Annotated in this window: 780 protein-coding genes, 6 tRNA genes, 4 pseudogenes, 4 riboswitches and 1 other annotated feature (2 of these 795 running past the window's edge); of the genes and pseudogenes, 589 read left to right on the forward strand and 201 right to left on the reverse strand. The window is 44.9% G+C overall.

Features of this window, described 5'->3' with window-relative positions; translation table 11 throughout:
- The 9 genes from MHB56_RS19750 to MHB56_RS19790 form a co-directional block, all read left to right on the forward strand.
- Positions 1–879, forward strand: partial view of a sugar phosphate isomerase/epimerase family protein gene (locus tag MHB56_RS19750; RefSeq protein WP_036680409.1) — the 3' portion only. It extends 90 nt beyond the left edge of the window; the window shows 879 of its 969 coding nt (coding positions 91–969); the start codon falls outside the window, past its left edge; the stop codon is at positions 877–879.
- Between the two features lie 775 nt (positions 880–1,654).
- On the forward strand, positions 1,655–1,801 hold the full coding sequence (locus MHB56_RS19755) for a hypothetical protein (RefSeq protein ID WP_341143897.1): 147 nt from the start codon (positions 1,655–1,657) through the stop codon (positions 1,799–1,801).
- 519 nt (positions 1,802–2,320) lie between these two features.
- Positions 2,321–3,232, forward strand: coding sequence for a L,D-transpeptidase family protein (locus MHB56_RS19760; protein WP_076129557.1), 912 nt, complete (start codon positions 2,321–2,323; stop codon positions 3,230–3,232).
- A gap of 378 nt (positions 3,233–3,610) precedes the next feature.
- Positions 3,611–5,461 (forward strand): ribosomal protection-like ABC-F family protein, encoded by a 1,851-nt coding sequence (gene abc-f, locus MHB56_RS19765; RefSeq protein WP_248547891.1) that lies wholly within the window; start codon positions 3,611–3,613, stop codon positions 5,459–5,461.
- Positions 5,462–5,609: 148 nt separating this feature from the next.
- The gene (locus MHB56_RS19770) at positions 5,610–5,909 is read left to right on the forward strand and encodes a hypothetical protein (RefSeq protein ID WP_143763941.1); all 300 of its coding nucleotides are present in this window, start codon (positions 5,610–5,612) and stop codon (positions 5,907–5,909) included.
- Between the two features lie 4 nt (positions 5,910–5,913).
- Positions 5,914–6,441 (forward strand): hypothetical protein, encoded by a 528-nt coding sequence (locus tag MHB56_RS19775; protein ID WP_076186750.1) that lies wholly within the window; start codon positions 5,914–5,916, stop codon positions 6,439–6,441.
- Between the two features lie 35 nt (positions 6,442–6,476).
- Positions 6,477–7,016 carry an RDD family protein gene (locus MHB56_RS19780; RefSeq protein ID WP_076145486.1) on the forward strand — a complete coding sequence of 180 codons (540 nt, stop codon included), beginning with the start codon at positions 6,477–6,479 and terminating at the stop codon, positions 7,014–7,016.
- A 116-nt stretch (positions 7,017–7,132) separates the two neighbouring features.
- On the forward strand, positions 7,133–7,567 hold the full coding sequence (locus MHB56_RS19785) for a MarR family winged helix-turn-helix transcriptional regulator (RefSeq protein ID WP_036680418.1): 435 nt from the start codon (positions 7,133–7,135) through the stop codon (positions 7,565–7,567).
- 46 nt (positions 7,568–7,613) lie between these two features.
- Positions 7,614–8,423 (forward strand): SDR family NAD(P)-dependent oxidoreductase, encoded by an 810-nt coding sequence (locus MHB56_RS19790; RefSeq protein ID WP_076129551.1) that lies wholly within the window; start codon positions 7,614–7,616, stop codon positions 8,421–8,423.
- Between the two features lie 77 nt (positions 8,424–8,500).
- Here the strand turns inward: MHB56_RS19790 and MHB56_RS19795 are convergent, their stop codons facing one another.
- The 3 genes from MHB56_RS19795 to MHB56_RS19805 are packed head-to-tail and all read right to left on the reverse strand — an operon-like array spanning position 8,501 to position 11,644.
- On the reverse strand, positions 8,501–10,792 hold the full coding sequence (locus MHB56_RS19795) for a carboxypeptidase-like regulatory domain-containing protein (protein ID WP_341143898.1): 2,292 nt from the start codon (positions 10,790–10,792) through the stop codon (positions 8,501–8,503).
- Positions 10,782–11,120, reverse strand: coding sequence for a hypothetical protein (locus MHB56_RS19800; RefSeq protein WP_076307400.1), 339 nt, complete (start codon positions 11,118–11,120; stop codon positions 10,782–10,784). The genes MHB56_RS19795 and MHB56_RS19800 overlap by 11 nt, the downstream gene beginning before the upstream one ends.
- The gene (locus tag MHB56_RS19805; RefSeq protein WP_341143899.1) at positions 11,117–11,644 is read right to left on the reverse strand and encodes an RNA polymerase sigma factor; all 528 of its coding nucleotides are present in this window, start codon (positions 11,642–11,644) and stop codon (positions 11,117–11,119) included. Before MHB56_RS19805 ends, MHB56_RS19800 begins: the two co-directional genes overlap by 4 nt.
- Before the next feature lie 555 nt (positions 11,645–12,199).
- Here MHB56_RS19805 and MHB56_RS19810 point away from each other — a divergent pair.
- From MHB56_RS19810 to MHB56_RS19825, 4 genes are all read left to right on the forward strand, one after another.
- Positions 12,200–12,904 (forward strand): YjgB family protein, encoded by a 705-nt coding sequence (locus MHB56_RS19810; protein WP_341143900.1) that lies wholly within the window; start codon positions 12,200–12,202, stop codon positions 12,902–12,904.
- A 148-nt stretch (positions 12,905–13,052) separates the two neighbouring features.
- Positions 13,053–14,204, forward strand: a complete 1,152-nt coding sequence (locus tag MHB56_RS19815; protein ID WP_341143901.1) for a winged helix-turn-helix domain-containing protein — start codon at positions 13,053–13,055, stop codon at positions 14,202–14,204.
- Positions 14,205–14,289: 85 nt separating this feature from the next.
- Positions 14,290–15,591, forward strand: a complete 1,302-nt coding sequence (locus tag MHB56_RS19820; RefSeq protein ID WP_341143902.1) for an MFS transporter — start codon at positions 14,290–14,292, stop codon at positions 15,589–15,591.
- Between the two features lie 590 nt (positions 15,592–16,181).
- On the forward strand, positions 16,182–16,748 hold the full coding sequence (locus tag MHB56_RS19825; RefSeq protein ID WP_341143903.1) for a histidine phosphatase family protein: 567 nt from the start codon (positions 16,182–16,184) through the stop codon (positions 16,746–16,748).
- Positions 16,749–17,595: 847 nt separating this feature from the next.
- On the opposite strand, the gene MHB56_RS19830 is transcribed toward MHB56_RS19825, so the two are convergent.
- From MHB56_RS19830 to MHB56_RS19850, 5 genes are all read right to left on the reverse strand, one after another.
- The gene (locus MHB56_RS19830; RefSeq protein WP_076129544.1) at positions 17,596–18,378 is read right to left on the reverse strand and encodes a TatD family hydrolase; all 783 of its coding nucleotides are present in this window, start codon (positions 18,376–18,378) and stop codon (positions 17,596–17,598) included.
- Positions 18,375–19,508: a copper amine oxidase N-terminal domain-containing protein gene (locus MHB56_RS19835; RefSeq protein ID WP_076129543.1), complete on the reverse strand. Its 1,134-nt coding sequence runs from the start codon at positions 19,506–19,508 to the stop codon at positions 18,375–18,377. Before MHB56_RS19835 ends, MHB56_RS19830 begins: the two co-directional genes overlap by 4 nt.
- 103 nt (positions 19,509–19,611) lie before the next feature.
- Positions 19,612–19,923: a hypothetical protein gene (locus tag MHB56_RS19840; RefSeq protein WP_076129542.1), complete on the reverse strand. Its 312-nt coding sequence runs from the start codon at positions 19,921–19,923 to the stop codon at positions 19,612–19,614.
- 12 nt (positions 19,924–19,935) lie between these two features.
- Positions 19,936–20,583, reverse strand: coding sequence for a hypothetical protein (locus tag MHB56_RS19845; RefSeq protein ID WP_076129541.1), 648 nt, complete (start codon positions 20,581–20,583; stop codon positions 19,936–19,938).
- Between the two features lie 171 nt (positions 20,584–20,754).
- A complete protein-coding gene (locus tag MHB56_RS19850) occupies positions 20,755–21,174 on the reverse strand; it encodes a MarR family winged helix-turn-helix transcriptional regulator (RefSeq protein ID WP_341143904.1) in 420 nt (139 codons plus the stop codon).
- 218 nt (positions 21,175–21,392) lie between these two features.
- Between MHB56_RS19850 and MHB56_RS19855 the strand changes: the two genes are divergently transcribed.
- From MHB56_RS19855 to MHB56_RS19920, 14 genes are all read left to right on the forward strand, one after another.
- Positions 21,393–21,959 (forward strand): sigma-70 family RNA polymerase sigma factor, encoded by a 567-nt coding sequence (locus MHB56_RS19855; RefSeq protein ID WP_076129539.1) that lies wholly within the window; start codon positions 21,393–21,395, stop codon positions 21,957–21,959.
- Positions 21,956–22,918, forward strand: coding sequence for a DUF4367 domain-containing protein (locus MHB56_RS19860; protein ID WP_341143905.1), 963 nt, complete (start codon positions 21,956–21,958; stop codon positions 22,916–22,918). The genes MHB56_RS19855 and MHB56_RS19860 overlap by 4 nt, the downstream gene beginning before the upstream one ends.
- A gap of 570 nt (positions 22,919–23,488) precedes the next feature.
- On the forward strand, positions 23,489–24,076 hold the full coding sequence (locus tag MHB56_RS19865; RefSeq protein WP_076305352.1) for a sigma-70 family RNA polymerase sigma factor: 588 nt from the start codon (positions 23,489–23,491) through the stop codon (positions 24,074–24,076).
- Positions 24,063–24,821, forward strand: coding sequence for a DUF3600 domain-containing protein (locus MHB56_RS19870; RefSeq protein ID WP_341143906.1), 759 nt, complete (start codon positions 24,063–24,065; stop codon positions 24,819–24,821). Before MHB56_RS19865 ends, MHB56_RS19870 begins: the two co-directional genes overlap by 14 nt.
- A 255-nt stretch (positions 24,822–25,076) precedes the next feature.
- Positions 25,077–26,462, forward strand: a complete 1,386-nt coding sequence (locus MHB56_RS19875) for a helix-turn-helix domain-containing protein (RefSeq protein ID WP_339281762.1) — start codon at positions 25,077–25,079, stop codon at positions 26,460–26,462.
- A 148-nt stretch (positions 26,463–26,610) separates the two neighbouring features.
- The gene (locus MHB56_RS19880) at positions 26,611–26,784 is read left to right on the forward strand and encodes an aspartyl-phosphate phosphatase Spo0E family protein (protein WP_076129534.1); all 174 of its coding nucleotides are present in this window, start codon (positions 26,611–26,613) and stop codon (positions 26,782–26,784) included.
- 206 nt (positions 26,785–26,990) lie between these two features.
- Positions 26,991–28,076, forward strand: a complete 1,086-nt coding sequence (locus MHB56_RS19885; RefSeq protein ID WP_076129533.1) for a LolA family protein — start codon at positions 26,991–26,993, stop codon at positions 28,074–28,076.
- 188 nt (positions 28,077–28,264) lie between these two features.
- Complete coding sequence (gene alr, locus MHB56_RS19890; protein WP_341143907.1) at positions 28,265–29,446, forward strand: alanine racemase; 1,182 nt, start codon at positions 28,265–28,267, stop codon at positions 29,444–29,446.
- A 215-nt stretch (positions 29,447–29,661) separates the two neighbouring features.
- Positions 29,662–29,943: a CopG family ribbon-helix-helix protein gene (locus tag MHB56_RS19895; RefSeq protein WP_025698676.1), complete on the forward strand. Its 282-nt coding sequence runs from the start codon at positions 29,662–29,664 to the stop codon at positions 29,941–29,943.
- Positions 29,944–29,946: 3 nt separating this feature from the next.
- Complete coding sequence (locus MHB56_RS19900) at positions 29,947–30,297, forward strand: type II toxin-antitoxin system PemK/MazF family toxin (RefSeq protein ID WP_036686777.1); 351 nt, start codon at positions 29,947–29,949, stop codon at positions 30,295–30,297.
- 156 nt (positions 30,298–30,453) lie between these two features.
- Positions 30,454–31,062, forward strand: a complete 609-nt coding sequence (locus tag MHB56_RS19905) for a TetR/AcrR family transcriptional regulator (RefSeq protein ID WP_081383506.1) — start codon at positions 30,454–30,456, stop codon at positions 31,060–31,062.
- A 172-nt stretch (positions 31,063–31,234) separates the two neighbouring features.
- A complete protein-coding gene (locus MHB56_RS19910) occupies positions 31,235–32,434 on the forward strand; it encodes an MFS transporter (protein WP_341143908.1) in 1,200 nt (399 codons plus the stop codon).
- Positions 32,435–32,606: 172 nt separating this feature from the next.
- The gene (locus MHB56_RS19915; protein WP_076129532.1) at positions 32,607–34,835 is read left to right on the forward strand and encodes a Tex family protein; all 2,229 of its coding nucleotides are present in this window, start codon (positions 32,607–32,609) and stop codon (positions 34,833–34,835) included.
- Between the two features lie 184 nt (positions 34,836–35,019).
- Positions 35,020–35,361, forward strand: a complete 342-nt coding sequence (locus MHB56_RS19920; protein WP_340012013.1) for a hypothetical protein — start codon at positions 35,020–35,022, stop codon at positions 35,359–35,361.
- A gap of 42 nt (positions 35,362–35,403) precedes the next feature.
- On the opposite strand, the gene MHB56_RS19925 is transcribed toward MHB56_RS19920, so the two are convergent.
- Complete coding sequence (locus MHB56_RS19925) at positions 35,404–36,459, reverse strand: GIY-YIG nuclease family protein (RefSeq protein ID WP_341143909.1); 1,056 nt, start codon at positions 36,457–36,459, stop codon at positions 35,404–35,406.
- A 169-nt stretch (positions 36,460–36,628) separates the two neighbouring features.
- Here MHB56_RS19925 and MHB56_RS19930 point away from each other — a divergent pair, with 169 nt between their 5' ends.
- Positions 36,629–37,399, forward strand: a complete 771-nt coding sequence (locus tag MHB56_RS19930; protein ID WP_341143910.1) for a hypothetical protein — start codon at positions 36,629–36,631, stop codon at positions 37,397–37,399.
- A 1,795-nt stretch (positions 37,400–39,194) separates the two neighbouring features.
- Here MHB56_RS19930 and MHB56_RS19935 read toward each other — a convergent pair.
- Positions 39,195–40,166, reverse strand: coding sequence for an S-layer homology domain-containing protein (locus tag MHB56_RS19935; RefSeq protein WP_341143911.1), 972 nt, complete (start codon positions 40,164–40,166; stop codon positions 39,195–39,197).
- An 85-nt stretch (positions 40,167–40,251) separates the two neighbouring features.
- Entirely contained in the window at positions 40,252–41,043 is a 792-nt protein-coding gene (locus tag MHB56_RS19940) for an SDR family oxidoreductase (protein ID WP_076220605.1), read from the reverse strand.
- A gap of 188 nt (positions 41,044–41,231) precedes the next feature.
- Between MHB56_RS19940 and MHB56_RS19945 the strand changes: the two genes are divergently transcribed.
- The 3 genes from MHB56_RS19945 (at position 41,232) to MHB56_RS19955 (ending at position 44,350) form a co-directional block, all read left to right on the forward strand.
- Positions 41,232–43,211, forward strand: a complete 1,980-nt coding sequence (locus MHB56_RS19945; RefSeq protein ID WP_076129526.1) for a GTP-binding protein — start codon at positions 41,232–41,234, stop codon at positions 43,209–43,211.
- 61 nt (positions 43,212–43,272) lie between these two features.
- A complete protein-coding gene (locus MHB56_RS19950; protein WP_036686793.1) occupies positions 43,273–43,761 on the forward strand; it encodes a DUF6933 domain-containing protein in 489 nt (162 codons plus the stop codon).
- A 61-nt stretch (positions 43,762–43,822) separates the two neighbouring features.
- Positions 43,823–44,350, forward strand: coding sequence for a GNAT family N-acetyltransferase (locus tag MHB56_RS19955; RefSeq protein WP_341143912.1), 528 nt, complete (start codon positions 43,823–43,825; stop codon positions 44,348–44,350).
- 310 nt (positions 44,351–44,660) lie between these two features.
- On the opposite strand, the gene MHB56_RS19960 is transcribed toward MHB56_RS19955, so the two are convergent.
- On the reverse strand, positions 44,661–45,224 hold the full coding sequence (locus MHB56_RS19960) for a CGNR zinc finger domain-containing protein (protein ID WP_341143913.1): 564 nt from the start codon (positions 45,222–45,224) through the stop codon (positions 44,661–44,663).
- A gap of 220 nt (positions 45,225–45,444) precedes the next feature.
- Here MHB56_RS19960 and MHB56_RS19965 point away from each other — a divergent pair, with 220 nt between their 5' ends.
- From MHB56_RS19965 to MHB56_RS19995, 7 genes are all read left to right on the forward strand, one after another.
- Positions 45,445–45,939 carry a DinB family protein gene (locus tag MHB56_RS19965; RefSeq protein WP_036686798.1) on the forward strand — a complete coding sequence of 165 codons (495 nt, stop codon included), beginning with the start codon at positions 45,445–45,447 and terminating at the stop codon, positions 45,937–45,939.
- 301 nt (positions 45,940–46,240) lie between these two features.
- Positions 46,241–48,001 (forward strand): cache domain-containing sensor histidine kinase, encoded by a 1,761-nt coding sequence (locus MHB56_RS19970; RefSeq protein ID WP_038569068.1) that lies wholly within the window; start codon positions 46,241–46,243, stop codon positions 47,999–48,001.
- The gene (locus MHB56_RS19975; RefSeq protein ID WP_339246747.1) at positions 47,998–48,786 is read left to right on the forward strand and encodes a response regulator transcription factor; all 789 of its coding nucleotides are present in this window, start codon (positions 47,998–48,000) and stop codon (positions 48,784–48,786) included. Before MHB56_RS19970 ends, MHB56_RS19975 begins: the two co-directional genes overlap by 4 nt.
- Positions 48,787–48,897: 111 nt before the next feature.
- Complete coding sequence (locus MHB56_RS19980) at positions 48,898–50,220, forward strand: extracellular solute-binding protein (RefSeq protein ID WP_076100035.1); 1,323 nt, start codon at positions 48,898–48,900, stop codon at positions 50,218–50,220.
- A 101-nt stretch (positions 50,221–50,321) separates the two neighbouring features.
- A complete protein-coding gene (locus MHB56_RS19985) occupies positions 50,322–51,203 on the forward strand; it encodes a carbohydrate ABC transporter permease (protein ID WP_341143914.1) in 882 nt (293 codons plus the stop codon).
- Between the two features lie 13 nt (positions 51,204–51,216).
- On the forward strand, positions 51,217–52,107 hold the full coding sequence (locus MHB56_RS19990) for a carbohydrate ABC transporter permease (RefSeq protein WP_076187513.1): 891 nt from the start codon (positions 51,217–51,219) through the stop codon (positions 52,105–52,107).
- 121 nt (positions 52,108–52,228) lie between these two features.
- A complete protein-coding gene (locus MHB56_RS19995; protein WP_036686806.1) occupies positions 52,229–52,423 on the forward strand; it encodes a hypothetical protein in 195 nt (64 codons plus the stop codon).
- A 26-nt stretch (positions 52,424–52,449) separates the two neighbouring features.
- Here the strand turns inward: MHB56_RS19995 and MHB56_RS20000 are convergent, their stop codons facing one another.
- The 3 genes from MHB56_RS20000 to MHB56_RS20010 form a co-directional block, all read right to left on the reverse strand.
- Positions 52,450–52,935 carry a hypothetical protein gene (locus tag MHB56_RS20000; protein WP_248547872.1) on the reverse strand — a complete coding sequence of 162 codons (486 nt, stop codon included), beginning with the start codon at positions 52,933–52,935 and terminating at the stop codon, positions 52,450–52,452.
- 96 nt (positions 52,936–53,031) lie between these two features.
- Positions 53,032–53,163 (reverse strand): cortex morphogenetic protein CmpA, encoded by a 132-nt coding sequence (gene cmpA / locus MHB56_RS20005; protein WP_094903512.1) that lies wholly within the window; start codon positions 53,161–53,163, stop codon positions 53,032–53,034.
- A gap of 64 nt (positions 53,164–53,227) precedes the next feature.
- On the reverse strand, positions 53,228–53,590 hold the full coding sequence (locus tag MHB56_RS20010; protein ID WP_036686808.1) for a hypothetical protein: 363 nt from the start codon (positions 53,588–53,590) through the stop codon (positions 53,228–53,230).
- 120 nt (positions 53,591–53,710) lie between these two features.
- Here MHB56_RS20010 and MHB56_RS20015 point away from each other — a divergent pair, with 120 nt between their 5' ends.
- Positions 53,711–54,172, forward strand: coding sequence for a SprT family protein (locus MHB56_RS20015; RefSeq protein ID WP_081383508.1), 462 nt, complete (start codon positions 53,711–53,713; stop codon positions 54,170–54,172).
- Here MHB56_RS20015 and MHB56_RS20020 read toward each other — a convergent pair.
- Positions 54,162–54,800 carry a pentapeptide repeat-containing protein gene (locus MHB56_RS20020; protein WP_280752564.1) on the reverse strand — a complete coding sequence of 213 codons (639 nt, stop codon included), beginning with the start codon at positions 54,798–54,800 and terminating at the stop codon, positions 54,162–54,164. The two genes, MHB56_RS20015 and MHB56_RS20020, sit on opposite strands and share 11 nt — an antisense overlap.
- A 203-nt stretch (positions 54,801–55,003) precedes the next feature.
- On the opposite strand from MHB56_RS20020, the gene MHB56_RS20025 reads away from it, so the two are divergent.
- Positions 55,004–61,867 carry an S-layer homology domain-containing protein gene (locus MHB56_RS20025; RefSeq protein WP_341143915.1) on the forward strand — a complete coding sequence of 2,288 codons (6,864 nt, stop codon included), beginning with the start codon at positions 55,004–55,006 and terminating at the stop codon, positions 61,865–61,867.
- Between the two features lie 421 nt (positions 61,868–62,288).
- Here the strand turns inward: MHB56_RS20025 and MHB56_RS20030 are convergent, their stop codons facing one another.
- Complete coding sequence (locus tag MHB56_RS20030) at positions 62,289–62,717, reverse strand: Lrp/AsnC family transcriptional regulator (RefSeq protein ID WP_341143916.1); 429 nt, start codon at positions 62,715–62,717, stop codon at positions 62,289–62,291.
- A 129-nt stretch (positions 62,718–62,846) separates the two neighbouring features.
- Here MHB56_RS20030 and MHB56_RS20035 point away from each other — a divergent pair, with 129 nt between their 5' ends.
- The 14 genes from MHB56_RS20035 (at position 62,847) to MHB56_RS20100 (ending at position 71,905) form a co-directional block, all read left to right on the forward strand.
- Entirely contained in the window at positions 62,847–63,599 is a 753-nt protein-coding gene (locus MHB56_RS20035; protein WP_248547870.1) for an MBL fold metallo-hydrolase, read from the forward strand.
- Between the two features lie 143 nt (positions 63,600–63,742).
- Positions 63,743–63,818 (forward strand) — tRNA-Asn (locus MHB56_RS20040).
- Between the two features lie 7 nt (positions 63,819–63,825).
- Positions 63,826–63,914: transfer RNA gene (locus MHB56_RS20045), tRNA-Ser, on the forward strand.
- Positions 63,915–64,089: 175 nt separating this feature from the next.
- Positions 64,090–64,536: an oxidoreductase gene (locus tag MHB56_RS20050; protein ID WP_341143917.1), complete on the forward strand. Its 447-nt coding sequence runs from the start codon at positions 64,090–64,092 to the stop codon at positions 64,534–64,536.
- A gap of 102 nt (positions 64,537–64,638) precedes the next feature.
- Entirely contained in the window at positions 64,639–65,244 is a 606-nt protein-coding gene (locus tag MHB56_RS20055) for a class I SAM-dependent methyltransferase (RefSeq protein WP_280752570.1), read from the forward strand.
- A gap of 243 nt (positions 65,245–65,487) precedes the next feature.
- Entirely contained in the window at positions 65,488–66,033 is a 546-nt protein-coding gene (locus MHB56_RS20060; protein ID WP_212592233.1) for an O-acetyl-ADP-ribose deacetylase, read from the forward strand.
- A 34-nt stretch (positions 66,034–66,067) separates the two neighbouring features.
- Positions 66,068–66,529: a DinB family protein gene (locus MHB56_RS20065; RefSeq protein ID WP_038569085.1), complete on the forward strand. Its 462-nt coding sequence runs from the start codon at positions 66,068–66,070 to the stop codon at positions 66,527–66,529.
- Between the two features lie 549 nt (positions 66,530–67,078).
- On the forward strand, positions 67,079–67,906 hold the full coding sequence (locus tag MHB56_RS20070; protein ID WP_438269099.1) for a branched-chain amino acid ABC transporter permease: 828 nt from the start codon (positions 67,079–67,081) through the stop codon (positions 67,904–67,906).
- Positions 67,907–67,916: 10 nt separating this feature from the next.
- Complete coding sequence (locus tag MHB56_RS20075) at positions 67,917–68,885, forward strand: branched-chain amino acid ABC transporter permease (protein ID WP_341143918.1); 969 nt, start codon at positions 67,917–67,919, stop codon at positions 68,883–68,885.
- Positions 68,854–69,636 carry an ABC transporter ATP-binding protein gene (locus MHB56_RS20080; RefSeq protein ID WP_340034078.1) on the forward strand — a complete coding sequence of 261 codons (783 nt, stop codon included), beginning with the start codon at positions 68,854–68,856 and terminating at the stop codon, positions 69,634–69,636. The genes MHB56_RS20075 and MHB56_RS20080 overlap by 32 nt, the downstream gene beginning before the upstream one ends.
- Before the next feature lie 6 nt (positions 69,637–69,642).
- A complete protein-coding gene (locus tag MHB56_RS20085) occupies positions 69,643–70,344 on the forward strand; it encodes an ABC transporter ATP-binding protein (protein WP_076106949.1) in 702 nt (233 codons plus the stop codon).
- Between the two features lie 71 nt (positions 70,345–70,415).
- A complete protein-coding gene (locus MHB56_RS20090; RefSeq protein ID WP_076099058.1) occupies positions 70,416–71,606 on the forward strand; it encodes an ABC transporter substrate-binding protein in 1,191 nt (396 codons plus the stop codon).
- Positions 71,607–71,744: 138 nt separating this feature from the next.
- A tRNA-Glu gene (locus MHB56_RS20095) sits at positions 71,745–71,816 on the forward strand.
- Positions 71,817–71,822: 6 nt separating this feature from the next.
- A tRNA-Leu gene (locus MHB56_RS20100) sits at positions 71,823–71,905 on the forward strand.
- Between the two features lie 87 nt (positions 71,906–71,992).
- Here MHB56_RS20100 and MHB56_RS20105 read toward each other — a convergent pair.
- Complete coding sequence (locus tag MHB56_RS20105; protein ID WP_076185837.1) at positions 71,993–72,616, reverse strand: hypothetical protein; 624 nt, start codon at positions 72,614–72,616, stop codon at positions 71,993–71,995.
- A 226-nt stretch (positions 72,617–72,842) separates the two neighbouring features.
- Between MHB56_RS20105 and MHB56_RS20110 the strand changes: the two genes are divergently transcribed.
- Both MHB56_RS20110 and MHB56_RS20115 read left to right on the forward strand, forming a co-directional pair.
- Complete coding sequence (locus MHB56_RS20110) at positions 72,843–73,208, forward strand: helix-turn-helix domain-containing protein (RefSeq protein ID WP_036681672.1); 366 nt, start codon at positions 72,843–72,845, stop codon at positions 73,206–73,208.
- A gap of 88 nt (positions 73,209–73,296) precedes the next feature.
- Positions 73,297–73,379: transfer RNA gene (locus MHB56_RS20115), tRNA-Leu, on the forward strand.
- 67 nt (positions 73,380–73,446) lie between these two features.
- On the opposite strand, the gene MHB56_RS20120 is transcribed toward MHB56_RS20115, so the two are convergent.
- Positions 73,447–73,956, reverse strand: coding sequence for a GyrI-like domain-containing protein (locus tag MHB56_RS20120; RefSeq protein ID WP_339281768.1), 510 nt, complete (start codon positions 73,954–73,956; stop codon positions 73,447–73,449).
- A 169-nt stretch (positions 73,957–74,125) separates the two neighbouring features.
- Positions 74,126–74,605 carry a glutathione peroxidase gene (locus MHB56_RS20125; RefSeq protein ID WP_341143919.1) on the reverse strand — a complete coding sequence of 160 codons (480 nt, stop codon included), beginning with the start codon at positions 74,603–74,605 and terminating at the stop codon, positions 74,126–74,128.
- 180 nt (positions 74,606–74,785) lie between these two features.
- Here MHB56_RS20125 and MHB56_RS20130 point away from each other — a divergent pair, with 180 nt between their 5' ends.
- The 15 genes from MHB56_RS20130 (at position 74,786) to MHB56_RS20200 (ending at position 88,194) form a co-directional block, all read left to right on the forward strand.
- Positions 74,786–75,208: an organic hydroperoxide resistance protein gene (locus MHB56_RS20130; protein ID WP_341143920.1), complete on the forward strand. Its 423-nt coding sequence runs from the start codon at positions 74,786–74,788 to the stop codon at positions 75,206–75,208.
- 190 nt (positions 75,209–75,398) lie between these two features.
- Positions 75,399–75,677, forward strand: a complete 279-nt coding sequence (locus tag MHB56_RS20135) for a hypothetical protein (protein ID WP_036681678.1) — start codon at positions 75,399–75,401, stop codon at positions 75,675–75,677.
- Positions 75,678–75,771: 94 nt separating this feature from the next.
- Positions 75,772–76,191 carry a thiol-disulfide oxidoreductase DCC family protein gene (locus MHB56_RS20140; RefSeq protein WP_076099055.1) on the forward strand — a complete coding sequence of 140 codons (420 nt, stop codon included), beginning with the start codon at positions 75,772–75,774 and terminating at the stop codon, positions 76,189–76,191.
- Positions 76,192–76,270: 79 nt separating this feature from the next.
- Entirely contained in the window at positions 76,271–77,176 is a 906-nt protein-coding gene (locus MHB56_RS20145) for a copper amine oxidase N-terminal domain-containing protein (protein WP_076099054.1), read from the forward strand.
- Positions 77,177–77,211: 35 nt separating this feature from the next.
- Positions 77,212–77,646 (forward strand): DUF6526 family protein, encoded by a 435-nt coding sequence (locus tag MHB56_RS20150; RefSeq protein ID WP_076099053.1) that lies wholly within the window; start codon positions 77,212–77,214, stop codon positions 77,644–77,646.
- Positions 77,647–77,831: 185 nt separating this feature from the next.
- On the forward strand, positions 77,832–78,995 hold the full coding sequence (locus MHB56_RS20155; protein WP_076185824.1) for a hypothetical protein: 1,164 nt from the start codon (positions 77,832–77,834) through the stop codon (positions 78,993–78,995).
- A complete protein-coding gene (locus MHB56_RS20160) occupies positions 78,988–80,220 on the forward strand; it encodes a CpaF family protein (protein ID WP_076099051.1) in 1,233 nt (410 codons plus the stop codon). Before MHB56_RS20155 ends, MHB56_RS20160 begins: the two co-directional genes overlap by 8 nt.
- A 30-nt stretch (positions 80,221–80,250) precedes the next feature.
- Positions 80,251–81,054: a type II secretion system F family protein gene (locus MHB56_RS20165; RefSeq protein WP_076277686.1), complete on the forward strand. Its 804-nt coding sequence runs from the start codon at positions 80,251–80,253 to the stop codon at positions 81,052–81,054.
- A gap of 10 nt (positions 81,055–81,064) precedes the next feature.
- A complete protein-coding gene (locus MHB56_RS20170) occupies positions 81,065–81,940 on the forward strand; it encodes a type II secretion system F family protein (RefSeq protein WP_076099049.1) in 876 nt (291 codons plus the stop codon).
- Positions 81,941–81,953: 13 nt separating this feature from the next.
- Positions 81,954–82,142: a Flp1 family type IVb pilin gene (locus MHB56_RS20175; protein ID WP_036681690.1), complete on the forward strand. Its 189-nt coding sequence runs from the start codon at positions 81,954–81,956 to the stop codon at positions 82,140–82,142.
- The gene (locus MHB56_RS20180; RefSeq protein WP_341143921.1) at positions 82,139–82,810 is read left to right on the forward strand and encodes a TadE family protein; all 672 of its coding nucleotides are present in this window, start codon (positions 82,139–82,141) and stop codon (positions 82,808–82,810) included. The genes MHB56_RS20175 and MHB56_RS20180 overlap by 4 nt, the downstream gene beginning before the upstream one ends.
- Before the next feature lie 27 nt (positions 82,811–82,837).
- Positions 82,838–85,066, forward strand: coding sequence for a hypothetical protein (locus MHB56_RS20185; RefSeq protein ID WP_341143922.1), 2,229 nt, complete (start codon positions 82,838–82,840; stop codon positions 85,064–85,066).
- Between the two features lie 18 nt (positions 85,067–85,084).
- Complete coding sequence (locus MHB56_RS20190) at positions 85,085–86,065, forward strand: TadE/TadG family type IV pilus assembly protein (protein WP_341143923.1); 981 nt, start codon at positions 85,085–85,087, stop codon at positions 86,063–86,065.
- A 25-nt stretch (positions 86,066–86,090) separates the two neighbouring features.
- Complete coding sequence (locus MHB56_RS20195; protein WP_076128203.1) at positions 86,091–86,600, forward strand: A24 family peptidase; 510 nt, start codon at positions 86,091–86,093, stop codon at positions 86,598–86,600.
- Between the two features lie 16 nt (positions 86,601–86,616).
- A complete protein-coding gene (locus MHB56_RS20200; protein WP_341143924.1) occupies positions 86,617–88,194 on the forward strand; it encodes a DUF6382 domain-containing protein in 1,578 nt (525 codons plus the stop codon).
- A gap of 27 nt (positions 88,195–88,221) precedes the next feature.
- On the opposite strand, the gene MHB56_RS20205 is transcribed toward MHB56_RS20200, so the two are convergent.
- A complete protein-coding gene (locus MHB56_RS20205) occupies positions 88,222–89,133 on the reverse strand; it encodes a TIGR01777 family oxidoreductase (protein ID WP_341143925.1) in 912 nt (303 codons plus the stop codon).
- Between the two features lie 39 nt (positions 89,134–89,172).
- Positions 89,173–89,634: a DUF2621 domain-containing protein gene (locus tag MHB56_RS20210; RefSeq protein ID WP_036681700.1), complete on the reverse strand. Its 462-nt coding sequence runs from the start codon at positions 89,632–89,634 to the stop codon at positions 89,173–89,175.
- Between the two features lie 172 nt (positions 89,635–89,806).
- Between MHB56_RS20210 and MHB56_RS20215 the strand changes: the two genes are divergently transcribed.
- The 14 genes from MHB56_RS20215 (at position 89,807) to MHB56_RS20280 (ending at position 105,345) form a co-directional block, all read left to right on the forward strand.
- Entirely contained in the window at positions 89,807–90,916 is a 1,110-nt protein-coding gene (locus MHB56_RS20215) for a deoxyribonuclease IV (protein WP_036681702.1), read from the forward strand.
- A gap of 65 nt (positions 90,917–90,981) precedes the next feature.
- Positions 90,982–91,881 carry a formyltetrahydrofolate deformylase gene (gene purU, locus MHB56_RS20220; RefSeq protein ID WP_076219715.1) on the forward strand — a complete coding sequence of 300 codons (900 nt, stop codon included), beginning with the start codon at positions 90,982–90,984 and terminating at the stop codon, positions 91,879–91,881.
- Positions 91,882–92,056: 175 nt separating this feature from the next.
- The gene (locus tag MHB56_RS20225; RefSeq protein ID WP_076128193.1) at positions 92,057–92,806 is read left to right on the forward strand and encodes an SAF domain-containing protein; all 750 of its coding nucleotides are present in this window, start codon (positions 92,057–92,059) and stop codon (positions 92,804–92,806) included.
- Between the two features lie 12 nt (positions 92,807–92,818).
- The gene (locus tag MHB56_RS20230; RefSeq protein WP_076128191.1) at positions 92,819–93,883 is read left to right on the forward strand and encodes a hypothetical protein; all 1,065 of its coding nucleotides are present in this window, start codon (positions 92,819–92,821) and stop codon (positions 93,881–93,883) included.
- Positions 93,880–95,325 carry an ATPase, T2SS/T4P/T4SS family gene (locus MHB56_RS20235; RefSeq protein WP_076128190.1) on the forward strand — a complete coding sequence of 482 codons (1,446 nt, stop codon included), beginning with the start codon at positions 93,880–93,882 and terminating at the stop codon, positions 95,323–95,325. The genes MHB56_RS20230 and MHB56_RS20235 overlap by 4 nt, the downstream gene beginning before the upstream one ends.
- A gap of 12 nt (positions 95,326–95,337) precedes the next feature.
- The gene (locus tag MHB56_RS20240) at positions 95,338–96,387 is read left to right on the forward strand and encodes a hypothetical protein (RefSeq protein WP_076282023.1); all 1,050 of its coding nucleotides are present in this window, start codon (positions 95,338–95,340) and stop codon (positions 96,385–96,387) included.
- An 11-nt stretch (positions 96,388–96,398) separates the two neighbouring features.
- On the forward strand, positions 96,399–97,268 hold the full coding sequence (locus MHB56_RS20245) for a hypothetical protein (RefSeq protein ID WP_341143926.1): 870 nt from the start codon (positions 96,399–96,401) through the stop codon (positions 97,266–97,268).
- A gap of 57 nt (positions 97,269–97,325) precedes the next feature.
- A complete protein-coding gene (locus tag MHB56_RS20250; RefSeq protein ID WP_076128184.1) occupies positions 97,326–97,535 on the forward strand; it encodes a hypothetical protein in 210 nt (69 codons plus the stop codon).
- A 5-nt stretch (positions 97,536–97,540) separates the two neighbouring features.
- The gene (locus MHB56_RS20255; RefSeq protein ID WP_162636675.1) at positions 97,541–97,684 is read left to right on the forward strand and encodes a hypothetical protein; all 144 of its coding nucleotides are present in this window, start codon (positions 97,541–97,543) and stop codon (positions 97,682–97,684) included.
- A 15-nt stretch (positions 97,685–97,699) separates the two neighbouring features.
- A complete protein-coding gene (locus MHB56_RS20260) occupies positions 97,700–98,080 on the forward strand; it encodes a hypothetical protein (protein WP_076142343.1) in 381 nt (126 codons plus the stop codon).
- A gap of 20 nt (positions 98,081–98,100) precedes the next feature.
- Positions 98,101–98,598, forward strand: coding sequence for a hypothetical protein (locus MHB56_RS20265; RefSeq protein ID WP_341143927.1), 498 nt, complete (start codon positions 98,101–98,103; stop codon positions 98,596–98,598).
- A 36-nt stretch (positions 98,599–98,634) separates the two neighbouring features.
- Complete coding sequence (locus tag MHB56_RS20270) at positions 98,635–99,273, forward strand: hypothetical protein (protein WP_341143928.1); 639 nt, start codon at positions 98,635–98,637, stop codon at positions 99,271–99,273.
- A gap of 6 nt (positions 99,274–99,279) precedes the next feature.
- Positions 99,280–101,538, forward strand: coding sequence for a PKD domain-containing protein (locus MHB56_RS20275; RefSeq protein WP_341143929.1), 2,259 nt, complete (start codon positions 99,280–99,282; stop codon positions 101,536–101,538).
- A gap of 12 nt (positions 101,539–101,550) precedes the next feature.
- Complete coding sequence (locus MHB56_RS20280) at positions 101,551–105,345, forward strand: glycoside hydrolase family 78 protein (protein ID WP_341143930.1); 3,795 nt, start codon at positions 101,551–101,553, stop codon at positions 105,343–105,345.
- An 87-nt stretch (positions 105,346–105,432) separates the two neighbouring features.
- Here the strand turns inward: MHB56_RS20280 and MHB56_RS20285 are convergent, their stop codons facing one another.
- On the reverse strand, positions 105,433–106,065 hold the full coding sequence (locus MHB56_RS20285; protein ID WP_036681725.1) for a hypothetical protein: 633 nt from the start codon (positions 106,063–106,065) through the stop codon (positions 105,433–105,435).
- A gap of 303 nt (positions 106,066–106,368) precedes the next feature.
- Between MHB56_RS20285 and tkt the strand changes: the two genes are divergently transcribed.
- The 3 genes from tkt to MHB56_RS20300 are packed head-to-tail and all read left to right on the forward strand — an operon-like array spanning position 106,369 to position 109,013.
- Positions 106,369–108,411, forward strand: coding sequence for a transketolase (gene tkt / locus MHB56_RS20290; protein WP_076128175.1), 2,043 nt, complete (start codon positions 106,369–106,371; stop codon positions 108,409–108,411).
- Positions 108,412–108,444: 33 nt separating this feature from the next.
- Positions 108,445–108,762, forward strand: coding sequence for a pyrimidine/purine nucleoside phosphorylase (gene ppnP, locus MHB56_RS20295; RefSeq protein WP_036681729.1), 318 nt, complete (start codon positions 108,445–108,447; stop codon positions 108,760–108,762).
- Between the two features lie 44 nt (positions 108,763–108,806).
- Positions 108,807–109,013: a hypothetical protein gene (locus MHB56_RS20300; RefSeq protein ID WP_340012034.1), complete on the forward strand. Its 207-nt coding sequence runs from the start codon at positions 108,807–108,809 to the stop codon at positions 109,011–109,013.
- Between the two features lie 2,002 nt (positions 109,014–111,015).
- Here MHB56_RS20300 and MHB56_RS20305 read toward each other — a convergent pair.
- On the reverse strand, positions 111,016–111,918 hold the full coding sequence (locus MHB56_RS20305) for an NAD(P)-dependent oxidoreductase (protein ID WP_076302212.1): 903 nt from the start codon (positions 111,916–111,918) through the stop codon (positions 111,016–111,018).
- Between the two features lie 235 nt (positions 111,919–112,153).
- Here MHB56_RS20305 and MHB56_RS20310 point away from each other — a divergent pair, with 235 nt between their 5' ends.
- From MHB56_RS20310 to MHB56_RS20320, 3 genes are all read left to right on the forward strand, one after another.
- The gene (locus MHB56_RS20310; protein ID WP_036681734.1) at positions 112,154–113,509 is read left to right on the forward strand and encodes a glucose-6-phosphate isomerase; all 1,356 of its coding nucleotides are present in this window, start codon (positions 112,154–112,156) and stop codon (positions 113,507–113,509) included.
- A 146-nt stretch (positions 113,510–113,655) separates the two neighbouring features.
- Entirely contained in the window at positions 113,656–114,288 is a 633-nt protein-coding gene (locus MHB56_RS20315) for a YigZ family protein (protein ID WP_038569136.1), read from the forward strand.
- Between the two features lie 3 nt (positions 114,289–114,291).
- Positions 114,292–114,873, forward strand: coding sequence for a TetR/AcrR family transcriptional regulator (locus MHB56_RS20320; protein ID WP_036681739.1), 582 nt, complete (start codon positions 114,292–114,294; stop codon positions 114,871–114,873).
- A gap of 146 nt (positions 114,874–115,019) precedes the next feature.
- Here MHB56_RS20320 and MHB56_RS20325 read toward each other — a convergent pair whose 3' ends face one another.
- Positions 115,020–115,421 carry a secondary thiamine-phosphate synthase enzyme YjbQ gene (locus MHB56_RS20325; protein ID WP_036681742.1) on the reverse strand — a complete coding sequence of 134 codons (402 nt, stop codon included), beginning with the start codon at positions 115,419–115,421 and terminating at the stop codon, positions 115,020–115,022.
- Between the two features lie 208 nt (positions 115,422–115,629).
- Here MHB56_RS20325 and cysT point away from each other — a divergent pair, with 208 nt between their 5' ends.
- The 7 genes from cysT to MHB56_RS20360 all read left to right on the forward strand — a co-directional run bounded on the left by cysT (position 115,630) and on the right by MHB56_RS20360 (position 122,759).
- A complete protein-coding gene (cysT, locus tag MHB56_RS20330) occupies positions 115,630–116,445 on the forward strand; it encodes a sulfate ABC transporter permease subunit CysT (protein WP_076142155.1) in 816 nt (271 codons plus the stop codon).
- On the forward strand, positions 116,442–117,239 hold the full coding sequence (locus MHB56_RS20335; protein ID WP_036681745.1) for a sulfate ABC transporter permease subunit: 798 nt from the start codon (positions 116,442–116,444) through the stop codon (positions 117,237–117,239). Before cysT ends, MHB56_RS20335 begins: the two co-directional genes overlap by 4 nt.
- Before the next feature lies 1 nt (position 117,240).
- Positions 117,241–118,305 carry a sulfate/molybdate ABC transporter ATP-binding protein gene (locus MHB56_RS20340; RefSeq protein ID WP_076104838.1) on the forward strand — a complete coding sequence of 355 codons (1,065 nt, stop codon included), beginning with the start codon at positions 117,241–117,243 and terminating at the stop codon, positions 118,303–118,305.
- 30 nt (positions 118,306–118,335) lie between these two features.
- Positions 118,336–119,403 (forward strand): sulfate ABC transporter substrate-binding protein, encoded by a 1,068-nt coding sequence (locus MHB56_RS20345; RefSeq protein WP_076194739.1) that lies wholly within the window; start codon positions 118,336–118,338, stop codon positions 119,401–119,403.
- 139 nt (positions 119,404–119,542) lie between these two features.
- Positions 119,543–120,328 (forward strand): MBL fold metallo-hydrolase, encoded by a 786-nt coding sequence (locus MHB56_RS20350; RefSeq protein WP_076194741.1) that lies wholly within the window; start codon positions 119,543–119,545, stop codon positions 120,326–120,328.
- 386 nt (positions 120,329–120,714) lie between these two features.
- Complete coding sequence (locus MHB56_RS20355; protein WP_341143931.1) at positions 120,715–120,957, forward strand: GNAT family N-acetyltransferase; 243 nt, start codon at positions 120,715–120,717, stop codon at positions 120,955–120,957.
- Positions 120,958–120,974: 17 nt separating this feature from the next.
- Positions 120,975–122,759: an ABC transporter ATP-binding protein gene (locus MHB56_RS20360; RefSeq protein ID WP_076302208.1), complete on the forward strand. Its 1,785-nt coding sequence runs from the start codon at positions 120,975–120,977 to the stop codon at positions 122,757–122,759.
- 71 nt (positions 122,760–122,830) lie between these two features.
- Here MHB56_RS20360 and MHB56_RS20365 read toward each other — a convergent pair whose 3' ends face one another.
- Together MHB56_RS20365 and MHB56_RS20370 are read right to left on the reverse strand one after the other, a co-directional pair.
- Positions 122,831–123,634: a Cof-type HAD-IIB family hydrolase gene (locus tag MHB56_RS20365; protein ID WP_038569149.1), complete on the reverse strand. Its 804-nt coding sequence runs from the start codon at positions 123,632–123,634 to the stop codon at positions 122,831–122,833.
- Between the two features lie 12 nt (positions 123,635–123,646).
- Complete coding sequence (locus MHB56_RS20370) at positions 123,647–124,594, reverse strand: DMT family transporter (RefSeq protein ID WP_052096830.1); 948 nt, start codon at positions 124,592–124,594, stop codon at positions 123,647–123,649.
- Positions 124,595–124,822: 228 nt separating this feature from the next.
- On the opposite strand from MHB56_RS20370, the gene MHB56_RS20375 reads away from it, so the two are divergent.
- From MHB56_RS20375 to MHB56_RS20400, 6 genes are all read left to right on the forward strand, one after another.
- Entirely contained in the window at positions 124,823–125,536 is a 714-nt protein-coding gene (locus MHB56_RS20375; protein ID WP_076128159.1) for a metal-dependent hydrolase, read from the forward strand.
- A 59-nt stretch (positions 125,537–125,595) separates the two neighbouring features.
- Complete coding sequence (locus MHB56_RS20380) at positions 125,596–127,407, forward strand: cache domain-containing sensor histidine kinase (RefSeq protein ID WP_076128157.1); 1,812 nt, start codon at positions 125,596–125,598, stop codon at positions 127,405–127,407.
- On the forward strand, positions 127,400–128,599 hold the full coding sequence (locus MHB56_RS20385) for a response regulator transcription factor (protein WP_341143932.1): 1,200 nt from the start codon (positions 127,400–127,402) through the stop codon (positions 128,597–128,599). The genes MHB56_RS20380 and MHB56_RS20385 overlap by 8 nt, the downstream gene beginning before the upstream one ends.
- 189 nt (positions 128,600–128,788) lie before the next feature.
- Positions 128,789–130,120, forward strand: a complete 1,332-nt coding sequence (locus MHB56_RS20390) for an ABC transporter substrate-binding protein (protein WP_076302206.1) — start codon at positions 128,789–128,791, stop codon at positions 130,118–130,120.
- A gap of 107 nt (positions 130,121–130,227) precedes the next feature.
- Entirely contained in the window at positions 130,228–131,103 is an 876-nt protein-coding gene (locus MHB56_RS20395) for a carbohydrate ABC transporter permease (RefSeq protein ID WP_038569153.1), read from the forward strand.
- 30 nt (positions 131,104–131,133) lie between these two features.
- Positions 131,134–131,961: a carbohydrate ABC transporter permease gene (locus MHB56_RS20400; protein WP_036681776.1), complete on the forward strand. Its 828-nt coding sequence runs from the start codon at positions 131,134–131,136 to the stop codon at positions 131,959–131,961.
- Between the two features lie 90 nt (positions 131,962–132,051).
- On the opposite strand, the gene MHB56_RS20405 is transcribed toward MHB56_RS20400, so the two are convergent.
- Entirely contained in the window at positions 132,052–133,053 is a 1,002-nt protein-coding gene (locus MHB56_RS20405) for a lipoate--protein ligase (protein WP_076128152.1), read from the reverse strand.
- A 227-nt stretch (positions 133,054–133,280) separates the two neighbouring features.
- Between MHB56_RS20405 and MHB56_RS20410 the strand changes: the two genes are divergently transcribed.
- The 4 genes from MHB56_RS20410 to MHB56_RS20425 all read left to right on the forward strand — a co-directional run bounded on the left by MHB56_RS20410 (position 133,281) and on the right by MHB56_RS20425 (position 136,934).
- Positions 133,281–134,369: a pyridoxal phosphate-dependent aminotransferase gene (locus MHB56_RS20410; protein WP_341143933.1), complete on the forward strand. Its 1,089-nt coding sequence runs from the start codon at positions 133,281–133,283 to the stop codon at positions 134,367–134,369.
- A gap of 129 nt (positions 134,370–134,498) precedes the next feature.
- Positions 134,499–135,236 (forward strand): adenosylcobinamide amidohydrolase, encoded by a 738-nt coding sequence (locus MHB56_RS20415; RefSeq protein ID WP_076218820.1) that lies wholly within the window; start codon positions 134,499–134,501, stop codon positions 135,234–135,236.
- A gap of 49 nt (positions 135,237–135,285) precedes the next feature.
- A complete protein-coding gene (gene cbiB / locus MHB56_RS20420; RefSeq protein WP_076194752.1) occupies positions 135,286–136,245 on the forward strand; it encodes an adenosylcobinamide-phosphate synthase CbiB in 960 nt (319 codons plus the stop codon).
- Between the two features lie 8 nt (positions 136,246–136,253).
- Positions 136,254–136,934, forward strand: a complete 681-nt coding sequence (locus MHB56_RS20425; RefSeq protein ID WP_076194754.1) for a histidine phosphatase family protein — start codon at positions 136,254–136,256, stop codon at positions 136,932–136,934.
- 105 nt (positions 136,935–137,039) lie between these two features.
- Here MHB56_RS20425 and catA read toward each other — a convergent pair whose 3' ends face one another.
- Positions 137,040–137,699 carry a type A chloramphenicol O-acetyltransferase gene (gene catA, locus MHB56_RS20430; RefSeq protein ID WP_076185747.1) on the reverse strand — a complete coding sequence of 220 codons (660 nt, stop codon included), beginning with the start codon at positions 137,697–137,699 and terminating at the stop codon, positions 137,040–137,042.
- A 142-nt stretch (positions 137,700–137,841) separates the two neighbouring features.
- On the opposite strand from catA, the gene MHB56_RS20435 reads away from it, so the two are divergent.
- The 8 genes from MHB56_RS20435 to MHB56_RS20470 all read left to right on the forward strand — a co-directional run bounded on the left by MHB56_RS20435 (position 137,842) and on the right by MHB56_RS20470 (position 145,280).
- On the forward strand, positions 137,842–138,390 hold the full coding sequence (locus tag MHB56_RS20435; RefSeq protein ID WP_076128141.1) for an AAA family ATPase: 549 nt from the start codon (positions 137,842–137,844) through the stop codon (positions 138,388–138,390).
- Positions 138,391–138,502: 112 nt separating this feature from the next.
- Positions 138,503–139,954, forward strand: coding sequence for a MocR-like pyridoxine biosynthesis transcription factor PdxR (gene pdxR, locus MHB56_RS20440; protein WP_341143934.1), 1,452 nt, complete (start codon positions 138,503–138,505; stop codon positions 139,952–139,954).
- Positions 139,955–139,967: 13 nt separating this feature from the next.
- Entirely contained in the window at positions 139,968–140,900 is a 933-nt protein-coding gene (locus MHB56_RS20445) for a D-alanine--D-alanine ligase (RefSeq protein WP_076185745.1), read from the forward strand.
- A complete protein-coding gene (locus MHB56_RS20450; RefSeq protein WP_076128136.1) occupies positions 140,893–142,056 on the forward strand; it encodes an aminotransferase class I/II-fold pyridoxal phosphate-dependent enzyme in 1,164 nt (387 codons plus the stop codon). The genes MHB56_RS20445 and MHB56_RS20450 overlap by 8 nt, the downstream gene beginning before the upstream one ends.
- A gap of 95 nt (positions 142,057–142,151) precedes the next feature.
- A complete protein-coding gene (gene cobT / locus MHB56_RS20455; RefSeq protein WP_076104822.1) occupies positions 142,152–143,213 on the forward strand; it encodes a nicotinate-nucleotide--dimethylbenzimidazole phosphoribosyltransferase in 1,062 nt (353 codons plus the stop codon).
- The gene (gene cobU / locus MHB56_RS20460; RefSeq protein WP_076137512.1) at positions 143,210–143,758 is read left to right on the forward strand and encodes a bifunctional adenosylcobinamide kinase/adenosylcobinamide-phosphate guanylyltransferase; all 549 of its coding nucleotides are present in this window, start codon (positions 143,210–143,212) and stop codon (positions 143,756–143,758) included. The genes cobT and cobU overlap by 4 nt, the downstream gene beginning before the upstream one ends.
- On the forward strand, positions 143,755–144,570 hold the full coding sequence (gene cobS, locus MHB56_RS20465; protein ID WP_341143935.1) for an adenosylcobinamide-GDP ribazoletransferase: 816 nt from the start codon (positions 143,755–143,757) through the stop codon (positions 144,568–144,570). The genes cobU and cobS overlap by 4 nt, the downstream gene beginning before the upstream one ends.
- A gap of 383 nt (positions 144,571–144,953) precedes the next feature.
- Positions 144,954–145,280, forward strand: a complete 327-nt coding sequence (locus tag MHB56_RS20470) for a YnfA family protein (RefSeq protein WP_076128128.1) — start codon at positions 144,954–144,956, stop codon at positions 145,278–145,280.
- A gap of 1,568 nt (positions 145,281–146,848) precedes the next feature.
- Here MHB56_RS20470 and MHB56_RS20475 read toward each other — a convergent pair.
- Positions 146,849–148,537, reverse strand: coding sequence for a methyl-accepting chemotaxis protein (locus MHB56_RS20475; RefSeq protein ID WP_076193028.1), 1,689 nt, complete (start codon positions 148,535–148,537; stop codon positions 146,849–146,851).
- Positions 148,538–148,903: 366 nt separating this feature from the next.
- A riboswitch (PreQ1 riboswitch) is annotated at positions 148,904–148,949 on the forward strand.
- Between the two features lie 10 nt (positions 148,950–148,959).
- On the opposite strand from MHB56_RS20475, the gene MHB56_RS20480 reads away from it, so the two are divergent.
- The 10 genes from MHB56_RS20480 (at position 148,960) to MHB56_RS20525 (ending at position 157,523) form a co-directional block, all read left to right on the forward strand.
- Positions 148,960–149,673 carry a queuosine precursor transporter gene (locus MHB56_RS20480; protein WP_076128125.1) on the forward strand — a complete coding sequence of 238 codons (714 nt, stop codon included), beginning with the start codon at positions 148,960–148,962 and terminating at the stop codon, positions 149,671–149,673.
- 271 nt (positions 149,674–149,944) lie between these two features.
- The gene (locus MHB56_RS20485) at positions 149,945–151,426 is read left to right on the forward strand and encodes an AMP-binding protein (protein ID WP_341143936.1); all 1,482 of its coding nucleotides are present in this window, start codon (positions 149,945–149,947) and stop codon (positions 151,424–151,426) included.
- Entirely contained in the window at positions 151,423–152,574 is a 1,152-nt protein-coding gene (locus tag MHB56_RS20490; RefSeq protein WP_341143937.1) for a thiolase family protein, read from the forward strand. The genes MHB56_RS20485 and MHB56_RS20490 overlap by 4 nt, the downstream gene beginning before the upstream one ends.
- Positions 152,571–152,972 carry an FAS1-like dehydratase domain-containing protein gene (locus MHB56_RS20495; protein ID WP_341143938.1) on the forward strand — a complete coding sequence of 134 codons (402 nt, stop codon included), beginning with the start codon at positions 152,571–152,573 and terminating at the stop codon, positions 152,970–152,972. The genes MHB56_RS20490 and MHB56_RS20495 overlap by 4 nt, the downstream gene beginning before the upstream one ends.
- Positions 152,947–153,288: a MaoC family dehydratase gene (locus MHB56_RS20500; protein WP_341143939.1), complete on the forward strand. Its 342-nt coding sequence runs from the start codon at positions 152,947–152,949 to the stop codon at positions 153,286–153,288. Before MHB56_RS20495 ends, MHB56_RS20500 begins: the two co-directional genes overlap by 26 nt.
- Before the next feature lie 2 nt (positions 153,289–153,290).
- Positions 153,291–154,112 (forward strand): SDR family NAD(P)-dependent oxidoreductase, encoded by an 822-nt coding sequence (locus tag MHB56_RS20505; RefSeq protein ID WP_076302193.1) that lies wholly within the window; start codon positions 153,291–153,293, stop codon positions 154,110–154,112.
- The gene (locus MHB56_RS20510) at positions 154,113–154,913 is read left to right on the forward strand and encodes an energy-coupling factor transporter ATPase (protein ID WP_341143940.1); all 801 of its coding nucleotides are present in this window, start codon (positions 154,113–154,115) and stop codon (positions 154,911–154,913) included.
- On the forward strand, positions 154,898–155,755 hold the full coding sequence (locus tag MHB56_RS20515) for an ATP-binding cassette domain-containing protein (protein WP_076302191.1): 858 nt from the start codon (positions 154,898–154,900) through the stop codon (positions 155,753–155,755). The genes MHB56_RS20510 and MHB56_RS20515 overlap by 16 nt, the downstream gene beginning before the upstream one ends.
- Positions 155,748–156,551, forward strand: coding sequence for an energy-coupling factor transporter transmembrane component T family protein (locus MHB56_RS20520; protein WP_076302190.1), 804 nt, complete (start codon positions 155,748–155,750; stop codon positions 156,549–156,551). The genes MHB56_RS20515 and MHB56_RS20520 overlap by 8 nt, the downstream gene beginning before the upstream one ends.
- A 6-nt stretch (positions 156,552–156,557) precedes the next feature.
- A complete protein-coding gene (locus MHB56_RS20525; protein WP_076302281.1) occupies positions 156,558–157,523 on the forward strand; it encodes an NAD(P)H-dependent flavin oxidoreductase in 966 nt (321 codons plus the stop codon).
- 84 nt (positions 157,524–157,607) lie between these two features.
- Here MHB56_RS20525 and MHB56_RS20530 read toward each other — a convergent pair whose 3' ends face one another.
- Positions 157,608–158,702 carry a M24 family metallopeptidase gene (locus tag MHB56_RS20530; RefSeq protein WP_076128106.1) on the reverse strand — a complete coding sequence of 365 codons (1,095 nt, stop codon included), beginning with the start codon at positions 158,700–158,702 and terminating at the stop codon, positions 157,608–157,610.
- Between the two features lie 225 nt (positions 158,703–158,927).
- Between MHB56_RS20530 and MHB56_RS20535 the strand changes: the two genes are divergently transcribed.
- Complete coding sequence (locus MHB56_RS20535; protein ID WP_076185723.1) at positions 158,928–159,770, forward strand: SDR family oxidoreductase; 843 nt, start codon at positions 158,928–158,930, stop codon at positions 159,768–159,770.
- Between the two features lie 25 nt (positions 159,771–159,795).
- Positions 159,796–160,299, forward strand: coding sequence for a GNAT family N-acetyltransferase (locus MHB56_RS20540; protein ID WP_076185721.1), 504 nt, complete (start codon positions 159,796–159,798; stop codon positions 160,297–160,299).
- A gap of 17 nt (positions 160,300–160,316) precedes the next feature.
- Here the strand turns inward: MHB56_RS20540 and MHB56_RS20545 are convergent, their stop codons facing one another.
- Positions 160,317–160,661 carry a winged helix-turn-helix transcriptional regulator gene (locus MHB56_RS20545; protein ID WP_076128100.1) on the reverse strand — a complete coding sequence of 115 codons (345 nt, stop codon included), beginning with the start codon at positions 160,659–160,661 and terminating at the stop codon, positions 160,317–160,319.
- A 91-nt stretch (positions 160,662–160,752) separates the two neighbouring features.
- Between MHB56_RS20545 and MHB56_RS20550 the strand changes: the two genes are divergently transcribed.
- From MHB56_RS20550 to MHB56_RS20595, 10 genes are all read left to right on the forward strand, one after another.
- Complete coding sequence (locus MHB56_RS20550) at positions 160,753–161,013, forward strand: YqkE family protein (protein WP_076142170.1); 261 nt, start codon at positions 160,753–160,755, stop codon at positions 161,011–161,013.
- Positions 161,014–161,241: 228 nt separating this feature from the next.
- The gene (locus tag MHB56_RS20555) at positions 161,242–162,189 is read left to right on the forward strand and encodes an ABC transporter permease (RefSeq protein WP_036681839.1); all 948 of its coding nucleotides are present in this window, start codon (positions 161,242–161,244) and stop codon (positions 162,187–162,189) included.
- Between the two features lie 2 nt (positions 162,190–162,191).
- Positions 162,192–163,136 carry an iron chelate uptake ABC transporter family permease subunit gene (locus tag MHB56_RS20560; RefSeq protein ID WP_036681842.1) on the forward strand — a complete coding sequence of 315 codons (945 nt, stop codon included), beginning with the start codon at positions 162,192–162,194 and terminating at the stop codon, positions 163,134–163,136.
- Positions 163,130–163,885, forward strand: a complete 756-nt coding sequence (locus MHB56_RS20565; RefSeq protein WP_076302189.1) for an iron ABC transporter ATP-binding protein — start codon at positions 163,130–163,132, stop codon at positions 163,883–163,885. Before MHB56_RS20560 ends, MHB56_RS20565 begins: the two co-directional genes overlap by 7 nt.
- Before the next feature lie 121 nt (positions 163,886–164,006).
- A complete protein-coding gene (locus tag MHB56_RS20570) occupies positions 164,007–165,011 on the forward strand; it encodes a siderophore ABC transporter substrate-binding protein (RefSeq protein ID WP_282579687.1) in 1,005 nt (334 codons plus the stop codon).
- Between the two features lie 166 nt (positions 165,012–165,177).
- Complete coding sequence (locus MHB56_RS20575; RefSeq protein WP_036681849.1) at positions 165,178–165,681, forward strand: sigma-70 family RNA polymerase sigma factor; 504 nt, start codon at positions 165,178–165,180, stop codon at positions 165,679–165,681.
- The gene (locus tag MHB56_RS20580; protein WP_341143941.1) at positions 165,674–166,867 is read left to right on the forward strand and encodes an anti-sigma factor; all 1,194 of its coding nucleotides are present in this window, start codon (positions 165,674–165,676) and stop codon (positions 166,865–166,867) included. Before MHB56_RS20575 ends, MHB56_RS20580 begins: the two co-directional genes overlap by 8 nt.
- Before the next feature lie 202 nt (positions 166,868–167,069).
- Complete coding sequence (locus MHB56_RS20585; protein WP_339172048.1) at positions 167,070–167,576, forward strand: metallophosphoesterase family protein; 507 nt, start codon at positions 167,070–167,072, stop codon at positions 167,574–167,576.
- 102 nt (positions 167,577–167,678) lie between these two features.
- Entirely contained in the window at positions 167,679–168,140 is a 462-nt protein-coding gene (locus MHB56_RS20590; RefSeq protein ID WP_076185717.1) for a GNAT family N-acetyltransferase, read from the forward strand.
- A 33-nt stretch (positions 168,141–168,173) separates the two neighbouring features.
- Positions 168,174–168,896, forward strand: a complete 723-nt coding sequence (locus tag MHB56_RS20595) for an HAD family hydrolase (protein ID WP_076142176.1) — start codon at positions 168,174–168,176, stop codon at positions 168,894–168,896.
- A 259-nt stretch (positions 168,897–169,155) separates the two neighbouring features.
- Here MHB56_RS20595 and MHB56_RS20600 read toward each other — a convergent pair whose 3' ends face one another.
- Both MHB56_RS20600 and MHB56_RS20605 read right to left on the reverse strand, forming a co-directional pair.
- On the reverse strand, positions 169,156–170,262 hold the full coding sequence (locus MHB56_RS20600; RefSeq protein WP_076128094.1) for an FAD:protein FMN transferase: 1,107 nt from the start codon (positions 170,260–170,262) through the stop codon (positions 169,156–169,158).
- A gap of 173 nt (positions 170,263–170,435) precedes the next feature.
- Positions 170,436–171,368 carry a glycosyltransferase family 2 protein gene (locus tag MHB56_RS20605; protein ID WP_341143942.1) on the reverse strand — a complete coding sequence of 311 codons (933 nt, stop codon included), beginning with the start codon at positions 171,366–171,368 and terminating at the stop codon, positions 170,436–170,438.
- Positions 171,369–171,604: 236 nt separating this feature from the next.
- Between MHB56_RS20605 and MHB56_RS20610 the strand changes: the two genes are divergently transcribed.
- Positions 171,605–172,327 carry a DsbA family oxidoreductase gene (locus MHB56_RS20610; protein WP_076142179.1) on the forward strand — a complete coding sequence of 241 codons (723 nt, stop codon included), beginning with the start codon at positions 171,605–171,607 and terminating at the stop codon, positions 172,325–172,327.
- A gap of 139 nt (positions 172,328–172,466) precedes the next feature.
- Here the strand turns inward: MHB56_RS20610 and MHB56_RS20615 are convergent, their stop codons facing one another.
- The 9 genes from MHB56_RS20615 to MHB56_RS20655 all read right to left on the reverse strand — a co-directional run bounded on the left by MHB56_RS20615 (position 172,467) and on the right by MHB56_RS20655 (position 181,133).
- A complete protein-coding gene (locus MHB56_RS20615; RefSeq protein WP_076128088.1) occupies positions 172,467–174,047 on the reverse strand; it encodes an oleate hydratase in 1,581 nt (526 codons plus the stop codon).
- Positions 174,048–174,204: 157 nt separating this feature from the next.
- Positions 174,205–174,774 (reverse strand): TetR/AcrR family transcriptional regulator, encoded by a 570-nt coding sequence (locus tag MHB56_RS20620; protein WP_036681438.1) that lies wholly within the window; start codon positions 174,772–174,774, stop codon positions 174,205–174,207.
- 20 nt (positions 174,775–174,794) lie between these two features.
- Entirely contained in the window at positions 174,795–175,190 is a 396-nt protein-coding gene (locus MHB56_RS20625; RefSeq protein ID WP_076185711.1) for a hypothetical protein, read from the reverse strand.
- 47 nt (positions 175,191–175,237) lie between these two features.
- Positions 175,238–175,759 carry a hypothetical protein gene (locus MHB56_RS20630; RefSeq protein ID WP_076193016.1) on the reverse strand — a complete coding sequence of 174 codons (522 nt, stop codon included), beginning with the start codon at positions 175,757–175,759 and terminating at the stop codon, positions 175,238–175,240.
- A gap of 153 nt (positions 175,760–175,912) precedes the next feature.
- On the reverse strand, positions 175,913–176,893 hold the full coding sequence (locus tag MHB56_RS20635) for an RluA family pseudouridine synthase (protein WP_341143943.1): 981 nt from the start codon (positions 176,891–176,893) through the stop codon (positions 175,913–175,915).
- A 101-nt stretch (positions 176,894–176,994) separates the two neighbouring features.
- Positions 176,995–177,183: a CLC_0170 family protein gene (locus MHB56_RS20640; RefSeq protein ID WP_076219379.1), complete on the reverse strand. Its 189-nt coding sequence runs from the start codon at positions 177,181–177,183 to the stop codon at positions 176,995–176,997.
- A gap of 24 nt (positions 177,184–177,207) precedes the next feature.
- Positions 177,208–178,431 (reverse strand): Ger(x)C family spore germination protein, encoded by a 1,224-nt coding sequence (locus MHB56_RS20645; RefSeq protein ID WP_076193012.1) that lies wholly within the window; start codon positions 178,429–178,431, stop codon positions 177,208–177,210.
- Positions 178,424–179,527: a GerAB/ArcD/ProY family transporter gene (locus MHB56_RS20650; RefSeq protein ID WP_076185704.1), complete on the reverse strand. Its 1,104-nt coding sequence runs from the start codon at positions 179,525–179,527 to the stop codon at positions 178,424–178,426. Before MHB56_RS20650 ends, MHB56_RS20645 begins: the two co-directional genes overlap by 8 nt.
- Positions 179,520–181,133, reverse strand: coding sequence for a spore germination protein (locus MHB56_RS20655; RefSeq protein WP_139330130.1), 1,614 nt, complete (start codon positions 181,131–181,133; stop codon positions 179,520–179,522). The genes MHB56_RS20650 and MHB56_RS20655 overlap by 8 nt, the downstream gene beginning before the upstream one ends.
- Before the next feature lie 170 nt (positions 181,134–181,303).
- Between MHB56_RS20655 and recQ the strand changes: the two genes are divergently transcribed.
- Genes recQ through MHB56_RS20670 form a run of 3 tightly spaced genes read left to right on the forward strand, consistent with a single transcriptional unit; the run spans position 181,304 to position 185,221 of the window.
- A complete protein-coding gene (gene recQ / locus MHB56_RS20660; RefSeq protein ID WP_076193010.1) occupies positions 181,304–183,139 on the forward strand; it encodes a DNA helicase RecQ in 1,836 nt (611 codons plus the stop codon).
- Positions 183,140–183,154: 15 nt separating this feature from the next.
- Positions 183,155–185,062, forward strand: a complete 1,908-nt coding sequence (locus MHB56_RS20665) for a B12-binding domain-containing radical SAM protein (RefSeq protein WP_076279505.1) — start codon at positions 183,155–183,157, stop codon at positions 185,060–185,062.
- 30 nt (positions 185,063–185,092) lie between these two features.
- Positions 185,093–185,221 carry a hypothetical protein gene (locus MHB56_RS20670; RefSeq protein WP_341143944.1) on the forward strand — a complete coding sequence of 43 codons (129 nt, stop codon included), beginning with the start codon at positions 185,093–185,095 and terminating at the stop codon, positions 185,219–185,221.
- A gap of 1,590 nt (positions 185,222–186,811) precedes the next feature.
- Here MHB56_RS20670 and MHB56_RS20675 read toward each other — a convergent pair.
- Genes MHB56_RS20675 through MHB56_RS20690 form a run of 4 tightly spaced genes read right to left on the reverse strand, consistent with a single transcriptional unit; the run spans position 186,812 to position 190,365 of the window.
- Positions 186,812–187,762, reverse strand: a complete 951-nt coding sequence (locus tag MHB56_RS20675; protein WP_076219070.1) for an alpha/beta fold hydrolase — start codon at positions 187,760–187,762, stop codon at positions 186,812–186,814.
- Between the two features lie 27 nt (positions 187,763–187,789).
- Entirely contained in the window at positions 187,790–188,758 is a 969-nt protein-coding gene (locus tag MHB56_RS20680) for a type I phosphomannose isomerase catalytic subunit (RefSeq protein WP_076128070.1), read from the reverse strand.
- A 48-nt stretch (positions 188,759–188,806) separates the two neighbouring features.
- On the reverse strand, positions 188,807–189,409 hold the full coding sequence (locus MHB56_RS20685; RefSeq protein ID WP_341143945.1) for a class I SAM-dependent methyltransferase: 603 nt from the start codon (positions 189,407–189,409) through the stop codon (positions 188,807–188,809).
- On the reverse strand, positions 189,409–190,365 hold the full coding sequence (locus MHB56_RS20690) for a TIGR01212 family radical SAM protein (RefSeq protein WP_341143946.1): 957 nt from the start codon (positions 190,363–190,365) through the stop codon (positions 189,409–189,411). The genes MHB56_RS20685 and MHB56_RS20690 overlap by 1 nt, the downstream gene beginning before the upstream one ends.
- A gap of 324 nt (positions 190,366–190,689) precedes the next feature.
- Between MHB56_RS20690 and MHB56_RS20695 the strand changes: the two genes are divergently transcribed.
- Both MHB56_RS20695 and trmB read left to right on the forward strand, forming a co-directional pair.
- On the forward strand, positions 190,690–190,869 hold the full coding sequence (locus MHB56_RS20695) for a hypothetical protein (protein WP_036679526.1): 180 nt from the start codon (positions 190,690–190,692) through the stop codon (positions 190,867–190,869).
- Positions 190,870–191,065: 196 nt separating this feature from the next.
- Positions 191,066–191,782, forward strand: coding sequence for a tRNA (guanosine(46)-N7)-methyltransferase TrmB (gene trmB / locus MHB56_RS20700; RefSeq protein ID WP_036679523.1), 717 nt, complete (start codon positions 191,066–191,068; stop codon positions 191,780–191,782).
- Positions 191,783–191,873: 91 nt separating this feature from the next.
- Here trmB and MHB56_RS20705 read toward each other — a convergent pair whose 3' ends face one another.
- Together MHB56_RS20705 and MHB56_RS20710 are read right to left on the reverse strand one after the other, a co-directional pair.
- Positions 191,874–192,989, reverse strand: coding sequence for an MGDG synthase family glycosyltransferase (locus MHB56_RS20705; protein WP_076128064.1), 1,116 nt, complete (start codon positions 192,987–192,989; stop codon positions 191,874–191,876).
- A gap of 51 nt (positions 192,990–193,040) precedes the next feature.
- Positions 193,041–193,568, reverse strand: coding sequence for a phosphatase PAP2 family protein (locus tag MHB56_RS20710; protein WP_076128062.1), 528 nt, complete (start codon positions 193,566–193,568; stop codon positions 193,041–193,043).
- 404 nt (positions 193,569–193,972) lie between these two features.
- On the opposite strand from MHB56_RS20710, the gene MHB56_RS20715 reads away from it, so the two are divergent.
- The 4 genes from MHB56_RS20715 to rplT all read left to right on the forward strand — a co-directional run bounded on the left by MHB56_RS20715 (position 193,973) and on the right by rplT (position 196,641).
- The gene (locus MHB56_RS20715; protein WP_036679513.1) at positions 193,973–195,211 is read left to right on the forward strand and encodes a glycosyltransferase family 2 protein; all 1,239 of its coding nucleotides are present in this window, start codon (positions 193,973–193,975) and stop codon (positions 195,209–195,211) included.
- Between the two features lie 280 nt (positions 195,212–195,491).
- Entirely contained in the window at positions 195,492–195,989 is a 498-nt protein-coding gene (infC, locus tag MHB56_RS20720; protein WP_036679510.1) for a translation initiation factor IF-3, read from the forward strand.
- A gap of 60 nt (positions 195,990–196,049) precedes the next feature.
- Positions 196,050–196,250, forward strand: coding sequence for a 50S ribosomal protein L35 (rpmI, locus tag MHB56_RS20725; protein WP_036679507.1), 201 nt, complete (start codon positions 196,050–196,052; stop codon positions 196,248–196,250).
- A 31-nt stretch (positions 196,251–196,281) separates the two neighbouring features.
- Positions 196,282–196,641 carry a 50S ribosomal protein L20 gene (gene rplT, locus MHB56_RS20730; RefSeq protein WP_036679505.1) on the forward strand — a complete coding sequence of 120 codons (360 nt, stop codon included), beginning with the start codon at positions 196,282–196,284 and terminating at the stop codon, positions 196,639–196,641.
- 129 nt (positions 196,642–196,770) lie between these two features.
- Here the strand turns inward: rplT and MHB56_RS20735 are convergent, their stop codons facing one another.
- Positions 196,771–197,313, reverse strand: coding sequence for an acyl-CoA thioesterase (locus MHB56_RS20735; protein ID WP_051491073.1), 543 nt, complete (start codon positions 197,311–197,313; stop codon positions 196,771–196,773).
- Positions 197,314–197,622: 309 nt separating this feature from the next.
- Here MHB56_RS20735 and MHB56_RS20740 point away from each other — a divergent pair, with 309 nt between their 5' ends.
- The 5 genes from MHB56_RS20740 to MHB56_RS20760 all read left to right on the forward strand — a co-directional run bounded on the left by MHB56_RS20740 (position 197,623) and on the right by MHB56_RS20760 (position 202,927).
- A complete protein-coding gene (locus tag MHB56_RS20740; protein WP_076107271.1) occupies positions 197,623–198,672 on the forward strand; it encodes a BMP family lipoprotein in 1,050 nt (349 codons plus the stop codon).
- A gap of 179 nt (positions 198,673–198,851) precedes the next feature.
- Positions 198,852–200,390: an ABC transporter ATP-binding protein gene (locus MHB56_RS20745; RefSeq protein WP_076192998.1), complete on the forward strand. Its 1,539-nt coding sequence runs from the start codon at positions 198,852–198,854 to the stop codon at positions 200,388–200,390.
- Positions 200,383–201,456 (forward strand): ABC transporter permease, encoded by a 1,074-nt coding sequence (locus MHB56_RS20750; RefSeq protein WP_076107269.1) that lies wholly within the window; start codon positions 200,383–200,385, stop codon positions 201,454–201,456. The genes MHB56_RS20745 and MHB56_RS20750 overlap by 8 nt, the downstream gene beginning before the upstream one ends.
- Positions 201,457–202,413 (forward strand): ABC transporter permease, encoded by a 957-nt coding sequence (locus tag MHB56_RS20755; protein ID WP_036679496.1) that lies wholly within the window; start codon positions 201,457–201,459, stop codon positions 202,411–202,413. It abuts the gene before it with no gap.
- A gap of 184 nt (positions 202,414–202,597) precedes the next feature.
- On the forward strand, positions 202,598–202,927 hold the full coding sequence (locus MHB56_RS20760) for a hypothetical protein (RefSeq protein WP_076128060.1): 330 nt from the start codon (positions 202,598–202,600) through the stop codon (positions 202,925–202,927).
- A 22-nt stretch (positions 202,928–202,949) separates the two neighbouring features.
- Here the strand turns inward: MHB56_RS20760 and MHB56_RS20765 are convergent, their stop codons facing one another.
- Complete coding sequence (locus tag MHB56_RS20765; RefSeq protein ID WP_036679492.1) at positions 202,950–203,396, reverse strand: GNAT family N-acetyltransferase; 447 nt, start codon at positions 203,394–203,396, stop codon at positions 202,950–202,952.
- Between the two features lie 591 nt (positions 203,397–203,987).
- Between MHB56_RS20765 and ilvB the strand changes: the two genes are divergently transcribed.
- From ilvB to MHB56_RS20790, 5 genes are all read left to right on the forward strand, one after another.
- Complete coding sequence (gene ilvB / locus MHB56_RS20770) at positions 203,988–205,730, forward strand: biosynthetic-type acetolactate synthase large subunit (protein WP_076304533.1); 1,743 nt, start codon at positions 203,988–203,990, stop codon at positions 205,728–205,730.
- Positions 205,727–206,215: an acetolactate synthase small subunit gene (gene ilvN / locus MHB56_RS20775; RefSeq protein ID WP_170914191.1), complete on the forward strand. Its 489-nt coding sequence runs from the start codon at positions 205,727–205,729 to the stop codon at positions 206,213–206,215. The genes ilvB and ilvN overlap by 4 nt, the downstream gene beginning before the upstream one ends.
- A 177-nt stretch (positions 206,216–206,392) precedes the next feature.
- Complete coding sequence (gene ilvC / locus MHB56_RS20780; protein WP_036679485.1) at positions 206,393–207,385, forward strand: ketol-acid reductoisomerase; 993 nt, start codon at positions 206,393–206,395, stop codon at positions 207,383–207,385.
- A gap of 102 nt (positions 207,386–207,487) precedes the next feature.
- Positions 207,488–209,029, forward strand: a complete 1,542-nt coding sequence (locus MHB56_RS20785; protein ID WP_038569217.1) for a 2-isopropylmalate synthase — start codon at positions 207,488–207,490, stop codon at positions 209,027–209,029.
- A 287-nt stretch (positions 209,030–209,316) separates the two neighbouring features.
- Entirely contained in the window at positions 209,317–213,321 is a 4,005-nt protein-coding gene (locus MHB56_RS20790; RefSeq protein WP_341143947.1) for a collagen binding domain-containing protein, read from the forward strand.
- Between the two features lie 67 nt (positions 213,322–213,388).
- Here the strand turns inward: MHB56_RS20790 and MHB56_RS20795 are convergent, their stop codons facing one another.
- A complete protein-coding gene (locus tag MHB56_RS20795) occupies positions 213,389–214,534 on the reverse strand; it encodes a response regulator (RefSeq protein WP_280752609.1) in 1,146 nt (381 codons plus the stop codon).
- 83 nt (positions 214,535–214,617) lie between these two features.
- Positions 214,618–217,716: an ATP-binding protein gene (locus tag MHB56_RS20800; protein WP_341143948.1), complete on the reverse strand. Its 3,099-nt coding sequence runs from the start codon at positions 217,714–217,716 to the stop codon at positions 214,618–214,620.
- A 103-nt stretch (positions 217,717–217,819) separates the two neighbouring features.
- Between MHB56_RS20800 and MHB56_RS20805 the strand changes: the two genes are divergently transcribed.
- From MHB56_RS20805 to MHB56_RS20820, 4 genes are all read left to right on the forward strand, one after another.
- Positions 217,820–218,401: an RNA polymerase sigma factor gene (locus MHB56_RS20805; protein ID WP_076125482.1), complete on the forward strand. Its 582-nt coding sequence runs from the start codon at positions 217,820–217,822 to the stop codon at positions 218,399–218,401.
- Positions 218,398–218,850 (forward strand): anti-sigma factor family protein, encoded by a 453-nt coding sequence (locus tag MHB56_RS20810; protein ID WP_038569222.1) that lies wholly within the window; start codon positions 218,398–218,400, stop codon positions 218,848–218,850. Before MHB56_RS20805 ends, MHB56_RS20810 begins: the two co-directional genes overlap by 4 nt.
- 75 nt (positions 218,851–218,925) lie before the next feature.
- Complete coding sequence (locus MHB56_RS20815; RefSeq protein WP_076125480.1) at positions 218,926–219,423, forward strand: hypothetical protein; 498 nt, start codon at positions 218,926–218,928, stop codon at positions 219,421–219,423.
- Positions 219,424–219,440: 17 nt separating this feature from the next.
- Positions 219,441–220,532 (forward strand): DUF4097 family beta strand repeat-containing protein, encoded by a 1,092-nt coding sequence (locus MHB56_RS20820; RefSeq protein WP_341143949.1) that lies wholly within the window; start codon positions 219,441–219,443, stop codon positions 220,530–220,532.
- 76 nt (positions 220,533–220,608) lie between these two features.
- On the opposite strand, the gene MHB56_RS20825 is transcribed toward MHB56_RS20820, so the two are convergent.
- Positions 220,609–221,589 (reverse strand): aldo/keto reductase, encoded by a 981-nt coding sequence (locus tag MHB56_RS20825; protein WP_076273450.1) that lies wholly within the window; start codon positions 221,587–221,589, stop codon positions 220,609–220,611.
- Between the two features lie 226 nt (positions 221,590–221,815).
- On the opposite strand from MHB56_RS20825, the gene leuB reads away from it, so the two are divergent.
- The 5 genes from leuB to MHB56_RS20850 all read left to right on the forward strand — a co-directional run bounded on the left by leuB (position 221,816) and on the right by MHB56_RS20850 (position 227,360).
- Entirely contained in the window at positions 221,816–222,898 is a 1,083-nt protein-coding gene (gene leuB / locus MHB56_RS20830; RefSeq protein ID WP_036680106.1) for a 3-isopropylmalate dehydrogenase, read from the forward strand.
- 181 nt (positions 222,899–223,079) lie between these two features.
- A complete protein-coding gene (locus MHB56_RS20835) occupies positions 223,080–223,619 on the forward strand; it encodes a peroxiredoxin (protein ID WP_036680102.1) in 540 nt (179 codons plus the stop codon).
- A gap of 225 nt (positions 223,620–223,844) precedes the next feature.
- Complete coding sequence (locus MHB56_RS20840; RefSeq protein WP_036680100.1) at positions 223,845–224,252, forward strand: hypothetical protein; 408 nt, start codon at positions 223,845–223,847, stop codon at positions 224,250–224,252.
- Between the two features lie 391 nt (positions 224,253–224,643).
- Positions 224,644–225,747, forward strand: coding sequence for an ATP-binding protein (locus MHB56_RS20845; protein WP_036680098.1), 1,104 nt, complete (start codon positions 224,644–224,646; stop codon positions 225,745–225,747).
- Between the two features lie 107 nt (positions 225,748–225,854).
- Positions 225,855–227,360, forward strand: a complete 1,506-nt coding sequence (locus tag MHB56_RS20850; RefSeq protein WP_341143950.1) for a leucyl aminopeptidase — start codon at positions 225,855–225,857, stop codon at positions 227,358–227,360.
- A gap of 98 nt (positions 227,361–227,458) precedes the next feature.
- Here MHB56_RS20850 and MHB56_RS20855 read toward each other — a convergent pair whose 3' ends face one another.
- The 4 genes from MHB56_RS20855 to MHB56_RS20870 form a co-directional block, all read right to left on the reverse strand.
- The gene (locus MHB56_RS20855; protein ID WP_172628785.1) at positions 227,459–227,605 is read right to left on the reverse strand and encodes a hypothetical protein; all 147 of its coding nucleotides are present in this window, start codon (positions 227,603–227,605) and stop codon (positions 227,459–227,461) included.
- A gap of 103 nt (positions 227,606–227,708) precedes the next feature.
- Positions 227,709–227,888, reverse strand: a complete 180-nt coding sequence (locus tag MHB56_RS20860) for a FeoB-associated Cys-rich membrane protein (RefSeq protein ID WP_038569228.1) — start codon at positions 227,886–227,888, stop codon at positions 227,709–227,711.
- Between the two features lie 44 nt (positions 227,889–227,932).
- Positions 227,933–229,945 carry a ferrous iron transport protein B gene (gene feoB, locus MHB56_RS20865; protein WP_076185412.1) on the reverse strand — a complete coding sequence of 671 codons (2,013 nt, stop codon included), beginning with the start codon at positions 229,943–229,945 and terminating at the stop codon, positions 227,933–227,935.
- Positions 229,942–230,184, reverse strand: a complete 243-nt coding sequence (locus tag MHB56_RS20870) for a FeoA family protein (protein ID WP_036680093.1) — start codon at positions 230,182–230,184, stop codon at positions 229,942–229,944. Before MHB56_RS20870 ends, feoB begins: the two co-directional genes overlap by 4 nt.
- A gap of 238 nt (positions 230,185–230,422) precedes the next feature.
- Here MHB56_RS20870 and MHB56_RS20875 point away from each other — a divergent pair, with 238 nt between their 5' ends.
- The 4 genes and pseudogenes from MHB56_RS20875 to MHB56_RS20890 all read left to right on the forward strand — a co-directional run.
- Positions 230,423–231,382 carry an aldolase catalytic domain-containing protein gene (locus tag MHB56_RS20875; protein ID WP_170914180.1) on the forward strand — a complete coding sequence of 320 codons (960 nt, stop codon included), beginning with the start codon at positions 230,423–230,425 and terminating at the stop codon, positions 231,380–231,382.
- Between the two features lie 244 nt (positions 231,383–231,626).
- Positions 231,627–233,753 carry a putative bifunctional diguanylate cyclase/phosphodiesterase gene (locus MHB56_RS20880; protein ID WP_076192986.1) on the forward strand — a complete coding sequence of 709 codons (2,127 nt, stop codon included), beginning with the start codon at positions 231,627–231,629 and terminating at the stop codon, positions 233,751–233,753.
- A 64-nt stretch (positions 233,754–233,817) separates the two neighbouring features.
- Positions 233,818–233,891 (forward strand) — tRNA-Gly (locus MHB56_RS20885).
- A 147-nt stretch (positions 233,892–234,038) separates the two neighbouring features.
- Positions 234,039–234,302, forward strand: a pseudogene (locus MHB56_RS20890) (cation diffusion facilitator family transporter); the annotation flags it as partial.
- 316 nt (positions 234,303–234,618) lie between these two features.
- Here MHB56_RS20890 and MHB56_RS20895 read toward each other — a convergent pair.
- Entirely contained in the window at positions 234,619–235,974 is a 1,356-nt protein-coding gene (locus MHB56_RS20895) for a dipeptidase (RefSeq protein ID WP_036680069.1), read from the reverse strand.
- Positions 235,975–236,132: 158 nt separating this feature from the next.
- Entirely contained in the window at positions 236,133–236,816 is a 684-nt protein-coding gene (locus MHB56_RS20900) for an SDR family NAD(P)-dependent oxidoreductase (RefSeq protein ID WP_341143951.1), read from the reverse strand.
- A gap of 115 nt (positions 236,817–236,931) precedes the next feature.
- Between MHB56_RS20900 and MHB56_RS20905 the strand changes: the two genes are divergently transcribed.
- The 4 genes from MHB56_RS20905 to MHB56_RS20920 all read left to right on the forward strand — a co-directional run bounded on the left by MHB56_RS20905 (position 236,932) and on the right by MHB56_RS20920 (position 239,329).
- Positions 236,932–237,327 (forward strand): winged helix-turn-helix transcriptional regulator, encoded by a 396-nt coding sequence (locus MHB56_RS20905; protein ID WP_256721018.1) that lies wholly within the window; start codon positions 236,932–236,934, stop codon positions 237,325–237,327.
- A 42-nt stretch (positions 237,328–237,369) separates the two neighbouring features.
- Positions 237,370–238,323, forward strand: a complete 954-nt coding sequence (locus tag MHB56_RS20910; protein WP_339281791.1) for a TRM11 family SAM-dependent methyltransferase — start codon at positions 237,370–237,372, stop codon at positions 238,321–238,323.
- 33 nt (positions 238,324–238,356) lie between these two features.
- Positions 238,357–238,974 (forward strand): NUDIX hydrolase, encoded by a 618-nt coding sequence (locus tag MHB56_RS20915; RefSeq protein WP_076125462.1) that lies wholly within the window; start codon positions 238,357–238,359, stop codon positions 238,972–238,974.
- A gap of 202 nt (positions 238,975–239,176) precedes the next feature.
- On the forward strand, positions 239,177–239,329 hold the full coding sequence (locus MHB56_RS20920) for a hypothetical protein (protein ID WP_341143952.1): 153 nt from the start codon (positions 239,177–239,179) through the stop codon (positions 239,327–239,329).
- A 101-nt stretch (positions 239,330–239,430) separates the two neighbouring features.
- Here the strand turns inward: MHB56_RS20920 and MHB56_RS20925 are convergent, their stop codons facing one another.
- The 3 genes from MHB56_RS20925 to MHB56_RS20935 all read right to left on the reverse strand — a co-directional run bounded on the left by MHB56_RS20925 (position 239,431) and on the right by MHB56_RS20935 (position 242,172).
- Positions 239,431–239,898 (reverse strand): ASCH domain-containing protein, encoded by a 468-nt coding sequence (locus tag MHB56_RS20925; protein ID WP_076302175.1) that lies wholly within the window; start codon positions 239,896–239,898, stop codon positions 239,431–239,433.
- Positions 239,899–239,922: 24 nt separating this feature from the next.
- Positions 239,923–241,884, reverse strand: a complete 1,962-nt coding sequence (locus tag MHB56_RS20930; protein WP_280752612.1) for an ABC-F family ATP-binding cassette domain-containing protein — start codon at positions 241,882–241,884, stop codon at positions 239,923–239,925.
- Between the two features lie 120 nt (positions 241,885–242,004).
- Positions 242,005–242,172 carry a hypothetical protein gene (locus MHB56_RS20935; protein WP_162636617.1) on the reverse strand — a complete coding sequence of 56 codons (168 nt, stop codon included), beginning with the start codon at positions 242,170–242,172 and terminating at the stop codon, positions 242,005–242,007.
- Between the two features lie 178 nt (positions 242,173–242,350).
- Here MHB56_RS20935 and MHB56_RS20940 point away from each other — a divergent pair, with 178 nt between their 5' ends.
- From MHB56_RS20940 to MHB56_RS21045, 22 genes are all read left to right on the forward strand, one after another.
- Complete coding sequence (locus MHB56_RS20940) at positions 242,351–242,728, forward strand: PH domain-containing protein (RefSeq protein ID WP_036680049.1); 378 nt, start codon at positions 242,351–242,353, stop codon at positions 242,726–242,728.
- A gap of 594 nt (positions 242,729–243,322) precedes the next feature.
- Positions 243,323–244,900, forward strand: a complete 1,578-nt coding sequence (gene ggt / locus MHB56_RS20945) for a gamma-glutamyltransferase (RefSeq protein ID WP_341143953.1) — start codon at positions 243,323–243,325, stop codon at positions 244,898–244,900.
- Positions 244,901–245,018: 118 nt separating this feature from the next.
- Complete coding sequence (locus MHB56_RS20950; RefSeq protein ID WP_445667748.1) at positions 245,019–246,455, forward strand: amidase family protein; 1,437 nt, start codon at positions 245,019–245,021, stop codon at positions 246,453–246,455.
- 897 nt (positions 246,456–247,352) lie between these two features.
- Positions 247,353–247,667: a hypothetical protein gene (locus MHB56_RS20955; RefSeq protein ID WP_341143954.1), complete on the forward strand. Its 315-nt coding sequence runs from the start codon at positions 247,353–247,355 to the stop codon at positions 247,665–247,667.
- A 465-nt stretch (positions 247,668–248,132) separates the two neighbouring features.
- Positions 248,133–249,707, forward strand: coding sequence for a PucR family transcriptional regulator (locus MHB56_RS20960; RefSeq protein ID WP_076279511.1), 1,575 nt, complete (start codon positions 248,133–248,135; stop codon positions 249,705–249,707).
- A 116-nt stretch (positions 249,708–249,823) separates the two neighbouring features.
- Positions 249,824–250,948 carry an XdhC family protein gene (locus MHB56_RS20965; protein ID WP_341143955.1) on the forward strand — a complete coding sequence of 375 codons (1,125 nt, stop codon included), beginning with the start codon at positions 249,824–249,826 and terminating at the stop codon, positions 250,946–250,948.
- Positions 250,890–251,462 (forward strand): NTP transferase domain-containing protein, encoded by a 573-nt coding sequence (locus MHB56_RS20970; RefSeq protein ID WP_175617362.1) that lies wholly within the window; start codon positions 250,890–250,892, stop codon positions 251,460–251,462. Before MHB56_RS20965 ends, MHB56_RS20970 begins: the two co-directional genes overlap by 59 nt.
- Before the next feature lie 242 nt (positions 251,463–251,704).
- Positions 251,705–252,865, forward strand: coding sequence for a BMP family ABC transporter substrate-binding protein (locus MHB56_RS20975; RefSeq protein ID WP_036680038.1), 1,161 nt, complete (start codon positions 251,705–251,707; stop codon positions 252,863–252,865).
- Positions 252,866–252,974: 109 nt separating this feature from the next.
- Positions 252,975–254,507 (forward strand): ABC transporter ATP-binding protein, encoded by a 1,533-nt coding sequence (locus MHB56_RS20980; RefSeq protein ID WP_341143956.1) that lies wholly within the window; start codon positions 252,975–252,977, stop codon positions 254,505–254,507.
- Positions 254,504–255,646 (forward strand): ABC transporter permease, encoded by a 1,143-nt coding sequence (locus MHB56_RS20985; protein WP_076185400.1) that lies wholly within the window; start codon positions 254,504–254,506, stop codon positions 255,644–255,646. The genes MHB56_RS20980 and MHB56_RS20985 overlap by 4 nt, the downstream gene beginning before the upstream one ends.
- A gap of 3 nt (positions 255,647–255,649) precedes the next feature.
- Positions 255,650–256,579, forward strand: coding sequence for an ABC transporter permease (locus tag MHB56_RS20990; RefSeq protein WP_042185778.1), 930 nt, complete (start codon positions 255,650–255,652; stop codon positions 256,577–256,579).
- Positions 256,580–256,637: 58 nt separating this feature from the next.
- Positions 256,638–257,537, forward strand: a complete 900-nt coding sequence (locus MHB56_RS20995; RefSeq protein WP_341143957.1) for an FAD binding domain-containing protein — start codon at positions 256,638–256,640, stop codon at positions 257,535–257,537.
- 34 nt (positions 257,538–257,571) lie between these two features.
- The gene (gene pucD, locus MHB56_RS21000) at positions 257,572–259,866 is read left to right on the forward strand and encodes a xanthine dehydrogenase subunit D (protein ID WP_076308047.1); all 2,295 of its coding nucleotides are present in this window, start codon (positions 257,572–257,574) and stop codon (positions 259,864–259,866) included.
- Positions 259,853–260,389 carry a (2Fe-2S)-binding protein gene (locus MHB56_RS21005; RefSeq protein WP_339189995.1) on the forward strand — a complete coding sequence of 179 codons (537 nt, stop codon included), beginning with the start codon at positions 259,853–259,855 and terminating at the stop codon, positions 260,387–260,389. The genes pucD and MHB56_RS21005 overlap by 14 nt, the downstream gene beginning before the upstream one ends.
- Positions 260,390–260,393: 4 nt before the next feature.
- A complete protein-coding gene (gene uraD, locus MHB56_RS21010) occupies positions 260,394–260,906 on the forward strand; it encodes a 2-oxo-4-hydroxy-4-carboxy-5-ureidoimidazoline decarboxylase (RefSeq protein WP_076185397.1) in 513 nt (170 codons plus the stop codon).
- Positions 260,907–260,949: 43 nt separating this feature from the next.
- The gene (gene pucL / locus MHB56_RS21015) at positions 260,950–261,900 is read left to right on the forward strand and encodes a factor-independent urate hydroxylase (RefSeq protein WP_341143958.1); all 951 of its coding nucleotides are present in this window, start codon (positions 260,950–260,952) and stop codon (positions 261,898–261,900) included.
- Complete coding sequence (uraH, locus tag MHB56_RS21020) at positions 261,900–262,274, forward strand: hydroxyisourate hydrolase (RefSeq protein ID WP_076125436.1); 375 nt, start codon at positions 261,900–261,902, stop codon at positions 262,272–262,274. Before pucL ends, uraH begins: the two co-directional genes overlap by 1 nt.
- A gap of 33 nt (positions 262,275–262,307) precedes the next feature.
- Positions 262,308–263,702, forward strand: a complete 1,395-nt coding sequence (locus MHB56_RS21025) for an allantoinase (RefSeq protein ID WP_341143959.1) — start codon at positions 262,308–262,310, stop codon at positions 263,700–263,702.
- Positions 263,699–264,955 carry a M20 family metallo-hydrolase gene (locus MHB56_RS21030; protein ID WP_341143960.1) on the forward strand — a complete coding sequence of 419 codons (1,257 nt, stop codon included), beginning with the start codon at positions 263,699–263,701 and terminating at the stop codon, positions 264,953–264,955. Before MHB56_RS21025 ends, MHB56_RS21030 begins: the two co-directional genes overlap by 4 nt.
- Positions 264,956–264,989: 34 nt before the next feature.
- Positions 264,990–266,222 (forward strand): pyridoxal-phosphate-dependent aminotransferase family protein, encoded by a 1,233-nt coding sequence (locus MHB56_RS21035; RefSeq protein ID WP_339247138.1) that lies wholly within the window; start codon positions 264,990–264,992, stop codon positions 266,220–266,222.
- A 233-nt stretch (positions 266,223–266,455) separates the two neighbouring features.
- Positions 266,456–268,273 carry an adenine deaminase gene (locus tag MHB56_RS21040; RefSeq protein ID WP_076302278.1) on the forward strand — a complete coding sequence of 606 codons (1,818 nt, stop codon included), beginning with the start codon at positions 266,456–266,458 and terminating at the stop codon, positions 268,271–268,273.
- Positions 268,274–268,630: 357 nt separating this feature from the next.
- Positions 268,631–269,083, forward strand: coding sequence for an IDEAL domain-containing protein (locus MHB56_RS21045; RefSeq protein WP_076125508.1), 453 nt, complete (start codon positions 268,631–268,633; stop codon positions 269,081–269,083).
- Positions 269,084–269,175: 92 nt separating this feature from the next.
- Here MHB56_RS21045 and hemH read toward each other — a convergent pair whose 3' ends face one another.
- The gene (gene hemH / locus MHB56_RS21050) at positions 269,176–270,189 is read right to left on the reverse strand and encodes a ferrochelatase (RefSeq protein ID WP_341143961.1); all 1,014 of its coding nucleotides are present in this window, start codon (positions 270,187–270,189) and stop codon (positions 269,176–269,178) included.
- A 450-nt stretch (positions 270,190–270,639) separates the two neighbouring features.
- Between hemH and MHB56_RS21055 the strand changes: the two genes are divergently transcribed.
- A complete protein-coding gene (locus MHB56_RS21055; RefSeq protein WP_341143962.1) occupies positions 270,640–272,937 on the forward strand; it encodes an FMN-binding protein in 2,298 nt (765 codons plus the stop codon).
- A gap of 197 nt (positions 272,938–273,134) precedes the next feature.
- A complete protein-coding gene (locus MHB56_RS21060; protein ID WP_248547807.1) occupies positions 273,135–274,091 on the forward strand; it encodes a 3'-5' exoribonuclease YhaM family protein in 957 nt (318 codons plus the stop codon).
- A 70-nt stretch (positions 274,092–274,161) separates the two neighbouring features.
- Here the strand turns inward: MHB56_RS21060 and MHB56_RS21065 are convergent, their stop codons facing one another.
- A complete protein-coding gene (locus MHB56_RS21065) occupies positions 274,162–274,818 on the reverse strand; it encodes a 3'-5' exonuclease (RefSeq protein ID WP_076125424.1) in 657 nt (218 codons plus the stop codon).
- A 111-nt stretch (positions 274,819–274,929) separates the two neighbouring features.
- Here MHB56_RS21065 and MHB56_RS21070 point away from each other — a divergent pair.
- The 4 genes and pseudogenes from MHB56_RS21070 to MHB56_RS21085 form a co-directional block, all read left to right on the forward strand.
- A pseudogene (locus MHB56_RS21070) lies at positions 274,930–275,445 on the forward strand (TerD family protein); the annotation flags it as partial.
- A 111-nt stretch (positions 275,446–275,556) separates the two neighbouring features.
- Positions 275,557–276,228: a vWA domain-containing protein gene (locus MHB56_RS21075; protein WP_248547966.1), complete on the forward strand. Its 672-nt coding sequence runs from the start codon at positions 275,557–275,559 to the stop codon at positions 276,226–276,228.
- A gap of 183 nt (positions 276,229–276,411) precedes the next feature.
- Positions 276,412–277,029 (forward strand): DNA-3-methyladenine glycosylase family protein, encoded by a 618-nt coding sequence (locus MHB56_RS21080; protein WP_076276655.1) that lies wholly within the window; start codon positions 276,412–276,414, stop codon positions 277,027–277,029.
- A 22-nt stretch (positions 277,030–277,051) separates the two neighbouring features.
- On the forward strand, positions 277,052–277,762 hold the full coding sequence (locus tag MHB56_RS21085; RefSeq protein WP_076276654.1) for a DNA alkylation repair protein: 711 nt from the start codon (positions 277,052–277,054) through the stop codon (positions 277,760–277,762).
- Between the two features lie 28 nt (positions 277,763–277,790).
- Here the strand turns inward: MHB56_RS21085 and MHB56_RS21090 are convergent, their stop codons facing one another.
- Complete coding sequence (locus MHB56_RS21090) at positions 277,791–278,483, reverse strand: PspA/IM30 family protein (RefSeq protein ID WP_248547806.1); 693 nt, start codon at positions 278,481–278,483, stop codon at positions 277,791–277,793.
- A 59-nt stretch (positions 278,484–278,542) separates the two neighbouring features.
- Complete coding sequence (locus MHB56_RS21095) at positions 278,543–278,761, reverse strand: PspC domain-containing protein (RefSeq protein ID WP_038569266.1); 219 nt, start codon at positions 278,759–278,761, stop codon at positions 278,543–278,545.
- Between the two features lie 286 nt (positions 278,762–279,047).
- Between MHB56_RS21095 and MHB56_RS21100 the strand changes: the two genes are divergently transcribed.
- Positions 279,048–279,461, forward strand: coding sequence for a zinc ribbon domain-containing protein (locus tag MHB56_RS21100; protein ID WP_036679993.1), 414 nt, complete (start codon positions 279,048–279,050; stop codon positions 279,459–279,461).
- Between the two features lie 292 nt (positions 279,462–279,753).
- On the opposite strand, the gene MHB56_RS21105 is transcribed toward MHB56_RS21100, so the two are convergent.
- Entirely contained in the window at positions 279,754–280,857 is a 1,104-nt protein-coding gene (locus MHB56_RS21105; protein WP_036675894.1) for a GerAB/ArcD/ProY family transporter, read from the reverse strand.
- Positions 280,858–281,002: 145 nt separating this feature from the next.
- On the opposite strand from MHB56_RS21105, the gene MHB56_RS21110 reads away from it, so the two are divergent.
- The 16 genes from MHB56_RS21110 to MHB56_RS21185 all read left to right on the forward strand — a co-directional run bounded on the left by MHB56_RS21110 (position 281,003) and on the right by MHB56_RS21185 (position 300,352).
- The gene (locus MHB56_RS21110; RefSeq protein ID WP_076282262.1) at positions 281,003–282,517 is read left to right on the forward strand and encodes a spore germination protein; all 1,515 of its coding nucleotides are present in this window, start codon (positions 281,003–281,005) and stop codon (positions 282,515–282,517) included.
- Positions 282,514–283,737, forward strand: a complete 1,224-nt coding sequence (locus MHB56_RS21115) for a Ger(x)C family spore germination protein (protein ID WP_076125410.1) — start codon at positions 282,514–282,516, stop codon at positions 283,735–283,737. Before MHB56_RS21110 ends, MHB56_RS21115 begins: the two co-directional genes overlap by 4 nt.
- A 6-nt stretch (positions 283,738–283,743) precedes the next feature.
- Complete coding sequence (locus MHB56_RS21120) at positions 283,744–283,974, forward strand: hypothetical protein (protein WP_036675888.1); 231 nt, start codon at positions 283,744–283,746, stop codon at positions 283,972–283,974.
- 239 nt (positions 283,975–284,213) lie between these two features.
- Positions 284,214–285,773, forward strand: coding sequence for a response regulator transcription factor (locus MHB56_RS21125; RefSeq protein ID WP_339172178.1), 1,560 nt, complete (start codon positions 284,214–284,216; stop codon positions 285,771–285,773).
- The gene (locus MHB56_RS21130) at positions 285,770–287,560 is read left to right on the forward strand and encodes a sensor histidine kinase (RefSeq protein ID WP_076125406.1); all 1,791 of its coding nucleotides are present in this window, start codon (positions 285,770–285,772) and stop codon (positions 287,558–287,560) included. Before MHB56_RS21125 ends, MHB56_RS21130 begins: the two co-directional genes overlap by 4 nt.
- 184 nt (positions 287,561–287,744) lie before the next feature.
- Complete coding sequence (locus tag MHB56_RS21135) at positions 287,745–289,046, forward strand: ABC transporter substrate-binding protein (RefSeq protein ID WP_076125404.1); 1,302 nt, start codon at positions 287,745–287,747, stop codon at positions 289,044–289,046.
- A gap of 228 nt (positions 289,047–289,274) precedes the next feature.
- The gene (locus MHB56_RS21140; RefSeq protein ID WP_232061505.1) at positions 289,275–290,087 is read left to right on the forward strand and encodes a carbohydrate ABC transporter permease; all 813 of its coding nucleotides are present in this window, start codon (positions 289,275–289,277) and stop codon (positions 290,085–290,087) included.
- Entirely contained in the window at positions 290,087–290,908 is an 822-nt protein-coding gene (locus tag MHB56_RS21145) for a carbohydrate ABC transporter permease (protein ID WP_076185385.1), read from the forward strand. The genes MHB56_RS21140 and MHB56_RS21145 overlap by 1 nt, the downstream gene beginning before the upstream one ends.
- 37 nt (positions 290,909–290,945) lie before the next feature.
- Entirely contained in the window at positions 290,946–294,017 is a 3,072-nt protein-coding gene (locus tag MHB56_RS21150) for a glycoside hydrolase family 2 TIM barrel-domain containing protein (protein ID WP_341143963.1), read from the forward strand.
- 157 nt (positions 294,018–294,174) lie between these two features.
- Positions 294,175–294,885 (forward strand): lantibiotic protection ABC transporter ATP-binding protein, encoded by a 711-nt coding sequence (locus tag MHB56_RS21155; RefSeq protein WP_076185383.1) that lies wholly within the window; start codon positions 294,175–294,177, stop codon positions 294,883–294,885.
- A complete protein-coding gene (locus MHB56_RS21160) occupies positions 294,882–295,628 on the forward strand; it encodes a lantibiotic immunity ABC transporter MutE/EpiE family permease subunit (protein ID WP_076185382.1) in 747 nt (248 codons plus the stop codon). The genes MHB56_RS21155 and MHB56_RS21160 overlap by 4 nt, the downstream gene beginning before the upstream one ends.
- Positions 295,629–295,630: 2 nt before the next feature.
- Positions 295,631–296,392 (forward strand): lantibiotic immunity ABC transporter MutG family permease subunit, encoded by a 762-nt coding sequence (locus tag MHB56_RS21165; RefSeq protein WP_076282265.1) that lies wholly within the window; start codon positions 295,631–295,633, stop codon positions 296,390–296,392.
- A 15-nt stretch (positions 296,393–296,407) separates the two neighbouring features.
- Positions 296,408–297,067, forward strand: coding sequence for a response regulator transcription factor (locus MHB56_RS21170; protein ID WP_076125504.1), 660 nt, complete (start codon positions 296,408–296,410; stop codon positions 297,065–297,067).
- A 101-nt stretch (positions 297,068–297,168) separates the two neighbouring features.
- The gene (locus MHB56_RS21175) at positions 297,169–298,431 is read left to right on the forward strand and encodes a HAMP domain-containing sensor histidine kinase (RefSeq protein ID WP_175623603.1); all 1,263 of its coding nucleotides are present in this window, start codon (positions 297,169–297,171) and stop codon (positions 298,429–298,431) included.
- 289 nt (positions 298,432–298,720) lie between these two features.
- A complete protein-coding gene (locus MHB56_RS21180) occupies positions 298,721–299,494 on the forward strand; it encodes an SDR family NAD(P)-dependent oxidoreductase (RefSeq protein WP_036675873.1) in 774 nt (257 codons plus the stop codon).
- 498 nt (positions 299,495–299,992) lie between these two features.
- Positions 299,993–300,352 (forward strand): hypothetical protein, encoded by a 360-nt coding sequence (locus MHB56_RS21185; RefSeq protein WP_036675871.1) that lies wholly within the window; start codon positions 299,993–299,995, stop codon positions 300,350–300,352.
- Positions 300,353–300,416: 64 nt separating this feature from the next.
- Here the strand turns inward: MHB56_RS21185 and nrdF are convergent, their stop codons facing one another.
- From nrdF to MHB56_RS21210, 5 genes are all read right to left on the reverse strand, one after another.
- A complete protein-coding gene (gene nrdF, locus MHB56_RS21190) occupies positions 300,417–301,376 on the reverse strand; it encodes a class 1b ribonucleoside-diphosphate reductase subunit beta (protein ID WP_076099522.1) in 960 nt (319 codons plus the stop codon).
- A gap of 39 nt (positions 301,377–301,415) precedes the next feature.
- Positions 301,416–303,500: a class 1b ribonucleoside-diphosphate reductase subunit alpha gene (gene nrdE, locus MHB56_RS21195; protein WP_339172188.1), complete on the reverse strand. Its 2,085-nt coding sequence runs from the start codon at positions 303,498–303,500 to the stop codon at positions 301,416–301,418.
- Complete coding sequence (gene nrdI / locus MHB56_RS21200; RefSeq protein WP_036675861.1) at positions 303,487–303,846, reverse strand: class Ib ribonucleoside-diphosphate reductase assembly flavoprotein NrdI; 360 nt, start codon at positions 303,844–303,846, stop codon at positions 303,487–303,489. Before nrdI ends, nrdE begins: the two co-directional genes overlap by 14 nt.
- A 403-nt stretch (positions 303,847–304,249) precedes the next feature.
- Positions 304,250–305,899 (reverse strand): helix-turn-helix domain-containing protein, encoded by a 1,650-nt coding sequence (locus tag MHB56_RS21205; protein WP_341143964.1) that lies wholly within the window; start codon positions 305,897–305,899, stop codon positions 304,250–304,252.
- Between the two features lie 30 nt (positions 305,900–305,929).
- Positions 305,930–307,753, reverse strand: a complete 1,824-nt coding sequence (locus MHB56_RS21210; protein WP_081387872.1) for a sensor histidine kinase — start codon at positions 307,751–307,753, stop codon at positions 305,930–305,932.
- 227 nt (positions 307,754–307,980) lie between these two features.
- On the opposite strand from MHB56_RS21210, the gene MHB56_RS21215 reads away from it, so the two are divergent.
- The 4 genes from MHB56_RS21215 to MHB56_RS21230 all read left to right on the forward strand — a co-directional run bounded on the left by MHB56_RS21215 (position 307,981) and on the right by MHB56_RS21230 (position 318,065).
- Positions 307,981–309,324 carry an ABC transporter substrate-binding protein gene (locus MHB56_RS21215; RefSeq protein ID WP_036675860.1) on the forward strand — a complete coding sequence of 448 codons (1,344 nt, stop codon included), beginning with the start codon at positions 307,981–307,983 and terminating at the stop codon, positions 309,322–309,324.
- Between the two features lie 99 nt (positions 309,325–309,423).
- Positions 309,424–310,362, forward strand: coding sequence for a carbohydrate ABC transporter permease (locus tag MHB56_RS21220; RefSeq protein WP_036675858.1), 939 nt, complete (start codon positions 309,424–309,426; stop codon positions 310,360–310,362).
- A 15-nt stretch (positions 310,363–310,377) separates the two neighbouring features.
- On the forward strand, positions 310,378–311,217 hold the full coding sequence (locus MHB56_RS21225; protein WP_081383301.1) for a carbohydrate ABC transporter permease: 840 nt from the start codon (positions 310,378–310,380) through the stop codon (positions 311,215–311,217).
- Positions 311,218–311,366: 149 nt separating this feature from the next.
- Positions 311,367–318,065 carry an S-layer homology domain-containing protein gene (locus MHB56_RS21230; RefSeq protein ID WP_341143965.1) on the forward strand — a complete coding sequence of 2,233 codons (6,699 nt, stop codon included), beginning with the start codon at positions 311,367–311,369 and terminating at the stop codon, positions 318,063–318,065.
- A gap of 167 nt (positions 318,066–318,232) precedes the next feature.
- On the opposite strand, the gene MHB56_RS21235 is transcribed toward MHB56_RS21230, so the two are convergent.
- On the reverse strand, positions 318,233–319,069 hold the full coding sequence (locus tag MHB56_RS21235; protein ID WP_051490882.1) for a helix-turn-helix domain-containing protein: 837 nt from the start codon (positions 319,067–319,069) through the stop codon (positions 318,233–318,235).
- A 180-nt stretch (positions 319,070–319,249) separates the two neighbouring features.
- Between MHB56_RS21235 and MHB56_RS21240 the strand changes: the two genes are divergently transcribed.
- The 8 genes from MHB56_RS21240 to sigK (MHB56_RS21275) all read left to right on the forward strand — a co-directional run bounded on the left by MHB56_RS21240 (position 319,250) and on the right by sigK (MHB56_RS21275) (position 330,875).
- On the forward strand, positions 319,250–320,392 hold the full coding sequence (locus MHB56_RS21240) for a DUF2264 domain-containing protein (protein ID WP_076282267.1): 1,143 nt from the start codon (positions 319,250–319,252) through the stop codon (positions 320,390–320,392).
- 73 nt (positions 320,393–320,465) lie between these two features.
- Positions 320,466–322,274 (forward strand): heparinase II/III family protein, encoded by a 1,809-nt coding sequence (locus MHB56_RS21245; protein ID WP_254847730.1) that lies wholly within the window; start codon positions 320,466–320,468, stop codon positions 322,272–322,274.
- A 72-nt stretch (positions 322,275–322,346) separates the two neighbouring features.
- Positions 322,347–323,483 carry a glycoside hydrolase family 88 protein gene (locus MHB56_RS21250; protein ID WP_341143966.1) on the forward strand — a complete coding sequence of 379 codons (1,137 nt, stop codon included), beginning with the start codon at positions 322,347–322,349 and terminating at the stop codon, positions 323,481–323,483.
- Positions 323,484–323,493: 10 nt separating this feature from the next.
- Complete coding sequence (locus tag MHB56_RS21255) at positions 323,494–325,353, forward strand: DUF2264 domain-containing protein (RefSeq protein ID WP_438269378.1); 1,860 nt, start codon at positions 323,494–323,496, stop codon at positions 325,351–325,353.
- Between the two features lie 207 nt (positions 325,354–325,560).
- A complete protein-coding gene (gene sigK / locus MHB56_RS21260; protein ID WP_036675850.1) occupies positions 325,561–326,262 on the forward strand; it encodes an RNA polymerase sporulation sigma factor SigK in 702 nt (233 codons plus the stop codon).
- A 348-nt stretch (positions 326,263–326,610) separates the two neighbouring features.
- A complete protein-coding gene (locus MHB56_RS21265; protein WP_341143967.1) occupies positions 326,611–328,608 on the forward strand; it encodes a beta strand repeat-containing protein in 1,998 nt (665 codons plus the stop codon).
- A gap of 68 nt (positions 328,609–328,676) precedes the next feature.
- A complete protein-coding gene (locus tag MHB56_RS21270; protein ID WP_341143968.1) occupies positions 328,677–330,245 on the forward strand; it encodes a hypothetical protein in 1,569 nt (522 codons plus the stop codon).
- Between the two features lie 72 nt (positions 330,246–330,317).
- The gene (gene sigK, locus MHB56_RS21275) at positions 330,318–330,875 is read left to right on the forward strand and encodes an RNA polymerase sporulation sigma factor SigK (protein WP_339174427.1); all 558 of its coding nucleotides are present in this window, start codon (positions 330,318–330,320) and stop codon (positions 330,873–330,875) included.
- 219 nt (positions 330,876–331,094) lie between these two features.
- On the opposite strand, the gene MHB56_RS21280 is transcribed toward sigK (MHB56_RS21275), so the two are convergent.
- Positions 331,095–334,253, reverse strand: coding sequence for an amidase family protein (locus MHB56_RS21280; protein ID WP_341143969.1), 3,159 nt, complete (start codon positions 334,251–334,253; stop codon positions 331,095–331,097).
- 896 nt (positions 334,254–335,149) lie between these two features.
- Here MHB56_RS21280 and sigK (MHB56_RS21285) point away from each other — a divergent pair.
- A pseudogene (gene sigK, locus MHB56_RS21285) lies at positions 335,150–335,623 on the forward strand (RNA polymerase sporulation sigma factor SigK); the annotation flags it as partial.
- 399 nt (positions 335,624–336,022) lie between these two features.
- On the opposite strand, the gene MHB56_RS21290 reads toward sigK (MHB56_RS21285), so the two are convergent.
- The gene (locus MHB56_RS21290) at positions 336,023–336,988 is read right to left on the reverse strand and encodes an NAD(P)H-dependent flavin oxidoreductase (protein WP_036675848.1); all 966 of its coding nucleotides are present in this window, start codon (positions 336,986–336,988) and stop codon (positions 336,023–336,025) included.
- 304 nt (positions 336,989–337,292) lie between these two features.
- Between MHB56_RS21290 and MHB56_RS21295 the strand changes: the two are divergent.
- The 12 genes and pseudogenes from MHB56_RS21295 to MHB56_RS21350 all read left to right on the forward strand — a co-directional run.
- Positions 337,293–337,552 (forward strand): annotated as a pseudogene (locus tag MHB56_RS21295) (sigma factor); the annotation flags it as partial.
- Positions 337,553–338,056: 504 nt separating this feature from the next.
- Entirely contained in the window at positions 338,057–338,215 is a 159-nt protein-coding gene (locus tag MHB56_RS21300) for a hypothetical protein (protein ID WP_254848792.1), read from the forward strand.
- Entirely contained in the window at positions 338,139–339,086 is a 948-nt protein-coding gene (locus MHB56_RS29880; protein ID WP_256715765.1) for a Gfo/Idh/MocA family protein, read from the forward strand. The genes MHB56_RS21300 and MHB56_RS29880 overlap by 77 nt, the downstream gene beginning before the upstream one ends.
- Positions 339,087–339,587: 501 nt before the next feature.
- Positions 339,588–340,220, forward strand: a complete 633-nt coding sequence (locus MHB56_RS21310) for a carbohydrate-binding family 9-like protein (protein WP_341143970.1) — start codon at positions 339,588–339,590, stop codon at positions 340,218–340,220.
- A gap of 224 nt (positions 340,221–340,444) precedes the next feature.
- Entirely contained in the window at positions 340,445–341,323 is an 879-nt protein-coding gene (locus MHB56_RS21315) for an ABC transporter ATP-binding protein (protein ID WP_341143971.1), read from the forward strand.
- Positions 341,320–343,779 (forward strand): hypothetical protein, encoded by a 2,460-nt coding sequence (locus MHB56_RS21320; protein ID WP_341143972.1) that lies wholly within the window; start codon positions 341,320–341,322, stop codon positions 343,777–343,779. The genes MHB56_RS21315 and MHB56_RS21320 overlap by 4 nt, the downstream gene beginning before the upstream one ends.
- Positions 343,776–344,468: a hypothetical protein gene (locus tag MHB56_RS21325; RefSeq protein WP_076302149.1), complete on the forward strand. Its 693-nt coding sequence runs from the start codon at positions 343,776–343,778 to the stop codon at positions 344,466–344,468. The genes MHB56_RS21320 and MHB56_RS21325 overlap by 4 nt, the downstream gene beginning before the upstream one ends.
- Before the next feature lie 26 nt (positions 344,469–344,494).
- A complete protein-coding gene (locus MHB56_RS21330) occupies positions 344,495–345,088 on the forward strand; it encodes an RNA polymerase sigma factor (RefSeq protein ID WP_076125358.1) in 594 nt (197 codons plus the stop codon).
- Positions 345,063–346,040 (forward strand): hypothetical protein, encoded by a 978-nt coding sequence (locus MHB56_RS21335; RefSeq protein WP_076137953.1) that lies wholly within the window; start codon positions 345,063–345,065, stop codon positions 346,038–346,040. Before MHB56_RS21330 ends, MHB56_RS21335 begins: the two co-directional genes overlap by 26 nt.
- 12 nt (positions 346,041–346,052) lie before the next feature.
- Positions 346,053–346,703 carry an ATP-binding cassette domain-containing protein gene (locus MHB56_RS21340; RefSeq protein WP_248547754.1) on the forward strand — a complete coding sequence of 217 codons (651 nt, stop codon included), beginning with the start codon at positions 346,053–346,055 and terminating at the stop codon, positions 346,701–346,703.
- A gap of 439 nt (positions 346,704–347,142) precedes the next feature.
- A complete protein-coding gene (locus MHB56_RS21345; RefSeq protein ID WP_076141168.1) occupies positions 347,143–347,619 on the forward strand; it encodes a hypothetical protein in 477 nt (158 codons plus the stop codon).
- A 279-nt stretch (positions 347,620–347,898) separates the two neighbouring features.
- Entirely contained in the window at positions 347,899–348,558 is a 660-nt protein-coding gene (locus tag MHB56_RS21350) for a YczE/YyaS/YitT family protein (RefSeq protein ID WP_248547753.1), read from the forward strand.
- A gap of 55 nt (positions 348,559–348,613) precedes the next feature.
- Here the strand turns inward: MHB56_RS21350 and MHB56_RS21355 are convergent, their stop codons facing one another.
- Entirely contained in the window at positions 348,614–349,030 is a 417-nt protein-coding gene (locus MHB56_RS21355) for a MerR family transcriptional regulator (protein WP_076185357.1), read from the reverse strand.
- Positions 349,031–349,150: 120 nt separating this feature from the next.
- Here MHB56_RS21355 and MHB56_RS21360 point away from each other — a divergent pair, with 120 nt between their 5' ends.
- The 4 genes from MHB56_RS21360 (at position 349,151) to MHB56_RS21375 (ending at position 354,039) form a co-directional block, all read left to right on the forward strand.
- The gene (locus tag MHB56_RS21360; protein ID WP_076185356.1) at positions 349,151–350,200 is read left to right on the forward strand and encodes an NAD(P)-dependent alcohol dehydrogenase; all 1,050 of its coding nucleotides are present in this window, start codon (positions 349,151–349,153) and stop codon (positions 350,198–350,200) included.
- A 569-nt stretch (positions 350,201–350,769) separates the two neighbouring features.
- Complete coding sequence (locus MHB56_RS21365; RefSeq protein ID WP_076185355.1) at positions 350,770–352,170, forward strand: ABC transporter substrate-binding protein; 1,401 nt, start codon at positions 350,770–350,772, stop codon at positions 352,168–352,170.
- A 79-nt stretch (positions 352,171–352,249) separates the two neighbouring features.
- Positions 352,250–353,173: a carbohydrate ABC transporter permease gene (locus MHB56_RS21370; RefSeq protein WP_076125342.1), complete on the forward strand. Its 924-nt coding sequence runs from the start codon at positions 352,250–352,252 to the stop codon at positions 353,171–353,173.
- A complete protein-coding gene (locus tag MHB56_RS21375) occupies positions 353,170–354,039 on the forward strand; it encodes a carbohydrate ABC transporter permease (RefSeq protein ID WP_076125340.1) in 870 nt (289 codons plus the stop codon). The genes MHB56_RS21370 and MHB56_RS21375 overlap by 4 nt, the downstream gene beginning before the upstream one ends.
- A 214-nt stretch (positions 354,040–354,253) precedes the next feature.
- On the opposite strand, the gene MHB56_RS21380 is transcribed toward MHB56_RS21375, so the two are convergent.
- Positions 354,254–355,783 (reverse strand): PucR family transcriptional regulator, encoded by a 1,530-nt coding sequence (locus MHB56_RS21380; RefSeq protein ID WP_339247198.1) that lies wholly within the window; start codon positions 355,781–355,783, stop codon positions 354,254–354,256.
- Between the two features lie 195 nt (positions 355,784–355,978).
- Between MHB56_RS21380 and MHB56_RS21385 the strand changes: the two genes are divergently transcribed.
- Genes MHB56_RS21385 through MHB56_RS21450 form a run of 14 tightly spaced genes read left to right on the forward strand, consistent with a single transcriptional unit; the run spans position 355,979 to position 372,302 of the window.
- Positions 355,979–356,230, forward strand: coding sequence for an acyl carrier protein (locus MHB56_RS21385; protein WP_076125336.1), 252 nt, complete (start codon positions 355,979–355,981; stop codon positions 356,228–356,230).
- An 11-nt stretch (positions 356,231–356,241) separates the two neighbouring features.
- Complete coding sequence (locus MHB56_RS21390; RefSeq protein WP_076193524.1) at positions 356,242–357,990, forward strand: CocE/NonD family hydrolase; 1,749 nt, start codon at positions 356,242–356,244, stop codon at positions 357,988–357,990.
- A 17-nt stretch (positions 357,991–358,007) separates the two neighbouring features.
- The gene (locus MHB56_RS21395) at positions 358,008–358,391 is read left to right on the forward strand and encodes a holo-ACP synthase (protein WP_076125332.1); all 384 of its coding nucleotides are present in this window, start codon (positions 358,008–358,010) and stop codon (positions 358,389–358,391) included.
- Positions 358,392–359,396 (forward strand): phosphate acyltransferase, encoded by a 1,005-nt coding sequence (locus MHB56_RS21400; protein WP_076125330.1) that lies wholly within the window; start codon positions 358,392–358,394, stop codon positions 359,394–359,396.
- Positions 359,397–359,400: 4 nt separating this feature from the next.
- Complete coding sequence (buk, locus tag MHB56_RS21405) at positions 359,401–360,534, forward strand: butyrate kinase (protein ID WP_341143973.1); 1,134 nt, start codon at positions 359,401–359,403, stop codon at positions 360,532–360,534.
- Positions 360,527–361,450, forward strand: a complete 924-nt coding sequence (locus tag MHB56_RS21410) for an alpha/beta hydrolase (protein WP_076125327.1) — start codon at positions 360,527–360,529, stop codon at positions 361,448–361,450. Before buk ends, MHB56_RS21410 begins: the two co-directional genes overlap by 8 nt.
- On the forward strand, positions 361,414–362,928 hold the full coding sequence (locus tag MHB56_RS21415; protein WP_339247206.1) for an FAD-dependent oxidoreductase: 1,515 nt from the start codon (positions 361,414–361,416) through the stop codon (positions 362,926–362,928). Before MHB56_RS21410 ends, MHB56_RS21415 begins: the two co-directional genes overlap by 37 nt.
- Positions 362,929–362,931: 3 nt before the next feature.
- Entirely contained in the window at positions 362,932–365,070 is a 2,139-nt protein-coding gene (locus tag MHB56_RS21420) for an FAD-dependent oxidoreductase (RefSeq protein ID WP_081393540.1), read from the forward strand.
- A gap of 2 nt (positions 365,071–365,072) precedes the next feature.
- On the forward strand, positions 365,073–366,434 hold the full coding sequence (locus MHB56_RS21425; RefSeq protein ID WP_076125325.1) for an NADH-ubiquinone oxidoreductase-F iron-sulfur binding region domain-containing protein: 1,362 nt from the start codon (positions 365,073–365,075) through the stop codon (positions 366,432–366,434).
- Between the two features lie 50 nt (positions 366,435–366,484).
- Positions 366,485–366,928 carry a hypothetical protein gene (locus MHB56_RS21430; RefSeq protein ID WP_076125323.1) on the forward strand — a complete coding sequence of 148 codons (444 nt, stop codon included), beginning with the start codon at positions 366,485–366,487 and terminating at the stop codon, positions 366,926–366,928.
- A gap of 40 nt (positions 366,929–366,968) precedes the next feature.
- The gene (locus MHB56_RS21435; RefSeq protein WP_076125321.1) at positions 366,969–367,937 is read left to right on the forward strand and encodes a 2-keto-3-deoxygluconate permease; all 969 of its coding nucleotides are present in this window, start codon (positions 366,969–366,971) and stop codon (positions 367,935–367,937) included.
- 10 nt (positions 367,938–367,947) lie between these two features.
- Positions 367,948–368,913: a flavodoxin family protein gene (locus MHB56_RS21440; RefSeq protein WP_076125319.1), complete on the forward strand. Its 966-nt coding sequence runs from the start codon at positions 367,948–367,950 to the stop codon at positions 368,911–368,913.
- Positions 368,914–368,958: 45 nt separating this feature from the next.
- Positions 368,959–369,969: a 2-oxoacid:acceptor oxidoreductase family protein gene (locus MHB56_RS21445; protein WP_076125317.1), complete on the forward strand. Its 1,011-nt coding sequence runs from the start codon at positions 368,959–368,961 to the stop codon at positions 369,967–369,969.
- 26 nt (positions 369,970–369,995) lie between these two features.
- Positions 369,996–372,302 carry a thiamine pyrophosphate-dependent enzyme gene (locus MHB56_RS21450; RefSeq protein ID WP_341143974.1) on the forward strand — a complete coding sequence of 769 codons (2,307 nt, stop codon included), beginning with the start codon at positions 369,996–369,998 and terminating at the stop codon, positions 372,300–372,302.
- A gap of 325 nt (positions 372,303–372,627) precedes the next feature.
- Here MHB56_RS21450 and MHB56_RS21455 read toward each other — a convergent pair whose 3' ends face one another.
- Positions 372,628–373,059 carry a hypothetical protein gene (locus MHB56_RS21455; protein ID WP_076125314.1) on the reverse strand — a complete coding sequence of 144 codons (432 nt, stop codon included), beginning with the start codon at positions 373,057–373,059 and terminating at the stop codon, positions 372,628–372,630.
- A gap of 341 nt (positions 373,060–373,400) precedes the next feature.
- Here MHB56_RS21455 and MHB56_RS21460 point away from each other — a divergent pair, with 341 nt between their 5' ends.
- From MHB56_RS21460 to MHB56_RS21475, 4 genes are all read left to right on the forward strand, one after another.
- The gene (locus MHB56_RS21460) at positions 373,401–374,138 is read left to right on the forward strand and encodes a CPBP family intramembrane glutamic endopeptidase (RefSeq protein WP_076276587.1); all 738 of its coding nucleotides are present in this window, start codon (positions 373,401–373,403) and stop codon (positions 374,136–374,138) included.
- A 114-nt stretch (positions 374,139–374,252) separates the two neighbouring features.
- A complete protein-coding gene (locus MHB56_RS21465; RefSeq protein ID WP_341143975.1) occupies positions 374,253–375,404 on the forward strand; it encodes a PdaC/SigV domain-containing protein in 1,152 nt (383 codons plus the stop codon).
- 398 nt (positions 375,405–375,802) lie between these two features.
- On the forward strand, positions 375,803–377,200 hold the full coding sequence (locus tag MHB56_RS21470; RefSeq protein ID WP_341143976.1) for an MATE family efflux transporter: 1,398 nt from the start codon (positions 375,803–375,805) through the stop codon (positions 377,198–377,200).
- Between the two features lie 323 nt (positions 377,201–377,523).
- Entirely contained in the window at positions 377,524–378,330 is an 807-nt protein-coding gene (locus MHB56_RS21475; protein ID WP_179086319.1) for an AAA family ATPase, read from the forward strand.
- A 102-nt stretch (positions 378,331–378,432) separates the two neighbouring features.
- On the opposite strand, the gene MHB56_RS21480 is transcribed toward MHB56_RS21475, so the two are convergent.
- Positions 378,433–379,470: a LacI family DNA-binding transcriptional regulator gene (locus MHB56_RS21480; RefSeq protein ID WP_076185350.1), complete on the reverse strand. Its 1,038-nt coding sequence runs from the start codon at positions 379,468–379,470 to the stop codon at positions 378,433–378,435.
- 465 nt (positions 379,471–379,935) lie between these two features.
- On the opposite strand from MHB56_RS21480, the gene MHB56_RS21485 reads away from it, so the two are divergent.
- The 18 genes from MHB56_RS21485 (at position 379,936) to MHB56_RS21570 (ending at position 403,267) form a co-directional block, all read left to right on the forward strand.
- Complete coding sequence (locus MHB56_RS21485) at positions 379,936–380,856, forward strand: ABC transporter permease (protein WP_051490892.1); 921 nt, start codon at positions 379,936–379,938, stop codon at positions 380,854–380,856.
- A 17-nt stretch (positions 380,857–380,873) separates the two neighbouring features.
- Entirely contained in the window at positions 380,874–381,755 is an 882-nt protein-coding gene (locus tag MHB56_RS21490; protein ID WP_036675818.1) for a carbohydrate ABC transporter permease, read from the forward strand.
- A 61-nt stretch (positions 381,756–381,816) separates the two neighbouring features.
- Positions 381,817–383,430 (forward strand): ABC transporter substrate-binding protein, encoded by a 1,614-nt coding sequence (locus MHB56_RS21495; RefSeq protein WP_076193509.1) that lies wholly within the window; start codon positions 381,817–381,819, stop codon positions 383,428–383,430.
- A gap of 57 nt (positions 383,431–383,487) precedes the next feature.
- Positions 383,488–384,969 (forward strand): glycoside hydrolase family 32 protein, encoded by a 1,482-nt coding sequence (locus tag MHB56_RS21500; protein ID WP_076193506.1) that lies wholly within the window; start codon positions 383,488–383,490, stop codon positions 384,967–384,969.
- A 21-nt stretch (positions 384,970–384,990) separates the two neighbouring features.
- Positions 384,991–385,866, forward strand: coding sequence for an ROK family protein (locus MHB56_RS21505; protein ID WP_341143977.1), 876 nt, complete (start codon positions 384,991–384,993; stop codon positions 385,864–385,866).
- A gap of 112 nt (positions 385,867–385,978) precedes the next feature.
- Positions 385,979–389,782, forward strand: a complete 3,804-nt coding sequence (locus MHB56_RS21510; RefSeq protein ID WP_341143978.1) for a GH32 C-terminal domain-containing protein — start codon at positions 385,979–385,981, stop codon at positions 389,780–389,782.
- Positions 389,783–390,091: 309 nt separating this feature from the next.
- The gene (locus MHB56_RS21515) at positions 390,092–391,081 is read left to right on the forward strand and encodes a LacI family DNA-binding transcriptional regulator (RefSeq protein WP_248547745.1); all 990 of its coding nucleotides are present in this window, start codon (positions 390,092–390,094) and stop codon (positions 391,079–391,081) included.
- Between the two features lie 21 nt (positions 391,082–391,102).
- A complete protein-coding gene (locus MHB56_RS21520) occupies positions 391,103–392,083 on the forward strand; it encodes an N-acetylglucosamine kinase (RefSeq protein WP_076185345.1) in 981 nt (326 codons plus the stop codon).
- Positions 392,084–392,126: 43 nt separating this feature from the next.
- Positions 392,127–393,425 carry a 6-phospho-beta-glucosidase gene (locus MHB56_RS21525; RefSeq protein WP_341143979.1) on the forward strand — a complete coding sequence of 433 codons (1,299 nt, stop codon included), beginning with the start codon at positions 392,127–392,129 and terminating at the stop codon, positions 393,423–393,425.
- Between the two features lie 24 nt (positions 393,426–393,449).
- The gene (locus MHB56_RS21530) at positions 393,450–394,376 is read left to right on the forward strand and encodes an ABC transporter permease (RefSeq protein WP_076185343.1); all 927 of its coding nucleotides are present in this window, start codon (positions 393,450–393,452) and stop codon (positions 394,374–394,376) included.
- A 59-nt stretch (positions 394,377–394,435) separates the two neighbouring features.
- Positions 394,436–395,326 (forward strand): carbohydrate ABC transporter permease, encoded by an 891-nt coding sequence (locus tag MHB56_RS21535; RefSeq protein ID WP_076193492.1) that lies wholly within the window; start codon positions 394,436–394,438, stop codon positions 395,324–395,326.
- Positions 395,327–395,359: 33 nt separating this feature from the next.
- Entirely contained in the window at positions 395,360–397,006 is a 1,647-nt protein-coding gene (locus tag MHB56_RS21540; protein WP_076193489.1) for an extracellular solute-binding protein, read from the forward strand.
- Positions 397,007–397,044: 38 nt separating this feature from the next.
- Positions 397,045–398,778 carry a family 10 glycosylhydrolase gene (locus MHB56_RS21545; protein ID WP_341143980.1) on the forward strand — a complete coding sequence of 578 codons (1,734 nt, stop codon included), beginning with the start codon at positions 397,045–397,047 and terminating at the stop codon, positions 398,776–398,778.
- A 266-nt stretch (positions 398,779–399,044) separates the two neighbouring features.
- Positions 399,045–400,328: a DUF1963 domain-containing protein gene (locus MHB56_RS21550; RefSeq protein ID WP_341143981.1), complete on the forward strand. Its 1,284-nt coding sequence runs from the start codon at positions 399,045–399,047 to the stop codon at positions 400,326–400,328.
- 122 nt (positions 400,329–400,450) lie between these two features.
- On the forward strand, positions 400,451–400,780 hold the full coding sequence (locus MHB56_RS21555) for a PadR family transcriptional regulator (protein WP_036675798.1): 330 nt from the start codon (positions 400,451–400,453) through the stop codon (positions 400,778–400,780).
- 14 nt (positions 400,781–400,794) lie between these two features.
- On the forward strand, positions 400,795–401,661 hold the full coding sequence (locus tag MHB56_RS21560; RefSeq protein ID WP_076125280.1) for a pentapeptide repeat-containing protein: 867 nt from the start codon (positions 400,795–400,797) through the stop codon (positions 401,659–401,661).
- Between the two features lie 76 nt (positions 401,662–401,737).
- Entirely contained in the window at positions 401,738–402,496 is a 759-nt protein-coding gene (locus MHB56_RS21565; RefSeq protein ID WP_076308015.1) for an ABC transporter ATP-binding protein, read from the forward strand.
- Complete coding sequence (locus MHB56_RS21570; protein WP_341143982.1) at positions 402,497–403,267, forward strand: ABC transporter permease; 771 nt, start codon at positions 402,497–402,499, stop codon at positions 403,265–403,267.
- A gap of 65 nt (positions 403,268–403,332) precedes the next feature.
- On the opposite strand, the gene MHB56_RS21575 is transcribed toward MHB56_RS21570, so the two are convergent.
- Positions 403,333–405,264 carry an ATP-dependent DNA helicase gene (locus MHB56_RS21575; RefSeq protein ID WP_256717227.1) on the reverse strand — a complete coding sequence of 644 codons (1,932 nt, stop codon included), beginning with the start codon at positions 405,262–405,264 and terminating at the stop codon, positions 403,333–403,335.
- Between the two features lie 291 nt (positions 405,265–405,555).
- Here MHB56_RS21575 and MHB56_RS21580 point away from each other — a divergent pair, with 291 nt between their 5' ends.
- From MHB56_RS21580 to MHB56_RS21615, 8 genes are all read left to right on the forward strand, one after another.
- Positions 405,556–406,737, forward strand: coding sequence for a sensor histidine kinase (locus MHB56_RS21580; protein ID WP_076125275.1), 1,182 nt, complete (start codon positions 405,556–405,558; stop codon positions 406,735–406,737).
- 182 nt (positions 406,738–406,919) lie between these two features.
- Positions 406,920–407,366 (forward strand): V4R domain-containing protein, encoded by a 447-nt coding sequence (locus MHB56_RS21585; protein WP_076185335.1) that lies wholly within the window; start codon positions 406,920–406,922, stop codon positions 407,364–407,366.
- Between the two features lie 148 nt (positions 407,367–407,514).
- Positions 407,515–408,774 (forward strand): MFS transporter, encoded by a 1,260-nt coding sequence (locus MHB56_RS21590; protein WP_076098890.1) that lies wholly within the window; start codon positions 407,515–407,517, stop codon positions 408,772–408,774.
- Positions 408,771–410,075: an alkaline phosphatase family protein gene (locus MHB56_RS21595; RefSeq protein WP_341143983.1), complete on the forward strand. Its 1,305-nt coding sequence runs from the start codon at positions 408,771–408,773 to the stop codon at positions 410,073–410,075. Before MHB56_RS21590 ends, MHB56_RS21595 begins: the two co-directional genes overlap by 4 nt.
- A 28-nt stretch (positions 410,076–410,103) precedes the next feature.
- Positions 410,104–410,976 (forward strand): YitT family protein, encoded by an 873-nt coding sequence (locus MHB56_RS21600; RefSeq protein ID WP_248547737.1) that lies wholly within the window; start codon positions 410,104–410,106, stop codon positions 410,974–410,976.
- Positions 410,977–411,143: 167 nt separating this feature from the next.
- Positions 411,144–412,232, forward strand: coding sequence for a nucleotidyltransferase domain-containing protein (locus MHB56_RS21605; protein WP_341143984.1), 1,089 nt, complete (start codon positions 411,144–411,146; stop codon positions 412,230–412,232).
- Positions 412,233–412,362: 130 nt separating this feature from the next.
- Positions 412,363–412,689: a DUF6442 family protein gene (locus tag MHB56_RS21610; RefSeq protein WP_076185332.1), complete on the forward strand. Its 327-nt coding sequence runs from the start codon at positions 412,363–412,365 to the stop codon at positions 412,687–412,689.
- A gap of 1 nt (position 412,690) precedes the next feature.
- The gene (locus tag MHB56_RS21615; protein WP_076125269.1) at positions 412,691–412,900 is read left to right on the forward strand and encodes a helix-turn-helix transcriptional regulator; all 210 of its coding nucleotides are present in this window, start codon (positions 412,691–412,693) and stop codon (positions 412,898–412,900) included.
- 104 nt (positions 412,901–413,004) lie between these two features.
- Here MHB56_RS21615 and MHB56_RS21620 read toward each other — a convergent pair whose 3' ends face one another.
- The gene (locus MHB56_RS21620) at positions 413,005–415,677 is read right to left on the reverse strand and encodes a cation-translocating P-type ATPase (RefSeq protein ID WP_341143985.1); all 2,673 of its coding nucleotides are present in this window, start codon (positions 415,675–415,677) and stop codon (positions 413,005–413,007) included.
- 344 nt (positions 415,678–416,021) lie between these two features.
- Positions 416,022–417,428, reverse strand: a complete 1,407-nt coding sequence (locus MHB56_RS21625; RefSeq protein WP_341143986.1) for an MFS transporter — start codon at positions 417,426–417,428, stop codon at positions 416,022–416,024.
- Between the two features lie 111 nt (positions 417,429–417,539).
- Between MHB56_RS21625 and MHB56_RS21630 the strand changes: the two genes are divergently transcribed.
- From MHB56_RS21630 to MHB56_RS21655, 6 genes are all read left to right on the forward strand, one after another.
- Positions 417,540–418,427, forward strand: a complete 888-nt coding sequence (locus tag MHB56_RS21630) for a LysR family transcriptional regulator (RefSeq protein ID WP_076125263.1) — start codon at positions 417,540–417,542, stop codon at positions 418,425–418,427.
- A 406-nt stretch (positions 418,428–418,833) separates the two neighbouring features.
- Positions 418,834–423,405, forward strand: a complete 4,572-nt coding sequence (locus MHB56_RS21635; RefSeq protein ID WP_341143987.1) for an endo-1,4-beta-xylanase — start codon at positions 418,834–418,836, stop codon at positions 423,403–423,405.
- A 247-nt stretch (positions 423,406–423,652) separates the two neighbouring features.
- Positions 423,653–424,210, forward strand: coding sequence for an RNA polymerase sigma factor (locus MHB56_RS21640; RefSeq protein ID WP_036675772.1), 558 nt, complete (start codon positions 423,653–423,655; stop codon positions 424,208–424,210).
- Positions 424,192–425,325 carry a DUF4367 domain-containing protein gene (locus MHB56_RS21645; protein ID WP_076308007.1) on the forward strand — a complete coding sequence of 378 codons (1,134 nt, stop codon included), beginning with the start codon at positions 424,192–424,194 and terminating at the stop codon, positions 425,323–425,325. The genes MHB56_RS21640 and MHB56_RS21645 overlap by 19 nt, the downstream gene beginning before the upstream one ends.
- A gap of 81 nt (positions 425,326–425,406) precedes the next feature.
- Positions 425,407–426,279 (forward strand): hypothetical protein, encoded by an 873-nt coding sequence (locus MHB56_RS21650; protein ID WP_038569409.1) that lies wholly within the window; start codon positions 425,407–425,409, stop codon positions 426,277–426,279.
- A gap of 260 nt (positions 426,280–426,539) precedes the next feature.
- The gene (locus MHB56_RS21655; RefSeq protein ID WP_076125261.1) at positions 426,540–427,553 is read left to right on the forward strand and encodes a stalk domain-containing protein; all 1,014 of its coding nucleotides are present in this window, start codon (positions 426,540–426,542) and stop codon (positions 427,551–427,553) included.
- Positions 427,554–427,644: 91 nt separating this feature from the next.
- On the opposite strand, the gene MHB56_RS21660 is transcribed toward MHB56_RS21655, so the two are convergent.
- Entirely contained in the window at positions 427,645–429,087 is a 1,443-nt protein-coding gene (locus MHB56_RS21660; protein ID WP_254857093.1) for a DHA2 family efflux MFS transporter permease subunit, read from the reverse strand.
- Positions 429,088–429,380: 293 nt separating this feature from the next.
- On the opposite strand from MHB56_RS21660, the gene MHB56_RS21665 reads away from it, so the two are divergent.
- Complete coding sequence (locus MHB56_RS21665) at positions 429,381–429,962, forward strand: TetR/AcrR family transcriptional regulator (RefSeq protein WP_076125257.1); 582 nt, start codon at positions 429,381–429,383, stop codon at positions 429,960–429,962.
- 98 nt (positions 429,963–430,060) lie between these two features.
- Here the strand turns inward: MHB56_RS21665 and MHB56_RS21670 are convergent, their stop codons facing one another.
- Genes MHB56_RS21670 through MHB56_RS21680 form a run of 3 tightly spaced genes read right to left on the reverse strand, consistent with a single transcriptional unit; the run spans position 430,061 to position 433,085 of the window.
- Entirely contained in the window at positions 430,061–431,332 is a 1,272-nt protein-coding gene (locus MHB56_RS21670; protein WP_445667749.1) for an ABC transporter substrate-binding protein, read from the reverse strand.
- A 32-nt stretch (positions 431,333–431,364) separates the two neighbouring features.
- Positions 431,365–432,204, reverse strand: a complete 840-nt coding sequence (locus MHB56_RS21675; protein WP_036675762.1) for a carbohydrate ABC transporter permease — start codon at positions 432,202–432,204, stop codon at positions 431,365–431,367.
- On the reverse strand, positions 432,204–433,085 hold the full coding sequence (locus tag MHB56_RS21680; RefSeq protein ID WP_076125253.1) for a carbohydrate ABC transporter permease: 882 nt from the start codon (positions 433,083–433,085) through the stop codon (positions 432,204–432,206). Before MHB56_RS21680 ends, MHB56_RS21675 begins: the two co-directional genes overlap by 1 nt.
- 314 nt (positions 433,086–433,399) lie before the next feature.
- Here MHB56_RS21680 and MHB56_RS21685 point away from each other — a divergent pair, with 314 nt between their 5' ends.
- Both MHB56_RS21685 and MHB56_RS21690 read left to right on the forward strand, forming a co-directional pair.
- Positions 433,400–433,876, forward strand: coding sequence for a VOC family protein (locus tag MHB56_RS21685; protein ID WP_340395200.1), 477 nt, complete (start codon positions 433,400–433,402; stop codon positions 433,874–433,876).
- Positions 433,876–434,574 (forward strand): SDR family oxidoreductase, encoded by a 699-nt coding sequence (locus MHB56_RS21690; RefSeq protein ID WP_341143989.1) that lies wholly within the window; start codon positions 433,876–433,878, stop codon positions 434,572–434,574. The genes MHB56_RS21685 and MHB56_RS21690 overlap by 1 nt, the downstream gene beginning before the upstream one ends.
- An 84-nt stretch (positions 434,575–434,658) precedes the next feature.
- On the opposite strand, the gene MHB56_RS21695 is transcribed toward MHB56_RS21690, so the two are convergent.
- The 4 genes from MHB56_RS21695 to MHB56_RS21710 form a co-directional block, all read right to left on the reverse strand.
- Complete coding sequence (locus tag MHB56_RS21695; protein ID WP_339281831.1) at positions 434,659–435,666, reverse strand: FecCD family ABC transporter permease; 1,008 nt, start codon at positions 435,664–435,666, stop codon at positions 434,659–434,661.
- Positions 435,663–436,670 (reverse strand): FecCD family ABC transporter permease, encoded by a 1,008-nt coding sequence (locus tag MHB56_RS21700; protein WP_341143990.1) that lies wholly within the window; start codon positions 436,668–436,670, stop codon positions 435,663–435,665. Before MHB56_RS21700 ends, MHB56_RS21695 begins: the two co-directional genes overlap by 4 nt.
- A 5-nt stretch (positions 436,671–436,675) precedes the next feature.
- Complete coding sequence (locus MHB56_RS21705) at positions 436,676–437,623, reverse strand: iron-hydroxamate ABC transporter substrate-binding protein (RefSeq protein WP_341143991.1); 948 nt, start codon at positions 437,621–437,623, stop codon at positions 436,676–436,678.
- Between the two features lie 170 nt (positions 437,624–437,793).
- Positions 437,794–439,446 carry an AraC family transcriptional regulator gene (locus MHB56_RS21710; protein WP_341143992.1) on the reverse strand — a complete coding sequence of 551 codons (1,653 nt, stop codon included), beginning with the start codon at positions 439,444–439,446 and terminating at the stop codon, positions 437,794–437,796.
- 223 nt (positions 439,447–439,669) lie between these two features.
- Between MHB56_RS21710 and MHB56_RS21715 the strand changes: the two genes are divergently transcribed.
- A complete protein-coding gene (locus tag MHB56_RS21715) occupies positions 439,670–440,503 on the forward strand; it encodes a metallophosphoesterase family protein (RefSeq protein ID WP_341143993.1) in 834 nt (277 codons plus the stop codon).
- A gap of 180 nt (positions 440,504–440,683) precedes the next feature.
- Positions 440,684–441,751, forward strand: a complete 1,068-nt coding sequence (locus MHB56_RS21720) for a serine hydrolase domain-containing protein (protein ID WP_341143994.1) — start codon at positions 440,684–440,686, stop codon at positions 441,749–441,751.
- Positions 441,752–441,803: 52 nt separating this feature from the next.
- Here the strand turns inward: MHB56_RS21720 and MHB56_RS21725 are convergent, their stop codons facing one another.
- Positions 441,804–443,081 carry a helix-turn-helix domain-containing protein gene (locus MHB56_RS21725; protein ID WP_341143995.1) on the reverse strand — a complete coding sequence of 426 codons (1,278 nt, stop codon included), beginning with the start codon at positions 443,079–443,081 and terminating at the stop codon, positions 441,804–441,806.
- 110 nt (positions 443,082–443,191) lie between these two features.
- On the opposite strand from MHB56_RS21725, the gene MHB56_RS21730 reads away from it, so the two are divergent.
- Complete coding sequence (locus MHB56_RS21730) at positions 443,192–445,456, forward strand: glycoside hydrolase family 3 C-terminal domain-containing protein (RefSeq protein WP_341143996.1); 2,265 nt, start codon at positions 443,192–443,194, stop codon at positions 445,454–445,456.
- A 106-nt stretch (positions 445,457–445,562) separates the two neighbouring features.
- Here MHB56_RS21730 and MHB56_RS21735 read toward each other — a convergent pair whose 3' ends face one another.
- Both MHB56_RS21735 and MHB56_RS21740 read right to left on the reverse strand, forming a co-directional pair.
- Positions 445,563–446,771, reverse strand: a complete 1,209-nt coding sequence (locus MHB56_RS21735) for an MFS transporter (RefSeq protein WP_076185319.1) — start codon at positions 446,769–446,771, stop codon at positions 445,563–445,565.
- Positions 446,772–446,890: 119 nt separating this feature from the next.
- On the reverse strand, positions 446,891–448,066 hold the full coding sequence (locus MHB56_RS21740; protein ID WP_341143997.1) for a serine hydrolase domain-containing protein: 1,176 nt from the start codon (positions 448,064–448,066) through the stop codon (positions 446,891–446,893).
- 172 nt (positions 448,067–448,238) lie between these two features.
- Here MHB56_RS21740 and MHB56_RS21745 point away from each other — a divergent pair, with 172 nt between their 5' ends.
- Positions 448,239–448,697: an Lrp/AsnC family transcriptional regulator gene (locus MHB56_RS21745; RefSeq protein ID WP_076185318.1), complete on the forward strand. Its 459-nt coding sequence runs from the start codon at positions 448,239–448,241 to the stop codon at positions 448,695–448,697.
- Positions 448,698–448,821: 124 nt separating this feature from the next.
- On the opposite strand, the gene MHB56_RS29885 is transcribed toward MHB56_RS21745, so the two are convergent.
- From MHB56_RS29885 to MHB56_RS21775, 7 genes are all read right to left on the reverse strand, one after another.
- The gene (locus MHB56_RS29885) at positions 448,822–449,016 is read right to left on the reverse strand and encodes a helix-turn-helix domain-containing protein (protein WP_076282297.1); all 195 of its coding nucleotides are present in this window, start codon (positions 449,014–449,016) and stop codon (positions 448,822–448,824) included.
- A 227-nt stretch (positions 449,017–449,243) separates the two neighbouring features.
- The gene (locus MHB56_RS21750) at positions 449,244–450,170 is read right to left on the reverse strand and encodes a sensor histidine kinase (RefSeq protein ID WP_339172342.1); all 927 of its coding nucleotides are present in this window, start codon (positions 450,168–450,170) and stop codon (positions 449,244–449,246) included.
- Positions 450,171–450,190: 20 nt separating this feature from the next.
- Complete coding sequence (locus MHB56_RS21755; protein ID WP_076141190.1) at positions 450,191–450,952, reverse strand: ABC transporter permease; 762 nt, start codon at positions 450,950–450,952, stop codon at positions 450,191–450,193.
- On the reverse strand, positions 450,945–451,868 hold the full coding sequence (locus tag MHB56_RS21760; RefSeq protein ID WP_076301939.1) for an ABC transporter ATP-binding protein: 924 nt from the start codon (positions 451,866–451,868) through the stop codon (positions 450,945–450,947). Before MHB56_RS21760 ends, MHB56_RS21755 begins: the two co-directional genes overlap by 8 nt.
- An 82-nt stretch (positions 451,869–451,950) precedes the next feature.
- Positions 451,951–452,643, reverse strand: coding sequence for a response regulator transcription factor (locus MHB56_RS21765; RefSeq protein WP_076307998.1), 693 nt, complete (start codon positions 452,641–452,643; stop codon positions 451,951–451,953).
- Between the two features lie 207 nt (positions 452,644–452,850).
- Positions 452,851–455,409: an FAD-dependent oxidoreductase gene (locus tag MHB56_RS21770; protein ID WP_341143998.1), complete on the reverse strand. Its 2,559-nt coding sequence runs from the start codon at positions 455,407–455,409 to the stop codon at positions 452,851–452,853.
- Between the two features lie 6 nt (positions 455,410–455,415).
- Positions 455,416–455,700 carry an ArsR/SmtB family transcription factor gene (locus tag MHB56_RS21775; protein ID WP_036675735.1) on the reverse strand — a complete coding sequence of 95 codons (285 nt, stop codon included), beginning with the start codon at positions 455,698–455,700 and terminating at the stop codon, positions 455,416–455,418.
- 101 nt (positions 455,701–455,801) lie between these two features.
- Between MHB56_RS21775 and MHB56_RS21780 the strand changes: the two genes are divergently transcribed.
- The 4 genes from MHB56_RS21780 to MHB56_RS21795 all read left to right on the forward strand — a co-directional run bounded on the left by MHB56_RS21780 (position 455,802) and on the right by MHB56_RS21795 (position 458,301).
- Complete coding sequence (locus MHB56_RS21780) at positions 455,802–456,122, forward strand: rhodanese-like domain-containing protein (protein WP_076185313.1); 321 nt, start codon at positions 455,802–455,804, stop codon at positions 456,120–456,122.
- A 4-nt stretch (positions 456,123–456,126) separates the two neighbouring features.
- Entirely contained in the window at positions 456,127–456,546 is a 420-nt protein-coding gene (locus MHB56_RS21785; RefSeq protein WP_076185312.1) for a rhodanese-like domain-containing protein, read from the forward strand.
- A gap of 6 nt (positions 456,547–456,552) precedes the next feature.
- Complete coding sequence (locus MHB56_RS21790) at positions 456,553–456,690, forward strand: hypothetical protein (RefSeq protein WP_179088225.1); 138 nt, start codon at positions 456,553–456,555, stop codon at positions 456,688–456,690.
- 933 nt (positions 456,691–457,623) lie between these two features.
- Positions 457,624–458,301 carry a winged helix-turn-helix domain-containing protein gene (locus tag MHB56_RS21795; RefSeq protein WP_341143999.1) on the forward strand — a complete coding sequence of 226 codons (678 nt, stop codon included), beginning with the start codon at positions 457,624–457,626 and terminating at the stop codon, positions 458,299–458,301.
- On the opposite strand, the gene MHB56_RS21800 is transcribed toward MHB56_RS21795, so the two are convergent.
- Positions 458,275–458,970 carry a hypothetical protein gene (locus MHB56_RS21800; protein WP_341144000.1) on the reverse strand — a complete coding sequence of 232 codons (696 nt, stop codon included), beginning with the start codon at positions 458,968–458,970 and terminating at the stop codon, positions 458,275–458,277. The two genes, MHB56_RS21795 and MHB56_RS21800, sit on opposite strands and share 27 nt — an antisense overlap.
- Before the next feature lie 189 nt (positions 458,971–459,159).
- Here MHB56_RS21800 and MHB56_RS21805 point away from each other — a divergent pair, with 189 nt between their 5' ends.
- Positions 459,160–461,991: a glycoside hydrolase family 3 C-terminal domain-containing protein gene (locus MHB56_RS21805; RefSeq protein WP_341144001.1), complete on the forward strand. Its 2,832-nt coding sequence runs from the start codon at positions 459,160–459,162 to the stop codon at positions 461,989–461,991.
- A 49-nt stretch (positions 461,992–462,040) separates the two neighbouring features.
- The gene (locus MHB56_RS21810) at positions 462,041–462,457 is read left to right on the forward strand and encodes an HIT family protein (protein WP_340034160.1); all 417 of its coding nucleotides are present in this window, start codon (positions 462,041–462,043) and stop codon (positions 462,455–462,457) included.
- A 51-nt stretch (positions 462,458–462,508) separates the two neighbouring features.
- Here MHB56_RS21810 and MHB56_RS21815 read toward each other — a convergent pair whose 3' ends face one another.
- On the reverse strand, positions 462,509–462,847 hold the full coding sequence (locus MHB56_RS21815; protein ID WP_076305040.1) for a hypothetical protein: 339 nt from the start codon (positions 462,845–462,847) through the stop codon (positions 462,509–462,511).
- A gap of 28 nt (positions 462,848–462,875) precedes the next feature.
- Positions 462,876–463,814: an MBL fold metallo-hydrolase gene (locus tag MHB56_RS21820; RefSeq protein ID WP_076220328.1), complete on the reverse strand. Its 939-nt coding sequence runs from the start codon at positions 463,812–463,814 to the stop codon at positions 462,876–462,878.
- A 148-nt stretch (positions 463,815–463,962) separates the two neighbouring features.
- A riboswitch (guanidine-I (ykkC/yxkD leader) is annotated at positions 463,963–464,070 on the forward strand.
- A gap of 84 nt (positions 464,071–464,154) precedes the next feature.
- Between MHB56_RS21820 and MHB56_RS21825 the strand changes: the two genes are divergently transcribed.
- The 3 genes from MHB56_RS21825 (at position 464,155) to MHB56_RS21835 (ending at position 465,867) form a co-directional block, all read left to right on the forward strand.
- On the forward strand, positions 464,155–464,517 hold the full coding sequence (locus MHB56_RS21825; protein ID WP_036675723.1) for a DMT family transporter: 363 nt from the start codon (positions 464,155–464,157) through the stop codon (positions 464,515–464,517).
- Complete coding sequence (locus MHB56_RS21830) at positions 464,518–464,832, forward strand: DMT family transporter (RefSeq protein ID WP_076125196.1); 315 nt, start codon at positions 464,518–464,520, stop codon at positions 464,830–464,832.
- A gap of 195 nt (positions 464,833–465,027) precedes the next feature.
- On the forward strand, positions 465,028–465,867 hold the full coding sequence (locus MHB56_RS21835; RefSeq protein WP_445667760.1) for an aldo/keto reductase: 840 nt from the start codon (positions 465,028–465,030) through the stop codon (positions 465,865–465,867).
- A 680-nt stretch (positions 465,868–466,547) separates the two neighbouring features.
- Here MHB56_RS21835 and MHB56_RS21840 read toward each other — a convergent pair.
- A complete protein-coding gene (locus MHB56_RS21840) occupies positions 466,548–467,621 on the reverse strand; it encodes a M42 family metallopeptidase (protein WP_076125194.1) in 1,074 nt (357 codons plus the stop codon).
- Between the two features lie 563 nt (positions 467,622–468,184).
- On the opposite strand from MHB56_RS21840, the gene spoVAC reads away from it, so the two are divergent.
- The 15 genes from spoVAC (at position 468,185) to MHB56_RS21915 (ending at position 480,938) form a co-directional block, all read left to right on the forward strand.
- Entirely contained in the window at positions 468,185–468,688 is a 504-nt protein-coding gene (gene spoVAC, locus MHB56_RS21845) for a stage V sporulation protein AC (RefSeq protein WP_341144003.1), read from the forward strand.
- A complete protein-coding gene (gene spoVAD / locus MHB56_RS21850) occupies positions 468,685–469,716 on the forward strand; it encodes a stage V sporulation protein AD (RefSeq protein WP_076185304.1) in 1,032 nt (343 codons plus the stop codon). Before spoVAC ends, spoVAD begins: the two co-directional genes overlap by 4 nt.
- 2 nt (positions 469,717–469,718) lie before the next feature.
- The gene (spoVAE, locus tag MHB56_RS21855; protein ID WP_036675923.1) at positions 469,719–470,069 is read left to right on the forward strand and encodes a stage V sporulation protein AE; all 351 of its coding nucleotides are present in this window, start codon (positions 469,719–469,721) and stop codon (positions 470,067–470,069) included.
- 155 nt (positions 470,070–470,224) lie between these two features.
- The gene (locus tag MHB56_RS21860) at positions 470,225–471,181 is read left to right on the forward strand and encodes an AAA family ATPase (RefSeq protein WP_076125188.1); all 957 of its coding nucleotides are present in this window, start codon (positions 470,225–470,227) and stop codon (positions 471,179–471,181) included.
- 1 nt (position 471,182) lies between these two features.
- Positions 471,183–472,427: a DUF58 domain-containing protein gene (locus tag MHB56_RS21865; RefSeq protein WP_076185303.1), complete on the forward strand. Its 1,245-nt coding sequence runs from the start codon at positions 471,183–471,185 to the stop codon at positions 472,425–472,427.
- 1 nt (position 472,428) lies between these two features.
- Positions 472,429–474,669 carry a transglutaminase domain-containing protein gene (locus MHB56_RS21870; RefSeq protein ID WP_076125184.1) on the forward strand — a complete coding sequence of 747 codons (2,241 nt, stop codon included), beginning with the start codon at positions 472,429–472,431 and terminating at the stop codon, positions 474,667–474,669.
- An 87-nt stretch (positions 474,670–474,756) separates the two neighbouring features.
- Positions 474,757–475,278: a YqeG family HAD IIIA-type phosphatase gene (locus tag MHB56_RS21875; RefSeq protein WP_036675921.1), complete on the forward strand. Its 522-nt coding sequence runs from the start codon at positions 474,757–474,759 to the stop codon at positions 475,276–475,278.
- Positions 475,279–475,280: 2 nt separating this feature from the next.
- On the forward strand, positions 475,281–476,408 hold the full coding sequence (gene yqeH / locus MHB56_RS21880) for a ribosome biogenesis GTPase YqeH (protein WP_076125182.1): 1,128 nt from the start codon (positions 475,281–475,283) through the stop codon (positions 476,406–476,408).
- A gap of 17 nt (positions 476,409–476,425) precedes the next feature.
- Positions 476,426–477,298 carry a shikimate dehydrogenase gene (aroE, locus tag MHB56_RS21885; protein ID WP_341144004.1) on the forward strand — a complete coding sequence of 291 codons (873 nt, stop codon included), beginning with the start codon at positions 476,426–476,428 and terminating at the stop codon, positions 477,296–477,298.
- A gap of 67 nt (positions 477,299–477,365) precedes the next feature.
- Positions 477,366–477,659, forward strand: coding sequence for a ribosome assembly RNA-binding protein YhbY (gene yhbY, locus MHB56_RS21890; RefSeq protein ID WP_036675703.1), 294 nt, complete (start codon positions 477,366–477,368; stop codon positions 477,657–477,659).
- A gap of 36 nt (positions 477,660–477,695) precedes the next feature.
- On the forward strand, positions 477,696–478,298 hold the full coding sequence (locus MHB56_RS21895) for a nicotinate-nucleotide adenylyltransferase (protein WP_076138319.1): 603 nt from the start codon (positions 477,696–477,698) through the stop codon (positions 478,296–478,298).
- On the forward strand, positions 478,270–478,848 hold the full coding sequence (gene yqeK / locus MHB56_RS21900) for a bis(5'-nucleosyl)-tetraphosphatase (symmetrical) YqeK (protein ID WP_339247305.1): 579 nt from the start codon (positions 478,270–478,272) through the stop codon (positions 478,846–478,848). Before MHB56_RS21895 ends, yqeK begins: the two co-directional genes overlap by 29 nt.
- Entirely contained in the window at positions 478,845–479,192 is a 348-nt protein-coding gene (gene rsfS / locus MHB56_RS21905) for a ribosome silencing factor (protein ID WP_036675699.1), read from the forward strand. The genes yqeK and rsfS overlap by 4 nt, the downstream gene beginning before the upstream one ends.
- A complete protein-coding gene (locus MHB56_RS21910; protein WP_036675697.1) occupies positions 479,189–480,112 on the forward strand; it encodes a CvfB family protein in 924 nt (307 codons plus the stop codon). Before rsfS ends, MHB56_RS21910 begins: the two co-directional genes overlap by 4 nt.
- 55 nt (positions 480,113–480,167) lie before the next feature.
- On the forward strand, positions 480,168–480,938 hold the full coding sequence (locus MHB56_RS21915) for a class I SAM-dependent DNA methyltransferase (protein WP_038569469.1): 771 nt from the start codon (positions 480,168–480,170) through the stop codon (positions 480,936–480,938).
- A gap of 507 nt (positions 480,939–481,445) precedes the next feature.
- On the opposite strand, the gene MHB56_RS21920 is transcribed toward MHB56_RS21915, so the two are convergent.
- The 5 genes from MHB56_RS21920 to MHB56_RS21940 all read right to left on the reverse strand — a co-directional run bounded on the left by MHB56_RS21920 (position 481,446) and on the right by MHB56_RS21940 (position 484,250).
- Positions 481,446–482,372 (reverse strand): IS3 family transposase, encoded by a 927-nt coding sequence (locus tag MHB56_RS21920; protein ID WP_340394351.1) that lies wholly within the window; start codon positions 482,370–482,372, stop codon positions 481,446–481,448.
- Positions 482,321–482,638 carry a transposase gene (locus tag MHB56_RS21925; protein ID WP_076305695.1) on the reverse strand — a complete coding sequence of 106 codons (318 nt, stop codon included), beginning with the start codon at positions 482,636–482,638 and terminating at the stop codon, positions 482,321–482,323. The genes MHB56_RS21920 and MHB56_RS21925 overlap by 52 nt, the downstream gene beginning before the upstream one ends.
- A 95-nt stretch (positions 482,639–482,733) precedes the next feature.
- Entirely contained in the window at positions 482,734–483,000 is a 267-nt protein-coding gene (locus MHB56_RS21930; protein ID WP_341144005.1) for a hypothetical protein, read from the reverse strand.
- A 3-nt stretch (positions 483,001–483,003) separates the two neighbouring features.
- Entirely contained in the window at positions 483,004–483,162 is a 159-nt protein-coding gene (locus MHB56_RS21935; RefSeq protein ID WP_036675694.1) for a hypothetical protein, read from the reverse strand.
- A 131-nt stretch (positions 483,163–483,293) separates the two neighbouring features.
- Complete coding sequence (locus MHB56_RS21940) at positions 483,294–484,250, reverse strand: ArsR/SmtB family transcription factor (protein WP_036675692.1); 957 nt, start codon at positions 484,248–484,250, stop codon at positions 483,294–483,296.
- Between the two features lie 376 nt (positions 484,251–484,626).
- On the opposite strand from MHB56_RS21940, the gene MHB56_RS21945 reads away from it, so the two are divergent.
- The 5 genes from MHB56_RS21945 to MHB56_RS21965 are packed head-to-tail and all read left to right on the forward strand — an operon-like array spanning position 484,627 to position 490,033.
- Complete coding sequence (locus MHB56_RS21945; RefSeq protein ID WP_341144006.1) at positions 484,627–485,997, forward strand: arabinan endo-1,5-alpha-L-arabinosidase; 1,371 nt, start codon at positions 484,627–484,629, stop codon at positions 485,995–485,997.
- A complete protein-coding gene (locus MHB56_RS21950; RefSeq protein WP_076125169.1) occupies positions 485,994–487,469 on the forward strand; it encodes an alpha-N-arabinofuranosidase in 1,476 nt (491 codons plus the stop codon). Before MHB56_RS21945 ends, MHB56_RS21950 begins: the two co-directional genes overlap by 4 nt.
- Before the next feature lie 4 nt (positions 487,470–487,473).
- Positions 487,474–487,746, forward strand: coding sequence for a DUF6171 family protein (locus tag MHB56_RS21955; RefSeq protein WP_076125168.1), 273 nt, complete (start codon positions 487,474–487,476; stop codon positions 487,744–487,746).
- Between the two features lie 31 nt (positions 487,747–487,777).
- Positions 487,778–489,055, forward strand: a complete 1,278-nt coding sequence (locus tag MHB56_RS21960; RefSeq protein WP_339248756.1) for a glycoside hydrolase family 27 protein — start codon at positions 487,778–487,780, stop codon at positions 489,053–489,055.
- Positions 489,056–489,067: 12 nt separating this feature from the next.
- On the forward strand, positions 489,068–490,033 hold the full coding sequence (locus MHB56_RS21965) for a glycoside hydrolase family 43 protein (protein ID WP_076125166.1): 966 nt from the start codon (positions 489,068–489,070) through the stop codon (positions 490,031–490,033).
- Positions 490,034–490,114: 81 nt separating this feature from the next.
- Here the strand turns inward: MHB56_RS21965 and MHB56_RS21970 are convergent, their stop codons facing one another.
- Positions 490,115–490,642 carry a hypothetical protein gene (locus MHB56_RS21970; protein ID WP_076220854.1) on the reverse strand — a complete coding sequence of 176 codons (528 nt, stop codon included), beginning with the start codon at positions 490,640–490,642 and terminating at the stop codon, positions 490,115–490,117.
- 235 nt (positions 490,643–490,877) lie between these two features.
- Between MHB56_RS21970 and MHB56_RS21975 the strand changes: the two genes are divergently transcribed.
- Positions 490,878–493,553 (forward strand): YhgE/Pip domain-containing protein, encoded by a 2,676-nt coding sequence (locus tag MHB56_RS21975; RefSeq protein ID WP_341144007.1) that lies wholly within the window; start codon positions 490,878–490,880, stop codon positions 493,551–493,553.
- 82 nt (positions 493,554–493,635) lie between these two features.
- On the opposite strand, the gene MHB56_RS21980 is transcribed toward MHB56_RS21975, so the two are convergent.
- Positions 493,636–494,610, reverse strand: a complete 975-nt coding sequence (locus tag MHB56_RS21980) for an aldo/keto reductase family protein (RefSeq protein ID WP_076280513.1) — start codon at positions 494,608–494,610, stop codon at positions 493,636–493,638.
- Positions 494,611–494,676: 66 nt separating this feature from the next.
- Between MHB56_RS21980 and MHB56_RS21985 the strand changes: the two genes are divergently transcribed.
- Positions 494,677–495,384: an SGNH/GDSL hydrolase family protein gene (locus tag MHB56_RS21985; RefSeq protein ID WP_341144008.1), complete on the forward strand. Its 708-nt coding sequence runs from the start codon at positions 494,677–494,679 to the stop codon at positions 495,382–495,384.
- A 41-nt stretch (positions 495,385–495,425) separates the two neighbouring features.
- On the opposite strand, the gene MHB56_RS21990 is transcribed toward MHB56_RS21985, so the two are convergent.
- Positions 495,426–496,196 (reverse strand): DeoR/GlpR family DNA-binding transcription regulator, encoded by a 771-nt coding sequence (locus MHB56_RS21990; protein WP_076130709.1) that lies wholly within the window; start codon positions 496,194–496,196, stop codon positions 495,426–495,428.
- Positions 496,197–496,437: 241 nt separating this feature from the next.
- On the opposite strand from MHB56_RS21990, the gene MHB56_RS21995 reads away from it, so the two are divergent.
- The 4 genes from MHB56_RS21995 to fucU are packed head-to-tail and all read left to right on the forward strand — an operon-like array spanning position 496,438 to position 500,790.
- The gene (locus MHB56_RS21995) at positions 496,438–498,204 is read left to right on the forward strand and encodes an L-fucose isomerase (protein ID WP_341144009.1); all 1,767 of its coding nucleotides are present in this window, start codon (positions 496,438–496,440) and stop codon (positions 498,202–498,204) included.
- A 29-nt stretch (positions 498,205–498,233) separates the two neighbouring features.
- Positions 498,234–499,679, forward strand: a complete 1,446-nt coding sequence (locus tag MHB56_RS22000; protein ID WP_341144010.1) for a rhamnulokinase — start codon at positions 498,234–498,236, stop codon at positions 499,677–499,679.
- Positions 499,680–499,699: 20 nt separating this feature from the next.
- The gene (locus tag MHB56_RS22005) at positions 499,700–500,350 is read left to right on the forward strand and encodes a class II aldolase/adducin family protein (RefSeq protein WP_038569477.1); all 651 of its coding nucleotides are present in this window, start codon (positions 499,700–499,702) and stop codon (positions 500,348–500,350) included.
- Positions 500,351–500,361: 11 nt separating this feature from the next.
- Positions 500,362–500,790, forward strand: a complete 429-nt coding sequence (fucU, locus tag MHB56_RS22010) for an L-fucose mutarotase (protein WP_076185289.1) — start codon at positions 500,362–500,364, stop codon at positions 500,788–500,790.
- 75 nt (positions 500,791–500,865) lie between these two features.
- On the opposite strand, the gene MHB56_RS22015 is transcribed toward fucU, so the two are convergent.
- Positions 500,866–502,857: a beta-galactosidase gene (locus MHB56_RS22015; RefSeq protein ID WP_341144011.1), complete on the reverse strand. Its 1,992-nt coding sequence runs from the start codon at positions 502,855–502,857 to the stop codon at positions 500,866–500,868.
- A gap of 264 nt (positions 502,858–503,121) precedes the next feature.
- On the opposite strand from MHB56_RS22015, the gene MHB56_RS22020 reads away from it, so the two are divergent.
- Genes MHB56_RS22020 through MHB56_RS22060 form a run of 9 tightly spaced genes read left to right on the forward strand, consistent with a single transcriptional unit; the run spans position 503,122 to position 516,848 of the window.
- Positions 503,122–504,093, forward strand: coding sequence for an ABC transporter permease (locus tag MHB56_RS22020; RefSeq protein ID WP_076142502.1), 972 nt, complete (start codon positions 503,122–503,124; stop codon positions 504,091–504,093).
- 17 nt (positions 504,094–504,110) lie between these two features.
- Entirely contained in the window at positions 504,111–504,995 is an 885-nt protein-coding gene (locus MHB56_RS22025) for a carbohydrate ABC transporter permease (protein ID WP_076130713.1), read from the forward strand.
- A 34-nt stretch (positions 504,996–505,029) separates the two neighbouring features.
- The gene (locus MHB56_RS22030; protein WP_076130714.1) at positions 505,030–506,616 is read left to right on the forward strand and encodes an extracellular solute-binding protein; all 1,587 of its coding nucleotides are present in this window, start codon (positions 505,030–505,032) and stop codon (positions 506,614–506,616) included.
- A gap of 51 nt (positions 506,617–506,667) precedes the next feature.
- Positions 506,668–509,082 carry a helix-turn-helix domain-containing protein gene (locus MHB56_RS22035; RefSeq protein ID WP_081390197.1) on the forward strand — a complete coding sequence of 805 codons (2,415 nt, stop codon included), beginning with the start codon at positions 506,668–506,670 and terminating at the stop codon, positions 509,080–509,082.
- A gap of 29 nt (positions 509,083–509,111) precedes the next feature.
- A complete protein-coding gene (locus MHB56_RS22040; protein ID WP_445667750.1) occupies positions 509,112–511,748 on the forward strand; it encodes an exo-rhamnogalacturonan lyase family protein in 2,637 nt (878 codons plus the stop codon).
- A 27-nt stretch (positions 511,749–511,775) separates the two neighbouring features.
- Positions 511,776–512,483 carry a DUF1961 family protein gene (locus MHB56_RS22045; RefSeq protein WP_341144012.1) on the forward strand — a complete coding sequence of 236 codons (708 nt, stop codon included), beginning with the start codon at positions 511,776–511,778 and terminating at the stop codon, positions 512,481–512,483.
- Between the two features lie 21 nt (positions 512,484–512,504).
- Positions 512,505–513,314 carry a polysaccharide deacetylase family protein gene (locus MHB56_RS22050; protein WP_341144013.1) on the forward strand — a complete coding sequence of 270 codons (810 nt, stop codon included), beginning with the start codon at positions 512,505–512,507 and terminating at the stop codon, positions 513,312–513,314.
- Between the two features lie 27 nt (positions 513,315–513,341).
- Positions 513,342–514,613: a rhamnogalacturonan lyase family protein gene (locus tag MHB56_RS22055; RefSeq protein ID WP_339172414.1), complete on the forward strand. Its 1,272-nt coding sequence runs from the start codon at positions 513,342–513,344 to the stop codon at positions 514,611–514,613.
- Between the two features lie 15 nt (positions 514,614–514,628).
- Entirely contained in the window at positions 514,629–516,848 is a 2,220-nt protein-coding gene (locus MHB56_RS22060) for a glycoside hydrolase family 88/105 protein (protein ID WP_341144014.1), read from the forward strand.
- Positions 516,849–517,492: 644 nt separating this feature from the next.
- On the opposite strand, the gene MHB56_RS22065 is transcribed toward MHB56_RS22060, so the two are convergent.
- On the reverse strand, positions 517,493–518,320 hold the full coding sequence (locus MHB56_RS22065; RefSeq protein WP_076141354.1) for a helix-turn-helix domain-containing protein: 828 nt from the start codon (positions 518,318–518,320) through the stop codon (positions 517,493–517,495).
- 147 nt (positions 518,321–518,467) lie between these two features.
- Here MHB56_RS22065 and MHB56_RS22070 point away from each other — a divergent pair, with 147 nt between their 5' ends.
- Positions 518,468–519,754, forward strand: coding sequence for a Gfo/Idh/MocA family oxidoreductase (locus MHB56_RS22070; protein WP_076141355.1), 1,287 nt, complete (start codon positions 518,468–518,470; stop codon positions 519,752–519,754).
- A 196-nt stretch (positions 519,755–519,950) separates the two neighbouring features.
- Here the strand turns inward: MHB56_RS22070 and MHB56_RS22075 are convergent, their stop codons facing one another.
- Positions 519,951–521,213, reverse strand: coding sequence for a TraB/GumN family protein (locus MHB56_RS22075; RefSeq protein ID WP_036675660.1), 1,263 nt, complete (start codon positions 521,211–521,213; stop codon positions 519,951–519,953).
- A gap of 259 nt (positions 521,214–521,472) precedes the next feature.
- Between MHB56_RS22075 and MHB56_RS22080 the strand changes: the two genes are divergently transcribed.
- The 13 genes from MHB56_RS22080 to MHB56_RS22140 all read left to right on the forward strand — a co-directional run bounded on the left by MHB56_RS22080 (position 521,473) and on the right by MHB56_RS22140 (position 545,630).
- A complete protein-coding gene (locus tag MHB56_RS22080) occupies positions 521,473–522,594 on the forward strand; it encodes a glycoside hydrolase family 88 protein (protein WP_341144015.1) in 1,122 nt (373 codons plus the stop codon).
- Complete coding sequence (locus MHB56_RS22085; RefSeq protein ID WP_341144016.1) at positions 522,584–524,743, forward strand: alginate lyase family protein; 2,160 nt, start codon at positions 522,584–522,586, stop codon at positions 524,741–524,743. Before MHB56_RS22080 ends, MHB56_RS22085 begins: the two co-directional genes overlap by 11 nt.
- A 66-nt stretch (positions 524,744–524,809) precedes the next feature.
- Positions 524,810–526,531 carry a sensor histidine kinase gene (locus MHB56_RS22090; RefSeq protein ID WP_340395225.1) on the forward strand — a complete coding sequence of 574 codons (1,722 nt, stop codon included), beginning with the start codon at positions 524,810–524,812 and terminating at the stop codon, positions 526,529–526,531.
- Positions 526,531–528,114, forward strand: a complete 1,584-nt coding sequence (locus MHB56_RS22095) for a response regulator transcription factor (protein WP_076100553.1) — start codon at positions 526,531–526,533, stop codon at positions 528,112–528,114. The genes MHB56_RS22090 and MHB56_RS22095 overlap by 1 nt, the downstream gene beginning before the upstream one ends.
- Before the next feature lie 169 nt (positions 528,115–528,283).
- Positions 528,284–529,213 (forward strand): carbohydrate ABC transporter permease, encoded by a 930-nt coding sequence (locus MHB56_RS22100; protein WP_051490863.1) that lies wholly within the window; start codon positions 528,284–528,286, stop codon positions 529,211–529,213.
- Positions 529,214–529,228: 15 nt separating this feature from the next.
- Positions 529,229–530,065, forward strand: a complete 837-nt coding sequence (locus MHB56_RS22105) for a carbohydrate ABC transporter permease (RefSeq protein WP_036675652.1) — start codon at positions 529,229–529,231, stop codon at positions 530,063–530,065.
- Between the two features lie 141 nt (positions 530,066–530,206).
- On the forward strand, positions 530,207–531,604 hold the full coding sequence (locus MHB56_RS22110; protein WP_076192894.1) for an ABC transporter substrate-binding protein: 1,398 nt from the start codon (positions 530,207–530,209) through the stop codon (positions 531,602–531,604).
- A gap of 115 nt (positions 531,605–531,719) precedes the next feature.
- Complete coding sequence (locus MHB56_RS22115) at positions 531,720–532,994, forward strand: alpha-L-fucosidase (RefSeq protein ID WP_339172434.1); 1,275 nt, start codon at positions 531,720–531,722, stop codon at positions 532,992–532,994.
- 25 nt (positions 532,995–533,019) lie between these two features.
- On the forward strand, positions 533,020–534,852 hold the full coding sequence (locus MHB56_RS22120) for a glycoside hydrolase family 35 protein (RefSeq protein ID WP_341144017.1): 1,833 nt from the start codon (positions 533,020–533,022) through the stop codon (positions 534,850–534,852).
- Between the two features lie 41 nt (positions 534,853–534,893).
- Positions 534,894–542,861, forward strand: coding sequence for a polysaccharide lyase family 8 super-sandwich domain-containing protein (locus MHB56_RS22125; protein WP_341144018.1), 7,968 nt, complete (start codon positions 534,894–534,896; stop codon positions 542,859–542,861).
- A 162-nt stretch (positions 542,862–543,023) separates the two neighbouring features.
- On the forward strand, positions 543,024–543,731 hold the full coding sequence (locus MHB56_RS22130) for a DUF421 domain-containing protein (protein ID WP_076126261.1): 708 nt from the start codon (positions 543,024–543,026) through the stop codon (positions 543,729–543,731).
- A gap of 108 nt (positions 543,732–543,839) precedes the next feature.
- Positions 543,840–545,336, forward strand: a complete 1,497-nt coding sequence (locus MHB56_RS22135) for an alpha-N-arabinofuranosidase (protein ID WP_076126263.1) — start codon at positions 543,840–543,842, stop codon at positions 545,334–545,336.
- 12 nt (positions 545,337–545,348) lie between these two features.
- On the forward strand, positions 545,349–545,630 hold the full coding sequence (locus MHB56_RS22140; RefSeq protein WP_076100542.1) for a DUF6171 family protein: 282 nt from the start codon (positions 545,349–545,351) through the stop codon (positions 545,628–545,630).
- 49 nt (positions 545,631–545,679) lie between these two features.
- On the opposite strand, the gene MHB56_RS22145 is transcribed toward MHB56_RS22140, so the two are convergent.
- From MHB56_RS22145 to MHB56_RS22155, 3 genes are all read right to left on the reverse strand, one after another.
- Positions 545,680–546,594 carry an ArsR/SmtB family transcription factor gene (locus MHB56_RS22145; protein ID WP_076100540.1) on the reverse strand — a complete coding sequence of 305 codons (915 nt, stop codon included), beginning with the start codon at positions 546,592–546,594 and terminating at the stop codon, positions 545,680–545,682.
- Positions 546,595–546,786: 192 nt separating this feature from the next.
- Positions 546,787–551,622 carry a LamG-like jellyroll fold domain-containing protein gene (locus MHB56_RS22150; protein ID WP_341144019.1) on the reverse strand — a complete coding sequence of 1,612 codons (4,836 nt, stop codon included), beginning with the start codon at positions 551,620–551,622 and terminating at the stop codon, positions 546,787–546,789.
- 481 nt (positions 551,623–552,103) lie between these two features.
- Positions 552,104–553,009 carry an ArsR/SmtB family transcription factor gene (locus MHB56_RS22155; RefSeq protein ID WP_076126270.1) on the reverse strand — a complete coding sequence of 302 codons (906 nt, stop codon included), beginning with the start codon at positions 553,007–553,009 and terminating at the stop codon, positions 552,104–552,106.
- Positions 553,010–553,285: 276 nt separating this feature from the next.
- Between MHB56_RS22155 and MHB56_RS22160 the strand changes: the two genes are divergently transcribed.
- From MHB56_RS22160 to MHB56_RS22175, 4 genes are all read left to right on the forward strand, one after another.
- Positions 553,286–554,530 carry an extracellular solute-binding protein gene (locus MHB56_RS22160; protein ID WP_076101554.1) on the forward strand — a complete coding sequence of 415 codons (1,245 nt, stop codon included), beginning with the start codon at positions 553,286–553,288 and terminating at the stop codon, positions 554,528–554,530.
- Between the two features lie 79 nt (positions 554,531–554,609).
- Positions 554,610–555,488: a carbohydrate ABC transporter permease gene (locus MHB56_RS22165; RefSeq protein WP_076138280.1), complete on the forward strand. Its 879-nt coding sequence runs from the start codon at positions 554,610–554,612 to the stop codon at positions 555,486–555,488.
- Between the two features lie 53 nt (positions 555,489–555,541).
- Positions 555,542–556,438, forward strand: coding sequence for a carbohydrate ABC transporter permease (locus MHB56_RS22170; RefSeq protein ID WP_036675639.1), 897 nt, complete (start codon positions 555,542–555,544; stop codon positions 556,436–556,438).
- A 104-nt stretch (positions 556,439–556,542) separates the two neighbouring features.
- The gene (locus MHB56_RS22175; protein ID WP_076184723.1) at positions 556,543–557,502 is read left to right on the forward strand and encodes a glycoside hydrolase family 43 protein; all 960 of its coding nucleotides are present in this window, start codon (positions 556,543–556,545) and stop codon (positions 557,500–557,502) included.
- A gap of 334 nt (positions 557,503–557,836) precedes the next feature.
- On the opposite strand, the gene MHB56_RS22180 is transcribed toward MHB56_RS22175, so the two are convergent.
- Complete coding sequence (locus MHB56_RS22180) at positions 557,837–558,649, reverse strand: ABC transporter permease subunit (protein WP_076281115.1); 813 nt, start codon at positions 558,647–558,649, stop codon at positions 557,837–557,839.
- Positions 558,646–559,533 carry an ABC transporter ATP-binding protein gene (locus tag MHB56_RS22185; protein WP_076184722.1) on the reverse strand — a complete coding sequence of 296 codons (888 nt, stop codon included), beginning with the start codon at positions 559,531–559,533 and terminating at the stop codon, positions 558,646–558,648. The genes MHB56_RS22180 and MHB56_RS22185 overlap by 4 nt, the downstream gene beginning before the upstream one ends.
- A 165-nt stretch (positions 559,534–559,698) precedes the next feature.
- On the opposite strand from MHB56_RS22185, the gene MHB56_RS22190 reads away from it, so the two are divergent.
- A complete protein-coding gene (locus MHB56_RS22190; protein ID WP_076126280.1) occupies positions 559,699–560,292 on the forward strand; it encodes a TetR/AcrR family transcriptional regulator in 594 nt (197 codons plus the stop codon).
- 37 nt (positions 560,293–560,329) lie between these two features.
- Here MHB56_RS22190 and MHB56_RS22195 read toward each other — a convergent pair whose 3' ends face one another.
- Positions 560,330–561,826, reverse strand: a complete 1,497-nt coding sequence (locus MHB56_RS22195; protein WP_076281114.1) for an amidase — start codon at positions 561,824–561,826, stop codon at positions 560,330–560,332.
- A 148-nt stretch (positions 561,827–561,974) separates the two neighbouring features.
- Here MHB56_RS22195 and MHB56_RS22200 point away from each other — a divergent pair, with 148 nt between their 5' ends.
- On the forward strand, positions 561,975–562,442 hold the full coding sequence (locus tag MHB56_RS22200) for a MarR family winged helix-turn-helix transcriptional regulator (protein WP_076126284.1): 468 nt from the start codon (positions 561,975–561,977) through the stop codon (positions 562,440–562,442).
- Between the two features lie 74 nt (positions 562,443–562,516).
- On the opposite strand, the gene MHB56_RS22205 is transcribed toward MHB56_RS22200, so the two are convergent.
- The gene (locus MHB56_RS22205) at positions 562,517–564,148 is read right to left on the reverse strand and encodes an MDR family MFS transporter (protein ID WP_076192880.1); all 1,632 of its coding nucleotides are present in this window, start codon (positions 564,146–564,148) and stop codon (positions 562,517–562,519) included.
- Positions 564,149–564,365: 217 nt separating this feature from the next.
- Here MHB56_RS22205 and MHB56_RS22210 point away from each other — a divergent pair, with 217 nt between their 5' ends.
- From MHB56_RS22210 to MHB56_RS22230, 5 genes are all read left to right on the forward strand, one after another.
- Complete coding sequence (locus tag MHB56_RS22210) at positions 564,366–564,887, forward strand: MarR family winged helix-turn-helix transcriptional regulator (protein ID WP_076134039.1); 522 nt, start codon at positions 564,366–564,368, stop codon at positions 564,885–564,887.
- A gap of 69 nt (positions 564,888–564,956) precedes the next feature.
- On the forward strand, positions 564,957–565,703 hold the full coding sequence (locus tag MHB56_RS22215; protein ID WP_341144020.1) for a metallophosphoesterase family protein: 747 nt from the start codon (positions 564,957–564,959) through the stop codon (positions 565,701–565,703).
- Between the two features lie 80 nt (positions 565,704–565,783).
- Positions 565,784–566,821 carry a helix-turn-helix domain-containing protein gene (locus MHB56_RS22220; protein WP_248547700.1) on the forward strand — a complete coding sequence of 346 codons (1,038 nt, stop codon included), beginning with the start codon at positions 565,784–565,786 and terminating at the stop codon, positions 566,819–566,821.
- Positions 566,822–566,824: 3 nt separating this feature from the next.
- Positions 566,825–568,087: an FAD-dependent oxidoreductase gene (locus tag MHB56_RS22225; RefSeq protein WP_076184718.1), complete on the forward strand. Its 1,263-nt coding sequence runs from the start codon at positions 566,825–566,827 to the stop codon at positions 568,085–568,087.
- Between the two features lie 294 nt (positions 568,088–568,381).
- Positions 568,382–569,299, forward strand: a complete 918-nt coding sequence (locus MHB56_RS22230; RefSeq protein WP_076281112.1) for a DUF5692 family protein — start codon at positions 568,382–568,384, stop codon at positions 569,297–569,299.
- Positions 569,300–569,382: 83 nt separating this feature from the next.
- Here the strand turns inward: MHB56_RS22230 and MHB56_RS22235 are convergent, their stop codons facing one another.
- Complete coding sequence (locus tag MHB56_RS22235; RefSeq protein WP_280752654.1) at positions 569,383–570,243, reverse strand: CPBP family intramembrane glutamic endopeptidase; 861 nt, start codon at positions 570,241–570,243, stop codon at positions 569,383–569,385.
- 520 nt (positions 570,244–570,763) lie between these two features.
- Here MHB56_RS22235 and alaS point away from each other — a divergent pair.
- The 13 genes from alaS to MHB56_RS22300 all read left to right on the forward strand — a co-directional run bounded on the left by alaS (position 570,764) and on the right by MHB56_RS22300 (position 586,299).
- A complete protein-coding gene (gene alaS / locus MHB56_RS22240) occupies positions 570,764–573,397 on the forward strand; it encodes an alanine--tRNA ligase (RefSeq protein ID WP_248547698.1) in 2,634 nt (877 codons plus the stop codon).
- A 314-nt stretch (positions 573,398–573,711) separates the two neighbouring features.
- Positions 573,712–573,987 (forward strand): IreB family regulatory phosphoprotein, encoded by a 276-nt coding sequence (locus tag MHB56_RS22245; RefSeq protein ID WP_036675601.1) that lies wholly within the window; start codon positions 573,712–573,714, stop codon positions 573,985–573,987.
- Complete coding sequence (gene ruvX / locus MHB56_RS22250; protein ID WP_036675598.1) at positions 573,984–574,403, forward strand: Holliday junction resolvase RuvX; 420 nt, start codon at positions 573,984–573,986, stop codon at positions 574,401–574,403. Before MHB56_RS22245 ends, ruvX begins: the two co-directional genes overlap by 4 nt.
- Positions 574,404–574,416: 13 nt before the next feature.
- On the forward strand, positions 574,417–574,725 hold the full coding sequence (locus MHB56_RS22255; protein ID WP_038569507.1) for a DUF1292 domain-containing protein: 309 nt from the start codon (positions 574,417–574,419) through the stop codon (positions 574,723–574,725).
- Positions 574,718–575,026, forward strand: coding sequence for a DUF1292 domain-containing protein (locus MHB56_RS22260; protein ID WP_076104918.1), 309 nt, complete (start codon positions 574,718–574,720; stop codon positions 575,024–575,026). The genes MHB56_RS22255 and MHB56_RS22260 overlap by 8 nt, the downstream gene beginning before the upstream one ends.
- A gap of 172 nt (positions 575,027–575,198) precedes the next feature.
- Positions 575,199–576,248 (forward strand): endolytic transglycosylase MltG, encoded by a 1,050-nt coding sequence (gene mltG / locus MHB56_RS22265; protein WP_256720991.1) that lies wholly within the window; start codon positions 575,199–575,201, stop codon positions 576,246–576,248.
- Positions 576,249–576,304: 56 nt separating this feature from the next.
- A complete protein-coding gene (locus tag MHB56_RS22270) occupies positions 576,305–577,237 on the forward strand; it encodes a peptidase U32 family protein (protein ID WP_076126299.1) in 933 nt (310 codons plus the stop codon).
- 99 nt (positions 577,238–577,336) lie between these two features.
- Complete coding sequence (locus tag MHB56_RS22275) at positions 577,337–578,668, forward strand: peptidase U32 family protein (RefSeq protein WP_036675585.1); 1,332 nt, start codon at positions 577,337–577,339, stop codon at positions 578,666–578,668.
- A gap of 319 nt (positions 578,669–578,987) precedes the next feature.
- Entirely contained in the window at positions 578,988–581,174 is a 2,187-nt protein-coding gene (locus tag MHB56_RS22280; RefSeq protein ID WP_248547696.1) for a methyl-accepting chemotaxis protein, read from the forward strand.
- Between the two features lie 169 nt (positions 581,175–581,343).
- Positions 581,344–583,224, forward strand: a complete 1,881-nt coding sequence (locus MHB56_RS22285; RefSeq protein ID WP_341144021.1) for a cache domain-containing sensor histidine kinase — start codon at positions 581,344–581,346, stop codon at positions 583,222–583,224.
- A 22-nt stretch (positions 583,225–583,246) separates the two neighbouring features.
- The gene (locus MHB56_RS22290) at positions 583,247–584,557 is read left to right on the forward strand and encodes an ABC transporter substrate-binding protein (RefSeq protein ID WP_341144022.1); all 1,311 of its coding nucleotides are present in this window, start codon (positions 583,247–583,249) and stop codon (positions 584,555–584,557) included.
- 45 nt (positions 584,558–584,602) lie between these two features.
- A complete protein-coding gene (locus MHB56_RS22295; protein WP_076126305.1) occupies positions 584,603–585,667 on the forward strand; it encodes a LacI family DNA-binding transcriptional regulator in 1,065 nt (354 codons plus the stop codon).
- A 71-nt stretch (positions 585,668–585,738) separates the two neighbouring features.
- Positions 585,739–586,299, forward strand: coding sequence for a GNAT family N-acetyltransferase (locus tag MHB56_RS22300; RefSeq protein ID WP_076281107.1), 561 nt, complete (start codon positions 585,739–585,741; stop codon positions 586,297–586,299).
- Between the two features lie 62 nt (positions 586,300–586,361).
- On the opposite strand, the gene MHB56_RS22305 is transcribed toward MHB56_RS22300, so the two are convergent.
- From MHB56_RS22305 to MHB56_RS22320, 4 genes are all read right to left on the reverse strand, one after another.
- Positions 586,362–587,264 (reverse strand): manganese catalase family protein, encoded by a 903-nt coding sequence (locus tag MHB56_RS22305; RefSeq protein ID WP_076126309.1) that lies wholly within the window; start codon positions 587,262–587,264, stop codon positions 586,362–586,364.
- Positions 587,265–587,793: 529 nt separating this feature from the next.
- On the reverse strand, positions 587,794–588,966 hold the full coding sequence (locus tag MHB56_RS22310) for a glycoside hydrolase family 130 protein (RefSeq protein ID WP_248547694.1): 1,173 nt from the start codon (positions 588,964–588,966) through the stop codon (positions 587,794–587,796).
- Positions 588,966–590,180, reverse strand: a complete 1,215-nt coding sequence (locus MHB56_RS22315; RefSeq protein WP_248547693.1) for an AGE family epimerase/isomerase — start codon at positions 590,178–590,180, stop codon at positions 588,966–588,968. Before MHB56_RS22315 ends, MHB56_RS22310 begins: the two co-directional genes overlap by 1 nt.
- A 21-nt stretch (positions 590,181–590,201) precedes the next feature.
- Positions 590,202–591,152, reverse strand: a complete 951-nt coding sequence (locus MHB56_RS22320; protein WP_076281104.1) for a glycoside hydrolase family 113 — start codon at positions 591,150–591,152, stop codon at positions 590,202–590,204.
- Between the two features lie 296 nt (positions 591,153–591,448).
- On the opposite strand from MHB56_RS22320, the gene MHB56_RS22325 reads away from it, so the two are divergent.
- The 8 genes from MHB56_RS22325 (at position 591,449) to MHB56_RS22360 (ending at position 603,387) form a co-directional block, all read left to right on the forward strand.
- Positions 591,449–592,228: a response regulator gene (locus MHB56_RS22325; protein WP_076126317.1), complete on the forward strand. Its 780-nt coding sequence runs from the start codon at positions 591,449–591,451 to the stop codon at positions 592,226–592,228.
- Between the two features lie 319 nt (positions 592,229–592,547).
- A complete protein-coding gene (locus MHB56_RS22330; RefSeq protein WP_076134055.1) occupies positions 592,548–593,915 on the forward strand; it encodes an ABC transporter substrate-binding protein in 1,368 nt (455 codons plus the stop codon).
- Between the two features lie 128 nt (positions 593,916–594,043).
- Positions 594,044–594,925 (forward strand): carbohydrate ABC transporter permease, encoded by an 882-nt coding sequence (locus tag MHB56_RS22335; protein ID WP_036675555.1) that lies wholly within the window; start codon positions 594,044–594,046, stop codon positions 594,923–594,925.
- A gap of 3 nt (positions 594,926–594,928) precedes the next feature.
- Entirely contained in the window at positions 594,929–595,762 is an 834-nt protein-coding gene (locus tag MHB56_RS22340; RefSeq protein ID WP_076126321.1) for a carbohydrate ABC transporter permease, read from the forward strand.
- A 76-nt stretch (positions 595,763–595,838) separates the two neighbouring features.
- Positions 595,839–596,870: a glycoside hydrolase family 130 protein gene (locus MHB56_RS22345; RefSeq protein WP_036675546.1), complete on the forward strand. Its 1,032-nt coding sequence runs from the start codon at positions 595,839–595,841 to the stop codon at positions 596,868–596,870.
- Positions 596,871–598,321: 1,451 nt separating this feature from the next.
- Positions 598,322–599,284 (forward strand): acetylxylan esterase, encoded by a 963-nt coding sequence (locus MHB56_RS22350; protein WP_143761917.1) that lies wholly within the window; start codon positions 598,322–598,324, stop codon positions 599,282–599,284.
- A 47-nt stretch (positions 599,285–599,331) separates the two neighbouring features.
- Positions 599,332–601,404 (forward strand): methyl-accepting chemotaxis protein, encoded by a 2,073-nt coding sequence (locus MHB56_RS22355; protein WP_341144023.1) that lies wholly within the window; start codon positions 599,332–599,334, stop codon positions 601,402–601,404.
- Positions 601,405–601,575: 171 nt separating this feature from the next.
- Positions 601,576–603,387 carry a peptidoglycan D,D-transpeptidase FtsI family protein gene (locus tag MHB56_RS22360; RefSeq protein ID WP_405132588.1) on the forward strand — a complete coding sequence of 604 codons (1,812 nt, stop codon included), beginning with the start codon at positions 601,576–601,578 and terminating at the stop codon, positions 603,385–603,387.
- Here the strand turns inward: MHB56_RS22360 and MHB56_RS22365 are convergent.
- Complete coding sequence (locus MHB56_RS22365; protein ID WP_076184708.1) at positions 603,345–604,538, reverse strand: AI-2E family transporter; 1,194 nt, start codon at positions 604,536–604,538, stop codon at positions 603,345–603,347. The two genes, MHB56_RS22360 and MHB56_RS22365, sit on opposite strands and share 43 nt — an antisense overlap.
- A 208-nt stretch (positions 604,539–604,746) precedes the next feature.
- Here MHB56_RS22365 and MHB56_RS22370 point away from each other — a divergent pair, with 208 nt between their 5' ends.
- On the forward strand, positions 604,747–606,147 hold the full coding sequence (locus MHB56_RS22370; RefSeq protein ID WP_076192865.1) for a polysaccharide deacetylase family protein: 1,401 nt from the start codon (positions 604,747–604,749) through the stop codon (positions 606,145–606,147).
- 177 nt (positions 606,148–606,324) lie between these two features.
- On the opposite strand, the gene ilvD is transcribed toward MHB56_RS22370, so the two are convergent.
- Positions 606,325–608,010, reverse strand: coding sequence for a dihydroxy-acid dehydratase (gene ilvD / locus MHB56_RS22375; RefSeq protein ID WP_076134060.1), 1,686 nt, complete (start codon positions 608,008–608,010; stop codon positions 606,325–606,327).
- A gap of 494 nt (positions 608,011–608,504) precedes the next feature.
- Here ilvD and MHB56_RS22380 point away from each other — a divergent pair, with 494 nt between their 5' ends.
- The 8 genes from MHB56_RS22380 to MHB56_RS22415 all read left to right on the forward strand — a co-directional run bounded on the left by MHB56_RS22380 (position 608,505) and on the right by MHB56_RS22415 (position 619,689).
- Entirely contained in the window at positions 608,505–609,458 is a 954-nt protein-coding gene (locus tag MHB56_RS22380; RefSeq protein WP_076192862.1) for a glycoside hydrolase family 43 protein, read from the forward strand.
- Positions 609,459–609,863: 405 nt separating this feature from the next.
- Entirely contained in the window at positions 609,864–611,609 is a 1,746-nt protein-coding gene (locus MHB56_RS22385) for an extracellular solute-binding protein (RefSeq protein ID WP_076126335.1), read from the forward strand.
- 11 nt (positions 611,610–611,620) lie between these two features.
- Entirely contained in the window at positions 611,621–612,592 is a 972-nt protein-coding gene (locus tag MHB56_RS22390; protein WP_248547691.1) for an ABC transporter permease, read from the forward strand.
- A gap of 15 nt (positions 612,593–612,607) precedes the next feature.
- Positions 612,608–613,543 (forward strand): carbohydrate ABC transporter permease, encoded by a 936-nt coding sequence (locus tag MHB56_RS22395; RefSeq protein WP_076126337.1) that lies wholly within the window; start codon positions 612,608–612,610, stop codon positions 613,541–613,543.
- 58 nt (positions 613,544–613,601) lie between these two features.
- Entirely contained in the window at positions 613,602–615,383 is a 1,782-nt protein-coding gene (locus MHB56_RS22400) for a glycoside hydrolase family 2 protein (RefSeq protein ID WP_341144024.1), read from the forward strand.
- A gap of 27 nt (positions 615,384–615,410) precedes the next feature.
- On the forward strand, positions 615,411–617,159 hold the full coding sequence (locus tag MHB56_RS22405; RefSeq protein WP_341144025.1) for a glycoside hydrolase family 2 protein: 1,749 nt from the start codon (positions 615,411–615,413) through the stop codon (positions 617,157–617,159).
- 42 nt (positions 617,160–617,201) lie between these two features.
- Complete coding sequence (locus MHB56_RS22410; protein WP_076279753.1) at positions 617,202–618,596, forward strand: family 43 glycosylhydrolase; 1,395 nt, start codon at positions 617,202–617,204, stop codon at positions 618,594–618,596.
- 145 nt (positions 618,597–618,741) lie between these two features.
- Positions 618,742–619,689, forward strand: a complete 948-nt coding sequence (locus MHB56_RS22415; RefSeq protein ID WP_076126345.1) for an ArsR/SmtB family transcription factor — start codon at positions 618,742–618,744, stop codon at positions 619,687–619,689.
- Positions 619,690–619,778: 89 nt separating this feature from the next.
- Here the strand turns inward: MHB56_RS22415 and MHB56_RS22420 are convergent, their stop codons facing one another.
- Positions 619,779–620,819 (reverse strand): acyltransferase family protein, encoded by a 1,041-nt coding sequence (locus tag MHB56_RS22420; RefSeq protein WP_076303830.1) that lies wholly within the window; start codon positions 620,817–620,819, stop codon positions 619,779–619,781.
- Between the two features lie 193 nt (positions 620,820–621,012).
- Here MHB56_RS22420 and MHB56_RS22425 point away from each other — a divergent pair, with 193 nt between their 5' ends.
- From MHB56_RS22425 to mgrA, 4 genes are all read left to right on the forward strand, one after another.
- Positions 621,013–621,756: an alpha/beta hydrolase gene (locus MHB56_RS22425; RefSeq protein WP_076126350.1), complete on the forward strand. Its 744-nt coding sequence runs from the start codon at positions 621,013–621,015 to the stop codon at positions 621,754–621,756.
- Between the two features lie 34 nt (positions 621,757–621,790).
- The gene (locus MHB56_RS22430) at positions 621,791–622,555 is read left to right on the forward strand and encodes an HAD family hydrolase (RefSeq protein ID WP_076126352.1); all 765 of its coding nucleotides are present in this window, start codon (positions 621,791–621,793) and stop codon (positions 622,553–622,555) included.
- Between the two features lie 34 nt (positions 622,556–622,589).
- Positions 622,590–623,330 (forward strand): NAD-dependent protein deacylase, encoded by a 741-nt coding sequence (locus MHB56_RS22435; RefSeq protein WP_076192851.1) that lies wholly within the window; start codon positions 622,590–622,592, stop codon positions 623,328–623,330.
- 107 nt (positions 623,331–623,437) lie between these two features.
- Entirely contained in the window at positions 623,438–624,436 is a 999-nt protein-coding gene (gene mgrA, locus MHB56_RS22440; RefSeq protein WP_341144026.1) for an L-glyceraldehyde 3-phosphate reductase, read from the forward strand.
- A 91-nt stretch (positions 624,437–624,527) separates the two neighbouring features.
- Here mgrA and MHB56_RS22445 read toward each other — a convergent pair whose 3' ends face one another.
- Positions 624,528–625,394: an AraC family transcriptional regulator gene (locus MHB56_RS22445; protein ID WP_076126358.1), complete on the reverse strand. Its 867-nt coding sequence runs from the start codon at positions 625,392–625,394 to the stop codon at positions 624,528–624,530.
- A gap of 218 nt (positions 625,395–625,612) precedes the next feature.
- On the opposite strand from MHB56_RS22445, the gene MHB56_RS22450 reads away from it, so the two are divergent.
- The 12 genes from MHB56_RS22450 to pulA all read left to right on the forward strand — a co-directional run bounded on the left by MHB56_RS22450 (position 625,613) and on the right by pulA (position 642,673).
- Positions 625,613–626,788 (forward strand): galactokinase, encoded by a 1,176-nt coding sequence (locus MHB56_RS22450; protein ID WP_076126360.1) that lies wholly within the window; start codon positions 625,613–625,615, stop codon positions 626,786–626,788.
- Positions 626,789–626,792: 4 nt separating this feature from the next.
- Positions 626,793–627,779 (forward strand): UDP-glucose 4-epimerase GalE, encoded by a 987-nt coding sequence (galE, locus tag MHB56_RS22455; RefSeq protein ID WP_036680993.1) that lies wholly within the window; start codon positions 626,793–626,795, stop codon positions 627,777–627,779.
- 54 nt (positions 627,780–627,833) lie between these two features.
- Positions 627,834–629,414, forward strand: coding sequence for a UDP-glucose--hexose-1-phosphate uridylyltransferase (locus tag MHB56_RS22460; RefSeq protein WP_076192848.1), 1,581 nt, complete (start codon positions 627,834–627,836; stop codon positions 629,412–629,414).
- A gap of 163 nt (positions 629,415–629,577) precedes the next feature.
- The gene (locus MHB56_RS22465; RefSeq protein WP_076184697.1) at positions 629,578–630,741 is read left to right on the forward strand and encodes an iron-containing alcohol dehydrogenase; all 1,164 of its coding nucleotides are present in this window, start codon (positions 629,578–629,580) and stop codon (positions 630,739–630,741) included.
- A 55-nt stretch (positions 630,742–630,796) separates the two neighbouring features.
- Positions 630,797–631,015, forward strand: a complete 219-nt coding sequence (locus tag MHB56_RS22470; protein WP_341144027.1) for a hypothetical protein — start codon at positions 630,797–630,799, stop codon at positions 631,013–631,015.
- 1,057 nt (positions 631,016–632,072) lie between these two features.
- Positions 632,073–632,609, forward strand: a complete 537-nt coding sequence (locus MHB56_RS22475) for a protease (RefSeq protein WP_076184696.1) — start codon at positions 632,073–632,075, stop codon at positions 632,607–632,609.
- Entirely contained in the window at positions 632,609–634,201 is a 1,593-nt protein-coding gene (locus MHB56_RS22480) for a flotillin family protein (protein WP_081392480.1), read from the forward strand. Before MHB56_RS22475 ends, MHB56_RS22480 begins: the two co-directional genes overlap by 1 nt.
- Positions 634,202–634,612: 411 nt before the next feature.
- Positions 634,613–635,491 carry a glucose PTS transporter transcription antiterminator GlcT gene (gene glcT, locus MHB56_RS22485; protein WP_076126370.1) on the forward strand — a complete coding sequence of 293 codons (879 nt, stop codon included), beginning with the start codon at positions 634,613–634,615 and terminating at the stop codon, positions 635,489–635,491.
- Between the two features lie 265 nt (positions 635,492–635,756).
- On the forward strand, positions 635,757–637,826 hold the full coding sequence (gene ptsG / locus MHB56_RS22490; RefSeq protein WP_339811381.1) for a glucose-specific PTS transporter subunit IIBC: 2,070 nt from the start codon (positions 635,757–635,759) through the stop codon (positions 637,824–637,826).
- A gap of 98 nt (positions 637,827–637,924) precedes the next feature.
- A complete protein-coding gene (locus MHB56_RS22495; protein WP_076126374.1) occupies positions 637,925–638,200 on the forward strand; it encodes an HPr family phosphocarrier protein in 276 nt (91 codons plus the stop codon).
- Positions 638,193–639,905, forward strand: coding sequence for a phosphoenolpyruvate--protein phosphotransferase (gene ptsP / locus MHB56_RS22500; RefSeq protein WP_076126376.1), 1,713 nt, complete (start codon positions 638,193–638,195; stop codon positions 639,903–639,905). Before MHB56_RS22495 ends, ptsP begins: the two co-directional genes overlap by 8 nt.
- A 380-nt stretch (positions 639,906–640,285) precedes the next feature.
- Positions 640,286–642,673: a type I pullulanase gene (gene pulA / locus MHB56_RS22505; RefSeq protein ID WP_341144028.1), complete on the forward strand. Its 2,388-nt coding sequence runs from the start codon at positions 640,286–640,288 to the stop codon at positions 642,671–642,673.
- Between the two features lie 61 nt (positions 642,674–642,734).
- Here pulA and MHB56_RS22510 read toward each other — a convergent pair whose 3' ends face one another.
- The 5 genes from MHB56_RS22510 to MHB56_RS22530 form a co-directional block, all read right to left on the reverse strand.
- Positions 642,735–644,348: a sensor domain-containing diguanylate cyclase gene (locus MHB56_RS22510; protein WP_341144029.1), complete on the reverse strand. Its 1,614-nt coding sequence runs from the start codon at positions 644,346–644,348 to the stop codon at positions 642,735–642,737.
- A gap of 415 nt (positions 644,349–644,763) precedes the next feature.
- On the reverse strand, positions 644,764–645,936 hold the full coding sequence (locus MHB56_RS22515; protein WP_139329884.1) for an ABC transporter permease: 1,173 nt from the start codon (positions 645,934–645,936) through the stop codon (positions 644,764–644,766).
- Complete coding sequence (locus MHB56_RS22520) at positions 645,933–646,631, reverse strand: ABC transporter ATP-binding protein (protein ID WP_076126381.1); 699 nt, start codon at positions 646,629–646,631, stop codon at positions 645,933–645,935. The genes MHB56_RS22515 and MHB56_RS22520 overlap by 4 nt, the downstream gene beginning before the upstream one ends.
- Positions 646,628–647,980: an efflux RND transporter periplasmic adaptor subunit gene (locus MHB56_RS22525; protein ID WP_341144030.1), complete on the reverse strand. Its 1,353-nt coding sequence runs from the start codon at positions 647,978–647,980 to the stop codon at positions 646,628–646,630. Before MHB56_RS22525 ends, MHB56_RS22520 begins: the two co-directional genes overlap by 4 nt.
- Before the next feature lie 24 nt (positions 647,981–648,004).
- Positions 648,005–650,566 carry a hypothetical protein gene (locus MHB56_RS22530; protein ID WP_341144031.1) on the reverse strand — a complete coding sequence of 854 codons (2,562 nt, stop codon included), beginning with the start codon at positions 650,564–650,566 and terminating at the stop codon, positions 648,005–648,007.
- Between the two features lie 265 nt (positions 650,567–650,831).
- Positions 650,832–651,117, forward strand: a binding site (T-box leader).
- A gap of 60 nt (positions 651,118–651,177) precedes the next feature.
- Between MHB56_RS22530 and pheS the strand changes: the two genes are divergently transcribed.
- The 3 genes from pheS to MHB56_RS22545 all read left to right on the forward strand — a co-directional run bounded on the left by pheS (position 651,178) and on the right by MHB56_RS22545 (position 657,098).
- On the forward strand, positions 651,178–652,212 hold the full coding sequence (gene pheS, locus MHB56_RS22535; protein ID WP_076126387.1) for a phenylalanine--tRNA ligase subunit alpha: 1,035 nt from the start codon (positions 651,178–651,180) through the stop codon (positions 652,210–652,212).
- Between the two features lie 118 nt (positions 652,213–652,330).
- Positions 652,331–654,775: a phenylalanine--tRNA ligase subunit beta gene (gene pheT, locus MHB56_RS22540; protein WP_341144032.1), complete on the forward strand. Its 2,445-nt coding sequence runs from the start codon at positions 652,331–652,333 to the stop codon at positions 654,773–654,775.
- A gap of 199 nt (positions 654,776–654,974) precedes the next feature.
- Positions 654,975–657,098, forward strand: coding sequence for a hypothetical protein (locus MHB56_RS22545; protein ID WP_341144033.1), 2,124 nt, complete (start codon positions 654,975–654,977; stop codon positions 657,096–657,098).
- Between the two features lie 138 nt (positions 657,099–657,236).
- On the opposite strand, the gene MHB56_RS22550 is transcribed toward MHB56_RS22545, so the two are convergent.
- Positions 657,237–657,590, reverse strand: coding sequence for a cupredoxin domain-containing protein (locus tag MHB56_RS22550; RefSeq protein ID WP_254857055.1), 354 nt, complete (start codon positions 657,588–657,590; stop codon positions 657,237–657,239).
- Positions 657,591–657,905: 315 nt separating this feature from the next.
- On the opposite strand from MHB56_RS22550, the gene MHB56_RS22555 reads away from it, so the two are divergent.
- Positions 657,906–658,973, forward strand: coding sequence for a GGDEF domain-containing protein (locus MHB56_RS22555; protein ID WP_076126393.1), 1,068 nt, complete (start codon positions 657,906–657,908; stop codon positions 658,971–658,973).
- A gap of 70 nt (positions 658,974–659,043) precedes the next feature.
- Here the strand turns inward: MHB56_RS22555 and MHB56_RS22560 are convergent, their stop codons facing one another.
- Positions 659,044–659,391, reverse strand: a complete 348-nt coding sequence (locus tag MHB56_RS22560; RefSeq protein WP_036683548.1) for a phage holin family protein — start codon at positions 659,389–659,391, stop codon at positions 659,044–659,046.
- A 152-nt stretch (positions 659,392–659,543) separates the two neighbouring features.
- Between MHB56_RS22560 and MHB56_RS22565 the strand changes: the two genes are divergently transcribed.
- The 3 genes from MHB56_RS22565 to MHB56_RS22575 all read left to right on the forward strand — a co-directional run bounded on the left by MHB56_RS22565 (position 659,544) and on the right by MHB56_RS22575 (position 663,116).
- On the forward strand, positions 659,544–661,910 hold the full coding sequence (locus MHB56_RS22565) for an endonuclease MutS2 (protein ID WP_076126396.1): 2,367 nt from the start codon (positions 659,544–659,546) through the stop codon (positions 661,908–661,910).
- 31 nt (positions 661,911–661,941) lie between these two features.
- Positions 661,942–662,361 (forward strand): DUF350 domain-containing protein, encoded by a 420-nt coding sequence (locus MHB56_RS22570; protein WP_036683543.1) that lies wholly within the window; start codon positions 661,942–661,944, stop codon positions 662,359–662,361.
- A 212-nt stretch (positions 662,362–662,573) separates the two neighbouring features.
- Entirely contained in the window at positions 662,574–663,116 is a 543-nt protein-coding gene (locus MHB56_RS22575) for a hypothetical protein (protein WP_341144034.1), read from the forward strand.
- Positions 663,117–663,556: 440 nt separating this feature from the next.
- Here MHB56_RS22575 and MHB56_RS22580 read toward each other — a convergent pair whose 3' ends face one another.
- Positions 663,557–664,807, reverse strand: a complete 1,251-nt coding sequence (locus MHB56_RS22580; protein WP_341144035.1) for an NAD(P)/FAD-dependent oxidoreductase — start codon at positions 664,805–664,807, stop codon at positions 663,557–663,559.
- A 176-nt stretch (positions 664,808–664,983) separates the two neighbouring features.
- On the opposite strand from MHB56_RS22580, the gene MHB56_RS22585 reads away from it, so the two are divergent.
- From MHB56_RS22585 to MHB56_RS22730, 30 genes are all read left to right on the forward strand, one after another.
- Complete coding sequence (locus MHB56_RS22585) at positions 664,984–665,217, forward strand: spore coat protein (protein WP_036683535.1); 234 nt, start codon at positions 664,984–664,986, stop codon at positions 665,215–665,217.
- A gap of 30 nt (positions 665,218–665,247) precedes the next feature.
- Positions 665,248–665,631 carry a spore coat protein gene (locus MHB56_RS22590; RefSeq protein ID WP_076126401.1) on the forward strand — a complete coding sequence of 128 codons (384 nt, stop codon included), beginning with the start codon at positions 665,248–665,250 and terminating at the stop codon, positions 665,629–665,631.
- Positions 665,632–665,890: 259 nt separating this feature from the next.
- Positions 665,891–666,391: an Lrp/AsnC family transcriptional regulator gene (locus MHB56_RS22595; RefSeq protein WP_036683529.1), complete on the forward strand. Its 501-nt coding sequence runs from the start codon at positions 665,891–665,893 to the stop codon at positions 666,389–666,391.
- Between the two features lie 13 nt (positions 666,392–666,404).
- A complete protein-coding gene (locus tag MHB56_RS22600) occupies positions 666,405–667,625 on the forward strand; it encodes an aminotransferase class I/II-fold pyridoxal phosphate-dependent enzyme (RefSeq protein WP_036683526.1) in 1,221 nt (406 codons plus the stop codon).
- 251 nt (positions 667,626–667,876) lie between these two features.
- Entirely contained in the window at positions 667,877–668,065 is a 189-nt protein-coding gene (locus MHB56_RS22605) for an aspartyl-phosphate phosphatase Spo0E family protein (RefSeq protein ID WP_232061510.1), read from the forward strand.
- Between the two features lie 171 nt (positions 668,066–668,236).
- On the forward strand, positions 668,237–668,803 hold the full coding sequence (locus tag MHB56_RS22610; protein ID WP_076126402.1) for a cob(I)yrinic acid a,c-diamide adenosyltransferase: 567 nt from the start codon (positions 668,237–668,239) through the stop codon (positions 668,801–668,803).
- Between the two features lies 1 nt (position 668,804).
- Positions 668,805–669,791: an RluA family pseudouridine synthase gene (locus tag MHB56_RS22615; RefSeq protein ID WP_076206337.1), complete on the forward strand. Its 987-nt coding sequence runs from the start codon at positions 668,805–668,807 to the stop codon at positions 669,789–669,791.
- Positions 669,792–669,984: 193 nt separating this feature from the next.
- The gene (locus MHB56_RS22620; RefSeq protein WP_076126405.1) at positions 669,985–670,350 is read left to right on the forward strand and encodes an arsenate reductase family protein; all 366 of its coding nucleotides are present in this window, start codon (positions 669,985–669,987) and stop codon (positions 670,348–670,350) included.
- A 60-nt stretch (positions 670,351–670,410) separates the two neighbouring features.
- Positions 670,411–671,310 (forward strand): 5'-3' exonuclease, encoded by a 900-nt coding sequence (locus tag MHB56_RS22625; protein ID WP_076126491.1) that lies wholly within the window; start codon positions 670,411–670,413, stop codon positions 671,308–671,310.
- A gap of 294 nt (positions 671,311–671,604) precedes the next feature.
- Entirely contained in the window at positions 671,605–672,894 is a 1,290-nt protein-coding gene (locus tag MHB56_RS22630; protein ID WP_175623547.1) for an AAA family ATPase, read from the forward strand.
- On the forward strand, positions 672,894–673,775 hold the full coding sequence (locus MHB56_RS22635; RefSeq protein ID WP_076301355.1) for a hypothetical protein: 882 nt from the start codon (positions 672,894–672,896) through the stop codon (positions 673,773–673,775). Before MHB56_RS22630 ends, MHB56_RS22635 begins: the two co-directional genes overlap by 1 nt.
- On the forward strand, positions 673,754–674,581 hold the full coding sequence (locus MHB56_RS22640) for a hypothetical protein (protein WP_076281083.1): 828 nt from the start codon (positions 673,754–673,756) through the stop codon (positions 674,579–674,581). Before MHB56_RS22635 ends, MHB56_RS22640 begins: the two co-directional genes overlap by 22 nt.
- A 13-nt stretch (positions 674,582–674,594) precedes the next feature.
- Positions 674,595–676,067, forward strand: coding sequence for an ATPase, T2SS/T4P/T4SS family (locus tag MHB56_RS22645; RefSeq protein WP_076281082.1), 1,473 nt, complete (start codon positions 674,595–674,597; stop codon positions 676,065–676,067).
- Positions 676,045–677,028 carry a hypothetical protein gene (locus MHB56_RS22650; protein ID WP_076281081.1) on the forward strand — a complete coding sequence of 328 codons (984 nt, stop codon included), beginning with the start codon at positions 676,045–676,047 and terminating at the stop codon, positions 677,026–677,028. The genes MHB56_RS22645 and MHB56_RS22650 overlap by 23 nt, the downstream gene beginning before the upstream one ends.
- A complete protein-coding gene (locus MHB56_RS22655) occupies positions 677,025–677,906 on the forward strand; it encodes a hypothetical protein (RefSeq protein ID WP_076281080.1) in 882 nt (293 codons plus the stop codon). The genes MHB56_RS22650 and MHB56_RS22655 overlap by 4 nt, the downstream gene beginning before the upstream one ends.
- A gap of 29 nt (positions 677,907–677,935) precedes the next feature.
- Entirely contained in the window at positions 677,936–678,130 is a 195-nt protein-coding gene (locus MHB56_RS22660) for a hypothetical protein (protein WP_076281079.1), read from the forward strand.
- 17 nt (positions 678,131–678,147) lie between these two features.
- On the forward strand, positions 678,148–678,630 hold the full coding sequence (locus MHB56_RS22665; protein WP_036684493.1) for a hypothetical protein: 483 nt from the start codon (positions 678,148–678,150) through the stop codon (positions 678,628–678,630).
- A 14-nt stretch (positions 678,631–678,644) separates the two neighbouring features.
- Positions 678,645–679,142, forward strand: coding sequence for a hypothetical protein (locus tag MHB56_RS22670; protein WP_341144036.1), 498 nt, complete (start codon positions 678,645–678,647; stop codon positions 679,140–679,142).
- 17 nt (positions 679,143–679,159) lie between these two features.
- Positions 679,160–679,390, forward strand: coding sequence for an EsaB/YukD family protein (locus tag MHB56_RS22675; RefSeq protein ID WP_175623546.1), 231 nt, complete (start codon positions 679,160–679,162; stop codon positions 679,388–679,390).
- Between the two features lie 14 nt (positions 679,391–679,404).
- A complete protein-coding gene (locus MHB56_RS22680; protein WP_280752665.1) occupies positions 679,405–680,232 on the forward strand; it encodes a DUF5050 domain-containing protein in 828 nt (275 codons plus the stop codon).
- Between the two features lie 5 nt (positions 680,233–680,237).
- Positions 680,238–684,122, forward strand: coding sequence for a type VII secretion protein EssC (gene essC / locus MHB56_RS22685; protein ID WP_341144037.1), 3,885 nt, complete (start codon positions 680,238–680,240; stop codon positions 684,120–684,122).
- Between the two features lie 16 nt (positions 684,123–684,138).
- Positions 684,139–684,486 carry a WXG100 family type VII secretion target gene (locus MHB56_RS22690; protein WP_076281074.1) on the forward strand — a complete coding sequence of 116 codons (348 nt, stop codon included), beginning with the start codon at positions 684,139–684,141 and terminating at the stop codon, positions 684,484–684,486.
- Between the two features lie 46 nt (positions 684,487–684,532).
- Positions 684,533–684,832 carry a WXG100 family type VII secretion target gene (locus MHB56_RS22695; protein WP_036684485.1) on the forward strand — a complete coding sequence of 100 codons (300 nt, stop codon included), beginning with the start codon at positions 684,533–684,535 and terminating at the stop codon, positions 684,830–684,832.
- An 85-nt stretch (positions 684,833–684,917) separates the two neighbouring features.
- Complete coding sequence (locus MHB56_RS22700) at positions 684,918–686,057, forward strand: Mbeg1-like protein (RefSeq protein WP_339190243.1); 1,140 nt, start codon at positions 684,918–684,920, stop codon at positions 686,055–686,057.
- A gap of 40 nt (positions 686,058–686,097) precedes the next feature.
- A complete protein-coding gene (locus MHB56_RS22705; protein ID WP_341144038.1) occupies positions 686,098–686,928 on the forward strand; it encodes a hypothetical protein in 831 nt (276 codons plus the stop codon).
- Positions 686,928–688,844 (forward strand): Mbeg1-like protein, encoded by a 1,917-nt coding sequence (locus tag MHB56_RS22710; RefSeq protein ID WP_341144039.1) that lies wholly within the window; start codon positions 686,928–686,930, stop codon positions 688,842–688,844. Before MHB56_RS22705 ends, MHB56_RS22710 begins: the two co-directional genes overlap by 1 nt.
- Positions 688,845–688,887: 43 nt before the next feature.
- Positions 688,888–689,751 carry a copper amine oxidase N-terminal domain-containing protein gene (locus MHB56_RS22715; RefSeq protein ID WP_339172584.1) on the forward strand — a complete coding sequence of 288 codons (864 nt, stop codon included), beginning with the start codon at positions 688,888–688,890 and terminating at the stop codon, positions 689,749–689,751.
- Positions 689,752–689,764: 13 nt separating this feature from the next.
- The gene (locus tag MHB56_RS22720) at positions 689,765–692,491 is read left to right on the forward strand and encodes a hypothetical protein (RefSeq protein WP_341144040.1); all 2,727 of its coding nucleotides are present in this window, start codon (positions 689,765–689,767) and stop codon (positions 692,489–692,491) included.
- A gap of 167 nt (positions 692,492–692,658) precedes the next feature.
- Positions 692,659–693,540, forward strand: coding sequence for an ROK family protein (locus MHB56_RS22725; RefSeq protein WP_051491338.1), 882 nt, complete (start codon positions 692,659–692,661; stop codon positions 693,538–693,540).
- Positions 693,541–693,750: 210 nt separating this feature from the next.
- Positions 693,751–694,767, forward strand: coding sequence for an HRDC domain-containing protein (locus tag MHB56_RS22730; RefSeq protein WP_341144041.1), 1,017 nt, complete (start codon positions 693,751–693,753; stop codon positions 694,765–694,767).
- An 86-nt stretch (positions 694,768–694,853) separates the two neighbouring features.
- Here the strand turns inward: MHB56_RS22730 and corA are convergent, their stop codons facing one another.
- Positions 694,854–695,789 carry a magnesium/cobalt transporter CorA gene (gene corA, locus MHB56_RS22735; RefSeq protein ID WP_036684479.1) on the reverse strand — a complete coding sequence of 312 codons (936 nt, stop codon included), beginning with the start codon at positions 695,787–695,789 and terminating at the stop codon, positions 694,854–694,856.
- 396 nt (positions 695,790–696,185) lie between these two features.
- Positions 696,186–696,315, forward strand: a riboswitch (SAM riboswitch).
- 115 nt (positions 696,316–696,430) lie between these two features.
- Between corA and metA the strand changes: the two genes are divergently transcribed.
- The 17 genes from metA to glnA all read left to right on the forward strand — a co-directional run bounded on the left by metA (position 696,431) and on the right by glnA (position 716,858).
- Positions 696,431–697,351, forward strand: a complete 921-nt coding sequence (gene metA / locus MHB56_RS22740) for a homoserine O-acetyltransferase MetA (RefSeq protein ID WP_076281068.1) — start codon at positions 696,431–696,433, stop codon at positions 697,349–697,351.
- Between the two features lie 36 nt (positions 697,352–697,387).
- Positions 697,388–698,560 (forward strand): PLP-dependent transferase, encoded by a 1,173-nt coding sequence (locus MHB56_RS22745; RefSeq protein WP_076184683.1) that lies wholly within the window; start codon positions 697,388–697,390, stop codon positions 698,558–698,560.
- Positions 698,561–699,186: 626 nt separating this feature from the next.
- Complete coding sequence (gene mqnC / locus MHB56_RS22750) at positions 699,187–700,323, forward strand: cyclic dehypoxanthinyl futalosine synthase (protein ID WP_076184682.1); 1,137 nt, start codon at positions 699,187–699,189, stop codon at positions 700,321–700,323.
- Between the two features lie 531 nt (positions 700,324–700,854).
- Positions 700,855–701,697 (forward strand): SPFH domain-containing protein, encoded by an 843-nt coding sequence (locus MHB56_RS22755; RefSeq protein WP_036684473.1) that lies wholly within the window; start codon positions 700,855–700,857, stop codon positions 701,695–701,697.
- Positions 701,698–701,708: 11 nt separating this feature from the next.
- On the forward strand, positions 701,709–701,879 hold the full coding sequence (locus tag MHB56_RS22760) for a toxin-antitoxin system HicB family antitoxin (RefSeq protein ID WP_036684471.1): 171 nt from the start codon (positions 701,709–701,711) through the stop codon (positions 701,877–701,879).
- 506 nt (positions 701,880–702,385) lie between these two features.
- Positions 702,386–704,326 (forward strand): threonine--tRNA ligase, encoded by a 1,941-nt coding sequence (thrS, locus tag MHB56_RS22765; protein WP_076135889.1) that lies wholly within the window; start codon positions 702,386–702,388, stop codon positions 704,324–704,326.
- 385 nt (positions 704,327–704,711) lie between these two features.
- A complete protein-coding gene (locus MHB56_RS22770; RefSeq protein WP_175617330.1) occupies positions 704,712–705,311 on the forward strand; it encodes a 3D domain-containing protein in 600 nt (199 codons plus the stop codon).
- Between the two features lie 146 nt (positions 705,312–705,457).
- Positions 705,458–705,601: a hypothetical protein gene (locus MHB56_RS22775; RefSeq protein WP_156113077.1), complete on the forward strand. Its 144-nt coding sequence runs from the start codon at positions 705,458–705,460 to the stop codon at positions 705,599–705,601.
- A gap of 236 nt (positions 705,602–705,837) precedes the next feature.
- Positions 705,838–706,917: a cell wall-active antibiotics response protein LiaF gene (gene liaF / locus MHB56_RS22780; RefSeq protein ID WP_305954112.1), complete on the forward strand. Its 1,080-nt coding sequence runs from the start codon at positions 705,838–705,840 to the stop codon at positions 706,915–706,917.
- Positions 706,918–707,994 carry a HAMP domain-containing sensor histidine kinase gene (locus MHB56_RS22785; protein ID WP_076126420.1) on the forward strand — a complete coding sequence of 359 codons (1,077 nt, stop codon included), beginning with the start codon at positions 706,918–706,920 and terminating at the stop codon, positions 707,992–707,994.
- A gap of 3 nt (positions 707,995–707,997) precedes the next feature.
- The gene (locus MHB56_RS22790) at positions 707,998–708,651 is read left to right on the forward strand and encodes a response regulator (protein ID WP_036684464.1); all 654 of its coding nucleotides are present in this window, start codon (positions 707,998–708,000) and stop codon (positions 708,649–708,651) included.
- A 236-nt stretch (positions 708,652–708,887) separates the two neighbouring features.
- A complete protein-coding gene (locus tag MHB56_RS22795; RefSeq protein WP_248547671.1) occupies positions 708,888–710,561 on the forward strand; it encodes a S1C family serine protease in 1,674 nt (557 codons plus the stop codon).
- A 105-nt stretch (positions 710,562–710,666) separates the two neighbouring features.
- Positions 710,667–711,356, forward strand: a complete 690-nt coding sequence (locus MHB56_RS22800; RefSeq protein ID WP_076126423.1) for a response regulator transcription factor — start codon at positions 710,667–710,669, stop codon at positions 711,354–711,356.
- 1 nt (position 711,357) lies between these two features.
- Positions 711,358–712,824 carry a sensor histidine kinase gene (locus tag MHB56_RS22805; RefSeq protein WP_076126425.1) on the forward strand — a complete coding sequence of 489 codons (1,467 nt, stop codon included), beginning with the start codon at positions 711,358–711,360 and terminating at the stop codon, positions 712,822–712,824.
- A 59-nt stretch (positions 712,825–712,883) separates the two neighbouring features.
- A complete protein-coding gene (locus tag MHB56_RS22810; RefSeq protein ID WP_076126427.1) occupies positions 712,884–713,840 on the forward strand; it encodes a 4-hydroxy-3-methylbut-2-enyl diphosphate reductase in 957 nt (318 codons plus the stop codon).
- A gap of 263 nt (positions 713,841–714,103) precedes the next feature.
- A complete protein-coding gene (gene aroF, locus MHB56_RS22815) occupies positions 714,104–715,150 on the forward strand; it encodes a 3-deoxy-7-phosphoheptulonate synthase (RefSeq protein WP_076192813.1) in 1,047 nt (348 codons plus the stop codon).
- 283 nt (positions 715,151–715,433) lie between these two features.
- Positions 715,434–716,858 carry a type I glutamate--ammonia ligase gene (glnA, locus tag MHB56_RS22820; protein ID WP_036684454.1) on the forward strand — a complete coding sequence of 475 codons (1,425 nt, stop codon included), beginning with the start codon at positions 715,434–715,436 and terminating at the stop codon, positions 716,856–716,858.
- A 136-nt stretch (positions 716,859–716,994) separates the two neighbouring features.
- On the opposite strand, the gene MHB56_RS22825 is transcribed toward glnA, so the two are convergent.
- Positions 716,995–718,029 carry a LacI family DNA-binding transcriptional regulator gene (locus MHB56_RS22825; RefSeq protein WP_076126431.1) on the reverse strand — a complete coding sequence of 345 codons (1,035 nt, stop codon included), beginning with the start codon at positions 718,027–718,029 and terminating at the stop codon, positions 716,995–716,997.
- Between the two features lie 377 nt (positions 718,030–718,406).
- Between MHB56_RS22825 and MHB56_RS22830 the strand changes: the two genes are divergently transcribed.
- From MHB56_RS22830 to MHB56_RS22865, 8 genes are all read left to right on the forward strand, one after another.
- Positions 718,407–719,777 (forward strand): ABC transporter substrate-binding protein, encoded by a 1,371-nt coding sequence (locus MHB56_RS22830; protein WP_076126433.1) that lies wholly within the window; start codon positions 718,407–718,409, stop codon positions 719,775–719,777.
- A gap of 127 nt (positions 719,778–719,904) precedes the next feature.
- Positions 719,905–720,798 (forward strand): carbohydrate ABC transporter permease, encoded by an 894-nt coding sequence (locus MHB56_RS22835; protein ID WP_076126435.1) that lies wholly within the window; start codon positions 719,905–719,907, stop codon positions 720,796–720,798.
- Positions 720,798–721,634, forward strand: coding sequence for a carbohydrate ABC transporter permease (locus tag MHB56_RS22840; protein ID WP_036684447.1), 837 nt, complete (start codon positions 720,798–720,800; stop codon positions 721,632–721,634). The genes MHB56_RS22835 and MHB56_RS22840 overlap by 1 nt, the downstream gene beginning before the upstream one ends.
- A gap of 29 nt (positions 721,635–721,663) precedes the next feature.
- Positions 721,664–724,402: a GH36-type glycosyl hydrolase domain-containing protein gene (locus MHB56_RS22845; protein ID WP_341144042.1), complete on the forward strand. Its 2,739-nt coding sequence runs from the start codon at positions 721,664–721,666 to the stop codon at positions 724,400–724,402.
- Between the two features lie 111 nt (positions 724,403–724,513).
- Positions 724,514–725,401, forward strand: coding sequence for a hypothetical protein (locus MHB56_RS22850; RefSeq protein ID WP_076303845.1), 888 nt, complete (start codon positions 724,514–724,516; stop codon positions 725,399–725,401).
- Between the two features lie 106 nt (positions 725,402–725,507).
- On the forward strand, positions 725,508–726,596 hold the full coding sequence (gene serC / locus MHB56_RS22855; protein WP_076141387.1) for a 3-phosphoserine/phosphohydroxythreonine transaminase: 1,089 nt from the start codon (positions 725,508–725,510) through the stop codon (positions 726,594–726,596).
- A gap of 124 nt (positions 726,597–726,720) precedes the next feature.
- Positions 726,721–727,185: a tRNA (uridine(34)/cytosine(34)/5-carboxymethylaminomethyluridine(34)-2'-O)-methyltransferase TrmL gene (gene trmL, locus MHB56_RS22860; protein ID WP_076218323.1), complete on the forward strand. Its 465-nt coding sequence runs from the start codon at positions 726,721–726,723 to the stop codon at positions 727,183–727,185.
- A 126-nt stretch (positions 727,186–727,311) separates the two neighbouring features.
- Complete coding sequence (locus tag MHB56_RS22865; RefSeq protein ID WP_036684437.1) at positions 727,312–727,566, forward strand: AbrB/MazE/SpoVT family DNA-binding domain-containing protein; 255 nt, start codon at positions 727,312–727,314, stop codon at positions 727,564–727,566.
- Between the two features lie 346 nt (positions 727,567–727,912).
- Here MHB56_RS22865 and MHB56_RS22870 read toward each other — a convergent pair whose 3' ends face one another.
- Positions 727,913–728,977, reverse strand: a complete 1,065-nt coding sequence (locus MHB56_RS22870) for a phosphodiester glycosidase family protein (protein WP_143761961.1) — start codon at positions 728,975–728,977, stop codon at positions 727,913–727,915.
- Positions 728,974–729,381 carry a hypothetical protein gene (locus tag MHB56_RS22875; RefSeq protein ID WP_036684435.1) on the reverse strand — a complete coding sequence of 136 codons (408 nt, stop codon included), beginning with the start codon at positions 729,379–729,381 and terminating at the stop codon, positions 728,974–728,976. Before MHB56_RS22875 ends, MHB56_RS22870 begins: the two co-directional genes overlap by 4 nt.
- 284 nt (positions 729,382–729,665) lie before the next feature.
- On the opposite strand from MHB56_RS22875, the gene MHB56_RS22880 reads away from it, so the two are divergent.
- Entirely contained in the window at positions 729,666–730,322 is a 657-nt protein-coding gene (locus MHB56_RS22880; RefSeq protein WP_036684433.1) for a response regulator transcription factor, read from the forward strand.
- 144 nt (positions 730,323–730,466) lie between these two features.
- Entirely contained in the window at positions 730,467–731,684 is a 1,218-nt protein-coding gene (locus tag MHB56_RS22885) for an aminotransferase-like domain-containing protein (protein WP_076184673.1), read from the forward strand.
- 980 nt (positions 731,685–732,664) lie between these two features.
- On the opposite strand, the gene MHB56_RS22890 is transcribed toward MHB56_RS22885, so the two are convergent.
- The gene (locus tag MHB56_RS22890; RefSeq protein ID WP_339281871.1) at positions 732,665–733,639 is read right to left on the reverse strand and encodes a DUF2161 family putative PD-(D/E)XK-type phosphodiesterase; all 975 of its coding nucleotides are present in this window, start codon (positions 733,637–733,639) and stop codon (positions 732,665–732,667) included.
- 194 nt (positions 733,640–733,833) lie between these two features.
- On the opposite strand from MHB56_RS22890, the gene MHB56_RS22895 reads away from it, so the two are divergent.
- The 3 genes from MHB56_RS22895 (at position 733,834) to MHB56_RS22905 (ending at position 737,999) form a co-directional block, all read left to right on the forward strand.
- Entirely contained in the window at positions 733,834–735,729 is a 1,896-nt protein-coding gene (locus MHB56_RS22895) for a PrkA family serine protein kinase (protein WP_036684429.1), read from the forward strand.
- Between the two features lie 556 nt (positions 735,730–736,285).
- Positions 736,286–737,212, forward strand: coding sequence for an AraC family transcriptional regulator (locus MHB56_RS22900; RefSeq protein WP_248547664.1), 927 nt, complete (start codon positions 736,286–736,288; stop codon positions 737,210–737,212).
- Between the two features lie 346 nt (positions 737,213–737,558).
- Positions 737,559–737,999: a GNAT family N-acetyltransferase gene (locus tag MHB56_RS22905; RefSeq protein WP_076184672.1), complete on the forward strand. Its 441-nt coding sequence runs from the start codon at positions 737,559–737,561 to the stop codon at positions 737,997–737,999.
- A 62-nt stretch (positions 738,000–738,061) separates the two neighbouring features.
- Here MHB56_RS22905 and MHB56_RS22910 read toward each other — a convergent pair whose 3' ends face one another.
- From MHB56_RS22910 to MHB56_RS22920, 3 genes are all read right to left on the reverse strand, one after another.
- Positions 738,062–739,453 (reverse strand): SpoVR family protein, encoded by a 1,392-nt coding sequence (locus MHB56_RS22910; protein ID WP_340917358.1) that lies wholly within the window; start codon positions 739,451–739,453, stop codon positions 738,062–738,064.
- Between the two features lie 627 nt (positions 739,454–740,080).
- Positions 740,081–741,094: a bifunctional glycosyltransferase family 2/GtrA family protein gene (locus tag MHB56_RS22915; protein WP_339281873.1), complete on the reverse strand. Its 1,014-nt coding sequence runs from the start codon at positions 741,092–741,094 to the stop codon at positions 740,081–740,083.
- Positions 741,091–742,062, reverse strand: a complete 972-nt coding sequence (locus MHB56_RS22920; RefSeq protein ID WP_339281874.1) for a phosphodiester glycosidase family protein — start codon at positions 742,060–742,062, stop codon at positions 741,091–741,093. The genes MHB56_RS22915 and MHB56_RS22920 overlap by 4 nt, the downstream gene beginning before the upstream one ends.
- A 158-nt stretch (positions 742,063–742,220) precedes the next feature.
- Here MHB56_RS22920 and MHB56_RS22925 point away from each other — a divergent pair, with 158 nt between their 5' ends.
- From MHB56_RS22925 to MHB56_RS22945, 5 genes are all read left to right on the forward strand, one after another.
- Positions 742,221–742,937: a response regulator transcription factor gene (locus MHB56_RS22925; RefSeq protein WP_036684414.1), complete on the forward strand. Its 717-nt coding sequence runs from the start codon at positions 742,221–742,223 to the stop codon at positions 742,935–742,937.
- Entirely contained in the window at positions 742,937–743,872 is a 936-nt protein-coding gene (locus MHB56_RS22930; protein ID WP_076206312.1) for a sensor histidine kinase, read from the forward strand. The genes MHB56_RS22925 and MHB56_RS22930 overlap by 1 nt, the downstream gene beginning before the upstream one ends.
- Positions 743,873–743,989: 117 nt before the next feature.
- Positions 743,990–744,910 carry an ABC transporter ATP-binding protein gene (locus MHB56_RS22935; RefSeq protein WP_341144043.1) on the forward strand — a complete coding sequence of 307 codons (921 nt, stop codon included), beginning with the start codon at positions 743,990–743,992 and terminating at the stop codon, positions 744,908–744,910.
- Positions 744,894–745,595: an ABC transporter permease gene (locus MHB56_RS22940; protein WP_256717259.1), complete on the forward strand. Its 702-nt coding sequence runs from the start codon at positions 744,894–744,896 to the stop codon at positions 745,593–745,595. Before MHB56_RS22935 ends, MHB56_RS22940 begins: the two co-directional genes overlap by 17 nt.
- Before the next feature lie 208 nt (positions 745,596–745,803).
- Positions 745,804–747,441, forward strand: coding sequence for a PAS domain-containing protein (locus MHB56_RS22945; RefSeq protein WP_076195082.1), 1,638 nt, complete (start codon positions 745,804–745,806; stop codon positions 747,439–747,441).
- Between the two features lie 64 nt (positions 747,442–747,505).
- On the opposite strand, the gene MHB56_RS22950 is transcribed toward MHB56_RS22945, so the two are convergent.
- The 6 genes from MHB56_RS22950 to MHB56_RS22975 all read right to left on the reverse strand — a co-directional run bounded on the left by MHB56_RS22950 (position 747,506) and on the right by MHB56_RS22975 (position 755,851).
- Positions 747,506–748,357: a DegV family protein gene (locus MHB56_RS22950; protein ID WP_076126458.1), complete on the reverse strand. Its 852-nt coding sequence runs from the start codon at positions 748,355–748,357 to the stop codon at positions 747,506–747,508.
- A gap of 151 nt (positions 748,358–748,508) precedes the next feature.
- Entirely contained in the window at positions 748,509–749,372 is an 864-nt protein-coding gene (locus tag MHB56_RS22955; protein ID WP_341144044.1) for an AraC family transcriptional regulator, read from the reverse strand.
- 145 nt (positions 749,373–749,517) lie between these two features.
- Positions 749,518–751,200 carry a glycoside hydrolase family 13 protein gene (locus tag MHB56_RS22960; RefSeq protein ID WP_341144045.1) on the reverse strand — a complete coding sequence of 561 codons (1,683 nt, stop codon included), beginning with the start codon at positions 751,198–751,200 and terminating at the stop codon, positions 749,518–749,520.
- An 88-nt stretch (positions 751,201–751,288) separates the two neighbouring features.
- Positions 751,289–753,607: a glycoside hydrolase family 65 protein gene (locus MHB56_RS22965; RefSeq protein WP_076195086.1), complete on the reverse strand. Its 2,319-nt coding sequence runs from the start codon at positions 753,605–753,607 to the stop codon at positions 751,289–751,291.
- 318 nt (positions 753,608–753,925) lie between these two features.
- A complete protein-coding gene (pgmB, locus tag MHB56_RS22970; RefSeq protein WP_341144046.1) occupies positions 753,926–754,582 on the reverse strand; it encodes a beta-phosphoglucomutase in 657 nt (218 codons plus the stop codon).
- Between the two features lie 222 nt (positions 754,583–754,804).
- Positions 754,805–755,851 carry a LacI family DNA-binding transcriptional regulator gene (locus MHB56_RS22975; protein WP_076195090.1) on the reverse strand — a complete coding sequence of 349 codons (1,047 nt, stop codon included), beginning with the start codon at positions 755,849–755,851 and terminating at the stop codon, positions 754,805–754,807.
- Positions 755,852–756,539: 688 nt separating this feature from the next.
- On the opposite strand from MHB56_RS22975, the gene MHB56_RS22980 reads away from it, so the two are divergent.
- On the forward strand, positions 756,540–764,318 hold the full coding sequence (locus MHB56_RS22980) for a pullulanase (protein WP_341144047.1): 7,779 nt from the start codon (positions 756,540–756,542) through the stop codon (positions 764,316–764,318).
- A 163-nt stretch (positions 764,319–764,481) separates the two neighbouring features.
- Here MHB56_RS22980 and MHB56_RS22985 read toward each other — a convergent pair whose 3' ends face one another.
- Positions 764,482–766,227: an alpha-glycosidase gene (locus tag MHB56_RS22985; protein ID WP_340012170.1), complete on the reverse strand. Its 1,746-nt coding sequence runs from the start codon at positions 766,225–766,227 to the stop codon at positions 764,482–764,484.
- Between the two features lie 879 nt (positions 766,228–767,106).
- On the opposite strand from MHB56_RS22985, the gene MHB56_RS22990 reads away from it, so the two are divergent.
- The 6 genes from MHB56_RS22990 (at position 767,107) to MHB56_RS23015 (ending at position 775,559) form a co-directional block, all read left to right on the forward strand.
- Complete coding sequence (locus MHB56_RS22990) at positions 767,107–768,438, forward strand: sugar ABC transporter substrate-binding protein (protein WP_340395265.1); 1,332 nt, start codon at positions 767,107–767,109, stop codon at positions 768,436–768,438.
- A 107-nt stretch (positions 768,439–768,545) separates the two neighbouring features.
- Positions 768,546–769,859 carry a sugar ABC transporter permease gene (locus MHB56_RS22995; RefSeq protein WP_036684375.1) on the forward strand — a complete coding sequence of 438 codons (1,314 nt, stop codon included), beginning with the start codon at positions 768,546–768,548 and terminating at the stop codon, positions 769,857–769,859.
- On the forward strand, positions 769,856–770,698 hold the full coding sequence (locus MHB56_RS23000; RefSeq protein WP_036684372.1) for a sugar ABC transporter permease: 843 nt from the start codon (positions 769,856–769,858) through the stop codon (positions 770,696–770,698). Before MHB56_RS22995 ends, MHB56_RS23000 begins: the two co-directional genes overlap by 4 nt.
- A 97-nt stretch (positions 770,699–770,795) precedes the next feature.
- A complete protein-coding gene (locus MHB56_RS23005; RefSeq protein ID WP_341144048.1) occupies positions 770,796–772,850 on the forward strand; it encodes a methyl-accepting chemotaxis protein in 2,055 nt (684 codons plus the stop codon).
- A gap of 167 nt (positions 772,851–773,017) precedes the next feature.
- Positions 773,018–773,935 (forward strand): AraC family transcriptional regulator, encoded by a 918-nt coding sequence (locus tag MHB56_RS23010; RefSeq protein ID WP_341144385.1) that lies wholly within the window; start codon positions 773,018–773,020, stop codon positions 773,933–773,935.
- Positions 773,936–774,053: 118 nt separating this feature from the next.
- Positions 774,054–775,559 carry an alpha-glucosidase/alpha-galactosidase gene (locus MHB56_RS23015; protein ID WP_341144049.1) on the forward strand — a complete coding sequence of 502 codons (1,506 nt, stop codon included), beginning with the start codon at positions 774,054–774,056 and terminating at the stop codon, positions 775,557–775,559.
- Between the two features lie 1,255 nt (positions 775,560–776,814).
- Here the strand turns inward: MHB56_RS23015 and yhbH are convergent.
- The 4 genes from yhbH to MHB56_RS23035 form a co-directional block, all read right to left on the reverse strand.
- Positions 776,815–777,978, reverse strand: coding sequence for a sporulation protein YhbH (gene yhbH / locus MHB56_RS23020; RefSeq protein ID WP_036684553.1), 1,164 nt, complete (start codon positions 777,976–777,978; stop codon positions 776,815–776,817).
- A 174-nt stretch (positions 777,979–778,152) separates the two neighbouring features.
- Positions 778,153–779,838, reverse strand: a complete 1,686-nt coding sequence (locus tag MHB56_RS23025; protein WP_339281878.1) for a hypothetical protein — start codon at positions 779,836–779,838, stop codon at positions 778,153–778,155.
- The gene (locus MHB56_RS23030) at positions 779,835–786,572 is read right to left on the reverse strand and encodes a DUF7507 domain-containing protein (RefSeq protein WP_339281879.1); all 6,738 of its coding nucleotides are present in this window, start codon (positions 786,570–786,572) and stop codon (positions 779,835–779,837) included. The genes MHB56_RS23025 and MHB56_RS23030 overlap by 4 nt, the downstream gene beginning before the upstream one ends.
- A 118-nt stretch (positions 786,573–786,690) precedes the next feature.
- Positions 786,691–787,335, reverse strand: a complete 645-nt coding sequence (locus MHB56_RS23035) for a methyltransferase domain-containing protein (protein ID WP_076195236.1) — start codon at positions 787,333–787,335, stop codon at positions 786,691–786,693.
- Positions 787,336–787,535: 200 nt separating this feature from the next.
- On the opposite strand from MHB56_RS23035, the gene MHB56_RS23040 reads away from it, so the two are divergent.
- The 4 genes from MHB56_RS23040 to MHB56_RS23055 all read left to right on the forward strand — a co-directional run bounded on the left by MHB56_RS23040 (position 787,536) and on the right by MHB56_RS23055 (position 790,150).
- On the forward strand, positions 787,536–788,024 hold the full coding sequence (locus MHB56_RS23040; RefSeq protein ID WP_036684361.1) for a hypothetical protein: 489 nt from the start codon (positions 787,536–787,538) through the stop codon (positions 788,022–788,024).
- Between the two features lie 933 nt (positions 788,025–788,957).
- Positions 788,958–789,275, forward strand: coding sequence for a transposase (locus MHB56_RS23045; RefSeq protein WP_076301905.1), 318 nt, complete (start codon positions 788,958–788,960; stop codon positions 789,273–789,275).
- Positions 789,276–789,328: 53 nt separating this feature from the next.
- Complete coding sequence (locus MHB56_RS23050) at positions 789,329–789,682, forward strand: IS3 family transposase (RefSeq protein ID WP_341144050.1); 354 nt, start codon at positions 789,329–789,331, stop codon at positions 789,680–789,682.
- The gene (locus MHB56_RS23055; protein WP_341144386.1) at positions 789,683–790,150 is read left to right on the forward strand and encodes an IS3 family transposase; all 468 of its coding nucleotides are present in this window, start codon (positions 789,683–789,685) and stop codon (positions 790,148–790,150) included. It abuts the gene before it with no gap.
- 215 nt (positions 790,151–790,365) lie between these two features.
- Here the strand turns inward: MHB56_RS23055 and MHB56_RS23060 are convergent, their stop codons facing one another.
- A complete protein-coding gene (locus MHB56_RS23060; protein ID WP_076301339.1) occupies positions 790,366–790,827 on the reverse strand; it encodes a hypothetical protein in 462 nt (153 codons plus the stop codon).
- A gap of 170 nt (positions 790,828–790,997) precedes the next feature.
- Here MHB56_RS23060 and MHB56_RS23065 point away from each other — a divergent pair, with 170 nt between their 5' ends.
- Positions 790,998–791,381: a DUF423 domain-containing protein gene (locus MHB56_RS23065; RefSeq protein ID WP_036684358.1), complete on the forward strand. Its 384-nt coding sequence runs from the start codon at positions 790,998–791,000 to the stop codon at positions 791,379–791,381.
- A 76-nt stretch (positions 791,382–791,457) separates the two neighbouring features.
- Here MHB56_RS23065 and MHB56_RS23070 read toward each other — a convergent pair whose 3' ends face one another.
- Entirely contained in the window at positions 791,458–791,985 is a 528-nt protein-coding gene (locus MHB56_RS23070; protein ID WP_036684355.1) for a hypothetical protein, read from the reverse strand.
- Positions 791,986–792,199: 214 nt separating this feature from the next.
- On the opposite strand from MHB56_RS23070, the gene MHB56_RS23075 reads away from it, so the two are divergent.
- The 7 genes from MHB56_RS23075 to sufB all read left to right on the forward strand — a co-directional run bounded on the left by MHB56_RS23075 (position 792,200) and on the right by sufB (position 798,656).
- On the forward strand, positions 792,200–792,502 hold the full coding sequence (locus MHB56_RS23075) for a YunC family protein (protein WP_036684352.1): 303 nt from the start codon (positions 792,200–792,202) through the stop codon (positions 792,500–792,502).
- A gap of 239 nt (positions 792,503–792,741) precedes the next feature.
- Complete coding sequence (locus MHB56_RS23080) at positions 792,742–793,203, forward strand: Dps family protein (RefSeq protein WP_076135846.1); 462 nt, start codon at positions 792,742–792,744, stop codon at positions 793,201–793,203.
- A 279-nt stretch (positions 793,204–793,482) separates the two neighbouring features.
- Positions 793,483–794,265: a Fe-S cluster assembly ATPase SufC gene (gene sufC, locus MHB56_RS23085; protein ID WP_036684347.1), complete on the forward strand. Its 783-nt coding sequence runs from the start codon at positions 793,483–793,485 to the stop codon at positions 794,263–794,265.
- A 26-nt stretch (positions 794,266–794,291) separates the two neighbouring features.
- Positions 794,292–795,593, forward strand: coding sequence for a Fe-S cluster assembly protein SufD (sufD, locus tag MHB56_RS23090; protein WP_036684344.1), 1,302 nt, complete (start codon positions 794,292–794,294; stop codon positions 795,591–795,593).
- Complete coding sequence (locus MHB56_RS23095) at positions 795,590–796,816, forward strand: cysteine desulfurase (protein WP_076219340.1); 1,227 nt, start codon at positions 795,590–795,592, stop codon at positions 796,814–796,816. The genes sufD and MHB56_RS23095 overlap by 4 nt, the downstream gene beginning before the upstream one ends.
- On the forward strand, positions 796,803–797,234 hold the full coding sequence (gene sufU / locus MHB56_RS23100) for a Fe-S cluster assembly sulfur transfer protein SufU (RefSeq protein ID WP_036684339.1): 432 nt from the start codon (positions 796,803–796,805) through the stop codon (positions 797,232–797,234). The genes MHB56_RS23095 and sufU overlap by 14 nt, the downstream gene beginning before the upstream one ends.
- Positions 797,235–797,258: 24 nt before the next feature.
- Positions 797,259–798,656 carry a Fe-S cluster assembly protein SufB gene (gene sufB, locus MHB56_RS23105; RefSeq protein WP_036684335.1) on the forward strand — a complete coding sequence of 466 codons (1,398 nt, stop codon included), beginning with the start codon at positions 797,259–797,261 and terminating at the stop codon, positions 798,654–798,656.
- A 145-nt stretch (positions 798,657–798,801) separates the two neighbouring features.
- Here sufB and MHB56_RS23110 read toward each other — a convergent pair whose 3' ends face one another.
- Positions 798,802–799,242 (reverse strand): hypothetical protein, encoded by a 441-nt coding sequence (locus MHB56_RS23110; RefSeq protein WP_076124776.1) that lies wholly within the window; start codon positions 799,240–799,242, stop codon positions 798,802–798,804.
- A 99-nt stretch (positions 799,243–799,341) separates the two neighbouring features.
- Positions 799,342–799,887 (reverse strand): hypothetical protein, encoded by a 546-nt coding sequence (locus tag MHB56_RS23115; protein WP_076277536.1) that lies wholly within the window; start codon positions 799,885–799,887, stop codon positions 799,342–799,344.
- Positions 799,888–800,339: 452 nt separating this feature from the next.
- Between MHB56_RS23115 and MHB56_RS23120 the strand changes: the two genes are divergently transcribed.
- The 3 genes from MHB56_RS23120 (at position 800,340) to MHB56_RS23130 (ending at position 804,368) form a co-directional block, all read left to right on the forward strand.
- Positions 800,340–802,100: an ABC transporter ATP-binding protein gene (locus tag MHB56_RS23120; protein WP_036684103.1), complete on the forward strand. Its 1,761-nt coding sequence runs from the start codon at positions 800,340–800,342 to the stop codon at positions 802,098–802,100.
- 26 nt (positions 802,101–802,126) lie between these two features.
- Complete coding sequence (locus tag MHB56_RS23125) at positions 802,127–803,965, forward strand: ABC transporter ATP-binding protein (RefSeq protein ID WP_248547955.1); 1,839 nt, start codon at positions 802,127–802,129, stop codon at positions 803,963–803,965.
- Positions 803,966–804,068: 103 nt separating this feature from the next.
- Positions 804,069–804,368 carry a hypothetical protein gene (locus tag MHB56_RS23130; protein ID WP_341144051.1) on the forward strand — a complete coding sequence of 100 codons (300 nt, stop codon included), beginning with the start codon at positions 804,069–804,071 and terminating at the stop codon, positions 804,366–804,368.
- Positions 804,369–804,381: 13 nt separating this feature from the next.
- Here MHB56_RS23130 and MHB56_RS23135 read toward each other — a convergent pair whose 3' ends face one another.
- From MHB56_RS23135 to MHB56_RS23145, 3 genes are all read right to left on the reverse strand, one after another.
- Positions 804,382–804,630, reverse strand: coding sequence for a DUF7667 family protein (locus MHB56_RS23135; protein WP_076124783.1), 249 nt, complete (start codon positions 804,628–804,630; stop codon positions 804,382–804,384).
- 589 nt (positions 804,631–805,219) lie between these two features.
- Positions 805,220–806,260, reverse strand: coding sequence for an HD-GYP domain-containing protein (locus MHB56_RS23140; RefSeq protein ID WP_076219643.1), 1,041 nt, complete (start codon positions 806,258–806,260; stop codon positions 805,220–805,222).
- A 77-nt stretch (positions 806,261–806,337) separates the two neighbouring features.
- Positions 806,338–807,051, reverse strand: coding sequence for a molybdenum cofactor biosynthesis protein (locus MHB56_RS23145; protein WP_076281049.1), 714 nt, complete (start codon positions 807,049–807,051; stop codon positions 806,338–806,340).
- Positions 807,052–807,188: 137 nt separating this feature from the next.
- On the opposite strand from MHB56_RS23145, the gene MHB56_RS23150 reads away from it, so the two are divergent.
- The 14 genes from MHB56_RS23150 to MHB56_RS23215 all read left to right on the forward strand — a co-directional run bounded on the left by MHB56_RS23150 (position 807,189) and on the right by MHB56_RS23215 (position 819,907).
- Complete coding sequence (locus MHB56_RS23150; protein WP_339172671.1) at positions 807,189–808,628, forward strand: bifunctional metallophosphatase/5'-nucleotidase; 1,440 nt, start codon at positions 807,189–807,191, stop codon at positions 808,626–808,628.
- Between the two features lie 73 nt (positions 808,629–808,701).
- The gene (locus MHB56_RS23155) at positions 808,702–809,529 is read left to right on the forward strand and encodes an undecaprenyl-diphosphate phosphatase (RefSeq protein WP_076124791.1); all 828 of its coding nucleotides are present in this window, start codon (positions 808,702–808,704) and stop codon (positions 809,527–809,529) included.
- A 144-nt stretch (positions 809,530–809,673) separates the two neighbouring features.
- Positions 809,674–810,786, forward strand: coding sequence for an HD-GYP domain-containing protein (locus tag MHB56_RS23160; protein ID WP_076187093.1), 1,113 nt, complete (start codon positions 809,674–809,676; stop codon positions 810,784–810,786).
- A gap of 221 nt (positions 810,787–811,007) precedes the next feature.
- A complete protein-coding gene (gene yfkAB / locus MHB56_RS23165) occupies positions 811,008–812,144 on the forward strand; it encodes a radical SAM/CxCxxxxC motif protein YfkAB (RefSeq protein WP_036684078.1) in 1,137 nt (378 codons plus the stop codon).
- Positions 812,145–812,164: 20 nt separating this feature from the next.
- A complete protein-coding gene (locus tag MHB56_RS23170) occupies positions 812,165–813,523 on the forward strand; it encodes a hemolysin family protein (RefSeq protein ID WP_076187132.1) in 1,359 nt (452 codons plus the stop codon).
- Positions 813,524–813,687: 164 nt separating this feature from the next.
- On the forward strand, positions 813,688–814,368 hold the full coding sequence (locus MHB56_RS23175; RefSeq protein WP_076191082.1) for a response regulator transcription factor: 681 nt from the start codon (positions 813,688–813,690) through the stop codon (positions 814,366–814,368).
- On the forward strand, positions 814,365–816,119 hold the full coding sequence (locus MHB56_RS23180) for a sensor histidine kinase (protein ID WP_341144052.1): 1,755 nt from the start codon (positions 814,365–814,367) through the stop codon (positions 816,117–816,119). Before MHB56_RS23175 ends, MHB56_RS23180 begins: the two co-directional genes overlap by 4 nt.
- A gap of 42 nt (positions 816,120–816,161) precedes the next feature.
- Positions 816,162–816,686 carry a CDP-diacylglycerol--serine O-phosphatidyltransferase gene (gene pssA, locus MHB56_RS23185; RefSeq protein ID WP_076301334.1) on the forward strand — a complete coding sequence of 175 codons (525 nt, stop codon included), beginning with the start codon at positions 816,162–816,164 and terminating at the stop codon, positions 816,684–816,686.
- 7 nt (positions 816,687–816,693) lie between these two features.
- Entirely contained in the window at positions 816,694–817,188 is a 495-nt protein-coding gene (locus tag MHB56_RS23190; RefSeq protein ID WP_076100017.1) for a DedA family protein, read from the forward strand.
- Positions 817,189–817,235: 47 nt separating this feature from the next.
- Complete coding sequence (locus tag MHB56_RS23195) at positions 817,236–818,261, forward strand: AI-2E family transporter (protein ID WP_076187099.1); 1,026 nt, start codon at positions 817,236–817,238, stop codon at positions 818,259–818,261.
- Positions 818,262–818,469: 208 nt separating this feature from the next.
- On the forward strand, positions 818,470–818,688 hold the full coding sequence (locus MHB56_RS23200) for a spore coat associated protein CotJA (protein ID WP_036684070.1): 219 nt from the start codon (positions 818,470–818,472) through the stop codon (positions 818,686–818,688).
- 3 nt (positions 818,689–818,691) lie between these two features.
- Positions 818,692–818,958: a spore coat protein CotJB gene (locus MHB56_RS23205; RefSeq protein WP_036684069.1), complete on the forward strand. Its 267-nt coding sequence runs from the start codon at positions 818,692–818,694 to the stop codon at positions 818,956–818,958.
- 50 nt (positions 818,959–819,008) lie between these two features.
- Positions 819,009–819,578: a manganese catalase family protein gene (locus MHB56_RS23210; RefSeq protein WP_036684067.1), complete on the forward strand. Its 570-nt coding sequence runs from the start codon at positions 819,009–819,011 to the stop codon at positions 819,576–819,578.
- A gap of 92 nt (positions 819,579–819,670) precedes the next feature.
- Entirely contained in the window at positions 819,671–819,907 is a 237-nt protein-coding gene (locus MHB56_RS23215; RefSeq protein WP_341144053.1) for a hypothetical protein, read from the forward strand.
- Here the strand turns inward: MHB56_RS23215 and MHB56_RS23220 are convergent.
- On the reverse strand, positions 819,904–820,239 hold the full coding sequence (locus tag MHB56_RS23220; protein ID WP_076124810.1) for a potassium channel family protein: 336 nt from the start codon (positions 820,237–820,239) through the stop codon (positions 819,904–819,906). The genes MHB56_RS23215 and MHB56_RS23220 overlap by 4 nt on opposite strands.
- 218 nt (positions 820,240–820,457) lie before the next feature.
- On the opposite strand from MHB56_RS23220, the gene MHB56_RS23225 reads away from it, so the two are divergent.
- On the forward strand, positions 820,458–820,796 hold the full coding sequence (locus tag MHB56_RS23225) for a hypothetical protein (RefSeq protein ID WP_280752687.1): 339 nt from the start codon (positions 820,458–820,460) through the stop codon (positions 820,794–820,796).
- Between the two features lie 16 nt (positions 820,797–820,812).
- Here MHB56_RS23225 and MHB56_RS23230 read toward each other — a convergent pair whose 3' ends face one another.
- Entirely contained in the window at positions 820,813–821,502 is a 690-nt protein-coding gene (locus MHB56_RS23230; protein WP_280752688.1) for a Crp/Fnr family transcriptional regulator, read from the reverse strand.
- An 80-nt stretch (positions 821,503–821,582) separates the two neighbouring features.
- Here MHB56_RS23230 and MHB56_RS23235 point away from each other — a divergent pair, with 80 nt between their 5' ends.
- Entirely contained in the window at positions 821,583–822,335 is a 753-nt protein-coding gene (locus MHB56_RS23235; RefSeq protein ID WP_280752689.1) for an HAD-IIB family hydrolase, read from the forward strand.
- A 311-nt stretch (positions 822,336–822,646) separates the two neighbouring features.
- Here the strand turns inward: MHB56_RS23235 and MHB56_RS23240 are convergent, their stop codons facing one another.
- From MHB56_RS23240 to MHB56_RS23250, 3 genes are all read right to left on the reverse strand, one after another.
- Positions 822,647–823,846, reverse strand: coding sequence for an MFS transporter (locus MHB56_RS23240; protein WP_076104606.1), 1,200 nt, complete (start codon positions 823,844–823,846; stop codon positions 822,647–822,649).
- A 66-nt stretch (positions 823,847–823,912) separates the two neighbouring features.
- Positions 823,913–824,530, reverse strand: coding sequence for a sugar O-acetyltransferase (locus MHB56_RS23245; RefSeq protein ID WP_341144054.1), 618 nt, complete (start codon positions 824,528–824,530; stop codon positions 823,913–823,915).
- 37 nt (positions 824,531–824,567) lie between these two features.
- Positions 824,568–825,524, reverse strand: a complete 957-nt coding sequence (locus tag MHB56_RS23250) for an ROK family protein (protein ID WP_341144055.1) — start codon at positions 825,522–825,524, stop codon at positions 824,568–824,570.
- 555 nt (positions 825,525–826,079) lie between these two features.
- Between MHB56_RS23250 and MHB56_RS23255 the strand changes: the two genes are divergently transcribed.
- The 7 genes from MHB56_RS23255 to MHB56_RS23285 all read left to right on the forward strand — a co-directional run bounded on the left by MHB56_RS23255 (position 826,080) and on the right by MHB56_RS23285 (position 832,473).
- Complete coding sequence (locus tag MHB56_RS23255) at positions 826,080–826,610, forward strand: RNA polymerase sigma factor (RefSeq protein ID WP_076219050.1); 531 nt, start codon at positions 826,080–826,082, stop codon at positions 826,608–826,610.
- Positions 826,607–827,431, forward strand: coding sequence for a hypothetical protein (locus MHB56_RS23260; RefSeq protein ID WP_076278560.1), 825 nt, complete (start codon positions 826,607–826,609; stop codon positions 827,429–827,431). The genes MHB56_RS23255 and MHB56_RS23260 overlap by 4 nt, the downstream gene beginning before the upstream one ends.
- A complete protein-coding gene (locus MHB56_RS23265; protein WP_076187118.1) occupies positions 827,421–828,284 on the forward strand; it encodes an ABC transporter ATP-binding protein in 864 nt (287 codons plus the stop codon). Before MHB56_RS23260 ends, MHB56_RS23265 begins: the two co-directional genes overlap by 11 nt.
- 5 nt (positions 828,285–828,289) lie before the next feature.
- Positions 828,290–829,426, forward strand: a complete 1,137-nt coding sequence (locus MHB56_RS23270) for an ABC transporter permease subunit (protein ID WP_076305664.1) — start codon at positions 828,290–828,292, stop codon at positions 829,424–829,426.
- 190 nt (positions 829,427–829,616) lie between these two features.
- On the forward strand, positions 829,617–830,840 hold the full coding sequence (locus MHB56_RS23275) for an S-layer homology domain-containing protein (RefSeq protein ID WP_341144056.1): 1,224 nt from the start codon (positions 829,617–829,619) through the stop codon (positions 830,838–830,840).
- A gap of 143 nt (positions 830,841–830,983) precedes the next feature.
- The gene (locus MHB56_RS23280; RefSeq protein ID WP_036684055.1) at positions 830,984–831,475 is read left to right on the forward strand and encodes an RNA polymerase sigma factor; all 492 of its coding nucleotides are present in this window, start codon (positions 830,984–830,986) and stop codon (positions 831,473–831,475) included.
- Positions 831,472–832,473: an anti sigma factor C-terminal domain-containing protein gene (locus tag MHB56_RS23285; RefSeq protein ID WP_341144057.1), complete on the forward strand. Its 1,002-nt coding sequence runs from the start codon at positions 831,472–831,474 to the stop codon at positions 832,471–832,473. The genes MHB56_RS23280 and MHB56_RS23285 overlap by 4 nt, the downstream gene beginning before the upstream one ends.
- Positions 832,474–833,133: 660 nt before the next feature.
- On the opposite strand, the gene MHB56_RS23290 is transcribed toward MHB56_RS23285, so the two are convergent.
- On the reverse strand, positions 833,134–833,478 hold the full coding sequence (locus MHB56_RS23290) for a winged helix-turn-helix transcriptional regulator (protein WP_036684053.1): 345 nt from the start codon (positions 833,476–833,478) through the stop codon (positions 833,134–833,136).
- A 174-nt stretch (positions 833,479–833,652) separates the two neighbouring features.
- Between MHB56_RS23290 and MHB56_RS23295 the strand changes: the two genes are divergently transcribed.
- The 6 genes from MHB56_RS23295 to MHB56_RS23320 all read left to right on the forward strand — a co-directional run bounded on the left by MHB56_RS23295 (position 833,653) and on the right by MHB56_RS23320 (position 839,121).
- On the forward strand, positions 833,653–834,585 hold the full coding sequence (locus MHB56_RS23295) for an aldo/keto reductase family protein (protein ID WP_038569620.1): 933 nt from the start codon (positions 833,653–833,655) through the stop codon (positions 834,583–834,585).
- Positions 834,586–834,616: 31 nt separating this feature from the next.
- Positions 834,617–835,465 carry an NAD-dependent epimerase/dehydratase family protein gene (locus MHB56_RS23300; RefSeq protein ID WP_339172697.1) on the forward strand — a complete coding sequence of 283 codons (849 nt, stop codon included), beginning with the start codon at positions 834,617–834,619 and terminating at the stop codon, positions 835,463–835,465.
- A gap of 34 nt (positions 835,466–835,499) precedes the next feature.
- Complete coding sequence (locus tag MHB56_RS23305; RefSeq protein ID WP_076191108.1) at positions 835,500–836,522, forward strand: SDR family oxidoreductase; 1,023 nt, start codon at positions 835,500–835,502, stop codon at positions 836,520–836,522.
- Between the two features lie 152 nt (positions 836,523–836,674).
- Positions 836,675–837,334 carry a class I SAM-dependent methyltransferase gene (locus MHB56_RS23310; protein WP_076187130.1) on the forward strand — a complete coding sequence of 220 codons (660 nt, stop codon included), beginning with the start codon at positions 836,675–836,677 and terminating at the stop codon, positions 837,332–837,334.
- A gap of 132 nt (positions 837,335–837,466) precedes the next feature.
- Positions 837,467–838,471 carry a CapA family protein gene (locus MHB56_RS23315; protein WP_445667761.1) on the forward strand — a complete coding sequence of 335 codons (1,005 nt, stop codon included), beginning with the start codon at positions 837,467–837,469 and terminating at the stop codon, positions 838,469–838,471.
- Between the two features lie 395 nt (positions 838,472–838,866).
- Positions 838,867–839,121: a hypothetical protein gene (locus MHB56_RS23320; RefSeq protein WP_341144059.1), complete on the forward strand. Its 255-nt coding sequence runs from the start codon at positions 838,867–838,869 to the stop codon at positions 839,119–839,121.
- Here MHB56_RS23320 and MHB56_RS23325 read toward each other — a convergent pair whose 3' ends face one another.
- Both MHB56_RS23325 and MHB56_RS23330 read right to left on the reverse strand, forming a co-directional pair.
- Positions 839,122–839,955, reverse strand: coding sequence for a carbohydrate ABC transporter permease (locus MHB56_RS23325; protein ID WP_341144060.1), 834 nt, complete (start codon positions 839,953–839,955; stop codon positions 839,122–839,124). It lies immediately after the preceding gene.
- Positions 839,955–840,845 (reverse strand): carbohydrate ABC transporter permease, encoded by an 891-nt coding sequence (locus tag MHB56_RS23330; RefSeq protein ID WP_036684044.1) that lies wholly within the window; start codon positions 840,843–840,845, stop codon positions 839,955–839,957. The genes MHB56_RS23325 and MHB56_RS23330 overlap by 1 nt, the downstream gene beginning before the upstream one ends.
- A gap of 196 nt (positions 840,846–841,041) precedes the next feature.
- On the opposite strand from MHB56_RS23330, the gene MHB56_RS23335 reads away from it, so the two are divergent.
- From MHB56_RS23335 to MHB56_RS23350, 4 genes are all read left to right on the forward strand, one after another.
- The gene (locus MHB56_RS23335; protein WP_340398174.1) at positions 841,042–842,904 is read left to right on the forward strand and encodes a sensor histidine kinase; all 1,863 of its coding nucleotides are present in this window, start codon (positions 841,042–841,044) and stop codon (positions 842,902–842,904) included.
- Positions 842,897–844,543: a response regulator gene (locus MHB56_RS23340; RefSeq protein WP_341144061.1), complete on the forward strand. Its 1,647-nt coding sequence runs from the start codon at positions 842,897–842,899 to the stop codon at positions 844,541–844,543. Before MHB56_RS23335 ends, MHB56_RS23340 begins: the two co-directional genes overlap by 8 nt.
- Before the next feature lie 122 nt (positions 844,544–844,665).
- Positions 844,666–845,976, forward strand: a complete 1,311-nt coding sequence (locus MHB56_RS23345; RefSeq protein WP_076124844.1) for an ABC transporter substrate-binding protein — start codon at positions 844,666–844,668, stop codon at positions 845,974–845,976.
- A 130-nt stretch (positions 845,977–846,106) separates the two neighbouring features.
- Positions 846,107–848,188 carry a glycoside hydrolase family 36 protein gene (locus MHB56_RS23350; RefSeq protein ID WP_312150883.1) on the forward strand — a complete coding sequence of 694 codons (2,082 nt, stop codon included), beginning with the start codon at positions 846,107–846,109 and terminating at the stop codon, positions 848,186–848,188.
- A gap of 77 nt (positions 848,189–848,265) precedes the next feature.
- On the opposite strand, the gene MHB56_RS23355 is transcribed toward MHB56_RS23350, so the two are convergent.
- Both MHB56_RS23355 and MHB56_RS23360 read right to left on the reverse strand, forming a co-directional pair.
- The gene (locus MHB56_RS23355) at positions 848,266–849,060 is read right to left on the reverse strand and encodes a sensor histidine kinase (protein ID WP_081387794.1); all 795 of its coding nucleotides are present in this window, start codon (positions 849,058–849,060) and stop codon (positions 848,266–848,268) included.
- Positions 849,057–849,806, reverse strand: a complete 750-nt coding sequence (locus MHB56_RS23360; protein WP_076184252.1) for a LytR/AlgR family response regulator transcription factor — start codon at positions 849,804–849,806, stop codon at positions 849,057–849,059. The genes MHB56_RS23355 and MHB56_RS23360 overlap by 4 nt, the downstream gene beginning before the upstream one ends.
- 182 nt (positions 849,807–849,988) lie before the next feature.
- On the opposite strand from MHB56_RS23360, the gene MHB56_RS23365 reads away from it, so the two are divergent.
- The 8 genes from MHB56_RS23365 (at position 849,989) to MHB56_RS23400 (ending at position 858,006) form a co-directional block, all read left to right on the forward strand.
- Positions 849,989–851,716: an ABC transporter ATP-binding protein gene (locus MHB56_RS23365; protein WP_341144062.1), complete on the forward strand. Its 1,728-nt coding sequence runs from the start codon at positions 849,989–849,991 to the stop codon at positions 851,714–851,716.
- Between the two features lie 77 nt (positions 851,717–851,793).
- Entirely contained in the window at positions 851,794–851,973 is a 180-nt protein-coding gene (locus tag MHB56_RS23370; RefSeq protein ID WP_036684027.1) for a CLI_3235 family bacteriocin precursor, read from the forward strand.
- 40 nt (positions 851,974–852,013) lie between these two features.
- Positions 852,014–853,471, forward strand: coding sequence for a Cys-rich peptide radical SAM maturase CcpM (gene ccpM, locus MHB56_RS23375; protein WP_341144063.1), 1,458 nt, complete (start codon positions 852,014–852,016; stop codon positions 853,469–853,471).
- An 11-nt stretch (positions 853,472–853,482) separates the two neighbouring features.
- A complete protein-coding gene (locus MHB56_RS23380; protein WP_179086273.1) occupies positions 853,483–854,592 on the forward strand; it encodes a TIGR04066 family peptide maturation system protein in 1,110 nt (369 codons plus the stop codon).
- 16 nt (positions 854,593–854,608) lie between these two features.
- Complete coding sequence (locus MHB56_RS23385) at positions 854,609–854,893, forward strand: hypothetical protein (RefSeq protein ID WP_036684022.1); 285 nt, start codon at positions 854,609–854,611, stop codon at positions 854,891–854,893.
- A 1-nt stretch (position 854,894) separates the two neighbouring features.
- Positions 854,895–855,530 carry a DUF6033 family protein gene (locus MHB56_RS23390; protein ID WP_076184254.1) on the forward strand — a complete coding sequence of 212 codons (636 nt, stop codon included), beginning with the start codon at positions 854,895–854,897 and terminating at the stop codon, positions 855,528–855,530.
- Between the two features lie 96 nt (positions 855,531–855,626).
- Positions 855,627–857,144, forward strand: coding sequence for a S8 family serine peptidase (locus tag MHB56_RS23395; RefSeq protein WP_076184255.1), 1,518 nt, complete (start codon positions 855,627–855,629; stop codon positions 857,142–857,144).
- 604 nt (positions 857,145–857,748) lie between these two features.
- A complete protein-coding gene (locus MHB56_RS23400) occupies positions 857,749–858,006 on the forward strand; it encodes an AbrB/MazE/SpoVT family DNA-binding domain-containing protein (protein ID WP_036684015.1) in 258 nt (85 codons plus the stop codon).
- A 104-nt stretch (positions 858,007–858,110) separates the two neighbouring features.
- Here MHB56_RS23400 and MHB56_RS23405 read toward each other — a convergent pair whose 3' ends face one another.
- Both MHB56_RS23405 and MHB56_RS23410 read right to left on the reverse strand, forming a co-directional pair.
- On the reverse strand, positions 858,111–858,620 hold the full coding sequence (locus tag MHB56_RS23405; RefSeq protein ID WP_036684013.1) for a PadR family transcriptional regulator: 510 nt from the start codon (positions 858,618–858,620) through the stop codon (positions 858,111–858,113).
- A gap of 96 nt (positions 858,621–858,716) precedes the next feature.
- Positions 858,717–859,880: a YhgE/Pip domain-containing protein gene (locus MHB56_RS23410; protein ID WP_076301317.1), complete on the reverse strand. Its 1,164-nt coding sequence runs from the start codon at positions 859,878–859,880 to the stop codon at positions 858,717–858,719.
- Between the two features lie 193 nt (positions 859,881–860,073).
- Here MHB56_RS23410 and MHB56_RS23415 point away from each other — a divergent pair, with 193 nt between their 5' ends.
- On the forward strand, positions 860,074–860,799 hold the full coding sequence (locus tag MHB56_RS23415; protein ID WP_341144064.1) for an HAD family hydrolase: 726 nt from the start codon (positions 860,074–860,076) through the stop codon (positions 860,797–860,799).
- 715 nt (positions 860,800–861,514) lie between these two features.
- Here MHB56_RS23415 and MHB56_RS23420 read toward each other — a convergent pair.
- From MHB56_RS23420 to MHB56_RS23440, 5 genes are all read right to left on the reverse strand, one after another.
- Positions 861,515–862,066, reverse strand: coding sequence for a glutathione peroxidase (locus MHB56_RS23420; protein WP_340975450.1), 552 nt, complete (start codon positions 862,064–862,066; stop codon positions 861,515–861,517).
- Between the two features lie 390 nt (positions 862,067–862,456).
- Positions 862,457–863,989 carry a DUF3502 domain-containing protein gene (locus MHB56_RS23425; protein WP_076184258.1) on the reverse strand — a complete coding sequence of 511 codons (1,533 nt, stop codon included), beginning with the start codon at positions 863,987–863,989 and terminating at the stop codon, positions 862,457–862,459.
- Positions 863,990–864,130: 141 nt separating this feature from the next.
- Positions 864,131–865,015, reverse strand: coding sequence for a carbohydrate ABC transporter permease (locus tag MHB56_RS23430; protein ID WP_076191122.1), 885 nt, complete (start codon positions 865,013–865,015; stop codon positions 864,131–864,133).
- Between the two features lie 12 nt (positions 865,016–865,027).
- Positions 865,028–866,008 (reverse strand): ABC transporter permease, encoded by a 981-nt coding sequence (locus MHB56_RS23435; protein WP_051491306.1) that lies wholly within the window; start codon positions 866,006–866,008, stop codon positions 865,028–865,030.
- A 320-nt stretch (positions 866,009–866,328) separates the two neighbouring features.
- The gene (locus MHB56_RS23440) at positions 866,329–868,572 is read right to left on the reverse strand and encodes an AraC family transcriptional regulator (RefSeq protein ID WP_341144065.1); all 2,244 of its coding nucleotides are present in this window, start codon (positions 868,570–868,572) and stop codon (positions 866,329–866,331) included.
- A gap of 202 nt (positions 868,573–868,774) precedes the next feature.
- On the opposite strand from MHB56_RS23440, the gene MHB56_RS23445 reads away from it, so the two are divergent.
- Both MHB56_RS23445 and MHB56_RS23450 read left to right on the forward strand, forming a co-directional pair.
- On the forward strand, positions 868,775–870,343 hold the full coding sequence (locus tag MHB56_RS23445) for a glycoside hydrolase family 43 protein (RefSeq protein ID WP_341144066.1): 1,569 nt from the start codon (positions 868,775–868,777) through the stop codon (positions 870,341–870,343).
- 16 nt (positions 870,344–870,359) lie between these two features.
- On the forward strand, positions 870,360–871,814 hold the full coding sequence (locus MHB56_RS23450) for a glycoside hydrolase family 28 protein (protein ID WP_340012197.1): 1,455 nt from the start codon (positions 870,360–870,362) through the stop codon (positions 871,812–871,814).
- A 6-nt stretch (positions 871,815–871,820) separates the two neighbouring features.
- Here the strand turns inward: MHB56_RS23450 and MHB56_RS23455 are convergent, their stop codons facing one another.
- A complete protein-coding gene (locus tag MHB56_RS23455) occupies positions 871,821–872,702 on the reverse strand; it encodes a helix-turn-helix transcriptional regulator (RefSeq protein WP_076179655.1) in 882 nt (293 codons plus the stop codon).
- Between the two features lie 73 nt (positions 872,703–872,775).
- On the opposite strand from MHB56_RS23455, the gene MHB56_RS23460 reads away from it, so the two are divergent.
- Genes MHB56_RS23460 through MHB56_RS23470 form a run of 3 tightly spaced genes read left to right on the forward strand, consistent with a single transcriptional unit; the run spans position 872,776 to position 875,880 of the window.
- A complete protein-coding gene (locus MHB56_RS23460; protein WP_076191130.1) occupies positions 872,776–873,666 on the forward strand; it encodes a pectinesterase family protein in 891 nt (296 codons plus the stop codon).
- On the forward strand, positions 873,641–874,705 hold the full coding sequence (locus MHB56_RS23465) for an alpha/beta hydrolase family protein (RefSeq protein ID WP_340952861.1): 1,065 nt from the start codon (positions 873,641–873,643) through the stop codon (positions 874,703–874,705). The genes MHB56_RS23460 and MHB56_RS23465 overlap by 26 nt, the downstream gene beginning before the upstream one ends.
- Positions 874,706–874,752: 47 nt before the next feature.
- Positions 874,753–875,880, forward strand: coding sequence for a glycoside hydrolase family 88/105 protein (locus tag MHB56_RS23470; protein ID WP_076278570.1), 1,128 nt, complete (start codon positions 874,753–874,755; stop codon positions 875,878–875,880).
- Positions 875,881–875,947: 67 nt separating this feature from the next.
- Here the strand turns inward: MHB56_RS23470 and MHB56_RS23475 are convergent, their stop codons facing one another.
- Together MHB56_RS23475 and MHB56_RS23480 are read right to left on the reverse strand one after the other, a co-directional pair.
- The gene (locus tag MHB56_RS23475) at positions 875,948–876,268 is read right to left on the reverse strand and encodes a cupin domain-containing protein (protein WP_076219911.1); all 321 of its coding nucleotides are present in this window, start codon (positions 876,266–876,268) and stop codon (positions 875,948–875,950) included.
- 26 nt (positions 876,269–876,294) lie between these two features.
- On the reverse strand, positions 876,295–878,835 hold the full coding sequence (locus MHB56_RS23480; RefSeq protein ID WP_341144067.1) for a heparinase II/III domain-containing protein: 2,541 nt from the start codon (positions 878,833–878,835) through the stop codon (positions 876,295–876,297).
- 236 nt (positions 878,836–879,071) lie between these two features.
- Here MHB56_RS23480 and MHB56_RS23485 point away from each other — a divergent pair, with 236 nt between their 5' ends.
- The 5 genes from MHB56_RS23485 to MHB56_RS23505 all read left to right on the forward strand — a co-directional run bounded on the left by MHB56_RS23485 (position 879,072) and on the right by MHB56_RS23505 (position 885,795).
- A complete protein-coding gene (locus tag MHB56_RS23485) occupies positions 879,072–879,968 on the forward strand; it encodes a carbohydrate ABC transporter permease (RefSeq protein ID WP_036683990.1) in 897 nt (298 codons plus the stop codon).
- A 90-nt stretch (positions 879,969–880,058) separates the two neighbouring features.
- On the forward strand, positions 880,059–880,877 hold the full coding sequence (locus MHB56_RS23490) for a carbohydrate ABC transporter permease (protein WP_445667762.1): 819 nt from the start codon (positions 880,059–880,061) through the stop codon (positions 880,875–880,877).
- A 45-nt stretch (positions 880,878–880,922) separates the two neighbouring features.
- Positions 880,923–882,692, forward strand: coding sequence for a cache domain-containing sensor histidine kinase (locus tag MHB56_RS23495; protein ID WP_248547628.1), 1,770 nt, complete (start codon positions 880,923–880,925; stop codon positions 882,690–882,692).
- Positions 882,693–882,699: 7 nt separating this feature from the next.
- Positions 882,700–884,316 (forward strand): response regulator, encoded by a 1,617-nt coding sequence (locus tag MHB56_RS23500; protein ID WP_256720944.1) that lies wholly within the window; start codon positions 882,700–882,702, stop codon positions 884,314–884,316.
- A 93-nt stretch (positions 884,317–884,409) separates the two neighbouring features.
- The gene (locus tag MHB56_RS23505) at positions 884,410–885,795 is read left to right on the forward strand and encodes an ABC transporter substrate-binding protein (protein ID WP_038569657.1); all 1,386 of its coding nucleotides are present in this window, start codon (positions 884,410–884,412) and stop codon (positions 885,793–885,795) included.
- A gap of 77 nt (positions 885,796–885,872) precedes the next feature.
- On the opposite strand, the gene MHB56_RS23510 is transcribed toward MHB56_RS23505, so the two are convergent.
- Genes MHB56_RS23510 through MHB56_RS23535 form a run of 6 tightly spaced genes read right to left on the reverse strand, consistent with a single transcriptional unit; the run spans position 885,873 to position 892,557 of the window.
- Positions 885,873–887,003 (reverse strand): YheC/YheD family endospore coat-associated protein, encoded by a 1,131-nt coding sequence (locus MHB56_RS23510; protein WP_076184268.1) that lies wholly within the window; start codon positions 887,001–887,003, stop codon positions 885,873–885,875.
- Complete coding sequence (locus MHB56_RS23515) at positions 886,985–887,503, reverse strand: GNAT family N-acetyltransferase (RefSeq protein WP_076124882.1); 519 nt, start codon at positions 887,501–887,503, stop codon at positions 886,985–886,987. Before MHB56_RS23515 ends, MHB56_RS23510 begins: the two co-directional genes overlap by 19 nt.
- A 26-nt stretch (positions 887,504–887,529) precedes the next feature.
- Entirely contained in the window at positions 887,530–888,642 is a 1,113-nt protein-coding gene (locus tag MHB56_RS23520) for a YheC/YheD family endospore coat-associated protein (protein ID WP_036683979.1), read from the reverse strand.
- Positions 888,639–890,012 (reverse strand): YheC/YheD family endospore coat-associated protein, encoded by a 1,374-nt coding sequence (locus tag MHB56_RS23525; protein ID WP_036683976.1) that lies wholly within the window; start codon positions 890,010–890,012, stop codon positions 888,639–888,641. The genes MHB56_RS23520 and MHB56_RS23525 overlap by 4 nt, the downstream gene beginning before the upstream one ends.
- Complete coding sequence (locus MHB56_RS23530; RefSeq protein ID WP_341144068.1) at positions 890,013–891,179, reverse strand: YheC/YheD family endospore coat-associated protein; 1,167 nt, start codon at positions 891,177–891,179, stop codon at positions 890,013–890,015.
- A 10-nt stretch (positions 891,180–891,189) separates the two neighbouring features.
- On the reverse strand, positions 891,190–892,557 hold the full coding sequence (locus tag MHB56_RS23535) for a YheC/YheD family endospore coat-associated protein (protein ID WP_076124889.1): 1,368 nt from the start codon (positions 892,555–892,557) through the stop codon (positions 891,190–891,192).
- Between the two features lie 372 nt (positions 892,558–892,929).
- On the opposite strand from MHB56_RS23535, the gene MHB56_RS23540 reads away from it, so the two are divergent.
- Positions 892,930–893,268: a YlbF family regulator gene (locus MHB56_RS23540; protein WP_036683973.1), complete on the forward strand. Its 339-nt coding sequence runs from the start codon at positions 892,930–892,932 to the stop codon at positions 893,266–893,268.
- A gap of 124 nt (positions 893,269–893,392) precedes the next feature.
- Here the strand turns inward: MHB56_RS23540 and MHB56_RS23545 are convergent, their stop codons facing one another.
- The gene (locus MHB56_RS23545; protein WP_076184272.1) at positions 893,393–893,968 is read right to left on the reverse strand and encodes a hypothetical protein; all 576 of its coding nucleotides are present in this window, start codon (positions 893,966–893,968) and stop codon (positions 893,393–893,395) included.
- 195 nt (positions 893,969–894,163) lie between these two features.
- Here MHB56_RS23545 and MHB56_RS23550 point away from each other — a divergent pair, with 195 nt between their 5' ends.
- The gene (locus tag MHB56_RS23550) at positions 894,164–894,445 is read left to right on the forward strand and encodes a hypothetical protein (RefSeq protein ID WP_036683968.1); all 282 of its coding nucleotides are present in this window, start codon (positions 894,164–894,166) and stop codon (positions 894,443–894,445) included.
- 83 nt (positions 894,446–894,528) lie between these two features.
- Positions 894,529–894,819, forward strand: coding sequence for a hypothetical protein (locus MHB56_RS23555; RefSeq protein WP_341144069.1), 291 nt, complete (start codon positions 894,529–894,531; stop codon positions 894,817–894,819).
- A gap of 479 nt (positions 894,820–895,298) precedes the next feature.
- Here the strand turns inward: MHB56_RS23555 and MHB56_RS23560 are convergent, their stop codons facing one another.
- Together MHB56_RS23560 and MHB56_RS23565 are read right to left on the reverse strand one after the other, a co-directional pair.
- Positions 895,299–895,439, reverse strand: coding sequence for a hypothetical protein (locus MHB56_RS23560; RefSeq protein WP_175617313.1), 141 nt, complete (start codon positions 895,437–895,439; stop codon positions 895,299–895,301).
- A 158-nt stretch (positions 895,440–895,597) separates the two neighbouring features.
- Positions 895,598–896,428 carry a hypothetical protein gene (locus tag MHB56_RS23565; RefSeq protein ID WP_341144070.1) on the reverse strand — a complete coding sequence of 277 codons (831 nt, stop codon included), beginning with the start codon at positions 896,426–896,428 and terminating at the stop codon, positions 895,598–895,600.
- Between the two features lie 298 nt (positions 896,429–896,726).
- On the opposite strand from MHB56_RS23565, the gene MHB56_RS23570 reads away from it, so the two are divergent.
- On the forward strand, positions 896,727–898,061 hold the full coding sequence (locus MHB56_RS23570; RefSeq protein WP_076124897.1) for a DRTGG domain-containing protein: 1,335 nt from the start codon (positions 896,727–896,729) through the stop codon (positions 898,059–898,061).
- A gap of 134 nt (positions 898,062–898,195) precedes the next feature.
- Here MHB56_RS23570 and MHB56_RS23575 read toward each other — a convergent pair whose 3' ends face one another.
- The 3 genes from MHB56_RS23575 to MHB56_RS23585 form a co-directional block, all read right to left on the reverse strand.
- Complete coding sequence (locus MHB56_RS23575; RefSeq protein ID WP_341144071.1) at positions 898,196–898,510, reverse strand: YtpI family protein; 315 nt, start codon at positions 898,508–898,510, stop codon at positions 898,196–898,198.
- Between the two features lie 83 nt (positions 898,511–898,593).
- The gene (locus tag MHB56_RS23580) at positions 898,594–899,094 is read right to left on the reverse strand and encodes a DUF4044 domain-containing protein (RefSeq protein WP_038569663.1); all 501 of its coding nucleotides are present in this window, start codon (positions 899,092–899,094) and stop codon (positions 898,594–898,596) included.
- Between the two features lie 5 nt (positions 899,095–899,099).
- Positions 899,100–899,423 carry a YtrH family sporulation protein gene (locus tag MHB56_RS23585; RefSeq protein ID WP_036678886.1) on the reverse strand — a complete coding sequence of 108 codons (324 nt, stop codon included), beginning with the start codon at positions 899,421–899,423 and terminating at the stop codon, positions 899,100–899,102.
- 141 nt (positions 899,424–899,564) lie between these two features.
- On the opposite strand from MHB56_RS23585, the gene MHB56_RS23590 reads away from it, so the two are divergent.
- From MHB56_RS23590 to pyk, 6 genes are all read left to right on the forward strand, one after another.
- On the forward strand, positions 899,565–903,206 hold the full coding sequence (locus tag MHB56_RS23590; RefSeq protein WP_341144072.1) for a DNA polymerase III subunit alpha: 3,642 nt from the start codon (positions 899,565–899,567) through the stop codon (positions 903,204–903,206).
- Positions 903,207–903,280: 74 nt separating this feature from the next.
- Entirely contained in the window at positions 903,281–903,781 is a 501-nt protein-coding gene (locus MHB56_RS23595) for a phosphatidylglycerophosphatase A family protein (RefSeq protein ID WP_036678892.1), read from the forward strand.
- A gap of 146 nt (positions 903,782–903,927) precedes the next feature.
- On the forward strand, positions 903,928–904,116 hold the full coding sequence (locus tag MHB56_RS23600) for a hypothetical protein (protein ID WP_036678895.1): 189 nt from the start codon (positions 903,928–903,930) through the stop codon (positions 904,114–904,116).
- Between the two features lie 72 nt (positions 904,117–904,188).
- Positions 904,189–905,082, forward strand: coding sequence for an acetyl-CoA carboxylase, carboxyltransferase subunit beta (accD, locus tag MHB56_RS23605; RefSeq protein ID WP_076124903.1), 894 nt, complete (start codon positions 904,189–904,191; stop codon positions 905,080–905,082).
- A gap of 1 nt (position 905,083) precedes the next feature.
- Entirely contained in the window at positions 905,084–906,085 is a 1,002-nt protein-coding gene (locus MHB56_RS23610) for an acetyl-CoA carboxylase carboxyltransferase subunit alpha (protein ID WP_341086066.1), read from the forward strand.
- Between the two features lie 330 nt (positions 906,086–906,415).
- On the forward strand, positions 906,416–907,834 hold the full coding sequence (gene pyk, locus MHB56_RS23615) for a pyruvate kinase (RefSeq protein WP_038569666.1): 1,419 nt from the start codon (positions 906,416–906,418) through the stop codon (positions 907,832–907,834).
- A 186-nt stretch (positions 907,835–908,020) separates the two neighbouring features.
- Here the strand turns inward: pyk and MHB56_RS23620 are convergent, their stop codons facing one another.
- Entirely contained in the window at positions 908,021–908,722 is a 702-nt protein-coding gene (locus MHB56_RS23620; RefSeq protein ID WP_076184278.1) for a G1 family glutamic endopeptidase, read from the reverse strand.
- Between the two features lie 127 nt (positions 908,723–908,849).
- On the opposite strand from MHB56_RS23620, the gene MHB56_RS23625 reads away from it, so the two are divergent.
- Genes MHB56_RS23625 through MHB56_RS23635 form a run of 3 tightly spaced genes read left to right on the forward strand, consistent with a single transcriptional unit; the run spans position 908,850 to position 910,996 of the window.
- Positions 908,850–910,034 (forward strand): MFS transporter, encoded by a 1,185-nt coding sequence (locus MHB56_RS23625; protein ID WP_036678905.1) that lies wholly within the window; start codon positions 908,850–908,852, stop codon positions 910,032–910,034.
- Positions 910,035–910,073: 39 nt separating this feature from the next.
- The gene (locus MHB56_RS23630; RefSeq protein ID WP_038569667.1) at positions 910,074–910,601 is read left to right on the forward strand and encodes an acyl-CoA thioesterase; all 528 of its coding nucleotides are present in this window, start codon (positions 910,074–910,076) and stop codon (positions 910,599–910,601) included.
- Positions 910,598–910,996 (forward strand): FxsA family protein, encoded by a 399-nt coding sequence (locus MHB56_RS23635; protein WP_076124906.1) that lies wholly within the window; start codon positions 910,598–910,600, stop codon positions 910,994–910,996. The genes MHB56_RS23630 and MHB56_RS23635 overlap by 4 nt, the downstream gene beginning before the upstream one ends.
- A gap of 89 nt (positions 910,997–911,085) precedes the next feature.
- Here the strand turns inward: MHB56_RS23635 and ytvI are convergent, their stop codons facing one another.
- Entirely contained in the window at positions 911,086–912,201 is a 1,116-nt protein-coding gene (gene ytvI, locus MHB56_RS23640; protein WP_076124908.1) for a sporulation integral membrane protein YtvI, read from the reverse strand.
- Positions 912,202–912,598: 397 nt separating this feature from the next.
- Between ytvI and citZ the strand changes: the two genes are divergently transcribed.
- From citZ to MHB56_RS23660, 4 genes are all read left to right on the forward strand, one after another.
- Entirely contained in the window at positions 912,599–913,711 is a 1,113-nt protein-coding gene (gene citZ / locus MHB56_RS23645; protein ID WP_036678915.1) for a citrate synthase, read from the forward strand.
- A 147-nt stretch (positions 913,712–913,858) separates the two neighbouring features.
- Entirely contained in the window at positions 913,859–915,154 is a 1,296-nt protein-coding gene (icd, locus tag MHB56_RS23650) for an NADP-dependent isocitrate dehydrogenase (protein WP_036678918.1), read from the forward strand.
- Positions 915,155–915,234: 80 nt separating this feature from the next.
- Complete coding sequence (mdh, locus tag MHB56_RS23655; RefSeq protein ID WP_076100099.1) at positions 915,235–916,176, forward strand: malate dehydrogenase; 942 nt, start codon at positions 915,235–915,237, stop codon at positions 916,174–916,176.
- A 127-nt stretch (positions 916,177–916,303) separates the two neighbouring features.
- The gene (locus MHB56_RS23660) at positions 916,304–916,732 is read left to right on the forward strand and encodes a hypothetical protein (RefSeq protein ID WP_076278578.1); all 429 of its coding nucleotides are present in this window, start codon (positions 916,304–916,306) and stop codon (positions 916,730–916,732) included.
- A 76-nt stretch (positions 916,733–916,808) separates the two neighbouring features.
- Here MHB56_RS23660 and MHB56_RS23665 read toward each other — a convergent pair whose 3' ends face one another.
- Positions 916,809–917,747 (reverse strand): AraC family transcriptional regulator, encoded by a 939-nt coding sequence (locus MHB56_RS23665; RefSeq protein ID WP_341144073.1) that lies wholly within the window; start codon positions 917,745–917,747, stop codon positions 916,809–916,811.
- Between the two features lie 194 nt (positions 917,748–917,941).
- On the opposite strand from MHB56_RS23665, the gene MHB56_RS23670 reads away from it, so the two are divergent.
- The 5 genes from MHB56_RS23670 to MHB56_RS23690 form a co-directional block, all read left to right on the forward strand.
- The gene (locus tag MHB56_RS23670) at positions 917,942–920,053 is read left to right on the forward strand and encodes a GDSL-type esterase/lipase family protein (protein WP_254847633.1); all 2,112 of its coding nucleotides are present in this window, start codon (positions 917,942–917,944) and stop codon (positions 920,051–920,053) included.
- Positions 920,054–920,290: 237 nt separating this feature from the next.
- Positions 920,291–921,163: an SDR family oxidoreductase gene (locus MHB56_RS23675; protein ID WP_038569678.1), complete on the forward strand. Its 873-nt coding sequence runs from the start codon at positions 920,291–920,293 to the stop codon at positions 921,161–921,163.
- Positions 921,164–921,250: 87 nt separating this feature from the next.
- Positions 921,251–921,352, forward strand: a riboswitch (TPP riboswitch).
- A 113-nt stretch (positions 921,353–921,465) separates the two neighbouring features.
- Complete coding sequence (locus MHB56_RS23680) at positions 921,466–922,071, forward strand: thiamine phosphate synthase (protein WP_081392472.1); 606 nt, start codon at positions 921,466–921,468, stop codon at positions 922,069–922,071.
- Between the two features lie 38 nt (positions 922,072–922,109).
- Positions 922,110–922,313 (forward strand): sulfur carrier protein ThiS, encoded by a 204-nt coding sequence (thiS, locus tag MHB56_RS23685; RefSeq protein WP_038569682.1) that lies wholly within the window; start codon positions 922,110–922,112, stop codon positions 922,311–922,313.
- Between the two features lie 55 nt (positions 922,314–922,368).
- Positions 922,369–922,746, forward strand: the start of a protein-coding gene (locus MHB56_RS23690) for a thiazole synthase (RefSeq protein ID WP_038569684.1). Its footprint extends 390 nt past the window's final position; 378 of the gene's 768 nt are visible here — the first part of the coding sequence; the start codon lies at positions 922,369–922,371; its stop codon lies off the right edge, out of view.

The raw sequence follows: 922,746 nt of genomic DNA on the forward strand, positions 1-922,746 counted from the left end.
GAGATCGGCTCGGGCGGTAATCCCGGTAATGCTCACTGTCCGACAGATGAGCTGCTTGCGAGCGAGTCAGCACGTCAAGAATATTTGGAAAAGTTCACGAAGCGTGGCATTATGATCAGTGCCTTCAGTTGCCATAATAACCCGATTTCACCAGATAAAGAAGAAGCCCGCGCCGGGGATGAAATTCTCCGTAAATCGATCAAGCTGGCTTCACTCATGGGTGTTAAGGTCGTGAACACTTTTTCGGGAACGGCTGGGGACAGCGATGAGGCAAAAGCACCGAACTGGCCAGTCACACCTTGGCCTACCGTGTACAGCGACATCAAAACCTGGCAGTGGGAACATAAGCTGATCCCTTACTGGAAGGAAATCGGCAAGCTGGCCGAGGAGCATGGCGTTAAGATCGGCATCGAGCTGCATGGCGGCTTCCTGTGCCATACTCCTTATACGATTTTGAAGCTTAGAGAAGCAACCTGCGATGCTATCGGAGCTAATCTGGATCCGAGCCATCTGTGGTGGCAAGGTATTGATCCTGTAGGTGCTATCAAGATTCTCGGTAAAGCTGGCGCGATTCACCATTTCCATGCCAAGGATACTTACTTGGATCAAGACAACATCAATATGTATGGTCTGACCGATATGCAACCTTATGGCGATGTGCAGACCCGCGCATGGACCTTCCGCTCCGTTGGTTGCGGTCACAGCATATCTGAGTGGTCAGATATCATGAGCGCGCTGCGCACTTACGGTTATGATTACGTGGTGAGTATCGAGCACGAAGACCCTCTTATGACGGTTGACGAAGGCTTCCAACGTGCAGTAACCAACTTGCAATCCATTCTTATTCATGACCAGCCTCAGGGTATGTGGTGGGTGTAAGGTCGAATTAGAAAGCCTTGATTCTCTATTTAGAGAATCAAGGCTTTTTTTGCGTGTAATGGGGATGGAGGGAGAGCGGGAGGGGAGAACGGAAGAACGGAAGAACGGAAGAGCGGAAGAGCGGAAGGGAGTAGAAACGAGCTGACAAAGAGATAGGGAGGAGGTAGGGACGAGTAGTAGCTAATAAGAAACGAACTAGAAACTAACCAACTACCAATCAAAAATGAACTAGTTTGCTAACGGACTCAGATGCAGCTATTCGCGTGTTTTAGGCCTTTTTGAGCAAATTTTGGACCCGAGAGACCTTATTGGTCCTAAAAGCAAGGAATTCGAGGTGTTTTGAGCAAATAACTGCGCTGGAGTCCGATAGCATCTCAAAACAGCAAATTTGTTGCAAATAGGGTCTCTGGAGTCCGCAACTAATACGCTAGCTGATCTTCGATGGTAAAAACGTAGTTAGTTTGGTGTTAGAGCGTTAGGAGCGTGGTGGGGTGTGGGAGTAGATAACTGTGCTAACGGACTCAGATGCAGCTATTCGCGTGTTTTAGGCCTTTTTGAGCAAGTTTCGGACCCGAGAGACCTTATTGGTCCTGAAAAGCAAGAAATTCGAGGGTATTTGAGCAAATAACTGCGCTGGAGTCCGATAGCATCCCAAAACAGCGCAATAGTTGCAAATAGGGTCTCTGGAGTCCGCAACTTATGCGCTTATGCGCTAGCTGATCTTCGATGGTAAAACCGTAGTTAGTTTGGGGCTGGTGCGTTGAGCTTCGGGAGAATGAGATACGGGCAAATGTGCAGCGCAGTTAGTTTGGGGCTGGAGCGTCAGGAGCGTGGTGGAGTTGTAGTGGAGATGTGGTGGAGATGTGGTGGAGATGTGGTGGAGATGTGGTGGAGATGTGGTGGAGATGTGGTGGAGATGTAGTGGAGATGTGGTGGAGATGTGGTAGGTAACTGTGCTAACGGTAACAGGCAAATGAGCGGACGCAGTAATGAACGCAGTAATGAACGTAGTAATGTATGAGACGTAGGGCAGAAATGTTAGAGACATAGGAAAGAGCAAGGTAGAACTGTGCTAACGGACTCAGATGCAGCTATTCGCGTGTTTTAGGCCTTTTGGAGCGAGTTTCGGACCTGAGAGACACTATTGGTCGTGAAGAGCAAGGAATTCGAGGGTATTTGAGCAAATAACTGCGCTGGAGTCCGATAGCATCTCAAAACAGCGGATTTGTTGCAAATAGGGTCTCTGGAGTCCGCAACTTATGTGTTTATGCGCGTGCTGAGCTTTACGTATCTAAAGGTCGGCTTTTTGTCGTGCTTTCATTGGTTACAGTATTGCAATCTCTGCGTCAAGCGGGAGTGGACGAGTTGAAAAGAATAGGTACAGGCTGGTACGCAACATATTTGAAATGATTTCGTCTTTATATAACGGAGGTGGAGCAAGATGAATTTATGCTTTTCGGGAGGCCGGTTTCAAACTTTTTTACAGCGGAACATTAAACTGATGCTTGTATTTGGACTTTTGTTCGCTGCTTGCTTTACAGGAGTTGGAAGGGTGGAAGCTGCTGGCTCAGATCTGATTATCGTGAACAAAAAAACAAACAAACTCGCGTATTTCAGTGACGGCAAGCTGGTGAAGACTTTTCCGGTTGCCACAGGAAAGTCGAAGGAACTGACGCCAGAAGGTAGCTTCAAAATGGTGGTTAAAGTAAAAAACAGACCCTACTACAAAGAGAAAATTCCCGGTGGGGATCCGGCCAATCCGCTTGGCGACCGCTGGCTGGGGCTGGAAGTGAACGGGACCTATGGCACGACGTATGCGATTCACGGCAATAATAATGAGTCATCGATAGGGAAGTACGTTAGCGCCGGTTGTATTCGAATGCATAATGATGATATTCATTGGCTGTATCCAAAAGTAGCCAAGAATACTCGAGTTATCATTACAACGAGCACACTGGCTATGGAGAATATTGCAACTAAAAACGGGTACTCTGTGGGAAGTAATAAGTTTGCGGGAACTTTTGAGATCAATGGGACGACAACAAAGCTGAAGGATCCTTTTATATTGGAAAATTCCCGTGTGTTTGTTCCGCTGAGAGAATCCGTGGCCTTACTGGGTGGTACTTTGCAGAGTGAAGCGGGGACAGGAGCACTGATAATTACGATCGGCAATCGTACGGTGACACATAAGCCATTATCCAATAAGGCTATTGTGAATGGGAAATCCATTACGATTTTACCATCACGCAACGAAAATAACCGATTACTAATTCCGCTGAGTATCTTACCTGATTTATTCGCTGTTCAGGTGCAGTGGAATGCGCAGACTCAGGTGGTAAAGATTAAGTTATAATTGTTCTTGGCCTTTTATTTCTGATTTAAATTGTTATATACTGTACTTATTCTAAAATACGGACAATTACGGAGGGCCACCGACTGATGAATAACTAACACGTTTCCTGAAACAGACCATAAAGTTTGTGAAGTGCATATGCACAAGTCACGGAGCACCCGCGCAGGGTGATAACGGTCAGGGATACGTGTGTCGGTCGGGGGTCTTACGATGCTTTTATATGGATAGTTCTATCTATTGTGTTGGTTTACTCTGCATCCAGCAGGTGAACACGGCCGTAGTCTATCCATGTCTGGGCACATTCCCCCTTCATACGCTATTCGACCGCAGACCGTTGGCTGCGGTTTTTTATTTGCAATGAAATCGGAGGAATGAAAGATGACTATAATTAAAGTGAAGAATTTACGTAAGGAATGGAATGGGATCCCTTTATTTAAGGAGGTATCCTTTGAGATAGCAGAGGGAGAGCGCGTGCTTTTATTCGGACGAAACGGGATTGGCAAAACCACACTGCTTAAGGGGCTGATCGGTCGGCTTACTTTTGAAGAGGGAAGTATCTATCATGGTTTGCCATCTGAAGAATGGGGTGTGCTCGATCAACAGCTTGAGGTACCGGGGGAAGTAACCGCATTGGACTACGTTCTTTCAGGGTCAGCACAGCTGCCTGAATTAAAACGCCAGCTGGAAGCCCTCAGTCAGAGACTGCAGGAGCAGAAAGCTGATAACGAAGCTGAATTGGCTGAATATGCAGAGGTGTACGATCGTTACTTGCAGCTTGATGGATATGGCTGGGAGGTCAAAGCGGAAAAAAGTCTAAAGCAGCTCAAGCTTGAACATGCAGTCTGGGATTTGCCATACGCCTCACTTAGTGGAGGGCAAAAGACACGGGTGCAATTAGCAGCATTATTAGCCCGGCAGCCCAAGCTATTGATTCTGGATGAACCGACCAATCACATAGATGGAGAAACGATGGAGTGGTTGGAGCATTGGGTGTGCACCTACCCTGGAACCGTGTTTTATGTATCACATGATCGTACATTTATTGATCGAACTGCGACGTCTGTGCTGGAGCTTAGTCCGGAGGGATGCCGGCGTTATTCGGGTGGATATACACAATACCGGGAGCAGAAGACTATAGAGCTGAGAACATTGGAGGGACAATATAAAAAGCAAGAGCAAGAAAAGGAGAAGCTGCTTGAGAGCATTAGGCGGTATGCAGAATGGTTCCAGCAAGCGCATCGTGCTGCCGGACAAAATGATTTTCTGCGTTCGAAATCCAAGAAGAATGTGTCTCGTTTCCATGCCAAGGAAGCTGCACTGGAACGGTTAAATAAGAACCGTGTAGAATTGCCCCGCGAGACTGGCAAGCTGAAGATGAAGCTGGAAAGCGAAGAGTTTCTGGCAGATTCTTTACTGACACTCCGTGAGATAGAGTTTGCCTATGAGGGCAGTGCGCCTTTTCTTAGGGATTTCAGTTTGTCGCTAAACCGGGGAGACCGACTGTCTATTCTGGGTCCTAATGGTGTTGGAAAGTCTACGCTGCTGAAATTGATTGCAGGGATCAATAAGCCTACAAAAGGTGAAGTGCGGCTGCATCCACGGACGACAATCGGTTATTTTGCACAAGAGCTAGATAACTTAGAAATGAACTCTACGATTCTGGATAGCTTGCTTGAACTGCCGGGAATGACCCAAACGGAGGCGCGGACGATTCTGGGTTGCTTTTTATTTACGCGGGACGATGTATTTAAACGGATTGGGGATTTGAGTCTGGGAGAGAAATGCCGTGTGGCTTTTCTCAAGTTGTATTTTGGAAAAGCGAATTTATTGGTTTTAGATGAACCCACTAATTATCTGGATATTGACACTAGGGAACGAGTAGAAGAGGCACTTATGGTGTATCCCGGCGGGTTAGTAATGGTCTCGCATGACCGTTATCTTCACTCTAAAGTGGCTAATCGCTTGGTGATATTAGAGCCGTCTCAGGCACCAAAGTTTTTTCAAGGAACGTATGCTGAATACTTCGCAAAAGACAGAACCCGTCTGCTTACTGGTATAGAACAGGCTCGGGAGGATAACCTTGCCCTCCTGCAGCTACGTCTGAATCAGCTGATTCAGAGTAGCGGTGTGGATTCTGAGGCGGAGAATGCAGCGCTAGTGGCGGAAATCGTTAATTTGCAGCGACAAATACAGGAACTAAGGGGCGAGGGGAAACCCGCATCCTCCTAAGCTGATAAAAAACACAACCTTGCTCAGGATAAATTTATCTTGGGCAGGTTGTGTTTTTAGGTAGGAGTCGTAAGGTGTAAGGTGTATAATTTGGAGGAATGTGGATTTTTTTTGGCGATAAAGAAACCTTGAGAGGATGGTTGCAGAATTGCTGAAATTGGGCTCTTTTATATTGGAATTACTTCGATTATGTATATTGCTTGTGCTGACTTTATTAGTTTTGGGTTGGGCAGAAAGATTGATCTATCAATTGATATTTGGTCAGCCCGTGTATAACTGGAGTATGGGACTCGGGAATTTATTGTTATTTTTTATGCTGTACCGGAATCATTTTCAGTTTAAAGGCTGGTATAAATCAGAGAAGAATCAAAAGCTAACGCTCCTCACCACAAGAATAATCACCGTAATTTCTATAGGACTAATAATCCTGCCGATAGGGCTAGGCTGAGCTTATGAAGATTAGAATCATTGGAGCTTGCGGCAGCGGCAAATCCTATATCGCCCGGGAGTTATCTAAAAAATACGGTGTAGAGTATTACGAGACTGACAACTTGGTATGGGACAGAAGTGCCGAGAATTTGCGCTTTTCAGTTGAAGCAAGAGATGCCCAATTGGAGGAAATCCTTGATAAACCCTCATGGATTCTGGAAGGCGCACATTACAAATGGGGACAAGAGAGTTTTAAAGCTGCTGACTTAATCGTTATTTTGAATCCTAATAAAGTGATCAGGGATTTGAGAGTGTTTACAAGGTTTATAAAAACAAGACTGGGTTTAGAGCAAGCGAATTACAAGCAGTCATTTAAGAATCTGTATGTGATGATTTTTGAATGGAACCGTGGATATGATCAGGAGGCCGCACATAGGATTATAGAGTTAACGGATACTCTGTCTGATAAACGGGTAATTGTGAAAAATAACAAAGAGCTGGAGTCCATTATCCAAGAGCATCTGAGGAAGGGATTGTTAAATAGGGATTGAGCGACAAAGCAAATGATAGAGAGAGGAGTGCTTGCATGGATAACATTCTACCCGAGCATTTGGATCAGGAGAATTTTATAGGGTTTTGGAAAAGAGTGCTGGCTTCCATTCTTGATTTCTTGGTCATTGGAATACCTGGGGTTATCGTATACTTGATACTCAATTCATTAGCTGTTTCATTACACTCGGAGATACCTATTATCCTGGAGTACATTTTGTTTATCGCATTTGATATCTTTATGATCGTTAGATTTGGCGGAACTCCAGGGAAGCTGATTTTAAAAATAAAAATTGTCAATGAGCAAGGGAATTACCCTACAGTGAAGGAAGCTCTGATTCGAAATGTTTTTCGAATGATTAGTATGATTCTTTCAATGGTAATTGCGGTCAGCAGCTATGACTTTACCGTTATTTCCGCCAAATTATCCTTATGGTCGGATTTGGCTTTTGACCTCACTCAAATCCTGGGTCCAATCATGCTGGTGGATTACTTGTTGGTTGGATTACATCGCCGTAAACGTGCGATTCACGATTTGCTGGCTGGCACTTATGTTGTTGAGAAATCCGCAATTTGAAGAATGCTTTTCACCAAGCATTCTTTTTTTTATATTAGGTATTTTACTATTAAATATTTTAGTGTTAAAATACTTTTATAAGCAGCCGATCATCATGAATGCCAAAGGAGAACCTCTTGGAAAATCCAGATATTTTTAAGCTAATACATGCAGTTGAATTATTTACGAATGAAGTTATTGTCCGATGGATGAACGCATTTGATCACAATATTGGGATATCTCCAGTTCTAGTCTTGGGCGAATTGAATAAAAAAGGCCCCTTGAAGCAGACTATTTTGGCTAAGAGACTAGGATATACGCCGGGAGCAATGACTAACATTGCTAATCGCCTGATTAAGCAGGGGATGGCCGAGCGAAAATATAACGAAGATGATCGACGGAATGTACTTCTATCTATCACGGACAAAGGAAAAGACGTTCTGAAAGAAGCACAGCTTAAGGGACAGGAGCTAAGAGCTGAAATGTTCCAAAAGCTCAATGAGGAGGAACTGCAGCAATTCTTGAAAATCTATGAGAAGTTGTTAACGAGCTTTGATAGCTCTGAAACATAAACCAAGTCATCTTAGAAGCACAATAACATTATAAAGGGGTATGAACATGGGAAGAGTTCAAGGTAAAGTTGCATTAGTAACTGGAGGCGCTTCAGGTATTGGCTTATCAGCTGCCACTCTATTAGCTAGAGAAGGAGCAAAGGTTGTTATTGCCGATTTTAATGTGGAAGCAGCCAAAGAAGCAGCATCTAAGATTAAAAATGAAGGCGGAGAAGCTGAAGGTCTTTTCTTAGATGCCTCCCAAGCGGATTCGATCAAGGAAGCTGTTGACTTCACAGTTGCTCAGTATGGCACCATCACAATATTGTTTAATAATGTAGGTCTAACTAATCTGCAAAAAGACCTTGATGTGGTCAATATAGATTTGGAAGAGTGGGATCGCCTGATGAACGTAAATACCAAAAGTGTTCTGTTAGGCAGCCGGTTTGCTATTCCTCATATGATTAAAGCGGGCGGAGGCTCGATCATTAACACAGCTTCGATGTCAGCATTTGCTGGGGATTCATTGCGTACTGCTTATGGCTCCTCTAAGGCAGCTGTTGTGAACCTTACTCGTTACATCGCTACACAATATGGTAAAGACAAAATCCGTTGTAACGGGGTGGCACCAGGGCTGATCCTAACACCTGCCGCTGCAAGAAATATGCCGCCAGCGGTATTGGATATTTTCCAAAAATTCAACGCGCTTCCTTATCACGGTGAAGCTGATGATATCGGCAATACGGTTTTGTTCCTGGCATCGGATGAATCCAAATTCATCACAGGCCAAACGATTGAAGTAGAGGGTGGCCACTATATGTCTAACCCAAGTATCACGGATTTCCAGAATTACATGATGGAAGCTAAATCTAAATAAAAGATTATGTGTAATTAAAAATCCGGTCCATGCTCGAATTTGTCGAGCGGGACCGGATTTTTGTTTATTTTAATGAATTAGCTTACCTCTAAAACTGCCTGCATAAAGGTCTTCAAAGCGGAGGGTTTGACATTTGCGATCCATTGCTTTAACTCATCAGTTTGACCATTCACATACCATCCAAGCTTCTCTTTTAACTCTTGCTCAAAGACTTTAGGTTGATTTTTTCGTTCCGCTAACAGTTGTTTAATCATTTGTGGCCAGCGATACCCACTATGACCAAAGCTGAGTTCAGGATAACGCTCAGCAAGTGTCATTACCGAAGAGAGTGATTCACCAGCGTATAATTCTGCCGCCAAAAAGCTGCCAATAAAACGATGGCTATCATCATACTTTAGGGCGATGGCGAATTGTTTACGAGCTTCTTCCAGCTTCCCTTGTTGCATGAGTGCTGTGGCGTTAATAGAAAGTACATAACCGTTAGTATTGGGTCGGTTTAGTTCGTTGTAGTAGGAATAATATTCGTTATACGACTTCCAGTCCGCATGGTCAAAATAGTACTGCGATAATGTGAAGGCGTAATTAGTAGAAGGCTGTAGTTGTATTAGCTTTTCGAGTAAAGGAATCGCCTTATCTTCTAATGTTGTATCCTTTGTGAGGGATGATTTTGCCAGCATCAACTTTACTAGCATGTGCAGGGCATGAACATCCTGTGGGTCATCGGCAATATTTTGTTGGTACATTTCTAGTGCCTGATCCGTTTGCTTATCCAGTAAGAGTTGGTCAGCCGTAGTAAGCTCTCTTTCCTTGAGATAAAAGAACGGCAGATTGCCGACGGTGTCTTCGTTCAATCTGTAGCCATTACTGCGGGTAATCAAGTGTCCATCTGCATCTAAGGCTTCAATATTCCAAGAAAAGCGCACTTCGGGATTCATAAATCCGAGAAGGGAGAGGGGGTCAATAGATTCCCAGCCATCTCCCCTGCTGCCATAGGAAAAACCGCTGCCATCGTAAAGTTCTTCTACAGGAATGGAGATATGATTATCTACAATACGATCCCGAATTTGTACGCCCAACACGGCCCCCTCCCCGCCACCGCTTAAACGATAGTAAGCTGCACCTTCAACAGCTTTCCAGCGGAAATCTATGGTCTTGCCCGTTAGGGTTTCCTGATTAATGGGAGACTGCAGCTCAAGCAGAGGTTGTAGAACTATGCTCTCATTCAACCTGTCATCCGGTTTAACTTCAATCCAATCGTCATATTGTACAGGCCAAGTCCAGCCGTCGATCTGATCATAGCTAAGTCCAAGCTGTAATTGATAAAAGCCAGGAATCACACCGTGAAATTCGAAACGTCCTTCAGCATCTGTGACGATTCGGTACGGTTCAGCAGAAGTGATGCTATGGTTAACTTCGCTTTCAGCGCGGAGAAAAATACCAGCCCGCGGAACTGGGGTGCCATCGCTTCGTGTAAGGGTACCGGAGACGACAGCAGTTGAGGTATTTCCCATATCTATAGCAGACTGAATTGCGGTTCGAAGCGATTCCAGCTGTCTTTCAGTATCTGAAGTTCCAGCTTCTGGTGCTGCTGCTGATCCTGTATTGTCTGTGGAGCCTTCGTTCGAACTGCTGGTGGCAGCGTTCATTTGTTTATGAATATCCTGCCAGAATTTTTTGTAGCTCTCCAAGCCATCGTTTACTACGGCAAGTGCTTCCTGTGCTTTGCCTTTTGTAAAGAGTAAACGCCCGGTAAGCCATGCTTTTTGTGCGTTTAGCTCTTCCTGAGACTCGGATGGAAAGGGGGTTTGTTCAAGAATTGTTTCAGCGGTTATTATATCGCCACTATTTAGGGCCCGCTCCGCTCGAAGGAGCTCCAGCTGTTTAGCTACAGAGGAGCTGCTGTTTAACTGTTTCGTTGCGGTGATTAGCGCTTGATCTCCATCTTCCTTTCGGCCAAGAGCATCATATTCATAAGCTAACTGCTTAGCCGCAAATATACGTGTATTATCCGAAGGCCCCTCAAGGATATATTCCTCAAGTAAAGGTACTATGTCCTCCGGTAACAAACCGGAACGCTGGGTTTCATCATTACTCCACTGGCTCATCGAAGGACTGACATTAACGTCATATCTGTAGGGATCATAGCTGTGATCCTTATCAAGGATGTTTGTACGAATTAGCTCGATACGTTTACTCCCGGTTGTGGAAGCCAGCTTTTGCAGAAGATCAGTCCTAGCAATGTTAGATTGAATAGCTGTGCTCTGATCTACCTGCGCCTGTGAAGGTAAGAAGTTAAACAGAAGAATAAGCAGGGAGGCAGGGAGCAACACGAATAACACCAGATGTTTGATTTTTATCTTAATTCTCATGTTTTTTCACCGCCTGCTCGTAGATATCCTTCCAATACGTATTGCCTCCAGCTTCGATTAGTTCTCGGTTTACACGCTGCGGGGTATTTTGTTGTGGCTGCTGTTTAATCTCTGGCTGATGCAGGGTCAGCGAAACGATTAGAATTATGGCACCGATCGCACCTATAGGTTTGACAGGGATCTCAATTTCTTTATTCCACAGCGCCAATAAACGGGCTCCAAAGGTTGGAGGGTGAGTCTGCTTAATGACCCGGTCGTGTCCAGTGAACTGGAGGTTCTTTAATTCTTCATCCAGCTGCTTTTTGACCGTATCGCGTTCTGTATTCATAAGAAATGTCCCTCCTTCACCAAAATCTTTTTTAAGAGCGTCCGGCCTCTGGCGAGTCTGGATTTGATCGTATTTTCAGATGTATTTAATTGCTCGGAAATTTCCCGGATACTCATCTCATGAAAGTAATATAACGTCAGACATTCCCGGTATAGATAATCAAGATTTCTCATGGACTCGGCGAGCCTGACATTATGCCATTCCACCATAAAAAGCTCTTCTGCTCCGGCTGTGAAGTCAGCATCTTCGTTAATTTGCAGCTCTGACCCTCCCGCCGGGAAAATATTACGCCAGCTCCAAGTCCGTTGCCTCATGCGGCAGCGATTGACCACTATCCGTATCAGCCATGCCTTCAGCCGGTCCGGCTCCTGTAACTGACTCATTTTGGTATAAGCTTGAATAAAAGTATCTTGTACCGCTTCTTCGGCACTTTGTCTATCTTTAAGCAATAAAGAAGCGGTTCGTAGCAGCATATCTCCATATTCGTCCATTAACAGGCGGAGAGCTGACTCATCTTTTGCCACAATTCTCTCTATAATATTCAGATGCAGCTCCCCTCCCTTTACTAATAAGATGCGGCTTGGAGGATTAAGGTTGCGTTTGGATGGAAAATTCTTCAACAAATGTCGCGATTACAGTTCGTGTACTCAGAAGGACGCCGGAACGCCGGATATGGGTTTACTGTTGGAATCTATTGCACAGAATGCAATGGATTGCTTTTTTAAGCAGGATTAGCTCCTTTCTATTGTACGTTCTGCAATGAAACCCTTCGGGGCTGGGAATGACGTCTAAGGTCATATGGTTCATGAGTTTATGAGCTTATGAGTTCACGAGTTTATAGTTAAATGGAGTTATGTGGAGATTTTAAAAGAGAAACTTACTTGAGTTAGGTGTCGGAAAAAAGGGTTTTATGTAGAAAAATAGAGTGTTTATGAATTTATATTTGTAGATATGGGTAAAAGAGGGTTAGCCAGAAGTATTGCCGCTATCCTGCAACTATTTGATTTTCACCTCGTCTGTATGTTCAGTTTCATTTTTTGCAAGTCGACTTTAAGGTAATCCACTAAGGAGATGACATCATGTCAGTACAGATAAAATTAATAGCAGGCTCTATCCTACTCGCAGGAATGATTGGGCTTGCTGGATGCAGTTCGAACAATGAGGCGGGGAATTCAGAATCCCAGGCAACGGCCCCAACAGAAACGGCTGTAACAGCATCCTCTGAGCCGGAAGTTAGTCCATCAAGCACCCCAGCAGAAACTGCACCAGCAACTGCACCAGAAACTGCACCAGCAGCGACTTCCTCCCCTACGGAGACTGATAAAGATTCAACCAGCTCAAATTCACAAAATAGCGACAAACAGCTTAAAGAGTTATTCGAGCTTGCCAAAAAAGGGAAGGTGCCTGGTGTAAAATATGCCGCTCATACCGGACTTATTGATGAGGTCGAAGCGGATTGGGGCAAACCTGATCAACAGGAGTCAGCGGGAAAAGGTATTTATGCTACCTACACTGACAGACATGTCGTGTTTGGATTTAATAAAGGAAGTTTAATCTTCGATGTTCGTTCAAGTGATTCCGCGCTGCAAAAGCTGACGCTGAAGCAAATTGAGGCAACACTCGGCAAGTCAGACGATACCAAAGTGAACGGAGAGGATAAGATTTACACCTATCAAGCCAATGACCAATACCAGCTGAAATTTATTATTCCAAGCTCGACCGGTACAGTAGATCATATATCCGTATTTAGTGAACAGGATTCTTTTAACAATATGGCTGGGTAAGTGGTATGGGTTAGAAGAGGAGAGAGCAATCATGCAGAGGAATCTGGGGGTTGCTCTTTTTGTATATTCTTTTTTGAGGTGGAGTAGGCCTTGGACGGACTGTTATAATGTAACCAATGAGCGGGTTCGGGGAAAGTGAGGTTCTATCATGCAGCTGGAATTAAATGAAAGTGAATATAAAGTGACCGCAGAAGGGATAACGATAGAATTATTCCCAAAAGAATTTACGCTTTTTCAGTTCTTGTACAAAAATAGAGGGCGTACATTCAGTCGAGAACAACTATTGGATAAAGTATGGCCGCTTGAATATCCGGTAGAGCGAACGGTAGATGATCATATTTATCGGCTTCGTAAAAAGCTAGGCAAGCTTCAAGACTTAGATATTAAGACTGTTCGGGGATTTGGTTATAGTCTGACTATGCAGGAGCCCTCAGCTGCTATGGCCAATCCGACTACATATGACTTAGAGATGCAAAAGACGATGCGGGAAGTATTCAAGAAATATCACCTATATGGCCAAGGTCGCTCGATGTTAATCCTCGCACGCCAACAGGATGTTTTGGGGTATGCGATGGATCCGTTTTATTCGATCTATATTCATTTTGTACAGGGAGATTTGGATTGGCTGCTGAACACAACCGAGGTGGGGATAGAGGAACGGTTTTATTCCTTATTAATCTGTTATGTTCTATTGGGTGATCCTAAGAAAAAACTAGAGTTCTGCGAGTTAGTCCTTGAGAAAAAGATTCTTTTGCCGCCTCAGCATCGAGAAGTGGAGATCCTTAATATTCTGGATTTGTACATACTGGCTGGGCAACCGGAAAAAGCATTGGAACGACTAAAGCTAACATATGAAGTGATTAAAGAGCCGGGGTATGAGAGTTTCATTCCTATTACGGCGACCTCAGAAATGCTTGCACACTTGTGGATGGGAACAGAAGATCACGTAATAGAACGGATGGCAACAGACATTGAAGCGCTTTTGCTGGAGAAACCTTATTTGCGTGAGATCGGTAGTTATAAAGTTACAAGGGGCTTGTGGTTTCTACGGCGCAAGTCTTGGCGTGAAGCCGAGCAACTGTTGGATGAGGCACTTCAGGTGCTTGAGATGTCAGGGTTCGTGCCGATGCGGATATATGCATTGTATCGAATTGTTCACTATTGTAACCAATTTCCACCCAAGCCCGCTTTGTATCACAAATATGTGAATTTATTTGAACGAGAGAAGGAAGAGCGGGGGTTCCATCGGTTAGAACAATCCTTGGATACCGTGCTTACGAACCTTGTGACCGCCCCCTGACTGCCCCCTGATAATTCTCTGACAATTCTCCATTACATTAAGGTCATGCTAATAAGTTCTTAATTGTAATTTGGAGGAATGTTTAATGAATGCTTCAACACAAGCAGGCACGAGCCTGCTTAAGAACAAGGTGTATATGCGTGTGTACAGCGCATTTGCGACAGCGACCTTTGGGGATTGGTTTGACGCCTTGGCGATTCAGGTACTCGTAGGGTACCGCTGGCAGGCCAGCCCGCTAATGCTGGCTTTGATTCCGGTCTCCATAGCTTTGCCGGGAATTTTGCTGGGTTCGTTCGCAGGGGTAGTGGCTGACCGACTGAACAAGCTGAAGCTGATGCGGATGTGTGATCTGCTTACGGCACTGTTAACCGTATTCGTATTATTTGCACCCAGTATGGTGTGGTTGCTCCCATTACTGATGTTGCGTGCTGCCATTTCTACGTTAAACGTGCCTGCTCAGCAGTCGATGACCCGTAGTATGGTTAGAGAAGATCAGCTGCTCCAAGCCACCTCGCTTAATGGGCTTGTGAATCAAGGCTCGAAAATCGCGGGACCTTTACTGGGCGGCTTCGCATTGTCTGTTCTTACGCCACAGTGGTGTATATTAATCAATGCTTGCCTTAGAGGCTGTTCCTATTTGCTTCTACTTACAGTTAAGAAAAGTGATGTAGAACAAGTTCGCACAGAAGGTAAGGGGGATCAAGAGGAGCGTGTTGCTCTACGCACGATGTGGAAGGAAGGCTGGAGCTTTATGCTGCGCAGCAGACTGCTTCTAAACAGCATGCTGTTTGGTTTAGTTGGTGCGTTGGCCATTCAGATGATCGATTTCCAGTTCACTAGTCTATTCAGAATTATTGCACCTTCTGAGGAATCTATGCTGGGCTGGCTTGTTGCGGCAACAGGCGTGGGGGCTGTATTCATGATCATGGTCCTGAACAAATTGAACAGTGGAACAGGCTACGGCTGGAAGCTGGGTACGGGTTACGCGCTTATTGGGATATCGGTCGGAGGGCTGGGCCTGCTTCAGCCGGGAGTCTCCATCCTTACTGTATTGCTGCTAGGATTTTTATTGGGTCTCGGGAATGGAATGTTTATGATCACCTTCAATTATTGTCTGCAAAAAGAAACACCCCCGCACATGACAGGGCGTGTGTTCGGTATTCAGAGTACCATTCTTAGCGGTGTTATGATCGGCGCGCCACTCCTTGGCGGAGTGATGGTGCAGGTTGCTGGGCCTAGCCGTATCTTTTTGAATTTTGGCATCGTAATCGCTCTGATTGGTGTGCTGGGCATCGCATTCGGGCGCGTGCTGTGGCCCGCGCAGAAAGAGAAGAGCGATAGCTCTGCGGAGCAATCTAGGACGGTTGAGGTGATGGAGGGGGGCTAGGAGGTAGCACGCTAGTCTAGCTAGCTGGACTAGAAAGCTTGAGTGGGAGAGAGAATCTAGCCGATCTTTAGCGAGACTAGGAAGTTTGAGTGGCAGAGTCAATCTAGCGTGACTCCCTAGCATTTAGTTGCAGAATGTGCAGTTAAATTCCCTTTCAGCGATCGAACTGGGATTTAGTTGTACTTTGTGCAGTTATTATTTGATTTTCTCCCTTTTAGTCTAGGAATGATGATTTTTAGTTGCACAGAATACACTTATTTGCTCAGGAGTTCTCTTTTTACGCTTAATAGTTGTATATAGTGCAATTAAGAGTCTCCTTAGTCATAGTTGCCTTAATATGTGACTTCTCAGTGAGCGATTTCTCAATAAGTGACTTCTCAATAAGTATCTCCTTAATAAGTGACCTCTCAATAAGTTATTACTTTGTGATCTAAAGCAACTGCTGCACGAAACGTTATAAGTTACAATATTACCTAGCCCGATAGGACAGTTTCTCGTCCGTAAGGGTTTTTTTAGTGTGTAGAGGAGATTGGCTAGAACATTAGAATTTGTAGAGGTAAAGGAGGGAAAGGAGGTAAAGGAGGGAAAGGATGGCTACTTTTATTTATATGGTGAGGCACGGTGAGTCGCCCAAACTGCCCGGAGGAACTGAAAGGACTCGCGGACTAACCGCGAAAGGGGAGGCAGATGCCTGCAAGATAACGGAAAAATTACGTCTGGAAGGAATTCAAGTCTTCTATTCAAGTCCATACCTTCGGGCTATACATACGATTTCCGGATTGGCGCAGGAGTTAGGAGCAGAGATTCAAAGTGTTGAAGATCTGAGGGAAATCCATTTCTCGGACGGAAATAAGATTATGTCTGATCAGGAACTGTATCCATTACTGGCAAAAATGTTTGAAGAGCCGGATTTTGTCCCAGTTGGTGGGGAATCCATTCATGCGTGTCAGAAGCGTTCAGTTAGTGTACTGGCAGAAATTCTGAGTAATCACAGCGGTCAAAAGGTTGCTATTGGAACTCACGGGGCAGTCATGACGCTTATGATGAACTATTTTGATGCCAAATATGATCTGAATTTTTTACTTCAAACCACAAAGCCGGATATTTATAAAATGGAGTTCACAGGCGGAACGTTAGTGGGTGTGGAGCGGTTATGATTATTGGGGGCTGCCTACAGGCACCTCGAGCATCATCAACCTGAGACTTACGGACCCAGATGACATTATTCGCAGATTATTAGCCTTTGGAGCAAGGTTTCGGACTCCAGCGTCGTTATACCTTAAAAATAACACCTTATTGGGTATTTTTTATACCAATAGCGACTCTGGGGTCCGTTCTCATCCCAAAAGTGGGGAATTGCTGCATATAAGGTCAGCTGTGTCCGATAGCAGCTTCACACGCGTAAATACGTACGTGAAATACATACATGTAAATGGGTACGTGTAACTACGTATAGGTAAATAAGCGCGTAAACTACGTACACGTAAATACGTACAGATAAATAAGTACGCGTAAACTACGTACACGTAACTATGTATAGGTATAAGTACGTGTAAATACGTGCAGGTATAAGTACGTGTAAATACGTTCGTGAAAATATGTGCATGTATAAGTACGTGTAAATACGTTTGTGTAAATGCGTACAGGTATAAGTACGTGTAAATACGCTTGTGTAAATACGTGCATGTATAAGTACACGTAAACTACGTACACGTAAATACATACGCAAAAATATGTACGCGAAAATATTACCGAATCAAACGAAAATTGGTAAGGGGATCTGGATTAAGTAAGTTGGCTTGTGAACAGTACTTCCACTATGAAAAATACGGATTCACAAGCTAAGTTGTGTTTATTCATAATGTTGGTCTGGCGTTAGGCTAGGCTAGCTAAGGCCCTGACTTTCCTCTACTCCTAGAATAGATCTAAGTATAAGCTATATATCTATCTACAAGCTATAGAACTATCTATAAGCTATAGACCTATCTACAAGCTATAGAGCATCTACAAGCTATAAAATCGCTTAGTATTCGCAGTCAATAACTCTTCCGCTTCACCGGGAGTGTAACCATGGAGCGCTCCCCAAGCAGCGGCGACTTCCCGAATCATAGACGGATGGGTGATTTTCCCTGCAAAAGGTCCTTCGAACGGCCAAGGACCATCGGTTTCAGCCATGACTAGCTCTGGGGGATAACGGCGGGCAAGCGCCTGTATCTCCGGCTCATACAGGATATCCGGGGTGAAGGAGATATAGTAGCCGTTCTTCATCATGCGGGCAATGGCTTCTTCCGGACCTTTGAACCAGTGGAAGTGGGCATGCTGTATGTTATGTTTCTCCAGGAGATCACAAGCAATAAGCGCATCTTCATAGACAGCATGCAGCACCACAGGTTTATTGAGACGGGAAGCTAACCCAAGCAACTGATCCAGCAGCTCAATATAGGGCTCCATATCAAAGGTTTCGCCACGTTCTAAGGCTTCAGCACGCGAATAGTAAGGTAGCCCGATTTCCCCCACAGCAATATAATCCTCACTAGATTGACTTTCGATCCATTTCAGTAGAGCAGCCAGCTCAGCATCCTGCGGCAAGGGTTGCTCTGGATGAAAGCCATAAGCTGGACGGACCACGCCGGGATTTATGGCTGCAAGTCTTTGGGTGCGTATACAAGAGTTCAAGTTCATAGAGACAGCGATAAGGGCTTTAATTCCCATGTCAGGCAGTTCACTCAGTATTTGTTCGGCAACTTCAGGTTCATATTGCTCTAAATGTATATGGGCATCAATCATAACTGTTCGCCCTCCACGTAAGAAGCTAATTCCTCATGAACCTCAAAGCGAATAGAGTCGGGTTCCATTCCATCTTTTCCCGGTTTGTAGGCAAAAGTTAGTGTGCCAATACTCTCGAGAAATCCAATATAAACATTTGTTTCCGCCTTCAGCTTGCCCTCTTCCACTATGTAGTGAGTAACAGCACCAATGCCGGCTTGTTCGCCTAGATTGCCATCCTCAGCACGATCTGGATATCGCAAAGTCACCATGGATGGAGTTGAACCTTTAACTTGAATTTGAATCAGGGCGTCCCCTTTTTCATTAGAAATTTTTGACGTAACCAATGCGGAGGCAGCTTTATCTGCAGAAGGGACAGTGACTTCTTCCCACTGGTTAGGCTTAATCACGTGAAGCTCTTGCATGGACATGCCCGTACCTGTTCCGAGCCACAGAATGACAATGACTTCTTCCTGCCCATCCTGATCGACGTCGGCATAATGAATCTCAGGAGGGTAACTTAGGAGTCTGGGTGCTTCCCAATCAAATGTATGCTTGTTACCGTTCACCTCTACAACAAATCCCTCATAGGTACCGCCATCTTTAAGGGCAGCATACAGCTTCACTTGGTCATTTTCTGTAGCAATAGCAAGAGGTTCGCTGGGTGTTCTGACGGTAGTACTAACATCCCCTGATGTTATTAATACTTCAGTTCCAGCTGCATTCAGCTGCGCAGTGGCACCAGACAGAGAGTTTAAGGAATCGGCTGGAATATATAAAATACCGTTTCGTAAAATAGCTGGTCCTTCAAGTGAGGTTTGATAACCGTCAGCTTGCATATACTCATTGTCCGGCGTCAGAACATAACTGCTGCTTCCGTCAGAGATGGTTAAGGTCTTTAAGTTATTATCCCATTTTTGTTCTGAGGTGTAGTATTCCATTAATACTTTTGCAGGTACATAGACCTTATCATCTAGGAAAAAAGGGGAGAGGGTAGGAAGAACGGCTTCACCGTCGACGATTAGTTTCAGTGGTGCTGAAGTAGCTTGTGTTTGGTTAATAGCCATTGTTGTATCCATATCTATGGTTGCCGATGCTCCGCATCCGGCCAAAAAGAGCGTGATAGCTCCGATAGCGATGATTTTATTCATAATTACCTCCAGGATAAAGTCCAGTCCCCTTAAGTATAGAATAAAACAGCGCGTTGTAGGTCACTTTCTATTAACAAAGAGAATACAAGCTTGTTACAGTTCGCTAGTTTTTAATAAAATGCAGGCATCCACGCAATAAACGACGAGTGTAATAGAAAGAAATGAACAAAAGTAAGGAGAGGCAGAGACCGATTGGAAGGCTGAGAATGTTCGGTAAATCATAATCTGGAAAGGCATTTAGTCCTATTCCTTGGATGCCAACAATACCTAGTACACCACCGATAGGTGCAATGATTGCACAGACAACACTCCCCACGGCCCAGACACTAAGGATTGGTACACAGAATAAGATGATGGCTCCTTTGGCGATGTTTTTGAGCACAGTGGCTCCTGACAAATGAGTGCTTTTTTCCATGTAAACTCTCCTTTATGGGTTTAAAAATACAGTTCGGTCAACTTGCGACTTAAGATCCACCGTCAGACTTTTGCTATAGCGGATTTCCCCAATGGTACAACCCGGTCCGACGATGATTTCTTCACCGCACACAAGGTCAGCTGTCGTCCGGTATAACGTTATGTTAGTTCCTTCAATTGTTGTGCAGGTAAGTTTTCGAAAAGGGTGCATCAGCGCATTAATCAACTTGGAAGAGGGTTTAACGATAATGTTACCGTCAGCTCTCATAACCTCGACAGTGCTTCTATTGCCTAAACGGATCTCAATCGATGAATCTGCAGTTAGTCTGTTTATCTTCACAGCACCTTCAGCATAAAAAGTCCCCGCTGCAGCATTTTCTGCTACGGACATGTATCCAGAAGAGCGGAGATTATCTGCTTGGATATTTTGAACGCGCAGACTCCCTAGATTGTTTACCTGATTGGCCTTACAATTGCCCCCAATTGTACAGTCACCAGATACTTTGAGTTTAGAAGTCGAGACGCTCCCTTTGGTACTTAAGTGGCCAAACACATCAACCGTGACCGCATTAATATTCTCTCGAACAAACTGCGAACCTCTTACCTTCAATGGTGGATCGATCATGTCAGTACGTTCATAAGTATTGTTATTATTGGACATTTACAGTACCGTCCTTCGAAATATATTTTAATGATTAAAATATATATTCATTATAATATATAGTCAATATAATAATTTGGGAGTTAAAGCTAAAAAAACACTGCCGTCAGTTTCCTGACAGACAGTGTTTATAGAAAAGAGTATAGCTGATAAGGAGCAAAATGAAGGCTGTTAGTGCATCATTTGTTCCATCAATTTATTTATTTGTTCTAAAGTTCCGGAGATTTTATTCAGATCAGGGGTAGGAAATGCTTCAAATATTGTATGGATACGCTGATCACCTTGTTCTGTAAGGACAATATTGACAACTCTGCGGTCTTCTTTAGTCCGCACCCGTTCAATAAGTCCAGCTTCCTCAAGCTTATCGCACATGGAAGAAGCAGCTCCGGGTGTAACCACGAAGCGTTCAGAGATGTCAGTAATGTTCAAGCTTCCGGTAAGCCGGAGTTGAATCAGCAGCATGATCTGATTGTGAGTCAGGGTTTCCTTTTTAGTGATCATATCAATGAAAAACTGGGATTTCTGCTGCACATTTGCCATAGATTCCATGACCTTATGGATAGCATTTTGTTTCTCTTCCTTTGTGCTCATAACATTGCCTCGCTCCAATTTACTTTAGTTACTAAAATATATAGAAGCTATAATAAGCTTGTCAAGTTGACGGGTTACTGTAGCTTGGTTAGAAAGACTGAAATTAGCGCTGGAACTCTTCTTTTTTTATATCTTGTAATGAAATTGGAAATATATCGTATTAACTGATGAATTTACTTAGCTAAGTGAAAATGTGGTGGGAAAGGAGAGTTCGATTGATGCATGAGCGCGCATTGCTTCATCCTTTTGTAAAAGAGAATATACAGGAAAATGCTGACATAGATGTTTTGTTCACAACGATTTTTGAAACCTACTATAAAAGAATATTTAACTACATCGCTTACCGGGTTAGTTCTCTCCATACGGCTGAGGATCTGACAAGCCTCGTTTTTGAGAAAACGTTGGCGAAACTATCGACCTATTCTCAGGAAAAAGCTCCTTTAGAGGTATGGTTATTCGCCATTGCCAGAAACGTGGTCAATGATCATTACCGGAGTTTTAAAAGGAAAATTTTCTTTTCGCTGGATGCCGTCAAGGAACTGGTTTCTAGCAGGAAAGATCCGGAAAACTTGATCCTCCAGGGAGAACGTAGTGGAAGGCTTAACGAAGCCTTGAATACATTGAGCTCAAAGGAGCGGAATATTGTGGCTCTAAAATTTGGTGCTAATCTGAGAAATAGAGAGATTGCCCAGGTTACGGGAATTTCGGAGAGCAATATCGGTGTGATACTCTACCGGACTATGAAAAAGCTGAAGACTGAAATAGGGAGCGTGGAGCAGCTATGAACAGTAAAGACATACAGCAGAAGTTCTCAGCAGATTTAGATGAAAGTATATATGGAGCGGCAAATGATCTAAAGGGTGCTGGGGAGTACAAGGAGCTGCTGGAGCTAGGCAGGGTTCTGGCCCATCAAGATTTCAGCGAGGGCTCTGACAAAACAGCCATTCTGAATAAGGCACGAAGAAAGTATGCCGGCCAAAAGGAGGAGAAAGGATTGCATACAAAACATAGATTCAGACGTCCTGCTGTTATGCTGGCAACTTTGCTAGTGGTTAGCGTATTAAGTGTAACTTTTGTGCAGCCGTCATTTGCGCAGGAGCTGTTAATGAAAGTATTGCAAACGATAAACTTAGGCCATATTGTAGCCCATGAAGTAGAATTTTCTGCGGATTCCAACGTGATTCCGGATGACTTTAAGGGGAAGATTTTTGATAGCAAAGGAAATGCGCTTGTAACCCTCGACGCTGCTCAAAAGGCAGGTGATATCTACAATGCTGACGGGGAAAAAATCGTCGGAGTTGAAGACAGCAGACTGGTTACGCAATCTGAGAGGGATCAAGAGAAAGAGGAATTGCTGATCGAGAGGGATTCTAGCAAGCTAAACGAATATACGATTTTTGATGTGGGCTTACCGGCGTATTTACCAGAGGGTTATACCTTTGATCGTGCAGAGTTTTATAAGGATAGCAATGGTGATGTGATCCATAGCAAATATATTAATTTATATTTTGTTAATGAAGCTACCGATGAGATCATCTCGATGCAGCAGCGGCACGCGGATTCCGAAACGGCTTATGAGATGTCGACGGATGGCACCATCGAAAAAATGAAGATTAACGGAGTTGATGCTGTATTGGTTAATGGAAAAGGATTGGATTGGGAAGCCAATGGAGTGTTATACGGTGTAACATCTGCTAGCTTGGACAAGAATGATTTGATCAAAGTTGCTGAGTCTATCCGCTGACTGATTTTTTAGAAAGATAGGTGGTTACTATTCGAGTATAACGGGTAAGGGGATGATCCATATGGATCTCCCCTTTTTCGCTTTATTGAGGGCACATGCAAACAACGATTGGGAGAATATAGCTTTACTTCGTACAACTATATTTCTGCGAAACAACGCTTCGATGGATATAATTGTATTTCGTACACTTATTTTCACGATTTACACCACTATAGGAGATTTCTCTGCTTTTTAGTTGTATAGAATACACTTAAAATCAGAGTAAACCCTTTTGCATACGGAATAAGTGTACAGAATGCAGTTATCTCATAGATTTCGGCAGGGTCCGGCCAAAGCTGGTGTGAAAAGCTGAAGATCAGCTTCCACCGCCCATAATCTGCTCAAGCAAAGCTGAAGACCAGCTTCCGCCGACTTCATCTACTCCAATAAGCCGCTGCAGAGTAAGAACACCAGGCAGCGATTCTCCAATAACCGGAAAATCGCTGCCTGGTTGTTTTTTTAAAATAAATCGAACGATTTATTCTCTATTTACCAATACATAGTGTAAGACCGAAGGAGGGATTGAGAGGGATGAAACATCCAAATGAATATTCTCAGCTCATTGCGCTTACGCTAGCCGGCAGCCGTGAAGCGTACAGTGAACTATATGAAGCAACGATTCGGGATGTGTATCAGACCGTTCATTTTCTCGTTCGCGAAACCTCCGATGTGGATGATGTTGTTCAGGAGATTTATATTCAGGTGCACCGGTCGCTTGAGCAATTTGACGTCAATCGTCCTTTTAGGCCTTGGCTTATGGGGCTGGTTATGCGGCAAATTCATGCCTATCGAAGAAAGAGATGGACGCATCTCCGAATGGTCAAAAAAGTAGAGCAGACTGATCTAAGGATGGAACCTGATTTCACTAGTGATGTTGTGGACAGGTTAGCTAACCACCGTCTACTAGCAAGTGTTGATCGTCTTCCATTTAAGCTGAAGCAGGTGATTATTCTGCACTATTTAAATGAATATTCACAGGAAGAAAGTGCCGCGATACTGGGTATCCCTCTGGGTACGGTGAAATCCCGTATTCATGCTGCACTGCATAAGCTTCGTCAGAAGCCAGAAAATCATACTCTTTTTAAGGGAAAGGTGGAGGACCTGCATGAATTTCAATGAAGAGTTACGGACAGTTCTGCAGGAAGAGGCGAGAAATCTAAGTGCCCCACCGGAACTGAAGGAGCAAATACTAAATCAGACCGAGACTAGGTTAGGGGGAAGACGAATGAAAAAATGGCTTGTAGCAAGCATTTTGGCGGCTGCATTATTAATTCCTACTGGAGCATATGCCGGATATAATTATTTGGCGGATACCCTGTATGGCTCACAAGCAACTGCTGCTACGATTGGAGTAACCCAGCAACAATATGACAGGCTTGAAGCCAAACTGCAGAGCGCGAAGCAAAGTTTTAACGAAGAGGAATTCACAAAATTGATGTCATTACTAGAGGAATTGGGAGCTTACAATCTGCAAATGGCCGATGCTGAAGGAGTCTTTCACCTGCAACAGTTAAGTGCGAAGGATCAAAAGGCATATAACGATTTACAGGTTGAGCTTAAACCTTATTTTGAGAAAATGAATGAAACGGAAATCCCTAAGGCAAAGGCGGCTGTCGTTGATCGTGATACTTTCTGGGATGGCTTGCTGGAAAAAGCAGAACAGAGGCTTACTAAAGAAGAGTTTGCGGAGATCGAACAATTAATAAATGAGTTGCAAAGCTATGATGCCAAGGTATTTGATGCAGATGGAAGTGTTCATATGGATCGGCTTTCGAAAGAGGAGATACAAAACCAAGAGAAGTTAATTGAAGCGCTCGGCCCTTATATAAATAAGCTGGACATGATGATTAAACCTAGTTCTTAGTTGAATTTAAATGCATGTATTGAATAACTATGGATAGAAGTAACATTAGAAAAGCCACCAGAAAAGGTCTAATACACCTTGTGTTCTGGTGGTTTTTTACATTCGGCTAATTTGTATTTTATACATCACTAATTGAATAAATGTATAATCAATTGAGTCAAAAAAAGTATTTGACCACTGGAATAATTAGACATATTATTATTTAAATACTATTGATCTATATATGAATCATGATGGCGAAAGGTGGCTTTGATCATGAAGCAGATGACCATTCGTGCAGAACTGGCGGACTACCTCAAGAAGAATGGAATAACAATTAATCAATTCGCAGAGGTATCTAAAGTAAATTCAGGCACGATTAGCAACATTATGAATGGGAATCGTCCTATAGCCATGCAGCAATTAGATCGGATTACAAAAGGTATGGGATTAGAGGAAGGCTGCTTTTACGATATGTATGTGGAGGAGTGTTTTATACATTCCAATCCCAATTGGAGACGTCTTCGACCTTTTCTATATCGCTGTGCTGAACTAGATAAGCTGGAATGTATAAGCCGGGTGATTGGAATCATGATGGACAGCCTATCTTATACACACCCGTTGTTTGATACAGCAGAAGATTTCTTTGCACAAGGGAAATATGAAGCTGCAGCGTTGTTATACCGGAGTGTGGCGGAGAGTGAGAAGTATCAGCATTCAGAGCGGCTGGCTTTTTGCCAATACAGATTGTTTACGATTGCTCTAGGGGGCGATCAGGATGTGAATTTGCGGGCAGCGGTGCAGTTTGAGGGCTTTGTAAATCGGCTTGATGAAGTTGATCAGCTTGACGCACTGAAGGTTCTGGCGAATACATATAGCGCTTTGAGGCATTGGGATAAGGTAATGGTAATGACTAAGGAATTGGGCAAAAAAGCATCCATTCAATATAATTATAATAATGAGCGAGCCAGAAAAAACGGGGTACAAAAGGAACCTGCAATGCCCTTATTTTCATATATTTTATATTCTTATGTGTTACGTTCAGTAGTTTACAGAGAGCTTGGAGATTATGATAGAGCATTGCATTATATCAACCTTTACATGGACATGAGCTGGATTCGTGAGGATACGGAGGAAGCTTTGCAACTCATGAATCAATGTATGGGTTGGGCGCAGGCTAATATTTTTTTGCTGAAAATTTTAAAAGGTGATGCAGCAATGCTTCCGGAATATGTGACCTATATTGAAGATAGAAAAGAAGAATTTCTTCCAGGCCTGTTCAAAATCCTTCAGGCAGCCAACCACTATGATTTTAATGTGGATGATATTCTTCAGCGGTTTGAGCAAGAAATATCAGATTTTAGAGATCAGCAGAGAAATCTTAAATGTTATAATCGACAAATTATCGAAGATAGATACACTTTTTTTATGGCTGAAATAGCATTGTATTATATAAGAAGAGGAAAATATGAGCTTAGTATAAAATATATAATGGATAGTTTGGAGAATTCTGTGAGGATTAATAACGAATCATGTATAATTAAGTGTGTCGGAATGTTTGAGCAGCTTCGGCATACTGCATCTTTAGAAACGCAGAAGGAGTACCAGAATCTGCTTAGAATCAATGAAAAGAAAAATTGTTTTGTTATTGACAGTGCTTAGTAGTGATAGTTTCATAGAAGATATCAATAAAGAGAGTTCTCTGATTAAATCTGGAATCGCTTTTTTTTCAATTCTAGTAATGCACTTCAATGTAAAATTAAGAATTTGACATATACCTCTAAAATATTACATTAGGGAGGTAGTGTTAATGAATGATCAGGAAATTATCCAAAAGAGAATAGAGGGTGCTAGAAACAAACTTTATTTGATGGAGAGGCAACATGGAGGGCTTTCGCATCCAAATGTGATCAGACAGTCCATGAGATTAGATGAATTAATTAATCAGTACAATAAAGCAGTACATAGTGATAACGAGAATTGAAGAGAATGGTTAAAACACCCTACATAATGATATTGCAACTTCTGATGAAGTATAGAGCCAGCGCTGTGCGCGGGCTTTTTGGCTTGTTGGAGCTCATAAAATAAATCAATGCTGCACGCTTGTCATGCCCGTCTGCATATTGCGGCCAAGTCCCTCATAGACATGTACTAATCAATGCATTCAAAACAGGTTAAGGGGATGATGTCATGCGCCGGATAACATGGGTACTCGCGATCATTATGAGCGTGGCCCTGGTGATGACGGGGTGCGGGAAGAAGGATGCCGCTTCCGTAGTCAAGGATTTGAACAATGTGGCTGACAAGTTGGAAAGTAAGCAGGGAACGTACCAAGGTTCTGGCACAATGACCCTGTATACCGGGGAACAGCCGCAGGAGTATAAGGTAGAGGTATGGTACAAGAATCCTTCCTACTACCGGATCAGCTTGGCAAATGTTCAGAAGGATATTACGCAGATCGTACTTCGTAATGATGAGGGAGTGTTCGTACTCACACCAAGTATGAATAAGAGCTTCCGTTTCCAAAGCGATTGGCCGGATGATCAAGGTCAGGTCTATCTGTATCAGACGTTGGTTCGTGGCATAGTTTCGGATAATAATCGCCAATTTGTGGAAGATGGGGATAACTATGTGTTCGAGGTAGCCGCGAATTATCAAAGCAATGCCCTTGTACGGCAAAAGATTTGGCTTGATAAAAAGACTTATGAACCTAAACAGGTTCAAGTCTCGGATTCTGAAGCGAAGGTAGTTGTAAACGTGAAGTTTGACACCTTCAAATTCGATACGGATTTCACCAAGGATTCTTTTGATATGGAAAAGAACATGGCCTCGGGTAAGTCCGCAGAGAGCACAGTAGCTGAGGTTGATGAGAATGGTAATCCAATTACAGCTCCTGAAGGCCAAGAACCGGCTGAGCAACCAGTGGCTGCAGAGCTTGGAGACTTTGGGATCATTGAACCTGATTATATTCCAGCTGGTGTAGAGTTTAAGGACTCGCATAAATTGGAGGGGAACAAAGACCATGCTGTTCTCATCCGATATGATGGGATTTATCAGTACACTATTATGGAATCCCGTCCACTGGACCGTGCGGTAGCACTGGCGCCTGGAACCCTGAAAGACCTTGGTTTTACATGGGGAGTTCTGAGTGGGGATGAGCAGCAGACATTGACTTGGATGTCTGAGGGAGTAGAGTACCGAATTACAAGTGCCAATCTTCCTGCTAATGAAATGATGCAAATTGCCGCTTCTATGGAGGCACAATCGGGTAAATAATAAAAAGTAGGCGGATACTGCGTTTTGTGGGATTCTTTCCTCTACAACGTAGTATCCGCTTTTCTTTATTTGCCGGGGCTCCAGCACACATTGACAGCCACCTTCTGTAGCATTACCATTGGTACTAAGACAATGATTAATGCAATGCAGCAATGACGTTTTACTACAACGTAAGAAGGTGACTTGAAGTGCAAGCAAGCTATCGACCGACAGTAGCCGAAATTAATCTGGATGATTTGCGTGCCAATTACGAAGCCTTTCGCCGCTACTTGCCGGCAGAGACAAAGTTTATGGGATGCGTCAAAGGAAATGCGTACGGCCATGGAGCAGTGGAAGTGACACGGGAGCTGGAAAGACTCGGAGCAGATTATGTTAGTGTGGCTTTTTTGGATGAAGCATTGGAGCTGCGTCAGGCGGGAATACTGATTCCTATACTGGTGCTTGGCTACACTTCCCCAGAAGGAATAGCCGTTGCCTGGGAGAACCATGTAACTGTAACACTGTTCACACCGGAGGTACTGGAGGCTATAAGACAGCTTCCTATAGATCCGGAACATCGGCTGAAGGTGCATATCAAGATTGATAGCGGGATGGGACGACTGGGTCTTTTACCAGCTGACGCACCTGCATTTATCTCTGAAGTGCAGTCTGTTGCGCAGGCGGAGCTGGAGGGTATGTTTACCCATTTTGCCAAGGCAGACGAACAAGACAAAAGCTATACACTGGAACAGCATCGACGGTTCATGAGCGTGGCGGAAACGCTGCGGGAGCAGAACATTCAGATCCCGATCATACATACGGGCAATAGCGCTACGGCCATTGATTCACCTTATTTATCCAGCAACATGGTGCGTGTAGGCATCAGCTTGTACGGATTTTATCCCTCCACAGAGGTGAACCGTCAACTGGTAGAACTACGTCCGGTATTGACGCTGAAGACGCAGGTTGTATATGTCAAAAGCCTGCCTGCCGATTGGGGCGTCAGTTACGGCACTAGGTACATCACAGAGAGCGAGGAGATTATTGCAACGCTACCTGTGGGGTACGCAGATGGATATTCCCGCATGCTAACTGGCAAAGCGGAGGTGCTAATACGTGGACGCCGCGTTCCTGTCGTCGGAACAATCTGCATGGATCAGTGTATGGTATCACTCAAATCTTTCGCTGCAGAAGCGGAAAAAATTAAAGCAGGCGAAGAAGTTGTTCTCATCGGCCGTCAAGCTGACGTGATGATCACGGCAGACGAGTTGGCTCTCCAGCTTGGAACAATTCACTACGAGGTTATCTGCATGTTGGCTCATCGGGTGCCCCGCGTTTATATAAGTGAAGGCACACTTCCTAAATTAGTAAATGCTCTGCTCACAAACTGAAAGTTCTTGACAGTGATGTTATACAAGGGAGAAAATAGAAGGAATTGTATCGTATTAGGAGATGTGACTAAAAGCCTATACGAACCACCATTTCTAGTTTATAATGGGATGCAGCATACTTGATATACTGGCGGCATATATTCCTTGTATAAAATTCCTTGTATATTGTAACACTGGAACACAAGGGCAGAAGGTTTGTGGGGGTGGAAGAGAAGGTGGCTAATTTGCAGAACACCAAAAGAATCATGATCAGCTTGCCCGATCATCTCTTGCAGGAAGTGGACGGAATTGTTCAATTGGAGAATTCCAACCGGAGTGAATTGATTAGGCAGGCCATGAAGCTGTACTTGAGCGAACGGAGGAAACGTTCCATCCGGGAGTCCATGCAGCGCGGCTACATGGAAATGGCTAAGATCAACTTGACCATGGCATGCGAGGCTTTCCTCGCGGAGGAAGATGCAGACAGCACTCTTGGCCGCTTAGTAAGCGGGGTGTAGACATTGATCGTTAAACGTGGCGATGTTTTTTTTGCTGATCTTTCGCCGGTTGTAGGTTCTGAACAAGGCGGAGTAAGGCCAGTTCTGGTCATCCAGAACGATATTGGCAATCGCTTTAGCCCGACGGTAATTGTGGCTGCAATCACAGCCCAAATCCAGAAGGCTAAGTTACCTACACATGTGGAAATTGACGCAGCTGCTCATGGCTTTGACAGAGATTCTGTTATTTTGCTGGAACAGGTTAGGACGATTGACAAACAACGCTTAACTGACAAGATCACCCACCTTGATGATGAAACGATGAAAAAGGTGGATGAATCGCTGCAAATCAGCCTTGGTCTGATTGATTTTTAATCACCCTAGGTTATAGATAACTCATGAGATTGGCGCTCGGGTACGAATCCGGGCGTCTTTTAATATGCGTTTTTGCGTATAGTAAATAAAGAATCGTTAGGTCTTCACTTTTTGAAAATGATCTGATATTATTAGACCGTACGGTCGGTTTAGGAGGTGCTTAGAATCAAAGGACGCTCAGACGGAGAAGAAACTAAAAAAAGAATTGTGCGCAAGGCCACGCAGCTGTTTGTACAAAAGGGTTATGCTGCCGTAACTATGAATGAAGTTTGTGTAGCCTCGAATGTCAGTAAAGGCAGTCTGTATCACCATTTTCCGAGCAAGGATGAGCTTTTTCTATTTGTAGTGGAAGTGGATACGTTAGAGTGGCTGCAAGCGTGGGATGATAAGAAACAGGAAATTGTAGGGATCGAAGAACGATTTTATGCGTTAGCCGAACACTACGCAAATGATTTTCAGAATCCATTGATTCATGCGCTCGAGGAATTCTCCAGAAGCAGATGCCACCCGGAAGAGATTAGCAAGCGGCTTTCACTTCTTTATGAAGCAGCCTCACATGCTTGTCGTGATCTTTTGAAGGAAGGTATTGAAACGGGATATTTGGTAAAAGGCGACTTAGAGAACTATGTAATCATCGTGAGTGGCATGCTTGAAGGGATTGGAAGAGTTTCTGAATTCTCGATTCATGAGAAGACCCAGGAGGATATAAAAAAATATTACCGGGAAGCAGTAAATTTATTATTACAAGGGATCCGTACGGGGTAAGATAACGAGGGGCATGAAAAGAAGCTTTACATTCAGGAACATGAAGGCTGAAGCTTCTCAAAGGCACCGGAATAGGAAGGGTTATTTTTTTACTATTATTTAGACCGGATGGTCGGTCTTAACATGCATAATATTCGAAGTTTTGGCTTTAAACACACGGAGGGTTAATACAATGTCATTGTTACTTAGAAACAGAGGCGCTATGCTGCTTGTTATGCTTAATATTTTTCTGGCTTTTACTGGAATTGGGCTAGTAGTCCCAATAATGCCAACCTACATGAATGAGCTTGGGATCAGCGGAAGTACTGTCGGTCTCTTGGTCGCCTCCTTCTCGCTTGCCCAATTATTAATATCGCCATTTGCCGGCAGATTATCCGACAGAATCGGTAGAAAAAAGGTGATTGTAGCAGGTTTGATCGTGTTTGCGATATCGGAGCTGATTTTTGGTCTGGCCAATGTACCCTGGCTCTTGTTCGTTTCGAGATTGCTTGGTGGTGCAGGAGCTGCTTTAATTATGCCGGCAGTTATGGCTTATGTAGCGGACACGACTTCTTTTGAAGAGAGAGCTAAAGGAATGGGGCTAATTAATGCAGCCATTACCACCGGCTTTATTATTGGTCCTGGGATTGGCGGTTATCTTGCTGAGCTTGGAATGCGGGTACCCTTTTTCTGTGCAGCTGGGGCAGCTGGAGTTGCAGCTCTAATTACAGTTTTAATTTTGCCTGAGTCTCTATCTGAAGAGAAACGTAAGGAAGCGACGTTATCAAAAAATAATCAGGAAAGCTTCTTGACGCAGCTGATGCGTTCTTATCGCGAACCGTATTTTTTCGGCTTAATTATTGTATTTGTTATGGCTTTTGGGCTGGCTAATTATGAAACGGTGTTCGGATTGTTCGTGGACCATAAATTTGGCCTTACACCTAAGGATATCGCTTTTGTAATTACCTTTGGTTCTATTGCAGGTGCGGTGGTGCAGGTGTCCGCGTTTGGCTGGATCTTGAATAAATTCGGGGAGAACAAGGTGATCTCCACTTGTCTTATAGTCTCATCATTGTTTATTCTGCTGACCTTGTTTGTAAGCGGCTTTTGGGCGATTATTACGGTTACCTTTATTGTGTTCTTTGCAATGGATATTCTGCGTCCAGCAGTAGGCACACAGCTTTCCAAGATGGCCGGAGAATCGCAGCAAGGTTTCGTAGCGGGAATGAACTCAGCTTATACAAGTCTCGGAAATATTGCTGGGCCTATCGTCGCAGGGTATTTGTTTGATCTTAGTATTAACTTCCCATATGGGGCAGCCGCGCTCGTTCTGGCTTTGTGTTTTGTATTGTCACTGAGTTCCGGAAAACGGGGAATGGGACAGCGGGCGTAATCGCCGAATCCGGGCTCTGACCACTCTACCATGCCTCGCTTTATCGCACAGCGGTTCAGTACAAAGCGCGCTATTCGGGCTGGTCTTTGGTGCAGAGCCGAATCTGTGATACTATTTTAATTATGAGATCAAGATATGTATAAGCAGATTGTGTACGGGAAGAGGGATACTAATGGCGGTAGATAACAGCAATACGGAAGTCATTACGGATGAGGCAAACGCACAGCGGGAGCAGGAATTGATAACCGTAGCGATTGCCAAGGAATTGAACATTAGTCTGAAACAGGTACGCACTACGGTAGGACTGCTGGATGAGGGAAATACAATTCCGTTCATCGCCAGATATCGGAAGGAAATGACGGGTGAGCTGGACGAGAATGCGCTTCGTGATATTGAAGAACGGCTGGGTTATCTTCGCAATCTAGGCGAACGTAAAAAAGACGTTATACGCAATATTGAGGAGCAGGGCAAGCTGACCAAGGAGCTTCATGAGCAAATTATCAATGCGGTCAAGCTTCAGGAAGTAGAGGACTTGTATCGTCCCTTCAAGCAAAAGCGTAAGACGCGGGCTAGTGTTGCGAAGGAAAAAGGACTTGAGCCGCTTGCTAACTGGATCTTGGAGCAGCAAAGACAAGGGGATCCACAGACTGAAGCATCGAAATATATTGATGTGGAAAAGGGAGTAGAGAGCGCAGACCAAGCGCTGCAAGGCGCACTGGATATCATTGCCGAGAACATAGCAGATGATCCTGCGATCCGCTCTTGGGTTCGCCAGTATACAGCAAGTCAAGGTATTCTTGTGTCTGAAGCAAAGGATGCAGAACAAGAATCTGTATACGAAAATTACTATAGTTACCGTGAACCTGTACACAAAATGCCACCTCACCGCATCCTAGCAATTAACCGTGGTGAGCGTGAAAATATATTAAAGGTAGGCATTGAGGTCGTCACTGATAAAATTCATGCCTATATCGCACGGAAGATCATTAAAGGGCCATCCCCGGTGAAGGAACTGCTGGAAGCAGTGACTGAGGATGCCTACAAACGTTTGATTGCTCCTTCTGTAGAGCGTGAAGTTCGTGGAGAGATGACCGAACGTGGGGAGAACCAGGCGATTTCGATCTTCTCTGGCAATCTACGTAGCCTGCTGCTGCAACCGCCAGTAAAGGGACGTTGTGTGCTGGGTGTTGACCCTGCATACCGTACTGGCTGTAAGCTGGCTGTTGTAGACGATACAGGTAAGCTGCTAGAGGTAGCTGTGACCTATCCGACGCCGCCGAACAACAAGAAGCTCGAAGCTGCTGCTAAGTTCAAAGAGTTGATTGCTAAGTACGGCATTCAGCTCATCGTAATCGGCAATGGTACAGGCTCGCGTGAAACGGAGCAGTTTACAGCAGAAGTGATTGCCGAGATTGGCAATCCAGAGTTGGCGTACCTGATCGTTAATGAAGCGGGAGCGAGTGTCTATTCGGCTTCCAAGCTGGCGCAGGAGGAATTCCCGGATCTGGATGTAGCGGAGCGCAGCGCGGCTTCTATCGCCCGTCGTGTGCAAGACCCGCTGGCGGAGCTGGTGAAAATCGATCCGAAAGCTATTGGTGTGGGACAGTACCAGCATGACGTCTCCCAAAAGCATCTGGAGGAGAGTCTTAAAGCCGTCGTGGAATCAGCGGTAAACCATGTTGGCGTGGATGTGAACACGGCATCTCCTGCCTTGCTCTCTTATGTAGCAGGGGTTAATGGAACAATTGCTAAGAATATCGTTAAATTCCGGGAAGAGAACGGCAAGTTCACGACTCGGAAGCAGCTGCAAAAGGTACCTCGTCTAGGTGCCAAGTCCTATGAGCAATGTATCGGCTTCCTGCGGATTCCGGGTGGAGACAACACCTTGGACCGCACGCCTATTCACCCCGAGTCCTATCCGGTGGTGGATCGTTTGTTCCGTGAGCTAAGCCTCGATGTGAATAAGCTTGGCAGCAAAGAAGTGGCCTCACAGCTTGAGGTGCAAAATGCCGAGGAGCTGGCTGTGAAGCTGGATGTCGGCGTACCTACGCTGCGCGACATCCTGGAGAGCTTGCAGCGTCCGGGCCGCGATCCGCGCGAGGAGCTGCCGTTGCCGATCTTCCGCACTGATGTGCTGAAGATCGAGGACCTGGTTCCTGGCATGGAAATGCAGGGAACCGTCCGCAATGTTATCGATTTCGGCGCATTCGTCGATATCGGCATCAAAAACGATGGGCTGGTGCATATTTCCCAGCTCAGCGGCAGCTTTGTAAAGCACCCGATGGACGTTGTCTCCGTAGGAGACAATGTTACCGTCTGGGTGATGGGGGTTGACCTGAAGAAGGGCCGGGTCAGCTTGACGATGCGTCCGCCGCGTGTTGAGGCGGGAAGCGTAAAGTAGACAGATCGCAGTGATCCTCAAAGAACGACAACAAGAAGCCAGTCTCCATTATTGGGGACTGGCTTCTTGTTGATTATTTTCAGCTGGAACCCTTTTTGTCATTATAGAAGTGAAGGACGTGCACTCTTTGGGTAAGTTTAGAGTAACAGTTGAACTAATGGCTTATTACTAGGAGGAGATAGATGTGGGAAATCCATTGAAAGAATTAAAAAATAGTGTGAATGGCCTGAAGCAATCCCTTGACGGAGTTAAGCAATCAGTAGAGGGGTTGAAAGAACCTATAGATGAGATGAAGGGAAACATTCAGATCACGTTGGAGCAGGCGAAGGACAGATCTGAGGGATTCAAATCGGAGATCAATCGTATGAAGGAATGTGTGGAGGAAACTAAGCTGGTTGTTAATGAGGCGAAGGAAACGGTAATGGAGGCGGGTGAGGTGCTTTACACTCAGAAACGCTATAAAAGATTGTTGAAGAAGCAAAACCGAAAAACGCAGCCTGCAAAGGCAGGCCGCCGTTTACTATAATCAGCCGGAAGTCCAAACATTTACCGCAGTTACGTAATCTTTTTAATTATAGGAATGAGAAGGAACCGCATTTAAAAAAATCTGCAACAGCTCATTTACCGAAGCCTCCATATTGGAACGTTGCTCAGCTGCAAGCCAATCCTCTTGAATGATGATATAGCTGCAGGAGCTGCTTTTTAAATAGCTGTATATTATTTGTGCTTCGTCAATTTCATGGCGGCCGATCGCTGCCGGGGTCTGATTGGGTTCACTGTGAAAAGTGGTCATAATCGCTGACTTTATTGCCGCTTGCAGGTGGGTGATATCCGGTTGATCATATTGTAGCTTGGTATGGGACAGGATACGGTTGCCCTTGAGCAGAATGAGTTTAAGCGTCTGTTCATTCATGGCCTCAAGAACAGCAATATTCTGATTCTCTTGAGCGAATTCGATGACCTTCTCTTTGTGAATCAGGAAGCTGACAGCTCCAATATAATCTCTGTATTTGGCGGCGGTTTCGAAGTCATAGTGCTCCGCGGCCACTGCCATCCGTTGCTCCATTTCCTCGAGGATACTGGAATCTGAGCCGTTTAGTAAGCCAATGACCCGATCAATAATTTTATTATATTGAACAGCGGCATCTCCGCCTGCACACATCCCTATGCATAGGCCAAGCGAGTGGTTTAGGCATAGGGAATTTTTAAAGCTAGGGTTACTGCAAAGGATTTTTGAGCTTTCTTTAATGCCTTGCACTGCCCGTTCCACCGTGCTTCTGCTTGTATAGGGACCCAAAATCTGAGTGCCTTCTTTGACCGCAGGATCATAGGTAATCTCTAACGAACGTATTTTTTCATCCGCTCCTATTACGATATAGGTATAAGCCTGCGGGTTTTTCATTTTTTTATTGTACATGGGTTTGATCTCTTTAATTAATTTGCATTCCAGCATAAAGGCTTCAAATTCGGTATCCGTAAGGATGATTTCCAGATCTTTAATATTTCTTACAAGCTGCTTAACCTTTGGGGAATGAGACTTTGAGTTTTGAAAATAGGATTGGACTCTCCGTTTTAACTGTTTTGCCTTGCCAACATATATAATATGACCGAGATTATCCTTCATGAGATAAACGCCGGGAGTTAGGGGAAGGCTTTTAAGTTTTTCTGTTAAATGAATGGTAACCCCGCCCTCTCATAAGAGTTGTATGATTGATAGTTTTAGTATAAGCTTGCAACCTTCATTTGTTCAAATCAGTCTAAAGAGTGAAGGATCAAAGCTGAGGGGGGATCTCATGTATTTCGCAAAAAACATCGGTGGGCTGGCGCTCATAGCAGCTATGTTATGGCTTACAGCATGTAGCGGAACGCCAGAAGCGGGAAGGGAGCCGAAGCAGACGCCAGTGCAGACACAAGAGCAGACGGAAAAGCAGAAGCCAGAGCAGTCACAAATGCAGACGCCAGAGCAGACATCAACTGCACAGTCAGCGGCTACTACGGAATCACCACAGGAGGCGGGGACATCAAGTACGGAGCAGCCGCAGGATCTAGAGGGATTGCCGCCATTAGTTGAGGAAGCGGCGTCTACGGTAATGAACTCCATTAAGAATAAGGACATGAAGCAATTAGCGGCATGGGTACATCGGGAGAAAGGGCTACGTTTCTCTCCATATGCATACGTGGATACAAAAAATGATCTTGTATTCACCCAGGAGGAAGTAGAAGGATTAATGAATGATTCCACCAAAAGAGTCTGGCGAACCTTTGCTGGCTCCGGTGATTTAATCGAGCCGACATTCGCAGATTACTACAAGAGGTTTGTCTACGATGCGGACTTCATTCAGAAGGCCGAAATTGCTGTGAACAAGGGGCTTGGGCAAGGGGCGACGATCAACAACTTAAACGAAGTGTATCCTAAGGAGCAATATGATTTCGTTGAATATCATATTGCTGGTATCGATCCTTCTGTCGAGGGTATGGATTGGCGCAGCCTGCGTCTAGTTTTTGAGAAGATCGGAGAAGACCATGCATTAGTCGGCATTATTCATGATCAATGGACGCCTTAGCTTACGGACCCAGATGACGCTATTATGGACGCTGTTTGCCTGCTTCAACGGATTATTCACATCCATTGATATACGCTGAGCCTTACGGACCCAGATGACGCTATTCGCGTGTTTTTAGCGATAAGAGCACAGTTTCGGACTCCAGTGCAGCTATTCATTACAAAAAGGCACATTTATGGTGCTTTTTGTGCCGATAGCGACGATGGAGTCCTTTAGTAGTCCAAATGTGCGATTATACTGCGAATAAGGTCATCTGGGTCCGATAGCTACTGCATACCCATCCGCTGCAAACCCATCTGTTGCACACCTAGTTGCTGCACCTAACTGCTGCACACCCATCTGCTACGTTCGCATACCGCAAACATTGGAGCATCGCTGACCTGTATTTTGTTTTTGACTACCTGCTTCAACGGATTATTCACATCCATTGATATACGCTGAGCCTTACGGACCTAGATGACGCTATTCGCGTGTTTTTAGCGATAAGAGCACAGTTTCGGACTCCAGTGCAGCTATTCATTACAAAAAGGCACATTTATGGTGCTTTTTGTGCCGATAGCGACGATGGAGTCCTTTAGTAGTCCAAATGTGCGATTATACTGCGAATAAGGTCATCTGGGTCCGATAGCTACTGCAACCCCATCCGCTGCAAATCCTTCTGATGCACACCTAGTTGTTGCAACCTAGTTGTTGCACACCTAACTGCTGCACACCTAACTGCTACACACCTAACTGTTGCACACCTAACTGTTGCACCTAGCGGTTGCACACCATCTGCTACGTTCGCATACCGCAAACATTGGAGCATCGCTGACTTGTATTTTGTTTTTGGCTACCTGCTTCAGCGGATTTTCATATCCATTGATATACGCTGAGTATTACGGACCCAGATGACGCTATTCGCGTGTTTTTAGCGATTAGGGCATAGTTTCGGACTCCAGTGCAGCTATTCATTAGAAAAAGGCATATCTATGGTGCTTTTTGTGCCAATAGCGACGGTGGAGTCCGATAGTATCGTGAAATTGGCATTTTTCTGCGAATAAGGTCATCTGGGTCCGATAGCAGCTGCGTCCGTGCAAAAATGATCTAATCCCTGGAAGTTTGATGTTCATCCCCGTCAAGTAGCTTCATGCACACAAAAATGACCTAATCGCTCGAAGTTTGATGTTCATCCCCATCAAGTAGCTTCATGCACACAAATATGATCTAATCGCTCGAAGTCTGATGTTCATCCCCGTCAAGTAGCTTCATGCACACGAATATGACTTAATCGCTCGAAGTCTGATAATCACTGCCAAGTAATCAGCATTTCTGAGCCTGAGTTAGCTTGCGAACCCAGCGACGTTATTTGCAAATTTATTGCGATTGGAGCACAGTTCGGGCCCAGTGCAGCTAGTCGTTAGAAATAGGCCCATATTGGATGTTTTTTAAGACAATAGCAATTATGTAGTTCGATAGCGGCTGCATCCGTTACCTTATCATTCGGAGTTTGGAGTTGGGATAAAGGGGGAAGGAACAACAAGGGATGCTTCAGTAGCCATATGATGGCTTTTGAGGCATCCCTTATTTGTTTATAAAAATGAACTTAGATACCTGAGGAAAGGGAAGAGAGGCGAAGGGGAACTTTGGGACTGTAGGAGCGATAGCAACCGCTGCTAAGATTTCCATGGGAAAGCCATCTTCGTAAGCATAAGCTTCTCCGTATCTCAGCCGTCATAAACGGTAGCTGGAAATCCAAATATTCACCGCAGCTGCGACTGACTCTTAACTCTAAAACCCTCAAGTTCAATTTATATTATTGTGCCGCGCTAGACGAATAAGAGGCGGAGCCAGTTACAGGTTGAGCGATAGCTTTGTATCCATCTGGCAGATAAGTGGCAACAGATGCTTTTGTGATCACCTGCGCGTACATTTTCCCTGGTTCAGGAGCAGTCACGTTAAAGTAAATTACAGCCGTATTGTCTTTACCAAATTCGATTCGCTCAATCACCAGCCCATACCCGGGGTTAGGTAGATTATTAACGGTAAGGGTGGCTTTATTTACGCCTTCACCCGCTTTGGTCAACGTAACCTCTGTTTCGTAGGTTGGAGTAGTGGGACTGCCATTAGATACAATTACACGTTTAGCAAAAGCGGCTGCATCATAGATCAGAGCGGCTGCTTCAGAGCGGGTAATAGCATCATTCGGCCGGAAACTACCGTTCTTATCGAGTGTGGCAATATGTGTATTCAGCAGGATCTGGAGACTATTTATAACCTCTGTAGAGAGTTTATCGCCATCCTTAATGTCTACATACATCAGCGTAACAGGGAAGTTACCTTTACTTTGCAACGCTTGCGTCAATAAGTGCGCGAACTGAGCACGGGTGATAGTTCCATTAGGATCCACTGTACGGTCGAGTGAAAGACCATTTTCCTTGGCAGTCAGGAAAGCCGAAGCATACCAGGCCTTGTCGTTCACTTTATCAAAATAATCACTGGCTTTGGAAGAACTACTACCTGCCGCTGGTTGCGGAGTCAGATTCAGACCCCCAACGATGAATTGTATCCCTTGCGCAAAGCTTACTTTAGATTTAGGAGCAAACTTATCTTTGTCAACTCCGTTTATAATCCCCTCTTTATGCAAAGAGTTGATTTTTGCTTCCGCAGGATCACCTTTCAAATCTGAAAAAGCAAAAGCGGATGCCCCAAAAGACACACTCGCTGCCAAAATGCCGCAGGCTATAGTCATTTTTTTAGCGTTATTTATGAATAATGGTTTTTTCATTTGCGTCACCTCCATACTCTTAGATGGTAGATTAGACCAAAATGTTGCATAGAATTTAAAATATTATAACGGTTCAAGTAAAATATTATCCACGCAGTAGCGATTCGGCACCATCTACATAAATTTCAGTTCCCGTCACATGAAAAGATTCATCCGATGCGAGAAATAATACCAGATTGGCAACCTGCTCAGGCTTACCCGGTGCATTTTCCAGCGGATGATTACCTTCCGGAAACTCCACAGGAATCTTCACTTCTTGAAGATCATCGCTTTTATACGTATTATCTCCAATTTGTGTATCGATTGATCCAGGACAGATGGCATTTACACGGATGCCGTATTGCGCCAGCTCTAGTGCAGCCATTTTCATAAAAGCAACTTGTCCTGCCTTGGAAGATGAGTAAGCGGAAGCGCCAATGTTCGAGAATACTCGGTTGCCGTTAATGGAGCTGGTGATAATGATGCTGCCACCATTTTCTTTCATGTGGGGGATGGCGTATTTTACTGTGGCAAAGGTGCTGCGTAGGTTGGTATTCAGTGTCTGGTCCCAATCTTCGATTTCTAGTGTTTCGATGGGAGACCATGTACCATTAATGCCAGCATTGGCAAAAATAATATCAATCTTCTGGGCCGCCTCCCCAACCTTACGAATACTTTCTTCGACCAGACCTGGATTGGAGACATCGCATTCAATTACTGTTGCTGTACCGCCAATAGATTCAATCTCACGTTTAGTTTCATAGGAATCCTCGGGAGTGCGGTCAAGCATATATACCTTAGCTCCCTGTTGGGCAAACCGTATCGCTGTAGCTTTTCCAATACCGGAACCAGCACCTGTAACCACTGCAACTTTATCCTGTAAACGTTTATCTGTCATGATGAATTTCCTCCTCGGCATTAAATTTCTTAATATTAGTAATTACATACCCGGCATAGCTGAATCTAACCATTTGAACTGGAGGGTGGAACAACGTGGATGGATATATTACTATGGAACATAAGGATGTAAATAATATAAATTCAGATAAATTTAGATAAATCTAGCTCATGATAGGGGAACTATAGATGATTCAGCAGCAGGGAGCAGAACGGATTAATGTGGGGATATTTGCCCATGTGGACGCCGGGAAGACAACAACAACGGAGCATATTTTGTATGAAAGCGGTCGCATTCGAGCGCTTGGCAGCGTAGATACGGGGACGGCATTGACGGATTCTATGGATGTGGAGCGGCAGCGGGGGATATCCGTACGGGCGGCATTGGCTTCTTTTGCTTGGAAAGGTGTGCAGATTAATCTGGTCGATACCCCGGGGCACGTCGATTTTCTGTCCGAAGTTGAGCGGTCTTTGCGGGTGATGGATTGTGCGGTGCTTGTTCTTTCAGCCGTGGAGGGTGTGCAGGCCCAAAGCGAGATGATCTGGAACGCGCTGCGCAAGCTGGGAATCCCCACACTTATTTTTGTGAACAAAATGGATCGTGTAGGTGCTGACCCTGAAGCTGTGCTGGCAGAGGCGCGGAATTATTTGTCTAGTGATATTATTCCAGTTCAGCAACCCATCGGCAAAGAGAAGGAGTACATAGGAGCAAGAGATTTATGGGAGAATGAAGCTGATGCTAACAAGCGAACAGAATTATTAGAGGCTTTAGCTGAACGGGACGAAGAGCTGTTGGAGAAGTATATGTCAGGTAGTCCGATTGATTTGGCTGAATGGAAAAAATATATGAAAACAGCCTCCTCATCAGGTCGCTTTTTTCCGATGGTTTATGGCGTCGCCGCCAAGGGGCTTGGGATTACTGCCTTGCTGGATGCGATGGTTGAGTATTTTCCGCGCGCTGGTGGGAATGTGGAGGGTCCGGTGTCAGGCATCGTATACAATATTCAACGTGATAAAAGTATGGGACGGATGGCGTTTGTCCGCCTTTATGAAGGGACGATCCGTAACCGCGATACGCTGTTGAATTATACGCAGGATATTCAGGGGAAAGTGACCCAGATCCGCAAGGTCGAAGGTGGTCGGACCGAGGATGTTGGAGCGCTTGAAGCGGGAGATATTGCTGTTATCTATGGTCTTTCCGGGGTGCGCATCGGAGATGTGCTCGGCCATCCGGGGGCCATTCCGGAGGAGGCGAAGCTGGCTGTGCCGCTGCTAACGGTGCGTGTATTCTGGGAGCCAGATATGGATGACCATAAGGTTATCGGGGCGCTGCAGGAGCTGGCGGATGAAGATCCGCTTTTGGATGCACAGTGGCTGCAGGATGAGCGGGAGCTGCATATCAAAGTAATGGGACCGATTCAGCTGGAGATTCTGAACAGTGTTCTGGAGGAGCGATATGCGCTGAAGGTTACTTTCGGTCAGCCTTCTGTCATATATAAAGAAACGCCAGCCCGTGCCGGCGAAGGTTTTATCGCTTACACGATGCCGAAACCGTGCTGGGCGATTTTGCGGTTTCAGATTGAGCCTGGACCTCCGGGCAGTGGTTTAGTCTATGATTCGATAGTGCGGAGTTCCGATCTGCTGCCGCAATACCAGAGCGAAACCGCACGTCGTGTACCGGAAGCCTTGCAGCAGGGTTTGTATGGCTGGGAGGTTACCGACCTTAAAGTGACCTTGACCGAGGGACAGCATCATGTATGGCATACCCATCCGCTGGATTTTGCTGTGGCGACTCCGATGGGAATTATGGACGGACTCGCTCGGGTAGGCACTAAGCTTCTGGAGCCGATTCTGCAGGTTCGCATCGTGGTTCCTGAGGAGAATGGCGGCCGGGTGATGAACGACCTCGTGCAGATGCGCGGCACGTTCGAGCCTCCCGTGCTGCAAGGCGAACGGATGATTATCGAAGGACGTCTGCCGCTGGCAACGTCACTCGATTATCCTGTCAGCTTAAGCTCCTACACGAAGGGGCGCAGCACGTTTACTTCTTTTTTTGCCGGCTATGAAGAATGTCCACCAGACGTATCTGCTGAGCGCACCCGCCGGGGCGTGAACCCACTTGATCAGGCGAAATATATATTAAGCGTGCGAAAGGCACTGCAAGGGTAAATTGAGGTAGAAGGACTATTGAGACTAATAGGCAGGGTGAAGACAAAGGAGCGTGTCAGCGATGTTAGTACTAAGATATACTCAGAAATTATTAAAAGATATGAAAGTAGCTCCAGTAGAAGTAGAAGACATCTCCTCCTTTTTTAGTTGGCATGTGAATATTATGCAGCTCAGAAAAAAACATATTTTATTTGTACATGATGCAAGCCGGTTATGTATATTATTGGATGGAATAAGAAGTGGTCAAGCTGATAAATTGGTTGAAAAGTTCAGAATAGAACTTAAGGAGTATTTATTGCAGGAGGGTTTTAAGAAGCAGCTCATAAATCAGTATTTATTAGAGGCCGGAGAAATCACTATATCCCGTACAAATAATAAAAGTGTACTTGGAACAATGAATGAAATAACACTATACAATTCGGTAGCTCAAAGTGATTTCAGCAGCTTGCTTGAGAGGAATAAGTGGTTGAACACTATTATATATAAACCTATTGATTATAAAGAGCCCATTAATGTCTTTAGAGAATCCTTAAATAGTTACTATTCATAAGCAAGTACTGTCAATCTTGGACTAGCTGAAGCTTTTATCGGAAATCTGAGGGGGAAATAAATTGAAGATTAGAGAAGCAACAGCTAGTGATATAGACGGGATCGCTGTTGTCCACGCTGCGAGTTGGAAAACCACGTACAGAGGGCTAATTTCGGACGAGTTTCTCGATAAAATCACCGTGGAAGCAAGAAGAAAGCTCTGGATTCGGAATTTTGAAAACCCCAATAAAGACGAGGTTATGTATGTGGCTGAAGATGGGGCTGGGATGATTATTGGTTTTGCAAATGGAGGAGCGCGAAGAGGGTCAGATCTCTCAGATCTCTATGATGCGGAGCTATATGCACTCTATTTGCTTAAGGAACAGCAAGGAAGGGGTCTTGGAAGGCAACTCATAAGAAGCGTAGCACAGAATTTATTGGAGAAAAATTATAGCTCATTCATGACTTGGGTGGTAACAGGAAATCCCGCGATTCATTTCTACCACAAAGTGCGTGGGCAATCTGTTGCGACAAAAGAAGTGAAGCTTGGGAATGAGATTGTTGAAGAGATCATGATCGGGTGGAGGGATATTGGGGTTGTTGGGGATTAAGAGCCAAGGAGAGCGATGTGCAGAAGCTTTTAACTGTATTTTGTACAACTATAATCCTGCAAATAACCCGCCAAAGGATATAACTGTATTTCGTACATCTATTTTTGTGATTTATTACTCTATGGGCACATTTTATAGTTTTTAAGTGTACAGAATACAATTAAAGTCCTGATGATCCCCTTTGGATGCGGAATAAGTGTATGAAATGCAGTTATTTTACGAGTTCATAAAGCTCTGCCAGCCTTTTTCCACTTGCCCATAATCTGCCGTAGCAAGCCACCGCAAACCGGAGTATCGTTGCTACAACCGCCTATTCCCTCTCAGACTCAGCCTTCTTCCGCGCCCGGAAGCGCCGCACCTTCATAAGGTTGCCACAAGCTTTGTCATCGCAGTATCGCTTGGAACGGTTGCGTGTATCATCGTAATAGACCCAGAGGCAATCGGGATTCTCGCAGATGCGGAATCTGGTGGGTTCTTTTTCAAGCAATGCCTCGGCAAAAGACGCCGCAATCTCCGCCATCACCTGTTCCCAACCGCTATGGAGTGGCAACAGCTTTATTTCCGCTTGCTCCTCGCTTTTCCATACAATTCGCCGTGTAACAGGACCCTTGTCCAAATAGATATTGAGCTGTTCAAGCATTTCTCCATACACCGAGTTTCCTTGCACAATAGCCTGTACCCAGTTCCATAGTAGTGAGCGAAGCTTTTTAAGCTGCGCCATTTCTATCGTGTTCGGCATCTGTGTTTCTAAAAGAGAATACTCCTTCAGCCATTTAAAAACCCATTCTTCTTCATCGAGCCTGTCCCGATCTTTATTCTTATCTCCTGTTCGCCAATCCCGCCAGTAGCTGTTAATGAAATCCTCCCACAACACGGTCTGTTCATCCTTTCCGATTCAACGCTCATTACAAATCATTGTAACAGTTAAAAATAAGTTTAGCTAGTTACTTGAATACAATCTGGAAATATGCTACATTTCTTTTGTAACCACTATATTATGGTTTAAGTAGTTACATATTAGTTCGCTTTGAAGTAGTTCTTTTTGAAGCTACACCATGAAGTTTATGCTTACACAAATTTTTAGGAGGTTGAACATGCAAAATAAAATCAGTGAGGTCTTGCTCCAAAATTGGGATTATTGCATGGATATCGAGGATTGGGCTCCGCCGCTTAGCGATGCGCTGGAAGGTGTGGATAGCAAACAGGCTCTCTGGAAGCCAGAGGGTGGGGCGGCCAATTCTATCTGGGAAACGGTTAACCATCTAACTTATTATAAGGTGCGTTTGCTGCGAAAGCTAAAGGGGTTGCCCAAACAACCCGATGCTGAAAGCAACGATGATACCTTTACTGTAACAGCTGAAGGAGAAGAAGCATGGGCGAAAGCCGTTGCAGACCTGAAGGACGTGCATGCTGCTCTTAGAGAAATCATTGAAGCGTTGGAAGAAGGCGCGTATGATTGGGGCGGTTCGGGTCATGCGCCAGGGGAAGAAGTAATGAGCCTTATCCTACACGATTCTTACCATACTGGACAAATTATTATGCTGCGTAAATTGCAGGGTTCTTGGGTGTCCAACCGTAGTTTTAATTAGAACCTCCACATTTAAAAATACAAGCCGTACACTGCTATTCCGGTATACCCGGGTCAGCGGAGGTACGGTTTTTTTTTGTGCAACTCTGGTAGGCACGAGTATATATTCTATATTGTTTTTTTTGGTTGATTTGGATAAATTAAAACGCGATATGGATATGGGCTCAGAAACTAATCACTGATATCATATAATCCAAAGGCTGAATTAACAAATAACTAGAGCTGCAGATGATTCCTGAAGATTTAAGGGTCATCTTTTTTGATGAGGAATCAAGTTTATCAGGCGGAAGGGAGTGTAAAGATTGACGAGGTTTGGACAGTTAAACACATTGCGTAATCAAATTTTCCTGGGTTTTATGTTTGTCATGGTGATCGTACTAGCCACGGTTGGTTTTTTTATGTACGGGCAAGTTTCGGTTCTATTACGCAATAGTGCGGAGAAGCACATTGAACAGACTGCAGTTCAGGCAACGGGCAAATTGGATGTACTGATCCGGCAGATTAATACGTTGACGGCGCAAGTGGCAACCAACGCCTCCATTCAGCGATTGCTCGCTCAAGAGGCTGAAGGAAAGCCGATCAGCTTCGCCGAACGTCAAACCATCCAGCAGGAAGTACGTAAATATGAGGCGTATGCGACAGGGATTCGTTCCATTGAGCTGTATGCAGGTGATTATCAGAAATTACTTTCGGTTGATGACGCCAGCCTGAACAATCGAGTATCCGAAGAATGGATCAGCCGGGTGGACGAGGGCAAAGGACGTCTCGTATGGTTTGGACTTGACCCGCGGAATTCGGATATCGTCATTGCGATTCGTAATATTAGGCTGATTGATCATTCATTCACGAAAGCTGGCTATATTATGGTTCAAATTGAGAAAAGTTACTTCCAGCTTACGGATGAGGTGGACAGCTCACAGGCGGAAACGCGTGAATTAATGAGATTATTTGATGAAGCGGGACGGCAAATTTCTTCCGATTTTTCCGTAAATGTCAATGCAAATAAGATACTGGATCATGGAGGAGAAAAGGTTGAGGTTGGCGGAGAAGACTACATTGTAATTCAGAAGCAGTCCAAGGCAACAGGTTGGAGGCTAGTAATCCTTACTCCAGTTGACTATACGACAGAGGGGATATCTGTCCTTCGTACAGCGATCATCGTATCTGGTGTTGTTGGCAGTTTATTGTTTCTCATCTTTACTTTTATTTTATCCACGATGATTACACGGCCCATACTGAATTTGATAAAAGTGATGCGCGGTTCACGATTTGGAACCTTGAAACCGATTTCAGTCACTTCTACCACTATGGAGATCAATGAGCTCAATAATACTTACAACCAGATGGTTCACTCTCTGAATGAACTAATTGAAGTCGTCTATCAGAAGGAGATCGTCCAGAGTCGCACAGAATTAAAGGCACTTCAGGCTCAAATCAATCCGCACTTTCTATTTAACACATTAGAAGCATTCTACTGGGCCCTCGATGAAAAAGGTGAGGAGGAATTAGCTCAAATTGTGGTTGATATGTCGGGGCTTTTTCGTTATGTCATCAATCGAACTGATGATGATGAATGGGTGACTATCGGCGATGAGCTCGACCATGCCGAAAGATATTTGAAGATTATGGAGATGCGTATGCTCGACAGGTTATCCTGGCGGATTGAGTCAGATGAAGCTTGCCGAAGTGTCCCGCTACCGAAGCTGTTAATCCAGCCTCTGGTCGAAAATGCGATTCTTCATGGCGTAGAGCAAAGGGTTGGACCGGGGACAGTCATGCTAATTGTCAGACCTTCAAGTCGTCCGGGATATACATTGGTTACGGTAACTGACGATGGTCCAGGGATGGATGCAGCAAAGATATCGTCTATCTATCACACCATGGAGAAGGGGAGCATGAGGTCTTCCAAAGGGACTGGGATTGGTATTGCTAATATAGAGCGGAGACTGAAACTCAGTTACGTAGACAATACGGACGGGCTTGAAATACGAAGTGAAGAAGGTTATGGAACTAGCATCTCTTTTGAAATACCGAATGAACCTGGAGAGGGGAAAAACACGTGAAAACTATACTCATCGTAGATGATGAACCGAGAACAAGAGAAGGGGTTCGTAAAACATTAGAAGCCTGGTCATCCGGTCAATATCGCATCGAAACCGCAGCAAGCGGTGTTGAGGCACTGGCATGGCTGCAAAATAACGAAGTTAATCTGCTTATTACCGATGTGCGCATGCCTGAGATTGGAGGGCTAGAATTAGTTGAAAAGCTGAACGAAATGCCTCATTCTCCAGTGGTTATTGTGATCTCCGGGCATCCTGAATTTGACTATGCACAGAAAGCCTTGCAGTTTGGTGTAGTTGAATATTTACTGAAGCCACTCGACAAAACGAAGCTGGTCCGAGCAGTGGAATTAGCATTGAAACGCAAGGATGATATTTATCGAATCGAACAAATGGAGAAGCTGATCGATCCCAAGCTTATGGAAACGGTACAGCAGGAGAAAGTGTATAGCACTCAAGTGCGTGAGGCACTCCAATACTTAGACGAACATCTTCACGAATCGATATCCATGCGTGATATAGCGGATCAATTACACATGAATGCCAGCTATTTCAGCGTCCTTTTCAAAGAGCAGACGGGACTGACTTACAGTGAATATGTAACGAGAAGGAGAGTACAACGAGCCAAAGAACTACTGGTGAGCACCCGGCTGTCCATTGCTGAAATCGCGGAACAAGTAGGCTATCAAACGGCTAAATATTTTGTGAAGGTATTTCGTGCACTCGAAAATGTTAGTCCAGGGCAATACCGGCAGAACGTCATGACCACGGAGGAAAGAATCCAATAATAGTGGTATTAGTCCCAATCCTTATGACCTTACGACATCATGGGATCCAAGCTACAATTTAGTTAAGCGGTTACAAGGCCGCTAGACAACAATAGAAAAGGGGTTGTAAGCGTGCGCAATAAAAAATGGACAATATTGTTCTTAACGATGTGCCTCGTTCTTGTCACAGCTGGTTGTGGTCAAAAAGATAACAATGCAGGTGAATCTAAAGGTAGTGCAAATGGGGGAAGCGACAAAGTCACCGTTAACTTCATGCATTTATGGCCAGAAGGTGTTTCTGCCGGACAAAATAAAATTGTTAATCAAATCATTAAAGAATATCAAACAGAGCATCCCAATGTTGTGATCAAGCAAGAGGTTCTGGACAACGAGCAATACAAAAATAAGTTGAAGGTATTATCTGCTTCTAACGAATTGCCAGACGTTGGGGTAACTTGGGCCGCTGGCTTTTTGCAGCCATACGTTGAAGGAAATCTGTTCGCTCCTGTAGATGACTTGTTGAATGGTGAATTAAAAGACAAGTTCGTCGCAGGAACTACAGAAGCTTATGCTATTAACGATAAAACGTATGCGCTTCCACTTGAGTTTAACATCGCACCTATCTACTACAATAAAGCTATTTTTGAAAAATATAATCTTGAAGTTCCACAAACCTACGATCAGTTTAAGCAAGTTGTAAAAACACTATCTGAAGGGGGCATTGCACCGATTGCTCTCGGCAATAAGGATCGCTGGACAGGATCGCTTTGGTATATGTATCTGGCTGATCGGATCGCAGGCCAACAGGCACTTGCAGGTGCGATCAGTGGATCAGGCTCATTTATGGATGAAGGATTAGTAAAGGCGGCATCAGAGGTCCAATCACTTGTAGACAGCAATGCATTTGTTAAGGGATTCAACGGTTTATCAAATGAAGAGGCAAAATCAGAGTTCGTAAATGGCAAGGCGGCAATGTACATGATGGGATCATGGGATCTGCCAAACTTCACAACGAATGAAGAAATTCCACTGGAATTCCGTAATAGTGTTGGTTTCTTCAAATTCCCGACAGTGGAAGGCGGGAAGGGAGACATTAACAGCTGGGTAGGTGGACCAGGTGTAGGATTATTTGTTGCTGAGAATTCTGAGGTAAAAGAAGAAGCAAAATTATTCGTCGAGTATTTCGTGTCCAAATGGGGAGAGCAATCCGTAACTGGAGCAGGCGTTATTCCAGCTACGAAGGTGGACACCGCCACACTGGACCTACCACAGCTATACATCGATTTGTTTAACGAAATGAACAAAGCTAGCAGCATCACTTTATTCGCAGATGTTCAAATGCGTGCCAATGCAGCAGAAACGCATCTGAATATGATCCAGGCTCTTTTTGGCAAAGCGGTGACGCCAGAGAAGTATTCCGAGGAGCATGACGCAGCCATCTCCAAAGGCAACTAAAGCTTCGACAACTAGGTGAAGGGGACAATTAGCTTATCCGGCAGCGTGATGCCGGATAAGCCTTTCCTCAAACGGTTTATGAAGGAAAGGAGTCGGACACTTTGGATAAAGTGATGTCTAACAAAAAAATAATCGCGTTATACGTATTTCCTGCCTTGCTTCTCATTCTGGCTATTGTATATATTCCGATTGTTCTAACGGGTTATTACGGACTGAATAAATGGAATGGTATAGGCGCTCTGACTTTTATCGGATTTGATAACTATAAAGCTTTGCTAACAGACCAAACCTTCTGGAATAGTGCTTGGCATTCTATGCAGTTAGCGTTGTTTTCTACCCTAAGTCTCATTATTTATTTGGCAATTGCTATGGTATTAGCCGCCCGGATCAAGGGAGCTAACTTGTTTCGCAAAATATATCTGATTCCGATGCTGCTATCGTCAGTTGCGATTGCGCAGCTTTGGCTAAGAATTTATCATCCGACGAACGGAATTGTGAACAGCTTATTAGTATCCATTGGTTTTGCTAATCCTCCTGCATGGCTTGCAGAGCCTACATTAGTTTTGTTTGCTTTATTTATTCCCATTCTGTGGCAATATGCTGGTTTCTATATTCTGATCTATTACGCAGCACTCAAGAATATCCCGACCTCTCTGGAAGAGGCGGCAAAGATTGATGGAGCCTCGGCCCTACAAATCGCTTGGAAAATTAAGCTTCCACTCGCAATGGAAGTCATTAAAGTTACGATTGTTCTAGCCGTTGTAGGTTCTCTGAAGTATTTTGACTTAATCTTTGTTATGACGGATGGAGGTCCTAATGGCTCTAGTGAAGTGATGGCGTCTTATATGTATCATCAGGCTTTTCGGGCTTATGATTTTGGCTACGGGAGCGCAATTGGATTCTTCCTGCTCGTCATCTGTCTCGTCATTACTTGGGTCATTCGCAAATTAACTGCTACGAAAGATTCGATCCAATACTCATAAGGAGGGGCGCTTCATGATGTCTGGAACTGCAGGAAGGCTAGAAATCGGGCCAAAGCCAGGCGGCGCAGGTGCGGAGATCACACGTAAATTAGGCTACTCATTGCTATATATCGTGTTGATTGCCGTTGCTGCTCTGCAATTGTTTCCGCTTGTATGGCTGCTGTTTTTCTCATTAAAAAATAATCAGGAAGTGTTCAACCTTCCTGCTCTATCGTTGCCGATGAATCCTCATTGGGAGAATTACGCGAAGGTCTGGAATGTAGGGAACATCAACGTGTATTTCTTCAATAGCGTATGGATTACCATCGTGGCTACGGTGTTAACGGTTATCTTCGGGAGCTTGGTTACGTATGCAGTTACCAGAATGAAATGGAAGGGAAGCTCGTTCGTACTGGGATTGTTTATGGTAGCGATGATGATTCCTGTTCACTCCACGCTTATTCCGTTATTTAGTATATTCAATAAGATTGGCTTAACGGATCACCCTTTGTCACTTATTTTGTCTTATGTCGCTTTTAACATGCCGATAACGATTATGATTTTGCTGGGCTTCTATTACGCACTGCCACGCGAAGTGGAAGAGGCTGCAGTAATTGATGGTTGTTCCGTGAACAGAATGTTTTTTAGAATTATACTTCCTATGACAAGCTCGGTGATCGCGACTACAGCCATTATTAATATGATCTATAACTGGAACGAATTTATTTTTGTAAACACATTTATTAGTTCTGATTCTTACAAGACGCTGACCGTGGGGGTGCAAAACTTCATTGGTCAATATACGACGGATTGGGGTGCGATCGGGGCAACGCTTATGATCAGTATTTTGCCTATTCTGATTACATTCCTGTTCCTCAGTAACCGTATCGTTGAGGGAATTGCGGCGGGTTCGGTTAAAGGGTAAGTAGAAAGAAGACCTGAATTTCTCAGCTCGAAAAGCTGAAGAGAATTCCGGTCTTTTTTTTAATCCAATCTAGAATTTTGATTCAATCTTGAAAGCCTCGGGTTAATGGAGGCTATCAAAGATGAACATTCGAAAGGAGAGATTGCTGATGGAACCGGGCTATAAGGATAGAAGTGTTGAAGTGGAGCATAGGGAGGTACAACGGAAATCGGATTCCAGCGTTGTCGCATCTACCTTTATTAAATATGCTGCTTACATTATTATATTTTTTGGTTTTCTGTTCTTTTTGGTTAAATATGTATTTCCTAAGTTTTAATAAGGATTGATTCTTAAGGCGGAGTCTTATTGTTTCTCTGCGATGATCTTTTTTATTACTGCTATAGTTTCTGGTGCAGCATTCTCCAGCATAAACTCAATTGCAGCGAACTGCCGCATAACGTATCTGTGCTCAAGCTTTTCTAAAGGGTTGAAAAAGCCTTCTGGATAATCGATAATCTTCAGATCCCGCTCCGTGACCTGTCCTATGTATTCAAAGGCGTATTCGAATGTACCTTCCGAAATATATAAATCGACGATTTCTTCAATTCGCTTGCGATCAATATGATCCACGACAGTTAGATAATTAGGTGCACTCCAGTAGGCCCCATTTAGACAAGCACCACTTTGGATGTAGTCTTGTCGGATCGCTTCGATGTTCTTGAAGGTGTAGAAATCCGATGCCCAGCGGGAGCGGTCAGGGAATGTGACTATGACATAGAGATTATAATTATCCTCTTCCTCAGTCTCACTTTCCGGAGACAGCTGTATATGTCTTGTTCTACTGATCATGATTATAAGTCCCCTTTCTTAACAAAAGCGGATACCGTCTTTTTAAAAGACGATATCCGCTACTTTAAATATGACCTAGATCTTAATCATCCGAGGCTATAACTTCATCTCATTACTCGATTCCGCAGAATTACGATAAAAGAACCAGCACTCATTCAGCAGCTTGATCTGACGGCGGTCTTTTTTGTAATAAGCTTTCATTAGCTGATGGCAGAGCCACTGTGGCAAGCGAATCCCTCCTCTAACAACTTACGTAAGTTAGAATATGGAGAAATAAGCCTAAAGGTGCGGATTACAGTAGGCTTTCTGCTTCCTCTTCGTACCACTGCTCCAATTGAGCCTGTAGTGCTCGTATCTCAGTAAGCAGGGAGATCAGTGGGTAGTTCTTCTGCTCTTGAACAGAGGCGAAGGCTTGTTCCAATCTATTGATATAATCCAGACCGGACTCCAGGGAGTAATCCTCACGTAACAGATCCAGCGAATCGCACTCGGCGATGGCTAAGGGCAGATCCGGAACATTATCGGCTGTCAGCTTGTCGATTTCTTTGTTCAGGCGTAAATTGAGCGCACTTAGTTGGTACGCATATTCCTCAGGCATTTCCACGAATTGTAATTCTTGATTTTGCTGCAAAATTACATACCGCATTTTCGGCATTGTTCATTCTCCCTCCGTACTTGTCTTCCTTCTTGACAGTTTAGCCTATGCACAAGTTACAATTCAAGTAGAGATCTTATTTCCCGTGGAAAGGACTTGTGATAGAACGCTATGGAAACTATGAGCAACGAAGAGCTACAGCTGTGGATTGAGCAGGTATCACGGGACAGCTTTGGCGTGCCGTTTAGGCATAAGGCGAGCTTTAACAGCCGGTTGTCCTCAACGGGTGGCCGATATTTTACCAAAAGCCATAATATAGAGATTAATCCCCATCAGCTTGCCATGTTTGGCAGAGAAGAGACGGAGCGGATTATAAAGCATGAGCTCTGCCATTATCATTTGCATTTAGCTAAGCGAGGGTATATGCATCGTGACGCTGATTTCAAAAGCCTGCTGGCGCAAGTCGGCGGAAGCCGCTACTGTCAGACACTGCCGGGTGCAAAAGCTCGGAAGCCGCTGCCCTATCGATATAAGCTTGTATGCAGTGCCTGTGCCATGGAGTATCCGCGTAAGCGAAAAGTAGACCCTAAGCGTTATCGCTGTGGTAAATGTTCGGGCAAGTTGAAGTTATTTATTTTATAACCAAACCTAATAATCCGACAAAAGAAACAGCTTGCTGAGGCGAAATGACGCATCCTTCTAAATCTTTGATATCCACGATCAAGCCACTGAACTCGCAGTCACTAAGGTCGATCCCATTAAGCTTTGATCCTGACAATGTGGCTTGATCCATATTACACTCGCTGAAGCTGATTTTTTGGAAATTTGACTGATAGTAGTCGGAACTCATTAATGAACTGCTCTCAAAAGCAACCTGCTTCAGATTAGCGAATCGAAACGTAGCAAAATCCCCGATACAATCTACTACACGAACATTCTGGAATCTGCCTCTTGTAAAGTCTGTGCCAATGAGCTTGCAGTTTCTAAATTCAGTTCGATGAATAATGCCATTCGTAAAATCCACATTAGATAGATCACAGCGATCAAATATCACGTCCATAAGCTCGATCCCAGTTAGGGAGCACTCCGTAATCGTTACATTTTTAAAAATCACGCGATCAAAGCTGACCTTATTAGCCTCTTGATTATCAATAACCGTATCGCTGATGCTGCAACAGCTGAATTCGTCCTTGGTTTGCAGCGAATATATTTGCTCAGGAAGAAGAGAGTCTGGATCTGCTATTTTTGGCGAATCAATTTTGAAATTCATATGTACCTCCGTTTGTTTACTCCTTGCGGGTAGCTAAAACTAACTATCATCGCGTTAAACCGATTTGTCAATCTTCATGAAGGTTGTAGGGATTGGATATCCGTACAAATACACCTTTTTCTGGATAAAATCGCACATCGTTTTGTAAGCGTTCCCAAACTAATATGAAAAGGAAGTCCATATTAATTAGAGGGGGCACATGTATGAAACGAATCAGGTCCGCAATGGCGGGTCTGCTCGCGCTGCTGCTGATTTTTTCAAGCTTGCCTGTAATGGGAACCGGTAGTGGTTCCGTGGGAGCAGAAGGGGTTGGAGGAACAGGCGCTGAGCAAATTCCATCAGGTACGGTACTCATCAAGAATAAGTGGAAAAACAACTTTTTATATGAGACATCCGCAGGAATCGTGCGTTATGGCATGACCAATCCAGCCGATGCTTCAGCGCATTGGACGGTTGAGACGGTGAACGGGCTGTCACGAATCAAGAATGTGAAGACAGGCCATTACATTACAATGGCTGGTAACAACGGCAAAGAGGATTCACTTAAGGCGGCAGAACGCCAAGGTTCAGGAAGTGTTGCGGATCAGTGGCTAATCGATACTTCCAATCGCAATGGATACATGATCATCCGAAGTGCGACTGTGCCAGAGGGGAAATTGGTTATCCACGAGGAGAATCAGCTTGGTTATGCGCAAGTAAGCTCGGATATCAATGTTACGTTTGAGAGTCCGCAGTGGGCTTTTATAGATCCAAATGCAGCACCTGTACGGCTAGAGAGTCGTCTCCGCCCCGGTCAGGTGATGTATGAAAGTGAAGGGAATGTTCTTTACGGTAAACAGCCTGTCAGCAATGAAGCGGCCCAGTGGTATCTTGAATCAGGGACGGATGACGGAACAGTAATGATTCGCAACCGTGCGACAGGTCATTATATTAAGCAAAATGAAGTGACCTGGGCTGGGGTTTTTTCGCAGGAAGTCGATATGGATCATGTGAAGCTAAGTGAATGGGTCCAAGAGCATGCACCAGGCCCTGATGGGACGGGCTTCATTACCCTTCGTAACAGTGGTTTAACTGAAGAGGGGAGTCCATTATGGCTAAATCCACAATTCAGCGATGACAATAATGTGCGATCTAACAGCTGGCCGGGTTCAGCCTCTAATCCAAGCGCGCAGTGGAGAATCGTGCCTATTTCCGAATTACAGCCTGTACGTCTGGCAACTTATACGGATGCACAAGTGGCTACAGATTTCTTATATGAATCCGCAAACGGCGAGCTTAAGCATGGAATTATTACACCAGATGCCGCTAACACCTCTGACTATCTATGGTATATAGAAGATTATGACGGCAATAAGCGTATTCGTAATGCGGCAACCGATCATTATGTTTCTTATAGTGAAGGTACTGCAAAGGCCTTGCAGATTAGCGGAAGTCAGCCGTCGGATCAATGGATTTTTAATGATTCCGATGATTATGATGATTACCAGACGCTTCAGAATCTCGAAAGCACAGGCATTTATTTGTCTACATTGGGTGGAGAACATGCGGGTGCGATTGGGGATGCGACTTCTTTGAGCGCTCAGTGGCAGCTTTTAGATCCTAACACACCGACTGACGGCACAGTGCCCTATTACCGGATTCAGAATGGCTGGAAGTCATTTTATTGGTATGAGAGTGTTGATGGTCTTTTAAAATATGGAAATATGCAGAAGGACGGCTCCGATCAGTGGCTCGTGGAGAAATATAACGGCCGCAAGCTGTTCAAAAACAAGAAAACAGGCCATTACATGAACACGATGAATATGCCAAATGGCCACCTTCAGGTCACAGAGCTTCCAGACAGAAATCATGTGGAACGAGAATACATCTGGACAGGCAAAAATGTTGGGAACAACACCTACGTAATCAGTAGCGTTCTCGACAAGGAACCTAATAAAATCCCAGAGAAGTATATTTCACTTCAAAACCTCACTAAATATGCTGAGTACGGAGTGATCAATCCAGGTTGGGGCAGTCCGCAGTGGAGATTTGTTCCGGTCACCGAGAAAAAACAAGATTTGTTCCGTTTTCAGCTAGATGCTGTAAATGGAGAGGATCAATATCTTAAGGACGGTCCTTTGCTGACTTCTCCAGCTGCAATAGAGGAATTGCCAGAATCCAAGACGGTTACTGAAGCTGTCTATGCTGACCAGGACTCTGCACACTCTAACCAAAATCTTGCACCTCTAGCAGCTGCCAACGAGGATGTAACAGTAGGCCAGGCTACTTATGGTCCACTTGATTTGAATGACGATTCCTTTGTCTGGCAGCTGCAAGAAATAGCGGGCAGCAATGGATCGGTGAAGATAAAAAATAAAGGCACTGGACGTTATCTCTCCCTTGAGCATATAGGTGGGGCTGTAGATGAGATTGATCCTAAAGTTAGCGTTCAAACTTTGCAAACAGTGTACGATGTATGGGCCAGCATTAAGTGGAAGGTTGATATGCAGGCGTCCGGTGTGACTACCATTATGAGCTCATGGGCTGGTCACTATATCTATGGTGCGCCGGATGATAACGGCAACCCAATTCTCCGAATCAGTAAAGCTGCAGATACAGCGGAAAAAAGCAGTGCACATTTTACTGCTGAAGCGGTTGAAGCGATTGCTCCGCCATTGCCTGATTACCCTGTAAGATTCAAGAATGCAAGCAGTGGAGAGTATTTATACGAAAATGAGCATGGGGTTGTTCTGTATGGGCAGCCTTCAGCAGACAATGGATTTTCGCACTGGAATGTAACTATGCAGGAGGGTAAACAGACGATCACCAACCGGGCAACAGGTCATTTTTTAACGCTGAATGGTGATTATTCATATTTGGAGAGCAGTAGTACAGAACCTGCTGTAGACGGAGCCTCTGCCTGGGAAGTAAGCTTGGCTTCCGATTATACACATTACACCATTCGTAGTCTCTTTGGAGAATACGACGATGAATTAATAAACATTGCCAATAAGACAGGATATGCTGAACGTGCGCTTTTGCTAGAAAGTGAGGGTACGGCACTATGGACACTTGAGGCAGCTCCACAGGAGTTTACTACTCCATCTGGAGAACTGCGTAATAACAATACAACAACTCCAGTTCAAGATGATACCAACATCATAACCATTGTACCGAAAGGCATGGCTGGTAAAGTATTGGCCGAAAAAGAGGGGGCTGTCCTATATGCAGATGCTTCCGATATGGCGGCTCAATCCCAGTGGCTGGTCCAGGAGATAAACGGACGCAAACGGATTATGAATGTTCAGACACAACATTATCTTTCGCTCAATGAATCGGGCCAAGTGGTCTTGTTAGCTGCTGGAGATACAGAAAGATCCCAATGGAAGCTGGAAGAGAAGTTAGGTTATGCTCTTCTGCTAAGTGCGAACGGAACAGGTCTTCTTTCTCACAGCACATCGGCTGTTCAGCTTGGTTCTGCTGCAAATGGAACTGATAGTGAGCTCTGGAGCTTCTTACCTATCCCTGCTGATGCAATTTATGCAGGAGGAGAAGCATTCAAAGGGGAACGTGTTATACGGTTTGCAGTCAACGCCCAGCAGGCTGGGGAATACGATGCTGTTATTCGATACAAAAATACCGCTGCTGCCGCAACGGATCTGGCACTAGAGGTGAATGGATTAAACGAAGGGGGCAAGGTTAGTCTTGGCAAGTCTGCCTCTTGGAAGACTGTAGCGGTAAAACTGCAGCTTCGTGCAGGCATCAACACGGTTTCTCTAAGCAGTGACAACGTGGATTGGAGTAAAGTAACCCTTGATAGCCTGACCGTAAAAAACAGCGTAAACAAAACATACCGTGGAGCAACGGTTCCATATATCAGCTATGAAGCTGAGGATGCGGCAACAAACGGAACGTTGATTGGTTCGTCGCGGAAATATCTCAGCATGGCTTCCGAGGCTTCTGGACGACAAGCGGTGGCCTTAAAGAATACGGGAGATTATCTAGAGTTCAAGCTTGCAGAATCAGCTAACTCCATCGTTCTTCGATATTCTATTCCTGATAGTCCAGATGGGGCTGGTGCGGAAGAAACCTTGACTCTATATGTGGATGGAATTAAGAAGCAGCTTAAGCTGACATCCAAATATGCTTGGGAATATGGCAGCTACCCATGGTCAAATGACCCTCGCCAAGGCAGTGGACACCGCTTCTTTGACGAAATCCATGCTCTGATCGGCGATGCTCCTGCCGGAGCAACTATTCGCTTAGAGAAGGGAACAGGAGACAACGCAGCTTCTTACGTCATTGACCTGGTGGATATGGAGCAGGTTGCCCCTGAGTTGGCTCGCCCGGACGGATTTATTTCCGTAACGGATTTTGGAGCGGCAGCGAATGATGAGGGAGATGATACCGCAGCCTTCAAGGCAGCCCTTGCCGAAGCGAATGCGACAGGTAAAGGTGTGTGGTTCCCGGCGGGTACCTTTAATGTCGGTGAGGGTCTGCTGGATCTGGATACCGCTGAAATACGTGGTGCCGGCATGTGGTATACGGTTCTGAATGGAGCTAAGTTTTATGGTCACGGCGGTAAGGTTGGTGTTTACGATCTGATGATTGAAGGCGGCATTAACGAACGGGATGATGAAGCGATCACCAACGCTTTTCATGGTGCTTTTGGCCAAGGTTCGATTATACAGAACGTTTGGATAGAACATACCAAAGCAGGCTTGTGGTTAACTCAGCCGATGGGTGAAAAGGCGCGTACGAATGGTCTGTACATGGCAGGTCTGCGGATCCGCAATCTTATGGCAGACGGAATTAACTTTGCCGTAGGGACTGGCAACAGCATGATGGAACAAAGTGACATCCGCTATCCAGGGGATGATGGAATCGCAATGTGGTCGTTTACTGACGGCAAGTTGACGGATGTGAATGGTACGGAACGTACACCGAGCTATAACAACACGGCACGTTTTAATACGGTATCCTTGCCTTGGTTAGCGGATAACATTGTAGTCTTTGGGGGGAAAGATAACAAAGTCCAGGACAACGTGGTAAAAGACACTGTGACTAATGGAGCCGGGATTGCAGTGTCCACCCGTTTCACCGCCGAGCCATTCCAAGGAACAACGATTGTGGAGCGAAATACCTTGCTTAGAACTGGCAGCTACGATTCCGGTTACGGCGTGAATCTGGGTGCGTTATGGCTTTATGCTGGTGAGAGTGATCTGAAAGGAAAAGTACTCATTCGCAACAATACGGCACTGGACAGCACTTATTCGGGGCTGATTGCTCAAGGTGATCTAGAGGGAGATACTCTCACTTCCATTGATGGAGTTGTGCTGACGAATAATGTATTGGATGGCGCAGGTACAAGCGGTATAGAAGTTACGAAAAATCTGAAAGGGAGTCTGCTGGTCGACAACATGATTATTCGTGGCGAACGGATGAACCTACTGACCAATGCCTCTCCTGACTTAAGCATTAAAGAACAAAATCAAGGAATAGCCTCAGCTATTAAACCGTTCTCTATCAAACTAGCAGATGGACAGAGCGGGCCTGTGGTATTAGAGCAGGGTAAGTCAGCTACGCTTAAGGTACTAGATAAAGAAGGCAGAGATATTACCGCACAAGCTACTCTAAATATTATGAGCAATGAGATTGCTACATTTACCAACGACAGTCTTAATGGAATTAAAGCGGGTATCACAGACTTCACGGTAACTGTGGGCAGCGATAAGAGGGGATATACAATTGAGGTGCTATCACCTGGCGGGACAGATCCTGTAGACCCGATCGATCCTGTGGATCCAACAAGTACTCCCGGTCCGACGAGTACTCCTAGTCCAACGAATACTCCAGAACCAACAAGTACTCCTGGTCCAACAGACCCTACAGGGTCAGTGAACCCTATTCAAACCGGCACACCGACCGCTACACCAGCACCTACGCCAGCAGCTAATCATGATGCGCTGCTAAAAGCTAAGGCGACTGCTGGGCAAGCTGTTATCGAGATATCAGCTAACGGTGATGGCACAGCCCGGTTTAGTGCAGATGCTTTACGTAAGGCGGCGGCACTTAGCCCGAAAGCTGTGCTTGTTATTGAAAGTGGAGGGATGAGCTACGTCTTCCCGTTAGAGCTTGTGGAGAGTGTGCTCAAAGCCGCACAAATGTCGACAGGCACACTGGAGTTCAATGTAAATTCGCTAAGCGGAAAAGGATTGGAACAACTGTTTGCCAAAGCTAAGCAGCAAGGCTTTACTGTGCAAGGAATACCAGCTAATTTCACTCTAAAGGTAACGGATGGAAAAACCTCTGTAGCAGCAAGCGGGTTCGGCACCACTTATGTAGATCGTACATTTATGCTTAAGGAGGCGCTGGATGCGAAGACAGGTGTAGTCCTTATTTACGATGAACAGGCGGGTTCCTTCCGTTATGTACCTGCATTGTTTGAGCCCGTTAATGGGATGACCAAGGTTACTGTTAAGAGCAGTATTGCGAGCGGTGTATTTGTTGCTGCGCTGCACCCTGTGACTTTTGGGGATATTGCTACACATTGGGCGAGAAACGAGATTGAGGGACTTGCCAGCCGACTGATCTTGACCGGACAATCCACAGATTCCTTTGCACCTCAGAAATCTGTCAGTCGTGCCGAGTTCGCAGCTATGCTGATTCGATCGTTAGGTCTTGTAGCTGCGAACACGACGAAGACCTTCAGTGATGTGTCCGATTTATCTTGGTATGCAGCGGACGCCAGAGCTGCTGCAGCCTTAGGACTGGTTCAAGGCTATGAGGATGGAACCTTCCGTCCGAACGCCCCTATTACACGGGAGCAAATGGCTGTTATGGCAGCCAGAGCAATGAAGCTGCTGAATCTAAAAGCTGAAGGATCTAGAGCAATCGTTGCTACAGATGTTTTCAGAGACGCTTCAACTATTTCCTCATGGGCTAAAGAAGCAGTGTCTGACCTGGTTGCAAAAGGCATTATGAAAGGTCAACCATCAGGCAGCTTTGCACCTAGCAGTGATACTAGCCGTGCAGAAGCCGCCGTAATTCTTGTACGGTTGCTTAGATCAGCTGAATTATTGAATTAGCTACCGTAGTAGAAGCTACAATATGGCATAAGTAAAAGGACAGCAGAGCAGCGATCCTCCGGTTATTGGAGGATGGCTGCTCTGCGTTTTTGACGATGGCTGGCCTGCTATAAAAGCTTATGAGCAAGCGAAAGCTCATTGACTTTGAGTAACCCATTCACTTGCATAAACACCTGCACCAACATCGCAGAGCTATCATTGGCTGAGGCTTACGGACCCCAATGACGCTATTGGCAAGTTTTTAGCCTTTTGGGCAGGGTTTCGGACTCAAGTGACGCTATTCGTTCGAAAGAGGCTCATATTTGGTGTTTTTCGTGCCAATAGAGGCAATGGGGTCCGATAGTATGCCAAATATGCGATTATGCTGAGTATAAGGTCAACTGGGTCCGATAGTAGCTTCATATCCGATTCCGATACAGACTTATTTCAGTTTTCCCATCGATAGATTGACTCTGTAATTTCCGAACTTCAGCAGTTCGTCGAGAAAGCTATTCAACTCCTTTTGGCTTCCGGTACGAACACGTATCCAGTAGCAGCCTTCTCCGCTGACCCTATGTATTTCTTTTACACTATCATGCTGCTTTGCGAATGTCTGAAAGGCTGGGTGAACCGTATTCGAACCCAAAAAAACAGTAATAAAGGCATGAATAGTCTCCCCAACCTTATCCGGATTCCAGCGGACCGTGTAGCCTTCAATCACTCCGGTGTCCTGCATTTTGCGAATACGTGCGCCCACAGCCTGACCGGTCATATGCACTTGCTGCCCAATATCTTTGTGACTGATCGTGGAATCTTCAATTAGAAGATGCAGGATGCGAAAATCCACATCATCTATAAAATAAGAATTCATTATTATCTAAAATCCTTTCTGCGTGAAAGTAGAACAGGCCAATCTTTTTCCAATCTCAATGTATTCTGTTTTAAGGTCCAACTATAATTAATTGTAGCAGAAGATAACTGAAAGAAAGAAGGGCTTCCGATGAAAATACAGCATATCCGCAACGCGACCCTATGGCTAGAGTATGGTGGCAGTACATTTTTAATTGATCCTATGTTGAGTGAACAGGGTGCTAATCCGCCTATTTTTAATACTGAAAATGATCGCCGCAATCCGCTCGTTCCTTTGCCGGGAGCCGTAGAACAATGGCTGAGTCCTAATGCAATTCTTGTCACACATCTTCATCAGGATCATTGGGATGCTGCTGCCATTTCTTTGTTGCCGCATGATCTACCACTATTATGTCAGGAAGGAGATGGAGATAAATTAGCGAAGCAGGGGTTTGAGCATACCACGGAAATTAGCGGTTCACTGACGTTTAATGGAATAACTATAACACGTACTGATGGACGGCATGGCACTGGAGTGACTGGTAAACTTATGGGTAAGGTATCCGGGTTTGTGTTTCAGGCGGAAGGCGAACCTGTTCTATATGTGGCTGGGGATACGATTTGGTGTGATAAGGTGAGAATGGCATTGGAGGTTTTTAAACCTGAGGTGACCGTTGTGAATGCTGGTGGTGCGCAGTTTTTAAGCGGATGCCATATTACAATGAATGAGCAGGATGTCGTAGACCTATGTGAATATGCTCCTTCTACTAAAGTGATTGCTGTGCACATGGACGCCATTAACCATTGTTTGGTTACCCGAGATAAGCTAAAAGCTCATTTAGAGAAGGAATCGTTGGGGGATCGGGTACAGCTTCCGCAGGATGGAGAATGGTGTAATCTATAGACGGAGAGGGATGGAAATCTCTTTAAAAAATCTAGCAAGCGGCCGAATAATAGCATAAATTTGAAAACGATCACAAAAATTATTTTGCCCGCTTGACTAGACCTTGAAATCATGATAAATTAGTTCATGTTCACTTGTAATGTTCCCTGATAGCTCAGTTGGTAGAGCACTCGACTGTTAATCGAGTTGTCACAGGTTCGAGTCCTGTTCGGGGAGCCATTTTCATGGAGAGATACCCAAGTGGCTATAAGGGGACCCTCTGCTAAGGGGTTAGACTGCGTAAGCGGTGCGTGGGTTCGAATCCCACTCTCTCCGTTCTGAATTACATAAGAAGAGCTTCCATTCTGGGAGCTCTTTTTTGTTGTGTGAATTTATTTTTCGGTTGCTATATGCGATTCGGAGAAACGGTGAATTCAATATTTTGGAAGGGGAATGGTGCGGAGGGATCGAATGTTTAATTGATAAGTGTGAAGAGTTTAAAGGAGGGAGCATGAAAACAATAAATCAAATACAAACAAAACCGTCAAGCCGATATGACAGTTTTGATCCGGATCAAGAGGGAAATAAAAATACTATTTTTGCCGACATAATAATTGATGATAGGTCTCTTTACCAAATGTTAAAAAAATATGATAGGGTTCCTTCGCTCGGGTGGGGTAGTGAAGAGCATCAAAGGAAAATGATTAATTATTTTTTGTTAAACGAAATGCATGAATATTTGTACTACAGGTACCCAATATTAGTCTGTCCCTGGTGTGGCGATGAAGATTGTGGCTTTATATCCGTATTTATTGAGAAAGAAGAGGATCTTATCATATGGAGAGATTTCAAATTAGAATCCGGTAATAAGACTATTGATATAGGCCCTTTTTGCTTTAAATGGGATGAATACGAAAAAGTTATTAAAGAGACATTTGGAACTGCGGGGATTCAATAAAGTAAACCTGAAAACCCATGGAAGAGATGTGCTCAAATAATTTATATGGGAAAGATCTATGAGTGAATCCAATAACTGCATGATCAAAGGAGTGGAATCAACATGGAACTGTTTAAGCAGATCCCCTTGTACAGATTTTTGGCATTATGCAATGAAAGTGGTATGGAAAAAAACATATTAGACTGCGGAGCGGGAGGGGATTCACCTCCACTAAGTTTGTTTGCAAACTATGGATACAGTACATACGGTATTGAGATGAATGACGAACAAATTAAAAGAGCTAGTCAGTTCGCAACTGCAAGAGGACAGAATCTAAATATACAACAAGGCGACATGAGACAGTTGGCACTAAGTGATGAGTCGATGAGTTTTGTGTATTCATATAACTCTATTTTTCATATGAGAAAACAAGATGTGAAAAAAGCGATAAATGAAATGAAACGAGTTCTAAAACCTAATGGATTATTATTTGTAAATTTTTTAACCCTAAAGGATTTTAGAGTCGGCGATGGAGTTGATTTGGGGGATAATCAGTTTGAACAAATGGAAGACGATGAATTCGTAATACACTCTTATTATGATTATCATGAGGCGGATTCTATGTTTGATGATTTGCAGTTAATATACAAAGAAGATCGAGTACTGGAAAGAAAGTTTGAAGACGAATGGATACGACAAGGATTTATCGATTACATATATAAAAAATAGCTGGATGCTGAAGAACATATTAGTAGCTCCGAAAAAACTAGATATCTGCGAACAATACGTTCACGCTGTGGACCACGAGGTGTTGGTTCGATAGAAGGTAAAGGTTTGAAGAAGAGTTAGCCAGGTGGACAACCCCACGAGTCTAGTGCAAACGACTGTTTCCTAGGGTGATTTAAGCCGCTTGAATGTCAATCAGCACTTGATGCTTGTTCGCAACCATTATACTTCGGGGGGGGATTTCAGATGGATGTAATTATAAATAACTCAATGATTCAGTTGATTCAAGGAGATATAACTAAATTAGATGTTGATGCTATCGTCAATGCAGCAAACACAAGCTTGATGGGTGGAGGCGGAGTAGATGGAGCTATCCATAGAGCTGGTGGAAAAGCGATATTAGAGGATTGCATGAAAATTCGTAACCAAAGGGGAGGTTGTGAGGTTGGAGAAGCGGTAATAACAACAGGAGGAAATCTGAAATGTGAATTTGTTATTCATACCGTTGGTCCTGTTTGGAATAGTGGAAAGAATAACGAAGAAGAGAAGTTAAGGAATTGCTATAAAAATTTATTAATATTAGCTGAATCTAATGAAGTAACAAGTATTGCGATACCTAATATAAGTACAGGAATATATAATTTTCCGAAAGATCTTGCTTGTAGCATAGCTATAGATGAAGTTTCAAAATATATTATAAATAATAAGTCGGAAATAAATAAGGTTATTTTTATATGTTTCGATGAAGCGAACTATGAACTATATAGGAATGAATTAAAGAGATTTTGTTAGAATTTTGATGTTTACCAGAAAAGGAGATGTGCCAATGAATAACAGATCAGATTTGCTAAATCAGTTTAAGGAATGGAATGGATTTGTTCTAGAAATTATTGATTTAGATTGGAAAACACCCATCGCTGAAGGAAAATGGACCATTCATGATGTTGTTAGTCATATTTTGTTATGGGATAAATACTTCTATGAATCGACGATCGAACCGATAGCATGCGATAAAGCGATAACACTTCAACTTATTGATTTCGATCAATTCAATAATGATGCTGTTATATATGGTAAGACAAAAACCAAAGACGAATTAATAGAATTGACTGTGAAGTATCGTAACTTAATATTAGATTGTATAAGTAGTCTTGAGGAGGGAAAATACTCAGGCAAATATGTGGACGGAAGGTTTTCCTTTGAGTCCTATTTAAAGGATTTTATATCGCATGACCTACATCATATGATGCAGATTAAAGAATTAAAAAAGAAAATGATGAGTAATTGACTCGTGACGGAAGTGCAAAGAATGGAACTGACCACCCTAATTAGCTTTCTCTCACTCGATTATTGTGTGGGACAGAGCTTTTTTTTGCGCAAAAATAGAGATACAACTTGACCAGTAACTCATAATAAACTCGAAAAACACATATCCAAAGAGACAAATGTTATATTATTTATCATTAAATGCAATCTGTAGGTAAAATCAAAGACTCCCCCTCTGAAAATCAAACTTTAAAAATCTCCATAATTCTCCTGTTTTCTTCTCTTTACCCACTTTCTATCTATATACGTCCCAAAGGATTAACTCAAAATGTTATGTAATATAACATAAAATATTGAATATTATAGTAAAAACCACAAATTTTACTGACGCATGTATAGTACTGTGTTAATATAAGTGACATAAAACGATGAAAATGAATGTAAGCTAAAGAAAGGTGTTTTTAAAAATAAATATGGGGATTGGGGGACGGCGATGGAGTATTTCATTCAACAGTTAATTAACGGGATTTCTGTAGGGAGCATCTATGCTCTGATCGCACTTGGGTACACCATGGTTTACGGGATTATTAAATTGATCAATTTCGCCCATGGGGATGTGTTTATGGTTGGGTCGTTTATTGGATTGTTCAGTGCCAGGTACTTGGCTTCAGCAGGGCTTCCTCCGATACTGGTCTTACTTATCTCATTGGTGATCTCTATGACAATCAGTGCGTTGCTGGGGATGTCAATCGAACGGCTAGCATACAAACCTCTACGAAAAGCTTCGCGAATCGCTGTGTTGATTACTGCAATTGGCGTTTCTTTTTTGCTGGAATACAGCGGTGTGTTTGTGCTTGGTCCTCAGGCTAAAGGATTTCCGGAGATTCTTAATAAGCAGCAATACAACTTGTTTGATTCCTCGATTCAGGTGGACTCCAATCAAATCATGATCTTGGGGACGACGGTTATTTTGATGATCATCCTTCAGTATATTGTGCACCGAACAAAGATTGGTAAAGCGATGCGGGCCGTTTCTTTTGATATGGAAGCAGCACGGTTGATGGGGATTAATGTAGATCGGACCATTTCAGCCACCTTCGCGATAGGTTCTGCACTTGCGGCAGCAGCAGGCGTTATTTTCGGAATGACTTACAATTCAGTGGATCCGATGATGGGGGTGCTTCCGGGGCTTAAAGCTTTTGTGGCTGCGGTTCTAGGTGGCATTGGCAGTATTCCTGGTGCTCTAGTAGGGGGACTTCTGCTGGGCACAGTCGAGACAGAGGTTTCTTCTCTGGGATACTCTTCGTGGCGTGATGGTGTGGCATTTGCTGTACTCATCCTAATCCTTATCTTTAAACCATCCGGGCTATTTGGTAAAAATGTCCGCGAGAAAGTGTAGGGAGATGCCTATGAAGAAGATAAACAAGTCATTTTGGATAGGCATTGTATTTTCTGTCATGCTATATATCGTCATTCAAGTTCTTCTAACAACGGGAATATTTGATGATGTCATGGAGTCTACGCTAATTCTAATTTGTATAAATGTCATGCTGGCGGTGTCTTTGAATCTGATTAATGGGATAACGGGGCAATTCTCAATCGGGCATGCTGGATTTATGTCCATTGGTGCTTATGTTTCTTCCATTTTAACTTTGAACTTTGATATGCCATTCGTGCTGGCGCTAGTGATCTCTGGACTGATTGCTGCATTTTTCGGTGTGCTTATCGGGATTCCGACCTTGCGGTTGAATGGAGACTATCTGGCGATTGCTACGCTGGGATTTGGTGAGATTATCCGGATTGTCCTGCTCAATACAGAATATGTGGGCGGAGCTTCAGGTCTTAGCGGCATCCCCAATCAAACGACTTGGACGATTATGTTTCTGTTCACACTGGTCACGATTGTTGTGATCAATAACTTTATACGTTCCACTCACGGCCGGGCTTGTATAGCGATTCGGGAGAATGAAATTGCTGCTGAAGCGATGGGGATTAATACAACTTTGTACAAAGTCATTGCTTTTTCACTTGGAGCATTATTTGCGGGAATAGCTGGTGGTCTCTCTGCTCATAAGTTCTACGTCATCAATCCTGGCAGCTTTAATTTTCTGAAATCATTCGAAATTCTAGTCATGGTAGTGTTAGGTGGGCTAGGAAGTACAAGCGGGGCCATCGTGGGTGCGATTGTACTGACGGTGCTCTTCACGGTGCTTCAGGAATATCCGGAGCTGCGGATGATTATTTACTCGGCGATTCTAATTCTGATGATGATTTTTCGGCCTAAAGGGCTGCTTGGCAGCACGGGTTTTTCTTTCTTGAAATGGTCTAAAAAGGAGGTCAAGCCAAGTGACAGCATCAACAGTGGAAGTGCTTCTTGATGTTCAACAAGCAAGTCGTGCATTTGGCGGGCTTAAGGCGCTTAACGAGGTATCTCTCCATATTAATAAAGGCGAGTTGATTGGGCTCATCGGACCTAATGGCGCGGGAAAAACAACCCTTTTTAACTTGCTGACAGGTGTATACCCGCCTTCCAGTGGCGATATTATCCTCAGCAATCAGGCAGTAGGCGGGATGAAGCCTTATCGGATTAACCGAAAAGGGGCAGCGCGGACATTTCAGAATATCCGTCTATTTACTTCTATGACGGTGCTGGATAACGTTAAGATCGCATTTCACCAGCATGCCAGACATTCGATGTTCACTTCCATGCTTCGTCTGCCTAAGCATTTTGTAGAAGAAAACGAAATTACGCAAAAGGCTATGGATATTCTCAAAATATTTAATCTTGCCGATCAATGTGATGAATGTGCCGGGAATCTTAGCTATGGAAATCAAAGGCGTTTGGAAATTGCGCGCGCGCTTGCAGCAGGACCTAAGCTTTTGCTATTGGATGAACCAGCCGCAGGGATGAACCCGAATGAAACTCGGGAACTAATGAATCTTATTGCCTGGATCCGTGAAGAGTTTGAGCTGACGATCCTGCTTATCGAGCACGATATGTCCCTGGTTATGGGGGTGTGTGACCGGATTTATGTGCTGGATCGCGGAATGTTGATTGCTGAAGGTACGCCCGTTGAAATACGGAATCATCCCAAAGTCATAGAAGCCTATTTGGGACAGGAGGCGTAGTGGACCATGCTTAGCGTACAGGGGATCAATGTATATTATGGGGCTATTCATGCCTTGAAGGATTTAAGTATGAATGTAAAAGAAGGCGAGATTGTAACTCTAATCGGCGCAAATGGAGCAGGCAAGTCCACGTTGCTTAAGACGCTTTCGGGACTGCTGAAACCCAAAACAGGCAGTATAGATTTCATGGATAAATCTATTACGAATCAGAGTGTTCAGTCCATCGTAAAACAGGGGCTTATTCATTGTCCGGAAGGCAGGCGTGTATTTGCTAATATGTCTGTGGAAGAAAATCTGGAGCTAGGAGCTTTTTTACAAGATTCGGGCAGCTTAGCTGCTGATTTTGCCAAGGTTTACTCCACCTTCCCGCGTCTTTTAGAAAGAAAAAAACAGCTTGCCGGCACATTATCCGGCGGGGAGCAGCAGATGCTTGCTATGGGGCGCGCGATGATGGGGCATCCCAAGCTTTTATTATTAGATGAACCCTCGATGGGGCTTGCTCCATTGCTCGTTCAGGATATTTTTCGGATCATCCAGGAAGTAAATGCCTCTGGAACAACAGTACTTCTTGTAGAACAAAATGCCCATCAGGCGCTAAAAATTGCTCATCGGGCTTACGTTCTTGAGACGGGCAGAGTGGTGCTTGAGGGAGATGCCAAGGAATTGGCAGATTCGGAAGAGATCAGAATGGCTTATCTGGGACATTAATTCATCGGCTAGTTCACAACAGCATCACAGAAAGAACCTATAAAATATTTATTTTGGGAGGCTGGAAGAGGATGAAGAAAATCGGGGCCATATTGCTGACTGCATTGCTGGCTGGTGGATTGCTGGCAGGCTGTGGGAACAAGACAGACAACACTACCGCTGAAGGTGGGAATGCTGGTGGAGGGACCATCAAGATTGGAGCAGACCTTGAGCTTACAGGCGGCCAGGCTTCCTTCGGTGATTCTGCACTCAAAGGGGCAAAGCTGGCGGTAAAAGAAATTAATGACGCAGGTGGAATACTCGGCAAAAAACTTGAACTGATTGAAGCGGATAATGCCTCCAAGTCGGAAGAGGCGACACGCGCAGCGCAAAAGCTGATTACTACCAATAAAGTTGTAGCTATTATAGGTGCAACTACATCTACGAATACACTCGGGATTGTTCCCGTTGCTCAAGAAAAAGGCATCCCGCTGGTTAGCTCCTCAGCCACCAATCCCAAAGTAACAGTTGATGAACGTACTGGAGATTTGAACGAATGGGTATTCCGGGCCTCATTTATTGATCCTTTCCAAGGCGAAGTAATGGCTAACTTTGCTAAGGATACACTTAAAGCGAAGACGGCTGTTATTTATACGGATGCTTCAAGCGATTATTCCAAAGGGCTGCAGACCTTCTTTAAAGCAACGTTTACTAAGAACGGTGGCTCAATCTTAAGCGAAGAATCCTATCAACAAAAAGATTCTGATTTTAAAGCCGTATTAACACGTATTAAAGAAGCTAATCCCGATGTTATTTATCTTCCAGGCTATTATGAGGAGGTCGGCAAAATCGTAAAGCAAGCTCGCGAAATGGGGATCACCGTTCCGTTTATGGGCGGGGATGGCTGGGATTCACCTCAGCTGGCTGAGATTGCCGGAGCGGATGCCCTAAACAATACGTTTATGTCCAATCACTATTCACCTGAAGATAGCTCGCCAGAAGTAAAATCGTTCGTAGATGCCTTCAAGGCTGCTAACGGTGATCTTGTTCCAGATGGGATGGCTGCGCTTGGATATGATGCTGTGAAACTAGTGGCAGACGCGATTACACGTGCGGATTCCACAGAACCTGAGAAGCTGAAGGATGCACTGGCGGGGACAAAGGATTTACAACTGGCCACGGGTAAAATCACAATGAATGAAACGCATGACCCGGTAAAAGCAGCTGTGGTGCTAAAGTTTGTAGATGGGGTACAAACCTTTGAGGCAAAAGTAAATCCATAAGTGTTGTGATTAGACGCGCGTACCTTTATTGGTGCGCGTTTCTTTTAGTTTAAACTTTTTTTAAAAAAAGGCTTGTCAAAATTCTTATGGTTTGATATACTCATTTTTGTTGTGACAAGAAAATAACTTGTAAAGCATGGCCCGTTGGTCAAGGGGTTAAGACACCTCCCTTTCACGGAGGTAACATGGGTTCGAATCCCATACGGGTCATATTATGCGGTAGTGGTGGAATGGCAGACACGCTATCTTGAGGGGGTAGTGGGTGTATACCCGTGGAGGTTCGAGTCCTCTCTACCGCATACAAATAAAAAGTAAGAAACCCTTTGTTCGCAGAGGATTTCTTACTTTTTTTTATAAGATTAGAAGTGAAATTCAGTGACGTCAGGTCATCTCTTAAAAGCCCCAGCATACTGGGGATAGAGCTGTCTTATGCAGTCTGGGCAGATATCATGAGTGAATTGCAAAGAAAGCTGATGCTTTAAGAAATGTTCAATGGTGATCCATTCATCCTTGGGATTACGAATACATTTACAGGAAGCACAGATTGGGATTAGCTCAAAAGATGATGGTAAGGTTGAACGGAGGTTTATGATCTCCGGATGAAGAGGTTCTTCTTTATAGGGGCCCACATCATATAGTGAAATTATAAAAGTGGCTTCTGGGTGCGGATCTGAGAGAAATGGGTAGATCTCCAAACGGAAGATTCGTTTCCCTTTATTAGCGGTTTGTATGGAGAATTCGGAAGTATAAACCTGATGCTCTCTGCGGAGTATATATTTCACTGATTCATAAAGCTTGGCCCATTGATCGGGATCGACAATCACATCTTGCATGAGCTCTGAGTAATACGCGCCAATCCATTTCTTATTAGTAGAAAGACCATATTCATGACTAAAGGTCTTCCACCTACTGTTGGTGAACTGGATAATCCCATGACTGTTGATTACCACCGCATTGTGCGGTAAAGCTTCAAGTGAATGGATAATGGAAGATGATAAGCATTTTGACAAAAGTCACCGCTCCCTCCTAGAGATCATTCAGGATGATAAGTTAACAAAGGGGGCCAGACGGTATTCTACAGATACTTGTCACCTGAGTCGCCTCTTATCGTCACTCCAGCCATATGATATAATCGGATAATACATAACAATACTAATTATATACTTTTTTACGTTATTTTGCAATAGGTAATTACGTAAATAAGTAATTTATTTTTAGATGGAGGGCGATTCACCGATGCAGACCATATACGAACGTATAGAATACCTGATTAAGCAGAAAGGTTTGACCAAAAAATCATTCTGTGAGCAGTTAAATATCAGCACAGGTAATATGGGAGATTGGAAGCGGGGGAAGACTACTCCAGGAACACATAAGCTGATTGAGATCGGTGATTTTTTTCATGTTAGTCTGGACTGGCTCATTCTCGGCAAAGATACACCGGATACTGTACGAGAGAGCGGCGTAGACTATGATTTGAGTGATGTTCAGCTATCGGAAAGCCGAGTAGATGAATTACTTCCAGCAGAAAAGAATTTTATCAAGGAATATATAGCTTTTGCTGAATATCGTAAACAGAAAATGGTCGACGAAGAATCTTAAAATCTGCATCTTTACTTTTGAGAAAAGTACATTTATAATAATGAATGTTGACCTCAAACAAATTTATGTTCTATGTTTAACACACCGCGCGGTAGTGGTGGAATGGCAGACACGCTATCTTGAGGGGGTAGTGGGTGTATACCCGTGGAGGTTCGAGTCCTCTCTACCGCATACAGAATGAAGAAAGAGGCCTTGCGATGCAAGGCCTCTTTTTTTGTTCAATCCTCAATCACACAACCTACTTCTTTACAAGCGGCACGCATAGATTGGCTTCGAATCCTTCATCATCCGGACCGGACTTTTCCGTGTATTGGATGTAAAAGACTCCATCAGGGTTGAACTTATAACCGGAATCCGGCAGCCATTCATTATATATATAATTCCAGGTATGTTGAAAAGCCAACTGAGGGAATCCGTTAGCAGTAAATATAGCATAGGTAGACGCAGGAAGTTTCTTATGAACAAGGCCTTCAGGGATACAATCTAACTGCTCGACTTCAACACAAAGGAAAAAATCAATATCCCATGCGGTATGCTCCCACAGTTTAGGCACGGATGTACGGTTCTGAAATAGACCGAGATAACAACCGCTGCTTTGAACTTTTGTGTGTATAGTATCAAATTTTGTATCAATATCCAGCTCGCCAAAAACATATTCCCAAAGATTCGCGTATGGCTCCCCGGATGAGTTTACATTTGCCCAGCCAATAACATTTAGTTCGGGTATATCAAGCAGTTGAACAGTCACCGATTGTCCCTCCCAGCAAAAATATTTCAACAATATTATAAAATATTCCAAGAGATTAAAGGGTGCTGATATATAGCGATATTATGACGTTCTTTCTAGTTAAAAAGGATACTTTACCGCATAACAACAGGGGGCTGTGTGATGTGGTGAGCATCCTTTTTCTAATGAATTATTTTAAAAGCTTGGAGATATCGGATTCGATCTGCTGTGGAGTGGTTTTAGGAGCAAACCGTTTTAGAACACGGCCATCTTGGTCAACCAGAAACTTCGTAAAGTTCCATTTCACGCTTTTTGAGCCTAAGACACCAGGGGCTTCTTTGGATAAGTATTTGAATAATGGATGTGCTTCATCGCCTTTTACGTCAATCTTCTCGAACATAGGGAAGGTTACCCCATAATTAATCTCGCAGTATTCCGCAATTTCATCACTTTCGCCAGGCTCTTGTCCAGCAAATTGATTGCTTGGAAATCCTAAAACTTCGAACCCGCGGTCCTTGAATTTCTCGTACACTTCCTGAAGACCTTTATACTGGGGAGTAAATCCACATTTGCTGGCAGTATTCACAACCAGGAGTACTTTACCCTTGTACTTTGACAATGATTTCTCTTCACCCTTAAGAGTGTTGACCTCAAAATCATAAATACTCATGGATGACACCTCCATAGCTAATTTAAGTTTTTAACAATTTAATTGTACACTATTTATGGTCTGGAGCCAAATAAGAAAGTATTATGAATCATTCCTCATCATCGTTTCAAATCATACCTGTTGTTTAAAGTATAAAGTATGAGCATGACCAATACAGCTTGATGAAGGAGAAGATGACTCATGAAAGCATTATACACAGCAACTACAACAGTCCATGGCGGTCGTGAAGGCTCCATTGAATCCTCGGATGGCGTGTTAAAGCATAATCTAAGCATGCCTAAAGAGCTTGGAGGGCCGGGAGGTTCCGGTACCAATCCAGAGCAACTATTCTCGGCTGGTTATGGAGCGTGTTACGAGAGTGCACTAGCGAATATCGCCCGTAAAGAGGGCGTGAAACTCCATGACGTGGAGGTAACTTGTAATGTGTCCATTGGGAAGGATGACAGAGATGGAGGCTTTAGACTTGCTGTGAGAATGGATGTGAAGCTGCCAGGGATTGAACACGACAAAGCAGAGGAACTGGCGAAGAAGGCTCACGAATTCTGTCCTTACTCCAAAGCAACCAGAGGTAATATCGAGGTTGAATTAAAGATTGTCGATTAAATGTATCTGTATATATTTTATGGAAATAATGGCTAAATAGAGACGTAAATCATAAAAGAGTAATAAATAGCTGCCGTGTTAGGCGTCTTTGGTTGACATCACCCTTAAAATTCTTTAATATGTCTAAGTATCTGAGAATGTGCCTGCGTGTGCAATTTACAACCAAAAATTTAAATAATGGGTGATGAAGATGTCTTACAGACCGAATATTACGAATGTGACCAAAGCCAGCAGCAACGATAAGGAAGGATTGTACGAGTTCATTATCAAGCTTGCTGATGGAACGGAGTGCCGCGCGTTTTATCATCGGTTTCCGGAATGGAAAATGACGAACATCAGCCGCCTGCTTAAAACTCCATGTCCAATTTGCCGCAAAGATTTCATCTGCAAATGCATGGAGGCATTCACTGCTGATTTCGAAGGGCAAATGATCGGGGATCAATGGATTGAGAAAGCAATCGCAGAATAATTAAAGAACGGCACTTGATGGCGCGGGAGGTTATCCCGCGTTTTTGTTTACCCAAAAAAGCAGAAATTTACGCCTTTAAGACGGAGGGGGAGCCGTGAACGAGGAACTGAACCTTATGAAAGATAAGTCTATCGTGTTGATAGACGGAGTGTGTCATCTTTGCCAGGGGGTAGTTCGTTTCATTATCCCGCGTGACCCCGACGCTAAATTTCTATTCGCACCATTACAGAATGAGATTGCGGCAAAGCTAATGAAAGAGTCCGGACTTCAGCCTGGACAATTAAACACAGTGATTTTACTGGAGAACGGAGTGTATTATACAGAGTCGGCCGCTGTGCTAAGAATTGCCCGTAAATTGAGATTTCCTTGGCCTGCCGCATACGTGTTCATCTTAGTACCACGCCCATTGCGCAATGCCCTTTATCGGTATGTAGCCAAGAACCGCTATCGTTGGTTCGGACGTGATGAGCAGTGTATGCTCCCTACCCCAGAGATCAAACGGAGATTTTTGTAATCCATAATTTGGGAGAATGTTATAATGAAACTATAAATGGGTATAGTTTTTTCATATTATGACTAGGGGTGAACGAATAGTGAAACGGAAAGGGCTTCTGTTTTTTATAGTCATGTTATTATCTTTAAGTATGATCGGTACGGCCTCAGCTGCCCCCAAGCTTCGCATTATGGTGAACAATTCAAGTGTGGATGTTGGTGTGCAAATCGTGTCGGGGAAGACGTTGGTTCCGCTGAAGGCTTTTGAAAGATTCAAGAATACTTCTATTCAATGGGATGCCAATACCAAGCAAGCTACGATTGCTAGAGATTCTATGAAGATTAAGCTTACGGTTGGCTCACGGACGGCTTGGAAGAACTCGGATGCTGTACAACTGGATGTATCGGCCAAAATAGTGGATGGAAGAGTAGCGGTACCCCTGCGGTTTATTGCGGAGGCTCTTGGAGCGAGAGTAACAGTAGATGCTGCTACGAATACAGTCTGGGTTCAGGAACGGGCCAATGCTAAACTTGTGCAGAATTATAATAGTAATGACTTAGTTGTTTCCCGCATAGCTGCTCTGCAATTCCCGGTTGAAGAAAGAGAACCCTCCAAATTGACGGGTGATAATGAAGCATTGTCAATGACGTATTATTTTCCTGAAGGCAGATCTGATGGTTATTTTATATTGTATGGACATTTCGTAAAGTATTATGAGATCAAGGATAATATTGTAAAAGTAGTTTGGGAAGCTGATCTGGATATGTCCAAAGAGGCTACAAATAAAGATTTTACCGCGATATTCGGTTACCCAGTTGCGAAGGAATATGGTAAAGCACCTGTTCTAGCTCCATCCTATGCCTCTTTTTATACGAGTGTTTGGGGAAGTCAGATTATTTATGGAATGGTTAATGCGGATGGAACTACTAAAGTTTCAGGACAGTCTCTGTACTGGGGGAATAATGAACCTTTTGTCGTAGCTATTCCCGGAGAGACTAAGCTTTAAGCAATATACAAGTCATATAAATATGGAGATGAATGATGAACAAGGGGAAGCCTAAAGGTTTTATGCGTTTTGATTGGCCTTATCATTTTGTAACTATGCCGCTAGCGCTGATTATATTTGTGTGGTCGGGAATTTATGTCGTTCAGGTGTTACGTGATGATGGTGCTTTAACAGTGCCCTTGCTATTATTTGGTTTATCTCTATGCCTGTTATTTGCGATTACTCGAATTCGAATTTATGCCACAAAAAATCAGGATCGAGTAGTGAGGGTGGAGGAGCAGTTCCGGTATTTCCGATTGACAGGCGAAGCATTAAATCCAAAGCTTGAATTAGCTCAGATTATTGCACTTCGGTATGCAGGAGATGAAGAGTTTCCGGCACTATGTCAGCGGGCGGTGAAGGAAAAGCTTAGTCCTGCCGATATCCGGTCTGCCATCAAGAATTGGCGTGAAGATACGATGAGAGTCTAAAAACCACTTGATGTGCGAAAAAACTTATTGCTGCCTTCTTATATATATGCTACTATAGCTGTAAATTAAAGGGATAGTAACGGAAGCACCGTTCAATGTACCGTATCCACGGTTATTGTCGGTGCTTTTTTGCTGTCTTTTTTTTGACAATATTTATAAATTTCTTGCGAAAGGAGAGAGGTTTTATGGCGGCAAGGATTGTACTCGCAGTGCGTGAAAGCCAATATATCGAACCATTGCTACACTATCTTCATCATAGTGAGTATGGAGAAATGCTGCGAATCACGGCTTTTAGTCGGCTGGATGCTTTTATCGATTTTATGAGGGGAGAGGATATGCCGGATGCTGTTGTAGGTGACGTTACTTTTATCGAGGCTTGGCTTGTGGAGGGAAGAACTAAGGTGCCTTGGGCAGTTTTGAGTGAGGAGGGAGCTTATCTTAGCAGGAGTTCTAAAAGTCTGGCTGGAGGCATCATGATTGCGAAATATCAGGCACTGCCTTCTCTGCTGGGAGCATTTATTCAACTATGTGAAGTGAAACGAGCTAGAGGTTCCTCTGTATTAGATGAAACGCTGCTGCTCGGTATCGTCTCCTCAAGCGGGAACACGGGCAAAACCACAGTAGCTATGAATATGGCTAAGCAGCTAGGTGAATTGGGGCTTTCGGTCTTTTATTTGAATCTTGAAAGTGTGGACAGCAGTGGATTATTTTTACGGCCCCCTGCAGGAAATACGCCTGGACTAGAGCGGCTCCTTTATGAAATCAAAGCCAGCCGGGATAAGGGCGGAGCCGATACGATTGATTTGGGGCAATACGTGATTAGGTATGATCACCTTCGAAGTGCTGCTTTTAGGCCAATTATTAATGTAAAAGAAATGCTGCAGATGACTACGCAGGATACGCTAGATTTGTTGGCGCTGTTGGTTGCGGAAAGAAATTTTGACGTAGTTATAATAGATACCGGCAGTATTGAAGAAGAACGTGCCAAAGCTGTGTTACATAAATGCGGAATTCTATTGTGGGTAGTTAGAAATGACGAGGTAAGCATTCATAAGACCATGAGATGGCTATCCCATTGCAATGCTCCTAATTCTGGTATGCCCAGCCAAGTGATGGACAAAAGTAGATTTGCCGTGAATTTTGCCGCAGAGGGTTTAGAGGTGTGGGCACCTCCGGAAGGAATTACCGTTGAAGGTGTACTTCCGTATATCCCATCTTGGACGCTGCAGCACCGTGAGGAGCTTTTTCTGAACTCACCACAATTCCAAAAGGAGATCTTACAGCTGTGCAAGCAGATTATAGAACCGTCGCTTCCGCAAGTATTCACTGGTAAGGGTTTACATGAATGAGGAAATGTTTAAGGCACTTCGCAGTGACATCCGGGCAGGATTAGATGTTACTTCTGCAGTTGGAAATCGTGAACTCACCCAATATATTGAAAGGACAATTTTGGACAGCGAAAATCTGCGTTATTTAACAGCACAGGAGAAACATGAGCTCGTGAAGAGATTGTTCGATTCTTTTCGAGGATTGGATGTACTCCAGCCCTTAGTGGATAATCCGGCGATCACTGAGATTATGATTAACAGCCATACTGAGATTTTTGTAGAAGAGGAGGGGCAGATTCGTCGTCTCCATTTGGAATTTGAGTCCAGCAGCAGGTTGGAGGATATTATCCAAACGGTTGTATCCGGTGTGAACCGGGTTGTAAATGATTCTTCTCCTATCGTTGACGCTCGGCTAAAAGACGGATCGCGTGTAAATATCGTGCTTCCGCCGGTAGCTCTGAAAGGCCCGGCGATGACCATTCGGAAATTTCCTGAAACACCGATGACGATGCAGGATTTAGTCCGTCGTGAAGCCTTAAGCTTGGAAGCTGCAGAGCTGCTGCAAATTTTAGTGGCTGCTAAATACAATATTTTTATTAGTGGGGGGACAGGCTCTGGAAAGACTACTTTTCTTAATGCATTATCTCAGTATATCCCCCCACAGGAGAGGGTCATTACGATAGAGGATTCCGCTGAACTGCAGATTGTAACCGTGCCGAACCTTGTTTCACTGGAGACCAGGAATGCTAACACGGAAGGTAGAGGGGAGATTTCCATCCGAGATTTGATTCGTTCTTCTCTGCGAATGCGCCCTAACCGGATTGTTGTGGGGGAGGTACGGGGAGCGGAATGTCTCGATATGCTACAGGCTATGAACACCGGGCACGATGGAAGCTTGTCTTCCGGCCATAGTAACAGCGCACACGATATGGTCAGCCGACTGGAGACGATGGTGCTAAGTGCTGCGGAGCTTCCGGTAGCTGTTGTTCGCCAGCAAATTTCATCGGCAATTGATATCTTCGTACACTTATCACGTCTCCGTGATCGTTCCAGGCGGGTGATGGAGATCAGTGAGGTTGCGGGGTTGAAAGACGGGGAAGTGATCTTGAATCCCTTATATGAATTTCAAGAAGCTGGTGAACGAGAGGGAAGGGTGCAAGGGGGGCTGCTTCCCTGTGGTAACCCATTGTTGCATACAACGAAGCTTAGGATGGCTGGTGTAAACTCCTATCCATTGGCTCAATAGAGATTCAAAATTCCAGAAGGGGGGGAGGTCATGCTTAAGTTTAAATTTGTTGCTGCAAAGCCTGTAGAAGCGGATCCTGACGGTCCTTCGTTATTACCAGATTATAAGGTATACGAATTGACCTTGCTGCAGAGGATTCTGACCCTTACTGCAGGTGGACTGCTGATGTATGGAATTGGATATCTTTTTTATCATCATTGGCTGCTGTCGTTGCTGCTTATGCCTGGCGGAGCTTATGCCCCGCATATGCTGCGTAACTATCTACTGAAAAGACGTCGAAATGCACTGAATTTACAATTTAAGCAGACGTTATTTTCGCTGTCTTCCTCCCTTTCAGCTGGGCGTTCGGTGGAGAATGCATTCCGAGAGGCGGTTCAGGATTTACGTATGCTCGACCCGGAGGGAAGCAGTGATATGATCTCTGAGTTAAACATTATCTGTGCACGCATGGAATATGGACAGCCTGTGGAAGAAGCACTGCGGAACTTTAGTGAAAGAGCGGGAATGGAGGACATCGAGCGATTCGCGGATGTGTTCTCGGTCTGTAAACGTACTGGTGGTGATCTTGTAGAAGTGGTGCGCCGTACATCAACGATTATCGGTGAGAAGCTGGATATTCAGCAGGATATTGCTGTAAGTATTGCTCAGAAGAAATTTGAGGCTAAGGCACTGCTGATATCTCCGCTGATCATGGTGATGTTTATGAGTTTGACGGCTGGAGAATATATGCAACCTATGTATACAGGAGCGGGTATAGCCATATCGACATTAGCGCTTGTTGCTTTATTCCTATGTTATCTCTGGACTACTAAAATAATGGACATTCCACTGTGAAGGGGGTGAAATCATGCGCTGGCTATGTGCGGTGGTTACTGTTATTTTGCTGATAGTCTGGGTTCTACTGCGAATTCAATGCGGCAACAGATATGTCGCGTTACGCAGTCTTCCTATGGAAGGATTACGGCTTCGGAAGTTAGGCGAACCGTTATTACTGCTTATTGAGAAGAGTGGTATCGCCAGTCGGTTTCCCTCACTGTTGTTCAGAATTCAGCGTTCTCTACAGCGCAGTTATGGGATGCGTTATAGCGCAGAGCGGACCCTGCTGTTCATGGGTGAGATGCTAAGTTACAGCTGGCTGTTGCTTGTAGGTGGAAGCTTGATTACAGCATTTAGTGGCGAACAGGCAGGTATGATATTGGGTGTGTTTTTGGCAATTGCTCTACCAACCGCTATGGTCAGTGATCTTCACAAAAAGGTGAGAGTTAGGGAGCAGAATATTATGCTCGAATTGCCAGAGCTGCTGAACAGTATTGTGTTGTTGGTTGGCGCAGGAGAGACCGTGCAACGAGCTATTATTCGCTGTGTGGAAAGCCACCGGGGGGATACGAATCATCCTCTGTATAAGGAGCTAATGACTATGACTAGTGAATGGGAGGGCGGATATTCTTTCCAGCAGGCGTTTGAAAATTTCAGCAAGAGATGCGCTGTGCAGGAGGTATCGGTATTCACAACGACAGTTTTGCTGAATTATCGCAGAGGTGGAGCGGATTTTGTGCTATCGCTACGTGATCTGTCGCGGATGTTGTGGGATAAACGAAAGGCTCTTAGCCGGACGCGCGGAGAGCAAGCATCCTCTAAATTAGTTTTTCCGATGGTAGTTATCTTTTTAATAGTAATTGTACTGGTGGGAACGCCAGCATTTTTGATGTTAAAAATGTAGGAGGCTGAAGCTGATGGTATCAACAATGTTGGACAGTATGAAGAACTTTTGGGAAGACGAGGAAGGTTTAGGAACTTTGGAGATGATTTTGATTATTGCTGTCTTGATTGCAGTTGTTCTTTTGTTTAAGGACAAAATTCAAGAGGTAGTAGAAGCCTTAATTAAAACGGCGGGTGAAAAGAGTCAGGAAGTATTCGATTGAACAAGTTTAAGGGTGATCAAGGCAGTTTTACTATTGAAGCGTCACTTCTGTTGCCGATCGTCATGTTTATTACGATGCTTCTTTTGTTTTTTTGCTTGTATAGCTATCAGAAGTCCATGCTGTTGCAAGTGGCCTCAGGAGCTACTGAGCGGGCGGCTTACAACTGGGACAACAGTCACAAGGAGGTCTCTGGTTCTTACATGGCTGGTGAGTATGACTCCCTTTATTGGAGAATTGGGGATGATGCCTTGTTAGCCTCATTATTTGGTGGAGAAGCTGGCAGTGCTGGCGTGACAATAGAGTTGCCCGGTGAAGTATCAGGGAAGAGTGATTTGCCAGTGCTTAAACTGGGCCATTCGTCTACTATGATTCCGGACAATATGCCAGGAACTATGCGTTATGCTCACAGCCTTACAGGACGGAGAGTAAAGGCCGAGTTAAATCGTCTACTGAGCTTGCATGTGCTTGATAGCGTTCTATCGGATGAGGCTAACCCAACTGTTGAAGCCCAGTCTATCATTGTCGAGCCTGTTGAGTTTATTCGTACGGTCGACCTGATGCGTTATTTTGGAGCTAAATTTAAAGGGGGCTCTGAGGGTAGTGGATCTGCAGTTTACATGGATAAGAAGGATGCTTCTGCTATGCTGACCAAGCTTCAGGATAAGTAAAATCTCTGTTCAAGGGAGGGGGTTTTAATGAAAAGTATAATTACGGGTTGTCCTGCTAAGGGCAAAACAGAAGGCTCAGTTACAATTTTTCTAATCATGGTGCTGGCTTTCGTCTTTCTATTTACTGCTGTGCTGATTGATTATGCGCGAATCGCTGCGTTCAACGTTCAGGAGGAACGATTAGCGAGAGCCAGTATCCGCTCTGTTATGTCTTCATATCATGTTGAATTGCGTGAGAGATACGGTTTATTTGCATTCGGTGATAGTGATGGTGATATGCTGCTGTCCAAAGTGCTCAATGAAAATTTGCATAAAAGTGGGCGGGGGGATACGTTCAATCTCTTACCCTTTGCACTGGAATCCTCCTCTTTGGAATGGAGCCGGCCGCTGGGAAGTTATGATGTTTTTCGTCATCAAATACTGGAAGAGATGAAATATAAGGCTCCGGTTGATTTCGCCTTGGAGCTGGCAGGTAAATTCAAGCCGCTGTCGGGCGTAATGGCAGAGGCCTCAAGAGCTACTGAATTACTTAGTAAGCTGCAACCTTTATATGATGAACGTGAAGAGAATTTGGATCTAATGTTAGAGCGGAGAAGCCAAGCGGCGGAGAGTGGAAGAAGAGTACTGCTATGGATTATGAATCCGCCCGGAGATTCTATCTCGGCCCATTCGCTCGGAAGCATGCAAGCAGCCGCGGATATACCAGCACAGTATAGTGACTATCTTGGGAAATATTACGAAGATCTATATCGTGATAGTAAAAAGCCTGCAAAGTACACTTATCAGTTGGCACTTTATCAGAGCCGAACTTCAGAGATGTTGTCGCGGCTCCCATCCTTATTAACAACCTTTCATGAAGAACATGGACAATCAATGGAGGAAGCGAAGGATGCGTTAAACAAAGCGCAGCAATTGAATGACGAGATGAGAGATGTTTTGGCAGCTTCCCGAATAAGTGGCGTAAATCTGGCAGACGATCCTGCTAAGGACTGGGATATTCCGGGAAACTCGGGGGAAATAAGCGCTGAGCCACTTAAAAAGCTGCATGAACAGGAAGATGCCTTGATCCTCTCTTCGGCTGACATTAGTAGTATGGAGAATGGTTTATTTATGCAGCAAAGTGCGTACGAGTCCATTGAACCGACGGTAACAGGATTATCAGGAGTGTTGCATGAAGCTTTGGGAGTCAACGGCGATTCCTACCAAATGATTTCCTCTGTTCTAGGGGCTTCGCATGTAGTGGACAACTATTATAAAAAATACGGTAAGAAGGGAAGTGTTATCGCTAGTGATTTGGCTTTTCTTGAAGAGCATCGCAGCTCGGATAAAGCACGTAAGCAAGTAGAGTGGGAAGCCAAATCCAAGCTGAGCGAGGTTAGAGCACTGCTGGACAAAATTAGAATGCTAGGTAGCGGAGCGGCAGCTTCGATGGAACGTTATCAAATCCTTCATCAATTTTATGAGGACAATGTTTCATTTAATAACGGATTGGAGTCTCAATCCTCTGATAAATCTGAAGTATCCTCAGATCCCTATGCTGCTGGAAGCTCGGCGATGAAGGATATTGACGGGATTTATGCAGCAATGAGTGGCATTATGGGGGGCGCTAGAGACAGGCTTTTTCAAACGGAGTATTCCGCGCTTTATTTTCAGCATTTTGATGTTTCAAAGTTAGCTAGTCTGGCACTGAATTCTCTGGAAGACACTAGTGAGCTCACAGATCAGCTTGATCCTCGCGCTCAGGAGCTGGAATACATTTTATACGGATTTCATAATCCCGCAGGGAATGTGGCCGCAGCCTATGCCGAAATATTCGCGATGAGGTTGTCCATTCGCACAATGGAAGGATTTATAGAGAAGGCAACCTTGGGAAATCCACTGGCTGTTCTAGCGGCGGCACTGTTGTATGGAATCCAGCATGCCATTCAGGATATGTTGCAGCTTTGTGAGAAGGATGCGATTCCTTTATCCAAATATATGCCGGCGCAGCTGACTTACCGTGATCATATGCGACTGTTCATGATAATGCATGGAGGCGGGGAAGTGCAGCTATCGCGGATGCTGGCTCTAATTCAACTGAACACAGGAATAAATCCAGCGGAAAGAAACACCTATGTATCATCGGGCATTAAGCTCCAAATGCAGTTATGGTTTCTGCCAGGTGTAGTTAAAATGTTGAATTACACTGCTGGTTTTCCGGGAGAGGTACAAGGGAATAAGTATCTGAGGGCAGTAAAAGCTGATTATTCTTATTAGCGGGAGGTTGGTAAGGAGATGGGGGATGGGTATGGAATCAGAGGGGAGGACAAGGAAGAAGGTAGCATGGTAGTAGAAGCGGCGATGGTTCTTCCGTTCTTCCTGCTATTCGTCCTGTTCCTGATTTCTATCGTACAGATGACCTTGTATTCGACAGCTTTGCAAAGTACAGCATCAGACACTGTAAAGTCTATTTCAACTCATATGTATCCTACGGCTTTGGCGGTGCAGAAATGGGGAATATCCAGCGAAGTAAGTGATGATTCAGGAGGGGATGACAGTGATCATTCTGCTGGCCTGAATTGGACTATTCCTCGCTTGTCACTTACTGATTGGGGCGATAGTTATGCTGAGTCTTTACCCAAGCCGTTAAATGAGTGGGTTATGTCGGCTTTAGAAAGTGGTGAGGGACCGTTGCAGAAGCTTCAGGCAGAGACTAGTGAAAGTGTACTTGATCTTGCGATCAAACCTTTATTGAAACCATACCTGACATCAGATTTACTGGATTATGAGCGAATTCATGTATCTAATGTTATGGTGCCGGAGCTAAAAGAGGGTACTCGTCCCTACCTTGGGCTAGTGGTTAGTTATAAGCTGCCGATGAAGGTCCCCTTTCTAAACCAAAGTATTGTTTTAGAAGCAAGTGCTGTTGAACGCCTCTGGATCGGGGATACGGGAGAAGGCACAGCCAAGGAGGGGAACGGTACTGGCCAACCAGATGAATTCATTGAAATCTTAGAAAAGCCGAACCCGGCTGTAGCGAATAAGCAAGGCAAGGTTCGTGCCAGAATACCGCCGAATGCTTCTGCCAGCTTGTCAGTCTTTTATAAGAGCGGGGGCAGTACTGCCAAATATTTAGGCTGGAAACAAGCGGATGAAGATGGATATATCGAGTGGGAATGGAAAATTGGTGTAAATACCACATCGGGCTCGTGGCCGTTTGTTATACAACTGGATGATGGTAGATCTGTTGAGGTTATGTTCACAGTAGTGAAGTGAAAGGGTGGAAAAAGGAGTGTAATAAATGGCAGAGTGGACATTTTGGGGATGTCTACCGTTTTTAGCAGCGGCACTGATTACAGATTTGAAGTCGATGAGAATACCAAACTGGATCACCTTGTCAGGCTTGCTCACCGGTCTGCTTGCACAAGGGGTGATCAATAGCTGGCATGGACTGCTGAGGGCTTTCGGGGGAGCTGCTGTAGGATTTACAGTCCTTCTGATCATGCATTTATTAGGGGCGGTTGGCGCGGGGGATGTTAAGCTTTTTGCTGGAATCGGAGCGTGGACAGGGATGTTGTTTACGCTGCAAGTCGTCATGTACTCCGTACTATTTGGTGCCTTAATAGGCTGGTTAATTGTTTTAAAGAGACGGGAGGCGGTCAGTCGTTCGCGTAAGATCATCAGCAGAATTTCTGGATTTATTTTATGGAAGAGCCCGTTTCTATTAAAAAATAACGATAGTGAACTGTTGAAATTCCCTTTCATGCTGGCTGTTATCCCTGGTTCCATATGCGCTTATCTATACTTTTAGTTCGGGAGGTGATGTTTTGTTGTTCGGATTAACCCGTGATTTTATACAACAGGATGGTATATATATGATCCTTGGTGAACCCGAAGGAATACCTGAGGAGAAGCTTAATTTGATTCAGGCGCGCATGCTGATGAACACCGACATTCCTCATCATTTGAGGCTGTTACTTAGAGAAATAGATATGAAGGTTACTATGGAATACGCTGTTTTACGCAAAAAAATGCTTAGTCATCTACTCAAAGGAGAGAAGCTAAGTATGAGCTCATTTTTCGGGTTATTGCTGCAAATTGCCCAAGGCATGGAAGATGGCAGGTTATATATGCTGCGGGCGGAACAGTATGCTTTGCATGCAGATTACATTTTTATTGAAGGGTCGTTACAGAGCGGTAAAGTATACCTGACCTACATACCCATTCAGGAGAATAAGTCTGGTTCAAAGCTTGGAGAGTCACTCAAGTCACTAATCATGGTGTTAATGGCATCTATCACAGAGCTTACTGGCAGTGGTGTGCAAAGACTATTGCAATATTGCAGTGAAGAGGGATTTACTCCAGCTGGCTTAAAGATTCTTTTATCAGAGTTGCTGACAGAAAGAGAGCCCGTTACACCTGAAAGACAGCTTCATGAAGGCGTAAAAGAATATCTAGTGAAAGAGGCAGCAGCTCCACCATTAAGAAAAATATATGAGCATCGCGAAGATAAGGGATTGGAGCAGCCGACTGCTACTCCTTGGATCAGCAGCTATCCTAATCTTAAGATAAAAGAGGAGGAGAGCCTGTCTCTAAGCTTGGAGGATGAGCAGGTAACGAATCCGCAAGCCTCAAGCTCAAGAACCTATATAGTGCTAGGGTGTCTATTAGGAGATGCACTACTGTGGAAGTTTCTATATTTGGATAGTCCAAAGCCGTTATGGTTTGCCGTCTGTGTAGTTGTGACGATTGTATTGGCTGTTTTAAGCTGGATGGTTTGGAGCGGAAGGCTAAAGGTTGGTAAAGAAGATGAGGATTGTCTGAGTGAGGATTCTGAAGATACTAACTGTAATCCGAGTCGGAAAGAATTGGAGTGGAATTTTGGCAGGAACCCTGTGGCTTCTACACGTCCTCCAGCAACAATCCCAAAGGTAACTCCGCAATTCTCAGATTCAGCAGCTAACGTTCCGGTAACCCGTCATGAATCACTAGCAGAGGAACATTGTTCTGTTAAAGCACAAGAAGCCATAGCACCAACAACTTTATTATCACAGGAGAAACCGCCTAAGCAAGGACGACAAATCGAAAAGCTGGATCGGAGTATTCCTTATCTCCAAAGAAACGGTGAGGAGGGTGAAGAGGCGGAAATGATCGAGTTAAATCGAACTAGCTTCATTATCGGCCGATCGGCAGAGGTGGCTCAATATGTGGAAAGATCAGAAGGAGCCTCTAGAGTACACGCTGAGATATCTAGAAGCACCAGCGGATATATTCTCAAGGATCTTGACTCCAGAAATGGAACGCTTTTTCAAGGTGAAGCCATGGTCCCGTATAAAGAGTATCCACTAACAGAGGGGACCACATTTAAAATTATAAAAGGAAGCTACACATTCCATATAGTATGAAGGTGAGTTCTAACGATGAATGTGGCTCTACAATTTTTGTTTTTTCAAATCTTCTAAAGCGACTTGAAGTGTAGGGAAGGTAAAGTCAAAGCCATGATTTAATGCCGCTGCGGGCAGGACGCGCTGACCTTTGAGTAAGATTTCGGATAATTCTCCGACTGCTGTTTTTAACAGGAAGGCTGGCAAAGGGAACCAGTGCGGCCGTTTGTAGACTTTGCCAATCGTCCTGCCGAACTCTTCGTTCGTTACCGGATGTGGAGTAGTCGCATTAACAGGTCCGTTAATCGTGGGATTTTGCGTACAAAAATCAATTAGACGGACGATATCCGTCAGATGAATCCAAGAGACCCACTGCTTTCCGGAGCCAATGTTACCGCCAAAACCTAATAAATAAGGCAGCTTCATTTTGGGGAATGCTCCGCTCTCATTGCCGAGCACAACTCCGGTACGCAGCTTGACCACGTGGATACCATGGTAGGTTTCATCTGAAGCCTCTTCCCATGTCTTAACTACTTCTGAAGGGAAATCCATGACCTGGGCTGGTGAGGACTCACTAAAAGTATCCTCTAAAGAGGTACCGTAAATCGCCACGGCGGAAGCCTGAATGATTACGGAAGGCTTTTGCTTCATTTGATCTACTAATTTAGCTGCTGCGGAAACGGTTGCAAGTCGGGACTGCATAATCGCTTTTTTGCCACTTGGACTCCAGCGCTGGCTAAGGGAAGCTCCGGCGAGATTAATTAGGGCAGCTGCATTTTCCACTGGAGCGGGATTAGAACTTAGACTGTCCCAGGTGTGGTAACTCAGCTTAGGATGAATTGTTGTTGCGTCTTTTGGTAAATTCCGACCTACAATAGCAACTTCATTACCTGCTTGCAGCCAGTATTTTGCTAGTTCGCTACCTATAAAACCGGTGCCGCCACATATCACATATTTCAAAGGAGGGCCTCCGTTCTAAATCGCACAATTCATTAAAAATTACTTAAACAAATGCTGGTAAGCAGAGTAATCGATTTTATTCTTTTCGAGAAAATTGACAAGAAAACGGTTATCGCGCCGCGGTGTGGCAACTATGTAACCTTTAATGCAGTGATCGCGAGTAACTTCTTTTGCATTGCTCTCGACAGCGATTTTTCCGATCTCGGCAGCAATAGAATGCTTCGCAATATCACGAAATGGACCAGGTACAGGCTGAACAAGCTGGTCCAAAAAGGCTTTTGTTTCGTCACTCCAGAGCGGGCGGCTACGTTCCACCCAGTAATTTTGCCAGTCTAGCTTTGACTTTCCATCAGCTTTGGGCAGGACCTTTAGGAATTTGCGGAACATAAAAAAACCGCCGATACACATGGAACCAAGCAGCATAAATGTCCAGAAAGCGATAGAGTTCATAAACCAATTGCTCGGTGTGGATAATAAACCAAGTCCTGATTGGATAAACATGCATACACCACCTTTTGGCAATGAGGATTCTCACACGAATTATTCTCATATTAAAGTATAGCTTATTTCCAAAGTTTTGCGAAGCAGAACCCGGCATATTGGCCTCGTCTAGATTTATTTTTCCGATCACGGTAGAATAGGGGTTAATTCGTGAAGGAAAGAGGGAAGAAGTATGCTGAAAATAGGTTCACATGTGTCTTGCTCGGACAAGGGTCTTTTGACCGCAGCAAATGAAGCAAATGAGTATGGTTCCAGCTCGTTTATGATATATACAGGAGCGCCGCAGAATACGCGCCGCAAGCCGATTGATGCCATGTATCCCAACGAAGGGAAGCAAGTTATGAAAGAGAATGGTGTAGAGGAGATTGTTGTCCATGCACCTTACATTATTAATCTCGCTTCCTATAAAGAGAATACGTACCAACTGGCTGTTGATTTTCTGCAAGAGGAAATACGCCGTACCCATGCACTTGAGGTCAAGCATATTGTATTACATCCAGGTGCGTTCACTGATAAAGATGCTGAATATGGTATTCAGCGGATTGCAGATGGCCTGAATGAGGTGCTTGGAGGCACGAATGAAACGGAAGTGCATATCGCTTTAGAAACTATGGCTGGCAAAGGAACAGAGATCGGCCGCAGTTTTGAAGAAATCGCTTCTATTATTGCTAAGGTCGAACATAACGAACGTCTATCGGTCTGTCTTGATACTTGCCACATTCATGATGCTGGTTATGATATCGTTAATGATTTGGACGGTGTTCTCAACAAATTTGATGAGACTATCGGGTTGAATCGTCTTGGTGTAATCCACATTAATGACAGTAAAAATCCATGTGGCGCTCGCAAAGACCGTCACACGCCAATTGGCTCGGGTTGGATTGGGTTTGATACGATTAACAAAATCGTACACCATGAAAAGCTGGAAGGTCTGCCTTTCATTCTGGAGACCCCATGGATTGGTAAAGATGCTAAGACACAACGTCCGATGTATGAGGTGGAGATCGCTTTGCTGCGTGGTAACGTAGCTGAACGCTTTGGACCGGAATTCGTGCAGGATGTTGAAACATTACGTGAATTTTTTGCCAAGCAGGAGATTGATTCCCGTCAATATGTACTTAATGTCTGGGAGCTGCTGAAGAACGATGCCAAAGCTAAAAAAGCTGATCCACGTGAACCACTGGAGCGTCTGTACGATGAAGTTGTCGCTGCCCAGCTGTTCCCGCAACTAAGCGAGGAAGCTATTAATCATCGTTTAATTGCTTGGTTAGCAGGCAATTAAGTGCTCGTGAACGCTTAAGCTATACTTCAGATTGCGTATGTAGATGAGAGGATGGGAAGAGGGTCATGGAATTACACGTAAAAAGAAACAATTCGTCAGGTGTCGAGCATTATTCCAACCGGGCACGTATGCTCATTTCCTGTCCTGACGGACCGGGAATTGTGGCGGCTGTATCACACTTTCTGTATCAGCATGGCGCAAATATTGTGCAGTCGGATCAGTATACGATGGATCCAGATGGTGGAATGTTCTTTATGAGAGTCGAGTTTGACCTACCTGAATTAGGCGATCGTCTGGAAGAGATTCGCTCTCAATTTGGCGGAGTGGCGGAGCGTTTTAAGATGGACTGGAAGATTTTTAATGTTCGTCATAAGAAGAAACTTGCCATATTCGTCTCTAAAGAAGACCATTGTCTTGTTGAACTGCTCTGGCAGTGGCAAGCGGGCGATCTCGATGCCGATATTGCCCTCGTCGTTAGTAACCATTTGGATATGAAATCTTATGTCGAGTCGTTTGGCATTCCATTTCATCATATTCCAGTCACAGCGGATACTAAGGATGAAGCAGAAAAACGCCAGTTAGCGGTCATCGGAGACGATATCGATGTTATTATATTGGCACGGTATATGCAGATTATCTCGCCGTCCTTTATTGAGCATTATCGCCATCAGATTATTAATATTCACCACTCTTTCCTGCCAGCCTTTATTGGCGGCAATCCATACGCTCAAGCGTACCAACGTGGGGTGAAAATTATCGGGGCAACCGCTCACTATGTTACTGAAGAACTAGATGGTGGACCGATTATTGAACAGGATGTGCAGCGGGTAAGCCACAGTGATGATGTTATTGAGCTGAAACGGATTGGGCGTACCATTGAACGTGTTGTTCTGGCTCGTGCGGTGAAATGGCATATCGAGGACCGGATTCTCGTCCATCAGAACAAAACTGTAGTATTTAAATAAAGGTATTCTCCGGTGAAAGCAACGGTTATGCCCGAGGGCTTTCACCGGAACCCTTTAATTTAATAGTTCACTAAATCTCTATCAGGTAAAAAAGCATTTTACCAGCAGCTTGGCTATTTATGCCAAGGTGCTTTTTGTCGTTCTCAAAAATCATGTAGTTATGGAGGTGGAAGGTTTGGCGTTACAGCGAGGACGTTTGTTAAAACGTAATTATTTTTTCGCAAGTCTCATTTTGATTACTGGATTCGGGGGATTGCTAGGTTATGATCTCTATTTCAAGCCCTACGTGCTTTCCCAAACCGTGGTCAAAGTTAAGGTGGGAGCTGGGGAATCTCTACCTAAAAATTATGAGCTGAAAGCAAGTGATTTGTATCTGGATTCTGTTCAGACCAAGGATATACCCTCTGGTGTAATTACGGAAATCGCACAAGTGGAGTACAAAATTACGAATGTGAATCTGACTAACGGTAGTATTTTGACAGCATCACTGGTGGATGTTAGTGATTTAGAGCCTTTGCAGGATGAAGGTATATTTCCTATTCCGAAGGAGGCTATTTATGCCATCAATGGTTCGTTGCGAAGCCGGGATAAGGTAGACATTTATCTTGTAGAAGGTGAGCGAGAGAAGCAGCGAGAGGCGCTTGGTTCAAATACAGTTAAAAAAGAAAACGAGGAACAGGTGAAAAAACAAAGCTTGCTTAGCGATCCTGCTAAAGAGATCTTTTTATCTGGAGTTACCGTGAACTATGTGCGAACAGAAGACAATAATGATGTGCAGGATTCTGAGAAAGGCAACAACAATAACCGATTCACTTCTACTGGCAAGGTGGCGACACCAGAATTGAAGCTGAAGAAAAGTGAGGGTCAACGGCTAGGGCAATTTTTGGAGCAGGGCAAAAAACTGTGGATCGTACGGGTAGAGTAGGGGGAGATTGCCTTGAAAATATTTAGTCTGGGCATAGATCAGTTAACGATTAATGATATCAAAAACGCGGGATTTAATGTAGTTACACAAAACGTGTATCCCGATCCGGCGCATACCGAAGGTCATATGTTAATGGTTACTAGTGACCAGGTATCTGTTCAAGCGCTTAGCGAGCTGCGATACAAATATCCAAGCTCTATGATCCTGTATTTATATCTGCAAAAGGGAATTCGCGGCTATCAAGCTGTGCATATGTTATGTGAAAGTTTAGGTCTATATTTTATTCCTCCTCGTTCTACCTCGTCAGCAGTGATAGAGAAGATTCGTTTTATCCTGGAAGAGGATGGCGAGGAACGGAGCAATTTGGTTGGCTTTTTTGGCTCAGGTCCAGGCATTGGCTGCACGAGTGTGGCGAAGCTGTTCGCAAGACGAATTGCTGCGGCAGGTCTACGTGTTCTTGTACTTGGTTTGGATTTATATGACCCCGGGTATGACCGCAAAGCGACGATAAGTCTAGACAAACTGCGCCCCAAGCTTACAGGGAAGATGATTCATGATGAAGATTTCGAGCAATTGATTAGGCAGGATGGCTATTTGTATCTACCGGGGAATTACGACTACTTGAGTGTCCAGGATTATCTGGAGGAAGAGATCGAATATTTCTTGGCTAGAGCTGGAGCAAATGCGGATGTGGTTATTGCTGATTTCGGTTCAATTCCCGAGAGTGCTGCGTGGTATGTCGGTATGCAAAAGTCGTCGTTACGCATGATTGTCACTCATCCTAAACATGAACACAGATTAGAACCTCTATTCGAGCTTGCGGGGCATATAGATCTGCGTCCGCATGATTTCCAGCTGATCATTAACCGCAGTAATGTGGAGGAAATATCTTCGTCCAAAAATATGGCCCTTAGATTTGGCACTGAAATCTTGCTGGAGTTACCGTATTACCAGCCCTTGCAGGAAAGCTTGCCTCTAGGCAAAAAAGAGCTACAGCATGTGGATGATAAGGTACATTCTCTATTGGTGTCGATGGGATTAGCGCCAGAGGCCAAAAAGAAAGGGATATTTCTATGATTGAAACTCTCGCGAGTCGTCCACTCTTTTCTCTAAAACAAAGCGTGTTACGTACTAGCAAACCGGGCAAGGAAGATTTTTATGCTTTTTTACAAAAAATGAAAACCGAGATGAACGAAGGGCTAGAACGTGAGGATGATGCTTACTTCGAGCTAAATGCAAAGGCATTAATTGGCGATCCGCAGGCAGTTAGCTTTTTTATGAATGAGATTGAGAAGTACTTACGAAAAACACCTTTTACTGGAAAGGTTCCAGAAGCGTACCGAACGGCGGCAGAGGCCCTGTATCACGAGTGGAAGGGTTTTGGACCAGCATATCGTTGGTTTACTGATCGTGCATACAGCGAGTCAACCGGATTACAAATGATTGGGAAGCAAATTTTTTATAACCATAAAGGTGAGTTTATAGCTTATCCGTATGAGATGCCTTCACTGGATCGGGTGGAGCAGCTGAAGCGTTCCTTGCTAAAAAGTGATCCCAATAAAAAGCTGAACAAGGATAATCCTTCGGTGGAGTTCAAAATGGATGATCCGCTTTGGCCAGGTAGATTTATTCGGCTTGCGATTTGGGTATCACCTAGGGTCTGGGAGGGTTTTACTACGATATCACTGCGGCGACAGGTTGTGGAATTTCTGGATTTGGAGGATCAAGCGGGTACGGAATGTATTCCTGCCGAGGCGGTTGAGTTCATTCGGGCGTTATCGTCCACATTTCGCAATACCATTATTGCGGGTGCTGTAGGGTCAGGAAAAACAACATTTGCCAATACGATCGTTGGTGAGCAACTGCTTGGCTCTTCATCCTGCATGGGAGTAGTGATGATAGAGAAACATCCGGAATCCATTTTACCGTATCAAATTAAAGGCCATCGAATTATTCCAATTCAAGCTGCGAATGAGGAACTGATGGAGGTGGGAGTAGAGTCGCTGCGGCATGACCCAAATATTTTGTATATGACAGAGATGCGTTATAACGAGTGGGAATTTTATTTGTGGAGTGGGGAAAAAGGATACGACGGGATTACCGGAACCTTCCACACCGTGGATTCGGAGGACATTCCTTATCAAGGTGCGTTTGCTGTATCCACAAGAATTGGCGGGAGTCTAAAGGGGCATTTGATCTCTGCGCTGAAATCATGCGAGCTGGTGTTTATTTTGGAGAGTGTCCCGAACGGGAAGAAGCGGCTGGCGCGAATATCAGAAATCTTTTACGAAGAGGATAGAAATTCAGTGTTTGCTAATGATCTTATGCGCTGGGAGCCGGAGGAAATGTGTTGGTCTTATAATGACAAGCTGACGAAAAATCTGATGCTGAAAATGACTAAGAAAAATGCGGAGGCTACACAGATTGTCCAGAAAGAGCTGGGACGACTTGCATCAACAAAGCCGATGGATCAGCCGCTTAAAGAAAGCTTGAAATCTAAGATAGTACTTAATGAGTGAGGAGGTGCAGATATGGATTTACTATTTTATATTTTTCGTTTTGTTCTTCATTTATGGATTGTGTGGGGACTGTGGTTACTCACCAAACTGCTCATCGAAAGGCATTTACGGCAGGTAGTCCAGAAATTCGATTTTCGAATTAAACATAAGATGAGCATTTTTGGCAAAAGAGTTAGCTCGGTTAAAAAAAGGCTGTGGCTCTACCGCCATCTGGACAAGCTTCTGTATTTCGTACACCGGAAGTATGAACCGGGTATTAGCGTTATGCGTTTTGTTATGCGTACAGCCATTTTGTTTATTGCGGTTTTCTTATCAGGACTACTGACACTTAGTGAGCTCCCTGGAAGGTTGAGTTTTAACAATCCTTTTTTGGAGGGGATTACTTTTAATGAAGGACAGCCGATTCAGGGGGCGTGGAGATTTCCGCTTTTTATAGCTGTAATATCTGCGACGATTCCTTATTTTCGTATGAGATACATCTATGCACAGCGGAAGGTACATGGAAGCTACGATCTCCTCGATGTAGTCAAAATCTCCACCAAATTCACACATTTGTCGGTAGATTCGATTCTTGATCGTACAGCGGATTTTCTAACAGATAAAAATGTACTAAAGAGTCCTCTGAAGCTGCTTGGTGCCGCATTTTCTAATTACAGTAATGAGAAGGAGCTTGTTGAGGAGGCAGGGAGATTCTCCAGTGCGATTGGCACCACCTTCGCTTTAGAGTTTATATCAGATCTGCTCTATGCCGAGAAGGAGGGAACCCGTTATTTAAAAAGCTCGCTAATGCTGTTGAATCGTTCTATGGAGCAGCAGAGAGAGACGATTTTAACTGTAAAAGCAGGAAGCAGAGATGCGATCAGCCTTGGCTTATATGGGAATCTTCTGGTGCTGGTATCTACGGTTGGTACCTTTATGTATATGCTGAAGCCCGATATCTATTTTCAACTGCAGTTCGAAACTACGGTAGGTCTTTCCTTTTTGATGGTGATCGTCTCCGGCCTTTTTATCTCTTTTGTGATCAGTACTATTCTTGCCAGGCCCAAACTGGACTACCACTAAGGTGATGAACTATGGATAGATTATTACTACTAATTACAGTGATCGGGATCGTGTATGTCGCATTACTTGTGTTTGTGAGCAGCAGCAGTAAGCAGGAACGATATCTTGTCCGACTGGGCATACGGTGGAATTCGCTGGGTGAACACGTGCAGAGTGATAGATTTCAGCAATTGTTGAATGAATGCAATTTATCAATTTCGGCTCGAAAAGTTACGCTATTTCGTTATTCAGCGGCAATCATCTATTTATTTAGCCAAGTCGTCAGCGATTTCATCCGATCTGTTCCTTTTTCATTCTATGACCCTCTAATTGCTCTACTTATTCTCGTAATCAGCAGTCCGATGCGTTATCTTCCGCTTGGTTGGGTGTTGGCGTGGCTTCACCAAAAGACGAATATTCAAAAAGATGGCGAGTTGATCTCCTTCATTCGTCTCTATGAGAATAATCGCCTACGTCAGCGCGGATATGTGCAGTTTGGTGCCTTTTGTGGGAGTACAGCGGGACATTTTCAATATATACGTCAGGATTTGTATGAGCTGTCAGAACGGGCAGTAGATGAGGGTGTGGAGGGGGCGATTGAATGGTTTTGTGCCAAATTTCCGGATAACCATCACTTTATTAATGACATCCGGTCCATTTTACTGGCTACAGAAGGTATGGATGATGACATGGAAGCTGCAAACTATTTGCGTGAACAAGGCAAGATTATCTCCAAAATCTCCAGCGATCAGTATTTAAAAAAATGGTCTTTCATCGGTGATCTATCGACGATTATTAATGTTATTCCATCGATAGCTACTTTTTTGATGATCGTTGCCATGGCGATGCAGTACATTTTGCTAATCAAAGGAAATTTTAATGGAGTCGGCATGTTCCAGTGAAAAATTGTATATTCAACCTTATTTTTAAAACCTAAAATAAAAAGGGAGAAATTAACAATGAAAAAAGACGCTATTTCTACAGGTTTGTTTATCGCTATCGGTTTTTTGTGTGTGGCCATCGTAATTGCTATTTTGATTCCTCTGGTGCGTGACGTGATTAATGCTGCCGATGATAATAGACCGACGATCCCGGGGGTATCTCTAACTCAACCGCTGGATTCCAGCCAGACTGCACTAACTATGTCCATGACTCACGTTTTGGTATAAGTCAGATGAAAAAAGACTCTATTTCCGTCGCTATGTTTTTGGCCATTGGCTTTGTAATTGCGGGGATGTTTGTCACGGTAGCTACGCATATGATCGGCAGCAGTCAGGACGATATCATCTCACATACTAAGCAAGTGGAACAGTATTAGAAGGAGGCATGTCTAATGAAGGAGACCGTCCTCCGGGCATTGTTCATGTGGCTAGTCCTGTTTATTATCCTGCAGCCTATCTTCTCCTACATAGATTATCTGCTAGATTTACAGGTCAAAGCTAATACGTCCTATATCACACAAAAAGCAGCAACAGAGGGGATGGTTACAGCTTCTATGCGGAATGAAGTAATTTCAAATCTGAAGGCGATTGGATTTTTTGAAGCTTCGATAGAAATTACTAGCAGTACAGACACCGTTCAAGAGCGAAAGCAACGAATTGATGTGTATGTAACCGCGCCGCGGATAAATCTGTTTCCTTATAATTTTTCTACGGTTTCGCAGCCGACTCGATATTATGGGCATGGATCAATTATGAGTGAGTATCTCGATTGACTAAGGGATGAGCGTAATTTATGGATTACATTATTAAGCTGGCATTTGTCCTACTGATCTTTATCTACTCCTGGTTCTTTCAGATCCAGAATCAGGAGTGGGACCAGCTGTGCAGCATGTTAAAAGACGCAAATAATATCGCTGTTCACGATGCCGCACAGGAATTAGATGAGACCGAATTGACTCGTGGTCGTCTGATTATAGATCCTACAGAAGCGTACGATACTTTTCAGCAAACCCTGCAGAACAATCTAGGCCTTGATAGCGGCCTTTTCCCCCAAGGGAGCAGTCGTTTTAAGACACAAGTAAAGATTGTGAAATTCGATATTATTGATGATTCCGATGGTGTGACGTTTCCACTTTTATACGAGGATAGCGAATATGGCATAACCAAATACATCGCAGGTCCTTCGGTTATTGCCGTCATAGAGACGGAACACCCGGTTCTGATCTTCAGATCCAAAACACAACAGCCCATCAGGGTGCCAGCAGTTCAGGAGTATAAGTTCAATAAGTAATAAAATGCCAATTGAAGAAAAGGGAGAGATTCAGTGATGAAGAAGACCATTGTAAGGGCAGTTTTGACTACGACAATGTTATTTAGCATGGTATTGGGGCAGAACGTGATTACTAACGCAGCTGCGGTTACACCATCAGCTATAGCTACAGCAAAACCTGCTGCTACACCAGCACCCATTATGAGGGATAACTTAAGTAAATATGGTTTGAAAAAGGATTTAGAGTTGCCAGTTACGGTTACGGCGGGTGGGCTTAGTTATACGCTGGAGAAGTTTATGATTTATGATTTCAAGTCAAAAGATGCACAAAATCTAGTGAAAAAATATGATTATGATTCATTTGGAGTAATGGTTAGCAAACCTAAACATTTCATCTGGACTAAGATTACGATTAAGAATAACAGCAATAAAATTGTTAAAAGATCCTTAAATGATCAAAAAGAAAAATGGATTTTAAGTTTACAAGGTAAGGGACAATTAGACCAAATTTGGCCAAAAATAAATGTGGGAAAATTAAATAATAAAGAAGCATTTTATTATTACACTCTTAAGCCAAGTGAGCAATTAACTACTTATCAAGCATATTTATATGATCAGGATTTCAACTATTTTGCCATCCGCTTGTTCCATGATGGCGGATTCGACGAAAAATTTATAGTTAATTCTCCGGAGTAAGTATAAATGAAAAAAATAATCATCTCATGTCTATGTTTTTTATTGCTCATTCAGTTTATGACACCTATTTCAGTAAAAGCAGCCGAGACGAAATTGACCTCGGTTGCTGTCCCAATTACTACAGGTTTACAAGGATCAAACAATGCTGCTAAAGACTTCTATTTGGAACTTCCTAGTGGAGTATCTAGTTCTTCAGTTAAGACAGGTACTTTAAAATATAGTGGATCTAACGAAAAAACTAGCCTCTCTCTTGAGAACGGGAAAATTAAAGTGACATTACAAGGGGTTGCAAATCAAAAATATATAAAAGAGGTTCAGGGATATAGAGCATCCTTTGAGTTGCTATATAGGACCGATATTTATAATTCAATATGGTTATACTCTGACGGAAGAAGATGGCAAATAAATCAGTATGATGAAAAAAGAGATAGTTTGGTGACAGATGATAAAGTTGCAACTGATAGTTATCCTTCTAAGAATCCACCAATAACGGTAGTAACTGCAGGACCTTATCAAGATAAAGATTACCTAAAATGGTATAACGGATCTAAAACTGAGGTTATCGATTCTCAAAATATCATTGAGTCTACTATAAAACCTCAAGTAGTTAAGAAATCTTCTTATGCTCAAGATCCAAAGTTTAAAAATGGAAGAATTATTTTGAACTATACGATTCCTGCAGGAGTACCTTGGGATCCTGAAGATAATACGGGTTTAACTGGAAAAGCGGAAGGACGAAAGTATAAAGCATTCGCATCCTATTATTACACTGCAGACGCTAAAGTCACCACCTACAGCTACGGGGGAACAGTCAGCTTTGAATATGGTCTCCCAGATGAAGCTACACTCACAGGTTCTGCAATTCTAGAACAACCTAATCCAAACCCAATTAAGTTTGATAATAAGAATGTGCCAGTTAAAATCGCTTTGAAGGGTGAACTGCTATCCTATAAAGATATTTCGAATATTTCAGAATGGATTTTTTATGCCAAAGAGAAAGGTAATGAAGGCTCACTCCAGACAAAAAAGGTGTATACCAAAACTCTAACGGCAAACGAAACTTTCAAGTTTGAAATTCCGAAGGAGAAAGTGGCAGGTAAAAGTAACTACAGTCAAGAGTACGAACTAAGTATAGTAGTGAGATTTAAGAATGAAGTCGTGACCAAAAGAAGTAAGTTCGATTCGTTAAAAGAATCTTTTACAGTCAAAGCAGGAGTGTATACAACCTCAGCTCCTCCGGGAGGAGGGTTTCCAGGTCCCACATCACCGCCAGAACTACCGAGAGAGTTAAAACCCCCAGTAGCTCTTATAAATGCACCGAAGACTGTAAAAGCAGGACAAGAGTTTGTAGCCAGTGCAGCAGGGTCGTATGACCCCGATGGTTATATTACGGATTACTTTTGGGATACGCCTAATGCTAAGGGAGAATTGAGCACTTTGCCAAGGGGAACGCTTTGGTATGATAAAGACCATTTGGGGGAACAAACACTTGCTTTGACTGTAATGGACGACGACAAAATGACTGGAAGTACTAGTACTGAGGTTAATGTCATTGAGCCAAAACCAGATGCATCTATCAGGGTAGATGGTACATTAAAGCAAAATCGAAAGGTTATTATACAAAGTTACGTTAGTAGCCCGACCCACTACCCATTAGTAGATGCTAAGACTAAATTCACTATCACAGCCGTATCAGGTGGAACGAATTCTGATATTAAATATAGCGGATCACTGAACGGAGTATATAGCAAAGATGTGCTATTCAAGAAGCCAGGGAAATATAAAGCAACCATTTATGTGGAGAATTCATTAGGGCTAACTGCGAGAAACGAAACAACTTTTGATATAGCACCAGACCAGAAACCTTTTGCATACTTTACGATGGCTGGAACAGCGTATCGCAATCCTTCAGATGGTAATCAAGCGACCCTATCAATAGATGATATGTCGTACTCACCAGACCAAGATATGGTGGCTCGAAGGCTTTGGGAATACCGCTACGATTCTGATAACAACGGAAATTTTTCAGTGGAACCATGGGTTATTTTTAATAATGAGAATTTAGATCGTTTGAATCTTAAGGTAAGGGAAGTCGGAAAATACGAAGTAAGACTAACTGTATTTGAAGAGTTTGGCCAGCCGACCATCGAGGAGTTTGTGACGCAGGCTGATCGGCAATCCATAGATTCAGAAGCTACACAAAATGTGATCGAACGGATCTTCACGGTTAAAAATCAGGCACCAGATGTCGATTGGTCATGGTAGAGAGGATTAAAGATGCGGAAATTAAAAAAAACAATTTCAACGTTTATGGCCCTTGTATTACTACTTCTTTCATTCCCTGAATTTTATTCGGGGAGTGTCAAGGTAGAGGCAGCAGGTGACCCAAATATCGTCAATTTTATGGATGTTCGTCTTGAAGGGTTTAACAAAACATCTTCTTGGGACCCAACTATGGGGAATATAGGATCTTTGAATTTGAATATGCCTGCTATGACCCTAACCAATATTACTTTTGATCTAACAACAAGAATACTGCGCTACGATTATGTACCTGATGCGCCTGTAGTTTTAACATCAGGGGATATTAATTGGTACTATGATACGCAGCGTACTAGATTTCTTAATATTTACAGTTATATGTACAGGACAGATGGAAGTGGTAATACTGATTATGCTACTGATGCCTCATGGAGAATTGAAGAAATGCCACCTGTGAAAAGTTCGGATAGTCTTCAGTTTAACCTTGACAGAAATACAACCGCTTTTTATGAAAGTTATGCTTATCCAGCGAAGTATGGCATTCCAAAAGCCCTTAAAGTCGCACTAAGAGCAAGTGATGCGCAACACCAACCTAACGAATGGATGAATGGTTGGCATAACAACGTATATTATGATTGGGAGAACATACCTCTAGTAATAAATTCAGCACCTACGCTCACAGTGACTACACCAAGCGAGCAGCAGCTACTGAATGAGCCAGGATTCAGTGGAATGAACATCGAGGGATACGTTCGAGATGTAGACAATAATGATCTAATCGTGAGTGCTGAAATCCCTAATGTGTTCTATAAACAAGTCAATGTCCAACAGGCACTAAATAATAAATGGTTTTCCATCCCAATAGATGTTTTGGCAGACGGAATTCCGCCTGGACGACACAATATCATTATCAAGGTTGTGGATCCCTATAATTATAAGGATGAGAAATCGTTGGTCGTTAATGTATCCTATAGGCTTAGGAATAAATCCTTTATATTGATTAACACTCCTATAGACTTATCAACCACATACAAGGACTATGAAGGAGATTCTAAATATCAAGAACGCTATAGATACGATCATAACCCGTATTTCTTCGATAATTCGATGGGTATCATTTCGGATAGTGGGTTATGGCGTTCAGAAAGGTATACCTCCTTTCCATATAGCGGACTCTATAACGCAACCTTTCAAGCACGAGATAATCCTAAAAACGATGACAGATTCGATGTTTATCGTTTATGGAGCCGAGATAATTTATCTTCAATGACCTATCATGTTCATCGGAAGCCAATTGCATTGTTTGCTGCCAAACTGGCGTGGGGATCTCTTCTGCTAACAGATTGTTCCTACGATTTGGACCACATCACGGCTGTTAATAAGGGACTTATAGCTTGGCAATGGCAGTATAAAAAAACTGATTCTGAAATATGGACAGATGGTCAACCGCCAGCTCAAATGCCGAGTTCTGGACAATATGACATACGCCTTAGAGTACGTGATGTCGATGGCGAAAATGGGTTGGGGGTCTGGAGCGACTGGTGTGTAAGGACGGTGGGGACTGCAGGTAATCTACCTCCCGTAGCGTTATTTAGTGTTGATCCTAATATTGTTTCCTATCGTAAAGCTACTACCATAACAGACAAATCGTTTGATCCGGATAATGATCCATTAGATGTGTATTACTGGACGGTTATCAAAAACGGTTGGAACAAAGTTTGGGAGCATTGGGGTGGAGCTACAACGCCACCTAATATCGCAGCTTTTGGAATTGGTAATTATCAAATTAGTTTACAAGTACATGACAACCGAGGATTATGGTCAGATTGGTATCGTCAAAATGTTCAGGTGATTAATCACCCACCCGCAGCAGCATTTAACATGCCAGCTGAAGTATATCGAGACACTGTAATTACAATGGATAATCTAACACCAGATCCTGATGAAGATGGAGATTCGCTTGCTTATTTATGGTACGCCAAACTCAACAATAGTCCTTATTATTATGCTGGCAGTAACCGCAACCAATCTTTGACGATACGAGATCTTATTGCTGGAAACGGAATTTCACCGCAGCAGGCTATATCAGAAGGATGGGAAATGCGCCTTAAGGCAACAGATGTACCTAATCCCTCAAGTATTGGAGCTTTAAGTTCCAATGCAACACGCGTATTTACTGTTAAAAATCATGTTCCAACAGCTGCTATTAATGGTCCATCGGCAGTATTCCAATATGATACCCGACAATATACATCTTTTGATGAGGATGGAGATCCCTCCGACGTCGCTAGTCTGCAATACTTCTGGAAAGTAACAGATAGTGATGGCCATACGCAATGGTTTCGAACTCCTAGTATTGATGTTAATTTTCCTGAGTCCGGTATCTATACATTGGAACACTGGGTTATCGATCAGATCGGTGATAAGTCTAATATAGCTACGTTGAAGGTGAGTGTTACTAAAAATCTAGCGCCCTCAATGACGTTGATAACCCCGGCGGGAACCGTAACCAATCCATCCGTTATAGATGCCGAAATACAAGGAGATCCATTAATTAAATGGAATTATACAGACCCAGAGAGTGATCCGCAGGAGAAGTACCGTTTAGAATTTTTTTCAAAAGACGGACTCTTAGTTAAGACAGTTGAAAACCTTGACACCACAGGTCAGCTGCGGCAGTATCAACTCCCTAACCATACATTTAATCGATTTGAATACTTCACCGTATATGGGCGGGCTTATTCCAAATTAAGCTGGTCAGAAATATCTAACGAAAAAACGTTTATCATCGACAATCCGCCGCAGCCCGGATTCACACTTATCACGGATACAGGCAGAGATGCTGCCAAAGAGCCGATTTATCGCACGGATCTTCTAAATATCAAGAGCAAAGCGACGGATCCAGACCTTCCAAAAGGAGATACGATCAGCCATAAGTATGATTTGAAATCATCTAACGGGACGGAAGGATTGGCTAGTACTCAAGCTGAATTTACGAAGAAATTCACCTCAAATGGCGTCTTTACCTTGAAACAAACCGTTACGGATTCTCTAGGACTGTATCGAGAGCTATCTCTGAGTATCACTGTAGCCAACCGTAAACCGACCGTAACGATAACGTACCCAACAAGTACTGACTCAAGTAAGCCTATGATCGCAAGTACGCTTACACCAATCATCAAGTGGGATTATCAAGATGAGGATGGAGATGAACAACAGCGGTATAAGGTACAAATTATCAACTTGGCGACAGGGATGGTTAAGGTTCAATCTGGCGAACAAAATTCAAGTGCCAAACAGTGGCAAGTGCCCGCGGGAATATTGGTTGAGAACGAAAAATATGCCGTGGAAGTGGAAGCTTTTGATGGTTATAACTGGAGTAATATCTCAGCGCGTAAATATTTCATGGTTAATCTACTGAGTATTAAAGGTGGGGTCCAGCACACAGAGGAATGGAATAACAACCGTAAAGGCTACAATTTGAACAAGAGCGGTAATGAGGAGAGTCCAAGAGGCTATAATGTGTTTTGGGCAGGTGAGCGATTTATTTTGCAAGGGATAGCAACCGGTCTACCTGATACTGTTGAGGTAACGATGACGGGAGGTTATTCTACGCAACTAAATCCAACGAACAGTGACAAAACCTTGTGGACAGGCGAATTATATGATCCAGCATTTGTGAAACTTCCCGATGGTCCAGTGAAATTTACCTTCACAGCTAAGAATGAGTACAATACCAAAATAGATACAGTTACTGTTGTGATCGCTGGCGATTGGTCCGAATATTTTCGGAACCATCGTGTGAAGTAATGATACATCTACGACTTTATCCTTTTTCCATCTAAAAAGGGCTATGCGGAAATACGATCCGCATAGCCCTTTTTTACGAGCAATAACTTATATAACTCCTTCAGTCCGTTCTTCATTCATTCTCATCATTCTTGTAGCAACGGAAGGGGTATGTAAAGGTATATTCGTCGAACGTGCAGAGGCTCTTTGAGCTCTACGCACATAATAGGATAACTTGCCGCTGAATATTTTATGGGAACAGAGTGAAAGAGCGAAATCCTCCGGGGTAACAAAGCAGGAAGGCTTATTCACAGGCTGAACTGCGGTATTTTCAAATAAGGAAGCAACAAAATGAGAGCAGAAATAAGCGTTCTCTCGATCTATTTTAACATTTAGAAGTACGCCGATCAGGCCTAAAAGATGGTATTTATAACGTTCCTGATTTTTCATCATCCCTTGGACATGATTGTACATGGCATCGTATTCCGTGGCACTGACACGTAACTGATAAATAGAGCAATTTGCGCTGCTATAGAAAGGGTGAATGAAATTTTCTTGAATCAGACCCGCGACGAATGGATTGTGCATTTTTTTTCTTCCGAAGCTGTACACCTCACGTAGTTCACTATCAAAGGCGATCGAAGCATGGTTCAGATCAGCTTTTGTAAACCACTTAATGAAACCACTGAAGGCTGTACCTGTACCGGTAAGCACAATATAAACATCCTTTTTCGAAGTCATGTTCAGAATTCCTTTCCACTTGGAGATATTGGATAATGAATGAAAATTTTACTTGAGTAACTCCATCTTACTTTATATTCGAGCATTGTAAAACAAACTTTAGTCGCAATAGAAAACTAGACCATAGGCTAAGTAAAAACCCGTCTCATGACATAGTTACTTTTGCGTATATAAATGCGTAGATATTGCAAAACATAAGCTGTCAAACAAAGAGTTTTTAAAAACAATTGGAATTGCTTCCACACTAGTGATACAATAAGAGTCAAAATGACATTCTTGAGATTTCAGAGGAGGAACTATTAAATGAGTGAACAAGAACAAGCGATCCAGAAGGAAGAAAACTCAACAGTAGATAACCTGTCAATCACAACAATTCGTACGTTGGCTATTGATGCTATCGAAAAAGCGAATTCCGGCCATCCAGGTATGCCAATGGGTTCTGCACCAATGGGCTACCAACTGTTTGCAAAAACAATGAATCATAACCCTGATCATCCAACATGGGTAAACCGCGATCGTTTTGTATTGTCCGCTGGACATGGTTCCATGCTTCTGTACAGCTTGCTGCACCTTAGCGGCTATGATCTTCCTATGGAAGAATTGAAACAATTCCGTCAATGGGGTAGCTTGACTCCTGGTCACCCGGAAGTTGGTCACACAGCTGGTGTTGATGCAACTACAGGTCCGCTTGGACAAGGTATTGGTATGGCCGTTGGTATGGCTATGGCCGAAGCTCAATTGGGCGCAACCTACAACAAAGAAGGACATAACATAGTTGACCACTATACTTATGCTATTTGTGGTGATGGTGACCTTATGGAAGGGATCTCTTCTGAGTCCGCTTCTCTTGCTGGTCATTTGAAACTCGGAAAATTGGTTGTATTGTATGATTCAAATGATATTTCCCTTGATGGTAAATTGAATCTTTCTTTCTCCGAAAATGTAGCTCAACGTTTTGATGCTTATGGTTGGCAAGTTCTGCGCGTAGAAGACGGAAATGACCTTCCGGCTATTGAAAAAGCTATTGCTGAGGCGCAAGCTGAGACTAGCAAACCGACTTTGATCGAAGTGAAGACAGTTATTGGTTATGGTAGCCCTAACAAACAAGGTAAAGGCGGCCATGGCGGTACTCACGGTTCCCCACTTGGAGCAGAAGAAGCTAAGCTGACCAAAGATTTCTACAAATGGGTATACGAAGAAGATTTCTATGTGCCTGATGAAGTTCGTGCACATTTTGCAGAAGTGAAGAAAAACGGAATCGCAGCTAACAAAGCTTGGGACGACAAATTTGCGGCTTACAAAAAAGCATATCCAGAGCTAGCTGCACAATTCGAAACAGTAATCAATGGCGATCTTCCAGAAGGCTGGGATGCTAACCTTCCAACTTACACTACTGAAGATAAAGCAGTATCGACTCGTGTCGCTTCCGGTAGTGCGCTTAACGGTCTGACTGCTGGCGTTCCTCAGCTAGTGGGTGGTTCCGCTGACTTGGAAAGCTCCACTATGACGCATTTGAATGGTTTGACATCTTTCACACCAGAATCTTATGATGGCCGCAACATTTATTTCGGCGTACGTGAGTTTGGTATGGCTGCTGCAATGAACGGTATTGCTCTGCACACTGGTCTTAAAGTATTCGGAGGAACATTCTTCGTATTCACAGACTACCTGCGTCCAGCAATTCGTTTGGCTTCGATCATGAAATTGCCAGTAACCTATGTACTGACACATGACAGTATTGCAGTTGGTGAAGATGGTCCTACGCATGAACCAATCGAACAATTGGCTTCCTTGCGTATCATCCCAGGTCTGACTGTTATTCGTCCGGCTGATGCTAACGAAACCTCTGCAGCATGGGCTTATGCTATGGAAAACAAAGAGAATCCGGTTGCTTTGGTTCTGACTCGTCAAAACTTGCCAATTCTTGCTGGAACCGTAGATGGCGTTCGTGAAAACATCAAACGTGGTGGTTATGTTGTCTCTGATTCCAAAAATGGCACTCCACAAGCACAACTTATCGCAACTGGTTCTGAAGTACAGTTGGCAGTTAAAGCGCAAGCTGCTTTGGCAGAAGAAGGCATCGATGTTCGTGTAATCAGCTTGCCAAGCTGGGATCTGTTCGAAAAACAAGACAAAGAATATCGCGATTCCGTAATTCTTCCAGGAGTCAAAGCCCGTCTTGCTATCGAAATGGCACAAACCTTCGGCTGGGAACGTTACACTGGTGACCAAGGCGATATCCTAGGCATCACTACTTTCGGAGCTTCCGCCCCTGGCGATAGAGTTATGAAAGAATACGGCTTTACTGTAGAGAACGTAGTTAGCCGTGTGAAAGCACTTCTGTAATTAACTGAATAATCATTAGGGGGAGAACAAGTAATGAGTCAGTTTAACAACGCAACGATCGAAAAAGCAGCCAATGTATATTATGGCGGACAAGTAACCAGCCGTACGGTAATTTTGCAAGATGGATCTAAGGTGACACTGGGCATCATGTTGCCGGGTGTGTATGAATTTGGTACAGATGGTCCTGAAATTATGGAGATTCTGTCCGGCGATCTTAAAGTGCTGCTTCCCGGCACTGAGGTATGGCAGGAGATTAAGGGAGCGTCAACGTTCAATGTTCCTGGCAACTCTAAATTTGCGTTGGAAGTATTTGAAGTAACTGATTATTGCTGTTCTTACCCGGTTCTATAAAAAACAGACTTTTCTAAGGGCTGTCCTATAAGTAGCTTTTTTCTATGAGTGAGACGACCCGGATTCAATTTAAAAATCGTAAAAGTCAGCAAGGCAGCGGTTCTCCCGTTATTGGAGGATGGCTGCTTTTTGTTGTGGCTGGTGATTGCTTGATGTTCAATTATGTATTCATTATGCTCCTTTTGCAGCTTAAGGAAGTAGATGACATTAGGGCTGGGTCGGATCATCAGCAAATTAGCACTGAGTCATAACCATCCCCACCGCGTACGGACCCAGATTACGTTAGCGCTGGAGCAACACCAACTTAGCGCCGGTTCGACAACATTCCTACCACTTAAGGACCCAGATGACGCTAACACTGGATTCAACACCAATTTAGTACCGGATCAACACCAATCCTACCTCTGTAACACCCGGTCAACACCAGTCTTACCGCTAAGGACCTAGATGACGCTATTAGCTAATTTATAGCCTTTTGAGCAAGTTTTCGGACACCAGTGCAACTATTCCATAGAAATAGGCTCATTATTGACGCTTTTTATGCCAATAGCGACTATGGAGTCCGATATCATGCCAAATGTGGGATTATGCTGCAAATAAGGTCAGCTGAGTCCGATAGCGCTGTGTCATCACCAACTTTAGGCACCCGGTTAGCGCCAACCCACCGCGTACGGACCCAGATGGCGTTAACACTAGATCAACACCAATGTAGTACCGGGTCAACACCAATCCTGCCGCTAAGGACACAGATGACGCTCTTAGCAAATTTATAGCCTTTTGAGCAAGTTTTCGGACACCAGTGCAACTATTCCATAGAAATAGGCTCATTATTGACGCTTTTTATGCCAATAGCGACTATAGAGTCCGATAGCATGCCAAATATGAGATTATGTTGCAAATAAGGTCAGCTGAGTCCGATGGCGCTGTGTCATCACCAACTTGGGCACCCGGTTAGCGCCAACCCACTGCGTACGGACCCAGATGGTGTTAACACTAGATCAACACCAATGTAGTACCGGGTCAACACCAATCCTACCGCTTACGGACCCGGTCAACACCAATCCTACCGCTAAGGACCTAGATGACGCTATTAGCTAATTTATAGCCTTTTGAGCAAGTTTTCGGACTCCAGTGCAGCTATTTCATAGAAACAGGCTCATAATTGGCGCTTTTTATGCCAATAGCGACTATGGAGTCCGATAGCATGCCAAATGTGGGATTATGCTGCAAATAAGGTCAGCAGAGTCCGATGGCGCTGTGTCATCACCAACTTAGCACCGGATCCGCACCACCCCACTGCGTACGGACCCAGATGAAGTTAACGCTGGAGCAACACCAATGTAGCCTCGAATCAACCCCATTCCTACCGCTAAGGACCCAACTGACGCTATTAGTAAATTTAAAGCCTTTTGAGCATGTTTTCGGACACCAGTGCAGCTATTCCATAGAAACAGGCTCATAATTGGCGCTTTTTATGCCAATAGCGACTATGGAGTCCGATAGCATGCCAAATGTGGGATTATGCTGCGAATAAGGTCAGCTGAGTCCGATAAAGATAGCTGTGTACCGCAGAGGTTAGAGGTTACCTAGTTAAAGGAGCTCGAGGTTTGGAGCGAGGGAGAGGTTCCAGAAAATACGGGATATACCGTAGTCATCAAGCAATCATCTTGGTAACCAATTTGCAACTAACCAGCAGCTAATCCAGTGACTATCCAACAACTTCTCCAGTATCTATCCAACAATTCAGCGCTCCTTCAGTAACTCTTCTGAAATATCTAACAACTCATCGAGTAACTTCTCCAGTATCTACCCAACATTTCGGCACTCCCTCAGTAACTTTTTTGTGACTATTTAGCAACTCATCAGTAACTCATCAGTAACTCATCAGTAACTCTTCAGTAACTCATCAGTAACTCATCAGTAACTCATCAGTAACTCATCAGTAACTCATCAGTAACTCCACCAGCAACTATCCACCATTTCATCATTAATACAGTAACTTTTGCGACAAACCAGTACTTCGCGACCTTCTTAGTAACTATCCCACCAACACCGCCACAACGTTCTGAGTAACTCCACAGCAACCAATATTTTCTTGCACTACAACTGTTAATTTAGTATTATAAATATACAAACAAGCGTTCGTATATTTGGTTTGACAATGGGATTGTCCATAAAGAAAAGACCGCATCGCAATATCATGTGCGAGGCGATCGTAAATGTTCTTATGAAGTAGGTTTTGAGCTCTTGGATTTATTTATTGGATACATTTGCACCCATCTTTTGGCCGATCCACTCTTCGTAACATTTCACTACGGCAGAGAGATCTTCTTCACCATAACCTTGGGTGAATCCAGCTTGGAACATGCTTTTAGCCAAGCCCAGCATAGGAGAAGGAACGCCTGTTGAATCGCTATGGGCAGAGGCAAGCTTCAAATCCTTAAGCATTAGAGCGAGGGAGAATTGATTGCTGAAATCATCTTCTATGATTTTACGGCCTTTAAGCTCAGCTTGTTTGCTGCCCGCAGAACCAAGTTGTACCAGTTCCAGGAACTTGTCTGCTGGTACGCCTGATTTAACGGCAATGGCGAACCCTTCGGCTAGGGCAACATTATGAATACCAACCATAGCATTGTGAGCCAGCTTGGCCACAGCGCCGCTGCCGTTATCACCCATATGTAGCAGCTTCTTACCCAAAGTATCAAAGATATCACGATGTTGTTCTATGACCTCAGCACTACCGCCGACCATGAACACTAAGGTTCCTTCAATCGCTGCTGGTTTGCTTCCAGTTACTGGCGCGTCTAGGAAATGTCCACCGCGAGCTTCTACAGCAGCGGCAATTTCACGAACTAGTCCTGGTGAAATTGTGCTGGAATCAATAATTAGTCCACCAGGCTTTACAGCATCAAGAATACCATCTTGACCATAAAACACTTCACGAACCGAATCATCATTGCTGATCATGGTAATAATAACATCCTTACCCTCAGCCGCTTCGCGGGGCGTGAGAGCAGTCTGGGCACCTTCTGCTTCAAGAGGTTTACACTTGGCTGCCGTACGGTTGTATACCGTAACCTGAAAGCCGCCACGTAGTAAATTGGAGGCCATAGGCGCACCCATTGTTCCGAGTCCGATAAAACCGATTTGTTTCATTTATATAGCCACCTTCCGTTTTCTTTATTCTATCACGGCACTTTGTCCAGCACCACAGCACACCTATGTCTTTTGATACAGGAAACGCTTCCAAGGAACTTTGAAAAACTTGGTTCTAATGCCCTCTATGTGCCCTAAGACCTTGCCAGTCAAGGCAAATTAAAGTATCCTAATTATAAAGTTGTAACAAACGGTTTTAAATTTAAAGAGATAAAACAGGAGGTTACCATTACCGATGTCTAAGAAGATTAATTTTGACTACACAAAAGCTCTTTCGTTTTTTAACCAACAAGAAATCGACAACCTTGCCGCCCCAGTTAAGCTAGCACACGAACAGTTGCATAACAAAACTGGTGTAGGTTCTGACTACCTTGGATGGATCGATCTGCCGACAGCATATGATAAGGAAGAATTTGCTCGCATTCAACAAGCTGCTAAGAAGATCCAAAGCGATTCCGAGGTACTGATTGTAATTGGTATCGGAGGTTCTTATCTGGGAGCACGCGCAGCTATTGAGGCGTTATCGCATTCTTTCTACAATAACCTTTCTAAAGATAAACGCAAAACTCCAGAAGTTTATTTCGCTGGTAATAACATTAGCTCTACATACATCACGCATCTGCTTGATCTAGTAGAAGGTAAAGACTTCTCCGTGAACGTAATCTCCAAATCTGGAACTACTACTGAGCCAGCGATTGCTTTCCGCATTTTCCGCGCTGCTCTGGAGAAGAAATACGGCAAGGAAGAAGCTCGTAAACGCATTTACGCTACTACAGACAAGGAAAAAGGTGCCCTTAAGAAATTGGCAACTGAAGAAGGTTATGAATCCTTCATCATTCCAGACGATGTAGGCGGACGTTACTCCGTATTGACACCTGTAGGCTTACTGCCGATTGCTGTAGCTGGCATTAACATTGAAGAAATGATGCAAGGTGCTGCTGCCGCTGCGGATGAGTTCAACAATCCAGATGTAGCTACTAACCAAGCTTATCAATATGCTGCAGTTCGTAACGCTTTATACCGTAAAGGTAAAACAACTGAAATCCTCGTCAACTATGAGCCTTCCTTACACTTTGTATCTGAGTGGTGGAAACAATTGTTTGGCGAAAGTGAAGGTAAGGACTTCAAAGGAATTTATCCTTCTTCCGTTGATTTCTCCACAGATCTACACTCCATGGGTCAATTTATCCAAGAAGGTAACCGCAACATTTTTGAAACGGTTATCCAAGTAGATCAAGTAGCTCATCATGTTACGATTGAGAATGATCCGGATGATCTGGACGGCTTGAACTTCTTAACAGGTAAGACTATGGATTTCGTGAATAAGAAAGCTTTCCAAGGTACAATGCTTGCACATACAGATGGTCAAGTACCTAACCTTATCGTTACTATTCCTGATCAAACACCATACACCTTTGGATATTTGGTGTACTTCTTTGAAAAAGCCTGCGGTATCAGCGGATACTTGCTCGGTGTTAACCCATTTGACCAACCAGGCGTAGAAGCATACAAGAAAAACATGTTCGCATTGCTTGGCAAACCAGGTTACGAAAAAGAAAAAGCAGAGCTGGAAGCAAGACTTACTGAATAGTATTGCAGTAGGTTTTACAATGGCTATTAATCACAGAACATTCATACTAATGTAAGTCACCAGGAGCAGTCCATAGGTAATCCAATACCGGGACTGCTCCTGACATTATATGAAGACATCATATGTAAATAAGGACTGGAATAATTATGTTAGAACAATATCAAACGGTCCGCTCTTCCGGCTCAAAGGAAGTTGTGATCCGTAAATCCCGCTTCATTGGTCATGTTATGCCAGTGGAGAATGAAGAAGAAGCTTTGTTGTTTATCGAGGACATCAAGAAGAAACATTGGAACGCAACGCATAACTGTTCTGCTTATGTGATTGGGGAGAGAGACGAAATCCAGAGGCAATCGGACGACGGGGAGCCGAGTGGTACAGCCGGCAAACCGATTTTGGAAGTAATCCGCAATCAGGGAGTTAAAAATGTCGCAATCGTAGTTACCCGTTATTTCGGAGGCATTATGCTGGGTGCTGGTGGGCTGATTAGAGCTTATACGGATGGAGCAGTGCTTGCGCTTGAAGCAGGAGAAGTAATCACCCGTGTACTAAGACGAGAGGTATTCGTAGAGATCGAGTACACTTGGCTGGGCAAGGTTGAGAACGAACTTCGAGGAAGAGGGATTCAGACTGGCGAGACTTTGTTCACCGACAAGGTAACGTTGTTATGTTTGCCGCGAAATGATGAGGGTGACACTTTTATGGCATGGATGACAGATCTAACCCAAGGGCAAGCCCTGATAACAGAAGGGCGGCGGATTTACTACAGCGAAGGGGATTAGTATATGGCAAGGAGAGCAGTGGAGCAGGAGTTGTCGAGGGAAAGGATTCTAGAGGCCGCTAGGCATCTGTTTATAACCAAAGGGTATCGGGCGATTTCAATGCGAAGTATTGGTCAGCATTTGGGATATAGCCACGGCTCTCTCTATTATCATTTCAAGGAAAAGGCGGAGTTGTTCTACGCTATTGTTGTAGAGGATTTTAATCATGTGGCTGCTTTACTCAGCCAAGTAATGAATAAACCGCCTGAAGAAGGAATGACAAGGGTAGAACAGCTGATTATGGAATTTATTAGATTTGGAATAGATCATCCCTATCAATATGAAATTATGTTCATGATTCGCGATGAGGAATTGCTAGCTTATTGTAGAGCAGAACAGGGACGATGTTTTGATTTATTCTCAAGTATTGTGCGCCGTCATATGAAGGAAGAAGGATATGTGTCTGAGGACTGGCAGAATGTGCCGTTAACAATGTTCTTGTCTGCACACGGATTTATTTCTTATTATATCCAGGATAAAGTATCATTTGACGATGTGAAAGAGGCAGCGTTAGCTCATATAAAGGTTTTATGTCGCAGCCTTTAACATGCTGTTTTTTTTATAGATCTTCACTTTAAAGCTGTGCATTGGTATAACACTGCTTCTCTGCTTGATGAAAGTATTACTAGACTCTAGTTATAGTCTAAATGGCCGCTCCGCAGCGATAACGGAAGCGGCCATTTGTATGTTTATTATCCCTCTACTATTTTTAAGAAACATTGCCGGCGTCTAGGGCCATCGAACTCACAGAAATAAATACCTTGCCAACGACCGAGAATTAATTCACCTTCGTGGATGATCAGGGTCTGGGAAGGCCCGGTAGTAATAGATTTAAGATGAGAGGCAGTATTGCCTTCCGCATGCCGATACTTCGGATGCTCCCAAGGGTAGACCTCATCCAAACGCATCAGAACATCATGCTTCACATCAGGATCTGCATTTTCATTAATAGCAATACCAGCAGTGGTATGAGGACAATAAACTACAATCAATCCATCTTGAATTCCACTTTTTTTTACATAAGAAATGACTTCCCGAGTAATATCACGTAATTCATCCCGCTTTGTAGTAGTGATCTCCAGAGTATGCAACATAATCATTCCCCTTCCTGTAAGGTGCCATTTTTTAGTGTACCTTTGATACATATATTTTAACCCAAATTCACTTGAAAGTAATTGACGGCGGTGAGAAGGATTTGGTAAAGTAGTAATAATATAAAACCAAGTATATAAATAGGAATAATTAATGAGGATTTTGGTTAGTATACCGACCGGTTATCCGGAGGTGGGAGGGCAAAAATCATTGAATTCGCTGCTTAGACACAAAGGCTGGACTTGGGGTTTCCGAACTACAATTTTGCTCTATTTTGTAGTATTAATCGTGTTGCCCATACTCGGGGTCTATTACAACTCTTTTTCTCTTGGTTTTGGCAATTTTGTGGAAAGCGTCAGCGACCCAATTGCTTGGAAGTCGGTGCTGCTAACCTTAAAGCTGGCGATTATCGCTACTTTAATTAATGTCTTCTTAGGAACTATGATTGCTTGGGTCCTTATTCGTTATCAATTTGCTGGTAAAGCGCTGCTAAACAGTCTGGTCGATTTACCTTTTGCACTTCCAACAGCGGTCGGAGGTTTGATGATTCTACTGCTGCTTGGACCAGGTAGCCTTATCGGCAAAGCAGCTGAGGCACTAGGATTTGAAATTGTTTTTCATCAACCGGCTATCGTAATTGCTATGGTGTTCGTGACGTTTCCATTCGTGATTCGAGCGGTTCAGCCCTTGCTGGAGGAGTTGGATCCATCCGAAGAGGAAGCAGCATATACAATGGGTGCCAAGGGGGCAAGGGTATTCTGGCAAGTTATTCTTCCATCAATGGCGCCTGGGATGATCAGTGGTGGGATGCTCGCATTTTCAAGAGCGCTTGCGGAATTTGGTGCAGTGGTCCTCGTCGCAGGTAATATTCCGGGCCGTACGCTTGTATCTTCTGTTTTTATTTTTGGTGAAGTTGAAAGTGATAATCCGGTCTCCGCCGCTGCGGTTTCTGTTATTCTCTTGACCTTATCCTTTCTCATTCTTTGGCTGATTAATATGCTGCAGATGCGGGGGAGACGCTCATGAGGAAATTATGGATTGCTCTTACTTATTTAGTGTTTTTTCTGCTCATTGCTGCTCCATTAGGAAAAATGGCTATGGGTGCTTTTAGTGAAGGATTTGGTGGTTTCTGGAACGCTCTGACTAGGCCCGAAGCGCTGCATGCGCTTATGATGACTGGGCTTGTTGTGATAGTAGTTACGTTATTAAATACATTGTTCGGTATTATGATGGCTCTGTATCTTGTTCGGGCGAACTGGATCGGCAAGCGTCTAAAAGGATTATTGAACAGTATTGTAGATTTGCCTTACGCGGTATCCCCTGTAATCGGAGGATTGATGATTGTCCTGTTGCTGGGTCCCGATAGTACCTTGGGAGCGATTTTTGAGGGGATTGGACTAAAGATCGTTTATGCGATTCCTGGAATGATCATCGCCACTTTATTTGTTACCTTTCCTTTAATGGTGCGCGAGGTGATGCCGGTGCTTCAGGAGATTGGTTCACAGCAGGAGGAAGCGGCTTCGACATTGGGCGCTCGTAGCTGGACTATTTTTTGGAAGGTAACTTGGCCTTCAATTCGTTGGGCGGTTGTGTATGGTGTCATTCTTACGGTGGCACGTTCACTTGGAGAGTTCGGCGCGGTGCTCGTAGTTTCGGGGAACATTATGAACAAAACTCAGACGGCGACAACTTTAGTCTATCAGGATGTTGAGAATTTTAATGTGACGGCTGCTGGAGGAATAGCGCTAGTTCTGGCTGCATTTTCCGCAGGTCTGCTGCTGTTGATGGAATGGACCAAGAGAAGAAAGGAAGTGCAGTAATATGCATGTAGAAGTGCGGGGGTTAAACAAGCATTTTGGAGATTTTCATGCGGTCAAGGACGTCAATTTCACCATTACAAAAGGTCACCTGATTGGATTGCTCGGCCCAAGTGGAGGCGGGAAAACCTCAATTCTACGTATGCTGGCGGGACTGGAGTCACCGGATACCGGAGAGATTATTTTTCATGGTCAGACGGTGAACAATCTTCCTCCTCAAGAACGTGGGATCGGCTTCGTCTTCCAGAACTATGCACTCTTCAAACATATGACTGTATTTGATAATATCGCTTTTGGCTTAAAGGTTAAAAAGGCTAACAAAACAGCTATCCGCGATCGCGTTATGGAACTTGTGGAGCTTACAGGGTTAAAAGGGTTCGAGAAACGTTATCCGCATCAGCTATCAGGGGGACAACGTCAGCGTGTGGCTTTTGCACGTGCGCTTGCGCCTGAACCACAGCTGCTGCTTTTAGATGAACCTTTTGCCGCTATTGATGCGAAGATCCGCCAGGAGCTGCGCGCTTGGCTGCGTGAACTGATCGAGCGTGTAGGTATCACCTCTATTTTCGTAACCCATGACCAAGATGAAGCGATTGAAGTAGCGGATGAAATTATGATCATTAATCAAGGACGTTTGGAACAAAAGGGTACCCCGTGGGATATTTACAAGGAACCCAAAACACCGTTCGTGGCAACATTTATCGGCGAATCTACGCTGATTGAGAACGCTTCTGAGGTTAAAGGCTTTACAGGTGCGGGGGACGGCAAGCCTACCAAAGCGCTGATTCGTCCTGAATACATTGAAGTGGGTAATCTGCATGAGTTCAAGATGGCTTCTGCCACGGAAAAAGGTGTTGTGAAACATCTGCATTTCCGCGGCAGCGAATGGCTCGTTGAGGTTGAAGTAAATGGCCACAAGCTGGTCACCTACCGTTCGTTGGAGAAAGAAACCTTGCAGCCGGGTCAGGAAATCTCAGTACTGGTACATCGGGCTTATCTGTTTAATGATGAGCGCAGCTGGATCCAGGAGAACAACCTGAAAGAAGATCCAATGCCGATTTTTATTTAAAAATCATTACCTCGAAGGATGTGGGCCGCAATGAATGTCAAAAGGAGCAGACAACTGCACGGATGTTTTGCTGCCCTAATGCTGGCCATACTCACGCTGACAGCAGTCGGTTGCGGGAATGAGAAGGCAGCTACGACGATGGCAGAGCCTTCGAAGCAAGGGGATGTTACGCTGGTAATTGGCGCATACAGTGTGGCTAAGGATGCGATGCAGGATATTTTACCGTTATTTGCTGCCAAGTGGAAGGCGGATACGGGTCAGGATATTAATTTTCAGGAGTCTTATGAGGCTTCAGGGACACAGGCGCGAGCGATTGTAGGTGGATTTGAAGCGGATGTGACGCTGCTAGCCATGGAAGGTGATGTCGAGAAGCTAGTTAAGGCTGGACTCGTAGCGCCGACATGGAAAGAGCAGGGTGAACAAGGCATGGTGACACGTTCAGTAGTAGCACTTGGTACCCGCGAAGGAAATCCCAAAGGCATTCGCGATTTTGCGGACTTAGCCAAGCCGGGGATTAAAGTATTATATCCAAACCCGAAGACCTCTGGTGGTGCGCAATGGGATATCAACGCGATCTATGGGGCTGGTCTGAAGCTGTCAGAGGAGCAGGAGGGGGCAAAGGATCCAGCAGCAGCCAAAGCTTTTTTGGAAAGCATCCATGCCAATGTAGAGTCTCTGGATAAGAGTGGCCGCGCTTCTATGGCAGCCTTCGAGTATGGAGTGGGGGATGTAATTGTCACCTATGAGAATGAACTGCTGGCCCGGATTGCTCAGGGAGTCAAATACGAAGTCATTATTCCTAAAAATACAATTCTGATTGAGAATCCGGCGGCTGTTATAGAGAAATATGCGGATGAGCATGGGACACGCATAGCATCAGAAGCACTGGTTGATTTTTTGATAACCCCACAGGCACAAGAGATCTTTGCAAAATATGGCTTTCGTCCCGTGGATAAACAAGTCTATACTGAGCACAAAAGCGATTACCCTGATCCGGCGGGCCTCTTTGATATTAACTATTTAGGAGGCTGGGATGAGGTGCGAAGTTCACTTTATTCCAAGCGTGGAATTTGGTATCAGGTACTTGCCGGAATATAAGGTAGAGGTATAACAAAAGAGTCATCCCAGCAGTTCTTCTGTGGTGGGGATGGCTTTTTTTGGTGGGTCTCTTTAAGATAGAGAGAGGGTAATTTTGATTTATTACTTCGTTGAAGAGAACCTGAAGGAGAGATAACAGATGGATACGTTGGTGTTTTTGGGTACAGGGGATGCCATGGGGGTTCCTCGGGTATATTGCAGCTGTGAGACCTGTACAGAGGCAAGGGAACAGGGTGAAAATATTCGCCTGCGCTCTTCTGTACTTATAGATAATGGCAGTGACTTTTTAGTGATCGATTGTGGGCCTGACTGGCGGCGTCAGATGGAGGCGCAGGGAGTACGGAATATGCGCAGACTGCTGGTGACACACGCTCATTTTGATCATATTGGTGGGCTGCCGGAATGGGCGGATTCTTGCCGTTGGATGGGATATAAGGGCCAGCTCTATGCACCAGCGGAAGTGATTCCGATTATTGAGCGGCAATACCCGTGGCTGCGCAATCAGATCGAGATGATTCCTTGTGATGAAGGTATAGAGCTAGACGGCTGGACAATAGATACCTGGAAAGTGAACCATGGCAAGAATGGATACTCGTATGCTTTTCGTCTGGAGAAGGAGGGCTATGTATGGGTGTATTGTCCAGATTCCATTTCTCTTGGAGCTGAAGAGACACGCCTGATGCATGGAGCTGACTTGCTGGTATTAGGTACAAGCTTCTATTACGAAGCAGCGGAGTTATCGACTCGTTCTGTATACGATATGACGGAAGCAGCGGAGCTGCTGCAAACTGTGAAGCCTCAAAAGGCAATCTATACCCATATGTCGCATGATGTGGATATGAGAAAATCATATATTTTACCGGAAAATGTTACGCTGGCCGAAACGGGGATGAGAATACCCTTAGGATCTTCGGAAATTAGATGAAATTTAGATAAAAAGAAAACTCCCTTCATTTGCTGGAAGGGAGTTTTCGTGATCCTATTTAAACCTGTTATATTCCGCCTTGTTGAATCCGTTTAATTAACTCTTCAAGCCAATAAATGGAGTGGTCCGCTTTAGTTGAGATATTCACTAAATCAAAAAGGGACATCATTCGGGTAACTTCAGCCTGTTGATGTTCCTTTTGTGATTTCTATTGCATTCAGTATTCAGATCCCGATTTATACTATATAATCAAAAAGCATATCGTATTATTTTTACATATTTAGAATAATTATCATCGCCAGGGGAGGAGTACGAAGTGGCTGACTCCAAGGATCCAATCCTGCTTGATTTTCCCGAGAGTTTTGAAACAGAGAGGCTGCTCATTCGTGCCTCTGGCTTTTGCTCAAGTAATACCCACATTAGAAGAATCAGAGAAAGTTTTTGCCATACGGGAATTAGGGGCGAATCGTCTCGAAATCTTTTGTAGTGCACGAAACACCAAAAGTGCCGCGGTAGCCGAACGTGCGGCTTTTACACTGGAAGGGATCCTGCGCAGTGCGAGTCTTGGGTATGACGGGGAACGGCATGATAATAAGGTGTTCGCTAAGGTTAGAGGTATAGAATTTTAAGTGAGAGGGCTGGTTCTTTGAAGCAGAAAGGCGTATTTTCAAGATTAAGTACATATATGTTAAGGCACAAGCTTTTGTATACGATTTTATTATTTACGACTTTATTTGGGATTGTTCTGGATTTAACGATTGCTTGGCTGCTCTCAGTAATTACGGATGCTGCGGTTAGACTCGATGTGAAAGCTTTTAAAGGGCTGGTTATTTTTGGATTAATCTACTTATTAGTGAGTGCAATTAACGGTTTCATCGATCGATATTTCAAAAATAAAATCTCTGTCAAGATCAGAAATGAGCTGCGGTTGGATATGATGCGGCATGCCTTAGCTCTTCCTCAGTCTTATTTTGACCGTAATCATTCCGGGGATTTATTGTCCCGCTTTACTAATGATAATCAATCTGTTGGTAATGCTACAGGCGAGGTAATGATTGATCTAATCCGTAACCCTTTACTAGCCCTCGCGGCTTTTGGTTATTTGCTCTATATTAACTGGCTACTGGCATTGATCTGTTTTGCAATGGGGCCTTTGATGTTCCTTACGGGAAAAATCTTTGGTTCAGCGATGCGTGAGAACAGTGTGAAGATTCAGACTAATATGAGCAAGATTACTTCCTTTTTACATGACATTCTAGGCAGTAGTATGGTGTTTAAATCCTTTAGCATTGAACGCAGACTAATGAAGCAGTATCAGGAGCATAGTGAGAATATTACTTCTGAAGAATTGAAGCGGGGAAGAATTGAGGGAGCTACTGGCTCATTCTCCTCTTTTTTGGGAAACTTTACGTTTCTTCTGGCGCTGGTCGTGGCTGGTTATTTTGTGGCAAAAGGATCACTTGAGGTCGGTGCGATGATTGCTTTCATCCAGCTCATGAATTATTTAGTGATGCCGTTCTCTTCACTGCCCGGACTGATCAATTCGATGCAGCAATCACTTGGGGCGGCGGGACGGATCTTTGAGGTGTTGGATAGCCCGGTGGAGGTTGAGACCCTTCCAGAAGTGAAGACTAAGCAACCAGAATTTGAGAGTATGGTTATGTCGTCGATCTCATTCTCGTATCCGGGAGCAGAGAGACAAAGTATAAACAAGATCAGCTTAGAGCTTCAAAAAGGAACACAGATGGCGGTTGTGGGACCGAGTGGTGGAGGTAAATCTACGCTTTTCAAACTATTGCTGGGATTGTATGAACCCGATGAGGGCGAAGTAATAATCAATGGGCAGCGGATCAACGAGATGAGTCTGGCTAAGCTTAGAAGTTATTTTTCCTATGTGCCGCAAGAGGCAGGTCTTTATACAGGAAGCATTCGTGATAATATCCGGAATGGAAATCCAGAGGCGGATGAGCAAGAAATTCTGGAAGCTTTGCGAAAAGCGAATGCCTATGATTTTGTAATGGAATTGCCTGAGGGACTGGATACTGATATTGGTGAGGAAGGCTCACGACTGTCCGGGGGACAACGTCAGCGGCTTTCCATTGCAAGAGCAATTCTGAGAAACGCTCCTATTCTACTGTTGGATGAAGCTACTGCTGCACTTGACAATGAATCAGAAAAACTGGTGCAGCAGGCCATTCGTAAACTAATGGGAGACAAAACTACACTTGTTATCGCGCACCGTTTATCTACGATTCAGAACGCTGATATCATTCTCGTGATGGAGAATGGTGAAATTGTGGAGAGTGGAACGCATGATGTACTGCTTGCTGCTGAAGGAAGATATAATGATTTGTACTATTCTCAGCTAGAGCAGGAAGAAGAGAGTGGAATGGGACCCGAGAAAGTGGAATTAGCTTCTACAGGAGTTTGAGTTTTGGAATAAAAAAGGGTGCAGCAACGTCATGAAATATGGCGTTGCTGCACCCTTTTGCTTAAGGAAGTTTAGTTCACTTTATTAAGAATGAATTTATCAATCGCATATTTCACGCCATCGTCATTGTTGCTTAAGGTCACGAAATCAGCAATTTCTTTCAGAGCAGGAATAGCATTCTCCATAGCGACGCCAAGTCCGGCAGCTTCCAGCATCTCATGGTCGTTCCAAGAATCACCTACAGCGATGGTCTCGGAAAGCTCACAGCCGTAATGTTTGGCTAGGAATTCAAGTGCAATGCCCTTGGTTCCTTCATGATGCATGATTTCCAGGAAGTGTGGTTTGGATTTGGTAATATGCACGGAATCGCCAAGCAATTCATGCAGGATTGGAGCCAGCTCATCCAAGAAATCAGGATCATCGATAATTAGCATTTTTGGTGTTTTTTGCGGAACAAGCTTTTCCCAGTCAGGCTCAATAAAATATTGAGTTTTATTCAAGTCCGTATAGTCTTTGATCTTTTGGTTGTCTTCACGGGCATATAGCTTGTCGTCAATGTAAGTTTGCAGATGCAGATTATGCTCCACGCAGTAAGTGAACAGCTTGCGGACTGCATCTTGCGGGACGTAACGCTCATACAGTACTTTTTCATCGAGCAAGTTCTTAACGAGTGCACCCTGGTAAGTAATGATAGGTACGTTTAGTCCAGTTTGACGGGCAATGGCTTGAGCGGAAGCGTAAGCACGGCCTGTAGCAAGGGTTACAACAACACCTGCGGCAACAGCCTCTTCAAGCGCAGTTTGGGTAGCAGGTGTTACTTCCTTGTCATCATTAATCAGAGTGTCATCAATATCAATTGCGATCAATTTGTACATTTGTCTCTCTCCTTATCTCTTTCTAAATAGATGTAATTTGGAAAAATAACTCTTCTTATGTTGATTCTGACCCGGTTCCGGGCTCAGCTCTGCCATAAGCATAGCCCCCAGAATACAACCACAACCGAGCAGAGCGGACAACCCGAGTGTTTCCCCGCCAAAGGCTAAACCCGTCAGAACGGCAAATACCGGTTCTGTGGCATAAATAATGGCTACCCGTGATGGGGTAGTATATTTCTGACAGGCGGTTTGAATCCAGAAGGCAAAAGCGCTGGTTGGCCCGATGGAGATCAGCAGAGCCCAAAGCACATCTGGGTCCTTAATCAGCTCCCCGCTGTGGGCGAGCGGTGTTGCCCCTTCAAAAATAAGCGAGGCAGCAATACTGAACAGCCCAACGAAAGCAAGCTGCAGAGTAGCTAGCGGCAACGCCGGATAATGAGGTGCATAAACGCCAGTATAGGCTACCTGTAACGCAAAAGCTATGGCACACAGAAGAATCAAGGCATCGCCTTTATTCAAGGATAATGCAGAGCCCGTGAAGGTCAACAGATAAAGCCCGATTGCGGCGAGTGCCGCACTGAACCAAGTGTATCGTGAAATCGCATGCTTCAATAGGGCAAGAGACAGAAAGGGAACTAGGACAACCGATAGCCCGGTAATAAAGCCGGTATTAGAGGTTGTTGTATATAGAAGTCCCATCGTCTGAAAGCCATAGCCCATAAACAAAAAAAGGCCAAGCAGCAGAGAATCGCGTACCATGCGGAAACTAAGCTGTTTCCAATCCTTGCGGTAAAAAATAACTGTGATTAGAGCCAGCAACAGGGCAGCGCCCATAAAGCGGATACTATTAAACGCGAGCGGTGGCAACACCTTGACAGCATTTTGTACAATCAGAAAGGTACATCCCCACATCATCGCCACCAATAGCAGGCTAAAATCGGCTATACGGGAACGCTTCACTACTTAGGTCATCCTTTCTTCAGCAGCTGCCGTCTCTATGTAGACGACAAGGTCAAGTTGTCCAAATTGTATCGTATATTCATGGGGAGGACAAGATAGAAATCGCGCAAAGGCTTATATACTAAGCGATTTCAGCGTTTTATGTAGACAAAAAAACCGGGTCTTGATATACTTCGATAACCGCACATTTGTTCTTGTTTTTGCATCTTAGAAAGGAGCGGTTTCACTATGATGGGCAGATCCCATTTAATTATCAGCACCGGGGTTACCCTATCTGTTATGAGTTTGATGGCCCATGAGATTACAATCCCGGTTATTGCTGTCGCCGCATTAAGCTCGCTCCTGCCAGACATTGATGAACCGAATTCGTTACTGGTACGCAAGGCGATTCCTGACTTTCTGCTCAGGGTACTACAGGTTGCTTTGATAGGAGCAGCGATTTATCTTTATTTTGCAGGAATCGTTGAAAGCCCTTGGAATATTGTACTGGCCCTACTTGTGGGGAGTGTGACTTTCCTGCCGGGAAGAAAGCTGCGGCATCTGGTGATGGTACTAATCGCTACTGCGGTATTTGCATACGGAGGGGCATATGACCCTTGGAACTACATAGTAGCTTGTATACTCGTAGTTACATCACTTGTCCCGCATCGTGGATTGACTCATACCTTATATGCTGTTGCAGGCTGGAGCACTTTATTGTATTTTGCTTCATCGGGTATACAGGATGGTGGCAGTCTATGGATAGCAGGTGGCATGTCTTATGCGCTTCATCTATTAGCCGACTCTCTCACCCAAAGGGGAATTACGCCCCTGCCGCCCATTCCATTTAAGCTGCGTCTAAAGCTAATGAGTACAGGCACGAAAAAAGGTGGAGCTGTAGAGAATGTTTTTATCCTGCTGACACTAGCCCTAGTTGTATATGTATTTATACTTTCTCCTTGAGATTTACGGATATGAAGCACATAATGAATTACCGCTAGAACACACAGGAGGCGGCTGTTATGCGGGGGGATTCCTTAGTGAAGTGGTTTGGAAGATTGCAGATTCGTAATAAAATTATCCTTATTTTTATACCGTTGATCATTTTTCCATTGCTTGCTTTAGGCTTGCTCTCAGGACAGATGTTCAGCCGTTCGATGATCGAAAAGGCTAAGTACAATTTTAAAGATGAATCCAAGCTCATCATGCAGCAAATAGATACGATTGTAAAAAATACGGAGAGTAGTGCTAACATTATAACTACCGACATCCATCGGATGTATGCTGAACGTCCGTTGTTATCCTCGACAGTGGAGCAGACGCGGTTTCGCAATTTAATGCAGAGCCAGCTTTCTATCGATCTGATTATTTTTCCGGATGTCGATTCTGCTGTGTTTGTGGATACGGAAGGCCAGATTTATTCCTCTTACGCCTACGGTAATCCTAACGAGCAGAAGGTATTCACCAGCGATATGCTGGAGAAGGCTAAAGAAAAAGGCAGCTACGGAGTTAACCGTTGGCTTCCCATGGAGCAGAGAGATTATCTGGTTAGTGATCCGGCAGTTCCGGTGCTCACACTAAGTAAAGTCGTGTACAATCTTAAAACGGGCAACCTAATAGGTACATTATTTGTGAACGTAAAAGAAGATGCTCTTTCTGCTTTTCTGGAAACCGCTAGAGAAACCTCTTCGGACAAGAAATATTTTATAGTAGACGGAACGCAAAGGACCGTGTCTACACCTGATAAATCAAAGCTTCTACTGAAGCCTGAGGACAGACTGAACGGCAGTCTTAGGAAGACGGGAAGCTCTGTCTCGGAAATTATCGGCAGGGGGAGCGGGCGAGAGCTGGTCACAGTGACGTATTATGATAAGCTGAATTGGAAGCTTGTGAATACCATTTCGCTGCAAAAGTTAACCGCTGATATTCATCGCAATATAACGTTAACTATATTCGTGGGAATAGGATGCCTGTTACTGTCTCTGCTGCTTGCAGGAAAGCTGTCACAGATTATCGTAAATCCGCTTCTTCAGGTGACGAAGGCGATGCGTAAAGTAAGGGAAGGCGATCTGAATGTCACCTCACCAGTGACTACAGAGGATGAGACGGGGCTGATCTCCACCGTATTCAATTCCATGGTTGGTCGTATTCAGGAGCTGATGCGGACGATTACGAATGAACAAGTCCGGAAACGTGAATATGAACTAGCTCTGATTCATGCCCAGATCAAACCACATTTTCTGTACAACACACTGGATACGATTTATGTACTCAACGATTTGGAGCTTAATGAAGCGGCTCGGGATACGACCAAGGCACTGGCAGACTTCTATCGGGTTGTTCTTAGCAAAGGAAACGAGGTTATTCCACTGTCCGAGGAAGTATCAAATGCAGCTGATTATTTGGCTATTATGCAGGTTCGCAACCCCGACGTATTACGTTACGAGATTAATATCCCGAAATCTCTCGAAGGAGTCAAGGTACCCAAATTGTCCCTACAGCCACTCATAGAGAATGCAATCTACCATGGATTAAAAACAAAGGGTAGTCAGGGGCTTATCTCAATAGAGGCTTATACACACGGAAGAGAAGTTATCATTACCGTGGAGGATAACGGTGTTGGCATGTCCGAGGAACAGGTGTCCCGGATTGTAGAATACCGCTCACGAGAAGGAAAACCGGCATCCATTGGTATATACAGCGTTCATGAACGGATTAAGCTGTATTTTGGAGAACCATATGGCCTATCGGTGGAAAGTAGACTGGGAAAGGGTACTGTTATGAAAATGACGATTCCCGGAACGGAAGCGCAGGGGGGCAGCATAGATGTATAAAGTGATGGTTGTAGATGACGAGCCGCTGTTTCGTTATTATATGCGGACCAAGCTGGATTGGAGTAAATATGATTTCAGTGTCTGTGGTGAAGCGTCAAATGGCAGAGAAGCGCTGGAAGAAGCGGAACGGACGAAACCTGATTTGGCTTTAGTGGACATTAGCATGCCCTATATGGACGGTATGGAGCTGGTTACCCGGTTACAGGCCAATGCTCCTGATATGCTGATTGTTTTTGTAACAGGGCACAATGAATTTGATTATGCGCAAAAAGCGATTCGCTTAGGTGTACAAGATTATTTATTGAAACCGTTTAACCAGCAAGAGTTTAACGAGATGATGATCAAGGTGAAGCAGCGCCTTCAGTCACATAAAATAGGTGCACGCAAAGCTGGTAAGCCGGAAATAATTGCAGAAGGGACGGCTTCTAGTAAGCTCTTTCCACTCCAAATGGACGAGCAGAATTCCTCTGAAGGGATAGAGGAGTTCTCCTTTCCATCCAAAGAAATCACTCATCTTGGAATTCAGGATGCCATGCTGATGGCGTTAAAGATGGGGGATGGCGATGCAGCGGCGAAGGACATAAGCAAATTAATTGAGATTCTACGACGCCAGAGAGGGGGAGGCAGCTATTCCTTTACTCTTTTAATGAGTATAGTATCCCTTTGCCTTGCCTATGCTGGAGAAAGAGGGATCAATCCGGAAAGTTTCTGGAAACCAGCAGGTTCATCAGAGCAGCGGCTACGGGAGATGGATAACTGGGATGAGACTGAAAGCTGGATAAAAGACTTGTACAGTAAAGTCATTGATCAAGGTCGTGAGCACCGCCCCTCTAAGTCGTACAATTTATTCATTGCCGCCAAAGAGTACATCCGGGAGCATTATTCCGATTGTGAGCTGACAGTTGACCAGGTGGCGAATGGCGTGTATGTAGATACCAGCTATTTACGGAAGGTTTTTCGAAAAGAAGGTGGAATCTCTGTACTTGATTTCATTACCTATACTCGTATGAAGCAGGCCAAGGAACTGCTTGCTGGAGGAAATGTGAGACTGTCTGAAATCGCCGGTAAAGTGGGCTATAATGATCCGAATTATTTCAGTAAATGCTTTAAAAAACACTATGGCATGCCGCCGTCTGAATTTGAGCAGCTGGCTGCCCGTTCCCGCCATATTGGCGTTAATAATGAAATTTAATAAACAAATTTGGTGGCGGCTCTCTGGTGAGGCCGCTTTCATTTTGTCCTGTTTATTACCGATTGTGCCCGATATGGCTCTTTTTGGGTCTTCAAGGCTCAAATATAATAGAAACAGGACGATGAAAACGCTAACAAATAGCGGTTTCAACTAGCTCCACTAAATAGAGCATCAGAAAGGGGATTCATTATGAGCAACAAGCTATTCAGAACACTGGGGGTTGCAACCGTTTTATCCTTAGCTTTCTCACTTACAGCCTGTGGTGGTAACAATGCCGGAAACGGTGGTTCAACCTCTGAAGATTCCAATATGACCGCTGGGAACACCGATAAGAAAATTCAAATAAAAATTTATGCACAGCATTTTGATGAAGATACTTCAAAGCCATTTGATTATGCCGTAGAGGAATTAAAAAAGGAAATGCCGGAGGTGGAGATTGTACTGGATGAGGCTGTTCAAGATGGCTACCAGAAGCTGAAAACATATGCCGCGACTGGGAACATGCCGGATATTTATGAAACAGACTGGCCTACACTGCAAACCTTCGCCAAATCTAAAAATGTCGAGCTGCTTGATGAATACCAAGCCACCAAAGATTTCAAAGCGAATCTAAACACAGGGAATGAGTCCCGTCTGATTGCCCCAGACGGTCATGTATACGCATTCCCATATACGGGAATCGAATTCCAAATGTTGTTTTACAACAAGGATATCTTTAAAGAGGTAGGCATCGAGATGCCGATCAAGACGATCGATCAGCTGGCTGAAGCGGCTAAGAAGCTTTCTACAGCAGGGTATACACCGCTCTCAATTTTCGCGAAGGAGAAATGGATCACTACTTCTTTTTATAGCGGACTTGTGACTCGTGAGGAGACGAAAGGGTTTGGCCCACTCGAAACGAAGGGAACGACAACATTGCCTTCGCCTTATGTAACAGCAGCAGAACAAATGAAGAAGCTGGAAGAAGCAGGCTTGTTCGACGTCAATGCTACGAATACCAATTATGATCAAGCTTCATCTTTGTTCTACCAAGGAAAAGCTGGCATGTTCGTCAACGGTCAGTGGGAAATCTACAGCAGTGCTGAGAAGCTTGGGGATAAAGTGGATTGGATGTACTGGCCAGCTAAGGACGAAGCGACTTATGAGAACAACAAAATGTACATTAACGGTGCAGGAGGTCCTGGTGGCTTTGCCGTTTCTCCTAGCAGCAAGAATGTTGAGACCGCAGTGAAAGTAGCTAGTTTTATCGCACAAAAATATAGCGAATACAAATATACACAGCTGGGTAGCCCGATCGTAGCGACTAAAGTGGATAAAGAAATGACCGGTGAAGTGCCTGCCATGATGAAAAGAATCGCTGAAGAAGTGCTGCCAAACGTGAAGGGTTACGCCAATGCGGTAAGCAGTGTTCAAATTAAAAATGCACTGGACGACAATACACAAAATATGTTGATCGAAGGATTCTCGGCTAAGCAGTTCACGGATAACATGAACCGAGTGCTGAACAAAGAAAATAAATAATTAGAGAAATAAAATAAATAAAAATTGGTCCATGCCCTGCAGCTCACCCGGATCGAGCCCTTATATCGGGTGAGCAGCTTGGTAAGGAAGGAGTGGAATCTTACCGCATGCATAAATACTTAGGTAATAAGAAAGCCATAATGCTGTTTCTGCTTCCCGCTCTGTTGATTTATAGCGTAGTGATTATCTATCCGGTGCTTCAATCCTTTTATCGTAGCTTTTTCGAGTGGGACGGGCTCAGTACGGCTACTTTTAACGGATTGTCCAACTATGTAGAGATGTTTGATGATCCATTGCTTTTGACATCCCTTCGTAACGGCCTTATTTTTGCACTGGTGCTCGCTGTATTTCAGATCGGATTGGGAACCATTCTTGCGCTTGCCTGTGCCGATCCGCGAATCAAAGGGCGTAAGTTATTGAAAACAGCTTATTTTATCCCCGTAGTTCTGTCGGTTACGGTTGTTTGTCAGCTATGGATTGCCATCTACGATCCGAATAACGGATTGATCAATAGGCTTTTTGAAATTTTGCATATTCCTTATCAACAAAACTGGCTCACTTCTCCAACCACATCCATAATTGCGATTGCCTTTGTTAATGCCTGGCAGTTCATGGGTTACCAGTTCAGTCTTTTATATGCGGGGGTTAAATCTGTCCCTGAGCAGTACATGGAAGCTGCCACGATTGACGGTTGCTCCAAATGGATGGCGCATCGTAAGGTGACGATTCCAATGATGAAGGAGACGTTCAAATTCTGTCTGATCATTGCCATTACTTCAGGAATCGGTGCTTTTGTACAAATGTTGATTATGACTAACGGCGGACCGGGAACGAGCAATTATACGCTTACCTTTATGATTTATCGTTATGCTTTCTTGGAAAGCAACTACGGCTATGCCTGTGCGGTATCGGTTGTGCTTGTCCTTCTGTCGCTTCTGGCCACCATTATTATCAACAAGACATTTGACCGAAATGAAGCATAAGGCAGTACGCCGGAAAGGAAAAGGAACGTTATGAAAAAAGTGAGAGCATTGCTCATACAGCTTCCCTTATGGATTTATTTTATAATTTCCATCTATCCGCTATTATGGATGATTTCTTATTCTCTGAAAAATAACGATGAGATTTTTGTCACCAACCCTTTCGGATTTCCGACTAATTTCCGGATTGAAAACTATGTGGCCGCTTGGTCACAGTTCAATATACCGCGATATTTTACGAATAGCTTGGTAGTCTCTACGATTTCAACGCTACTTATTATCATATTATCGCTGATGTTCTCATTCGCAATTTCCCGGCTGCGGTGGAGATTCCGTGAAGGGGTCAGATTGTATATGACGATCGGAATGTTCATGCCGCTGCAGGTAATTATGATTCCACTTGCTATACTCGTGCGGGATTTACATCTGACTAATACCTACGGTGGGCTGATTGTTCCTTATGTCGCCATTGGATTGCCGTTCTCTTGTCTGGTATTCTACGGCTTTATGAAGGGTATCCCTGGGGAGCTGGAGGAATCCGCTTGTATGGACGGCGCGAATGTATACCGGATGTTTCTGCAGATTATTGTGCCGGTTGTAACGCCAGCTGTCGCAACAGTAGCCATTTTTCAATTCCTGAACAACTGGAATGAATTTTTGCTGGCTTATATTCTGATCTCTGATGAGGGGATGAAAACACTGCCGCTGGGTCTATTGTTCTTCCAAGGCCAATACAGCACTGACTGGGGTGGCATGGGGGCGGTTATGACGATGGCGAGTCTGCCAATGGTTATTGTCTATTTGTTCTTTAGTGAGCAGGTAGAACGGGCTATGACAGTTGGATCTGCTGTAAAAGGATAAAGCGAAGAGTATTAATTCATGCAAAAGAGGACTTCTGGCGAATGCGCAGGAGTCCTCTTTTTGATTCAAATCATGACCAGTGAATTCATCCTATTCCTCTAGGAAGACCAATCCGATAAAATCCTCCGGCTCAATACGACCGAAATAATGCTTCAAATCGAGATCAGCTAATGCTTCTCTAACCTCAGCCTCGTCATAACGTTTGCCACGAAGTGCATTTTCAACATCTACTACGTCACCGACTCCGAAGAAGTCACCATAGATTTTGATGTCTTTAATGAGGGAATCTTCAATATCCATCCGAATATCAATAATTCCGGCAGGGAATTTGCGCGTGTGCTTAACGTTGCTTTTTGGTGACAGACCGTAGTTCCAGTCCCAGTTCTGGTAGTGCTCCTTGGAGATCTCATTAATTTTGTCCCAGTCGGCTTGTTGCAGCTTGTACTGAGGAACCTCCGAAGGATCCATACCAAAGATCGAACGCAGCAGGCCGGCGCGGAACTCCTCGATCGTCATATCTGTACCCAGCAGCTCTTTGATATTCGCTACACGACTGCGTACGGATTTGGTGCTCTTTGATTTAAACTTCTCTGGATTCACTTTTAGAGAGGCTTGTACATCATCTAAATTAAGATTGAACATCAAGGTACCATGGCTGAACATACGTCCGCGTGTGGAGAACTGAGCGTTACCGGAAATCTTTTGCTCACCAACTTGCAGGTCATTCCGTCCGCTTAGCTCGGCGTTAACACCCATGCTTTGCAGGTAATCGATGACCGGTTGGGTGAATTTCAAAAAGTTATGAAAGGATTGGCCGTCATCCTTGGTAATAAAGCTGAAGTTCAAATTTCCAAGATCGTGATAAACAGCTCCACCGCCGGATAGACGACGTACGACCTGAATATTATTATCTTTTACATACTCTTGGTTAATTTCTTCGATAGTATTCTGGTGTTTCCCTATGATGATGGATGGGCTGTTGATATAAAAAAGCAGGTAACTCTCGTCCATCGGCAAGTGCTTCAGCGCATATTCCTCAATCGCCAAATTGATGGATGCGTCAGTAATCCCTGTGTTATCAATAAAAAGCATAGTGAATTCCTCCGTCGCAGCAAAATTGATTACAACCTTCATTTTAAACCAAAAGCGGTTTTTTAACAAAAGAGATCACATTGTTGAGATTCATGTCGGTTTGAGGGAAGCGGGGGATTTAGCTGATTCCTTCTGCGAAAGCATTGACGTTCTTCCGGCAAAGAGGCAATAATGGTGGCAATGACATACATATCGTGCTAGAGAAAGTAGATAGAGGGAGTGTAATTATGCTTGAAAAATATGGGCATGGCGGTGATTTGTTGACGGCAGCGGAGCTCTATGGAGAAGCTGGGGGCACATTTCTCGACTATAGTGCCAACATCAATCCACTCGGTCCTCCACCGCAAGTTTTGGAGCTGCTCAGAACAGCACTGTTAACGGTGGTGGCATATCCGGACCCTGGACACCGACGCTTTAAACGCCTACTGGCGGAAAATCTTGGCGTAGATAATAGCTGGTTAACTGTGGGCAACGGAGCAGCGGAATCTATGGCTTTGCTGCTGCTGGCGATAGCTCCACAAAAGGTTGGCATCGTGGAGCCTTGTTTCTCTGAGTATCGGCAGCTTTCCGTACAATTTGGCGCTGAAGTATTATCGGTTGAGGGGACAAGGGAACAGCATTTTCGCGCTGGAGTGGAGGAGATTGCCGGGCTGTTGGAACAGGTGGAACTGTTATTTCTCGGACAGCCGAATAATCCCAATGGCGTTCAGTATGCTGTGGAGGAACTGCGCTTGTTAGCGCAGAAGGCTGAAAGCTGCGGGACTTATTTGGCTGTGGATGAAGCTTTTATTGACTTTATCCCGGAGTCAGAGCGAAATACACTCCTGCCGGAGCTGGAGCGGTTTCCGCATACGGTTCTGGTGCGGTCGATGACGAAGTTTTATGCGATTCCCGGCTTGCGTCTCGGGTTTGCGATTTCACATCCGAAGCTGGCGAAGGCGATGAGCGGAAAGCAGGTCACCTGGAGTGTGAACGGCTTGGCGCTACTCGCAGGGGAAGCCTGCCTTACAAGTGGACGTGACTATGAACAGCGTACGCGTGAGCTTATTGCAGCAGAACGCGAAAAACTGCGGCAGGGTCTTATGCAGCTGGGCTGCGATGTCCCACCGGGAGAAGCCAACTTTCTGCTCTGTGGCTTGCCATCACCGTGGAGCGCGGCTGAGTTTCAGACTAGGCTTGGCCGCGTAGGTATACTAGTGCGCAGCTGCGCTATGTATGCAGGGTTAGGTGCTGAGCATATTCGAGTTGCCGTTAAGGGACATGAGGATAATGCCCGCCTTTTGCTGCAGATGGCGGAGATTCTAGCGACTAAGTGACAGGTGCATGTAGTCTTTAATGACTCTATGTGCGGAGCGAGCTGACAGCGCTATTGGTGTGGCATCCTTTCGAGGATGGTTGTAAGTATTCAATGAAAGAAATGAGCGGTGAAAGGAGCGGGATCGGCTATGGTGGAAGTGAAGATTCCATTTAATCTTACAGGGGGAATCAGGGAGTATCGTCCGGCCGTCTGGCCAGGGCTTGCTCTGCAATGGAAGGATAAGCATCTGCTGCTGGAGCTGCCAGCAGAAGCCGATGGTTTATCGAGCGCGTTCTACGGCGGAGGAATGAACCGGCTGCAGCGGGCCGTCAATTTATATGTTGATCGCAATTACGAATGTAGTGATCCTGTCCAGGATATGGAGAATAAGCTGCGCGATTGGGGTTATCCTTTATCCGGCTGTGCTGGTCTGATGACGGCTGTGCCGCTAGAGCATGCAGCGGTAGCTGAAGAGGACACGGGTTCAGCGGGAATATTTGTTTGCGTTACAGCCGCCGCAGGAAATGCTGCGCGCGCAGGTGTGGAACGCAATGTGCTGGCTGTGTATCGGCCGGGTACGATTAACATCATGCTCTGCATTGATGGCCGCCTGACACCGGCGGCCATGGTCAATGCTGTGCAGACAGCTGTCGAAGCCAAAGCTGCCGCGCTGGCAGATCTCGGGATTACCGATCCCGAGAATGGCCTGATCGCAACCGGCACGACTACGGATGCTATTGTACTCGCTGTGAGCCAAAGCGGGCGATACAGCGCCGAGCATGTATATGCCGGCACAGCAACCGATCTTGGAGGCGCTATCGGCCGGCTTGTATATAGCGCTGTGACGGGCAGCCTGCTGTCGGTGCAGGCAAGGAAGGATAGCTAATGAGAATGGATAGCTGGAGAAGTAGAAGCTTGTTCAGAGGTGATTGCTTGTGACAATCGCTTTGGTGTTGCTTGCAGCTTATGTGATTGACCGGATCGTAGGTGATCCGCGTAACCTGCCTCATCCCGTAATTGGTATGGGCAAAGCAATCACGGCTCTGGAGCGGGCGATCCGTCGTTTATGGTCCCGCCCGCAAAGCCTGTGCAGAGCAGGGGTGTTACTTCCGCTATGTGTGGCGGGCGGTGCTTGGGCACTGACAGCCATCCTGCTATGGCTGCTGTCATCTATCTCACCGTGGCTCGTCTGGATAGCCGAGGTTTGGTTGATTTCAACCACGATTGCCTCCAAGGGACTAAAGGATGCAGGAATGGCGGTGTACGTGGAATTGCAGAAGGGCGATATCCCTGCTGCCCGCAAGGCGTTGGGGATGATCGTGGGACGTGATACGACTTTGCTAGACGCCCCGGAAATTGTCCGTGGAACGGTGGAGACCGTAGCAGAAAACATCGTCGATGCGATTATTTCTCCACTTTTCTACGCGCTGATTGGCGGTGCACCGCTTGCTATGGCTTATCGGGCGGTCAATACACTCGATTCAATGGTCGGTTATAAGAACGATAAATACCGTGATCTCGGCTGGGCCTCTGCCCGGCTCGATGATGTGGCTAACTTCATCCCGGCACGGATTACGGCATTGCTTTTGGCTCTATGTGCAGGGATGCTTCGTCTGGATTGGCGCAGATGCCTGCAAATGGTGAAGCGGGATGCACATCTACATCCAAGCCCTAACAGCGGTTATCCAGAATCAGCTGTGGCTGGCGCACTCGGCATCCGACTCGGAGGCGAAAATGTGTATCATGGCGTCGCTTCTTTTCGGGCTTATATGGGTGATCCGGTACGTACGATGGAACCGGATGATATCATCCAGACCTCGCGGATGATGATGCTCTGCTCTTCAATATTTGTAGGTCTATGCGCGGTTGTGGCATGGATATGGATTGGAGGCTGAGCGTCGGTATGGCAATTCCCTCTATAGAGCTTGAGCTAGTGCTTATCCGACACGGGCAGACGAAATGGAATGTTGAGCATCGTTACCTGGGACATACGGATCTTCCATTGCTTCCTGAAGCAAGTGAGCGGCTATCCCAACCTCAGCAGCAGATCTGCATGCAGACTGAGTTATCAGGTGGTTTTTGGCGTGTGTTCTGTTCCGATTTGCTAAGGTGTCGGGAGACCTTGGCTTTCGTAGCACCTTCACTAGAGCAGGACGCTGTTTATGATCAGCGGCTTCGTGAAATGAACTTCGGAGCTTGGGAAGGCTGCACTTATGAGCAACTGAAAGATAACTCTCTATATAGACGTTGGATTGATGATCCTTCAAAGGTTACACCGCCAGAAGGAGAATCGTGGACAGCATTCGATGCTCGGTTGCGTAGTTTCCTGTTGGACCTAGGTCAAGCTGCTGTGGCTGCATTTGGATGCTGTGCTATCAAGGAGAAAAAAAGTGAGGTTACATCGAATAGAGTATTGGTAGTGACGCATGGGGGTGTTATCAGGAATTTACTTGCACAGTTAGTTCCTGGTCTCACATTCTACAGTGCAGTGGCTCCTTCTCCAGGGAATGTAATGGTACTAAAAATACTCTGGCAGCATGGACAATGGTCAGCTGATAAAGCTCATATTTTGGAAAAAGGATGATTACATGAAAAAAGGTTTCCACGTCATTAGGAAAACCTAATAGGTGGAACCCTTTATGTTTGAACTATCGTTTGCTGTCAGCAGAATAACATGGTTAATTAGATATTAGGTAATAGGTAACCATTCCTTATAGGTATCTGCACGTGATTGTAATTCATTATACAGCATGCTGGCATGGTAACCGTCGCACACGGCATGGTGGAATTGCCCCGAGATGGGTAATAGTATTTTTTTGTCTTGCTGAAAATATTTCCCTATCGTAAAGATGGGAAGTAGGTAGGTTCCTTCGTTATACACGTTCAGGTTAAAGCTTGTGAAGCTGACCCACGGAATGCTGGAAATAGGGAAGGTGTTCGGCGGTTCGTTTGCTTTAGCGATAAATTGTTTCACGCTTCCGTACATTTTCATATCATCGAGATAACGGTTATAGAAATCATTAAACTGTTCACCGTACGAAGTCCAGATGCTTGAGAAAGTCTTATCATCATCATGGAAAATTGTAAAACTAGGGGACAAGCTATCCCAATAACCTAATCTACCTTCAGAATCAAAACATGTGCGGAATTCACTATGACGGTTCACCACCGTAGTTATCATGTGGATTAGTGCTGGGTACAGCTTAATTCCCTTATGCTTAAGCTCTGACAGTAGAAGGGTGATATCAATATTTACAGTCATGCTGTAGGTGCATCTGACATTGTTTAAATAATGTTCAAAATAGGGTTTTCTACTCCAGTTATCAATGACAATCGGGTTAAAAATCATTTATTATGACCTCCTAAAATTATTTCATTTTTCATTTTAGGAGGTCTGCTGGACTGATTTCACCATATCTTTATCACAATCCCTTGAGAAAGTATTTTGTAACGATGAGTATACCATCAATTGGAAGGGAGATGCATTTATAATGCTGAGCGAAAAGTTGGTTATTGAAAAATTGCTTCAGCAAAAGCGTACGAGTGTTGCTTCCAGCGTAGTGATGATGTGCGGTGTAGCGGGGTCGGGTAAAACAACCTTTGCTAAAAAGCTGGAGAAAGAGGGATTCGCCAGACTTTCGATAGATGAAGATATTTGGGCCACGCACGGCCGTTTCGGGGTGGATTATCCAGAGGACAATTATGAGTCCTATAAGGAAGAGTCGGAGATAAAGCTGCGGGGGGAGCTGGTGAATCTGCTTCAGGCAAAACATCATGTTGTTATCGATTTCAGCTTCTGGCAACGTCAGAGACGGAACGATTACAAGCAGCTCATTGAGAGTTATGGTGGCGTGTGGGAACTGATTCACTTAAAGGTTCAGCCGGATGAATTGCGTCAGAGACTGCTTATCCGGAGTGAACGTTTTGACGCCAATGCCGCATTTCCGATTACTGAGGACATATTAACCCGGTTTTTAAATGGTTTTGAGATCCCTGCTGGAGAAGGGGAGCTTGTGATTGAGCATAGATCTGTAACTTGATTTTTTGGGCATTTTTCCTCTTATAGAACCACAGCCGGATTAAAATCCCATGGCTGTGGTTCTTTTTTTAAGCGAGTGATTGTGCCATGATAGTCATGGGGGCGATTGAGAGATGTTTAAGGATTTTAAGCTCATAGCCGGACGGCCGGTGTATATACAAATTAAAGACTATATGAAGCACTTAATCATAAAAGGCGGTCTGCAAGGCAATCAAAAGCTGCCCTCCACACGAGAGCTCAGCACATTGCTTAAGGTTAGCCGCAACTCCGTAATCTCTGCTTATGCAGGGCTTGAGGATGATGGCTTTGCTTATGCCGTGCAAGGGCAAGGAAGTTATGTTGCTGCTACGCCGCCCGGCAGTGAAACGATCTCTTCCTGGACGATGGACTGGAAGTCACGTCTCAATGATCACGCGGTGCTGGCAGAGGAACTGGATATCATGAAGCGCGGGATTCGAGCGGAGAAGGGGACGATCTCCTTCACCAGCATAGCGCCTGATGAGAGTCTTTTTGATCTGGATAATGTGAAGCGGTCCTTTATGGATCGGATGTCGGTGGAAGGCAACGTTCTGCTAAATTACGGCTATGCCAAAGGGTATAAGCCTTTAATAGACTATTTGAAGCAGTATATGGAGCACAAGGGCGTTGAAATGAGGGGCAAGGATATACTGATCACCAATGGTTTTACTGAGGGGTTCGATATTGTATTGTCTGCTCTGAGTAAAAAAAATGGTTCGGTCATTTGTGAGAATCCGACGCATCATACAGCGATCAAAAATTTGAAGCTGAACGGTTTTGAGATTACGGGGATTTCGATGGAGCGTGATGGGATTGATTTGGCGGAGCTGGAGAAAGCATTGCAACAGCAAGCTTTTGACTGTGCATACTTCGTCCCTTCTTATCATAATCCGACCGGAATTGTAATGTCTCCAGAGAAAAGACAGCGGCTAATGAAGCTGATGAATCGCTACCAAGTCCCGGTGATTGAGGATGGTTTTAACGAGGAATTACGATATTCTGGCTCACATGTGGCTCCACTTATCGCAGCAGCAGGCAGCGGCAACAGCGTGATTTATCTCGGCAGCTTCTCCAAGGTATTATTTCCGGGACTACGTGTAGGTTGGGTGCTGGCGGATCAGGAGTTGATCAATTCCCTCGAAAGCGTCAAGCGCGCCCGTACCATTCATACCTCGACGCTGGATCAATCCATTTTGTATCAGTATTTATTGGGTGGTCATTTAGAAAAGTATTTGAAAAAAGCCAGAGCGGAATACAAACGAAAGTATGAATTAACCCTGCAATGCTGCAAGGATTGTATTCCTTATACGGCGCTGTCAGGGGACGGTGGCCTGCATCTTTTTGTAACCTTCGCGGAGGGCTTTAATACAAGGACGCTGTTGGCGGCCTGTCATGAGCAAGGGGTTATTTTTACAGCAGGAGATATATTCTTCACAGACGGTAAGGGTCAAAATACGATACGGATCGGTTTCTCCAGAGTGACGGATGAGGATATCCGCAAGGGGATCGAGATTATTGGCAGAACAGCTCGACAACTAATGGGATAAAGAGGTGCTTGAGATGAAGGTAGGCGTAATTATGGGCGGGGTATCCTCAGAGTATGAGGTATCCATGAATAGCGGTAGAGAAATATTGAAGAATCTAGACCCCAATAAATATGAAATTATTCCAATTGTGATCACCAAGCGTGAGGAGCTTATTGAGCAGGCAAAGGGGATCGATATCGCACTGCTTGCACTTCATGGAGCTTACGGCGAGGATGGTACGGTTCAGGGAACGCTGGAGACGATGGGGATTCCGTATACGGGCAGCGGGGTTTTGTCTAGCAGCATTTGCATGGATAAAGATCTCTCCAAAAAGCTTATGCGCTGCGCAGGCGTCAATACAGCAGATTGGCTATGCTGGGACAGCATGAAGGATTATTCGGCTGAAGCGGTGGAACGGCTCGGATATCCTGTTATGGTGAAGCCATGTTCAGGCGGCTCGAGTATCGGAATGGAAAAAGTGAGCAGCAGCGAGGAGCTGTTGTGCGCAGTGCAGAAGGCTTTTGCCTGTGATCAGTCGATTTTGATTGAAAGCTACATTCAAGGCCAAGAAATCACCTGTTCTATTCTAAACGGAGAGCTGCTGCCTATTCTGGGAATAACCTCAGCAAATGCCGAGTGGTTCGATTACAGTGCTAAGTATGAAGAAGGCGGAGCAGATGAACGGGTCATTGAACTGCCTACTGAGGTGCATGAGCGGGTACGCGAGGCTGCCTTGAGCTGTTACAAAGCACTAAAATGTAGCGTGTATGCACGGGTTGATATGCTGCTTAAAGAGGGGATTCCTTATGTGCTGGAGGTGAATACGTTACCAGGTATGACGAAGGCCAGTCTTTTACCCAAAAGCGCGCAAGCGGCAGGCTACACCTTCAGCGGACTGCTGGACGAAATCATCTCCCTTTCCCTAACAGAAAAGAGTGCAAAAGAAGAGGTGTACAGTCATGCATAATGAATGGATTGCTCCACGTGTGCGGGAGATTGCACCCTCGGGGATTCGGGCTTTTTTTGATCTAAGTGCGGGGAATCAGGATATTATATCGCTGGGTGTAGGGGAACCGGATTTCGTTACACCGGAGCATGTAAGAGCTGCCTGTATTCGGGCCTTGAACAATGGGGAAACGATGTATACGCCAAATTCCGGTTTACTGGAGCTTAGAGAGGAGATCGCTTCTTATCTGCACACAAGTTTTAAGCTTCGCTATGAGCCAAACGATGAGATTATGGTTACGGTGGGAAGCAGCGAGGCTGTGGATTTGGCATTACGAGCTTTCATTACACCTGGGGATGAGATTATCGTCCCTTCTCCGAGCTATATCGCATATTCGCCGATTACCCATTTGAACGGGGGGGTTACGGTGGAGGTAGAATCATCGGCCGAGCAGGGGTTTAAGCTTACTGCTGAAGCGTTACGGAAGGTGATTACTCCGCGTTCCAAGCTTCTTATGGTGAATTTTCCGACTAATCCTACAGGTGCAGTAATGACTTATGAAGATTGGCTGCCTATTGCACAGATTGTAAAAGAGAATAACCTACTGGTCATTTCAGATGAAATTTATGCCGAGCTTACGTATGACAGTCAGCATGTCAGCATCGCCTCTCTTCCCGGGATGCTGGAAAGGACGATTGTGATTAGCGGCTTCTCCAAAGCTTTTGCAATGACTGGCTGGAGAGTGGGTTATGCTTGTGGCGATCGAGAATTAATTGCTGCGATGCTAAAAATCCATCAATACACTGCGATGTGTGCCCCAGTGCTCGGTCAAATTGCTGCGATTGAATCATTGCGCAACGGAATGCAGCATAAGGAACACATGAAGCAATGCTTCGATGAGCGGAGAAAGCTGCTGGTTAGTGGATTTCGATCCATAGGACTACCTTGCCATGAACCTGCGGGCGCATTTTATGCCTTTCCTTCCATCGCTCACACCGGAATGAAATCAGAAGACTTCGCTTTGCAGCTGCTCAGGGAGGTCGGTGTCGCTGCGGTTCCGGGTCATGTGTTTGGAGCAGGCGGAGAGGGTTATATCCGCTGCTCCTATGCCGCTTCCTTACAAAAATTGACGGAGGCGCTGGAGAGAATCGAAGATTTTATGAAAGTGAAGTTGTAATTCTAGAAGTCCCCCTCTATCATAGATGGGGGCTTTTCTGCGAATATGAGATAGAATAGGTTATACAGATACATTTAATAGGAGGTCGTAATTATATGCTTTCAGATATTCAAGACGTAATTAAACAAATCATTCCGGCTGATGATCAGTCCATCCTCAAGGCGGAGCATCGGCTGAACATTCTGACCAAACCTCCGGGCAGTTTGGGACAATTGGAACCTCTGGCCGTTAAGCTCGCTGGAATTTCGGGTACGGAGCAGCCTAGTTTCACCAAACGAACAGTTGTTGTGATGGCTGCTGATCATGGGGTGTGCTGCGAAGGGGTTAGCGCATTTCCACAGGAAGTCACGCTACAGATGGCCCATAACTTTCTCAGCGGTGGAGCGGCTGTGAATGTATTGGCACGTCAAGCTGGGGCAGAGGTACAGTTTGTTGATGTCGGCATAAACGGCGATCTTAGTCATGTCGATCTGATTGATCGTAAAGTGCGCCGGGGGACGGATAATATGGCTGTGGGACCTGCGATGAGTCGTGAGGATGCCATGAATGCTCTTCTTGTTGGGATAAGAGTCGCGCAGGAAGCGGTTAAGAACGGCACGGAGATTTTTATAACAGGCGAAATGGGCATTGGGAATACTACGGCTAGTGCTGCCATTCTATGTGCTCTCAAAGGAATAGCCCCTGAAGTAGCTGTGGGACGAGGAACGGGAATTGATGATGAACGTTTACTACATAAAATTGCAGTAGTGGAACGCGCCTTAAAGGTAAATCAGCCGAATTCAGCAGATCCGTTGGATGTATTATCTAAAGTTGGCGGACTGGAAATCGCTGGCTTGGCGGGACTGATTCTGGGTGCCGCTGCTAATCGGACACCTATCATTTTGGATGGCTTTATTTCGGGGGCGGCAGCGCTTGTGGCAAAAGCTCTTGCACCTGAATCCATCGCTTATATGATAGCGTCTCATGTATCAGGAGAACGGGGACACAAGTTAATGCTGGAGCAGCTTGGGCTTGAACCGCTGCTTAACCTCGGTCTGCGATTGGGTGAGGGAACAGGGGGAGTATTATGCCTTCATTTAATCGAGGCGATCTGCCGCATTTTGAGCGAAATGGCAACCTTTGAAAGTGCAGGCATCTCTGGAGCTGGTCAACGATGAGCATTCTTGTAACGGGAGGCGCACGTAGCGGGAAAAGTGGTTTTGCAGAAAAACTGATACAGTCACTGGCAGATCAGGCCTTCTATGTAGCAACCGGACAGGCCTTTGACGACGAAATGAAAGAACGGATTGCTCTGCATCAGCATCAACGAATGGAAAGTGGTTACGCTTGGGAGACACTTGAGGAACCGTATGATTTACCAGATCTGCTAAAGCGATTATCGGGTGAAAAAGCGGTGCTCGTAGATTGTTTGACCTTATGGTTATCCAATGCATTATTGGCCGTGGAAGGTTTTGAAAATAGACAAGAGCTTGTTGAGAGTGAAATAACAAGACTTGAAGACAGTGTGCGTTCTTTTCAAGGCACGCTTATTCTGGTCACTAATGAGGTTGGCGACGGGATTGTACCAGAGTATGCGCTTGGCCGATTGTATCGTGATCTGGCGGGACGAATGAACGCCCTGATCGCTCGGCAATGCGAACAGGTCTTTCTAGTAACTGTTGGAATTCCGATTGAGCTGAAGAGCAGGGAGTATCGTTTATGAGGGAGCGTAGGGATGCGGCGGTAGCTGCCTTTCAGTTCTTATCCCGATTTCCTGTAAAAGGTGATCCGGGATTCTCTCCTGAACTGCTGCGACGGAGTGTAATCTTCTATCCCATGGTAGGCGCAGCAATTGGGCTGTGTTTAGCTGCTGGAGCAGCCCTGACGGGATTGATTTTACCTGCTTGGCCAGCAGCTGTGCTCACTCTGATGCTGTGGGTAGGCCTCACTGGCGGGTTGCATCTTGATGGCTGGATGGACAGCGCGGATGGTCTGCTCAGCTATCGGCCACGGGAGCGAGCCCTGGAGATTATGAAGGACAGCCGTGTGGGTGCGATGGGCGTACTCGCCTGCGTGCTGCTCCTGCTGTTTAAAGCATCTTTGTTGGCAGCTCTAATCGAAGGCTTCGCCTACTACGAGCTGCCGCTGCTCTTGGTACCAGCGGTCTGGAGCCGCTGGTATATGGTACGGGCAATGGTGCGTTATCCCATTGCCCGTGGAGACGAGGGGCTGGCCGCGAACTTCGCCGGCCTAGCTTCCTCGCATGAGCGGCGCGCGCTGGCAGTCGCCGCGCTGCTCTCGCTGGCCGCCGCCGCTGCGCCACTGGCGCTCGGCGCTGGCTTAGCCGCGTGGCCGCTGCATCTGGCGGCAGCTCTGCTGCTGCCGGTCGCGGCCTTGGCCTGCGGCACCGCGGCTGCGCGGCGGATCAGCAGCCGGCTCGGCGGGCTTACCGGCGACGTGTACGGCGCGCTGAACGAGCTGCTGGAGGTTGTGCTGCTGCTAGTGTTATTGCTGCTCCAGCACAATTTAATGTGAGCTCCACGGATAAACCTTGAGTAATTTGGTGTAGGTGGTACTACGGATGAACCTTGAGTAATTTGCTGTAGGTAGCTCCATGGGTGAACATTGAGTAGTTTGCTATAGGTAGCTCTAAGGGTGGATCTTGAGTAATTTGCTGTAGGTAGCTCCATAGGTGGATTTTAAGTAATTTGCTGTAGGTAGCTCCGCAGATGAACATTGAGTAGTTTGCTGTAGGTAGCTCTAAGGGTGGATCTTGAGTAATTGAGTAATTTGCTGTAGGTAGCTCCATGGGAGAACCTTGAGTGGTTTGTTGTAGGAGTTCTACGGGTGAACCTTGAGTACAATTTGTTGTGAGCAACCTTTGCGTTTTTATGAGATAGATAGGGAAGAGGGATGACATGTTATTTGCCATTCTGCTGTTTATAATTGCTGGGCTTGCTGAGATCGGTGGCGGATATTTAGTATGGTTATGGTTGAGAGAATCACGGCCACTTTGGTACGGTTTAGTGGGGTCTTTGATTCTGATAGCGTATGGGATTATCCCTACGTTGCAAAAATTCCCTTCCTTCGGGAGAGTGTATGCGGCTTACGGCGGGGTGTTTATCGTACTCGCGGTCTTATGGGGATGGCTTGTAGACAAGAAGACACCAGACGTATACGACTGGGTCGGAGCTGTTATTTGTGTGATCGGTGTATCGGTTATCCTCTGGGCACCGCGGCACTAGGTTGAGTGAGGTTTGCTTAGTCATAAAAGCGGAATGAAAGCTGAGTAACCCAGTTTTTACTAAGTGAGTAACTTGGCTCCGGACTCAGGAGACCTTATTTGTGATAAAAGGGGTAATTTGGAGCGTTTTCGGACACCATAGACGCTATTTGAACAAAATAGGCTGAGTCTGGGTTGATTATGAGGCAATAGCGTCTCTCGAGTCCGAAAAAGCTTCCAAATGGCAGTTTTTCGAGTAATAGCGGCATCTGAGTCCGCAAGCCAGCAGCAAATGGCGTGCTGAGTCTAAGTGAGAGCTTCGCGCAAGCTAGCGCATGTAGCCGAGTCTATTGCTGTAGGTAGCATCCACGGAGGGACTTTGAGTAGTTTGCTGTAGGTAGCATCGACGGATGAACTTTGAGTAATTTGCAGTAGGTAGCATCGACGGAGGAACTTTGAGTAATTTGCTGTTGGTAGCGCCACGGATGAACTTTGAGTAATTTGCAGTAGGTAGCATCCACGGATGAACTTTGAGTAATTTGCAGTAGGTAGCATCCACGGATGAACTTTGAGTAATTTGCAGTAGGTAGCATCCACGGATGAACTTTGAGTAATTTGCTGTTGGTAGTGCCACGGATGAACTTTGAGTAATTTGCTATTGGTAGCGCCACGGATGAACTTTGAGTAATTTGCTGTAGGTAACTTGGCTCCGGACTCAGGAGACCTTATTTGTGATAAAAGGGTTAATTTGGAGCGTTTTCGGACACCAGAGACGCTATTTGAACAAAATAGGCTGAGTCTGGGTTGATTATGAGGCAATAGCGTCTCTCGAGTCCGAAAAGCCTCCAAATGGCAGTTTTTCGAGTAATAGCGGCATCTGAGTCCGCAAGCCAGCAGCAAATGGCGTGCTGAGTCTAAGTGAGAGCTTCGCGCAAGCTAGCGCATGTAGCCGAGTCTATTGCTGTAGGTAGCATCGACGGATGAACTTTGAGTAATTTGCAGTAGGTAGCATCCACGGATGAACTTTGAGTAATTTGCAGTAGGTAGCGCCACGGAGGAACTTTGAGTAATTTGCTGTAGGTAACTTGGCTCCGGACTCAGGAGATCTTATTTGCGATAAAAGGGTTAATTTGGAGCGTTTTCGGACACCAGAGGCGCTATTTGAGCGAAATAGGCTGAGTCTGGGTTGATTATGAGGCAATAGCGTCTCTCGAGTCCGAAAAAGTCTCCAAATGGCAGTTTTTCGAGTAATAGCGGCATCTGAGTCCGCAAGCCAACGGCAAATGACGCGCCGAGTCTAAACGAGAGTATTGCGCAAGCCAGTAGCAAATGACGCGCCGAGTCTAAGCGAGAGTATCGCGCAAGCCAACGGCAAATGACGCGCCGAGTCTAAACGAGAGTATCGCGCAAGCCAGCGGCAAATGGCGTGCCGAGTCTAAACGAGAGTATCGCGCAAGCTAGCGCATGTAGCCAAGTCTAATCGAGGTTCCGCGCAAGCCTAGCGTATGCCCCCAAGTCTAAGCGAGCCATCGCAAACTAAAAACCCCCGTTCAACACTTTCGTGTGAACGGGGGTTTTAATTTACAAGCGTTAAATCTTAAATTGCTGCACAGCTTCTTGGAGTTTCTTGGCTTGCTCATACAGATGTTTAACGGTTTCTGCATGGCCTTCCAGTTCGACGCGCTGCCGCTCTGAGTTAGCAGCGAGTGTGTCCGCACTTTCTTGCGATCTTGATGTAATTTGTGCAGTTTCTTCGACGGAAGCACTGACTTCTTCTGTACTTGCCGAGATTTGCTGTGTAGCCGCAGATACGGATTGGATGCTGTGATTGATGCTTTGGATAAGAATCAGGAGGTGATTAAAGGCATCACCTGCTTCTGCTACTTTGCCGACTCCAGAGGCAACCTCAGAATTCACGTGGTTCATCTCGGTAACGGAGCGACTCATATCTTCTTGAAGCCCAAGTAGGAAGTCACGGATCTGTTCGTTTGCGTTACGGGATTGTTCAGACAGCTTGCGTACTTCTCCCGCAACAACAGCAAAGCCGCGTCCATGCTCTCCTGCGCGTGCAGCTTCAATTGAAGCATTCAGCGACAGCATTTGGATCTGTTTCGTAATTTCAGTAATACTGTGAACGACTTCTCCGATCATTACTGAACGCTCATTCATGATTTGTAATTGATCCAGCGACTGTAGGGAAGCACGTTCAACCTGGCGCATTTGCAGCACAGCGCTTTGAGCAATTTCATTACCGCCACTTGCTTCAGCGGAAGCCTCACTGATTTGCTCCGTGACTTCATTCGCTGCTGAGGCAATACTTTGAATGCCTAAATTGATTTCTTCCATTGCTCTCGAGTTATCTGATGCACTGCTAGCGATAGTCGTACTACCTTTGCCGATTTCTACTACCGATGAGCTGGAGTGTTCCGCCATATCATTGAGAACCTCAACACGTTCTTTTAAAGAGTTGGAATCCGCAACGACAGTATTAGAGGTTACCAGTACATGTCCAATCATTTCTTTCAGGCGTTGGGTCATCGCTTGGAAGCTTACGGACAACTGTGCAACTTCGTCATTTCCTTTAACTGATAATTCTTCGGTGAAATCTCCCTCTGCGAGCCGGGCACTATAAGCTGCCAGTTTTGAGATTGGACGTGTTATACGCACACTCATGAACCATGCACCAGTTAGGCCGATGATCAACGTCAGAAGTGTGATTCCGGCACTTGTCCATAGAATACTGTCTGTTTTTTCTTGAATGAAGCTTACGTCACTGCTTACACCGATAACCATCGTACTTCCGGGAATACCGATATAAGCTGTTTTATGTATACCATGTGCGTCGCTATATGTATCGCTTAGTCCAGTTTTTCCTTTAGAGGCTTGTTGCATTGCAGAGGATACGGTGACACTTTCTGCCCGTTGCAATTTTGCATCGTGATCTGCGGATAGAATCTCAGCTTCTTTCCCTTTCAGATTGACCAGAAAAATGGTTTCCACTCCATGTTGTTTCCTCTTTTCCTGAAAATAGAACTCGAGATTGGTGGCAGACTGATCGTTCTTATTTAGGGTTTGCTGGGCGTGCATTACGTTGAGATTCTTATATACGTCCTGAGCAGCGGCAGTAAGGATTTTGTTAATCTGCGGCATAACATAGCTGTTGAAGATACTGATAGAGATAAAATAGAAGCTGGTGCTTAACAAAAGAGACGTGAGCAACAGAACAACAAATAATAAACGCGTAAATTTGCGACTGATCGAATGCTTGATACGAAACATATCGTTCTCTCCTTTTTTTATGGACGGTGAGGTCATTTCTTTTTTAGTCTTCACTAGATACTCCATGCCAACTGCTGGAAATTGGCGACCCGAGATATATTCCATAGTTATGTCATATTTCTACTAAATGGATCGGGAATAAGGTGTTTGATACTATTCTATAGAATTAACCTCTGGATGAATAGTGAAAGTTTTGTCCTATAGAGCATTTTTTTCTGAAAAAAATGAATTATTGCTGACTATTTTAGATAATTGGCGAAAAAAAAGAAATGGAACTACCAATTTCATATAAAAATATTATTTTTATGGATTGTTAAGCGCTATTGTGATAGAGTATTAATGTTTTGTTCCGAAAATTTAATATTGTAAGCCGCGGTTCGTAACCATCCCGCGTAAACAAAACTAGGAGGAATTTCAGTAATATGTTTAATTTGCTGTGGGGAGTTTTATTTGTTATTGTCAATTTTGCTTTTTTTCTACTCTGTTACCGCTTGTTCGGGAAAAGTGGAATGTATGCCTGGGTAGGTATTGCTACTGTAATTGCTAACATTCAGGTAGCTAAGACGATTGCTATGCCATTTGATATTGTGATGACACTCGGAAATACGATGTATGTCACTTTATATATGACCAGCGATTTACTTAATGAGAAGTACGGAAGAGCGGAAGCACGTAAAGCGGTCTGGTTTGGTTTCTTCACCTTGCTTATGACTACAGTCATTATGCAGATGGTATTAGTATTTAAGCCGCAGGAGACCGATATCGCTCAGTCTTCTTTGGAGACGATTTTTGGGCTGATGCCTCGACTAGCTTTGGGTAGTCTTACTGCTTACTTCATTAGTCAGTTCCTAGATGTTCGGTTGTACTCTTGGATTCGTAAATATTACAGCACCTCAAGTCAGCTGTGGATTCGTTCCAACGGTAGTACGATGATTAGCTCCTTTGTGGATACACTTATTTTCTGTACCATTGCGTTTGCGGGCTTGTATGACTGGAATGTATGGCTTGAAATTTTGCTTACGACTTATCTAGCGAAGTTCTTACTAACCGCAGTAAGCACACCTATCTTATATATCGCCCGAACCTTTACTTTTGCTGAAGAGGGTTCACCATCATCCGTTCAAAAGAAGGACTAAACAACAATACAGCCAGCGCGTACCGATCATAATCGATGCGTGCTGGCTGTTTTTTCGTTGTAAGATGGACTTAATCGTTACATGAAAGATGTGTACATAAAAATAATATAAAGCTAAAATAAGCTATCGTAGCAATTCTAGCGGGTTAGTTTAACAGGAGCGCCGGCGCTTATCACATATCCTTTAGTTTGGGCTGGACTTGCGGGGCAGTCCGATTGAAGAGAATGTATATAGTCGGTAGTCACAGAAATTACGAACAGGTGTGATCAGGATGAATCTAGTAGTTCCTATACTGCGTCATGCAGCACAGCAGCCCGACAGCATTGCCTTAACCCATGACCAAGCAAGTCATACCTATGCCACATTAGTAAAAACGATGCGGAGAATCGCGAATGGCTTACAGCAAAAGGGTCTGAGGCATGACAAAATCGCGATTTTATCTACGAATCGTATTGAATTTGTTGAGGTTTTTTTGGGGGCGATTTATGCGGGCTGTGTTCCCATTCCCTTAGATCCCAAGTGGAGTGCTAATGAACTGCAGGTTATTATAGAGCAGTGCCAGCCGACAATGATTTTTGCCGAGCCGGAAGCCGCAAAGAATCTGGTTTTCAAGGATCAAACGATCCCAACGCTGACCTTCTCAAATGAACGAACAGGTTCCTATGATCAGTGGCTGGCTGCCCTGAAGCCGGAGGCTGAGTTGGATGAGACGAATGAATTATTATTTATTGGCTTTACTTCAGGCACAACCGGATTGCCCAAAGGTTATATGCGTACCCATTTATCATGGTTAAAAAGCTTTGAGGTTTCGAATATTGCTTTTGAATTGGACGCTATGAAGGATGTTTTGGCACCAGGTCCATTTGTGCATTCCCTATCCTTATTCGCCGTAATGCAGAGTCTATATGGTGGAGCAACCTTTCATATCACACAAAAATTTAGTGCCACGCAGGTGCTAGAGCTGTGCCAGCAAATTCCGGGCGTGGTGCTGTTCGTCGTACCAACAATGATCGAATCCATGATGCAGCAGGCTGTACCTGGGCAGATACAGATTGATGCGATTATTAGCTCAGGTGCAAAGTGGTCGGAGTTGTCCAAGAAAAGGGGCATGGAAGTGTTTGGTGGAGCGCGGCTTTATGAATCCTACGGTTCTTCAGAAGCGAGCTATATTAGTTATTTGGATGTTCTGACCGAGCATAATCCGATCTCTGTAGGCAAACCTTATCCCGGGGTGCAAATTTCCATTCGTGATGACCAGTTCCGGGAAGTCCCTCCTGGGGAGATTGGGCAGCTATATGTGCGTAGTGATATGATATTTTTAGGCTACCATCAATTGCCGAATGAGACAGCAGCAGCTTTTAGAGAGGGATGGCTTGTTTTAGAAGACTATGTTTATCAGGATGAAGCTGGTTATTTATATATGGCGGGACGTTTGAAGAATAAAATCATATCCGGAGGGCTGAACGTTTATCCGGAAGAAATAGAGAGGGTGCTGGAGTTTCTTCCGGAAATAGATGAAGTGATGGTGCTTGGCGTGCCTGACGATTACTGGGGAGAACAGCTGATAGCCCTCGTGAAGTGGAGCGGAGAACAGCATTTATCTGTCGAAGAAATTAAGAATTATTGCCGCCAGTATTTAGCGAGCTACAAAGCGCCGAAGCAGCTGCTAACCCTGGATGAATTTATCTATACAAGTAGCGGGAAAATTGCCCGGCAAGCGATGAAAGACTATGTGAAAAGAGCGATGATATGATAGAAGCAGTAATTGTCATGGCAAAACGTACACCGGTTGGCAGAATGGGTGGCTTATTAAGTACACTTGAGCCGGAGGCATTACTGGCGCCGCTTATTCAGCATATTGTAGCCGAAACGAACTTGCCTAAAGAACTGATTGATGATGTCATTATTGGGAATGTTGTGGGCCCAGGAGGTAATATTGCCCGGGTAGCTGCGCTTGAAGCGGGGCTGCCTGTTTCGGTTCCGGGTGTCACCGTGGATCGTCAGTGCGGATCTGGGCTAGAGGCAATTAATATAGCAGCAAGACTGATTCAAAGCGGCGCTGGTGAGATTTATTTAGCAGGTGGTGTCGAAAGTACGAGCCGTGCTCCATGGAAAATGGCTAAACCACAGACGTTAATGGGGGTTCCACAGCTGTATACCCGTGCACATTTTACGCCTAGCTCTTACGGTGATCCGGATATGGGAATTGCTGCAGAGAATGTAGCTAGGAAATACGGGATTTCTCGAGAAGAGCAGGATCAATATGCCTTAAAAAGCCATCAAAAGGCGGTTCATGCTCAGCAAAGTGACCGGTTTCAGCAGGAGATAGTACCTCTTCAGGTAGAGGGGCAGGGGGTGAGCACCGACGAATGTCCTCGGGCAAATACGAGTCTGGACAAGCTGCAAAAGCTGCCGCCAATTTTTGAAGAAAAGGGTACCGTCACTGCTGGAAATGCCTGTCCTATTAATGATGGCGCAGCGCTTCTATTAATGATGTCTCGTGAGAAATGCCAGCAGCTTAAGCTTACCCCTATTTTGCGGGTCGTGGATGCGCAAGCTGCGGGTGTAGATCCGAACTATTTGGGTATGGGGCCTGTACCAGCTGTGCAAAAGGTGTTAAAACGCCAAAAGCTTACCGTTGCCGATTTAGATATCGTAGAGTTTAACGAAGCTTTTGCTTCACAAGTATTGGCATCACTGAACGAGCTTCAAATTCCACAGGAAAAGGTCAATCTTGGCGGGGGGGCATTAGCAATAGGCCATCCATACGGAGCTTCCGGGGCTATGTTAATGACTCGCTTATGTGCTGAAATGCAACATGCCCCTTACCAACGAGGGCTTGCTACTCTGGGAATCGGCGGTGGGATAGGTCTGGCAACACTCGTGGAGGTTATAGAATGAACAGTGTCCGACATCAGATCCATATGACTGCTGAATGGATTTCGGACTATGCACAGAGTATTGAAGCACCCGTGCAGACGATAAATGGAAAGCTGATCGCTCCTGCGACGATGTCTATTATTTTCTGGCAAGACTTCGATATTCCTTGGTTAATCATCGGTGAACCCTTGCTTCACGGCACTCAGAAATTTTCATATCAGGCTCCGATTACGGCGGGGATGATTTTGGATTGTGAATTAGCGTTAACGGGCGAGGTGCAAAAAGAAGGCAGACAGGGTAAACTGACTTTTTACACACATACGCTGGTTTGTAGGTGTGAGGGTGAGCTTATAGTCACCGCAGAAACGGTGTTAATTCGGGTAGGTGATGATCATGATAAAAAAGTGCATAACAGCTGAGGCTATCCGGCAATATGCAGCTGCTTCCCAAGATTTGGCGCCTATACATCTAGATGCAGAGGCCGCAGCCAAGGCTGGTTTGGAGCGACCCATCGCACATGGGATGTATCTTATGGGATTAGCCCAATCTTTGTATATTGCAGAGCACCCTACACAGTGGATCACTCAATATGATATGAAATTTCATAAGCCAATAGAGGTCGATAGTGTCGTGATTTTTGATTTTGTAGAGGACGATTGCTTTGTGAAAGTGATCCTTACAACAGAAGCTGGCGATGTTATTGCTGCGGGAGCTTTTGCAGTGAAAGAGGTGTAGTGATGAATAAAGTGGCCTTAATTACTGGAGCAACAAGAGGGATCGGACGTAGTATCGCCATGCAGCTTGGCAAGTCAGGTTATATAGTGGTTGTAAATGGTACGAAACAAGTCTTAATTGATGAGGTTGTGCGCGAGATCCGCCAGGCAGGCGGAGAGGCACTAGGGTACGCTGCTAATGTAGCCGATTCCGTCGCAGTCACTGCCATGGTAGGTGAGGTCATTGCCCGATACGGTCGTATCGAGGTATTGATAGCTAACGCGGGAATTGTGCAGGATCAGAAATGTCAACGTATGACGGATGAACAGTGGAAGAATGTTCTGGATGTGCATTTAAATGGCACTTATTATTGCATTCAACGAGTATTACCACATATGCGTGAAACAGGTGGGGATATCCTGTTGATGACCTCTGCTGCTGGACTAGCAGGTTCCGTGGGTCAGGTGAATTACAGTGCAGCCAAGGCTGGAATACTGGGCATGATGTGGACGCTCGCAGCAGAGCTGAAACGTGACCAGATTAGGGTCAATGCGATTTCTCCAGCGGCATTAACGGATATGACCAGACCTATAATTGACCATTTGAAGGAAAAATATTTCAGTCGTAATGAACCTTTGCCTGACTTTTGGAGAATAGGTGACCCGGAGGCTATTGCTTCCTTCGTGACTGCATTGTTGAGGGAGTCCGACGCGGATTTAACCGGTGAAATCTTTGCTGTGAATGGATCAAAAGTGACAAAATGGGAGAAGCCTGCACCTGCATTTTCCGAGAATAACATTGAGGCATTTTTTGCTGCTTGGCACCGTCAAAAGGGGACTGAATAAATGCTTACCTTCGATCAAGTTTGTTTTTATTATAAAAAGGGACAACCTCTCCTGGAGGATATTAGCTTTACGATAGACGCAGGGGAGTTTGTGGCGATAGTCGGGGCGAATGGTTCTGGCAAATCCACTATTGCAAAGCTCATGGACGGACTGCTGCTGCCGCGAAAAGGGACTGTACAATTTAAGAGCTTGGACACAGCAAAACCAACGGATCTTGCGGAGATTCATCAGCAAATCGGTTTTGTTTTTCAGAATCCAGAGGATCAATTTATCACCACAACCGTTATGGATGAGGTGCTTTTTGGTTTGGAGAATATCCGTGTGCCGAGGGAGGAAATGCGCAGCCGATTGGATCATGCCTTACAGGCCGTTCATATGGAGGATTATCTGGAGGCTATGCCACATCAGCTATCTGGAGGTAAAAAGCAACGTGTCGCTATCGCAGCTATATTGGCGATGCGCCCGCAAGTCATTATTTTTGACGAGGCTACCTCAATGCTTGATCCCCAGGGAAGACAGCAGGTTCTTTCTATCATGCAAGAGCTGCATCGTCAAGGCCTGACGCTTATTCATATCACCCACCATATGGAGGAAGTGCTTGCAGCAGAACGCGTATTGCTCCTGCACCAAGGACGACTTGAGTTTGACGGCGATCCACTGACTTTTTTTGAAACCATGCCTGTTGCGGACTATCAATTACAACTGCCCTTCGCAGTGCGTGTACATACATTGCTCCATTCAGCAGCACCGCTAACAGCCGATTGGAAGGGGAAAATTCGATCACAATGGTCTACCAATTAAAAAATCTAAGTGTGAACTATGCCGATCATGTGGCTTTGCGCAATATAAACTGCACTATTCCTGAAGGCAAATGGATTTCTATTATCGGTCCAACAGGCGCAGGAAAGTCTACCTTTGTCAAAGTGCTGAAGGGCCTGATTCCCACCGTAAAAGGAGACTATTGGATTAACCAGCAGCCTGCCAGCAGAGATGCTAAAGGACGCTTAAAGGTTGTCCCCGAGTTGGGTTTCGTTTTTCAATATCCGGAGCATCAGCTATTCGAAACAACGGTGCATAAGGAGCTTGCTTTTGCTCTGAATCAGCAGGGTGCTTCACGTCAGCAAATTACAGAGGCGATTGAAATGATCTTGCCGCAAGTGGGTTTGCCAGAGGGGATTCTCCCCTTAAATCCATTCCAGCTAAGTGGTGGTGAAAAGCGCCGTGTAGCTATTGCCTCTGTACTGATGACAAATCCGAAGCTGCTGATAATGGATGAACCGACAGCGGGTCTCGATCCAGCTAGCCAAGTGTCTTTGCTGAGGCTACTAAAGGAATGGCAGCAACAAGACAATCGCACCATCCTCTTCGTTTCGCATCAGATGGGTGATGTTGCCGAATTCTCAGATGAGGTCATGGTTTTTCATGAAGGTCAGTTAAAAGGGCATCATGATACCAGAACATTGTTTCTGGAAAAGGAAGAATTACTGCTGGAACTTGGACTATCCTTGCCTGAACCCGTACAGCTCTTGAAGCTAGTGGAGGAATTATCTGGTCAGAAGATTGAAGTTGCCAGCTGTAAAGAGCAGGATATCTTCGAAGCGATTTTGCCGATTTGGCATTCGAGGGGGCAAGGGCATGGCTGATTCCGTATTAGTCGGTCAATATGTGGAGACACATTCGATTTTTCATCGTTTAGATCCTCGTACAAAGCTTGTAAGTATCGTGATGCTCATGCTTAGCTTTATGATGCTTGGTACGGGGCTTAGTTATGTTGTTGCAACCTTTTTTGTATTGGGAATGTTATTACTGTCTAAAGTTCCTGTGCATTTTTTTTGGCGAGGGCTACGGCCGGTATTATTTATTTTATTATTTACTTTTGTTTACAATGCCGTGTTCACCAAGGGGACGATTCTCTGGTCATGGTTTTTTATCGAGGTGACTGAAGAGGGATTGCGGATAGGATTACGTTTTGTATGGCGGATTATATTGCTCATCTTGTTAGCCTCAATTCTGACATTAACTACTAAACCGCTAGACTTAGCTTATGGTCTGGAGAAGCTGCTTGCCCCTCTGTCCAAATTGGGGGTACCCGTAGAGCAGTTCTCTTTAATGATAGTGATTGCGATCCGTTTTATCCCTACCATCAAGGAGGAGCTTGATCGTATCCTTCTCGCACAAAAGGCTAGAGGTTATGATCTCACAGTATTATCACTGCCTAAACGGATATATGCGTACATTCCGATCATTATTCCTCTGCTCTTCACAACGATTCAACGTGCTGAACAGCTGAGCTATGCAATTGATGCGCGTGCTTATGGGAATGGTAAAGGAAGGACTTCTTTTAAAAGACTGCAATTTCAGCAAATAGATTATCTGGCAGGGGGAGCTACCCTTTTAATTGCCGTGATTCTGCTTTGCTTAAAGATAGGAAAGGTGTAGATGAAGATGAAATGGAACACCCGTATTACGGAGTTATTGCACATAGAATATCCTATTATTCAAGGAGGACTTGCTTATTTAGGTTATGCAGACCTTGCGGCTGCGGTTTCAAATATCGGTGGACTGGGTCAGGTCACAGCAATGAGTCTTCCAGATGCGGAGGCCTTACGTGCAGAAATACGTCGGGTACGAACACTAACGAACAAACCATTTGGTGTTAATTTTGCTATCGGCATGCATGGGATTGGTTATGAAGATCGGGTGCAGGTCGCCATCGAAGAGCAGGTTCCCGTGGTGAGCCTCACTGGAGGGAATCCAGCCCCTATACTGGAAATGTTACAGCCCACCGATATTAAAACACTCGTGCTCGTCTCCTCACGCAGACAAGCCCAAAAGGCTGAACAATTAGGGGCTTCTGCGGTTATTGTTGTTGGGCATGAGGGAGGGGGCCACTTAGGGCGTGACGATGTTGGAACCATGGTGCTCGTTCCCCAAGTGGTTGATGCGGTTAATATTCCTGTGATTGCTTCCGGAGGGATCGGAGATGGCCGTGGATGGATGGCTGCTCATGCACTTGGGGCTGAAGGAATCGAAATGGGCACTCGTTTCGTTGCTACAGTGGAATGTGTTCATGCGGCCGCTTCTTATAAAAAAGCTTTAGTAGAAAGCTCAGAGTCGGATACGGTTGTAATCAAACGTTCTATTGGAGCACCCGCACGAGTGTTACGTAGTGACTACATTGATCAAATTCTTGAAATCGAGCGCGTGACACCGACCTATGAAGCATTAAAAGAGTATATCAGTGGTGCAGCCAACAAGCGCTGGATCTATGATGATATCAAAGAAGAGGGCATCGGCTGGGCAGGTCAAGTGACAGGAATGATCCAAGATATTCCTACAGTCGCGGAGCTGATCGGCAGGATGGTGAAAGAGGCTAAGTTGGTTCGCGGGATGTGGGGAACACAGGTTTGAATTTAAAAAAACACAGAGCGGCGATTCTCTCATTATTGGAGGAATCGCTGCTCTGTGTTTTTGGCTATGGCTTGTAATTCTTTTCTACAAATGAAGAATAGTCAGTTCCTTAGGGAAGCTTGTTAAGGTCTCTGCACCTTCAGCTGTAATAATCAGATCATCTTCGATACGTACACCCGCTAGTCCAGGCACATAAATTCCCGGCTCAACGGTGAACACATTGCCGATTTCGATAATGTCGTCGTTCTGTCCGTGAAGTGATGGATATTCATGAACATCCATGCCCAGTCCGTGTCCGACACGGTGTAAGAAATATTCTCCGAATCCAGCTTCTTCAATTACATCACGTGCAGCTTTGTCGACTGAGCCGAAAGGTGCTCCAGGATTGGAGGCAGCGATCCCAGCTTCGTTGGCAGCCAGCACAGTGTTATAGATAGTGACTAGCTTGTCGTCTACGGATTCAATAGCAAAGGTACGTGTAATATCAGAAGCATAACCATCGGCATACACCCCGATATCAAACATCAGGAAGTCGCCGGGTTGAATGACCCGGTTGCCCGGAACACCGTGAGGCAGGGCAGTTTTCGGACCAGAAAGCACCATAGTGTCGAAGGAAGGGCCGGAAGCGCCAACCTTTTTCATTAGATATTCTAGCTCCGCTACTAGATCGTTTTCTGTAACGCCTGTTTTTACGTGGGTAAGAACGCGGCGCAAGGCTTCCTCAACTAGCTCAGCGGCATGTTTCATGCGCTTAACTTCATCCGGGGTCTTTTTGGAGCGCATGCTGCGCAGCAATGGACCAATATCACTAAACCTTTCAGCTGGAACAGCAGCGGTTAGGTGCTCAAAACGGGCTACTGAGAAATGTTCTTTTTCTATGCCGAGAGTACCTAGCTTACTGCTGCCGAAACAATCTTTTAGCAGGTTATAGGGATTATCAGTGTCAGTGTGAGTTAGGATTTTGGTGACCGAAGAGGCTGCTTGAGCTGCTTCTGCATCCAATGCAGGCAGAATGAGCATAGGCTCTTCTCCGCGTATCAGCAGCAGACCGAGAAAACGTTCATGCGGATCGCTGGCGAAGCCGGTTAAGTAGTAGACATGCTTGGGATCTGTTACGAGCAGGGCATCCAGACCTTCGCCCGCCATTTGTTGCTCTAGGCTTGTCAGAGCATTATTCATAGTTGGTGTTCCCCTTTCAACTTCACGATTAGAACTGCAATATTCCTATTATAGATCAAAAATAGACCAGACGCACCTGACGAACTATAACTATCGTTGGCTAATCATGACATGAAGCTTTTCTTAACCCTACTAGTTGGTGTAACATATCTTTAAATATACTTCTCCTAAGGTTAGGCTGAAGCTTATTCGGGTACGGTTGTTGAGAGAGGAGTGATTCTTGCAATGAGAGGAACAATCGCACTTGTTACCGGAGCGAATTCCGGTATGGGGCTGGCCACAACAGTTGAACTGGCTCGCAAGGGAGCTAAAGTTATTATGGTTTGTCGTAATCGCCAGCGGGGAGAAGAAGCACTTGCTGCCGCCAAACAAAAGAGCCACTCCGAGGATATCGAGCTCATGTTGTGTGATCTGGCTTCACTTGAGAGCATTCGCAGCTTTGCTGAGGAATTCACTATGAAATATCCGATGCTAGACATACTTATCAATAACGCCGGGGTAGTCACGATTAAGCGTCAGCTTACGAAGGACGGCTTTGAGATGGATCTTGGCGTAAATCATTTGGGGCATTTTCTACTTACCAATTTGTTACTTAAGTCGTTGCAGGCAGCAGAGCAAGGCCGTATCATTGTGGTTGCCTCCGGTGCTTACAAGATAGGTGCGCTCCATTATGAAGATCCAACCCTCGCTCGCCGTTTTAATCCTGCAAAAGCCTATGCCCGATCCAAGCTAGCCAATATTCTGTTCACGCGGGAGCTGGCTTCGCGTCTTCACGGAACAAGGGTGACGGTGAATTGCCTGCATCCAGGAGCAGTGGGGACGAATATAGGTGTAAACCGGGAGACTGGTTTTGGCAAGTCGGTACTTAAGTTACTCTCATACTTTTTCTTAACACCTGAACAAGGTGCCGATACAGCGATTTATTTGGCTACAGATCCCGATCTTGGAGAGGTAACCGGTCAATATTATTATCGAAGAAAGATTAAACAACTGTCTCCCAGAGCGCAGAATACAATAGAGGCCGAACGGCTGTGGCAATGGAGCCAGGAGCAGGTCGGCCTGAGTTAATTAACACATTTGGAGGAATTAAGGGATGAATTGGGAGAACAGCAGAATTGAAGATGCAACATCTGCAGACTTAGCAGCTATTGTAGATATTTATAACTCAACGATTGCTGGGAGGATGGTAACTGCAGATCTGGAACCCATTACTGTTGCAGACCGGGAGAAATGGTTTCTTGAGCATAATAGCCATCACCGTCCCTTATGGGTACTGAAGCAAGGAGATGAAATTGCTGCATGGTTCAGTTTTCAATCCTTCTATGGTCGTCCAGCGTATAATGCAACAGCAGAAATCAGTGTATACGTGAATGAAAAGTTCCGTGGTGGTGGTGCGGGCAGAATTCTTCTGACAGAGGCCATTGAGAAAGCCCCTAGTCTCGGAATTAAGAATCTAGTCGGCTTTGTGTTTGGACATAATGATCCAAGCCTTGGTTTACTGAAAAAGTTTGGTTTTGAAGAATGGGGAATGCTGCCTGGTGTGGCTGAACTTGACGGTATAGAGCGTGATTTAGTCATTGTCGGCCTTAAAATCTAATGCCTCAGATAAAACGCTTACATTTTGAGAGTTGAATTTAGATTATCGGTGTCACAATCGACCCATTCTTTGGACCAACTCTGTAAGTCTCGGATGACTGATTCCAGAGCAAGACCTTTATCCGTCAAAGAATATTGGATCCGCACGGGGGTCTCTGGGAACACTTCTCGAAGAACGATCCCTTCCTGTTCCAGCTCTTTGAGCCGTTCGGAGAGCAGTCTTCCACTGATGGGTAATGCCGCTTCAATTACATTGAAACGTTGGGGTCCTTGAAGGAGCTGGTAGATAATTAAACCAGTCCAACGCCTGCCGATAATATCCATACTTTTTTGTAGCCGGGGACATAAATCATTGGACTTCATAGGGCTCACCTCTTAGTAAACATTATAAACGAAAAGACCAATAACTTAAACAAATTCCAATTTAATTCAGTACTAGAAAGGATGATGGACAGTGTCTAAAAAAAAGAAAATGCCTACCACACCAAGAGCCGCTACGAATGATGGCCCTGCTACGTTAAAAGATCTGCTAAGCAGTGATGTTCTAGGAAAGCTGAAGGCGCAATCTGATGCGTTGAAAGCGGAGGAAAATGACCGTAAAGAAGCTGCCCGTAAGGCAGTGGAAGATCAGCGGAAGGCTGAGCAGAAGCGGTTGGATAATGATTTTGCACATCTGCTGGAGAACAGTAATCAGGATTGGAAGAAATATAAATAAATCCTATAGTTTAGCGCTAAAAATATGGCAGAGATTAAAGAGGCACCCGTTAGGGTGTCTTTTTTTATGTAACTTAAGCAGATAAGCCTAAGTCTTAATTATTTTAAATTTAAGTATATGAAAGGGTTGACCCTCAAAGGGGGCTTAGGTATAATTTAAAACATTGCGAATGAAAATCATTATCATAAAAGCGCATTTGTAAACTATTAAACAGATAAGGAACAACTCATGAAACTAAAATATTTGTCCCTACTTCTAATAGTATTTTCATTTATATCTTTGTTTATAGGCGTTAAAGATATATCCCCATTAGATCTCTTTCATCTTACGGAATCTCAAGCACAGACCTTGCTGGTAAGCCGGATTCCCCGGTTAGCCGCATTGATTATCGCTGGAGTCAGCATGAGTATTGCCGGATTAATTATGCAACAGCTGTCACGCAATAAATTCGTCTCCCCGACTACGGCAGGGACGATGGATTCCGCAAAATTTGGTATTCTCGTATCCCTCATGTTATTCACAGGCGCAACGCCAATGCAGAAATTACTGGTTGCTTTTGTTTTTGCACTATTGGGCACCTTTATTTTTATGAGAATCCTGGATCGGATCAAGTTCAAGGATAGTATTTTTATCCCGCTGGTCGGACTCATGTTCGGAAACATTGTAGGTTCGATTACAACATTTTTTGCGTATAAAAATGATTTGATTCAGAATATCTCGTCTTGGATGCTTGGAGATTTCTCAACGATTATCAAAGGCCAATACGAATTAATTTATATCAGCATTCCACTTGTCATCCTGGCGTATCTCTTCGCTAATAAATTTACGGTAGCCGGTATGGGCGAGGATTTCTCCGTTAATCTTGGCATGAATTACAAAGCGGTTGTCAACGTGGGATTAGTAATTGTAGCGTTAATCTCTTCTGTTGTCATTTTAACCGTAGGTACGATTCCATTTCTAGGTCTGGTAGTACCTAACATTGTAACGTTGTACATAGGAGATAACCTCAAAAAAAGTCTGGCGCATACAGCCATTCTCGGAGCGGTGTTCCTCCTGTTCTGCGATATTCTGGGCAGGCTCATTATCTATCCATATGAAATATCAATCAGTCTCACGGTAGGCGTCATCGGTAGTGGTCTGTTTATCTACTTGCTGATGAGAAGAAAGGCGAACTAGAGATGAAGACAAAACTAACTATATTATCTATAAGTGCTGTCGCCCTCATCGTCTTGTTTATGACGTATCATGCTTTGGGAAATTGGGACTACGTTCTGCCCAGCCGGGGAAGAAAGCTGGCGGCCATTCTGATTACCGGAGCTGTGATAGCTGTCTCTACCGTAGTTTTTCAGAGCATCACGAACAATCGTATTTTGACACCAAGTATTCTCGGGCTCGATTCCCTGTACATGTTAATCCAGACGTTCGGTGTATATGCCTTAGGTTCATCGAATATGACCTTTATGAATAAAAACATCAACTTCTTGTTCTCTGCGTGTCTCATGGTCCTGTTTTCAGGCGTATTGTATAAGCTAATGTTCCGTAGGGAAGGACAAAATATTTATTTCCTGCTGCTGGTAGGGCTAATCATGGGGACGATGTTCCAGAGCGCGTCTTCTTTTATGGAAGTGCTTATTGATCCGAACGAATTCCTGATTCTACAGGGGAAAATGTTTGCCAGCTTCAACAATGTCAGCAGTGACCTATTGATTCTTTCCACCATTGTTCTGACGCTAACTACGTTGTATTTCTTGCGATTTGTTAAGTATTTGGATGTTATTTCGCTTGGAAAAGATGAAGCCATTAATCTGGGCATCAATTATGACTATGTGGTCAAAAGGCTGCTAGTTATTGTATCTATCTACGTTTCGATCTCGACGGCTCTAGTCGGACCAATTACTTTCTTAGGTTTGTTGGTAGCTAATGTGGGACACCAGCTGTTCCGTACCTATAAGCATGCCTATCTGATTCCTGGAACGATTCTGCTGAGCATTGTTGCGCTTGTCGGCGGGCAGTTCCTGGTCGAACGTGTTTTTGGATTCAATACTACGGTTAGTGTGATTATCAATTTTGCAGGCGGCGTCTACTTCGTCTATCTGCTGTTAAAGGAGAATAAGTCGTGGTAGAAGTTAAAAATTTAACCAAACGTTATGGCGGAGTAACCGTCGTTGATGATGTGTCTTTGTCCATTAAAAAGGGCGCAATCACCTCGTTTATCGGACCAAATGGTGCGGGTAAAAGTACACTGCTCTCCATGATCAGCAGACTTATCTCCAAAGACGCAGGAGAGGTGCTGATCGAAGGTAAGGAAATCGGTACCTGCAAAAGTAATGAGCTTGCTCGTAAAATATCGGTGTTAAAGCAGTCCAATCATATTAGCGTACGCCTCACTGTGAAGGAGCTCGTTTCTTTTGGGAGATTCCCGTATTCACAGGGGAAGCTGAGTCCGGAGGATCGGGCGTTCGTTGACGAAGCGATTGCTTACATGGATCTCCAAGAGATGCAGGATAAATATATTGATCAGCTCAGTGGAGGACAACGCCAGCGGGCATATATTGCCATGGTTATGGCTCAGGATACAGAGTACATTCTGCTCGATGAACCGCTCAACAACCTTGATATGAAGCATTCCGTCCAAATTATGAAGGTGCTTCGCCGTTTGGTGGACGAGAAGAGGAAGACGATTGTGCTCGTTATCCATGATATTAACTTTGCTTCTTGTTACTCTGACTACATTGTTGCGCTTAAAAATGGAAGAGTAGCTTCTTCGGGTACAGCGGATGAAATTATAGATTCTGCAGTTCTTAAAGAGGTATATGACATGGACATTCCTATTGAAACTATAGGAGGCCGAAAAATCGGTGTCTATTTCTAAAAAGGTAACTATTACTATGCGGATATTATTATGCGTAACGTAAGAAGTGAAAGGCGCCAGCTTCTTAACGCATACGCGAATAATTCAAATAGCTTCACTATAAAAATTAGGGGTGAATACATTGAAGAAGAACTTATCTTTACTGATTATGACAGTATTTCTTGCGGTAATCTTGGCGGCTTGTGGCTCCAATAATGCAGCAACTTCAAATAACAACACAGCAGCGGCAGGCAATTCGGAGGCTACTACTGCACCAACAACGGAAGCAACTACAGCACCGACAGAGCTTACTTTCAAGCATGCGCTTGGCGAAACAACTATCAAAAGCAATCCGCAAAAAGTGGTTGTTTTTGACTTCGGTACACTGGATACGCTGGATAAACTGGGTGTAGAGGTGACTGGAGTGCCTCAAAGTAATGTACCGGCTTATCTCTCTAAATATAACGATGCTAAATATGAGAATGTTGGGGGTTTGAAAGAGCCTGACTTCGAAAAAATAAACAGTCTTTCTCCGGACCTGATCATCATTTCCGGCAGACAACAGGATTCTTACGAAGAATTCAGCAAAATTGCACCTACTCTGTATGTGGCTGTAGATAATGCAAACTACATGGAATCTTTTACGAATAACGTGAAAATGCTGGGTCAAATTTTTGGAAAAGAAGCAGAAGTAGAAACTGAGCTTGCGACTATCAATGATTCCATCAAAGCTTTGAATACGAAGGCAACAGCTGATGGCAAAAAAGCACTTGTTATTCTTGCGAATGAAGGAAAAATCAGTGCTTACGGTGCAGGTTCCCGTTTTGGGATTATCCATGATGTGTTCGGATTTGCACAGGCTGATGATAAAATTGAAGTATCCACTCACGGACAAAGCGTATCCTACGAATATGTAGCGGATAAGAATCCGGATTATCTGTTTGTAGTGGACAGAGATGCGGCTGTGAAGAGTGATGGCGGCGAAGCCGGCTCAGCTAAAAAAGCAGTTGAAAACGATCTAGTGAAGAACACAAATGCCTTTAAAAACGGTAAGATCATCTACTTGGATCCTAACTACTGGTATTTGTCCGGTGGCGGTTTAATATCCGTTAGCGAAATGCTCAAAGAAGTTGAAGTTGTTCTGTAAGCTGAGTAACTTGGTGAATTAAAAAGCCTGTTGGCAGGAGTAATACTCCTTGCCAGCAGGCTTTTTTCGCTTTTTTCCATGGAATTACTGGTATATTCATACTAGTTGCTAAATTTATCTGTAACTTTTCAGGCTGGGATACGTGGTTAGGTTAAGGGGGGAGTGCATGAAGCGAAAGTCATTGGATGAAATATATCAGATGTATGTGATGGATATTTACCGCTATTTGCGCTCCCTTTGTGGTGATCATTATGCGGCTGAAGATTTGATGCAAGAAACCTTTTATCGAGCTTATCTACATTTGGAGGATTGTAAAGAAGAGAAGATTAAGCCATGGTTGTTCCGTGTCGCTTATAACGCCTTCGTAGATTACAAGCGAAAGGAAGGCCGCAGTACAGTTCAGAGTGAGGATTATTTCAAAAAGCTTGCTCATCCAGATACCACAGAAAGCACACTGCTTCATCAGGAACGTTGGGAAGAGATGAGGATAGCAGTAGGTGAGCTACCGGACAATCAGAGAAATGCACTGCTGCTGCATGATTTTCATGGGCTGAGTTATCGGGAAGCATCGGACATTATGGATGTGGGCTTGTCCCAATATAAGATATTGATCTTTCGGGCCAGACAGAAGCTGCGTGAGGCAGAGCGGAGGAGAAATGAACATGAGTGAAGAGTTTAAGGAGAAGTTAAGAAGGTATGGTGAAGGCACTCTTGCTGATAAGGATAGGGATGAGGTTGAACGTGAGCTAGAGAAGATGGAAGCTTACCAGGCTTATCTGGATGAACTCATGAGTGAAGAAAAGCCGGCTTCAGATGAGGAGAAGAGCATAAAATTCGGAAAGGGTAAAAGAAACAGACCCGGTAAAGAAAAAAAGATCATCCGCCGGGGCAAGTGGAAAGCACGCATATCAAATACTTTGACGGTGATTTCTGCATTTTTGATTTTTTTGATCGTCAGCAGTATCATCACAGCGGTATTTTATGGCACTGGAGAAAGAGGAGAGACTTACCGTGATGTCGTTTCTTCCGCAATTGCTGTTTCACAGCCGAATACAATCGTCCATTTGAGTAGCGATTCCGGACCGTTTTTTAGTATGAATCTGCAGGGTGAAATAATAAAACAAATTGGTGATGCGCGGATTAATGTTGGAGATTATTCGATGAAGTTTCTATTAGGCTGGCCCAGAATATATAGTTATTCATGGACATATGAACGCAGTGGGACAGGTAATTACTTTATCTATCCCACTGAGAACCAGTCTGCAGAAAATAGGATGGATGACAGCAGTGACTGGGAAAAACTAGAAAAGCTCCCTGAAGGTACGGTAGGAGAAGCCTATTTGTCTTTTGAACAATTTTTTACGACAGATGAGCTATTGAAGAAGTTTCAGCATAAAAATCTTGAGCTTTTATGGTTCGCAGCAGATACAGGTCCAAGGATACAAGAGCCAGTAATAAATGATCCCTTAGGATTTCCAAGTACGCCCATCTGGCATGCCGATGATATGAAGGTGACACAAGAGTCAAAGAAAAAGTGGGGTTGGTTTGGAGGGGGGACTAGCCGCACGAGTGTTTCTCCATCTGTTGACTCATATGGGGATGGTGAACTTCGTAATGCGAACTTCCTTAAGACACTGCACTTAATGCAGGAGCATAAATCGATCGCCAACAAGGTAATTCCGTTTATTGATCTGGATGACTCCATTAGTTATCTGGAGAAGAACGGAGTAAGGCTGTATGGAGCTGTCGTAACCGGTCCGGTAAAAGAACTGCTCAAGTTAAAGGAAGAAAAATGGGTCAGTAATATTCATGTTGAAGAAGTAAGATTATGGAATTGGCAGGATAGAGAGAACTGAGTTGGGATGCTAAATACTGTAGAAGGTAGTAAGCATAAATGATTTCTTTGGCATTACTTTATGGCAGCCGGATATGCCCTGTGTTAGTGGGGTGTACCCGGCTTTTCTGTGTGGGAGAAGTCACAGAACTTGCTTCTCGTTTAAGCAAATCGTACAATTATTTGAATATGAGATGAGTATGATAGATTAGGAGCTGAGTTATATGAAAGTAGGCGTGGTATCAGATACACATATGACAAGAATGGCTAAGTCTCTGCCAAAAGCACTTGTTGCTGAATTCCGGAATGTAGACTTGATTCTACATCTTGGAGATTGGGTGAGTATGGGAATCTACGATTTGTTGGCTGAATTGGCTCCAGTGGAAGGGATTGCTGGGAATAACGATGGAATAGAGATCATCGAGCGTTTCGGGGAGCGTAAGCTGCTAACGCTTGAGGGAGTCCGGATCGGAATGGTCCATGGTCATACGCCACACTCCCGCAAAGGAACGGACGGGAATGCGCTGCTTGCTTTTGCGAACGATAAGGTGGATTGTATTCTTTTTGGACATTCGCATCAGCCTTTATTGCGGGAAGAGAATGGGATTCTGCTCTTTAATCCAGGATCGCCAACGGATAAACGACGTGAGAAACTGTATTCCTTCGGAATTTTGGATATCGAAGTGGGTAAAGTCAGTGCCCGGCATGTGTTCTACGATTCCAAAGAATAAGAATAATTGTCCAAATGATCTGGCGTTCGCTCCATGGTGCACGGTACGGCTGAAATATACAATAACGTTAAAACGGCCCAAGCCGGAAAGTGAGCGTTGAGGATGAACAACTATCGTATTGAACGTGTGATCTATGATGATTTGGAACGGCTTATCCCATTGTTTGATGAGTATCGGGTATTTTATGGGGCAGTCTCTGATCTGGATGGTGCACGTGCTTTTTTATCAGATCGATTGAAGCTGAACGATTCGGTAATCTTTATTGCGGTGGAGGGAGAAGGCGAGGAGAAACGAGCGTGGGGCTTCACCCAGCTCTATCCCTCTTTTTCATCGGTCTCTATGGAGCGTCTCTGGATATTGAATGATCTATATGTAACTACGGAACTGCGAGGTCATGGGCTCGGCTCCAAGCTGCTGGAAAGTGCCAGAGCTCATGCGCTCGCAACGAATACGAAGGGCTTGTCCCTGACAACAATGACGGCGAATGTGGGGGCACAGCGTTTATATGAAGCGCATGGCTACATTCGGGATGATGATTTTTATACCTATAACCTTTTTTTCTAAAGCTAGAGAGAAAGACGAGTAAGGGGCGTTAAAGTGGATACAAGTAATAAGCTGGCAATCTTTTTTGACCTTGATGATACCTTATATGATCATTTGATTCCTTTTAAAGAAGCGGTGCGTCAAGTACTTAAACCGGATGAGAGCAGTCTGGACTTTGCGGAATTATTTTATAAAGTAAGACATCATAGTGATGTATTATGGCCTATGTATTTACGTGGAGAAATTCCGTTGGAGGAGACTAGGGTACGCCGATTGGAGCTTGCTTTTGCAGAGTATGGTTTACAGCTCGATCGTGATCAAGCCACGGCGGTACAAGCGGCTTACATTGGCCGTCAGTACACCATTCAAATGATAGATGGAGTCCGGGAGCAATTGGAAAGGTTCATTACTGCTGGTCATAAAGTAGGCATCATTACGAATGGACCCAAGGATCATCAAATGAAAAAGATTCGCGGATTAGGTCTGGATCAGATGATCCCCGAGGAGATGATTTTTATTTCTGACGCTGTAGGTCTGGCCAAACCAGATCCGCAACTCTTTTTGCATGTGAATCAGAAGTCTGGCACTTCACCAGACCATTCACTTTATATAGGTGATACCTGGGCTAACGATGTAGTAGGAGCGCTTGCGGCTGGCTGGAAGGTCTGCTGGTATAATCCGAGAGGCAGACAGCCGGCTACGGATCATAAGCCTAGTTATATTTTCACGAATTATAAGGAATTTAGCGAGTTGCCTTTGGTGCTGCAAAAATCTTGATCAGGAATTAATTAGGGAAAAACTCCCTGAAATTAACCGGTTAGAGCGCGAAATTGAGGTTATTGGGGATTTCCTCCCTAATAAAACCTAAATAAGCACGGTTATAGCCATATTCGGGTGATTTTCAGGGAGGAATTCCCTGATTATCAGGCTGCTGGGCGATGAATATCCCTCAACCATGCCAAAAAACCTTTATCCACAACAAAAGAGCTTGCCTCCCAAAGCCAACAACGGCTTTATGGGGGCAAGCTCTTTTCTACTAATCAGCGAAGCTGTACGTAGGGTCAGTCAGATTCATTCTTTCTTTAATGCCTGGTGTGGCGTAGATTTTGTTGTCATCGGTAATAAAGAAAGCTTCTACATCTTCAGGTAACGACTCCAGATATTTCATGCCTTCTTCGATCCCCATCAAGAATACCCCAGTGGACAAAGCGTCCGCATCTGTTGCATTAGGGCTCATAATGGTCAAGCTTTTGAGACCGTTCTGAGAAGGGTAACCTGTGCGAGGATCAAGAATATGGTGGTAACGAACATTGTCTTGCATAAAATAACGTTCGTAAACACCAGAAGCATCGATGACCTCATCTGCGATTTTAATCGTTCCTAGCTGTGTGCCGCGGCTTTGGTCAGGGTCTTGCAGACCAATATTCCAATCCGTTCCGTTTGGTTTCGTACCTAATGCAATAATACTGCTGCCGCCGAGGTTGATCATTGCACTGTTAAGGCCTTGCTCTTTTAAATAATCAGCGATACGGTCAGCAGCATACCCTTTGCCGATACCTCCAAGATCCAGTACCATATTTTCCTTCAGTAGCTTCACGGTCTTAGCAGCTTCGTCAATTTCAACGTCTCTGTAATTGGTTAGGCTCTTGGCTGCATCGATAGCTGCTGGATCAGGGACTTTATCCCCGCCACTACCGATGTTCCAGAGGTCGATCAGCGGACCAATCGTGGGATCGAATAGCCCGTCCATTTCTTTTGCATATTGCACCGATTGTTTTACAACATCTAAGGTCTCTTCCGAAACGACAACCGCTTCTTTTCCTGCTGCTTGATTGACTGCGTAAACCTCGCCGCCTTCTTTTGTACGGCTAAGCTCCATATCCATTCGCTCCAGCATTTGCTGGATATCATCCATATTTTTTTGGGCTACATTTTCTCCGAACACTTTGATATTCACGACCGTGTCATAGATATAAAAGGTCTGCGAGAGTGACTTGGCTTCGCCTTTTCCTGAAGCTGTTGCGCCACCCGGTGTTTCCGTCGCTTTGTCATCCTTATTTTTAGTAATTAGCCAAGCGCCGACAGCTATGACGACGATGAGGATAACAACGAGGATCAACGTCGTTTTTTTGTTCTTGAACATATTCCACCATCCATAAAGTTAGTTTCTAAAACACATTATTACTATCATACCCTAGATCAGAAGTTGATGGAAATTAATTTCATGGCATATTTAGGTACAACTCCGTCTGCACGAAAAAAAAGCCCCGCAATCTGATTCGGAGCAACGCTGTGGATATAGAGGTAACTATTAAGCTAATCTAGCATGTATTCACGGTATTTGTTTTTACGAGGATTCATTACGAAAAGGATTCCCTTGGCATAACCGCTAACGGCTTTGAAATTTCGTTTGAGAGTTTCTTTGCCTGTCAGACAGGTTAACGTCCAGATCAAAGCGGCATAATTCATAGGGGGTGCTTTACGTAAGTTGAGCAGATAATAATGATTGATGGCAGTAGCTCTTGCAACAACGCCCGCCTTATCCCGAGAACCCGGCGACTCATGATGAATGATTTTCATAGTGGGGTTAATGACAAGCTTGCCATAACGGCTAGCCAAATGGGACAAGTAAATATCCTCGGCAATGGAGTAACTTGTCATCCAGGGATAGGGTTTCATATCTTGTAATGCTGAGCGCCGGAATGACATATTGCAGCCGTGAAAAAAATCCGTCTCAAAAACCTGCTCTTTCTCTCCCCAGAGGTATAGGGAGCCTGCAAACATGCTTGGGGATAATCTGCCCGGGGATCCGGACATTTGTCCGGTCAGCATGCCAAACAGCCGGCCCGGTTTGCTGCTGCGCATGCCTTTAGCAACCCCGCCTACACCGACAATTGAATCGTCCGCTGCATAAGTATCAAGTAATCGTCGAATATATAAGGAATCATCTAATTCTGCATCATCGTCTAAATGAAGCACAATTTCAGCATTTACTAGTCCAAGTGACTCATAACGGGAGAGCCAGAGACCCGGATTAGTCTTACGATGATATCGAAACTCAGCCTGTGGCAATTTGTTCAGTATGTTACGATAATAGGTTAATCTTTCTACAGGAATCTCACCGTCATCTACAATCCAGAGCTCGATGGAGACATTCTCTAGCTGTGTCTGCTTGCTTATAGATTCTATGCACACTGTAAGGTCGTTTATACGGTTACGGGTAGGTATCACTATAGATACATCATGCATATGGGGATCTCCCTTCGGAATTTCTGGTGTTAACTTCATTCTATCTGCCCTGAAGGGGAGCGTATATACCACTTTCGTTTACTTTTTGCTTTAACATTCACGTCTATAAATGTTATTTTAATAAAAGTTAAGTTTGTAATTTTGAGTTTTTAACTATATAATAGTAAGCGACGTATATTTAGTTATTACTCTTATATAACAGTTACAAATTATCAATAATATTAGGAGGTTTTTTCGTGAGAATAGATATCTGGTCCGATTATGCATGTCCTTTTTGTTATATTGGCAAAAGACGTTTGGAGAATGCGCTCAGCCAATTCCCGAACCGTGATCAAGTGGAGGTAGTATTCCGTAGCTTTCAATTGGATCCACATGCAGAGGTAAGTACAGACAAGAGTATTCATGAGCTGTTGGCTACCAAATACGGGATGACCGTCGAAAAAGCAAAAGCAATGAACGCACAACTAGCGGAGCAAGCTAAAGATGTGGGTTTGGAATTTAATTTTGATACAGTGAAGCATACCAACACTTTTGACAGTCACCGACTGAGTCATTTTGCAAGCACAAAGGGAAAAGGCGCAGAAATGTCCGAACGTCTGCTGCGCGCCTACTTTACGGATTCATTAAATCTTGGAGATCGCAGTGTACTGGCTTCACTCGCTGCTGAAGTAGGTCTGGATCAAGCGGAAGCTGCGGCAATGCTGGAAACGGATGCTTTTGCGAATGAGGTTAATGGCGATATTGAAGAAGGAAGCCGTCTTAATATTACCGGTGTACCTTTCTTTGTATTCAACAATAAATATGCTTTATCTGGTGCACAACCAGGTCCTGTATTTACAGAGGTACTGGATACTGTGTGGGCGGAGGAACAAGCAGGACCAACGTTACAAGTGGTTGGTAAGGGGAATTCTGAAGTATCTACCGATGATGGCTGCGCAGATGGATCTTGCAATATTTAAAGTTTAGATTCGAGTAAAACAAAAGAGCTGAGGGAGCCCTCAGCTCTTTTTTGTTTCGATAAAACTGTTCTTTTGTTGCTTCCCACACTCAAAAACAAGCGCTCCCGATATCCGGAAGCGCTCGCTGCTGATTGTTGTTTTATCTGAAAGATGTAACAAAGCTTGAGAATAGTGTACGTACATCATATTGATATTGGTTGATTGGTTCGATAGGCCGTTCGATACCAAGTAGAGTATATACCGCAATTCTCGCTGCTCTCACGGAGTATTCTTCAGTGAATACAACGTCATCTGGAATTTCACAGAATTGTCCAATAAAGGCCAGGTTCGTGGAACCCTCAGGGACAACTTTTGGTCTGTCACTATTGAGTCTAGGCATGAACTGTGAAGTGATATAAGGCATCATGCAAGGAATACAGTTGGCGGTAGCCATGATCTCGTCCTTATGTTCTTCAAAGTGAAGATGACCGATCAATTCTTGCATGATTTCTTCGCCGGTACAATCACACATTCTCTTTTTCACGAAATCCCCAACTTTGTCTGGATACAGTCCGTAACCCCAGAACACTTTAACATGCTCAGGTTGATTGCGGAAATGCGGTTGGTAGGCCAGTACAACGGACATAAACCAGCTCGAATCCTTGAATGTGACCAAAGCGCCTGTGCCGGCACGGTTACGTGTGAAATTTTCCATCAGATCGAAGAATTTGGAGTCATGGAAAGTTACAGTAAAGGACTCCCATTTCGAACCGTCTACATGATCATCGAACGAAGAAGGATTGCCAAGACTTGGTTTCTTGGAAGCGATGTTTTCCCATAATTTCCACGAGCTTCCCTTGCCGTTAAGGCGTGGAGCAGAAGTCATAGAACCAAGGCTGGAGCCTTCGGTCATAGAACCGTTTGTGATAATCACGAGATCATCTTCTTTTACATCAATCACATCTTTGACACCTTCGCGCACTACATTCATTTGGGTTACGGTAATTCCGTCACCTTTTTTGAACTGCAGATCAGTAACTGTACATTTCAGTGTGAAATCGACACCGAATGGTTCAAGATATTTGTGCAAAGGCAGAATGATGGAGTCATATTGGTTATAAGGAGTGCGAGTTACACCTTCCAGTGTTTGAATTCTTGGGAATTCATGGAAGAAACGCAGCATATATCGTTTAAACTCTACAGCGCTGTGCCAAGGTTGGAATGCAAAAGTAGTAGCCCACATATACCAGAAGTTTGTTGTGAAAAAGTGAGGGGCGAACCAGTCGTTGATACGCGCTTTACCCATTTTATCTTCTGGTGTAATAATCAGCTTGCCCATAGCGAGACGATCAGCCATATCAAAACCCATGGACAATACATCTTCTACTTTGCCGTCTTTATTTACAAGTCTGGCGTTTGAGTGTGTTGGATTAGCGGTATCAAAAGCAATAATTTCATCCCGCACAGACAACCCCGGACGGTCGACAGAAGGAATCGTTGTTAATAGTTCCCAGAGATTCTCATAAGCTTCATCGTTGAGCATACGGCCGCCGCGGACAACGTAACCATGTTCAGCGTCACCTGCGCCGTCATTGCTACCACCAAGAATCTTCATCTCTTCAATAATGTGAATGTTTTGTCCCGGAAAATCACAGTCTCTGACCAGGTAAGCAGCGCCCGCTAGAGATGCAATTCCGCCACCGACAAAATAAACCTGTCTATTACCGTACTCTTTTTTCACAATGGTCGCCTCCAAGTAGTTGTTTAAATAATCACACTCTTAATGTAAACCAACTCCTATTTTGAAGGTATAATCAAACTCTTTAGAGTGTCTGGATTTTTGTCATTATGGGTGATCTGTCTAGTTTTTAGACAAAAAAAACCGCTGCAACCAAAGGTTACAACGGATGGTTCTCATATTTGTGTAAAGCTTTCAGAAAATTCCCTTCAATTAGATCACTTAGCTTCTCAATCATATGATGCGGCTGTTCCTTCATGCCTTCTCTCATCCACTGAATGATTAGGCCTGTGAAGGCTAGCGTATAGAAGTTGGCTATAAAGTGCTTGTCTTCTTCGCAAACCTCCATCCCGGAGGACAGCTCGTTTATAACCCCCATGATGAGATCGTTTGTCACCTCGTACAGATATGCATCCAGGTGATTTCTGCCTAGTGAATTTAGCGTGTTACAGCAAAAGGATTTATTCCGCTCAATGTAGCAGAAGATTCTATAAAAACCGTCCGTCCAAGTGCTGTAGCTGCGATACTGGGCGAGGCTTTCGACAGCCTCAGTCTTATAGATCCAACCTAGCAAATCAAATATATCCTGAAAATGATAATAGAAGGTTTGTCTGTTTAGTCCGCAATGGTCCACTAGTTGTTTAACAGTAATTTTATTGAGCGGTGTATGCTCCATTAGTTCTTTTAAAGAATGGGACAATGCATTTTTGGTTAGAAAAGAATTGGACAACAGCGTTTCACCTCTTCCATTCAAGACTTCGATGCTCGCGTATACAGCAGACGAATACCTTCCGCTAATAAACCCAGTGCAAATCCGGCACATGAAAATAAGGAAAATGCGAGGAAGCCTGCGAGATCCTCCCAACCGGACATCTCTTTGTAGGTGTAGCCCAGCATAAATGCCGCGCCTATGATTATTCCCGCCGTACTAAATACCCAGAGCAGACGTGCTCCGAGCCAGCCTAAAGTGTTGACGATGCCTGCCACTACTACGGAAAAAAGAGCAAAGCGCAGTAAGAGTGTGGTATCCATTTCTTGGGCCAGCATCACAAATCGGTGCAGAGGGAAAAGAAGCCATAGCAGAATGGCATAAACGGTCATCCAGAGAAACCAACGTTTACTTTTGGCAGCAGGCAGGAATTTCATTTCATGCACACCTCTTTTCCCATAGTTCGAACGTTAAAAAGTAGGAATTATACCGTGAAGGATTCCAGTTCTTCTGCACTTTGCAGCAGGTGGCTTAGCAGGTTTGGAATGTCCTCCATTTGTTCTTCTGTAAGTTGTCTTTTGAATTGCAGCTCGATGCAGTTATTGTAAGTTTCACTTTCCTGGCCATATATGAAGCTTAAAGATTGCACAGGCTGGAAATCAGGTCCCCAGATCGCTTTTAGAATACTGTCTATCGCCTGACATTCGCTAGGAATATCTTCGACTTCCATATAAAAACGAAGTGAAAGATTACAGCCGGGATCCGTATTAGGAACCTCCATGATTTCATCGCTGAGATCTTTCGTGGTCGAAGTGAGCAGGATTTCGGCGGTTACTTTCCTGCCTGCAGTTAATTGGAAGGAGAGACTGAACTCTCTGGACATCAGCGCCATATTCAGAAGGTCGGAGCGATCCGTAACCACCAGTATTCCGTCTAAATTATCGTAGTCATAAATCTGGTTCTCAAAGGCGATCTTAATATTATCGAAAACAGTAGGATGGAACAATAAGGGCACCTTCTTTGTTTATTTATATTGTAACATGATGTGATAGGAAGTTAAAAAAAGACGCCCAGGACCAAATGGACCGGGCATCTTGTGTAGAAGTTACAGCTTCCCATAAGGGGGAAGGCTCGTCAGTCGTGGGTATACGTTCAATTCTTAGTTTGTAGGCGCAGGCGCAGTATATTTCAGGAACGTCTTCGGAATCGGGCTCTCAAAGGTCATCAGTTCTCCAGTGGTTGGATGAATAAAAGAGAGCACTCGAGCATGTAGACCAAGTCTTCCTACCGTTTTGGTCTCTGCCCCATATTTCTTGTCACCTGCGATAGGGTGGCCGATATCTGCCATATGCACCCGAATCTGATTTTTTCGTCCGGTTTCGAGCTTAACCTCTAGCAAGGAAAAATGGCGGTTAGCCTGAATAAGCTTATAATGTGTAATTGCATGTAGTCCATCGCCTTCATGAGGACTGGAATACATTTTAAGGGTTGAGGTTTCTTTGAGCCAAGAGCTTATCTTGCCTTCAGGTCTTTTAACCGCGCCTTCGACGAGCGCTACGTAAGAACGTTCCTTCACAGTATCTTTCCACGTAGTTTGTAATGCCTGCTGAATCCGTTCGCTTTTGGCAAACATCATTACGCCTGAAGTATCTCTGTCCAAACGGTGTACGACAAAAATCCGATTTTTTGGATTGCTAACACGGACATGCTCCATAAGCTGGCGGTAAGCCGTCAATTCATTTTCTTCCGCAGTGGCGATAGATAGCAGTCCAGCATCCTTTTGAACAATAATCAGGTCATCATCCTCATGAACGATTTTAAGTCCGATCATCTCTGCTGTTTGTACAGGCTTCTCTTGATCAATAGTAACGTTTTGACCCGGATGCAGTTGGAAATTATGCTGTGTAACTACCTTATCATTCACCGACACTTGTCCACGCGATAGGATGGATTTAACCGCATTTCGTCCGCGACCCGTGACGTGGGTGAGTAAGAAGGGCAACAGTTCAGAAGGTTCGTTTACAGTAAAAGACTTGGGTGCTGCGGTTGTTTTAGTTTTATGGTTAAGCTTGCCAGTAGGCTTGCTGTGAGAACGAGTACCTCTTTTGGCTGTTTCTTTAGGATTTCTTCTTGAGTTCATGGATGCATTCTCCGTCCTTTAATATTGTACTCCTCAATATACCATGGGCTGTGAAGAAATACTATGGAGAGGGCAGGCTTGCTGGTTTGGTTTGTAAATGCTCATAGATAGAACAGCTGGGCTAATCCAAGAAGCAGGAATAAACCGAGATATACCCAGCCTAATATGCGGGCATATTTCTTTTCCCGGTGCATGGCATTGACTGCATATATTTTAGTATCCACAGTAAGCAACAGAACACTGGAGATCAGCAGCGCAACAATTACGTAGGTTAGCTGGTGATAGAGCATAGTAGAGCCTCCCATAAACGTCATTTAATTTTGTTTAAGACCTACTCTGTCGATGTGAGTTTTCAACTTAACTTCAACACTGAGATTGGAATACTGCTGCTCCCAGTCATGTTTGTCACGAATATTGGCTTTCCAGTAGGAGGGAGCATATGCACGAATATATTCACCCATGCCAAAGACATCGGAATGCGCTTGTTGAGTTTCTTCGATAAGGTGGTTGAAAATACCGATCACTCTCTTTTGAAAAATATCTTCAATCTTTTCTAAAGAACGGCTGGAATCGATAGGGATATCACTACGTAAATGCTCATCTAGAGCCGCCTCTAAAGTGAGGTTATAAGTGATGTGAGGTTTGCCCTCTTTGAAATGAACCTTCACCCTCGTGAACCGGTCGTTGACCTTGAGCATCACCGGACCGAATTCATCAGCATAAAAAAGATCGGAGTATCCCCCGGGATTAATGCCCTTCATGGACATATATGCGCCAATCTCAATCGGAATCGTCGATCCGACCATCACTCCACCACTAAAGTAAGCTAGGCCTTTAATCATGATATTGTCTTCCTGATGTAATGAGACGTAAGGCAGATAACCACTTTCGCCCCATTTGGATTCTGCTGACCAGAATACACCTATATAATCAGCGGGGAATTTTCCTGATGTTACTGCTTTTTCCATGGTGGAGAGGATGTAAAGGGTCGGCACTCGCTGGAGCGGAGGATTAATATTCATAAATTTAGCAGCCTCCCCTTCGGATACTAGCAGCCAGGTCCGGCGACGAACTTCTGGATTTCGCCGCAAATAATCATTTAAGTCATTCATGCTTTTTTTTGCGATGTCCTCACTAATAATAATCACTCGTAAATGAATTAGATAACGTGGATCAGAAATTTGCTGCTGTAAATTGTTCATGGCGTCATCTAAGGTGTACCCGTACACTTCTACGACCCATACTGGATTTTGATTCACGCCTCCGCCTTCACCCCCGCTGCCTGGTCCGAGTGGAACTCTTCCCGGAACCGCAATTTGGGCGGTCACACGGATTTTGGGAAGGTTAATATTTGCGCTTTTAAGATGAGTGGTTTGATCATCATTTATTTTGCTGTCTGGAGGGACGGAATCAATGGATAACCCTAGTACCAATGCACGGTCTTCTATTTCAAGCTGGTCCCAGCACCCTGAGAGTAAGCCAGACATGAGTGAGAGAATAAATATAAGAACTACACGCTTGTAAATTTTTTTATTCATGAGAAATGGCTCCTTTATTTCGGATTAGAGAGACTAACCATAATAAAAGAGGATAGAAGGTCAAAAAAATCAAACCGATTATCGCTGTAATGCTAGCAAATGAATAGACCTGAAATATATTTCTCGGCAAAAGTGAAAAAGTGATGATAAGTGGAAGTAAGAAGCTGGATATTAGGCGGTGATCCTTGTGCCGCAGCACTTGTTGCAGAGAGTATGCAGCTAAGTAGTAGTTCGTAAAGATGGAAGTGAATATAGAAACCACCCAAATTATTATAAAAAGAGCATCAAACCGTTCTAAAAGTCCTGCGCCGATGGATATGGAGCGAGCTGCTTCTAAGGTTGGATAGGAAAGTAATTTGGTTTCTTGAGCTCCAAACATGCCTAAAGTGACCCAAACGATCATTACATAAATGAATCCAATGATACAAAGCGCAACAGTGCCTGCTTTAAGGATCTGTTGAGGTTTTTTCATTAAAGGAACCAGCAGGATGATGACAAATGTGCCCTGATAAAGGCCAGCGGACGTAATCGTTCCTTTGGAAAAGCTTGAAAAGGTGGTGTGATTTCCGGTGAGGGGTAGCAAGTTTAGAACGTCAACATTTTTCATAGCTACCAAGGCAATTGCTATAACAGATAATAGAATAAAAGGTAAATAGAAAACATGAACATAAGTGAATTTCACAATATTTCTTCGGATTGATAAGGCAACCAGTAGGAGCATTAAGAGAATTACTGCTTCGATGGGTGTCTTTTTAAAGACAACCGCAACACATACTTCTCCGAATTGGCGCATGGTGATCCCGGCAGAAAAAGCAAAAAACAAAGAAATAAAAATGGAGAAAATATCCGCGAGCCCAGTTCCGAGAAGGCGGCGGCTGAATACGAACAACGTTTCGTTCGGGAATTTTCGGCAGACAGCTGCTGTAAACCAGCAACCCAAAAAAGCAACAGGTACACCAGAAGCAGTCACGAGCGGTGCACCACTGTCTCCGGCTTCAGCCATATAACGAGGAATACTTAAGATTCCTATTCCTATAATCGTACTGACGATTACAGCCATGACTTGGATCGTTGTTATGGGGCGGTTACTATTCATCAGCTTCACTTTTCTCCTTAAAAATCAGATCGGTATGCATTTTCGGAATATCCTTCGCAAGAAGATCAGGATCAGGTGTATTAAGAAAGCTTGGGCGGCTTCGCATCCACCATAAAGGTACCCGAACGATACTATCCTTAAGGTCCTTCCATATCGTAGGGACAAAGGGTGTCATGTAGGGAACGCCAAAAGATTCCAGGAATAACAAATGGTTGATAATAACAATAGTGCCCAGCATTACTCCGTACAGGCCAAAGCAGCCTGCCAATATGATCAATGGAAATCTAAGCATTCTTGAAGAGATTGCGGCATTGTAAGCGGGTGTGGCAAAAGACCCTATGGTCGTTATAGCGACAACAACTACGGTAGTTGGACTCGCCAGACCTGCTGCTACGGCTGCCTGACCAATGACAAGCACACCTACAATAGAAAGAGCCCCGCCAATCATTTGCGGTAGGCGAATGGTTGCTTCGCGCAGCACCTCCATGAAGACTTCCATAATCAGAACTTCCAATACGGCTGGAAAGGGTACGCCAGCTCTTGCACCTGTTATTGCTACGGCGAACTCTGTCGGCAGTAGCTCAGGATTGAAAGAGATAATGGATACATATAAGGCAGGGAAGAAAAGGGAAAATAATAATGCGATCAGGCGGATCATTCTTAGGAGACTTCCTACGATAAAACGTTCCGTATAGTCATCCATCGTCTGAAAGAATTGATTGAAAAGTGCCGGGACGATGAGGCAGAAAGGTGAGCCATCTACAAGGATGATGACTCGTCCTTCTAATAAAGAGGCTATAGATTTATCCGGACGTTCGGTTGGCTGAACCTGTGGAAACGGGGAAAGGGGATGATCCTCTATAAATTGCTCGATATACCCCGCATCAAGGATGCCGTCTACATTTATTGCTGATAATCTCTTCATCACCTTTTGAACTAGCCCTGGATCGGCTATTCCTTCGATATAACAAACAGCTACTTTTGAGCGCGTCCGTACGCCAAGAGGGGCAGTTACTACACGAAAATCCGGCGTTTGTAGTCGATAGCGAAGCAAAGAGATGTTGGATTCTAAATTCTCTATAAACCCATCACGCGAACCGCGTATAACTTGTTCAGTTTGAGGTTGCTCAATGCTACGATGCTCAATTTTACGCAGATTGAAGTAAAGTGCCTGATCCATTCCATCTATGATTAGAACTACATTTCCATCCAACAAGACGGAGACTAGAGTATTTAGGTCCTTAGTGCGGTTACCTTGTGTGACTTGTACCGTCATACTCCAGATGTAATCAGGTAAATCCTTTAGATCTTTTGGAATTTCTGAGTGGTCGGAGGAAACATTCATTAATGGCTTTAAAACATAGTTCTGAATTTGATTCTGGTCCACCACAGAAGAAAAAAAGATAATAGCCGCATCATATCTACCGTATACCTTGAAGTTACGGACAATAAGGTCGCTGTCTTCTCCAAAGACTTGTCGAATGAAGCTTATATTGCTCTTCAGGCTGGAATCCAATGGCTTTACTGGACGATTGTCCTGGGCAGAGGACTCGTTACGTGCAGGCTTTTGTTTAAAGGAGGTATATTTTTGTTTCCAATTTTGCACGGTCGCTCCACCTTTCTATGAAATCACGCTTATTAAAGCTTGGCTTAAAAGAAGACCTTTTATGTAAATATTTCAAAAGAAGAACAGGGTGATGATAGTTAAGAAGTGTTGCTCATTACACCATTGACCGCTAAACTAAAGATAGAAACGCCTAAGGAGTTATGAGAGATATGAAGATGCAAGCACCTACTATTGAACAGGCGCAGGCTGAGCTGCAAAAATATTACGGTTATCCAGACTTTCGGGATGGCCAGAAAAAGATTGTTCAGAACTTGCTGGAAGGACGCGACACACTGGGAATCCTCCCTACGGGTGGCGGGAAATCGATCTGTTATCAGGTTCCTGCACTGCTCCTGCCAGGGCTGACACTGGTGATATCACCACTGATCTCGCTGATGAAAGACCAGGTGGATGCGTTAACTACTGCGGGTATTCCGGCAGCCTTTATTAATAGCACGTTAAGCGGAAAAGAAGTGAATGAGCGGATTCGGGCTGCCCGGCGGGGCGATTTGAAGCTGCTCTATGTTGCGCCCGAAAGACTTGAGCTGGACTGGTTCCGTCTGGAAATGGCTGAGCTGTCTATTTCCTGCGTGGCTGTTGATGAAGCGCACTGTGTATCCCAGTGGGGACATGATTTTCGGACAAGTTATCTGTCGGTATCTCCATTTGTAGATGAGCTGCCTAAACGTCCGATCCTGGCAGCATTTACCGCCACGGCGACGCCGGAGGTCATGGAGGATATGGTCCGGCTGCTGCGCTTGCGCGAGCCGGGTATTTTCATGACGGGGCTAGGAAGAGATAATCTGGCAATGTCCGTGCTGCGGGGAGAGAACAAGCGGGAGTTCGTTATGGATTATGCGGCTACGCATTCTCACCAGCCGGGGATTGTATATGCGGCAACCCGCAAAGAAGTAGATGATCTGTATCAGAGGCTGCAAGCTTCTGGCATAGCGGCAGGTCGCTATCATGCGGGTATGAACGACCAGGAGCGGGCAGATAGCCAGGAAGGGTTCCTCTATGACGATATCCGGGTCATGGTGGCTACGAATGCCTTTGGGATGGGGATTGATAAATCCAATGTCCGGTACGTAATTCACTACAATATGCCCAAAAATATGGAAGCTTATGTTCAGGAAGCAGGTCGTGCTGGACGTGACGGGGAGCCGAGTGAATGTATTTTGCTGTTTAGTGCGCAGGATATTATGACGCAAAAGTTCCTGATCGAGCAGAATCCACAGGATACTGACCGTAAAGCTAACGAATATCGCAAGCTTCAGCAAATGATTGATTATTGCTATACTACCCGCTGCTTGCGCAGTGCCCAGCTGGATTATTTCGGGGAAGAGCATGGGGACAAGCCATGTGGTATCTGCAGCTCATGTACGGATGAACGAGAGCTAGTGGATATGACCGTCGATGCGCAAAAGATCTTCTCCTGCATCCACCGCATGCGGGAGCGTTATGGTGTAGCGTTGGTGGCATCTGTGCTGAAAGGCTCGCGCAATCAAAAGGTGATGCAGTACGGCTTCGATAAGCTGCCCACACATGGGGCGATGTCGAGCCGGACGGAGAAGGAAATCTCAGAGAGTATCAATGTGCTCATCTCAGAAGGGTATCTTGCCTTGTCGGAAGGCCAGTACCCTGTAGTACGGCTTCAGCCTTTGGCTGCCGAGGTCCTGCGCGGACAGCGTGAGGTGATGCAGCGTGTGGCACGGCCTTCGCGGACAGGTACAACATCTGGTACGAGAGTTCGTAGTCGGGGGCATGACCTGTCGCCATCAGCCGTCAATGAGACTGTCTTTGAGCAGCTGCGTCTTATCCGGCGTGAATTGGCAGGACGCGAGCATGTGCCGTCGTACATTATTTTTAATGATGCCACGCTGCGTGAGATGAGTGTGGTTTGCCCGCAGACCGAAGCGGAAATGCTGAGGGTAAAGGGTGTTGGGGAAGTGAAATACCGGAAGTACGGTAAGGCATTCTTAGAGTTTTTTCAAAATGAAATGTAGAAAAGGTCGTGTAGCATGAAAATCGTCCTGACCACGTTAAACGCCAAATATATTCATACCTCACTCGCAATCCGCTTGCTAAAAGCGTACAGTGAGCATGAATTTAAGGATATTCATTTGGCAGAGTACACCATCAAAGATCCCGTGATGAATATTGTGTCCGACTTGTTTCAGAAACGGCCAGATGTGATTGGTTTCTCCTGTTATATCTGGAACATCGAAGAGACGCTGAAGCTGATTGGTATTCTTAAGCAAGTGATGCCTGAAGTTACGATTGTTCTCGGAGGACCGGAAGTTTCGTATGAGCCGCTTCATTGGATGAAAAGAGAAGCTGGCATTGATTTTATAGTTAATGGAGATGGGGAAGAGACGTTCCACCATTTGCTGCAGGAGCTAAGGGATGATCGTAAGTTTCACTTTGTGTATGGAGCCGCTTATCGCAAGGGAGAAGAGATCATTGTCAATCCACCACGTCCCAAAAGCGATCTGAATACCCTGCCTACGCCGCATCGTTTTCCTGAGGATATTCCAGATTTGAGTAAACGTATTGTTTATTTTGAGACAAGCCGCGGGTGCCCATTTAACTGCCAGTTCTGTTTATCCAGTATTGAGGTAGGCGTACGTTATTATGATATTGAACGAGTGAAATCCGATCTGCTTTATTTAATACAGAATGGCGCCAAAATCATTAAATTTCTGGATCGTACTTTTAATATCAACCGCAACTATGCGATGGAAATGTTTCAATTCCTGATCGATAATCATCAAGGCTGCGTGTTTCAGTTCGAAATTACCGCAGATATCATGCGGCCTGAAGTTCTGGATTTCCTATCTAAGAATGCGCCTCCGGGTATTTTTAGATTTGAAATTGGGGTGCAATCTACCAACGATGAGACGAATGAGCTTGTTAAACGCCGCCAGAATTTCAAAAAGCTGTCCCGTACCGTAATGAAGATTAAGGCAAGCGGCAATATCGATCAGCATCTGGATTTGATTGCCGGATTACCTATGGAGGATTACAGCACCTTCCGTAAAACGTTTAATGATGTATTCGTTATGGAGCCGGAAGAGCTACAGCTAGGATTCCTCAAAATGCTGCGGGGAACGGGGCTGCGGGCGCAGGCGTCTAAATATGAGTACACGTATATGGAACACGCACCTTATGAAATCCTTAGCAGTCATATGATGCCTTTCTCAGACATTATCCGTTTGAAGCGGCTTGAGGATGTGCTGGAGAAATACTGGAACAGCCACCGGATGGACCATACGGCCAAGTACTTGATCCGTCATGTATTTGATTCGCCATTCGATTTCTTTCAGGAGTTCGGTGACTATTGGGAGGAGAGAGGCTGGCAAAAGATTGGCCATCAGCTGGAAGATCTCTTTACCCGCTTGCAGTCCTTCCTGATAGATCGCGGGACGCCGTCTATGGATGTTATAACTGGCTTGATGAAGCTGGACTATTTTCTTGGACACAAGTACAAGCCGCGCAAAATCTGGTGGGATTTCGTGCTGGATAAGTCGGATTGGTCGAGCTATTTGAAAGATATCGCGGCTAATCCGGGTCAAATTTCTGCCCAGTTAGCAGAAGCAGGACTTAACGAAAGAGAACTGCAAAAGTATACTGTGCTGGAAGTATTGCCATTCTCGCTGGAAGCGGTGCTGGATTCCATCAGTGGCATGCGTGCCGATGAAGGCTTGGAGGATAGTGAAGCTGATATGGCTAATCTGGAGGCGTTGCCTTCGGCAGACTCGCCATTACAGGGAGCAGCGGATAGTAGTTTAGAAGAGACTGCGCAAGCAGCAAGCTCGGCTGTAGCTGTAGCGGAGCCCGCTTCCATTAGGGAAGGGCGCACGCTACTAATCGTAATGTATCAGCAGAACGAGAGCCAACGCGCTCAGTACTACACACTGCCCTTGTAATAGGCGGGTGGAAGGATAGACCGTTCCTTTATGGGACGGTCTATTTTTTTGCCTTGGGCGATAGAGTCATCTGGATTCACAAGTGGCTGGGAAGGGGATGAGGTGGAGCTAGTGGCGATTGAGTCCGCATGTGGTGGAGGAGAGAGATGGTGGGGATAGTGACAACTGGGTCCGAAAGCGGTGAGTAACCCGACGCAGGCGGACCCAGCGGACCTTATACGTGGAATTATCCTGTTTTTTGGATGCTAACGGACCGCATAGTCGCTATTGGCACGAAACACACCCAATATGAACCTGTTTCGCATGAATAGCTGCACTGGAGTCCGAAACCTAGCTCGAAAGGCTATAAATTAGCAAATAGCGTCATTTGAGTCCGGAAGTAGCGGGGAGAGTAATGATGTGTAGTTAGTGACAACTGAGTCCGAAGCGGAGGAGGAAGATGATGATGATGTGTAGCTAGTGACAACTGAGTCCGAAACCTAGCTCGAATGTCTGAAAATAGCAAATAGCGTCATCTGAGTCTGAAAGCGGTGAGTAACCCGACGCAGGCGGATCCAGCGGACCTTATACGTGGAATTATCTTGTTTTTTTGATGCTAACGGACCGCATAGTCGCTATTGGCACGAAACACACCCAATATGAACCTGTTTCGCATGAATAGCTGCACTGGAGTCCGAAACCTAGCTCGAAAGGCTATAAATTAGCAAATAGCGTCATCTGAGTCCGGAAGTAGCGGGGAAAGTAATGATGTGTAGTTAGTGACAACTGAGTCCGAAGCGGAGGAGGAAGATGATGATGATGTGTAGCTAGTGACAACTGAGTCCGAAACCTAGCTCGAATGTCTGAAAATAGCAAATAGCGTCATCTGAGTCCGAAAGCGGTGAGTAACCCGACGCAGGCGGACCCAGCGGACCTTATACGTGGAATTATCCTGTTTTTTGGATGCTAACGGACCGCATAGTCGCTATTGGCACGAAAAACACCAAATATGAACCTGTTTCACATGAATAGCTGCACTGGAGTCCGATATCTAGCTCGAAAGGCTATAAATTAGCAAATAGCGTCATCTGAGTCCAAAAGCGGCGGGGGAAGGTGATGATGTGAATCTAGTGACGATTGAGTCTGCAAGTGGTGGAGGAAGGTGATCAGCTGGAGACTGAGTCCGAAAGAAAGCGGAGGAAGAAGGTGATGATATGTAGCTAGTGACAACTGAGTCCGAAAGCGGTGAGTAACCTGACGTAGGCGGACCCAGCGGACCTTATACGTGGAAATATCCTGTTTTTTGGATGCTAACGGACCGCATAGTCGCTATTGGCACGAAACACACCCAATATGAACCTGTTTCGCATGAATAGCTGCACTGGAGTCCGATATTTAGCTCGAAAGGCTATAAATTAGCAAATAGCGTCAACTGAGTCCGGAAGTAGCGGGGAGAGTAATGATGTGTGGTTAGTGTCAACTGAGTCCGGAAGTAGCGGGGAGAGTAATGATGTGTGGTTAGCGTCAACTGAGTCCGAAAGTGGTGGCGGAAGTTTATTTACTAAAGTTCAGATGCGCGGAGGAACTGGAGATTGTTAGATTGAGAAGTCTGCTGAGATAAGCTACGCAAAACGCAAAACGCAAAACGCAAAACGCAAAACGCAAAACGCAAAGAAGCGATCTCCCAAATACCGGGAGCATCGCTTCTATGTTGCCACATTTGTAATCTCGTTTCTCGTCTCATAAATTCACTAACAATCGCGTTTTTTCTTAACTTATCGTTGAAACCTCTGAAGGAAGGTGGCGCTCTAACCAGTTGAGCACATCGGCTGTGACTTGATCTCGATTCACTTCATTTAGCATTTCGTGTCTGCCTTCTGGATAGAGTCGATACTCAACGTCTGACACTCCTCGTTTCTTATACAACTCCGCAAGACGGGGAATGCCTTGACCGTTCATCCCGACAGGGTCCTTATCCCCACCAAATATATAAATGGGCTTACCTGTACACAATGTGCTAAGTGATTCCTCAGTATGGATCTCTCTTAGGAGGTGGAAGAAACCACGGAAAAAGCGTGTTGTACAAATAGCTCCGCAGAATGGATCGGAAATGTACTTATCTACTTCCGCAGTATCGCTGCTCAGCCAGTCAAATGTTGTTCTGACCGGGGAAAAGGCGCGGTTATAGCTGCCAAATACCAGACTGTTCAGCAGTACACTGCGATGATGCTCACCCTTTAGCTTAAGCTGCGCGCTTGCCAGAGATTCTCCAATACGCAGCATACTGCGTGGACCGTTTGTCCCGCTTAGGATAAACCCTGAATAGATTTCGTTGCCTTCTTCGCACATGAGTTTTTGACCCAGAAAGGAACCCATACTGTGTGCGAATAAAATGATGGGCTTTCCTTCATGCTTGGAGAGTGCTGCGGCACCTACCTGCAGAAGATTGCGCCGCATCCAATAAAATCCGTCCTCCCCAACATCACCAAGCAGATTGACTTGACCAGCGGTTCTACCATGTCCCCGGTGGTCATTGGCATATACTGCATAACCAACCCCGGTTAAAGCTTCCGCAAAACGAGCGTAGCGGGCGGCAGTTTCACACATCCCGTGTGAAATTTGCACGATTCCTCTAACTGGCACATCGGACTCAGGTAACCATTCATAGACATGGATGGTTACACCTATGGGATCCGTTAGAGTAAAGCTGTTTTCCTTCATGGTCCATTCCTCCTAAAGGTTCTCGACTTATGGTAAATAAGAGCGAAGCACAGTAGAATGACCCTCGATAGTATAACGGCCTAGGTTGGAAGGAATCAGATAACATTCCCCTGCGGCATAAGGCTGGGAGCCGCCTTCCCAAGTCAGATGTCCGCTGCCTTCGCAGATAACCAGAATAGTGAAGCTGTCTTCTGAAGTGGTGAGATCCCATGAACCATTTACGATCCCTTTTTCGACAATAAAATAAGGTGAAGCGGCAAGCTGCAGCCACTCTCCAGGCACTGCATGATCGGTCTTCATCGAAGTAGCGCCAGCGCCTTCATAAGCTGTAACATTCAGAGAATCCTCGATATGAAGCTCGCGTGGTTTTCCATCTAGACCTGGACGGTCGTAGTCATAAATACGGTATGTAGTGTCGGAATTCTGTTGAATTTCCGCTACAACGACACCAGCGCATAGAGCATGTACCGTTCCGGCAGGGATGTAGAAGGAATCGCCAGCGGAGACAGATACCTCTTGAAGGCTATCCATAACCGTGCCTTTTTCCAGTGCTTCGCGTAATGTTTCACGGTCTACGCCTTCTTTAAGGCCGTAGATGATTTTTGCATCTGGCTTAGCGTCTAATACGTACCACATCTCTGTTTTACCCAGTTCACCTTTAGGCAATCCTACATAATCATCCGTAGGATGGACTTGAACGGAAAGGTTGTCGTTGCAATCCAACAATTTGATCAAGAGTGGAAATCTTCCACCAGCTTCTGATATTCCCTTGCTTCCGAACCACTCGTGACCAAATTGCTCACGAATTTGATCCAGACCTTGTCCAGCTAATTCTCCATTAACCACCGAAGATGTTCCATTCGCATGATCGGCAATCATCCAGCCTTCACCAATATGGCCTTCTGGTAGATTCAGGCCGAATTTCTCCAGCGCGCGGCCACCCCAGACACGTTCTTTAAACTCCGGTTGAAATTTTAAAGGATATGGTTGTGTCATTCGTAATCTTCCTTCCCAATTACAAGATTGTTTGATTGTTTACAAAGCTTAAGATGGGGAACCTTTTTTCTTCTCGAGGGCAATTACATAAGGTGCGTCCGTGCGCTGCAGCTGGCGATATACAATGCTCTGCGCTACCTTAGGGGAAACAGTCGCAGCCCAAGCTTCAACAGCGGCGGCCTCGAGATCTCCGCCTGCATGGCCAGGATACAGTACAGCCGTAATAATTCCCCCCGGACGCAGCAGCTGGAGTGAAGCTTCCAGGGCTGCAATAGAGCTATCCGGCTCAGTAATGATATTCTTGTCGGCATCGCCTGAAGGCAGATAGCCAAGATTGAACATTACAGCACCAACGGTGCCTAGCCAGTTAGCCGGGACGGCTTCTGCCATTTCGGCATGGCTGCGTTCCAGTAAGGTAACGGCAGAGAGTGAGGAAGTGTCCTCCCGCGCAAGCCGGAGACGTTCTTCTGCCAGCTTCAGCGCCGCAGCTTGAATGTCAAAGCCGTAGACTTCGCCACGAGCTCCGGTTGTTTTGGCTAGAAAAAGCGTGTCAGCACCAGTACCTACAGTTGCATCAATCGCACGGTCACCTAAAGTTAGCCGCTCAGAGATTAATTTATGAGCAAAGCTTAGAACGGACATAAAGCCCATTAGCCCTTCCTCCAATACTTACCCTGCCAAGTATCACGAGCAACAAGCTCATCGTCAATGGCATTTAGCACTTCCCATTTCTTGAGACTCCACATCGGTCCAACTAAGAGATCCCGTGGGGCATCTCCAGTCAAGCGATGAACAATCATCTCAGGGGGCAGAATTTCAAGTGAATCAGCAATCAGCTTCACATACTCGTCCTGTTCCATGAATCGGAGCAATCCTGCTTCATACTGCTTCACCATTGGTGTTTTGCGCATGAGATGCAGAAGGTGAATCTTAATTCCCTGCACATCCATGCGAGCTACAGCAGATACCGTTTCAAGCATCATTTCGTGCGTCTCCTGTGGGAGACCGTGAATGATATGGGTACAGATTCGAATATTGTGACGGCGCAGCTTCTCCACAGTCTCCACATAACACTGCGTATCATGCGCCCGGTTAATAAGCTCAGAAGTGGAGTCATGTATAGTCTGAAGACCCATCTCTACCCAAAGATACGTACGCTTGTTCAGCTCTGCTAAATATTCGACCACATCATCCGGCAGACAGTCAGGGCGAGTAGCAATAGACAATCCAACGACACCAGGCTGCTGCAAAATAACTTCGAAATATTCTCTCAGCTCTTCGACCGGAGCGTACGTATTAGTATAGGCTTGGAAGTAACCGATATATTTAGCATTTGGCCATTTCAGATGCTGTCTGTCACGGACGTTATTGAATTGTGTGACTAGGTCATCTCGGCGGCTTCCGGCAAAATCACCAGAACCTCTAGCACTGCAAAATGTGCAGCCTCCCTTAGCAATGGAGCCGTCACGATTGGGACAGGTAAAGCCTGCATCAAGCATAACTTTGAATACCTTGGTGTTCATGTGTTCACGCATTTCGTAATTCCAAGTATGAAAACGTTTATCTCCCCAAAGTTGCGGAGGAGAAGTGTATTGAAGATTAGACACGAGAAGCCCCTTTCTGAAAATATAATTATGGATAAGATTCCTTATCCTTATATTTTTCTGAGACAGATGGCGTCCTTATCCCAGAGAACGCACAGCCGTTTCTTATAATCCAATACATTGTATCAAAAAACCGAGCTCGGCGTAACATTGACTCCTCATAACGGTATGAAAAATAGGCAGGAAATAAGGCGCTTTCAGCTTGAAAATGCTTACATAGTATGTTATATTCAGAGTGTGAAAAGCTGCTGTGGCATAAAGAAATTCATCCAAGAGTTCATAATTTCGTGTCGTCCGATCCATAATAATAACCGTGAGGTGATAGCAATGAATTCTCAAACGGTATATGCTGAGGGTAAAGATTCGATTGAAGTCCACTTAACACCAGATGAAGCCCTTGCACTAACGGGCGTGGAATTTAACGGCAACCCTAAGATCAAGACAGATGCGCAGCGCAAAATTCGTAGCGCATTCGAAAAAAAGACATTTGCCACAAACACAAAGTAAATCCTGATTTGCCAGACAAGAACGAAATCTATTCCAATATACAACAACGAAGGAATTCCTCTGAACAGCTCATTTAAGAGCTGAACCAGAGAATTCCTTTTTCTTTTTTTACCGCAATCCCTTTACTTTTTGGGACAATTTCGGCACAATATTGCAAGTGACAGTTATCGTATAAGAGATAATCGGAGGAATACCTATGCGTTTACGCGGAAGAAAAGGAATACGTGAAAGTTTGGAAGAACAGACGGATTTAGTCATTCTAGATCCTCGGAGTTATAAAGGTGAGTGGTCCAAGCTGTTCGGTAACGATCATCCGATCCATGTGGAGTTCGGAATGGGCAAAGGACAGTTTATCAGCCAAATGAGCTTTAAATATCCTGATATTAACTTTATCGGAGTGGATATGTATGATGAGCTGATCCGCCGTGCTGGAGATAAGGCTAGAGCAGTATGGGAGCCGGCAGGACATGAAACACCGCCTAACCTGAAATTGGCACTTGCAAATATCGATTATGCTGAGGAAGTATTTGCTCCGGGAGAGCTTGAGCGGATTTATCTTAATTTCAGCGATCCGTGGCCTAAAAGCAAGCATGCCCGGCGTCGTTTGACACATCCACGTTTTCTTGACAAATATCGCGGTTTGCTTAGCGATCTAGGTGAAATTCATCTAAAAACAGATTCCCGCAGTCTTTTTGAGTTCTCATTAAATGCCTTTGCGGACTTTGGCTTGCAGATGAAAAATATTTCTTTGGACCTACATGCAGATGGCATCATCAACGAGGATCATATCATGACAGAATATGAGACGAAATTTGTCGGACGTGGCGTGAATATCCATCGTTGCGAGGCAATTGTAGGTGCAGAAGCACTCAAACAGTATCAGGCTACCCGATTGGATAAATATCGGCTGTAGTTACAAAGCACTGCTTCAAATGGCATGCTTCAATAATAAAGCGGCAACTCTCCAAGTAAAGTAGTTTGGAGGCTGCCGCTTTTTTAATTAACTATTCCAATAATTCGATGATACTCTGAGCACATTGTAAAGGATGGTATCGCGCAATTTCTTCAAGATGAAGTTTGCGCTTGTTTTGCACATCCTCATAGTTGTTTAAGAGGCGCTCCATCCACATTTCGACAACCTCTAAAGATTCGATGGGTTCTCCGAAGCCGGCTGCAGTAAAGTAGCGGCAATTCTCCTCCTCCTGCCCGGGAAGAGGGTGATGGAAGAGCATCGGAATACCTTTTGCAAGCCCTTCACTGCAGGTCATTCCTCCCGGTTTTGTAACCAGCAGATCGGACACCTCCATCAGCTTGTGGATTTCACGCGTAAAGCCGAGTAAGGAGATATTAGGATGATTATAATGCGGGTCTTCTTTCATTTCCTTTAGCAGCTGTTCGTTATTGCCGAGACAGAAAACAATCTGAATCTTGTCACGCCATTCCGCCAGACAAGCATTTACGACTTGGTCGTTCATGATTCCCCAGCCTCCGCCCATGACAAGAACGGTTGGCATCTCCCGCAGATTGAATTGCTCTCGAATCTCCTGCTTTCCGGGATGCTTCCAAAAATTAGGGTGTATCGGTATACCTGTTACCTGAATTTTCGTGGCAGGAATATTTCGGCTGCGCAATTTGGATTTAACCTCAGGTGTTGAAACCAGGTAAAGGTCTACCTCTGGGCTAATCCAGGTTGCATGCGCATCATAATCGGTTATGACGGTGACGAGCGGCACATTTAGGGTAGGATCCAATCTCTTTAGGCGGGACACTACAGCACCTGGAATAAAATGTGTGCAGACAATTACGTCGGGTTTCAGTTGTCTCACAATATTTTTGGCATGCGTATAAAATATACGATGCAAGGCAAGCGTGGTAAGACGATTGAATGATTTCTGGTGACGGTAGACATAACCCATCAATTTAGGCTGTGTCGTTACCGTCTTTCGGTAAGCAGACAGAATAATAGGTGCCATCTTGGGGTTTAAAAAATTTCCAAGTTCTAGCACCTTCGTTTGTAAATTAGGCGATAATTGGCGCAGACTGCTCGACAACGCATAAGCTGCTTGTGTATGTCCGGCGCCAAAACCTTCCGAGAGTATTAAGATTCTTTTTTTACGCAATGTTGATTCACCTATTCTCAAGGGTTTTCCCGGTTATTAACAATAAATGCTTTACATCCATAAGGCTATAGTACCAGCTGCTACGCAGGAACCGATCACTGCGCCAGCTATAACATCTGATGGATAATGCAATCCAAGATAAATACGAGAAAATCCGACAATACAAGCTAGCGGCAGCAGAATAACGGTCAAAGCAGGAAACGCCAGCATATAAGGGACCGTAGAAGCAAAGATAGCTGTAGTATGACCAGATGGAAAAGAATGATCCTTTAATGGATTACGAAAAGTATTGGTTTCCGGTAACGCCAGATAAGGACGCATACGCGGGTACAGTTTTTTGGCGATAGCTACGGGTATATGGCTGACAGCTAGTGCTGTCAAGGCTTGTAAACCTGTAGTTCTCCAAGGCTCAGGAGCTAATACCCATACCAGTATATTGATAACAATCGTGCTTGTAGCTCCACCCAAATGAGTAAGGTAAAAGAGCCAAAAGTTCAAAAAACGATTATGCATTCGTCCGTTGATCCACTTAAAAAGATGCCGCTCCCAGAGATGTAGTTTCATGAATAAATGTCTCATATCTAATTCCCTCCGCTAGTCCGGCTACCGTTAACAGATGTTAATGCAGTAATCCGTTCTATAGCTTAGATCTGTCTTAATCATACTTTTTAAAGGTAGTTCATTTCAAGGAAAAGCTCAGGTTTACACGAAATTTGCCAGTTTTGACTTAGAGCACTATTACGCTTTACAATGATTCAAGCAGACTAAACCTGTTTAAAAGGGTAAGAGATAAATAAGGATTCAAAAAAAGGAATCCATAGAATTCTTTTAAACAGCATATATAAAAATTGTAAAGTCTGCCGAGAATAAGAATACTCTTGGTCTATTGTTAAGGGATGCAACAAAAGGGTCAGAAAGAACGTCAAGCAAGCTAGAGAGAAAAAAAGAACACCAAGAGTGAAAAAAGGGGGCATCAAAAGGTCATGACAGACGCACTGTTTGTTACGCTCCAAGTGATCTTGGCAGCAATCGCAGTCTATCAGTTTACGTTTTCATTATTCGGACTGCACAGGAAAAAGAAAAAAACGCAGTATAAGCCGGAAAAATCTTTTGCCGTACTTGTTGCCGCACATAACGAGGAAGAAGTTGTCGGCGCATTAATGGAGAATCTGAAGCAGCTTAATTATCCATCAGAACTGTACGATGTATTTGTAATTTGTGACAATTGTACAGACGGTACAGCGCGCATCGTTAGAGAACACGGCATGAACGCTTGTGTCCGCACCAATGCAAATCTGAGAGGTAAAGGCTACGCAATAGAATGGATGCTTAAAGAGCTGTGGGCTATGCCCCGGCAATATGATGCTGTTGTCATGTTCGATGCCGATAACTTGGCGCATACTGAGTTCCTGATGGAGATGAATAATGATCTTTGTTCAGGTGCACGGGTAATCCAAGGTTATATCGACACCAAGAATCCAGAGGATTCCTGGATTACAGCTGCTTATGGTATTTCGTACTGGTATATTAACCGTTTGTGGCAACTTTCACGCCATAATTTAAATATGGCTAACTTCCTTGGCGGAACCGGAATGTGTTTTGAGACCACACTTCTTAAAGAAATGGGCTGGGGAGCTACAAGTTTGGTCGAGGACTTGGAGTTTACGATGCGTAGTGCAGCACATGGTGTATATCCTAAGTTCAATTATGATGCAAAGGTATTTGATGAGAAGCCGTTAACCTTCAAGGCCTCCTCAAGACAGCGTCTGCGTTGGATGCAGGGGCACTTCACTGTTGCTCGCCGTTATTTTTTCCCATTGCTTTGGCAAAGTATTAAAGAACGCAGCTTAACGAAGTTTGACCTCGCGCTTTATGGAGCGAATGTATATATTGTATTGCTCACTTTTTTAATGACGGCGGTAATGTGGGTGGATATGGCGTTCTTTAACGGACCGAATATCGCTAACATTTACGGCAGCTTGCCGATCTGGCTCAGCTTCCTGGCTATTGGCGCCAATCTGGTGACTTTTGGTATTGCGATGGCATTGGAGAAGGTTACGTTCAAGAAAGTATATGCTTATCTTGTATTCTTCCCGATCTACTTGATCTCGTGGTATCCGATTACGTTCTATGCGTTCTTCACGCAGAACAATAAGCAATGGAGCCATACCAAGCATACTCGCGTAGTACGACTTGAAGAAGTACAAAGTAAGCAGGTATAAAATTCACGAAATTTCTGCATAAAAGGATTGACACCCCAAATAGTGTGGTGTATAGTATTCAAGTACGCAAATCATAGGGATTGCAAGAAGAAGCACCTGCTTCTCACCTGACTGGCATATTCGCCGGCTGGTTTTGATCTCAATGCTTTATGAATGTTAATGTTCATGAACGTTGATCAAACACGGGGTGTCGGGTGTTACCGGCACCCCTTTTTTATGGAGTTACGTGAGAATAGTTGTTAAAAAGATCCGGAGGTGGAGAGTTATCAGTAAGGAACATATGATCAATGATGAAATTCGGGCCAAAGAGGTACGGTTGGTTGGTGCGGAAGGTGAGCAAATCGGAATTAAACCGATCCGCGAAGCGCTGCAAATGGCGATCGATCTTAATCTGGATCTAGTCAATGTAGCACCACAGGCTAAGCCGCCGGTATGCCGCATCATGGATTACGGCAAGTTCCGTTATGAAACGCAGAAGAAAGAGAAGGAAGCGCGTAAAAACCAGAAGGTCGTTGATATCAAGGAAGTCTGGTTCCGTGCTAACATTGAGGAACATGATTATCAAACTAAGTTCCGCAATGTGATCAAGTTCTTGGGTGAGGGCGATAAAGTGAAGTGCTCCGTACGTTTCCGCGGACGTGAGATTACACACGCGAATATCGGCCAAAAAATCCTCGAACGAGTGAAGAACGAAGTGGCTGATATATCTGTTGTTGAGCGCCAGCCAAAGCTGGAAGGCCGCAGCATGATTATGATTTTGGCTCCTAAAGCTCAATAAATCTGGAGTCACTTGCTTATCTGCAATTTGGCGCCGCATAATATTCAAGGAGGAAACACCATGCCTAAGATGAAAACACACAGCAGCCTGAAAGGCCGCTTCAAAATTACCGGAACTGGTAAAGTAACACGTTACAAAGCTCACAAAAACCACTTGCTGTCCCACAAATCTAAACGCGCTAAGCGCGTTCTGAACGGAAATCCAGTAATGGCCCCTGGGGATGTAAGACGTTTGAAACAAGGATTGGCTAACTTGAAATAGTTTATTACACATTTTTGGGAGGTTTATTAATATGGCAAGAGTTAAGGGCGGATTTGTAGTTCGTCGTAAACATAAAAAAGTGTTGAAATTGGCAAAAGGTTATTTCGGTTCTAAACACCGTATTTTTAAAACAGCTAAAGAACAAGTAATGAAATCGATGGTTTACGCTTACCGCGACCGTCGTCAAACTAAACGTAACTTCCGCAGACTGTGGATCGTTCGTATTAATGCAGCAGCTCGTTTGAACGGTCTTTCTTACAGCAAGCTTGTATACGGCCTGAAATTGGCTGGTGTAGAAGTTAACCGTAAAATGCTGGCTGATCTGGCTGTGAATGATCTTAACGCATTCAACTCCTTGGCTGGTATTGCTAAAGAGAAAATCAACGCGTAAGTGTTGTAATATAACCGAAAAGCACCGCCTGCGGGTTGCCCATGCAGCGGTGCTTTTTTGTGCGGTAAGATAGGGATGAAGCAGCGTTGACATTCCCTACATAAAAGAAAAAGCTCTGCATCTGCAGAGCTATTCCCAGTACTTTATGGTGTTTAATTGAGCGGCGAGTTTTTTGCTGATATTGCGGCGAACTTTTCGTAGCTCGGAACGTTCATTAGCAGATTCGTTGATCAGCTTCTCTTCGTCTGTCTCTGGGATGATAGCTGGGACCGGAGTAGGCGTGCCATCCTCTTCGACTGCGACAAAGGTTAGGAATGAAGTAGCAGCGACAGCGCGCTCTCCAGTATATAGATTTTCTGAAATGATCTTCACAAACACCTCTATGCTTGTCCGTCCGGTCCAGGAGACGAAGGATTCAAAGCATACGGAGTCAGTAGGGCGAATGGGTCTCAAGAAGTCTACAGAGTCTGTAGAGGCTGTGACGACGTTAGTTCGACAATGGCGCATAGCTGAAATGGAGGCTACTTCATCAATGCCGCTCATAAGCTTGCCACCGAATAATGTTTTGTGATTATTGACATCATTAGGGAAAACGCGTCCGGTTTTGAAGACACGGGATTCACGGCAATATTTGAAGGCCGGTGTTGTTTGTGGATTTATTTCTTCGGTCATGATCTGATAACTTCCTTTCAGTGCAATTACTAAGGAATCATAATAATAGAAAACACTTAAGTGTGCAATAATATTTGTAATGTGTTGGAATACTATACAGAGTAAAATCAGGGTTTCTGACATTAACCAGACATAACTGTAACATGCTATGTCATGGAAAGCGGTTACTTGCTAAAAAGTGCAAATTATTATTGACCTGAGGTCATTTATGCACTGGATTTTAGATTTTATTGCAGTTATAATTTGAACTAATGGAATGTCCAAGCAGAACACAGAAGACATCCAATATTTTAAGGGGGATTACATTCAATGAAAAAAGGTTTAAAGCTATCTCTTGCAATGTTGCTGTCTCTTACAGTCGTTTTGACAGGCTGTGGAAACAACAATAACAACGCCGCTAAAGGTGAAACTAATGCAGGAACCAATGCAGGAACAAACGCACCTAAATCCGATTTCAAATTTGGTATGGTTACTGACATTGGTGGCGTAAACGATAAATCGTTTAACCAATCCGCATGGGAAGCATTGCAAGCTCTTGAAAAAGAAACAGGTAGTGGCGTTAAGTACTTGCAAAGTAAATCAAATGCTGACTATGAGCCAAACCTTAACTCCTTCGTTAAAGATGGATACAATTTGACTTGGGGTATTGGTTTTGATCTTGGCGACGCAATTAAAAAAGTAGCTACTGAGAACCCAAATGCTAACTTGGCTATCATTGATAGCGTAGTTGAAGCTCCTAACGTAGCTTCCGTTACTTTCTCCGAAAATGAAGGTTCCTTCTTGGTTGGTGTGGTTGCTGGTCTGACTACAAAAACTAACAAAGTTGCATTCATCGGTGGTCTGGAAAGCCCTGTAATCAAACGTTTTGAAGCTGGCTTTAAAGCTGGTGTAGCAGCAGTTAACCCTTCAGCTAAAGTAACACCTACTTATGCTGGTGGTTATGACAAACCAGACGTTGGTAAATCTCTTGCGGCTACATTGTATAACGACGGAAACGACATTATCTTCCCTGCTGCTGGACAAACAGGAAATGGCGTATTCAACGAAGCTAAAGCTCGTAACAAAGCAGGCGGTACTAAAGTATGGGTTATTGGTGTAGATAAAGATCAATCCATCGAGTTTGGTACTGACGTTACTTTGACTTCCATGATCAAACGTGTAGACGAAGCTGTTCTTAAAGTTTCTAAAGAAGTAATTGACGGTACGTTCAAGGGTGGTACTACAACCGTTCTTGGTCTGAAAGATAATGGTGTAGGTATTTCTGATACTAAGGACAACGTTTCTGAAGAGATCCTGGCTAAAGTTGAAGAATACAAAAAACAAATCATTGATGGAACAATCACTGTTCCTTCCGAGTAATAGTTAGTCTCCATTTATTGCAATACAATAAGGATCAAAGAATAAGGCCGGTGTTGTGCTGGCCTTATTCCTTGTTAAAGCACTGGTTATGATAAGAGGAACATAGATATACCGCCTTACAAAGGGCGGTACATCCGTGTCTATAAGGTAGTTATATATTCTGTGATGAGGGTGATTCCATGAGTGCTGCGGCTCCTGTCGTAGAGTTGAAGCAAATCACAAAACGCTTTCCCGGTATTGTTGCTAACGATTCCATTAGCTTGACGCTTAAAAAGGGTGAAATCCTTGCATTGCTTGGTGAGAATGGTGCAGGCAAGTCCACTTTGATGAACATTGTATTTGGATTGTATCAACCGGATGAAGGCAGTATTGAAATCGACGGGAAACCGGTTATTATTGATAACCCCAATAAAGCTATTGAGCTTGGTATTGGTATGGTTCATCAGCATTTCAAGCTTGTGGAGCCTTTTACGGTGACCGAGAATATTGTTCTTGGGATGGAGCCGAAAAAAGGTCTTAAAATTGACTATAAATCCGCTGCGGAACAGGTTCGGAAGCTATCGGAGCAATATGGCCTGCAAGTGAATCCAAATGCCGTTATTCATGACATTTCGGTAGGTATGCAGCAAAGGGTAGAAATTATGAAGACCCTGTACCGTGGAGCGGATATTCTCATATTTGATGAGCCGACCGCAGTACTTACGCCTCAAGAAATTACGGAACTCATGGCGATTATGAAGCGGCTTGTTGCAGAGGGAAAATCCATTATTTTGATCACGCATAAGCTTAAAGAAATCATGCAAATATCTGATCGGGTCACCATTATTAGACGTGGGAAAGTAATTGATACTGTGAATACCGCAGAGACCAATCCTAATGAGCTAGCTGAAAAAATGGTTGGGCGTGGCGTAACTTTCAAAGTGGACAAAAAGGTTCCTGAGGTTGGCCAATCTGTACTCAAACTGAAGGATGTCAGCAGTAAGAGTAAAGATGGGGTCTCCGTACTGGATGGTCTTAGCTTTGAAGTAAAAGCAGGGGAAATTCTCGGGATCGCTGGCGTAGATGGTAATGGACAAAGTGAGTTGATCCAGGCCATTACAGGTCTGCGCAAAATTGATTCGGGTTCGATAACCGTGTCTGGCAATGAAATTGCTAATTTATCACCGCGGAAGGTTTCAGAGATGAATGTCTCTCATATTCCTGAGGACCGCCACAAGCATGGGTTAGTGCTTGATTTCACCATGAGTGAGAATATGGTTTTGGAAACCTATTATAAGAGTCCTTACAACAAAAATGGCTTTTTGCAAAATGATGTCATTGATAAGTACGCAGCGAAGCTTATAGAGCAATTTGATGTACGTACACCTTCAATAGAGACCAAAGCACGTTCTTTATCCGGCGGAAATCAACAGAAAGCGATTATTGCGCGGGAAATAGATAAAAATCCGACATTGTTAATTGCCGCACAACCTACACGCGGTCTAGATGTTGGGGCTATTGAATTTGTTCAGAAGCAACTCATAGCTCAGCGTGATCAAGGAAAGGCTGTTCTACTTATTTCCTTTGAATTGGACGAGATTATGAACGTCTCTGACAGAATCGCTGTTATCTATGAAGGGAAAATTGTCGGTGAAGTGTTCCCGCAAGATACGAATGATCAGGAACTGGGTCTTATGATGGCAGGCAGCTTGCAGCGGGGAGGTAAGGCAGTTGAATAAGTTCAAAAAAATCTTCACAACTGACAGCTACATCGTTCCTCTGGTTGCCATCGTGCTTGGTTTTCTTGTGGGAGCAATAGTTATGCTTCTGGGCGGTTATGATCCGATAACTGCTTACTCCGCACTGTTCAAACGTGTGTTTGGTAATTTGTATAACTTTGGTGAAGCTGTGCGCGAAATGACACCATTAATGCTTACAGGGCTAGCCGTAGCTTTCGCATTCCGTTCAGGGATGTTTAATATCGGGGCAGATGGCCAAGTAATGATTGGTATGACAGCGGCAACAGTGGTGGGTATTAAGATGGCAGGTCTGCCATCCTTCCTGCTTGTCCCGCTTGCTGTAATTATTGCGGGTGTCTGCGGTGGTTTATGGGCAGGGATTGCCGGTTATTTGAAAGCAAAACGTGGGATTAACGAAGTTATTACCACAATCATGTTAAACTGGATTGCTCTTTACCTGTCGAATTATATCGTTAGAAACTTTTTGTTGCTTCCAGGACAAAATCGTTCCGAGGATATTCCGGCCTCGCTTTCCATGACCTTTTTGAATTCGATATTTGATAATGCACGTCTACACTGGGGTACAGCTATTGCTCTTGCTGCAGCGGTATTCTTCTATGTGTACTTATGGAAGACCAAGCAGGGCTACGAAATGCGTGCAGTTGGTTACAATCCACATGCTGCCGAATATGCAGGGATGAATGTTGGACGTAACGTTATGAAGGCAATGTTCATAAGTGGTGTATTCGCCGGTCTGGCCGGAGCAGGAGAGGTGCTTGGTGTATTTCATTATCAAGCTATTTTCGCGGCATCGCCAGGATATGGATTTGATGGTATCGCTGTTGCTCTTCTTGGTTTAACACATCCACTTGGTGTTATTCTGGCTGCGATTCTCTACGGTACGCTGACTTATGGTTCTGCGGGTATGAGTTTTGCTGCAGATGTTCCACCAGAGCTTATTCGTATCGTTATTGGTTCAATCATATTCTTTATTGCGGCACAAGGGATTGTGCGCTGGGTGCTTAAGCCCTTTTACTTCAAGCGCAAGAAAGAGAAGGTGTTATAGATGGATCTGCAGACGTTAGGTCAACTGCTTAATACAACGCTTGTTTTTTCCACAGCGCTCATTTTTGCCTCACTTGGCGGCATCTTCTCTGAACGTTCCGGTGTCGTAAACATTGGACTTGAAGGTTTGATGATGTTTGGTGCCTTTGCGGCAGCAGTAGGCGGTTATTATGCTCAGGACGCTGGAATGGGCGAATGGGCTCCTTGGGTTGGTGTACTCTGTGCTATAGCTGTTGGTGTGCTAGGCTCACTAATTCATGCGGTTGCATCTATAACCTTTAAATCTGATCAGACGATTAGTGGTACGGTTATTAACTTTTTAGCTGCAGGAAGCACGCTCTATATGGTAAAGCTCCTGTTTGATGGATCAGCTGAAACTCCGATCATTGATGGGTTTAGCAAGGTTGCAATTCCTGGGCTCTCCAAAATCCCAGTGATTGGTGAAGGGATTTTTAATTCCTATCCTACAACTTATCTGGCCATAATACTGGTCATCGTTATTTATTTGGTTCTGTTTAAGACGCCATTTGGATTGCGTTTGCGTGCAGTAGGTGAGCATCCAAGTGCTGCAGATACACTGGGTGTAAAAGTTAATCGGATGAGATATATCGGTGTAATGTTGAGTGGATTGATGGCGGGTATTGGTGGAGCTACAATCACTTTAACAACAACCGGAACCTTTGGACATAATACAATCTCTGGTCAAGGTTTTATCGCCATTGCAGCGATGATCTTTGGGAAATGGAATCCACTTGGTGCCTTTGGTGCAGCGGTATTCTTCGGATTCTCCCAAGCGATTCGCAACTATGTTCAATTGTATGAGTGGTCACAAAATATTCCTCAAGAGTTTATCTTTATGATCCCTTATGTACTGACTATCATCGTGCTGGTAGGGGCTGTAGGCCGTTCCTCTGCTCCTAAGGCATTAGGACAGCCATACGATCCTGGTAAGCGATAGACATGTAACTATTCAAAGCCGTATTTCCGGTCTTTTCCCGGAAATACGGCTTTTTTATTAGGATCAGCAAGGATAAACATTGAGGCAGGAGGGCAAATGTACAGGCGAAGGTCCTTTCCATCGAATAGACTGTTTTGTAGATGATGCAAATGAGAGGCGTACAAAACATTTAGGAGGGGATCATATGACTAAGCCAGTTACGAAGAAGCAGGTTATGAGACTCGTGGGTAAGCAGATCATTGCAGTAAAAAAGGACGGTACTCAGGTGACAGGGAAACTGCTTCGTGTATCCGGAAATCGTCTGATATTACAACGCGTAAGTGGTAAAAAAGTACAAACCAAAGCAATCATTCCTTTAGTGTTGTTTGATTTGCTAGCCATTGGTACAGCACCTTATGCTTTTGGTGGTGGCTATGGCGGTGGAGCGCCTTATGGCGGAGGTCCTGGCTATGGCAATCCTTATGGAGGTTACGGGTACGGAGGCACACCCTATCCACCTTTCGGATTCTTTTAAGTTCAGTTGAAATTTGATTTAACTAGATGAACCTTTTCTCCAATTCGTAACAGAAGCTTAGGGATTGATAACGGGCTACGCTGTAGCCCAATTTTTGATAAAAGGCAAGAGCTGCTGTGTTTCCTAAATCGACGGATACCTTAGCCCGATGACATCCGCGTGATAGTGCAAATCGTTCTGCTCGATCCATGAGCATATTTCCCAAGTGTTTGCGCCGTGCTGCGGGTGCTATGGCTAACATATCGATATAAAGTAAATCACCATGCAGCAGGAAATGGACAAACCCCATTGGATCACTCTCATAGTCGGGACAGGCGACTAAGGTGATACCGTGTCCCAGACGACGGGGGATATCTTTTTTGATTTTGGCAATTTCAGTCTTTGGCAAATGAGATAATGGTACAAGCTGTCGCTCGATTAAATCAAGGATAATGACGTCATCCTGCTTGGGTCGACGATAACGGATCATAGAGCGCCCCCTTTCTACGCATTGTCGTACATCATATGTCGGGAGCGTGGTGGGGGTTCCCAGCACGTAGAAGTAGGAGTTGTGACAATATTAAAAATAAGGGTATTGACTTATCCATGTTAGGAATCATATAATGTGTCTAAACATTTTATCGAACATACATGTATCGGCAATGATGAGGACGAAGTTTTAAGGGCTCTTTTGCTCAGAGAGTGTGAGGATCTGCTGCAACCTCCACCGAAATCCCTTATATACGAGCTCACCTCGGAGCTGTTTTCCTGAAAGGTCCACTGGCTAGAGTGGTGGAATTATTAGGGAAAATCGTTTAGTCCGCGTTAGGGACTTCAGGTTACAGAGATTAGGGCCCTTGCCTACATCGATGGATTTTTGTATACCTGATAAGGCGTTGCATCGCGAGATGTAATGCAAACATGGGTGGTACCACGGAAGATCAACCTTTCGTCCCTCACGCGCTAATACTGTGCGTGGGAGGCGAAAGGTTTTTTTGTTTTATAAGGAACCATTTGCTGATGTATAAAGGACGGTCCGTCATTTGCATAATGAATGTTAAATATCGGAGGAGGAATACTGATGAGCGCGCAAATACCGGAATTACGGTCTACTGAGCAGTTAAAAGAAAAATGGATGGAGCCGGAGGTCATTTCCGGTTCCGAGATATTACTCCGCAGCCTTGTATTAGAAGGTGTAGACACTGTATTCGGATATCCGGGTGGAGCTGTACTGTACATCTATGATGCATTGTACGGTTTTACGGATTTCAATCACGTGTTAACACGTCATGAGCAAGGTGCTATTCATGCAGCTGACGGTTACGCTAGAGCAAGTGGCAAACCAGGGGTATGTATAGCTACCTCAGGTCCCGGAGCAACGAATCTTGTAACAGGTATTGCTACAGCATATATGGACTCCACTCCATTGGTTGTAATCACAGGTAACGTATTCTCCAGCCTGATCGGTACAGATGCTTTCCAGGAAGCAGACATTACCGGGATAACGATGCCAATTACTAAGCATAGCTACTTTGTAAGAGATGTTGAGGATCTCCCGCGTGTTATACATGAAGCTTTTCATGTGGCGAATACCGGTCGTAAAGGTCCAGTGTTGATCGATATTCCGAAAGACGTGTCAGCAGCGAAGACGTTGTTCACACCAGTGAAAACAGTGAATCTTCGGGGCTACAATCCTTGTACAGTTCCAAACAAACTGCAGCTTGATAAATTGGTTCGTGCGATTGCGGTTGCTGAACGTCCGATCATCATTGCAGGTGGTGGAGTCATTTACTCCGGAGCACATGAAGCTATGTTCGAATTCGTGAAACGGACAGAGATTCCAATTACTACAACCTTGCTGGGTCTCGGAGCTTTCCCTAGTGCAGAAGAACTTTGGATGGGAATGCCGGGTATGCATGGTACGTATACCGCGAATAATGCGATCCAACAGTGCGATTTGCTCATTAATATCGGTGCACGTTTTGATGACCGTGTTACTGGCAGACTGGACGGCTTCGCGCCAAAAGCCAAAATCGTGCATATCGATATCGATCCTGCAGAAATCGGGAAAAATGTATCGCCTGATATTCCGATTGTAGGCGATGTGAAAACGGTATTGGAAATGCTGAATCCTGAGGTTGGCCGCGCAGCTAATGCTGATGCTTGGAGAACACAGATTGCTCAGTGGAAGCTAGATCAGCCGCTTCGGTATAAGGATTCAGAAACAGAGCTTAAACCACAATGGGTGATTGAAATGATCAATGACACCACTAAAGGTGAAGCGATTGTTACAACGGATGTTGGTCAGCATCAAATGTGGGCTGCACAATACTATAAGTTCAATCATCCGCGTTCATGGATTACTTCAGGCGGTCTTGGAACGATGGGCTTCGGATTCCCGTCAGCTATCGGTGCACAGATGGCACATCCTGAACGGCTGGTAGTATCCATTAATGGTGATGGCGGCATGCAAATGTGTTCCCAAGAGCTAGCGATATGTGCGATTAACAATATACCAGTCAAAATTGTAGTAATTAACAATCAGGTGCTTGGCATGGTTCGCCAATGGCAGAATCTTATCTATGATAAACGTTACAGCTTTACAGACCTCGCAGGCAGTCCGGACTTCGTTAAGCTGGCTGAGGCCTATGGTGTAAAAGGTCTACGGGCGACGAATAAGGAAGAAGCACGTGATGCATGGCAGAAAGCACTGGAAACACCGGGTCCAGTATTGGTAGAATTCGTTGTTCCAAAAGACGAGAATGTCTACCCGATGGTAACTCAAGGTTCAACCATCGATCATATGCTGATGGGGGATGAATAACAGTGACAAGACATACGATTTCTGTACTCGTAAATGACCAGCCGGGTGTGCTTCAACGGGTGTCGGGTTTGTTCGGTCGCCGCGGATTTAATATTGAGAGTATAACGGTTGGCCAGTCTGAAGAGGTTGGATTGTCCCGGATGGTTATCGTTACTCTTGGAGACCAGCATACGCTTGAACAAATCGAGAAGCAGCTCTACAAGTTAATTGATGTAATTAAAGTCGTTGATCTTGGATCTAAGCCCATGGTTGCTCGTGAGCTGGCTCTGATTAAAGTGAATGCTGATCCAAGTGAGCGTCCGGAAATTATGGGCGTTGTAGAAACCTTCCGGGCTTCAGTTGTTGATATTGGCAGCACTACATTGTTAGTACAGGTAGTTGGAGATACAGTGAAGATTGATGCGATGATCGAGCTTTTGAAACCTTATGGAATCAGAGAGCTGTCTCGCACGGGTATTACGGCTATGGTACGCGGTAACTCTTAAATATTTTATTTTGCGACTTTAACGGATTACTGCTTGATTGCATTAATCTGATATGATATGAATGAACTTCCCGCTAAAGAGCGGGAGCTTGAGGAGCAGCTAGATCTTCTATGATTCCAGTTCTCTTGAAGCACCCGCTCTTTATGATGGGTCTCAAATTAAAGGAGGATATTGACAATGGCAGTTACAACGTACTATGAACAGGATGCAGAACTTAGTGTATTAAAAGGAAAGACAATTGCGGTAATCGGGTACGGTAGCCAAGGACATGCCCAAGCACAAAACCTGCGTGACAGTGGTCTTCAAGTTGTCATCGGTCTTCGTGAAGGTAAATCTTTTGAAACTGCGAAAAATGACGGTTTTGAAGTATTGCCAGTAGCTGAAGCAGTATCCCGTGCAGATGTTGTGCAAATCCTAATGCCAGATGAAACACAGGCTTCGGTATATAAAAATGAAGTAGAACCAAACCTTAAAAAAGGCGCAGCTTTGATGTTCTCCCACGGCTTTAACGTACACTTTGGACAAATCGTTGCTCCTAAAGATGCAGACGTGTTGCTTGTAGCACCAAAATCTCCAGGTCACATGGTTCGTCGTACTTATGTTGAAGGCTTTGGCGTTCCTGGTTTGATTGCTATCGAACAAGATGCAACTGGAAAAGCTAAAGAAATCGGTCTTGCTTATGCAAAAGGTATCGGCTGTACACGCGCAGGGGTTATCGAAACTTCCTTCCGTGAAGAAACCGAAACTGACTTGTTCGGTGAACAAGCTGTACTTTGCGGTGGTGTATCCGCACTGATCAAAGCTGGCTTCGAAACATTGACTGAAGCAGGATATGCTCCTGAGATGGCTTACTTCGAATGTCTGCACGAATTGAAGCTGATCGTTGACATGGTATACGAAGGCGGATTGTCCAGCATGCGCGATTCTATCAGTAACACTGCTGAGTACGGTGACTATGTAACTGGACCACGCATTGTAACTGAAGATACTAAAAAAGCTATGAAAGCTGTTCTGACAGATATTCAAGAAGGTAAATTCGCTCGTGACTTTATCCTTGAGAACCAATCCGGACGTGCTTTCCTTACCGCTACTCGCCGCAACGAAGCTGCTCACCCAGTAGAAGTTGTAGGTAGCCAATTGCGTGAAATGATGCACTGGATTAAGAAATAATCATAATCATACTTATGATTAAATAGTATTACCTTCAAATGCGGCCGTGACTTTGCGAGCCGCATTTGAGAGTTTCAGCACAATTTTTGGGAGGTGCTTAGCATGCGGAAAATTTATGTGTTCGATACGACACTGCGAGATGGAGAGCAGTCACCAGGTGTGAACCTCAACACGCGTGAGAAAGTGGAGATCGCTTACCAGTTAGAGAAGCTGGGAATTGATCGCATGGAAGCGGGTTTTCCTGCAGCTTCTCCAGGTGATCTAGCTTCTGTTAATGCGGTGGCAAGAGCTGTGAAGAACGTCACGGTAATCGGCCTTTCTCGTTCTAGAGAGACAGATATTGATGCTGTAAAAGAAGCACTACAGGGAGCGCAGGACCCTTGTATTCATATTTTTCTGGCTACATCTCCTATTCACCGCCAGCATAAGCTACGGATGGATAAGGCTCAGGTGCTGGAAACTGCACAGTCTGCTATCCGATACGCTAAAAAATATTTCCCTAAGCTCGAGTTTTCATTAGAAGACGCGGGCCGTACGGAGTATGATTTCATGGCTGAAATGGTCGGCATGGCTATCCGGGAAGGCGCTAATGTTGTTAATATCCCGGATACTGTAGGTTATTTGAATCCTTCGGAGTACGGAGCTATCTTTAAATATCTAAAAGAGAATGTGCCTGATATTGAACGCGTACAGCTTAGTGCCCATTGTCATAACGATCTTGGTATGGCTACAGCAAATACGCTGGCTGCGATTCAGAATGGTGCAGATCAGATCGAAGGAACGATCAACGGTATCGGTGAACGTGCCGGGAACACAGCGATTGAAGAAGTTGCGCTAGCGCTTGAGACACGGGCTGAATTTTTTGGTGCAAAAACATCGCTTACGTTATCTGAGATCTCTCGCACAAGCCGTCTGGTCAGCAAGCTTACAGGTATGGTGGTTCCAGGGAATAAAGCGATTGTAGGAGCTAACGCATTTGCTCATGAATCGGGTATTCACCAGGACGGGATGCTAAAAGAGAAAACTACCTACGAGATCATGACACCGGAGACTATTGGACTTAAAGAGAGCAAGCTGGTACTCGGCAAACACTCTGGACGGCACGCTTTCCGCGATAAGTTGAGTGATCTTGGGTATGATTTGTCCGAAGAAGAGCTGAACACCGCTTTTTCTAGATTTAAGGATTTGGCAGATAAGAAAAAAGAAGTATCAGATGAAGACATTTTGGCTTTGATTGAAGAGAAATTAATTGATACGCCAGAAGTCTTTAAGCTGCAAACGATGTTCGTTACTTATGGTAATGAAGCTGTTCCAACCGCCAAGGTTATTATTGCGGGTCCGGAAGACCAGCCGATTGTAGCTGAGGCCGAAGGTAATGGTTCAGTAGATGCCATCTACAATGCTATTGATAAAGCCACGAATGAGGAAGTTACCCTTGGAGATTATTCGATTAAATCGGTCTCCCGTGGTAAAGATGCGCAGGGTGAGGTTCATGTGGTGCTTTCGCAGGGAGAAGTAGCTGCACAAGGCCGTGGACTTAGCACCGATATTCTAGAAGCAAGTGCCCGCGCTTATATTGATGCGCTGAACAAGCTTCTGGAGAAGCGTAAGACTTACACCAAACGTGATCACGCTAGTCTATAAGATGTACAATGTTATTTTTATTTTCCACTAAGTAGTAAATACGACAGGGATATGCGAGTTATTGCGCATATCCCTGTTTTTTTTTGCAATAAAAAGATCTCCAAGACTGCAATAGGACGCTGTTCAGATTATGTATAGATGGACTATTTACAATAGTTGTTAGGTTGCAAATTTATATCATGAGAAAGAGTCAAGGAGGTTAATGCGGGGGAGTAGAGTACGGGATTCAAAGGATAAAGCTTAGGAAAAGCACGATAAACGGAGTGACAAAGGAGGCATTTTTAATAATGTTATCAAAAAAGAAAATTAGCGCATTGCTCGTAGTATTCTTGCTTGTGACGCAATGGGCTTACAGCTTTGGCTTTGGAGTCAATTCGCAGGCATATGCGAGTGGCAACGGTACTGTAATTGGAGATGACCTCATTACTAGCGTTACGCTTGCTGTATACACCGATGATAAATACACAAATACGGTTACAGAAAGCGTATATGAACTTGATTCCTATTCGGAATTGAACTATACATGGTCACTTCCAGATGGGCATGGATATAAGGATGGGTCCACCTATACCTTTGATCTTCCAACACAGTTTGAACTTTATAACGATCTGAATGGTGATCTTATTTTTGACGATGAGCCTGTAGGGACTTATACCGTCGACAAAAATACTAACCGCGTTGTATTTACATTTAATGCTTATATCGAAACTCACGATAAAGTGGGAGGGACTTTCTCCGTAAGGTCGCTTTTGAGCTCCAAGAAAATTACAGGCTCCACGAAGCAAACCCTGATTTTCCCGATACAAGGCGGTACTCAGACTATTGAGCTTAATTTTAAGCCGAAGGTTAGCTCTACTATAGAAAAAGACGGTTCGCCTAAGCCGCAGTATTATAACCCAACAAGCATCGCTTGGACGGTTGATGTGAATAAGGCACTGGAAAGCGTAAAAAATGCAGTTGTCACCGACACACTTCCTGCGGGATTATCACTGAATACGGTATCTATTGCTGTTTATGAGCTTGATGTGAAGGTCGATGGGACTGTGAGTCTTGGCAATCTAGTGGACAGCAGCAAGTATGATGTGGCAGGATCCACTTTGGGAGAGTTAAAGCTGAAATTTGCGGATAACCCGCTTACTAAGGCTTACCGGATTGGCTTCTCTACGGATATTACTGGTACTGGTGTAGATGCGAAAACCTTTTTGAATGAGGCAGTCTTAACAGGAGATAACGGATTTTCTAAAAAGGCTAGCACTACAGTTACAGTAGGACGTGGCAAACCACTATCGAAAGAGTCCATCAATTACGATGCAGCGAATCAGGTGATTTCCTGGGCTGTTAATTTCAATTACAATGAAAAAACAATTTTAGCGGCAAATGCTATTTTGAAGGATACATTCAATAACACCCAAGATCTAATTCTCAGCTCGGTTAAAGTTTATCCTGTAACGATCGACAGTAATGGCAACGGGGTTAAAAGCGCGGAAATCGCTTCAAGCGAATATACAATAACTCCAACAACTGCAACGGGATTAAATGGTTTTGATCTGAAATTTAACAATGATATAAATTCTGCCTACCGTATTGAATATCAGACAAAGGCAAATGGCAGAGTATTTGATGATGGCAAGATTACGAACAAAGTTACTTATGATGGAAAAACAGAAACGGGTTACAGTGATATCAAGCAGCAAATTCTCCATAAATATTATAGCAACGTTAATTATGCGACTAAGACCCTTGATTGGACTATCCAAATTAACGACGACAGCAAGACTATGGAAAATTTAGTGGTGACGGACACTTTTGGCAATGCCGGATTAAAGCTTGTTCCGGGTACATTAAAGGTTCAACCAACTAAAGGCGGAACTGCTACCGTCCATAGTGTTGTTTACAATGCGCATGATCCGGTTGCAGTAAACGATGGATTTGTGATTACTTTTAATGCGCCGATAAATGAACCTTACACAATTACTTATACAACAAGCTTTAACTATGATTGGCTGGCTCCGGGCAAAACTCAATTCACTAATACAGGTGCACTCGATTGGAAAGAAACGGTTAATGGGGTGCAGGAGTCTAAGCATAAAGAAGCGACCGTAATCTTTAATCCAAGAGATGAGGTTAAAAACAATGGGAAGAAGAGTGGTTCCTACAATGCTGTAACTAAGGAAATCACTTGGAACATTGGGGCTAATTATAATCAGAAAACGTTAAACCAAGCTCAACTGGTTGATACCATTTCAGCTGGCCAAGTTGTAAATATGGATTCTGTGAAAGTGAATAAATGGGAGTATGGAAAGGATGGAAATCCTTCTCCTCAAGCTAGTGTGAATTCCGCGGACTATAAAGTGGAGCTGGATGGCAGTGAGCTGAAGGTGACATTTAATAAAACGATTAATTATGCGTTCTACGTCACTTTCAAAACAACGTTCGCGGATCAAGCGATTGATTCAAATGAAATTAAAAATACAGCTACGTTATATGACGGTGCGAAAGTAGAGTCCGCTAAACTGCAAGCTTCTGTTAATATCCCTCAGGGCGGGGAATACGTTAACAAAGAAGGTGCGCAGGATGGCAATAAAATACATTGGACGGTTTACATCAACCGTAACCAATCTTTTGTAAAAGAAGCGGTAATTACGGATATTCCAAGCGACAATCAAATCCTGCTGTCCAATACATTCCATGTCTACAAAACGAAAGTTGCAAGCAATGGGGATGTAACATCGACCAACCAAGAATTGGTGAGTGGTACAGATTATAAGCTGGAAATCACTACGGATAATGACGGAAAAGAAAGCTTTAAGCTTAGTTTCCTGAAGGATATTTCCGAAGCTTATATTTTGAAATATGACTCCCTGATCACAGCGCAAAACAATGATAAGGTAACCAATAAGGTTAGTTTCGATGGTAAAAACATCAAGGTAGTTCCAGGTGTAAGCACCGAGGAAATTATCGTTAAGCTCTCTAGCGGCTCCGGCACAGGAAGCGGCGTAAGAGGACCGTTGACGATTACCAAAGTAGAAGACGGGAATACGAGTAAGGTGTTAAGTGGGGCCGTTTTTGATCTGTATCGGGTAGTTGATGCCGATAAGATCTGGATTAAGGAAGGCACTACGGATACAAACGGGATACTTGAATTTACCAAACTAACAGGTGGGAAATATATATTAATTGAGAAAACAGCGCCTGCTGGTTATGTTCTTGATCAAACACCACATGAAGTGACTATTTCTTCGACGACAGGGATAAGCCTTGAGGTAAAAAACAAAGTTCCGACACCAACAGCAACGCCTATACCGACTGTAACGCCCGCACCAACAGCAACGCCTATACCGACTGTAACGCCCGCACCAACGGTAACACCAACGCCAGCGCCAACAGCAACACCAACGCCAGCGCCAACAGCAACACCAACGTCGACACCGACAGCAACACCAACGCCAGCGCCAACAGCAACGCCAGCGCCAACAGCAACACCAACGTCGACGCCAACAGCAACACCAACGTCGACGCCGACAGCAACGCCAACGTCGACACCGACAGCAACGCCAACGTCGACGCCGACAGCAACACCAACGTCGACGCCGACAGCAACACCAACGTCGACACCGACAGCAACACCAACGTCGACACCGACAGCAACACCAACGTCGACACCGACAGCAACACCAACGCCGACTCCAGAGGAACCGACAGGTCCTATCTGGACACCATCACCGACACCGGAAGTAGTCGTTACTTCTACACCAACAGCAACACCAGTTGTGGTGGCAACACCTTCGCCAACACCGATGGTAACGCCAGTGTCGACGGCAACGCCAACGGTTACGCCAACAGCTACTCCAAGCCAGCCTGTGGCAACTAGTACGCCTGTTGTTCCGCAGGTAACTCCACCTGTGCAGAAAGAGATTACCAATGAAGATGTTCCTATTGAAGGTGAAATTCCACTTGGGGGAGTGCCAAGCTTGGGAGATGAGCCGGGACATGGTAAAGTGACTATTACTAAGGATGGCAAATGGGTCTACACACCTGATCCGGGCTATATTGGTAAAGATAAATTCACCATTATTGTTACAGATGAGAATGGAAATGAAGAAGAAATCCTCATAGAGATTGATGTGGAGGAAGTACCAAAGGGTACAGTTACTGAGCCGGGAAATAACAGCAATAAACCGACTCAGCTTCCGAAAACAGGAGAAGACAGCGCGTTTCCGATCTACTTAGCTGGTGGAAGTCTGGTGCTTTTAGGGGTTGTATTAACAAGACGATTCAAACGTAATAACTAGGAAGGTAATAATAAAGACACCCGGTTTTATCCGGGTGTCTTTATTATGTCTTGATAGGTTATTTAGCTCATCGCACTCTATGGTTAAGCTGTTCCCATTGCTCGTACCATTGCTCAACGCTGGCTGGAAGATTAATGTTAAGCTCCTGCTGGAACAAATCCTTGAGCAGCTTGTACTGCTCTTCCACAGCGGAACGTTCTCCAATGCTGTCGTAGACCTTCATTAATCCTAAATGCCCTTGTTCAAAATAAGGCTGTAGCTGCACTACTCGTTGATAGACAGTAACGGCCTCGGCAATTCTGTTGCTTTCTATATAAAATTGGGCTATGCCCATTGCATGGTGCAGCCAAATGGTACGAAGGCGTTGCCGCTCACTTTCAGCCCATAAATAATCATAATCGTCATAGTAATCTCCAGAATAAAGCTCGAATAAAACTTGATGCTCCGCACAATTAACTTCACTGATGGTTTCCAGAGCCAGGATACCCTGTTCCCACTTATCTACATCAATCAACATTGATCCGGTTTCAAGGGTATAGCCTTCCCCCCCGCTAAGGTTGCTGATATGCAGGTCGACTTCATTCTGCTTTAAGCATTGCCGGACTTGATAAATTGTTGTATAGAGATGGGTAGAGGCCTTTTTCAGATTGAAGTCTGGCCACAGCAGTTCAATCAGCATGTCTTTACTTACGAAGCGGTTGCGATTATGGAGCAAAAAGGCAAATAACTCTTGGGCCTTAGAGGTTCTCCAACGCAGATTATTCAGAGATTGTCCGCCTCGTTCAAAACGAAGCGATTGAAGACAACGAATGGTTACCTCTTCTTTTGCAATTATGAGTTTTGGTGCAAGTGACAATCTTTCTTCTAACCGCTGGACAGCTTTCAATAGTCGGTCATTTCGCACAGGCTTCAAAATATAATCGAGCGCATTAATCTCAAAAGCCTCCACAGCATAATGGTTATACGCGGTAACGAAGATAATATTTGCATTTGGACAGGCCTCTTGGAGCATCTCCGCAGCTTGAAGACCATTAATTTCAGGCATTTCAATATCAATAAAAATAACGTCAGGATGATAAGACGGAGCCTCTAGAATGGCCTGTGAGGGGTCCGTATAGGAAGCGGCTATATGTAAAGATGGTATTTTTTTTAACATAAACTCTAATTTCACAAGGGCAAGCCGTTCATCGTCAACTAATATTGCCTGAATCATTATTAATCACCACTCAGATATAGTATTTTAGCCAAAATACGTCGAATCCTTACTTGATATTTCGGTTCACAATAGTTTGTCTGTTAATCAGAAAGTTTTCGAAGCGGATTTTTTTTGTCAGAAGGAATAATAAAACTCACAGAAGTTCCTTTCCCTTCGGAGCTTTTAATCTGCAGCCCTTTTCCGTAGACCCGCAGCAGCCGTTTATGTGTATTTAAAAATCCGATTCCTCTTTCATCATTAGACGGATTGCTGAGCAACTGCTGGAGTTGTTCGTTTTTCATGCCTTGGCCATTGTCTGATATCGTGATTTCAATATCGCCAGCTTGTTCCTTGATGGTTATGGACACCGTTCCTCCTTGGGAGCGACTCAAAATACCATGCCGGACAGCATTTTCAACCAGTGGCTGTATAGTCAGAGGCGGCAGCTGAAAATGCAAGCTTTCCTCATAATCCCAAAGAATGGTCATCCTATCTTCAAAGCGCTCCTTCTCTATGTAGAGGTAGGCATGAACAAGCTCAAGCTCTCGTTCAATCGGTATCATAGGCTCAGCATTCAGGAAATTGAAGCTTAAACGCAAATAAGAGCTGAAGGCATCCACAAGGTGACTCATTCTATTAATATCAAAAGAAGCCAGCGCGGATATTGAATTTAATGTGTTGAACAAGAAATGTGGTTGTATTTGCGCTTGAAGATAGGCAGCTTCCACACGAAGCCGTTCGTTTACGGACTGTTTTAGATCTGTTAAGGAGCGTACACGGGCCTTCAGCTCTATTGCATTCATAGGCTTCATTACATAGTCATTTGCACCTGAAATAAAACCGGTATAAATATCTTCCGCTTGGCCTCGTGCCGTCAGAAGCAGAATGGGAAGCTCAGCAATGGTGTAACGTTCACGAATTCTATGCGCCAGCTCATACCCGGACATTTGTGGCATCATTACATCTGTAATAATTAAATCCCACTGAACGGTATCCAGCAATAGTAAAGCATCGTTTCCGCTGGTCACCGTAACGATTTCATAGTCCTTGATGGAAAGTACGTTGGTAAGTATTTTTAGATTAACCGGATCATCATCTACAGCCAGAAGCTTGGGTCTCCTTCCATGGTCTGATGAAACGATACCCGGTGCGGTTAATTTGGATAAAGTGATCATAGATGGCGTGTCTGAGAATTCAGTTATAGAGGGCAGTTCTGAACTCAATACCCGGCTGGTTGAATCGTATAATGGCATTGTGAATGTAAAGGTAGTACCTTCTCCAAGTGTAGAGACTACACTTATTTTCCCGCCGTGAAGTTCAACTAACTGCTTGCTGGTGCTTAATCCAAGCCCGATGCCACCGCTAACTTCGTTCATGCTGGAATCGCCCTGTTCATAGGGCTGGAAAGCTCTGAGCAACGTCTCCTCGTTCATGCCAAGACCCGTATCCGTAATATGAATCTGCGCCGATTTTTTATGAATATCTGCATGGATTTTTATCGTGCCTACAGTCGTATATTTAACAGCATTTTGAAGCAGATTGAACAAGATCTGAATGAGTCTTTTTTCATCAGCCACAATAGAAGGGAATGAATCTGGTATTTCTGAGATTAAGGTTAAAGATTTCCCTTCCGTTAAGAATTTGAGCATATCAAGCACACCCACTGCGAAGGATTGGATCTTAAGTTCTCTGAGCTGCAATTGTATATTGCTTTCACGGAGCTGGGATTGATCCAGCAGATCGTCTACCAGAAGAGACATACGTCTTCCAACGGTAATGAGCAGTTTTAAATTCTCAGCATTTTGATGCGTTACAGTGTCACGCTCGCTGTCCAGGACAGTTTCGGCAATGTTAATGATACTGTACAGCGGATTTTTTAATTCATGTGAGGTGTTAGCCAAAAAAGCATCCTTTTGTGTAACACTTCTCTGCAGGCTGTGCGCCAGTTTTTCTGTCTCCTTGGTATTCCAGTGATATCGCTTAAATCCAAAAGTCGCAAAGCACAAAAAGGCGATAATTAGATCAAAAGGATAATAGGTAACGTTAACCCAGTTATAATTCTTGAACATTCCCCAAAGTGTGCTGTTAACGATGGCAAACATAGATAACAACAGGAAAATAGAGCCTTCGTAATTTTTAACAATAGATCTCAGAAAAAGAATTACGACACCTAATGCTAAAACTAATAAATTTATGCCGAAAATCAGTGTGTGAAATTCATAATAGTGAACAACGGGTCCAAATAATATGAACAGGATGTCTACTACGGACAGGATGGTTAGGATACGAATACTTTTTATTTTTAAATCCGTGAACAAAAGATGTTTGCTTGTCTGCAGGATAAAAATAAATACAGCAATATAAGAGATGTAAAATAGTTTGAAATTCCATTGATAGTTCAAGGGAAATACGTGCAATAGAAGCCTGTCATCATCTATGAGTACGGTAGTTATAGCGGATATTACCAGTAGAAAAAAATAGATCAACATCTTTTGCCGCAGCCCAATTATATATAAAATAACAGCATATACAGCGTGCAGTATTAGAACAACACATAATAGCAACTGTAGGCTAATAGAGAGCAGTCTTTCCTGTGTTAAAGCTTTTTCGCTGCCAAATACAATCGTTTTAGAAATTCCTCCCGTTTGGGAAAAGGAATAGTTGGCTACATGGATCACAATTTCAAGTTCACTTTTATCGGTTGTAAAGGATACTGAATAAGGCAGTATGTACGGAATATAGTGTTCTTTACTCTCAGCAGGAGTGCCAGAGCTGTCCAGCCGTTCACCGTTGATATACACTTCTGAAGAGGACCGAGCTCCGGAAATTAGAAGACTATAGGATTGCTTCTTATGATTATCTGTTAGGACACGTAGCCGATAGGAGCCGTAGCCATAAGCAGATTTATCGCTATCGCTAAGGGCATCTTTCCAGTTCCCCGGGACTTGTATATATTTTGCAGGAGCAGCAGTTACAGATTGTTCGTTGAATGAAGGAAGCAGCATACCCGGATAGAACTCCCACTGCCCACTTAAAATAAGGAGTTTGTCCTGATTCCATTGTTTATCCCGTAAATCCAACACACCATTGATCAGTGGTGGTTGTGTGGTGTGCGGAGAAATCTTTACCCATAGGATACGGAATCCAGTGAGTATAATAAGAAACAATGCGATAATTAAGAAGAGTTTTCTTTTAGTCATAGTAGTTAAACATTATTCGACAACAAACTATATATTCCTCTCTTCAGCCTATTTCAAAAAATCCAAAAAAATTTATGTATAGGTTGCAGGGGAGAACGATTGGTTGGCGTCTAACGTTATGAAGGTGAAGGAGGGGAGAAAGCTGGAAGAGGCAGAATGGATTGCTGCTGTGCTGAACGGTCAACATCAAGCCTTTGGGCATTTGGTGACACGTTACCAAGGCATGGTATACAGAGTATGCGTCAAAATCACAGGAGAAGCCGAATCGGCCAAAGATATGGCCCAGGAGGTTTTTATAAAAGCATATAAAGCGCTCCCCTCTTTCAGAGGACAATCCTCCTTCTCGACATGGCTGTATCGGATTGCCTACCGAACCTGTCTGGACTGGAAACGGGCCAACGATAGGGAGTGGAAGTACCGAAGTGCAGCTGATTACACAGAAAATGATTGGGTAACGTCTCAAACTCCGGAGCATGAGGTACTTGAGCAGGAAACATCAGCTGAATTAGGAGAGAATGTGAACAGTCTGGCGGAACCGTACCGGTCGGTCGTCCAGCTGTACTATTTTCAGCGGAATTCCTATCAAGAGATTGCAGAGCAAAAGGGAGTTTCCGTGAAAACAATCGAATCGCAGCTTTATCGAGCCAGACAGATGATGCGTAAACAAAGGGAGGAATGGCGATGAATTGTGCAATAGTGAAGGAATGGATGCCACATTATATAGACGGCCTACTGTCTCCAGAGATGGAGCTGAGTATCCGATTGCACATAGAGTCATGTCCTGATTGCGCAGAGTGGCTGGAGGAAGCCAAAGCAATGTCGGAGCTGTGGTCGGAAATGGATGCTGACAGAGAACAGTTGCAGGCGCAGATGGACTTCCCGGATCTCGCAGCAGATGTTATGACACATATTGAGCAGCTCGAAACAGGGCGCAGATCACGAGCGACTAAGGCAACCAATGTAAGACGTCGTTCTGCCCCAAAAACCTCATGGATTCATTATGGAGTGGCTGCTTGCCTCAGTTTGTTATTGTTGCAGTTTGGGGTATTTGAGAATTTGGCCTATGGCATTACCGAAATAAACGGCCATATGTCGAATTCAGTAACCCAGTGGTTTGGTGGCTTTGGGAGATAGTAATAAAATAATTGATCATCAATAGATGTTTAAATTGGCTAAAGTTTTGCTACCCAAATTTTAGGAGGATGTATTATGATTAAGAAGAGACGTTGGCTCACTTTTATGCTGGCTATGATACCTGGAGTAGGTCATTTGTACTTAGGCTTTAAAAAGCAGGGTTTACAGTTTATGATCGGGGCCTCCTTATGTATAATGTTTATTCCGTCCGAGCCCTTGATCTTCCCGTTTGCCCTGGCGGCGCTGTGGTTTTATCAGTTGTTTGATGCCCTGCAGAAGGCGGCTTGGATGAAAATAACGGCTGCTGAACACGAACGAATGATGTTTCATCCAGACAGCTTCGGAGCCCCTTGGACCATGGGTATGTCCTCTATGCCTGGATATCCACATGAAGAGATCAATCCAGCTTGGGTGGGAATCGGCTGTGTTGTTGCTGGGTTCCTTATGTTGGTAATCACAGCTTTCCCTACCCTTTGGGATATGCTGACTGAGATCAACATCGGCACGATCTTATTATCAGTGGGTCTGATTGCGTACGGACTGAAGATGTTAAGGAACAATACGAGAGCATAAGAAACGGGGATTTAACTATGGGGAGATGGAAAATAGGAAGTTTCACAGCAGCCTTGGGCTGCATTGCCCTTGGTGTCATTATCGTGATGGCTCAGTATGATATGATCAGCTATGAGGTGCTTGGTTTTTTATGGCCGGCGTTGTTGGTCTTATTCGGACTTGAGATGTTGATTAGACTTTTTATCAAATCCGATGTCAAAAGCCGTGTAAGCGGCTGGGCCATCCTGTTAATTATTGTACTGATCGGAGCAAGTGCTGCTCAGACAGTAATGGCTGGAGGTTCACTCAGCAATCTGATCGGTAATACACATCTAACTCCGCTTAGTGGGAATGTGGAAGTGAAAGAGAATATTACGACGCTCAAAATCGTACTTCCAAGTGGAAAAGTAAAGGTTGAGGGTGTAGCTGGAGGCTCTTTGGATTATGAGGGGAGTTTACTGCTGCCTGGAAACTCGCAAAGTGATGCTGAAAGTGCGCTGGAAAAGAAATGGAAGGTTAGTACTGAAGGAGATACACTGATTATGGAGCTTGATACCGATCATAATTGGTTCTCTAATATTCAGTTTGGATTCAATACCAAAAGTCCTTATTTAAATATAAGTGCACCCAATAACCTTGCTGTTGAGGTTGAGACAAGTGATGGCTCTATAGAAGCCTGGAATCTTAAGTCAGGTATAGAGGTTGAGACAAGTAATGGTGCATTAAATATTCATGATATTGTCGGCGAAGTGGATGCACATACCAGCAATGGGTCACTATCCGTACAGAATATCCAAGGTGAAGTTGAACTTGTGAGCTCTAATGGAGCCATAGTATTGGATAACATTGATGGGGCGTTGTCAGCCAAGAGCAGCAACGGCAAAATTACTATAAACTCAGCAGTGACCGGAAACTGGAAATGTACATCCAGTAACGGAAAGATTATAGTGGGCTTGCCGGCCGTGTCGGATGCGAAAATTATTGCAGATACAAGCAATGGCTCGCTGAAGGGGAATGTACCCTGGGATCGGGACGGCGATAGCTATGGTACCGCTGTGCTTGGTAAAGCCACGTATACTGTGGATTTAAGCACGAGTAATGGAAGTGTGACCGTGGACACAGCTGAATAAGTATGAGTAAAAGGGAGCTGAGGCTTCAGCGAATGGATTCTGCTGAGGCCTCAGCTCCTTTTGTGATAGAACTTACCTACCAAGCATAGGCTTTAGGGGCTTCACCGCCGGGTCCAGGGAATATTTCATCTAGTCGTTTAAGCACAGCTTCATCTAGTACAATCTCAAGACTGCGCAGCGCACTCTCAAATTGCTCCAGTGTGCGGGGGCCGATAATAGGAGCTGTTACAGCAGGATTAGCCAGTAGCCAAGCAAGAGCGACATTATCCTGTGGTTCTCCCAGCTCCATACATAAGCTGGCAAAAGCCTCAAGCTGGCTCTTGTGCTGCTCTACACGATCTGCATTTCCGCCACTTCGGCTGCCCTCTATTTTTTTGAGTGCATTTCTTCCGAGCAGACCTCCATCGAGTGGGCTCCAAGGAATAATACCTAGCCCCAGATGGCGAGCGGCTGGCAAAACTTCAAGTTCAGGAAGCCGACAGGTCAGACTGTATTTATGCTGCTCTGAGACTAGTCCAAGAAAACCACGAGCCTTAGCTTCTTGTTGAGCTACGGCGATATCCCAGCCTGCGAAGTTACTGGAACCGACATAACCAATCTTGCCTTGATTCACAGCCAGCTCGAAAGCCCCCCAGAGCTCTTCCCAGGACGTACTGCGGTCTATATGATGCATCTGGTACAATTCAATATGATCGGTCTGAAGACGCTGCAGGGACCCTTCAAGATGGCGGCGAATGATATATGAGGATAATCCTTCTTCATCATTAGGACCATCAAGCTTATCATTCATGGCTCCATAAACTTTGGTGGCTAGTACAACCTTTTCCCGCCGCCCGCCGCCTTGTTTAAACCAGCGTCCGATAATGGTTTCAGTCAGGCCAGAATTTTCGCCCCAGCCGTAAATGTTAGCGGTATCAAAAAAATTAACACCTGCATCCAGTGCAGCGTCCATGATGCGGAAGGCTTCTTTTTCATCCGTCTGTGGGCCAAAATTCATCGTTCCTAGACATAGGCGACTGACCTTCATGCCGGATTTGCCAAGCTTTGTATAATGCACTTCGCATTCACTCCTTTGATAGATGACTTCATAGTAATTGTAAACATCTTCAGAACTAAGAGCAAATATGCTCAGCATTCACGGTGGTGTTCTGATTCTTACTGTTTATAGGCTATACCTATCAGCTCAATAGAATCTATATCTTTGTCCTTTACGACTGGGTATGATACAACAATATAAAGAAGAACTATGTCTGTTAGAGCAGAAAACTTGAGGAGTGACTGAGATGAGTGAAGTTAAAAAAATCGCCGTTATCGCAGGGGACGGTATTGGACCAGAAGTTGTAGCAGAAGCGGAAAAAGTATTGAAAGTAACAGAAGAAGTATTCGGTTATGCCTTTGAAACAGAGCATGCATTATTTGGCGGTATCGCTATAGACGAGAAGGGCACTCCGCTGCCGGAAGATACACTTGAAATCTGTCGTAGCGCAGATGCTGTGTTATTGGGTGCTGTTGGTGGACCGAAATGGGATAATAATCCAAAGGAACTTCGTCCTGAAACCGGACTGCTCGGAATTCGCAAAGCACTGGGGTTGTTCTCCAACCTGCGTCCAGCTGTCGTATTTGACTGTCTTAAGGATGCTTCGACTTTGAAGCCTGAAGTCCTGGAAGGCACAGATCTTATGGTAGTTCGCGAACTGACTGGCGGGATTTATTTCGGAGATAAATTGCGCCGTCAAGGAGAACATGGTGAAGAAGCTGTGGACACCTGTGTATATAACGTAATGGAAGTAGAACGAATTGTCCGCCAAGCTTTTGAAATTGCCGGCAAGCGCCGCAATAAACTGGCGAGTGTTGATAAAGCGAATGTACTTGAAACTTCACGTTTGTGGCGTGAGGTTGTGAATAAGATCGCTCCAGAATATCCGGAGGTAGAGGTAGAGCATGTACTGGTTGATAACTGCGCAATGCAGCTGCTGCGCCGTCCATCTAGCTTTGACGTTATCGTTACTGAGAACATGTTTGGTGATATCCTAAGCGACGAGGCTGCTATGCTGACAGGTTCTATCGGTATGCTTGCTTCGGCTTCGATGGGTGACGGCAACTATGGTCTCTACGAGCCCGTTCACGGCTCTGCTCCTGATATTGCCGGACAAGGGCTTGCGAACCCGATCGCAACAATCTTGTCACTGGCCCTTATGTTCCGCTTAACCTTTGGTTATGAGGATGCTGCTGCTGCAATCGAAGCTGCAGTTGCTGCAGTATTGGATGCAGGACACCGTACAAGTGATATCGCCGTGGATAAGAGCAAAGCGATCAGTACAACTGAAATGGGCGACCTGATTGTTGCAGCAATCCGCAAAGCTTAATTATTAGTTTATAATGATTACAAATAAATAATTGATCTAATCTTGACTTTGATTTTGTGCGATGATACCATTTGTTTAGTAGACAAGATATTATCGATTTCTGCAAATTTCAATATATTTCAGTATATTGAGAGATACAAATGGTACTTTTTCTTACATAATCAGAGGGAGGATTCTAGCAATGGCGGAACGTTTAGTAGGTAGACCGGCTCCCGATTTTACTATGGAAACCGTATCAGGTGATGGTAAGGATTTTGGTAAAGTAAGCTTGTCTGATTATCGTGGCAAATGGCTTGTATTCTTCTTCTATCCGCTTGATTTCACATTTGTGTGTCCAACTGAAATCACAGCTCTCAGTGACGCAGCAGCACAGTTTGAAGCACTTGATACAGCGATTCTCGGCGCAAGCATCGATTCGATCCACAGCCACAAAGCTTGGATCAATACCCCTAAGGATTCTAATGGCCTGGGTCGTTTGAATTTCCCACTTGCAGCTGATATTACGAAACAAGTCTCTAAAGACTATGGCATTCTGATTGAAGAAGAAGGTATCGCATTGCGTGGTTTGTTCATAATCGATCCTGAAGGCGAATTGAAATATCAAGTCGTTAACCACAATGATGTAGGCCGCAGCGTGGAAGAAACACTTCGTGTTCTGCAAGCCTTGCAATCTGGTGGTTTATGCCCAATGAACTGGAAGCCGGGAGATAAGAATCTGTAAATTTTAGACCGTTATCATAGTGATCCTTGATATTCTGATTTCTACCTCCTTGCAGAAAATTTTCTGTAAGGGGGTTTTTTGCTCCAAAAGATCTTGTATATCTAAATAGATTTGAAAATAGGCGCGAAAAGTTATATTATGTCCTCGAGTGGAGGAATCTCCATTGGGGTAATGTAATACAATAATAAACAATCAAAGGGTTATTTCTAAGGAGGGCGAACAAATATGAGCTTTTGCTGTGGAGCGAGTATGGTAGGAACAAAGGGGACCCTAAAACATTATCGCACGCAAGTCCATAATGTTCCCCTGCTTTTTTGTCCGGTATGTCATCGTGTGGAGGTTCACTACAAGGTCGAGAATGAATATGAGATCTTAGCGGAATATGCACATGGAGATGGTGTTACCGACGTGGACTTTCAGGACTATGTCATGGAAGACGAAACTGCAATATTCGAGAACGTCATTAACGTCGAGAGTGAAGATCCTCTAGCCGTTGTACGCAATCAAATCGATATGGCGCTTGACCTGCTAGCTGTAGCCAAACAGATTGAGGATACCAAGTGGGAACGGGAATTGAAAAAAAGGTTAGCTGTGATGAGTCAGCGCCGTCTACGCCTGCAACAAAAGGCATAAGTTTATTACTAATTTTTTGGGCATGCCCCATTTTTCCATGTAAGCCTCCGCAATCGCGGGGGCTTTTTAGCTTTTTATAATCCTTTTTAGTTTTTCGTGATCCTTTTTAGATTTTTTTAAATCATTTAGGCGAATAAATAGCGATAAATATAATTTGATGTGATGTTTCATATGTCTTTGGAATCATTTTATGAATTTTTTTACCATTCGACAGTTTCTCCGATTGCGTTGTCTAGTTCTCTTGGATATGATTGGAATATAATTGAACCGGTTGGAAAAAGTGCAACGATTACCGAATGTTCTGGCGGCTTCGTCATACACTCAAATACATAGTAATTTGATGTCGCTTAAGCGTCTTCGTCAAATGCAGTAAAAGGGGGAACTTCGTATCGTGATTAGCCAATATCAAGAAAGTCTTCTATTACCGGGAAGAACCTATCAAACTGGACCTGTGGATACTACATACGAGGATGTTCTAGAGAATATTGACAGCGGAATCATGCTTTTTGATGAAGAGGGAGTTATAAGTTTTGTAAATAAGCAAATGTACGGGATGCTTGAGCTTACCCGTCACTCTCTTGTGGGCTGCACATTTTCCCATCTGCTGTCTAATGTTCGACTGAGCCGTTCCAAGAAAAAACAAGTACTGCAGAGCTACAGAGAGATGGTATACAAAGGAAAATCAAATTATGAGTTTCTAGACGAGTATGGCCGTTACTGGAAGGTTACTTTATGCTGCGGAGAGCAAATGAAAGGCTGTTATTTGTTCACTGTCAAGGAAATCTCGGATTATAAGTTAATCGAACAAACGGCTTACCAGAACGATAGCTTGGCTATGCTAGGCAAATTATCCGCATCTATTGCCCATGAAATCCGCAATCCGTTGACCGCGATCCGGGGATTTATTCAACTGCTTCATCCATACTTGCATCAACTGGGGAAAGAGGAATATGCCAAGATTATATTGGCCGAGATCGATCGTGCGAACGATATTATCCATGAATTTCTGTCCTCCTCTAAGCCGTCAGTTCCGCAGGTGGGGATGATACCCGTGTCCGCATTGCTCAAGGAGGTTGTTCTCCTTACAGAGAGCGAAGCTTTAATGAAGGGCTGCCAGATCAATCTTCATCCTCTTCAAGAGGACATGGTGATTTCTGGCGATGTCAAACAGATGAAGCAAGTTGTGCTTAATATGATTAGAAATGCAATGGAGGCTGTAGCGGATCGAGAAGATGATTCGATGGGGAAAATCGAGGTTGGTGCCCGCAGAGAAGGCTCTGAGGTCCGTATGTTCATATCTGACAACGGTAAAGGAATGGATATTCGTACACTGGACAGGTTATTTAATCCTTTCTTTACTACCAAAGAGAATGGTACAGGATTGGGTCTTTCCGTAAGTGACCGCATCATCAAAAATCATGGCGGATGCATTTCTGTTAGCAGCAGAGTTAACGAGGGTACTCATTTTGTGATCTCTTTGCCATTAATCCATTAGAATAAGTAATAAGAGGCTGATCCCTGCGGATAATACAGATGCGGAGATCAGCCTTTGCTTATGTTACAATGGGTGTTGGTTTGGGGAAACAAATGGAGGGAATCACAATGAATATAGAATACAACAGTGGTGTTGCCAACAATGTGCAGGGTGATGCCCTTATCTTTATTATTTCTGAGTCTGAGGTCGAAAATGGAGGCTTTTCCGAGGGCTGGGATGACAGAATTCGCCTATTGGGAAAGGCAGGTTTATTTAAAGGCAAGCTTAATCAGACTTATGTACTACCTGCTGAGAATTCATCTGGTTGTCCTGTTGTTATTTTGGTTGGCAGGGGGGACCAACTTCTCACGACTGAGGATCTAAGGCAAATGGGGGCTCAGACAGCCCGTGCAGCACTTCGTTTGAAGGCGCTCAAGCTGGTATTTGAAGTGCCGGAAAAATTACAGGAGCTTACCGTAGAGAAGGATGTGACTTCTATTGCTTATGCGCTGACGGAGGGGCTAATGCTTGGTTCCTATCGTCGGGCTACCTATAAGCAGGTGCAGTCTTTTTATACAGGCCCAACAGCAGTTGTTTTCACTATAAAAGAGAAATTAGAGGGTACTGCCGGGCGGGATTGGACTCAAGGCATTCAGAAGGGGCTAGCTTTCGGTGAGGCCACGAATTTGGCGCGGAGCTTGACCAACATGCCTGGTAATCTATTGACCCCCTCAGACCTTGCTGTGGCCGCTATAGAGATTGCTGAGCGATATGGCTTTCCTTCTGAGGTGCTGGACGAACGGGAAATTGAGCAAAAAGGAATGGGCGGATTACTCGCCGTCGGAAAAGGAAGTGTAAACCCTCCACGAATGATCGTCATCCGTTATCAGGGGACAGGGAATTGGGATAATGTAGTGGGGCTTGTAGGGAAGGGAGTTACCTTTGACACCGGCGGGATCTCCTTAAAAAGAGCACCAGGTATGGAAGAGCTGATTAGTGATATGGGAGGGGCAGCGGCTGTACTCGGAGTAATGGAGGCGCTTGGCCGCTTACGTCCACGAATTAATGTCGTTATGGTTATTCCTTCTGCGGAGAATATGCCATCGGCCAATGCTTTTAAGCCTGGAGATGTTATTACCTCCATGAGCGGACGAACGATAGAAGTGTTGAATACCGACGCTGAAGGCAGAATTGTCCTAGGAGATGCGCTGACTTATGCTCGGGAATGGGGAGCGAAACGTATTATCGATGTAGCTACGCTGACAGGCGCTGTGTTGTCCACTTTGGGAGATATAGCAACAGGTGCTGTGACTAATGATGAAGCGTTTCTGGAGCGATTTCTGACCGCTTCAAGCTATTCAGGGGAAAAGGTCTGGCAGCTTCCGGCATACCCGGAATTTCGTGAAATGCTAAAGAGCGAGGTTGCCGATATCCGTAACACTGCTGGAAGATATGGTGGAGCTACTACAGGCGGATTATTTGTAGGTGAGTTTGCTGAGGGCTTGCCATGGATTCATCTAGATATTGCTGGCACTGCATATGTATCTAAAGAACGTGGAGTTAATCCTAAGGGAGCAACAGGTGTCATGGTTCGTTCTATCATTCAGTGGCTGCTGAGCGAAAGCGAGATCTAAACATCCGGGGAGCTGTCCGTTCTAAACAACAAGGGGTGTTCCCTAAACCAGACTCTGGTTTAGGGAACACCCCTTTATTGAAATCCAAGAGCAGAAGCTTAAACAGTACCACTGGATTTTTTGGCCTTCGATTGGGAAGTGTAGGATTGAATGCCGTTCATAATTTTATCGCGAGTTCCCTTATTCTTCAGTAAATATACTGCTCCCAATGCGACTGTTGTAAATAATGTCTTTTTGGTATTCATAGGAATTACCTCCTTGGTATTGTCTGTAGTTGCTTATAACAAACATACCCGTTAGTTAAGGAGGCTAAACGATAAATCTCTATTTATTGCTCGTTTTACAAGCTTACTTCTTGTTGTTAACCGGTGTTGAACAACAAGAAAGAGGGGAATCCATCGATGCTGCCGAGCAGCTTTTTCCTTTATCACAGCCTGCACAAGCGCCCTGCTTCCCCTTTTGCACATGTCGATAGATGGTCCAGCCAGAATAACCGAAAATTAAGGCGACAATCACAACATTTATCATAATGGTACCCCACTTTCATCATGAGAATCTTATAATTTACAAGTCTACGACCATCCTAATAACCGTCCGCCTTGAAAAATAATTAAAGATACGATATACGCCAGAACGAGAGAATACCCCATGGAGAAGAAGGTCCATTTCCAAGATGCTGTTTCTTTTTTGATCACCCCTACAGTAGCCAAACAAGGAATATATAGCAGGATAAAGGCCATAAAGCTGATCGAACTCAATGGTGTGAAGACTTGAGAAATTTGATTTTCTAAACCAGCAGCATCTGGTGCATGATAGATGATATTCATGGTAGAGACTACGACCTCTTTTGCCAAAAAGCCCGGAACCAATGTAGAGCCAGCCTGCCATGTTCCGAAACCAAGCGGTGCCAGTAGCGGTGCGATCATACCTCCAAACTTAGCCAGGAAGCTGTGATCCATGTCCACATCAAACCCGCCAGGACCCGCATAAGACATAAACCAAATAATTGCTGAGCCTGCAAGAATAATAGTTCCAGCTTTTCGCAGGAAACCTTTGCCCTTTTCCCAAGTGCTGCGCGATAAGGTCTTGATCTGCGGCATACGATAAGGTGGAAGCTCGATCATGAAAACTGAGGATTCATTTTTGAATAAATATTTAGAGAATACCTTACAAAGAATCAGCGCAAACACAATACCCATCACATACATGGACAGAACTGCTACGGCCTCTTGCGCCGGGAAAAATACTGCTGCGAATAAAGCGTAAACAGGCAGTCTCGCAGAACAGGACATCAGTGGCATTAGCAAGGTGGTCAGCATTCGGTCTTTGGGCTGTTCGATGCTGCGCGCCGCCATTATGGCAGGTACATTGCAGCCGAAGCCAATGATGAATGGAATAAATGCTTTTCCGTTTAGTCCCATACGTTCCATCGTGCTGTCCATTAATAAGCAAACCCGAGCCATGTATCCTGAATCCTCCAAGAAGGAAATGATCAGGAAGAGAATGAAGATTTGCGGGACAAAGACGAGGACGCCCCCTACACCGCTAATTAATCCATCGACGATCAGGGCATGCGTGAAGCTGGATGCTCCAAGCGTCTGTAGCAGGGAATTGGCTCCATCACTAATCGGTCCGGAGATCAGGCCATCGAGGAGATCTGATAGAGGTCCGCCAACCCAGTCAAATGTGGTCTTAAAGAGAGCATACATAAAGAAGATAAATAAGGGCAGTCCTAGAAAACGATGCGTCAATATGGAATCTAATCTTTCTGTTAAGTTATGAGGCTTCTGCGTTGTTGTATCAAGTACAACCTCACAAATGAAGTGGATATAATCCATCCGCTGTGAGCGAATCCATTGGGGGAGCGTCAGGGCCAGCTTTTTGATCTGTAGCTCACTCTGACAGGATTCACAGATGTTTAGTAGGCGAGAGGTGTCCATACGTGTCTTTAGAAAATGAAGAATAACCGGATTCTGCTCCATAAGCTGTAGAGCAATCCAGCGGTGATTGGGTAAGTCCTTGATAGGAAGTAATTCCTTTTCTATAGAAGATATCGCATGCTCTACAATCTCACCATAGTTCAACTTGAACTTTACAGCGGGAATCGCAGAGGATTTCTCTAAAATACTGAGGACTTGTGCGCAGCCTTTTCCCGTTCTTGCAACAAGCGGGAGGACAGTTATACCCAGTCGTGATTGTAAGACTTCATGATTGATGCGAATTCCACGTGCATTGGCGACGTCAATCATATTCAGTCCGAGTAAGGTAGGTTTGCCATACTCAAGTAATTGAAGCGTGAGCAGCAGATTTCGTTCCAGCTGTGAAGCATCCACGATATTAATTAAGGCTTCAGGAGATTCTTCTATTAAATACTGGGCAGCAACTCCCTCATCACGTGAGAGTGGGTGCAAGGAATAGATGCCCGGCAAATCAATGAGCTTGCCAGCGCCGTTCTTCAGGCTGCCGATCTTCTTTTCTACCGTTACCCCTGACCAGTTACCAACATATTCGTATGAGGAGGTCAATGTATTGAAGAGAGAGGTTTTACCTGTATTGGGGTTACCTACAAGTGCTATTGAACTCAAGACACGTTCACCTCAATCAATGAAGCTTCCTTCCGGCGGATGGCGAACAGTTGTCCATTGCATTCCAAGGTAATAGGTCCTAAAAAAGGTCCTTTTCCTTTCAGGCGAATGCTCACACCCTCGGACACTCCAAGATCAGCCAGACGACGACGCAGGATGGGGTTGATTCCTTCTATTTTATGAATATATCCGGTCGAACCCGGTTGTAGTCGCAGTAATGAGCAAGAGGTAGAAGCCATTTTTATCCCTCCAAAAGAGACTGATAATCAATCTCAATGATTTTCTTGTAATGTAGCATTTTTAGGGCTTATTTACTGTGATCATTGTCGCTGACACGATGTGGTAATAGCATTAAAGAGAAGAAGATGAAATTCCTTTACATTTTATTCTTCATTAAAGTATGATTATACGATATAAATTGCATAGTAAAGCTATATTCGCGGTTATAATGATTGCAATAGTTGAAGGGAGATAATTATGAAGACTAATCAATGTAAGATTGTTGACTGCACCATCCGAGATGGGGGCCTAGTGAACAACTGGGATTTTAGTGTGGAATTTGTACAAAACTTATATGCCGGCTTGAATGAAGCTGGTGTTGATTATATGGAAATCGGTTATAAAAATTCACCAAAATTGCTCAAAGGAGCAGAGGGTGCCGGACCATGGCGTTTTCTGGACGATGATTTCCTGCGTAAAGTGATTCCGCAAAAAGGTCACACCAAGCTATCTGCTTTGGTTGATATCGGCCGCGTGGATGAGAATGATATTTTGCCCCGCAGCGAAAGTATGCTGGATTTGATTCGTGTGGCATGCTACAGCAAAGATGTAGAGAAAGCCTTGCAATTGGTACAAACTTTCCATGATCTAGGCTATGAGACAACGATCAACATTATGGCTTTGTCTAATGTTATGGAGAATGAATTGTTGGAAGCTTTTGAAATGATCCGTGAGAGCGTTGTTGATGTGGTATATATTGTAGATTCATACGGCAGCTTGGATCACAATGACATGAATTATCTGGTTGAGAAGTTCAAGACACATCTGCCAAACAAACGTCTAGGCGTACATACTCACAATAATCTTCAGTTGGCGTTCTCCAACACGTTGATTGCTGCTGAGAATGGTGTAGAGTTACTGGATGCTTCTTGTTATGGAATGGGACGAGCTGCAGGAAATTGCCCTACAGAGCTGTTAGTAACTCATTTGAAGAATACACGTTACTCCTTGCGCCCTGTGCTTGATATTATTGAACGCCTGATGATTCCTTTGCGTGAGAAAGAGGAGTGGGGCTATATCATTCCTTATATGATCACAGGTACACTTGATGAGCATCCACGTTCAGCAATGGCACTTCGTGCATCTGCAGACAAGGATAAATCCGTTGATTTTTTTGATAAGCTTACAACACCAGAAGTAACCTTTGGTGACAAATAAACTTGAGTTTCTTAGAAGCACTGAACCCTTTCGTAGGGGGAAGTGCTTTTTTGGTTGCCTGCTAGCAGAAAATGGTTTATATTTATGCAAGATTTATGAATATATAACTTATAAACGCGCCTTCCATTTGAATGCCCATAAAAGAAATGTAACTTAAAAGTCCTATCCCGCCGATATTTATACATAGGACATAACTATACTTGAATGTTAATTAATAGATATTATTTTCAGACGCGAGGGACTTATGAGACAAGAAGAGAAAAAGACAATTCAAGCAGCTGCTGTAGGCGCCTTGCTGTTCCTTTTAATTCAAATTTTCCATACATCGCTTAACCGATTGGACGATTGGGATATTATTTCTTCTCTCTATCTCATTGTCGGCTGCTGTAATGTTGCTTTTGGATTTGCAATATTTGCACAGGGCTGGTTATTCTTCTCTAGCAGATTATCTAAAGGAAGATTATATGCCGCCGCTCTTTTTGGTGGAATATGTATTATTGATTTCTTGCATACACTGGGTTTTGTCGGCGTCCCGTTGATTTCATCATTCATAACTTTTGAAGAATCGTTGTGGCTGCGAACCCTCTCACGACTAATCAGCGGTTTAGGAATGTTGTTTATTTTTAGCAGGGAAGATAAGCCCGTGTCTGTCTCTGAAAAAAGAAAATTGTTTAGAATAGCCTTCATGTTGATTGTGCTTTCCATTGTTTTGTTTATTTTCAGCCACTCGGCATTGCCTCAGTTATTAACTAAGCCTTGGATGAATCCATTGAAGCAGATTGCTGATTTAGCAGTTCTTTTTGTTTACTTGGCAGGTGTTGCAGTTATTGTATTTCCTGAAAAAAGTGAAAAGTCAGCCTCACTGCTTATTATTATTCGAGCACTTATCTTTTTCTCTTTGGGCCAAGCCTTTTTTATGAGTCCATTCAGTAGTGGCAATATAGATGATCTTTTTGGAATGGTGTGTAGCGGAGTTGCTTACTACTTGCTGCTTACTGGAGTATATCGTCTGACGATTGAAGAACCTTTTTACGAAAAGCAGTTGGCTGAGGAGCGGATCAATTATTTAGCCTATCATGATGATTTAACGGGACTTCCCAATAGACGTCGTCTGACGCAGCGTGTAGAAGAGATGATTATTGCTGGAGAGAAGAAAACGAGCGATAAATTCTCAGCGTTAGCTATTATGAATATTAATCATTTCAAGAATATTAATGACTCCCTGGGCCATTTTGCCGGAGACCATTTATTGAAGCTGGTGTCTGAGCGGCTTGTGAATGAGGCCAAATCTACTGAAGAGCTTTATAGTATGGGGGCGGATGAGTTCGCTTTTCTTATGATGGAGAGAGCAAGTCTTGGAGAATGTTTGGTACGAGCTACGGAGCTGCATCGATTGTTTGAGGTACCTATTGCCTTAGAGTCGGGGGAGTACCATATTTCGCTTAGTATGGGGTTAAGTATTTATCCCGGTGACGGTGAAACTGCGGAACATCTGATTCAGAATGCTGATACGGCTGTACATAATGCCAAGGAACAGGGAGTGGAGATTCGCCGGTATATCCCAGCTATGCAGATGAAAGCAAAGGAACGTCTAAAGCTGGAAAATGACCTCCGCAGAGCGCTTGAACGCAATGAATTCTTTCTGGTGTATCAGCCAAAGGTTTTGCTGGAGACGGAAGAGATCGTAGGAATGGAAGCTCTGCTCCGCTGGAATCATCCGAAACGTGGTCTGGTCTCTCCTGCGGAATTTATCCCGTTAGCTGAGGAGAGTGGACTCATTGTTCCGATTGGGGAATGGGTACTCAAAACAGCTTGTCTGCAGAATAAAAAATGGCAGCTGGCCGGCTATGTGCCGATTTGCGTCTCCATCAACCTATCTATGCGGCAATTCCTTCAGCCTAATCTAGCAGGGAGGATTCATACCATCTTAACCGACATTGGATTAGATCCATGTTATGTCGACCTTGAGATTACTGAGAGTATGACCTTGGATAAAGAAACAGCCTTTGATCAGCTGAAGCGTCTGAAAGAGCTTGGTGTCTTCATCAGTATTGATGATTTTGGTACAGGCTACAGCTCCCTGCATTATCTAAAGAACATGCCGATCGACAGATTGAAAATCGACAGGTCGTTCGTATCAGAGGTTATGGAGGACAGCAACAATGCTGCTATAGTCTCTACAATCACTTCTATGGCGCATCATTTGAAGCTGAAGGTTACAGCTGAGGGTGTTGAGAACAAGGAGCAGCTGCAGTTTTTGCGTGAGCAGCATTGTCATGAAGCTCAAGGATTTCTGTTCAGCAAACCTATTCAACCAGCAGAGTTTGAGGCGATATTTTTAAAAAAGGCACCCCTCGGCGCTTCCCTGTAAACTAAAAAAATGTTGATTTTTACTTGTAGAGATGATACAATAACTCTTGTATTCACTTTCTAGTGCGGGTGTAGTTCAATGGTAGAACTTCAGCCTTCCAAGCTGATAGCGTGGGTTCGATTCCCATCACCCGCTCCATAATTCAAACTTCCAAATCCTTGCGATGCAAGGGTTTTTTTATATCCCATCAGCCTATTAATGGTTGGTGGGATTTTTTTGTTTATGCTATTTGCCTAATGGAAAAACTTTAATATAGCGTACTTTTAAGAAAAGGTTGTGAAACTTTTGAATGGTGCAAAGATTGCGTTCCTATCTGTACTTAGTAATACATTTATCGTTTCTTTAAAGCTTATGGTCGGAGTACTTACAGGTTCAGTAGCAATTATCTCGGAAGCGATCCACTCCTCCTTAGATTTAGTTGCTTCGTTGATTGCTTTTTTCTCGGTCCGATGGTCGAGTCGCTCTGCGAATAAAGCTCATCCTTATGGTCATGGCAAAGTGGAGAATATCTCAGGGACGATTGAAACGTTGCTTATTTTTGTTGCTGGAGATATTACATGAAGGATAATAATTGTGATTAAGCACAGAGTTTCTCTGCTATTTCAATATTTTGTATTAAGTGATATGGTGATTATATCTCTTTTATATTCATTCTATATGGGGGACGGATAATGATCGCTTATTTAAGACCTTTAATAATAAGTAGCTCAGTTAAAAGCCTGATTTTTCTTTTAATAATAATGGTGATAGCAATGGTATGGTGGTTTTATAAATGGACTAAGCAATGATGCTCTTTTGTTTGGCCGCATACTAAAAAGCCAGGCTCCCAATTTAGGGAACCTGGCTTTAATTGTTTGTAGGGAGCTTATACAGTCTTTAGGAACTCAACAATGGTGAGTAATCCCTTGTCGAAGTTCTCCAGGTTAAAATGCTCATCCGGTGCATGCAGGTTCTCATCATCGAGACCAAAGCCCATCAGAACGACAGGTGCTTCCAGTACACGGGAGAAGCTCTCCATGATCGGAATGGAGCCGCCGTCTTTGGTGAAGAGGGCACGGGTTCCATATACTTTGCCATATGCGTCTGCTGCAGTTTGCAGAATAGGATTCGACGGATCGATGTTAAAGGCACGTGCCTTCTCCATTTGCTTAACATGCACTTTCGCTCCGGTCTGAATATTAGCCTTCAGATGTGCTTCAACGGCATCGAGGATATGCTGTGGATCCTGATCGCCTACTAGGCGGCAGGTAATCTTCGCATGGGCTTCTTTAGGGATAACCGTCTTACTGCCTTCCCCTTGGAAACCGCCGTATACGCCGTTAAGCTCAAGCGTAGGACGAGCGCCAATCCGTTCTACAAAGGAATAACCTTCTTCCCCGTATAACGATTCCAATCCAAGACCTTCGCGGATTTTATCTTCATTCACACCTTGCTTCACGAATTCTTCCCGCAGCATTGGGGAAAGTTCAGGAACACCATCATAGAATCCGTCTACAGATACACGTCCTTTGTCGTCATGAAGCGAGCTTAGTAAAGATACTAGGGCATGCAGTGCATTCGGAACACCGCCGCCGTAAGAACCGGAGTGCAGGTCTGTCAAAGCGGTAGTTACATCAACTTCAAGGGAAGCTAGTCCACGTAGCCCAGTGCAGATGGCAGGACGACCGCGTTCCAATAGGGATGTATCGGAGACTAACACCGCATCCGCAGCGAGCTTTTCTTTATTGGCCTCAAGGAACGGAGGCAGATTCACACTGCCGATTTCTTCTTCACCTTCGATGCAAAGCTTGAGATTCACAGGAAGAGTACCTTCTTGTTTCAGGATCGCCTCAATGGCTTTGAGGTGAACGAATACTTGTCCTTTGTCATCTGTTGCTCCGCGTGCATAAAGCTTGCCATCACGAATCTCTGGTTCAAATGGAGGTGTGGTCCATAGGTTTAATGGATCTACTGGTTGTACATCGTAGTGACCATACACGAGAATGGTTGGTTTGCCTGGAGCATGAAGATAATCGGCATATATAACGGGATGTCCCGCTGTCGGATGCAACTCAATGTTCTCAAGTCCGGCTTTTTTCAGGGTGTCTGTCAGCCAATGGGCTGCCTTCAGTACATCGTCCTTATGTTCAGATAAGGCAGAAATACTTGGAATTCTGAGCCATTGTTTTAGTTCTTCGAGATGTTCATCCCGGTGGGTTGAAAAATAAGTTTCGTATGACATAGTGAGTATGTACCTCCTTAAGTTTTGCTGCGCAAAACCGGCTTTGTAAGCGCCTGGGCATAAGCTTATTGGCCATGCGTGACCGTCTTGTTTAGCATTCTATAGGAACCATTATACTGGAGAACTCACTATGGATCAAAAGCGATGGGGCAAACCTCTCACCAGATGATTGTAGCCGGTGTCACACCTTGGGGAAAAGTATCCTCAGTTTTGCTTTTGTCCATATACATCTCATACCAAACATCAGCGATGAGTCCTGGATCTGTAGCGGTGCCGGGTTTAATGAATACACCAAGTGCTAAATGACCTACATAGATTCCTTGTGGAGCCAAATCTGCATGCAGGTTAAGTGCGTAGTTTCTTAATCCGCTAAGCGCAATGCCAACATTACCCATCATCTGCATGGGATAGACGGAGGACAATCCAGTTGTGAACAGCAGTGCGCCGCTGCGTTTCTCCAGCATCTCAGGCAATACCTGTGCTACGCTGCGGATAGCGGCTACAACCAGTGCCTGAAAGGCATCCTGTGCATTTTCTTCGGTTACTTGTGAAGCAGGAGTAGGAGGGTAATTTCCACTTGTCGGGCTGAATTCGAGCACATCGATAAAGCCGTATTTTTTCTTGATATTATCGAAGGCTGTGGCTACTTGTTCTTTATTGTATACGTCGGCAGGAAAAGCAGCAGCCTCGATATTCAGTGCTTGCAGTTCCTGAACAAGGGTGTTCAGCTTCTCTTCATTTCGAGAGATTAATGCCACTTGAAATTCGTTGGCTCCGAATTTTTTGGCGATTGAGAGTCCTAGGCCGGGTCCGGCACCCATGATGGCAATGGTCTTTTTCATGATTTATTAGTTCCTTTCCGGTTGTTGATTACTAACAGTAACCATGATAAGCTGAATAGGCTTGAGGGACAAGAAGGCACTATTACATGCTTAAGTTACATGGAGGTAACCACAGTTGGAACATTCAAAGGAAGAACCCACCCGGTTCATGCCGATGCTGGAGGATTGCTCCATTACCCGCCAGATTCTGGACAGGGTGGGAGACAAATGGAGTGTGCTGATCATAGTCAATTTAGGTATTGAAGCTTTGCGGTTCAAAGAGTTGCAAAGGCGCTCTGGAGGGATATCACAACGGATGCTGACCCAGACCCTGCGCCATTTGGAACGGGATGGGTTAGTTTGGCGTAAAGCAACGCCTACAGTCCCATTGACTGTGGAATATGGTCTGACGAGCATAGGAGAATCATTGTTGGGACCTTTAACCTCGCTTGTGGACTGGGTCAACAAAAACAATGGGAAGATCGCCAAAGCGCGTATAGATTATGACCACCAGCACGACACACAGGAGTAACAAGACAGCAGAACAATTCACTGGGATAGAGGATGGATTATATTGCATAAGGAAAGTGGAACAAACACATTTATTTATACTTACACCTGTTCAGAGGACGAGTTATCGCTGTGTCAGATGGAGCTGCGATGTCTTTTTGGCGAGCAGGTGCCGACTGCTATTTTTAAGAGTGAGGTTGAAGTGGATGTCAGCCGCAGTCCCTTCATTAAAGAGCGGATTGATGTAATGTATGAAGGGGATAGTCTGCCTGAGATTTATGATCAAACGGAGCAGGTGGAGCTTGACGGCAAGACGTTTAAGGTTATTTTTGTGAAGACCAATGATCTGGGCCCTGCATACAAAATAGAGTATGATGAGCGCAGAGTGATCGAGCGGGAAATTGGGTTGCGGATTGAAGGAGAAGCGGATGTTAACCATCCGGAGCTGGTATACGGCATTGTTACGCTGGGTGGACGCTGGTACTTCGGATCTTATCATAAAAACAAGGCAACTTGGTTCCGCCAAATGAAGAAGCCACGCAGCTATTCTATCGCGCTTAGTACACGTGTTGCCCGTGCCGCGGTTAATATGGCTATTCCGAATCCTGAAGGTATACGTGCTATAGATCCTTGCTGTGGTATTGGAACTGTAATGGTAGAAGCCTTGTCAATGGGAATCGACATGGTTGGACGTGATATTAACCCTATGATTGCTACCGGTGCGAGAACAAATATTGCCCATTTTGGATTCACCAGTGAGGTAACGCTTGGGGATATTGCGGATATCACTGATCATTACGATGTAGCCATTGTAGATATGCCATATAATCTATATTCTAGTATTACACCTGAGGAGCAGTTCGCGATTCTAGTGAATGCGCGCCGGATTGCAGATCGGGTGGTTATCGTTGCGATTGAACCGATGGACGAGATGATCACTGAAGCTGGATTTACAATCATAGACCGTTGTGAAGCTAAAAAAGGAGCCTTCTCGCGTCATTTAATGCTTTGCCAGTAATCCTAATCAAGGTACCGAAAAAGGGGTGCAGCAATGGAGCAGAAATGGTTAACGTGGGCCAAAGAAATTCAGGCCATCGCACAGACTGGATTAACTTATGCTAAGGATGTTTATGATATAGAACGGTATCAAGCTTTGCGGGAGCTCAGTGTAGATATCCTCGCTAATTATACCTTCGAAAGCAAGGAGAGAATTAGACTCTCCTTTGCGGGTGAAGGGGGTTATGCTACTCCAAAAGTTGATGTCCGTGGTGTTGTATTCCGGGAGGATGAAATTCTACTTGTTCGCGAGAAGTTGGACGGGAATTGGGCGCTTCCTGGTGGCTGGGGAGACATTGGACTGTCCCCGAGTGAGGTTGTTGTGAAAGAAATCAAAGAGGAATCGGGTTTTGAGGCAGAAGCAGTTCGCTTACTGGCTGTATTAGATAAGAAATTTCATAACCATCCACCGGAGCCTTATCACGTGTATAAGTTCTTTATTTTATGCCGCATTGTGGGCGGAGAGGCAATGGAAGGGGTAGAGACAAGCGAAGTTTCTTTTTTTGCAGAAGATAAGCTGCCTGAGCTCTCAGCAGAGCGGAATACAGAGGCGCAGATTCGGACGATGTTTGAATATTTACGAAATCCGGAAAAAGTAGTAATATTGGACTAAGAATCTGCATATACTGTATGACTTCCGCAAATTTAAGTTTTTAATTATTGAAAATTTGGTTAATATCTAATATGTAAGCACTTACAACGGTTTGGCCGCTGAGCCTTTATATCTACCAAAATTCAAAATTTTAATTTTTTGGGTCGAGCGGTCTACATTTTTTCCTCTACTGTGACGATAAGATATTTTAGGAGGGGATCGCATGGAACAAGAAGAATTGAGCATTCCATTGAAACAGGAAAATGTGGTGCGTCCTGCAGAAGGCAATATTGCCACTGGGCTGATTTGGGGTATCTTAATCAGCATTCCGTTATGGATCTCTGTTATTGGCTGGATTTTGGGATTTTGGCACTAAACCATAAATTAATGAGGATCTAATTCTGTTGAATTTATAGTATACACAAAAGGCTGTCCCTTCCTTGTGGAAGAGACAGCCTTTTGCGTTTTCTGAAGATCTTAGCCCTTTGTATATACCACTTTAAAATTCTCACAAACAACTTTCATCTTTGGATCAAAGGGTTTGTTTAAGAATTTTAAGGATTCTCGGGTGAAGAACTGCTCATGATCATGACGCCATGACTTAAGCGTCCGGTCACCCTCTCCTTCAGTATAGGCAAACTCAGCGCTAACCTCATCAAAAGGTATAATTTGTACCTCTGTAGTAATAATTATTGCCTGCGGATCACCAGAACCATCCAGCACGATACTGTGCCCGCCAACTTGCGGAAACGTCTCGTCACAAGTTTCAAATATATCATAATTTGAAGCAGTTCCTGTCTTGATCCCACGAATCACCAGATCGAGCAGTTTATCGGCCATCTGGGGACTGTCACCAAAGGCCCAGGCGTCATATTTATCCGCTGTTTGTGGATGAAGCTGGGTATATTCTTTCCATAACAACTTAATTTTCTCTTTGTTGATCATATGCTCATCTCCTTATAGATCAATTTATAGATCAGTTGTCTCCATCCATCCTGTATAGAGCTCATCCAACTGTTCCTGTATCGCATCACGTTCTTGTTGTAGTTCAGCAAGTTCAACTGCATCGCTGCTGATCAGGGGCTCTAACATCTTGGCATCGATCACGCCAAGGCGTTTCTCTACCTCTGCAATGGCCGTTTCCCAGTCGAAGGTGGTGTTTTTCCTACGGGAACTGGAGGATTTAGCGTTGGTTTCTTTCCCTGAATTGTTAGATTGAGGCTTATCAGAGCCTGAACTTGTTCGTTCTGCAGAGAAAGGTTTAGCTTGATCCGCAAAAGAGGGAGCTAATAATGCTTTTTCAGCTTGTTTTTCCTTGTAATATTCATAGTTTCCGTTGAACACTCCAAACCGCCCGTCTTCAATGGACCATAGTTTGTGAAATAGACGATTGATGAAATAACGGTCATGAGATACCGCCAGAACTGTGCCTGGAAACTCCTCTAATGCTTCTTCGAGTGCTTCACGAGAATCTATGTCCAGATGATTGGTCGGCTCATCGAGAATCAGCAGGTTTGGCTTGCGATGCATTAGTACAGCGAAACGCAGGCGGGTCCATTCACCACCGGACAGATTCGTAATGTCTTTGAATACATCGGGACCATAGAATAGGAAACGTGCAAGCTGCCCGCGAGCTTCACCTTCTTCAAGTCCAGCTTCTTCGCGGAAGTAGCGGAGTACAGACTGTTTGTTATGTTCCGGAACAGCCTCTTGTGCGAGGTAGCCGACCACAGTTCTTGAGCCGAGTGTACAGCTTCCGCTGTCCGGGGGTTCCTGCCCTAAAATAATTCTTAAAAGTGTACTTTTACCTGCCCCGTTACCGCCGATGAGTGCCGTAGTCTCTCCGTAGCGAAGTACTTCGTTTGCCTCTGCGAAAAGGCTTCGCTGACCATATGCTTTTCCGATATCCTCCAAAATGACAACCTGATTACCGGAACGGTCATTTTGCTGTAGCTGCAAATCCATCGATTTGCGCTCCAGAATAGGACGTTTAACCTTCACCATACGATCCAATGCTTTTTGCATGGATGCTGCTCTCCGGTAAAAGGAAGGGTTAGGAGGGGTCCCGCGATTGCCAAATTCAATGAGACGTTTGATGCTTTCCTGCATTTGTTTTATTTTTTTCTGCTGCTCTTGATAATCAGCAAATTGTTGAAGAAGTCGTGTTTCCTTCTCCACTTGATAGCCGCTGTAGTTGGTGTGGAAGGTAAAAGCCTCGCCATCTTCAATCTCAATGACTTTCTTGACTACAGCGTCCAGAAAGTAGCGGTCATGGGAGATCGCCAGCACTGTTCCATCATAACTCTGTAAAAATTGCTCCAACCATTCGATGGCATTCATATCGAGATGATTGGTTGGTTCATCCAGTAGAAGGATGTCTGGACGGCGCAGCAGCAGCTCCGCAAGTCCGACTTTTGTTTTTTCTCCTCCTGAAAGAGAGGCGAACAGTCGGCTGTATTGTCCGGTTCCGATCCCGAGACCCGAGGCTACGCGCTGAATAGAGGATTCGATCTCGTAACCTCCGGCGGCCTCGAACTTATCCTGCAAGCTGCCATATTCTTTTAACAGCCGATTCCAGAGGGTTTCATCCGTTCCGCTGTTAAAGCTGGACATTTCCAGCTCAAGCTCCCGCAGGCGGTGCTGCCATTGCAAAGGTTCAGCAAAGCTGCGCTGTAGAACATCATATACGGTTTCTTTTTCGCTAACTTCTTGTATTTGAGCCAGCAGGCCTACTACGCTACCTTTGCGTATTGAGATTTGCCCTTCATCGGGACGTTCTTCCCCGTTCAGCAGGTGGAATAGTGTCGTTTTGCCACAACCGTTGCGGCCGATCAGGCCAATTTTTTCCCCTTGGCGGATATCGAAGGTAATGCTATTCAACACGAGTTGTGCCCCGTGGTATTTTTGAACATTTTGGCATTGGATGATCATATATATTCTCCTTTAAGAATGCCCTTCGCACCGCCAGTACCCTAAATGGCTCCGAAATCCTGTAAAAAACCATAAAAAAAGACCGTAGGGAAATTTCCCCACGGCCTTATCATTCTCCGGTTAACTGATCCGTCCGGGTGATGGCAGGAAAGGCATTTCACAATTGTGTAGTGTTATTAAATTCATACAAATGGACAGACTTCTCCCGTTATCGCCATTTACATGAGCAATGCCAGCTATCGCTTTAGGTAGCCGACTCATAACACTGTTGGTCCAATTGTGATCCATTCCTTCCACACCCCTCTCTTAGTAAATTTAATGACAGTGTAATCAAAAATCAAAAAATAAGCAAGTAAAAAGATGTCAGAGAGTATTTTTACACAGCATAGAATATGAAAAATAGAATAATATGGTTCTGTAGTGGGGGGCAAGTGGCTAAATTTAACGGATGAAAAGAGGAAGAGATATGGCACTTTTTGACGGATTAATGGGCAATGCATCGCAAGTGAATCTTACGGAGGTCCAGCGGGAATACGCACAAATTCTTGCCCCTCAGGAGAAAATTGAACGCGCCTATAAGCTGATTAGAGATATGTTCATTTTTACGGACAAGCGGCTTATTTTGGTGGATAAACAAGGTCTGACGGGCAAAAAAACAGAATATCATTCGATCCCTTACAAAAGCATCTCGCATTATTCCGTGGAGACGGCAGGGCATTTTGATCTGGATGCGGAGCTATGTATCTACATTTCCAGCAGCACGCTTCCGGTGAAGAAGACCTTCAATAAATCCGTAAATATTTACGAGGTGCAGGCCGTGTTATCGCAATATATTTTAAAATAAATTGTTTATTCGGTGTTCCAAAGCACAAGCCCCCCCTAAGTAAAAGTGGCTAAGATTACTAAGGTTAGATGCAGCTAGATATATCTGAGATAGGCAGCCACAAGACATAACCGAGATAGGTAGCTATATAGCGGCAAAAGGTGACTATATATATTCGAGATAGGTAGCGATTTGGTGGCAAAAGGTCACGGTAGTACGCCATGGGTGTATGCAGCTCCCAGTAATTAAAATGATTTTATAATATTCGTAGGCGTGAATCTACAAGGTTAAACAAAGATGACCTCTTATTTGTGCATAGCTCACAAAAAGAAGAGGTTTATTTTGCGTTTCAGCGTAACCGATTGACAAAGGATTTTCGTGTAATGTTAAATGACACTAATTAAACCAGAAGTTATAGGGGGCTCGCAGAGGAACCTGCCGCAGAATATAGGAGATTGAATATGTTGAAGAATCCCGCCGCAAAAAATAAGGAGTTGGGACATGGCGGAAAAACCCGTAAAACATAGGGGGATGGGCATGGTGGAGGGGAGAAACCCGTAAAACGTAGAGGGATAGGCATGGCGGTGAAACCCGTAAAACATAGGGGGATGGGATATGGCGGAAAAACCCGTAATAGGCACAAAAACTATGGTAGTTAGTCCCCATTATTTAGCTTCGGCTGCTGGTGCACGTATGCTGGAAAAAGGGGGGAATGCCTTTGATGCAGCGGTGGCGATCAGTGCGACATTAGCTGTAGTATATCCGCATATGACGGGGCTAGGCGGAGATTCCTTTTGGTTGACCTATAACACGCAAGAGGCGCGTGTTCGGGCCTATAACGGAAGCGGGCGCTCCGGGTACAGAGTCGGCAGAAGCAGCTATGCCGGGGAAGCTTTCATCCCGCGGCGGGGGATTCGCAGCGCCATTACGGTGCCGGGGATGGCGGACAGTTGGGATGCCATACTGAGTAAGTATGGCCGCTTTACGCTGGCGGAAGTACTGGAGCCTGCCGTTGGTTACGCTTTGGAGGGGTTTCCGCTGTCGCCGGATCAGCGGAATAACACGGCTGTTGCGGGCTCTGCGCTGTCGCCGGAGGCGGCAGCGATTTACACGCCAGGCGGCGTGATTCCTTGTGCTGGATCGCGATTCCAGCAAAAACAGCTGGCGGCCACCCTGCGGACATTGGCGGCGGGTGGGCGGGATGCTTTTTATAAGGGGAAGATTGCGGAGGACATCTGTGACTTTATGCTGGCATCTGGCGGGTATCTGACTCGGGATGACTTTGCGGATCATCAGGGCGAGTGGGGCGAGCCGCTTCATACGGATTATCACGGGCATACGGTGTACCAAGTGCCGCCTAACTCTCAAGGTTTCACAGGACTAATGAGTCTTAATATGTTGGAGTATTTCAATTTTGAAGCAATCGAGCATGGATCGTATGAATATTATCACCTGCTTGTTGAAGCGTTGAAGTTAAGCTTCCACGATCGGGATAGGGTGCTTACGGATCCGGATTTTAGTGCTATACCTTTGGAGCAGCTGCTGGAAAAACGTTATGCAGGACAATTAGCATCTGCGATTTCGATGCAAAAAGCTGCACAACTGACAAGTCAGCCTATCGGCAGTGATACAGCTTATGCTGCGGTTGTGGATGAAGACGGGAATGCGGTCTCTTTTATTCAGAGTCTGTATTTTGAATTTGGTTCGGGCGTGATCGCTGGGGATACGGGGATTTTGCTGCAGAATCGAGGTTCGTTTTTTTCGCTGGATCCCGGGCACATCAATACGCTTGAGCCGCATAAGCGCAGTTTCCACACACTGATGCCAGCGATGGCCTGCCGCGAGGGAAAACCTGCAATTCTGTATGGGACGCAAGGTGGCGAAGGTCAACCACAGACTCAAACTCTGCTGCTCACAAGGATGCTGCATTATGGCATGAATCCACAAATGGCTGTGAATGAGCCGCGTTTTGTGTGGGGGAGAACGTGGGGAGAGCCTACGCAAGAACTGAATGTGGAGAGCAGGGTAGCTGATGAGGTGCTGGCAGATTTGGCCGCAGCCGGTCATACTGTCCGGAAAGTAGATGACTATGATGGGGTTATGGGTCATGCTCACGTGATTTCGATAGATGACAATGGATACCGCAGTGGGGGAACGGACCCGCGCTGCGATGGTGCGGCGATTGGGTGGTAGGTATAGGAATGATGGAGCGGCCGGAAGGACTCTGAAGGAATCGTAGGAGAAAAGGTGACGGATACGAAAAGCTACTAGAGGGATTGTAATAGTAATGGTCAAGGGAGGAGGGGGAGTTATGGTTTTGGATAATCGGTATGGTGCGTTTATAGATCCTGGGCTTACGGTTGAGAGTTTAGGTAGCGGGATATTGGATGGACTGACCTTTGCAGTAAAAGATGTATTCGCTGTAGCTGGACACAGCTCTTCTGCAGGTAATCCTGATTGGCTGCATAGCCACCATCCGTCCACGGAGCATGCGGTGGCTGTACATCGTTTACTGTTGTCGGGTGCTACACTTCGTGGTGCTGCCCATACGGATGAGTTGATGTATAGTCTGGGCGGCGAGAACCTTCATTTTGGAACGCCGATTAATCCGCGTGCTGTAGGTCGTATCCCGGGCGGATCTTCAAGTGGTTCGGCAGTAGCGGTAGCTTCTGGTAGTGTTGATTTTGCGCTCGGTACGGACACCGGTGGCTCAATTCGAGTACCTTCCTCCTATTGCGGAGTATATGGCTTTCGACCAACGCATGGAGCTGTAGATTTTCAAGGTGTTATTCCATTATCTCCGGCTTTTGATACCGTTGGCTGGATGTCAGATCGTTTGGATGTGCTCCAGAAGGTAGGGGAAGTGTTGTTTGTGGCTGGGAGTACATCTGTGAAGATGGCGAAGAAAATAGAAAGTAGTATAGAGGAAACTGTAGGGAAGAGCATGGAAAAGAATGTAATGAAAAATTTAGAGAATAACCTAGAGGGAGACATGGTGAAGACTGATGAAAATAATTTAGAAAAGAGCCAGAAGGAAAGTTTAGAAACGATTTTGGAGAAACGTATTGAGAAGAGTGCTGAGAAGAGTACGGAGAAAATTTTAGAGATTGGCCCGGAAAACAAGGTGAAAAAGTATATGGAAGACAAAAATAAAATGGGTACTTTATTTGTTGCTACTGACTGCTGGGCTTTGGTTAATCTGGAGAATGCAGCTATTTTATCGGAGGGATTAAGGTGTTTGCGATCCGGGGCAGATCATCTCATGGAGATAGAAATTGCTTTGGAGGGGTTAAGGGTCTGGATGGATGTTTTTAGAGAATTGCAGGGGAATGAAATTTGGGAAACTCATGGCGTTTGGATTGAGAACGAGAAACCAGTCTTTGGGCCTGATATTGCAGCGCGATTCTCGTGGGCTGCTAGTTTGGCGGAAGAGGATCATAGTGTTGCGAAATGTAAACAAAAAGAGATTTCTAATCATTTGCGCCTGCTGCTAGGAGAGGACAATTGTCTTGTGATTCCGACAGTTCCGGGACCAGCGCCGCTGCGTGGAGGGGATTTGCGCCAATTGGAGGAGAATCGTAGCGGTGCGATGATGTTGAGTTGCATAGCAGGGTTGGCGGGTTTGCCTCAGGTAACAATACCTATGCTCTCCACAAGTGGATTGCCACTGGGATTATCCGTTATTGCCGGACATGGTCAGGATCTCCGGTTACTCTCTTGGGTGAATGAAGTGTGGCAGCAGTCCTGAGAAGCTGGGTGTAGCGGCCTTGAAAAAGCGATACTAAACAGATCGTAGCTACTGAACAACATAGCTTGATGATTCTTTTCTAGTTACTATTAACCGGTACTCCTCCATCACCCTCTTGGAATACACTCTAGAAATACACTCTAGGAGTACACTCTAGGAGTACACTCTAGGAATACACTCTAGGAATACACTCTTGGATTACATTCTAAGAATATACTCTTGGAGTACACTCTTGGAATACACTCTAGGAATACACTCTTGGAGTACACTCTTGGAATACACTTTTGGAATACACTCTAGGAATACACTCTTGGATTACATTCTAGCAATACACTCTAACGCCACACTCACTTATTCATTCACAAATTAACGAAATGCACATGTCATTCCCTCCTGCTTTTAGTTTTATTGACACCGGGGAGCCTAGTGGAGTTGCTTTTAATACTAAGGTAGTTGGAGTTAGCTCAATAGTGGGGCAGTAGTGTGAAAAAGATAAATTCAGCGCTCGATTGTGTGGTGTAAGACCAGTGGAATTAAGTGAATACGTCGCTGGAGAGAAAAGAACGGTATAAATCCCGCAGAAATCGGAGAAATGGCTAAAGAAGCTAAAAAGAACGGTATAAATCCCGTAGAAGTCGGGGAAATGGCTCAAGTAACTAAAAAGTACAGTATAAATCCCGTAGAATCTAGGAAAGTGGCTTAAGTAACTAAAAAGAACGGTATAAATCCCGTAGAAGTCGGGGAAGTGGCACAAGTAACTAAAAAGAACGGGATAAATCCCGTAGAAGTCGGGGAAATGGCTCAAGTAACTAAAAGTACAGTATAAATCCCGCAGAATCTAGGGGAATGGCTAAAGAAGCTAAAAGAACGGTATAAATCCCGTAGAAGTAGGGGGAAATGGCTCAAGTAACTAAAAAGAACGGTATAAATCCCGTAGAATGTGGCGAAGACGCCTATGTAGCCAAAAAAAAGGGCAAAAGTGCCCTTCACCTCAGCAATTTCGGCTGGATAGCTGGAAAGAAGGGCAGAAGTGCCCTTCATCTCGGCAGTTTCGGCCAAACAGCCAAAAAGAAGGGCAAAAATGCCTCACACCTCGGCAATTCCGGCCGAATAGCCAAAAAGAAGGGCAACAGTGCCCTTCATCTCGGCGATTTCGGCCAAACAGCCAAAAAGAAGGGCAAAAAAGCCCTCCACTTCTACCGGCAGCAGTAGATCTATAAGCGCTTGTACCTCCGCCACAGCTACAGTGGGGTGGTATTATCTCTACTCGTACGGATCTCCTCCACCGATCAATTCCCCGTCTTGCAGCGCTGGTGTGCCTGCAACTTCGATCCGATGGTCAATTCGAATGGCCCGAGAATACCCTCCCATCAACTCCCATGTTGAACCCGTAAAAACTTGTTTTTACTCGAAAGCCCTCCCTCAACTCCACCTACTATTTTCCAATCCCCTTATACAGTTCACATGAACGATATGAGCTAAAGTTCAATAATTCATAATTCATAATTCATAATTCATAATTCATCATCCATGTTCATTTTGTGTTAAGTTTATTTACATATAATCATGAAATTTTAACTTTCCTCTATTCAACACGGTTCATTTTAATTATAATGTTACATAAAATAACATTATAAATCAGAAATGGTTTTATTGATCCTAATAAGGAGGGGTGGCATGCATCTTACGGTTGAAGAAGCGTTGTCCATTTATCCTTTGTCCGAGGCGAAGCTTATCGCTGGGTCTAAAGGGAAACATCGAATTGTGAAGTCAATTAATGTGATGGATGCCCCCGATATTTCGGATTGGATCAAAGAAGGCGAGATGCTGCTAACGACAGCCTATTTGATAAAGGACAATATGGAGGAAGCCTCTGCCTTGCTACAGACTTTGAATCGCCGGGGATCTTCGGCCTTGGGCATTAAGCTGGGGCGGTTTTGGGATGAAGTACCAGAGCAACTGGTCGCAGAAGCAGAGAGTCTTAACTTCCCTCTAATCCAGCTGCCGTTCGAGTTTACTTTTTCGGATCAGATGAATGGTCTGTTTCGCGCCGAGCTTAGCCGCAGCACTCACGTTCTGCAGAGCATTATGGAGAAGCAGAAAAAGCTGATGCAATTCGCCTTAAGATCTGTCCGCAGCCGTCCGTTGTTTGACTCGGTGTCTGAAGTGATTGGCCATTCACTTGTGGTGGTTAGCGCGCGGGGGGATGTGATCTACAACAACTCTGAATACCATCCTTCACAGCTGCTGGAGGGGTGGCCATGGCAGAAACGGAATCAGCGCTTTCGTGTGGGAGATCATGTGAGCTACCGTACGCCACTTTTGCAAGGAGAGAAGTGTTCCGGATATCTATTGTTTTGTGCCATCGACCCTTTATTGCTCCCAATGGAAGAAAGTTTGTTTGTTCAGGGAGCTGAACTTATTTCATATCATATTCATTCAGGATACGAAGATTATTTTGAACAGGCAGAACACAGGGAGTTTAGCGGATTGCTGAGACGTTGTTTGAGTGGTAATTTATCTTACACAGAATTGGCGCAGGCTGCTCTCGATTTGGAGATTGAGCTGCTTCAATTACCATTTTGTCTCTTATTGACCGATACAGCTGCGACTGGGGAAGAACGCCAAGGGGAGCTACTCAGGCTAAAAGAAGAATATCTTGAACATCCCGGGCTGCGGGAAGTAAAGGGAATTCATGTGATCATAGATCAAGGACTTTTGTCTATATATCCGGGAGATCGTCAGCGTCCTGAACAATTTCGGGATCTAATCCAGCTTTGTTTTGACAACATGAAGTTTGATAAGGGATATTATCCGCGAGCTGCGATAAGCAGTTGTAAAGCGAAGCCGGAGGGGCTGAAGGAGGCTTTTGCCGAGGTAAAGGATTGTATGGGAATGCTTCAGGGCGGGGGAGTAAAAGGGAGTGTTGTGCATTACCGGCAGCTTGAGCTTAACCTGCTGCTCGGGCAAATTCCGGCAGAGGTTATGGAGAAATATTGTAATGGAAGTCTAAGAGGGTTGCTTAGCCGAGAACCGGAGTATGTCAGGGAAATGCTGCGGACGCTGGAAGTTTATCTAGAGAACGATGGTCATGTTAATGAGACGGCTAAGAAACTGTTTATTCATCGAAACACGGCTACCTACCGGATCGAGAAGCTTAGTGAGCTGCTGGACGTCGATTTTAAAAAAATAAATGATCTCATGAGGTTGAAGTTAGTATTCATGTTTCGGAGGATGCTCGGACGGGACTAAGGTCTGAGTTCTAAGGTCTAAGGTTTAAAGTCTAAGGTCTAAGGTTTAAAGTCTAAGGTCTAAGTTCTAAGGTCTAAGTTCTGGATTGAAATGCAAACACGGAGGAGGGGAACCTCGTGAATACACATGAGATCGCCATGCATATTCAAACCCATCAGGGGCCTGCGGTGCTGGCAACGCTGATAGAGGTGGAGGGACACTCGTATCGTAAAGCCGGAGCGGTGATGTTGTTTTTTGAAGGAGGTACGATTGGGAGCCTGAGTCCAGGTTGTCTGGAAAACGATCTGCAGCTGCGGACTTCTGAAATCTGGGAACGAGGGCTGCCCGAAATTGTGGAATACAACATGCTGTCTCCGGATGATCTGTCCTGGGGTGAGGTTGTCGGCTGTGGAGGCAAAATCAAAGTAGTGCTTGAACCCGTGCAGGGTCAGCTCTACAAGCTTTTAGTGCAGGCGAGTGACAGATTGGCTAGGGGAGAGAAGCTAATTCTGTTCCGCGAAGCAGTGGAGAACGGTTTTGCCTATAAGCTGGAGCTGGATCCAGACCTTGTACTGCCGCAGAGCAAGAAACATCCGAAATTATCCCACTCGGAAAAAGAAAGCCTGGCGACAGGTCGCTTTATGGCCGCTCCAGCAGAATTGACAGCATTCCATACGTCTTTCGTGCCTAAACCGCGGCTTGTGATTTTTGGCGGGGGACGTGATGTGGTTCCAATTGCGGAACTTGCTGACAGAGTTGGCTTTCGGGTTGCGGTTGCGGATTGGCGCGAAGGAAGCTTGCACAATAAGTTTCCTCGGGCTGAACAAGTAATTTGTTCCCCTATGGAGGTTGTTCAGCGATTGGGCGTAGCTCGGGAGGATTATGTATTGATTTGCAGTCATCAACTTGGGCGGGATAGACAGTTCCTGGAGAGTGTGATTCCGCTTGCTCCTCTATATATAGGGATTATCGGTTCGAAGGCGCGAATATCTCTTTTACTGGAAGGGTTTGAGGCTCCTGCATCTTTGCATGCACCTGTAGGGTTGCCGATTGGAGGAGAAGGTCCGGAGGAGATTGCGGTCAGTATTATAGCAGAAATTATTCAAATTAGAAGGGTGGGCTCACGAGAGCTGCCCAAAGGAGCGGATAGTATTGAAGGTAGCAGGAATATATTTGGCAGCGGGGCAGAGCAGGCGGATGGGCGTGTCCAAGGTTTCACTGAAATTGTCGCAGGAGGTCTCACTCGGGAGCGTCGCGCTTAGTGAATTGGATCGTTGCAATCTAGAACCGCTAATCGTGGTAGTGCGTGCGGATGACAACTTGGAATGGCTGCCACCCGCGATTGAGCCGCAAGGCTCCAGACGTACCGAAACTTGCTTAACCGCACATCTGGGATTGTCTTTTTCACTGCGCTGCGGTCTTAATGCGGTATTACCTTTACAGCCCGATGCAGTAGTTGTGGCGCTTGCGGATCAGCCATTTATTACTACAGCATTAGTGAATCGTCTAATACAAACGTTTGAACAATCTCCGGAGATGGACTATGTCGCTAGCGTCAGCAATGGGTCGGCTATGCCCCCGGCTTTGTTCTCGAAGACGTTGTTTCCAGCACTACAGGGATTAGATGGAGATCGAGGAGCGGCGGGGATATTGCGTTCACCTGATTATAAGGGGATTGTTCTGGAATCTGAGTCTGCCCATTATTTCATGGACGCAGATACAAAAGAAGATTTTGGTGAGATTCAGGAGCAATGGATTCTGAGAAATGGAAAGTGAAGTAAAGAATAGTCTGGAAAGTAATCTGAAACAGTGTTCCTTTTCCACCTTTGGTCATATAATATGACACGCAACTCACCTTACAAAAACCAATTAGTGCATTACACACAAAAAAAGTTCTGATTCTTATATTCCTATACAAACGTATGTTATATAAATTTACGCCAAGGCCACCTCTAAGTATAGTAGAAGTACATTAATGGTTGCAGCCATGATGAGAGATGATTTGGAGGAGGAGAATTATGAAAAAAAGGGGTCAGTTCATAACATCTTGTCTTGCATTAATGGTTCTAATGACGGTGGCTTTGGTGGGGTGTGGCAGCAATAATAATACTTCTACAAATGCAACGGAGGCACCAGCGACAACTACAGCGGCAACAGAGGCAACTGCAACAACAGAACCGGCTGCAAAGAAACCGACGGTTGCTTTTGTTTATATCGGACCTCCAGGGGATGGCGGCTACACGTACCAACATGATCAAGGACGGCTGTATATGGAGAAGGAGCTGGGGATTAAAGCTGACTTTGTAGAAAATGTCCCTGAAAGTGCTGACGCCGAACGAATCATCACAGAGCTTGCGCAATCACACGACATCGTGTTTACAACGAGCTTCGGATATATGGATTTTACATTAAATGTAGCGGGCAAATTTCCCAACGTGAAGTTCCTGCATGCTTCGGGTTACAAAACCGCAGAGAACATGGGGACCTACTTCGGGAAAAACTATCAGGCCAGCTATCTGAGCGGCATAGCGGCAGGGAAAATGACCAAAAATAATCAGCTGGGTTATGTGGGCGCTTTTCCGATCAGCGAAGTGATCTATAACTTGAATGCTTTTACCCTTGGAGCACAAAGTGTCAATCCTGATGTAAAGGTGAATGTGGTATGGACGAATACATGGTATGACCCGACGACTGAACGTCAAGCGGCAATCAGCTTGCTGGATAAGGGTGCGGATGTGCTTTTGGCCTATCAGGATTCACCTGCAACCCTGCAGGCTGCTGCTGAACGAGGGGCTTTTGCCGGGGGAAATGACTCGGATATGAGTAAATACGCTCCGGACAATTATTTGACGAATCCGGTATGGAATTGGGGGCCGTATTACGTAAAAGCTGTGCAGGCAGTTATGGATGGAACCTGGAAGAGCGAGCAATATTCCGGTGATATGGCTGACGGTATGGTGGAGCTGGCTCCTTTCGGGAACAAGATCCCAGATGATGTGAAAAAGCTTGTCGAAGACGCCAAAGCCAAAATTATCAGTGGTGAGCTTGAGGTTTTCACAGGTCCGATCTCAGATAATCAAGGGAATGTGAAGGTTCAGGAGGGTCAGAAGCTGACCTTGGAGGAAGTGCTGGGCATGAACTGGCTCGTAAAAGGTGTGGAAGGAACTATCCCGCAATAATGTTTAAAAATAGGGAATAAGATGTGCACAATCTATGGGTGGGGCGGGTTCCGTTAAGCGGAAACTTCCCCACCCGTACTACAACTTGAAGGAAGGAGGGGTTCAGGCCATGCGGGGAACTTCAGTTGAAATGCGGGGGATTGTGAAAAAATTCGGCTCGGTAACCGCCAGTGATCAAGTCGACTTTTCGGCAAATGCGGGTGAGATTCATGCGTTGCTTGGGGAGAATGGGGCCGGGAAGAGCACGGTGATGAGCATGCTGTCAGGGGTGTACAGAGCAGATGAAGGAGAAATCTTCATTCATGGGAAAGGTGCTCAGATCCGTTCTCCTAAAGATGCTGCGCAGCTGGGTGTAGGTATGGTGTTTCAGAACTTTAGGCTGGTGCAAAGCCTCACAGCAGCAGAAAATATCGTGCTTGGCGAAAAGTCGTCTTTCTGGCGCGGCCGTAAGTGGATGAAGAACAAACGCGAGGAGATAGAGGCATTAGCGGAACGGTTTGGACTGAATTTCCCGGTGGATCGCCCGATCTGGCAGTTGTCCGTGGGGGAGCAGCAGCGTGTTGAAATCGTTAAGACGCTGTATCGCGGGGCTGACATTATTATTCTGGATGAACCAACCTCTGTATTGACCCCGGGAGAGGTGGAACAGCTATTTGAAACGCTGCGGGTCATGAAGCAGGCAGGAAAAACGGTCATTATGACTACTCATAAAATGAAAGAGGTTATGGCGTCCTCCGATCGGATTTCCGTCATGCGCAAAGGGAAAATGATCGCCACACTGACCACGGCAGATACAGATGAACTGGAGCTGGCTCGTCTGATGGTGGGCAAGGAAGTAACCATCACCCGTCAAGAACGGGAAGCCACTGAAGGGGATTCTTTATTAGAAGTGAAAGATGTGGACGTATATGCCGATCACGGGCGAAAAGCACTGGATCACTTCTCACTGAACGTATGTAAAGGGGAGATTGTAGGCGTAGCTGGGGTAGCTGGTAACGGGCAAAAGGAACTGGCTGAAGTGTTAACAGGTCTTAGAGGCTGGAAAAGTGGTGAAATCACGTTTGATGGAAAAACGGTGAAATCGGCTTCGGTTAGAGGGGCAATTGATTCAGGAATCTCCCACGTGCCGGAGAACCGGATGAAGAGCGGTTTAGCTGGACGCCTCGGATCGGTGGATAATCTTTTGTTTAAGTCTTACCGCTCAAAGGAGCACTCCAAATTTGGTTTCTTGAAGTCCGCGAAGAACCGTTTGTGGTCACAGGAGCTGGTCCAGCGCTTTAACGTCAAAACACCTGAGCTGGAGACGCCAGTACAACAGTTGTCAGGTGGTAATCAGCAGAAGCTGCTCTTTGCACGTGAAATCAGTCATCGGCCTAAGCTGATGGTCGCCGTTCATCCGACACAAGGGCTGGATGTAGGTGCCACGGCTGGTGTTCACGACCTTCTTATGGAGCTGCGTGGTTCAGGTAGTGGCGTGTTGTTAATTTCGGAGGATTTAGATGAATTGCTTCAGTTGTCCGACCGGATTCTAGTGATCTATAACGGCTCAATTATTGGTGAGAGTACACATGAGGAAGCGAATCGAGAGAGCATCGGACTACTAATGGCTGGTATTCATAATAGAGAGGAGAGCGCCGTATGAGCCCGGAGAATGGAAGAAATACCGCAGCAGCTGTACTGGAACCCCTCCCCTCCCACTCCGGAAAACGATTCTCTCTACGTTTCGAATACGATGCCAGCCGCATCCGTTCTCCTTGGTGGACACCTATTGTATCTATAATTTTAGCGCTATTGTTGTGTGCCCTATTTATTGCGGCGAATGGTATGAATCCGGTGCTGGTCTATGAAAAAATGTTCCGTGGCGCATTTGGCACTGCGTATGGGCTCACGGAAACGATGGTTAAAGCGATCCCGCTACTCCTATGTGGGCTTGGGATTGCTGTGGCTTACCGCATTTCGGTATGGAATATTGGAGCAGAAGGCCAGTTAACCGTTGGGGCTATGGCGGCCACAGCGGTCACGATTTATTTTCCTGACTTACCTTCATTCTGGTCCCTGAGCTTAATGCTGCTGTTCGGGATTGCCTCGGGTGCGCTTTGGGGACTATTGACTGCTATTCCGCGGACGCATTTTGGAGTGAATGAGCTAATCACTTCATTAATGCTGAATTATGTTGCCCTATTGGCGCTCGATTACGTGGTATTCGGACCTTGGAAAGATCCTAAAGGTTTTAATTTCCCGGGATCACCTATGTTTACTGCGGCTCAATCGCTGCCTGTTCTCGGAAGTACAAGATTGCATATTGGATTGTTATTTGGACTTATCGCCGTTGTGATTTATTACTTAATGATTCGTTTTACCAAGTGGGGTTACGAGCTCCGTCTGATTGGGGCCAATCCTGTTGCAGCCAGATACGCGGGGATTCCTATCAAGCGGCATATTATTATCGTCATGCTGATCAGTGGGGGGCTCGCCGGGATCGCTGGCATGGCGGAGGTCTCCGGTGTTACACACAAGCTGATGCAGGGCATTTCACCGGGTTATGGATACACCGCCATTATCGTAGCTTGGCTGGCCAAATTGAATCCACTCGGTCTAATCGTTACTTCTATTCTATTCGGTGGCTTAATTGTTGGCGGATATAGTGTTCAAACCATCGGGTTGCCCTCTTCAATTTCAGAAATGCTGCAAGGCTCCATCCTGTTTTTCTTGATTGCTGGCGATATGATCTATCGTTTCCGCATTCGCCGTAGCCGGGTTCAGCTGAAAGGGGGGAGATAGGCGATGGATTTTACAACACAGCTACTTATTGCCGCTATTTCCGCAGGGACCCCGCTGCTGCTGGCTACGCTGGGAGGCATTCTAAATGAACGAGCCGGCATTATACAGCTTGGGGCTGAAGGTCTGATGCTGATGGGGGCGGTCACCACTTGTATCGTGTATATTCGCTCCGGAAACCTGTTGCTGGCTCTGCTGGCTACCGTAGCTGTAACGGCTGTGCTTGGTTTGCTGCATTCTTTTCTTTGTGTGACCTTGCGGGCGAATCAAACGATGTCCGGTCTTGCGATGACCTTGTTCGGCAGTGGGTTGAGCGCTTATCTTGGTAAACCGATCAGCGGCATTCCTTTGCCGGGAACCTCCCCTAAGCTGCATCTGGCTTGGCTGGAAAATGTACCGTTCATCGGAAAAATATTCGGCAACATGGATTACCTAACCTGGTTCAGCCTGCTGCTAGTGCTTGCTCTGCATCTGCTAATTCACCGCACTTCATGGGGCCTGCATTTGCGGGCAGTCGGAGACAGTCCGGCTACCGCAGATGTGATGGGGATCCGTGTGCAGCTTATCCGCTACAGCTATGTGATCACCGGTGCTGCTCTCATCGGTCTGGCCGGAGCGGATATGGTATTGGCCTATGCGCCAACCTGGAATGAAGGGCTGACAGCCGGTCGAGGCTGGATTGCGGTAGGGCTAGTGATTTTTGCCAGATGGAATCCGCTGCGCGCCTTGTTCTGCGCTTACTTTTTTGGGGCATTGGATTCACTTGGCTTCCGCATTCAATTGCTGGGCAGTGCAGTTCCGCCCTATTTTCTCAAAATGATTCCGTACCTTGTGACCATTCTGGTCCTGATGTACCTGGGGTACCGCAATCGCAACAAACCATCCGGTACACCGGAGGCGCTCGGAGTTCCTTATATTCGGGAACAAAGGTTTTAAGGCAGGCTATACGAGAAGGGAAGCGGCAATCTGGTACTCAAAAAGGGAGGCGGAGTGTATGGGAGTTATACGGGAAGAGGATGGAAGACTACCTGAAGTAATTCAACCCCACAGCCTGCACGAAGCTTGGGAGAGAAAAACGGCGTTTGGAGACAGTTCCCGATATGTCGCAGGAGGAACATTGCTGAGAACAGGGTGGGAAAATGGAACGGATCATATGCCCAAACAGCTGATTGATCTTCGGCAAATCACAAATCTCGGCGACATTACCTTAACGGAATTTCACTTATCTCTGGGCGCTCTTGTTCCACTCTCCCAGTGCCGCAGTAATGAGCATTTGCAGGCCGTGGCTCCTGCGCTGCAAGAGGCTGCACGTTGCATAGCGGCTCCGTCGGTGCGTAATCTTGCCACGCTCGGGGGCAATATCGCTTCTGGCTTCGGAGATATTCTACCTGCGTTACTGGTCTATGACGCGGAGTTAATCTCCTTTGACGGCAAATTTATGACGGCACTACCTTTGATAGAGTGGCTAAACAATCACTGGAGCGGGATAAAACCTGCGGCAGATCTTGTGGCTGAGATTCGCATCTCACCTACTCTCTTAGAGAGTCCGTTAACGGATAGGCTAGAAATTTTTCGTAAGGTTGGCCGCAGGGAAGTGTTCACCCCTTCACTTGTAACGGTAGCAATCTCAGCATCAATCGATGAGGAACTCCGTTTCCGTGAGGTGCGTATCGCCGCAGGTGGGGGCTCTGGGCGGCCGCAGCGACTAAGTAGAGCTGAAGTTATGCTTGAAGGTGTGAGGTATACAGAGGAGCTGTTGGCTTCTTTATATGAAGAGGTTGAGAACAGCTTTGAGACGTATAGTGATCCCTTTGCAACAGAACTTTACAAGAAAAAGACTGCTGGGAATTTGGTTGTATCTGAGCTGTGGAAGGCTATGAATATACGGAGTTAAGAGGTGAATAACCCGACGAAAGGAGAGAGGGAAAATGCTGCTGAATAAGGAATCCAGCGGTAGCCGCTGGCGTACACGACCCGATGGAGAGGGCAAGGTATCCGGTAAGCTGCAGTATTTGACCGACATGAGGGCAGAAGGAATGTTGATCGGCCGCGTGCTTCGCAGTGAGCAGGCACATGCTCGTATTTTGTCCATACGCATTGAGAAGGCCGTTGAAGTCCCTGGTGTACACGCTGTAATTACTCATGAGGATGTGCCCGGACTTAACGGCTTTGGCATAGCTTTGCCGCATCAACCGGTATTTTGCAGTGACCGTGTGCGTTACACTGGCGATGCGATTGCGGCAGTCGCGGCAGAGACGGACGAAATTGCGGAATACGCCTTATCTCTTATCGAAGTGGATTATGAGCTTCTACCCTTACTCGAGAATCCGGAAGAGGCGATGAAAAAGGACGCAATTCTGCTGCATGCCGAGGGAAACGTGCTTCATCATACGGAATATCGGAAAGGGGAGCCGGAAACGGTATTTACGGATTGCTGTCATGTGGTAGAGGAGACTTACTATACACCACGCCAAATGCACACCTATATGGAGACTGAAGGTGGACTGTTTATCCCAGAGGATAACGGACGGCTTACCGTATATTCAGCTACACAACATGGGTTGATGGATCGCCTGCAGCTATCCAGAATTCTGGCTATTCCTCAAGAAGATATTCGCGTCATCTCGAGTCCTATCGGCGGGTCCTTTGGAGGAAAAGACGAGCTGAATGTACAGCCATATGGAGCGCTGCTCGCCTTGCGGACACTCCGTCCGGTAAGACTGCATAATTCGAGAGCTGAATCGGTACGTGCAGGACTAAAACGCCATCCCATGAAAATCACCATGAAAACTGGCTGCGACCCCGAAGGAATCATCAGGGCACATCAGGTCAGAATTATTTCGGATACGGGAGCTTACGCAACACTGGGGGCGGAGGTGCTCAACTTCGCGACAGAACATGTGATGGGCCCCTATATCATCGATCATGTGGATGTGAAGGGTTTTGCTGTATATACCAATAACGGTGTATCTGGTGAATTTCGCGGTTTTGGCGGCAATCAGGCGATTTTCGCTTTGGAGGGACAAATCGATCGGTTGGCTGAGCGATTGCAGATCGATCCGTGGGAAATGCGCCGCCGCAATTTGCGTAAATATGGAGATCTGGGGCCGCTGGGTCAGGAAATTGCTCAGACCGATGGTGCCTTTCAGGTGTGGGAAGCGCTGGCGGGTTCGCCTCTTATGACTGAGGCCGCATCTACAGACAGTGATTCAGGTGTTGTGGAACCTTGGATCGTAACTGGAACGGGTGCTGCTATAGCTATGCATGGTGCAGGACTTGGTTATGGTATTCCCGATCCGGCGGGTGGCAGGCTCTCTTTGACGCTAGAGGGCAAGATTGAGGCGGTGTTTGGTTACGAGGAGTTTGGTCAGGGGTTAATCGCAACAATGGAACAAATGCTGATTGAACAGTTTGGCTTGGCGGCAGAGGATCTAAGCATCGTCATTGGCGATACGGATGTTGTGCCCGATAGCGGATCTAGTACGGCTTCCCGATCAACCAGCATGATGTGGATGGCCTTAAAACGGCTGCGTCCAGACTTCACCGCTCGAGTGCTGCAGGCAGCTGCGATGATAAAGCCAGAGCTGGATAACTATGAAATGAAGCTCGGCCCTGGCGGTATTTGGCTAAAAGACGGCGGTCTGCTTCTGACTTACAAGGACTTGGCACAGCATATTTCAGAACCCATTGTCTGTAATACAAAGTTTACTTATCCAACCACACCCTTTAAAAGAGTGGGGGCACATTTCCTATACACCTATTCTGCAATCGCAGTCCGCGTGGAAGTTAATCTGCTTACTGGACGTGTTCGTGTACTGGATCAATATCATGCGGTAGCGGCGGGACCGGTGGCTAATCCGCAAGGTTATCTTGGACAGATCGAAGGTGGCAGCAGTATGGCGGTCGGTTTCACCTTGTCAGAGGATGCTGTGATGTCTGGCGGCAGCTATGTCACCAAAAATTTAGACACCTATTTGGTGCCGACCATTGCCGACATGAATGGCAGCATTCAGGTGCAGCCGATAGAGGATTTGCCGGATCATGACACGTACGGTCCTCGCGGCATTGGAGAGGTGGGTTCCGTCAATTTAGCTCCGGCAGTCGCGTCAGCCATATTTCAGGCTGTAGGGAAACGGGTAACCAAGCTGCCCATTGATCCCGAATGGCTGCAGTCTACACCGTTTATTCCACAAAAGGTGGTGAACATCCATGTCGAGCCATAATTCAGATGCGAATCTAGATGAAGATAACCTTGACCCCTTATCGTCTGAGGAAGCCTTTGCAGAAGAGAGGTTCACCTTTAATTGCAATCTTAATGGCAAAGCGATATCCACGGAGATTCCACCCTCCCGCCGGCTTTTAAAGGTCATACGTGAAGATTTGGAGCTGACCGGCACAAAACGTTCTTGTGAGATTGGCCGCTGCGGGGCATGTCTGGTGCTGGTGGATGGACGTCCAGTGAATTCATGTCTGGTCATGGCCTATCAATGCTCAGGTGCGGAAATTACAACGATTGAGGGTCTTAGTGAAGTAGGCCTGCATCCCGTTCAGCGGGCTTTTTTAGAAGAGGGGGGGTTCCAATGCGGTTATTGCACACCAGGGATGGTTATCTCGGTGGTTGCTCTGCTGGAAGAGAACCCGCATCCTACTCAGGCTGAAGTGGAAGAAGCTTTATCGGGTAACATTTGTCGCTGTACGGGGTACGGTGGCATTTTACGAGCTGTTAACAAAGCTATTGGAGGTTGAGTGGATGGTCGTTTCTGAAGGCAGGTTTACGATGGAAGAGATAAATGCCATGAGTATAACGGATTTTGTGAAGCATCTAGGCGGCATTTTTGAACATTCACCGTGGGTAGCAGAGGAGGCTTATAAGCAGATTCCGTTCCATTCTTTAGAGCATTTGCATAGCACCATGATGCAGACCGTACTGAGTGCTGACCGGAGCCGAATGGAGGGACTATTAAAAGCTCACCCGGATTTGGCGACTAGGCTTCAAGTTACGGCTTTATCTGCTTCTGAGCAGCAGGGAGCTGGACTGGATCGGTTAACAACGGAAGAGTTCAATCTATTAAATGATCTGAATCGAAAGTATACGGACAAATTTCATTTCCCTTTTATTCTAGCTGTTCGTGGCAAAAACAAAGATGACATTATCAGCGCCATTGGCGTGCGAGTTGAGCGTTCCCCTCAGGAGGAATGGGTTCAAGCCTTTTCTGAAGTCGGTACAATTACGAGATTTCGCCTAAGTGATTTAATTATTTAATTATTTAATTATTCATTCATCATAAACGGGGAGGGTGTCAGCCATGCTGGAACCAATTAACGGACGTACAATATTTTATGGAAAAAGTGATGTGCTAACTTATCGTACCTATGCTAAACCGCTGGCCGTTACCCCCGTTCCCGAATCTTCCTTCACGGGCTGCGACAACATTATATTCGCACATAATATTACATTCGCGGTCACGGGCGAAGCGTTTCTTCCTTCTTTTTCAGAGGGGGATAATTCCATGGTCGTTGCTACCGATTCTATGAAAAATTTTATCCTGCGCAATACCGCGGACTACACTGGAAGCACAACGGAGGGGCTACTGCAGCTTCTAAGCAGCCGTTTTCTCGATAAATACGATCATGTCACCGCAGTTTCAGTTTCCGCAGACCGGTTACCTTTTGAACAGGTGATGGTGCCCGGGGTTGAGGGGCTTAAACAGAGTCATTTAGTACTGCGTCACTCCAATAATGAATCTTATTCGGCTTCGTTAACTATAAAACGTGGAGAGAATGGGACTGAGGTTATCGCTCATGAATGCCGATTGAAGGATTTACAGCTGATAAAAGTGAGTGGAAGCTCGTTTTATGGATTCGTCCGTGATGAGTACACAACATTGCCGGAGAGCTTTGACCGTCCGCTTTATATTTTTCTGAATATTAACTGGACCTACAGTGGTGTTCAGCATGCTCTGGATGGAGATCTCGGCCAATATGTGGCTGCGGAGCAGGTTCGCGATATCGCCCATAACGCTTTTCATGAGCTGAACAGTCCATCAATTCAATCGTTGATTTATCAAATTGGGCTGCGCGTATTGTCCCGTTTTCCTCAGCTGGCTACCGTTTCATTTGAGTCCAATAACCGGACTTGGGAAACCATTGTTGAGCCTGAAGAAACTAAAGGTGGAGTCTTCACCGAACCTCGTCCACCCTATGGTTTTCAGGGCTTTTCTGTCAGCCGTGCAGATCTGGCCGGAGAGACAGCGTAATGAGCGGGCGTCTTACCACCCATGTGCTGGATCTGTCGCGGGGGATTCCTGCTACAGGTCTGACGCTTCAGCTCTGGAAGCTTACGGATGGGATGAGCAAGCTTCTGTGTGAAGAAGTCACGAACAGTGACGGGAGGCTGGATGCTCCGCTGTTGGAGGGAAACGAAATGGAGTCTGGATGTTACGAGCTGCTGTTTATGGTTGGCGATTACTACCGTAGAGCGGATGCCAAAGCGTCAGCAGACACTCAACGTGAGATGCCTTTTTTTCTAGAACAGATACCTATTCGCTTTCATATAGAGAGCTCCATGCAACACTACCATGTACCTTTGCTAGTAGCACCTGGTGGATATAGTACGTATCGGGGAAGTTAAGAGAAAGTTGACGACCGGAGGAGGTGGCAGCTCATGAAGGAATCCTATGAACTTGTGATTAAGAACGGGAATGTAGTGCTGCCCGATCAGGTACTCAAGCTGGATATTGCAGTATCAGAGGGTAAGATTGTCGCACTTGGAGAGGAATTTTCGCTTGCGCCGCTAACCAAAGTCATCGACGCAGATGGGTTCTATGTGCTCCCCGGTATGATTGATATGCATGTCCACTTTAATGAACCAACGTTTGGACATTGGGAAGGCTTTCGCAGCGGTTCTGCGGCGTTGGCAGCTGGCGGCTGCACAACCTATGCAGATATGCCGCTTAACGGCAATCCACCTACTGTGAACGAGGCTGGGCTTCGTCAAAAGGTAGATGCTGCGGCTGGAAACTCTGCCGTTGATTATGTGCTGTGGGGTGGGCTCGTTCCCGGCAATCTGGATGATTTAGAAGTTTTGGCAGCCGCTGGCGTCACTGGGTTTAAAGCCTTTCTCTCCAATCCTGGAGGGGAGGGCGAAGGCAGATTCCGTGAAGTGGATGAGGATACACTCTATCAAGGGATGCAGCGAATCGCTTCTCTGGGCGGGATTCTGGCGCTGCATGCAGAAAGTGAGGCTATCACGGCGGTGTTGACCGCAGATGCAGTGCGAAATGGCAGAACCAGCGCAAGTGATTTTGCGGCTTGCCGCCCTGCTGAAGCAGAGCTGGAGGCAGTGTCCAGGGCGCTGCTGTACGGTGAACGTACGGGCTGCCGGTTGCATTTTGTTCATATCAGCACGGCCGCCGCCATTGAGAAAATCTATGAAGCTAAGCTTCGAGGTCTGGACGTTTCGGCCGAAACCTGTCCACATTATCTGGTCCTCACTGAAAATGATATGAAGGCTTTAGGCCCTGTGGCGAAGTGTGCGCCTCCGCTGCGAAGTGCGGTGGAGCAGGAGAAGTTATGGGAGATGCTGGCCCAAGGCAAAATCGATCTGATTGCTTCGGATCATTCCCCCTGTCCAACGGAATTGAAGGTGAAGCCGGACTTGTCTTTTTTTGCAGCTTGGGGTGGGATCTCGGGTGCGCAGAGCAGTCTGGAGCTTATGTTCCATGAAGGCGTGAATGTGCGGGGTTTGGATGTTACATTAATTTCCAGTCTGCTTGCAGGGCAACCCGCAAAACGTTTTGGAATAGAGCATCGCAAAGGCGCTATAGCTCTAGGTCTAGATGCCGATTTAGTTCTGCTGAATCCAAATACAACCTATACGCTGACTGCGGAGGATTTATTGTATCGCCACAAGCACAGCCCCTACATCGGAAGAACTTTATCCTGCAAAGTAGTTGCTACGATCTGTCGCGGGAATGTGATCTATACCTCTGAAGAAGGAGTGATCAGTGAGGGAGGTGGACAGTGGCTGCGAGTTAGGAAGGAGCAGTACAGCCTATGAATGATTCCAGAGTTCAAGCGTCGACTCAGAAACTACTGGAGCTGCTGGAGGAGCTGGCGGCATTCAGCACACCTGGGCCAGGAGTTACTAGACTGCTATATACGGAGGAATGGAGCCGGGCGCAGATTTTTTTGCAGGAAAAAATGGCTGGGCTCGGCTTAGAAGTTTCCATAGACAAGGTTGGCAATGTATATGGACGATTGAGTGGATGCAATCCGCAGCAAAAGGTTATTTTAACCGGATCGCATATTGATACTGTAATCAATGGCGGAAAATATGATGGTACGTATGGGATCGCTGCGGCTATGATTGCGCTTCAAGATTTGCAGAGGAACTTTGGCCAGCCGCAGCGGACGCTTGAGGTCGTATCTTTTTGTGAAGAAGAGGGGAGCCGATTTCCGCTTGCTTATTGGGGTTCGGGCCATGTCACGGAAAGGTATGACGGAAGCGAGGCCGAGACCTGTATGGATGCAGAGGGCGTGACGTTAAAAGCAGCAATGGCACAATCCAGCTTCTTACAGGACATAACGGAGGAGAAAGCTTCTAAGCGGACTGGAGTCAGAAATGATATTGGTGCTTTTGTAGAACTGCACATCGAGCAGGGGATTATTCTGGAGAAGACGGACACTCAGATAGGCGTAGTTCAGGGGATTGTTGGCCAGAGACGATATGTGGTCAAGGTCAGTGGTATTGCTAATCATGCGGGCACGACACCGATGTTTATGCGGCAGGATGCACTGGCTAGTGCGGTTGAAATGCTGTACGTGCTTGAAAGTTCTGCTAAAACGGCTGGTGAACCTCTTGTAGCAACCTCGGGTAAGCTTGAGGTGTATCCGAATACGCCAAATGTGATCCCGGGTGAGGTTCTTTTTACACTAGATATCCGCCATAGTGAAGAGGACGAACTGGAACGTTTCTGTCAGAAGCTTCTAGCGGAATGTAATGAAATTGCTGTTAAACGTGGGGTGATTCTTGAGGTTACATCCGTGCTCCACACAGTCCCTGCACCTATGGATACGAAGCTATCTGCAATGCTGGGAAATATCTGCCGCCAACAGGGGAAGACGTACCGCATGATGGTAAGTGGAGCGGGACATGACGCCCAGCTGTTTGCGCCGCGTTGCCCTACTGCGATGATATTTGTGCCAAGCCGAGCTGGCATCAGCCATTCTCCGGAAGAGTATACTTCCCCTGAGCAGCTCGTTGCTGGGCTTGAGGTTCTGACTGCGATGTTATATGAGTTAGCTTATTAAAAAGAGTTCGCCGAACTTTTAAGGGAGGATCATCATGAAGCGTTACGAAGATTTGTCGCCGTCCCAACGCTGTATTATGACTCCGGGTCCGGTCGAGGTAGATCCGCGTGTACTGCGGGCGATGTCTTTTCCGGTGCTGGGTCAGTTTGATCCAGAGTTCACCTCTATTATGAATGAAACGATGGAAATGCTGCGGGAGCTGTTTGCTACTTCTAATTCATGGGCTTACCCAATTGATGGTACCTCCCGTGCTGGAATTGAAGCCGTGATGGTTAGTTTGATCCTGCCGGGTGAGCGTGTGCTGATTCCGATCTTTGGCCGCTTCGGACATCTATTGCATGAGATTGCTGAAAGATGTGGCGCTGAGGTGTTCGTGTTGGAAAAGCCATGGGGGAGTGTGTTTGAGCCGGATGAAGTGATAGCAGCTATGGAGACTTTTAAGCCACATGTGGTGGCAATGGTTCACGGGGAGACCTCTACAGGACGTGTGCAGCCACTCGCGGAAATTGGTAGAGCTTGCCGCCGGATGGATACTTTATTCATAGTCGATGCAGTTGCAACCATTGGGGGCATTCCTGTCGAGACAGATGCTTGGATGTTGGATGCCGTCGTTGGCGGTACACAGAAATGCCTGTCCGTCCCTTCCGGAATGGCACCGATAACGTATAATGATCGTGCTGAAGCTAAGCTCATGACCCGAAAACGAGTAGAACGCGGGATTAGAACAAGTGATGTCCAGCCAGGTGACTTATCTTTTGTCCGCAGCAATTATTTTGATCTCAGCATGCTTCAGGATTACTGGAGTCCACAACGTCTCAATCATCATACAGAGATGACCTCAATGCTTTATGCACTGCGGGAGGGCTTGCGGCTTACCCTTGAAGAAGGGCTGGATGCCCGATTCGCCAGACATATCCTCCATGAAAAAGCACTTGTAGCTGGATTAGCAGCTATGGGTTTAGAACTATACGGGGATCCTTCCTGCAAGCTTACTGTTGTTACCTGTGTGCTGATCCCTGAGGGGATAGATGGGGAAGCTGTCCGTTCGCTGCTGCTGGGGCGGTTCGGAATTGAAATTGCCAGTTCTTTTGGACCGTTAAAGGGAAGGATCTGGCGCATCGGTACGATGGGTTTTAGCTGTCGTGAGAATAACGTGTTGCGGCTGCTTGGAGCGCTGGAAGCCGCATTACAGCGTCATGGATTTAAGGGGCCTTGCGGGTTTGGGGTTCAGGCAGCACTTGACGTATATGAGGCAAAAGTAAGATAATCGTTGGAATAGAGCGGATGGCGGAGAGTAAAAACAGGGGCATGTCCGGATGGTTCGGACAATCTTTGGGAATAAGTAAACGGCTATCATCTACAGGGATGATTGAGCCGTTTTTTCTTACAAATACAGACCTGCGCAACTATATTATCCTAGGCTTAATAGTTAGGCAATCCTCTATGATTACGGATCTATTCACTACATCAAGACAACACTTGGATACTAACGGGGGAGAGATGAAGATGACAACTTTTACAAGAAAGCCTTTAGCGGATTGTGTACCTGAGCTTGTGGCTACGGCAAGAGGCGATAAACCGGCAACACTGGTAATTACAGGTGGAAAGCTGGTCAACGTATGCTCTGGTGAAATTCTAGAAGGAATGTCTGTTGGTGTTCAAGGTGGACGAATTGCTTATGTTGGTAAAGATGTGACACATATGATTGGCGAAGGAACGCAAGTTATTGATGCGAACGGCAAGTATATAGCTCCGGGATTGCTCGATGGCCACTGCCATATTGAGAGCACCCAGCTAACCGTTACTGAATTTTCCCGCGCTGTTCTGCCGCTTGGCACAACAGGTGGTTTCTTTGATGCGCATGAGATTGCTAATGTATTCGGGCTGAAGGGTATTCAATTGATGCTGGATGAGATGCGGGGTACGCCTTTAGCTGCTTACATGCAGGTGGCTTCTTGTGTACCTGCGGCAGGTGCGGAATTCGAGACAACGGGTGCCTCAATTGGTCCTGAAGAAGTTGCCGAAGCTTTTACTTGGGGCAAAGATGTGATTGCTCTGGGCGAAGTGATGAATTTCCCTGGCGTTGTTTACGGCGATGAGAAAATGCTTGGAGAGATTCAAGCTACGCTGCGGGCAGGCAGATTTGTTGACGGTCATTTCACATGGCCTTCCAGCGACTGGAGACTGCCAGTGTATGCTGCGGCAGGGGTAACTGGTGATCATGAGTGTGTTACAGCAGACGATGTGATTGAGCGCGTTCGACTGGGGATGTATGCCAAAATGCGCCGGGGCTCGGCTTGGCATGATGTTGCCAAGACCATCACCGCTCATACAGAGCGTGGACTTGACCCGCGTCGCATGATGCTGGTTACTGACGACCGCAGCTCGGAATCGTTACGGGACGAAGGTCATATGGATTTCGTTGTTCGCCATGCGATTGCTCAAGGCGTGAAGCCAGTAACAGCCTTCCAAATGGCAACTATTAATACAGCAGAGCGTTTTGGGTTGTCTCAGGATATCGGATCTATTACTCCAGGTTCTTTTGCGGATATTATTCTGCTGGACGGGAATTTGGCCGATGTTCACGTGGTACTTACGATTGCCGCGGGTGTAGTAGTTGCCGAAAACGGTGTGATGACGGCAGAGCTTGCTAAATTCACATATCCAGAGGAAGTTTTGGCTTCGGTTCATTTGCCGCAGCGTCCTACCGCCGAAGATTTTATTATCGCGGCTCCAATTGAAACAGGGGAACTTACTACAAGAGTTATTAAAGTAAGAGAAAATCATGTGGAGACCATTGAACGTATGGTTTCGGTACCTGTAGTGGCAGGGCAGCTGGATGTAAATGCTGTAGAGGGTCTGTGTAAAATCGCTGTGCTCGAACGGCATAAAGGAACAGGAAATAAATCAGTGGCTGTTGTGGAAGGCATCGGTTTTAAAGAACCGGCTGCTATCGCAATGACTGTTGCTCATGATAGTCATAATGTACTCGTCATCGGCAATGATAATGAGTTAATGGCCAAAGCTGCGAACGCGGTGGCGGACGCTCAGGGTGGGGTTGCCGTAATTACTTCTAGTGGAGAAACGTTATTCCCGTTGGCCATTGCAGGCCTAATGTCTACAGAGCCATTTGAAATTGCTGCTGAGAAATCAGCTGCGATCAGCAAATCGTTGTATGATGCCGGCTGTACTTTGAATTACGCGTTTATGACGTTATCGCTGCTTGCTTTGGCGGTTATCCCAACGTTACGTATCACAGATAAAGGACTCGTGCGGATTTCACCCGAGGGAATACAGTTAGTGCCATTGTTTGTTTAAGTAAATTAACTGAAGTATAATCCTAATGCAAAAAACTGTTCTGAGGTCGTAATGACCCTTCAGAACAGTTTTTTTGTTTAAATATAAGAAAGCAAAAGCTTCACATGTTGCGTAATCTTTATACATCTTATTGTAATGAACAATAATATTAAACAGATTTTTAGAGAATGAAACATTTTTCTGAGCGAAATCCTAAAAAAATATAAATAAAGCATAGTCAGGTGACGATAATAATGTTAAATTAGATAAAATTAAAGTGAATTAATGGAGTTAATTTTACATTAATGGCATATAAAGAATTATAGATAATGGCAGGTTTCGAATAACCCAACTAAGAGGGACGAGGTGCATGGAGAGATGATCAGACTAGAAACGCAAGATATTTTGAATATTAGCATGAAGCAAATTGCTACTATTTTTAAGATGAAGCCGCTTGAACTGAGATTTGTCACCGATTTTCAGGGTGAGAAATATCTCTTAACTAATGATAAGTTACACCTCAACAACCAGCAATATTGGGCAAAGGTTATGGAATGTGTCTTTGATGATCATGTTAGACCTGTGTTAATGTGTGAGGTATTATATTTCCTTCGTAATGAATTTCTGGAAAGTGACATTAAGTTATGTTTTTCTTATGATTACGCAGAGGATGGGAATGGCGCAGCTACAGCTACGGCTGAAGTATCCTTTAATGACTCAGCAGATTTACAGCCGAGTGAGATTGCCGAGCTGATTGATTTTGCGTTGACCTTGCAGGACAAGCAGTGGTTCCATGAACTGACTACGAAATATAAGCAGCTTACAGCATAAGTATCCTTTCGATTCTTCATGCTTAACAATTGATATAGCTAACCGTCTTGTCTGCAACAGAAATGATCTGTGGACAAGACGGTTTTTTTGATTTACCATCCTTGGGCGTTTTTTTCTACATGTTCAGCCAAAAAATCAAGCCAATCCTCATGGTCATTCAAACAGGGGATTGCCATAAATTCCTCTGCTTGTCCTCCACCAGCCTCGAATTGTTCTCGTCCTTCTATGGCTAGCTCATGCAGCGTTTCCAGACAATCGGTCACAAGACCCGGTGAAAAAATCAGAGGTCTACGTATTCCTCGTCCGGCAAGCTCTCCCAGAACATCCGCAGTAGAGGGTCCTACCCATTCTTCTCGTCCGAAACGTGATTGAAAACTAAGCTGCCAGCGTTCGGGCTCCCAGTTCATAGCAGAAGCAAGAAGACGCGCAGTTTCCATACATTGCTGCGGGTAAGGATCACCGGTATCCGCATACCGTTTGGGAATCCCATGGAAGGTCAGTACAAAATAATCAGGTTCTTTGCTCAGAATCTCCATTTGACGCAGTAGGTGTGACTTCAAGGCTGAAATATAACCGGGCTCATTATAGTAGGCATCAATAAATCTTAGAGCCGGAATCAGACGTTTAGTTACAGGTCCAGTGGAGCTTTGGCGACCTAAGGCTGCAAAGCTGGCCTGATCGAATACGGATGCGGTAGTCGTGGACGAATATTGCGGAAACAGCGGCACAATGATAATTCGGGTAACTCCGGCGGTGTCGAATTTCGCCATCGCTTGCTCCATGCTGGGTTCGCTATAAGCCAATCCAAGCTCTACCTGATACCGTGGACCCAGCAGTTCTTGTAATCCAGATTGCTGAGCTAAAGAGTGAAAGAGCAATGGTGATCCTTCGGTTGTCCATATTTGACTGTACAGCTCAGCGGACCGGCGTGGACGTGAACGCAGAATGACACCTCGCAGCAAAGGCTGCCACAGCAGAGGAGAATAATCTATGATTCGGCGATCTGATAAAAAACGTTTCAGATAAGGCCGTACAGCTTTTGCAGTTGGTGCAGTAGGGGTGCCGATTTGGGCGAGTATAACTCCAATAGGTGGCTGTTTGCTCAAAGCACAGAACTCCTTTCCCATATAAGAGATCGTTCTAAAATAGCATAGCTAGCCTTGAATGCACAGTTATTGAGATCACTTTGCGCGTATAAATTAAATTTAATCGCAAATAGTGATGTTTCTTATAGGGTGTGTGATTTTCGATACAGAAGAACCGCAGAAAGGTCTGGTAGTATCAAACCAGAAATTGATGGAAAACGGGTGTAAGTGTTTTTATAGTAACTTATGTGAATTATTTCACCTTTTATACAGCTTTGTGTTAAAAGGAAGAAATGAAATAGATTCAAGCTATTTTTTATTGAAAATCGAGCGTGTAAAGGCATGAGAGGGGGGATGAGTTCTTATGAAGAGAGAAGTTATGCTTCATAAGAAGAGAAGGGGCATCGTAGGAAAAAGGTTTGGTTAACAAAAAGCTACATATCACTGGGGTTTGGTAAAGGAGAATTTTCATTGAAAAAACTAATTTCTTTAACGGTTAGCGCGGCTATATTGTTAGCGCCGTTTGCTTACACACTTAATGTGCCTGCTGTAAACTTGAAGGTGGATGCAGTATCGGCAGCCTCCGAAGAAGCGGATGCACCGGCAGCAAAACCAACAGCAAAACCCACGGCAAAACCAGCAGCAACACCAAAAGCAACGGCAAAACCAGTAGCAACACCAAAGCCAACGGCAAAACCAACAGCAACGCCAAAGCCAACGGCAAAACCAACAGCAACACCAAAGGCAACAGCCAAACCAGCAGCAACCCCAAAAGCTACAGCAGCACCAGTAGCAACCCCAAAAGCAACCGCTGCACCAGCAGCGACAGTAGTACCGGCGGAAACTGTTAAGCCTGTGGCTACAGCAAAGCCTGTTACAGTTAATGAAAACGTATACCAAGATGGAGTTTACGTAGCTTATGGCGATGCATACTCCAAAGGCACGGAAGGTGCCAAGATCGAAATTAAAGATGGTAAAATTACTAGCATTGAGCTTTTGAGAACCAGTCCTAAGCTGATTGATAGAGATGCTCGTAACAATTATAGTGCTTTATGGCAAGCTTATGGATTGATGAAGGATAGATTGCTTGGCAAAACAAGAGATGGAGCAGCGGCAGTTGATGCTGTTTCGGGAGCTACCCGCTCCAGTAATGGCTGGAAATTGTCTGTAGATAGAGCGTTTGAAAGAGCTCTGACAGTGAAAGATACAAATGCCGTTTACTTTGATGGAGTTCATATGGGCGTAGATCCTACAGGTAAATATTCTGTATTCGCGACCTACGAATCCAACAAGCTTACAGATGTTAAAGTGTATCCTATGAACAGCGCTGGTGATTTCATTGAGGAGAAAGCTTACACAGCTGAGCAAGCGGCAGCGGTTGCAGCTATAGCTCCAGCCTTGCTGGCCAAAGGAACAGAGGCACAGCCTGTTGCAGGTCTTGAAGCCGACTTTAAAGCAGCGATTAACGCTTTCTGGGATGCTGAGCAGAATGCAATAATCAATAATACATCTGCTTATGTAGACGGATTCTATTCCTCTTATGGTACGGCAAGAAGTGTTGGCGTTGAAAGAGCCGACATCGTGATTCGCAACGGTAAGTTGGTTGATGTGAAGCTGTTTAGACTTGGCAACAACCTGATTGACAGAGGGGCAACAGCTTATGCGGAAGTAGTAAAAGCAAATGCTCCTATGACAGCTAAGCTGTTAGCGAATGGTTCATATATCGCTAACTATGATGAAAAGGTTGACGGAATTTCCGGAGCTACGGAAAGCAGTCACAGCTGGAACCAAGCTGTAGAAAGAGCATTTGAGAAAGCGCTGAAGGTTCCTGCTGAAGGTCAATATTTTGACGGCAAATTTGCCGGAGTAGATAACCAATCTAAAGTACTGCTGTTAGTTGATGTTGATGCAGATGCGGTAACAGGCATTAAAGTAAGTCTGTTTGGAGCTGACGGCAAGCTGATTGCTGACGATAAAATGAGTGCAGAACAAAAAGGATGGGTAGCTACACTCACATCCGGGCTGTTAGAAAAAGGTGTGCAAATGGCCGATATTACAGGCCAAGAAGCATTGTCGGCAGCAGCTAAAGCAGCACTGACAGATGCTTTGACCAATGCATCCAAAGTCCAAGGAACCTATAAAGACGGAACCTTTACTGCATTTGGTGATGCTTATGATAAAGGAACGAACAGAGCAGACGTTACCCTGCGTAACGGCAAAATCGTAAATGTAGCCTTGTACCGTGTAGGAATGAACCTTGTAGATAGAGGGAACGCTGCTTACCCTGAGGTGGTAAAAGCAATTCCTCAGTTGACGGCTAGCTTCCTCGCAGCAGGGACTAGAGAAGGTGTGCAGGAAGTAGATGCTGTGTCTGGTGCAACCAGCAGCAGCGTGGCTTTGAAGACTGCGGTGGATAGAGCATACGGAAAAGCTGAGGTTGTAGAAGCTAATAAAGCGGCTTATTTCGATGGAATCTTCATTGGTGTAAGTGCCGATAAGCTTGTAAATGTTATGGTGAATGTAGAGTACGGTGTTCCTGTCAAAATGCTTGTTTATTATTTGGATAAAAACGGAAGTGTAAGAACAATCAATCAGTTAACGGACGCGGAGCTGGCAGTGAAAGGTGAAATCGAGTCGACATCGACCGGATACAGCCTGCACAAATATGGTTACCGTCCAGCAGCCTTCGGAAAAAATGATGCAGAAAAAGAAATATCCGCTAAAGCGGTAGAAGCTATTAAATCAGCGCTTGAATCGGCTGGTAAATAATTATCGTTTTATAATAAAAGGAGGATATTCCAGTGCCAGAATATGGCCGGGGAGTAGCCTCCTTTTTCAAATATTCTTGGCTTGTACATAAATATGAAAATAGATCGTATAGTGATTTAAAGGGATTTTGGAGGTGAGTGTCTAAAGTTTAATATAGAGAGCAGGCCAAAAGCCTGTTATTAATAGGAGGCTCCAACATGACACAAATTAAACAGCTCGCTCCACAAGATGAATTTGTTGGCTTTTATCTTTTAAGAGAGCTGGCAATTAAACAAACGAACGGCACTCCTCCAAAAGATTATTTTGACATCGTTCTGGGGGATTCCACTGGACAATTATCTGCGAAATATTGGGATGCCAGCACAACCGATAAAGAAACTTTTTTTCCTATGGCGCTTGTGAAGGTACGCGGGATTGCTCATACTTATCGTGAGAAATTACAAATAAAAATTACTAAAATCAGGTTGGTTAACGATGAGGATGGTGTTGCACTTACGGATTTCATCCGTTCTGCCCCAATTCGTCCAGTAGACCTTATTCATACGATTAAAGGGGCTATGGCAAGTATTTCAGATCCGGAAATTGCTTCGATTGTCTCTTTTTGTGTGGGTAAAGTGGAAGAGAAATTGATGCATTATCCGGCAGCCAAAACACATCATCATGCTTATTTTGCCGGACTTGCTTATCATATGGTGCGTATGCTGGAGATTGGTGATTTTCTGTGCAAGCAGCGTCCGTTCTTGAATCCAGATCTAATGAAGGCAGGAATCATTCTGCATGATATCGCGAAGCCGGAGGAGATGGTCTCCCAGCTTGGGATTGTCTCGGAATACAGCGTTCAGGGCAAGTTGATTGGCCATATCTCGATGGCGTCTAACTGGATCACGGAAGCGGCTATCCGTTTAGATATTGATTTGAATTCGGAAAAGGTTATGGCGTTACAGCATCTCGTATTGTCACATCATAATTTGGGCGAATGGGGTAGTCCTGTTCAGCCACAGACAGCTGAGGCAGTCGCTCTGCATCATATCGATGCGATGGATGCGAAGCTGCAAATGGTGGAGGATGCTTTGGATACCACACCGGAGACCGAGGAATGGACACCGTTCATCAGAGGTCTAGAGAATAAGGCTGTGTATCGTTTGAAGATTTAAGAGATACCCTGTAAAACCAAACCCCCAATTAGCAGAAAGCAGCTGGTTGGGGGTTTTTGATGTTCTTTGGTTATTTGGACAAAGTGGCGCGGCTGCTATAAATGGAGGGTTTATGTTTAGTGCCTTGTTTCTTAGCAGGCTTTTTCGCGCGAGTGGAAAATGGGGTATACCCGCCGGCAAACATCGTTCCACTAGTATATCCTTGACTGGCAGAGAGCAATAGAGGATCATAGTGCTCCTCCTGCTCCATAAGTTTTACTAGAATTGCAGCGGCTGCGCGTGCGTCATCCAAGGCATCATGGTGTTTTAGCGTAATGCCGAAAAACTCGGAGACTACATTAAGTTTATGGGAGGGCAGGTCGGGCAGCATTTTTTTGCCTAATAAATAGGTACATAAGTATTGAAAGCTTGGGTAGCTCAGGGACATTCCATCGAGACAATAACGCAGGACACTCATATCAAAAGCAGCATTATGCGCCACGACGATTTGTCCGTGTAGTAACGGTTCAACGGTGGGCCACAGCTCTTGAAAAGTAGGTTGCCCGATTACCATTGATGGCGTGATGCCGTGTATCGAAATGTTCATGCCATCAAACCGCTGCTGCGGGTCAATTAGCCAAGAATGCTCTGCGGTTATATTTCCAGCTTTAACTTCCACAAGTCCCAAGGCACATGCGCTGGATCGACTGGAGTTCGCGGTCTCAAAGTCAATTGCTATAAAGTCCATTCGTAAAGCTCCTTATCTATCATATATACGTTTCATATTAAAGTAGTAAAATGATAAATACAATCTAGTGAATCACAATGAGCTGTTCAGTAAAAATAAGGAGATGATAGAGTGCGGCTTATAAAGGGGCAAAAGGTGGATATTACGAAAGGGAGAAACGTGAACAAGCTTTTGCTGAAATTTGGGTGGATGACTGCTGATACTAGAATTGGCATAGACTCTGCTGCTTTTTTACTGTCAGAACAGAACCGTTGCGAACGCGATGAGAACTTTATCTTTTATGGTAATCCGTTGTCTATAGACGAAGCTGTAACTCATTCTGTCTTACAACAAGGGGATAAAGAAGCTATCGCCATTACATTTTCTCAACTTCCTAAGGATATTACTAGAATAGCTTTAACTTTAACGATCTATGAAGGAGAAAAATTAGGACACTCTATGAAGCAAGTAACCTCTCCTTATCTACGCTTAGTGGATGCTGCTAGCGGCGAGGAAATATTCGTTTTCGAGTATGGCTCTGACCTGTCGACGGAGACAGCTATTGTGGTTGGAGAGCTATATCGCTATGGCCCAGAGTGGAAATTCAGTGCGATTGGTAGTGGCTTTGAGGGAGGATTGGCTGCGTTATGTACAAACTATGGGCTCGTTATTGAAGAAGACGAAGGGAACCCTGAGGTAGCGGCCACAGCTGAGTTAACCCTACCTTTAGAGACGATCCGTTATGAAGAGAAGAATGTACTGTCCTCTATTGATTTACGTAAAAAAATTGTTCAGATTACCTTAGAAAAAAAGAATCTGACAGGAGTCATTGCAAGGGTAGGCGTTGTCCTGGATATTACAGGATCTATGAGAAATCTCTATAATAATGGAACCGTTCAAGAAGTAGTTGAGCGTATATTAGCCGTTGCCTGCAAATTTGATGATAACCAATCATTAGATGTGTGGGTGTACGATACGGAGTTTAGCCGGCTGCCACCTGTGACAGAGCAGGAATTAGGAAGATATGTGTTTACACATATTTTAAATAATCGTACCATTCATAAGTTTGGCCGCAATAATGAACCGCCAGTAATGGAGGATATCATTAAAAAATATACGGAGGAAGAACCCGATTCTACACCAGTATTTATCATATTTATTAACGATGGTGGTGTAGTGAAATCCACTAAAAATGTGATTATGGCAGCTTCGGTCCAACCGATTTTCTGGCAGTTTGTCGGAATCGGTAACTCGGATTTTGAAGTATTGAAGCAACTTGATACGATGAAGGGCCGTTTGGTGGATAACGCCAATTTTATTCATCTGGACAACATTGAAAAGGTGACTGATGAAGATCTATATGATCAGCTGCTGAATGAATTCCCCTTGTGGCTAAGCGCAGCGAAAGAAAAAAGAATCCTGCGAACATAAAAATACATTACTGAAAATGAATAAGCCTGTGCGTTACTATAGGCCATAACCACCTATCTTAGGAGGTATTATGGCTTTTTTAGTTTCGCTATCTTGCTATTCTATTCAACAATCCGTACACTGCCAAATAGGTATTGTATATTAGGATTAGGGTCATCACTATCAGATACGGGAGGAAACACTTTGAGCAGCGTAGTTACTAAGTTTTTTGATTATGGGCAAGAAGAAATAGATTATCTCCGAAGTGTGGATCCAGTACTTGGCGCAGCTATGGCACGGATGGGTAGAGTGGAACGTGTAATTATACCGGATCTTTTTGCTGCGCTTATCTATGCTATAGTAGGACAGCTTATTTCAGTAAAAGCGGTTCGGACCATTTGGAACAGAATGTTGGCTCAGTTCGGAGACATCACTCCGCAGCAGTTAGCCTTACATACGGCGGATGAGATTCAAAGCTGTGGGATGACGATGAAAAAGGCACTATGTATCCATGAGATTTCCAATTTGGTCGCTCAGGGTGATTTTAAGCTGGAGGAATTGCCTGGGTTATCAGATCAAGAGGTTATACAAAAACTTATGACGTTAAAGGGCATTGGCAAGTGGACGGCAGAAATGATGTTAATCCATTCTATGGAACGACGGGATGTGGTCAGCTGGGGAGATATTGCGATTCGTCGGGGGATGATGAAGCTGTATGGACTTGATAAGCTTACCAAAGATCAATTTGAACAATACCGGCTAAACTATTCTCCTTTGGGTTCTGTGGCTTCTATATATTTATGGGAAATTTCATTTGAATAATGGACGGGTAAGGAGTACTACTATGGAAAAAACAATAAGAGAACAGCTATTGAATTTGGCAGATGTGGACTACCAAAAGTTTTCTGCGGCCTTAATTCCGACGATAGATAATGTTATAGGCGTCAGGCTACCGGAACTGCGCAAGCTTGCCAAAATCATTGCAAAGGGTGATTGGAGAGCCTATTTGGAGCATGCCGAGACAGATTATTTTGAAGAAGTGATGCTGCAAGGTATGGTGCTTGGCTACGTGAAGACAGATCTTGAAGAAATCCTACGTTATATCGCTGACTTTATTCCCAGAATCGATAACTGGTCGGTATGCGATAGCTTTTGCACAGGCCTGAAGTTTACCGTAAAGAATAAAGAACGGGTATGGGAGTTTATAATGCCGTACTTATCATCAGATAAAGAATATGAGATCCGATTTGCTGTGGTAATGCTGCTTAATTTCTTTATTGAAGAAACGTATATCAGCCGGATTTTATCATTGCTCGATAAGGTCAGTCATGAAGGCTATTATGTAAAAATGGCGGTTTCTTGGGCGCTTTCGATTTGTTATGTGAAATTGCCAGAGCCTACGATGAGTTATTTGAGAAACAACAGCTTAGATGATTTCACTTACAACAAGGCTTTGCAGAAAATCACGGAGTCTTATCGCGTGGATCCGGAAACGAAAAAATGGATTCGCGGGATGAAAAGAAGTAAAAAACAAACCCCTTATTCAGCACAATAGCTGAGTAATAAGGGGTTTATTGTCCTATTTATTTTTTCTCAGTGTTTACTTCAGTGTTAGTTTTACGGTTGCGGATTCGCTCGATTTCGATGTCAACAGCGCTACGCAGGTTAGGATCGATGGAAGGACTTATTCCTGTACCTGTATTGAATTTATTTTTGGAGTTTTCCGCCAATGCTTCCCACTCGAAAATCTTCTCTTCCATACGTTCGAAGCCTTGCGAAGCTGATCCTACATGTAGACCTTTCGTAGAACTACGTGGAGCTGAGTGGAGTGTTTCTGTGGCTTGTTGAGCGCGAGCGATAAGCTCAGTTCTTTTCGCTTTGAGATGTTCACGCTCTTCTTTAGCTCTAGCGATATTGATCTCAAGCTCTGCCAGGGATTGCTTAGTTTGTACTTGGCTATTTATGGACTCTTCCAGCTGTTCCACGTACCGTAACTTGGCTATGAGTGCCAGGCGAGCTCTTTCTTCATTTCCTTGCTCAACTGCTTGAACGGCTTCGGCTTCACTTTGCTCTACTAACTGAGTATATTCTTGCTTGCGGCGTTCCAACACACTTGCTGTAACTTGCAGATCACGCTCATTGCGTTCCGCCTTAGCAATATCATTTTCAAGATCACGTAAATACTGACCTGTCAGCAATACCGGGTTTTCTAATTTATTTAGACCTTCGTGTAGGGCTGCTTTAGTAATTGTGGAAATTCTTTTTAATAGACTCATGTTCTATCTCTCCTTTTTTATGGCTATATTAGGGCTGGCTTGTATTGAACGACGATTAATTAATAGAAATCATGTCCATCTGAAAAGCTGTTAAAAGGTTCTTTAGGAACGATGATACTAGCGATGACGTAGAAGATAAGTACTGTTCCGAAGCTGAACAATGCTGCGGCAACAGCAACAAGACGGATTACTGTAGCATCAATACCAGACCAACGAGCAAGACCTCCGCACAAACCACTTATCTTCTGATCACTTTGGGAACGATATAATTTTTTCATTTATTGTTTTCTTCCTCTCGTATGGGTGTGATTGTTATTGAATCCTGCAACCCGTTTGCTTATGTACTCATTCTAATGTCTTTTTGCATGCGAAAAAACGGCCTGAAGGCGGTTTTGTATACCAGACCTGAGTCGAGGTTCGTTCCCGCAGGAAGGCGGGGAAAGGGTTAGTAAATCGGTTATAGGCTACAAACCATGGACGAAGTTAGGTACAATAAAGAAAGGAATACTTCTGGCGGTGTCGAAATATGCTTATATATGACTACTACGGAATTGGGGGCTGAATATGAGTTTTTTTAACAAAGTAAAAGCAGGGGTAAGCGAGGCTGGGAATAAAGCAAAAACAGTGGTGGAGATTAACCGGTTGAAGCTGCAAAATAACGGTAAGCAAAATGATATTGACCAGCAGTATCAGGTCATGGGCAAACTGTTATTTGAAGCCGTAACTCAAGGTGCAGGACCACTGCCAAGTGAGCAAATCGAGACTAATATCAATCGTATTCTCGAATTGAAGGCGGAGATTGAGACGAACCTTCAGCAAATTGCTGAGTTGTCCGATGTAAAGCATTGTAAAGCATGCGGTGGGAATGTTGCGATCGAGGCTCGCTTTTGTCCGGCCTGCGGATCCACTTTTGAAGTGGCAAAAGAACCTGTCAGTGATGTAACTCCATCGTCGATTTCTTTGGATAAGAAGGAATAGAGTTACTTCATACAAGAAACTTATGAACAAAGAGGCTGTCTTAAAAGTAGTGAATACTACTTATGAGGCAGCTTCTTTTTTAGTAAAAAGGCTATAAGCGGATTCTTGCTTTCGCCAATAGACTATGGGCTACGCACACAAAGTATTCTATGCCATTAGGTTGGGCGGCGGAATATTCACTTTGTGAATTTCAGGGAGAAATTCCCAAATTATTTTAGTGGATCGTAATTAGATCATTAAGTGGGATTCGTATCTACAATCTTAATTTCACTTATTCACAATCTAGTGTCGTTTAAACCTTAGAAGCGTGGCGTTTCTTAAATTTATACACAACTAGCAACATAAGCGGCAGAACAAATGCACAGGTGAAATCCCAATCTACCCAGTAGGCGGGGATCTCCTTCACATAGAAAATGATGTCTTTGGCAATCAGCTGTGACATCCCGAATAACAAAAATCCAGTGGGGATGATCAGAGGACGGTGGCTTTTGAGTTTAAATAATTGGGCTGTACCTAAGGTTAAAGCATAGTAATAAACTGCAGTTTTGAAGTATGTGCTGATAATCCATGCTGTAGCCATAAGCGCTTCAATACGTTGCAGAGAATTAGCAATATTAATTTTTTGAGCAAGAATATAAGCGGCATAAAATTGATGTTCAGAAGCGTAAACACCTAGAACGGTAAGGGAAAACAATAAGATGAGGTTAAGGCCCAGAGCTCCGATGATCAAGGCTATGAAAATATCCCGGCTTGTTTTACTATTTTTCTGAGCATAAGGATATATCATTAGAAACACGCATAATTCGCCAAAAGGATAAAAAACACCATACATCAAAGTATGAAGCATGTCCGGTACTGGTGTGTTCAAGATGGGGTATAAACGTTCCATTTTGACATCGGGGGTCAGCAGGAGCAGCAGACCGATTAAAAAAACTGCAAATAAAGGGAAAAAAAGCTGAGCTGCCCGGCCCAAGGTTTCTAGGCCAAGTCGTACCCCATATACCAGCAGGAAAATGGCCATGAAACGAATAACCCCACCGGGTGTTTTCTCGTAAATCTGTGTACACATGAAATCTTCAATTTCTCTTATGTAGGTGGAGGCAGCAATCAGGAAGAACCCTAAATAGAATAAGGCCACAGCAGTTCCGACCCATTTTCCTAAAATTTGTAGGCTAAGCTCGATAATATTCTTGTTGGGTTCAAGGTCTGCTAAGCAGAGTAACAGTTTTATGGTCACTAGACCCAAGGGAATGCTAATCAAAGCAGCAATCCATGCATCTTGCTTCGCTCCTGATATCATTAACGCCGGATACACAAGCGCCATATCCCCAATAAATGTGAATAGCCCGAGTATAATCATTTGATTGGTACTAATTCGATCTTTCTCCAAACTCATATACCCCCTCAAATTTATTGGACTAGTTTTAGTATGGTTGTAGTTACCAGAATTATGCCATCCCGATTTTTTAATCCGAAGGAATAATTATCATAATTAACATCAAACTATACTCATCTATCTATGGAGAAGTGGAGGTTGCATCATGAAAGATACGGAGATTGGTACATTATCAAGCCGATTGGAAGTTAATATTGCTAATTTGTACCAATTGATGGGGGAAAGCTCTGATGTAGTCATAAAAGAGTTGCAGATAGAAGAAAACACTCATATTTCTTTGGTTTACATAGATGGTCTTGTGGATACTCAGGTGCTGCATAATTCAATTTTGTATTCCTTGCAGGAACACATTCCTTACGAACAGCTGAGGGGGCTTTCTCCCGAGCAGAAGTTTGAGATGATTAAGAAACAGATATTAATAGCCGGCGATATAGCCGTCATTGACGATTACAGCCAATTTATTCATCATTTATTGTCCGGTAATATAATGCTGCTGCTTGACGGGTTATCCAGCGCTCTGCGGATCGGCTTACCAGGCTGGGAAGATCGTAATGTAGGGGAGCCTAGCTCACAGTCGGTTGTTCGGGGTCCAATGGAAGGATTCACTGAGAATTTACGGACGAATACGGCACTGGTTCGGCGAAAAATCAAAGATAGCCATTTATGGCTGGAAACCGTTCAGATCGGAAGGGTGACTCAAACCAGCGTATCCATTATGTATCTAAGTAACATCGCGAATAAGGAACTGGTACAAGAGGTAAAGCGCCGTCTGAATAAAATAGATACGGACAGTATTCTCGAGAGTGGATATATTGAAGAGTTTATTCAAGAGACGGCAGTTACACCTTTTCCTACCGTATACAACAGTGATCGTCCAGATACGATTGCAGCGGGTATTTTGGAAGGAAAAGTGGCCATTCTTGTTGATGGAACTCCTTTTGTACTGTTGGTGCCCACATTTTTTGTGGCATTTTTCCAGTCAGCTGAGGATTATTACCAAAGAGCTGATATTGGAACATTGCTGAGATTAGTTCGTTTTATTTCATTTTTTATTACTTTGCTTGCCCCTTCATTGTATGTTGCGATTACTACTTATCACCAAGAGATGATACCGACCAATCTTGTAATCAGTTTAGCTGCCCAGCGGGAGAGTGTTCCTTTTCCTGCTTTTATTGAGGCACTGATCATGGAAATGACTTATGAAATTTTGCGGGAGGCCGGGGTGCGGATACCCAAAAATATTGGTCAGGCGATTTCCATTGTCGGAACGCTGGTGATAGGACAAGCCGCGGTAGCAGCGGGTTTTATTTCATCCGCAATGGTCATTATTGTATCGCTAACAGCCATTTCTAGTTTTGTTATTCCGGAGACAGGAATGTCTATTGCTGCGCGGATGATCCGTTTTGTGCTTATAGCTTTGGCCGGATTTATCGGATTATATGGAATTCTCTTCGGTATTTTCATCATCGTATTGCATTTGTCGAGTCTGCGTTCTTTCGGAATGCCTTATATGAGTCCGCTCGGACCGTATAATTCCAAAGATTTAAAAGACTCAATTTTTCGCTTTCCGTGGCCGTTTTTAAAGACAAGGCCTGCTGAGAATAAGACGCAGAACCTGTTTCGTCAAAGCACATCCAGTGATAAGGAACCAACAAAATGAATAAAAAATTAGTTAGAGGCGTTCTTCGATTAATGATAGCCCTCCAATTTACGTTAGTGCTAAGCGGCTGTTGGGAAAGAAATGAGCTGAATGAGATAGCTTTTGTCTTGGGGATAGGGATTGACAAGGCAGAAAAAGGTTATACCGTTTCGATGCAGGTCGTTATTCCATCTGCGATTTCCTCCCAAACGAATGGAGGAGGGGGAGGCAGTGGAGTCCCAGTGGTTGTATATAAATTTACTGTACCTACGTTTTATGATGCGCTGCGTAAGCTGAATCTGGATAGCTCTAGGTCAAGTTATCTCGGTCATATCCGGGTGTTGGTGATTGGGGAGGAGCTTGCCCGCACCGGAGTGGGTGAGATACTCGATGTATTTAAAAGAAGTCGGGAACCCCGGATGGATTTCTACGTTATGGTTGCCAGAGATACAACCGCCAGCAATGTCTTGAATGTCCTTACACCTATGGATAAATTACCAGCGAACAAATTATTTAGTTCCTTGGATAATTCTTATAAAGATTCAGCAAAAACAGTCGCTGTCACGCTGGATGATTTTATTGAGAATTTATTGTCTGAAGGCGAGAATCCTGTGCTAACCGGAGTGAAAATTATAGGCGATCCCAAAGATGGAGAGGACAAAAGCAATGTAGAGCGAACAATGCCTAAGGCAAGATTGGAATACCATACTGTAGCTGTGTTCAAAAAAGACAAGTTGATCGGTTGGCTAACCGAGGGAGAAACGATTGGTTACAATTATATCAACGATAAGGTAACCGCACATTCTGGCCCGATCGCAGGGGAAGACGGAAAGCCCATTGTAATCGAAGCGATCCAGGCTACAACTAAACGCAAAGTGAAAATCATTAATGGGGAGCCGCATATTTACCTTAGTGTTAAGACGCTTTGCAATATTGAAGAAGTGCAAAGTGTAGAAAATTTGGAATCGGAAAGCACTATAAAACGTTTGGAAAAGGAAACAGAGGAGCGGATTATAGAGCGGATGCAAAAAACTGTGGAGCATGTAAATGATCGTTTCAATGTTGATATTATGGGATTCGGACAATCGATCTACCATGCCAGCCCTAAAGCTTGGGCAAAGCTGCAGCAACAAAAGGGTGACGATTATCTTAAATCATTGCCCATCCATTACAAAGCCTCAGCAGTTATTAACCGCGTGGGTCTCACAGATAATTCTTTTCTTGAAAAAATCAAGGAGTGAAGTCAAATGCTAGTACTGTTATTCTTGGTGATTGCTGTAGGTTGTATGGCACTTGATTTGCCTAAATTAATGCGAAAGCGCCGAGTGCGTGATCTTAGCGTATATTTTATTTTTTGGATTTTGGGTCTTGGTGCGACCTTCTGCTCGTTGTTAAAATTGAACATCCCCAGTCCGCTGTTTCTTATTATTTTTATCTATAAGCCAATAAATAATTTATTTGGATTATTGTTTCATTAACAAAAAAGCTGCAATTATCGCAGCTTTTTTTGTTGTATCCGCTAGAAGTTTTTTCCTTAAATTTAAGAATATTTCATGGGATGAAAAATGAGAGGTTGACCATATTTGTCGGTGGGGCATATGATTTGGAATGAACAATTTTTAAGTAAGCTTACGGCTTTACTTGTATAGAAGCTTGCTCCTTGTTGGATGTATTGTATACTAACAAATGGAAAGAAAACGGTTACAAGGGGGAAGAAATGAAACCAATATTCAAAATTATGATTGTTGATGACGAGATGCTTGTAAGACAAGGAATCAAACATCTTTTGGATTGGGAAAATGAAGGGTATCGAATTGTTGGTGAGGCTGCTAACGGTCTTGAAGCACTAAATATGATGGATGAGGTCAGTCCCCATATCATCATTACAGATATTGTTATGCCAATAATGGGCGGAGAGAAACTGGTTAAGATTGTTAAGGAGAAATACCCTCATATTGAAGTAATCGTCTTAAGTAGTTTCAGTGAATACGATTATGTCCGATCCACATTTCAAAGTGGGGTAGCGGACTACATTCTAAAGCCAAAGCTGGAAGCTGACTATTTGTTATCCATCCTAAATAAAACCACTGCTAAATTGGTAGGGATGGAGATGTCCGATCAAGGAACGGATCCTGGTGAAAAGCAAATTTTGCTAGTTATCGAGAAGCTTATGACCGGATATGAGTCTGGGCTTGAACCTGCTTTGCTTCATGCGAAGTTTCCACACCCACTATTCGCTTTCTTCGGAGCGGATATGAGACATATTAAAGATTCTGGGGATAGGTTAACTTTCACACAGAAAATAGAAAAAGGGCTTAGTACGCTCCCTTTGGGTGATACAGTGTTTATTCGGTTGAAGTTTGTCAATGATTCAGTTATTTATTTGCTTAATGCAAACCCGGAACAGTGGGACGAGCTTGTTATAGAGCTCCGATATCTGGTCTCGGAAATGGATCATTGGGCGAGAGAAACACATTTCGTTATCAGCCAAAGCTTTACGGATTTTAATAAGCTGGGAGAGATTTATCGAGACAATTATTTAAAGCTTACACGATACAGTTTCTACTTGCCGGATCGAAGCTTAATTGAAAACGATCATTTGCCCAGCCTTCCAAGAGCCTATCAGGAATATGATATGGGCGAATTAATGGAACAACTGAAACGTAAGCAATACCAGAAGGCATTTACTGGATTTCTGGAATATGTTCATCTCCGTTCGATGGATTATCGGACCGATATTTTCGAATTCAAATCGTTATTGGGGAATTTCATATTTAACGTAACGACCACACTTGGAAAAATGAAGTACGAGACTGGAGGCTTGGAGGCATCCAAATACGACTTCTTTCGAAAAATAGATGAAGCGATGTATGCCGGAGACGCAATCGCTGTTGCTGAAGCCTTTATTCGCGAAGCTGAACGTGCGATTGGTGAGACGAACCTAACGATCAATCCCAATATGACCCGATTGCTTGAATACATTCAGACTCATTACGCTGATCCCATCACGTTGACTGGGGTTGCGCGGCAGTTTCATTTCAACGCTTCTTATTTATCGAGCCATTTCACTGCTCAGAATGGTGAAGGATTTAATGAATATTTGAACAAGGTCCGGTTGGAGAAAGCCATGGAGTTACTCGTGACGACGGAAAAAACAATTTCTGATATCAGCGCTAGTGTGGGGTATTCGGATCAGAGTTATTTTACTAAAGTGTTTAAGAAACAGGCTGGTATTTCTCCGAGCCAGTACCGAAGACGGGACGTAGAGCGACCATGATTGGAACTATCATTAACAAGATTAGAAAGCAGGGCCTATTTCTCAAGCTTTTTCTTGTGACCCTCATAAGCATTGTTGCTGTATCCCTGCTGACTTTGTCCATTACCATCCGTATGTCAGAAAATTTATTCTTAAAGACCTTCAGCATAACGAATGGCAAACTACTAAATCAGATGAAGACAAACTTGGAGTCCTACAACAACGTTGTAGCTACGGGTGCTACAATGACAGCTCAGAAAGGTGCCATCCGCAGCTATTTGTCTGGGGGAGAGACGGATTCATTGACACTCGCTATCAAAACCTACCAGATGACAGAAAGCATGCGGGCAGTCCGCTCCAACCTCAGTGCTTTTGATGTGGGGATTATGATTGTAGGTGCGAATGGCAGAAGTTACTCAACTGACCCTTGGTATTGGTCTGCTACTGCTGAAGAATTGAAGAACCACCCGATTACGAAAGCGACAGTGGCTCATCCGCAGCAAATTCTGTACCAGCTTTATCAAAAAGAGGATGGTCAAACGCATAAGAAAGAGATCATGTTAGTGGCTTCTAAAGCTCTATTTGATCATTCGACCGGCAGTATCTATGGCACTATGTACATTGCAATTCGTGATAGCGATTTCAAGGCCTTCTATGCCAATTTTACGAGTGAAGGTAATGATGTTGTGTTGCTGAATGCAAAAGGGCAAATCGTATCCAGCAACAGGACAGAGCTGATTGGGCTGAACGATCAACAGCTGCTTCAAGAAGTAGTTGATGAACAGAGCACAGGAGACAATGGAGAATCTGTCTATGTGATGGGGAATGAACGGGTAGTATTCTCAGAATACTTGCCTGAATTTGATGTTTATTTGGTGAATCTGATCGATAAAAAAGCTGTGACCGGGCAGATGGTTAATGCCAAAGCAGTGTCGTTGACGATCATGGCTATCGTAGCCATTTCGCTTATTATTGTATTTTTAATTACAAGGAAAATGACGAAGTCCCTGCGTGTACTCGTTGAACAGATGTCGAGTATTCCTAAGGGAGGATTCGATAACCACGTGGATGTCGCCACTAGTAGTTATGAAGTTAAGGAGCTAGGCAATGCCTTTAATTTTATGCTTGATTCACTACATGATTATGTTGATCGGTTGATGGAGACCCAGAAGCAGCAGCGTAATGCGGAGCTGGCCGCCCTTCAAATGCAGATCAATCCCCATTTTTTATACAATACACTGGCTTCTATCAAATTTCTGGTGCAACAGGGCAACAAGGAAAAAGCAGCTGGCACGATAAATTCGCTAATCTCACTCCTGCAAAATACTGTCAGTGATGTTCAATCCACTATACCTGTTAGTCAGGAATTAGAATCGCTGAAGCATTATGTATATATCAATCATGTAAGGTATGGCGAGAAGATCCGCGTGAATTATTTTGTGGAGCCTGAAAGCTTGGATTATCATATGCCAAAGCTAATTCTGCAGCCTTTTATCGAAAATGCGTTCTTTCATGCATTCAATCTTAAAGATGAGGGAAGAATTCTAATCATGATCGCCGTTCAGGAAGATCAGCTTGTATGCGAAGTTGTAGATAATGGTGACGGGATGGACCTTGATCCTAATTTTCTGAAAGAAGAACAGTTGCCAGCCTCGAAGCACAAACGCCAATTGTTCTCTGGGATCGGTATACGGAATGTTGATGACAGAATCAAATTGTTGTATGGAGAGAGTTACGGTATTAACATCACAAGCAAACGAAATGAAGGTACGAAGATTATAATTACGCTTCCATTGTTAAAAAGCTAAAAAATTTACAAAAATCTAAAATTAGTACCAGAGTCGATCTCAGAGTGAAAATAGAATCCAATAATAACACCAAAGCTAACAAAGATACTGCCAAAGAAAGCGAATACAAAATGATAATATGGAATTGTAGCAGAGAAAACGCTTCCATCTTTATTATTTTACAGATTAACAAGGGGGTTACGAAGTGAAAAAATTATTATCCGTGATGCTGGCTAGTGTGGTTCTACTTTCGGCATGTTCCTCAGGTGGAACGAAAAACGAAACGGGCAACTCCGGAAGCGAAGGTAGCAGTAAGCCACAAGAAATCACAGTTTGGGCTTGGGACCCAGCGTTTAACATTGCAGCCATGAATGTTGCCAAAGAAGCTTATGCGAAAGTCAATCCAGACATAACGGTAAACGTCGTAGAGAACGCGCAGGCTGATATCGTGCAAAAGCTGAACACAGGGCTGAACTCTGGATCTACGAAGGGTCTTCCTAACATTGTATTGATCGAGGATTACCGTGCGCAAAGCTTTTTACAAGCGTATCCGGATTCCTTTTATGAATTGACTGATGTTGTAAAAGCCGCTGATTTTGCGGATTATAAGATTGGCCCGACCAGTGTTGACGGCAAGCAATACGGTGTTCCGTTTGATTCTGGTGTGACTGGAATGTATGTACGGACAGACTATCTTGAGCAAGCTGGCTACAGCCTGGATGCACTACAGGATATCGACTGGAAGCAATATATCGAGATCGGTAAAGCTGTAAAAGAAAAAACCGGCAAAAGCATGATCACACTGGATCCCAATGATCTTGGACTTATCCGGGTCATGATTCAATCGGCGGGTGCATGGTATACAGGTGAAGACGGTCAGACTCCGACCATTGCAGACAACGCTGCTTTAAAAGAGGCACTTGTATTGTACAAAGAAATGATGGATTCCGGCATCGTGAAAGTTAACTCAGACTGGAGCCAATTTGTAGGCGCATTTAATAGTGGTGAAGTGGCAACCGTGCCGACGGGTAACTGGATTACCCCTTCAATTAAAGCCGAAGCTTCCCAATCCGGTAAGTGGGCAGTAGCTCCACTTCCTAAGCTGGCAGCAACAGCAGGCTCCGTCCATGCATCTAACCTTGGGGGCAGCTCCTGGTATGTAATGAATGTAGATGGTAAAGAAGCCGCTGCGGAGTTCCTTGCAAAAACATTTGCTTCTGATGCTGATTTGTATCAGACGTTGAATACAAAAGTTGGTGTTATCGGCACTTTAAAAGCTGCGGCAAGTGGAGAAGCTTATTCAGCAGCGGATGAATTTTTCAAAGGTCAAAAGGTTGTATCAGATTTTGCGGCATGGACCGAGCAAATTCCTAACGTAAACTACGGCATGAACACTTACGCAATAGAGGACATTATGGTTGTAGCAGTGCAATCTTATCTTGGTGGAAAAGATGTAGATACTGTTCTGAAGGATGCCCAGAAGCAAGCAGATACCCAAGTTCGCTAATCACACTTAGGCTGTACAATCTAAGCCCTTGCTTCTACTTCTCCTGTAAATTGGATTTCTACAGAAGGATGGGTAGCAGGGGCTTTCATCTCTAATAAATCAGACAGAAGGGTGTGAAGTGGAGTGGAAAATGTAAAGCCAGGGCTAAGCTCTCAAAGACATAAAAGCTCTAAGGGTCAACGGCAGATCCATCTGACAGGTTGGTTATTCGTTATTGTGCCGGTAATTATGATCAGTATTTTCTATTTCTATCCAATGATTCAAGCCTTAATTCTATCCTTCAAGACAGGTAGAGGCAACAATCTTCATTTTACCGGCCTTGATAACTATATTCGGCTGTTTAGCGACACCACTTTCCTTACAGCCGTCAAAAACACTTTTATTTACTTGATTATTCAGGTCCCAGTTATGCTGGTGCTGGCGCTCTTTATCGCTGTGCTGCTAAATGACGAAAGACTGAAATTTAAAGGATTTTTCAGAACGGCCATATTTCTGCCAACGGTAACTTCACTTGTAGCGTACTCCGTTGTTTTCAAGTACATGTTTGGAGCCGAAGGTATCGTCAATAAATTTCTGGTGAATCTGCATCTAATCAGCGAACCGATTCAATGGATTACTGACCCCTTCTGGGCTAAAGTCACTATCATTATCGCTATCACTTGGCGCTTTACTGGCTATAATATGATTTTCTATTTGTCCTCACTGCAAAATGTCGACAAATCAATATATGAGGCTGCTCATATAGATGGTGCGAGTGCATTTACACAATTTTTCAAAATTACAATTCCCCTATTGAAGCCGATTATCTTGTTTACGACGATCACATCGACCATTGGTACCCTTCAGTTGTTTGACGAGGTGGTTAACATCACGAAAGGTGGACCCGGCAATGCAACCATGTCGATTTCCCAATATATTTATAACCTTTCCTTTGAATACACACCTAACTTTGGATATGCTGCAACTGTCTCCTATTCGATTGTTGTAATGGTGCTCATTCTGACGCTTATTCAGAACAAAGTAGGAGGGGATAAGAGATAATGAAAACCAAACGCATGTTTACTTACGTATTTCTAATCATCGCTGCGCTGATCTCTATCTTTCCATTTATCTGGATGGTTATAAGCGCCACGAACCAGTCGGTTGATGTAACCAAAGGAACATTGTTGCCGGGTGCACATTTAGTGAAAAATATAAACAATCTTTTTAGTTCAGTGGATATGTGGCAGGCTCTCTGGAACTCTGCAAAAATCTCTGTGGTGACTACTGTGCTTTCACTGCTAGTCGCATCGGCGGCTGGATATGGTTTTGAAATGTACCGCAGCCGGAGTAAAGATATCGTATTCAATATTTTACTTGCTTCAATGATGATTCCATTTGCGGCGATCATGGTACCTCTATTTCAAATGTTCGCAAAAGTATCTAGTGTAGTGCCTTTTCTGGGCATCGATACAGCATCGGCGGTCATTCTTCCGACATTTACAACAGCATTTCTAATTTTCTTCTTTCGTCAAAGTACAAAAATGTTTCCTAAGGATATGATGGAGGCTGGGCGCATCGATGGTCTTTCGGAATTTGGTCTGTTCTTCCGCATTTATATGCCAACGATGAAATCAACTTATGCCGCCGCTGCGATTATCACATTTTTAAACAGCTGGAACAATTATCTGTGGCCTTTGATCGTATTGCAATCACCAGAAAATATGACTGTGCCCCTTCTTATCTCGAATCTAGGTTCAGGTTATGCCCCTGACTATGGTCTGATCATGTCTGCGATTGTCATTACGACCTTGCCGACAGCACTAGTGTTCTTCATGATGCAAAAGCAATTTGTAGCTGGGATGACGGGTTCGGTTAAATAAGTTAGCGATCATGTTATGAATAGAGGAGGATATATAGATGAAGCAGCAGGTTGAACGAAACCTCACTCCAAGTCTGGAATGGTTATCAGACCCTTCCATTTATGCAATAGGCAGAGTGCACGCGCATTCTGACCATCGATATTACCAAACGAAAAATGAAGCCGAAGCGCTTGGAGAAATGCCCTGGCGCCACAGCCTGAACGGCAGCTGGAAATTTAGCTATGCCCAAAATGCCATGGAACGACAGGTTCATTTTTATAAGGAGAACGTGTCTTGCAGAGGCTGGAAGGATATTAAAGTTCCCGGTCATATCCAACTTCAGGGTTATGGGCAGCCTCAGTACGTGAATACGATGTATCCATGGGACGGTCATGAGCATCTTAGACCTCCGATGATCTCTGAGGACCACAATCCTGTAGGCAGCTATGTCAAATATTTTGAAGTTCCTGCGGGCTGGGAGCAACGTCCGGTGTATATATCTTTTCAAGGAGTTGAATCGGCTTTTTATATATGGCTAAACGGGGAATTTGTTGGCTATAGCGAAGATAGCTTTACACCGAGTGAATTTGATTTAACATCGTACTTGACGGAAGGTGAAAATAAGCTGGCGGTCGAAGTCTATCAGCGCAGCACGGGGAGTTGGTTGGAGGATCAGGACTTCTGGCGCTTTTCGGGAATCTTTCGTGAGGTGTATCTATACACCGTGCCGGATGTTCATGTGCGGGATCTCCACGTTCAAACCGATTTGGATGAAAAGTTTGAGCAAGGAACGCTGACGGCTGTCATGCAATTGATAGGTAAGTCTGCCTCAAAAGTGCTCCTTGAGCTAAAGGATAGAGCAGGTAATCTTGTAGCTAGTGGGGAAAGTGAAGTTTCAGGAGATTCCCTTTCGCTTATGCTTGCGGCAACAAAGGTGCAGCTGTGGAGCGCAGAAGCTCCTAATCTGTATACCCTTTACGTCTCTGTTTACAACGCATCCGGGGATCTTGTAGAAGTTGTGCCGCAAAAAATTGGTTTTCGGAAATTCGAAATGATAGATAAGATTATGCACTTAAACGGCAAACGTATTGTATTTAAAGGCGTCAACCGACATGAGTTTAATCCGCGCTTTGGACGCAGCATTACAAAAGAAGATATGCTATGGGACATAAAAACCTTAAAGCAGGCGAACATCAACGCTGTGCGGACCTCGCACTATCCGAATATGACGCTCTGGTATGAGTTGTGTGATGAATACGGAGTCTATGTCATTGACGAGATGAATTTAGAGTCGCATGGATCATGGCAGAAAATGGGGGCAGTTGAGCCGTCTTGGAACATCCCCGGCAATAAGCCTGAATGGCAGGATATCGTGATGGATCGTGCGATTTCCATGGTAGAGAGAGACAAAAACCATCCCTCCATTCTAATTTGGTCCTGTGGGAACGAATCTTTTGCAGGAGAAGTAATTTTGAACGTAGCCAATTATTTTCGAGAGAAGGATCCTACTCGTTTGGTTCATTATGAAGGGGTGTTCCATAACCGTGAATATGATGATTCGAGCGATATGGAAAGCCGCATGTATGCGAAAGCGGCAGATATTGAAAGATATTTAACAGAAGATCCGTTAAAGCCATATATTAGCTGTGAATACATGCATGCGATGGGTAATTCCGTCGGGGGACTGCATAAATACACAGAGCTAGAACAGAAGTATCCAATGTATCAGGGTGGATTTATCTGGGATTATATGGATCAGGTGATTATAAAAAATGATCGATACGGTAAGCCCTTCATGGCTTATGGAGGAGACTTTGATGACCGTTCAACCGACTACAACTTCTCCGGTAACGGAATTGTGTATGCGGATCGGAGATGGTCGCCAAAAATGCAGGAAGTGAAATTTCTGTATCAGAACGTCAAGCTGCTCCCGGACAGTCAGGGTTTTACAATCAGAAATGAAAACTTATTTGTAGGCTTGGATGCTTATGAATTACAATACGCTCTGAACTATGAGGGTAGGGTCATCCAGCGTGGAACTGTATTCGCTCAGGTTAATCCAGGCGAGGAAAAATATGTAGAAGTTGATCTACCCGATATCAAGAATCAGTCTGGCGAGTATAGCTTGGATGTTTCACTTGTCCTGAAGGAAGATTCATTATGGGCGAATAGCGGTTATGAAATCGCTTTTGGCCAGCATGTTTTTCAAGTGGCCAATACGTCAGCCGAGGAGTCTTTAACAGATGCTAAAATAACATCTGTCGTGAATGATTTTCGCGTGGTTGAAGGAGATGTGAATATTGGTGTACATGGTCGTGACTTCTCCGTAATGTTCTCAAAGCAGGCGGGTACATTAATTTCTGTTAAATATTCAGGACAGGAAATGATCTCTTCACCGCCGGCACCACTCTTCTGGAGAGCAATGACAGACAATGATAAGGGGGCAGGAATGCATTTCGACTCTTCCCCTTGGTATGCAGCAAGCTTGACCCGTAGAACGTTAAGCTTCGAGCTCGTGGAGGAGAAAGATCGTGCGACCGTGACTTACGTGTATAAGCTTAGTGTATCAGAGGAGGTACGTGTACGTGTAACTTACACAGTGTTCTCCGATGGAAGCATACAGGTGAAATCAAGCTACCATGGAGCAGCGGGTTTACCAAAGCTTCCACTCTTCGCTTTAAGCTTTAAGGTGCCAGCGGATTATCACCAGCTGAATTGGTATGCAAATGGGCCGGAAGAAAATTATATCGACCGTGCGTGTGGAGCAAGATTGTGTCGCTTCCAGAATCATGCGGTGGATAATGTGTCGTCCTATTTGGTGCCGCAGGAATCGGGCAACCGCACAGGTGTGCGCGAAGTATCCATTAAGAACGATTATGGTCAAGGCATTATAATATCGGCACCAGCTACAGCCCCTGTTGAAGCCAATATCTCGCCTTACTCGGCAATGGAGCTGGAGAATGCGACACATCATTATGAGCTGCCGAACGTTCACTATACCGTTGTTACCATTGCTGGACGTCAAATGGGCGTAGGCGGGGATGACAGCTGGGGAGCTCCAGTTCTTGATGAATATCAAATCAATCCATCCTTAGATATGGATTTTGAATTTACAATTCGCAGAGCATGATGATAAAAATTCAACAGGCTCGGTTCAACGTTAAATTTGAACCGAGCTTTTTTTATGCTCGTTATAATCCCGTATAATTTGAGCTCAGTAAAACCTTATAAAGTCCTTAGATTTGCTATATATGATCAACGTATAGCAAATGAGAGGATGATATAGGATGGGAGAATATATTTTACAAACTAATAATTTATGCAAGAATTTTAGGGGGCAGTGTGCGGTTAATGATATCAGCATAACCGTAAAAACTAATTCGATTTATGGAATGCTAGGCCCAAACGGCGCAGGTAAATCGACGACCCTAAAAATGATAACAGGGATTCTTCGAGCGACGTCAGGCCAAATTTTATTTGACGGTCATCCATGGACACGTAAGGATTTACTACACATTGGAGCGCTGATTGAGTCCCCGCCACTTTACGGGAATTTGACTGCTGCCCAAAATTTGAAGGTACATACGACAATATTAAACTTACCGGATTCTCGGATTCGGGAAGTTCTTGAAATTGTTGATTTAACAACAACAGGTAAAAAAAGAGCGGGACAATTCTCTATGGGCATGAAGCAACGTCTCGGGATTGCGATCGCCTTGTTAAATCAACCTAGACTCTTGATTCTGGATGAACCGACAAATGGGCTTGATCCCATTGGGATTCAGGAATTACGTGAGCTTATACGCTCATTTCCTGCACAAGGGATTACCGTCATCTTATCGAGTCATATTCTTCATGAGGTGGAGCAAATTGCCGATCATATTGGGATCATTAGTAATGGTGTTCTAGGGTATCAGAATGCAATATATCCTGGTGATGATTTGGAGAAATTGTTCATGGAAGTCGTGACTCGGAACAGACAGGAGGTAACAAGATGATCCACTATCTGTTATCCGAAAATCTTAAATTCAAACGAACATTTTCGCGAAAATTGATTGTTGCGGTGCCACTGTTTTTTCTTCTATTTTCATTTTTCACACAACAGAACCTGCAAACGGAAGACCACTATTTTATGGAAATGGTATTTAATTGGTGGCCGCTGTTATTCATGACCATAGGATCTGCTTTGTTGTCTACACTATCGAATAACAAGGATCGTAAGGCTGGAGGGTACCGTAGCTTAAGCAGTCACGGAATTAGTATCGCTAAACTTTGGCTCAGTAAAATAATTGTGGTGTCATATTATTTGCTGCTGTCTTCGCTGCTTCTTATTGCAGTAATGTACCTATCTGGTCTTTTGTTTCCTTTGGGTGCAGCACCCTTATCTGAAATTACAACAGCCGCTATTGTTGTTTGGTTGACCTCTTTGGGGATGATTCCAATCTATCTATTCTTAGCCGAACAATTTGGGGCGGTAGTATCTATTCTTGCAGGTCTGTTTGGGATGATTGTGAGTGTACTAGCAGCGGACCAACCTTCATGGATTTATGTTCCGTGGAGTTGGGCTTTAAGGTTAATGTGTCCCATTGTTGGTGTGCGTCCCAATGGTGTGGCTCTTTCAGCACAGGATGCTTTAAGAGACTCTTCGGTTATTTTACCTGGAATTGTGGTGTCGCTTGTATTTTTTTTGGTAACCCTCACCTTAACTAGCTGCTGGTTTAGTAGAAGAGAGGTGCGATAGAGATGGTGATACTCCGACTATTACAAGCTGAATGGTTGATGACTAAGCACACTGCAATTCGTTGGTTGATATTCCTTGTTCCTGTTCTATATCCGATGATGGTACTTTGGTATTTTTCACAGCGTGCGGATCAGCTTCACATATATGATGGTTATTTTTCATTACTAGCCTTTGGGTTGCCTGTTGGGATAGGATTATTCTCTGCTTTAATGAGTGGTTTAGAGGAGGGGGCAGGGGGATTCTATAATCTATTAAGTGCTCTTTCACGTCCGAAGTGTTATATAAGAAAACTAGGGTTCATAATCTTGGCAATGATATGGATCGTATTCGGTTCAACATCAATTCTAATACTGGGCATGAAAAAAATTTTGCATATAGAGCGGATACAATATCTAATATTCTGGCAAGGAGCTTGTTGGGTAGTAGGCACTGCTCTAATCTTAATGATCTTTCATCTCATCTTAAGTTATGCTGGAGGCATGGGACTTTCTCTAACGGTGGGTAGTGCAGGTACGCTAATTGCAGCTATCGTAGGTGGAACAATTGTAGGCGATAAAGTGTGGTTATACATACCGTGGGCCTGGTCGATGCGGATGATTCAACTTCCCTTATTTTATGCTCAACCCAACGGGCTCATTGAAACGGAAGTATTGAAGCTGCAACTTATTCATTCCGTACCTGCTATACTTATTAGTACAATGGTAATGGCAGTGTTAGGCTTGATATGGTTTCATTACTTTCAGGGTAGGAAATCATATGAATAAATAGGAGTGAGGTCACTGGCTAATATTTTAATAATAGATGATGAACCTGATATTTTGGCGCTAGTAAATAATATTCTTAGCAAAGATCACCATAGGGTTACGATAAAAACAAGTGCACGACATATGCCTTTGAATGAGTACTCGACATTTGATTTAATCCTGTTGGACGTGATGATGCCAGATATCGATGGTTTTGAGCTCTGTACTCAAATCAGGGATATCGTAGACTGTCCGATTCTGTTTCTTACAGCTAAATCAATGGAAACGGATATTATGTTTGGACTTAGTGTAGGTGCAGATGACTATATCGTGAAGCCTTTTCGCGCAGGCGAGTTGAAGGCTCGGGTGAACGCTCATTTGCGGCGTGAAAATCGAGAGAAAAATCATATGTTAAGCGCATCTGGAGTGAAATTCAATCTCTCGGCAAAGGAGATTTTTGTTGATAAAGAGAAAATAAATCTCACTAAAAGTGAATATCAGATATGTGAATTTCTTGCTAGAAATAAAGGTCAGGTTTTTTCCAAAGAACAAATTTATGAATCGGTTTATGGCTATGACAGAGAAAGCGATAGCTCAACTATTACAGAACATGTGAAAAATATCCGCAGTAAGCTGAGTGCGAGGGAGGTTTCACCGATTGAAACCGTTTGGGGGATAGGTTACAAATGGGTGTGAAACGAATACGGCTCCGTACAGTCTTCATTCAATATTTATTATCATTAGGTGCGTGTACTCTATTATTGGCATTTCTGTGTTTAGGGGTATTTACTCTCTTAATGCAGTATGGAATGATTGTTCCAGCAAACCATACCGAGCAATCCATTGCAAAGTCTTGGGATGTTTTGCAGCGTGCGCCACAAATTACGGAAGAAATGATCCCTTGGGGAGCGGAATATGCGGTATTGGATCAGCAAAAGAACTATATTTCAGGAAATATTCCTAAAGAACGCGCTCTAGATATATTGCAGAAGAATCAAAGCAGTTGCAATCTCATGGGTACAAACTGCAGCGATGTGATTGAGCGGGAGCATGAGGTTATCGTACTGCAATATGCAATTGTACCGCAGTTCACCTCAAATTTTCTGCATAACACGCTGCCTAATCCGCAATTAACGCTATTGCTGTTTTTTGTAGTTCTGATGTTACTGGAAGTTATTCTGATTTCTGGATTTTTCGCTCGAAGACTGAGTCAAAAAATGGCTTCCTTGCAGGAAGCTGCACATCACATTGAAGCTAAAAATTTGGATTTTACTGTCGTGTATTCTGGGGTCAGTGAAATTGATGAGGTGCTATCATCCCTGGAACAGCTGAGAGAGGAATTGAAAAAGTCACTAGAACAGCAATGGAATCTGGAACAAATGAAAAAAGAGCAGATTTCTGCGCTTGCCCACGACATTAAGACTCCTCTTACGATTATTCAAGGAAATGCAGATTTGCTGATAGACTCAGATTTAGCAGAGAATCAGCAAGAATATATAGGGTATATTTCCAAAAATGCAGATCAAATCGAACAATACATGGCAACACTTATTGAGATTTCTAATACAAGAAAACAAATTTCTCCCCGCTCTAAATGGGTTGCAACGGATGCCTTTATCCAGCAAATTCGTATGCAGTTAGATGCGTTGGTTGTCCCTAAGCGTCTTCAGATAGAATTTCACCAGGACAATAATCTGCCCCCTGAGGTGTTGATTGACGATGAGCTACTTCATCGGGCTGTGATGAATGTACTCGCTAATGCGGTAGAGTATTCCCCGTATGAGAGTGTGATTTATTTGCAGGTTGAGGCAAAACAAGATCGGTGGAGTATAACGGTAGCAGACAGTGGATCAGGATTTACGAGTGAAGGACTCCAATCAGCACTTAAGCAGTTTTATCGAGGGGACAGTAGCCGTACCTCCAAAAATCACTATGGATTGGGACTTTATATTGCCGACACCATTGTCAGGCAGCATCAGGGCAGTCTGCATATTAGCAATTCTACCCTGACGGGTGGAGGTCAAGTTCGAATCGACGTCCCAGTTCGTGGAGTTAGGTAGAGGTTTATTACACCTCTTAGAATAACATTGGATAAAACTTCTGGTTTATCTGATGAAATTCTAAGGGGTGTATTTTTTATGACGATCAAAACCAAATTCTCAATTGTTGGAAAAGTAGATTAAAATATTGATTGCTATATACAATTAAATACAATAAAGTTGTCATATAGAGGATAATTTTGTCGATTTTTCTGCAAAAATGTTCCAATCCACATTGTATCAGGTGACATTAGGGTCTATGAGGTTCAAATCCTCTTCCTGAAAAAGACATAAGAAAGTGGTGCGCATAATGAGTAGCAACAGATTTGAAAACAAAGTAGTTATTATTACGGGTGCTGGTACCGGAATCGGAAAAGCTACAGCATTGAGAGTAGCAAGAGAGGGTGGTACTGTAGTAGTTGCCAATCGATCAGATGCTGGCGCTAACACAGTCGAAGAAATCAAAGCTTTAGGTGGAGAAGCGCTGTTTGTGCGGTCAGACGTTTCAGTTGAAGCAGACTGCAAAAATATCGTAGATCAAACCTTAGCAGCTTATGGAAAGATTGATTGCCTTTATAATAACTCAGCAATTACAGGAGATAATGCGGATGTTACAGAATATGATCCGATATTGTTTCAAAAGGTGATTCAGACAAATCTTAATGGCCAATTCTACATGTTGCATTATGCATTACCACATATGAAATCCGGTGCTTCCGTTCTAAACTGTTCCTCCTTGCATGGTATTTTTATTGGGATGGCAAATGATGCAGCTTATTCAGCAAGTAAACACGCCATTGTGGGCATGACTAAATCGGTTGCTAAAGAAGTGGGTCACCGTAATATCAGAGTAAATGCTATTTGCCCTGGTCCTATTCCTACACCAACCATGAACAGATACGAAAAGCTGTTGTCTGATGATGTAGAGATGCTTCAATCTCTTATCGCTTCTGGAACGGCTTTGGGCAGATATGGTACGCCTGAGGAAGTAGCTGCTTTTGCATGTTTCCTTCTAAGTGATGAGGCTTCATTTATTACAGGTACAGCACATGTGATTGACGGGGGCTACTCCGCAACTAAGTAATTAGACGGATTAATTTACTTATATAAGCATCTAGTATCGAAGGCTTTGCGGCGTATTCCTGTTCGAAAATCCTGTAGGATGAATGGACTGGAGTTGGAAGGCGCACGCAGAGCCTTTTTTAGTTGTTTCTAAATGATAACGGAATTACACAATTGTGAATGAAATTAAGGCAAATATAACCATGGATATGTTGGAATTTGTAGAAATTTGTATTTTAATATAAATAAAAAAAGAAATTTGTCGATAATAATATAGGTAATAGGTATGAGTTAAAATATATTAGAAAGGATGTTGCAATAAAACGATACAGGAAATAGATGTCATTAACTATTGATTGTAACGATATGGCATCATTTAAACAAGGCAGTTTGTTCCAAACCCAGTTGCCAAAAGTAGAAGTTACTGAAAAGCCTGGGCAGAAATTTTTTGTCTGTTGGAGTTACATACATTACTTTCTATTATTAAAAAATAACTATTAAAACTTGGAGGAATACAATTATGTCATACACAATTAAATACAACAAAAGTGAAAACCACATCGATGTAGTATCTATCGATTTTTCTGCTGAGGATGTTCCAGGATACTTGAAAGATTTTGAGAATATCATGAAGCTTGTTAGTCCTAAATTTACAGGTACAACTGATGTAACTGAATCTGCAAGTGTACTTTCCCCTGAAGTTGCAGCAATGTTGGCTCCAACAGGTGAGATGGCGAAAGCAGCTGGCCAAGCAGGATGGGCTTATGTAACTAAAAACCCAATTTGGAAAATGCAATTGAAACGTATTTTTGGCAGAGATTTTGCTGATGCTTACGATACCTATGAAGAAGCTAGAACAGTACTGAAAAAATTGCAATAATCTAATAAATAGAGTTAGCAAAAAGTGCGGAGAGCTTTCTCCGCACTTTTTGTTTTATCTATATTTAAAATTGAAAATCTTCATCCTTCAGTGGCTCCACATTAAGCGCCCGGACATATCCGTTGCCTTTCTTCGAGAAGAAGTCATGCTGCTTGGTGTGGGTGCTGATCCCGTTCTGAACAATCGGGTTGATCTCTTCCTCGTCAAATAGCGGATCATGGCCCAGATTCATCATCGCTTTATTGGCATTGTATCTTAGAAAAGTCTTAACCTCGTCCACCAATCCGATAGGGGCATAGATCTGCTCGGTATAACGCTCTTCATTCTCATGCAGCAGTCGAAGCAATTCTACCAGCGTATGGTGAAGTTCGCGTTGCTCGTCTTCTGGGAGCCCGTCAAAGATCTCCTGTGCCAGCACGCCGACATATACCCCATGGATGCTCTCATCCCGTAGAATAAGGTCGATGATCTCACCGCTGCAAGTCATTTTGCCCTGCCCAGCCAGATATAGGGGATAGAAGAAACCACTGTAGAACAAGTAGCTCTCGAGCAGCACGGAGGCTGCCATGGCGAGGTACAGGTCTTTTGGTGAGTCTATGTTTTTGTAATATTGTGAGATGGTCTCCGCTTTGAACTGGAGGAAGGGGTTCTCTTCTACCCAGCGGAATACACTGTCGATCTCCTCTGTAGAGGACAAAGTGGTGAAAATACTGCTGTACGATTTGGCGTGAATTTGTTCCATCATACCCATGAAGCCCAGTACGGCTTTACGTTGAAGGCCTTCGACATGCTCCATAATCTGTGGCATTCCGACTCCGCCTTGAATCGTATCCAGCAGTGTCAGACCGCCCAGCACCTTCATATAGGAGTCCTTTTCTTGCTCACTGAGCGTGAGCCAGGACATTTTATCATCGGATAATGGAATTTCATCGTCCGTCCAGAATTGCATAATGTTCTGATTCCAGAACATCAATGAGAAATCGTCGTCGGGACGGTTCCAGTTAACGGCTTGGATAGCGGTCATAATATTGCAATCTCCTTTTCTACGGCTATAGCCTTCCTTTTAGATCGAGCAGGTGAGGCATTCCTCGACGGACAGCTTTTTGGTCCGGGTGTAATACAGCGACTTCAAGCCTTTATGCGCCGCATACAGGTAGGAGCGGGCCAGTTCTCTGGTGGAAACATCACTGTTAACATGCAGAACGGTCGAGATACCCTGGTCGATATGGGGCTGAATTTCCGCGATCAGATCGATTACCTTGAACTGGTCCATCTGGTAAGCCGATTTATAGAAAAACACATTGTCCGGCCGCAGGTACGGCATCGGATAATAAGTAGTTGAATTAGCATAAGTCCGAGTCTCAATCTGCTCAACAATCGGCATAACGCTTGAAGTGGCGTTTTGGATATAGGAAATGCTGGCCGTTGGCGCAATCGCCAAACGGTAAGCATGGTATAGGCCATTTGTTTTTACCGCATCCCGCAATTGTTCCCAGTCTGCTGGGGATGGGATATAAATATCTCCGAATAACTCTTGTACCCTTGGGGTAGCTGGACGGTAATCGGTAGTCAGGTAACGCTCAAAATAAGCTCCCGTAGCATAATCAGAAGCCTCAAATCCATGGAAAGATCGGCCCGTGGCGGCAGCGATTTCCATGCTTTTCTCCAGCGAGTGGAAATTCATGGTCATAAAGAAGGTCCGGGCAAAATCGCGGGCCTGCTCGCTTTCATAAGCAATGTTGTTCTTAGCCAGATAGCCGTGCAGATTCATGACGCCAAGACCGACAGAGTGCATTTCCTTGTTTGCTTTGGCTACGCCTGGGGCATTGGAAATACTGGTCATATCGCTAACAGCGGTCAGGGCGATCATGCCCTCATGTACGGATTCACGGATTTTGCCATGTTCCATCACGTTAACAATGTTCAAGGAAGCCAGATTGCAGCTTACATCGCGGCGGATTGTACTCTCCTGTCCGTAGTCGGCAATCTCTGAGGTCTCCTGCAGCTGAAAGATTTCAGTACAAAGGTTGGACATTTTGATCTGACCGACGTTTTTCAGGGCATGGGCCGCATTGGCATTGCTCTTGTTCATGATATATGGATAGCCAGATTCCAGCTGGATCATGGCAATTTTGGTCAGCATATCCCGTGCGCTCATAGCTTTCTTCTTTTTGACACGTGGATCGGCCAGCAGCTTATCATACATGTCATCCAGATCCATATCGTCGAGATGCGTGCCGTAGGCTTTGTACACACTGTAAGGAGCAAATACATGCAGCGCTTCATTGTCCTTCGCCAGCTTATAGAAGCGGTTTGGAATAATCAGGCCGATGGACAGGGTTTTGAGTCTTGTTTTTTCGTCGGCGTTGATTTTCTTGCTGTCGAGGAATTCCAGAACGTCCCAGCCAAAAATATTGTAATAGGCTGCTCCTGATCCTTTACGTTGACCCATCTGATCTGCATAGGAGAAGCCGTCTTCCATCAGCTTAAGTACAGGTATAATTCCCTTCGCAGCATCCTCAACACCCTTGATAGTTTCACCACGGGAGCGTAGCTTGGATAGGTTAACGGCCACACCGCCACCGATCTTCGACAACTGCATGCAGGTATTCAGCACATAGTTGATGGAATTGAGCGAGTCGTCCATTTCGATTAGGAAGCAGGAGACGAGCTCACCACGCCGGCTCTTACCGGCATTTAAGAAGGTTGGTGTCGCAGGTTGCAGGCGCTGTTCCATCATCGAACGGGCAAGTACCCCCGCAGTATCGGCATTGCCGCGTCCCAGGTGAAGGGCGACTGCCGCCACACGGTCCGGGTAATGCTCCAGATATTGTTTGCGGTCATTGGTTTTTACAGCGTAATCCGTGTAGAATTTCGAAGCTGCCATATAAGATGGAAAACTGAAGTTGTAGGCGTGGGTAATCTGGTAGACTTCTTCAATTTCCGCCGTGCTGTACTGTTCATAAAAATTCTCGTAGAAATCCTGTTCAATCATATAATCAACCTTGGCTTTTGTATTCGCAAAAACCAGACTCCGCCGCTCTACATCCCGCATAAATTCGGCTACTGCCTCAAGATCTTTGTCTAGCTGAAAGAAGCCACTTTCGTCTCTCTTCATCAACATGTTGTTTAATTCAATATGCCGCAACCCGGCTCACCTCCTGTTTAATCCGTTCTACATCGCCAAATGTACCCGATAACTCAAATTTACCGATAACGGGCACGTTATACCGATCTGCAATCAAGTCCGCGCTGTGCGCGAACAGCTCGCCCCAGTTCTTATTGCCGCTGGCGGCGATGCCCTTCAGATTGGCATTATTGTTCTTCAAGAAAGTAGACACCTTTTCTGGAATCTGTCCAAAGCCGGTGGTATATGTAATAAGCACATAGGGCTCATCAATCGTCATATGCTCCTCAATCTGCACAGCCGGCAACTTAAGTTTGCTGATGAAGCGTCTGACATTTCCTGTTTTTGAATCATACGCGACTAGCATGGTGTCTGTCCCCCTGTAAATATTAAAAACTATTGAAAATAGTATGAAAACTGAATGGATAAGCTATAAATTCTGAAAAATCGTATCTATACTATATTTAGTGTGCGTTGTTTATTTTAATTACTATATGTTGAAAAGTCAATATGGGAACAGCAGTCTTAATAGCTGAGAAAGTGTCTCGTAAGCGGTTTTTTGGTAGACTTTTAGGGCAGAAAGACCGGAGTATTAGCATTTTGCTAGTTTAAAAATATAAATAAAAAGATTGCAGGAATAAGGGTGATACTTAGGGATGCTGCTGAGGGTGATGGCAAGCCAATAAATCTGCAAGGAACAGAGCCTGCTCCTTGCAGATTTATTGGCTTTATTTTTGCGAAGTGGGATTATTCTTAATAATCTCTTGATCTCAAGAACGGTTGTTCACTCCGAGGCTTCGGTCAGATGGTGAATCTGCTTTAAGTTGCTGCATGTATTCCCTGGGGGAAATTCCGGTTACCTTTTTGAAAACTTTACTGAAATAGAAGGCACTCTCATATCCCAGCTTCTGTGAGATTTCGTAGATGCGACCTTCCCCACGTGCCATCATTTCTTTGGCTGTCGTGATTTTGATCTCCGTGATATATTCCACATAGTTGACCTTGGCAACCTTGGAGAAAAGGTGGCTCAGATAGTTGGGACTGAAATTGAAGACATCAGCCACTTGATTGAGCGAGAGCTTAGTTCCGAGATTTCGTTTAATATACTCTTGGACATTTTTGACGAGCTGCTCCTTGTAGCTTTGTCTGCGGGTAGAGAGGATGTCTGAGCAACCGTCCCGGAACTGGATCAGCCAGCCAGCGATCTCTTCAATCGTATGCATCTGGTAGATAGCCCGGTAGCCCTCCGGTTCATTTTCGAAAATTTGTTCCACAATGTTCTCACCGTCTGCGAGCAGTGAAGTGGCCATGTACAGAATGTTGCAGGCAGCATCAGTGGCGGGAACCAGCAGGTCGGCCCGGCCGTCGAAGATTTCGATCATTTTGGAGATAATGGCGTATAAAGCTTGGGTATCCATTTCTTCAAAAGCACGGCGGATCTCTGTACGCAATTCGGAGAAATCAAACAACAGATGATCCTGCTCCAGCGACTCTCCTTCGGCAAAAAACACAAACGACTGTGCTTTAACCGCAGCAGGAAGCGCTTTTCGCGCAGCGAGGTAGCTTTCCCGCAGCAAATAAGGATCCTCGACCGAAAAGCCGATCGCGCCGATGATCCTTACATTGAAGTAGTTATGAAGTATGGAGGCCATATGGGTCAATAGCATTTCAATCTCAGGCATCCATTGCCGTGAATCCGTCCCGTTGACGGGCAGGGTTACAGCAAAATTGCGCAAGTCCAGACTGCTCACATAACAAGGTCTTATGGAAGTAAGCGTATCTTTAGCCATTTGGACGGTACTTGAGCACAGAGCAACCATTTTATCGCCGCGGGGCGGGACACTGTCTGGTCCCAAAATACGGCAAGTGCAGACTAGATAAGCAGGTTCCTTGAGCTCAAGGTTTAAATCATCTCTCTGCAAAAGGTACTGGTTTTTATTTGCGAATAAGTTATTGAACAGGCGGATGAAAAATTTATCGCGTTGAGCTTGTAGATTGCCTCTATGAGCAAGCATGGGATAGCTGTCTAGGGTTTGAAAAGCCTCCAACTGGGAAATTGCTTTCCGAATGGAGGCATCAAGTGCCTCTGGTGTCAGTTCTAGCTTCACTAGATAATCTGTGGCTTGCACTTCAATCGCTCCACGCGCGTATTCGAATTCCTCGTAGCTTGTTAAGATGATGAACAGCGGAAGCCGGCCGTGTTTTTTGCGTACCGCATTGGCAACTTCTAAGCCGCTTTTAATTGGCATTTTTATATCGCTGATTACGATGTCAGGACGTAGGGTGTCAATCATTTCTTCCTCTTGAGCCCCGTTGTGTGCAATGCCGACAATTTCTATATTATATTGCTCCCACTTCAGCATGGACTGCAAGCCGATGCAGACCAGCGCCTCGTCATCAGCAATTAACAACTTGATCAATTCCATCACATCCTTGCTTGATATGCTACTCTATTCCTTTTGCAGGAACGGCAGAAGAATCTTCATCCGGGTATATTGGCCCGACTCACTCTCAATCGAAAGACCGTAATTATCCCCAAATGCCAGGCGCAAACGTTCATTTACGCTGCGGAGTCCAATATTCTCGGGCATTTCTTTGCTTCCATCACCTGGATTCGACAGAATCGTGGAGATTTCTTCTTCCTTCATCCCTACACCATTGTCTTCAATCGTAACTAGAATATCGGCGAATCCACTTTTGGTCACCTTAATGAGAATTTCTCCTCTGCCTTTGGGCTCGATGCCATGGAAGATGGCGTTCTCGACCAGGGGCTGGAGCGTGAATCGTGGAATTAGACCGGTTAGCAGTTCCTCGTTGTCAATCTCCTTTACCATAGAGACCGTACTGCCATAGCGGTATTTCTGAATTAGAAAATAATCATCCAGCAGGCTCAGCTCATCTTTCAACGGCATTAGTCTACGGTTGTCTTTGGCGATGCTGCGCAGCAGTCTGGATAGTGAAGTGGTCATTTCCGCGATGCCGGTAGCATTCTGAATTGTAGCCATCCATTTGATCGAATTCAGTGTGTTGTACAGGAAATGGGGATTGATCTGACTCTGCAGCATCCGGTATTCCAGCTCCTGCTTCTGTTTCTCGTCAGCGAGCCGGCTGTCCATAAGCGCTACGATATCTTGGGACAGGCGGTTAATGCCCCGGCCGACATCGCCAAGCTCGCTGTTCCATTCGATATTGCGGTCCAGCAGGAAATTGCCCTGGGCGATCTTATCAATCCGCTTCTTCAGTTTTTCCACCGGAAGACTGATGGTACGGGTCAGATACAGCGTAATGATAGCGCTTAAGACAATAACCAGGAGACAGACGCCGAGCATAACCAGAATCCATATATTTGTCTTGGGAGCGAACAGGTCATTGGATAAAGTCTGTGACAGAATGACTCCGCTGCGGACGGGATAAGATACCACGATATGGCTCTCTTTCTCGTCCTCGAGCTTGACCATGGACAGCTCAGTTTGCGGACCGACAGGTTTATCATTGGTATAGGCCACCGGTTCATACGGCTCTGCAATGGCGATGACCTGATCGCCGATGAGCTGATAATGATGATTGCCGAGCGTCAGCAGCAGCCGGGAATTCTTCGGCAGGGAGTACCCTTTCAGCTTGTCGGTAATAACAGTGGTATTTGCTAACAGGTACACCGTTCCAACCCGGGAAGCCCCTTTGCCGTAAATAGGAAAAACAAATGGAATCCCGTTCGTATTAGACAGCGGGTCCTTGATCACCCGGTCCCATTTCTCCTCGGCATCATTGCTAAGGCCGGTAATTTGACCGATATTGTGTATGGTAAGCGGAACAGAGGTGCCGGTTTTATCCACCTGCAGAAACTTTCCGTTGCTGTCCGTAACAATCAGACGGCGGGCATAGCTGTTGGAGCGGTTGTTCAGGAAGTCCTGCTGCATCGAGTTGAATACATTAACTGCTTCCTTAGAGCTAGCCTTAGGTGAGCTGAAGTAGTCTGTAATCAGGGTATTAGTAGAAGAGTTAGTGCTGCAGGTCATCGCCAGCGATGACAGATCAATTAAATCCTGTTCAATAATATGGGATACCAGCTGCAGATTGAACTCGGTCGCCTGGATGGTTGTTTTACGCTGATAATAAGTAATTAATTCATAGCTAAAAAAAGACAACAGCGACGCTATCAGCAGTGCGAATACGGCCATGAGCAGAATAATGCGACTTTTAATGGTGGATTTTCTTACCGTATTTAACACTCCTCTACAAAATGTGAAAACATATAAAGCGTTTTCATATACCATAGCATATTCCTGCGTTCCGATACAGGGGGAGGTACATAAGCTGAATATTTTACATGTTTTAGATAGAAAATTACAGGTTTGAACCGGAGCAGGAAAGAAGAACACAGAAAAGTGAATGAACTTTGTTTGATAATGCATGCCATTCTTGCGAAAAAAGCTATAAACTTTGAACTAAGCTCAGAAGAGCCGATCGTAGTTACACAATCAGAAGAAAAGGGGATATTTAAATGAAACTGAAAAGATTCTATGGCATAACCCTCGCCACAGTATTCTCCATGAGTCTGTTGGCTGGATGTTCTGGTAATAACAACAACGAAGGTGCTGCTGCAACGACAGCTCCAGCAACGGGGAATTCTGCAAACGCTTCCGCTGAACCGAGCCAGGAGCCTGTGACTTTGAAATGGGCCTTGTGGGATTGGGAAGCTACCGCTTACTACAAGCCGCTAATCGATGCCTATAAAGCTGAGCATCCGAATGTAACAATCGAATATGTCGATCTGGGGTCGACGGACTATATGACCATGTTAAGCACACAACTGTCCGGTGGCGCAGATCTGGACGTACTTACAATTAAAGATATTCCGGGCTACTCGAACCTTGTGAAACAGAATCACCTAGAGCCGCTTAAAAGCTTTATGAGTGGCAACGCTATTGATCCTTCGGTATATGGAGGTACTGTAGAACAAATCGAAGTGAACGATGAGGTGTATGCGCTTCCTTTCCGCAGCGATTTCTGGATTCTCTACTACAATAAAGATTTGTTCGACAAAGCAGGCGTGGAATATCCAAGCAATGATATGACATTCGAGCAATATGATGAGTTGGCCAGAAAAATGACTTCCGGCAGCGGTTCTGAAAAAGTGTACGGAGCTCACTACCATACTTGGCGTAGTGCGGTTCAACTGTTCGGTATTCTGGACGGCAAGAACACTGTTGTTGACGGAAACTACGATTTCTTGAAGCCAACCTATGAGCGGATCCTGAAAGAACAGGAAGACGGCATCGTAATGGATTACGCCACACTGAAGACTTCAAGCACGCACTATTCTGGCGTATTCTACAATAATTCCGTTGCTACTATGAACATGGGCAGCTGGTTTATCGCTACACAGATTGAGAAAGTGAAGAGTGGCGAGTCCCAATCGGCTAACTGGGGCATTGCGAAATACCCTCATCCGGATGGTGTGGAAGCCGGTACAACCCTGGGTACAATTACTTCCCTAGCTGTAAATCAGAAATCCAAACATAAAGAAGCCGCACTTGATTTCATGAAATTCGTGACTGGTGAAGAAGGCGCTAAAGTCATTGCTTCCACCGGAACCATTCCAGCGATTAAGAATGATGAAGTTATCAATTCCATTACTTCCATCGAGGGCTTCCCTACGGATGAGAACAGCAAAGCGGCACTGACTACTGTTAAGACTTATCTGGAAATGCCTATGCATGAAAAGAGCGCAGACATCGAAGTTATTTTGAATGAAGCGCATGACAATATTATGACTAAAAATGCTTCGATTGACGAAGGTTTGGATGATATGAATGCTCGCGTACAGCAGCTCTTGAATAATTAACCTTAAGAGAGCCGGTTCTAAGGGCGGGTGAAAGCCCGCCTTTTATATTAAAGAGTATAGATTTGTGGGGAAAGTTTTAGAAGGTTTGGAGGAGAAAGAATGCAGAACGAAACCATATTGGGTACAAAAAAGATCCCTAAACGTCATTTGTCAAAAGGTGTCCGGGAAAACCTGGTAGCTTACAGCTTCATTGCGCCGAACTTTATCGGATTTGCCCTGTTTACACTGGTACCTATGTTTTTTGCCTTTATCCTTGCTTTTGTGAAATGGGACGGGGCCAATCCAATGAAGTTTATCGGGCTGGACAATTTCACTCGGTTGATCAGAGATACAACATTTCACAAAGCATTATGGAATACCATTGTTTACACTATTGGCGTAGTACCGTTCACCATGATTGTCGCGCTGGCGCTGGCGATTCTGCTTAATCAGAAGATAATGGCCCGCAATTTCATGAGAACCGTATTCTTTTTCCCTTATGTAGCATCCCTGGTAGCCGTTGCTGCCGTATGGAACTTTATCTTCAGTCCTACGATGGGTCCGATCAACAATATCCTGCATACCCTTACCGGTATCCCGCTGGAGGATCTTCCCCGCTGGGCAGCGGATAAACACTGGGCGATGTTCACAGTAATACTGTTTACAGTGTGGAAAAACATGGGTTATTACATGGTTATTTACTTGGCAGGTCTTCAGGGCATCAACCCTGAATTGTATGAGGCTGCTGAACTTGATGGTGCGGGCGCGTGGAGAAGATTCCGCAATGTGACGGTCCCTCAACTGGCGCCTACCTCTTTCTTTGTTCTGATGATTCTAGTCATCAATTCGTTCAAAGTCTACGATATCTTTATCAACCTATTTGCCGGCGCCGATAACCAGTTGAATGATTCTACAAGGGTTATGGTGTATCAAATCTACAATACGGCGTTCCGCTCGCTTGATTACGGATATGCCAGCGCCATGGCCATTGTATTGTTTCTGCTGGTACTTGGCATCACCATCGTCCAGTTCCGCGGCGAGAAGAAATACGGACAATAGGAGGATTCAAAAGATATGGTTGGTAAAAGTAAAGGACTTCGAATCAGCATTATGGTTCTTGTGTATATTTTGTTGTTTGCGACAGTACTGGCGATGCTGGTTCCGTATATATGGATGTTGTCTTCTTCACTCAAGATGAACAAAGATGTCTTTTCCTTCCCAATGCAGTGGATTCCACAGAATCCGCGCTGGGAGAATTTCGCGGATATCTGGACACGGATTCCGCTGGGCCGTTTTATTTACAATACGGCGAAATTATCGATTATCGTAACGATTCTACAACTACTGACTTCCAGCTTTGCTGCGTACGCGTTCTCCAAACTGCATTTCCGGGGAAAAAACATTCTATTCCTTGGATATATTGCAACGATTGCGATCCCTTGGCAGGCTTACATGGTGCCGCAATTTATCCTGATGCGTTACATGGGACTTAACAACACGCATTTGGCAATCATACTGCTGCAGGCATTCTCGGCATTTGGAGTATTTCTGATGCGCCAGTTCTATCAAGGTGTTCCGGATGAATTATGCGAGGCTGCCCGTATTGACGGCTTGAGCGAATATGGAATTTGGGCGCGAATCATGCTGCCGTTGTCCAAGCCAGCATTGTCTACATTGACGATCTTCACCTTTGTCGCTACCTGGAATGACTTCCTAGGGCCAATGATTTATCTGACAGATACGAAACTCAAGACTATCCAAATCGGACTAAGAATGTTCATCTCGCAATATTCCGCCGAATATGGCCTGATTATGGCCGCGAGTGTGGTGTCCATTATTCCGGTTGTAATTGTTTTCCTGGCTCTGCAAAAGTACTTTGTACAAGGTGTTGCAGCATCGGGCATTAAGGGCTAGAACCGTATTTGACCTGGCAGTTGCATGCTTCATAGGCTGCCAGGTTTTTTTATAAGTCAAAGGGGTCTGTATAACTCTAGTAATTATTCATTTAACAATAAAATGAATACGCTTTCTTTTATTATTGGCCATCAAAGGAGGAGAAGAGAATGAACAGAGAGCACTTTCGAAAAAGGCTTTTCTCAATAACGATGACTACTGCGCTCGTAGTTGGGATGTTTCCGGCATTCACTCTGCCTGCAGCCTCTGCTGCTACCGTAAATTCTATCTACGCTGCCGCCCATATGGGGGCTACAACAATTGCAGATACTACTCTGCCAGCCAGCATTGATATCGGAGGCCAGAGCACAGCAGTGAACTGGAATATTGGAGCAGATACCTTTGCCGTGCCATACGATGCCGTGACCGTCAGCGGTACAGCAAACGGGGGGCCGGTCGTAGCCAGTGTGGAAGTTATTCCGCCCGCAAGTAATCCGTTGGTTTACTTTGTGGATAGCGGCAGAGGGGGCGATTCCGTAGGCAACGGGCCTACTTCCTCGCCGCTGTACGAAGCGGTCCGCACGCTGAGCGGCAGCGATTTGCTCAACCAGTCACCCGACCAGAAGTATATCAGCGGTACGGCGGACTGGGGATTTGATGATTCCGTAAACAAGGTCAAGAATTCCAAAGACGGGGGACTTACCGATCCAGCCACCGATCCGTCCCTATGGACTGTCGGACTTCGTGCCGACCCTGCCAGCAATCATATCGTGTATAAATTAAAAGCGCTTGAAGCTGGAACCTATACGCTCAGCAGCGGTTTCCATGATTGGTACGGCAGCCGCTCCCGTGTAATACGTCCTCAGATCGAGTATAAGGATGCTATCGGGGCAACCAAGACGATCTTGTTTGACCAGTTCAACACTAATGTGACTAAGCTAATTTCCGGCGAATTCACCATTCCTGGAGACATTGACGTTAGTAGTCCAATGACGTTGACTTACGCCTATGTTGCTGACGAAAAACCTATTTTGAGCTGGTTCGCCGTTGCCAAGGGCGGAATCAAGAAACAGATCGAAGAGGCTACACAGAGCGCAGCTTCTATGGTCAAGGTTCTGCTTGACGGCAACGATATCCAAGCTGACAATGTCAACGGCCTCACATTCAAGGGATTTGGCGTACTAAGCGCTAACAGCACCAGTGCGCTTTTGATGGACTATAAGTCAGAGCATCCAGAGGCTTATGCAGAAATGCTACAGATCTTGTTTGGTGGAGAACATCCGCTCATGACGCATGTGAAAATCGAGATGGGCAATGACCGCAATAACTCCACGGGACCTGACCCGGCGACTATGCGTACGGCCGATGAAGAGGCAAATGTTACCCGGCATCCCGGCTTCCAGCTTGCCGCAGATGCCAAGGCAGTGAACCCTGATCTTAAAGTGAGCATCCTGCGATGGAGTGCTCCGGCCTGGGCGAATAACAACGACAAAATCTATACCTGGTACAAAAAAACCATTCTGGCCGCTTATCGTGAATACGGTTATATGGCCGATTACGTTAATCCTTATATCAACGAGCACGCTCCAGATTTGGCGTGGACCAAACAGTACGCTGAGAGAGTCAAGACTGACAGCGAAGGCTTCAACAGCACCGAAGAGCGGGAACTGTACAACCGGATCAAGTCTGTGATATCCGATGAAGTCGGGATTGGCAGTTTCGGTGCCAGTATGGTGAGTGATCCTTCTCTGCGGGAAGCCGTGCCGATCGCTGGATACCACTACAACACGGACGACGACAGCGCAGGCAATTTCAAAAAACTTGCAGAACAATATGATATTGAGGTTTGGAACAGCGAGGCGCAGTCTACCTTCAGTAATTCCTCTTTCCGTCCCAACAACAATATGAAAGATCCTACAGTGGCAGGAACAGGAATTGGTGGTGTCGGCAGTCCGCTGGAGATGAGTAACACGATTATTAAAGGATTCGTTAACTCCCGCCGGACACACTTTATTTACCAACCCGCCATTGGTTCCTTTTATGAAGGCGGACAATATTCCTTCAAGGAATTGGTCAGCATGCGCGATCCGTGGTCGGGATGGATTCATTATGATGCGGGTCTTGTCACTCTGCAGCATTACAGCTGGTTTGCGAATGTAGGCTGGGAGAACGAGGATAATACTGCTGGGATCTGGCGAGCAGTTCCTCAAGCCAGCTCTACAGGTGCGACAGGCACCAATCCGGTCAGCGGCCGCAACGGTTCCCCTAGCTATATAACCCTTGCAGCACCTGATAAAAAAGATTTCTCGACGGTTATCGTGAACGATAGCGAGTATTCCAAAATCTACAAACTGCAGACAGTCAATATGGCTTATACGGGTAATCCATCCATGGAAGTATGGGAAACCCGTGCCGCTGATGCAGGAGAAGCGTTCAACAGCAATTATATGCAGTATCTCGGTGATGTCACTGCTGATGGCAGCGGGGTGTATACCGTTAAGGTTAAACCGTATTCGACCGTGACTGTGTCTACTTTGAAGAACAAGGACAAAGAAGAATATAATACACCGCTGCCTGTAGAAGGCGAGCGTACCGTACTGGATACTGATGCTACAGGAGCGGGACACAGTACTGTGGACAACATTTTGTACGCTGATGATTTTGACTATTCCAAGCAGACTGTTGTGAAGATTGGTGCAGGTGGTCAATCTGAGGGTACCCAGAGTTATATCGAATCCCGCGGCGGTTCCCAAAGTGTTATCCCGCGTTATACCCATGACCGCAACGGGGCATTTGAGGCCTATCTTCCGGACGGTTCAGACAATTATGTCCTGCGGCAGCAGCTGGACACGGGAACCATGGGGCTTGGCGGCACATGGAACAGCGGAGATCCCGTAACGGCCATCGGCGACAACCGGTGGATGAACTACAAGGCCAGTGTTGATGTTTCGTTCGAAACAAACAATACTCAGGGCGGAGCCAATTATGCTGCGATAGGCGCCCGTTATCAGGGAGGTGGCAGTTCCCACTCCATAACCGGTACACCGTATGTGCTGAAATTCTGGTTCGACGGCGGCTGGCAGCTGCTGGTCAACAATAGCGCAGTTGCGAGCGGAAATGCCGCGAACGGTTCCGGCGGCGTGAAGATCGACGGATTCGATACCGCATATGACGCATGGCATAATATTGCCGTTCAGGTTGCAGGCGATAAAGTGACTGCCTATCTGGATGGGGTGAAGCTGGCTTCCTATACCGACCCTACTCCTGAATTGTCCGGCCGGGTAGATCTGGCCAGCGGCTACTATCACGTCCGCTTCGATAATTTGAAGGTGGAGAAGGTTGAGGGCTACACGCCGTATTATTCAGAGCTTCTAGACAATCTTGAGATGTATGACCTGGCAGCTGCTCCGAACCCTAAACTGATATATACCGGGTCGTGGAGCCATATAAATGGAGCGGGCATGTACATTTACCAGCGTTCTCTTTCTACCAGCCAGGCTGTAGACGCTGCAATGGAATATACGTTTGAAGGCACCGGACTGGATATTCTAGGAGCGAATAACGGATCGGCGAAGCTTGAGGTAACGGTGGACGGAAAAGTTATTGCTCTATTGGCTGATACAGTAGCTTCCAAGGAGCTGTACCAGACGTACGCACTCCGCGGGCTTAAATATGGCCAGCACCATGTGCAGATAAAGGTGGTAAGCGGCACCTTGGTTGTCGACGCGGTGGCGGTTGTTTCCGGGGAAGTAACTGGTACTGTAGATACTGCTGCTCTTCAGGCGGCGGTAACAGCCGCGAAAGAAATGAACAAACAGGATGAATATTCGGACAGAGACTGGCAGCTCTTCGTAGATGCACAGAGCGATGCACAGGGAACACTGGATAATCCTATTTTATACAAATTGGATCAGGAAGGAGTTACTCAGCTTGAAGCACGCCTGATCTCCGCCCAGAACCAGTTGACTACGGGAGATATACGGGAGCTTGTCGCTCCTCAGGATTTGGCTACTTATGCTGGAAAACTGCCGGATCTTCCAGACAAGGTGGAAGCCACTCGGGCAGACGGATCCAAATTGCTGGTATCAGTAAAGTGGAATGTAAATACGGCCAGCTTCAACAATCCGTATGAACGGGTAGCTGTAACCGGCACTTATGGAAATCTGAAAACAACTTGTTATGTGGAAGTGGTGCCGGAGGGGCTCTTATACTTCCTCGATGCTGGTGTATCGATGGACGGTATCACGCCGCCGTATACGTTAATCAAGGATTTTGTAGGTGACAGCTTGCTTAATAACAAGGCGGATCAGCCTTCGACAGGCAATGGCGTATGGGGGCATACCAGTACTAAGTACCTCCTCAAGGGGCTTGGTGGCGCTGTAGTTCCTTCTGATAAAAGTCAGACAGGTGTTTATGGTTCGGATACAAAAAATAATCCACTTGTATACCTGCTCCCTTTGAACGCAGGCAAATATACGATTACGTCATTCCATCGGGACTGGTGGAACAACACCAACCGCACGATGGATATTACGCTCAGCTATATTGACGCTGAAGGGAAAGAAGTGACCAAACCGGTCCGAACCGGCCTCGTCGCAGGTCCTAATGGCGCTATGATTAACTATGACTTCTCGCTTCCGGTGAGCGGTAGTGTGAAATACTCAATAAACAATACGTATTCAGGCAATCAGGCTGCATTGATCAGCTATGTGGCTGTAGCTAGAGATAAAGCCAGTGTTGCTAATGAGCAGGCTGTAAATGAGGCTAAGAGTATCATAGAAGGTGCGGTATACAGCGTGCAGAAGGAAGCGGCAAACAGCGAAGAAGCTGTCCATACTTGGCTGCTGCAGATGATAGGCGCTCTGCCCGGTCTCAATGATACCGGAGTTGCGATCGGTGAGATTACCTTGTCTTCCTTCCAAGAAGCAACCGATGAGACTAACGGCAGCTTCAGCTTTACGGTATCACTGAGTAAGGGAGAGACCACAGCGGACAGTTCGGTGAGCGGAACAATCAAGCTGCCGGAACCGGATACTGTTCAGCCTTTGATTACTCTGTTAGGTGATGCAATAGTGAATTTGCACATCGGTTCTGAATATACAGATGCAGGAGCGACTGCTTATGATGACAAGGATGGTGATATTACAGACCGTATAACAACAACAGTTAGCAGTGAAGTATACGGCTTGACTGCTCTCGATACAGCGAAAGCTGATATTTATACCTTCCATTATAATGTCAGCGATACCGCAGGCAATACGGCTGAAGAAGTGACAAGAAAAGTAGTCGTTGCACTTGATCCGGATGTAATGAAGCCGGTGATTACACTGCTTGGTGAACCGTCCATTCAACTGGAAAATGGCGCAAGCTATATGGATGCTGGAGCCACAGCGGTAGATGACCGTGACGGCGACATTACGGAGCTTATTATAGCAACGATTACGAAGAATGAGGAGAATGTGCTGGCACTGGACACTAAGGCGGCAGGCATCTACACCTATCATTATAATGTGAGTGATGCGGCGGGCAACGCGGCTATTGAAGTGACTAGAACCGTGACAGTGGGCGAAGCAGAGCAACCTCCGGTAGTGACGCCAACACTAACACCAACACCAACACCGACATCGACGCCGACGCCGACGCCGGAACCGGAGCCAACAACAGTACCAACATCTACGCCGGCACCAACAGAAGCACCAGTGTGGACGGTAGCACCGACACCAGCAGTCACCCCGTCCCCAACGCCAATACCGCTGCCGCAGACCGAAAAGGTTCTTGATCCAAAGGATTTCACGGCACCGGTTGGAGGAGTAATAACGGTTCAGCTTACTGAAGCTACAGAATCCGTACTGCTTCCAGCAGGATTATCAGGAATCATCGGAGAGAACACTCTACGTCTGGCTTGGAGTAAGGTTGCTATCGACCTGACCCCAGAAGTGCTGAAGAGCATTCAAGAAAAAGCTACTGGAGGTCAAACGGAGGGGGCGCGAATTAAGCTCTCAGCAGTGAAGGTATCCAGAGATGCTGTGGAACAGTTAATCAATAATCCGGCTGTTAATGGTTCCGTATATTTATCTGCGGCAAGTGATGTGATCAACTTCAGCTTGGAGGTTGTTGCTGCGAACGGCACTGCTGTAACGGTAACTGCTTTTGATAAACCGTTGACACTTACGTTCAACGTAGATCCGGATGCCAATACAAGCTTGCTCGGCATCTACTATATTTCTGCAAATGGTACGCTTGATTTCATGGGCGGAACGTTGACTAATGGTAAATGGACTGCTGAAATACGGCATTTCAGCCAGTATGCAGTCCTGGAATACGATAAGCTGTTCACAGATGTCAGCAGTGACAGCTGGGCCAGCAATGTGATTAAGACCATGGCTGCGAAGCATATTATTGAAGGCATTTCCAGTACGGAGTTTAATCCGCAAGGGGATGTAACTAGGGCACAATTCGCTGCTATGATTGCACGCGCGCTTGGGCTTAAGGCAGGAAGCCATGCAACATTTGGTGATGTGGATTCCAAAGCCTGGTATGCCGAAGCCGTTGCAGCTGTTAGCGGAACGGGTATCGTGCTCGGACGCAGTGCGGATTCGTTCGCCCCGGATCAGAGCATTACCCGCGAGGAAATGGCTGTGATGATCGTTCGTGCTTATGAATATTTGCAGGGAAGCGAGACCAATGAACCTGCTGTAGGATCGTTCAGTGATTATTCCCAGATTCATGACTGGGCGAAGAACGCAGCAAACATCGCCGAACAGGCGGGACTGATCAAGGGACGCGGCAATAAGCAATTCGCGCCACAAGAGACGATGACCCGTGCCGAAGGTGCGCAAGTTATCTCCAATCTGCTGGGATATTTGTAAGTAGCATCTCAAAGAACCTGGCAGGCTGTATTAAGTGGGCTGCTAGGTTCTTTATAGATTTGGAGAGACGGGGGAGTGCTTAGGAAAACAGCGGCGGGAAGTCCAACTATTCACCGCAGTAGCGATTGCATCTTTTTTGAAGAATCCTTGAATTTGAGTTTTAAAGCTCAGCTTCTTTTACTATATTTTCCGGGTGGAATGCCCGTGATGTTCTTGAAGGTACGGATGAAATTGGCATAATCGTTAAAGCCGGACAGATAGCAGGTATCGGATACGGAGTTCCCGGCGGACAAGAGTTGCTTGGATAACGCAATTTTTTTGAGCAAGACGTAACGGTAGATGGTTCCGCCTGTCTGCTGTTTGAACAGATGGCTAAGATAATATTTATCGACGTTCAGTTCTCCAGCGATTTGCTCCAGTGACAGATTTAGATGCAAGTGGTTGTCGATATAGCTCATGGCTGATTGAATATGTGAGGAAATAATGCTGGGTACGGTGGATCGGGTGCGGCTGTACAGCTCATTGATGAGGACGAGGATCTGAACCAGGTAGGTCAGAGCCAGAACTTCACTCCCGTACTGCTGATTCTCTAATGTCTCAATCAGGCGGGAAGCAAGGACTGTATACTCTTCAATCAGCGGTTCATCCATTTGCGCGAGATTATGCTCTCCGGGCTGGCGGTTCTGGAAACAAGCGAGCAGATTTGTAGTTGCGGTACAGAAGGGATAGACAAGTGGAGCTTTGAAATGGATTGTCAACCGTTCATAGGGCTCCGGAGATAAATTGATGATTTTATGAATCTCGTGATTGTTGAACAACAGGACATTGCCCCGCTGCAGGGGATAGCTGAACTGATCTACAAAACCGTTCACCTTGCCGCCCAAGAACAGGAAAATTTCATAGTGGTCATGGATGTGGAAATCCCTGGTAGGTGAGATCGGCGAATTTCCGATACCTGCCAGAATATCTCCATCGAACGGCTCATAATACTGGGCATGCTTCATTGGAACTGCCCCTTTCAGATTGATCACAATATACGCAATAAAACATCATTATTCGCAAAGACATTGCAATAATACAACACTAAACTATAGTAGAAGATTACGCAATATAACAAGATTCAGGCGTTAGGCAAGAGAAGTAGCTGTAGCTGATTAGATGCAATTGAAAGGGTGGAATTGTGCATGAATGGGAAGGAACAGCGTAAATACTGGCTGGATACAATGCTGCTGATCGGGGGGCCTGTGCTGAATGCTTTGGCTGAGCGGAAATTAAAGGAACAGTTGCCTACAAAGTTTCATAGTGACCGGAGCCAGTTTGCCCATTTGGAGGCTTTTGCTAGATTGGCATGTGGAATGGCCCCTTGGCTTGAGCTAGAGGGACTTGAGGGTGAGGAAGAACAGCTTAGAGCACGTTATGCCGGGCTAATGCTGGAAGCCATTGATGCCGCTGTTGATCCGAATTCACCTGACTATATGGAATTCAAGGCTGAAGGCCAACCGCTGGTTGATGCGGCATTCCTGGCACATGCGCTGGTGCGTGCACCAAAGCAGCTTGCCGGCAAGCTGAGTGCGCGGGTCAAAGGCAATGTAATAACAGCGCTGAAGCAGACACGCCGGACAGCGCCAAGCGGCAGCAACTGGCTGCTGTTCAGCGCAATGGTGGAAGCCGCTTTGTATATACTTGGCGATCCTGAATATGACCGGATGCGCGTTGGCTATGCGGTCCATATGTTCATGGATTGGTATAAGGGCGACGGAGTTTACGGGGATGGCAAGGACTTTCACTGGGATTATTACAACAGCTTTGTTATTCAGCCGATGCTGGTGGATGTGGTAGCACTTTTTGAACAGGAGTCGGAGCAATATTCCGCATTGAAACCGCTGATTCAGCAACGGGCACAGCGATACGCTACTGTTCTCGAACGGATCATTGCACCGGATGGAACCTATCCCTTTATCGGGCGTTCGATCGTTTACCGTTTTGGGGCGTTTCAACTGCTGTCGCAGGCGGCGCTGCAGCATTTTTTGGAGGAAGCATTGCCTCCTGCACAGGTACGCTGCGCTTTGACAGCTGTGATTACGCGAATTATGGAATATCCGGGTACGCTTGATGAGTCCGGATGGCTACGTCCGGGGGTATACGGTTATCAGCCGGAGCTTGCGGAGAGCTATATCAATACAGGCAGTCTTTATTTATGCGCCTCCGTATTCCTCCCGCTGGGGCTGCTCCCTTCTGATCCATTCTGGTCAGGGGAAGAGATGAAATGGACTTCACTAAAAATTGCAGCCGGTGAGGATGTTTTGAGAGATCATGCCTTGGAATAAAAAGTATTCAGCCATATTAGTGATGAATAAGATGCTTCGCGGATCTGACTGACCTATAAGGAGGAAAAAAGGCTTGAATAAACAGATGCTTTTGGAAATAGTGCATGAAATGAAGCCAGTCGATCTGAGCTTGTATTATCCAAAGGGGGATGCGGCTGCTTTTTGGAAACGGGCGTTATCATCGGGAGTACTACAGGCAGATATCAGCGAGATCCGCGCGGAGGCGGTAAGGCTGGACGGACAGTCTATACCTGAAATGTCGTATACGTTATTTTTCATTTATTCGCGTACGGGTTCAAGGCTGGAATATGAACGGGTCTATTTTGAACGGAGAAGAAGGCTGAATACTTATGTATTTCTGGTTTTGCTGGAGCCGGATCATCCGGAAGTACTGGAGAAGCTGGAGGACATCCTCTGGGCTATTTGCGATGAGTACACCTGGTGTCTTCCGGCCCACCTCCCAGCGGATCATAATGCAGCTGATATCAACCGGTATATTGATCTGTTTTCTTCCGAGACCGGATTTACTTTAAGTGAAGTTTTACTTTTGCTCGGGGAACGACTTTCGCAGCTTCTGAGATCCCGAATCCACCATGAAGTAGAGCGGAGACTGTTTCGTCCATTTCTTGAAAATGGTCCTTATGATTGGGAGACAGCGCGGCATAATTGGGCAGCGGTCTGTGCGGGATCAATCGGGGCTGCTGCCTTGCTGTCTGTGGAGGACCCAGCCATGCTTGCGGATATTCTGCTGAGGACAGAGCGCGCCATGTTGTATTACCTGGAAGGGTTCGGTGAGGACGGTGCCTGTCTGGAAGGCCTTGGGTACTGGAATTATGGGTTTGGTTATTTCACTTATTATAGCGATCTCCTCTGTTCCAGAAGCGCAGGCAGACTGGACTGGTTCAACCAAGAGAAGGTAGCGCAAATCGCGCGTTTCCAACAAAAATGTTTCATTGACGGAAGTCATGTAGCCAATTTCTCTGATTCAGTGCCTCAGGTGCTAGTACATATGGGATTGTCTCATTATCTGGCGGAAGTCTGTACGGATGTCGAACGCCCCCCATCCGCTTTGCGCGCTCCTTACACTGAAGATCATTGCAGCCGCTTTGCACCGGCTTTCCGCAATCTGATCTGGACCAGGGCTGGCAAGGAGGACGAAGCTTGGCGAGCCGCCAGCTATTATCTCCCTGATGCCGCTTGGCTTGTCTCGCGTCATGTGTCGGAGGCGGGTTCATTCGGATTCGCCGCCAAGGGCGGGCACAATGCTGAACCGCATAACCATAATGATCTGGGACATTTCATTCTGAGTGGCCGGGGAGAGATCTACGCATCCGATCTTGGAAGCGGAGAGTATACCGCTGATTATTTTGGGGCTGGCCGTTACCAGTATGACTGCAATGGATCGCAGGGCCATTCGCTGCCGATCATTGATGGCCAGTATCAGCTGGCCGGTCGGGAGTTCAGCTCCACAGTGCTGCATGCATCGGCGGAGGAGAATGATGAGCTGACATTGGATCTGACACAGGCGTATCAGGTAACAGGACTACAGTCCTTAATCCGTTCGTTCGTCTGGCATAAAGAGGAATGTCCACGGCTGGAGCTGACAGACACTTACCGGTATGCGGGAATTCCGGCGAGCTGGACGGAGCGGTTTGTCACCTGGCGTGAGCCTAAGCTCCTTCATCCGGGTACCTTGCTGCTGCCGGGGACTACGGCTCGCGGCGTTGAAGTGACTTACGATTCACTGAAAGTTGAGCCGGAGATTACTGTGCATATGTACCGGGATCATTTTGGCATGGAGAAGCTCTGGTATAGTCTGGACTTCCATGTGCTTCAGCTTGGCGCGGTGGGCAAACTGGTATTCACTTTTCAATTTCTATAAAAGATGGGCCTGAGCTTATAAAAAGTCCTCTATCAGAGGGTAGTGGCTAATTCGAATAAAGGCGGGATTTAGATGAGTAGATTAGTAAAGCAAGCTTGGGTAGACGAGGCTTGGGGCAAAGCCTTGGAGAAGACTAGAACGAACAGTCGGAGAATCGGTGCAGAATTCCCCCATGCGAGTCAAGGCGGCAAATACGTGCTTGAAGCACCAAACTGGTGGACGGCCGGCTTTTGGCCGGGAATGCTCTGGCAGCTCTATGCTGAGAGTGGTGATGAGGATTTGAAAGCGGTTGCTGAGCAGTGTGAGAAACGGCTTGACGAGGTGCTGGATGGTTATGTGAAGCTGGACCATGACCTAGGTTTTATGTGGCTGTTGACCAGTGTTGCGAACTACAAGCTCACGGGCAGAGAAGCATCACGAGTCCGGGCGTTGAAGGCAGCCAACTATCTGGCGGCCCGCTTCAATCTGAAAGGACGCTACATCCGGGCCTGGAATCCATGGAGTGAAGGCGAGGATAACAGCGGGGTAGCCATTATCGATTGCTGCATGAATACCAGCCTGCTTTTTTGGGCTTCCGAAGTAACAGGGGATCCACGTTATCGGCATATCGCTGAGGCGCATATGGATACGGTGCTGGAGCATTTCATCCGGTCGGATGGTTCGGTTTATCACATCGTCAAATTCAACCCGGAATCGGGCGAAGTGGTTGAAAAGCTTGGCGGGCAAGGTTATGCGCCCGAGTCGGCTTGGTCGCGCGGGGCAGCCTGGGCGCTCTACGGACTGTCATTGGCCTATCATCATACGGGCAAGCAGAGTTATCTTAATGCAGCCAAGCAGGTCGCGCATTTCTTCTTGACCCGTCTGCCCGAAGATCACGTTCCACATTGGGATTTCCGTGCTCCCGGTGAAGTTGGCGAGATTCGTGATAGCTCTGCTGGTTCCTGTGCAGCGAGTGGCTTGCTCCTGCTGGCTAGCCAGGTGGACGACTCGGAGGCTCATGTGTATCGGAACGGGGCTATAAGAATTACAGAATCCCTTTATAGGAATTATGGAACTTGGGACAATGCAGAAGAAGAAGGATTGCTGCTTCATGGTACGAGTAACTATCCTGAGAATCGGAATATAGATGTTCCGCTTATCTATGGCGATTTCTTCTATATAGAAGCGCTAGCCCGGCTAAAAGATGCCGGACCGTTCTACTGGGAATAGGGGGGATATGATGCAGACCATGAAGGCTTCTACTACTATAGCTATGAATCCGCTGAAGACCCGGGAGGATCTGGTCTCTGCTCTTGAACAGCTTACAGATCCGCTTCGGCCGCTCTACAGCAGAGGCGGCGCACGGCTGGCAATCGGCGGAACAGGAGCGAGCTATCCAGCAGCAACTGCAGAAATGGAAGGTTTCTCCCGGGTATTGTGGGGCTTAGTGCCCCTGCTCATGGGAGGCGGAGAAAACGGGCTTTGGGATACTGTGCTGGATGGCATACGCCACGGCACGGATCCTGCCCATGAAGAATACTGGGGTGAAGTTCAAGATTATGACCAGCGTCTGGTAGAGATGGCGGTCTTCGGTTTCGCCTTAGCCGCCATTCCTGAACAGATCTGGTCACCACTTACCCAGAAGGAACAGGAGCAATTGCACAGCTGGCTGAATCAGATTAATTCCCATCCTTGCTATGACTGCAACTGGCTGTTCTTCAACGTGCTAGTTAATGTCGGATTCCGCAGAATCGGCCGACCCTACGACGCGGAGCAGCTAGAGAACAATCTGAAGCGAATGGATGATTTCTATCTGGGTGATGGCTGGTACAGTGATGGAATTAACGGGCATAGCGATTATTATGTTCCTTTTGCCATCCATTATTATGCGCTACTGTACGCGAAGTTGATGGAACAGGAGGACCCGGAACGTTCACAGGTGTTCAAAGAACGGGCCCGGCTTTTTGCCACCGAATTGTTGGGCTGGTTCGCTCCGGACGGATCTGCCCTTCCTTATGGAAGGAGCTTAACCTACCGCTTTGCCCAGTCTGCTTTCTGGAGCGCACTCGTCTATGCAGGCGTTGAAGTATTCCCTGTAGGTGTGGTCAAAGGATTAGTACTGCGCAATTTGCGATGGTGGTTCAGCCAACCGATCTTTGATGCCGGAGGCGTTCTGACGATTGGTTATACCTACCCCAACTTGGTCATGGCGGAGAATTATAACGCTCCCGGTTCGCCCTACTGGGCGTTAAAGACATTCCTGCCATTGGCTCTCAGCGCGGAGCATCCATTCTGGAAAGAAGAGGAACTGCCGCTGCCGGATATTCCTGCAGTTATAGTCCAGAAACCTGCGCATCTTGTCATTGTCCGCGAACCTGCTTCCGGCCATGTCGCTGCCTTCAACAGTGGTCATCTATATACGAATGAGCATACCCACACGTCTGCCAAGTATGAGAAATTCGTATACTCAACAGGCTTCGGGTTCAGCGTACCTCGCTCCGAATGGGGATTGTCTCAAGGGGCATTTGATTCCATGCTCGCTCTAAGTGAGAGCGGGGACAACTTGTATCGGGTCAGACGGCGGAATATGGAGTCAAAAATTGTGGACAATGTGCTGCACTCCGTCTGGAAGCCATGGACTAATGTGGAGGTTCGGACCTGGATCGTTGCTGGGCTGCCCTGGCATATTCGGATACACCGGATCGAGACCGGACGACCGTTGGACGCTGCAGAGGGTGGCTTCGCACTTGGTCAGGAAGCGGGGGTGGAACAGCAGATCGGCCTTACAACCGCCGCAGTATCTACAGCATGGGGAACAAGCGGAGTCAAGGGTTTGATCGGCTATGAAAAGGCTGAGCTAATTTGGCCTAATGCCAACACAAACCTGCTTCATCCCCGGACTGTTTTGCCTACACTGACGACTTTCCTTGAGCCTGGAATCCACTGGCTGGCTTCGGCTGTATACGGTGATCCGTCGGGAGATTCTTGCGGTGGTATTCTTGAACAATCACCTGAGTCTATTTTGAAGGTTACTTTTGATAAGGACATCATAAAGGTTTTTACGTCTAGTGAAGCGGAATTTATTATCAAAAGAGAGTGAGAATTACCGCTAACAACATTGTGTTAAAAAGACAAGTAATTGAGTAGAGTATGACTGATTTCTCGTATGAAAAATAAATTTCTGTGGTTGTACAATTTCCCCCGTACAGGCACTTCTAGGCGCACGCCCACATACAATAAGGATGACCATGAACCCGTAAGGCAAACAGATCGGTTTCATTGTACAAGTGCGGGAGGTGTCGCCAAGTTGCCTGGATTCTTAAGCACGATTGCGTTGCTGATCAAAGAACTGACGCTGCTGGTATCATACGTAAGGAATAATGCATTTCCACAACCGCTCTCGGAGCAGGAGGAAAGCCGATACTTAGGGATGATGGCTGAGGGAGATGCCAAGGCCCGCAATTTGTTGATTGAGCATAATTTGCGGCTCGTTGCCCATATAGTGAAGAAATTCGATAACACCGGAGAAGACATGGAGGATCTGATCTCCATCGGCACCATCGGCCTGATTAAAGCTATTGAGAGTTATCGTCCAAACAAAGGAACCAAACTAGCCACATTTGCAGCACGTTGTATTGAAAACGAAATTCTGATGCACCTAAGATCCTTGAAGAAGACTCGTAAAGATGTATCTCTGCACGATCCAATTGGGACAGACAAGGAAGGTAATGAAATTACTCTCATCGATATCCTTGGTTCGGAAGCGGATGATGTCATTAAAGAAGTAGATCTGAAGATCGAAAAGAGTAAGATTTATCGTAACCTTGATATTCTGGATGACCGGGAAAAAGAAGTTGTCGTGGGGCGGTTTGGATTGGATACAGGTGGAGAAGAGAGGACACAGAGGGAGATTGCTAAGGAGTTGGGGATCTCGCGGAGTTATGTTTCGAGGATAGAAAAAAGGGCGCTGATGAAGCTTTATCATGAGTTTTATAAGGCGAAAAGATAAATTTAAAGTCACAATGCGTTATTTGTTAACAATAGAGCTTTTATAAAGCGACTTGTCTGCGGATAAGTTGCTTTTTCTTTTAATAAACATGCATTTCGAAAGGATAACGATCATGCCACCCTGTTTGCACTATCATTTGTGTCCATGATTCAGAAGTTTCTCGTCTTTTACCCGATTGGTCGGTTCTCAATTATATGAGTTCAGTCTATATAGTTTAATCAGGGTAGTAATATTTTTGTAGGAATAGAAAATTGTACTCGAACCTAGTGTCCACACCTTGAGATAAAATTTGAATACTCTATGTAGAACATGAACTCTACATACCTTTGAGGAGGAGGGACCAAGTAAATGGCTATTCTATCAACTGGACCGATAGAAAATAATTTGGTCAGTGGTGTAAGGCCAACACAACAGCTGACCATTAAAGCTGATAATACTGACTCTGTTAATGTTGCAAGTATTTTGATTCAGGGTTTCTATCTAAGCGGAATGAGAGCTTTATATGTACTTGAATTAATTAGTTTAAATCCAAATGAAGCAATAACAATGGATTATTTTGCAGACCTAGATGCTTTTGAGTTTGTCTTCACAACGACCGGTTTAGCAGAACAACAAATTGAAATTTCAGTTTGGGGAAAAAATGCCGCGGGACAACTTGTAACTCCTCATCGAATCGTATCTTCTGAATTGTTAGGAGCAAGCACAGGAGTAACCGGAGCCACGGGTGAAACAGGGACCACAGGAGTGACCGGAATAACAGGAGCGACCGGAGCGACGGGTGAAATAGGTGCCACCGGGGCAACGGGTGCTATCGGAGCCACGGGAGCAACAGGAGCTACTGGCGTCACCGGAGCGACAGGTGAAACAGGGGCAACGGGAGCCACGGGAGCTACCGGGATCACCGGAGCGACGGGTGAAACAGGGGCAACGGGAGCTACTGGCGTCACCGGAGCGACGGGTGAAACAGGAGCCACCGGCGTCACCGGAGCGACAGGTGAAACAGGGGCAACGGGAGCTACCGGCGTCACCGGAGCAACAGGTGAGACGGGAGCCACGGGGGCTACCGGAGCGACAGGTGAAACAGGGGCAACGGGAGCTACCGGCGTCACCGGAGCAACAGGTGAAACGGGAGCCACGGGGGCTACCGGGATCACCGGAGCGACGGGTGAAACAGGGGCAACGGGAGCTACTGGCGTCACCGGAGCGACGGGTGAAACAGGGGCAACGGGAGCTACCGGCGTCACCGGAGCAACAGGTGAGACGGGAGCCACGGGGGCTACCGGGATCACCGGAGCGACGGGTGAAACAGGGGCAACGGGAGCTACCGGCGTCACCGGAGCAACAGGTGAGACGGGAGCCACGGGGGCTTCCGGGATCACCGGAGCGACGGGTGAAACAGGGGCAACGGGAGCTACTGGCGTCACCGGAGCGACAGGTGAAACAGGGGCAACGGGAGCTACTGGCGTCACCGGAGCGACGGGTGAAACCGGGGCAACGGGAGCTACTGGCGTCACCGGAGCAACAGGTATAACCGGGGCAACTGGGGCTACCGGCCTCACCGGAGCAACAGGTATAACCGGGGCAACGGGGGCTACCGGGATCACCGGAGCGACGGGTGAAACCGGGGCAACGGGAGCTACTGGCGTCACCGGAGCGACAGGTATAACCGGGGCAACTGGGGCTACAGGCGTCACCGGAGCGACAGGTATAACCGGGGCAACGGGAGCTACAGGCGTCACCGGAGCGACAGGTATAACCGGCGTTACCGGAGCAACAGGAGCCACAGGAGCTACCGGCGTTACCGGAGCAACAGGAGCCACAGGAGCTACCGGCGTTACCGGAGCAACAGGAGCCACAGGGGCTACCGGCGTTACCGGTGCAACAGGAGCCACAGGAGCTACCGGCTTCACCGGAGCGACAGGTGTCACCGGTGCAACCGGAACAGGTGGCACATTACAAAACGGACTATTTACTGTTAATGTAGCATCTGTAGTAAATGGGACGGCAATTTCGTATGCGACCTCATTCATTAATGGCGCTAATATTTTGCATCCGTCAAATACGACCTTTGTACTGGCCATAGGACACATTTATTTAATTTCTTTTACTTTCAGGGCAACTAGTTCAGTAAATGGAAATGTTACTGTTACACCAAGATTAAATCTAGTATTTCAAAGTCGTTTTTCAGGCAGATCAGTTACTGGAACTGTAGATGCTAATGTGAGCGTATCTGGTACGTTCTTAGTGGACACTACCTCAACTGCTATTACGTTAGATTTTCTATATAATGGGTCAGCAACAACTACATTTACGGATGGTTCTGTTTCAATAATTCAGGTTCAGTAAAATAGTGAAATGGATTGGAATTTTGATTTACTGTATCCAAAATTTTGAGGCAAAGGAGAATCGAAGATATGGCTATCCTATCAACCGGACCGATTGAAAATAATCAGGTCAGTGGTGAAAGCCCAACACAACAATTGACCGTTAAAATCGAAAATCGTGATTCAGTCAATAATGGGAGCATCATGATCCAGGGATACTACCTAAACGGGACCAGAACGTTATATATACTCGAAACAATTATTATAAGCCCAAATGAGGTAGTAACGAAGAATTATTATGCGAACTTTAGTGCCTTTGAGTTTATCTTTACAACCAGCGGTGTAGCAGAAGATCAAATTGAAATGTCCGTTTGGGGGAAAAATGCTTCAGGGCAACTTGTAACACCTCACCGTATCGTATCTTCAGAATTGCTAGAAGCAACAAGTACTATCGATCCTAATGCAACCATAGTGGGAGTAGGGCCAAATGTTAGCTCTCAATTTAGCGAATTAAGAACAAGTGAAAAAACCCCGATTATTGAACTGACCTCGGTATATGGATTATCTAATCTAAGAGACGTTGTTGCCACACTGGGCAGTGCTACAGTTGGAAATACCAACACGGAGTTTCAGTTAACTACGACAGCATCGGGCGGAGATATTGCCATCCTCCAAAGTTCGGAGAGAGGAAGGTATGAATCAGGTCTAGCTGCCGAAGCAGGTATAGGCATCCGTTTACCGGTTGCGCCGACAGGAAGCCAAGTGGTGAGATGGGGTGCTTTTGACGATCAAAATGGCTTATTCTTTGGTCAGAGTGTAGCGAATGGAATATTTGTAGCAATTCGAAGAGCAAGTGTTGACACTGTAATTCCTCAAACATCCTGGAACGCAGATAAATTAGATGGAACGGGGCCAAGCGGGATAACGCTTAATTTATCGGAAGGTAACATTTTTCAAATGGTATTTACTTGGTATGGGTATGGAGTCATTGAATTTAGAGTAGTGCTTCCCAATGCTACGACTTTAGCACAAGAAGTAATTACAGTTCACCGGTTCTCACCTAGCGGGCAGACAAGTCTTGCTGATCCTAATCTTCCCCTGCGTGCAGAAATATTTAATAATGGCACAGCAGCTGAACTCAATTTATTTGTTGGAGGAAGACAATATAGTATTTTAGGCAAATATAATCCAGTCTTCAGGGTAACTTCCGAAAGAAGAACAGTAACTGCGTCAGGAACCCTTACACCTGTTTTGTCCTTTCAAAGAAAGGAGATTTTCCCGCCAGGTTCAAGTAGAGCAAATTCAGTCAGTGTAAAACTCGAAGCGATTGATCTTGTAACTTCCGAAGATATTTACTATCAACTCATACTCGGTGGAACGATTGATGGAGCTTTTACAAACTTCCCAACTGTGACTACTAATATCCCCTCTTCAGAGACCGCTCTTCTAGTTAATAATACTCTAACGACAATATCAGGAGGTCAGGTCCTATTACAAGGGTTAGCAGCTGGAGCTGGAGGTATGGCTCGAATTTCAGCATCTGCTTCATTATTGGATTTCCAATTGCCTGATAATGAATTTGTCTCACTGGCTGTAGCAAATTTAAGCGGCGCTACTAATTCTGTTACTGCTACTTTTAGCCTTACAGAAGAATGGTAATTAATGATGCCATCTTTATCTGGTTAGGTTGCAATGAAAAGATGGAGACTAACTTGGCGGATATCTAAATAAATCTTAAGCACAGAATCGCGTAATAATTTGACATCGTATCGTGTCCACAACCTCAAGAAATTCGATAACACTGGGGAAGACATGGAGGATCTGATCTCCATCGGCACCATCGGCCTGATAAAAGCTATTGAGAGCTATCGTCCGAACAAAGGAACCAAACTAGCCACAATTGCTGCTCGTTGTATTGAAAACGAAATCCTGTTGCACCTGCGTTCGCTCAAGAAAACACGTAAAGACGTATCCCTGCATGATCCAATTGGGACGGACAAAGAAGGTAATGAAATTACTCTCATCGATATCCTTGGTTCGGAAGCGGATGATGTTATTAAAGAAGTGGATTTGAAGATCGAGAAGAGTAAGATTTATCGTAATCTTGATATTCTTGATGACCGGGAAAAAGAAGTTGTGGTTGGGCGGTTTGGATTGGATACAGGCGGGGAAGAGCGGACGCAGCGGGAGATTGCTAAGGAGCTTGGCATTTCGCGGAGTTATGTTTCGAGGATAGAAAAAAGGGCGCTCATGAAGCTGTATCATGAGTTTTATAAGGCTAAGCGGTGAGACTGATGACAATTACACAGTAATAATCCATTAATAATAAAACTTGAAAAGCGACTTGTCTACGGATGAGTCGTTTTTTGTGTGGATAGGGTTAGCCCTACTTATGATACGGTTCATCGCACTATCTGTAACGGCAAGTTATAAGGCCATCCCTTTCGGGATGGCCCTTCCTGTAAACGTGGTTACTCGAGTACTCTGTCGTTTTTAATTGAATTTCTTTTAATTAGTAGTTTCTAGTAATCTGGAAACAATTGCTGCAAACTCTGCTCTAGTAATATCTTTTTCAGGCTTAAATGTACTGTCTGCGTATCCTGTAATAATATTATTGGATGCGAGTGCATCGACGGAATCATAATACCATGCATTTCTTGTAACATCTTTGAATGATGTGTTTCCAGTACCAGTTAGCTTAAAAGCTCGAGTGATTAGTACCGCTAATTCACTACGGCTAATCTTCTCATTTGGACGGAAGCTTCCGTCGCTATATCCGTTCATCAAGCCTGATCTAGCAGCTGCACCAATAAACTTATTCGCCCAATGAGTTGGAGATACATCTATAAAGTTACTTTCTTGTCCTTCAAGTCCCATATAAGTTGCAATTACTTTAATTGCTTCGGCACGAGTCAAACCTGAATTTGGGCGGAATGTTCCATCGGAATACCCCGTCAATAATCCCTTAGCAATTAGTGCGTCAATGCTTGTTTTTGCCCAATGATTCATTGTATCTACAAAACTAACAACTTTCGGTTTATCTGCTGGTATTATTGTTTCTGCAGGTGACGGTGTTTCTATAGGCGTTGTTATTGCTGGAGGTGTCACCGTACCTCCTCCAGTATTTGGATGGGGTGGTCCATTATCTGTGTTTGGATCAGGATTAGTAGAGTTTGAAACGTATTGAAGTGCTGGAGCAAATGTTGTAAGTAGTCTAGCTTGACTTTGTTGCTCAAGAGCGTAGCTCATGCCTAAAACTTTTGCATCGTCCCATGCTCTACCAACCAGTTGCATAGAGATAGAATATCCGCTGTCATTCGTTCCTACAGGAACAACTACCGTAGGTAGACCCATAGTAGAGGTTAATACGCCTGTGTTACGGTCTGAACTTAATTGAGAAGCTGCTGCGTCATTGTTATATACGTCACTAATAAAACCTGCATAAACAACAGCATCAACGCCATTCGCGTCCATCCAGCTTTTAATAACATCCTTATAGTCAGTTCTATACTTAATGTAATCTTGTACAGCCTGTTCAGTCATACGAGTTGGGGTACTATATCCTCTTTGATTATAGATAAGCACTTTATCTGAAGCTAGTACACTTGCTCCATCAATATAAGGGAAGTCCTTATGCAACTCAATATAACGTGCCCAACCTTCAGTAGATCCATTAATACCTGAAGGACGACTAGGGCCTGATGGTACAGCTGACATTTCAACCATAGTCGCACCCGCTGCTTGAAGCTCTGAGAACTTATCCATCACTGCCTGTCCAGTATCATCATCAGCATATGCAGATACAAAGGATGCAGGAATGTATCCAATTTTCTTTCCTTTCAATGCATTAACATCCAGAGATTCCTTCCAATCCACTGGACGCTTATGATCTGCATCAGCAGTGACTGTGAAAATATCCTGTGGGTCCGTACCCGTTGTAGCATTCAATATAATAGCTAGGTCAGTTACTGTTTTAGCAATGGGACCTGCATAATCTTGTCCCCAAGTGAGTGGCAGTACACCTGTAGTACTTGCCATACCGTCTGTACCCCGGAAGCTTTTTAAGCTAGCGCCTGTAGTTGGTGCATAGAGAGATACCCCTGTTTGCGATCCCATTGCTGCTGCTGCAAAATCAGCTGCAACAGATACTGCAGACCCGCCGCTTGAGCCAAAAGATGTTTTCGATGGATAGAGTGCATTCCATGTTTGCTGCCAGCCGCTTTCACTAAAACTTCCGCTGTTAGCAAACTCAGAAGTATTTACTTTACCAATAATTACAGCTCCAGCTTCCCGCAGTTTTTTCACTTGGAATGCATCAGAATCAGGCTGCCAGCCTTCAAGAGCTTTACTGCCACCGGTAGTAGGCATATCCTTTGTATCATAAATATCTTTTATCGCAATTGGAATACCCAATAAATCACCTTTTACACCTTGTGCACGGGCATCGTCAGCAGCTTTTGCTTGGTTAAGCGCAGTTTCAGATACATGCAGGAATGCATGGAATCCCAATTGTCCCTCATCGTATACCTTGATTCTATCTAAATAGGCTTGAGTAATTTGTACAGAGGTAGTTTTGCCAGTAATCATATCCTGTTGCATTTCTGCAATTGATTTATTCTTAACATCATACGGCGATGAAGTTACTAATTCTTTAGGCGCAGGAGCATTTGGTATAACCAGATGATCTCCAGTATCAAGTCCCTCTATAGCAGATATATCCCAGTTGCTAATTGACCGAATTTGTGCGTTTGTTAATCCTGTTACATCCAGCAGACTATTAAGTCCATCTAGCATAGCAACCAGATTTTTCAACCCTTCTTCACCAGCTTCTCCAACTTGTACATAATTTACTAGGGATTTCGATTCGCCCGGCCCAATATTTAGTGAATTAATGAACCCATAGAAATTCGCTTCATTTCCATACTCAGCTAAGGGTATTGTGAAGGGATCCTGTTGCTGATTACCTAGACCGGTTAATCCATTATCAAACGGCTTTGGAGATCCCACTGCAACGCCTAGCGGCTTATTGTTTTTGGCGCTACTATCTACAACAATCCATGAATCATCTGTAGTTACCTTTAGATCGCCTGAATAGGTTGCCTTAACTACTGAAGCATTTGTTGTTGTACCATATCCTAAAGAGCCACCGAATGATACATCAACTTTTATTGCCACATCATTTTTATTAGTGAAAGTATCAAAGAATCTCGTTCGATTATGAATAGTATCCACATACACCTCACGTGTTACTGTTACATTTCCTAGATTTACAGATTGAGCCGAAGTAAACTTATTAACGCCGTCATATTTCAAGTCAAACCCACGCATCATTTGACCATTCATCAGCGGAGCTGAAGGCGAGGACACTTTAACAAAGATATTGCCGAAACCTTGTACTTGTGTAGCACCAACTGTACGTAAACTTCCTGTGTCTAAGCTAGGAGCAAAAACATCGTGAATCTCCCATACTGTGCCACTTTCTGAAGTAACTCTAGTTAAAGCGTCAGCTGTTTGGAACGGAATTACACTCGTAGCAATAACAGATAACACAATTGAAGTAGCTATAAATTGCTTTTTACTCCAATTTTTTTTTGCTGGTGAATATTCAGATCGGGTGGAACCAGAATGCTCTCTTTTAGTTTCACGTAGACGTTTGAACTTATTCATGTGCGTAATCTCCTTTTCCTGTATGTATTTTATTATTTAATGTTAGGAAATATAACACTAGTATTTGTTTCAGTCAATGAATATTATAAATTTAATATATTTTGAGTTTGTGAAAAGGAAAAAACGGCTCTTTTAATTATTATGTGTAACGTATATGTAAACTATTGTGTTAAATAGATTACAATTTATGATAGGTTTTGGAGTGTCTATAGGATATTGAGTATCATCATCCGGCTGCATCACCAAAAACCTTGAATTTCACTTATCTCTATGTGTATTTGACGAAATCAAAAAGAAAAGGAACAGCTAAAAATTAACGGAGAATATTATTTTTTTCATTTCATGAAAGTGGAAGATTCTATATCGGAGCATGGCATAAAGCAGAATCACTGATGATTCCAGATGCATAGCCGCAAGATCACTAATGGGCATCCTGAAAAGAGTAAAGTATCTGCTGGGAAAGAAGCCATAAGAATAGCCAGGTAGTGTATCTGGAATAAGTGGGATTTCATTGTGGAAACCACTTTAGCGGGTGGTAACGTTATAAGGTAGATGAGGATGCAAAGGAACAAGGCTTTGAAATTATTGTGTTTTATGTGGAACTAGCAGATGTTCGGCTAAATATTGAATGTATTGCTCTACGTGTGAAAAACGGTGGCTATCATATTGAAACCGAGGATATTATTAGACGCAATTTAACAAGTATGAATAATCTGATATCTTACTTAGAGTTGATTGATCAAGTAAAGTGTTATTTAAATGGATTACCAGGATGTACACAAGAAATCAATGGGAAACTACAAATTAAATATAATATGCCAAAGGAAACCAATTCGAATCAGAATCGATCGTAATTGGTTTATTTTTTGACATCACATCGTGCCCATAACCTCAAGGAGGATTTGATCTCCATCGGCACCATCAGTCTGATTAAAGCTATTGAGAGCTATCGTCCAAACAAAGGAACAAAGCTAGCCACATTTGCAGCACGTTGTATTGAAAACGAAATCCTGATGCACCTGTGTTCGCTCAAGAAAACACGTAAAGATGTATCTCTGCATGATCCAATTGGGACGGACAAAGAAGGTAATGAAATTACACTTATCGATATTCTTGGCTCCGAAGCTGATGATGTCATTAAAGAAGTCGATCTGAAGATCGAGAAGAGTAAGATATATCGCAACCTAGATATTCTGGATGACCGGGAGAAAGAAGTTGTGGTGGGTAGGTTTGGGCTGGATACAGGTGGAGAAGAGAGGACACAGCGGGAGATTGCTAAGGAGTTGGGGATCTCGCGGAGTTATGTTTCGAGGATAGAGAAGAGGGCGCTCATGAAGCTTTATCATGAGTTTTATAAGGCTAAGCGGTAAACTCATAATCACAAGGTAGTATCCGTTAACCGGCATACATAGAAAGCTTCAAGGACCATATTAGAATTATTTAGAGAAGATATAGTTCAGCGAATTTTTGTAGTAAACCAACTCATAAAAATACATGAGAAAGGGAGAGGGAAAATTGTTAAGTGGTGCTCTGAAGAGTACATATATCCAGTCATCTTTTACGATTGGGCTTATTGCATTTTGGCTGTGAAGATATTTAGCTGTTGTTGCAATTAAAAAGAAAGGTACGGAAATCTTTGGTTAATACAACACAAAAGCTTATTAAATATAACTAAATTTGAGTATCAAGCGAAATAAAAAAACCACTTATGCTCGGAAATCCCAAGCTTGCTTAAGTGGTTAATCGTGCTTTTGAATCTTATAACAACCTTAAGTTGTCGGGTTCAATGCCCCTTGATACTCATCCATTAAATTGTCGATAATCTGCTGTACGGACAAAATCTCTTTAATCTCATGAACTCTGGACCCAGCAAAAACCAATCCGTTCTTAACATCTCCTCTAAGGGAAGTGAGCAGGGATTCCATTGTACAGAAGCGATGTGAACAAACCTTTAGACAATTATAGCATTTGACTATCTTTAATTTGGCATCATCACTGATCCGGTCCGTAAATTCATTCCGAATCGCTCTACCTTCTAGACCCACAGTAGACTTGATTAGGACAGTATCTCCTTGCTGAGCATCTACATACTTTTGCTTGAAGGCTAAGGGAGCATCACACTCAAGGCTAGCCACAAAACGGGTACCCATTTGAACACCAGATGCGCCGATCCGAAGGGCTTTTGCGATATCATCCCCTGTTAGAATTCCACCCGCAGCAATAACAGGAATCGAAACGGCCTCTAAGACTTCAGGAAGGATATCAAACATGGATCTGTCTGTACCTAAATGGCCTCCAGCTTCGAACCCTTCTACAACGACTGCGGAGGCACCAAGTCTTTCGGAAATTCGGGCTAATTTGGCGGATGAAACAATAGTTACGACAGGAGTACCATATTCTTTACCCCAAGCATAAATATCTCTAGAGATTCCGGCTCCGGAAATAATAAAGTCAACCTTTTCCTCCAAAGCAATCTTCATTTTTTCGGCAAAGTCCTTCACTGCGAATAGTACATTCACACCGATGTAGCCATTCCCTTTAGAGAGTTCTCTTGTTTTGCGAATATGCATTCTCAGCTCATCAGGAGTAATCCCTGTACCAGAGATGGTGCCGATCCCGCCTGCATTGGCTACAGCAGCGGCTAGTCCACTTAAGGATATGCCTACACCCATTCCACCTTGAATAACAGGAACTCTCGATTTAATATGTCCGAATTGGATTGTTGGAAGTTTCAATTACACACCTCTTTTGCAAGTTGTTGACATTATTAATACTCCTCTAGAGTAATAAGATATATCGTAACACAGCTAATTCTTTCCCGGATGTGACTGTAAACATGCTCAAACTATGTTAAATATCATGTCTTTCAACTGTTAAGTTGTTGATATCAAGTGAAAATTTAAGAAAACGAAGTGACTATTAAAAAAAAGGACAATGAATAACAAAAAAAGAGCCATCCATCCGGTAAAACCTTCATACTTCTATCAACGCTTTTCTATCAAGAAAGTGGATTTTGACATCGTATCGTGTCCACAACCTCAAAAATTCGATAATGCCGGAGAAGACATGGAGGACTTAATCTCCATGGAACCATTGGCTTGATTAAAGCCATCGAGAGCTATCGTCCGAACAAAGGAACCAAACTAGCCACATTTGCAGCACGTTGTATTGAAAACGAAATCCTGTTGCACCTGCGTTCGCTCAAGAAAACACGTAAAGACGTATCTCTGCACGATCCGATTGGGACAGACAAGGAAGGTAATGAAATTACACTTATCGATATCCTTGGCTCTGAAGCTGTATCATGAGTTTTATAAGGCGAAGCGGTGAGGATATTAGATAATAACTTAAGATTCACTATAGAGTGTTTTAAAAGCGACTTGCAAAAAGGGAGTTGCTTTTTTATGTGCGCCCAGCATTGGCAATCTATAGGGTTGAAGTTTCGCATACATCGTACAAAAATGGCAGACCTTGCGGCAAGCGATAGAAGAAAGAACCTATGAACCGAGCCCCTCCCCTACATAGAATTAGAAGGAATAACGGAATCGTGCAAAAAGTAACTTTCTTTGCTAAATAAAAATATCCATCATTCTTATATAATAAAGGTGACAAGGTATCATAACAAGATGCAGGTTATTCTGTAGTAGTCCGGTATTGTACAAATGTAAGAGAAGTATATGCATGAAGAATGGTAAATCATCAATGCCCAAGAAGACTAGACGTTGTAAGGAGACTTCGGTTTCTCCCAACAAGGAGCTTGGATCAACATAAAATAACCTCCGCGAGTGAGAAGGATAGGATGGATGCATCATGAAAAGGTACGGGGCGGTCGTGATAGGCTGCGGTTATATGGGCTCTCTCCACTTGGACGCGATATCACGACAGGTGCGGGTTCGGTTGATCGGCGTGGCGGATTGGAACCGGGACAGGGCCTCCTTAGTGGCAAGCCAATACGGAGCTGAGTGTTGGAGCACGGATTACCGGGTCTTGATAGAGCGTGATGATGTGGATCTGGTCATTATCGCCACGTACCCGTCCTCCCATCTGGGGATCGCAAAAGATTGTCTCGCTGCAGGGAAACATATCCTATGCGAGAAGCCGATGGCGGGCAATGCACGGGAAACACAGGAATTCATGAAGCTGGCCCGTGGAGCTAAAACCAAGGTGCTGATCGGTCACATCCTTCGCCATAACACTACGTACCAGGCGGTTATGAAGATGATCCGGGAGGGCGCCATCGGCTTCCCTTTGGTCATCCGGCTATCCCAATTGAAGCCCTCCAAAAATTGGGCTTCCCACTTATCCCTGCTCCGGGACGTCTCGCCGATCGTGGATTGCGGCGTCCATTATATCGATGTGATGCGTTGGGCTACAGGGGCGGACGTAGTAAGCGTCAATGGGATCGGGCAGCGTCTCTACGAAGATGTCCCGCCGTATACTTACAATTACGGACTCATGACCCTCCGTCTGTCGGACGGCTCCATCGGCTACTTTGAGACAGGGTGGGGCAAGGGGCTTCCGACTGATAACCGGAAGGAATTTATCGGACCGGCAGGCCGGATTCGCATCATATACAAGAACGAACGACCGCGAGAGGATCAGCATCTGGGGAATCTGATCGAGGTCGAAGACTACCAGAAAGGAGCGGTCCGGCAGATCAATATGGACTTCTCCGTAAAGCCTACGGGTGCCCAGCTGGACTATTTCCTGTCCATGCTGGAGAACAACTTGCCCCCTATACCGGCAATGGAGGAAGCCTGCCGGGCGATGGAGATCGCTCTCTTAGCCGACCGGGCGATCCATGAAGGAATTACGTTACCTTGCGCGAAATAAGGGTTGAACAACATGGTGATGGTAACAGGGGATGAACCGGTGCATGGTGTACACCTGCTGAGGAATAAATTGTCCACACCCATGCAAAGTACGGCAGCCGACATCAGTCAGTCGAACTGGGGGATGTATACGGTGCCGTCGGGTACCACCCGCTGGATCATCAACGGATTGCAGGGCTAGTAAGCTCCGGAGCCATATTACGGGAGGTTCCATTCGGCGAGGTGAAGGTAGATTTCGACACCTATTTCGCCGCATTGCAGGAGAACGGATACGGGGGGATCTGACCATCGATCGGGAAGTGGGGGATGCGCCCGAGGGGATATAGAGTGTGCAGTTCCATCATCCGCTAATACAGGTAACGGCAGACGGCCGTGCGAAATTTCGGGGATCGAGACTGCGTATTGGAAGACCGGTAAGTCGCGGGTCTAAATAATCAAGTTAATTAATAGGGTTGTTTTGCTGTGTTAGCCTAGTAGGATTTCCAACCGAAGGGAATGAACCATGGAAAGAAAATTAGAAACCTTAGTGATTTCCCGACTGATAAATCAGACGGATGCTTCAGTTACAGAAGATTTCCAGATCATTAAACAGTATCAATGGCTTAAAGGATATAACCCGGTCGTTACAGCAAGATTAAATTACAGTCAGGAGGATCTGAAGCTTCAGTTTAAGGTTTACGAACAGAATCCAATACGAACATATAGAAACATGAATGATCCTGTGTATAAGGATAGCTGCATTGAGTTCTTTTTTCAGCCTACTCCGGATTCGGACCAGCGCTATATGAATTTCGAATTTAATGCGAATGACGCAATTCTCTTGCAGATAGGAGCGGATCGGTATGATCGCTTCCCAATCACTATCAATCCAGCACTTTTCCAAGTCCTATCCACCACGGATCAGATTAATGATAAAGGGGAAGCGTATTGGGAATTAAGCTTTTCGATCTCATGGGCATGGGTACAATCTTATTTTTCGGATTTTCGGGCAGTACCGGGAAAAAGGATAAGAGGAAACTTTTACAAGTGCGGCGATGAAACGGTTTATCCGCACTTTGGAACATGGAGCAAAGTTCATTCGAACAAACCAGAATTTCATAGAAGCTGTGATTTTGGGATTCTGTACTTAGAGTAACTGCGAAATGCAGGTTAATGAATAACTTCCGAAGCCGCATATACGGGGTTGGAGGTTTTTTTGTCGTAGTAGACACATCGAACAAATGTCATATTGGCAGCGCAAGGATACTATTATTTTAAAAAAATACCTGTTTTTTAAACTTTTAGAAGGGAGTGTCGTTATACTGTTCGACAATCTACTCGTGCGCACGGTAGTTGGCCAAGTACGAATGGAGGCAGGTAATGATGCATGTAGTTATCCAGCAATTGTGCAAAAAATATGGCAGTAAACAAGTACTGAACGGAATTAACCTGACATTGGGTACGGGTATGTTCGGCTTACTCGGTCCCAATGGGGCGGGAAAATCAACATTGATGCAAATATTGGCAACAGTAATACCGAAAACATCAGGGGATGTACAAATTGGACATTGCAAGCTTGGGCGGGATGAACGTGAAATTCGTGGCTTGCTTGGCTACCTGCCACAAGAGTTTGGCGTATATCGCAAGTTGACAGGCGCAGAATATCTCGATTATGTCGCGTCCATGAAGGGCATTACAAATGGAAAAGCCCGGAGGAAAGCAGTAGCCGAAATGCTGCGCCGAGTTAATCTGGAGGAGAAGCGCCATGTGCGTATAGGCAAATATTCTGGCGGGATGCGGCAGCGCATCGGTATTGCCCAGGCGTTGCTAGGTGATCCGCAGTTCATTATTGTGGACGAGCCTACGGCAGGGCTTGATCCCGAAGAACGCATGCGATTTCGTGATATGCTGACTGAGCTGGGTAAAGATCGTACTGTGCTACTGTCTACACATGTCGTCGCCGATATTGATAATAACTGTAAGAGTATGGCGATTATGAGCGGAGGGCGCATCGTATTTCACGGTACGCAAGAACAATTGCTCCAGCGTGTGCAGGGACAAGTGTGGACGGTCCAAGTGGGTGATGAGAAGCTTACAGAGCTCAAAGAAACTGCAGCCATTGTGACTGCAAAGCGTTCAGGAGCCGGCTATGAGGCGCGTGTTCTTGCCAGTTCTGTCCCATTACCTGGAGCAGTCCAGGCAAAGGCAGGACTTGAGGACGGATATATCGCGGTCATGAGAGCGGGGAATAGCCAATGAGCCTGATTCGCTATTACAAAACAGAGTGCAAGTTACTGCTGCGTGGCCCAGGCTTGTATCTAATGCTGGCAACTGTGGTCGGCATCCTGTATTTGATGTTTCAGACCGCCGATGCCAAATTGGATCGTGCAGTATACGTGATGGATATTTCTGAGGTGTATTGCCTTGTAGCCCTCATTATTTTGCCTTTGCTGGCAACAGCGATAGCACGGCGGGATGAAGAATGGAAGACAGCAACCATGATGGCTACCTTTCCGTATCGAACATGGGAAATGGAGGCTGCACGCTTGCTCTGTGCTGTAACCCTTCCGTTAGCAGCTGCGCTCGTGCCAATGGGGGCTTATGTATGGTTGGTCGTAAATGATGGCATCTCATGGGGAATGCGTGAATGGTATACCTCTGCTGTATTGGCTTCCTTTGCCATCCCGATGTTATTTGCAACTGTAATTGCCTACTTAGTAGGTATCATTATCCGCAAGCGATACAGTTACTTGATCAGCTTCGTCCTGTTGCTTAGCTTGGCAATTATTTTACCGGAATTTTTTAAGACCGATCGCCCATCTTTTTCATTACCCCCTCATACGCAGATTTGGTTCGATTATTCACTAGTTAAATATATTGGTAAGTCTTACTCACGTATGTGGGGATTTATATATGATCCGGCATTTTGGCTGCATCGCGGCATCGTTGCAGCTTTAGCAGCAGGAATGGTCATGACTGTTCTACTTGTAGTATGTAGACGCAGGCGGGAACGGGTCAAGGCATGGCTTGTCTATCCCACGATGCTGATTCTAGGTGCAGCATTGTTATGGGCAGGTAGTGCGATGTACGGATACCTGCAGGAACGGGCAGATATTGCGGATGCCAATGAACGTTTCTATCGCGAACGTCTTACTTCAGCCAATGATATCACGCAACAGCGTGAATTGGAGCAACTGCTCGTTGCTGGAATTGCAGCGGGTAAATATTCGGAGGCGGATATTGAGGAAATGTCTCGGATCACCCTTAACACAAACGGGAATACCAGCAATCCGCTCTCGGTATCGCATATTAAAGATCTGCTTGTCGGAATGAAGTTCCAGGATCTACACATTAACAGCTACAAGCTGAATTTGGAATTACTGCCGCGGCATGGGTTAGAAATACAGGCGACGATGCAAGCAAGCAATGGACAAGCGGCAACACTAGAGCGATTCCCAATCATGCTGCGACATATCTTTGATGTACAGGAACTGAAGGTGAACGGTGCTGCAACTGCCTATGAGTGGGAAGAGGCTACAGATGTACTTTGGATCAAGCCTGCAACGGATGTTATGCCAGGGGAGCATATGGAGATCGAGATGACATATAGAGGTACCCTAAATGATTGGCGGCATTATTATTCCGTCGCTCCTAGCAGGGATAGATGGGAGCAGATCGCTGTTGTCGACGATAACAGGATTTTCCTGCCAGCTTTCTATGGCTGGTACCCTGTTATCGGCAATAGCCGGCTATCGGAATTGCTTACCGATCACTACGAATGGGGGCGTCACGCTACAGATATTCTGGACACACAACTGCCGCGCCCTATGGCGGGCTTTGAAGTTGCTATCACAGGGCCAAGTGGCTTGAAACTGTTCTCCAACGCCTCTGTCATTACTAGTAAGATGGCTGGAGAGAAGGGAGCGACCATCACGCGCCTGGAGCTGGATGAAGCAAGCGGACTTACATTATTTGGGGGCGATCTGCAACTTGCAGAAGCGACGGCAGACGGCAAGACGTTGCGTCTGTTGGCATCTGGTCAATTGCCTGCCCGTTCTGTCGAAGAAGCAGCACAGTTCGCAGCCAGGCATTACGCCCAAGCGGCGCGTACTTTGAAAAAGTTGGATGGAGAAGCTGCAACGAGTTTTCCCCAGACGGTTACTATGGCACTTGCCGATTATCCGTATTATAGTTTGAATATGGTGAGTATGAGAACCCTTGGCATGGTAGATGCATCAGTTGGAGGTCCGGAAGCTCGCGATGTCCACTTTTTGTCTAAGGTGTCTGTGTCAAGTTATTTTGGGGCGGAAATTGATCGAGGGAAAAATGGGAATATCCAACTGAGAACGGGGCAGTACTGGCTTGATTACAGTGCCAAACGTAGAGAGATTAGAAATGCGAGAATGTTAAATTTAAACGCCCAATATACACTGAATAACTTTTTTCAGGCTTATAACGAGCTCAAGCTGGTCGGAGGCAAACTGCCAGATCGACTGTTCGAACCTGTTAGCAGCTATTTTTTGAACGGTACACCGAATCAGGTTTATGACCTTATGAATACCATATACAGCCAGTACGGTATTGAAAGTGTCTACGATGTCATCAAGCTTGTCTATGACAGTATTGGCACAGAGCAGCTAATCGAGGACATTGATGAACAAATGGAAGCGCTTCTGCGAGGCTATTTGCAAAGGAAAATGGAGGGAGGACAATGAAGGTTGCCCTCATTCTTTTGTCCCGTGCAAAATATGCTTGGCGCATCCTATGGGGCGGCTACTTGCTAGCTATAGCTATTATTGCGGCGCTGATAGCAGCTGGTTGCCTCATGCTGCCAATGATGATGCCCTCTCCTGGTTTTTATCATGTCAAAGTGGCTTTTATATTTGTGCTGCCTTTACTTGCGATTGCCTTGAGTGCTGCCTTGTTCGCCGATGATTTCAGTGAGGGTACTTTTGCCCATCATTTCAGCTATCCATATTCACAATTACTCGTGTTCGCCGAGCGAGGAGCGGTCGCTGCGCTATTGCTAGTTATCTATGAAGCAGCGTTGCTCTGGGCAATTGACCGCTGGGCGATCGTTTTAAGTACGGCACAACTAGCTTACATAATTAAACATAGCCTCAGTGTGAATATGTTCCTTGGCGGTCTGGCGGCATTGGGCAGTCTGCTAGGGCGCAATATGGCTGTCGGGCTAGGAGTGGGGGCAACGGTGTGGCTGCTGGAGTATTTTATGTCCAGTATGCCGCTCAATCGGTACTATTTATTTCAAGCCGTCTGGCCGGTGAGCCGGTTCACAGATAAATCGCATAACGCTATCGCATTATTTGCAGCAGCTGGAATACTGCTTTTCTGCTGTATGCTTCTATTGGGGAAAGGCAGAGGTTGGCTCGTGTGCAGGCAATAGTGCTGAGCGAGAAAGGAGAGAGTCAAGTGAACAGCAGGGCTGTTGTCACGGATGAGCAACTGCTCGAGCAATACAAGCAAGGAAATACAGCCGTGCTGGAGTTGTTCGTCTATCGGTATCATCAGACCATCTATGCGTATTTATACCGACTGACCAGCAAGCGTCAGCTCGCAGAAGATTTGGTGCAAGAGTGTTTTGTCAGAGTATTCACGGCTTTGCAAGCTGGTCGGTTGCCTGAACGGTTTCGACCATGGATTTATCGAATTGCGACGAACCTGTGCCGTGATGTATGGAAGTCCGGAGCTTATCGTTATGAAGTAGCGGCTAAGGATACCGGAGTGTATGATGCGGCAGATGGCGGTAAGGATACGGTAGCGTCTTTTTTAGACAAGCAATATGAGCGTGAAGCAGTCATTGCTGCCCTTGGCGCTTTGCCTGAGGAGGAGCGGCAAATTGTTATTTTGCGTTTTTATGAGGAGCTCAAGCTGGATGAAATAGCCGAGTTGCTGGAACTGCCGCTTGGAACGGTCAAGTCCAAGCTGTATCGGGCGTTCAGGCGACTGGCCCATACATTGCAGAAAGGAGAGGATCAGGATGAGTTACATATCCGGAGCCGGTAGCGCCGATAAGGCTAGTCGCGACAGTCAACTGCACAGGGAATTGCAAGAGCAGCGGCAACTAGAGGAAAAGGGTGAAGCAGCAGCGGATCGATGGGAGCATGACCAGATCGGAGCCGTATTTAGCCAACTGGATCGCTATACCGTCGATGGTCCCAGCGGCCAGCAGACGGAATCTCTGCTGGCGCTTGCCGCCACATATGCCACACAGCCTGAGTGGGCGGTTGCTGTACCCTCTTCCAAGCGAGTGGCAAGACATGACAGGCCTGGGCGGCAAGCAACAGTCGCTATATCTTTACCAGTAAGGCTTATGCAACGCATGGCAGCTCAGGTAAGGACGATGCATTGGCTGTTTTGGCTTACATCAGCGCTTATGATTGGCATAGGAGCAGTCGTTGAGGGGCTGGTAGCAAGTGAATGGTTCAGTAGCTCTGCCAAGCCGGATGTATTTTTATTTACGATTCTGTTGCTTCCTGTAGCCAGTGTGGCCTATTCACTCCGATCCATGCATACGCCAATGAGTGAGCTTGAGGCGACCTTTCCTGTTACACCCGTACAGCTTATGGTAGCCAGAATAGGAACCATACTGCTATATGACCTCCTTCTAGCGCTGTTGTTTTATGGAATACTCGTTATGACGGGTACCAGCGGTGAATTCGGATCTAACACTACTTTACTGATCACAGATCTATTACTGCCGATCTGCCTGAGCGCTTTTGCAGCGCTGGCTGCAATGCTTCGTTTCGGGACATGGCCTGGTACCGCGGTTGTCCTCGCAGTGGGCGTCATCCAGTTTTCCGCTGGCGAGAGGCTTGGCGTATTTCAATTGTTCAGCGAATACGGGTCCGAACACTGGCTTGCAAGCAAGCTTGTTGCTGTTAGTCTGGCAATAGCGCTTGGTGTTATAACAAGTATTTTGCTGCGCCATCGGCATTATTACAAGCAATATGGATAGGAGGGAAGAGTGGTGCGAGGAGCTGAACTAAAACTTACCGCGGTTGAACTTCTTGCAGATAATGGTCACCTGCTGCTAGGGGATGTGAATTTGGCATTGCCGCCAGGCTGGTATGGTCTGGAGGGCGCCAATGGCAGTGGAAAAACAGCATTGCTCAAAGCGATAGCTGGTCTATACCAGCCTGTACGCGGCCTGATTACCTATCAGCTTCATGGCGTGACGTTGTCAGGCAATGCTTTCAAGCCTTATCTGGGCTACAAGCCACAGCAGGCAGCGTACTATGACAATATGAATGTCGAGGCATACTTGCGTTATGTGGGTGAGATGAAGCTGATGCCACGGGCGACCATTGAAGAACGATCTCGTGAGCTATGTGAACGGCTCGGGCTTACTGCCGAGTGGAAGACGCCCATTCAGCGGTTGTCAGGCGGCAACAAGCAACGGCTTATGATTGCTCAGGCGATGCTTGCTGATCCATGGTTTCTGCTGCTGGATGAGCCTCTCTATGGCATGGATATCGAGATTTGTTTCCTGCTGCTAGACACGTTGTACGAAATGACACCTGGCACAGTCGCAATCTTTTCAGGCGCTTTGGAGGGCCTACAGGGAGGTTGGTTGGATGCTGTGATCAAACTTGAAAATGGTACAGCGGCGCTGCACTGATGCAGCGCCGTTTTCTATATTAAATCATCCTGCTGCGGCTGCGAAACTTGCCTGGCGGATAGCCAGACATTTGTTTGAACCATTTGCTGAAGGGGTGGATAGAGTCGGCCTCTAGCTGGCTGGCAATGGAGACTCTTCTACTCTTATCATTGGCAAAGAACGGGGAGTTTTGAACACAAATAAAATAATGAGAAGTGACAGATTGCTTGGGTAGTGTTGGGATAATATCAATAATTGGCGAACCAGCCGATGGAATCAATGGCGTGATTTTCTCTTTGATTGGAGATTTTTTGGTACCTTATTGTCAGTACAATCATACAGAGCAAAAAAAGGAGGAGAACCCAGAATCATGCACACCAAGAATAAGGGGAAGTACAATGATTTTTCGAGATATTTACCTGGATAGCTAATTGTTGCGGAAGAAGACGAAACACTTCCCTTGGCTCATCCTGATTTGATGTTGTTTTTGCTTAACACCACAAATGTAATTGATAGTGTTGATTATAGACTGTTCAAAATAAAGGAAACAGCTATCGTTCAATTTTTTGTAACGGACGCATTTAAACAACTAGTGGAACTCCATGACCTTAAGGGCTTAGATTTCTCAGAGGTATACGATTCAGCTTTTACTGCAGAAAAAGAAGAAGAGCAAGAACGTAATTACCAAGCTGCCCTTGATTTCATAGAGCGCAATAAAGGAATTGAAGTTTCATATGATGAGGCTCGTTTCCTTATGGAGCAGGAAAAAGTTGTTGCCAGCGGAAAGTGGAGAATGCAACTAGATGAGAATGGGGAGCTATGGCTTGCGAATTTGACACCTGATTTGATTTATTGCTGGGGCCAGCCAATTTATATTCCTCCTGTGTTAATGCTTTTTCAATGGCATGAAGTAGAGAAGTCTGAAATTAACTTATAGAACCCGGTGGAATGAAATATACTCTTATGAAGCTTTATCATCATTTTTAAAAGGCTAAGCGCTGAGCTTAAAGTCATAAGTTAGATCTGTTAACACTAAAGTTTTACAAAGGCGACTTATCTGCGGACGGGTTGCTTTTGTTTTTTTCAGTTCCCATCAAAACAATATAGTCCTGAGCGATCTGCTTTTCCAAATCATTGAATACTATCAATAAAGATAACCGTCAAACAATAGAATATATGATATAATGACGTGGTTGTTGTAAGGTGCAATTTTAATATGAAAAATAGGATGGGCAATATGAAGGGTTATCTTTATAACGTGGATAAAAAAAGATTGATTATTATGGTTATCGGCAATGTATTTCTGGGCATGGGAATTAGTATTTTTAAGCTGTCCGGCATGGGGAATGATCCCTTTAGCGGCATGGTAATGGCTCTTGCAGAGTGCGTGGGTATAACATATGCAAATTTTCTGATCTTGCTGAACCTGGTATTGTTTGTAATCGAATTCATCACCGGACGAAGGTATATTGGAGCAGGGACTTTTGTAAACGCAATCTTTTTGGGGTATATCGCTACGTTCTTTCATAGTACTTGGCTATCTCTGTTGGGCGAACCTCAGCTGTTATGGCAGCGGGTGGTGGTCGTAGCGATTGGTGTGGTGGTATGCAGTTTTGGGGTATCCCTGTATCAGACATCGGCTGTGGGAGTCGCTCCTTACGACAGCCTGTCCCTGATTATGAGGGATAACGTCCCGAAAATATCTTATTTTTGGCACCGGATGTTTACGGATGCTCTTTGTGCTTTGATTTGCTTCCTGGCAGGAGGCGTTATAGGCTTAGGAACTCTAGTGTCCGCACTTGGTTTGGGACCCATTATTCATTTTTTTGATGTGAATTTTACGGAGAAGCTGCTGGCAAAAAAGCGTCCAAATTAAGAAAGGCGGGGCAGACCAATCTGCCCCGCCTTTACTGTAATTTGAAGGTCCATTTTTAATGAGTAAATGCACTCTTAATGTTATTTTTTTTATGAACATCTTCCGTGCCGCTATCCAAGGCGGTCTTGTAGTAGAAGCATTTATGGTCTATGACTTCCATCGTTTTTTTCAATTCTTCCATCTGTGCTTCTACAGAAGCTTTCCGTTCCAAGAACATGTCATATCTCTGCTGCAAGGTGGAGTCCCCTTCAGAGCACCACTCAATGAAATGTTTTATTTCCTTAATCGGCATCCCGGATGACTTCAAACATTCAATTACTTTTAAAGCATCCATATCCGTTTCTTTGAAAACGCGTTTCCCGCTGGGGGTTCTTTCTATAAAAGGCAAAAGCCCTTCCTTGTCATAGTAACGCAGGGTATGTGATGTCATATTAAAATATTCTGCAACTTCACTTATGGAGTATGTCTTCATCATCTATCTCCAGTTTTAATTATATTTTATGCTTGACTTAGAGTTAACTTTAAGTAATAACATAGGTTTTGTAAAGTCGGCGTTACAGTTTTTTATATTAACTAGAAGAGAGGTTTCACTATGATAAAAGTAAATGCACGTGCTACATTCAGTCAGGAAGGCCCGTTCAAGCTAACTACAATCGAACGCCGGAATCTGCAGCCGCACGATGTTCTTATTGAGATTAAATACGCTGGCATTTGCCACTCGGATATTCATACAGCCCGCGGGGAGTGGGGACCGGTTAAGTATCCACTTGTTCCAGGGCATGAGATCGCCGGTATTGTCAGCCAGGTCGGTTCCGAAGTTACAAAGTACGCAGTCGGCGATCGTGTAGGGGTTGGTTGTATGGTTGACTCCTGTGGAGAGTGCAGTAATTGCCAAAAAGGTGAGGAGCAGTATTGCCTGAGTGGAAATACGGGCACCTATGGAGCTATCGACCGGCACGGTCACTATACACAGGGCGGGTATTCCACGCACATCGTTGTAACAGAAGACTTCGTAGTCCGGATTCCTGATGCTATTCCGCTTGACGCGGCTGCACCGCTTTTGTGTGCAGGAATCACCACCTATTCACCGCTGCGCCATTGGGGAGCCGCTCCCGGCAAAAAAGTAGCTGTAGTGGGTCTTGGCGGGCTTGGACACATGGCTGTGAAGATTGCTCATGCCATGGGAGCTGAGGTTACTGTGTTATCACAGTCACTGAAGAAGAAGGAAGACGGATTGCAATTAGGAGCGGATCATTATTATGCGACCAGCGATCCGGAGACATTTAAGCAGCTTGCCGGTTCATTCGATCTTATTGTGAATACAGTAAGCGCACAAATTAATATTGATGCCTATCTTTCACTTCTGGCATTGGATGGTACATTAGTCAATGTTGGTGCGCCCGCTGATCCATTGGCAGTTAACGTATTCTCGCTGATCGGCCACCGCCGTTCGTTTGCCGGATCGATGATTGGCGGAATCCGTGAAACGCAGGAAATGCTTAATTTCTGCGCTGAACATAATATTGCTTCTGAAATCGAGGTCATTTCTGCTGACCGGATTGATGAAGCTTGGGAGCGTGTGCTGGCTTCAGATGTCCGTTACCGGTTTGTCATCGACATCAGCACGATGGGGAACGAATAAGAGACGCCTTCATTCTTGACCTCGGTTCGTGGCCACAACCTCAAGAAATTCGATAACATAGCGGGAATTTGCTAAGGAGCTGGAGATCTCACGCAGTTATGTTTCGAGAAGAGAAAAACGGCGTTGCTGCATACAGCAGTGTATGTGTATAAATGCTAAATAGGCAGAGCAGTGCTTCTACCATTGGGGTAGGAGGGCGGCTCTGCTTATTGTCGTTACTGCAAGTGAATATTTTGGATCAGCTGATTCTGCCGTTTTTATGAAAAAGATGATTCTTTAAAGGTTGGAATTTTTAAAAATCAGGTTGAAAAATGCTATTTTCCCTAATAGAAAATCATGACACAATAATAATAAAGCGCTTACTTCATTAAAACATCCCAAGTTCATGAAGACTCTATACCACTTTTTGAAAATATTTACGATATTAAAAGTCGTATCTGCTGGCCGAAATTGCGGATTCCAAGCAAAGGTTGAAATTATTAAAAAAGTTGGTACTAAACGTTTAACTCAATAACTTAAGGGGTCAAACGGTTAGACATATCTATGTAATTATGAAGGGGGAGAGGGAAATGAAAGTAGGTAAAGCATTCGGGGTAGGTATTCTTTCAACTGCACTAGCGTTAAGTGTCATTGGCTGCGCGAAAGACGAGACAAACACAGCAACCAAGGCATCTGATGCACCCAAAGCATCTGAGAACGCAACCTCCAAGCCTGAGGAGAAGGTCAAGATTATCTATTCGATGTGGGGAAGTGCGGAAGAAGGAAATGTAACCCAGGGAGTGGCGGATAAGTTTAATGCTTCTCAAGACAGAATTGAAGTAGAAGTACAAGCAATTCCTTGGGAAAACTACATGACTAAGCTGAATACAATGGCTACGGCAGAGCAATTGCCTGATACAGGGATGCTCAGAGAAGATGGGGTCGTTCAGTGGTCTACCCAAGGCATGCTGAATGATGTAAATACAATGTACGAAGGAAGCGACAGCAAACCACTCGATAGCTTAGCCTACAAATATCAAGGGAAAACCGTAGCCTACGCGGCTGCCAATGAAATCTTACTCCTCTATTACAACAAAGATATGTTTGACAAAGCCAATGTACCCTATCCCCCAGCCGCTTTAGACCAAGCGTGGACATGGGACGAATTTGTAACAACAGCAAAGAAGCTGACCCTTGATAAAAATGGTAAACATCCTGATGAGAGTGGCTTTAATGAGCAGAGTATCGTACAGTTTGGCGCATCCGTTGAAAACTTACCATGGCAGCTTGAGACCTGGGCGCTTGGTAATGGTGGAGGGTTCTATTCGGGTGATGGGACTGAGGTGAGAATTGGAGAAGACGCCAGTATAGAGGGAATTCAGAAGGTTGCAGATCTTTACTTGAAGGATCATGTTGCTCCGTTGTCTGTCGGACAGACTGATGATGGCATTCAACGAACCATCATCGCGGGAACTGTTGCCATGGCTACTAACGGTGCGTGGAACGTGGGAACTAGTCTGAATACGGCCAAGAATGAAGGCTTGAACTATGGCGTCGCAGTATTGCCTTACATGAAGGATAAGGTTACTCTCAACACGGGTGGCGCCAATGTCGTCTTCTCCCAGACTAAGCATCCAAAAGAAGCGATGGAATGGCTGAAATGGTACAACTCAGAAGAAAATAACTGGGGCCTCATTAGCTCGGGGATCTGGATGCCGACACTGGAGAAGTGGTACACGGATGAGACCCTTACCCGTAAATGGGTCGAAAATCCTAACTTCCCTGTTTATGACGAATATAAATCTGCAGTAGTCGATTATGCGCAATCACCTGCTGTGAAGCCTGCAGCGTGGTTCTATACGAATCATACGACGGAGTTTAACACCTTGCTCGGGTCGGTTCTAGGGGATGTATGGACTGGAAAGACGACCGCTAAGGATGCTATTTCTAAAAATCTCGATGCGTTGAAAGCAGCCCATTCAGGCAATTAGTAAAGTTCGTAAAAGACTGGCCGCTGCCAAGCTCACACACGCGGCGGCCATATTATGATCTTCAGGTGGGGAGATAGAGATGGAAATGATTAATAAATCTCCGAAACGTCGTTCACGTATTCATGCAGGTGAGGCACGAGCCGCGTATATATTATTGATCCCTGCCTTCATTGGGCTGATCTTTTTAACGTATCTACCTCTTATTGGGGTGCTCGGGATCAGCTTAACGAATTGGACGGGACTTTCAGACCCCAAATTTGTTGGCTTCGAGAATTATATTAATCTATTTACCACTGATCCTTATATTAAAGATTCGATTATCGCTACGGTCTACTTTGCCGTCTTATCGGTAGTTGGAGGCATGATTTATTCACTTTTTATTGCGATGCTACTGAATCGTAAAATTCCGGCTAGAGGGTTTTTCCGAGCTGTGTTCTATGTACCGTACGTTTTGCCGGCAGCCGCAATATATGTAGGATGGTCCTGGTTATACGAAGCTAATTTTGGATTTTTTAACTTTATTCTCTCTGAGATGGGTTTGAACAAAGTTTCTTTTATCGCGGATTCCAGCTATGTCATTCCATCCCTATCCTTGATTTCGGTTTGGCTGTCAGGTAACTTAATTGTTATTTTCTTAGCTGGGCTGCAAAATGTTCCGGTCGTCTACCATGAAGCGGCTGAAATGGATGGTGCGAATGGATGGAAACGATTCTTGCATATCACTTTACCGTGCATGTCGCCCATTATCTTTTACAATTTGCTAATGAGCTTGATTGCCAATCTCCAAATTGTTACGCCGGCTCTTTCATTAACGAATGGCGGCCCGGGTAATTCTTCACGCTTTTTAACTTATCTGATGTATGATCAAGCTTTTGTAAATTATAAATTGGGGTATGCTTGTGCGACAACAGCCGTTATTTTTGTTATTCTTGCAGGCTTTACTGGTGTATTATTCAAAACCTCCAACCTATGGATCTTTAATGAAGGAGGCGATGACAAATGAGTGTAGCCTCATACGGAAGATTAAAGAGCAAAAAACGTAATAATCAATGGATGAACCTGATCTCGTTTGTCGTTGTTATTTTTTTTACTATACTCGTGCTCTTTCCAATCTGGTGGATATTTCGCACGTCGCTCATGTCGAATGCCGAGATATACCAATATCCGCCTTCACTGCTGCCAGGAAATTGGTTGTTTTCAAACTATGCAGAAACGCTAGAGATCTTTAAGTTTTGGAAATATTTATGGAACACTATGATTATTATTGTACCCGCCTGTTTGGCAGGAACCTTTACAGCGACTTTATGCGGTTATGCCTTTGCAAGACTGCGTTTTCGGGGCAAAAAATTGATTTGGGCTCTTTGTGTCGGTTCGATGCTTCTACCTGCCATGGTTACACTTATTCCGCTATATATTGGGTGGACGAGAGGTTTAGGAATTCATGACAGCTATCTGCCGTTGATTTTGCCTTATTTCTGTGGTGGCGGGGCTTTTAATATCTTTTTGATTAGGCAGTTTATCATGTCTATTCCGAGAGAGCTTGATCAAGCAGCAACGATCGATGGCGCTGGATATTACCGCATTTTGTTCAGCATTATTATGCCGGCCATTAAATCTGCGATGATCGTCGTCGCATTATTTATCTTTATCGGTTTATGGAATGATCTACTTCAACAGATGATTTACATAAACTCAAGCGATAAGTATACGATAGCCTTGGGACTAACCGCCTTTAGAGGCCAACTAAAGCAGGACTGGTCGCTGACGATGGCGGCTACGTGTATGTCCTTTGCGCCGGGTGTCATTTTTTATCTGATTGGTCAAAAATATTTCGTAGAAGGAATCACGTTGACAGGACTGAAAAATTAGCTTCAATGGCTAAAGATAGCGCACTGTAATCTGCTCTGAAGTATTAATGGGGGCACCTTTATGCTAAGGCTTAAGTTCCGAGCCCAGCGGTATAAGGTGCCCTTTATTTGTGCTGTAAAAGCTTCTACAGATTATGAATGAAGTTATATAGGTTTGCTGGGGTGAGTCCTCTCTTTGAAATGGAACGTCCATACAAGCTCCTCGAAGATTAGTTTTATTTATGTACTTCGTATTTTAAGTTCAGAAAATGAAATGTCAATTGCAGTTTGAGACGAATATCACCGTTGCTTAAGTCTAATTGGAAAAGCTCCCGGATCCTGTTGATACGATAGAACAAAGTGTTTCTATGGATAAAAAGAGCTTTTGCCGCAAGAGCTGGAGTATCCACATACTGAAGATAGGCTTCAAGGGTAGGCAGCAAACTTGTTTTGTGGGTATGGTCATAAGCAATAAGCTTCTGAATAACCGGATGACAGAAATCAGCAAGATCATGATGTTCAGATATGATTTTTCCAATATGCTCACAGAGATATTCCTCATACACATAGATTGACTTGTTAAAGTCAAGTTGGAGTCCTAAGTCGATGGCAGCCAGACATTGTTTGTAATATTTTCGCAAAAAATTTAATTGACTGAAGGAGTCACTCATTGAAGCAGTCAGACTATTTACTTGCAGAAACTCCAGAATCCGTTCTTCTTTAGTAATTATTTCGTGGGATGAATCGGTGAGAGAGATTAGAAATACAATGCGCCCTTGAAAAACGATCCAACGGTTGTTTGGCAGGAATTGACTTAGATGCTGCGCGACCAGTTGAACTTTTCCCTCAAAAAAACCGTTGTTTTGGTCAATTAAGGTCAACACACGCAAGTTAGAGGACAGCGGCCACTCCATATGAGCCAAGCGCATTGCAATGACATTAGCATCATAGAGATCACCAGTAAGGAGTTCGGTAAGCAGAAAGCTATGAACCATTCCTTGATTGGATTTATAGAAATCACTCTTCTGCAATTCTACCGAAACCAGCTCGCAAAGAAATTTTACTAGTTCAAAATCAATATCAGTAAATTCACGATCAAGCTCCATAACACTAACCTGTGCAAATTCTATACCGTGGACGTACACAAAAGCTGTAATCCAACCGTTCTTGGTCTCGGGATCACGAGAGTAATAAGGAAAAAGAGCCATCCGGGTCCGCTCGTATAAATTGGATTTCTTCATGCTTTGAATATTTCGGTCAAGGACATAACCTAAGTGTCTCTGTTGTTCAATATCAGGTCGGCTGGGAATAGGTGCTTGACACATAGCGAGTAATTTATAGCCAGCATCAACAATGATAACCGGATTACCAAAGATGCGGGTGGCTTCATTCGTCATGTGCTGCAATCCTTTGTTGGAGTTAAGTGCGGAGATAAGCGTGTGCATATGCTCAATAAGCCGATTCTCATGAGCAAGGATAGTAGAGATTTTCTCTGAAAGATCAAGCAAATCCAGTTCATTTGGCAGAAGGGTAAGGCAAGTATAAGAATCAACAGATGCGTCACAATCCTGAATACAGAAAAGTGGGGTGTCTGTTGGAAAGTCCCTTGGTATATCTGAAAGCTTGCCTAAATAGGCAGTGTCAGTCTTGAATACGGAGCAGGGTCGCAGGATAGCAAATTCGTTAATCTCTTTGGTTTGTAATGCCTCTTCCGGCCAGGCAAGACAACAGTCGCTAAGTTTTCTGATGATCTTTTGAAGATTCACGAGAACAGCCTCCAATAGCACTAGGAACCTTTGTGCAATTTTACAAAACTTTGCTGAAATAACCGATCACGATTAAGTTGCAGCACATGGGAGATAACGCTCTCATTATATATACTGAATTTATCACATGCAGCAATAAATGACACTTTAGCTTGAAAATGTGTGATGAGCTGTATTCAACAAGGAGGGATTGTATTGGAATTACGTGAAGAAATTTATGCGAAGCTGGTGGAAAGAGCTTCGCCTTTATTCGGGAAGAAGCCGGAGGAATTGTCGGAAAGTCTTTCATTTACGAGTGATTTACAGGCAAAATCTGTGCATTTTTCGCAGATCACTACTTTCTTGGAGGACGCTTTTAATGTTGAAATTCCATATATGAAATTTCGCCGGAAACAAACCATCGCTGAGGCTGTTGATTATGTGCTGGAAATTTGCGAGAACGGATAAGGAGAAGGACAATGAACAAATTTTTTACAAAGAAAGAAATGTTTCAGGGCGAAGAGCTTGAGAGTATTTACCGTGTGGCCCGTCGGCCTGTTAATAAAGAGCAGGATATTGATCTTTCTGCAAGTGAAAATCCAATGGATGCAATGGGACAAGGTTTCTGTCCTCCCTTCAACCAACGAACATACATTGCGGGTGAAGGCGTGATCTGTCAGCAAGACGTACCCGTTAAAATGCGTGACGGGGTGACTATCTACTGTGATATATATATGCCGGAAAACCGAATAGACAAGATTCCTGCACTAGTTTCCTGGAGTTTTTTCGGGAAAAGGCCAGGAGAAGGAATGAGTGAGTGGCAGATTATGGGCGTTCCTCCGCAGACCGTATCCAAACTCGCAAAGTTCGAGTCTCCGGACCCTATGTATTGGTGCCGAATGGGTTACGCCGTTGCCAACGTTGATACTCGCGGTGCAGGTCATTCCGAAGGTGATGTAAGCATGTTCAGTCGTCAGGATTGTGAGGATGGCTATGATTTTATCGAATGGCTGGGTGTTCAATACTGGTGTAACGGTCGAGTGGGTATGGGAGGAAACTCTGGTGTAGCCATGACCCAGTATCGTGTAGCAGCTTATCAACCTCCCCATCTCGCCTGTATAGCCCCGTGGGAAGGCACGACTGATGTGTACCGGGAAGCAATTTATGAAGGGGGCATCCCAGCACTTAGCTTCAATGAATTCATCGCAGCTTCGGTTACGGGGAATGGCGGTGTCGATGATCAAGTGGCTATGGCACGGAAATATCCTTTAATGAACGGTTACTGGCGTGACAAAATTCCTGATTTCAGCAAGATTACGATTCCGTGTTACTGTACCGCCGGCTGGAGTCATTTTCATCTGCGTGGTTCAATTCAGGGCTATCGTAAAATTAAGACGAAGCAGAAATGGCTGCGCGTACATCGCGATTTTGAATGGGCAGATGCTTATGATCCTTACAATCTTGAGGACCTGAAGCGCTTCTATGACCGCTACCTGAAAGACATTCATAATGGCTGGGAATTAACCCCCCGTGTCCGGCTTGATGTTATGGATGCTTTCGATTGTGATTACCAGGTACAGCGCAAGGAAAAAGGATTTCCTCTGGAGCGAACTCAATATACACGTTACTACCTGGATGCGGCCAGCATGAGCATGCAAGAAGGTCCTGTTTCTGCCGCATCCGAAGCAACTTACGACTCGGACAGTGGAGAAGCAATCTTTGATATGGAAATTAAAGAGGATACTGAGCTGACCGGTTATATGTTTTTACGGCTTTATGTTGAAGCAGCCGGGCATGACGACATGGATCTTTTCATTAATATTCAGAAGGCTGATGGAGAGGGCAATTGGATTCCCTGGCATGTACTGGATGAGCCGCATCCCGGAGCATGGGGTAAGATTCGTGTTTCGCACAGAGAGCTTGATTCAAAGCTTAGTACCCACTATCAGCCTGTGCTTTCTCACGAACGTGAGCTGAAGCTCACTGGGGGAGAGGTAGTTCCGGTGGATATCGAAATTGTACCTTCCAGCCGGATCTGGCATAAAGGTGAGAAACTGCGGGTGCAGGTGGCAGGCCGCTATATCCGGGAGGGTTGGTTCGAGCCTCTAGCGTGGGACACAGACAATAAGGGCAGACACATCATTCGCACTGGCGGGGAATATCAATCCTTCCTTCAGGTACCGGTAATTCCGCCACGTTATCAATCTGGTGAATATATCTACCGTTAGATATGGAGGAAAGTCCGATGATCGGTGTGGGGACAGATATCGTGAATTTTTCTCATCTGCGAGCCATTACGCTGGTGCAGGAAGATCCATTTATACAAAAAACATATACTCCGAATGAGATCGCGCAAGCTATAAGCCGTCCGGAGCCTTTTTATTACTATGTAACGCGGTTTGCCGGCAAGGAAGCGGTGTTCAAGTCTCTAGCTATCAGTGGCGAGGGAGTTAGTCTCAAAGAGATTGAAATCCTTAATGATGCCGAAGGGCGGCCTAATGTGATACTGCATGGGGAAATCGCCAAACGGGCGCTGCAAAGCTCATGTGCGCAAGTGAAAATTTCCCTTTCTTATGATACAGACTACGCGGTGGCCTTTGCCATAGCTGCAGATGGAAGGAGTATATAAATGAGCCTGCTGGAAACGCTCGAGCAAAAAGCACGTCTTCATCCCAAAAGGGTGGTTTTCCCGGAATGTGATAATGAAATGATTTTGAAAGCCGCCGCGGAGGTGGTCGCACGCAAGATAGGCCAACCTGTGCTAATTGGCAATTCAGAGAGTATCAGTGCGCGTGCGGTGGAACTTGGAATTTCGACTGAGGCATTCAGTTTCTTCAATAATTCGAATGAGCAGCAGTTAGAAGAACTCGCTGACGAATATACAGCACGTTTTGATGAGTTGAGCAGAAAAGCGGTCCTGCGCAAGGCAAAAGATCCAGTAAACTGTGCGATGCTGCTGGTTAAGACCGGCAGGGCTGATTGTGCAGCTGCTGGACGCGAGTATACTACGGCTGAGGTTATAGTGGCGGCTCAAAGCATTATCGGGATGCAGGAAAGCTTTAGCAGCATTTCAAGTCTTGGTATTGTGAATGTGCCGGGCTTTGAGGGTCCTGAAGGTCAGCTGCTTGCTATAGCTGATTGTGCGGTGAATGCCGCTCCCGATGCTGACGAACTTGCTGACATCGCCATATCCTCTGGATATACTGTCAAAACGCTGCTCGGCTGGGAGCCTCGTATTGCTATGCTTTCCTTTTCTACATGTGGCAGCACGGAGCATGAGAGTATTGATGTTATCCGCAAGGCAATCGATATTGTACATGGCAGAGTGCCGGACTTGAAGATCGATGGTGAATTTCAACTTGATGCAGCTATATCCCCAGGGGTGGCTGCAAACAAAGTGAAGCGTGAAAGTGATGTCGCTGGCAAGGCAAATGTGCTTATATTTCCAAATCTGCATGCCGGGAATATAGGTGTCAAGCTGATACAGCTTTTTGGTAAAGCCGATGCATATGGGCCTGTACTTCAAGGCTTTGCACAGCCGATCTGCGATTTTTCCCGCAGTGCTCCGCTTTCCGAAATGATGGGCAATATTATTATGCTAATTGTACGCGCACAGCATGGAAAGGAACTGTGAAGACATGGAAAGGATATATAAAATTTTTACGCTCAGCCCAGGCTCTACTTCAACAAAATTGGCGGTTTTTGAGAACAACACACAAGTATTCAAAGCGAATGTTACCCATGACCCGGCAGTTCTAAAGACCTTTGAAACTATTGGCGACCAACTTCCTTACCGGCGCGAGACGATTCTATCGGAGTTATATAAGGCTAAAATCAGCCTTACTGCTATGGATGCTTACGCTGCGTACAGTGGAGGTTTGGAAAGCATGGTTGGTGGCATTTATCCGATTAATGAAGCCATTCTTAAGCATTCCCGGGAGGGAAGAACGGTCAAGCATCCGGCAATTCTCGGCGCACAGCTTATTCAAGCATTCTCGGATGAATTTGGCGGAGCACCTGCATATTTGGTCAACCCGCCTGATGTTGACGAATATGAGGAGCTGGCCCGTTTTACAGGGATAAGGGGCATTTATCGAGAGAGTAGAGTACATGTGCTCAATCAGAAAGAAGTCGCCATGCGGTATGCCAAAGAACTACGGAGACCGTATGAGGAATGCAACTTTATTGTGGCGCATGTGGGCGGGGGACTATCTGTTACTGCCCATAAGAAGGGAAGAATGGTAGACGGCAATGATGTACTAAATGGAGAAGGTCCTATGGCGCCGAATCGTTCTGGCTCAGTCCCTGCCGTCCCCATTATTGATATGTGCTTCTCCGGTGAATACACCCATCAGGAAATGATCCAGAAGATCAGCAAGACAGGAGGACTAGTCAGTCATCTCGGTACAGATAACACCATGGAGATCAAAAAAATAATTGCTAGCGGAAATACTTATGCGAAGCTTGTTTATGATGCTATGGCTTATCAGTTATGCAAAGCTGTCGGTGCTTGCGCAGCAGTTCTTCAAGGCCAAGTGGACGGGATCATTCTCACAGGCGGCGTCAGCAATGACCTCTATTTTACAGGTTTTGTGGAGCTATACTGTGGCTGGATCGCACCTGTTAAGGTGTACGGGGGTGATTTTGAAATGGAGGCACTTGCGGCAGGCACTGTGCGTGCTCTGAACGGTGAAGAAGAAACCAAAGTGTATACGGGTTATCCCGTATGGGAAGGTTTCAACAGAACAGAAACAGGAAAATCAAATGGATGATTTCTTGCAAAGCTTCATTAAAATCATACCCTCCATTCGTGCATCTGAAAGAATGGTCCTGTTGTCACAGCATATTCATGGAGAGCGGCTGGAAATACCTTGCGGTGAAAGCCACAGTGTTGAAGTTTGGTTGCATCGTGCCCAGCGGCAAAACTCGCCAGTACTTTTTGAGCTGCATGGCGGGGGGCTAGTGCTTGGCGATGCTGCCAAGGATGATAACCTGTGCGAGGAAGTCAGAACTCTTATTGGCTGTCACGTAGTAGGGATAAATTACCGCAAAGCTCCTGAGAATCCTTACCCTGCAGCGCTAGATGACGTCTGTGGAGTAATGAAGTGGTTTGCCGAAAATGCTGAAAGCTTCAGTATGGACCCTTCACGGTTTGCAGTTATGGGATTCAGTGGAGGGGCGACTCTTGCTACAGCCGCATCAATGAAGGCAAGGGAACAGGATCGCTACTCTATTTGCTGCCAGATTTTGCATTACCCCTATCTTGATGCCGTAACTGATCCGGCAGCGAAGGAGCGCTGTTTGTCCGATATGGCCCCAGAGTTGATGAAAGCGTTTACTTTTCTATATTCAAGTGAGGAGCAACGGAAGGAACCCTATGTATCACCGCTCCATGCGCCTGAACGGTTCATTACTAATATGCCGCCGGTCATTATAGTACTTGCCGAGTGTGATGCGTTGTGCTATGAAGGCGAACAATATGCAATTCGTTTGTCCAGGGCAGGCGTTCCAGTCTTTATACGGCAGATGCAAGCTGCGCACCATGGCTATATAGAAGATGCTTTTAATAGTGCCTGTTATAACGAACTTCCCATAGATACAAAAGAAACCCATGCAATCAACTTCCGTGAGCTGGCAAATGAGGCGGTGGAATGGAGTGCGCAATGGTTAAGGATGTATTTAAATTAATGTTTCTAGGAAAGGAACTTTATATGAGACGGATCGAGACAGAAATAGTTGTAATTGCCGCAGGACCTTCCGGATTGGCAGCCGCTGCGCAAGCTGCTGAGAACGGAGCGAGGGTAGTAGTGCTGGAGAAAAACAGTACGGTAGGTGGCGCAGCAAATATGGGGATGGGACCTCTGGGGATAGGTACGCGGCAGCAAAAATCCATGATGGTAGATATCAGTGTAGAACGGGCCTTCAAAATGTTTATGGAATATACGCATTGGCGCGTAGATGCCACTCTTGTGAAAAGGTATTTTGAAAATTCCGCCAATACCATTACCTGGCTAGAAGAGATGGGCGTCCAGTTTGCTGGCGCATACAAATATTTTCCGAAATCTGAGCAGACCTGGCATATCGTAGCAGTGAACGGTGGCATTGGCCGCAATGGCGGTGCCATCATGAATAAAGCAATCATGGAATACGCACGTGAGCATGGGGTTGAGTTTTATCTTGAAACCCCTGCTCAGCGTATTCTTACAGATGGACAGGGCAAGGTCTGCGCAGTTATTGGCAGAGGGCCTGATGGTGAAGAAACTGAGTTCCGATGCAAGGCTGTTGTTGTAGCTACGGGAGGTGCAGGTGATAATCCAGAGATGATTAAGGAGCGCACCGGCTATAGCTACAAGGAGGATATGTTCAATTTTGCAATACCCGGACTCAAGGGTGACGGAATTCGTATGGCCTGCGAGGCAGGGGCTGCGACAACCGATATGACTGTTGAAATGATCTACATTCTGCCACATTCGGATACCGGTCCGGATAGTGTGCCTGCCGTACTGATGCAACCTAACCTGATGGTGAATCAACTCGGCAAACGTTTTATTAATGAGGAAGAAATGCAGAACAATACCTTCACCGGCAACGCCATCGCTATTCAAAAAGGGCGTGTAGGTTATTCCATTATTGATTCCACTATTCTAAAGGGGTATAAGCGCAATGGTCTTGATGTCATAAACTTTGTGCATGACCCGGATGATGTCAGTGATTTTGATGAGGTCGTAGAGGATTACATCCTTCAGGGCAATCCGGACATTATCAAAGCAGACAGCATTGAGGAGCTAGCTGAAAAACTTGGGATCGTTCCAGAGGCTTTGCTCGATACAGTTGATGAATACAACGATATGTGTGATAGAAGTGATGAGCTCTTCTTCAAAAACAAGACTTATATGAAGCCTGTTGTGAAGGCACCCTTCTATGCCGGATGCTTTCGTCCCAGCGCGTATGGCACACTTGGCGGTATAAAAATAAACGATAGAGCAGAAGTGCTGGATAAGGAATGGTTGCCTGTACCCGGTCTGTACGCTGCCGGTACAGATACCTGTACCATTTACGGGGACAGCTATATGTTTCTTTTACCCGGAAACACGATGGGTTATTGCTTGAATACGGGACGTTTTGCTGGTGAAAGTGCCGCTGAATATGTGAGAGCAGAGGAATAAACGATGAAGGACGAACAAGTGACACTGGTGATTGACGGAAAGACCGTATCTGTGCGTACAGGTGGAACGATTCTAGAAGCTGCACTATCAAACGGTATCTATATCCCGAACCTCTGTTACCATGAGAATCTTCGTCACACTGCCTCCTGCCGACTCTGCATGGTGCGTCAGGAAGGGAAAAAGGGTGTCGTGGCTGCCTGTGCTGTAAAGGCGGAAGAAGGAATGGTCATTGACAGTAAGGATGCTCTCGCTGAAAACGTACGAAAGCTTTCTGTTGATTTAATGTTCAAAACACATCCAAGTGAGTGTACAGGCTGTCCAAAATTCGGACACTGCCAGTTCCAATCCATTTCCCAATTTGTCGGAGATACGGGGCGCCGCCTCCGGGCCAACCCGATCCGTATTGCTGAGGATGTCAGGAACCCGATTATTCTTCATGAAATGACCCGCTGTATTCTATGTGGAAGATGTGTGCGTGCATGTGAAGAGATGCGGGGTGTGGGAGCTATCCGCTTTGAGAAGGTTCAGGGCCGGTTGCAGGTTGTAGTAGATGGTAATTCCCTGCAGGATGCAGATTGCCGCTTTTGCAGTGCTTGTGTAGAGGTATGCCCCACAGGAGCTATTCGTGAACACGAGGCCATTACGCAGAAGATGACTGGAAAGTCCCGTACAGATGCCCTGGTTCCATGCCGGGCGGCTTGTCCTGCCCATATTGATATACCCAAATATCTGCGGTTCATACGGGAAAAAAATTATCCGGCTGCGGCTGCCGTCATGCGCGAAAAAGTACCGTTTCCCCACGCGCTCGGGTACATATGCACCCATCGCTGCGAATTGGAGTGTAAACGTAATTTTCTCAATGAACCGGTGGCCATACGTGACCTGAAACGCCATGCCTGCGAGCATGATGACGGTAGTTGGAAAACTCGTTCTTTCCAAAAATCGGCCACTGGCAAAAAGGTCGCTATTATTGGTGCAGGTCCTGCTGGTCTGACGGCAGCCATGTACCTTGCAAAGCTAGGTCATGAGGTAACTATTTATGAAGAACGCCAAAAGGCTGGCGGTATGATGCAATACGGGATTCCACAGTATCGTCTTCCCCGGGAGATCGTTGACCGAGAAATCGGCATGATCCTGGAGTTGGGTGTGAAATTACAGACCGGTGTTCGGATTGAATTTCCTGCCTCCCTGATCTCAGAAGGATTTGACGCTGTTTTGGTAGCCGTAGGGGCTCATAAGGGAGCGCGTCTGCCACTGAAGGGCGCCGGGCTGGAAGGCGTATATACGAATATTGAATTTCTGCGCCAGACGGCAGAGGGGGAGGCTCCGACTGTCGGTAAGAACGTAATTATTCTGGGTGGGGGAAACGTTGCCTTGGACTGTGCAGGAATCGCAAAACGGTTTGGCGCGGAAACCGTTCATCTGGCTTGCCTTGAAAGCCGAAATAAGATGACCGCATCTCCTGAAGAGCTTCGCTGGGCTGAAGAAGAGGGAGTGCTGGTGCATAACAGCCGAACGTTTCTCGCCATTAACGGCAGCGGCGACGGTAAAGTGAACGGGCTGCGGATGGCAGAAGTGAAAGGCTTCCAGTTTGATGAGAATGGCAGGAGTGTCATTGATCTTATACCTGGCAGCGAAACGATACTCCCGGTTGATACAGTGATTTTTGCAGTAGGTCAAGGACCTGATTTGGCAGAGGGCTGTGGGTTAGCCCTTGGTCGTGGCAGCCGCATTGTTGTCGAAGCGAATAGCTGTGCTTCAAGCATTCCCGGTATTTTCGCAGCCGGAGACTGTGTAACAGGCACAGATTCAGTTATTCGTGCCATAGCAGGTGCGCGCCTGGCTGCTTCAGAGATGGACCGGTTTCTCGGCGGGGACGGCAATATTGAGGAAAATCTTTCACCGGAGCAGGCGGTTTGCCCGAGAATTGGTGCAATTAAAGGCATGAGTGATAGAAAGCGAAAGAAAACACAGATTGTTGCACCAGAGGAGCGTTGCCAATGCTTTGATCCGATGGATCTGGGTTATTCTGAAGCGCAAGTACCGGATGAGGCGCAACGTTGTCTGCAGTGTGATCTGCGACTAGAAATAGCTGCGCAAAAATTTTGGAATGATTATTCGAGTGTTGCCAGAGGTGAATAAAGATGCCACATGAAGTCAGCCGAACTCCCCATTTTCTGTCGCCTTTCCCGAATGCTGAAGAGCCTGCTATTCAGGAGCTTTTGGAGAATAGGCTAGCAATTTCAGCTTCGGACGCGGCAGTAAGAATTAGAGCACTTGCATTGACGGATAAACAAGGAGTGCTTCTCGATGAACGTTTATCCGCAATCAATCCAGATGACGGGAGACCCGTATTAATCTGCTCTCTCGCACAGGAGTTAGATGGATTCACGGACTTTATTCTTGCGCATGTCGCGAGTCGAATAGCAGCAGGGCTGGCAATGGCTGCAAAGATTTGCATGGATTGTGAGATTCTGATCTATGCCGAGACAGAGGCGCAAGCTGAGATGTTGGCGGCACCGCTGCGTGAGATAGCTCCGGCCTCGCTTATATCAGTGAAGTACGGACCGGCTTCTCCTGTCCTGCGGGAAGAAACAGCATTATACAATGCCATAGACAATGGTGTAATACGTTGTGACTTATGGGTGAAAAGCTTCAGTGCCGAAGGCTGGCAAGGGAGACCTACCTTCCTGCTGGATGTGGAGACTGCGTACTGGATTTACGAAGGTGTAAGCAGTTCCCGCCGTCAGGAGAAATTAATAATGATTACAACAGATGAGAGAACCAGGGTTGTGGCAGTTGCACTTGGCACCCCTGTGTCTGCTCTGTTAGAGGAGCTTGAACTTGCGCCAGCCAAGCCCCTGCTGCTGGGTGGCATGCTCGGGCACTTCGCATCGGCTCCGGCCTTAACTTCGGAATTCATAAGCTATGATTCTGTTTATGACAGTATCCGAATCTTTACCGACAAGCACTGTATGGCAACTATCGCCAAAGGGTTACTTAGCGCTGCAGCGGAGACATCCTGTGGAAAATGTGTGATTTGCCGTGAGGGGAGCTGGCAACTCAAAGCAGTCTTCACTGATGTTACCGAAGGGCGCGCAAAAAAAGAGGATCTTGATTTAGTAACAGATATTGGCGAATTAATCGGAGCAGGATCTTTTTGCGCATTTGGAAGAAATATGGTGGGGCCGGCGTTATCTGCTGTTGCCTGCTCCCGTCTTGATCTTGAAGCCCATATTGTACGCAAGACCTGTCCGGCTTCGGTGTGTACCCATTTTCTTGCCTATGTCATTGATCCGAAATTATGCAGCGGCTGCGGGGAATGTCTTGATGTCTGCCCGGAAAATGCAATCCAAGGGAAATCAGGCTATATCCATATGATCGATCCGGCGATTTGTGAAAAATGCGGAAGGTGTACGGAAGTCTGTGAAGAGAATGCGATTGTCACTGCATCTGGTCGCATCCGTGTCCCCAAACAGCTGACCAGGGTGGGCAGATTCAAGTAAGTAACAGAAAAATGGAAAGAGCATGCCATATCGGCTGCGGGTGCAGGAAAATGAGTAAGACATATTCTTTGTATTTTAAGCTTGTGTTGAATCTTCCCTCTGCGGCGGCGATGTCGCTTGCAGCTTCCCTGATGAATGAGGGGATTAATGGACGAACATGGGTGTTCACCCTGGTTGGTTTCTCGCTGGCTTGTCTTATTAACGATTTTATTCCCTTGATGAGGATTAGCGACTGGTTTACGGGGCTTTTTGCTCTAAAGAAGGATTTACTGGCGGGTCAATGTGTCGGCTGTCTGCTAATAAACTTCATTCCTGTAACTGTAATCAGCGGAGTGATGGCTCTGCTTGGCACATCAAACCTGTCAGGCTTTCTCACCTCATTTACTGGGAATTATCCGGTGCTTTATTTGGTTTCCTATCTAATGACCATGATCATGACACCTCTAGCCAAAGCTGCCGGGAATAAAGCATGCGCAAGAGTAACAGTCAGATAGAGGAAGGACACGATTACTTGGAAGAAGGGAATCGCCGTACATGAAAATATTAGAGAGAATACAGGGAATATCAGGCGGAATGATGCTGCTTCCTATGGGAATCGCTGCAATAATGCATACTTTTTATCCGAGAACCTTGATGGTTGGCAATCCGTCCACTGCTGTATTTTCGAATGCGGGAACGATGACGATCGTGGGAATTCTGCTAGTATTCTGTGGTATTCAGTTCAAACCTCAACAGCTTGTGACAACTCTGCGGCGGGGCGGCATACTAGTTGCGGTAAAACTTGTTCTTAGTGTTGTTTTTGGGATCGTTGTTATGAAGCTTTTCGGTTTGGCGGGTTTTGGAGGAATCTCTACCCTGGCACTTGTGGCTTGCATCACTAGTTGCAATCCCGGCATGTACCTTGCGCTGATGGAGAATTATGGTGATGACACTGACATTTCTGCGTTTGCTCTGCTGAACCTTATCGGGCTACCGTTCATACCCGTCTGTATTCTTGGTTTCTCTTCCGGAAATGGGATTGACGCTCGAAGCATCATGGCTACTTTAATTCCGTTTGTAGTCGGATTTCTTCTGGGTATGTTTGATCCTGCTGTTCGTAATTTTTCCAAATCAGGGACCTCACTTATGGTGCCTTTTCTGGGGTTTTGCCTTGGGGCGAATATCGATCTCAAGAGCGCACTCAGCTCATGTGGGCTGGGGCTGATTTTGTTCTTGATCTTTACCTTGATTAATAACATCCCCATGTTGTTAGTTGACCGATTCTGTCTGAAACAAGACGGGCATGCTTCTGCGGCGATTTGTTGTGTAGCCGGGTTATCCATAACGGTACCTCAACTTATGGCAGAGGTCGATCAGGCATATCTGCCTTATGTTGAGAGTGCCCGCGCACAAATTGCATTCGCAGTTGTTGCCAGTGCAATTGTCACTCCAGTTCTTGTGAAAAAGCTGAAACGATCTCGTGGATCAGTTTCTGAAAATATGCTTAACAAATTCGAATTGTAGGAGGCTACTAATGAAAATTTTAGGGATCAGTTGCGGAAGAAGAATGAGCAATTCAGAAATCCTTGTTAAAGAAGCTTTAATGGGTGCTGAGGAGCTTGGTGCCGAAGTAGAACTTGTGCGTCTTAATGATTTACATATTAAACCTTGCACCGGTTGTAATGCTTGTGTAGTGAGTCTGCTTGAAAAGTGTGGCTCAGGAGACTGTGTGATAAAGAATGATGACTATGGATTTATTGATGAAAAATTAATGGAATGCGACGGATTAATCTTGAGCTCAGCCATTTATGAAAAGAGTCCTAACGGATTATTGAAGATTCTGAATGACCGGATGGGGCCTTCTCATGACATTGCTTTCCGGATGATTGCCAAGAAGCAACGCGAGGAAAGAGGGATTACTACCGGCAAAGGCCCGGATGAAAGAAGCTTTAAAACAAGAGTAGCTTCTCTTATTGCTGTAGGAGGAAGTGAGTGGGACACACTCGCATTGCCGATGCTCCACCTTTTTACGTTGCCGATGCAAATTAATGTAATAGATAAAATGCTGGTCAATTGGGTTGGCTTACCTGGAGCAGTTGTGTTCAGGGAGGAAGAACTTAAGAGAGCAAGACAATCCGGTCGTCATGTGGCTGAAACACTCATGAATCCAGATACGGAAGCGAAGTATATTGGCGAACCTGGTTTATGTCCAATCTGTCATTCCAAACTCATAGAAATCAGAAATCATGATGATAATTACCCAGCAATATGTGGAATTTGCGGGGTCAGGGGGACTCTGGAGGTGGAAGACGGTAAAGTAAGATTTGATATCGCCGAGGAAGATAGAGCACATTCCCATGTTCTAATCTCCGGAAAGCTTGGCCACGCAGATGAATTATATCAAGTTTCTTTAAAACGTAATCCAAAGGCTGACGAATTGCCTGAACGGTTGAAGAAGTACAAAAATTATTTAGCTTATTCCAGACCTGAACGGGATTAATGCTCGCAAGAGTATTACTAGTCTTCTAGTGAAAGGAGTTCATTTATGATTGAATTACCACGAATTAACGATCTCGGATTTTTTGAAATTCGACTGGAGTCTATTGGAGGCTTGGGAGCTAACCTGGCGGGTAAAATGCTCGCAGAAGCGGGAGTCGTCGGAGCGGGGCTGAACGGCGTAAGCTTCTCGTCTTATGGATCAGAGAAAAAGGGCTCTGCTGTAAAGGCCCACATCCGCTTCTGTGATTTAAACACGCATATCCGTGATACTTCGCCGGTAGAGCGTCCCCATGTGGTTGGGGTGTTCCACGAAGCGCTTGTCAAGACCGTTAATGTCACCAGCGGGATTAATGAAGACAGCACTGTTCTTGTGAACTCGGCCAAGACGCCGGAAGAACTCAAAGAGCTGCTGAAGATGAAAGCCGGAACCATTGCTGTGATCGACGCGACAAGCATCGCACTGAAAGAGAAAAACCGTGTAAACATGGCGATGCTGGGTGCCCTGTTCCGGCTCTGCCCATTCCTGGTTGCTGAAACGATGAAGGGCGTTATTGAGAAATCGCTCGGCAAAAAATATCCGCAGGCTGTACAATCGGCTATTACGACTTTTGAGCGCGGCTACAATGAAGTGAAGTTTATGCACTTCGAGCTGGAGGCAGGGGACAGCATGCCTGAATATGTGCGTTCCGACATTTCGCCGTTTGGCTATGAAACTCAGCCTATAGGCGGTACGATCATCAATCCGGGAAGTAGCTTCCTCAAGAACCTGAGCATTTCCCGTTCCGGAATGATTCCGGCTTATGAAAATGAGTCCTGCATTAACTGTGCACAGTGTGACACCGTCTGCCCTGACCAGTGTTTTGTGTGGGAAGAACGGCTTGACCGCAAGGGGCGCTCACAGATGTTCCTGCGGGGCATCGATTATCAATATTGCAAGGGTTGCCTGAAATGCGTAGGCGCCTGCCCGACCTCGGCACTCTCAAGCATGCGCGAGAAGGAAGGCTATGCCGACAGCCATACAGTGCATCATCCATTCGATCTCATCACGCAAGCGTAAATCTGGTTAGAAAGGCGGAATGAACAATGGCTATTGATTATGAAAAAGAAATAGGTTCTGCCAAAGTAGAACAGAAATTCCTATATGAATCAGGCAATGAGATGGCGGCCTATGCTGCGCATCAGATCAACTATCATGTCATGGGGTATTTCCCGATCTCGCCATCGACAGAGGTTGCCCAATTCCTCGATACGATGAAAGCCAGCGGCCAGCATGACATTATGCTCGTGCCCTCAGATGGTGAGCACAGCTCGGCAGGTATCTGTTATGGCGCTTCTACAGCCGGCGGACGCGTATTTAACGCCACCAGTGCGCAAGGCTACATGTACATGCTTGAGCAGCTGCCTGTACAAGCCGGTACGCGGATGCCCATGGTTATGAACCTGATTTGCCGCTCCATCTCCGGACCGCTGAACATTCACGGGGACCACTCCGATTTGTATTTTGCACTCAATACCGGCTGGCCGATTCTGATGTGCCGTGACCCGCAGTCGGTCTACGACATGAATCTGATGGCACTGAAGCTGGCTGAGCATGTCAAAGTCCGCCTGCCGGTTATGGTAGCTTCGGACGGATATTTCACTTCTCACCAGAAGCGCCGCGTACAGGCTTTTGCGCACCGCGCAGATGTGCATAAATTCGTAGGCGAACAGCCGCCAGCCGGCTCAACCGATACCCTTGACCGCAACAATCCGGTTACTGTTGGTCCTTACATGAATGAACCGGATTATATCAATAATCGCTATCAGCAGTCTGTGGCCATGTACAATGCCGGTGAAGTGTTCGAAGAGATCGCTCAGGAATTTGCTGATCTGACCGGACGCCATTATGAGGTGATTGAGCAGTACCGGATGGGGGATGCCGATGTGGCTGTCTTCCTGATGAATTCCGCGTCCGAGATCATTAAGGATGTTGTGGATCAGTTGCGACTGCAGGGAGTCAAAGCCGGAGCGATTTCACCGAACATGATCCGTCCGTTCCCGCAGAAGCAGATCGCGGAAGCACTGAAGAATGTCAAAGCCATTACTGTTGGTGACCGTGCGGATTCCTTCGGCGGACACGGCGGCAACATGGTTAACGAAATCAAAGCAGCGCTGTTCACTTACGGGAATACAACGACTAAAGTCATCAGCCGGATTTACGGATTAGGCGGAAAGGACTTCTATGCTGAAGATGGCCATCATTTCTTCCAGCTGGCGTTGGATGCTGTTGTTGCTGACCGTGTTGAAGTACCGTTTGATTACTACGGCCACAATCCTGGTGAACCGGAAAAGGCACCGCAGCGCCTGCTTAAGCCGATGAATTTCGATTTGTTGAAGACGGGCCCCATTACTGTTACTAAAAATGAAGAAACCGGAAAGCTGGCCGTGAAGATTCCCCCGATCCGCAGTTTGATGAAGAAACCAAGACGCCTGGCTCCGGGTCACGGCACATGCCCGGGCTGCGGGATTTTCTCGGGTCTTGAGCTGTTCTTCAGGGGAATTGAAGGAGATATCGTTGCGCTGTACCATACAGGATGCGCAATGGTTACAACAACCGGCTATCCTTATTCGTCGCACAAGTCAACGTTCATCCATAACCTTTTCCAGAACGGTGCGGCTACGTTGTCCGGGGTGGTAGAAATGTTCTGGGAACGCAAACGCCGCGGAGAGCTGGATGGACTGGGCCTGAGGAATGACTTTACTTTCGTTATGGTAACAGGCGACGGAGGTATGGATATCGGGATGGGACCAGCCATTGGTGCTGCACTGCGCGGACATAAAATGATTATCATCGAGTATGATAATGAAGGTTATATGAACACTGGTGCACAGCAGTCTTATTCAACACCGCTCGGTCACCGGACTTCTACTTCAAGCATCGGCAAGACCCAGCAGGGTAAAGTTACCCAGCATAAAGATACTGCCCAGATCATGGCAGCCACTAATATTCCTTATGTATTCACCGGCTGTGAAGCCTACCCGCAGGATCTGCTCAAAAAAGCAGCTAAGGCCCAATGGTACGCGCAGAATGAAGGTCTGGTCTACGGCAAGATTCTGATTGCCTGCCCGTTGAATTGGATGACCGAAGACAAGGATGGGACGGATATTGTATCCTTGGCGGTGGAATCCTGCTTCTTCCCGCTGTATGAAGTGGAACAAGGCACAACGACCATTACGTACAATCCGGAGAACAAGGACAAACGTATTGAAGTCTCTGCCTGGCTGAAGACGATGGGTAAGACCCGCCATCTGCTCAAGCCTGAGAACGAACCGGCTCTGCGCAGCTTTGAGAGCGAAGTTCAGCGCCGCTGGAGTCGTCTCAAAGCGAAACACGAGCATTCTGAATTGTAAATATAGTTTTTTAAACATTACACTTATCGATATTTTGATTCGGAAGTGGATGATTTGCTCAAGGGAGTATATCTGAAGATCGAGAAGAGCGGATACAGCGGGAGATAGCGAAGGAGCTGGGGATCTCACGGAGTTATGTTTCGAGAGTGAATTTAAGAAACAAAGTCTGGGAATAGATTAATACCTGTGAGGACAGGGGATTCGTCGGTTTACGTTACTTTATTTATATAGTGTAGAAGTTAAAAATCATGATAAAAAAGCAACTTATCTGCGGATAAGTTGCTTTTTGGCGATACGTCATTCTTTAGCTAATTCGGCTCTTTTATTATTCAGAGCGGTTCTGCTCAATCATTAGATTGTACCTCTTCACAAGCAGCTTGTTGAAAAAATAAAAACATAACCCGTTAAGCAATCCTATTACGGTTGAACTGAATGCCGAGATTAGATATCCTTCATTTTCTACATTTGAAACAAGGTTAATGACAATAATTGAAAGAATTAGACTGAAAGCAAAACCTCCCAAGGAGAAATATAACAAATTGAGTAGAAAAACTCCTCTTCGCTTCTTAATCAAGCTTTCAATAAAATCATTTAAATAGATAATAAGTAAAATACCATAAACTAATAATAGGGCAATAAGCCCATAGAAACCAGCAGGTGGTGGCTTATCCGCAAGAGCAAAAAAGATGACAGTCCAAAAAAAGAAGAATGTGAAGAAATTTATCGTTTTAATTTTTTTTAACAGCTTCAGGTCCATAACATTGGTAAACCTCGCTTTTTAGTTTTTTAACAAGAGAACTGTTTATTCTATTATTACCTGTCTATTTTATCAAAACAACATAATTATTTCTGAAATAGATTCATTTTTTTATACATTTTCATGAATTTGCAAAATTAAGTGATGAATTAATTTCAGTTTATTCAAAACTTGTGTAAATATTGTAATTCTTTTCTGAAAAAAATGTAAATTTTTCAGAAAAAAATGGGAGTATAGTGTGATAGTACAAAAAACAGCTGACTGTATTTCTATTCTCCGCATCATTGGTTTTAGTATTCAGAGAGTATAGCTTTTCATTATTTTCAGGAAGGATTTGATTAATGATGAGTAAAAGTAATTTTTTTAGATTTGAGCGTAAAAATGATGATTTTCCGTTCTACAGTGAACTGCAATCCCCTACTCTAAATTTGAAAACCAGCCTAATATTTCTGATAGCTGTTGCTGCAGGTTTTGCATTGTTTCTTATTGGGTTTGGAGGTACTTATGGACATCCTTTTATAAATGTGATTTTCCCATTAGCAGCAGTTATCTTTGTTGCACGGAGTCAGTGGACATTACTTTTCAGAAAATTAGTTGCTAAAGATATTATATTAATTCTTGGGACGTACATTGTAAATCTTATTGTGACCTATGGTGTTGGTTTTATTATTACGAAATTATTTAATTTTAGTGCAAATCCAGTGAGTGAAGGATTCAATGGTAATTTTTCCGATACAATTACGACGTTCCTGACAATGCTCCCGATGCTTTTTGGAGAAGAATTAATAACGATCCTTCCATTCTTAGTCATTTTGTACTTAGGAGTAAAAAAACTTAAACTGAACAGAAAGTCTGCGATTATCTTAGCGTGGATTGTAGTATCCATTATTTTTGGCGCATACCATTTACCAACTTATAATTGGAATATTGCACAAGCCATTCTCGGTATCGGCATTGTACGGATTGTTCTGCTCTATCCATACATTAAGACTAAAAACATTTGGACATCGTTTATAGTGCATGTGCTAAATGACTGGACACTTTTTGGATTTGCCTTAATGGTTTCAATGCATCATTGATTAGCGAATTCCATGTAAAAATTGTAATCTTTTTCTGAAAATACTGTAAACCATCCGGGAAATGACGGGATTATAGTGTGATAGTAAGAAAATGACTAAAAGGGGATCTTCAAAATGGAAACTCAAGTTAAAAAATTCACAACTAAAAAGCGGATGTCCGTACTTCTATTGTCAGCAGCACTGGCTGCAGTTGGCACAGCGGCGGCTTTACCCGTGTCTGTCGGATCAGTTCATGCTGCAGCCACTACTGCAACAATAACCTCCAGGGTGAATGTCCAGGTTAAAGGTAAAGCAATCGGGACTCAGGCTTTCCTAAGCCCATTAGGTAATACACTCATTCCGCTTAAAGACGCAGCGCAAGCATTAGGCGCAGCTGTTAAATACGATAACAAAAATCATAGTGTAGAGCTTACCCTGGGAGAGAATACTGTAAATTATTCATTGGATATCGACAGTGCACTTGTAAAGTTAAATGGAAGCGGTCTGGGACAAAGATACGAAGCTCAGGTAATCGGAGGAACTTCTTTTGTTGCAGTGCAAGCCTTGGTTGAACCTTTCGGATATTTGGCCCAATGGAACGGACAAACCCGTACTGTCAATATCACGAATGCAGGAATGAATGAACTGACTATAACTGCCGGTAAACTCCAGTCTTCTAATTCCCATAAGGATGTAACCATCAATATCGTATATCCAGTTGTATCGCAGCTTGCGAATCAAAATGCCGAAGCGGTAATTAATAAAGCGGTGAAAGCTCAGGCACAGAAGTTTCTAGATGCCTCGGAAAAACAACTGGCTAAGTCTGGTGCTCCAGCGGAAGGAGCGACATACGATTTCGAACTGGCCTACAAGGTGACTTACAATCAAAATGGAGTGATTAGCTTCCTGCTTACCAATTATCAATACCTCGGCGGAGCTCATGGAGGCGGCTCACAAACAGGTCTTACTTACTCTCTGCAGGATGGTACGACAATCAAGCTGGGAGATTTGCTGAAATCCAACAGCAATTACAGTCAGGTTATTAAGAAATCACTTCAAGAACAAGTCCAAAAAGGTACTGAGTCTTCTATCTACTCTATTGACCTGTTCAATAAGTTAACTAAAGATGCTAATGCATACCTGGATAACTTCTACTTGACTAATGCAGGATTCACTGTGTTTTTTGTTCCAGGTGATATAGCAGAAAGTGTTGTAGGCAGTCCTGAATTCAAATTCACATGGGCTCAGTTCCTTTCGAATAATGCGGATCCGTTCGCTGCTTATTAGGTCGTTTTTTGACTTCAATCGTTTTTTTTCATCGTTACTTTATCACAAAAGAGTTTTTTTAAAAGCAACTTGCCAACTGGGAAGTTGCTTTTTTTGTTGAGTTAAGTAGGGGGGGACTAAATGATTGCCTAGCATTCAAAATTGACCATGTACCGGAAACTTGCGGAGCCGCGACCACTCCTGCTGCAGTTTTTTAATAGGAATGAAAATGAGAGGGGGCTATTCCGGGGAGATTTATATAAATTCAAAGATAAAATCCTATATGAGATAGAAACAATCCTTTTTACGGTAGTTGCTAGCCAACATGTCTTATAGACTAGTTAATGCAAGGAGTCCCGTATAATTTTTGAACGACGACTTTGCATATTCAGTCAAAAGAAGGAGAGAAAATTCATATTATGAACACAGTAACACAGATAAAAAACAGCAAAGACAAGCAGACGCATTTTATTCTCAACGGTAATCTTTGGAATATTATGGTCCAGTTATCATGGCCCGCTATCATCGCAATGGTCCTCTATGGCTTAAATGCGGTTATTGCCGCTGTATTTGTGGGAAGATTTGTCGGAGAGGAAGCACTGGCTGGGGTATCGGTAGCTTATCCTTTAACCCAGATCAGCTTGGGACTGGGCTCCTTGATTGGGGTGGGTGCCGGTTCTGCTTTAAGTTTAGCCCTCGGCAGGCAGGACAAAGAAATGCAGAAGCGTTTGATGGGGAATGTTAATTATCTGTCCATCCTTGTAACGCTTATCTATATGGTATTGGGTTTGCTTTTCTCTACACAGCTGGTGCGAATCATGGGAGGAGAAGGGGAAACTCTGGCTCTTGGAGACAGCTATTTTAGAATTACGGTGATTGGTTCATTTTTCTGGATTTATGGACTGGCTGCCAACATGATTGTACGTGCCGAAGGGAAAATGAAATCGGCAGCCGTGGTAATGGGCATTGGACTGGCAGTTGATGTATTGTCCAATTATATTCTGGTAGCCTGGCTGGATTTTGGAGTAGAGGGAGCTGCCTGGGCTACAAATATCGGGATGCTGGTCTACACCTTGCTGGGATGGATTTATTTTGGCAAAGGATTTGCCTCATTCCGAACGAATGTCTTTGCAATCTATCGGGATGCTGCCACAATCAAATCCATAATTGGTCTGGGAATGTCCTCTTTCATTATGAACTTTATGAATCTGGTACAGGCTGTTGTAGTATTTAATGCACTGTCGAGATATGGGACTACAGCAGATATTGCATTTTATGGAGTGGTTTTTCGTGTATTCACCTTCCTGTTGACGCCGATATTCGGATTAATGCGCGCCTTGCAGCCAGTCATCGGCATAAATTTTGGAGCAGAACAGTATGAGCGCGCCATCAAAGCCTATAAAATATTCACACTCGTTTCTATGCTGCTGACTTTGCCTTTCTGGATAATTTCCATGATCTCGCCGGCTTCCATTCTGGGGCTGATGCTGCCGGATCAAATCTTTAAGACCAGCGAAATGTTATATTTCCGGTTGAACATGGCGGTTCTGCCGTTATTGTCGCTCATTTTTATGGCCATGACCTTTTTCCCTGCGATTAATAAAGGGAAGCCGGCAGCCGTTATCGGCATCACCAGACAACTTGTTTTTTATGTGCCAGTGATGCTTGTTTTGCCAAGATGGTTAGGCGTCTCCGGAGTATATTGGGGTTCGCTTGTAATTGATTCTGTGGTTGTAGTGTGGACGGTAATCCTGGTAACTAAGGAATTCACCCGGCTCAGAGCTAAGTCCAAGCTAGCCAGGACTTACAATATGTGAAGGCAAGATGCTGGAACTTCTGCTTTGCCTGGATGGCCGATTTAATAGATATACCCTAAAAGAGCCTTGGAATTATAAAGGCTCTTTTTTGTGCTACTGGTTGACATAATAAACAAAAAGAAAGTATGATATTTTAAATCGTAATAATTACGAATAAATACAATGTGGAAGATGAATTGATTTGTGGATAACGAATGGTCACAAGCGGACTCTATCGTTCCTCACGAGGACTTCGAACGGCAATTAGAGCAGGTTGAACTGGATTCAGAAAGGATCTTTTGGATTTCTTGAAAATAACCATTTTAAAGGAGCTTCAATAAATAATGAATAAAAGCAGCACCAATCAACGTCTACCCAGAGCAAAAGGGATTGATATGGGTACCTATTATACACCCAAAGAATGTGCCAAAAAGGTTAGACATCTGATCCTACCCGATATGAATCGAAAGATTGTCGAAGAATTCATCACAATCTTAGGTATGAGGGAAAGATTTGAAGAGCATCGAGTTCCAATTCCCAATAAAGTGGTTATGTATGGTCCACCGGGCACAGGGAAAACACTGACGGCATTTTATATGGCTCAAATGCTGGAGCTTCCACTTATCCTAGTTCGACTTGATGCAATTATTCACAGTCATTTGGGCGAGACTGGAAGTAATATCCGGAAAATATTTGAGTATGCCAAAGCATCTCCTTGTGTTCTTTTCCTGGATGAGTTTGATGCCATTGCAAGAACACGGGAGAGTAATGACGAGGTTAAAGAAATGGCTCGTGCGGTGAATACACTGCTGCAATGTCTCGATGATTTTGGTGACAATAGCATTTTTGTAGCAGCGACGAACCTAGAAAATGAACTGGATAGAGCTATTTGGAGAAGGTTTGATACAAAAATGATTTATGCTAACCCGGATGAATCAAGTAGGCGTCAATATGTCGAACTGTTAATTAATGACTTTGAAAGTGAAGCTGGGCTGCTGGAGGAAACATGCGAACGTCTTTCCGGTTGCAGTTTTGCTGATATTGAACAAATTGTCCTGAAAGCGAAACGTAAGGCGATCATAGAGCATTGTCTGCTAAAAAGTGAGCATATTGTTCTTTCTTATGAAGAATACAATCCTTCCTTGAACTAATTGTGGGATTATAAATACAGGAAATTGTAATTGGAACAATTCAACGAAAAAAAAGAACCCCAGCGACGGAATTTTTAATCGCTTGGGTTCTTTTTAAATTCATCAACTGATATTAGGTGTAGATTCTCTTAGGATGAGTTTGGTATAAATATGAGAAACCTGATAGGGTTGCTTCGGATCATGAATTCGGGAAAGTAGCATTTCAGCTGCTTTGACACCCATCTGATTACTATAAATATGAACAGTGGTGAGATGGGGTTCTACAATGCTTGATTCAGGACCATTATCAAAACCACAAATGACGAGGTCATTAGGAATGGAAAGCATATTTTTGAGTGACTTCATAAAGGTAACCGCAATATAATCGTTAGCACACACGAAAGCAGAAGGAAGCTGATTGATTTGGCTTAGCTTAGCATCTGCCCACTCCGGACTCGAAAAAAATAGTCTATCGTCATCGAGAATACATTGTGAGAGATCAAGCTGAATCCCAGATTCTATCAATGCGCGATTAAAGCCCACCCATCTTTCGTTAAAACTCCTACAGTGATTATAGTCTCCGATGAATCCCAGTGATGTGTAACCGCCATCAATTAACTTTTTTGTAAGTTGATATGTGCTGTGTTCATTTTCCATGAGAAGTACATCTGCTTGGAATTCAGGGTAGCAGATATCGGCAGAGCAGTCGATGAAAATAGTTGGAATGCCTAGACTTGTAATCAGCTTACTATATTCGGAATTGAACAACTCAATACAAATAATTCCGTCTACATTGGCGACATCAAAATTATTTGGAAGAGACAAGGACTCCTGATCAATGTCTCTTATAATGTGCATGGATAAATTATATCCTTCCGCGCTGATTCGTTTCTCCATGCCACTGATCAGTTTCGATCCAAAGTGGGAAGTGTTAGGTAAGTTTTCTGTTAATAAAGCGATGTTTCCAGAGTTTCTTGGTTGAACACTCTCGGTGTCCATAAAAGCAAATTGTTTATATTTTAACTCTATCGCTTTCTTTATAACCTTGTTTCTGGTTTCATCAGGTATACCATTCGTTCCATTTAAGGCTTTGGAAGCTGTATTTCTGGAGATTCCTAAAGCATCCGCGATGTCTTGTATGGTTACTTTTTCCCTGGCCATCTATGTAATTCACCTCTATATTCTTGTTCTTAACCTTCGCCACAAATAGTGTACTGTTTGGCATGATTCCAACTCTCTTTAATGTATATTAGTTTACTCAAAATAGCAATATGATATTTACAAATGCACAATTTAGTTTACATTTTATCAGCGGATAAATGTGCAAAAAAGGTATTGTTATTTTCATCTTCATGAGAATATGTTGACTTTAAAGTATATAATCCTATTTAAATTGGCTGTATTTGTAATTTTGTAAAATTTAAAGCGTCATTTATGAACAAAATATTTTGTCAAATGCACATAAATATTTTTACAAAATGTATTGACGAACGATTAAGTGTTTGGTAAATTGTAAAAGCAGCAGGACATAAGCCAATTGAAAGCCCTTACTGCATCAAGATATAAACATTGATAAGAACGGAGGTAAAGGCATTGCAAAACCTAATAGAAGCTGAACACAGAACAATGGTGACCAAACATAAGAGCTCCTTACTAGACTATCTAAAGAAATACTACTTTCTTTATATTTTGCTCGCACCAGCTGTGATCCTGACCCTGATTTTTAAATACGGTCCTATGTATGGTGCGATTATCGCCTTTAAAGATTTCAGCCCAATCAAAGGGATTATGGGGAGTGAATGGGTAGGCTTGTACAACTTCGAGAAATTCCTGTCATCCCCCAACTTCGAAGTTATCTTTATGAATACGCTTAAATTAAGTTTCTTCGGATTAATTCTGAGTTTTCCAATTCCAATCCTGCTTGCGTTGATGTTAAATCAAATTCGCCGTGCAGGCGTCAAAAAGAACATTCAGTTGTTCTTGTATGCACCTAACTTTATTTCTGTTGTCGTTGTGGTCGGGATGTTGTTTATCTTCTTGTCCCCAACGGGACCGATTAACCAGTTTTTTACGTGGCTTACAGGTGAACCAATCATGTTCATGTCTCGTCCGGAGTACTTCCGTTCGATCTACATTCTGTCCGATATTTGGACCGGAGCCGGTTGGGCATCCATTATTTATGTAGCAGCGCTTGCTAATGTCGATCCTGAGTTACATAATGCAGCCAATCTTGACGGCGCTAATCTTCTACAAAGAATACGCCATATCGATTTGCCAACCATTCGTCCAATTATGGCTATTGTATTTATCCTTGCAGCTGGTGGGATTATGTCCATTGGCTTCGAAAAAGCCTATCTCATGCAAACGGCGATGAACTTGCCAACCTCAGAAATCATTCCGACTTACGTTTATAAAATTGGTTTGCAGTCGGGCGATTATGCCTATTCAGCCGCAGTAGGATTGTTTAACTCTATCATCAACATCGTCTTGCTCATCACCGTTAACTTTACCGTGAAGAAATTGAATGAGGGCGAAGGTCTTTACTAAGAAAGGAGCAACAAGCTATGCCCATTAAACATTCCGGATTAGATCGCTTTATCGTCGTGCTGAACGCGATCTTCCTGACACTGGCCGTACTTATCATTGTACTTCCTTTGATTTATGTAGTGATTGCATCTTTTATGGATCCATCAGTTCTGCTCAGTAAAGGATTATCATTCAACCTTTCGGACTGGTCATTAGAAGGGTATATAAAAATTCTTTCTAATCCGGCCATGATCCGAGGTTTTGGAAACTCTGTTTTATACTCTGTTTCATTTGCTATGCTTACCGTTCTCGTCTCAATCTGTGCAGGGTACGCACTGTCTGATGACAGGCTCAAAGGAAAAGGATTCTTCATGACCTTGTTTATTATCACCATGTTCTTTGGGGGTGGGCTTATACCTACATACCTGCTCGTTAAGAACCTTGGTCTGCTTGATACAGTCTGGGCGGTGATTATTCCAGGGGCAGTCAATGTATGGAACATCATTCTCTCTAGAACTTTCTTCAAAGGAGTACCGAATGAAATGAAGGAAGCCGCTAATGTAGACGGAGCTTCGGAGATGCGGATTTTCTTCAGTGTCGTATTACCGCTCTCCAAACCGATTGTTTTCGTGCTCGCTCTTTATGCTTTTGTGGGCCAGTGGAATTCCTACTTTGACGCCATGATCTATTTAGATAATCCGAATCTTCATCCACTGCAGCTCGTGTTGCGGTCCATCTTGATCCAGAATCAGGTAGATCCGGGCATGATCAGCGATCAACTCGCCATGGCGGAAATGAAACGATTGTCTGAAATCATCAAGTACGCTGCCATTGTTGTTTCCAGTTTGCCACTTATTGTTATGTATCCGTTCTTCCAGAAGTACTTTGAAAAAGGTGTTATGGTCGGTTCCCTTAAGTAGGAAACAGGCTGCACATAGATAAAGATTAATTCATTCATATCTAATTTGGAGGTCATACCCTATGAAAAGAATTAAGAAATCAAGAGTATCAACGAAAGTAGCTTCTGCATCTGTACTTGCTTCGTTTATGTTCCTTACTGCATGCGGTGGCGGAGGAGGAGGGGGAAGTGCAGCTAGTAAAGAACAGGACGCCAGCGGTAAAGTAACTTTGAACTTTATTACGCAAAGCTCTCCACTTGCACCCGTTGATCCAAATGAAAAACTGATTAATAAGCGTCTTGAAGAAAAGACGAATGTTCATATTAATTGGAAGAATTTCACGAAAGACGTATTTGTTGAAAAAAGAAACCTGGCTGTGGCAAGCGGCGATCTTCCTGATGCAATTTTTAATGCGGACTATAGCGACTATGAGCTGCTCAAGCTTGCTAAAGATGGTGCCATTATTCCGCTGAATGAGCTTATCGAGAACAATATGCCCAACTTCAAAAAGGTGCTGGAAGAAGCACCGGAATACAAGAGTATGATTACGGCACCAGACGGTAATATTTATGCCTTTCCGTGGATCGAAGAGCTGGGCAATGGCAAAGAAAGAATCCAGGCGGTAGACAGTATGCCTTGGATCAATGTGGAATGGCTTGAGAAGCTGGGCCTTGATATGCCTACAACAACAGAAGAATTAAAAGAAGTATTAATTGCCTTCAAGACAAAAGATCCAAATGGCAATGGTAAGGCTGACGAAATTCCTTTGTCCTTTATTAACAAGCCTGGAGCAGAAGATCTGGTTTTCCTATTTGCTTCATTCGGATTGGGGGAGAACCCCGACCACGCGGTTGTAAGCAATGATGGGAAGGTAATATTTACGGCGGCACAAGATGATTACAAAGAAGCCGTTTCTTTTATTAACGAGCTGTATAAAGAAGGACTCATTGATATTGAAGCCTATACACAGGACTGGAGTACTTACCTTGCAAAAGGGAAGGATCAGAGATACGGACTTTACTTCTCATGGGATAAAGCCAACATCACTGGAGCAAATGACATTTACGAGGTTATGCCTCCACTTGCTGGACCAGATGGTGAAGTTAACGTAACAAGAACGAACGCGCTTGGTTTGGGCAGAGGTAAGATGGTTGTTACTAGCGCCAATAAGAACTTAGAAACGACAGCGAAATGGGTTGATCAACTCTACGATCCGATTCAATCTGTACAGAACAACTGGGGAACGTATGGAGACGATAAACAGCAAAATATCTTCGAATTTGATAAAGAAAAAGAAATGCTGAAGCATTTGCCGCTGGAGGGTGCAGCTCCTGTAGAACTACGTGAGAAAACAAGTGTCGGTGGACCCTTAGCTATCCTTGATTCCTATTATGGCAAATACACAACCATGCCGGATGATGCCAAAGGCAGAATGGATATTATCAAGAACATCATGGCGCCTAAAATGAAAGCAGAAAACGTAATGCCGAGTGTATTCCATTCTATTCAAGAGCTTGATCGCCTTACGACAATTGAGACGGATCTGTTTGCCTACGTGCTTAGAATGCGTACTGAATGGTACCAAAATGGTAAAGTCGAAGCGCAGTGGGATGAATATTTGAAAGAATTGGACCGTCTGGGCCTGCAAGAATGGCTTGAAATTAAACAAGGCGGCTATGACAGAGCAAGCAAATAATAAACTATAAATAATATGCGGTAAAGACCGTGTTCGGGAGTAAAGGAGAAAACAATAATGTCTACGATTGCGAAACAAAATTACCGCGGAGTGTATCATTTTTCCCCTAAGGAAAAGTGGATGAATGATCCAAACGGAATGGTTTATTTTGAGGGTGAATATCATTTGTTCTTCCAGCACCATCCAGGTGGAATGACTATGGGCGCTATGCACTGGGGCCATGCGGTCAGCAAGGATCTGGTTACATGGGAGGAGCTGCCTATCGCTCTTGCTCCAGATGAGTTAGGTATGATTTTTTCCGGCAGTGCCGTAGTTGACTGGAATAATACGACTGGATTTTTTGAAGATAAACCAGGTCTAGTAGCGATTTTTACACACCATTTGGATATGCCGGAAGGCAAGCCAGCCATTCAGCGTCAAAGCTTGGCTTATAGTAAGGATAACGGAAGAACCTGGACGAAATATGATGGAAACCCGGTGCTTGAACATGATACATTCATTGATTTCCGTGACCCGAAAGTATTTTGGAATAAAGATACTAATCAATGGGTGATGATTGTAGCTTGTGGTCAAACGGTGTGTCTATATCATTCTCCTGATCTGATGAACTGGACATTTGCCAGTGAATTCGGAGAAGGAATCGGTTCTCATGACGGGGTATGGGAATGCCCGGACTTGTTCCCGCTGGCCATTGATGGCGATCCTTCGAACACGAAATGGGTGATGCTAGTGAGCATCGGTGCGGATCCCGCTTTTGTGGAAGGATCAAGAACACAGTATTTTACAGGGGATTTTGATGGAGAAGTGTTCACGCCAGATGAAGATTCGATAAAAGTCCGCTGGCTTGATTATGGAAGAGATAACTATGCAGGTGTAAGCTGGTCCGATATACCGGCGGAAGATGGAAGAAGGCTATTTATCGGCTGGATGAGCAACTGGATGTATGCTAACAAGACGCCAGCAGAAGAATTCCGTGGCGCGATGACAATTGCAAGAGAACTTCAGCTCGAATCAAGACAAGGGGGAACCTTTCTTGTGCAGAAGCCGGTCCAAGAGTTGGAATCAGCTCGTGTACAAGTCCTTTCCATAAAAAATGCAACGGTGCAAGAAATCAATACTCTTCTTAAAGAGATTCACTTGGAATCTTATGAGATTATAGCTGAGTTCGCTAGGGGTAAATCTGTAGGTTTCAAAGTAAGAATTGGTGCGGATGAACAAACAGTGATCGGTATCAACGGTGAGACAGAGGAACTTTATGTAGACCGGAAGGCTTCGGGCCAGCATGATTTCCATGAACATTTCGTAGGACATCATTCAGCCAAACTCGCAGCGCTTGATGAGTCAAATGATCTCCGTATTTATGTGGATCGCTCTTCCGTTGAGGCGTTTAGTAATAGAGGCCAGGCAGTGATTACGGATCTTATATTCCCTGGACTAGAATCTAAAGGTATTGCTGTGTTTGCAGAAAATGAGAATGACTTGCTGATTTCCCTGGATATCTATGAGCTTACTCTCTCTGCTGAGCAAGACAAGAATTAGTCACCGAGAGGAGTCTTGTATATGCGTATAGGAGCGATTGAAGCTGGCGGAACGAAGTTTATATGTGGCATCGGGAATGAAAATGGGATCATTGAAGATCAGATCAGTTTCCCGACAGAACATCCTGAGTTGACGTTGCCCAAAGTTATTCAATATTTTCAAGACAAACCAGTAGAAGCTATCGGAATTGGATCGTTTGGTCCAATCGATATACGCCCAGATAGCCCGACGTATGGTTACGTTACAACAACACCAAAACCAGGTTGGGGAAATTACGATATGCTGGGCACTTTGAAAAGAAACTTTTTGGTTCCCTTTGGCTGGGACACGGACGTCAATGCAGCGGCATTTGGTGAAGCCAAATGGGGCGCAGCCCAAGGGTTATCCAGCTGTTTGTACTATACAGTTGGCACAGGTGTTGGTGTGGGAGTGTATTCAGAAGGCAAACTTATTCATGGTCTTGTGCATCCTGAAGGGGGTCATGTTCTTACAAGACGCCATCCTGAAGATGAATTCCCAGGGGGATGTCCCTATCATGGGGACTGCCTAGAAGGGATGGCGGCAGGTCCTGCTATTGAAGCAAGGTGGGGGAAGAAGGGACATGAACTTCCTATAGATCACCTTGCATGGGAAATGGAAGCATTTTATATTGCGCAGTCGATTACGGGTGCTATATTGCTTAACTCTCCTCAGAAAATCATTCTGGGTGGTGGTGTTATGCAGCAGTCCCAATTGTTTCCACTTATTCGGCAGGCCGTGCTACAGAACCTGAACGGTTATGTCAGCTCAAGTACTATTTTGGAACACATAGATGAGTATATCGTTCCACCAGGACTAGGCCAACAGGCGGGATTATGTGGTGCTCTCGCTCTTGGACTCACAGCACTGGAAAGTTAGAGTTCTGCTCAATTGTAAAAGAATATAGAGAGGAGGTCAGTGCAATGAATTGGTCTCCTTCTTATTTTACAATAAAAGAAATGATTGATGATAGAAAAAGAGGGTGAAGAGGATGGTTAATAAGGGAAAAGTAATTTTATCCTTTCTCATGGCAACAGGATTTGTTATGACTTTGGCAGGCATATATGTAGCGAATCCCGGTACGGGTTGGGCTGCGCCCGCTGATCAGGAGGTAAGTAAACAAGCTAAGGAGGGGCTTTCTATTTTTGAAAGCGTAACCAAAACAAACACAAACTTGACAGGTTGGCAAATAAAAGGAAAAGGTAAGTTGGCGGATACTGTGGAAGGGATTTTACTGACTTCCGATCCACAAGAAAATGTAATGGCAATCTCCGAAACGGTGTCAGAGGATTTTATCTATGAAGCTGATGTCATGATCAAGGATATGCAAGCGGACGCGACCTTATTGTTCCGTTCTAATGAAGATGGCTGGGGTTCCTACATGCTCCAAATTGTTCCGAATGCAGGTATGATCCGCTTACGAGACGCAAGTGATGGTGAAGGGAAATTAAAAGAGGAGCGGAAGGTTACTGTTAAGGCAGAAGAGATCTATCATCTCAAGGTGAAAGCAGAGGGTTCATCACTGAAAGTATATTGGGACAATGAATATAAACCTGTGATTGAGGTTCAGGATGATGCGTATCGTACTGGTAAGCTGGGACTCAATGTATGGAATGGTTCTGTTTTGTTCCAAAATATTATCGTAAGCGACCTGAAAGGGAATTTGGGTGCTGTGGTTACAAATAAAGGACAATGGCAGCCTAATATCAACGGCAAGAAAGGAATGGCAGTAAAGCAGATGAAGTCACAGCAAATTTATAACAAACAAGCTGCTGATTTTGTATATGAAGGAAATCTATCTCTTCGTCCTGATTCTGTTGCAGCGCTCGCCTTTCGTTCATCGGCTGATGGAACAAAGGGATATGAAGCAGCCCTTACGAAGGAAGGAAATCAGGTTCGTGTAAGTCTGACGAAAGCTAACGGAACAACGATTGCAAGTTCACAGCATACCTATCCAAGTCAGGCCGGAGCAAAACATCATGTAGAGATAAAGGCGAAGGGAAACAGAATTCAGGTCTTTCTAGACGGATACACCCCGGCCGCAATCGATCTAACAGATGAAACCTATACCGATGGATATGCAGGAATCGTTGTTAAACAGGGAACAGCTTACTTCCAGGATACCTATGTGACGGATGCCAGCAATTATTATAGTGAAAAATATCGTCCTCAATACCACTATACGCCAATTCGTGGTTCTGCCAGTGATCCGAACGGACTTGTCTACTTCGAAGGTGAATATCATCTATTCCATCAGGACGGAGGCACTTGGGCACATTCTGTCAGTAAGGATATGCTGAACTGGAAGCGGCTTCCGATTGCGCTGCCGTGGAATGATCATGGGCATGTCTGGTCTGGATCAGCTGTGGCAGATTTGACGAATGCATCAGGTTTGTTCGGGGATTCAGGAGGTAAAGGTCTAATTGCCTACTACACTTCCTATAATCCCGATGGCCCGAATGGGAATCAGCGTATCGGTCTTGCATACAGCAAGGACCAAGGTCGTACTTGGGAATATTCCAAGACGCGTCCAATGGTTATCGGAAATCCAGGCGATAATGGAGGGGAGCCGGGAGGCTGGGATTTCCGTGATCCGAAAGTGATTCGTGATAACGACAATAACAGGTGGGTAATGGTTGTATCCGGTGGAGACCATATTCGTTTCTTTACTTCAATGAATCTACTTGATTGGACCCTAACAGATAGTTGGGGATACGGGGAATATGTTCGCGGCGGTGTATGGGAATGTCCGGATTTGCTTCAGCTTTCGGTAGACGGAACATCACAGAAGAAATGGGTTCTGATGATTAGTACAGGAGCGAATTCAAAAACACGCGGATCAGATGCTGAATATTTTGTGGGTCATTTAACAGCGGAAGGTAAATTCGTTAATGATAATCCGGCAGGGAAAGTTTTGCGAACAGATTTTGGAAAAGAATTCTACGCTTCAATGTCTTTTTCGAACATGCCAGATCATCGCAGTGTAATGATGGTGTGGATGACAAACTGGGACTATCCGTTTGCTTTTCCAACAACCCATTGGAAAGGCGTACTGTCAATCCCAAGAGAAGTCTCATTAGTAACGACAAAAGATGGGATTCAGCTCACACAAAGTCCGATCAAGGAGTTGGAAACGCTACGTAGTCAGCTGTTTTCTACTGCTAACAAAGAGGTGAGTCCTTCTTCTCAGAATTTATTGAAAGGGGTTACCTCTGGTGCATACGAAATTGAAGCTGAAGTAGAAATTCCAGCAGGTAGTCAGGTTAGTGAATTTGGCTTTAACGTTCGTGTAGGGGGAAGTCAAAAAACGGTTGTTGGATATAAACCTGGTGAGGGTCGGATTTTCGTGAATCGGTCTGCATCTGGTTTGACGGATTTTTCGAGTCTATTTAGTACAAGACATGAAGCGGCAATGCAAACGGAGAACAAGCGAGTTAAGATGCGTATCCTTGTAGATGAGTCTTCTATTGAGGTTTTTGGCAACAACGGTAAAGTTGTTTTCTCTGACGTCATTTTTCCGGATCCAGCCAGCAGAGCTTTGAGTTTTTACACCAAAGGAGGCAACGTAAAAGTCGTATCTCTGAAGGTGAATCAGTTAGGCTCTGTATGGAATCAGGAGACGGGCTCAGCTACCAAGATAATGATGGATACAAGTGATCGCGAACTGAGCAAGGGGCAAAGCGACATACTTTTGGCGATGGTAGAGAATGGTACCGGTAATGGGGCACAGCCGCTTAAATGGAATTCCAGTAACAAGGATGTTGTTGAACTAAACGTGGTGGATAAATCCCAGGCAACCCTTGTAGCTAAAAAAGAAGGCGAGTCTATCATTACCGTCTCTACTCCAAATGGGAAGACATCGGCTAGCTTATTAGTTAAGGTATCTGGGGGTGAATTTCATACGAACTTAAGTGGGTGGACTAAAGATCTATCTGCAGCCTCCTGGGTCATTGGTGAAAATGGGATTCGTGGAAATTACTGGAGTGACGCGAATTATATCGCAGAGAAGCAGGCAGCAGATTTTACTTATGAAGCAGAGATGATGTTAGGGAAATCCGGAGGAGCAGGCTCTATGTTGTTCCGTGCCAGCGAAGATGGACGCAGCGGATACTACTTAAATCTGGATCCGAATATGAAGTCCATCCGTCTGTTTTATAAAATCGACGGCCGTATTGAAGAGCGTCAGATTCTAGTAAAAGTTCCGACGTTCATTCAGCCGGGTCAAACCTACAAAGTGAAAATCGAAGCGAAGGGCCCGCATATCGTGGTTTATGTGGATGGGCAGAAAGTGATCGACCTCCAGGACGGCACATTTGCAGAAGGCCGCTTTGGACTACATGTATTTGGCGGATATGCTTCATATCAAAACGTTAACGTGAGCGGAGCAACACCGGCTAATTTGACCACTTCCAGTCTAGTAAATGCAGAACTACAGAAATCCCTTTATACAGCAAATCTCGCAAATGGTGAAGCTGTTACACTGAAGGATGCGAATGATTTTACGGATCAGAAGTGGGTATTCGTGCCGACGGGGGACGATGCAGGCTCCTATTCTATTCGTACAACAGCCGGTCAGGCGCTTGATCTAGACACAGGGCAAAATAAAATCCAGTTATACCCTTATCTCGGATATAACAATCAGCGTTGGATTTTTCACAAAAATGATGATGGTACCGTAAGTATTATTTCTGCTCATCATAAGAAAGCGCTGGAAGTATCAGCGGATGGGTCGACACTGTCCCTTAGCGAGCTTGATCCTACTCTTGATCGACAACAATGGGTAATTACCAATTAACCTGAGGATGATAGAAGTAATGGAAGGGGGAATAGCGTGTCTAAAAAGCAACTTGTCTGCGGATGAGTTGCTTTTTGTTTTGGCTGCATTTTATGTATTGACGGATATTGGAAATGTAAGTAGAATGTAAATTAGTTAAAACCTTAAAACTTTTGTAAAGAATTTTGGTGTTCTTGATAAAGGCAAAGCTGACATTCAGTGTGCAATTTTCAATCAGAACATAGAAATATCACGAAAGGTAAGGTTTTTTTATTTACCTAAAAAGTTTAATCGTTTAAACTTTCGGGTGACGGAGGTATGGAAGCTAAGATGAATATACATGATGTAGCCAAAAAGTCGGGACTCTCTGTAGTGACCGTATCCAGGGTGCTTAACAATTTACCCTCTGTACGGGAAGCTAATAGACAGAAAGTACTGAAAGCTATGGAGGAATTAAATTATCAACCCAATTCAGCAGCGCGGAGTCTTGTGAGAGGCAAAACGGGAGTCATCGGGATGTCGATTACCAACTTTAACGACTCTTTCTATGACCGGGTTATTCGCGTGGTAAACCGGAAGCTGGCGGCGCAAGGGTATTTTTTAGCCCTATCGATCGCCGAGAATGAGGATGAGGGCGATAATTTCCTGTTTCAGAAGGATCGCGTTGATGGAATTATCCTGTTGTCCCCACTTGAAGAAAAGGCATATGTAGAGGAACTGAAAAGAAAAAATATTCCGTTTGTATTGCTGGATAACCAGTTTCAGCATGAGGATGTGCCTAGCGTCGTGGTCGATAACTATCAAGGCGGGTATGAGGCTACAAAGCACTTGCTCGATCTTGGGCACACTCAAATCGCCTATATTGGCGGCCCTTCGGTATTTCTAAGTGTAGCGGAGCGTAAGCGCGGTTATGTCCAAGCGCTCGAGGATGCCGGGTTAACGCCATTCGGAACGGAATACTGCAGTTTTACAGTAAGCGGCGGCTATGAGGTGGCCAAGAGATGGATCCGCGAAGATAAGCTGCCGACAGCTTTTTTTTCCGGGGACGATTTTATTGCTCTTGGAATGGTTCAGGCTCTCCGGGAAGAGGGAATTCGAGTACCCCACGATATCTCAATTGTTGGATTTGATGATCAGCAGTTCGTAGGTGAATTTTACCCGCGGTTAACGACGGTCAGACAACCTGAGGCACAAATGGGCAATATAGGCGTTGATTTACTACTAAAAATGATCAATGGGGAGGTGATGCCGCCCGCTGTAACGAAGCTCGCTCCGCAGCTACTCATTCGTGAATCCACCGCATCTGTTAGATTACCTTGAATTTTAGGAGTGAAATCATCCGTGAAGTATTTTTTGGGAGTTGATGCAGGAGGCAGTAAAACCCACGCAATGATTGCAGATGAACAAGGGAAGGTCATCGGAGTTGGCAAGGGTGGGATCGGAAATCATCAAATAAACCGTGAGCAGGCGGTGAACAGTTTGCAGCAGGCCATATCGGAAGCAATTATGGCGTCAGGGCTGACCAAGGATCAGCTGGATTACTCCTGGTTCGGCTTAGCGGGAGCGGACAGAGAGGCTGATTTCCGGATTTTGCGACCGATCATCAGCAGCTTTGATCTTCCCCAAACTGAGATTTCCTGCGACACCTGGATTGCCTTGCGGTCAGGTACAGAGAAGAACTATGGGATCGTGCTGATTTGCGGATCAGGCGTGAACTGTAGTGGTAAAAATCCGTTGGGTGCTACATACCAATGTGGTGGATTCGGCTACCGGTTCGGGGATTATGGCGGTGGCTATGATTTAAGTATTGAGGTATTCCGTAGCGTCCTTCGGGCGGATGAGGGAAGAGAGAAGGAGACGGTCCTAACCGAACGCTTAACGGAATTGTTGGGCTATTCCAATGTTTCGGAGCTAAGAGAGGATTACCTGGATCATTTCAGAGACCTGCCTCCCCATATTGCTGAACTATTGTTTCAAGCGGCAGAGGAAGGGGACCAGGTTGCCACCGAGCTGCTGGTCAAGCAAGGGGATGAGCTGGGTTTGGCCGCGGCATCGGCCATCCAGCGCTTGGGCATGGAGGAGGACTTCTTCGACATCGTACTTGCAGGCAGCCTGCTGACAAAGGGAGACCGCTCAGGCATCATCCGGCGGGCCATTGAGAGAAGAGTGAAGTTGTCGGCTCCGAATGGCACTTTAAGGATTTTGACCCGGGAGCCGGTTGTAGGATCGGTCGTTCTGGCTATGGAAAGCAGCGGTATGCGTGTAGATCAGAAGGTTCTAGATAATCTATCACAGGGGAAAGTACTGAACACAATAGGCTAGTTTTTATAAGACCAAAATGAAAAAGATGAAGGAAGGGTCTATCATGGAGGAAACATTGAAGCTGGTTGTCATCGGAGCGGGATCATCGTATACGCCTGAGCTTATTGAAGGCATCATCCTGCATCACCAAGAGCTTCCCATTCGCGAAGTATGGCTGGTGGATATTGAGGAGGGAAGGGAGAAGCTGCATACGATTGCAGAACTGAGCAAACGCATGATTGCTGAGTCCGGACTGCCGATTACCGTGGTCCAGACGCTTGAGCGCAGGGAAGCCATTGCCGGAGCGGACTTTGTATGTACGCAAATCCGGGTAGGCATGCTGGAAGCGCGCAAATGGGATGAATTAATTCCGCTTCAATACAATGTCATCGGCCAGGAGACTACAGGTCCCGGAGGGATGATGAAAGGCCTACGGACTATCCCGGTCATTCTGGATATTTGCAAAGACATTGAGGAGCTGGCTCCGGATGCCTGGTTGCTGAATTTTACGAATCCGGCCGGTATGGTGACTGAAGCTGTTCACAAATACTCATCGGTAAAAAGCGTAGGCCTGTGCAACTCGCCGATCGGTTTTCAAAAGTGGCTCTCCGAGTTCTTCGGACTTCCTATGGAGAAAATCTACGCGGAGTTTGTCGGCATCAACCATCTGCACTGGGTATCCGATATCGTGATTGACGGTAAAAGCAAGCTGCAGGAGCTCATTGATTACCCGCAGAGCTACAAGGCGAGCAATGTGCCGTTTGATTCCTGGGACTACCGGTTTCTGAATGCTTTGAAAGCGATTCCCTCTTATTACCTGAGCTATTACTATATGACGGACGCGATGCTTGCGGAACAGAAGGAAGCAGCAGCAACGACTGGATCGCGCGCTGAGGTAGTGAAGAAGGTGGAGGAAGAGCTGTTTGAACTGTACCGGAACGTAGAGCTGAAGGAAAAGCCCAAGCAGTTGGAACAGCGCGGCGGAGCCTACTACTCGGAGGCGGCAGTGCTGCTGATGCGCTCCATTTATAATGATTCCCGCGATATCCAGACGTTGAATGTAAGGAATAACGGAATGATTGACTTCTTGCCGGACGATGCCTCTATTGAGGTGAACTGTATGGTAACCAAGCAAGGCCCGCTGCCGATTCCGCTGCGTATAATTCCTCAGCCCATCAAAGGCTTGCTGGCCGCGGTCAAGCAATACGAGTGCCTAACCATCGAGGCGGCTGTGTACGGAGACCGGGATATAGCCCTACAGGCTATGGTTCATCATCCGCTCGTGCCTTCGGTCACCGTAGCTGAACAACTGCTGGATGAAATGCTGGAGAAGAACAAATCGTTGTTGCCGTTGTTTCACTAGAATCGTCCAGAGGAGGAAAAGCGGATGAACACGGCCGAGAAACCGCGTAGATGGAAGAAATTTATCAGTCAATTGGATTTGCAGTCCATGGTTTGGCCGGGAATTATCTTTGTATTCATTTTTAGCTACATTCCGATGTATGGCGTGGTTATGGCATTCCAGCAATACGATATTTTTGGCGGCATTATGAAGAGCCCCTGGGTTGGATTTATGCATTTCAGAATGTTCTTCGAGGCGCCGGAGTTCTGGAATGTGATGCGAAATACCCTTGTGATTAGCTTGCTTAAATTGATTATCTCTTTTCCTGCCCCGATTCTTCTTGCACTGATGCTGAATGAAATCGGGAATATGGGCTTTAAACGGATTATCCAGACCGTCAGCTATTTACCTTATTTCCTGTCCTGGGTTATTGTATCCGGTTTTGTATTTTCGCTGTTATCCGTTGATAACGGAACGGTGAACTATTTGCTGGAGCGATTCAATTTGGTAGGGGAGCCAGTTAACTTCCTGGCGTTACCCAAATACTTTTGGTCGATTCTAGTAAGCGTAAATGTATGGAAAGAGGTCGGATTCGGGAGCATTGTCTACCTGGCCGCGATTGCAGGTATTGATCCAACCCTATATGAGGCCGCTTCTATAGATGGAGCAAGCCGGTTTAAGCAAATTCACTTGATTACACTCCCCAGCATTACCCCCATTATCATTATCTTTATGATTCTTGCCATCGGCAGTCTGCTCAGTGCGGGCTTCGAGGACATTTTGCTGCTGGCAACCAATCCAATTCTGCGACCCTACTCCGATGTTATCGACACCTATGTGTACCGTGTTGGGATTTTAAATGCCAGATTCTCTTATGCGACAGCTGTAGGGCTATTCAAGGCGGTGATCAGTGTCATTCTGCTAGTGACGGCCAACAAAATCGCTCGCCGGGCAGATGTTAGTCTCTGGTAGTACTACTACTCATAGCGAATGCTTCCGATGCTCCATAAACCTTTTAGGAGGAGTGAACAATGAGACTAAGCCTAGGCGACAAAATCATGCAGCGGAGTATTTATACCCTTTTGACGCTGCTGGCGTTACTCATGCTATACCCGTTTTGGAATGCGTTGGTCATTTCCTTTAATCTAGGGAGCGATACGGCGCTCGGCGGTGTAACCTTGTTACCGAGAGCTTTTACCCTGGAAAATTATTATATTGTGTTTCAGGATCAACGCCTGCTGAATTCTTTTCTGATCACCATTCTTAGAACGTTAAGCGGCACGGCATTGTCTGTCTTTTTCACGGCACTGTTAGCCTACGGAATGTCCAAGAAGACATTGCTTTTTCGAAAACAATATATGGTGTTCTTCATGATTACGATGTTCTTCAGTGGAGGGCTCATCCCTAGTTATTTACTAGTTCGCTCTTTGGGTATGCTGGACACCTTTTGGGTGCTGATTATCCCCGGCATCATCAGTGTCTGGAACATGATTGTCATCCGCACCTTCTTCCATGCTCTGCCGGATGGTTTGGAGGAATCTGCCAAAATCGACGGCAGCAGCAACTACGGCATTTTTTTCCGAATCGTCATTCCGGTCTCCGGCCCGGTGCTGGCCACGATTGCCTTATTCACCGCAGTAGGTTATTGGAATGACTGGTTTACGGGAGCGATCTATATTACAAAGGATCACTTGCTCCCTATACAGACCCTGCTGCGCCAGATTATGAACTCCAACATCATGACCCAAATTGGCTCATCGAATGCTATCGCGCTGGATCATATGAACCGGAATCGGACGATTACCACGAAGTCACTGACTATGGCTACGATGATGATCGCTACCATTCCAATTATCCTGACGTATCCTTTTCTCCAAAAGTACTTTGTTAAGGGCGTAATGATTGGTTCGATGAAAGAATAGCAGTCTCCATATTATGTAGAAAGAAGGGAAAAGATGCGCAATCGTATGAAATGGGTATCTCTTTTGCTGACTTCACTGGTGCTTCTTCTGGCTGCCTGTAGCGGAGGAGGAAATTCTAACACTTCACCAAACACAAGCGAGAAAAATCTGAATACTGAGGCCGCCACAGATGACGGCAGCGGGATCAAGCCCGTCACCTTCAGCTTCTATGGAAACTATGACTGGCTTACGACATCACCCTGGGGGGATAATGAGGCGACAAAATGGATTCAGGAGAACCGTAAGGTTACTGTTGAACCCATACAATCCGGAGGAGCGGCCGGAGAAAAGCTCAACACGATGATCGTCGGCGGTGATTTACCGGATGTCATTTTTACTGACCGGGGATCCTCAGTGGAGCGGCTGGTGCAGGCAGGACAACTCGTTGCGCTGGATGATTACTATGAGAAGTATCCGAACTTCAAGAAATATGTGAAGGAATCCACCCTGAATTTGCTCCGTTCAGAAGACGGGAAAATCTATCAAATCCCGAACTGGTATACATCCGGGCAATTCGGCAACGGCGGATGGATGGTGAATAAAGATATTTATAACGAACTCGGCAGACCGGTGCTGGAGACCTTTGATGATTTGTATCAATATTTGCTTAAGGTGCAAGAAAAGTATCCGGATGTAGTACCTCTGGAGGTTGGGGAGAAGGGGGCAGGTCTGGAAATTATGTATGGTGGTTTTAAGGAGAACTCCACCAGTAAGTTTATTTCACTCATGGGATATCCGGATGGCGACAAGCTGTCATCTATCTTGGACGATCCCGCTTACGAGGAGATGGTACTTTATATTAATAAGCTGTATCGTGAACGGCTGATTACGCAGGATGCACTGCAGCAAACCCAGGATGCGGTCAAAGAAAAGGTCAATACCAACCGGGTAGCAGTCATGGTCGAATCCAATATCACTACGTATGGAGCCGAGGGACACCGGGCACTGACAGCGAATAATCCGGACAGCGGTTATGAGATTATATGGCCGATTCATAAATCCGGACTAGACAAAACACGAGTGTTTGTAAGCGGCTTTGAGACGCTGGGTTGGAACGTTAATGTCATTACGAAAAAGGCCAAGGATCCAGAGGCCATCTTCGCTTATTTTGACTGGATTACGGGTCCGGAGGGGCAGAAGGTGCTTTTCTTCGGTCCTAAAGGCTTGTACTGGGATGAAGAGGATGCGGACGGAGCTCCAATCCCGAACGAGAAATACAAGACGACTCCTGCTAACGAGCGTACGGAAACGATGCGGAAATTCGAGGACTTTAACTGGGCGGGAAATACGACCTTTATTGATACGGCGAAAATGAGCCTCGAGGCGCTGCTTTCCGCGAACCAGAAATCCTGGGAGACCGTGGCGCAGTCCACGGTGACCTGGAAAACCGCGTTGGATATCACAGAGTTTGTAAATACCGATCCGATTCCGGATACGGAGATCGGCATCATCGCACAGAATATCGGGGATATTTATACCCTTGCTTACGCCCAGATGGTTCAGGCGAAGTCGGATGAAGCGGTGCTGTCGGCGCTAAAGACAGCTAAAAAGAACACCGAAAAAGCGGGGCTTGCTAAGCTGCTTGAATTCAGAACCGAAAAATGGCAGGAAAATGTTAAGAAAATCAACGCGACGAAATAAGACTATTTATAAAATCTTATAATTGTGGAGGCGAGATTATGGCATTTGCGTTGAGATCGAGGTTCATAGCACTGTTAAGCATCGTGTTGGTTTCTTCGATAGCCGGTGGTTCCGTTCCTGTTATGGCCGAAGAGGAGAGTAACCCCCCTTTCGAAACGGAAGTTATTGTACGGACCGTAAACCAGTTTAAGAACATGGCGGATGTCCAGAATTTCATCGCGCTCTCTACAAGCTATGGCGTTGATGTTATTAGCATGAACGTGAAGCAGGATGAAGATGATGAGGTTCCGTCTGGAAGTGTATTTTATCAGAGTGATATCGCACCAATTGCCCAAGGCTACCAGAATTTCGATGCCCTGCAGGCTGTCATTACGGCAGCCCATGCTGCAGGAATCAAGGTTCATGCCTGGATTCCGCAGTTCCATGATCAGCAGGCTTTCCTGGAGCACGATGAATGGCAGATGCAGGCGCTGGTTGACGGGGTTCAGACACCGTTTACAGGTTCTAACGGCAACGAATACTTCGTCAATCCGATTCACCATGAAGTGCAGGAGTATGAGCGTTCCATTATTCAGGAAGTAATCGAGAATTATGATGTGGATGGCGTTGTGCTGGATTGGATCCGCTTCGACAATTACAACATGGACGTCAGTGATTACACGGCCCTGAAGTATCAGGCGCAGTTCGGGTATTCACCGCTCAGCATTGACTTCGAGACAGATTCGCCTCAGCGTGAGCAGTGGAATGAATGGAGAACCGAACAAATCGGACAGTATGTGGGCGATATCCGTCAGGATATCACACAGTCCTCGAAGCCGGATGTGCAGCTCGGCGTGTATATTTTGCCGCCAGAATTCATTGAAGTTGGGCAGAATGTAGCCAAATTCAAGGATGATATCGACTTTGTTGCACCAATGGCGTACTTTGATGACTGGGAGTTCAACAGTGATTGGGTATACAGCACTTCCTACGGAATCCTGAAGGATACGAGCGACCGGATTAGCGGCAGTGACGTGGAAATTGTTGCGACGCTGGATAATGACTGGACAGATGATCAATATCAGGAGATTTACAAGGGAATCCGCGAGAATTATCCAGGTGTGAAGCGTCTGTCGTTCTTTGCTTACGGGGCCTGGCCAGAAGATGAGCTAGCCAATATCAAAGAACGTGAAACCTGGCCTACGCCAGGCTGGACGCCTCCGGTAGAACAAGACTATCCGGCTCAATTACCAGCAGGGTGGAAGGCGCGAAATATTGGTTCCATGCCGGGGAACGTTACCTACAATTCTTCCAATAAGCAATTTACACTCAGCAGCAGCTCTACGGATATCTGGGGAAATGGAGATCAACTGAATTATATATACCAATCCGTGCGGGGCGATGCGGAGATTATTGTTAAAGTGCAGTCCACTAGCCGATTGGACGGCTGGGCCAAGGCCGGCATTATGATTCGGGAGTCGCTGGGTCATAATTCGAAGCACGCAGATATGATGCTTACCCCCGAAAATGGGGCCACCTTCCAGTATCGTGCAGAGACTGCGGGCAATATGGTTGATCAGACTGCGGCTGCCTCGGCTCCAAGATGGCTAAAGCTGACCCGAAGTGGAAATACCTTCAAAGGGGCTATTTCGACGAACGGGAATAACTGGCAAACGGTCGGAACTGTTCAGATTCCGATGAACCGCAAGGTGTACATTGGCATAGCACTTAGCAATCCCGGGGATGACTCGAGGAATAAGGCTGTGTTTGGAAATGTGAAGATTACGGATTAAGCCTAATACAAGGGCACCGGTTCTTCTTTATCCGGGGGAGTTTTCGTTTATCAGGTTAACCAGAAATATTTGGTTGACCTTTTTTTGTTTCCGTTTAAGGTGATGGTGGGGGATATATCCAATTGAAATCTGAAATGAATTTAAAGCTGCTAAATCCGGTGGTATATTTAATGCAGCTAATTCTATAATATAGCTAATTCTATAATGCAGTTTAGCTTATTAATAATAGTCTTTGAGAATAACTTATACAGAATAGGAGAGATACGATGAGCGAGCGTATACCCTGCCAAACCTCAGGCTGCAAGGGAAGCATACTTCCTGCAACTGCTTTAAAGACGGGGGGAATCTGCATGCCCTGTCATCAAAGGAAGCTTGCGCTGGAGCAAAAGGCTTATATTGAACAAAATCGAAAAGACATTGATTTGTACGCAGGTGTGAATGATCCGGTTGAAATTCTTAAAATCATGCACAAACCGCGGAGATGGAGCCCGCTTGAACACGAAATCTCCTATCACAAAACCGCGCAAGAATTGTATCGTCAACTGACTGAAAGCGAAAGGGAGGGATTGGAATCCTACGCCATTGAATTGATGGAAGAAGATGATTTTGACCAGGCTGAGGCTATTTTACTGTCGCTTATATGTTTTTCAAGTGCGTTCATTGAACGGGGGCTGGAGGTTTTTTTTCACAAAGGGAAGTATTATCCCGGTATTCTCTATAAAGAAGCTGGTCAGGAGATCCGCGATATGATCATTCATCAGTTAGAGCATGACTCGGAAAACCGTAATCATTTGCTGCTTGCATTGGCCTGGATTGGCGATAAAGAGGTTGTACGGCAGTTCGAGACATGGCGGCAGCATCCGCCTCGATGGACATCGGAGTTAAATGTGGCTCCGGAAACCTATGCTCACGAAGCAGGATGGGAATTAGATCCCGACGGTGGGAAAAGGCTGCTCTTTTACCCCGAGAGTTATCATTTTGAAGTAAACAGGGACGGAAAAAATGGGCTGGATCGGGATCATACGGCGGTAGTGGCGCTGCAGGAGGGTGAGCATTCCTGCCCTTGGTGTGGCGGTAAATTGACAGTGCTGTTTGATTACGATTTGCAGAATCCACTGGTTCAATTTATGAAGCTTTCCGGCCAGCGGTTAAGGGTTGCAGCTTGCATGCATTGTAATTGTTATGGCACCGTGTTTATGAAAGCGGAGCTGGATGGCCAATATTCGTGGAGTGAATATAATACCGTTCCTGATTTTTTGCCTGCAAATGAAGACAGGGAAGAAATAGCATGGCATGCCATGCAGCTATCGGAACGGCAGATGGGAACCTATGAAAATTCGTATTGGATGCTTGAGGCGCCTGCGTCGCAGATTGGAGGACATCCGGCTTGGATTCAGGATGCGGAATATCCTGTGTGCCCTTGCTGTTCGACGACGATGAAGTTTATTGCCCAAATGGACATGGAACAGGCCGAGGACAGCGAGGGGATTTATTATGCATTTTTGTGTGAGGGTTGCCGGCAGGTAGCTGTGAATTACCAGCAGACTTAAAAGAGAAAAATGCTGCCTTAGACAACTAAGGACGGCATTTTTTTATTTTGTATAAACATGATGATCAAAGTACCTTGACTGTCACAGTAGTATGATATACAATGCGATTATGAGGTGATGAAATGAGTGAGAACAAAATCACATCCGATCTGCTGCGAGGGCATACCGATACGATGGTATTACGGCTCTTGTCCGAAGCCGATCGTTATGGATATGAAATCGTCAAATTGATTGCTGAGCGTTCCGGAGGCGAGTATGAATTAAAAGAAGCTACGATGTACTCCAGCGTCCGGCGGCTTGAGGCAGACGGTGACATTGAATGGTATTGGGGGGATGAGTCTCAGGGGGGACGACGGAAGTATTTTCGGATTACCGAGAAGGGGAAAGCTGTTTACGCCAATAACAAGACTAATTGGGAGTACGCAAAACGTGTGCTTGAAAACTTATTATAAGGAGACTTGATAATATGAATGAGAAATTAAACATGTATTTAAATGGCGTATTCGCACCCTATGACGGGATAAAAAGCGTTGCTGAATTAAAGAGTGACCTCCTTTCCGATTTGCAGGAGCGGTTCAGTGAACTCAAGGCTGAAGGCAAGGATGATGAAACGGCGTTTAAGATGACGATAGACAGCATCGGCGACATTGAACAGACGGTGCAGGAGGTTGCCAATCTCTCCCGTTCACTTGAGCGGCAGGTGGTGACGAGCTTTAGGGCGAGCAACTTATCGAAGAGTGATTTTGCAGGCGTTACCGCCCATAAAGGGGATTTTAAAGTGAGCGCGTTGCGGGGTTCCGATTTTACAGGCGCAGACTTGACCGGCAGTTCTTTCGCGGGCAGTGACGTTGGCGAGGCCAAGTTCGACAGCGCTAATCTGACCGACTGCAATCTGTCCGGCATTGAACTGGCAAATGCGAGCTTTCACAAATCTATTCTTGTTCGCACCAACTTTAGCTCATCAGGACTTACAGGGGCGAAATTTATCAGTGCAAGACTGACCGACGTCAAGCTGTGTACGACTGATCTCACGAAAACAATCTTTGAGAACTGTATCTTTGACGGTGTGGAATTTAAAACCTCTGATCTGCGGGGATTATGTTTTGACGGCCAGACCTTTATCGGGGTCAAGTTTGAAAAGTCGGCGCTGAACGATATTTCGTTTAGAGGTGCGACGTTAAAAAATGTGTCATTCCTCTCCGGGTTTTCGTTATCCAAGAAGTTTTATCGTGCAATCAAAACGATCAACTTTGACGGTGCAATGATGGATAAGTTGACCTTCGCTGCGCTCAAAGGCATGGAAGCTGATTTGACAAAGGTTACAGTCCTATAAGCCTGAGCTTCCGAAGTGAGTTTTGCGGGGAGAATTCCATGAAGATATGCTAACAAAACCTTGAGGAGGGAATGCAATGAACAAGTCCATTAAAGTGGTTGGGTTGGAAAAGTCCTACAGACAGCTTCAAGTTTTAAAGGGGGTGGATTTTGAAGTGGAGCAGGGCAGCGTTTTTGCTCTGCTGGGCTCCAATGGTGCAGGCAAGACCACCATTGTCAAAATCCTCACCACTTTGCTGAATCAAGATGGCGGGACTGCTGCAGTGAACGGATTTGATGTCGCCACAAAGCCTGATTATGTACGCCAGTCCATCAGCCTGACGGGTCAATTTGCTGCCGTGGATGAGATTCTGAGCGGCCGGGAAAATCTGATCATGATTGCGAGGCTCCGCCATGAGAAGCGTCCGCGTCAAGTTGCGGACGATCTGCTGGAACGCTTCACTTTGACCGCTGCCGCGGATCGCAAGGTATCCACTTATTCAGGCGGGATGCGCCGGAGATTAGATCTCGCGATGAGTCTTGTTGGAAAACCGCAGATTATTTTCCTCGACGAACCAACCACTGGACTTGATCCTGAGGCAAGGATGGATGTATGGAAGATGGTTAAGGAGCTTGCCGACGGCGGTACGACTGTCTTTTTGACGACGCAGTATTTGGAAGAGGCAGAGCAGCTTGCTGATCAAATCGCCATTCTACATGAAGGTAAAATTATTGCGAGCGGTACACTCGAAGAACTAAAAAAGCGTTTTCCGCCCGCAAAAGTTGAGTACATTGAAAAGCAGCCGACGCTGGAGGAAATATTCCTCGCAATCATCGGCAAAAAGGAGGGAAAGTAAATGGAAATGATTAAGAAGCACTTTTTCAGTGACATGAGTGTAATGCTCGGACGCTCTATGCGCCATATTCTCCGCAGTATGGATACCATCATCACGGTAACTATCATGCCAATTGCATTTATGCTGTTGTTTGTTTACGTGTTCGGTGGGGCCATCCAGGCGGGTACGGATAACTATGTGAATTATTTATTGCCCGGGATCATACTGATCGCTATTGCAAGTGGTGTAACTTATACGGCTTACCGCCTGTTTAATGATGTGCAAAAAGGGATTTTTCAGAGATTCCATTCTATGCCGATTGCACGTTCTACCCTGCTGTGGGGACATGTGCTGACCTCCCTGATATCCAATGCGATTTCAGTTAGCGTCATCATTCTTGTTGCATTGATTATGGGGTTTCGTTCATCGGCAGGAGTGCTCTCATGCCTGGCGGTTGCCGGCATCCTGATATTGTTTACGCTGACTCTAACTTGGGTCGCAGCAATTGCTGGACTATCCGCAAAATCGGTGGACGGCGCGACTGCTTTTTCCTACCCGATTATTTTCCTTCCTTTCATCAGCTCGGCCTTTGTGCCTACCGAATCGATGCCGCCAGTCGTTCGCGCCTTTGCTGAAAACCAACCCGTTACATCTATAGTAGAGGCGGTTCGCTCCCTCCTGATGGGGCAGCCTGTTGGCAATGATATTTGGGGAGCCATCATATGGTGCATAGCCATTCTAGTAGTTGCTTATTTAATAGCGATGCGGGTATACAAACATAAAGTAGTTTAATTGCAGATAACGTTATAGGGTTTAGAAGCGACTTGTCTGCGGATGGGTTGCTTTTTTTCATCTCTCTACGTATCGCTAAGCTGTATCCCTTTTTCTTTCACAAACTTCTCCAGAACCTTGAAATCCTCAGTAACCTTTTTAAAAGGTAAGGCTTCCAGTACCTGATCCCGGTAATCCTTTTTGGCGGCAATGGACAGGCGGGAATCGAGTATGCTGAGTACACCCAGATCAGTTTCACTGCGGATCAGGCGCCCGGTTCCTTGTCTTAACCGAAGCAGCATGTCCGGTACAAAAACCTCTTTCAAGGGATTCTTTGCCATCGAAGTCTTATATTCATAGACAGGATCGGCAGGAACAGGGAAAGGCAGACGGAAAATGATTAACTGCGACAAATCGGAACCTTCGATATTCACACCTTCCCAGAATACACCGGTACTAAGTAGAACGCCTTTACTGCCCCGAAAGTCAGCGATCACCCCGTCCTGGGACGAACCTTCCCTTTGAACATGCAATGCCCATGCCAGCTTCTCAGAGTTTAATTTCTTATGAATATACTTCATATCCTCTTTAGCTGAAAAAAGAACCAATGTCCGCCCGTCTGTTAAATTACAGAGCCTCATCATTTCCTTGTATGCCGCTTCAAGATAATCTTCCCGCCGCTGATGGTTATAGTAGGGGATGTCCTTGGCAATATACAGCATGGTGTGGTTGTCATAATCAAACGGTGAAGCTTGGCGCTCCATATAATCTCCCCTGTAACCGAGGGACTCAGTGAGATAAGCGTATTGTTCCTCCAGCGTTTCTCCGTTTTGACACATCGTTGCTGACGTTAAAATAACAGAGGTTTTCCCGTTAAATAAGGTATATTTCAGAAACTGGCTTATCCCTTTAGGGCAGATACTAAGGGTACTCTCCCGCTGGGTATTGCTTGCCCAGATCAGATAGTTATCCTCTACTCCGGCGAGTACATCAAAGAGGTCGATAAGTCCGTTCATGGCTTCGAAAATATTGTCAATCTCCCGCTCATGCCGTGAAGTTAAGACGGAAAGGCTGAGATTAAAATCTTTTAAAACCTGAGCTGCTCGTCTTAAGGGGATTCCTGTGATCTGCGATATTTTTATACGGTCATTGTCCTGCTTGGCTGTTTGCAGTAAGTCTGCCTCTACTTGTTTAAAAATATGGCCAACGCATCTTTTTATAAATTTAAATTGCGGCATAAGCTCCGTATCGGCAGATTGTTTGAAGAGAATCTGTAAGGCGTCATCCAGAATACGGCAGGTTCCCCGGTTTGTAAATTCGAGCGTTCTTGCATCTCTAACCTTCGCTTCCAGATTATGAGCTTCATCAATTACGATCAGAGCCGGCCGTTCAGTGATTAACCCCTTCGTTCCTTCCTTTTTCTTAATTAAATCACGGATGAGCAGATCCTGGTTTACGATAATAAAATCCATGTCGCTCGCGTTGGCATTAATTTTAGCTCTCATTTCATAAAACGTACATGTACTTTTATAATGGCAACGTTCAAATTTGCAATCATTCACACAAACGTTAGACCATACTGCATCACTAACCCCGCCCTTAATATCCGCCCGCTCATCAATTTCATAATTCACAATCTGTTGAGCAAGCGCAGACAGAGGGGTGTTTGAATCATCCGCTTGGAACAGATCTGCTGCCCTATACCGGCAAGCATACTGCCCCATGCCTTTTCCAACTACCGAACGTACCCTTGTAAATCCGAGCCGACTTCCGATGAATCTCAGATCTTTATGTATTTGTTCTGAAAGTTGTATGGAGGATGTCGCAATAATAACCGGTTGCCTTGAGATTTGGTTAATAAGCAGGCTGGGAATGAGGTAGGCAAAGGACTTGCCGATGCCGACTCCAGCTTCAATCATCGCGTTACGACCATTAATATAGGCATCAGCGATATCTAGAGACATATCCTGCTGGCCGATCCGCTCTTTAAGTCCAATCCTGGGAAATTTATCATACATGCGAAAGATAGCATTGACTAAAGAGGGCTCGATGTCCTTCTTTAGCTCCTGCTTCTGTAATTTGTAGAGATCACTTAACCAGCTAATGACGACCGCCCCTTTTCAAAATCAATGATCTTCCTAATTATAGTTTTTTTGGTTTTTTGGTGAGGTTGTAATTATCTTCGATGCCACTCTAACAGTCAAGTCCAGAATATAATATGATGATTAAAACAAAGTGAATTACTGTGTTTTTGAAGCAGGAAAATATACACATATCTTGAATACAAACTACAAAGAAGGAGGATGACAATGTCATACAAAGAAAATGAATTGCGTTCGTCATTAATCTTAGCAGTTCCAATCATTTTAAACAGGCATTATCATTCCATGACTATGAAAAACATCGAATTCTCCTGGTTTGTAGAGACGCATAAGGAATTGTTAGATTCATCATTCAGTACGATATTAATGAGTATGGTAGAAGCCTTGTTTTTTGATTCTTTTGGTTACGATCAATACTTAAACCTGCTAGAAAAAGAGGGGGCTGAGCAAGGGGTTTATACTGCAGAAATATTCGGTGATCATTTTGATATTTTACTTGATATGAGCAAGGATTTAAATTTAACCGCTCAGAATATTATGTTTAAGATCATTGAAGAGTTTGTAGATGATTCCGCGATCCGATTGTTTTTTTATAATCGTTTAATGGAATGCAACTGGACCCGTTTTACTGGCTTTGCACAAGGTTATTTGTCTAATAAAAATCAACAGATTGACAATTTACATGAACAAAAAATTGCTGTTATGGGACAAATGGCAGCAGGAATGGCGCATGAAATAAGAAATCCGCTAGCTTCGATTAAAGGTTTTGCTCAGCTTGTAAATATCAGGCTAAATGAGCCGGAGATCAAAGCGGATGAATTGCGTGCATATCTGGATATCACCATCAAAGAGATTGATGCTCTGAATGGATTAGTAACGGATTTTCTAATACTGGCTCGAAAAGGTGACAGTACGAAAAATAACGGCGTAGTATTTAACGTTATGGAGGTTATACATAGAGTTAATAACATTGTGAATCAACTCATACTTAGTGATGATATTATACTTTCAGTAGAGTGCTCTTTAGAAAAAGTACTAACGTTTGGAAGCGCCTCTCAGCTAGAGCAGGTAATTCTTAATATTTTGAAAAATAGTATCGATTCCTTCACAGCTTTTAGAGGCAGAATAGATATTTCTGTTACCACAGCTGCTGAGACAAACGAAATTATTCTACTCTTTAAAGACAACGGAGAAGGAATTCCACAGGATAAATTAAAACGGATATTTGACCCTTTCTTTACTACCAAGCAAAAAGGAACAGGGATTGGATTATCGATTTGTAAACAATTAATTGAAATGTATGGGGGGCATATTAAGGTAGATTCAGAGGTTCAGGTTGGAACTAGCGTGAGGGTTATTTTGCCTTGGGTTTATGATTATCATATTTGAGATGCTGCTGCAGCTAATGAATGAAGGAGTGACTTGCCAACAGGGAAGTTGCTTTTTTTGTTATGGTTCTACAAAAAATCAGGATGTGCGTAAGATCACAAAGCAATTATTGGATACGTTTATACTCAATATATCAATTAAATTTGAAATATATATTACATAAGCAATTGGAGGCTACTGGCATGGATCAATTTACTTTTACAGATATGAAAAAAATAAAGAGAAAAAATTTAGGTAATGTCGTACCTTTAGAGCTTTTCAGAACGATTAGACTTATTGGTTTATATCAAGCGTTACCCATGAATGGTAAGGGTACAACGTTGACTATAGGAAGAAAAATTGGGGAAGAATTTGGTGTTACCTCGGTTAATGAACTATTCGAGTTATTCGAACAATTGAAGATAGGGATTCCTATAATAACCCATGAAGATGACAAGGGGATGACGATTGCAGTACACGATTGTTTCTGCGAAGGGTTACCTATTATGGAAGGGAAAATGGTTTGTGACCTGGAGGGGGCCATTATCGAAGGAGCACTTACTAAAATTCGTGGAAAGCGGGTTTCCGTCCGGGAAATAAAATGTAATGTTAATGGGGATGAATATTGCGAATATATCGTCAAATATTAAATTCATATATAAAAGCGAGTAAGCGACCTTTCAATTTTAAAAGGTCGTTTTTTTATGAAGAAGTTGTGATGTAATTAACATTCATTTAACATGGCTCTTATGCTGAAATGATATAACAGTTACAAATAGGTGAAAAGGTGGCTGTTAGATGAAACTTAGCAAAGAGGAAAAATCATGGATTTTATATGACTGCGGGAATTCAGCCTATTCGATGGCGGTTACAACTGCATTATTGCCTATTGTATTTGGCATGTTTTCAAATGTTAACAGCAGCATGGATTTAGGGTACTTTAACTCCATTGCTAGTATTCTTGTGGCTATCCTTAGTCCGATTTTAGGCACGATCGCAGATTACAAGGATAAGAAAAAGCGCTTTTTCTTATTTTTCTCTTTGATCGGTGTGCTGGCTACGGCTTCGTTGGCATTCGTTGCACCTGCGAGCGGGCAGTGGCAGTTATTGATTGTGTTTTACATCCTGTCTGTCATAGGTTTTGCCGGAGCCAATATTTTTTATGACTCTTTTCTTGTGGATATAACCACTGATGAAAGGATGGATAAGGTATCCACAAAAGGTTTTGCTTATGGATATATCGCCAGCGTCATTCCATTTGGCATCAGCCTGCTATTGATTCTGTTTATGGGGATGGATAAGTCGATCGGTTATCAGATTGGGTTTATCATTACTGCTCTTTGGTGGGGGCTGTTGACCATACCCATGATCAGAGATGTGAAGCAGAGATATTATATTGAGCCTGAACCAAGACCTGTAATCAACAGCTTTAAAAGACTGGGGGACACCTTTAGGAATGTTAGACAGCATAAAGTTGTATTTGTTTTCTTAATTGCGTACTTTCTTTATATTGATGGGGTAGATACGATTATTAAAATGGTGGTGCCCTATGCCACATCGGTTCTGGGTGCGGATGCTTTTGACACCTTTACCTTACTGGGGATATTATTAGTTATCCAGATTATCGCTTTTCCTTGTGCAATCCTGTATGGTAATCTCGCCAAAAAATACTCCGCCAGGACTTTGATCATCGTGGGGATTGTTACATATATCATTTCCTGCATCGCAGCTTTTTTTATCACTTCAGTGTGGCATATATTTATTCTAGGTGCGCTAATTGGTTCCGCTCAGGGAGGCATTCAGGCGCTCAGCAGGTCTTATTATGCGAAGATCATTCCAAAGGAGAATTCCAATGAATTCTTTGGTTTTTACAATATTTTTGGCAAGTTCGCGGCCATTGTTGGTCCTGCTGTAATGTCTTTAACAACAACCTTAACAGGTAATGCTAAATTTAGTATTTTAGCGATTATCCCACTTTTTATTATTGGATTATTCGTATTTATAACTTTACCTAAAGAGCAGCCTGAACATGACGAACCTAAGGGGCTTATTCTATGAAGTCAATTAAAGCACAAACCGTTATGGCCAAGCATTTGATCGTCATCTCTTACGATGCCTTTTCAGAAGACCACTGGGCATTGGCCAGCCTGCTTCCAAACTTAGCGGAATTAATTAAAAACGGAGCCCACAGCCATAAATTGAAAAGTGTGTATCCCACGCTCACATATGTAGTGCACACCACCATAGCAACCGGTGTATATCCGGATAAGCATGGCATCCATCACAACAATCCGTTTCAGCCCTTTATTAAGGAAGAGGAGCAGAATTGGTTCTGGTTTAGAAATGCGATCAAGGTGCCAACGATTTACGATGTTGCGCGCGAGCATAAGATGAGCACCGCCGGAATCCTATGGCCAGTATCGGGTAAATCCTCCATCCAATACAATATACCTGAAATCAGAGCCATCAAAAACGAAAATCAGGCACTGAAGATATTAAAAAGCGGAAGCCCCTTATACTGCGTGGATATGGAGCTGAAATATGGCCGGATCCGCAAAGGGATTGAGCAGCCCTATCTGGATGACTTCACGACCAAATGTGCTATAGACACGATTAAGCGCAAAAAACCTAATCTTCTATTGATGCATCTGATCGACCTGGATGATGCCAAACATGCTTATGGAACTGACAGTGACGAAGTGAAGCAGGTAATCACACGTATGGATAAAAGGTTAGGCGATATTATGCAGGCAGTGGATGAAGCGGGGATAAAGGATGATACGATTTTTTTAATTTTGGGGGACCATGGCCAGTTTAATGTTAGGTACAAGGTGCATTTAAACAACCTTTTGCAGGAAAAGGGCCTGATCTATGAAGAGAACGGCGAAATGAAGTGGAGAGCTTACTTTCAGTGTGGGGGTGGAGCGGCTTACTTGCATATCCGGCAGGGCGATGAAGAAGCTGAGCAAATAGCATTAGCTGTTATTGGAGATAATATGAGAGATGAATCCTCAGGTATAGAGAAATTGTATGCTAGAGATGAACTGGATTATTTTCATGTGGGCCAAACCACAAAGTATATGCTTGAGGCTAAGAGAGGTTATTGTTTCGACGAAAGTATGGATGAACCAACGATTGTTGATTTGGACAAACAAGGCGTTAAATTTGCCACGCATGGCTATTCTCCTGATAAAGACGGCTATAGATGCAACTTGGTTGTCTCCGGGGAAAAGATTAGAAATGGGCATCATATAGGGGACATCGAAATGGTAGATATAGCCCCCACGATGGCAAAGATTTTAGGGATTGATTTTAATCCAGGTGACGGAAGACCTTTAGAGGAAATTTTTATGGACTAAATTAAGCAATGTGAAACGGAGAAATTCAATGATTGAAACGCGAAAACAGAAATCAAATAAACTCAAGATATTCTCAAAAGTATTCATGATTATTATTGGGGCGCTAATAGCTGCCTATGGTCTAGAATCCGTATTGATACCCAACAACGTCTCAGATGGAGGTGTCACAGGTCTAAGCATCGTTGGCTCTGAACTGTTTGGCTTACCGCTAGGGCTGCTAATTGGCATAATTAATATCCCTTTTGTATGGCTAGGGTATAAGCAAATTGGTAAAAGCTTTGCTCTTTACTCCGTTATCGGTATTGCTTCACTGGCTGTTGGCACTAGTCTTATGCATCATGTACCGACGATTATAGAAGGTGATACCTTATTAATTACCGTTGTTGGCGGGATTATTATCGGTTTTGGTATGGGTTTAGCCTTACGTAATGGTGGAGCATTAGATGGGATAGATATGTTAGCTGTCTTACTTTCACGAAAATTACCTTTTGGGACCAGTGATTTAATCTTATTTCTAAACATGTTTGTCTTTATTGTTGTTTCAACAGTATTTGGCCTACAAGGGGCTATTCTATCAGCGCTTGCTTATTTTATTGCTTCTAAGGTCATTCATATTATTGAAGAAGGTTTGAGTGGCTCTAAAACGTTTAAAATCATCACCATTCAACCGGAAATCATGGTCGAGACTATTCGTGACCGATTGGGTCGTGGAGCAACTTATACAGATGCTTATGGCGGCTACTCCAATGAACAATTCAAAGAAATTACTTGTGTCATTAACCGTCTGGAAGAAAGTAAAATAAAAGATATTATTCGTGAAATTGACCCGAATGCCTTTGTAGTAGTCTACGATGTTGCAGAAGTTAAGGGCGGCAGTTTCAAAAAGAAAAATATTCACTAATGACTATAAATCGCGTTGGAGAGAAGCTAATTATGCTCTTACCAGCGCGTTTTTTGTTTTCTTTGAAGGAGAGGAAGGGCTTGGTACAGATTTAATATAATTAAAGTTGGAATACTTACTCTAACAACATGCTTATACAATAGAATTAATAAGGTTGGAGAGGGGACATGGATATGGATGCTGTTCATAAAGAAAAGATCTTAATCAAAAATGAAAAGCTTATTAGCATGGTCATTGAACGGGCTAAGAGAGATTTTTCTGATGATATTGCAATTATTGGGCTTACAGGTTCTTTTAGTACTGGGGATTTTCATGAAAAAAGCGATCTTGATCTAATCATAATTAATAACACAGAGCAGGGCTGGGGAATATCTTCGTGTTTTATTTTGGATGATATTGGATACGATCTATATTGTACGCCATGGGAAACAAGGATAGAAGATCAAGCCAATCTCGAGAGTCCAATGATTTCATGTCTGGTGGATTTACAGGTGTTATACTGTGCAAAACCCGAATATTTGGAAAGGCTAAATTTATATAAACAGAGAGCACTCGATGCTCTGGCAATGCCTATAGGGAAAGAATGTATCAGTAGAGCGAAAAAGTGTATAGACATAGCAAAACAGGAATATGCGAATACATTACTTTCTGAAGATATAGGAGCAGTAAGATATGCTTCAAGCGAAGTTTTATACAATTTGTTAAATGCGCTAACTCATTTGAACAATACTTATTTCAAACGGGGAATGAAAAGATATTTGGAGGAAATAGCTACGTACCGTTATGTTCCTGATGATTTTGAAAAGAAATATATGGCTGTGATAGAGGCGAAGACTATCGATGAAATCAGAAGTGCAGCATATAAGTCCCTTAGAAACATCAACGATCTATATAATAAAATGTATAAGGATTTTGTAGTGCAGCCAGTCCCAAGCTATGATAATCTTGGCGGAACTTATGAGGAATTATGGTGCAACTACCGCAATAAGATTATAGCAAGTGTAGAATCGGGTGATAGATCGTATGCGTATCTAGCAGCAATGGGCATACAAGGTTTTCTTGATGAAATGACAGAATGGAAGGGAACCAAAAAGTTTGCTATCATGCAGTATTTTGATTCTGACCATCTTCAAGTCTTTAAAAATGAGTTTCTGAAGGTCATGGATGAATATCTGGAGGAATACAACAAGGTAGGCAGGAAAGTCGAACGATACAATACTTTCGAGCAATTATATAACGAATATATGAAGGTATAGAAAATAGCTCACTACCAATCTTTGGATTGGAGTGGGCTATTTTTTTATTTGACAAGAAAACTTGGCGTATTATAATAATGATGACAAGAAAACTTGTCATCATCTTTTCAATTTGAAAGGAGAAATTTTTATGAAAAAGGAAGAAATATTAGAAAAAAGCCGAAATGAAAAAGGAGACGAAGGAAAAGAATTTGTATTTGCTAAAGGTAGAAAAAGCGGATTCATTGGAATGTTGATTGTATTTTGCATTCTGAGTGTCTTCAATTTATATAATCATAGTCAGGAAACAAATTTTGCATTAAAAGCTATGATAGCTATGTTTTTTGGATATTTGGGCTTTGAAGGACTTGGAATGTATTCTGTAACTAAGAAGAAGATGGATTTACTCAAATTCATTTTAGGATTAATTATAAGTGTTTATTTTTTGTTTATTTACTTTTATGGAATGAGTGATTAGTATGAGTGAACATTTGGTTTTAAAAAATAAACTGCGCGAAGCAAGAACAGAACAAAAATTATCGCAAGCACAATTGGCAGAAATGGTGGGTGTCTCAAGAAATACTATAAGCTCGATTGAAACCGGACAGTTTAACCCTACTGCAAAATTGGCTTTGATTTTATGTATTGCGTTGGATAAAAAATTCGAAGAATTATTTTATTTTGATTAAAATCAATAGAAGCTTTTCTAGGTTTAACTCTAGATGTCAGAAAAACAGCGATACTCCATCATTGGAGAATCGCTGTTTTGTCTTTTCGGTCGATTATAGCTTACTCAGGAATTTACAGGGTTCTGTTCAACAGATTTGGGTGTAAAAGCTCTTCGAACAACCTTCGTTAATTCCATTAGGATGAGGGAGCCGAGGGCTAAGCCTGCTGCAACCAGCCACTCTGACATTCCAAATGAAGCCGGAATCGAGAAGATTTCTCTAACCCCTGGCAGAACTGCAATGCCGTAAAAGGCAAAGCAGACCAGAACGGCTCCGATGACGTATTTGTTGCTGAAAAGCCCAGCTTCAATAGCAGTTTGACTGTTCGAACGGGCGGCAAAGGTCTGCAACGTACGAGACAAGATCAGGGTTGTGAATGCCATAGCTACGCCCATATCAGGCGAATCCTGAAGTCCGATATACAGGGATATGATTACAGCTATACCTATGAGTAGACCACGAGTGACAATGGCCTGCATCATTCCTCCTGCGAATATTCCTTCCTTGAGCTCTCTTGGTTTTCTGTTCATCACATTAGGTTCAGGTTTTTCCATCCCGAGAGCAATGGCGGGCAGAGAATCATTCGCCAGATTGATGAATAGAAGCTGAATCGCTGTGAAAGGATTAATCCAGTTGAAAATAAGGGCAAAGAGGATGGCGATAATTGCACCCAGGTTACCTGAGAACAAATAGGCGATCGCTTTTTTGATATTGTCAAATACCGTTCTGCCCACAGATACAGCATTGACAATAGATACAAAATTATCATCGGTCAAAATCATGGCAGCCGCATCTTTGGCAACATCGGTTCCACTGCCCATGGCAACTCCGATATCTGCTTGTTTCAAAGCAGGCGCGTCATTTACACCATCACCGGTCATGGCTGTTATTTTGCCTTTCCGCTGCCACGCGCGGACAATTCTGATCTTATTCTCCGGGGAGACACGGGCGTACACACCGATCTGTTCGAGTTTTTGATCAAGTTCCTTGTCAGACATGGCATCGAGTTCTTGGCCGGTTACGGCAATTTCATTCTCAGTCATCAGACCGATATCGCGGCCGATCGCTTGTGCGGTTGTCTTATGATCACCGGTAATCATGATGGTTCGGATGCCAGCCTTCTGAGACTCTGCGATCGCGCCGTAGACAGCTTCCCGAGGTGGATCAATCATAGCTGTCAAACCTACGAGCACCAGATTTTGTTCATCCTCTAATCCGACTTCAGTAACCGTATTTGGTACGGTTTTGTAGGCATAGGCAAGTACACGTAGTGCTCTGCTGGAGAACTCCTCATTGGCTTCGAAGAAGCGTTCAAGAACTTCTGGTGTCATCGGTACTTCTTTTCCACTTAACAGTACATGCGAGCATAGACCAAAGAGCACATCGGGCCCACCTTTAGTAATCATTGCTTTTTGCCCGTTAAAAGTATGCAAGGTCGTCATCAGCTTGCGATCCGAGTCAAAAGGTAGCTCGGCTTCGCGCGGGAAATTATCGCGTATTTCCTTATAATCTTTATTCTTGCTGTTGCTGAAGGCAATAAGCGCTACCTCTGTAGGATCACCCAGCTCTTTACCATCCTCATTAATGTTAGAGTCGTTGCAGAGCACAGCAATATGCAGGAGCCGCCGGGCTTCTTCAGACCATTCTTCAGGCGCTTGATTGAATTGATCACGATCCCCTTCTGGCAAAAAGTAATCTACAACAGTCATTTTATTCTGGGTGAGGGTACCGGTTTTATCTGTACAGATGACACTGGTTGACCCAAGGGCTTCGACAGCGGGCAGCTTACGAATAATCGCATGTTGCTTAGCCATCTTATTAGTACCTACGGATAGGACAATGGTTACTATTGAGGAAAGAGCTTCGGGAATCGCAGCAACTGCCACAGCGACTGCAAACATTAACGCATTCAGGATAGCTTCTGTTGTATCCACAGTATCATTCGACAACCAAACACGTCCGGCCTGGATGGCAAAGATTACAATGGACAGGAGTATAATTGCTACCCCCAGCTGCTTGCTGAATGTTTCGAGCTTGCGCTGCAGCGGCGTTTGCTTGGCTTCGGCGCTTTCAATGAGTTCAGCAATTTTACCGATTTCGGTAGTGAGTGCAGTTCCCGTTACTACCAGGGTTCCGCGGCCATATACAACTAGTGAGCCGCTGAACGCCATATTACGCCGGTCTCCAAGCGGAGATTCTTTCGCGATGATATTCGTATGCTTTTCCACAGCTTCGGATTCTCCGGTTAGCATACCCTCATTTATTTTTAAGCTTTCCGATTCTATAATCCGGCCATCGGCGGGTACGAAATCGCCGGCTTCCAGCCATACGATATCACCGCGAACAAGTTCCCTTGCCGGGACGGTTTTTAATTCTCCATCACGCAGCACTTTGGCCTCGGGTGCTGACATCTGCTGCAAGGCATCAAGTGAACTCTCCGCTTTACGGGTCTGGATGACACTTATAACTGCATTGAGAATCAACACGAGGAAAATAATAAGCGACTCCATAACTTGTCCCATAACAATCTGGACAATGGCCGCTATAAGCAGTACGACTACCATAGGGTCTTTGAAGTTTTCAAGAAAAAGCTTCCAAACAGGATCTTTTTTCTTTCCTTTTAATTCGTTAAAACCATAATCTTTCAGACGTTTGTCGACTTCTGCCGAAGTAAGCCCGTTAGCTGAACTCTGAACATCCTGTAAACTGTCGGCTACATTGTTGCGGTAATATTCCACTAATGATAGCTCCTCTCTGCTGTGCTGTGTCTTTGTTCTTAAAAATTACGGTTCAAGCCGGGACAAGTTTCAAAATATCGAGCTGCCGAAACTGTTTTTACATTATAAATGTGTCTTTTGAGCTTGAAATTGGACGGAAAAATATATGTAAATCTGGTTTCTTCATTATGTTTTTGGCTCACCGAGCACAAGTTTACTATGGGCGCTTTATTTATTATCCTATTTATGAATCGAGTTTATCCCCACCTTGAAGAGTTAAATAAAACTCATAAAGAGCTGAGGCTACGCATTAAAATAACAAAACAAGACCCGTCTGATGACAGGTCTTATTTGTCTGCACTTTCCTATTTGTTAGCGCCCGAATTAGCCGATTTCTGCAATTGCCCTGACTCACGGTGCTTCCGACTCATGAATACCAAAGACAATGCAATTACCGTGAGGATAACCCCAAGGACTTGAAATCCCTCGAAGCTAAACTTACCTCCCATTATGATACCTATTAACAATGAAGAGAGAATGGTTCCCAGGTATCTCGATGTATTAAATAATCCGGAGGCTACACCGACTATTTCTTTTGGAGAACTTTGGAACAAGGCTGCTTGCAGTCCGACATTGTTCAATCCGTTGCTAATACCGAATGCAGCTAAAGCCACACATACACTGATAACTGGTGAAGTCTGATTTAAGGTCACAAGCCACACTGATCCCAATGTCATCAGGACCCCGGACACTAGCAATGCTGGCCGGGGTCCTGATCTATCGATCCAGCGTCCTGCTATTGGAGCAGTAATCAGTGAGCATAATCCCAGCGTTAGCATGAGAATTCCTGTTTGGAATTCACTGACATGACGTACCATTTGCAAGTAGGATGGGATCCCGAAAAAGAGTGAGTAAAAAAGTACATTAACGAGCATGAATTCAACATTAACCCAAGTCATTGCCGGGTATTTGGCAAATGTACGTAAAGGAATAAAGGGTGATGCCGCTGTTAGCTCATGCCTGACGAATACTCCTAGCAGAACGAGTCCTGTTAGCAAGGTAATGACATGTATTAATGAGATATGTCCGGATGATTTTGCTGAAAGCAATCCAAGGAGCACGGCAATCAGCCCCACAGTGAAGAGCAGGATTCCTGACGCATCAATCAAATCAAACCATTTGCGCAGGGACATTCCCCGGGTAACGGTTGTTGACGGTTCGTCCTTGGGGATATGCTTCCAAGATAATAAAAAGCTAGCGACCACGAATGGAATATTGACGAAAAAGATAGCTGGCCAGTCCCACCAGTGAATAATAACCCCTCCAATAAAGGGACCAATTGCTGCCGCGCCGGATAGGAAGATGGATAAAACAGATAGTGCGGTCGCTTGTTTCTCCGTAATATGAATCCGCACAATGGCCATTCCAACGGCAACCATCATGCTAGTTCCAATGGCTTGCACAATACGGAACACGATGAGACAGCCAAAGTTTGGGGAGAAAGGAGCTAATAAACCTGCAATGAAGGATACGACAAGCCCGGTAAGAAATATTTTCCTCCGGCCGAATAAATCGCTGGCCTTTCCCATGACAGGTTGAGCGATGCTACTTGCAATGTAAAAAGAAAAAATAATCCAGGAAACACCTGTATAGTCAAGCTGGAATACATTTTGCAGCCTTGGAATAGCCACAGATACCATCGAAGAATTTAAAGGGTTCAATAAAATCCCCAGACCTACTGAAATCATTAACCACCTGTTGCGAACACTCATTTTAAATCCCCCTAAAGCTTATTAATGTCATCGTACTTGAAATCGATTATTCATTCCAACGCATTTTATGTTATGATCTCATTGACTTGAGGGAATGAACGGAGGTGCGAATTGGAACTTTTGCAACTGCAATATTTTCTCGCGGTAGCTCGGTTGGAACATATGACTGAAGCTGCACGAAATCTACACGTTACTCAATCTTCACTAAGCAAAACGATTCAGCGTTTGGAGGAGGATCTGGGGGTACCTTTATTCGATCGGGTAGGAAGAAAGCTGCGACTGAATGAGTCCGGAAGCCGGTTCCTTCGCCGAGCTGAAAGGGCATTGTTTGAATTGGAGCAGGGAAAACAGGAGCTTAGCGATTTATCCAGTCCTGAACATGGCACACTCGAATTAGCGGTGACGACCGCAAGCACATTACCCAATATCCTGCGAGAGTTTCGGAAAAAGCGGCCTGATATTCAATACCATGTGCAAATGCTAACCACGCAGGAAATGGTTACACTTCTTAATAGAGGAGAAGTTGATTATTGCTTATCCTCACCTCCAATAAAAGGGGATGACATCGAATGTCAAATCGTCTTTATCGATCCAATTCTTGTGGCTGTTCCAAAGGGGCATCGGCTGGCCAATCGAAGCAGCGTAACTTTGATAGAGCTAAGGGATGAGTGGTTTGTTGGGGTAAAGAGTGGCTATGGTACTCGCGATTTAATAGACTCTGTATGCAAATCAGTTGGATTTGTGCCTAAATATGTGTATGAGGGAGATGAACCCGCAAGGCTTAGCACTCTTGTGGAAGCTGAAATTGGTTTAGCTTTCATACCAAGCACGGCACGCAATTCACGGGAAGATATCCAATACCTCCAAGTAGAGAATCACGAATTGGAAAGGGAGATAGCTTTATTGTGGCACAGGAGCCGGTACATTTCGCAGGCTGCTTTGGAATTTCGGGAGGTAGTTGTAGAATATTTTGGAGCGTTATCCAAACAGACCATTTAATTATGCGGCAGAACAAATAACAAACCAATTCCCCGTTACCTTCCGTTACTTTCAACGGTCCGTAAGTGGGGTTTTCTTTTTGGGTTAAATTTGTAGAATCTTTAATCATACCTATGTTTTCCTATAATTATGGGGGGTAACACCTTTAATATTAGCGTAGTAGTGCGTAGTAGCGAGGCTGTAAAATAGTGTGAGTAGACATGAAAGCGTTTACATAAAAGGAGGGGATCTGTAAGTAAAAAGATTCATTTGTGATGATGTTCTACTGCTCTTCGGGATGATTGTACCACTGTTGAAATTAAGGATTTAGCAGGTAAGGAAATTAGCGTGGGAATATAGGGCTGGTGCTAATAAGGTAGGTCATTAACTGATTTTTATGAAAATCACTAGAGGAGGATTGCATTAAATGAGTAGAATGCTTAAACAAGTAATCTCGATCTTACTCGCAGCTGCCTTGCTTATTCCGACAAGCTGGATCGCTCCGGTTACTGAAGCTGCGGCGCAGGATACGACAGTATCATCAGATAGGGTAACGGTATATCATGAAACTTTTGCGAGTGGCAAGGGGATTGCAGCTCAAGCAGGCAGTGCTAGCCTTACACCTGTGAATGATAAAGTTTTTACCGGCAATACTGACGGCGCAGCTTTATATGTAAGCAACAGAGCGAATAACTGGGACGCGGCTGATTTTAAATTCAGCGATATGGGCCTAGAGAACGGCAAAACCTACACGGTGACTACAACCGTTTATGTGGATGCTAATGTGGCTATACCTAGCGGTGCCCAAGCTTATCTTCAAGCGATAGGCAGCTACGCCCTTTTGGCAAATGTGAATTATGAAGCAGGCAAAGCAATCACCTTGACGAAAGAATTTACCGTGGATACGGACAAAGATACGACACTGCGCGTTCAATCCAACGATGACGGGAAAACGGTTCCGTTCTACATTGGGGAGCTTCTCATTACAGCAAAAAAAGCAGTGACGGAAACGGATAAAGAAATCTATCACGAAACTTTTGTGAGTGGCAAAGGTTTAGCCTCACAATCAGGCTGCGCTAACCTAACCCCTGTCACCGGAAAGGTTTTTGCGGGCAATGCTGACGGGGCAGCTTTATATGTAAGCAATAGAGCGAATAACTGGGACGCGGCTGATTTTAAATTCAGCGACATGGGCCTAGAGAACGGCAAAACCTACACGGTAACTGCATCCGTGTATGTAGACACTGATGTGATTGTACCCAGCGGTGCCCAAGCTTATCTTCAAGCGATAGGCAGCTATGCTCTTTTGGCAAATGCGAATTATGAAGCAGGCCAAGCGGTCATATTGACGAAAGAATTTACCGTGGATACGGACAAAGATACGACACTGCGCGTTCAATCCAATGATGACGGGAAAACGGTTCCGTTCTACATTGGGGATGTATTGGTCACAGAAAAGGTGGCTACCGTAGAGCCAACTCCAACACCAGAAACACCTAGAGACCCAGCTTTACCTTTTACCACTGTTACTTTTGAGGATCAAACGGCAGGTGGTTTTGAAGGCAGGGCAGGTACAGAAACGCTTACGGTTACTAATGAAGCGAATCATACGGATGATGGTTCATACGCTTTGAAGGTTGAGGGAAGAACCAGTACATGGCATGGGCCGACATTACGTGTGGAGAAGTATGTGGACAAAGGCTACGAATATAAAATTTCGTTATGGGTCAAGCTGATCCAGCCTGCAAGTTCGCAGCTCCAGCTGTCCACGCAGGTTGGCAATGGCAGCAGCGCCAATTATGTGCAGCTCGCACCTAAAACCATCAGTGCAAGCGATGGCTGGATTCAGTTTGAGGGATCCTACCGTTATAACAATGTAAGCAGTGAGTATTTGACCATTTATGTGGAAAGCTCCAGTAATAGCACGGCCTCCTTTTATATTGATGATATTAATTTTGAAAAGGTAGGCTCTGGCCCGGTAGATATCGAAAAAGATCTTATACCGATTAAGGATGCTTATCAGAATGATTTTCTGATCGGAAATGCGATAACCGCTGAGGATCTGGAAGGTGTCAGACTTGAGCTTTTGAAAATGCATCACAATGTTGCTACGGCAGGTAATGCCATGAAGCCGGACGCGTTGCAGCCTACGAAGGGTAATTTCACGTTTACCGCGGCAGATACAATTGTAGATAAAGTACTGGCTGAGGGCATGCAGATGCATGGACATGTATTGGTATGGCATCAACAATCGCCTGCATGGCTGAATACAACAACAGACGCAGCTAACAACACGATACCCTTGGGACGGGATGAAGCTCTTATGAATTTGCAGACCCATATCCAAACCGTTATGGAGCATTTTGGTGACAAGGTGATCTCCTGGGATGTTGTAAACGAGGCGATGAGCGATAATCCATCCAACCCAACAGATTGGAAAACAGCGCTGCGATCCGCCCCATGGAAAAGTGCCATTGGAGCAGATTACGTAGAGCAAGCCTTCCTGGCGGCAAGAGAAGTACTGGACGCGCATCCAGATTGGGATATTAAGCTCTATTACAACGATTATAACGAAGATAATCAGAATAAAGCGCAAGCCATCTATAGTATGGTCAAAGAAATCAATGATAGGTACGCGCTGACTCACCCTGGCAAATTGCTTATCGATGGTGTTGGTATGCAAGGGCACTACAGCATTAATACGAACCCAGAGAATGTGAAGCTTTCCTTGGAAAAGTTCATTTCCTTGGGTGTCGAAGTAAGCATAACTGAGCTGGACATTCAGGCCGGAACCAACTATCAGCTCTCTGAAAAGCTTGCTAATGCGCAGGGTTATCTGTATGCGCAGTTGCTAAATATCTTCAGGGATCATGCTGATTCTATCAAACGTGTTACCTTCTGGGGAATGGATGATAACACAAGCTGGAGAGCTTCATCCAATCCGTTGTTATTCGATAAAAATCTGCAAGCCAAGCCGGCTTACTATGGCGTTATCGATCCTGATACCTTCATTGAAGAGCATGAGCCTGAATCAGTAGAAGCTAATCAATCTACTGCTAAATTTGCTGCACCTGTTATAGACGGAACAGTTGACGAGATCTGGAGCCAGACCGCTGAGATTCCGGTCAATCGGTATCAAACCGCTTGGCAAGGAGCGAGTGGAGTGGCAAAAGCACTCTGGGATGATCAAAATTTATATGTCCTGATCCAGGTGAGTGATACACAGCTTGATAAGAGCAGTGTGAATGCACATGAACAGGATTCGGTCGAAATCTTCGTGGACCAAAATAATGGGAAAACGACGTTCTATCAAGATGATGACGGCCAGTACAGAATCAATTTTGACAACGAAACTTCATTTAATCCTGCAAGTATCGCAGCCGGCTTTGAATCGGCAACCCAGATTTCCGGAACCAACTATACGGTTGAAGTGAAGATTCCACTTCAAGGGATCACTCCGGACAACGATAAAAAGCTTGGTTTTGATGTACAGATCAACGATGCTAAAGAGGGCTCACGTCAAAGTGTCGCGGCTTGGAATGATACGAGTGGAACTGGGTATATGGACACATCCGTTTATGGTGTGCTTACTCTAAAGGGTAAATCTACGGGTTCGGAACCCACTCCAACGCCGACAACAGCACCGACACCGACACCAACGAGCCCAACCGATCCAACTGACCCAACCGATCCAACCGATCCAACAAACCCAACGGAACCATCGGCAACCCCGACACCTGTTCCAACAGCGACGCCAGCACCAACAAATGCGCCAACGGGTAGCAGTAACTCGGGTAATGTAGTATCAACTCCACAGCCTGGAGCCATTACAAACAAAGATGGTGTTGTTACGATTAAACTGGAGGTAAAGTCCGACAACGGGCGTGCTATAGGTACCATCTCCAGCGACAACATGAAAAAAGCGCTTGAGCAGGCTACTGTAGCGGCAAACGGCAAGAAACAAATTATCATTGAAGTGCCAAAGCAAACGGACGCGAAAGGGTATGATATACAATTACCGACCCAAAGCCTAACGGGGAAAGAAAACTTTGAACTATGGCTTAAGACGGAAAATGCCATAATTCAAATTCCAAGCAATATGCTGTCTAACGTAACAGACAATGCTGAGCAAGTATCTATACGAATAAGTAAAGTCACCACGGACAGCTTGGAAGCAGCTACCCGCAATATGATTGGCAACCGTCCAATTATCGGTCTAAGCGTAGTAGCAGGTGACAAAGTTATTCCTTGGAATAACCCTAAAGCACCTGTAACGGTAGCCATTCCTTACGTGCCGACAGCGGAGGAGCTAAGCCATCCAGAGCTTATAGTCGTTTGGTACATCGATGGCAAAGGCAACGTACTGCCGGTTCCGAGCAGTCGATATGATGCTGCAACCCAAACGGTGGTCTTTCAAACAACCCACTTCAGCACTTATGCAGTAACCTTCGTAAAGAAAAACTTCGGAGATCTGCAGAATCTTTCTTGGGCCAAACTAGCTATAGACGTTATGGCGGCTCGCGATATCATCAAAGGAACGTCCACGAACAGCTTTTCACCTGCAGATTCAATCAAACGAGCGGATTTCATTACTCTCCTCGTAAGAGCGCTTGAACTGAAGGGAACGGGCAAAAGTGCAATAATGTTCAACGATGTCCAAAAGACAGACTACTATTATGATGAACTGGTCATCGCGAAGGAATTGGGAATTGCTACAGGTTTTAAAGATGATACGTTCAGACCCAATAGCAATATCTCCAGACAAGATATGATGGTGCTGACAGCACGCGCGCTGGCGGCAGCCGGTAAGCAAGTTAAGGCGAGCGGCGTTGTAGCTGCAGCTTATCTAGATGAAGCAAGCCTTTCTAGCTACGCAAAAGACAGTGCATCATTGTTGATCCAATCCGGAGTCGTAAACGGAAAGAACAATAGAATTGCACCGAACGATAACCTTACCCGTGCAGAAGCGGCAGTCATTCTGTATCGTATCTGGAAGTAGTAGTCCCGGCAGCAGAGAAAAAAAGTCTGAATTGACTCAAGGCCATATTTAGTCTGAAAGAGTGGAAATACGTGTATATCCATCCCTTGCGTTCTTCTGTTTTAAGCATCGCTGCTCACCTCCCTGCGGAGAGGAGCAGCGATTTTTTTGTGTATGTTCCGTTGAGTTGGAACTGAAACGGAAAAAAATGTCACGAAACAGACCGCTCAAGTGTTATAACTGTACTGATAGTAGAAAGGAGAAAGTCGTGGACTCTATTGAAGAAAAGATAAAGCGGGTACAAGCGGGGGAAGTCTACCTTTTTTCAGATATTATCAGACTCTACCAACAACGGATCTATCTCTACTGCTTTCGCTTGTTAAACAATAAGGAAGAAGCCGAGGATGCGGTTCAGGACATATTTATTAAGGCTTACCAGAACATCGGCCATTTTGAGTCTCAGGTGAGTTTTAACTCATGGCTCTACAGGGTTTCCTATAATCATTGCCTGAATCAATTGCGCCGGAAGAAATTTCAAAATCAGCTGCGAAAATTACTCAGACAGGATGTAACCACTAAAAGCGCTGAACAAATGGTAGAAAATCAGTTGTTCAGTGAATCCGTGGCCTCTGCCCTGGAAAAGCTTAGCGTGGAGGAACGCAATCTGTTGATTTTGCGCATTTTTGAAGATAAATCATTTGCAGAAATTAGTGAAATTCTGGGTAAAAGTACGGTCACAGTTAGGAAACGGTACGAGCGGACAAGGTGCAAGCTCAGAGAAGTCATTGAAAGAAAGGAGAAACAACTATGCGCAAGGACGAATTGACTTCCGAAGAGTTGTTTCTGAAGGAGGGGGATAATTCTGCCAAACTTCCGCTGGTTGATGTTCATGATTCTGTAATGCAAGCCATCGGGCTAGGTAATGGTCGCCTTGCTGTTAAGCCTGTACCTCACCAGCAGGAGGGGGACATCCCAGATATTATGCATAGAGTGGAGCCAGCAACCTATGCCAAACGATGCCGTAAGCGCATGTGGAGCAGGTCTGTAAGGAGATGGGCAGCGGTGCTGATCCTGGTTGTCTTGGTAGGAGGAAGCTATTCCTTGTTTAAGGAGAGTCCCTGGCAAGCTGCCAAATTTCAATATGAAGTGCTGCCATACGAGCCGCTTCTTGCAACGAAGGAAGGGGGGACGATTGAAGTATCTAGGAATCCGTTAGTTCCTTCAAAGGTAAAAATTCCTCAGAGAGTGGTGACCGAAGAAGAAGAACTGCTGAGTGAAAAAAATTTAGAGGCATATAGAGTTGTAGAGAAATTATTACTACCGGGAGAGGGCGCTTCTTACGTGTTAAAAAAGGAAGGTGCTGGAGATGAACGTCCTCAGCTTGGCAGAGTTATTCCTGCGATGCTATTTAATGATTACTCCAGTTATTTAGCCAAAGCAGAAGAGTATAAGGCGCCATATTTGCCACGCCCGGAGTATCTGCCAGAAGGGTATGTTTTTGATCAAGCATGGATACAACCTGATTTTGAAGTCAACGAGAATGAACTGCTTGCCCTGACTAATGGTATAAAGCTGGAAGGCGGTTACCGGGTTATGTGGAAAAAAGAAGCTACGGCCAGTATTAATTATGACTATTCGTCGATGAGATACAAAAAAGGGGAGAGTATGGTAAGAATTAATGCCAAACACATCAAGGCAAAGTCCGGAACGGTGGAAAGCTTACTAAGGACGAACACCACAATCGTACAGAATATTCTTGTTAACGGAACCCAACTGATCTATACGGAAACTACAAACAATGAAATAAAGTTGGGGTATAGATACAGACTTGTCTGGACGGATCCAGAACAAAATGTAGTATACGATATGACTGCTGCACCGGAGTCTTCTTCTTTAACCAAAGAGGAGGTTATCCGAATTGCTGCCGACATGATGAAATAAGTATAGAAATTTGATGTCACAAATCCGGTAACGTAAGTGTTATGTAAGAGTACTACATATACAGGAAGGTGAGGTATTTTAATGAATAATAGAAAAACACTCATTGCCATGACCAGTATGACCCTAATGTTCGGTTTAGGTTATGGCTTCAAAGGAGAAGCTTACGCCGAGAAGTCTGTTGCTCAGTCTGTGGAAGAAACCGCCATTAAGGCGGAAGTCAAATATATAGCTCAGGGCATCGATGAAGCTGCCAAAGCGAAAACAGATCAGGAACAAAAAAAATTCAAAAATCTCAAAGATCTGCAGCAGAAAGCATTAAGTGAAGAGCTTAAACCTGGAGAAATCAGATATGTGTATATTAATGACAAGGAATATCAAGCCTATGCTAAGGGATCACCCACTGCGGGTGCATATTATTCCCTTTCGTTTAATACGTATAATGAATATGTGGAAAAGTATGCTGCCGGCAATACCTCCATGCCACTGCAATTGCAAGAGCCTCCGGAAGGCTACAATTTTTTCAGGGCAATTGTTTCTCCATATATGACGAAAAAAGAACAGGATAAGATATACTATCAAGTGATCGCCGAGGGTAAGGCGTCCGATAAGAAAATATATGTAAAGAAATTGCAGGAGAAGCGTACAGCTATCAACATCATCTATAATATGACCACAGAGAAAAATGGTAAAAGAGGAGTTCTTGCCATCGCTGCCGAACCTGCAGGACCTAAGGATACGACTGTTGAATCCGAACCAGCAAATGCACAGTCGCAGAAGCTAAAAGTGAGTGGCCAAGAGGTGGTATACACACCTATTGATAAGATGGAGTACAAGTCAGTTGCATGGATGAATCCAAAGACCCGTGTTAATTATATTATTCGGGAAACCGGTGGACATCTGACCAAGGAGGATTTGATTGCTTTGGCAGGACAGATCATTGAAGCTTCGGCGTAGAATGATTCTAAGAGACTTACTAATACATTTGATCAAGGCAGCCCCCAGGGCTGCTTTTTGATTTGAGTATAAAGATTTATAGTATTCATGCTATTTAGGAGATTAAAAGCGAAATGTGGCGTTGGGCAATGGAAATGTGTCTTTTTTAAGTATTCACAAATAAAGAACGAATATCCTATCGTTCCAATATTTACAAAATTCGATATAAAGTGATATAATTTTCGAGATTCATATACATAAACATGAAAGAAGAGTGTAAGATGCTAAAGGTAACAAGCAAAAAAGTCATGTCAATTATTACAGTTAGCTCAATGCTGTTGGCTGTGGGTGCAGTCGCTTATGCAGACACGACATTGAAGAAGATTTCTGCATATCAGAATGCGGCCATCAGCATTGAAGTGGATAATCAGAAAGTGAACCTGTCAAGTAGTGAAGGAACAATGTACCCAATTATCTATGAGGGACATAGCTATGTATCCGCCAAGGCTGTATCTGAAGCACTGGGGGCAACCGTGAAATGGGATAACAGTCGTCAAGCTGTTGTGATCACATCGGCGAACGGCGGAACATCTACATCCGTTGTCCCGGATAAGGACAATACTGTTGCACAAGCTACTGCGAAGCCGGCAACCGTATCTACTCCGCCTGCAACCGAGCCCACTCCGCAAGCAACACCAAAGCCTGCTGCATCATCTTCCGCTACGACTTCCAGTAACAGCGGCGCTTCGTTTGCAGATGCAGTGAAGTTGGGTACTTCTTTTACTTATACGGACCTTGATAACAATTATAGCCCTAAGGGTGATTCAACATCTGCTCAATATACTTTCACTATCAATAAGGTTACGTCGACTACTCTCGGACAATTACATGCTCTTGGGTTTGAGGAACATGTCACTGATCCCGATGTAGCTGTAGATTATGTCCTGCTTGATGTAACGCTTAAGGTGAAAAACGCCACTCTTGTAAAAGGTAGTGAGGACCAAGGGCGGAAGTTCCTTTCAAGTTTTACACCTACCATTTGGGGGGTAGAAACATCCAGTGGACAATACTATATTGGTGGCTCTAGTGATTATTTTGAGGGATCCCTCGGAGAAAATATCGAAAAGCTGTTGGCTGATTTTCCTGAAGTCACCCCAAGTAAACCGGGTTCTTTTGAAGCTTCGGGTAAAGTTGTTCTGCCAATAATCAAAGGCAAGGAGAACACCCTTATTCTTTATAGAAACGATAGTAAGCTTGAGTCCGACAAAAGATCCATCTATTTTAAACTGAAATAGTTATGCAAGTTAGCAGAAAAAGAGATCAACGATGTTATTCATCGTTGATCTCTTTTTTTATGAGGCTTACACAGTGCTGATAACTTTTATATCAAGCTTCTTTGGCAATGATTTTTTTGAGCTTCACCTTGGGTTCTTGCTCAGGGTCAGGCGCTTGCCCAACACGTTTAATAAAGAAAGATAGCAGCAGACCGAGGATACCAATTCCCACAATCACTAGATAGGAATCATTGATCCCTTGAATGGATGCTTCCATAATCATATGTTCCTGTGTTCCGTTCTGTGTACTGCCAGAGGCCAGCATATCCTTCATATGCGTTGTAGTACGGCTTGTCATTACGGTGACGAGCAGGGAAGTCCCAACGGCGCCAGCTACTTGTCGAATGGTATTCGAAATCGCTGTACCATGCGCACTAAGCTTGGCGGGGAGTTGATTTAGACCCAGAGTTTGTATAGGCATGAGGAGCAAAGCCATCCCGATCCGGCGGCCTGTTGACATGTATACCAGATACATGTAGCTGGTTGAGTCTGTTAAATTTACAAAGCTAAGAGTCGTTGCAATTGTAATCAGTAGACCGATAATAGCGAGCCATTTTGCCCCGAACCGGTCGAACAGCTTGCCGGTTACCGGCATCAACAATCCCATTACGAGTGCACCGGGAAGCAGCAACAAGCCGGACTCCATCGCTGTAAAACCGCGGGCATTCTGCAGGTACAAAGGTAGCAGCATCATATCTGCATACATTACGATTGTAACTGCGATACTGATGACAGTTGTTAAGGAGAACATATTGTATTTAAAGGCCCGGAGATCAAGCAGTGGATTTTGGGAAGCCAACTGTCTCCAAGTAAACAAGCCAAGGGAAAGCACACCTGCTGCTAAAGACAATAACACTTCTGCGCTCGACCAACCCGCACTGGCAGCGCGGCTGAAGCCATACAGCAAGGTTCCAAAACCGATGGTAGAAAGAGTTACGCTAACAATGTCCAACTTGGGAAAGATGCGTTCCGATACATTTTTTAAATAAATAAATCCGCATATGATTACAATGACGGTCAAAGGAATCATGCCATAAAACATTGTCTCCCAAGAATAATGTTCCAAAATATATCCAGCCAGAGTAGGTCCAATCGCAGGTGCGAAAATGATGGCTAACCCTACCATCCCCATGGCAGCCCCTCTCTTTTCAGGAGGGAACAGGGTCAAGATGACATTCGTGAGCAGTGGCATAATAATCCCGGCACCAGCTGCCTGAATCATACGCCCGGTCAACAGAACAGGGAAGTTTGTCGCGACGGCCGATACGATCGTTCCAGCCAAAAATATAAACATAGAAGCTTGAAAAAGCTCCCGCGTCGTAAACCGTTGCATTAGATAAGCTGTAATTGGAATTAGAACACCATTAACCAGCATATACCCCGTTGTCAGCCACTGAGCTGTAGCCGCCGAGATATTAAAATCATGCATTAACTCCGGAACGGCAACGCTCATTACCGTTTGATTCAGTGTCGCAAGAAAGGCGCCCAAAATCATAATGAATAAGATGGGGCCCTTTTTCACGGAACTGCTTGTTACTTCTCTCTTTGTACTCACTCCACTCCATCCTTTCAACTCGTCGATCATGGACTAAATTTACAGTGTGTTGTATAGTTTACAATGCATGAATTAGATTATAAATGAAATTTTCATGTAATCAAGCAACAATTTGCGAAAAAATGTAAAGTAGTTTACATTCTTTGTGAAAATGTAGTTTTTTCTTTTTAAAAACAACAATTATTTAAAATATGTAGCTTACAATATGAAAGTAAAAGATTGGAGAGTAGAAGATGAATAACACAACGCAACGTACAGATCCCCGGGTACTTCGGACGCGCCAATTGCTTAGAGATGCTGTAATTGAATTGCTTGAGGAAATGGATATTGAGAAAATATCAGTAAACCGTATTGCAGAGCGGGCTAAAATCAATCGTGTTACTTTTTATCTGCACTACCGGGATCTCCCGGATATGTTAGAAAAGATGGCGGATGAGATGGTGGAGGACATTCTACAAGTGGTGAACAACGATGGCAACCATGATGAATCGGTTGATGAAGAGAATCTGAGAATATTAGAGAGTCTGCTTAAGCATATTGCGGAAAATGCAAAATTCTACAAAGTCATACTCACATCGAAACGAAGCCCGATTTTTACAGATCGCCTGTTTAATTTGATGGCGGAAATCATTTCTGCACACCAGAAGAAAAAGGAGGGGGCCGTTGATCATTCAAAGGTACCGATACAAAAGGACATTGCCGTTTGGTACGGTTCAGCAGCTCTAATTGGCACGGTTATTTCTTGGCTCCGAGATGACATGCCCTATACGCCTGTGTATCTTGCCAGACAAATTAGCATGCTGCGTGCGAACTAGCAACGGGTTCCGACTAATGAAGGGAGAGGAATTAAATGAACACGCGCAAACAGCCACGCATCGTTGCGCGGCTGTTTGTCGTATCTAGAGCAGGTAAATCACTGCACACTGAGATTATCCCAGTTGATTTGGAATTCCTTCAACATCCCTTCTTTGGTCAGCTTGCCGCCGAGATACCCTTGAATGCTGCTGGATAATTCCTGTGGCATCCCGTTCGGCAGGCGGGTCCAGTTCCAGGTCAGCGCTTGATCTTTATCAGTATAAGCCAGCACCTCAGCACCTAGTGCTCCAAGATCTTCTTCGGTTCCCTTAATGTTGTCGAGCGCAGGGATGAATTGGAATTCCTTAGTGATATATTTTTTTCCGGTCTCGGAGGTGACGAGCCAATTCAGGAAGACCTTGGCCTCCTCCTTAACGGGAGAGTTTTTATTGATAACCCAATTGCTGGGTACGCCTACATAAAGCTTGTCGTTGTCTTCGGGAGTGTCGTCAATGGGCATGGGCAGGATGCCAAGGTTTAGATTGGGATCGATGCCGTCGATCTGCCCTTGTGTCCAGTTACCCTGCTGAGTCATCGCAGCTTCGCCGCTCGCTAGCATAGTGACTTGTGTATTATAGTCGGTCGAGAGCGGGTTCTTATTGCCGTACTCAACAGTAAGGTCAAGTAGATCGATCCACTTGGAGAAAATAGGGTCTCCGGCGAAGGTTTTGGAACCGTCTGTAAGTCCGGCGATGAATGCCTCTGGATCAGGCTGCTGGGCGAAAGGCACGTTTACATTATGATTGCCAAGCACGAACCATTCTTGGTAACCATTCGCAAAAGGGGTGATGCCTGCCGCTTTTAACTTCTCGGAGGCTTCGCGTAGAGCGGTTAGCGTCAATGGCTTCTCAGTGATTCCGGCTTTTTTAAATAGATCCTTATTATAGATGAAGCCGTATCCTTCCAGATTCATCGGCATCCCATACAGCTTGCCATCTATAGTCATTTGTTCTGCTGCGAGTGGCTTTACATCCTTGGCCCAAGCTTCGCCGCTCAGATCCTCCAGATATTCCAGCCACATATCACGTTCATTGTTGCCGCCGATGGTAAAGATATCCGGTTCATCTCCGGAAGAGAATTTGGCACGCAACGAGGCGCCATAATCGGTCCCGCCACCCACGCTTTGCACCTCAAGCTTAATATCGGGATGTTCTTTCTCGAATTCGGTCTTGAGCGAAGCCAGCGCTTCAGATATTTCAACCTTGAACTGGTAGATGTGTACGGTTTTGACTCCATCTGCATTGTCGCTGCTGCGTCCGCAACCGGCTGTCAGGGCAGCCAGCAGCAGGGAGCATGCGAGGAGAATTCCACGTTTTGTTCTCATATTCATTCATCCTCTCTGGCTGAAAGCAACATGTATCATTAGCCCTTCACGGAGCCCTGGGCAATGCCTTCAATAATATATTTTTGCATCACTAGGAAAAAGATGACCACCGGCGTAATCCCGAGTACAAGTCCTGGAAGCGCCAAATCCCACTGCTTCGTATATTGTCCGAAAAAGCTATAAGTGGCAATAGGGATGGTGCGAAGCACCGGATCCTGCAGAATAAGCGATGGCATCAAGTAATCATTCCAGATCCACAGGGTATTCAGTATGATGACGGTGACGATAATCGGCTGCATAAGCGGAAGTACAATCCGGAAAAAGGTACCATAAGGACTGCTGCCATCTACTCTTGAGGCCTCCTCGATATCGAGAGGTACCGATTTAACGAAGCCGTGGAATAGAAAAACAGTCATCGGGGCGCCAAACCCAAGATATGCTAAAATCAAACCGGCGGTTGAATCCATGACGCCCAAACCGCTGACGACCTGCACCAGCGGGATCATGATAGATTGAAATGGGATAACCATGGCGGCTACTAATGCAATATAGAGCACACGGTTATACAAGCTGTTGTTGCGGACCATTTTGTAAGCGCACATAGAGCAGAGGAACGCTAGCAGAATATTACTAATCACCGTGATGATAAAAGAGTTCAGGAAGGCGCGAGGGAAATTGGTAGCTTTCCAAGCTTCCGCGTAGTTGCTCCACTGGAGTGCGGAAGGCAGCGCAGCAGAGTCAGAAAGTATTTCACTATAGCTTTTCACTGAGTTAGCCAGTAAAAAGTAAAAGGGCACTAAAAATAGAAGTCCCAGCAGGATTACAATCACTTCGATGAGAAGCAGGGGGACATTAAATTTCTTGGCGGTAGTCTCCATTACAGCTCCACCTCTCTTTTCTTGGTTGCTCTAACCTGTAGTAGGGAGATCACGGCCACGATGACGAAGAAAACCATCGCTTTAGCCGAGCCCATTCCGAACCGGCTGATGGTATAGGCTTCATTGTAAATATTCAAGGCTACAGATTCGGTAGCTTTAAAGGGTCCACCCTTGGTCAGCGACAGGTTGAGGTCAAACAGCTTAAAGGACCAGGAGATAGATAGAAATAGACAAACAGTTACAGCAGGCATGACCAGTGGAAGAGTGACATGGCGCAAGGCCTGAAAACGTCCGGCTCCATCCACTTTGGACGCTTCAATTAGGCTTTGGGGAACATTGTTGATAGCAGAGATGTAGATCACCATCAGATATCCTGCATTTTGCCAGACAAATACGATAACAATCGCCCAGAATGCTGTCCCTCCGGTGCCTAGCCAGGGAAGATTAAAGAAGGACCAGCCGGTGGCCTGCCCGATAGAGGAGAATCCTCTGACAAAAATAAACTGCCAAATAAACCCGAGCAAAAGTCCGCCAATCACATGCGGTACAAAAAATACCGTTCTCAGGACATTACGTGTGAACAGTTTGCGCGTCAGCACATAAGCGAGTGCGAAGCCAAGCAGATTGGTCAGCACTAGACCGAAGAAAGTGAACTTCGCCGTGAACCAGAATGAATTAAGAAAGGAAGGATCCTTGGTGAAAATATGTAGATAGTTTCGTAGTCCGGTCCACTCGACATGCCGCGAGATTCCGTTCCAGCTGGTAAATGAATAATAGAGTCCCAAAAAGAAAGGAATCAGCACAATAATAAAGAAAAACAAGGAAGTTGGCCCGACAAAAATAAACTGCTGCATCAGGCGTGATCTTTTTCTATGGTCCATCGTTCCTCACCCCTTTTGTTAATTTAAACTTTTCATTCTATAACCGAATTGGTGATTAACCGAAACAAACAGTAATATAACGCACCAAGTATTCTTAACGAGTTGCGGCATCGGGAGAGGCGAAAATGCCTTTGATAGCGCCGAAAGTGTGCGATTTGGAGAAAAGAGAGGCAAAAATGCCCTTGATAGCGCCGAAGTCGGCTGAGCTTTCTCTGGATAATTTTCATTGGCCCGGAGCGATTTCTTTTCGGGCTTGACAGCCTTTTCAAAGAATCGGTATGGTGGACTTGTCAGACAAATGGGAGGTAGGGTACATGTCAGGATGGCTGGGGAATCATTTTGTTACGCAGATTGGAATTTTGGTGAATGATGTTGAAAAGGTAAGCACGGCTTATGCGGAGTTTTTTGGACTGGAAAAGCCGGAAATTATCGTTACAGATACAGAAGATCAGGCGCAGACTCGGTATAATGGCGAGGCGACGGTGGCGCGGGGGAAGTTGGCTTTTTTTGATATGGGCTCCCTTCAGCTTGAACTGATTGAGCCAGACCAGCAGCCCAGTACATGGCGTGATTATTTGAATGAACATGGTGAGGGACCTCATCATATTGCTTTTGTGGTTGAAGGAATGAAGGAGAAGATTATGCTGCTCGAAGGCAAAGGGTTCCCACTCCAGCAAAAGGGTGAGTATACCGGGGGGCGTTATGCTTATATGGACACGTTCAAGGAGTTAAAGGTGATTGTGGAGCTGCTGGAGAACGATAAAGATAAAGATAAAGGAGAGGATGTATAGTGAATATTCTAATTACTGGTGCCGGACGTGGACTAGGTTATGAGCTGGCGGCTGAGGCATTGAAGCGGGGGCATGGAGTCATTGCCGGGGTTCGCCGTCCCGATCAGGAACAAACAGCACTATCTCAGCTCGCTGCGACCTACGGGGAGAAGCTGACTGTGGCCCAGCTGGACGTGACGGATGAAGAAGGAATCGCGGCAATTGCTGCAAATCTGCAAGGACAAGGCCGGACGCTTGGTGCCATTATCAATAATGCGGCAGTACTGACTGCAAGGGACACACAGATTGAAGAGCTGGATTTCCAAGATATGCTTACCACGATGGATATTAATCTTTATGGACCGATGCGAGTGGTTAAGCATTTCTTGCCGCTACTCATTGAACCCGAGCTTTCGATCATCAACATATCGTCGGAAGCAGGCAGCATTACTAATGCTTATTCCGGAGACTATCCTTATTCCATCTCCAAAACGGCACTTAATATGTTCTCACAGCAGCTGCATGTATATTTAAAAGAACGCGGGGTACAAGTACTCGGCGTACATCCCGGCTGGATGCATACGGATATGGGCGGGGCAGAGGCGCCAACGAATCCGACCCAAAGTGCTGAGGGCATCATGGACTTGATCGAGAAGCGGACTACACCGGAAGGTCAATTCATGTTTGTAGACTATACGGGTAAGGATATGAAGATTTAATAAAGAGTGTTCTAACTAAAAGAGGTAACTCAATAGCCATTCATGGCTTCTGAGTTACCTCTTTTTGATTTTCTATATGCTTATTTATTTCTTAATCAATAAATAAGCGAAATAAGGTACGCCGATCAATGCTACCATGATCCCAGCGGGGATGCCATCAGGGGAGACGAGATTGCGGCCAACGGTGTCCGCGATCAGAAGCAACCAGCCACCCAGCAATACTGCGACGGGAATAAACATCTGATTGCGCGGACCCACCAACGATTTCGCAATATGTGGTGCCATCAATCCGATAAAAGCGATTCCACCTGTTACGGATACCGCGGAGGCGGCAGCTGCGACGGCGATAAGAATCAGGACGATACGTTCGCGCTCCAGATTCAGACCGACACCAATGGCTGATACCTCACTCAGACTGAGCAGATTGAGTCGCAGCGATTTGTACAGGGTAAAGGGAACTAGCAGTAATAACCAAGGCAGTAAAGCCCAGATGAAGGGCCAATCTGTACCCCAAATATTCCCGGCAATCCATTTTGCGATAAAATCAACTTTGGCACGATCTGCGGATGAAATGATTACGATCATAACTCCCGACAGCGCTAGGGAAAATCCGACCCCGACCAAAACTAGCCGAATAGGATCAAGTCCTCTAGTCCGACTATATGAAAAAAGATAAATTAATGCTGCCGTAATTATAGCCCCTATAAAAGCAACCAGCGGCAAAGCATAAATGAAGGATCCAACGCTAACCGGGAAATAGAGAAAAAATACAGCGACAGCCACACCTGCCCCGGAGTTAATCCCAATAATACCGGGGTCTGCTAGATCGTTTCGGGTAACACTTTGCAGAATCGACCCAGATAAGGCCAAGGCCATTCCTGCCAGTAGCGTAATTAGAATACGTGGCAGTCTCACAGAAAATAATACAAAGTCCTCTTTAAAGGTTCCATGACCGAAGAGAACGGGAAGCAGCCTGTCAAAAGACAGGGAAGAGTAGCCGATTCCCATACTGGCAATAGCCGTAAGCAGGATCAGTCCGGTGCATACCCACAGGATAAGACGTTGTTTTCGTACTGGAGCAGAGGAAATCATGAGAGTGTTTGACCTCCTTTACGAACAACGAACAAAAAGAAAGGCAGTCCTAGCATAGCCACGACAGCAACTATCGGCGTTTCATAAGGGGCGTGGATTGTACGTCCAATCGTATCTGCAAGTAGCATGAAGGATGCCCCAGTGAATACTGAAATCGGCAGAATATAGCGGTAGTCGGTGCCGACTATTTTGCGGACAATATGCGGAATCATTAGCCCTACAAAAGCCATGTCCCCAATTAGAGCGACCGATGCGCCAGTCAGCAGAATAATGAGTGTGAACAGAATCCCTTTAACCAAAACAAGGTTTTGTCCTAATCCGATCGCTACCTCGTCACTCAAGCTAAGAATAGTCAGCTGGTTAGAAAATATTAATGCCACCACGATCCCGATGAGGATCACAGGTGCAATGGCCTGAAGCTGGCCCCAAGTTGTGCCGATAAGCCCACCGGCAGTCCACATGGATACATCTTTGGATATCTTGAAGGCAATGCTGACACCACTTGCGATAGCATATAGGAATGCAGATACCGCAGCACCAGCGAGTACGATACGGATCGGAGACAAGCCACCTTGGCGCACGGAGCCGAGAATAAGAACCAGAACGGCTCCCAGAGCAGCGCCGAAGAAGCAAGCAATCATGGTACCAAAATAGTTCAGCCCCGGCATAAATACGAAGGTAAGCGCCAGTGCCATATTAGCTCCTGAAGTTAACCCCAGCAGGCCGGGATCGGCTAACGGATTGCGCGTAACGCCTTGCATAATAGCACCGGATACGGCAAAGGCGGCGCCGATCAGCATGGCGGCCAGTTCACGCGGCAGCCTGATCTCACGAAGAATGAGGACATTGTCTGCCGTTGAACTTGAAGTGATGGCAAGCCACAGATCATGGAAGGTGGTTTCTTTAGCCCCGAATAACATCGCGATCACGAGGCAAATAACCATTACCAGCACGCTACCAAGCAGCTTATAAAAGAATGGAATGGAAGTTTGCTTCGTAGTCATCTTTATTATTTTCCTAGAAAGCTTTTTTCAAAGAATTCCAGTTGATATTCTAAGCTAAGCGGATCGTTAAAATAGAATCCTTTGGCATCAGCTTCGTAAACATGATTATTTTTGACAGCAGGGATGCTCTTGTAGATTTCTGTATCCTGGAAGGAATTATCTTCATCCGCATTTTTACTGAAAATAACGTAATCGCCTAGATAATCCTTCAGCACTTCTGTTGAGAGGGCCACGTAACCATCTGTTTTGGTGCCTTCCTTTACTGTCTCCGGCATACCGAGCTTGAAGTCCCCATAGAGGAGTTCAGTTCCGCGGCCAAAGTTATACCCGTATACATACAATTGCTTATTGAAGGTTTCAATGACAGAGACAGTTGCATCCTCGCCGATCTTCGCTCTGATTTCCTCACCCGCTTTTTTGGTGCGGGCACTAAAGTCATCTACCCAAGCTTGGGCTTCTTTTTCTTTGTTCACCAATTTGCCGACTTCCAGCTGTTGGGTTAAGTAATCAACTTTATTATAAGTATAAGTAACCGTTGGTGCGATTTGCTTGAATTTATCGATGTTCTTAATATCGGAGAGACCGATAATCAGATCCGGCTGCAGCTCAATGATCTTCTCCAGACTTTCATCACTTACAGCTTCTACATCTTTCAATTGCTCTTCAAAGCGCGGATTGGTTTTGGACATTTCATCTACGCCTACAACAGGTACACCTAGAGCCATAACATTACCTGTTAAAAATCGAGTGAGGACAACGACACGCTGAGGATGTGTCGGAACTTCAACAGGTCCATTTTCCGATTCATAAGTAAAAGTCGCACTTTCTGACTCCGCAGCAGGAGCCGAGGATGGGCTGTTTGTAGGACTAACCTCATTCTTCGCCTGATTTCCCCCACAAGCACTAAGGGCAAGCCCTAAAATAAGTACAAACGGAATAAATATCTTTCTCATTTAAATAATTCTCCCCTTTTAATGACTATGTTTCCGTGAATAATTCCATTATTTAATGAATCCCAGGCTGTGCCATAGATTGATTATGAGAATCATTCGCATTTGTAATCATTATAGGGATCACTTATGTGCCTAACCATGCCTTTTTGTTGGAAAAAAGACTTGGACTATTATTGGCCTTCGAATAATGCAACCGCACGTCCAAGCTGCAAACGAATGGAAACTGGATTATAAGGCACCCATTCATCCAGATTAAGCAGATGGATCTTCTTGTTCTGCACAGCAGAAAGCTGGTTCCAATAAGAGGAGTGGAAGATTTCTTCACTGTGTGCAGTGGAGCCTTTTGCGTCTGGAAATACAGTGACTAACAATCGGTCACCGGCATAAGCCTCCAGCTCAGAGACGTCAACCACAAGGGAATGAAACTGGTCGCCGAGTTTATTTATTTGATCCTCAATCAAGGCAGGAGCCTTGAGACCTAGCGATTGATAGATCACATACCCAACATTTCTTGCCCCGTATACGAGTAGTCCATCTGGTTTAATGACCAGAAGGGTTACAATCTCGTTAGCCACCGCGCTTTGCTGCACCACGGCCCGAGCTTCCAGCTCCTCTTGTTCAAAATCGTCCAGCCACTGCTCAGCACGTTCGCTACGGTGAATGGCACGGCCGATCAAGCGCAAGTGGTCTTTCCATCCTAGTTCCTGCCAAGAGATTTCAACAATAGGAGCGACCGCCCGCAGCTGCTCAGCGTTCAAGCCGAATTCTTCCAGATGTTGTGTGGCTGCAATAAGCAATTCAATGTTTGCTTCCAGTAATAACGCTTTTATCTGCTCAGCCGAGCTGTTCGTATGGATGAATTTCATAGACTGTGGTGGTTCCTGGTCAGAAAGATTTAAATACTCGCTGCTCTCTGAAATGGTAACTGCAGGTTCCAGGCCAAGCAGCAGCAAATGACTGGCATAGGGAGTGAGCATCACCGCTACACGTTGGAAAGGGATAAGATTATAGCCTGAAGGAGATGCGCCGGTCTGCTGCTTAAAGCGCCGACTAAGATAGAACTCATCCTTGTAGCCCACCTTTAAAGCAATTTCTCTTAGTGTGCTTGAACTATTAAGCAGTAGTTCCTTCGCTCTGTGAACTCTCAACCTGGACAGATATTCATTAGGGGTAAAGCCCGTAAATTGTTTAAATAGCGTTGAATAATGTGAACCGCTCACACCCGCAATTGCAGCTAATTGCTCACGTGATATTTTTTCACTGAAGTGATTCTCTAAGTATGTGATACTGCGTTCCATTGAGGGCTGCTCACTCACTTCAAATCTTGTTTCCTGCTGCTCCAGCAATTGAAGAAGGATCTGATGGAACAGGATCTGGTTCTGCACATGACGTATTTCACGATCTGGCAACCGGTGAAGATACAATTCCTTCATATTAGATACAATGGCTGGTTCATGAGGAAACAACAGCATATTTGAATTGGATGTCAGTTGGCTTGTCCGCGTCATAGCACTGGAGGGCAGTGCTCGTGTCTGTTCTTGAATCCGGATTGAAAGCTTATAAGCATGAAGCGGCTGCTGGCGATTTGTAATTAGAGAGGCGTAAGTATTCTCGGGGAGAAGGACGACAATGCCTTCCATTAGCTCATAAGTCTGATGATCGACCTCAAGCATACCCTTGCCAGCAGCAATAGCTAGTAGGACGGTTGAATGCTCATGAATCTGAAGTCTTGGCAGATTTGAGGTTCCATACATCGACTGAATACTATCAGCGGTATATAAAGGGAAATGGGACTCCGCCCATTCTGGGACTATGTTATTCAAATCTTAAGCCTCCGTTACCTATAATTCTATGAATGGTATTATATTCTTCACTTCTATGGGACTAATTATAACATCTCCCGTTTGGGACAAGCCGCATAAATGACCACAAAGTAGAAGAGAAACTAATCTCCTAGATGAATCCATTGGTCCAAGAGTCCCTAAGGTCAAGCGAATATAAATACTACTATGATCCTTCATCCATTTTAAAAGAGGTGAATCTAAGATGAAAAGACAGGTGAAACCTAGTAGGAAAAGAAGACCTGCCTCCAGACTGCAGCCTAAACGTAGTTTAATTCTTAAAGCAAAAGCGCAAATCATTAACTTTGCGGTTATTGGTGATAGTCATGTGGGGTATGGAAACAGCTCAAGCATTTTTAGAAATCTTTTGCCTAAAGCTGTGAATAGCGGGAATAAGAGATTTGTTATTTTTGGAGGAGATAATACGCAAGCGGGAGCTAATTATGGAAATAATGCGAATGCTTACTACAAGGATTTCAAGGATACGGTAACAAGCACGCTTGGGAGTATTCCTTATAAAGCATCTATAGGAAATTGGGAGGCAAGCACACAGTCCTTATTCACACAATATTTAGGTGCTGTTGAAGGTCAAATGAATTTTCCGGGTACGCAGGGGAAGGTCAAGTATGTATGGCTTAATTGTGCGCTTGGACGGTTTACTCCGGGTAGTATAAATTTGTTGAGAAATTTAGATGATAGTTTTTATTATATTATAGATTTTCATTGGCCTCTCAAAGTAAGTGGGATTACGGTGGACCCAACCCATGTATTAAGCGCATCGGAGACGAATAAGTTTTTTTCATCCATTCCTACAAAAGTGAGAGATAAGGTGTTAGCTATTTTTACGCATCATGGACATCTGTTTTACCGAAAGCTTAGTAATATATATCCCGGTTACAACAAAACTAAATTTTTCGTATGCGGATGTTCGGGGGAATATAAATGCAAAACAAATGGTGATCGGGGTTATTACAATGCCACATTATCCATCAACGGGACAACATTTAATGTGGATGCTTTTAAGGTAGCGGTAACTTAGCAAAAACTAAGCTGAAGCTGATTTTCGGGAGAAACCGGGGTCAGCTTTAGTTTTTTTAGCAAATAGTTAATAGAAACTCAACAATTCAGTCACAGGATAATAGTAAACTAGCAGGATTATTTAATATATTTGTATAATAGTTTATATATGTATTAAATGAATCATATTGGAGGGCTACCGATGAGAGGGTTAGTATTTAATTCTTTAGAACAGGCGGGTGTCTCGGCTTTTGGTGTGGAGCGTATTCGTACAGCCGCCGCACAAATGGTTGAAGACAATATCACACCTGCGCAAGTTATTGTTGCTGCGAGAAAGGGGACGCTGCTGGTCCATCAAGCGAATGGAAAATTCGGACCTGAAGCAGACGCAGCAGATTTAACAGCGGATGCTATATTTCCACTCTGTTCCATCACAAAACTATTTACTGCAACCGCTATTATGATGTTAGTGGAACAAGGGAAAGTGGGCCTAAACAGGCCGGTTTCTGATTACATCCCCGAATTTACAGGGGAGAACAAAACAAAGGTATGCGTACATCATTTGTTGACACATACCTCTGGAATTGAGGTTAATGGCGGTTATGATGCACCACTTAGCCATGAGCCAGGTACTGTGATGTCTTACTGTGGATATGGTTATGAGCTGTTGGGTGAAATTATACGGCGTGTTAGTGGACAAGCTTATGATGTATTCGTAAAGGAAACTATTTTTAAACCGCTTGGAATGGAAAATACATATTATCGTGTGCCAATGGAAGTGCGGAACAGAGTAGTTAGACGTGCCCCTGAGGCAGCATGCGCGGAATGGGTAGACAGTGAATACAATTTGAATTCTGTATCTGCGGGGGGCGGCGCTTACTCAACGGCTATGGATTTGGCTGTTTTTGGCCAGATGTTCCTTAACGGCGGAATTTATAACGGAGTACGATTGCTTAGTCCGGTAACAGTAAAAGAAATGACCCGCAATCAAATTCCGGGCGTATCCTCACAATATAGAGACGAAGTTTTCCTTGAAGCGTACTGGGGGTACGGATGGGCGATTAATGGCACGAAGCGTGACGGCGGAGATCTGCTCTCTGCAGATGCCTATTCACACTGGGGGGCGGCAGGTCCTTTCCTCTGCGTGGATCCGATTTATCAGACAGTGACGGTTCATTTATCCGTAGAGCTGGATCACCAGAAGCCATTTAAAAATATGTATGTTGATTACTTCAACAATACTGTTCTTGCAGCAATCACAGAGCTGTGATGTCAGCTGCTATTTTCATATCCATTTTGAATTTTTGTTGTGTCTACTTTTCTTAAAGTGTGTTTTCCCTATTTGTTCTAAATTGTTTAGGGGTGATTCCGGTATATTTCTTAAACACTTTGGTAAAGTAGCTCTGATCATTAAAATGTAGGCGTGAGGCGATGTCCGATAAGCTTATCTCTGGTACTTCTATTAATCGTTTTGCCTCTTCAATCCGCTCCAATTGAATAAAATCGCTGATGGTGATGCCGGTCCCCTTCTTAAATAATAGGGAGAGATAACTTCTATTTAATCCTGCAACCTCAGCCAGTCTATCTAAGGAAAGTTCCTCATATAGGTGATTGAAAATATAGTTCTGACAGAGAGCCACGGTGCGCGACAGTTTCGCCATCCGGCTCTCTTTGACATGGTCTGCGAAATCGCAAAGGGCATTAAGAACGGCATGATCTACAGCGGGAATATCTTTTAGTTCTTCGATATGCTGGATATGAAAGTCGCTTAGGGTATAAGAAATTTCCCAGTACAGCCCTCCATCTATAGCTGCACGTGTAGCGAGTGTAATACAAGAGATTGCCAGATTCTTTTTGTTACGTAATTGGCTCCTTTTAGAGAGAAGCCCGTAACTCTCTTCGGAGAACGAAGCTTGAACGCGTAGCAGCTCAGTTTTATTGCCTTTTTTGACATAGTGAAAGAGATTTTTTTCTAGCATAGGCTCATGGTGCAGCCACGTATTCTCACGGCGATAAGAAATATCCAAATCCAAACTGCCTGAGGGCAGTTGTTTATAGGCAAGAATGCGGGAGTCCAGCAGTAGTTCGCTAAGGGTCAAGGTTTTTCCAGTAACTAGCGAGTATAGCAGCATAGCGGTATGGTATAGTCTCATTTTATTTAACACGGTCAGACTGCGGTAATAGTTAAGCCATTGCTCCTGAAACTTAAGGGGAACTTCATGATCACGCATCAGACTTGCCACATTATCCTCCGTAGGTTGAGCATACAATGAAGGGCCAATCACAATGCTTCCCTCGTTGCTCTTGTCTGAGGGTAGATGGAGAATAATATAATTCTCTAGAAAGTTTGTAGTACGAACGATTGGTACAGTAGAAGTCGGTCCATTGCCATTAGAGTTGTTCTCACGATTAAAAGATTTAGTAATTTCAGAAAGTGGCTCATTAAGGTTATGAACCCAAGGGGCGCCCTCGAAGGAGGAAGGCATAGCAAATTCAATTTCCCGAGTGGCGTCGAGCAGGAACACGGGAATTTGCTGTGACTCATACATCACTTTACAGATATATAGGACTCTTTCCTTATCCTCCAAATGATCTAACATGTTATGACCTCCTCGCCTAACAAGAATACCAAAAACACGATAATAATGCCATAAATCAAGCATGAAGTATATTAAAATGGGGATAGTATACAATCAGAGGAGGCATTTTTATGAAAACCAAAATTCATGAACTCATATCACAATTGACCCTTGAGGAGAAAGCGGGACTCTGTTCAGGGCTTGATTTCTGGCATACCAAGGGGATTGAACGACTCGGAATCCCTTCTTTGATGGTAACGGACGGACCCCATGGTTTACGCAAGCAAAAAGAGAGTGCCGATCACCTCGGGCTTCATAACAGTGTTCCCGCAACTTGTTTTCCTTCAGCAGCAGGGTTGGCTTCTTCGTGGGATCGGGCACTAATTGAGCGAGTGGGGAAGGCGCTTGGTAAGGAGTGCCAGGCAGAAAACGTTGCTGTTCTGTTGGGACCGGGGACGAATATTAAACGCTCTCCACTGAACGGTCGTAACTTTGAATATTTCTCGGAAGACCCTTATCTTTCTGCGGAGATGGGGGGGAACCATATCAAAGGTGTGCAAAGCGAAGGAGTAGGAACCTCGCTTAAGCATTTTGCCGCCAATAATCAGGAACACCGGAGAATGTCGGTAGATGCGGTTATTGATGAACGGACGCTGCGGGAGATTTATCTGGCTAGCTTTGAAGGTGCAGTTAAGAACAGTCAACCTTGGAGCGTAATGTGTTCTTACAACCGGGTTAACGGTGAATACGCTTCTGAGAGTGAAACGCTTCTAACGCGGATTCTTAGAGATGAATGGGGTTTCGAAGGATTTGTAGTTTCGGATTGGGGTGCGGTCAATGAGCGAGTGAAGGCGCTGCAAGCAGGGCTGGAGCTGGAAATGCCGTCAACGGGAGGACTTGGCGATGCCAAGATTGTCGCAGCCGTGCAAAGTGGGGAACTAGCTGAAGAAACGTTAAACCTTGCGGTGGAGCGGCTGCTCACTTTTATTTTTAAGGCGGTAGACAATCGTAAAGATAATACTTCATTTAATGCTGAAGAGCATCACCAACTGGCACGGAAAGTGGCGAGGGAAAGCATGGTGCTTCTTAGAAATGAGGAGGAAGTTCTACCCTTATCTAAACAAGGTACTATTGCGATCATTGGGGAATTTGCTAAAAATCCGCGTTATCAAGGTGGGGGAAGCTCGCATGTGAATCCAACACAATTGGATGATGCTTTTGAAGAGATGAGAGGTCTTGCGGGGTCTGCTGAGCTGCTATATGCCCAAGGATATGAACTGGAGCATGATGAGATTAATGAGGTTTTGCTGCAAGAGGCAAGAGAAACAGCGGCAAAAGGTGATGTAGCGGTGTTGTTCCTTGGACTGCCGGATAATTATGAGTCAGAGGGTTATGATCGCAGCCACTTGTCTCTTCCAGAGAGCCATAAAGCGCTGATCGATGTGGTAGCTGAGGTCCAGAGTAATATCGTTGTTGTACTCAGTAATGGCTCACCTGTAGAGATGCCTTGGATTGATAAAACAAAAGGAGTCCTTGAGGGTTATCTAGGTGGGCAGGCGTTTGGGGGTGCCGTAGCAGATTTATTGTTTGGAGAGGTCAGCCCAAGCGGTAAACTGGCAGAGACATTCCCCATGAAGCTGAGCGACAATCCATCCTTTCTTAATTTCCCGGGGGAAGGGGATAAGGTAGAGTATAAGGAAGGTTTGTTCGTAGGTTATCGTTATTATGATAAAAAAGAGATAAAACCGCTGTTTCCTTTCGGCTTTGGTCTCAGCTACACAGAGTTTCAATACAGTCATTTAACAATTTCCAAGAGCAGCATAAAGGACACCGAGACTGTTCAGGTTAAGGCTACCGTTAAAAATACGGGCACTCGCGCAGGAAAAGAAATCGTTCAGCTCTATGTTAGTGATGTGGAGAGCAGCGTGATCCGTCCACTGAAGGAACTAAAAGGCTTCCAGAAGCTAGAGCTTCAGTCTGAAGAAGAGCAGGAGGTAACCTTTGAGTTAGATAAACGCTCCTTTGCTTATTACAACGTTAACATTGGTGATTGGCATGTGGAAAGTGGAGATTTTGAAATTGCTATTGGCTCATCATCGCGGGATATTCGTCTGACAACTTGTATCGGAGTAGAATCGACCAATCCGCTTACGATGCGTTATCATCGGAATAGTACTATTGGTGATTTGCTGGATAATCCACGGACAGCGGAAAAAGTGAAGAAATTCAGCAGTGTTTTTGGCTTAGAGGGTGCGATGGATGATAACCCGGAAATGTACATGGCGATGATGAAATATATGCCGCTGCGGGCAATGATCGGTTTCGGCCAAGGGAAATACACGGAAGAAGATTTAGCCAAGGATCTGCAAGAATTTAATACATTGGCTACTAAGTAGAAGTAAGCCAGTGGCACATATTAGTCCTATCTAATATGCACCACTGGCCTTATTTGTGTAAATTTCTTGTCTGGATACCGTTACCCATTAACTCGATAGGTATGCCTCAACGTTTCCTTGAAGGAAATCCGTAATCTTTAGCGCGCCACGCTACTAGCAGCGCAAGAATCAATAGTATAAACATTACCCACGGGAAGGAGCGGACACCAAGTGTTTCAATAAGAATTCCGCCTATCACTCCGCCACCGCCAATAGCTAGGTTCCATGCCGTCACCAGCATCGATTGGGCCACATCTGCACTTTCGCCAGCGGTTTCGGCAACGGCTGTCTGTAGCAAAGTAGCTGCTCCTCCGAACGTCAACCCCCATACACCAACCACTAAATAGATCACTATGGGCTGGCTGCTACTAATGCCTAGTACAATGGATGACAAGGCAAAAGCAGCTAGGCTGATCAGAACCAATGGACGCAGTTTGCGGTCGATCAAAATACCGATGACCCAGATGCCAACAAGCGCTGTAATGCCGAAAACAAGCAATACCAAGTCAACCCGCTGGGTTAGCCCGGCCTGAGTAAGATAGGGGGCAATATAGGTATACAAGATGTTGTGTGCTAGTACCCATACCAGAACGACAAACAATACCGGCCGTACCCCCGGAATAACAAAAACCTTGTAGAGAGGGAGCCGTTTATCAGGGGCTTCTCCTGGATAGTCCGGTAGCTTCCAAAATACCCAAGCGATCAGCATGAGAGCTAATAGCGACATGAACCCGAAGATAGAGCGCCAGCCTACAAGGGTGCCAAGAAGGGTTCCAGCAGGGACACCGAGTGCCAGAGCGAGAGGTGTGCCAACCATCGCTACCGCCATTGCTCGTCCTTTGAGTGACTCCGGCACCATGCGCCGGGCGTAACCTGCTATCATGCCCCATAAGACTCCAGCGGATACGCCGGCGAAGAACCGAGCTGTTAGCGTAAGTATATAATTGGAAGAAAAAGTGGTGACGGTGTTGAATATGAGAAAACCAAGGATGCACATTAGTAGCAGTGGTCGCCGCCGCCATCCACGCGTCACGGTAGTTAAGGGAATCGCGGCCAACAGGGAACCAAGAGCATACAAAGTGACAAGTTGACCGGCAAGGGCCTCGGAGACACCAAGCCCCTCACCTATTTGGAGCAACAAGCCTGCCGGAATCGTTTCGGTAAGAATACAGATAAACCCCGTCATAGCTAAGGCGAGTAATCCAGCCCATGGCAGACGTTCAGAAGAGGGAGTGCTGGGGGCACTTTGTGTGGCAGAAGATGTGTTTTGGCTCATAGAGAAGCCCCTCTCTTATATAATTTTAGCAAACTCAATGATATAGACGACGAATAGGGTCTACTGGACAGAGAGCCTAGGCTGGTTCATTCCGGACCCAGGCTTCTTGTGTTCATGCTCTATTTATTACGTCTATCATAAATGGCATCACAAAGGTCTACAGTAAACTGACCCGACATGCCTTCCAATGCGGTATTAGTGAAAGCGACGACACTGAGGCGTTGCTTGGGATCTACGAACCACGAATGACCATAAGTACCACCCATGCGCCAAGTACCCGGAGATTCTGGAGTGTCTGCGGCGACAGGATCCTTTAGTACCGTGATGCCTAGGCCAAAGCCTCGTCCTGGCCAGAAGGCCATTGGCAGATCACCGATCTGGTTGGTCGTCATATCGTGAACCAGTGACTCCGGTAGCAGCGGCGCTCCGCCCTTACGTAATGTTTCCAGCAGTTGCAAAAAATCTCCGGCGCTGCCGACCATGCCAGCTCCTCCAGAAGGATAGGCAGTAGTGTCAAGTGCTCGGCTAGGGGCAAGCAGGAACCCAGCCGTTCCCTCCACAAAGGCAATACTGTCAGGATCAAGTAAGGGCCGTGGCTCTGGAGTATCATTGGCATAGGAAGTGGCCAGCCGTTCTCGATCGACTGCAATAAAACCCGTGTCGCTCATGCCAAGCGGCTTTGTCACGAGTGAATGTACAGCCTCACTGAGCGGTGTTTCTGTGACCTTTGCAATTACTGCTCCCAGCACATCTGTCGCGATGGAATATTTCCACTCGGTACCTGGCGTATAAAGGAGGGGGACAGAGGCAAGACGGCGCAGGTTCTCTTCCAATGTGATGCCGGACTGATCCATACCATCTGATACCCCTGCTGACTGATAGGAACCCTTCTCTTCTTGGAAAAATCGGTAAGACAGGCCCGCGGTGTGCGTCATCAAATGACGAATCGTCAAGGAAGCGAACTCGCCATTCTGCAAACGCGGCTGAAACTCTGGAAGCCAACGATCAACGCGGTCGTCCAGTTGTAGACGACCTTGCGCAACTAATACTAGGGCTGCCGTTGAAACGATAGGTTTAGTAACTGAAGCGAGCCGGAATAAGGCATCTTCTCGCATAAGTCGGCCTAGCTGGCGGTCGGCAAAACCGGCAGCACGGCTATAAACCAGTTCCCCATCTATCGCCACTTTAATGACAGCACCGACCAAGCGCTTGTCAGCGAGGGTTCGATCGATTACTCTATCGATGCGACCTGATAAACATTCTGTAATTATTTTATTTGAATCCAATATACTCAACGGTCTTCATCCCTTCGGAATAGTTAAAGTCAAGAACACTTTACTATTGTAGGGTTATTATATATAACAAGTTATCTTGATTACATAAGGCAACTAAGCTAAATTAGCTTTATAACGGTTAATTACAATCTATTTAATATAGAAAACCTTAAATTTAAAGGAGGCGATTTTGATGGACCATGTTGATAAGCAAATTCTTTTCCATCTTCAAAATCAAGCAAGAATTTCTATGACAGAGCTGGGCAAATGTGTCGGTTTATCGCAACCTGCGGTTACGGAGAGAGTTAGGCGTATGGAGGAAAAAGGCATCATCAGCGAATATCGCACCATAATTTCTCCTGAAAAGATTGGGAAACAAGCAGCTGCCTACATGTTATTTCATTCTAGGGATTGTAATGCATTCCTTGATTTCTGCCGCTCAAGTCCTGATGTCGTCGAATGTTACCGTATAAGTGGGGAACACAACTACTTATTGAAGGTAGTAACCGACTCTACACGAGCCCTCGAGGAGTTCGGAAATCAATGTGACAAATACGGTACTTACACGATTCTGATCGTGATGTCATCACCAATCGATCATAAATTTCTTATACCCTCGCTTGAAGAAGCAAGCCTAAACTTGCTGAGTTAGATTTTAAACATAATCCGTTAGCCTGTCGTAACAAAAAAAAGACTCTTCTATATAAATAGAGGAGTCTTTTTGGTTTAGATATATTAATAAAAATGATTGCAGCTGCTCCTTTTTCGTAGATACATCATGGACTTTCTATCTTATAAGTCTGGCGGTATTTTAGTGGAGAAAGCCCGGTGATTACCTTAAATACCCGACCAAAGTGAGTCATATTATCAAATCCAACATTTTCAGCTATCTTGGCTACTTTAAAGGCAGTATTGATTAACAAGGCACGAGCTTCCTGGTGGCGATAAATATAAATAAGCAGCTCAAACATAAGTGTTTTTAAATAGAATTCATAGCCGGGAGGTTGCTTCGTAAATTCAGAGACCCTTTTATTGAATAATTTCTCGATAAAGTTTTGTTCAGAACCATGAACCTGAACGGGTGGGAGATCAGTTCGAAGAAGTCCGGAAAAACCTGTAGGCCATTGGCTATCGGGAATGAGCTACCTTCAATAAACGGGTTAGAACAATGGTTAGTCTAGACCAACTATAAAATGAATTAAGTAGCTAAGCTAATGCCAGCATCGCCTAGTTTCCAACGGCAGGTCATTATCAGCTTCTCACCCTCCAGTTCGGCTGTCAGCGTGCCACCCATTTTATTCATTAGACTTTTGGCGATGGAGAGACCCAGCCCGGAAGCTTGAGAAGATCGGGTACGGTCTGCGGTATAGAATCGGTCAAATAAGAGGTTAATATCGCTTCCGACTAGTTCCTTCGCATCGTTTACTATTGTTAAGTCAGCTGTTTCCTGCTGTCGTTCGAAATGGATTTCTACATACCCGGTCGCATGTTTGACCGTATTGACAAGTAAATTTTCGACAACTCTCCGCACAGCGGATTCATCGGCGTATACGGATACATTTTCCTCAGGTAGCCGTATATCCGGTGTAATATTGCGTTCGTTGAAAGAATCGTAAAATCCGACCAGTATTTCCGAGAGTAGAGCCCTCATCCCAAGCTTTTCCGTATGTAGAGGATAATCTAGCGATTCGATCAAGGAAAGCTCAAAAAAATCATTCAGCAGCGCCTGCAGCCGTTTCGTCCGATTTTTAACGATGGCAACATATTCAAGTTTTTCATCAGGGGTAATTGACTCATCCTCCAACAGTTGAATATAACCGAAGATGGAGGTGAGGGGTGTACGGATATCATGTGAAATATTCGCCACAGCCTGACGGAATTCTTGTTCGACACGTTTTCGCTGGGCTTCCGCTTCGACGATTAAATCAGATTGACGATTGATTTGTCCCGCAAGCGCCTCAAGCTTCTGGTCGAATAGAGCCACATCAATTTTTTTACCGGATGCTCGCTCGTTGTAGGTATGCAATTGCTCTGTTATCCGCCCTAGTTCTCGCCTTAACATTAAGAAACGGAAAAGCAGGAGAGCTCCTGCCGCAAACAATATGATTGTCAGAATAAGCAACACTCTCCTGCACCCCCCATTTGTTATTTGATCTCTTTTCGGTGGAATACGAGAATACCGAGTACCCCGGAAACGGCTATTGTCAACAACGGCACGAGTAGAAGCGCTGGCCAATCTCCGCTGTCGATACTGGGCTTACCGATATCGCTCACCCGTTTGAAGATGGAATAATCGTACAAATTACTAAAGAAAGAGATCTTCGAACCTATACTAGCCAAAACCGTATCGATCATAAGGAAGAAAATCATTGAGAAGCCGATAGTTTTGCCGCTGTCGGTTAGGATTACGGTGAACAGCGCCCCGATGGCTGCGTAACCAGCCGTGTACAATAACGTTAGCCCGAGAGCTCGCGGTATGAAAAGTGTAGTGCTTCCTTCCGGCAGATGACCGAAGCCCGAAAGCAGCGTGACTTCGACTGTGCTGACAATAGGAAAGACGAGCGAAATCGCCATGGCTCCAACTGCGAATACGATTAGTTTTGCTGCGAACAGCCGCCCTCTGGTGTTGCCCGAAGAGGCGATCGTCTTCATGACCCCTGTGGAATATTCGTTAGAGATAAAGAATCCAGCCAGAATGGCTACGCCGAATTTAATAATGTAGGCATTGCTTGAAATAAAGGTAGTCAGAAATTCAGCGCCGGTGATCTGAGGTTCCCCATTGGACCGATGATCAAAATAATATAGCAATGGGTAAGCAAGCGAGAGAACGGAAAGTGCCAATAGAAAAGTCCAAAATGATCTATTCTTACGGAGCTTGAAAAACTCCACTCTGATCAGATTATACATTTGGGTTCCCCCCAATCCGCTTTGTAAAATAACTTTCCAAGTCTTCACCCATAGGCATAAACTTCTCGATCTCGAGGCCGGCATTGAATAACGCTGTTGATACTTTGCCTGGCTGCTCAATACGGCTATACAACTTGATGGTTCCATCCTGCATCACTTCGAAATCGGCCGTACCCAGCTCGTTCTGAATGACGGCTGTTGCCTTGCCCGGATCATCCACTTTGATAAATAAATACTGCTGACATTTCTCGTTTAATTCCTCCGCAGTGAGTTGTTCAAGCAACTGACCGTGATGAATAATGCCATAATGACTTGCCATTAAATGCAGCTCACTTAGAATATGACTTGAGATCATTATCGTAATGCCTAGCTCACGGTTTAGTCGCTTGAGCAGTTCGCGCATTTCGACGACACCCATCGGATCCAACCCATTGGTCGGCTCGTCCAGAATCAGAAATTCTGGATCTCCCAGTAAGGCGATGGCAAGACCTAACCGCTGCTTCATTCCAAGTGAGAAATTTTTGGCTTTCTTCTTGCCAGCGCCCTGTAGTCCAACTTGCTCTAGCATTCTAGGAACACAATCTTTGCCGGGAATACCACGTAGAATCCGGTTTGCTTCTAAATTTTCGCTCGCAGTCATATGGGGGAACAAAGCGGGGCTCTCGATAATCGAGCCGATTCGCTTACGAGCTTGGATCAAGGCCTGCTCTTCACTGGCTCCGAACAGCTCGATCGTCCCCTGAGTCGGAAAAGCAAGTCCGGTCACAATCCGGATTAATGTTGATTTTCCGGCTCCGTTTTGCCCAATAAAACCATAAATAGAGCCTTTACGGATTGACAAATTGACTTTGTCCAGCGCTGTATGGCCCTTGAACTTTTTGGATAGCTGATTTGTTTTTAATACATACTCGTACATCTCGTCTTGGCCTCCTTTTCGTGATAGACCAAGTATAGAATTGAAAACATAAGAAGAGCTAAAGCCAAATCTTAAGAATGTCTTAAGGCTTGAGCCGATAACCTATGCCCCATACCGTCTCGATAAATTCGCTTCCTGGCGCGGCCTTGGTTAGCTTGCTGCGCAAATTGCTCATATGGACATTGACCGTATTGTCGTCCCCGTAATATGGCTCGTGCCAGACTTTTTCATACAAATTCGCTTTCGTAAACACCTTTTTGGGAGCTGATAAAAGTAACGAGAGAATCTCAAACTCTAGAGCTGTGAGCGTCAGTTCCGCACCATTTGCCGTGACCGACATCGCATCTCGATGAAGTACAAGGCCCTGATGCTGGAGCAGGTTAGGCAAAGCCGATTGCGCAATCCGCGAATACAAACGTAGATGAGAATCGATCCGTGCAGAGACTTCTTCAACGTCGAAGGGTTTCGTAATGAAATCATCCGCCCCCGCCCGCAGAGCAGACACCTTGGTCTGAGGCTCACCCTTGGCAGAAATGATAATTACCGACATATTGTCCCGCCCGGCAATCCTCTCAAGTAGTTCCTCACCCGACATGCCAGGCAGCATCAGATCCAGTAGCAGCATGCTCCATTGACGTTGCTCCAGATAGAGAAGTGCCTCCGTTCCCGAGTAAGCAGGTTGGGGAATGTAGCCGCTTTTCTTAATTATGTTGCATAGCAATCGGTTGATGTCGCTGTCGTCCTCAGCAACAAGAATATGTATCGGGGTATTCATTTAATCTCCTTTTTTTACCTGAAATGGGTCGTTGTTCGGATGAATGTCTATTAAATAGGATAGCAGGTTTTAGATTCTGTATCCAGATCCAGTCAATTTGCATTTTGGTTATTCAAATCTATATCACCGATTCTCGTGAGTTTATTTTTATATAAGAAAGAGACTCTTCTATTTAAATAGAGGAGTCTCTTTGCGGTGTTAAGGTATTTAGATAAATAGATTATGACCCGACTGATCGGCTTGGCCGAGGTAATAACCAACGCCGCCGATTCCGACACCGTCAATCAGTTCTTCACGAGTGATGCCCATAAGATCCATGGACATTTGGCAGGCGACGATTTCCACACCTTGGTCGATAGCCATCTGAATCAATTCCTCCAAGGAAGAGATATTTTTGCTCTTCATTAGAGAGCGGATCATCTTCGAGCCCATGCCCATCATGTTCATATTTGAAAGCGTCAGCTTCCGGCTGCCGCGTGGCATCATGGCACCGAACATTTTACCGATGAAGTTCTTGTTCACAGGCACCTTTTCATCCTTGCGGATAATATTGAGGCCCCAGAAGGTAAAGAACATTGTGACTTTTTTGCCGCTGGATGCTGCTCCGTTGGCAATGATGAAGGAAGCGATCGCTCTATCCAAATCCCCGCTAAAAACAACCATTGTGCTTGCATTGCTAGTTTGAATTACTTGTGCGCCTGCTCCGGTTGGTGCTGATGCTGAAGTCCCGATAACTCCTTTGCGCAGATAAGCTTCGATCATGCCAGTAGGCAGCTTTGTTAGCTGCAAAAGCGTATTGTTGGACATACGAGCCCAAGCCTTGATATCCTCATAAAATCCGGGATCGGAAGCAGTGACCTTCAGGACTTGCCCGTCCAAGAGCGGGTCCATGCTCATTTTAACTTGGATCAGCGGCCCTGGGCAGCACAGTCCGCAGGCATCAAGCACGGAATCAGGTGTTGTGAAAGCTGTAGCGTTAACGGTTGGTGTAACTGTGCCAGTTCCAGTCTCTGTCCCAGTTCCAGTTCCAGTTCCAGTCTCCGTCATTGCTCCCGTTGCTGCGATTTCTTTACTGGCTGCTGGTGTACCAACGTTTGGCGTCAAGTTATCTTTTTTTTTAGGCGTAAATTGGATCATCTGATAGGTTTTATAACCGCCGGTCAGGTTTTTCACACGGTAACCTTTTTGCTGTAAAATCCGGGAAGCGGTGTAGCCTCTGAGTCCAACTTGGCAATACACCCAAATTTCTTTACTAGAGTCAAGCTCGCTTAGCCGACCACGCAGATCATCCACAGGGATGTTAATGGACCCTTCAATATGACCATTAGCATGTTCGATTTCCGAACGTACGTCAACTAAAATGGTATTGTTTTTGTCACGACCTTCTAAATCCTTAGGGACGAATACCGTAGTCAAACCATGCAAAATATTTTCAGCGGCAAAGCCAGCCATATTCACCGGATCTTTAGCGGAAGAATAAGGAGGGGCATAAGATAGCTCCAACTCCGTCAAATCAGTGACCGTACCTCTAAAACGAATAACTGTAGCGATATCGTCGATACGTTTGTCTACACCACTGTAACCTACAGCTTGTGCTCCTAGCACCGTACCTTTTGGATCAAAAATCAGCTTCATAGATATCGGGGTTGCCCCCGGATAATAGGTTGCGTGTGAGCTTGGATGTATATAAATCACGTGATACGGCAGACCCAAACGTTGTAATGTTTTTTCATTATTACCTGTAGAAGCACCTGTGACTCCAAAAACCTTTATTATAGAAGTCCCTTGTGATCCTTTGTAAGTTGTGCCGAGACCACTGACGTTGTCCGCAGCAATCCGCCCTTGTTTATTGGCAGGACCAGCTAGTGGAATGGCGGTTTTTGTTCCGTTTACGAAATCAACCACCTCAACCGCGTCACCTACAGCGAACACTTGATCCAGATTGGTCTCCATCCGCTCATTGACTAAAATATGGCCACGGGGACCGAATTCTAAGCCACTGTCCTTCAGAAAAGAGGTATCCGGAGAAACGCCGATAGCCAGCAGAACCATATCACTTTGCAGTACAGTGCCACTTGCTAATTGCACCTGTATTTGTTCTCCCACCTCAGCAAACCCTTGGACCATATCGGAAAAAATAAGATTAACGCCATGCTCGTCGAGTTCTTTTGCCAAAATAGAAGACATTTCAGTATCGAATGGAGCTAATATTTGTGGTCCTGCTTCAATTAAGGAAACTTCCAGACCAGCTTCTCTAAGGTTCTCAGCCATTTCCACACCGATAAATCCACCACCGATCACCACGGCCGAACGTGTGCCTTCCGCAGCGACTTTAGCTTTGACTTTGTCAGTGTCGGGAATGTTACGCAACATGTGTATTTGGGAACTCTCGATACCGGGCAGATTCGGACGAATCGGTTTAGCACCTGGCGATAAAATAAGCGCATCATAGCTCTCTTCATAGGAGCCTTTTTCTATGCTTTCTACTCGCACTTTTTTGTTCACGGGGTCGATAGACACGACTTCACTTTGAATCCGAACATCGATGTTAAAACGTTTGTGCATCGCCTCCGGTGTCTGCACCAGCAGCTTGGAGCGGTCCTGAATGGACCCACCGATATAATAAGGAAGTCCGCAATTGGCAAAAGAAATGTACGGATCACGCTCAAACATTACAATATGCGCATCTTCATCTAATCTCCGAAGTCGGGCGGCTGCTGACGCGCCTCCTGCAACTCCACCAACAATCAATACTTTTTTACTCATGATGACTTATTCCTCCCCTAAAAATAACTGAATCAGATGTTTGATTTTTTCGTCTTTAACAGAATAGTTAATCTCCAGCCCATTACGTTCGGTTTCAACGATGCCTAGTGATCTAAGCTTCTGTAAATGCTGGGACACCGTAGATTGTGGAAGATCGAGGCAGTCCTGCATGAAGCTCACGTTGCAGCTGCCCTTTTCCAGAAGTCCTTTAATGATGCACAAGCGCACGGGATGAGCTATAGCCTTTAAGGTTTCGGCGGTTTGGTTATAGGCTTTGAAATTTTTGTCCATGGTAACGAACACCTCACTTTACAATATCCTTATATCGTAATATTATGATATAGTGATATGAAAATCAAGTTATTTTTATAAAGGTGAAGGAGAGATGCTCGATGTCTTTTAAAATTTCAAAGGAAATTACCCCACAGCAAGTGGCGGAACGCTTGAAGAATGGCGAAACTCTTACCATGTTGGATATACGCGAACCCGCCGAATGGGTGGAGGGACATGTAATGGGTGCTAAACATATTCCGCTTGGACAGCTATTGATGCGCACAGATGAACTGGATTCTCATGGAGAGATAATTGTGATGTGCTTAAGTGGTGGCCGTAGTGGACTGGCTTGTGAGCTGCTGAGTGAAAAGGGGTATAACGTTGTGAACATGACGGGTGGATTAGGCGCTTGGACGGATGATTTTTTGGTACGGGAGTAATGATATGAGCATGATGGTTCGGATCCTACTGAGTATTTTAATTGTCTTTAGTATTGTGAGGTTTTTGCGTTATGCTTGGCCTGTTCGTTCACTTACTTATATAGAAGTTCGTGAGGTTCGCGAATTAGCGGATCAATCATTGGCTATGAAAATGCTCGATGTCAGGGATGCCGTTGATTACCAGAAGGACAGTATCCGTGGTTCGATAAATATTTCGCTGGGGCGGTTACCCTATGTCTGGCAGCACTGTCTATCTCCGGGCGACTCGGTTCTAATTCTTGCAGGAAGTTACTACAAAAGAAATAAAGCCGCGAGAATTCTTTATAAGCAGGGATTTCGTAAGCTATATGCGGTAAATGGTGATTTGTTAGGGAACAAAAGAACGCTCTCCGACATTTCTGTGAAAGGTTGTTGTGAAGGATAATGGATAATGGATTTAAGGTCATTGATTTCCCGTCTCGGATTGAAGCTGGGGTGTCGAAGTCAGGGTGACGATGGAATGATCTCTTTTGATGCCTATGGGCAAGGCGCTCGGGCTGCACGTTTGCTAGGTGAGGGAAGGCAGTGAAGAGGGAGCAATATGTCACTCTAGTTGAGCCGCTATATTAATGTTGCTAAGTCGTGATGGTGGCTAGGTCGCTAAATTAATGTTGCTAAGTCGCGATGTTGTGGCTAGGTCGCTATATCAATGTAGCTAAGTCGCGATGTTGTAGCTAGGCCGCTAAGTCAATGTAGCTAAGTCGCAATCCAGTCAGCCTCATCTCGAACTCAGTTTTAATTGCATTTTGTGCAGTTAAACTTCAGTAGTTTTAGGAAAAGTAACAGTTAACTGCACTTTGTACATCTAAATTTGATCATTTACGCTTAACTACCTAATGTTTCCTTTTTTAGTTGTAGAAAGTACAACTAAATGGACTTTTAGGGGGATAAGAGTTAAATAGTTGCATGAAATACAATTAAATAGAAAAAGCACAGGTCGATAGCCAGTGAATAGTGGAGAATGGGAGACGATTTCGGACAATTTCAAAAAGGTAGGTCGAATAATATTATTCTAGCGGAACTTAGTCAAACCGAGATTACTTTAACGGAACTACTATACAAAACCTACCTATATTGAGCTAAATCTAGTCGTCTAACTCAAATGTAGTTTACTTAGCCAAGATTGCTCTTGCTGAGTTAATTCTAACTGAACTTTAGTGATCTAACTCTAGCTGGACTTACTGTAATGATCTACTCTAGCTGAACTAACTTTAGTGATCTGACTCTAAATGAACTTACTGTAATGAGCTAACTGTAACTGAACTTACTTTAATGCGACTCACTTTAACCAATGTGATTTTTTAATAGGTAAGCAAATTTATCTCGAGTGCTAACGTTGAATGTAGAGTGTCATTGACAGCATAAGAAGGCGAATACTATACTTCTGAGTAATAGGACGAAGCACGTCCCGCATCCATAATTGGGTGCGGGATTTTTTTATGCCAAGGAGGAGGAGAACGTTATGGGGTTTACGGAAGAACATCGTAAGTGGGTGGGAGATCATATTAGTCGAAGAACGGGAGAAAGACGGGGGAGATTGGAGCGGGGACATGGGCATGGTGAGCGAATGTTTACGGAGAAGGTTTGGTGGCCAATGATGGGTCATTTTAATGATCTTCATCCTGAATATGAAGTGTTGGATTGGCGGGGATGGCCTTATTTTGTTGATTATGCGTGGAAGCCTGGGCAGGTTAAGTTTGCTTTTGAGGTAAAAGGTTACGGCCCACATGTGCAAAACACAGATCGGACGCGTTATCGGCAGGAATTGAATCGAGAGACTTATCTACAAATCGCGGGTTATCGGGTAGTGGCGATACCATATGATGATCTGGAAGCGAGTCCTGAGAATACTATTTTTTTGTTGAGATCATTACTGATGCCGTACCTCGCTTTAAGGACAGAAGAGAAGGAGGCGTTTAGTCGACTGGAGCGTGATATTTTGCAAATTGCGGTGCGTTCGAACGGGGACATTCGGCCTGTTGATTTGGTGAGAGAGCTTGGCATTGATCTGCGTACAGTTAGGAAATGTATGAGGTCACTTTGTGAGAAAGGTAAGTTTAAGCCGATAGTTTCCCAGGTGAGTGGGAGGGTTTGTCGCTATGAATATGTACATTCACTTAACGATATTCAGCTGTGGTGAATAAACGGTATAAATCCCGTAGATTGGAGGCGTGCAGCGGGAATCGAGCAAATGAACGGTATAAATCCCGCAGATTGGAGGCGTGGAGCGAGAATTGAGCAAATGAACGGTATAAATCCCGCAGATTGTGGGTGGGGAGCGGGAATCGAGCAAATGTGCGGTATAAATCCCGTAGATTGGAGGCGTGGAGCGAGAAGTGAGCAAATGAACGGTATAAATCCCGTAGATTGCGGGCGTGGAGCGAGAATAGGGCAAATAAACGGTATAAATCCCGTAGATTGCGGGCGTGGAGCGAGAATAGGGCAAATGAACGGTATAAATCCCGTAGATTGGAGGCGTGGAGCGAGAAGTGAGCAAATGAACGGTATAAATCCCGTAGATTGCGGAGATGGAGCGGGAATTGGGCAAATGAACGGTATAAATCCCGTAGATTGTGGGCGTGGAGCGAGAAGTGAGCAAATGAACGGTATAAATCCCGTAGATTGGAGGTGTGGAGCGAGAATTGGGCAAATAAACGGTAGAAATCCCGCAGATTGTGGGTGGGGAGCGGGAATCGAGCAAATGTGCGGTATAAATCCCGCAGATTGTAGCTGTGGAGCGGGAATTGGGCAAATGAACGGTATAAATCCCGTAGATTGTTGAGATGGAGCGAATAATGAGCAAACCCATGCACTCACACTCACATCATCCCCCCCTAAATCTCTAATTATGACCTGATTTCTATTTAGATTGTTAAGGTGTTGCGGAGGAGGGGAATCTTCTATGATTAGATGGATAGGACGTATGGGTGTTTTTTCGAAGGATTGTCCTCGAGAATGAATGAAACCGCTATCAACAAGAGACGAAGGAGCGATTTTGATGGGAACAGATATAGCTAGATATCCATTTCAACAGATTGATTTACCTTTAAATGAGCGAGTGCAGGATCTGATCTCCAGATTAACACTTGATGAAAAAGTAAGCCTGATGCCTCAGTATCAAGCTGCCATAGAGCGTTTGGGTGTTGGGGCCTACAAGCATGGTACGGAAGCGGCGCACGGGATTTCTTGGCTTGGAAAAGCGACTTCTTTTCCTCAGCCGAGCGGACTGGCTTGTACTTGGAATCCAGAGCTGCTGAAGGAGATTGGTTCGGCCATCGGAGATGAAGCTAGAGCCTTTTACAAAAAGAATCCAACGGTGAACGGTCTGACATTATGGGCGCCAACGGTGGATATGGAACGTGACCCGCGTTGGGGAAGAACCGAGGAAGCTTACGGCGAAGATCCAGAGTTGACCGGACGCCTCAGCACATCACTTGTGCAGGGAATCCAAGGTGATCACCCGGTCTATTTGAAGGCGGTAGCAACGCTGAAGCATTTCCTCGGCAACAATAATGAGATTGAACGCGGGAACTGCTCCGCGAGCATCGATCCGAGAAATATGCGGGAGTATTATCTGGAAGCGTTTAAGCCTGCTTTTCAAGAAGGTGGCGCACAGTCCATGATGACCGCTTATAACTCGGTGAATGGCGTGCCTGTTATTCTTCATCCGGCAGTAATGGATGTGGTCAAAGGCGAATGGGAAATGGATGGCTTTATCGTAAGCGATGCCGGCGATCTTTTTGGGATTGTGAAGGATCACAAGTATTATGAATCTTTTGCACAATCGATGGCTGAATCTATCAAAAATGGAATTGACAGCGTAACAGAAGAAACCGCAGAGACAATCAAGGTTCTTCACGAAGCACTAGACCAAGGCCTCTTAGCAGAGGAAGATTTGGATCGTGCGCTTGCCAACACTTTCAGAGTTCGTTTCCGTCTGGGAGAGTTCGATCCGGCTGAAGGGAACCCATACGCAGCAATCGACGATTCCGTTATACTTAGCAAAAAACATACCGCACTCTCCTTGGAAGCTGCGAAACAATCTATAGTATTGTTGAAGAATGACCAAGGCACATTGCCATTGAACAAAAGCAGTCTGAGCAAATTGGCGATTATTGGTCCGCTTGGTGATGAAGCCTTTAGAGACTGGTATTCTGGCACTTTACCTTATGGAGTGACTCCGCTGCAGGGGGTTAGCAAAAAGCTGCCTGGTAAGCACGTTACTTTTGAGAGTGGCGCAGATCAGATCATTCTTACTTCAGCCGCAAACGGCCAAGCCATTGGAATCACAGGGGAGGACGGAAGACTGGCTGTACAACATGACATAGCAGAGCACGGAGAATTGTTCCATCATACAGCTTGGGGCTGGACTAGCAATACTCTGAAGGCGACAAGTCGCGGTCAGTATGTAACTTTAAGCGAAGCAGAGACTCTCACAGCATCTGCTGATGAAATTTACGGCTGGTTTGTAAAAGAATCGATTAACATCGTTCCGGAAGGCGAAGATACGGTATCTTTGCGGACCTGGAATGATAAAATGATCTCGGTGAATCCGGAAAATGGAACGCTGCAGGTGGCAGATCAGGATGCCAATGCGCAAGCACGTCTTTTCAAAAAGAACATCGTAACTAACGGCATAGAGGCTGCAGTAGAAGCTGCCAAGGCGGCTGAAATCGCTGTGGTTTTTGTGGGCAACCATCCACTCCTTAACGGAAAAGAAGAAATCGACAGACCGGATATTGTGCTTCCAGAGGAGCAAGAGCGACTGGTCAAGGCTGTCTATGCAGCGAACCCGAATACAGTTGTAGTCATTGTCGGCAGTTACCCGATAACTTCCACTTGGATTGACGAGAACATCCCGGCTGTATTGTATACCTCCCACAGTGGACAAGAGCTGGGCAATGCGGTGGCAGAAGTTCTTTTCGGCGATTACAGTCCTTCCGGCAAGCTGAACATGACTTGGTTCCGTTCTGTAGAACAGCTGCCTGAGCTGATGGATTATGATATTATCAAAGGCAAAAGAACATATATGTACTTTGACGGAGAGCCACTGTATGCGTTTGGACACGGCTTAAGTTATGCTCAAATTTCCTACAGCAACCTAAGCCTAAGCGCTAAGGAGCTGCAAGCGAATGAGACGCTGAAAATTTCTGTTCAAGTAGAGAATACAGGCGTTGTTGATGGGGACGAAGTGGTGCAGCTATATGTGCAAGCTCTGAATTCCCGGGTCAAACGTCCGATTAAACAGTTGAAGGGTTTTGAAAAAGTAAACCTAACCGCAGGTCAATCGCAAACCATAGAGTTTACGGTACCGGTTGCCGAGCTGGCATTCTGGGATGTTACCCGTGAGCAATATTGCGTGGAAAATGGAGAGTACATGGTTCTGATCGGCCGTTCATCTGCTGATATCCAATTATCCGCTCACCTATCAGTTCAAGGGGACGTTATTCCGTCGCGTAATCTGTATATCAATACCAAAGCAGAGAATTACGATGACTACGAAGGCGTATATCTGGACGAGTGCAAAGCAGGCGGTGCTTCCATACATCCGGTAAAAGATGGCGCTTGGATCGCTTTTAAAGATGTATTGTTCGAGCAAGGGGCAGGAGCTTTTGAAGCCTTGGTATCCTCTGCAAAAGGTGGCACCCTTGAGATCAGAACGGGCAGCCCAGCAGGGAAGCTGGTTGGATCTGTGACTGTACCGTCGGGTGGCGTGTTGCAGCAGTGGAACACACTTACTGGTGAAGTGTCCGTGGAATCTGAAACTACCGATGTTTATCTCATCTTTAATGGTGAGGTACTGCTTAGCCGTTTTCAATTTAATCAATAAGATAAGCTAGAACGCGCTTAATTTCTTCGGATGGAGTGGTGGTGCCTGTATGGATTGTTTGGGTTGTCGAATCGCTAACGGGATTGAGGCTAACGTAAACGTAGTATACGAGAATGAATTTGTAACTTGTGTGCTCGACATTGCTCCATTTAACGAAGGACATCTCCTAATTCTCCCTAAAAAGCATTATTGGGATCTCGAAGATATCGATTCAGAAACATCTTATGCGATTATGGACGCTTCAAAGAAGCTATCAGTTGTCCTGAAGGTTTTGTTTGAACCTGCTGGCATCAGCATTTGCCAAAATGGCGGGAAGTTTAACGACCTGACTCACTATCATATGCATCTTATCCCTAGATACGAAGGAGATGGCTTCGCTTGGAGCGAACCATTCCATCCGCACGGTGCCGAAAAGTTATTAAGCCAAACTCAAGCTAAAATTCTCAGTATCATAAATGAGCATTAAAAAAAAGGGCATTCCTGAAGGATCAGGGATGTCCTTTTCGTTTCTTTTCAATTAATCACAACCGCCCCCGCCAGCATCTCCACCCCCACCGAAGTCTCCACCGCCACTATGTCCGCCGTCTCCACCCCAGCTATGCCCCCCGCTGTCAGGTCCAGAATGGTGATGCGAGTGATCTCCGTGGTGATTATGGTGGTGGTTAGAATGATTAGAGTGGTTAGAGTGGTTTGGATCCAGCAGATCCGGATGACTGGCAGCCATAAAAGACATGTTGGCGGCATCATGTTGCCTATTTCTATCAAAGGTACTTTTGTTTGAGCTCGAGCCATTACGTATTACGGCTTGTATAATAATAAATACAGCAACACCTACAAATAGTATCCCAAAAACCATAACGAACCGCTCCTTTCAACTCCAAAAATTAGTTACTAGCTGCTTTCGCCAAAAACTCAAGATTTCTGTAAAAAATACTCCCATAATTCCAGCCCAGATAAGGTTCGGGAATTTCTATATGGTTCACATCCACATTCATGTCTTCGCGTATCAATGATTCGCTAATATGGATTATATCATTTATATACCGTTTTATTTGCTGTAGATAATGTTTTTGAGTAACGGGCCCATGACCGGGAACAATTATGTTCACATCTAAGCGCTCGACATAAGTAAGTGCCTCCAACCAGGATAAGGGATTACCGTCTACTACTAATGGATGATTATCAACTGCGACAATATCTCCAACAAAAGCTAAAGAATCGGATGGAGAAAATAGAATAGAATCGCATTCCGTATGGGCAGTACCCACCGATAGGAGTTCAACGGTCCTTGCCGAGCCATGTATAGTCATTTTGCGGTCATAAGTTAGTTGGGGAAGGGTTACTTCAAGCGTTAGTATAGACTCTTTGATTTCTTGTAAATAACCTATTTGCGAAAGGAGCTCTCGTTGTTTGGAATCGTTCAGTTTGAGCTCGAGAGATGTATTAAGCTTCGTAAGATCTTCTTCAAGATTAGGAAGCAGTTTCTTCATTCGGGCAAGCCAGTCTGGTTGAGTTTTTATCATGAGCTCTCTAGTTCTACTGGAGGATATGATTACTTCATCCGAGAAGAATTGGTTCCCTCTAACGTGGTCTCCATGCCAATGGCTGTTGACGATGTATCTGATAGGTTTATTAAAATAATACAGAGCGGCATCCCTAAGATCTTTGCCAGCTTGTGGAGTGTTGAATGTATCAAAGATTAATGTGTAATCACCCATATCTATCAAACCGGCATTACTCATGGCTCCGCCTTGCTCCTTCGCTTCAAGGCAATAAATGCCTTCCACTAGAGGGACGCAGTTAAAATGTCTGGAAAGAAACATGAATTAACCTCTTTTCCTAGATAATCGAATGAAATTTATATCTATTTTATAATTTTATGGAATTTTATACTATGATTTAATTACGCTCGGAATAGAAAAGGTTGCTTTTATACGCCCGATTTGCTACCATACGATGTAACTTAATCATTTATTTGTTTTCTAGGGTTCCGCAGCGGGTGCACAGCTGGTCTGGTCCGAGGGAAAACGCACGAACATTAAGTTTGTGTCTACACGGAGGGATAAAAGCCCGGGAGGTATCGCCATTTGGCGATGACCTTCCGGGCTTATTTGTTTGTCCGTGGGCAATCATAAGTTATGGAGAATTGAAGGAGGGCTTGAAATGAAAAAGAATTCAGAGTGGCTGAAGGTAGTTGGCGCTGCGATTTTCGAAGTCATGTGGGTCATAGGTTTAAAGCATGCTTCAAGCGTGTGGGAGTGGCTGATCACAGTTGTAGCCATAATCATAAGTTTCTATGTCATTATTTCAGCAAGCAGTAAATTACCGGTGGGTACCGTATATTCTGTATTTGTTGGGCTGGGGACGGCAGGAACAGTCATTGCGGACATGGTTTTATTCGGTGAACCCTTCAAGCTAATGAAGCTGGTACTGGTGGTTATTTTGCTGGCAGGAGTTATAGGTCTGAAAATGGTAACTAACGAAACCAAAGATATCAAAGAAACTGAAATAAAGGGGGAGTCTTAAATGGCATGGGCATTTTTGGTTGTTGCAGGATTGTTTGAAATGTTCGGAGTGGCTATGATCAACAGGTTGAATAAATACCGGAATCTGCAGTCGTTTTTGCTGCTCTTCCTTGGTTTTGGAGGAAGTTTTCTTTTTCTATCATTTGCAATGAAAAGTTTGCCTATGGGCACAGCTTATGCGGTATGGACGGGGATCGGTGCATCCGGTGGAGCAATTTTGGGGATGCTTTTATATGGGGAGGCCAAAGACTGGCGGCGGGTTATCTGTATTTTTATGATACTGGGAGCCGCAGTGGGGCTGAAGTTGATAGCGTAGTTAGCAATCAATTTGTTACTTTTTCTCTCCTAAAGGAAAGATAAGTTATAAATTAGACACGATTCAGATGTTTCGAAAGGGTCATAAAGGTCGTATAAAGTAAGTATACAATTTATCGGTAAGGAGATTTTTACAATGACTAAGGATTCAATCGAGCATTTGGCTGAAATTGTGAAAGTGAACCGAGCTAACCGCATGCTGCTTCCAGACGGTACCTCTGTGCCTAGAATAGGACAGGGAACTTGGAATATGGGTGATGATGCTTCCCGTAGAGAGGAAGAAATTGCTGCTCTTAGATTAGGCGTGGAATTAGGCATGGATTTGATAGATACGGCGGAGATGTATGGGGAAGGAAACTCAGAGCTTTTAGTAGGTGACGCTATTAAAGGAATTCGGGATGACGTTTTTCTGGTATCCAAAGTATACCCACATAATGCCGGCAACGAGAATCTTATTCGCAGCTGTGAAGAAAGCTTGCAACGACTGAATACGGATCATCTGGATCTCTATTTACTGCACTGGCGGGGAGATATTCCGCTTGAAGTGACTGTGGAAGGCATGGAGAAACTGGTCTCTCAAGGTAAAATAGCAAGATGGGGTGTATCGAACCTCGATGTTGACGATATGAAAGAGCTGCTTAGTATAGCTGGGGGGACTCACTGTGCTATGAATCAGGTGCTGTATCATTTAGGGTCGAGGGGCATCGAAGCTGAATTGCTGCCATGGCAGAAAAGTCACCGCATGCCCGTAATGGCGTACTCTCCGCTTGCACAAGCAGGCGCGCTCCGCAAAGGGGTTATCGAAAGTGAGGCGGTTCAGGAAATTGCCCGTGTTCATAACGCAAACCCACTACAAATTATGTTAGCTTGGACGATCCGCGAGGAGGACATCATTACGATTCCAAAAGCTTCTTCACGTGAGCATGTAATTGAGAATGCTGCTGCAGGTTTAATTACGCTGAGTGAAGAAGAAAGATGGAAGCTGGATGAGGCTTTCCCGATACCTTCGTGGAAAGTGCCGCTGGATATGAGTTGATATAGCTGTCTGAGAATTGTCAAAGAGCTCGCCGTTGAGGCGGGCTTTTTTTATATGAAAAGAGATAGGGGGAGTCTCTATAGGACACAGATGATCTTAAACGCAGAATTATGCCACTTTTGGAGGAATATCGGACACCATAGTCGCTATTAGCATAAATGACACCGATTATGAGCCCATTTCTCTGGAATAGTGTCTCTGAGGTCCGCAACTTTACTCAAAAGGCTCTAAATTAGCAAATAGCGTCATCTGAGTCCGAAGCAATATGGGGGGCGTAAATAATAAACAACGTGTCGCCGTAAGCAAGCAACTTGAGAGCGTAAACAATAAACAATGTTTCGTCGCCGTAAGCAAGCAACGTTGGGAGCGTAAACAATAAACAACGTGTCGCCGTAAGTAAGCAACTTGGGGGCGTAAATAATAAACAACGTGTCGCCGTAAGCAAGTAACCTTGGGAGCGTAAATAATAAACAACGTGGGTTCGTAAGCATCATGGATTCGTCGTAGTACCAATGGCGGGATCAGCGGGCAACGGGGTTCATGAGCACAATTGTTTTTTAGAAGTAATATTGGGGTTTGTAAACACCACTGGGGCGCAAGTGACACAGGTCCGTAAGCCCCGACCCAAAAAAGAGCAGCAATCCTTCAAAAAGGATCGCTGCTCTTTTAAAAATAAGAACTTAGCTGTTCTCAATAATCGTTTGCAGTGTAGTGCGGTCGAGGCCTTCTACCAGTTTAACTAACAGCTCTTTAGCAGCTTCGTAGTCATCGCTATGAATAACTGATGAAGCAGTATGAATGTAGCGGGAGCATATTCCGATGACTGCGGAAGGAACGCCGATGCCACTTACATGAACCTGACCTGCATCTGTTCCACCTTGGGAGACAAAATACTGGTATTTGATCTTGTGAGTATCCGCTGTGTCTTGTACATATTCGATTAAGCCGCGATGTGTAACCATCGTAGGATCATAAATGCGCAGGAGAGCGCCTTTACCCAAATGGCCAAAGGCTTGGCTATCCCCGGTCATATCGGCAGCAGCGCTCGCATCCAAGCCGAAGAAAATGTCTGGGGACAGAAGATTAGCGGCTGTACGTGCTCCACGAAGTCCGACTTCCTCTTGTACAGTAGCACCAGCATAAACAGTATTAGGCAGCTTTTTGCCGTGTAATGACTTAACCAGCTCAATGGCGAGACCTACACCGTAACGGTTATCCCACGCTTTAGCCATGATTTTTTTAGGGTTGGCAAGCGGGGTGAACGGACAGATCGGCAGTACTTGTTGACCTGGTCTGACGCCAAAGCTTTCCGCCTCTTCACGGCTGTCTGCACCGATATCAATATACATTTTGCTAATTTCGCCCGTCTTGCCGCGTTCTTCTGCGCTTAGTAGGTGGATAGGCGTGCTGCCAACAACACCGGTCAATGTGCCTTTTGGTGTAATGATTTGGAGACGCTGGGAAGCAACAGCAGAAGCAAGCCATCCGCCTAGCGGTTGAAAACGAATCATCCCGGTGTTAGTAATTCCGGTGACCATAAAGCCCACTTCGTCAAAATGTCCAGCGACCATAATTTTTGGCCCGTTTTCCTCACCGCGCAATACGCCGAACAGACTTCCGAGACGATCCTGCACGAACTCTTCGGTATAAGGTGTCATAGCATCCTTGACGTAAGCGCGGAGTTCGCGCTCAAAGCCCGGGGCTGCAGGGAATTCGGTAAGTGTTTTGAATAGATCCAATGTTTCTTGATTCATTTGAAATCACTCCTTTATTAAAATATAAGGACGTATAAGCTTTGCGTTATACATCATCCTTATAGTTCTACGAGAAACGGTTGCCATCCAAAATGGACGACAACGTTATTTCTTCCTGCCACTTAGTATGAACATTGTGAGCTCACTTGTCCATGCTAAAGAGACAAATGAACACCCGGTGAACGCTCCGCGAATACAATGCAATAGGGGCTCTGGTGGCAGGAGCTTTAGAAAGGATGCGAAGGAAATGAGGGTAGCAGGTAGTGTACCCAAAAGAAGGGTGCAGGGAGGATACTCCAAAAGAAACCTAAAGGTTAGCGGAGCGCGCAGACGTTACTGGCGCCACAACTCTCTGGAAAAGGAAGCAGTGCTTATTCTTGTGCTGTTCTTGCTGCTGATAGTTGTGTTACTGTATTTTTCCTGAATTGGAGGGACATAACGAAGCGGGGTATGGCAAACAATAAGGAAAACTTCTAAGCGAAGAAACAACTTGAGGGGCTCAAAGTGAGTACTACTATGATGCTTGTCAGCCCCCTTCGCCTAACTTTCAGGAGGTGCCCTCAATGCCGGCGAAAACGAAAAAATCGGGTATCAAGCTGAAGCTTGATACCCTGACCCCGCAAGATTACGAGAAATTGTCCAAGCCCTTTGTACCCGCTAGGCCCGTATTCAAAAACTGTGTGCGAGCATTTCTTGCTGGCGGCCTAATCTGTGTAATTGGACAAGGGATTCAGGAGGCTTATATGGCAATATTCGATATGACCTCCAAAGAAGCCGCAAGTCCAACTGTAGCGACGATGATTCTACTTTCTGTAATCCTGACCAGCTTTGGCGTGTATGACAAACTGGCGCAATGGGCCGGTGCAGGAACTGCGGTTCCGGTTACTGGTTTTGCGAACAGTATGTGCTCAGCAGCTCTTGAACATCGTGCGGAAGGACTTGTGCTCGGTGTGGGCGGCAATATGTTCAAGCTGGCGGGTTCAGTCATCGTATTTGGTGCCGTTGCTGCTTTCATAATTGGTATCGTCTATCTCTTTTTAGGCGTTGGCGGAGGTGCACATACATGAAACAGCTTGGCAGTCAGACTTGGGAGTTCACGAGCCGTCCCGTTATTTTAGGCTCTTCCGCTGTAGTGGGTCCTGAAGAGGGAGAGGGTCCATTAACGTCAGATTTTGATTTTATATTTGATTCCTTGGAAATGGGTGAAAAAACATGGGAAAAGGCTGAGCGGGCTCTTTTCGAAAAAGCCTCCCTATTGGCACTGATTAATGCAAACCTGGATAAGGAGAAGCTGGAGTTTTTTGTTGGCGGAGATTTGATGAACCAGATTATCAGCAGCTCCTTCGCGGCAAGAAAATTAGGTGTGCCTTATCTTGGAGTTTTCGGTGCTTGCTCCACTTCCATGGAGAGCCTTGCAATTGCCTCTATGATCGTTGATTCCGGAGGCAGCAAATACGTGCTCGCGGGAACATCCAGCCATAACTGTACGGTGGAGAAGCAATTTCGTTATCCTACCGAATACGGTTCACAGAAGCCGCCAACGGCGCAATATACGGTCACAGGCTCGGGCTGTGCTGTAGTAGGTCAGAATGATGGGACTGGCAACAATCCGGTAGTGGTCTCGGCTACCCTTGGACGAATAATGGATCTCGGTTTGACAGATCCTTTTAATATGGGAACAGCGATGGCACCGGCGGCGGCGGATACGATCACTGCGCATTTTCGGGATACCGGACTATCCCCCGGGCATTATGACTTAATTGTTACAGGTGATCTTGCATCTGTAGGCTTGCCCATTGCGAAAACCTTATTAGCTAAAGAAGGAATTCCAATGGAGCAAACAACCTTTGATGATTGTGGTTTGCTTATCTACAATTTGGAGAAACAGAAGTATGTGATCGCCGGAGGAAGTGGTTGCGGGTGTTCCGCGGTAGTGACTTATGGTCATATACTCAAGCGTATTAAAAAAGGTGAACTAAAACGGGTGCTGATTGTGGCAACTGGAGCCTTATTATCCCCATTGTCATACCAGCAGGGAGAGAGCATTCCGTGTGTGGCTCATGCTGTTGCTATAGAAAGTGGAGGTGGAGTTTAATGATGATTTACTTATGGGCTTTTCTGATCGGAGGAGCCATTTGCGTTATAGGCCAGCTGATGTTTGATGTATTGAAGCTGACACCTGCACATACGATGAGTACATTAGTTGTAGCTGGAGCGATTGCTGATGCTTTTGGCATCTATGATCCACTTGTGAAATTTGCGGGTGCGGGTGCAACCATTCCAATCACAAGCTTCGGTAACTCTTTGGTCCATGGAGCATTGACAGAGCTGGAGAGGGATGGCTGGATCGGTGTAGTTACAGGGATTTTTGATATCACGAGCGCAGGGATTTCGTCAGCGATTGTGTTCTCTTTTCTGGCTGCATTGGTTGTTCGGCCTAAAGGATAATGGGATTTTAGCGATTTAGATTAGAACCTGCGGGACATTTTGTCCTGCGGGTTTTTGGTTTGTTTACACTTCGTAAGCTTCAACAATGTACTTTGGGTCCCCTAATCATGTAAAATATAAATATTACTGCTTATTCTGACCTAGGAGGATCATATATGCCCGTTCGTCAAGAATCAATGCACATCATGAATGCTGTCCGTAATAATCTAGAATCCTGCATACTTGGAAAATCATTTGAAATACAATTGCTGCTAACAGCGCTGCTTGCCGGTGGTCATGTTCTGATCGAGGATGTACCGGGAACAGGAAAGACCCAGCTTATTCGCGCACTTTCCAGATCAATGTCCGGAGAGTATCGCCGGATACAATGTAATCCGGATATTCTTCCGAGTGATATTACCGGTGTATCTGTGTATCATCCGAGAGACGAGATGTTTCATTTCCGCCCAGGTCCAGTGATGACGAATATCCTGCTGGCCGATGAAATTAACCGAGCCACCACAAAGACACAATCCGCCCTTCTGGAAGTGATGGAGGAACGAAATGTAACCGTAGATGGGGAGACCTATCCGCTGCCGCATCCATTTATGTTGTGCGCCACCCAGAATCCGATAGATTTTGAGGGAACCTACACGTTGCCGGAAGCTCAGTTGGATCGGTTTATGCTAAGAATTAGTCTTGGTTATCCTGATGCAGCAACCGAAAAAAATCTATTGTTGAGCCATCAAGAAGGTCAACCAGTGGACAGGCTTACGGCTGTCACTAGTATGGAGCAGATCGCTAGTATTCAGGAGGAGATTCGTGAGATTTATATGAGTGATCCTGTACTGAATTACTTGTTAGATATTGTGCGCCAGACAAGAGAGCATCCGCTTGTATTGCTCGGTGCAAGTCCACGAGCTTCGTTATCGTTTATGCTGGCTTGTAAAGCTTATGCTTTCTTACAGGGAAGAGATTATGTGCTTCCAGATGACGTAAAGGTGCTTACTCCATTTGCCTTGGGTCATCGTATATTGCTGCGTCCAGAGTCGCGCCTAGATAATGTTAGCGTAGATTCACTGCTTCAAAAGCTTCTGCAGAGCATTCAAGTGCCTGTTACGATGAGGCAATAATATGAGACGTTATTTGTCTACGATGGCAGCTCGCATTCAGCCTACTAAGTTCGCCAGCATCCTTGTAATTTGGAGTATTACGCTCTTATATGTACTATTTCAGGGCGGTAAAACTGCATTTATGTTGTTTATTATGGTCTCTGTACTTATTGCATATCTGATTGCTGGAGGTTTGGGAGGCGTTCGGCGGGCTAAGGGTGTTCGCAGTTTTTATGCCGAACAGGATAAGGGAGATTTGCTCTCTGCCGGTGGGTATCTTCGTGTAGGTCTGAAGGTCACAATCCCGGGGATTTTGCCTTTACCTTATGTAGTTGTTAGGGAAGTTCTGAAACGGCATAATGGCGAATCCTGGGTATTTGAGGAAAGCCTGATTCCCAGCCTCAGAGGACTTGGGGAACTGCGGTTTCAGACACCAGTTCTCGAACGGGGCACTTATACATTTTCAGATACGGATATCATCAGCCAAGATATTTTTGGCCTTGTTGAGCATAAAGGTACTTTTCTGGCTGAAGGCCAGTTTCAGGTGTTGCCTCGTGCAATCTATGTTCCGCGCTGGCAGTTATATGAAAGAAAATCCCGTCTTTCTGGGCCACAGACCTCTGTTGTTCAATCACGACGTGAGACTACCCAAATTAACGGTGTACGCGACTACGTATATGGCGACCGCCTAACACGCATTCATTGGAATGCAACGGCAAAGACAGGCTCGTGGAAGTCCAAAGAGTTCGAGCATGAGTCGATTCCCAAGACCATTCTAGTTCTGGACGGCTCTGCTTCTGCTTATATGAATTCGAACCAATTTGAACTCGCAGTCTCCGTCGCAGCCTCACTACTTGGATTCGGCATTCGAGAGCGAATTGGGATCGGTCTTTGCTGTTTGGATAAGACCACGAAGGTATTTGCACCTGTTGAAGGTGCTGCTGAGCGTCAGAAAATGATTCAATATTTGATCGATCTTAACGCCGAAGGGCACGGTCCACTCATATCCCGTTTGGAAAAAGGTTACCGTATGTTCCCTAAAGGCTCATACTTCGTGCTAATTAGTCCTCAACGTGGTCAGCCTGTACTGGATGCACTACGTTGGGCTGACAGCAGAGGGATGACTCCGTCGCACATTCATATAGGGAATTTATCAGAAACGAATAGCAGCACAGATTGGACAGACGTTCTAAGATCACGGGGGATTACAGGCTACAGCATTAGCTCACTGCAAGAGCTTCCCATAGTATTAGGAGGGGAAGTCTGATATGAGAAACTGGTGGAATCAGATGAAATTCTCCTGGCACCGTTCTTTAGGTCTATTGTGGCTTTTGATTATAGCCCACCAGTGGGTCTCTTATACGGAACCTATCTGGTTAAGACAGACAACTGCTGTTGTGTGGGCTGCATTAATAACGATCACTGTTATTGAAATCATAATTCCTGTAAAAGTTCAGATAAGGCTCTTTATTGAAGCGGCAGCTATTATTTATATCGTTTATCGGATACTTATCAATTATGGTATATACGTTGCTGATCCTTGGGCAACAACCCTCCCGGACAGACTGCAGGATATTGCAGTTCATATGGTGCCCTATATCTGGTTTGCTCTCGGAGCCTCAGCCCTGCTGCTGTTGTCGTCTTGGTGGGCATCCTCAAAAAGACGTATTTTATGGTTTATAGGAATGAACATAGTGGCCTTGGCTGCCTTGGATTCCTTTACATCTATTGTTTTGTGGCAGGAAGTAGCCTGGACGGTATTTGCGGGGATGGGCTGGCTGGTCAGCCAGCATCTGAGAAGCTTCCAGCTTCAATATCCGCGTGGTTGGGTGCATCTGCTGAAATATCCCACGAAAATAGTCATTAATATTGCCATCGTCTTCTCTTTGGTCATCCTAATTGGAGTGAATATGCCTGGGGTAAGGCCTACCCTAACCGATCCTTATACCGCTTGGCAAGAATGGAATGGGATTGGGAAGTCTTCTGGGAAGGGCACAGTTGGGACCACGAAATCTGAGATGGGTTCTGTCTCCCCTACTAACAATACATCGTCAGGCTACAGTCTGAATGATGATCAACTAGGTGGCGGCTTTACCTTCGATTATACACCGGTGATGACAGTGGTTTCTGATTTGCGTATTTATATGCGGGGAGAAACGCGCAGATTATATTCCGGAAGAGGTTGGGTCGATAGAGACCGGTTAAATCGGGGACCTCTAGAAGCGGTGGATGTAGGTGAAGCTTTAGAGAGCAGTGTGGGTTCTAAAGTAAATACACGAACACTGAAACAAACAGTAACCGTGCTTAATAATAATGAATTTCCCGTACTATTTGGCACTTATTCAGTATCTTCGGTGGATTCTTTAAATGGGGAAAAAGCTGGAGATGGACTCTCCTGGAGAAGCCGAGACAGCGAGCTGATCTGGGATGTGGATGGGAAGAAACTCGCTTATCCGTCTACTTTTGAGGTGACGTCTGAGGTTCCTGTAATTCCTGTTCAAGAATTGACAACAAAGACGTATGAGGAGCTATATAAAGGGAACGATTTGGAGAAAATGTTTCTTCAACTGCCTAACGATTTTCCTAAAAGAGTCCGGGAGCTGGCTGAGGAAATCACGGCTGAAGGAAAAACGCCGTATGAAAAAACAGCGCTTTTGCAACAATACTTACAACAAACCTTTCCATATACCAATAATCCAGATATATCACGTGTCACAAGCAACGATTTTGTAGAAGGGTTTTTGTTTGAGTTAAAGGAAGGTTACTGTGATTATTATTCTACGGCACTGGTTACTATGGCGCGCTCTCTGAACATCCCTGCACGGTGGGTTAAGGGGTACGCACCTGGGGAACAGCCGGAAATCCCAATGAATCCGGCACAACAGCAATCAGGCACAGTGAATAATAACTATACAATTACCAATGCGGATTCCCACTCTTGGGCTGAGGTTTATTTTGGTGATTATGGTTGGATTCCAGTTGAAGCTACACCTGGATTTAATATTCCGCTTTTAACTCAGAGTGAGCAAACCCCTGAAGTCGAACCAGAAGATCAAAAAGAGCAGGCAGAACCTACACCAGCGCCTGTGAATAACGCACAAGAAGATCAAGGGTTTCATGTAGGTCTATGGGTTGTTGTGGCAGCTGTAGTGGTGTTGCTGTCCTGGGCGATTTTTATAGTTTGGCATAGACGCTTTAAGCTTCGCTTCTTCATGCAGCAGCTGCGCAATGGCCGGCCTTTAACGCCAGATCAGAAAGTAGTGGCGGAAACTGAGCGTTGGGTAAGGTATTTGCATCGCAAGGGAATGCTAAAAGAAGAACACGAAACTTTACGTGAAGCCGTAGATCGCTGGAGTGGAGAACGGCCGGCAGTGGCTGATCATCTACACTCGCTACTAACAATGTTCGAAAAGGCGAAATATAGCCCTGAGGTTATTGAAGACAAAGACTGGCAGAGCGTGTATACTGAAGCTTTGTGGGTGCGGAGAAAAATGAGATCCAAGAAATAACACTTTGCGTGAAAGTATAGCTACAGATTTATTTGCGATGCGCTAGGAGTATGTTATAGTTTTTTGTATGAAATCGAGGTGAACGTATTGTTTGAAATGTTAGTTCCCAAACTCCGGGTGAATACGGTATTCGATATTGCTCTGGACGAGCTGTATAGACAGGGATATCGCGGAATCATCACGGATCTGGATAACACACTGGTCGGTGCCAAAGCGCCTGTGGCTACTCCGGAGCTGTTGTTATGGTTCGAAAAGGTGAAGGAACTGGGCTTTAAGCTCATCATCGTATCTAACAATAACATGGAACGGGTGTCCCGCTTTGCAACACCGCTTAATATTGAATTTGTGCACCAGGCTCGTAAACCGAGTAATGCTCCTTTTCTCAAAGCGATGAAGCAGATGGAGCTGCCCCCTGAACAAACGATTGTGGTGGGAGACCAAATGCTTACTGATGTATACGGCGGCAATCGCCTTGGCCTGTATACTGTTTTGGTACTGCCAATCTCCGTCAAGGACGAGGGGTTCGGCACAAGGTTTAATCGCCGGGTAGAGCGGGTTGCTCTGACACGGCTTCGCAAAAAAGGATTGTGGCACGAGGAGGATAAATAGTAATGAACGAACAAAGCGAAACACAGCGTCCTGAGAAGTGCAGCGGTTGCGGCATCAAGCTTCAGACGGAGCATAAGGATCAACCAGGATACCTTCCGGAGGTTGCACTTGAACGGGACCCGGTGATTTGCCAACGCTGTTTCCGGATTAAAAATTATAATGAGGCTTCATCTGTTTCGGTGAATCAGGATGAATTTCTTCGCCTGCTGAGTGGAGTAGGAGAGAAGAATGCGCTTGTTATTCATATTGTCGATATCTTCGATTTCGAAGGCAGTCTGATTTCCGGCCTGCAGCGGTTTGTTGGCAATAACCCTGTTATTCTTGCAGTGAATAAATGTGACTTGCTGCCGAAGGTTACAAACTGGAACAAGTTGCGTAACTGGATGCAGCAGCGCTGTAAAGAGGAAGGCTTGCGGACGGCTGAAATCGTACTTTGCAGTGCGAAACGCAATCAAGGTTTTGACCGTTTGCTGGAAGCCGTAACGGAGTTGCGCGGTCAACGCGACGTATATGTAGTAGGTGCTACCAATGTGGGCAAATCCACACTTATTAATCGTCTGATTTCGGACTATAGCGATTTAGAGCAGGAGTTAACGACTTCACGTTACCCTGGCACAACACTCGATACGGTCAAAATTCCACTGGATGACGGCCACTACATTATAGATACTCCAGGGATTGTGTATCCTTGGCGTTATAGTGAATTAGTTGAGCGTCAGGATCTGGATGCAGTTATGCCTGCCAATCCTTTGAAGCCGACAGTTTATCAGTTGAACGAAGGACAGACTCTTTTCTTCGGTGGATTGGGACGTTTTGATTTCGTACAAGGCCCGCATCAATCCTTCACTTGCTTTATTAGTGGTACTTTAAAAATCCATCGCACGAAGCTGGAACGCGCAGATTCCCTCTATCAGGATCATCGCGGTGAAATGCTGTCTCCACCGGGAAGTGACCGGATGGACAAGCTGCCACCTTGGCAGCGGCATGAGTTCCGGATTAACCGGGGCAGCAGAGCCGATCTGTATATTTCGGGTCTGGGCTGGATTAAGGTTAATGGAACTGAAGGTGCAGTTGTGGCCATTCATGTTCCGCGTGGTGTGAAGGTGCTTACCCGCCCTTCGATGATTTAACGAGGGAGGATAATCTATTGTCTACAACTGCAGTCGAAGGCTACAATAGCGGTAATATTCTACTCGGTGTAATGGGAGATCCTATTATACAATCCAAATCTCCAATTATGCATGAAGCAGCGCTGCAAGCGCTGGGAATTCCGGGTGCTTATGTACCGCTTCACATCCGCCCGGAGAAGCTGGGCGATGCGGTGCAAGCGATCCGTACGCTTGGTTTCCGTGGAGTGAATGTGACGATTCCGCATAAGGTTGCGGTGATGCAATATTTGGATGTATTAGATGAGAGTGCAGTAGCCGTTGGTGCAGTCAATACGATTGTTAATGATAACGGAGTGCTCACCGGATATAATACGGATGGGATCGGTTATGTGCGTTCGCTCAAAGCGGAAGCTATTTCTGATTTGTCTGGTGTGAAGATTATGGTTATCGGGGCCGGTGGAGCAGCAAGAGGAATTGTTGCCGCACTACTTCAGGAGAAGCCTTCTTCAATCATTATCGCTAATCGCAGTGTTGATAAGGCAGAGGATTTGGCGACACAATGCCGTAGCAAAGGGAATATCATCGGGATTAGCATGAACGAAGTAGCAGAAATGCTAAGTGGTGTAGACGTGCTGATCAATACTACCTCCGTAGGTATGTATCCTCATATGGATGAGACACCGATAGATCCTGGACTGCTTCGTGAAGGAATGGTCGTAAGCGATCTGATTTATAATCCGCTGCGCACGCGGCTATTGTTGGAAGGACTCGAACGGGGCTGTACGATTCATGGAGGCCTTGGTATGTTTGTCTATCAGGGAGCTTATGCTCTGGAGTATTGGACAGGGAAGCCTGCACCTACGGAAATCATGCGGCAGACTATTCTCGATTGTTTGGGTGGAAATGAGTAAGAAATGGATTCATCAAGTTAGGGTAATAATAGGTAATAATATATGTTAATTAAGGAGTTATTCATTTATGTTAACTGGTAAACAAACACGGTATCTTCGTTCATTGGCGCATCATCTCGATCCTATTTTTCAAGTGGGCAAAGGTGGAGTAAACGATCACCTCGTACGCCATATTGAAGAAGCTATTGAGAAGCGCGAGCTTATGAAGATTAGTATACTGAGCAATAATATTGAGAATCCCAAGGAAATCGGTGCTGCTCTGGCTGAACAATCGGGTTCTGAGCTTGTGCAAGTGATCGGTAAGACTGTCGTTCTATACAAAGAATCACGTGATAACAAAACCATTGAGCTGCCGCGTTAATAGCTGTAAGTATACCTTACCGAGGAGGTCGTCCTCTTGAAAGTTGGAATTATGGGAGGTACCTTTGATCCTCTTCATATCGGTCATATGATGGCAGCGGAAGCCGCAAGAGATACTTATGGGCTGCAAGAGGTATGGTTTATGCCTTCACATATCCCTCCTCATAAACATGAGGCGGGTGTATCTGGAGAAGACCGACTAGCCATGGTGCAGGAAGCGGTGAAGAATCACGAAGCTTTTTGCACATTAGATTGGGAAGTGGTCAGAGGTGGCGTCTCCTATACCTATGAGACCATAAGACGTCTGCAAGAGGAGTATCCGCATTTCGATCTTTATTTCATCATTGGAGCGGATATGGTCCAGTATTTGCCGAAATGGAACGAGATTGAAGAACTGGTGCAACGTCTTACATTTATTGGTGTGGGTCGTCCGGGAACACCTCTTGATCTGGATGCATTGCCAGACTTTATAGCAAAAAAGGTATTGCTTGCAGATATGCCACTGGTTGATATTTCGTCAACGATGTTAAGAGAACGGGCGGCAGCAGGTAAATCTATTCGTTATATGGTTCCAGAGGCAGTGTTCGATTATGTTCAAAGGAGTGGATTGTATGGCATACAGCCGCGAAGCGCTGATTGAAGCGGTCTCCGCACAGATGCCTGATAAGCGCTGGAAGCATACACTCGGCGTGATGGAGACATCTATTCAACTGGCGAAGCAATATGGTGCTGACCCTGAGCGTGCAGAGAAAGCAGCAATTCTGCATGATGTGGCCAAGTATTGGCCGGTTGAGCGTATGAAGGAGATCATTGAACAAAATCAATTAAATTTGGATCTTCTGGTGTATGACAAGCAGATGTGGCATTCGGAAGTAGGCGCCTTTGTAGCTGAGAAAGACTATGGGATTACGGATCCTGATATTATCAATGCGATTCGTTTCCATACCTCAGGCCGTGAAGACATGAGTTTACTTGAAAAGATCGTCTGCCTAGCTGACTACATCGAGCCTGGGCGTGATTTTCCCGGGGTTGATAAGATACGCGAGAAGGCACAAGTAAGTTTGGAAGAAGGATTAGTCGCTGGGTTCGATTCTACGATTAGTTTGTTACTGGAGAAACGCCGGGTGATTTTCCCCTTAACGGTACTGGCGCGTAATGATTTAGTTAGAATATTGGAGGATAAAATATGAGTGTACAACCAAGCAAGCTGTTAGAACTGGCCCTTAAGGCTGTTGAAGATAAAAAAGCAATGAACGTCGTGGCACTAGATCTACGTAATGTTTCACCAATCAGTGATTACTTTATCGTATGTCACGGTAACTCGGATATTCAGGTACAGGCGATCGCTACCGAAGTCCGTAAAGTGGTTCATGAAGCAGGCGGAGTGATCAAAGGGATTGAAGGCATGGATTCAGCACGCTGGGTGCTGATGGATCTTGGCGATGTTATCGTTCATATATTCCACCGCGATGAGCGTGAATATTACAATATCGAGCGTCTGTGGTCCGATGCCAAGGTTGTGGAGACTGTATGAGCCTGATTGCAGGAACTACGGTTACACTTCATGTAGAGCGGGAAGTTTCCCCATACGGATTTTTTCTGAATGCTGGAGACCAGGATGTTATGCTGCATTATACGGAGCTGACAGAGAAGGTAAAAGCCGGCGATAAAGTTGAAGTTTTCATTTTCTTTGATACCGAGGACCGTCTTGCGGCAACGATGAAAAAACCATTTCTGACGCTGGGCGAGATGGCGTTATTGGAAGTGGCTGATATTCATCCGCGTCTGGGCTGCTTTTTGGAGATGGGTCTTGGACGTCAGCTGCTGCTGCCTATCCGTGAGCTTCCAGAGCTTCCAGAGCTGCGTCCGCAGGTTGGGGACTATGTGTTTGCGATCATGGAGCATGATAAACAGGGGCGTCTGCGTGCCAAGCTGGCCGGAGAACAGGAGCTTGCTCCTCTAGCTCTGCCTGCACCTGAATCTTGGATGGGACAGACTGTAACAGCCCGGGTGTATAAGCCGCTGCAAATGGGTACTTTTGTACTTGTGGATGCGGGTGTGCTAGGCTTTGGGATTATCGGTATGGTCCATTCCTCGGAGCGGAGCCGTCTGCTGCGTCTTGGTGAGCAGTTTGAAGCACGTGTCTCTCATATCCGTGAAGATGGACGTGTTAACCTTTCTATGGGTCTTCGTAAAGAAGTGGGGATGGATGTAGATTCTGCCGCACTTTTGGAGTTCTTAAATGCTCGTCCAGGTGGAGCGATGCCTTATTCGGATGCTACGCCGCCAGATATTATCAAACAACGGTTCGGAATCAGTAAATCCGCCTTCAAGCGTGCACTTGGGAAGCTGATGAAGGAAGGCCATATTACTCAAAAAGAGAACTGGACGTATCTTGTTGCTAAGGATAATGAAGAAGGAACAACCGAAGGGCAAGAAGAAACGACGGATTAAGCTACGATTCAATAGACGGAATTTATAAAATGTTGTTATAGAAAGCGGTGTAATTGTGTCTTCCTATGGGAAATTTGCTTATGTATACGATGAGCTTATGGCAGATATGCCGTATCCAGATTGGATATCCTTTGCTGAAGCCGCATGGAGTAAATACGGCAAACCGTTAACTGTAGCCGAGCTTGGCTGCGGAACAGGAAGTATTACAATTCCTTTGGCGGGTTCAGGATATCATATGACCGGAATCGATTTATCTTCTGATATGCTCTCAGTGGCACAGCGCAAAATGGAGGAGCATCCCCAGGGACGGCGTTTTTTGCGCGAAGGCAGTGTTCGTTGGATTAGACAAAACATGAAGGAATGGGAGCTTCCGGAGCTGGTGGATTCTGTAATTTCCTTTTGTGATTGTCTGAATTATGTGTTGGAAGAGGATGACATCAGCGCTGTTTTTGCCAGTACCTATGCAGGGTTAAAGCAAGGCGGAACCTTCCTGTTCGATGTGCATCATCCAAACACACTAATTCGTTATGAAGAAGAACAGCCCTTTATTCTGGACGAGCCATCTGTTTCTTATATTTGGACTTGTGAGATGGATGTTCCACGCCGCGAAATTGAACATCATCTGTCCATTTTTGCCCGTGAAGACGGACATAGCGATCGCTATCGCCGATTCGAAGAGACCCATATTCAGCGCGCCTACGATCCTAACTGGATGAAGGAAGAGCTGCTTAAGGCTGGGTTTAGTGATGTGAAGATCTACGCCGATTTCGAGTGGGTAGAGGCAGAAGATGATGCTGAACGATTATTTTATGTAGCTATAAAATAATTATTCAAAATGCTAAGAGGGGCTGTCCCATAAGCTATGAAAATAGCTGCTGGGACAGCCCCTTTTTTTGACTTTAGCTTATTGCTGGGGGAAGCGAGTGGAATGCTGCTGTTGGAAGCACATAAGTTGACGCTGCCGGAAACAAGTAGGTTCCCGCAATTGAATGCTCATGCATTGCCGCTTTGCGGAAGCGTGTGGGTTCCCGCAATCGAATGCTCATGCATTACCGCTTTGCGGAAGCGTGTGGATTCCCGCTATCGAATGCTCATGCATTACCCTTTACGGAAGCGTGTGGGTTTTCACTACCCATCACGCATGCATGCACAAGTACCATCAGATATACGTATTAGTAGTAGCTATTGGACCCAGCGGACCTTATACGCAGCATTTTCCAATATTTTGGGTGCTATCGGACTCCATTGCAGCTATTGGCTTGAAAAACGTCCAATATTGGTCATTTTCCAATGGATAGCGTCACTGGTGGACCTCTGTCAAGAAAGTGGACAGTCACGCAACAGACATTCTAGTCAATTGCTCAGCAAAACGAACTGGAGAAAGATACCCCAGCGCGCCATGCATTCGCTTGCGGTTATAGTAAAACTCAATATATTGAAAAAGTGTCTGGTAGGCTTGCTCCTTAGTTTTGAATCGCGGATTACAATAAATGAGCTCCTTTTTCAAAATGCTGTGCCACGACTCGATACAGGCGTTATCATAACAGTTACCTCTGCGGCTCATGCTGGACTCCATGCCATACGCTTTCAACTGCTTCGTGTATTCATGAGAAGTATATTGAGAACCTCTATCGGAGTGATGTAATAGACCCTTTTCCGGTTGTTTAGCTTCGTAAGCATCTTGTAAAGCGCCCAAAATCAAGCTAGTTTCCATATGGTTCTCCAAACGCCACCCCACGATTTCGCGCGTGCAAAGGTCCATCACACTTGCCAGGTACAAGCGCCCTCCCCGGCAAGGAATGTAAGTAATGTCGGTAACCCATACTGAATTGGGTTTGAGTATTTTAAATTGCTGGTTCAGCGTATTCGGGGCAATCGGATGGTCATGATTGGAGTCGGTGGTCTGTACGCGATACGTTTTGGAGACAATGGAGCGAAGCTTCATATGTCGCATGTACACACTCACCGTGCGTTCGGTAACGGTATAACCTTCTTGATGTAACAGGCGGGTGATCTTCGGACTCCCATACCGCTTTTGATGGTCTGCAAAATGATACTGAATTCGCTTCATTATCGCAGCCTTACGAAGCATATGCGTACTGGTTTTTTCTGTCCGCCACTTGTAGTACCCGCTCCGTGACACATGTAGGGTCATGCACATCTTCTCCAAGAGAAACTCGGAGCGATGTTTTTCAATAAACTGGAATCTCAGTTCCTTGGTTTGCTGAAGATGTGCACTGCTTTTTTTACGATCGCTAATTCCTCTTCCACATCGGCAATCTTGTTATCTTTTTCTTGAAGTTGCCGACGCATCTCCTTCAACTGTGCCTCGAGTTCCCGTACTCGATCCACGCTAGCTGCCGGTTCATTCTTTAGTTCTCGATACTGGCTCATCCATTGATGCAGGGTACTTTTTGGGATGTTGAGCTCTTCCGCCAAGTCGCCCACTGTCTTTGTTTGCTCTTGAATGAACTGCACTGTCTGTTTTTTAAATTCTTCGTTATACCGTTGTCGATGTTCTCCCATGTGAACACACCTCCGTGGACTCATTATCGCCAGTCTGTTAACTAGTGTCCACTTTTTATTCTAGCTTCATGGAGTCCGAAAACATGCTCCAAGAGCTAAAAATATTCAAATAACGTCATCTGGGTCCGTAAGCTACGTGAGATACGTGAGATACGTAAGCCACGTGAGATACGTAAGCCACGTGAGATGATGGAGACAAGGTTGGAGCAACCAGCTAGCGTCCCAAACATAAACAGCGCTTCTCCGATATCAGGAGAAGCGCTGTTTTTTATGACATCATCTGTTGGAGCAGCTTGTAATTGCGCCAACATAAGAAATACAAAATAAACCGGGCAGTGTTCATACCACCCGGCATCTTCCAATCCTTACCGATGCTCAAACAGATCAATGGCACCCAATACGACATGAGCCAGACCAAATCCAAGTACGCCTGTTGCTGCCATCTTATACTTGCTTCCAAGAAAAGCGGCGCTAGAAGCGGTTACGACGGTTCCAAGAACAGCGGGAATTAGACCTTCACGCATTCGAAACACTCCTTCTCGGTGGTTTGGGAGACAAAGTTATTATGGTTCAATATCGAAAAAATATACGAAGCACAAAAAGACCCTAATTCAGCGTTAGCTGAATCTAGGGTCTTTTTATTTAAGCGGGGTTGTTACTCTGCTATTATAACAGCGTTACGAGGGAGGCCCTCTCCAACTTCATGTACATCATACAACACACGTGCCAGTAGGTCCTGGCTATAATTGCCGAAATGTTTTCCGTAAATCGTGAGTCCGCGTTTGTTTGTAGGTTTGTCGGTTACTGCGATACGGAAAGTGAGTTCACTTTTGTAATCCAATTGGATATCATCAAGGGTCACGTCAGAAATCCGACAGCCATCAATAAAGCTGCCTTCATTATTGATACGGATCAGCTTCAGCATACCGTATTGGTTTAGGTGCGGAGGCCACCAATCGGGGTTAAATGTTCCCCGGGTATCTCCGAAATCGCCAGGGCTAGTCCAGAATCCGATTTCAATTCCATTTAAATAGAAATAAAGGTCGGACGGATAGTTATCGTTAGACCCAGGAGCTTCAGAGCCGATCTCCATCGAGAACTGAATTTCGCGGAACGTTTGGTTGGCTTTAAGGTAGTTCGGAATTCTATATTCGAGGAACCCTTCAGCCATCCAAATAATTTCGGATTCAATTCGCTGCGGATCTGCAAAATAACGCGGCTCGTCGAAATCCCCGATGATGCTGTCTTTGGTAGCCAGTCCACAAGTTGGAACAGCCTGATAGTTGCTGTAATGACCTACTTGAATTTCTACTTCGTAAAGATTATCAACATCCTTGCTGCGAAGGTCAACAATAAGCTTGTCCTTATTTAAATAGCAGACCTTTTGAATACCGTGCTTACCCACTGATGTGTTTATCTCAATGAGACCGCTTTCTTCTAACTTTTTAATATGCATGGTGATGGCGCCGTTGCTGAGGTTCAGTTTCTTGGCAATTTCATTCAGGTTCAAGGCTTGATTGGTGGCAAGGAGCTCTAAAATGAGAATTCTGATTTCTGAGCTTAGTGCCTTAAAAATTTCTAATCCACTCATTAAATCTTTAATATAGATCATTTTATCAATACCTTCTTCCGATTACGTCATAAATTATACTATTTTATAAAATTATAAACTAATAAGGCATATAAATAAAGTATACTTCCTTATTTTGTAGAATGTACGAATATAAGAGGGATTTTTGGCATGATTTTTATTTGATTTAGTAAAATTTAAACATATAAAGAATTAATCTAAAGAAAAAGGCTGTTATTTCGCCCTAATTCATTTATTTCGAGTTTAATTTCATATAAATATAAAAAGGTTTATAGAAATATATTTACAAGGCTTTTTATATATGTTATTTTATATTGTAAGCGAATACATATTTTTTCATTTTAAATTTAATATTTATTGCTGTTCAATCTGTTGCTATTTCTGAGGTGATAATCTAATGGTAAAAAAAACAACAGATCTTGTCTTTCCAAGTTCCCCGGGGAACATGCCAATGTATGATCTATCAGTGATTGATATCGAGTCTTTATGGACGATTCACAACACACATGATCCAGGCATTATTAAAACAGATGAGGGTTACTATGTTTTTTCTACCGACATAAGAGTCGGAGGAGAATTACGTCCAGGCGTAATGGTTCGGAAATCACAGGATCTTATCCATTGGGAATGGGTTCATTATGCGCTGCCGGGAATTCCCCAAGTTGCGAAGGAATGGGCAGGGGCTACTAATTTATGGGCACCCGATGTGGTGAAATACGGTGAACAGTATCGAATGTATTACTCGGCCTCATCTTTCGGAAGTAGACAATCACTAATCGGACTTCAAACTTCAGCTTCTATTGAGGGACCTTGGACCGATGAAGGTGTAGTGATTCAGACGCGTGCTGAAGATTCACTGAATGCGATTGATGCCAATGTGCTTACGGATGCAGATGGGCGAATGTGGATGGTGTATGGTTCTTTTTTTGGTGGAATTCATATCATTGAGCTGAATGCGGAAACAGGCAAACCGAAGCAAGAAGGTATTGGTACGCTGATCGCTAAACGGGATAATACCATTAAAGATGGAGCAGTTGAAGGACCGTACATAGTGTATAACGAGCAATTCAAAAAATACTATTTGTTCGTCTCCTATGACTCCCTGTTTGAGGATTATAACGTTCGTGTCGCTCGTGCAGATACTATTACCGGCCCATATGTGGATTATAACGGACGAGATATGACTGATAGTGCGCATCAACCCCGATATGAGGTCGGCAATAAAATACTGGGTGGCTATCGCTTTGGACAAGATCCAGGTTGGATAGCTCCCGGCCATAACTCAGTTCTTCATGAGGATGGCAGCTATTATATAGTTCATCATGCACGTGGTGAAATCGATAAACATTGGTCCTATTTACAGGTTCGTCGAATTCTGTGGACAGAGGATGGTTGGCCTGTTGTATCTCCAGAACGGTATGCGGGTGAAGTGGAACAGGATATTCCAGAACAGCTAATCGCAGGACAGTGGGAATGGATTGTAATGGACCCCTCAGCGGATGGCCAGATTCAGTCTGCCGTCATAAGTCTATCCTCTGACTTTAAGCTGGAAGGTGCGAATGGAAAGGGAAGCTGGTCTTTTGATGGATGCAGAGTCCTGACCTTGGTCTGGAATGATGTTGTCGAGGGTGAAGGCCGGATAGAGAAGGTGCAATTGCTTCCGTCATGGGATTGGGAGAAAGAAACTCAGACCCTTGTATTTACTGGATTAAATGAAAATGGAATTTCCATCTGGGGTAAGCAAAAGAATGGAGAAGAGAATAGATGACTACGATCAAGCTACATGCAGGTAAAGGAATTAATAAGATCAGCAAATATCTATATGGTCATTTTGCTGAGCATTTGGGCAGATGTATCTATGACGGGATCTATGTGGGGGAAGATTCACCGATTCCGAACACCAAGGGCTTCCGCAATGACATCCTAGCAGCACTCAAAAAAGTTAATATTCCTGTCCTTCGTTGGCCGGGGGGCTGTTTTGCCGATGAGTATCATTGGAAGGATGGCGTTGGTCCAAAAGAAACCCGTAAGCGGATGGTGAATACGCACTGGGGCGGTGTCGTCGAGAATAATCATTTTGGGACGCATGAATTTTTTGAATTATGTGAGTTGCTGGATTGTGAACCGTATATCTGCGGGAATGTTGGCAGTGGCACTGTTCAGGAGATGTCGGAGTGGGTTGAATATATGACCTTTGAAGGCGAATCACCGATGGCGGACTGGCGTCGTGAAAATGGGCGTGAAGAGCCGTGGAAGTTGAAGTATTTTGGTGTAGGTAATGAGAACTGGGGCTGCGGCGGCAATATGCGTCCAGAATATTATGCAGATTTGTACAGACGTTACCAGACATATGTGCGCAATTATGGTGAAAATCAGATCTATAGAATCGCTGGTGGCGCCAACGTTGATGATTATAATTGGACGGAAGTGCTAATGCGCGAAGCTGGACGGTTTATGGATGGTCTCAGTCTTCATTCGTATACGATTCCTGGAAGCTGGGAAGAGAAACGTTACGCTTTAGGTTTTGATGAAGCCGAATGGTTTGAGACTATGCAAAAAACCTTGCATATGGATGAATTGATTACTAAACATTCAGCGGTTATGGATAAATATGACCCGGATAAGCGGGTTGGAATGATTATAGATGAGTGGGGAACCTGGTTCTTAAGTGAACCTGGTACGAATCCAGGGTTCCTGTATCAGCAGAATACACTCAGAGATGCATTGGTAGCAGGGGTAACGCTGAATATTTTCCAAAAGCATAGCAGTCGTGTGCAAATGGCGAATTTGGCTCAAGTGGTCAATGTACTGCAGGCTCTTATCCTGACGGAGGGCGACAAGATGATTCTAACGCCTACCTATCATGTATTTGAAATGTACAAAGAGCATCAGGATAATGAACTGCTTGAAGTTACTATTGAGAGCCCTGATTATACGTTTGGGGAGCTTACAATTCCACAGATTAGCGTTTCTGCATCTCGTGATACGAATGGCAAAGTATATGTTTCACTCTGTAACCTGAGCCATAAGGACAGCGCATCGCTAAGTATTGGTATTGAAGAGGTTAGCTTTAGCAAAGTGACAGGTCAGATTTTAACGCATTCCGTGCTGGGAGCGCACAATACATTTGAGGCACCGGATACAGTTACTCCAGTAGCTTTTGAGGGTGCGTCTTTATTAGGTGAAAAGCTGAGCTGTGAGCTTCCACCTGCTTCCGTGGTAGTCTTGACTCTGGAATAACATCATGTCAGAGAACCAAGAAAAAAACCGTCGCTGCAAAAGCTGTGATGAGAACATGAGAATAAGCCCAGAAAAATTGGAGCGTTTAATAGAAATAGCCACTAGAGAAAGACCTTTAGCACCGGAGGAGCAATATTTGCAGCGTATTGAACATTGCCGAGATTGCTCTGGCCTGCAATTTGGTAGCACTTGCCGTTATTGTGGCTGTCTTGTAGAGGTAAGAACAAGATTGCAGGACTCTACTTGCCCTTATCCCTTGGCACCTCGCTGGGAGTGAATACTAAGTTTTTGAAAAGGACGTGAAAATCATCAAACAAAATTTGTTAGCTGCTACGCCCCCGATGGGCTGGAATAGTTGGGATTGTTACGGGGCCAGTGTAAATGAAGAAGAAGTAAGAGGCAATGCAGAATATATGGCTACCCATTTGAAGGACTTTGGTTGGGAATATGTAGTTGTGGATATTCAGTGGTATGAGCCTGGAGCGAATTCTTCGCAGTACCGCAACTTTGTACCGCTGGTTATGGATGAGTACTCCAGACTTCAACCTGCTGAGAACCGGTTTCCTTCCGCAGCGGGAGGCAAAGGGTTTGCGCCACTCGCTGAATATGTACATGGATTGGGTTTGAAATTCGGCATACACATTATGCGCGGAATCCCGCGTCAGGCTGCTCATGCGGCCAGTGCCATTCTAGGATCTGAGCAAACCGCACGCGATGTGGCTCACCCAAATTCTATTTGTCCATGGAATACGGATATGTATGGAGTAGATGCTTCAAAAGAAGGTAGTCAGGCGTATTATGACTCGCTGTTCCAGTTGTATGCCAGTTGGGGTGTGGATTATGTGAAAGTGGATGATATTGCCGCTTCACGCATTTATGGATATCACAAAGAAGAAGTTGCTATGATCCGTAAGGCTATTGACCGCAGTGGTCGCGAGATGGTGCTCAGTCTTTCGCCTGGACCTGCTCCAGTGGAAGAGGCTGAACACTTAGCCGGACACGCTAACCTTTGGAGAATGACCGATGATTACTGGGATCATTGGCATTTGCTGCGCGGGATGTTTGAGCGCTGTGAGAAATGGGCTCCTTATGTGCAGCCGGGCCATTGGCCGGATTGTGACATGCTTCCGTTAGGTCATCTGGGCATTCGTTCTGTAGATGGCGGGGGAGACCGGTTCACGCGGTTTACTCATGACGAGCAGGTCACCATGATGACACTATGGAGTATTTTCCGCTCCCCGTTAATGTTTGGAGGAGAACTTCGGGACAATGATGATTGGACATTATCTTTATTGACCAATAAGGAAGTGCTTCATCTGCATCGTTATGGTAAAGGCGGCAGACAGGTGGCGCTAAATGAGGAGCATGCGATCTGGACATCTGAGGATGAACAAGGTAACCATTATGTAGCTTTGTTTAATCTTAGCGATGAAGCTTTAACGCTTCAGGTGTCGTTCGAGCAGCTTAAGGTTTCAATTCCTAGTACTATACGTGATCTATGGCAAAGCCGCGATTTGGAAGTGGTTAACGAAGGTATTTCTCAAACTCTTCCACAGCATGGTTCTGTATTGTTAAAGTTTAAATAGAGGAGAGAGATTATGAATACGAGTGTAGAATATAAAAATCCATTGGTGGAGCAACGTGCTGATCCATGGGTATATAAACATACAGATGGTTATTACTACTTTATTGCTTCTGTCCCAGAATACGACCGGATCGAAGTACGGAGAGCAACAACAATCGAGGGATTGGCTGCTGCAGAACCGGTTGTAGCTTGGCGTAAATATGAGACGGGTCCGCTTAGTGCAAACATTTGGGCACCAGAGCTCCATTATATTGACGGGAAATGGTACATTTATTTCGCGGCGGCGCGTACTACGGAGACGAAGGATGGATTATTCGATCACCGTATGTTTGCTCTTGAGAATGAATCTGCCAATCCTTTAGAAGGAACATGGGTAGAAAAAGGCCAGGTAAAAACCGCTTGGGAATCCTTTGCATTGGATGCAACCACCTTTCAACACAAAGGAAAATTGTATTATGTATGGGCACAGAAGGATCTGAATATTGAGGGGAATTCTAACCTGTATATCTCGGAAATGAGTAATCCATGGACGCTAACCGGTCCTCAGACCATGATTGCTACTCCTGAATATGACTGGGAGATTATTGGGTACAAGGTAAACGAAGGAGCTGCAGTGCTTAAACGTAACGGCCGTATCTTTATCAGCTTCTCGGCTAGCGCTACGGACTTCAATTACTGCATGGGACTTTTGGTTGCAGATGAGGACAGCGACCTGCTGGATGCCACTTCATGGACCAAACTGCCGGAACCGGTATTCCAGACCAATGAAGAGAATGGACAATATGGACCGGGTCATAACAGCTTTACTGTAAATGAAAATGGGGAAGATGTACTCATCTACCACTGCCGCAATTATAAAGAAATTACCGGCGATCCGCTGTACGATCCGAACCGTCATACTCGTGCTCAAGTCTTCCATTGGAATGAAGATGGTACGCCGAATTTTGGGGTTCCCGTTAAGGATGCAGCTAAACAATAATTTGTTAAGGAAATAAAAAAAGAGGGTTACTTATAAGCCATTTACATGGCTGCTGAGTAACCCTCTTTCTTATGTTGCACCTTAAGGTATATATTGTTGAACGATAGAAGTAATTACGCCGTCCTGAATGGTGATGTGATACGGGAACTGGCTCAAGTCGATGACATCCGTTTTATTAAATTGATCCATAAATTGCTGTAAGGTGATGGACTCATTCCAGTTGATATCCAAGTCATCCATATTGCCAGTGTGATCAAAAATTTGCATCGTCACTGTGGCGTTATCCGCAATCGGATAAGTTGTCAGAGTATCAACATCATTTACAATATAATAACTGTCTGGAGCTCCGCCTATTTCTGCTGCAGCTTCTGGATCTCTTTCAGCAAAGATTCGATCGGCATCAGCACCCTGATACCAGTTTATTTCATCGGTCGTACCGGAGAGCTTGCCATGGTCGGATTCAATAGTATGAAAGTAAACTGTTTGATGCTGGGTCTTGTCACTATCTTGCGCATCTACCCGTGTTCCAATGGTACTTGCAGAAGTAATGAGGGAAAGAAACAACAGAACAACAACCGGTAACACATACGCTGACTTTTTCTTAAACATTATTAATCTCCCCCTTGAGATATGTAAGACGTTGTATAGAACTTATTACCCGCTCTGTTTTTTCTTAAACGGGTTTATATTACTCTTTACGTGAGAAGAGCAGTTTTTGTTGCATTTTTTTAAAAGTTTTTTTAAAAAGCAATGAGAAGTCATGAGTTTCCTAAAATGAATAGTAAAAGCTTGTCTCCTCGGGCATATTAAAATATCAAAACATGCAGATTAGGGGGAGCAGCGAATGGGCGGAATACTACGGATTTATAGGAACGATTGGCGTAATTTATTCAGAGTTCCTGTGGCCGTATTGCTGGTTGCCGCTTTGGTGGTATTGCCCTCCGTGTATGATTGGGTGAACGTTGCGTCAGTATGGGATCCTTATAGCAATACTTCTGGCATTAAAATTGCTGTTACCAGCTTAGATGAAGGTACTAAGGTGCAGGAGAAGGATTTTAATATCGGCAATGAGGTCATGGAAAGTCTTCGGAGCAATAAAAACTTGGGCTGGACCTTTGTAGATGCAGAGACTGCACATAATGGTGTCAAACGCGGAGACTACTATGCCAGTATTGTTATCCCTGCTAATTTCTCCAAACGAATGACTGGAATTCTTGAAGGAACGATTGTGAAACCAGAGATCGAATATACCGTCAATGAGAAAATAAATGCGATTGCTCCTAAAATCACGGATAAGGGCGCCACTTCAATCACCACACAGATCAGTGAGAATTTCACGGAAACGATTAGTGAGACGGTATTTACTGTTTTAAGTCAAATCGATAAGGAATTTCAATCTGAATTGCCCATTATACGCAAGGTAGAAAAAGGATTGTTTAAATTAGAGGCGAGCCTGCCAGAAATTGAAACCGCAGGTAAACGAGTATTAAAAATTCAGGAAAATTGGCCGCAGATTCATGCCTCAGCAGAGCGTATTTCCACATTGGAGAATAAGCTGCCAGAGGTGGAAAAAGCGGGTGAGGCTTTAGAGAAAATTGCTGAGCATTGGCCGCAAATCGCGAGTACCTTAGATCATTTAGGGCGGCTACAGGACAAGCTGCTCAAGATTGAAGAAGCGGCACAGCTAATCGTTCAACTTGATAACCATTATGGTGAAGTTGAACAGATCATGGCTCAGGCCTCGCAAGGTCTTACGGAAGCGCATAAAATCGTTAATGCTGCCTTAACAGCACTACCTGAAGCAGAAAAGATTGCCACTGCCGGAAATGATTTTGTTCTGGAGCTTCAACAATTTTTGGAGAAGAGCAGTGCTGCATTTGAAGCTGTTCCAGCAGCTGTCAAACAGAATCTTAATCTCCTACAGCAAACGGAGAGCTCAGTGGTCAAGCTTGCTGAACAGTTAAAGGGAGAGGATAACGAGCCACAAGCTGTACGTGAGCAGTTGGAGGTACTCTCAGCACAGTTGGCTGCAGGAAGCAGCGTGATTGAACACACACTTTCTATGTTAAATGCATTGAACACATTTTCACCTGAAACAGTGTCTATTGCTGATCTTGCGGCATTGAAAGGTGTAGACAGTGTTTTGAACAGTCAGAAGTCCTTGGTAAATGCTATGACGGCTGACCTTCAGAATAAGGATAACGCTGATTCCAGTGCAATTAACCAATTGTTCCTAAAGTCTGGTCTTGGGAAGCTGGCGATTGCGAAGCTTATCTCAGGATATGATTCGTCGACTATCCCTGCCATAAAAAATACACTGGAGCAAATAACTTCGGCGGCAGATGTCACAGCCACCGCATTGCAGCAAATGCCAGATCGTTTACCCGCGCTGGGTACTCTACTGGAAGAGACAATGTCGGCGATTGAGTTCGGGCAGACAAGCTTAGCTAGTCTGCAGCAGGATTTGCCAGCTATACGCGAAGCGGTCCACACAGCAGCCAGTGGGGTTGCCGATCAGACCCAGGGCTTTGGTGCTTTCATCCGAGATACACTTCCGCTATTGGAGAGCAGCTTACCTACTGCAGGGGAAAAGATACAGCAAGCTGCGAATTTCGTGCGTCAGGATCTGCCTACTGTAGAAGAGCGGGTTCATCAGGTCTCGGATCTGATTCGTACAGGACTCCCCCGTGCAGATAAAGGAGTGGCGCTTGCCGCAGATTTGGTGAGAAATGATCTTCCAGTACTGGAAGACTCGATTCGAAAAGCCGCCTCCACGATCCGCCAAATTAAAGAAGAGATTGATCTGGGGGAAATTGCGCAACTGCTCGGAGGAGATATTAAGAGCAAAAGTGATTTTTTGGCCAATCCGGTAGTGTTAAAAGAGAATAAGCTATATCCCATTCCGAATTACGGCTCAGCAATGACTCCTTTTTATGTCGTACTTTCCTTATGGGTCGGAGGCACACTGCTTGTCTCTCTTCTCCGCACAGGTGTGGATACGGGGGGGCTAACGTACAAAAGATATCAATTGTATTTTGGCCGCCTGCTGACCTTCCTTACGGTGGGGATTCTTCAGGGGCTGGTGGCTGTCCTTGGCAACATTTTTATTTTGCACTGTTATGTGGTGAATAAGGTGTGGTTTGTACTTTTTGGAGTGTTAATCAGCATCGTGTTCGTAACCATTGTATTTACGCTTGTCGCTGTATTTGGCAACCTGGGAAAAGGAATAGCAATCGTGTTCATGGTGCTTCAATTCTCTAGCTCCGGCGGTACATTTCCGATTAGTACGACTGGGCGTTTTTTTCAAATATTAAATCCGTATATGCCGTTTACCTATGCAATTAGTCTGATGCGGGAGGCGGTAGGGGGAATTCTGCCGGAAGTGGCGATTCGTGATGTGATTTATTTGATTATCTTCGGTGTGCTGGCACTCTTGCTGGCATTACTCCTCAAGAAACCACTGGAGCCTTTTATCCATAAGGCTTCTGAACAAGCCGAAGAGTCTAAATTGATTTCTTAAAGAAAAAGAGGATGTGCCTAAGCCATGGTGATGGCTTTTGGCACAACCTCTTTTGTGTACTATATGGCAAGTGTGCAATAGGTTATCTTGCAGGAGCAAAATCAGCTACCGGCTTAAGAATCTCCTCGATTTGCTGCAAAGTATCTGCGGAGAGTACCGTATCTACAGCTTTGGCATTTTCTGCAACTTGCTCTGGTTTACTGGCACCAATTAATGCTGAACTTACACCAGGCTGGCGTAGAATCCATGCCAATGCCAATTGCGAAAGCTTCAGGTCTAAACTGTGAGCGAGTTCATCCAGCTGTCCAACCACAGACAACACATCATCACGGAGGTAGCTGGAGATCACACCATTAACTGAATTATCCGCTGCACGGGTTCCTGCTGGAGGTTGTTGCCCCGGTTTATATTTGCCAGTCAGAATTCCTTGCGCTAGAGGAGAGAAGACCACTTGGCCCAGCCCTTCACGCTGGGATACTTCAAGGACCTCGTCTTCAATATAACGTTCGAACATATTATAGATAGGTTGATTCGAGATCAGTGGACGCAGATTCAGTCTGCGGCTGATACCAGCAGCATTGGAGATTTGGGCTGCGCTCCATTCGCTAACAGCGGAGTAGAGAATCTTACCTTGAGCCGTCAGATCATCCAGCGCGCGTAGAGTCTCCTCTACAGGGGTCTCTGTATCAAAGCGATGACAAAAATATACATCAATATAATCGGTGCCTAAGCGGCGGAGGCTGGCTTCACATTGCTCCATAATATGCTTCCGGGACAAACCACGGTTATTAACATCGTCTCCCATGGGGAAAAAGACCTTTGTACTTAGCACATAAGATGATCTTTCATAGGAGCGTAGAGCAGCACCCATCGCTTTTTCGCCTTCACCACGGTTATATGCATTAGCCGTATCAAAGAAATTGATACCGCATTCAAAAGCTTTGCTGATACAAGCATCGGCTGCCTTTTGCTCTGCTGCTGTTCCATATGTAAGCCAACTGCCTAGTCCGATCTCACTGATTTTGAGCCCTGAATTGCCTAGTCTTCTATATTTCATTTTTCTCTTTCCTCCTTGTATTCTATATGATAACTTTACTTGTATTATAGGAGACATTCAAGTTGAATGATTAATATACTAGTAATCAAGGAGATGAAAGATTCAATGACTAATCCAGCTACTAAAAAATCAAAAGTGATCTTATTTCAGGGTGACTCCATTACGGATGGGAATCGGGGTCGTGATGAAGACCCGAATCATATTCTTGGACATAGCTATGCGTATATCATCGGTGGCAAGCTAGGGAATGAGCGGGCAGAAGAGAATCTGGTATTCTATAACCGCGGAGTGAGTGGAGATCGAATCTCCGATTTATATGCACGCTGGAATGAAGATGCAATTAGCTTGCAGCCTGACATCATTAGTATATTGATTGGGGTTAACGATATTTGGAGAATGATGAAAGGGGAACCAAGTGGAGTTACGGACCGTTTTGAACGCGCTTACCGTCACGTACTTGAAGAAACACGTGAAGTTCTGCCACATACGAAGCTGGTTTTATGTGAGCCTTTTATTTTAAATACCGGAGCTCCAGCTGAACAGTGGGCAGAATGGGAAGCGAAGATTACACATTATCAGGGAGTGGTTAAGCAGCTGTCTGAGCAATTTGATACGGTCTATGTACCTTTACAGGATGCTTTCAATGCAGCTGTGGAGAGAGCAGAAGCAACCTACTGGCTGTGGGATGGTGTTCATCCGACGACTGCCGGGCATGATCTGATTGCTGGGGAATGGCTGAAGGTCGTCTTGGAAAGTGGTCTTTTAAACAACTAAGTTATAAAGTTATTATCTCTCTTTATCTATGCACCTGCTGATCACTCAGCGGGCGCATAGATAAGAGATACATGGTAATTATTTAAGAAATCGGTCCATTCCTCAGAAGGCTTCTGATCTGTAACAATATAATCCACTCTATCAAAGCTGAACAACTTAATGAACGCAGTCCGGTCAAATTTGGAGTGATCTACGAGCAGAACCACTTTATTTGCCTGCTGCTGCATAAGCACCTTCAGTTCACTTTCTTCTTCATTTGAATCACTTAGCCCGCCTGTCATGGACAATGCTTTACAGCTGAATATAGCTACATCCACATTATATTTTCGAATCGTCTGTGAAGCGGTATTTCCAACAAAGGAGCTGGTCTCGGGACCTAAAATTCCACCTGTGGAAATCAGCTTTTGACCGGAGTGTTGAAATTCGGATAATACCACCAGAGAGTTCGTAATAATTGTCAGATTGTTTTTCTCCTCAATAATTCTACGCAAGGCTTCAAACACCGTTGAGCTCGTATCTGTCACCAAGCTGTCTCCATCATTGATTAATTGCAGTACATTATCGGCTATGATTCGCTTCGCTTCAATATTGACCTGATGTCTGCTGATGTAGGAAGGATCTTCATTGGTATGGGCGTTGAGAATGGCCCCACCATAATTTTTTTTGGCAAGACCTTCTTTGTCCAGTTTATCTAGATCCCGCCGAATGGTCTCTTCCGAGACGTTGAATTTTTGCGCTAGCTCTGCGACATGGACCTTCTTCTGTCTGTAAAGCTCTTTAATAATTAGATCCCGTCGTTCAAATGCTTTCATTCGTTCACTCACCTTTATATATAAATCGTCTGCTTTCTAGTGTACTACATTGTTGTTTAAATCTAAAAATAATTACATATTCACATAAAACCACAATATATAATAATTATATCACATAAAACCACACTTTTGTTTAGGCAATATGTTGTTTTGTGTTGACTAAAGCGCTTGCAGATTTTATGATGAAGGAGAAATAGATCTATTAACGATGACTCTAAGATGATCTTGAGGAGGAACGGCATTGATAGAAAACTATCCGAAAATTGGTATCCGTCCAACCATTGATGGCAGAAGAAGAGGCGTTCGTGAATCACTGGAAGAGCAAACGATGGGTATGGCTCAGCGGGTGGCTAAGTTTATTGAAGCGAATTTAAGGTATCCGAATGGGAGTCCTGTAGAGTGCATCATCGCCGATTCTACGATCGGTGGAGTTAAAGAAGCTGCTGCTGCGGCTCAGAAATTCTCCGGGGATAACGTAGGGGTGTCGATCACCGTGACGCCTTGCTGGTGTTATGGCTCAGAGACAATGGATATGGATACATCCATTCCGCATGCCGTGTGGGGATTTAACGGAACGGAACGGCCGGGTGCTGTGTATCTAGCTGCTGTTCTCTCGGCGTATGCTCAAAAGGGAATTCCTGCGTTTGGTATCTATGGTGAAGATGTTCAAGAGTCTAGCAGTGAAGAGATTCCAGCGGATGTGCAGTCTAAATTGCTGCAGTTTGCTAGAGCAGGCTTAGCAGTTGCTCAAATGAAGGGGAAATCATATTTATCTATGGGTTCTGTTTCGATGGGGATTGCGGGTTCCATTGTGAATGAACAGTTTTTCCAAGAGTATCTGGGCATGCGCAATGAATATATAGATATGTCTGAATATGTCCGGCGCTTTGAAGAAGAGATTTATGATAAAGAGGAATTTAAGCGGGCGCTAGCGTGGACTAAAGAAAACTGCCAAGTTGGCGCCGATAATAATCCGCCGCATCTGCAAATCAGTGCAGAAGAGAAAGAGAAGCAGTGGGAGACCTGTGTGAAAATGACATTGATCGCCCGCGACCTGATGATCGGCAATCCGGTTCTCGCTGAGCTTGGTTTTGAGGAGGAAGCTAACGGCCACAATGCAATTGTTGGCGGTTTCCAAGGCCAGAGACAATGGACGGACCATTTCCCTAACGGCGATTTCATGGAGACGATGTTGAATTCTTCTTTTGACTGGAACGGCAAACGTGCACCTTATCTCGTAGCGACAGAGAATGACAGCTTGAATGGGGTAACGATGCTGTTCAATTATTTGCTTACGAATACAGCACAAATCTTTGCGGATGTCCGAACCTTCTGGAGTCCCGATGCTGTGAAGCGAGTGACGGGTCATCAATTGGAGGGAGAAGCAGCTCACGGAATACTGCATCTGATCAACTCTGGTTCGGCAGCGCTTGATGGTACAGGTGAGCAAAGGATAGAGGGTAAGCCTGCAATCAAACCTTTTTGGGAGATTACAGACGAAGAGGCTGAGGCTTGTCTAAGCAATACACAATTCCGGCCAGCTTCTCAAGAATATTTCCGGGGAGGCGGCTTCTCTACCGATTATTTAACCCAAGGCGGAATGCCGGTTACTATGGCTCGTTTGAACCTGGTGAAGGGGCTTGGACCTGTTCTTCAGCTTGTTGAAGGTTACACCGTAGAGCTGCCTGAAGAGGTTCATCATACTTTGGATCAAAGAACAGATCCGACATGGCCGACGACCTGGTTCGCTCCTAAGCTAACTAACAGTGGTTCATTCCAATCGGTATATGATGTCATGAATAATTGGGGCGCGAATCATGGGGCGATCAGTTATGGCCATATCGGGGCGGATCTGATTACGCTGGCGTCGATTTTACGCATTCCAGTAAGTATGCATAACGTTGAGGAATCACATATTTTCAGACCACGGGTGTGGTCGTTATTTGGGACGGAGAATCTGGAAGGAGCAGATTACAGAGCCTGTCAGAATTTCGGACCGCTATATTAAAATCTTCTTGTGGAGCAGGTGTGCTTGAAATGGGTGATACGATTAAGCTTCTGGCTATGGATCTTGGCGCCAGTTCCGGAAGAGTGATGTTGGGATTGTATGACGGTAACACCCTTCGCATAGAAGAAATTCATCGGTTTGCTAATACGCCGGTGTATGTTGGCGGGCATTTGTATTGGGATGTTTTGAAGCTCTTCCACGAAATGAAAAAAGGAATCCAGAGAGCTTATAGGGCGCATGGAAAATTGAGGTCTCTAAGCGTGGATACGTGGGGAGTCGATTACGGTTTTATTGATAAAAGAGGGATGTTGCTCTATTCCCCCCATCATTATAGGGATAGGAGAATGGGAAGCCATCGTCTAGGGTTGGAGGCGCTGCTTCCACCAAGGGAGCAATTTAGCATTACAGGTATTCAACCGAGCTTGATTAATACGGTTTATCAGCTGTTTGCTGATTTTCAGGATAACGATTCTCTGCTAGAGGTTGCAGATACTATTTTAATGATGCCAGACCTGTTCCACTATTTATTCTCTGGTATCACGGCAGCAGAAAGCACGATTTGGAGTACAAGTGGCTTAATGGACGCTGTATCTGGTGAAGTCTCCACTGAAGTATTCAGCAGGCTTAATATCCCGGTTGGTCTAGTGCCACAACGGGTTCAAGCGGGAACGGTTATTGGTTCTATCCTTCCGGTAATTCAAGAGGAGCTTAGCGTAGGTTCAATGGAGGTAATTTCGGGTGCTTCTCATGATACGGCTTCAGCAGTAGCTTCTATTCCTTATTCTCTAAAGGAAGATGCAGCATTTATTAGCTGTGGTACATGGTCGTTAGTGGGCATGGAGACGCCTAAAGCTGTCATTACAGAGAAAAGCTATGAATACGGATTCACAAATGAGCAGTGTTACGGCCAATCTAATCGTTTGCTCAAAAATATAACGGGACTATGGATTTTGCAGGAGCTGCAAAGGAATTGGGCCGAAGCGGGAAAATACGTCAGCCAAGGCCAAATGGTTGAGCTAGCCGAAACCATAAATCATGCTCCAGCAATTATTGATCCGAATGACGAGCTGTTCAGTACACCCGGTGTGATGACCCAACGGATTAGAGAATATTGCGAACGAACAGGCCAGCAAGCCCCTTATACGAAAGCTGAGATTATACGCGTCATACTTGAGAGCTTAGCAGAGTCCTATCGCCATACGATTGACGAAATGGAAGAGATCACCGGCAAAAAAATCAATATCATTCATATGGTCGGTGGTGGGATTCAGAATGAACTGCTCTGTCAGCTTACCGCTAATATTACGGGGAGAAAAGTTGTAGCGGGGCCTGTGGAAGCCAGTGCAATTGGCAATATAATTATTCAACTGGCTGCCCTAGGGGAACTGGAAATCTCCGGGGGCAAGCAGGTAGTGGAAAGATCTTTTGCCTTTAAGACATATCTGCCTTCTTTGGTGAAGGTTTGTGAAAAATAGGATACGAGGAGAGAAACCCTATGGATACCTTAGAACAAAAATTACGTTTGCAGATTTGTGATATCGGGAGAAACCTGTTTAATAAAGATTTTATTGCGGCTAATGATGGGAATATTTCTGCTCGCTTATCAGAGAATGTAATTCTGACTACCCCCAGAGCGGTGAGTAAGGGATATTTAGAGCCTCATATGCTTGTAAAAGTGAATCTGCAAGGTGAAGTCCTTGAAGCAGCTGAAGGCTACAGACCCTCAACTGAAGCAAAAATGCATCTAAGAATTTATAATGAGCTGCCAGAGATGAAGGGTGTGGTCCATGCACATCCCCCGTATGCTACTGCATTTGCCATAAAAGGTGAGGCGCTCGACAAGATGATGATGCCAGAGTCGGTGATTATGATCGGAGATATTCCGTTGGCGGAATATGGAACACCATCGACGGAAGAAATTCCAGATTCACTGATGCCTTTCCTGGGCAAAAAAACTGCGGTTCTGCTAGAGAATCACGGAGCCCTTACTTGGGGAGAAGATGTTATGGAAGCATATCTGAATATGGAGCGGCTTGAGTATACCGCCAAGCTCACCTTCATTACCCGGATGATTGGCGGGGAGAGAGAATTGCCGCAGCATCGGATTGATGAGCTGGTAGCGTTGCGATCATTTTATGGGAAGTAAAGAGGTGCCTTATGTTAAAAGGAATTCCTAAGCTGCTGTCCCCGGAGCTGGTACGCATTCTGATGGAGATGGGTCATGGGGATGAGCTTGTATTGGCTGATGCGAATTATCCCGGACATTCGTTGAATCCGAGGGTACTGAGATATGATGGCATCGGTATTCCTGAACTGCTGGATGCCATCTTAGAGTTGTTACCTCTGGATCATTACGCAGAGCAACAGGTGGCTTTTATGGCAGTGGTTGCAGGAGATCCAACTGTGCCGGTCATTTGGACCACATACGAGACTATCATCGCCAAACATGATGCTGAAGCCACGATTAAACAGGAGGAACGTTTTGATTTCTATAACCGTTCTAAGCAAAGTTATGCAGTGATAGTTACAGGTGAGGAAGCGTTGTATGGGAACGTTATTCTTAAAAAAGGCGTTATAAAAAGTTGAAATAACGGAAATGAGGCCGCTAACCGCTTGGGTGACCAAGGAGTTAGCGGCTTTTTATGCTGCAAGGATAAGTATTTATAACCGGATTACTCGGTACTCATATGCACCAAGGGAGAGGGGGCCGCAGGCCACGGATTTGCCTGAGAGAACATCATGTCCGTCCCGCGGGAGTGTGAGACTTCCCCCGTGTCCATCCATATTTACAAGGGTCCAGACTTCGGCAGCCTGGTCATCGCTTCTAGGGCAGACAAGGGTTCCCTTAGTGACATCACTGCGTAGGGTAACACCAGCACGTTCTGCATAATGATCAATGAGTTTATATAACATTAGGTCGCCTTCTTCACCGGCAGGCATTGAACCCAGCATAACAATAGTGCCTTGTCCGTAAGGCTGCTCCGTCAGGAAGGACAACCCCGGCGTCACCCCCTCCGTAATCATTCCGATACTGGAAACGGACTCTGAAACGGGTTCAAAAACAGAACTCCACAAGGACAAGGGAGCAGATACCCCAAAAGCGTGTCCAATCGTGCCTGTTGATTCCAGCGGATAGGTAAACTTAGTTTTGACGCCTGCTAACCGCTCCAATTCCCCAAGTCCGGCATTCGTATGAAGGGTATGCTCCTTCGTTCGTCCTCCGGTAAGAGGACCGACAATCCAAATCCCGCCAGCTGCTGTGAAGGCCAGGGCACTTTGCACATACTCGGGGGACAAATAATGTACGAATGGAGTGAATAACAGCTTGTATCCGGTTAAGTCTCCGCCTTCGGGCAGCAGATCCCTGTGAATGCCCATATGAAGAATTCTTTTGTAGAAATCGCCCAGCAGACTACGATAATTTAGCTTCCGATGAGGTTCAGTTGCGAGATAAGCTTTGGTTCTGTCCGAATAGGTAATCGCAACATCTGCCCGAAGGGGCCGGGTGGAGAGCATAATTTGTTCAATTTCCCGCCGTGCTTGATTGGCCTCCAGCACATTAACGTACCCTAGAGCTGGTTCTCCCCAGGCACTAAGGATCGAGCTATGCGTTTGTTCACTTCCGGAAGTATGCTGGCGCCAGAGCCAATAGCAAAATGCACCTGCACCCAGCGCATAGGCGGCAACTGCCTCTGCTTTCAGATATCCATTCGGATGGGGCACACCAAAACTCACTAGAGATGCGGCAAACGAGGGTCCGGTCTCCATTATCCAGAAATCTTTTCCCGGCTTGAAATTTCGCCACAGATCACAGTTAAGCAGATAAGCATGCATATTTTCCTGTGAGGCATAGGTGTCGTAGGCAGCAAAGTCGAGATTTTGAAATAGCCGCTCATTATCTAGATGAAAAGCGACACTGCTGTTGTGGGTAATTGGCGCAGTGGAGTGGCGGCGGATAATATCAGCCTGCTCATCGGCGAATTCAGCGATCTTTTCCATTGAAAATAAGCGGTACATCGTCCGCAGGGATGAATTGTGGAGGAAAGGTGCGGGTCCTGGCTGTGGCACCTGATCAAAACGTTGATAAGTTTGGCTCCAGACGGCTGTTCCCCATACCTCATTCAACCTTTCAATGGAGCTGTAGCGCTGCTGCAACCAGATATGCCATAAGTCTTTACAGGTCTCACACATACACTCCGCCACATGCGCTTTGAATTCGTTATCAAGCTGCCAGGCGGTTAACCCCGGCAGTGCTCCGGTCTCCTTGGCAATATGCTCCGTAATAATGGCTGCCCGCTCACGAAAATAAGGATTGTTCGTACAGATATGCTGCCGTGCTCCATGTCCCATTACCGTTCCGCTTTCATCCACATAACAGCGCTCAGGATGTCCATGAGTAAGCCAGATGGGGGGTGTCGGTGTCGGCGTACACATTACTGTGTCAATTCCGTTTCTATGTAACCTTTCGATATATTTCACGACGGGGCCGATATCAATCTTATCTTCTTCTGGCTCCAAAGCAGACCAAATGAATTCTCCGATTCGTACGATATTAATCCCCGTTTCTTTCATTAGAAGGATGTCCTGCTTAAGCACCTCTTCACTCCATAGCTCGGGATACCAAGCAGCACCGTAGTATAGCTTGTTCTTCAATTCAGTTCCTCCTTTAAGGCAAACATTTGCTGGAAATCATCACTTGGAATCATAGGTGCTTAATGTCTTACGGACAATAGTAAACTTTTGCGCGGTTTGGACTTTTTAGATAAAATGGGATTTTTAGCTTATATAAAGCGTTCAAAAAAGTCCGATTGCTGGAAAAAATCACTAGCAGCATAATAGGAGTCGCAGTAAGGGTGATTGCAGTAATCCATGGCTACAGTAATCGCGAGCTGTACATGACAAATGGAGGTGAACAGGATGAAGCACGTAACAGTTCCGGGAACTTCAGAACAACAGCCAAAGCCGCAGACCTATCGAAATATCCGGGTAAGAAGATGGAAACGTTTTAAACGTGATAAATGGTTATATATTCTGCTGCTCCCTGGAGTCCTTTATTTTCTTGTTTTCAAATATGTTCCGATGTGGGGCGTGCTGCTGGCTTTTAAGAATTACCAGCCGTTTCTTGGTTTTCAGAAAAGTGAATGGGTAGGTTTTGAGCATTTTCGTGTTTTTTTCCAGAATCCTGATTTCTTTATGCTGCTGCGCAATACGTTATTGTTATCGTTTTATAATTTGATTTTCTTTTTTCCGGCGCCGATTATTCTGGCACTGCTTCTAAACGAAATACGGCTTTCCTTCTATAAAAAGACGATACAAACGATGATTTATGTTCCGCACTTTATATCCATGGTCATTGTGGCCAGTATGAGCTATGTATTTTTAACTACGGAAGGCGGGACTGTAAATGAGTTTTTGTATACGTTTACAGGCAGGAAAATAGACTTTCTAGCTAATCCTGACTGGTTCCGTCCATTGATTATTCTCCAGACGATCTGGAAGGAGTGCGGTTGGGGGACGATTATATTCCTGGCAGCGCTGGCCGGTGTAGATGTGGAGCAATATGAGGCTGCGGTAGTAGATGGTGCGAACCGGTGGCGGCAGATTTGGCATATTACGTTGCCTGCTATCCGCAGTACAATCGTTATTTTACTTATTCTTCGGATGGGAACGATTTTGGATAACGGTTTTGAACAAATTTATTTAATGATGAATGCTCTTAATCGTGAAGTAGGTGAGGTGTTCGATACCTATGTATACGCACTGGGGATTACCCAGGGAGCTTTTAGTTACAGCACGGCTGTTGGATTATTTAAATCAATAATCGGTGTGACGCTTGTGCTCGGGACGAATTGGATCGCCAAAAAATTTGGTGAATCTGGACTTTATTGAGAAGGGAGAAGCTTGCTGTGGCCAAACAATACAAGAGTACGGGTGGAACTGCATTTGATATATTCAATTATATATTTTTAGGGATTATCGGGATCGTAGCGATTCTCCCTTTCCTCTTTGTGGTTTCGGGCTCCTTCGCTACAGATGCGGAAATTACTAAACGTGCCGTATTCCTGATCCCGACCACGATTTCATTTGACGCCTACCGATTTATCTTTTCAACAGATACGATTATGCGCAGTATAGGGGTTTCTATTTATGTTACGGTAATCGGAACTGTCGTTAATTTATTCTTCACGGTAACTATGGCTTATCCGATGGCAAAACGATATCTGATGGGCCGTAATTTGGTACTCAACCTTGTTATTTTTACGATGCTGTTTGGTGGAGGAATGATTCCAACCTATCTCGTCATTCGGGAGCTGCATCTGCTGGATACGCTCAATTCTCTTATTTTACCGGGAGCAATTAGCGCCTTTAACCTGATTATTGTCAAAAACTTTTTTCAGGAGCTGCCTATAGAAATGGAAGAAGCGGCGCGTATTGATGGTTGTTCTGAGCTGGGCTTGTTGTGGAAGATAGTCCTTCCTTTATCCAAACCGGTTCTCGCTACATTTACGTTGTTCTATGCTGTGGGACATTGGAACAATTTCTTCTCGGCACTGCTCTATATTACGGATCCGACAAAATGGCCTTTGCAGGTGATGCTGCGACAGATCGTAATGTTATCCCAATCTGCGGCTGGCGATATGAGTTCTATGGATCCAAGCTTTGTGCAGCCACCGGAGCAGTCGATTAAAATGGCGGTTATTGTAGTAGGTACTCTACCAATTTTATGTGTGTACCCATTTCTGCAAAAACATTTCGCTAAAGGGGTGATGCTGGGTTCTGTTAAAGGATAACAAACTTAACTTATTCCAATTTGGAGGTATAATAATGGAAGCTAATCGTTCGGTAAAAAAGAAGCGCTGGTTGTTACTTTTACTTGTGGCTATGATGGTTACAACTGTTGTTGCAGGTTGCTCAGGTAATGAATCTGCAGGTTCTAACAGCAAAAGTGAGGGAAGTAGTAATACTGGAGAAGAGAAAAGCGAGTCCCCGCTGGATCTGACCCTCATGCTGCCGATATTCAAAACAAATTATCCGAAGGATGGCAGTCCGGTTGCTGCTGAACTGGAGAAACAGACCAATACAAAAATCCACTTTGAGTGGGTCCCGAATGCATCTTATGCAGATAAATTTAATATTACGCTAGCTTCTGGGAAGCTGCCGACCATTATCTACGTGGGGGATGTTAAGGCTTCTAGTTTTGTGAACGCTGCCAAATCGGGTGCATTCTGGGAAGTAGGGCCTTACCTTAAGGATTATCCGAATTTAAGCCAAGCGAACCCGGTTATTCTGAAAAACTCGGCCATTGATGGGAAGAATTACGGGATCTATCGGGGGCGTGTACTCGGCCGTAACGGTATGGTTTTCCGCAAGGATTGGCTGGAGAAGGTGGGGTTGCAAACACCGCAGACGGTGGATGATTTCTACAATATGCTGAAAGCGTTCAAGGAAAAAGATCCAGACGGCAATGGTAAAGAGGATACGTATGGCATGGTGCTTGTCAAATGGAGCGGCCAGTGGGCCAGCGGTTTTGATACCATTAAGTTATGGTTTGGAACACCGAATAAATGGGGCGTGCAAGATGGCAAGCTGGTGCCTGAGCATGAATATCCAGAATATTTGGAAGCGCTTAAGTTCATGAAGAAGCTGTATGATGAGAAATTGATCAACTCCGACTTTGCTGTAATGGACAGTGCCAAATGGACAGATCCGATCGTGAACAATAAGGCAGGAGTAATCGTCGATGTGGTCGATACAGGCGCCCGGGTGGATGATAAAATTCACGCTGCGCTAGAAAAAGAAGGCAAAGACGAACCGGATAAACATTATGTAGATGTAAGCGGGGGCGTAACAGGTACGGATGGCAAGCTACACACATTGCCGACCTCTGGTTTCTCGGGCATGCTGGCTATTCCAAAATCATCTGTGAAGAGCGAAGAAGAACTGAAACGGGTACTGGCTTTTCTAGATCAAATCAATAATCCGGAATTACAAACGATGTTAGGTTTTGGTTTGGAAGGTACTCACTACACTATGGTGGATGGTTTTATTGAACGCTCCAAAGACACTGTACTTGTGGAGTCAGAAGTGGAAGGTCTAAACCAAATATTGGCTTATATTCCTGAGGATAAGTCCAAGACTGTAGCACAAACGCCGCTGCGCCTTAAACAAACTGAAGTTCAAAAGGCAAATGAAGCTTCCATCGTGGTTAATCCGGCAGAGGCCTTTATTTCCACAGTATATTCGCAAAAGGGTGCTCAACTCGACAATGTAATTAACGATGCACGCATAAAGTATATTGTAGGACAAATTGATGAAGCTGAATTGAAATCAGCATTTGACGTATGGAGAAAAACAGGTGGAGATGATTTAGTAAAGGAAATGAACGAATTATACGCTAAGGCTGACCACTAGATCCTTCCTAGTGCTTTTATCCGGCTGGAAAGGATCTGAGGAGCAAAACGAATGTGGTTCGATTGCACTTCAAATTTATCCGATTCGGCTGGTGAGAGCATAGTGATGAGAAATGTGGCGAAATGGAAGCGTTATACAAAAGGCTGGTCAGGCTGTAAAGGCCGGTATTATCGGAAAAACCTGATCATTATGCTGGTGGTGTCATCCATTCCGGGGTTTATTATTGGTGCGCTTGTCTACTGGATGGCAGGGGGACGTCTGGAGAGCGAGCTGCTGCAGATGCATAACAGGCAGATTGAACAGCGGGCGGCTAATATTGATGATCAGCTGTCCAATCTGGAGCTGATGCTGGCACATTGGGCTTTTGATCCCAAGTTTGATTACAGCTTGAATGGCCTTGATTTTATTCAGGATCATGAGCGGGCTTGGGATATTACGAAGACACTCGTAGTGATGCAGGGCTCGAACACGATGACGAGTAACGTTGAACTCTATCTATCAGGAGATTATCCATTACTATTTAATCCCGAATATGGCACGATTGACTCCAGCATGGTTTCTGGTCAATATGACAAATTGATTGATACTGAACAAAGCACCTATTGGACGCAGTGGGCATTCGATCCCAATAAACCAAATGTCAAAGAATTAACGCTTGTCCATCATATTCCGGGCGGAAGCTTGAAGCCCTTCGGGGCTCTTTTGCTCCGCATGGATACGGAGAAAGTAGCTGCGATGCTACGAACTATGACACCTTATAATAGCGGCGAGACATTTTTGCTGCAGACGACGGGGGATTTGTACGTATCTGCTGGAGACAGTGCCGAGGATTCTCCCTTACTTACCGCATTGCATAATGAGATTGTGGAACGGGGCGCGAACCATGAGTCAAATCTTGAGTCCTCTTTTCTCTTCGACTGGGGTAAGGCTACATATGCAGTGACTTATGGTGAGTTTTCCCGACTCTCCGCAGACTGGCTCTATGTGTCCGCTTCACCGATAACCAGCATAACTTCACCTGTCGTCTTCATTTCAAGACTGATATTTTTAGTTAGCTTTAGTGCTTTGCTGCTGGCGGCGATTCTGTCTTGGTTTGCTTCCCGTAAAATCTATTCACCGATAGGACGTTTGCTGCAGACTTTGTTGCCTGACCAAGCGGCGGCTGCGAGTAGGGAGGATGAGTTCATTCTGATTGAACGGCATTGGCAGAACTTGCACGGGGAGAGCCATGCCCTGAAGTACACTCTTTCCGAGCAGCTTCCACATGTGAAGGAAAGCTTCCTGCATCAGCTGTTTCAGGGGTATTTATATTCTTATTCTGAGCAGGATCTGCAAAGCCGGATGCGGCGCTTTAAGTGGGAAGTAGAGGATTGTCATTATATTATTCTTTATATTCAGCTTACAGGCATCTCCAGCCAGGAGGGGAAGTTCCGCAACGGTGATGAAAGTCTTGTATCATTCGCCGCCGTCAATATTATCGGAGAATTGTCTGCCGAGCACTTTAAGCAGGCTGATATTATCAATTTCCATGATCTCACGGCAGGATTACTTCTTATCGAACCCGTTGCGAATCCATCGCTGGAAGCGGTGCAAGCCTTTAGCGAAGAACTGACAGGAACGATTAATCGCATGTTAAAAATGAGGGTAACAGTGGCGTTTAGTGCACCGGTTGGAAGGATATCCGGTATTCCGCTAGCGTTCGAGGCTGCGAAGCAAGCCGCTAGTTATCGCCAGTTTGGTGGTGAGAACCAGATTATTAATATGGAGCTACTGGATCGTGAGGGGCAAAGTACGCCAGAACCGCAATATTCGTTCACTTTGGAGCGCGGAATGATTCAGGCCCTGCGCACAGGAGAAGCGGAAGAGGCTTACCGGCTGTTGGAGGAATTTCTGGAGGCACTGTGTGCCAATGGGGCAAAAGTGATTGATGTGCAGCAGGGCATGCTTCATTTGTTAGGCAGTATTCAGCACGCCATTATGGTCTCAGGCATTCATCCAAACCAACTGTTCAAAGGGGCTAATCTGTACGCGGCACTGTCGCAAATTCATGAGCCGAAGCTTATCCTTGCCTGGTTTCAGGAAAAGGTAGTCGCACCGTATCTGACGGAGCTGAGTGAGCGTTCTGATGCCGGAATCAAACGGACGATTGAGCATGCCATGATGTATATCAATGAGCATTATATGGATAATATTTCGCTGGATGGATGTGCGGATTATACAGGGATCAGCCCATTTTTACTGAGTAAATCATTCAAACGGGTCACCGGGAAAAATTTCATCGATTATCTGACCGAATTACGGCTTGATAAAGCCAAGGAGCTGCTGCGTGATACCTCGCTGCGAATTAACGATGTAGCTGAACAGGTGGGTTATCAGCATAGCTATTTTAACCGGATTTTTAAGAAACAAGAGGGAATAACCCCAAGCCGCTATAGAGAGCTAAGCCATAATAATGAAGCTCTTTAAAAGTAAAGAGGACGTGCGGCGAAGAACGTATGAAGGAGATGGTTGTTGTGCCTACGGCTCTGCCGATTGGCCTGCATTGGCTAAAAAAGCCCGCTATTGATGTGGGTGTTACCTGGGGGGTTCCTTGGAAAAAAGGAGCGCTCGACAGGGAAGCGTTAAAGAATCTCTGCTTAAGTATGCCGAAGAACGAAAAGCATGTGCCGCTGCAAAGCTGGCCAGCAGCTTTTTGGCCAGACGGGAGCATCAAATGGTCCACGCACTCGGTAGTAAACAAAAATTCGGATGTTCAGCAGGATTCCTTAGTGACAATGACAATAAATCAAGCGACTCCAGCTACGGAAGTGACTGAGCGACTCACTGTGCAGGAAACAGAGGAAGCTTTCATTATAGATACAGGTGTTATTATTTGCACGGTTAACAAGCAGGGGAAGGGTCTTATCCGCAGTATTGTGCGCAGAAATCCGGCGGACACGGAAGGAACCGAAGTATGCAGTAATGGCGAGCTTGTATGTATACGTGAACAGAGAGATGAGGGTGCTGGCACCCTGAGCATACGTGAGGAGCGATTCGCAGGACGAACGTTAAGTGCCATCCTTGAACAGGGCGGACCTGTTCGCGCAGTGGTGAAGCTAGATGGACTTCACCAAGCTTCGCACAGTGCTCGTGAGTGGCTTCCCTATACGTTACGTTTATATTTTTATGCTGGGCTGGAGTCTATTCGATTAGTTCATACGTTTCATTATGACGGTAATCCACAGCAGGATTTTATTAAAGGATTGGGAATAGAATTCACAGTGCCGATGCGTGGACCTCTTTACAACCGCCATGTTCGTTTTGCCGGAGATAGCGGCTTGTTTAGCGAGTCTCCTAAGACGTTGCATACACGGCGAACCAAAGGTAAGTACCGTGATTTATTCCTCGATCAGGTAGCAGGATGTGCTGTGAAATTTAATCCAGAAGAGGATGCCTATTTCCTTAATTTATTGGATGACTCCGCCACTTGGGGCAGCTTTCGGCTGGTTCAAGATTCTTCCGAGCATTATGGGATCTGGAAGCGGACAGAGGATGGCTGCGCTTGGATCAAGGCAGCAGAAGGCCGCCGGGCAGGTGGGCTTGGTTATGTTGGGGCAGAGGGCGGAGGGCTAGCAATCGGGATGAAGAATTTCTGGCGTAAGCATCCGGCAGGAATGGAGATTGGTTCCACTGCCACTGACGCGGCAGCGCTTACTGTCTGGTTCTGGTCACCTGATGCGGCAGCTATGGACTTGCGGCATTATGATACGAAAACACATGTGGAATCCTCGTATGAAGGTGCAGAAGAATTACGGGCCACTCCATTTGGTATCGCTAATACTAGCGAGCTAACATTCTGGTGTACGGCGCAGACTCCCGGGCCTGAATTGTTGCAGCGGATGCAGGCAGAAGCTGAAGAACCTTCATTGCTGGTTTGCGAACCAACTTATTATCATGAAGCGGGTGCTTTTGGTTTCTGGAGTTTGCCTGATCGGAACACGCCAGCCAAGGCATATCTGGAAGAGCGGCTGGACGGGATCATCTCCTTTTACAAGGAAGAGATCGAGCAGCGCAAATGGTACGGTTTTTGGGACTACGGAGATTTCATGCACAGCTACGATCCGGTCAGACATGTATGGAACTATGATCTCGGTGGCTGCGCCTGGCAGAATTCCGAGCTGGTGCCAAATATGTGGTTGTGGGTAACGTTTCTCCGGTCCGGGAGAGCGGATGTGTTCCGTATGGCCGAAGCTATGACCAGGCATACGAGTGAGGTAGATGTATATCATTTTGGCGAATACGCCGGACTAGGCTCGCGGCATAATGTCATCCACTGGGGCTGCGGCTGCAAAGAGGCTCGTATCGCCATGGCGGGTCTGCATCGCTACTATTATTATCTGACCGGAGACGAGCGGGTCGGCGATATTATGGACAGTGTAAAGGATGCTGATTATTCAACAGTTACTCTGGACCCGATGCGGGCGTATTTTCCGAAGGATGAATTCCCAACTCATGTTAGGGTGGGTCCGGACTGGGCGGCCTTTAGCTCTAATTGGATGACCCGCTGGGAGCGGTTCGAGGATACCGCTTATCGTGACAAGATTATAACAGGCATGGATTGCATCAAAAGGGCAAATTTACGGCTATTATCTGGTCCCACATATGGTTATGATCCGGCAACTGGCCTATTGTCAGGAATGGGCGACGATAACTGGGGGCGTCATTTAGCGATTAGCATGGGAGGTCCGCAGGTGTGGTTCGAGCTGGCGGCAATGCTGGAGGACCCGGACTGGGAAGATATGCTGGCTGAGTTCGGCGTATTTTATAATTTGCCACAAGAAGAGAAGGACGCATTTACAGGAGGGTTGATTTCAGGAAAACTCCGTTTTGAGCATCCTGTACTCAGCGTAGCCATTGCTGCATATGGAGCATATTACCGCAAGGATCCAGCGACGGCAGAGCGGTGCTGGTCGATTTTGCTGGAGAATCCGTTTGGTGGTGTGAATCTACAGGAGGAAGCTGATCAGGTCACTTATATGACTGAGTTAAATGAGATCGATTGGATGAATACAAATGAAGCCTCGCAGTGGTCTTTAAATACGATCATTGCCTTGGAATTAATCGGTAGTGCTTTACCGGAACGCGCGAATTAAAGGCTTCATTGTGGGGAGGAATGTTTTATGGCTAGGCCGATGCAGGACACGGGTATAGGTGGTTTGATCCCTGAAGCATGGAAACCAATCTACCATAATCCCCTCGCTTCAACTAGTGATATCGCTGGATTCCAGATGGAGGGAGCGGGAGCGGTTTCCTTCCCTTTGCAGCGAATGAGACTGGAGAGTACTATCCATGCAAGGGCCGGACAACAAGCAAATGTCGTTCTCTGGTGTCCAGAAGAGTTCCCGGCAGACCTCGCCGTATCTTGGAATTTCCGCCCATTGCGTGAGCCGGGGTTGGCGATTTTGTTTGTAGCGGCCAAAGGAGAGGGTGGGAAGGATTTATTTGATTCCACGCTTGCTCGCCGTACGGGTGAATATGATCAATACCATCACGGGCAGATAGATACGTATCATATCTCGTATTTTCGCAGGCGTTGGGTGGAAGAACGTGAATTTCATACCTGTAATTTGCGCAAAAGCTATGGTTTTCATCTGGTTGCGCAGGCAGCTGATCCGCTTCCGGACGTCAGCGACATGACTGAGCCCTACCGGATGTTAGTGGTGAAGCGTGGTCCTATGCTGTCTTTTGCAATCAATGAACTGCCGGTTTTTACATGGATAGATGATGGTGAAACCTATGGGCCGCTACTGACAGGTGGGAAAATTGGGTTCCGACAGATGGCACCCCTGATGGCTGAATACTCAAATCTGACGGTTTTTGGACAGTAATGCGAAGGAGGCTTCAGATGGATGTCTATTATTTATTATTGTTACCCTGAGGGCAGACATAAGGCGCTTACAATGAGCTATGATGACGGCAGACGGGCTGACGAAAGATTGGTAGGACTATTTAACCGCCATGGGATTAGAGGAACATTTCATCTCAATTCTGGCCTGCTGGGTGAAGGTGATCGTATTACGGCAGATGAAATAACTGAGCTGTACCAGGGACATGAGGTATCTGTTCATACGCAACACCATCCGACGATGGCCCGTTGTCCGCAGGAGCAAATCATCCATGAGATTATGGAGGATCGAAAGTATTTTGAGACGCTGCTCCAGGTGCCGATACGGGGAATGTCTTATCCTAACGGTTCCTTTAACAAGGAGATAAAGAAGATTTTGCCTCATTTAGGCATGGAATATGCCCGTGTGGTACAGACCACTGGCGGCGGCTTTGGGCTGCCGGAGGATTGGCTGGAATGGCGGGGGACTTGCCATCATAATGATCATTTGCTGGAGCATGCGGAGCAGTTCGTGAAGCTGCATAAACGGCAGTATTTATATCTGATGTATGTGTGGGGCCATAGTTATGAATTTGATAACGATAATAACTGGGAGCTGATGGAAAGCTTCTGTGAAGCAGTGGGAGGACTAGAGGAAATCTGGTACGCGACAAATATTGAACTCGTTCATTATATGAAGGCTTGTGAAGCCCTTATTTTCTCCGCTGCTCGGGATTTTGTATATAATCCGGGAGCGGTATCTGTCTGGCTGGAAATCGACGGTTTGATTATAGAAGTAGCAGGCGGACAAACCATCCGTTTCCCGGAGATCTAATCGAAGAGAGAAGACAGGAGGATTCTAATGAAAACGAAGGACACACAATTAGTCTATCAGCTGGCAAAAGTAGATATTTCCGCTGCCGGTCCACGCTGCAAAATGCTTATTGGCGATCTGAATGGGGATGGACGTGCGGAAATGCTGCTGGTTCAGCCGGATAATCGCCAGGATGTACGTTATATTCCCCATCAGGTGCAATGCCTGACTGCTTTTGATATGGATGGCAAGCTGCTGTGGCAGGTGGGCACACCCGATCCTGACGCTGGCAGCCAAGGCTCGGACTATCCAGCGCAAATTTATGATTTAGATGGTGATGGGGCGCTGGAAGTATTATGTGTAATGGATGGACGGTTTCATATTCTTGAAGGTTCAACAGGAACGGTTAAATCCATATACGACTTACCGGCAGAACATGCACATGATTGCATTATCATCGCCAATCTAACAGGGCAAGAACACGCTTCCGACATCATTCTGAAGGACCGTTATCATCAACTGTGGGCCATGGATCAGGATTTCAATTTATTATGGACGCATAAAGGCAATGTAGGACATTATCCGTGGGTTTACGATCTTCATGGAAATGGACAGGATCAAGTGATGGCAGGTTATGATCTGCTTGATTCTAAAGGTGATTTATTATGGAGCTGCCATGATCTTGACGACCATGCGGACTGTATTTGGGTTGGCGATGTGAATGGAGATGGCTATCCTGAACTGGTTGTCGGCGGAAGCGTAACGGTGATGTATGACCGGGACGGACAAGAGCTTTGGCGTTATGACGGCTCCATCGAGTCACAGCATCTGGCGTTAGGCCGATTCCGGCCTGAACTGCCTGGCCTTCAGGTTGCCGGGCTGGACCGAATGATCCGCGAAGATGACGGCAAAGGGCTGAAGGGCAAGGATGCGTTGTTTCTTCTAGACTGTAATGGCAAGGAACTTTGGAAAGAAGAACGTACAAGCGACGGTTGGCTGACTATAGTTGAAGCCGTGAGCAACTGGCAAGCGGGTTCTCCGGATTATATTCTCGCGTACCGCCGGGGAGGCGGAGTATATCCTGCTTTGTACGATGGACATATGCGGGTTGTAGCTGAATTCAAGGAGGAAGGTTATGCCGTTCACGGCGATCTTCTGGGATGTGGCAGGGAACAGGTTGTAATTTATAATGATGAGTCCGCAACGGTATATTCAAGCGAGTGGATAGATATTAGTACCTGTGCCTCTGAGAAATCGTTACCTCAGCCTAAAAGATTGTACAACTCGACGCTGTATCCCGGTGGAGAAATAACGGTGTGAAGGAGGATACGCTTAGTGAGTACTTATATTACAGAATACTTTCCTGATCCTGATTGTATTGCCAAATATAATGGGGGCAAAATCGAAAATGTACTGGCCGCTGTGGCCAGCCGTTTTATCGGTGCCTATCCCCCGCAGCCTCCGGTGTACCGGGTACATTCGCAGAGTGGTTTCAACCGGCTCCGCGACTGCCGTTACGATATGAATCTGGAAGAACGACTGCCGGAGCTAGCGGCAGGACAATTCGTATATGTATGGGGAAAGCTGTGGAGTGACAATGAGGTAGATGCCCCTTTCTCAGTTAGTTGCTATAGTCCAGTTAAGGTTTACATAAATGGACGGCTGGTGTTTAGCTCCAATCTAAATGATGATGTGTTTCCGGACAGAAGGACGTTTTTTCGGGCGAGCATGGATAAAGGCTGGAACCATCTTGTACTGGAGTATGTTGCAACAGGTACAGGTTGCGGAGGGGTTTTTGGAACGGGCAGTGTCAAAGGTGCACCAGTACACTTTCTTACTCCAACGGCGCAGTTAAGCGGTTGTGAAGGTTGGATTTATAGTGGACCCCAGCAGACATCTTGGGCAGCTTGGCTGGAAGCTGAATTCACTGAAGAGCAAATGACAGCTCGCTGCGTTTGGTTTCCGACACAGCAATGCTCGCCACAGGAACAGGCAACTGGCAACTGTTCACGCATATTTGGGGAAATGCTGGGAGCCAAGGCGTATGCTTGGTGTAAGCTGGAAGTTAACAGCCTACAGAAAGACGACATTCGTCTGCATGGTAGCTATCGTGGAATGGCTGAAATCTCTATCTATGTGAATGGGAAACTTGTAGCTGAGCATCAGAACGTGAAAGGCATGCTTGATATCCAACTGGAGCTTGGTTATGGACTACATGATCTCGTCGTGGAGTCCATCTGCGGAGAGGAAAACTGGGGATTTGAATTGGACTTACGGTCTGGTGGTATTCAGAGTAGTCTCGTGCAACCATATCCCGTTGAAGGATTAACTGATCCATGGTTGTACCTTGGATTGTTCACCAAGGAGGCAGCGCCGAAAGTCTTAGAACTGACCTCTATGGATACTTTATTTGGGGAAGCGGATGAAGTAACCTTTTGGCGTGTAGACCAACCGAATAGCTGGGTTAGGCCTTATTTGGAGAGTGTTATGTTTGGGCGCTGGAATTACCCTCTAGGCGTAACCCTGTACGGATTGCTGAGAACAGGAGTAGAGCTTAAGGCCCCCCATTATGCCGAATATGCACAACACCATATTGAGCAATGTACAGGGCTGCATAAATATGCCTTATGGGACCTTGGACGTTATGGCGCTCCGGGCATCAATCATCAGCTGGCGCTGATGGATTCGCTGGACGACTGCGGATCCTTCGGGGCAACGATGCTGGAAGCACATAAGCTTCGTCCACTACAGGGCGCACCGGAAGCTGCTGCTGAAATTGCCAATTACATTACTAAAGTGCAGAGCAGGCTACCTGACGGAGCTCTGTATCGGACCAGTGGCACAGTTGATTTTATGCAGCAGACGATGTGGTGTGATGATCTGTATATGAGCACGCCATTTCTAAGTAAATATTATGAATTGACCGGAAATGCGGCTTATCTTGATGATGCGGCGGCGCAGTTTTTACTTTACAAGGAGCGGCTGTTCCAGCCGGAGCTTGGCATTATGCATCATGTGTATGATTATAAGTTTAATAAACCCAATGGCGTGCCTTGGGGCAGAGGTAATGGTTGGGTGATTTTCTCGCTGACTGAGCTGCTTGAAGTTATGCCTGAGCAACATCCGTTGCGAGCTGATTTGCTTGATTATTTCCGCGAGCTTAGTAAAGGCTATCTTAAGCTGCAAGATGAGCGGGGCCTATGGCATCAAGTGTTGACGGATCCTGAGTCCTACGCGGAGGCTTCTTGTACCTCTATGTTTATTTACGCTTTTGCTAGAGGCGTACGCTGCGGCTGGCTGCTGGAACCAGAGTCATACGTAACCTCTGCAATCAACGGCTGGAGCGGCTTAACCCGTTATTGTATTGACAAACAAGGCAATGTTTACGGTGTCTGCCGCGGTTCGGGTTATTCGTTTAACAAACTGTATTATAAAGATGAATTGACCTGGCAATTAAACGATACACATGGGATTGGCATCGTGCTGCTGGCCGGAATTGAGGTTCACAGGCTCGTACGAGATTTGGAAATGAAATCACATGACGAAGCAAAATGAATGGCATGATGAGGAATGAGACGACCGTATTAATCACAAAATTACAGCGGAGCAGCGATACTCCATTAGTGGGGATCGCTGCTCTTTGTTGTGCGTTACATTGCTACCTAAACCCCCGAAACCCCGAAACCCCCCCCGGTCCCCCCGGCCCCCCGAAACCGCCGATTACTCCTGCTAGACAAAGTTATGCGGACTCAGATGACGTTATTTGCAGATTTATCGCCTTTTGGGGCCATTTTCGGACTCCAGTGACGTTATTGCTTCGAAAACGGCTAATATAGGTAGCTTTTTATGCCAATAGCGACTATGGGGTCCGATAAAATCCCAAAATAGCGATTATGCTGCGAATAAGGTCCACTGGGTCCGATAGCCTCATGAGCTTTGTTCGCGCGAAAAGGTAATCTAGTGACGAGATATTGTTGTTGCTCAGATGCTCCTGATGCTCCTGATGCTCCTGATGCTCCTGATGCTCCTGATGTCCCTGATGCCCCCGATGCTCCTGATGCCCCGATGCTCCCGATGCCCTCTATGCCCCAGATGCTCCTGATGCCCTCGATGCCCCCATGCCCATGGCAGTTCACATAAGGTACTTTTGATCGACGGAGCGGCTACAAAGAGAACTGGTTGTGATTTCTAGCTGTGGATCAGCGGTTTTGCTTGCGATATTGCAAAGGCGAACGTTTAACGATTTGTTTAAACACACGCCCGAAGTGGGCGATGCTGTCAAAGCCGGTATCCTCGGCGATGTTCGTAACTTTAGCGTTGGTGCTCTGCAAGAGACGTTGGGCTTCCTTGATCCGAATGTAGTTTAGATATTCTACGATGGTGAAGCCAGTTGTCTGCTTGAACACACGGCAGAGATAGGTGCTGCTGATGAAAAAAGTCTCAGATAGCCGCTCCAATGTAAGCTTTTCAGCATAATGTGTTTGTAAAAAATCGATAATTTCGTAGACTTTTAGCTGCTTCTCACTGCTCTCAGGGGCAATGGGCTCGCGGCTTATTTCCTGTATTCTGTTCATTTCAATAAATAGTTGGATGAGCAGCGTCTGCAGATAGGGGGATTGCTGTGTCCGTGGTTCTGTTTGTTCTTTTAGCATGCTGAAAAGAAGATATTCAATGACCCCCTGCTCATGTACTCCGGGCCGCAAAAGCAAGCTTTGTGTAGCCATAAATGGAAAATGCAGCTCGAAATGTGCCAATGTCTTTTGCAGAAAGCTTTCCTCAAAGTTAATTAAGATCCGTTCATGGCTTGCAGAGCCTTTAGAGGTGGTACGATGGAGCTCGTTCTTGTTAATAAAAATCAGATCACCTTTACGCAAGGTGTAGATCAGATTGTTAATGTAATAACTGCGTTCCCCGGCGAGTAAATAATAAATTTCATAAGTATCGTGATAATGGTCGGAATCCATGCTGAATGGACCGGCTCTTTTTATTTGCTCAATTATAAAAGGAGGCTGAGGCTCCTGTTCCATACTAAATCTGCTCCTTTCTGATAATGAGGATAATATTTGCAAAGTTTTTGTTATTTCTGCTAAGAATCGCTTAGATTAAGATATATTTTATACTATACACTATAAGAAGAAAACGCTTTTAAATCAATAAGTGATGGAGTGATCCTGATGTCCAACAAGAAATATGCTTTCGTAGGAACCGGCGGCCGAGCGGAGTTTTTTTATGGTGAGATCACCACGAATTATCGTGAAACCTCTGAGATTGTAGGCTTTTGTGATGTGAATGGAGCAAGAATGGATTATGCGAACCGTTTGCTGGAGGAAAAATATAAATATCAAGCGGTTCCTACCTATAAAGCTCATGAGTTTGACCGTATGATTGAGGAAACCAAACCTGACACGGTTATTGTCACGAGTATTGACCGCACGCATCATCGTTACATTATCCGGGCGATGGAGCTTGGCTGCGATGTTATTTCGGAGAAACCGATGACAGTGGATGAAGAGAAATGTCAGGAAATTCTTGAAGCGATTGAGCGGACTGGGAAAAAGCTGCGTGTGACCTTCAATTACCGCTATGCCCCACACAACACCAAAATCCGTGAACTCATTATGGACGGCGCGATTGGAGAAGTGCTTTCCGTCAACTTCGAGTGGCTGCTAAATACGCAGCATGGGGCGGATTACTTCCGCAGATGGCATCGTGATAAACGGAACAGCGGAGGTCTGTTGGTTCATAAATCCACACATCATTTCGATTTGATGAATTTCTGGCTGGGTTCGCGCCCAGATACGATTTATGCGATGGGTGATCTAAGATTTTATGGCAGAGAAAACGCGGAGAAGCGCGGGGTGACTGAGTTTTATCAGCGTGCTCATGGTAGCAGTGCGGCGGAAAATGATCCGTTTGCCCTGCATCTTAAAGATAATGAGCAGTTAAAGCAGATGTATCTGGATACGGAGCATGAGGATGGCTACCTGCGTGACCAAAGTGTGTTCGGTGATAATATCAGCATTGAGGATACGATGGCGGTTATGGTCAAATACAAAAATAAGACGATTATGAATTATTCACTTAATGCTTATCTGCCTTGGGAGGGTTTCATTGTGGTATTTAATGGGACCAAGGGGCGGATGGAAGTAAAGGTCGTCGAACAGTCTTATGTAAATGCCGGAGGAAATAAGGAAGATGAAGGGGCGTTAAAAGACAAGCGGATCACGGTCTTCCCTCATTTCGCAGCACCTTATGAAGTGGAGATTGAAGAAGGAGTTGGGGGGCACGGAGGCGGAGATCCTGTGATGCTGCGTGATATTTTTGAACGTCCGCTGGAGGATCGCTTTAATCGTGCAGCATCCCATGTGGACGGAGCGTTGTCTATTATGACCGGGATTGCGGCAAATCGTTCAATAGCTACTGGACTTCCAGTTAAGGTAGATCAGTTAATAAAATTGTAGTAGCCCGTTTATGAACAAGCGGCTTTGGGTTCGTAGGGAGCGTTTCTCCAGAATCCCGGAGGGCCCTCCGCTCTGTCCACATGTTAAGCCAACTTCTACTCTTAGATTGAGCTAAAAAAAGTGAAAATAAAAGGCTGTCTCCAAAATCATCGTAGATGACTAAGAGACAGCCTTGTTTATTTTAGCTAAAACTCAATTATTGTTTGACGACGTTAAAGCCATCTTTTTGCAATTGGGTCACGATACCATCGTCACCGAGCATATGCAGCGCGCCAACGACGACAAGGTAAGTCGCTTTTTTATCACTATTCAAATATTCTTTTACATGCTTCACCATGTTGACGTTACGATCCGAAACCAGGCCTTTATAATACTCTGGCTCTTGCGCGACCGCTTTTGTCATCGCTACGAGCGACTGCTCATCACCTTGCATCCACATTTGGGATAGTGCATCCAGCGAAGCTGCTGCGGAAGTATTGTCCGTTTGATTGAGGCTGCCGAGTGTGTCGACAAGAAGCTTTTCTTGCAATCCATCTGAGAACTGGTCGAACATATTCAGCTGCAATTGTGTGTTTTCCAGTTCAATAATAGGTTTGTTCAGCTTGCCTGCTTTTTGTAAAAAATATAAATCAATGCCGGTATCCGCCGTATAACTTGTAACTTGCATCTGTAGACTTGAGACACCTTGGGTAACGACCCACGGTTTGAAGGAATCGAATGCATTTTCCGCCAGACCATTTGCTTTTAGCAGCTGAGTTACTTTGTTATATGTATCTGCGGATACATGATCCTTGAGCTTGGTTCCATCTGTATAAGAGCCTTTTTCCAAAATAAACTTTTGGATCTCAGCTTGATCAATCTTAGAGATATCTACTTCGACACCTAAATATTGCGAGGCTTCAAAAGCAGCTTCAATCTCCGGACGCAGCGGGTACATTTTGTCGTTAGCCACATGGATAGAACCAAGCAGATAGACGGTGTTGCCGTTGTTCTCCACTTTCCATAAGAATCCGGTGCTTCCGGCAGCTTGAGTATCGGCCACAAAAGTGATGGTGCGCAGCGCTGGACTCCACTCCACCTTATAGCCGATCGTTTCTCCTATAAAGCGGACAGGAACATAGGTGACATTGTTGATGGTTTTAGGAGCCACCTCTAGTTTTTTCTTCTCCCCGTTTACCGTTGCGGTTGTGCTACCGATGGTCAGTGAGAGGGCCAGTCCATTTTTGGTCCCTGTTACGGTTTGGGTTTTTTTATTCCAATTAATATTTACATTAAGCTTCTCTAGCAGGGGACGCATAGGAACTAGGGTCGTTCCTTTTTCTACAACAGGGTTAGAATTGCCTAACTTTATTTCGGTTCCATCAATCCATACACCGACAGGCTTTTCAGCAGCATGCGCAGTGGTAAAGACAGACATAACCATGAAAATGGATAAAAATAATGCACCTAGCTTTTTCATTAATAGGACACTCCGTTTCTAAAAAAGAATGAAAGATGTAAGTCACTCTCTGATTTTAACGTATTTTCCCATAAACAGTTGTACCTTTTGTTACTATATTGATTTGATGCCTATGATTGGAAAGTAAACTTACAGTACTTCACGTCATTCAAAAGTCAAAATAATGCACATCAAAGCAAAAATCGCCCCTATTAGATCCTGTTCACTCTCCTTATCATGAAACGTAAGAAACGAAGAGCCTGAAGGGAGCAAGGAACTTATGTGGAGCAGTGCGATTGAAGATGCGATAGAGAAGGTACGTAAGAACATAGACCGGTTCGGGGGCAGTTTCCCTCATGTCAGCAGGAATGGAACTTATCAGCTCAATAACAACGACGATTGGACGAACGGATTTTGGAGCGGCATGTTGTGGTTGTGTTATGAATATACGCGGGATGACAGCTTCCGTATTGCGGCATCCCATACCGTAGAAGATTTCCGCCGCCGTTTCGCGGCAAAGACCGTGCTTGATCATCACGACATTGGCTTCCTGTATTCGTTATCCTCTAAAGCCCAGTGGATTATAGATAAAGACGAATCAGCGCGTCAACTGACATTGCAGGCGGCAGACCTGCTGCTGAAGCGCTGGCGTACAGCAGGCGGTTATATTCAGGCTTGGGGACCGGAGGGGGATACTCAGGAAGGCGGGCGGATCATTATTGATTGTCTGTTAAATCTTCCCCTTTTGTATTGGGCAGAAGAACAGACCGGTGATTCCGTATACAGGGAAGTGGCGGTCATGCAGGCGGAGAAAACGAGACGGTATCTGGTACGGGGAGATGACAGCTCTTACCATACGTTTTTCTTCGACCCGAAGACCGGAGAGCCGATTGGCGGCGCCACTCATCAGGGCTTTACTAACGGATCGACCTGGACGCGCGGGCAGGCTTGGGGTGTTTACGGTTTTGCGTTATCCTACCGCTATACCAAAGATCCGTTGTATTTGGAAACGTCCAAGCGGATGGCCCGCTATTTTCTGGAGCATTTGCCGCAGGATCATGTCGCTTACTGGGATTTTAATGCTCCGGTATCTCCGGATACTTACCGGGATAGCTCGGCCTCAGCAATAGTAGCAGCCGGACTACAGGAACTGCTGGAGCTAATGGATGGGGGGGATTCGGAGCGGGCTTATTTTCAGCAGGGATTAGTGCAGTCGATGACTTCGCTTGTGCAGAACTATTCCACGCTCGGTGAAGAGGCGGAGGGGCTGCTGAAGCATGGTTCTTACCATGTGCGCGGCGATCTGTCTCCAGATGACTTCATGATCTGGGGAGATTATTTCTATCTTGAAGCATTGATGCGGCTGCAAAAAGGCAACAAGGGGTACTGGTATGAACGCTGATGTCAGACAAATCTCCCCCTATGCCGTCTTTGCGCTGCTCAACCTTGAGTTGCCCGCTTTAGCTCTAGTGAAGAGTGCGCTCAGCCAAGCGCGGCAGGACGATGCGCTGACTGAATTACATCGGTATTTGACCCGACAGAGCACGCCGGGCTGGCGGAAAGAGGATAACCGGAAGCAGCTTATTGACTATGTACGGCTTTATTGTGCAGACGAGCTGGAAGCTGTAATGAAGACAGCGGATGAAGTTGTGGAGCAGACGTTTCTCTTTCGTTTTCCCTGGGATATGGAGCGCAGCCGCATTCCGGTTACCTTTGAGGAAGAAATTGACTGGCGTCATGTTCCGGACAAGGATGTAGAATGGGCTTATATGCTGAATCGCCACCGCTACTGGGTGGCATTAGGACAAGCGTATGCGATAACAGGTAAAGAGGTTTATGCGAGAGCATTTTGCTGCCAGCTTGAAGATTGGATAGACCGTACCCCCGTTCCAGACAAGCCTACGAATGATACGCTGACATGGCGTACAATTGAAGCGGGCCTTCGTTGTGCTAACTGGATTAAAGCGCTGTCTTATATACAGGATAGTCCGCTGCTCACACCGACGCTGCTGGCCAAAGTGATGATATCTCTGCATGAACACGGCCAATATTTAGCTTTATCGTTTACGGGCTGGAAGAAGATCAGCAACTGGGGGGTGCTGGAGACTTGTGGTTTGTTCCAAACTGCGCTCTACTTCCCTGAGTTCACTAGCGCCAATAACTGGCGACAGCTCAGTGAGGAGAGATTGGGAGAGACGGCGCGAATTCAGATTATGGCGGACGGCATCCACTGGGAGCAATCGCCTACCTATCACCATGAGGTTTTGGTATGTTTCCTCGACTGCATCCGCTTAGCCCGATTGAACGGACTGGAGCTTCAGGAAGAATTTCAGCAAAAGGTTCAGCAAATGGCTGTCGCTTCATTATATTGGGCCAAACCGAATCACCGGCAGCCGATGCTTGGCGATAGTGATGACAGCGATATTCGTTCGCTTTTGACTTATGCGGGCTGGTTATTTCAGGATGCTGTACTCCGTTTTGGCGGATACGATCAAATGGATTATGACAATGCCTGGTTGTTTGGGATAAATGGAGTTGAGGGCTACGAGCGGCTGAATGCGGAGCTACCGCCAAACTTGTCACGCTCTTATGCACATTCCGGTCATTATGTGATGCGAACGGGCTGGGACGAGCAGGATTTGTACCTATATTTTCACTGCGGACCACTTGGGGGTGGACATGGGCACGCGGATCTGCTACATTTCGATCTGTATGCCTATGGGCGGGATCTGCTTACCGATCTTGGCAGATACAACTATAGTGATCATACACCACTTAGAAAAGCGCTAAAAGAAAGCGCTGCCCATAATACGACCACTGTCGACGGAATTGGATTCACCGAAGTCACGGATACATGGTCCTTCTCTCAGATTGCGAAGCCAACGGGCTGCCAATGGATCAGCCATCCGGACTTTGATTATGTAGAGGGCAGCCATGACGGCTACCGTCATTTGGATGATCCGGTCTACCCGTTAAGGAGGATCCTATTTATTAAGCCTTTTTACTGGCTTCTGGTGGACAGCTTCAGTTCCCGGCAGGAGCATACATTTTCCCAGCATTTTCATTTTGCACCCGGAACGGTTCATATGGAAGATGGAACGCTAATATGCCGTACCAAAAATGAGCGGGAAGCCAATCTTTGTATCCTTCCTGTTCATGTTGATGGTCTTCAGGGCAGGGTTGATGCTGGGGTAATCTCCCGCGAATATAATCTGCTGGAACCCAATCAGTATGCTGTGTACTCCCGAAAGGGGAAAGGAACGGTCTCGATCATGCAGGTGCTGTACCCGCAGTCTGCGGGCGAGTTGTTCTGTCCGCTCGTCGAACAGGTGCCGATTTACCGCCATACGGGTGAACCGGTGGCTGCTGCACAGGCGGAGGCCTGCCGCATCATCCTCCCCGAAAGGAATGAGGAGCATATTATCGTGATCAGCCACGAGATTCCATCCAGTCATTTAGATTCCTATGTAGTGGAAGGCGTACAAATTTTTGGAGAAGTAGTGCTTATGGTTTCTGCAGACGGTCAAAAGAAAGTCACGGTAATCAGATAATGTATGATACTGGACAACGGGCTGATAGAATAAAAGAAAAGAGCATGAGAGAGGCGCGGAGAAAACATGTTCAAATTCACTTACTATAGACGTATCCAGGTTTCATTTCTTTTGCTGATTTTTATCCCGCTGATTGCAGTATCGATCATCTCCTTCGTGCTCATCCGGGATACGATGGTAGAGAAGCTGCAGCTCAGCAACGATAACTTCCTGAACGTTATGATTGACGAACTAAATAAAACTATTGATGATGTGACGTTCGCTTCCCATTTTATTGTAAACGATACCAATTTCCGCGCTAATCTGAAGTCATTTGCGGATACTGAGCGGCTAAATAGCTATCAGGATTATGTACATTTCACGCAAATTCAAGATGTGTTTTCGCTCATCAACTCTAAGCCGTTGAATAATAATATTCGCATGTATTTGGTCAACCGGAAACACTTTGTGATCTCCTCTGGGACGGAGAATTTATCTGTAATCAATGCTAACCTGGACAAGCTGATGAGCCGTGTCAATATCCACGAACCGGAGACCTTGCAATGGCTTGGGATGGCTGACAGCGGTTCCGGTAAAAGCAGCAGCTATTATATTGCCAGAGTAATCTATGACAGCCGGGAGAAACGGCAGGTGTCCGTGCTGCTGATCTCAATTCCTGAATCCTATTTCAATAAATTGCTCGGACCCGTCGAATTTGGCAAGGTTGCGTTATTTGATTCTGGAGGAGGCTTGATCGCTGGGAACTCAGAGCTGGCTCCAGAAGGCAAGGAAGCGAGAGGAAGCGTTCGTACAGCCAGAGCTATCGACAAATCCAATTGGCAGCTGATCTATGAAGCTTCGGAGAAAGAATGGTCGGGCCAGATCTCGCGGACATTTTATAGTGGCATTGGCTTGGTACTCCTCTTATTTATTGTCTTTTCGGCTACCTCCATGCTGATTGCCAAAAGATTGCATAGCCCGATCATGAAGCTGCAGCGCGTTGTGCGCCAGTTCGGGATGGGGAATCTTGATGTCAGGCTGGAGGTCAAGGGCAAGGATGAAATCGCTGAGCTGGGGCAGACGTTGAATACTATGCTGGACCAGCTGCAAGGACTGATTCACGACATCGAGCTGGAGCAGGAACAGAAGCGGGTGATGGAGCTGGAGGCGCTGTTTATGCAGATCCGCCCCCACTTTTTGATCAACACGTTGAATTCGATTAAATGTAGCCTTATTTTGGCCAAAGATAAGCTGCATAGCGGGATCATCGATTCATTAATGAGTCTGCTCCGGGCTTATTTGAAGGTCAATGAACCGGCTACCTTGCGGGAAGAATGCAAACTGCTTGGCCATTATATCGATATTATGAAGATCCGTAACGAAATCCCTCTTGAACTGGAGGTCGATCTGGAAAAGGATACAGAGAAGCTCATCGTCCCTAAGCTAATTTTGCAGCCCCTTGTAGAAAATGCAATCGTCCACGGATTGGTTGACCACCCGGCACCGCGTATTGTCGTTCGCTCGCGAACGGTCCCTGATGGGATCATGATTGAAGTTGAAGATAATGGCTGCGGTGCAGGGGCTGAAGTTCTGGCGGGCCTGAACCGCAGGTTACTGTATAAGGACGATGAACAGGATGAAGCTTATCAAAGGGTCGGTTTAATTAACGTGGTTCAAAGGCTGAGGCTGACCTATGGTCAGGATACCCGCTTGTCGCTGCATAATCTGCCGCAGGGTGGGGTTTCCGTTTCTCTGTATTTGCCGCAAGGCAATCATCAGGTTAATCTGTCAGAGAGAGAGGGATATTGATGTATAAAGTGATGCTCATAGACGATGATGTTCCTATGCTCAAAGTGCTTCAGCAGATGATTGACTGGGAGGCACATAGCTTGCAGATTGTCGGCAGCACCTATTCCAGTGCCAAGGCGTTATTAATGTTTGAGGAAGTGCAGCCTGACATTGTGATCACGGATATTGGTTTGCCGCAAAAGAACGGCATTGAGCTAGCCGATTGCTTCACCCGCATGAAGCCGGAGGTCAGAATTATTTTCCTGACCTGTCATGAGGATTTCCATTATGCTCAGCAAGCGGTAAAGCTGAAAGTGGATGATTATTTAATCAAGGACCAGCTTACAGAAGAGCAACTGGAGAAAAGCCTTGCCAAGTCCGTACACTTGCTTAAGTCGAAGATTGGGTTGATCAGCCATGGGGAGACAGGCTACAACAGCCAGCTCTTCCGGCAGAACCTGCTGCAAAGGGTGATTGGCGGTGCTCCGCCTGAAACCACACTGGCCTATGCGGCGCAAATCGGCATATCCTGGACGTATCCGTGGTTTATGCTGGGCACGGTCAGTATTCATTTTTCCAGCTTCGACAAGCGATACAAGCAGAGTGAGTATCCACTTATTCTATATGCTATTTACAATATAGCCTTGGAACTGTCCGAAACATGTGAAGGGATTACGCCTTTCTTGGAGCAAAAGAATATTGTGATTTTATATAATTACCGTGTGAATCTGGCGCAGAATGCCAGTCTTCATTTTCATGATTATTTACAGCGGCTGTGTTCTGAATGCTCCCATCTTCTTAAGATTCAACCGGGCATTATTGCCGTCACAGAGAAAATGGAGCTACAGGCGATTGGCCAGATCCATCGGCAGATTGTTCAGGACAAATGCGAGTTCTATGCAAGTGCGGATTACACGGTTCTGGATACTTTGCAAATCGCTTCTCCACGTTTCCAGCCTGCTCCCCAAGGATTTCTGGACAGCTATATCCCGCAGATGGAACGGGCCGTGATTAAAAAAGACCTTGAAGCCATCCGTGGCACTCTACAGGAAATCGCTAGGACTGCAAAAGCAATGTCTATTCATCCTGGCGATTTCGCCCGGGATTTATCCTTTATGCTCCGCGGCATCGAGTTAATGTTTACGAGCCTGATGTTCGATGAGGATCTGTTCGTCTATCTTGTGCAGACCCGCACACTTGAAGATACGATGGAACTGGTGGAAAGAAAGCTTGTACAGATTACAGGCAGCAAGCAGCAGGTGACAGGAGCTTCTCCGCAGGAGCCCAAGCTGCAGCTTATCCAGCAGTATATCGACCAGCATCTTGGCGATAATATCACCTCAATTGATATGGCACGTTATCTGTTTCTGGATCCAAGCTATTTTTCGCGTTATTTCAAGCGCATGACTGGCCTGACCTTTACGGACTATGTACATCAGCACAAGATGAAGGTCGCTACCAAAATGCTGAAAATCTCCAGCCAGAATCTGGAGTCGCTGGCCGTCGGCCTGGGATATTCGGACAGAACCTATTTTTCAAAAGTGTTCAAAAAATATGTAGGAACAACGCCAAGCGAATATAAATCCAAACATTCGGTACGCTGAGAAGCACAATTGTTAATGATATGAACAGACTCGCCGCCCCTCTAGGGCGGTTTTTTGTTGTCGGCGGACAAAGGTCAAAATCTTGCACATTCCGGGTCATAATCACTCCTTCTTGCGGAAGGCGGATGTATTACTATAATGACAAATCAAATTGTCGAGGTGATACAACGTGGAGGCTGCAAAACAACCTGTGCCAAAAATTCTGCAAGAGAAGCGGAAATTCTGGACTCCGCAACGGAAAGAGGCTTTAACCGGGTGGCTGTTTTTGGCACCGGAAATTGTCGGGATGCTTTTTCTTAATGTATTTGCGCTTGGATTCTCACTTTATTTGAGCTTCTCGAAATGGGATCTATTGTCGGGAGTCAAAGGAATCGAGTTCATCGGATTGGATAACTATATCAAAATGTTCCATGATCCGAGTATCATTCAAGCTTTGAAGAACAATGCTTTTTATATGATTATGACCGTGCCGATCCCGATTGCGATTGCGCTGGTGCTCGCGGCATTGATTCAAAACAGTGTGTTCCTCAAAAATTATTTTAAAGTGGCTTTCTTTATTCCTTATATTTCTTCGATTATTGCGATAGCTGCCGTATGGAGTGCATTGTTCCATCCGTCTCTTGGACCAATCAATCAGTTGCTGATGGAGTTTGGAATCTCCAGCCCTCCGAAATGGCTAGTTGATCCAAAGACCTCACTGTTATCCATTGCTATTATCAGTTCTTGGGCGAGTCTTGGCTACACCATAATTATCTATATGGCTGGCTTGACGAATATTTCCGATGAAATCTACGAAGCCGCCGAAATAGATGGCGCCAGCGCGCTGAAAAAATTCTTTGCCATCACAGTTCCGATGCTGCGTCCGACCACATTTTTCCTGCTTATTACCATGCTGATTGGCTCGTTTAAGGTGTTCGACATCATCGCCTTTTTGACCGAAGGCGGCCCGAATAATTCTTCTACCGTGCTTGTGTTCAGGATCTATGAGGAAGGGTTCAAATACTACAACATGGGCTACGCTTCTGCAATTTCCTGGCTGCTATTCGCTGTTATCGGCTTGATTACCGCAGCCACTTGGAAAATGAGAAATGAAGAATAAAAGGGGGAGATTAACATGCAACTGATTAGAAAAAATATGTCCAGAGTGATCACTACCTGCATCATGGGGGCTTTGTCCATTGTATTTCTTATTCCGCTGATCTGGATGATTTCCGCAGCCTTCAAATATGAAAAAGATGTAATGCGCTTCCCGATCCAATGGATTCCCGAGAAGATCAATGTAGCGTATAATTTCAAGATGGTTTGGATGGGACGGGTACCTTTCTCCCATTTCTATTTAAACTCCTTTAAAGTTGCGATTATTACAACCTGCATCACACTGATCATTTCATCTATGTCGGCGTATGCCTTGACCAAAATCAAGTTTAAAGGACGGAATATGGTCTTTCTGGCGCTGCTGTCATTCATGATTATTCCTGACCAGGCCACGCTGATTCCGCGTTTTCTGCTGATTCGTTGGTTCGGCCTCTATGATACTCATGCTGCTATCGTATTAATGAGTATGTTCTCCATTTACTTCACGTTCTTGCTGCGGCAATTTATGATTGGTATCAGCGACGAATATATTGAAGCGGCGCGAATTGATGGTGCAGGCCATTTGCGGATATTCTGGTCTATCATTGTTCCGCTCTGCAAGCCGGTGCTCGCTACCGTGGCGATCATTAAATTTATCTGGACCTGGAATGACTACCAGAATCCGCTGATCTTCTTGCTAAACAAGAATCTGTACACTATCCCACTCGGTATGACACTGTTCCGAGATGATTATTCGAACAACTATGCGATTATGATGACGGCAGCCGTTTCGGCGATCATCCCATTGGTCATCGTGTTCATTGCCCTGCAAAAGCAAGTCATTAACGGAATCTCCTTGGGAGGCGTAAAGGGCTGACTTGCGAGTCTGCAAAAGAGGGTAAAAGTCAAAAATGTGATCCTACTACAGCAAAATTGTGCACTTGGCCTGTACAGCGGGTGCCTATAATAAGAAATGAACAAGGCACTATACTTAAATTTCAGTGCGGGGGGAAGTAAAATGAAAACAAAGGGCAAAAAAAGATTATCCGTTGTACTAGGCTCCATGCTGGCGGTTTCCTTAACGTTAAGCGCCTGTGGAAATTCCGGAAATTCAGAGAAGAATGGCGGTGCTGAAGCCAGTACGAATACCGGGAACACCAAGGTGGACAAGCAAGTCGCCATCAAATATTACAACTGGGACAATGAAGCCCAATCAGCAGGCACGGATGCCATGCTGCAGGAATTTATGGATCAGAACCCAAATATCAAGGTAGAGCATGTGACACTCGTTCCCGGTGATTCTGTGGAGATGCTGAAGAAACTCGACTTCCTGATTTCATCCGGCGAAGCGATTGACGTTGTTCAGGTACCAAGCCTTGGAGGCGTACTTGAACGGGCGACCCGGGGAGCACTTGCCCCGCTGAATGAATTCTATGAGAAGGATAACCTCGTTCCTGAGGATGAATATTATGTGAATGCTAAGGTAGACAACAACTATTATGGGATGCAATATACCAAGAGCAGCAACTATGTAATGCTGAACAAAGATGCACTGGATGAAGCGGGTCTGCCTGTACCTACTTTTGGCTGGACATGGGATGACTACCGCGACTATGCCAAAAAACTGACCAAAGGTGAAGGCGTAGACAAACGTTACGGCACATACTTCCACACCTGGGAGTTGTATATGAACGCACCGGCCCAAACGATGATGAAAGATCCATTCGTGTATGATGACGGGACGACCATTTTCGCGGATCCAACCTATAAATACTTCTTCCAGCTGCGCAAAGATATGGAATCTGCTGATAAATCTGCGAAAACTTATGCAGACGCTTTAGCGGCTAAGCTCAATTACCGCACGGAATTCTTTAATGAAGAAGCCGCTATGATTCTGGCTGGTAACTGGACGATTGCTGATCCGGGCAATACAGAGCAGTATCCGCATGATTTCAAGACAGCTTTTGCTCCGGTACCGGTGCCTCCGGCAGGATCGGAACCGAAAGAATACGAGGGCAAATACTTCACCAGCGGCAATATGCTGGCGATGGGCGCTACTTCGAAGAACAAAGAGGCGTCTTTCCAACTGATGAGATTTATGTCAACGGCTGTTAGTGATAACAGACTGGAATTCTCCGGTTATAAAAAAGCGGATAATGAAGCCTTGCTGACCAAACTGGTAGCTGGCAAAGAGGATATGTATGATATGGATTCACTCAAATATACACTCTTTGACAGTGCAATCCAGTTCCTTGATGGTGCGCAGGTGATGACGACGGCAACGTCCGAATTGACCAAAATAATCGATGACGGCTTCAGCAGATTTATGCTTGGAAATGAATCGATTGATAAGGTGCAGCAATGGATGGTTGATGAAGCAACAAAAATTATCAACGAAAAAGGTGTCATCAAATAAACAGGGAATAAGCAAGTATCACAAGTTGTGGACGGGGCTTTGGAAGGTCATCAACTGGCTTTCCAAAGCCTTATTTATATATTGGGTCTACACAAACATATGGGAGAGTGTAGAAATGATGGAAAGCAGATTTTCACAGAACAAGCCGGAAGAGAAATTGGCGCTGCCTTCTAGGGAACAGCTGGAGTGGCAGGACCTGGAGCTGGGGATGTTTTGCCATTTTGGCATCAATACGTTTTGCGATCAGGAGTGGGGAGAAGGCAATGATTCACCTGCGGTCTTCAATCCGCTTCATTTGGATGCCCACCAATGGGTTAGTACAGCCAAAGAAGCTGGATTCCGTTATTTTATACTGACAGCTAAACATCATGATGGCTTCTGCTTGTGGCCGACTGCGACAAGTACTTATTCTGTGGCTTCTAGCCCATGGAAAGAAGGGCGCGGCGATGTCGTCAAGGAATGCGCGGAGGCTTGCCGTGAACTTGGAGTTGGCTTCGGCATTTATTTGTCTCCGTGGGACAGACATGAGCCCTGTTATGCAGATCCGCAAGCGTACGATGATTTCTATGCCCTGCAATTGCAGGAATTGCTTACGGGCTATGGTCCGCTTACGGAAATTTGGTTCGACGGCGCAGGGTCGGAGGGCCGCAATTACGATTGGCAGCGGATTATGGATCTGATCAAGCGCCATCAGCCAGGCGCCATGGTGTTTAATATGGGGGCACCAACGATCCGCTGGGTTGGCAATGAGGATGGCGTTGCTCCTTATCCATGCTGGAACACTGCGAATTCTGCGCGGGGTAGCATGTTCAGTGAAGCTTCATTGAACTGGCTTCCCGGAACGCCGAGCTGGGTGCCTGCGGAATGCGATGTGCCCATCCGTAAAGACCGCTGGTTCTGGCATCCTGAGGAGGAGCATCTGCTGCTGTCTCTGGAGCAGCTAATGGATATTTATTATCGTTCGGTTGGACATGGGGCAACTTTGCTGCTCAATGTAGCTCCTGACAACCGCGGGCTGTTTCCGGAGGCTGATGTGCAGCGGCTGCTGGAATTCGGCAAGGAGATAAGACGCAGATTTGACAAGGCTCTGGCGGTAACAGCAGGTACTGGAGATATTGTTGAACTGGAATTGCCAGCAGCTACTGTGATTGATCATGTCGAGATTATGGAGGATATCGCTTACGGCGAAAGAGTAGAAGGATATATGCTGGAAGCGTACAGCAACGGAGCGTGGCTGGAGTTGAAGCGTGGCAGTTCGATTGGCCATAAGAAAATCGATGCCTTCCCTCCGGTTGTCGCAGAGAAAATCCGCTTACGGGTGTCAGAAGCTGCCGCAAGCCCCAAGATCAGACGGCTTGCCGTCTACCACTGCGGGGAATCGTTAGAATAAATATTAATAAAGGAGGTTGTCGATAATGAGCCTGCTCACCTGGAACGACGGACACTATTTGCTGGACGGACAGCCTTATCGTATCGTATCGGGAGCCATTCATTATTTTCGGGTTGTGCCTGAATATTGGAAAGACCGGCTGCTGAAATTGAAAGCCTGCGGATTCAATACCGTGGAGACCTACATCGCCTGGAATATACATGAACCTAAAGAAGGGGAGTTCGTATTTGATGGCATGGCCGATGTGGTATCTTTTATCGAGCTGGCTGGGGAGCTTGGGCTTCATGTTATTGTCAGACCGAGTCCATTCATCTGTGCGGAGTGGGAGTTCGGAGGCCTGCCGGGCTGGTTGCTAGCTTACGGGGAACTCCAGCTTCGCTGCTGTGACCCTCTTTATTTAAGCAAGGTAGACCGTTATTACGATGAGCTAATTCCTCTGCTGGTTCCGCTGCTCTCCACACATGGCGGACCAATTCTGGCCGTTCAGGTAGAAAATGAATATGGCAGCTATGGTAATGACAGTGGCTACCTGGGCTATATGCGTGATGGACTGGTCAGCAGAGGGATCGATGTGCTGCTCTTTACTTCCGACGGGCCAACCGATGAGATGTTGCTCGGCGGAACACTGGAGGATGTGCATGCGACAGTCAATTTCGGCTCCAGTACAGAGGAATCCTTCCGCAAATATCGGGAATACCGCTCTGAAGAGCCGCTTATGGTGATGGAATACTGGAACGGCTGGTTTGATCACTGGATGGAGGATCATCATGTACGCGATGCCGGGGATGTAGCAGGTGTTCTGGATGAGATCCTGACCCAGGGCTCCTCATTTAATATGTACATGTTCCATGGTGGAACCAATTTTGGTTTCTATAATGGTGCGAATCATATCGTCACCTACGAGCCGACGACTACAAGCTATGACTATGATGCCCCGCTCACGGAATGGGGAGATACGACGGCGAAATTTGAAGCTGTCCGGTCGGTACTCAGCAACCATGGATTTGCCCCGACTTGTCCATTCCCTGAGCCGATTCCGAAGATTTCTTACGGGAAAGTCGCTTTGACGGAAAGAGCGGAACTATTCACGGCTTCCAATCTGGAGAAGTTATCAGAGACGGTGAACAGCGTGTGTGTACAGCCGATGGAGAAGCTCGGACAATCCTATGGTTTTATATTGTACAGCACTTATGTGAAAGGGCCGCGCTCTAGACAGAAGCTTTACATCGAGGGCGTGCGCGATCGGGCGCAGGTCTTCCTGGATGGACAGGTGCTTGGGGTGATTGAGCGCTGGAATCCGCTGCCACTGGAACTTTCCATCCCCGCTGGGGGAGCGCAGCTGGATATCCTCGTCGAGAACATGGGACGAATCAATTACGGGCCGCTCATTCGCGATCCGAAAGGGATTCTGGACGGGGTTCGGATTGATAACCAGCTGCAATATAACTGGACGATTCGTACTTTGCCGTTGGAACAGGAACAGCTGGCTTCACTAGCGTACAAGAAGCATCCGGTGGAGAAGCAGCAAGCTGCGCCCCTTTCGGGTCTGCCCGGATTCTACCGGGGGAGCTTCGAGGCGGAGGAGATTGGCGATACCTTTCTACGATTCGATGGATGGAATAAAGGGGTCGCCTGGATTAACGGATTTAATCTGGGCCGTTACTGGAACGTTGGACCGCAGCAGGCGCTATATATCCCTGGTCCACTCTTGCGCAAGGGGTGCAATGAGCTGGTTCTTTTGGAGCTGCATGGCCGTGCGGAGACTTGCGAGATTGAGCTTGTGAACCTTCCTGATCTGGGAAGAACTTCGGCCGTCGATGACGCCGTGTTGAATTTTGTGCAGGATGATAACTTGTAGATGCCTTTAGCTTTAACCAATTCTAAGATTGGGGTGAACAAATGCGTAAACCAAGTCTATTTTTAGTATTAGTTCTCATTGTTGATCTTTTTTCTTCCTGTGGGGGAGTTCTTTATCCCTCGCATAGCAGGGCATCTGCGGCTGCATCAAATCTTATGCTTAACGGAAGCTTTGAGAATACAACGACAGCCCTTGACTCAATCTGGACAGGGGTTACAGACGCTGCTCCGGTGGGCTGGAGCTTATGGGTCCCTACAGGTAGCGGGAAAGGCACGAATAAAACAGCGAATATCAAGATAGACGCTGGCACTGCGCATGAAGGAACCCGGTCCATGCTGTTCGATGCCTTTGCCACAAGCAGGATTTCCATCAATCAGGGGGTAACTTCGGTTATCCCCGGTAAATCCTACAGACTTAAAGTCTGGTTAAAGACGGACAACGTCACTGGACAGGGAGCCTACTTTAGAACACAGTATTACAATACTGCCAAAGTGGGAGATGGACCTTCCTCTCCCAAAATAACAGGCACACAGGACTGGAGTATGCAGCAAGTACTTCTAACTATGCCGGCTAACGCGACGAAGCTAGTCATCGAGCCTTTTTTGGAGACTGGAAAAGGAAAGCTATGGATAGATGATATCGCATTGGAGGAATATGCGGGTCTTACAGGAATTGCGCTAGACCGTACGGCCTTTTCTATGGTCAAAGGGGACACGGTTGCACTTCTGCCGACTTTATCCCCTATAACGGCGGTGGATAAAACGGTAGTGTGGACTTCGAGCAATCCAGAAGCTGCGACTGTGGACGCACTTGGTAATGTAATGGGTACGGGGATCGGTTCTTCGACCATCAAGATCGCCACACCGGATGGTAGCCTTGCAGCTGAATGTCTGGTTACTGTCGAAGCTCCCGACACGATACAGGCCTACAATAAACTGAGGCTGAAATGGTACGACCGATTAAGTGGTGGTCAATACGATGGGAGTGATCCTGATATAGCTGCTAGTATTAGCGCTCAGGCTGCATCGGCTGCTGCACTTTGGGAGAGTATGGATAAATCCTCCGGCCGCACTTCCTTGTGGAGTGATACCGCGAGCACTACAGATTCGCAGTTTATTACAAGCGCTTACAATCGCTTGAAGACTATGGCATTGGCCTATTCTGTGGAGGGATCGGAGCTTTACGGCAACAGCGCTTTGGCGAACGATATTGTAAGCGCAATCAATTGGATGTATACAAACCGCTATAATCCGAGCAAAAGCGCTTATGGGAACTGGTGGGACTGGGAGATTGGCACGCCGCAGATTGTGAATGATCTTATGGTGCTCATGTATGACTATCTAACACCGCAGCAAATCAATCAGTATCTTGCGGCTATTGATGCCTTCTGTCCAGACCCCAAAGTAGGGTCGGTTCTTGGCGTTAAGGGCACGAAGATGACGGGAGCAAATCTACTAGATAAAGCGCTTGTGGTCACGGTAAGAGGCGTGATTGGCAACAACAGTGCAAAGATCATTCAGGGCCGTGATTCCATTGGCTCCGAGTATGTGTACACGACTCATGGTGACGGTGTGTATAAGGATGGTTCCCTCGTTCAGCATAATAATATTGCCTATACGGGAGGATATGGTTCGGTCTGGCTCAAAGGGACGGCGGACATGTCTTATCTGCTGACCGATTCTCCATGGCCAATAACGGACCCGAATGTTCTGAACATTTACGAATGGGTGGCTCAGACTTACGAGCCGGTGATCTACAACGGTCATTTTATGGATTCGGTAAATGGCAGAGGTATATCTAGAAAAGGAAGCGGCAGCGCAAGAGGGTTAATTGTCACCTTGCTGAGGATGGCTGAAACTGCTCCGGAGAATATTGCAGTATCTATTAAGCAAGCGGCGAAAGAATGGATTTCAGCGAATATGACATCCGGCAATTATTATGAAGGGTTGTCGCTTGCCGATATAACGATTGTGAAAAAGCTGATGAATGACGGGAAGATCAATCCAAGAGGAGCTCTCATTAAGAATCAGGTATTCGCCGGCATGGACCGGGTGGTTCATCTACGCGAAGGTTACGGCTTCAGCTTGAGTCTGTTCTCGAATCGCATCTCGGCGTTTGAGAAAGGGAACAACGAGAACCTGAAAGGATGGTATACGGGGATTGGGATGACCTATTTATACAATCAGGATCTGACCCAATACCGCAATGACTTCTGGCCTACCGTCAATTCCTACCGCTTGTCTGGCACGACAACGGATGGATCGGGGCAGGGAATGGTGCCTGTGGAATGGAAAAGTTACATGAATCCGAAAACCTGGGTGGGTGGATCGTCGCTGGAAGGCCTATACGGTGCAGCAGGTATGGATTTCTCACTCTCCCAAGTGACCGGTAGCGATTTGCAAGGCAAGAAATCCTGGTTTATGTTCGATGATGAGATTGTGGCGCTTGGTTCGGGAATTTCCAAATCAACTGCCGGCCCGCAGTCTGTTGAGACGATTATCGATAACCGGATGCTTAACGAAGTGGGAAACAACAAACTTCTAATCAACGGAGCTGTAGAACCGTCACAGTCCGGATGGTCAGCGACGTTAAAGAACGTTCAATGGGCCCATCTGGAGGGTAATGTGTCAGGTGCCGACGTGGGCTACTATTTCCCTGAAGCTCCAAGTATACTGGCGCAACGTGAAGCCAGAACCGGCAGTTGGAAAGAGATTAATGCCACTCAATCCGATGTTCCCATTACGCGCAACTATTTAAGCCTGGCAGTTGAGCATGGAGATACGCCTACGAATGGCTCATACTCCTATGTTCTGTTGCCTAATCGTGACATTTCAGGTACTGAGGATTACAGTGGCAACCCGGATATCGAAGTGCTGCGCAATACAGAGGATGTGCATGCGGTCAGAGAGAAGAAGCTGGGCATAACCGCCGCTAATTTCTGGAATCCAGGAACGGTAGATTCCATCAAGGCACTCAATCCAGCTTCCGTGATGATTCGGCAGATCGATCAGGAGCTTGTCGTTTCGGTGTCTGATCCTACTCAGTCGCAAAACCTATTGTCCCTGGAACTGGATATACCGGGGTTGACACTGCTCAGCAAAGATAGCAAGACGGATGTAGTGCAAGCTTCGGGAAATACAGTTATAACGGTGGATGTGAAGAATTCTATAGGGGCAACGCATGTATTGAAATTTAATATTACTGAAGGAGAGACTCCAAAAGACGAATATGACGAGCTTCGTGGAAGATGGGTGGAGTATTTGACCGGAGGGCAATCCTTCGACCCGAATAACCCGGACATTGCCAAGTCTATAAAGACTTTATCCGATAAGATCAGTAATCAGGAGCGAACTGGATTCTGGGATACGATGAACAAGCAAATGAACCGTACTTATTTATGGAGCGATAAGCCGGGCAGCACAGCGGATGCTTTTGATACGGCAGCCTCTTATAACCGGTTGAAGGATATGGCTATTGCCTTTTCGACATCCGGCTCACCATTGTACGAGAATATGCAGTTGAAATCAGATATTCTGGATGGTTTAGATTTCTTATACGCGAATTGGTATAACGAAACTAAACTGGAGAAAGGCAATTGGTTCGAATGGGAGATCGGCATTCCGCTTGCATTGGGAGATACGATGACCTTAATGTTCGAGTATTTGTCAGCCGATCAGATTACCAAATATACCAAAGCCATTGATAAATTCTGCCCGGACCCAACCAAACGGACCAATCAACCCTCGTTGATGGAAACCGGCGCGAATCGGCTGGATAAAGCACTGGCAGTGGTCTTGAGGGGCATTTATAATCGTGACAGCGCGAAGATCAAACAAGGGCGGGATGCAGTTAGCCAAGTATTACCCTATGTGACCCGCGGAGACGGATTTTATGAGGACGGCTCCTTTATCCAGCATAATAATATTGCTTATACCGGCAGTTATGGGGCTGTATTGCTTGGCGATATGATGAAAATGATGACTTTGCTGACAGGGTCCTCTTGGCCGCTGACTGATACCAATATGAAGAATGTATACAACTGGGTAACGGATTCTTATGAACCTCTCGTCTACAGAAAATTAATGATGGATATGGTGTTCGGTAGATCGATAGCCCGGGGAAACCGGCAGCTCGTGCCTTGGTCGCATATTTTGCGGCTGGCTTCTTCCGCGCCACCGGAGCAAGCGGCCCGATTTAAATCGATGGTGAAGTATTGGTTCGAAGCCGATACGGTAGTAGAAAGTTATTACGACGGTCTAAGAGTAGCCGATATTGTTCTGCTCCAGACGCTTATGGACGATCCAGAGGTGCAGCCATCAGGAGACCTTACTGTGCATAAGCAGTTTTCGGCTATGGACCGGATTGTCCACCATCGGCCTGGATATGCCTTTGGGATCAGCATGTCTTCGGCCCGAATTGCCAACTATGAAGCGGGCACAGAGAATCTGAAGGGCTGGTATACAGGCGAAGGCATGACCTATCTGTATAATCAGGATCTGGATCAATATGCAGATGCATTCTGGCCGACCGTGAACGCTTATCGTCTGCCTGGGGTTACATCGGATGGGGCAAGTCGCGGTGCAGCCAAGACTACATCTAAAACATGGGTGGGAGGATCATCCATAGACGGCCTTTATGGAGCGGCCGGCATGGATCTGGATCCGGATAACAGCACATTGTCCGGTAAAAAGTCCTGGTTCATGTTCGATGATGAAATCGTAGCACTTGGGGCAGGCATTACAAGCACGGATAACCGCAAGGTGGAGACCATCGTAGATAACCGTAAGCTCAAGGCGAGCGGAGACAATGTACTTACGGTCAACGGAGAGGCCAAGCCATCCGCGCTGGGTTGGTCTGAGTCAATGAATCAGGTGCATTGGGCACATCTGGAAGGCAATGTTCCCGGCTCGGGAATCGGTTATTATTTCCCTGATGCCCCAACGATAGACGGTCTGCGTGAGTCTCGGACTGGCGCATGGAAGGATATTAATCAAGGGGGATCAACGGAGCCGATTACGAGAAATTATGCCAGCCTGTCGATTGCTCAAGGAACGAATCCGGTGAATCAATCGTATTCGTATGTGCTTCTGCCGAATCAGGATGAAACGGCGACAGCGCGCTACAGCAGTAGTCCTGACATCGAAATTATAGCCAACACGGATAGTGTGCAAGCCGTCAAGGAACAGAAGCTGGGACTTACGGCTATGAACTTCTGGGTACCGGGAATGATCGAATCCGTGCGCGCCAATCATCCAGCCTCCATTATTATCAAGGAGTCTGGAGATGAACTGACGATAGCCATTTCGGATCCGACACAGTCTCAATCTGTGGTGAATGTGGATGTCGGCAGAACCGCGCTGGAAGAGCTGATGAAAGATCCAACCGTAACGGTACTGCAGACCTCACCGAGGATTGAACTCGCAATTCATACCAGCGGGTCCAAAGGAAAAAGCCATGTTGTCAAGTTCAGAATTGATCCGAATGCCGAGCCTTCTGAGCCTTCCGATTCGGAACCAGACGAAGCGGCAATAACGAAGCTGTATGTTTCTGAAGATGCGTATGTCAATGGAGGATCGAAAGCTGCAGTCAATTATAGTTCGGTCAATTACTTGCAGATCAGAAATGGCAGCGGGGACACAGACAGAAGGGTTTATCTAAAATTCGATCTGAGTCCATTTCTCGGTGAAGTTGGTTCTGTGAAGCTGAATGTGTTCGGAAAGACAAATGACGGGGCAGGCACTTTGTCCGATATCGGTGTATTTGGAGTCCAAGATGATGATTGGACGGAGGCAACGCTAAATTACAATAATGCTCCAAAAATCGGTACTCAAGCTGCGCTGCAGACTTTTTCCGGACCGGAGCAGTGGCGGCAGTTCGATATTACCTCATGGGTTGGCACGGAGTTCCCTTCCGATCCGGTGATAAGTCTGGCTCTTAGGCAGGTAGGCTATAATCTCGCCACAGACATAAGAAGCCGTAAGAATGAGAATGGCAAATATGCCGCGTATCTGGAAATTTTGCCGAAAGATACAACACCTCCAGTCACGAAGGCTACCATACTTGGAGAAACAGGAGAAGGGGGCGCATATAAGGGCAAAGTCAATATCACTTTTGATGTCACCGACCAATCCAATGGGGGAGCTGTCGGCTGGGGAGTCAAGCGGACAGAATACCGGCTCAATGGTGGTGCATGGAATACGGTTACTCAGAGCGTATATATCGAGAACCCCGGAACCTTCGGGATCGATTATCGTTCGGTGGATAAGGCTGGAAATGTAGAGCCTTTCCGACAGCTTCAGGTGACAGTCATGGAGCCTACAGAAAGAGTCTCAACGGCAATTAGCGGCCCGGAAAGCCTGGCTGTCGGGGAGACCGGAACGGCGGTTACTTCGGTAGTGTACAGCGATGGCAGCCGTTATATAGTAACCGAAGGTATAGTCTATGAGAGCAGCGATCCTAACGTCGCAAGTATAGGCAAAGATGGCCATATTGAAGCTAAAGGACCGGGCGTTTCGGTTATTTCATCCGTATATGACAACATGACCGCTTCCTATTTATTAAAGGTGTATGGACAACTGCCGGAGCTCGTCTCTATTTCGTTAAGCGGTCCGACATCCTTGGAAATAGGGCAGAGCGGTAAGGTGGTCACAACGGCGGTATATAGTGATGATAGCCACCTTACGGTAACCGAGGGTGTGATCTACGAGAGCAGTAACAGGAAGGTAGCCACAGTAACGGCAACGGGGCAGCTGCAAGCACTTGATCCGGGCATGACTGTGATTACTGCAAGTTACGGAGGACGGCAGAGCAGTCTGAGGCTTCAGATTCTACAAGCGGAAGAGACTACTTCAACTGTTCCGAGTCCGCAACCACAAGTGCCTTCCGTACCGGAGGTAACGGCGGGGCGGCTGCAACTAAACGCAGCTTCGTTGAACGATCTTTCGGAAGCCATTGTCTACGAGGGTAAATTGAGAATGCTAGTATTGCCGGGGATGGCAGCAGACATGCTCAAACAGAAGCCGCTTCGGGTAGAGGCTTCTAACTTTAATGTGACCCTTCCGGCAGCGGTGCTTCAACAATTGCGGGGTTTGATTCCTGCGGAGCAATTGGCCGGCAGCCAGATCTTTCTGGAGGCTTCTGAGGTGAATGGGGAAGCGGCGCAGAGAATACTAGCTAGCGCAGAGAAGAAATCTGGTGCAGTGCTAAACCAGGCAGGAGAGTTCCTTCTCTTTAACCTGTATATTGTTGCTGGTGACGGTACAAGAAGCATACTTCCCAAATTTGTTGAGCCCGTTACATTAGAGCTTAACGCCTACCCTGAGGCCAAAAGGAATTTGCTCGGCGGCTATTATTTTCCGGATTCCGGAAATATAGAGTATGCGGGCGGTTCCTGGCTGAAGGGCAAGGTGGCTCTGCGCACCGAACACTTAGGCACATATGCCGTGCTGGAATACAACAAATCGTATGACGATGTTCCTTCTGGACATTGGGCGGCGGCGGTTGTACAAGAGCTAACGGCCAAACATCTGATTCAAGGAGTCAGACTTCGGAATTTCGAGCCGAACCGGTCAGTGACCCGTGCAGAATTTACAGCTATGCTGATCCGCTTGCTGGGACTTGAAGGGAAATCATCTACAGCATTTGCGGATGTATCTGCGGATGAGTGGTATGCGGAGGAAGTGGCGCAGGCTGTAGAGGCGGGGATAGTCCATGGGGTGAGTGAGACTCTCTTCGCTCCAGAAGCCCCTATTTCCCGCCAAGAGATGGCGGTCATGGTGATGCGAGCCTACGAATATGTCAGCGGGAAAAAGGTGGAACCGAAGCCTGTAATCCAATTCGGTGACTTGCGTGCGGCTGCCTCATGGGCCCGTGAATCGATCATTGCTGCCCAAGCCCTTGGACTTATCCAGGGTCGAAGTGACCAGCAATTCGCTCCGGGAGGCTCAGCAACTCGAGCTGAGAGCGCAATGGTTCTATACAATCTTTTAGCAATTAAGACTGAAAAGTAAGAATTTGAAGCCAGGGCTTTGGGTAGGTTCAGTAGAACCATTCCAGAGCCCTTTTGGCGTTTAGAGAAATCGGCAGATTTGGATGGGCAGAGCTTTCGTTGAGGTTTCATTTCTACTCGGTTTGTGAATAATGGAGGATTGAATAGGAAGGGAGCATTAGAGATGCAGGTATATATGGACATTGTGCTTAGGGCCTTTGTTGCTATGATCATGCTTTTGCTGATCGCCAAAATATTGGGAAAACAAACGTTATCTAACTTGACCTTCCACGATTTCGTGACGGGTATTATATTGGGCTCAATAGCCGCGAACTTGGCGTTTAATAAACAACTGCATTCTTCCTACATGATCCTGGCGCTTATAGTCGTTACCGTTACATCTTTTTTACTATCTATCATCGCTTTAAAAAGTCGTAAAATGAGAAGCTGGATTTCAGGTTCACCCACTGTACTTATTGAGGATGGGAAAATTCTTGAGCAAAATATGAAAAAGGTAAGATATTCGTTGGATTCTTTGGATCAGGCCTTGAGAGAAAAGGAAATTTTTAATCTAGAGGTAGTAGAATACGCTGTGCTGGAAGATAACGGAATGGTGTCTGTATTAAAGAAACAAGAGTACCAATATGTTACCCGAAAAGATCTAAAGCTGTTGTCCGTTCCTCAGAGCTTTCCCGTTGAATTGATTATGGATGGAATAATGCTCGCAGATAATCTTAAGGATAATGGCCTGACCCAAGAGTGGCTGGAGAACGAGTTAAGACGTAAGGGGAAACAAATTTCTGATGTGTTTTACGGGGTAAGAGGAACGCAGCAGCAGCTGATTTTTGACTATTATGAAGACGGGATAAAGAAACCTATTGATAAAGAATAGCTTTTGTTCATATTGGAGATTGACGGATACCTAAGCAGCGTCTTATAATGTTTATATAATTATTAATTAGTTAATAAAAATATAAACGTTGAGAGGCGGTATTTAACCATGGCAGAACGTGCGATCCTTAATACTGACATTCGCAAAGGGACGATTAACAGAAATATTTACGGACATTTTTCTGAGCATCTTGGCCGTTGCATTTATGAAGGGATTTGGGTTGGAGAAGATTCAACTATTCCTAACACCAACGGTATTCGTAATGATGTCGTGAAAGCGCTTAAGGAAATTAAAATTCCTGTACTACGCTGGCCAGGTGGCTGTTTCGCGGATGAATATCACTGGAAAGATGGTATCGGAGCCCGTGAAGGTCGTAAACGTATGATTAACACTCACTGGGGCGGAACGGTTGAGAACAACCATTTTGGTACGCATGAATTCATGGAATTATGTGAGATGCTGGAATGTGAGCCTTACATTAACGGTAATGTGGGCAGTGGTACCGTTCAAGAGATGTCCGAATGGGTGGAGTATTTAACCTTTGGAGGCGTATCTCCAATGTCCGAGCTTCGCCAGCAGAATGGTCATCAAGAGCCTTGGGCTGTGACTTATTTTGGCGTGGGGAATGAGAACTGGGGCTGCGGCGGGAATATGCGTCCAGAATATTATGCAGATCTTTATCGCCAATATCAGACGTATGTACGAAATTACGGGGACAATCGAATTCACCGGATTGCTTGTGGTCCTAACGTGGATGATTATCACTGGATGGAGGTTCTGATGCGTGAGGCAACACGCTTTATGGACTCGATTACCCTGCATTATTATACAATTCCTGGTCCAGCATGGGAGAATAAAGGCGCAGCTACAGGCTTTGAAACGAGTGAATGGTTTAGTACATTAGAGAAAGCCCTTCGCATGGATGAGCTGATCACCAGACATGGCGTTATTATGGATCAATATGATCCGGATAAAAGAGTAGGTCTTATCGTAGATGAGTGGGGAACTTGGTATGATGTAGAGCCGGGGACGAATCCAGGATTCCTGTATCAACAAAATTCAATTCGGGATGCTCTTGTAGCAGGCGTGACCTTGAATATTTTCCATAAACATAGTGACCGGGTACGGATGGCAAATATTGCGCAGACGATTAACGTACTTCAGGCAGTTATATTGACCGAAGGGGAAAAGATGGTGCTGACCCCAACGTATCATGTATTCAATATGTTTAAAGTCCATCAGGATGCGGAGTTGCTGGATTTAGCACTGGAAAGTGGCACTTACAGCTTTGAAGGCCGTGAGATTCCTGAAGTATCTGCTTCGGCTTCCGTAACTGCTTCTGGAATCATCCATGTCAGTCTTTGCAACTTGAACCATGCTGCTTCTGCTGCTGTTCCACTTGAGCTTCGTGGTCTTTCCGGGAAGAAGGTTGAAGTGACAGGCACAACACTTGCCGGTGATAAAATTGATGCTCACAATACCTTCAGCCAACCGGAGGCGGTAGTGCCGCAAGCCTTCACTGCCTTCACTCTGGAGGGCGATCTTCTTAATGTTGAACTGCCTCCAATGTCAGTAACTGTGCTGGAGATTACGCCGAAGGCTTAAGGTGGTGTTACCATGTCAACAACATCAACATGCAAGGGATGCAGAGAGGATTATAAAGTTACGCCAACGCAGATTAATCGTATCTTGTCTTCTTCCATGTTTAAGCCAGAGTTTTGTGTTCCAGATGAAGTTTACGCTGAACGGGTTGCCCTTTGTGGGACTTGCCCTAAGCTGCACGAAGGGGTAACTTGCGTCGCTTGCGGCTGCATCATCCCCGTAGTAGCCAAGCTTAAGGAACGTAGTTGTCCATTGCCGGGGGGTGGCTTGTGGGGTCCCTTTATCGAAAAGAATTAAGCTAAAATAAGAGCCGCATTCGACTCTCCAATGGGAGGTGAATGCGGCTTTATTCTTGGTTATCCGTATAGAACAACTCAACGATTAGATCTTCATTATAATTTCCAAAACCTTTGCCAAAAAGAGTAATCCCGCCAATATGCTCGGCATCTTCATCTACGGAAAGCTTGAAAGACCACTGTTTGTCACGGATATTCACTTGATCAAGGGTAACTTCTGAGAGCTTCAAACCATCCATAAATGTACCTTTCGCTGTAATGCGCAGCTGCTTGAGCAAGCCGTATTGGTTCGTGAGTGCTGGCCACCAGGCCGGTGTATATTTACCACGGCTATCCCCGTAGTCACCGGGACTTGTCCAGAATCCAAGCTTCACTCCGTTCAGAGTGAATGTGATATCCGAAGGCCAATTATTATTAATGGAAGGTGCTTCGGAAGCAATTTCCATGGTTATAATCAGTTCCTCAGGATGCTGGCTGGAGAGGAGGAAATTAGGGATTTTATATTCGATAAATCCTTTGCCGAACCAAAGAATCCCCGCATTCATACGCTCAAGATCCCAGAAATAGCGGGGATCATCAAAACTGCCGATCACTTTCTCAGTAGTTGCAAGACCACAGGTTGGCTCGATCAGGAAGTCGGAGTAATGTCCAACCGGAATTTCCTTGCGATAACTTTTGCGCTCATTGATCTGTCTGCCTGGGAAGGTGATTTCTGCTCCTTCAGCAGCAAGAGTACAGATCTTTTGCAGACCACTTCGACCAGGTGCCATATGCGTCTGGATCAGTCCGGCAGCTTCCAGCTTACGCACATGCATAGTCATAATGGCGCTGCTCAAATTTACTGCTGCGGCCAATTCCTTAACATTCATAGGATTTTCGGCAAGCAAACGCAACATATGCAGGCGTACTGAGCTGGCTAAAGCTTCATAGACGGGAAGGGATTCTTCCGACAGGTCAAGTTTCATAAATGGCCTCCAATTAAAATTTATGGGCTAATCACCGATGATTAAGAAATTTATTAATAACAATATAAAAATCGACGTTTATTTCGGATGTATAGTTAATGATTATATTAGTTAAATACTTTTTTTACAATATGGGACTTTAAAAAAAGAACGGAGCCTGTGGCTCCGCTCTCTTTTCAAATCAAATCTTGCTTAATCTACGTTCGAGCTATACTCTGCCTGTACTTCATCTGACTTGAGCGCTCTGCTGTAAATCTTCAGTTCATCAATCATACCCTTAAATGGTGCATCCCAATAGTTGACGCCTAGAGCGAAAACGCCGTTCTTGTTCTTAAAGACATTCGGGAAGCCCTCACCAGAGAACTGCTCTACTCCGTTGAGGTAAACTTTTACGGTACCATTGCTGACCGTAAACGCAACATGTGTCCATGTATTTACTGGAATCTTCATGGCAGAAATAGCATCATACCAAGCTTCTCCGGACCATAACAACGTTTTACCGCCACCGTTCTGAGGAACGAAGCTAATCCAGCTATTTTTAGTGGCAGCGCCGAAGAAAGTAGTTGTTGCATCTGTAAGTTGTTCAGGGTTTAGCCACATAGATACGGTGTAGGTATTGCTGTCAATTAATCCATCAGGCAAACGGATACCGGAGGTACCGTTGAATATTGCAGCTTGACCGAGGACACCGTTACCGTATGTGACATTGCCTACTGTTGGGCTATCTACTTTTGCTCCTGTAACTTCGCCTTTTCCGTTCAATTGGAAGGAGTCATCCAGGTCGCCATCAAAAGCATAATGAGCTACTTTTCCATCAGTTACATTTACTGTGTAGCTGGCTGAAAATTCGCTTCCATCAGTCGCTGTTGCAGTAATTACAGCTTGGCCACCGACAGTTAGTGCTGTTACTCTTCCGCTCGCTGCGTCAACAGCCACTACGCTGGAATCGCTAGAGCTCCAAGTTAGCGCCTTGTTTCCGGCATTGGTTGGAAGCACACTTACTTGAGGGGTGAAAGTATTTCCTACAGCTACTGATTTAACAGCTTCACTGAATGAAATATTACTTACTTTAATGTTCGTATCAGGCTCACCGTTTACAAGCCAGCCCACAGCTTCCGCAGACAATGCTCTATCATACACGCGGAATTTATCAACCAAACCTTTGTATGGTGCATCCCAGTAGTTCACACCAAGAGCAAATACACCGTTTTCTGTATCAAAAATATCTGTGAATCCTTTTCCGGAGGATTTCAATATACCATTTACGTACATATTGACTGTTCCAGCATTGTAAGTGAAGGCAATATGCGTCCACTGGTTAACTGGAATTTGTAAGCCTGTATCAGCATCTAGCCAAGTATCGCTACCGAACCAGAGTCTGGTGGTTGCTCCACCGTTTCCATATGGCAGGAGACTGAACCAGTTCGTTTCGGTTTTAGCACCGAAGAATACAGGAGTAAAAGCTTTTAATTCGGATGGGTTCAGCCACATCCCTACCGAATATGCGCTACTTTGAATTAATCCGTCAGGTAGACGAACACCGGATTTACCATCAAACTTGGCTGCCTGACCGTCTTTACCAGCCTCAAAAGTGATGTCTCCATCCTCGGTGTTGTTGATCAGATTTCCGGTGACTATGCCGTCAGCTGTGCGATCCCCATTTTCTGCAAGGTCGCCATCAAAGTCAAAGGCAGCTACTAAGCCGTCTTCCAATTGCGTGCTCTTTTTTTCCATAACAACGGCGGTGAAGGTCTTAGTTACTGCGACTTCACCTAGCTTAATTGTAGCAGTCAGTTCAACTGTAGCGTTTCCAAGTCCAAGTTCAGGACGAGTAACCTTACCATTGTTAGCAATTACAGCCTCATTGGAAGAGGACCATGAAATTTCTGCTCCGCGCAAGCCTTCCGTAGGAAGGGTGATGTCATCGTATATTTTTCTTGTGTCACCAATACTCAAGCCTGCAGCAATATTGTTCAAAATCTGCTCAACGCTCATCGATTCCATCTGGCTGCCCCAGATAGTGATCCCTTGATCTGACATTGCGGTGAACGTCATAACATGCTGTTGGCGTGAGGAATCCCATTGCTTCACAAATACACCTTTGTAGAGATGTTGTACGGTGCTTCCATTTTCCGTTTCGTTAATGAGCAAATGAGCGAAGTACTCATCCTTCAATTCCCAAGTTCCGGTTAACGATCCAACGATCGTTCCGTCACTTTTTAGCTCGATATCTACTGTAGGTTTGATAATGCCTGAAACATCCTTGCCGTGGTTAACGAACTGATAAGAGCCGACAACATTATCCCGTGCTACAGCCCCAATAGTTTCACCCGTGTAACGATGTACGGCAGTTACTGGCCAGCCATCTTCGTTAGTGAACATTTGATGCACACGAAGTTCATGGGTTTCACCACGGAGTGGGAAACGAGTGTGGAAGAAGTTAAATATTTTACCCGTTTCATCATCATATTGTACCGAGTTATGTCCTGAGGACACATAACCATACGTTTGGAAATTCGGGTCTGCATTTTGATTTGTAAACATGAAGTTTCCTAATAGCTTATTACCATATGGTGTGTTGTCACCATCGGTAGTTAGAACAGCATTCTGTCCTGCTGCATCCGTATAAGGGCCGTCCGGATTTGTTGAACGGAACTGCCGCATGCTGTAACCGCCTTTGGAGTCAAGTCCACCGTAAGTTACATACAAGAAGTAGTAACCAGTCTCCTTGTCGTAAACGATATACGGACCTTCACCCGATTTGGTCATTCCGCCAGAAATATGGGTTCCGAAATAGCGGTCGATAATACGTCCATCAGCGGTCTTTCCATCTTTGCCTGGATATTTAGGTTCTCCGGTAGCTGGATCAATCTCCAGAATGAATATACCACCTGACCATGAACCATAAGTCATCCAAAGCTTGTTGTCTTTGTCGTAGAAAATAGTTGGGTCAATTGCATTTGTATAGGTTTTGTTTTGATACAAACCACCTGCATTAAACCAATCTGGATTGACACCTTCCAACGTTCCATTGTCGATAAGGTCCTTGATATTTGTATTGTCCCATTTCTTATTTACTTTACTGTCACTGTCATAAGCCTCTTCCTTGGTGAAACCGGAATAAATTACGGTATTTCCATAAGTATAAGGCCCTTCGATATTTTGCGAAGTGGCGTAGCCAATCGCCGAACGGATATAAGTAGAAGAAGCGCTGTAATACATCATATAAGCGCCAGTTGTTCCATCAGCGTTCTTATAATCATTATTCCAGAATACGTCCGGTGCCCAGATGGAGAATCCGCCTTTACTGTCCGAGTCGTTCTCGCCAGCCCACTTAAAGGATTCTGCCAGATTCTTGGACAGATCACCAAAAATCACGTTGCCCGGTGTTGTATAACCATTAGTGAACTGTGTCCAGTTCATCAGATCATCTGATTTGGCCGCATCGATATGGGAGCCAAATACATAATAAGTTCCATTATCCACTACCACCGATGGATCATGTACCGAGACATTGGTGAGTGCTGGTGCAGTTGCTCCCGGACTAGGTGTAGCCGTCGGACTAGGTGTAGCCGTCGGACTAGGTGTAGCCGTCGGACTAGGTGTAGCCGTGGGATTTGGTGTAGCCGTCGGATTTGGTGTAGCCGTCGGATCTGGTGTAGCCGTTGGGGCCGGAGTAGCTGTAACTTCCGGAGCCGAAGTAGCAACAGAACCGCCGTTAGATCCACCGGTACCAGTGATTGCCGTAGCCGTTGGAGTTGGTGTTTCAAAATGGATTAACTGACTGTACTTGCTATCAAAGATAACCTTACCCGTGCCTTGGATGGTTAGGATATCGTTGAAACCAAGGATTAGATTCTTGATTTCTGTACCTGCTTCTACACGCAGCTTGGCTTTTTGCTTCAGTGTAACTTCAGCAATACTGCCTGCTGTCAGATGGAGTGTAGGCTCTCCCAACGCTTGAAGCTCAACGGAATCAAAGCTTCCTTTCAGCTTGAGGATGGAATCCTTAGGCAGCGTATTCTCAACAATAACCCGGCTGAAACCTGCCCCCGTTAGTGCATCTTCCTCTAGTATTGCGCCGGAATGTACACGTACGTTTGGTACAGCACTTGTGCCTCTAGTAACGACTCGCAGCTTGCCGTTATGCTTATCTACTACCATTTCAGCAGCATTGGAGTCGCTTAGTACGACACTGTTCTCACCGCCACCAGAAACGAATACTTTTCCCTTAACAGTGACATTATTCAGTGTGACATCGCCCTCAGCAATACCTTCGGTAAGGTAGAGATTCCCTGAAATTGTGGAGTTTTTCAACTCTACGCCTGGGCTGCTGATAACCATATTCCGAGTGTTAATCCCCGAATAGCTTCCGCTCTTAGGCGTGATTTCTCCGCCCAGCTTCTCAATCATGCGCAGTGCTTCCGCTCTTGTTACAGCCTGAGTTCCTTTAAAGCTGCCGTCAGTGTAACCTTGCAGATAACCTTCACCAAGTAAAGACAATACTGCTTCTTGGCTCCATTCTGGCAAATCAGCAGCATCCTTTGGTGCAGAAGTGCCAACAGATGAGTTGAGTTGGAACAGTCTGTATAACATTACTGCAGCTTCTTGCCGACTTACTTGCTGTGAGGGTCGGAAGGTGCCATCGCTGTATCCTGTTACATATCCTGCAGCGGTTGCTTTTTGGATATCGCTGTAGTAAGCACCTGTCGTGGAAACATCCGTGAAGCCTATAACGGCTTTTTCCTGCAAATTAAAGACCCGATTAACCAGAGTAACCCACTCTGCACGGTTGATTTCTTGATTTGGCTTATATATTCCGTTTCCGTAACCGAGAATCAAGCCCTTATCTACCCAGGTTTGAAAATCTTTTTGTGCCCAGTGGCCGGAATAATCGGCAGTTTGTTGCTGAGTGGATAATGCGACTGCTTTGGAATCGCTTGCAGAAGCAGCAGAAATTAATGGAGCAGGCACTAATAGAGTGAGGGCAAGCAGGGAAGCGGTTAGTTTACCAGTAGTTTTTCTCAAATGTATGTTCCTCCGATTCTAGTGATGTAGAGCTTGTACACGCGTATTTTTCCAATTCCTCCCTTCTTTACTGAAAAAAATGTAAAACGCTTACATAAATAGCTACTAAAAAAACGCTTTCGAATATGAAAATGGTTTTAATTTATGTATTACTAAACCATAACACGGAAAACGTTTTATAATGCTCTCATTTTAAGCATGATATCAGCAAATAGTCAAATAGAAATTTAATGATTTATGAATCTTTTTATATTTTTATAAATTATAAATTCAAAATAGAGGCAAATGATTTAACTACTGGTGATTACTGCTGAAGTGGATAAGAGTGAAATACAGTGAATGGATGACTAGGCGGGATATATCAGCAAGATAAAGAGAGGGGATAGGGCATAACAGGTGGGGGGGGAGCTAAAGAAGAATAGCTAATTAGTTGTTCACCCCCGCAAAAAAACCAGTTTTGCTTAGATCATAAATGAAAAATTTACAGATAGTACAACTTGAAAATGATATCTTGATCATGGTTTCCGAATTTTTTTCCGAAAATCGTTGCTCCTCCTACGTGTTTTGCATCTTCCTTCACTTCGATCCGAAAGGTCCAACGATCACAATTCGTATCTAAATCCTCAATCGAAACCTGAGACAGCGGGTCACCGTCAATGTAAGTTCCATTGTGGTTTGTAATTCTAATCGTTTTTAGCAATCCGTATTGATTGATATTGTGTGGCCACCATTCCGGTGTGAATTTACCTCTAGCATCAGCGAAATCTCCGGGGCTCGTCCAAGTCCCTAATTCCAAGCCATTCAAAGAAAAGGTGATGTCTGAAGGCCATACGTCATTAGCAAAGGGGAATTCGGAAGAAAGCTCTAAGCTAATCTCAAATTGCTGTAGGGTTTCCTCTTTTTTTAGGAAATTAGCGATATTATATTGCACATAACCTTGCGTGAACCAGAGAATCTCTGCGTCCACTCTTTTAGAATCCATGAAATACTTAGGTTCGTCTACTCTGCCGATAAACTCCTTATCCGTAGCAAGTCCGCAAGTAGGTTTCAGATCATAATCGGTATAATGACCAATCGGCACTGATGTCTCGTAGGAGGCAAAAGAGTGAAAGATTTTTTTCGGGAAGTTAATCTCAATATGATCCACCCTAAGGATTGAGATTTTTTGCATTCCTGATTTACCAGGCACCTTTTCAGTTTTTATGAGCCCTGCATCTTCTAGTTTTTTAATGTGTTTGGTAACGATAGGACTGCTTATTTTAAGTTCTTCTGCCAAATCTTTGATGTTCATCTTATTTTTGGAGAGCAACTGAATAATTTTGATGCGTACTTCACTCGCTAAAGCTTCGTAAACAACAAGAGAGGATTTGTCGATTTCCAACTGCATTTTACCCACTTCTTTCAAAGTTATTTCATATACTGTAAAGTTTATTAATCTATATATAAAGTAACATGAAAGGTAACCGAAGTAAATATAATATCGCTTTCATCTCCGAGAGATGAATCAAAAGGTTAATTAAACGAAAAAAAATTCTGTTAAGTTTATTTAAATGTTATTGACTACGCTTTCACAATGAATGTATACTAATCTCAAGTTAATCGTTTTCAAAGAAAGTGAACATGAATGGTTATCTTAACATTACAGCTGCAGGGGGAGAGAGTAATGAAAAAGAAATTTGGAGTTTTATTAGCAACGGTTCTAACATTATCGACAGTTTTGGCAGGATGCGGTGGTAAAGATGATAGTAAGACGATTACGTTCTGGACACCGCTGACCGGTGATGACGGTGCTTATATGGATCAAATTGTTAAAAACTACAATGCAACGAATCCCGAAATCAAAGTAAAACATGTTATTACGGCTGATATGTACACAAAAATTTCTACAGTTTTGGCATCTAGCAAAGGTGTTCCTGATTTAGCAATTATCCACGCTGACCGTGTTCCTGGGTTTGTTAAACAAGGTGTACTAGAATCCATGCAAGATACCGTATTGCCAGCACAACCTGAACTGAAAGCTGAAAATTACTTACCACAAGCTTGGAACACTGGTAATATCGATGGAACTCAATACACAGTTCCTCTTGATATTCATAGTAACGTAATGTATTACAATAAAGATTTGCTGAAAAAATATAACGCTGAATCCTTCTTGGATGATAACGTTGTTACTATTGATGAAATGCTTTCCTTACAAGGTAAATTGGATGAAGGCGATTACGTAGTTAATGATGCCTTGCTGGGCTGGGTTATCTTGGCTCAAATTCAAGATTTGGGCGGGGATATCCAAGTCGATGGAAAACCGGCTGTTAATACCCCTGTATTTAAACAAGCGTTTGAAAATGTTAAGAAAATCGCCGATGCTGGCCTGATGACTCCATTTGGTGAAGACGGTTACTTGATGTTCCAATCTCAAAATGTACTTTTCTCGACAGACGGAACTTGGAGTTCTACAGCACATGCTGGGGTTGAAGGCTTGAACTTTGGCGTGACCAATGTTTATTCTCCTACTCCTGATAAATTCACCAACAGATCTTCTTCTCACTTGTTCGCTATGTTGAAAAATGATAAGAGAACAGACGAAAAAGAAGTGGGTATTGCTAACTTCTTGGAATATGTTCGTACGAATTCGATGGAATGGGCAAAAGCTGGACAAAACGTAGCAAGTAACGTAGTTAACCAAAGCCCTGAGTACAAAGACTTTATGCAATCCTTCTTTACATCTGATGAAAAAGAAATCGAATCCCTATACATTTACACCTATGAATACTACCCATACATTGCGGAAGCTGTAGATACTTACTGTGCGGATATCGTGCGTGGCAACGTTGATATTGATGAGACTTTGGCAACGATGCAAAAATTTGTTGAAGATAAAATTGCGGAAAGCAGCAGTGCAGCAAAATAAAGCAAAATAGAATAGATTGTACGAAGTAATGTGCCATGTTATGGTGCATTACTTTGTGCAAAAGGAGAAATGAATTCCTATGAAAAAGAAAATCAATTGGGCACCTGCTTTCTTTGTAGGTCCGCATGTCATTTTGTTTGCTGTCTTCATTTTATTGCCAACGATTTATGGGATTTATGCTTCATTTACAAAATGGAATTTAATGAGTGATCCGGTATGGGTAGGCTTTGATAACTATAAGGCTATTCTTTTTGACAACAGTTCAACCTTTCATACTCAATTTTTCAGAGGCCTAAAAAATACATTGATTTTCGTTGCTATGTCTGTTCCGTTGCTGATTATTATTCCATTAATGGTCGCGGTGGCGTTGGAACATAAAAAAGTTAAAATGAAGAGCTTAATTCAATCTATTCTTTATATTCCTGGCTTGATTTCAATTTCTGCGGCAGCACTGATTTGGCTGTTGATCTTTAATAAGCAACTTGGGATCACTGGTAATCTATTTGGATCACAAATTGCTTGGCCTGCAAATCAACCCTATGCGTGGATTATTATCATTGTAATTACTTTATGGGGTGGTATTGGGGGCAACATGATTATCTATCGTGCTTCCTTAAGTGGCGTTTCTCAAGAGTTATATGAATCGGCTGAGCTCGATGGTGCGGGTTCTATTAAAAAATTCACTAGTATTACCTTGCCATCTATTCGTTTTCCATTAATTTATACCTTTGTTATGACAACTGCGGGTGCCTTTAATGTATTCGGCCAACCGTTAATGATGACCGATGGCGGACCTCGACAAAGTACACACGTTCTAATGATGTATATTCGTCAATTAGCTTTCGGTAACGGTGAGTCCATCGCCGGGATGGCATCCGCTATGGCAGTTTTACTGGGATTAGTTATTTTGGTGATCTCAGCGCTGCAATATTTTGTAATGAACCGAAATGCTTCATAGGTTCGCAGAAACTAATTGACTAACAAGGAAATGGAAAAGGTAGGTGTACTAAAATGTCAAACCAGGCAGTAAATCCAGTTGTAAATACAACAGGCAAAATAAAAGGCTCCTCCAGTGTAAGTATTTCAAAATATATTTCCTATATATTTCTAGGTATCCTATGTGTGATTTGGATCATTCCTGTTATATTCGGGATTTCCACCTCATTTAGATCACAAACGGAAGTAGTATCCTCGGGCTTTAGACTATTTCCTAAAGAGTGGGTCTTTGAGAACTACGTTACAATCTTAAACAATACCTCTACAGCTCCAATTCTACGTTGGTTAGGTAACTCATTGTTTATTGCTACATCTCACACCATTCTGGTTGTTATTGTTATTTCGATTACAGGTTTTGGATACACCCGTATTAAGTTTAAAGGAAGAGACACATTGTTCTTTACTTTGCTGGGAATCTCCTTCTTCCCGGGTGTTGTTAACTTGATTCCTTCTTATAAAATCATTGACTCCTTTGGTTGGGTGAATACTTCCTGGGCTATGATTATCCCTGGTCTTGCGGGTATGGGTAATATCTTCTTGGTCAGACAGTTTATGAACGGTATCCCAAAAGAATTAGATGAATCGGCTAAAGTTGATGGTGCTAGTGACTTTAGAATTTTCGCGCAAATTATATTGCCGTTAGTTAAACCAATATTGATTGTTTGCGGATTGTTCTCCTTTACTGGATCTTGGAATGACTTCCTCTGGCCGGTTATTGTGTACACAGATGTAGACAAAATGCCAATTACCGCTGGTTTGCTCTTATTGCAAGACATCTACGGAAACTATCGTATGATCGGACAATTAATGGGCTCGGCAATCATGGCGATTATTCCAACATTGCTGCTATTCGTTTTTGCACAAAAATACTTCGTTCAATCCATCAACCTGAATTCGGGTATCAAAGGTTAGATCGAATGAACTTAAACTTAAATACACCTTGACTTCTTATAAGGAAGGGTGTGTTTTGGTGACCTGCAAATATAAAAAAAGAGATAAATATAGGAGTTGTCATTGTGAGAGAATTTAATGTGAAAAATCCACTAGTTGAGCAACGAGCAGATCCTTGGATCTATAAACATACTGACGGGTACTACTATTTCATAGCTTCAGTTCCAGAGTTCGATAGAATTGAGCTTCGCCGTTCTGAATCCATTCAAGGATTAGCTGAGGCTGAAGGGAAGACCATTTGGGTTAAGCATGAAACGGGCTTGATGAGTGCTAATATCTGGGCGCCAGAGATTCATTATATTGATGGAAAATGGTACGTGTATTATGCAGCTGCACATACCTCTGATACGAAAGATGGTTTATTTGATCATCGCATGTTTGCACTAGAAAACTCATCCGCAAATCCTTTAGAGGGTGAATGGGTGGAAAAGGGTCAAATAAAAACAAAATGGGAATCTTTTGCCTTGGATGCAACAACTTTTGAGCATAAAGGAGTTAGATATTACGTTTGGGCACAAAAAGATCCTGCTATCCCTGGCAATTCAAATATTTATATTTCCGAAATGGAGAACCCTTGGACACTAAAAGGCGAGCAGGTGTGCATCACCACTCCTGAATACGATTGGGAAAAAATCGGATTTTTGGTGAATGAAGGCGCGGCAATCCTTAAGCGTAATGGACGCATTTTCATGACTTTCTCAGCTAGTGCAACAGATCACAACTATTGTATGGGATTGTTGACTGCTGATGAGAATAGTGATTTGATGGATCCAAAATCATGGGTCAAGACACCTGAACCTGTGTTTACGACTTCTGAGGAAAACGGCCAATATGGTCCGGGACATAATAGCTTCACTGTCTCTGAGGATGGCACACAGGATATCCTTGTTTTCCATGCTAGAAGCTATAAGGAAATTGTCGGTGATCCGCTTTACGATCCGAATCGTCACGCACGTGTGCAAGTAATCCAGTGGAATGAAGACGGAACGCCAAACTTTGGTGTACCTAGACCGGATACGAAATAAAAAGGGATTTGTCGCATAAAACAACAGAGCAATGATTCTCCCAGAGGTGGAGAAACACTGCTCTGTTGTTTTTTATAAGAGTCATAGTTATAACCCTCCTGAGGCTTAAGGACTCAGCTGACGCTATTTGCAAATTTTTGGACATTTGAGCAAGGTTGCGGACCCCAGTGCAGCTATTCCTTTAGAAAAGGTTCATTTTTGCTGTTCTTCAAGCCAATAACGACTTTAGGGTCCGTTAGGTACACAAATTTGTGATAAAGTTGCATTTAAGGTCAACGGTGTCCGATAGTTGCTTCGGGAACGCGTAAAAGCAAGATGATCAAATGAGGTACTCTTATAATGGAAGATCCCGTCTTCTGAACAGCTCTACTCCCAAGGAAAAGGTGAACACTCCGATCAACAGCAGCCAACTGGAGACCTGAATAATCTCCACGTTGCCCTGAACGATTTCCCCGGGTTGATAGAAGGAGAATAAGGTTAGGAAACGCAGTCCTTCCAGTTTGTCGCTTATTTTACCGAGTAGATCCAGAGTGAAAAATCCGAAGGCGATGGCGCCGGAAATTCCGAGCGCTTTTTTCTCGTCATTACATACAGAGGACACGAGAAAGGTAAGGCCGCCTACCGCAAAAAACAATAAAAACGCCACGGTATTCAGCTGAGCGAAGCGACCACTGTTAAAGTCATATTCACTGCCAAGGAACCATGCTTTACCTAATAATCCGGCGAGGGTGGTTACACCCATAATTAAGAGTAATGCTGTAGTGAGAACAAGTGCCTGCGTGGTAGCGACTTTTCTCCGTGTAGTTGGGGCTATGAGCAGATAGGCCATGGAGCCGTGATCCACGAGTCGAGCCATAAGCTGCGTTGACATTTGCACACAAACTATGGATAGAATCAGAACTAGTATAAGTCCATAATATTCTCCGGAGATAAAAGCTTCAGCACTGGTAAATCCGCTATTTAATCCAAAGGCTTTACCCACACCCTCTGGCATCGCCTTAATAAGGTCATCAATTGCTTGTGTGCTCCCCGCAATCCCAGGATAAAGCCAGATCATAAACAGAATATAGAAGGCAGAACCAAAGGCGTAATTCAATATTCCTTTCAGGTTCACTCGCATCATTTCCTTATAGAGCGGAAGATTCATTGCACTGCCCCCTCGCGGTCATAATAGTCCATGAAGATGTCCTCCAGATTCTGCGTGAATACGTCGATGCTGCGGACATTGTATTTTCCAGTTTCCCGGATGAATCGGTCATAATTGCCCTGCACAGCTATGCGGACCCTATTTCCCTCGTGAGCTTCCACTTGTAGGCCGGAGGCGGCAAAATTCACTGCATCTTCACTATTCGCAAAAATGACCTCAAACAGCTTCCGTTGCATCGATTGCAGTTCATGAATATTTTTTACGGTGATAATCCGTCCGTCTTTGATAATTGCGGCGCGGTCACAGGTGCGTTCAATTTCTTGAAAGCTGTGTGAGGACATGAGAAAGGTAGTTCCGGCTGATTTTTCCTCCAGTACCAGATCAATAAATACCTTTTGCATGAGCGGGTCGAGACCCGAGGTAGGTTCATCCAGAATAATAACGTCAGGACTGTGCATAAAAGCAGCGACGATTCCGACCTTTTGCTTCATTCCCTTTGACATTTTTCGGATCGGAGTGGTGGCATCAAATTGCAAACGTTCAATCAGCTGCTCGCGTTTGGTAGTATTTTTGATTCCCTGCATGGCTGAGATAAATTTAAGGAAAGAAAGACCCGTCATCCCATCAAAAAAGTTGATTTCACCGGGTAAGTAGCCGATATGCTTCTGGACTGTCCCTTGTGCCTTCCATACATCAAGCCCATGGATACTCGCATGCCCTTGATCTGGTTTCATAAAACCCATGATATGCCGTATGGTCGTCGATTTACCCGCACCGTTAGGACCTAGAAATCCAAAAACCTCGCCTTTATTTACGGTAAATGTTACATCTTCGATTCCTTTGCCATTCGAAAATCGTTTAGTTAAGCCTTCTACTACCAGCATGCTGCCACCCCCGCCGCAAAATAATGAACTATTATGAATCAGATATTTCATATGTTATATTATTCCTAGTGGTTAATGAAGTCAATATAATTATGAAATAATTGAAATGGAATATTTCATTAAATTTGAATATGCATACTTAATAACGAAGTTAGGGTGGAAGCTATGAATGGATTTGAGAAGAGAGCAGCACAGATTAAACTCAAAATTATGAAAACTACCATGGAGATGCTCAAGAACTGGGAACCGAAACGTCTACGGATCGCTGATATTGCGAAAGAAGCAGGGGTCTCTCAGGTGACGATTTATAATTATTTTGGCAGTAAGGAAGCGCTGCTTAGTGAGTCTTTTAAGGACTTTGTTCAGAAGGAAATTCAGGAATTTGAAGATTACATTTATCAAGAGCATTCTCTAAAGGAGATTATTGGTTACATTCTAACCATGGAGAGGGAAACTTACAGCGGTTTATCTCCCGCAACTGTGAAGGAGCTTATGGTTGAGGATCAAGAAATGTTCCATTATATTGAGGAACGATATGCGAATGACATTTTGCCGGTGCTGGTGAAGATGGTCGAGGATGGGAAAGCGCGGGGAGAAATCTCAAATAAAGTATCCACCAAAGGGATACTTTCACTAATGGGGATGTATATGCGTAATGCGGGTGAACTTCTAGACGAAGCTAGCAAACAGGAAGATATGGATGCCTTCATCGAGGAAGCCATCCATATTTTCTTCTATGGCATTTGCGGGAAAGAGTAAGGGGAGCTTGAGCTGCGAGAGCATCACCCTTAATTGATCAGGTGAACAGCGGATTTCCAGTCATGCCGACCCAAAGAGCGGATTGTTCAAGCTGGGCAGCAAGCTGAAGCAATAAATCTTCACGGCCTTTGTTCGCCATGACTTGAACGCCTAGCGGAAGGCCATTTGCTGACTTATGGACGGGCACACTCATTGCAGGCTGGCCTGTCAGATTTGCGAGCTGTGTGAACGGTGTATAGGTTAGGCTTGACTCAAACATCTCGTAAATTAAGCGGCTCTGTTCTTCTTTTGGCAATTCGTTTACGTGCAGCAGCTTTGCTATCTCTGCAGGTTTATGCGTTAATTCACCAATTTTGGGAGCAGAGTTTGCATTCGTAGGTGTTATATATAAGTCGTAATGATTAAACAGTTCCGCCATTTGGGCGGCTGCAACGTCCCATTCATCCAGACTATGTACGAATTCGGCCGCTGAAACATTTTTTCCGGTCTCACCAAGGACCCACGTAATGATATCGACATCGTCAGCAGTTATGGAACGTCCCATATTTCTCTCCAGGGAGACGAACATCGCTGCTACCTCTCCGGCATTCATCGTATAGTAGTTCTCCATCAGTCTTGTGCCATTCACAGGACTTTCTATTTCTTCAACCGCATGTCCTTCAGCTTCGAGCCATTTCACGGTTTTGAGAACAGCATTTACGGCCTCTTCAGAGACAGGCGTACCTACTGGGGAAGCCGTCGTAAATCCAATTCGTAGTTTACGTTGCGTAGGCTTAAACAGATCATCCAGATATACGCCCGGGTATAACGGGGTCTGGAAGGCGGCTTCCGGCTGCACAACCTGCAGCAGATCTAACATAGCAGCGCTATCGCGAACGGACCGGGTTAAGGCAAAATCAATAGAAGCCCCTTGCCATTGACGGCCGACTCCGGGTCCTACTGGTGTGCGCCCGCGCGTGGGTTTAAGTCCGAATAGGCCTGTGAATGAGGCGGGAATACGGATGGACCCACCACCATCACTGGCTCCCGCTACTGGAACAATACCAGAAGCTACAGCCGCCGCGGCTCCGCCACTTGAACCTCCAGGAGAATATTCGAGATTCCAAGGATTACGAGCAGGGCCATGGAGGACATTCTCTGTAATGTTTTTTAAGCCGAACTCGGGTGTATTCGTATGTCCAAGTGGAATAAAGCCGGCTTTCCTAATCCGTGCAACATAATTTGAATCCCACCGTGCGACATTGTTCTTCATCAGCATAGCCCCACAAGTGATGGGCTCGCCAGCGATAGATTGGGAAATATCTTTTAATAGAAACGGAACGCCAGCAAACGGCCGAGTGTTATCCTGAACAGGCATCTCGTCGGCTTCTCTAAGAGCAGCTTCACGACGGGTGCGCACCACCGCATTTATGACTGGATTGACCTCATCTAACCGAGCAAAGGCGGCTTCGACCAGCTCACAAGGTGAAATTTCACGTGCTTTGACAAGTGAAGCAAGTCCTAGAGCGTCATAGGTAGAGTAAGAAAAGGACAAATTAGATACCCACTTTCAATTTAGGATGATTATTATATTATACATCCCATTAGTTATTTTTTGAAAATGGGTAATCTGACATCTATCAATTCTTTTTTACGTCATATTAGGCTATACTTAGTGTTAAATGATTTTATGGGGTGTACTGATGAACGAAGAGAAATATCAGAATGTGGATGGTTTAATGGAGGCTTTCCAACAATTCGCTAGAATGAACTGGCGTAAAACCACGATTTGGGGCTTGAAGCCAAGTGAGGTCCGGATGTTGGTTTCTTTAAAGCTTGGTAAAGAACGGGAAGGGAAGAAGGGACAGACGGTTTCGGAGATTAGCAAGTTTCTGAAAGTCACCTCTCCTACGGTTACCCAAATGCTCAATAGTCTGATTGCACAAGGATATGTGGTGCGTACTTCTGATGCACAGGATCGCCGAGTTAGTGAGATCACGCTTACGGAAAAAGGGGAGCATCTGGCTGAGATGGCTGTAACGAAATCCCGGAATACCTTTAAAGGTATGATCGATTACATGGGCAAAGAACAGACGGATACGTTAATGGAGCTGTTAAACGGAGTCTATGTTTACTTCGAAGAATTGAACGATCAACCAAACGAATCCTAGCCCTTCTTATAAAAAAAGAGATGCCGCACAGCCTAAGCTGTTTACGGACATCTCTAATGTAAGGTTATTTGTGATTAATGTGCAGCAGGCACAGATTTTTCGAGTTTTTTACTCCCGTTTTTATCCTCTGCGTGTGTCTCCATTTTTTTCTCTCCACTACGTAATGGAATCTCTTTAAGGAACAGAACGAGCAGTGCTGCGATAACTAACAGCGCCGTACCACTTAAGAACACAACTGTCAGGGAATCGCTTAGTGCGTTCCGCAGCATCTCAATCAATTGATTGAAGAGCGGCTGAATTTGCTCTGGCAGTGTTGCATGCAATTCTTTAAGCTTAGGCTGATCTAGCAGCATTTGAGGATTCATAAAGGCAGAAAGCTGTTTAGCGGATTCAGGATCAAGTTTGGATAAATCCGGACCTTTGCCAGAGGACACCGCTGCCTCTAATTTTTTCGTTAATGAGGAGTTCATAATGGTACCCATGATGGCAATACCTATGGTTCCACCTAAATTACGGAATAAAGTATTTGTAGCAGTAGCAACACCTAGCATTGAAGGCGCTACAGCATTTTGTACGGTTAGTGTAAATACAGGCATCGATAGTCCTAACCCAACCCCGAAGATAATCATGCTGACTACAGCCGTAGCAATGTTACTCATAAAGGCCATTAATATCATGGCTACAACCATGAATGGCATCCCCATTAGAGCATAACGTTTATATTTTCCTGTTTTGGAGATCCATCTTCCCACTAAAGTACTTAGTACAATCATAGTAAGTGACATTGGCATATTGATAAAACCAGATTTAGTTGGGGAGACGCCCTCTACCCCTTGCACGAAGAAAGGCAGGTAGATCATTGCGCCCATCATACCGGCATTCATCAGGAAGCCGACAATCATTGAGATGGATACGATGGAATTTTTAAATAAGGATAATGGCAATACTGGGCTTTTAGCTTTACGTTCAATCAGAATCAGGATAATCAGACCCAGAATGGAAGCCCCAAACAAGCCTAGAATCTCCGGAGAACCCCAGTCATATTTTGTTCCCGCCCATGAAAAGCCCAGCAGGAGCGCAACGATGGTCAGGGAAAGGAAAATGGAGCCTAAGTAGTCGATGGACTCAGATGTAGAACGCGTTGTTTTAGGGAACATTTTCAAAATCATAAAGAAGGCCACGATCCCGAAAGGTAAGAAGATCCAGAAGATCCATTTCCAAGCCATGTGATCTACCATGAATCCGCCAAGGGTAGGACCAATTACGCTGGAGAAACCAAATATCGCCATCATAATTCCAGTCCACTTGGCTCTCTCTCTTGGAGCGAACAAATCACCTACAGCGGTTACGGTAGCCGACATTAGAATCCCGCCGCCTAGACCTTGTATCCCGCGATAAGTGATCATTTGAAAAATGTTGGTCGACAATCCGGATAGGAAAGCACCTATAATAAAAATGACAATCCCTGATAACAGGAAGGGCTTTCTTCCGTAAATATCGGATAACTTACCGACAAGTACGGTAGCAATGGTTGAGGTGAGCATATAGATGGTAATTACCCAGGTATAATGTTCAATACCTCCAAGCATCGCAATAATTCGGGGCATTGCTGTGCCCACAATCGTCTGGTTGATTGCTGCGAAAAACATAGCCGCCATTAAAGCAATCATAATTGTAACTTTCTTTTTCTGAGTGAGATGCTCCAGAGCAGTTCCTCTCCTTTAACTTCTATATATTGTAGTTTGGGAATTCATGTCGTAATAATTAGGTAGCCAAACTATCATTTATGTATAATACACAAATTCATCAATTAGCACAACAGGTTAATTATTAAATTTTAATTTAAAGAGAATTTGAATTTGACTTGATTTTTTGGGAATAGGTAAGTAATCTAATTAGATTGAGGTATATTGGAGGTGCCCTATGGATACCCATGACAATCAAGAGCAGAAGCTGATCATAGCCCTTGAAAATATAAAGCGTCTGACTGCTCGCCCCTACTCGATTGATGTAGTATCGTATAGAGAGTTTGTTATGATGTACGTCATTCACACTGTTATGAAGCAAAAGAAAGCGGCTGAAGGTGACAAACAGCACCGGGGAGTTATGATTTCTAAATTAAGTGACCTGCTCCAGATAAGTAGACCTACTGCTACGCAAATGGCAAATACTTTGGAGGAAAAAGGTTACGTAGTGCGTACAACATCCGATACAGATCGTCGGGTCGTATATATCTGTCTGAGTGAGCTTGGAGAGCAGATTTATAGCAGGCAGATGGCATCCTATTCCGGCATTTTGAGTGAAATCACGCAAAAGGTCGGTAAGGAAGAGATCGACCAGCTGATCTTTTTGTGCGATCGTTTTCAAGAAGCGGTGCATGAGGTCAGAAGCCGTCATTTTTTTCCACAGTCGGATGAGGAGCCATTAGTTATAGATTCAGTATAGAAAGCCCAACATCAAAAGATATTCCTGCAGACCTGCGGGAACATCTTTTTTTGCATCTTAGAGCAAGGAGTGATTATCATCAGAATATTAGCAATTAGTGACATTCACGGAAGTTATGTAGAATTCAATGCCCTATTATCAAAAGTGAATTATCGCCCGGCGGAGGATAAGCTTATTTTAATGGGAGATTATGTGGATAGAGGTCTGGACAGTAAAGGAATTGTGGAGCAAGTGATGACTCTGCAGCAAGAATGTGGAGCGATAGTTCTCAAAGGAAATCACGATAAAATGGCTTGCGATGCGCTCACCAGCGAAGATGATAAATTGGATACCCATTGGCTAACTAACGGCGGATTTCATACACTGATGAGTTATTGCGAGGCGGGCTACGAAGGTTTGCAGAAGGATTTTGGCTGGAAGGATTATATGCAGCTAAAAGAAAAAATTAGGCGGGACTATAGACATCATATAGACTTTCTGAGCACATTGCCGCTTTATCATGAGACGGAAGAACATATTTTTGTTCATGCAGGCATTAATCCATTAATAGAGGATTGGAAACAGCAGGACCCTTATGATTTTATCTGGATTAGAGACCCCTTTTATAAGAATCCGGTAGTTAGCACTAACAAAACGGTTGTTTTCGGTCATACTTCGACGATGGATCTGCATGATTCAGAAGAAATCTGGTTTAGTCCACTGGGAGATAAAATTGGGATAGATGGCGGCTGTGCATATGGCCAACGACTAAATTGCTTGGAGATTTCCGCAGGGAAATACATAACGCATTTTGTTCGGAATGGTGAGACGCTTTGAGCGTTCTCCCATTTTTTTTAGAATAGTAATGAATTAAACGTTAACTATGTATAAAATAAAGATAGGAGGGGTGCAAATAGGTGAATGCGAACAACAAATATCATATCCTCATGCAAGGGGCCATCAGCAAGAATGTGAGCGAAACCTGTAAGGAGTTTGGCATTTCCCGGACGATCTATTATAAGTGGTCTAAAGCTTATCAACAACATGGAATGGATGGACTTGGGGAGAAGAAAAGAAAGCCGGTAATGCCTAATAAAGTAGATAAGAGAACGGAAAGATTGATCTTGGAGTACGTCGCCAGATTTCCTGAGGATGGGCCTAAACGCATCTTTTATGAACTGCAAGATGAAGGTATGCAAATAGGGGAATCCGGTATTTATAATGTACTACGTCGAAACGGACTAAATAAACGAATAGAACGTGAAGCTTACGCCAATCAAATCAAAGCAAAGAAGAGGAATGGCGCACAACCCACTCACACTAAAGGATTTAAAGAGAAACGGAAAATACTAGATTATAAGATGAAGAATCCGATAAATGCTCATCCCGGGTATATGTGTCAGCAGAGTATTAGCTATTTGGGAGTTTTCCCGAGGGTCGGAAAGGTATATCAATATGTAATTTATGATGCCTACTCCAGACTAGGTCTAGTTAAGCTATACAATCGGAAATCTACCATTCATTTTATAGATTTTATGCATCTGAAAGTTCTCCCATTGATGAAGACATTAGATTTTCATATCGATAATCTGGTTACGAACAAAAGCCGTGAATTCATTACGAACTGGGACAGAGGAAAACATAAATATAGTGAATTTTTACATAAGAACAATATTAATCAAGTAGCTATAACGGTAGACCAAACAGAGATATTTCAGCCCTTGCAGCAATTTGCGGCGGTGTTGACCAAAGAATTCTACCAGCAGGCTTGGGTAGATGATACGATAGATTCTTTTGAAATTTTAGAAAAGCGCTTACATGAATACTTGAGAACCTACAACTTCAACAGGCAAATTACAGACGGACCTAATCAAGGTAAAATACCATCGGATGTCGCACTTGCCTATACGGGACAACGAGAAACTTTGCCATTATGGTTATTTACAAGGAGATAACGGATGATGACAAACACGAAGAATAAAGACCGAATTGGAATCATCGGTGCAGGGATTTCTGGGGTTACGGCTGCTTATGAATTAGCGAAAAAAGGATATACCAACATTACCCTCATGGAGAAGTCGGATAGAGTAGGAGGAAAGTGTCATTCTATTGAGTACAAAGGAAAAAGTTATGAAATGGGGACGCTAATCGGCCTGCCTACCTATAAACATACGATGGATTTTATGAGAGATTTTGATCTTATGGATAGGGGACCATTGTTAGAACGTGGATTTTTTGATAATAATGGGAGAAAAACTTCACAAATTCCCATGGAGCAGATAGAGGCGTTTACACAAGAATTCAAACGATTGCCGGATATTCTAAAACGCTATGAGTCTCTCCAAGAACCGGGTTTTCTCCACTTACCGCCAGATTTATGTCAGCCATTTTCGCAGTGGTGTGTAGAGAATAAGCTGTCTGTCCTTGAGCAGGTCTACATGCATTATTTTAATACTTTTGGATTCGGTGGCATCCATAATGTTCCCGCTGCATATGTGCTGAAATTTCTAAGCTATGATAATCTGTTGTCGTTTATTGAAATTACTCATATGATAACCTGGCCTAAGGGTGTTACTGAGCTGATTAGACGAATGGCCGACCAAGTAAACGATCTACGCCTGACTTGTGAAGTGCTTTTTATGGAGCAAGAACAAGATGGGCAGGTTCGAGTAGAGACGAGTCAGGACATCTTTTATTTTGACAAGGTCATTTATACAGCAGCTTTAGAGCAAATGGGCGATACAGTTAGCCTGTCAAGTGAGGACAAAACTTTATTAGCGAATATAACCTATGAATGGTTTAGGGTATATGCGTATAGAGTGAAGGGGTTGCCGGAGCTTTCTGGCTATATCCCCCGGAATATGTACCCTGAACGTAAAGGGCATATGATGGCATGGTACTATCGGTGGGCAGATATGGGAACTACGGATCTAGTTACGGTTTATGTAGCAGAGAATGAAGCTATGACTGATCTGGAAATGCGAGAGACGGTAGAAAATAAACTTCGCGAGCTGGGCGGAGAGAGCATTCGACTATATATGATGAAGCGTTGGAGGCATTTCCCACATGTGGATTCTAATGCGCTACATGAGGGATTTTATGAACGGGTTGATCAGATGCAGGGGAAAAACAATATCTATTTAGCTGGAGAAATCATGAACTTCCCTACACTTGAGAATTGTATTATATACGCGAAACACTTGGTTGAACGATTCTTTTGAATAACATTAAAGAGGAACCTTGTCCACAAAGAAATTTGTCGACAAGGTTTTTTTACATTCAAGTTAGGTTTGCAGTATATAGTTCTAAAGACATGTATTCTGATAGATTTCTCAGAAGAAAGGTAGAAAGTTTGGCGAATTCTAGTGCTGGGGTTGTGTAAACTCAACTTGAAATGAAACTAAAAAAACACTGATAAATCAACGTTTTAAGCGATTTGATCGTTTAAAGAGGGATGGGCTATATTGGACCTGAGACACAGATTACATACACCAACCTACAAGGAGGAGTAAAACATGTTTTTATTCGAATCGATTCCCTGGTACTCTGCGCTAATGTGGTTAGTAGTACTAGCAGGATTAATGTTTGTAAATGAAATCGCACGGAAGAGCAAGTGGTTCTCAATCATTCTGTTTATAGTTGTCCCTATTGTTCTTACCATAGCGGTTTGGCCAAATACGGCAGGAGAAGGTTCCAGTACTGGAACATGGTTTCACTGGGTAAAAGTATATTCTGCTTTGGCAGGATGTATAGGGTTTATGGCTATCCGTTATGTTAAAGGATGGGACAAAAATAAATATATATTAATGTTCCCGGCTATTATCCTTGCAGTTAACATTCTTGAAGCAGTTATTCGTGATTTCCAAGTGTACAGCTTGCAAGGTATGGTGGATGGCGTAATGATGGTAGGTGGTCCTTGGAACATTATGAACGGGATCGCAGGTATTCTGAACATTATTACGATTTCTGGTTGGATGGGTATTGTGATCAGTAAAGATAAGAGTAAAGATATGTTGTGGCCTGACCAGCTTTGGTTCTGGATCATTGCTTATGACATTTGGAACTTTGCCTATGTATATAATGCAGTTTCTGACCATTCCTTCTATGCAGGTGCAGCATTGTTGATCTCTTGTACCATCCCGGCGTTCTTCTTTAAAAAAGGGGCATGGCTGCAGCATCGTGCACAGACTTTGGCGATTTGGATGATGTTTACGATGTCGTTCCCGGCGTTTGTTGGCGAGTCAAAGTTCTCTGTACAATCCTCTCATAGTGAAACCGCTCTGTGGATAGTAAGTGCATTATCTTTAGCTGCTAATATTGCAGTGTTTGGTTATCATTTCTATAAAATCATCAAGCATAAACGCAATCCGCTTAAAGAGGAAGTTTATACGGATTTAGCTGCTTATAAAGCTATTGCAGAGGGTACGAATTAATAGAGACATTATAGTAATAGTGATAGAAGTTCCTCCTGCTTAAAGGGGGAACTTCTTTTTGTGAATAATTAAAGTTCTAATTATCAGAGCCCCATATCCGCCCGTTGCTGCGCACGAAATGTTTTCCTTTTTATACAAAGCAAAAGACAAGTCAGTAATAAGACACATAATAAAGTTGCCGTATACGTGAAATTACTGTTCCAAAACACTATCTGAATATTCATTAATGAGTGAACGCCGATCACGAAAAATAAATTTCGGGTTAAGATATAGAGTAGAGCGAATATAATTCCTAGAATTAGAAGCATGATAAAATCATAAACAAACTCCATTCCAACTAATCCTGAGTAAATCCGGTTTGGGATATGTATGGCGGCAAAGATCGATTGTGAAATCAGCATTGCAGAGATCATCCGTGTAGTTTTGTTGTTGATTTTTTTTAAGTATAGATAGATTTGAACGAGCAGGAAGCCGCGAAATAAGATTTCTTCCAATAAAGCATTTCCCAAGACTTGACCTAGAATTTCACCGAAAACTAAATTTGAATGGCTGAAGATAGCATTGTTAAGTGTTAGCTCTGAGTGATTCAGGTGTACCATACACAAATCTACTATATTTATAGCGAGCCAAAACAGAAAGGTACCCAGCAGTCCGGCTCTTAATTTTTCTATTTTTAACCCAAAATCCCGGGGCGAAACTTTAGCTATCAGAATCAAAAAAATAATTACTTCTAAGAGAAGCCCAACTAGATTGGCGGCTAACGTTTCATTGATCCAGTGGTTTGTGTTTTTGGCAATAAAACTTAAATATCCATGCTCAAAAAGGATGAGATTAACCGCAAGAGTAAAGATAATATGAATAAAAATGAGGCTCGCTATAAAAAGGTAGTGTGTAGGCTTTGCTTCAAAAATCGATGATAGATTGAACTCCTTGGAGTGAAGCATCGACGGCAGTCCTCCTGATACAAAATATTCCAAATTAACCTTAGATTTCACTATATCCTTTTTGAGTCCAAGTTTACTGTTACAAAAATCATGTGTTATTCTTCACATTCGCCCATCCCCAGATTGACAGAAGCAAGGGCACTGGCTATACTTGAAATGTTAAAATGCAAATCGGACAAATCGTTGATGAAAATGAAGTACACCGGAGGATGGCTTGATCAGAGAAAAGGTTCCTTTACGAAACGTTTCGTAATGGCTGTGAGAACCTTGAAGACAGGCCGGTGGAAAGCTAATTTCGGAGTGTGAGATCAATGCTCACCGGGGGCGCCCGTTATCAGCCGCGACAAGGCGATCGTCTGCAATTGTCCCATTAGTGGGGTCAAGGCGATAACCAGGGTGGTACCGCGATATTAATCGTCCCTGAATTATTCAGGGGCGTTTTTTTGTTTTTATTTTTTAGGTATTTTGTAATTTCCGGTGTAAATGCCGAAGTAAAAAGATGAGACGGGAGCTGTAAATGATGAAAGCAAGTGAAATTCGTTCCAAATGGCTTAAGTTTTTTGAAAGTAAAGGTCACAAGATTGAACCAAGTGCGTCCCTCGTTCCTCACAACGATCCTTCGCTTCTGTGGATCAATGCGGGTATGGCACCTTTGAAAGTGTACTTCGATGGCCGGGAGGTTCCAGAAAATCCGCGCCTGACTAACTCACAAAAATGTATTCGTACCAATGATATCGAGAATGTGGGTAAGACACGCCGTCACCATACATTTTTCGAGATGCTGGGTAACTTCTCCATCGGCGATTATTTCAAAGAAGAAGCTATCACATGGGCTTGGGAGTTCCTAACCGGCAAAGAGTGGATCGGCTTTGACCCGGAACGTATTTCCGTAACGGTGTACGCAGAGGATGAAGAGGCATTTAAGCTGTGGAATGAAAAGGTTGGCCTGCCTGCTGAACGCATCATTAAGCTGGGCGACGATAATTTCTGGGATATTGGCGAAGGCCCATGCGGTCCTTGCTCGGAAATCTTTTATGACCGTGGTGAAGCTTACGGCAGTGATATGAGCGATCCGGAAATGTATCCAGGTGGAGAAAATGAACGCTGGTTAGAAGTATGGAACCTGGTGTTCTCACAATTCAACCATAACAAGGATGGCAGCTATACGCCGCTTCCGAATAAAAACATTGATACAGGGGCTGGCTTGGAGCGTTTTGCATCCATTCTACAGGATGTAGATTCCAACTTCGACACTGATTTGTTCCAACCTATTATTCAAAAGACAGCACAGCTCGCGGGTGTAACTTATAAAGATAACGTTGAGCAGGATATCGCGCTTAAAGTAATCGCTGACCATGTGCGTACCGTTACTTTTGCAGTAGGGGATGGAGTACTTCCTTCTAATGAAGGACGCGGTTATATTATCCGCCGTTTGCTTCGCCGTGCTGTTCGGTACGGAAAGACCTTGGGTCTGGATCGTCCATTCCTGTATGAGCTGACTGAAACCGTTGGCGAAATTATGGGTGTCTACTATCCATCCGTTGTGGACAACCGCGAATATATCGCAAAGATTATTCGTACTGAAGAAGAACGTTTCCACGAAACATTGTCTGACGGATTGGCTATTTTGGGTGAGATCAGTGCTAAAGCAAAAGCAGAGGGTCTCAGCAATATTGCTGGAGCCGATGCATTTAAGTTATATGATACTTATGGGTTCCCATTTGACCTGACCGAAGATTTCGCAGCAGAGCAAGGATTAACTGTAGACCGTGAAGGTTTTGATGCGGCTATGCAGGAGCAACGTGACCGTGCGAGGGCTGCACGTCATGATGGCGGCAGCATGAAGATCCAGGGAGGCGCACTAGCAGACCTGACGATTAAAAGTGAATTTGTTGGATATAATGACTCGGTAACAGAGTCGAAAATCCTGGCTATTGTTGTGGGTGATGAATTGGTAGATGTCGCCGGTGAAGGCGCAGAATGCCAAGTTATTCTTGATACAACACCGTTCTATGCTGAGAGCGGCGGACAAGTAAGTGACACGGGTGTGCTTACTGGGGGTTCAGTTACAGCTAAGGTAAAAGGACTCTTTAAAGCTCCACACGGCCAACACGTACATTTGGTAACTGTGGAAGCGGGAGAATTGAAAGTGGGCGAATCCGTTCGCGCGGAAGTGGATCGTGCGGAGCGTGAAGATATCGTGAAGAACCACACAGCTACCCATTTATTGCACAAAGCGCTTAAAGAAGTTCTTGGCGGGCATGTTAATCAAGCGGGATCTTTAGTGGAAGGTGCTCGTTTGCGGTTTGACTTCTCCCATTTTGGAGCGATTACTCCAGAAGAATTGAGCGATATCGAACATCGCGTAAATGCACAAATCTGGCGCGGTCTAGATGTAGTGATTGAGAACAAGCCGATTGATGAAGCTAAAGCAATGGGAGCAATGGCACTCTTTGGTGAAAAATACGGTAATATCGTCCGTGTCGTTCAAGTGGGCGATTACAGCCTTGAGCTTTGCGGTGGTTGTCATGTATCCAACACGTCGCAAATCGGAATTTTCAAGCTGCTTAGCGAAAGTGGCATTGGTTCCGGAGTGCGCCGCATCGAGGCGGTTACCGGACGTTACGCTTACCAGTTCACTGAAAGTCAGCTAGATTTGCTCAAACAATCAGCAGGCCTTCTTAAGTCTTCTCTGAATGACGTTCCGAAACGGATCGAAGCGCTGCATAACCAGGTGCGTGAGCTTTCGCGTGAGAATGAGTCCTTGCAATCCAAGCTGAGTGCTACTTTTGCTGCTGAACTTACAAGCAGTGTGAAGACAGTTGGCGCAGGTACGCAGCTCCTGGCTGTTGCTGTTCAAGCAGGCAATATGGATGCTTTGCGTTCCACAGCGGATGAATTGAAATCCAAGCTTCCGGATGCAGTGCTTGTATTAGGTGCAGCGATGGATGATAAGGTAAACTTTGTAGTATCTGTACCGCAAGACCTGGTGAAGAAAGGTTTCCACGCTGGTAAACTCGTTAAAGAAATTGCAGCAGTTTGCGGCGGTGGTGGCGGCGGGCGTCCAGATATGGCGCAAGCCGGCGGTAAAGATGCTTCTAAGCTAAACGAAGCATTGGCAAAGGCTGAAGAATTGGTAGCTTCCTTAGCCTAAGTTAAAATTACGAAACCATTTCTCTAACTAAACGTATTACGAGAAAACATAGCGGTACTGAGAGTTTGATATCAGTACCGCTACTCTTTATTAGCAGGATGTTAGATATTCATGAATAATTGTGCTTGACAATAGCTTAAAAGCCAAAAATATCATAATTTTTGTAGAGAAAATGCCAAAAAAAGCGTTAATAACGGGCAGGATTTCCTCGTTGGGGCATGAATATGTTATGATAAAGGAAGCAAGCGAGCTGCACAGTAGCAACTTTGCGAAGCCGTCCCAAAAGGCGATTTTGCAGAAGGAAGGTGTCACAAATGGACTCCATGGACAAAACGGTCAAATTCAATGTGAAGGGCGACGAAAAGGAAGCTTCTCCCCAGGAAATATTGCTAGCAGTATACGATGCACTGGTGGAGAAAGAGTATCATCCGATCAATCAGATCGTAGGGTATCTTCTTTCCGGAGATCCGGCTTACATTCCGCGCCATAACAATGCGAGAAGTTTGGTCCGGAGAAAAGAACGTGATGAGCTGATTGAAGAGCTGGTTAGATTCTATCTCGTCAATCACAGGGTGGACAATCCGAAATGAAGAAGAAGTTAGGTTTAGATTACGGCGACCGTAGAATCGGTGTAGCCACAAGTGATGTTTTTGGCTGGACGGCACAAGCTCTTGAAACGATTGAGCGCCGAGGTACGGGTAATGAGTTCGAACGCATTCGTGAACTTGTTGCAGAGCACGAAATTGGAGAGATTGTAGTTGGTCTACCGAAGAATATGAACGGCTCAGTAGGACCCCGGGGCGAAATCTGTATAGAGTTCGCTGATAAGCTACGGGAAGAGTTAGAAATGCCCGTACACCTTTGGGATGAGCGTCTGACGACGGTATCCGCAGAGCGGGTGCTGATTGAAGGGGACGTCAGCCGGAAGAAACGCAAGGGGATTGTGGATAAAATGGCTGCAGCCCTGATTTTGCAAAATTTTTTGGATGCTAACAGTAAAAGGTGAGGGGTGCGAGGATATGACAAACGAACAGATTGGCCAAGAGGAAGAACCGGAAATTATCTATATTCCCGATGAGGAAGGTAATGAAGAGGAATTCGAGGTCATTATGAAGTTTGAGGTTGATGGCTCGGACGCTAAGTATATGATGGTGGTTCCGCTAGACTCCGAGGACGAGGAAACCGATGAGGTATACGCGTTCCGTTATGTGGAAGAAGGCGACGATCTTCAATTGTTCATGATCGATAATGACGAGGAGTGGGCGATTGTCGAAGAGACTTTCAACACACTGGTCGACGAGTTGGACGGAGGATCGGAGAATGACTGAGATATCCGCTGATCAAGCGGTATGGACTTCACGGCTTAAAGAAGCATACGGAGAAACTGTAGAACTGGAAGATGAGCAAGGCAAATCTTCCATTTACGATATTATCGCCGAATTTGAAGTCGGTGATCGCGGATATGCAGTGCTGAAAGGCTCTGGCAAAGACGTGGAGTATGAAATCCTGCGTATCGTTGTCTCTTCTGACGGACTTCCGGAATTGGAGAGCATTATGGACGATGAAGAGTGGGAAGACATCTCTGAGCTATACGATGAGATGACTTTTCCAGCAGATGGCGCTGAATAAAACTTAAACATGTACGTTACATTTATGATGGGCACGGAAGAGGGCGGAGAATTCCGCGCTCTTTTTGCTTGAAATGCGAGCAATATTCTATATACATCAATCTAAGGAAATATATATTGAATTTTAGGCAATACACTTTTATACTTTATAGTCGGAAAGTGAGGAACCAGACTTGAAATCCGCAATCCGTACTGTGTTAATCATTATTCTTTTGCTGGTAGCAGCAGGAGGTGGGGGCGCATGGTACATTTGGAACGGGATGCAGCCGGTAGAGCCTGCAGGTCCTGCTGTAACATTTACGATAGAGAAGGGCATGGGAAGTGCGGAGATTGCTGATCTGCTTGAGCAGAATGGCATTATCCGTAAGAGTCTTTTTTTTAAGGGATATTTGAAATGGACTAAAGAAGGCTCTAGCTTCAAAGCAGGTACTTATATCGCTAAGCCCGGTGATAGCTATGATGAACTCATTGCAAGATTAAATGCAGGTGATGTAGTTAAGGAAGAAACTGTGGTCTTTACTATCCCCGAAGGATATACTGCTGAGCAGATCGCTAAGAAGCTCGCTGAAGCCTGGAATCAGGATGCGGCTACTTTTCTTGAAATTATGGATACTGGTGCAGGTTTGAAGGGGATTGATATTCTGGGTATCCCGCAGGATAAGAATCTACGCCACCGTCTTGAAGGATATTTATTCCCCGAAACCTATGAGCTGGCCAAAGATAGCACGCCCCGGGAAGTTGTAGAAGCGCTTTTGGATCAGTTCCAGAAGAAGCTCGATACGATTCCTAACTGGCAGCAAAAGCTAGAAACGCGTGGATTGTCTCTGCATGAACTGTTGACCGTAGCTTCGCTGGTAGAGCGGGAAGTTGTGGTGGATAGTGAACGTCCGCTTGTGGCTGGTGTTATTTATAACCGCCTAAAGAAAGAGCAGAAGCTGGAGATCGACGCTACCGTTCAATATTTACTCAATAAGCAGAAGGAAAGACTTTTGTATAAAGATTTGGAAGTTGATAGTCCATATAATACGTATAAGAATATTGGACTTCCTCCGGGACCTATTAGTAATCCGGGGCTGGAGTCCATTCAAGCGGCACTCGAACCAGAAGCTTCTGAATATTACTTCTATGTGACCAAAAAAGATGGTACACAGGGCCATTTATTTGCTAAGACCTACAAGGAACATTTAGCCAATATCGAAAAAAGTAAGCAAGAATCGAAATAAACTATTAAAATGAAGAGTGGTGCGGTTGAAATAACTGTACAAGTAGGAGGTACAACATGACTAACAAACCGGAATTGCTGGTGACGGCAGCGTCCTTGGAGGAAGCTGCTGCTCTGCTGGATGCCGGAGCAGATGCGTTGCTCATTGGGGATGACCGTTTCGGGATGCGGCTTGCTGGACATTTCTCTCTGGAGGATACAGCGACTGTCGTAGAAATGGCACATTCGCGAGGCTGCAAAGTGTATGCAAGCTTGGGTGGGCTGATGTCCAACCGTCTGCTGGATGAGCTTCCTGCCTATGTGAAGGCTTTAGGTGAGCTTGGCATTGATGGTGTTGAATTCGGGGATCCAGCAGTGTTAACCACTGTGAAGAAAGAAGCGCCAGCAATGAAGCTGCACTGGAATGCGGAAATGACTTCCACCAACTATGCGACCGCGAATTATTGGGGACGCAAGGGGGCTTCTCGCGTTGTGCTGGCCCGTGAGCTGAATATGGATGAAATGACGGAAATGGTTCCGCTTTTGGAGATTGAGGCACAGGTGCAGGTTCATGGAATGACCAATATATACCATTCCAAGCGGAAGCTTGTTGAAAGCTATATGTCACATCAAGGCCGTCCTAGTGATGGAGGAAGTCTCGGGAAGGAACGCGGACTATTTCTGATTGAAGAAGAACGAGATGACCAGAAATTCCCGATTTATGAAGACGAGAACGGCACTCACATTATGAGCTCGGATGATATTTGTATTTTGGAGGATCTGCATATTCTGATGGCTGCAGGTATACACAGCCTTAAGATTGAGGGACTCTTGAAATCGATAGCGTATAATGTAACGGTTGTGAAGACTTATCGTAAAGCTATAGATCTTTATGCGGCTGATCCGGAAGGTTATGCCTTCAATGAGGAATGGATGGATGTAATCAGAACGGTGCAGGACCCTGAACGGGAGTTAAGCTTCGGATTTTTCTATAAAGAGCAAGTATATTAAGTTTGATAAAAATAAAGAGGTTATAGGTCCCCACGAAGATTAGGTACAGCATTTATAGCATGTGACTTAGCTTTGTGGGCGATGGAGGGGAGAACAGGAATGGGAACCATGACAAAGCCGCAATATAAGGGCAAACGTTACCGTCTGGACAAACCGGAGCTCCTCGCTCCGGCTGGTAATTTGGAAAAATTGAAGTTCGCAGTACACTATGGTGCGGATGCTGTTTATATCGGAGGACAACAATACGGCTTGCGTTCCGGCGCAGATAATTTCAGCTTCGAGGAAATGCGCGAAGGTGTTGAATTCGCCAAGAAATATGGCGCTAAGGTATTTGTTGCAACAAACATTTATGCTCACAATGAAGATGTCGCGGGAATTGAAGAATACCTGCGTAACTTATATGAAGCTGGCATTGCTGCTATTATCGTAGCTGATCCAATCATTGTAGATACAGCACGCCGGTTAGTGCCTGGTCTTGAAGTGCATTTGAGTACACAGCAGTCTACGTTGAACTGGCAAGCGGTGTCCTTCTGGAAGGAAGAGGGGCTTCCGCGTGTTGTTTTGGGCCGTGAGACAAGCCTGGAAGAGATCGCTGAGATTAAAAAACATGTCGACATTGAAATCGAAAGCTTCATCCATGGTGCAATGTGTTCCTCGTATTCGGGTCGTTGTGTATTGTCCAACCATTTCACCGACCGTGATTCCAATCGCGGGGGCTGTTGCCAGTCTTGCCGCTGGAAATATGATTTGTTTGAGGATGCACGTCCGGAAGGGACTTGGGTGTCTGAGGAAGAGCAGGCTGAAGCGAAATCTCCAGCTCCTTTGCTTCCCGGGGTAACTCAGATTCCACTGCATCAGCAAGGAGATAATCCCTTCTCCATGGGCTCTAAGGATTTGTGTATGCTGGAAAGTATACCTGAACTGATTGAAGTGGGCATCGACAGCTTCAAGATCGAAGGACGAATGAAGTCAATCCACTATGTGGCTACTGTCGTTAATGCATATCGTAAAGCCATTGATGCTTATATGGCAGATCCGGAAGGGTATGAATTGAAGCAGGAATGGCTGGATGAGCTTAATAAAGCCGCTAACCGTCCGCTAAACACAGGATTCTTCTATGATACTCCGGATCATGAAGATCATATCTATGAGCCTGAAGAAAAAGCAGCTCCGTATGATTTTGCTGGACTTGTAATTGAGTACGATGCTGAAAGTGGTACGGCACTAGTTCAACAGCGCAATCACTTTAAGCCAGGTCAGGAAGTAGAATTCTTTGGACCTAACGATACGTTCTTCAAGCAAACGGTTGGCGAAATATGGGATGAGAAAGGCAATTCGCTTGATGCTGCCCGTCATCCACTGCAACCTATTCGTATGAAGGTAGATCAACCGGTTGCATACTTTGATATGATGCGTAAGAAGAAGTTTTAATAAAAAACAGGGAAGCCTTTGGTCATCCAAGAGCCTCCCTGTTTTTCTTTTTGACAAAGCAAACAATAAGTTATATATATTAGGGATTAACAAATATCTCCAAGAGAGGAGGTGCAGCAAGCTATTTATTATGTTTAAACATACATAGGTTAAAAGTTGTAAAAAAAGTCTCGTAAAGCTAAGGAAAAAGACCTAATACGCCGATATATATATTGGTTAACGCTTTCATGCGTATTCTAATATTAGCGGGTAGGTGATCAAGATGGGGGATCCTGATCAAGATAGTATTAGTGAAAAGCATAATGAGAGAAGGTTTAGCATGAATAAAAAGAATAAGAAATCGGCGATCACAGGAAACAAGGAAACAAGCAAGATTGAAGGGGCAGTTAAGACACCTAAGTTTAATTTGAAGAATGGGATAGATTTGCGGGGACAGATCAAAAGAGTTAATCCTATGGAATCTGTTGGCGTGAAGATATTCCTGATATTTTTGTGTGCAATTGTAATTGTGGTAATGGCACTTGGACTGCTATCTTATTCAAAAGCCAAGAAGACAATTAAGAACAACGTATCGGAAGCCTACCGTCAGACTATTATTCAGACCTCAGAAAAGTTAGATATTACTTTGAAACAGTACGAGAACTTGGCTTTACAGCTTTATTTTGATGCGCAGATGCAAGAAGATTTGAAGTCTTTAGTGACTGCACAATCTTCCTATGAGAAATTTGAAGCTACAAGCGCAGTAAGTAAAAAGTTATCCAGTCAGATTACAACGGATTCTAATATTCTTAGTGTTTCTTTGATCCCGGAGTCGCCTGATCAAGATATTGTTACAAGTGGCAGTGGCGGCATTAAGTTAGATAACATAAGAGAACAAGAATGGTATAAGAAGATTGTCGACAACACTGCATCTTATGAATCCTACTATTCTAAAGGTGATGGTGATGCAGCCAAGAACATATGGTTCTCGACAGCTGTTCAAGGTGATGGAGACAAAAATATTGCTATGGCAAGATCTCTCAAAACCCTGGGCTCAGGTACAGGATACATAGTCATCCTTGTGTTGAAGAATACATTGCTGGAGGAATCATTCGCAAGTGTACAGCTGGGAGATGGCTCTCGAATTCAACTTGTCACTCCTGATGGAACCGTAGTAGCTTCTTCGGATTCAAAAGACGATGGTAAACCTTCAGAGTTCGCTTTTATTCAGGCAAGTAAAAAGGATAACAAAAGCTTGGATGAGAAGGATACAAACGGGAAAGAAATCCTTGCTGTCTTTAATCCAATGATCCGGGCGGATTGGAAGTTGGCAGGAGTAGTCCCAACAGATGAGCTAGTAAAAGAAGCACGTCCGATTCTGTTGACTACTTTTATTGCGGCTGCTGGTGCGGCTCTGCTAGCCATAGTAATCGGGATCTGGATGGTGCGTATGATTGCTCGCCCTCTAGCACGCTTGAAGGATCTTATGGTACAAGGTGCAGGTGGTGATCTAAGTGTACGTACAGAATATGTTTCTAAAGATGAAATTGGCCAGCTATCAGCTTCCTTTAACGTGATGATGGAGCGTATTACTGAGCTTGTATCGCAAACAACAGAAACCGCTCGGGATGTGCTGGAGACCGCTGGTGAGCTTGGTGAAGCCTCACGGAAGACAGCTATTTCTGCGAAGGAAATCGCAGCCGCCACGGAAGAAATTGCCGGTGGGGCAGGCAGTCTGGCGCTTGAAGCTGAACGAGGTAATGAGCTAACAGATGTGATTGCTACGCAAATGCAGACTGTAATATATGCCAACACTGAGATGGATGAAGCAGCACGTGGGGTTGGTGAAGCTAGTGCTCAAGGCGCTAAGCAATTAACTGACCTGCTGGATCAGACTAGCCGCACTGGAGAAAAAACAAGTGCACTTGTCGAACGTGTCAACCACCTGAAGGAGACAGTATTCTCCGTAATTAAGGTGTTGGATGTGATGAAGAGTATCACGCAACAGACGAATATCTTATCATTAAATGCGACAATAGAAGCCGCTCGTGCAGGAGAAGCTGGTAAGGGCTTCATGGTAGTTGCGGGTGAAGTGCGGCAGCTTGCTGACCAATCGAAACAATCTATTGCCCTTGTTGCTGGAATTACGGATAAGATCATGGCGGAAATGAACGAAACGGAAGCTGTATTATCCGAAGTAGCACCACTGTTTAAAGAACAAGTAAGCTCCGTGAAGAGTACAAGTGATATCTTCCTGTCCGTAAAAGGACAGATGGATGAATTCATAACAAGCCTGGAATCGGTGACGACAGCGATCAGCAGTCTGAATCATTCGCAAGGTGTGTTGTCAGAGGCTATGGGGAACGTTAGCGCCGTAGCTGAGCAATCTTCAGCAACTTCCCAAGAAGTAGCTTCACTCAGTAATGAACAGCAAAATGTAAGTGATCAACTCGTTTCATTATCTGGCAAGCTGGAAAGTGCTTCAGGTCAATTGAAGGACAAGCTGTCATTATTCACTATAAAATGAGTGGATTCATCACTAATTTCTAAATTGTTTACCTAACAAAACCGCTTCTTCAACATGAAGAGGCGGTTTGTTGTTGTGTAATGAAGAACTACACCGTATAATAACTTTGTTAGGTATTTGTTATAATTTAATAACAAGTTAGGTAAAAAGTATTAAGGAGAAGGACCAAATGAAAGGTAGACGCATCTCTGGCTGGTGGTCCGTTATCGGGGACATGAGCATGGAACGCAAGCTGCTCCTCGTCTTTTTAATTATCATTACCCTCCCGCTATCCTTCATCAGTGTATTTACCTTCAAGAGCTACTCAGAATCTATTCAGGGGAACACCATTGCTTATTCTGAGAAATTAATCGATCAAATGATGGATGGAGTAGACGATTATATCGAAGATATGAAGCGTATTTCATCTATGCCCGCCTATGTGAATGATATCAAACAGAATTTAATACGTTCGAACAACTACCATGAGCAGAAAAAGATTATGGGAGGCGCAACTGGGAGTGCTGCTTTGTCGCCCGGTGATTTTGATCTTCTGTTGTCCATTCAACGGGGGATAGAGGGCAACATTTCGTTTATTAACAATATTAAGCGAGGTGCGAACTCGGTTTATATTTTTGACGCTTACGGAAATGGTTATTATTCTGCGAAGGATGGTGGCGTACGACTTGATCTCGAGCAAAGCTATAAATACTGGAGCCAGCAGACTAAGGATTCCAGCGGAGAAGCATTATTGTTCGGTACTCAAGCGTATACAAGTAATCTGCAGAGCACCCGATATGCTTTTACCGTTGTTCGCAAAATCGTGGATGGCTTGTTAAATCCAATCGGGCTGATTGCGGTTGAAGCGAATATTAGCAATTTGGAGAATCAAGTTACGGAGCTGGATAAAGTCACCCATGGGAAGTCGTTGATTGTGGATGAGAAGGGAATGGTCATCTACGACAGCGACAAGAAGCTGCTGGCCACAGATATTTCTGATTCAGACTTGTTCAAAAGAGTTGGAGGCATTTCTGGAAGCTTTTATGATACAGTCAACGGAAAAGAGCGGTTGAATATTTACTCTGGCTCTACCAAAACCAATTGGAAGGTAATTATCTCTATTCCTGTTGATGTACTGATGCGTGATGTGAAGCTGACCCGTAATACAACACTTGCTGCTACATTAAGTATCATAGTACTGGCGTTAATTATTTCGATTATTCTTTCCGTTGCCCTTACTAAATCGCTGACTCAAATGATTCAATTGATGAAAAAAGTTCAGGGCGGCGATCTGGATGTGATGTTCAGAGTTAAACGGCGTGACGAAATTGGTCTGCTGGGGCATCAATTTAATCGTATGTTAGCCCGAATCAGGCAGCTAATTCAGGATATTTACCGCATAGAAGAACAGAAAAAGGAAGCAGAGCTTCATGCGCTGCAGAGTCAAATCAATCCTCATTTTATCTATAACACACTGGAGTCCATTCGAATGACCGCCGAGCTGAATGATGATGTCGAAGCTGCGGATATGATCTCTATTCTGGGCAAACTGCTACGGTACAGTACAAGTGATCTGAGTGGTAATATGACATTGAAGCAAGAGCTTGGGTATGTGCGTAATTACGTCGAGCTGCTGAACTATCGTTATCCTAACCGTTTTTTACTGGATATCGATGTGCCGAAGTCGTTAGATAATTACTCTATTATCAAGCTGGTCTTCCAGCCTATCATTGAGAATGCAGCTTACCATGGCTTAGATGATAATAAGCCGCAAATGCATTTAAGCATCCGCTGCGAGATTACAGAGCAAATGCTGTTGTTTCATATTAAAGACGACGGGATCGGAATGGATGAGAAGACTTTGGAGAAATTGAATGATGGGCTGCAGAACGAAAGTCCTCCTAAGAAAAGCATTAACGGGGGGATAGGCATGAAAAATGTACAGCAGCGAGTGCGTCTTCATTATGGAGCGGCATTTGGGATCCAGGTATATAGTGAGCTTGGACGAGGGACCGATGTTATTTTGTCGCTGCCATTACTGGAACAGGAATTAATTGGCTTACCTGAGTAACGAAATAAGAGGGGGCTGTCCGTTGAAGGGGTTGAAATTAGAATGGACTATGCGGACCATACTGTTACTTCTCTTAGTGTTATTGAGTAGTAGCTGTGCCAATAACAATAAGCAGACGGAATCCACTCCGCCTCCAGTTGGAGACGAGGTGAAGTCTGACTTGTCCGGCACCATAGTCATGATGACCAATCGAATAGATCTGATTGAGAACGGAACTTTTCAAGGATACGCGGACCAATTTAAACAGAGATACCCCGAAGCCAATGTGGAATTTGAAGGCTTGTCCAATTATGCAACGGATATTCTGGTACGGCTGTCCACGAAAGATGCCGGTGATGTACTGTTGCTTCCGGTGAATCTTCCGTCAAAGGAGCTGGATTATTTTTTCGAACCGCTGGATGAAGAAACCGCCGCTAGTGAGCGTTTCACCTCTTTTGCTACGTATAACGGCAAACGTTATGGGCTGTCCACGGGGACTACTACGGTTGGGATTGTCTATAATAAAAAGGCATTCGAAAAAGCAGGAATAGCTACTGTTCCTAAGACGCTGGATGAATTCTACGAAGCTTGTGCGAAATTAAAACAAGCGGGTATTATCCCCCTATATATGAATTATGGAGCCGTCTGGCCTTTACGTGAATGGGGAAACAGTTTGGTTAACTATATGACAGGTAATCCAGAGTATCTAAATAATATGGTAAATGAGGATAGCCCGTGGCAGCTTGATAATGAGTGGGGGAAATCAATTTCCATTGCTCGAACCTTAATTGGTAAAGGCTATGTTGAAGATGAACTATTTTCGAACAATTGGGAGATATCGAAGACTAAGCTAGCTAAAGGTCAAGCAGGGATGTATTTACTGGGAAATTGGACGATTGGACAAGTCCTTGATGTGGGGGCTGCCCCGGATGATATTGGATTCTTCCCGTTTCCGTATGATAATAGCAGTGCTCATTATGCGCCGATCAATCCAGATTGGTTCATGGGGGTTAGTAAATATACCAAGAACAAAGAGCTTGCTATGGCGTGGTTGAATTTTTTTGTGAAGGAGACTTCCTATCGAGATGATTGGGGATTTCTTCCGGCAGATGGAAGCTTGAATCCCTCTATGTCGCAGTATCGTGAGTTTTTATCTTATAAGCCTAAGCTACTCGATGCTACTGTACAAAGTGATGCGTTCATCGAGCTGGCGAATAGAGCCAAGCTGTCCTTTTGGTCCGGGGATTATATTCAGGAGTTACTGGCTGCGCCTGATTTACAAAAGGCTTTTGACGAATTAAATGCAAAATGGAAGGAAGCGCGGGCAGGAGCGCCACAAACTTCTCAGCCTTAAAGTTAGTACTACATAAATTTGATGACATTCTCTGGAGGGTTATATATGGCTAAAAAGGTTACCATGCAAAAAATCGCTGATCATCTCGGCGTATCCAAATTCGTTGTCTCCAAGTCACTTTCGGGTAAAGGCGGCGTTAATGAGACGACAAGAGAGCGAGTGATTCAAGCGGCATCGCAGCTGGGTTATTTTACGCAAAAAAATGCTTTTGTCCAAGGTATAAAACGCACGCCTCCGGTAGGTGGCGGGGATCGGAATAAGCAATCCGTGCTGGTGTTAATGCCGAATATTCGTTCTCAGACGCAGGATTCCTTGTATTGGGGAAAAATTGTGGATGGTATTGCGATTGCGCTGGATCAGGAAGGGCTTGGGATGGTCATTATCTCCGAGAACCGTGCGGATAATTTCGTTAATATTTTGAATCCCAATGGAATCCTTGGTTTGATAGGTGTGGGCCAAATCTCTACTTCCTTGCTGCTTGAGGTACACCGTATTGGTTTGCCGATGGTGTTGATTGACCATGAAGATCCGCTAATTCCAAGTGATACCGTGTTTGCGAATAATGTGGATTCTATGGCTCGGCTTACAAATCATTTGATGGGCACAGGCCATACCCAAATGCATTTTATCGGCAATATTGGATTCTCACGCAGTTTCCGCGATCGGTGGATTGGCTTCCGGAGTGCGCTGGAGGAGAGCGGAATAAGACTGCCTTTGGAAGATGATGCGAATCTTTTTCTGGAAGGGGTGGAGGAAGACTTATTTCAGGAGGATTTTAAAAACTGGGTGAATAAGCGTAAAAAAGCCAAAACACTCCCGACAGCCTTGGTTTGCGCTAACGACTCCACAGCCCTTTCGGTCAGTGACATCCTCAAGGAAGAAGGGTTTAATATTCCGGAGGATATCTCGGTTACTGGCTTTGATAATATTGAGGATGCCTTAAGAGGCGTTCCACCGCTTACAACTGTTCATGTTCCTAAAGAAGCGATGGGCCGAGCCGCAGTGGAGAAACTTCTGAGCCGTATTCATAATCCTTCTGCACCGCTTGAGAAAATTCTTATTGCAGCGGATATTGTACATCGTGATTCCGTGGATAAGCCGCGAGACTAGAACTATGTTGATCTAAAAAGTATATAAAAGCCATGGAATCTAGTTTTGCTTGAGTAAGGGGGAGTTTAGTTATGACAGAATCAGTTGCCATGCCAAAGATTGAAGGCGAACAGATTCAACTACGCGGTGTGCAAGCATCCGATCTGGAGGCTTATTATAAATTTTTGCTTGATGTTGAGATGGGGCAATTAACAGGATCGCAAGAAGATTTCTCCCGTGAGCAGACGGCAGCTTGGATTCGTAAGATTAGTGTTCCAGCCGAGGATCGTGTGGATCTTATGATTATAGTAAAGGACACGGGTGAGCTCATTGGAGAAGTGGTACTAAATGAAATAGATCCGGACAATCGTAGTGCAAATATCCGGATCGGCATTTGTGGACAAGAACATCGGGGTAAGGGTTACGGTACTGAAGCTATGACTCAAATGCTGCGATATGGCTTTGAAACTTTGAAGCTGCATCGCATCCATCTCGGCGTATATACTTTTAACCCCAGAGCCGTTCATGTCTATGAGAAGCTTGGTTTTCAACGCGACGGTGTGGAGCGGGATGCTCTTTATGTAGACGGAGAGTTTCATAACATGATTCTGATGTCCATGCTTGAAGAGGAGTTCCGCAGTTTGTACAATTAAAAAAAGTGAATCTAGGGTAAGGAAGATTGTAGGTAACTTCCTCACCAGATTCACTATGAATATTAGTCTGTAATATTTCCAGCCATTTTGAGGCGTTTGGCAATTTCTTTAAAGTCTTCGGGGGAGATTCCGGGAGCGAATTCCTCTTCGACTGCCGGAGCAACGGGGATCGGAAAGCCTTTAGGGGATCCTTGAATAACTTCAAGCGGAAGATTATCCTCTGGGTGGGTTCCCTTCCAAATCTGATCGATGGCGCCGAAGTCACTTTCACTCCAGGTGTATAGCTTGGTATGCACGCCTTTTTCTTCATATTTTTTTGCTTCACTGAATGATTTATTATTTAACGAAGGAATCGGTACGAGCTTAGTTACATTAACACCTGTTGCCACTTCGATGGCTTTGGCATAAGCGACCACGTGGACACCACCACGGACTAAAAGGAATCCGACTACAGCGCGTGCAGCTGGATGGTCTGTCATTTCGTAGACCTTCATTTTATGTGTTCTGGCTCCGCATTCGAGGAAGAAGTTATGTAGCAGATCTTCCACTAGGTTGCCGCTATTAAAGACGTTTGCTCCGGTCCACGGGTTCCCCGTTGAATCAAAAGGCATAGCCCCTTGTGCACCAGCCAGAAAGTGATAGGATAGACGCGCATCTTTTGCGGACCCTAGAGGGGTGGAATCGGGCTCTTTATAACTTGTTGACCCTCGAAGACATTTGTTGATGGCATGCGAAACCAGCTCGACATGGCCAAGCTCTTCCGCTGTTATGCTCATCACCAAATCATAAAAAGGCTTCAGCTTGTCTTTTGAACGGAAATTAAAGGATTGAAAGAGGTAATTGTTAAGGGTCGACATTTCTCCGAACTTTCCGCCAAGTAATTCCTGAACAGCGGCAGCAGCATTGGGATCGGGCTTCTCAACTTCAGGAATCTCAATCATGATTTCATCCATACGTTTGAACATTAATATCTCAGCCTCCTTGGAGTTAGGGGTTACTGACCTATTTTGAGCTTAATCTATAGGAATTACTCATGAATGGGCTGAAAAGTATGGATGTGCGTCATGTAAAAGGCTTTTTGTGTCGAAAAGGCAAACGGCAAATACTATCAAATACGCAATTAAAACCACAATCAAATACGCAATTAAAACCACAATCAAATACGCAATCAAATACGCATATTAACCTGCTAACGGACACAGCAGACCCTATATGCAGTATTATCCGATATTTACAATGCTAACGGACTCCAGCGCAGCTATCGGCCTAGAAAACGCCCCAAATGGGACTCTTTTCAGGGAATAGCGCCCCTGGAGTCCGAAAACTTACTTTGAAGGCTAAATACATGTGAATAGCGTCATCTGAGTCCTTAAGTTACTCTGGATGATTGATATTCGCTTGAAGCAAACAGTGAATGATCAAAACGCAGAGCAGCGATCCTCCTAATATAGGAGAATCGCTGCTCTGTTGATTTTTAGGGTTTATGAACTTTTTTTACAATGCTAAATTACGATCAATAAGAGCAATACGTTGCTGTACACAAGCATAAGAGCGAAGGGGATCCTCTGGAGTGTTCAGCACATAATCTAACATTTGGTCAACGGTAGTTGTAGCCACATGGATACGAGTGTCGGAGGAGGCGTAGTAAATATAGATTTCACCGTTATCAAGTGCAATCACGCCATTACAGAACACGACATTGGAGACATCGCCGACACGTTCTTCACCGTCTGGTGCGATGAAATGACCACCAGGTGAATGAGTAACTTTGTTTGGCTCATCCAGGTCAGACAAGAAAGCATATAGCACGTATCGGAGTCCAGCAGCTGTGTTGCGTACACCATGAGCAATATGCAGCCAGCCTTTTGCAGTTTTGATTGGAGCTGGACCTTGGCCATTTTTAACTTCCTTGATGGTATGGTAGTAGCGTTCGTCCATGATAGTCTCGCTGGTAATTACGGCATCTTCAATTGTATCCGAGAGTCCCCAGCCAATACCGCCACCGGAACCTGCATCGATAAAGCCATCTTGTGGGCGAGTGTAGAAAGCGTATTTTCCATCTACAAATTCAGGGTGTAGCACGACATTACGCTGCTGAGCAGAGCCTGTTTTGAGATCCGCCAGACGTTCCCAGGTCTTCAGATCTTTGGTGCGAACAATACCACACTGTGCTACTGCGCTAGAAAGGTCACCATGTGGAGCTTCTGGATCTTTGCGTTCTGTACAGAAGAGGCCGTAGATCCAGCCATCTTCATGGCTAACGAGGCGCATGTCGTAGACGTTGATATCAGGAACTTCTGTCTCCGGCAGCACAACTGGATGATCCCAGAAGCGGAAACCGTCCACGCCATTGTCGCTTTCTGCTACAGCGAAAAAAGATTTGCGGTCATTGCCTTCCACGCGAGCAACAAGATAGAATTTGCCATTCAGTGCAATAGCACCCGGGTTGAAGACGCCGTTGACGCCAATTCTTTCGGCAAAATAAGGGTTGGTATCTGGGTTAAAATCATAACGCCAGATTAAGGGCGCATACTCAGCAGTTAGCAGTGGATGAGCATATCGGTCATAAATGCCGTTTCCATAAGGAAGCTTTTCGTTCTTGCGAGCGATCAGGGCTTCATAACGTTCTGTTAATTGTTGTTTGCGTTCTTGGAATAATGATGACATTAGACAGTCTCCTTTATAGTTGATTTCAGTCGTGTGATCATTTCGAAGCAGGCTCTGCTGTTATGATAAGGACATTTCCAGGCGCTAACCTTTGATCCGTGAGGCAGGGGCTGAAGGTTCTCGTCCACGCCCCAGTACCATTCACCCAGCTTGTGATCCACCATGTATTTATCGATAAAAGTCCAGGAGGCTTGGGCAGCCTCATTAAATTTGCTGTCACCAGTCAGCTGATAAGCATTATAGAATCCAACAACCGCCTCAGCTTGCGGCCACCAATCTTTATCTTTGCTCAGCAGTCCGCTTGGGTCAGCTTCATTCCATATCCCTCCATCGCTATCAATACCTTCCGCAAGAACGGCTTCTGCCATGGAGACAGCTACTGTTCGCACACGCTGCAGCAGCTGCTCTTCTCCAAGGGTTTCAGCAGCTTCCACCAGCAGCCAGCTTCCTTCGATGTCATGTCCGTAGGAGATAATATCTGATTTCACATTCCATGCTTCATCTAAGAAAAGATGAAAATGCTGGCCTTCCTGATCAATGATATGATCCAGCATCGTTTCGATTAGCTCAGTTAGCGTGCTCTTTAGTTCCTCCGACTTCCATACTCGATAGAGACCGGTATACGCTTCCAGAACATGCAGATGGGTATTCATAGATTTTTTTTCATTCATATCCTTGCTGCTGAGACTGAGGTTATCAGTAATTTGCCATTCCCGTGATAAAGCTTCGACATAACCTTTATAAATAGAATCATAGCCGTATTTTTCAACTAGCTGGAATAATTGAATCGCATCCTCTAAGACTTCTGGACGTCCGGTCGCATGGTAGAATTCAGCCAGTGAGTAGATAGCAAAGGATTGGCCATAGATCTGCTTTTTCTCTTGAGAAGGTCTGCCCTCAGCATCCACCATCCAGTATAATCCGCCATACTCTTTATCAATGAAGTGTTCCATCAGGTAGGTATAAGCACGTTCTGCCATCGCCAGATATTCCGGTTTACCGTAGATCCGGTAAGCGCTCGCAAAGGACCAAAGGATCCGGGCATTAAGCACAAGGCTTTTCTCTGCGTTAGGAGTAATGTTCAGCTGATTGTCGATTTCACCTATAAAACCGCCGTTCACTTCGTCCTTCGTCTGTTTCATCCAAAAACTAAGAATATTATCCTGCAGCTCATCCTCAAGTTGGGTCAACCATAATTCTGGTGAATTAATCATTGTAATCAGTCACTCCTCACATTATTTGGTGATTTTTGAGGTGAAATATTCGTTGATGATCCCAGCGGCTTGCTTACCGTACATACAGTAATCATCATTCTGTACTGCTTCTTCAATTGGATAAAGATGAGTAGGCCAATCCCAGAGCATAAAGCCCTGAACCCAATCTCTGTGCTCACAGCCTTGAAACATTGCCTGATAGAATTTACTTTGTTCTTCTTGACTTGGTTCGCCCTTTAAGGTCCAATCATTGGGAATCGCGGCGCTTCCGCTCCGGCTTGGGCAACCCGCTTCCATGAAAAAGAACGGCTTATTCTGTGAGTGCACCACTTGCTCAATCCGGTCGAGCTGAGCCTCCCAATCACTAGCTGGATAATACCCACTTGAAGAAATCACATCGAGCGCATCCCACCAGGTTACGTTATCCTCCTGATACTTATCGCAATTATAAGTAAGAATACCTGAGTAGACCTTCCGCACCTCAGCAATAAGCGAACGCCATTCGGCTTCGCGTCTATCCGTCTGTACAAGCTCACAGCCAATACAGAACATTTCACAGCCTGTTTCCTCAGCGATAGCGGCATAGTGCAGAATAAATTTAGTATAAGAGCTGAACCACTCAGACCATTTAGGCTCGCAAGGGACATCCTTATCAAAAAAGTTAATATGGGCACGCCAAGTTCCGTCAGCACAATTAACAATCGGCTTCAGGCATACTTTTAGCTGCAGTGACTTCGCTTTGCTGATAGCCCATTTCACTTCTTCGTCGCTAACGGTTGGAGCCTCCCAGTAGGGAATTTCCGTAGAATGAGCGGTAGCTTGAAGCGCGCTGAGCGCAATGGCCGTCCAGTTCGCTCCGGTGACAGAGGACATTAATTCCAGCGAACACTCAGCTTCTTCTGTTGTCCATGAACCACGTCTACCCGAGAAACCCCAGGTTACGCCTGCAATGTATTCGTTGTTTAACATCATCGAGAATCCTCACTTTACACACAAAAATAGAAAAATTAGCAATCTTCATTTTGTTAGATAGTTATTATTGTTTTGTTAGTTTATAATAACAACTTAATTTAGTTATATACTTTTTCGCAGATGATTTCAAGGACAATTTGTAGTTGAAGCTGGGAAATTTGAATAACTTTAGTTATAGTAAATATAAGACTATAAAAGGGCGCAATCGTACATTGACGTAATACATGGGGAGATACTATTCGTGATGATAGCGCAATCATAATAACTGGCGGATACAACTGGAGGGAATTACTCAAATGATAAATGTTATGATTGCGGACGACGAGGAAGTCATTCGCAGGGGGCTCGAAAAAATCACATCCAGAATGGAAATAGACGTACATGTAATTGGATCTTACGGCAACGGGTTGGAAGCCTGGGAACATTTAGAAAAGTTATCCCGGGAGGATATAGATCTGCTTATTACAGATATCAAAATGCCTAGAATGGATGGTTTTAAGCTGATTGAACAGGCTAGAGACCATATGGAGGATATCCCTATTGCTGTCCTTAGCGGTTTTAGTGAATTTGAATATGCCCGTCGAGCGATCCGTCATGGGGTGATGGATTATTTGCTTAAACCGATTGATAAGACTCAGCTATATGAACTGCTTAAGAGAGTAGAGGATGTAAAGAAAAAGACCGTGACGGAGCATGAGGAGATTTTCTCACAAGCTGCGGATGGTGGAGAACATTATGTAGTTGAGCAGACAAAAAGTATTCTGGAGAGAGAGTATGATCAGAACTTCGAGCTTGAACGTCTAGCGGAGATGGTGGGCATGAATGCGAGTTATCTCAGCCGTTTGTTCAAATTAAAGACGGGGCAGACGATCACAGACTATCTGATTCGGATTAGAATTTCTAAAGCAAAGGAACTGCTAATGGAGCATCCTGACCTGAAAAATTATGAAATTGCCGAGAAGGTGGGTTATAGCGATCCGGTATATTTTAATAAATTGTTCAAGAAAATGTGTGGTATGACACCTAAGGATTATAAAAGCGGCTGTAAATTCCCGAAAATTGAACGTGAGTTTTAGGCATATATAGGAAGTTATTTATTAGGAGGGCGAAAAGCTCTCTTTTTTTGTGGATGTTTTTATAAATTAGATAACAAAATTATTATAAGTAAAACAAAAATAACAAATACAAGACCAGAAAAAGCAATTGAAACCATCGTTTTGCGTCGAAAATAGATTTATAATGGATTTGTAAGCGATATCATCACTTGTTTTCAAGAGTAATTCAGATAATCCGGTATTAATGGCTACTCTTTCAAGTTATGAGTGATGATAAAAGTTATTATTTTTGTTATTTACCTAAAACTAGAGTTGAATTGAAGAGAGGGGTCGTAACAGCATGAAAAAAGGCAAAACAATGATGGGCTTGATGGCACTAACACTTGTGGCGGGATTGTTTAGCGGTTGTTCCTCAAACAACAACACTAACAATGAAGCTGCTAAAAACACAGGAAACAATGGTTCTTCAGCAGAGGCAACTGCTCCAGCTGATGGTACAGCAGCTAAGGATATCAAAGGGGATATCACAGTCATAACGCAAAGAACAGATATTGTTGATACCGTATTCAAAGAGTATGCGGCTAAATTCAATGAGAAATATCCTGATGTAAAGGTGAACTTTGAAGCGCTCGCTACTTACGAAGATCAAATTAAAATTCGTATGAGCACTAGTGATTATGGCGACGTTCTTTTGTTACCTACTAGCATAGCTGTAAAAGATATTCCTGATTTCTTCGAACCCCTTGGCAAGCTTGAAGAAATGAGCAAACAATACACAGGGTTGGAAGAACGTGCAGTAGACGGAGTTGCCTATGGTATTCCGATGACCATCAACTTTAACGGGATTATCTATAACAAACAAGTCTTCAAAGATGCCGGAATTACAGAGGTTCCCAAAACCCCTGAACAATTCTTGACTGCCCTGCAGACTATTAAAGACAAAACACAAGCTGTTCCTCTTTACACAAATTACGCAGCAGGCTGGACATTGACACAATGGGAAGCGGATCTGGCTACAGTAGCTGGTGATCGTGATTATGTAAACATTGCTCAAGTGGCTAGCGACGACAACTATGTAGCGGGTCAACCACACTATGAATTGTACAAAATTTTGTACGATGCAGCACAAAAAGGTTTGATTGAAGAAGATCCAACTACAACAGACTGGGAATCTTCCAAAGCTGATCTGGCCAACGGAAAAATTGGGACTATGGTGCTTGGATCTTGGGCAATTGGCCAAATCAAAGGCCTGGCTACAAATCCAGACGATGTTGGATTTATGCCTTTCCCAACCAATGCGGATAAAATCCTTGTGCCGCTTGCTGGGGACTACAATCTGGGTGTCAGCGTGCACAGTAAAAACAAAGAAGCTGCTAGAGCTTGGGTGGATTGGTTCATCAACGAATCTAACTACCCTACAACTGAAGGCGGCGGTATGAGCCCGGCTATCGGTGCAGAGCTTCCAGAAATCCTGAAACAATATGAAGGTACAGATGTAACCTTTGATACTCTTGCTCCTGCTAAAGCTGGCGAAGAAGGCTGGTCTGATGAAATCGACAAACAAGCTGAGATCGGTGCTTGGCAGCCAGACTTCAAGAAACGGATTATTGAAGCAGCGATTGGCAACAGAAAAGAATCCTATGATGACATCATGAAAGACCTGAACGACAAGTGGAAAGCCGCTCGCGCTAAAGTCACAGCACAGTAACAACTATAAGCTTCTTAGATGCTATAGGCGGTAGTGAATGTGGGAGGGGATATGCTAACAAGCATTTCCCCCTTCACATTTAAACGAGTCTTAAATAAATGAGGATGCTTTTTCTGGAGGTGTATCGGGTGTTTAAGTTTTCAAATTTGAGCTATAAAAATCAAAGAATCGCTATCATCATCTTATTCTCATTAGTGCCGATATTGTTGCTGCTCACATTCGCTTATTATCCAGTCATCAGTATGTTTCGGTACAGCTTCACCAGTTGGAATGGATTGAGCAAAAATATGGAATATGTCGGTTTAGAAAACTACAAGACCATTTTTACGAAACCTGAGTATTTTTCTGTGTTTAAGGTCAGCTTGTATTATTTCTTTACCACCTTTATTCAGATGGCACTTGCCTTGTATTTTGCAACCATCTTGAGCTTTAGTGTTCGCATGAAAAACTTGTTTAAAGGGATTTTGTTCTTCCCAACCTTGCTAAACGGTGTAGCAATCGGTTTTATCTTCCTGTTCTTTTTCAAACCAGATGGAACGTTAGATACGATTCTTAATCTGATTGGGCTTGGCAGTCTGCAGCAGAAATGGCTTCTGAATCCTAACTTGATCAACTTCTCGCTCGCAGGTGCGTCACTGTGGAGATACATGGGAATGAACTTCCTGATTTTCCTCGGAGCTATTTCTTCTATTGGTAAGGATATCTATGAGGCCGCTGAAATTGACGGTGCAAACAGATGGCATCAGTTTATGCATATTATTTTGCCAAGCATTAAACGTATTCTGCAATTGAACTTGATTCTTGCGGTTAGTGGCGCCATTGGGGTATTCGAAATTCCATACGTCATGACAGGCGGATCTAACGGAAGTAGTACATTCGTAATTCAGACGGTCGATGTAGCTTTCAAATACAGCAAGGTTGGTTTGGCATCGGCGATGGCCGTGGTATTGCTGGGTATTGTTATCATCGTTACTATTTTGCAGCGCGTTCTGATCAAGGAGGAGAAATAAACTATGCATTCTGTAAAATATACCACTGCTAGTATATTCAAATATCTCACCTTGATTTTGGGAGCACTTGTAGCTTTGATACCTATCGTGGTCGTGTTTTTCGCTTCATTAAAAACCGGAGCCGAATATGCTTCTACCGGACCGTTAACGCTGCCAGAGAATTGGTTGAATTTCTCCAACTACACTAAGGCTTTTGTAGACGGAAAAATGCTGCTCGGTTTTAAAAATACTGTCATTATCGTTGTGATTTCTATTGCGGGTGCTACGTTGACGGGTTCGATGATGGCTTATATTTTATCGCGCTTCAAATTTAAAGGCAGTAAGATCCTAATTAGTATGTTCCTGATTGCCACCCTGATTCCAGGTGTAACTACACAAGTGGCTACTTTCCAAATCATCAATCACTTGGGATTATTTAATACCAGATGGGCACCAATCGTTATGTACTTGGGCACGGATATTATCGCTGTTTATATCTTCATGCAGTTTTTGGATTCGATCTCCGAGTCACTGGATGAATCCGCGATGCTGGACGGAGCTTCGTATTGGACAATTTATTGGAGAATTATTTTGCCACTGTTGAAGCCGGCGATTGTAACTGTAGTGATCGTGAAGGGTGTTAATATTTATAACGATTTTTATACCCCTTTCCTTTATATGCCGAAAACAGATCTGCAAACGATCTCCACAGCACTCTTTAAGTTTAAAGGTCCATATGGATCGCAGTGGGAAGTAATATGTGCGGCGATTATGATCGCAATTATACCTACATTGGTTGTGTTTACCGCCTTGCAAAAATATATCTACAATGGTTTTTCACAAGGTTCTGTAAAGTGAGCTCAACAGTAAATCTAATAACAGTACTAGATAAAATAGCATACTGAAAAGTTGCATACATTTGGAGGGAAAACTAATGAGTGAAGTAAAATTGGTTGGAGCAAGTGCAATTAACATCCCGAACATGCCTTGGCAAGAAAAGCCTGCTGGCTACGAGAATCCGATTTGGAGACATAATGATAACCCGGTTATCAAAAGAAATCCTGCAAAAGGTGTAGCCCGTATTTTCAATAGTGCGGTTGCTGCGTATGAAGGCAGTTTTATTGGTGTATTTCGTGTAGAAGATAACACTACTCGTCCGCATCTGCGTATGGGACATAGTGTGGATGGTTTGGATTGGAAAATCGATGATGAGCCGATCCGATTTATAGATGAAGAAGGTAATCCTTATCAGCCGCGTTATGCTTACGATCCACGTCTGGTGAAGGTTGAAGATACATTTTATATTATCTGGTGTACAGATTTCTACGGCGCAGCTATTGGGGTAGCAAAAACACAAGATTTCAAAACATTTATCAGCTTGGAAAACCCATTCCTGCCATTCAACCGGAACGGCGTACTGTTCCCTAGAAAAATCAACAACAACTTCGTGATGTTGTCCCGTCCAAGTGACAGTGGCCATACGCCATTTGGTGATGTATTCCTTAGTGAGAGCCCTGACTTCGTATATTGGGGAAAACACCGCCATGTAATGACCAAGGGTGGTCAAGGCTGGTGGCAAAGTGTCAAAATTGGTGGCGGACCAGCGCCGATTGAAACTACTGAAGGCTGGTTGATGTTCTACCATGGCGTAACTGGAACGTGCAATGGTCTTGTGTATAGTATGGGAGCGGTTATTTTGGACATCAATGAGCCCTCGAAAGTAAAATATCGCTCGAAGAACTTTGTATTAACGCCAGAAGAATGGTACGAGGAAAGAGGTTTTGTGAATAACGTCCTATTCCCATGTGCTACTCTGCATGATGCAGAGACCGGCCGTATCGCCATCTATTATGGCGCGGCTGATACTTATGTAGGCGTTGCTTATACAACGGTTAATGAAATCGTCAACTATGTCATCGAAACCCATGAAGAGGTTGGCGATGATGCAGGTTTAGGCAAAATCTAATTGGACTTAATGACCTATATTTTCAGTGAGCTTGCTAGAGTTCCGGAGAATTGCGTAGCGTAGAGTTTGCAAGAAGTGTTTTGGGTTTGGTGTGTTGAATGTTGTTGGGTGTGCTCAGTGCGGAGGTTGCCTTGTGCGACCTCCGTGTTCTGTTGCAGAATGTACAACAGAACAACACATTATCGCCTGTAATAGATAAGTAGCAGGCGAGGGGGGAATTCGGCTCTGTTGGCGATTCTGATCACTCTGTTGTTTAGTCACTCTGTGGCTTGGTCACTCTATGGCTCTGACGTAAATAGTTGCACTTTGTGCACTTAAACTAACATTTCTTTGGTCACTAGGCGATATAGTTGCACTTCGTGCAACTATATCAGCGAAGTAACCACCAAAAGCTCCTTTTGCCGTTTTTTAGTTGTACAAAGTGCAACTAAGAGGAAAACACACATATTCAGCTGAAATAAAGCTGCACAAAGTACAACTCTATGGCTCTGACGTAAATAGTTGCACTATGTGCACTTAAACTAACTATACCTAAGGTGCTAAGCGATATAATTGCACTTCGTGCAACTATATCAGCCAAGTAACCACCAAAAGCTCCTTTTGCTGTTTTTTAGTTGTACAAAGTGCAACTAAGAGGAAAACACACATATTCAGCTGAAATATAGCTGCACACAACTATCCAGCCAGAAGCTGTTACTGTGCCGATTATAAAGAAGTTAATAGGCGAGATGGAAATGTGGGTGTTGTGAAGGCAATAGGAAGGTAGCGGATAAGTGGAATGTGAGTGGTTGTAGAGGTAATAAGAAGGTAGTAGGTACGTGGAGTGTGATTAGTTGTGAAGGCAATAAGAAGATAGCGGATAAGTGGAATGTGAGTGGTTGTAGAGGTAATAAGAAGGTAGTAGGTACGTGGAATATGATTAGTTGTGGAGGTAATAGGCAAGCAGCGAGTGAGTGGTGAATGTGGCTCAGTTGGCGACCTCAGTCAGTCTGTTGCTAAGTTACTCTATGGCTCTGACGTAAATAGTTGCACTCTGTGCACTTAAACTAACATTTCTTTGGTTACTAGGCGATATAATTGCACTTCGTGCAACTATATAAGCCAAGTAACCTCCAAAAGCTCCTTTTACTGTTTTTTAGTTGTACAAAGTGCAACTAAGAGGAAAACACACATATTCAGCTGAAATATAGCTGCACAAAGTGCAACTATCCAGCCTTGGAGCTGCGACTAAACTATCCAGTCGCAGAAAACGCAACTATTGCATCCCACTCCATCGCAACTTTTCCATCCTAACTATCCCATCCCACTATTCCATCGCAACTATCCATACATCAACGGAAAACCCATATGGGGTTTTCCGTTTCTATCTAGCATAGTAACTCTAACGTTGCTTCGCGGTTACGAACAGCAAGCGAACAATATCGTTACATAACTTAAGGAGGAACAATATTTTGGGAAGCGACATGAATTTGTCACAGTTAAAAGAATATAACGGAAGTAGTCCAAAACCGGATGATTTCGAGCAGTTTTGGGAGCGGGCATTGCGTGATCTGGATGCACAGCCGCTGGATTATGAACTGGAACCAGCGGAGTTTGTCAGTGAACTTGCGGAATGTTTTCATTTGTATTTTACCGGAGTTGGCGGTGCAAGAATCCATTGCAAATATGTAAGACCGAAGAACAGCGTACATAAAAAAGGTCCCGGTGTAGTGATGTTCCATGGATACTCCTGTGACAGCGGGGATTGGATGGAGAAGGTGGCTTATGCTGCTCACGGGATTAGCGTCCTGGCGATGGATTGTCGCGGCCAGGGTGGCCTCTCCGAAGATAACCTTACCGTAAAAGGGACTACGATACGCGGACATATCATTCGAGGGATGGATGATCCTAATCCTGATAACCTTTATTATCGCAATGTGTTTTTGGATACGGCACAGACTGCCCGAGTTCTGATGTCTATGGATGAAGTTGATCCTGAACGTGTAGGTGCCTTTGGACTATCTCAAGGTGGAGCGCTGACTGTGGCTTGTGCAGCATTAGAGCCTCGTATAAAAATAGCCCTGCCTGTATATCCCTTCCTTTCAGATTATAAACGTGCTTGGGAGCTGGATATTACCACTTCAGCTTATGAGGAGATCAACTATTATTTCCGTTTTTTTGATCCCCATCATTTGCGTGAGGATGAGATTTTTAATAGGCTCGGTTATATCGATATTCAGAATCTTGCCGAAAGAATACAGGCTAAAGTACTGTGGGTTACCGGGTTATCCGATACGATTTGTCCACCTTCAACTCAATTTGCCGCATACAATAAAATACTAGCGTCCAAAGAGCTTATGGTTTATTATGAGTACGGTCATGAGTATTTACCATATCTTGCCGATCGGGCGTTGGAATTGTTCATGACCTTGTAAGAGATAAGCCAGCAGGCATAACTGAAGACAACGGTGGTGAACAATTGATGAAGTCGCAAGTAAAAAAAGAAAAGGCGCATTTCCAGCTGCACCCTGCCAAATCGATTGGGGTGCGGCTTTTTCTCATCTTCTTCATCTCAACAATGGTACTCGTTCTCTCACTTGGCTACATTTCCTATTCCGTAGCTAAGCAAACGATCGAGAATAACGCGCTGTCAGCCAATCAACAGACAGTCGTCCAAGCTGCAGAGAAGTTTGATGTTGAATTATTGCGTTATGAGGATGGCCTAGGAAGAATTCTTTACAACAATGAGATTCAGGATGCACTCAAACAAGGGAATAATCCCACTACAAGTAATGAGGAACGTAATTTGCAGTCCAACCAGATTAGCGCCGAGCTAAATGCCTGGCTGACCGCATCAAAGGGGGTAGAAGCTGTATACCTCATCCCGATGAATCAGGAAGTCCCTACTTCGTCAGCGGGATCAAAAGACAGCGCTTTTATCAAAGAATTCAGAGAGTCCTCATGGTTCAAGCAGCTTGAGGAGCAACCACAAACATTGTGGATTCCCCGAACAGAACAGGGGCAAGCCGGAAATACTTCGGGTATGTTTCATTTGGCACAATCGATAGCTGGGGATACACAAAGCCCGGGATACATAATTATCTGTGATATTAGAATTAGTGAATTAGAAAATCAGCTTCGTAAAGTTGATCTCGGACCCAGCTCTTACATGCAATTGCTGACGGATAAGGATGAATTGATCGCATCGTCCCAGCAAGTGGGAACAGATACTTATCTCAGTCTGGGAGGGACTCTTCTTCATGGTTTGGAGCATGAGGCTGGGTCATTGCCAACGAAGGATGAGAAAGGAAAATCCATTCTGGCTGTGTACGGGACGATGGAAAGCTCCAGCTGGAGATTGCTTGGTGTTGTTCCGGCTGAGAATCTTACGAAAGACGCACTTCGTATTCTAAAAACTACATATATTATTGTTGCGGTGGCTGCTATTGTCGCCATTCTAATTGGTTACTGGATGTACAGAATGGTATCTAAGCCCTTGACCCGACTTAAGGATCTAATGTCTCAAGGGGCAGATGGAAATCTTGGAGTACGTACGGATATTACCTCACGAGATGAAATTGGTCAGTTATCGGGTTCCTTTAATAGGATGATGGAACGGATCACAGAACTGGTAATCCATACTAATGAAACCGCGAGGAAGGTAATGGAAACTGCCGATGAACTTAGTAGAGTATCGCGTAAGACAGCGATGGCAGCCAAAGAGATTGCCGCAGCAACAGAAGAAATTGCCGGAGGTTCAGGCAGCCTAGCTTTGGAGGCGGACCAGGGTAACGAGCTTACGGGGCAAATTTCGGTGCAAATGAACAAAGTGAACTCAGCTACGCATGAGATGGATCATACCGCACATAGTATCGGCGTGCTTAGTGAAGAAGGTTTTAATGAGTTAAAAGAGCTGCTTGGTAAAACCAATAAGACGGGTGACATGACGAATAAGCTCGTGTTGAAAGTGAATGAGCTGCAAGACACCACATCATCAGTGATGAAGGTGCTTGATGTTATGCAGAATATTACACAGCAGACGAATATTTTGTCTCTAAATGCAACGATAGAAGCGGCAAGGGCAGGGGAGTCCGGCCGGGGATTTATGGTAGTGGCCGATGAAATACGCCAGCTTGCAGATCAGTCCAAAGAATCCATTGCTGTGGTGGCTAATATAACTGACACTATTATGAAGGATATGAACGAGACCGTAGGTGTTCTCTCGGAAGTAGCCCCTCTTTTTAATCAGCAGGTGACTTCAGTGGAGAGCACTAGCGATATCTTCGTATCTGTACAGGATCAGATGCGTCATTTTATTACACGCTTGGAATCTGTTGCTTTATCGATGGATAGCTTGAGCCAATCCCAGAAGGTGCTGTCAAATTCGATGGGCAATATCAGCTCCATTGCAGAAGAATCATCAGCAGCTTCTCAAGAAGTGGCTTCGCTTAGTGGGGAGCAACAAAGTGTGAGTGATCATTTAGTGGAGCTGTCTGAGCAGCTTGAGCATGCGTCCCGGCAGTTGCAAGAAAAACTGTCCAAATTTAATTTGTAACTTTGCATAACCTAAGTAAATATTTTTAACTACAAAGACCAGTCTCCCATTATTTGGGACTGGTCTTTGTGCTATTCAAAAGGCTATAAATTAGCTAACTAAGCATGAGTGTAAATAATCCAGCGGGTGGGACATAATAAAGGCTATGAACGTCAGTCAGGAGGAATGGGATTGCACAATAATGTCCACAGACGTATACTCGGCGGACTGATTATTTTATGTTCAGTAGTAGCCGTGTTGGTCCTTAGGCTGGCGTGGATTCAACTGTTTATGAAGGAACAGACGGTCCCTGGAACGAAATATACACTTGCAAAGATGGCAGAAATTCAAAGCGAACGGGAGACGGTATTGGACTCTGGGCGGGGGCGTCTGTATGACCGAAAGAGTGAACCCCTTGCCGGGGAAACCATTTGGACGGCTGCGTTTTTTCCTCAAGAGGCGAAGGCTAGGAATACCGTGACGCAGGTCGTATACGAAGAAGCTGAGTCCATGCACCGGTTGGCAGCTATCCTTGGAGTGAGTTATGAGCAATTGCTAAACAAGCGCTCTTCCCTTAAAGAACCATTGCTTTGGCCATCCTCAGTGGGAAAAGGACCGCTCGCACTTACATCCGCGCAAGCGGAAGAAGTGAGTGCATTGGGGATCGACGGCGTAGGCGTGCTTCCTTTTGCTCGCAGATATGATGGGAAAGCAACTGGTCGGCAGTGGCTTGGATATTTATCGGAAGCGGTACCAAACACTGGTGGGAAGGCTTCCCCATCGGGGCTGAGAATTCCGATGAAAGGAACGGACGGGTTAGAAAAGACCCTGGAGCCGTTGCTTCGAGGTGTAGGGCATACTGAGGCATATGCTCAGGTTGATGCGCGCGGGCAACGTGTCCCGGGCAGTCCCATTCAAGTACGAGCCCCGGGTAATCCGTATTATCCGCTGTCTTTATATACAACGATTGATAAAAAGCTTCAGGAACAAATAGAGGAGTTAGCTGTCAAAGCTGGAATGAAGGAAGGAGCCGTGGTGGTGTTAGACACCGGAACGGGAGATATTGAAGCCATGGTATCTTTACCTTTTTACGACCCAGAGAAGATATCCCCTGAAGGGGGAGAGTGGAATAACCGGGCGTTGCAGGCTGCCGTACCTGGATCAATTTTCAAAATCGTCACAGCAGCAGCAGCACTAGAAGCCGGGGTCACCACAGCGGATGAGCTTTTCTATTGTTCAGGGCAATATGAGAAATATGGATTGTCTTGTCTAAAAGGAAAAGGACACGGTCCCCTCACGCTGGCGCAAGGGTTCGCCGTGTCCTGTAATACTGTATTTGCTGCGCTGGCAGAACGTTTGAGTGGGGCGCAGCTTCAAGCGACAGCACTCGCGCTGGGGCTCGGAAGAGATATTAGCTGGCAAGCGGAGAATACGCTTGGTTTTCCAGTTCTTAAGCCACTGTCCGGTGAGCAGAAGGGGACGATCTTTACTTCTTTGCTGCCGGATGATCCAGGCGCCAGAGTGCAGACGGCCATTGGGCAGCGAGATGTGCAAGTGACTCCACTTCAGGCAGCGAACCTGGTGGTGACGTTACTGCATGGCGGGGAAGTGAGAGCGCCAAGAATTCTCCAGCGTGTAACCTTTGCAAATGGGCAAAAGCTAGAGGATCTGCCGGGTCATCTTTCCCCTTCAACTGCCGGGAGGATCTCAGAATCTACAGCCCGCCAGCTGCTGTCCTGGATGCGTAAAGTAGTTACGGATGGAACCGGCACAAGTCTGCAGAGCACGAAATGGCCGGTTGCCGGGAAATCAGGTACGGCACAAACCCTTGTTAAGGGTATGCCGCGTAACAATCAATGGTTTATCGGCTACGGGCCGCTGGATCATCCCAGATATGCTGTGTCGGTAGCGGTGGAGAACGTCGCTCCGGACAGCTCACATCTAGCCGTTAAGCTGTTCGGTCAGATATTGGATTTATTATCATCGGTTCCCTCTGGAGCTTGAGGTTCAGGTGGTGGCGCAGAGCTGGTCTGATTGGAAGCTGGACCGTTAGCTGCAAAGGGTGAAACGATAAATTCCTCTTGCGGGAGATAGATCCAGCTCTGAAGATACCCTTGTTGAATCAGTTCTTTTATCAGAATAAGCAAAATCGGCGACAGAATCAGACCAGCCATACCGAAAGCAGATGTGGACAGAATGACGAACGACAGCATAAGGAAGGCTGAGGATACGCCAATTGAATTCCCGGTAATCTTCGGCTCAAGCAGCTGCCTAACAATTAGTACAATGGCAAGGAGGATAATTAATCCAATAGCCAGTGATGTATTGCCCACGATGAACAAATAGATGATCCAAGGGACTAAAATTGTCGTCACGCCAAGAAGCGGCAAAACATCAAATACCGCGCAGACTAATGCCATTGTGATTTCGTTGCCGGTTCGCAGAATAAATAAGCCGACTAGAACTATGGCAAATGTAATGCTGATCAGAATAAGTTGTGCTTTTAAATAGGAACCGATGGCTTTGAATACATTGCCTTGCAGAAAGGCGAAGGCGTTCTTAAAGGTTTTTGGCATTTTGTCATGCGCGATTTTACGCCAATCTTTGATTTCCATGCTAAGAAAAAATGCCAAAATAATGGCTATCCCGAAATTGGCCATGAAGGTGGAGAAGGAGCCTAGAATACCGGCCATGTATTTTAGAAAAGTAATCAGCCATCCTGTTAGAACATCCGTGGCATCTTTAAAGTACCCGTTGACCTTGTTCGTAATATCGGGTGGCAAGTTATCTATTTTTTGCTGCAGGTAGGTCGTGGTCTCCACAAAATGCTGCTGCACCACATATGTATATTTAGGGAGGTTCTCTTGGAAGTGAAGGGCCTGGATCGTAATCAGTAGACCGGCACCAAATAATGTACCTAACAGCACAATCAGAAAGAGCAACACTGAAATGGCGGAGGCAAAAGGTTTACCAAGACCACGGCGGTTCAAGAAGCGGGCCAAGGGTTCGATAAGCAAAAATACAAAAAAAGACAGGAATACAGGTGCAGCTAACTGATACAGCTTACTAAAGGAGAACATAATTAGATAAACCGTGAGGACAATTAATCCGATGTCAAAAAATGTGCGCCAATATTTTTTGTATAACGGCAGCATAGATATAAACAACTCCCTTTTTTTATAAGTGGATACGCCAGGTTGATTACATTGTACATGATTTTACTTTAAAAGCGTCTATTTCTTTGATACATGTGTTAAAATAGGGGGTAACGTTTTTTTATTCTACTTCACTTGGCCGTTTCACGGGTTCTGCTTGCAGACATTAGGCGAGCCAAAGTCAACTCTGGAAAAGCGGGGAATTAATATGCAGACTTTGCTGCTCTGGTTATTTTACATCTCATCATTTTATGCTTTTATCCCTGGTATGATCAGCCGGATTTTTGGTTACCGTGTCTTTCGTAAAGGAACTGGGCGAAATGAATTCGCACTGACCTTCGATGATGGACCTGATCCTCGATTTACACCATTACTGCTGGAATTACTGAAGAGGTATGATGCAAAAGCAACCTTTTTTGTAGTCGGCTCTAATGCTGAACGTTATCCTGATCTTATTCAGCGTATCCATGATGAGGGACATCTCATCGGAATTCATAATTATGTTCACAAGACGAACTGGCTCATGCGGCCAGCAACCGTCCGCCGGCAGATTCAACGTACGAATGATATTATCTATAATATTATTGGCGAACGCAGTACGTATTACCGTCCACCTTGGGGTATTGTCAATTTATTTGATATTTCCAAACGACGCCAAGTTGAAATTGTGCTTTGGTCGGCAATGTTTGGCGATTGGCGTGAGAAGCTCGGCGCCGAAAAACTCACTGAGAAGATGCTGGCCCGTCTAAATCCCGGGGAAGTGATGTTGTTGCATGATAGCGGCACAACGCTGGGTGCAGATGCGGATGCTCCAGGGAATATGCTTGTGGCTCTTGAGCAGACTCTGGAGGAAGCCCGTAAACGGGGACTACGCAGCATTCGGATTGATGAGATGATTAAGATGGCTGAGACGTCACCTATCCGGCGCTTATCTTTTGGTAAACGGGTGCTTGTAGGACTTTGGTTAGCTTGGGAACAGGTATTTCAAGCTCTTTTTCATCTCCAAACGATTACTCCGTCAGATCCTTTCCTGCATTATCGGATGCGGAAATATCAGGGTGAACCGGTTGAACTCGAGGGCGGAGAACTGCTGCGTAAAGGTGACAAAGTCATTGAGCTGCACATCGATAATAAACAGTTGTTCGAATTAGGGATTCATTCACGTTCTTCCGCTCAACTTGCGATTCGAATGATCCGCAGAATGGAAAAGGATCTGCCCATTCTTGCTGAGATCATTGCCAAAGATGTGGATCTTGCGGAAGCCAAAGCGCTTTATGGAGTCAGCATGATTAACCGGGGACCGGAGAAATTCGGCTTTACCGTACGTGATTTGCCGGATGGCTTATTCGCACGTTCCTCCAAATTTTACTTAAGGATCCTGTTAAGTGTGATTCATCCAGCAGGTGGAGCAAGGCTTAAAGAACGGAGCGAGGTCCTTGTGCCGAAGCTTATCCTGATGCCTGTCTCAGAGCTGCTCAAAAAGATGAATCAACAGCTGCCTCATCATCCGAAAACTGCAAAAAAACGCAAATCGCAACAGGAAGAATCGTTGTCACTTAATGATTCGGTTGCGGATGTAGAAATGCCAGGTGCGACAGTAACCAATTGATTCATGATCTTATTGATAAATATTTTACAGTGGACATGTAAAGAGATGTTCTACAATCCAGCGATGGGTTGTGGAACATTTTTTTATTGGGATAATTAAAAAAAGAGCAGCCCGCCAGTAGAAATACTAAGGTGGGACTGCTCTTGCTTGTTTTAATATTCTTTTTTGCTAAAGGGATTAGATCTTCAGCACTGCGCCGTTACTTGCATTGGTTACCATTTTGGAGTAACGAGCCAGGTAACCAGTTTTAACTTTAGGTTCGAATTCTTTCCAACCCGTACGACGAACTGCTAATACTTCTTCTTCAACCAGCAATTCAATCTTCCGGTTGTTGAGATCCAGCTCAATGATGTCTCCATCCTCAACAAAAGCGATCGGACCGCCTTCAGCTGCTTCTGGAGAGATATGACCGATACTGATTCCGCGGGAAGCCCCCGAGAAACGACCGTCTGTAATCAGACCGACCTTAGCACCTAGCCCCATACCCACGATTTGTGAAGTAGGCGCCAGCATTTCCGGCATTCCTGGTCCGCCCTTAGGACCTTCATAGCGGATAACGACTACATGGCCTTCTTTAACTTTACCGTTCGCGATACCTTCCAGTGCAGCTTCTTGGGAATCAAAGCAGATCGCAGGACCTTTATGATATCCACCTACTGAAGCATCAACTGCACCAACCTTGATGATAGAACCCTCTGGAGCCAAGTTTCCGTAAAGTACGGCAAGACCGCCTCTTTCGGAGTAAGGGTTGTCGATAGTATGAATTACGGAAGTATCTTGGATCTCGTGTCCGATTACGTTCTCAGCTAATGTTTTGCCGGTAACGGTCATACATTCCCCGAACAGAGCACCTGGTTTCTTCAGCAGTTCATTCAATACAGCACTAACGCCGCCCGCACGGTCCACATCTTCAATAAAGATATCAGAAGCTGGAGCCAGCTTAGCCAGATAGGGAACACGGTTTGCAACTTCGTTAATGCGTTCAAGCGGATAATCGATACCTGCTTCTTGAGCTAATGCAAGGGTGTGCAGCACTGTGTTAGTAGAACCACCCATTGCCATATCCAGTGCAAATGCGTTATCAAGGGATTCTTTAGTTACGATATCTCTTGGTTTAAGATCCAGCTTAATCAATTCCATCAGTTGTGTTGCGGATTTGCGAACAAATTCTCTACGCTCATCAGCAACAGCCAGAATCGTACCGTTACCTGGCAATGCCAGTCCAAGTGCTTCTGCAAGGCAGTTCATGGAGTTGGCAGTGAACATTCCGGAACAAGATCCACAGGTAGGACAACCGAATTGTTCTAATTCAAGCAGCTCTGCATCGTTGATTTTGCCGACTTGGTGAGCACCAACGCCTTCAAATACCGAGGTCAGAGAGAGCTTTTTACCTTTACTATCTACGCCGGCTTTCATTGGGCCGCCGCTTACGAACATGGTTGGGATGTTAACACGCAGTGCGCCCATCATCATGCCCGGTGTAATTTTATCACAGTTAGGGATGCAGACCATGCCATCGAACCAATGCGCGGAAACTACAGTTTCCAAGGCGTCAGCGATGATCTCGCGGCTTGGTAGTGAATAACGCATGCCGATATGTCCCATAGCAATCCCGTCATCTACGCCGATCGTATTGAATTCAAAAGGAACGCCACCAGCTTCGCGAATCGCTTCCTTAACGATTTTACCGAACTCTTGCAAATGCACATGCCCTGGAACAATATCAATATAGGAATTGCAGACCGCAATAAACGGCTTTCCGAAATCTTCTTCTTTTACTCCGGCTGCTCTCAGGAGACTACGGTGTGGAGCACGGTCAAAGCCTTTTTTAATCATGTCTGAACGCATTTTCTTGGCTGCCATAATGACATTCCCCCCTAAATGAATTTCAATCAAATATAGTGTCGCATTAACGCAATGAACTCCAAAGACCTGCGTATATACGGTTTATAGAAAGAACGGGGACCTGCTTCCTCAATAAGAAAAGCGATGCCGTTTCTATAAAAAAAGCCGCTGTTTTGGTATAAACAGTTACCGCCTAAAATGAACGGAGAAGTCATTGTTATTAGTGAGTCTATCACAAAGAGCACGTTTTTTCTACCGGACAATGTGAAGTTTGTCGATTGACGCAAAGCGTGGGAAGTGGAGGAAAAGCTCATTTTCGAAAGGAAAGTGCTTTATTTGGAAAATGGAACAGGGTTCGGATGTATCTATTTACCACTCTAGACAACTTTAGGAGAGCTGAGTATGATGGGAGTTATTATTTTATGGGAGGTGCTGGAAAATCGGGATTTGTCTATTATTATCGCCGCGGTGGATCGTTTTTACGGGGATGAAAAGCTAAGGAGGGAAAGGGAATGTCACAGCGTACAACTTTTTTAAATCCAATTGTAGCAAGCTCAGGAGACCCATGGGTATTCAAACATACCGATGGCTATTATTACTTTATGGCCACAAAAGCTAAATGTCTGGAGCTGACGAGATCTAGAACCTTGACCGGCCTTGCGGAGGGCGACAAGAAAGTGATCTGGTCTCCCGAACCGGGGGGCAGCTACAGTTACAATCTGTGGGCGCCGGAAATTCATCATTTGGACAACAGATGGTACATTTACTACACTGCGAATGACGGAGGAGGCGACGATTCACGGCGGATTTGCGTGCTGGAGAATGAAGCGGCGAACCCGCTGGAAGGACAGTGGGTATGGAGAGGTGCTTTGCAGACACCTGTCCCAGGGTTGGATGGAACAGTAATGTCTTTGCGGGATCAGCTGTATTTTCTGTATGCGGGATATGGTCATTTTCCTGATTATGGGTCGGCTATTTACATTATGCGAATGAGTAATCCTTGGACCTTGGAAGGGGAGCATCACCTGCTTACCGCTCCAACTCTGTCATGGGAGAAGCAAGGTGGCATGGCGATTAACGAAGGTCCGGTAATTTTGCAGCGAAACAATCGTATTTTCATGGTTTATTCGGCAAGTACGACTTGGTCTGAGGATTATGCACTAGGGATGCTCACCATGAACGAAGCGGCAGATCCTTTGCAACCGCTGTCATGGGAAAAATCAATGTCGCCTGTATTTTGCAAAAGTGTAGAGAACGGGATTTTTGCCACGGGGCACAATAGCTTCACACATTCTCCTGATGGCAAGGAAGATTGGATAGTCTATCATGCGCTTCCTTCCGCTGGAGCGGATGTGTCTTTGCGCGCGACCCGTATCCAGAAATTTGGGTGGAAGGTGGATGGGACACCAGATTTTGGGGTTCCTTGTAGGGATACGCTTGCTCAGACCGTACCGTCGGGAGAATAAGAATAAAACAGGAAATCAAGACTGAAAAGGCCATTCATTACAGAAAAACTGTAATGAATGGCCTTTTCATGTAATGCAGATATTTTTATTCGCTGTCGATAATAATTGACGAAAAACGCCTGTTTTATAAGGGGTTTTTCGCCAAAATATAGGATGGTTAGTACGGTTTTTTAATAGGTTTGTAGTTGGTATAGCCACATATTTGTTTGAGAAAAGTTCATAAGATTACAAAATTATTGTATGAAAGCGTTGACATATGAATTTTGGATGCTTATAATTCGATCTGAGATACAGAAAAACTGTATTAATCAAGGGGAGTTATCTACAGGGCAAAAAGGAGCGTGGTTCCAAGCTTTGGATTTGCTTAAGGCGTTATGGCAAATATTTTATAGTGGGAGGTTAAGTATGAAGAACAATGCAAAGCGTTATTTTAGTCTTTTATTTGTGTTAATACTGATCATTTCGACTGTAACAGCATGTAGTGGCAACAGTGCAAACAATGGGGCTGATAAGGGTGTCTCCAACAACAAAGAGAACGAGAGCACAGCCAAAGACCCGGTTGAGTTTACAGATATCAGCGCAGACATACGCGGCAATACAGCCCCAACGCAAGAGCAAATCGACGAAGTTAATCATTCCTTGAATGATACATACCTCGGCGACGTCTTCGATGAAGTCATTCCAAATGATTACTCAGCTTATCCTGTTAAAGGTGATGTGGTTCTGGATGTATGGATGCCTGCGAATTCCAATATTCCGGATATGAACAATCATGCTGTCCAGAAGCAGGTGGAGCAATTAACGGGAATCAAAGTAAACTTCATCACGCCGCCAATCGGCCAGGAAGCGGATGCCTTCACGCTGATGATCTCCTCCGGTGAACTGCCTGACATTATCATTGAGCCGGGACGTTATCCGGGAGGTTTTGAAGCGGGCGTAAATGACGGCGCTTATATCGATCTGACAGATCTGATGGAGAAAAATGCTCCGAACTATACGAAGTGGCGCAATTCGGATGAATCAAGAAGAAAAACCACGGTCACGGATGACGGCAAGCTGCTCGGCTTCTATGGCATCGCCCCATATTCAGAGTGGACTTGGTTTGGAACATTGATTAAGCAGGAAGCGCTGGACAAAACAGGGCTTGAAGTTCCAAATACGATTGATGAATGGCATACCTTCCTGACTAAAGCAAAGGAAGTCGGATACAAAGCACCGCTTAATTACGGCTCTACTTACGGCCAGATTTTTACCGGCATCATAAATGGCGCATATGGAGTATGGGATTGGACGTTCCTTGATGAGAATGGCAAAGTGGCCTGGGGGCCAGCACAGCCGAAAGCTAAGGAATATTTGACCACCATGCAGCAATGGAACAAAGAAGGATTACTGAACCCGGACTGGGCAACGGCAGACTTTAACCAGAGAATGGCGAGCGCCATTTCGGGAGATACCGCGATGATGATGGACTCTCCGGATACGATGTGGAGTTATTGGAAAGAGCAGAGCGGTATCGACTTTGTGGGCGCACTGAACCCGGTTCTGAACAAAGGAGATAAGTCCGCAACCACGTACAAAAATTTCAAAAGAGCGGGGATCGAAGCTGCAATCACCACGCAAAGCAAAAATGTAGAAGCGGCAATGGCTTGGCTTGATTTTAATTACAGTAAAAAGGGCTGGGAATTGATTAACTTTGGTGAATACGGCACGGTCCACCTGATTGATGAGACGGGAATGCCTTATTATCCAGAGAACAGTTATATCTTTAAAGACCCTGAAGGTCAGCCCGTATCGACAACCTTATGGAAATACCGGATGCACAACTGGCCGGATATCCGGGATGAGCATCATTCCAACCCGCTGATCGCTGCCAAAGGAAGTTACTCGGGAGACATTCGCAAGAATTGGACAGAAAATATGGACACCAGTATGGCTATGCCACCTATTTCCTTTACCAAAGATGAAGCTTCGCGGGAAGCCGAGCTTGGAAACCAGCTGTCGACACTGCGCGGAGAGTATTTTGCAAAAATCATAATGGGAGACCTGCCGGTAGATGCCTATGATAAATTTTTGAAAGAAGCTCAGAGTATGGGACTGGAAGAGTTTTTGAGTATCCATCAGGCAGCCTTAGATCGATATAACAAACGATAGGTGGTTGTTTTATGGAAATATTACGAAAAAACAGAGCGATAAAGCCCATTCCTCAGGACGCCAAACCTAAAAATACCAAGTTAGTGATTAAGAAGGATTTGAAAAAGAACTGGTTTGTCTATCTGTTGGCTGTCCCTGTTTTAGCGTGGTTCCTGATTTTCTGCTACGGGCCGATGTGGGGGGTTATGATCGCCTTCAAGGATTTTAAACCCCTGCTGGGGTTTGGCCAGAGCGAGTGGGTAGGGTTTAAGCACTTTATTGATTTTTTCCAAGGGCCTTATTTCTGGCGGGTCGTTAAAAACACCCTTCTCCTCAATGTTTGGGGGATTGCCTTTGGATTTACAGCCCCGATTATTCTGTCCTTGATGCTGAACGAAATCCGTGGGGTTAAGTTTAAAAAAGTGGTCCAAACGATCACCTATATGCCGCACTTTATATCCCTGGTGGTGGTATGCGGGATCATTCATATCTTTGCCGCAGATGAAGGGATTATCACGCAAATCCTGCAATTTATTACCGGAAAAGAGTACTCTTCACTGCTCGGCTACTCTTCGTTCTTCCGGCCGATTTATACCTTCTCCGGCATTTGGCAGAGCATCGGCTGGGATAGCATCATCTACCTTGCGGCGATGAGTTCCATCGATACTTCATTATATGAAGCTGCTGAAATTGACGGAGTGGGACGGATTAAAAAAATGTGGCATATTACGCTGCCGCAGATCAGCCCAGTTATCATCATTCTGTTTATTTTTGCCATCGGCGGGTTGATGTCGTCCGGGTACGAGAAGATTATCCTGCTGTACAATCCTCTGATCTATGATACGGCGGATGTTATTGCCTCTTACGTGTATCGTCGCGGTTTAAGAGAAGCCAGTCTTAGTTATTCCACGGCTGTGGGCTTGGTCAGCTCAATCGTTAACTTCGGGCTGCTCTGGATGACCAATACAATAGCCAAACGCAGGTCCGAGGTCAGCTTATGGTAAGAAAGAGGGACAGCTATGAAAGATAATTTGCAGCGTAAAGCGAAAAAAAGACGAAAACATAAATCCATCGGTGACAGAGTATTTGACGGCACACTTTATACTCTGCTGACCGCATTAACCTTGGTGTGTTTTTATCCGATCCTGCACATCCTGTTTGCCTCCGTCAGCGACCCCGGCATGTTGATTGCTCATAAAGGCATTTTGCTGAAACCGCTGGGATTCACTTTGGATGGCTATAAGCTGGTATTTAAAGATAACAGTCTGATCAACGGCTATAAAAACACGATTATATATGTAGGATTAGGCACATTAGTCAACATGATCATGACCATTCTGGGAGCTTATGTATTATCCAGACGAGGATTGTATTTCAAAAACTTCATCATGATCCTGATTACAATCACCATGTTTTTTGGCGGCGGGTTGATTCCTTGGTTCTTATTAATGAAGGATATTGGTCTGTACAATAATTTGTGGGCCATGATTTTGCCAAGTGCTTTAAGCACATGGAACATTATTATCCTACGAACTAGCTTTCAAGCCATTCCGCAGGAATTGGAAGAAGCGGCTACCATAGACGGGGCAAGTCAGGCCCATATTTTAACGAATGTGATTCTTCCGCTGTCCAAAGCTACGCTGGCCGTAATCTTTTTATACTATTTAGTGGGGAACTGGAACTCATGGTTTAATGCGATGGTGTTGTTGAAGGACAGACAGCTGTTCCCACTGCAGCTATTAATGAAGGAAATATTAGTAGCTAATGATGCAACCGCAACCTCGATCGGCAGTGCAGGCGGGGTAGTCATCGATAGTGCCCAGAGCCAGACGGCTTTCCGCGAGCTGGTTAAGTATTGTGCGATCGTCGTTTCTACGCTTCCTATATTAATGGTATATCCTTTCTTGCAAAAATATTTTGTTAAAGGTGTTTACGTAGGTTCGATTAAAGGATAGCGGGCAAAAAAACAAGTTCATCTTATATAGAAATTATTTAATAGGAGTGAAGTACACCATGTTGACAGAAGCAAGCAGCACATCCGTTCCACGTCCAGAATATCCAAGACCCCAATTTGCCCGTAAGGATTGGCTTAGCCTAAATGGAGAATGGGATTTTACGTTTGATGATGAAGATGTCGGTGAGGAAGAACAATGGTATCGGACGGACACAAAGGGTTTATTTTCACGGGTTATTCAAGTGCCCTTTGCGTTTCAGAGCAAGCTGAGCGGGATTGAAGATCCTTCATTTCATGATGTTGTGTGGTATAGAAGAACTTTTGAAGTTCCTGAGGGTTGGAATGGGAAGCGGATTGTCCTCCATTTCGGCGCCGTTGATTATTTGGCAAAAGTCTGGGTGAATGATCAGCTGGTGGCCGTGCATGAAGGCGGACATACACCATTTCAGGTCGATATCACTCCTTCGCTGCTCAAAGGAAGGAATACCATCATACTGCGCGCAGAGGATTTCAGCCGTGATGTCACCTTGCCGCGTGGCAAGCAATATTGGCTGGAGCAGTCTGCTGCCATCTTTTATACCCGCACAACCGGAATCTGGCAGAGTGTCTGGCTTGAACCGCTGTCTGCAGTGCATCTGAGTAAAACCATGATGACACCAGATATTGACCGCAATGAAATCCGGCTTCGGACCTTTCTGCAAGGATTTAAGTCTGCTGATCCGCTCAAGCTGCGCATAACGGTATCGTATGACAGTGAAGTAATTGCGGAAGATCAATATATGGTCATGAATGGTGAGCAGCTGCGCACTATCGGCTTGGGTGATTTTGCGGATCATGGTCTTGGACGTTTATGGAGCCCTGAGCATCCGAATTTGTATGATATTCAATTCCAATTGCTTCGGAATGAGGAAGTAATTGACGAAGTGGCGAGTTATTTCGGCATGCGTAAGGTGTCGATTGAAAATGGCAAGCTATGCTTGAATAACCGCCCATATTTCCAGAGACTGGTGCTGGATCAGGGATACTTCCCTGACGGGATACTAACCGCACCTACAGACGAAGAGCTGAAACGGGATGCCCAGCTGACGAAAGAAATGGGCTTTAACGGGGTGAGAAAACATCAGAAGACAGAAGATCCCCGGTTCCTGTATTGGTGTGATAAGCTCGGCCTGCTGGTATGGAGTGAGGCAGCCAATGCTTACGAATATTCCGAGGAGTATGTCCGCCGCTTCACGAAGGAATGGCAGGAGATCATCGAGCGCGACTATAACCATCCTTGTATTGTGACCTGGGTTCCGCTTAATGAGAGCTGGGGTGTTCCCAATGTCCAGATTGATACACGTCAGCAGCAGCACGGATTGGCTATGTATCATTTAACGAAATCCTTGGATGAGATGAGACCTGTTGTGTATAACGATGGGTGGGAGCATATGACTACAGATTTGGTGACTATTCATGACTATGAGAGCCATCAGGCAGTGCTGGAGGAGCGATATGCCACGGCAGAATCTTCTGTAAATGCGATGCCGGCCAACCGCAAAATATTTGTCGGTGGAGCTTCGTATCAAGGCCAGCCGATTCTCGTATCCGAGTTTGGTGGAATTGCCTTCAAGAAAAGTGAGTGGGAGGGCTGGGGTTATTCTGGGGCAGAGAATGAAGAGGATTTCCTGATGAAGCTCAAGGCTGTGGTTGACCCGATGTTCACTTCCCCGGTGATCCAAGGGTATTGCTATACCCAGCTGACGGATGTCGAGCAGGAAATCAACGGACTGCTCACCTATGATAGACAGCCCAAAGCTCCGCTTGAAGCGATCCGCAACATTATGATGCATATCCAATAAATAACATTTACTAAAAGGAGTTACACCATGACACAACAAGCAACGCTTCCGCGTCCTGAATATCCCCGCCCTGACTTTGTTCGACCAGAGTGGATCAATCTGAACGGCCAGTGGCAATTCGAAATTGATCATGGCAAAAGTGGGAAGGAACGCGGATACCCTGTTAACGAACATAATCTCTCAGGGACAATTACTGTGCCCTTCTGTCCGGAAAGCAAGCTGTCCGGTGTAGAATATAAAGATTTTATGGCTGCTGTATGGTATAAAAGGGAGTTTACCGTGCCGGAGAGCTGGACAAATGGCAGAGTTATCCTTCATTTTGGCGCCGTTGATTATATGGCGGAGGTCTGGTTGAACGGCGTATCCGTAGGTACGCATCGCGGAGGATATACTCCGTTTAGTTTTGATATTACTTCTAATCTTTTAGCGGGCAGTAATGTGATTACTGTCTATGCTGAAGACGACGTTCGATCGGGACGACAGCCACGGGGCAAGCAGAGTGAACAGTTCCATTCGCACGGCTGTGATTATACACGCACTACAGGAATCTGGCAGACGGTATGGCTTGAGCAAGTCCCTGAAACCTATCTGTCTAATCTGAAAGTTGTCGCTGATCCCGACAATGGCTGTGTGCACCTAGAAATGAAGGTACAAGGGAACGCAGCGGGGGACACGCTTAGGGCCACTGCTCTTTATGGCGGCAAACCCGTTGGGGACAGCAGTGTGATCGTTTCCGGACCCTCTATAAAACTTACAATTCCGCTATCAGAGATTCGCTTGTGGGAAGTTGGAAACGCCAGATTGTATGACCTGAAGTTGTCCTTGCATAGTCAGGGACGGGAGAGTGACGTGGTCCATTCTTATTTTGGACTCCGCACGGTACGACTGGATGGGATGGCATTCCGGATCAATGGGAAATCCGTATTTCAGCGGTTAGTTCTGGATCAAGGTTTTTATCCGGAGGGAATCTATACCGCTCCTACTGATGAAGATCTGCGCAGAGACATCGAAATCTCAATAGGGCTTGGCTTCAATGGCGCGAGGCTTCACGAGAAGATCTTTGAACCGCGTTATCTTTATTGGGCTGACCAATTAGGTTATCTTGTCTGGGGAGAGCATGCCAATTGGGGGCTGAATATTACTGGAGCGGATAGCCTGACTCACTTCCTGCCGGAATGGCTCGAAGGTATGCAGCGTGATTTCAATCATCCCGCGCTGATCGGCTGGTGCCCTTTTAATGAGACCTGGGACCGGGACGGTGCGAAACAGCATAACCCCGTGCTCCAGATTGTTTACGACGTAACAAAACGTATGGATCCAACACGTCCAGTAATTGATACAAGCGGCAACTTCCATGTGGCTACAGATATCTTCGATCTTCATGACTATGACCAGAATCCGCAGACGTTCCGGGACAGATATGAACCGATGAAAAGTGGCGGAGAAGTATTCAATACCTTCCCGGATCGCCAAACGTATGAAGGTCAACCTTACTTCATCAGCGAGTATGGCGGAATTTGGTGGAACCCGCAGCAGAAAGATGAAAAATCATGGGGGTATGGGGACAGACCGACCTCAGAGCAAATGTTTATCGAACGCTACGAGGGGTTGACGAATGTTCTATTGGATCATCCGCTGATGTTTGGATTCTGCTATACCCAGCTGTACGATGTGGAGCAGGAAGTCAATGGACTGTACACTTATGACAGACAGCCGAAGTTCGACCCCGAGCGAATCCGCGGCATCAATGCGCGTAAGGCTGCAATTGAAGATTAGAGGCGCTACGTAACTATTCATTCGAAAGGAATGTGATAGATTATGAAAGTGAATTTCCGGCAAAAATGTCTGGTCGCCTTAAGTGTTCTTCTTATTCTTCCAATGGGGAAGGTGACCCTAGCTGTCTCTGATCATAATGACTTTTACAACGTGGTTATGCAGGACGGGGCGGACCCATGGGTGTATAAACATACAGATGGCTTCTATTATTTCACCAAAACAACAGGTGGCAATGTTACCCTCTGGAAGTCAGCCCAGTTGACCACTATTGATGCAGCGCCTACTAAAGTTGTCAACACGGGCGGTAGCGGCATCTGGGCGCCTGAGCTACATTATATAAACGGAGCTTGGTATATCTACTATGCGATGGACGACGGAGATAACGTAAACCACCGCATGCATGTAATGGAGAACACAGCGGCAGACCCGATGCAGGGAACTTGGCAGTACAAAGGCCAGATCACAGATTCAAGCAATAAGTGGGCTATAGACGGTACTGTGCTGCAAGTGAACGGCGAGCTGTATTTTATCTGGTCCGGCTGGGAGGGGAATGTTAATGTGCGGCAGAATCTCTATATCGCGCATATGAGTAATCCCTGGACCATTGATTCCGAACGCGTAGAGATTTCAAGACCAACGTATAGCTGGGAAACGAATCATTCCCCAAATGTGAATGAAGGACCACAGGTGATTATAAATGGAGAAGTCATTAGTTTGGTCTACTCGGCAAGCGGAAGCTGGACTAATGATTATTGTCTGGGACTGATCACCGCAGACATCTCCAGTGATCTGTTGAATCCGGCATCATGGAATAAACGCAATCAGCCTATCTTTTCCTCAGGCAATGGACTTTATGGACCTGGACACCATTCGTTTACAAAGTCTCCTGACGGCCAAGAGGATTGGATCATGTACCATGTCGCCAAATACAATAACGCTGGCTGGAACCGCGAGGTGCGGATGCAGAAATTCAGCTGGAATGCTGATCATACACCTAATCTGGGTATTCCCGTTGACCCTAATCTTCCGATAACTTTGCCTTCAGGTGAAACCATGCATACCCGCTACGAAGCGGAAAAAGGGATATTTGGCGGCGATGCCTATGCCTCTTCGAGTCCCAAGGGCTCGGCTGGACTTAAGGCGGGTCATATTGATACGCCGGATAGTTACGTGGAATTTTCGGTTGATGCGGCAGCCGCAGGCGAGTATATTCTTTTGGCTCGAACGGCGAATGGAACGTCTGGCGGGAATTGGTCGAATTTTCAGCTTAGTGTCAATGCAGGACCTGCCAGCCCATTCTATATCACCAATAAAGGGTGGGAGAATTGGGGGCTGTCCACAGCCCGGGTTCAACTGAAGGCAGGCATGAACAAGCTTCGTTTTACCAAAGGCGAAGGTTACGGAGAAATTGATTTCATTGATATTAAGCCATTGTGAATCGAACAAACCTAAGAGACATATGAAATGGCTTCCGGTTTTCCGGAGGTCATTTCTAGGTGAAAGGGCTTGTAGGTGTAATTGTTTTTCATCTCATTAAGAAGTAAGATTAGGATAATTATTAGGATACAAGGAGAGCTGATTTGTGCTGGAACTTAGCTTAAACGACCCGGAAAAATTAGTCACAGTAACGCATGCTTTATCAACTCGTTCTAGGGTTGATATTCTTCGGCTCTTAAACTCCAAAAACTTAAATATTATTGAAATCGCTGAGAGGCTGAAGCTTCCAGTGTCGACGGTAGCAAGCAATATTAAAGTATTAGAAGCAGCAGAGTTAATTCATACAGAATTGCTTCCGGCTTCACGCGGGGCAATGAAAGTTTGCAGCCGGAATTATGATGATCTTCATATTGCCTTGAATTTGAAAGAACCGATGTCAAAGGGATTAACTCATGTCTATGAAGTAGAGATGCCGATCGGCCATTATAGCGACTGTGAGGTATCTCCTACTTGCGGAATGGCTAATAGCGAGGGTCTTATTATCAAAGAAGATGAACCGTCGAGCTTTTATCACCCTAAACATGTCAACGCTCAGCTGATCTGGCTCCGCAAAGGATTTCTGGAATATTTGCTGCCTATGGATATCCCCTCCGGAGCACAAATTGAATCGCTGGAATTATCCATGGAGATCTGTTCGGAAGCTCCGAATTATGACCAGAACTGGCCTTCGAACATCTCTGTATGGGTGAATGGATCGGAGATCGGCATGTGGACCAGTCCCGGTGATTTCGGTGACCGGCGGGGCAAGCTGAATCCGAACTGGTGGTGGGATGGATCTACACAATACGGGTTTCTCAAGACCTGGCGTGTTGACCATGAAAAGACGACACTTGATATGGAGAAGGTGTCGAATGTTTCCTTAAATGATCTTCTGATTAACCGGAGCCCCAAATTGCGGCTGCGCATTGGAATCAACCCTGATGCAGTTCATCAAGGCGGACTTAACCTGTTCGGGCGCCAGTTTGGCGATTATGAACAACATATTATGATGAAGGTAAAATATACCATGGATCAGGATGAAGTAGAACTTTAGCTTAGGAGATGAACAAAGCAAGGCGGTTCCTCGGAAACGAATCTTCGTATCCAAGGAACCGCCTTGCTTTGTTTGTTCTGGATGTAAAGCTAGAGTGTGCGCCGTAGGGCGGCACGCTGAAGGGTGATCATCCAGTCAACGGACGGCTCAACCAGCGGGTGAAAGAGCCGTTTAACGGACGGCTGAGCCAGCAATACGGTGAATAATACGGCGGTGAGCAGCAGGACTACTGCCCCAGCAGCATTGCCAATATAGGTGTAAATCCCGGAAACGGCAGCCAGACGAACGATAAAACCATGAAGCAGGAAAACATACAACGTGCGGCGCCCCCAGTCGGTCATGCGGCTCGCTCCGTAAGGTACGAGGCCGAGGAAAGTGAGTGAAGCGACAATTTGTAGTCCGTACAGTCCCAGACGGTATACGCCTGCATACCATACATTGGCATCAAGCTGCATATAGGTCATGCTGCCATATAACCAGCCAAAGGGAAATCCTGCCCCCCATGCGGCCATGACGGCAAGGAGTAGAATGGAGGCGGCTGCTGCAAAGATTTTGATATATTTCTGATAGAGCTTGACGAAGGTTTCGAAGGAGAAATGATAGCCGATAATGAAAAAAGGCAAATATACAAAGGTACGGCTGATGCTAAACCATACACCGTCCAGCTGGAGATATCCGACAGCCACCCCCGCTGTTACAGCGAAGAGGAGCTTAGCGGTTATGGACCATCTGCTCATACCGAGCATCAGGAGGCGCCAGCAGGCATGACTGGCCAGAAACCATAGGAGCAGATAGGGTGCGAAAATGGAATGCTGGATGTTGCTTACATGAAAGAGGGAAACGTCGAGTGCGGAATATAAGCTTTGAAAAATGAGGTATTGCAATCCAATTTGCAGCAGCATTTTGCGGCCGGTAGTTCCGGCAAGGCTTTTTCTGGCGAAATAGCCGGTCACCAGTACGAACAGCGGCATGTGAAAGCTGAAAATCCACATATATAATCCGTGTATTCCGCTCATTTTGTTAATCAGAGGTTCAATTGCATTACCGGCAAAAACAGTGATAATAAGCATAAAACGCAGGTTGAGAAAAAAGGTTTCTCCGCGCGTTTCCAGCGAGTTTTCCCCTACCATGATTTAGCCTCCAAATTATGCTGTATGCAAATTAATTTAATTTTAAAATACTAGATTTTCTTTGATTTAATTGTGAATTAAGTCACAATAGAAAGCGTTATCATGTGTGCGAAATGTGGCGATGTGTTGAAGGTTGTTAGAATAGAGGGATTCCACTATAATTTTTATATGCATTAACATCTGGGAGTGGAACATGTTGAAGAGAAGAATAACTAAGCGTCGCGTCGCTATTTTTGTATTGATTATTTTAGTGGTAGCCGGGTTGCTGATATGGAAGTATTTAACGCCATATGCACCGGCTCAAGAGGCCGAAACCGCACTGATTTCAAGTGGTGGAGTTACCGTCGAACAGAATGATAATTGGATCTCGTTCGAACCTTCCATTACTAAAGGCGCCTCGATTATATTTTATCCTGGGGCTTTGGTTAAACCGGAAGCTTATTCCCCTCTTGCGAAGAGCGTCGCTGCTGCAGGGCATCCCTTCTACATCGCCAAAATGCCGTTTAATTTAGCCGTTACGAAGGGGGATGCCGCAGAAGAGATTATTCGTGTGCATCCGAAGCAATCTTTTGTGCTGGGTGGACATTCACTTGGGGGTGTCATGGCCTCACGTTACGCAATTGAGCATACGGACCAGCTGGAAGGTGTATTTTTCTTAGCCTCTTATCCAGATGAAAAGGGCAGTCTACGAGAGACTACTTTGTCAGTGTTATCGGTTGTGGGTACTGAGGATCAAGTGATTGACAGAGACAGCTACAACAAAGGGCGCTCCTATCTGCCAGATAATACAGTTTATAGTTCAATTATAGGTGGGAATCATGCGCAATTTGGCAGCTACGGGCCTCAGAAGGGGGACGGCGAAGCCACAATATCCGAGGAAGAGCAGCAGAGTCGCACAGTAAGTGCCCTGTTGGATTGGCTGGGAAATCTGAGGTAGTTACGGGTCATTCAACAGAGGGAGGAAACAATTCATGCCCATATTACACATTAACGATGAATGCGTTCCCTGCTCCGGAATATTGTTTGATAAAGACGGGACATTACTCGATCTATTAGCCACCTGGGGGAATTGGGCGGAGCTTGTGCTGCGTGGACTGGAAGATCAACTTGCGATCATGGGAGCGGGATTTATTGTAGAGCGCAGCAAGGTGCTGGGTACGCAACATGATCCGCAAGGGAAGTTAATAGGGTACGACCCGGCGGGGCCGCTTACCATGGCTACAGAAGAAGAAAGTTACGGTGTACTCGCATGGCAGCTATATGCAGCAGGAGTTCCTTGGAATGAAGCGCTGACCCGTGTGAAAAGCATAACTAAAAACGCGATGTATGAATTACGCCGACGCCGTATGGCACAGCCTTTAGCGGGACTTCATTCTTTTTTGGAGCAATGCTCTGCGGCATCCCTTAAGCTTGGCGTGGTTACCTCCGACGGGGCAAAGACCACCGGAGAGCATTTGGAATGGCTTAATGTGGCAGGCTATTTTGATTCGGTAGTTACTAGGGACAGAGTAAAAAACGGAAAACCAGCTCCTGAAATGGCTGAATTGGCCTGCCGGGAGTTAGGGCTTTCGCCTGAAGAGACGATTATTATTGGGGACAGTAATGCCGATATGCAATTAGGTAAAGGTGCAGGGCTTCGCCTCGCAATTGGGATTTCCGCCAGTGGTGATGGGGAGCACCTTATAGATGCAGATGTAATCATTTCCGGTTTCAATGAGCTTCGGATCACTTACTGATCAGCTAATAAAAGGAAAGGATGTGCTACTTAGCATGGATCAATTGCAGACACTTGCTTCTTGGATCAAAGAAAGTGACAATATCGTTTTTTTCGGAGGGGCGGGTACGTCTACAGAGAGTGGAATTCCTGATTTCCGCTCCGCAGCTGGATTATATCAAACTCAGCACAATTCACCTTATCCACCTGAAGTGATGCTGAGCCGCACTTTTTTTATGTCCTCACCGGACATTTTTTTTGATTTTTACCGCAGTAAAATGATTCATCCAGAGGCCCGTCCGAATGGTGCGCATCAGCTACTAGCGGAGTTGGAACAGCAGGGGAAGCTGAAAGCGGTGATTACGCAAAATATTGACGGCCTGCACCAGCAGGCGGGTAGCCGTAGTGTCCTTGAGCTGCATGGTTCGATCCATCGCAACTATTGTATGGACTGCTCACGGTATTACGGGCTGGATCAACTGCTGGAAATGACTGAGATCGTTCCTCACTGCCCGGAATGTGGCGGAATTATCAAGCCGGATGTGGTTTTATATGAAGAAGAATTGGATCACTCCGTGCTTATGGGCTCTGTAGCAGCGATTGCCTCTGCAGATATGCTTATTATTGGTGGAACCTCGCTAACGGTTCAACCTGCGGCCAGTCTGGTGACTTATTTCCGGGGCAAACGTACGGTGCTGCTGAACGGAGATCCCACACCTTATGATGATCAGGCGGATCTGCTGATTACAGATCGAATTGGAAAAGTAATGGGCAGTGTCAAGGATCTATTAAGCTAGAAGGAAAAAGCTGTCCTTTGGTTTCTCTTGCCAGATTATTATTACGCTCAGAAGTTTAAAGATAAGGTAGGCTCACAACAGCGTGTAATGAGAGGCAGGGATAAGCAATGGTATATGTAGCAGACGATAAACGGTATGACAACATGCGTTATAATCGTTGCGGGAACTCAGGTCTCAAGCTCCCAGCAATCTCATTAGGATTATGGCAGAATTTTGGTGGGATCGATAATTACGAAAACGGCAGAGAAATGATCACTCGTGCTTTTGATCTTGGAATTACCCATTTTGATCTGGCCAACAACTATGGTCCACCAGCTGGTTCAGCAGAAGAGCTGTTCGGTAAAGTTCTTGCCAATGATATGTATCCTTATCGTGATGAAATAGTGATTTCTACAAAAGCAGGGTATAACATGTGGCCCGGCCCTTATGGGGAATGGGGTTCACGTAAATATATGCTGGCTAGTCTGGATCAGAGCCTGAAGCGGCTAGGCCTAGATTATGTTGATGTTTATTACTCTCATCGTCCAGACCCGGAAACACCGCTTGAAGAAACCATGCAGGCGCTGGATTATGCGGTACGTTCTGGCAAAGCTTTATATATAGGACTATCCAACTATAATGCGGAGCAGACGGCTGAAGCCCTCAGTATTCTAAAAAGCCTGGGCACACCGCTCTTAATCCATCAGCCTAGTTATTCTATGCTCGATCGTTGGATTGAGGGTGGCTTACAGGATGTACTGGAACATAGTGGTGTAGGAAGCATCGCTTTTACACCCTTGGCTGAAGGCTTGTTAACCAACAAATATTTGAATGGTATTCCAGAAGGGTCAAGAGCTGCCAAGCCGTCTGCCGCCTTGAATGAGAGCCGGATTACACCGGAGGTGCAGCGGAGGATTCGCGCACTTAATCAGCTTGCGGTTTCGCGAGGACAGAGTCTGGCTCAGTTTGCACTGGCTTGGACACTCCGGGGTGGCAAGGTTACTTCTGCCCTAATTGGAGCAAGCAGAGTGGATCAGATTGAAGAGAATATAGCTGCTTTAGCTGATCCTGATTTCAGTCCGGAGGAGTTAGAGCGGATTGAAACGATTTTAAAGACAGAACTATAGCATATTGAACAGTAACAGCCCGGTTCCTTACGTTAAGGAAGGTGGGCTGTTGTTGTATAGTGGATTTATGGATTTATGGATTAAGGGCAAACTAACGTTCAGGTTTCTCTGCTTGTCTCGTTGTAGTCATCCGGTAAGCCGTCGGTGACTGGGCACAAAACCGTTTGAATTGGCGAGAGAAGTATAAAGCATCGGTGAGCCCCACAGATGCTGCTACCTGTTCCACGGACAGCTCCGGTCGTTCACGCAGCAGTTGTCTGGACTTTTCAATCCGCAGCTTCAGCAAGTAGGTCACCGGAGATAATCCGGTCTCTTGCTTAAATACACGGGACAGGTAGGCTCGATTATAACCCAACGTATCACACATTTGTTCAATAGAGACCGGATGCGCATATTGAGAAGCCATGTAGTGGATCATTTGCTTCACAGTACGCTTAACCTGTGATTCTGCGCCGGGCAGACGGGAGAAGGAAGAGAGCAAATCAGCTGCTTCGCCGACAATGAGATAGAGATAGCCAAGCGAAGTCAGATGGGCACTCTCTTTGTTGGCGTTGAAGGCTTGCATGATGCTGGACAGGGCACCTGGAATGAGGCTTTCACCTGTTGTAGTCACCACAGGCTGTTGTGGTGTGAACCCTGTCTGCAGCACCAGATCGTCAGCTTCACTGCCAGTAAAAGCTGCCCAGCGATAGCACCAGGGCTGGTCTTTATCCGAGACGTAACTGACTAATTGTCCCGGATGGATCAAGAAGCAGTCCCCTTTACCCAACTCATATTTATGATGTTCTGTACGGAAAACGCCCGAGCCAGATTCTATGAAATGCAGCAAATAATAATCATAGATCTTGGGTCCAGCTTGATGCATGGGCAGGGTCTGACTCTGGCCGGCAAACAGTACATGAAGGTTCTGTTTATCGTAATACACTGGATTGGATCCTACGGAATAAGTATGCTCCATTTGGGACAGCCTTTCTTGTGTTAATGTCATTTAATGGCTTATAGTTTAGAGAGTAACAGTAATATATGTAATTATTATATTATGGGAAGTCACATTTATCCATACATTACACACATGATTGCATTATCAGAGGATGAATGAATCTATTATAATGAGTACATAAAGAACGCTTTACTAATTCCCACTGGCTGAAGCAGCGAAAGGATGGAGTGGCATTAATGAGCATACAGGAACTTAATAACAAATTTATTGAAAAATATGGGGTGAGCGGGGAAGAGGCTAAGGTGTTTTATGCACCAGGTCGTGTCAATCTCATCGGAGAGCACTTGGATTATAACGGCGGGTATGTACTTCCCGCAGCTTTGGAATTCGGTACAACGCTGATTGTGCGTCCACGTAGTGACAGCAAAGTGAATTTTGCATCAACTAATTTTCCTTACGAAGCTTCTATTGATTATAGCGAAATTGGCAAGGCCAAAACGGGTGAATGGATTGACTATCCGATTGGGGTAATGGTTGAGCTGGATAAGAAAAGCACCCCAGTATCCAAAGGGTACGATCTGCTGTTCCATGGCGATATTCCGAATGGAGCAGGCTTGTCCTCCTCGGCCTCTCTTGAAGTCGTTACTGCTTATGCGTTCCTGACTCTCGAAGGTGGCGATACAGACACTGTAGAGATTGCACTTTTGTCCCAGCGTGCTGAGAATCAGTATGTAGGTGTAAACTCCGGAATAATGGACCAGTTCGCAGTTGCTAACGGCAAACGCGATCATGCGATCCTGCTGATGTGCGACACACTTGAGTACAATTTGGTACCGTTCATCACAGGTTCATACAAATTGGTTATCGGCAACACGAACAAACGCAGAGGGCTTGTAGATTCCAAGTACAATGAACGCCGTCAGCAGTGTGATGAGGCATTAGCTATTTTGCAAAAAGAAGTGCCTTCACTAGCTTATCTGGCACAGCTTAATCGTGAACAGTTCGAAGCACATCAAGATAAAATCACAGACGAAATTGTAAGACGCCGCGCTCGCCATGTTGTGGAAGAGAACCAACGCGTGCTAGATTCCGTTGAGGTATTAAAAAACAATGATCTGAAGCAGTTTGGACAGTTCATGAATGATTCGCATGCATCCTTGCGCGATTTGTATGAAGTTAGCTGTGCAGAGCTTGATATTATGGTTGAAGAAGCTGGGCGCATCCCAGGTACACTCGGTTCCCGTATGACTGGCGCGGGTTTCGGAGGCTGTACAGTATCTTTGGTACATGAAGATGATATAGAACGTTTTATTCGTGAAGTTGGTGAAGCCTATACCACAAGATCTGGTTTGGTTGGCGAGTTCTACGTTTGCGGCATCGGTAATGGTGTCCAAGAATTGAAGGGAGTGTAATCAGATGGCGATTTTAGTAACAGGTGGAGCAGGGTATATTGGGTCTCATACTGTAGCGGAGCTGCTGGATCGTGGCGAAGAAGTGGTGGTCATCGACAATCTGCTAACAGGGCATCGTGAGGCACTGCTGGGTGGCAAGCTGTACGAAGGTGATCTGCGTGATAAAGAACTGCTGGGTAAGCTGTTCGCTGAAAATGAGATTGAAGCGGTTATCCATTTTGCTGCAAGCTCTTTGGTCGGAGAAAGCATGAAGGACCCTGTAAAATATTACGACAACAACGTATATGGTACACAGTGTCTTCTAGAAGCTATGCAAAAAGCTGGCGTGAACAAGATCGTATTCTCGTCCACTGCCGCAACCTACGGCGAACCGGAAAAGGTGCCGATTGAAGAAACAGACCGCACTGAACCAGCCAATGTGTATGGAGAAACTAAGCTGACCATGGAACGGATGATGGCTTGGTTTGACAAAGTACTGGGCATCAAATACGTAGCATTGCGTTACTTCAATGCAGCTGGCGCACATGCCAGTGGTAAAATCGGTGAAGACCATCGTCCAGAAAGTCATTTGGTGCCGCTGGTATTGCAAACGGCCTTGAAGCAACGTGACAGTATCGCAGTTTTCGGAGATGACTATCCTACAGAAGACGGTACTTGTGTGCGCGACTACATCCATGTCAGCGATCTGGCTGACGCCCATGTCCGTGCGGTAACTTATCTGCGCAGCGGAAGCAGCAGCAATATTTTCAACCTGGGCAATGGACTTGGATTCTCGGTAAAACAGGTGATTGAAACGGCGAAGAAGGTTACTGGACTTGAAATTCCTGTAGTCATTCAAGAACGCCGTGCCGGCGATCCGGCTGTGCTGGTAGCTTCCTCCGACAAAGCGCGTAGCGTCCTTGGATGGAACCCGCAGCATGCAGATTTGGAAGATATCATTCAAAGTGCATGGAACTGGCACTCTGCCAATCCGCAAGGATACGGAGAATAAGGGACTTTAGGTTAGCTTATCTTGAACTTGAGACCCTACTTAAGGAGAATTAAAATGCACAACGAGAATAAGATTACACCTGCTGGCCAGAAAGCATTACATGCGATTGAGCAGCTTGTTCTGTTCGCACTGCGCCAGCAGCTTATAGCTCCATCCGATGAAGATTATAGCCGTAATGTGCTGCTCGAACAGTTCGGTTTCAGTGAGCCGCATGTAGGTGACATCGATCAAAGTCCATTGGAAGGGCCGCAGGCTCCACTCGATGCACTGATTGATTATGGTTTTGAAATCGGATTGATCCCAGAGAATAGTGACACTTACCGTGACTTGCTGGATGCCAAGATTATGGGACTTCTCATGGCCCGTCCTTCGGATGTAAATGCTGAGTTCTATAGTCTGACCGCTGAAAAAGGCATCTCCGCGGCTACAGACCGTTTTTATAAATTGAGCATTGATTCGAACTATATTCGGATGGATCGGATCTCGAAGAATGTCTACTGGCTGCAGGATTCGCCGTACGGAGACATTGAAATGACGATCAATTTGTCCAAGCCTGAGAAAAATCCGAAGGAAATCGCAATGGCTCGGCTGCTCCCGCCGCCAGTCTATCCGAAATGTCTGCTGTGCCGTGAGAATGTAGGTTATGCCGGACGGATCAATCATCCGCCACGTCAGAACTTGCGTATCATTCCGCTTAACCTGAATAATGAAAAATGGTTCTTCCAATACTCGCCATATGTTTACTACAATGAGCACTGTATTGTATTCCATCATGATCATGTGCCAATGAAGCTTACCAAGGATACCTTGAAGCGGCTGCTTAGCTTCGTGGAATCATTCCCGCATTATTTTATTGGCTCCAATGCAGACTTACCGATTGTTGGCGGCTCTATTCTGACGCATGACCATTTTCAGGGCGGACGCCACACATTCCCGATTCAAAAAGCGCCTAAGGAAGATACATTTACACATGCTTCTTATCCGGGTGTCAGCATTAATATCGTAAAATGGCCGATGTCCGTATTACGTTTAAATGGAGAAGATCCTGCGGTTCTATTGGAATGCGGAAATGCGCTTTATGAAGCTTGGAAAGCCTACAGCGATCCAGAGGCTGAAGTGCTAGCCTTTAGTGAGGTTGACGGTGAAGTACAACCTCATAATACCGTTACTCCTATCGTCCGCCGGGCCGAGGACGGCAGCTTCGAGATGGATCTTGTGCTGCGGAATAACCGGACTAATGAGCAATATCCTGAAGGGATTTTTCATCCGCACCGGGAAATGCATCATATCAAGAAAGAAAACATCGGCTTGATCGAAGTTATGGGACTGGCGATTCTGCCGGGCCGTTTGAAGGAAGAACTCGATTCCATCGCAGGTATTCTTGCAGGAGATCAAGCGCTGTTAGAAGCGGTGAAGAATGACCCTAGTCATTCTCTTGCGCAGCATGCGGCTTGGATTCAGGAGCTGGTGGAGCGATTCGGAACTGCACTGCAACACGAGGAAGCGCTCAAGATTGTGCAGAACGAAGTTGGCATCAAGTTTACGCATATTCTTGAACACGCTGGCGTTTACAAACGGACTCCAGAAGGTCAAGCAGCTTTCCGCCGTTTCGTAACAAGCTTCGGTGCTTTGTAGTAAGTGAATTTGGATTTAAGGATGTCCTCTAGCCTATGGGCTTGGGGCATCTTTTTTTATTCAGAATGACGAAACGCAGCCACCTAATTTGAATGCAGGTAATCAGAGGTTTATAATACGAAGGAGTAAGACATTACGAATTAACTACTGGAGGTTTACACATATGCGTAAATTTGAATTTTATAATCCTACCAAGCTGATTTTTGGACAGGGTACCCTTGAAGCCTTGAAGACGGAGGTGCCTAAGTACGGTAAAAATGTGCTTTTGATGTACGGTGGCGGCAGTATCAAGCGCAGCGGTTTGTACGATAAAGTAGTTGCTGAGCTGAGTTCAATAGGCGCTACAGTGACCGAACTCTCTGGAGTAGAACCCAATCCACGTCTTTCCACAGTACATAAAGGCGTAGAGCTGTGCCGGGAGCATAATATTGACCTTGTTCTCGCAGTAGGGGGCGGAAGCGTATTGGACTGCGCAAAAGCTGTTGCTGTTGGAGCCAAATATGATGGTGATATGTGGGACTTTGTAGAGCGTAAAGCAGCGGCCCAAGACGCGCTTCCACTGGGCACAGTGCTGACAATGGCTGCTACGGGATCCGAAATGAATAACGGCTCGGTAATCACAAACGAGGTTACTAAGGAAAAAATGGGCTGGGGCAGCGTGCATGCCTACCCGGCATTCTCGATTCTTGATCCAGAGAACACTTTTTCTCTGCCACGTGATCAGACCGTTTATGGCATGGTGGACATCATGTCACATGTACTGGAGCACTATTTCCATACAGACGGCAATACACCGGTACAAGACGGGTTCTGTGAAACTTTGCTGCGCACTGTAATTGAAACCGCGCCGAAGCTTATCGAAGATCTGAACAACTACGAGCTGCGTGAGACCATTATGTACTGCGGTACGATGGCGCTTAACGGAATGGTCAGCATGGGTTTTGCCGGGGATTGGGCGACTCATAATATCGAGCATGCAGTGTCGGCTGTATACGATATTCCGCATGGCGGAGGTTTGGCGATTCTGTTCCCGCAATGGATGAAATATAATCTCAGCACAAACCCTGCGCGTTTCCGTCAGCTTGCAGTAAATGTGTTCGGAGTTGAACCTGCTGGCAAAACTGATGAAGAAATCGGGCTGGAGGGTATTGAGGCTCTGCGTAATTTCTGGGATTCCATCGGTGCGCCGAAGACGCTTGGAGATTATGATATTGATGACAGCGAGATCGGCAGTATGGCTGACAAGGCTGTTCGTTTCGGAGCATTTGGTAATTTCCGCAAGCTTGAGCGTGAAGATGTAGTTGAGATTTATAAAATGGCTTTGTAAGTAAATTCTTCTACGGAAAGAGACCATTTGTCTTTATTCTAGAAGTCGCAATAGAATGTCAAAGAAGCGAATCCTCCGTTATGGAGGATTCGCTTCTTTGTGTTTATGGTCTAGTGTGACTTGCTCCTCTTGCTATACTTTTCGGTCGTTCTCATCCCAAGGTTTCGCTGCCGGTGGCGAACCTCCGCTGCCGCTGGCGAACCTCCGCTGCCGCTGGCGAACCTCCGCTGCCGCTGGCGTACCTCATCTATCACTGTTCGCACCCGTAATCTAATCCGTCGACCGTCCTCGAGAGTCTTACGGACCCAGCTGACGTTATCTGTGAATTTTCAGCCTTTTGAGCAAGTTTTCGGACACCAGAGACACTATTGCTTCGAAATGGTCTTATATTTGCTGTTTTTCATGCCAATAGGGGCTATGCGGTCCGATAGCATACCAAATGTCGGAAAAATCGGCGAATAGGGTCTGCTGAGTCCGATGGGCCGAAGGCGCGTAAACAGCATAGCCTCTTCATACGCGCGAGAGTGTTACCTAACCAACTAGGGTTTGTATGATCCCCACACGACTGATTCCTCTTCCAATGCACGCCTACCCTACGGACCCAGCTGACGTTATATGCGAATTTTCAGCCTTTTGAGCAAACTTTCGGACACCGGAGACACTATTGCTCCGAAATGGTCTCATATTTGCTTATTTTCATGCCAATAGAGACTATGCGGTCCGATAGCATACCAAATGTCGGATAAATCGGCGAATAGGGTCTGCTGAGTCCGATGGGCCGAGGTGCGAAAGCAGCATAGCCTCTTCATATGCGCGAGAGTGTTACCCAACCAACTAGGGTTTGTAAGATCCCCACACGACTGATTCCTCTACCAATACACGCCTACCCTACGGACCCAGCTGACGTTATATGCGAATTTTCAGCCTTTTGAGCAAACTTTCGGACACCAGAGACACTATTGCTCCGAAAGGGTCTTATATTTGCTGGTTTTTATGCCAATAGGGACTATGCGGTCCGATAGCATACCAAATGTCGGATAAATCGGCGAATAGGGTCTGCTGAGTCCGATAGGCCGAGGTGCCGAGGCGCGAAAGCAACATAGCCTCTTCATACGCGCGAGAGTGTTACCAACAAAAATCCGTGCTCCACCAACTATTGAACGGCCTTTAGGACAGCCCCAGCACATGTAATAAAATAGTGCCAATGTGAGCATGCTTATCCTCTGAATGGAACTTATTTGGGTGAATATCCAAAGATTGTGAAACCAAGGACCTACTTTGTACGTTTAATGTAATATGACAGTCCTGATTGAAGACAGGAGGAAACAAAAATGCAAACGCTGTATTTAGGCTGCTTGGCGCTAGGCGTCATATTTGCCATAGTCAGCGTCCTGGTGGGAGATCTGATCGGAGATGCCTTGCATGGGGTCTTTGATTTCGTATCCGTAGATTTTCTGAATCCCACCGTACTGGCAGGAGGAATAACCGTGTTCGGCGGAGCGGGCATTCTTCTAACCCGGTACAGCGCTCTGGAAGCTGGGGCGATCATTGCTTTGTCTTTGTTAGCCGCCGCTTTTTTGGGAGTACTTATGTATCTAGGGGTGGTTAAGCCCATGGAAAAAAGCGAAATGTCCAATGGTTTCTCAATGAGTGATCTGCCTGGCAAGATCGGGGAAATCACAATTCCTGTTCCCGCCACTGGTTATGGTGAGATTATGGTAAAGTTTGGCGCCGGCAATAGCCTGCATACGGCAGCAAGCTTTGATCATGAGCTGCTTCCGGCAGGGATTAAAGTTGTTGTAGTGGAGGTTAGAGAAGGCGTTGCATTGGTGTCAGAATTCGAAAAGAGAAGAGGAGTGGATCTTTAATGTTCGGTATTCCTGAGTATTTGTTAGTCCCTGCTGTTGTCGTTGCTGTCTTGTTTGTGCTAGGTATCGCATTCTGGGCACGTTACAAAACGGTTGGACCCGATGAAGGGATGATCGTAACGGGGTCGTTCTTAGGGAAAAATCATATTTCAGACGATGGTTCTGGCCGTAAAATAAAGATTGTACGCGGGGGCGGGGCCTTTATACTCCCAGTCTTTCAGAAGGCTGAATTTATGTCGCTTCTTTCTCATAAACTCGATGTGACGACCCCGGAGGTATACACCGAACAAGGGGTTCCGGTTATTGCCGACGGTGTGGCGATCATTAAAGTGGGTAGCTCAACGGAAGATGTGGCGACAGCTGCTGAGCAATTTATGGGCAAACCGATTGAAGCACTGAAGAGCGAAGCACAAGAAGTTCTTGAAGGTCATCTGCGGGCCATTCTCGGTTCGATGACCGTTGAGGAAGTATATCGTAACCGTGACCGCTTTGCGCAAGAGGTTCAAGGCGTGGCGGCACGTGATCTTAAGAAAATGGGTCTGCAAATTGTTTCCTTTACCATCAAGGATGTGCGAGACAAACATGGATATCTAGAGGCACTGGGTAAACCGCGGATAGCTGCTGTGAAGCGGGATGCAGAGATCGCTGAAGCAGAAGCAGTGCGGGATGCGAGAATTCAAAAGGCAAACGCAGAAGAGCAAGGGCAAAAAGCTGAGCTGCTGCGGGATACGAATATTGCCGAAGCCTCCAAGGAAAACCAGCTTAAGGTGGCTGCGTTTAAACGGGATCAGGATACAGCGAAAGCGGAAGCCGATCAGGCTTATCATATTCAAGAGGCACGTGCAAAGCAGACCGTTGTTGAAGAACAGATGAAGGTTGAGCTGGTACGTAAGGAACGTGAAATCGATTTGCAAGCCAAAGAAATTCAAGTTCGCGAGAAGCAGTATGATGCTGAAGTGAAGAAAAAAGCAGAAGCGGATCGTTATGCAGTAGAGCAAGCGGCGGAAGCCGATAAGGCGAAGAGAATGCGTGAGGCAGATGCCTTGCAATATAGTATTGAAACGCAAGCTAAAGCGACATCTGAGCAGAAGCGTCTTGAAGGTCAAGCGATGGCGGATGCAGAGCTGGCTAAAGGTACAGCGGATGCTGAGGTTATCCGGTTGCGCGGTCTAGCGGAAGCAGAAGCCAAAGAGAAACTGGCGGAAGCTTTCCAGAAATTCGGCGAAGCGGCGGTGCTCGATATCATCGTCAAAATGCTGCCTGATTTGGCTGGCCAAATTGCGAAGCCGCTGGCATCTATTGATAAACTTACCGTTGTAGATACCGGTAACGGGGAAGGTGCAGCCCGGGTCAGCAATTATGTGACTCAGCTAATGTCCACCGCTCCAGAGATGTTGAAGAGCGTCTCAGGGATTGATGTAGAGGCACTGATCAAGGGGTTGACCTCTAAAGCTTCCGGAAGCAAAGGAGCATCAGTTACACCAGTCGCACCTGTTGCACCAGCTACACCTGCAACTTATATTCAGCCATCAGCAACATCTAGTACAGCCAGCGAGACTTTAACTTCTGTGCCTGAACAAAAGGAAAAATAGTTTAATGCAATTTATATGGTTTTAATTTACTTAAGGTATGACTGGCAAAGCTGCTGGTCATACCTTAATCTTTATGTTTTGATCTGTTTTGATCTAAATTAGACAACATGATAAAAAGCTCATGCGTTTACAGGTGATTTTTGATGAAGCTTTATAGCTTATCGGCATCCCGTGGGAATTATTGTATATATAGACATCGACGCTTTCACTGGTGTTTAAAGATTTTTTCAGGTAAAATAAAAGCCTTTAAGGCTGTTCACTCTGATCTACTAGCTTAGTAAGGACACAGAGTGTTCTTCTAATATGCAATTCTTGGTGTTATGATGGTAGCAAAGCTTGTATTCATCGTACGATTTCTTATTGCGTATGCTGCTGGAAGTTAGGTGTTTAGAAATAAAAGAGGTGTCAAAAATGAGTAGCATAACAGTGGCGAAGGTGTTGAATAACAACGTTATCATTGCCCAGCATCCTCAATATTCCGAGGTTGTAGTTATCGGTAAAGGGATAGGGTTTAACCGCAAGCTGCGGGATCAGATTAATCTATCCTCCGTGGAGAAGATGTTTATTCTTCGCAGCCAGGAGGAGCAGGAACAATATAAACAGCTTCTTCCCCAAGTGGATGAGAAGTTGATTGAGGTCGTTCAAGAAATAGTATTACATATTATGCATTGTAGCCGTCAGCCGCTTAATGAGCATATTCACATTGCACTTACCGACCATATTTCCTTTGCTATCCGTCGTTTTGAACAAGATATCCCAATTCATAATCCATTTTTGTATGAAACTAAGGAGATTTATCCTGAGGAATATAAGATGGCAGAATATGCGATTGGACGGATCAATGAGGCTATGGGCGTGGAATTGCCGGTGGATGAGATAGGTTTTGTGGCTCTTCATATTGTCAGCGCACTTAGTAATAGGCAAATTTCCGAGGTTAGACAACATTCTCTCTTGATTGGAGAGCTGGTTGGGTTAGTCGAGAATTATCTGGACTATCGAATCCCACGTGATTCACTTGATTACTCAAGACTGGTAACCCATCTGCGATTCGTTCTAGAAAGATTACGCCGCGGAGAGGCGGTACAAGAGACCTCAACCCTGGATGGACTCATGAAACGGGAGTATCCTGAGATGTATTCGTTGGCTTGGAAATTAACAAAAATTATCGAACAGCGTGTGCGAATTCCCGTGTATCAAGCTGAGGTAAGTTATTTGACGATTCATCTGCAGCGTATTGCCCAGAAAAAAGTGGACGAACAAGATATGGACAAGAATGGTGAAGCTCCTTAAAGTGCAAAAGTTGTAACAAATCATGGTTTCAAAAAAAACGCTTGCCACTTAAAAAAAACGATGCTACAATGTTCACTGTCATCAACAAAACAGAATATCGAGCGTGTAACTGATTCGATCAGGCATGAGTGAATTACAGTATTTTGGTTGTTAACCCCCTTCTTGGGGCAATCTAACGATAGCGTTAGATTACAACTCCTATACTGTGTTGCTCATGCCTTTTTTGGCATCTGTTTTAGTGAAATTAATGAAAGGAGTAACCTAAATGTTTAAAAAGTTGTTTGGTGTTTTACAAAGAGTTGGTAAAGCTCTGATGCTTCCAGTAGCTATTCTGCCTGCGGCAGGTTTGCTTCTTGGAATAGGAAACATGCTGGTAAACCCAGACTTCCTGCAATATGTTCCAGCACTGGAGAACCATGTTGTTCAGGCTGTTGCCAACGTATTGATGAACTCAGGACAAATTGTATTTGATAATCTAGCCTTACTCTTCGCGGTGGGGGTTGCGATAGGTTTAGCCGGCGGTGAAGGTGTTGCGGGTCTAGCTGCCATTATCGGTTTCCTCGTAATGAACATTACGATGGGTACAGTTATTGGCGTTAATGATTACGTCCTGAGCCAAGGCGACTTCTCGTATGCCAGCGTATTAGGGATTCCAACACTGCAAACAGGGGTGTTTGGAGGTATACTCGTCGGTATATTGGCTTCGGCCATGTACAAGCGATTCTTCAAAATTGAGCTTCCTTCTTACCTGGGTTTCTTCGCAGGTAAACGTTTCGTACCGATCATGACGGCGGTAACAGCTCTAATCTTGGGCTTGTTACTGACAATAGTATGGCCACCTATTCAACATGGTCTGAACTATGTGTCACAAAGTATGATTGATACGAACAAAACGCTTGCAGCGTTTATCTTCGGAACGATCGAACGTTCGCTCATTCCTTTTGGACTGCATCACATTTTCTACTCTCCATTCTGGTATGAATTTGGTACCTACGTTGATAAAGCTGGAGAATTGGTACGTGGTGACCAACGGATCTTCATGCAGCAGCTTCGCGATGGAGTAGACTTCACAGCAGGGACATTTACTACAGGTAAATATCCATTCATGATGTTTGGTCTTCCAGCAGCGGCTTTGGCTATCTATCATGAAGCTAAACCTCAGAATAAAAAGATCGTCGGAAGTTTGATGATTTCCGCGGCATTGACATCGTTCTTGACAGGGATTACTGAGCCGCTCGAATTCTCGTTCCTATTCGTGGCTCCGTTGCTGTTCGCTGTACATGCTGTGTTTGCAGGTCTGTCCTTTATGACTATGCATATTCTGGATGTTAAAATCGGCATGACATTCTCGGGTGGCTTTATCGATTTTGTGCTCTTCGGTATTATCCCGAACCGTACAGCTTGGTGGCTGGTCATTCCGGTAGGTCTGGTCCTTGCCTTAATTTATTACTTCGGCTTCCGGTTTGTAATTCGGAAATTCAATCTTATGACACCGGGTCGTGAAGAAGATACCAATGAAGAAGAAGAAGTGAATACGGAGTCTGTCTCCAGAGCCGGTGATGATCTACCGCGGAACATTTTGTCCGCTCTAGGTGGTAAAGAAAACATCACTCATCTAGATGCTTGTATTACCCGCCTTCGTGTTGAAGTTAAAGATAAGGCAGGTGTAGACAAGAACCGTCTTAAGAAACTTGGTGCATCAGGTGTGCTGGAAGTGGGTAATAACGTTCAAGCGATTTTTGGCACACGTTCAGATACGATTAAATCGCAGATTCAAGATGTGATTAACGGAAAGACACCTGCGGCTTCAGCAGCTCCAGTAGTGGTTGCTCCAGAGCCAGAAGAAGAACAACAGGCAGGTGAAGCTGGTGAAGCGATTATCAAGGAAGATATCGTATCTCCAGTAAACGGTGAGTTGTTGGATATCACAGAGGTGCCAGATCCAGTATTCTCCCAAAAAATGACGGGCGACGGCTTCGCGTTCCTATCCGAAGATGGGAAGATTGCTTCACCGGTTTACGGTAAGGTATTTAACGTGTTCCCGAGCAAACATGCCATCGGTATTATGTCTGACGGAGGCAAGGAAGTGCTCGTTCATATTGGGGTTAATACGGTTAAGCTTAAAGGTCAAGGCTTCACGGTATTAGTTGAAGAGGGCGATCTTGTAGCGGCTGGACAACCGATTATGGAAGTGGATTTAGAGTATGTAAAAGCACATGCACCTTCTGTAATCTCACCTGTTATTTTCTCTAATTTACCAGAAGGCTCTTCTGTAACATTGAAGAAGCCGGGTAAGGTTTCTATAGGAGACCAAGACATTATTACGATTCAGTAAAAGTGCAAGGGCCGATGCTTCCTTGTTCATACAAGGAAGCGAAGCTTTCACTATAAATTTAAAATACTTTAATAACAGAAAGCGAGTTGGATAATATTATGCAAAAAACATTCAGAATTGTCGATGAAGATGGAATTCACGCACGTCCAGCAACTGCCTTGGTAAATACAGCAACAAAATTCAAAGGTACAGAAGCATATGCAGAAGCTAAAGGTAAAAAAGTAACTTTGAAATCCATTCTTGGCGTATTGTCATTGGGTCTTGAAGCTGGAGATACTTTGTCTTTGATTACTGAAGGAAGCGAAGAAGCAGAAGCTTTGAACGCTCTTCAAGAAGTAATGATTAAAGAAGGGCTAGGGGAAATCCATGAATAAGATTTCAGGAATCGCGGCTTCAGCAGGGATTGCAGTAGCCCGTGCTTTTATCCTGAAACATCCGGATTATACGATTACGAAGACAAGTATCAGTGATACTGAAGCAGAAGTCGCTAAGTTAAATGATGCACTCGCCAAATCAAGAGTGGAGCTGCAAACGATTAAAGAGCGTACTTTGGCAGAGCTGGGGGAGAAAAAGGCTGAGATTTTCGAATCACATCTGCTTATTCTTGATGACCCAGAACTGATCAATCCTGTAATTGATAAAATCCGTGAGGAATCGGTTAACGCGGACTATGCGCTAAACGAAGTGGCTACGCAATTCATTGAGATGTTTGAAAATATGAAGAGTGCCTATCTGCAGGAACGTGCAGCTGATATGCGTGATGTTACCAAGCGCTTGCTGAACCACCTGCTGGGCATTCATTATGTAAGTCCTGCAGAAATCAGTGAAGAAGTAATCGTGATTGCTCAAGATCTAACACCATCGGATACAGCACAGCTTAATCGTAAGTTCGTTAAAGGCTTCACAACGAACATCGGTGGACGGACTTCTCACTCTGCAATTATGGCTCGTTCTTTGGAAATTCCAGCGGTTGTTGGAACTAAAACGGTTCTGTCAGAAGTGAATTCTGGCGATTTGGTGATTGTCGATGGTCTGAACGGAGACGTTCTGATCAATCCTAGCGAAGCTGAAGTGGCAGAGTACACTCGCAAGCAGGAAGCTTACGACTTGCAAATCGCAGAATGGAAGAAACTTCGCGACGAACCTACAGTATCAGCAGACGGTAAACATGTTGAACTAGCTGCCAATATTGGTACACCAAATGATGTGAATGGTGTCATTGAGAATGGTGGCGAAGGTGTAGGTCTGTACCGCACTGAGTTCCTTTACATGGGTCGCGATAAGCTGCCTTCTGAGGAAATTCAATATAACGCCTACCGTACTGTACTTGAGAACATGAAGGGTAAGCCGGTAGTCGTACGTACCCTGGATATCGGTGGCGATAAAGAGCTGCCTTATCTTGACCTTCCGAAGGAAATGAATCCTTTCCTTGGTTTCCGTGCGATCCGTCTTTGCCTGGATCGTCAGGATATTTTCCGTACTCAATTACGCGCATTACTAAGAGCAAGTGTTCACGGGGATCTTCGCATTATGTTCCCTATGATAGCTACGCTTGGTGAATTCCGTGCTGCACGTGATCTTTTGCTCGAAGAGAAAGCTAAGCTTCGGGAAGAAGGTAAGGAAGTATCAGACAACATTCAGCTTGGCATAATGGTTGAGATTCCATCAACTGCTGTACTGGCTGACCAGTTTGCTAAGGAAGTTGATTTCTTCAGTATCGGTACGAATGATCTTATTCAATATACAATGGCTGCGGACCGTATGAATGAACAGGTATCTTACCTGTATCAGCCTTACAATCCAGCCATCCTGCGTTTGGTCAAAAATGTAATTGATGCAGCCCATGCAGAAGGTAAATGGACGGGGATGTGTGGTGAAATGGCTGGTGACGCAACAGCTATTCCGCTGCTACTGGGTCTTGGTCTCGACGAATTCAGCATGAGTGCAACTTCCATTTTGCCAGCGCGTAGTCAAATATCTAAATTGTCGGCTGCCGACATGAAGGATTTGGCTGCAAAAGCGTTGCAGCTTGGCACGGCTGAAGAAGTCGCTGCGCTTGTTCAAAGTATCGCTAAGTAACTTTTTACGCATGCATTAATCCGTTTTAGCGTTCTACTGTTTTTCCAACTACTATTGCCGACTTCCGATGGCTGGAGGTCGGCTTTTTTATGTTTTTTAACCTTTAATTTTCTATAATTCGACCTCATTTACTGTTCACTGTTTATTTTCTTTATTGCGCAGATGTCTATACCGATAGTATTAGTAATGAGCATAAAGTCGATAAGGAACCCAAACCTATAAATATGTCGTACATATAATAGTAAGGATCCATAGAAAGTTTATACTCCATTTGCTGACTTGCAGCGCTGTGCAAGTATTAATATGAAATAAATTGGTAATATATGGACTTATAAGCAACCCCACAGGTTAGGTGGGGAGCCATAGGATGGTGTTAATTCATGAGTAAAAATTATATAAATGCAGAATTGATGATGGAAGTCTACGAGGGCAAGGATTTAGGCTTGAGGTATTCAACGGAGTACAGTGTATTTAAAGTCTGGGCACCTACGGCACTTGCTGTGTCCCTTGTACTGTACGAAACAGGTGGGCATCAACTGAATACTGAGTCACCTAAGAGTGTTATGGACAATGGACGTATTGTATATATGCAGCGTAGTAATGGTGGAGTCTGGCAGACCAAGTTATCAGGTGATCTAAAAGGGAAATATTATATGTACCGTGCTGTTTTTGCAGATGGAAATGTGACGGAAGCAGTAGATCCTTATGCAACAGCGGTATCTGCAAATGGTTTAAGATCAGCAATCGTTAATTTGCAGGATACGAATCCAGAACATTGGGATCAGGATGTAGCGCCTCCGTTACAGCATCCTGCCGACGCAGTGATTTATGAACTGCATGTTCGTGACTTCTCCTCGCATGAGAGCTCAGGTATGCATTATAAGGGTAAATTCAAAGCATTTACCGAATTTGGATTAAAGGATTCGGCAGGAAATACAGTGGGGATTGATCATCTGGCTGAATTAGGGATTACCCATGTACATCTGATGCCGGTATTTGATTTTCAGACCGTGGATGAGCTGAAGGTGGTTAATCGGGGTTCCTCCATAGCTAATGTGGACTACAATTGGGGGTATGATCCCCAGCATTATAATGTACCTGAAGGATCTTACAGCACCGATCCTGCCAATCCTGGCTTGCGGATTCGTGAATTTAAAGAGATGGTGCAGGCCTTACACAGCCGCGGGATCGCGGTAATTATGGATGTCGTTTACAACCATACGTATGCTGTGGAGAATGGCCCCTTTGAGCCGCTTGTCCCAGATTATTTCTATCGCCGCGATTTTACGGGACGTTTGTCGAATGGCTCCGGGGTTGGCAATGAGCTGGCTACAGAACGTCCGATGGTCCGTAAATTTATTAAGGACTCCTTATCTTATTGGGCTTCGGAATATCATATGGATGGTTTCCGGTTTGATCTAATGGGACTGATGGACAGTGTTACCATGCGGGAGATTACCGAAGAGCTTCGGCTAGAAGTGAATCCGAATCTGTTGCTTTACGGTGAACCTTGGACGGGTGGAGATTCTCCGCTGGCCACTAAAACGCTAAAAGGTGTACAACGGGGCAAGGGCTATGCTGTCTTCAACGATAACTTCCGTTCAGCGATCAAAGGGGATAGTGATGGCTTCGGAAGAGGGTTCGTGACAGGCGAATACGGCAAAGAAGGTGCTATTGCAGCCGGAATTAAAGGAGCAATTCATGAGTTTACGGACTCGCCTGTGGAATCGGTGAACTATGTAACTGCCCATGATAATTTGAATTTATGGGATAAGATGCTTATCGTTCAAGGAGGGAGTCAGGAAGCTGATTTTCCGGTAATCGCTAACATGGATAACGAAGATCTGGAAGAGGCAGTGGCCCTTGCCAATCCATACGTGAATGTAGATCAGGAGAATATTCTCGGTAATGAAACTATACGTCGATCCTTGCTTGCTAACGGAATTATTCTGACCTCGCAGGGGATTCCTTTCCTGCATGCTGGAGATGAGCTCCTGCGCAGTAAATTTGGAGATCATAACAGCTACCGCAGCGGTGATGCGGTCAACTCGATCCGCTGGAATATGAAAAGTGCATTTAAGCCCGTATTTCAATATTATAAAGGTCTGATCGAGCTGCGGCGTACACATCCGGCATTTCGTCTGCATGGCCGCCAGGAAATTGAACGCTCCTTAGAATTTCTGCGTCGTGATGGCGGAATAGTATCGTATCTGCTTAGAAGCCATGCAGGAGGTGATCTCTGGAACAATATTACCGTTGTCTTCAATGCTAATAATGACCGGATGTCGGTATCACTTCCTGAGGTTGCTGATAGTTGGAACGTAGTAGTAGACCATACCCGTGCCGGGATAGAAGCCATCCGCAGAATCGAAGGCAATGAGGTAGAGGTGGAAGGGTTGTCGATGATGGTCCTTTATGATGAATGTGGTGAGCCAGCCCCACGCTCTAAAATTATCGAAATACACTATGAACGCCCAGATCAGAATTACCAAGGCTGGAATCTTTGGGTTTGGGATACAGGAATCCAGGATGGACAATGCGATTTCCGTTATATGGAGAACGGGCGTGCAGTAGCCCGCATCGAAGTGCTGCCAGATACCCAAACTATCGGATATATTTTGCGGCTTAATGATTGGGAAGAAAAAGATGGGGACGGAGACCGTTTCATTGATTGTTCTACGAATGGAGAGTTAACCAAGGTCTTAGTTCGGGATCGTGATCAGGAGATTGACGAAATTTCAGAAGATCATCTTCGGTTAAGCAGTTAGAGGCCATACAAAAAAAGCTGTTTCAGGGTTGATTTTTCCTGAGACAGCTTTTTATTTGCTCTTATGGTTTTACAATGGTCTGGTTAGCTAACCCTTCGTCCACAAGCTCGTAGTAGAGATTGGCTTTATTGCCACCATGGTCTTTGGAGCGATACATCGCCAAATCGGCGGCACGCAGCAGTTCATTAATACTGCTTCCGTGTTCAGGAAATAAAGCGACTCCGATACTCGCGGAGGTATGGAAGCTGGACCCGTTATCAACAGACCAAGACTTGTTGAACAGTTTAAGTAACCGCTGCAGTGTTTCATCAAGCATCTCTGGAGAAGTGAATCGATGCAGTACAACTGCGAACTCATCTCCGCCGATCCGGAAGGCCTGACCTATTCCTTTAACCGTATGCTGAAGTTCACGGGAGAGCAGCTGAAGAAATTCGTCTCCAGCCAGATGGCCTAAGGTATCATTTAGCTGCTTGAATCTATCACAGTCCAGCAGGGCAAGCGCAATATTTTGCCTCCGTCCTTCGGGTTGGGTGATAAGGTTCTCCATATACATTTTGAAATGAGCCCTGTTGGGAATCGCTGTTAAATGGTCATAGAAGGCTAGCTTATGTAGTCGTTCTTCGTATTGTTTTCGCTGGGTAATTTCCCGAGATAACAGCATAAATTGTGCTGGGAATTTACGGCTGCCGAGAACAGGTGACACCTTAGTTTCAAGCCATACCCATTGACCTTCTGCTCCGCGCATGCGCAGTTCAGAAATGCGCGGAGTTCCCTGAACAACACTTTTTAATTTAGCCCAGGCAATTTCCGGTTCACGTATGTAGTTGGATAACGGATCTCCTTTTTTAGGCACATAACCTAGAATACTGGAGTGTGAGGGGGAAGCATATAGAATCAACCCGTTGGGATCCGTCAAAATAATGAAATCAGACATGGTTTCACCGATAAGCTGATAAAGTGTTTGTTCTTCCAGCATTTCATTCTGGAGCCAGATGATTTTGCGTCCAAGGTAAATAATAACTAGGAGAAACACAAATAAGAGGAGTGAATAAAGAGAGAACAAAGCGCTTTTTTTATCTCCAAATCCATCCGTTACTTGCAAGGCGTAGTTGCCAATCAAGTCCTCTGCTTGATCGAGATGTGCCCTAGCTTCATTGAATTGCGAGTTTAGGGTGAGCGCAGAATATGAATCTGGGTTCCAGCTGCTCTTCGTCCGTTCTGTTATTAGCTTATACCCTGAATTTTTCCATTTGATAATGGTAGTTTCGAAGGAGCTGAGCTCGTTTTTTAATTCGGAAAGGATAATTCCACTTTGTTTCATATCACTGTAAGGTTTTTTTATAGCGTTGATATTTGATCTTGCTACACTTATTCGTTCCTCCGCTTGAAGATTATTATCTATAAACTCCTTAGTGAACTGTTCACCTTCTGCGGCTGTTAGGTTTGGACCCATTGCGATTTGCAAGGCTACAGCGGCTTGATGCAGATCACGATCCGCGCTCAGTATGAGCTTAGAGTTCTGATATATATCATCATAAAGAGAATCTGACAATCTATTAATCGTGTAATTTAAATAGAGTAGCGAGGCGACGCTGATCCCAACCAGAAGGACGGAGATTGCAGCGAAGACATAGAATAGTTTGCGTGTTACCTTGAACTCAAAGAATCCTGCCACAGTCATCTTCTCCCTGTATAAGATGATTAAGAAAATCTATTGCTGCTTAAGTAGAACCTGCAGAACGCAATCTATGGTCAGGCGTAATTTAATTCATTCACTGATGTTTGAAGGTGCTTTTGGGATAAAAGAGGTGTTGTATACATAGTGGGAAAACATAGGAAAGTGTACGTGTGAGTAAATGGTAGTTTCTAGTATATCAAGTATATAGGACGTGCTGCTTATAGAGCAATCTTTACTCAGATAATAACCAAAATGACAAAATTTAAAGTTTAGTGTATGGGCCTATTGAATTATCTATATTCAAACCGATGGTTCCTATTACCCAACTCGATCATAAATGATACCTTTTACAGCTGCTGAAAAAAAAACTGCCCTTAGTCATCTTAATGACTATAGGACAGCTAATCATTCATTATTCGTTACGCAGTGCGTGAATGGGGCGAAGTCGTGCAGCTTTGTTCGCAGGCATCATTCCAAAAATCACACCGATTAGTAAGGAGAAAATAAAAGAGATCAGTACCATATCCCAAGCAATCGAAACTGTAAGTGCTGAGTATTTACCTAGCAGCCAACTGCCCGCGACACCAATGCCAACCCCGAGCACCCCACCCAAACCGCTGAGCACGATGGATTCAATCATGAATTGAGCGAGGATATCGAATTTTTTGGCACCAATTGCTTTACGGATACCAATCTCACGTGTTCTTTCATTGACAGATACGATCATGATGTTCATGATTCCGATGCCGCCGACAAAAAGTGAGATGCCTGCTATGCCTGCAAGCGCCATGGAAAGTGTATCTGTTGTGGAATTGACAGTTTCCAGCATTTCCTGAGAATCAAACACACTAAAAGCATTATCCGCATAATTGAATTTAGCATCAAGCGTACTTTCCAGTTTTTCTTTTGCAGCTGCTACAGTATCTGCTGAAGTTGTCTTAATGGTGATGGAACGGACGCCTTTACTTTTTAATTGGCGTTCTGCAGTGCTTATAGGAATGAGTATGATATCGTCGTTGGAACCACTTAGACTGGAGCCTTTTGTTTCTAAAAGCCCAACGATTTTATAGCTAATTCCGTTTAACTGGACCTTCTGCCCTACAGGATTGTCTGTACCGAATAAATCTTCGGCCGTACCTGAACCGATCAACGCTACCTTTTGCCGGTATTCGTTATCAATATCAAGCAAGAAGCGGCCTGCCTGTACATGAAAATCCTTTACCTCCTCATAAGAGGGGGTGATTCCTTCTACAGTTACACTAACGTTGTCTGTTTTATTCTTGGCTGTAGCATTGCCGCTGATCACAGGAGCTACATTTGCTATACCCTCTATATCCCCTAGAGCAAGGGCTTCCTCATAGGTGAGAGAGGTAGTCGCCCCACGGCCAGTAATGTTTACAGTGAGTTGGTTTGTGCCTAGTCCGTTTAGCTGCTCTGTGATCTGTGAAGTAGTTCCTTGCCCAACAGAAACAAGAATGATGACCGAAGAGACTCCAATAATAATCCCAAGCATCGTTAAAAAAGCTCTAACCTTACTGCTGTTGATGCTCTTCAGGGCCATTCGCATGCTTTGGTACAATTTCACCCCGCATTCCTCCGATCTTCCACGAGGTTGCCATCCTGAATACGAATAATCCGCTCCGCTTGTTTAGCTATTTCCAGATCATGTGTGATAAGGATGATGGTATGCCCTTGCTTATTTAACTCACGTATCATTTGCATGACTTCCTGCCCTGTCCGTGTATCCAGTGCCCCGGTTGGTTCATCGGCAAGTAGAATAGGGGGGGATCCCGCCATAGCCCGGGCAATCGCTACCCGCTGTTGCTGTCCTCCCGAAAGCTCAGAAGGGCGGTGATGCATCCGATCCTCTAGCCCTACTTTAATGAGTGCTTCCTGTGCTAGTTGTCTTCTTTCCCGATGGGAGAGGCCACGATAAATCAATGGCAGCTCCACATTTTCAATGGCTGACAGCTTGGGGAGCAGGTTGAAATTTTGAAAGATAAAGCCGATCTTCTCATTGCGGATCGTTGCGAGCTTATTGTCGGATAACTTGCGAACCTCTTGTCCATCTAGAAGATAACTTCCTTCATCGGAGATATCGAGGCAACCAAGCATATTCATGAGTGTTGATTTACCAGAACCGGAGGGACCAATAATAGCTACGAACTCCCCCAGATCAATTGTAAAGGAAAGGCTATTTAAGACCGTCATGGTTTCTCCGGCCATTGTGTAGCCGTGGGACATGTCGTGAACTTCGATCAGAGGTGCTGAAGCACTCATCTGCCGCCACCTCCGCCACCACCTGGTGCGCTGCCCATACCACCAGCGCCACCTCCGGTGAAGCCGCCACCCCCACTAAAGCCACTGCCGCCGAAGCCAGCGCCACCCATACCGCCCATACCACCTCTAGTTTCCGTTTCCGTGCTGGTTGTTCCGGTTTTCGTAGAGATTACGGTAGGGATGATCACCTGGTCCCCTTCATGGAGTCCGCTGACAATTTCAATGCTGCTCTCATCATGGAGACCCACTTCGACAGTGACCATCTGTCCTGAGCTATTGCCGCGATTTCTTCCACCGGCAGCGCCGCCGCGAGCGTCAGGAGCCCCGCTGGGCATAGCGCCGCCGCGAGCGTCAGGGGCACCACTAGGCATTGGTACTTGGCCCTCGCCAGCAGTTTTGGAAGTTGTGACTGAACCCGCTGCTAGAGGAATAGAAACTGTGTATTTTCCGTTTCTTTCTTGTACAGCTTCAATAGGTACTGTTAATACATCCTTTTTCTCAGCAGTGGTTACTGAAACTTCCGCAGACATTCCAACAAGAGCACCTTCGGAGCTTGTTAGACCTATGGTAACATCGAAGAGGGAAACACCGTTTGAGGCGGTGCCCTCATTAGCTATTTTCGTAACCGTTCCCTTGAATTCCGTATCAGGCAGAGCATCCAATGAAATAGTGGCAGGCATCCCTAGCTTTACAGTAGGAATATCAAGCTCATCCACCTGCACAACTACACTTAAATTAGCATAATCGGTAATGTCGATGAGTTCAGAGCCGTCCATGGCTTTTTCGCCGCTTGCAATATTAACTGTCGTTACAGTTCCATCAATAGGAGCCGTTAACGGATCAGGAGGAAGCATATCTTCTTGGACAGAAGCTATTTTTTCCTGTTGCGCCGAAATGTCGGTTTTGGCCTTTTCAATCGAACGTTTGGCATTGCCTAGCTCATCTTCTGATGCACCTGCCACGGCCAGCTTCTTATATTGCTCCTGCTTGTCCTCAAGATCGGTCTCAAGCGAGGCAAGTGAAGTTTGCTCCTGCTTGAGATTGTCACTCAGATCATTGCCTTCAAAGGTAATCAAAGTCTGGCCTTTTTTCACGAGATCGCCCTCTTTGACAAGAACCTCAGCTGCGGTCCCGCTGTCCTTCGTTTTTACTTTACCGGTTTCTGTAGCAATCACGGAGCCGGCTCCGGATACACTAACTACGATATCGCCCTTTGTAACGGTAGCTGTATTAACAGGCACTTCAGCGGCTTGACTGTTCTTATCAGGTAACAATGTATACACCAGCATTCCTGCTGTGGCTACAACTACTACTCCAAGAGTCCAGAACACTATTTTTTTCTTCTTCATTTCTATCCTCCCTAGCTCATCATATTAATTGCCGGATGTATTGCTGGTGTCTGGATCTGTGCCAGAAGTAGAGTTGCTGTTCGAAGTCGTTGATGCCCCCTGATAAGTGACGACATAGGTTTGTGTTCCCAGCAGATTTCGATGGCCTTGGAATTCGTCGTATAGATTCAACCGGATTGCGCCGCCACCCAGTGTTTTGTACAGGCTGCTTGTGAAGGTTGTGGTGTACGACTTGAAGTTACCTAATTGTAGATCTGTGCCAAGTGTTAATGTTTTTTCCATGCTTTGTCCTAAGGGGTCAATCAGCTCCAACACCAGTTTGTGCTCGTAGGTGCCTGATTCATAAAGCGTGCTGGCTGACATGTTGTAGGTTAGTGCAGTGCTGAGCGTATCTTTACCAGCGGTGACGGTGGCGACTGCATTTGTAACGGATAGGGTATAAGGAAACATTTCCACGTTCAAAAGATTGCCTTTGGGCTCCACTCCCAGCTGGTTCAGTCCAAGTGATACCGTATTGATGTAACCCGTCGATTGGCCGTCAGGAGCGGTAAGCTTGCCTTCTGAAACACCCTCCCCGATATAAAGGACAAGGTTCGCTGGATCTATACCTAGAGGGAGCTTACTCCAGAGGGTGACCAGACTTTTTCCGTTAGGACTGGTGGAGGTTTTGGACTGGGTGACTTCGGCTTCATAATATTGATTGTCTTGTGTTTTGTAATAGGCTACGAGTTGAGCCTGTTCGGATTTACGCGATTCCTCACTGTTCATTTCTAGTTCTGTGTACAAGAGATTTGAATCTGTACCTGGGTACACGAGGGTCCGGCGTACAAGTAATTCCGCTTTTTTACCTTCAAGCTCAAGATGGAAAGAATTTTCAGCTGCAACACTCTGTACCCGGCTGTCCAGTTGGGTAGTACTTAGAGAAAGGAAGTTAAGCTTATTTTCACCTGAAGTTTCTTGCAGGGTGATTTTTAATTGATTGAAAGTATAGCTATAAGGAACATTGGCTACGACATACACAGCAGCCGATTCATTTGGACCGAGGATGGTTTGCGTACTTTCTGAGACAACCTGGGAAGTGCTGCTGATGTCACTTTCTCCAGCTTTGACGACACTTGTAAGCGCAGGAAGCTGAACAGAGGTTGATTTAGTGTTGCGGATGTTGATTTTAGCCACGATCTGGTCTTTGTCAGACCAAGGGAGTCTTTGAATGTTTGCAATTTTGACAACAAATGTACCGTGACTGTTCTCAATGGGGTATTCCGTGTCCTGCCAATTGTTAGTTTGCAGCGTGTAAGGGATCTGATAATAGGCGGTAGGAAAAATGATCTTGCCTTCAGCAGCCGGCTCAGTCATTTGCAGCTGCAATGTTCCTTGATTGAGTGTGAGTGGTACATCTGCGCTGAGTTCAATAATCTTTTCTTCAAGCGGTTTCAATGTTAGGCTGGCAAAATCCTTCGTATCCACCGGAAAGCTATACCCTTCAGCGGCTTTAATAGCAAGTTCATAGGCAGGCACATTCACCGCTTTGTTGCCGCTATTTTTGATGCGGAACTGTAGTGTCCACTTTGCGTTGCCATTGTCAGCATAGACGTTAGCCGTTTTCAACTGTGTTTCGACTGTATTATTGCTGATTGTAAGCTTCTTCGTGACATTGCTGGCTACGACAAGATCCGGTGTTGTTGCAGCGGGGAGATTGTAGGCGACAACCGGCAAAGCTATTTTTAATGAGGCATCTTCTCCGGCAAATTGCAGCGCCATGTTGTCTGTCTTCATATAAGAAGGGATTTCCGTCAAATAGTAGATCGTCTTCTTTTCCTGAGGCTGTACTTTATAGCTGGTGCTGGTGTCATCAAGTGCGAGTTCAAATACAGATCCTCCAGCGGAAGCGAGGTATCCTTTAAGTCCAGTATCACTGAGTACCTTGGTTCCTTGATTAGTGAAGCTAACGCCAACCTTGGCATAGACCTTACCGTTATATTTATAAATTTGCAGGCTCTCTGCCTTGGTGGTTACAGGGAGATTGTTTAGGGTGATCTTTTTACTCTGCCCTCTGGCGACAGCTTGTGAATATCCTGTGGGTACGGTGAAGTTCCCTAGCTTTTTTTGATAATCGGTGGTGTTGAAGTCCCATCCGTACAATGAAATTTTGACCCCGTTTAAAGAGGTGGATTTGCCGATGTTTACATAGTAGGTGATAGATTGACTGCTTTTCGCGGCAATGGATTTGATGGTTGCACTGCTGGTAATAGGGCTTCCTTGAATAACTGTACCGCCGCTAGTAGTTACTTTGGAGAAAAAGTCCACCAGATTGAGGCTAGCGTTGCTTCCATTAGAGTAGCTGAGTGTGTATGTAAGAATATTTCCGCCATCCTGAGTTAATAAGCTGACATCCGTCAGCTTTGCGCTGATGTTAGTCTTCAAGGCTATGGAGCCTAGTTTATCCAGAGCGGATACGGAAGCTGTTGTTGCTATTTTGGTGGATGTAGTCCCGGCCCAAGCGGTATGAGCACCATACGCTGCAGATTGGCTAAGTACAGCTGTGCTTAGCAGCACCGCGGCTACTTTTATTCTCCGTACATGCATTTGATTTCCTCCCAATAGGATAGTTAATAGTCTGCGAAGGTGCACCCGAGTGGATAAGCAAGCCTTCCTAGTAATGGAAATTATCAAGCTCCGCTGAATGTTAGCTGAAAAAAAGTTGGAAAAATGGCTCTGAAGCTTAAAGCCAGCTTAAAAGAAGATAAAAATTAGCCTAATTTTGTCCAGCTTGTCAAAACGACAGATTTTGCATATAATAAAGAGACATATCTCTTGTAGTAAAGAGATACCTGACAATTAGCATGAATTGTGAAATGCAGTGATGGAGAAGAGTACACAGTGCCTGATTTACAGGGAGGAGACGCCGCGGATTGAGAGCGTTTCTAAGAAGCAGAGCTGTCGAAGTTCACTCCGGAGCAGTTCCCTGAATTCCTTAAGCTATCTAATAGGGAAGGGTAGGGGATACCGGTCACAGACCGTTATTTCTGTATAAAGTGAGATAGGTATCTGTCCAGCCAAAAGAGGGAATGAAGCTCTTAAGGGGAACAGATCAGCTTGTCTAACAAGGGTGGTACCACGGTCTTTTCGTCCCTTACCGGGAGAAAAGGCCTTTTTTTGTTGAACTAGACAATGATTGAAGGGGGCTGTACACGGCCATGAAAGAGAAGTTGGAAGCATTGAAGGTTGAAGCGCTGGCTAAGCTGCAGGAGGTTATGGATCCGCAGGTACTAAATGATCTAAGAGTGAAGTATCTCGGTAAAAAAGGTGAGCTTACAGAGGTTCTGCGCGGTATGGGAGGACTTAGTGCTGAGGAACGTCCGGTAATCGGGCAAGTAGCGAATCAGGTTCGCAGTGCTATTGAGGAGATTATCGGCGCGAAGCAGGAGGCTTTTCAAGAGCAGGAAACCCAGCAACGTCTGCAGGCTGAAAAAGTAGACGTAACCTTACCGGGTCGCCGTATGCAGCAAGGGGGCATTCACCCGCTTAGCAGAGTCGTACAGGAGATTGAGGATATTTTTATCGGCATGGGCTACCGTGTAGCTGAAGGTCCGGAAGTAGAGACCGATTATTATAACTTTGAAGCTCTAAATCTGCCTAAGAATCACCCGGCACGTGATATGCAGGATTCTTTCTATTTAACGGATGACCTGTTAATGCGCACACAAACCTCGCCGGTACAGATTCGTACTATGCAGGCTATGAACGGTGAAGCTCCGGTAAAAATCATCTGCCCGGGTAAAGTATTCCGCCGTGATGATGATGATGCAACGCATTCCTTCCAGTTCCACCAAATCGAAGGTTTGGTCATTGGAAGTAACATTCGAATGAGTGATCTGAAGGGCACCCTGCAACAATTTGTGCAGGAGATGTTTGGACCGAATACAGGCATTCGTCTTCGTCCGAGCTTTTTCCCATTCACTGAGCCAAGTGTTGAAGTAGATGTAAGCTGCTTCAAATGTGGCGGCGATGGCTGCAGACTATGCAAGCAAAGCGGATGGTTAGAAATCCTTGGCGCAGGTATGGTGCATCCAAATGTACTGAAAATGGGTGGCTATGATCCTGCTGAGTACAGCGGCTTCGCTTTCGGAATGGGTGTAGAGCGGATTGCAATGCTTAAATACGGCATCGATGACATCCGACATTTCTATAGTAATGACATGAGTTTTGTGAAGCAATTCAAGGGCGTTTAGTTTTTGTGGGCGCGCTGGCTGATAGTGGCGGAGAATGGCTTTGGAGTGTTCTCCCACAGGAAGCAGCGCGAACGACAGTGAAATAAATACATCTGAAACATAAAGGAAGTGAGCGGATATGAAAGTATCAACCGGATGGTTGGCTGATTATACATCGATTGAAGGAGTAACCGCCGAACAGCTAGCGGAGAAGATTACCGCTGCCGGCATTGAGATTGACGGCGTAGAGCGCCGCAATAAAGGCATTTCCGGCATCGTAACCGGCTATGTGAAATCAAAGGAAAAACATCCTGATGCAGACAAGCTGAACGTATGTATCGTGGATGTGGGCCAAGATGAGGAGCTACAAATCGTTTGCGGCGCAAAAAATGTAGCTGCAGGTCAAACTGTACCTGTAGCAATGGTTGGCGCAAAGCTGCCAGGACTGGATATCAAAAAAGCCAAGCTGCGCGGTGTCCTGTCGCAAGGAATGATCTGTTCGGCCAAAGAATTGGGACTGAATGATAAATTGCTTCCAAAAGAGCAACAAGAAGGTATTCTTGTGCTGCCTGAAGGGACAGAGATTGGTCAGGATATTTCCAAGGTCCTCGGCTTAGATGACGAGATTCTGGAATTCGATCTGACTCCGAACCGTTCAGATTGCCTCAGCATGATTGGTGCTGCTTATGAAGTAAGTGCAATTCTTGGGCGTGAAGTTAAATTACCTGATCCAAAAAGCGAAATGATTGAGATCAGTGGTCCTGCTGCGGATTCCATTTCCGTCAAGATTGAAGATGAAGAATACTGCAGCCATTATGCAGTTCGTTATATTGCAGGTGTTAAACCTGCACCATCACCGCTGTGGATTCAGAATCGTCTGATGGCTGCTGGGGTTCGTCCAATTAATAATATTGTGGACATTACCAATTATGTGATGCTGGAATATGGACAGCCGCTGCATGCTTTTGATGCAGATAAAGTACAAGGTGGAGAACTCGGCGTTCGTCTTGCCCATGAAGGTGAAGTTTTGGTTACACTTGACGGTCAAGAGCGTAAGCTAGAGCCGCAAATGCTCGTTATCTCTGATGGAGTAAAAGCTGTAGGTCTGGCCGGAGTAATGGGTGGACGGGATACAGAGGTTACTGCTGAGACGGTAAACCTTGTTTTGGAATCTGCTAAGTTTGATGGAGGAACGATTCGTAAAACCTCGCGTCAATTGGGACTTCGCTCTGAAGCCTCCCTTCGTTTCGAGAAGGAAGTGGATCCAAGTGCAGTTATTCCTGCATTGAACCGTGCAGCCGTACTGATTGCACGTTATGCTGGCGGATCGGTCCATGAAGGCATCGTGCAAGCAGGAACTGACGCTGTTCAAGAGAAGGTTCTCACCTTGTCCTTAGAGAAACTGAATCGTTATCTGGGAACGGATTTGTCCTTGTTGGAAGTGAAGACATTGTTTGGCCGTCTACATTTCAAATGTGGAGATACCGCACAAGGGCTGATTGAAGTTCAAGTCCCAACCAGACGTGGCGATATCAGCTATGATGTTGATCTTATTGAAGAAATTGCCCGCCTGTACGGGTATGACAATATTCCAACGACTCTAATTGAAGGAATTACAACACCAGGAGCACTAACTCACAAGCAAGCGCTCCGTCGTGAATTGCGTCGCCTATTGTCACATGGCGGTTACCAAGAGGTGATGGGTTACTCCTTCATCCAGCCGCAACAAAGCACAATGTTCCCTGAGTTATCAGAAGGAGCAGTAGCGGTGAAGCTGGCTATGCCGATGAGTGAAGAACGCAGCGTACTGCGTACCAGCCTTCTACCACAACTCTTGGATATTGCCAGCTACAATACCAATCGTCGTCAAAGCGACTTGGCATTGTTTGAAATCGGCAACGTCTTCTTCACGGATGAAGAACAGTTGACTCGTCAGCCACGCGAACTGCCGGTGCTGGGGCTGCTGCTTAGCGGAAGCTTAACAGTGAAGCAATGGAATGTTTCGGCACAGCCTGTGGACTTCTTTGATTTGAAGGGTGCGCTGGAAACGGTATTTGCTCATTTAGGGCTGACCGATAAAATCGTCTATGTAGGAGATAGTCCAGAAGGATATCATCCTGGGCGTTCCGCGTCGGTATATTTACTCGGAAACGAGGGTCTTGTGAAGATCGGAACGATGGGACAGATTCATCCGGATCTGCAAAGACAGCTGGATCTGGTGGATACTTATGCGGCAGAAATTTTATTGCAGCCGTTATATGAAAGTGCGCAAAGCCGTTTGCAATATAATGAGCTTCCGCGTTTCCCAGGAATGGAGCGGGATATTGCTGTGGTCGTGGATTCCGCTGTACCAGCGGGCGATCTGCTAGCTTCCATCCGCGATAACGGAGGTACTTTGCTCCAGTCCGTCCAGGTATTTGACGTTTATACTGGTGGTAAGCTGGAGAATGGAAAGAAGAGCATCGCGATCTCACTGCTGTATCGTCATAGTGAACATACACTGACTGATGAGGAAGTAGGAGAGGTGCATGAGAAGGTATTAGCATCTCTTCAACAAACTTTTGGTGCAGAATTAAGAAAGTAGCAGGAATTGTGTAAAGCCGCAGCGAATCCATTTAGAAACTGAGATTCGCTGCGGCTTTTTCTAGGTAGAGTGCAAAGCGGAGAATATCAGCCATAATCTATTGAATATTAGGGATTTTGCCAAATGCTTACCAAAAAAGCTACAATAGAAGAAGTGAAACTAGCTTAGAATCCGCACACATACAAAGGAGGGCACAACTGTGGCTATGGACCGGACACGTGTCGCCGTGGAGATATATGGAACTTCCTATAAACTCGTCGGAAGCAGTACTGAATATATGAAACAAGTGGCCCGTTATGTTGATGAACATATGCGCACGATTTCTAAATCTCACACCAGACTGGACACACCGCGTATAGCGGTGCTTGCAGCTGTACATATGGCGGAGCAGGCTATTCAGGTTCAGGACTTCAAAAATGAACTAAACATGATGACAGGTGAACGCAGTGAACTGCGATTGGAAGTATCTCGCCTGCTGGAGGTACAGCGGGAGCGGCAAGAAGAATTCGAGCGACTTGAAGCTGCGGTCAAAGAAGAGGCTGGGCGACTGATTGCTGCTGCGGAGGAAGAACGTAAGCGGCATTTGGAGATTCAGGAGAATGAACGCAAGGTACATGCGGAACAGCTTCAGGAGGCAGTGCAAGCTGTGGAAGCTGCACGCAAGAAGCTGGAAGAAGAATTGCTTGAGCGCGAGATAGAGCTGCAAGCACTGCGGACAAGCTACGAAGAAGAGCAGGCAGCTAGTCGTGAACACCAGCGGCAGGAACTGGCGAAGGCGGAAGCCATCCGCTTGCAGCAGCTGGAGGAGCAGAAGGCTGCTCATCTGCAAGAGCTGGAGAACATCCGGGAGACGCTGACCAAGGAGAAGACAGACACGCTGTCTGCTCTGCAGCTTGAGCTGACCGAGACCAAGTCAACACTGGAGGAAGAGCTTGAGGTTACCAAGTCTACATTAGGTAAAGAACTCGAAGATACCAGATTGACGCTGGGTAAGGAGCTTGAGGATACCAAGTTGACGTTAGGTAAGGAGCTTGAAGATACCAAGTTGACCTTAGGTAAAGAGCTTGAGAGTACCAAAGCGAAGTTGGGCAAAGAGCTGGCGGAAGAACGTGAAGCACTGCAGCGGGAACAAACCAAGAATAAGGAACTGCGGCAGTCACAAGGCACTCAAGAGCATAGACATAAGCAAAATATTCAAGAGCTGGAAAAACAGCTGGCTGAGCTTCGTGGTGGGACAGGGCAACTTCAGTCCAGATTACGTGCGGCTGAAGCCAGTCTTAAGAGTGAACGAGATGCAAGACAGACGCTTCTTGGACAATATGAAGCGATTGTTAAACGTGAAGAACAGCTCAGTGAAGAGCTGCGCACGGCTACTGAGCTGGGCACACTGTTGAATGAGGAGCTGGAAGAGTTACGCCAGCGTTATCAACAGTCACAGAATGAAGCTACAGAGCTAAGAGCGTCACTACAGGAGACGAGTGAAAATCTGCACCGTGTTCAGGAAGAGCTTGCGGGATCAGCAGCAGAGGCGGCTAACTGGCAGGAGCTTTCGGATAAACGCATGGAAGATATTGGTGAACTGGAAATGAATCTGCTGGAGTCTGAGGAGAAATCCGTGTTGCTCCAGAAAGAGATTGACACGCTACGTGGGCAAGCCGATGGATTAGTACAGCAGCTGGATCAGGAGGTTCAGCTTCGTACAGATGCAGAACGCGAAACAGCGGTACTTCGGGAGCAAGGTGTGCAGGCTCAGAAGGAATTGTCTGCGCTTCGTGTTCGTTATGAGGAACTGATTGCTCAATACGACGATGTACTGCAAGAAGGAGAACGCCTGCAGGAAAGATATCAACTGTTGCAGGAAGAAGGCGAAGAGGCAACACGACGCTTAGAAGAGTTATCTGAAGCTAGTCGTGAAGCTGCTGCTACTGTTGCTGAGCAACAGGAAGTGCTGAAGGAAGCAGAGGCGTACGGAGCTTCCTGGAAGCATAAGTACGAGGAACTATCCGATCAGCAGCTGCAGTGGACGGATCTCGAAGCAAAGCTGCGTGAGGAGATCGACATTTGGCAGCAGGAAGCCGGTGAGGCTGAAATGAAGCAGGAAGCTATTGATCGTGAACGTAGCGAAGTGCTTCAGCAGCTAGGTGAAGTTGGTGAAAGCTATGAAATGGTTCAAGGACAACTTCGTTTGTTGCAGCTCCAGTTTGAAATGCGTCAGGAAGAGTTTGACAAGCTGACAGATGAGCATCGTAACCTTAAAGAGGAATATGCCAAGCTACAAAATGAATATAATGAATGGATTCAACTGATCGAGCAAGACAGTTGAGTGCCGGATGCAAGTAAAAGAGCTGACCTGATGAGTAGAGAGATCTATTTCGGGTCAGCTCTCTTTATTAATGAGCTCAAATTAAAAAAACAGCCGATCTCAGGGGGAATCCCTAATAATCGGCTGTTTATGTGTAATCTATTCCACGATGATTGTAGCTCTCATTCCGCTATGTCCGGAGCCACACATAATGGAGCAGGTCATTTCGAAAGTTCCAGCTTCCTCGGGTACGATCACCTTTGAGGATTTTTTTTCATTAAGCTGCAGCTCGAACTCTGGAATAAGGATACCGTGATTGCCGTCATCATTTTTAAAAATGATTTTGACGGGAACACCCTTTTTTAGATGATATTCTTCCTGATCAAAGCTGTAATTTGTAGCTGTGATTATGAGTTCTGTTTCTGCCTCGATTTCCGGCTCCGCTGTGTTAGTATTGCCAGCAGCACTATCATTGCTGTTCCCACAGGCTGTAAGTGCTATAACGAACACCATTGAAAGTAGAATTGCAAATTTTTTAATAATCTAAATCCCCTCCCAAGAAGTCCAAGCATAGTGAAAATGTGACAATTATGTAGACATCATAACTTAAAATTTAAGTAAGCGCTTTGATGAAATGTGAAAAATATGTGAACAGGCAGACTGTTCAAACTTTGTCGTAAATTGCAAAAAAATGATGAAAATATAACTAAAATTTATTATAATGAAAGCTATTACATTAACGTATAAAAGTAGGGGATACATATTACAAGTATTAATGATGCGCTAAGTACGGAGGTTTGGCACCGTAGAATCTTACAAGGCTATTGGATGGTAGTCATTCTTTTATTAATCTCACAGTTGCTGTTTTTGTCGAATATTGACCGACTCCAAATAAAAACAACCATGGATACGAATCTATGGCATTTATTTATAGCCTGTAATTTACTAATTGTGTTCCTTATGATTACTGCGGAGCTGTGGCTGCGTTATAGTAAACAGTCCCCTAAATATGGGGTGGTTAGCTGCGGGTTTTTAGTGTCCTACCTTATGTATTTTGTATTAGAGCCTTTTGTTGACGGTGCTCAGATGACACTTATGATGCCGATTATGGTTGCTCTTATTTATTTTGATCGTAAGCTCCTGTACATAATGGGGTTATTTAGTATTGTGTTTTATGCCGGGGTATATTTTGGGTTGGAACGGCCATTCCTACATAAACCGCTGCTTGAATTCTTGATGGTAGAGTGTGTATTTTTGGTATTTGTGCTGATGGCTATTGCAGTAATTATTCGTGCTCGTGAAGCGCGTATTAATTTAGAAAGATTAACCAAGGCGGGCCAAGATCTAATGGTGGAGAGGGCTATTTCGGATAAGCTGCTGAAGATAGACGCACTCACTGGACTCTATAATCATAAAACCTTTCATGAATATTTGGATTCATTATTGGAGCAATGTGAAAGCAACAACCTTCAGTTACAGCTGGCTCTTTTCGATATTGATAACTTCAAGCAAGTGAATGATACCTACGGACACAGGGTTGGAGACCTTGTACTTAAGGTGATAGCGGACAAGGTAGGCGGCATGATTGAATTAAATGATTTTGCGGCTAGGTATGGTGGGGAAGAGTTCGCTGTGATTTTTACAGATAAAAGTTTCTCGGAGTCCTATGAAGCAGTAGAGAAATTACGGAAAAATATTGCTCAAATTGAACATTTGCAGGCTGGTAACAAGCCGATCACCGTGAGCATTGGAATTTGTGATTATCAGCTTGGGGATGGAAAAGAGCTTCTCTTTCGTAAAACAGACAAAGCGCTCTATACCGCTAAAAAGCAAGGCAAGAACAGAGTGGTCAACTGTGCGGAGAGTCATAAAGAGGAGATAGTGTCTTTTGCATAAAAACAACACAGAACCCCTTATTGCCGGAGAAGAACCGGAATAGGGGGTTCTGTGTTGTGAAGAGCTTTTGTTACTTAGCGGCCTCAAATGGAGTGGATACCGGCAGAAACAGGTCGATAATCCCAATGACAAGAGCTGCTAAGATGGCACCCAGAATGGATACGCTGACTCCGCTGACTACGAATTGAGCGACCCAGATTACTACCGCACTGACAATAAAGCCGACGATACCACGACCGAAAGGCGTTGCTTTTTTGCCGAAGATTCCTTCGACTACCCAGCCGAGTAGCGCAATCACCAGTGCAAGGATTAAAGCGCTCCAGAACCCACCAACCGTGAACTGTGGAACAATCCAGCCAACAACCATCAGAACAAGCGCTGCGACCACAAAACGACCAACATGACTTAAGAAATTCACTGTACTAACCTCCTTTGGCCCATGCTAAGGATATGTGCAGTTCTTATTGTGACCTTATTACGTGATTCTATGCTTAAAAATAAGACCCAAATAGCGAAATTGACCTGAATTCTGTATAATGGAAACATCTATGAAGGGAGCTGTGACTGTAATTGGACGACAAAATTTTGCATACGCTTGAATATCGCAAGATTTTAAATAAATTAATGCAATATACGCAAACCCCCATGGGAAGATTGGCTGCGGAGCAGCTAAGGCCCTCCGGCGATTTCGAAGGTGTGAAGAAGCTGCTTCAAGCCACGGATGAAGCGGCTAATGTGGATCGCCTGAAGGGCATTCCTTCGTTCGGCGGGGTAAGCGATATTCGAGCTGCACTAAAACGTGCTTCTATAGGCGGAATGCTGGGAACAACTGAGCTGCTGGCCGTTGGAAATACCATTGGCGGCGCACGCAGAGTCAAACGTTTCCTGGCAGCTATGCATGAGGAAGAAAAGATTGAGCTCCTGTTCTCACTGAGCGACGTTTTATCGGAGCAAAAACATGTGGAAGATGCCATCCGTTTATGTATAGACGAGAATGCTGATGTACTTGATACAGCTAGTTCTGAGCTGGCTAACATTCGCCGTGAATTGCGCGGAGGAGAGACCAGAATTCGTGAGAAGCTGGATTCGATGATTCGTTCGTCTTCTGTAGCGAAAATGCTGCAGGATCAGCTGGTGACCATTCGTGGTGATCGGTTTGTTATTCCTGTAAAAGCGGAGTACCGTGCCCATTTCGGTGGTATCGTACATGATCAGTCTGGATCAGGAGCGACTTTATTTATCGAGCCAGAGTCTATTGTGGCGATGAATAATAAACTCCGTGAAACACGGCTGCGTGAGGAACGGGAAATCGAGATCATTTTACACAGGCTGACGGCACTTGTAGCCGACATTGCGGAAGAAATGACCTACGATATTGATATTCTGGGAGAACTGGACTTCATCTTCTCCAAGGCGCGTCTTGCTCGTGATATGAAGGCTACTCAGCCGCGTATGAATGACCGCGGTTATCTTAAGCTGCGCAAAGGGCGGCATCCGCTTATTCCAGCGGAGCATGTGGTTCCTTTGGACGTGGAGCTGGGCAATCAATACAGCTCAATTATCGTAACCGGACCGAATACCGGTGGTAAGACCGTTACCCTCAAAACCATCGGCTTGTTGAGCTTAATGTCGATGTCCGGCTTGTTTATTCCAGCAGAGGAAGGCAGCCAGATGTGTGTGTTTGATGCCATTTATGCTGATATTGGCGATGAACAGAGCATCGAGCAAAGTCTGAGTACCTTCTCTAGTCATATGACTAATATTATCTCCATTCTGCGTAGAATGACTCCTAAGAGCCTTATTCTGCTTGATGAGGTGGGGGCTGGAACCGACCCGGCAGAAGGCTCTGCGCTGGCAATTGCCATTCTGGAGCATATTCACCGGATCGAATGCCGGATGGTCGCAACAACACATTATAGCGAACTGAAAGCATACGCTTATGAGCGTAAGGGAGTCATCAATGCCAGTATGGAATTTGATGTCCAGACCCTTAGCCCAACCTATCGCTTATTGATCGGCGTACCCGGACGAAGCAACGCCTTTGCGATTGCCGAGCGTCTAGGCCTGCCTCATGCGATTCTGGAGCATGCCCGCGGCGAAGTGAAGGAAGAAGATCTGCGCGTGGAGCATATGATTGCTTCTCTCGAAGAGAATCGGCTGGGAGCGGAACAGGAGCATGAACGTGCAGAGGGCATCCGCCGCGAAGTGGAGGAGCTGCGCAGCAGACAACAGCAAGAGCTTGAGAAGCTGGAAAGCCAGCGTGAGAAACGCCTCGAGAAGGCTGAGAAGGACGCCAGCGCGATCCTGGACAAAGCGCGTAAGGAAGCTGAGGAAATTATCAGTGATTTGCGCCGCTTGGCTATGGAAGAAGGAGCTTCAGTTAAAGAGCATAAGCTGATTGAAGCGCGGCGACGTCTGGATGAAGCTGAGCCATCACCGCGCAAGAAGGCTGTTACCCGCAAGACTACCAAAGCTCCACGTACAATTGGCCCTGGAGATGAAGTGAAAGTCGACAGCTTGAACCAAAAGGGCTTTGTGGTGGAGCTAAGCGGTACTAAAGAGGCGCTGGTGCAGTTTGGCATTATGAAGATGAAGGTAAGGCTGGATGATTTGGAATTGCTCTCCTCGAAGGCAACAGCTGCGCCAACGGCCCTTCGCCATGCGACAACCGTCAAACGTTCCCGTGATGAGAACATTCGCAGTGAACTGGATTTGCGCGGGACTAACCTGGAGGAAGCTATAATGGAGACAGATCGTTTTATCGATGAAGCCTTTTTAGGTAATCTGGGCCAGATCGCCATCATTCATGGTAAAGGTACGGGTGTGCTGCGCACAGGAATTCAGGAATATTTGCGTAAGCACAAGCATGTGAAGAGTTATCGGCTCGGGAATTATAACGAAGGCGGCGCGGGCGTAACTGTGGCTGAGCTGCAATAGCGGGATTTCCCGGCAGAAAGAAGGGGAAAGCGTGCAAGAAGATATTGATCTTTTGCTGGGTCATCCGCTAGGTGCCTTGCTTGGCTACTTTGCAGTGGCGATTCTTGGGCTGGTTGTATTTCTGTCTTTTTTTGAAATGGTAACGAAATATAATTGCTGGGAAGAAATACGTAAGGGAAACCTGGCAGTGGCAATGGCCACAGGCGGCAAAATCTTCGGAATTTGCAACGTACTGCGTTTCAGTATTGAAGCTGGTGTTTCAATTTACGAGACAATGAAGTGGTCCGTCGTCGGTTTTTTGCTGCTGCTGCTTGCCTATTTTTTATTTGAATTTCTGACCCCTGTATTCTCTATTGACGAGGAGATCGCTGCGGATAACCGTGCTGTTGGACTTATTGCCATGCTGATCTCGGTATCGTTGTCTTATGTAATAGGTGCGGCTATTTTTTAAATCCGTCCTTATAAGGACACCCTGCAAAGAATTATGGATTTGGACAAGCTTTGAATTGAGCAGTCCCACTCTTTGTGGGGTATCTTAGGAGGAAATCATGAAGATTCTCACCCGAGTTCTGTTTCTGTCAGCGATTGCTTTTATAGCAGCCGGTATTATTTATTTAATGATGAATTAAATTTAAAAGTGAAAGTATGAAGGAGATTATAAAGATGGAAACAACTGTATGCCCTTGGTGTCATACTGAAATTGTATGGGACGAGGAATTTGGACCTGAGGAGAATTGTCCTCACTGTAACAATGAGCTTAGCGGATACCGTACGGTCACTGTTGGGATTGACGGCATCGAAGAAGAAGTAGAGGAAGTCGTAGAGGAACCCAAACAAGAGGTTGTTAATGACGATGATCTTTGGGGAGAGCCTGATAAAGACAGCGTAGTTCCAATCTATAATACGCTTAATCAATTCGGCGATGATTATGACTTGAACAAGTACGAAGAGAGTGTCTCAGCTATTCTGGCCATTCAGGAGGAAGCTCCGGAATGTACTCAATGCCATGAACTTACGATCCTTGCGGGTAAGCAGCCTGTGAGCAGCTTTGAGCCGTCTGCTCCAGCTACACTAGGTAAGTCGGTATTAACCGCTCCATTCTCACTCAATGTTTACGTATGTCCTTCCTGCTTCCATGTTCAGCACAGTCTGGCACAGGAAGATCGGATTCAGCTCGTACGCAATTTGAGCAACGCTCAGGCGTAAGAATAAGTATATAAAAAAAGGGGCGGTCCCATAAGCTAATAGCTGCTGGGGCGTGCCCCTTCTTTTTTTGGACCTTACTTGACCGTTGACAGTTGTCGGAAGCGTGCGGATATGTAATCACTGTCGGATGCGCATAGTAACCCGCTAGCGGACACAACCGGCCTTAACCGCACCATTATCCGATATTTGGAATGCTATCGGACTCCAGTGCAGCTATTGGCTTGAAAAACGCCTATATATGGGCCTCTTTCCAAGGATAGCATCACTGGAGTCCGAAACCTTGCTTTAAAGGCTAAAAACATGTAAATAACGTCAACTGAGTCCGTAAGCTCCATGGGATGATGGATTTATGATTGAAGCAGGGAAAATAAAAAGCGGGGTTGTCCAAAAAGCAGTGAAGCGGCTGCGAGGGCCAGCCCCGTTTTTATTTTCTACAAAAATCAGTTCTGTTTCATCACGTCCAAACTCTTAGAAGGAGAGGGTTTGGCTGACCGGGTGAGTGAGAATAAATCTAACTCAGGCCGATGTTTGCCGGCAATCGTATCCGTTAACAACTCCGCAGCGATCATACTGTACACCGTCCCATTGCCTCCGTAGCCCTCGATGAAGTAACAGTGAGGGAACTTTGGATGTGGGCCGATATATGGAAGCCCATCACGAGTAGAACCGAACACAGCACCCCAGGAGTACTCCAGCTCAATGCCTTTAATTTCTGGAAATAAGGCTTCAAGCTCTTTGAGCAATTTTTGACCTTGAGAAATCACTCGGACCTCACGACGTTCGGGGTCTGTCAGCTGCTCATCCTTACCTCCTGCAATAATCCTGCCTTCAGGGGTTGTCCGAAAATATAAATAAGGGCGGGCTGTCTCCCACAGCAGGCTACGCTCATGCCACTTTGGAAAATCCTTTAGAGGTTTGGTCATCACTGCATACGTGTTGATCAGCTCAGCGCCCCGGTCTTTTTTGAATTCCTGTGTTTCATAACCCATTGCAAAAATAACATCCTTGGCAATAATCCGGCCACTTTCTGTATGGCAAATCACGCCATCCTCAGTAAACTCATAATGTTTCGCTTCGCTCTGTTCAAAGACGCGGACGCCATTCGACGCTGCCTTGGCGATTAGGCTGTGCACCGTTCGATAAGGATTCGCTTCGGCATCCCCACGTGAATAAAGTCCTGCTGGTTTTGAAAAAGAGTACAGAGCTGCAATCTTATCCTCTTCCCAAAATTCAGAATCGAAGCCATTAGCCACGAGATTCTCATATTCTTCCCGCAATGCAGGTACATCCGCAGGAGTGCTGGCATACAAAAGACTGCTGCGAGGAATGATCTGCGGATCGATATCGAGCTTGTCCGGCAGGTCCAGAATGTTCCTTACCCCAGCCTGGCATAACTGATAAAAGAGCAAACCGTTCTTTTGCCCAAAGGTGTTCATACATGAGGTTAACGATTTATCGTTGGAAATCTGCAGGAGTCCAGTGTTAGCATGCGAGCTGCCGCTGCCGACTCGTCTTTTTTCGATCAGAACAGCATCCGCTCCACTTAAGGACAAGCGATAGGCGGCCATTGCCCCACCCATTCCGGCGCCTACAACCAGGCAATCACAATGAATAGTACCTTCTAGAGAGGGGTAAGTTGGAGGGTTCTGTAAAGTGCTTGACCAAGGTGTATTTCCACTATTTAAATTCATGAATTGTTCGCTCCTTCATTCGTGCCGTGATTTAGTATTGGCGGCATTTTATCGTCTCATTCGCGGTATGTTCTTATTTCTGTCATAACTCTCTAGTGCCTTTCGGCAAATAAATCGCGGGCATAGGCGGCATACTAAAGCCTGTATGAATCAACTACAAGGAGGGACTACAACAAATGCAATCAACGCAAATGCAAGCGCTAAGTGGTAAGGAATTGGAATATATCGCTGACTCCATCTCTAATGAGGACTTGCTTCTCAAGCAATGTGCAGCAACGGCTGCGACAACACAGAATCAACAAGTTCGCCAAATTTGTATGCAGCATATGCAAAATCACACCAAACACATGACTGAGCTCACTCAGTTAATCCAACAACATCAACAATACGCGCCAACAAGCCCACAATAATTGCAATATTAATTCTAAGGAGGTTATTTAATGAACGCGCAAAATACTGGGGCATTTATGCCGGATGAGGATTTACTAAACACCATTTTGTGTGATTTGAAGCGGACCGTACGCGAATATGCTACAGCTGCTACAGAATCAGCATGTCCAGCCGTTCGTAGGGTTTTTAACACTATGACCATGGACACTTTGCAACTCCAAGGTGATTTATACACGCATATGTCTCAACTGAATATGTATCCTGCACCTGCAAAAGCATTGCGCCAAGATGTGGACAAGCAGCTTCAAACCGCACAGCAAATGCAACAGCAAACCGGGCAATTTGTTCAACAAAAAACCGGGCAATTTGGCGCATACGCTCAGAATGCTCATATCCCGGCTAACGGACAACATCAGCCTTCTCATTTAATGTAACCATGATGGTTGGCGAATGAAGCAAATCGCTTCATGAGTGTGGAGATAACGCCCGTTTTTACTGGTTAAATCCGGTAGAACGGGCGTTTTTTCTATTTTTTTATGTATGTGCTATGTAAACTCTGCCTTTCATGGAAGCTCCTATGGGGTTATTTTGTTTGCAGAGATGCACATTTCATGTCATATTAGTATTAAACTCTTTTCGCGGGGCGACGCATTAATAGCGTACCGTCATTGGCGAACTATCCGGAGGGAAGGCATGAAGGAAATGAACGAGCTTAAGAGGAAAGTGCTGGAACTGCTTAAGGAAGACGCGAGAAGATCTACTGCACTCTTAGCAACGCTGCTTGGCGCGGAAGAAGAAGATGTGAAGACTGCGATTGAGCAGTTGGAGAAAGATCATGTCATTGTAAAATATGCCGCCGTTGTAAACTGGGATAAAGTGGACGATGAGAAGGTAACCGCACTGATTGAGGTGCAGATTACGCCTGAACGAGGGCGTGGTTTTGAAGGGATTGCCGAGCGAATCTACTTGTATCCACAGGTCAAATCAGTTTATCTGATGTCTGGTGCTTATGATCTTCTGGTGGAAGTGGAAGGCCGGAATTTACGTGAAGTGGCCAATTTTGTATCTGAGAAGCTGTCTCCAATTGATTCAGTACTTTCAACCAAAACGAATTTTACCCTTAAAAAATACAAACAGGACGGGATCATCTTCGAAGAGCATGAGGAAGACAACCGTCTGATGATCTCTCCATAAAGGAAGTAATCATATGATCACGAATAAATCGCAGCTAACTGGAGAAGACAGCAAATCAATGGATTCTTATTTGGCCCCGTTGGTACAGCAAATTCAACCTTCGGGTATCCGCAAGTTTTTTGATCTGGCTGCAGGCAGTAAGGATATCATCTCTTTGGGAGTTGGAGAGCCTGACTTCAAGACCCCCTGGCATGTCAGAGAGGCTTGCGTCTATTCGCTGGAAAGAGGGTTTACAGGGTATACATCCAATGCAGGGATGCCTGAACTGCGGGAAGGGATCGCGAATTACTTACACAGCCGTTTTGCTGTGGAATATGATCCTGCCAATCAAATTATAGCAACCGTTGGCGGAAGCGAGGCCATCGATTTGGCACTACGTGCGCTGATTTCACCGGGGGATGAAATTCTGATTCCGGAGCCTTGTTACATCTCTTATTCGCCGATTACCGCGATTGGTGGAGGGATACCTGTAGGTATTGAAACGGTTGGTGAGAATAACTTTAAACTTACTGCAGAAAGCTTGGAAGCCAAAATCACTCCGCGCTCCAAGGTTCTGATTTTATGTTACCCAAGTAACCCTACGGGAAGTGTAATGACCCGAGAAGATTGGGAGCCGATTGCTAAGGTAGTAGAGAAACATGATCTTATAGTGATTTCAGATGAGATTTATGCAGAGTTGTCTTATGGCATTAATCACGTCAGCTTTGCCTCTTTACCAGGCATGATAGACCGTACGATTCTGGTTAGCGGCTTCTCCAAAGCTTTTGCAATGACCGGATGGCGGATGGGGTATGCTTGTGGTCACCCGGATCTTATCGCTGCAATGCTTAAGATTCATCAGTATACTGTGATGTGTGCTCCTTCTATGGGACAGGTGGCTGCACTTGAAGCGCTGACCAATGGGATGGAAGAGAAGGACCGGATGGTGGATTCCTATAACCAACGGCGGAGGTTGATCGTCAAGGGCCTACGCGATGCGGGGCTGGAGTGCCATGAGCCGCAGGGCGCCTTCTACGCTTTTCCAAGCGTGCGCAAGACAGGGCTGACTTCTGATCAATTTGCTCAGCGGCTTTTGCTTGAATACAAGGTTGCAGCTGTGCCTGGAAGTGTCTTTGGATTAGGTGGAGAAGGTTACTTACGCTGTTCCTACGCCACATCAGTATCCCAACTGAACGAAGCAGTAGAACGCATTGGTGCTTTTGTCACAAAGCTTACACGTGAGAGAACGGATTAGTGAAAATTGAACTATAGCCGATCATACAATCCTATGGTATTATTTTACTTTGAGAGTAATTAGCCCCTATAATAGAACTTAAAAGGATTCATTTACTCTGGAACTAAGGCGTTGCTTTGAAGTTGCTTTATTTAACTTTTATGCTCTTTTGCAGCACGCGCTCAATAATACTTTTGGGAGGGATGATTGTGCTTAGCGCCGATTATTACTTACCTTCCTATGGTGGGAAATGTTTCTCTGGAAATGGGAAAATACCCCCCAAGGGTGATGCTTCTGCTCGCATACTCTCTCTGGAAGATGAAATTAGAATACTCCGCAGCAAGATGGAGCAGCTTTTCCTGCAGGAAAAATCATTCACTTCGGATAATGTGATTGAAATTAGCAGTTTATTGGACCTCAAAATAAATGAGTATATGAAGGGGCGTCCAGCTGGAAAATAGTGCTGCTGAATGCTCTTGAGAGGACCCTAGGGTCCTCTTTTTGTTGTGCACTCTTACTAATGATGGTGTTTTTGTGTATACTCTTAATTTGCTATCTTTATTGCCTTCCTTATAGCAGAAAGCTTAAACTATCAGTATATGTTTTTTAAGAATGGATAGGAGGCTTAAACCATGGCGATTTATACACGTACGGGTGATGCAGGTCAGACCTCAGTGATTGGCGGCCGGGTCGGCAAGGATGATGTCCGCGTCGAGGCCTACGGAACGATCGATGAGCTGAATTGTTTTGTAGGGCAAGCACGAAGCCTGATGGAAAGTGATAATTTCGACGATGTCCGCGAGCAATTGCTCGAAATACAGCATGAGCTGTTTGATTGCGGCACGGATTTAGCATTTGTTAGACTTGCTGATGGTGGTCAATATATGGTGACAAGTGAGATGGCTCAGCGGCTGGAAGGCTGGATAGATACTCTACAAGAGGAGAATCCGCCACTTGAGAAATTTATCCTGCCAGGAGGTAGTCAGCTGGCTTCGGTTCTACATGTATGCCGCACGGTTTGCCGTCGTGCAGAACGCCGGGCGGTTACCTTAGGGCGAACTGCGGACATTAACCCAGAAGCGGTGATTTATCTCAATCGATTGTCGGATTATTTTTTTGCTTTGGCTAGAACGGCTAATACACGGTCAGGGATTACTGATGTAGAATACATCCGCAGTAAAAAGGTGTTCCGAGACTAATATGACAAGCTATTATTCACCCATTACTTATATCATACCGCCTGAAGAGGATGACTTCCTGCTGAAGACCATCCTGCACAAACGGATGGATGTCTCACGCAAGCTGCTCTCTCGCCTGAAGCAGACGGAGCAAGGCATTACATTAAACGGTGAACGTGTATACATTAGTGTGCATGTAAAGGCAGGAGATACCGTGCAGATTCGCATGGAAACGGAGACTTCGGATGATATTTTGCCGCAGCCGATTCCATTTGAGATTTTATTTGAAGATGAACATCTGCTAGTGGTTAACAAGGCAGCGGGAATTATAGTTCATCCCACCCATGGACATTACACCGACACGCTTGCCAATGGTGTGGTTTATTATTGGGCACAGAAGAATGAACGCTTCCGTTTCCGGCCTGTTCATCGTCTGGATCAGGAGACCTCCGGTGTGTTAGTGATCGCCAAAAATCCTTACAGCCATCAGCATATTTCCGAGCAGATGATCGCCGGTACTGTGGATAAGCGTTACGCTGCATTTGTTCACGGGGTTCCTGCGGAGTTATCCGGCGATATCGACGGCCCTATCGATCGTGATCCTGAGGAGCCACATCGGCGTATCGTGACACCGGATGGATATCCTTCCCTAACCCGATATGAGGTTAAGCAGGTGTATTCAGCTGGCTCTAGAGTTGAACTAAAGCTGGAGAGTGGGCGTACGCATCAAATTCGGGTCCATATGACCTCAATCGGCTGTCCGCTGATTGGGGACAGCATGTACCGTCATGAGCTGTACAATCTACCAGAATTGACTTCAACTCAAAGCGAGCAATTGGAGACCGTTGCAGCACTCGATGCTTCCATACCGCGTCAGGCACTGCACGCAGTCCGTCTGACGTTCAAGCACCCGGTGCTTCTGCAAGAAATGATTTTCGAGGCCCCGTTGCCACCTGATATGGCAGACTTGGAGAAAATATTGGAGCAAGGTCCGACAGCGGATTTGTGATAAAATTATAATTCAGGCGATGGAGTGGCGAAGGGGAAGCTTGGAACTGTAGGAGCGATAGCGACCGCCCTTGTCTGCGGATTTCAACCTCGTTTAACGGTGAAATTGAAGAAATCTGTAGACAACAGCGGCCAGAAATCCAAACATTCCCCGTAGTTACGATATTATTAGCCGATTATTAAAGGAGCACAGCATGAGCAAATTAAAAGTATATCAATATCCCAAATGCAGCACCTGCCGCAGCGCAGTGAAATGGTTGCAGGGACAAGGTCATGAGCTGGAGCTTCAGCACATCGCAGAGCAGCCACCTACGGTGGACGAGCTGCGTGAGCTGCTCGCGAACAGCGGCCTTGAGCTGAAGAAGTTTTTTAATACAAGCGGTGAAGTATATAAATCATTAGGTCTGAAGGACAAGCTGCCCCAGCTTACGGAACAGGAGAAGTTAGAACTGCTCTCAAGCCACGGGATGTTGATCAAACGTCCGATTGTCACCGATGGAGTTAAAGTTACGGTGGGATTCAAAGAAGACCAATATGCCGATACTTGGGCTAATGTTTAATATCAATACAACGATCAAGGGAGAGGTTTATAAGTGAGAACAGATACAACGGGCCGGGTAATGCTTGTAGATGGAATGGCTCTGCTGTTCCGGGCCTTTTATGCGACCTCTTATGGAGGATATATTCGCAAGACAAAAGAAGGTTTACCGACGAATGCGGTATATGGATTTTTGCAGTATTTTTTTGATGCAGTAAGTACGTTTGAGCCTTCTCATGTCGTATGCTGCTGGGATATGGGTAAAGGAACGTTCCGTACCGAGAAATATGATGGATACAAATCCAACCGGATCGAAGCTCCGCTGGAATTAATTCCGCAATTTGATCTAGTAAAAGAAGTAGTGGCTGAGCTAGGTGTGCCAAACATCGGTCTTGCCGGCTATGAAGCAGATGATTGCATTGGTACGCTAGCATCCTGTTACAGCGATAATTCTGAGGTTTACATTCTGACGGGTGACCATGATATGCTGCAGCTTATTGATGAGAATGTTAAGGTCGTCATTATGAAAAAAGGACGCTCCAACTATAAAGTTTATGACCTTGCAGAATTGCTTGAGGATAAAGGTCTAACCCCTAGACAGGTTATTGACCTGAAGGGCTTTATGGGCGATACAAGTGATAATTACCCTGGTGTAAAAGGGATTGGTGAGAAAACCGCGCTGAAGCTGTTAACGGAATACGGTACAGTTGAAGGTGTAATTGAGAATCTTCACTTGCTCCCTAAAGGTGTACGGTCCAAAATTGAAGCCGACCTTGATATGCTGCATCTATCAAGAGAGCTGGCTGAAATCCGTTGTGATGTGCCTGTGGTCTGTGAGCTGGCGGAAGCTTTATGGCAATTACAACGGGAAACAGCCGCGCGTAAATTTCAAGAACTGGAATTTGGCAGCCTGATGCATTTGATCGCTGAGGTGCAGGACGAACGGGGAATTGTACAGATTGAGTTAGGTGATCTGGGTTAAGGAGAGTGGTTCTCTTCTGATGAAAAGGTGAATAAACATAATGGCAGGTCAAGGTTACTTTCCTTGATCTGCTTTTTTTGTTGTCGAATTCATGTGGAAATTTATCAATATATGTCTTTTTTTGACTTAATTACAAATTAAGGTTTCTAATCATGGATATTGGTTTAATGAAATTTCAAAGGAAATACATAGGGATTATTTTCCATAGTAGGTGATGATGAGATGAAGATACTTTTGGTCACGCACAAGTTCCAGAAGATAGTAGGTAATTATTGCAGGCGGACCATAGACGTAGTGAACGAGTCTGAATTAGTCCTTGGAGGTATTTTGGAGTTTTTGCAAAACATCAATCCTTCTATAGACAGCATATTAATAACAGATGATGCATTATCTCTGAGGATGGAACAGAACAGGAGTGATTTAAATAACCTAATCAATTGGCTCTTATATAATCAAAAGTCAAATGTAAAGATTTTAATCCTCACCAGGCACATAAGGAAAGATAAAGAATGGGAGAATCTCAGCTATAGATATCCGAATCTCCAAATTAAGAATTACGAATACATACGCATTACACCAGTACTATTTCAGGAAGCTCTTGAGCATTTATCCGATACCAAACCTCAATTGAAACAACATTCCAGACTTCACGACGATAAGAGCAATCAAAAGAGTATAGACAGAAAAGGGTCGTTTCTGGATCGCTTTAAACCGAAACTGAAAGCCCCAACTGAATTACAGGCTACAGATACCCTTACTAGGGAGCTTGATAAGATTAGCCGAGGGATTAGTCGTATTGTAGCGATAACCGGCCATAGTGGATGCGGAATTACTAGCACAACTATCAATGTTGCAAGTGAAGCGAGTAAACGGGGTCTGAATGTAATAATCGTGGATATGGACATCGAATATCGAAGTACGAATATGTATTTTAGCAGCTTTCATGAACGAACCAAGCGGGATGAAGATATAAATGCATCTCTCATCCGAACGTTAGCAAGACCTCAGGATTGTTTGACTACGGCTTTTCATTTGAAAGAAAATCTATGGCTGGCTGGACTGGGTTACAGCTTTTCCGACCCCAAGTTAATCGAGCAATTTTACACCAGCTCTAAACTTGTCGGTCTGTTGTCCTTACTCCGAAACAAATTTAATTTGATCCTATTGGATCTACCACTGAACTTATTAGACAGATTTCGAGAAGCATTAATCCATATCGACAGCTTTGGCCTCTGTATTCCCAATAATCTATATGCTGTTTTAAGCACTCTGAGGAATGTGGAAGAGACACTGAATAAGGAAAATACGGCCTATTTGAATGCTAAATCAAAAGTAATTGTCACCAAATATAATGACCGTTCCAGATTTCAAGGTGAAATTTTCGTACCAGATAAGGTAAGTGCAATTGCTACATCCGGTCTTTTAGAAAGCTTTACATACGGAATGAAAGTGGCAGGTCATGTCTCTTATGACACGGACTTTGATACTCAGATTGAAACCGATGTGCCGCTTGTATATTCAAACAAAGACCATGAGCGGGCATATGGAAATATACTTCTTAGATTACTGGAGGGGAGTAGTTAATGGATTTAAGCGGGCTTAAAAACGCGACACCCAATAAGCAAATGTTCAAGCGGGTTGCAGCATTGCTCTTTAGTCTATTGATCATCGTGGTTTCATATATGTTCATTACGAAAGCCAGCAAAGATGCCAGCGATGTGGTAGAGGTGTTGCGGGTGAAGCAGAGTGATGGTATTCCGGCTTACGTAGTCATTACGGAACCTATGATTGAGAAATACAATATTATCAAAAAAGAATACACGGAGGACATGGTGTTGTCTGAAGATATAGATTCGGTGAAGGATAAACTGTCCGCATATTATCTTCGAGAAAACAGCGTGCTCTACAAAGATCAGTTACTGGATGAAAAACCGCAAAAAAATGAATGGCTGTATCAAGTGAATGAGGAAAATGAGGTCTTGACGCTTCCTTATAATTTTCTGGAGGTTGGTGGAGATATTCTAATGCCAGGAGACCGTGTTCGTATCCGTGTTTCCTATGAGGTAGAGGAGAAGGATACCGCGGGTGGCAATCCAAACGCTATTTATTCCGAGTCCACGAATACGATCAAAAAAACTGAAGTATTGTTTGAAAGCATTGTTGTGAAGGATATGCTCAACGCAAGTAGTCATTCCATCTACGAAGTATATAAAGAAGTGCAGAAACTGGATGAGGATAAGAAACAAAATGTTATGAAGAGTAAGGATTTCTTAAAGAACATTCAACCTAAAGCATTACTTCTCGAGGGGACGAGTGCACAAATTAACAACTATGCCAAATACAAAGGACTTAATGGAAATTCATTTCTGATTACCATACTGAGCAGAAAAAGTAGTGATGTCATCATTGACCAATTGCCCACTTTGGAGAAAGAGGTGGAATCGTGGATCGGAAAAGAGGATTAGGAATCGACAGCATTTTTCAGAAAATATCATCTAAGGATCTCGTCGGTGCCGAACTTCAAGAGAATAATCTGATTTATAGTGTAGTAGGTTTTATACCTGCTTGTGATGGTGTAGATAATGCCATGCTCATAAGCAACTTAGGATATTTGTTATCTCAAAAGGGTCTAAATACTTGTGTGGTTGACCTTAAGGTGTTTTATCCAAACTTATATCAATTTCTAGATGTCCCTGCACATAAGAAGGGGCAAGGATTAATTAAGGTGTTGAAAAGCGACAAGGTAGATTTCAGAGATGAATTACAGCAGACCAAATACGAGAAGCTGTTCCTGTTATCAGCTAGTCCACAGGATCTAATGGAGGAGTATTTTGATTTTGAGTTTGGAAATTTAGAGCGTGTAATTACTACACTTAAGCAGATGTTTGATATCGTGCTGATCGACATTCCCAACAACCCTCCATTGGAATTTTGTCTGGGTGCCATGAAGTATTGTCACATAGGATTCTTTACGGCAACAGAGAGGATGGAAGCTACAATAAATATGGTGAAGCTGCTGGACTATGCTAAATCGGTGGGGATAAGTACGGCTAAGTTCACCAGTGTGGTGATGATGAATATTCAGCATGTTGAATTTGATTATAAGGTTATGAAGGATATGGGTTTTAACATAGTTTCTGTACTGCCACTTGTGAAGGATGCCGTAGTTCGTGCACATGAGGGCAGGCTGTACATAAAAGATAACCCCCTAATCAATAAATATTTCAAAAAAGAGATCCAAAAACTGGCCGATCGGTTGGCGGATCAGTAAAGGGGAGAGCGATTTGCTGACACGTGCGAAAATTAGCGATATGCAGCAAAAAGTACTGCATCAGGTAGGGCCGAAGGAGAACATGGAGGATCTGGCTAGTAAATATACGACCATAAGCTTTGATGAGGCTTTGGAGTTATGCCAAAAATATATTACGAAAATAACGACACATGCCTATAGGCGAGAAAGCGACCCTGCTCGAAAACGTGAAATGACGAAGGCTTACATAAATGAATTTGTAGATGCACAGAAACCTTCTGTCGAGGGATTTTATGACCTAGCAGAGTTGAAAAACGCACTCACCAATGAAATCACTCACTATGGTCCTATTACCAAGGCTATGGAGGACCCTAGTATAGATGAAATCAGAGCCAACGGACCTGATCAAATCTTTGTGGAAAGCGGCGGAAGAAGCCTGCAGTGGGATCAACATTTTACAGATCGTGATCATATGGAACGGATTATCGCCAAGCTTATAGGTATCTCCAAGGTTCGGCTGATTCCAAAGATACCCATGGTAAATGCCAGAACGATTGAGGGGTATCGTGTGAATGCCACTCATGCTGAGATCTCACCGTATGACCAACCAGCGTTTGTGATCCGAAAGTTCAGCAAGAAGAGTATTGTTCCGAAAATGCTTATTGAGAATAAATCCTTCTCCTCAAACATGTATAAATTATTGTCTTTGATCCCGAAATCAGACTTATCCTGGATTACAGTGGGACCGACAGGAAGCGGAAAGACAACGCTAAATGAAATTCTTGTTAAGGAGATCAATCCTCTATCAAGGATCATTACCATTGAAAATCCTTCGGAGATGAGATTGATTCAAAGAGAAGATAACAGCGAACACGGTAGAGTGCTGAATGATGTGTTGCAATACGAGTCGGTCCCTGATGATGATGACTCAAGCCCAGCGACTATGGAAAATTTGCTTATTAATGCGATGAGACAATCACCTCACTGGATTGGACCAGGGGAGCTTCGAACACCCGGTGAATTCGCCACAGCGCTCCGAGCAGCACAGACGGGACACTATTTCTTTTCCACACTTCATGCAGAGGGGGATAAGGAAGCGATCTTCAGATTTCTAACGGCCTATCTAATGGCCTCTAATGAGCCAGCGGAACTTGCTCTACGAAATATCTGCAGTGCTGTAAAATTTGTAATCTTTCAAGAGAAACTGGCAGATGGTACGCGTAAAGTGACTTCAATTTCAGAGATTTTGGGCTCAGATGGCTTGAATCCACTGATTAATCAAATCTATAGATTTGATTGTGATGATGTTATTGAAGAGATGATTGAAGGCAAGAAGATGATCAAAATTGTTGGCAGACATTTACGTGTAGGAAAGATCTCGGAGAATATACAGCAGCTAATGCTCAAGGCCGGAATTAAGAGAAGCAGGTTTGAGTTCTTTACCAAGGATCCGTTGGAGGGCGAAACAGAGGTGTACGAATTCGATGAATACAACTTTAATCATTAGTCTACTTCTTGGTACGGCTGCATTTGTACTATTTAACGCCATCTTTGAGGTCAAGTTTTTTCAGGGGTCTGTAAGATATGTTCTCGACGTTATGGATACCCTCGCAGAGTACCTTGGCAAGTATAACACAAAGCGTTATGTCGACCGGATCAAGAAGGAACGAATTGTCAGGCAGAAGGAAAATATTTATGCGAAATACAATCGAATGGTAGAGGGTCTAATTTTAGATTTTAATATGCCTTTTACACTGGAGAGCTTCACCTCAATGCTTTGCATTTGTTTTGCTATTATAGCTCTGCTAGTGGTTCTGCTTATGAATAGCATTACGCTTTCGCTTGTGATCACGATTTCAATCTTTGTAGGCTTGTTTACTTTTTTCGTGATGCAGTCTAGAGCCATCCAAGCAGAACGGCTGGAAAATATAATGGATGCCGAAGATGTAATTTGTCCGTTAGCCCGTGAAGGTGTACTAGTAGCTATTAAAAAGGTGATGGAGAGCGATGAATATATCAGTCCTAATCTTAGACCCTATTTCCAGCAGTTTATAGATAATTGCGATAACAACGGCTATTCCTTTAAGCAAGCTATTACGCTGTTAAATAGACAGCTTGGTCCCAAATTTGATAATTTCACAAAAAAAGCAGTGGTTTTCGAATATAACGAAAGAAAAGGTATGGCAGACATTTTCCTCGATATTGTAGATGAAAATGCCGTGCTGCGCGAGATTAACTCTAAAAAGGAACGGATTTTTAGAAAGATGAATCGAGATTTTATGTTTAAAACCGGAATCATTGTGCTTTTTTTCTTGTACGCATTAACTGTAAAGGATTTTAGAGAATTTATGCTTGTAAGTAATGTTGGGAAATTGATCAACACGATATTGATTAGTGTCATTTGTTTAAGCTTTGCACGCAGCCAGGTACTCCAAGGGAACGTCGGCATGGGTGGTGAGCGCAAATGATATTCCTAGTTAAGCTGATTGCCATGCTCTCCATCCTTTATTTGATCAAGATATTGTTATACCCCTTCTTTAAACCTGTGAGCAGAAAACAGAAAAAACGTGCACGTCAATATATCAAGCAGCGTAAAAATGCGGCGTTAAAAGAGAAGTTCAACCAATATAAACGAAGAATTGCAATGAAATATGTTAAAGGGTTATTGGGAAGTGCTGAAAGGTTAAGATTCAAGAAAATCATTGACCGACTTGATCTACAAAAGACTCCAGAGGAAATACGGACCGAGCAATTCATGTACTCGCTAAGTGCTATTGTGATTATGTTGTTGCTATGGAAGGTGAACATCCTGCTTGGCTGTATCTCTGCCATCTTCATCATGCTGGGCTGGCTCTATCCGGTGGTCGAGTTGGAGAAGATTATCGATAAGAAGAACAAAAATATATCCCTGGATTTCCCAGCCTTTTATAGTATGGTCTATTACCAGTATATAAAGTCGGTCAACATACATTTCTCGGATGTGCTTAAGGATTACATTCCCAGTGCAAATCCTGATATAGCCGAGGAGCTTGGTGTGATGCTGGATAATATTGATTACGGAGAAGAATTCGCTTTTAAGCAGCTGAAGAAACGGATTCCAATGCATTATGTGATCAAGTTCTGCGACATTATGGAGACTAGGCTTAAAGGATACGATAATGTGTCTCAGATGGCATATCTCAAGAATGAATTAGATGGCTTCAGAATCAGGGCTTTGGAAGAAGAACTGGAGAGCAGGCAGCGCAGCAGTGCAAGAATCCAATTTCTACTTATTATAGTGTTGGCCATTTATATCGTTATGTACTATTTATTTACCATTCTGAGTTCGATGAAGATGTTTCAATAAACCAATTTTATTTATAGGGGGATACACGAATGAAGACAGATCTAAAGGAATTGCTAGTGGAGGAAAAAGGGGAAGTAGGCATCAAGCAAATCGCGATTACGGTCGGCGTTATTATATTAATTGGTGTGGTAGTCACTTATTTAAAGGGCGGAGTACTGGCAGGATGGGTTGATGATATCTGGACATTTTTATTCGATGATTTGATCAAAAAGATGGTTAGCTAATTTGGGGTGAAAATACAATGCAAGGGATAGCAAAGGCAGTATTACTTACCATACTGACTTCGGTTACGATTCTGCTGTTTGTGAATTTGGCTTTCTTTTTCCCATGGTATTTAACGCTAGTCACAGAGACGTATAGTGTTTCGCAGATTGTAGCTGGTGATAACTACTTGAAGGAATCGTATTATGAGGATGTTATGGAGAGATTACAGGAGCGCCCTATTTACCGAGATAAAGCCGATGATATTGTCATTACGGTCACTAATGCAGATCATGATAATGCGATTGGTAATGATGATGAAACCTCATATTACGATGAAGGGAACGAATGGAATAAACCTTATCGGCAAAGAGGCGAACCACTTACGGTTGAGATTAAAGCTGTGTATCCTTTCTCTATCACTTTATGGGGAAAGAAGCTGGAGCGTGAAATTCCGGTCCACTTCTCCATGTCAACGACAGGCCTGAAACATTATAAGGATCTGGACTACTATATAGATTGATAGGATGACTTTTGGTGAAAAATATTGCAGTAGGAGTATTGTTGATTATTCTAGTGTCAATTGTTGTGGAGCCTTTGGTGGAGACGGGCATTGTATTTAGAGAGAAGGTAGTGCTGAGCACTGCGATCTCAAATGCTTGCCGGGCAGCTAAGGATCGGAGTTTGGAGTATGAACTGCTACGTGGACTGGATGCGGTGATTAACGAGGAGAGGTTCAAAGAATACTTTTCAGATGCGTTCGAAAGCGCTCTAAATGTATCGGAACAGACCGATGATGGCAACGTGCTTACATTTACATCCAATGATGATAGATACAATGATTTTACGGTAAGTTTAGATTTTTCTAACATGGAGAATGCCCAAACCAGTCAAAGAGTATCAGAAGTTAATGTGAAAGCACAGGCAACATACAAATTTAAAACCAGATACTTAAAGCTCGCTGAAGAAGCAGACAAAGAAGTAGATTATCAGTTAATTAGCGAGAGGAAATATATTCTCTCCGTTAAGAATTGATGAAAGGAATAATCGGAATGGATTATATAATGGTTACTTTTCAAACGGATACAGCTCTAAGAATGGACCTAAAAGTTCCGGTGTTTGTGACTATAGAAGAACTGTTAGACATGTTAATGGAGTCCTTGAGCTTAAAGGAGAGAAGCGGGGCCAAGCTTCAGGCTGAGCCATTAGGCAGAATATTAAGTAATAGTAAAACCTTGGATCAAGAAGGTGTAGCCCAAGGCGCACTGCTCACACTTATCTGAGAAGGGGCAATGAAATGAATAGCAACCTGCAAAGTGGCGGATTAATCCTAAAGGCTGATGAATCTCTTTTTATTACGGATATTAAAAATTATTCAGGAACCTATTCTTTAGATAGAGCGAATGATCAAGCAGTGCCTATTCATTATGAGGGTTTGTTCTGGTTCATGAATGAGGCTGGAAATTTCCTTTATTACAGTGATCAGTTAAAGGGGAATGTGCTCTGTAAGCTTGATATTGTAAAGCGACATACAGAAGTATTGTTAGACAAACCTTGTTATCAGCTTCAGCGACATGGAGATTGGATCTACTATATTCACGAGGAGGACCATCGATTGTATCGCTGTGCTACTAGTGGTAAACGTGATATAAAGCTGATTGATGAGCATGTGGAGAGTTTTCTCTTGTATGAAGGACAAATCTACTATGCTACACCAAATGGGATTAAGAGGAGCATAGAATCCGGTGAGGCTAGTGAAAGGATTAGTGAAATGGTTACAAGTTTACTGATCCGAATAGGAAGTAAACTGTGTTTTCCAGATGCCGGGAATGGACACCGCTTGACGCTGCTTGATGTGGAGCGTGATACGGTAACTGTGGTAGACAATATAGATGCCCTTAGTATGAGCTCGGATGACAAATATATTTATTGTGCTAACCGATTAAATGACAACAGTATATATCGAGTGGATCCATTGCATGGAGGGAGTATTCGAATATCTGGGGAAAGCGCGGACTATTTACATGTTCTGGACAATGATCTTTATTTTTGCAGTGGTCGTGAATGGCATCGAATCTCTCTATTTGGTGGAGAGGCGGAGACAATAACCTTTATAGGAAGGTAGATCTAATGAGCTATGAATTCAGTCGTCAGCCCCGTTTCCTACCGGATATGCCCCGGGGAGAAATTGATGTTCCTAATCCACCTATGATTAACGAGAAACCAGAAATCTCTTGGTTCGGAATATTGCTTCCACCTATCGTAATGTTGATTATTACCGTATTAATCGCAATGACTTCACAGTCTATCTATTTACTGATCTCAGTTGCGACTACAGTAATGACACTGATTGGGTCATTGACAGGAGCAACTTCTCAGATTCGGAAATATAAGCTAAAGAAGAAGGAACGGGAAGAAAAATATCTTCAATTTATAACCGATGTCCGCAGCGAATTGTCGATAGCTCGCGAACAACAGGTAAAAGCCATGAATGAAATGAGCCCGGAACCTGCGGAATGTGTGCAACGAATCCTGCGCAGGGATAACAAGCTATGGGAAAAAACGCCTTCACATAATGATTTTCTGGCTCTGCGGATCGGGGTGGGAAGTGTACCGCTGGAACTGCACATCAAATACACCAAACAGGCGATCATCCTTGAAACGGACCCGCTGTTGATGGAGCCGCAGAGATTGGCCATGGAATTCGAGAAGGTCTCGAATGTTCCCATAACGGTTAATCTGGTGACTTCCGAAATATGCGGGATTGCCGGTGAAAGCGATAAAACAGCTGTGCTAATAAAGCTGATGCTGCTACAGCTTGTGACTCATCATGGTTATGACGATGTCAGGGTTATTGTTCTTGCCGCAGAGGATGAATTTGAGAAATGGGATTGGCTGAAATTTGTACCCCATCTATGGGATGACGGGTTTAATATCAGATTTCTTTTATGTGGTAAAGCCATTGCCCATCAGACCTTGTCCGAGATTTATGGCTCTTTGAAGGAACGGGAGATGAGGTCTTTGAGCGGTGGTGTATTGCCCCATTATCTCTTTATTGTAGAGGACGCTTCCTTGCTTGAGAATGAGCTAATCAGTAAATATTTGTACAACGGCAGTGTAAAGCTTGGAGTATCAACCCTTTTTATCGCCAAGAATTCCGCTTATCTGCCCATGAACTGTAAAACGGTTATTCATTTAAACGGAAAAAGTGGTGAAATGGCCAATCGATTAACCGGAGAGAAGATCGTGTTTACTCCAGACCAGGCAGACATAAATGATTTAGATCTAGTCGCGAGAAAGCTCGCACCGCTTCGTATTAAAAATTCAAGTGCTAGTTTCTCGCTTCCATCCTCCATCACGCTGATGGAAATGCTACAGAACGAAAAGGTGTCTGAAGTAAATGTAATTCTGAACTGGACCCGCAACAAAACCTATATGGGCATGAGCGTACCTATAGGGGTGAGAGCTGGCGGAGAAGCTTTATTTTTAGATATGCATGAGACGGGGTTTGGGCCCCATGGTCTTGTAGCCGGAACAACAGGTTCTGGCAAAAGTGAGTTACTGCAAAGTATCATCGTATCCCAAGCCATTCATTACCATCCCCATGATATTGCTTTTGTTCTCATCGATTACAAAGGGGGAGGCATGGCAGATGTATTTAAAGGAATGCCTCATCTGGTCGGTACCATTACGAATTTGGATGGAAATCAAACGACGAGAGCACTATTGTCTATCAAAAGTGAGCTCATGCGGCGGCAACGTGTCTTCTCGGAATATGGCGTGAACAATATTGATAAATACCAGAAATTATTTTATAGCAAAGATGTAAAAGGTGACATGCCAGCTATTCCCCATCTGATTATGATTGCGGATGAGTTCGCGGAGCTTAAGCAGGATCAACCGGATTTCATGAAAGAGCTTGTAAGTACGGCCCGGGTAGGTCGAAGCCTTGGCGTCCATTTGATCCTTGCCACCCAGAAGCCTGCCGGCGTAGTGGATGACCAGATATGGAGTAACTCGAAATTTAAAATATGTCTTAAAGTGCAGGATGAGGCTGACAGTAGGGATGTTATTAAACGTCCTGATGCGGCCATGATTAAGGAACCGGGACGGGCGTATATACAGGTCGGAAATGATGAGATCTTTGAGTTGTTCCAATCTGCGTATTCTGGTGCTGATTATGATCCGAAAGGCGAACTACAGAAACAGGAGAACAAGCCCAAACGAATCTATAAGGTAGCTCTGAATGGTAGAAGCGAGCAGATCTTTCCGCTTGAAGAAGAGAAAATCTCCAAAAATGAGTCCGCTTCCCAGCTCCATGCCATGGTTGAATACATTACAGAAACCGCCAAGCAATATGGGATTTCTCCAATGAAGGGGCCTTGGCTACCGCCACTGCCTGATGTAGTCTACCTCGATTTATTGCTGCCGAATAGCTTAGCAGAAGGTAGATGGCCGCAGCAGCAGAAACTGCTCAGTGTGCCAGTGGGGCTCATGGATGATCCAAGAGGACAGAGACAGGAAGCGCTGGAGATAGATTTTGCATCTGAGGGGAATCTGTTTGTCTATGGAACGCCGGGTACAGGTAAAACTGTGTTCCTCAAAACGTTATGTTTATCGATGGCTCTGATGTATCCGCCGGATGACGTCAATATCTATATTATGGATTTTGGCGGAAGCTCACTTAAAGCTATGGAGAAGCTTCCTCATGTCGGTGGGGTAATGACACTGGAACAAGAAGATAAAATTGACCAATTTATGCGCTTTATGTTCAGGGTTATGGAGGATCGAAGAACGCTGTTTCAAAATAATGGAAGTGAAGGGTTCAATGATTACCGTAGAAGTGGACGAAAACTTCCCGCATTTATAGTCATAGTCGACAACTACTTTGCTTTATCGGAGACCTACGAAGATTTTGACGCTCAAATGGTGCTGCTGGCTCGTGAAGGTTTTAAATACGGTATTTATATGGTCGCTACAGCAACCAATAGTGCTTTGGTCAGATATAAATTTTCGGTTAACTTCAAAATGGCGATCAGCTTCCAGATGACTGAGAAGAGTGAATATGATGGTATTGTAGGACGAACGGAAGGCTTGGAACCCGCAAAGGTTGCAGGCAGAGGATTGGTAAGAGGCAAGCCGCCTTTGGAATTTCAGACTTCGCTTCCTGAATATCAACATTCCGCTACCGAGCTCATCTTGAAGAGAATGGAGGCTTTGAATCTAAGTGGAGCCGCACCAATTCCGGTGATGCCTTCTACGATTGATCTGCGGCAGCTCAATAATAATACAGAGCAACTGGCCATAGGCTTGGGCAATAATGATTTACAGCCTGTGTTTATAGACCTTGTTGCAACACCAGTGCTGATGATAGCTGGAGAGGCTATGTCAGGAAAGAGCACTTTACTTGTATCGTGGATGAAGCTGATGAGCGAAAAGCAGGATATAGAGGTATATGCGCTGGATTCATCTGCTATGGGCATTTATGAACTGATACAACAGTCTTACGTAACGGATTTATCGAACGTGGATGATTTGGACAATTTCATTGATGGGATCAAAGAACAATTGGAAACTAGACGCAGTGAGCTTCTCTCATGCAGAATGTCCGGTGGTGACGTTGGCGCTCTGATGAAACAGTGGAAGCAGATCATCTTCGTTATTGATCGTCTAAGTGAATTTACGAGCGGAGACAAGTACATGCTGCATGAGCTGATTGAACGAATTGTGAAGCAAGAACGCGGTATGAAGGTAGCTGTTCTAGCGGCAGATAACACAAGTGATCTTACCTCTAATTGGGATTCCTTGGGCAAGACTATCCGAGAAGAACAGACCGGGATTTTGCTAGGAAGAATGAAAGAACAAAATCTTTACAATGTTTCTTTACCTTACGGAACCCAGGAGAAAGAAGGGGAGCAAGGTGATGGCTATCTCATTGTAAAGAATAAATATACCGGATTAAGATGTGCCGTATGGAGTAAGGAGAATCGAGTTAATGCGGGAGTAGGAGTTTAGGATGGAGGTGTAACTAGTGTCAGTTAGTCCATCAGAAATCAGGGGAAACGCTTCACAGATCCATAGTCTAACTAATGAAGTAAACAGTACTTCAAAAAAACTGCAAAGCGATTATACACAATCGGCCAGCTATTGGACCGGTACGGCTTCTAAGGCATTTCAAAGTGAATACAACGAGCTGGATAGCGAAATGAAGACCCTGCTCACAATGCTGGGTAGGCTCGAAAGTGGGGTCCAAAGAGTGGCTTCAGAAGTGATCCGTGCTGAACAGGAAAGAGAAGAAAAGCGAAGACTAGCAGAGAAGGCGGCGCAAGAGGCACTGAAACAAAAGCAATTAGAAAAACAAAAGCAAAGCCAGAAGTAATGACAGGGTTGTTGAGATATAAATGCTTTGAAAGGAGGTGAATAATGTGGCGGGAAACAATCTTACATTTAATCCGGATCAGGCACTAGGTGTAGCTAAGTCTATTAAAACCAAAGCAAATAATGCAGATACTCTTATCAAACAATTGCAATCTGAAATTCATGCCGTTAGCGGTTGGTGGCAAGGAGAATCACAAACAGCTTTTATACAACAATTCGATGGACTTATGCCTAGTTTTAAGGAAATGGTTCTCTGTGTAGAGAATATCAGTAAGAACCTAACGCAAATTGCTAACATCAAGCAACAAGCCGAGCAAGAAATGGCAAGTAAACTGCGTGGAAAATAATGCTGGCATACATAACAAGGCAGATTTTGAGCCATCTGCCTTGTTAGTATGATTTTAATGTGAATTTATTTGGGGGGATCTGTAAGTGAAGCTGACCGAACAACAATACATAACACTGGCATCAGTTGTAGAAGCAGCAGACGGTCTCGAACTGACGGATAGTCTGGCTTTTGCTGGTGCAGCAGCCTATGCCTATAGAGATGAGCATGATGATAGATTAATTATCTTTACATATAAAGGAAAAGATTGGCTTGCGGATCTGCAGTCTCTGTTAAGCGGTCAGAGCAGCATGCCGGAGGAAGCATCAAGATTTTTATTAAAAAACAAAGGGGAGAAGGATTGCCAGGTTACTGGTTATTCCATGGGCGGTGCCTTAGCTCTTTATGCAGCAACGGTTAATGAGGGGATTGGTGGTGTGGTATTCGATGCACCAGGTATAGCAAACATTCTGACTGTGGAGCAAAAGGGAAAGCTTCAGGTTAAAAATATTGTGGCTTATAACAGTCTTGTATCCGCGTTAGGCAAACACAACGAAGAGATTGTATTTGCTAAATCGGGTATAGAAGAAACGGAATTTCTAATTCCTGATTCGCTTTGGCAGCGCTATACCTTTGACGCTGAGGGGAATGTGATTATAGGTGAAAAAGGGAATGCCTATGCTTTGCTATCCAAGATTAATATCCTAACGGAAGAGCATACGCCTGTTTTTGATGCTGTTATGAGTGGATTTGGGGATACCGTCGGACTAACAGAAGCTGCATCGGACCATTTGGGTTACGTGATATTTACCTTAATAGATCAGTTGGATGTAGGAAAAGTGCGAGGTGCACTGATTGAAATTGCCCACAAATATGAACGAATGTTGGATGCGAAGTTCAGCGAGTGGAGAACCGAAATGAATAATATTCCGGAATCCTTCTTATTCGATGACATCTCTGCGAAATTTGAACAACTATCTGAAGCAGCCATGCTAGAGGCAGCGGGAATAGCAGAAGAGCTTAATGAAATCACGCAAGCTGTCTTATCCATCCTACTGATTTGCAGTCCGGTAGGGGATAAGCTGATGGACCATGTAGAGGAATGGTTGAATAAACTGACAAATGCCCTCATGGAACGTATGGAGAAACTAACGAACCAAATGACATTACATCTAGATAAGGTGGTTGAAACAACCATGAATCAAATGCTCAAATTTCCAGAATTGAAGCTGGATTTTGAATTCTGATTACTAACTGGAATCGCCATCAAAAAGGAGTGAAGCCAGCATGAAAAAGATTTATACAAGGAAGGTGTTGACTCTGATGTTGATATTATCAATGTTCAGCTTTATGGGATGTGGCTCTAGAGAGGAGAAAAGTGAAAAGAAAATTTTGAGCTCCTTGCAGGAAAAGTATGGCGAGGAATTCATCCTTGATGGCATAGGCGGCGGTTGGGGAACGATGAACAACAATACATTGAAGGCGACTGTGCATCCTAAGAAGGATGACACGATTAATGTACGGGTGGAAATCACGAAGGATTTGGAAAAGGTGTATGACAACTATTTAAACCAGGTGGTAGCAAAAAAAGACGAACCAATGATTCAAGCAATCGCTGCTAGCATTTGGCCTGACAGTAAAATTATCGTTGCCAACGAAACGGGGTTGGTTTACCCCAAGCATAACAATACAAAGCTTTCCTACGAGCAATTTCTGAAGTTATATCCAACGAATACGCTGGTGATTTCAGTCTATTTAAATAGTGATAACTATGTTGATGGTAATGGAGATATGGACCAAGAGGCAGAAATGAGAAAATATATGGATTTTGCAAAAATACTAGCAGAAAATAAATATGTGAGTAGTCTGATAGGGATAGGATACCTCACTCCAGAGGCCTATGGTCGATTAGAAGAGGTCAAAAAGGCAGAGGAAAGTGTTGACATATATTTTAGTGACGAAACTAAAAAAACAGGAATTATTAATATAGTTACAATGGCTGGATTCAAATTAGGAGTTGATGGAAAGATTGTAGAATCTCAAGACAAGATTAGAGAATTCTTTGATATATGGAAAGAGGACAGAATAAAAAGAATGGAACAAAGAGGGGGATTGTAATGGACGATACGCTTACAGAGGTAGAGTTAAAGCAGATCTCGCAACTTGTTTATTTAGATATACTCAACATTAAGGATTTGGAAAAAACTTATGCATTATATAAAAAAATCACTCTCGGCGAAGTTCTCAACTTCTACGCTTCTCCCGCAGGTCAGCAACAATTAAAAGAACGCTTTCCTGACGATCTTAACGGAGTCAAAGAATACAAGCAGTGGAATGATCTCATAGAGCAGATGAATATATCTGATTATCAGAATTGGGAAATCTCCAATATCGTCTCTCATAATAAAAAAGAGGAATCAGGTTTTGTTGCATTTACAGTAGATACCAAGAACGGGGCAAAGGTAGCGGCGTTCCGGGGTAGTGAACCAATGGATAACCCGCTTTACCATAATGACTGGAAAAACAACGGAACAACTGCATATGCCCTTGAATCTTTACAACAGGCGGAAGCTAAAGAATATATGAATAATTTCAAAATAGATGCGGGTTATGAATTGTTTCTGACTGGGCACTCGCTAGGAGGTAATCTAGCCCTATATTCCTCTTTTATATTACCTGAGAATTTACGGAACCAACTAACTTCCGCATCAACGTTTAATGCACCGGGATTTAATGGAACCTTGCTTGATAAACACAGGGCCACTATAGACGAATTGAATGAGAATGACAGAATTAAAGAGTTCAGAAATAAAAATGACATCGTTCCGGCCCTATTTCAAAATCCATCGGCAGGTATTTACATTGATACTGAATCTGAAAGGAATACCGTCCTGCCACATCATTCCTTATTCTCACTGAAGATCGACGGGAACAATGAGTCCTTTCAACGTTCAGAGTCACAGACTCGGGCTTTGGTTCCTAACCTAGTGCATAATATTACAGTTGGTCTGGAAATTGTGCCGGGCCCCCTAAAGGAAGCATTGGTCGAAGGGGTTTTCAAAGTATTGGATGGGGAAGTAGATCTGCGGCCATTAGCGTTTGCGGGAGTAGCCGTAGTTGGACTTTTAATGGTGACAGTTGGGCCCGTTGCAGTTGTTACTGCGGCGCTTACTGCAGCGTTAGCTGCGCTCGTTGTCACTATAAAAGCTCTGGTTGCGCTTTATATGATTGGTTTTGTAATTGACAGTGTGATTCCCTGGATTGAGCAAAGGGTGGAGGATATCAAGGAGAGAGTAGTTTCCTTTTATAATCAAAGTGTTGAATTTGTAACGAATATGGTGACAGAAGCTGTCCGAGTGACTAATTTGATCGGTGATAAAATTGCGGAGTTTTCACAAAAGGTAAAGCACGCAGTTTCTGATTTTATGACGAAAATGAAAGAGGGCTTCAATCGTTTTGTAGAGAATGCCATTCAATATGTTGAAGCTCAGAAGGAATATTGGATTAGTGTAAAAGACAAAGCGATGAAGAAAATGGGGGATATATTCCAAAGTGTAAAATCTAAAATTAAGAAAACAAAGGAAGAATTTATCGCTGGCGCACGCACGATTAAAGATTCAGCGATCAGCAATGTTAAATCGACCGTAACGAAAACCATTACGAAGATTGCAGTTGCATCTGCTAGTGTCATTCAAGGAGCTAAGATCTTGGCGAATATGGATAAACTGGAGAGTCTGCAGAAAAGTCTGGTGCGTAAGGAAGAGAGCATTGCTGAAGTCGTCGAGAGGATATTATCTATAGCTTCTGGAGTAAGTTCTAACGTGGGCAGGGCTTACAGTGAATCTTATGTTCAAGCTCAATTAAGAGAAGTTCAACGTTTAAGCAATGAAGTCCGGACGCAGAAAAATCGTGTAACAACAGCGATAAACGGAAAAACTGCAGGTTTAAGATACACTGTTACAAAATATCGAGAGATTGAATCTAAAATTGTTGCTGCTGCCCGTGCAAGTACTACCACAATACACCTGAACTAATTATATCAGGAAATAGAAAGATAAATTTGAGAGGAGCAATTATATGAAAAAAATAATTAGTTCGCTGCTTTTATTACTAATGGTATCCCTGATGACTTCTGCATTTTCAGGTTTTGCAGCAAGTCTTCCATTGAGAGTAGTAGTAAATGGAGAAAAAGTTATTTTTCCAGACGCCCAGCCTTTTATCGATGCGCAGCAAAGGGTACAGCTACCCGTGCGTTTTATAAGTGAAGCGCTTGGAGCTAAGGTGTTATGGGACAGTAAGGCTAAAAAGGCAACAATCTCGCTTGAAGGCAAAACAATGGGTGTCTATATCGGGAAAAAGAGTTATGAGCTCAATGGAAAAACAAAACAAATGGACACGGCTGCATTGTTCAAACAGTCAAGAACTTTTGTCCCACTTCGATTTGTATATGAAGGACTCGGTGTAAACGTGAAATGGGATGATGCTGTGAAGACGGTCTACATCACTACTCCTTCAGGTGAAATAGCTACCTCTGATAAGCCTGCTACGGGAGAATCAACGAATGGAGCCAAGACGGTAACGATTCATGGGTTTGAAATCCCGTATACCCATCTGGGGGCCAATCTAGAGTCGACTTATATTACCGATTCACAGCTGACAGTATACAACAATGATGATCGGAAAGCAGGTCAGTATCTTTTTCAAATTACAATTACATTTACTAATATAGGCTCTGACCCTGCACTGGAGGCGAAGGAAGCGGAGAATATTCTTAGACAAAACATTGAGGGCGATGTCGTAGATTCGATTATGAAGTATGTTAGAACAAAAACAAAAAGAATGGATGAGCTAGATTATAAAGTCTTCCAAAGCAAAGATTATAAAATTGATGTAGACTCTCCTGGTATGGGGGATATAGGAATCGCAGTATGGCCGAAGTAGGAGAGGTGAAGGTATGAAAAAATCGATATGGCTTAGTATAGTGACAATATTCTTATTCCAATCTATAGCTTCTTCAGTTTTCTCTGAAGAGTCAGTGAATGATACTTCTAACAATCTTCCAAAAACAGCGACAGCTGTTATCGAGAAGATCAATAAAGATATGGCGGAGCTCTATAAAAAATCTAATTATTACACAATGGAGACTAATAAAGGAAAGTTAAGAGAGGATTTGTTACAAAACCAGATAAAATCTAACAATAGTAATTTTGAGATTGTCTATGGTGGAAATCATGAATGGCTTGAGCATAGCAATATGTTTGCTTTTTCCGGGTATTCGATTGATGGGGACTCGGTCTCAACTGAGGGAGCTCCATGGTATGCTGGATGGAGCGGGATTCAAATTCAGAATTTTAATATGATTAAGGAACCTTGGAAGGACTCTGGCGTAAAATCAAGCTACAAAATTAGAAAAAATGATTTTGATGCATTTGTAGGTAGGGATATTGAGTATCTAGTGAATTCCGGCGGGACTTTTGAGCAGGCTATTCTTACTGGACTAAACCTGAGCTATGCCGGTAAGAAATATGAACGGTTCATCTATAACAATCAAGACAAGGAGTATAAAGACAGGGTTGTATACACTCAGAATACTACACCGTCTAAGGGAGGGCGATGGTTAGATTATGTTCACGTCCTGCAACCGCCTACCTATCTGTCTTGGGGATCAGGGAGGATTTACATCCAAGGTTCTAACGGAAATATTACTTACTTAGGCATTCCTATCGCACCGTTTATTTTGCAGGTAAATGATTTATCCCCTCATTTCGAAACTTTGCCAACCGGCGCGGTAGCTGGACAAGAGGTAACCGTTGGAATCAGACTCAGATCCAGCTTCGCCACCCAGAAAACAACAGATTACGCTTGGAAGATCACGAGTAACGGAAAGGAAATCCCTGTAAGATACCATGGTCATGCGTCAACGTTAGCAGGTGAAATTATGCTTGCGGCTAATACGGCTGACAATATTCTTTTCGCGACATTTACAATGCCTGATGAGGACGTATACATCCAGTTTAATCTGAACAGGCTGAAGTCACCTAATGAAGTCTTTTACGGAAATAATGAGATTTACGGATGGATTAAGAAGGTCAACTCGATGCCAACAACTAAAGGCTCCTTCGATCTGGATTATAATGTGTTATCGAAAAAAGTGAAATTCGGGTTAGCCGATGGCGCTGCTATAAAGGCTGTTCTACAACCGCAATATTCTGATTTTACTTGGAGTGGGAATGCTACAGGCGCTTTGGAAGTAATCAATAATACGGATACTATCTATCGTTATTTCCGTGTGGAGAATAATCCGCTGGTTAACGATGCCGCCAGTACTATAGTTAGACAACCTGACATCATAGCTAGTCTACAGCGCCCTGATTTTGGTGATGATCCTGTTAACGGTAAGTGGTACATTAATCCGGCTCCGTATACACCTAATCAAAAGTCAGGTAATATCAGTTTCCAGGGTACTGTGAGCAGAAATTTCACTCGTAATTATCAGGTGTGCAGCACAACAAAGAACGGGGAAGGTAAAGATGTTGAATCTTGTCAAACATATACGGAGAGCGGCAGCACTTCAGCTCCGTTTACACCAGGTGAGGATGTCAAAACCATTCGGACTTATATTTATAATGGGGCCAAACAAATAGCACCTAAGCTGTACAAGAATTCAATAGACAAGAATAAAGCGGATTCTTTGATTCGAAAGCTCTTCTGGACAAGTGAGCCTTACAATTATAATGTAATCCGCTGGATGGCTCATGAAGATGAGAATAAGAACTTACAGGATTGGACGAAAGTAAAGGGGCAATTCGAGCGAATCTTCACACAACAGGCAAGCGGAGACATCGGCTGGAAGGTAGAGAATAGCATGGCTCAAGCTTATAAGAAAGCCAGAGCTACCGCTAAAAAGATGCTTAACGACAAATCTAATTATGATACCGCCGTGTTTGCGACGGATAAGCAACTTCAAGGGTATGATTATCCGATTAAATCCGGATATTATTTTAATCCTGTTGGAACGTATACCTTTACACTGGAGACAGTTACGTTTAAAGATACGGATAAAGACACGAAGGACCATAAGGATCTTGTTGAGGAACTTACGAATTCTTTCCGATATGAAACTGATCTTATGTATATCAATAATGATAAAGTTGCGGTCAATCTGCGGAATGAACCACTGAGCAAAAACGGGAATAACTTTGCAAGAAAGCCAGCAGCTTTATCCGTAGAGGATAACACCGGAGTGAATGATGCAAAGTTGCTGACGGTGGAGAACAGCTTTACTAAAGATGTGGAAGAGATCCCATATTCACAAGAAAGAGAAAGTGATAAAGGCACCCATGAATTCTGGAAGAATATATTAGAGGGTTACTCACAGTCTAGTACACTGGGAAGCTTCAACAATTTCAAATACCGTGAATATGTGGGCTTGAATCAGAATATGTACAAGATCACGGAAAAGTCTACGGTGACGATTACGATTAATAAGGACCATATTCCTGTCTATACTACAGCTGAAATGCCAGATGGGAAGTACTATGTTAAGGCTTGGCTGGCAGATGTGGAGCTCTCCAAGAGTACCAACGCGTACAAATCACTGGGCAAGCTTGTCGGCATTAAGCCGCTGGATCAAATTGAGGTTACGGTAAAAGGCTCTATGTTTGATGACTTAAATAATTAAACATCAATAGTCTCCCTTCATGCAAAAAAGCATGAAGGGAGTTTTATTATTGTGATAGCGCTTCATCCAACGTATAATAAGGGCTGTTGATTGTTTTATTTTATATTAATTTTTATTTTCAAACTGGATGGCGGATTATTGCTTAATGGAGAAGGGAGATAGTTGCTATGAAGTTATTGGGAGCGATTGAAGCAGGCGGAACGAAGTTTGTATGCGGAATTGGTTATGAGGACGGTACCATTCTGGACCGAGTTAGCTTTCCGACAACAACACCGGAAGAAACGATGGGACTCGTAATCGACTATTTTAATGGGAAGAATGTAGAAGCTTTTGGTATTGGATCGTTTGGACCGATTGATCCCGTGCTGGACAGCCCTACTTATGGTTACATAACAACGACACCAAAACCTCACTGGGGACAATATAATTTGGTAGGTACAATGGCTGAGCAATTTAACGTGCCGATCGGTTTTGATACGGATGTGAATGGTGCAGCGCTTGCGGAAAGTAAATGGGGAGCGGCTAAAGGTCTGGACAGCTGCCTTTATATTACGGTTGGGACAGGCATTGGAGCGGGAGCAGTAGTTGGAGGTCAGATGGTGCATGGATTGTCTCATCCTGAGATGGGACATATTCTAGTTCGCAGACATCCAGAGGACACGTTTGAGGGCTACTGCCCTTATCATGGCGATTGCCTTGAAGGGTTAGCCGCAGGTCCGGGGATTGGCAAACGCTGGGGACAACCAGCAGGCGAGCTGCCTGTTGACCATCCAGCTTGGGATATGGAAGCTCATTATCTTGCACATGCACTTATGAATTACGTGTTGATTCTGTCTCCCGAAAAAATCGTAATGGGCGGTGGTGTCATGAAGCAAAGCCACTTGTTCCCGCTAATTCGTACCAAGCTGCAGGAGCTGCTGAAGGGTTATGTTCAGCATCCAGCGCTAAATACCGACATCGATAATTATGTTGTGCCACCGCAGCTTGGAGATAACGCAGGACTTGCAGGTGCGATTGGACTGGCAACTTTAGCTTTGGCAAGAAACTAGTATAAAAAGATATTGACTGTTAGGAAATATATGGTATTGTAGGATCTAACAGTATAGCATTTAATGAGGGAGCACCTCTTTCACGTTTATCGTGAGAGTGGTGCTTTTTTGCGTTTTCCGAGTCTGACAGTGTGGCATTCACATCAGCGAATAAGTAGCTCAGACCGGTAGGTATAGTGCTTGCTGAAGACTAGAAAGGCAGGGATGAATATGCAAATTGTATTTATGAATCGCTTATCCAGAATATCTGGGGTGGATCAAGAGGTGTTCGCTCAGCTATGGATTGGAGAGGAAGAAGGAGTGTGGAGTCTGGGCTGGCGTGATTTTTCAGGCGGTGAGGAAACACAGGAGCATTTGTGGTACGCGGGTGGTTCATGGAATGAAATGCTTTGTGTTTACAGGCATGAGCTGGCGGTGAAGATGGGGGATGGCTATCGGCCGTTGATTGATGGCGTATTTCATGAAGAAGACGGCCTTACCGGGCGTAATCAGGAGCAGCTAAGGCTGCAATATTACAGTGAATATAATGGGAACGAAGCTATTTATGAGGAGTTATGTGCTTGGCGCCGCAGCCGAGCTTCTAGTGAACGGAAAGCCCCTTACATTCTTGCCAGCAATCGTTTGTTACGTTTGATAAGCACTTTCTTGCCGCATACACCAGAGGAGCTGCTGCAGATCCCTGGTGTAGGGGAAGGAAAGGTAGCCCAATATGGCACGGATTGGTTGGCTATAACCTCTACGGCTGCAAGGGAACACTCCTTTCCTTTGAATTGGGTACACCAAGAAATTGAGGAGGATTCTTTTGTATCCTGGCTCTATAAACAGAAAGAGGTCAAATATAAGAAACAGCTAGAAAGACTGCGATTACGGCGAATTCTGCTGCAAGGGATCGAGAATGGGTTAGGGTTAGAACAGCTTAAGGTGAACAGTGGAGTGAACCGTCGCGAACTGATTGAAGCGGTAGAGGAGCTGGAAAGAGAAGGTTATTGCGTGGAGAAACTGATCGAGGTAGAACTGAAAAATGTGCCGCAGAATGAGCAGGAGGCGATATGGAATGCCTATGCAGAGGTAGGAGATCTTTTTCTAAAGCCAGTGCTGCATAAGGTGTATGGGGAGGATTTTTCAGCAGCAGAAGGGCTGGATAGCTATTATGAACGTCTGCGGCTGATCCGCATTCATTTCCGGCGGGAGCAAGCTGCTAAAGTGGGCATGGCGACCAGTTTCTAGTAGCTTTTTATCATATCAAAAAGACGAAGGCTTCCTTACACCAAAGGGTTAAAGGGCCTTCGTCTTGCCTATTCGTCCGTTTATTTTCATAGCCATTCTTTCTTGCGGAATACATACAGCATCCCACAGCCTAACGTCAACATTAGACCTATAACGGCAAAATAACCGTATTTCGTATGCAATTCCGGCATATGATCAAAGTTCATCCCATAGATTCCGGTAATTACGGTCAAAGGCATGAATATCGTTGTAATCGCGGTAAATACTCTCATAATTTCATTGGCGCGGTTGGCGATACTGGATTGGTAGGCCTCACGTAAGTTGCCCATGAGATCGCGGTACGTCTCAAAGGTTTCGGATATTTTAACTGCATTTTCATAAATGTCGCTAAAGTATTTCTGCAGCTGATCATCAATCAGACGGAGGTCTTTTTTATTCAGGGTATTGATAACCTCTTTCTGTGGTCCCAGCATCTTCTTTAACCATAAGATCTCACTTCGCAGACCGATAATCTCACTCAGATGAGATTTCTTGGTATGCATTAGGATATCCTCTTCAAGCTTCTCAATCCGGGCTTCAATTCGGTCACCTACGGAGAAATAATTATCTACGACAAGGTCGATAAGCAGGTAAAGGAATTGGTCGGGTTCGCTAACCTCTTGTTCCCATAACATGGGCTTCAGGACGCGTAGCTCGTGAATCTTTTGTTTCGTTACAGTAATAATATAATGTCTTCCCAAGAATATATTGAGCGCCCGCAGGAAGATTTCCTCATCATCAAAGCGGATGCTGTTTACAACAATAAAGTAATGACTTTCGTATATTTCGATCTTTGGACGTTGATCCTCTTCACTAAGGCAATCCTCAACAGCGAGATCATGCAGGTTGAACAGGGGCTGAAGCAGCTCCAAATCCTCCACATCTGCATCAATCCAATAGAACCCTTCTGTTGGGGGTGTCAATGTTTCATCAATTTCATCAATAGGTGTAAAAACCCCTGCATTCACCAGCCGGATTTTCATCTGATTCCACTCCTTCTATCCCCGGGTCTTCACCAGGGACTGCTAATTAAGCACAGAGAAAAAATCAGCTTGGCCGGCGTTACAATCAATACAAGAGGCCGAATGACGATTCGAGGGCATGAAGAAGAACTGCTCCCGCCGCCGGCAAGCTGATGATTATCCTGTGTGGTTGCTCATTCTGTACACTTAATTGCGAGCTCGGGTCGCCTTCCATTCTTCTTCTCACCTCTTCTTTTCGTTCAGGTATGAAATACTTGTCTAGTATAACAACGGAGTATGCCTCTTTCAAGCAAATTTATTGTTACTTTGAGGCTACTTCAGCATTGTATGGACTTGACGAAAAGGAGGTTCATGATTTAAAGTAAATTTTAAAGAAATTTAATTGAATACAGCTAAATCTTATCAAGAGCAGGTGGAGGGACTAGCCCTATGAAACCCGGCAACCGGCGTGTGAACGCACGGTGCTAATTCTTGCGGAACTTTGCTGACGACTAAACCTCGTCCAAAAGTTTCTGGCAGATGAGAGAGGCGCATATGACTGTAGATATGACCTTTCTCGTTTTCCGAGAAAGGTCTTTTTATTGTTCAGAAAGCCGCGATGTGACAACATAACCTAAATACAGTTAAGGAGTGGAAAGACAATGCCAATTAAAATTCCCGACAGTTTACCAGCAAAAGAAATACTATCCGGTGAAAATATTTTTGTGATGGATGATAGTTTGGCTTTCCATCAGGATATCCGTCCACTAAGGATTGCTATTCTGAATCTCATGCCGACTAAAGAAACGACGGAGACTCAATTGCTGCGTTTAATAGGAAATTCACCGCTACAAGTTGACGTTACCTTGCTGCATCCACGCTCACATACTTCTAAGAATACTTCTGCTGAGCATTTGAGAAGCTTTTACAAAACTTTTGACGAGATCAGCCACCGCCGTTTGGATGGTCTTATTGTTACAGGAGCACCCGTAGAGCAAATGGAGTTTGAGGAAGTATCCTATTGGGAAGAGCTAAAAGAGATTTTTGAATGGAGCAAGGATAACGTGACCTCGACCATGCATATCTGTTGGGCGGCACAGGCAGGGTTGTATCATCATTTTGGTGTTCGTAAAGTGGCTTTGCCTGAAAAATGTTTTGGAGTATTCTCCCATACGATTAACCAAAATAACATTAAATTGCTGCGCGGCTTTGACGAGGTATTCCATGTACCGCATTCCCGTCATACCGATGTCTCCCGCGAAGATATTGAGAGCAATCCAGATCTGCAGATTCTGGCGGAATCCGAAGAAGCTGGTATGTATCTAGTAGCTACGACCGACGGCAAACAAATATTTGTGACCGGACATTCCGAATACGATCCATTATCCTTGAAATGGGAATATGATCGTGATTTGGAGAGGGGCATGGAGATGGCCTTGCCGAAACACTATTTCCCTAAAGATGATCCAGAACAAACACCTCCTGCAGTGTGGCGTGCACATGCCAACTTATTATTCTCTAATTGGCTCAATTACTATGTATATCAAGAGACACCTTACGATATCGACCCGATTGTTTATTAAGATCAGCGCTACATTACAATTTAGGAGGCATTTATCATGGACGACAAACTTAGGATTGAAAGCAGACTGGCACAAATAGGTTCACAAGAAGATCCGGCTACCGGAGCCATTAATTTCCCTATCTATAATGCTACGGCATTCCGTCACCCGAAGCTTGGGCAGAGCACAGGTTTCGATTATAGCCGTACCAAAAGTCCAACCCGTTCCGTACTAGAGAATGCGGCTGCGGAATTGGAGTCTGGTGATGCAGGTTTTGCCTGTAGTTCTGGGATGGCAGCTATTCAAACCATATTTACCCTGTTTGGGCAAGGCGATCACTTGATCGTTTCGCTGGATCTTTACGGCGGGACCTATCGTTTGTTGGAACGAATTATGTCCAAGTTTGGAATCACTGCTTCCTATGTAGATACGAATGATTTGGATGCGCTTGAGGCTTCACGTCTTCCAAATACGAAGGCGATATTTATTGAAACGCCAACGAATCCTTTGATGATGGTTACGGATATTGCAGCCGTTGCTACTTGGGCCCGTCATCATGGGCTGCTCACAATTGTAGACAATACACTGCTGACTCCATTTTTCCAGCGTCCTCTGGAATTAGGTGCGGACATTGTAGTCCATAGTGCTACCAAATATTTGGGCGGACACAATGATGTACTTGCGGGTCTTATTGTATCTAAAGGAGCTGAATTATCCGCTGAAATAGCGATTCTACATAACTCTATTGGCGCTGTGCTTGGGCCAACAGACAGTTATCAGCTGATGAGAGGCATGAAGACACTGGCCCTGCGTATGGAACGGCACGAGAGCAATGCGCTAGCAATTGCCCGCTATCTACAAGAGCATCCGGCGATTGCGGAAGTGTTCCATCCAGGCCTGCCGGATCATCCGGGATATGAAATCCAGAATCGCCAGTCCTCGGGCAATACCGGAATTTTTTCTTTCAAATTAAAAGATGCCAGATACGTAGAACCTCTGCTTCGTCATATCCGGCTTATTGCCTTCGCGGAGAGCCTCGGCGGGGTTGAATCGCTAATGACCTATCCTGCAGTACAGACGCATGCGGATATTCCTGTGGAAATTCGGAATGCGGTGGGTGTAGATGATCGATTGCTGCGCTTCTCGGTCGGTATTGAACATGCGGAGGATCTAATTGCTGATCTTGGTCAAGCTTTAGAGGCTGCGCGAGCGGAAATCGAAACGAAGTAAAAGTAACGGCAACCCAGATCGGCACCGAATGCTGGGAAATATCGAGGATCTATCTCACCGTTGATTTAGAGCTGGTGTTGGACGCAGGATGAAATAGAGCTGTCTCATAAGCCGGGAATTGGCTGCTGGGATAGCTCTTCTTTTTGGACTTTTTGCTATTGGACACAGCTGACCTTAGACACAGCATTATTACACATTTGGAATGTTAACGGACTCCACAGCAGCTATTGCGCTAAAAACCAGCCTTCATGAGTCTCTTGTCAAGGAATAGCGTCGCTGGAGTCCAGAACTATGCTCCAAAGGCTAAATACTAACTAATAACGTCATCTGTGTCCGGCAGCCTCAAGGAATTTTGATTCACCGGGTGCAGGCAGCAATGTAAGGACTCTTTCTGCTGGATGGTATCTTGCTAAGAAAGTAAAAAGTTTTTCAAGCTGTTCAGATTGTGATACGATGAGGAAATGAACTGTTCATTTATTAAAATATAAGGTATAAGTTACATACTATACTTTATCCTTATGTTACTACGAGAAACGGTTGTTATCTCTAAAGGACGACAACGTTATTTTTCTTGTGATTTTGTGAATCTACCATATCCCTAAGGGTTTAAAAGGAGGATGCGAACGATGAGTACGATAGATCTTATTTTGGATAAAGCCCTGCGGGGTGACCGTCTCCAATTGGAAGATACCATCCGACTATTCGAGAGCAACGAAATTGAGAAAATGGGTGCTGCTGCAAACACTATTATGGAACGCTGGCATCCGGACCCGTTAGCCACATTTGTAATTGGCCGTAATATTAACTATACGAATGTATGTGATGTGTACTGCCGTTTTTGTGCTTTTTACCGCAGACCAGGCTCGGATGAAGGCTATGTGCTGCCAGATGAAACGATTTATCAAAAAATTGCTGAAACGATTGCTGTTAATGGTACAGAAATTCTTATGCAAGGTGGAACTAATCCTAACCTTCCATTTAGCTACTATACAGATATACTGCGCGGAATTAAGCAACGTTTCCCTGAGATTACAATGCACTCCTTCTCTCCTGCTGAGATTATGAAGATGAAAGAAGTATCAGGATTACCACTGGAACAAGTGGTTCGTGAAATTCATGCTGCGGGTCTGGATTCCTTGCCAGGCGGAGGCGCAGAAATTCTTGATGACCGTACACGCCGCAAAATCAGCCGGCTAAAAGGCTCGTGGCGCGAGTGGATGGATGTAATGCAGACAGCACATAAAGTGGGTATGAATACAACAGCAACAATGGTGATTGGGCTTGGAGAAAGTATGGAAGAACGAGCTTTGCACTTACTACGTGTACGTGAGGCTCAGGATGAGTGTATTGCCAACAAATATGATTCTGAAGGTTTCTTGGCCTTTATCTCATGGACATTCCAGCCGGACAATACCAACCTGAAGCTGGACAGACAAACGCCTGAGGAATATCTGAAGACGGTAGCGATCAGCCGCCTTGTGTTGGATAATATTAAGAACTTCCAATCTTCTTGGGTCACTATGGGGCCAGAGGTCGGCAAGCTCTCCTTGCAATATGGCTGCAACGATTTCGGCAGCACAATGATTGAAGAGAACGTAGTATCTTCGGCGGGTGCGACTTATAAGGTAAACATCGAGTCGATTACTCAGCTGATTCGCGAAGCAGGCAAAGTTCCAGCGCAGCGGAATACACGTTATGATATTCTGCGGGTGTTCGATGATCCTAATGCGAAGATTGATAATGATTTTGTAATGCAGAACTAATATATATTAATTATTAATCAACGCTTGATGCTTGTTAATCCTTAAGTGGATTACTGAGCATCAAGCGTTTTTTTTGTAAGGTTAGGATTACGATCATTAGCAAGCCTTATTGCAGAACACATCTGAATCTTCGCTTGTTATATCATCCGCTAGGCGTACGGACCCAGTGGACCTTAATTGCAAATTCAGCGCTTCTTGAGTCGGGGTTCGGACCCCAGCGACGCTATTCCTTGAAAAGAGCCCCATATAGGCTGGTTTTTAGTGCAATAGCGACTGTGGGGTCCGATAGCATAGGGAAAATCGGAAAATGTGGCGTATAAGAGCATCAGTGTCCGATAGAGCTGATGTATACGAACAATATGAACTAATGTTAACTACACAAACGAGGGTTGGTGTGGAGTACGCCTTTTAACGAAGCTTTATATAAATGTGAACATAAAAATATTTTTTTATTTCTTTTTACCCATTCACATTATTATCCAAAAGTGATATCATAATCATATCAAAAGAATATCTAGTGGGGGTGCTTTTATGAAAGAGAAAACGCTTCGTCCTGTCAGTGGATTTTGGGTTCTCGCCTTAATTGCAGTTTGTTTAGCTGGGGGAATTTATGGTGCGGTTCAAGAGTATGTCGCAGTGCCAGTCATTCTGTTCGTTGTAGCTGGGGTATTATGTACAAGTGTTACGGTTGTGCAGCCCAATAAGTCGGTTGTAGTTACCTTTTTCGGGCAATATGTAGGGACTATCGTGACAAGTGGCTTGTTTGCAGTCATTCCGTTCAGTTTGCGCAAGACGGTTTCCCTCCGCGTACGTAACTTTAACAGTGTCAAGCTGAAGGTTAATGATGTGGAAGGTAATCCGATTGAAATTGCTGCAGTTATCGTATTTAAGGTAATTAACTCTGCAAAAGCGCTTTTTGATGTAGATAAATATATGGCGTTTGTGGAAATTCAAAGTGAAACAGCGCTGCGTCATGTGGCCAGTAAATACCCGTATGATAACTTCAATGAATCGGGCATGTCCCTGCGGGCCAATGCAGATGAGATTGCTAAAGAATTGGCAACCGAGCTGCAAGAACGTTTGTCGATATCTGGTGTAGAGGTCATTGAAGCGCGGCTCACACACTTGGCTTATTCCACAGAGATTGCCAGTACAATGTTGCAACGTCAGCAAGCATCTGCAATTCTGTCCGCTCGTCAAATCATTGTTGAAGGCGCCGTGGGCATGGTCGATATGGCGATTAAACAGCTTAAAGAGAGTGGCGTGGTTGAGCTTGATGAGGAACGCAAAGCGGCGATGATTAATAATCTGATGGTTGCGATCGTGTCGGAGCGCGGAGCGAGTCCGGTCATTAACGCCGGCTCGTTGTACTAAGGCGGTGCATCATGGCGGCCAAGAAAAGCTTTCCACTGCGGATTGATCCGGATTTACATGAGGCGCTGGAACGATGGGCGGGAGAGGAATTTCGCAGCGTAAACGGACATATCGAATACTTGTTGCGTGAGTCTTTGAAGCGTGCAGGCCGCTTACCTGAAAAAAAACGGCGAGAGGAATAACCATAGAAGGGCTGTTTCAGCATCCATGTATTGGCTGCAAGAACAGTCCTTATGTGTGTCTTCTGACTGTGTTTCTATCATTTTGGACCCTTTTCTGACTTGACTGTCAGAGAGGACAGATTTATAATTACTCCATAATTCACGTTAACAGCATTGACGAAGATATGAGTTGATTGTTCTGGACCGTTCAGAGAGAGGAAACTTAGGCTGAAATTTTCTCCGGCATCCTGCTTTCGATTTACCCCTTTGTAGCTGCGGTTTTGAATTCCCTGCAATGGGATAGTAAGAGCTGCCGGTTCATGGTCGTTACTCCATGCTTACGAAGGATTCTATCTTCACTCCGCTTGAGGATTCAAGGGAGGCTAGAGAGAATCGAATTTGGGTGGAACCACGGGTGTAATCGCTCGTCCCTTTGCGGGACGGGCGTTTTTTTGTGTGCGTGGATATTATTGTTCCGCAAAGGTTAAAGGGCCCTTAGGCTTAATTATATGAAGGAGGAATTAGCAATGTCAGTAAGTATTAAGCTTCCGGACGGTTCTGTCCGTGAATACGCAGAGGGTAGCAGTATTGATGATGTAGCAGCTTCTATTAGCAGTGGCCTGCGCAAAAATGCAGCAGCGGGGAAATTGAACGGTATCGTTGTAGATTTATCTACTCCCCTTGAAGAGGGCGCACTGGTAGAGATCGTAACTTTGGATTCACCTGAAGGTCTGGAGGTTATGCGCCACAGTACAGCTCACTTGATGGCTCAAGCGGTTAGACGTTTGTTCGGAACAAAAGAAGTTAAGCTTGGTGTAGGTCCGGTCATTGAAGATGGCTTCTACTACGATATGGATCTGGAACATCCTCTAAATCCTGAAGATTTGCTCAAAATCGAAAAGGAAATGGACCGCATAATTTCGGAGAACCTGCCGATCGTGCGCAAAGAAGTTAGCCGCAAGGAAGCACTTGAAATTTTCGGTGAGCTAGGTGATCCTTACAAGCTGGAATTGATCGAGGCATTGCCTGAAGATAGCGTAATTTCTATCTATGAACAAGGAGAATTCTTCGACCTATGCCGTGGACCCCATGTGCCGTCGACTGCTAAGATCAAAGTCTTTAAATTGATGAATGTAGCCGGTGCTTACTGGCGCGGCGACAGCAAGAATAAGATGCTTCAACGCGTATACGGCACAGCTTGGATTAAAAAAGCTCAGCTTGATGAGCATCTTCGTCTGCTTGAAGAAGCGAAGAAACGCGATCACCGGAAGCTCGGTAAAGAGCTTGAAATCTTTACATTTAATCAATTGGTAGGACAAGGCTTGCCAATCTGGTTGCCTAAGGGTGCCAAATTGCGCAGTATTCTGGAGCGTTATATCGTAGATCTGGAAGCAAGTCTTGGCTATCAGCATGTATACACACCAGTTCTGGGTAATGTTGAGCTGTACAAAACTTCAGGACACTGGGAGCACTATCAAGAGGACATGTTCCCTAAGATGACTATCGACAATGAAGAATTTGTTCTTCGTCCAATGAACTGCCCGCATCACATGATGATTTATAAGAGCTCAATGCACAGCTACCGTGATCTGCCGATCCGTATTGCTGAGCTTGGTATCCAGCACCGTTATGAAATGTCAGGCGCATTGACTGGCTTACACCGTGTACGCTCGATGACTCTTAATGACTCCCATATTTTCTGCCGTCTGGACCAAATTAAAGGCGAGTTCATTCGTGTAATCGAATTGATTAAACAGGTATACAGTGACTTTGGTATTAATGACTACCGTTTCCGGTTGTCCTATCGTGATCCTAAGGATACTGAGAAATATTATGCAAATGACGAAATGTGGGAAACTGCACAGCGGATGTTGCGTGAGGTTGTAGAGGAAGCTGGACTGCCGTTCTACGAAGCAGAAGGCGAAGCTGCATTCTATGGTCCTAAACTTGATGTGCAAATTAAGACTGTATTAGGTAAAGAAGAGACTCTGTCTACTGTACAAATCGACTTCTTGCTGCCTGAACGTTTTGAACTGGAATATATCGGCGATGATGGTCAAAAACACCGTCCAGTCGTTTTACACCGCGGAATCTTGGGTACAATGGAACGTTTCGTTGCCTTCCTGTTAGAGAACTTTGCGGGCTCGCTGCCGCTTTGGTTATCTCCACAGCAGGTTAAAGTAATTCCTGTATCGACAGCGTTCGACGATTATGCCAAGGAAGTTACAGACAAGCTGCGTCGCCGTGGTATCTCTGCTGAAGCAGATCTCCGCAATGAGAAGCTGGGTTATAAGATTCGCGAAGCACAGCTTGAGAAACTGCCATACATGTTCGTAGTTGGCGAGAATGAGATGAACGCTCAGACGGTTTCCATCCGTAAACGCGGGGAAGGCGACATTGGAGCTAAGCCGCTTCAAGAAGTGATTGAGCTCTTGTCTCAGGAAATTGCTGATCGTGTGATCTCCTAGTTTCTTGTAATTAACAACACCAAAATTACGTCTAAATAAGACCTCTGTTATATGCCAATGAGGATCAACTTCTGATCTTCATGTATAAAATTTTGTGAATCGGGAAACCTTCGCTAATAAGGGGGAGGTTTTTCACATGAACAAAATGGGCATATTTCAGAGGTTTTGGTGTCTTTTTGTCACCATCGTTTTGCTATTGACCGCTGCTGGAATCATTCCAGAATCTAAGCAACAGGCAGTAGGGGCCATTGGGACAGGAGACACTTTACAGCACACGGGTATTAACAAAACGCTATCGAACGAGTTGCAATATACCAAGGCTAATTCTGTGTTTATGAGAACTACAGATGATAAGGTCATTCTTACGACTGGCCGTGCCACACTTATGTCAAACGAGGCGCATTCCGTCGCACCTGTATTACCTGCAACAACAAAAAATAAACCAGCAGCGACGAAGGCACCGCAGAGCACCAAAGCTCCAACCACTAAAGCAAACGGTGGCAGCGGATCTTCCAAACAGTTACCAAATTCTATTCCTGTAGCCGCACCTGCGGAAGACCAGATCATTACTTCAATGAAAGTGATGGCGACTGGATATACTGCGGGTTATGAATCTACAGGTAAAACATCTAAACATCCCGAATATGGAATTACCTATTCAGGGGTAAAAGTGCGCAGAGACAAAAATACAGTCTCAACCATTGCTGCGGACCCTAAGGTTTTGCCGCTGGGGAGTATTCTTTATATACCGGGCTATGGATATGCCATAGTTGCTGATACAGGCTCGGCTATTAAAGGGCGGAAGATTGATCTGTATTTTGCTACTACGAAACAGGTGTATAAGGAATGGGGCAAAAAATCAGTTGTAGTTCAACTCATTAAGCGTGGTAACGGGACTTGTACGGAAGTCATGCTGAAGAAGCTGAGCCAAGCGATTGAGACTTACAAAGCAGTACCGCAATCCATGCTCGAAGAATCCATTTAAAGGGATTGAACTTATTTTCACTTGGTCATGCATAATAGTGACATCACCTTGCCATAATACGGACTGGGGCAAAGCAATTGCCTCTTCCGAGATGTTCTCTTAGTAAGCATATTCTATGCTGCATAAGAGAAAAGGAGGTGAATTCCGTGGCCAATAACAAGAAATCTAAAGTACAAGAAAATTACAAAACACCAAATGAAAAATACAATGCTGAGTTTGCTGTTGAGAATGACGGCGCTACTAAGCAAAGTGGAAATACTTCTAAACCAGCTCAGAAACCGCAACAATAATGCGCTGACTGAAGCAGAAGACTGCTGAAAAAAAGAGACTGTCCAATTCAGTTAATTACTGAGGGACAGTCTTTTTTCATATATAATGAAGTAAATAGAATTTTATCCCATTCATCTCAGTCTAGAGACCGAGGGGAAGTTCCTTCTCTCGCCGCTGTTTCTCAGTACTTCATTCCTGTAGACTAAGGCTATAAGATTGAAGAAGAGAGCGTTCCACTACTTTAAAGGGGAAATGAATGATGAAAAGAAGGTTCACCAGCCAGGTTTTAGGCGGCCTGATCCTGATAGGGATTGGAGCTATGTTTCTACTGAGACAATTAGGTTACACTGATTTCAGCTTAGGTTACCTGATTTCGAATTATTGGCCGGTAATTTTGATCCTAATGGGAATGAACCGGCTTTTAGGTACAGGGGATGGACAATCCAAAGGTTCTTCACCTATCGGCGGCTTTTTCTTTCTGGCGATCGGAGTGTTTTTCCTTGGACGGAATTTAGATTGGTTCGATATTTCAGCCGGGGATTTTTTCAAAATGTTCATTCCAGTTATGTTGATTGGCGGCGGACTTTATGTGATTTTTAAACCACGCGGTTCAGTACCACCACCTGTGCCACCAGCTCCATCGTCACCACCAGATCACTTTCCTTCAGGAAAAAGCTCACTAGATGTGGAGCCGCCCAAACCACTGGATTCCACACTTGATGAACAATTTGAGCAAAAATTTGGCAAGGCTTCTGGTCAACGCGACTGGAAGGACTATCTTCAAAAAGATGAAGAAGACGATGAGGACGAAACAGGATCTTATAAGTCCAGCGCTGAAGCACGTTGGCAAGAGAAGCAGGAACGACACGAGCGCAGACGTCAGGAACGTCATGAGCGTCATGCACATAGACATGGTAAATGGCATGAGGAATTCCATGAATCAAATAATCAAAAGGAATCGACCAATCGCTCTGCTTTTATCGGAGATGTCCACATGGGGCGCGAGCATTTCCAACTGAAGAACACGAATATCTCGCAGTTTATCGGCGATACCGTACTGGATCTGACGAATGCACAGATTGCTTATGGCGAAACGAGGATTAATATTTCCGCTTTTATAGGCGACATTAAAGTGTACATTCCGAATGATATGGATCTTGGCATCTCGGTGAACAGCAGTTCTTTTATCGGGGATATGGAAGTTCTGGATCAGTCTCGCAGTGGGTTTATGAGCAGTGTACAGTGCAAGACTCCTTATTATAAAGAAGCAGGCAAAAAAGTCCGTATAAATGTAAGTGCATTTATAGGTGACATTAAAGTTAAAACGGTGGGTTAGATGGGGACAATCTTCAGTAATACCAAATGGTTGCTGTTGTTTTACTTTTTGCTCACTGGAGCGGTAAGTGCAGGATTGATGTATGCAGGCACTTGCCTTGGTTATATCGAAGTGAAGGATTATCGGATGTGGCTGTACTTATGTCTCGGGATTGTGTTGTTCACTGTAGTTATCGGCTATATGGCAGGCCAGCGGATTCAGCGCCGGATTGATCATCTGGATCTGAATATGCTGCAGGTCGCCAAAGGAAATCTGTCCGTACGGATGCCAGAAAGTGACGATCAGTCTTTTGCCCGAGTGTATCACGAGTTTAATGTCATGATGGATACGGTCGAGAATAAGATGCAGCTGCTACAGCGATTGGGTGAACAAGAGGTTATTGAGAAGGAACAGGCAGCGGAGAGTGCGGTGTTGGAGGAAAGAAGGCGTATGGCCCGGGATCTGCATGATACGGTGAGCCAACAGCTTTTTGCCATCCATATGTCGGCTTCTTCGCTGCCTAAAGTGCTGAAGGTCAATGAAGCTCAAGGTCAAATGGTCATGGACCAGTTGATTACAATGTCTCAGATGGCACAAAAACAAATGAGAGCATTAATTGCACAACTGCGTCCGGTGGAGCTGGAAGGTCGAAATCTGTTCGAGGCGCTGGAAAAATGGTTTCCCGATTATTGCCGCCAGAATGGCTTAAAAGGAATGAAGGAGCTCGAACTTCAGGGCGAGTTATCGGAAGCAATCGAACATCAGCTGTTCCTAATTATTCAAGAGGCGATGGCGAATATCGTGAAGCATGCCGGGGCTAGACTGGTGAGTCTATCGCTGCGTGAAGGATCAAGACAAGTTGTGCTGAGTATCAGTGATGACGGTCAAGGTTTTGAACATGTGCAGCAAAAACAAGGCTCCTACGGTCTCACCACCATGCGCGAACGCGCGGAGAAACTGGGTGGGCAAGTGGAGATTATTAGCCGCAAGGGTGCGGGAACGACGATCCGTGTACATATTCCTAAGTTTGTTCAAGGGAACCCAGAATTAGAGCAGAATAGATCGTTAGGAACAGATACACAGGACGAGGAGGAGTAGAGCATGAGTGTCATAAAAGTGTTGCTCGTAGATGATCATGATATGGTACGGATGGGCCTCAAAACTTATCTAATGCTGGAGCCTACATTCGAGGTCATCGGTGAGGCGGCGAATGGACAAGAGGCGCTGGAGATGCTGCGTGCTGGTGGACATGAAGGTCTGCCTGACCTCGTGCTGATGGATTTGATGATGCCAGTGATGAATGGTGCCGAGACCACAAGAGCAGTGCTGGCTGAATTTCCTGGCCTCAAAATCGTGATCCTCACCAGCTTCCTGGAGGATGATCTTGTTGTAGATGCTATAGAGGCTGGTGCAGTCAGCTACGTGCTCAAAACAGTGTCGGCAGAAGAGTTAATCTACGCATTGCAAGGGGCTTACCGCGGCATGCCAGTCATGACGGGTGATGTGTCACAGGCGCTGACCCGTGGTATTCGCCAGCGCACCGTGCAAGGTGATTCCTCCGGTTTAACAGAGCGTGAGAAGGAGGTCCTGCTGCTTATAGCTGAGGGCAAGACCAATAAGGATATCGGTGAGGAGCTGCATATCAGCATCAAGACAGTGAAGACGCATGTCAGCAATCTTTTGATGAAATGCGAGCTTGATGACCGTACCCAGTTGGCTATTTACGCTCATCGGAAGGGCTGGGCTCAGGGGTAGGACTTGTAGACTAAGGTGCATTACTATTTGAAATGGTTTTAGAAGCTCGGGCCGCGATGTTTTTCGCGCCCGAGCTTCTTTTTTTACTTTCCTGCCTAATCTCCTCCCATTTGCCTATATCTTTTATCTGCGCTTAAATTGTTTTTAATGTGACCTTAAGGTTTAAAGTACAAAATAAGAACATGAAAACAAATTAATCCTTGTCACGGCGACAGGAAGCAGGAGGAAAGATAAACATGGACGATAACAAAAACAACTTCAATCGCGACAATGGACCAGCACCAGATCGGGAATGGGACAATAATAACAATAGCAGCAATAATAATAATTCATCTGAAGCAGGATCATCATCATACTACTATTCTTACGGACCTTTTAAATCTTTGAACAAAGATGAGAATAACGCTGACGGTGGCGCACAGCACTACAATCGGATGGAGCCAGAACGTGTCGAGGTTACACCTCCACAGCCTGTAAAGCCATTACCTTATAACACATCGCTTCGCACCACTGGCTATGATGGCAATGGTGGTGGCCGCGGAGGAAATGGCGGTGGCGGTTCTGAAGGTGGCGGTGGCTGGCAATATAATAAAAAACCAAAAAGCTCGTTAAAAACAGTGCTGATATCATTCCTAGCCGGTATGGTCGTTCTCTCGGGCTCAATGTATATGGCAGACAGAGGTAACTGGTTTACGGGAGATACAGCTACAACGGTTGCTAGCTCCGGAACGAATGGAACGGCGAAGACAACGGGCGAAAGTGCAGGTGTTGCGCCTTCTACTTCTACTACATCCTTGGTGACTGGATCTCGTGATGTGACAGGTGTTGTTGATGCGGTGGGACCAGCAGTTGTTAAGATTGAGACACTAGTTAAATCTAATTCGCGTAATGGAAGCTCATCCAGCCCGAATCTGAGTGATCCCTTCTCACAATTTTTCTTCGGGGATCAATACAGTGGAAATGGTTCTTCCCAAAATGAACAGGATTCCAAATCAGGCTCGGATTCTTCATCACAGCTTATCCCTTATGGAATTGGAACAGGCTTCATTTATGAGAAATCCGGCTATATTTTGACCAACCAGCACGTAATTGACAATGCCGATGTAATCCAAGTCACCGTGGATGGAGTAACCAAGCCTTATGAAGCGAAGCTGCTAGGTTCTAGCAAAGATCTGGATTTGGCTGTGCTTAAAATTGAAGGAGATAGTGATTTCCCTACAGTAGCACTGGGAGATTCGGATAGCATAAAGGTAGGTTCAGAAGTGGTTGCTATCGGTAACCCGCAAGGCTTCGACCATACTGTAACTTCCGGTGTTCTTAGTGCAAAAGGACGCAGTATTGATATTAACGAAGAAGATGGCAGTGGAACACGTAATTACAAAAACCTGCTGCAAACCGACGCTTCTATCAACCCGGGTAACTCAGGTGGGCCGTTGCTCAACATGAATGGGCAGGTAATTGGGATGAACGTAGCCGTCAGCACGGATTCTCAAGGTATTGGTTTCGCAATCGCTGTGAATACGATTAAAGAAGTCGTAGATAAACTGGAAGCCAACCAAGCCATTCCGAAAGAGCCGGTACCTTTCATTGGTGCAACTCTTATGACGATTACAGATGAGGTTGCTAAGCAAATGGGTACGGATATTAAAGAAGGTTCTGTGGTTGCAGATATCATCTATAAATCCCCAGCGTATACCGCTGACCTGCGCCCTTACGATATCATTACCGGTGCGAATGGAACGAAGTATGCAACCAACCAAGATCTGATTACTTTCATTCAAACGTTAAAAGTTGGTGATAAAGTAACATTAAATGTTGTGCGCGACGGTAAAACAATGGATCTCTCAGTTACCATCGGTAACAAAAATGATTTTGATACAACGACTACACAACAAAGTCAGCAGCAATAATACCGGACGGTAAGTCACACGGAAGGGGCGACCCTTCCGTTTTTGTCTAATTGTGATGTAAACTGCTACAATATATAAAAAGAACTGAACAATGGGGGCTGCTTGATGCGACCGAATATTCTAATTATTGATGATGACGAAAAGATTATTTCTATGCTGCGTAGAGGTTTAGCTTTTGAAGGTTACGATGTGAAAACAGCGGTGAATGGAGCGGATGGATTACGGGCAATCTTGAGCAGTGATCCGGATGTGGTAATTTTGGATGTAATGATGCCTCAGGTGGATGGTTTTGAAGTATGTCGCCGCTTGCGGGAAGGGGGCAGTAATGTTCCTGTTCTCATGCTTACCGCGAAGGATGAAATTGAGCACCGTGTAAAAGGGCTTGATCTGGGTGCGGACGATTATCTGGTTAAACCTTTCGCGCTGGAAGAACTGCTTGCACGTGTACGTGCGCTGCTTCGGCGTAAGAGTGAGCAAAACGAAGGTGGAGAGCAAGCGGTTTCTTATGAAGATATTACGCTGGATGTGGATTCACGTGAGGTTACCCGCGCCGGTAAAAGACTGGAGCTAACAGCGAAGGAATTTGAGCTGCTTCATCTTTTTATGCAAAATCCGAAACGTGTGCTTTCACGGGATCTGATCATGGATAAAATATGGGGTTATGATTATAGCGGTGAATCTAATGTGCTTGAGGTATACATAGCTATGCTACGTCAAAAGACGGAGGAGCATGGCGGTAAACGCCTCATTCAAACGATCCGGGGTGCCGGTTACATTCTAAGAGGTGACAACTAACATGTCTATAAGATTGCGGCTGACTGCTTGGTATTCAGGGATTTTGGCCGTTATGCTGCTGGCCTTATCAGCCGCAATTTACGGTTTTGTTTATTTTAATACTTATGGGGACTTGAAGGATCGTATACAAAAACAGGGTGAGCAGCTTGTAACCAATCTCAATCCTAACTGGGCGTATGACGGTTCATTGCAAAGTGTGAGCATAAACCCCTTCTTCGGCAACAAACTGGAGGAAGCTAATATTCTGGTGCAAACCTATATCTATAATAATGAGAACCTGCAAAAGTCAGAGAACTTGCATTATCTAGATATCCAATTCGATGTTCCGAAACTGGAAGATATTGATAAAGCTCACGGGTTCAAACAGACTACGCTTGGCGGATATCATTTGATGGTTTATCAGATACCGATATATGACTTGAATAAGAGTCCTGTGGCCCTTCTACAGGTGGCAACACCGTCAAATTCGGAAGACAAGCTCTTGGAGCGTTTAAAAAATATACTACTCGTAGGTTCTTTTGCTACCCTGATCGCGGCATTTACCTTCGGTTTGTTCCTTGCGCGCAAATCCATGAGTCCAATCGGCAAAGTAATTGAAGCTGCGAATGGGATTCAGACGGGGAATGATTTAAGCTCGCGGATTGAATACGATGGGCCGCCAGACGAGATAGGAAGACTTATTGAGACCGTTAACAGTATGCTTGGGCGTATGGAAGGGTTCTACACAGAGCTGGAGGATTCGTATGCGGCTCAGCGCCGTTTCGTTTCAGATGCTTCACACGAGCTTCGGACACCGCTCACTACGATCCGCGGAAATATTGATCTGCTGCAAAAGGTTTGGGAGATGGAACCCGGAGAAGGGAAGATGAGTGAAGCTGAGATTCGCCAGCTATCGCTTGAATCGGTGCAGGATATCGCAGACGAGTCTAAGCGTATGAGCCGCTTGGTAGCGGATATGCTCTCGCTCGCGCGTGCGGATACTGGACGTACTTTTGATATAGAGCCCGTGGCACTGGAACCGATGATGAATGAGATTGCGCGCCGCGCCTCTTTCCTGCCCCGTCAAGCCGAGTGGGTTACAGGTGATATGTCAGTCTTAAATGGCAAATATATAGTTGGGAATAAAGATTATCTACAGCAAATGCTCTTTATTTTTATTGATAATGCCTTTAAGTACACGCCTTCAGGCATCGTGAGTTTGGATACCCTCTTCTATCAGAATCAGATTGGCATTCGGATCACAGATACAGGGATTGGTATGGATAAAGATGAGGTTCCATATATCTTTGACCGTTTCTATCGTGCAGATGAATCGCGTGGAATTACGGAAGGGATTGGGCTTGGCTTATCCATTGCTAAGTGGATTATTGACGAGCATGGTGGGTCTGTGGAGGTTGTTACACGCCAAGGTGAGGGTACCACTTTTGTCATCTGGTTGCCGCTTCTCTTTGCTCCGCCGCTGGAATAGGGTATAATTTAGAAGTGTCCTATTACAGATGTCAATGAAAGCAGAAAGCTGGTGAACTCATGGAAGTCATTAAAATCTCTCCCCGGGGATATTGTTACGGAGTTGTCGATGCAATGGTTATGGCACGGCAGGCTGCGCAAAATCTCGATCTTCCCCGGCCGATTTATATACTGGGTATGATTGTTCATAACAGTCATGTCACGAATTCGTTCGAAGATGATGGCATTATTACTTTGGACGGACATAATCGTCTGGATATTCTGGATAAAGTGGATAGTGGGACCGTCATATTCACTGCACACGGGGTTTCTCCTGAGGTACGCAAGATGGCTAGAGACAAGGGTCTAACTACGGTCGACGCTACCTGTCCTGATGTCACGAAGACCCATGATCTTATTCAGGAAAAAGTAGATGACGGTTATGAGGTCATTTATATCGGCAAAAAAGGCCATCCGGAACCGGAGGGTGCTGTGGGTATTGCCCCTGAGCATGTGCATCTGATTGAAAAAGAAGATGAGATTGCTACGTTATCCATCTCTTCTTCACGTATTGTCATTACGAATCAGACTACTATGAGCCAGTGGGATATTAAACACATCATGAAAAAGCTTCTAGAGACCTTCCCAGGTGCTGAAGTGCATAATGAGATATGTATGGCTACCCAAGTACGTCAAGAGGCTGTGGCGGAACAAGCGGGGCAATGTGATCTGGTGATTGTTGTCGGTGATCCGCGAAGCAACAACTCCAATCGTCTGGCACAGGTGTCGGAAGAAATCGCTGGGGTTCCTGCCCATCGTATTTCTGATGTGTCTGAACTCCAAACAGAATGGCTAGAGGGTGTAAATATCGTCGGGGTCACTTCTGGCGCGTCCACACCTACACCTATCACCAAAGAAGTGATTAACTACTTAGATCAGTATGATTCGGCTAATCCGGAGACGTGGGAGATCAAACGTACAGTGAATATGGCGAAGCTGCTGCCACCGGTTAAGAATAAGAGTGCAAGTACTACTTAATGTAATGGGCTAGGCTCGAACTTATATATTATGAACGCTGCAACAAGAGCGCTTAACTTCGTCAGTCGAGGTTAAGTGCTCTTTTTTATCGAAAGAACGCTTCCGGCATAGGAATTAGAATATAGATTGACTATAATCGTTTTTTGAGGTAAAATTGCTTTAGTGATTAAAAGCATAAAAGCTTAAAAGCGAACACGCGTCGTAGCGCGATAGTACTTAGCGGAATTATTATAAATTTTAAATGTAGAGAGGGAGTTATAAATATGATCGTCATTACATCAAATCAAACACCGGAAGAGCAGGTTAAAGATATAATTGCCGTAATCGAAAAAGAAGGTTTGCAGGTGCATCTCTCCAGAGGAGCAGATCACACGGTGATAGGTTTAGTGGGAGGCGTCACTCCTAAGCTCGCCGAGCATTTGCGGCAAATGAAGGGTGTAGAGAACGTCGTGAAGATCTCCAAATCCTACAAGCTGGCCAGCCGGGATTTCCATCCTGAGGATACGATTATTGATATCAAGGGTGTGAAGATTGGTGGAGAAAACCTGGTGATCATGGGCGGACCTTGCGCCGTTGAGTCTCCAGAGCAGATTGATGAGATCGCCCGGCTTGTTAAAGCGTCTGGTGCTCAGGTACTTCGTGGAGGCGCGTTTAAGCCCCGTACAGGACCGTACAGCTTCCAAGGCGTAGGTGTGGAAGGTTTGACTATGATGGCTGAAGCAGGAAAGCGTCATGGGCTGTTGACCATTACAGAGGTTATGACACCAGAGTATGTTGATATCTGTGCGGAGCATGCGGATATTCTGCAGGTGGGTACACGGAATATGCAGAACTTTGATTTGCTGCGCAAGCTGGGGACCTGTGGCAGACCTGTTCTTCTAAAACGTGGCTTCAGTGCGACCTACGATGAGTTGCTCAATGCAGCGGAGTACATTTTGGCAGGCGGTAATAAGGATGTAATGCTCTGTGAGCGCGGGATTCGCACATTTGAGACCTACACTCGTAACACGCTGGATCTATCGGCTATTCCTGTGCTACAAAGCTTAAGCCATCTTCCAGTAATCTCTGATCCAAGTCACGGAACCGGTCGTCGTGAGTTAGTTGAGCCTATGGCCAAAGCTTCTGTTGCTGCTGGCGCAAATGGTCTAATTATTGAAATGCACACAGATCCGGACAATTCCATGACAGGTGATGGTGTTCAATCGTTATTCCCTGATCAGTTTGATAACCTGCTTAAGGATCTGGAAAAGCTGGCTCCAATTGTTGGACGTAAGTTTTCAACTTCGCCAGAAACGGTTTCGGTCCTATAAAATTTAATCTAATAGCTTCCTCGGAAGCCCTCTTAACCCGCGACCTAGTGGGAAAAGAGGGTTTTTTTGGAGTTGGATAAAATAAATGTGACATGGAAATATGCGAAAATAACAGATTTCACGAAAGCGTTAGAATATCTTACATTGCTGAAAGAAATACCTGACATAAGCATTGACGATGTTAGGTATGAGATTTATAATTACGACAGCAAAAAAAATTAAAACAAGAACATTTGCATACTGTGAGCGGCCTAATGTTCGGAACTTGGGGGAGGAAAAATTCATGTCGGTTGAAAAAGTGTTGCAAACAATTAAAGAGAACAATATCGAGTGGGTAGATTTTCGATTCGTAGATTTAGGTGGTCGTGCCCACCACATCTCTCTGCCAGCTTCTGAAGTGGAAGATGAAACTTTTGTAAATGGGGTAGCATTCGACGGTTCTTCCATCAAAGGTTTCCGTGGTATTGAAGAATCAGACATGGTTATGATGCCTGATCCGAATAGTGTATTCATAGATCCGTTTACAGCTCATCCAACGCTGAACGTGATGTGCGACATTTTCACTCCTGATGGCGAACGTTATGAGCGCGATCCTCGCGGTATTGCTGTGAAAGCAGAAGAATTCCTGCAAAAAAGCGGAGTAGGTACATCTGCATTCTTCGCGCCGGAATCAGAATTCTTTATCTTTGACGATGTTCGTTACGAAAGTGGCATGAACAGATCCTCATTCTTCGTAGATTCTGAAGAAGCGGCTTGGAATACGGGTCGTAAAGAAGAGGGCGGCAACTTGGCATTTAAAGTTGGCGTTAAAGGTGGATATGTTCCTGTAGCACCAGTTGACTCCCAACAGGATATCCGCAGTGAAATGTGCCGTCTGCTCGCTGAAGTTGGACTACGCATTGAACGTCATCACCATGAAGTAGCCACTGCAGGTCAAGCGGAAATTAACTTCCGTTTTGATACCTTGAAGAAAACTGCTGATAATCTCATGACTTATAAATATATTGTACAAAACACTGCACGTCAGTATGGCAAGGTAGCAACCTTCATGCCAAAACCGCTGTTCGGTGATAACGGTAGCGGAATGCACGTGCATCAATCCATCTTTGACGGAGACACTCCTTTGTTCTACGAAAAAGGCGCTTATGCTAACCTGAGCGAAATGGCTCTTCATTATATCGGTGGTATTTTGTACCATGCACCAGCATTGATCGCTTTGACTAACCCAAGCACCAACTCCTTTAAACGTCTGGTTCCTGGCTACGAAGCACCGGTTAACTTGGTTTACTCCAAAGGAAATCGTTCTGCAGCAGTTCGTATCCCGGTAGCAGCTGTGACACCAAAAGGCTGTCGTATCGAATTCCGCACACCGGATTCCACAGCTAACCCTTACTTGGCATTCTCCGCAATGCTGATGGCAGGTCTGGACGGAATCAAGAACAAGATCAACCCGCAAGAACTGGGTTATGGTCCTCTGGATAAGAACATCTATGAATTGTCTGATGCAGATAAAGAAAAAATCCGCAGCGTTCCAGGCAGCCTGAGCGAAGCGCTTGATTCTTTGGAAGCTGATTACGAGTTCCTAACAGAAGGCGACGTATTTACTAAGGACTTCATCGATAACTATATTGCTCTGAAACGTTCTGAAGCACAAGAGGTTGCCATTCGTGTTCATCCACATGAATACGCCTTGTACTTCGATCTATAAGATTCCTGCTATTATAATCTTTATAATAAAAGAAGCTGTCTCAAAAGTAGTGAATTCTACTTGGGGCAGCTTCTTTTTTATGAATCAGGAAAAGTAATGGATTTTACTGTGCCCTATGACTTTATGCTAAGAAAGACTACACTAGCCCCCGTTCAGGAGCGCCGCAGGACTCTCTAATGATAAGCTCTGGCTCCACGCTGAAAGAACTCGTGCCGGATTGGTTGTTTATTAGATCATATAGCATTAGCGCTGCTAGGCGGCCGATCTTATCTTTATTTTGGCGGATGGTAGTCAATAGGGGGGTTGTATAATTGCAGGCCTCGATATCATCACAGCCAATAATTGCGACAGTTTCAGGAACGGCGATAGAAGCCTCTTTAAGAGCACGCATCGCCCCTATAGCAAGCTGATCGGACGCCGCGAAGATCGCTCTAGGTAAATTTCCATTCTCAATCATTCTACGCATCGTCTCATACCCGCTGGCCTCAAAGAAGTTACTTCCGTTTAAGAACCAATTCTCGTTAATAGGCAGTCCTAAATCTTCAAGAGCTTTGCGATAACCACTTTCGCGCATATTGGAGATGTCTGAATCTGAGGAACTGCCGATGTAGCCAAGCTCTCGATAGCCCAGTAAGTAAAAGTGTTCCACCACTTTGGAGGACATTTTGAAATTATCCGACATGATAAAACCAGAGTTGTCACCGGTCAGCTTTAAATCTACGCCGATACACGGAATTGTACTGTTGTCTAATTCGCTGATGGAGGTTTCTAGCTCCTGTCCGGATAGAAGCACACACCCATCTACATTAAAATGCTGGCAACGGGCAAGATAATCGTTAGTATCGCCACTTTGGAATTTTTCATTGGAAAAAAAGATAAGGTCGTAACCTAGTAGTCCCATTTGTTTTTTGAATGAATTTAGCACCTCGATGAAAAAAGGGTGGGTAAAGTCGACATTCAGCATTCCGGCAAAAATCACTCCGATTAGATTGGATGATTTCGTAGCCAATGTTTTAGCTGAATTGGAGGGGGTATATCCAGTTTCTTTTATAATTTGTTGAACCCTTGTCTTGGTATCTTCCGAAATATCACTGTAGTTATTAATGATTTTGGATACTGTCGAAACAGAAACTCCAGCAATTTTCGCTATATCTTTGATGCTGTAGGCCAAATTAAGTCCCCCTTATAGTGAAAAATGTTCCGTAATATATGTTTAAAATCTACTCAAGGCTATTTTTTTATGACTTGAATTTATGATTTACGAAATAGTTTCGTTACTTATTTTATAGTTCAATAAGATTATAGTCAATGGAATGTTTACTCTTAAACTAGGATTATGCTTGGTTTTAAAGGTTTTTTTGAATATTCGGTTCAAAAAACGTTCAAAAACGAACAAAGAAAAAAGACTTTACAAAGACAAATAACGATGTAATAATAAAAACACCGAAACCGCTTTCTGTGATATCGTCCTTACTGTTTCGTGATTTTCAGAAATTAACATGTGGTTTCGTTAAAAGGGTCATAACAAATTATCTGGGGGGTAACAAAATGGTAAAGAAGCTTTCTGCGGTATTGTTGAGCTCAGCGCTAGTGCTCTCATTAGCAGCATGTGGAAACAGCAATAACAACGCGAATGGTGAGGCTACTCCGGGCAGCGGAACAAACAAGCCTGCATCTGGTGATAAGAAAGTGATTAAGATCTTACACTGGAAACAAGAGAATATTAACAAGGTCATTACAGAAATTAATAAAAAGTTTGAAGAAAAATATCCGGAATACAAAGTGGAGTACACAACCACGGGTCCGGATGATGAATTCAAACAAGCACAAAGAGCAAGAATTACAGCTGGTGACGTAGATGTTCTTGCCGATCTATCCGGTATGAGATTGTCCCCGAAAGATTGGACACCAGGTGCGAAAGTGCCAGACTGGCAACAATGGATTGATTCCGGACTGATTGCTGATCTGAGCAACGAAGCTTTCGTTAAAAACTACAATGCGAATGATATTGCTAAAGCCGGCACTTATAAAGATAAAGTGTATGCAATCCCAACCGGTAAAGTAGCAATGTCAGGATTCTTCTATAATAAAGAAATTTTTGAACAAAACGGTCTGACTGTACCTACAACTTGGACAGAGTTCATTAGTGTTCTAGATACATTGAAAGCCAAGAGTATTGTTCCAATCGTAGTGGCTGGTAAAGACGTATGGCCATTGAAACTGCCAGTGTTCGGTTTGCAAGCTAAGATTCTGGGTGGCGGCAACCAACAACAATGGATTGAGGGTGTTTGGAAAGGAACTTCAGCATTTAACGATGCTGAGGCTGTAGAAGTATTGGAGAAAATGAAGACGCTTCAAGATAACTACATCATCGACGGTTTCTTGGGTATCGACTATGCAACAGCACCTTCGTTTTTCGCAACAGGAAAAGCAGCTATGATTGCTGACGGAACTTGGGATGCTCCTACGATCGCGGCAGCAAATCCAGATGTGAAATTTGGTTACTTCCCAATCCCAGCTACAGAAGATGCTGCTAAGAATAATTCTCTTGTCGGTAAATACGATGTAACTTGGTATGCAGCAGAAAAAGGCCCGAACAAAGAAGGCGCTTTGAAATGGCTGGAATTCTTCTCTGAACCAGAAAACTACACAGAATATGTTAAAGCAGCAGGATTCTTGCCTACACAAGACAATATTGCCACTGAAAGTGATTTTATTGACAAAGAACTTGCTCCATACATGACTGGAGATTTCGAGCTTGCTTATGAAATTATGATGATTAACCGTGACAACGTTGGTGAGCACATTGCAGCTGAAGGCGTTCACACTGAGTATTTGGCACCAGGCGGCGAGTTTAAAACCGCTAAAGAGCTTGCAGACGTACAACAAAAAGAATGGGAAGCAGCAGCACCTAAATAAGTAGCTATCCCGATAAATAAAAAAGAATCTACAACATACTGTACACCAAACATGTTTTACAGCTTCGGGGTCTGTTTTGTGCAGGCCCCGATCATTTTATTGAATTAGGATTGGGTAGGTGAGAGAAATGTATCCGTTCGGGAAAGGTTTTAAACGATATATACCGCTTCTGCTGCTAATGATTCCATTATCATTGTATGTAATTTTCTATTTTGGCCCATCTATGATGACGGTCATCTATTCATTTACAGATATCACTAACGTTCCTGGAAGCAAGATGAGTTTCGTAGGCCTTGACAATTATTATGATGTATTTTACTCAGGAAATTCAGGCGAGCGTTGGGATTCCATTATACGTACTATTTATTTCATGGTCATTGTAACCATTGTACAGAACGGTGTCGGTCTGCTTATGGCCGTAGTTATCAATCAGAAGCTGAAAGGCGATTATTTCTATCGCGCGGTATTCTTTTTACCGGTTGTGCTTGGTGTGGCGGTAGTTGCACTGGTATGGGGCATGATGTTCGATCCGCTGAGTGGTCCGGTTAACCAACTGTATGATTCTTTGTTCGGTTATAAAGATATGTTCTTTGGAAGCTTCACTCATGCGTTCGGTTATATTATATTTACGCAAATTTGGATGTATATGGGATATTCGATGTTGATTTTCCTTGCGGGACTACAATCCGTACCCAAAGATTTGTATGAGGCTGGATATATAGACGGAACTACGAAGTGGCAATCTTTTAAAAATATCACATTCCCACTTATCGCTCCATCCTTTACGATTAACATTATTTTGTCTATTATCGGTGCGATGTCCACCTTTGATATTATTCTCGCAACTACGGACGGTCGCTTTAACACAAGAACGATGGCATATGACGTTTATAAAGAGACGTTCCGTGGTTCTCTACAGATGGGACTTCCTTCCGCGCTTTCCGTGGTTCAGTTCCTTATGATTCTGGTGTTTGTAGTATTTGCAGTGAAACAAATGCGTAAGAGAGAGGTGGAATATTAATGAAGGATTCCAAAACCGCCAAAACTCTCTCTTATATTCTGATTGCAGTGTTGCTTGTTTTGTATATCATGCCGTTGTTATTTGTAATCAATATTTCATTCAAGTCCTTTACAGAATATCTGCTAGATCCTATCGGTCTCGTAAAAAGTATTCAATGGGATAATTATAAAGAAGCTTGGCTACAGGGGAATTTCTCTAATTATTTCTTAAACAGTCTGCTGTATACAGCCGTAGCAACAGTGCTGACCCTAATTGTTTCGTTATTTGGGGCCTTCCCGGTGGCGAGAAATTATGTGAAGTGGAGCGGATTTATTTATTTGTTCTTCTTGATGTCTCAGTTCCTGCCGAATCCAATGGTCGCACAGTTCAAGCTGATGCTTACCATGAAACAGGAGCTAGGATTTGTAGGTTATGACACGAAGCTGGGTTACATTCTCCTTAAAACAGGCGGAACGGGTATCGTGTTCATGATGTTTGTAGGTTACATCAAAGGAATTAGCCGGGAGATGGATGAAGCAGCAGGTATGGATGGTGCTGGATATATGCGTTATTTGTTCCAGATCATCATGCCACTTATGAAACCAGTAATTGCTACAGGTGTTATTCTAACAGCTATTAGTATCTGGAATGACTTCGTGGGGCCGGTCATGTATTTACCGAGTCCAGAAAACTATCCAATCACCTTCGGGCTTAAAGAATTCCGCGGTCAATACGGAAACAACTGGCCTATGTTGGCGTGCGGGATCATGATCGTATCTGCACCGCTTATCATCCTATACACCTTCATTCAAAAGTATATCGTTGACGGTGCATTGGCAGGTGCGGTTAAAGCTTAAGTAGTTGTGTAAATGAGAGGATGGAGAGAATGGATCGTAATAAAATTCATGGCTTCGAATTCACCGGAAATGATGGGGAATTCAGGCTTCAGCAACCGGATCGCAGCAGTTTTCTATATTTCCCTCTAGTGAATGAAGGGGGAATGATGTCGACAGTAACTCCAAAACTTCATGGTCAGGTTACCACAGGTCATAATACATTTTTGACACCGCCATTATCGGTTGAAGATTTGCATAATTCGCGGGCTTCCCGCAACTTCTGGGTATACGTAGACGGCAAGGGAGCTTGGTCGGCAGTGGGGAACTCCGCTAAGCAAAATGCCGATTTTTATACATCGTCTACTGATGAAGCGGTACTAGAGGCTGGTTTCTTGTGGCAACGCGTAACGCGTTGTAACGCAGAGATGGGTGTTAAAGCAGAAATCACCAGCTTTGTGCCAAGTGGTAATGATAAAATCGAATTAATGAAGGTTAAGTTGACCAATACAGCAGCAGAGGCTACTACGCTGACACCGACAGCGGTAGTTCCGATCTACGCGCGTTCGGCGGATGATCTGCGCGATCATAGACATGTAACCTCTTTGCTTAACCGGATTTATACTTCACCCTATGGTGTTGAGGTTCAGCCTGCCCTCTCCTTTGATGAGCGGGGACACCGCATCAATCACACTTCTTATGGAGTATTTGGTGCAGAGGGTGACGGCAGTCAACCTGCGGGGTTCTTTCCGGTGCAGGAGGAGTTCATTGGAGAAGGTGGAAGCCTGGATTGGCCAGAAGCTGTTATCCTGAACAACACGCCACAGATTGGCAAGGGCGGAGGCGTACAAAGAGAGGGATATGAGGCTATCGGGGGTCTTCGTTACGAGACGCTTACTCTGTCTCCTGGTGACAGCCATTCTTATATAGTAGTTATGGCGATCCATAATGAGAGAATTGACGTGGATGCTTTGATGAACAAATATGGTACATCTGAAGCTTTTGATCATTTGCTTGAGGAAACTAAAGCCTTCTGGGCAGATAAAGTGAATATGGTAGAATTTCATACCGGTGATTCAGATGCTGACCAATGGATGAAATGGGTTACGATTCAACCCGTGCTGAGAAGACTTTATGGTAACTCCTTCTTGCCTTATCATGATTATGGAAGAGGCGGACGTGGCTGGCGGGATCTTTGGCAGGATTGTCTAGCACTCCTTATTATGGAACCGGCTGAAGTGCGCAGCTTACTGCTGAACAACTACGCTGGGGTAAGAATAGATGGTAGTAATGCCACTATTATCGGTCAACAGCCTGGTGAATTTATTGCCGACCGTAACAACATCCCGCGGGTGTGGATGGATCATGGAGCTTGGCCGTTCTTAACTACTATGTTATATCTGGATCAGAGTGGTGATCTTGATTTCTTATTGCAGGAACAGACGTATTTCCGCGATACCTTTATGAGTCGGTGTAAGGAACGCGATACTTCATGGGATACCTCGCTAGGAAGTGATCTCAGAACAACTTCTGGTGAGGTTTATAAAGGTACGATTCTGGAGCATATCCTGCTGCAAAATCTGGTTCCGTTCTTTAATGTTGGAGAGCACAATAATATCCTGCTGGAGGGCGCAGACTGGAATGATGGTCTTGATATGGGCGCAGACCGGGGTGAGAGTGTAGCTTTCACAGCATTCTACGCAAGTAACTTATTGGATATTTCTCGTGTGCTGCGTACGCTAAAGACTTCTAAAGGGCAAGAGACAGTTGAATTGGCAGAAGAAATGAAACTATTGCTAGATTCGCTTGGTGAGCAAGTGGATTATGAATCTGTATCAGGCAAGCATGAAAGACTTAATCAATATTATGCTGCCGCTCCGAACAAAGTTAGCGGTATTCGTGTAGCACTCGACATAGAGACGGTAGCGGACGATCTGGAACAAAAAGCAGAGTGGATCTTTAATCATTTGCGCCGCAATGAGTGGGTGGAAAGTGAACACGGTGGAGGCTGGTTTAACGGTTATTATAATAATGATGGAGAACAAGTGGAAGGGGAATTTGCAGAAGGCGTTCGAATGACGCTTACAGGTCAAGTATTCCCGCTGATGGGTCATGCAGCTGCGCCAGAGCAAATTCCTCATATCATTGCCGCCGTGGATCGTAACCTACTGGATGACAAAATTGGGTACAGACTTAATTCCCGTTTTGGAGGGATCCAGCAAAATCTGGGTCGCGCCTTTGGCTTTGCTTTTGGACATAAAGAGAACGGTGCTATGTTCAGTCACATGACCATCATGTATGGCAATGCGTTGTATAAACGCGGATATGTGAAAGAAGGACATAAAGTACTAGAATCTCTGTATAGCTTAAGTACTGACTTTGCAAAAGCCCGCATATACCCAGGAATTCCTGAGTATATTAACGAGCAAGGCAGAGGGATGTATACGTATTTAACAGGATCAGCGAGCTGGCTGCTGTTAACTATGGTTACTGAAGTATTTGGTGTAAAAGGTAAGCTAGGCGATCTTTTGTTGGAACCGAAGCTTGTTAAAGCGCAGTTTAATTCTGAGGGAAAAGCCTCTATTAAGACAATCTTCGCGGATCGCGAGTTTGAAGTGGTCTATAAAGCCACAGGAAGCTTAAACTACGGGGAGTACCAAATACACGCTGTTACCCTGAATGGCAGCGAGGTGACGCTGCAGCGCGGCTCAGGAAGTGCGATTATTCCGCGTGAAGAGTTGCTCTCTCTGCAGACAGAGAAATGCCACTTGATTGAAGTGACATTGGCGTAGCTTTATACGATATTTTAAGACGTCTGCACCGTTATTCATAGCGGCTGCAGACGTTTTTTTCAATAATGAATATTTATTCATTGTAACAATGAACGAAAGGGCGCGTTAGGTATGGGTTACAGACTGTCAAATGGCATATTAACTGTCGATATCGCTGATATCGGAGAGTATAAGGGCACACGTTTTGACTGGACAGGATTTATTACACAGGTGACATTAGAAGAGGGGAAACATACGTTTTGTGTGCCGGAAAGCTTGAAGCCAGGCGAAGGAACTGGGGGCAAGGGGCTTTGTAATGAGTTTGGCATTTCCCGGGCAATTGGATATGATGAAGCACCAATCGGAGGCTGGTTTCCAAAAATCGGAGTCGGATTGTTACAAAAAGGAAATTCCCCATTATACAGTTTCAATGAGGAGTTCCCCTTAACCTCTTTTAGTAAGGATATCGAAGCAGGGAATGATGCGGTCACCTATACGATCCACCCGATGGAAAGCAACGGATATGCTGTGCAGCTAACCAAAACGATTTCTTTACAGGGGGATCAATTAATAATTGCATATGAACTGCATAACAAAGGGCAAAAGCCTTTCCATACGGAGGAATATATTCACAACTTCATCGGAATCGATGGGTTGAATATTGGGCAGGATTTCGAACTGCGTCTTCCGAGGGAACTCAAGGTAGTAGAACCAGAATCCTCCTATACGAAAGAATTGCTAGAGGTATCCGGGAATACCCTTACTTGGTCAAAGGAACCGGATAAACCCTTTTATTGCAAGTTGAGCGGTTGGGAAGGTCAGGAAAATGAGTTCACCTGGGAGTTGGTTCATAAGCCTAGTGGAACAGGCGTGCGAGAGAGTGGGGACTTTCCAGTAGAACGTATGGCCCTGTGGGGAGAAGGTCATGTAGTCTCTCCTGAAGTATTTGTGAACATTAGTCTTTTACCGCGTCAAAGCAAGAGCTGGCGCCGATCTTACCGGTTTTTCACTGCGAAATGAGTACCGTCTTAACCTTTTATGTGAATAATTATACTTGCTGGTGCGGGAGAATATTGCTATCATAACCATATCCATATTGATAGGAGAGAAAGGGTGGGGAGCAGTTTTGAATAAGAGAGCATACAATTTTAATGCCGGACCGGCAGCATTGCCGCTTACGGTACTGGAACGCGCACAAGCGGAGTTTGTTGATTTCCGGGAAAGTGGAATGTCTATCATGGAGATGTCGCACCGTGGTGCAATTTACGAATCCGTGCATAATGAAGCGCAGGAACGTCTGCTTTCGCTCCTCGGCAATCCGAAGGGCTATAAGGTATTGTTCTTACAAGGCGGAGCAAGCACGCAGTTTGCAATGATCCCTATGAACTTGATTTCCGAAGGCCAAGTAGGTAGCTATGTAATGACAGGTAGCTGGGCAGATAAAGCTTATAAAGAAGCCAAATTGGTAGGAGGCGCTCATGTTGCTGCTTCTTCCGAAGATAAGAAATTCTTGGCTATACCTGAATTAAGTTCGATCAAAGCTGCGGAGAATGCTGCTTACCTTCATGTTACTTCCAACGAGACCATTGAAGGAACGCAATATGCAGAATTTCCGGATGCAGGCTCGATTCCGTTAATCGCGGATATGTCTAGTGATATACTTTGCCGTCCAATCGATGTGAACCAATTCGGAATGATCTATGCCGGAGCACAAAAGAACCTTGGACCTTCAGGCGTGACTGTAGTTATCGCGAAAGAAGAATTGCTTGCAGAATCACCTTCTAACATTCCTACTATCATGCGTTACAGCACTCATTATAAGAATAACTCTCTTTACAATACACCTCCATCTTTCTCTGTATATATGGTGAACGAAGTATTAAAATGGATTGAGGAGCAAGGCGGCTTAGCTGGCATCCATTCCAAGAACCTTGAAAAATCGGGTCTGTTATATGATCACATCGATGGAAGTGACGGTTTCTACCGTGGTGTTGCAGAACAAGGCAGCCGCTCTATTATGAACGTTACTTTCCGGATGCAATCAGAAGAACTCGAAAAGCAGTTTGTCAAAGCTGCTGAACTGGAAGGTTTTGTCGGCTTAAAGGGTCACCGCAGTGTTGGGGGCTTGCGTGCTTCCATCTACAATGCAGTTCCTTACGAAAGTGTAAAAGCACTATCCGATTTCATGAACCATTTCCGGCAAACTCAAGGTTAATGAATTCTATCTATAACCTTCCGCCTTCTTGGTGGAAGGTTTTCAGTTTGTTTGGAGAAGCTATGGTTAGGCACTAGAGTAAAACATCTGGCTATTAAGCCTTTAGAGAGGAAGGAACCATATAATGGCACTCCATATCGTATTAGTCGAGCCGGAAATTCCGGCCAATACTGGCAACATTGCGCGTACTTGCGCCGCTACCGGCACTCATCTTCACTTGGTTCGTCCACTCGGATTCCGTACTGACGATGCTACATTAAAAAGAGCAGGATTAGACTATTGGCATGCTGTTACTATTGAATATCACGACTCCTTTGCTGAGGTTTTGGAGAAATATAGCGAGGGGCGTTTCTTTTACGCAACGACGAAAGCAGAGAAAAGATACAGCGACTTTAAGTTCCAAGATGGCGATTTTTTTGTTTTTGGCAAGGAAACGAAGGGGCTTTCTGCAGAGATTCTAGAAGCAGGTAAAGAAACAAAAATGCGCATGCCAATGAGTGATGCTGTGAGATCTCTGAATTTATCCAATTCGGCAGCAATTATTGTGTACGAGGCGCTTCGACAATTGGATTTCCCTAATCTTATTTAAAAAAAGACAAATTTTTTATTTTTTTCAGCAGGATTCGACAATTAGGTAACGAAATATATTGAAAGAGCCGAAATAAGTAGTAGCTACTAAATAATTTTTCTTGAACAGGAGAGGTGTACGTTAGTTATGAAACCTGCTGGTGTAGTTCGCAAAGTGGATCAGTTGGGTAGAATTGTTCTGCCTAAGTCCCTGCGTAAAAGGTATCAGATGAATGAAGGCGACCCGGTTGAAATTTTGGTACAGGGTGACCATATCATCTTGGAGCGTTACCGTCCAAAATGTGTTTTCTGTGGATCGATGGATGGTGTAAGCGAATATAAAGATCGTTATATTTGTTCTGCATGCCTTTCGGAAATGACTCAATTGCCAAGACATGCCTAAGAAGTACATATTTTGAATTTTGACAGCCAAGAGCTTATAAAAAACTGTCCTCTTCGTAGAACTCTTCTACTTGGGGGGCAGTTTTTTTATGTATACGAAAAATGCCCCCGCACCAAGTGGCTGCAGGGACATATCGGCTTTATAGGCCTTTTGTTTTGTCGTCGTTGTAAGATGAGGTAAGGATGCCGACCGTAAATAACACAAATACGAACATTACGATCCAAAAGGTTAATGAGAACGACATACTGGCACCTCCAATAGCGAATGTATTCGTTATCAAGATTATAACCTGCAATTTAATAAAAATAAACGCAAATGTGATATGTTACATAGACAATTTACTATATTATTTAAAAAACAGAAAATTCGTTGGCACAGCTCTTAGATTTCCATCGGATGGTTTATTGATAACTCTTCCGTTAAAGATCAATGAGGAAGAGCCACCACCATCTAAATTATAAGCATCTACGAGACCCATATTCGATAATTTGTTCTGAATCTCCTCCAGCTGTGCACCAGAGCTGCCATACTCATTATATCCATCCGCTACAAAAAGCAGGATCTGATCATCTTTATATTTGCCGATCACGGTACGTGGTGCCCGATTAGGGGATGTTTTCCACTTTTCGGGTATGGGTGTTTTGATGTTGTTTTTAAGGAGGACAGGCACAAAGGTGGCGCCGAATACAGGATCTAGCTGATCTAATTGTGCGCGACTGTAGAATTTCCCTCCGATTAATTGCCCGGATTTGTTCAGCCCAACAAAACTTAGGTCCTTGTACGTGGGCTCAAAACCGTATAAATACTTTCCATCCACTACAGTTGTGCTTAAGGGATAACGTTTTCCGGATTGATCTGCAAAGCCGCCCGCATTAATACCAGCAATGGCACCATTACGCTGTACGGCATGCATAGTAGTTTCCGCACCGGAGGCTGTCTCCGCCAAGCTCATCTTCATAGCGGTCGGGTCCTTCAATTTGATTTTCAACGCATAAGCTTTGTAGTTTCCTGGATTCAATCGATATAACTCAACTCTTATACGGTCGCTAGTAACGATCTCTGAAGGTATACCAAGCTTGGCTGAAATCCTGCGGTTATAGATCAGTTCAGGCCGGGTCGCCTGAGTCTGTGCTGTTTCGACCAGCTTATTCATCGTAGTGGTAGTCTCTTTATATAGCTTGGCACTAGCGCTGACAGCATCAATGGTGTAAGCTGCGGAGGCCTCTGCCAGCGTCAGCTCTTTTTTTAAGGAAGCTGTTTCATTCACTGGCCCAGCGCTTGGAGTGAATTGTCCTACATCAAGGTCTAGCTGTAGCGGTGGTCGATACCACGACATACAAATAAACAAGCCTATGAACGGTGCAGTTAGAAGCATGAAGAAGCGGTTTACTCTTTTGACTGGCGTCATCATTTGATCAGATCCATTTCTTTCTTCAATGCTTCTAACTGTTTGCTTACCTCACTCAATTGCGTATATAGCTTGTTGCTGTTATCTGTCTTGGCACTAGCATTATCTTTAGTGAAGGTTAATAGTTCGTTAAAGCTTTGCACTGTATTCTGCAATTCCTTCACTTCTTCAGAGAGAACGGCAATTTTTGCTTCATAGTCGGTCTTCAAAACGGTAAGCTGCTGCTGGCTCTGAGTACTAAGTTCGGTAAGCACCTGTTGCTTCAGATGGTTCGTGTAGCTGTATACAGCATATACGCCGAGTCCGATCATCATAATCCAGAACAGTAAAAACCATTTTACGGAAGGGCCGTTTCTCGCAGTAGTAGAGCGCGAGCGTACCGGGGACGTTTCCGCTAGCGGTTGCATTTTATCACCTCGGGTTGGTCTTTTTTTCAAGTCCCCATTCTATCAGACTTTGACAAGATTCGCAAAAATGTAAGAGAGTATGAAAACTAGAAAAAGTAATTGCATCCTATTAAACTACTGCGATACAATTTCTATAGATTGGAATTCTGATAGACGTACACAAGGTAACCAGCTAGAGATTATACAGACAAGTCATCATACAGCCTTGCTTGCGTTTTAACCGGAAACGCTGCGGCGCTTTCCTTTCTAGATAATTATATATAGAGCAGGGGGTCAGGGCATTAATGATGAAGGTTTGGCAGGTGGTCATTGTGGGGTGTCATCCTACAAGTATGCTGGGGACAAAATTGATTTTGGAAGAGGAAGAGGGGCTTAAGGTTCTGGGAATGTATTCCACTTGGGACGAAGGCGCTACCATCGTAAGGGAAAAAAATCCCGAGCTAGTGCTAGTAGATTATCATATGCCTGAGGGGAATATTGAGAGTGTGCTGTTAAATATGAAAAAAAGCTCACCAAACTCACATTTTGTCGTGATGACAGACGAAGACGGGCGAGAACTGCTTCAGCCCCTCGTAGAACTAGGAGCCAGCGGGATATTCTCGAAGGGAGCTTCTCCCCGTCAGCTTTTACAGCTGATCCTGGGTTTACGGGAGGGTTTTCTTTCAATGCCGTTGGAATGGATTGAAAAAGGAGCTTGGCCGATTTCGACATTTAAAGGATTAGATGATGTTCTGCAACTGACGGAGACAGAGATGTTTATCATGGAGCGAATCGTTCAAGGGATTACCTACGATAAAATTGCGCTTGAAATTGCGGTAAGCCGTCGGTCCATTGATAATTATTTGCGCAAAATCTATGTAAAGCTAGATGTTTCGACCCGGGCACAAGCGATTGAGAAATTCGCGCTCTTCTCAAGACAAAACAGGCAAATCTACGCCTAACCCACGCTTTACGACATAATGACGTATGGGGTGGAATATTCTTGGAGTAGAAGTAAGAATATCATGTTGAATGGGTAACCATCCCATCCTTGGATGAGGATGACGAAGCCGTTTCTACTTGGTAACAGGGAAGGGGGATTTCGCATGATTTACGAATTTTCTGCTCGCGCACACACATTGTTGTCGTCATCGCTTCTTAGTATCCGCACCCAAACACGGAGAAGCTCCATGATATCGCTAGCTGAAGAATTACCAGCGGAAGAACTATTCCCATTGTCACTGCTTGCTGAAGCAGCATCTACGGTGATTTCAGCAGATGCGGGAGCACTGCAATATGGTGATCCTGCAGGGTACGGACCGCTTCGGGAGTGGCTCGCAGGGGATTGGCTTAAAGAAAAAGGGGTAAATGTTGTTGAGGGTGGAGTTCTGCTAACAACGGGTAGCCAGCAAGCCATTGATTTGTTGTCGCGGGTGTATATTGATCCAGGAGATCGTGTATTAGTAGAAAATCCGACCTCACCAGGATTTTTGCAGACTCTTCGGATGCAGGGGGCCGTTATTATTCCTGTACAGGGTGATTTGGACGGGCTTGATCCGGAGCATTTGCGGAGCCAGATTGAGCTGCATAAGCCGAAAATGCTGTTCGCAACCCCTAGCTTTACTAATCCAAGCGGCATTTTATGGAGTCTGGAGAGACGCCGCGCAGTATTGGATTTATGTATCGCATATAACATCTTGATTGTGGAAGATGATTCTTATGGGGATTTGCACTTCCAGAAGCAGGGTGAACAAAAGGCTAAAAGATATCCGTCTTTGTATGCACTGGAAAATATCAGCGATGGCGGACACGTGCTTTATATCGGTTCGTTCAGCAAGACCGTTGCGCCCGCGCTGCGGACGGGCTGGGCGGCAGGCAGCCGAGTCTTGATCAGAATGATGTCTGCGGCTAAGCAGATGGCCGATTGGCAGTCGAGCGCATTAAATCAGCGGCTGCTGCATCATTTATTGGATGTGTCTGCGTTTGATCTGCGTGAGCATATCGCGCAGCTGAATCGAGAGTATAACACCCGTCTGAAGCTTATGGTGGAACTGCTCAAGCGGCCTGCTTGGAAGGGCAGCTACTATGACCTTCCATCAGGAGGCATGTTCCTGTGGGTCGCACCACCAGAGGGAATGGATGTTATGGCGTTGCTCAAATGTGCGCTAGGTAAGGGAGTGGCTTTTTTGCCAGGTCCGTTATGTAGTGTAGATGGAGTCAGCAATCACCTTCGCCTTAACTTTAGCCATCCCGGCCGGGATGAGCTGCTGCTTGGCATGAATCTGATGAGCGAAGCGGTTAAGGAGTTCACAGCACGGAGTTAGGTAGTGGAATGAAAGTTGGGAATGAAATGATTGAAATGAATGATAACACAAGACACTTTTAGAGCTAAAACAAGGACAGAATTACAAGTCGGGCAAGACGAAGTTCGTGATGTGAGATTAATTAGGGAAATCCTCCCTAAAACTGGTCGATTTGAACTCTAAAATGGACTGTTTAGGGAATTTCTCCCTAAAAAATCAAGGGATTCCCCGTTTTAGGGGTAAATCTGGCGAAAATCAGGGAAGATTTCCCTAAAATGCGGTTTTTAGCGTGTGAATCGAAGAATATTGGGGAGGATTTCCCTAATAACTTAGTGTGCCTTTTTCGGAATGGTGTTTTTAAAGCTTATTTTGCTTTGAATGATTCAGCAAGAGTAGCTTGTTAAAGCAAGAGTAGAGAAAATAGTAATTAGTAAATAAGGCTCGTGTTCGAGAGTGTAAATAAGTTAAATAAGTACAGGCACTTAGAGCCGGATGAGGTACGCAGAGATATGAACGTGGTAAGAGTGAGATACGAACGCGAATGAAATCTGAATGTGGACGAATGAGTTACTAATGTGATGAGAATGATTTGCGAACGTGGGAAGAGCGAGTTAAACACGCGGTAAGAATGTAATACGAATGTGGTATGTATGAGTACTAATGAGATATGAGTAAAATAAGACATGGTACGTATGAGATACTAGTGTGTTAAAAATGTAATCTAAATGTGGTATGAGTGTAGTAAGAGCGTGGTACGCACCAGATACTAATATGTTAAGTGTAAGTTAAGAACATGGAATGCACAGAGATAGGATTTAAATAAGATTAGACATACGAAAAAGCATCCCGTAGGTGGGATGCTTTTTGGCGTTATTTACACATGTTATGTGTGCATCAGAATAATAAGTTTAAAGTCTGAGTAAATGATTAGAACCGAGCTAAAAGAATAAGACCCGACTAAAAAGAAATAGTCGATAGAAGTACTGTCCCGGCTAGGTTAGCTAATTAATGGGATGATTGCTGTTATTGGGTACGCCGCTTGTTATCGCGGCATATTCCACCAGCGCCGCATGACCGGCTGGGGTTAGGGTGTAACGCCCACGGCTTACCCGGTGAAACCAGCCGTAGTAGTTGTTCTGAAGCATAGCGGCGGCGGTGGGTACGCCGCTACGCTTCCGCAGCTCGGCCGGAGTGATGCCGGCCGAGCGGGGAGCGCTTCCTGCGGCCAATACGGCCGCTGGAAGCGTGCTTGAGGCAGCGCTAGGGGCACCGCTTCGCGTGCCTACCGCCGCTGCCTCCCGTGCTGCCGCGTCCCCGGCAGCACGGCTCTCCGGCGCTGAGCTCAGCGCCGGAACCTGTTCAGCGGTGCCCGCCGCTGAACGTTTGGCAGCTGCGAGCGAAGCCTTCGCAGCTGCCTTCTCTGCAGCGGCGGCGGCGTCCGCCTCCGCTGCTTGCAGAGAAAGCGCGACACGCAGCGCTTTCTCGCGGTAGGCCGTCACGAGCTTGACGCGCGTGCTGCCGCCGGTGTTGTAGTCTCCGCTGCGCTCGCGGAACTCATAGAGCAGGCGCTCGCGCCGCCGCTTATTGCTGCGCTGCGCAGGCGGCTTCTCGTCTGGCTCTACGAGCACCTCGACCAGCGGTGCTTTGGTCTTATAAAAGATAACAGTGATCAGCCCAAGACCGAGCCGGCGGCATAATCCGCTAAGCTCGCCCCAGCGCTGGTTCACCGCTCCTTTTTTATCACGGACACGTTCCACTGCGAGATAGACGGTAGGACTGAGCTTCAACCGTTCTACCCCTTGCAGCAGCAAGGCGAGATTGAATGATTTTTTCATCTCCACGATCAGAGGATGCTCAACGTCCTCCCGAATCCCCACCAAATCGCAGGTCCGAACCTCACCTTTGATGCTGTAACCCTGCTTTTCAAAAAAAATCTTCAAAGGAGCATACAGCTCCGTTTCATGTCGTACCGCCATCTTGTCACTCCCGTAGGCCTTTATTTTCGGGTTTCCCAATAAGGTTTTACAGCCATTTTCTGATTCTCTATTATAGCACAGTAAAAAAGAGGTCAACTATTCCGCGCTTGCCGCATAGGTATGTAATACACTTTTTAACGCTATAGGAGAGCAAGTAGAAGAGCAAGTAGGAGCGCAAGAGGAGGCAGCGAGCAATGGACATTTTTGAGCGTATAGCTTCGTATCGGGCTGAGAACGACCGGTTGGCGTGGAGCGGCACCTTCAAGCAGTATATAGAACTGTTGAGAAAAGACCCCTCTCCCGCAAAAACCGCTCACTCCCGCGTTTATGACATGATTAAGTCGCACGGCGTAGAGGACATAAACGGACGCAAACGGTATAAGTTTTTTGAACAGGAGATTTTTGGACTTGATCGTGCAGTCGAAAAGTTGGTCGAGGAATATTTTCACTCTGCAGCACGTCGGCTTGATGTTCGCAAACGGATTTTGTTATTGATGGGACCTGTCAGTGGGGGGAAATCGACCCTGGTCACGCTGCTTAAACGTGGTTTGGAACAGTACTCGCGCACAGATGCGGGTGCGGTATACGCAATAGAGGGCTGCCCGATGCATGAGGACCCGCTGCATTTGATCCCGCTGGAGCTCCGTCCGGAGATTGAGAAGGAACTTGGTGTACGTATTGAGGGCAACTTGTGCCCATCCTGCCAGATGCGTCTAAGAAATGATTATGCTGGCGACATTGAGCAGGTTAAGGTGACGCGTGTTATTCTGTCAGAAGAAGAGCGGGTAGGGATTGGTACTTTTAGTCCATCTGATCCGAAGTCTCAGGATATCGCCGATTTGACAGGAAGTATTGATTTTTCGACCATTACTGAATTTGGTTCGGAATCTGATCCACGCGCTTACCGTTTTGATGGGGAGTTGAACAAGGCTAACCGTGGGCTGATGGAATTTCAGGAAATGCTCAAATGCGACGAAAAGTTTTTATGGAACCTGCTTTCACTGACGCAAGAAGGCAATTTCAAGGCTGGCCGCTTCGCGTTGATAAGTGCGGACGAAATGATAATTGCTCATACAAATGAAACCGAGTATAAGTCGTTTATTTCTAATAAAAAGAATGAAGCGCTCCAGTCCCGTATGATTGTTATGCCTGTTCCGTATAACCTCAGAGTTTCGGAAGAGGAAAAAATCTACGCGAAGCTGATCGCCCAGAGTGATATGAGTCATGTGCATATTGCACCACATGCGCTGCGTGCCGCCGCTATTTTTTCCATCCTAACCCGTCTTAAAGAAAGCAAAAAACAAGGTATGGATCTGATCAAAAAGCTGCGGATGTACGATGGTGAAGAGGTCGAGGGCTATAAAGAGGCCGATCTTAAGGAGATGCAAACGGAGTATTTAGATGAGGGCATGTCCGGAATTGATCCGCGTTATGTTATCAACCGCATTTCCAGCGCTCTGATCAAAGGAGATCTGCAGTGCATGAACGCACTGGATGTCCTGCGGGCGATAAAGGATGGCCTGGATCAGCATCCGTCGATTACAAAAGAGGAGCGGGAGCGTTATTTGAACTTCATCTCCATTGCCCGCAAGGAATATGATATTTTAGCGAAAAGCGAAGTACAAAAGGCATTTGTCTACTCCTTTGAGGAATCTGCAAAGACACTTTTTGAAAATTATCTAGATAATATCGAAGCTTTCTGCAATTGGTCGAAAATTCGTGATCCGCTGACGGATGAGGAAATGGAGCCGGATGAGCGGTTAATGCGTTCGATTGAAGAGCAAATTGGAATCTCTGAGAATGCAAAAAAAGCGTTCCGTGAAGAGATCCTGATCCGGATTTCCGCGTATTCACGCAAAGGGAAGAAATTCGAGTACAACAACCACGACCGCCTGCGTGAAGCGATTGAGAAAAAGCTGTTCACAGACCTCAAAGATATTGTCAAAATCACCACCTCGTCCAAAACACCTGATGAAAGTCAGCTCAAACGAATCAATGAGGTATGCGCCAGACTTATTGATGGGCATCACTACTGCCCAATCTGCGCCAACGAGCTGCTGAAATACGTGGGAAGTCTGCTTAACCGTTAAAAAAGAATTCATTTATGCGGGGTGTTCCAAAAGCCATGAACATGGCTGTGGAGCACTCTTTTTTTGCCCTTCCATGTTGTATCTTCCTCCTTTTACCCTCCTAATGTTAATCTAAACGCCGCAACCCGTCTGACTAATGTGGCTGTTGTGCGTAGGAAGTTGCTAAAGGATACAGGTGACCCTAAACGTAGATTTTGAGTATATTTCGCAGGCTATCGGACCCCATGGTCGCTATTAGCAGGAAAAACCCTAAATATGAGCCTTTTTTTGAGTAATAGCTGCAGTGGAGTCCGAAACTCCGCTCAAAAGGCGATATTTTTGCAAATAACGTCATCTGGGTCCTTTAGTCAGTCGTAGGGAGCAACTGAACGGAAGAGTAAGTAGGTTACGTGAATCCAGCGTTGTCTACTTCGAGGCTTACCCAAAATGATGGTGACTAAGAATACGCAGAGTTATGATCCTTTTGTAAATGGAGGATCACTGCTCTGTTTTTTTATACAGGCAATAATGCAGCTCAGCAAAACAGGAACAGTCCATCTCCAGCGCAGTTGATATAATGAAATCACCGTACGGGGAAAGGCTGGTGCTGCACTTGAATTACAGTAAAGATATAGAAAAATGTGTTGAATATATAGAAGCTCATATCAAAGAAAATATAACGGTGGAAGAAATAGCGACGGAGGTCGGATATTCGGTGTATCATTTTTGCCGAGTGTTCAGCTTGTGCAAGGAAATGTCTGTGATGGAGTATGTGCGGAGCCGAAAATTATCCTTAGCCTCAATTGAATTATTTGCTGGAAAAAAGATCATTGATATTGCGCTGGACTATGGTTTTGAAACACAAAGTGGCTTTACTAAAGCTTTTCGCAAAACCTTTGGTTATAGTCCGACACAATATGCAGCGCGGATGGATGGGTTTAGTAAAGGAAATTCAATATTTGATATCGGAGGTTATATTATGAATCCTGTTTTTGTTCGTAAGCCTGCTTTTAAGGTGGCAGGTTATGGTATCCAAACTAATGTTGCGGGTAGTATGTACACTAAGGATATTGCTTCTTTTTGGAGCCATTATGAGGGTGAAAACCTGGAGTCCAAAATGTATAAAATACTAAACCCGCCTAAACACGGAGAAGTTGGTTTATGTATTCCGTCTTCAGATAACGGTAATGCCACCTATCTTTTGGGTGTTATTGTTGAGGACTACTCCAAGGTAGAAGCTGATATGTTGACGATGGATGTGCCAGAAGCCGAATATGCCGTGTTCACAACACCTCCAGTGGATACTTCAACGGATACAGAGCAAATAGAGTTTGCCCAAGTCATAAAAAGCAGCTGGAAGTACATCTTCGAAGAGTGGTTTAAGGACAGTGGTTACGTTTATGACGAGACTAAGCTGGATTTTGAGTTTTACGATGAACGCTGCCATTCGCGGCCAGATACAGTGATGGAGATTTACGTTCCTGTGAAAAAGTTGACTGAATAGTCGATAAGGGCAAAGACCGCGCGGTGATAATTGTAATTTCAGAAATGTTTGGACTTTAGGTCGCTGACAAAGGCGAACGCTACGCGCCTACATTTTCAAACTTCCTTACGTTACGTTCACCTGAGCATTTGCCATGTGCAGTTATTAAGTTGATATGAGGGTGTCGATGGAGGTCCGCAACGTGTTACCGCTGTGGGTCTCCTTTTTTAGGAACTCTCATATGGAAACCAATGATACTTTTGGGGTGTTTTTTTATCTAATCAGTTTATGTTTGACGAGTATGATCTTCCGTAGTGTAATAGAGTCAATAAGTAAGGTAATTCGAAAATAACAGGGAGTGAAGCAGATGATTAGAGAAGCGAGAGCTGATGACTGGAAAGACATAGCGGAATTATTAGAACAGTTGGGATATCCGGATACAGAAGTGTTCATGCAAGAAAAAATAGAAAAGCTAATCCTACATCCGGACGAGGAATTATTGGTTTTTGAGGAAGATGATCAAGTGGTAGCTTGTATTTCCATGCATTACATACCCCAATTAGGTCTGGTAGGAGAGACTGCAATTATAAGTTATCTTGTGGTGAGCAATGCCATTAGGAGCAAAGGTATTGGACGAAAGCTTGAGGAGTATTGCGCTGATTTAGCTAGAAAAAGAAACTGTGATAAAATTCAGGTTCATTGTCATTCCAGAAGAACTGATGCGCATAGATTTTATGCTCGACAAGGATTTGTTGAGGCTCCAAAATATTTCTCGAAGTCGTTAAAAGAATCTGAATCCTCATTTTAGTCATAGCAAAAAGCGGCAGACCAGGGTGTTAATACCCGTTTAGGTCTGCCGCTTTTTTTAGTTTAAATAAACTTCCGCTGCACCTTTTTGCCATCGTATGAAAAACGCGCCTTTTTGTCTTCCACAACCGTCTGTAGATGAACCGTCCGCCCCCATAAAGAGTAGATGTGAGGGAGTGTGCGCTCCAGATACTTCAGATCCAGCTCGATGCTTTCATAGCGATGAGTTATAAATAATTCACCATTCTTCTCGAAGTCTGCGTCCTCAATGACCAAGTAAGGAGACCCGCCATTGACCCGGGCGAGCACCAGTTGATCTCGTACATTTTCCCATGCTTTATCGGTGATTTTCCATTCGGGGCCTTTTTTCTCAAAAACATAAAGATCGAGGTCGTTCACCAATTCCTTCGACAGATAGCTGCGGATAAAGGAGGTATCGGATTCCAACTCACGTACTTCAAAGATTTTCTCACGGTCCCAGCGGCGTTCGATGTCTTCAAAGATTTTCAGCCCCAGATAGTAAGGATTCAGGCTTTGCCGTGAGGGCTGCACGACGGATGAATTTAGTTTTGCGTATTCCACTGTTTCCTCTTCGGTCAGATCTAGTTCGCGAACGATGCGCTGATGCCAGTACGAAGCCCAGCCTTCGTTCATGATTTTTGTCTCCATCTGTGGCCAGAAGTAGAGCATTTCGTCATGGAGCATCGTCATAATGTCACGCTGCCAATCCTCCAAAACAGTGGAATATTGCTGGATAAACCAGACCATATCTTTTTCTGGCTCAGGGGGGAAAGCACGGTTTCCAGAGGATGCTTCCTGCGGCCCGGTATTGCTTTTATCTAAATTCCATAATTCGTCATAAGGATTGGTTGATTTCGAGCCGCCTGGAGGGGCGTCTTTGAGCTCCTTCATCTTAGCTTCCAGTAGGTGAGTTTTGCCCAGCTTGCGTGGCTGGATCAGACTGGGGTCTATATGCTCCTGGATAGCCAGCACTGAATCGATGAAGCTCTCCACAGCATCAGTTCCGTAAGTTACAGAATAACCGGCAATCCGATCTGCTGTAGCTGACATGCTCTCGACCATATCTCGGTTGGACATGGAGAAACGCATATTATTTTTGAAAAAATCACAGTGCGCTAGCACATGGGCAACGATCAGCTTATTCTGAATCAGTGAATTTCCATCCAGCAGGAAGGCATAACAAGGGTTGGAGTTAATAACGAGCTCGTATATTTTGCTCAGTCCGAAATCGTATTGGGATTTCATTTTATGAAAGGTTTTTCCAAAACTCCAGTGTCCAAATCGTGTAGGCATTCCATAAGCGCCGAATGTATAAATAATATCTGCGGGGCATATTTCATAACGCATGGGATAAAAATCTAAACCGAAGCCAGTGGCTATTTCCGTAATCTCGGCAATGGCCCGCTCTAGCGCATTAATTTCTTCGCTTGGCATGAATCTTTCTCTCCCTCCAGCTTGGGCTTATGCTGCAACCTATTCTGACAAGGCTGCAAAGGTTCCGCGACAATGTCCGGGACTGTTCCATTTAAGTATATGGGAGAGAAGATGAGTGTATGACGTTCTGAATTTCTGAGTGAAGATAATGTGATTTTGTATACATTATTGGAAGGAAGCACTAGCTTTTTTTGTATGCGAATTCTATCAACGGTATCCTTCTCGGTGAATTCGGACTCAGATGACGTTATTTGCAAATTTCCAGCCTTTTGATCAGGGTTTCGGACCCCACAGACGCTATCCCACAGAAAGAGGCTCATATATGGTGTCTTTCTTCCCAATAGCGGCAATGGGGTCCGTTAGCATACCAAAAGTGGAATAATACTGCGATTAGTGTCATCTGTGTCCGATAGGTGCCCAATAGGTGCCCAATAGATGTTCCATATGTGTTCGAGGAGCAGTTCCATAGGTGCCCGATAGAAGCTCCACAAGTATCCGATTAGTACTCCATAAGTGTTCGAAAAGTGCTCCACAAGTGTCCAATTAGTGCTTCACAAATTCCCAATTGCTCACCACACGAGCATAAGCAGTCGAGAGAACGTAACCTTCCCCATAGTTCCCAAACCCTCAGTACACAAACCTCCGTTGCGCCCAATAGCTGAATAGGAAGATTGAAGCCTCGGTCAGTAGCTTGGCGGCGACAAGCGGAATAATCAGCTTTTCATTATAGAAATAGAGTAGCCCATAGTTGAACAACAATACGAGGATCACCAGCGCAAAATATTTGGGAAGCGATGCCTGAATCTTGGAGCGTTTGCCGCCCGTGAAGACATATTTTCGGTTCATAGAATAGTTGAAGACAGAGCTGCACAATCTCGCGGCCGCGACGGACAGGAATAGGTTATGGCTGAGCCTCTGAAACAGGAATAAGAGTGTGAAGTCGAGCAGGGCTGACAGCAGCGAAGAAGTGCTGAACATCAGTATCGGCAGATAAATCCGGAAGGAGTCCATCAGAGGCCGGAAATGGGATGATTTATTATCGTCCAGATAGACGGTATCGATGTACTCTTCCGTAATGGTGTACCCCTCTTTATGGGCAGTCAGCAGCATGTTCATTTCATATTCAAAACGTTCGCCGGGAATCTGGCATAGCCAATCAAGCATTGATAGGGGGTAGCCGCGCAGCCCAGTCTGTGTATCATAAATCTTAGTGCCTGTAGTTAAGGAAAAGACCGTCCGGGTTACAGAGTTGCCGAAGCGGCTGCGCAGAGGAATGGTTCCGGTGAACCGGCGGCTGCCGAGTACGATTCCCGGGGTAGTCTGGTTCCGCAGAGATTCAACGATCCGGTTAATATCATAAGGCAGATGTTGGCCGTCGCTATCCGCGCAGACTACATAATCCGGCAGACCGGCCTCCTGAATATACTGGAACCCTGTCTTCAGAGCACGTCCTTTTCCGAGGTTGACTTCATGGGTTAGGACAGTGCAGCCGAATGCTTCGGCCATATCGAAGATTCCACGGTAGTGCGGGCCGCTGCCGTCATCCACAAGAACAATAGGTTCAAGCCGGAAATTATGCAGCTGTAAAATCAAATCGAGCAGTCGTTCATCGGGCTCATAGGCTGGGATCAGTATAGTCATGATGTTGCATCCTCCTTGATATAAAGAATGTCGCTGACGCCCCGCTCCTTGTTTTTGCCCTGCGGATTATTTACGACCCGTCCCATGAAGTACATAGTGGATGAACCACCGCCGTCCAGATTGTAGGCTTCTGTGGCGCCAAGGACGGACATTACATCAGCTAGCTCAGTAAGGGTCATCCCACGGCTGTACCCTTCATTGCGCCCGTCAACTACGACAAACACATAATGGTTTGGTGCGATCATACCAACTGCGGTGCGGGGATTCGCGTTCTGGATGGAATGGTTGCCGAAGTTGGTATCGATTTTGACATTGCTGAAATCACTGGCAATCTCCCCGTCCTGAATCAGAATCGGACCAAAGGAAAGGGTATCGGTGGCCCCTTGCGCCAGCAGTTCAGAGGAAGAAATCTCTTCCTCGTTATAGGTTTGCATTGTCCCATCATCGAACAGCGCCATTGCATCCCGCACAGGATCATCACGATACACCGTGCCGTTACGGATTATCACTCCGTCATTGCGGAAGCCATAGTAATCACCATTGATGGCAAAAATCGCATGGTTCGCGGAAGCAATGTCCGAGGTATCCTCAGTGATGTTTGTTCCAAAGCTGTTGTCGGCAAAAGCAGTGCGCAGACTGCTCGCTTCCTTGAGGACGATATCAGCGACAAAATAAGTGATCTGTTCTGAACCGGAACCGGTCTGCACTTGGTCGATCTGGATCTGAATATCATCGCTGGAGTAATTCCAGTCGTCAGAGGTTGCGTTAACTTCGGCAGTTGTAACGGCTGTAGCTCCTGAGCTGCTAGTTGTAGCTGCATCATCCGCAACTACGACTTCGACATGTTCGATTAAGAAACGATCTGCCAGACTATATATCACTGTGCCGAGAAGCAGGAGGACAATGATCATCACGATCAGCAGCTTTCGTTTGAAGCTCCAGGCTTGCTTACTTCTCTTGTTCAACATTGAAGCATCACCTCATTTTGTAAGTTGTTAAGGCCATAATACCTGGGCTACCTTTAATGAAACTGAAATAAAAGCTGAAATAAAAACCGAAATAGTAAGAGCTCCGGGAAATTGGTATAATTTAACGAAGAGGTTTTCGACTACGGGGAGGTTTGGACATGCCACAGCGTGTGCTGCTGATTGAGGACGACGAAGCAATCAGTGAAATGGTCAGGTCTTATTTGGTAAAAGAAGGTTATGAGATTGAAGCTGTATTTGACGGTGAAGTAGCGGAGAGAACATTTCGGACCGGTGGTCCATTTGATCTTGTGCTGTTAGACCTTATGCTGCCGAAGCGAAGCGGGACTGACATTCTTCAGACTATCCGTGCGGGGAGTCTGGTTCCAGTGTTGATCATGTCCGCTAAAGACAGTGATGTAGATAAAGCGCTTGGGTTAGGCTTTGGGGCGGATGATTATATTACGAAGCCCTTTTCTATGATTGAGCTAGCGGCTAGGGTGAAGGCAGCGATCCGTCGTGCAGGTTATGCATCTCCCAGTATCCAAGTGGAAGATCAAGCTCCGGTGAAGCAAATGATCTCCATTGGCCGATTGACTGTAGATTTAGATAACTTCTCTGCGTTGAAGAACGGGGAAGAAGTAAAGCTAACGTCGAAGGAATTTCATATTCTTAAGCTGTTTGTGACGCATCCGGGCCGAGTATTTACCAAAGCGCAGATTTATGCGAGCGTATGGGAGGATGATTATTTCGGGGATGAGAACGTCATTAATGTACATATGAGAAGATTGCGTGAAAAAATAGAAGACGATCCCTCCCATCCCGAATACATTAAGACGTTATGGGGCATCGGGTATAAGCTGGGAGAACAGCTATAATGATAGCGGTGCTAGGTGTTGTCATTGTGCTCTTACTCGCCGTCATTGTGTGGCAATATCAGAATTCGCGTAAAGCTTCTAATGATTTGCGATATATGCATGACAAGTTAAGCAGCATTATGGAGGAAGGCTCACATGAAAGATTGCTGCTGTTCAGCGGTAATTTGGAGCTGCAGAGCGTGCTGATTGACCTGAACCGGCTGCTGGATATCAATCATAAAGGAAGCATTGAGCGCGTTAGGCTGGAGAAATCCATGCGTAATATGCTGTCTAATATTTCTCATGATCTTAAGACTCCGCTAACGGTTGTGCTTGGTTATATTGAGACCATTCAACAGGATGAGCATTTGCCGGCCGGGGAACGGGAACGAATGATGAAGATGATTCATCAAAAAGCCAATGAAGTGATCCAGCTGATGAACAAGTTTTTTGATTTGTCCAAGCTGGAATCAGGGGATCGGGAAATTGCGCTTTCACGAGTTGAGGCAGGTGAAGTATGCAGACGCAACATCCTTTCTTTCTATGATATCCTCAGCGCTAAGGGCAGTGAGGTGGAGATTGAGATTCCGGATGAGGCTGTTTACTTCATGGGAAATGAAGAGGCTCTTGATCGAATATTGTCCAATCTGTTGTCGAACGCAATTTCTTATGGCGACGCTGGGGGCGTATTAGGATTAAAGCTCTATAGTGATGAGAACAAAGTATACATAGAGGTGTGGGACCGGGGAAAAGGCATCAGTGAAGTACACCAGGATAAAGTATTTGAGCGTCTGTATACGCTGGAAGACTCAAGAAATCGGGCTTATCAAGGCAGCGGTCTAGGTCTGACGATCACCAAAAGATTAACGGAGCAAATGAATGGAACGATTACACTGGTTAGTCAGCCGTATGTGAGAACGGTGTTTACCCTTACTTTTCGCAGATTACGCTTCTAAGGAATAGAATTGTGCGCAGCTTAAGATTTTCGTAAGAAACGAGTAATAAAAAAGAAAATTCTGCTGTGTACAATAAGAACTAAGGAAGACGAGACGAAAACAAAGGGGAGCGCGGAATTGACTACAATACTTCGGACAAGAAATTTAACGAAAACCTATCAAGGTAAAGAAGTCGTCAGCAATGTGAATATGAATATTAAGCAAGGTGAAATTTACGGGTTTCTTGGACCGAATGGTGCTGGCAAAACTACCGTGATGAAAATGGTCACGAACCTCGTTAAACCTACGAGTGGAGAAATTGAATTTTTTAATGAAAAAATGACTGAGCATTCTTACGAAATGCTGAAGCGGATGGGCTGCATCATTGAATATCCAGTGTTTTATGATAAATTGACAGCCAAAGAAAATCTGATTTTGCACGGAGAGTACATGGGCTATTATGATCCGCAAGCGATTGGTGAAGCGCTGGAGCTGGTAAAGCTCACAGGTGTCGATAAAAAGCCGGTGAAGCAATTTTCACTTGGGATGAAGCAACGTCTGGGTATTGCCAGAGCCTTCATGACGAAACCTGAGCTGCTCATTTTGGATGAGCCGATTAATGGGCTAGATCCTGTGGGAATCAAGGAGATGCGTGAAGTGTTCCGGATGCTTAGCCGTGAATATGGAATGACGTTACTTGTATCTAGTCATGTTCTGGGGGAAATAGAGCAGATTGCTGATACGATCGGTGTGATCCGGCAGGGTGCTCTGGTAGAAGAAGTGGCGATGGATTCCATTCGTGGCCAAAATACTGAATATATCGAAGTGGTTACGAATGAGATTAATAAAGCAGTGTATGTGTTGGAGCATAAGCTTGGGCTTAATAATTTCAAAGTGCTGGACCATATTACAGTTAGAATATATGACGGTGGAATCTCACAACGTGATCTGAATAAGGCGTTAGTGCTAGCAGATGTGGAAATTGAAAGTATCAGCAAAAAACAACATACGCTGGAAGATCATTTTCTGCAATTGATTGGGGGTGAAGGCATTGCTTAAATTAATATCTTTGGAGATTCGGAAGAATAAGCTAAAAACGCTTCTTACAGGTGCAGCAATCGTCAATCTTGCGATTCTTGCGTTTATGATTATGGTTTTATTCGTTGATCAAAATGAGAGCGAACCGTCATTTGCTTCTTATGCAGAGTTGTTTGAGGGCGTGTTCGTTTTTGTAAAGGCTGCTTATATTATTTTCGCTTCGGTTATTATTAGCAAGCTGGTGATTGATGAGTATAAGAACAACACCATTACTCTTCTCTTCATGTATCCTATCTCACGTAAAAAGCTGATGACTGCGAAAATATTGATAGTGTTCGCCTTCACATTTGTGGCCATTATCGTGGCAGATATTGTAGTCGGCGCTATCCTAGTAGGATTCAATTCCTTTGCAGGGCTTATTCCGGGTGAACTGACCCTTCATGTAATCACTTCAGAGCTGATTAAGTTAGGCGCAAACGCTTTTTACGCAGCGGGTATTGCTCTAATCCCATTGTACTTTGGAATGAAGAAAAAATCGGTCCCTGCCACCATCGTCTCAGCTGTGTTAGTTACCTCCCTAATTTCTGGGGGATTTGATCAAGCTCGCTTAGGTAATTTAGCGGCGGTGTCGATCTCACTTGGTTTGCTAGGAGCAGGTATTGCCTATATGGCTATTCGCAACATTGAACATAAAGATATAGCCTAATAGATTCGGAATTCACCCCCTTTTATAACCCTTTTGTAACGATGAAAAAGCATCGTGATTGGGTTATAAAGGGGGGATTTGACGTTTATCTACGACTGATTTCCGTAATTTTGATATAATAGATATGAAATATATTTTAAATTTTAGATGAACATTGCTCGTTTAGGGGTAATGATAATGGATGAGAGAGCCTGAGGGGATGTGAACTGTGGATAAAGACTGGACGTCCATTCTGAGACGGTTGCTTTCGGAAGAGAGCGCTTATAAATCGTTATATGACCATCATCCTGATTTGATATTCGTTCTGGATAGACAAGGTCGCTGCGTAGGAACCAATCGAACTTTTCATCTAGGCTTGAGCGCAGAAGCGAAGTTGCAAAATACAAGTCCGATATCAGCAAAGAGAAAAAAACTTGGCAATATTGCTAGTTTTGAGGCTGCTCTGCAGGGGAACTCCTCAAGCTTTGAGCTACAAGATTTAGAGAATCCCAAAAAAGGCTCAGATTGCGTAGGCGTTAAACTATTACCGATCAGAACGGAAGAAGGGATCGCCGGGGTATTCGCGATTACTCAAGTGGCTAACGGAAGCGCTCTTTTACATGCAAAATTGTTACAAGACTGGCTAGATGAATTAGCGGACACCTTAGATACTGAATTACCTATCACGGGCGAAGTGGAGATCAGCTCCAAAGATAGCTCAATAGTAGCTGTGAAGGATCAACAATCGAGTCTCATTCTGAATTCCGTCTCCGCGGGAATCTTTGTGCTGGATACAACGGGGCGCGCTCTATTTATTAACCGTGAGGCAGCGGATATGTTAGGCTACCAACCAACAGAATTGATGGGTTTGAAGCTTATGGATTATATCCATCATATCCAAGGTGATGGTTCGCGTTATTCGACACCTGATTGCCAGATTAGTCTTACGATAGAGGATGGAATCATCCGTAAGAAAGATGATGAGATCTTCTGGCGTAAGGATGGCACCAGTTTTTTTGTTAATTATCGGGTAGCACCTCTTATTGATGAAGGGCTGATCGCCGGTGCGGTTATTGCCTTCAGTGATATTACGAATGAGCGAGAAATCATTCGTGCGAAAGAATCAGCAGAGCAGGCAGCGCAAGCCAAATCTGATTTCTTAATGATGATGAGCCATGAAATTCGGACGCCGATGAACGGGATGATCGGAATGGCTGATCTATTGTTGGATACTGAACTTGGAGAAGAGCAGCGAGGTTATGCCGAGATTTTACGCAGCAGTAGTTATACGTTATTGCAGATCTTGAATGACATTCTTGATTTCAGCAAAATGGAAGCAGGTAAAATGTCACTACAATCCGAGAAGTTTGATCTCCGCGAGATGATCTCAGACGTCATTGATTTATTTGCACCGAAAGCGGAAGAGAAGAAGCTGGCATTACGTTGGTGGATGGATACTAGCGTTCCAACCATAATCATTGCTGATCCGATCCGCTTGCGGCAGATTGTCGTGAATCTGGTAGGCAATGCGCTGAAATTCACGGAACGTGGGAGCGTGACCCTATCGGTGAAGAACATTCCACTATCTGATGAACAAGAATTTTTGTTGGAGTTTTCAGTGCGGGATACAGGTGTAGGAATTGCCGGTAACAAACTCAATCTATTGTTTCAATCTTTCTCACAGCTGCATCCGTCCATAAACCGTAAATATGGAGGCACAGGCTTGGGACTGGCGATTTGTAAACAGCTTGTGGAGCTGATGGGTGGGACGATCTTTGTAGAAAGTGAAGAGAATCAAGGTTCTACGTTTCGTTTTATGTTGCCTTGCAGAGCAGAAGATATAGAGCTGGAAGTAACTTCAAACTAGGGGGGTTACACACAAATCTCCGGTCCATTTGCTTAAGAAGCAATGGCCGGAGATTTGTGTGTTATTAGTCCTGAAGCATATACATGAGACCTACAGTATGCGGCCCACAATGGCTGCCAATTACACAACCCGCATGGAGGATTGCTATTTCATTAACTTGAGTTTTCTCTCGTAGTGCTGCCTCCAGATAGAGCGCATCTTCTTCCGCCAAGGTATGGACCACGATGAGCAACTCATTATCCATTCGATCGACATGAACCAAAGCGTTCTGGAGCATTTGTTCCACAGCTTTTTCTTTTTTGCCACGGATTTTGCTGGTAGGTATGATGCTCCCATCTACCAGTCTAAGAACAGGACGGATTTTGAGCAGACTACCGATGAAGTTCTGCATGCCTGAACAGCGTCCACCCATATATAAGTAATCTAGCGTATCCACAACGAATTCAGTTTCCACAAGGCTGCGGCTGTGCTCCAGCATGGCTGCAATCTCTACGGCAGAGTGGCCCTTTTCAGCAGCTCTGACAGCCTTCATAACAAGGAGGGCAATGCCTCCGCACAAGGTTTGCGAATCTATAACCTGTACGCGTCCCTCAGGAAATTCCCCGGCAGCCAAAAGTGCATTCTGATATGTAGAGGATAGTGAGGAGGAGAGACTGATATATACAATATCTTGTCCGCTGCTAATCACGGGTTGAAATGCAGCAATGAAATCTGCTGGCGAAGGTGCTGCCGTTTTCGGCAATACTCCACTAGCGGCTACACGGCGATACACTTCCTCGGGTGTAATATCTTCACCATCTTTGTAGGTACCTTCTTCAAATACAACATAAAGAGGAACGATGCCGATGTCATAAGTATCCTTCCAGTTTTGAGGTAAATCGGAAGTGCTGTCTGAAAATATTTTTACAGTAGACATGAAATTCTCCTTCACCGATAATTCGGATGACAATAATCATTATAGAACTACATAATCTATTTATTATACCAAGACTATGCCAATTCTCAAAATGAAATAGTAGGCAATCACAAGAAAAAAGACTATCGGGATTTCGATAGTCTTTTTAGTTCTATTCTTTTTTCGTAACAGGGATCCATATCTCACAACGATAGTCCTCTGCGTCTGGTCTCCCTGGAAGATATAGCTCAAACTCAGGTCCGCCTGTGTGCTCGTAGCCTGTGGAAGGGAACCACTCCTGGAAAATGCGTGCCCATACCTGCTGGATCTTATCAGGCATCGGCCCTACTGAGGTGAACACAGCCCAACTTGCAGCTGGAATTGTTGTAGAAGCAAAGCCCTGTGCATCAGTCTCTGGAGTAGCTTCGACAGCGATCCAATAGGAGAAGGTTTCTTTATCATGGTTCATGTCAGAGCAGATGCCTAATAAATCCTTATCTTCACCGAGCTCAATCAGCTTATCCGACGTACCATTTTCATTAGCTTCTATCCACAACTGAGGGATGCGGCGCAGATTCTCCCCATCCTTCGTTGTCATTTCCTCTACTAGTCCGATAACATTAAAGGCGTCTCTTTTCTCAATTCTGTAGTCCATTTCTTTATCTCCCTTCAGTGATAGATGGAAGGAGAGTCTAGGGAAAGCCTTGAGCTGTACCCCTGACTCCCGCGCAGCAGAAGGAGTAATTCCATGTGCCTTGCGGAATGCTTTGGCAAACGACTCGGGCGAGTCATATCCGTATTTCAGTGCAACATCCAGCACTTTAACTTTAGAAATAGCAAGCTCCTGTGCAGCCAGAGTTAATCTGCGCTTACGGATATAGTCTTTAATAGATATTCCGGTAAGCATATTGAACATGCGCTGGAAATGAAAGGGGGAGGAGTAAGCAACCTTGGCGATTTCTTCAATGGTCACAGATTCCTCCATCTTGCTCTCCATATAATCTAAAGCTTCTTTCATGCGGATAAGCCATTCCAAGTCCGTCATCTCCCTTTAAGTTCATACTATCAGGCTGCATTTGCAAAATCCTGTTATTCCGTGCTCTCTAATGACAGGTAGCAGGCAGAAGGATAATCTCATAAAAAATCATCCTAAATAGTATAACTCAGGAAGATAGACAAAGTTAGTCTTTCAATCGATACACTCTTGCTTCATAAGGTCGTAATAATTCCCGTGTGGGTGCATTATCAGGGTAATTTCCAATAATAAGTTCCGTAACCTTACTTAGCTCTGCGGAAAGATCAACAGTCTGTGGAACCTCATTGAAATTGAGCAGCACCAGCCACTTCTCGTCATCCAGAGTACGCGTATAGGCATAAATATCCTCATGCTCTGGCAAAAGTAGCTTGTATTCGCCATAAGCCATGATCGGATTTTTTTTGCGCAAAGCAAGCAGCCTTTGGTAATAATAGAAGATGGAATCCGAATCCGCCAGGGCCTGCTCCACGTTAATTTCCTTGTAGTTCGGATTAACTTTGAGCCACGGCTCCCCTTCAGTAAAGCCGGCATTCGCAGAATCATCCCATTGCATCGGAGTGCGCGCATTATCACGGCCTTTGATATGAATAGCGTTTAGCACGCTGTTAGGATCAGCGCCGCCTTCGGTAACCTTTTCGCGATACATATTGAGGATTTCAATGTCTTTATAATGTTCAATGGCTGTGAACTTTACATTAGTCATCCCGATTTCTTCGCCTTGATAAATATAGGGCGTTCCTTTCAGCGTGTGCAGTAAGGTAGCGAGCATTTTGGCAGAGATCACACGATACTTACCGTCATCCCCGAATCTTGAGACCATACGTGGCTGGTCATGATTGTTAAGATAAAGACTATTCCAACCCTTATCCGCCAGACCCACTTGCCATTTATGAAGAATATCGCGCAGCTTCGACAACGTCCACGGGGCTACGTCCCATTTGCCGTCAGGACCCGAGTCCACATCCATATGCTCGAACTGGAATACCATTTGCAGCTCTTTGCGTTCCTCGTCCGTGTAAAGGATGGCATCTTCAACTGTAGCACCAGGAGTTTCGCCGACAGTCATAATGTTATAGTTGGATAACACTTTGTCATTCATTTCATGTAAAAACTCATGAACACGTGGTCCATTCATATAATATTCGCCACCCCAAGCAAGTTCCCCGGGAGCAAGGCCGTCTCTATGAGAGGAAGGGAGACCTTCCACTTTGGAAATCATATTGATTACATCCATTCGTAGACCATCCACACCCTTGTCGAGCCAGAAGGTGATCATCTTGTATAACTCCTCACGCAGCTGCGGATTCTCCCAGTTGAGATCCGGTTGCTTGCGCGAAAACAGATGCAGATAGTATTCACCAGTGGTTTCATCCAGTTCCCAAGCCGGGCCGCTGAATACAGAACTCCAATTGTTGGGGCGCTCACCATCTGGTCCACCCGGACGCCAAATGTAGTAATCGCGATATGGATTATCTTTTGAAGAACGGGATTCTACGAACCAAGGATGCTCATCTGAGGAATGATTGATTACAAGGTCCATCATCAGTTTTATGCCACGGGCGTGCAATCCAGTCAGTAATTCTTCCCAATCCTGCAATGTGCCGAACTCATCCATAATATCTTGATAATCGCTGATGTCATAACCGTTATCGTCATTTGGTGATTTATATACAGGTGACAGCCAAACTACGTCGACACCTAGCTTTTGCAAATAATCCAGACGTGAAATGATTCCTTGCAGATCTCCAATCCCGTCACCATTGCTATCTTGAAAGCTGCGGGGATAGATTTGGTAGACAACGGCTTCTTTCCAAAAGGTTCTGTTCATTCAAAATCACTCCTTATATAAGTTATCTTCCTAAAAAATAAAGAGACCCCAAAAGCATTAAGCTTCAAGGGTCTCTTGGGTGTAAGTTTTATACTGTGACGGAATTGCTATCAGCAGTGATGCTGCTTAGTCCGTTTACGGTATATTCTTTGTCGTAGATAGTAATAGAAGCAGGGATATCAGTTTCATTCGTAACAGTAACTTGTGCATCCGTAACGCTTACTTTCAGACGGGAGCCGCGGAACATGATTTTAAAAGAGTAAGCGGTCCAGTGACCTGGGTTAGATGGGCTCAGTGTCAGTCTGCCGTCATGCACGCGGAGTCCGCCGAAACCATGTACGATTGACATCCAAGTACCAGCCATGCTAGTGCTGTGCAAGCCGTCTTCTGTATCATTGTTATAGTTATCAAGATCCAGTCTTGAAGTACGCAAGTACATTTCATAGGCCTTATCCTTATATCCCAGCTCACTGGCTAGAATGGAGTGGATACAAGGGGAAAGGGAGGACTCATGAACAGTGATCGGTTCATAAAAGTCGAAGTTACGTTTTTTGGTATCGAGATCGTAACGGTCACCCAGGAAATATAATCCCTGCAGAACGTCTGCTTGTTTAATGAAGCAAGAACGCAGGATACGGTCCCATGACCATTTTTGGTTGAGTGGCAGATGCTCACGTTCCAGATCTTTGACTTGAATGATCTCTTTGTCCAGGAAGCCATCTTGTTGTAAGAAGATACCCAGCTCTTCATCCGCAGGATAATACATCTTAGCAATGATGTCTTTCCATTTTGTAGTTTCGCTCTCTTGCAGCCCTAGTTTGTCAACTAGCTCAGCATAACGAGTAGGCTCATTTTCTTGCAAGTATGCCAGTGCTTCCATGGTATATTCCATAGTCCACGAAGCCATACGGTTCGTATACCAGTTATTATTAACGTTATTCTCATATTCATTCGGGCCCGTTACGCCGAGCATTACGTATTTGTCTTTGCGTGATGCATAGTGAACACGTTCTTCCCAGAAGCGGGAGATTTCCACGAGAACCTCAAGGCCATATTGTCCCAGATAAGCTTTGTCTCCGGTGTAGTTCACATAGTTGTAAATAGCGTAGGCAATGGCACCATTCCGGTGAATTTCTTCAAATGTAATTTCCCACTCGTTGTGGCATTCTTCACCGTTCATCGTAACCATTGGGTATAGCGCACCTTTTTTGAATCCAAGCTTACGGGCATTTTCTTTAGCTTTCTCTAAGTGCTTGTAACGGTAGATCAACAAATTGCGGGCAATGGAGGAGTCCGCCGTACTGAGATAGAAGGGAACGCAATACGCCTCTGTATCCCAGTAAGTGCTGCCGCCGTATTTTTCACCGGTAAAGCCTTTCGGGCCAATGTTCAGGCGGTCATCTTCACCATTATAGGTTTGATTGAGTTGGAAAATATTAAAGCGAATCGCTTGCTGAGCCGAAACGTCACCTTCAATGATGATGTCGCTTTCTTTCCATTTTTCTCTCCAAGCTTCAATTTGTTCGGTCAAAAGAGTTACAAATCCGGCTTCCTTAGCAGCTTGCAGAGCAGTTTGGGCGGCGTCGACCAATTGTCCCAGACCGTGATTTCGAGAAGTAACATTGGCTACATATTTATAAATGACGATTTGATTGCCCGCTTGTGCGGTTACGTCCAGTTTGCTGGCTACATATTTCTCTTGTTCGATCGCTTCTGCTTCGGCAGTTACCTTCTCACCATTGACAAGGATATCAAAAGCCATAGCAGAGGTGACATGGAAGTCGAGTTTCTTAGTCTTAAGAGTGAGATGTCCATGATCAGGTCCCGCTTGTTTCTCAACTTCATTCCAGAATTTCTCGTCATAGTTGGAATCCTTGTTCTTCACATCACCATCAAGATAAGGAGTAATCGTAATCTTGCCTGAGAAATTAACAGGAATGATGGAATAGCGAATCGCGCCGATTTCTTGACGAGTCATGCTTACGAACCGGATACTTTCTACTTTAACTTCCTTACCATCTTCGAGAGTGGCAGTGAAGCTACGGGAGAGCGTTCCTTCTTTCATATTAAGTACACGGCGGAATTCGGAAACGGTGCACTTTGCCAGATCAAGGGGGATACCCTCGATATCAATGTTAATACCGATCCAGTTCGTGCTGTTAAGTACTTTGGCAAAATATTCAGGATAGCCGTTTTTCCACCAGCCAACACGTGTTTTGTCAGGGTAGTAGACGCCCGCCATGTAGCTGCCTTGCAGGCTGTTGCCGCTATATTGCTCTTCGAAATTGGCCCGGCCACCCATAAATCCGTTACCAAGACTAAATACGCTTTCAGAAATTTCTTGCGTCTGTGGATCAAAGGATTCCTCAATAATGGACCATTCATCAATTGTTAAATATTGTTTCACGATAACCGCTCCTTTAAATATGTTAGGGGGATATATAAAATGAACAAATCTTTTGTTAAACTTCCGGTGATATAAAAGTGACTGCGATGAATCTTTGGACTTCGATCGCTGTTATAATCAGATTTCTATATTTAAACCACATTTTGCGGATGAAATCTGATTATAAAGGCGAACGCTATGCTTCTACAGTTCCAAAATTCCTCTCCGTCACTTCATCACCAGAAAGTTAACGATTAATTATTAGTTCATTTAATCTCAGGTAGGAATGTCCATAACAACTCAAATCAGTACTATTTGAGTTCATTATGTTCACTATATTTATGCAAAAGATTCTTTGAGCATGGACACACTCATATGAGCGAGCGATGGAACCACAATATTCGCGGCACTGAGGGTTTCCGGCGAACCAATGCCAACACTGAACATACCGGCCCGGGTAGCGGCCTCAATTCCCGCTTCTGCATCTTCGAAGACTACACAATGTTCAGGTGCGGCATCCAGTGCTTTGGCTCCTAACAGGAACACTTCCGGATCTGGTTTAGCAGCACTAGTATGAGTTCCATCGATGATTGCATCAAAGTAAGGGGTTAATCCGGTATTATTCAAGATCGTCATAGCGTTTTTACTGGCAGAACCGAGAGCGACTTTGATGCCATTCGTACGGCACTCTTTTAGGAAATCAAGCGCACCTGGGAGAATCTCAGAACTGTCCATTTTCGCAATATATTCGACATACCGATTATTTTTCTGTTCCGCAAGCTTAGCTTTCTCTTCTTCATCAATCGTTAGTCCGCCGATTTCCAGCAAAATATTTAGTGAAGCCGTTCTGCTGACTCCCTTAAGGCGTTCGTTATCTTGTTCTGTGAAAAGAAATCCCAGACCATCTGCAAGCTCTTTCCAAGCGATATAATGGTATTTTGCTGTATCGACGATTACTCCGTCCAAGTCGAACAAGCAGGCTTTAATTTCCGGCATTGTAGTACCTCCTAAAAGTTTTGACAGCGTCGTGATCCAGCGGATGCCGTATTAGAATCTTATTAAACCGTTTAAACTTTGATTAAGATGTGTAAGTTTATCCTAACCTAAGATCCTAGAAATCACCCATAAAGAACTGGATCATTAAGTATTGTATGATTTAGCGCAAACGTTTGTACAGATTTTCAAAAAATAAATGAAGCGATTAAACGCTTCACTTATTCATTCGGTTTTATGCTTTGCCTGAGAGTGCATGGATGACTCTCTCACGATCAGACGATGGGGAATGACAAATCGGTTGGTATGACCTGAACCGTTATCCGGACTCTTGATATTTTGGATAAGTACTTGTGATGCGGTGTAGCCAAGATGATAAATTCCTATATCAATACTGCTGATCGGAGGACTAGATAATTCAGATAATGGAATATTGTTAAAGCTTACAATGGCGAGATCGTCTGGAACCTTGTATTTCAGTTCATTCAACCCGCGCAAAATTCCGAACGATACCATGTCATCCACCGCTACCAGCGCAGTGGGTCGATTCGGCAAATTCATGAAAAAGGACATCGCTCTATAGCCGCTATCCTGTAGAAATTCACCCTCTACAATCCATTCATCCCGCATTTCTAAACCGCTATTCTGCAATGCTTTACGATATCCGGCGAGACGGTCACGAGAAACGATTAGATTAGGTGGTCCACTTACGAAGCCAATACGTTTATGCCCCATGGAAATGAGGTGGTTCGTAGCATCGTATGCTGCCATCACATTATCATTATCGACTGATAAAATATTCTCATATTTATCACTCCGGCCAACAAGCACGAATGGATAATCGTTGCTCTCTAGAAAATCAATAACGGCATCATCCGTACGAGAGTAAAGCAGAATAACGCCGTCAACACGGCGACCCTTCAGAAGTCGTGAAACGGCTTCCAGTTCTTCTTTCTCGTTCGCTCCGGAGCTTATCAGCACATCATAACCGGAACGGCTGGCTTGTGTAACGATCCCGCGAATTAATTCCATAAAAAATAGATTAGAGAACAGCTCTTCAGCAGGTTTAGGAAGACTGAAGCAGATGCTGTTAGTAGTTTTCGACACCAAGCTCTTAGCCATCATGTTAGGGGTATAGCCCATATCCTCCATAATAGCTTTAACTTTGCGGGAAGTTTCCAGGCTGATTCTGGGATGGTTGGACAATACCCGGGATACCGTGGAGGGAGATACTCCCGCTTTCTTGGCCACATCCTTAATGGTAACTGTCATTGAAACCTCCTTATGGAACCGTTTGCTTTACACAGTAATATTAATCTAAGAGTTCTAAATTGTAAATAGATAAAGTCATTCAAAAGGAGGAAATTGCTACTTTTGGAAGGAACACAAGAAATTTCAATGTAATATTGTTGCTTTTCACCAAAAAAGTATGAATGATTCGGGAATTTTGATCTTAAAATGTATAAATGAGGTCTGAATTTTGTGAAAAGAGCATTCGCTGAATGCAAACGTATGGCTTAAAGGATGCAAGAACTTTGCTGAAAGGAAGGGAAGAACAAGTTTCGTTTTTATTGCGGCTTTAAATTGAGCTTTTATTTTTGAAAATACTGGTTGACAATACCGTAAATTCGGCATTAGTATGTAAATCAAAATACAGCAAGCGTTTTCATTGGGTATTTTTAGGCTGTAATCAGTTGCACTAACGATCGGGTTTTATGGACTAGTGTTTGTGCATAGCTTTTTGCAAACGATTGCACTAATTTCGACATGATGTATCAAGCTTTTACTTTGATAGAAGGATGGTGACAGCGTTGAATTGGCTTGACGAGCCCTACATATAGACCTTCTTCACCTTCAGAAGGAATACGCATGATTTATAATCTCATAAATTGGTGGGGTTTGTGAAATCATGTATCCGCTTGCAAAAAGGGAATTCATAATTATGGGAGGTTTTGCAAAAATGAAAATAAGTTTATGGGGGAAGAGGGCATTTGCGATCTTTATGATCATTGCTCTCGTGTTCTCTGGTCTTGGACTACATCCTGTTAATGTTACAGCAGCAACGACGAAGGTTGTGTTGGTCGGGGATCTGCAGTCTAAATTTACATCGACAGATGCGGAAACGCCGGGTAAGGATTGGGATGAGACATCGGTAGTTACCCAAATGACCTATTCAGATAATGGCCTATATTCTTTTACAGGCACATTGCCGGCAGGAGAATATAACTACAAGGTTACTCTAAATGATTTATGGGATGAGAACTATGGATTCACAAGTTACACCAATCCTCAGGGGAGCAATGATGGGGAGAATATTCATATCAAGCTAGAAACAGAGACTGCCGTGACCTTTTATTATAATGACTTAACTCATAAAATAGCCGATTCCACGTATTACACACCGATTGCTTCCGCTAAACTACCAAGATTGACAGGAAACCTGCCGGCAGAAGCACTTACCACATTATCTGATCCTGATTTTGATGATGTTTACAGTACGGTGGCTACCCTTCCTAAGGGAGATTACACCTACCAAGTTTCTGTTCCAGGAGACGGTGAAGCCGGGGATCAATTGTATCCCGAAACTGCTAATAATCTGAGTCTTCCTTCCGATCTGCCGGTTAACTTTAAATTTAATCCACTGGATGGCAGTGTGACAGCTGAATATAAAATTCCTTCTGAACCTGTTGAGGTTACCCCTGTTCCGGCTGGACACATCCGTATTCACTACAATCGGACAGCTGGTGACTATGAAAATCAGGGATTATGGACATGGGATGATGTTCAATCCCCTTCCGCAAATTGGCCAACAGGGGCAACTTCATTTCCTGAAGGGCAAATCGATTCTTATGGTGCTTATGTTGACGTGCCAGTGAAGGATGGAGCCAAGAAAATTTCGTTCCTTGTGGTAAACCGAGTCACTCAGGCTAAGGATGAAGGCGATAAACTCTTTGCCATTAACACGCCTGAGACGAATGAAATTTGGATCAAGCAAGGGTCAAATGATGTAACACCGTATGAACCAGTTGCACTTGCTCCTAATACAGTGCGAATTCACTATACCAGAGCTGATACAAATCATGATCAATACGGACTTTGGCTGTGGGATGACGTCGTAGCCCCATCCGAAAATTGGCCGTCTGGTGCCACTCCTTTTGTGGCAGATCAAACAGATCGTTATGGTGCATATGTTGATGTTCCGCTTATTGAGAACGCGAAGAAAATTGGCTTTATTGTGATGAAACCTTCGAACGGTGATAAGGACGGTGACAATAAAACCTTTAGCCTGCTGGATCGATACAATCAGCTATGGGTTAAAGAAGGAGACAACAATGTTTATGTTTCTCCGTTTGGAGAGACACCAATTGGCTTAGTATCCGCAGAGGTGTTGTCGACGAGCAAAATCCTTCTCGGCTTCACACTGACTGACGGTTTGGATCCAGCAGCCTTAAAGTCAGCAATTACAGTTAAGGATAAAGAGGGTGCTGCAGTCCCGATTACTGCGGTAACCCTTACAAGCAAAACTTCAATCGAAGTGGATACAGAAGCTTTTGATTTGGAAAAAGTTCCGCTTAGCGTTACCTATTCAGGTAAAACAGTCTCCGCCGCAAGTGGCTGGAGAATGCTTGATGAAATGTACAATTATACAGGAGACGATCTTGGAGCTACGTATAATGCTGACAAAACAGCCACATTGAAATTATGGGCACCTAAAGCAAGCGGAGTCGTTGTAAATCTTTACGATAAGAATGACTCTAACGTGCAAGTGGGTAGTGTTGCTTTAACACTCGGCGAGCAAGGGGTTTGGTCAGTCCAGCTGAAGCCAGCTGATTTGACAGGCACAGCGGCAACAGATGTAAGGGGCTTCTTTTATCAATACGAAGTAACGAATGACGGTGTAACCCATAAGGTCCTTGATCCTTATGCTAAATCAATGGCGATATTCACTGTGGATACCACAGGTGCTGCTGGTGCCGGCGGGGATACAGTGGGCAAAGCGGCTATCGTTGATTTAAGCCAGACGAACCCTGATACCTTTGGGTATGCTGATATAAAAGGCTACGAAAAACGTGAGGACGCCATCATCTACGAAGTCCACGTGAGAGATTTTACATCGGATGTATCGATCGAGGATAGTCTGAGTGGGGAAAGATGGGGTTCTTATAGCGCTTTTGAAAAGAAACTTGATTATATTAAATCTCTTGGTGTAACGCATGTTCAGTTGCTTCCTGTGATGGCTTGGTATTACGGGGATGAGACGAAGATGGGGACTAGAGAGCCAGATTATTCAGCAAAAAACAATGAATACAACTGGGGGTATGATCCTCATAGCTATTTCTCTCCGGACGGGGCTTATTCACAGAATCCTGCCGATCCAGAAGAGCGGATTAAAGAATTAAAAGGTTTGATTGATGCCGTGCATGAAGCTGGAATGGGTGTCGTTCTGGACGTAGTGTATACTCACATGGCTAAAAAAGAATTTTTAAACGACATCGTACCTAATTATTATGCCTTCCAAGATGCAAACGGTAACTTTATCGGGGGGTTCGGCAACAATTTAGCCACCAACCATAAAATGGCTGAGAAGCTGATGGTTGATTCGGTAAAATACTGGTTTGAAGAGTATAAGATTGATGGAATGCGCTGGGATATGATGGGCGATGCGACAGCTGATGCTGTTCAGCATGCTTATGATGCCGCGGCAGCAGTGAATCCGAAGGCACTCTTTATTGGTGAAGGCTGGAGAACATTCGGCGGCGCTGCGGCTGATCCTTCTCTCGCTGGGCAAGGTGCAGATCAGGATTGGATGGACAAAACGGATAGTGTCGGTGTTTTCTCCGATGAATTCCGTAATGAATTGAAGTCTGGTTATGGTTCCGAAGGTCAGCCTAGATTTATTACCGGTGGAGCACGTCCGATCGCTACAATCCTGGACAATATTAAAGCTCAACCTTCGAATACACCAGCAGATGATCCGGGTGATATCGTCCCATACATCGAAGCTCATGATAATCTGACACTTCATGATGTCATAGCACAATCGATCAAGAAGGATCCGGATATTGCTGAGAATGAGCTTGAAATTCAGCAGCGGATCAGATTAGGAAATATGCTCGTATTAACTTCTCAAGGTACAGCCTTTATCCATGCCGGTCAGGAATATGGGCGGACTAAGCAGTGGAAGGGCACAACGGATCCTGAGGATAAATTCACAGAGATGTTCGACAATAACAACCAATCGTTTGGCTATTTCATTCATGATTCTTACGATTCATCGGATGCAGTTAACATGTTTGATTGGACCAAAGCAACGGATGAATCTAAGTTCCCGGTACAGAACACGACAAGAAAATATACGTCGGGTCTGATGGAGCTGAGAAAATCAACGGATGCCTTCCGATTGGGCGATAAGGATTTGGTTGACTCTAACATTAACCTGATCCCTGCTCCAGAAATGAAGGATAACGATCTTGTCATCGGTTATTCCAACAAAGCAACAGATGGTACTGGCATCTATTATGTCTTCATGAATGGTGACAGCACAACTAGAAAGCTGACCTTATCTGAGGATTTGACGGGTGGTCAAGTTCTTGTGGACAACGATGAAGCTGGTGTTACAGCGATACCGGCTGCGCAGCAGACAGGTTTTATTTTGACAGCAAATTTAATTACATTAGAGCCTTTGACGGCTGTGATTATTCAAAAGGAAGCTGCACCAGTTACGCTGACCTCTTTGGAAACAGATAGTGCAAGCTACACGCTGGCAGCAGGAAATACGCATCAAACCGCTGTTTTTGCGAAATATGATGACAATAGCAGAAGTAATGTTACTAAGAAGGCTACTTACCTTTCCAATAAACCTGAAGTGGCTACAGTAACTGATAAAGGTCTAGTCAAAGCGGTTGGGCTAGGAACGGCAACCCTTACTATCTCTTATGAGGGTGTTTCCACAACCGTCACCGTTAAAGTTACTGACAAACGATATGTTCAATTCACTTATACCCGTAGCGATAAGGACTATAAGGATTGGAATATCTGGGTTTGGAACACTGGAGCTAAAAATGACCAGATTGATTTCACAACCTTTAAGAATGGCACAGCGAGCGTTCTGATTGAGGTTGCGGAGAATGCAACAAGCGTTGGATTTGTCCTGCGCAAAGGTACGGATTGGAACACGGGAAAACAAGACTACCCGGACGATCGTGTCATACCGTTGACCCCTGGTGAACCGTTCACTAAAGTGTATGTAACCAGTATGGTTAAAGAGCTTGATATCAAACCAAGTATTAGCGGCCCTATTTTAAAAGATGGAACGATTACTTTCAGATACCGCGACGACGCTTTGTTCCGTAATGGAAATATGGACGCAATAACAGCTGCTAAAGTAAAAGTGAACGGCACTTCGTATCCAATGATCTATGATCCGGCTAACGAGTGGTTCACTTATACACTGGCTGATTTAAAAGAAGGTATGTATAAATATACTTTCTTGATTACTAAAGACGGCGTCACTACCGAAATTACAGATCCAAAGAATACGGTGAATGATGAATCTGTTATTGATTATCATCAACCTGTCGTTACGATTACGACATCCGTAAGTCCAGAGGCAGTCACATCCAATCAGAATGCTGTTGTAAGCATCAACGCTTCCTCTTCGGAAGAAGTAACTTACTCTGAAGCATATATGGATTTAACCAATCTTGGAGGACCTAGCAAAGTTAAGCTGGATACGGAACTCTTGAAACAAACGGTTGCTGTGAAAGACACGGTGTCAGCGGGCATCAAGGATATTCCGATTACGCTCGTAGACCAATACGGCAATGCACATAAGGAAAAGGCTACACTTGAGGTAAAAGCAAGAACCTATACAGGGGATAAGCTGGATTTTGATTGGGATGAGGCCCGGATTTATTTCGCGCTTACAGACCGGTTTAAAGACGGTGACCCAACGAATAATGAGAATGTAAATAAAGATCATCTGGAAGCTTATCATGGTGGAGATTTCCGGGGGATGATCGACAATCTCGATTATTTGCAAGAGCTAGGAATTAACACGTTATGGATCACGCCAATCGTAGATAATATTGATTTTAACAAAGGCGTTGACTTTGGCAGCGAACAATATGGATACCATGGGTATTGGGCAAAAGATTTTACCAAGCTCGACGAGCATCTTGGCGATATGGCAACCTTCAAGGAGCTAATCGAAAAGGCGCATGACAAAGGGATCAAGATCATGGTTGACGTTGTACTCAATCATACGGGTTACGGTCTGAAAGCTGAGGATACTTATCCGACAATTACAGCTGAGGATAAAGCACGTTTCGAAGGGATGCTGCGCACGGATGGTGTATCCGCAGATACAGATCCAATTAAGGGTGAGCTTGCTTTCCTGCCAGATTTCAAGACGGAAGATCCAGCCGTTCGTGAAAAAATTATCGCTTGGCAAACAGGCTGGTTAGACAACGCACGTACGGAACGTGGAGACACGATTGATTATTTCCGTGTGGATACAGTCAAGCACGTGGACGATACGACTTGGAAAGCCTTTAAAAATGCACTGACAGCGATTGATCCAAACTTCAAAATGACCGGCGAATACTTCGGTGGAACCATTGATAACAATGGTGGAATGCTCGAAACTAGCCAGATGGATGGTCTGCTTGATTTTGGATTTAAAGATGCAGCCAGAGATTTTGCAAATGGTAAGGTAAACAGTGTGGATGCTTATCTGCAGGAACGTGAATTAAAGATCGACAATACGAAGATGATGGCTCAATTCCTGAGCAGTCACGATGAGAATGGTTTCTTGTCTGATTACGTGGGAGGCGATAAAGGCAAGCTGAAGATTGCTGCAGCTCTGCAAATTACCGCCAAAGGACAGCCGGTAATATACTACGGAGAAGAACTGGGGAATTCCGGAAGCAATGCTGGAAATATGTCTGAAGGTCAATTCAGTGAGAACCGTAAGGATATGTCTTGGGATCAATTGACGGCAGAGAAGCCACTACATGACCATTATCAAAAGCTGTTGAATATCCGTGCGAAGTACTCCAAAGTGTATTCCAAAGGTGCGCGCACGAAGCTCGCAGGTTCAGATGATTCAGGTTATTTAGCTTTCAACAAATCTTATGAAGATGAGAACGTAGTGACGGTAATCAATACTAAAACTAGTGAGAATTCTGTAACGATTCCAGTACCGTTTGCTGCCAATTCATCGGTAACCGATGAATACAGCGGTAAAACATACATGGTTTCCGAAGATCAAAAGGTAAATATTGATCTGCCAGGCATAGATGATGGAGGCACGGTTATTTTGGCGGAAGTATCGGATGTTATACCGACACCAACGCCGACACCAACACCAACGCCGACGCCGACACCGACACCAACGCCAACGCCGACGCCGACACCGACACCAACGCCAACGCCGACACCAGAAGTAACACCGTCGCCTGAGGTGACACCAACACCAACATCGACGCCGACGCCGACACCAACGCCGACGCCGACACCAACGCCAACGCCGACACCAGAAGTAACACCGTCGCCTGAGGTGACACCAACGCCAGAAGCCACAGCGGCACCAACCTCTGGAGTTGTTGTTAACCCTAGCCCTACACCGCCAGCGGATACTCAGGTTGTGAATGAGGATAGCTTGAAGAATGGTAAAGACGGCAAGGTGCAAATTGATGTTGTTGCCGGTAAGACAGCGGTACGCTTACCTTTACAAGCTGCACAAATACTAGGAACTAATGATCTTGTGTTTAAAATGGGAGATCTGTTAGTTACTATCCCTAGCCAGCTTTTAAGTACAATGCCAAGTTTAGCTTCAAGTATTGATGGGGTAGGTGCCCAAATCTTGCTTGAACTGAACCCACTGGCGCAGTCTGCTGCGAAAGCCATAGTAGACGGTTTAAACAAAGACAGTGCTCATGTTAGCTCTCTTTCCGATGTATTTGAATTCAGACTTAGCGTGCTGATGAAAGACGGTACTCGGATTGTAATTAAGCAGTTCGATGAGCCGATTACGATCTCATTCAAGATTAAAGGGCAATTCAACAAGGACTTAATCGGAATCTATTATTTAAGTGATAATGGCGGGTTAGAGTACGTGGGAGGACAGCTGAATGGAGAGGTGATCACGGCACAAGTCACACATTTCAGTAAGTATGCTGTGCTTGAAATCGATAAGTCGTTCAAAGATGTTCCTGCAACCTATTGGGCATTTAAGGCGATTCAATCACTTGCCGCCAAACAAATTGTGTCAGGGGTCACTACCTCTGAGTTTGATCCGAAAAGTAATGTTAGCCGTGCGGAATTTACAGCACTACTAGTACGTGCACTTGGCTTAAAAGCGGAAGGGCAGGTCCTGTTTACTGACATCAGGTCAGATGCATGGTATGCCTCATATGTAGCCACAGCTACTAAGCTGGGTATTGTTAGTGGACGGAGTAATAATATTTTTGCGCCAAATGCATCAATTACCCGTGAGGAAATGGCTGTTATGGCGATCCGCGCACTTGAAATGAAGTCTGGTAAGAAGCTTGAACCTTTAGCAGCCTCTACGGCATTTACTGACGCTTCAAGTATTAGCAAGTGGGCGGAAGCCTATGTGAAGACTGCAGCAGACTTAGGACTCCTGCAAGGCCGAGAGAACAATCGATTCGCTCCAAAAGCATGGATGACCCGCGCAGAAAGCGCACAGGTTATTTATACGCTGCTGAGCAAGTAGGCTAAACTAAGGTGTGCTGAATTCTGGCACCCCTTAGTTTGAGCAGCGGTTAGCATTTTAGTATGCTCCAAAAGAAAACAGGGTATCCCGAAGCGATTATCGCTTGCGAGATACCCTGTTTTGTTATGCTGTATGGCTGGGCAGTGGGAAGAAAAGAAATCTTTTAGATGATTGCCTTTAGGATAGCGAATCCATAGGCTGGCATTTTCACGATCAGCTTGCTGCGTTCTGTGCGCATTGTTTCGCCTGTAAACAAGTTCTCCCAATCCCGCTCGTCTACGTCAATACGGAAGGTCTGAGCGGTCTCTTCACTGTTGATTAGTACCACAATCGTCTGCAGATCCAGCCGACGCTCATAGGCTAGTTTGCTGCCTTGTTGTCCTGCCTCCAGGAAGGTAAATGTACCTGTGCGGAGAGCAGGGTGGTCGTTGCGTATTTTAATAAGCTGACGATAGAACTCGAAGAGCTCTCGATCCTGCTTTTCAGGGTTCCACTCCATGCATTTGCGGCAACCAGGGTCACCTTCACCGTCCATGCCGATCTCGTCACCGTAATAGATGCAGGGAGTGCCCATAAAGGTGAATTGGAACAGTGCCGCTAATCGCATCTTGTTTTTGTCTCCAGCAGCCAGCGTAAGCAGTCGTGGAGTATCGTGGCTGTCCAGCAGATTAAAAGCAACTTCACTAGCCTGCAGCGGGTAGCGTGATAACTGTTTACCAATGGAATTGGCGAATCCTTCAGCATCAAGAGTGCCATTCACAAAGAAGTCAAGGACGGCGTCAGTGAAAGGATAGTTCATAACGGCATCAAATTTATCGCCTTCCAGCCAAGGTGCAGATTCATGCCAGATTTCCCCCAATATGTAAGCCTCAGGATTAGCACGTTTAACCACCTTGCGGAATTCCCGCCAGAAATCATGATCCACTTCATTGGCAACGTCCAGACGCCAGCCATCGATCCCGACTTCTTTGATCCAGTATTCTGCGACTTTCAGTAAGTATTGTTTAACTTCAGGGTGTTCTGTGTTTAGCTTTGGCATTAGCGGTTCAAAAGCAAAGGTGTCATAAGTAGGGACACCGTTTTCAATCTGAAGCGGAAACTTGCGAATATGGAACCAATCTTTAAAGGCGGAAGCCTCTCCTTTTTCTTGAACATCTACAAAAGGAGCAAAGGTTTTGCCAGAATGATTGAATACGGCATCTAGCAGGACACGAATCCCACGTTTATGGCAGCTATCGACGAGCTTTTTTAAAGTCTCAATATCTCCAAAATGCGGATCGACTTTCATATAGTCTTCTGTATCGTATTTGTGATTAGTAGTTGCATCAAAGATAGGTGTGAAATAAATAGCAGTGATCCCAAGCTCGTTAAGATGATCTAAATGATCAATAACCCCTTGCAGGTCGCCGCCAAAAAAATTGGTTGGTGTTGGTTCGGAGCCCCATGGCTGAACATTTTCCGGATCAAGGCTCGGGTCACCATTTGCAAAGCGTTCTGGGAAGATCTGATAAAAAACAGCGTCCTTTACCCAGGCAGGCGGAGCGAATACGTCAACGCGGTTAATGAAAGGGAATTCGAACAGCTTGTTTGGGTTTTCCGGCCGCACCGTTTGAAAGTCACTTTCGGTCATCCAAATTCGTTCGTTATCTTTTTGAAGTAAGAAACCGTATTTCAAGCGGCGGTAGAGAGGTACTGAAGCACATTCCCAATAGTCAAACATAGCATCGGAGGTGAAGAGGGTCATGGGAATTAGCTCTTTTGTGGTATCCCAAGCATATTTATCTCCAGCAAAGGCGAATACTTCGGTTAAATCCCCTTTTTTAGCGCGTAGACGCAGGTGAATCGTACTTTCATTATAGGCATAAGACCAATTTAACCGCGGACGATGATACACTGCTTCCAGTAACATGATAAATCCTCCTAAAGTTTTGTTAGCGTTACTTCCTCGGATACTTCGGCAAAACCACATCGAAAGCATAGGCTAAGTTTTGTTAGCGTTACTTCCTCGAACACTTCGGCAAAACCGCATCGAAAGCATAGGCTAAGTTTTGTTAGCGCTACTTTCTCGAAAGCATAAACTATTCCCGGACGATACTCCACAGAGCGCGTGGAATGTAGAATGTCGCTATTGTTATTGGTTGCACAGTTTTTTATGCAACATGCACTAAATCAGTAGCAGAGTAGCACATAACAAAGAGGCACAACCACCGCGAAGTAGCTTGCCCGAGGTTGTACCTTTGATAAGTAACATTGCCTTTTAATTATATAGAACAGGAGGCAGACAAGGGATGTTGTGCTTCATGCTGGACAGCCTCTTAACGTTTTGGATTATAGCATGGAATAAAAGGGCTTTCAATACTCTTGTTCAAACCATTGCACTAAATTTCACTAAAGTAAACGAGCATTGTGTAGGGCAATTTATGAGAAATCTCTTGAAATAGAGAAAATGTGGCATATTAGGGGCAAATAAAATAGATATTCCAATAATAAACACATGAATTATCGACTAATTAAAAGATATCATGTGAAAAATGGAGATATATGCCTATAATGTATATCAAATAATGGAAAATGACCCAATACAGTATATGCAAACGTTTTTAAAAATAATCGTTACTGTTGTATGATGTACTCATGAATGAAGCGCTTTCTTACCTGTGAAATGCAGATACAGAAGGAGCAAGCTAAAAGAAGAACTTTTTTTTTAGCCTTTCTGAAATCGTTTGCGCAGATTGCAGCACTACTATTTTCCATCTTACGTTTTTAAAAATTGGGAGGGGTTAAAGTAATGAAATTGAAAAAAATGATGGTTATCACCGCAGCTTTCTCAATGGCTCTGTCCGTTACAGCATGCGGTTCGAACAACAACAGTACGAATAACGGGGGCAACAACGCAGCAAAAGCAACTAATAATGCTACTACAGAGACTGCAGCGCCAGAGAGCACAGATGCAGCAGCAACAAATGAAATTGTACCTGAAGATGGCGCAACTCTAGTGGTATGGGAAAGTAAAGAAGAAAGACCTTTTGCAGATGAGATTGCTAAACAGTTCACAGCAAAATATAACGTTCCAGTCAAGGTTGAAGAATTGGCACCACCAGATCAAGTAACTAAACTTACTCAAGATGGTCCTTCAGGATTAGCGGCAGACGTTATTCTTATCCCTCACGATAACTTAGGTAAAGCGGCAAGCGCGAGCTTGGTTCTTCCTAACGATGTCTTCGGTGAAGAAACAAAAGCTAACAATACTGAAGCTTCGATTATCGGATCTTCGTACGAAGGCGAATTGTATGGTTACCCAAGAGCAGCAGAAACTTATGCATTGTTCTACAATAAATCACTTGTTAAAGAAGCACCTAAATCATTTGATGATGTTCTTGCATTCAGCAAAACATTCACGGATAAATCGAAAAATAGATATGGGATTATGTGGGAAGTAGGAAACTTGTACTTCAACTACATGTTTATCGCTTCCGATGGCGGATACCTCTTCGGTAAGGATGGTACGGATAAAGATGATATCGGTCTTGCTAACGATGGTGCAATTGCAGGACTTAAAGAATTTGTGAAACTGAAGGAAGCATTGCCAATTAAGAGTGGTGATATCAACAGTGATATCAAACGCAGCTTGTTCAACTCTGGTGATGTAGCTATGGATATCACAGGTCCATGGGAGCTTGGAGGATACAAAGAAGCTCTTGGTGACAACCTTGGTATTGCTCCAATCCCTACAGTGAATGGCAAAACAGCAATTACATTCTCTGGTATTAAAATTTTCGCAGTTAACTCGTTTACTCAATATCCGAATGCTGCTAAATTGTATGCGAATTTTGCTTCAAGCAAAGACGCTCAGCTGTTACTGAACAAAACGATTGGTTCGGTTCCTACAAACAACGAGGCGCTTCTTGATCCACAGATCTCTAGCGATCCATATGTCTCTGTTTTTGCAGAACAAGCTAAGAACTCCCAACCGATGCCTTCTATTCCTGAAATGGGTAACGTATGGAGCCCAGTGAATGCTGCCCTTCCAGAAATTTGGGATAAAAATGGGGATCCAAAAGCAGCAATGGACAAAGCTGTACAACAAATCAAAGATTTGAATAACAGTGCATCCCAATAAGGATCATAATTCACTGTCTTAACAGCATACAGTGAATCAAGCTGCCCGCCGCATGTTTAGCGGCTGGCAGCTTCTTATTTTCACTCGGAGAGGAGAACGGAAGCGAAATGCAACGACATCGCACGAGGGCCGCAATACTGTCGACGATTTTTATGGGATTGGGACAAATATATAACCGCCAATTCGTTAAAGGAATATTATATTTAGCCGTAGAAGCTGTAGCCGTTTTTTATTTTATTGAGAACCTTGCCAACTCTTTATGGGGCATCGTAACACTAGGAGAGAATCCGAGTCGTCTGGTTAAAGTGAAGGGGATCGCCAAGATGGTTACCGGTGATCACTCGATTTATATCATGATCCAAAGCTTGATCACCATCCTTATTCTTATTCTATTGATTATCGCGTGGTATTTGAATATCAGAGATGCTTACAAGATTGGAGAAAAACGTGATAACGGTCTTCAGGCAAACACTTTTAAACAAAGTGTTCGTTATATCCTGGATTACAAGTTTGCTCAAGCGTTTCTAGTCTTGCCGGGCATTGGTGTTCTATTCTTTACGATTATGCCAATTATCTTCATGATCCTGTTGGCCTTTACGAACTATTCCGCACCTGATCATCTTCCACCCGCCAAATTGGTGGACTGGGTTGGATTTCAGACCTTTCGTAATTTATTGGTCCTTAAGACATGGAGCCACACTTTTTATGGTGTATTAACATGGACAATTATATGGGCAGTTCTTTCAACCATTACTACATACTTCGGAGGACTGTTGGTCGCTTTGCTGGTGAGTCAGAAGGGCATTCGCTTCAAAGGAATGTGGAGGGTAATTCTGATTGTGCCTTACGCGGTGCCACAGTTAATCTCGCTTCTGCTCATGCGCAACTTATTTAACGGTCAATTCGGGCCTATCAATCAATACATGGGGTATTTTGGATTGGATGGATTACCGTGGCTGACTGACCCATTCTGGGCTAAGGTTACCGTAATTATCGTTAATATGTGGGTAGGTATTCCTGTTTCTATGCTGCTTATCATGGGCGTTCTGACTACTATCCCACGGGATATGTATGAAGCTGCTGAGGTGGATGGAGCCTCGGGTTATCAGAAGTTCCGTATCGTAACGTTGCCGATGGTATTGTTCTCTACAGCACCAACCTTGATCACGCAGTTTGCAGGTAACATCAACAACTTTAACGCGATCTTCCTATTAACTGGTGGTAGTCCGGTAAATGGTGACTATCAATATGCCGGTTCTACGGACTTGCTAGTAACCTGGTTATACAAATTAACGCTAGATCAGAATAAAAACAACATGGCTTCGGCAATAGGGATTATTATCTTTATCATTGTCGCTTCATTCTCCCTGTACAATTACCGCCGGACAAAGTCATTTAAAGAGGAGGATATGATCCAATGAGCAGAAAAGTCGCGAACATTATTCGCTTAGCAGGTAGTTATATTATCTTGATTGCTTTGTCGATAGCTGCACTCTATCCTGCCCTTTGGATTCTTTTAGCTTCTTTCCGACCTGGTAAATCATTGTACAGCAAAACGTTTATTCCCGAGCAATTCACTTTATCACATTACAGAGAATTGTTCACATCACCCAGCTATATGTTTGGGACTTGGTATGCCAATACCTTGAAAATAGCTGTGTTCTCGATGCTTATCGGGGTAGTTCTTACTTTGTTAACCAGTTATGCCGTATCCAGATTCCGGTTTAAAGCGCGTAAAACAGCGTTATCCACCGTATTGATTCTTGGTATGTTCCCTGGTTTTATGAGTATGATCGCTATTTATATGCTGCTTAAAGAGTTTAATTTGCTGGATACACATATTGCGTTAATTATCGTTTATGCGGCTGGGGCGCCGCTGGGGGGGACCTTTATCGCCAAAGGGTTCCTCGATACGATTCCTCGTTCCTTGGATGAGGCCGCCCGTATTGACGGGGCGAGCAATTTCGGAATATTTATGCGAATCATCTTACCTTTGTCACGTCCTATGATCACATATATGGCGCTGACTCAGTTTGTTGGACCATGGGTGGACTTCATTTTTGCGAGACTCATTCTGCGGACTAAGGAGAACTGGACAGTTGCAGTGGGGATGTGGGATATGGTTAACACCAATCAAAACACTAACTTTACCTTGTTCTCTGCGGGTGCGGTTTTGATCTCCATTCCAATTATGATTTTGTTTGTATTCTTGCAACGTCTGCTAGTAGATGGCTTGACAGCAGGAGCTAGTAAGGGGTAAACCCATTCGCTCGCTTCATGCTAATAAATGATCAGGGTACAGCCTTTATACAGAAATGGAGGGCTGTACCCTTATTTCGTCATGGGGAGTGAACTTAATGAAAAAGTCCTGGACTCTATATTTTAAATCTGTTGGAGTTAAACTGTTCGTTATTTTATTTAGTTCTATAGTTCTCTTATCCTCCGTGCTAGGATTGACTTCCTATTTTGCCGCTAAAAATATCATTACGAATGAGGTTGCTGCAGCCTCCACACAATCTGTAGTTCAGGCAGCGGACAAGCTGGATTTTGTGCTGTCAGAGTATGAGGCACTATCAAGGCAGTTTGCACTCGACTCTGTGTTAAAGGGTGATTTAGAAAAAATAAATAGTGGCGAGCTTACAACTGTGGCCAAAGCGGGGGCTGAAGATCGGATTCGCAGAAAGCTGGACTTGGTAAAAGGGTCTGATGAGCGGATGTATGGCGTCAGGCTGGTATCCAAGAGCTTGGTAGACTCAGAATCTTATAAGTCTGCTGGTATAAGTGGGATTCGTAGTGATGAAGGCATTTCCGCAAGATTAGAGCAAATTGCCGCAGCTAAAGGAGAGCCAGTCTGGTTTCCCGTTCGTGAGAAAGGCTTTTTTGATGCTTATACTGAGCCATCCTTAACTATGGGGAGATTGCTACGTAATCTTTTACATCCCGAAGCGGAGTATTACATGCTAATCGAAGTGAAAGGGAAGGCCATGACTGAAATGCTGTCTAACCTTCAGATTGGGATGACCGGTGAAATTCGTATCTTGAGTGCGGATGGCAGCATTGTGTATGGTGCGGATCATGCCAAGCTGGGTCAACCCTCTTACATAAAAGTTTCAGAAGAACAAGGGAAAGAGCAAAATCATTCATTTACAGCGGAGGATGAGAACGGAAGTTCTCAGCTTGTTGTATACCAGCCCCTGGCGACTGCCAAGTGGATGCTTATGGGGTATGCTCCTGTCAGTGATTTTACTAAGTCTGCGGACAAGCTTTTATATATCACATTTTCTGTGGTGCTGGCGGCAGCCTTAATAGCACTACTAATTGGTTATATTCTTGTTCGATTGGTAGGGCGCCCGCTGGGTAAGCTGGCAATCTTGATGGAGGAAGGAGAGCGTGGGAACCTACAGGTACGAACCAATTTCAAGGGCAAAGATGAGATTGGCCGCTTGGGTCAAAGCTTCAACAAAATGATGGAGCAGATCTCCTTACTTGCAAGGCAGAGCGGGAATTCGGCAGATGAGGTCCTCCTTACTTCGGAACAATTAGTACAAGCATCAAGTACAATCTCCCTCCATGCCAGAGAGGTTGCGACCGCTACCGGTGAGATTGCAGCGGGGTCAGCCAGCCTCGCTGTTGAAGCCGAACGCAGTTATCACAATGTTGAGATTATCGGCAACAAAATGAGTGAAGTGACGGAAATAAATACAGTGATGGACCATTCAGCAGAACGGGTCATTGAGGTTAGCAATCAAGGTACAGAGCTGATGAAGCTGCTGGTAGAGCAGAGTGAGTCTACGGTAGAGGTGATCAATCGAATTCAAGATAATTCTACTAAGCTCAGAGAAAGCACTCATTTAATTCGCAGTATACTCAGCCCTATGATTGCTGTGAATAAGCAGACCAATATTTTGGCACTAAATGCTACCATAGAAGCAGTTAGAGCAGGTGCGGCAGGTAGAGGGTTCATAGTGATTGCTGATGAAATCAGGCAGCTCGCTAACCAGTCGAATGAATCGATTCAATCGGTCTCCAAGATCACGGAAGAGATTGGTCTACATATCGAGAACACCGTTAAGGATATCAATGAAGCCGCTCCTAAGTTCCGTGAACAAATCTCTTCTGTAAGAGAGTCGTCAACGATATTCGCGAGTGTCAAAGAGGAAATGGAACATTTCATGAGACATATTAGTGAATCTTCTGCTTCTGTCCTCGAACTGATTGAGTTCCAGCGTCAACTCGGTGAATCCATGGCCAGCGTAAGCTCCATCGTCCAGCAAACCACTGCTTCGACGGAGGAGGTAGCTTCTATGTCATCTCAGCAATTCACGGTTAGTGAGGAATTGGTTGCCCTATCGGAAAAGCTGGAGGGCTTGGCAGCCGATCTTAAGCACTCTTTGGTTTCTTTTCAAGTATGACAATATTATTCTAATAGAGACGGGCAATTTTCCAATATAATGGAGAGTTGCTCGTTTTTGTTGATTTGATTGCTATCGGACGTTATCTTGTCTTCGAAGTGGCTAAAGGGATACACTTGTATTAAGTAATAAATGAAGAAAGTAGTGATCCATTGACGAACTTAAGTCTGAGTCCTAGCGGGAGTCTTTTTCAGCAGGTTTTAATCGAGGGAGATTATAGTCCTCATTTTTTTGCTTACTATTATAAACAGTGGAATAACTACAATATGTCTTACCATCAGCATAATTCAACGGAAATCATGTATTTGATCTCAGGAAGTTGTATCGTGGATGTCCGTCCAAGCTCAGGAGGAGAAGAGAGAGTTCGGCTGAAGCGGGGAGAATTGATCATCCTAGACGCGAATGTTCCGCATAGGCTGATTGTTGAAGAGGGAGCACCATGTCGGATGCTAAATGTGGAATTTGGCTTCATGGAATATAGAGGGGTTGCACCCTCTGTCGGCAAGCTAGCCCGTGAAGAAGCGGCGCTCGCAGAAATGCTGCAGCTTCCTTTTTCCAGTTTAGTAATGCCTGATCCGGAGGAAATCTATCATGTTCTAAAAGGACTTGTGTTAGAGCTTGATCAGAGCGGCGGAAAGGGGGGAAGTATGGTTGATTTATTATTTTGTGAGCTTCTGTTGCGGTTATCCAGACTTCGGCAAGAGCAGCTTCATACCAGCCAACAGCCCTCGCAGCTTTATGTGCGCCGGAGCATCGAATTCCTGCATCAGAACTATGACCAGAACATTCAGGTTAAGGACATCGCTGCCGCAGTTAATCTGCATCCCGGATATTTGCATCGAATTTTTAAGAGCCATACGGGTCGGACACTCAGCGATTACTTAAATATGCTGCGAATGGAGAAAGCGAAGATGTTGCTTGGGCAGAGCGACATCCCTATTGCTGAAATTGCAGATTACGTAGGAATTAGCAGCAGGCAATATTTTCACCTTCTTTTTAAAAAATACGCCGATTGCACGCCTGTAGAATTCCGCAATTCCATTGAGCGTCACGCCTGGAGTTATGAAGAGCATGATTTTCAGTAGATAGGTTAGGATTTTTGACACCTTCTTTCAAAAGAGGTCATGATATTGGTTACGCTTTCCTTAGGTCCCTTGCTACAATGGACAGGAACAACCAATTCATTACCGGAGGATGATAACCATGTCATTTAAAGTGTCTTTTATAGGGGCAGGCAGCATTGGATTTACCCGTGGATTGTTGCGGGACTTACTAACTGTACCGGAATTTAAAAATATCGAAGTCTCATTTATGGATATTAACAGCCACAATCTGGAGATGGTCACGGAGCTATGCCAGCGTGATATTAAGGAGAATGGTTTAAATATACAAATTCAGGCGACAACGGATCGCAGAGATGCACTGAAGGATGCTAAGTACGTATTTTGTACTATTCGGATGGGTGGGCTTGAAGCCTTTGCTACGGATGTGGACATTCCCTTAAAATACGGAGTCGATCAGTGTGTGGGAGATACTCTGTGTGCGGGTGGCATCATGTACGGGCAACGCGGAATTGCGGAGATGCTGAATATTTGCCGTGATATTAGGGAGATGGCAGCACCGGATGTACTTTTGCTTAACTATTCGAATCCGATGGCTATGCTGACCTGGGCCTGCAATAAATATGGTGGTGTTCGGACCATCGGTCTATGTCATGGTGTACAGCATGGGCACCAGCAAATTGCAGATGTGTATGGTCTTAAGAAATCCGAAGTTGATATTATCTGTGCGGGCATCAATCACCAGACCTGGTATATTTCAGCAAGTCATGAGGGGAAGGATCTGACCGAAGGTCTTTTAGAGGCTTTTGAGAAACATCCGGAATTCAGCCGTACGGAAAAAGTGCGCATCGATATGCTTCGTCGCTTTGGCTACTATAGTACAGAATCCAATGGACACTTAAGTGAGTACGTGCCATGGTACCGTAAACGCAGTGATGAAATTATGGGTTGGATCGATCTGGGGAGCTGGATTAACGGAGAAACTGGTGGTTATCTGCGTGTCTGCACGGAAGGTCGAAATTGGTTCGAGACCGATTTTCCAAACTGGATGAAAGACCCGGCACTGGAGTATACGAAGGAGAATCGCGGGGAAGAGCACGGCTCTTATATTATAGAAGGGTTGGAAACGGGACGAGTGTACCGGGGGCACTTTAATACAGTGAACAATGGCGTAATCTCTAATTTACCAGAGGACGCCATTATCGAAGCACCGGGATATGTAGACCGGAACGGGATCTCCATGCCATTGGTAGGTGAATTGCCGCTTGGGCCTGCCGCCGTATGTAACGTGAGCATTTCAGTGCAACGTCTGGCGGTTGAAGCAGCTGTACACGGCGATGATAAGCTGTTACGTCAGGCATTTATGATGGACCCACTCGTTGGTGCCGTATGCAATCCAAAAGAAATCTGGCAGATGGTCGATGAGATGCTCGTCGCAGGGGAACAGTGGCTGCCTCAATACAGCGAAGCTATTGCTAAAGCCAAGGAACGTTTGGCTTCAGGAGAGCTTATCCCAACGAACGCTAACAACGAAGGCGCTGCTCGCCTGAAGGTGAAGTCGGTGGATGAGATGATGCAGGACCGGGAAGCAGCGAACAAAAATGCTGGTGAGTCTGATAAAGGCAAGGATAGAGAGAAGGTTCAATAAGGTGTAGCATTGAAAGCTTTTTAACTATAAATAACCTCCACATTCCATAGTTTGGGATTGGAGGTTTTTTTAGGATGGAAATCTAAGAGGGGGAAAAACAAAACAGCAGTCATAGCTTACGAAAATAAGCTGACATGGGTGGGGAGTACAAGTTTATCGGTACCGATCCAAATTGTGAAATTAGGTTTATAGTAGGAGTTATTATGTAACTGAAAAAAGAAAGTTAGTTTAATTTCACTGGCTTATTTTTTTATCTATACCGTAGCGCCGAGGGCTACAGTAATCCCACACAGTTGCCCTACATACTATACTGACGCATTCCTCGATACTTACGGACTCAGATGAGCAATTTGCCCATCCCCGATACTTGTGGTCCCATATGACGCTATTCGCCCATCCCCCGGTACTTTCGGACCCAGATGACGCTATTCGTCCATCCCTCGATCTTACGGACCCAGATGACGCTATTTGTCCATCCACGATACCTACGGACCTAGATGACGCTATTTAGCAATTTATCGCCTTTGGAGCGTATTATCGGACTCCAGTGCAGCTATTGCTCAGAAAGAGGCTCTTTTTTGGTGTTTTTCATGCCTATAGCGGCTATGGGGTCCGATAGCAAGCCAAATATGCGATAAAGCTACGTATAAGGTCATCTGTGTCCGAAAGCGCCGATCCCACAGTAATCCCTCAGTTGCCCTAATTGGATTTCCAGCGCATTCCCTGATACTTACGGACCCAGATGACCCTATTTAGCAATTTATCGCCTTTGGAGCGTATTATCGGACTCCAGTGCAGCTATTGCTAAGAATGAGGCTCGTTTTTGGTGTTTTTCGTGCTAATAGTAGCTATGGAGTCCGATAGGAAGCCAAATATGCGATAAAGCTACGTATAAGGTCATCTGTGTCCGAAAGCGCCGAACCCCCAGAATCCCCCAGTTGCCCTACATACTATTCTGACGCATCCCCTGATCTTACGGACCCAGATAACGCTATTCGTCCATCCCTCGATCTTACGGACCCAGATGACGCTATTCGCCCCTCCCCTGATCTTACTGACCCAGGTGACGCTATTTGTCCATCCCTCGATCATACGGATCCAGATGACGCTATTTGCCCATCCCCTGATACTTGCGAACTTAGATGACGCAATTTACGAAGTTTGTTGTTTTGTTCAAGAAGGTGAGACGCCAAAAACGCGGATGTCACACCAGCCATTTTTGGCTTTTGGGACATCCGCGTTTTGGAGTGGGGGATTAAGAATTAACCGTACCTTTTGGACTAAAGAAGGTCTTCAGCGCCTGATACACTTCTTTTTTGTCTTTAATGACGTAATGCATGAATTGTTCATGTTTCAGATGGCGATAAGCTGACATCAAGGTGCTGCTACGATTGTATTGGTTCACCTCACCGTAGCCAAACATATTGCTTCGTTTCAGCAGTTCTCCGATCAGCTTCACGCAACGTTCGTTGTCGGAGGTGAGATTATCACCATCGGAGAAGTGAAATGGATAAATGTTGTACTGCGCAGGCGGGTAGCGGCTATCGATAATTTCAATCGCTCGCTGATATGCCGAGGAACAAATCGTTCCCCCGCTTTCGCCACGGGTGAAGAAATCATGCTCACTGACTTCCTTAGCCTCCGTATGGTGGGCGAGAAAAACAATCTCTACCTTCTCATATTGGCGGCGCAGAAAACGGGTCATCCAGAAGAAGAAGCTGCGGGCGCAGTATTTTTCAAATGAACCCATCGAACCTGACGTATCCATCATCGCAATAATGACCGCATTGGAATGAGGTGTTCTAATATCATCCCATGTTTTGTAGCGCAGATCATCTGGGCTGATACTGTGAATGCCGGGATTTCCGCTGCTTGCATTGCGTCGGAGATTCTCCAGCAGCGTACGTTTTTTATCGATGTTGGACATCATCCCTTTTTTACGAATATCGTTAAAAATAATGGATTTGACCTCGATCTCTTCTTTATTCTTAGGCTTCAGATGAGGCAATTCCATATCCTGAAACAGAATGTCCTCCAGATCTTCCAGATTGACCTCTGCTTCCACGGTATCTTGGCCCGGCTGATCACCTGCTTTTTCTCCTTTGCCGGGCTGTGCCGATTGTGAATCGCGCCCAAGCACATCGCCGACCTGACTTTCCCCGTCCCCCTGTCCTACATGCTTCTGTTTACGGAAGTTATAAATAATCCGGTATTCATCCAGACTGCGAATCGGAACCTTCACAATCTGCTTACCGCCTGACAAAATAATATTTTCTTCGGTAACGAGGTCAGGCAAATTATCCTTGATGGCTTCTCTGACCTTTTGCTGATGGCGTTCCTGATCCTGATGACCTTTACGATGAAGGGACCAGTCTTCTTTTGAGACTACGAAGGAAAAGGGACCGGATGATTGCGACAGGATGACCACCTCCCATGGAATATGAAATGTTGATTGAGGGAATTTTTTGCAAAGTATATATTTGGATCCCCCGCAAAGTACCTGAGTACGCATAGAAAGCAAAGCCTCACTTTGTGGGGATGTTTTGGGGTTGTAACTAAAGTATATTCATGGGGATGAGGGATATGTGATTTCTTATTCACTGATCTCATCTACGGTCAGCACATAGCTGTTAGATTGGCTTTCGCCAGAGTAGTTACGTCCATCCATATTGAAAGAGAATTGAGCATTTACGGATCCCTTAAGGAAACGACCCATTACCTGTTCACTCACCTGGACAAAATAATGAATGTTAACCATAGATGCAGCATTAACTATCCCCAGCGGCAAGGTGCCGGCAAATGAAGATTGTGGATTCGGAACTCCATCAATCACAATGCTGTTGGGATCAAGAAAACATTTTTCCGGGGTTAGCCGATTCAGAGATATTTCCGCAGGCCAATTTCCACTATTGGTTAGTGAGATCCAGCATTGGACTCGCTCTCCTGCTTCTACGATAGTTGGTTTTGCATGGACTACGAGTGAAATGACAGGTGTGACTACTAGGGTGGTAACTGTATTGGAACGAGAGGTTTGCCGTACGGTCCGTCCGTCTGGAAGCACAAAGGTATACTGAACACTACCATGGTTTTGTACGGCTGCGATTTCATGAATGTTAATGGCTGCAGGTATACTCACTTGAAAAACTACAACTGCTGTAGTTCCGCCTCTTAAAGTACCTAACTGGATGCCTTCCGCTGGTCGTGCACCTTTTTGCAACACTCCATTTAAGAGAACACTATCCCATACGAAAAGAGTACCTGAAGGTATGGCATCTGTTAGGACTGCATTTACAGCCAGATTCCCGTTGTTCGTTACCGTAAGCTCATATCTCAAATTATCGCCCGGAGCTGCTGTAACATGATCCACTTTTTTACTAATGGTGACCCCCGCTTGGACAAGTGAGACAACCGCAGTGTTACTTTCGGTCGTAATTGTATGCTCATCGACTGAATAGGTGACAACCGCGCTGTTGGTTAAGGCCAACGAGGGAGAAAACTCTGTTACTCGGACACGAAAAGTAATATCAACGCTTAGGTCTGTGTCCAGGGAACCGAGTAATATCCCCTGCGCCGGGTCCGATTCTGGGTAATAAATCCCACCTGCAATGACACTCCCCGGTATAAACACCGCCCCGTCCGGAATAGAAATTATTGCGTTGATTTGAGTTAAAAGGCTGTTGCCTTCATTTGTAAGCCGCAAGGTGTAAGTGACTACATCCCCTATAAAAGAAGTCGGAGTACTTGCAGACAAAGAGGTCGAGAGCTGGTAGGAGCGTAAAGAAACCTGTACGGAATTTGAAAATAGATCTCCTTTAACGATTCTTCCCTCCGGTGTGGAAAAAGAAAAACGGCCCAGCGCTTTATTTTGCAGCACTAGGGAAGACGGCAGGGAAATGATGACGACTTGAAAGGCGATGCTCACTTGACTCTGCGGTGCAATAGAACCAAGGGGGATGCCTGAAGACGGTGTAGCCCCCGGAAGAGGCACACCGTCTCTGAGCACACTGTTGGAAATAAAGGATACACCTTCTGGAAGAATGTCAAACACCGTCAAAAAAGCATCTGTATTTCCATTATTACTGGCTGTAATGGTATACACCAAAGTGTCGCCTAAAGAGGCGTGGAGTTTATCTGTACTCTTCAGCAATGAAAGCACGGGGCCCACGACCGGGGTGTTAACGGTATTGGAATAGACAATTCCGTCAACACCCGCTGCCGAGTTGAAGAGTACCATGGACTGATTGGTTACGACAGGTTGGGTACGTGAGCCGGGAATCATAACGCTACTACCTGAACCTGGAAGGTAATGGTTGAAGAAGCACCTGCAGCAATTGTACCAATTGCGATTCCCGAAGCCGGACTGCCACTAGGACGTGGGGCTCCATCTACGGTAATGCTTCCCGTTACGAACTGGCTGCCAGCTGGAATAGGGTCAACCATGATGACATTATTAACTGGTGAAATCCCTAAGTTGGTGACAACAATCGTATAGGTGATGATATCGCCCACAACCGCATCAATAGAAGTAGTGCTCTTAACCACACTTACGTCTGGTGAAGATACAGGGATAATTAGGACGTTTGAGACAGAGGATCCCGTGAGTAAACGTCCATCTGGTGGTGTGAATGTGAAATTTGCTGTAGCTTGATTGACTAACTGTTGTGGCGAAGGGAGGGAAGCAATAGTAACCTGCAACGTAATGGTTACTGTTACTGTACTTCCCGGAGCTACCGACCCAATACTTAAGCCAGTAGCCGGATCTGATCCTGGTTGTGGTACCCCATTCACGAGCACGCTGTTTGGAACAAAGACAGCTCCGTTCGGAATGGTATCGGTAATAACTACATTTGCTATGAGGTTACCAGTATTCGTCACATTTAAGGAGTAAGTAATCGTATCTCCGACAGTTGCGGCGGTTCTGTCCGCCCCTTTGACAACTACAATGATAGGTTGATATACCGGAATAACAAGTGTATTTGAGAATGAAGATCCTGAGAATGCGCCGGAGGTGAAACTGACGGAAGCTTGATTACTAAGCGTTGTAGGATTAGGCAGCACATTGACAATCGTGTTGAACGAGACTTGAAAAGATGCTCCCGGTGCAAGTGTACCGAGCGAGATCCCGTTGGCTGGATTGGCGCTAGGGCGTGGAGTGCCATCTACGGTCACACTGCCAGCGACAAAGCTAGAGCCTGCAGGTATTGGATCACTGAGGTTAACGTTACTGATATTTGCTATTCCGCTGTTGGTAACAGTGAAGTTATAAGTGATGGTATCGCCAACAACGGCATCGGTAGCTGTCGAAGATTTAGTGACGATAACGTTCGGTGAGGATACTGAGATTGTTGTTGTATTGGAATTGATCGAATTGTTAAATGTCCGTCCATCTGGAAGTGTGTATGCAAACGCGACGGAAGCTTGATTGAGCAGCTGTTGGCTTGCCGGCAATGTTGTGATAAGCACTGAGAACATTACAGACAGGCTTCCATTCGCGGAGATTACCCCCAGTGGGATCCCGGCAGCTGGGTCTGCTCCTGGAGCAGGAGCGCCTTGAATGAGTACACTGTTTGGAATAAACGTTGTACCCGCTGGAATGGTGTCACTCAGGGTTGCTAAAGCTCCGTAGTTACCTGTGTTGGTCACATTTATAGTATAAGTAATCGTATCCCCAACGGTAGCATTGACTGAATTGGAGCTTTTTGCTGCTGCAAGGATAGGCAGATAGACAGGCGTCGTGACGATATTTGAGAAGGCTACATTTGAGACAACACCTGAGGTGAAGCTGACTGTTGACTGATTATTTAACAATCCAGTAGGCGGTAGTGAAACTACATTTACGGTAAAAGCAACAGTTACGGTTACACCGGGTGCTATGCTGCCTAGGGTCACTCCAGTAGCTGGGCTAACTCCTGTGCGAGGCACACCGTCCACAAGCACGCTGCCTGTCACAAAGGTGGTGCCGGCAGGAAGGGCGTCTGTGAAGACCACATTATTTACAGTGGCAATCCCGTTATTAGTTAAAGCTATGGAATAAGTGATTGTGTCACCGACTGTAGTTGATGTTGTGGTTGTAGTTTTAATTACAGCAATATTAGGTGAGGAGACCGGAATAGTGACGGTGTTAGAGAGTGCAGTCCCATTAAGTGTACGTCCGTCGGGTAAGGTGAAGCTGTATGCTGCGGTTCCTTGATTGACCAGTTGCTGAGGACTAGGCAATGAAGTGATGTCAACCGTGAAAATGACTACGGTCGTTCCTCCAGGCTGTATTATTCCAGCTGCAATTCCGGTGGAAGGATCCGCTTGCGCTAAAGGGAGTCCATTGATGAGCACGCTATTCGGAACAAAAGCCGTACCTGCGGGAATATTATCCGTCAATGTTAAATTAGCAGCATAGTTTCCTGTGTTACTCACTGTCAGTGTGTAGCTAACGGAATCGCCAACCGTGGCATTGGCTGTACTAGCACTCTTGACTACGGCAATGTTCGGCTGGAACACAGGGACTGTAACGGTATTAGAAAAAGTGGAGCTTGAAATAACGCCTGAAGTGAAGGTAACGGATGCCTGATTGATGAGTGAAGCTGTAGGAGGGACGGAGGTAACAGTAACACTGTAGGTAACCAGCGCTGATGCACCAGCTGCTAGAGTGCCGATAGATATCCCCGAAGCAGGATTCAAGTTCGGGAATGGAACTCCGTTGACAGACACGCTGCCTGTTACAAAAGTACTCCCTACCGGTGTAGGATCATTGAGTAAGACGCTAGTAACAGATTCTATACCATTATTAGTTATATTGACGTTGTATGTGACCGTTTCACCAACAGCAACTGATGTTGAAGTAGTGCTCTTGGTAACGACAATGTTAGGAGCAGAGACTTGTAAAGTTACAGTGTTAGACACAGCAGTCCCAGATAACGGTCTACCGTCAGGCGGAGTAAAGGTAAAGCTTGCAGAAGCCTGATTACTAATCTGCTGAGGTGTTGGCAGGGAGATGATATCAACGGTGAAGCTGACTGCAATACTGGCACCAGGAGCGACATTTCCTACAGCTATCCCTGTATCAGGGGCTGATCCGGGTTGAGGCATACCACCTACAATGACACTATTAGGAACAAAAACTGTACCTGCTGGAATGTTATCAGTTAGCGTAAGATTTGCAGCCAGATTACCTGTGTTGCTAACAATCACTGTGTAGATGACAGAATCACCGACAACTAAAGCATCGAAATCGCCGTCTCCATCAGCGGCACTTTTTACTAAGGAGATTTGGGGCTGAATAACTGGTGTAGTTGTGATATTAGATGAAGAAGAACCGGAGAATACACCGGATGTAAAACTGACAGACGACTGATTGTTAATCTGTGATGGTATCGGCATCGTTATCCTCACCTCGAATGTTACGGTAGCTGTGGCGCCAGGGCTCAAACTACCGATTGGAATGCCGGCGGACGGAACTGCTAGCGGCAGGGGAGTGCCACTTACAATTACGGTTCCGGGAATAAAAGCGACATTCTCAGGCAGAGGATCGCTGAGAATGATATTGCTTACTGTTGCAATACTGTTATTGGTCAATACAGAGGTAAAGGTAAGGATATCACCAGTAACAGCAGTAGCAGCGTTTACGCTTTTTACAACACTGACGTTAGGGGCGGACACTGGGACAGAGAGCGTATTGGATACTACATTTCCTCCGAGCTGACGCCCGTCTGGAAGGGTAAAGCTATATGTCGCTGAAGCAGAGTTCAGTAATACTTGTGATGGAGGCAGGGCTGTGATTGTGACCAGAAAACTTACGGTGACACTATCACCAGGAGCGAGCGGTCCAACTGGAATGCCAGTTGCCGGATTATATCCGGGCAAAGGTGTTCCTCCAATAATGACACTATTCGTGTCAAACACGGCTTGGGGTGGCAGGATATCAGTTACTAATAGAGTAGCTGCAATATTCCCGGTGTTGCTGATCAGGATGGAGTATGAGAGAGATCCCCCTACAGATGCCTGTGCTGCATTGGCGCTTTTGACCATACTAAGGATGGGCTGAAATACAGGTGTTACTATCGTGTTTGAGAGCGAAGAACCGGTGAACGCCCCAGAGGTGAAGGAGGCGCTGGCTCTGTTTGTAAACTGTGCTGGACTTGGCAAGGAAGCAACATTCACTCTAAAAGACACCGTGACAGAGCTGCCCGCGGCGATACTTCCGATTGCTATACCTGTACTTGGGTTAGCCGCTGCAACCGTCGAACCGTTGACAGTCACACTGCCTGCTACAAAAGCTCCCCCCGTAGGAATAGGGTCAGAGACAACAACGTTAGTGACAGTGACGCTGCTTGGGTTGGACACTATGACTGAATAAGTAAGATTTTCTCCAACCGCTACATTAGTTAGATTTGCAGTTTTGGTTAGTGTAATGTTTGGAGCGGAGACCGGAATGGTTAGGGTATTGGATAGACTGGTCCCGGAGAATGATCTTCCACTTGGCAGTTGGTAGGTGTAATTGCTATTGCCTTGATTATTCAGAACAGGTGGAGCAGGCAGAGATTGTACCGAGACAAGAAAGGTCACAGGAACAGCTGCCCCTGAAGCTAAAGTGCCTAAGTTAATTCCTGTAATTGGAGAGTCAGCAGGTCTAGCAACACCGTTAACAGTTACACTTCCCGAGACAAAGGCGCTTCCTGAAGGAATATTGTCGCTCAGGGTTACAGCCGCCCCGATATTCCCTGAATTCTGAACATTTAACGTATAAAGAATATTGCCGCCTACAGTTGCACTGGAAACGTTCGAGCTTTTTGCAATTTGGATTACAGGCTGATACACGGGAGTTGTAGTCGTGTTTGAGACTGAAATGCCAGTAAAAGCACCCGAGCTAAAAGAGGCACTAGATTTATTCAATAGCTGAGCAGGACTTGGTAATGAGATAACGTTGACTTGAAAAGTGACGGCGACGGAGCTTCCTGGAGCGATGGTACCGACAGCAATCCCTGTTCCAGGATTAGCTGAGGGTTGTGATACACCGGCGACGGTAACACTTCCGGGGACCAGCGATGTCCCCGCAGGTATGGTATCTGAGAGTGAGACGTTGGTAATTGCCGCTATGCCGTTGTTACTGATTACGGAAGTGTAGAGTAGTGTATCACCGACAACAACGTCAGCAAATCCTGCGCTTTTGACTACGGTAACATTGGGTGTTCTAACTGGAATAGATAGTGTATTGGATGAGGCTGATCCAGCAATAGTTCGCCCATCTGGAACCTGAAACGTATAAGCGGCGCTTGCTTGATCGACCAGTTGTGGCGGAGAGGGAAGACTATTTACAATGACCCGAAATTGAACAGTAGAACTGCCACCGGCAGCAACCGTACCGATAGCAATCCCCGTGGCAGGGTTACCAGCGATAGGATTTCCATTGACGGTGAAGCTGCCTGCGACGTAAGAGCTGCCTGAAGGAATGTTATCCGTAAGTGTTGTTACCGCGCCGATATTTCCTGTGTTCGTGATTTGAAGAGTATAGGTGATTTGATCTCCAACCGTAGCATTGGTGGTATTGGCTGATTTCACAATGTTAAGGACGGGTGAATATACAGGTAAGGTTACTGTATTAGATGGAATGACCCCCGTCATGATAGGGCCTCCGGCTACACTTTGAAACGTAAAGGCAGCGTTGGCAGTATTTGCGATATTTTGTGGACTTGGCGGCAATGAAGTGACTTTGGCTTGATATGTAACCGTTATTGAACTGCTTAAAGCTAATGAGCCTAATGGGATTCCTGCTGTAATATCAAAAGTAGGCCTTACGACGCCAGCAACGACTACGCTTCCAGTTACAAAAGTGGATCCTGCCGGCAGCGCATCTGATAAAACGACACTTGCTGCTCCCGCTGTTCCTGTATTACTGACAGTCACCGTATAAGTTACCGTATCACCGACTATGGGGCCGGCTACATTAGCGCTTTTAGTGAGGTTTATTTTAGGAGCATTGATATCAACCTGTATGGCATTACCGTTGAGTACATAAGCATCGCCTGAGGTGGTTAATTGTAATACGGCTGAAGATTGATTGTTTATTAGCCGTGCGGAGACGTCAACATTGGTAATATCCCAGCCTTGACGGCCGCCGATAATGTTGGTCCCTGGGTTTCCGTTTATTTGATTGCGGTTTCCAAAGGTACCTGTTGTGTTTAGATTACCTGCATCATTGTTAATCTGTGACGCAAAAAAGTTGTTGGCAAAGTTATTAGGTCCCGATAAAGCAACAAGTGTAGCCGAGGTTGGACCAAACAACGCTTGATCCCCCGAACGGTTGGCATCCCCCTCCTGTGCGCTGAATAACGCTCTGCCGCCAAGCGCACCTGTAATTGGTGTTGCGAAGCCTGTGATCGTAGTTGAAACTGGGGCTGAGGTTGCCTGTACAAGTATTGCACCTGCCCGTAGGGACATATTGCGAAAAGGTAAGGCTGTATTTTGGTAGATTACGCCTAATGTCCAGCCAGCATGGTTGGCCGTGGAATCACTAGGGATAACAATCGTACCCACTACACCGCCAGTGGTGTAGGTGCCGGCGCCGCCTTGTTGGATAATGCTGGTCACGTTGGCGGAACGAACATATGCTGATGCACCACCTCCCAAATCGACTACGTTGCTCGTTGCTGAATCGGGAGTAACGCTGAATGTAGTGCCAGCAGGAGTTATTAGGGAGACAGGATTGTTAATGGCCGAACTGAGGTTAACGGTTCCGTTAATATAGGTACCGCCCCATATCAGTTCTGCATACAGCACTGTGCTGCCAGATGGTAGGACCAGTATGGCTGCTGAACTGTTGCTTGTATAAAGACTAGTAGTTCCGCTAGGATAGGAACCAAATGTCGATGAAGTATTAACAGTAGTAAAGCCACCGATGCTGTCTAGTGTCCCTGGCACTCCGATCGTATCGGAGCGGCTAAGTCCAAGCGTGTTGCCGGTAAATGTGATAGCACCGGTCGCATTGATCGTTGCCCGTACGACTAGTGGAATGATTCTCACCTCCTTCGAGGTTGATTTTGGCCAAAAGTGAACCGTCCTATAGTTAGGACGGCACAGTTAATACCTGTATGTTAGCCTATGATACAAAATGGGTATTAGTGTATGTCCCATCTTAAAATTATAGAAAAAAATGTCTGTTTTGTGATTTAAGTCTTCGTTCGACAAGAACATGAGGTTCAGGATAATGACTTCTGCTCATCAGCTCCAGCTCCTGATCAGTGATATTGTGCTTGACTACGACAAAATGGTACATGATTTCATGCACTACATTTGCTTGAAGGGTCTTTAGTATTTCTAGTTCTTCAGTTTCGTAAAGCGGATCTTCATAAGGGTGTTGATAGAATAACTCCATCCGCAGCAACCGATAATCGAAGGGTGGTGCGGGTACAGGGTAGTCTGGAATAGCTGGGCATACTGGACCGGATGGGGGTTGGAAGAAGGATCCTGTAAAATGCCGGGGGGTATATTCGTCAAACTTCTGCTTAAAGGAAGGATTGGACATATGGGCAAAGCTGTGGGCATAGGGTGCTAGAATGCAAACAACTGCTTTATGGATGCTAATTCTGTGAATTTCCGCCATGGCTGTGAATAAATTGTCCACATAAGGCAGTACACGGCTAGCCATAACAAACTCAGCACTATTGTCAGGGAGAGGAATCTCTTGGCAAATATCGCAGACAATATCTACAACAGGACCCGCGATCCGATCGATCCCGAGATAACCTGCTTCCTTATTAGATCCACAGCCGATATCGATTTTCAAGGGGCTCACTCCTTTGGGATAAATCAGGCTCACACTATTGTATTAATACCGCTGTAGCCTGCATCCGACGGATGCCTAATAGAGGCTGGAAGTTATCTAAAATTACTTCATATGAAACTTTCATAGAGTGGTTAACGTTATAAGAGTATACTTATGAAGATGACTTTGAAAATAATCGCCACATAGAGGAGGCACTCAACATGAAAAAACAACGTTCATTACCCGCCATAGCAGCGATTGCTGCCTTAACATTTGCCTTAACCGCTTGCGGTGGGAATAATTCGGCACAGACTTCAGGAGAACCGACTGCAACACCTTCTCCAACACCAACCGAGAGCGCAAGCACTGCTGAGCCTACTGAAGCTCCAAGCACTCCCGTACCCACTGAGAACCCAAGTACAGCCACACCAACCGAAAATCCGAGCACAGCTAAACCTAGTTCTACTCCAAAAGCAGAAGGTAAAACAATAAAAATGACGGCCGTTTATATCGGACAAATAGATAGTCATTCCGTTGAGATTGCGACAAAAGAAGGCCCAACCGCTTTTGAGATTTCAGCTGGAATGGAGAGTATACTTGATACTTTGAATTCAGATGATTCCGTAGTTATTGAATACGTGGAAAAAGCAGTGGAGGGCGATCCGTCCGTCAAGCAACGTGTGCTAACAAAGCTGGCTCTAGCAAAATAATTGAAGGTATTGATTTGTAAATAGAGGGTGTCTCAGCAATCATATAGTGGTTGCTGGGACACCCTCGTATTTTTTAAGCATAGTTCTTGCTCAAAACACTAAACTTTGTTTGATCGATCACAGTCCGCATACCTAGCACCATTATGGATTAGGAGCCACACTATTGGAACTAGCAGCACCACTAACGGAACTAGTAGCACCACTATGGATATAGCAGCACACTAACGGATCTAGCAGCACCTAGTAGCCCCACTAACGGATCTAGTAACCTCTATATTGGACTCAGCATTATCGGACCCAGCAGCCCTTAAACGCAGCTTTTCCCTACATTTAATTCGCTATCGGACCCCATAGCAGTTATTTCTATGAAAATCGCTCAATATGATCCTTTTTTAATGCAATAGCGTCACTGGGGTCCGAAACTGTGCTCCAAAGGCGAAAAAAACGTAAATAACGTCATCTGAGTCCGTGAGCCGCGGATGACGGGGAAAACTCAGCATTATCGGACCCAGCAGCCCTTAAACGCAGCTTTTCCCCACTTTTGATTCGCTATCGGACCCCATAGCAGCTATTGCCATAAAAACCGCCCAATAGGATCCTTTTTCGATGCAATAGCGACACTGGGGTCCGAAACTATGCTCCAAAGGCGAAAAAACGTAAATAACGTCATCTGAGTCCGTAAGCCGCGGATGAGGGATAGGATCCAGCATTATCGGAATTATCATCATCGGAATCAGTATTATCGGACCCAGCAGCTCTTAAACGCAGCTCTTCCCCACATTTGGTTTGCTATCGGACCCCATCGCAGCTATTGCCTTAAAAACCGCCCAATATGATCCTTTTTCGATGCAATAGCGTCACTGGTGAAGCTAGAATAAAAAGTGGACAGTAGTTAACAGACTGGCGATAATGAGTCCACGGAGGTGTGTTCACATGGGAGAACATCGACAACGGTATAACGAAGAATTTAAAAAACAGACAGTGCAGTTCATTCAAGAGCAAACAAAGACAGTGGGCGACTTGGCGGAAGAGCTCAACATCCCAAAAAGTACCCTGCATCAATGGATGAGCCAGTATCGAGAACTAAAGAATGAACCGGCGGCTAGCATGGATCGAGTACGGGAACTCGAGGCACAGTTGAAAGAAATGAGCCGTCAACTTCAAGAAAAAGATAACAAGATTGCCGATGTGGAAGAGGAATTAGCGATCGTAAAAAAAGCAGTGCACATCTTCAGCAAACCAAGGAACTGAGATTCCAGTTTATTGAAAAACATCGCTCCGAGTTTCTCTTGGAGAAGATGTGCATGACCCTACATGTGTCACGGAGCGGGTACTACAAGTGGCGGACAGAAAAAACCAGTACGCATATGCTTCGTAAGGCTGCGATAATGAAGCGAATTCAGTATCATTTTGCAGACCATCAAAAGCGGTATGGGAGTCCGAAGATCACCCGCCTGTTACATCAAGAAGGTTATACCGTTACCGAACGCACGGTGAGTGTGTACATGCGACATATGAAGCTTCGCTCCATTGTCTCCAAAACGTATCGCGTACAGACCACTGACTCCAATCATGACCATCCGATTGCCCCGAATACGCTGAACCAGCAATTTAAAATACTCAAACCCAATTCAGTATGGGTTACCGACATTACGTAAATTCCTTGCCGGGGAGGGCGCTTGTACCTGGCTAGTGTGATGGACCTTTGCACGCGCGAAATCGTGGGGTGGCGCTTGGAGAACCATATGGAAACCAGCTTGATTTCGGGCGCTTTACAAGATGCTTACGAAGCTAAACAACCGGAAAAGGGTCTATTACATCACTCCGATAGAGGTTCTCAATATACTTCTCATGAATACACGAAGCAGTTGAAAGCGTATGGCATGGAGTCCAGCATGAGCCGCAGAGGTAACTGTTATGATAACGCCTGTATCGAGTCGTGGCACAGCATTTTGAAAAAGGAGCTCATTTATTGTAATCCGCGATTCAAAACTAAGGAGCAAGCCTACCAGACACTTTTTCAATATATTGAGTTTTACTATAACCGCAAGCGAATGCATGGCGCGCTGGGTTATCTTTCTCCAGTTCGTTTTGCTGAGCAATTGACTAGAATGTCTGTTGCATGACTGTCCACTTTCTTGACAGAGGTCCATGGGGTCCGAAACTATGCTCCAAAGGGCGAAAATCCGTAAATAACGTCATCTGAGTCCGTGAGCCGCGGATGAAGATGAGGACTCCCCAATGCAGATTTTAGATTCATACATAAATAAAGGTATCCTCACAACCCGCTCAAAGTTGTTGGGATACCCTTTTTAATGAAGTTAGCATGTTTAAAAGAAGCTTAAAGCGTTCCAGCATTGACTAGGAAGGTTGTAATAAGCAGCATAAAGAGTAAGATAATAACACCATTGACTATCGTGCCAATAATGCCAAACACCTTGCGGCGTTTCCGAATGGAAAGCCCAATGATGCCGATGACTACACCGATTACATTAAGAGCAGCCAGAATAATAACCGTTAATCCTAGAAGCATTATGAATTGCGAGGACTGGCTTAATAGTTCGGAATTCTCATTAACCAATGAAGAAGACTTCATTATAATAGAGATAAAGATGGCTGCATAGCCGATGATCGACACGAGACAGATAATGAACGAAGCAATACCAGGTCCAGAATGTTGAAGATCATGTTCTACTTTTTGATGCGTAGATGATAAATCAGCGCTTGGGTAAACCGGATGAGGGTTGGGATTTCCCACCTCTGCCGCAGGTACGTCTGATTTTGACAGAGAATTTAAGTCCATGGTTTGCACTCCTTGAGAGATTAGAATGAAAATGTTGTTAATATCCACTTTTTCATATTGATGCTAAAAAAGCAACCCCTGAATGAGGCAAAATAAAAAATGACTGCTGGAAATAGGAACTGGCATTACGTTATGATAGAATGAGTCTAAAATTAAGGGGGTGTAATCATTTGCAACGGAAATTTATGGCCTGGGGGGCTGTGCTAGCAATGCTGGCAGTAGGAATTGGTGCTTTCGGTGCCCATCTACTAAAACCAGTGATCAGTGAAGACTATATGAAGGTATATGAGACTGGTGTGCAGTATCACTTGGTACATGCGCTGGGGGTAATTCTCATCGCACTGGCTGTGGGCCAATGGGGCGAAAGTGCCCGATTACGTTGGGCGGGCCGATTGTTAATTGCAGGTACCATTTTGTTCTCTGGCAGTTTGTATGTTCTGAGTATCTCCGGAATTAAGGTGCTAGGAGCGATTACACCTATCGGTGGGGTATGCTTTATAATTGGCTGGTTATGCCTTGCGATAGAGGGATTTTCACGTAAAACGTCGTCTTAGTTGTTAAAAAAAGAAAGACCAATAAGCACCTGTTCCCCAAAGAGGGAGGGTGCTTATTTGCTTGTAACGCATGCGCTTACAGAAACTCGTCGATTTCATTTAGATTAAAGCTGTACACCTGCTTCTCATCCACATGGTAGACACTTATAGAGTTGGCTGCTTCATCAAAGTTTAAAATACGACAGGGCATGGACACTTGTTTCCCGTACCGGTTCGCTCGTAAACGTACCAATTGATTATTCTGAATATACTGACGAATCTTCCCGTATGCATCAGCTGGCGTCTCAATGGCCGTTTGCTGTGCAGGCGTTTCTGCCTGTTTTTTTATCGGTGTATCCAGCTGCTTCTTCGTAGATTTTGGAGGCAGCTTTAATGAAATGGGAGGAGCAGAGTTTTGATTCAAAGCTAGTTTAGCGGAGCGTAGCAAGCTGTCAATGGTTCTCCCTAATTCAAGACCGGAATTAATGTTGAAATCTGTGATATGGTCATTATTGTTCAACATTTCGAGCAGAAATTGCAGTGCAAGCGGGTTGGTACGGGCATTAATCAGGATGTCGACGTTAAATAAATAATTGCCGTCTGTGCGTTGTAGTTTCTCGTCCATAAATCCCCCAGCTTTTCGTTTAGAACATCTCTGAATGGTTACAGGAATGTAATTAACTATAACATTAAACATGCAATATTCATATACCCAGGACTACTGGAATAGGGACTATTATACTGCATTTTATACTAGGCATAGGACTACCGTCAGCACACCCACAGGAAAATTAGCATACATATACAACGTGGATAGTGAAAAAAAGGAGGTGCTGCTATTGGTTACTATGGAGCCTATTACAGTAGGTGAACATACGCTGATCGGGGTAGAGGTTAAGCTTCCCAAAACTACACTGCTCTCCATCAGCACGAACCGAGGTTATATTATGTGCGGTGCACTGGATGTCGGTCTCCTCAATGAAACACTTAGTGATCGGCATATCATCGCAGCTCGTGCGGTGGGTGTACGGACGCTTGCCCAGCTTTTAGCTGCCCCGTTGGAGTCTGTAACGATAGAAGCAGAGAGTCTTGGCATCGTACCAGGTATGACGGGTGCGGAAGCGTTACTTCTTATGGTCTGACCGGAAAATTTAACAATTCCAAACAAACGGGGCTTAGGCCCTTTTTGTTTGTGTGCAAGTATTCACATTTAAGCATAATCGGGTGTGTCTTTGCTAATGCTAGAACAAATAAAGGTGTTATGGAAGGCTTCTCCTTGTTTCGTATTACAGGTAAAAGGGTAAATTAAGAATAGACAAGTTACTACCGGACGAAGGAAATAGTAACCGGTAAATATAATGGATAAGGTAGGGATCATCTCATGGCTAAAGCATCGAATAAAGTAAATACAACTTCACTGGAACAGATCATGAATCGTCAGGTTGCTAACTTAAATGTCCTGTACGTAAAAATTCATAACTTTCATTGGTATGTCAAAGGAGAACAATTTTTCTCCCTTCATGTGAAATTTGAGGAATTATATAATGAAGTAACCCTTCAAATGGATGAAGTAGCAGAACGCTTGCTAACCATCAAAGGCAGTCCGGCAGCAACATTGAAAGAATATTTGGAATTAGCTACAATTCAAGAAGCTACAGGTAAGGAAGATACACGGGGAATGGTTCAGTCTCTGATTGAAGACTTCGCCACCATCTCTGAAGAGCTGACAGAAGGCATCGAGCTTGCCGAAGAAACCAAGGATCAGCCAACCTCAGATATGTTCATTAAAATCCGTAGTGATCTGGAGAAACACCAATGGATGCTACGTTCGTTTCTTAGCTAATCATTAAGCAGTTTGAATAAGGCTTCCTGCGGGAAGTCTTATTTTTGCGTAGTCTTATGTTTAATGAAAATCTTCTCTGAGTCACAAGTGATTAGCTAAAGAGAAATTTGTAAAAAAACAAGGTTTGATATAAAATTAGTGAGAATCATTGATAATCATTGTGATTCAATTTATAATAATTATAATGTGATAGAAAATCTAATTGTGCTGGGAATCAGGATTATCCTGTTTCAATACAACTTTTGATTTCGCAAATCGATCAATGGAGGGAATAATATTATGGCAGCAGAATTTGTCATTGAGGGTCTTAAAGCGACGATTGAGGGAAAAGAAATTTTGAAGGGGATTAACCTTCAAATGAAAGGTGGCGAAATTCACGCCATCATGGGACCAAACGGTACAGGTAAAAGTACTTTGGCTTCGGCGCTAATGGGTCATCCTAAATACGAAGTAACTGATGGAACTGCAACTCTTGATGGTGAAGATCTTCTGGAGATGGCTGTTGATGAACGCGCACGTGCAGGTCTTTTCCTTGCAATGCAATATCCAAGCGAAATCTCTGGAGTAACTAACTCCGACTTCTTGCGTTCTGCCATTAATTCCCGTCGTGAAGAGGGAAGCGAAATCTCGTTGATTCGTTTTATTCGCCAAATGGAAGCAAAGATGAAAGAACTAGATATGAACCCTGAGTTTTTACACCGTTACTTGAACGAAGGCTTCTCCGGTGGTGAGAAGAAACGTAATGAAATTCTACAAATGATGATGCTGGATCCAAAAATCGTGATCTTGGACGAAATTGACTCCGGTCTTGATATTGATGCTTTGAAAATTGTAGCTGAAGGCGTAAACTCCATGCGTAGCGAAGAACGCGGCTTCTTAGTTATTACCCACTATCAACGTCTTTTGAACTACATCAAACCTGATTATGTTCACGTTATGATGCAAGGTAGAATCGTGAAATCCGGTGGTCCAGAGCTTGCACAGCGTCTGGAAGCAGAGGGTTATGAATGGATTAAAGAAGAACTTGGAATTGAAGATGAAACTGTAGGGCAAGAAGCGTAAGAAACGCCAGGAAGGAGGAGACCACTATGACGACACAGACCATTCTTCCGGTGGATGCCGAACGCTTGAGCGAATTATCGCACAGCAGCGGCGAACCGGGTTGGCTGAAAGAAAGCCGCTTGAAGGCACTAGAATTGGCAGCTACTCTGACACTGCCTAAATTAGAGAAGACACGGATTGATCGTTGGAATGTCAATAATTATGGTAGCTATAAAGCAAGTGAACCTTTTGCTTCGCTAAGTGATGCACCTGCATCTATTTCTTCCTTGATCAAGGATCAGGAGGAAGGCAGCCTGATTATTCAACGCAACTCTGGTGCAGTATATACACGTATCGCTCCTGAGCTTGCAGAACAGGGTGTTATTTTTACAGATCTACAGACAGCTGTTAAAGAACACGGAGATTTGGTTCAACGTTACTTGCATAAAGCCATTCAGCCAGACGAACATTCTATCGCAGCGCTTCATGCTGCATTGTGGAATGGTGGAGTATTCCTCTATGTTCCTAAGAATGTTGTTATTGAAACTCCGCTTCAAGCAGTGCTGTTAACGGATGATGCGGAAGCTACTTTTGTTCCACACATTCTGGTCGTAGCTGATACTAACAGTTCCGTAACCTATGTAGACAACTACGTATCGGATAAAGAAGAAGCTGGACTACACAATGGTGCGGTAGAGGTATTCGTGGGCGCTGGCGCTAAAGTTCGTTATGCTACAGTGCATCAGCTTGGTGTAGATACTACAGATGTAACTTATCGCCGGGCTGTTGTTGAGAATGACGGAGTCATCGAATGGATCGTTGGTGAGATGAACTACGGAGATACTGCGAGTGATACCAAGTCTGTGCTTAAAGGCAACGGTTCTAGCTCCGATGCTAAAGTAATTGCAGTAGGTACGGGATCACAGAAACTGAATTACACCACTCAAGCTCAGCATTTTGGCAAAAGCACACCAAGTGACATGATCACTCGTGCAGTTATGCGTGATTCTGCTACTTCTATCATCAACGGAATCACCAAGATTGAGAAAGGTGCTACTAGAGCGGACGGCCAGCAAACGGAAAAAGTATTGATGCTGAGTCCAAAAGCCCGTGGTGACGCCAATCCGATCCTGCTTATTGATGAAGATGATGTTACAGCCGGCCATGCCGCTTCCGTAGGTCAGGTCAATCACGAGCAAGTCTTTTACCTAATGTCCCGCGGAATTACACGGCATGATGCAGAGACTCTGATCATCTACGGCTTCTTGGCTCCTGTTGTGTCACAAATTCCACTGGAGGGACTGCGCAATCAGCTCCAATCTCTTGTGGAAAGGAAGTTAGTGCAATGATTAGCAACGCCATCCGGGAGCAATTTCCCATACTGAACCAAAATGTGAACGGACATCCACTGGTCTATCTGGACAGTGCTGCTACTTCACAGAAGCCTCGGAAAGTAATTGAGGCGGTCAAGTCGTATTATGAGTGGGATAACGCCAACGTACACCGTGGCGTCCATACTTTAGGCAGCCGAGCAACCGATGCCTACGAGGGAGCCCGGGAGAAGCTAGCTAAGTTTATTAACGCCCGCAGCACTAAAGAAATTATCTTTACACGCGGAACAACTACAGCCTTAAATCTTGTGGCCTCTTCTTACGGACCCTCTGCTGTGGGTGAAGGCGACGAAATCGTCATCACCTTAATGGAGCATCATAGTAATCTGATTCCATGGCAGCAGCTCGCTAAGAAGACAGGTGCTACATTAAAATATATACCGTTGCAACCTGATGGAACGGTTACGTTGGAAGCTGCCGAGCAGACGATTACGGATAAAACCAAAATCGTTGCTATCGCTTATGTATCCAACGTTATGGGAGTAACTCATCCTATTAAAGAGCTTGCGGCTATTGCTCATCGTCATGGTGCAGTAATTGTCGTAGATGGTGCACAAAGCACACCACATATGAAGGTCGATGTGCAGGATCTGGATTGTGATTTCTATGCACTATCTGGTCATAAAATGCTCGCACCCACCGGAATTGGCGCTTTGTATGGCAAGAGAGCACTTCTCGAAGCCATGGAGCCCGTCGAATTCGGTGGCGAGATGATCGATGATGTGGGTCTTTATGAATCCACATGGAAAGAACTGCCTTGGAAGTTTGAAGGCGGTACGCCGATCATAGCTGGTGCTGTTGGTCTAGGTGCAGCCATTGATTTCTTACAAGAAATCGGTTTGGATGAGATACACCGCCATGAGAAAGCTCTTGCAGCGTATGCAGAGCAACGTCTGTCAGAGATCGAGGGTCTGAACATTTATGGTCCTCGAAATCGTGAAGTCGGCGTTGTCACCTTTAATCTGGGTGACGTTCACCCGCATGATGTCGCTACAGTGCTAGATGCGGAAGGCATTGCCATCCGCGCCGGGCATCACTGCTGTCAGCCGCTGATGCGCTGGCTGGAAGCCAGCTCTACAGCACGTGCAAGCTTTTATCTGTATAATAACGAGCAGGATGTAGATCGACTGGTGGACGCTTTAATCAAGACAAAGGAGTACTTCAGCTATGAACTTGGATGACTTATACAGACGCGTAATTATGGATCATTATAAAAGTCCTCGAAATCGCGGTTCATTTGAAGATGATGCTCTAAAAATTGAACTGAATAACCCAACCTGTGGTGACCGGATTACTCTTCAGCTTAAGGTAGAGGATGGAATCGTAAAGGATGCCCGTTATAATGGTGAAGGCTGTTCGATCAGTATGTCATCGGCTTCGATGATGACTGAGGCGATCAAAGGACAAACGGTTGAACGTGCGCTTGAACTGGCTGATAACTTCTCCTTACTGATGAAGGGTGAAGACGTGGATTTTGGAGATTACGAAGACATTGAAGCCCTTTCGGGTGTGAATAAATTCCCTGCGCGGATCAAATGCGCAACACTGGCTTGGAACGCACTTCGTAAAGGAATTGACGAAGAAGAGCAACATAAATAACAGTAGAACAAGGAGGCTGACACCATGGCTAAGAAAGCGCCTGATATGGAAGAATACCAGTACGGGTTCCGTGATGAGCATAAATCGATATTCCAGTCTGGTAAAGGTTTGACGGCCGAAATTGTTAAAGAAATTTCAGCAATCAAAAATGAACCACAGTGGATGCTTGACTTCCGCTTGAAATCTTTGGAGCAGTTCCGTAAAATGCCAATGCCAACATGGGGCGGCAATATGGATGATTTGGACTTCGAGGATATTCAATACTATGTAAGACCTTCAGAGAAGCAAGGGAAGACTTGGGAAGAAGTTCCTTCCGAAATCAAAGAAACCTTTGATAAGCTGGGGATTCCGGAAGCGGAACAGAAGTTCCTCGCCGGCGTTTCGGCACAATATGAATCTGAGGTAGTCTATCACAGCATGCAGAAGAGCCTTGAAGATCAAGGGGTTATTTTTACAGATACCGACACTGCATTGCGTGAGCACCCAGAGCTTCTGAAAAAATATTTCGGGACGATCATCCCTCCAACCGATAATAAATTTGCCGCACTTAACAGTGCAGTTTGGTCAGGCGGCAGCTTCATCTATGTTCCTAAAGGTGTGAAATGTGAAGTTCCTTTGCAGGCTTACTTCCGTATTAACTCCGAGAACATGGGACAATTCGAACGTACTTTGATCCTTGCTGATGAAGACAGCTTCGTGCACTACGTAGAAGGATGTACTGCTCCAATCTATAGCACGAACTCTCTGCACAGTGCGGTTGTTGAAATCTTGTGTATGAAGAACGCCCGCGTTCGTTATACCACAATCCAGAACTGGGCTCCAAACATCTACAACCTCGTTACGAAACGTGCGGTTGCAGAAGAGAATGCTACCATGGAATGGGTCGATGGTAACATCGGTTCCAAGCTGACCATGAAATATCCTGCGGTTGTTCTTAAAGGCCGTGGTGCTAAAGGTTCAGTACTATCCATCGCGGTAGCAGGTAAAGACCAGCATCAGGATGCGGGTGCCAAGATGATCCATTTGGCTCCAGATACAACATCCACCATTGTATCGAAATCCATCAGTAAACATGGCGGTAAAGTAACTTACCGTGGTCTAGCTTCCTTCGGCCGTCAAGCAGAAGGTGCGAAATCGAACATTAAATGTGATACGCTGATTTTGGATAATGAGTCCACTTCGGATACTATTCCTTACAATGAAATCATGAACGATAACATCGTTCTTGAGCATGAAGCAACCGTGTCTAAAGTTTCTGAGGAGCAACTGTTCTACCTGATGAGCCGTGGCCTCACAGAAGCAGAAGCGACTCAAATGATCATCATGGGCTTCATCGAGCCGTTCACAAAAGAACTGCCGATGGAATATGCGGTCGAAATGAACCGTCTGATCAAGTTCGAAATGGAAGGTTCAATCGGTTAATAAGAGCGCTTATGAATGGAGGCTTGTCCTCCCAACGCTTATATTTCTTCAAAGCATCCGTAGATATTTTTCTACGGATGCTTTTTTATTGGCACAATTGAAAAAATCCCCGAATGCTCCGGGGACACACCTTTAATATTTTTAATTATCCATTTCCGGCAACGGCAATTCCACTGAAGGATCTGGCTCCCAGAGATGCCGTTCTAATTGCTGATGCTACAATGGTGTATTGGATCTGGCCGGTAAGCACATCGGTCGAAGGCGGATAGTCGACAGCGGTTATTCCAACCATTTCATATTGGGTCGTTGTATTATTAATGTTTCCGGGGTAGGTTGTACTAAAAATTAATATATTATTGCGGTAAATACTAAAAGTAACATCATTCTGAACTATAATGCTGACATCAACACTAAGTCTGGCAAAAGCATTCAATGTGACTCTCACTAAACCTGCATTGGCAGGGGTAACATTTACTGTCTGAAGTCCAATATCACCGAAAATTGCACTTGAACGAACTAAATTAAGACTTTGTGAATCCATAGTACTGTCCTGTGAAATCCGCATATCAAGAAACTGTATACTCATCCAATTCACCTAACCTCTCATTGTTGATTTTACATTTTATGAGAGAAAGAATAGAATGGCGCCAAATCATTGGCGGTTTTTTTATATATATAGTAAAGGCTACTGTTTTGCCAGATCATTCACTTCTTTACTAAAAGCCTCTGAATATTGATTAAATTTACCTGCATCAAGTTTTAAGCTGTTATCGTTTGCTTTTGGAGGTGTCTCCTGGATCTGTTTATATAAAAGATCAATTTCTGGGGAAAGCTTGGCCCATATTTTTTTTATAGAATCATACTTAATATCTAACTCGTTCATATATGTATCGTATTCTTTTTTCTCTTCCATGGCTTTGCCAAGCTGTTCGATCGTAAAGTCAATGTCCATGCTCGCTCCTGTACTGCTTGTACCACTTCTAGTGTATGAGATAACATCTACAAACCCAACATTCCAAATGTCAGCAATAACAAAATTGCTTATTTCTCTTAGCATTTTTTCAGGTGAGGGTGCTGTATCAGTTTTTGAGGAGATTTCCCCGAAATTAAACAAGTTTTTAGATTCGTTGATCGCTGTGTTTGCGTCCGTAGGGTTATTGTTATTTGTATTGCTACACCCTGAAAGAAGGATAATGGCGATAATACAAGATAAAACAAGCTGCTTTTTCAATATAGTTCCCCTCCATAATATAAGTAAAAAGTGTTGTATTACTATATTACGGTAAATTGTGGTAAAAGTTTTACATCTGAAGCAAATTTAAGACGGCGAAAAAGTGAACTCTTCGTATCCCGGAATAAATTCCAATAATTATGCAAAAAACCGAATAAAGGTCCTCCTAATATTACACGATGATTACAATAATCATGTAGATTCTTAATTCATCAGGATTAAGGAGGAAACACGAGCATTTTAAGATAACGAGGGTCCTTTATATCATGTAGATGCTGCTTTTTTCCGAAATAACCGCAAAAACGCGCAATTCTCCCCTTTGCCGCATTAAATTATGGATGATACACTGCTTAAAGTCACTAAATTGTAAGCGCTAAAAAAAGCTAGCTTACGATGTAACATTTGCTTTATACAAAAAATTGCTTACTAAGTAAGCCTTAAGGAGGAGAGATATGGATGTTCTCAGGCAACTGCGCGGTTATTATCGGGAGAAGCTGCATTTTCTGATTCTTTCGATTATATGTTTGGCCGCTGCAACTGCAGTGGGGCTGATTACCCCCAATTTGTTAAGAAAGCTGATCGATGATGTTATTGTGCCACTTAAGTTTACAGAGGTGCCAGTGCTCGCATTGAGCGTGTTAGCTGTAGTAATAGTAAAAGCATGCCTGCAGTTTGCACATGGATTTTTTGGAGGACGGCTAGGTAACTTTCTTGCATACCGGCTGCGTAATGCTTGTTATGAGAAGCTACAATTCCTATCTTTCCGTTATTATGATACCGCGAAAACGGGAGATTTGATGTCCCGGCTAACCGGAGATTTGGAAGCGATTCGTAACTTTATCGGTTTCGGTTTTGCTCAGCTGCTGAATGTCTTTTTTATGGTCATTTTTGGTTCGATTATGATGTTCTCACTCAATTGGCAGCTTACTCTAGTAACTCTGATTACGATGCCCATCCTGGCGTTTATTGCGCTAAAATTCGAGTCTAAGATTCACCCGGCCTTTCAAGAGATGCGTCTTGCACTCAGTTCTCTGACAACGGCTGTACAGGAGAATATCACGGGTGTGCGCACCGTCAAATCATTTGCGAGAGAGGCTCATGAAGTAGAGAAATTCTCACACCGCAACGAACGTTATAAGAATAACCAAATTTTTGCCGCTGAGCTATGGAGTAAGTTTTTTCCGGCGATGGAGTTTTTAGCATCGATCAGTGCAGCTATTCTGCTTGGAGTAGGTGGAACGTTAGTTATTAAGGGGAAAATGTCACTAGGCGAACTGGTTGCTTTTTTCAGCTTAATTTGGTACATCATTGGTCCGATTTGGGGTCTTGGATTCCATATTAATAACTATACACAGTCCAAAGCATCGGGAGAACGTGTATTGGAAGTACTTAATCAGAATATTGATGTGAAGGATAAAGAGAACGCCCGTGAACTGGTACCTTCTGAGGTTAAAGGAGATGTAGCGTTTAATCACGTCACATTTGCTTATGGGAACAAAATGCCTGCGGTTACAGACATTGATTTTGAGGCCAAATCTGGTGCGGTTATAGGGTTCCTTGGAGGTACGGGCTCTGGTAAATCGACCATTACACAGCTGATGATGCGTGCTTATGACGTTAATGAAGGCAGCATCACACTGGATGGGATGGACATCAGAGAATACAATGTTCGCAGCTTGCGTTCACAGATCGCGACGGTCTTTCAGGAGACCTTCCTGTTCTCCTCCTCAATTCGCAACAACATCTCCTATGGGTTGAAGAATGTAAGCATGGAAGAAATTATCCGAGCTGCACAACTTGCCAAAGCCCATGATTTCATCATGGAGATGGAAGACGGTTATGACACTGTGGTGGGTGAGCGCGGAATGGGTCTTTCCGGTGGACAAAAGCAACGGATTGCCATCGCTAGAGCCCTGCTTAAGAATCCGCGGATTCTTATCCTCGATGATGCGACCAGCGCTGTCGATATGGAGACGGAGCACGAGATTCAAGCCGGATTCCAAGAGGTCATGAAGGGGCGCACTACACTTATTATTGCCCATCGGATCTCCTCCTTGCGCCATGCGGATCAGATTATCGTCATGAACGAAGGTCATGTGCAGCAGCGTGGTACCCATAAAGAGCTAATTGAAGTGCCGGGTCCTTATCAGGATGTATACCGGATACAGTATGCTGATTATCTGGCCAGAGCGACCGGAAGAGGGGAGGAGTGAGGCATATGAAACTTGAAGCCAAACCAATGACCGCTACGGGAGCAAAAAATAAAGCAGCCGAGCAGCAAGAACTGGATGAACGTTTTGTATATAAAGATGATGATGTCATCGATAAGGCTTTTGACTGGAAGCAATTCACCAGACTGTTCGGGTACATGAAGCCTTATGCAAAGCAGATGCTTCCATTGGTGTCCATCATGATGATTCTGGGAACCATCACGAAGTTGACCGTCCCGTTCCTAACAAGTTTAGCGATTGACCGTGCGATTGCGCCAAAGGTGGGGAATCCCAGCTTATCACTGCTTTATTCGCTTACAGCAGGGGTAATCGTCTTATATCTGATTCAATGGATTGCGGGAGTGTACCGGATTAAATATACGAACATCATAGGCCAAAGAGTGATTTATGATTTGCGCTCAGATTTGTTCAAGCATATTCAGAAGCTCTCCTTTAACTTCTTTGATAAACGTCCGGCAGGCTCGGTATTAGTACGGGTAACCAATGATATCAACTCTCTGCAGGATCTGTTCACAAACGGGGTTGTCAATCTGATGATTGACTGCGTGCAGCTTATGGGGATTACCATTATTCTGCTAGTGATTAACTGGAAGCTAGGTCTTGCAGTAATGGTTACGGTTCCGATTATGTTCTTTGTTTCAACTAAGCTGCGCCAAAAGATTCGGATCGCTTGGCAGGATGTGCGGATGAAGAACTCCAGAATTAATTCTCATTTAAATGAATCGATTCAGGGAATCAGAGTCACACAAGCCTACACCCAAGAACAAGAAAATATGAATTATTTCGATGTTATGAATACCGACAGCAAAAAATCCTGGAACAAAGCCTCTGCGATGAACCAGGCGTTCGGTCCGATTATTGAGGTCACAGGTGGTTTTGGAACAATGATCCTCTTTTGGCTGGGGGCTTATCTGATCCAATCTGGAGAACTCACAGTAGGTATGCTGGTAGCATTCAGTTCTTATGTCAGCAACTTCTGGGACCCGATTAATCGCCTTGGGCAGATGTACAATCAGCTGCTTGTGGCAATGGCTTCCTCGGAACGGATCTTTGAATATTTGGATGAGCAACCGGCGGTGCAAGATAATCCTGGTGCTAAGCCAATGGGAACGATTCGTGGGGATATTAACTTTGAAAAGGTCATTTTTGAATATGAAAAAGGCCGGGCTGCACTAAAAGGTATTGATCTGGATGTAAAAGCAGGACAGTCGATCGCGCTCGTAGGTCATACAGGTTCTGGTAAAAGTACGATCATTAACCTGATTGGCCGGTTCTATGATATTAAGAGCGGCCGAATCACGATAGACAGTGAAGATATCCGCGGGGTTACGTTAGACAGCCTGCGAAGGCAGATCGGAATCGTGCTGCAAGATACCTTTATTTTCTCGGGAACGATTCGGGATAATATCCGTTTTGGCCGTCTGGAGGCTACAGATGAAGAAGTGGAAAATGCCGCAAAAGCCGTGGATGCCCATGACTTTATCATGAAGCTGCCCGGAGGGTATGAGACTGAGGTGGAAGAGCGCGGCAGCGCATTGTCGATGGGACAACGTCAGCTGCTCTCCTTCGCCCGGGCGCTTTTGGCAAATCCGCGGATACTAATCCTGGATGAGGCAACTGCCAGCATTGATACGGAGACGGAGCTGAAGATCCAGGAGGCACTCAAAATCCTGCTTCAAGGCCGAACCTCCTTTATCGTAGCGCACAGACTCTCTACCATCCGTCATGCGGATAAAATAGTCGTCCTCGATCACGGAGAGATTAAAGAAGAAGGAAACCATCATGAGTTGACATCCCGTGATGGGGTATACAACGGTCTGATCGAAGCGCAATTCCGCTTCCTATAGACCGACAGAACGGAATAGAACAACAGCTCATTCCCGTTGCTTAGGCAACTGCGGGGTGGGCTGTTTTTTATAGGGATATAGTGATTAAGGTGGTCGGGGCTTGGTGGATCAGAGTAGAGTGGAATATGGCAGAGGTATTACGGGACAAGGCAACCGAAGAACGGAAGAACGGAAGAACGGAAGAACGGAAGAACGGAAGAACGGAAGAACGGAAGAATGGAAGAACGGAAGCACGGAAGAACGGAAGAACGGAAGAACGGCAGAACGGCAGAACGGAAGAACAGCAGAATGGAAGAACAGCAGAATGGAAGAACAGCAGAACGGAAGCACGGAAGCACGGAAGCACGGAAGAACGGCAGAACGGCAGAACAGCAGGACGGCAGAAAATAATATAGCAGGGTAATATTTCTATTCAGTTACTTGGGGCGTTTGGATACCCTGCCCGTCACACGCAGCTCAAACATTTGTGCACAAATATCTTGATGCCATTGTAGATCAGCTGTCTGTTCCGCTAATAGGATTTCATTTTGCAATCGGGCCATCTCATAGCAGTAGGTAGCGTTAATTTGCAGGCACTGCTGTTGCTCCGTTTCCTCAGCAGCAGTAAGCTGCCGTCTACGGCTCAGGGTGAACAACTCGGCAAGGCGTTCATGGACAGGAAGCATGCTTTTTTCCTCCTATAGCAATTTAAAACCACATATTAGTCTCGCCATTAGAAGAGGAATTCAAACGTTACGTCAGATAATTAAATTGAGGGGCCTTACTATGTTGAGGGTAGGAGGAACTATCTTCGAAGTCAGAAGGAAACAATAGAGGTGAGAGAGGTGAGAGAGGTGAAAATCGAGGAATGTTTAGGAGTAATCTGGAAACCAATCTTTAGTTGCAGTTTGTACAATAGAAACCATCATTCTCGTTATAAAAATACTGTTAATTGCACTTTGTGCAGCTATTTTCGAGAAATGTGCTTATAAAGAGCATTTTCCTTAATTCTAATTGCACAAAGTACAACTAAATCACAATTCAGCTCGCAAGACGTGGATTTTGTTGCACAAAATACAACAAAATCAGAAATCGGCTCGCTAGACGTGGATTTAGTTGCACAAAGTACAACTAAATCACAATTCAGCTCGTTAGATGTGGATTCTGTTGCACAAAATACAACTAGAAAATCCCCCATAGTTAAACCGGGGGATTTAGTGTACAAACAGCAGCTCTGAACCTTCTGCTAAGCAACGCAGGACCTCAAGAAACGCCCTAGTCCATGTAGATTTCCACAATCGTAACGTTACGTTCGCGGGCTAGATCGACAAATAATCCATCGATCTTTACCAGCGGACGGAAAATATCAACTGGATTGTTCATGATAATCACACCTGTATCACCCGTGTTCAGTAACACACGCTTGCCGATAAAGTTGGGCATTAAATGTTGTATAAAGGCTTGAACCGTTCTGCCGTTCAGCTTACCAAAGCTGAGGTCATTTAGTTCACGTAGGACAGAAATAAGCTCTTGCTTGGACTGATAGACGCGTTTGGAAGTCATCGCACTATAGATGTCAGCTACAGCAGCAATTTGCGCATAAGGATGAATCTCGGATTTGGTTAGCTTATTAGGATAGCCAGAGCCGTCCTCACGTTCATGATGCTGTAGGGCTGCCAAAGCTGTATGTGAGTCATCCATCGAATTGCGGATAATTTCGTAGCCGTACTTAGTATGTAGTTTAACTTCTTCGAATTCTTCCGCGGTTAATTTCCCAGGTTTATTTAATAGAGCAGGTGAGATTCTACATTTTCCAATATCAATTAAATATCCAGCTCGTCCAATCTCATAGCATTCTTGTTTGGAATACCCAAGCCAGATTGCAATATAATAAGAGAGCATACCTACCTGCAAAGAGTGGTTGTAGGTATAATTATCTTCGCGATCGAGCAGAAGCAGCAGGGAGACTACATCCTTTTGCTTGTCCAACGATTGAAGTGAAGGCTGAAGAATGTCGTTAACCACGGATTGGTTAAAGCTTCCTTTTAATAGTGCTTCCATATAAAGATTCTCAAAGCCGTCAATCATGGTATCAAAACTAGTGGTCACCGTCTGAATAATTGAAGGTCTGCTTAATGGGGCAGGTTCTTCCACTAACGTCTGGATATCAACATAATCAACTCCATGCTGCATCAGCTTGGCGATATCATCTATCTGGAGCAGCGATCCCTTTGGTAATACATGCAGACCTCTTGAACTATAAGCGTCTGAGTTGAGGTGATTACCAGGTTTTAGATCCGAGACGTGTACTCTCAATGCCTATGCCACCTTTTATCCGATTTTATCCAGAATATCAACAAAGTGCAGATTTTTCAATGAAAAAGGAGTGAAGATTAATTGTGGAGGGAATCGGCAGCCTTTTGTTCAGAGCCTACCCAGTGCTGGCCTGATTCATTGATGTCTTTTTTCCAGATAGGGACGGTCTGTTTCAGCAGTTCAATGGCCAGACGACTAGCCTCGTAACAGGTATCGCGATGAGGGGTAGAGACAGCAATGATAACGCTTGCTTCCTTAAGACCAACAAGCCCAATGCGGTGGGAAATCGCGCAGCGTGCATTCCAGCGATTCTGTACCTCGTCACCAATTTCTTTCAGCTTATTTAAGGCCATAGGAATATAGGCTTCATAGTCTAATGCTGTTGTGCGTTGTTCTCCGGTCATTTCGCGTGTAGTTCCTACAAATAATAGGGATGCTCCATGATTGGCATCGAGGACGGCATCCAGAAGCTTCTCAGCATTTAATGGCAGATCCGTTATGCTATAGAGGCCGTCAGGAGTGCTCTCATATAAAGAACCATTCTCTCCCCCGGAAACGGGAGGGATTAATGCAACTTCGGCAGACTCGGTGATGAGGGCTTCATCAGGTGCATATTCCCGGTCAATAGCGACCAAAGAAGTTCCAATTAGGGATGCTGCATCCGGATAAGAGGTTGAAAGGAGTTCTTTTAACTTCCCAGCGGTTAAGGGATTCTCCGTCGCATGAAAGGTCAGAGAAGATGAACCGATAATCTCAGCCAAACCCGCGAACAGGCGGATTGTGATATGCATACTTATTCACCTCTGAAATATGTTGTAATGTCTACAATATACCATAATGAGCCTGAAAATGTTATGCTAGGCTCTATAAGATCATGCATCGGCTGCTTCATTAAAGAGCGGCTCAACAGGTAGGAGGAATGTTGCTAATGGGGCATGTGCCGCAAAGACTGACCATACTTCATACCAATGATATACATAGCCATTTCGAAATGGTGAGTCCATTGGCAGCAGAAATCGAGAGACAAAGAGCTGCAGCGGGAGAAGAGCCTGTGCTGCTGCTGGATATTGGCGATCATATGGATCGTGCAGCCGTCGAGACAGAAGGAACTATGGGTCAGGCTAACATCGATGTACTTAACTTAACAGGATATGATGCTGTAACCATCGGTAATAATGAGGGGTTAACATTCTCACAGGAGATGTTATCCTCTATTTTCTCCGGGTTACAGTGTCCAGTGGTATGCTGTAATTTTGTGGAGACTGCAACAGGGGAACCTCCCCACTGGATGAAGCGTCATGCCATCTTGGAGAAGGACGGAATCAGAATAGGAGTGACTGGAGCGACAGCGGCATTTACTTCGTTTTATTCCTTGCTGGGCTGGGATGCTCTGGATCCCGAGACAACCCTTCGGGAACAATGCCTTCTTCTAGCTCCTCAGGTGGACATTCTAATCATCCTTTCTCATTTGGGGCTTCCCGCAGATCGAATTCTGGCAGAGCGGCTGGAAGGTGTGCATGCTATTCTAGGTGGACATACACATCATATGCTGGAAGAACCGCTCATGATTAACGGAACAGCTGTATGTGGAGCCGGGAAATTCGGGCGTTACCTCGGGCGGCTTCAATTTGAGCGGAGAGAGGGACAACCTGGATTTAGCCTGGTGGCGGGTGAATGTATTCCGATTGACCCAGGACTGAAGGAAGAGATTGTAGGTCCTGCCGCTACTATTCATTTGGAGCGTGGTCGTGAGGCTCTTCAGCAGACCGTTGCGATCACAGATCGTGAGCTTCCTTTGAATTTGCAGGGAGAATCCCCTTTTGGCAATCTTTTAGCCCAAGCTGTACGTAGATTTACAGGCACTAGTTTGTCGATAGTTAACACAGGTCAGCTTCTAGGACCTTTGCCTGAAGGGGAGGTTACAGCGGGAATGCTGCACGCCCTATGTCCTTCTCCCATTAACACCTGCGTAATCAAGCTGAAAGGCCTAGATATTCGCATAGCTTTGGAGCAGAGTCTTACTGAAGAATTTTATAATAAGGTGATTTTTGGATATGGCTTTCGCGGGAATTATCTGGGCAGCTTAGCAGTAGATGGGATAAAAATCTTGTACGATCCGCAGAAGATACCGTATGATAACAATATTGCAGTTTTTGTCGAAGGAAACCCGCTGGAGGATGATAAAGAGTATAATGTTGGTACGCTGGACATGTTTACTTTCCGTGCAGGCTATGAGACGATCGCCAATGGGAAGGATCCTGTATTTTTGCTGCCTCATTTTTTACGCGACCTGCTTGGGATGGAATTGCAGCGTCCGGACAGTCTTGATGAATGTATGCTCACTCGGTGGGAGATCAAGTCTGAGTAAACCTGCAGCTCACAAGATATACTTTTTGATTCCATTTAAACAGTGCTAGATTCCCGAAAAATAGGAGGAGATTATGGACACGATTACAGCTATTATTTTAGCAATTGTCGAAGGGATCACTGAATTTATTCCTGTTTCTTCTACAGGACACATGATCTTGACCTCGAAGCTTCTGGGCTTTGATGAGCAGGATTCGATTATGAAGACTTATGAAATCGTTATTCAGCTAGGGGCAATATTGGCGATTGCGCTTGTTTACCGCGAGCGTGTGCTTAATTTGCTGGGCATTGGGCGTAAGAACTCAGGAAGAGGCGGTGTGATGCCGGCGTCTCGTTTGAACTTAATCCATGTAATACTTGGGATTGCCCCAGCACTAGCTGTGGCATTTTTTGCCCGCGATTTTATAAAAAGTCTCTTTGGAGCCACGACTGTTCTTTGGGCGCTTGTCGCCGGCGGGATTCTAATGATTATCGCAGAATGGGTAAACAGACGCAAAATTAGAATTACAGCGCATGAGCTGGACGATCTTTCTTACGGACAGGCGCTGGCTATCGGGATGTATCAGATTATTTCAGTGCTGTGGCCAGGATTTTCCCGTTCGGGATCTACGATCTCCGGAGGGATGTTAAGTGGGGTTAGTTATAAAGCGTCTGCGGATTTCTCCTTCCTTATAGCCATTCCTATTATGTGTGCGGCTTCCGGATATGAAATGTTGGATTCTTATAAGAACTTCACTAGTGAGACGATTGGCTATTTTGTAATTGGATTTCTGATTTCTTTTGTAGTGGCTTATGTAGTGGTTATTTTGTTTATGAAATTGATTCAAAAGATTAGATTGACGCATTTCGCGATCTACAGATTTATTCTTGCTGCTATATTCTGGTTGTTTATTATGCGTTAATGCCCATAGGCAAAGACCTAGACACACCCGATGTTCTTCATGGTGCACCTGTCTGATCTCTACATAAACGGTATAGACAAAGCGTGTGACCCAAGGATTTCAAAACAGAATAGCATTTTACCGTTAAAGGCAGGAGTGAGCTAAGTGCGTTTAGTATCCGTGAATCAGCTTCAAGCAGGCATGAAATTAGGTAAAAAAATATATAATGATGAAGGTCTAACTCTCCTCGCGGATGGGGTGGAGCTTACTGATGCATTGATCAAGAGGCTTTCAAGAATTGACATCGGTTATATTTACATAGAGGACTCTGTCACGGACGATGTTGAGATTATAGGTATGCTTCAAGATGAGACACGTAATCAGGCACTGAAGGTGATTCGTAATCAGTTTCAGCAAATGACAGGCGCTTCAGGAATAAGCAAGGGATTCTACCATCTGGATAAAAAATTCTCAAAGATCATGGATAGCATCCTGGATGATTTGTCTTTACAAGAAGATCCGATGATCATGCTGCTTGATATGCACACCGCTGATAACTACTTGTACGTCCATTCCCTGAATGTCTGCTTGTACACTTTGGTGCTTGGCATTGCGCATGGGTACAGCAAAGAGGAGCTTCGAGTGATTGGTCTGGGTGCGCTGCTGCATGATATTGGCAAGACCCAAGTCCCGATAAAAATCATTCAAAAACCCGGTAAGCTCAGTGAAGATGAATTTCGCCATATGCAGGCACACACCGAGATCGGGTATCAGATTCTCAAGGAAGAACCGAATATCCCGCTGCTCGCGGCTCATTGTGCGCTTCAGCATCATGAACGCATTGACGGATCCGGATATCCGCGGGGATTAAAAGGACCTCAAATTCATGAATATGCCAAATGGTTGGGCGTGGCTGATTCCTACGATGCCATGACCTCCAACCGGGTCTACAAAAAGGCTATGCTGCCACATCAAGCCGTTGAGGCGCTTTATGTAGGTTCTGGTACATTGTATGAGCAGAAGCAGCTAGAGTTATTTAGAGATCGTGTGGCTATCTATCCTCTTGGTCTTACGGTAAAGCTCAGTACGGGTGAAAGTGGAGTTGTTGTCAAAATAGACCCAAGTACGCCTCACAGACCGATTGTACGTGTGCTTACAGGGCCTGAAGGAGAGAAAGTCGTACCGTTCGAAAGGGATCTAGGAAAAGCCCTCTCCGTTGTTATCGTTGACGTCGCAGATCAAGGCGATTCTGTGGGAACGCCAAAATATTTATCATAGCAGCGAAGAGAGAAGATTAGGCTTGTCCGCATAACTCGCGGAAGCCTATTTTTCGTCTCGCTGCTATTATTTTTTACAGTGAAAAAGCTTGTAAGGACAGTCTGAAAGACATCCGAAGTGCAGTTTTTCTGACTAACGTGGTATGATATAGGATAAGACACCGTTCAATCTTCATGATTATGGGTTAATAATAGGAATAAGATTTAAAGGAGCTAGTACAAATGAATGTTTTAAGACCATTAACATCTTCACCGAAGGAGCTGTCGCCAAGCTACGATCCGTGGGATCCCATTACTTCTTTACGTAAGCATGGACGCCATGTGCTAACGAGTGTGGAATTCACAGTAACCAATTTATGTAATATGCGGTGTGAACACTGTGCGGTAGGTGATAGTTTAACCTCTAGAGAAGGGGATATGCTGCCGCTTAAAAATATGTTGGACCGTTTAGATGAAGTAGAGCATCTGGAGACGATTAGTATTACCGGCGGAGAGCCTATGTTCTTGGCTGGAACGGTGGATAATATCATAGTGCCGCTCTTAAAGTATGCCAAAGAGCGGGGGATTAGATCGCAAATTAATTCTAATCTGACGATGCCGTATGCTCGATATGAAAAGCTGCTTCCGTATTTGGACGTTATGCATATTTCTTTTAATTATGTGAACGGAGACGATTTTCATGAAGTTGGTTTTGCCAACAGCGGGCATGCAGTTTCAAAAGAAAGTGCATATCGGTTATATAATGCAATGATTGAGAATTCTCGACGGCTAAGTGAGGATGGTATGCTAATTTCTGCGGAAACTATGATTAATTACCGTACACATACTAAGCTGCCTGAAATTCATAAGTTGATTCTCGATATGGGCGCCAAACGGCATGAGGTACATCCTATGTACAACTCCAGTTTTGCTTCGGCTTTGCCAGTGTTGTCCTTGAATGAAATGCGGACGGCAATCCATAAACTACTGGATACCCGTGATCCGGAGATTTGGATGCTGTTTGGGACCCTTCCGTTTTTTGCTTGCAGCTTCCTGGAAGAAGATCAGAAACTGATAAGCAGAATGCGCGCCGAGAAGAATGTTACCCTTCGCAATGATCCGGATGGCCGGAACCGAGTGAACGTAAACATGTTTACTGGCGATGTTTTTGTTACAGATTTCGCTGATATCGCAGCCTTTGGCAACATCGAGAACCAAAAGCTGGATGATATATTTATCGATTGGCAGACTAAACACCCGCTGAACCAAAAGGTGAACTGCCACTGCGATGCAGCAGGCTGCTGCGGACCTAATCTGTTAGTGGCTGATATGTATTATCCGGAAGTTGACTTCAAAACTAGAAAAGCGATCAATCTGTAGAAATGAGGCGTTGTTAAGTGGTGCATACGGAATTTGAAGTAGGGAGATTATTGCTTAATCTTTTGCTGGTTCTGGTGCTCGTATTATTGAACGGTATTTTTGTAGCAGCGGAATTTTCATTAGTTAAGGTCAGGCAGTCCCGCCTGACCCAACTTGTCAGTGAAGGTAATAAAATGGCTGGATATGCTCTGAAAGTAAATAAGAGACTGGATTCCTATTTATCCGCCACTCAGTTTGGGATAACACTTGCGTCGCTGGGCTTAGGTTGGGTTGGAGAGCCCGCGATTTCTGAGCTGTTGGTCGAACCTTTAATGTACCAGATGGGGATCACCGATCATACCCTGATTTCTACCGTATCTGTGATTATTGGATTTTCGATCATTACATTTTTACATATTGTACTTGGGGAGCTTGCTCCTAAATCGCTCGCGATTCAAAGAACAGAAGGTTCGGCACTGTTGTTATCTGCACCCCTGATGTTCTTCTATAATGTGTTCATGCCTTTTATCTGGGTGCTGAACGCTTCAGCCAACGCGTTGCTTCGGTTGGTCGGTGTGGAGCCTGCAAATGAAAGTGAAGCAGCACACTCGGAAGAGGAAATACGTATTCTGATGAATCAGAGCGCCAAGAGTGGTGTCATTGACAAAGATGAAATGAAACTAATGGATAATATCTTTGAATTCTCAGATCTGCTTGCACGTGAAGTCATGCTGCCTCGTACAGATATGGATGTGCTTTACAGCAATCTTTCGTTAGAAGAAAATATGAAGATTATTACCGAAACGAGACATTCGCGTTATCCGGTTGCTCTGGAAGATAAGGACCGTATTATCGGTTTTATTCATATTACCGACCTGTTGTTTGCTCCACCGGAGCAGCAGAATGATCTTACAACTCTGGTTCGGCCTATCCTTAACGTTCCGGAATCGATGGAAATCAGCCATACTCTTCGTTTTATGCAGAAGAATAAGGCTCAGCTGACGTTAGTTGTCGATGAATATGGTGGCACAGCAGGTTTGCTGACAGCAGAAGAGATTCTGGAAGAAATCGTAGGCGATCTGCATGACGAGTTCGAAGATGAGCGTCCAAGTGTGGAACATAACGGGGAGTACATCTCTGTTGAGGGCCGGATGCTGATTGAGGATGTCAACGATCTTACGGGTGTTGTGATTGAAGACGATGAGGTGGATTCCATCGGCGGCTGGTTGTTTAAGGAGCTGGAGGGTAATCCAACCAAAGGAAAACGTGTCAAAGTAGAAGATGTTATTTTTGAAGTCGAGGAATCGACAAGATTGCGTATCACTAGAATTAATATCCACCGGGAACCACGTGTGGAGGACGAAGAAACCTCATCAGAACCCAATGAGGATAAAGAATAACCTATTAAAAATTATAACGTATTGTTCCGGTTGATCAGGGATATAATGAACTCCTCCTGCAAGAGCTGTATGGCTCATGAAAGGGGGAGTTTTTTGTGGACACATAAAGGACATAACGCTCGTCTATGCTAATGTTTATTAATTGTTTGAAAGCGGGGTCTAGATTGAAAAAGAAACTTCTTCTCGTTGAGGATGAAATTCGTATTCGTGAACTGGTATCTGATTATTTCTTACAGAATGATTGGGAGGTACTTGAAGCGGATAATGGAAAAGATGCATTGGTTTGGTTTGATTCACTGCTGCCGGATCTGCTGATTCTGGATATCATGATGCCTGCTATGAATGGCTTCGAAGTGTGCCGTGAAGTTCGTGAAAAATCAGCGGTACCCATCATTTTGTTAACGGCCAAGTCTACAGATGACGACAAAATCTACGGTTTTGAATTAGGAGCCGATGATTATGTTACAAAACCATTTAGTCCAAAGGTGCTAGTAGCCCGGGCAAATGCACTTATGAAACGGGTTGAAGGCACCCATCAGCCTGAGTCTAGCATAATAAAATTTGGTTCCGCGATGTTCAATCCCTTGGCTCATCGGTTGGAGGTAGAAGATGCGGAAGTGGAGCTTACCCCTAAGGAATATGATCTTTTATGGCTTTTAATACGAAATAAAGGGATTGTTATTTCAAGGGATACGATCCTCAGTCGGATCTGGGGAATTGAATTTGAAGGAGATTCCAGAGTTGTGGACAGTCATATCAAAAAGCTGCGAAGTAAATTGGGTTATGAATCACGTTTTATTCGTACGGTAATTGGCACAGGATACATGTTCGAGGAAGAGGCATGAGAAGACGGGGAATTACTTTTAAACTGTTTGTGATGACCGTTATCTTTTTCCTTTGCTTCTATGGCATGGTGATTCTAAGCCAATTGCTGTTGTTTGACAATTTCTATCAGAAGCAAAAAGAGCACCGTGTGGAGAAACACCTTAAGAGTTTTGCGGCAAGATATATTAGCGAACCATGGGGAAGCACTAGAACCTCTCAGGAGCTTGTCCGGTTTATGCTGCGGAATAAAACACAAATGGTTATTTTGAAGCTGGATGGAAGGATGAATTCAGAAGATCCATTTCATATAAAGCTAATCGATGATGACGGGAAGAGTATGGTTGTTTCTTTATCCCTATTCATGAATCAGTACGGAGATTCACTGAGAGCAGCAAACATTAAAGTAGATGATCAGTTGAGCGTGGAAGGCGAACTTCTGGATGAAGACAGTGCTTCACCCGTTATACTCTACCCCATAAGCATTACAAAAAAAGGGGGCGGAACCATAGGGGAGACGGGAGAGACTGGGACGATTCATGCATCTGGTACTGTTGCAGAAGTTGTACTGCCTGATTTAAAAATATGGAATCCCCGCCAGGGAATATTGTTTGAGGCTCTTGAGGAATGGTTTCCTTTGACACCAGCGCAGATAGAAGACTTTAAAAATTTGAAAATACAGAAGCAAGACTGGGTTGCTCCCTGGAGTGGGAGTCGCAATTCTGTGGTTATTCTGCCCCTGAAGCAAAGTAACGGAGAAATTGAATTACTATTCACAGTCACTTCATTACAGGAAGTTAAGGATTCGAACGATGCCTTACGTTGGTTCTTTTTATATCTGGGAATGGGTGGCTTTGTCCTGATTCTGGTGCTTTCTCTCTTTTTCTCGAAAATGGTAACGCGTCCGCTAATTAAGTTAAACAAGATAGCAAAACGGATGGTTTCTCTGGACTTTACAGGGGACACATCGATTCGGCAGAAGGATGAGCTAGGCAGCCTTTCTAACAGCATGTTCACCTTATCACTAAGTTTGGACTCTGCTTTACGTGAGTTAAGAGAGGCCAATCAGCAGCTAGTTGAGGATATGGAGCAGAAGCAAAGAATGGAGATCATGCAGCAGGACTTTTTTGCCAACGCCTCCCATGAATTGAAGACACCCCTCAGTATTATCAAAGGTTTTGCTGAAGGTTTGGAAGACGGCGTTAGCGCCGGCAAGCAGGATCACTACATTAAGGTGATTATTGAGGAAGCCGATAAAATGGAGTTTCTTGTTAAAAATATGCTAGATCTAGCGCGGTTGGAGTCGGGCACGATTAAACTTCGGAAAACTTCCTTTATGTTAAGTGAACTGACGGAAAAGGTGACGGACAAGCTGGTCCACTTACTGCGTGAAAAACATTTGGAGGTCATCATTATTCCTGCAAATGAATTACCGGTCTATGCGGATGTGAACTGGATCGAACAAGTTATGCTAAATTTTATGACCAATGCTATCAGGCATGCGGAAGAAAGAAGTTCTATCACTGTCAATATTGAGAGTCATGCCCAGACTATAGTATTCACTATTCAAAATATAGGAGAATCAATCCCTGAAGATCAGCTGGAGCAGATCTGGGAACGGTTCTATCGGTCGGAGCCATCCCGCAGTCGAATGACAGGCGGTACGGGTCTGGGGCTTTCCATTGCAAAGCGAATACTGGATATGCACGCTTGTCTTTATACAGTGAAAAATACGGAGAACGGTGTCAGCTTTACTGTGACCTTTGAAGGTTAAACCGAATCAACAGAAATACTGCTATGAAAGGGGTGAAATTGTATGAAATTGAACTGGTTGCCTTCAACGTGCACACTCGGAAACTTGGGACTAGGATCACTATCCTTGTATTTTACGATTCAAGAACGATATAGCCTAGCTTTATTAATGATATTGCTCGCGGCAATATGCGATGTACTGGATGGATTACTGGCAAGAATATTGCAATGTACTAGTGAATTCGGTAAACAATTGGACTCATTGGCGGATATTATATCATTTGGTTTAGCGCCTACCTTCCTTATCTTGTTGTATAGGTTAGAAGATGCCGACTGGATTGGACCTGCAGCTGCAGTTTTCTTTTTGATCTGTGGCGCACTTCGTTTGGCCAGATTTAATCTGTCGGCGCCTTCCAAAGGGTTCGTGGGGATGCCCATTACTGCTGCTGGAGTCATTCTTTCGATGATTTCTTTACTAGATGAACGGATGAAACCAGGACTGGTCATCGGATTAATGGCATTGCTGTCCGTAATGATGATCAGCCGTATCCCATTTCCGTCCCTTAAAAAATCCTTCAACAGGAAGTGATACACCCATGCCTTGGATTATAGAGTTCATTTCACAATACGGATATTTAGCCATATTTGGCCTTATGGCACTTGGGATTATCGGACTTCCTGTGCCTGATGAGGTGTTAATGCTGTTTGTAGGCTATTTATCATCCGTTATGGTTTTGGATTTTTCACTTTCCGTATTGGTTTGTTTTATGGGATCCATCACAGGAATGCTTATCAGCTATACCATTGGTTTAAGGCTAGGACAACCTGTGGTAGCTAAATTCGGCAAGTGGGTTGGCCTTACACCCAAGCGTTTTGCCAGTATGAAAAGATGGTTTTTGCGGTTCGGAAACTGGGCGATTTTCATTGCTTATTTTATTCCAGGTCTGAGGCATGTATCGAGCTATATCTCTGGAATCAGTGCTATGTCTTTCAAAAAGTATATACTCATAACGACTGCAGGAGCGCTAACCTGGTCACTCCTTTTTGTTTCCATCGGCTTTTTTGTGGGGGCTAAGTTTTCCTTTTTATAGCCATTGAAGCTTAACATTATTAATCGCAATTGAATGGAGCAAGATCAATGAATGTATTCAAGCGATTCTACGCGAATAGTACTACCAGACGCTTTTTTATTCTCGCACTTATCGGGTTGCTGCTGTACATGGTTCGAGGGATGCTTAATCTGGTACTGCTGACGTTTCTGATTGCTTTTGTCATGAACAGCTTTCAGATTGTGCTCAGTAAACGAATTGGTAAATTCATGAAGGTTAACAGTAAGGTGATTATTGTCATTTTATACCTTGCTTTAATCGCATTGATTGTACTGGCCCTTGCAAGATATCTTCCTAAAGTATTGGAGCAGATTAAGCAATTAGCTATCTTCCTCACCAATCTCAAATCAGAGGATCTTCCGCAGAACAAGATTACATTATATTTGTATGATATGCTCAGGGACCTTAACTATCAGTCCTATATCAAAAGAGGCATCGATTATGTGCTGCAGGTTAGCAACTGGGGTGCAACTTTCGTTCTATCAACCATTTTAAGCTTTGTGTTTATTCTGGAGAAGAACCGGGTCGTCAGTTTCACTTCTAGGATGAGAGAGAGCAGGATTGCCTGGTTTTATATAGATCTGGAGTATTTCAGCCGAAAATTCATCGTTTCCTTTGGAAAAGTAATTGAAGCGCAAATTCTCATTGCCATGTTCAATACCTGTCTTACTGTTATTGGCTTGTGGCTGCTTAACTTCCCGTATTTATTTGCCCTAGCGATTTTGATTTTTCTGCTCAGTCTCATTCCGCTGGTTGGTTTTTTGATTTCGCTCATTCCGCTTTTAATAATTGGTTACAACATCGGCGGTCTGATAACAGTTACATATGTGCTGGCGATTATTGCGGTGTTGCATTTTATCGAAGGCTATTTCTTGAATCCTAAGTTGATGTCCACAAAAATGAATTTGCCGATGTTTTTCACCTTTAGCGTGTTGTTGTTCTCTGAGCATTATATGGGTGTCTGGGGACTTATTCTTGGTATTCCTATCTTTGTATTTATGTTGGATATCCTTGAGATTACCCACGAAGATTCGTTCAAAAGAGCGAAGCCCTAAGCTGAATACTAAAAAACCCAAGTTATAAGCTGTTTTCGGTACTTTTCCGGAGACAGCTTATTTGTCATGCACATTGCACAAAAAAAATTGCTAATGGGCTTTTTTTGTGAATAACGTTTTATATTGTGTCCTGCTGTCATAAGTTAGCTAAGGGAGTAATGTTCAGAGTCTTTAAAGAAGGAACAGGAACAAAGGAGGTACAAAAAAGATGGAATCACAGCTGCGGAGGTATACCCCCTTTAGGGGACCGTTTGATCCTTGCCCACCGGTGCCGTTCAAGACGTATGTAGTTCCACCCAATCAATTTATCACCTTTCAGCCGCCCGATTTGCCACAGTTTAGTTTGCAGGAGGCTCTGAAGTATGGAACGCTCTGGCCAGCACTATTTAGTCCGTATGAATCCAAGTGCAAAGGAGGAGGAAAATAGACTATGGAGGCAAATCCTTGCGACCAACGTTATTATGAATTGCTTGAACAGTTGCAGACCCTTGATTTTGCCTTAGTGGAGTTGAACTTATATCTAAATACGCATCCTGACGATCTGAGAAGTATTGAACAATTTAATCAGCTTACGCTGGAACGAACTAAGCTAGCGAATCATTTTCAGGAGTTATATGGTCCGCTGCAGAATTTTGGCCGCGCTTATTCTAAATGTCCATGGGAATGGAATCAACCCCCTTGGCCTTGGCAGGTGTAAGAGGAGTATAACCGTAAGGAACTATTTTTCTAGAGGAGGGAAGTTCCCGAATGTGGATATACGAAAAAAAACTGCAATATCCGGTACGGGTGGGTAAATGTGATGTCCGGATGGCGCGTTATTTGAGTGAGCAATACGGAGGCGCAGATGGCGAGCTCGCCGCTGCACTACGCTATATGAATCAAAGATACACGATTCCAGATAAAGTTATTGGCGTGTTGAACGATATTTCTACTGAGGAATTCGCTCACCTTGAGATGATTGCCACGATGATCTACAAGCTGACGAAGGATGCTTCGGTATGTGAATTAGAGGAAGCGGGATTAGGGCCACATTTTGTAGCGCATGATCATGCCCTGTTCTACACGGATGCTAGCGGAGTTCCATTCACCGCAGCCTATATTCAAGCTAAGGGAGATCCGCTGGCAGACCTTTATGAAGACATTGCGGCTGAGGAAAAAGCCCGGGCTACATATCAGTGGCTGATTGACATGACGGATGACGTGGATCTGCAGGATAGCCTTAAGTTCCTGCGGGAGCGGGAGATTGTGCATGCATTACGGTTTAAGGAAGCGGTGCAGATTATTATTGATGATCGGAATCAGAAGCGGGTGTTCTAAGGATTTCTGTGAGAATAACATAAAAAGCCGTTCTCTTTTATAAGAGAACGGCTTTTTATGTTAGAAAATATGGAGCGGCCAACAATCCTGCCATGCATAAAGCCATTTTTCAAGCCTTGTTTGGTCATTTCAATGGTAATGGTGAAAGCAGTAAAGCTCTTGCAGCCATTGGAGATGAGACACGTCAATCCATCAACATTGCTTTGATTGAAGGTGAAAGTGATTGCAAAAAAGAAACAGATATAATCGAATATTTGAAAAAAAAAGCCTCATTAGCTTCGGCTAACAAGGCTCTTGATACTGTCACGAGTTTGGATTCTATTATTTAATTGTTATCTTTATCGGTTTGTTTGATCAGTTCATAAGCGATATACCCGATCATTCCCAAGAACAACCCTGTGCCTGCAATAATGTAAACGATCGTAAATATTTTTCCGAGTGCTGTCTGGGGAACAAATGTTGGATGACCTAATGTACTAAGCGTTGCAACGCAGAAATAAATAGCATCCAGGACAGACAAACCTTCCTGTTTGACATAAAAAATGGTTCCGGACAACAGTGTCATCAAAACTAATAAGAATAATGCTTGGAAATTTTTACGTTTGAGCGCTTTCCATAAGCCCGAGAATAAACGTTTTAAAGTTAGTAAAAATGATAACATGCAGCTCCACCCTTCATTTATATTAGAGCATACATAACAAATTAACGTCAAATTTAAAATAGATTTGCAGGAAGAAACTGAGGAGGCTGTGGGGAACTTAAATTTCTAACATTCAGAGCTGAAACTGGTCACACTCCATTCAAAGCTAGTCTAAGCTATGTTATTATTACCTTATACTTTCCTATTAATAACAAATTATAGAGTTTGGAGGTTTATGAATGAGAAGTAAGCGTAACTTGATAATGCTGTTATTGTTTGCTTTGACGATTATACTTTCAGCATGTAATGATAAAAAAGCTGCGATATTATCCATGGATGAAATACGAGATCTAGCTCAGCAAGGCGAGGCGTTGTCGTGGAAGGATTTTGAAGGTTATCCCTTTGAAGATGTCGGTTCAGGCTTGTACATCCGTAAATATGAAATTAATGAAAACTACCATGTGCTGGTGGGTGGCGGAAGTGTTGATGCAGCTCCTCTGTATATAAATCTTATCAAAAGAAACGGAGAAAAGATCGATATCCGTTATGATGACATCGATCATTTTATCCTCAATTAAATGAGGGGTTTTTAGGCTATTCAAATCTTATTCCGTTAGATAATTCATCCAGACGCTCCCAGTCGAGTACAACAATTTCTTGCTTAACTTTATATAAAATTTCCATGTCGGTGAGCCGCTGAATGACACGGTTTAAATGGCGGGGAGTAGTCCCAATCAAAGAGGCTATATCTGGGATATAGGGTGTCTGAATTTCTTTTGCAAACTCACGTTGGAGTTGAATGGTCAATAAATAACTTGCAAACCTTTCTTCTACAGAACCCAGCAAGTTCGTTCGGGATGCGGATGTGCAGGTTAGAAGCTTGTAGGAGAGATGTTTCAGCAACAAGTCTTTAAACCTGTGGTTATCCATTAGGTCAGACTCAACCTCTTGTTTCGGGATAAATAAGAGGCTGGTTTGTTGTACCGCTTCAACTTGGGATTGGATCACAACTTCCTGCACGTATTCAATGTCCCCGAATAATGACAAGGGTGAGCAGAAACGTAATAACAAGGATTTTCCCGTCCCCACACTAGAAGAAACCTTGGTACGCCCCTCCACTTGAAAATAAAATCCGTCCAGCTCATCCCCCTCACGCAAAATGATTTCATTCTGCTCATAGACAAGTAACTGGATTAAAGCATGTGTTGACGTTGTGAATACTTGGTCTAGATTAAATTGTGTAATGTAATGTGATATCAGATTTGGATCGTGAATAGATTTCATCGTTTACTCCTTTTTGGACATCGGTCCTTTCCATTATATCTGAACTCGTTAATATAGAGAAAAAGGGGAGGTTATTAACTGTGAAATTTATTTTTGATTTAGATGGGACGATTTGTTTTAGCGGCAAACCTTTGAGTGGATTTATTGTACAAGCCTTGGATTCTCTAATTGAAAAAGGACATGAGGTTATTTTTGCGTCAGCCCGGCCTATTCGTGATTTATTGCCTGTGTTGCCTGCTCATATGCATCATTTTTCTATGGTTGGTGGGAATGGCGCGTTTATTGCAAAGGGTGGGGAGGTTATTTCGACGATACATTTTGACCCACAGACTGCGGACAACCTCCTGAATTTGATTGAAGAATTTGATGCAACTTATTTGATTGATAGTCACTGGGACTATGCATATTCGGGTTCTGCAGACCATCCCATCCGGAGAAATGTAGATCCAGAACAACGCGCCAAAAATGTAACTCCGTCGGAGCTGGATGAGATTGTGAAGGTAGTTATTTTGAGCAGTCTGAACGGGGAACAACTTATACATAAGCTGCAAAATCTGCCGATTGTGATCTACCAGCATGGACAAGAAGATATTATGGATATAAGTCCACAAGGTGTGAACAAATGGACAGGACTAAAGAGGTTAGGCATAGAACCGCAGCAATTTATTGCATTTGGTAACGATGCTAATGATATAGAAATGTTTAGACATTCCGCACATTCGGTTTGTGTTGGCGATCATATATCTTTGGGAGAAGTTGCAACGGAAAAGGTTAGTAGTGGTGAAGAGCAGATTGTTAGAAAAATAATGGAGCTGGTGGGAGGTCTGCGATAATTGTTGGGATGGTGATCACCAGCTCAGAGGTCATTGTTGCGGACTGTATAGTCGCTATTTCAGGATTTAGCTTCATTAGGCGGAGTGTTCGGACTCAGGAGGCGTTATCTAGTCAGAAGACAGCGGTTTTTGCACACAAACAACTCAATAACGACTCTGGGGTCCGAATAACCTCATTTCTGTCTATTTCGAAGCCAATAAGGACATTTGAGTCCGATGGTAGGAGGTTGGTCGCTATTTGCAACAAAAAACCTGCCAAAAAATCAGCAGGTTTTTTGCATGGATGAGCAGAAATAAGTGCGATAACTATTCTAGATAAGTTCTTGGCGGCGATTTAAATAACGATATAAAACACAACCGGATATCGCGCATATAGCTGCACACAAACCGATAAAACCATACCCAGCTTGAAGACCACGTAGCAAGCCAGTTTGTGTTTCTGCTCCGTAAAGCCTCTTTACACCTTCGATTACTGCACCTATGGCATAGTTGCCAATCACGCTACCGACTCCCATTAGTGTAACTGTAAAGGTGATGGCAGTGTCACTGCCATGCGGATACCTTTTTGCGATAAACGCCATGACGGTCGGATAAATCATAGCGATACCTATGCCTGCTGCTGCGAATAGAAACGCGAGCTGTTCCCCACCCAAAATAGCAGCAAACGTACATAAGGCAGAGAAGGCTGAAAAGATGATAAGCGATAGATTGAAACCAATCTTATCTGTAACCGGCCCCAGCAAGAGCCTTGCTAGCGAGAAGCAGAGAAAAAAGGTGGACAACATACCAGAAGCTGTAACTGTATCCCACAAGTATGCTTTTTCCAAAAAATTCACTAGCCATCCACCTACTGCAAGCTCTGACACTACACCGAAAGAAAGAATAAGCACCATCAGCCATAAAGCGGGATCGCGGACCAACGTTTTTAAAGGGATCCGGTCCTCTTGCGGAAGATCATCACCCGGAAATGTACTGCGCAAGGCAGATAGAATAGGCAGTAAAGATAAGCTTAGCATAATCAGATACATTCCGCGCCAGTCGAGTGGATGGCCAAATATACTTACCGACATGAGTCCTGTTGCCAGCAGTGGAGCTAAGGTTGAACTAAATCCGTAGAAAAAATGGGATAAGTTCATCATCGTCCCGGTATTTTTTACGAAGATGCGTGCTCCCAAAATGGCAAGACCAATCTCCAGCATTCCGTTTCCGATGTACATCAGGAAATAAGAAGCTGAGAAGAAGGGATAGCTGTGGGAGATATAGATTAACACTCCTGAGAATATCATGGATGCAAAAGCAATGATACTGACAGCCTTGATCCCCCACTTCCGAACCAATACAGCTGTAAAGGAGCAGGCGATCAAATAACCTAATGCATTTAGGGATAAAAGGGTGCCGAGCTGTTTCTCGTCCAGATTAAAGTCGAATTGGATTCGCGGAATGGCAGGTCCTTTAATATTTTCCGATATGCCAAACACTATAAATCCTAAAAAGATGGTTGCCAATTGCATGGCGTAAATCTTGTTAAATCCCCCGAAGCGCTTTTTCAAATTGAGATCCTCCCAGAACGGATTACTTTATTGCTCAATGTCTCTGTAATACTCTTCTTTAAGTTTTTCCCAGTGTTGCTTATCGTCGTCGGTGATTGCTCTTAATACCTTGCATAGGTTCCCCACCGCAATTACATTGTCAGGGATATCCTTAGTCACGACTGAACCTGCACCGATGATTACATTGTTGCCGATTTTTACCCCAGGATTAATTACTGCGTTTCCACCAACCCACACGTTGTTTCCAATGGTAATCGGTGTACCGAATTCAAGCATACTAATACGCACGTCCGCATCTATGGGGTGACCAGCAGTATATACACCTACTCTAGGTCCAAAGAGAACATTGTTACCAATCGTTACTTTAGCTACATCAAGGATAATGCAGTCAAAATTAGCGTAGAAGTTATTGCCAACGGTAATATTACTGCCGTAATCACAACGGAAAGGAGGTTCAACATATAATGACTCTCCTGTAGACTCAAATAATTGCTTGAGTAGTTCTACTCTATATTCACCTTGTTCTTCCGTCGTATTGTTAAATAAACGAGTGAGCATTCTGGATCTTTTGTTATCCTTTGCTAATTCTTCACCGCCTGCCATATATAGCTTTCCTGCAATCATGTTTTCTTTGTTTGTTGCCATTCGTAGTTCCTCCTGAAGTGTATGTTAGTTTTATGTTTTACCGGCGCTTCTCAACCAGCTGCAACGAGTAGGTTAAGCTTTCCAGTGTGATCGCAATTAATCCGTTCATGTAATGATCATCAGGTTGATCCAGCACAATTAAGTGAGGCATACGCTCCTCTGGAATCACTTCCAGACAACGTTGATAAATCGGCCGCACATTCTCTTGTTTGACTTGCTCTCCTGTGAGAGCTATGGTCTCTGGATTAATAATTGCAATCAGGGACGATATAGTGTGAGCCGCCAAAGGGATGAAGGAATCCGTGTGGTCCAAGCTAATCAATTGCTGTTCACGCGAGATTCCAAACGGTAAAAAAGAGACTTCACCAGCAAATCTGGTATTACCTTTGTGGATATGCCCGTCGATCATCATCCCGGCGCCTGGAAAAGCTCCTTTGATAAAGGTCACCACGACAATAGTTTTATCCTCTTCATAATCCTGCTGTTTATAGAACCCGTAAACGGTCAGATTCATATCATTTTCAATCGTGACTTCAAGCTCGTATTTTTCTCTGAGTAGTGATTCTAAGGGAGCATTAATTAACTCTTTAATGTCACAGATATTAATGACACCTTGGTGAGCAAGGCCGGGAATCCCAATCCCTACTGCCTTGATGTTGTTATATTGTTGGATAAGCGTATCCAGCAGATGGTCGATGGCTGCAGCATCTACGTACTCTAATTCCATCCATCCATGATCCACACGATCACCAACTGAATTGGTCACCGCATAGGTTATGGATTTCTGGCCATCCTCAATTTTGGCATAGATACATGCAATATAGGAGAAATCAGCGTTATAGATAAATCGTCTGGCCGGTCGGCCTCCATTTGAAGCCTCCAGTTCAGTCTCAATGACTTCACCAGTCTCCAGAAGTTCATTCAGGATATTTCCGCAGGTAGCAATACTTAATCCGGTGGCACTTGCAATCGTGGATTTGGTTCCTTCCTTCATCGATTTCAAGGCCTGCTTGATAAGCTCCTGATTTATCTTTTTAACACGAATAGAATTGTTTGCGATTTGGTTTATTTTATTCACCTCTAGACTTTTGAAAATGGTTATTAAAAGTATTATCAATACTATAACTTGGCTCTATATAATTGTCTAGCAATCGACAGTTTTTTATTATGGATTTTTTTGAACGGACATGTGGCTTTTAATCAACCTGCGGTGTCTAATTAAATGTAAGGTCAAGAGGAGGTCCACCATTTACGAAGATTTTCACAAAAAGACCACTTGTAATGAGTGTACACTATGGAAATTAATAGAATCAATGTTATATAATTCACTAAGATACAAGCTAAAAATGTTCACTCACAATTTGAACCGGGGACATAATCTAGGGAAAATTTATATTCGGCCAGCCAGAACCTTCTGGTTGGTCTTTTTAATGTGATGCGTCTACTTCGTAGGCGATTTCGTTATATTTAGTAGATTGGTAGATTGGAGGGGAATTAAATCGGGGAGGACAAATGGGTCACAGAAGCGCAGCAGGGCAATGAGGCAGCGGTGGAATTATTAATTCGGCATACCTATAGTGATATTTATCGATTCATCAGATGGAAAATACATAATGACGAATTGGCCTGGGATCTTGCACAGACGGTGTATGAAAAAGCATGGGCCAAGCTTGACAGCTATCAAAATAAACAGGGGAGTTTCCGAGCTTGGTTGATGGCGATCGCGCGAAATGTCTGCATTGACTATTTTCGCAGCAAGGGTGCTCGGCAAGCAGAGTTGAATCAAAGCTTATCTGATGAAATCACAGTCGAAGGAGATTTTCTTGAAGGAATATTACTTCGTGAAGAGGTTAAGCAGGTATACGCCGCGATTTACTCACTGCCAGAGGAACAGAGGGATGCGCTCTTGTTAAGGTATAAATATGAATTTACGTTTACAGAAATAGCTGCCGTAACTGATGAACCTGAATCTACTGTGAAGTCAAGGGTAAGCCGATCGCTGATTAAATTACGTGATTTACTAAGGTATTCCAAGCAAGAGGACATATCCCAACCCCTAAAGAAAGGAGCAGGAAAATGAGGGTTAAACGTAACCATCAAGATTACCTCAATCTGAATTTACAGGATGAGATGACAGCAGAGTCTGTAGAGGAGATCGTGAATTATATCAGGTGCATTCCTGAACCGCCACGCCTTGACGGTTTTGCAGAAGAAGCCATGAGCAGGTGGAGAAAATCCAAGCGGGCTTTACCTGCGCCAGTACCACCCGTTCCTCTATTTGCACGGCAACAGCTGAGGATTCTTTTTTCACAGGGATGGTGGAAAGAGGTTGTGCTTGGTGTGATCTTGTTTGTAGTAGGATATTTGGTGCTGAGTGTTATGCAGATTGTTAGCCCTATGTTCATTCTGTCCATCGTGGGTTGTATTCCTTTACTGGTGGTCGTCTCTCATACGGCTCGGAATACGCTCTGTGGAATGGGAGAACTCGCACGTAGTTTTAGAATCCCGTTGCATCGGTATGTGCAAGCTCGGTTCCTTATGGCAGGGGTGATCTCACTACTGATTAACGTTAGTGTAACTGCTATGGTAACCCCGGTAGGGGGAACGGAGTTTATGCTGCGTATGACCCTGCTATGGTGCATCCCGATCCTAAACAATGCGGCGGTAGCGTTAGTATTATCCACGCTGATACGTAATTTTAGACAATTAACGACCGTACTCTTTATGTTGCCTCTCTTTTGGATGATTTTATTTTCCGGAGAATTTGCAGTGAGATGGACGATGTCGGTCGAGTTATTTTGGTTAATGGGACTGGGCGTTCTGTCGGCAGTGGTATTTAGCCTAGCCATGAGGTTTCAATCCAGAATATTGAGCAGGGGAGGGTTTCTGATTGGAGCTTAAACTATGTAATATTGTACATGATTTCGGCAAAAAGCGAATTTTAAATACGATCAACCTTTCTATGTCACCTGGTGTGTATGGTCTTCTAGGACCTAACGGAACAGGAAAAACGACATTGATGCGTATTGTTGCAGATATTCTGTATCCGACTCGTGGAAATGTACTTTTAGATGGACAAAACAAGGATGATATGGGGGATCAGTACCGGGCTCAGATAGGTTATTTACCGCAGGAACTGGGGATGTACAATCATTTTTCAGCTCGCGATTTCTTGTATTATGTTGCTGCCCTAAAGGGGTTGACCAAGAAGGAGGCGAGTGATCGTATAGAGGTTCTTGCTCAAATGGTTAATCTATCCGGAGAAATGGATAAAAAATGTGGTAAGTATTCCGGCGGAATGAAACGTAGACTCGGTATCGCTCAAGCATTGCTTAATAATCCGGGCATCCTCATTCTGGATGAGCCCACAGCAGGACTTGACCCCTCGGAACGCGTAAGATTTCGAAATTTAATTTCTGAAATATCAAATGAGCGCATCGTTATTTTGTCTACTCATATCGTTTCTGATGTTGATCATATAGCTAAACAGGTGCTACTGATGGGGCGAGGAGAGTTACTTCGTCAAGGAACAATTAAGGAGTTGACCAATGAATTGCAAGGAGAGGTTTGGGAGGCACATGTCCCCGGGCGGTTGCTGGCTCAAATCGAAGAGAATGGAACTGTAGTGAATGTGCAGCAGACAGATACTGGACTAGTGGTTCGGGTAGTCAGCAAGACTTTGCCAGTTGAGAATGCACTGATGGTGAATCCTTCATTAGAAGATGTATATATGCATTATTTTCGGAGGGGATGACACACATGAAACGTCTGGTGATGTTTGAATTACGTAAAATTATGATTCCCAGAGTCTGGATTTCTATAGCTGGAAGTATTGCATTAGCCATTTTTTGTTTTGTTAGTTTCTACCCATCCGGTACGGATAGTCTATTGGTTGTAAACAAGGAAAAGCCTGAAGCTATCGCCGCTCATCTAGGACCGATTCAACCAGATTTAGCTTTGAAATACGCACCTAGACTCAAAGAAGAATATGCTGAAGACAGCGCTTGGCCCAAAGAGGAGAAGATGAAACGAATTCTGGAGCAACACTATGCTGGTACAGCTTATATGGTAGATCAATTCAACAGAAATTTAACAGAGCTGAGAGAGCAGAAGGTTTTAATGGAGAGGCAAGAACCAGGATCTTATGCGCTAAGAGATGTTACTAAAAAGCTCTCCATGCTGGAGGAGGGAAAACCACGGGGGTTTTATGTAACTGAGGACTGGGACTTATTACATATATTTTTTTCGAGCTCGCCTGGCGTCGGGGATCTTTTGATCGGTCTTATTCTAGTATTTGCACTGGCCTCCCTGTTCTCCGGCGAGGAAAACTATAGAATGGATGCACTTATTCTATCTAGTAAATACGGAAGGTTGAAGATTGTTGCGGCAAAACTATTAGCTGGATTTATAGTTACGTTTAGCTGGGTTACTCTTTTTTACGGGATTTGCACATTGCTGGCCTGTTTACCGTTCGGCTTCGTGGGCTGGAATGCCCCGCTGAATAGTTACTTTTATTTTGATGAGACTCCATATGCCTTAACCCAGCTGCAGGGATTTGCCGTGAAATATGCTGTAACCTTGCTGGCTGCATGTGGTCTTTTGTTATTGACAGCGCTGATATCCGCTTTGTGTCGGAGTAGCTTAAGCAGTCTTGGACTGGCAGCATTCTTAGTTATTCTTCCCCTTTTCTCTTTGCCTGGAATGTTGGGCAAAATAATCTCTTTTTTGCCGTCAGGTGTAATGGTTAGCAGATCCTTAATCGAAAAATATGTATCCTATAACATTTTTGGCATCCCTATATTACATCTACCCTTGTCAATCCTTTCGGTGATAATTATAGGTATAATTGCTATAATGCTTATCCCCAAAGCTTTCGAACGTCGATTAAAGGTCTAAGTAGTAGGTAGGTTAAGATCGTTCCCGCTATGAAGGGGAGCGATCTTTTTTGGCTTTTCTTGTGAAAAAGGAGAGCAGTATATTTACGAATTAGACATTTCACCCGATAGTTAAGACAAAGGGGAATCACGATAAAGCTGGCAAAGAGAGCAGGAACCCCTTACCGATAAGAACGAAAGGGATTATTAAAATGAAGATAATGAAGCTATTGGTACTAGGTCTTATCTCAGGGACAATTGTGACATGCGGCAACGTGAGTTATAGAGTTCATGCTGACACGACAACGTACGAGAATACAGGGACATATGAAGAAGTGGACGAGGACGTTGAGGAGGATCCGGCATCTTCACTGTTCACTGACATTCAAGGTCACTGGTCCGAGCCTTGGGTGCGTTGGGCGTTGGACAACCAATTGATGGTTGGTTATGATGATGGGAGCTTTCGACCGGATCAGCCGATTACGGAAGCGGAATTTTTGAAATTATTTTATCTTTCTTTCGGCTATCCAAAGGCTACTAGCATAGGCGAAGAATGGACAGCAGCACCGTATAGAATGGCTAAGTGGTGGAATCATCCAGTTACTGGACTACAATATCCAGTGGCAAGATCGGCTCCAATCACTAGAATGGCCGCCGCAAGGTTAGTTGCATCTGGTCTAGGGATGAATTACAACGACACGGATTCCGTGGTTTATTTGCTGGGTAACTCTCTACTTCCACTTCCCGGAGAGCCAACTTTAGTAGGTTTCAGAGGAAATCTCCCGCTTACAAGAGCAGAGGCTATACAATGGATGAGAATGCTCAAGCTTAAGGGAATATATACTGTGAATTCTCGTCCAGAAGGACGATCGGATCGGAGTCACTTACCGTCATTACCGGAACAGGGTACAGGTTTGAAGGATTTTATAGCGGTTCCGGTAACTGATCGTGATTTCGGAATAGCGGATAGTGGACGTAATCTTTTTATAGATTTTGGGAGTTCAAGAATGTTAGTAGAGGAACATTACGGGGATTCAACAGGTCAAGATGTATTCAATAATGAAATGTATAAAGAAGTATCTGTACATTATGATACCGAAGGTCGGCTGAACGCTTGGAAAATAGACAAAGATAATGAGCGCATTGATCCAATCCACATAGGTACATTGAACAATATTCGACCTGGGATAAGTACATTGGAAGATGTGCTAAAGGCATACGGTACATACGTTGCAGTGGATAACGAATACGGGATTATAGTGAGTTACTGGTTTGAGAACAAGGGTGGAGTGTATGAGCCCCGATTGTCACCTTTTGAAATGGATAATATGGAGGGTGGGTTCTATATAGGCTTCATTATTGACAAACAATCTCTGAAAGTTCAAACCATACTCATTTCTACAGCTCAGCAGGCAATGAATCCTACGGATATATAGGAATTGTACTGGAACCTTATTCATTCTTTAAAATGTGACGGCATGTCTTTCTGAGGCAGCCGTCTTTTGTTTTATAATTTTTTTCACCTCATAAGCTAACATTCCGAGAACTTTATCGTTATACATACGAAGGGAGGTGCAGGATGAAGCCCGGGCAGCTACATCAGATACTTCAACCTAAAATGTTAGAAATTCAAAAATACTTGATTCGTCTCGGGGCACCTGCAGCCGACGCTGAAGATATCGTACAGGATACGGTGTATAAGGCTCTTTTGTATATTGATTCCATTGATGAGAACAAATTCAGTGCATGGTTATATAAAGTAGCGATCAATCGCTACTATGATCTGTGCCGCCGCCGCAAGCGGATAGTCATTCCTATTGACTATGTAGATGTGCCGGATATGGAATTGCCAGAGGATCATGTGCTGTTAAAAGAGAAACGGGAAGACATCGAAAGAGTGTTGGATGAGCTTCTACCGCTCCATAAACAACTCATTATTATGAAGTATGAGCTGGAGCTGTCCTATCAGGAGATAGCTGAGCTTCTGGGAATTACGACAGATACAGTCAAATCGGCATTGTTTCGTGCCCGCAAGCAATTTCAAAAAAAGTATAGAGGTGAAGCGGAATGACAGCTCCATGGGAACAAAAGGATGATCAGAACCTTTCAAAAGTAATTAAGAAGGCAAAACGAAAAACAATGATTCGAAACACAATCATTTCTCTAGTGGTGACGGTTATAGTATTATTCGGCGGGATGCTGGGTAACACCCATCTGACAAGCTGGTTGGCGATGCGTGGTTTGGATGAAGAGAGGATCATGATGAAGATTAGCAGTCCTAACCTTCAGGAGTTGAGAACTGAGCTTGATTTAGGGTTTCTATCGGGTAAAGTTGAACTGAGCACTTACAAAGTTGTTGAGGGTGTGCCCATCGTATGGGATACTAAAAAACTGTATTTCGATATGGGCAGCCGGTTTTCTCTGCTTAATAGGGGATACTCTAGTATAAATGTTCCTGACCCGGTAATGACACAGCAAAATTATGAATACTACCGAGGATATAACAGTCAAAATGGTCAGCGGGAAATGATGTTTTATGTGCCTGGAGTGAATTATAACGAAAAAGTGCTGAATGACCTGCCTTCACTCGAACAAATGGAACCTGGCAAGCTCGTAGAAATGGCTGTTTCTTTTGATAAAAGCTACACTCAGGTAGAGGTAGAGAAGATGCTGCCGGCGGGTTTGACACAGACTTGGTATTGGGTAGATACGTATGACAATAAAAAGAACCTTGAGTTTATTAGGAATGACAGCAGCCCGAATAAATATGCCTTACCGGAATCTGCTAGACAAGTATATGGCTACGGTGGGGAATGGGAAGGGTTATTTAAGCCGAAACCAGAGGATTTTTTACAATCCTTAACCTATGGGCTTCAGATGAAGGGCAAGCATTACGGAGAGTTTGAGCGAATCTCGAATTACTTGAAAAAGGATAAAGCGGCGCCGGACGCCAGTGATGTACAGCTATTGGGAGTTGTCGTTACTGGAACTGCGAAAGAGCTCCAAAGCCTCAAAGGAAAACCCTATGTAAATACGGCAGTTCTCGGCGCGATTGTGGATAAATATTAGATCAATATAGTAAAAATGCTGGAGGGGTTATTCTATATGTGGATTTTCTACGAAAAGAGACGATCTCTCCTTCATTTTCAAAAATGCAAGGGTCAAAAGAGCAGCGATTCATCCTCCTATTGGATCTTCGCTGCTCTGCGTTTTTGATTATCCGCGATCTGCTTCAGTAGTAGATTGAAGGCAAGGCAAAGCCTGCTGACCTCAAGTGGTAATTTGTCTATGACGTGATCGCAGAAATCGCTGATATCTCCGGTTGTTTTTAGTTAACCAAATCCGTATTCCGACTCTATAATTAGGGAATTTCTCCCTATAATTCTTAGATATTTGGTCATCTAACTTATAATTAGGGAAAACCTCCCTGTGATTTACCTGATTTGGTGAAAAATAAAGGAATTACCTCGATTTTTAGGGAGAAATTCCCTCATAATGCTCTTTTTTAGCGAATTTCGGCTATTTTTCGGGAGTTTTTCCCCAATTACACTAAAGCGTACATCATACATCGCACACCGCACACCGCACATCGCACGCCGCACATATCCCATGGGTTAAAGTAACAATCCATCCATTGTATAGCCTATTTATAAAAAAGAAGCTGCCCTATAAGTAGAATTCTCTACTTTTTGGACAGCTTCTTTTTTCATCAGTCACAATCTGCTCAAGCTAAGTCCATTTCGCGGACCACAGCTTCATTTCCTTCAAAATTTGATGTAAATCCTCACCTTTGGGAGTAAGCGAATATTCTACCGTAACAGGAACAGTCGGAAATACGTGACGTTCAAGCACACCATGCTCCTCCAGATGGCGCAACGTAGTGGTTAGTGCGCGGGGAGAAACATTAGTGATTTTTCGTTGCAGTGCCCCAAAACGCTGCGTGCCGTCGAATAGCTCTCTGAGGACAAGAAAGGCCCATTTTCCACCTAATACTTCAAGTGTTTTTTCAACATTACATTCAATAGTAACAGGGGTTTTGGGGATATAATTATTAGTAGATTTAGCTGTCTTCAAGGTATCTCCTCCTGTTTGTGAAGCTACTATACTCTAGTATAGTAACTACACTAGAGATCATATAATAAACTAATTTTCACTTCTTTCTATTATATACAAACTATTCTAGAATGAATATGAGTGCTAAGCAACCTGCCAAAATCAAACACGGAACTATGGAGAGGAGCAGTTATTATGAAATATCGCAGATTAGGTGGAACCGGTTTAAAAGTCAGTGAGATTAGTTTGGGAAGCTGGCTGACATACGGAGGCTATGTGGAAAGAGATAATGCTGTTAATGCCATTGAAACCGCTTACGACTTAGGCGTAAATTTTTTTGATACTGCAAATGTTTATGAAAAAGGTGCTGCCGAGAAAGTACTAGGTGAGACTTTACGTAACTACTCTCGTGAGTCCTATGTATTAGCTACTAAAGTATACGGGGAAATGGGCTCGGGACCTAACGACCGTGGACTATCCCGCAAACATATCACGGAACAGTGTCATGCTAGCTTGAAACGTCTCGGAGTAGAATACGTGGATATTATGTATTGCCACCGTTTTGATCCGGAAACTCCAATTGAAGAGACCTTACGTGCGCTAGATGATCTGGTTCGGCAAGGCAAGGTATATTATGTCGGTGTTAGTGAGTGGACGGCGGCGCAAATGACCGATGCGTTAGCTGTAGCAGACCGCTATTTGCTAGATCATATTGTTGTTAATCAGCCGATTTATAATATGTTTAACCGTTATATTGAGAAAGAGATTATTCCGCTTGGCGAGCGCCGTGGGATTGGACAGGTAGTATTTTCTCCACTGGCTCAAGGGCTGTTAACTGGAAAGTATAACACGGACATCCCTGAGGATAGCCGTGCTGCTAAGCTGGATCGATTAAAAGATTCGATTACAGAAGAAAAGATTGAAAAAGTCCGCCAATTGAGTGGGATCGCCACGGAGCTGAATATTTCTGTTGGGAATTTGGCTTTGGCTTGGATTTTGCGTCAACCTAATGTAGCTAGTGCGCTGGTGGGTGCCAGCCGTCCGCAGCAGGTCGAAGAGAATGTTAAGGCTTCAGGTATTGAGCTTTCGGAAGAGATTTTGAAGCAGATTGAGGAGATTCTGGAGTAGTTGTTAGCTTCATAAAAAAGGAGACACACTCATGGCGAAAGTAGTTGTTACAGGCGGCAGTGGGATGTTGGGCAGATGGGTGGTCCGGCATTTTGTAGAGCAAGGGTATGAGGTTGTGAATGTAGATACGCAAAAATCCGCAGATTCTTTGTGCCCAACGATGATTGCTGATTTGAATAATTTGGGTGAAGTATATGGTGTACTTGCAGGCGCTGATGCAGTTGTACATTTGGCTGCGATCCCAGCTGCAAATATAAAGACGAGTGAGGTCACCTTTCAAAATAATGTAGTATCTACCTATAACATTTTGGAGGCTGCAGCGGGTCTCGGGATTCGGAAAGCAGTGATTGCTTCCAGTGAATCCTCTTACGGAATCTGTTTTGCGGTTAATCCTTTGGGGCCGAAGTATGTGCCTATGGATGAGGAGCATCCACAGTTACCTGAAGACAGCTACGGTCTGTCTAAGGTTGTGAATGAGCAAACCGCTGAGATGTTCTATCGCAGAAAGGGTATACAGGTCGTTTCCCTACGAATCGGAAATGTTATTGATCCATCGGCGTATGAACGTTTCCCTTCCTTCATTCATGATCCAGCGCAGCGCGATCGGATTCTATGGAGTTATATAGATACACGGGATGTAGCAACAGCTTGCCAATTGGCAATCGAAACGGATGGATTGGGAGCGGTTGCTCTTAATATATGTGCAGATGAGACCAGCATGGCTGTTCCTAGCAGAGAGCTAATGGCCGCACGTTATCCAGAGGTGACGGATTTCCGCCAGCCACTGGAGGGTCACGAGTCGCTACTCAGTAATGAGAAGGCCAAAAAGCTGCTAAATTGGCAGCCGAAGCACGTATGGCGAAATTTTGTTAACCAGTAAATAACGAGCGGATTCACTATAAGGAGCGTGCAAAATGAAGGTCTTATTTATCGGAGGTACGGGATTAATTAGTCAGGCTGTATCCCCGTTGGCTGTAGATCAAGGAATCGAGCTGTATTTGTTCAACAGAGGACAGCGGGATGAATTCGTTCCAGAAGGTGCAAAAGTAATTAAAGGAGACATTCGTAATCCGGCAGAAGCCGCATTAGTATTACGAGATTACGAATTTGATGTAGTGGTAGACTGGATTGCTTTTACACCGGAACATGTGCAGGCAGACATTGACCTGTTCACAGGTAAAACGAAGCAGTACATTTTTATCAGCTCAGCCTCTGCTTATCAGAAACCGCAGCGTAATTATGTAATCACAGAAGAGACACCGCTGGAGAATCCTTATTGGGAGTATTCGAGGAATAAAATTGCGTGTGAGCAGCTGTTGATGGAAGCTTACAAGGCGAACGGATTCCCGGTTACGATTGTTCGTCCTTCCCATACCTATGGAAATACAGCCATCCCTGCGGCACTCACAAGTGGCCAGCATCCTTGGTCACTGATCGATCGTATCCGCCGCGGCTTACCTTTAGTCATACATGGAGATGGAACCTCTTTGTGGACACTGACACATAATTCGGATTTTGCCAAAGGTTTCGTTGGATTGCTTGGACATCCGGAAGCGATAGGCGAGGCCATTCATATAACTTCCGACGAGGTATTAAATTGGAACCAGATCTATGCGGCCATCGGACAAGCGGCAGGTGTGGAACCTAAAGTGGTGCATATCTCCACAGACTTTATCACAGCCTTTTCCCCTCCAGGGACAGCGGATGGCTTGATCGGTGATCAAGCGGTAAGCAGTGTTTTTGATAATAGCAAAATCAAACGTTTCGTGCCTGACTTCCAGGCTACTGTGCCTTTCTCCGAAGGGATCAAGCAGTCGGTTGCTTGGTTCGAGGCTCATCCTGAGCAATGTACGGTCGATGCGGAATGGTCTGCGTTACTTGATAAGTTGATCGAGAGACATGGAATTGAGGCCAAACCTCTTTCATTCTACGCATAAGGTTTATACAGTTATATTTAAAGACGGTCTGTTCCTAAGGGAGCAGCCGTTTTTTTGGGTTTGTCTCGTTCAATGTAAGGTTATGGAATGAATCAGCAAATCATGAATATACTCTCACTACCTAAAATTCCGTTGAAAAAGGAGTCCTGGCCATGCCAACCCATCCCTTTGTCTCGCGTTTTTTCGTAAATTCAGATGCACGTCGTGAGAAGTTAATTTATGATCTGCCGGAATCATGGTGGAGCCGTCCCTTTGAATATGAGTGGTGTATTAACTTTATTTCTCCGCATGGTGTTGTGCTGGATGCAGCCTGTGGGATTCCTCATCCCTTGAAGTTTTATTTGGCAGGGGTTTGTGCAGAGGTCTATGCCTGCGATATGGACAGTAGGGTTATTTACCCAAAAGCTATCCAAGAATGTATTGAGAGTGAGATTGGGGAAAAAGCGGCGAAGCAGGTTATCGCTAGAAGAACAAACAACCTGCATTTCGCTCAAGCTAATCTGACGGATCTGCCTTATGAGGATGAAAGCTTTGACACTGTTTTTTGCATATCGGTATTGGAGCATTTGAGCTTTGAGGATACGGTCGGTACTTTACGGGAATTTCACCGGACGTTGAACGAAGAAGGATTATTGGTATTGACATTTGATTATCCAACGGTAAATCTGAGTCTTATGAATGACCTGCTGCTACAAACTGGATTTCAGTATTGGGGGGAGACAGATTTTGAATTGCCTGCGGATGCTGTGCATACGGATGCATGGGGTGGATTAAATTGTTTTAGAGCCGTTCTGAAAAAAGCAAAGGAATAACAGGTCTTTCTACTCTTAATTTAGTAACCTCTTTCCAGTATGCTAGGATCATAGCTAACAAAAGATGAGAGGAGGCTGTATTTTTTGAGATTAGGATCGAAGGTTTTGCGTAGAATAGCATTCATTACACTTATGTTATCACTAATAGTTCCTGTGACATCTGCTTCCAGTGCAGCTTCACTATCTTCAGATCCTATAAAGCTTGCTTTTGCGGGTGATATCCTTTTGGACGGTTTTGTTGGCGATCAGATTGCTAAATATGGGGTGAATTTTCCGTTTGTAAAGGTCGCACCTACGCTGCAAAAGGCTGACATCGCCTTCGCCAATCTGGAGACGCCTGTGTCTATCCGAGGGAAAGCGGCAGAGAAAACCTTTGCCTTCAGATCCAAACCAGCAACGTTGGGCGGCTTAACCTATGCAGGGATTGATGGAGTGTCCTTGGCGAATAATCATATTTTGGATTATGGAAAAGACGCTATGCTCGACACGCTGATCCATTTGGATCGAAACAAGATTGGCCATACAGGCGCTGGCAAAGATGAAGACGAAGCGTTCAAGCCTTATACTAAGACGGTAAAAGGGAAAAAGATCGCCATCCTTGGTGTTAGCCGTGTGCTTTCAAATCCTTCATGGTATGCCGGCAAAAACAAACCGGGAGCCGCTTCAGCTTACACCTTGCAGCCTATGCTTAGCGCCATTCAGAAGATGTCCAAGGAGAATGATTACACGATCGTATATATTCACTGGAATGAAGAGTTTAAGGATTTCCCTGAAAAGTACGCTCGCACACTAGCTAAACAGATGATTGATAGCGGGGCGGATTTAATCCTTGGCGCACACAGTCACTGCCTTATGGGCATCGAATACTATAAGCACAAGCCCATTTATTATTCACTTGGGAATTTTGTGTTTAATCGCTCCACACGTGGTGGGGAAAAAACACTTAATTCTATGCTATTGAACGTTGAGATTAAGGACTCCAAGATGACCAGCAAGATTACCCCTGTCAAAATCATTGGCGGACAGCCCAATTTTATGGATGATTCCTACAATAGGAAAACGATTAAGCTCCTGAACACCCTATCTTTTAATGCCAACATAGATGCTAACGGCAGGGTCACGGAGAAAGAGCTTTAATAAATACAAACTCTGATTAGCTATTCACGGATCGCGCTCGATCTCGTTAGAATGCGAAATGTGTGGAGTACTTATGGAGTAACTGTGGAGTCCGTATGGGGTGGGATGAAGTACGTATGATGTACGTATGATGTGGCGTATGGAGTACCAATGGAGTGCCTATAAAGTATCACCGTTGTGTTTGTGAAATAACTGTATTCTCTACACCTATTTTTATATGTAAAACGGACCATTTTGTTTTTAAGTGTATTCTCTACAACTAAAAACTAGAGAATCGACCTAGAGGGCAATATATCAACAGAATAGTTGTACGAAATACAGCTATATCCATCGGCCGAGCGAGTTGCAGAGTTATAGTTGTACAAAATACAGTTAAACTACTAGTTAGTGTTGGAATGTCTGCATCAAAAGCTGACCGCAGCAGTATGCAGAGAGTATTGGAACGTCTGCATCAAAAGCTGACCGCAGCAGTATGCAGAGTATTGGAACGTTTGCATCAAAAGCTGACCGCAGCAGTATGTAGAGTATTGGAACGTCTGCATCAAAAGCTGACCGCAGCAGTATGCAAAGTATTGGAATGTCTGCAAAAAGGGGGAGATCCATATGGATCTCCCCCTTTTTATGCAGAAGCTAAGTTTGGAATTAGATAATCAGCCCTTCACCGCCCCCGCAACAACACCCTTAACGATATACTTTTGCAAGAAGATGAATACCACGATTGATGGCAGCACCGCCATGACCATAGCTGTCATCGCATATTGCCAATCTGAGGTATATTGGCCCACGAAGGTGTAGGCAGCCAGTGTCAGCGTTTTGGTATCTGGGGAGCCGTTGACCATGAGCAGCGGGAGCAGGAAGTCATTCCAGATCCACATTACGTCGATAATGACAATGGTTGTTGTGACTGATTTCAGGAGTGGGAAGATGACACTGAAGAACAGGCGGAAGCCGGATGCTCCATCAATCGTGGCACTCTCATCAATTTCAACCGGAATACCCTTGACGAATCCATGGTAGATAAACACTGCGAGTGGAGCACCGAAACCCCAATATAACAACCCAAGTCCCCAAGTACTCTCAGAGAGATTTAAAGTCTTAGCCGTTTGCAGAACGGTCAGCATGATCGATTGGAACGGAATCAGCATCGGCATAATGCAGAGGAAATAAATAACCCCGCTCAGTCTGGATTTCGTCCGTGCCAGCTTGTAGGCTGCTATGGATGAAATGAACACAATACCCAGAAGACCTACACCGGTAATGACAAAGTTGTTCAGGAACAGCTTCGGATAGTTGATAAACTTCCACACGTAGGAATAGTTGCCGAAGACCAGATGTTTCGGCAGGGCGATGACATCCGTCATGACTTCGCTAAAGCTTTTTAACGAGTTGATAATCGTCAGAAATAGCGGATATAGAAATAGAAGAGAGAGGATGACCATAACAACCTCTAGAATAATTCGGCCTGCTTTGCGGTTTTTATTCATTATGCCTCAACCTCTCTTCGTTTGAAGAATGCTAACTGGAGAATGGTTACCACCAAGACGGCTAGGAACAGGATAAGCGCTTTCGCTGTACCGTATCCATACAGATTGTTCTGGAAGGTATCCCGGTAGATATCGTAAGCGATACTGTAGGTAGTTCCGCCAGGTCCGCCCCCGGTTAATGACAGGATGACATCGAACACCTTGATCGAATTGGTCAGTGCCATGAACACAGAAATCGTAATGGATGGAGCGAGCAGCGGCAGTGTAATACTGAAGAATTTTCTCATGGGACCAGCGCCGTCAACTGTGGCTGCTTCTTTGAGATCCTCAGGTACAGATTGCAGACCGGCAATATAAATGACCAGATAAAAACCAATCGACTGCCAGATGGAGACGGCCAGTATGGAGACGAAAGCAAGTCCCGGCGTCCCTAGCCAGCTTAGACCAAATATGGACCAGCCTGTACTTTCTCCGAGTGAGTTGAAACCTTGCATAAAGATAAATTTCCAGATAAAACCGACAATGACAAGACTGAGGATATAAGGAATAAAGAAAGCGGCTCTCAGCCAAGGGGTGCTCTTCAGCTTCATGTCCAGAACCAGTGCGAGCAGAATGGCCAGCACGTTAACGAGAACAATGTACAGAATCGCATACTTTATGGTGAACCAGGCTGAATTGGCGAAGTTGGTGTCGCCCATAAAGATTTGTTTGAAATTATCTAGTCCGACAAACTTAGGGTGTTTCGAAATTCCGTTCCATTTGGTCATCGAATAGCGGATAGTCATGGCAAACGGAATGTAGAATGCTACAGCGATACAGATGAGGACTGGGAGAGTGAATAATCCGAATTCTGTTTTCTCGCGCCATCTTTTGCCGAGTGATTTTAACATGGATGCACCTCTTCTTGATTTGTTGGGTGGTAATATCGACTAGGCTTGCCACACATAACCATTCCGGTTAGTCTATATTGTGTATTATAGAGCAGTACCCTATACTCAAAAATGGATTTAAGAGTACAGTTAGGGGTAAAAAGGTGAACTGAATATTTATAATTAAGCCTGTAAATCGTGGGGGAGGTTGCCGGTTATTATTAAAAAGTGGATCATAAAGCGGTTTGAACCCGTGCTGGAGCTTGTCTCACGCAGGTTGGCGAACAAGCTTATTTTGCTGTTTACAATCATCATTATTTTGGTGGTGACCTCACTGACGTTCATTTCATACGGCATGCTGCGAAAAGAATCGGTGGATAACAGCATCGCCAGTACGAGCAACAATCTGTTGCTTGTCGGTCGGAATCTGGAGAGTTATTTGGACGGCATCGAGCAATTATCCCTGCCGCAAATATCTTATGACGAGATCACCTATGCGATTTTGCATGAATCGGAGGATTATGCCTCGAAGATGTATGTGGAGGACTACTTGAAGAACCTTTACTTCTCCCGCAATGATCTGGAAGCTATCTACCTGTATGTGATCAAGGAGCACAAGTATTATTATGTCACCAAAGAGAACTACAATATTACCGTGCGGGTCGCCGAGCATCCGTCGATTGAGAATCTTTCCTGGTATAAAAAAGCGCTGGCCAGCCCGTTTAACCGTTCTTACCAGTCTTTTGTAAAAAACCAATCCTCGATGATCAATAGCTCCGACTACCCCATAAATAAGGATAAAAGCTTCATGGGCTACCATCGATTGCTGCGCTCCATAGTCTCCAGGGAACCGCAGGCGGTGCTCTCCCTTTATTTCAACTCCTCGGTTACGGACGAGATTATGAAGGATATTCCCTTCAGTAAAGGGCAGCACCTAATGTACGTCAGTCCCGATAATGAACCTTTTGTGGTGGATGACCCCGGGTTTTATCAACAGAGTGAACAAGCGGGACTGCTTAAGGAGCTGACACCAGCCTCAGGAGGACGCGTGACGTGGTCGGATAAAGAAGAGAAGTATCTAGTGATTTATGACATCAGCAAAAAAGAAGGCTGGAAGCTGATTAAGCCGATTCCCTACAAAGAAATTTATGAAGCGGCCACGACAACACGCAAATTGAACTATTTCATAGGACTGTTATTTTTAATCGTTTCGGTCATCTTGGTCAGCTTTATTTCGAACAAAATAACAAACCCGCTAAAGAATCTGTCGCTGCAGATGAAACGGTTCAGTACAGGCAGCTTTGACGCTGAAGCACAGGTTGAAGGAAAGGATGAAATTGCCTATCTGTCTCGCCACTTCAATAAGATGGTGGAAAAGACGAATGAGCTGATCAATGAACGGTACAAAATGAAAATTGTCGAGAAAAATGCTGTACTCAAAGCACTGGAAGCTGAGATCAATCCGCATTTCTTATATAATGCCCTGCAAGCCATTTCCACCAAGGCGCTGAAAAACAACAATGATGATATTGTTGATATGGTCGATAATCTTGCTATGACGCTGAGATACTGCATTAGCGGTAAAGATGTGGTCCATGCCAGAGAGGAATTAAAGCATATTGAACGTTATTTAGCGCTGCAGAAGGCCCGTTTCGGAAACAGAATGCAGGTGGCCTACCAGTGGGAAGACCCTTTGCTGGAGCTGGAAATTCCGAAGCTGTCCATTCAGACCTTGGTAGAAAATTGCATCAAACATGCGCTGGAAAAAGTATCCACAACGATCACAATTACCATTGAAGCGCATGTGACGCCTAGCCATACTGTTATTTCAGTGACGGATGATGGGCCGGGGTTTAGCGGGGAGCGGCTGGAGCAAGTGAGAAGTTCTCTTCAAATCCAGTGGGAAGATCAGGGCGGAGAGAACGCTGCTGAAAGTGACACGGAAAGCATCGGACTGAAAAATTTGAACACGCGGCTGAAGCTTTTGTATGGTGAGGCTGCGGGTTTGGCCATTACCAGTGATGCTGGCGGAACAAAGATGGACATGCGGTTACCGCGGGGAGGGATTAACCATGTATAAAGTACTGATTATAGATGATGAGGAACCGTTGCGTGAGGCGATCAACATCCTGGGAGACTGGAAAGGACTAGGTGTCGATCAGGTACTGGAGGCTACGGATGGAAGTATGGGCCTAGCCATGCTGCGGGAGCAAAAGATCGATCTCGTATTGGTCGACATGAAGATGCCGGAGCTGAACGGAAGTGAGCTGCTGCAGATCGTGGAGAAGGAGTTCCCGGAACTGCTGACGATTGTAATCAGCGGCTACAATGATTTTGAATATACCCGCCAGGCTATCCGTTCTAAGGTAGTTGATTATTTATTAAAGCCGGTCAACCGGAGGGATTTGAATGCGGCCTTACGTAAAGCTATCGATGTGCTGGAGGCTAAACGCAAGAAAGAAAGCGAGTTCATCAACAGGAACATTACGCTCAACATGTCTCTGCCGAAGCTAAAGGAGAAAATCTATCTGTCGATCATTGAGCGGAGCTTCAAAAATCAGTCCAACGAGGCTTTTCTGCCGTTGATCGGCGCCGATACAGCTGGGAATTATTTTGCTGCGGGTGTACTGCGGGTGCTCAATTTGGAACAAGTGCGTCGTAATCGCTTCCATGAGGACCGGGATTTGCTGCATTTTGCCGTCACAAATGTGATTAATGAGAATAGCGATGAGCATTTTCAGGCTTTCAGCTTCGCCAGCCATAAGGGAGAACGCGAGTTTATCGCCATCTTCACGATGAAAGGCGGCTATGAGGAGGACGCAACTTTCCGCTCTTTACATCATATGAAGAAGTTAGTCTCGACGCTGAAAGAGCTATTCGGAATTGTTGTTGCCGGAGGAATCGGACAGCCCTATGGTGACATCATGGCGCTTGCTCAATCCTATGAGACTGCCAAAGCCTCTCTCGACGGGATTGACCTCCTGACGCTGAAGGGAGCGATTGTCACAAATAGCAGCAACGATACTTCCCAGGGGAAAGATAATCCTTCCTTGACAGGGCGCATGCCCTTGATTCGCAACGCACTGGAGAGCGGGAATATCAATCATGCCAAAAGTATTTTAAGCGAATTCACGAAGAAATGGGAGGCTTCCGGACGTTTTAATCTGGGCGAGGCTGACCGGCAGATAGAGGAGTTTATTATTTTGCTGAACGATATTGCCACGGAGCTGGATGCGATCCCCGAACGTATTCGCGGCGGTAAAGATAAAGGATTGCGTGGGCTAGGCATCGGGAGCGATTTTGCTTCCTTTGGCGAATTTGAGCGGGTGCTGAGCGGAATTCTAGATTGCTATGGCAATGAAATCAGCAAAAGCCTTGCTGGCAATCGCCCCAGCGTACTGGAAAATATTAAAGCATACATTGATAATCACTATTTTGAGAATATTAAAATATCGATGTTCACGGATAAATATTTCCTGAGCAGAGAATACTTGATGAAACTTTTTAAAGGGCAATATGGTTATGGCATACATGAGTATGTACAAAAGGTAAGAATGGACAAGGCAAAGGAGCTGCTATCCACCCCCGACTTGAAAATCCAAGACATTTCCGAGATGTTGGGGTACAAGGACAAAAATTATTTCAGCAAGGCGTTCCGGAATTATTATGACTGTTCACCTTCTGAATATCGGGTTCTGCTATTGAACGGGGAGGAGTGAAGCGGTTACATGAACACACTTTTTTACCCTAATAAGTTCACTTATGTACATTCTTATCCTTTTTCTTTTTCTTTAGAATTGTCTCAAGACCACTAGATGCATGAGGAAAAGGGGGCAACATCATGTTAAAAAGATTTATGGCTTTATCTGCGAGTCTGCTGCTCGTCGGCGGATTACTGGCGGGCTGCGGCGGAAACAACAATGCCGCTAACAATAGCGGAACAGGGAATACTCCTGCCACAGATTCTGGCAAGCCGGTCACGATTAATATGTTCACCGCATCACCCGAGTACACTGATGCTTTTAACGCTTATATTGCCGAGTACAAGAAAGTTAAACCGAATGTGACGATTAATCTGGAGATTATGCAGGCTGACTACAATACGGTGCTCAAATCGAAGATTGCTGCGGGAAGTACACCTGACGTATTCCAGACCACAGCGGGCGGAGATATTGATACTTTTGCGGAGTATAGTGCTGACCTAACTAATGAGCCACTGGCTGCGGCGATGACCGATGCAGTGCGTTCTAACATGAGTTCTTCGGACGGTAAAGTGCTCGGTCTTCCGGTAAAAGGAAATCTATTCGTCCTGATGTACAATAAGAAACTGTTGGCTGACGCTGGGATTACAGAAGTTCCTAAGACAACAGCCCAAATGGACGATGCGATTACTAAGCTTGAAGCTAAAGGCATTACTCCTTTTGCCAACGCTTATAAAGAGTGGTGGGTATGGAAACACATCTTCCAACACTTCGTAGATGCGGCAGCCCAAGATGCAGGTACGGATGCTAAGACACTAGTAAATGATTTTATTGCCGGAAAAACTACGATCAAGGATCACCCGGTGCTGTACAATAACTTCTTCAGCTTCGTTGATACTACTGTTAAACATGGCACAGATAAACCGCTTGAACGGGACAGCAATGCTGAAGTCAGCGACTTTGCATCCGGCAAAACAGCGTTCATGACGGGTAAAGGCGCATGGGATGAAGAAGCCATTAAGAAAATTACACCGGACTTCGACCTGGGTATTATGGGTTACCCAGTCAGCGACAAGGCTGAACAGTCCCAGATCATTACTGGTGCGGATCAAGCCCTGCGTATCAATAAGGATTCTGCTGTAGCTGCTGAGACTATTGAATTCTTCAACTGGCTGTATACTTCTGAATACGGTAAGAACTGGTTCTCTACAGTAGCTAAGGTTATTCCTCCAATTAAGGATGCTCCTATGCCTGACCTGCAAATGCCAAAAGAAATGGAAGAAATCCTCAAAACAGAGAAATCCGGCGACCTGTCCGTGAACTACTCTCTGGATACCTTCCACCAAAAATTTGGTGAGCTCATGCAGGCTTACATCGGCGGCAGCAAAACTAAGGATCAAGCCATCGATGAAATTCAAAAAGCTTGGATTCAATTCGGATCGGCAGAATAATTAGGTTCAGATCAGGGGCGGGCTCCAAGGTAAGATTCACTTACTGGAGAACCGTCCCTTTTTTACATGTTATATAATCATAAGAAGATACTGAGACAAAGTCAGGAGGTACATTATTGTGAATAGCAAAATGATTGAAATCATTGAAAATGGACTATATCTTACGATTGAAGTTACGGAAGATCAGGATGTTCGGCTGTTGCATTTTGGAGCGGCACCTTTGGAAGCAGCCATAGCGGATAAGAACAAGCAAGGCTTCCGGCTGCTGGAGCTGCAATTATCGGGCGAAGACCGCGCCGAATATCACGGGCGCACACACCGAGCATCCTATCCGGGTCTTCGGATGGTATATGCGGGGCACAGCGATACAGTGAATGCGCTCGGACGTAAACTGGAGTTTAGCTTGGCTGATCCGATTTCGGGAATCCAGGCAATGCAGCATTTTCAGTTCTACAAGGGTGTGCAAATCGTTCGAAGCTGGACAGTGCTAAAGAATGCTGGAGAAGCTGAGGTGGCAGTGGAATACATCTCCTCCTTTGCTCTTACAGGTGTAGACAAAGAGGGGGGCGGGGAGCGCAATGATAAGATTGAAGTAACCCTTGCTCACAGCGGATGGCAGAGTGAACTTCAGTGGCGTACCTACCGCCTGCCTGAGCTTGGGATGTATCATTTGGCAGACCGTGGCTCCAAACGAATTGCCGCAAGCAATACAGGCTCTTGGTCAGCAGCGGAACTTCTGCCGATGGCAGTTTTGCATAATAAGGAGAGCGGGACAAGCCTGTTCTGGCAGATTGAGCATAACGGCTCTTGGCATTGGGAGCTGACGGATCAATACGATCAGCTTACACTGCTGGTCAGCGGACCTACAGAACATGACAACCATTGGTGGCTGAAGCTAGCTCCCGGTGAAGAGTTTACCTCGGTGCTGGTAGCCGTGGGTGCTGTGCAGGGAGGATTCCAGGGCGCGGCTGAACAGCTTACGTCATATCGCCGGATGATCCGCAGACCTAATGAGGATAATGAGCTGTTGCGGATTATTTTTAATGACTATATGAATTGCCTATGGGGAAGCCCAACGACTGAGAAGCTACTGCCTTTAATTGATGCTGCCGCAGAAGTAGGTTGTGAATATTTCTGTATTGATGCTGGCTGGTATGCACCCGGAGAGTGGTGGGATGGTGTAGGCCAGTGGGAGCCTTCCAGCGAACGGTTTCCGGAAGGAATTAAATATGTGCTCGACTATATCCGCAGCAAAGGGATGATTCCCGGACTATGGCTTGAGCTGGAGGTTATGGGCATCAACAGCCCGAAGCTTGCGGAGACTGATGACAGCTGGTTTTTCATGCGGCATGGTAAAAGGGTTAAGGACCGTAGCCGCTATCAGCTAGATTACCGCAACCCGAAAGTCATTGATCATGCAAACGGTGTTATTGCGCGTCTGGTTGAGCAGTACGGTGTAGGATACATTAAAATGGATTACAACATCAATGCAGGCATTGGGACAGAAACGAATGCGGACAGCTTCGGAGATGGGCTGCTACAGCATAACCGCGCTTATCTGGCTTGGTTGGACAGTATCTTTGTTCGTTATCCGAAGCTTGTTATCGAGAACTGTTCCAGCGGGGGAATGCGCATGGATTATGCGATGCTTAGCCGACACAGCATCCAGTCTACTAGCGACCAGGAGGATTATGTACAGTATGCGGCCATTGCTGCAGGTTCTCCGGCAGCACTGACACCGGAGCAGTCCGCAGTTTGGTCTTATCCGCTGCGCGAGGGGGACGATGAGGAAGTCATCTTCAATATGGTTAATGCGCTGTTGCTTCGTGTACACCAGAGCGGTCATTTGGCGGAGCTTGAACCCCACCGCAGAAGTCTAGTTAAAGAAGCGCTGGATTATTACAAAACCATTCGCAGTGATATCCCACACGCCACACCTTTCTGGCCACTCGGCCTGCCGGACAGTGAGGGCGAATGGGTCAGCCTTGGCCTGCGGCGCGGCGAACGACGGTATGTCGCGGTATGGCGGATTGCCGGAGAAGCTGCGAATGTCCAATTGCCGATGGTAGAGCTGAAGGGACTTGATCCGGCGATCACCTGTGCCTATCCTCAGCAGCATAGCTCAACCTGGAATTGGGATAAATCGGCAGGGGTTTTGACGGTGGCGCTCCCACCAGGAAAAACAGCGAGATTGTTTGAGATTACTTCGTAAAGCTTGCGGCGGGCCTGCTCTCCTTCAATCTGATGTTTGGGGAGCGGTCGCTGTAGCTTGCTAGGGAAATAGTTTATTCACTGCCTTTCTAATTCGGTCAGGATTGGCGTATCTGCTGAAAGTATGTTTAGAAAAGGCAGTACAATGATCGTTTCGAATTCATTATTTTCAGCGTTAGTAACCAGATGACCTCCGTATTTTTCGGTGACACTTTGAATATTTGTTAAGCCGAATCCGTGAAAAGCGGGATTCTCTTTAAAATTATGCTGTACTATAGTGCTAGAATCGTTCCGTGAGTTGGTGACTTGGATAAACAATGAAGTATCAGTAGTGAAAATTAGCAGCAGAATAAATCTATCTTCTTTTTTGGGAACTCTTGCAGCGGCGTTTAGAGCATTATCCAGCACGTTCCCGATCACGGTACATAAGTCAAACCGATCAATATCAATAGCTTCGGCGTGTATATGAATATCATAATTCATAGCAATTTTGTGTTCACAAGCAATATTTAGCGCGTTACCAATTAAAGAATCAATTACCAAATTACCTGTTGATAGTTTTAGAGAAGGCTGATGAATTTGACCGAGCATTGAATTAATATGATGGATAGATTCCTGAATCTCATTCTTCTGAATACAAGTCCGGACATATACCAATTGCTTGTTCGTATCATGGATAACTTGTTTGATGCTTGTAAGGGAATGTGCGGTTTTTTCATAGCTGTTGTGTTGATAATCCATTTGTTTATGTAATTGCAGATTTTCTTTAGTCAGTTTGGCATTTTCATTAATTTTACCGAATAAAAGGATGGTTTCTCTGATTAGCAGAATAAGCAACATCATGATTACCATTGATAGATAAAGAGTCGTCATCCTCGTTCTTTGAATTGTGCAATCATATAATAGGCGTAGGCTTCTTTAACCTCTTTTGCCTGAGTACGGCCAATAGGAAACTGCTCTTGATTGTGCATGATTACGGAAGTAGCTGTAAACTTATGGACATGTTCCAGATTAACAATAACGGAACGATGAATAAGCATAAACGGACGGTTTAGTTTACTTATATATTCTGAAATTGTACCTGAAATTATGTAATGCTGCATTGAGGTAATGATCTTTAGCCGGTTTTTAGCCAAGGAATGTTTGATTTTAACAATCGCAATAACGTCAGAATTTTTGATCACGATATGTCCATCTTCAGTTTTAATCATTAGAAACCTATTTACAGAAGAAATGATATAGTTACATAGCTTTATTATCTTTGCCTCAAAATACTCATAGTCTACCGGTTTAATCAAATAATGGAAGGGTTGCACATCAAAGCTGTTCATTACGTACTGCGGATAGTTAGTCAAAAAAATAATTTGAACCTCTCGATCCGGAAGTGCACGGATTTTTTTTGCAACCTCGATTCCATTTAATCCTCTCAGTTCAATATCCATTAGAAGTATATGAAAAGGATAACTACTCTGTTGATTATAATAGTGAAGCAATTCCTCACCACAGGTAAAATATTGAATCTCGAAAGAGTAAGCCGTGCTTTTCATAAGTCTTGGGAGATATTCCTTTAGCAACTCGTGTTCCTTTTTCTCGTCATCACATACGGCTATGCGTAACAAAGTCATTCCCCCCATAATTAAATTTGTTAATCTTCAGAGATACAAAAACCTGACACAAAACGTCATTCAGCCTCCTATTTCAACCATTAGCTACCAAATTACCCCAAATATTCTTTTATATGATATATTGATAGCGTTCTCAATGTCAAACCGAAGCTTGAAAGTAGAAGAGGATATATTCTATGAATGATAAGAATACCCTTAAAAAACTTATCAGATTATTCAAACCGCATAAAAAGAATTTATGTTTTATTTTTCTGCTCTTAATATTTTCTACTTTGATTAGTTCCATTTTGCCGATGTTCAACAAAATCATTATTGATGAAGGATTTATGAAATCAGATGTTAGAACCATTATTTTAACGGCAATCTACATTTTTCTTTTGTCAATGTCTAGTAGCTTTTTAGATTTGCTCAAAGAAAAACAAAGAATAAAAATAGCTTCAAATATTATCTACTCCTTGCATAAAGCTGCATTTGATCTACTTATGAAAGTGAAAGTGAAATATTTCACTGATAAAAACTGCAGTGAAATTTTAAATCGCGTTAGTACCGATATATCGAATATTTCGCAAATAACGGATGGTAGCATGCTTTTTATTGTTAGTCAGTGTTTTAGTTTGGTAGGAGGAGTTATTGGACTTTTTATCATAAGTTGGGAACTTACACTCATTGTGCTTATTTTAATCCCTATAGAATATTTTATTTTGAAATCGTTTGCTAAAAAAAGAAAGATGCTTGCGGAAAAATACATCACGAAAGATGGAGAATATTCGCATTGGTTTGAGGATAGTTTGAACGGTGTGAAGGAGACAAGGCTTTTTAATTTATTCGTTTTCAAAGAAAAAGAATTTGCGGACAAGCAGAATCAAGTAATAACCTCCTATATGGGAATCAGTTTATTGGACAATTGGCGGATTACTGTGGAGAGATTTCTAATTGGAGGACTAGTTCTTCTTATATATGCTTCTGGATCGACGATGATATTAGATTCAAAGCTTTCGGTAGGAAGCATATTTGCTTTTATTACCTACAGCGCTTATGTAACCACTCCTATCTCATCGATGTTGAATATTGGATACTTATTGTCGGGAATAATGCCTTCTGCCCGAAGGTATTATTCGTTGCTCGAGGAAGAAATCGAAGCTTGTGATGTAGAATCCGACAACATTGGTATGAGGCGACTCAATCCTTTTGGGAGCATTCAGTTTGAAAATGTAAGCTTTGCTTATGATACTGAACTGATCTTGTCAAATGTGAATTTCACGATTGGCAGCCATGAGAAAGTGGCCATTGTAGGAATGAATGGTTCGGGGAAGTCTACAATCCTAAATTTAATCCAGAGGTTTTACGAACCACTTGCAGGACGAATTTTATTCGATGGAGTGGATATTAAGGCTATTAATTTGAATGAATATCGGGAATTAATTTCGACCGTTAGTCAAGAGGTATATCTTTTTGACACAACCATCGAAAATAACATAAAACTTTACAGTGAAACCCATGAGGAGCAGTATAGACAGGCTATTGAGGCTACCCAATTATTAGAGAAGAATACAAGCCAGTTTAAGAATTATGTCGTAGGTTCTAATGGGAACAAGTTGTCCGGTGGACAAAAACAAAAAATCGCGATAGCCAGAGCATTAGTAAAAAGCAGGCCCATGGTGATTTTTGATGAAGCGACCTCCAACCTTGATCTTCACTCTGAACAAGCAATTAACCATCTATTAGATACAGTACTCAGTAACAATACAGTGATTATAGTCAGTCATAGGCCGGAAATTCTGAAGCATGTGGATAGAGTAATCTTTTTAGAAAAAGGTCGGGTATCCGATATTGGACTTCATGAGGAGTTGTCCTATACAAATGAAAGGTATCGGCTCATCACTCAACAGCATCAATTCGTTTAATGGGTTTACCCTTCGAGTGATTTAAATATCAAATATTGATATTTAGATAAATACGATTTGAAAGGAGGAATAGGCATATGAAACAACTTGTAAAAAGAACAAATGCAAATTATGAAACGTTGGAGGCATATGCAGCTTGCAGTGCATGTCCTTGTTATGCATGTACATGCAATGCCAGCGGATCAAACAAAGCAGCCATGAAACAAGTAACCTATACTGGTAACTCCATGAAGATGACTGCTATTGGAATCGGGTAGTAAGTGCAATCTTAAGTATAGCTAAGAGCAGGATGGCTAAATGGCTTTATTAAAAAAGCTGTCCTGCTTCACTTTTAGAGTGGGGGGAGTTCAGGTGCCAGTATTTCATTTATTTGAAACGGTAACGGGAAAATATATGTTCGATGCGAATGCAAATACATTTCTTAAATTAAATGAAAGATCTTATCAGGCTTTGTTGAACTATAGAAATTCAAACTTTGAACAAGTGGAACCGGAGATTCAAAACTTATTTGATTCCGGTTTTTTGGCGGAGAAACAGGATTTTGAGATGATTCATCCCATGAGCGACTCTTTGCAGCACAATTTAAGCAGAAGCGTTGGCTCGATAACTTTGCAGGTCACGCAAAACTGTAATTTAAGATGCAGCTATTGCGCGTATTCAGGGAGCTACTTACACAGAGTACATACCAATAAGAGAATGAAAAAAGAGGTTGCTTTGAAAGCAATTAAGTTTTTGATTGAGCACTCCGTAGATTCTCCAATTATTAATATTGGATTTTATGGAGGAGAGCCCTTACTGGAAATGGACTTAATAAAAGCTTGTGTTGCTTATGCCAGAGAACAAAGTGCGGGCAAAGAACTAACGTTTAACCTTACTACAAATGCAACTTTAATTACCGACGAAACCTTAGAGTTCTTATCTTCTAATGATTTTAATTTAACGATCAGCCTGGACGGCGATGAAGTCGCGCATGATAGAAACCGAGTTTTTGCGGTAAATAATAAAGGTAGTTTTCAGACTATTATGGATAATATTGAAAATATCAAAAACAAAACACCAGACTATGTTGATAAAGTGATGTTCAATGCAGTTATTGATCCAAATTCAGATTTTAGCTGTTCCACAAACTTTTTTTCAAACTATGAGACCGTAAAAGACTTTGCTGTTATGGCAAGTGATATAGCAAGTAGCTACAAAAAAAGTGAGTCCTTAATCAATGACAGTTTTATCAAGATGTATAATTACGAAGTTTTCAAATTATTTCTTTATAAATTTGATAAGCTTAAGAAAAATGATGTATCCAAGCTGGTGATGGAAAGCTTTGATCAAATCCAGGAGAATGTCCATAACAGGCTTAGAATCTCTTTCTATGATGTAAAAAAAGACCATCATTCCGGACCGTGTGTTCCAGGAGTACAACGATTGTTTGTGAATGCTGACGGTGCTCTGTATCCCTGTGAAAGAGTTAGTGAAGCATCTAGTGTAATGAGGATTGGGCATATAGATACAGGCTTTGAATTGGATAATATCCGGAACATACTAAACATTGGAACAATAACGGAGAAAGAATGCAAAGAGTGCTGGGCCTTTAGATATTGCACTTCTTGTGCAATGGCCGCCGATGATATCAGTGAGTTTTCTGCTGCCAAAAAATTAAGTATCTGCAATAAAGTTAAAGAAAACACTGAGAGTTTGTTTAAAGATTATTGCGTACTAAGAGAGTTAGGCTACGACTTTGATAAAGAAAAAGTGTAATGGGGGAGACAATGGTGAAAAAAAGAGCAATTGTTTATCCATATCATGCAGATTTCGGTCCGGTCGTCAGATTCTCCAATTTACTGGGCAACTATGAGCTTGTTTCATTAATGGCACCTTTAGGTTTTGGACTGAATGAAAAAGATGCAGCGTACAGCTATTATGGTGAGGATGTGGGTATAAAAGTTAAAGATTCTTTTTCAGATGCTGAATTTGATGTGTTAATGATTTGTGAATTTGAATGCAGTTTTGAAAAAGTGGTGTTCCCGACAATTATCAAAGCCGCAGAGATGGGAAAAGATATTGTTCTGCTTAACAGATGTGCTGATCATGAAGTTGAAATGGTAAAGAAGGTATGCCTGAAAAATAATGTGGAACTCACAAGTTTTTTTGGAATTGACATTGACAGAACGAAAGTAGAACTCGTTGAGAAAATACTGCTGGATATTAATGTTCCGATAATCTGCGTGGCGAGTCTTATGGAAAAATCCAATAAATTTGATGTTCAGCTTAGCCTAAGGGATTATTTCTTGAAAGAAGGGTACAAAGTAAGTCAAATTGGGACAAAATCTTATTGTGAGATTATGGGATTTCATTCTTTTCCTGATTTTATGTTTAATCATAAAGAAGCGGAGATAGATAAAATATTTCTTTTTAATCACTTCTGTAAATATATTGAATTGAACGAACGACCTGATGTAATGATTATCGGAATTCCAGGCGGGACAATGGTATATAATAATCTGTTTACCAATAGATTTGGTATTACTGCATTCGAGGCGGCTAGTGCAATCCATCCGGATGTCGGTATTATGAACTTGACCTATGATGATTTTAATGGAGAGTTTCTCGATAAGATATGTGTGTCAACAAAGCATAAATTAGGTTTTGATATTGATTGTTTTAATATGTCAAATCATAAATTTGATACGGGCAGAAGCAAACAGGATAAAGAATTGAAGTTTTTTACGGTTGATTCTAAGTTGGTTGATGAAAAAATTGCAAAAATATCGCTAGAGTCAGTGGTTCCTCTGTTTAATTCGTTAAATGGGACAGACACTTTGAAATTAGCAGAATGCTGTGAAGCTCTATTGTTACAGGAAAATATGCAAATCGTATAAAAGAAGGGTGATATTTATGGATCTGGATCAAGTGCGTGAACAGATAAACGAAATATTATTCGACGTAATGGGAATGGACAAGATCAAGCTTAATGAAAACTACTTCTATGAAGATTTATTGGGCGAGGCGATGCAGTTCTCACCACGGGATTTGTTGGTTCTATTTGTACATATTGAGGAAAAACTAAAAATACAAATTCCGGAAACCGATATATTAAATGGATGCTTCAACAGCCTAGATCGAATTAATAATACAGTTTGCCGCATTCTACAGGAAAAAAGAATAAGGGAGTTGGTTTAAGTTGTTGAATGTAGCTTCACTCAGTAGCCTGAATCGTGCGGGGGCTGCAATGGTAATCCAGAAAAATAAGAGTTCAGAGATTTCATTTCAAGACGCGCTATCGACATCGAGTTCGGAAGCGGTTTTGATGGAATTGGAAAAAAAATTCGACATTAAAATCAACGTTCAAGCCATACCAAAGAACAATGAAGCAGTGAAAAGTGTATACTCTGGTAGTGTTGGCAAAGGGAATGTAACCATTGCTCCAAATATACTGAATCAGTCGGCAACAGATCCACAAATGCAAAAAAGGGTAGAAGCAATTATTCAGGATCATTTTGATTCCAGCGCTAATGATAAACCCGGTGATGCCAGTGGCGTCATTATACATCCGGATGGAACAGCTACTTTTTGGGTGATTGGTGATTATTTAACACCTGCCGAGCGGGAGAAGATTAATAAAGAAGTAGAGGCAGATAAAAAGAAAAAGGCGGAGCAGTTAGACTCGTTGAGTAAATTAAGTAGCAGCTCTAGCCTATCACAATTCGGGTTATTTATTGACAACTCCAATAATGGTGAAGAAGATAGCATGTATTTAAATAGTGTGCTACAAGCTAGTCTGGATTCGATGCTGCGGAAAAAGAACCTGTTTAATTAAATGATTAATCACTTTTTTAATCATGACTACCGCCTGGGTCAATGGATTTGTGACCAATGAGGCGGTTTTATTTTTGTCGATCTGTAAAAGGAGATGATGAACATCGAAGCTAAAGTGAAAATTGCCGTGATTGATGATGGTATCAACGAATATTTGCTAGGTGAACCGGTTGTTCAACAGTTGATCTTCAATGAAGATTTCACAATAGACGCTTATACAATAGACAGTCCCGAAAGAATAACTCACGGCACCATCTGCGCAGGCATAATTAAGCACTATTATCCGGAAATCTATATGTATAGCTTGAAGATATTGTCTTCTACCTTAAGGGGAAATATCCAGAAGTTGTATAGTGCACTAGAATGGTGCGTTCAAAATGATATCCAAGTTGTAAATATCAGCTTGGGAAGCCATTGCTCAGCGGATTTATTAGAAACGCAGAGAGTTATAAACAAGGTTGCTGGTCAAGGCTTAGTTATTGTAAGTGCCGCAAGTAATCATAATTATATTACATATCCAGCTTCTTTTTCAAACGTTATAGGCGTTAAGAGAGAGGTAAGCAACACGCTGCACGAAGGGGAGTTTTATCTCAATGATAATATCATCGACGGTATAGAATTTACGGCTTTTGCTAGACATCATTTGAATGGTAAAGAGTGCAGCAACTCGAACAGCTTTGCCGCGCCCATGATTACAGCCAAAGTATGTGAACTCATTGGTAAATCTCACCTAACTAACTTGCAGCAAATAAAACTCATGTTGTCGAAAATGGCAAATAACTATAGGGACGATAAACACTTGTTTATTTGCTATGCTGACCCTGATTGGATAAGTGATATATTAGTATGCTATGTGAACGGAAAATGCAAATTGGACAATCTGAATCTTTGCGTTAACATACACGGTGAAATTGTCGTTCCCGCTGAGTCGGTTTATGATGCTGTTGATGCAGCCCTATTGGCTTACAATGAAAATATTGAGACTCTCGTTGTGATCAGCAGAGATCTTTACCCTGATGCTTATGTTGAATTACAGTGGATTGCTTCGAAATACAATAAAAATGTAGTGTTTATTGACAATTACCAAGGAAAAGATATGAACAAGATAGTTAACAATCAGTGTACTAACATTAAGTTATGGCATAGCTTATTCAAAATACACAACATTTACACACTTAACAGCACCCCGTTGCTGATCGAAGAGCCAATGGTTTCTATTTACATCCCTGCTGACACTGACTTTGAAGTTATTCTCTGGTTAAAAGGGCAATTTAAAAATAATAACTATAACAGTTATTTTGCATCGAATCACCCTATCGGAGTTTTATACGGAATAGACTATGTTCCTGAGACAAACTCAGCGCAGACATCTTCCTATTTTTCCTTAATTCTGAATAAGAAATCTTACGATATCGCGATATATGTCTTATATGGCTATGATATTTCGGATAAAATAGAAACGGATATTGAAATAGACATTGAACCATTAAACGGTTACTTTCAAGCAACTTTTGCTGTAAATGGCTTATGCCAGGAACGTATTATCAATATTAAACAGATTGATGAAACCTTTATCAGAGAACTATATAATTCTATAATTTATTTACTCTCTTAATGGGGGACAAAAATCATCAAACACTTAGAATACTCTCCATTAATAACTTCTTTGCTAGCCCCTCGTTAGTCGACTTCCGGATTCATCGTATTTACACTACAGTGATATCATCAGCCTTATATTTACATGAGGATTCGATACACACACTACTCATAGCGAATTTATTATTCCAATGATAGATCCTATTTAAGTTTGACTTACTAAACATCTGGGTAAATGACGGAGTAGCGTTCTTGCTAGTTTTCGACAATTTCCTACTTACTGTGATTGCGGATAAGCGGAGTGACAAGATTTACAAATAGATTAACGAAGGTATTTTAGGGTAGAATTGTCATCAAGTAGGGTTACATTCTGGGTGAATTTCGACATTCCAGAGAAGCCCCTATTTTTTTGTGTTCTGACATGGCTTCAAATCTTGGTGCTCAACAGATATCATACATTGTCGAAATTTTGTCGAATAATATCATATAATGTAGAAAAATAATTGACAGGAAATGAATAGAACTTTAGAATTAGGTAGTAGCGTAATCATTACTATCATATAGAAGCGTACATAGCTTTTAGCAAGAATGATTATAAATGTGACTTCAAGGGAGGATGTACGATGATGAAAGCAACAGGCATAGTAAGAAAAGTGGATGAATTGGGACGTATCGTAATTCCTATTGAACTGCGTAGAACAATGGGAATCGACATAAAAGACCCGCTCGAGATTTTTGTAGACGCTGAAAAGATTATCCTTAGAAAATATGAGCCAACTTGTATCTTCTCCGGAAGCTCAGAAAACCTGATCAATTTCAAAGGTAAAATGGTAAGCAAAGATGTTCTTGATGAACTTATTGCAAGCTTTGATAGAGCATAATCCATATACCACATATGATTTCAAAAAAAGGAACCGGTATTACAAGCACAAGATGTGCATGTAATACTGGTTCTTTTTTTATGGTGTACTTTCGAAAGCGGGTTTTATTTAGACTCTAGCACACTTTGGATTTTTTTGATAAAAGCATCATATTGTACGAGGCCTAGCTCCATGCACAACTTCTGGTAGGAAGATAACTTGTAATCTAGCTGGTTCAACTTCTGTTCCAGATCGTCGTACATTGCCTGCTTTTCTATCAATGCTTGCCGAAGCAGATTATCTATGTTCTCTTTGTCCGTCTTTTCCCCAAAATACAGGTGCATAAAAAAGTCAGAACGCAGAACATCTTTTTCGGCTGGTGATTGTAGATAAGCGTGGAACTGATCCAAGCCGGCAGAGGTAATGGTGAATACATTTTTGTCGGGTTTGCCTTCCTGTCGCACAGATTCTTTAGTGATCAGATTCAGCTTTTCCATCTTGCTTAGGGTAGGATAGATCGTGCCATAGCTGGCATCGAAGAAAAATGAGAAGTATTCCTCGAAATGTCGTTTTATCTCGTAACCAGAATGAGGTTTTTCGCTTAAAATCCCCAGAATAACATCTTGTATGTTCATAAATCATTGCCGCTCCTTTCTTTCACTTCCTACCATATCACAACTGCATATCGCTCTCAATTTGAAATGGCATAGCCGGAGTGGCAAACTGTATAATTACGCATTTACTGGCACGGGCTCTTGTTCTCGTGAGATCCGAGTTTCTTTACGGAGGAAAGTGGCAAGTACGCTTAATACAGCAATTGTTGCCCCAATACAGAGTAAATAGAACATATCCTTCCATACCCCGTTACCCCCGATAACCAGGTCGAGCATACCATTAACTGCATAGTAAGCGGGCGAAAAGGGACCGATCCAGTTATAAAAAGGTGACAGCACATCGCGTGGAATAGTTGCTCCGGACGCTAACATTTGCATGGAGAGAAGCGCAATATTTAGCCAGCCGCCAGCATCCCCGAGGAGCAGCAGACTAAACTGAGCAAGGATCATACAGGAGAGAATTACCGTGAACTCGAACAGCCACATAAGCAGAAAGCCACGATTAGAGTGGATACCGAGTGAGTTAACCATGATAGTTCCCACTAGTGAGATAAGCACAGCCGTTCCACCCATTATGACAAATCGGGCTGCAAAGCGATTCCATTTACTAAATTGTCCAGACAAGTTGGAGGAAGCTTTATGGAGATTCATCGCGAGTAACATAGCACCGGTAAATGAGGCGGTAACGATCATTAAGGGAACCATAGTTTGTGCAAAATTAGTTGTAGGGTTAATGATTTCGACGTTGGCGGAAATGCGGCTGCTTGCAGCACTTTTGATGATCTCCGCTTGTGCTTGCGGCAGATTCATAGCTTCCAAGGTGTGGCTTAGTGCTGAATTACTGCTTTGAGTGTTCATTGCTGCCGTGACTTTAAGTGCTACCGACTGCATCACATTGCTGACCATCTGCGGATTAGATTCATTTAAGAAGTAGTGGAGTTCAGTCTTTGCAGATGGATTACTGATCTGTCCAGTGAACCCTTGGGGAATATTGATAATCATGCGGATTTCTCTATGCTCAAGTGCTTCTTTTGCATTTTCTAGTTGGAGATCCTGTCTGGTTACGAACTGAAGTGATCCTGCAATCCCATCGACTATAGGCTGGGCATTTGTACCATCCTCATTAACAATAGCAATGGGCAGCTGATCTACCCGATCCGTTACATGATCGTACCCTGTAATCCAAATTAAGCTGAAAAAAACTTGGAACAACAGTGCAGTTATAATTCCAATGATGGTAGCAGGCTGCTTGAGGAAGCGCATGATTAATTGATTTGACATGGTTATTTCTCCTTTATATTTCAAGTTGTAATATTACAGATTGAAATATAGCATAACGAAATATAAACTGCAACAGAAAAAGTTAAGAGCATGGACATTACAAAGCGATTTCATATATCATAGGGCATGTACTGGAAATATCGCACAGATGAATGTCTTACCTGAAGCTGAACAGAATGGGGAGGAACAACAGATGAGTAACGAAGTACATGGAACGGAACAAAACGTGGTTCATGCGAAACTGAACAAGCCAGAAGCGATTGTATTTGATATGGATGGAACATTGTTCCAGACTGAAAGTCTTTTATTGCCTGCATATCATAAAATGTTCGATATTTTGCGGGAAGAGGGACTATACGTAGGACCTACACCACCAGAAGAACGTATTCTAGGCTGCTTAGGGATGTTGCTGGCAGACATTTGGAAGAATGTTATGCCTGAAGCAGATGAAGCCGTGCACCGCCGGGCGGATGAATTGCTCCTGCAGCTGGAGATTGAAGGGCTTGAAGCCGGAGGCACACTACTGTATCCACAGGTGGTTGAGACACTGACAGCGCTTAAAGAGCGCGGAGTGAAGCTGTTTGTGGCTAGCAACGGGCTGGAGGATTATATTCACAGCATCGTTGTGGTGCATGAGCTTAAGGCGTTGTTCGAAGGCTTGTATAGTGCGGGAGGTCAAGGCACTGCGACTAAGACCGAGCTGCTACGCATTCTTTTGGATAATCATGGTATCAGCAGTGCCTGGATGGTTGGGGATCGTTCTTCTGATGTTCAGGCAGGTAAAGGAAATGGCCAGACCGTAATCGGCTGCGCCTATGCAGGCTTCGGACGTCAGGATGAGCTGAAGGGCTCTGATGTCATTATTACCTCCTTCGACGAATTGGTTGACTTATACGACAACGCAACGATTAGTGAATAAGAACTTACGATGGGGAGTTTGCTTAGCTTACAAGCAAGCGCTTGATCAAAAAAAGGCATCCTTGAAGAAGGGTGCCTTTTTATTTTCAATACTCCAAATGCAGGTGCAGGAGCGGTCAGTCTAATGTCAAAGATATACATAAATAAAGGGAGTAATCCGATAAAAAGTGGAGAGGAAAAATGTAGAAACCGAGAAGCGAGAAGTGGGCCAAGGGAGCATAAATATGATAATGAGTTTCTTTTTTATTGCTTTAAGTGCTGCGATTGGAGTGGGGATGTGGTTTTTAGTTATAGGTATAGTCTTTTCTATTGGTGGAGGGAGCCTATTTGTAACTCATTATGATTCCTTGTTTTTTTATAGTGCTGTTCTTTTGTTGTGTATTGTAAGTTATCTATGGTTTATAAAACATCTATTTGAAAAAAAATTGGAACTATTACTTCTTATCTGTGTGGGTACCACAATGCTCTTTTTTTTCCTTACAGGTTGGCTTAACTAATCATATGGGGAGGAGGACAGGCAATTCTTTATGTACTACTGGTTATTGGCTTATATCTTATCTTATTAATACAATTTATTCTGACTTTATATTATTTAATCAAAGTAAGAAATGAAATTTAAATAATATAAAGGGTTCTAAATGTTTTGCATGCCTAATATGTAAACCCTTTATGTTAAACTATCGTTCTCTGTTGGTTAAATTACCAATCGGATTCATTTACTTTAAAAGAAGTGATTCAATAAATGGCTCTATGTCAAAGGGTTCAGTCGTTGTTTCGTATCTACCGTATACATGACCGTTTCTATCGATTAAAAACTTTGAAAAATTCCACTTAACCCCATCTCCGGCATATATGTCCGGATACTTTTCCTGCAGAAAATCCTGCATCCATTTACCGCCTGATGTCTCAGTATCGAATCCTTGAAATGGTGCTTGCTGTGTTAGATATTGAAATAAAGGATGGGCAGACGGTCCCCTAACCTCAGCTTTCTCAAATAATGGAAACTTAACTCCAAAGTTGCTCTCACAATATTTATGTACTTCCGAGTTGCTTTCTGGCTCTTTCTCGTTGAATTGGTTACAAGGAAAACCAAGTATTTCAAACCCTTGCTCATGGTGAACTTCGTAAAGTTTTTGAAGATCAGGTAATTGGCGAGAATAGCTGCACCTACTGGCAGTGTTCAGAATAAGCAGAACTTTTCCACGATAAATGGACAATTCAACAGGCTCACCATGAATTGACTTTGCTTGAAAATCATAAATAGACATCAGACCATCCCTCCACGTAATTATTATAAATAACATAATAGCGCTATAGGCGTTTATTGGTCTAATATATAATAGGAATAATATTTATAGTATTAACCTATAACGAGTGTATCTCCAGTATAAAATGCCGCTTAAATTTTTATTTTTGCGCTTTTAACCAATGAGCAGTTTCCCTCTTATCCTTCAGGTTACTTTGAAAATAATTCTAAGAGTATCAGCAACGAAAATTCCCCAAACGTAATCATTTTGATTGAATTATCCTGCTCGCCGTCGTATTGATTCAAGGTTGGTCATTATACCGCTTTCATCACGGTGTTCGAAGGCCAAAAGAAGCGTGCTCCTTAATGGAGACACGCTTCTTGAGCTGTATGATAATTGCCGCGGCGGTGCTTACTGCTGCTTAGCGTACCATTCGGAAAATTGTTTCTGGTATTCAGCGATATATTTGTCTATTCCCGCTGCTTTTAGTCTGTCTAGCGCTTTGGGAAAGGCGGTGTCATAATCACTGAAGCCGCTGCCGATCGGAGCGAGGTATTCAGTGAATACACCGTTCAGCTTCGTTTCTTCATTCTTGACGGGTGTATTGTCAAAGTTGAAGCCGGCACCTTTGGAAATGATGGCTCCATCGTCCCAAGCTTTATATTCTGCAATAAACTCGTCCGGTACCGTGTTGTCGAAACGCATGAAGTTTTTGTTCATCAGCAGCCAGTCGGGGATCAGCGAATCAGTGGTTATTTTGGTCAAACGCCCGTTTTCATCCAGCGTATAGTCTGTTCCTTCTATCCCGTAGGCGAACAAGTCGTACAGCTCCTGGTTTTTTTGCAGCAGATTGAAGAACATAATATAACGTTCAGGGTCTTTAGCTGCGGTGGAGACAAAAAAGGCGGTGCTGTAAGTGCCGCGGCTGATTTTTGGACGGCCGCTGCCGAGGAAATAGTTGACCAGTTTGGCATCAGGCACTGCTTGTGAGATGGTTGCTGCACCTTCGAATGGACGTGCTGCTGTGCCGGCCCAGAACATCGCTTTACCAGAGTTCCAGTCAGACTGCAGCTGTGGAACATTAGTGGCGGCATATTTCGGAATGATTCCTTTTTCATACCAGCCGTGCATAAGGTTCGCATAACTCTTGAACTCTTCGGTTTCAAACCAGCTAATAATTTGATCATCCTTCACAGACTCATCCAGGGCAATAAAATCATTTTGCCAATAGAGGTTTTTGTCCGTGTAATCATATTGTAGGAGTCTGCGTGCATCGGTGTTAGCGTACCCGATCAGTTCGGGATGAATGGCATGGACCTTATCATAGAACTGCTCTAGTTCTCCCAGTGAAGTGACCTGTGTCATGCCGGCTTCTTCAAGCAAATCCTGTCTAACTAGCGCACTGTAGAATTCCGCAGAATTCGGTTTGTTGCCGACGGGGATCGCATACTGCTTGCCTTCCAGCTGAAAGGCTTTGAAGGAGGCCTCGTCCACATTTTTACTCAAATCAGCGGCTGCATCGGCATACGGAGTGAGGTCGGCATAAAGCCCCTTTGCCACAGATTTTACCATGTAATTGGCATCTGTATAAGTTGCGAAGTCTTCTCCCGTAGACAGCATTAAATCAGTTTTACCGCCGCCATATTCGGTCCAAGGAAGAAACTGAAATTCAACCTCAGCATTGATTTCTTTCTTAATAGTGTCGTAGAACGATGTCTTCGCTAGTTCCTTCATCCGGTTGGACTCATCCCCGTACAGCACAATTTTCAATTTGGCAGGAGCCAAGGCGCTGCCGTCTTTACTACCGCTATCCGTAGAGGAAGAGGTACCTTCATTTCCAGTTCCAGAACTAGGGGGAGCGCTTTCATTGTTGCCCTGAGCACAGCCACTTACCAAGAACACCGCAGCGAGGAGCAAACTTAACCAACCTTTTTTCTTTTTCATGATGAACCCTCCTGAAATAGAATCATAATGTTTGAGGCATCTATTGCAAAGGCCGTGCTCCCTTAAGTCCCATTGTACATCAAGAAGTAGGGGAGCATAAACCCGGTGCAACCGAACATAATATGGCATCCTTGCTGGAAATTAGCCTTTGACTGAACCTACGATAATGCCTTTGACAAAAAAACGCTGGAGAAAAGGATATAATATGGCGATTGGCAAAACGGTCAGACAGGTCATTGCCATTTTGGCTGTCTCCAGTGGCGGTGCGATGATAGCTCCACCAACTTGAGCAGCATTGCCGGAAGCCAGGAACTGAATGTTCGCCATCATGTTGTACATCAAATATTGGATCGTATAGAGATCCTGATCGGATACCAGCATTAGTGGTAAATAGAAGTCATTCCAGAATTGCAGTGCGTAAAAGAGCGAAATGGTGACCAGTCCGACGCGGCCCAGCGGAATCATAATGCTGAAGAAGATCCGCAGATGTCCGGCACCATCGATTTGCGCAGATTCCACGATTTCATGCGGGATGCTGCGGAAATAGTTAGCCATGAGAAACATCAGAAAGACGCTTAGCACATAAGGGATGAACAGGCCGATGAGCGTATCGCCCAAATGATAATATTTGGTGCTAAGCAGATACCATGGCAGCGTTCCTCCGCTGAACAGCATTGTAAAATAGGCGAAGAAGGCGAAGAAATTTTTGAGCCGGAAGCTTTTAACGGAAATGACATAAGCGTAAGCGGTGGTCACCAATACGGCCGATATGGTACCCAGCACCGTAACGATCACCGACATGGAATACGCCCGCAGAATCTGCTGTGCCTTCGAGCCAAACAGGAATTCGTAGGTTTCAAAGGTAAAGCCTCTGGGCCAGAACGAATAGCCTTCCGCGGCGATTCTGGATTCGGTAGATAATGAGCCGGATACTGCCAGAATAAACGGCGCTAGACAGATTACTGAAAATACGGCAATACAGATGTAAAAGAAAATGAGCAGGCCTTTGTTTTCGGTAGTTTGCATCTTATCAGTCTCCTAAAATAGTTTGCTGTCTTTGTCATACCAGCCGGCTAATTTGTTGGCCACCAGCACCAGAATGAAACCAAAGACGGATTGATAGAGCGTGATGGCTGAAGCAAAGCCGAATTCTCCGGAACGGATGGCTGTGCGGTATACATACACATCGATAATGTCGGTAGTCGGCAGAAGCAACGGATTCAGGAACGTTACCCCCATAATCATACTGAGATCGCCTTTCAGCATGCCCCCGATGCCCAGCAGCGTCATCAGAATGATCGACGGAATCAGCATGGGCACCGTAATTTTGGTGATAATCTGCCATCTGGAGGCACCATCGATTCTTGCAGCTTCATAATAGGAAGTGTCGATGCCTTGCAGCACCGCATAATAGATGATGGCACCGTAACCAGCGCTTTTCCAGATATTCGCTAGCACGAGAATGATTACGAACAGCCAAGGGCTGGAATACCAGTCAACCTGGGAGAAGCCGAATGTCTGGAGCAACTGGTTCATAATGCCTTTGTCGTAATCCAGCAGGGAGAACAGAATGGCTCCGATAATAATCCAGGAAATAAAATACGGGAAAAACATGACGCTCTGCGTGATTTTGATAAACCATTTGCTGCGCAGCTCATTTAGAATAATGGCGATGGCCACTGAAAAAAACGTGCCGGTTAGCATATACAGCGCATTTAACATCACCGTGTTGCGTGTAGCCCTAAGAGAATCTTCCATACTAGAGAAGAAAAACTCGAAATTAGAGAAGCCGGCCCACGGGCTGCCGAAGATTCCGTCGTTGAAGTTGTAATTTTTAAAGACGAGAATCAGACCACTCATCGGCAGATAAGCAAAAAGAATTAGAATGACGATTCCCGGAAGAGCGAGCAAATAAAGCGAGCTGTCCTTCCTTAGGGATTTACGGAAGCTCTTGGCTTTGGCCGTCCTGATTCCCGGACTTGGCATTCCTTGTGTCTCCGATGTAGCCTCTTGCATCATTAACAGTCCACTCCTTTATACTAGCGTTGTCATTTCCGTCCCTTGTTTTAGGAGAACGCTTTACATGAAAATCATAAATCCACCCGGAATGTAAACGCTATCATAATAAACGGAAAAAAGTTAAAAAAAGCGGAAAAGGGCAGCTTAAAAAAACGAAAAAGACAGAACTTTTTGTTTTTAGGGTGCTCAAAAGCCTGATTTAAAGGGGGATTTCATAGTATAGGCCGGCGCGAGGGTTATTCATTGAAAGTCAAAAAGGGGATGTCTCCGGCTATGAAAATGCTGCCGGGACATCCCCTTTGTTCCTTACTTTTAGCGGGTCAATCAGGAAGATTCTGTTTCTGTAGAATATGATTCATTCTCCATTTAGAAGGTGTAACCCCATAACGCTTTTTGAACTGGGTTGTAAAATAGGTGCTGCTGTTGTAGCCCACTTTCTCGGCAATTTCCCGGATATCCAAGTCAAGCTCAGTGACTAATAACATCTGCGCCTGCTCCAGACGCAGCAGGTTAACGAAATCGGGAAAGCTGCAGTTTACTTCGTCGGCAATAAGTCTACTGAGATAAGCGGGACTTAGCGATAGCTTGTCAGCAAGGGCATTAAGGGAGAGCCTGGAGTCATCATAATGATCTCTGATATAACAAATGGCTTCACCAGCAATGCTCTTGGTCTGTACAGCGCTCATGCTGGCAATACGCTCGTGGGCGGTATAACAGCTGTCTACAATCCAATTCCATAGCTTGTCATAGCTTTGGATCTGCCAGATATGCTGGTAATTATCTAGAAAGCCGGAATGCTGGACGTCTGCATTAAGTTCAGCCGTGCGACTGAGTTCAAAGACCAGTCTCGATAAAGCGATGGTGGCAGGCTCGACGCGGTAACTGCAGGCTACTGCCAGCAATCTCTCCACTGCCTGCGGAATATGGTTCGAGAGTTCCGTCTGCTTAACGGCTTGCAGTACCGGTTCAAGGGCACTGTCGGGCATTGGGCTGCTGTTCAGGTGGATCGTATCATCGGCAAAGATGATGTTCTGCTGCACATGAAATTTAATATATTGCAGACTGTCCGCAGCCTCATTGTATTTAGCCCTCAGTAGGTTTAAATCATCCGTCAGCCCGCTGATTCCGAAGGCGCAGCAGGCTCCGGAAAGCTGTAGCTGAGCGGCGGTTTCTTCCCATTTACCGCGGTACAAAGCGTAATCGCCGAAGCTGCCGCTGTAAAGCTCACTCAGAATAAGTACAGCAGTGCCCTGATGCGGGCGGAAGGATTGAATGGCTGCAAGTTCACAGAAGGCATGTTCAATCTGTTGTATGTTTTCCTCAAAGGTATGCCGGAAGTCGGAGTCTTCAGGTTGTTCGGGCTCCAGAGCGGTCAGCACGCATACACAATATGCTCCCCCAGCAGCGGCTATGCTCATCAGGGGTGTGCCGCTGTTCTCCGGTGTTCTCTGCGGGGAAAGCAGCCACCGCATCAAGGCGCTATCATCGCTTTCTTTTTTTAGCTGCTCCAGCTTAACGCCAATCTGTTCGAGCTCCTGGCTTACGGTATCGAAATCGCCACCGGTTTTCAGCGCTTCTTCATTGCCAGATAGATGAGCGATATTGCCGAACAACCGGCCGATTGGCTTATACATCCGCCGTGAGATCAGGTTGGCGGTTATAGATGCGGCGGCAATCAAGGCCAAGCACAGGCCAGTCATCAGATTACGGGCATTGGAGATATCACGGATGCTATCCTTGTAGAAAGTCTCCGACACAAACCACAGCTTGTCCGCTGCAGAATATACATAGGTAATCAGCTGTGGCTCTTCACCTCCCTTATAGACAAAAGAGCCTCTTTCTGAGGTGGAGGACACCACCTGCTTTAACATGCCCTCTTCCAGAGGGATGTCAGATAATGCACTGTGCATGAGCACAGATGCTTTTCCGTCAAGCACAGCGTAACGGGTGGCTTCGCCTTCTTTTTGCGTAAACAGATTATTCTGCAGCTTTCCCAAATTGACGGTCAGTGCTACCGCACCATTATATTCGCTATCCGCAAACGCCCGGTCATTATAAAACACGGTGAGCAGGGTAATGGGGGTACCGTTATTCAAGGTTGCCTCCCACAGAAACGGTGATTCAACAATGATGTTATCCCGCATTCTCGAGAATAGCTCCAGCTTGGATTCAGGGCTTAGCGGAAGGTTTTCGAACATGGCAACAGGCTCATCCACTCCCATGATATAGGCGTTCTCCATATATTGGTTCACAACCAATGCTCCGCGGATTTGGCTTAAGGCACTGTACAACTGGTCGCTCCAGCTGGTATCGCCATTCATCATGAGCGCGTTGATGTTTGGATTCCTATAGAAGTCCATAGCGTAGTTCTGGACGATCTCTTCATAGTTTGTAAAAACGGTTTCAGTATTCACCAGTACATTTTGGTTCGCCTTGTTGACATTATCTATCGTAATATTCCGGTACCAATAAAAGATCACTACAGCCAGTACTAGAATACAGCAAACTGAAATCGCGGTTAGGCTCATAAAAAAGCGGGAGTACAATTTCTTTCTTTTTCCCAAGCTGCTCACCCCTTCAGGTAAATCCTATTACACCCATTCTAGAGGGAAAGGCCATTCGCTGACAAGGAGTGAAATATGGGCAATATAGCATGAAAGTATAAAAATGAAGAAATAGAACATAGAAAATACAAGAAAGTTAAACTTATACGAACTATAATTGGTGGTGCTTACATTTGAATTGTTTTGAGGAGGATTACTTTTAATGAGAACATTCCACAATCCAGTGCTGCCGGGATTTTATCCTGACCCTTCCGCTATCCGTGTTGGTGAAGATTATTATCTTGTGACTTCAAGCTTTGAATTTTTCCCAGGCGTTCCTATCTTCCACAGCAAGGATCTGGTCAATTGGCGCCAGCTTGGCCATGTACTGGACCGCCCGTCCCAGCTCAATCTGGATCACTCGATTCCCTCCATGGGTATTTGGGCACCGACGCTCCGCTATCATGAGGGAGTTTTCTATATGATTACCACTTTTATTGACAATGACAAGAACCAGCATAATTTTTATGTAACAACAACCGATCCGGCCGGAGACTGGTCTGATCCTGTATGGCTGGAGGAAGCACCCGGTATTGACTCCTCTTTATTCTTCGATGAAGACGGCAAGGTGTATTATACCGGCAACCGTGTTCCGCCGGAAGGGCAGGCTTATCCGAAGCATATGGATATCTGGCTGCAGGAGATTGATCTCAGCCAAGGGAAGCTAATCGGTCCGAAGCATAGTATTTGGCAAGGCGCACTCAAGGTAGCTCATGCGCAAGAGGGACCGCATATTTATAAGATCGGCGCTTGGTATTACGTGCTGATTGCCGAGGGCGGAACCGGGCATACTCATGCGATTACGATTGCCAGAAGCAAGAGTGTGACCGGTCCTTATGAGGGCCATAAAGCCAATCCGATTCTGACGCATCGCCATCTTGGCAGAGCGTATCCTATTGTTAATGTGGGTCATGGAGAGCTAGTGGAGACTCAGCATGGTGACTGGTGGATGTTCTGCTTGGCTTCACGAACCAGCGGTGGTTATTACCGCAATCTGGGACGTGAAACCTTCCTGACACCGGTAATTTGGGAGAATGAATGGCCTGTGGTCAATCCTGGCAAAGGAGTGCTGGAATTTGAGACGGAGGCTCCGGATTTGCCAGAGACAAAATGGCCGGAATTGCCTGCGCGCGATGAGTTTATAGGTAATGAGCTGGCACCGATCTGGAATTTCCTGCGGACACCGCGGGGTGAATTCTGGAGTCTTACCGACAAGTCTGGAGTTCTGCGGCTTCGCCTGAAGCCAGAACGGCTCTCGGAGATTGCCAATCCATCTTATATCGGTAGACGCCAGCAGCATTTGAGCTTCAGAGCGGCGACTGACATGACGTTTAGTCCCGCTGCAGAAGGGGAAGTAGCTGGTCTTGTTCTCCTCCAAAATGCGGATCACCACTTCCGTTATGAACTGGGGCTAGAGGCAGGCGAACGTGTATTACAGCTGATTCATCGGATGGGTGGCAGCGAGCAGCTGCTGGCGTCAGTGCCATATCTACAGGATCAGGTACAACTTAAGGTGGAAGCCAGAGGACAAGAGTATAGCTTCTATTACAGAGCTTCTGAAGCCGCCAAGTGGACAGCCTTCTGTGAACGGACGGATGGCAGAGTGCTCAGCACCGATCTGGCCGGAGGATTCACAGGAGCATACCTCGGGATGTACACAAGCTCTCAAGGTGCAAAGAGCGAAAGCTATGCCGATTTCGACTGGTTTAGCTATGAAGGACTTGAGTATTAGGAGGAGGTGAAATTCAATGAGCAGCAATCTTGTAACTAACACGTATCCGATTCCCGAGCTTCCCCAGATTCCCGAACGGACTTTTGCAATCACGGATTATGGGGCAGAAGAGGGGGGATTAACGCTATGTACCTCTGCTATTCAGGCTGCACTGGATGCCTGCGCTTCGGCGGGAGGCGGAAAAGTTGTTATTCCAGCTGGCATCTGGCGCACAGGACCCCTTACTTTACGTAGTCGAATTAATCTGTATGTAGACAAGGGAGCGTTGGTGCAGTTTGACCCTGATCATACCTTGTATCCGTTACTTTCTTCCCATTATGAGGGGAATGCCGGCTGGCGCTGTCAGGCTCCGCTCGATGGAGAAGGTTTAAGCGATGTGGCAATAACCGGTGAGGGAATATTCGACGGCAGTGGCGAAGGCTGGCGCCCAGTGAAGCGGTTTAAGATGACCGAGAAGCAATGGGAGCGTTTGATCGAATCTGGAGGAGTGCTTGATCCGCAGGGCGAAGTATGGTGGCCTTCCCGGGAAGCCATGGAAGGTGAGGACTTCTGCCGGAAGCTGTGGGACAAGGGAGAAACTAGTATGGAGGCTTATCTGCCTGCTCGTACGTATCTTCGTCCGACGTTGCTTAGCCTGCGCAATTGCCGGCGGGTGCTGCTGGAAGGGCCGACCTTCCAGAATTCACCTGCTTGGTGTCTTCATCCCATTGGTTGCGAGCAGATTACCGTACGAAATGTTCAGGTACGTAATCCTTGGTATTCGCAGAACGGGGATGGCCTTGATTTGGAATCCTGCACGCATGCTCTAGTTGAGTACAGCAGCTTTGATGTGGGTGATGACGCCATCTGTCTCAAGTCAGGCAAGGATGAGGAAGGCCGTAAGTGGGGAATGCCCTGCCAGTATATTACCATCCGGAATTGCACGGTATATCACGGACATGGAGGCGTTGTGATCGGCAGCGAGATGTCCGGAGGTGTACATGCAGTTCGAGTTAGTGACTGCCTGTTCATCGGCACGGACATCGGCCTGCGGTTCAAAAGCACCCGGGGAAGAGGCGGTGTGGTGGAGGATATTGTAATGGAGAATATCAACATGACCGGCATCATCCACGAGGCTGTATCCTTTCATATGTTCTATGCAGGGGTTGAAGGATCGGAAGGGTATGACGAGCAGTTATTTTCGGTTACAGAGGAAACTCCGCAATTTCGGAAGATTACCCTGAAGAATATTGTGTGCCATGGTGCGGCAACCGCTCTACTGGTTAACGGGCTGCCGGAGATGCCGCTTGCTGATCTAACCATCGAAAAATTCCACGCAGTGAGTGATCGGGGAATTGTGCTGCGGCATGCCACGGGGCTCACGTTGGATCGTATCCGGTTGCAGACTTCGCAAATGCCGAAGATAACAGCGCATAGATGCAGCCACGTCACGCTCACTCATTCCGAAGATTTGACGATTACAGATAGATAAAAAATTCTATGGATGATGGAAATCCGTCTTGAACTTCCGTGGGTGTGACCTTGCTTCTTTTCGGTATTGGAGCGGGGTCAGACCGGTTGATTTTTTGAATGTTTTATTGAAATGGGAAAGATGTTCAAATCCGACAGCGGAGGCGATCTCCTGGATTTTGCCTGTAGATCCGACAAGCAGCCGTTCGGCTTCCCTTACGCGGACATGAACGATGTATTCCCGAAAGTGAAAACCCGTCAATCGGTGAAATACACGGCTCAAGTATGAAGGACTAATGTAAAAATTACTCGCAGTCTCTTCCAGAGTAAGGGCCTCACGGTAGTGATCACGGATATAGGTGGCTACATCCGTTACTAGATGATGGAGCGGATGTTTCGTCCCTCCAGCTTGTGAGATACTCTCTGAACGCTGGAGGAGAATCATCAGCTCGGAGAATAAAGCGATTACGCTGGTTTCGTAATACGGGCGCTGCAACCGGCATTCTTCCAGCATCCGGTTCATTAGAATTTCCGCTTCGTCCTGCTCGCGCAGGGTCAGCTTGAACAAGCGGTACCCGCGGTCATGAAACCAGATGGCTTCATTCTGCAGGGATGGCGGTAGAAGAGCAGGATCATAGTTGATCAGAATCCGCTCGAACTCGGCTACTTCCGAGCTTGCTGTGGAATGAAGCTCCCGGCCGGAGATAAGAATAAGCTCACCCTTATGAACCGTAATGACTCGGTCGTCCACAAAGTATACCCGCTCCCCTTGTATCAGATAGTACAGCTCGGCTAAGTCATGGCTGTGGGGACGTGGCATAGCAGTGATGCCTTTACGTTTCATATGCTGGATGCTGTAGCGGTCTTCTTCAATATGATATTTGTGATTGGGGCTAGTCAGGCTAGTCATAATTCTCCTCTTCTCTTACGAAGCGTTACGGTTATTATAGAATAAACTCAGGTTGATAGGAAAGGAGCCGCAGATGTTAATTACAGTCTCTAAGAGTGTCGACGAAGGATTCAGTAGTCTACAGGCAGCGTTGGATTCAATTCCACAGGAACACAAGGAAGAAGTGACGATTCGTATCAAACCCGGCATTTACGAGGAAAAAATTACAGTGAAACAGGGAACGCCTCCGGTTCTGCTACTGGGGGAAGACACGAATTCCACCATCATTACGTGGTCAGACAACGCGCACACTTTAGGTCCGGACGGAGAGCCGATTGGCACGTTCAAATCCGGTACCCTGAATGTATTCGCTGAGCATTTCACCGCTGAAAATCTGACCATTCGAAATGCATCAGGTCCCGGCACTGGTCAGGCGGTGGCTGCTTTTGTTGATGCTGGTCATGCTGTATTCCGGCGTGTACGCCTGCTGGGTGATCAGGATACTTTGTATACAGGGCAAGGAAAGCAATATTATAACGAATGTTACATTGAAGGCGATGTGGATTATATTTTTGGCGCGGCTACGGCTTTGTTTGAACGTTGCCGGCTGCATAACAAACGTTCCAGAGGATATATTACAGCCGCATCAACGCCTGAAGGCGCACCGTTTGGTTATGTATTCCTCGATTGTGAAATTACTGGCGGTCAAGGTGTAAGTGAAGTGTATCTTGGCCGACCTTGGCGCCCTTATGCACATGTGGCTTTTATCCGCACGGTCATAGACAGTTCGATTATCGGCGAAGGCTGGCATAATTGGGGGCAGCCGGACAGGGAGGAAACTAGCCGCTATGAAGAATATGGCAGCAGTGGACCGGGAGCCAATCCCGAAGCCAGAGCTGCATGGTCGCGGCAGCTGATTCCACAGGAAGCTGCGGAGTATAGGGTGCTGACCGTGCTTGATGGCTGGCATCCTGAAGGATATTAAGGAAGGAGCACTTCGGATGGAGCCTCTGGAACAATACATGAAAGAACTAGCTGGTTCAGCACAACGTAACTCGGCTTTCAGCAAAGACATACCCTTTCAGCAATGGCGTGATGAGCTTAGCGCAGCATTTACGAAGCGGTTAGGTGGCTTTCCAGAAATAGCTGAGGAGCTGCAACCGGTTCTGCTGGAACGAACCGTCTGCTCCGGGTATACCCGTGAACGTATAGAGATAACTACCTATGAAGGGTTGCGCATGCCGCTGTATCTTCTGATCCCGGATCAGCCGTTCTCTACCCCTGTTCCTGCCGTTCTTGCCATACATGGACATGGCTATGGAAGCCGGGAGATCGTAGGCTTGAACCCGGACGGATCGGATCGGCAGGGAGATCCCGGGCTGCACAAAGACTTCGCTGTTTCACTGGTAAAACAGGGCTTTGTAGTGGCAGCCCCGGAGCTGCTCGGCTTTGGGGACAGACGATTGGAAGAAGACCTAACAAGCGGGGAGCCTGGACGTAATTCCTGCTTCCGCCTGTCATCCGCATTGTTGATGGTTGGGAAGACGATGGCCGGCTACCGTATCTACGAAACCATGCGGGCACTGGATTATTTGCAGACAAGAAAAGAAGTTAAGGATGAACGAATTGGAATTATGGGTATTTCCGGCGGGGGACTGGTGGCTGGCTTCACAGCTGCACTTGACGAACGAATCGCTTGTGCGGTCGTAAGCGGGTATGCCAATACTTTCGCAGACAGTATTCTGACACGCAATCATTGCCTTGATAATTATATTCCAGGGATTTTGCTGGAAGCGGAGATGCCTGACCTACTGGGCCTCATTGCCCCTCGTGGCCTGTTCCTCGAATCGGGAGATGCCGATCATCTGTTTGGCCCGCGCGGAACAAAATTAGCTTTAACCCAGTTGCAGACGATTTACAGGTCGGCGAATCATATCGGACAGGTAGAAGCGGACTTCTTCACCGGAGGTCATGAGATTCATGGTGAACCAGCCTTTGCCTGGCTGCGCAAGCAGCTCAACTGAGCATAAGATTAGACTTCATATGGATGACAAACGAAGGAGGAATAAGGATGTCTATAACTGAAGCAACAACCGTTCGCTTGTCCAGTAAAATCGCGAGTACGATTCTTGGAGGGTGCAACAAGCAGGGAGAGCATGAATATGTGCTGGAAAGATGGGCTTATGTTCCGGGCATGTTGCTGATGGCAATGGCCCGGGCGGGTGTTCAGCTCGACCAGCCTGAGTATGTCTCCTTTATGGAGCGGCATATGGACACATTTATTGGAGAGGATGGTTCCATCCGTACCTACAGGCTGGAAGAATACAATCTGGACCAGATTAACGAGGGGAAAAACCTGTTCTTGCTATACCAGAAAACCGGAGAAGAACGGTATGCTGAAGCAGCCCATTTGCTGGCCGCACAGCTTATTGGACATCCCCGCACCTCCGAAGGGGGATTCTGGCATAAGAAGGTATACCCTTTCCAGATGTGGCTGGACGGGCTGTACATGGCATCGCCATTCCTAGCGGAATACGGCAAGGTTTTTCAACGACCTGAACTGATTGACGAAGCGGCGCATCAGCTGCTGCTGGTTGAGCGGCGGACCCGTGATCCACGGACCGGTCTGCTCTATCATGGCTGGGATGAATCCAAAGAGCAGGAATGGGCTGACTCTTCTACCGGATTGTCCTCTCATTTTTGGAGCCGGGCGATGGGCTGGTATGCGATGGCTGTGGTTGATTGCCTGGAGCATTTTCCGCTCACTCATCCGCAGCGGGGGACGATCATTGGCATTTTCCAGCGGATGTGCGGCGCGCTTCTGGAGGTTCAAGACAAGGAGACTGGCCTCTGGTACCAGGTGTTAGATCAAGCGGGGAGAAAAGGCAATTATCTTGAAGCTTCCGGCTCGTGCATGTTTGTTTATGCGATGGCTAAGGGACTAAGATTAGGTTATCTGGAATCCTCTTTTATAGAGGCGATGTTGCAAGGGTATGAAGGCATTTTGACGCATTTGACTGAAGAGGATGAACAAGGTGTGCACTTGCACCAGATCTGTCATGGAGCGGGTCTGAGCAAAGACCGTAATGGCTCATACGATTACTATATCTCTGAGGACGTATTGTCGGATGTGCCTATGGGCGTCGCTCCATTGTTATTAGCATCACTTGAGGTGGAACGGTACCAAGCTGAAAAATAACAGAAGCCCAATCATTCCCTCTGAAATGGAATGATTGGGCCTTTTTTTGCTGCCAGATATATATTTATTAGCGTTTCAGCAGATCCTCGCGGATAGGTGTGAAGACATCGAGCAGCGCAGAATCTGCTTCCAATGCGGTTACACCGTGCTTTGCATCTGGCGGTATGGCAATACTTTGCCCCGTGGTTACCTTATGCTTCTCGCCGTCAATACGAAATTCAAAGCTTCCACGCAGACAGTAGCTCATCTGCTCGTGAGGATGGCTATGCTCATAGCCCTCGGCTCCCTTTTCGAAATGAACCTCCATCATCATCAGACTGGCTGCAGCGTTCAAGATACAGCGTTTAACTCCCGGTTCTGCTGGTTCCCATACTCCAAGATTGCTCATGTTCTAATCTTCCTCCTTGTATATAGTTATCGGGGCATGGCGATGTGAATTCTGCCTGCCTCAATTCTTAATTGGGTTGCTTCAGGTTGCCCGGATGTTGACTCAGGTTCTCCGAGCAGCCTAAGCGGTCCGAGACCCGGAACAGTAACAAGGTGTTCCTCCTTGGTGCCGTTGATGGCGGCGATAAACCATTTCCCATCCGTACGGGATATTCTGTACAAGCGTACTCCTTCGATAGCCTCTTCAAAGTCAAGCTGTTCAAGCTGTAGTGAAGAAGCATCTTCTGTCCGGGGATGAAGCAGAATGACGTAATCGCTTTTACCACCATAAACACGAAAATGTTGCTGCTCTGCCAGCGGATAATTCCCGGCTACAGCGCCTTCTCCCATTGTAATCACTGGAAGTTCTGGTTCGGCGATATAAGCGCTTAGGTGCTTGCCGTTCAGGCAAGCTGCATCAATGGATTGCTCCATTATACTTGCATCAGTACTGAGTGTATGCAGATTCCAGACGCTGTTCGATGCTCCCTCAATTCGATCCCATATCAAGTAGACGTTAAAGCCTGCTTTAATGAACAAGAAATTCCGCTCATATTCCCTGGCGTTAGCCTCTGGAATAAGACTGCTGGCATGATCTAACTCTTCTGAAAAGCGTACTTCCTTGCATGTGCTTTGCAGTGGCCCATTGGCAAAATTTCCGAATGAATCGGTAAATTGAACAACATTATGAGCTGCGCTGGACACATACCAATGCCGATCCCCGTTATAATAACCTCCCGTTCCAGAATCAAGGGTTACTGGAACACCATCTGCCCAGATGGAGAAGTGCCCTTCATCATGATGAGCGTGATAAGTCAGCGGAGACGCCTCGTAGATTGCATAATGCTGAAGGTTCTGTTCTCCGTTGCGGAAGATGACATAACCGATATCGGGATAATGTACGGAGTCGAGTGCAGGCCTTTGTTCTGCTAAATCGGGCTGTGGATATAACAGCGCGACCAGAGGCAGAGGAAATGCGCCACTATCCTCAATCGGTTCTCCGCCGTGCTTCCACATCCAGAGCATTTCCCCGGCAAGCTGGGGGTCTTCGTCCATATAGAATGGGGCCGCATATCCAAGCAGGCGAAACCATTTTTCCTGCACATTGGCATCGCCGACGGCTGGTGTAAGCAGGATGGGGGAGCCAGAAGAGCCGCCTTGAATAATATCTGGTGCAGTCACTGTTCCGATTAGGAAACGGTACATGCCCTTTACCTTCTCATGCTTGAAATAATCAATGCCCTTCAAACGCTTTAATAGGACGAAGAAGAGAAAATAGCGATGCAATACTGCGCCATGGTAGCGAATATTTTCTGGCCATGCGCCGTCTGAATCAACCACTTCTGCCAGCTGCCAGTTGATGACAGAGAGGGCATGATCAAGATATGCCTCACTTTGTTTTTCATTGGGAAAGAGGAGGGCATATACACCCAGTCCGGTTGCCCGGTCGGCATTCCAATTACTGCGTTTTCCTCCCTTTTCATCTGGGAAGGTCTCCAGATCAAACCGGTAGTAGTGGGTATCCATCATCATGTCTGCGATATAGCGGAAATGAGCGAGAAGTTCGGTTTCTTCTCCAGTGAGGAATACACTGCTGCCAGCAATCTGATCGTAGATTACCGAAGCAGCAGCGAGCCCCCTCCCGATATGCACCGCGCCGTAAGTATCATCGTCATGCCAGCCGTCTCTACGGAAAATATCCATGCCTACCCGCATATCGGCAAGCATGTACTGGAGCTTTTGCTTGGCTCGAACCGCAAATTCACTTTCACTCGTGATCATATACATATTGGCGTCCGCTCCCGTAGCCTCCAGCAGGTAGGCCCAATTGGTAAGTGTCGGCCGATTAAAAAGCGGGGAGAGCAGCTCAGTTCCTAACGGCTGCCCCGCAGCATTTAGAAAATGGACCCCGATGCAGATTCCTTCGCCTAGAGGAGCTTCCAGACTGAGCGCCGTCTGCACGCTGTAATGATCACCTTCATATACAGGTATGGTCTCTCCATAATGAAGGATTGTCAATCCTTTCACTTCCTCATTACTGATGCAGATACATTGCAAATCGTCTGCCAGACTAGCGCCAGATGGGGTTACACCAGATGGCTGGAGACCCTGCTGCCAGCTGGCCAATTTCTCTAGATATACTGTGCTTCCGTTTTCTCGGTCTTGACTCCACCCCAGCATCCCAGATTCTAGACCGCCATTCGCTAGTTCAACCGGCAAGCCAAGCTGCGAATGAGTCAGACGCAAGCCCCCGATGCGCGCCGTGCCCTTTCCCCGAATCTGTACAGAAAGCTTGAGGAAGGCCGTTCTGGGAGGGGTTTTAAAAACAAAGGGTTCTACCCGGAACACCCCGAGTTTATGGAGGGGCGCAGCAGCTTCTCGGCTGGCAAATTGTTCAGACAGCTGTTGTTGTCTTTCGTACTCTTGCCGGACCTTGGGAAGCTGTTCGATTCTAAGGCGTATGCCCTCAAGCTCTCCTTCGGTATAACATCCGAAGGGGCGTGTACCGCCACCATATGCTGAAATCATCGGTAGTTCTAACCTCCTTGTAAAGTAGTCATGGTTCGTGGGTGAGCTTTCTCTTAATTAGTATAAACGTGGCTTTACGAAGGACGGGATAGATAAACAAATGAAGGAAAGGGGACAAAGCAACTGAAAAAGTGAAATTCTCCCCCAAGCGCAGTCGCTTTCTCCCTAACCGTTACGAACGGATAGAATTATCATTAAGGACATAAGCTTAGTCCAATGGACAGGAGGAACAATAAATGAATTTATCAAAACGTCAAATTAACGCCTGGACCTTCGTTGCTCCCAGTTTGATTCTGACGCTGGTTTTTGGAGTATATCCGATCTTTTGGGCTCTGAAGTACATGTTCTATGATTACCAGGGTTTCGGCGAACCCCTGTTTATCGGACTGGAGAATTTCGAGCGCTTATTAAGGGATAAGGAATTCTGGAAGTCAGTGGTCAACACCTTTATCTACGCTGGAGGCAAGCTGCTCATCACCTTGCCATTATCATTTTTACTGGCGGTTGTCCTCAATCGTGCTTTGAAAGGGCGGCAGCTGCTAAGAGCGATTTACTTTATGCCGACCGTAATCAGTGCTTCGGTTATGGCCATCGTATTCTACGTTATCTTTAATTCATACAACGGGATGGTTAACCAGCTATTGGTCGGCTCTGGAATTATTTCCGCTCCGATAGATTGGTTAGGGCCGAAATATGCCTTACTAACCGCTATTATGATTGCGATATGGGGGGCTATCGGTAACTATATGCTGCTCTTTATCGCTGGTTTACAGAACATTCCTGAGGATCTCTATGAGGCGGCATCTATAGATGGAGCTGGACCTTTCAGAAAAATGTGGAACATCACCGTTCCCATGCTCGGACCTGTATTGCAAATGATCATTATGCTCGCTATTACCGCCTCCCTAAAAGGCTACGAGAGTATTATGGTGCTTACCGAAGGCGGTCCTTATGGCAAGACGGAAGTTATGTACCTGTACCTGTATAAGCTGTTCTTCCCTGTATCCAGTGGAGGTACAAGCATTCAGCAATTTGGCTACGGTAGTGCGGTTGGTTTTGCCACAGCAGTTATTGTAGGTCTGATTACCTTAGTCTACTTTTATGTATCTAAAAAGCTAAATGATATCTATTAAAAGAGAGGAGAATGAACAGTGAGTACATTACATGCGGAGACGAAGAACACTTCGGTCCAGCCTGTCCGGTCCTTCAAGACCCGAGCGGTGCTGTCCCGGACCTTGCTGTGGATTTTTCTACTTATAGTGGCGGCTTTTGCGTTGTTTCCGATTATTCTGGCTTTTTTCGGATCCCTTAAGACCAATCTGGAGTTGACGACAGGAACCACCTTGCTGCCTAAGTCATGGCAGATTGGAAACTACGCGCAGGCTTGGAATTCGGCTAACTTTGCCCGCTTTACATGGAACAGTGTGTTTATCAGTATCTTTAACACCTTAGGCACTCTATTAATTGGAACGATGGCCGCATATGCGGTAGCGAGAGTCGATTTTTACGGGAAACGTATATATGTTGTAATTCAGTCCTGCACGCTGTTCATCTCGATCGGTGCTGTGGTGCTTCGGCCGCAATTTGACCTTATGGTAGCGCTTAATCTACAGAAATCGTTATGGGGTGTCATTATTATTCTGATTAGTGCGCATGCCACGGCATTTTTTATGTTGATTGGTTTTGTACGAGCGATTCCGAAGGATCTGGATGAGGCTGCTTTTATTGACGGCTGTAATTTCTATAGCGTATACTTTCGAGTTATCTTACCGCTTCTGACACCCGCCCTTGGAGTCACGGCGCTTTGGACCTTCCGCGGAGCATGGAACGAATATATTCTGCCGCTGGTTTTTACCATGACACAGCCAAAATTACAGACACTCACCGTAGGATTGGCGGGGCTAAAATATGGTATCGGCGATGCGGCGCAACCTCAATTGATGCTCGCGGGTGCATGTCTGTCCATGTTGCCAATGATTGTTGTCTATATTTTCGCTAATAAATCGTTCATGCAGATGACAGCTGGCTCTGTAAAGGGCTAAATTCGGGGCGGGCTTCGGACAGCTATTCAAGAAGGATGTGAATACATGCTGAAGGCCTGGGTTTATCGTACCTCTTTGAAGAAAAGAATATGGCTATCCTTTACCGCACTTACGGTATTCTGTATTTCTGTCACTGGTTTATTGGCTTACTCCATCGCTTCTCGGGCGATGGAGCGTAACTCTGTCGAGTTAAATCAAAATGTGCTGAATCAGTCAATCAATGTCCTGGACCAGAAGTTAAAGCAAATCATTGTGGCTTCCTCCACGATGATGTTGAGCGAAGCTTATCAGCAGACCATCCGGGATATTAAAGCTCATAATATGGAACGTTTTTTTGCCAATTTTTCTATGCTGCAAGCGCCCTTCACGCAGGTAGAGTTGACGGAAAACTCCATTGAATCTATCTTGATCAGTACGCCGGACGGGGATTTCTACTCTACCAGCAATCAGCGCAGAACCTTGACCCCATTTCTAGAATCTTCGCTGTATCAACGGATTAAGGAGAAACCTGAAACCAATTGGGTGGAGAGTCATCGGGACGAGCTATTTGCCGGGAAACACCATGTTATTTCCCTAGTCTTGCAGCCGCTTACAGACAATTATGTCCCTGATCTATTTTTGATCGTTAATGTAAAAGAGGACATTCTTGAAGATACTGTAAGTGGAGGCGGGAGTCTTGGCTCCGCACGTTTTTTACTGATCAATAAAGAGGGAACAAGCGTCTTCGGAGACGGGAGACGTCCGGAATGGTCTCGGGACTCTGTGTTTTTGGACAAACTGAGGGAAGCAGACCGGGGTAATTTTGAATATTCTGCTGGTGATGGGCCAATGCTGCTCAGCTATGCCAGTTCAGGGTACGCAAAAGACTGGGTGTTGGTCAGCTACCTGTCCAAAAAGGAACTGCTGCAACCTGTTCGGAGTATTCAATGGCTGGTGTTGATGATCATGGCGGCATGTATCGTCATCGCGCTTTTCCTTGCAAGGTATCTGTCCGCTTTGCTACTGGGACCGCTGCTGAAACTGCAACGGACGATGTCTCGTGTTGAGCAAGAGGATCTCAGTGCACGCTTCCAGAGTCCTTTCCAGGATGAGATTGGGGAGGCGGGACGCAAATTTAACCAGATGTTGGACCGGATTGGTGAGTTGATTGCTGAAGTCAAGGATACAGAAAAAGAAAAGAGAAAAGCGGAGATCAAGGCGCTTCAGGCGCAGATCGAGCCTCATTTTTTATATAACACATTAAACACGATTTTCTGGAAATGTGAGATGGATGAATATGAAGATGTGAAACAGATGGTCATTTCGCTGTCTGCACTGTTTCAGCTGGGACTGAACAACGGGCAGGAAATTACGACCTTAGGCAAGGAACTGGAACATGTCCGCCAGTATCTAAACCTTCAGCAGCAATGTTATGAAGGGTTGTTTGACTATACAATTGATGCCGGAGTGGAACTGCTGGAGCTTCCTGTATTGAAAATTATTATTCAGCCCTTGGTGGAGAACTCAATCCTGCACGGCCTTAAGGAATTAAGGGGAGGGGGAGTGATCCGGATCTCTGTAGAAGTAGCCAAAAACACACTGCTCATCCGGGTTACCGATAACGGAACCGGCATGAATGCGGAGAAACTCAATGCCTGGCTGAAGGAGCCGAACGGCAGTGGAGGTTATGCTCTGTCTAATATATGTAGCCGACTGCAGCTGTACTACGGCAAAGAAGCCGGATTGGTCTTTCGAAGCAGTCCGCGTGTTGAAACCGAAGCTGTTCTATCCATTCCTGTGGAAGGGGGAATAAATCCTGAGCGCCCATTCAATTAAAATATGTATTGTTGATGATATTCCTGCAGTGGTCCGCGGATTGTCGCAGCGGATTCCTTGGGAGGAACATGGGATTGTGATCGCGGCCACCGCGGCAGACGGGGAAGAAGGTCTGGAGCAGATCCGCAAGCATCGTCCTGACATCGTATTGACGGATATCCGAATGCCTTTTAAGGATGGTTTAGAGATGATGCGGAGCATCCAAGCCGAGCAGCCAGGCATCAAACTGATTTTTTTGACGGGCTATTCTGATTTCACCTATGCCCAGGAAGCAGTTAAGCTGGGTGCCTTTGATCTGATTGTAAAACCGTATACCAAGGTTCAAGTGCTTGAATCTGTGTTGAAGGCCAAAGAAGTGTTGGAGCGGGAACGCAGTCAAGCTGAGCAGATGATGGGCATGGAACAAAAGCTGCGCGAGAGCTTACCTTATTTGCGTCAGGAATATATGCGTCTGCTCATCCGTTATGGAACTAGACAGCAGCACTTGAGCCAGCAGTGGGATTTTTACAATATCGAGATGAATAACTATAATTTTTGCGTGATGGTAGCGGAAGTGGATTTTTTTGTGGAACGTACATCAGAACTTACGGTTTCCGAGGTGGAATTAATCCGCTTTGCCGTACAGAATATTTTGGAAAATACAATATCCGAATACACTCGGGGTATTGTGTTCCGGGAAAATGTGAATCAGTTCGTTATTGTGATGAACCCTCTGGCGGAGCCGAATATGGAGCAACTTGCAGAGAAATGCCGGGAAAATGTACATCGGTATACGTACCAGACGGTATCCATTGGACTGGGTGGAGAGGTGGAGGAGGTAGGGCAGCTTTCTGCTTCCTATGCGCAGGCGCTGTCTGCACTTGCGAACACCTTTCTGAACGGTGGGAACAGCGTGTACACCTATGTTGAAGATGCAGTCGTGAATGCCGCGCTACCCAGATACTCATATGACAAGGAGAAAGAATTGCTTTATTGTCTGCGTTCGGCGAATTTACCCAAAGCAGAGGAGCAGCTGGATCATATTTGGCATGATTGGATTACTGCACCGGCAACGCCTAATCCGTCCATCGTTAAGACGTTATGTCTTGAACTGGCTCATTCTATCCATCGGATTTTCTCGGAAAAAGCAACGGATTCGGAAGTTAAAACTCTGGAAAATAAGCTTGCAGACATGAGCAGTGCAGTCTCTTTTGAAGATCTTAGCCGCCAGATTCGGGAATTTTGCCGTTTGGGCTGTACGTATTTGCAACAACGCCAATGCAGTGACGCGCGTATGCTTGTGGATCGGGCCATCACTCATATCAATGGAAATCTGCATCGAAATCTATCCGTCGCGGACTGTGCACGGGAGGTGCATCTTAGTCCTAGCTACTTCTCCAATCTTTTTAAAAAGGAGACGGGAATGACACTCGCCCAATATATTATCGGGAGACGAATGGACAAAGCCAAGGAGCTGGTGCTGGAAGGCATACAGGTTCAGGATATTGCCATCTCTTTGGGCTATGAGGATCGACCCTATTTTACAGAGCAGTTCAAAAAATATACCGGAATGACGCCGACTGACTTTCGTGCAAAATATACCTTGCCCAAAGTGGAGGGAAACAGTGATTTCGTCTCCCATTGACAGTTGTTTTCTCCTTCACTGATAAAAGGGCAGTGGAATTATAATTTTCTTAAGAAATGAATGCGATTTCAAAAGAAAAGGGAGGCATTTTAGATGAAAAGAAATAAATGGATATTAGCTGGGGTTTCGCTGATGCTGGCTGGCTCGTTGGCCGCCTGTTCATCATCCGAATCTAATACGGAGGTAAGCAGCAGCAATACAAACTCCGAAAAAACAAAATTGGTCTACTGGACCATTGATCGTCATGATTCTGATTTTATTGAGCAAAAGATCAGTGAGTATGAAGGTCTTAATCCCAATATCGAGATTGAAATGAAGGTTATGGCAGAGAACTATACGCAGTCGGTGGATATTGCCTTCTCCAGCATGCAGGCGCCTGATATTCTCCGGGTGGATACTTATAACGTGCCAACATGGGTCAAAAGAGGGTATCTGGAATCTTTTGATAGCTACATTTCACCAGAGATGAAGAGCCGGTTCGAGAACGTACTTATCAACGAGAAAAATACCGTTGACGGCAAAATATATAGCCTTCCCAATATCGGTCAGTTCTGGCGCCTCATTTATAACGTAGATTTGTTCGAGAAGGCTGGCATTACAGAGCCGCCTACCACACTCGCAGAGATGGTCGAGGATGCCAAGAAAATTACGGCAGCAGGAAAAGACATAGGCGCTTACGGCTTCGCGGGTAATTTCAAAAGTACCAGCGGATTTGAGCGTATCGCTTATCCAATAACAACACTTAGCAAGACTAAGGGTACAGAGGGCTTCGACTTCCAGACGGGGCAATTTGATTTTAGCGTCTATAAAGAGGTTGCTGAGGCGCTACGGCAGATTAAGGTGGATGGAAGTATGATGCCAGGATCGGAATCGCTTGATATCGACCCGCTTCGTGCGCAATTCGCTCAAGGCAAGATCGGCATGTATTTCAACCATTCCGTTGAGCCGACGGTCTACAAAACCCAATTCCCAACTGAAATTCGCTGGGCAGCTGCGATTCCTCCAACCATTGACGGGGAGCAGAAGGGTGTCAGCCAAGTTATTGCAGGAAGTTATTTGGCTATGAGCAAGGATTCTAAGCATAAGGAAGAAGCTTGGAAGTTTATTGAATGGATGTACAGTGATGATGTGCAGATTGCTTACCAGGAAGCAGGGTATGGGGTTTCGGTTATTCCATCGGTTGCTACAGTTGCCAAGGCACCAGACATTGCAGGGATTGAAGATTTTCTGCCTACGAAGTTAGACGGGATTTATCCAGCGACTCCGATGGTCATCAGTGAAGGACGTCTGGAAGGACTAAAGAAGGTTGATGTCTTCAATAGATATATTTTTGGTGGTGGAGATTTAGATAAAGAGCTTCAGGACTTGAATACTCGCTATAATGCGGCGCTTGAAAAAGCCAAAGCTGCAGGTGACACCGATATCGAAGCACAGCCGGACTTCGATGCAGGTTCCCTGCAGGGATCATTGGCCAAATAAATCGAAAAAGACGCCTCTTAGGCTCCGTATTAATACGAGCTAGTGGCGTCTTTTTTTGATGACTACTATGATAATTTTTATTCCTCAGTCGTTTTAGCTGTGCTCGGGGTTCCTTTGTTATTGTAGAGCCACAGCGCGTATTCTAGAGGGCGAATCAGGGCTTTGCGGTATGTGGTTCCGTCACCTGATCTTGCGAACACTTCACGGGCGGGCTTGGGATTAACCTCCAGCACGTAAATTTTACCTTCGCGATCAATGGCGAGGTCCAATGCAAGCTCACATAAGGCTCCGTAACTTTCTTCCAAGAAGGCTGCGGCATCAAGGCCCAACCTCTCGGCAGTCTTCATGACCTTATCGGTTTTATCCTGACTGCCCAGCCATTCCTTCAGCAGCGTTTCCGCTCGAACGGCATGACCACCGCCATGAAGATTGGAGGTTACACTCCGCGCTGCACCGACACGTGCTGCCATACCTGTGAGTTCCCAGACACCTTGCCCGTTCTTTTGAACGAGCATCCGGTAATCATGGAAACGTCCGCCCGGCAGACGTAATGGAATCCCCTGTTGGATAAGGAAACGCCCGCCGATGCACCATTGCCGTACGATGGAATCCAGCCGAGTAGAAGAGACTTTACGGGTGGGAATGATTCGGCGATCCTGGCGACGGCCTTGAATATCATATACCCCTCGCCCATCCTTCATTCTCTCAATTCTGAGGATGCCACGTCCGCCTGTGCCGTTTGCAGGCTTGATATAGACTACTGAATTGGTTTTCAGCATCCGGCGCAGGTCGGCAGAGGACTGATAGAGTAAAGTTTCTGGCATATGCTGCCGGAAACGGCTTTTTTGTGAAAATGTTTGGTGAATGGTCCATTTGTTGCGCAGTGGACGATTCAGAAATAACAGATGATTGTAGCGTTCTCGGAAACGAAGCAGTTGCTGAAAGCGTGAGCTGCGCTGAATACGGCAACGGTCATAAATCATATTTGGAAAAGAACGCCATTTGCGTGACCATTTTCCGCTCTTGGGATCAAAGACAAGGGCATGGATCTGCTCTTTGCTGGGATGAACATCCATGGGGGTAAACACAAAGACATCCAAGCCAATTCGTTTGCCCTCGACGATCATTCTCCGGTACACGGCCTTTTCTTCAAGCTGCTTGGCTTCGTTAATATATAAAGTAAGAATGCCTAAGACGGGCTCTGGCACAGGAGTTCACCTTCTTGTGGAGAAATAGTAGTGCTGCCGGTATGATGAGGTGACCGGAGCAGTAATGTTGGCTTGCCGGTAGGACCAGTGGTAAGTGTGTCGGCAGCAAGGCCGATATTGAAGCACATCTTTAGGCTAGCAGTATTGTCGCAGGCAACACTGCATTGCAGATGCCCGAGGCGTTTCAGCTGGGCAGCCATTAAGGCAGTGCCGGTATGTCTATTCCGGTAGAAGGGGTGCACAGCGACAAGACAGGCTTCTGCACCGAAACCGGATACGAAGCTGACTCCTGCGAGCTGGCGCCCATTCTGACCGCGTACGGTGGCGACAAGCAGCGAGATACCCGGCTCTGACAACTGATCCGGTGTTAATCGGGCCAGTACTTTGCAAGCTTGGTTTGTGATTCGCTTCTCCCCATGCGCTCTTATAAACTCAAGCAGTCCAGCCAGCCGTGATTTCCACTGTTTGGCATTTGTGTCATAGATGGAGGATATCTGCATGCTGTGTCACATCCTTTTAATGATTTCTATTTAAACTGGCGCGCTAAATGCTGGCCGTAGTGAAAGATTCGCTCTAGGGACAGCTTGCGGATCGCGGGTTCATCAAATTTCATCGGCCGGGAGTTGGCCTCAAAGAACCAGAGTCCCCCATTCTCATCTACACCCAGATCCATCGACATCTCTCCGAGCATAGAATCAGAAGCTCTTTCAATTTGTCTAGCGATAAGAAGGGCGGTTGTAGGCACGCTCTTCAGGATCATGGCTGCTCTTTCGGTTCCAAATGTACTTTCCAGCATGCTGGCAGGCTCTTCAATACTACCGCCGCGTGGTACATGTGTCGTTATACTTCGGGCACCGGCGAGGCGTGCACCTATTCCGGTGACTCCCCAGCCGCCTCTGCTGTTTTTTTGCAGCAGCACCCGCAGATCAAACGGTCTTCCCCGATGAGTCGCCAGTTCAATAGCCTGCTGCACAATATAACGAGAGATTCCTTTTTCTTTTCCGATTCTTGCCCAGAGCCGGTCCATGGAAGCTGCTTTGTACGTCACATTTTTTTTGCCGCTTTGAATTTGGAGCCGGTAAGGCAAAGCGGTATCTGCACGATATTTTAGGCGCATAATTCCTTTTCCTGCTTTGCCATTCTCTGGTTTAAGGTAGAGGCTGGTATGCTGGTTCAGCATGGCAGTAAGGGTGTTTGCACTGCGTAATCGTCTCGTTTTTGGAACATGCTTTGAGGTGGAGTGCGAACCCCTCAACCATTCGAAGAGACTCCATTTATTGAAAAAATATGGATTATATAGCTTAATGCCTGGATGTTCCAGGCATTGAGCTATTTTACGTACCACAGCAGGTTTTTCCTCATCCTCACGGGTGGGAATTCGGTTATAAATGATTTGTGGAAGAGGTACAGGAATGCTGTACCAGATTTTACCGCTGGACGATGGGACATATCCGTTCACCATCCGTTCCTCAAGCTTGAGGTCACGGACAGTGACGACGTAGACAAGAAATCCCATTTCTTTGCCTGTGCGAATAATGTCCCGGAAGTTGCTGCGGTTGCCATTAAATTGCCGTACTTTATCGCTGGTTGTCAGTATGGCAATAACAGGTTTTGTATCTTCCGGATTATGGGTGCTCACATCTCATCCCTCCTGCGGAATTTGCTGAGGTATAGACAATGCTCCAGAATGTGCTCGATGGAAGCTTTGCCCTCAGCGCGCAGGGAAGGGTGACGGAAGATGGAACGACCTGGTTTGGCGTTGGCCTCGAACATCCAGATGTCTTCATCCTGATCAATTCCGAGATCAAAGCCAATTTCACCGAGCAAATGACGATGCTGGACTTCTAGTGATTCTGCCAGCTTGATGGCTGTAGTCTTTGCACGCTGCAGTACTTCGTCAGCTCTTGCGCCGAATACACGTCCGAGTGCTTGCTGAGGTGTAAGCAATGCTCCTCCATTTTTAAGGTGAGTGGTGACACTGCCACGGCCGGCTTTTTTAGCGCCTATGCCGACTACAATCCACTGATTACTGCCGTTTTTATGCATATGGAACCGGAAATCAATCGGGCAGCCATCTATTTCAATGAGACGTATTCCCTGCTGAACTATATAATTTTGCAGATTTTGACCGTGACGCGAACGAAGCATACGCATAAGGGCTTCAAAGGTGGTAAAGCGTAAAAGAACGTTTTTTCCACCGCGGCGGTAGCGGGCAAAATACCCCTTTTTCGGGAGATAGGTAAGCCGATAAATGCCGTGACCCAGACTTCCCGCAGAAGGTTTATAGTATACAAAATGATGGTGATCCAGCATTTCTCTCATTTTTTCCGTGGACGGATTGCTGTGGGTTTCAGGTACATAACGATTTGCCGCCCCATCATTTTCTAAAAGCTTATAGATATCGGATTTATTGAAAAAGCTCCAGTTAAAGTATGGAATTCTTTTCCGCATAAATCGTTCGCGAAGTTGGTTGATATAGGGTGAGGTCTCAGCTCTCCGACTGGGCAATCGATTATAGACAACATCAGGCAGAGGGACCATTTTTCGTTCAAACTTACCGCTTGAGGTCAAAAAATATCCATAGACCTGTTCCTGTTGCCAGTTGATGTCACGCGGCATAAAGGCAAATATATAACATTTGTTGCTGCCTTCCCGCAGCAATTGCTTGATGAACCCTGTGCGAGAACCGAAGGGCTGAGACGAAGAAGCAGGACCATCGGACAATATGCCAACTAAAGGTCCTAGCTGCACCTCGTCATTCTGTAGATTGCGTAAATAGACACCGCCCGATTTCGGAACCTTGATAGCGCTTTTTACGCCTGAGGCGAGATATAGGTGATTTCCGGCGCGCTTGATGGGCTTGATCATGGTCGGGGTGGCATCTTTACCGAGCCTTAAGCGTATATTTTTTTTCCCCGTTAACTTCAAGCTTTTCATCAGTGCACCTGATACATATACAACTCTTTGGGGCTGCTTAGTGAAATGCACATTGCAAAAAGTGAGACTCATTTATGAATCCTCCTTAGGAACCATTGTTATCATTCTCCCGTTTGTAACGGAGCTGTCCGTAGATAGGGATGGTATCCGTCGTTGTGTGAGCAGTAGATGGCGCGCATAAGACAGTGGATTCTCGGCGGCGAGCTTAGCAGCCCGGCGGTCGCCCGTCAGCCGGAATACCGTGCGCCCTGGCTTGGAATTTGCTTCTAGTAAATGAATCCGACCGCTCGAATCAATACCGAAATCAAGGCCGAGTTCTCCAAGCCTGCCGCATGCAGCCTCCAGTAGGGGAGGCAAGTATGCAGCTTCTGCAGCAAGCTCACGCATGATGTCTTTTCCACCCTGACCATATTCAGCAAGCAAAAAAGGCAGGGGTGAAACAGCTGTTCCGCCGCCATGCAGGTTCGAAGTCAGCGAACCTTGGTTACCCAGCCGTACGGCCATGCCGGTAAGAGTCCAGCGGCCACGGCCATTCTTTTGCATCAATACACGCACATCGAACGGTTGCCCCTTACTATTCGTTAGGTGCAGGAAAGGCTGTATAATATAGCGGCGTGAGCCGATAAATTCATGAATCCAGTTCAGTCCTTCAGCCTGTGAGTCGAAAACATATTGAAAGGGTGTATTTGTACCGTCACGCCCTCGAACTCTCATACCTCTGTTTTGCAGTATGGCATGTAATGTACGTTTGCCATGGGTGCCGGCCTTGGGCTTTAGAAAGACTCCATATTCTCTTTCAGCAAGCATTGTACTTAACCTGCGGGTACCGGTATAGAGTACAGTTTCCGGCAGTATTGCCGCTGCTCTCCGGTCGCGCTTCAATATCTCATGTACACCCCATTTATCTGGCAAACCTCGAGACCAAGGCAAGGAACGATGAAGAGTAGAGAGAGCAGCGGAAGCTTCTTTTCTTTCTTTAGGACCTTCGTAAAAGCAGCGATTATAGACAATATCTGGCGGTGAAGAAGTGGTATTCTGCCAGCTTCCATCTTTCCAGGTATAGCCGGTAATGGAGGACCCGTCTGCCGCTACTCCGTCTGGATGAAATACGAGGACTTTTAGGCTGTATAGAGGAGCTGCCCGGCATAAATGACTGCAAAACTCTGGCTCGGCGATCGGTGGATTCCCGTTGCGGCGGCCTGTCATAATGCCGAGGAACCCCACTTCTGTTTCAGTCATCGTGTCCTCCTTATAAACCGGCCAAGTAGCGGCAATATAAAATCATTTGCTTGACGGACGGTCTTATTTTTTGATCGTTTAACGGTGTATTATCGTTCTTGGAGGGCTTGGAGTTAACCTCTAAGAGCCATATTCGTCCTGATTGATCCAGTGCCAGATCGATTCCGAGCTCTCCGAAATGAGCGGGGATAAAGGTTTCGACCCCTCTTGCAATGGCAAGTGCTGCTCTGGGCAGCTGAAGCTGAACGTTTTCTTTTGCGCCCGGAGGAAGACTGCTCTTGCTAACCGCTTCTTTTACAGTGCTGAGACTGCCACCTCTAGCTAAATTAGACACGAAGTGATTGCTTCCGGCGGTGCGGGCGACAATGGAGGTAACCCCCCATTTTCCGCTGCCATTCTTCTGAACAAGTGCCCGGAAATCTACAGGCCGCCTTCCTAGCTCCATCAAAGGCAATCCCTGCTGAATCTGGTATCGAGTAGTCTTCATTTTGGGAGCGATGGACTGGTACAATTTAGCGAGAGTGGTGTAGCTTTGCTTGCGTGTACCTATGGAGGTAGTAGACAACAGACGGTAACCTCCGCCTTCTTCTTTAGAGATACGAAGTATGCCTTTGCCGAGACTGCCTCGTACAGGTTTCAAAAATACACTTGGGTAATGGCTGCACATCTTCTTCATTACGGCAAAGCCGTTCAACGCATGCGACTCAGGTAAATACCGCTGCAGGGAAGGGTCTTGCGCTAAAGCTTCAAATACCTCTGTCTTGTCAAGAAATTTTTCGTTGAAGAAATGCGTTCCATATCGTGATTTTACATCCGCCAAAAAATGCTGTACGCTAGGTTTATTCTCCACCTTTCGCGTCGTTAACCGATTGTTGATTACATCGGCAATGGGCAGACTCATTTTTCTCCAACCCTCGTTGTATACCCAGCCCTGAATGGAAGAACTGCGTGTTTCCAGCGCTTCCGGGGTAAAGAAATATACATAGGCGCCTTGTGTGTGGCAGGCATTTGTCAATTCCCGGCAGAACATGGTAATGGGTCCAAACAACCTGTCGAGATTATCTGGATGGTCACGACTGACGAGCACGCCGATCAACGGTCCAAGCCGCAAGGTGCGGCTTACAGAGCTGTAAGAAACGTTGAGGGTTTGTCGGTGTTTCCATCCGGTCCGCTGCGCCAGTCCTTCGCTTACACGCAGGATGTCGGATTTGGGAGCCGAGATAATGGTAACCTCCTGCCGGAAAGAGCCGAATGCCAGCTGGAGTGTTCCGTGAGACGGGATTTTGAGTCTTTTCATGGATTTTTCGCCAAGCATTATAGCGTTTTCCTGCAGGATGCCCGAGTTGACCGTATGGACCGGGATCTTGAATTGGGACATCGTGGATCTCCTTCCGGTAGGCAGCATGATGCCGGCAATTTGGTAGCTAAGGGTTACATATCATTCATCATATGGAGACAGATGACCCTTGGTGATTGACCTAACCGCTAAAAACCTTGCCCAGTCATTTCATAAGCTCGGCCCAAGAAGCGAAACAAGTATGGAATGAGCGAATATTGGAAACTGAAGCGACGTGGATTCAGGAAGCAGCTGCTAACAAAACTTAAGCGTATGTTTTCGGAGTGAGTTTTTAGAGCAGAGTAGATTCAGGAAGCAGCAGCTAACAAAACCTAAGCGTAAGCTTTCGAAGTGAGTTTTGTAAGAAGACGATCTGAGGAGTGTACGCTAACAAAACTTTTAGGAGGAATCATAATGAGCATTCACGACAAAGCACATGAATTGGCGAAAGCCATTAAAGAGAGCAGCGAGGTATCGGATATCAGAAATGCTATGAAGGTCGTAGAAACAGATCCTGAAGCGAAAGCGATGCTGGACAATTTCCGCCAAGGTCAGATGGAGCTGCAACAACGGATGATGAGCGGAGAAATGCCTCCACAGGAAGAAATGGAAAAGATGGAGAAGCTGTTCGAGGTGCTTAACTTGAATCTTGGCATTCGTCGTCTGTTCGATGCGGAACGCCGTCTGAGCGTTGTAATCGAGGATGTAAATAAAATTATCACCGAGAGTTTGTCTCAATTGTACGGCGAATAAATTTTAGCAATGAAAATCAAAAGAGGGTGTTCCCGAAGCCGGTGGCTCTGGAAACACCCTCTTTCTTGTGGCTGTGACTATAGGGCTAGCCTAAGTTCAAGCTCGACCCAATCTCAACCTCAACCTAATCTTGTTTACCTTCGACTGCGCAGAGAAGAATACCAGCTGCCAAACCTAAGCGGCGATCAAGCTTGCCTTTTCGATCCTCCGAGAAGTCAGCCATAATTTTGGTGACAAATGGATTGAAATTTTGCTTGAATGCAGGGATCGTAGTATCATCCATCTCGATATTATATTTCTGCGGAATAATAGCGATGAAGCGGCGCAGTAGAGCCATCGCGGTGCTGTCTTCCTTGATTTTTCCGATTTCCTGATCATGACGGTCAAGAATAATCCATTCATCCTTCAAAATAGATTTGAGACCCTTACGTCGAAAAGAACCAATATGCTCACCGGACTCTGTATCGTGTACATCATAAGTAGCACTAAAATCGACCACGTTGCGGGCTTTTATGCGCAGCAGCTCCTTCTGCATGGACTCATCCGTATAAAGTGCAATGTCTTCTTTAAGCTTGAACGCTTTCATTTGCGAATAGAGCACAAGCTGCTCAGAGCTATCAAAAATATGAAGTTTCGCACCCATGATCGAAAATACTTTTTTGCGAATTATGTATTCGGTATGATTATAAGCTGCATTCAATTCAAAAACGCCTCCCTAAATGAAATCATCATCTCATATATAAGCATCTCTTGCTATATAAATGCTAACCTTTTATACATAATTTTGAAAAGGTATATATTTTTTAATGGACTTGTCTCATATTACGGGCCTCATGTTCATAGAGTAGAGATATAGATTCAATCGAATATCCTGTCTACGAAGGAGCTGTTATTAATGAGAAAAAGAAACAAGTTCAAACACGGTGTCTATCTGTTGCTGGCGTTGGCCATGCTTTTGTATGCACTGCCGAAGCTTTCGCTTGCGAATGGACCGAGCTGGGTGTTTGGTTTTGGAGTCGTCTGGTCACTTTTTGCGTTTATGGTCATTGCGGCACATTTGCATTTTATTATCGGGGTTGATGAAGAAAAGACCAAACGTTTGGAAGCTGTGCGAAAAGCAAAGCTGGAGCAATGGCAGACAAAGTGGAATGAAGAAACTAGAGTTTCGCAAAGATAATAGAGTTGGCATCGGATACTAAAAAGCTAGATTAGCTTCAGGTCTCTCGAATAAGCGCGGCAATCGTGCAAAGAGAGGCAAAAATGCCTCAGAATGCTGCGGAAAGCGCGGCAATGGTGCGAAGAGAGGCAAAAATGCCTCAGAATGCTGCGGAAAGCGCAGAAGTGGCGCGAAGAGAGGCATACGTGCCTCAGAACGTTGCAGGAAGCGCAGAAGTAGCGAAAAAAAAGAGGCAGAAGTGCCTCAGAATGCTGCGGAAAGCGCAGAAGTGGCGAGAAGAGAGGCATAAATGCCTCAGAATGTCGAGCAAAACGCAAAAGTGGGGAAAAGAGAAGTATAAATACCGTAGAATGCCGCGCAAAACACCAAAGTAGCCAAAAGAAAGGTATAAATACCGTAGAATGCCGTGTAAAACAACAAAGTAGCCAAAAGAAAGGTATAAATACCGTAGAATGCCGCGCAAAACACCAAAGTAGCCAAAAGAGAGGTATAATTACCGTAGAATGCCGCGCAAAACGCACAACTAGCCAAAAGAGAGGCAAAAATGCCTTAGAATGCTGCGGAAAGCGTAGGAGTGGCGCGAAGAGAGGCAAAAATGCCTCAGAATGCCGCGAAAAGCGCAGAAGTAGCGAAAAGAGAGGCATAAGTGCCTCAGAAAGTTGCGGAAAGCGCGGCAATGGTGCGAAGAGAGGCAAAAATGCCTTAGAATGCTGCGGAAAGCACAGAAGTGGCGAAAAGAGAGGCACAAATAACGTAGACTGCCGCGCCAAAAGACACACTCATACGAAAAAGCCCACTAGCCTAAGCCAGTGGGCTTTAATATGTTCCTGCATTGCTAGCAGGGGGCTAAATGTTATTTTCCACCCGTAAAAGGATTGATCTCATTCGTGAGATCTCTTCCAGCCTTCTTTTCTTCTGCAGATATCCGTTTACCAAGAGCCGCGTAATACCACACCGCAGGAACGAGAACCGCGAGTATAACAAGAAATTGCATAAGCTCAGCTCCTTTCACGTCGATATTATTAAACTTTTTTCCTGATCGTAGAGAGGATGGGCATAATCCTACCATCCTACCATCCAATCATCCAATCATCCTATCATCCCATCCCATCATCCGACCATCCCGCCACTTGTTAAGCAAAAACAAACCGATTACTTTTTACTGACCGAGCATTCTACTTCAAATACATAACTGGCGCTTCCCTGAGGCCATCTTGCATGGATGATATACAGATGTTTGCCGCTACCTGCTGCGAGTTGAAAACTATTTTTGTCCACGGAAAGGGCTTCGTCCGGTCGTTCCTCACGAGGAAATGAAGCCATAACCTCTATCTCTTTGGGTGCATATGAGAACTCGAGTTCTACCCGATCACCGCTGATGGCTTTAGGATGTACCTTTTGTTTGGAAACCAATTCATCGTAAGAAGCCATATCCACACATACGCCTTTGCCATTGTCGTTCCAGCAATAAGAGCCTTGAATAGCCTCGAACCGCTCACCGCCAACAGTAACTTGAACGCTTGGGGGCTGTGGGTTAGCAGTGTCTTCTGATGAAATCTTATCTTTAAAAGTTGATTGAAACAAGTCCAATAGATCTTTTTTGCTGGTATCTGACAGACGATAGTGGCCCATTTGTCCGGATTTAATGAGTAACCCACTGTTACTTCCGCCGATCCCAAAAGAGAACTCATAACTTATGCCATCCTTCATGTTCACAGTGGTGCTGTAATCGCTGGGAGCAATATCTAGTTGTCCTCTATCATATTCAGCAGTAGTTATGGCTTGAACGAAACGTTCAAACGAGGATGGATCCGAAATAGTGGCCATGGGCTGTTTTTTTTCAATTAAGTTAATAGAAACTATATTATTTGCATCCAACTCAATCTGGCCTGCTTGTTTTACTTCGTTTCCCGTATTTCCACAGCCGACCAGTCCTATAAAAAGCAAAGTAATAGTAAGTAGTAATAAAGCGGTCTTGTTCATATCTTCAATGCTTCTTTACACATTCTTTAATTCTCAGACTATAAAAAAAGGAGAAGGTTGCTAAATAAAGGAAGTGAATTTTTAAGGTCAGCTTAAAACGCATCAGAGATATTCAGTTTCAAAAAATTCGATTTTAAGGTGGTTTTCAAACTTACTATGTGGCAATACCTACCTAATCGTAGATTGTGTAAGGAGAGTGAAATTCGAATTCGAAGCTTATGAATCGGTTGTACTGAGCCATTCTATCCGTGTATAATAGGTACAGTATAGTACAGATCGGAGCATGGGGGTGTAACAGTTGGAAGGTCAAGGCGATGCGATTACTAAACACGAGCAACTGCTGCAGCATATTGAAGGTCTTAAGGTAGGCACCAAAATATCTGTTCGCAAGCTCGCCAAAGAAATGCTAGTCAGCGAAGGGACTGCTTACCGTGCAGTGAAGGAAGCTGAGAATCTCGGGATAGTCATCACGAAGGAACGGATTGGTACAGTTCGTGTAGAAAAGAAACCTCGGAACATTTCAGAGCAGCTGACGTTTGGCGATGTAGTTGATATTGTTGAAGGGCATGTGCTCGGCGGAGCAAGTGGACTAAATAAACATCTGCATAAATACGTGATCGGGGCGATGAAGGTCGATGCAATGATCCGTTATATAGATGCTGACAGTCTGTTGATTGTAGGTAACCGCGATGATGTTCACTCTCTAGCGCTGGAGCAGGGTGCGGGGGTTCTGGTGACAGGGGGCTTCGGGACGAGCCGTGAAGTGAAGGCATTGGCAGACGAGCTGGATCTTCCCATTATTTCTTCTAGACATGACACGTTTACCGTCGCTTCAATGATTAACCGTGCCATTTTTGATAGATTGATTAAGAAAAAAATTATGCTGGTAGAGGATATTATCGACAGCAAACCGCGCCTGAATACGTTGAAAATCTCTAGTACCGTCGGCGAGCTACGACAGGTTTCTGAGGAAACTGGAGAGCAGCGCTTTCCCGTTACGGATGAATGGAACCGAGTCATCGGCATTATCGGTCGCCGCGATGTAGAGGAATTGACGGAAGGCCAGATCATTGAAAAAGCGATGATCCGCAGTCCGGTTACGGCTGCACTGCAAACCTCACTAGCCTCCGCGGCCCAGATCATGATGTGGGAAGGCGTGGATTTTCTGCCCATAGTGGACCGTAACCGTAAACTGGTAGGCTCCCTAACCCGTAAAGAAGTGCTGCAAAGCTTACGCGATGTCCGGAATCAACCTCAGCTGGGAGAGACTTTTGATCATCTCATTTGGAATGGTTTTGCGGATGAGCGGGACGAAGAGGGACGATTGTTCTTCCATGGCTTTATTACACCGCAGATGGCCACGGATCTTGGGACGATTTCTGAAGGAATATTGTCTACGCTTATGACGCTCTCGGCATTTAAAGCAGCTAAGGACATCACAGGAAATGATTATGTACTAGATAATATGTCCACTTATTTTATCCGACCGGTACAGATCGAACATGCGATCATTGTAATGCCGAGACTGCTCGAAATCAGCCGCCGTACCTGTAAGCTTGAAATTGAGATCAGCCACTCGGATACTCTGGTAGCCAAAGCTGTTCTGATGCTGCAATCCATTGATCATGGCTAAAAAATGGTTTGCTAGCTGGATAGCATACGGTAAATAGGATCGTATACATGCTAAATAGACTGCCCTCATCATTGAAAGAGAGGGGAGTCTATTTTATTCTTTCTATTCCGTCAGAACAGCAGCTAAGTTTTCGACTAGTGTTGTTCCTGGCTGCGGCTGCGACTACGGCTGTAAAAACTATAGCTGCGTAGCCCCGAGAAGATGTTGAACGCACCAATCAGCAGAAAAGCAGCTTCAATAATGATATTAACGGTAGAGCCGCGAAACAAAAACATGGATATCAAGGACAGCGTTACGAGCATAGCACCGAGCATCACATTCATGACGGAGCGTTTCAGCCCTTTATCTTGGGGATTTAAGGCACGGCGGGAGGATATGCTGAACACAGCGGCACCGATTACAAAGATCACCAGCAGGATAAACAATAAATACTTGATAAATAAAACCATGGACAGCCAGCTCCTTTATCGTGTCTTGCAGTAGCCAAGAAGTAATTTCCACGTCTGTCCATTATTGTATCACACGATGGCTGTCAGCTGCGCTTAAAAGGACTGATTTCTACCCAGATTTGCAGGACGCCTTCCATGACGAGCATGGTTCGGATTTTGACAGAGTATTCCTTGTCACGCACAATGTATAGCTTACCATCCAACAGCAGTCTAACCAGTTTGCTGTCTGTATCAATATCGAACATGCTGCGGCCGCGCATCGGTTCCAGATCTGAGCCCATTTGGCTTATGATTAATTTTACAGTTACGGGGTCAAGTGGGGTATCTTCTTTGGATTTGCTTTCCTCCGATCGAATTTTGATTTCTCTGATCACGGTTGAGGTATTATTGTATTTTTTGAGTGTCTGAATATCTTTTTGATATTGCTCGATCTGTACACGCAGATCTTGATTATGCAGCCATAATACGTTATATCCTACATGGTAAATAGCATTGTATATGACAGCTCCTACGACGATCCCTAGCATGAATATAGCGGAGATCTGGGTGAATCTGCGAAAACGACTGAATGGTGGAACTCTCACTGGCGTTACCCCCTGCCGCACACCCATTTTACTAGCTCACTGCCCATATGGGCTCCTAGAAAAGCGAAGGCAAGATACATGATTTGTTTGATGGCGGGGGAGAGGTTGCCTCCAATCATGTTGCTTTCAATGACCCGTAAGGGGTCCATAGTACCTCCTACAGCGGCTGCTAGTGCCCATATTTTAATCCGATCTGCCACATCCAGCATCGTTTGCGTCGGCGGTTGCAGGGATACAACGGCGCCGATTCCGCCGAGCATAGCTCCGCCAAGCACGATGCCGAAGGCGATAAAGAAGTCGAGGATAGCTTTGCTCATAAAAATGCTCATACAGGCCCCTTCCCGGACGAGGCATTTACAAGCTTTGCCTGTCCTTATGCTCTTAATCCATTCTATGGGCGGGTCCCCCTTTAATATGATAAAATAGTTTCATCTTATGTTTGATTTTTGCAGTAGAGAGGAAGTGGGGTTATGAGCCCTTTCGTGCATTTGCATGTGCACAGCGAATACAGTTTACTGGACGGGGCGGCGCGCATTACCGATCTCGTGCGCCGGGCCGGCGAATACGGCATGAAGTCGCTGGCGCTTACGGATCATGGAGTGATGTACGGGGCCATCCCCTTTTATAAAGCGTGTAAAGAGAATGGAATCAAGCCGATTATTGGCTGTGAAGCTTATTTAACCGCGGGTTCACGCCGTGAGCGGGGCAGTCGAAAAGATCAACCGATCTACCACTTGATTCTGCTCGTCAAGAATGAAACCGGCTACAAGAACCTGATGAAGCTGATCTCTATCGGCCATCTGGAAGGCCATCATTATAAACCCCGGATCGATATGGAAGTGCTGGCAGCTCATTCAGAGGGGATTATTTGTCTTAGTGCTTGTCTTGGCGGAGAAGTGCCGCAGCATCTGCTGCATGGACGTGATGAGGAGGCGCGCAAGGCTGCGCTGCGATATAAGGCGATTTTTGGCGAAGATTTCTATCTGGAGCTGCAAGACCACGGGATCTCCGAGCAAAAGAGAGTCAATCCCAAGCTGATCGCCCTTGCCGAGGACTGTGAAATTCCACTTGTGGTGACGAATGATGTCCATTATTTAGCGAAGGAAGATGCTGAGGTTCAGGATGTGCTGATCTGCATCGGAACAGGCAAAACGGTGGATGATGAGGAACGTCTCAAGATCGGAACAGATCAGCTGTTTCTAAAAAGCAGCGAGCAAATGGCGGCATTGTTTCCGCATGTGCCGCAGGCTATCGCCAATACCTTATTGATCGCAGAAAAATGTAATTTGGAGCTGACCTTCGGCAATCATATTCTGCCTGCCTATTCTCCGCTCCCTGAAGGCATGGATTCCGCTGCTTATTTGCGTGAGCTGTGCTGGAAGGGGATGGAGGAACGATATATAGATACACCGCAATGGACTACACCTGAGCAAAGAGAGACGGCTGAGAAGCGTCTCACCTATGAACTGGGCGTTATCGAGAGTATGGGCTTCAGCGATTATTTTCTAATTGTGTGGGATTTTATTGCTTATTGTCATCGTCAGGGAATTGCTACGGGACCCGGACGGGGATCCTCCGCGGGTAGTCTCACCGCATACTCTTTGCGAATAACTGACGTGGACCCATTGAAATATAACTTGCTCTTTGAACGTTTTCTAAATCCAGAACGGATCACCATGCCGGATATTGATATCGATTTTAGTGATGAACGGCGTGATGAGGTTATTGGTTATGTAGTGGAGAAATACGGCAAAGAACATGTGGCGCAAATTATTACTTTCGGAACTATGGCTGCACGGGCTGCCGTTCGTGATGTAGGCAGGGTGCTGAACTTGCCTTATAACGAGGTAGACAAAGCTGCCAAGCTTATACCTGGTCAACTAGGGATCAGCCTTGCCAGGGCGCTGGAGAGTACACCAGATCTTAAAGCACTGTATGATAGCAATCCAAAGATTAAAGGGTTGCTGGATATGGCTATGAAGGTGGAGGGCATGCCCCGCCATGCTTCGACACATGCCGCTGGGGTTGTTATCTCGAAAGGTCCGTTGACCGATGCAGTCCCACTTCAGGAAGGTAACGAAAGTACGGCGTTAACCCAATACTCTATGGAGCATTTGGAGAGTGTCGGGCTGTTGAAAATGGATTTTCTGGGTTTGCGCACGTTGTCGATTATCGAACGCTGCATGAATTCGATTAGAGAAATGAGAGGAAGTGTTCCGGATTTCCGTGTCATCCCAGATCATGATCCAGCTACGTATGAAATGCTTGGGGCTGGTGAGACAACAGGGGTCTTCCAGCTGGAGTCGGCGGGCGTTAGACGAGTACTTAAAGATCTGAAGCCTAACGGCTTTGAAGATATTGTATCGGTTCTAGCGCTGTATCGTCCGGGTCCGATGGAATTTATCCCGAAATATATAGCAGGCAAACACGGTGAGATTGAAGTAGAGTATCCACATTCTGATTTGAAGGCTATATTAGCGGACACCTATGGGATCATTGTGTATCAGGAACAGATCATGCAGATTGCTTCTCTGATGGCGGGCTTCTCGTTAGGAGAAGCGGATCTGCTCCGTCGAGCGGTCTCAAAGAAAAAACGTGAGACGCTGGATAAGGAACGGAGCCATTTTGTTCAAGGCAGCTTGCAGCAGGGGTATAATGAAACGGATGCGAATGCTGTTTATGACATGATCGTGCGCTTTGCTGATTACGGCTTCCCGCGGGCTCATGCCGCGGCTTATGGAGTATTGGCTTTCCAGACAGCCTATCTCAAGGCACATTATCCGGTGCAGTTTATGGCGTCTATGTTGACCGCTGTAATGGGCACTCACCGCAAGGTAGCGGAGTATGTGCTGGACTGCCGCCGCACAGGCATCGGCGTGTTGCCGCCGGATGTGAACGAGAGCGGCGTATTGTTTACTCCGGTTCCTGGCGAAGGAACCGGAACCGGGCATATCCGCTTTGGACTTGCAGCCATTAAGAACGTCGGCACGCTGGCAGTGGAGAACATTATGGCAGTCCGCAAGGAGCGGCCGTTCGACAGTCTGCTAGATTTCTGTCGACGTGTGGACCTGCGGGTCTGCAATAAGCGGGTAGTGGAATCTTTGCTGCAGGCGGGAGCTTTTGACTGTCTGCCAGGTCACCGCGCCCAGCTGCTGGCTATGCTGGACGAGACGGTTGACGCTGCGCTGAAATGGCGCAAGGAGCGGGATGAACTGCAAATCCAGCTGTTCGACGATTTGGTGGAGACACCGAACTGGGAAATCCGCTATCCGGATATCCCTAAGTTCACCATTGGCCAGCAGCTGGAGATGGAACGTGAGCTGCTGGGGTTATATCTTTCGGGCCATCCGCTTGATGATAGCGCGGAACTGCTTGAGGAGCCCGGCATGCAGCGGCTGATGGATCTTGGTGAAGCTGCGGATGAGAGCCAGACGGTTACGGCCGGAATGGTAGTATCCGTTAAGGAAATTACGACGAAGCAAGGAAAATCGATGGCCTTCGTCGAATGGGAAGATCAGATCGAGCGCTGCGAGGTCGTACTCTTCCCTGAGGTGTGGAAGCGAAGCCGCAGCTTGATTGCCAAGGGCGCGCTGCTGGCCTTGCGCGCTAAGGTTCAGCAGGAAGACGAAGGCTTCAAGCTGCTGGCCGAGGAAGTGGCGCTGCTGTCTGCGGAGGCTCTCCGCGGGCTGTTGCAGCGCCGCAGTGCCGCCGCGTCCCGCTCGTACAGCGCGGGACGCTCGGCCTCGGCAGGAGCGCCGCCACGCGGCGCAGCTCCTGCTTCCCGGACCAGCGGTGCCGCCACTGGTCCGGCTGCCAGGCCAGCAGGCGGCACAACGCCGCCTGCAACACCTGCACAGGCCGCGCCAGCAACAGCGGCGACCTCAGGCCAGCGTGTCTTTATCAAGATCACGCCGGCCTCAGAGAATGCAGCTTTGCTGTCGCGCCTGAAAGAGCTGCTGCAGAATCATCCCGGTCCAGCTGCGACGCTTCTGTTCTATGAACAGGATCAGAAGCTCCTAGCTCTTAGCGATAATTATCGAATTAAGCCGTCCGAGGAACTTTTCGCGGCGATCGAGGTTATGCTGGGTGCAGGTACGGTAAGAATAAAATAAGAACAATTCTCCCCTTTTCCGCATACATTAGGAAACCACAGGGCACATCCCTGTACGGAAAGGGGAGTCGCAGCATGTCCTATCAAATGGCAGTAGATCTGTTGGAACGCAGAGGTGTATCACTTTCCTCCATTGCTGAAATCGTATATATTTTACAATCGGTTTATTATCCTGGTTTAACCAAGGATGAATGTCTGTCCAGCGTCAAGTCTGTTTTGGGCAAAAGAGAAGTGCAGTATACTTTAATGACAGGTGTTGCTCTTGATGAATTAGCCGAGAAAAAACTGCTTCCACAGCCGCTGCAGGCGGTAATGGAGGCTGATGAATCCCTCTACGGAGCGGACGAGACTCTGGCGCTTGGTATTACAGGGGTATATGGGATGATCGGACTGACAGGTTTTGGGTATTTGGACAAAATAAAGCTTGGAATCATTGGTGAACTGAACGATGATAAAGGTAGGATTCATGTATTCTTGGATGACCTTGTTGCCGGCATTGCTGCCGCCGCTTCCGCCAGAATTGCTCATCGGCATGAAGGGGCAAAAGTATATCCTTTAGGCACGGACAAGGAATAATTGAGCCCCTTTATTTCGTTTGAACAAGTTCCTCAGTCTTGCTTCCTATGCCCTACTCCTGTTGCGGGAAAAAAGAAAACTGTGTTATCATAATTCCATTATACGGGATACGGCTGGGAATTAAGATTGGGGAGGCCTTGCAGGGCATGTGGACGGTAATATATATCGCGCCGACCGCCAGAGTGGCGGATATGATTAAGAGTAAGCTGACAGAAGAAGGTTTTTTGGTAGAATGCCGTCCAATCAATATGTCCAAGCAGCAGTTTGAGATATTGGTTCCTTCAGGTGAGCTGGAGGAAGTACAGGAAGTCCTTAATCTTATTCTGCATCCCTGAGTTTCTTACAAGACAAAAGTCATGACAGCGGCAAGCTGCATAACGCAAATAAACGGCTGAAGAGGTGCGGGTGTGTTCAAAGATTTATTTCAGAAGAAACGGAAGTACGCGACTATTCCTTCAGAACGTCTGGAGCGGAGCGGCGGGCCTGCGGAAGGCGAACGCCCCAAACGTGAAATCCCTGAAGGATTAATGAGCAAATGTAATAAATGCGGAACGATCCAGTATAGTAAGGAATTAGAGAAGAACCTAAAGGTATGTCCTAATTGTGGTCACCACTTGCGCCTAAATGCTGTGGAGCGCATTGCAATGACATTAGACCCTGAGGGCTTTATTGAGTTTGACAGTGAAATGTATTCTATCGACCCGCTGAAATTTCCGGGTTACGCTTCCAAAGTGGAGCAACAGCAGCTGAAATCTGGACAAACTGAAGCCGTAATTACGGGTCAGGGTTCCATTGGTGGCCATCCGGTCATCGTAGCTGTGATGAATTTTGAATTTTTCTCAGGCAGCATGGGCTCTGTAGTAGGGGAGAAGATCACCCGTGCGATAGAAGAGGCCACAGAGCAACAGCTTCCACTCCTTATTTTCTCTACTTCAGGTGGAGCGAGAATGCAGGAGAGTATTCTTAGTCTAATGCAAATGGCGAAGACCAGCGCTGCGCTGGCTCGTTTTAACGAGGTTGGAGGTCTTTACATCTCGATAATTACGGATCCTACTACCGGTGGAGTATCTGCGAGTTTTGCCAGCCTTGGTGATATAATTATTGCAGAGCCTGGAGCGGTATTTGGTTTCGCAGGACGTATAGTCATTGAGCAGACCATTCGCCAGAAGCTTCCGGATGATTTCCAGACCGCTGAATTTAATCTTCAGCATGGGTTGCTTGATATGGTCGTGCACCGCAAAGAAATGCGCGCTACATTGACTAAAATTTTGGAGCTGCATGACGTGAAAGGGGGATTTTAGGTTGGCAGGAGAGTTGCCTTTTGAAATGCCTCTGGTAGAAATGCGCAAGAAGATTGCTGAACTGAAGCAGTTTGGCGAAGAGAAGGGTATTGATTTTACGGACGAGGTAGCTAGGCTGGAAGAACGATACCGTGTGTTGGAGGAAGAGATATATTCTAATATTTCTCCTTCGCAAAAAATGCATTTGGCTAGACATCAAGGACGTCCGACTTCCCTTGATCTTATGGGGCAGATCTTCACAGATTTTATTGAGCTCCACGGTGATCGGATGTTTGGGGATGATCTTGCTATTGTAGGCGGCATCGGTAAACTAAATGGGTTGCCGGTTACAGTTATTGGCCAGCAGCGCGGTAAAGACACCAAAGAGAATATTTTACGATTCTTCGGCAGTGCACACCCTGAGGGCTTCCGTAAAGCGCTGCGTCTGATGCAGCAAGCGGACAAGTTCAATCGTCCCATTATTACCTTCGTGGATACGAAAGGTGCATACCCAGGCAACACAGCCGAGGAAAGAGGTCAATCCGAAGCGATTGCCCGTAATTTACGTGAGATGTCTCAGTTTGGTGTCCCTGTAATCTGTGTGGTCATCGGTGAAGGCGGAAGCGGTGGCGCCCTGGCATTGGCGGTTGGAAATAGAGTGCTCATGCTGGAACATGCCATTTATTCGGCGATATCTCCTAACGGAGCGGCCTCTATTCTGTGGAAGGATGCTTCGAAGGCTGATCAAGCGGCAGAAGCCATGAAGATAACGGCTGCTGATCTGCTTGAGATGGAAGTTATAGAAGAGATCGTACCAGAGCCTAAAGGCGGCGCTCATCGGGATTACGAAGCAACGGCAGCGGCGATTAAGGATGCATTATGGCGGCATCTGCAGGAGCTAACCCAGATGAACTCAGTGGAATTGAAGGATGATCGATACCGTAAATTCCGTAAAATTGGTGAGTTTGCAGAGGCTCAGCAGGAACAAATTTTTATTGAAGAAGAAGTGAAGTCAGAAGTGTAAAAGTGCAAAATCATTTGCACTTTAAGACATATAGCTATACTTAGTGGGTCTTTTGGATATAGTGTAAAATATACAATTTATTGGAATTAAAATAATCTCGATCCACTAACGGGATTATTTTAATTTTTTTTATGTTTACAGAAAATTCGACTTAAAGTTACACCCAAAAGTGCCTACAACATTGATTTTGTGTCTGGTTTGCAGTAATATTCATAAGGGCGTACTTAAAGGCACATGTGACAAAGTTCCTATTTTATTAGTTAGCCTTGTAGTAGATTTTGTAGTTGGAAAAAGTGAGACAGAGAGAACGAAAAAACGGAGGAAAACCTAATGCGGAAAAGTAAAATTGTATGTACGATCGGACCTGCGAGTGAATCGTTGGAGAATATCAAAAAATTGATTTTGGCTGGTATGAATGTGGCCCGTCTGAATTTCTCCCACGGCGATTTCGAAGAGCACGGTGCTCGGATCAATACGATCCGTCAAGCATCTAAGGAACTGAACAAAACAGTTGCTATCCTGCTCGATACTAAAGGACCGGAGATTCGCACAGGCAAGCTGGAAGTAGAACCGATTGAACTTGTTCAGGACGAGTACCTGACACTGACTACGGAAGAGATCCTTGGTAATCAAGATCGTATTTCCATCACGTACAGCGAACTTCCTAACGATGTTCAAGTAGGATCCACCATCCTTATTGATGACGGTCTGATTGGTTTGACAGTTGTCGACATTCAAGGTACAGAAATCAAGACCCGTATTGTAAACGGTGGTACGATTAAGAGCAAGAAAGGCGTTAACGTACCAGGAGTAAACATCTCCTTGCCGGGTATTACGGAAAAAGACACCAACGATATTCTTTTTGGTATCGAACAGGACATCGATTTTATCGCCGCTTCCTTCGTTCGCAAAGCTAGCGACGTTCAGGAAATTCGTGAGCTGCTTGAGAAAAACAACGCTTCTCACATCCAAATCATTTCCAAAATCGAAAACCAACAAGGTGTTGACAACCTTGATGAAATTTTAGAAGCTTCTGACGGCCTGATGGTTGCTCGTGGTGACCTTGGTGTTGAAATCCCAGCTGAAGATGTACCTTTGGCTCAAAAATTGATGATTCAAAAATGTAACGTTGCTGGTAAACCAGTAATCACAGCTACACAAATGTTGGATTCCATGCAACGCAACCCACGTCCTACTCGCGCTGAAGCAAGTGACGTAGCAAACGCTATTTTAGATGGTACAGATGCAATCATGCTTTCCGGAGAAACTGCTGCTGGTAAATATCCAGTAGAATCCGTACTTACAATGTCCCGCATTGCTGAGAAAGCGGAATCCGCTCTGAACCACCATGAAATCTTCATGAAACAACAAACTGCACAAGAAACTACAGTTACAGAAGCAATCAGCCAATCCGTTGCAATTTCTGCTTTGGATCTGAACGCTAAGGCTATCATTTCTTCGACTGTAACAGGTCATACTGCACGCGTTGTTTCCAAATACCGTCCTAAAGCACCAATCATTGCCGTTACAACACAAGAAAGAACTATGCGTCAATTGTCCCTCGTTTGGGGCGTAACGCCAGTGTTCGGACAAGTTGCATCTTCCACAGATGAGCTGCTGGAAACAGCAATCAAAGGTGGTAAGGATTCCGGTCTGGTTCAAACTGGTGACCTAGTTGTGATTACTGCAGGAATTCCACTTGGACGTTCTGGTTCCACTAACTTGGTAAAAGTAAGCACAATCGAGTAGTTCTCGATTGGCTTCACCTGTTTAACAGGTTCCATAAAGCTTAATTAAAGGGTTGTCTCAACTGTAGTGAAAATCTACAAGCGAGGCAGCCCTTTTTTTCGTGTTTATCAACATATTCGATTGAAGATTATGTTAAATCCATTTATGCTGTTAGTAACAAATCTTGAATGATAGGTTCGAGTATTTTTATTTGGGGTATGTTCGTTTGACAGTAAAAGAATCCCCACGATGGTTTGGACAAGAAGGAACGGCGATAGTAGCGTTATTTTGCACCATGATTCCTCCCATATTGAGAGTGAGCCTCGGACTTTTGCCATTAATTCGACAGCAATAGAAGCAAGTAGGGGAGACACGCGCCAGCTTTGCGATCGAGCCGTCTACCTCGGGAGCCTCCATAATCCATTCACCAGAGGTTTGTGGTCCGGTATATCGCTGTAATGTTCGAAAAATCCAATTTCGGCTCAAATTGCGGAGCGTAATCGTCCATTTGTTGCGGCCTACCTTCGTGATGTTCGCTTTTATATGGTCTCCAGGGCTCACTGGAAGGGGAATTACCGTTTCGACATCAGGTAGGATTTCCCACCAAGCGTAATACCGGGCACGGCCATTTACGAATTCATGGCCTGTACCCGTTTGGATCAGGCTGCTGTTCTTGAAACCGTCAATACCAATCCAAGCAGAGGAATAGGAAGGTTTAGAGGTTGGTTTTACATATGGAACGATCCATTCACCGGCAATGCGGTTAAAAGCCCCCTTTTTTCCAGTGATCGTATATCCGCTCCAGTTTGTTGAAGACCAGCCGAAGCCGGAGCTTTGAAATTTGTTCGCATTAGATTTGTCTTTTAGACATGGATGATTGACCCGATTAGAATTTTGCTTATCATTCAACTTGTCCACCGCCTTTATAGTACTGCTATATTAAATGCGGTGATTACATAGGAAGTACGGGTGTTCTGCTAAAATATAAGAGAGTGCAATGCTTGATTAAGAAGCTGGAGAGGATTTGTAGCTTAAAATGGAAAAATTATCGAAGCTGCGTGGCTTTTATCTGTTTTTAGGATTGGCCGGCGGTTCATTTGGCTCATATCTAACGCTGCTGCTTGTCCACAATGGACTTGATAGCGGGCAGATAGGTATACTAATGGCAACAGGCACGCTAATTGCGATCACGATTCAGCCAATATGGGGAATTGTCTCGGATCGGTATAATCAGACGCGTTTGGTACTAATCCTAAGTGTGGCGATACCGGCTTTATTAGCCGTCTTTTACCGTTCGGAATATTTTATAGTGTTACTGCTGGTGTATACCCTCTCCACAATCTTTTCCTCGACACAGGCGCCTATAGCCGATTCTTACGCGATTTCAGCGGCGAAGAGGGCTGGGGCTACTTATGGCAGTATAAGGCTTATGATGAGCATTGGAGCGGCTGTGGGAGCCTATTTAGGCGGATTGTACGTATCTTCCTTCTCTGTATCCACGATATGGCTGCCCTTTCTTATGTTTAATCTGATTGCGGTTCTTATTGCATTGACGCTGCCGAAGCAGGCAGAAGAGAATCATATGATGCGGCAATCGTTTTCTCAGGGGGTTAAAAAGCTGCTGGGGAATCGGGTGTTCCTAGCGTTTTTGGGTGGCAGTTTTCTTGTGAACCAGACGATGACTGCTTTTGGAACCTACTTCGTCATTGCGTTTCAGTCGGTTGGAGGTTCAACTCGTTATGCAGGAATTGCGCTTTTCCTCGCATCTGTAACGAACGTGCCCTCCATGCTGTTTGCTTCCAAGGTAATCAAAAAGCTGGGGCGCGAGCGGACGCTGCTCCTTGGCGCACTTATTTATGTCTTGCGGTGGGGTATTCAGGTGGCTTTCCCTTATCCATCCGTAATGATTGGAGTGCAGGTACTGCATGGTCTGTCATTCGGGTTCTTTTATATTGCTGCCGTTGAATATGTATCTCAGATCACCTCTAACGAGATGCAGGCGACTGGGCAAAGTGTTTTTAATATGGTGTTCTCGGGTTTTGCCGGTGTTGTTGGCAATTTATTAAATGGATTCTTGCTCAATCAAGGCGGCGTAGAAGTGATGAACCTGTCTTGTATGTTGAGTTCAATTGCAGGAGCGATGCTGCTATTTTATGTCGCCAGAAGCTCCCGAAGCAAACTATCGACGACAAAGCTATCTTCAGACGGGGCCCGGGCCTAAAGCTCTCCCTGCTGCCTATGCCGAAAGGAGTATTTATAAATGGAATTACAGCAAGACGGCTTGCGAAGCCGGTGGTATGAGTCTACCCTGCGTGTTCGATACCAGGAAAGTGATCAGATGGGCGTAGTGTATCATGCGAATTATTTGAACTGGTTTGAGTCTGGCCGTACGGAGTTGTTACGTCAGCTTGGCTTTACTTATCGTGAGCTTGAGAATCAGGGAGTGCTGCTGCCTGTTACCTCAGCCGATTTGCAATTTAAAAGTCCGGCGCGATATGATGATCTTATCTCCGTGTATGCGCGAATGACTACCTTTTCGGCGTTAAGAGTCGCATTTGAGTATCAGGTGCGGAGGCTCTCGGAAGCAGAAGGTAGGAATTTAGAGGGTTCAGCGGCTACTTTGGGACAATTGCGGTCGATGGACCTCCCCGGGGAACTGCTGGTTACCGGCTCGACAAATCATGTTTGGGTGAATCGAGAATGGAAGCCTGCCAGGCTGGATAGAGCCCTTCCGGAGCTGTTTCACGCGATTAAAGGAGCGCTGCGGGAAGAAAGGGGTTCTGTATGATTAGAAGCAAATGGTTGTGGGCTGCATTATTTATCATTCCTGCCGTGGAATTATTCGGCTTTATCTTTGTAGCAGATCAACTTGGAGCATTCAAAACGCTGCTGCTTATGTTGACGACCTCGGTTATCGGACTATTGATGATGCGTTTCGAAGGGAATAAAGTGCTGCAAGACAGCAGAACACATATGCAGGAGGGACGCGTTCCTGGCCGGACGATGCTGGATGGCCTATGCATTTTTTTCGGTGGCTTACTGCTGATCTTACCTGGCTTCATAACGGATATTGTAGGTTTCTCCTTGGTGTTTCCGTTGACTCGGCCTTTGTATCGTATATTTTTGCTGAAGTGGATTGAGAAAAAGATGAAAAACGGCACCTTCACCTTTTACCGCCGCTAGTCATAATCAAAACAAAAACAGAGCGGGCCCCTGTCATTGATAGGAGCCCGCTCTGTTTTGCTATTCCAAGAATTGTAGGGTATTGTTTATTATCTTAGTCTTCCGCTGACAATATAGCTGTGTAATGCGTGAAATACACCTGCTCGGTTAAAGGCTACAAGAATAACTAGAATAACGGGACCGATGATCAGCCCAAGCATACCGAACAGCTGCAAACCTGCAAACATACCGACCAGCATAGCAAGGGGATCAAGCCCAATGCTGCTGGCGAGCACTTTCGGCTCAAGCACTTGGCGGGTTACAAGGATAACGGCATATAGGATAGTAAGTCCGATCCCCAGTGCCAGATTGTCTGTCATGTAAGAGTATAACGCCCACGGAATCATTACGATTCCAACCCCTAAATAAGGCAACAGATCCACAAAACCAATCATTAAGCCAATAGCGAAAGCAGATTTTACACCCAAGAGCAGCAACCCGATCACTACAATGACCGCTGTAATGGAGATCAGGATTAGCTGAGCCCGGAGATAGCCGAAGAGAGCTTTTCGCAGATCCCGCCAGATACCCGATACCGGCTTTAAGAATGGGGCTGGCAGCCAGCCTGTGAGTTTGGCATTATGTCTTTCCCAGCTAGTACTAATAAAAAAGGCAGCGAGAACGACCACGATAAGAATTGTACCCATACTGGGTAGAGCGGAGATCAGCTTTAAGATCACATTAAAAAATCCGGTCACCACTTGCGTAACTGCGTAACCAACGGTTTCCGTTGTTCTGCTGATATTGCTGTCAATGGTGGCGTGATAGTCAGGATTGTCGCGGTAGAACTGATTTATCTGGTTAATGATATTCTGTATGCTTGCATTCTGGCTCAAGGACAGCAGAAGCTCTCTCCATTGGTCCGTATGAAGATTAAAGGTCTGCAGCAGCACGATCAATTCTTTCACTAGCCTTGTAATCATCGCGGTCAGTACTAGTGCGGTTCCGCCTATGTAAAATAGCAGCGAGAGCGACACCGCCAGCCACGCTGGGAGCTTAAGGCCTTTAAGAATCAACACTAGTGGATGCATGATATAAGCGAGCAACCAAGCGAGCAGGAGGGGGTATAACAGCGGAAGCAATAAATAGATTGCCAGCAGGAGGATAGAGGTAGCCAGAACGACCCACAGGCCGCGCAGCAGTCTTTTTAATGCTAATCGGTCCATACGAAGATCTACACCTCCTTCATTCCTGCGGATGCAGGGGAATAAAAGCTCGTCTTCATATATATTCATAGAACCTATTTAAAGACTAGGAAACGGGATAAATATTGGGCTGAACCGGATGCTATAAACTAAAATCTCAACTGTGAATCAAGGGTTTAGAAGTTTTTTTCTATCTCTGTGATAAAATCATTTGATGCGCTGCAAAGCTTCCACATTGTTCACATAACCGACAAAATCCAGTATGATGAATAAAGATTCGATTACGAAAGTCAGACAACATCCTCGCCGGATATGTCCTTGAACTGCACTCCTTAGATTTTTCAATGCTTTAAATTGGAAATGTTTACATGAAACCGAGAATGCTTTTTATACCTTGTTGGCAAAGGAGAGATATGCTATGACAGCTACCAAAGGCTTGGAAGGTATCGTTGCAACAACTTCATCCATTAGCTCTATTGTGGATGGGGTACTCACTTACCGTGGTTATGATATTGATGATCTCGCAGAAAATGCTACCTTCGAAGAAACCGCTTATTTATTGTGGTTTGGCAGTCTACCAACAACACCAGAGCTGGAAGCGCTCAAACGGGATTTCAGTGCTTTCGCACGGATTCCTGAGCCAGTCATCGAGCAAATGAAGCTCTATCCAAAAGACACCAACACCATGGCAGCATTGCGGACTGCTGTATCAAGCCTTGCTCTCTATGATGAAGCGGCTGACGATATGAGCAGAGAAGCTAACGAGATTAAAGCAGTAAAACTACAGGCACAGCTCCCGACGGTTGTGGCGGCCCTATCGCGTATTCGCAAAGGTCTGGAACCTGTGGCTCCTAAAGAAGGCGTCTCGATTGCCGAGAACTTCCTGTATATGTTATGGGGAAAAGAGCCTGACAGTGTATCTGTTAAAGCGCTTGATACCGCACTTGTGCTTCATGCGGACCATGAGCTGAATGCTTCAACTTTTGCAGGCCGGGTTACGGTTGCAACCTTGTCCGATATTTATTCCGGCGTGACCTCCGCTATCGGCGCACTAAAGGGTCCACTTCACGGTGGGGCGAATGAAGCCGTTATGAAGATGCTTGAAGAGATCGGAAGTTTGGAAGCGGTTGAACCTTATATTCGTAAGAAGCTGGATAACCGCGAGAAGATCATGGGCTTCGGCCATAGAGTATACAAAAATGGTGATCCACGTGCTAAACACCTGATGAAAATGTCACTTGAACTTGGCACAATGAAGAATGATACTACGCTGTATGATATGTCCGTAAATATCGAGGAATTGATTACCGGACAAAAGGGACTTAAACCGAATGTTGATTTCTATTCGGCATCAGTTTATACACAGCTGGGTATTGAACGTGAGCTGTTCACTCCTATCTTTGCAATTAGCCGGACTTCAGGCTGGACTGCACATATTCTGGAGCAATATACAGATAACCGTATTATCCGGCCACGTGCAGAATACACAGGTATGATTGAACAGAAATACGTTCCAGTAGACGAAAGATAGAAGGGCAGCCTTGCGGGCTGCTCCTAAAGTTTAGTAGAATGAACCCTAGAATATATGCAATAATGCATATTCATACGTAGAGAGTTTTGTTCGAGACTTGTCCATGAGAAATTAAATCCCACAAAACTTTAGGAGGAATACACTCAAATGTTGAAACTAGAAAAATTCGATCTGCCAACAGAAGGCGAACAAATCACAATTAAAGATGGTAAACTGCAGGTTCCTAATCATCCAATCATTCCTTTTATCGAGGGTGACGGCACAGGCCGTGATATTTGGAAGGCTTCCAAACGCGTACTTGATGCAGCAGTAACTAAAGCTTATGGCGGCACAAAGCAAATCGCTTGGTACGAAGTTTTTGCTGGCGAAAAAGCCTTCAATACATATGGCGAATGGCTGCCAAATGATACTTTGGAGGCAATCCGTGAATATTTTGTAGCTATTAAAGGTCCACTTACGACTCCAATCGGAGGCGGTATTCGTTCATTGAACGTAGCTTTGCGTCAAGAGTTGGATTTGTACGTATGTCTGCGTCCAGTTCGTTATTTCGAAGGGGTTCCTTCTCCTGTTAAACGTCCTGAGCTGGTGGATATGGTTATTTTCCGTGAGAATACGGAGGATATTTATGCAGGGATTGAATATCAAGAAGGTTCTGCTGAAGTGAAGAAAGTCATCGAATTCCTGCAAAAAGAGATGGGAGTTAACAAAATCCGTTTCCCTGAAACTTCTGGTATTGGTATCAAACCAGTATCCTCCGAAGGTTCAAAACGTTTGGTACGCGCTGCTATTGAATATGCGATCAAACACGGACGCAAGAGCGTAACGCTTGTGCACAAAGGAAACATCATGAAGTTCACTGAAGGTGCCTTCAAAAACTGGGGTTATGAAGTTGCTGAGCAAGAGTTCGGAGATAAGGTCTTCACTTGGAATCAATACGATGTGATTAAAGAACGTGAAGGTGAAGCTGCTGCCAATGCTGCTCAGAAGGATGCTGAAGCTGCGGGCAAAATTATCATCAAGGATGCCATTGCGGATATCGCATTGCAACAAGTTCTGACTCGTCCGACTGATTTTGATGTTATTGCTACCTTGAACCTGAACGGGGATTACCTGTCTGACGCGCTTGCTGCGCAAATCGGCGGTATCGGTATCGCTCCTGGAGCGAACATTAACTATATTTCTGGACATGCGATTTTTGAAGCCACTCATGGCACCGCACCTAAATATGCAGACAAAGATGTTGTGAACCCTGGTTCCGTGATTCTGTCCGGCGTAATGTTGCTGGAGCATCTGGGTTGGCAGGAAGCAGCAGATCTGATTTATAAAGGTATGGAAACAGCTATTAATAACAAAACCGTGACTTATGACTTTGCCCGCCTGATGGAAGGCGCAACTGAACTGAAATGCTCTGCATTTGCCGACGAGATTATTAACCACCTCTAAGATAGGCTGGCTCAACCAACTGAATATATTGAAGTTTAGCTAATACAAGCTATACCGATACCGTTCTAGGAGGAGAATCCTTGGCAATCAAACGTTATAAAATTACAGTTGTAGGTGCCGGTTTTACTGGGGCTACTACAGCTCTTATGCTTGCTCAAAAGGAGCTTGGTGACGTTGTGCTGCTTGATATCCCACAAATGGAGAACACAACCAAGGGGAAGGCACTAGATATGCTGGAAGCAGGTCCTGTACAGAAATTTGACAGTCAAATTACAGGAACCTCAAGCTATGAAGATGCTGCGGATTCAGATATTGTAATCATCACTGCAGGGATTGCCCGTAAACCTGGAATGAGTCGCGATGATCTCGTGAACACCAATGCAGGTATTGTGAAGTCGGTATGCGAGAACATAAAACGTGTAGCACCAGATTCCATCGTAATCATTCTGAGTAATCCAGTTGACGCTATGACCTATGCGGCATTTAATGCGCTGGGTTTTCCGAAGAGTCGCGTAATTGGACAATCCGGAGTGCTGGATACAGCCCGTTATAACACGTTTATTGCACAAGAGCTGAAGGTATCTGTTGAAGATGTACGTGGTTTCGTATTAGGCGGACACGGCGATGATATGGTACCACTCGTAAGGTATTCCAGTGTCGGCGGCATTCCAATTGATACATTGATATCTGCAGAGCGTATTGATGAGATTGTGCAACGTACACGTGTAGGTGGCGGAGAGATTGTTAACCTCTTAGGAAATGGTAGTGCTTATTATGCACCAGCGGCTTCTTTAGTTCAGATGGCGGAAGCTATCTTGAAGGACAAAAAACGGATCATTCCGGTTATCGCTTTGCTCGAAGGAGAATATGGCTACGATAACCTGTTCATGGGTGTTCCGGCGTTACTTGGTGCCAATGGTATCGAGAAGATTTTTGAACTGGAGCTTACAGCTGAGGAAAAAGCGGCTTTAGATAAGTCTGCTGAATCCGTGCGTAGCGTAACAGCTGTGCTAACTGTATAGATTGTGACAGAGGTATGAAGAAACCCCCATTTTGTTCACTTAAAATGGGGGTTTCCTTTTCTTCTCAAGCAATAATGGGTATAATTAAATGTAACTATTATCACAGTTAAAATGGAGGAGATATGTTATGAATTGGAACGTGTTGTTTTTCTTACATATGATCGGAACCTTGGCACTTGGCTTCTACCTTGTGCTACCCTTCATCCTAGGACGTGCAGAGAAACTGTCGTCTGGGGCTAAAGAAGGAACGTTAAGTGCAGTAACCGGATTTAATCGTTTTGCGCAGTATGGATTGGTGATCCAACTCCTTACAGGCGGTTATATGATGACCAAAGGTGATTATTCAGTAGCGTGGATGATTATTGTTGTTGTGTTATTGCTAGCGATGTTTGCACTTGGCGGTATTATGAGCAAGCCTTTGCGTCTTGCAGCAGCTGGAATACGTGAGAACCGCGACGTTAGCGCAGAGACTGGAAAATTGCGCACACTTAGTGCACTGCTTACGGTGTCATTGCTACTAATGGTATTCTTCATGGTGTTTAACGACATAGTTTAATCTATAGCGAATTATACCCGCCTCCGTAATGGAGAGCGGGTTTTTCGTATGTTCCGGTATTTATCTTCATAAAACGTTAATCCCTGATAGGATTCGTATAAGATTTCGGCCGGTAATTTAACGGAGAAACACCCGTCCATCGTTTGAATTGTCGGCTGAAGTGGCTCTGGGAAGCAAACCCGAGTTGTTCAGAAATCATCTGTATTTTTAAATCGGTATGAAGCAGCAAATGTTTTGACTTCTTTAATCTTAGATTAGTTATGTACTGCCTAGGAGATATCTTATATACCTTTGTAAACAACTTATGGCACTGCACCCGACTTAAGCAAAGCTGCTCAGCAATCAAATTAACCGTGAGCTCCGGCAAATGAATATTGGCTGCAATATATTTTTCGATCTGATGAGCAGTTTCCACCTCGTACAAAGAGTTTGCTTGTCGCGCTGCGTTGGAATTCTCCGAATTCGAGAGCTGTACATCAATGAGTTCAGTCAAAATCATCAGGATGATCGCTTGCAAACGAAGCCTTTCTTTTACAAGGATCATTTCTTCAATTTCCTCGGGAAATCCAGTGGAGGCCGTCGTGGCGAGAATATTGTTCTTAATAAATTCATCCAAATGTTCCAGTTGGTGATTTAATCCCGAATGCTGCATTTGCTGGTTATTCCATTTCTGTACAGCTTGAGACTGAAACCAATCACGAAACTTTAAATCGTCAATATCGAAATGAAAGGAGAGGTAGATATAGTTGCTCAGGCCAGAATTAACTACATAATGACGTAAGCCAGGCGGAATAATTAACCAATCTCCTTTACCAAAGGCAATGGAACTTCCTTCTACATATTGATGGGAGTTGCCGTCGTAGCAATACAATAGTTCGAAGATTTTGTGATGATGATCAGGGTATGTCCACCCAGGTTCTGCTACACGATAATGAACACCGATCAGCTGCAGTGTACTTATAATGTTCGGAAAGCTGACTTTGTAAGCGATAGGAGTTCTCCTCCTTAGGATCAATAGGGATGTTCTTAATTATATCAAGGATACCTATATATATGACCGTGTTGCAGTGTGAGCCGTTGATCATTCCATGGTTTTCGTTACAAAAGGTCAAAAAAAAGAATGAAATCATCATTTGAATCATTTTAGAGAACAGGGATAATGGAGGGACCTAGGGAAGTATTTCGAGAAACGGAAGGAAGTGTAATGAAGTGGGAAAGTTGTGTAGGAATATACTAATCTTATCTTCTTTACTAATGGCTTCATTGACTCTTACTCACGGTACAACAGAGGCAGCCTTTATAAAAGATGGGGCAGAGAGGCAACCTCCAACCCAAATTGCAAGCGTATACAAGTTCAATTTTACAAACCAAGTTAAAACAGGATATCAATCCGTTAGGTATGATCCTAATCGCGGTGCACAATTGTATGACTCATCTTTAGGTTATGGTTTTGTTCAAGAGACCAACGCTTTACCCGCCAGAGAAGTGCACACCGACTCAATTACATCCGATGGAACAGGTTTTTTCATCACAGAACCTATTTTTTTTGCTGAACCTAAATCTGAGAAAGATAATTATAACAACTACGGAATGGCGTTTCGAATGGATGCTCCCCCTGGAACCTACAACGTATATGTAAAAACGACTTCTGACGCAGAGGATGGGATCGTGTCAGTATCCGGAATGCAGACCAGCCGCTTGTTGAAAAGTGGACATTGGGACGCTGCAAAGCTTGTACCCGTCAAGCATACGGCTGTAGCCAAAGGGAAAGAGTGGACTTATACGTATGTAAACGGCCGTGACCATATAGATATTGAGATCGAACCGAACAAAGTGAACACAGCTGTGGGGATTGAGGAGATCATACTGGAACCGATTTTGCCTCAGCATAGAGCAGTTGGAGCTCTTCCGAATTTATTTATACTTGGAGATTCTACGGTCAAGTCCTACACCTTCGACGAAGCACCAATGAGTGGTTGGGGCCAGATTATTGGCAGTATGTTTAATCAACATAAATTGAGTGTAACTAACTATTCCATGGGGGGACGCTCGTTTAAAAATGCCTATACAGAAGGTCGACTGAACGACATTTTACTGAATGGCAGCATTGGGGATTATGTGTTTATTCAATTCGGACACAATGATGAGAGCGCAGATGAGTTCAGACGTTACGGCAGAGGTTCGACAGAAGCAATGTATGAAAATTACCTTAAAGCAGTCTATCTCCCTGCGATTCAAGCCCGGGGTATGATACCAGTACTGGTAACCCCAATGTCCAGAATTAAAGGGAATGCAAGTCCGGGATATATCTATGAAAATTCTTTTAAATCAAGAAAGTTTGTAGATATTCTTAAACGGGTCGCAGATGAATCTGGAGTTACACTTATTGACCTTAACTCGGAAAGTCTGAAATATTATAACGAGATCGGTGTAGAAGCAATAACATCCCTCTTCATGTCAATTGAAGCCGGAGAAACGCCAGGCAAAACAAATGACGGAAGTTACGCTAACGGGCATCCTTCAAAGAAAGTCGATGGGACTCATTTTAAAGAAGCGCTCTCCAAACAATTTTCGCGGATGATTGTTACGGAGCTTGTAGAGAAAGGTGCTACTGGCGATTCTACTGCTGCCTCCATTACTGCTTACCTTAAAGGGAACGTTAAGCATGCGGCACTAACAGGGAACTGGGGTAAGATTTTTCCGGAAATAACGAATGATACGACGACTGGGGAAGCTGCTTATTACCGTAATCAAATTGAGAAATTAATCCAGCTGGGAGTAATGGGCAAAGACCGTCAAGGAAATTTTAATCCGGATACGGTGATGACAGTTGCTGAATTCACACGCAGTATTTCTAAGTTAATGAAAGTGGAAAGATCAGATCTTGCCTATTATCCGAAAGGTAAGCTGTCACGTGAAACGATGGGTGCTATTCTCTATGACGTTTACCAAATAAAGTTTGCTAATAAACCTAAGTACATGACTGATTATAACGGCATAGCAGTAGTGCCAGGAGATCCTGGCTATGATTCGAATCTGGAGCCAGGAGCTAGAGGTGCGATGTACTATCCTCTTGTATCCTGGACGCAGCTTGTTGATACAGCGGACATTTCTCCTTATTTAATTTCAAAAGTGAAAAGTGCATATGAATTAGGACTCATTAGATCTGAAGTGGGGATTGCCAGAGGCGAAATGGTCAATGGGACAGAACTAGAACCTAAAGCTATAGTGACCCGGGAGAAAGCGGCCAAAGCTCTGTACTTTATGTGGGTGCTGGAACATGAAGTGAATGCAGAAAATCATGTTTCTTCTCTAAAATAGTCAGGGTGAACAATTCAAGGCACAGCAGCGATGCTGTGTCTATTTGTATGCAGTGAATTCCTCTCCACTTACAGCAGTGTATCTCTCACGGTTGTTTATTTGTACTTTCATTGTGGTAAGTAAGATTCGTAAAGCGATTTAAGAAAATGATAAACCCAGCGTATAAACGTGTATAGTTGTGCCATCCTAAGACGATCAGTTAACTATCAATTTGCTTAACGAGAGGAGATAGGGAAGATGTCAGGCAACAATAAACAAGCTACAAAAACCTTACCCCCACAGGAGCAGCATCATCAGCCAGGGATTGAGAGTGAAATGACGCCGCTGCCCAAATACGAGCCGGCAAATTATAAAGCAGCAGGTAAACTACAAGACAAGGCGGCGTTAATTACCGGTGGAGACAGCGGAATTGGGCGTGCAGTTGCTGTGCTTTTTGCTAAAGAAGGCGCTGATGTGGTCATTTCATATCTTAATGAACACTCAGATGCAGAGGAAACTAAACGTCAGGTTGAGCAGGAAGGCCGCAAATGTATCCTAATTCCAGGTGATATCGGTGACGAGAAATTCTGTAAAGATCTTATTAAACAGACGGTGGAGGGCTTAGGAAAGCTTGATATTCTCATCAATAACGCGGCAGAGCAACATCCGCAAGCTAAGATCGAGGATATTACTTCCGAGCAGCTAGAGCGTACTTTCCGTACGAATATATTTGCGATGTTCTATTTAACAAAAGCAGCTATGCCTCATTTAAAAGCAGGATCTACAATTATAAATACAACTTCAATTACCGCTTATCGCGGAAGCCCGCAGCTGCTGGACTATTCATCAACTAAAGGAGCTATTCTTAGCTTCACACGATCCTTGTCCACGAATCTGGCAGAGAAGGGCATACGGGTAAACGGTGTTGCACCAGGTCCAATCTGGACACCGCTGATTCCCTCTACCTTTGATGCAAAACAGGTTAGCGAGTTTGGAGGTACACAGCCTATGAAACGGCCTGGACAACCAGAAGAGCTGGCACCAGCCTATGTATATCTGGCCTCTGACGATTCCAGTTATGTGACTGGACAGGTTATTCATGTAAATGGTGGCGAGGTAGTAAACGGTTAGATCAGTACAGCTAATGTGAATAAATGGGTGTATTTCAATAAAAAAATATGTTACTATAAACCACGTTAGCATTTTAAAATTGTATATTTATGTCACTAGGGGTGCCGATTGGCTGAGACGGAATGGATTTCCGGACCCTTTGAACCTGATCTGGTTAAGACCAGCGTAGGGAAGTGGAGAACGAATTTCTGTTGTCGGGCTATTTGTAGTGCCGTCTATATACAGATTCTGACTGCCTTCCTTACGGGGGGCAGTTTTTTTGTTTTTTACTGACCTACAGGGAAGTGAGAGAGGAGATCGTGATGTTGCAAGCTGAGATCCATCTAATATCAGACGGCAAGCTACAACTGAGACATTTTGTTGAACTAGCTGTCACGGTGCAGACATGGGTCGATTATATTCACCTGAGAGATAAGCAATGTCCTGCATGCGAACTGCTCGCTGCGGCACAGCAGCTGTTGGCTGCCGGTATGCCCGCTACCAAACTGATAATCAACGACCGGATAGATGTAGCATTGGCAGCTGGTGCCGCGGGGGTTCAGTTGGCTTGGCACAGTCTGAGTCCGGTTACAGCCCGGCGAATTGCACCTCAGCTTCGGCTGGGGAGATCGGTTCATTCTCCGGAAGAAGCGGCGAATGCCTCAGAGCAGGGAGCTGATTATTGCTTGTTTGGTCATGTATTTCCCTCGGATAGCAAGTTAGGGCTGCCCGCACGTGGGTTAGAGCTGCTTGCAGAAACGGTGAAGACCAGCTCTATTCCTGTAATTGCGATTGGCGGAATTAGCCCCGCTAATGCGGCGCAGATCATCAGGAAAGGTGCGGCAGGAGTTGCTGTGATGTCCGGTATTTGCGGAGCGGATGATCCTTATGAGGCCGCCAAAGCTATTCATAAGGCGGTTCATTCATAGCCTGGAGGTAACAGCATGGGCGAAGGGGGTGATTCAGAATGAAGCTGTTGATTAACGGGAAATCCGCAGAGTGTTCTGGTGGTATTCAAACTATAGCTGATTTGATCAGTCTTCCTGAGTGGTCGGGTCGTCTGATGATCATTGAGCTGAATGGAGAAATTGTCAGTAAGGAGAATTATGAAAGTACTGCTCTGAGCGAGGATGATCGTTTGGAACTGGTGCACTTTGTTGGTGGGGGTTGAGATGGAGCGGTATAGAATTTTGAGAAATTTATACGAACCAAAGGGAGGTAATTTCATGCATGACCCGTTACATATTGGCGGCATCGAATTAACCAGTAGATTATTTATCGGAACCGGAAAATATAGCCGGAATACGTTGATCCCCGAAGTGATCGCAAGCTCTGGTTCTCAGGTGATTACTGTAGCGCTTCGCCGAGTGGACCCGCAAGGTGGAGCAGAAAATATCATGAACCACATTCCCGGCCACATGACTCTTCTGCCTAATACCTCAGGAGCGCGTACAGCGGAAGAGGCAGTCCGTATTGCAAGATTAGCAAGAGCTGCGGGACTGGGGAACTGGGTCAAGATCGAAGTGATCAATGATCAGAAATACCTGCTTCCAGATAATCTGGAGACCATACGAGCTACAGAGATTTTAGCAGCGGAGGGTTTT

The organism is Paenibacillus sp. FSL H8-0315, assembly GCF_038005365.1.
GTDB classification, from domain to species: Bacteria; Bacillota; Bacilli; order Paenibacillales; family Paenibacillaceae; genus Paenibacillus_AQ; species Paenibacillus_AQ odorifer.

Coding starts and splice junctions, on each gene's coding strand:
- MHB56_RS23080 (WP_076135846.1), top strand. CDS start 792,742: ATGGCTAAAGCATCGAATAAAGTAAATACAACTTCACTGGAACAGATC.
- MHB56_RS21090 (WP_248547806.1), bottom strand. CDS start 278,483: ATGAGTCTATTAAAAAGAATTTCCACAATTACTAAAGCAGCCCTACAC.
- thrS (WP_076135889.1), top strand. CDS start 702,386: ATGTCAGTAAGTATTAAGCTTCCGGACGGTTCTGTCCGTGAATACGCA.
- MHB56_RS22850 (WP_076303845.1), top strand. CDS start 724,514: ATGGGTTACAGACTGTCAAATGGCATATTAACTGTCGATATCGCTGAT.
- MHB56_RS20160 (WP_076099051.1), top strand. CDS start 78,988: ATGAATGAGGAAATGTTTAAGGCACTTCGCAGTGACATCCGGGCAGGA.
- MHB56_RS23350 (WP_312150883.1), top strand. CDS start 846,107: ATGATTGAAATCATTGAAAATGGACTATATCTTACGATTGAAGTTACG.
- sufU (WP_036684339.1), top strand. CDS start 796,803: ATGAACTTGGATGACTTATACAGACGCGTAATTATGGATCATTATAAA.
- MHB56_RS23475 (WP_076219911.1), bottom strand. CDS start 876,268: ATGAGCAATCTTGGAGTATGGGAACCAGCAGAACCGGGAGTTAAACGC.
- MHB56_RS22615 (WP_076206337.1), top strand. CDS start 668,805: ATGACAAGCTATTATTCACCCATTACTTATATCATACCGCCTGAAGAG.
- MHB56_RS23445 (WP_341144066.1), top strand. CDS start 868,775: ATGAGAACATTCCACAATCCAGTGCTGCCGGGATTTTATCCTGACCCT.
- MHB56_RS20640 (WP_076219379.1), bottom strand. CDS start 177,183: ATGCTCTATCACCAGCTAACCTACGTAATTGTTGCGCTGCTGATCTCC.
- MHB56_RS20325 (WP_036681742.1), bottom strand. CDS start 115,421: ATGTTGCATACTCTGGAGATCACTACTACAAAGCGGGATGAATTACGT.
- MHB56_RS21435 (WP_076125321.1), top strand. CDS start 366,969: ATGAAAATATTAGAGAGAATACAGGGAATATCAGGCGGAATGATGCTG.
- MHB56_RS20500 (WP_341143939.1), top strand. CDS start 152,947: ATGATAAAAAAGTGCATAACAGCTGAGGCTATCCGGCAATATGCAGCT.
- MHB56_RS22520 (WP_076126381.1), bottom strand. CDS start 646,631: ATGAGTGCTTCAGCACCTCTGATCGAAGTTCACGACATGTCCCACGGC.
- MHB56_RS22650 (WP_076281081.1), top strand. CDS start 676,045: ATGAATACAACTTTAATCATTAGTCTACTTCTTGGTACGGCTGCATTT.
- MHB56_RS21155 (WP_076185383.1), top strand. CDS start 294,175: ATGGGAGAATATATTTTACAAACTAATAATTTATGCAAGAATTTTAGG.
- MHB56_RS23675 (WP_038569678.1), top strand. CDS start 920,291: ATGTCAGGCAACAATAAACAAGCTACAAAAACCTTACCCCCACAGGAG.
- MHB56_RS21870 (WP_076125184.1), top strand. CDS start 472,429: ATGAGAAACTGGTGGAATCAGATGAAATTCTCCTGGCACCGTTCTTTA.
- ytvI (WP_076124908.1), bottom strand. CDS start 912,201: ATGGACCGATTAGCATTAAAAAGACTGCTGCGCGGCCTGTGGGTCGTT.
- MHB56_RS23465 (WP_340952861.1), top strand. CDS start 873,641: ATGGCTGGCATCCTGAAGGATATTAAGGAAGGAGCACTTCGGATGGAG.
- pucL (WP_341143958.1), top strand. CDS start 260,950: ATGCTGGAACCAATTAACGGACGTACAATATTTTATGGAAAAAGTGAT.
- MHB56_RS19760 (WP_076129557.1), top strand. CDS start 2,321: ATGAATTTATGCTTTTCGGGAGGCCGGTTTCAAACTTTTTTACAGCGG.
- MHB56_RS22400 (WP_341144024.1), top strand. CDS start 613,602: ATGTTGACAGAAGCAAGCAGCACATCCGTTCCACGTCCAGAATATCCA.
- MHB56_RS20020 (WP_280752564.1), bottom strand. CDS start 54,800: ATGAATTTCAAAATTGATTCGCCAAAAATAGCAGATCCAGACTCTCTT.
- MHB56_RS21235 (WP_051490882.1), bottom strand. CDS start 319,069: ATGAAGCATGCCCAGTATTATGAGCCGTTCGATGGAGATATTCTGGCA.
- MHB56_RS21970 (WP_076220854.1), bottom strand. CDS start 490,642: ATGTTTAAGAAAAAGTCAGCGTATGTGTTACCGGTTGTTGTTCTGTTG.
- MHB56_RS20990 (WP_042185778.1), top strand. CDS start 255,650: ATGGATTTTACAACACAGCTACTTATTGCCGCTATTTCCGCAGGGACC.
- MHB56_RS21425 (WP_076125325.1), top strand. CDS start 365,073: ATGCCACATGAAGTCAGCCGAACTCCCCATTTTCTGTCGCCTTTCCCG.
- nrdI (WP_036675861.1), bottom strand. CDS start 303,846: ATGCTAGTCGCGTATGATTCAAAAACAGGAAATGTCAGACGCTTCATC.
- ptsG (WP_339811381.1), top strand. CDS start 635,757: ATGTTTAAAAAGTTGTTTGGTGTTTTACAAAGAGTTGGTAAAGCTCTG.
- MHB56_RS23555 (WP_341144069.1), top strand. CDS start 894,529: ATGCCTCAGAATGCTGCGGAAAGCGCGGCAATGGTGCGAAGAGAGGCA.
- MHB56_RS20755 (WP_036679496.1), top strand. CDS start 201,457: ATGGATCTGCAGACGTTAGGTCAACTGCTTAATACAACGCTTGTTTTT.
- MHB56_RS19865 (WP_076305352.1), top strand. CDS start 23,489: ATGAAACATCCAAATGAATATTCTCAGCTCATTGCGCTTACGCTAGCC.
- MHB56_RS22895 (WP_036684429.1), top strand. CDS start 733,834: ATGGACATTTTTGAGCGTATAGCTTCGTATCGGGCTGAGAACGACCGG.
- MHB56_RS21950 (WP_076125169.1), top strand. CDS start 485,994: ATGACTACGATCAAGCTACATGCAGGTAAAGGAATTAATAAGATCAGC.
- MHB56_RS20435 (WP_076128141.1), top strand. CDS start 137,842: ATGCTGAGCGAAAAGTTGGTTATTGAAAAATTGCTTCAGCAAAAGCGT.
- MHB56_RS21545 (WP_341143980.1), top strand. CDS start 397,045: ATGGCATTTGCGTTGAGATCGAGGTTCATAGCACTGTTAAGCATCGTG.
- MHB56_RS21965 (WP_076125166.1), top strand. CDS start 489,068: ATGAATACGAGTGTAGAATATAAAAATCCATTGGTGGAGCAACGTGCT.
- ccpM (WP_341144063.1), top strand. CDS start 852,014: ATGGCTTTATTAAAAAAGCTGTCCTGCTTCACTTTTAGAGTGGGGGGA.
- MHB56_RS20580 (WP_341143941.1), top strand. CDS start 165,674: ATGAGTGAAGAGTTTAAGGAGAAGTTAAGAAGGTATGGTGAAGGCACT.
- MHB56_RS21765 (WP_076307998.1), bottom strand. CDS start 452,643: ATGAATACCCCGATACATATTCTTGTTGCTGAGGACGACAGCGACATC.
- MHB56_RS21725 (WP_341143995.1), bottom strand. CDS start 443,081: ATGTTAGATCATTTGGAGGATAAGGAAAGAGTCCTATATATCTGTAAA.
- MHB56_RS20875 (WP_170914180.1), top strand. CDS start 230,423: ATGAAGACTAATCAATGTAAGATTGTTGACTGCACCATCCGAGATGGG.
- MHB56_RS23205 (WP_036684069.1), top strand. CDS start 818,692: ATGGAGGCAAATCCTTGCGACCAACGTTATTATGAATTGCTTGAACAG.
- MHB56_RS22085 (WP_341144016.1), top strand. CDS start 522,584: ATGAACGCTGATGTCAGACAAATCTCCCCCTATGCCGTCTTTGCGCTG.
- MHB56_RS21220 (WP_036675858.1), top strand. CDS start 309,424: ATGCAGAACGAAACCATATTGGGTACAAAAAAGATCCCTAAACGTCAT.
- MHB56_RS21450 (WP_341143974.1), top strand. CDS start 369,996: ATGGCTATTGATTATGAAAAAGAAATAGGTTCTGCCAAAGTAGAACAG.
- MHB56_RS23220 (WP_076124810.1), bottom strand. CDS start 820,239: ATGTTATCATTTTTACTAACTTTAAAACGTTTATTCTCGGGCTTATGG.
- MHB56_RS20590 (WP_076185717.1), top strand. CDS start 167,679: ATGAACAACTATCGTATTGAACGTGTGATCTATGATGATTTGGAACGG.
- MHB56_RS23485 (WP_036683990.1), top strand. CDS start 879,072: ATGAATTTATCAAAACGTCAAATTAACGCCTGGACCTTCGTTGCTCCC.
- MHB56_RS22550 (WP_254857055.1), bottom strand. CDS start 657,590: ATGGTGTTCGTTATAGCACTTACAGCCTGTGGGAACAGCAATGATAGT.
- MHB56_RS20285 (WP_036681725.1), bottom strand. CDS start 106,065: ATGACTTCGAAAAAGGATGTTTATATTGTGCTTACCGGTACAGGTACA.
- MHB56_RS22865 (WP_036684437.1), top strand. CDS start 727,312: ATGAAACCTGCTGGTGTAGTTCGCAAAGTGGATCAGTTGGGTAGAATT.
- MHB56_RS20310 (WP_036681734.1), top strand. CDS start 112,154: ATGTCTAAGAAGATTAATTTTGACTACACAAAAGCTCTTTCGTTTTTT.
- MHB56_RS22460 (WP_076192848.1), top strand. CDS start 627,834: ATGCACAACGAGAATAAGATTACACCTGCTGGCCAGAAAGCATTACAT.
- MHB56_RS22355 (WP_341144023.1), top strand. CDS start 599,332: ATGAAGTCGCAAGTAAAAAAAGAAAAGGCGCATTTCCAGCTGCACCCT.
- MHB56_RS23400 (WP_036684015.1), top strand. CDS start 857,749: ATGATGAAAGCAACAGGCATAGTAAGAAAAGTGGATGAATTGGGACGT.
- MHB56_RS21110 (WP_076282262.1), top strand. CDS start 281,003: ATGAAAGATACGGAGATTGGTACATTATCAAGCCGATTGGAAGTTAAT.
- MHB56_RS20075 (WP_341143918.1), top strand. CDS start 67,917: ATGAAGAAGATAAACAAGTCATTTTGGATAGGCATTGTATTTTCTGTC.
- MHB56_RS21955 (WP_076125168.1), top strand. CDS start 487,474: ATGTCAGAGAACCAAGAAAAAAACCGTCGCTGCAAAAGCTGTGATGAG.
- MHB56_RS21395 (WP_076125332.1), top strand. CDS start 358,008: ATGATCGGTGTGGGGACAGATATCGTGAATTTTTCTCATCTGCGAGCC.
- MHB56_RS19995 (WP_036686806.1), top strand. CDS start 52,229: ATGAACATTCGAAAGGAGAGATTGCTGATGGAACCGGGCTATAAGGAT.
- pyk (WP_038569666.1), top strand. CDS start 906,416: ATGCGGAAAAGTAAAATTGTATGTACGATCGGACCTGCGAGTGAATCG.
- MHB56_RS21935 (WP_036675694.1), bottom strand. CDS start 483,162: ATGCGTGAAGGTCTAATTCCCGCTGTTCTTGGAACCGTCGTAACCGCT.
- MHB56_RS20055 (WP_280752570.1), top strand. CDS start 64,639: ATGGAACTGTTTAAGCAGATCCCCTTGTACAGATTTTTGGCATTATGC.
- MHB56_RS22665 (WP_036684493.1), top strand. CDS start 678,148: ATGCAAGGGATAGCAAAGGCAGTATTACTTACCATACTGACTTCGGTT.
- MHB56_RS21780 (WP_076185313.1), top strand. CDS start 455,802: ATGTCTTTTAAAATTTCAAAGGAAATTACCCCACAGCAAGTGGCGGAA.
- MHB56_RS20275 (WP_341143929.1), top strand. CDS start 99,280: ATGAAAAAAATAATCATCTCATGTCTATGTTTTTTATTGCTCATTCAG.
- MHB56_RS21455 (WP_076125314.1), bottom strand. CDS start 373,059: ATGGACCTGAAGCTGTTAAAAAAAATTAAAACGATAAATTTCTTCACA.
- MHB56_RS22810 (WP_076126427.1), top strand. CDS start 712,884: ATGGAAGTCATTAAAATCTCTCCCCGGGGATATTGTTACGGAGTTGTC.
- cobU (WP_076137512.1), top strand. CDS start 143,210: ATGAGCATTCTTGTAACGGGAGGCGCACGTAGCGGGAAAAGTGGTTTT.
- MHB56_RS22920 (WP_339281874.1), bottom strand. CDS start 742,062: ATGTTGAACAAGAGAAGTAAGCAAGCCTGGAGCTTCAAACGAAAGCTG.
- MHB56_RS22475 (WP_076184696.1), top strand. CDS start 632,073: ATGCAAACGCTGTATTTAGGCTGCTTGGCGCTAGGCGTCATATTTGCC.
- MHB56_RS21035 (WP_339247138.1), top strand. CDS start 264,990: ATGAAGCGTTACGAAGATTTGTCGCCGTCCCAACGCTGTATTATGACT.
- MHB56_RS20935 (WP_162636617.1), bottom strand. CDS start 242,172: ATGGATCACAATTGGACCAACAGTGTTATGAGTCGGCTACCTAAAGCG.
- MHB56_RS22995 (WP_036684375.1), top strand. CDS start 768,546: ATGCAACGACATCGCACGAGGGCCGCAATACTGTCGACGATTTTTATG.
- sufB (WP_036684335.1), top strand. CDS start 797,259: ATGGCTAAGAAAGCGCCTGATATGGAAGAATACCAGTACGGGTTCCGT.
- MHB56_RS22720 (WP_341144040.1), top strand. CDS start 689,765: ATGAAAAAATCGATATGGCTTAGTATAGTGACAATATTCTTATTCCAA.
- MHB56_RS21475 (WP_179086319.1), top strand. CDS start 377,524: ATGAATAAAAGCAGCACCAATCAACGTCTACCCAGAGCAAAAGGGATT.
- MHB56_RS22115 (WP_339172434.1), top strand. CDS start 531,720: ATGATGGAAAGCAGATTTTCACAGAACAAGCCGGAAGAGAAATTGGCG.
- MHB56_RS23495 (WP_248547628.1), top strand. CDS start 880,923: ATGCTGAAGGCCTGGGTTTATCGTACCTCTTTGAAGAAAAGAATATGG.
- MHB56_RS22280 (WP_248547696.1), top strand. CDS start 578,988: ATGAATAAAAAGAATAAGAAATCGGCGATCACAGGAAACAAGGAAACA.
- MHB56_RS23060 (WP_076301339.1), bottom strand. CDS start 790,827: ATGGACTTAAATTCTCTGTCAAAATCAGACGTACCTGCGGCAGAGGTG.
- mgrA (WP_341144026.1), top strand. CDS start 623,438: ATGGTATATGTAGCAGACGATAAACGGTATGACAACATGCGTTATAAT.
- MHB56_RS21515 (WP_248547745.1), top strand. CDS start 390,092: ATGAATATACATGATGTAGCCAAAAAGTCGGGACTCTCTGTAGTGACC.
- MHB56_RS23470 (WP_076278570.1), top strand. CDS start 874,753: ATGTCTATAACTGAAGCAACAACCGTTCGCTTGTCCAGTAAAATCGCG.
- MHB56_RS20645 (WP_076193012.1), bottom strand. CDS start 178,431: ATGAATAAAAAAATTTACAAGCGTGTAGTTCTTATATTTATTCTCTCA.
- MHB56_RS22450 (WP_076126360.1), top strand. CDS start 625,613: ATGAGCATACAGGAACTTAATAACAAATTTATTGAAAAATATGGGGTG.
- MHB56_RS21785 (WP_076185312.1), top strand. CDS start 456,127: ATGAGCATGATGGTTCGGATCCTACTGAGTATTTTAATTGTCTTTAGT.
- MHB56_RS20125 (WP_341143919.1), bottom strand. CDS start 74,605: ATGAGTATTTATGATTTTGAGGTCAACACTCTTAAGGGTGAAGAGAAA.
- MHB56_RS20930 (WP_280752612.1), bottom strand. CDS start 241,884: ATGATCATCCAATGCCAAAATGTTCAAAAATACCACGGGGCACAACTC.
- MHB56_RS23200 (WP_036684070.1), top strand. CDS start 818,470: ATGGAATCACAGCTGCGGAGGTATACCCCCTTTAGGGGACCGTTTGAT.
- MHB56_RS22745 (WP_076184683.1), top strand. CDS start 697,388: ATGGACGACAAACTTAGGATTGAAAGCAGACTGGCACAAATAGGTTCA.
- MHB56_RS21310 (WP_341143970.1), top strand. CDS start 339,588: ATGGAAAGAAAATTAGAAACCTTAGTGATTTCCCGACTGATAAATCAG.
- MHB56_RS22320 (WP_076281104.1), bottom strand. CDS start 591,152: ATGATGTTAAACAACGAATACATTGCAGGCGTAACCTGGGGTTTCTCG.
- rpmI (WP_036679507.1), top strand. CDS start 196,050: ATGCCTAAGATGAAAACACACAGCAGCCTGAAAGGCCGCTTCAAAATT.
- MHB56_RS22000 (WP_341144010.1), top strand. CDS start 498,234: ATGGGTGATACGATTAAGCTTCTGGCTATGGATCTTGGCGCCAGTTCC.
- MHB56_RS20405 (WP_076128152.1), bottom strand. CDS start 133,053: ATGCTTTTTATTGATAACACAGGGATTACTGACGCATCCATCAATTTG.
- MHB56_RS19775 (WP_076186750.1), top strand. CDS start 5,914: ATGAAGATTAGAATCATTGGAGCTTGCGGCAGCGGCAAATCCTATATC.
- MHB56_RS22435 (WP_076192851.1), top strand. CDS start 622,590: ATGGATCAATTGCAGACACTTGCTTCTTGGATCAAAGAAAGTGACAAT.
- MHB56_RS20850 (WP_341143950.1), top strand. CDS start 225,855: ATGAATATAGAATACAACAGTGGTGTTGCCAACAATGTGCAGGGTGAT.
- MHB56_RS22600 (WP_036683526.1), top strand. CDS start 666,405: ATGATCACGAATAAATCGCAGCTAACTGGAGAAGACAGCAAATCAATG.
- pgmB (WP_341144046.1), bottom strand. CDS start 754,582: ATGCCGGAAATTAAAGCCTGCTTGTTCGACTTGGACGGAGTAATCGTC.
- MHB56_RS20235 (WP_076128190.1), top strand. CDS start 93,880: ATGATTGAAACTCTCGCGAGTCGTCCACTCTTTTCTCTAAAACAAAGC.
- MHB56_RS21685 (WP_340395200.1), top strand. CDS start 433,400: ATGTCAGGATGGCTGGGGAATCATTTTGTTACGCAGATTGGAATTTTG.
- MHB56_RS23150 (WP_339172671.1), top strand. CDS start 807,189: ATGGGGCATGTGCCGCAAAGACTGACCATACTTCATACCAATGATATA.
- MHB56_RS22165 (WP_076138280.1), top strand. CDS start 554,610: ATGAAAAAGAAAATCAATTGGGCACCTGCTTTCTTTGTAGGTCCGCAT.
- MHB56_RS21860 (WP_076125188.1), top strand. CDS start 470,225: ATGCCCGTTCGTCAAGAATCAATGCACATCATGAATGCTGTCCGTAAT.
- MHB56_RS23430 (WP_076191122.1), bottom strand. CDS start 865,015: ATGCAAACTACCGAAAACAAAGGCCTGCTCATTTTCTTTTACATCTGT.
- MHB56_RS22160 (WP_076101554.1), top strand. CDS start 553,286: ATGAAAAAGAAATTTGGAGTTTTATTAGCAACGGTTCTAACATTATCG.
- MHB56_RS20810 (WP_038569222.1), top strand. CDS start 218,398: ATGAATTGTGCAATAGTGAAGGAATGGATGCCACATTATATAGACGGC.
- MHB56_RS21990 (WP_076130709.1), bottom strand. CDS start 496,196: ATGAAAGCATTTGAACGACGGGATCTAATTATTAAAGAGCTTTACAGA.
- MHB56_RS22055 (WP_339172414.1), top strand. CDS start 513,342: ATGAAAACGAAGGACACACAATTAGTCTATCAGCTGGCAAAAGTAGAT.
- MHB56_RS21595 (WP_341143983.1), top strand. CDS start 408,771: ATGAAGTCAATTAAAGCACAAACCGTTATGGCCAAGCATTTGATCGTC.
- MHB56_RS20065 (WP_038569085.1), top strand. CDS start 66,068: ATGAATAACAGATCAGATTTGCTAAATCAGTTTAAGGAATGGAATGGA.
- sufD (WP_036684344.1), top strand. CDS start 794,292: ATGACGACACAGACCATTCTTCCGGTGGATGCCGAACGCTTGAGCGAA.
- MHB56_RS21820 (WP_076220328.1), bottom strand. CDS start 463,814: ATGTTTCTTTCCAGACATTTTAACTGCGTCCCTCTAGTGGAAGGCATT.
- MHB56_RS22585 (WP_036683535.1), top strand. CDS start 664,984: ATGCAATCAACGCAAATGCAAGCGCTAAGTGGTAAGGAATTGGAATAT.
- MHB56_RS20215 (WP_036681702.1), top strand. CDS start 89,807: ATGCTGAAAATAGGTTCACATGTGTCTTGCTCGGACAAGGGTCTTTTG.
- MHB56_RS22255 (WP_038569507.1), top strand. CDS start 574,417: ATGACAAACGAACAGATTGGCCAAGAGGAAGAACCGGAAATTATCTAT.
- MHB56_RS22905 (WP_076184672.1), top strand. CDS start 737,559: ATGATTAGAGAAGCGAGAGCTGATGACTGGAAAGACATAGCGGAATTA.
- MHB56_RS22230 (WP_076281112.1), top strand. CDS start 568,382: ATGTTTTTATTCGAATCGATTCCCTGGTACTCTGCGCTAATGTGGTTA.
- MHB56_RS21130 (WP_076125406.1), top strand. CDS start 285,770: ATGATTGGAACTATCATTAACAAGATTAGAAAGCAGGGCCTATTTCTC.
- MHB56_RS21635 (WP_341143987.1), top strand. CDS start 418,834: ATGAGTAGAATGCTTAAACAAGTAATCTCGATCTTACTCGCAGCTGCC.
- MHB56_RS21025 (WP_341143959.1), top strand. CDS start 262,308: ATGAAGGAATCCTATGAACTTGTGATTAAGAACGGGAATGTAGTGCTG.
- MHB56_RS22120 (WP_341144017.1), top strand. CDS start 533,020: ATGAGCCTGCTCACCTGGAACGACGGACACTATTTGCTGGACGGACAG.
- MHB56_RS21250 (WP_341143966.1), top strand. CDS start 322,347: ATGAGTAGATTAGTAAAGCAAGCTTGGGTAGACGAGGCTTGGGGCAAA.
- MHB56_RS21760 (WP_076301939.1), bottom strand. CDS start 451,868: ATGTACGAGTATGTATTAAAAACAAATCAGCTATCCAAAAAGTTCAAG.
- MHB56_RS23635 (WP_076124906.1), top strand. CDS start 910,598: ATGATTAGAAGCAAATGGTTGTGGGCTGCATTATTTATCATTCCTGCC.
- MHB56_RS21065 (WP_076125424.1), bottom strand. CDS start 274,818: ATGGACTTTATAGCAATTGACTTTGAGACCGCGAACTCCAGTCGATCC.
- MHB56_RS22975 (WP_076195090.1), bottom strand. CDS start 755,851: ATGACAGTTACCATTAAGGATGTGGCCAAGAAAGCGGGAGTATCTCCC.
- MHB56_RS20305 (WP_076302212.1), bottom strand. CDS start 111,918: ATGAAACAAATCGGTTTTATCGGACTCGGAACAATGGGTGCGCCTATG.
- MHB56_RS20400 (WP_036681776.1), top strand. CDS start 131,134: ATGAAAAAAGTGAGAGCATTGCTCATACAGCTTCCCTTATGGATTTAT.
- MHB56_RS20210 (WP_036681700.1), bottom strand. CDS start 89,634: ATGTTTATCCAATCAGGACTTGGTTTATTATCCACACCGAGCAATTGG.
- MHB56_RS20530 (WP_076128106.1), bottom strand. CDS start 158,702: ATGAATAATGCTCTGACAAGCCTAGAGCAACAAATGGCGGGCGAAGGT.
- MHB56_RS21410 (WP_076125327.1), top strand. CDS start 360,527: ATGGATGATTTCTTGCAAAGCTTCATTAAAATCATACCCTCCATTCGT.
- MHB56_RS23480 (WP_341144067.1), bottom strand. CDS start 878,835: ATGATTTCAGCATATGGTGGCGGTACACGCCCCTTCGGATGTTATACC.
- MHB56_RS21255 (WP_438269378.1), top strand. CDS start 323,494: ATGCAGACCATGAAGGCTTCTACTACTATAGCTATGAATCCGCTGAAG.
- MHB56_RS20745 (WP_076192998.1), top strand. CDS start 198,852: ATGAGTGCTGCGGCTCCTGTCGTAGAGTTGAAGCAAATCACAAAACGC.
- MHB56_RS22790 (WP_036684464.1), top strand. CDS start 707,998: ATGAGTGTCATAAAAGTGTTGCTCGTAGATGATCATGATATGGTACGG.
- MHB56_RS23575 (WP_341144071.1), bottom strand. CDS start 898,510: ATGGTTTTATTTATCAAGTATTTATTGTTTATCCTGCTGGTGATCTTT.
- MHB56_RS20510 (WP_341143940.1), top strand. CDS start 154,113: ATGCTTACCTTCGATCAAGTTTGTTTTTATTATAAAAAGGGACAACCT.
- MHB56_RS23355 (WP_081387794.1), bottom strand. CDS start 849,060: ATGACGACTCTTTATCTATCAATGGTAATCATGATGTTGCTTATTCTG.
- MHB56_RS21580 (WP_076125275.1), top strand. CDS start 405,556: ATGTCATACAAAGAAAATGAATTGCGTTCGTCATTAATCTTAGCAGTT.
- MHB56_RS20365 (WP_038569149.1), bottom strand. CDS start 123,634: ATGTACAAATTGATCGCAATTGATATTGATGACACTCTGATTAATGAT.
- MHB56_RS20280 (WP_341143930.1), top strand. CDS start 101,551: ATGCGGAAATTAAAAAAAACAATTTCAACGTTTATGGCCCTTGTATTA.
- MHB56_RS20960 (WP_076279511.1), top strand. CDS start 248,133: ATGCATCTTACGGTTGAAGAAGCGTTGTCCATTTATCCTTTGTCCGAG.
- MHB56_RS22915 (WP_339281873.1), bottom strand. CDS start 741,094: ATGACTATACTGATCCCAGCCTATGAGCCCGATGAACGACTGCTCGAT.
- MHB56_RS22155 (WP_076126270.1), bottom strand. CDS start 553,009: ATGCAGTTGGAAATCGACAAATCCTCTCTTGTTGTTTACGAAGCTTTA.
- MHB56_RS23425 (WP_076184258.1), bottom strand. CDS start 863,989: ATGAAAAAGAAAAAAGGTTGGTTAAGTTTGCTCCTCGCTGCGGTGTTC.
- MHB56_RS22480 (WP_081392480.1), top strand. CDS start 632,609: ATGTTCGGTATTCCTGAGTATTTGTTAGTCCCTGCTGTTGTCGTTGCT.
- pheT (WP_341144032.1), top strand. CDS start 652,331: ATGAAAGTATCAACCGGATGGTTGGCTGATTATACATCGATTGAAGGA.
- MHB56_RS21105 (WP_036675894.1), bottom strand. CDS start 280,857: ATGAGTTTGGAGAAAGATCGAATTAGTACCAATCAAATGATTATACTC.
- MHB56_RS21165 (WP_076282265.1), top strand. CDS start 295,631: ATGGTGATACTCCGACTATTACAAGCTGAATGGTTGATGACTAAGCAC.
- MHB56_RS20940 (WP_036680049.1), top strand. CDS start 242,351: ATGGCACTTTTTGACGGATTAATGGGCAATGCATCGCAAGTGAATCTT.
- MHB56_RS22575 (WP_341144034.1), top strand. CDS start 662,574: ATGGAAACAACTGTATGCCCTTGGTGTCATACTGAAATTGTATGGGAC.
- MHB56_RS19795 (WP_341143898.1), bottom strand. CDS start 10,792: ATGAGAATTAAGATAAAAATCAAACATCTGGTGTTATTCGTGTTGCTC.
- MHB56_RS23270 (WP_076305664.1), top strand. CDS start 828,290: ATGAAACGTCTGGTGATGTTTGAATTACGTAAAATTATGATTCCCAGA.
- MHB56_RS19815 (WP_341143901.1), top strand. CDS start 13,053: ATGCAGCTGGAATTAAATGAAAGTGAATATAAAGTGACCGCAGAAGGG.
- MHB56_RS23365 (WP_341144062.1), top strand. CDS start 849,989: ATGAATGATAAGAATACCCTTAAAAAACTTATCAGATTATTCAAACCG.
- MHB56_RS23345 (WP_076124844.1), top strand. CDS start 844,666: ATGTTAAAAAGATTTATGGCTTTATCTGCGAGTCTGCTGCTCGTCGGC.
- MHB56_RS20740 (WP_076107271.1), top strand. CDS start 197,623: ATGAAAAAAGGTTTAAAGCTATCTCTTGCAATGTTGCTGTCTCTTACA.
- MHB56_RS22885 (WP_076184673.1), top strand. CDS start 730,467: ATGATTTACGAATTTTCTGCTCGCGCACACACATTGTTGTCGTCATCG.
- MHB56_RS23120 (WP_036684103.1), top strand. CDS start 800,340: ATGGATGTTCTCAGGCAACTGCGCGGTTATTATCGGGAGAAGCTGCAT.
- MHB56_RS20760 (WP_076128060.1), top strand. CDS start 202,598: ATGACTAAGCCAGTTACGAAGAAGCAGGTTATGAGACTCGTGGGTAAG.
- MHB56_RS20785 (WP_038569217.1), top strand. CDS start 207,488: ATGCGGAAAATTTATGTGTTCGATACGACACTGCGAGATGGAGAGCAG.
- MHB56_RS19860 (WP_341143905.1), top strand. CDS start 21,956: ATGAACAGTAAAGACATACAGCAGAAGTTCTCAGCAGATTTAGATGAA.
- MHB56_RS22595 (WP_036683529.1), top strand. CDS start 665,891: ATGAAGGAAATGAACGAGCTTAAGAGGAAAGTGCTGGAACTGCTTAAG.
- MHB56_RS20150 (WP_076099053.1), top strand. CDS start 77,212: ATGAACAAGGGGAAGCCTAAAGGTTTTATGCGTTTTGATTGGCCTTAT.
- ggt (WP_341143953.1), top strand. CDS start 243,323: ATGGCGGAAAAACCCGTAATAGGCACAAAAACTATGGTAGTTAGTCCC.
- MHB56_RS20340 (WP_076104838.1), top strand. CDS start 117,241: ATGCATGTAGAAGTGCGGGGGTTAAACAAGCATTTTGGAGATTTTCAT.
- MHB56_RS22180 (WP_076281115.1), bottom strand. CDS start 558,649: ATGAATCTTCCGCTCTATAAGGAAATGATGCGAGTGAACCTGAAAGGA.
- MHB56_RS21375 (WP_076125340.1), top strand. CDS start 353,170: ATGAGTGTAGCCTCATACGGAAGATTAAAGAGCAAAAAACGTAATAAT.
- MHB56_RS23595 (WP_036678892.1), top strand. CDS start 903,281: ATGTCCTATCAAATGGCAGTAGATCTGTTGGAACGCAGAGGTGTATCA.
- MHB56_RS21605 (WP_341143984.1), top strand. CDS start 411,144: ATGGATATGGATGCTGTTCATAAAGAAAAGATCTTAATCAAAAATGAA.
- MHB56_RS22340 (WP_076126321.1), top strand. CDS start 594,929: ATGCATTCTGTAAAATATACCACTGCTAGTATATTCAAATATCTCACC.
- MHB56_RS21005 (WP_339189995.1), top strand. CDS start 259,853: ATGTCGAGCCATAATTCAGATGCGAATCTAGATGAAGATAACCTTGAC.
- MHB56_RS21530 (WP_076185343.1), top strand. CDS start 393,450: ATGAACACGGCCGAGAAACCGCGTAGATGGAAGAAATTTATCAGTCAA.
- MHB56_RS20300 (WP_340012034.1), top strand. CDS start 108,807: ATGAGTGAGACGACCCGGATTCAATTTAAAAATCGTAAAAGTCAGCAA.
- MHB56_RS20385 (WP_341143932.1), top strand. CDS start 127,400: ATGTATAAAGTGATGGTTGTAGATGACGAGCCGCTGTTTCGTTATTAT.
- MHB56_RS21390 (WP_076193524.1), top strand. CDS start 356,242: ATGAACAAATTTTTTACAAAGAAAGAAATGTTTCAGGGCGAAGAGCTT.
- MHB56_RS23225 (WP_280752687.1), top strand. CDS start 820,458: ATGAGAAGTAAGCGTAACTTGATAATGCTGTTATTGTTTGCTTTGACG.
- MHB56_RS23145 (WP_076281049.1), bottom strand. CDS start 807,051: ATGCATATCACAATCCGCCTGTTCGCGGGTTTGGCTGAGATTATCGGT.
- MHB56_RS21925 (WP_076305695.1), bottom strand. CDS start 482,638: ATGGGAGAACATCGACAACGGTATAACGAAGAATTTAAAAAACAGACA.
- MHB56_RS20605 (WP_341143942.1), bottom strand. CDS start 171,368: ATGCATGATGTATCTATAGTGATACCTACCCGTAACCGTATAAACGAC.
- yqeK (WP_339247305.1), top strand. CDS start 478,270: ATGGCATACAGCCGCGAAGCGCTGATTGAAGCGGTCTCCGCACAGATG.
- MHB56_RS22225 (WP_076184718.1), top strand. CDS start 566,825: ATGATGACAAACACGAAGAATAAAGACCGAATTGGAATCATCGGTGCA.
- MHB56_RS19845 (WP_076129541.1), bottom strand. CDS start 20,583: ATGTCCAATAATAACAATACTTATGAACGTACTGACATGATCGATCCA.
- MHB56_RS23240 (WP_076104606.1), bottom strand. CDS start 823,846: ATGCAATTGGCAACCATCTTTTTAGGATTTATAGTGTTTGGCATATCG.
- MHB56_RS23395 (WP_076184255.1), top strand. CDS start 855,627: ATGAACATCGAAGCTAAAGTGAAAATTGCCGTGATTGATGATGGTATC.
- MHB56_RS23245 (WP_341144054.1), bottom strand. CDS start 824,530: ATGGCAACAAACAAAGAAAACATGATTGCAGGAAAGCTATATATGGCA.
- MHB56_RS20315 (WP_038569136.1), top strand. CDS start 113,656: ATGTTAGAACAATATCAAACGGTCCGCTCTTCCGGCTCAAAGGAAGTT.
- fucU (WP_076185289.1), top strand. CDS start 500,362: ATGTTAAAAGGAATTCCTAAGCTGCTGTCCCCGGAGCTGGTACGCATT.
- MHB56_RS20555 (WP_036681839.1), top strand. CDS start 161,242: ATGAAACTAAAATATTTGTCCCTACTTCTAATAGTATTTTCATTTATA.
- MHB56_RS21755 (WP_076141190.1), bottom strand. CDS start 450,952: ATGTATAATCTGATCAGAGTGGAGTTTTTCAAGCTCCGTAAGAATAGA.
- MHB56_RS22020 (WP_076142502.1), top strand. CDS start 503,122: ATGAAGCACGTAACAGTTCCGGGAACTTCAGAACAACAGCCAAAGCCG.
- MHB56_RS21125 (WP_339172178.1), top strand. CDS start 284,214: ATGAAACCAATATTCAAAATTATGATTGTTGATGACGAGATGCTTGTA.
- MHB56_RS21365 (WP_076185355.1), top strand. CDS start 350,770: ATGAAAGTAGGTAAAGCATTCGGGGTAGGTATTCTTTCAACTGCACTA.
- MHB56_RS20870 (WP_036680093.1), bottom strand. CDS start 230,184: ATGGCTTCTACCTCTTGCTCATTACTGCGACTACAACCGGGTTCGACC.
- infC (WP_036679510.1), top strand. CDS start 195,492: ATGATCAATGATGAAATTCGGGCCAAAGAGGTACGGTTGGTTGGTGCG.
- MHB56_RS22710 (WP_341144039.1), top strand. CDS start 686,928: ATGGACGATACGCTTACAGAGGTAGAGTTAAAGCAGATCTCGCAACTT.
- spoVAC (WP_341144003.1), top strand. CDS start 468,185: ATGCCGGCGAAAACGAAAAAATCGGGTATCAAGCTGAAGCTTGATACC.
- MHB56_RS22580 (WP_341144035.1), bottom strand. CDS start 664,807: ATGAATTTAAATAGTGGAAATACACCTTGGTCAAGCACTTTACAGAAC.
- MHB56_RS23530 (WP_341144068.1), bottom strand. CDS start 891,179: ATGACTGAAACAGAAGTGGGGTTCCTCGGCATTATGACAGGCCGCCGC.
- MHB56_RS23630 (WP_038569667.1), top strand. CDS start 910,074: ATGGAATTACAGCAAGACGGCTTGCGAAGCCGGTGGTATGAGTCTACC.
- glnA (WP_036684454.1), top strand. CDS start 715,434: ATGTCGGTTGAAAAAGTGTTGCAAACAATTAAAGAGAACAATATCGAG.
- MHB56_RS21975 (WP_341144007.1), top strand. CDS start 490,878: ATGGGCGGAATACTACGGATTTATAGGAACGATTGGCGTAATTTATTC.
- MHB56_RS22045 (WP_341144012.1), top strand. CDS start 511,776: ATGGCTAGGCCGATGCAGGACACGGGTATAGGTGGTTTGATCCCTGAA.
- MHB56_RS21810 (WP_340034160.1), top strand. CDS start 462,041: ATGGATTGTTTGGGTTGTCGAATCGCTAACGGGATTGAGGCTAACGTA.
- MHB56_RS22755 (WP_036684473.1), top strand. CDS start 700,855: ATGAAAGAGAAAACGCTTCGTCCTGTCAGTGGATTTTGGGTTCTCGCC.
- MHB56_RS21230 (WP_341143965.1), top strand. CDS start 311,367: ATGAACAGAGAGCACTTTCGAAAAAGGCTTTTCTCAATAACGATGACT.
- MHB56_RS20985 (WP_076185400.1), top strand. CDS start 254,504: ATGAGCCCGGAGAATGGAAGAAATACCGCAGCAGCTGTACTGGAACCC.
- MHB56_RS22620 (WP_076126405.1), top strand. CDS start 669,985: ATGAGCAAATTAAAAGTATATCAATATCCCAAATGCAGCACCTGCCGC.
- MHB56_RS21445 (WP_076125317.1), top strand. CDS start 368,959: ATGATTGAATTACCACGAATTAACGATCTCGGATTTTTTGAAATTCGA.
- MHB56_RS21800 (WP_341144000.1), bottom strand. CDS start 458,970: ATGGGTTTGCTCATTATTCGCTCCATCTCAACAATCTACGGGATTTAT.
- MHB56_RS22770 (WP_175617330.1), top strand. CDS start 704,712: ATGTCAAACGAGGCGCATTCCGTCGCACCTGTATTACCTGCAACAACA.
- MHB56_RS21460 (WP_076276587.1), top strand. CDS start 373,401: ATGATGAGTAAAAGTAATTTTTTTAGATTTGAGCGTAAAAATGATGAT.
- MHB56_RS21495 (WP_076193509.1), top strand. CDS start 381,817: ATGAAAAGAATTAAGAAATCAAGAGTATCAACGAAAGTAGCTTCTGCA.
- MHB56_RS20685 (WP_341143945.1), bottom strand. CDS start 189,409: ATGGGCTTTATGTCCGTTCTAAGCTTTGCTCATAAATTAATCTCTGAG.
- MHB56_RS23435 (WP_051491306.1), bottom strand. CDS start 866,008: ATGATGCAAGAGGCTACATCGGAGACACAAGGAATGCCAAGTCCGGGA.
- MHB56_RS22325 (WP_076126317.1), top strand. CDS start 591,449: ATGATAAATGTTATGATTGCGGACGACGAGGAAGTCATTCGCAGGGGG.
- MHB56_RS23660 (WP_076278578.1), top strand. CDS start 916,304: ATGAATTGGAACGTGTTGTTTTTCTTACATATGATCGGAACCTTGGCA.
- MHB56_RS21940 (WP_036675692.1), bottom strand. CDS start 484,250: ATGATCTATATTAAAGATTTAATGAGTGGATTAGAAATTTTTAAGGCA.
- MHB56_RS22370 (WP_076192865.1), top strand. CDS start 604,747: ATGCAGACTTTGCTGCTCTGGTTATTTTACATCTCATCATTTTATGCT.
- MHB56_RS21775 (WP_036675735.1), bottom strand. CDS start 455,700: ATGGACAAAAATTTCAAAGCCTATAACCAAACCGCCGAAACCTTAAAG.
- MHB56_RS19840 (WP_076129542.1), bottom strand. CDS start 19,923: ATGGAAAAAAGCACTCATTTGTCAGGAGCCACTGTGCTCAAAAACATC.
- MHB56_RS21575 (WP_256717227.1), bottom strand. CDS start 405,264: ATGTATGATAAATTTCCCAGGATTGGACTTAAAGAGCGGATCGGCCAG.
- MHB56_RS19910 (WP_341143908.1), top strand. CDS start 31,235: ATGTCATTGTTACTTAGAAACAGAGGCGCTATGCTGCTTGTTATGCTT.
- trmB (WP_036679523.1), top strand. CDS start 191,066: ATGCGTTTACGCGGAAGAAAAGGAATACGTGAAAGTTTGGAAGAACAG.
- MHB56_RS21150 (WP_341143963.1), top strand. CDS start 290,946: ATGAAGCAGCAGGTTGAACGAAACCTCACTCCAAGTCTGGAATGGTTA.
- MHB56_RS29885 (WP_076282297.1), bottom strand. CDS start 449,016: ATGTTTGAGCTGCTTATTTATATTTATCGCCACCAGGAAGCTCGTGCC.
- MHB56_RS22445 (WP_076126358.1), bottom strand. CDS start 625,394: ATGGAGCATACTTATTCCGTAGGATCCAATCCAGTGTATTACGATAAA.
- MHB56_RS22635 (WP_076301355.1), top strand. CDS start 672,894: ATGGATTTAAGCGGGCTTAAAAACGCGACACCCAATAAGCAAATGTTC.
- MHB56_RS20335 (WP_036681745.1), top strand. CDS start 116,442: ATGAGGAAATTATGGATTGCTCTTACTTATTTAGTGTTTTTTCTGCTC.
- MHB56_RS21180 (WP_036675873.1), top strand. CDS start 298,721: ATGAGTAGCAACAGATTTGAAAACAAAGTAGTTATTATTACGGGTGCT.
- MHB56_RS21910 (WP_036675697.1), top strand. CDS start 479,189: ATGAGCCTGATTGCAGGAACTACGGTTACACTTCATGTAGAGCGGGAA.
- MHB56_RS20515 (WP_076302191.1), top strand. CDS start 154,898: ATGGTCTACCAATTAAAAAATCTAAGTGTGAACTATGCCGATCATGTG.
- MHB56_RS23045 (WP_076301905.1), top strand. CDS start 788,958: ATGGGAGAACATCGACAACGGTATAACGAAGAATTTAAAAAACAGACA.
- MHB56_RS22385 (WP_076126335.1), top strand. CDS start 609,864: ATGAAGAACAATGCAAAGCGTTATTTTAGTCTTTTATTTGTGTTAATA.
- MHB56_RS22800 (WP_076126423.1), top strand. CDS start 710,667: ATGCGACCGAATATTCTAATTATTGATGATGACGAAAAGATTATTTCT.
- MHB56_RS21650 (WP_038569409.1), top strand. CDS start 425,407: ATGAATAATAGAAAAACACTCATTGCCATGACCAGTATGACCCTAATG.
- MHB56_RS20480 (WP_076128125.1), top strand. CDS start 148,960: ATGTTTAATTTGCTGTGGGGAGTTTTATTTGTTATTGTCAATTTTGCT.
- MHB56_RS20445 (WP_076185745.1), top strand. CDS start 139,968: ATGAAGGTAGGCGTAATTATGGGCGGGGTATCCTCAGAGTATGAGGTA.
- MHB56_RS20815 (WP_076125480.1), top strand. CDS start 218,926: ATGATTAAGAAGAGACGTTGGCTCACTTTTATGCTGGCTATGATACCT.
- cobS (WP_341143935.1), top strand. CDS start 143,755: ATGAGGGAGCGTAGGGATGCGGCGGTAGCTGCCTTTCAGTTCTTATCC.
- MHB56_RS21600 (WP_248547737.1), top strand. CDS start 410,104: ATGATTGAAACGCGAAAACAGAAATCAAATAAACTCAAGATATTCTCA.
- MHB56_RS21100 (WP_036679993.1), top strand. CDS start 279,048: ATGAGTTTTTTTAACAAAGTAAAAGCAGGGGTAAGCGAGGCTGGGAAT.
- MHB56_RS22870 (WP_143761961.1), bottom strand. CDS start 728,977: ATGATGACGCCAGTCAAAAGAGTAAACCGCTTCTTCATGCTTCTAACT.
- MHB56_RS22005 (WP_038569477.1), top strand. CDS start 499,700: ATGGATACCTTAGAACAAAAATTACGTTTGCAGATTTGTGATATCGGG.
- MHB56_RS19930 (WP_341143910.1), top strand. CDS start 36,629: ATGTATTTCGCAAAAAACATCGGTGGGCTGGCGCTCATAGCAGCTATG.
- MHB56_RS21535 (WP_076193492.1), top strand. CDS start 394,436: ATGAGACTAAGCCTAGGCGACAAAATCATGCAGCGGAGTATTTATACC.
- MHB56_RS21045 (WP_076125508.1), top strand. CDS start 268,631: ATGATCAGACTAGAAACGCAAGATATTTTGAATATTAGCATGAAGCAA.
- MHB56_RS21325 (WP_076302149.1), top strand. CDS start 343,776: ATGAAGGTTGCCCTCATTCTTTTGTCCCGTGCAAAATATGCTTGGCGC.
- MHB56_RS23040 (WP_036684361.1), top strand. CDS start 787,536: ATGAAAAAACAACGTTCATTACCCGCCATAGCAGCGATTGCTGCCTTA.
- MHB56_RS21470 (WP_341143976.1), top strand. CDS start 375,803: ATGAACACAGTAACACAGATAAAAAACAGCAAAGACAAGCAGACGCAT.
- citZ (WP_036678915.1), top strand. CDS start 912,599: ATGACAGCTACCAAAGGCTTGGAAGGTATCGTTGCAACAACTTCATCC.
- MHB56_RS21680 (WP_076125253.1), bottom strand. CDS start 433,085: ATGGACCATAGAAAAAGATCACGCCTGATGCAGCAGTTTATTTTTGTC.
- MHB56_RS22210 (WP_076134039.1), top strand. CDS start 564,366: ATGGATACCCATGACAATCAAGAGCAGAAGCTGATCATAGCCCTTGAA.
- catA (WP_076185747.1), bottom strand. CDS start 137,699: ATGATTTTTAACCCGATTGTCATTGATAACTGGAGTAGAAAACCCTAT.
- MHB56_RS23315 (WP_445667761.1), top strand. CDS start 837,467: ATGTTATCACTAATAGTTCCTGTGACATCTGCTTCCAGTGCAGCTTCA.
- MHB56_RS19780 (WP_076145486.1), top strand. CDS start 6,477: ATGGATAACATTCTACCCGAGCATTTGGATCAGGAGAATTTTATAGGG.
- MHB56_RS19820 (WP_341143902.1), top strand. CDS start 14,290: ATGAATGCTTCAACACAAGCAGGCACGAGCCTGCTTAAGAACAAGGTG.
- MHB56_RS23535 (WP_076124889.1), bottom strand. CDS start 892,557: ATGTCCCAATTCAAGATCCCGGTCCATACGGTCAACTCGGGCATCCTG.
- MHB56_RS23180 (WP_341144052.1), top strand. CDS start 814,365: ATGAGAAGACGGGGAATTACTTTTAAACTGTTTGTGATGACCGTTATC.
- MHB56_RS20765 (WP_036679492.1), bottom strand. CDS start 203,396: ATGATCCGTTATCGTCGACCCAAGCAGGATGACGTCATTATCCTTGAT.
- MHB56_RS19935 (WP_341143911.1), bottom strand. CDS start 40,166: ATGAAAAAACCATTATTCATAAATAACGCTAAAAAAATGACTATAGCC.
- MHB56_RS22785 (WP_076126420.1), top strand. CDS start 706,918: ATGGGGACAATCTTCAGTAATACCAAATGGTTGCTGTTGTTTTACTTT.
- MHB56_RS20600 (WP_076128094.1), bottom strand. CDS start 170,262: ATGTTCAAGAACAAAAAAACGACGTTGATCCTCGTTGTTATCCTCATC.
- ilvB (WP_076304533.1), top strand. CDS start 203,988: ATGAGCGCGCAAATACCGGAATTACGGTCTACTGAGCAGTTAAAAGAA.
- MHB56_RS20545 (WP_076128100.1), bottom strand. CDS start 160,661: ATGAAGTCCAATGATTTATGTCCCCGGCTACAAAAAAGTATGGATATT.
- MHB56_RS23050 (WP_341144050.1), top strand. CDS start 789,329: ATGACCCTACATGTGTCACGGAGCGGGTACTACAAGTGGCGGACAGAA.
- MHB56_RS23135 (WP_076124783.1), bottom strand. CDS start 804,630: ATGCTTCCTGTCCATGAACGCCTTGCCGAGTTGTTCACCCTGAGCCGT.
- MHB56_RS21185 (WP_036675871.1), top strand. CDS start 299,993: ATGTCATACACAATTAAATACAACAAAAGTGAAAACCACATCGATGTA.
- MHB56_RS20585 (WP_339172048.1), top strand. CDS start 167,070: ATGAAAGTAGGCGTGGTATCAGATACACATATGACAAGAATGGCTAAG.
- alaS (WP_248547698.1), top strand. CDS start 570,764: ATGAAAGCAAGTGAAATTCGTTCCAAATGGCTTAAGTTTTTTGAAAGT.
- MHB56_RS21300 (WP_254848792.1), top strand. CDS start 338,057: ATGCATCATGAAAAGGTACGGGGCGGTCGTGATAGGCTGCGGTTATAT.
- MHB56_RS22300 (WP_076281107.1), top strand. CDS start 585,739: ATGACAGAATCAGTTGCCATGCCAAAGATTGAAGGCGAACAGATTCAA.
- MHB56_RS20345 (WP_076194739.1), top strand. CDS start 118,336: ATGAATGTCAAAAGGAGCAGACAACTGCACGGATGTTTTGCTGCCCTA.
- MHB56_RS21815 (WP_076305040.1), bottom strand. CDS start 462,847: ATGGTTTTTGGGATACTATTTGTAGGTGTTGCTGTATTTATTATTATA.
- MHB56_RS20900 (WP_341143951.1), bottom strand. CDS start 236,816: ATGAAAAAGACCATTGCCATCATGGGTGCCGGACCCGGCCTAGGACTC.
- MHB56_RS22365 (WP_076184708.1), bottom strand. CDS start 604,538: ATGCTGCCGTTATACAAAAAATATTGGCGCACATTTTTTGACATCGGA.
- MHB56_RS20175 (WP_036681690.1), top strand. CDS start 81,954: ATGGTATCAACAATGTTGGACAGTATGAAGAACTTTTGGGAAGACGAG.
- MHB56_RS20490 (WP_341143937.1), top strand. CDS start 151,423: ATGATAGAAGCAGTAATTGTCATGGCAAAACGTACACCGGTTGGCAGA.
- MHB56_RS20450 (WP_076128136.1), top strand. CDS start 140,893: ATGCATAATGAATGGATTGCTCCACGTGTGCGGGAGATTGCACCCTCG.
- MHB56_RS23210 (WP_036684067.1), top strand. CDS start 819,009: ATGTGGATATACGAAAAAAAACTGCAATATCCGGTACGGGTGGGTAAA.
- abc-f (WP_248547891.1), top strand. CDS start 3,611: ATGACTATAATTAAAGTGAAGAATTTACGTAAGGAATGGAATGGGATC.
- MHB56_RS21335 (WP_076137953.1), top strand. CDS start 345,063: ATGAGTTACATATCCGGAGCCGGTAGCGCCGATAAGGCTAGTCGCGAC.
- MHB56_RS20425 (WP_076194754.1), top strand. CDS start 136,254: ATGGCAATTCCCTCTATAGAGCTTGAGCTAGTGCTTATCCGACACGGG.
- MHB56_RS23505 (WP_038569657.1), top strand. CDS start 884,410: ATGAAAAGAAATAAATGGATATTAGCTGGGGTTTCGCTGATGCTGGCT.
- MHB56_RS21510 (WP_341143978.1), top strand. CDS start 385,979: ATGGTTAATAAGGGAAAAGTAATTTTATCCTTTCTCATGGCAACAGGA.
- MHB56_RS21085 (WP_076276654.1), top strand. CDS start 277,052: ATGGAAAAAACAATAAGAGAACAGCTATTGAATTTGGCAGATGTGGAC.
- MHB56_RS21315 (WP_341143971.1), top strand. CDS start 340,445: ATGATGCATGTAGTTATCCAGCAATTGTGCAAAAAATATGGCAGTAAA.
- ptsP (WP_076126376.1), top strand. CDS start 638,193: ATGAATAAGATTTCAGGAATCGCGGCTTCAGCAGGGATTGCAGTAGCC.
- essC (WP_341144037.1), top strand. CDS start 680,238: ATGAGCTATGAATTCAGTCGTCAGCCCCGTTTCCTACCGGATATGCCC.
- MHB56_RS20155 (WP_076185824.1), top strand. CDS start 77,832: ATGGCGGCAAGGATTGTACTCGCAGTGCGTGAAAGCCAATATATCGAA.
- MHB56_RS20025 (WP_341143915.1), top strand. CDS start 55,004: ATGAAACGAATCAGGTCCGCAATGGCGGGTCTGCTCGCGCTGCTGCTG.
- MHB56_RS23415 (WP_341144064.1), top strand. CDS start 860,074: ATGAGTAACGAAGTACATGGAACGGAACAAAACGTGGTTCATGCGAAA.
- MHB56_RS23410 (WP_076301317.1), bottom strand. CDS start 859,880: ATGTCAAATCAATTAATCATGCGCTTCCTCAAGCAGCCTGCTACCATC.
- MHB56_RS20395 (WP_038569153.1), top strand. CDS start 130,228: ATGCATAAATACTTAGGTAATAAGAAAGCCATAATGCTGTTTCTGCTT.
- MHB56_RS21430 (WP_076125323.1), top strand. CDS start 366,485: ATGAGTAAGACATATTCTTTGTATTTTAAGCTTGTGTTGAATCTTCCC.
- MHB56_RS22795 (WP_248547671.1), top strand. CDS start 708,888: ATGGACGATAACAAAAACAACTTCAATCGCGACAATGGACCAGCACCA.
- MHB56_RS22275 (WP_036675585.1), top strand. CDS start 577,337: ATGGGAACCATGACAAAGCCGCAATATAAGGGCAAACGTTACCGTCTG.
- MHB56_RS23625 (WP_036678905.1), top strand. CDS start 908,850: ATGGAAAAATTATCGAAGCTGCGTGGCTTTTATCTGTTTTTAGGATTG.
- MHB56_RS22980 (WP_341144047.1), top strand. CDS start 756,540: ATGAAAATAAGTTTATGGGGGAAGAGGGCATTTGCGATCTTTATGATC.
- MHB56_RS21830 (WP_076125196.1), top strand. CDS start 464,518: ATGGCATGGGCATTTTTGGTTGTTGCAGGATTGTTTGAAATGTTCGGA.
- MHB56_RS20955 (WP_341143954.1), top strand. CDS start 247,353: ATGGCTCAAGTAACTAAAAAGAACGGTATAAATCCCGTAGAATGTGGC.
- MHB56_RS22930 (WP_076206312.1), top strand. CDS start 742,937: ATGATAGCGGTGCTAGGTGTTGTCATTGTGCTCTTACTCGCCGTCATT.
- MHB56_RS22345 (WP_036675546.1), top strand. CDS start 595,839: ATGAGTGAAGTAAAATTGGTTGGAGCAAGTGCAATTAACATCCCGAAC.
- MHB56_RS20185 (WP_341143922.1), top strand. CDS start 82,838: ATGAAAAGTATAATTACGGGTTGTCCTGCTAAGGGCAAAACAGAAGGC.
- MHB56_RS23370 (WP_036684027.1), top strand. CDS start 851,794: ATGAAACAACTTGTAAAAAGAACAAATGCAAATTATGAAACGTTGGAG.
- MHB56_RS21175 (WP_175623603.1), top strand. CDS start 297,169: ATGCAGTATGGAATGATTGTTCCAGCAAACCATACCGAGCAATCCATT.
- MHB56_RS22760 (WP_036684471.1), top strand. CDS start 701,709: ATGGCGGCCAAGAAAAGCTTTCCACTGCGGATTGATCCGGATTTACAT.
- MHB56_RS23585 (WP_036678886.1), bottom strand. CDS start 899,423: ATGAGCATTTTTATGAGCAAAGCTATCCTCGACTTCTTTATCGCCTTC.
- MHB56_RS21210 (WP_081387872.1), bottom strand. CDS start 307,753: ATGGTATATGAAAACGCTTTATATGTTTTCACATTTTGTAGAGGAGTG.
- MHB56_RS23125 (WP_248547955.1), top strand. CDS start 802,127: ATGACCGCTACGGGAGCAAAAAATAAAGCAGCCGAGCAGCAAGAACTG.
- uraD (WP_076185397.1), top strand. CDS start 260,394: ATGGTCGTTTCTGAAGGCAGGTTTACGATGGAAGAGATAAATGCCATG.
- MHB56_RS22655 (WP_076281080.1), top strand. CDS start 677,025: ATGATATTCCTAGTTAAGCTGATTGCCATGCTCTCCATCCTTTATTTG.
- MHB56_RS23405 (WP_036684013.1), bottom strand. CDS start 858,620: ATGAACATACAAGATGTTATTCTGGGGATTTTAAGCGAAAAACCTCAT.
- MHB56_RS21370 (WP_076125342.1), top strand. CDS start 352,250: ATGGAAATGATTAATAAATCTCCGAAACGTCGTTCACGTATTCATGCA.
- MHB56_RS20495 (WP_341143938.1), top strand. CDS start 152,571: ATGAACAGTGTCCGACATCAGATCCATATGACTGCTGAATGGATTTCG.
- corA (WP_036684479.1), bottom strand. CDS start 695,789: ATGAAAATCCGGCTGGTGAATGCAGGGGTTTTTACACCTATTGATGAA.
- MHB56_RS22145 (WP_076100540.1), bottom strand. CDS start 546,594: ATGAAACTTGACCTGTCGGAAGAATCCCTTCCCGTCTATGAAGCTTTA.
- MHB56_RS21840 (WP_076125194.1), bottom strand. CDS start 467,621: ATGAATCAAGAAACATTGGATCTATTCAAAACACTTACCGAATTCCCT.
- MHB56_RS23300 (WP_339172697.1), top strand. CDS start 834,617: ATGGCGAAAGTAGTTGTTACAGGCGGCAGTGGGATGTTGGGCAGATGG.
- MHB56_RS21655 (WP_076125261.1), top strand. CDS start 426,540: ATGCTAAAGGTAACAAGCAAAAAAGTCATGTCAATTATTACAGTTAGC.
- MHB56_RS20475 (WP_076193028.1), bottom strand. CDS start 148,537: ATGTTTCGTATCAAGCATTCGATCAGTCGCAAATTTACGCGTTTATTA.
- MHB56_RS21040 (WP_076302278.1), top strand. CDS start 266,456: ATGAAGATGACAACTTTTACAAGAAAGCCTTTAGCGGATTGTGTACCT.
- MHB56_RS21360 (WP_076185356.1), top strand. CDS start 349,151: ATGATAAAAGTAAATGCACGTGCTACATTCAGTCAGGAAGGCCCGTTC.
- MHB56_RS23590 (WP_341144072.1), top strand. CDS start 899,565: ATGAGCCCTTTCGTGCATTTGCATGTGCACAGCGAATACAGTTTACTG.
- MHB56_RS21695 (WP_339281831.1), bottom strand. CDS start 435,666: ATGATTTCCTCTGCTCCAGTACGAAAACAACGTCTTATCCTGTGGGTA.
- MHB56_RS22715 (WP_339172584.1), top strand. CDS start 688,888: ATGAAAAAAATAATTAGTTCGCTGCTTTTATTACTAATGGTATCCCTG.
- MHB56_RS19950 (WP_036686793.1), top strand. CDS start 43,273: ATGTTAGTACTAAGATATACTCAGAAATTATTAAAAGATATGAAAGTA.
- MHB56_RS20255 (WP_162636675.1), top strand. CDS start 97,541: ATGAAAAAAGACTCTATTTCCGTCGCTATGTTTTTGGCCATTGGCTTT.
- MHB56_RS22675 (WP_175623546.1), top strand. CDS start 679,160: ATGGATTATATAATGGTTACTTTTCAAACGGATACAGCTCTAAGAATG.
- MHB56_RS21525 (WP_341143979.1), top strand. CDS start 392,127: ATGGAGGAAACATTGAAGCTGGTTGTCATCGGAGCGGGATCATCGTAT.
- MHB56_RS23600 (WP_036678895.1), top strand. CDS start 903,928: ATGTGGACGGTAATATATATCGCGCCGACCGCCAGAGTGGCGGATATG.
- MHB56_RS20715 (WP_036679513.1), top strand. CDS start 193,973: ATGACAGACGCACTGTTTGTTACGCTCCAAGTGATCTTGGCAGCAATC.
- MHB56_RS22985 (WP_340012170.1), bottom strand. CDS start 766,227: ATGTTACTGGAAGCAGTGTATCATCGTCCGCGGTTAAATTGGTCTTAT.
- rsfS (WP_036675699.1), top strand. CDS start 478,845: ATGAGTGTACAACCAAGCAAGCTGTTAGAACTGGCCCTTAAGGCTGTT.
- MHB56_RS22190 (WP_076126280.1), top strand. CDS start 559,699: ATGAATGGATTTGAGAAGAGAGCAGCACAGATTAAACTCAAAATTATG.
- MHB56_RS23450 (WP_340012197.1), top strand. CDS start 870,360: ATGAGCAGCAATCTTGTAACTAACACGTATCCGATTCCCGAGCTTCCC.
- ppnP (WP_036681729.1), top strand. CDS start 108,445: ATGAGTCAGTTTAACAACGCAACGATCGAAAAAGCAGCCAATGTATAT.
- MHB56_RS21030 (WP_341143960.1), top strand. CDS start 263,699: ATGAATGATTCCAGAGTTCAAGCGTCGACTCAGAAACTACTGGAGCTG.
- glcT (WP_076126370.1), top strand. CDS start 634,613: ATGAGTAGCATAACAGTGGCGAAGGTGTTGAATAACAACGTTATCATT.
- MHB56_RS20635 (WP_341143943.1), bottom strand. CDS start 176,893: ATGAACTCAAGAAGAAATCCTAAAGAAACAGCCAAAAGAGGTACTCGT.
- MHB56_RS23550 (WP_036683968.1), top strand. CDS start 894,164: ATGAGAAAAAGAAACAAGTTCAAACACGGTGTCTATCTGTTGCTGGCG.
- MHB56_RS21225 (WP_081383301.1), top strand. CDS start 310,378: ATGGTTGGTAAAAGTAAAGGACTTCGAATCAGCATTATGGTTCTTGTG.
- MHB56_RS21720 (WP_341143994.1), top strand. CDS start 440,684: ATGAGAGGGTTAGTATTTAATTCTTTAGAACAGGCGGGTGTCTCGGCT.
- MHB56_RS22950 (WP_076126458.1), bottom strand. CDS start 748,357: ATGTCTACTGTAAAAATATTTTCAGACAGCACTTCCGATTTACCTCAA.
- MHB56_RS21355 (WP_076185357.1), bottom strand. CDS start 349,030: ATGAAGACATACTCCATAAGTGAAGTTGCAGAATATTTTAATATGACA.
- MHB56_RS22200 (WP_076126284.1), top strand. CDS start 561,975: ATGAACGAAGAGAAATATCAGAATGTGGATGGTTTAATGGAGGCTTTC.
- MHB56_RS20130 (WP_341143920.1), top strand. CDS start 74,786: ATGAAAGCATTATACACAGCAACTACAACAGTCCATGGCGGTCGTGAA.
- MHB56_RS20675 (WP_076219070.1), bottom strand. CDS start 187,762: ATGAAGGAAAACAGCTTTACTCTAACGGATCCCATAGGTGTAACCATC.
- yhbY (WP_036675703.1), top strand. CDS start 477,366: ATGTTAACTGGTAAACAAACACGGTATCTTCGTTCATTGGCGCATCAT.
- MHB56_RS22130 (WP_076126261.1), top strand. CDS start 543,024: ATGCAGGTATATATGGACATTGTGCTTAGGGCCTTTGTTGCTATGATC.
- MHB56_RS22425 (WP_076126350.1), top strand. CDS start 621,013: ATGTTGAAGAGAAGAATAACTAAGCGTCGCGTCGCTATTTTTGTATTG.
- mqnC (WP_076184682.1), top strand. CDS start 699,187: ATGAGTACGATAGATCTTATTTTGGATAAAGCCCTGCGGGGTGACCGT.
- MHB56_RS19885 (WP_076129533.1), top strand. CDS start 26,991: ATGCGCCGGATAACATGGGTACTCGCGATCATTATGAGCGTGGCCCTG.
- MHB56_RS20840 (WP_036680100.1), top strand. CDS start 223,845: ATGAGCTTTTGCTGTGGAGCGAGTATGGTAGGAACAAAGGGGACCCTA.
- MHB56_RS23325 (WP_341144060.1), bottom strand. CDS start 839,955: ATGAATAAAAACCGCAAAGCAGGCCGAATTATTCTAGAGGTTGTTATG.
- MHB56_RS21715 (WP_341143993.1), top strand. CDS start 439,670: ATGAAAAGACAGGTGAAACCTAGTAGGAAAAGAAGACCTGCCTCCAGA.
- MHB56_RS21585 (WP_076185335.1), top strand. CDS start 406,920: ATGGATCAATTTACTTTTACAGATATGAAAAAAATAAAGAGAAAAAAT.
- MHB56_RS22990 (WP_340395265.1), top strand. CDS start 767,107: ATGAAATTGAAAAAAATGATGGTTATCACCGCAGCTTTCTCAATGGCT.
- MHB56_RS21675 (WP_036675762.1), bottom strand. CDS start 432,204: ATGGAGACTACCGCCAAGAAATTTAATGTCCCCCTGCTTCTCATCGAA.
- sufC (WP_036684347.1), top strand. CDS start 793,483: ATGGCAGCAGAATTTGTCATTGAGGGTCTTAAAGCGACGATTGAGGGA.
- MHB56_RS21865 (WP_076185303.1), top strand. CDS start 471,183: ATGAGACGTTATTTGTCTACGATGGCAGCTCGCATTCAGCCTACTAAG.
- MHB56_RS21745 (WP_076185318.1), top strand. CDS start 448,239: ATGGACCATGTTGATAAGCAAATTCTTTTCCATCTTCAAAATCAAGCA.
- MHB56_RS21505 (WP_341143977.1), top strand. CDS start 384,991: ATGCGTATAGGAGCGATTGAAGCTGGCGGAACGAAGTTTATATGTGGC.
- MHB56_RS21420 (WP_081393540.1), top strand. CDS start 362,932: ATGAAGGACGAACAAGTGACACTGGTGATTGACGGAAAGACCGTATCT.
- MHB56_RS21500 (WP_076193506.1), top strand. CDS start 383,488: ATGTCTACGATTGCGAAACAAAATTACCGCGGAGTGTATCATTTTTCC.
- MHB56_RS21610 (WP_076185332.1), top strand. CDS start 412,363: ATGAAAAAGGAAGAAATATTAGAAAAAAGCCGAAATGAAAAAGGAGAC.
- MHB56_RS22890 (WP_339281871.1), bottom strand. CDS start 733,639: ATGGCGGTACGACATGAAACGGAGCTGTATGCTCCTTTGAAGATTTTT.
- MHB56_RS22305 (WP_076126309.1), bottom strand. CDS start 587,264: ATGTTCAAACGTATGGATGAAATCATGATTGAGATTCCTGAAGTTGAG.
- MHB56_RS22235 (WP_280752654.1), bottom strand. CDS start 570,243: ATGCTTCACTCCAAGGAGTTCAATCTATCATCGATTTTTGAAGCAAAG.
- MHB56_RS20010 (WP_036686808.1), bottom strand. CDS start 53,590: ATGCCGAAAATGCGGTATGTAATTTTGCAGCAAAATCAAGAATTACAA.
- MHB56_RS21985 (WP_341144008.1), top strand. CDS start 494,677: ATGATTAATATACTAGTAATCAAGGAGATGAAAGATTCAATGACTAAT.
- MHB56_RS22420 (WP_076303830.1), bottom strand. CDS start 620,819: ATGGTAGGGGAAAACTCGCTGGAAACGCGCGGAGAAACCTTTTTTCTC.
- MHB56_RS20625 (WP_076185711.1), bottom strand. CDS start 175,190: ATGAAATTCCTGCCTGCTGCCAAAAGTAAACGTTGGTTTCTCTGGATG.
- MHB56_RS20000 (WP_248547872.1), bottom strand. CDS start 52,935: ATGATCAGTAGAACAAGACATATACAGCTGTCTCCGGAAAGTGAGACT.
- MHB56_RS21350 (WP_248547753.1), top strand. CDS start 347,899: ATGAAAAATAGGATGGGCAATATGAAGGGTTATCTTTATAACGTGGAT.
- MHB56_RS19940 (WP_076220605.1), bottom strand. CDS start 41,043: ATGACAGATAAACGTTTACAGGATAAAGTTGCAGTGGTTACAGGTGCT.
- pssA (WP_076301334.1), top strand. CDS start 816,162: ATGAAATTGAACTGGTTGCCTTCAACGTGCACACTCGGAAACTTGGGA.
- MHB56_RS21770 (WP_341143998.1), bottom strand. CDS start 455,409: ATGAGTAAAAAAGTATTGATTGTTGGTGGAGTTGCAGGAGGCGCGTCA.
- MHB56_RS19855 (WP_076129539.1), top strand. CDS start 21,393: ATGCATGAGCGCGCATTGCTTCATCCTTTTGTAAAAGAGAATATACAG.
- MHB56_RS19875 (WP_339281762.1), top strand. CDS start 25,077: ATGAAGCAGATGACCATTCGTGCAGAACTGGCGGACTACCTCAAGAAG.
- MHB56_RS20350 (WP_076194741.1), top strand. CDS start 119,543: ATGGATACGTTGGTGTTTTTGGGTACAGGGGATGCCATGGGGGTTCCT.
- MHB56_RS20485 (WP_341143936.1), top strand. CDS start 149,945: ATGAATCTAGTAGTTCCTATACTGCGTCATGCAGCACAGCAGCCCGAC.
- MHB56_RS22185 (WP_076184722.1), bottom strand. CDS start 559,533: ATGCTGGTAGTAGAAGGCTTAACTAAACGATTTTCGAATGGCAAAGGA.
- MHB56_RS21555 (WP_036675798.1), top strand. CDS start 400,451: ATGAGTGAGAACAAAATCACATCCGATCTGCTGCGAGGGCATACCGAT.
- MHB56_RS20915 (WP_076125462.1), top strand. CDS start 238,357: ATGGAGCAGAAATGGTTAACGTGGGCCAAAGAAATTCAGGCCATCGCA.
- MHB56_RS22410 (WP_076279753.1), top strand. CDS start 617,202: ATGAAAGTGAATTTCCGGCAAAAATGTCTGGTCGCCTTAAGTGTTCTT.
- pdxR (WP_341143934.1), top strand. CDS start 138,503: ATGTTTAAGGATTTTAAGCTCATAGCCGGACGGCCGGTGTATATACAA.
- MHB56_RS23230 (WP_280752688.1), bottom strand. CDS start 821,502: ATGAAATCTATTCACGATCCAAATCTGATATCACATTACATTACACAA.
- MHB56_RS22030 (WP_076130714.1), top strand. CDS start 505,030: ATGGAAGCTAATCGTTCGGTAAAAAAGAAGCGCTGGTTGTTACTTTTA.
- galE (WP_036680993.1), top strand. CDS start 626,793: ATGGCGATTTTAGTAACAGGTGGAGCAGGGTATATTGGGTCTCATACT.
- MHB56_RS23155 (WP_076124791.1), top strand. CDS start 808,702: ATGGACACGATTACAGCTATTATTTTAGCAATTGTCGAAGGGATCACT.
- MHB56_RS22660 (WP_076281079.1), top strand. CDS start 677,936: ATGAAGACAGATCTAAAGGAATTGCTAGTGGAGGAAAAAGGGGAAGTA.
- MHB56_RS20680 (WP_076128070.1), bottom strand. CDS start 188,758: ATGACACAACCATATCCTTTAAAATTTCAACCGGAGTTTAAAGAACGT.
- MHB56_RS23460 (WP_076191130.1), top strand. CDS start 872,776: ATGTTAATTACAGTCTCTAAGAGTGTCGACGAAGGATTCAGTAGTCTA.
- MHB56_RS22555 (WP_076126393.1), top strand. CDS start 657,906: ATGGTAGTCATTCTTTTATTAATCTCACAGTTGCTGTTTTTGTCGAAT.
- purU (WP_076219715.1), top strand. CDS start 90,982: ATGGAATTACACGTAAAAAGAAACAATTCGTCAGGTGTCGAGCATTAT.
- MHB56_RS22310 (WP_248547694.1), bottom strand. CDS start 588,966: ATGTCATCATTATTCCAAGAACGCAAACAACAATTAACAGAACGTTAT.
- MHB56_RS21280 (WP_341143969.1), bottom strand. CDS start 334,253: ATGAATAAGTTCAAACGTCTACGTGAAACTAAAAGAGAGCATTCTGGT.
- MHB56_RS21140 (WP_232061505.1), top strand. CDS start 289,275: ATGATCAGTATTTTCTATTTCTATCCAATGATTCAAGCCTTAATTCTA.
- uraH (WP_076125436.1), top strand. CDS start 261,900: ATGAGCGGGCGTCTTACCACCCATGTGCTGGATCTGTCGCGGGGGATT.
- MHB56_RS20265 (WP_341143927.1), top strand. CDS start 98,101: ATGGATTACATTATTAAGCTGGCATTTGTCCTACTGATCTTTATCTAC.
- MHB56_RS20390 (WP_076302206.1), top strand. CDS start 128,789: ATGAGCAACAAGCTATTCAGAACACTGGGGGTTGCAACCGTTTTATCC.
- MHB56_RS20015 (WP_081383508.1), top strand. CDS start 53,711: ATGAGCAACGAAGAGCTACAGCTGTGGATTGAGCAGGTATCACGGGAC.
- MHB56_RS21400 (WP_076125330.1), top strand. CDS start 358,392: ATGAGCCTGCTGGAAACGCTCGAGCAAAAAGCACGTCTTCATCCCAAA.
- MHB56_RS20880 (WP_076192986.1), top strand. CDS start 231,627: ATGAGACAAGAAGAGAAAAAGACAATTCAAGCAGCTGCTGTAGGCGCC.
- MHB56_RS20260 (WP_076142343.1), top strand. CDS start 97,700: ATGAAGGAGACCGTCCTCCGGGCATTGTTCATGTGGCTAGTCCTGTTT.
- MHB56_RS19790 (WP_076129551.1), top strand. CDS start 7,614: ATGGGAAGAGTTCAAGGTAAAGTTGCATTAGTAACTGGAGGCGCTTCA.
- pulA (WP_341144028.1), top strand. CDS start 640,286: ATGAGTAAAAATTATATAAATGCAGAATTGATGATGGAAGTCTACGAG.
- MHB56_RS22590 (WP_076126401.1), top strand. CDS start 665,248: ATGAACGCGCAAAATACTGGGGCATTTATGCCGGATGAGGATTTACTA.
- MHB56_RS22110 (WP_076192894.1), top strand. CDS start 530,207: ATGAAAACAAAGGGCAAAAAAAGATTATCCGTTGTACTAGGCTCCATG.
- MHB56_RS20135 (WP_036681678.1), top strand. CDS start 75,399: ATGTCTTACAGACCGAATATTACGAATGTGACCAAAGCCAGCAGCAAC.
- MHB56_RS23015 (WP_341144049.1), top strand. CDS start 774,054: ATGTCATTTAAAGTGTCTTTTATAGGGGCAGGCAGCATTGGATTTACC.
- MHB56_RS23330 (WP_036684044.1), bottom strand. CDS start 840,845: ATGTTAAAATCACTCGGCAAAAGATGGCGCGAGAAAACAGAATTCGGA.
- MHB56_RS21320 (WP_341143972.1), top strand. CDS start 341,320: ATGAGCCTGATTCGCTATTACAAAACAGAGTGCAAGTTACTGCTGCGT.
- MHB56_RS19830 (WP_076129544.1), bottom strand. CDS start 18,378: ATGATTGATGCCCATATACATTTAGAGCAATATGAACCTGAAGTTGCC.
- MHB56_RS19965 (WP_036686798.1), top strand. CDS start 45,445: ATGCAAAATAAAATCAGTGAGGTCTTGCTCCAAAATTGGGATTATTGC.
- MHB56_RS22610 (WP_076126402.1), top strand. CDS start 668,237: ATGGCGATTTATACACGTACGGGTGATGCAGGTCAGACCTCAGTGATT.
- MHB56_RS19835 (WP_076129543.1), bottom strand. CDS start 19,508: ATGAATAAAATCATCGCTATCGGAGCTATCACGCTCTTTTTGGCCGGA.
- MHB56_RS20030 (WP_341143916.1), bottom strand. CDS start 62,717: ATGAATTCTTATTTTATAGATGATGTGGATTTTCGCATCCTGCATCTT.
- spoVAD (WP_076185304.1), top strand. CDS start 468,685: ATGAAACAGCTTGGCAGTCAGACTTGGGAGTTCACGAGCCGTCCCGTT.
- MHB56_RS21980 (WP_076280513.1), bottom strand. CDS start 494,610: ATGAAATATAGAAGACTAGGCAATTCAGGGCTCAAAATCAGTGAGATC.
- MHB56_RS21835 (WP_445667760.1), top strand. CDS start 465,028: ATGCTGCTTCCAGACGGTACCTCTGTGCCTAGAATAGGACAGGGAACT.
- MHB56_RS20800 (WP_341143948.1), bottom strand. CDS start 217,716: ATGACTAAAAGAAAACTCTTCTTAATTATCGCATTGTTTCTTATTATA.
- MHB56_RS23005 (WP_341144048.1), top strand. CDS start 770,796: ATGAAAAAGTCCTGGACTCTATATTTTAAATCTGTTGGAGTTAAACTG.
- MHB56_RS20415 (WP_076218820.1), top strand. CDS start 134,499: ATGGTGGAAGTGAAGATTCCATTTAATCTTACAGGGGGAATCAGGGAG.
- pucD (WP_076308047.1), top strand. CDS start 257,572: ATGCTGCTGAATAAGGAATCCAGCGGTAGCCGCTGGCGTACACGACCC.
- MHB56_RS21145 (WP_076185385.1), top strand. CDS start 290,087: ATGAAAACCAAACGCATGTTTACTTACGTATTTCTAATCATCGCTGCG.
- MHB56_RS20575 (WP_036681849.1), top strand. CDS start 165,178: ATGAAGCGAAAGTCATTGGATGAAATATATCAGATGTATGTGATGGAT.
- MHB56_RS21270 (WP_341143968.1), top strand. CDS start 328,677: ATGGCTATCCTATCAACCGGACCGATTGAAAATAATCAGGTCAGTGGT.
- MHB56_RS22135 (WP_076126263.1), top strand. CDS start 543,840: ATGGCAGAACGTGCGATCCTTAATACTGACATTCGCAAAGGGACGATT.
- MHB56_RS21730 (WP_341143996.1), top strand. CDS start 443,192: ATGAAAACCAAAATTCATGAACTCATATCACAATTGACCCTTGAGGAG.
- MHB56_RS21945 (WP_341144006.1), top strand. CDS start 484,627: ATGGTAAAAAAAACAACAGATCTTGTCTTTCCAAGTTCCCCGGGGAAC.
- MHB56_RS23190 (WP_076100017.1), top strand. CDS start 816,694: ATGCCTTGGATTATAGAGTTCATTTCACAATACGGATATTTAGCCATA.
- MHB56_RS23515 (WP_076124882.1), bottom strand. CDS start 887,503: ATGCAGATATCCTCCATCTATGACACAAATGCCAAACAGTGGAAATCA.
- MHB56_RS22295 (WP_076126305.1), top strand. CDS start 584,603: ATGGCTAAAAAGGTTACCATGCAAAAAATCGCTGATCATCTCGGCGTA.
- MHB56_RS22075 (WP_036675660.1), bottom strand. CDS start 521,213: ATGAAAAAGCTAGGTGCATTATTTTTATCCATTTTCATGGTTATGTCT.
- MHB56_RS23025 (WP_339281878.1), bottom strand. CDS start 779,838: ATGATTCCCGGCTCACGTACCCAACCTGTCGTAACCAATCAGTCCATG.
- MHB56_RS21440 (WP_076125319.1), top strand. CDS start 367,948: ATGAAAATTTTAGGGATCAGTTGCGGAAGAAGAATGAGCAATTCAGAA.
- MHB56_RS22170 (WP_036675639.1), top strand. CDS start 555,542: ATGTCAAACCAGGCAGTAAATCCAGTTGTAAATACAACAGGCAAAATA.
- MHB56_RS22835 (WP_076126435.1), top strand. CDS start 719,905: ATGTATCCGTTCGGGAAAGGTTTTAAACGATATATACCGCTTCTGCTG.
- MHB56_RS22730 (WP_341144041.1), top strand. CDS start 693,751: ATGCAAATTGTATTTATGAATCGCTTATCCAGAATATCTGGGGTGGAT.
- MHB56_RS22330 (WP_076134055.1), top strand. CDS start 592,548: ATGAAAAAAGGCAAAACAATGATGGGCTTGATGGCACTAACACTTGTG.
- MHB56_RS20085 (WP_076106949.1), top strand. CDS start 69,643: ATGCTTAGCGTACAGGGGATCAATGTATATTATGGGGCTATTCATGCC.
- ruvX (WP_036675598.1), top strand. CDS start 573,984: ATGAAGAAGAAGTTAGGTTTAGATTACGGCGACCGTAGAATCGGTGTA.
- MHB56_RS22470 (WP_341144027.1), top strand. CDS start 630,797: ATGTCAAAGAAGCGAATCCTCCGTTATGGAGGATTCGCTTCTTTGTGT.
- rplT (WP_036679505.1), top strand. CDS start 196,282: ATGGCAAGAGTTAAGGGCGGATTTGTAGTTCGTCGTAAACATAAAAAA.
- MHB56_RS23340 (WP_341144061.1), top strand. CDS start 842,897: ATGTATAAAGTACTGATTATAGATGATGAGGAACCGTTGCGTGAGGCG.
- MHB56_RS19825 (WP_341143903.1), top strand. CDS start 16,182: ATGGCTACTTTTATTTATATGGTGAGGCACGGTGAGTCGCCCAAACTG.
- MHB56_RS20735 (WP_051491073.1), bottom strand. CDS start 197,313: ATGACCGAAGAAATAAATCCACAAACAACACCGGCCTTCAAATATTGC.
- MHB56_RS20665 (WP_076279505.1), top strand. CDS start 183,155: ATGAAAATCGTCCTGACCACGTTAAACGCCAAATATATTCATACCTCA.
- MHB56_RS20110 (WP_036681672.1), top strand. CDS start 72,843: ATGCAGACCATATACGAACGTATAGAATACCTGATTAAGCAGAAAGGT.
- MHB56_RS20855 (WP_172628785.1), bottom strand. CDS start 227,605: ATGAATACCAAAAAGACATTATTTACAACAGTCGCATTGGGAGCAGTA.
- MHB56_RS20835 (WP_036680102.1), top strand. CDS start 223,080: ATGGCGGAACGTTTAGTAGGTAGACCGGCTCCCGATTTTACTATGGAA.
- MHB56_RS22625 (WP_076126491.1), top strand. CDS start 670,411: ATGCTTGTAGATGGAATGGCTCTGCTGTTCCGGGCCTTTTATGCGACC.
- MHB56_RS21615 (WP_076125269.1), top strand. CDS start 412,691: ATGAGTGAACATTTGGTTTTAAAAAATAAACTGCGCGAAGCAAGAACA.
- MHB56_RS23195 (WP_076187099.1), top strand. CDS start 817,236: ATGAATGTATTCAAGCGATTCTACGCGAATAGTACTACCAGACGCTTT.
- yfkAB (WP_036684078.1), top strand. CDS start 811,008: ATGAATGTTTTAAGACCATTAACATCTTCACCGAAGGAGCTGTCGCCA.
- MHB56_RS19990 (WP_076187513.1), top strand. CDS start 51,217: ATGATGTCTGGAACTGCAGGAAGGCTAGAAATCGGGCCAAAGCCAGGC.
- buk (WP_341143973.1), top strand. CDS start 359,401: ATGGAAAGGATATATAAAATTTTTACGCTCAGCCCAGGCTCTACTTCA.
- MHB56_RS22830 (WP_076126433.1), top strand. CDS start 718,407: ATGGTAAAGAAGCTTTCTGCGGTATTGTTGAGCTCAGCGCTAGTGCTC.
- MHB56_RS21550 (WP_341143981.1), top strand. CDS start 399,045: ATGAGCGAGCGTATACCCTGCCAAACCTCAGGCTGCAAGGGAAGCATA.
- MHB56_RS20920 (WP_341143952.1), top strand. CDS start 239,177: ATGGAACAAGAAGAATTGAGCATTCCATTGAAACAGGAAAATGTGGTG.
- MHB56_RS20035 (WP_248547870.1), top strand. CDS start 62,847: ATGAAAATACAGCATATCCGCAACGCGACCCTATGGCTAGAGTATGGT.
- MHB56_RS21115 (WP_076125410.1), top strand. CDS start 282,514: ATGAATAAAAAATTAGTTAGAGGCGTTCTTCGATTAATGATAGCCCTC.
- MHB56_RS22270 (WP_076126299.1), top strand. CDS start 576,305: ATGACTAACAAACCGGAATTGCTGGTGACGGCAGCGTCCTTGGAGGAA.
- MHB56_RS22245 (WP_036675601.1), top strand. CDS start 573,712: ATGGACTCCATGGACAAAACGGTCAAATTCAATGTGAAGGGCGACGAA.
- MHB56_RS20190 (WP_341143923.1), top strand. CDS start 85,085: ATGGGGGATGGGTATGGAATCAGAGGGGAGGACAAGGAAGAAGGTAGC.
- MHB56_RS20650 (WP_076185704.1), bottom strand. CDS start 179,527: ATGAATAGTAACCGCCCCATAACAACGATCCAAGTCATGGCTGTAATC.
- MHB56_RS22840 (WP_036684447.1), top strand. CDS start 720,798: ATGAAGGATTCCAAAACCGCCAAAACTCTCTCTTATATTCTGATTGCA.
- MHB56_RS19810 (WP_341143900.1), top strand. CDS start 12,200: ATGTCAGTACAGATAAAATTAATAGCAGGCTCTATCCTACTCGCAGGA.
- MHB56_RS19800 (WP_076307400.1), bottom strand. CDS start 11,120: ATGAATACAGAACGCGATACGGTCAAAAAGCAGCTGGATGAAGAATTA.
- MHB56_RS19915 (WP_076129532.1), top strand. CDS start 32,607: ATGGCGGTAGATAACAGCAATACGGAAGTCATTACGGATGAGGCAAAC.
- MHB56_RS19880 (WP_076129534.1), top strand. CDS start 26,611: ATGAATGATCAGGAAATTATCCAAAAGAGAATAGAGGGTGCTAGAAAC.
- MHB56_RS20520 (WP_076302190.1), top strand. CDS start 155,748: ATGGCTGATTCCGTATTAGTCGGTCAATATGTGGAGACACATTCGATT.
- MHB56_RS22140 (WP_076100542.1), top strand. CDS start 545,349: ATGTCAACAACATCAACATGCAAGGGATGCAGAGAGGATTATAAAGTT.
- MHB56_RS21490 (WP_036675818.1), top strand. CDS start 380,874: ATGCCCATTAAACATTCCGGATTAGATCGCTTTATCGTCGTGCTGAAC.
- MHB56_RS23380 (WP_179086273.1), top strand. CDS start 853,483: ATGGTGAAAAAAAGAGCAATTGTTTATCCATATCATGCAGATTTCGGT.
- liaF (WP_305954112.1), top strand. CDS start 705,838: ATGATGAAAAGAAGGTTCACCAGCCAGGTTTTAGGCGGCCTGATCCTG.
- MHB56_RS21795 (WP_341143999.1), top strand. CDS start 457,624: ATGGGGTTTACGGAAGAACATCGTAAGTGGGTGGGAGATCATATTAGT.
- MHB56_RS23110 (WP_076124776.1), bottom strand. CDS start 799,242: ATGAGTATACAGTTTCTTGATATGCGGATTTCACAGGACAGTACTATG.
- MHB56_RS23455 (WP_076179655.1), bottom strand. CDS start 872,702: ATGACTAGCCTGACTAGCCCCAATCACAAATATCATATTGAAGAAGAC.
- MHB56_RS22380 (WP_076192862.1), top strand. CDS start 608,505: ATGTCACAGCGTACAACTTTTTTAAATCCAATTGTAGCAAGCTCAGGA.
- MHB56_RS20860 (WP_038569228.1), bottom strand. CDS start 227,888: ATGATAAATGTTGTGATTGTCGCCTTAATTTTCGGTTATTCTGGCTGG.
- MHB56_RS23250 (WP_341144055.1), bottom strand. CDS start 825,524: ATGAAGGAAGGAACCAAATCCACGATTGCAAGTGCCACCGGATTAAGT.
- MHB56_RS23560 (WP_175617313.1), bottom strand. CDS start 895,439: ATGCAATTTCTTGTTATACTCGCGGTTCTCGTTCCTGCGGTGTGGTAT.
- MHB56_RS21825 (WP_036675723.1), top strand. CDS start 464,155: ATGAAAAAGAATTCAGAGTGGCTGAAGGTAGTTGGCGCTGCGATTTTC.
- MHB56_RS20470 (WP_076128128.1), top strand. CDS start 144,954: ATGTTATTTGCCATTCTGCTGTTTATAATTGCTGGGCTTGCTGAGATC.
- MHB56_RS19945 (WP_076129526.1), top strand. CDS start 41,232: ATGATTCAGCAGCAGGGAGCAGAACGGATTAATGTGGGGATATTTGCC.
- MHB56_RS23320 (WP_341144059.1), top strand. CDS start 838,867: ATGTCTGCATCAAAAGCTGACCGCAGCAGTATGCAGAGAGTATTGGAA.
- MHB56_RS22050 (WP_341144013.1), top strand. CDS start 512,505: ATGTCTATTATTTATTATTGTTACCCTGAGGGCAGACATAAGGCGCTT.
- thiS (WP_038569682.1), top strand. CDS start 922,110: ATGAAGCTGTTGATTAACGGGAAATCCGCAGAGTGTTCTGGTGGTATT.
- MHB56_RS22705 (WP_341144038.1), top strand. CDS start 686,098: ATGAAAAAGATTTATACAAGGAAGGTGTTGACTCTGATGTTGATATTA.
- MHB56_RS23525 (WP_036683976.1), bottom strand. CDS start 890,012: ATGAGTCTCACTTTTTGCAATGTGCATTTCACTAAGCAGCCCCAAAGA.
- MHB56_RS21120 (WP_036675888.1), top strand. CDS start 283,744: ATGCTAGTACTGTTATTCTTGGTGATTGCTGTAGGTTGTATGGCACTT.
- ilvC (WP_036679485.1), top strand. CDS start 206,393: ATGGCAGTTACAACGTACTATGAACAGGATGCAGAACTTAGTGTATTA.
- MHB56_RS20240 (WP_076282023.1), top strand. CDS start 95,338: ATGGATTTACTATTTTATATTTTTCGTTTTGTTCTTCATTTATGGATT.
- MHB56_RS21415 (WP_339247206.1), top strand. CDS start 361,414: ATGGAGTGCGCAATGGTTAAGGATGTATTTAAATTAATGTTTCTAGGA.
- MHB56_RS20245 (WP_341143926.1), top strand. CDS start 96,399: ATGGATAGATTATTACTACTAATTACAGTGATCGGGATCGTGTATGTC.
- MHB56_RS23215 (WP_341144053.1), top strand. CDS start 819,671: ATGCATAAAGCCATTTTTCAAGCCTTGTTTGGTCATTTCAATGGTAAT.
- MHB56_RS21735 (WP_076185319.1), bottom strand. CDS start 446,771: ATGAGCCAAAACACATCTTCTGCCACACAAAGTGCCCCCAGCACTCCC.
- MHB56_RS22465 (WP_076184697.1), top strand. CDS start 629,578: ATGCGTAAATTTGAATTTTATAATCCTACCAAGCTGATTTTTGGACAG.
- pheS (WP_076126387.1), top strand. CDS start 651,178: ATGAAAGAGAAGTTGGAAGCATTGAAGGTTGAAGCGCTGGCTAAGCTG.
- MHB56_RS21590 (WP_076098890.1), top strand. CDS start 407,515: ATGAAACTTAGCAAAGAGGAAAAATCATGGATTTTATATGACTGCGGG.
- nrdF (WP_076099522.1), bottom strand. CDS start 301,376: ATGACCGCTATCCAAGCCGTTAACTGGAACCGTCCCGACGACGATTTC.
- MHB56_RS22035 (WP_081390197.1), top strand. CDS start 506,668: ATGTGGTTCGATTGCACTTCAAATTTATCCGATTCGGCTGGTGAGAGC.
- MHB56_RS21160 (WP_076185382.1), top strand. CDS start 294,882: ATGATCCACTATCTGTTATCCGAAAATCTTAAATTCAAACGAACATTT.
- MHB56_RS20820 (WP_341143949.1), top strand. CDS start 219,441: ATGGGGAGATGGAAAATAGGAAGTTTCACAGCAGCCTTGGGCTGCATT.
- MHB56_RS22960 (WP_341144045.1), bottom strand. CDS start 751,200: ATGAACAGAACCTTTTGGAAAGAAGCCGTTGTCTACCAAATCTATCCC.
- MHB56_RS20195 (WP_076128203.1), top strand. CDS start 86,091: ATGGCAGAGTGGACATTTTGGGGATGTCTACCGTTTTTAGCAGCGGCA.
- MHB56_RS23000 (WP_036684372.1), top strand. CDS start 769,856: ATGAGCAGAAAAGTCGCGAACATTATTCGCTTAGCAGGTAGTTATATT.
- MHB56_RS20380 (WP_076128157.1), top strand. CDS start 125,596: ATGCGGGGGGATTCCTTAGTGAAGTGGTTTGGAAGATTGCAGATTCGT.
- MHB56_RS23420 (WP_340975450.1), bottom strand. CDS start 862,066: ATGTCTATTTATGATTTTCAAGCAAAGTCAATTCATGGTGAGCCTGTT.
- MHB56_RS21540 (WP_076193489.1), top strand. CDS start 395,360: ATGCGCAATCGTATGAAATGGGTATCTCTTTTGCTGACTTCACTGGTG.
- MHB56_RS22900 (WP_248547664.1), top strand. CDS start 736,286: ATGAAATCACCGTACGGGGAAAGGCTGGTGCTGCACTTGAATTACAGT.
- MHB56_RS22065 (WP_076141354.1), bottom strand. CDS start 518,320: ATGGAACAGGAGCCTCAGCCTCCTTTTATAATTGAGCAAATAAAAAGA.
- MHB56_RS23305 (WP_076191108.1), top strand. CDS start 835,500: ATGAAGGTCTTATTTATCGGAGGTACGGGATTAATTAGTCAGGCTGTA.
- MHB56_RS22040 (WP_445667750.1), top strand. CDS start 509,112: ATGAAGGAGATGGTTGTTGTGCCTACGGCTCTGCCGATTGGCCTGCAT.
- MHB56_RS20895 (WP_036680069.1), bottom strand. CDS start 235,974: ATGTCATACGAAACTTATTTTTCAACCCACCGGGATGAACATCTCGAA.
- MHB56_RS20790 (WP_341143947.1), top strand. CDS start 209,317: ATGTTATCAAAAAAGAAAATTAGCGCATTGCTCGTAGTATTCTTGCTT.
- MHB56_RS19870 (WP_341143906.1), top strand. CDS start 24,063: ATGAATTTCAATGAAGAGTTACGGACAGTTCTGCAGGAAGAGGCGAGA.
- MHB56_RS21215 (WP_036675860.1), top strand. CDS start 307,981: ATGAAACTGAAAAGATTCTATGGCATAACCCTCGCCACAGTATTCTCC.
- MHB56_RS22910 (WP_340917358.1), bottom strand. CDS start 739,453: ATGCCAAGCGAAGAAATTAATGCGCTAGAGCGGGCCATTGCCGAGATT.
- MHB56_RS21790 (WP_179088225.1), top strand. CDS start 456,553: ATGGATTTAAGGTCATTGATTTCCCGTCTCGGATTGAAGCTGGGGTGT.
- MHB56_RS22880 (WP_036684433.1), top strand. CDS start 729,666: ATGATGAAGGTTTGGCAGGTGGTCATTGTGGGGTGTCATCCTACAAGT.
- leuB (WP_036680106.1), top strand. CDS start 221,816: ATGAGTGAAGTTAAAAAAATCGCCGTTATCGCAGGGGACGGTATTGGA.
- MHB56_RS23310 (WP_076187130.1), top strand. CDS start 836,675: ATGCCAACCCATCCCTTTGTCTCGCGTTTTTTCGTAAATTCAGATGCA.
- yqeH (WP_076125182.1), top strand. CDS start 475,281: ATGAACGAACAAAGCGAAACACAGCGTCCTGAGAAGTGCAGCGGTTGC.
- MHB56_RS20250 (WP_076128184.1), top strand. CDS start 97,326: ATGAAAAAAGACGCTATTTCTACAGGTTTGTTTATCGCTATCGGTTTT.
- MHB56_RS20090 (WP_076099058.1), top strand. CDS start 70,416: ATGAAGAAAATCGGGGCCATATTGCTGACTGCATTGCTGGCTGGTGGA.
- MHB56_RS22405 (WP_341144025.1), top strand. CDS start 615,411: ATGACACAACAAGCAACGCTTCCGCGTCCTGAATATCCCCGCCCTGAC.
- cobT (WP_076104822.1), top strand. CDS start 142,152: ATGCTTTCAGATATTCAAGACGTAATTAAACAAATCATTCCGGCTGAT.
- MHB56_RS23680 (WP_081392472.1), top strand. CDS start 921,466: ATGTTGCAAGCTGAGATCCATCTAATATCAGACGGCAAGCTACAACTG.
- MHB56_RS22315 (WP_248547693.1), bottom strand. CDS start 590,180: ATGATTAATTCACCAGAATTATGGTTGACCCAACTTGAGGATGAGCTG.
- MHB56_RS22925 (WP_036684414.1), top strand. CDS start 742,221: ATGCCACAGCGTGTGCTGCTGATTGAGGACGACGAAGCAATCAGTGAA.
- MHB56_RS21670 (WP_445667749.1), bottom strand. CDS start 431,332: ATGAATATGAGAACAAAACGTGGAATTCTCCTCGCATGCTCCCTGCTG.
- MHB56_RS20695 (WP_036679526.1), top strand. CDS start 190,690: ATGAATTCTCAAACGGTATATGCTGAGGGTAAAGATTCGATTGAAGTC.
- MHB56_RS20375 (WP_076128159.1), top strand. CDS start 124,823: ATGATGGGCAGATCCCATTTAATTATCAGCACCGGGGTTACCCTATCT.
- MHB56_RS20070 (WP_438269099.1), top strand. CDS start 67,079: ATGGTTTACGGGATTATTAAATTGATCAATTTCGCCCATGGGGATGTG.
- MHB56_RS21665 (WP_076125257.1), top strand. CDS start 429,381: ATGAATAACACAACGCAACGTACAGATCCCCGGGTACTTCGGACGCGC.
- spoVAE (WP_036675923.1), top strand. CDS start 469,719: ATGATTTACTTATGGGCTTTTCTGATCGGAGGAGCCATTTGCGTTATA.
- MHB56_RS20975 (WP_036680038.1), top strand. CDS start 251,705: ATGAAAAAAAGGGGTCAGTTCATAACATCTTGTCTTGCATTAATGGTT.
- MHB56_RS19850 (WP_341143904.1), bottom strand. CDS start 21,174: ATGAGCACAAAGGAAGAGAAACAAAATGCTATCCATAAGGTCATGGAA.
- MHB56_RS23095 (WP_076219340.1), top strand. CDS start 795,590: ATGATTAGCAACGCCATCCGGGAGCAATTTCCCATACTGAACCAAAAT.
- MHB56_RS22875 (WP_036684435.1), bottom strand. CDS start 729,381: ATGCAACCGCTAGCGGAAACGTCCCCGGTACGCTCGCGCTCTACTACT.
- MHB56_RS23565 (WP_341144070.1), bottom strand. CDS start 896,428: ATGAACAAGACCGCTTTATTACTACTTACTATTACTTTGCTTTTTATA.
- MHB56_RS22285 (WP_341144021.1), top strand. CDS start 581,344: ATGAAAGGTAGACGCATCTCTGGCTGGTGGTCCGTTATCGGGGACATG.
- MHB56_RS20525 (WP_076302281.1), top strand. CDS start 156,558: ATGAAATGGAACACCCGTATTACGGAGTTATTGCACATAGAATATCCT.
- MHB56_RS20560 (WP_036681842.1), top strand. CDS start 162,192: ATGAAGACAAAACTAACTATATTATCTATAAGTGCTGTCGCCCTCATC.
- MHB56_RS22080 (WP_341144015.1), top strand. CDS start 521,473: ATGTGGAGCAGTGCGATTGAAGATGCGATAGAGAAGGTACGTAAGAAC.
- MHB56_RS21265 (WP_341143967.1), top strand. CDS start 326,611: ATGGCTATTCTATCAACTGGACCGATAGAAAATAATTTGGTCAGTGGT.
- MHB56_RS20270 (WP_341143928.1), top strand. CDS start 98,635: ATGAAGAAGACCATTGTAAGGGCAGTTTTGACTACGACAATGTTATTT.
- MHB56_RS22095 (WP_076100553.1), top strand. CDS start 526,531: ATGTATAAAGTGATGCTCATAGACGATGATGTTCCTATGCTCAAAGTG.
- MHB56_RS20980 (WP_341143956.1), top strand. CDS start 252,975: ATGCGGGGAACTTCAGTTGAAATGCGGGGGATTGTGAAAAAATTCGGC.
- MHB56_RS20795 (WP_280752609.1), bottom strand. CDS start 214,534: ATGATTCAGGCAATATTAGTTGACGATGAACGGCTTGCCCTTGTGAAA.
- MHB56_RS20050 (WP_341143917.1), top strand. CDS start 64,090: ATGAAAACAATAAATCAAATACAAACAAAACCGTCAAGCCGATATGAC.
- ilvD (WP_076134060.1), bottom strand. CDS start 608,010: ATGGCAGCCAAGAAAATGCGTTCAGACATGATTAAAAAAGGCTTTGAC.
- MHB56_RS22495 (WP_076126374.1), top strand. CDS start 637,925: ATGCAAAAAACATTCAGAATTGTCGATGAAGATGGAATTCACGCACGT.
- MHB56_RS22125 (WP_341144018.1), top strand. CDS start 534,894: ATGCGTAAACCAAGTCTATTTTTAGTATTAGTTCTCATTGTTGATCTT.
- MHB56_RS22090 (WP_340395225.1), top strand. CDS start 524,810: ATGTTCAAATTCACTTACTATAGACGTATCCAGGTTTCATTTCTTTTG.
- MHB56_RS20410 (WP_341143933.1), top strand. CDS start 133,281: ATGCTTGAAAAATATGGGCATGGCGGTGATTTGTTGACGGCAGCGGAG.
- MHB56_RS20060 (WP_212592233.1), top strand. CDS start 65,488: ATGGATGTAATTATAAATAACTCAATGATTCAGTTGATTCAAGGAGAT.
- MHB56_RS20950 (WP_445667748.1), top strand. CDS start 245,019: ATGGTTTTGGATAATCGGTATGGTGCGTTTATAGATCCTGGGCTTACG.
- MHB56_RS21485 (WP_051490892.1), top strand. CDS start 379,936: ATGGTGACCAAACATAAGAGCTCCTTACTAGACTATCTAAAGAAATAC.
- MHB56_RS23295 (WP_038569620.1), top strand. CDS start 833,653: ATGAAATATCGCAGATTAGGTGGAACCGGTTTAAAAGTCAGTGAGATT.
- MHB56_RS22395 (WP_076126337.1), top strand. CDS start 612,608: ATGAAAGATAATTTGCAGCGTAAAGCGAAAAAAAGACGAAAACATAAA.
- MHB56_RS21705 (WP_341143991.1), bottom strand. CDS start 437,623: ATGAGAAAGATATTTATTCCGTTTGTACTTATTTTAGGGCTTGCCCTT.
- MHB56_RS20710 (WP_076128062.1), bottom strand. CDS start 193,568: ATGAGACATTTATTCATGAAACTACATCTCTGGGAGCGGCATCTTTTT.
- metA (WP_076281068.1), top strand. CDS start 696,431: ATGCCAATTAAAATTCCCGACAGTTTACCAGCAAAAGAAATACTATCC.
- MHB56_RS21570 (WP_341143982.1), top strand. CDS start 402,497: ATGGAAATGATTAAGAAGCACTTTTTCAGTGACATGAGTGTAATGCTC.
- MHB56_RS22260 (WP_076104918.1), top strand. CDS start 574,718: ATGACTGAGATATCCGCTGATCAAGCGGTATGGACTTCACGGCTTAAA.
- MHB56_RS20165 (WP_076277686.1), top strand. CDS start 80,251: ATGCTTAAGTTTAAATTTGTTGCTGCAAAGCCTGTAGAAGCGGATCCT.
- MHB56_RS21805 (WP_341144001.1), top strand. CDS start 459,160: ATGGGAACAGATATAGCTAGATATCCATTTCAACAGATTGATTTACCT.
- MHB56_RS22525 (WP_341144030.1), bottom strand. CDS start 647,980: ATGAAGAAGAAAAAAATAGTGTTCTGGACTCTTGGAGTAGTAGTTGTA.
- MHB56_RS23285 (WP_341144057.1), top strand. CDS start 831,472: ATGACAGCTCCATGGGAACAAAAGGATGATCAGAACCTTTCAAAAGTA.
- MHB56_RS22105 (WP_036675652.1), top strand. CDS start 529,229: ATGCAACTGATTAGAAAAAATATGTCCAGAGTGATCACTACCTGCATC.
- MHB56_RS22725 (WP_051491338.1), top strand. CDS start 692,659: ATGAAGTTATTGGGAGCGATTGAAGCAGGCGGAACGAAGTTTGTATGC.
- MHB56_RS22430 (WP_076126352.1), top strand. CDS start 621,791: ATGCCCATATTACACATTAACGATGAATGCGTTCCCTGCTCCGGAATA.
- MHB56_RS21480 (WP_076185350.1), bottom strand. CDS start 379,470: ATGGCCAGGGAAAAAGTAACCATACAAGACATCGCGGATGCTTTAGGA.
- MHB56_RS22680 (WP_280752665.1), top strand. CDS start 679,405: ATGAATAGCAACCTGCAAAGTGGCGGATTAATCCTAAAGGCTGATGAA.
- MHB56_RS23260 (WP_076278560.1), top strand. CDS start 826,607: ATGAGGGTTAAACGTAACCATCAAGATTACCTCAATCTGAATTTACAG.
- MHB56_RS20995 (WP_341143957.1), top strand. CDS start 256,638: ATGGGAGTTATACGGGAAGAGGATGGAAGACTACCTGAAGTAATTCAA.
- MHB56_RS22070 (WP_076141355.1), top strand. CDS start 518,468: ATGTCCAACAAGAAATATGCTTTCGTAGGAACCGGCGGCCGAGCGGAG.
- recQ (WP_076193010.1), top strand. CDS start 181,304: ATGAAGATGCAAGCACCTACTATTGAACAGGCGCAGGCTGAGCTGCAA.
- MHB56_RS19925 (WP_341143909.1), bottom strand. CDS start 36,459: ATGAAGGATAATCTCGGTCATATTATATATGTTGGCAAGGCAAAACAG.
- MHB56_RS21465 (WP_341143975.1), top strand. CDS start 374,253: ATGGAAACTCAAGTTAAAAAATTCACAACTAAAAAGCGGATGTCCGTA.
- MHB56_RS19755 (WP_341143897.1), top strand. CDS start 1,655: ATGAGATACGGGCAAATGTGCAGCGCAGTTAGTTTGGGGCTGGAGCGT.
- MHB56_RS21240 (WP_076282267.1), top strand. CDS start 319,250: ATGAATGGGAAGGAACAGCGTAAATACTGGCTGGATACAATGCTGCTG.
- icd (WP_036678918.1), top strand. CDS start 913,859: ATGTTGAAACTAGAAAAATTCGATCTGCCAACAGAAGGCGAACAAATC.
- MHB56_RS22805 (WP_076126425.1), top strand. CDS start 711,358: ATGTCTATAAGATTGCGGCTGACTGCTTGGTATTCAGGGATTTTGGCC.
- MHB56_RS20320 (WP_036681739.1), top strand. CDS start 114,292: ATGGCAAGGAGAGCAGTGGAGCAGGAGTTGTCGAGGGAAAGGATTCTA.
- MHB56_RS22530 (WP_341144031.1), bottom strand. CDS start 650,566: ATGCATGTACGGAGAATAAAAGTAGCCGCGGTGCTGCTAAGCACAGCT.
- MHB56_RS21700 (WP_341143990.1), bottom strand. CDS start 436,670: ATGACTACGAAGCAAACTTCCATTCCATTCTTTTATAAGCTGCTTGGT.
- MHB56_RS21060 (WP_248547807.1), top strand. CDS start 273,135: ATGACACAAATTAAACAGCTCGCTCCACAAGATGAATTTGTTGGCTTT.
- MHB56_RS21560 (WP_076125280.1), top strand. CDS start 400,795: ATGAATGAGAAATTAAACATGTATTTAAATGGCGTATTCGCACCCTAT.
- aroF (WP_076192813.1), top strand. CDS start 714,104: ATGATCGTCATTACATCAAATCAAACACCGGAAGAGCAGGTTAAAGAT.
- MHB56_RS21660 (WP_254857093.1), bottom strand. CDS start 429,087: ATGATTTTGGGCGCCTTTCTTGCGACACTGAATCAAACGGTAATGAGC.
- MHB56_RS20670 (WP_341143944.1), top strand. CDS start 185,093: ATGGGACGGTCTATTTTTTTGCCTTGGGCGATAGAGTCATCTGGATTC.
- MHB56_RS21645 (WP_076308007.1), top strand. CDS start 424,192: ATGCGCAAGGACGAATTGACTTCCGAAGAGTTGTTTCTGAAGGAGGGG.
- MHB56_RS23540 (WP_036683973.1), top strand. CDS start 892,930: ATGAGCATTCACGACAAAGCACATGAATTGGCGAAAGCCATTAAAGAG.
- MHB56_RS22845 (WP_341144042.1), top strand. CDS start 721,664: ATGGATCGTAATAAAATTCATGGCTTCGAATTCACCGGAAATGATGGG.
- MHB56_RS23275 (WP_341144056.1), top strand. CDS start 829,617: ATGAAGATAATGAAGCTATTGGTACTAGGTCTTATCTCAGGGACAATT.
- tkt (WP_076128175.1), top strand. CDS start 106,369: ATGAGTGAACAAGAACAAGCGATCCAGAAGGAAGAAAACTCAACAGTA.
- MHB56_RS20540 (WP_076185721.1), top strand. CDS start 159,796: ATGAATTGGGAGAACAGCAGAATTGAAGATGCAACATCTGCAGACTTA.
- MHB56_RS23070 (WP_036684355.1), bottom strand. CDS start 791,985: ATGGACGAGAAACTACAACGCACAGACGGCAATTATTTATTTAACGTC.
- MHB56_RS20535 (WP_076185723.1), top strand. CDS start 158,928: ATGAGAGGAACAATCGCACTTGTTACCGGAGCGAATTCCGGTATGGGG.
- MHB56_RS20925 (WP_076302175.1), bottom strand. CDS start 239,898: ATGATCAACAAAGAGAAAATTAAGTTGTTATGGAAAGAATATACCCAG.
- MHB56_RS23385 (WP_036684022.1), top strand. CDS start 854,609: ATGGATCTGGATCAAGTGCGTGAACAGATAAACGAAATATTATTCGAC.
- MHB56_RS21565 (WP_076308015.1), top strand. CDS start 401,738: ATGAACAAGTCCATTAAAGTGGTTGGGTTGGAAAAGTCCTACAGACAG.
- MHB56_RS21095 (WP_038569266.1), bottom strand. CDS start 278,761: ATGAAAAAATTATATCGTTCCCAAAGTGATCAGAAGATAAGTGGTTTG.
- MHB56_RS20505 (WP_076302193.1), top strand. CDS start 153,291: ATGAATAAAGTGGCCTTAATTACTGGAGCAACAAGAGGGATCGGACGT.
- MHB56_RS23280 (WP_036684055.1), top strand. CDS start 830,984: ATGAAGCCCGGGCAGCTACATCAGATACTTCAACCTAAAATGTTAGAA.
- MHB56_RS21625 (WP_341143986.1), bottom strand. CDS start 417,428: ATGAGTGTTCGCAACAGGTGGTTAATGATTTCAGTAGGTCTGGGGATT.
- MHB56_RS22390 (WP_248547691.1), top strand. CDS start 611,621: ATGGAAATATTACGAAAAAACAGAGCGATAAAGCCCATTCCTCAGGAC.
- trmL (WP_076218323.1), top strand. CDS start 726,721: ATGGCACTCCATATCGTATTAGTCGAGCCGGAAATTCCGGCCAATACT.